The sequence below is a fragment of the Flavobacterium sp. CS20 genome, from assembly GCF_018080005.1.
Classification (GTDB): domain Bacteria; phylum Bacteroidota; class Bacteroidia; order Flavobacteriales; family Flavobacteriaceae; genus Psychroflexus.
Window position 1 is genome coordinate 115,343 of record NZ_CP073015.1, and the last position, 922,746, is coordinate 1,038,088.

The 922,746-nt window shown below is 33.7% G+C and carries 859 protein-coding genes, 9 tRNA genes, 3 rRNA genes, 3 other RNA genes, 59 pseudogenes and 2 riboswitches (2 of these 935 only partly in view); of the genes and pseudogenes, 530 read left to right on the plus strand and 403 right to left on the minus strand.

Going from position 1 to position 922,746, the window contains the following annotated elements:
• The 11 genes from IGB25_RS00510 to IGB25_RS14580 form a co-directional block, all read right to left on the minus strand.
• Window positions 1–240 carry the start of an IS3 family transposase gene (locus tag IGB25_RS00510; RefSeq protein WP_211065708.1) on the minus strand. The gene continues 243 nt to the left of window position 1, outside the view, so the window shows 240 of its 483 coding nt (coding positions 1–240); its start codon is at window positions 238–240; the stop codon falls past the left edge of the window.
• Window positions 192–488, minus strand: coding sequence for a transposase (locus IGB25_RS00515; RefSeq protein WP_211064962.1), 297 nt, complete (start codon window positions 486–488; stop codon window positions 192–194). The genes IGB25_RS00510 and IGB25_RS00515 overlap by 49 nt, the downstream gene beginning before the upstream one ends.
• A 111-nt stretch (window positions 489–599) precedes the next feature.
• A complete protein-coding gene (locus IGB25_RS00520; RefSeq protein ID WP_211065709.1) occupies window positions 600–764 on the minus strand; it encodes a hypothetical protein in 165 nt (54 codons plus the stop codon).
• Between the two features lie 6 nt (window positions 765–770).
• On the minus strand, window positions 771–1,541 hold the full coding sequence (locus IGB25_RS00525; RefSeq protein WP_211065710.1) for a SagB/ThcOx family dehydrogenase: 771 nt from the start codon (window positions 1,539–1,541) through the stop codon (window positions 771–773).
• A 10-nt stretch (window positions 1,542–1,551) separates the two neighbouring features.
• Window positions 1,552–2,853: a YcaO-like family protein gene (locus IGB25_RS00530; RefSeq protein ID WP_211065711.1), complete on the minus strand. Its 1,302-nt coding sequence runs from the start codon at window positions 2,851–2,853 to the stop codon at window positions 1,552–1,554.
• On the minus strand, window positions 2,835–3,749 hold the full coding sequence (locus IGB25_RS00535) for a hypothetical protein (protein WP_211065712.1): 915 nt from the start codon (window positions 3,747–3,749) through the stop codon (window positions 2,835–2,837). The genes IGB25_RS00530 and IGB25_RS00535 overlap by 19 nt, the downstream gene beginning before the upstream one ends.
• Complete coding sequence (locus IGB25_RS00540; protein ID WP_211065713.1) at window positions 3,750–4,472, minus strand: hypothetical protein; 723 nt, start codon at window positions 4,470–4,472, stop codon at window positions 3,750–3,752.
• 75 nt (window positions 4,473–4,547) lie between these two features.
• On the minus strand, window positions 4,548–5,336 hold the full coding sequence (locus IGB25_RS00545; RefSeq protein ID WP_211065714.1) for a hypothetical protein: 789 nt from the start codon (window positions 5,334–5,336) through the stop codon (window positions 4,548–4,550).
• A 130-nt stretch (window positions 5,337–5,466) separates the two neighbouring features.
• Entirely contained in the window at window positions 5,467–5,970 is a 504-nt protein-coding gene (locus IGB25_RS14570) for a transposase (RefSeq protein ID WP_247653554.1), read from the minus strand.
• Between the two features lie 203 nt (window positions 5,971–6,173).
• A complete protein-coding gene (locus IGB25_RS14575) occupies window positions 6,174–6,407 on the minus strand; it encodes a hypothetical protein (RefSeq protein ID WP_247653555.1) in 234 nt (77 codons plus the stop codon).
• Window positions 6,365–6,799, minus strand: a complete 435-nt coding sequence (locus IGB25_RS14580; RefSeq protein ID WP_247653556.1) for an IS110 family transposase — start codon at window positions 6,797–6,799, stop codon at window positions 6,365–6,367. The genes IGB25_RS14575 and IGB25_RS14580 overlap by 43 nt, the downstream gene beginning before the upstream one ends.
• Window positions 6,800–7,125: 326 nt before the next feature.
• Here IGB25_RS14580 and IGB25_RS00555 point away from each other — a divergent pair, with 326 nt between their 5' ends.
• The gene (locus IGB25_RS00555; RefSeq protein ID WP_211065715.1) at window positions 7,126–7,509 is read left to right on the plus strand and encodes an AAA family ATPase; all 384 of its coding nucleotides are present in this window, start codon (window positions 7,126–7,128) and stop codon (window positions 7,507–7,509) included.
• A 269-nt stretch (window positions 7,510–7,778) separates the two neighbouring features.
• On the opposite strand, the gene IGB25_RS00560 is transcribed toward IGB25_RS00555, so the two are convergent.
• Entirely contained in the window at window positions 7,779–8,639 is an 861-nt protein-coding gene (locus IGB25_RS00560) for a ChaN family lipoprotein (protein WP_211065716.1), read from the minus strand.
• A gap of 190 nt (window positions 8,640–8,829) precedes the next feature.
• Window positions 8,830–10,422: an NAD(P)/FAD-dependent oxidoreductase gene (locus tag IGB25_RS00565; RefSeq protein ID WP_211065717.1), complete on the minus strand. Its 1,593-nt coding sequence runs from the start codon at window positions 10,420–10,422 to the stop codon at window positions 8,830–8,832.
• 185 nt (window positions 10,423–10,607) lie between these two features.
• On the opposite strand from IGB25_RS00565, the gene IGB25_RS00570 reads away from it, so the two are divergent.
• Together IGB25_RS00570 and IGB25_RS00575 are read left to right on the plus strand one after the other, a co-directional pair.
• Window positions 10,608–11,069: a DUF1456 family protein gene (locus tag IGB25_RS00570; protein ID WP_211065718.1), complete on the plus strand. Its 462-nt coding sequence runs from the start codon at window positions 10,608–10,610 to the stop codon at window positions 11,067–11,069.
• A gap of 104 nt (window positions 11,070–11,173) precedes the next feature.
• Entirely contained in the window at window positions 11,174–11,404 is a 231-nt protein-coding gene (locus IGB25_RS00575) for a hypothetical protein (RefSeq protein WP_211065719.1), read from the plus strand.
• 95 nt (window positions 11,405–11,499) lie between these two features.
• On the opposite strand, the gene IGB25_RS00580 is transcribed toward IGB25_RS00575, so the two are convergent.
• From IGB25_RS00580 to msrA, 4 genes are all read right to left on the minus strand, one after another.
• A complete protein-coding gene (locus IGB25_RS00580; RefSeq protein WP_247653557.1) occupies window positions 11,500–11,748 on the minus strand; it encodes a DUF5615 family PIN-like protein in 249 nt (82 codons plus the stop codon).
• Window positions 11,745–11,969 (minus strand): DUF433 domain-containing protein, encoded by a 225-nt coding sequence (locus IGB25_RS00585; RefSeq protein WP_211065720.1) that lies wholly within the window; start codon window positions 11,967–11,969, stop codon window positions 11,745–11,747. The genes IGB25_RS00580 and IGB25_RS00585 overlap by 4 nt, the downstream gene beginning before the upstream one ends.
• A 167-nt stretch (window positions 11,970–12,136) precedes the next feature.
• Window positions 12,137–13,990, minus strand: coding sequence for a CocE/NonD family hydrolase (locus tag IGB25_RS00590; protein WP_211065721.1), 1,854 nt, complete (start codon window positions 13,988–13,990; stop codon window positions 12,137–12,139).
• A gap of 266 nt (window positions 13,991–14,256) precedes the next feature.
• Window positions 14,257–14,784, minus strand: coding sequence for a peptide-methionine (S)-S-oxide reductase MsrA (gene msrA, locus IGB25_RS00595; protein WP_211065722.1), 528 nt, complete (start codon window positions 14,782–14,784; stop codon window positions 14,257–14,259).
• 310 nt (window positions 14,785–15,094) lie between these two features.
• Here msrA and uvrB point away from each other — a divergent pair, with 310 nt between their 5' ends.
• The gene (uvrB, locus tag IGB25_RS00600; protein WP_211065723.1) at window positions 15,095–17,101 is read left to right on the plus strand and encodes an excinuclease ABC subunit UvrB; all 2,007 of its coding nucleotides are present in this window, start codon (window positions 15,095–15,097) and stop codon (window positions 17,099–17,101) included.
• A 174-nt stretch (window positions 17,102–17,275) separates the two neighbouring features.
• Here the strand turns inward: uvrB and IGB25_RS00605 are convergent, their stop codons facing one another.
• The gene (locus tag IGB25_RS00605; protein WP_211065724.1) at window positions 17,276–18,034 is read right to left on the minus strand and encodes a patatin-like phospholipase family protein; all 759 of its coding nucleotides are present in this window, start codon (window positions 18,032–18,034) and stop codon (window positions 17,276–17,278) included.
• A gap of 491 nt (window positions 18,035–18,525) precedes the next feature.
• On the opposite strand from IGB25_RS00605, the gene IGB25_RS00610 reads away from it, so the two are divergent.
• Window positions 18,526–19,494 (plus strand): IS110 family transposase, encoded by a 969-nt coding sequence (locus IGB25_RS00610; protein WP_211065725.1) that lies wholly within the window; start codon window positions 18,526–18,528, stop codon window positions 19,492–19,494.
• Between the two features lie 155 nt (window positions 19,495–19,649).
• Here the strand turns inward: IGB25_RS00610 and IGB25_RS00615 are convergent, their stop codons facing one another.
• From IGB25_RS00615 to IGB25_RS00630, 4 genes are all read right to left on the minus strand, one after another.
• Window positions 19,650–20,363, minus strand: a complete 714-nt coding sequence (locus tag IGB25_RS00615) for a hypothetical protein (RefSeq protein ID WP_211065726.1) — start codon at window positions 20,361–20,363, stop codon at window positions 19,650–19,652.
• Window positions 20,353–20,643: a hypothetical protein gene (locus IGB25_RS00620; protein WP_211065727.1), complete on the minus strand. Its 291-nt coding sequence runs from the start codon at window positions 20,641–20,643 to the stop codon at window positions 20,353–20,355. The genes IGB25_RS00615 and IGB25_RS00620 overlap by 11 nt, the downstream gene beginning before the upstream one ends.
• A gap of 213 nt (window positions 20,644–20,856) precedes the next feature.
• Window positions 20,857–21,006 carry a hypothetical protein gene (locus IGB25_RS00625; protein WP_211065728.1) on the minus strand — a complete coding sequence of 50 codons (150 nt, stop codon included), beginning with the start codon at window positions 21,004–21,006 and terminating at the stop codon, window positions 20,857–20,859.
• Complete coding sequence (locus IGB25_RS00630) at window positions 20,999–21,460, minus strand: type II toxin-antitoxin system VapC family toxin (protein ID WP_211065729.1); 462 nt, start codon at window positions 21,458–21,460, stop codon at window positions 20,999–21,001. The genes IGB25_RS00625 and IGB25_RS00630 overlap by 8 nt, the downstream gene beginning before the upstream one ends.
• Before the next feature lie 1,128 nt (window positions 21,461–22,588).
• On the opposite strand from IGB25_RS00630, the gene IGB25_RS00635 reads away from it, so the two are divergent.
• Window positions 22,589–23,572 carry a reverse transcriptase domain-containing protein gene (locus tag IGB25_RS00635; protein ID WP_211065654.1) on the plus strand — a complete coding sequence of 328 codons (984 nt, stop codon included), beginning with the start codon at window positions 22,589–22,591 and terminating at the stop codon, window positions 23,570–23,572.
• Between the two features lie 143 nt (window positions 23,573–23,715).
• Here the strand turns inward: IGB25_RS00635 and IGB25_RS00640 are convergent, their stop codons facing one another.
• Window positions 23,716–24,093 carry a DoxX family membrane protein gene (locus IGB25_RS00640; RefSeq protein ID WP_211065730.1) on the minus strand — a complete coding sequence of 126 codons (378 nt, stop codon included), beginning with the start codon at window positions 24,091–24,093 and terminating at the stop codon, window positions 23,716–23,718.
• Window positions 24,094–24,142: 49 nt separating this feature from the next.
• On the minus strand, window positions 24,143–25,006 hold the full coding sequence (locus IGB25_RS00645) for an SDR family oxidoreductase (protein ID WP_211065731.1): 864 nt from the start codon (window positions 25,004–25,006) through the stop codon (window positions 24,143–24,145).
• A 119-nt stretch (window positions 25,007–25,125) separates the two neighbouring features.
• Here IGB25_RS00645 and IGB25_RS00650 point away from each other — a divergent pair, with 119 nt between their 5' ends.
• Window positions 25,126–25,497 (plus strand): helix-turn-helix domain-containing protein, encoded by a 372-nt coding sequence (locus tag IGB25_RS00650; protein ID WP_211065732.1) that lies wholly within the window; start codon window positions 25,126–25,128, stop codon window positions 25,495–25,497.
• 423 nt (window positions 25,498–25,920) lie between these two features.
• On the opposite strand, the gene IGB25_RS00655 is transcribed toward IGB25_RS00650, so the two are convergent.
• From IGB25_RS00655 to galE, 16 genes and pseudogenes are all read right to left on the minus strand, one after another.
• Window positions 25,921–27,261 (minus strand): TolC family protein, encoded by a 1,341-nt coding sequence (locus tag IGB25_RS00655; RefSeq protein ID WP_211065733.1) that lies wholly within the window; start codon window positions 27,259–27,261, stop codon window positions 25,921–25,923.
• Between the two features lie 21 nt (window positions 27,262–27,282).
• Window positions 27,283–27,657 carry an efflux RND transporter permease subunit gene (locus tag IGB25_RS15105; protein ID WP_211065734.1) on the minus strand — a complete coding sequence of 125 codons (375 nt, stop codon included), beginning with the start codon at window positions 27,655–27,657 and terminating at the stop codon, window positions 27,283–27,285.
• Window positions 27,658–27,668: 11 nt separating this feature from the next.
• The gene (locus IGB25_RS00665) at window positions 27,669–30,380 is read right to left on the minus strand and encodes an efflux RND transporter permease subunit (protein WP_211065735.1); all 2,712 of its coding nucleotides are present in this window, start codon (window positions 30,378–30,380) and stop codon (window positions 27,669–27,671) included.
• Between the two features lie 39 nt (window positions 30,381–30,419).
• Window positions 30,420–31,460, minus strand: a complete 1,041-nt coding sequence (locus tag IGB25_RS00670; protein ID WP_211065736.1) for an efflux RND transporter periplasmic adaptor subunit — start codon at window positions 31,458–31,460, stop codon at window positions 30,420–30,422.
• A gap of 523 nt (window positions 31,461–31,983) precedes the next feature.
• A complete protein-coding gene (locus tag IGB25_RS00675) occupies window positions 31,984–32,874 on the minus strand; it encodes an AraC family transcriptional regulator (protein ID WP_211065737.1) in 891 nt (296 codons plus the stop codon).
• 255 nt (window positions 32,875–33,129) lie between these two features.
• On the minus strand, window positions 33,130–33,894 hold the full coding sequence (locus IGB25_RS00680; protein WP_211065738.1) for a TIGR02757 family protein: 765 nt from the start codon (window positions 33,892–33,894) through the stop codon (window positions 33,130–33,132).
• A complete protein-coding gene (locus IGB25_RS00685) occupies window positions 33,895–34,557 on the minus strand; it encodes an ABC transporter ATP-binding protein (protein WP_211065739.1) in 663 nt (220 codons plus the stop codon).
• Between the two features lie 254 nt (window positions 34,558–34,811).
• A pseudogene (locus tag IGB25_RS00690) lies at window positions 34,812–36,265 on the minus strand (glutamate synthase subunit beta).
• A complete protein-coding gene (gltB, locus tag IGB25_RS00695; protein WP_211065740.1) occupies window positions 36,265–40,779 on the minus strand; it encodes a glutamate synthase large subunit in 4,515 nt (1,504 codons plus the stop codon). The pseudogene IGB25_RS00690 and the gene gltB overlap by 1 nt, the downstream one beginning before the upstream one ends.
• Window positions 40,780–40,940: 161 nt before the next feature.
• Entirely contained in the window at window positions 40,941–43,031 is a 2,091-nt protein-coding gene (locus IGB25_RS00700) for a glycoside hydrolase family 97 protein (protein ID WP_247653558.1), read from the minus strand.
• A gap of 238 nt (window positions 43,032–43,269) precedes the next feature.
• Window positions 43,270–43,989 carry a DUF2490 domain-containing protein gene (locus tag IGB25_RS00705; protein WP_211065742.1) on the minus strand — a complete coding sequence of 240 codons (720 nt, stop codon included), beginning with the start codon at window positions 43,987–43,989 and terminating at the stop codon, window positions 43,270–43,272.
• Between the two features lie 32 nt (window positions 43,990–44,021).
• Entirely contained in the window at window positions 44,022–44,750 is a 729-nt protein-coding gene (locus IGB25_RS00710) for a M15 family metallopeptidase (protein WP_211065743.1), read from the minus strand.
• The gene (locus IGB25_RS00715) at window positions 44,743–45,192 is read right to left on the minus strand and encodes a GNAT family N-acetyltransferase (RefSeq protein ID WP_211065744.1); all 450 of its coding nucleotides are present in this window, start codon (window positions 45,190–45,192) and stop codon (window positions 44,743–44,745) included. The genes IGB25_RS00710 and IGB25_RS00715 overlap by 8 nt, the downstream gene beginning before the upstream one ends.
• 3 nt (window positions 45,193–45,195) lie before the next feature.
• Window positions 45,196–45,744, minus strand: coding sequence for a ClpP family protease (locus IGB25_RS00720; RefSeq protein ID WP_211065745.1), 549 nt, complete (start codon window positions 45,742–45,744; stop codon window positions 45,196–45,198).
• 187 nt (window positions 45,745–45,931) lie between these two features.
• Window positions 45,932–46,342: a RidA family protein gene (locus tag IGB25_RS00725; RefSeq protein WP_211065746.1), complete on the minus strand. Its 411-nt coding sequence runs from the start codon at window positions 46,340–46,342 to the stop codon at window positions 45,932–45,934.
• A gap of 12 nt (window positions 46,343–46,354) precedes the next feature.
• Entirely contained in the window at window positions 46,355–47,368 is a 1,014-nt protein-coding gene (gene galE / locus IGB25_RS00730; RefSeq protein ID WP_211065747.1) for a UDP-glucose 4-epimerase GalE, read from the minus strand.
• A gap of 104 nt (window positions 47,369–47,472) precedes the next feature.
• Between galE and IGB25_RS00735 the strand changes: the two genes are divergently transcribed.
• From IGB25_RS00735 to IGB25_RS00845, 23 genes and pseudogenes are all read left to right on the plus strand, one after another.
• Complete coding sequence (locus IGB25_RS00735; RefSeq protein WP_211065748.1) at window positions 47,473–48,045, plus strand: thioredoxin family protein; 573 nt, start codon at window positions 47,473–47,475, stop codon at window positions 48,043–48,045.
• 74 nt (window positions 48,046–48,119) lie between these two features.
• A complete protein-coding gene (locus IGB25_RS00740; protein ID WP_211065749.1) occupies window positions 48,120–49,238 on the plus strand; it encodes a DUF3810 domain-containing protein in 1,119 nt (372 codons plus the stop codon).
• A gap of 188 nt (window positions 49,239–49,426) precedes the next feature.
• Complete coding sequence (locus IGB25_RS00745; RefSeq protein WP_211065750.1) at window positions 49,427–49,663, plus strand: PspC domain-containing protein; 237 nt, start codon at window positions 49,427–49,429, stop codon at window positions 49,661–49,663.
• A gap of 26 nt (window positions 49,664–49,689) precedes the next feature.
• Window positions 49,690–50,694: a TrkA family potassium uptake protein gene (locus IGB25_RS00750; protein WP_211065751.1), complete on the plus strand. Its 1,005-nt coding sequence runs from the start codon at window positions 49,690–49,692 to the stop codon at window positions 50,692–50,694.
• Between the two features lie 98 nt (window positions 50,695–50,792).
• Entirely contained in the window at window positions 50,793–52,856 is a 2,064-nt protein-coding gene (locus tag IGB25_RS00755; RefSeq protein WP_211065752.1) for an amino acid carrier protein, read from the plus strand.
• Between the two features lie 37 nt (window positions 52,857–52,893).
• Entirely contained in the window at window positions 52,894–53,751 is an 858-nt protein-coding gene (locus tag IGB25_RS00760) for a helix-hairpin-helix domain-containing protein (RefSeq protein WP_211065753.1), read from the plus strand.
• Window positions 53,752–53,790: 39 nt separating this feature from the next.
• A complete protein-coding gene (locus IGB25_RS00765) occupies window positions 53,791–54,960 on the plus strand; it encodes an acyl-CoA dehydrogenase family protein (RefSeq protein WP_211065754.1) in 1,170 nt (389 codons plus the stop codon).
• Window positions 54,961–55,027: 67 nt separating this feature from the next.
• The gene (locus IGB25_RS00770; protein WP_211065755.1) at window positions 55,028–55,912 is read left to right on the plus strand and encodes a tyrosine-type recombinase/integrase; all 885 of its coding nucleotides are present in this window, start codon (window positions 55,028–55,030) and stop codon (window positions 55,910–55,912) included.
• A gap of 107 nt (window positions 55,913–56,019) precedes the next feature.
• Window positions 56,020–56,093 (plus strand) — tRNA-Thr (locus IGB25_RS00775).
• Window positions 56,094–56,360: 267 nt separating this feature from the next.
• Window positions 56,361–56,442: transfer RNA gene (locus IGB25_RS00780), tRNA-Tyr, on the plus strand.
• Between the two features lie 62 nt (window positions 56,443–56,504).
• A tRNA-Gly gene (locus IGB25_RS00785) sits at window positions 56,505–56,577 on the plus strand.
• A gap of 311 nt (window positions 56,578–56,888) precedes the next feature.
• A tRNA-Thr gene (locus IGB25_RS00790) sits at window positions 56,889–56,960 on the plus strand.
• Window positions 56,961–57,037: 77 nt separating this feature from the next.
• Window positions 57,038–58,225 carry an elongation factor Tu gene (tuf, locus tag IGB25_RS00795; protein WP_211065756.1) on the plus strand — a complete coding sequence of 396 codons (1,188 nt, stop codon included), beginning with the start codon at window positions 57,038–57,040 and terminating at the stop codon, window positions 58,223–58,225.
• A gap of 63 nt (window positions 58,226–58,288) precedes the next feature.
• Window positions 58,289–58,361: transfer RNA gene (locus tag IGB25_RS00800), tRNA-Trp, on the plus strand.
• Window positions 58,362–58,420: 59 nt separating this feature from the next.
• Window positions 58,421–58,618: a preprotein translocase subunit SecE gene (gene secE, locus IGB25_RS00805; RefSeq protein WP_211065757.1), complete on the plus strand. Its 198-nt coding sequence runs from the start codon at window positions 58,421–58,423 to the stop codon at window positions 58,616–58,618.
• A 2-nt stretch (window positions 58,619–58,620) separates the two neighbouring features.
• Window positions 58,621–59,172: a transcription termination/antitermination protein NusG gene (gene nusG / locus IGB25_RS00810; RefSeq protein WP_211065758.1), complete on the plus strand. Its 552-nt coding sequence runs from the start codon at window positions 58,621–58,623 to the stop codon at window positions 59,170–59,172.
• A 67-nt stretch (window positions 59,173–59,239) separates the two neighbouring features.
• A pseudogene (gene rplK / locus IGB25_RS00815) lies at window positions 59,240–59,676 on the plus strand (50S ribosomal protein L11).
• 18 nt (window positions 59,677–59,694) lie between these two features.
• A pseudogene (gene rplA, locus IGB25_RS00820) lies at window positions 59,695–60,394 on the plus strand (50S ribosomal protein L1).
• An 8-nt stretch (window positions 60,395–60,402) separates the two neighbouring features.
• A complete protein-coding gene (gene rplJ / locus IGB25_RS00825) occupies window positions 60,403–60,924 on the plus strand; it encodes a 50S ribosomal protein L10 (RefSeq protein ID WP_211065759.1) in 522 nt (173 codons plus the stop codon).
• A 48-nt stretch (window positions 60,925–60,972) separates the two neighbouring features.
• Window positions 60,973–61,350 (plus strand): 50S ribosomal protein L7/L12, encoded by a 378-nt coding sequence (rplL, locus tag IGB25_RS00830; RefSeq protein WP_211065760.1) that lies wholly within the window; start codon window positions 60,973–60,975, stop codon window positions 61,348–61,350.
• 146 nt (window positions 61,351–61,496) lie between these two features.
• A complete protein-coding gene (rpoB, locus tag IGB25_RS00835; protein ID WP_211065761.1) occupies window positions 61,497–65,309 on the plus strand; it encodes a DNA-directed RNA polymerase subunit beta in 3,813 nt (1,270 codons plus the stop codon).
• A gap of 58 nt (window positions 65,310–65,367) precedes the next feature.
• Window positions 65,368–69,684 (plus strand): annotated as a pseudogene (gene rpoC, locus IGB25_RS00840) (DNA-directed RNA polymerase subunit beta').
• Between the two features lie 7 nt (window positions 69,685–69,691).
• Window positions 69,692–70,021: a DUF3467 domain-containing protein gene (locus IGB25_RS00845; protein ID WP_211065762.1), complete on the plus strand. Its 330-nt coding sequence runs from the start codon at window positions 69,692–69,694 to the stop codon at window positions 70,019–70,021.
• A 92-nt stretch (window positions 70,022–70,113) separates the two neighbouring features.
• Here IGB25_RS00845 and IGB25_RS00850 read toward each other — a convergent pair whose 3' ends face one another.
• Window positions 70,114–70,788 carry a YceI family protein gene (locus IGB25_RS00850; protein ID WP_211065763.1) on the minus strand — a complete coding sequence of 225 codons (675 nt, stop codon included), beginning with the start codon at window positions 70,786–70,788 and terminating at the stop codon, window positions 70,114–70,116.
• A 131-nt stretch (window positions 70,789–70,919) separates the two neighbouring features.
• On the opposite strand from IGB25_RS00850, the gene IGB25_RS00855 reads away from it, so the two are divergent.
• The 4 genes from IGB25_RS00855 to IGB25_RS00870 all read left to right on the plus strand — a co-directional run bounded on the left by IGB25_RS00855 (window position 70,920) and on the right by IGB25_RS00870 (window position 74,953).
• Window positions 70,920–71,555 (plus strand): nucleotide exchange factor GrpE, encoded by a 636-nt coding sequence (locus IGB25_RS00855; RefSeq protein WP_211065764.1) that lies wholly within the window; start codon window positions 70,920–70,922, stop codon window positions 71,553–71,555.
• A gap of 37 nt (window positions 71,556–71,592) precedes the next feature.
• A complete protein-coding gene (dnaJ, locus tag IGB25_RS00860) occupies window positions 71,593–72,717 on the plus strand; it encodes a molecular chaperone DnaJ (RefSeq protein ID WP_211065765.1) in 1,125 nt (374 codons plus the stop codon).
• Window positions 72,718–72,901: 184 nt separating this feature from the next.
• The gene (locus IGB25_RS00865; protein ID WP_211065766.1) at window positions 72,902–73,786 is read left to right on the plus strand and encodes a DUF6268 family outer membrane beta-barrel protein; all 885 of its coding nucleotides are present in this window, start codon (window positions 72,902–72,904) and stop codon (window positions 73,784–73,786) included.
• Window positions 73,787–74,953, plus strand: coding sequence for a sigma-54 dependent transcriptional regulator (locus IGB25_RS00870; protein ID WP_211065767.1), 1,167 nt, complete (start codon window positions 73,787–73,789; stop codon window positions 74,951–74,953).
• Here IGB25_RS00870 and IGB25_RS00875 read toward each other — a convergent pair.
• Window positions 74,948–75,544, minus strand: a complete 597-nt coding sequence (locus IGB25_RS00875) for a hypothetical protein (protein ID WP_211065768.1) — start codon at window positions 75,542–75,544, stop codon at window positions 74,948–74,950. The genes IGB25_RS00870 and IGB25_RS00875 overlap by 6 nt on opposite strands.
• Before the next feature lie 103 nt (window positions 75,545–75,647).
• Between IGB25_RS00875 and IGB25_RS00880 the strand changes: the two genes are divergently transcribed.
• The gene (locus tag IGB25_RS00880; protein ID WP_211065769.1) at window positions 75,648–76,400 is read left to right on the plus strand and encodes a DUF3179 domain-containing (seleno)protein; all 753 of its coding nucleotides are present in this window, start codon (window positions 75,648–75,650) and stop codon (window positions 76,398–76,400) included.
• On the opposite strand, the gene IGB25_RS00885 is transcribed toward IGB25_RS00880, so the two are convergent.
• From IGB25_RS00885 to IGB25_RS00900, 4 genes are read right to left on the minus strand one after another with little or no spacing between them, the layout of a single operon-like run.
• Window positions 76,395–77,786 (minus strand): TolC family protein, encoded by a 1,392-nt coding sequence (locus IGB25_RS00885; RefSeq protein WP_211065770.1) that lies wholly within the window; start codon window positions 77,784–77,786, stop codon window positions 76,395–76,397. The two genes, IGB25_RS00880 and IGB25_RS00885, sit on opposite strands and share 6 nt — an antisense overlap.
• On the minus strand, window positions 77,786–79,156 hold the full coding sequence (locus IGB25_RS00890) for an HlyD family secretion protein (protein WP_211065771.1): 1,371 nt from the start codon (window positions 79,154–79,156) through the stop codon (window positions 77,786–77,788). Before IGB25_RS00890 ends, IGB25_RS00885 begins: the two co-directional genes overlap by 1 nt.
• Before the next feature lie 3 nt (window positions 79,157–79,159).
• Window positions 79,160–80,812, minus strand: a complete 1,653-nt coding sequence (locus IGB25_RS00895) for a peptidase domain-containing ABC transporter (protein WP_211065772.1) — start codon at window positions 80,810–80,812, stop codon at window positions 79,160–79,162.
• A gap of 2 nt (window positions 80,813–80,814) precedes the next feature.
• Window positions 80,815–81,483 carry a TetR/AcrR family transcriptional regulator gene (locus tag IGB25_RS00900; RefSeq protein ID WP_211065773.1) on the minus strand — a complete coding sequence of 223 codons (669 nt, stop codon included), beginning with the start codon at window positions 81,481–81,483 and terminating at the stop codon, window positions 80,815–80,817.
• Between the two features lie 349 nt (window positions 81,484–81,832).
• Here IGB25_RS00900 and IGB25_RS00905 point away from each other — a divergent pair.
• A pseudogene (locus tag IGB25_RS00905) lies at window positions 81,833–82,867 on the plus strand (GNAT family N-acetyltransferase).
• A gap of 336 nt (window positions 82,868–83,203) precedes the next feature.
• Here the strand turns inward: IGB25_RS00905 and IGB25_RS00910 are convergent.
• The gene (locus IGB25_RS00910; RefSeq protein ID WP_247653559.1) at window positions 83,204–83,800 is read right to left on the minus strand and encodes a hypothetical protein; all 597 of its coding nucleotides are present in this window, start codon (window positions 83,798–83,800) and stop codon (window positions 83,204–83,206) included.
• A gap of 195 nt (window positions 83,801–83,995) precedes the next feature.
• Between IGB25_RS00910 and IGB25_RS00915 the strand changes: the two genes are divergently transcribed.
• Window positions 83,996–84,907 (plus strand): dimethylarginine dimethylaminohydrolase family protein, encoded by a 912-nt coding sequence (locus tag IGB25_RS00915; protein WP_211065774.1) that lies wholly within the window; start codon window positions 83,996–83,998, stop codon window positions 84,905–84,907.
• Between the two features lie 12 nt (window positions 84,908–84,919).
• Window positions 84,920–85,852, plus strand: a complete 933-nt coding sequence (ctlX, locus tag IGB25_RS00920) for a citrulline utilization hydrolase CtlX (RefSeq protein WP_211065775.1) — start codon at window positions 84,920–84,922, stop codon at window positions 85,850–85,852.
• Between the two features lie 233 nt (window positions 85,853–86,085).
• Here the strand turns inward: ctlX and IGB25_RS00925 are convergent, their stop codons facing one another.
• Window positions 86,086–86,868 (minus strand): hypothetical protein, encoded by a 783-nt coding sequence (locus tag IGB25_RS00925; RefSeq protein WP_211065776.1) that lies wholly within the window; start codon window positions 86,866–86,868, stop codon window positions 86,086–86,088.
• 364 nt (window positions 86,869–87,232) lie between these two features.
• Here IGB25_RS00925 and IGB25_RS00930 point away from each other — a divergent pair, with 364 nt between their 5' ends.
• Complete coding sequence (locus tag IGB25_RS00930; RefSeq protein ID WP_211065777.1) at window positions 87,233–88,159, plus strand: zinc metalloprotease; 927 nt, start codon at window positions 87,233–87,235, stop codon at window positions 88,157–88,159.
• On the opposite strand, the gene IGB25_RS00935 is transcribed toward IGB25_RS00930, so the two are convergent.
• The gene (locus IGB25_RS00935) at window positions 88,153–88,611 is read right to left on the minus strand and encodes a LytTR family DNA-binding domain-containing protein (protein WP_211065778.1); all 459 of its coding nucleotides are present in this window, start codon (window positions 88,609–88,611) and stop codon (window positions 88,153–88,155) included. The genes IGB25_RS00930 and IGB25_RS00935 overlap by 7 nt on opposite strands.
• Here IGB25_RS00935 and IGB25_RS00940 point away from each other — a divergent pair.
• The 10 genes and pseudogenes from IGB25_RS00940 to IGB25_RS00985 all read left to right on the plus strand — a co-directional run bounded on the left by IGB25_RS00940 (window position 88,598) and on the right by IGB25_RS00985 (window position 96,452).
• Window positions 88,598–88,885, plus strand: a complete 288-nt coding sequence (locus IGB25_RS00940; protein WP_211065779.1) for a DUF6515 family protein — start codon at window positions 88,598–88,600, stop codon at window positions 88,883–88,885. The genes IGB25_RS00935 and IGB25_RS00940 overlap by 14 nt on opposite strands.
• 388 nt (window positions 88,886–89,273) lie before the next feature.
• Window positions 89,274–90,128: an AraC family transcriptional regulator gene (locus tag IGB25_RS15270; RefSeq protein WP_211065780.1), complete on the plus strand. Its 855-nt coding sequence runs from the start codon at window positions 89,274–89,276 to the stop codon at window positions 90,126–90,128.
• Between the two features lie 85 nt (window positions 90,129–90,213).
• Window positions 90,214–91,539 carry a TolC family protein gene (locus IGB25_RS00950; RefSeq protein ID WP_211065781.1) on the plus strand — a complete coding sequence of 442 codons (1,326 nt, stop codon included), beginning with the start codon at window positions 90,214–90,216 and terminating at the stop codon, window positions 91,537–91,539.
• A 37-nt stretch (window positions 91,540–91,576) separates the two neighbouring features.
• A pseudogene (locus IGB25_RS00955) lies at window positions 91,577–92,733 on the plus strand (HlyD family secretion protein).
• A gap of 7 nt (window positions 92,734–92,740) precedes the next feature.
• Window positions 92,741–93,304, plus strand: coding sequence for a hypothetical protein (locus tag IGB25_RS00960; protein WP_211065782.1), 564 nt, complete (start codon window positions 92,741–92,743; stop codon window positions 93,302–93,304).
• A gap of 56 nt (window positions 93,305–93,360) precedes the next feature.
• Window positions 93,361–94,287: a hypothetical protein gene (locus tag IGB25_RS00965; protein WP_211065783.1), complete on the plus strand. Its 927-nt coding sequence runs from the start codon at window positions 93,361–93,363 to the stop codon at window positions 94,285–94,287.
• 55 nt (window positions 94,288–94,342) lie between these two features.
• The gene (locus IGB25_RS00970; RefSeq protein WP_211065784.1) at window positions 94,343–94,567 is read left to right on the plus strand and encodes a hypothetical protein; all 225 of its coding nucleotides are present in this window, start codon (window positions 94,343–94,345) and stop codon (window positions 94,565–94,567) included.
• A complete protein-coding gene (locus tag IGB25_RS00975) occupies window positions 94,512–94,925 on the plus strand; it encodes a hypothetical protein (protein WP_211065785.1) in 414 nt (137 codons plus the stop codon). Before IGB25_RS00970 ends, IGB25_RS00975 begins: the two co-directional genes overlap by 56 nt.
• A gap of 8 nt (window positions 94,926–94,933) precedes the next feature.
• Complete coding sequence (locus IGB25_RS00980; RefSeq protein ID WP_211065786.1) at window positions 94,934–95,788, plus strand: universal stress protein; 855 nt, start codon at window positions 94,934–94,936, stop codon at window positions 95,786–95,788.
• Between the two features lie 22 nt (window positions 95,789–95,810).
• Window positions 95,811–96,452, plus strand: a complete 642-nt coding sequence (locus IGB25_RS00985; protein WP_211065787.1) for an HdeD family acid-resistance protein — start codon at window positions 95,811–95,813, stop codon at window positions 96,450–96,452.
• 338 nt (window positions 96,453–96,790) lie between these two features.
• On the opposite strand, the gene IGB25_RS00990 is transcribed toward IGB25_RS00985, so the two are convergent.
• From IGB25_RS00990 to IGB25_RS01015, 7 genes are all read right to left on the minus strand, one after another.
• Window positions 96,791–97,747, minus strand: a complete 957-nt coding sequence (locus tag IGB25_RS00990; RefSeq protein ID WP_211065788.1) for an aldo/keto reductase — start codon at window positions 97,745–97,747, stop codon at window positions 96,791–96,793.
• Between the two features lie 88 nt (window positions 97,748–97,835).
• Window positions 97,836–98,765, minus strand: a complete 930-nt coding sequence (locus IGB25_RS00995; RefSeq protein WP_211065789.1) for an AraC family transcriptional regulator — start codon at window positions 98,763–98,765, stop codon at window positions 97,836–97,838.
• A gap of 439 nt (window positions 98,766–99,204) precedes the next feature.
• On the minus strand, window positions 99,205–100,455 hold the full coding sequence (locus IGB25_RS01000) for an aminotransferase class I/II-fold pyridoxal phosphate-dependent enzyme (protein WP_211065790.1): 1,251 nt from the start codon (window positions 100,453–100,455) through the stop codon (window positions 99,205–99,207).
• 48 nt (window positions 100,456–100,503) lie between these two features.
• Entirely contained in the window at window positions 100,504–101,550 is a 1,047-nt protein-coding gene (locus tag IGB25_RS01005) for a PLP-dependent cysteine synthase family protein (protein ID WP_211065791.1), read from the minus strand.
• 321 nt (window positions 101,551–101,871) lie between these two features.
• Window positions 101,872–103,188, minus strand: coding sequence for an aldehyde dehydrogenase (locus IGB25_RS01010; RefSeq protein ID WP_371815919.1), 1,317 nt, complete (start codon window positions 103,186–103,188; stop codon window positions 101,872–101,874).
• Entirely contained in the window at window positions 103,164–103,328 is a 165-nt protein-coding gene (locus IGB25_RS15315; protein ID WP_371815920.1) for a hypothetical protein, read from the minus strand. The genes IGB25_RS01010 and IGB25_RS15315 overlap by 25 nt, the downstream gene beginning before the upstream one ends.
• Before the next feature lie 185 nt (window positions 103,329–103,513).
• A complete protein-coding gene (locus tag IGB25_RS01015; RefSeq protein ID WP_211065792.1) occupies window positions 103,514–106,333 on the minus strand; it encodes a pitrilysin family protein in 2,820 nt (939 codons plus the stop codon).
• Between the two features lie 231 nt (window positions 106,334–106,564).
• Here IGB25_RS01015 and IGB25_RS15115 point away from each other — a divergent pair, with 231 nt between their 5' ends.
• From IGB25_RS15115 to IGB25_RS01035, 6 genes are all read left to right on the plus strand, one after another.
• Window positions 106,565–107,389 carry a S41 family peptidase gene (locus tag IGB25_RS15115; protein WP_256437238.1) on the plus strand — a complete coding sequence of 275 codons (825 nt, stop codon included), beginning with the start codon at window positions 106,565–106,567 and terminating at the stop codon, window positions 107,387–107,389.
• Between the two features lie 121 nt (window positions 107,390–107,510).
• Entirely contained in the window at window positions 107,511–107,966 is a 456-nt protein-coding gene (locus tag IGB25_RS15120) for a hypothetical protein (protein ID WP_256437239.1), read from the plus strand.
• 35 nt (window positions 107,967–108,001) lie between these two features.
• Window positions 108,002–108,688 (plus strand): polysaccharide biosynthesis C-terminal domain-containing protein, encoded by a 687-nt coding sequence (locus tag IGB25_RS14600; protein WP_247653561.1) that lies wholly within the window; start codon window positions 108,002–108,004, stop codon window positions 108,686–108,688.
• A 9-nt stretch (window positions 108,689–108,697) separates the two neighbouring features.
• On the plus strand, window positions 108,698–109,288 hold the full coding sequence (locus IGB25_RS14605; RefSeq protein ID WP_247653562.1) for a hypothetical protein: 591 nt from the start codon (window positions 108,698–108,700) through the stop codon (window positions 109,286–109,288).
• Complete coding sequence (locus IGB25_RS01030; protein WP_211065793.1) at window positions 109,285–110,106, plus strand: glycosyltransferase family A protein; 822 nt, start codon at window positions 109,285–109,287, stop codon at window positions 110,104–110,106. Before IGB25_RS14605 ends, IGB25_RS01030 begins: the two co-directional genes overlap by 4 nt.
• Window positions 110,057–111,670 carry a sulfatase-like hydrolase/transferase gene (locus IGB25_RS01035; RefSeq protein ID WP_211065794.1) on the plus strand — a complete coding sequence of 538 codons (1,614 nt, stop codon included), beginning with the start codon at window positions 110,057–110,059 and terminating at the stop codon, window positions 111,668–111,670. The genes IGB25_RS01030 and IGB25_RS01035 overlap by 50 nt, the downstream gene beginning before the upstream one ends.
• Window positions 111,671–111,723: 53 nt before the next feature.
• Here IGB25_RS01035 and IGB25_RS01040 read toward each other — a convergent pair whose 3' ends face one another.
• Both IGB25_RS01040 and hemN read right to left on the minus strand, forming a co-directional pair.
• On the minus strand, window positions 111,724–112,554 hold the full coding sequence (locus IGB25_RS01040; RefSeq protein ID WP_211065795.1) for a universal stress protein: 831 nt from the start codon (window positions 112,552–112,554) through the stop codon (window positions 111,724–111,726).
• 18 nt (window positions 112,555–112,572) lie between these two features.
• Window positions 112,573–113,946 (minus strand): oxygen-independent coproporphyrinogen III oxidase, encoded by a 1,374-nt coding sequence (hemN, locus tag IGB25_RS01045; RefSeq protein ID WP_371815921.1) that lies wholly within the window; start codon window positions 113,944–113,946, stop codon window positions 112,573–112,575.
• 130 nt (window positions 113,947–114,076) lie between these two features.
• Between hemN and IGB25_RS01050 the strand changes: the two genes are divergently transcribed.
• Complete coding sequence (locus IGB25_RS01050) at window positions 114,077–114,946, plus strand: sterol desaturase family protein (RefSeq protein ID WP_211065796.1); 870 nt, start codon at window positions 114,077–114,079, stop codon at window positions 114,944–114,946.
• An 11-nt stretch (window positions 114,947–114,957) separates the two neighbouring features.
• Here the strand turns inward: IGB25_RS01050 and IGB25_RS01055 are convergent, their stop codons facing one another.
• The 9 genes and pseudogenes from IGB25_RS01055 to rsfS form a co-directional block, all read right to left on the minus strand.
• Window positions 114,958–115,707 carry a C40 family peptidase gene (locus IGB25_RS01055; protein WP_211065797.1) on the minus strand — a complete coding sequence of 250 codons (750 nt, stop codon included), beginning with the start codon at window positions 115,705–115,707 and terminating at the stop codon, window positions 114,958–114,960.
• 13 nt (window positions 115,708–115,720) lie between these two features.
• A complete protein-coding gene (locus IGB25_RS01060) occupies window positions 115,721–116,893 on the minus strand; it encodes an acetyl-CoA C-acyltransferase (RefSeq protein ID WP_211065798.1) in 1,173 nt (390 codons plus the stop codon).
• Window positions 116,894–117,375: 482 nt separating this feature from the next.
• The gene (locus tag IGB25_RS01065) at window positions 117,376–117,945 is read right to left on the minus strand and encodes a non-canonical purine NTP diphosphatase (protein WP_211065799.1); all 570 of its coding nucleotides are present in this window, start codon (window positions 117,943–117,945) and stop codon (window positions 117,376–117,378) included.
• 2 nt (window positions 117,946–117,947) lie between these two features.
• A complete protein-coding gene (locus IGB25_RS01070; RefSeq protein WP_211065800.1) occupies window positions 117,948–118,253 on the minus strand; it encodes an acyl-CoA-binding protein in 306 nt (101 codons plus the stop codon).
• Between the two features lies 1 nt (window position 118,254).
• A pseudogene (locus tag IGB25_RS01075) lies at window positions 118,255–118,908 on the minus strand (phosphatidylserine decarboxylase family protein).
• Window positions 118,898–119,701: a phosphatidate cytidylyltransferase gene (locus tag IGB25_RS01080; protein ID WP_211065801.1), complete on the minus strand. Its 804-nt coding sequence runs from the start codon at window positions 119,699–119,701 to the stop codon at window positions 118,898–118,900. The pseudogene IGB25_RS01075 and the gene IGB25_RS01080 overlap by 11 nt, the downstream one beginning before the upstream one ends.
• Before the next feature lie 4 nt (window positions 119,702–119,705).
• On the minus strand, window positions 119,706–120,311 hold the full coding sequence (locus IGB25_RS01085; RefSeq protein ID WP_211065802.1) for an LUD domain-containing protein: 606 nt from the start codon (window positions 120,309–120,311) through the stop codon (window positions 119,706–119,708).
• Between the two features lie 16 nt (window positions 120,312–120,327).
• Window positions 120,328–122,472 (minus strand): ATP-dependent zinc metalloprotease FtsH, encoded by a 2,145-nt coding sequence (gene ftsH, locus IGB25_RS01090; protein ID WP_211065803.1) that lies wholly within the window; start codon window positions 122,470–122,472, stop codon window positions 120,328–120,330.
• A 20-nt stretch (window positions 122,473–122,492) separates the two neighbouring features.
• A pseudogene (gene rsfS / locus IGB25_RS01095) lies at window positions 122,493–122,863 on the minus strand (ribosome silencing factor).
• 120 nt (window positions 122,864–122,983) lie between these two features.
• Here rsfS and IGB25_RS01100 point away from each other — a divergent pair.
• A complete protein-coding gene (locus tag IGB25_RS01100) occupies window positions 122,984–123,712 on the plus strand; it encodes a biotin--[acetyl-CoA-carboxylase] ligase (RefSeq protein ID WP_211065804.1) in 729 nt (242 codons plus the stop codon).
• Here IGB25_RS01100 and IGB25_RS01105 read toward each other — a convergent pair.
• Both IGB25_RS01105 and pyrE read right to left on the minus strand, forming a co-directional pair.
• Window positions 123,709–124,107, minus strand: coding sequence for an SRPBCC family protein (locus IGB25_RS01105; RefSeq protein WP_211065805.1), 399 nt, complete (start codon window positions 124,105–124,107; stop codon window positions 123,709–123,711). The two genes, IGB25_RS01100 and IGB25_RS01105, sit on opposite strands and share 4 nt — an antisense overlap.
• 18 nt (window positions 124,108–124,125) lie before the next feature.
• On the minus strand, window positions 124,126–124,773 hold the full coding sequence (gene pyrE / locus IGB25_RS01110; RefSeq protein WP_211065806.1) for an orotate phosphoribosyltransferase: 648 nt from the start codon (window positions 124,771–124,773) through the stop codon (window positions 124,126–124,128).
• An 8-nt stretch (window positions 124,774–124,781) separates the two neighbouring features.
• Between pyrE and IGB25_RS01115 the strand changes: the two genes are divergently transcribed.
• The 7 genes and pseudogenes from IGB25_RS01115 to IGB25_RS01145 all read left to right on the plus strand — a co-directional run bounded on the left by IGB25_RS01115 (window position 124,782) and on the right by IGB25_RS01145 (window position 132,506).
• On the plus strand, window positions 124,782–125,405 hold the full coding sequence (locus tag IGB25_RS01115; protein WP_211065807.1) for an NUDIX hydrolase: 624 nt from the start codon (window positions 124,782–124,784) through the stop codon (window positions 125,403–125,405).
• Window positions 125,406–125,892: 487 nt separating this feature from the next.
• Window positions 125,893–127,944 (plus strand): TonB-dependent receptor, encoded by a 2,052-nt coding sequence (locus tag IGB25_RS01120; protein WP_211065808.1) that lies wholly within the window; start codon window positions 125,893–125,895, stop codon window positions 127,942–127,944.
• A gap of 42 nt (window positions 127,945–127,986) precedes the next feature.
• Window positions 127,987–128,628 (plus strand): annotated as a pseudogene (gene pdxH, locus IGB25_RS01125) (pyridoxamine 5'-phosphate oxidase).
• Between the two features lie 17 nt (window positions 128,629–128,645).
• Window positions 128,646–129,026 (plus strand): hypothetical protein, encoded by a 381-nt coding sequence (locus IGB25_RS01130; RefSeq protein ID WP_211065809.1) that lies wholly within the window; start codon window positions 128,646–128,648, stop codon window positions 129,024–129,026.
• Window positions 129,027–129,057: 31 nt separating this feature from the next.
• On the plus strand, window positions 129,058–129,549 hold the full coding sequence (locus IGB25_RS01135) for a histidine phosphatase family protein (protein WP_211065810.1): 492 nt from the start codon (window positions 129,058–129,060) through the stop codon (window positions 129,547–129,549).
• On the plus strand, window positions 129,546–131,603 hold the full coding sequence (gene ppk1, locus IGB25_RS01140; RefSeq protein ID WP_211065811.1) for a polyphosphate kinase 1: 2,058 nt from the start codon (window positions 129,546–129,548) through the stop codon (window positions 131,601–131,603). The genes IGB25_RS01135 and ppk1 (IGB25_RS01140) overlap by 4 nt, the downstream gene beginning before the upstream one ends.
• A gap of 12 nt (window positions 131,604–131,615) precedes the next feature.
• Window positions 131,616–132,506 (plus strand): Ppx/GppA phosphatase family protein, encoded by an 891-nt coding sequence (locus tag IGB25_RS01145; RefSeq protein ID WP_211065812.1) that lies wholly within the window; start codon window positions 131,616–131,618, stop codon window positions 132,504–132,506.
• Between the two features lie 76 nt (window positions 132,507–132,582).
• Here IGB25_RS01145 and IGB25_RS01150 read toward each other — a convergent pair whose 3' ends face one another.
• Entirely contained in the window at window positions 132,583–135,039 is a 2,457-nt protein-coding gene (locus tag IGB25_RS01150; protein WP_211065813.1) for a TonB-dependent receptor domain-containing protein, read from the minus strand.
• A 234-nt stretch (window positions 135,040–135,273) separates the two neighbouring features.
• Here IGB25_RS01150 and IGB25_RS01155 point away from each other — a divergent pair, with 234 nt between their 5' ends.
• The gene (locus tag IGB25_RS01155; protein ID WP_211065814.1) at window positions 135,274–135,840 is read left to right on the plus strand and encodes an aminodeoxychorismate/anthranilate synthase component II; all 567 of its coding nucleotides are present in this window, start codon (window positions 135,274–135,276) and stop codon (window positions 135,838–135,840) included.
• A 226-nt stretch (window positions 135,841–136,066) separates the two neighbouring features.
• Here IGB25_RS01155 and IGB25_RS01160 read toward each other — a convergent pair whose 3' ends face one another.
• The 5 genes from IGB25_RS01160 to ytxJ form a co-directional block, all read right to left on the minus strand.
• On the minus strand, window positions 136,067–136,933 hold the full coding sequence (locus IGB25_RS01160) for an RNA polymerase sigma factor RpoD/SigA (RefSeq protein WP_211065815.1): 867 nt from the start codon (window positions 136,931–136,933) through the stop codon (window positions 136,067–136,069).
• 600 nt (window positions 136,934–137,533) lie between these two features.
• Entirely contained in the window at window positions 137,534–138,088 is a 555-nt protein-coding gene (locus IGB25_RS01165) for a carboxymuconolactone decarboxylase family protein (protein ID WP_211065816.1), read from the minus strand.
• Window positions 138,089–138,177: 89 nt separating this feature from the next.
• The gene (gene ettA / locus IGB25_RS01170) at window positions 138,178–139,869 is read right to left on the minus strand and encodes an energy-dependent translational throttle protein EttA (RefSeq protein ID WP_211065817.1); all 1,692 of its coding nucleotides are present in this window, start codon (window positions 139,867–139,869) and stop codon (window positions 138,178–138,180) included.
• Between the two features lie 88 nt (window positions 139,870–139,957).
• Window positions 139,958–141,178: an NAD(P)/FAD-dependent oxidoreductase gene (locus tag IGB25_RS01175; protein ID WP_211065818.1), complete on the minus strand. Its 1,221-nt coding sequence runs from the start codon at window positions 141,176–141,178 to the stop codon at window positions 139,958–139,960.
• A 116-nt stretch (window positions 141,179–141,294) separates the two neighbouring features.
• Window positions 141,295–141,672 carry a bacillithiol system redox-active protein YtxJ gene (gene ytxJ / locus IGB25_RS01180; protein ID WP_211065819.1) on the minus strand — a complete coding sequence of 126 codons (378 nt, stop codon included), beginning with the start codon at window positions 141,670–141,672 and terminating at the stop codon, window positions 141,295–141,297.
• Between the two features lie 180 nt (window positions 141,673–141,852).
• On the opposite strand from ytxJ, the gene clpB reads away from it, so the two are divergent.
• A complete protein-coding gene (gene clpB / locus IGB25_RS01185; protein ID WP_211065820.1) occupies window positions 141,853–144,456 on the plus strand; it encodes an ATP-dependent chaperone ClpB in 2,604 nt (867 codons plus the stop codon).
• A 645-nt stretch (window positions 144,457–145,101) separates the two neighbouring features.
• On the opposite strand, the gene IGB25_RS01190 is transcribed toward clpB, so the two are convergent.
• Both IGB25_RS01190 and IGB25_RS01195 read right to left on the minus strand, forming a co-directional pair.
• Complete coding sequence (locus IGB25_RS01190) at window positions 145,102–145,530, minus strand: cytochrome c (RefSeq protein ID WP_211065821.1); 429 nt, start codon at window positions 145,528–145,530, stop codon at window positions 145,102–145,104.
• Between the two features lie 7 nt (window positions 145,531–145,537).
• Window positions 145,538–146,643 (minus strand): annotated as a pseudogene (locus tag IGB25_RS01195) (PQQ-dependent sugar dehydrogenase).
• 84 nt (window positions 146,644–146,727) lie between these two features.
• On the opposite strand from IGB25_RS01195, the gene pxpA reads away from it, so the two are divergent.
• From pxpA to bshC, 14 genes are all read left to right on the plus strand, one after another.
• The gene (gene pxpA / locus IGB25_RS01200; protein WP_211065822.1) at window positions 146,728–147,462 is read left to right on the plus strand and encodes a 5-oxoprolinase subunit PxpA; all 735 of its coding nucleotides are present in this window, start codon (window positions 146,728–146,730) and stop codon (window positions 147,460–147,462) included.
• A complete protein-coding gene (gene pxpB, locus IGB25_RS01205; RefSeq protein ID WP_211065823.1) occupies window positions 147,459–148,187 on the plus strand; it encodes a 5-oxoprolinase subunit PxpB in 729 nt (242 codons plus the stop codon). The genes pxpA and pxpB overlap by 4 nt, the downstream gene beginning before the upstream one ends.
• Complete coding sequence (locus tag IGB25_RS01210) at window positions 148,180–149,028, plus strand: biotin-dependent carboxyltransferase family protein (protein ID WP_211065824.1); 849 nt, start codon at window positions 148,180–148,182, stop codon at window positions 149,026–149,028. The genes pxpB and IGB25_RS01210 overlap by 8 nt, the downstream gene beginning before the upstream one ends.
• A gap of 10 nt (window positions 149,029–149,038) precedes the next feature.
• Window positions 149,039–149,779, plus strand: coding sequence for an alpha/beta hydrolase family protein (locus IGB25_RS15320; protein WP_371815922.1), 741 nt, complete (start codon window positions 149,039–149,041; stop codon window positions 149,777–149,779).
• Window positions 149,776–150,258, plus strand: coding sequence for an OsmC family protein (locus IGB25_RS15325; RefSeq protein WP_371815923.1), 483 nt, complete (start codon window positions 149,776–149,778; stop codon window positions 150,256–150,258). The genes IGB25_RS15320 and IGB25_RS15325 overlap by 4 nt, the downstream gene beginning before the upstream one ends.
• An 88-nt stretch (window positions 150,259–150,346) precedes the next feature.
• A complete protein-coding gene (locus IGB25_RS01220) occupies window positions 150,347–151,066 on the plus strand; it encodes a hypothetical protein (RefSeq protein WP_247653563.1) in 720 nt (239 codons plus the stop codon).
• Window positions 151,067–151,241: 175 nt separating this feature from the next.
• Entirely contained in the window at window positions 151,242–152,453 is a 1,212-nt protein-coding gene (locus IGB25_RS01225; RefSeq protein ID WP_211065825.1) for an LETM1-related biofilm-associated protein, read from the plus strand.
• Between the two features lie 318 nt (window positions 152,454–152,771).
• Window positions 152,772–154,294, plus strand: a 16S ribosomal RNA gene (locus tag IGB25_RS01230).
• A gap of 79 nt (window positions 154,295–154,373) precedes the next feature.
• Window positions 154,374–154,447: transfer RNA gene (locus IGB25_RS01235), tRNA-Ile, on the plus strand.
• Between the two features lie 25 nt (window positions 154,448–154,472).
• Window positions 154,473–154,546: transfer RNA gene (locus IGB25_RS01240), tRNA-Ala, on the plus strand.
• 25 nt (window positions 154,547–154,571) lie between these two features.
• Window positions 154,572–154,641: transfer RNA gene (locus tag IGB25_RS01245), tRNA-Ser, on the plus strand.
• 93 nt (window positions 154,642–154,734) lie between these two features.
• Window positions 154,735–157,606: ribosomal RNA gene (locus IGB25_RS01250) — 23S ribosomal RNA — on the plus strand.
• A 132-nt stretch (window positions 157,607–157,738) separates the two neighbouring features.
• Window positions 157,739–157,847, plus strand: a 5S ribosomal RNA gene (gene rrf, locus IGB25_RS01255).
• The 16S, 23S and 5S rRNA genes sit together here with 3 tRNA genes alongside, the layout of an rRNA operon.
• 129 nt (window positions 157,848–157,976) lie before the next feature.
• Complete coding sequence (bshC, locus tag IGB25_RS01260; RefSeq protein WP_211065826.1) at window positions 157,977–159,620, plus strand: bacillithiol biosynthesis cysteine-adding enzyme BshC; 1,644 nt, start codon at window positions 157,977–157,979, stop codon at window positions 159,618–159,620.
• Window positions 159,621–159,622: 2 nt separating this feature from the next.
• Here the strand turns inward: bshC and IGB25_RS01265 are convergent, their stop codons facing one another.
• The 7 genes and pseudogenes from IGB25_RS01265 to IGB25_RS01295 form a co-directional block, all read right to left on the minus strand.
• Complete coding sequence (locus IGB25_RS01265; protein ID WP_211065827.1) at window positions 159,623–160,633, minus strand: glycosyltransferase family 4 protein; 1,011 nt, start codon at window positions 160,631–160,633, stop codon at window positions 159,623–159,625.
• Window positions 160,633–161,997 (minus strand): O-antigen ligase, encoded by a 1,365-nt coding sequence (locus tag IGB25_RS01270; RefSeq protein WP_211065828.1) that lies wholly within the window; start codon window positions 161,995–161,997, stop codon window positions 160,633–160,635. The genes IGB25_RS01265 and IGB25_RS01270 overlap by 1 nt, the downstream gene beginning before the upstream one ends.
• Before the next feature lie 13 nt (window positions 161,998–162,010).
• Window positions 162,011–163,138, minus strand: a complete 1,128-nt coding sequence (locus tag IGB25_RS01275; RefSeq protein WP_371815964.1) for a glycosyltransferase — start codon at window positions 163,136–163,138, stop codon at window positions 162,011–162,013.
• 125 nt (window positions 163,139–163,263) lie between these two features.
• Window positions 163,264–163,827 (minus strand): type 1 periplasmic binding fold superfamily protein, encoded by a 564-nt coding sequence (locus tag IGB25_RS01280; RefSeq protein ID WP_211065830.1) that lies wholly within the window; start codon window positions 163,825–163,827, stop codon window positions 163,264–163,266.
• A gap of 43 nt (window positions 163,828–163,870) precedes the next feature.
• Entirely contained in the window at window positions 163,871–166,282 is a 2,412-nt protein-coding gene (locus tag IGB25_RS01285) for a TonB-dependent receptor (RefSeq protein ID WP_211065831.1), read from the minus strand.
• Between the two features lie 77 nt (window positions 166,283–166,359).
• Window positions 166,360–166,674 carry a hypothetical protein gene (locus IGB25_RS01290; protein WP_211065832.1) on the minus strand — a complete coding sequence of 105 codons (315 nt, stop codon included), beginning with the start codon at window positions 166,672–166,674 and terminating at the stop codon, window positions 166,360–166,362.
• A gap of 123 nt (window positions 166,675–166,797) precedes the next feature.
• Window positions 166,798–169,954, minus strand: a pseudogene (locus IGB25_RS01295) (carboxypeptidase regulatory-like domain-containing protein).
• Window positions 169,955–170,385: 431 nt separating this feature from the next.
• On the opposite strand from IGB25_RS01295, the gene IGB25_RS01300 reads away from it, so the two are divergent.
• Together IGB25_RS01300 and IGB25_RS01305 are read left to right on the plus strand one after the other, a co-directional pair.
• Window positions 170,386–172,725 carry a hypothetical protein gene (locus IGB25_RS01300; protein WP_211065833.1) on the plus strand — a complete coding sequence of 780 codons (2,340 nt, stop codon included), beginning with the start codon at window positions 170,386–170,388 and terminating at the stop codon, window positions 172,723–172,725.
• Complete coding sequence (locus tag IGB25_RS01305; protein WP_211065834.1) at window positions 172,662–173,633, plus strand: T9SS type A sorting domain-containing protein; 972 nt, start codon at window positions 172,662–172,664, stop codon at window positions 173,631–173,633. Before IGB25_RS01300 ends, IGB25_RS01305 begins: the two co-directional genes overlap by 64 nt.
• A 533-nt stretch (window positions 173,634–174,166) precedes the next feature.
• On the opposite strand, the gene IGB25_RS01310 is transcribed toward IGB25_RS01305, so the two are convergent.
• Entirely contained in the window at window positions 174,167–175,516 is a 1,350-nt protein-coding gene (locus IGB25_RS01310) for a dihydrolipoamide acetyltransferase family protein (protein ID WP_211065835.1), read from the minus strand.
• Window positions 175,517–175,891: 375 nt separating this feature from the next.
• Between IGB25_RS01310 and IGB25_RS01315 the strand changes: the two genes are divergently transcribed.
• Window positions 175,892–176,116 carry a hypothetical protein gene (locus tag IGB25_RS01315; RefSeq protein ID WP_211065836.1) on the plus strand — a complete coding sequence of 75 codons (225 nt, stop codon included), beginning with the start codon at window positions 175,892–175,894 and terminating at the stop codon, window positions 176,114–176,116.
• A gap of 138 nt (window positions 176,117–176,254) precedes the next feature.
• Here IGB25_RS01315 and IGB25_RS01320 read toward each other — a convergent pair whose 3' ends face one another.
• A complete protein-coding gene (locus IGB25_RS01320; RefSeq protein WP_247653564.1) occupies window positions 176,255–177,718 on the minus strand; it encodes an ABC transporter substrate-binding protein in 1,464 nt (487 codons plus the stop codon).
• An 81-nt stretch (window positions 177,719–177,799) separates the two neighbouring features.
• Here IGB25_RS01320 and mtaB point away from each other — a divergent pair.
• Window positions 177,800–179,137, plus strand: a pseudogene (mtaB, locus tag IGB25_RS01325) (tRNA (N(6)-L-threonylcarbamoyladenosine(37)-C(2))-methylthiotransferase MtaB).
• A 2-nt stretch (window positions 179,138–179,139) separates the two neighbouring features.
• Here the strand turns inward: mtaB and IGB25_RS01330 are convergent.
• Entirely contained in the window at window positions 179,140–179,403 is a 264-nt protein-coding gene (locus tag IGB25_RS01330; RefSeq protein ID WP_211065837.1) for a GNAT family N-acetyltransferase, read from the minus strand.
• A 138-nt stretch (window positions 179,404–179,541) separates the two neighbouring features.
• On the opposite strand from IGB25_RS01330, the gene IGB25_RS01335 reads away from it, so the two are divergent.
• The 3 genes and pseudogenes from IGB25_RS01335 to IGB25_RS01345 all read left to right on the plus strand — a co-directional run bounded on the left by IGB25_RS01335 (window position 179,542) and on the right by IGB25_RS01345 (window position 181,561).
• The gene (locus IGB25_RS01335) at window positions 179,542–180,231 is read left to right on the plus strand and encodes an alpha/beta hydrolase (RefSeq protein WP_247653565.1); all 690 of its coding nucleotides are present in this window, start codon (window positions 179,542–179,544) and stop codon (window positions 180,229–180,231) included.
• A gap of 1 nt (window position 180,232) precedes the next feature.
• Window positions 180,233–181,173, plus strand: a pseudogene (locus tag IGB25_RS01340) (lytic transglycosylase domain-containing protein).
• A gap of 19 nt (window positions 181,174–181,192) precedes the next feature.
• Window positions 181,193–181,561, plus strand: a complete 369-nt coding sequence (locus IGB25_RS01345) for a sulfite exporter TauE/SafE family protein (protein WP_211065838.1) — start codon at window positions 181,193–181,195, stop codon at window positions 181,559–181,561.
• Window positions 181,562–181,612: 51 nt separating this feature from the next.
• Here IGB25_RS01345 and groL read toward each other — a convergent pair whose 3' ends face one another.
• The 7 genes and pseudogenes from groL to miaB all read right to left on the minus strand — a co-directional run bounded on the left by groL (window position 181,613) and on the right by miaB (window position 188,249).
• Window positions 181,613–183,253, minus strand: coding sequence for a chaperonin GroEL (gene groL / locus IGB25_RS01350; RefSeq protein ID WP_211065839.1), 1,641 nt, complete (start codon window positions 183,251–183,253; stop codon window positions 181,613–181,615).
• A 26-nt stretch (window positions 183,254–183,279) separates the two neighbouring features.
• Window positions 183,280–183,555: a co-chaperone GroES gene (groES, locus tag IGB25_RS01355; protein ID WP_211065840.1), complete on the minus strand. Its 276-nt coding sequence runs from the start codon at window positions 183,553–183,555 to the stop codon at window positions 183,280–183,282.
• Between the two features lie 133 nt (window positions 183,556–183,688).
• Window positions 183,689–184,039, minus strand: coding sequence for a preprotein translocase subunit SecG (gene secG, locus IGB25_RS01360; protein WP_211065841.1), 351 nt, complete (start codon window positions 184,037–184,039; stop codon window positions 183,689–183,691).
• Window position 184,040: 1 nt separating this feature from the next.
• Complete coding sequence (locus IGB25_RS01365; protein WP_211065842.1) at window positions 184,041–184,778, minus strand: hypothetical protein; 738 nt, start codon at window positions 184,776–184,778, stop codon at window positions 184,041–184,043.
• 3 nt (window positions 184,779–184,781) lie between these two features.
• Window positions 184,782–185,303 carry an LptE family protein gene (locus IGB25_RS01370; RefSeq protein WP_211065843.1) on the minus strand — a complete coding sequence of 174 codons (522 nt, stop codon included), beginning with the start codon at window positions 185,301–185,303 and terminating at the stop codon, window positions 184,782–184,784.
• On the minus strand, window positions 185,290–186,573 hold the full coding sequence (locus IGB25_RS01375; protein ID WP_211065844.1) for a sigma 54-interacting transcriptional regulator: 1,284 nt from the start codon (window positions 186,571–186,573) through the stop codon (window positions 185,290–185,292). Before IGB25_RS01375 ends, IGB25_RS01370 begins: the two co-directional genes overlap by 14 nt.
• A gap of 228 nt (window positions 186,574–186,801) precedes the next feature.
• Window positions 186,802–188,249: pseudogene (gene miaB, locus IGB25_RS01380) on the minus strand (tRNA (N6-isopentenyl adenosine(37)-C2)-methylthiotransferase MiaB).
• Window positions 188,250–188,697: 448 nt separating this feature from the next.
• Between miaB and IGB25_RS01385 the strand changes: the two are divergent.
• Both IGB25_RS01385 and IGB25_RS01390 read left to right on the plus strand, forming a co-directional pair.
• Window positions 188,698–189,420 (plus strand): T9SS type A sorting domain-containing protein, encoded by a 723-nt coding sequence (locus tag IGB25_RS01385; protein ID WP_211065845.1) that lies wholly within the window; start codon window positions 188,698–188,700, stop codon window positions 189,418–189,420.
• 233 nt (window positions 189,421–189,653) lie between these two features.
• Window positions 189,654–190,658, plus strand: coding sequence for an alcohol dehydrogenase (locus IGB25_RS01390; protein WP_211065846.1), 1,005 nt, complete (start codon window positions 189,654–189,656; stop codon window positions 190,656–190,658).
• A 93-nt stretch (window positions 190,659–190,751) separates the two neighbouring features.
• On the opposite strand, the gene IGB25_RS01395 is transcribed toward IGB25_RS01390, so the two are convergent.
• The 11 genes from IGB25_RS01395 to IGB25_RS01445 form a co-directional block, all read right to left on the minus strand.
• Window positions 190,752–191,645 (minus strand): GyrI-like domain-containing protein, encoded by an 894-nt coding sequence (locus IGB25_RS01395; protein ID WP_211065847.1) that lies wholly within the window; start codon window positions 191,643–191,645, stop codon window positions 190,752–190,754.
• An 8-nt stretch (window positions 191,646–191,653) separates the two neighbouring features.
• The gene (locus IGB25_RS01400) at window positions 191,654–192,970 is read right to left on the minus strand and encodes a vanadium-dependent haloperoxidase (protein ID WP_211065848.1); all 1,317 of its coding nucleotides are present in this window, start codon (window positions 192,968–192,970) and stop codon (window positions 191,654–191,656) included.
• A gap of 3 nt (window positions 192,971–192,973) precedes the next feature.
• Window positions 192,974–196,222: a VCBS repeat-containing protein gene (locus tag IGB25_RS01405; protein ID WP_211065849.1), complete on the minus strand. Its 3,249-nt coding sequence runs from the start codon at window positions 196,220–196,222 to the stop codon at window positions 192,974–192,976.
• Window positions 196,212–199,532, minus strand: coding sequence for a VCBS repeat-containing protein (locus IGB25_RS01410; protein ID WP_211065850.1), 3,321 nt, complete (start codon window positions 199,530–199,532; stop codon window positions 196,212–196,214). Before IGB25_RS01410 ends, IGB25_RS01405 begins: the two co-directional genes overlap by 11 nt.
• Entirely contained in the window at window positions 199,529–201,043 is a 1,515-nt protein-coding gene (locus IGB25_RS01415; protein WP_211065851.1) for a VCBS repeat-containing protein, read from the minus strand. Before IGB25_RS01415 ends, IGB25_RS01410 begins: the two co-directional genes overlap by 4 nt.
• 54 nt (window positions 201,044–201,097) lie before the next feature.
• Window positions 201,098–202,828, minus strand: a complete 1,731-nt coding sequence (locus IGB25_RS01420; RefSeq protein WP_211065852.1) for a CRTAC1 family protein — start codon at window positions 202,826–202,828, stop codon at window positions 201,098–201,100.
• 73 nt (window positions 202,829–202,901) lie between these two features.
• On the minus strand, window positions 202,902–203,291 hold the full coding sequence (locus IGB25_RS01425) for a RagB/SusD family nutrient uptake outer membrane protein (RefSeq protein WP_211066810.1): 390 nt from the start codon (window positions 203,289–203,291) through the stop codon (window positions 202,902–202,904).
• The gene (locus IGB25_RS01430; RefSeq protein WP_211065853.1) at window positions 203,279–204,424 is read right to left on the minus strand and encodes a RagB/SusD family nutrient uptake outer membrane protein; all 1,146 of its coding nucleotides are present in this window, start codon (window positions 204,422–204,424) and stop codon (window positions 203,279–203,281) included. Before IGB25_RS01430 ends, IGB25_RS01425 begins: the two co-directional genes overlap by 13 nt.
• 29 nt (window positions 204,425–204,453) lie before the next feature.
• Window positions 204,454–205,641 (minus strand): TonB-dependent receptor, encoded by a 1,188-nt coding sequence (locus IGB25_RS01435; protein WP_211065854.1) that lies wholly within the window; start codon window positions 205,639–205,641, stop codon window positions 204,454–204,456.
• Window positions 205,610–207,379 carry a SusC/RagA family TonB-linked outer membrane protein gene (locus tag IGB25_RS01440; RefSeq protein ID WP_371815924.1) on the minus strand — a complete coding sequence of 590 codons (1,770 nt, stop codon included), beginning with the start codon at window positions 207,377–207,379 and terminating at the stop codon, window positions 205,610–205,612. Before IGB25_RS01440 ends, IGB25_RS01435 begins: the two co-directional genes overlap by 32 nt.
• 147 nt (window positions 207,380–207,526) lie before the next feature.
• Window positions 207,527–209,203: an alpha-glucosidase gene (locus IGB25_RS01445; protein WP_211065856.1), complete on the minus strand. Its 1,677-nt coding sequence runs from the start codon at window positions 209,201–209,203 to the stop codon at window positions 207,527–207,529.
• 159 nt (window positions 209,204–209,362) lie between these two features.
• Here IGB25_RS01445 and IGB25_RS01450 point away from each other — a divergent pair, with 159 nt between their 5' ends.
• On the plus strand, window positions 209,363–210,406 hold the full coding sequence (locus tag IGB25_RS01450) for a LacI family DNA-binding transcriptional regulator (RefSeq protein ID WP_211065857.1): 1,044 nt from the start codon (window positions 209,363–209,365) through the stop codon (window positions 210,404–210,406).
• A 1-nt stretch (window position 210,407) separates the two neighbouring features.
• Here the strand turns inward: IGB25_RS01450 and IGB25_RS01455 are convergent, their stop codons facing one another.
• A complete protein-coding gene (locus tag IGB25_RS01455) occupies window positions 210,408–211,400 on the minus strand; it encodes a LacI family DNA-binding transcriptional regulator (protein ID WP_211065858.1) in 993 nt (330 codons plus the stop codon).
• A gap of 121 nt (window positions 211,401–211,521) precedes the next feature.
• Window positions 211,522–212,412: pseudogene (locus tag IGB25_RS14610) on the minus strand (lipid A-modifier LpxR family protein).
• Window positions 212,413–212,651: 239 nt separating this feature from the next.
• On the opposite strand from IGB25_RS14610, the gene IGB25_RS01470 reads away from it, so the two are divergent.
• The 6 genes from IGB25_RS01470 to IGB25_RS01495 all read left to right on the plus strand — a co-directional run bounded on the left by IGB25_RS01470 (window position 212,652) and on the right by IGB25_RS01495 (window position 218,312).
• Window positions 212,652–213,350 (plus strand): hypothetical protein, encoded by a 699-nt coding sequence (locus IGB25_RS01470; protein ID WP_211065861.1) that lies wholly within the window; start codon window positions 212,652–212,654, stop codon window positions 213,348–213,350.
• 1 nt (window position 213,351) lies between these two features.
• Window positions 213,352–214,617: a kynureninase gene (gene kynU, locus IGB25_RS01475; RefSeq protein ID WP_211065862.1), complete on the plus strand. Its 1,266-nt coding sequence runs from the start codon at window positions 213,352–213,354 to the stop codon at window positions 214,615–214,617.
• Window positions 214,607–215,989, plus strand: a complete 1,383-nt coding sequence (locus tag IGB25_RS01480) for an NAD(P)/FAD-dependent oxidoreductase (protein WP_211065863.1) — start codon at window positions 214,607–214,609, stop codon at window positions 215,987–215,989. Before kynU ends, IGB25_RS01480 begins: the two co-directional genes overlap by 11 nt.
• A 338-nt stretch (window positions 215,990–216,327) precedes the next feature.
• A complete protein-coding gene (locus tag IGB25_RS01485; RefSeq protein WP_211065864.1) occupies window positions 216,328–217,089 on the plus strand; it encodes a 2-keto-4-pentenoate hydratase in 762 nt (253 codons plus the stop codon).
• A 79-nt stretch (window positions 217,090–217,168) separates the two neighbouring features.
• Entirely contained in the window at window positions 217,169–217,948 is a 780-nt protein-coding gene (locus IGB25_RS01490) for a hypothetical protein (RefSeq protein WP_211065865.1), read from the plus strand.
• Entirely contained in the window at window positions 217,938–218,312 is a 375-nt protein-coding gene (locus tag IGB25_RS01495; RefSeq protein WP_247653567.1) for a hypothetical protein, read from the plus strand. The genes IGB25_RS01490 and IGB25_RS01495 overlap by 11 nt, the downstream gene beginning before the upstream one ends.
• 166 nt (window positions 218,313–218,478) lie before the next feature.
• On the opposite strand, the gene IGB25_RS01500 is transcribed toward IGB25_RS01495, so the two are convergent.
• Window positions 218,479–219,222, minus strand: a complete 744-nt coding sequence (locus IGB25_RS01500) for a GLPGLI family protein (protein ID WP_211065866.1) — start codon at window positions 219,220–219,222, stop codon at window positions 218,479–218,481.
• 65 nt (window positions 219,223–219,287) lie between these two features.
• Window positions 219,288–219,461 (minus strand): hypothetical protein, encoded by a 174-nt coding sequence (locus IGB25_RS01505; protein ID WP_211065867.1) that lies wholly within the window; start codon window positions 219,459–219,461, stop codon window positions 219,288–219,290.
• A 213-nt stretch (window positions 219,462–219,674) separates the two neighbouring features.
• On the opposite strand from IGB25_RS01505, the gene IGB25_RS01510 reads away from it, so the two are divergent.
• The 10 genes and pseudogenes from IGB25_RS01510 (at window position 219,675) to IGB25_RS01550 (ending at window position 227,342) form a co-directional block, all read left to right on the plus strand.
• Window positions 219,675–219,818 carry a hypothetical protein gene (locus IGB25_RS01510; RefSeq protein ID WP_211065868.1) on the plus strand — a complete coding sequence of 48 codons (144 nt, stop codon included), beginning with the start codon at window positions 219,675–219,677 and terminating at the stop codon, window positions 219,816–219,818.
• A 31-nt stretch (window positions 219,819–219,849) separates the two neighbouring features.
• Window positions 219,850–220,910: pseudogene (locus IGB25_RS15330) on the plus strand (AMP-binding protein); the annotation flags it as partial.
• A gap of 189 nt (window positions 220,911–221,099) precedes the next feature.
• On the plus strand, window positions 221,100–221,375 hold the full coding sequence (locus tag IGB25_RS15335) for a hypothetical protein (protein ID WP_371815965.1): 276 nt from the start codon (window positions 221,100–221,102) through the stop codon (window positions 221,373–221,375).
• A 2-nt stretch (window positions 221,376–221,377) separates the two neighbouring features.
• Window positions 221,378–222,451 carry an aldehyde dehydrogenase family protein gene (locus tag IGB25_RS01525; RefSeq protein ID WP_256437241.1) on the plus strand — a complete coding sequence of 358 codons (1,074 nt, stop codon included), beginning with the start codon at window positions 221,378–221,380 and terminating at the stop codon, window positions 222,449–222,451.
• A gap of 28 nt (window positions 222,452–222,479) precedes the next feature.
• A complete protein-coding gene (locus IGB25_RS15125; RefSeq protein WP_256437242.1) occupies window positions 222,480–222,800 on the plus strand; it encodes an aldehyde dehydrogenase family protein in 321 nt (106 codons plus the stop codon).
• A gap of 39 nt (window positions 222,801–222,839) precedes the next feature.
• Complete coding sequence (locus IGB25_RS01530) at window positions 222,840–223,919, plus strand: alkane 1-monooxygenase (RefSeq protein ID WP_211065871.1); 1,080 nt, start codon at window positions 222,840–222,842, stop codon at window positions 223,917–223,919.
• Window positions 223,920–223,959: 40 nt separating this feature from the next.
• On the plus strand, window positions 223,960–225,558 hold the full coding sequence (locus IGB25_RS01535) for a GMC oxidoreductase (RefSeq protein ID WP_211065872.1): 1,599 nt from the start codon (window positions 223,960–223,962) through the stop codon (window positions 225,556–225,558).
• A 22-nt stretch (window positions 225,559–225,580) separates the two neighbouring features.
• A complete protein-coding gene (locus IGB25_RS01540; protein ID WP_211065873.1) occupies window positions 225,581–226,159 on the plus strand; it encodes an FAD-binding oxidoreductase in 579 nt (192 codons plus the stop codon).
• The gene (locus tag IGB25_RS01545) at window positions 226,117–226,668 is read left to right on the plus strand and encodes a 2Fe-2S iron-sulfur cluster-binding protein (protein WP_211065874.1); all 552 of its coding nucleotides are present in this window, start codon (window positions 226,117–226,119) and stop codon (window positions 226,666–226,668) included. The genes IGB25_RS01540 and IGB25_RS01545 overlap by 43 nt, the downstream gene beginning before the upstream one ends.
• A gap of 74 nt (window positions 226,669–226,742) precedes the next feature.
• On the plus strand, window positions 226,743–227,342 hold the full coding sequence (locus IGB25_RS01550; RefSeq protein ID WP_211065875.1) for a TetR/AcrR family transcriptional regulator: 600 nt from the start codon (window positions 226,743–226,745) through the stop codon (window positions 227,340–227,342).
• Window positions 227,343–227,509: 167 nt separating this feature from the next.
• Here IGB25_RS01550 and IGB25_RS15340 read toward each other — a convergent pair whose 3' ends face one another.
• Both IGB25_RS15340 and IGB25_RS01560 read right to left on the minus strand, forming a co-directional pair.
• Entirely contained in the window at window positions 227,510–227,605 is a 96-nt protein-coding gene (locus IGB25_RS15340; RefSeq protein ID WP_211065876.1) for a transposase, read from the minus strand.
• Between the two features lie 170 nt (window positions 227,606–227,775).
• A complete protein-coding gene (locus tag IGB25_RS01560; RefSeq protein WP_256437260.1) occupies window positions 227,776–229,185 on the minus strand; it encodes a sugar porter family MFS transporter in 1,410 nt (469 codons plus the stop codon).
• A gap of 236 nt (window positions 229,186–229,421) precedes the next feature.
• Between IGB25_RS01560 and glpK the strand changes: the two genes are divergently transcribed.
• From glpK to IGB25_RS01585, 6 genes are all read left to right on the plus strand, one after another.
• Window positions 229,422–231,641, plus strand: a complete 2,220-nt coding sequence (gene glpK, locus IGB25_RS01565) for a glycerol kinase GlpK (RefSeq protein ID WP_247653570.1) — start codon at window positions 229,422–229,424, stop codon at window positions 231,639–231,641.
• Window positions 231,562–232,602: a glycerol-3-phosphate dehydrogenase/oxidase gene (locus tag IGB25_RS14615; RefSeq protein ID WP_247653571.1), complete on the plus strand. Its 1,041-nt coding sequence runs from the start codon at window positions 231,562–231,564 to the stop codon at window positions 232,600–232,602. Before glpK ends, IGB25_RS14615 begins: the two co-directional genes overlap by 80 nt.
• A gap of 410 nt (window positions 232,603–233,012) precedes the next feature.
• The gene (locus tag IGB25_RS15345; protein ID WP_371815925.1) at window positions 233,013–234,116 is read left to right on the plus strand and encodes a hypothetical protein; all 1,104 of its coding nucleotides are present in this window, start codon (window positions 233,013–233,015) and stop codon (window positions 234,114–234,116) included.
• Window positions 234,068–234,715 carry an RHS repeat-associated core domain-containing protein gene (locus tag IGB25_RS01575; RefSeq protein WP_211065879.1) on the plus strand — a complete coding sequence of 216 codons (648 nt, stop codon included), beginning with the start codon at window positions 234,068–234,070 and terminating at the stop codon, window positions 234,713–234,715. Before IGB25_RS15345 ends, IGB25_RS01575 begins: the two co-directional genes overlap by 49 nt.
• Before the next feature lie 165 nt (window positions 234,716–234,880).
• Window positions 234,881–235,066: a hypothetical protein gene (locus IGB25_RS01580; protein ID WP_211065880.1), complete on the plus strand. Its 186-nt coding sequence runs from the start codon at window positions 234,881–234,883 to the stop codon at window positions 235,064–235,066.
• The gene (locus IGB25_RS01585) at window positions 235,066–235,557 is read left to right on the plus strand and encodes a hypothetical protein (RefSeq protein WP_211065881.1); all 492 of its coding nucleotides are present in this window, start codon (window positions 235,066–235,068) and stop codon (window positions 235,555–235,557) included. The genes IGB25_RS01580 and IGB25_RS01585 overlap by 1 nt, the downstream gene beginning before the upstream one ends.
• A 78-nt stretch (window positions 235,558–235,635) precedes the next feature.
• Here IGB25_RS01585 and IGB25_RS01590 read toward each other — a convergent pair.
• Window positions 235,636–235,923: pseudogene (locus IGB25_RS01590) on the minus strand (helix-turn-helix domain-containing protein); the annotation flags it as partial.
• 203 nt (window positions 235,924–236,126) lie between these two features.
• Here IGB25_RS01590 and IGB25_RS01595 point away from each other — a divergent pair.
• The 3 genes from IGB25_RS01595 to IGB25_RS01605 all read left to right on the plus strand — a co-directional run bounded on the left by IGB25_RS01595 (window position 236,127) and on the right by IGB25_RS01605 (window position 238,504).
• Window positions 236,127–236,576 (plus strand): hypothetical protein, encoded by a 450-nt coding sequence (locus IGB25_RS01595; RefSeq protein ID WP_211065882.1) that lies wholly within the window; start codon window positions 236,127–236,129, stop codon window positions 236,574–236,576.
• 27 nt (window positions 236,577–236,603) lie between these two features.
• Window positions 236,604–237,641, plus strand: coding sequence for an IS5 family transposase (locus IGB25_RS01600; RefSeq protein ID WP_211065883.1), 1,038 nt, complete (start codon window positions 236,604–236,606; stop codon window positions 237,639–237,641).
• A 176-nt stretch (window positions 237,642–237,817) separates the two neighbouring features.
• Complete coding sequence (locus IGB25_RS01605) at window positions 237,818–238,504, plus strand: hypothetical protein (protein WP_211065884.1); 687 nt, start codon at window positions 237,818–237,820, stop codon at window positions 238,502–238,504.
• A gap of 44 nt (window positions 238,505–238,548) precedes the next feature.
• On the opposite strand, the gene IGB25_RS01610 is transcribed toward IGB25_RS01605, so the two are convergent.
• A complete protein-coding gene (locus IGB25_RS01610; protein ID WP_211065885.1) occupies window positions 238,549–238,878 on the minus strand; it encodes a helix-turn-helix domain-containing protein in 330 nt (109 codons plus the stop codon).
• 152 nt (window positions 238,879–239,030) lie between these two features.
• On the opposite strand from IGB25_RS01610, the gene IGB25_RS01615 reads away from it, so the two are divergent.
• The 20 genes from IGB25_RS01615 (at window position 239,031) to IGB25_RS01710 (ending at window position 257,092) form a co-directional block, all read left to right on the plus strand.
• Window positions 239,031–239,384 carry a CHC2 zinc finger domain-containing protein gene (locus IGB25_RS01615; RefSeq protein ID WP_211065886.1) on the plus strand — a complete coding sequence of 118 codons (354 nt, stop codon included), beginning with the start codon at window positions 239,031–239,033 and terminating at the stop codon, window positions 239,382–239,384.
• Window positions 239,385–239,398: 14 nt separating this feature from the next.
• On the plus strand, window positions 239,399–239,599 hold the full coding sequence (locus IGB25_RS01620; protein ID WP_211065887.1) for a hypothetical protein: 201 nt from the start codon (window positions 239,399–239,401) through the stop codon (window positions 239,597–239,599).
• Complete coding sequence (locus IGB25_RS01625) at window positions 239,599–240,120, plus strand: hypothetical protein (RefSeq protein WP_211065888.1); 522 nt, start codon at window positions 239,599–239,601, stop codon at window positions 240,118–240,120. Before IGB25_RS01620 ends, IGB25_RS01625 begins: the two co-directional genes overlap by 1 nt.
• A 759-nt stretch (window positions 240,121–240,879) precedes the next feature.
• The gene (locus IGB25_RS01630; protein WP_211065889.1) at window positions 240,880–241,476 is read left to right on the plus strand and encodes a hypothetical protein; all 597 of its coding nucleotides are present in this window, start codon (window positions 240,880–240,882) and stop codon (window positions 241,474–241,476) included.
• A 35-nt stretch (window positions 241,477–241,511) separates the two neighbouring features.
• Window positions 241,512–242,369, plus strand: coding sequence for a hypothetical protein (locus IGB25_RS01635; RefSeq protein ID WP_211065890.1), 858 nt, complete (start codon window positions 241,512–241,514; stop codon window positions 242,367–242,369).
• The gene (locus tag IGB25_RS01640) at window positions 242,339–243,460 is read left to right on the plus strand and encodes an RHS repeat-associated core domain-containing protein (protein WP_211065891.1); all 1,122 of its coding nucleotides are present in this window, start codon (window positions 242,339–242,341) and stop codon (window positions 243,458–243,460) included. The genes IGB25_RS01635 and IGB25_RS01640 overlap by 31 nt, the downstream gene beginning before the upstream one ends.
• Before the next feature lie 151 nt (window positions 243,461–243,611).
• The gene (locus IGB25_RS01645; RefSeq protein WP_211064494.1) at window positions 243,612–244,811 is read left to right on the plus strand and encodes an IS4 family transposase; all 1,200 of its coding nucleotides are present in this window, start codon (window positions 243,612–243,614) and stop codon (window positions 244,809–244,811) included.
• 34 nt (window positions 244,812–244,845) lie between these two features.
• Window positions 244,846–245,328, plus strand: a complete 483-nt coding sequence (locus tag IGB25_RS01650; protein WP_211065892.1) for a hypothetical protein — start codon at window positions 244,846–244,848, stop codon at window positions 245,326–245,328.
• Window positions 245,329–245,330: 2 nt separating this feature from the next.
• On the plus strand, window positions 245,331–245,801 hold the full coding sequence (locus tag IGB25_RS01655) for a hypothetical protein (RefSeq protein WP_211065893.1): 471 nt from the start codon (window positions 245,331–245,333) through the stop codon (window positions 245,799–245,801).
• A 453-nt stretch (window positions 245,802–246,254) separates the two neighbouring features.
• On the plus strand, window positions 246,255–247,163 hold the full coding sequence (locus tag IGB25_RS01660) for a hypothetical protein (RefSeq protein ID WP_211065894.1): 909 nt from the start codon (window positions 246,255–246,257) through the stop codon (window positions 247,161–247,163).
• Window positions 247,147–247,566 carry a hypothetical protein gene (locus tag IGB25_RS01665; protein ID WP_211065895.1) on the plus strand — a complete coding sequence of 140 codons (420 nt, stop codon included), beginning with the start codon at window positions 247,147–247,149 and terminating at the stop codon, window positions 247,564–247,566. Before IGB25_RS01660 ends, IGB25_RS01665 begins: the two co-directional genes overlap by 17 nt.
• Window positions 247,567–247,984: 418 nt before the next feature.
• Window positions 247,985–248,842 (plus strand): hypothetical protein, encoded by an 858-nt coding sequence (locus tag IGB25_RS01670; protein ID WP_211065896.1) that lies wholly within the window; start codon window positions 247,985–247,987, stop codon window positions 248,840–248,842.
• Window positions 248,843–249,514: 672 nt separating this feature from the next.
• Entirely contained in the window at window positions 249,515–250,468 is a 954-nt protein-coding gene (locus IGB25_RS01675) for a hypothetical protein (RefSeq protein WP_211065897.1), read from the plus strand.
• Window positions 250,455–250,895 carry a hypothetical protein gene (locus tag IGB25_RS01680; RefSeq protein WP_211065898.1) on the plus strand — a complete coding sequence of 147 codons (441 nt, stop codon included), beginning with the start codon at window positions 250,455–250,457 and terminating at the stop codon, window positions 250,893–250,895. Before IGB25_RS01675 ends, IGB25_RS01680 begins: the two co-directional genes overlap by 14 nt.
• A gap of 169 nt (window positions 250,896–251,064) precedes the next feature.
• Complete coding sequence (locus tag IGB25_RS01685) at window positions 251,065–252,222, plus strand: RHS repeat domain-containing protein (protein WP_211065899.1); 1,158 nt, start codon at window positions 251,065–251,067, stop codon at window positions 252,220–252,222.
• A gap of 96 nt (window positions 252,223–252,318) precedes the next feature.
• A complete protein-coding gene (locus tag IGB25_RS01690; RefSeq protein ID WP_211064494.1) occupies window positions 252,319–253,518 on the plus strand; it encodes an IS4 family transposase in 1,200 nt (399 codons plus the stop codon).
• Between the two features lie 111 nt (window positions 253,519–253,629).
• Window positions 253,630–254,157 carry a hypothetical protein gene (locus IGB25_RS01695; protein WP_211065900.1) on the plus strand — a complete coding sequence of 176 codons (528 nt, stop codon included), beginning with the start codon at window positions 253,630–253,632 and terminating at the stop codon, window positions 254,155–254,157.
• Between the two features lie 74 nt (window positions 254,158–254,231).
• The gene (locus IGB25_RS01700; protein ID WP_256437244.1) at window positions 254,232–254,630 is read left to right on the plus strand and encodes an RHS repeat-associated core domain-containing protein; all 399 of its coding nucleotides are present in this window, start codon (window positions 254,232–254,234) and stop codon (window positions 254,628–254,630) included.
• 55 nt (window positions 254,631–254,685) lie between these two features.
• The gene (locus IGB25_RS01705; RefSeq protein WP_211065901.1) at window positions 254,686–255,360 is read left to right on the plus strand and encodes a hypothetical protein; all 675 of its coding nucleotides are present in this window, start codon (window positions 254,686–254,688) and stop codon (window positions 255,358–255,360) included.
• A gap of 919 nt (window positions 255,361–256,279) precedes the next feature.
• Complete coding sequence (locus tag IGB25_RS01710) at window positions 256,280–257,092, plus strand: hypothetical protein (RefSeq protein WP_211065902.1); 813 nt, start codon at window positions 256,280–256,282, stop codon at window positions 257,090–257,092.
• 382 nt (window positions 257,093–257,474) lie between these two features.
• Here the strand turns inward: IGB25_RS01710 and IGB25_RS01715 are convergent, their stop codons facing one another.
• Window positions 257,475–257,651, minus strand: coding sequence for a hypothetical protein (locus tag IGB25_RS01715; protein ID WP_211065903.1), 177 nt, complete (start codon window positions 257,649–257,651; stop codon window positions 257,475–257,477).
• 51 nt (window positions 257,652–257,702) lie between these two features.
• On the opposite strand from IGB25_RS01715, the gene IGB25_RS01720 reads away from it, so the two are divergent.
• The 5 genes from IGB25_RS01720 to IGB25_RS01740 all read left to right on the plus strand — a co-directional run bounded on the left by IGB25_RS01720 (window position 257,703) and on the right by IGB25_RS01740 (window position 263,354).
• The gene (locus IGB25_RS01720) at window positions 257,703–259,346 is read left to right on the plus strand and encodes an acyl-CoA carboxylase subunit beta (protein ID WP_211065904.1); all 1,644 of its coding nucleotides are present in this window, start codon (window positions 257,703–257,705) and stop codon (window positions 259,344–259,346) included.
• A 487-nt stretch (window positions 259,347–259,833) separates the two neighbouring features.
• Window positions 259,834–260,232, plus strand: a transfer-messenger RNA (tmRNA) gene (ssrA, locus tag IGB25_RS01725).
• Window positions 260,233–260,566: 334 nt separating this feature from the next.
• Window positions 260,567–261,427, plus strand: coding sequence for a mechanosensitive ion channel family protein (locus IGB25_RS01730; protein WP_211065905.1), 861 nt, complete (start codon window positions 260,567–260,569; stop codon window positions 261,425–261,427).
• 237 nt (window positions 261,428–261,664) lie between these two features.
• A complete protein-coding gene (locus IGB25_RS01735) occupies window positions 261,665–262,864 on the plus strand; it encodes an IS4 family transposase (protein ID WP_211064494.1) in 1,200 nt (399 codons plus the stop codon).
• 124 nt (window positions 262,865–262,988) lie between these two features.
• Complete coding sequence (locus tag IGB25_RS01740; protein ID WP_211065906.1) at window positions 262,989–263,354, plus strand: CoA-binding protein; 366 nt, start codon at window positions 262,989–262,991, stop codon at window positions 263,352–263,354.
• Here IGB25_RS01740 and IGB25_RS15350 read toward each other — a convergent pair.
• The 42 genes and pseudogenes from IGB25_RS15350 to IGB25_RS01940 all read right to left on the minus strand — a co-directional run bounded on the left by IGB25_RS15350 (window position 263,328) and on the right by IGB25_RS01940 (window position 289,178).
• Complete coding sequence (locus IGB25_RS15350; RefSeq protein ID WP_371815926.1) at window positions 263,328–263,651, minus strand: hypothetical protein; 324 nt, start codon at window positions 263,649–263,651, stop codon at window positions 263,328–263,330. The two genes, IGB25_RS01740 and IGB25_RS15350, sit on opposite strands and share 27 nt — an antisense overlap.
• A 113-nt stretch (window positions 263,652–263,764) precedes the next feature.
• Window positions 263,765–264,769 carry a sodium:solute symporter gene (locus IGB25_RS01745; RefSeq protein ID WP_371815927.1) on the minus strand — a complete coding sequence of 335 codons (1,005 nt, stop codon included), beginning with the start codon at window positions 264,767–264,769 and terminating at the stop codon, window positions 263,765–263,767.
• A 182-nt stretch (window positions 264,770–264,951) separates the two neighbouring features.
• Window positions 264,952–265,662: an SIMPL domain-containing protein gene (locus IGB25_RS01750; protein WP_211065907.1), complete on the minus strand. Its 711-nt coding sequence runs from the start codon at window positions 265,660–265,662 to the stop codon at window positions 264,952–264,954.
• 32 nt (window positions 265,663–265,694) lie between these two features.
• On the minus strand, window positions 265,695–266,039 hold the full coding sequence (locus IGB25_RS01755; RefSeq protein ID WP_211065908.1) for a DUF3024 domain-containing protein: 345 nt from the start codon (window positions 266,037–266,039) through the stop codon (window positions 265,695–265,697).
• A gap of 64 nt (window positions 266,040–266,103) precedes the next feature.
• Window positions 266,104–266,616 carry an azurin gene (gene azu, locus IGB25_RS01760; protein WP_211065909.1) on the minus strand — a complete coding sequence of 171 codons (513 nt, stop codon included), beginning with the start codon at window positions 266,614–266,616 and terminating at the stop codon, window positions 266,104–266,106.
• A gap of 224 nt (window positions 266,617–266,840) precedes the next feature.
• Window positions 266,841–268,123, minus strand: a pseudogene (locus IGB25_RS01765) (citrate synthase).
• Window positions 268,124–268,282: 159 nt separating this feature from the next.
• Window positions 268,283–269,577, minus strand: a pseudogene (gene eno / locus IGB25_RS01770) (phosphopyruvate hydratase).
• A 155-nt stretch (window positions 269,578–269,732) separates the two neighbouring features.
• Entirely contained in the window at window positions 269,733–270,836 is a 1,104-nt protein-coding gene (carA, locus tag IGB25_RS01775) for a glutamine-hydrolyzing carbamoyl-phosphate synthase small subunit (protein WP_211065910.1), read from the minus strand.
• A 74-nt stretch (window positions 270,837–270,910) separates the two neighbouring features.
• A complete protein-coding gene (gene rplQ / locus IGB25_RS01780) occupies window positions 270,911–271,528 on the minus strand; it encodes a 50S ribosomal protein L17 (RefSeq protein ID WP_211065911.1) in 618 nt (205 codons plus the stop codon).
• Window positions 271,529–271,554: 26 nt separating this feature from the next.
• A complete protein-coding gene (locus IGB25_RS01785; RefSeq protein ID WP_211065912.1) occupies window positions 271,555–272,547 on the minus strand; it encodes a DNA-directed RNA polymerase subunit alpha in 993 nt (330 codons plus the stop codon).
• Window positions 272,548–272,567: 20 nt separating this feature from the next.
• A complete protein-coding gene (gene rpsD / locus IGB25_RS01790; protein WP_211065913.1) occupies window positions 272,568–273,173 on the minus strand; it encodes a 30S ribosomal protein S4 in 606 nt (201 codons plus the stop codon).
• A gap of 67 nt (window positions 273,174–273,240) precedes the next feature.
• Complete coding sequence (rpsK, locus tag IGB25_RS01795) at window positions 273,241–273,624, minus strand: 30S ribosomal protein S11 (RefSeq protein WP_211065914.1); 384 nt, start codon at window positions 273,622–273,624, stop codon at window positions 273,241–273,243.
• A gap of 2 nt (window positions 273,625–273,626) precedes the next feature.
• A complete protein-coding gene (gene rpsM / locus IGB25_RS01800; protein WP_211065915.1) occupies window positions 273,627–274,001 on the minus strand; it encodes a 30S ribosomal protein S13 in 375 nt (124 codons plus the stop codon).
• A gap of 2 nt (window positions 274,002–274,003) precedes the next feature.
• Window positions 274,004–274,120, minus strand: a complete 117-nt coding sequence (ykgO, locus tag IGB25_RS01805; protein ID WP_015361145.1) for a type B 50S ribosomal protein L36 — start codon at window positions 274,118–274,120, stop codon at window positions 274,004–274,006.
• A gap of 4 nt (window positions 274,121–274,124) precedes the next feature.
• Window positions 274,125–274,340 carry a translation initiation factor IF-1 gene (gene infA / locus IGB25_RS01810; protein ID WP_125087435.1) on the minus strand — a complete coding sequence of 72 codons (216 nt, stop codon included), beginning with the start codon at window positions 274,338–274,340 and terminating at the stop codon, window positions 274,125–274,127.
• Window positions 274,341–274,342: 2 nt separating this feature from the next.
• On the minus strand, window positions 274,343–275,686 hold the full coding sequence (gene secY / locus IGB25_RS01815) for a preprotein translocase subunit SecY (RefSeq protein WP_211065916.1): 1,344 nt from the start codon (window positions 275,684–275,686) through the stop codon (window positions 274,343–274,345).
• Between the two features lie 10 nt (window positions 275,687–275,696).
• A complete protein-coding gene (rplO, locus tag IGB25_RS01820; RefSeq protein ID WP_211065917.1) occupies window positions 275,697–276,149 on the minus strand; it encodes a 50S ribosomal protein L15 in 453 nt (150 codons plus the stop codon).
• A gap of 11 nt (window positions 276,150–276,160) precedes the next feature.
• Window positions 276,161–276,343, minus strand: coding sequence for a 50S ribosomal protein L30 (gene rpmD / locus IGB25_RS01825; RefSeq protein WP_138932474.1), 183 nt, complete (start codon window positions 276,341–276,343; stop codon window positions 276,161–276,163).
• A 12-nt stretch (window positions 276,344–276,355) separates the two neighbouring features.
• Window positions 276,356–276,880: a 30S ribosomal protein S5 gene (rpsE, locus tag IGB25_RS01830; protein WP_211065918.1), complete on the minus strand. Its 525-nt coding sequence runs from the start codon at window positions 276,878–276,880 to the stop codon at window positions 276,356–276,358.
• A 4-nt stretch (window positions 276,881–276,884) separates the two neighbouring features.
• Window positions 276,885–277,235 (minus strand): 50S ribosomal protein L18, encoded by a 351-nt coding sequence (rplR, locus tag IGB25_RS01835; RefSeq protein WP_211065919.1) that lies wholly within the window; start codon window positions 277,233–277,235, stop codon window positions 276,885–276,887.
• Window positions 277,236–277,237: 2 nt separating this feature from the next.
• Window positions 277,238–277,780 (minus strand): 50S ribosomal protein L6, encoded by a 543-nt coding sequence (rplF, locus tag IGB25_RS01840; RefSeq protein WP_211065920.1) that lies wholly within the window; start codon window positions 277,778–277,780, stop codon window positions 277,238–277,240.
• Between the two features lie 20 nt (window positions 277,781–277,800).
• The gene (gene rpsH / locus IGB25_RS01845) at window positions 277,801–278,199 is read right to left on the minus strand and encodes a 30S ribosomal protein S8 (RefSeq protein WP_211065921.1); all 399 of its coding nucleotides are present in this window, start codon (window positions 278,197–278,199) and stop codon (window positions 277,801–277,803) included.
• Between the two features lie 19 nt (window positions 278,200–278,218).
• Window positions 278,219–278,488 (minus strand): 30S ribosomal protein S14, encoded by a 270-nt coding sequence (gene rpsN, locus IGB25_RS01850; protein ID WP_211065922.1) that lies wholly within the window; start codon window positions 278,486–278,488, stop codon window positions 278,219–278,221.
• Window position 278,489: 1 nt separating this feature from the next.
• Window positions 278,490–279,041, minus strand: a complete 552-nt coding sequence (gene rplE / locus IGB25_RS01855) for a 50S ribosomal protein L5 (protein ID WP_211065923.1) — start codon at window positions 279,039–279,041, stop codon at window positions 278,490–278,492.
• 2 nt (window positions 279,042–279,043) lie between these two features.
• Complete coding sequence (gene rplX, locus IGB25_RS01860) at window positions 279,044–279,358, minus strand: 50S ribosomal protein L24 (protein ID WP_211065924.1); 315 nt, start codon at window positions 279,356–279,358, stop codon at window positions 279,044–279,046.
• 10 nt (window positions 279,359–279,368) lie between these two features.
• The gene (gene rplN / locus IGB25_RS01865; RefSeq protein WP_211065925.1) at window positions 279,369–279,737 is read right to left on the minus strand and encodes a 50S ribosomal protein L14; all 369 of its coding nucleotides are present in this window, start codon (window positions 279,735–279,737) and stop codon (window positions 279,369–279,371) included.
• Between the two features lie 2 nt (window positions 279,738–279,739).
• A complete protein-coding gene (gene rpsQ, locus IGB25_RS01870; RefSeq protein ID WP_211065926.1) occupies window positions 279,740–279,997 on the minus strand; it encodes a 30S ribosomal protein S17 in 258 nt (85 codons plus the stop codon).
• 12 nt (window positions 279,998–280,009) lie between these two features.
• On the minus strand, window positions 280,010–280,201 hold the full coding sequence (gene rpmC / locus IGB25_RS01875; protein WP_211065927.1) for a 50S ribosomal protein L29: 192 nt from the start codon (window positions 280,199–280,201) through the stop codon (window positions 280,010–280,012).
• An 8-nt stretch (window positions 280,202–280,209) separates the two neighbouring features.
• Window positions 280,210–280,629 carry a 50S ribosomal protein L16 gene (gene rplP / locus IGB25_RS01880; RefSeq protein ID WP_211065928.1) on the minus strand — a complete coding sequence of 140 codons (420 nt, stop codon included), beginning with the start codon at window positions 280,627–280,629 and terminating at the stop codon, window positions 280,210–280,212.
• Between the two features lie 12 nt (window positions 280,630–280,641).
• Window positions 280,642–281,355, minus strand: coding sequence for a 30S ribosomal protein S3 (rpsC, locus tag IGB25_RS01885; RefSeq protein ID WP_211065929.1), 714 nt, complete (start codon window positions 281,353–281,355; stop codon window positions 280,642–280,644).
• 8 nt (window positions 281,356–281,363) lie between these two features.
• Window positions 281,364–281,771, minus strand: coding sequence for a 50S ribosomal protein L22 (gene rplV / locus IGB25_RS01890; RefSeq protein WP_211065930.1), 408 nt, complete (start codon window positions 281,769–281,771; stop codon window positions 281,364–281,366).
• A gap of 16 nt (window positions 281,772–281,787) precedes the next feature.
• Window positions 281,788–282,060 (minus strand): 30S ribosomal protein S19, encoded by a 273-nt coding sequence (rpsS, locus tag IGB25_RS01895; RefSeq protein ID WP_211065931.1) that lies wholly within the window; start codon window positions 282,058–282,060, stop codon window positions 281,788–281,790.
• A gap of 3 nt (window positions 282,061–282,063) precedes the next feature.
• Window positions 282,064–282,888, minus strand: a complete 825-nt coding sequence (rplB, locus tag IGB25_RS01900; protein WP_211065932.1) for a 50S ribosomal protein L2 — start codon at window positions 282,886–282,888, stop codon at window positions 282,064–282,066.
• A gap of 9 nt (window positions 282,889–282,897) precedes the next feature.
• A complete protein-coding gene (gene rplW, locus IGB25_RS01905) occupies window positions 282,898–283,188 on the minus strand; it encodes a 50S ribosomal protein L23 (protein ID WP_211065933.1) in 291 nt (96 codons plus the stop codon).
• Window positions 283,189–283,190: 2 nt separating this feature from the next.
• Window positions 283,191–283,820 carry a 50S ribosomal protein L4 gene (gene rplD, locus IGB25_RS01910; protein WP_211065934.1) on the minus strand — a complete coding sequence of 210 codons (630 nt, stop codon included), beginning with the start codon at window positions 283,818–283,820 and terminating at the stop codon, window positions 283,191–283,193.
• Window positions 283,820–284,433 (minus strand): annotated as a pseudogene (gene rplC, locus IGB25_RS01915) (50S ribosomal protein L3). The gene rplD and the pseudogene rplC overlap by 1 nt, the downstream one beginning before the upstream one ends.
• Window positions 284,434–284,460: 27 nt before the next feature.
• Entirely contained in the window at window positions 284,461–284,766 is a 306-nt protein-coding gene (rpsJ, locus tag IGB25_RS01920) for a 30S ribosomal protein S10 (RefSeq protein WP_125087413.1), read from the minus strand.
• Window positions 284,767–284,776: 10 nt separating this feature from the next.
• Window positions 284,777–286,893: pseudogene (gene fusA / locus IGB25_RS01925) on the minus strand (elongation factor G).
• Between the two features lie 6 nt (window positions 286,894–286,899).
• Window positions 286,900–287,376 (minus strand): 30S ribosomal protein S7, encoded by a 477-nt coding sequence (gene rpsG, locus IGB25_RS01930; RefSeq protein WP_211065935.1) that lies wholly within the window; start codon window positions 287,374–287,376, stop codon window positions 286,900–286,902.
• Between the two features lie 17 nt (window positions 287,377–287,393).
• Window positions 287,394–287,768 (minus strand): 30S ribosomal protein S12, encoded by a 375-nt coding sequence (gene rpsL / locus IGB25_RS01935; RefSeq protein WP_125087410.1) that lies wholly within the window; start codon window positions 287,766–287,768, stop codon window positions 287,394–287,396.
• A 211-nt stretch (window positions 287,769–287,979) separates the two neighbouring features.
• Window positions 287,980–288,261 (minus strand): hypothetical protein, encoded by a 282-nt coding sequence (locus IGB25_RS14625; protein WP_371815928.1) that lies wholly within the window; start codon window positions 288,259–288,261, stop codon window positions 287,980–287,982.
• The gene (locus tag IGB25_RS01940; protein WP_247653573.1) at window positions 288,228–289,178 is read right to left on the minus strand and encodes an IS4 family transposase; all 951 of its coding nucleotides are present in this window, start codon (window positions 289,176–289,178) and stop codon (window positions 288,228–288,230) included. The genes IGB25_RS14625 and IGB25_RS01940 overlap by 34 nt, the downstream gene beginning before the upstream one ends.
• Window positions 289,179–289,474: 296 nt before the next feature.
• On the opposite strand from IGB25_RS01940, the gene deoC reads away from it, so the two are divergent.
• The 4 genes from deoC to IGB25_RS01960 all read left to right on the plus strand — a co-directional run bounded on the left by deoC (window position 289,475) and on the right by IGB25_RS01960 (window position 292,618).
• On the plus strand, window positions 289,475–290,131 hold the full coding sequence (gene deoC / locus IGB25_RS01945; protein ID WP_211065936.1) for a deoxyribose-phosphate aldolase: 657 nt from the start codon (window positions 289,475–289,477) through the stop codon (window positions 290,129–290,131).
• 4 nt (window positions 290,132–290,135) lie between these two features.
• Complete coding sequence (gene deoD, locus IGB25_RS01950; protein ID WP_211065937.1) at window positions 290,136–290,840, plus strand: purine-nucleoside phosphorylase; 705 nt, start codon at window positions 290,136–290,138, stop codon at window positions 290,838–290,840.
• Window positions 290,837–291,679 carry a DUF1853 family protein gene (locus IGB25_RS01955; protein WP_211065938.1) on the plus strand — a complete coding sequence of 281 codons (843 nt, stop codon included), beginning with the start codon at window positions 290,837–290,839 and terminating at the stop codon, window positions 291,677–291,679. Before deoD ends, IGB25_RS01955 begins: the two co-directional genes overlap by 4 nt.
• A 291-nt stretch (window positions 291,680–291,970) precedes the next feature.
• Window positions 291,971–292,618: a rhomboid family intramembrane serine protease gene (locus IGB25_RS01960; RefSeq protein ID WP_211065939.1), complete on the plus strand. Its 648-nt coding sequence runs from the start codon at window positions 291,971–291,973 to the stop codon at window positions 292,616–292,618.
• A gap of 174 nt (window positions 292,619–292,792) precedes the next feature.
• Here the strand turns inward: IGB25_RS01960 and IGB25_RS01965 are convergent, their stop codons facing one another.
• Entirely contained in the window at window positions 292,793–294,217 is a 1,425-nt protein-coding gene (locus tag IGB25_RS01965) for an ATP-dependent RecD-like DNA helicase (RefSeq protein ID WP_211065940.1), read from the minus strand.
• 125 nt (window positions 294,218–294,342) lie between these two features.
• On the opposite strand from IGB25_RS01965, the gene IGB25_RS01970 reads away from it, so the two are divergent.
• The 3 genes from IGB25_RS01970 to IGB25_RS01980 are packed head-to-tail and all read left to right on the plus strand — an operon-like array spanning window position 294,343 to window position 296,323.
• Complete coding sequence (locus tag IGB25_RS01970; RefSeq protein WP_211065941.1) at window positions 294,343–294,987, plus strand: hypothetical protein; 645 nt, start codon at window positions 294,343–294,345, stop codon at window positions 294,985–294,987.
• On the plus strand, window positions 294,971–295,729 hold the full coding sequence (locus IGB25_RS01975; protein WP_211065942.1) for a DUF3822 family protein: 759 nt from the start codon (window positions 294,971–294,973) through the stop codon (window positions 295,727–295,729). The genes IGB25_RS01970 and IGB25_RS01975 overlap by 17 nt, the downstream gene beginning before the upstream one ends.
• Window positions 295,730–295,786: 57 nt before the next feature.
• The gene (locus IGB25_RS01980) at window positions 295,787–296,323 is read left to right on the plus strand and encodes an RsmD family RNA methyltransferase (RefSeq protein ID WP_211065943.1); all 537 of its coding nucleotides are present in this window, start codon (window positions 295,787–295,789) and stop codon (window positions 296,321–296,323) included.
• A gap of 1 nt (window position 296,324) precedes the next feature.
• Here the strand turns inward: IGB25_RS01980 and rnpB are convergent.
• Window positions 296,325–296,642, minus strand: an RNA gene (rnpB, locus tag IGB25_RS01985) — RNase P RNA component class A.
• A gap of 19 nt (window positions 296,643–296,661) precedes the next feature.
• Window positions 296,662–296,838, minus strand: coding sequence for a hypothetical protein (locus IGB25_RS01990; protein ID WP_211065944.1), 177 nt, complete (start codon window positions 296,836–296,838; stop codon window positions 296,662–296,664).
• A gap of 155 nt (window positions 296,839–296,993) precedes the next feature.
• On the opposite strand from IGB25_RS01990, the gene fumC reads away from it, so the two are divergent.
• A complete protein-coding gene (gene fumC / locus IGB25_RS01995) occupies window positions 296,994–298,400 on the plus strand; it encodes a class II fumarate hydratase (RefSeq protein WP_211065945.1) in 1,407 nt (468 codons plus the stop codon).
• Window position 298,401: 1 nt separating this feature from the next.
• Complete coding sequence (locus IGB25_RS02000; RefSeq protein WP_247653574.1) at window positions 298,402–299,319, plus strand: glycerophosphodiester phosphodiesterase family protein; 918 nt, start codon at window positions 298,402–298,404, stop codon at window positions 299,317–299,319.
• Here the strand turns inward: IGB25_RS02000 and IGB25_RS02005 are convergent.
• The 9 genes and pseudogenes from IGB25_RS02005 to IGB25_RS02045 all read right to left on the minus strand — a co-directional run bounded on the left by IGB25_RS02005 (window position 299,316) and on the right by IGB25_RS02045 (window position 309,060).
• Window positions 299,316–300,197, minus strand: a complete 882-nt coding sequence (locus IGB25_RS02005) for an SDR family oxidoreductase (protein WP_211065946.1) — start codon at window positions 300,195–300,197, stop codon at window positions 299,316–299,318. The genes IGB25_RS02000 and IGB25_RS02005 overlap by 4 nt on opposite strands.
• Before the next feature lie 13 nt (window positions 300,198–300,210).
• Window positions 300,211–302,339 (minus strand): annotated as a pseudogene (gene scpA / locus IGB25_RS02010) (methylmalonyl-CoA mutase).
• Window positions 302,340–302,352: 13 nt separating this feature from the next.
• Window positions 302,353–303,651 carry a methylmalonyl-CoA mutase family protein gene (locus tag IGB25_RS02015; protein ID WP_211065947.1) on the minus strand — a complete coding sequence of 433 codons (1,299 nt, stop codon included), beginning with the start codon at window positions 303,649–303,651 and terminating at the stop codon, window positions 302,353–302,355.
• 3 nt (window positions 303,652–303,654) lie between these two features.
• On the minus strand, window positions 303,655–303,975 hold the full coding sequence (locus IGB25_RS02020) for a septum formation initiator family protein (protein WP_211065948.1): 321 nt from the start codon (window positions 303,973–303,975) through the stop codon (window positions 303,655–303,657).
• An 18-nt stretch (window positions 303,976–303,993) separates the two neighbouring features.
• Entirely contained in the window at window positions 303,994–304,602 is a 609-nt protein-coding gene (udk, locus tag IGB25_RS02025; RefSeq protein WP_211065949.1) for a uridine kinase, read from the minus strand.
• Window positions 304,603–304,734: 132 nt separating this feature from the next.
• Entirely contained in the window at window positions 304,735–305,691 is a 957-nt protein-coding gene (gene paaA, locus IGB25_RS02030; RefSeq protein ID WP_211065950.1) for a 1,2-phenylacetyl-CoA epoxidase subunit PaaA, read from the minus strand.
• A 17-nt stretch (window positions 305,692–305,708) separates the two neighbouring features.
• On the minus strand, window positions 305,709–306,782 hold the full coding sequence (locus IGB25_RS02035; RefSeq protein ID WP_211065951.1) for a 2Fe-2S iron-sulfur cluster-binding protein: 1,074 nt from the start codon (window positions 306,780–306,782) through the stop codon (window positions 305,709–305,711).
• 73 nt (window positions 306,783–306,855) lie between these two features.
• Window positions 306,856–307,869: a UDP-N-acetylmuramate dehydrogenase gene (gene murB / locus IGB25_RS02040; protein WP_211065952.1), complete on the minus strand. Its 1,014-nt coding sequence runs from the start codon at window positions 307,867–307,869 to the stop codon at window positions 306,856–306,858.
• Complete coding sequence (locus IGB25_RS02045) at window positions 307,870–309,060, minus strand: pyridoxal phosphate-dependent aminotransferase (RefSeq protein ID WP_211065953.1); 1,191 nt, start codon at window positions 309,058–309,060, stop codon at window positions 307,870–307,872.
• Between the two features lie 82 nt (window positions 309,061–309,142).
• Between IGB25_RS02045 and IGB25_RS02050 the strand changes: the two genes are divergently transcribed.
• Window positions 309,143–310,480: a retropepsin-like aspartic protease gene (locus IGB25_RS02050; RefSeq protein WP_211065954.1), complete on the plus strand. Its 1,338-nt coding sequence runs from the start codon at window positions 309,143–309,145 to the stop codon at window positions 310,478–310,480.
• Here IGB25_RS02050 and IGB25_RS02055 read toward each other — a convergent pair.
• Window positions 310,477–310,851, minus strand: a complete 375-nt coding sequence (locus IGB25_RS02055; protein ID WP_211065955.1) for a DUF1573 domain-containing protein — start codon at window positions 310,849–310,851, stop codon at window positions 310,477–310,479. The genes IGB25_RS02050 and IGB25_RS02055 overlap by 4 nt on opposite strands.
• A 122-nt stretch (window positions 310,852–310,973) precedes the next feature.
• On the opposite strand from IGB25_RS02055, the pseudogene IGB25_RS02060 reads away from it, so the two are divergent.
• Window positions 310,974–313,621 (plus strand): annotated as a pseudogene (locus IGB25_RS02060) (valine--tRNA ligase).
• Between the two features lie 41 nt (window positions 313,622–313,662).
• On the opposite strand, the gene IGB25_RS02065 reads toward IGB25_RS02060, so the two are convergent.
• The 10 genes and pseudogenes from IGB25_RS02065 to IGB25_RS02115 form a co-directional block, all read right to left on the minus strand.
• Window positions 313,663–314,397: a copper resistance protein NlpE N-terminal domain-containing protein gene (locus IGB25_RS02065; protein ID WP_211065956.1), complete on the minus strand. Its 735-nt coding sequence runs from the start codon at window positions 314,395–314,397 to the stop codon at window positions 313,663–313,665.
• A 398-nt stretch (window positions 314,398–314,795) separates the two neighbouring features.
• Window positions 314,796–315,608 carry a sugar nucleotide-binding protein gene (locus tag IGB25_RS02075; protein ID WP_371815929.1) on the minus strand — a complete coding sequence of 271 codons (813 nt, stop codon included), beginning with the start codon at window positions 315,606–315,608 and terminating at the stop codon, window positions 314,796–314,798.
• A gap of 234 nt (window positions 315,609–315,842) precedes the next feature.
• Window positions 315,843–316,262, minus strand: a pseudogene (locus IGB25_RS02080) (transposase); the annotation flags it as partial.
• Window positions 316,263–316,486: 224 nt separating this feature from the next.
• Window positions 316,487–317,569 (minus strand): glycine cleavage system aminomethyltransferase GcvT, encoded by a 1,083-nt coding sequence (gene gcvT, locus IGB25_RS02085; RefSeq protein ID WP_211065958.1) that lies wholly within the window; start codon window positions 317,567–317,569, stop codon window positions 316,487–316,489.
• A gap of 112 nt (window positions 317,570–317,681) precedes the next feature.
• The gene (locus IGB25_RS02090; protein WP_211065959.1) at window positions 317,682–317,867 is read right to left on the minus strand and encodes a DUF2892 domain-containing protein; all 186 of its coding nucleotides are present in this window, start codon (window positions 317,865–317,867) and stop codon (window positions 317,682–317,684) included.
• A gap of 20 nt (window positions 317,868–317,887) precedes the next feature.
• The gene (locus IGB25_RS02095; protein WP_211065960.1) at window positions 317,888–318,193 is read right to left on the minus strand and encodes a hypothetical protein; all 306 of its coding nucleotides are present in this window, start codon (window positions 318,191–318,193) and stop codon (window positions 317,888–317,890) included.
• Between the two features lie 32 nt (window positions 318,194–318,225).
• Complete coding sequence (locus tag IGB25_RS02100) at window positions 318,226–321,420, minus strand: efflux RND transporter permease subunit (protein WP_211065961.1); 3,195 nt, start codon at window positions 321,418–321,420, stop codon at window positions 318,226–318,228.
• A 15-nt stretch (window positions 321,421–321,435) separates the two neighbouring features.
• Window positions 321,436–322,515: an efflux RND transporter periplasmic adaptor subunit gene (locus IGB25_RS02105; protein ID WP_211065962.1), complete on the minus strand. Its 1,080-nt coding sequence runs from the start codon at window positions 322,513–322,515 to the stop codon at window positions 321,436–321,438.
• A 6-nt stretch (window positions 322,516–322,521) separates the two neighbouring features.
• Window positions 322,522–323,670 (minus strand): TolC family protein, encoded by a 1,149-nt coding sequence (locus IGB25_RS02110; RefSeq protein WP_211065963.1) that lies wholly within the window; start codon window positions 323,668–323,670, stop codon window positions 322,522–322,524.
• Window positions 323,630–323,836, minus strand: coding sequence for a hypothetical protein (locus tag IGB25_RS02115; protein ID WP_211065964.1), 207 nt, complete (start codon window positions 323,834–323,836; stop codon window positions 323,630–323,632). The genes IGB25_RS02110 and IGB25_RS02115 overlap by 41 nt, the downstream gene beginning before the upstream one ends.
• Before the next feature lie 151 nt (window positions 323,837–323,987).
• On the opposite strand from IGB25_RS02115, the gene ccoS reads away from it, so the two are divergent.
• The 7 genes and pseudogenes from ccoS (at window position 323,988) to IGB25_RS02150 (ending at window position 330,065) form a co-directional block, all read left to right on the plus strand.
• Window positions 323,988–324,179, plus strand: coding sequence for a cbb3-type cytochrome oxidase assembly protein CcoS (ccoS, locus tag IGB25_RS02120; RefSeq protein ID WP_211066815.1), 192 nt, complete (start codon window positions 323,988–323,990; stop codon window positions 324,177–324,179).
• A gap of 3 nt (window positions 324,180–324,182) precedes the next feature.
• Window positions 324,183–326,379, plus strand: a pseudogene (gene ccoN, locus IGB25_RS02125) (cytochrome-c oxidase, cbb3-type subunit I).
• 17 nt (window positions 326,380–326,396) lie between these two features.
• Window positions 326,397–326,582 (plus strand): CcoQ/FixQ family Cbb3-type cytochrome c oxidase assembly chaperone, encoded by a 186-nt coding sequence (locus IGB25_RS02130; protein WP_211065965.1) that lies wholly within the window; start codon window positions 326,397–326,399, stop codon window positions 326,580–326,582.
• Window positions 326,579–327,469 carry a cbb3-type cytochrome c oxidase N-terminal domain-containing protein gene (locus tag IGB25_RS02135; protein WP_211065966.1) on the plus strand — a complete coding sequence of 297 codons (891 nt, stop codon included), beginning with the start codon at window positions 326,579–326,581 and terminating at the stop codon, window positions 327,467–327,469. Before IGB25_RS02130 ends, IGB25_RS02135 begins: the two co-directional genes overlap by 4 nt.
• An 18-nt stretch (window positions 327,470–327,487) precedes the next feature.
• Window positions 327,488–328,900: pseudogene (gene ccoG / locus IGB25_RS02140) on the plus strand (cytochrome c oxidase accessory protein CcoG).
• Window positions 328,901–328,911: 11 nt separating this feature from the next.
• On the plus strand, window positions 328,912–329,358 hold the full coding sequence (locus IGB25_RS02145) for a FixH family protein (protein WP_211065967.1): 447 nt from the start codon (window positions 328,912–328,914) through the stop codon (window positions 329,356–329,358).
• Window positions 329,358–330,065 (plus strand): sulfite exporter TauE/SafE family protein, encoded by a 708-nt coding sequence (locus tag IGB25_RS02150; protein ID WP_211065968.1) that lies wholly within the window; start codon window positions 329,358–329,360, stop codon window positions 330,063–330,065. The genes IGB25_RS02145 and IGB25_RS02150 overlap by 1 nt, the downstream gene beginning before the upstream one ends.
• On the opposite strand, the gene IGB25_RS02155 is transcribed toward IGB25_RS02150, so the two are convergent.
• The 3 genes from IGB25_RS02155 to IGB25_RS02165 form a co-directional block, all read right to left on the minus strand.
• Window positions 330,066–330,350: a 4a-hydroxytetrahydrobiopterin dehydratase gene (locus IGB25_RS02155; protein ID WP_211065969.1), complete on the minus strand. Its 285-nt coding sequence runs from the start codon at window positions 330,348–330,350 to the stop codon at window positions 330,066–330,068.
• Between the two features lie 66 nt (window positions 330,351–330,416).
• The gene (locus IGB25_RS02160) at window positions 330,417–331,772 is read right to left on the minus strand and encodes an NAD-dependent succinate-semialdehyde dehydrogenase (RefSeq protein WP_211065970.1); all 1,356 of its coding nucleotides are present in this window, start codon (window positions 331,770–331,772) and stop codon (window positions 330,417–330,419) included.
• Between the two features lie 50 nt (window positions 331,773–331,822).
• Window positions 331,823–332,287, minus strand: a complete 465-nt coding sequence (locus IGB25_RS02165) for an Lrp/AsnC family transcriptional regulator (protein ID WP_211065971.1) — start codon at window positions 332,285–332,287, stop codon at window positions 331,823–331,825.
• 150 nt (window positions 332,288–332,437) lie between these two features.
• On the opposite strand from IGB25_RS02165, the gene IGB25_RS02170 reads away from it, so the two are divergent.
• The 8 genes and pseudogenes from IGB25_RS02170 to IGB25_RS02205 all read left to right on the plus strand — a co-directional run bounded on the left by IGB25_RS02170 (window position 332,438) and on the right by IGB25_RS02205 (window position 339,591).
• Window positions 332,438–333,661: an aminotransferase class I/II-fold pyridoxal phosphate-dependent enzyme gene (locus IGB25_RS02170; RefSeq protein ID WP_211065972.1), complete on the plus strand. Its 1,224-nt coding sequence runs from the start codon at window positions 332,438–332,440 to the stop codon at window positions 333,659–333,661.
• Between the two features lie 155 nt (window positions 333,662–333,816).
• Entirely contained in the window at window positions 333,817–334,062 is a 246-nt protein-coding gene (locus tag IGB25_RS02175; protein WP_211066942.1) for a hypothetical protein, read from the plus strand.
• A gap of 474 nt (window positions 334,063–334,536) precedes the next feature.
• Window positions 334,537–335,541 (plus strand): M28 family metallopeptidase, encoded by a 1,005-nt coding sequence (locus IGB25_RS02180; RefSeq protein WP_211065973.1) that lies wholly within the window; start codon window positions 334,537–334,539, stop codon window positions 335,539–335,541.
• A 4-nt stretch (window positions 335,542–335,545) separates the two neighbouring features.
• Complete coding sequence (locus IGB25_RS02185) at window positions 335,546–336,121, plus strand: hypothetical protein (RefSeq protein ID WP_211065974.1); 576 nt, start codon at window positions 335,546–335,548, stop codon at window positions 336,119–336,121.
• Window positions 336,121–336,816 (plus strand): DUF2490 domain-containing protein, encoded by a 696-nt coding sequence (locus IGB25_RS02190; RefSeq protein ID WP_211065975.1) that lies wholly within the window; start codon window positions 336,121–336,123, stop codon window positions 336,814–336,816. Before IGB25_RS02185 ends, IGB25_RS02190 begins: the two co-directional genes overlap by 1 nt.
• Before the next feature lie 680 nt (window positions 336,817–337,496).
• Complete coding sequence (locus IGB25_RS02195; RefSeq protein WP_211065976.1) at window positions 337,497–337,805, plus strand: nucleotidyltransferase family protein; 309 nt, start codon at window positions 337,497–337,499, stop codon at window positions 337,803–337,805.
• Between the two features lie 399 nt (window positions 337,806–338,204).
• The gene (locus IGB25_RS02200) at window positions 338,205–338,963 is read left to right on the plus strand and encodes a hypothetical protein (protein WP_211065977.1); all 759 of its coding nucleotides are present in this window, start codon (window positions 338,205–338,207) and stop codon (window positions 338,961–338,963) included.
• A 6-nt stretch (window positions 338,964–338,969) separates the two neighbouring features.
• Window positions 338,970–339,591, plus strand: a pseudogene (locus IGB25_RS02205) (deoxynucleoside kinase).
• Here the strand turns inward: IGB25_RS02205 and IGB25_RS02210 are convergent.
• Both IGB25_RS02210 and IGB25_RS02215 read right to left on the minus strand, forming a co-directional pair.
• Window positions 339,588–340,202 (minus strand): hypothetical protein, encoded by a 615-nt coding sequence (locus IGB25_RS02210; RefSeq protein ID WP_211065978.1) that lies wholly within the window; start codon window positions 340,200–340,202, stop codon window positions 339,588–339,590. The pseudogene IGB25_RS02205 and the gene IGB25_RS02210 sit on opposite strands and share 4 nt — an antisense overlap.
• Window position 340,203: 1 nt before the next feature.
• A complete protein-coding gene (locus tag IGB25_RS02215) occupies window positions 340,204–340,698 on the minus strand; it encodes an RNA polymerase sigma factor (RefSeq protein ID WP_211065979.1) in 495 nt (164 codons plus the stop codon).
• Window positions 340,699–340,797: 99 nt separating this feature from the next.
• On the opposite strand from IGB25_RS02215, the gene IGB25_RS02220 reads away from it, so the two are divergent.
• A complete protein-coding gene (locus tag IGB25_RS02220; protein WP_211065980.1) occupies window positions 340,798–342,096 on the plus strand; it encodes an NAD(P)/FAD-dependent oxidoreductase in 1,299 nt (432 codons plus the stop codon).
• 122 nt (window positions 342,097–342,218) lie between these two features.
• Window positions 342,219–342,626 (plus strand): glyoxalase, encoded by a 408-nt coding sequence (locus IGB25_RS02225; protein WP_211065981.1) that lies wholly within the window; start codon window positions 342,219–342,221, stop codon window positions 342,624–342,626.
• Between the two features lie 229 nt (window positions 342,627–342,855).
• On the opposite strand, the gene panB is transcribed toward IGB25_RS02225, so the two are convergent.
• Window positions 342,856–343,674, minus strand: a complete 819-nt coding sequence (gene panB, locus IGB25_RS02230; RefSeq protein WP_211065982.1) for a 3-methyl-2-oxobutanoate hydroxymethyltransferase — start codon at window positions 343,672–343,674, stop codon at window positions 342,856–342,858.
• Window positions 343,675–343,832: 158 nt separating this feature from the next.
• Here panB and IGB25_RS02235 point away from each other — a divergent pair, with 158 nt between their 5' ends.
• Complete coding sequence (locus IGB25_RS02235) at window positions 343,833–345,350, plus strand: NAD(P)H-hydrate dehydratase (RefSeq protein ID WP_211065983.1); 1,518 nt, start codon at window positions 343,833–343,835, stop codon at window positions 345,348–345,350.
• Here the strand turns inward: IGB25_RS02235 and IGB25_RS02240 are convergent.
• From IGB25_RS02240 to IGB25_RS02250, 3 genes are read right to left on the minus strand one after another with little or no spacing between them, the layout of a single operon-like run.
• Window positions 345,342–345,518, minus strand: coding sequence for a peptidylprolyl isomerase (locus IGB25_RS02240; RefSeq protein ID WP_247653675.1), 177 nt, complete (start codon window positions 345,516–345,518; stop codon window positions 345,342–345,344). The two genes, IGB25_RS02235 and IGB25_RS02240, sit on opposite strands and share 9 nt — an antisense overlap.
• A 5-nt stretch (window positions 345,519–345,523) precedes the next feature.
• Entirely contained in the window at window positions 345,524–346,795 is a 1,272-nt protein-coding gene (locus IGB25_RS02245) for an IS1634 family transposase (protein ID WP_371815966.1), read from the minus strand.
• The gene (locus tag IGB25_RS02250; protein ID WP_211065986.1) at window positions 346,768–347,031 is read right to left on the minus strand and encodes a hypothetical protein; all 264 of its coding nucleotides are present in this window, start codon (window positions 347,029–347,031) and stop codon (window positions 346,768–346,770) included. Before IGB25_RS02250 ends, IGB25_RS02245 begins: the two co-directional genes overlap by 28 nt.
• Before the next feature lie 81 nt (window positions 347,032–347,112).
• On the opposite strand from IGB25_RS02250, the gene IGB25_RS02255 reads away from it, so the two are divergent.
• On the plus strand, window positions 347,113–347,430 hold the full coding sequence (locus IGB25_RS02255) for an NAD(P)H-hydrate dehydratase (RefSeq protein WP_211065987.1): 318 nt from the start codon (window positions 347,113–347,115) through the stop codon (window positions 347,428–347,430).
• On the opposite strand, the gene IGB25_RS02260 is transcribed toward IGB25_RS02255, so the two are convergent.
• Complete coding sequence (locus IGB25_RS02260; RefSeq protein ID WP_211065988.1) at window positions 347,422–348,153, minus strand: peptidylprolyl isomerase; 732 nt, start codon at window positions 348,151–348,153, stop codon at window positions 347,422–347,424. The genes IGB25_RS02255 and IGB25_RS02260 overlap by 9 nt on opposite strands.
• Here IGB25_RS02260 and IGB25_RS02265 point away from each other — a divergent pair.
• A complete protein-coding gene (locus IGB25_RS02265; protein ID WP_211065989.1) occupies window positions 348,141–348,785 on the plus strand; it encodes a CoA pyrophosphatase in 645 nt (214 codons plus the stop codon). The genes IGB25_RS02260 and IGB25_RS02265 overlap by 13 nt on opposite strands.
• Here IGB25_RS02265 and IGB25_RS02270 read toward each other — a convergent pair.
• The 9 genes from IGB25_RS02270 to gpmI form a co-directional block, all read right to left on the minus strand.
• Window positions 348,778–349,938, minus strand: coding sequence for a lycopene cyclase family protein (locus IGB25_RS02270; protein WP_211065990.1), 1,161 nt, complete (start codon window positions 349,936–349,938; stop codon window positions 348,778–348,780). The genes IGB25_RS02265 and IGB25_RS02270 overlap by 8 nt on opposite strands.
• A 315-nt stretch (window positions 349,939–350,253) precedes the next feature.
• On the minus strand, window positions 350,254–350,706 hold the full coding sequence (locus IGB25_RS02275) for a sterol desaturase family protein (protein ID WP_211066816.1): 453 nt from the start codon (window positions 350,704–350,706) through the stop codon (window positions 350,254–350,256).
• Window positions 350,707–350,709: 3 nt separating this feature from the next.
• Complete coding sequence (locus tag IGB25_RS02280) at window positions 350,710–351,549, minus strand: phytoene/squalene synthase family protein (RefSeq protein WP_211065991.1); 840 nt, start codon at window positions 351,547–351,549, stop codon at window positions 350,710–350,712.
• A 2-nt stretch (window positions 351,550–351,551) separates the two neighbouring features.
• Window positions 351,552–353,015 carry an NAD(P)/FAD-dependent oxidoreductase gene (locus IGB25_RS02285; protein ID WP_211065992.1) on the minus strand — a complete coding sequence of 488 codons (1,464 nt, stop codon included), beginning with the start codon at window positions 353,013–353,015 and terminating at the stop codon, window positions 351,552–351,554.
• Window positions 353,008–353,916 (minus strand): MerR family transcriptional regulator, encoded by a 909-nt coding sequence (locus IGB25_RS02290; protein WP_211065993.1) that lies wholly within the window; start codon window positions 353,914–353,916, stop codon window positions 353,008–353,010. Before IGB25_RS02290 ends, IGB25_RS02285 begins: the two co-directional genes overlap by 8 nt.
• A gap of 103 nt (window positions 353,917–354,019) precedes the next feature.
• Window positions 354,020–354,826, minus strand: coding sequence for a type I methionyl aminopeptidase (map, locus tag IGB25_RS02295; protein WP_211065994.1), 807 nt, complete (start codon window positions 354,824–354,826; stop codon window positions 354,020–354,022).
• Between the two features lie 15 nt (window positions 354,827–354,841).
• Window positions 354,842–355,255: a BT0820 family HAD-type phosphatase gene (locus IGB25_RS02300; RefSeq protein ID WP_211065995.1), complete on the minus strand. Its 414-nt coding sequence runs from the start codon at window positions 355,253–355,255 to the stop codon at window positions 354,842–354,844.
• 8 nt (window positions 355,256–355,263) lie between these two features.
• Window positions 355,264–355,779: a thioredoxin family protein gene (locus IGB25_RS02305; RefSeq protein ID WP_211065996.1), complete on the minus strand. Its 516-nt coding sequence runs from the start codon at window positions 355,777–355,779 to the stop codon at window positions 355,264–355,266.
• A gap of 11 nt (window positions 355,780–355,790) precedes the next feature.
• Window positions 355,791–357,308, minus strand: a complete 1,518-nt coding sequence (gene gpmI, locus IGB25_RS02310) for a 2,3-bisphosphoglycerate-independent phosphoglycerate mutase (protein ID WP_211065997.1) — start codon at window positions 357,306–357,308, stop codon at window positions 355,791–355,793.
• A 144-nt stretch (window positions 357,309–357,452) separates the two neighbouring features.
• On the opposite strand from gpmI, the pseudogene IGB25_RS15355 reads away from it, so the two are divergent.
• From IGB25_RS15355 to IGB25_RS02340, 8 genes and pseudogenes are all read left to right on the plus strand, one after another.
• A pseudogene (locus IGB25_RS15355) lies at window positions 357,453–358,325 on the plus strand (phosphoenolpyruvate carboxylase); the annotation flags it as partial.
• A 36-nt stretch (window positions 358,326–358,361) separates the two neighbouring features.
• The gene (locus IGB25_RS15360; protein WP_371815967.1) at window positions 358,362–359,963 is read left to right on the plus strand and encodes a phosphoenolpyruvate carboxylase; all 1,602 of its coding nucleotides are present in this window, start codon (window positions 358,362–358,364) and stop codon (window positions 359,961–359,963) included.
• A 108-nt stretch (window positions 359,964–360,071) separates the two neighbouring features.
• Complete coding sequence (fbaA, locus tag IGB25_RS02320; RefSeq protein ID WP_211065998.1) at window positions 360,072–361,139, plus strand: class II fructose-bisphosphate aldolase; 1,068 nt, start codon at window positions 360,072–360,074, stop codon at window positions 361,137–361,139.
• Between the two features lie 70 nt (window positions 361,140–361,209).
• Window positions 361,210–362,067 carry an acetyl-CoA carboxylase, carboxyltransferase subunit beta gene (accD, locus tag IGB25_RS02325; protein ID WP_211066817.1) on the plus strand — a complete coding sequence of 286 codons (858 nt, stop codon included), beginning with the start codon at window positions 361,210–361,212 and terminating at the stop codon, window positions 362,065–362,067.
• An 80-nt stretch (window positions 362,068–362,147) separates the two neighbouring features.
• Window positions 362,148–362,567, plus strand: a complete 420-nt coding sequence (locus IGB25_RS02330) for a VOC family protein (protein ID WP_211065999.1) — start codon at window positions 362,148–362,150, stop codon at window positions 362,565–362,567.
• A 3-nt stretch (window positions 362,568–362,570) separates the two neighbouring features.
• Window positions 362,571–363,149, plus strand: coding sequence for an AI-2E family transporter (locus IGB25_RS15365; RefSeq protein ID WP_371815930.1), 579 nt, complete (start codon window positions 362,571–362,573; stop codon window positions 363,147–363,149).
• Window positions 363,128–363,700 (plus strand): AI-2E family transporter, encoded by a 573-nt coding sequence (locus IGB25_RS15370; RefSeq protein WP_371815968.1) that lies wholly within the window; start codon window positions 363,128–363,130, stop codon window positions 363,698–363,700. The genes IGB25_RS15365 and IGB25_RS15370 overlap by 22 nt, the downstream gene beginning before the upstream one ends.
• A complete protein-coding gene (locus IGB25_RS02340) occupies window positions 363,681–364,070 on the plus strand; it encodes a YkvA family protein (protein ID WP_211066000.1) in 390 nt (129 codons plus the stop codon). The genes IGB25_RS15370 and IGB25_RS02340 overlap by 20 nt, the downstream gene beginning before the upstream one ends.
• Before the next feature lie 13 nt (window positions 364,071–364,083).
• On the opposite strand, the gene IGB25_RS02345 is transcribed toward IGB25_RS02340, so the two are convergent.
• From IGB25_RS02345 to IGB25_RS15380, 3 genes and pseudogenes are all read right to left on the minus strand, one after another.
• On the minus strand, window positions 364,084–364,974 hold the full coding sequence (locus tag IGB25_RS02345; RefSeq protein ID WP_211066001.1) for a bifunctional 5,10-methylenetetrahydrofolate dehydrogenase/5,10-methenyltetrahydrofolate cyclohydrolase: 891 nt from the start codon (window positions 364,972–364,974) through the stop codon (window positions 364,084–364,086).
• Between the two features lie 238 nt (window positions 364,975–365,212).
• Complete coding sequence (locus IGB25_RS15375) at window positions 365,213–365,710, minus strand: hypothetical protein (protein WP_371815969.1); 498 nt, start codon at window positions 365,708–365,710, stop codon at window positions 365,213–365,215.
• A gap of 6 nt (window positions 365,711–365,716) precedes the next feature.
• Window positions 365,717–366,540 (minus strand): annotated as a pseudogene (locus IGB25_RS15380) (signal recognition particle protein); the annotation flags it as partial.
• 149 nt (window positions 366,541–366,689) lie between these two features.
• Between IGB25_RS15380 and IGB25_RS02355 the strand changes: the two are divergent.
• Complete coding sequence (locus tag IGB25_RS02355) at window positions 366,690–368,654, plus strand: endonuclease (protein ID WP_211066002.1); 1,965 nt, start codon at window positions 366,690–366,692, stop codon at window positions 368,652–368,654.
• Between the two features lie 50 nt (window positions 368,655–368,704).
• On the opposite strand, the gene IGB25_RS02360 is transcribed toward IGB25_RS02355, so the two are convergent.
• The 6 genes from IGB25_RS02360 to ruvX form a co-directional block, all read right to left on the minus strand.
• A complete protein-coding gene (locus IGB25_RS02360; RefSeq protein ID WP_211066003.1) occupies window positions 368,705–369,424 on the minus strand; it encodes a DUF6048 family protein in 720 nt (239 codons plus the stop codon).
• Window positions 369,390–369,893, minus strand: coding sequence for a DUF6452 family protein (locus tag IGB25_RS02365; RefSeq protein WP_211066004.1), 504 nt, complete (start codon window positions 369,891–369,893; stop codon window positions 369,390–369,392). Before IGB25_RS02365 ends, IGB25_RS02360 begins: the two co-directional genes overlap by 35 nt.
• Window positions 369,890–371,305, minus strand: a complete 1,416-nt coding sequence (rlmD, locus tag IGB25_RS02370) for a 23S rRNA (uracil(1939)-C(5))-methyltransferase RlmD (RefSeq protein WP_211066005.1) — start codon at window positions 371,303–371,305, stop codon at window positions 369,890–369,892. The genes IGB25_RS02365 and rlmD overlap by 4 nt, the downstream gene beginning before the upstream one ends.
• A complete protein-coding gene (locus IGB25_RS02375; protein ID WP_211066006.1) occupies window positions 371,306–371,719 on the minus strand; it encodes a DUF5606 domain-containing protein in 414 nt (137 codons plus the stop codon). It abuts the gene before it with no gap.
• Window positions 371,720–371,773: 54 nt separating this feature from the next.
• Window positions 371,774–372,364, minus strand: coding sequence for a peptide deformylase (def, locus tag IGB25_RS02380; RefSeq protein ID WP_211066007.1), 591 nt, complete (start codon window positions 372,362–372,364; stop codon window positions 371,774–371,776).
• Between the two features lie 224 nt (window positions 372,365–372,588).
• Window positions 372,589–372,993 carry a Holliday junction resolvase RuvX gene (ruvX, locus tag IGB25_RS02385; protein ID WP_211066008.1) on the minus strand — a complete coding sequence of 135 codons (405 nt, stop codon included), beginning with the start codon at window positions 372,991–372,993 and terminating at the stop codon, window positions 372,589–372,591.
• A gap of 81 nt (window positions 372,994–373,074) precedes the next feature.
• Between ruvX and IGB25_RS02390 the strand changes: the two genes are divergently transcribed.
• On the plus strand, window positions 373,075–373,890 hold the full coding sequence (locus IGB25_RS02390; protein ID WP_211066009.1) for a 2,3,4,5-tetrahydropyridine-2,6-dicarboxylate N-succinyltransferase: 816 nt from the start codon (window positions 373,075–373,077) through the stop codon (window positions 373,888–373,890).
• Here IGB25_RS02390 and IGB25_RS02395 read toward each other — a convergent pair.
• A complete protein-coding gene (locus tag IGB25_RS02395) occupies window positions 373,887–374,537 on the minus strand; it encodes a queuosine precursor transporter (protein ID WP_211066818.1) in 651 nt (216 codons plus the stop codon). The genes IGB25_RS02390 and IGB25_RS02395 overlap by 4 nt on opposite strands.
• 151 nt (window positions 374,538–374,688) lie before the next feature.
• On the opposite strand from IGB25_RS02395, the gene folK reads away from it, so the two are divergent.
• The 10 genes and pseudogenes from folK to sucD all read left to right on the plus strand — a co-directional run bounded on the left by folK (window position 374,689) and on the right by sucD (window position 384,919).
• Window positions 374,689–375,810 carry a 2-amino-4-hydroxy-6-hydroxymethyldihydropteridine diphosphokinase gene (folK, locus tag IGB25_RS02400; RefSeq protein ID WP_211066010.1) on the plus strand — a complete coding sequence of 374 codons (1,122 nt, stop codon included), beginning with the start codon at window positions 374,689–374,691 and terminating at the stop codon, window positions 375,808–375,810.
• 240 nt (window positions 375,811–376,050) lie between these two features.
• Window positions 376,051–377,712, plus strand: coding sequence for an ABC transporter ATP-binding protein (locus IGB25_RS02405; protein ID WP_247653577.1), 1,662 nt, complete (start codon window positions 376,051–376,053; stop codon window positions 377,710–377,712).
• Between the two features lie 62 nt (window positions 377,713–377,774).
• A complete protein-coding gene (locus IGB25_RS02410) occupies window positions 377,775–378,407 on the plus strand; it encodes a 7-carboxy-7-deazaguanine synthase QueE (RefSeq protein WP_211066011.1) in 633 nt (210 codons plus the stop codon).
• 191 nt (window positions 378,408–378,598) lie between these two features.
• Window positions 378,599–379,638, plus strand: a pseudogene (gene lpxD, locus IGB25_RS02415) (UDP-3-O-(3-hydroxymyristoyl)glucosamine N-acyltransferase).
• Window positions 379,619–381,015: pseudogene (locus IGB25_RS02420) on the plus strand (bifunctional UDP-3-O-[3-hydroxymyristoyl] N-acetylglucosamine deacetylase/3-hydroxyacyl-ACP dehydratase). The pseudogenes lpxD and IGB25_RS02420 overlap by 20 nt, the downstream one beginning before the upstream one ends.
• A 6-nt stretch (window positions 381,016–381,021) precedes the next feature.
• Window positions 381,022–381,804 (plus strand): acyl-ACP--UDP-N-acetylglucosamine O-acyltransferase, encoded by a 783-nt coding sequence (gene lpxA, locus IGB25_RS02425; RefSeq protein WP_211066012.1) that lies wholly within the window; start codon window positions 381,022–381,024, stop codon window positions 381,802–381,804.
• A 250-nt stretch (window positions 381,805–382,054) separates the two neighbouring features.
• Complete coding sequence (efp, locus tag IGB25_RS02430; protein WP_211066013.1) at window positions 382,055–382,621, plus strand: elongation factor P; 567 nt, start codon at window positions 382,055–382,057, stop codon at window positions 382,619–382,621.
• Window positions 382,622–382,624: 3 nt separating this feature from the next.
• A pseudogene (locus tag IGB25_RS02435) lies at window positions 382,625–383,562 on the plus strand (UDP-3-O-(3-hydroxymyristoyl)glucosamine N-acyltransferase).
• A 2-nt stretch (window positions 383,563–383,564) separates the two neighbouring features.
• Complete coding sequence (locus IGB25_RS02440; protein WP_211066015.1) at window positions 383,565–383,963, plus strand: nuclear transport factor 2 family protein; 399 nt, start codon at window positions 383,565–383,567, stop codon at window positions 383,961–383,963.
• Window positions 383,964–384,043: 80 nt separating this feature from the next.
• Complete coding sequence (gene sucD / locus IGB25_RS02445) at window positions 384,044–384,919, plus strand: succinate--CoA ligase subunit alpha (protein WP_211066016.1); 876 nt, start codon at window positions 384,044–384,046, stop codon at window positions 384,917–384,919.
• A gap of 247 nt (window positions 384,920–385,166) precedes the next feature.
• Here the strand turns inward: sucD and IGB25_RS02450 are convergent, their stop codons facing one another.
• From IGB25_RS02450 to IGB25_RS02465, 4 genes are all read right to left on the minus strand, one after another.
• The gene (locus IGB25_RS02450) at window positions 385,167–386,165 is read right to left on the minus strand and encodes an alpha/beta fold hydrolase (RefSeq protein WP_211066017.1); all 999 of its coding nucleotides are present in this window, start codon (window positions 386,163–386,165) and stop codon (window positions 385,167–385,169) included.
• Between the two features lie 361 nt (window positions 386,166–386,526).
• Complete coding sequence (locus tag IGB25_RS02455; protein ID WP_211066018.1) at window positions 386,527–387,768, minus strand: M48 family metallopeptidase; 1,242 nt, start codon at window positions 387,766–387,768, stop codon at window positions 386,527–386,529.
• Between the two features lie 5 nt (window positions 387,769–387,773).
• The gene (ribH, locus tag IGB25_RS02460) at window positions 387,774–388,280 is read right to left on the minus strand and encodes a 6,7-dimethyl-8-ribityllumazine synthase (RefSeq protein WP_211066019.1); all 507 of its coding nucleotides are present in this window, start codon (window positions 388,278–388,280) and stop codon (window positions 387,774–387,776) included.
• Window positions 388,281–388,283: 3 nt separating this feature from the next.
• Window positions 388,284–389,060, minus strand: a complete 777-nt coding sequence (locus tag IGB25_RS02465) for a tetratricopeptide repeat protein (RefSeq protein WP_211066020.1) — start codon at window positions 389,058–389,060, stop codon at window positions 388,284–388,286.
• 213 nt (window positions 389,061–389,273) lie between these two features.
• On the opposite strand from IGB25_RS02465, the gene rpsU reads away from it, so the two are divergent.
• Window positions 389,274–389,468 carry a 30S ribosomal protein S21 gene (gene rpsU, locus IGB25_RS02470; protein ID WP_211066021.1) on the plus strand — a complete coding sequence of 65 codons (195 nt, stop codon included), beginning with the start codon at window positions 389,274–389,276 and terminating at the stop codon, window positions 389,466–389,468.
• 60 nt (window positions 389,469–389,528) lie between these two features.
• On the opposite strand, the gene IGB25_RS02475 is transcribed toward rpsU, so the two are convergent.
• Entirely contained in the window at window positions 389,529–390,323 is a 795-nt protein-coding gene (locus IGB25_RS02475; RefSeq protein ID WP_211066022.1) for a DUF2797 domain-containing protein, read from the minus strand.
• 37 nt (window positions 390,324–390,360) lie between these two features.
• On the opposite strand from IGB25_RS02475, the pseudogene IGB25_RS02480 reads away from it, so the two are divergent.
• Together IGB25_RS02480 and IGB25_RS02485 are read left to right on the plus strand one after the other, a co-directional pair.
• Window positions 390,361–391,883 (plus strand): annotated as a pseudogene (locus IGB25_RS02480) (GH3 auxin-responsive promoter family protein).
• 1 nt (window position 391,884) lies between these two features.
• Window positions 391,885–392,409, plus strand: a complete 525-nt coding sequence (locus tag IGB25_RS02485) for a hypothetical protein (protein WP_211066023.1) — start codon at window positions 391,885–391,887, stop codon at window positions 392,407–392,409.
• 42 nt (window positions 392,410–392,451) lie between these two features.
• Here IGB25_RS02485 and IGB25_RS02490 read toward each other — a convergent pair whose 3' ends face one another.
• The 3 genes from IGB25_RS02490 to IGB25_RS02500 all read right to left on the minus strand — a co-directional run bounded on the left by IGB25_RS02490 (window position 392,452) and on the right by IGB25_RS02500 (window position 395,015).
• Window positions 392,452–393,387, minus strand: coding sequence for a glycosyltransferase family A protein (locus IGB25_RS02490; protein ID WP_211066024.1), 936 nt, complete (start codon window positions 393,385–393,387; stop codon window positions 392,452–392,454).
• Window positions 393,388–394,257, minus strand: coding sequence for a glycosyltransferase family A protein (locus IGB25_RS02495; RefSeq protein WP_211066025.1), 870 nt, complete (start codon window positions 394,255–394,257; stop codon window positions 393,388–393,390).
• A gap of 68 nt (window positions 394,258–394,325) precedes the next feature.
• The gene (locus IGB25_RS02500; protein WP_211066026.1) at window positions 394,326–395,015 is read right to left on the minus strand and encodes a cell division ATP-binding protein FtsE; all 690 of its coding nucleotides are present in this window, start codon (window positions 395,013–395,015) and stop codon (window positions 394,326–394,328) included.
• 200 nt (window positions 395,016–395,215) lie between these two features.
• On the opposite strand from IGB25_RS02500, the gene IGB25_RS02505 reads away from it, so the two are divergent.
• The 4 genes and pseudogenes from IGB25_RS02505 to rny all read left to right on the plus strand — a co-directional run bounded on the left by IGB25_RS02505 (window position 395,216) and on the right by rny (window position 397,622).
• On the plus strand, window positions 395,216–395,527 hold the full coding sequence (locus IGB25_RS02505; protein ID WP_211066027.1) for a hypothetical protein: 312 nt from the start codon (window positions 395,216–395,218) through the stop codon (window positions 395,525–395,527).
• A 5-nt stretch (window positions 395,528–395,532) separates the two neighbouring features.
• Window positions 395,533–395,823, plus strand: coding sequence for a cell division protein ZapA (locus tag IGB25_RS02510; protein ID WP_211066028.1), 291 nt, complete (start codon window positions 395,533–395,535; stop codon window positions 395,821–395,823).
• Between the two features lie 62 nt (window positions 395,824–395,885).
• A non-coding RNA gene (gene ssrS / locus IGB25_RS02515) (6S RNA) lies at window positions 395,886–396,005 on the plus strand.
• Window positions 396,006–396,058: 53 nt separating this feature from the next.
• Window positions 396,059–397,622: pseudogene (gene rny, locus IGB25_RS02520) on the plus strand (ribonuclease Y).
• 66 nt (window positions 397,623–397,688) lie between these two features.
• On the opposite strand, the gene IGB25_RS02525 reads toward rny, so the two are convergent.
• Complete coding sequence (locus IGB25_RS02525) at window positions 397,689–398,642, minus strand: NAD(P)H-dependent flavin oxidoreductase (RefSeq protein WP_371815931.1); 954 nt, start codon at window positions 398,640–398,642, stop codon at window positions 397,689–397,691.
• Window positions 398,643–398,648: 6 nt separating this feature from the next.
• A complete protein-coding gene (mnmA, locus tag IGB25_RS02530; protein WP_211066030.1) occupies window positions 398,649–399,818 on the minus strand; it encodes a tRNA 2-thiouridine(34) synthase MnmA in 1,170 nt (389 codons plus the stop codon).
• 196 nt (window positions 399,819–400,014) lie between these two features.
• Here mnmA and IGB25_RS02535 point away from each other — a divergent pair, with 196 nt between their 5' ends.
• Genes IGB25_RS02535 through IGB25_RS02545 form a run of 3 tightly spaced genes read left to right on the plus strand, consistent with a single transcriptional unit; the run spans window position 400,015 to window position 402,162 of the window.
• Window positions 400,015–401,358, plus strand: a complete 1,344-nt coding sequence (locus IGB25_RS02535; protein WP_247653678.1) for an MATE family efflux transporter — start codon at window positions 400,015–400,017, stop codon at window positions 401,356–401,358.
• A 19-nt stretch (window positions 401,359–401,377) separates the two neighbouring features.
• A complete protein-coding gene (locus IGB25_RS02540) occupies window positions 401,378–401,593 on the plus strand; it encodes a hypothetical protein (RefSeq protein ID WP_211066031.1) in 216 nt (71 codons plus the stop codon).
• Entirely contained in the window at window positions 401,593–402,162 is a 570-nt protein-coding gene (locus IGB25_RS02545; RefSeq protein ID WP_371815932.1) for a phosphatase PAP2 family protein, read from the plus strand. The genes IGB25_RS02540 and IGB25_RS02545 overlap by 1 nt, the downstream gene beginning before the upstream one ends.
• An 18-nt stretch (window positions 402,163–402,180) precedes the next feature.
• On the opposite strand, the gene IGB25_RS14635 is transcribed toward IGB25_RS02545, so the two are convergent.
• Together IGB25_RS14635 and IGB25_RS02550 are read right to left on the minus strand one after the other, a co-directional pair.
• Window positions 402,181–402,690 (minus strand): BamA/TamA family outer membrane protein, encoded by a 510-nt coding sequence (locus IGB25_RS14635; protein WP_247653578.1) that lies wholly within the window; start codon window positions 402,688–402,690, stop codon window positions 402,181–402,183.
• Window positions 402,691–402,994: 304 nt separating this feature from the next.
• Window positions 402,995–404,680: a POTRA domain-containing protein gene (locus tag IGB25_RS02550; protein ID WP_247653579.1), complete on the minus strand. Its 1,686-nt coding sequence runs from the start codon at window positions 404,678–404,680 to the stop codon at window positions 402,995–402,997.
• Window positions 404,681–404,763: 83 nt separating this feature from the next.
• Between IGB25_RS02550 and IGB25_RS02555 the strand changes: the two genes are divergently transcribed.
• Complete coding sequence (locus IGB25_RS02555; RefSeq protein ID WP_211066032.1) at window positions 404,764–405,504, plus strand: RNA methyltransferase; 741 nt, start codon at window positions 404,764–404,766, stop codon at window positions 405,502–405,504.
• Here the strand turns inward: IGB25_RS02555 and IGB25_RS02560 are convergent.
• Both IGB25_RS02560 and ubiE read right to left on the minus strand, forming a co-directional pair.
• Window positions 405,491–406,198, minus strand: a complete 708-nt coding sequence (locus IGB25_RS02560) for a porin family protein (protein WP_211066033.1) — start codon at window positions 406,196–406,198, stop codon at window positions 405,491–405,493. The genes IGB25_RS02555 and IGB25_RS02560 overlap by 14 nt on opposite strands.
• 3 nt (window positions 406,199–406,201) lie before the next feature.
• On the minus strand, window positions 406,202–406,930 hold the full coding sequence (gene ubiE, locus IGB25_RS02565) for a bifunctional demethylmenaquinone methyltransferase/2-methoxy-6-polyprenyl-1,4-benzoquinol methylase UbiE (RefSeq protein ID WP_211066034.1): 729 nt from the start codon (window positions 406,928–406,930) through the stop codon (window positions 406,202–406,204).
• A gap of 150 nt (window positions 406,931–407,080) precedes the next feature.
• On the opposite strand from ubiE, the gene IGB25_RS02570 reads away from it, so the two are divergent.
• Window positions 407,081–408,148, plus strand: coding sequence for a glycosyltransferase family 9 protein (locus IGB25_RS02570; protein ID WP_211066035.1), 1,068 nt, complete (start codon window positions 407,081–407,083; stop codon window positions 408,146–408,148).
• 1 nt (window position 408,149) lies between these two features.
• Here IGB25_RS02570 and IGB25_RS02575 read toward each other — a convergent pair whose 3' ends face one another.
• Window positions 408,150–408,959: a glycosyltransferase family 2 protein gene (locus IGB25_RS02575; RefSeq protein WP_211066036.1), complete on the minus strand. Its 810-nt coding sequence runs from the start codon at window positions 408,957–408,959 to the stop codon at window positions 408,150–408,152.
• 284 nt (window positions 408,960–409,243) lie between these two features.
• Here IGB25_RS02575 and IGB25_RS02580 point away from each other — a divergent pair, with 284 nt between their 5' ends.
• The 3 genes and pseudogenes from IGB25_RS02580 to IGB25_RS15385 all read left to right on the plus strand — a co-directional run bounded on the left by IGB25_RS02580 (window position 409,244) and on the right by IGB25_RS15385 (window position 411,097).
• Window positions 409,244–409,693 (plus strand): LexA family transcriptional regulator, encoded by a 450-nt coding sequence (locus tag IGB25_RS02580; RefSeq protein WP_211066822.1) that lies wholly within the window; start codon window positions 409,244–409,246, stop codon window positions 409,691–409,693.
• A 139-nt stretch (window positions 409,694–409,832) separates the two neighbouring features.
• A pseudogene (locus IGB25_RS02585) lies at window positions 409,833–410,851 on the plus strand (Y-family DNA polymerase); the annotation flags it as partial.
• 93 nt (window positions 410,852–410,944) lie between these two features.
• On the plus strand, window positions 410,945–411,097 hold the full coding sequence (locus IGB25_RS15385; protein WP_371815970.1) for a DUF4113 domain-containing protein: 153 nt from the start codon (window positions 410,945–410,947) through the stop codon (window positions 411,095–411,097).
• 285 nt (window positions 411,098–411,382) lie between these two features.
• Here the strand turns inward: IGB25_RS15385 and IGB25_RS02590 are convergent, their stop codons facing one another.
• Entirely contained in the window at window positions 411,383–411,715 is a 333-nt protein-coding gene (locus IGB25_RS02590; RefSeq protein WP_211066037.1) for a single-stranded DNA-binding protein, read from the minus strand.
• A gap of 671 nt (window positions 411,716–412,386) precedes the next feature.
• Window positions 412,387–412,887: a hypothetical protein gene (locus tag IGB25_RS02595; protein WP_211066038.1), complete on the minus strand. Its 501-nt coding sequence runs from the start codon at window positions 412,885–412,887 to the stop codon at window positions 412,387–412,389.
• A gap of 229 nt (window positions 412,888–413,116) precedes the next feature.
• On the opposite strand from IGB25_RS02595, the gene IGB25_RS02600 reads away from it, so the two are divergent.
• From IGB25_RS02600 to IGB25_RS02610, 3 genes are read left to right on the plus strand one after another with little or no spacing between them, the layout of a single operon-like run.
• Complete coding sequence (locus IGB25_RS02600; RefSeq protein WP_211066039.1) at window positions 413,117–414,178, plus strand: 3-oxoacyl-ACP synthase III family protein; 1,062 nt, start codon at window positions 413,117–413,119, stop codon at window positions 414,176–414,178.
• Between the two features lies 1 nt (window position 414,179).
• Entirely contained in the window at window positions 414,180–414,701 is a 522-nt protein-coding gene (locus IGB25_RS02605; protein WP_211066040.1) for a methyltransferase, read from the plus strand.
• Window positions 414,685–415,560 carry a glycosyltransferase family 2 protein gene (locus IGB25_RS02610; protein WP_211066041.1) on the plus strand — a complete coding sequence of 292 codons (876 nt, stop codon included), beginning with the start codon at window positions 414,685–414,687 and terminating at the stop codon, window positions 415,558–415,560. Before IGB25_RS02605 ends, IGB25_RS02610 begins: the two co-directional genes overlap by 17 nt.
• 84 nt (window positions 415,561–415,644) lie before the next feature.
• Here IGB25_RS02610 and tsf read toward each other — a convergent pair whose 3' ends face one another.
• From tsf to rplM, 4 genes are all read right to left on the minus strand, one after another.
• Window positions 415,645–416,466, minus strand: coding sequence for a translation elongation factor Ts (gene tsf, locus IGB25_RS02615; protein WP_211066042.1), 822 nt, complete (start codon window positions 416,464–416,466; stop codon window positions 415,645–415,647).
• Between the two features lie 225 nt (window positions 416,467–416,691).
• Window positions 416,692–417,447: a 30S ribosomal protein S2 gene (gene rpsB, locus IGB25_RS02620; protein WP_211066043.1), complete on the minus strand. Its 756-nt coding sequence runs from the start codon at window positions 417,445–417,447 to the stop codon at window positions 416,692–416,694.
• A 130-nt stretch (window positions 417,448–417,577) separates the two neighbouring features.
• A complete protein-coding gene (gene rpsI, locus IGB25_RS02625) occupies window positions 417,578–417,964 on the minus strand; it encodes a 30S ribosomal protein S9 (protein WP_211066044.1) in 387 nt (128 codons plus the stop codon).
• A gap of 3 nt (window positions 417,965–417,967) precedes the next feature.
• Complete coding sequence (rplM, locus tag IGB25_RS02630) at window positions 417,968–418,423, minus strand: 50S ribosomal protein L13 (RefSeq protein ID WP_211066045.1); 456 nt, start codon at window positions 418,421–418,423, stop codon at window positions 417,968–417,970.
• Between the two features lie 191 nt (window positions 418,424–418,614).
• Between rplM and aroQ the strand changes: the two are divergent.
• Window positions 418,615–419,032 (plus strand): annotated as a pseudogene (gene aroQ, locus IGB25_RS02635) (type II 3-dehydroquinate dehydratase).
• Here aroQ and IGB25_RS02640 read toward each other — a convergent pair.
• The 5 genes from IGB25_RS02640 to IGB25_RS02660 form a co-directional block, all read right to left on the minus strand.
• Window positions 419,024–420,310: a DUF2851 family protein gene (locus IGB25_RS02640; protein WP_211066046.1), complete on the minus strand. Its 1,287-nt coding sequence runs from the start codon at window positions 420,308–420,310 to the stop codon at window positions 419,024–419,026. The pseudogene aroQ and the gene IGB25_RS02640 overlap by 9 nt on opposite strands.
• Window positions 420,310–420,990, minus strand: a complete 681-nt coding sequence (locus IGB25_RS02645; RefSeq protein ID WP_247653580.1) for an SGNH/GDSL hydrolase family protein — start codon at window positions 420,988–420,990, stop codon at window positions 420,310–420,312. The genes IGB25_RS02640 and IGB25_RS02645 overlap by 1 nt, the downstream gene beginning before the upstream one ends.
• A complete protein-coding gene (locus IGB25_RS02650) occupies window positions 420,980–421,840 on the minus strand; it encodes a S9 family peptidase (protein ID WP_211066047.1) in 861 nt (286 codons plus the stop codon). The genes IGB25_RS02645 and IGB25_RS02650 overlap by 11 nt, the downstream gene beginning before the upstream one ends.
• A gap of 379 nt (window positions 421,841–422,219) precedes the next feature.
• The gene (locus tag IGB25_RS02655; protein WP_211066048.1) at window positions 422,220–422,537 is read right to left on the minus strand and encodes a hypothetical protein; all 318 of its coding nucleotides are present in this window, start codon (window positions 422,535–422,537) and stop codon (window positions 422,220–422,222) included.
• Between the two features lie 3 nt (window positions 422,538–422,540).
• On the minus strand, window positions 422,541–422,687 hold the full coding sequence (locus IGB25_RS02660) for a hypothetical protein (protein ID WP_211066049.1): 147 nt from the start codon (window positions 422,685–422,687) through the stop codon (window positions 422,541–422,543).
• 176 nt (window positions 422,688–422,863) lie between these two features.
• On the opposite strand from IGB25_RS02660, the gene IGB25_RS02665 reads away from it, so the two are divergent.
• From IGB25_RS02665 to IGB25_RS02720, 12 genes and pseudogenes are all read left to right on the plus strand, one after another.
• A complete protein-coding gene (locus IGB25_RS02665) occupies window positions 422,864–423,829 on the plus strand; it encodes an NAD-dependent epimerase/dehydratase family protein (RefSeq protein WP_211066050.1) in 966 nt (321 codons plus the stop codon).
• Window positions 423,830–423,921: 92 nt separating this feature from the next.
• Entirely contained in the window at window positions 423,922–424,164 is a 243-nt protein-coding gene (locus tag IGB25_RS02670; protein ID WP_211066051.1) for a type II toxin-antitoxin system ParD family antitoxin, read from the plus strand.
• A complete protein-coding gene (locus IGB25_RS02675) occupies window positions 424,161–424,463 on the plus strand; it encodes a type II toxin-antitoxin system RelE/ParE family toxin (RefSeq protein WP_211066052.1) in 303 nt (100 codons plus the stop codon). The genes IGB25_RS02670 and IGB25_RS02675 overlap by 4 nt, the downstream gene beginning before the upstream one ends.
• Window positions 424,464–424,540: 77 nt before the next feature.
• Window positions 424,541–425,560, plus strand: coding sequence for a Holliday junction branch migration DNA helicase RuvB (gene ruvB / locus IGB25_RS02680; RefSeq protein ID WP_211066053.1), 1,020 nt, complete (start codon window positions 424,541–424,543; stop codon window positions 425,558–425,560).
• An 11-nt stretch (window positions 425,561–425,571) separates the two neighbouring features.
• Window positions 425,572–426,204 (plus strand): Crp/Fnr family transcriptional regulator, encoded by a 633-nt coding sequence (locus IGB25_RS02685; RefSeq protein WP_211066054.1) that lies wholly within the window; start codon window positions 425,572–425,574, stop codon window positions 426,202–426,204.
• A complete protein-coding gene (locus tag IGB25_RS02690) occupies window positions 426,201–426,665 on the plus strand; it encodes an isoprenylcysteine carboxylmethyltransferase family protein (RefSeq protein ID WP_211066055.1) in 465 nt (154 codons plus the stop codon). Before IGB25_RS02685 ends, IGB25_RS02690 begins: the two co-directional genes overlap by 4 nt.
• A gap of 344 nt (window positions 426,666–427,009) precedes the next feature.
• Window positions 427,010–428,407, plus strand: a complete 1,398-nt coding sequence (locus IGB25_RS02695; protein WP_211066824.1) for an arginine decarboxylase — start codon at window positions 427,010–427,012, stop codon at window positions 428,405–428,407.
• Window positions 428,400–429,274, plus strand: a pseudogene (gene speB / locus IGB25_RS02700) (agmatinase). The gene IGB25_RS02695 and the pseudogene speB overlap by 8 nt, the downstream one beginning before the upstream one ends.
• Window positions 429,267–430,244 carry a deoxyhypusine synthase family protein gene (locus IGB25_RS02705; protein WP_211066056.1) on the plus strand — a complete coding sequence of 326 codons (978 nt, stop codon included), beginning with the start codon at window positions 429,267–429,269 and terminating at the stop codon, window positions 430,242–430,244. The pseudogene speB and the gene IGB25_RS02705 overlap by 8 nt, the downstream one beginning before the upstream one ends.
• Before the next feature lie 169 nt (window positions 430,245–430,413).
• Entirely contained in the window at window positions 430,414–432,288 is a 1,875-nt protein-coding gene (gene yidC / locus IGB25_RS02710) for a membrane protein insertase YidC (RefSeq protein ID WP_211066057.1), read from the plus strand.
• Window positions 432,289–432,293: 5 nt separating this feature from the next.
• The gene (locus IGB25_RS02715) at window positions 432,294–433,349 is read left to right on the plus strand and encodes a nucleoid-associated protein (protein ID WP_211066058.1); all 1,056 of its coding nucleotides are present in this window, start codon (window positions 432,294–432,296) and stop codon (window positions 433,347–433,349) included.
• A 51-nt stretch (window positions 433,350–433,400) separates the two neighbouring features.
• Window positions 433,401–434,057 (plus strand): hypothetical protein, encoded by a 657-nt coding sequence (locus tag IGB25_RS02720; protein ID WP_211066059.1) that lies wholly within the window; start codon window positions 433,401–433,403, stop codon window positions 434,055–434,057.
• Between the two features lie 2 nt (window positions 434,058–434,059).
• Here the strand turns inward: IGB25_RS02720 and IGB25_RS02725 are convergent, their stop codons facing one another.
• Both IGB25_RS02725 and IGB25_RS02730 read right to left on the minus strand, forming a co-directional pair.
• Window positions 434,060–434,686: a hemolysin III family protein gene (locus IGB25_RS02725; RefSeq protein ID WP_247653581.1), complete on the minus strand. Its 627-nt coding sequence runs from the start codon at window positions 434,684–434,686 to the stop codon at window positions 434,060–434,062.
• A 9-nt stretch (window positions 434,687–434,695) separates the two neighbouring features.
• Window positions 434,696–436,824, minus strand: a pseudogene (locus tag IGB25_RS02730) (S9 family peptidase).
• A gap of 160 nt (window positions 436,825–436,984) precedes the next feature.
• Between IGB25_RS02730 and IGB25_RS02735 the strand changes: the two are divergent.
• The 8 genes and pseudogenes from IGB25_RS02735 (at window position 436,985) to IGB25_RS02770 (ending at window position 445,871) form a co-directional block, all read left to right on the plus strand.
• Complete coding sequence (locus IGB25_RS02735; protein ID WP_211066060.1) at window positions 436,985–437,662, plus strand: OmpW family protein; 678 nt, start codon at window positions 436,985–436,987, stop codon at window positions 437,660–437,662.
• A gap of 130 nt (window positions 437,663–437,792) precedes the next feature.
• On the plus strand, window positions 437,793–440,423 hold the full coding sequence (locus tag IGB25_RS02740; RefSeq protein ID WP_211066061.1) for a DNA gyrase/topoisomerase IV subunit A: 2,631 nt from the start codon (window positions 437,793–437,795) through the stop codon (window positions 440,421–440,423).
• Between the two features lie 3 nt (window positions 440,424–440,426).
• Window positions 440,427–441,119 (plus strand): (d)CMP kinase, encoded by a 693-nt coding sequence (gene cmk, locus IGB25_RS02745; protein WP_211066062.1) that lies wholly within the window; start codon window positions 440,427–440,429, stop codon window positions 441,117–441,119.
• 105 nt (window positions 441,120–441,224) lie between these two features.
• Entirely contained in the window at window positions 441,225–441,521 is a 297-nt protein-coding gene (locus IGB25_RS02750; protein WP_211066063.1) for a hypothetical protein, read from the plus strand.
• Window positions 441,518–443,355, plus strand: a pseudogene (mutL, locus tag IGB25_RS02755) (DNA mismatch repair endonuclease MutL). The gene IGB25_RS02750 and the pseudogene mutL overlap by 4 nt, the downstream one beginning before the upstream one ends.
• The gene (locus IGB25_RS02760; RefSeq protein WP_211066064.1) at window positions 443,352–444,101 is read left to right on the plus strand and encodes a rhomboid family intramembrane serine protease; all 750 of its coding nucleotides are present in this window, start codon (window positions 443,352–443,354) and stop codon (window positions 444,099–444,101) included. The pseudogene mutL and the gene IGB25_RS02760 overlap by 4 nt, the downstream one beginning before the upstream one ends.
• Before the next feature lies 1 nt (window position 444,102).
• On the plus strand, window positions 444,103–444,996 hold the full coding sequence (locus tag IGB25_RS02765) for a rhomboid family intramembrane serine protease (RefSeq protein WP_211066065.1): 894 nt from the start codon (window positions 444,103–444,105) through the stop codon (window positions 444,994–444,996).
• Between the two features lie 134 nt (window positions 444,997–445,130).
• Window positions 445,131–445,871: an endonuclease/exonuclease/phosphatase family protein gene (locus IGB25_RS02770; RefSeq protein ID WP_211066066.1), complete on the plus strand. Its 741-nt coding sequence runs from the start codon at window positions 445,131–445,133 to the stop codon at window positions 445,869–445,871.
• A gap of 254 nt (window positions 445,872–446,125) precedes the next feature.
• Here IGB25_RS02770 and IGB25_RS02775 read toward each other — a convergent pair whose 3' ends face one another.
• Both IGB25_RS02775 and hutI read right to left on the minus strand, forming a co-directional pair.
• Window positions 446,126–447,112, minus strand: a complete 987-nt coding sequence (locus IGB25_RS02775; protein ID WP_211066067.1) for a formimidoylglutamase — start codon at window positions 447,110–447,112, stop codon at window positions 446,126–446,128.
• 2 nt (window positions 447,113–447,114) lie between these two features.
• Window positions 447,115–448,349 (minus strand): annotated as a pseudogene (hutI, locus tag IGB25_RS02780) (imidazolonepropionase).
• Between the two features lie 105 nt (window positions 448,350–448,454).
• On the opposite strand from hutI, the gene IGB25_RS02785 reads away from it, so the two are divergent.
• From IGB25_RS02785 to IGB25_RS02815, 7 genes are all read left to right on the plus strand, one after another.
• Window positions 448,455–449,606 carry a PLP-dependent aspartate aminotransferase family protein gene (locus IGB25_RS02785; RefSeq protein ID WP_211066068.1) on the plus strand — a complete coding sequence of 384 codons (1,152 nt, stop codon included), beginning with the start codon at window positions 448,455–448,457 and terminating at the stop codon, window positions 449,604–449,606.
• An 83-nt stretch (window positions 449,607–449,689) separates the two neighbouring features.
• Window positions 449,690–449,938 (plus strand): DUF6364 family protein, encoded by a 249-nt coding sequence (locus IGB25_RS02790; RefSeq protein ID WP_211066069.1) that lies wholly within the window; start codon window positions 449,690–449,692, stop codon window positions 449,936–449,938.
• Window positions 449,938–450,360: a PIN domain-containing protein gene (locus tag IGB25_RS02795; RefSeq protein WP_211066070.1), complete on the plus strand. Its 423-nt coding sequence runs from the start codon at window positions 449,938–449,940 to the stop codon at window positions 450,358–450,360. The genes IGB25_RS02790 and IGB25_RS02795 overlap by 1 nt, the downstream gene beginning before the upstream one ends.
• A 242-nt stretch (window positions 450,361–450,602) precedes the next feature.
• Window positions 450,603–451,241: a peroxiredoxin gene (locus IGB25_RS02800; RefSeq protein ID WP_211066071.1), complete on the plus strand. Its 639-nt coding sequence runs from the start codon at window positions 450,603–450,605 to the stop codon at window positions 451,239–451,241.
• Between the two features lie 70 nt (window positions 451,242–451,311).
• Window positions 451,312–451,626 (plus strand): thioredoxin family protein, encoded by a 315-nt coding sequence (locus tag IGB25_RS02805; protein WP_211066072.1) that lies wholly within the window; start codon window positions 451,312–451,314, stop codon window positions 451,624–451,626.
• On the plus strand, window positions 451,607–451,855 hold the full coding sequence (locus IGB25_RS02810; protein WP_211066073.1) for a hypothetical protein: 249 nt from the start codon (window positions 451,607–451,609) through the stop codon (window positions 451,853–451,855). Before IGB25_RS02805 ends, IGB25_RS02810 begins: the two co-directional genes overlap by 20 nt.
• Window positions 451,856–452,046: 191 nt before the next feature.
• The gene (locus IGB25_RS02815; protein WP_211066826.1) at window positions 452,047–453,426 is read left to right on the plus strand and encodes an aminotransferase class V-fold PLP-dependent enzyme; all 1,380 of its coding nucleotides are present in this window, start codon (window positions 452,047–452,049) and stop codon (window positions 453,424–453,426) included.
• A 15-nt stretch (window positions 453,427–453,441) separates the two neighbouring features.
• On the opposite strand, the gene IGB25_RS02820 is transcribed toward IGB25_RS02815, so the two are convergent.
• Entirely contained in the window at window positions 453,442–453,846 is a 405-nt protein-coding gene (locus IGB25_RS02820) for a DUF2452 domain-containing protein (RefSeq protein WP_211066074.1), read from the minus strand.
• Window positions 453,847–453,977: 131 nt separating this feature from the next.
• A complete protein-coding gene (gene recQ / locus IGB25_RS02825) occupies window positions 453,978–456,161 on the minus strand; it encodes a DNA helicase RecQ (protein WP_211066075.1) in 2,184 nt (727 codons plus the stop codon).
• Between the two features lie 76 nt (window positions 456,162–456,237).
• Here recQ and IGB25_RS02830 point away from each other — a divergent pair, with 76 nt between their 5' ends.
• From IGB25_RS02830 to lptB, 5 genes are read left to right on the plus strand one after another with little or no spacing between them, the layout of a single operon-like run.
• The gene (locus tag IGB25_RS02830; RefSeq protein WP_211066076.1) at window positions 456,238–457,200 is read left to right on the plus strand and encodes an SIS domain-containing protein; all 963 of its coding nucleotides are present in this window, start codon (window positions 456,238–456,240) and stop codon (window positions 457,198–457,200) included.
• Window positions 457,200–458,021 (plus strand): twin-arginine translocase subunit TatC, encoded by an 822-nt coding sequence (gene tatC, locus IGB25_RS02835; RefSeq protein ID WP_211066077.1) that lies wholly within the window; start codon window positions 457,200–457,202, stop codon window positions 458,019–458,021. Before IGB25_RS02830 ends, tatC begins: the two co-directional genes overlap by 1 nt.
• Window positions 458,018–458,374 carry a carboxymuconolactone decarboxylase family protein gene (locus IGB25_RS02840; RefSeq protein ID WP_211066078.1) on the plus strand — a complete coding sequence of 119 codons (357 nt, stop codon included), beginning with the start codon at window positions 458,018–458,020 and terminating at the stop codon, window positions 458,372–458,374. Before tatC ends, IGB25_RS02840 begins: the two co-directional genes overlap by 4 nt.
• A gap of 3 nt (window positions 458,375–458,377) precedes the next feature.
• Complete coding sequence (locus IGB25_RS02845) at window positions 458,378–458,983, plus strand: hypothetical protein (protein ID WP_211066079.1); 606 nt, start codon at window positions 458,378–458,380, stop codon at window positions 458,981–458,983.
• A 17-nt stretch (window positions 458,984–459,000) separates the two neighbouring features.
• A complete protein-coding gene (gene lptB, locus IGB25_RS02850; RefSeq protein ID WP_211066827.1) occupies window positions 459,001–459,741 on the plus strand; it encodes an LPS export ABC transporter ATP-binding protein in 741 nt (246 codons plus the stop codon).
• Here lptB and IGB25_RS02855 read toward each other — a convergent pair.
• The 6 genes from IGB25_RS02855 to tgt all read right to left on the minus strand — a co-directional run bounded on the left by IGB25_RS02855 (window position 459,738) and on the right by tgt (window position 466,621).
• Complete coding sequence (locus IGB25_RS02855) at window positions 459,738–461,003, minus strand: asparagine synthetase B (RefSeq protein ID WP_211066080.1); 1,266 nt, start codon at window positions 461,001–461,003, stop codon at window positions 459,738–459,740. The two genes, lptB and IGB25_RS02855, sit on opposite strands and share 4 nt — an antisense overlap.
• A gap of 91 nt (window positions 461,004–461,094) precedes the next feature.
• Window positions 461,095–462,600, minus strand: a complete 1,506-nt coding sequence (gene dnaB / locus IGB25_RS02860; RefSeq protein ID WP_211066081.1) for a replicative DNA helicase — start codon at window positions 462,598–462,600, stop codon at window positions 461,095–461,097.
• A gap of 163 nt (window positions 462,601–462,763) precedes the next feature.
• Complete coding sequence (locus tag IGB25_RS02865) at window positions 462,764–463,720, minus strand: acetyl-CoA carboxylase carboxyltransferase subunit alpha (RefSeq protein ID WP_211066082.1); 957 nt, start codon at window positions 463,718–463,720, stop codon at window positions 462,764–462,766.
• Between the two features lie 14 nt (window positions 463,721–463,734).
• Window positions 463,735–464,355 (minus strand): hypothetical protein, encoded by a 621-nt coding sequence (locus IGB25_RS02870; RefSeq protein ID WP_211066083.1) that lies wholly within the window; start codon window positions 464,353–464,355, stop codon window positions 463,735–463,737.
• Between the two features lie 59 nt (window positions 464,356–464,414).
• Window positions 464,415–465,491 (minus strand): LptF/LptG family permease, encoded by a 1,077-nt coding sequence (locus IGB25_RS02875; protein ID WP_211066084.1) that lies wholly within the window; start codon window positions 465,489–465,491, stop codon window positions 464,415–464,417.
• Entirely contained in the window at window positions 465,491–466,621 is a 1,131-nt protein-coding gene (gene tgt / locus IGB25_RS02880) for a tRNA guanosine(34) transglycosylase Tgt (protein WP_211066085.1), read from the minus strand. Before tgt ends, IGB25_RS02875 begins: the two co-directional genes overlap by 1 nt.
• Window positions 466,622–466,788: 167 nt before the next feature.
• Here tgt and IGB25_RS02885 point away from each other — a divergent pair, with 167 nt between their 5' ends.
• Window positions 466,789–467,634, plus strand: coding sequence for a transketolase (locus tag IGB25_RS02885; protein WP_211066086.1), 846 nt, complete (start codon window positions 466,789–466,791; stop codon window positions 467,632–467,634).
• A gap of 121 nt (window positions 467,635–467,755) precedes the next feature.
• Window positions 467,756–468,712: a transketolase family protein gene (locus tag IGB25_RS02890; protein WP_211066087.1), complete on the plus strand. Its 957-nt coding sequence runs from the start codon at window positions 467,756–467,758 to the stop codon at window positions 468,710–468,712.
• A 115-nt stretch (window positions 468,713–468,827) separates the two neighbouring features.
• Here the strand turns inward: IGB25_RS02890 and IGB25_RS02895 are convergent, their stop codons facing one another.
• From IGB25_RS02895 to dnaN, 3 genes are all read right to left on the minus strand, one after another.
• Complete coding sequence (locus tag IGB25_RS02895) at window positions 468,828–469,355, minus strand: hypothetical protein (protein ID WP_211066088.1); 528 nt, start codon at window positions 469,353–469,355, stop codon at window positions 468,828–468,830.
• The gene (locus IGB25_RS02900; RefSeq protein ID WP_211066089.1) at window positions 469,352–470,380 is read right to left on the minus strand and encodes a heme A synthase; all 1,029 of its coding nucleotides are present in this window, start codon (window positions 470,378–470,380) and stop codon (window positions 469,352–469,354) included. The genes IGB25_RS02895 and IGB25_RS02900 overlap by 4 nt, the downstream gene beginning before the upstream one ends.
• A gap of 89 nt (window positions 470,381–470,469) precedes the next feature.
• Window positions 470,470–471,588, minus strand: a complete 1,119-nt coding sequence (gene dnaN / locus IGB25_RS02905; protein ID WP_211066090.1) for a DNA polymerase III subunit beta — start codon at window positions 471,586–471,588, stop codon at window positions 470,470–470,472.
• Window positions 471,589–471,703: 115 nt separating this feature from the next.
• Between dnaN and IGB25_RS02910 the strand changes: the two genes are divergently transcribed.
• The 3 genes from IGB25_RS02910 to priA are packed head-to-tail and all read left to right on the plus strand — an operon-like array spanning window position 471,704 to window position 477,100.
• Complete coding sequence (locus IGB25_RS02910) at window positions 471,704–473,599, plus strand: S8 family serine peptidase (RefSeq protein ID WP_211066091.1); 1,896 nt, start codon at window positions 471,704–471,706, stop codon at window positions 473,597–473,599.
• A gap of 35 nt (window positions 473,600–473,634) precedes the next feature.
• Entirely contained in the window at window positions 473,635–474,618 is a 984-nt protein-coding gene (locus tag IGB25_RS02915) for a T9SS type A sorting domain-containing protein (RefSeq protein WP_211066092.1), read from the plus strand.
• A 28-nt stretch (window positions 474,619–474,646) separates the two neighbouring features.
• Window positions 474,647–477,100, plus strand: coding sequence for a primosomal protein N' (gene priA / locus IGB25_RS02920; RefSeq protein ID WP_211066093.1), 2,454 nt, complete (start codon window positions 474,647–474,649; stop codon window positions 477,098–477,100).
• A 52-nt stretch (window positions 477,101–477,152) separates the two neighbouring features.
• Here the strand turns inward: priA and IGB25_RS02925 are convergent, their stop codons facing one another.
• Window positions 477,153–477,725: a T9SS type A sorting domain-containing protein gene (locus IGB25_RS02925; RefSeq protein WP_211066094.1), complete on the minus strand. Its 573-nt coding sequence runs from the start codon at window positions 477,723–477,725 to the stop codon at window positions 477,153–477,155.
• Between the two features lie 198 nt (window positions 477,726–477,923).
• Here IGB25_RS02925 and IGB25_RS02930 point away from each other — a divergent pair, with 198 nt between their 5' ends.
• Window positions 477,924–478,796, plus strand: a complete 873-nt coding sequence (locus tag IGB25_RS02930) for an AraC family transcriptional regulator (protein ID WP_211066095.1) — start codon at window positions 477,924–477,926, stop codon at window positions 478,794–478,796.
• Window positions 478,797–478,868: 72 nt separating this feature from the next.
• Here IGB25_RS02930 and IGB25_RS02935 read toward each other — a convergent pair whose 3' ends face one another.
• On the minus strand, window positions 478,869–479,297 hold the full coding sequence (locus IGB25_RS02935) for a thiol-disulfide oxidoreductase DCC family protein (protein WP_211066096.1): 429 nt from the start codon (window positions 479,295–479,297) through the stop codon (window positions 478,869–478,871).
• Window positions 479,294–481,462 (minus strand): DNA mismatch repair protein MutS, encoded by a 2,169-nt coding sequence (locus IGB25_RS02940; RefSeq protein ID WP_211066097.1) that lies wholly within the window; start codon window positions 481,460–481,462, stop codon window positions 479,294–479,296. Before IGB25_RS02940 ends, IGB25_RS02935 begins: the two co-directional genes overlap by 4 nt.
• A gap of 42 nt (window positions 481,463–481,504) precedes the next feature.
• Here IGB25_RS02940 and ung point away from each other — a divergent pair, with 42 nt between their 5' ends.
• The 7 genes from ung (at window position 481,505) to IGB25_RS02975 (ending at window position 489,989) form a co-directional block, all read left to right on the plus strand.
• Entirely contained in the window at window positions 481,505–482,170 is a 666-nt protein-coding gene (gene ung, locus IGB25_RS02945) for a uracil-DNA glycosylase (RefSeq protein WP_211066098.1), read from the plus strand.
• 78 nt (window positions 482,171–482,248) lie between these two features.
• A protein-coding gene (gene prfB / locus IGB25_RS02950) for a peptide chain release factor 2 (protein ID WP_211066099.1) occupies window positions 482,249–483,356 on the plus strand; the annotation gives its coding sequence in 2 pieces (ribosomal slippage) (window positions 482,249–482,311 and window positions 482,313–483,356; 1,107 coding nt in all).
• Between the two features lie 215 nt (window positions 483,357–483,571).
• Window positions 483,572–484,408 (plus strand): S-adenosyl-l-methionine hydroxide adenosyltransferase family protein, encoded by an 837-nt coding sequence (locus IGB25_RS02955; protein ID WP_211066100.1) that lies wholly within the window; start codon window positions 483,572–483,574, stop codon window positions 484,406–484,408.
• Entirely contained in the window at window positions 484,398–484,697 is a 300-nt protein-coding gene (locus tag IGB25_RS02960) for a putative quinol monooxygenase (RefSeq protein WP_371815933.1), read from the plus strand. The genes IGB25_RS02955 and IGB25_RS02960 overlap by 11 nt, the downstream gene beginning before the upstream one ends.
• A gap of 6 nt (window positions 484,698–484,703) precedes the next feature.
• Window positions 484,704–485,435, plus strand: a complete 732-nt coding sequence (gene gldF / locus IGB25_RS02965) for a gliding motility-associated ABC transporter permease subunit GldF (protein WP_211066101.1) — start codon at window positions 484,704–484,706, stop codon at window positions 485,433–485,435.
• A gap of 1 nt (window position 485,436) precedes the next feature.
• On the plus strand, window positions 485,437–487,095 hold the full coding sequence (gene gldG, locus IGB25_RS02970) for a gliding motility-associated ABC transporter substrate-binding protein GldG (protein WP_211066102.1): 1,659 nt from the start codon (window positions 485,437–485,439) through the stop codon (window positions 487,093–487,095).
• Window positions 487,092–489,989 carry an FAD-binding and (Fe-S)-binding domain-containing protein gene (locus IGB25_RS02975; protein ID WP_211066103.1) on the plus strand — a complete coding sequence of 966 codons (2,898 nt, stop codon included), beginning with the start codon at window positions 487,092–487,094 and terminating at the stop codon, window positions 489,987–489,989. Before gldG ends, IGB25_RS02975 begins: the two co-directional genes overlap by 4 nt.
• 53 nt (window positions 489,990–490,042) lie before the next feature.
• On the opposite strand, the gene secDF is transcribed toward IGB25_RS02975, so the two are convergent.
• Entirely contained in the window at window positions 490,043–493,087 is a 3,045-nt protein-coding gene (gene secDF / locus IGB25_RS02980) for a protein translocase subunit SecDF (RefSeq protein WP_211066104.1), read from the minus strand.
• A 123-nt stretch (window positions 493,088–493,210) separates the two neighbouring features.
• On the minus strand, window positions 493,211–494,053 hold the full coding sequence (locus IGB25_RS02985) for a DUF2911 domain-containing protein (protein ID WP_211066105.1): 843 nt from the start codon (window positions 494,051–494,053) through the stop codon (window positions 493,211–493,213).
• A gap of 107 nt (window positions 494,054–494,160) precedes the next feature.
• Between IGB25_RS02985 and IGB25_RS02990 the strand changes: the two genes are divergently transcribed.
• A complete protein-coding gene (locus IGB25_RS02990; RefSeq protein ID WP_211066106.1) occupies window positions 494,161–496,884 on the plus strand; it encodes a reprolysin-like metallopeptidase in 2,724 nt (907 codons plus the stop codon).
• A 112-nt stretch (window positions 496,885–496,996) separates the two neighbouring features.
• A complete protein-coding gene (locus tag IGB25_RS02995; RefSeq protein WP_211066107.1) occupies window positions 496,997–499,669 on the plus strand; it encodes a zinc-dependent metalloprotease in 2,673 nt (890 codons plus the stop codon).
• Window positions 499,670–499,862: 193 nt separating this feature from the next.
• On the opposite strand, the gene IGB25_RS15390 is transcribed toward IGB25_RS02995, so the two are convergent.
• The 5 genes from IGB25_RS15390 to IGB25_RS03020 all read right to left on the minus strand — a co-directional run bounded on the left by IGB25_RS15390 (window position 499,863) and on the right by IGB25_RS03020 (window position 504,473).
• Window positions 499,863–500,057, minus strand: a complete 195-nt coding sequence (locus IGB25_RS15390) for a transposase (protein WP_371815971.1) — start codon at window positions 500,055–500,057, stop codon at window positions 499,863–499,865.
• A gap of 24 nt (window positions 500,058–500,081) precedes the next feature.
• Window positions 500,082–501,584, minus strand: a complete 1,503-nt coding sequence (locus IGB25_RS03005) for a BCCT family transporter (protein WP_211066109.1) — start codon at window positions 501,582–501,584, stop codon at window positions 500,082–500,084.
• A gap of 164 nt (window positions 501,585–501,748) precedes the next feature.
• Window positions 501,749–502,282, minus strand: a complete 534-nt coding sequence (locus IGB25_RS03010) for a DUF4136 domain-containing protein (RefSeq protein ID WP_211066110.1) — start codon at window positions 502,280–502,282, stop codon at window positions 501,749–501,751.
• Window positions 502,279–504,318, minus strand: a complete 2,040-nt coding sequence (locus IGB25_RS03015) for a urocanate hydratase (protein ID WP_211066111.1) — start codon at window positions 504,316–504,318, stop codon at window positions 502,279–502,281. The genes IGB25_RS03010 and IGB25_RS03015 overlap by 4 nt, the downstream gene beginning before the upstream one ends.
• Window positions 504,319–504,320: 2 nt before the next feature.
• Entirely contained in the window at window positions 504,321–504,473 is a 153-nt protein-coding gene (locus IGB25_RS03020; protein ID WP_211066112.1) for a DUF5522 domain-containing protein, read from the minus strand.
• A 78-nt stretch (window positions 504,474–504,551) separates the two neighbouring features.
• Here IGB25_RS03020 and IGB25_RS03025 point away from each other — a divergent pair, with 78 nt between their 5' ends.
• From IGB25_RS03025 to IGB25_RS03045, 5 genes are read left to right on the plus strand one after another with little or no spacing between them, the layout of a single operon-like run.
• A complete protein-coding gene (locus tag IGB25_RS03025; protein ID WP_211066113.1) occupies window positions 504,552–505,481 on the plus strand; it encodes a 1-aminocyclopropane-1-carboxylate deaminase/D-cysteine desulfhydrase in 930 nt (309 codons plus the stop codon).
• Window positions 505,482–505,533: 52 nt separating this feature from the next.
• Complete coding sequence (locus tag IGB25_RS03030; RefSeq protein WP_211066114.1) at window positions 505,534–506,352, plus strand: glucosaminidase domain-containing protein; 819 nt, start codon at window positions 505,534–505,536, stop codon at window positions 506,350–506,352.
• Window positions 506,353–506,392: 40 nt separating this feature from the next.
• A complete protein-coding gene (hemL, locus tag IGB25_RS03035; protein WP_211066115.1) occupies window positions 506,393–507,691 on the plus strand; it encodes a glutamate-1-semialdehyde 2,1-aminomutase in 1,299 nt (432 codons plus the stop codon).
• A gap of 51 nt (window positions 507,692–507,742) precedes the next feature.
• Window positions 507,743–507,961 (plus strand): hypothetical protein, encoded by a 219-nt coding sequence (locus tag IGB25_RS03040; RefSeq protein ID WP_211066116.1) that lies wholly within the window; start codon window positions 507,743–507,745, stop codon window positions 507,959–507,961.
• Window positions 507,961–508,278 carry a type II toxin-antitoxin system PemK/MazF family toxin gene (locus IGB25_RS03045; RefSeq protein ID WP_211066117.1) on the plus strand — a complete coding sequence of 106 codons (318 nt, stop codon included), beginning with the start codon at window positions 507,961–507,963 and terminating at the stop codon, window positions 508,276–508,278. The genes IGB25_RS03040 and IGB25_RS03045 overlap by 1 nt, the downstream gene beginning before the upstream one ends.
• Before the next feature lie 150 nt (window positions 508,279–508,428).
• Here the strand turns inward: IGB25_RS03045 and IGB25_RS03050 are convergent, their stop codons facing one another.
• Window positions 508,429–510,651, minus strand: coding sequence for an NADP-dependent isocitrate dehydrogenase (locus tag IGB25_RS03050; protein ID WP_211066118.1), 2,223 nt, complete (start codon window positions 510,649–510,651; stop codon window positions 508,429–508,431).
• Window positions 510,652–510,772: 121 nt separating this feature from the next.
• Window positions 510,773–511,123, minus strand: coding sequence for a 50S ribosomal protein L19 (gene rplS, locus IGB25_RS03055; RefSeq protein ID WP_371815934.1), 351 nt, complete (start codon window positions 511,121–511,123; stop codon window positions 510,773–510,775).
• Between the two features lie 124 nt (window positions 511,124–511,247).
• Here rplS and IGB25_RS03060 point away from each other — a divergent pair, with 124 nt between their 5' ends.
• Together IGB25_RS03060 and IGB25_RS03065 are read left to right on the plus strand one after the other, a co-directional pair.
• Window positions 511,248–511,670 (plus strand): adenine phosphoribosyltransferase, encoded by a 423-nt coding sequence (locus IGB25_RS03060; RefSeq protein WP_371815935.1) that lies wholly within the window; start codon window positions 511,248–511,250, stop codon window positions 511,668–511,670.
• A gap of 123 nt (window positions 511,671–511,793) precedes the next feature.
• On the plus strand, window positions 511,794–512,213 hold the full coding sequence (locus tag IGB25_RS03065) for a PaaI family thioesterase (protein ID WP_211066119.1): 420 nt from the start codon (window positions 511,794–511,796) through the stop codon (window positions 512,211–512,213).
• Window positions 512,214–512,229: 16 nt separating this feature from the next.
• Here IGB25_RS03065 and IGB25_RS03070 read toward each other — a convergent pair whose 3' ends face one another.
• Window positions 512,230–513,204, minus strand: a complete 975-nt coding sequence (locus IGB25_RS03070) for a carbohydrate kinase family protein (RefSeq protein WP_211066120.1) — start codon at window positions 513,202–513,204, stop codon at window positions 512,230–512,232.
• Window positions 513,205–513,345: 141 nt separating this feature from the next.
• On the opposite strand from IGB25_RS03070, the gene IGB25_RS03075 reads away from it, so the two are divergent.
• From IGB25_RS03075 to IGB25_RS03080, 3 genes are all read left to right on the plus strand, one after another.
• Window positions 513,346–514,437: a Gfo/Idh/MocA family protein gene (locus tag IGB25_RS03075; protein WP_247653582.1), complete on the plus strand. Its 1,092-nt coding sequence runs from the start codon at window positions 513,346–513,348 to the stop codon at window positions 514,435–514,437.
• Window positions 514,397–514,831 carry a hypothetical protein gene (locus tag IGB25_RS14640; protein ID WP_247653583.1) on the plus strand — a complete coding sequence of 145 codons (435 nt, stop codon included), beginning with the start codon at window positions 514,397–514,399 and terminating at the stop codon, window positions 514,829–514,831. Before IGB25_RS03075 ends, IGB25_RS14640 begins: the two co-directional genes overlap by 41 nt.
• A gap of 90 nt (window positions 514,832–514,921) precedes the next feature.
• On the plus strand, window positions 514,922–515,728 hold the full coding sequence (locus IGB25_RS03080; RefSeq protein ID WP_211066121.1) for a DUF1080 domain-containing protein: 807 nt from the start codon (window positions 514,922–514,924) through the stop codon (window positions 515,726–515,728).
• Window positions 515,729–516,073: 345 nt separating this feature from the next.
• Here IGB25_RS03080 and IGB25_RS03085 read toward each other — a convergent pair whose 3' ends face one another.
• From IGB25_RS03085 to IGB25_RS03095, 3 genes are all read right to left on the minus strand, one after another.
• Window positions 516,074–516,346, minus strand: a complete 273-nt coding sequence (locus IGB25_RS03085) for a type B 50S ribosomal protein L31 (protein WP_211066122.1) — start codon at window positions 516,344–516,346, stop codon at window positions 516,074–516,076.
• A 67-nt stretch (window positions 516,347–516,413) separates the two neighbouring features.
• Window positions 516,414–517,454 carry a methylmalonyl Co-A mutase-associated GTPase MeaB gene (gene meaB, locus IGB25_RS03090; RefSeq protein ID WP_247653584.1) on the minus strand — a complete coding sequence of 347 codons (1,041 nt, stop codon included), beginning with the start codon at window positions 517,452–517,454 and terminating at the stop codon, window positions 516,414–516,416.
• 13 nt (window positions 517,455–517,467) lie between these two features.
• The gene (locus IGB25_RS03095; RefSeq protein ID WP_211066123.1) at window positions 517,468–518,034 is read right to left on the minus strand and encodes a DUF2911 domain-containing protein; all 567 of its coding nucleotides are present in this window, start codon (window positions 518,032–518,034) and stop codon (window positions 517,468–517,470) included.
• Between the two features lie 150 nt (window positions 518,035–518,184).
• Here IGB25_RS03095 and IGB25_RS03100 point away from each other — a divergent pair, with 150 nt between their 5' ends.
• On the plus strand, window positions 518,185–520,164 hold the full coding sequence (locus tag IGB25_RS03100) for a thiamine pyrophosphate-dependent enzyme (RefSeq protein WP_211066124.1): 1,980 nt from the start codon (window positions 518,185–518,187) through the stop codon (window positions 520,162–520,164).
• A 54-nt stretch (window positions 520,165–520,218) separates the two neighbouring features.
• Complete coding sequence (locus IGB25_RS03105) at window positions 520,219–520,908, plus strand: OmpA family protein (RefSeq protein WP_211066125.1); 690 nt, start codon at window positions 520,219–520,221, stop codon at window positions 520,906–520,908.
• On the opposite strand, the gene yidD is transcribed toward IGB25_RS03105, so the two are convergent.
• The 3 genes from yidD to folE are packed head-to-tail and all read right to left on the minus strand — an operon-like array spanning window position 520,909 to window position 523,324.
• Complete coding sequence (gene yidD, locus IGB25_RS03110; protein WP_211066126.1) at window positions 520,909–521,139, minus strand: membrane protein insertion efficiency factor YidD; 231 nt, start codon at window positions 521,137–521,139, stop codon at window positions 520,909–520,911.
• A gap of 18 nt (window positions 521,140–521,157) precedes the next feature.
• Entirely contained in the window at window positions 521,158–522,642 is a 1,485-nt protein-coding gene (gene cysS / locus IGB25_RS03115; RefSeq protein ID WP_211066127.1) for a cysteine--tRNA ligase, read from the minus strand.
• A 4-nt stretch (window positions 522,643–522,646) separates the two neighbouring features.
• Window positions 522,647–523,324, minus strand: a complete 678-nt coding sequence (gene folE / locus IGB25_RS03120) for a GTP cyclohydrolase I FolE (RefSeq protein WP_211066128.1) — start codon at window positions 523,322–523,324, stop codon at window positions 522,647–522,649.
• 132 nt (window positions 523,325–523,456) lie between these two features.
• Here folE and IGB25_RS03125 point away from each other — a divergent pair, with 132 nt between their 5' ends.
• The 17 genes from IGB25_RS03125 to IGB25_RS03205 all read left to right on the plus strand — a co-directional run bounded on the left by IGB25_RS03125 (window position 523,457) and on the right by IGB25_RS03205 (window position 547,660).
• A complete protein-coding gene (locus tag IGB25_RS03125; protein WP_211066129.1) occupies window positions 523,457–526,135 on the plus strand; it encodes a T9SS type A sorting domain-containing protein in 2,679 nt (892 codons plus the stop codon).
• A 12-nt stretch (window positions 526,136–526,147) separates the two neighbouring features.
• Window positions 526,148–530,398, plus strand: a complete 4,251-nt coding sequence (locus IGB25_RS03130; RefSeq protein WP_211066130.1) for a SpvB/TcaC N-terminal domain-containing protein — start codon at window positions 526,148–526,150, stop codon at window positions 530,396–530,398.
• Window positions 530,370–530,606 carry a hypothetical protein gene (locus IGB25_RS03135; RefSeq protein ID WP_211066131.1) on the plus strand — a complete coding sequence of 79 codons (237 nt, stop codon included), beginning with the start codon at window positions 530,370–530,372 and terminating at the stop codon, window positions 530,604–530,606. The genes IGB25_RS03130 and IGB25_RS03135 overlap by 29 nt, the downstream gene beginning before the upstream one ends.
• Before the next feature lie 132 nt (window positions 530,607–530,738).
• The gene (locus tag IGB25_RS03140) at window positions 530,739–532,679 is read left to right on the plus strand and encodes a toxin TcdB middle/N-terminal domain-containing protein (RefSeq protein ID WP_211066132.1); all 1,941 of its coding nucleotides are present in this window, start codon (window positions 530,739–530,741) and stop codon (window positions 532,677–532,679) included.
• Window positions 532,652–534,805 (plus strand): RHS repeat domain-containing protein, encoded by a 2,154-nt coding sequence (locus tag IGB25_RS03145; RefSeq protein WP_211066133.1) that lies wholly within the window; start codon window positions 532,652–532,654, stop codon window positions 534,803–534,805. The genes IGB25_RS03140 and IGB25_RS03145 overlap by 28 nt, the downstream gene beginning before the upstream one ends.
• Window positions 534,806–534,961: 156 nt before the next feature.
• Window positions 534,962–536,812 carry an RHS repeat domain-containing protein gene (locus tag IGB25_RS03150; protein WP_211066134.1) on the plus strand — a complete coding sequence of 617 codons (1,851 nt, stop codon included), beginning with the start codon at window positions 534,962–534,964 and terminating at the stop codon, window positions 536,810–536,812.
• Window positions 536,809–537,303: a hypothetical protein gene (locus IGB25_RS03155; protein ID WP_211066135.1), complete on the plus strand. Its 495-nt coding sequence runs from the start codon at window positions 536,809–536,811 to the stop codon at window positions 537,301–537,303. Before IGB25_RS03150 ends, IGB25_RS03155 begins: the two co-directional genes overlap by 4 nt.
• A gap of 196 nt (window positions 537,304–537,499) precedes the next feature.
• Window positions 537,500–538,543 (plus strand): RHS repeat domain-containing protein, encoded by a 1,044-nt coding sequence (locus tag IGB25_RS03160; protein WP_247653585.1) that lies wholly within the window; start codon window positions 537,500–537,502, stop codon window positions 538,541–538,543.
• Window positions 538,544–539,102: 559 nt separating this feature from the next.
• Window positions 539,103–539,273 (plus strand): hypothetical protein, encoded by a 171-nt coding sequence (locus IGB25_RS03165; RefSeq protein ID WP_211066136.1) that lies wholly within the window; start codon window positions 539,103–539,105, stop codon window positions 539,271–539,273.
• 337 nt (window positions 539,274–539,610) lie between these two features.
• Window positions 539,611–540,663, plus strand: coding sequence for an RHS repeat domain-containing protein (locus IGB25_RS03170; protein WP_211066137.1), 1,053 nt, complete (start codon window positions 539,611–539,613; stop codon window positions 540,661–540,663).
• A 640-nt stretch (window positions 540,664–541,303) separates the two neighbouring features.
• Window positions 541,304–541,996, plus strand: a complete 693-nt coding sequence (locus tag IGB25_RS03175; protein ID WP_211066138.1) for an RHS repeat domain-containing protein — start codon at window positions 541,304–541,306, stop codon at window positions 541,994–541,996.
• Between the two features lie 97 nt (window positions 541,997–542,093).
• Window positions 542,094–542,474: a hypothetical protein gene (locus tag IGB25_RS03180; protein ID WP_211066139.1), complete on the plus strand. Its 381-nt coding sequence runs from the start codon at window positions 542,094–542,096 to the stop codon at window positions 542,472–542,474.
• A gap of 91 nt (window positions 542,475–542,565) precedes the next feature.
• Window positions 542,566–543,168, plus strand: coding sequence for a hypothetical protein (locus tag IGB25_RS03185; protein WP_211066140.1), 603 nt, complete (start codon window positions 542,566–542,568; stop codon window positions 543,166–543,168).
• A gap of 558 nt (window positions 543,169–543,726) precedes the next feature.
• Complete coding sequence (locus tag IGB25_RS14645) at window positions 543,727–545,451, plus strand: RHS repeat domain-containing protein (protein WP_247653586.1); 1,725 nt, start codon at window positions 543,727–543,729, stop codon at window positions 545,449–545,451.
• Between the two features lie 119 nt (window positions 545,452–545,570).
• Entirely contained in the window at window positions 545,571–546,239 is a 669-nt protein-coding gene (locus tag IGB25_RS03195) for a hypothetical protein (RefSeq protein ID WP_211066141.1), read from the plus strand.
• A gap of 11 nt (window positions 546,240–546,250) precedes the next feature.
• Complete coding sequence (locus tag IGB25_RS03200; protein WP_211066142.1) at window positions 546,251–547,075, plus strand: RHS repeat-associated core domain-containing protein; 825 nt, start codon at window positions 546,251–546,253, stop codon at window positions 547,073–547,075.
• A gap of 177 nt (window positions 547,076–547,252) precedes the next feature.
• Window positions 547,253–547,660, plus strand: a complete 408-nt coding sequence (locus tag IGB25_RS03205; RefSeq protein ID WP_211066143.1) for a hypothetical protein — start codon at window positions 547,253–547,255, stop codon at window positions 547,658–547,660.
• A gap of 64 nt (window positions 547,661–547,724) precedes the next feature.
• On the opposite strand, the gene IGB25_RS03210 is transcribed toward IGB25_RS03205, so the two are convergent.
• The 4 genes from IGB25_RS03210 to IGB25_RS15395 are packed head-to-tail and all read right to left on the minus strand — an operon-like array spanning window position 547,725 to window position 548,629.
• A complete protein-coding gene (locus IGB25_RS03210) occupies window positions 547,725–548,054 on the minus strand; it encodes a type II toxin-antitoxin system RelE/ParE family toxin (protein WP_247653587.1) in 330 nt (109 codons plus the stop codon).
• Entirely contained in the window at window positions 548,044–548,250 is a 207-nt protein-coding gene (locus tag IGB25_RS03215; RefSeq protein WP_211066144.1) for a hypothetical protein, read from the minus strand. Before IGB25_RS03215 ends, IGB25_RS03210 begins: the two co-directional genes overlap by 11 nt.
• A 14-nt stretch (window positions 548,251–548,264) precedes the next feature.
• The gene (locus IGB25_RS03220; protein ID WP_211066943.1) at window positions 548,265–548,471 is read right to left on the minus strand and encodes a hypothetical protein; all 207 of its coding nucleotides are present in this window, start codon (window positions 548,469–548,471) and stop codon (window positions 548,265–548,267) included.
• Window positions 548,417–548,629 carry a helix-turn-helix domain-containing protein gene (locus IGB25_RS15395; protein ID WP_211066145.1) on the minus strand — a complete coding sequence of 71 codons (213 nt, stop codon included), beginning with the start codon at window positions 548,627–548,629 and terminating at the stop codon, window positions 548,417–548,419. Before IGB25_RS15395 ends, IGB25_RS03220 begins: the two co-directional genes overlap by 55 nt.
• Window positions 548,630–548,780: 151 nt before the next feature.
• Between IGB25_RS15395 and IGB25_RS03230 the strand changes: the two genes are divergently transcribed.
• From IGB25_RS03230 to IGB25_RS03260, 7 genes are all read left to right on the plus strand, one after another.
• Window positions 548,781–549,074, plus strand: coding sequence for a SymE family type I addiction module toxin (locus IGB25_RS03230; protein WP_211066146.1), 294 nt, complete (start codon window positions 548,781–548,783; stop codon window positions 549,072–549,074).
• A 30-nt stretch (window positions 549,075–549,104) separates the two neighbouring features.
• A complete protein-coding gene (locus IGB25_RS03235) occupies window positions 549,105–550,529 on the plus strand; it encodes a CHC2 zinc finger domain-containing protein (protein ID WP_211066147.1) in 1,425 nt (474 codons plus the stop codon).
• A 51-nt stretch (window positions 550,530–550,580) separates the two neighbouring features.
• On the plus strand, window positions 550,581–551,723 hold the full coding sequence (locus IGB25_RS03240) for a hypothetical protein (RefSeq protein WP_211066148.1): 1,143 nt from the start codon (window positions 550,581–550,583) through the stop codon (window positions 551,721–551,723).
• Between the two features lie 240 nt (window positions 551,724–551,963).
• Complete coding sequence (locus IGB25_RS03245) at window positions 551,964–552,905, plus strand: tyrosine-type recombinase/integrase (protein WP_211066149.1); 942 nt, start codon at window positions 551,964–551,966, stop codon at window positions 552,903–552,905.
• A gap of 18 nt (window positions 552,906–552,923) precedes the next feature.
• A complete protein-coding gene (locus IGB25_RS03250; RefSeq protein ID WP_211066150.1) occupies window positions 552,924–553,796 on the plus strand; it encodes a tyrosine-type recombinase/integrase in 873 nt (290 codons plus the stop codon).
• A gap of 1,136 nt (window positions 553,797–554,932) precedes the next feature.
• Entirely contained in the window at window positions 554,933–555,865 is a 933-nt protein-coding gene (locus IGB25_RS03255) for a hypothetical protein (RefSeq protein WP_211066151.1), read from the plus strand.
• 6 nt (window positions 555,866–555,871) lie between these two features.
• Complete coding sequence (locus tag IGB25_RS03260; RefSeq protein ID WP_211066152.1) at window positions 555,872–556,402, plus strand: hypothetical protein; 531 nt, start codon at window positions 555,872–555,874, stop codon at window positions 556,400–556,402.
• Between the two features lie 64 nt (window positions 556,403–556,466).
• Here IGB25_RS03260 and IGB25_RS03265 read toward each other — a convergent pair whose 3' ends face one another.
• Genes IGB25_RS03265 through IGB25_RS15400 form a run of 4 tightly spaced genes read right to left on the minus strand, consistent with a single transcriptional unit; the run spans window position 556,467 to window position 557,376 of the window.
• Window positions 556,467–556,799, minus strand: coding sequence for a type II toxin-antitoxin system RelE/ParE family toxin (locus tag IGB25_RS03265; protein ID WP_211066153.1), 333 nt, complete (start codon window positions 556,797–556,799; stop codon window positions 556,467–556,469).
• A gap of 21 nt (window positions 556,800–556,820) precedes the next feature.
• A complete protein-coding gene (locus tag IGB25_RS03270) occupies window positions 556,821–556,997 on the minus strand; it encodes a hypothetical protein (protein ID WP_211066154.1) in 177 nt (58 codons plus the stop codon).
• 14 nt (window positions 556,998–557,011) lie between these two features.
• On the minus strand, window positions 557,012–557,218 hold the full coding sequence (locus tag IGB25_RS03275) for a hypothetical protein (protein ID WP_211066943.1): 207 nt from the start codon (window positions 557,216–557,218) through the stop codon (window positions 557,012–557,014).
• Window positions 557,164–557,376 (minus strand): helix-turn-helix domain-containing protein, encoded by a 213-nt coding sequence (locus IGB25_RS15400; RefSeq protein WP_211066145.1) that lies wholly within the window; start codon window positions 557,374–557,376, stop codon window positions 557,164–557,166. Before IGB25_RS15400 ends, IGB25_RS03275 begins: the two co-directional genes overlap by 55 nt.
• 151 nt (window positions 557,377–557,527) lie before the next feature.
• Here IGB25_RS15400 and IGB25_RS03285 point away from each other — a divergent pair, with 151 nt between their 5' ends.
• From IGB25_RS03285 to IGB25_RS03450, 35 genes are all read left to right on the plus strand, one after another.
• Window positions 557,528–557,821, plus strand: a complete 294-nt coding sequence (locus tag IGB25_RS03285; protein ID WP_211066146.1) for a SymE family type I addiction module toxin — start codon at window positions 557,528–557,530, stop codon at window positions 557,819–557,821.
• Window positions 557,818–558,447, plus strand: a complete 630-nt coding sequence (locus tag IGB25_RS03290) for a CHC2 zinc finger domain-containing protein (protein ID WP_211066155.1) — start codon at window positions 557,818–557,820, stop codon at window positions 558,445–558,447. Before IGB25_RS03285 ends, IGB25_RS03290 begins: the two co-directional genes overlap by 4 nt.
• The gene (locus IGB25_RS03295) at window positions 558,407–559,201 is read left to right on the plus strand and encodes a toprim domain-containing protein (RefSeq protein ID WP_211066156.1); all 795 of its coding nucleotides are present in this window, start codon (window positions 558,407–558,409) and stop codon (window positions 559,199–559,201) included. The genes IGB25_RS03290 and IGB25_RS03295 overlap by 41 nt, the downstream gene beginning before the upstream one ends.
• Before the next feature lie 125 nt (window positions 559,202–559,326).
• Complete coding sequence (locus tag IGB25_RS03300) at window positions 559,327–559,788, plus strand: hypothetical protein (RefSeq protein ID WP_211066157.1); 462 nt, start codon at window positions 559,327–559,329, stop codon at window positions 559,786–559,788.
• The gene (locus tag IGB25_RS03305; protein WP_211066158.1) at window positions 559,785–560,516 is read left to right on the plus strand and encodes a hypothetical protein; all 732 of its coding nucleotides are present in this window, start codon (window positions 559,785–559,787) and stop codon (window positions 560,514–560,516) included. Before IGB25_RS03300 ends, IGB25_RS03305 begins: the two co-directional genes overlap by 4 nt.
• A 193-nt stretch (window positions 560,517–560,709) precedes the next feature.
• Window positions 560,710–560,961 carry a hypothetical protein gene (locus tag IGB25_RS03310; protein WP_211066159.1) on the plus strand — a complete coding sequence of 84 codons (252 nt, stop codon included), beginning with the start codon at window positions 560,710–560,712 and terminating at the stop codon, window positions 560,959–560,961.
• 117 nt (window positions 560,962–561,078) lie between these two features.
• Window positions 561,079–561,651, plus strand: a complete 573-nt coding sequence (locus tag IGB25_RS03315; protein ID WP_256437263.1) for a tyrosine-type recombinase/integrase — start codon at window positions 561,079–561,081, stop codon at window positions 561,649–561,651.
• Between the two features lie 18 nt (window positions 561,652–561,669).
• Window positions 561,670–562,047: a phage integrase N-terminal SAM-like domain-containing protein gene (locus IGB25_RS03320; protein WP_211066160.1), complete on the plus strand. Its 378-nt coding sequence runs from the start codon at window positions 561,670–561,672 to the stop codon at window positions 562,045–562,047.
• A gap of 1 nt (window position 562,048) precedes the next feature.
• Complete coding sequence (locus tag IGB25_RS03325) at window positions 562,049–562,504, plus strand: site-specific integrase (RefSeq protein WP_371815972.1); 456 nt, start codon at window positions 562,049–562,051, stop codon at window positions 562,502–562,504.
• A gap of 1,170 nt (window positions 562,505–563,674) precedes the next feature.
• The gene (locus tag IGB25_RS03330; protein ID WP_211066161.1) at window positions 563,675–564,553 is read left to right on the plus strand and encodes an RHS repeat-associated core domain-containing protein; all 879 of its coding nucleotides are present in this window, start codon (window positions 563,675–563,677) and stop codon (window positions 564,551–564,553) included.
• Window positions 564,550–565,044, plus strand: coding sequence for a hypothetical protein (locus IGB25_RS03335; RefSeq protein WP_211066135.1), 495 nt, complete (start codon window positions 564,550–564,552; stop codon window positions 565,042–565,044). The genes IGB25_RS03330 and IGB25_RS03335 overlap by 4 nt, the downstream gene beginning before the upstream one ends.
• Window positions 565,045–565,239: 195 nt before the next feature.
• A complete protein-coding gene (locus tag IGB25_RS03340; protein ID WP_211066162.1) occupies window positions 565,240–565,677 on the plus strand; it encodes a hypothetical protein in 438 nt (145 codons plus the stop codon).
• Entirely contained in the window at window positions 565,592–566,281 is a 690-nt protein-coding gene (locus IGB25_RS03345) for a hypothetical protein (RefSeq protein WP_211066163.1), read from the plus strand. The genes IGB25_RS03340 and IGB25_RS03345 overlap by 86 nt, the downstream gene beginning before the upstream one ends.
• A 559-nt stretch (window positions 566,282–566,840) precedes the next feature.
• A complete protein-coding gene (locus IGB25_RS03350) occupies window positions 566,841–567,011 on the plus strand; it encodes a hypothetical protein (protein WP_211066136.1) in 171 nt (56 codons plus the stop codon).
• 337 nt (window positions 567,012–567,348) lie between these two features.
• Complete coding sequence (locus IGB25_RS03355; protein WP_211066164.1) at window positions 567,349–568,329, plus strand: RHS repeat-associated core domain-containing protein; 981 nt, start codon at window positions 567,349–567,351, stop codon at window positions 568,327–568,329.
• A 710-nt stretch (window positions 568,330–569,039) separates the two neighbouring features.
• Complete coding sequence (locus IGB25_RS03360; RefSeq protein ID WP_211066165.1) at window positions 569,040–569,786, plus strand: RHS repeat-associated core domain-containing protein; 747 nt, start codon at window positions 569,040–569,042, stop codon at window positions 569,784–569,786.
• A gap of 44 nt (window positions 569,787–569,830) precedes the next feature.
• On the plus strand, window positions 569,831–570,211 hold the full coding sequence (locus tag IGB25_RS03365; protein ID WP_211066139.1) for a hypothetical protein: 381 nt from the start codon (window positions 569,831–569,833) through the stop codon (window positions 570,209–570,211).
• Window positions 570,212–570,302: 91 nt separating this feature from the next.
• Complete coding sequence (locus IGB25_RS03370; RefSeq protein WP_211066140.1) at window positions 570,303–570,905, plus strand: hypothetical protein; 603 nt, start codon at window positions 570,303–570,305, stop codon at window positions 570,903–570,905.
• A 220-nt stretch (window positions 570,906–571,125) separates the two neighbouring features.
• Window positions 571,126–572,658, plus strand: a complete 1,533-nt coding sequence (locus tag IGB25_RS14650; protein ID WP_247653588.1) for an RHS repeat-associated core domain-containing protein — start codon at window positions 571,126–571,128, stop codon at window positions 572,656–572,658.
• Window positions 572,627–573,190: a hypothetical protein gene (locus IGB25_RS03375; RefSeq protein WP_247653589.1), complete on the plus strand. Its 564-nt coding sequence runs from the start codon at window positions 572,627–572,629 to the stop codon at window positions 573,188–573,190. The genes IGB25_RS14650 and IGB25_RS03375 overlap by 32 nt, the downstream gene beginning before the upstream one ends.
• Before the next feature lie 119 nt (window positions 573,191–573,309).
• Window positions 573,310–573,633, plus strand: coding sequence for a hypothetical protein (locus IGB25_RS03380; RefSeq protein WP_211066166.1), 324 nt, complete (start codon window positions 573,310–573,312; stop codon window positions 573,631–573,633).
• Window positions 573,633–573,977 carry a hypothetical protein gene (locus IGB25_RS03385; protein WP_211066167.1) on the plus strand — a complete coding sequence of 115 codons (345 nt, stop codon included), beginning with the start codon at window positions 573,633–573,635 and terminating at the stop codon, window positions 573,975–573,977. The genes IGB25_RS03380 and IGB25_RS03385 overlap by 1 nt, the downstream gene beginning before the upstream one ends.
• Window positions 573,974–574,672, plus strand: coding sequence for an RHS repeat domain-containing protein (locus IGB25_RS03390; protein ID WP_247653590.1), 699 nt, complete (start codon window positions 573,974–573,976; stop codon window positions 574,670–574,672). The genes IGB25_RS03385 and IGB25_RS03390 overlap by 4 nt, the downstream gene beginning before the upstream one ends.
• Before the next feature lie 36 nt (window positions 574,673–574,708).
• Complete coding sequence (locus tag IGB25_RS03395; RefSeq protein WP_211066168.1) at window positions 574,709–575,122, plus strand: hypothetical protein; 414 nt, start codon at window positions 574,709–574,711, stop codon at window positions 575,120–575,122.
• Window positions 575,123–575,802: 680 nt separating this feature from the next.
• Complete coding sequence (locus IGB25_RS03400; RefSeq protein ID WP_211066169.1) at window positions 575,803–577,236, plus strand: RHS repeat domain-containing protein; 1,434 nt, start codon at window positions 575,803–575,805, stop codon at window positions 577,234–577,236.
• 36 nt (window positions 577,237–577,272) lie between these two features.
• Window positions 577,273–577,638 (plus strand): hypothetical protein, encoded by a 366-nt coding sequence (locus IGB25_RS03405; RefSeq protein WP_211066170.1) that lies wholly within the window; start codon window positions 577,273–577,275, stop codon window positions 577,636–577,638.
• A gap of 2 nt (window positions 577,639–577,640) precedes the next feature.
• A complete protein-coding gene (locus IGB25_RS03410; RefSeq protein ID WP_211066171.1) occupies window positions 577,641–578,033 on the plus strand; it encodes a hypothetical protein in 393 nt (130 codons plus the stop codon).
• A gap of 211 nt (window positions 578,034–578,244) precedes the next feature.
• Entirely contained in the window at window positions 578,245–578,889 is a 645-nt protein-coding gene (locus tag IGB25_RS03415; RefSeq protein WP_211066172.1) for an RHS repeat domain-containing protein, read from the plus strand.
• A 129-nt stretch (window positions 578,890–579,018) separates the two neighbouring features.
• A complete protein-coding gene (locus tag IGB25_RS03420) occupies window positions 579,019–579,399 on the plus strand; it encodes a hypothetical protein (protein ID WP_211066173.1) in 381 nt (126 codons plus the stop codon).
• 20 nt (window positions 579,400–579,419) lie between these two features.
• Window positions 579,420–580,094, plus strand: a complete 675-nt coding sequence (locus tag IGB25_RS03425; RefSeq protein ID WP_211066174.1) for a hypothetical protein — start codon at window positions 579,420–579,422, stop codon at window positions 580,092–580,094.
• 549 nt (window positions 580,095–580,643) lie between these two features.
• Window positions 580,644–582,413, plus strand: a complete 1,770-nt coding sequence (locus IGB25_RS03430) for an RHS repeat-associated core domain-containing protein (RefSeq protein WP_247653591.1) — start codon at window positions 580,644–580,646, stop codon at window positions 582,411–582,413.
• A gap of 62 nt (window positions 582,414–582,475) precedes the next feature.
• Complete coding sequence (locus tag IGB25_RS03435) at window positions 582,476–582,952, plus strand: hypothetical protein (protein WP_211066175.1); 477 nt, start codon at window positions 582,476–582,478, stop codon at window positions 582,950–582,952.
• 223 nt (window positions 582,953–583,175) lie between these two features.
• Window positions 583,176–584,066: a hypothetical protein gene (locus IGB25_RS03440; protein WP_211066176.1), complete on the plus strand. Its 891-nt coding sequence runs from the start codon at window positions 583,176–583,178 to the stop codon at window positions 584,064–584,066.
• Window positions 584,041–585,396, plus strand: coding sequence for an RHS repeat domain-containing protein (locus IGB25_RS03445; RefSeq protein ID WP_247653592.1), 1,356 nt, complete (start codon window positions 584,041–584,043; stop codon window positions 585,394–585,396). The genes IGB25_RS03440 and IGB25_RS03445 overlap by 26 nt, the downstream gene beginning before the upstream one ends.
• Window positions 585,397–585,398: 2 nt before the next feature.
• Window positions 585,399–585,863, plus strand: a complete 465-nt coding sequence (locus tag IGB25_RS03450) for a hypothetical protein (protein WP_211066177.1) — start codon at window positions 585,399–585,401, stop codon at window positions 585,861–585,863.
• 27 nt (window positions 585,864–585,890) lie between these two features.
• Here the strand turns inward: IGB25_RS03450 and IGB25_RS03455 are convergent, their stop codons facing one another.
• Window positions 585,891–586,232 (minus strand): helix-turn-helix domain-containing protein, encoded by a 342-nt coding sequence (locus tag IGB25_RS03455; RefSeq protein ID WP_211066178.1) that lies wholly within the window; start codon window positions 586,230–586,232, stop codon window positions 585,891–585,893.
• Window positions 586,233–586,383: 151 nt separating this feature from the next.
• Here IGB25_RS03455 and IGB25_RS03460 point away from each other — a divergent pair, with 151 nt between their 5' ends.
• The 19 genes and pseudogenes from IGB25_RS03460 to IGB25_RS03550 all read left to right on the plus strand — a co-directional run bounded on the left by IGB25_RS03460 (window position 586,384) and on the right by IGB25_RS03550 (window position 609,561).
• Window positions 586,384–587,661 carry a CHC2 zinc finger domain-containing protein gene (locus tag IGB25_RS03460; RefSeq protein ID WP_211066179.1) on the plus strand — a complete coding sequence of 426 codons (1,278 nt, stop codon included), beginning with the start codon at window positions 586,384–586,386 and terminating at the stop codon, window positions 587,659–587,661.
• Window positions 587,658–589,019, plus strand: a complete 1,362-nt coding sequence (locus tag IGB25_RS03465; RefSeq protein ID WP_211066180.1) for a winged helix-turn-helix transcriptional regulator — start codon at window positions 587,658–587,660, stop codon at window positions 589,017–589,019. Before IGB25_RS03460 ends, IGB25_RS03465 begins: the two co-directional genes overlap by 4 nt.
• A 109-nt stretch (window positions 589,020–589,128) precedes the next feature.
• The gene (locus tag IGB25_RS03470; RefSeq protein WP_211066181.1) at window positions 589,129–590,067 is read left to right on the plus strand and encodes a tyrosine-type recombinase/integrase; all 939 of its coding nucleotides are present in this window, start codon (window positions 589,129–589,131) and stop codon (window positions 590,065–590,067) included.
• Window positions 590,067–590,939, plus strand: a complete 873-nt coding sequence (locus tag IGB25_RS03475) for a tyrosine-type recombinase/integrase (RefSeq protein WP_211066182.1) — start codon at window positions 590,067–590,069, stop codon at window positions 590,937–590,939. Before IGB25_RS03470 ends, IGB25_RS03475 begins: the two co-directional genes overlap by 1 nt.
• A gap of 1,133 nt (window positions 590,940–592,072) precedes the next feature.
• A complete protein-coding gene (locus tag IGB25_RS03480) occupies window positions 592,073–592,804 on the plus strand; it encodes a hypothetical protein (protein ID WP_211066183.1) in 732 nt (243 codons plus the stop codon).
• Window positions 592,792–593,478 (plus strand): hypothetical protein, encoded by a 687-nt coding sequence (locus IGB25_RS03485; RefSeq protein WP_211066184.1) that lies wholly within the window; start codon window positions 592,792–592,794, stop codon window positions 593,476–593,478. Before IGB25_RS03480 ends, IGB25_RS03485 begins: the two co-directional genes overlap by 13 nt.
• Window positions 593,479–593,910: 432 nt before the next feature.
• Window positions 593,911–595,110: an IS4 family transposase gene (locus tag IGB25_RS03490; RefSeq protein ID WP_211064494.1), complete on the plus strand. Its 1,200-nt coding sequence runs from the start codon at window positions 593,911–593,913 to the stop codon at window positions 595,108–595,110.
• Window positions 595,111–595,215: 105 nt separating this feature from the next.
• Window positions 595,216–597,393 (plus strand): RHS repeat domain-containing protein, encoded by a 2,178-nt coding sequence (locus IGB25_RS03495; RefSeq protein ID WP_247653593.1) that lies wholly within the window; start codon window positions 595,216–595,218, stop codon window positions 597,391–597,393.
• Window positions 597,390–597,884: a hypothetical protein gene (locus IGB25_RS03500; protein ID WP_211066185.1), complete on the plus strand. Its 495-nt coding sequence runs from the start codon at window positions 597,390–597,392 to the stop codon at window positions 597,882–597,884. Before IGB25_RS03495 ends, IGB25_RS03500 begins: the two co-directional genes overlap by 4 nt.
• Before the next feature lie 813 nt (window positions 597,885–598,697).
• A pseudogene (gene purL / locus IGB25_RS03505) lies at window positions 598,698–602,374 on the plus strand (phosphoribosylformylglycinamidine synthase).
• Between the two features lie 89 nt (window positions 602,375–602,463).
• Window positions 602,464–602,651: pseudogene (locus IGB25_RS15135) on the plus strand (type II toxin-antitoxin system HicA family toxin).
• 4 nt (window positions 602,652–602,655) lie between these two features.
• Window positions 602,656–603,048 carry a helix-turn-helix transcriptional regulator gene (locus tag IGB25_RS03515; protein WP_247653594.1) on the plus strand — a complete coding sequence of 131 codons (393 nt, stop codon included), beginning with the start codon at window positions 602,656–602,658 and terminating at the stop codon, window positions 603,046–603,048.
• Window positions 603,049–603,209: 161 nt separating this feature from the next.
• Window positions 603,210–604,577 carry a DNA recombination protein RmuC gene (rmuC, locus tag IGB25_RS03520; protein ID WP_211066186.1) on the plus strand — a complete coding sequence of 456 codons (1,368 nt, stop codon included), beginning with the start codon at window positions 603,210–603,212 and terminating at the stop codon, window positions 604,575–604,577.
• Window positions 604,578–604,961: 384 nt separating this feature from the next.
• Window positions 604,962–605,843, plus strand: a complete 882-nt coding sequence (locus IGB25_RS03525) for a sterol desaturase family protein (RefSeq protein WP_211066187.1) — start codon at window positions 604,962–604,964, stop codon at window positions 605,841–605,843.
• 79 nt (window positions 605,844–605,922) lie between these two features.
• Window positions 605,923–606,501: a hypothetical protein gene (locus tag IGB25_RS03530; protein WP_211066188.1), complete on the plus strand. Its 579-nt coding sequence runs from the start codon at window positions 605,923–605,925 to the stop codon at window positions 606,499–606,501.
• A complete protein-coding gene (locus IGB25_RS03535) occupies window positions 606,491–607,099 on the plus strand; it encodes an inorganic diphosphatase (protein ID WP_211066189.1) in 609 nt (202 codons plus the stop codon). Before IGB25_RS03530 ends, IGB25_RS03535 begins: the two co-directional genes overlap by 11 nt.
• A complete protein-coding gene (locus IGB25_RS03540) occupies window positions 607,100–607,942 on the plus strand; it encodes an alpha/beta hydrolase (protein ID WP_211066190.1) in 843 nt (280 codons plus the stop codon).
• 2 nt (window positions 607,943–607,944) lie between these two features.
• Entirely contained in the window at window positions 607,945–608,637 is a 693-nt protein-coding gene (locus IGB25_RS03545; RefSeq protein ID WP_211066191.1) for a pseudouridine synthase, read from the plus strand.
• Window positions 608,638–608,736: 99 nt separating this feature from the next.
• Complete coding sequence (locus tag IGB25_RS03550; RefSeq protein ID WP_211066192.1) at window positions 608,737–609,561, plus strand: 1-acyl-sn-glycerol-3-phosphate acyltransferase; 825 nt, start codon at window positions 608,737–608,739, stop codon at window positions 609,559–609,561.
• Here IGB25_RS03550 and IGB25_RS03555 read toward each other — a convergent pair.
• Genes IGB25_RS03555 through IGB25_RS03570 form a run of 4 tightly spaced genes read right to left on the minus strand, consistent with a single transcriptional unit; the run spans window position 609,558 to window position 613,195 of the window.
• Window positions 609,558–610,862 carry a dicarboxylate/amino acid:cation symporter gene (locus IGB25_RS03555; protein ID WP_211066193.1) on the minus strand — a complete coding sequence of 435 codons (1,305 nt, stop codon included), beginning with the start codon at window positions 610,860–610,862 and terminating at the stop codon, window positions 609,558–609,560. The two genes, IGB25_RS03550 and IGB25_RS03555, sit on opposite strands and share 4 nt — an antisense overlap.
• 10 nt (window positions 610,863–610,872) lie before the next feature.
• The gene (gene aroC / locus IGB25_RS03560; protein ID WP_211066194.1) at window positions 610,873–611,937 is read right to left on the minus strand and encodes a chorismate synthase; all 1,065 of its coding nucleotides are present in this window, start codon (window positions 611,935–611,937) and stop codon (window positions 610,873–610,875) included.
• A gap of 12 nt (window positions 611,938–611,949) precedes the next feature.
• A complete protein-coding gene (locus IGB25_RS03565; protein ID WP_211066195.1) occupies window positions 611,950–612,456 on the minus strand; it encodes an HAD family hydrolase in 507 nt (168 codons plus the stop codon).
• A complete protein-coding gene (locus IGB25_RS03570; RefSeq protein WP_211066196.1) occupies window positions 612,449–613,195 on the minus strand; it encodes a Rossmann-like and DUF2520 domain-containing protein in 747 nt (248 codons plus the stop codon). Before IGB25_RS03570 ends, IGB25_RS03565 begins: the two co-directional genes overlap by 8 nt.
• A 122-nt stretch (window positions 613,196–613,317) precedes the next feature.
• Between IGB25_RS03570 and IGB25_RS03575 the strand changes: the two are divergent.
• Window positions 613,318–613,407 (plus strand): annotated as a pseudogene (locus IGB25_RS03575) (IS1595 family transposase); the annotation flags it as partial.
• A gap of 141 nt (window positions 613,408–613,548) precedes the next feature.
• Here IGB25_RS03575 and IGB25_RS03580 read toward each other — a convergent pair.
• Window positions 613,549–614,322 (minus strand): S1/P1 nuclease, encoded by a 774-nt coding sequence (locus tag IGB25_RS03580; protein ID WP_211066197.1) that lies wholly within the window; start codon window positions 614,320–614,322, stop codon window positions 613,549–613,551.
• Window positions 614,323–614,491: 169 nt separating this feature from the next.
• Between IGB25_RS03580 and IGB25_RS03585 the strand changes: the two genes are divergently transcribed.
• The 11 genes and pseudogenes from IGB25_RS03585 to IGB25_RS03630 all read left to right on the plus strand — a co-directional run bounded on the left by IGB25_RS03585 (window position 614,492) and on the right by IGB25_RS03630 (window position 623,052).
• Entirely contained in the window at window positions 614,492–615,097 is a 606-nt protein-coding gene (locus tag IGB25_RS03585) for a LemA family protein (RefSeq protein WP_247653595.1), read from the plus strand.
• Window positions 615,098–615,102: 5 nt separating this feature from the next.
• Window positions 615,103–615,543 (plus strand): TPM domain-containing protein, encoded by a 441-nt coding sequence (locus tag IGB25_RS03590; protein ID WP_211066198.1) that lies wholly within the window; start codon window positions 615,103–615,105, stop codon window positions 615,541–615,543.
• Window position 615,544: 1 nt separating this feature from the next.
• On the plus strand, window positions 615,545–616,087 hold the full coding sequence (locus tag IGB25_RS03595; protein ID WP_371815936.1) for a YgcG family protein: 543 nt from the start codon (window positions 615,545–615,547) through the stop codon (window positions 616,085–616,087).
• Window positions 616,084–616,344 (plus strand): hypothetical protein, encoded by a 261-nt coding sequence (locus IGB25_RS15405; protein ID WP_371815937.1) that lies wholly within the window; start codon window positions 616,084–616,086, stop codon window positions 616,342–616,344. The genes IGB25_RS03595 and IGB25_RS15405 overlap by 4 nt, the downstream gene beginning before the upstream one ends.
• 441 nt (window positions 616,345–616,785) lie before the next feature.
• Window positions 616,786–617,770: pseudogene (locus IGB25_RS15410) on the plus strand (YhcG family protein).
• Window positions 617,771–617,859: 89 nt separating this feature from the next.
• On the plus strand, window positions 617,860–618,807 hold the full coding sequence (locus IGB25_RS03605) for an alpha/beta fold hydrolase (RefSeq protein ID WP_211066199.1): 948 nt from the start codon (window positions 617,860–617,862) through the stop codon (window positions 618,805–618,807).
• On the plus strand, window positions 618,804–619,622 hold the full coding sequence (locus tag IGB25_RS03610; protein WP_211066200.1) for a Cof-type HAD-IIB family hydrolase: 819 nt from the start codon (window positions 618,804–618,806) through the stop codon (window positions 619,620–619,622). The genes IGB25_RS03605 and IGB25_RS03610 overlap by 4 nt, the downstream gene beginning before the upstream one ends.
• A 39-nt stretch (window positions 619,623–619,661) precedes the next feature.
• Window positions 619,662–620,975: a DUF819 domain-containing protein gene (locus tag IGB25_RS03615; protein ID WP_211066201.1), complete on the plus strand. Its 1,314-nt coding sequence runs from the start codon at window positions 619,662–619,664 to the stop codon at window positions 620,973–620,975.
• Between the two features lie 8 nt (window positions 620,976–620,983).
• A complete protein-coding gene (locus tag IGB25_RS03620; RefSeq protein WP_211066202.1) occupies window positions 620,984–621,679 on the plus strand; it encodes a DUF4369 domain-containing protein in 696 nt (231 codons plus the stop codon).
• Between the two features lie 43 nt (window positions 621,680–621,722).
• Entirely contained in the window at window positions 621,723–622,283 is a 561-nt protein-coding gene (locus IGB25_RS03625) for a hypothetical protein (RefSeq protein WP_211066203.1), read from the plus strand.
• A gap of 127 nt (window positions 622,284–622,410) precedes the next feature.
• Window positions 622,411–623,052: a hypothetical protein gene (locus IGB25_RS03630; RefSeq protein ID WP_211066204.1), complete on the plus strand. Its 642-nt coding sequence runs from the start codon at window positions 622,411–622,413 to the stop codon at window positions 623,050–623,052.
• 317 nt (window positions 623,053–623,369) lie between these two features.
• Here IGB25_RS03630 and IGB25_RS03635 read toward each other — a convergent pair whose 3' ends face one another.
• From IGB25_RS03635 to IGB25_RS03660, 6 genes are all read right to left on the minus strand, one after another.
• Entirely contained in the window at window positions 623,370–623,786 is a 417-nt protein-coding gene (locus IGB25_RS03635; RefSeq protein WP_211066205.1) for a hypothetical protein, read from the minus strand.
• The gene (locus IGB25_RS03640) at window positions 623,759–626,035 is read right to left on the minus strand and encodes a DEAD/DEAH box helicase family protein (protein WP_211066206.1); all 2,277 of its coding nucleotides are present in this window, start codon (window positions 626,033–626,035) and stop codon (window positions 623,759–623,761) included. The genes IGB25_RS03635 and IGB25_RS03640 overlap by 28 nt, the downstream gene beginning before the upstream one ends.
• 9 nt (window positions 626,036–626,044) lie before the next feature.
• A complete protein-coding gene (locus IGB25_RS03645) occupies window positions 626,045–626,473 on the minus strand; it encodes a GxxExxY protein (protein WP_211066207.1) in 429 nt (142 codons plus the stop codon).
• A gap of 27 nt (window positions 626,474–626,500) precedes the next feature.
• Entirely contained in the window at window positions 626,501–627,391 is an 891-nt protein-coding gene (locus IGB25_RS03650; protein ID WP_211066208.1) for a KilA-N domain-containing protein, read from the minus strand.
• Between the two features lie 133 nt (window positions 627,392–627,524).
• The gene (locus IGB25_RS03655; RefSeq protein WP_211066209.1) at window positions 627,525–629,570 is read right to left on the minus strand and encodes a site-specific DNA-methyltransferase; all 2,046 of its coding nucleotides are present in this window, start codon (window positions 629,568–629,570) and stop codon (window positions 627,525–627,527) included.
• A gap of 4 nt (window positions 629,571–629,574) precedes the next feature.
• The gene (locus IGB25_RS03660; protein WP_211066210.1) at window positions 629,575–629,772 is read right to left on the minus strand and encodes a helix-turn-helix domain-containing protein; all 198 of its coding nucleotides are present in this window, start codon (window positions 629,770–629,772) and stop codon (window positions 629,575–629,577) included.
• 394 nt (window positions 629,773–630,166) lie between these two features.
• On the opposite strand from IGB25_RS03660, the gene idi reads away from it, so the two are divergent.
• The 5 genes from idi to IGB25_RS03685 all read left to right on the plus strand — a co-directional run bounded on the left by idi (window position 630,167) and on the right by IGB25_RS03685 (window position 633,392).
• A complete protein-coding gene (gene idi, locus IGB25_RS03665; protein ID WP_211066211.1) occupies window positions 630,167–630,706 on the plus strand; it encodes an isopentenyl-diphosphate Delta-isomerase in 540 nt (179 codons plus the stop codon).
• Window positions 630,703–631,110: a 6-carboxytetrahydropterin synthase gene (locus IGB25_RS03670; RefSeq protein WP_211066212.1), complete on the plus strand. Its 408-nt coding sequence runs from the start codon at window positions 630,703–630,705 to the stop codon at window positions 631,108–631,110. Before idi ends, IGB25_RS03670 begins: the two co-directional genes overlap by 4 nt.
• A gap of 4 nt (window positions 631,111–631,114) precedes the next feature.
• Window positions 631,115–631,567 carry a peroxiredoxin gene (locus IGB25_RS03675; protein ID WP_211066213.1) on the plus strand — a complete coding sequence of 151 codons (453 nt, stop codon included), beginning with the start codon at window positions 631,115–631,117 and terminating at the stop codon, window positions 631,565–631,567.
• The gene (locus tag IGB25_RS03680; RefSeq protein WP_211066214.1) at window positions 631,545–632,534 is read left to right on the plus strand and encodes a type I phosphomannose isomerase catalytic subunit; all 990 of its coding nucleotides are present in this window, start codon (window positions 631,545–631,547) and stop codon (window positions 632,532–632,534) included. The genes IGB25_RS03675 and IGB25_RS03680 overlap by 23 nt, the downstream gene beginning before the upstream one ends.
• A 75-nt stretch (window positions 632,535–632,609) precedes the next feature.
• Window positions 632,610–633,392 (plus strand): glycosyltransferase family 2 protein, encoded by a 783-nt coding sequence (locus tag IGB25_RS03685; RefSeq protein WP_211066215.1) that lies wholly within the window; start codon window positions 632,610–632,612, stop codon window positions 633,390–633,392.
• Here the strand turns inward: IGB25_RS03685 and IGB25_RS15415 are convergent.
• From IGB25_RS15415 to IGB25_RS03700, 4 genes are all read right to left on the minus strand, one after another.
• Window positions 633,373–633,654, minus strand: coding sequence for a hypothetical protein (locus tag IGB25_RS15415; RefSeq protein WP_371815938.1), 282 nt, complete (start codon window positions 633,652–633,654; stop codon window positions 633,373–633,375). The genes IGB25_RS03685 and IGB25_RS15415 overlap by 20 nt on opposite strands.
• Before the next feature lie 96 nt (window positions 633,655–633,750).
• On the minus strand, window positions 633,751–634,137 hold the full coding sequence (locus IGB25_RS15420; RefSeq protein WP_371815939.1) for a hypothetical protein: 387 nt from the start codon (window positions 634,135–634,137) through the stop codon (window positions 633,751–633,753).
• 255 nt (window positions 634,138–634,392) lie between these two features.
• Window positions 634,393–634,551 carry a hypothetical protein gene (locus IGB25_RS03695; protein WP_211066216.1) on the minus strand — a complete coding sequence of 53 codons (159 nt, stop codon included), beginning with the start codon at window positions 634,549–634,551 and terminating at the stop codon, window positions 634,393–634,395.
• Window positions 634,552–634,644: 93 nt separating this feature from the next.
• On the minus strand, window positions 634,645–634,803 hold the full coding sequence (locus IGB25_RS03700) for a hypothetical protein (protein WP_211066217.1): 159 nt from the start codon (window positions 634,801–634,803) through the stop codon (window positions 634,645–634,647).
• A 110-nt stretch (window positions 634,804–634,913) separates the two neighbouring features.
• On the opposite strand from IGB25_RS03700, the gene IGB25_RS15425 reads away from it, so the two are divergent.
• The 7 genes and pseudogenes from IGB25_RS15425 to IGB25_RS03740 form a co-directional block, all read left to right on the plus strand.
• Entirely contained in the window at window positions 634,914–635,117 is a 204-nt protein-coding gene (locus tag IGB25_RS15425; RefSeq protein WP_371815973.1) for a DUF433 domain-containing protein, read from the plus strand.
• On the plus strand, window positions 635,117–635,527 hold the full coding sequence (locus IGB25_RS03710; RefSeq protein ID WP_211066219.1) for a hypothetical protein: 411 nt from the start codon (window positions 635,117–635,119) through the stop codon (window positions 635,525–635,527). Before IGB25_RS15425 ends, IGB25_RS03710 begins: the two co-directional genes overlap by 1 nt.
• An 89-nt stretch (window positions 635,528–635,616) precedes the next feature.
• Complete coding sequence (locus IGB25_RS03715) at window positions 635,617–637,725, plus strand: efflux RND transporter permease subunit (RefSeq protein ID WP_211066220.1); 2,109 nt, start codon at window positions 635,617–635,619, stop codon at window positions 637,723–637,725.
• Window positions 637,726–637,954: 229 nt separating this feature from the next.
• Entirely contained in the window at window positions 637,955–638,143 is a 189-nt protein-coding gene (locus IGB25_RS03720; protein ID WP_211066221.1) for a hypothetical protein, read from the plus strand.
• Window positions 638,144–638,202: 59 nt separating this feature from the next.
• Complete coding sequence (locus IGB25_RS03725) at window positions 638,203–638,361, plus strand: IS66 family transposase zinc-finger binding domain-containing protein (protein WP_211066222.1); 159 nt, start codon at window positions 638,203–638,205, stop codon at window positions 638,359–638,361.
• A 118-nt stretch (window positions 638,362–638,479) separates the two neighbouring features.
• Window positions 638,480–639,320: pseudogene (locus tag IGB25_RS03735) on the plus strand (IS66 family transposase).
• A gap of 22 nt (window positions 639,321–639,342) precedes the next feature.
• Window positions 639,343–639,600: pseudogene (locus tag IGB25_RS03740) on the plus strand (hypothetical protein); the annotation flags it as partial.
• Window positions 639,601–639,694: 94 nt separating this feature from the next.
• Here the strand turns inward: IGB25_RS03740 and IGB25_RS03745 are convergent.
• Window positions 639,695–640,894: an IS4 family transposase gene (locus IGB25_RS03745; RefSeq protein WP_211064494.1), complete on the minus strand. Its 1,200-nt coding sequence runs from the start codon at window positions 640,892–640,894 to the stop codon at window positions 639,695–639,697.
• Window positions 640,895–640,965: 71 nt separating this feature from the next.
• Between IGB25_RS03745 and IGB25_RS03750 the strand changes: the two are divergent.
• From IGB25_RS03750 to IGB25_RS03795, 11 genes and pseudogenes are all read left to right on the plus strand, one after another.
• Window positions 640,966–641,625 (plus strand): annotated as a pseudogene (locus IGB25_RS03750) (efflux RND transporter permease subunit); the annotation flags it as partial.
• A gap of 46 nt (window positions 641,626–641,671) precedes the next feature.
• The gene (locus IGB25_RS03755; protein WP_211065049.1) at window positions 641,672–642,070 is read left to right on the plus strand and encodes a transposase; all 399 of its coding nucleotides are present in this window, start codon (window positions 641,672–641,674) and stop codon (window positions 642,068–642,070) included.
• A gap of 29 nt (window positions 642,071–642,099) precedes the next feature.
• Window positions 642,100–643,014, plus strand: coding sequence for an IS3 family transposase (locus tag IGB25_RS03760; RefSeq protein ID WP_211066225.1), 915 nt, complete (start codon window positions 642,100–642,102; stop codon window positions 643,012–643,014).
• 42 nt (window positions 643,015–643,056) lie between these two features.
• Window positions 643,057–643,890, plus strand: a pseudogene (locus IGB25_RS03765) (efflux RND transporter permease subunit); the annotation flags it as partial.
• A complete protein-coding gene (locus IGB25_RS03770; RefSeq protein WP_211066226.1) occupies window positions 643,887–645,119 on the plus strand; it encodes a TolC family protein in 1,233 nt (410 codons plus the stop codon). The pseudogene IGB25_RS03765 and the gene IGB25_RS03770, both read left to right, overlap by 4 nt.
• Before the next feature lie 2 nt (window positions 645,120–645,121).
• The gene (locus tag IGB25_RS15140; protein WP_256437247.1) at window positions 645,122–645,958 is read left to right on the plus strand and encodes an HAD-IC family P-type ATPase; all 837 of its coding nucleotides are present in this window, start codon (window positions 645,122–645,124) and stop codon (window positions 645,956–645,958) included.
• Window positions 645,894–647,135, plus strand: a complete 1,242-nt coding sequence (locus IGB25_RS03775) for a heavy metal translocating P-type ATPase (protein ID WP_256437248.1) — start codon at window positions 645,894–645,896, stop codon at window positions 647,133–647,135. Before IGB25_RS15140 ends, IGB25_RS03775 begins: the two co-directional genes overlap by 65 nt.
• 11 nt (window positions 647,136–647,146) lie before the next feature.
• Window positions 647,147–648,838 (plus strand): efflux RND transporter periplasmic adaptor subunit, encoded by a 1,692-nt coding sequence (locus IGB25_RS03780; protein WP_247653599.1) that lies wholly within the window; start codon window positions 647,147–647,149, stop codon window positions 648,836–648,838.
• 92 nt (window positions 648,839–648,930) lie between these two features.
• Window positions 648,931–649,662, plus strand: coding sequence for a DUF5672 family protein (locus IGB25_RS03785; RefSeq protein WP_211066228.1), 732 nt, complete (start codon window positions 648,931–648,933; stop codon window positions 649,660–649,662).
• Window positions 649,659–650,222 (plus strand): L-threonylcarbamoyladenylate synthase, encoded by a 564-nt coding sequence (locus IGB25_RS03790; RefSeq protein WP_211066229.1) that lies wholly within the window; start codon window positions 649,659–649,661, stop codon window positions 650,220–650,222. Before IGB25_RS03785 ends, IGB25_RS03790 begins: the two co-directional genes overlap by 4 nt.
• A 5-nt stretch (window positions 650,223–650,227) precedes the next feature.
• Window positions 650,228–651,658 (plus strand): CCA tRNA nucleotidyltransferase, encoded by a 1,431-nt coding sequence (locus tag IGB25_RS03795; RefSeq protein ID WP_371815940.1) that lies wholly within the window; start codon window positions 650,228–650,230, stop codon window positions 651,656–651,658.
• A 10-nt stretch (window positions 651,659–651,668) separates the two neighbouring features.
• Here the strand turns inward: IGB25_RS03795 and IGB25_RS03800 are convergent, their stop codons facing one another.
• From IGB25_RS03800 to rlmH, 3 genes are all read right to left on the minus strand, one after another.
• Window positions 651,669–651,974, minus strand: coding sequence for a hypothetical protein (locus IGB25_RS03800; protein ID WP_211066231.1), 306 nt, complete (start codon window positions 651,972–651,974; stop codon window positions 651,669–651,671).
• 24 nt (window positions 651,975–651,998) lie between these two features.
• Window positions 651,999–652,919: a lipoyl synthase gene (lipA, locus tag IGB25_RS03805; RefSeq protein WP_247653600.1), complete on the minus strand. Its 921-nt coding sequence runs from the start codon at window positions 652,917–652,919 to the stop codon at window positions 651,999–652,001.
• Between the two features lie 127 nt (window positions 652,920–653,046).
• A complete protein-coding gene (rlmH, locus tag IGB25_RS03810; RefSeq protein WP_211066232.1) occupies window positions 653,047–653,520 on the minus strand; it encodes a 23S rRNA (pseudouridine(1915)-N(3))-methyltransferase RlmH in 474 nt (157 codons plus the stop codon).
• 287 nt (window positions 653,521–653,807) lie between these two features.
• On the opposite strand from rlmH, the gene pta reads away from it, so the two are divergent.
• The 9 genes from pta to IGB25_RS03855 all read left to right on the plus strand — a co-directional run bounded on the left by pta (window position 653,808) and on the right by IGB25_RS03855 (window position 664,260).
• Entirely contained in the window at window positions 653,808–655,901 is a 2,094-nt protein-coding gene (gene pta / locus IGB25_RS03815) for a phosphate acetyltransferase (RefSeq protein ID WP_211066233.1), read from the plus strand.
• A gap of 3 nt (window positions 655,902–655,904) precedes the next feature.
• The gene (locus tag IGB25_RS03820; RefSeq protein WP_211066234.1) at window positions 655,905–657,095 is read left to right on the plus strand and encodes an acetate/propionate family kinase; all 1,191 of its coding nucleotides are present in this window, start codon (window positions 655,905–655,907) and stop codon (window positions 657,093–657,095) included.
• A 1,248-nt stretch (window positions 657,096–658,343) separates the two neighbouring features.
• On the plus strand, window positions 658,344–658,691 hold the full coding sequence (locus tag IGB25_RS03825) for a DoxX family protein (protein ID WP_211066235.1): 348 nt from the start codon (window positions 658,344–658,346) through the stop codon (window positions 658,689–658,691).
• 6 nt (window positions 658,692–658,697) lie between these two features.
• Window positions 658,698–659,120, plus strand: a complete 423-nt coding sequence (locus tag IGB25_RS03830; protein ID WP_211066236.1) for a sulfur reduction protein DsrE — start codon at window positions 658,698–658,700, stop codon at window positions 659,118–659,120.
• 2 nt (window positions 659,121–659,122) lie between these two features.
• Complete coding sequence (locus tag IGB25_RS03835; RefSeq protein ID WP_211066237.1) at window positions 659,123–660,781, plus strand: bifunctional UDP-sugar hydrolase/5'-nucleotidase; 1,659 nt, start codon at window positions 659,123–659,125, stop codon at window positions 660,779–660,781.
• 637 nt (window positions 660,782–661,418) lie between these two features.
• Window positions 661,419–662,141 carry a Fic family protein gene (locus IGB25_RS03840; protein WP_211066238.1) on the plus strand — a complete coding sequence of 241 codons (723 nt, stop codon included), beginning with the start codon at window positions 661,419–661,421 and terminating at the stop codon, window positions 662,139–662,141.
• A 189-nt stretch (window positions 662,142–662,330) separates the two neighbouring features.
• The gene (locus IGB25_RS03845) at window positions 662,331–663,413 is read left to right on the plus strand and encodes a DNA cytosine methyltransferase (protein ID WP_211066239.1); all 1,083 of its coding nucleotides are present in this window, start codon (window positions 662,331–662,333) and stop codon (window positions 663,411–663,413) included.
• Between the two features lie 146 nt (window positions 663,414–663,559).
• Window positions 663,560–663,721: a hypothetical protein gene (locus tag IGB25_RS15430; RefSeq protein WP_371815974.1), complete on the plus strand. Its 162-nt coding sequence runs from the start codon at window positions 663,560–663,562 to the stop codon at window positions 663,719–663,721.
• 113 nt (window positions 663,722–663,834) lie between these two features.
• A complete protein-coding gene (locus IGB25_RS03855; RefSeq protein WP_247653601.1) occupies window positions 663,835–664,260 on the plus strand; it encodes a hotdog fold thioesterase in 426 nt (141 codons plus the stop codon).
• Between the two features lie 153 nt (window positions 664,261–664,413).
• Here the strand turns inward: IGB25_RS03855 and uvrA are convergent, their stop codons facing one another.
• Window positions 664,414–667,206: an excinuclease ABC subunit UvrA gene (uvrA, locus tag IGB25_RS03860; RefSeq protein WP_211066241.1), complete on the minus strand. Its 2,793-nt coding sequence runs from the start codon at window positions 667,204–667,206 to the stop codon at window positions 664,414–664,416.
• 211 nt (window positions 667,207–667,417) lie between these two features.
• Between uvrA and IGB25_RS03865 the strand changes: the two genes are divergently transcribed.
• The gene (locus tag IGB25_RS03865) at window positions 667,418–668,008 is read left to right on the plus strand and encodes an RNA polymerase sigma factor (protein ID WP_211066242.1); all 591 of its coding nucleotides are present in this window, start codon (window positions 667,418–667,420) and stop codon (window positions 668,006–668,008) included.
• Between the two features lie 246 nt (window positions 668,009–668,254).
• Here IGB25_RS03865 and nth read toward each other — a convergent pair whose 3' ends face one another.
• A complete protein-coding gene (nth, locus tag IGB25_RS03870; protein ID WP_211066243.1) occupies window positions 668,255–668,917 on the minus strand; it encodes an endonuclease III in 663 nt (220 codons plus the stop codon).
• A 28-nt stretch (window positions 668,918–668,945) separates the two neighbouring features.
• Between nth and bcp the strand changes: the two genes are divergently transcribed.
• A complete protein-coding gene (gene bcp, locus IGB25_RS03875; RefSeq protein ID WP_211066244.1) occupies window positions 668,946–669,395 on the plus strand; it encodes a thioredoxin-dependent thiol peroxidase in 450 nt (149 codons plus the stop codon).
• Between the two features lie 78 nt (window positions 669,396–669,473).
• Here the strand turns inward: bcp and IGB25_RS03880 are convergent, their stop codons facing one another.
• The 5 genes from IGB25_RS03880 to IGB25_RS03895 form a co-directional block, all read right to left on the minus strand.
• Entirely contained in the window at window positions 669,474–671,858 is a 2,385-nt protein-coding gene (locus IGB25_RS03880; protein WP_247653602.1) for an alpha-amylase family glycosyl hydrolase, read from the minus strand.
• Window positions 671,824–672,285: a hypothetical protein gene (locus IGB25_RS14665; RefSeq protein WP_247653603.1), complete on the minus strand. Its 462-nt coding sequence runs from the start codon at window positions 672,283–672,285 to the stop codon at window positions 671,824–671,826. The genes IGB25_RS03880 and IGB25_RS14665 overlap by 35 nt, the downstream gene beginning before the upstream one ends.
• A gap of 57 nt (window positions 672,286–672,342) precedes the next feature.
• Window positions 672,343–673,530, minus strand: coding sequence for a SusF/SusE family outer membrane protein (locus tag IGB25_RS03885; protein WP_211066245.1), 1,188 nt, complete (start codon window positions 673,528–673,530; stop codon window positions 672,343–672,345).
• Window positions 673,531–673,549: 19 nt separating this feature from the next.
• On the minus strand, window positions 673,550–675,163 hold the full coding sequence (locus IGB25_RS03890) for a RagB/SusD family nutrient uptake outer membrane protein (protein ID WP_211066246.1): 1,614 nt from the start codon (window positions 675,161–675,163) through the stop codon (window positions 673,550–673,552).
• A gap of 61 nt (window positions 675,164–675,224) precedes the next feature.
• Window positions 675,225–678,155 carry a SusC/RagA family TonB-linked outer membrane protein gene (locus tag IGB25_RS03895; RefSeq protein ID WP_211066247.1) on the minus strand — a complete coding sequence of 977 codons (2,931 nt, stop codon included), beginning with the start codon at window positions 678,153–678,155 and terminating at the stop codon, window positions 675,225–675,227.
• Between the two features lie 264 nt (window positions 678,156–678,419).
• Here IGB25_RS03895 and IGB25_RS03900 point away from each other — a divergent pair, with 264 nt between their 5' ends.
• From IGB25_RS03900 to pgi, 13 genes and pseudogenes are all read left to right on the plus strand, one after another.
• Complete coding sequence (locus IGB25_RS03900; RefSeq protein WP_211066248.1) at window positions 678,420–679,472, plus strand: LacI family DNA-binding transcriptional regulator; 1,053 nt, start codon at window positions 678,420–678,422, stop codon at window positions 679,470–679,472.
• A 90-nt stretch (window positions 679,473–679,562) separates the two neighbouring features.
• Window positions 679,563–680,927, plus strand: a complete 1,365-nt coding sequence (locus tag IGB25_RS03905; RefSeq protein ID WP_211066249.1) for an MFS transporter — start codon at window positions 679,563–679,565, stop codon at window positions 680,925–680,927.
• Between the two features lie 9 nt (window positions 680,928–680,936).
• The gene (gene pgmB, locus IGB25_RS03910) at window positions 680,937–681,599 is read left to right on the plus strand and encodes a beta-phosphoglucomutase (protein WP_211066250.1); all 663 of its coding nucleotides are present in this window, start codon (window positions 680,937–680,939) and stop codon (window positions 681,597–681,599) included.
• 58 nt (window positions 681,600–681,657) lie between these two features.
• Window positions 681,658–683,964 carry a glycoside hydrolase family 65 protein gene (locus IGB25_RS03915; protein WP_211066251.1) on the plus strand — a complete coding sequence of 769 codons (2,307 nt, stop codon included), beginning with the start codon at window positions 681,658–681,660 and terminating at the stop codon, window positions 683,962–683,964.
• Window positions 683,964–685,826 (plus strand): glycoside hydrolase family 13 protein, encoded by a 1,863-nt coding sequence (locus IGB25_RS03920; RefSeq protein WP_211066252.1) that lies wholly within the window; start codon window positions 683,964–683,966, stop codon window positions 685,824–685,826. Before IGB25_RS03915 ends, IGB25_RS03920 begins: the two co-directional genes overlap by 1 nt.
• A 133-nt stretch (window positions 685,827–685,959) precedes the next feature.
• Window positions 685,960–686,202, plus strand: coding sequence for a hypothetical protein (locus IGB25_RS03925; protein ID WP_211066253.1), 243 nt, complete (start codon window positions 685,960–685,962; stop codon window positions 686,200–686,202).
• Complete coding sequence (locus IGB25_RS03930; protein ID WP_211066254.1) at window positions 686,184–686,891, plus strand: type II toxin-antitoxin system RelE/ParE family toxin; 708 nt, start codon at window positions 686,184–686,186, stop codon at window positions 686,889–686,891. The genes IGB25_RS03925 and IGB25_RS03930 overlap by 19 nt, the downstream gene beginning before the upstream one ends.
• Window positions 686,892–686,932: 41 nt before the next feature.
• Window positions 686,933–687,148: a hypothetical protein gene (locus IGB25_RS15435; RefSeq protein ID WP_371815941.1), complete on the plus strand. Its 216-nt coding sequence runs from the start codon at window positions 686,933–686,935 to the stop codon at window positions 687,146–687,148.
• Window positions 687,149–687,202: 54 nt separating this feature from the next.
• Window positions 687,203–688,372 carry an alpha-amylase family glycosyl hydrolase gene (locus IGB25_RS03935; protein ID WP_371815942.1) on the plus strand — a complete coding sequence of 390 codons (1,170 nt, stop codon included), beginning with the start codon at window positions 687,203–687,205 and terminating at the stop codon, window positions 688,370–688,372.
• A 101-nt stretch (window positions 688,373–688,473) separates the two neighbouring features.
• Window positions 688,474–689,408: pseudogene (pfkA, locus tag IGB25_RS03940) on the plus strand (6-phosphofructokinase).
• Window positions 689,409–689,491: 83 nt separating this feature from the next.
• The gene (gene gap / locus IGB25_RS03945; RefSeq protein ID WP_211066255.1) at window positions 689,492–690,490 is read left to right on the plus strand and encodes a type I glyceraldehyde-3-phosphate dehydrogenase; all 999 of its coding nucleotides are present in this window, start codon (window positions 689,492–689,494) and stop codon (window positions 690,488–690,490) included.
• A gap of 65 nt (window positions 690,491–690,555) precedes the next feature.
• Window positions 690,556–691,425, plus strand: coding sequence for a BadF/BadG/BcrA/BcrD ATPase family protein (locus IGB25_RS03950; protein ID WP_211066256.1), 870 nt, complete (start codon window positions 690,556–690,558; stop codon window positions 691,423–691,425).
• Window positions 691,426–691,434: 9 nt separating this feature from the next.
• Window positions 691,435–693,065 (plus strand): annotated as a pseudogene (pgi, locus tag IGB25_RS03955) (glucose-6-phosphate isomerase).
• A 1,124-nt stretch (window positions 693,066–694,189) separates the two neighbouring features.
• Here pgi and IGB25_RS03960 read toward each other — a convergent pair.
• Window positions 694,190–694,498 (minus strand): GIY-YIG nuclease family protein, encoded by a 309-nt coding sequence (locus IGB25_RS03960; protein WP_211066257.1) that lies wholly within the window; start codon window positions 694,496–694,498, stop codon window positions 694,190–694,192.
• Window positions 694,499–695,291: 793 nt separating this feature from the next.
• Entirely contained in the window at window positions 695,292–696,140 is an 849-nt protein-coding gene (locus tag IGB25_RS03965) for a UDP-2,3-diacylglucosamine diphosphatase (RefSeq protein ID WP_211066258.1), read from the minus strand.
• A 257-nt stretch (window positions 696,141–696,397) separates the two neighbouring features.
• Between IGB25_RS03965 and IGB25_RS03970 the strand changes: the two genes are divergently transcribed.
• From IGB25_RS03970 to IGB25_RS14675, 18 genes are all read left to right on the plus strand, one after another.
• A complete protein-coding gene (locus tag IGB25_RS03970) occupies window positions 696,398–697,195 on the plus strand; it encodes a polysaccharide biosynthesis/export family protein (RefSeq protein ID WP_211066259.1) in 798 nt (265 codons plus the stop codon).
• Entirely contained in the window at window positions 697,195–699,666 is a 2,472-nt protein-coding gene (locus tag IGB25_RS03975; protein WP_211066260.1) for a polysaccharide biosynthesis tyrosine autokinase, read from the plus strand. The genes IGB25_RS03970 and IGB25_RS03975 overlap by 1 nt, the downstream gene beginning before the upstream one ends.
• Before the next feature lie 289 nt (window positions 699,667–699,955).
• Window positions 699,956–700,795: an ABC transporter permease gene (locus IGB25_RS03980; RefSeq protein ID WP_211066261.1), complete on the plus strand. Its 840-nt coding sequence runs from the start codon at window positions 699,956–699,958 to the stop codon at window positions 700,793–700,795.
• A 3-nt stretch (window positions 700,796–700,798) separates the two neighbouring features.
• Window positions 700,799–702,046 (plus strand): ABC transporter ATP-binding protein, encoded by a 1,248-nt coding sequence (locus IGB25_RS03985; RefSeq protein WP_211066262.1) that lies wholly within the window; start codon window positions 700,799–700,801, stop codon window positions 702,044–702,046.
• 4 nt (window positions 702,047–702,050) lie between these two features.
• A complete protein-coding gene (locus IGB25_RS03990; RefSeq protein ID WP_211066263.1) occupies window positions 702,051–702,857 on the plus strand; it encodes a sulfotransferase in 807 nt (268 codons plus the stop codon).
• Complete coding sequence (locus IGB25_RS03995; RefSeq protein ID WP_211066264.1) at window positions 702,857–703,477, plus strand: sulfotransferase domain-containing protein; 621 nt, start codon at window positions 702,857–702,859, stop codon at window positions 703,475–703,477. Before IGB25_RS03990 ends, IGB25_RS03995 begins: the two co-directional genes overlap by 1 nt.
• A gap of 23 nt (window positions 703,478–703,500) precedes the next feature.
• On the plus strand, window positions 703,501–703,716 hold the full coding sequence (locus tag IGB25_RS04000; protein ID WP_211066265.1) for a WxcM-like domain-containing protein: 216 nt from the start codon (window positions 703,501–703,503) through the stop codon (window positions 703,714–703,716).
• 65 nt (window positions 703,717–703,781) lie between these two features.
• Window positions 703,782–704,609: a hypothetical protein gene (locus IGB25_RS04005; protein WP_211066266.1), complete on the plus strand. Its 828-nt coding sequence runs from the start codon at window positions 703,782–703,784 to the stop codon at window positions 704,607–704,609.
• Window positions 704,602–705,003: an FdtA/QdtA family cupin domain-containing protein gene (locus IGB25_RS04010; RefSeq protein WP_247653604.1), complete on the plus strand. Its 402-nt coding sequence runs from the start codon at window positions 704,602–704,604 to the stop codon at window positions 705,001–705,003. The genes IGB25_RS04005 and IGB25_RS04010 overlap by 8 nt, the downstream gene beginning before the upstream one ends.
• A 1-nt stretch (window position 705,004) precedes the next feature.
• Window positions 705,005–705,409 (plus strand): MaoC family dehydratase, encoded by a 405-nt coding sequence (locus IGB25_RS04015; RefSeq protein ID WP_211066267.1) that lies wholly within the window; start codon window positions 705,005–705,007, stop codon window positions 705,407–705,409.
• Window positions 705,399–706,082 (plus strand): hypothetical protein, encoded by a 684-nt coding sequence (locus IGB25_RS04020; protein WP_211066268.1) that lies wholly within the window; start codon window positions 705,399–705,401, stop codon window positions 706,080–706,082. Before IGB25_RS04015 ends, IGB25_RS04020 begins: the two co-directional genes overlap by 11 nt.
• Window positions 706,079–707,176 (plus strand): DegT/DnrJ/EryC1/StrS aminotransferase family protein, encoded by a 1,098-nt coding sequence (locus tag IGB25_RS04025; protein WP_211066269.1) that lies wholly within the window; start codon window positions 706,079–706,081, stop codon window positions 707,174–707,176. The genes IGB25_RS04020 and IGB25_RS04025 overlap by 4 nt, the downstream gene beginning before the upstream one ends.
• Complete coding sequence (locus IGB25_RS04030; protein ID WP_211066270.1) at window positions 707,177–708,106, plus strand: glycosyltransferase; 930 nt, start codon at window positions 707,177–707,179, stop codon at window positions 708,104–708,106. It abuts the gene before it with no gap.
• A gap of 2 nt (window positions 708,107–708,108) precedes the next feature.
• Window positions 708,109–709,104 (plus strand): hypothetical protein, encoded by a 996-nt coding sequence (locus tag IGB25_RS04035; RefSeq protein WP_211066271.1) that lies wholly within the window; start codon window positions 708,109–708,111, stop codon window positions 709,102–709,104.
• Window positions 709,105–710,094 carry a glycosyltransferase gene (locus tag IGB25_RS04040; protein ID WP_211066272.1) on the plus strand — a complete coding sequence of 330 codons (990 nt, stop codon included), beginning with the start codon at window positions 709,105–709,107 and terminating at the stop codon, window positions 710,092–710,094.
• Between the two features lie 39 nt (window positions 710,095–710,133).
• Window positions 710,134–711,348, plus strand: coding sequence for a glycosyltransferase family 4 protein (locus IGB25_RS04045; protein ID WP_211066273.1), 1,215 nt, complete (start codon window positions 710,134–710,136; stop codon window positions 711,346–711,348).
• Between the two features lie 1,685 nt (window positions 711,349–713,033).
• On the plus strand, window positions 713,034–713,225 hold the full coding sequence (locus IGB25_RS14670) for a hypothetical protein (protein WP_247653605.1): 192 nt from the start codon (window positions 713,034–713,036) through the stop codon (window positions 713,223–713,225).
• Window positions 713,218–713,415 (plus strand): hypothetical protein, encoded by a 198-nt coding sequence (locus IGB25_RS14675; protein WP_247653606.1) that lies wholly within the window; start codon window positions 713,218–713,220, stop codon window positions 713,413–713,415. Before IGB25_RS14670 ends, IGB25_RS14675 begins: the two co-directional genes overlap by 8 nt.
• A gap of 1,302 nt (window positions 713,416–714,717) precedes the next feature.
• On the opposite strand, the gene IGB25_RS04055 is transcribed toward IGB25_RS14675, so the two are convergent.
• Window positions 714,718–717,258 carry an ATP-dependent Clp protease ATP-binding subunit gene (locus IGB25_RS04055; protein ID WP_211066274.1) on the minus strand — a complete coding sequence of 847 codons (2,541 nt, stop codon included), beginning with the start codon at window positions 717,256–717,258 and terminating at the stop codon, window positions 714,718–714,720.
• Between the two features lie 228 nt (window positions 717,259–717,486).
• Here IGB25_RS04055 and gyrA point away from each other — a divergent pair.
• Window positions 717,487–720,041 (plus strand): annotated as a pseudogene (gene gyrA / locus IGB25_RS04060) (DNA gyrase subunit A).
• Window positions 720,042–720,078: 37 nt separating this feature from the next.
• On the plus strand, window positions 720,079–721,344 hold the full coding sequence (locus IGB25_RS04065) for a tetratricopeptide repeat protein (protein WP_211066275.1): 1,266 nt from the start codon (window positions 720,079–720,081) through the stop codon (window positions 721,342–721,344).
• Between the two features lie 72 nt (window positions 721,345–721,416).
• On the opposite strand, the gene hpf is transcribed toward IGB25_RS04065, so the two are convergent.
• Complete coding sequence (gene hpf, locus IGB25_RS04070) at window positions 721,417–721,719, minus strand: ribosome hibernation-promoting factor, HPF/YfiA family (protein ID WP_211066276.1); 303 nt, start codon at window positions 721,717–721,719, stop codon at window positions 721,417–721,419.
• Between the two features lie 245 nt (window positions 721,720–721,964).
• Between hpf and IGB25_RS04075 the strand changes: the two genes are divergently transcribed.
• Genes IGB25_RS04075 through IGB25_RS04105 form a run of 7 tightly spaced genes read left to right on the plus strand, consistent with a single transcriptional unit; the run spans window position 721,965 to window position 732,558 of the window.
• Entirely contained in the window at window positions 721,965–723,908 is a 1,944-nt protein-coding gene (locus tag IGB25_RS04075; RefSeq protein ID WP_211066277.1) for an alpha-1,4-glucan--maltose-1-phosphate maltosyltransferase, read from the plus strand.
• The gene (locus IGB25_RS04080; RefSeq protein WP_211066278.1) at window positions 723,908–725,542 is read left to right on the plus strand and encodes a trehalose synthase; all 1,635 of its coding nucleotides are present in this window, start codon (window positions 723,908–723,910) and stop codon (window positions 725,540–725,542) included. Before IGB25_RS04075 ends, IGB25_RS04080 begins: the two co-directional genes overlap by 1 nt.
• The gene (gene glgB / locus IGB25_RS04085) at window positions 725,535–727,439 is read left to right on the plus strand and encodes a 1,4-alpha-glucan branching protein GlgB (RefSeq protein ID WP_211066279.1); all 1,905 of its coding nucleotides are present in this window, start codon (window positions 725,535–725,537) and stop codon (window positions 727,437–727,439) included. The genes IGB25_RS04080 and glgB overlap by 8 nt, the downstream gene beginning before the upstream one ends.
• 48 nt (window positions 727,440–727,487) lie before the next feature.
• Window positions 727,488–729,899 (plus strand): glycoside hydrolase family 31 protein, encoded by a 2,412-nt coding sequence (locus IGB25_RS04090; protein WP_211066280.1) that lies wholly within the window; start codon window positions 727,488–727,490, stop codon window positions 729,897–729,899.
• Window positions 729,889–730,809 carry a DUF368 domain-containing protein gene (locus IGB25_RS04095; protein WP_211066281.1) on the plus strand — a complete coding sequence of 307 codons (921 nt, stop codon included), beginning with the start codon at window positions 729,889–729,891 and terminating at the stop codon, window positions 730,807–730,809. Before IGB25_RS04090 ends, IGB25_RS04095 begins: the two co-directional genes overlap by 11 nt.
• A 2-nt stretch (window positions 730,810–730,811) precedes the next feature.
• Entirely contained in the window at window positions 730,812–731,837 is a 1,026-nt protein-coding gene (locus IGB25_RS04100) for a DUF368 domain-containing protein (RefSeq protein WP_211066282.1), read from the plus strand.
• Window positions 731,830–732,558 carry a shikimate dehydrogenase gene (locus IGB25_RS04105; protein WP_211066283.1) on the plus strand — a complete coding sequence of 243 codons (729 nt, stop codon included), beginning with the start codon at window positions 731,830–731,832 and terminating at the stop codon, window positions 732,556–732,558. The genes IGB25_RS04100 and IGB25_RS04105 overlap by 8 nt, the downstream gene beginning before the upstream one ends.
• A gap of 1 nt (window position 732,559) precedes the next feature.
• Here the strand turns inward: IGB25_RS04105 and IGB25_RS04110 are convergent.
• The 3 genes and pseudogenes from IGB25_RS04110 to IGB25_RS04120 all read right to left on the minus strand — a co-directional run bounded on the left by IGB25_RS04110 (window position 732,560) and on the right by IGB25_RS04120 (window position 737,417).
• A pseudogene (locus IGB25_RS04110) lies at window positions 732,560–734,283 on the minus strand (sodium:solute symporter family protein).
• A gap of 5 nt (window positions 734,284–734,288) precedes the next feature.
• Window positions 734,289–734,672: a Rid family detoxifying hydrolase gene (locus IGB25_RS04115; RefSeq protein ID WP_211066284.1), complete on the minus strand. Its 384-nt coding sequence runs from the start codon at window positions 734,670–734,672 to the stop codon at window positions 734,289–734,291.
• Window positions 734,673–734,687: 15 nt separating this feature from the next.
• On the minus strand, window positions 734,688–737,417 hold the full coding sequence (locus IGB25_RS04120; RefSeq protein ID WP_211066285.1) for a putative LPS assembly protein LptD: 2,730 nt from the start codon (window positions 737,415–737,417) through the stop codon (window positions 734,688–734,690).
• Between the two features lie 66 nt (window positions 737,418–737,483).
• Here IGB25_RS04120 and IGB25_RS04125 point away from each other — a divergent pair, with 66 nt between their 5' ends.
• From IGB25_RS04125 to IGB25_RS04145, 5 genes and pseudogenes are all read left to right on the plus strand, one after another.
• The gene (locus IGB25_RS04125) at window positions 737,484–738,638 is read left to right on the plus strand and encodes an N-acetylmuramoyl-L-alanine amidase (protein WP_211066286.1); all 1,155 of its coding nucleotides are present in this window, start codon (window positions 737,484–737,486) and stop codon (window positions 738,636–738,638) included.
• Between the two features lie 30 nt (window positions 738,639–738,668).
• Entirely contained in the window at window positions 738,669–739,616 is a 948-nt protein-coding gene (locus IGB25_RS04130; protein WP_247653607.1) for an MlaD family protein, read from the plus strand.
• 8 nt (window positions 739,617–739,624) lie between these two features.
• Window positions 739,625–740,949: pseudogene (locus IGB25_RS04135) on the plus strand (4Fe-4S dicluster domain-containing protein).
• Window positions 740,950–740,964: 15 nt separating this feature from the next.
• Complete coding sequence (locus tag IGB25_RS04140) at window positions 740,965–741,402, plus strand: HAD family acid phosphatase (protein WP_211066287.1); 438 nt, start codon at window positions 740,965–740,967, stop codon at window positions 741,400–741,402.
• Between the two features lie 6 nt (window positions 741,403–741,408).
• Entirely contained in the window at window positions 741,409–742,200 is a 792-nt protein-coding gene (locus IGB25_RS04145; RefSeq protein ID WP_211066288.1) for a (Fe-S)-binding protein, read from the plus strand.
• Between the two features lie 77 nt (window positions 742,201–742,277).
• Here IGB25_RS04145 and IGB25_RS04150 read toward each other — a convergent pair whose 3' ends face one another.
• The 4 genes from IGB25_RS04150 to IGB25_RS04165 form a co-directional block, all read right to left on the minus strand.
• Complete coding sequence (locus tag IGB25_RS04150; protein ID WP_211066289.1) at window positions 742,278–744,458, minus strand: polyribonucleotide nucleotidyltransferase; 2,181 nt, start codon at window positions 744,456–744,458, stop codon at window positions 742,278–742,280.
• Window positions 744,459–744,600: 142 nt separating this feature from the next.
• The gene (rpsO, locus tag IGB25_RS04155) at window positions 744,601–744,870 is read right to left on the minus strand and encodes a 30S ribosomal protein S15 (protein WP_211066290.1); all 270 of its coding nucleotides are present in this window, start codon (window positions 744,868–744,870) and stop codon (window positions 744,601–744,603) included.
• Between the two features lie 86 nt (window positions 744,871–744,956).
• Complete coding sequence (locus tag IGB25_RS04160; RefSeq protein WP_211066291.1) at window positions 744,957–745,328, minus strand: DNA topoisomerase IV; 372 nt, start codon at window positions 745,326–745,328, stop codon at window positions 744,957–744,959.
• 17 nt (window positions 745,329–745,345) lie between these two features.
• Entirely contained in the window at window positions 745,346–745,744 is a 399-nt protein-coding gene (locus IGB25_RS04165; protein ID WP_211066292.1) for a helix-turn-helix transcriptional regulator, read from the minus strand.
• Window positions 745,745–746,030: 286 nt separating this feature from the next.
• Between IGB25_RS04165 and IGB25_RS04170 the strand changes: the two genes are divergently transcribed.
• On the plus strand, window positions 746,031–747,185 hold the full coding sequence (locus IGB25_RS04170) for a M14 family zinc carboxypeptidase (protein ID WP_211066293.1): 1,155 nt from the start codon (window positions 746,031–746,033) through the stop codon (window positions 747,183–747,185).
• Between the two features lie 130 nt (window positions 747,186–747,315).
• Window positions 747,316–747,795, plus strand: a complete 480-nt coding sequence (locus IGB25_RS04175; RefSeq protein WP_211066294.1) for an Lrp/AsnC family transcriptional regulator — start codon at window positions 747,316–747,318, stop codon at window positions 747,793–747,795.
• 53 nt (window positions 747,796–747,848) lie between these two features.
• Here the strand turns inward: IGB25_RS04175 and IGB25_RS04180 are convergent, their stop codons facing one another.
• Window positions 747,849–748,202, minus strand: coding sequence for a hypothetical protein (locus IGB25_RS04180; protein WP_211066295.1), 354 nt, complete (start codon window positions 748,200–748,202; stop codon window positions 747,849–747,851).
• A gap of 149 nt (window positions 748,203–748,351) precedes the next feature.
• On the opposite strand from IGB25_RS04180, the gene IGB25_RS04185 reads away from it, so the two are divergent.
• Complete coding sequence (locus tag IGB25_RS04185) at window positions 748,352–749,851, plus strand: DEAD/DEAH box helicase (protein ID WP_211066296.1); 1,500 nt, start codon at window positions 748,352–748,354, stop codon at window positions 749,849–749,851.
• On the opposite strand, the gene IGB25_RS04190 is transcribed toward IGB25_RS04185, so the two are convergent.
• From IGB25_RS04190 to IGB25_RS04200, 3 genes are all read right to left on the minus strand, one after another.
• Window positions 749,852–750,472: a YqaA family protein gene (locus tag IGB25_RS04190; protein ID WP_211066297.1), complete on the minus strand. Its 621-nt coding sequence runs from the start codon at window positions 750,470–750,472 to the stop codon at window positions 749,852–749,854.
• A gap of 80 nt (window positions 750,473–750,552) precedes the next feature.
• Window positions 750,553–751,764: a nitrate/nitrite transporter gene (locus tag IGB25_RS04195; RefSeq protein WP_211066298.1), complete on the minus strand. Its 1,212-nt coding sequence runs from the start codon at window positions 751,762–751,764 to the stop codon at window positions 750,553–750,555.
• A 48-nt stretch (window positions 751,765–751,812) separates the two neighbouring features.
• Window positions 751,813–753,075: a mechanosensitive ion channel family protein gene (locus IGB25_RS04200; protein ID WP_211066299.1), complete on the minus strand. Its 1,263-nt coding sequence runs from the start codon at window positions 753,073–753,075 to the stop codon at window positions 751,813–751,815.
• A 191-nt stretch (window positions 753,076–753,266) separates the two neighbouring features.
• On the opposite strand from IGB25_RS04200, the gene IGB25_RS04205 reads away from it, so the two are divergent.
• Window positions 753,267–753,416 carry a hypothetical protein gene (locus IGB25_RS04205; protein ID WP_211066300.1) on the plus strand — a complete coding sequence of 50 codons (150 nt, stop codon included), beginning with the start codon at window positions 753,267–753,269 and terminating at the stop codon, window positions 753,414–753,416.
• Between the two features lie 133 nt (window positions 753,417–753,549).
• On the opposite strand, the gene IGB25_RS04210 is transcribed toward IGB25_RS04205, so the two are convergent.
• Entirely contained in the window at window positions 753,550–753,756 is a 207-nt protein-coding gene (locus IGB25_RS04210; protein ID WP_211066301.1) for a DUF3368 domain-containing protein, read from the minus strand.
• 268 nt (window positions 753,757–754,024) lie between these two features.
• Window positions 754,025–754,273 carry a UPF0175 family protein gene (locus IGB25_RS04215; RefSeq protein ID WP_211066302.1) on the minus strand — a complete coding sequence of 83 codons (249 nt, stop codon included), beginning with the start codon at window positions 754,271–754,273 and terminating at the stop codon, window positions 754,025–754,027.
• Between the two features lie 88 nt (window positions 754,274–754,361).
• On the opposite strand from IGB25_RS04215, the gene IGB25_RS04220 reads away from it, so the two are divergent.
• Both IGB25_RS04220 and IGB25_RS04225 read left to right on the plus strand, forming a co-directional pair.
• The gene (locus IGB25_RS04220; RefSeq protein WP_211066303.1) at window positions 754,362–755,396 is read left to right on the plus strand and encodes an IS630 family transposase; all 1,035 of its coding nucleotides are present in this window, start codon (window positions 754,362–754,364) and stop codon (window positions 755,394–755,396) included.
• A gap of 294 nt (window positions 755,397–755,690) precedes the next feature.
• The gene (locus IGB25_RS04225) at window positions 755,691–756,401 is read left to right on the plus strand and encodes an SDR family oxidoreductase (RefSeq protein ID WP_211066304.1); all 711 of its coding nucleotides are present in this window, start codon (window positions 755,691–755,693) and stop codon (window positions 756,399–756,401) included.
• A gap of 52 nt (window positions 756,402–756,453) precedes the next feature.
• Here the strand turns inward: IGB25_RS04225 and IGB25_RS04230 are convergent, their stop codons facing one another.
• The 3 genes from IGB25_RS04230 to IGB25_RS04240 form a co-directional block, all read right to left on the minus strand.
• A complete protein-coding gene (locus tag IGB25_RS04230; protein WP_211066305.1) occupies window positions 756,454–756,576 on the minus strand; it encodes a type II toxin-antitoxin system PemK/MazF family toxin in 123 nt (40 codons plus the stop codon).
• A 479-nt stretch (window positions 756,577–757,055) separates the two neighbouring features.
• Window positions 757,056–757,385 (minus strand): hypothetical protein, encoded by a 330-nt coding sequence (locus IGB25_RS04235; RefSeq protein WP_211066306.1) that lies wholly within the window; start codon window positions 757,383–757,385, stop codon window positions 757,056–757,058.
• A gap of 57 nt (window positions 757,386–757,442) precedes the next feature.
• Entirely contained in the window at window positions 757,443–758,171 is a 729-nt protein-coding gene (locus IGB25_RS04240) for a hypothetical protein (RefSeq protein ID WP_211066307.1), read from the minus strand.
• Between the two features lie 1,179 nt (window positions 758,172–759,350).
• On the opposite strand from IGB25_RS04240, the pseudogene ltrA (IGB25_RS04245) reads away from it, so the two are divergent.
• Window positions 759,351–760,385 (plus strand): annotated as a pseudogene (gene ltrA, locus IGB25_RS04245) (group II intron reverse transcriptase/maturase); the annotation flags it as partial.
• Between the two features lie 87 nt (window positions 760,386–760,472).
• Here ltrA (IGB25_RS04245) and IGB25_RS04250 read toward each other — a convergent pair.
• The 23 genes and pseudogenes from IGB25_RS04250 to tsaD all read right to left on the minus strand — a co-directional run bounded on the left by IGB25_RS04250 (window position 760,473) and on the right by tsaD (window position 780,599).
• Window positions 760,473–760,913, minus strand: coding sequence for a DUF1648 domain-containing protein (locus IGB25_RS04250; protein WP_211066308.1), 441 nt, complete (start codon window positions 760,911–760,913; stop codon window positions 760,473–760,475).
• Window positions 760,898–761,797: a sporulation-delaying protein SdpB family protein gene (locus IGB25_RS04255; protein ID WP_211066309.1), complete on the minus strand. Its 900-nt coding sequence runs from the start codon at window positions 761,795–761,797 to the stop codon at window positions 760,898–760,900. The genes IGB25_RS04250 and IGB25_RS04255 overlap by 16 nt, the downstream gene beginning before the upstream one ends.
• Window positions 761,790–762,365: an SdpA family antimicrobial peptide system protein gene (locus tag IGB25_RS04260; protein ID WP_211066310.1), complete on the minus strand. Its 576-nt coding sequence runs from the start codon at window positions 762,363–762,365 to the stop codon at window positions 761,790–761,792. The genes IGB25_RS04255 and IGB25_RS04260 overlap by 8 nt, the downstream gene beginning before the upstream one ends.
• Before the next feature lie 166 nt (window positions 762,366–762,531).
• On the minus strand, window positions 762,532–762,675 hold the full coding sequence (locus IGB25_RS04265) for a hypothetical protein (protein WP_211066311.1): 144 nt from the start codon (window positions 762,673–762,675) through the stop codon (window positions 762,532–762,534).
• A complete protein-coding gene (locus IGB25_RS04270; RefSeq protein ID WP_211066312.1) occupies window positions 762,659–763,171 on the minus strand; it encodes a hypothetical protein in 513 nt (170 codons plus the stop codon). The genes IGB25_RS04265 and IGB25_RS04270 overlap by 17 nt, the downstream gene beginning before the upstream one ends.
• 52 nt (window positions 763,172–763,223) lie before the next feature.
• Window positions 763,224–764,198 (minus strand): transposase, encoded by a 975-nt coding sequence (locus tag IGB25_RS14680; protein ID WP_247653608.1) that lies wholly within the window; start codon window positions 764,196–764,198, stop codon window positions 763,224–763,226.
• Complete coding sequence (locus IGB25_RS14685; protein WP_247653609.1) at window positions 764,131–764,598, minus strand: IS110 family transposase; 468 nt, start codon at window positions 764,596–764,598, stop codon at window positions 764,131–764,133. The genes IGB25_RS14680 and IGB25_RS14685 overlap by 68 nt, the downstream gene beginning before the upstream one ends.
• A 1,554-nt stretch (window positions 764,599–766,152) precedes the next feature.
• Entirely contained in the window at window positions 766,153–766,764 is a 612-nt protein-coding gene (locus IGB25_RS04280) for a hypothetical protein (RefSeq protein ID WP_211066313.1), read from the minus strand.
• The gene (locus tag IGB25_RS04285; protein ID WP_211066314.1) at window positions 766,745–767,872 is read right to left on the minus strand and encodes a hypothetical protein; all 1,128 of its coding nucleotides are present in this window, start codon (window positions 767,870–767,872) and stop codon (window positions 766,745–766,747) included. Before IGB25_RS04285 ends, IGB25_RS04280 begins: the two co-directional genes overlap by 20 nt.
• A 3-nt stretch (window positions 767,873–767,875) precedes the next feature.
• Entirely contained in the window at window positions 767,876–768,949 is a 1,074-nt protein-coding gene (locus tag IGB25_RS04290; RefSeq protein WP_211066315.1) for a hypothetical protein, read from the minus strand.
• On the minus strand, window positions 768,949–770,316 hold the full coding sequence (locus IGB25_RS04295; protein WP_211066316.1) for a hypothetical protein: 1,368 nt from the start codon (window positions 770,314–770,316) through the stop codon (window positions 768,949–768,951). Before IGB25_RS04295 ends, IGB25_RS04290 begins: the two co-directional genes overlap by 1 nt.
• A 261-nt stretch (window positions 770,317–770,577) precedes the next feature.
• Window positions 770,578–770,769, minus strand: a complete 192-nt coding sequence (locus IGB25_RS04300; protein ID WP_211066317.1) for a hypothetical protein — start codon at window positions 770,767–770,769, stop codon at window positions 770,578–770,580.
• 1 nt (window position 770,770) lies between these two features.
• Window positions 770,771–771,388 (minus strand): DUF456 domain-containing protein, encoded by a 618-nt coding sequence (locus IGB25_RS04305; RefSeq protein WP_211066318.1) that lies wholly within the window; start codon window positions 771,386–771,388, stop codon window positions 770,771–770,773.
• Between the two features lie 307 nt (window positions 771,389–771,695).
• Complete coding sequence (locus tag IGB25_RS14690) at window positions 771,696–772,199, minus strand: transposase (protein ID WP_247653610.1); 504 nt, start codon at window positions 772,197–772,199, stop codon at window positions 771,696–771,698.
• 203 nt (window positions 772,200–772,402) lie between these two features.
• Window positions 772,403–772,618, minus strand: coding sequence for a hypothetical protein (locus IGB25_RS14695; RefSeq protein WP_247653611.1), 216 nt, complete (start codon window positions 772,616–772,618; stop codon window positions 772,403–772,405).
• Window positions 772,594–773,070: an IS110 family transposase gene (locus tag IGB25_RS14700; RefSeq protein ID WP_247653612.1), complete on the minus strand. Its 477-nt coding sequence runs from the start codon at window positions 773,068–773,070 to the stop codon at window positions 772,594–772,596. The genes IGB25_RS14695 and IGB25_RS14700 overlap by 25 nt, the downstream gene beginning before the upstream one ends.
• 433 nt (window positions 773,071–773,503) lie before the next feature.
• Window positions 773,504–775,036 carry a tetratricopeptide repeat protein gene (locus IGB25_RS04315; protein WP_211066319.1) on the minus strand — a complete coding sequence of 511 codons (1,533 nt, stop codon included), beginning with the start codon at window positions 775,034–775,036 and terminating at the stop codon, window positions 773,504–773,506.
• A 10-nt stretch (window positions 775,037–775,046) separates the two neighbouring features.
• Window positions 775,047–776,555 carry a serine hydrolase gene (locus tag IGB25_RS04320; RefSeq protein ID WP_371815943.1) on the minus strand — a complete coding sequence of 503 codons (1,509 nt, stop codon included), beginning with the start codon at window positions 776,553–776,555 and terminating at the stop codon, window positions 775,047–775,049.
• A gap of 75 nt (window positions 776,556–776,630) precedes the next feature.
• Window positions 776,631–777,437 (minus strand): AraC family transcriptional regulator, encoded by an 807-nt coding sequence (locus tag IGB25_RS04325; RefSeq protein ID WP_211066321.1) that lies wholly within the window; start codon window positions 777,435–777,437, stop codon window positions 776,631–776,633.
• Window positions 777,438–777,490: 53 nt separating this feature from the next.
• Window positions 777,491–778,045, minus strand: a complete 555-nt coding sequence (locus IGB25_RS04330) for a tyrosine-type recombinase/integrase (RefSeq protein ID WP_247653613.1) — start codon at window positions 778,043–778,045, stop codon at window positions 777,491–777,493.
• A gap of 192 nt (window positions 778,046–778,237) precedes the next feature.
• Window positions 778,238–778,939 carry a 16S rRNA (uracil(1498)-N(3))-methyltransferase gene (locus IGB25_RS04335; protein ID WP_211066322.1) on the minus strand — a complete coding sequence of 234 codons (702 nt, stop codon included), beginning with the start codon at window positions 778,937–778,939 and terminating at the stop codon, window positions 778,238–778,240.
• Between the two features lie 9 nt (window positions 778,940–778,948).
• Window positions 778,949–779,584, minus strand: coding sequence for a peptidylprolyl isomerase (locus IGB25_RS04340; protein ID WP_211066323.1), 636 nt, complete (start codon window positions 779,582–779,584; stop codon window positions 778,949–778,951).
• Window positions 779,581–780,599 (minus strand): annotated as a pseudogene (gene tsaD, locus IGB25_RS04345) (tRNA (adenosine(37)-N6)-threonylcarbamoyltransferase complex transferase subunit TsaD). The gene IGB25_RS04340 and the pseudogene tsaD overlap by 4 nt, the downstream one beginning before the upstream one ends.
• A gap of 177 nt (window positions 780,600–780,776) precedes the next feature.
• Between tsaD and IGB25_RS04350 the strand changes: the two are divergent.
• Window positions 780,777–785,165 carry a translocation/assembly module TamB domain-containing protein gene (locus IGB25_RS04350; RefSeq protein WP_211066324.1) on the plus strand — a complete coding sequence of 1,463 codons (4,389 nt, stop codon included), beginning with the start codon at window positions 780,777–780,779 and terminating at the stop codon, window positions 785,163–785,165.
• Between the two features lie 5 nt (window positions 785,166–785,170).
• Here IGB25_RS04350 and upp read toward each other — a convergent pair whose 3' ends face one another.
• Window positions 785,171–785,821: a uracil phosphoribosyltransferase gene (gene upp, locus IGB25_RS04355; RefSeq protein WP_211066325.1), complete on the minus strand. Its 651-nt coding sequence runs from the start codon at window positions 785,819–785,821 to the stop codon at window positions 785,171–785,173.
• A gap of 80 nt (window positions 785,822–785,901) precedes the next feature.
• Window positions 785,902–786,300, minus strand: coding sequence for an arsenate reductase family protein (locus IGB25_RS04360; protein WP_211066326.1), 399 nt, complete (start codon window positions 786,298–786,300; stop codon window positions 785,902–785,904).
• Between the two features lie 93 nt (window positions 786,301–786,393).
• Between IGB25_RS04360 and IGB25_RS04365 the strand changes: the two genes are divergently transcribed.
• The 5 genes from IGB25_RS04365 (at window position 786,394) to IGB25_RS04380 (ending at window position 790,430) form a co-directional block, all read left to right on the plus strand.
• A complete protein-coding gene (locus tag IGB25_RS04365; RefSeq protein WP_211066327.1) occupies window positions 786,394–787,593 on the plus strand; it encodes an NAD(P)/FAD-dependent oxidoreductase in 1,200 nt (399 codons plus the stop codon).
• 49 nt (window positions 787,594–787,642) lie between these two features.
• A complete protein-coding gene (locus tag IGB25_RS04370) occupies window positions 787,643–788,524 on the plus strand; it encodes a CorA family divalent cation transporter (protein ID WP_211066328.1) in 882 nt (293 codons plus the stop codon).
• 475 nt (window positions 788,525–788,999) lie between these two features.
• Window positions 789,000–789,575 carry a tryptophan 2,3-dioxygenase family protein gene (locus IGB25_RS15440; RefSeq protein ID WP_371815944.1) on the plus strand — a complete coding sequence of 192 codons (576 nt, stop codon included), beginning with the start codon at window positions 789,000–789,002 and terminating at the stop codon, window positions 789,573–789,575.
• Window positions 789,527–789,907, plus strand: a complete 381-nt coding sequence (locus tag IGB25_RS15445; RefSeq protein WP_371815945.1) for a hypothetical protein — start codon at window positions 789,527–789,529, stop codon at window positions 789,905–789,907. Before IGB25_RS15440 ends, IGB25_RS15445 begins: the two co-directional genes overlap by 49 nt.
• 34 nt (window positions 789,908–789,941) lie before the next feature.
• Window positions 789,942–790,430, plus strand: coding sequence for a hypothetical protein (locus IGB25_RS04380; RefSeq protein WP_211066329.1), 489 nt, complete (start codon window positions 789,942–789,944; stop codon window positions 790,428–790,430).
• Window positions 790,431–790,711: 281 nt separating this feature from the next.
• Here the strand turns inward: IGB25_RS04380 and IGB25_RS04385 are convergent, their stop codons facing one another.
• Window positions 790,712–791,911 (minus strand): IS4 family transposase, encoded by a 1,200-nt coding sequence (locus IGB25_RS04385; RefSeq protein WP_211064494.1) that lies wholly within the window; start codon window positions 791,909–791,911, stop codon window positions 790,712–790,714.
• Between the two features lie 118 nt (window positions 791,912–792,029).
• Here IGB25_RS04385 and IGB25_RS04390 point away from each other — a divergent pair, with 118 nt between their 5' ends.
• The 4 genes from IGB25_RS04390 to IGB25_RS04405 all read left to right on the plus strand — a co-directional run bounded on the left by IGB25_RS04390 (window position 792,030) and on the right by IGB25_RS04405 (window position 794,880).
• Window positions 792,030–792,323: a phosphoribosylpyrophosphate synthetase gene (locus IGB25_RS04390; protein WP_211066330.1), complete on the plus strand. Its 294-nt coding sequence runs from the start codon at window positions 792,030–792,032 to the stop codon at window positions 792,321–792,323.
• 99 nt (window positions 792,324–792,422) lie between these two features.
• Entirely contained in the window at window positions 792,423–792,896 is a 474-nt protein-coding gene (locus tag IGB25_RS04395; protein ID WP_211066331.1) for a Dps family protein, read from the plus strand.
• Between the two features lie 16 nt (window positions 792,897–792,912).
• On the plus strand, window positions 792,913–793,848 hold the full coding sequence (locus IGB25_RS04400) for a mechanosensitive ion channel family protein (RefSeq protein ID WP_211066332.1): 936 nt from the start codon (window positions 792,913–792,915) through the stop codon (window positions 793,846–793,848).
• A 63-nt stretch (window positions 793,849–793,911) separates the two neighbouring features.
• Window positions 793,912–794,880 carry a 2-hydroxyacid dehydrogenase gene (locus IGB25_RS04405; protein WP_211066333.1) on the plus strand — a complete coding sequence of 323 codons (969 nt, stop codon included), beginning with the start codon at window positions 793,912–793,914 and terminating at the stop codon, window positions 794,878–794,880.
• A 292-nt stretch (window positions 794,881–795,172) separates the two neighbouring features.
• Here the strand turns inward: IGB25_RS04405 and bshA are convergent, their stop codons facing one another.
• The 5 genes from bshA to hutH form a co-directional block, all read right to left on the minus strand.
• Window positions 795,173–796,315, minus strand: a complete 1,143-nt coding sequence (gene bshA, locus IGB25_RS04410) for an N-acetyl-alpha-D-glucosaminyl L-malate synthase BshA (RefSeq protein ID WP_211066334.1) — start codon at window positions 796,313–796,315, stop codon at window positions 795,173–795,175.
• A gap of 62 nt (window positions 796,316–796,377) precedes the next feature.
• Complete coding sequence (locus IGB25_RS04415; protein WP_211066335.1) at window positions 796,378–799,278, minus strand: glycoside hydrolase family 3 N-terminal domain-containing protein; 2,901 nt, start codon at window positions 799,276–799,278, stop codon at window positions 796,378–796,380.
• A 13-nt stretch (window positions 799,279–799,291) separates the two neighbouring features.
• Complete coding sequence (locus IGB25_RS04420; protein ID WP_211066336.1) at window positions 799,292–799,774, minus strand: ABC transporter ATPase; 483 nt, start codon at window positions 799,772–799,774, stop codon at window positions 799,292–799,294.
• A gap of 83 nt (window positions 799,775–799,857) precedes the next feature.
• Window positions 799,858–799,932, minus strand: a tRNA-Pro gene (locus IGB25_RS04425).
• A 188-nt stretch (window positions 799,933–800,120) separates the two neighbouring features.
• A complete protein-coding gene (hutH, locus tag IGB25_RS04430; protein WP_211066337.1) occupies window positions 800,121–801,629 on the minus strand; it encodes a histidine ammonia-lyase in 1,509 nt (502 codons plus the stop codon).
• Between the two features lie 183 nt (window positions 801,630–801,812).
• On the opposite strand from hutH, the gene IGB25_RS04435 reads away from it, so the two are divergent.
• From IGB25_RS04435 to IGB25_RS04455, 5 genes are read left to right on the plus strand one after another with little or no spacing between them, the layout of a single operon-like run.
• Entirely contained in the window at window positions 801,813–802,454 is a 642-nt protein-coding gene (locus IGB25_RS04435) for a DUF4159 domain-containing protein (RefSeq protein ID WP_371815946.1), read from the plus strand.
• 18 nt (window positions 802,455–802,472) lie between these two features.
• Window positions 802,473–802,967, plus strand: coding sequence for a TrmH family RNA methyltransferase (locus IGB25_RS04440; protein WP_211066338.1), 495 nt, complete (start codon window positions 802,473–802,475; stop codon window positions 802,965–802,967).
• The gene (locus IGB25_RS04445) at window positions 802,964–804,154 is read left to right on the plus strand and encodes a class I SAM-dependent methyltransferase (protein ID WP_211066339.1); all 1,191 of its coding nucleotides are present in this window, start codon (window positions 802,964–802,966) and stop codon (window positions 804,152–804,154) included. The genes IGB25_RS04440 and IGB25_RS04445 overlap by 4 nt, the downstream gene beginning before the upstream one ends.
• Window positions 804,154–804,747: a hypothetical protein gene (locus IGB25_RS04450; protein WP_211066340.1), complete on the plus strand. Its 594-nt coding sequence runs from the start codon at window positions 804,154–804,156 to the stop codon at window positions 804,745–804,747. The genes IGB25_RS04445 and IGB25_RS04450 overlap by 1 nt, the downstream gene beginning before the upstream one ends.
• 6 nt (window positions 804,748–804,753) lie before the next feature.
• Window positions 804,754–806,001 carry an Nramp family divalent metal transporter gene (locus IGB25_RS04455; protein WP_211066341.1) on the plus strand — a complete coding sequence of 416 codons (1,248 nt, stop codon included), beginning with the start codon at window positions 804,754–804,756 and terminating at the stop codon, window positions 805,999–806,001.
• Window positions 806,002–806,214: 213 nt separating this feature from the next.
• Here the strand turns inward: IGB25_RS04455 and acs are convergent, their stop codons facing one another.
• The 3 genes from acs to IGB25_RS04470 form a co-directional block, all read right to left on the minus strand.
• Window positions 806,215–808,122, minus strand: a complete 1,908-nt coding sequence (gene acs, locus IGB25_RS04460; RefSeq protein WP_211066342.1) for an acetate--CoA ligase — start codon at window positions 808,120–808,122, stop codon at window positions 806,215–806,217.
• 257 nt (window positions 808,123–808,379) lie between these two features.
• On the minus strand, window positions 808,380–808,742 hold the full coding sequence (locus IGB25_RS04465) for a DUF779 domain-containing protein (protein ID WP_211066343.1): 363 nt from the start codon (window positions 808,740–808,742) through the stop codon (window positions 808,380–808,382).
• 129 nt (window positions 808,743–808,871) lie between these two features.
• Complete coding sequence (locus IGB25_RS04470; RefSeq protein ID WP_211066344.1) at window positions 808,872–810,368, minus strand: aldehyde dehydrogenase family protein; 1,497 nt, start codon at window positions 810,366–810,368, stop codon at window positions 808,872–808,874.
• Between the two features lie 123 nt (window positions 810,369–810,491).
• Between IGB25_RS04470 and IGB25_RS04475 the strand changes: the two genes are divergently transcribed.
• The 15 genes from IGB25_RS04475 to IGB25_RS04550 all read left to right on the plus strand — a co-directional run bounded on the left by IGB25_RS04475 (window position 810,492) and on the right by IGB25_RS04550 (window position 823,479).
• Window positions 810,492–811,409 carry an AraC family transcriptional regulator gene (locus tag IGB25_RS04475; RefSeq protein ID WP_211066345.1) on the plus strand — a complete coding sequence of 306 codons (918 nt, stop codon included), beginning with the start codon at window positions 810,492–810,494 and terminating at the stop codon, window positions 811,407–811,409.
• Window positions 811,410–811,638: 229 nt separating this feature from the next.
• Window positions 811,639–812,166, plus strand: coding sequence for a class IV adenylate cyclase (locus IGB25_RS04480; protein ID WP_211066346.1), 528 nt, complete (start codon window positions 811,639–811,641; stop codon window positions 812,164–812,166).
• A gap of 747 nt (window positions 812,167–812,913) precedes the next feature.
• Window positions 812,914–813,465, plus strand: coding sequence for a DUF488 family protein (locus IGB25_RS04485; RefSeq protein ID WP_211066347.1), 552 nt, complete (start codon window positions 812,914–812,916; stop codon window positions 813,463–813,465).
• Window positions 813,465–813,941 carry a DUF488 family protein gene (locus IGB25_RS04490; RefSeq protein WP_211066348.1) on the plus strand — a complete coding sequence of 159 codons (477 nt, stop codon included), beginning with the start codon at window positions 813,465–813,467 and terminating at the stop codon, window positions 813,939–813,941. Before IGB25_RS04485 ends, IGB25_RS04490 begins: the two co-directional genes overlap by 1 nt.
• A complete protein-coding gene (locus tag IGB25_RS04495) occupies window positions 813,941–814,591 on the plus strand; it encodes a hypothetical protein (protein WP_211066349.1) in 651 nt (216 codons plus the stop codon). Before IGB25_RS04490 ends, IGB25_RS04495 begins: the two co-directional genes overlap by 1 nt.
• 240 nt (window positions 814,592–814,831) lie before the next feature.
• On the plus strand, window positions 814,832–815,071 hold the full coding sequence (locus IGB25_RS04500) for a type II toxin-antitoxin system ParD family antitoxin (protein ID WP_211066350.1): 240 nt from the start codon (window positions 814,832–814,834) through the stop codon (window positions 815,069–815,071).
• Between the two features lie 745 nt (window positions 815,072–815,816).
• Window positions 815,817–815,963 (plus strand): hypothetical protein, encoded by a 147-nt coding sequence (locus IGB25_RS04510; RefSeq protein WP_211066351.1) that lies wholly within the window; start codon window positions 815,817–815,819, stop codon window positions 815,961–815,963.
• 569 nt (window positions 815,964–816,532) lie between these two features.
• Window positions 816,533–816,853, plus strand: a complete 321-nt coding sequence (locus IGB25_RS04515) for a hypothetical protein (protein WP_211066352.1) — start codon at window positions 816,533–816,535, stop codon at window positions 816,851–816,853.
• Between the two features lie 214 nt (window positions 816,854–817,067).
• Window positions 817,068–817,502, plus strand: a complete 435-nt coding sequence (locus tag IGB25_RS04520; RefSeq protein ID WP_211066353.1) for a hypothetical protein — start codon at window positions 817,068–817,070, stop codon at window positions 817,500–817,502.
• A 267-nt stretch (window positions 817,503–817,769) separates the two neighbouring features.
• Complete coding sequence (locus tag IGB25_RS15450) at window positions 817,770–817,934, plus strand: hypothetical protein (protein WP_211066354.1); 165 nt, start codon at window positions 817,770–817,772, stop codon at window positions 817,932–817,934.
• Between the two features lie 58 nt (window positions 817,935–817,992).
• On the plus strand, window positions 817,993–818,826 hold the full coding sequence (locus tag IGB25_RS04530) for a hypothetical protein (protein WP_211066355.1): 834 nt from the start codon (window positions 817,993–817,995) through the stop codon (window positions 818,824–818,826).
• 163 nt (window positions 818,827–818,989) lie between these two features.
• The gene (gene rmuC, locus IGB25_RS04535; RefSeq protein WP_211066356.1) at window positions 818,990–820,396 is read left to right on the plus strand and encodes a DNA recombination protein RmuC; all 1,407 of its coding nucleotides are present in this window, start codon (window positions 818,990–818,992) and stop codon (window positions 820,394–820,396) included.
• 460 nt (window positions 820,397–820,856) lie between these two features.
• Entirely contained in the window at window positions 820,857–821,330 is a 474-nt protein-coding gene (locus tag IGB25_RS04540; RefSeq protein WP_211066357.1) for a hypothetical protein, read from the plus strand.
• Window positions 821,323–821,892, plus strand: a complete 570-nt coding sequence (locus IGB25_RS04545) for a hypothetical protein (protein ID WP_211066358.1) — start codon at window positions 821,323–821,325, stop codon at window positions 821,890–821,892. The genes IGB25_RS04540 and IGB25_RS04545 overlap by 8 nt, the downstream gene beginning before the upstream one ends.
• Window positions 821,893–822,069: 177 nt before the next feature.
• Window positions 822,070–823,479, plus strand: coding sequence for a DUF2268 domain-containing putative Zn-dependent protease (locus IGB25_RS04550; protein WP_211066359.1), 1,410 nt, complete (start codon window positions 822,070–822,072; stop codon window positions 823,477–823,479).
• 87 nt (window positions 823,480–823,566) lie between these two features.
• On the opposite strand, the gene IGB25_RS04555 is transcribed toward IGB25_RS04550, so the two are convergent.
• Window positions 823,567–824,550 carry a reverse transcriptase domain-containing protein gene (locus IGB25_RS04555; protein WP_211065654.1) on the minus strand — a complete coding sequence of 328 codons (984 nt, stop codon included), beginning with the start codon at window positions 824,548–824,550 and terminating at the stop codon, window positions 823,567–823,569.
• Between the two features lie 1,359 nt (window positions 824,551–825,909).
• Between IGB25_RS04555 and IGB25_RS14705 the strand changes: the two genes are divergently transcribed.
• The 10 genes from IGB25_RS14705 (at window position 825,910) to IGB25_RS04595 (ending at window position 833,930) form a co-directional block, all read left to right on the plus strand.
• On the plus strand, window positions 825,910–826,578 hold the full coding sequence (locus IGB25_RS14705) for an IS110 family transposase (RefSeq protein WP_247653614.1): 669 nt from the start codon (window positions 825,910–825,912) through the stop codon (window positions 826,576–826,578).
• 262 nt (window positions 826,579–826,840) lie between these two features.
• Window positions 826,841–827,284 carry a transposase gene (locus IGB25_RS14710; RefSeq protein ID WP_247653699.1) on the plus strand — a complete coding sequence of 148 codons (444 nt, stop codon included), beginning with the start codon at window positions 826,841–826,843 and terminating at the stop codon, window positions 827,282–827,284.
• Window positions 827,285–827,634: 350 nt separating this feature from the next.
• The gene (locus IGB25_RS14715; RefSeq protein WP_247653615.1) at window positions 827,635–828,258 is read left to right on the plus strand and encodes an IS110 family transposase; all 624 of its coding nucleotides are present in this window, start codon (window positions 827,635–827,637) and stop codon (window positions 828,256–828,258) included.
• Window positions 828,259–828,461: 203 nt separating this feature from the next.
• Window positions 828,462–828,965, plus strand: coding sequence for a transposase (locus IGB25_RS14720; RefSeq protein WP_247653616.1), 504 nt, complete (start codon window positions 828,462–828,464; stop codon window positions 828,963–828,965).
• A 57-nt stretch (window positions 828,966–829,022) separates the two neighbouring features.
• A complete protein-coding gene (locus tag IGB25_RS04570) occupies window positions 829,023–829,997 on the plus strand; it encodes a hypothetical protein (protein ID WP_211066360.1) in 975 nt (324 codons plus the stop codon).
• Window positions 829,931–830,755: a hypothetical protein gene (locus tag IGB25_RS04575; RefSeq protein ID WP_211066361.1), complete on the plus strand. Its 825-nt coding sequence runs from the start codon at window positions 829,931–829,933 to the stop codon at window positions 830,753–830,755. The genes IGB25_RS04570 and IGB25_RS04575 overlap by 67 nt, the downstream gene beginning before the upstream one ends.
• Window positions 830,742–831,164, plus strand: a complete 423-nt coding sequence (locus tag IGB25_RS04580) for a hypothetical protein (RefSeq protein ID WP_211066362.1) — start codon at window positions 830,742–830,744, stop codon at window positions 831,162–831,164. The genes IGB25_RS04575 and IGB25_RS04580 overlap by 14 nt, the downstream gene beginning before the upstream one ends.
• A gap of 248 nt (window positions 831,165–831,412) precedes the next feature.
• A complete protein-coding gene (locus IGB25_RS04585; protein WP_211066363.1) occupies window positions 831,413–832,207 on the plus strand; it encodes a hypothetical protein in 795 nt (264 codons plus the stop codon).
• 13 nt (window positions 832,208–832,220) lie between these two features.
• Window positions 832,221–832,577 (plus strand): hypothetical protein, encoded by a 357-nt coding sequence (locus IGB25_RS04590; protein WP_211066364.1) that lies wholly within the window; start codon window positions 832,221–832,223, stop codon window positions 832,575–832,577.
• A gap of 372 nt (window positions 832,578–832,949) precedes the next feature.
• Window positions 832,950–833,930, plus strand: a complete 981-nt coding sequence (locus IGB25_RS04595; protein ID WP_211066365.1) for a DUF4932 domain-containing protein — start codon at window positions 832,950–832,952, stop codon at window positions 833,928–833,930.
• A 91-nt stretch (window positions 833,931–834,021) separates the two neighbouring features.
• Here IGB25_RS04595 and ltrA (IGB25_RS04600) read toward each other — a convergent pair whose 3' ends face one another.
• Both ltrA (IGB25_RS04600) and IGB25_RS04605 read right to left on the minus strand, forming a co-directional pair.
• Window positions 834,022–835,284: a group II intron reverse transcriptase/maturase gene (gene ltrA / locus IGB25_RS04600; protein WP_211066366.1), complete on the minus strand. Its 1,263-nt coding sequence runs from the start codon at window positions 835,282–835,284 to the stop codon at window positions 834,022–834,024.
• 134 nt (window positions 835,285–835,418) lie between these two features.
• The gene (locus IGB25_RS04605; RefSeq protein ID WP_211066367.1) at window positions 835,419–835,754 is read right to left on the minus strand and encodes a hypothetical protein; all 336 of its coding nucleotides are present in this window, start codon (window positions 835,752–835,754) and stop codon (window positions 835,419–835,421) included.
• Window positions 835,755–836,189: 435 nt separating this feature from the next.
• Here IGB25_RS04605 and IGB25_RS04610 point away from each other — a divergent pair, with 435 nt between their 5' ends.
• The 6 genes from IGB25_RS04610 (at window position 836,190) to IGB25_RS04635 (ending at window position 840,067) form a co-directional block, all read left to right on the plus strand.
• The gene (locus tag IGB25_RS04610) at window positions 836,190–836,648 is read left to right on the plus strand and encodes a helix-turn-helix domain-containing protein (RefSeq protein ID WP_211066368.1); all 459 of its coding nucleotides are present in this window, start codon (window positions 836,190–836,192) and stop codon (window positions 836,646–836,648) included.
• A gap of 20 nt (window positions 836,649–836,668) precedes the next feature.
• Complete coding sequence (locus IGB25_RS04615; RefSeq protein WP_211066369.1) at window positions 836,669–836,863, plus strand: hypothetical protein; 195 nt, start codon at window positions 836,669–836,671, stop codon at window positions 836,861–836,863.
• A complete protein-coding gene (locus tag IGB25_RS04620; RefSeq protein ID WP_211066370.1) occupies window positions 836,811–837,128 on the plus strand; it encodes a DDE-type integrase/transposase/recombinase in 318 nt (105 codons plus the stop codon). Before IGB25_RS04615 ends, IGB25_RS04620 begins: the two co-directional genes overlap by 53 nt.
• Window positions 837,129–837,168: 40 nt before the next feature.
• Window positions 837,169–837,438, plus strand: coding sequence for an integrase core domain-containing protein (locus IGB25_RS04625; RefSeq protein ID WP_211066371.1), 270 nt, complete (start codon window positions 837,169–837,171; stop codon window positions 837,436–837,438).
• 365 nt (window positions 837,439–837,803) lie between these two features.
• The gene (locus IGB25_RS04630; protein ID WP_211066372.1) at window positions 837,804–838,367 is read left to right on the plus strand and encodes a DUF6252 family protein; all 564 of its coding nucleotides are present in this window, start codon (window positions 837,804–837,806) and stop codon (window positions 838,365–838,367) included.
• Between the two features lie 86 nt (window positions 838,368–838,453).
• Window positions 838,454–840,067: a hypothetical protein gene (locus tag IGB25_RS04635; protein ID WP_211066373.1), complete on the plus strand. Its 1,614-nt coding sequence runs from the start codon at window positions 838,454–838,456 to the stop codon at window positions 840,065–840,067.
• Here IGB25_RS04635 and IGB25_RS04640 read toward each other — a convergent pair.
• Complete coding sequence (locus tag IGB25_RS04640) at window positions 840,016–841,287, minus strand: IS1634 family transposase (RefSeq protein WP_371815975.1); 1,272 nt, start codon at window positions 841,285–841,287, stop codon at window positions 840,016–840,018. The genes IGB25_RS04635 and IGB25_RS04640 overlap by 52 nt on opposite strands.
• Entirely contained in the window at window positions 841,260–841,523 is a 264-nt protein-coding gene (locus IGB25_RS04645) for a hypothetical protein (RefSeq protein ID WP_211065212.1), read from the minus strand. Before IGB25_RS04645 ends, IGB25_RS04640 begins: the two co-directional genes overlap by 28 nt.
• A 196-nt stretch (window positions 841,524–841,719) precedes the next feature.
• On the opposite strand from IGB25_RS04645, the gene IGB25_RS04650 reads away from it, so the two are divergent.
• From IGB25_RS04650 to IGB25_RS04690, 11 genes and pseudogenes are all read left to right on the plus strand, one after another.
• Window positions 841,720–843,378, plus strand: coding sequence for a T9SS type A sorting domain-containing protein (locus tag IGB25_RS04650; protein ID WP_211066375.1), 1,659 nt, complete (start codon window positions 841,720–841,722; stop codon window positions 843,376–843,378).
• Between the two features lie 325 nt (window positions 843,379–843,703).
• Complete coding sequence (locus tag IGB25_RS14725) at window positions 843,704–844,111, plus strand: IS110 family transposase (protein ID WP_247653701.1); 408 nt, start codon at window positions 843,704–843,706, stop codon at window positions 844,109–844,111.
• 164 nt (window positions 844,112–844,275) lie between these two features.
• The gene (locus tag IGB25_RS14730) at window positions 844,276–844,575 is read left to right on the plus strand and encodes a hypothetical protein (RefSeq protein WP_247653618.1); all 300 of its coding nucleotides are present in this window, start codon (window positions 844,276–844,278) and stop codon (window positions 844,573–844,575) included.
• A gap of 74 nt (window positions 844,576–844,649) precedes the next feature.
• Window positions 844,650–845,015 carry a hypothetical protein gene (locus IGB25_RS14735; protein WP_247653703.1) on the plus strand — a complete coding sequence of 122 codons (366 nt, stop codon included), beginning with the start codon at window positions 844,650–844,652 and terminating at the stop codon, window positions 845,013–845,015.
• Between the two features lie 34 nt (window positions 845,016–845,049).
• On the plus strand, window positions 845,050–845,940 hold the full coding sequence (locus IGB25_RS04660) for an SIR2 family protein (RefSeq protein ID WP_211066376.1): 891 nt from the start codon (window positions 845,050–845,052) through the stop codon (window positions 845,938–845,940).
• Between the two features lie 177 nt (window positions 845,941–846,117).
• Entirely contained in the window at window positions 846,118–846,357 is a 240-nt protein-coding gene (locus IGB25_RS04665; RefSeq protein ID WP_211066377.1) for a hypothetical protein, read from the plus strand.
• A gap of 1 nt (window position 846,358) precedes the next feature.
• Window positions 846,359–846,760 carry a PIN domain-containing protein gene (locus IGB25_RS04670; RefSeq protein WP_211066378.1) on the plus strand — a complete coding sequence of 134 codons (402 nt, stop codon included), beginning with the start codon at window positions 846,359–846,361 and terminating at the stop codon, window positions 846,758–846,760.
• Between the two features lie 289 nt (window positions 846,761–847,049).
• The gene (locus tag IGB25_RS04675; protein ID WP_211066379.1) at window positions 847,050–847,508 is read left to right on the plus strand and encodes a helix-turn-helix domain-containing protein; all 459 of its coding nucleotides are present in this window, start codon (window positions 847,050–847,052) and stop codon (window positions 847,506–847,508) included.
• 20 nt (window positions 847,509–847,528) lie between these two features.
• The gene (locus IGB25_RS04680) at window positions 847,529–847,723 is read left to right on the plus strand and encodes a hypothetical protein (protein ID WP_211066369.1); all 195 of its coding nucleotides are present in this window, start codon (window positions 847,529–847,531) and stop codon (window positions 847,721–847,723) included.
• Window positions 847,671–848,300 (plus strand): IS3 family transposase, encoded by a 630-nt coding sequence (locus IGB25_RS04685; protein WP_211066380.1) that lies wholly within the window; start codon window positions 847,671–847,673, stop codon window positions 848,298–848,300. Before IGB25_RS04680 ends, IGB25_RS04685 begins: the two co-directional genes overlap by 53 nt.
• Window positions 848,301–848,444: 144 nt before the next feature.
• Window positions 848,445–848,888 (plus strand): annotated as a pseudogene (locus tag IGB25_RS04690) (NAD(P)H-binding protein); the annotation flags it as partial.
• Between the two features lie 673 nt (window positions 848,889–849,561).
• Here the strand turns inward: IGB25_RS04690 and IGB25_RS04695 are convergent.
• The 4 genes from IGB25_RS04695 to IGB25_RS04710 form a co-directional block, all read right to left on the minus strand.
• Window positions 849,562–850,761 carry a homoserine dehydrogenase gene (locus tag IGB25_RS04695; RefSeq protein WP_211066381.1) on the minus strand — a complete coding sequence of 400 codons (1,200 nt, stop codon included), beginning with the start codon at window positions 850,759–850,761 and terminating at the stop codon, window positions 849,562–849,564.
• A gap of 12 nt (window positions 850,762–850,773) precedes the next feature.
• Complete coding sequence (gene metX / locus IGB25_RS04700) at window positions 850,774–851,796, minus strand: homoserine O-acetyltransferase (RefSeq protein WP_211066382.1); 1,023 nt, start codon at window positions 851,794–851,796, stop codon at window positions 850,774–850,776.
• Window positions 851,797–851,896: 100 nt separating this feature from the next.
• Window positions 851,897–852,250, minus strand: coding sequence for an OsmC family protein (locus IGB25_RS04705; protein ID WP_247653619.1), 354 nt, complete (start codon window positions 852,248–852,250; stop codon window positions 851,897–851,899).
• Window positions 852,251–852,263: 13 nt separating this feature from the next.
• Entirely contained in the window at window positions 852,264–853,565 is a 1,302-nt protein-coding gene (locus IGB25_RS04710; RefSeq protein WP_211066383.1) for an O-acetylhomoserine aminocarboxypropyltransferase/cysteine synthase family protein, read from the minus strand.
• Between the two features lie 213 nt (window positions 853,566–853,778).
• Window positions 853,779–853,915: riboswitch (SAM riboswitch) on the minus strand.
• 169 nt (window positions 853,916–854,084) lie between these two features.
• On the opposite strand from IGB25_RS04710, the pseudogene IGB25_RS14740 reads away from it, so the two are divergent.
• From IGB25_RS14740 to IGB25_RS04735, 5 genes and pseudogenes are all read left to right on the plus strand, one after another.
• A pseudogene (locus IGB25_RS14740) lies at window positions 854,085–854,435 on the plus strand (DUF4372 domain-containing protein); the annotation flags it as partial.
• Between the two features lie 412 nt (window positions 854,436–854,847).
• The gene (locus IGB25_RS04720) at window positions 854,848–855,309 is read left to right on the plus strand and encodes a type II toxin-antitoxin system VapC family toxin (RefSeq protein ID WP_211065729.1); all 462 of its coding nucleotides are present in this window, start codon (window positions 854,848–854,850) and stop codon (window positions 855,307–855,309) included.
• Window positions 855,302–855,451, plus strand: coding sequence for a hypothetical protein (locus tag IGB25_RS04725; protein ID WP_211065728.1), 150 nt, complete (start codon window positions 855,302–855,304; stop codon window positions 855,449–855,451). Before IGB25_RS04720 ends, IGB25_RS04725 begins: the two co-directional genes overlap by 8 nt.
• Before the next feature lie 294 nt (window positions 855,452–855,745).
• Window positions 855,746–856,240 (plus strand): hypothetical protein, encoded by a 495-nt coding sequence (locus tag IGB25_RS04730; protein WP_211066384.1) that lies wholly within the window; start codon window positions 855,746–855,748, stop codon window positions 856,238–856,240.
• A gap of 7 nt (window positions 856,241–856,247) precedes the next feature.
• Window positions 856,248–856,829: a hypothetical protein gene (locus IGB25_RS04735; RefSeq protein WP_211066385.1), complete on the plus strand. Its 582-nt coding sequence runs from the start codon at window positions 856,248–856,250 to the stop codon at window positions 856,827–856,829.
• Between the two features lie 85 nt (window positions 856,830–856,914).
• Here IGB25_RS04735 and IGB25_RS04740 read toward each other — a convergent pair whose 3' ends face one another.
• Both IGB25_RS04740 and ltrA (IGB25_RS04745) read right to left on the minus strand, forming a co-directional pair.
• Window positions 856,915–857,898 (minus strand): reverse transcriptase domain-containing protein, encoded by a 984-nt coding sequence (locus tag IGB25_RS04740; protein ID WP_211066386.1) that lies wholly within the window; start codon window positions 857,896–857,898, stop codon window positions 856,915–856,917.
• A gap of 1,682 nt (window positions 857,899–859,580) precedes the next feature.
• Window positions 859,581–860,645: a group II intron reverse transcriptase/maturase gene (gene ltrA / locus IGB25_RS04745; RefSeq protein WP_211066387.1), complete on the minus strand. Its 1,065-nt coding sequence runs from the start codon at window positions 860,643–860,645 to the stop codon at window positions 859,581–859,583.
• A 1,077-nt stretch (window positions 860,646–861,722) separates the two neighbouring features.
• On the opposite strand from ltrA (IGB25_RS04745), the gene ppk1 (IGB25_RS04750) reads away from it, so the two are divergent.
• Window positions 861,723–863,768, plus strand: coding sequence for a polyphosphate kinase 1 (gene ppk1, locus IGB25_RS04750; RefSeq protein ID WP_211066388.1), 2,046 nt, complete (start codon window positions 861,723–861,725; stop codon window positions 863,766–863,768).
• On the opposite strand, the gene IGB25_RS04755 is transcribed toward ppk1 (IGB25_RS04750), so the two are convergent.
• The 12 genes and pseudogenes from IGB25_RS04755 to IGB25_RS04805 form a co-directional block, all read right to left on the minus strand.
• Window positions 863,761–864,795, minus strand: a complete 1,035-nt coding sequence (locus IGB25_RS04755; protein ID WP_211066389.1) for a YncE family protein — start codon at window positions 864,793–864,795, stop codon at window positions 863,761–863,763. The genes ppk1 (IGB25_RS04750) and IGB25_RS04755 overlap by 8 nt on opposite strands.
• Window positions 864,796–864,806: 11 nt before the next feature.
• Window positions 864,807–866,639 (minus strand): TonB-dependent siderophore receptor, encoded by a 1,833-nt coding sequence (locus IGB25_RS04760; protein WP_211066390.1) that lies wholly within the window; start codon window positions 866,637–866,639, stop codon window positions 864,807–864,809.
• Window positions 866,640–866,673: 34 nt separating this feature from the next.
• Window positions 866,674–866,889, minus strand: a riboswitch (cobalamin riboswitch).
• Window positions 866,890–866,908: 19 nt separating this feature from the next.
• Window positions 866,909–867,598 (minus strand): RluA family pseudouridine synthase, encoded by a 690-nt coding sequence (locus tag IGB25_RS04765; RefSeq protein ID WP_247653620.1) that lies wholly within the window; start codon window positions 867,596–867,598, stop codon window positions 866,909–866,911.
• Window positions 867,599–867,606: 8 nt separating this feature from the next.
• Window positions 867,607–868,389 carry an alpha/beta hydrolase gene (locus IGB25_RS04770; protein WP_211066391.1) on the minus strand — a complete coding sequence of 261 codons (783 nt, stop codon included), beginning with the start codon at window positions 868,387–868,389 and terminating at the stop codon, window positions 867,607–867,609.
• Window positions 868,390–868,393: 4 nt separating this feature from the next.
• The gene (locus IGB25_RS14745) at window positions 868,394–868,672 is read right to left on the minus strand and encodes a DUF2147 domain-containing protein (RefSeq protein WP_247653621.1); all 279 of its coding nucleotides are present in this window, start codon (window positions 868,670–868,672) and stop codon (window positions 868,394–868,396) included.
• Window positions 868,662–868,838 carry a hypothetical protein gene (locus tag IGB25_RS14750; protein ID WP_247653622.1) on the minus strand — a complete coding sequence of 59 codons (177 nt, stop codon included), beginning with the start codon at window positions 868,836–868,838 and terminating at the stop codon, window positions 868,662–868,664. Before IGB25_RS14750 ends, IGB25_RS14745 begins: the two co-directional genes overlap by 11 nt.
• A gap of 209 nt (window positions 868,839–869,047) precedes the next feature.
• Window positions 869,048–869,968, minus strand: a complete 921-nt coding sequence (locus IGB25_RS04780) for a YihY/virulence factor BrkB family protein (protein ID WP_211066392.1) — start codon at window positions 869,966–869,968, stop codon at window positions 869,048–869,050.
• A gap of 1 nt (window position 869,969) precedes the next feature.
• A complete protein-coding gene (nadC, locus tag IGB25_RS04785) occupies window positions 869,970–870,827 on the minus strand; it encodes a carboxylating nicotinate-nucleotide diphosphorylase (protein WP_211066393.1) in 858 nt (285 codons plus the stop codon).
• Window positions 870,828–870,944: 117 nt separating this feature from the next.
• On the minus strand, window positions 870,945–871,736 hold the full coding sequence (locus IGB25_RS04790) for a hypothetical protein (protein ID WP_211066394.1): 792 nt from the start codon (window positions 871,734–871,736) through the stop codon (window positions 870,945–870,947).
• A gap of 51 nt (window positions 871,737–871,787) precedes the next feature.
• The gene (locus IGB25_RS04795) at window positions 871,788–872,171 is read right to left on the minus strand and encodes a transposase (RefSeq protein ID WP_211066853.1); all 384 of its coding nucleotides are present in this window, start codon (window positions 872,169–872,171) and stop codon (window positions 871,788–871,790) included.
• Window positions 872,172–872,176: 5 nt separating this feature from the next.
• Window positions 872,177–872,434 (minus strand): annotated as a pseudogene (locus IGB25_RS15455) (transposase); the annotation flags it as partial.
• A gap of 14 nt (window positions 872,435–872,448) precedes the next feature.
• Window positions 872,449–873,150, minus strand: a complete 702-nt coding sequence (locus tag IGB25_RS04805) for an IS66 family transposase zinc-finger binding domain-containing protein (protein WP_211066395.1) — start codon at window positions 873,148–873,150, stop codon at window positions 872,449–872,451.
• Window positions 873,151–873,584: 434 nt separating this feature from the next.
• Here IGB25_RS04805 and IGB25_RS04810 point away from each other — a divergent pair, with 434 nt between their 5' ends.
• The gene (locus IGB25_RS04810) at window positions 873,585–874,727 is read left to right on the plus strand and encodes a hypothetical protein (protein ID WP_211066396.1); all 1,143 of its coding nucleotides are present in this window, start codon (window positions 873,585–873,587) and stop codon (window positions 874,725–874,727) included.
• A 1,054-nt stretch (window positions 874,728–875,781) separates the two neighbouring features.
• On the opposite strand, the gene IGB25_RS04815 is transcribed toward IGB25_RS04810, so the two are convergent.
• Window positions 875,782–876,162 carry an HU family DNA-binding protein gene (locus tag IGB25_RS04815; protein WP_211066397.1) on the minus strand — a complete coding sequence of 127 codons (381 nt, stop codon included), beginning with the start codon at window positions 876,160–876,162 and terminating at the stop codon, window positions 875,782–875,784.
• Window positions 876,163–876,857: 695 nt separating this feature from the next.
• Entirely contained in the window at window positions 876,858–877,931 is a 1,074-nt protein-coding gene (locus IGB25_RS04820) for a M42 family metallopeptidase (RefSeq protein ID WP_211066398.1), read from the minus strand.
• A 93-nt stretch (window positions 877,932–878,024) separates the two neighbouring features.
• On the opposite strand from IGB25_RS04820, the gene IGB25_RS04825 reads away from it, so the two are divergent.
• Window positions 878,025–878,726 (plus strand): DUF4294 domain-containing protein, encoded by a 702-nt coding sequence (locus tag IGB25_RS04825; RefSeq protein WP_211066399.1) that lies wholly within the window; start codon window positions 878,025–878,027, stop codon window positions 878,724–878,726.
• A 55-nt stretch (window positions 878,727–878,781) separates the two neighbouring features.
• On the opposite strand, the gene IGB25_RS04830 is transcribed toward IGB25_RS04825, so the two are convergent.
• From IGB25_RS04830 to IGB25_RS04840, 3 genes are all read right to left on the minus strand, one after another.
• Window positions 878,782–879,909 carry a hypothetical protein gene (locus tag IGB25_RS04830; RefSeq protein WP_211066400.1) on the minus strand — a complete coding sequence of 376 codons (1,128 nt, stop codon included), beginning with the start codon at window positions 879,907–879,909 and terminating at the stop codon, window positions 878,782–878,784.
• A gap of 68 nt (window positions 879,910–879,977) precedes the next feature.
• Window positions 879,978–881,687, minus strand: coding sequence for a TonB-dependent receptor (locus IGB25_RS04835; protein ID WP_211066401.1), 1,710 nt, complete (start codon window positions 881,685–881,687; stop codon window positions 879,978–879,980).
• A gap of 132 nt (window positions 881,688–881,819) precedes the next feature.
• A complete protein-coding gene (locus IGB25_RS04840; protein WP_371815947.1) occupies window positions 881,820–882,209 on the minus strand; it encodes a hypothetical protein in 390 nt (129 codons plus the stop codon).
• A gap of 380 nt (window positions 882,210–882,589) precedes the next feature.
• Between IGB25_RS04840 and IGB25_RS04845 the strand changes: the two genes are divergently transcribed.
• Complete coding sequence (locus IGB25_RS04845) at window positions 882,590–883,036, plus strand: CYTH domain-containing protein (protein WP_211066402.1); 447 nt, start codon at window positions 882,590–882,592, stop codon at window positions 883,034–883,036.
• Window positions 883,037–883,519: 483 nt separating this feature from the next.
• Here the strand turns inward: IGB25_RS04845 and IGB25_RS04850 are convergent, their stop codons facing one another.
• From IGB25_RS04850 to IGB25_RS04865, 4 genes are all read right to left on the minus strand, one after another.
• Window positions 883,520–883,696: a CAL67264 family membrane protein gene (locus tag IGB25_RS04850; protein ID WP_247653709.1), complete on the minus strand. Its 177-nt coding sequence runs from the start codon at window positions 883,694–883,696 to the stop codon at window positions 883,520–883,522.
• 95 nt (window positions 883,697–883,791) lie between these two features.
• Window positions 883,792–884,085, minus strand: coding sequence for a DUF721 domain-containing protein (locus tag IGB25_RS04855; RefSeq protein WP_211066403.1), 294 nt, complete (start codon window positions 884,083–884,085; stop codon window positions 883,792–883,794).
• 5 nt (window positions 884,086–884,090) lie between these two features.
• The gene (locus tag IGB25_RS04860) at window positions 884,091–884,513 is read right to left on the minus strand and encodes a hypothetical protein (RefSeq protein ID WP_211066404.1); all 423 of its coding nucleotides are present in this window, start codon (window positions 884,511–884,513) and stop codon (window positions 884,091–884,093) included.
• Window positions 884,500–885,609, minus strand: coding sequence for a DNA replication/repair protein RecF (locus IGB25_RS04865; RefSeq protein ID WP_211066405.1), 1,110 nt, complete (start codon window positions 885,607–885,609; stop codon window positions 884,500–884,502). The genes IGB25_RS04860 and IGB25_RS04865 overlap by 14 nt, the downstream gene beginning before the upstream one ends.
• Window positions 885,610–886,026: 417 nt before the next feature.
• Here IGB25_RS04865 and IGB25_RS15460 point away from each other — a divergent pair, with 417 nt between their 5' ends.
• Together IGB25_RS15460 and IGB25_RS04870 are read left to right on the plus strand one after the other, a co-directional pair.
• Window positions 886,027–886,170 carry a hypothetical protein gene (locus tag IGB25_RS15460; protein WP_371815948.1) on the plus strand — a complete coding sequence of 48 codons (144 nt, stop codon included), beginning with the start codon at window positions 886,027–886,029 and terminating at the stop codon, window positions 886,168–886,170.
• Between the two features lie 5 nt (window positions 886,171–886,175).
• Window positions 886,176–887,372: a rhodanese-like domain-containing protein gene (locus IGB25_RS04870; RefSeq protein ID WP_371815976.1), complete on the plus strand. Its 1,197-nt coding sequence runs from the start codon at window positions 886,176–886,178 to the stop codon at window positions 887,370–887,372.
• Between the two features lie 623 nt (window positions 887,373–887,995).
• Here IGB25_RS04870 and IGB25_RS04875 read toward each other — a convergent pair.
• Window positions 887,996–888,190 (minus strand): hypothetical protein, encoded by a 195-nt coding sequence (locus tag IGB25_RS04875; protein ID WP_211066406.1) that lies wholly within the window; start codon window positions 888,188–888,190, stop codon window positions 887,996–887,998.
• 85 nt (window positions 888,191–888,275) lie between these two features.
• Between IGB25_RS04875 and IGB25_RS15465 the strand changes: the two genes are divergently transcribed.
• The 5 genes from IGB25_RS15465 (at window position 888,276) to IGB25_RS04890 (ending at window position 893,518) form a co-directional block, all read left to right on the plus strand.
• Complete coding sequence (locus IGB25_RS15465; RefSeq protein ID WP_371815949.1) at window positions 888,276–888,857, plus strand: PIG-L family deacetylase; 582 nt, start codon at window positions 888,276–888,278, stop codon at window positions 888,855–888,857.
• Between the two features lie 29 nt (window positions 888,858–888,886).
• Window positions 888,887–889,177 (plus strand): hypothetical protein, encoded by a 291-nt coding sequence (locus IGB25_RS15470; RefSeq protein WP_371815950.1) that lies wholly within the window; start codon window positions 888,887–888,889, stop codon window positions 889,175–889,177.
• 63 nt (window positions 889,178–889,240) lie between these two features.
• A complete protein-coding gene (locus IGB25_RS15475; RefSeq protein ID WP_371815951.1) occupies window positions 889,241–890,767 on the plus strand; it encodes a hypothetical protein in 1,527 nt (508 codons plus the stop codon).
• Window positions 890,768–890,870: 103 nt separating this feature from the next.
• Window positions 890,871–892,550, plus strand: coding sequence for a sodium:solute symporter (locus IGB25_RS04885; protein ID WP_211066407.1), 1,680 nt, complete (start codon window positions 890,871–890,873; stop codon window positions 892,548–892,550).
• Entirely contained in the window at window positions 892,547–893,518 is a 972-nt protein-coding gene (locus IGB25_RS04890) for a Gfo/Idh/MocA family protein (RefSeq protein ID WP_211066408.1), read from the plus strand. The genes IGB25_RS04885 and IGB25_RS04890 overlap by 4 nt, the downstream gene beginning before the upstream one ends.
• A 52-nt stretch (window positions 893,519–893,570) precedes the next feature.
• Here the strand turns inward: IGB25_RS04890 and IGB25_RS04895 are convergent, their stop codons facing one another.
• Together IGB25_RS04895 and IGB25_RS04900 are read right to left on the minus strand one after the other, a co-directional pair.
• Complete coding sequence (locus IGB25_RS04895) at window positions 893,571–894,731, minus strand: 5-(carboxyamino)imidazole ribonucleotide synthase (RefSeq protein ID WP_211066409.1); 1,161 nt, start codon at window positions 894,729–894,731, stop codon at window positions 893,571–893,573.
• A 117-nt stretch (window positions 894,732–894,848) separates the two neighbouring features.
• A complete protein-coding gene (locus IGB25_RS04900) occupies window positions 894,849–897,260 on the minus strand; it encodes a thiamine pyrophosphate-dependent enzyme (protein WP_211066410.1) in 2,412 nt (803 codons plus the stop codon).
• Between the two features lie 244 nt (window positions 897,261–897,504).
• On the opposite strand from IGB25_RS04900, the gene IGB25_RS04905 reads away from it, so the two are divergent.
• Window positions 897,505–898,386 carry an aldose 1-epimerase gene (locus tag IGB25_RS04905; protein WP_211066411.1) on the plus strand — a complete coding sequence of 294 codons (882 nt, stop codon included), beginning with the start codon at window positions 897,505–897,507 and terminating at the stop codon, window positions 898,384–898,386.
• Between the two features lie 172 nt (window positions 898,387–898,558).
• Here IGB25_RS04905 and IGB25_RS04910 read toward each other — a convergent pair whose 3' ends face one another.
• Window positions 898,559–899,686: a class I SAM-dependent RNA methyltransferase gene (locus IGB25_RS04910; protein ID WP_211066412.1), complete on the minus strand. Its 1,128-nt coding sequence runs from the start codon at window positions 899,684–899,686 to the stop codon at window positions 898,559–898,561.
• A 42-nt stretch (window positions 899,687–899,728) separates the two neighbouring features.
• Here IGB25_RS04910 and IGB25_RS04915 point away from each other — a divergent pair, with 42 nt between their 5' ends.
• Together IGB25_RS04915 and IGB25_RS04920 are read left to right on the plus strand one after the other, a co-directional pair.
• On the plus strand, window positions 899,729–900,463 hold the full coding sequence (locus IGB25_RS04915) for a cyclopropane-fatty-acyl-phospholipid synthase family protein (RefSeq protein WP_211066413.1): 735 nt from the start codon (window positions 899,729–899,731) through the stop codon (window positions 900,461–900,463).
• Window positions 900,460–901,140 (plus strand): ZIP family metal transporter, encoded by a 681-nt coding sequence (locus IGB25_RS04920; RefSeq protein ID WP_247653624.1) that lies wholly within the window; start codon window positions 900,460–900,462, stop codon window positions 901,138–901,140. The genes IGB25_RS04915 and IGB25_RS04920 overlap by 4 nt, the downstream gene beginning before the upstream one ends.
• A gap of 299 nt (window positions 901,141–901,439) precedes the next feature.
• Here the strand turns inward: IGB25_RS04920 and IGB25_RS04925 are convergent, their stop codons facing one another.
• From IGB25_RS04925 to IGB25_RS04935, 3 genes are all read right to left on the minus strand, one after another.
• Window positions 901,440–901,778, minus strand: coding sequence for a GIY-YIG nuclease family protein (locus IGB25_RS04925; RefSeq protein ID WP_211066414.1), 339 nt, complete (start codon window positions 901,776–901,778; stop codon window positions 901,440–901,442).
• Window positions 901,779–902,169: 391 nt separating this feature from the next.
• Window positions 902,170–902,571 (minus strand): TraR/DksA C4-type zinc finger protein, encoded by a 402-nt coding sequence (locus IGB25_RS04930; RefSeq protein ID WP_211066415.1) that lies wholly within the window; start codon window positions 902,569–902,571, stop codon window positions 902,170–902,172.
• 2 nt (window positions 902,572–902,573) lie between these two features.
• Window positions 902,574–906,449: a class I tRNA ligase family protein gene (locus IGB25_RS04935; protein WP_211066416.1), complete on the minus strand. Its 3,876-nt coding sequence runs from the start codon at window positions 906,447–906,449 to the stop codon at window positions 902,574–902,576.
• A gap of 177 nt (window positions 906,450–906,626) precedes the next feature.
• Between IGB25_RS04935 and IGB25_RS04940 the strand changes: the two are divergent.
• Window positions 906,627–907,831: pseudogene (locus IGB25_RS04940) on the plus strand (SulP family inorganic anion transporter).
• Window positions 907,832–907,999: 168 nt separating this feature from the next.
• On the plus strand, window positions 908,000–908,449 hold the full coding sequence (gene mscL / locus IGB25_RS04945; protein ID WP_211066417.1) for a large conductance mechanosensitive channel protein MscL: 450 nt from the start codon (window positions 908,000–908,002) through the stop codon (window positions 908,447–908,449).
• A gap of 12 nt (window positions 908,450–908,461) precedes the next feature.
• On the opposite strand, the gene IGB25_RS04950 is transcribed toward mscL, so the two are convergent.
• The 3 genes from IGB25_RS04950 to lgt are packed head-to-tail and all read right to left on the minus strand — an operon-like array spanning window position 908,462 to window position 910,465.
• Window positions 908,462–909,166 (minus strand): DUF4197 domain-containing protein, encoded by a 705-nt coding sequence (locus IGB25_RS04950; protein ID WP_211066418.1) that lies wholly within the window; start codon window positions 909,164–909,166, stop codon window positions 908,462–908,464.
• Entirely contained in the window at window positions 909,163–909,648 is a 486-nt protein-coding gene (locus tag IGB25_RS04955; protein ID WP_211066419.1) for a DUF192 domain-containing protein, read from the minus strand. Before IGB25_RS04955 ends, IGB25_RS04950 begins: the two co-directional genes overlap by 4 nt.
• Window positions 909,629–910,465 carry a prolipoprotein diacylglyceryl transferase gene (lgt, locus tag IGB25_RS04960; RefSeq protein WP_211066420.1) on the minus strand — a complete coding sequence of 279 codons (837 nt, stop codon included), beginning with the start codon at window positions 910,463–910,465 and terminating at the stop codon, window positions 909,629–909,631. Before lgt ends, IGB25_RS04955 begins: the two co-directional genes overlap by 20 nt.
• 375 nt (window positions 910,466–910,840) lie before the next feature.
• Here lgt and IGB25_RS04965 point away from each other — a divergent pair, with 375 nt between their 5' ends.
• Window positions 910,841–911,680: an alpha/beta fold hydrolase gene (locus IGB25_RS04965; protein WP_211066421.1), complete on the plus strand. Its 840-nt coding sequence runs from the start codon at window positions 910,841–910,843 to the stop codon at window positions 911,678–911,680.
• Between the two features lie 289 nt (window positions 911,681–911,969).
• Here IGB25_RS04965 and IGB25_RS04970 read toward each other — a convergent pair whose 3' ends face one another.
• The 4 genes from IGB25_RS04970 to IGB25_RS04985 all read right to left on the minus strand — a co-directional run bounded on the left by IGB25_RS04970 (window position 911,970) and on the right by IGB25_RS04985 (window position 918,264).
• Window positions 911,970–912,683 (minus strand): T9SS type B sorting domain-containing protein, encoded by a 714-nt coding sequence (locus IGB25_RS04970; RefSeq protein WP_211066422.1) that lies wholly within the window; start codon window positions 912,681–912,683, stop codon window positions 911,970–911,972.
• Between the two features lie 86 nt (window positions 912,684–912,769).
• Window positions 912,770–916,732: a hypothetical protein gene (locus IGB25_RS04975; protein ID WP_211066423.1), complete on the minus strand. Its 3,963-nt coding sequence runs from the start codon at window positions 916,730–916,732 to the stop codon at window positions 912,770–912,772.
• 20 nt (window positions 916,733–916,752) lie between these two features.
• Window positions 916,753–917,130 carry a hypothetical protein gene (locus tag IGB25_RS04980; RefSeq protein WP_211066424.1) on the minus strand — a complete coding sequence of 126 codons (378 nt, stop codon included), beginning with the start codon at window positions 917,128–917,130 and terminating at the stop codon, window positions 916,753–916,755.
• A gap of 12 nt (window positions 917,131–917,142) precedes the next feature.
• Window positions 917,143–918,264 carry a PKD domain-containing protein gene (locus IGB25_RS04985; protein WP_211066425.1) on the minus strand — a complete coding sequence of 374 codons (1,122 nt, stop codon included), beginning with the start codon at window positions 918,262–918,264 and terminating at the stop codon, window positions 917,143–917,145.
• A gap of 369 nt (window positions 918,265–918,633) precedes the next feature.
• Between IGB25_RS04985 and IGB25_RS04990 the strand changes: the two genes are divergently transcribed.
• The 6 genes from IGB25_RS04990 to IGB25_RS05010 form a co-directional block, all read left to right on the plus strand.
• Window positions 918,634–920,415 carry a tyrosine-type recombinase/integrase gene (locus tag IGB25_RS04990; RefSeq protein ID WP_211066426.1) on the plus strand — a complete coding sequence of 594 codons (1,782 nt, stop codon included), beginning with the start codon at window positions 918,634–918,636 and terminating at the stop codon, window positions 920,413–920,415.
• Between the two features lie 103 nt (window positions 920,416–920,518).
• A complete protein-coding gene (locus IGB25_RS14760) occupies window positions 920,519–920,860 on the plus strand; it encodes a hypothetical protein (RefSeq protein ID WP_247653625.1) in 342 nt (113 codons plus the stop codon).
• On the plus strand, window positions 920,857–921,138 hold the full coding sequence (locus IGB25_RS14765; protein WP_247653626.1) for a hypothetical protein: 282 nt from the start codon (window positions 920,857–920,859) through the stop codon (window positions 921,136–921,138). The genes IGB25_RS14760 and IGB25_RS14765 overlap by 4 nt, the downstream gene beginning before the upstream one ends.
• A 281-nt stretch (window positions 921,139–921,419) precedes the next feature.
• A complete protein-coding gene (locus IGB25_RS05000; RefSeq protein WP_211066427.1) occupies window positions 921,420–922,001 on the plus strand; it encodes a hypothetical protein in 582 nt (193 codons plus the stop codon).
• 343 nt (window positions 922,002–922,344) lie between these two features.
• Window positions 922,345–922,542 carry a helix-turn-helix transcriptional regulator gene (locus IGB25_RS05005; RefSeq protein WP_211066428.1) on the plus strand — a complete coding sequence of 66 codons (198 nt, stop codon included), beginning with the start codon at window positions 922,345–922,347 and terminating at the stop codon, window positions 922,540–922,542.
• Window positions 922,543–922,545: 3 nt separating this feature from the next.
• Window positions 922,546–922,746, plus strand: partial view of a TrlF family AAA-like ATPase gene (locus IGB25_RS05010; protein ID WP_211066429.1) — the start only. Its footprint extends 2,433 nt past the window's final position; the window shows 201 of its 2,634 coding nt (coding positions 1–201); its start codon is at window positions 922,546–922,548; the stop codon falls past the right edge of the window.

A 922,746-nucleotide genomic window follows, 5' to 3' on the forward strand; every position in this document is an offset into this window, starting at 1 on the left:
AGACTGCATGGTCAAAACCCCAGCTGTTGGTTCTTCTAAGATATGTTTATCCATGATCTGCATAATCTCAAGGTTTTCCGGTTTCTCTCCAATAGGCTTGTAATAAAGACTACTTCTGGTGATGTTCATAAGTTGACATTGTTGTCTTATACTTAATGACTTATCTTCACTACTTAAAATTAGTTCCTTTTTCATCCCAACAGATCCAACTTCTTCAAGTTTTTTTTTAAGTAATCCCATTCTACTTCAAGCTTGCCGATTTTTGCATAAAGTTTGTCTAAATCAACATGTTCTTCTTTGGGTTTAGGTGATTTTTTATCAAAAACATCCTTTGATTTTTCTAAAAACTCTTGTTTCCACTGACTAATTTGGTTTGGATGGAGTTCAAAACGTTCTGCTAATTCAGATAAACTATAACGCTCTTTTAAAGCTTCTAAAGCGACTTTTGATTTAAATTCTGATGTGAATTTTCTTCTTGATTTTTTCATATTTTTCATTGTTTAAAGTTAATAAATTTTCAACTTAAACAATGGTCCGAATTTGTCGAGGTATTATAAATATCAATGGCTTTAAAAATAAATAATTAGATTTTTCTAGATTTAATCCTTATGTTTTATAAATATTAGTAAGGCCATAAATATAAGACCTAAGCCAAAACCCATGAAAATAAACAAATTATCTTTCTGAACCAATTTATCAATAAAAAAACCTACTGCCATTAGTCCAGCGATTAACAAACCGCCAATCATCCAAATTTTTTTCATAAAAAGTTAAGAATTTAAAATAATATATTGTATGTTAGAATGAGAAGTATCTAGGTTTAAAAAGTTGTTAACCTTATCATCAATAAAAGCACCTGCAGGAAAAGATTTTAAATTATAAGAATTAGTAAGCAACAGTATATTTTGTGCGAGATGACCACACTCTAGAAGAGCAAACCTATAAGATCTTTCCATATATTTAAATGACATTTTATTCATGTTCGAAACCAAAAAAACTATGAAGGATGATTTTTTTATTTCATTCTCCAGAGTAGGCATCGCAGATTCTAATTTATCAATTAAATTTATATTTTCTATTTCTGATAGAGAGTGTCTCTTTGGATTATAGTAGTAAATTCCATTATCCAACTTCTGCACATTATTAACATATACATACATTTCAATGGGATATAAACCACCACCAGAAGGATAAGGTCTAAAAGCCCAATTTACACCATCACCATATTTCATTATAGAATTTTCTTTTGCAGAATATTTTAGAATATCAGAAAAAACTTCTAATTCACATTCTTCACCATCAAAATTTCTATTTGATCTACGTGTGACTATCGATTCTTGGAGTGATGTTTCATTTTTATTGTTATTATCAGGTAATGAAACTTCATTATTTTTACTACCAGCACTTAAATAAGGTTTTGATATCACATTTCTTATCTTAGTGTCAGAATTTATCAAACCTATCCAAGAATATAATTCAATATCATTTTCTCTCAATTTAGAGCTTTCGTGATATACATTAAATTCATAATTATTTTCCATTTTTTAAATTTTAAGGATAAGGATGTGGAAATATGTTTTCTTCTGTTTTCAATCCTAGTTTCTTAGGTATTTTTTTATATCTAGAATTACCGAGAAAAGGAAATCTAAAATCTCCCTCCATCGTTTCAAACTGAGGAATTAATATTTTCACAACATTTAATTCACATTGTTTAATATCTACTGATGTGACATCACAGGCATAGCAGTCTAAATCATTATTACTTAATTCTTTAAATATATGTTTTAAATTGTCATTTACTGAATTCATATTTTCGTTTTCTAAATCTGAAATATTTAATTTAGGACCATTGTACAAGAATTCAAAAACATGATTAAAATCTCCTGTGGAGTATAATAACATTCTGTCTTTGAAGGAATTTATATTAGAAAAGTCATCTTTAACTTTAAAAATTTCGTCTTTAGAAAACTCACCCCATTTTAAACCTTGAACCATTTCTAGCAAAGTTTTTTTTACGGCAATATTTATATCATGATGACAAGCACCTCCACAATAAACTTCTGGATTTTCATTTAAATCATTGTCAGTTTTATATACAAGTCCAAATACGCTGTGGACGTCTAAATCCATTTTTGTATAAAAAAGTTCATAACGTAAATTTTTTCTTTTAAAGTTTTTAATATAAGTATCAAATAATTTTGAATTTTCGTCAATTATTAATCGAGGGATTTTCAATTTGTTTCTCCAGCAAATCATAAAAGCATCTCTTTCAATTAACTCATATATTCCTTTTAGGATGGCATAATTAAAGTTACCATCACAAGAAGCTCCCGTTGATACTGAAGGATATAATACCACTTCACCTTTTTCTTCAAAGGATCTTTTGAAAGGTAAATAAACAGAACAAGCAGGTACATATATTTCCTTTTTATTTAATAAATCACTTGATAAGACCCAAGAAATAAGACTTTTTTTAGTAAATTTTTTGAAGGGTATTGATAGAAATTGATTATCAGAAAATAAATTCCAATCATCAGGGTTTATTAAATCATATTTTTTATGTAGTTTTTCATACGATCCAAAAACTAAACATCTTTTATCTATAACACTCAATGCATATCTTTCAGCACATTCTCCTAGAGTAGAATAGTATGCATCATTATAGGTTAAACCAGCTCCAGAACCATTAGAACCCATATTATTTGAAAAACCAATTTTAGAGGTATCACATAAATCAGATGCTAATACAAATACATCAGGGTCTAATAATGAATTTTCAGTTTCAGCAATAAAATTTACTAAACCTGTTACTCGACTAAATAAATCTTCAATGCTTAAATTATCCCTTGCCATAATTTTCTTTTTGGTTTTAGAGGATTTGAGCTACAAATTTTACAGCTAGGGTTTTTCAGAACTGGATGATATTTAATTAGTCCACTCAAGAAATTATGGTGTGCGACTCTATTTTTAAGACTAATAGGTGCTATTCCAGTTAAATTTTTAATTACTTCTAAAATTACAATATCTGAACCAAGACTAATGTTGAAGAATAGATTAGGATTAATTTCTGAATAATTTTCTCCAACAACTGCTTTTTTTCTATCAATTAAGCATAAAGAACACGAAGTTTCATTTGATAAATAAAAGGGACCAATTTCTAAACCAAAATTATTGTTAATTACAGGAAGAAAAGAGATGTTGTTATCATTGCAATATTGCAAAACTTCAATTAATAAATTTTCATTGTATTTTTCAAAATTAAATATCAATAAATCAGCTTCTATATTAAATAAAAATTCTTCAGTAACTTTAATGTCATTGATACCAATTAGACGCAGTTTGTCGTTAAGGCTAGTAATCAAATTACTATCACCTAGTAAAATAATTTTTGATTTAGACAATTTTTCTTGACAATTTAGACCATATAATAAGTCAAAGTAGCTGTTTTGCTTTTCTTCTTGAGAAAAAAGAGAAAAAGTCTTTATCTGATTAATATATTTATCAATTTTTTGTTCACTTAAGACATCACTTTTTAATATTAATTTATCTTTAATTAAATTTTTTGAATTAAGTAAGACAAAAAGTGAATTTATTTTACTTAATTCAAAATTTTTAGATAATAGTTCGGTATATATATTTTCAAGTGAATTTTTACCATTAAATAATTCAATTAATAAATTAATGTCAAAATTTATTTCATCAAGATTACTAAGTATCTCATTTTTTTCTATGTATGGATATCTGATCATTTATTTTTCAATTTCTGCTACTGTTGAAAGACTTAAAGTGAATGATGTTGAAGTTGTTGTACAACCATTACAACAAGTACAACTACAACACCAAGAAGCTTTAATCGCAGATGTTTGTGTTTTGGTAGCTATTGCTAATGAAAATTTCTCAACTAATGAGGTTTCTAATAGCATACTTTCTTTATAATTTCTAGGATAACCTTCTGTGTATTTATCATTAAGAAATTCGCTAAGACTATTATATATAATAAAATTAAAATCTTCGGGAACAATACCAGCATTAATATTATTTTCCTCCTTTAGACCTATATCTTTTATTCTTTCAGATAGTTCTTTAATGTCATATTGTTCTAATTCATCTCTATTAACCTCAAACATGAGGTCAACCTCATTTTCTTTTGTTAAATAATGTAACTTATAATTGCTTATTACAAAAGGTTTATGATTTACTAAAACTTCAGTTGCTAAAAATGCATACCTATCGTTATTTATAAACGCTATTATCCCAATTGCTTTATGATTCTCATCTCTATCTAAATCTAAAGGCACGAGACTCGGAATTATACAAAATAAAGATGGATTGGGATTATTCTCTACAGTATTATCAAAAGTCATAAACGCTTTTGACCTTGAAAAAATAAATTCAGATCCTTCTCCTTCGAAACGTTTTAATAAGGATTGAAACTCTTGTTTTGACTCAAGTTGAGTTTTTATAATTTCCAAATTTTGTCTGCCGGTAATTGATAAGTCTGCTTTTCCATAACAAATGCTTTTAGAGTTAATAATATATTTAAACTTTTAATTAGAAGTTTCTTTTAAAAGGTATTCAATTTGTTTTTCCGAATGATATTGAGATTTTGTTTGTGTAATTTTCAAAAGAGCAGAATTATGAGTTCTATCAAACCATACATAAGTAGTAGTTAACATTTCACTTGTGGAATTGTACTGCTCGACCTTATTTTCTTGTTTTTGAGTTATGTTTATTCTTAATACATCATTTATTTTTCTATCTGGAAGAATAAGCGTTCCGTAACCATCCGCTTCAATTGTTACATTTCCATTGCCAGAAAAATTTAATCCATTTACATTATAAGATGAATTATAATTCTCACCTAATTTATCACCATAAGAGAATGGTCTTTGGGCAATCAACATTGGTTTTGTATATGAAATTTCTAAATTATGTTCATTACTAATAAAACCGACCAAGAAAGTTTTATTTTTATCTTTGTTTAGAAAAACGTAATCTCCATTTGAATATTTTTCAACTAGATTAGACTTCGGGAAGTTTTTAGATTCTGGTACCTTTCTGGAATTTACTATTTCTTCTATAATTTTATTTTTCTTAGGTTTAAGTTTAGAAAAATCCCACGTAACATTTTCTCCAGTATCTCCAGAGTAAATACTATCTATTTCGCAATCTTGAAATATAAGAGTTGTTCCTGATTTAAAATTTTCAATATTTTTGAAGTTGTTCTGACCATTACTAGTAAAAAAAACCAAAAAGAATAAAAGTTGAACAAGGCAAAAAACCTTACCTTTTTTTATCTTTAAATAAATATATTTGAAATTCGACATCGTAACCAAAATAATGAATTTAAATATAAATATAAAAATAATAAAAGTATTTTTTTAACTAAATATTAACTTTTTAATTTTAAAAAATCAAATATTCTTTTTACTAGCAGGATGTTTTTTTTATTCTGACTAACGTAAATTAAGTTGCTGTTTTACAGATATTTGCATTTAAGCCTAAATCTTCATTAGTTAATCCAAATTTAGCGATTTGTTTCCTCATTCTTTTGGCTATGCCTAACTTTCTTTTTTGATCGAGGAATAGATATTCTTTTGGCGGTTTATAAGGTTCTTTTTTTGTAACCATATTCCATATGATTACACCCAATTTTCTTGCTGTTGCGCTTACTGTCGCTTGTCTTCCTTTTCTAAATGCGACACGCTTAAAGAAATCAGACAAGTGTGTATCTTTTAAATTTCCAATAGAATTAGTCGCTTGTCGTAATGCTATTTTTAATCTATTACTCCCTTTAGGAACTTTTGAACTAAGCACTTTACCGCCTGATATTTTGTTGTTTGGTGCTAGTCTTAACCAAGAGACAAATTCTTTTGAAGAATTAAACTTTCTAAATCCTTCCGGACCTATCTCTACCATAATACTAAGTATTGTAGCATGACTTACGCCTTCAATGGCAAGCAGATCCACACCTTCAAAATACTGATAAGCTACTTGATTAAAATCCTTTATTTTGGGAGCATTCTTATTTTCTCTTTTATAAGGTTTTGGATTGGTTTTTAGTTTTTTTAATTCTGGATTTGTGTCAAGATGCTTTTTTATGAATTGGTCTATCTGTTTATCGCAAGCCTTTAATTGTTTTTGTAAAAACTGATAAGTTTGAAATTCTTGTTTTAACCCAAAAAGAAAGTCTTCCTGTTATTGCCATGGAGGGCTTTTGCTATTTCTGCCTCAGACTTTCGGCAATTGTAGTGCCGATGCTTAGCAAGTTCATTAGGGTCTAAATTTCCTTTGCAAATATCTTCTATGATTTTAAGACCTGTAAGACCACAAATGTCTTTAACTACAACATCAAGTCTAAAATTTAAAAACTTAAGTACTTTTGCATTTTTCTTGAAGTCAGCCACGCTTGATGTATAATATTGCCTCGCTGACGTGCATAAGTTCTAAGTATTTCAGTCTGCTGGTCAGGCAAAAAACTACTTGTAAGCAAACCTAATGCATGCAGTTTTTGAATCCATCTTGCATCTTTAACATCTGTTTTTTTACCTTTTGCGTGTTTGGTAAATTTTCCATTGCATAAAATAACTTCAAAATCATGCTTGATGAGTTCTGTAAAAAGATTTTGCCAATAATCTCCTGTGCTTTCCATGGCAACTGAGGTAATGCCATAGCTTTTTAGGTGTTGACAAATTGCAGTAAGATCTTCTGCATAAACCCCAAATTCTTTTACATCTTCTAGGGCTTGTCCAACTGCTACAAAGTGAGACCGACTTCCAATGTCAATACCTGTCTGCATGTTGGTTTACAATTTCCATTTCTAACTTTTTCTTTCTTGCCATAATTGAAAAATATTTAAGTATTAAACAAAAAAGATCCTAAGGAAATGTATTTTTGTATTGAAAATTATTCTGAACGGGGTCTGCGAATTATCGTAGCCACCACTGAAATTATCAACAAAGCCCTGAGAAGAGTCGGGGCTTTTTTACATTTCAACCAGAATGAGCACACGGGCTCTATCTCAAGCACCATTTGAAAAATCGGTCTTACAAAGGATCATTACAAAAATAATAACCAATATTTTATCGGCATCGTTAGCAATAGAAATTAATCGAGTTTCTTGATATGGGGAATGAAGCTCAACGCATTAAAAATATAAGCTTGACTTTAAAAATTATAACCAATCAGTTTAAAGATCTGCAATTATGGATAAGTGGTTCATCATCGTTTAATTTATTTAATGAACTCAATGAACCTTTAACTGGAAGAAAATGGGAATATGAGCTTTTTCCTATAAGTTGGGAAGAATATGAAAACCACGTTGGTTATTTAGAATCAAAACAAGATTTAGAAAATAGACTTATTTATGGGATGTATTTAGAAGTCATTAATAATAAAAAAGGTGAAGAAAAGGAAGTATTAAAAAATCTAATCAACAGCTATTTATATAAGGATATTTTAGCACATGCCAAAATTAGAAAACCTGAAGTTCTTAAAAAACTTTTTTAAAAACCTATAATGCTGAAAGTAAGCTTATTAATCGTGATAATTTCAGAGAATTTGTAATTGTTTAATCCGGTTCATTTCTTTCAATAAAACATTGTTCTCAAATTCACTAAAGCTACATCGTTAATTTACTAATTCTCATAATATATTGGCATTAAGTAATTTTCAACAAAAGTTATGTATTGGTTTACTCCAAAAAATCACAAGTTTAACTTTGTTTTCTATGTTAAAATCCTAAATAGAACATCAGTTATATTTTTAAATTTAATTCACTAATGCGTTTTTGTCATACTTTCAGGCGTGCAAATGATAAAATTGGCAATGCCTTTATTTTCTTCTGTTAAGGTGTTAATACTATCTTGTTCAACTGAACCAATAGTAATAATTTTGAGTTCTGGTTTTTTGTTTTTAAGATACCACGCTATGCCTTCAAAGTTATTAGAGTGATAGGTGCCGTTGTAATGAATAAATGTTTGTCCTTTTTCCCAACTTTTAAGTATGAAATGAGCCATCGTTGCATCTTTAATGGCTTGTGCTTTGGGTAAATTTTCGCCACCGTGGCCGTGAGCCATTTCAGTCATTTTTTTATAATTAGGCAATTCAGCATCATAACTTATGGGTAAAGGGGCGAAATATTTTTTGCCTTCTACGCTAATACTATCTAAGACTTCAAATCCATTTTTATAAACCATATTGGCATATCGTCTTGGAATATTGGTAGCAACAAATTTGAGTTGATGTTCTAATGCAAAATCAACTAAGGGTTGATAATCGGTTTTATTATTAGTCCAAAGTTTAATTTCGTTTTTAAGCGTTTTGTAATCAAATTTTCCTGACAGGTATTCATCTAAAACATACTGATTGTCCGCTTCAAACATTTCTGCACCAAGAACTAGATTTTCGTTGATTTGCTCATAAACATCTTTGGTCAACTCATATTGCAACCAATGATTGATAGGATTGTTGTGTAATTCGCCAAATAAAATGATATCGGCTTTTTTAACTTCTTGAAGTAATGTTTTGTAGTTCGTTTTATTTCCTTTTTCATCAAAGAGTTGATAAGCAGGTTTATCTGACACAAAACTTGATGATATAATTAGCACTAACAACAAGGCAATCCATTTAAATCTCATAATGTTATTTTTAAGAAAGGTAAATATAAAAATTCTATTTCAAGAATATTTTTTAACTTTCTAAAGTTAGGGATGCGAGTGCTGTAAAGCAAAAATATGTCGAAAATGCCGTTGACGCTTTATTGGCTGGAGAAAAACCTAAAACCACATCGACCAAAGCGATTGTCTGTTCGATTAAGACCTTGTAGAATTAATTACTGTATTTTTTTTCAGATTTAATGTATTTAAATACAGCATCAGCACAGCGTTCACCATCGATAGTCGCAGATACTATTCCACCGGCATAACCTGCGCCTTCTCCACAAGGGAAAAGACTTTTGAATTCTATATGCTGTAAAGTTTCTTTATCTCTTGGTATCCTCACAGGTGAAGATGTTCTGGATTCGGGTGCTAAAATGACCGCATCTTTATGGTCAAAGCCTTTCATTTTTTGGCTAAACTTTTTAAAACCCTCGCGCAGTCTTTTAGTTATAGCTATTGGAAAAATCTCATCCATTTCAACCGAAGTGGTTCCGGGGAAATAAGAGTTTTTCGGTATTGATACAGATTTTCTTTTGGCTAAAAAATCCTGAAGCCTTTGGGCAGGCACGCTTTGAGTTCCCCCGGCGAGTTGCCAAGATTTTTTCTCTATGTGTTCTTGAAATTTTAAACCCTTTAAAGCGCCAAATTCTTCAAAACCTGTGAGTACTTCATTATCAACTGTAACGACTATTCCAGAATTGGCGTAAGGATTATTTCTCTTAGACGGCGACCAACCATTAGTCACTACTTCGCCATCTGCTGTTGCACAGGGTGCCACTATTCCGCCAGGACACATACAAAAAGAATACACGCCTTTGTTATCTACCTGCTCTACCAGACTATAGGCTGACGGCGGTAAGTATTCACCTCGATTTGGGGTTTTGTATTGGATTTGATCTATTAAAGATTGCGGATGTTCTACCCGCACACCCATTGCAAAAGGTTTGAATTCTATTTTTATCTTTCTGTCGTGTAAAAGATAAAAAATATCTCTTGCTGAATGGCCTGTGGCTAAAATACAAGCATCGGCATACATATTTGTTTTATAATTGACCTCAATACCAAGGATGTGTTTATCCTTAATTATAAAGTCAGTGAGTTTGGTATTGAAATGAATTTCACCACCATAATTGAGAATTGTTTCCCTTATTGCAGTTATAATATTTGGCAATTTATTGGTACCAATATGAGGATGAGCGTCAACAAGTATATCCTGACTGGTGCCGTGTTGAACAAAAGTTTGCAATACAGCGTTTATAGATTTTTTATGACCAGATCGTGTGTATAATTTACCATCTGAATAGGTTCCAGCTCCACCTTCACCAAAACAATAATTAGATTCTGGATTGACGATATGCTCTTTATTGATTTTAGCTAAATCTCTTCTTCTGGATCTGACGTCCTTTCCGCGCTCAACAACAATAGGCTTTAAGCCATATTCCAAAAGTTTAAGGGCAGCAAAAAGTCCAGCATATCCACTACCTATGACCAAAACTTGTTTAGACTTCTCTGTAACTTGTTTGTAATTTCTAACTTGATTATCTTCCCAAATGACACGTTCATTATTTAAAGCATAAGCCAATCTGATTTGATATTTGATTTGTCTGGATCTGGCGTCTATTGAGCGTTTTAAAATTTTAAAGGCTGAGATATTTTTTTCACTCACTCCGATTTTTTTAGCGAGTACTTTTTTGAGTTCTTTTGTGTTATGAGCCACTTCAGGATTGACTCTAATATCTACAGTATGAGGTTTTGATGTCATTTTTAAAATAAAATGCAAATGTAGGGATTTCAATCAGGTTTTGAATTGAAATTATTATGGGCGCTTATCTCCTAATGAATTCATTAAAGTTTTGAAATTACGATCTTAAATTTCAAGTATTTTAAATGAACGTAGCTGTTTGCAAGGCAACTTGAGTACATTTGCAATCAGAAACCAAAGAACTTATGACCAATAATGACGTATTAAGAAGGTCGCACTATACTTTTAATTATTCAGATGCGGAAATGATTTCCTTTTTTGAACTTGTAGATGTTACAGTGAGCAGGTCTGATGTCAGTGCGTGGTTAAAAAGCGATAATGACAACGGATTTACAGCCCTTAACGATAGCTATTTGGCGGCTTTTTTGAACGGGCTTATCGTCTCACTTCGGGGAGAAAAAGACGGAAAAGCTCCAGTCATTGAAACCAGCCTGACCAATAACGATGTGCTGAAGAAACTTAAAATCGCCTATCAACTTCAATCTGATGAGATTTTAGAACTGTTTAAATTGGCTGGCAAATCACTGAGTAAACCCGAATTAAGTTCTTTTTTACGACGTTCAGACCATCCAAAATACAAAGAGCTGATGGATCAATACCTGAGGAATTTTCTGCTTGGGCTTCAGTTGAAGTATAAAGGCGGTTAGGGTATTATAGTAGATTTTAACAGTTTCTACAGTATTAGTTTAGTCTTGTATTTATTCCTTAATTTAAATTTTGTACAAATGTACAATTTGTGTAAATTTATAATATGAGCAGATTAAGCATTGAAATATCCTCTGAACAACACCAAAAAATTAAAGCCTTGGCGACCTTACAAGGAAAGTCTATCAAAGACCTTATTCTTGATAAACTCATAAATCCCAATGCTGTAGATGAGCAGAGGGATTGGAATAAACTTGAAGAACTCTTACTTTTCCGCATTGAAAACGCACAGGTATCTCCAAAATCCTTAAAAGAAATTACAGATGATGTTTTATAATTCTATTCAATTTCAAGGCATGACAAATCCTTGAAATTTTCATCATTTAGAAATTTCTCAATCGTATTCTTATTTTGCATCATTAACTTTGCAATCTACTTGGTAGTCGAATTACCTGTTCGTATCCATATAATTTTTGGAGGATGTCCGTTTATTAGGCTAATGTCATAAAAATCCGAATCAAATGTGACGATAGAATACTCGTTTTTACGGGCATATTCCCAAATATCAGTATCTTCACTATTCATTAATTCACAATCAGATACGTGTTTACAATCAGGAAATAGGTCACTCAGTATTTTTATGATTCGAAAAGAAATGTTTTGATCAAAAAGCAATTTCATGAGGCATGCTGAAGTTTATGTTCTCTATCGGTCGCATAGGCTAAACAAGCTTTTATATCTTCAAAGGTCAATTCAGGGAAATCATAAATAATTTCATCAAAAGTCATTCCAGAGGCTAACCACCCAAGTATATCAAATACAGTTATTCTGGTATCTCTTACACAAGGCTTACCAAATCTTTTATTTGGATTTCTTTTAATTATAGATTTATAATCAAGCATAACTTTTGGCTTTTTACAAATATAACTAATTTAAAAACATATCCTATATTATTGGCTTACTGGGAGTCTGAATGTAAATGACTTAATATTTTGCACACCAAACTAAAATCCTGTTTAACTCTACGAGTGTTTTACAGTATCTTGCAGGCTTGTTTATTTTAAACCAATCATTTCACCTCATAAAACACAAGCTTAGAATCCCCAAAAACCGTATGCGTTTGCTTTTGAAAATCTTCTGTTTTGGCTTTAAAGATATTATCTACATAAGTCTGCGGATTCATATCGATTAATGGAAACCATGAACTTTGAATTTGAATTTGAAGTTTGTGCCCTTTTTTAAAGGTGTGGTTGATGTCCTGTAATTCGATATTAACTTGAGTCTTTTTGTTCGGTTGAAAGGGTTCTGGTTTTTCAAAACTGTTTCTGAAACGACCACGCATCACTTCACTTCTGACCATCATATGGTAATTACTCATTTTTAAATGGTCTTGTACTTCTTCCGTGTCTTTGGCATCGGCAGGAAAAACATCAATCACTTTGACAACCCAATCGGTCGCGGTTTCTGTAGTTGAAACATTCAAGTTAGCAATGATATCGCCTACAAACTTCATATCTTCTTCTAAAACTGCTGTTTCATACACCAAAACATCAGGTCGGCGTGCAGCAAATCGCTGATCGTCTGTCATATATTTTCTTGGTGTAAAAACTACCTTGATATCTTCTGAATAGGGAACGGGTTTTTTAGGATCACTCACAAAAGTGTTTTTGAACTTGGGATTTGCCGTTGATGTTAAACTTTGGTTTTCGCCTAAAAAGAATGTTTTTTCGGTTGTGTTTTGTGGAGGCCAAACTTGATAGGCGTTCCATTCTTTTTTGCCTGTATCAAATATTTGGGCTTCAGACAATTCATCTACGTTACCTTTATCTTTTAAAAAGTAGTTGAAAAACGGCGTTTCAATGTCCTTTTGGTAATTATTTGAAATATCATCACCAAAATAGACATTACCAACGGCTTGTCTTTTTCTTGTACTTGCCCATTGTCCATGGCTCCAAGGACCAAACACAAAAATATTATAAAAGTCGTTGTGTTTTTCAATTTCGGAATAGGTGTGTAATGGTCCGTATAAATCTTCAGCATCAAACAACCCACCAACAGTCATTACAGCAGGTTGAATATCAATTTCATCAAGATGTTGGATAATACCACGCGATTGCCAAAACTCGTCATAATTTGGATGCTCTTTCAGTTGTTGCCAAAACACATTGTCTTCGCCATAAAATTTATCGAGTTTACTCAAGGGCATATTTTCTAAGAAAAATTGGTATTGATCTTGAGTGCCAATATTTGGAAATTTATCGGCATACCAAGCCTTGTCAGTTGGCTCGTCTTTCATATATCCAAAAACGGTTGTGGCTAACCAATAGCTTAAAAGATAAGCGCCGTTGTGATGAAAATCATCAAAATAAAAATCACCAATTGGTGCTTGTGGAGAAACCGCAGTCAAAGCTGGGTGATTGGATAACAAGCTGTAAGTGGAGTAAAACCCAGGATAGGAAATTCCCCAAACGCCGACTTTACCATTGTTGTTTTCTACATTATTGACGAGCCATTCTATGGTGTCGTAAGTATCGCTGGCTTCGTCGATTTGTTTGCCTTTTTTATTAGGAATATAAGCACGCATATTGTCATAAACACCTTCACTCATCCAACGGCCACGCACATCTTGATATACAACGATGTAGCCTTCTTTCATTAGATGTTCATTGGGACCGATGCGTTTTTTGAATTCACCTTTGCCATAAGGTCTTGAACTGTAAGGTGTGCGTTGCATCAAAATAGGAAAATCTTGCGACGTATCTTTTGGGGAATAAATTGTGGTATGCAAATTTATGCCATCTCGCATCGGAATATCGACTTCAGTTTTTGTATAATTTTGTTCAACATAATTATCTTGAGCTACAAGGATAGAAATGTTTAAAAGAAAAAGAATTGAAAACGAAAAAGCTTTAAAATATCGCATGGGTAAAATTTTATGGAGCTAATATAAACTTTAGATGACCAAAATTCAAAAAAGTTTAATCTAAATATAACTTATGTGTTATTGACTTTATGATCTAATCATTATAACAGTTTGTTTTTCTATAAAATAGTTGGTGTATTATATCAGTACTTCAGGATCCTCAAAAAAAGAAATATTTTTCGGAACAAGATACGAGACATCTCACGTCTAATGTGGGAATATTGTCGCTCGAATAATGGCGAATAATGTTCTAATGCATAATTTGGCTACGATTTTAAGTAGGGTGAAAATTTATCTCTTAGCACTTTTAATTTAGGTTCAATAACTAATTGGCAGTAGCGATATTCTGTGTTTTGATTGTAAAAATCTTGATGTTCTGGAGTGGCTTCATAAAATTCTGACGCAGGTTTGAGTTCTGTAACAATTTTATTATCAAAGGTTTTTGAATTGAGTTGTTGTATAAGACGTTCAGCGATTTGTTTTTGTTGTTCACTTGTATAAAAAATTGCACTGCGGTATTGCGTGCCAATATCGTAACCTTGACGATTTAATGTAGTTGGGTCGTGTGTAGAAAAGAAGACATAGAGCAAAACTTCGTAATCAATGATGCTTTCATCATATTCTATATGAATAGCTTCTGCATGACCTGTATTGCCCATCACTACTTCACGATAGGCAGGATTTTTAATATCGCCACCAGTAAAACCAGAGCGAACTTTTTTAACACCTTTAAGCCGTTGAAATACAGCTTCCGTGCACCAAAAACATCCATTAGCAAATATAGCGTCTGTCATTAATTCTCTATTTTGTTGAACAAATGTATTTAATAATTAAACAAAATAATGTTTTTTAACGTATTATTAAATGATATGTTTTGATTTCGTCCAGCATATTTAATTTGAAATTGGACAGTTTATCATTTCTATTTTTGTGAAGTTAAAAGTTGGCTTATAAGGTTATAAGTTATAAAAGCAACCATAGCAACCATAGCAACCATAGTATCAATAGCAACAATAAAACCGCTATCATCAACAGCATTTAATAAAACGTGAATTTAAGTTAAGAATTCAACATTCCAACTAAATATTTACTTATTTTGTAGTTATGAAATTCAATCTTAAATCCGATTTTAAACCCACAGGCGATCAACCACAAGCCATTGCTCAACTGACTCAAGGTTTGCAGGCTAATGAACGCTATCAAACCCTTTTGGGTGTAACGGGCTCTGGCAAAACTTTTACCATGACTAATGTGATAGAGAATGTTCAAAAACCAACTTTAGTTCTGGCACATAATAAAACTTTGGCTACTCAACTCTACAACGAGTTTAAAGAATTTTTTCCTGACAATGCAGTGGAATATTTTGTGTCTTATTACGATTATTATCAACCCGAGGCTTTTATTCCATCATCCAACACTTATATTGAAAAGGATTTATCCATTAATGAAGAAATAGAAAAATTGCGATTAAGCACGACCTCATCTTTATTGTCAGGTCGTCGAGATGTGTTGGTGGTGGCTTCGGTAAGTTGTTTGTATGGTATTGGAAATCCTTTAGAGTTTCAAAAAAATGTCATCACTATAGAAGTTGACCAAGAAATTTCAAGAACCGAATTATTAAAACGCTTGGTGCAGAGTTTGTATTCGCGAACAACAGCAGAATTTACCCGAGGAAATTTTAGAATCAAAGGCGACACCGTTGACGTCTTTCCAGGTTATGCAGATATTGCTTATCGCATTCATTTTTTTGGTGATGAAATAGAAGAAATAGAAGCTTTTGATGTGCAATCTCACGAGATTTTAGAACGCTATGAACGCTTGAATATCTATCCAGCTAATATTTTTGTAACCTCACCAGAAAGACTAAATTCGGCTATTGACCAAATTGCTTTAGACTTGGGCAAGCAAATTGAATTCTTTAAACATCAAGGCAAACCGCTTGAAGCCAAACGAATTGAAGAACGCACCAATTTTGATTTAGAAATGATTAAAGAACTCGGCTATTGCTCAGGCATTGAAAACTACTCACGCTATCTTGACGGTAGAAGTCCAGGCTCACGACCGTTCTGTTTACTCGATTATTTTCCTGATGATTATTTAATGATGGTAGATGAAAGTCACGAGACCATTCCACAGGTTGGTGCCATGTTTGGCGGTGACCGTTCTCGAAAAGAAAACTTAGTAGAATACGGTTTTAGATTGCCAGCAAGAATGGATAATCGACCTTTAAAACTTGAAGAATTTGAAGCCTTGCAAAACCAAGTGGTTTATGTAAGTGCTACGCCAGCAGATTATGAGTTGCAAAAAACCGAAGGCGTCTATGTTGAGCAAGTGATTCGACCTACAGGTTTATTGGATCCGACTATTGAAGTGCGACCGAGTGAAAATCAAATTGATGATTTGATTGAAGAAATTCACGTTCGTGTAGAAAAAGACCAAAGGGTTTTAGTCACAACCTTAACCAAACGAATGGCAGAAGAATTGACCAAATATTTGAGTCGAGTGGATATCAAAACCCGCTATATCCATTCTGATATTGACACTTTAGAACGTGTAGAAATTATGACGGATTTGCGAAAAGGAATTTTTGATGTTTTGGTTGGTGTAAATTTGTTGCGTGAAGGTTTAGATTTACCAGAAGTTTCACTTGTTGCCATTCTCGATGCTGATAAAGAAGGTTTTTTGAGAAGTAATCGAACGTTGACGCAAACCATCGGTCGTGCAGCTCGACATCTTGAAGGTAAAGCTATTATGTATGCTGACAAAATCACGGACAGTATGCAAAAAACCATTGATCAAACCGAATATCGTCGTGAAAAACAAATGGCGTTTAACCGAAAACACAACATCACACCTCAAGCCTTAAAGAAGTCCTTAAAGTCAGTTTTGTATAAAGAAAAAGTGTTGCAAAACGACCCTGTAGAAACCGAAGAAAGTCTTAAAGTCGCTGAAGAAGAAATGCAATATATGAGCAAAAAAGACCTTAAAAAGCAAATGACTAAAACCCGAAAAAATATGGAACACGCGACTAAAGAATTAGACTTTATGCAAGCTGCAAAATATCGAGATCAGTTGAAAGTTTTGGAGAAGCAGTTGCAGACCAATGAATAAACATAAAAAAGTCAAAAAAAAAAAAAATGAATTTCTTGATGATTTAAAATTTATACTTATTTCAACCCTTGATTCGCATTATTATCTAATATTTAAGGATTACAATTTATAAATATTAGACAGAGTTTAATTTACAGCCTTGATGGATTTATTATTTCATCTTTTTTTTCAACGTTATAATTTTAATAATTCATCTTTATAATCTTTGGCACAGGTGTATCCTATTTGATAAATTTCATCCATTTTTTTAAAGTCAAAAATTTTATATTTCTCCATTCCTGGTGGAGCTATATACACATCGCACTTGTTTTTTTTATCTTCGGCATTTTTATTTATTACTATTTGAATGGTACGTTCAGTAATTCTTTGATAACTTACTTTTCCTTCCATTTTTGAAATGGAATTGACATTTACTCCTATTACTTTGTCACATTTAGTTTCTATCAAATCTACGGGCAGGTTGTTTAACAAACCACCATCTGTAAGGAAAGAACCATTGTATTCAACGGGTTGAAAAACCAAAGGGACACAACAAGAAGATTTGACCGCAAAGGCAATAGAGCCTTCTAAAAACACCACCAATTTTGCATTGGTAAGATCTGTTGCTGTAATATATATGGGAATGTTTAATTTCTCAATTGTATCATGAGGGATGTACTTTTTAGCAATGTTTGAGAACACTTCTGGAGAAAACAAACCTCCATTGCGAATCAACAAACTATTGCGATTAAAAAATTTTTCGGTTTTGCTTATATCAAATATTTCTTCTGGACTAAAACCTGCAAGATAAAAAACGCCGACAAGTGATCCTGCACTTGTAGCTGAAATTATAGACGGTTTAATGTTTAGCTCATCTAAATATTGCAACACGCCTAAATGTGCAATCCCTCTGATTCCACCTCCAGATAATGTAAGTCCAATTCTGTTGTTCATAAGTTTTATTTTGATTCTGACTAACGTAAAATTATATCACTGTAAATCAGTTATTTATATTTTATTCAACATTTCAATTTTCAATCCAAATTTACTCATTTTAAGTTAGCCGAGGGACTAAAGTTTCTACAAATCTAGGAGGGATTACTGCCAACGGTTTGGCTATGAGTAGTTGCGTGGTTTAGCACTTAACTTTGCAAGTATACACCAAACTGAAAATCCGCGAGGATTTTCAGAAGTAGGCGAGAACAAGCAATTACTTATAGCCGTCTTAAGTTTGATTTTTTTAAAATAAACTAATTTTAGAACATTAATCAGAAAGGCATAAAGCAAGAGAATAAGGTTAATATAGCTGTTGAAGATTTTACTTCGTCAACAATGATAATCCCTGTCGCTTTTCTATCTAAATCTTGTTCAGTTCTATGAGACTTTAGATCTCGATTTTAAGATGTTAAGTATCAGATAGATTTACCTTTCATAAAATAAATATTATGGATAAAAATAGTAAAATTTTCGGAGTAGACATTAGTAAAGATTATTTTGATGTAGTAGATCAAGATAACAATCATAGCCAGTATGGTAATGATGCCCGAGGGTTTTCAAAGTTTCTAGAGCATCTTACTTCAGAAGACCTTGTAGTGATGGAAGCGACAGGTTATTACCATTACCGTCTTGCCCAGTTTTTATCACAACATTCCATTGTCTGCTCAGTTGTCAATCCTCTGTCAGTAAAACGTTTCATTCAAATGAAATTAGCAAAAACAAAGACAGATAAATCAGATGCAAAAGCCATTTGTGAGTACGCACAAGTTAACACTGTTCCTGTTTACAGTCATGTAGATGAAACACAAGCAGAGTGTCTTCAGCTCTTTAGTTTGTTAGATATTTACCAGAAACAGTTGACAGCAATAAAGAACAAACAACAGGGAGAGGAAGCTTTAGGTAGACCATCAAAAGCTGTATATCACTCACTAAACAGAGTGAGAAAAAATCTTCAGAAAGAAATAAATCATTTAGAGGAACAGCTTTTAAAGTTAGTAAAGTTAGATCAGCAGGAACAATTGACATTATTAAAAAGTATACCAGGAATGGGGGTAAAGACAGCTTTGTTTTTAATAGTTATAACAGGTGGTTTTGAGAAATTTGAGACTGCTTCCCAACTGTGCTGTTATGCAGGAATAACACCAACGCATCGTACTTCAGGGAGTAGTGTTAGAGGTAAGAGTAGAATTAGTAAGGTAGGAAATAAAAAACTAAGATATTTATTATTTTTATGTGCTTTTTCAGCATGTAAATACAATCCGGTCTGCAAAGCACTCTACGACAGATTGGTAGAAAAAGGAAAGAGTAAGAAGTTAGCACTATTAGCTGTGGAAAATAAACTTTTAAAACAAGCTTTTGCTATTGTTAAGTCAAAAAAACCTTTCGATGCGGAGCATCGGTCAGTTTTAAAAAAATAAATGATTAAAAATAAAATGATTATAGCTTGTTGAACTGGAAATAAATCTCCTATCGTCGATTTATTTCCAGTTCAACAATGCCAAGAAGCATATTGCCAAAAATAAATGAATTTTTAGTTGGTTTTTGACTCAGTTCTTTGTTGGCAGCTGGGCTTTCATTTTTTAAGTTTTGTCTCAGTCTCAAAGTGCTTCTTATCAATTAAGTTTTTCATAAGTATCAATGTTTTTTCATAGAGTTTTGCCAAGTTCATAACGCCAAATACACCAACCCGTTCGGTAACTCCCTTTTCAATCAAATCATCAATTGCGAAGTTAAATTCAAATTCAATTTCAAATGATCTTATGTCGAGGCACAACTCACTAATATTTGATATTGTGTTTTCATCTATGTGCAATGAATGTACTTCAATTATTCTTTCTAATTTTTCTCTGAAAATTGAAATTCTGTTCTTTTCATTTGTCAAGAGGTCAAAGCCTTCATTAATTGATAAATTTTTAAAATAATCAGCGACAACCAACTGGACTTTAGGATAAACGATGGGGTTGAAAACGTTAATATTCAGAAGTCCTACAAATCTATGGTTCTTTAAATCTTTCTTGGATGTAAAAATGGCAACTTGATGTCTATGTAGTTCATCATCTTTAAACGGCATCAGACTAAGATACTCGCATATCTCTTGGATTACATATGATGTCTTTCTCAGAATATATTTCTTGTTTTTATTCCGTAGTTGTCTGATTGTAAAATATGGTATAATCTTAATTGCTACGGGAATACTTAAAATAAAGAAAATTAGTCCGACAAGAAAATTTAGCCAAAAGGAATCCCAATCAAGATGTTTCAAGAAATCAATCACATTATATTTCATTTGGATACACTTGAGTCCACGAATAGTTGACACCACAATCCGAGACCATCTTGCCACCATCGAGCCAATCAGCCTGAAGAGTAACAAGTCTTGGACCCATTATTTTCCCTTCTCTTGGATGTCCTGGCGGGTTCTTAAACCCACCAAAGTAAGGTGGGTTTCCTTTAATCATTTTGCCGTCTTCAACCCATTGAATCTCTACAACTTTTGCATGTCTGTCCAAGCGCCAAGAATCTCTTCTTACATAAAACCCTAATCTGCAATTGTTCTTAACGTACATCTGATAAATATTTATTCTTTCTGACATATCAATCAAAGAATTTTATTGTCTGTTAGTCTTTTCAGCCTTGCTGCCAACGTTTGGGCTATATGTAGTTCTGTGCAAAAATGCCACCACTTTTCAGCCATTCAACAAAGTTAGCAAATAATCTCAGAACTTCGGTTAAGCACAAAATACAGCATTACTTATAGCCTCGTGTTGTGCGGTCGGCATCTATTTCACGTGTTTTAATTTTCTACGATTTAAGTATTCTTTAAATTCGGTAAAAGTCATTCCTTTGGTTTCTTTTGCGATTTTTTCTTTTACTTCTCTAAAGTATTTAACTGTGTCAAACTCTTTTTGTTTTTTTTCTGATTTATTCATTTCGTATTATTTCTTTAGGTGAACGAATATCTAATTGTATGTGTCCGTTTTTGATGTTAATTGCATTGTAACCTCTTATTCTGAAAACATTTACTATGTGTTTAAAATTCCAACTTACTAAATAGTCTACTTTATATATGGTCGCACAAGCAATATGCCTACAATCATCAATGCTTGTTTGTCCAACAACTTTTTCTTTCACGTATTCTTCGGCAAGTTGATTAATTTCTTCAGTTATTTCGACAAATTCAGTTTGATTTTTGTCAAGACTCAAAAAATGTTCTTTTACTGTTTCTGGAGCGTTCTCAAGTTCAAACTCACAAAGATCAGAGTAAACACAGATTATTTCTCCGTTTTTAACCATTTCAAAAAGCATTTCAGTTTCTTCTTGAAATTCAACGTCATAAACTCCACCAAAAACAGAAGTGTCAAAATATAGTCTTAATTTTCTCATTTTCTAAAGATAAAAAATCTTTTAGAAATCGAAGTATTTTATGTAGCAGAATTTTTTTTTATGTCGCTTTACAACGTTCAAGTATAAGCGTAGTGCGGATTTCGGAGCAATTCCCTGTCCGCTTACCGCAAAGTTTATTAGAAGCAAAAATGCTCATTTTTATCAGTTCAGCCCGCATTACGCTTATACAATGTTGGCGGTTCGTTGTGTGTCCTGCGTTACTTGGGGATACAAGATAGTGATTAAGTTCATTGAAAACAAGTAACATAACTGTAATTGAGATGAGAGTCTCATTGGTATTTAGAAACGACCCTGGCATTTGTTTCAGGTGGATTCACGTAAAGAGTACGATGAGGATTGGTCTCTCGGCTGGGAGTGATTAGGCACACCAGTCAAACCGCCTTATGGGGCTTTCCTTTCACGGGTTGGTCTTGAGCGATAAGGTTAAATGCACTACCTGTGTTGTTTTCAGAGTAGTTTGCTATGGTAGGAGTAAAGAAGCTGAAAGAGACGAGATTGAACCCTTGTAGAAGTGTCGTAAACAACTTTAGTATTGTCAAAATCGAGGGATGGGCGGTCTTGCGAGAACAGAACTTGACATGATACCTATTTCTGGTCAAGTGGCAATCGGCATAAAGAGGGCAGGAGCTTTGCTTACGGCTCAATTACGGAACAGAGAAGCTAATTAATAGTGCAAAAATACCACAACCCCGAAGGGCAAGGTAGAAAGTAGCGATACTGTTAATTAGTGGCGGATTAGTCTGTAGTAGTGATGAAGTTTCTGTAATGGAAATGGAGCGAAGGGACTGACTTAACAGTTTTAAATTGTATTACAACTAAAGATTTTTTTAGGATGATTTTCAAAGAGAAACAAAAGTCGCAACCGATATTAAAGCGACAGGTATGGGATGCCTTTAAAAAGGTAAAGAGTAACAAAGGTAATTTCAGGTGTTGATAATTTGTCAGTACAAGAGTACATTCACGTCCTATGAAATACTTATATCCTGTATGGAATAGGTTAGCCAGTGGTAGTTATTTTCCAGTACTGTGCGCGAGGTAGAAATACCCAAAGAAGACGGTCGAATCAGGAAGCTTGGCATTCCAACAGCATAAGACCGAACGGCTCAAATGGTAATAAGAGAAGAATTAGAACAGATTGTAGATAAACAGTTTAGTAAAGATTCTTTTGGCTATCGACCAAACAAATCAGCGCATCAAGCCATAAAGCAATGCAGGGAAAACTGCATGAAAATGGATTGGGTGATAGATTTGGATATCAAGAGTTTTTTTGATGAGATAGACCATGACTTAATGCTTAAAGCATTAGGACATTTTACCAAAGAAAAGCATATTCACTTGTATGTAGCACGTTGGTTAAAGGCTCCAATTCAAAAGAAAGACGGTAGTATTCATTCACGAGACAAAGGCACACCACAAGGAGGTGTTATTAGCCCATTACTGGCAAACATTTTCTTGCATGTTGTTTTTGATAAGTGGATTGAGAACAACCACCCGGAAGTAAAGTTTGAGCGCTATGCTGATGATATTATCATCCATTGCGATAATTTTAAACAAGCCTTGCGGACGTTGGAAGCGGTAAAAGCCCGATTTAAACAGTGCAAATTGCAGATAAAAGACGGCAAGAGCAATATCGTGTATTGCAAACGCAACCAAAAGAAGCATCCACCATTTAAGGTTCATTATGTAACATTCGATTTTCTTGGATTTACATTTAAGCCAAGAATGGTAAAGGGCTATTTTGGGAACTTTCATTTGGGATTTACACCGTCAATCAGTCGTAAACGACAGAAACGCATCAATCAAACTTTGTTTAAGATGAAACTTCATCGTATGGTTCATTTACGCCTGCCAGATTTGGCAGGCATAATAGCAGAAAAAGTACGAGGTTGGATTAACTATTACGGCAAAGTAAGAATGAGTGAATTACATTATGTATTCCGTTTCTTGAACATGCGTCTGGCAAAATGGGTACGCAACAAATATCGGAGATTTAGGCGTAAACACTGGTTTTTTGCCTACAAATGGTTACAGGAAACTGCAAAGCATTATCCTAATCTGTTTGTGCATTGGCAATACGGTTTTACGCCATAGACTTGTTAAGAAGAGCCGTATGATGGGAGACTATCACGTACGGTTCTGTGAGAGGTTTAGGGGTAGATTCCCCTTTACCTACTCGACTTTTCAACAATCTATAAAGTTGAAGTTTACCACTACCAATATTTAAATTTACTCTGCTAATTTTCTATAATTGGTTTATATTTATTCCAATTATCTACAATTGCCCAAATATTAATTCCTAATAAAATTAATGCTATTCCAATAGTTGACATTTCGAGAACGAGATGATGCGTAAATATTCCAACAATTACAGGAAGAAGTATTATTGACCCCAAAGCTCTTGTTTTAGGAATAGCAATTAATATTCCTCCAATGATTTCTACGATTGCAACTAATGGAAGTATCCATTTAATTGTCATAAATGCGTTCATAATTTGCATCATTTCTTCAGACATTTCAGGCATTGGCATATAGTGAAAGAATTTGTTTAAACCTGAATTAACCATCATTAATCCAAGTAAGATACATAAGCCAGTTAGAATTTTGTTTTTCATAATTAGTCGGTTTTTTTATGGATTTAATATTATTCACAAATAGAGATTGTTATAATTTGTAAATAGTTTTCAATGCTGATTTAAGAGTGGTTGGCTTTCTGCCTAATATTATTTCTAAATCGTTGGATTTTATTTCATACAGATGGTTTTTAACATCCTCCGTAAAACCTGCCGCAATAAATATGGCTTCTTCTGGAACGCCAAGTTTATTCAGCATCTCAGGAAATTCAGCTGTATTGACATTGTTATATATAACTTCTTTGCCAGAAAGTTCGGTTAATATGCGAGCAACATCTTCATAAGAATATAATTGACCACCAGTAAAGTTATATGTTTTGTTTTCGTGTCGGTCTTCGGCAAGTACTAGGGCTGTTCCTTCTGCCAAATCCTTGCGATAAACAAACGGAACTTTTCCGTCACCAGCCGGAAGGAATATTCCGGTTTCAACAACTTTTTCTCCGGCAAACATTGGTACGGCATCACTATATAATGAGTTTCGCAGAAATGTATATTTAAAACCATTGTTTTTGATATAATCCTCAGTTCGAAAATGATCGTCCAGAAAAGATTTAATTGCAGAACGTGTAATATCGGTTAATGCCACTCCTGTATAAATAATGTGTTTTACTCCGTTTTCTTTGGCAAGATTTATCACATTTTTATGTTGTTCCAAACGGTTTTGGTCAAGACCTGAAATTAATAATAATTTATCAACTCCTTTTAATGCTTTGGAAAGAGAGTCAGTATCGTTATAATTTCCAATTTTGACATCAATACCTTTTTCTTTTAAGTTTTCCCCTTTTTCGACAGTTCGCACTAATGCTGAAATTTTGTTAGGTGGAAATCCTTTTTGAATTAAAAAATCTATAGTTGCACTTCCTAAGTGTCCTGATGCTCCAGTTATTAATATCATATTTTTTAAAATGTATTAGTTTATGAAGACAAAAATACTATCTTTGATATACAAAAAATAGTATGTTACTAAAAAGTATTACTATACTTTTGTATAGTTAACTAAATAAAAATAAGAGAATGAATGAGTTAATAAAAACAAAATCTGTGATGAATTGCCCTAAAAGCTTTGTGCTTGCTGTAAATGATACTTTAAATGTAATTGGCGGGAAATGGAAAATTAGTATTATTGCTTCACTACTTCAGAGTAAAATGAGATTCAAAGATTTACAGGAAGTCATAGTAAAAATAACACCTCGTATGTTATCTAAAGAATTGAAAGAATTAGAGTTGAATGGCGTAGTAAATAGGATTGTACAACCTAGCAAGCCTGTTTTGATTGAATATGAACTTACGGAATCGGGTAAACAATTGTCAGAAGTTATTGATTCAATTATAGATTGGGGTCTTAATCATAGAAGTGTTACTATTAATACTATTAAAAAAGATTAATTTTTTAGGTGTTAGATGCGTTAATAAATTATTTGATTCTTTTAGTCAACCTATTTCAGTACGACCACAGTTTTTTACATTACTGCCAACTAGTATATATCCACAAAAATACACCACTTTTTTAATTTTTAGGCTTGTTTTTATACTTTTTTGCCATTTTGTCTAATGGACTTTCTATCTTTTTAGTGCTTTTTTGACTAATATGAGTATAAACTGTAGTCGTTTTGATACTGCTATAGCCTAAAAACTTTTGTATATATCTTATGTCTGTCCCGCCTTATAACAAATTCTGACTAACGTAAAATTATATCACTGTAAATCAGTTGTTTATATTTTATTCAACATTTCAATTTTCAATCCAAATTTACTCATTTTACGTTAGCCGAGGGACTAAAGTTTCTATGAGTCTATGAGGGATTGCTATCAACGTTTTTCCCCTATGGACTTTAAGTAATTGGCTATATTGATTTTGTACTTTGCCTTAGCATCTATTAAGGCATCTTTTGCTTCTTGGGCTATAGCTCTGGCTTCTAATAAATCTGATAAACTGGTTAAGCCTGCATCATAATTGTTTTCCATTTCTTTTTGGTGTTCTACAGCTTGACTCACGGATGTTTGGGCAATATCAATTTGTTTATAGCTTTCTGTTAAATCTCTATAAGCTTTTGACATTTGCAGTTGCAATAGTTCAGAATTTTGCTTTAAGCTATTTTTTGCAATCTCCATCTTAATTTCATGCTCTTGCTTCTTGTAGGTTCCTCCCCACCAATCTGAAATGGGAATAGATAAGGTTGCAAATACTAATCCGTATGTATTATCCTGATCAATCATATCTAAATACATGCCTCCAACGCCAACAGCTAACTGGGGTAACAATTCCCCATTGGTCATTTTCTTTTGCAATTCTTCAGTTTCAACAGCTTTGTTAAGCATTTTATATTCTTCTCTGTTTTTTAATGCTAAATCTGTTTCTGTATAATAATTTTGAGGAGGTAATATAGTTGTTATAGAATCTATAACATTAAAATTTTCGGTGTATGGTATGCCAAGGTGTTGAGAAAATGTCATTTTTAAAATATCGATTCCATTGTTGAGTTTTAACTTATTTCCTTCAACTTTATTGAGCTCTAATTGTACTTTTAACAGGTCGCTTTTTTTGACCAAACCAGCATCATAAAAATCACCCACTTCTTTAAGCAGTTCTTTTAAGAGTTTTTCATAGTTCCTAAGCGTTATTGTTTTTTCATTTAAGGCTACCAAATTCCAATAATAGTCTTCAGTGGTCACTAGTATTTCAGATTTGGTTAAGTTATACTGGTATTGGGTAACATCTTCATTCACTTCTGCCAATTTATTTCCAGTTCTGATACGTCCACCTGCATATAATGGTTGTACAGCTGTTACCATAGCTGTATTTGCATAATCTAAGGTTTGTATGTTAATGGGTGGCACATACGCAAATTGTGTGGCTGTTTCTAAATGGGCGGGATTACCATCATAAACAGGTAGATCCATGGCATCGGTTTTTATGTCCAAAAAATTCTTGGACGATTTAAATGCAAAGGCAGAAGCACTTACCGTTGGGAAATATTTGGTAAAAGCATTTTTTCTAACCTTTCCAGAAGCTTCCAATTTTAATTGTGACTCTTTTAAACGCTTATTGTTTTCTAGAGCCAATTCTTTACAAGCATTTAATGTAAGTGTTTGAGCAATTGAAGTCGCACCAAAAAACAATAATATCGCTACAATACTTAATTTTTTCATTTTGTTCTTTTTTTTAAAATATTAATCATTTTTTAATGCTTTTGCTGATTTTCTTTCTTCTGAACGACCTATGGATTTCCAATACAGTACTGGTAAAACCAATAGGGTAAGTGCCATACCTGTAAGTAAGCCAAAACAAATGACAGTACCTACCATTCCCACAAGGACGAGCCGCTTTAGAATCATTGGTATTACACCAACTGCTGCTGCTGAAGAGGTTAGAAAAATAGGACGCATTCTACGCTTGCCTGTCGCCAGACCAGCTTCTTCGTAAGACATCCCATGCTTATGTACTAACTGACTTGCGTAGTCTATAAGTATAATGCCGTTTCTTACCACTATACCCACAAGTACCATTATACCTACAAAAGCAGTAAAGCTAAATGGATAGTTCATTACCAACAAGCCTAAGCCTGCTCCAAAAATACTGAGCAGATAGTTGACATAATAAGCAATGCTTTTCTAATTGTTTTAAACTGAAACATCAAAATAAAAAATATGACAATGATACTTACTCCTAAAGAAATAGTCATGGGAATAAAGTTTTCAATAGTTGCCTCATGATCTCCCCCATAGGTAATTACAGTTCCTTCAGGAAGTTCTAAAGCATCTATTAAAGGTCGCACTTCTCTAAAAACATTATCGGCTATACTTCCTCTTACAACATCTCCCATTATGGTGTTGGTGCGTACGCCATTTCTTCGTGAGATAGTGCCTTCTGTCCATTCTGGTTTTAAAGTACTTAGAGAGCGTAAGGGTAATGTTTCAAGTGTTAATAAAGATGTTATGTATTGGTTGCCTAAATCATCAATACTGTTTTTTTGATAGTCTTCCTTAGAAAGAATCACACTAATAGGATAATCGTCTTCCCAAACGGTTGTTAAAGGCATACCATCCAATGAAATTAGCAGTGAAGAAGCCACTAACGATTTTGCGTATCCTAACTGGTTTGCTTTATTCCTGTTCAGTTCCACAGAAATTCCCTGTCTCTTTTCGTCCCAGTCACTTCTTACCCATTCTAAACCTTCGTTAGCTTTTAATATTGAGGTTACTTTGTTTCCAACCGTCTTCAAATCTTTTATATTATTGGAGGCAATCCTGACTTCAATAGGAGCCTTAAAATCCTCCATTGCCAGTTGTTTCCATTTAATATGTGCTTTTGGAAAGGCACCTTTATATTTTACGCTATATTCATCTAGAATTTCTATTGTGGCTTCATTGGATATAGTATTTAGTAAGAGTTGCCCATAGTTTTTTGCTGGTAAATGCGGTGCGTACAAAGCGTTAAACCTTGGAGAACCGTTACCTATAAAACTGGCAATGTTAGTAATGCGTTTGTCTTTGCTTAATATGGTTTCTAAACTGTCTATAACGCTTTCTGTTTTGGAAATAGAGGAGCCTTCTGGCAAATAAACCTCTATAGCAAATTGTTTTCTGTCCATTTCAGGAAACAATTTTTGATCAACATTCATAAAAAACAGTATTCCTATGACTATAGACAGCACTCCTGCAAGTATGGTTGATTTTGGATTTTTAAAACAATATGAAAGTGTTTTATCAAACTGATTTTGCAATAGATCCAACAAACTTTTCCTTTGCTTTTCATCAGGGTTTTTATCCTCTTGATGGAGCCCTTTTTTTATAAACACATAACACATAAAAGGGATTAATAATACAGCGACAAGCATTGATATACTTAATGCAATGCCAATAGTAATAGGTAAACTTCCTGCAAAATCTTTGGCAATGCCTGTTAAGAAAAATAATAGTGGGAAAAATGCGGTACAAATTGCAGCAGAAGCTGTTAACACAGGTATAAACAACTCTGTAGCGGCTTTCCAAGCGGCATCCCAAGGTTTTTCACCATGATCCAACTTTTCTACATGGCTGTCTATTACCACAATAGCATTATCTACTACCATGCCTAGCACGACAATTAAAGTCGCCAATGATACAATATGCAATTGAAGCCCTACCATTTGCATAATTCCAATAGTAATTAAAATGGAAATTGGTATTGATACGGTCGCTACAGTCGCCACTCTAAAGGGCAAGAGCAACATGGTAACAATAATGACTGCAATGATTGCTATCATAAATTCCACTAAAAAATGGGATATGGAATCATCTACCACTTCTGGTAAATTTGATATGGTATTTAGTTGGACATCACTCCCTAATTTTTCTGAAAATTTAGTTAGCACTTCTTGAACGTCTTCTCCAAAATACACGATATTGTTCCCTTTTTGCATTTCTAACGAAAGCAGTAATGCGTTTGTACCGTTATTTTTTATAAAGTTCTCTGGCTTTTCATAACGTCTTTCTATGTAGGCAACATCTTTTAAACGTATAATATTACCCTGAGGATCTGAATATACTATTTGTTCTTCTAAATCTTCTTCTGATTCAAATCTAGGCGGTAAGTGGATTGGTAAATCTAAATCACCATTATCTAAGGTGCCAGAATAATTGATGGATTCTTGTAGTTGGAATGAAGCCAAAACCATTGTTGGCTTTAGGTTAAACTCTTTTAGCTTTTCGGGCTTTATATATACGTAAATTTCTTCTTTTTGTTCGCCGAATGTCTTTATTTTTGAAACAGCAGGTATTTTTCTGATTTCAGCTTCCAAATTATCCATGATCTCACCAAGTTCTCGATAGCTTTTATGATTGGATGACATGGTAATCAACAGTGCAGAGGTGTCTCCAAAATCATTTGTTCCAATAAGTGCCAGAACACCCGTGGGGACTTGTAACTCGTTAAGACCATGTCTTAATTTTGACCAAAACTTATCCGCATTTTTAACATTGGGGTTCAATTCAACATAAATGATCATTTGCCCTTCTTTGGATTGTGAATAGGTTTTTGACTTGTTCACTTCTTCATAACCAAATATATAATCTTCAACAACTTTAGTGAGTCGTTCTTCAACTTCTAATGAGGTAAACCCGGGATAAACACCAATAACCAAACCTTGGCGTACAGTAAACTCGGGATATTCTCGTCTTGGCATATTTTTTAAACCTATAGCACCCAAGATCATAAATACAACCACTATGGAAACCACAATTTGGTAATGCTTCATAGCGACTTCAATAATATTCATTCCTTTTTTCATAAAAATGTACTTATACAATTAAAACACAGTGTGGAAAATTTAGTAACTAACTTTATCATTGTCAGTCAATTTGTGCTGTCCTTCAGTAACTATAATATCTCCCTTTAAAAGTCCTGATACTACTTCAATTTGGTTGTTTTCAAAAGAACCAAGCTCAACCAATTGTTTTGAGACCTTTTTAGATTCTGGGTTGACCTTAAACACATAATTTTTACCATTTTCATCTTTAATTACCGCTCTATATGGGATTGTCAATTTTCCTTCAGACGGCATTAAATTGATATTAACGTCACAAGCCATTCCTGATTTTATTAAAAGATCCTTGTTTGAAATAAGAATTTTCACCTCGTAGGTTTTGGACAATCTGTTAGCTATTACACTTACTTTTTCTATATTTCCCATAAATACTTTGCTTCCTAAAGCAGGAATGATAACGGAAGCTTTTTGGTTTTTTTTTATAGAATTGATCTCATTTTCTGGTACAGATATCCTTACATAGACCTCGTTTAGCGACACTAGATTAAAAATGGGAGTTCCAGGAATAGAAGCTGAACCCACTTCAACATTTCTAGTGCCAATGAATCCTGATGATGGCGCTCGTAAGGTGCAGTTTTCCAGATTTCGCAGAGCCACAAGATTTACAGATTTTGCCTGATCTAATTTTGATATGGCATCCTGCATTTGAATTTCAGGAAGACTGCCCTTGTCGTAAACCGATTTCAGCCTTGCATAGGCATCTTTGGCTTGATTTAAGGTCGCCAAGGTGCCGTTATAGGTGTTCAGTGGAGAACTGTTGTCTATTTGAGCCAATATTTGTCCTTTTTTTACCCAATCTCCTTCTTCCACCATAATGGAAGTTACTACACCTGGAAGCAAAAAACTCAATGGAGTGGACACCTTAGGTTCTACAGTACCATTATAACTAAGCTGATTACCTATAGTGTCTCCCTTTACTTGAAAAATATTTACTTTATAGCCCGCTTTTGTTGCATTGGTATTGGTTGTTTCTTTTTTTTCTGAACAACCTAACATAAGTATTAGGACAACTGCAGGTAAAACTCGGTTTAAAATAATATTCATAATTAAATTCTGTTTAGCGTTTTACTATTAATATTTTCGGTATATAATAATGGAGACAAAGGTGATGTACTTATTTTGTTTAGAAAAGGTCTTAAGTATGCTTAAATTGGTTTAAATAAGGGATTTTTTGATATTTATGAATTTTTCTATTATATTATATCGTATCAAAAAAAAATATTAAAACACTGTATAACAATGCATTGATGTGTTATATAAGAATAAATAGTATTGGTCTAAAAAAGGTTTTATCTTCTTGGTTAGTATGTTTTATGGGCTAAAAAACCACACTGGAATTGAAAACAAAGCAAAATCCATACCTGAAGCCATCACTCGGGTTCTGCTTTTGTGAATAATAGATTTCTAACAAAACCGTCCTTTTTTGGAATCGTGAATAACTCTGCTTTAAATATTTCAACTTCATATTTTAACAGGTGCATTCTCCATAATATCACAAACGATTAAAATCCTTTTTGATTTATGTTAGGATGGTATAAGCCAGAAAAGAACATCAATCTCACTTGAACTAAGTTAAATTTTTTCTGTATGCCGAGGGAGAAATGCCTGTGTTTTTTTTGAAATATTTACCAAAAGACGATTGATCACTAAACTGAAGCTCATCTGCTATTTGAGCTATGGTGAGAGATGAGTTGGCCAATAGGTTTCGAGCTTCTATAGTTACTACTTCATCAATTAATTGCGAGGCTGTTTTGCCTGAAACCTTTTTTAATACTTTTGATAAGTGTCCTGAGGTTACGCATAAAATATCGGCATAAAATTGTACTGTTCTCTCACTTTTAAAATTCTCTTCAAGTATTCTAAAAAATCGAAGGGTCAACTCTTCTTGTCTTGATAATGATGTTTTGTAAGTGGTAATTTGTTTTTTATAAATTGTTGCCAATTCATACATTAAAAGATTAAAAGTGTGCAGGATGATTTCATCTTTATAATAAAAAGCATCATCCATTTTTCCTTGGAGAAATTTTGTGATGGTTTTGAAAATGCTCAATTCTTTTTTGTTAAGAACAAGCTTGAATATATTTTTAGCTATTAAAAAATTAAAAACCTCTATTTCGGTTTTATTAAAGACATTTTTTAATAAAAAATCTAGCGTAAAGCTAATTTCAATAACTTCAAGTTCTTGGCTTATTTCTAAAATATGAGTAACTGTATTGGGAACGATAACAATGATTTCGTTTTTTTGTACTTCATACTTTAGAATGTTGAGTTGTAATTTTATCTTTCCAGAAACAACCAACAAAACAGCGTAATTATCAAACCTAAATGGATATGATAAAGGAACTTCTTTAAATTTATTTTTTGAAGTATGGATATGTAAACCTTCATGCTGTGGTTTTTCTCCAAGAATTTCAATGATGTCGTATATTGTATGTTTTTTAATTTGTTTATTTTCCAACATTAACAGAAATAATCATCTCTCCAAATATAGTATATTTTTAAACCAATTAATGCTTAGTTCCAAAAATCTTATACATGCTAACTGGTGTATGATTGGTTGCAACTTTTTTATTTAATTTAATGTGAGTTCGATTTAAGCTGACAATTTATTTTCAATAATTTCAAGGTTTAGTCGGTAGGATATCATTATTTTACTATTGATTTGCATTAGAGAGTTTTTCCTAATATCTATATCAAACTCGTGTCATTTACTTTAAAAATGCTCATACACTCCAAGCCCAAATAAAGCAAAATCGTATTTAACTGGATCTTTGATATCGAGTTTTCTTAAGTTTTTGTCTAATTCTTTTACAGCTTTAGCATCGTTTTGTTTCCGTTTTAATAATCCTAACTTTCGAGCGACTCTCGCCGTATGAACGTCCAAAGGACAAGACAATAGAGCAGGAGAGAGGTTTTGCCAAATCCCAAAGTCAACTCCATTTTTATCTTGTCTTACAAACCAACGCAACATCATGTTGAGGCGTTTGGTCGCTGAATTTTTTAAAGGATCACTGATGTGTTTTTTGGTGCGTTCTGGACAACCAAAAGCCATAAATTCTCTTTTGAAATGATGAATGGCAGTTTGCAAATTATCATCGACTTGATGCTTGACAAAAATGTCTTCTAAACTATTATATTTTTGATACAATTGTTGTAAAGCCTTGAAAAAATATTTTAAATCTTCAGCATTAAAGGTTCTGTGCACAAATCCGTTACAAGCTTTTAAATCAGATTTACTGTGATTTTTGATAAAATCATAAGGAGAATTCCTCATAATTTTTAGTAGTCTTTCCCCGCTGTTCAAAATACTTTTTCGATTGCCCCAAGCTATGGTTGCAATTAAAAATCCACTGATCTCAATATCTTGTTTTAAAGAAAACTGATGTGGAATTTGAATGGGATCATCTTTGATAAAATCAACCGTATTATAGGTTTCAACTTTATGGTCGAGAAAAGCTTTAAGTTCAGAATGGTTCATCTATCTAATGATTTGCCCATCTTTCATTTCTAATTTTCTATCAGCCATATCCGCTAGTCCTTTGTTATGAGTGACAATCACAAAGGTTTGGTTAAATTCCTCACGCAAATCAAAAAAGAGGTTGTGTAATTGCTCTGCAGTAACAGAATCGAGGTTACCAGAAGGTTCATCGGCTAAAATCACCGACGGATTATTAATGAGTGCTCTCGCTACGGCAACGCGTTGTTGCTCGCCACCACTGAGTTCGCTAGGTTTGTGATGAATACGGTTTTTAAGATTTAAAAACTCTAAAAGTTCTGTAGCTTTGTGTTCGGCTTCTTTTTTGGATATTTTATTGATAAACGCTGGGATACAAACATTTTCAAGTGCAGTAAATTCGGGTAACAATTGATGGAACTGAAAAATAAATCCAATATTTTGATTTCTAAATTTAGCCAAAGCTTTGTTTTTAAGTTTAGCCACATCCACATCATTAATTTTAATGATTGTATTTGCATTTTTATCAGCTTTCTCAAGCGTTCCAACAATTTGCAAGAGCGTAGTTTTACCAGCTCCTGAAGAACCTACAATAGAAACTATTTCACCTTTTTTGATATCAATTGACACATCATCAAGGACTTTTAAGTCACCGTAATGTTTATTAATATGTTTTGCTTGAATCATATTTTGACTAATGAACGACGAAAATACAATTTTTGAAAGTAAAATTTTAGATGTATTAATAAAATAAATTGTGGAATAATTAAGTTCAATTAGGTTAATAATTCTATTAAAGATTTTCAATGATAATTCTCTTGAGCCACGAATGCACGAATAATTTTGAACTCATCCTTGTATAAGTGGTTTTTAAAATACAAATACTTATAATGATTTGTAAAATCTAAATCACCAATTTGGTCAACTTCAAACAAACAATTTTATACTTCTAAACTCACGTAAGAATCATTTTTAGAGGGCAACTCGGTTTCTCCCATCAAATATTGATCCACTTCTCTGGCGGCTTCTCGACCTTCTGAAATGGCCCAAACCACAAGAGATTGCCCGCGGCGTGCGTCACCAGCGACAAATATTGATGGATTTGAGGTTTGATAAGACTTAGCTTTAACCGTTCCAGCTTGAGTTTGCTCAACATCTAAACTTTTTAAAAGTTGATTTTCTGGCTGAGTAAAACCAATAGCTAATAATGCAAGTTCACAGGGAATAAGGCGTTCTGTGCCTTCAATTTCTTGCATTTGTTGGCGACCAGCTTGATTCACCCATTCAATATCCACAAGTTTGATATGTGTTAGCTTGCCTTTTTCGCCTATAAATTCCTTAGTCAACACACTCCACTGGCGCTCGCCACCTTCTTCGTGAGAGGATGAAGTTCTGAGTGTCATTACCAATTTGGCTAAGGATCTTGTTCTGTTCGGCTATTAGGTGGTTTTGGCATAAGTTCTAATTGCAATACCGTAGTCGCAGATTGTCGATGCGATGTACCAATACAATCTGAACCTGTATCACCACCTCCAATAACTACTACATTTTTACCTTTTGCTGAGATTTGGTCTTCAATATCTTGTCCTGAGACTTTTTTATTTTGCTGAGTTAAAAAATCCATAGCAAAATGAATCCCTTCTAAATCTCTACCAGGAATAGGCAAATCTCTTGGCACTGTTGATCCTGTGCAAATGACAATGGCATCAAAATCTTCTTTAAGCTCGTCAGGGTTGATATTTTTACCTACTTCAGCATTTACTTTAAAACGAACACCTTCATCGTCCATAATTTTTATGCGACGCTCGACCACCCATTTTTCGAGTTTAAAATCGGGAATACCGTAGCGCAAAAGTCCACCTATATTAGATTCTCGTTCAAAAACCGTTACCCAATGTCCAGCTTTGTTGAGTTGGTCAGCGACAGCTAAACCTGCAGGACCTGAACCGATAATTGCTATTTTTTTATCCGTGCGTTGCTCAGGCGGATCGACTTTGATGAAACCTAATTCATGTGCTTTTTCAGCTATGGTTTTCTCAATATGTTCTATCGCCACGGGTGGTTTGTTAATCCCTAAAACACAGCTGGTTTCACATGGTGCTGGGCAAATTCTGCCTGTAAATTCAGGGAAATTATTAGTTGAATATAAAATTGAAGTGGCTTCTTCCCAATTTTCTTCGTGCACTGCTTCATTAAACTCGGGTATGATGTTGCCAAGAGGACAACCAGAATGACAAAACGGCACACCACAATCCATACATCTTGCCGCTTGGGTTTTGGTTTTTTCTACAGGGAATTCTTTATAAATTTCTTTAAAATCACCAACCCGTACTTCTGGCGGTCTTGTTTCTGGTAATTCTCTATCGTATTTTAAAAATCCGTCTTGTTCTTTCATTAGGCTACTATTTTTTCCTGTCTCTTTTCCTTTTTTGATTCTAAAATTCTTTTGAAGTCGTGTGGTATAACCTTAATAAATTTGAGTTTAAAGTTTTCAAAATGGTCTAAAATATATTTTGCTTTTTCACTCTTGGTAAATTGATAATGATTTTTAATCAATTCCTTAAGCTCTTCAAAATCTTTATCTTTTGGTTGTTCTAATCCAACCAATCCTTTATTACATTTATTTTCGAAACTGTCATCATCGTCTAAAACATAAGCGATTCCGCCACTCATTCCAGCGGCAAAGTTTTGTCCAGTTTGTCCTAAAACCACAATACGACCACCTGTCATATATTCGCATGCGTGGTCGCCAACACCTTCTACAACGGCTTTTACACCGGAGTTTCGAACGCCAAAACGCTCACCAGCCATGCCATTGATGTATGCTTCACCAGAAGTTGCACCATAAAATGCCACATTGCCGATTAAAATATTTTCATCAGCTTTAAAGGTGGAATTTTCAGGCGGATAAATAATGAGTTTGCCGCCAGATAAGCCTTTTCCGAAGTAGTCATTAGACTCACTCGAAACTTCAAAAGTGATACCTTTTGCCAAGAATGCGCCAAAACTTTGACCAGCAGATCCACTAAATTTATAATGTAAAGTATCGTCATCAAGTCCTTTGGCTTTAAATTTCTTACTAACTTCATGAGATAAAATAGCACCTACGGAACGATTGATATTGATGATATCAAATTCGGCTTTTAAAGGTTGAAGATCTTCAAAAACGGGCTTGGCTTTTTCTAAGAGTTTCCAGTCCAAAACCTCATCCATTTCATAATCTTGTTCAATTTGTTTGTAAACCCCGATTTGTTCTGGAATATGTTCCTGATATAAAATTGGACTTAAGTCTAAATCTTTGAGTTTCCAAAACGGTACATCTTTTCTCACTTTCATAACTTCAGAATGACCAACCATATCATTGATGGTCCTAAAGCCAAGTTGTGCCATGATTTCTCTTAAATCTTGAGCTAAAAATTTAAAATAATTTACTACATGGTCAGGATTACCTGTAAAGAGTTTACGCAGTTCTGGGTTTTGAGTAGCTACGCCTACCGGACAAGTATTGGTATGGCATTTACGCATCATAATACAACCTTCAACTACCAAAGTCGCTGTAGAAATTCCCCATTCTTCAGCGCCAAGTAAGGTTGCTATAGCGAGGTCTCTTCCTGTTCTAATTTGACCATCGGCTTGAACGGTAATTCGACTTCTCAGGTTATTTTTAACTAAGGTTTGATGTGCTTCAGATAAGCCTAATTCCCAAGGTAAACCCGCGTGTCTAATAGAAGTTAAAGGAGAAGCTCCTGTACCGCCATCGGCACCAGAAATCAAGACGACATCGGCGTTGGCTTTAGAAACGCCTGCGGCAACTGTGCCAACACCAGCTTGTGAAACCAATTTAACATTCACACGAGCATGTCGATTGGCATTTTTTAAATCAAAAATAAGTTGAGCTAAATCTTCAATAGAATAAATATCGTGATGCGGTGGTGGAGAAATCAAACCTACACCTGGTGTGGAATGTCTAACCCGACCAATCCATTCATCAACTTTGTGACCTGGCGACTGTCCACCTTCGCCAGGTTTTGCGCCTTGTGCCATTTTAATTTGAAGTTCGTCAGCATTGGCGAGATAATAACTGGTTACGCCAAATCGTCCTGAAGCGACTTGCTTAATGGCAGAACGCTCCCAATCGCCGTTGGGCTTGACTTCAAATCTGGCTTCATCTTCGCCACCTTCACCGCTGTTGCTTTTTGCTCCAATACGGTTCATAGCAATGGCCAGTGTAGAATGGGCTTCATGCGAAATAGAACCAAAAGACATAGCACCTGTGGCAAAGCGTTTCATAATGTTTTCGGCGGGTTCGACTTCAGCTATGGGAATAGGTGTTCTTTTTTTAAATTCAAACAAACCCCTTAAGGTCAAATTGTCCTTGAGTTGGTCATTGATTTTATGAGCAAATTTTTTGTAAAGTGAAAAATCATCTGTTCGTGTAGAGTGTTGAAGCAAATGAATGGTTTCTGGATTAAACAAATGTTTTTCTCCGCGTTGCTTCCATTGGTAAACACCACCAACTTCTAATTTTTGATTGGTTTGTTTATGAGTTGGAAAGGCGTGTCTGTGTCTAACTAAAACTTCCTTAGCTAAGCCGTCAAAATCAATACCGTCTATTCTTGAAATGGTGCCTGTAAAACACTTTTCAATAACAGTTGAATGTAATCCAAGTGCTTCAAAAATCTGTGCACTTTGATAAGATTGCAGAATGCTGATACCCATTTTAGATAAAATCTTAAGAAGTCCATAACCAATAGCCTTTTGATAATTCTCAATAGCTTTTTCTTTAGATAAACCAGATTTAAGTTTTCCTTTATCGTGTAAATTTTCAATTGAACGAATGGCTAAATAAGGATTAACGGCACTTGCTCCATATCCAATTAAGGTGGCAAAATGGTGAGTTTCTCGCGTATCACCAGATTCCACAACGAGTCCTGTTTGTGTTCTTAAGTTTTTTCGAACCAAATGTTGATGTATGGCACCAGTAGCCAGTAAAGACGGAATTGGTGCAGTGTTTTTGTCGATGCCTTTATCAGAAATGATCAAGACTTTTTTGCCATCGAGTGTAGCTTTTTCAGCTTCGAGGCAGATGGCATCTAAACCTTGTTTCAATCGACCAGGTTGGTTATCCGCTTGGAAAACAGCTTTGATAAATGCGTAATCAAAACCTTTAGATTTCAGATGTTTAAATTTTTCAATATCAGCGTCGGTTAAGACTGGTTGAGAAATATGGATTTGCTTGGTATGTAATTCGGTTTCATCTAAAATATTTAAACTTTCACCAACCCGAGTAAAAAGTGACATGACCATACGTTCTCTAATCGGGTCAATTGGCGGATTGCTCACTTGAGCAAAAAGCTGTTTAAAATAATTTGCTATGTGCTGACTTTGCTTACTTAAAATGGCTAAAGGCGTATCTGCACCCATTGAGCCAATTGGTTCAGTGGCACGTTCGACCATATCTGATAAAATAACTTTGAGTTCTTCAGAAGTATAGCCATAAGCCCGTTGACGTTTTAAAAGCGATTTATCAGAAAGCCGTTTTCTGTCAAATTGTGGTTTGGGTTGTAGTCTGAGTTTTATTCTTTGGTTGATGATCCACTGATAATATGGTTTATCTTTTACAATATTATTTTTAATTTCATCATCATATAAAATCTTTTTTTGATTCAAATCTGCCAAAATCATACGACCAGGTTGAAGTCTCCCTTTTTTAATAATGTCTTTTGATTTTATAGGTAGAGCACCAGCTTCTGAGGATAAAATCAATCGATTGTCTGATGTCACGCAATAACGTGCAGGACGAAGCCCGTTTCTATCTAAAGTAGCACATAGACGTTTGCCATCTGTAAAAATTAAGGCTGCTGGACCATCCCAAGGTTCCATAAGCGAGGCGTGATATTTATAAAAGGCTTTTCGTTCTTTGTCAATTGACTTATTATCTTGCCAAGCTTCAGGAACAATCATCATCATGACATGTTCAAGAGGTCTGCCTTCAAGCACTAACATCTCTATAATGGCGTCAAGATTAGCTGAGTCTGAATGTTCTGGATTGGTTACGGGTAATAGTTTTTGAAGCTCGTCATCGCTAAAGACTTTAGATTTAAAGTTAGCTTCTTTAGATTTCATTTTAGTAACATTGCCACGGATGGTGTTGATTTCGCCATTATGGGCTATAAAATGAAAGGGTTGAGCCAATTTCCAGTTCGGAAAAGTATTAGTCGAAAATCTAGAATGCACAATAGCAAAAGCACTTTTAAATTTGGGATTTTGTAAGTCTTCATAATAATGTCTAAGCTGATTGGTTCTGAGTTGACCTTTATAAATAAGACTGCGACAAGACAAACTACAAACGTAAAAGGCTTTGTTGTTGGCTTTAATCTCATTACCTATATAATGAGATGTGTAGTTTCTTAAGACAAATAGTTTACGCTCTAACTCAATTTCAGTTAAATCACCTTTTGCTTGAATAAATACCTGTTTTATTAAAGGTTCAACAGGTTTAGCACCGACACCAGGGATTTTTGAATCAACGGGAACTTTTCTGTAGCCTAATATTTCAAGATTTAGATCTCGTGCATTTTTTTCTAAAAGATCTAAACACTTATCGGCTACTGATTTTATTTTAGGTAAAAATAACATTCCAATACCTAAAAATTTTTCAGGATTACCTTTTAAATTAGCATCTTCTAAAAGAAGTTTTTTAAGGTTGTGGTTAATTTGAATTAAAATACCTGCACCATCACCTGTTTCTGGGTCAGCTCCAGTTCCGCCACGATGCTCCATATTTTCTAGCATTGTGAGTGCATCTGCTATGGTTTTGTGGTTTTGTTTGCCATCAACATTAACAATTGAGCCAATACCACAGGCATCATGTTCAAATTCAGGTTTATATAAAGAATTATTTTTCATTTATAATGCTAACTTTAATGTTAAAAATTTAAGCAAAATTATGAAAAATAGTATTTAAATTAGATTATATATTGTTAAATCATTTTATATTTAATAAATAAATAAAATATAAGCAATTAAATTAAAATATATGAAAAAATAAAAGTTTAAATGAAATATTCTTAATCTGATATTCCTTTTTGTATTAAACTTATTGCAAATCCGCCACCTTCTTTGAGCTGTATGGTTTTTGTCATTCCTTTATTAATCTCAGCTGATTTTATTGAAATGGCAGTAGGGTTATTTTTATAATGTGCACTTTCAGCATCTTGATAAAATGTCGCTTTGTAAGTTTTCCCGTCTTCTAAAAAATCAAAATTAATAGTGATTTCTCTGGCATTTTCATCGGTAATTCCGCCAACAAACCAATTGCCTGTTTCACGTTCTTGACGTGCAATGGTGACATAATCACCGACTTCGCCATTTAGGGTTATGCTTTGTTCCCAATCAACGCCAACATCTCTTATGAATTGAAAAGCAGGTTGATTTTTATAATTTTCAGGCAGATCAGCGACCATTTGAATCGGGCTGTAAATGACAACATATAGTGCCAATTGCTGAGCCAATGTAGTATTGATTTGATTGTCTGGTTTTGTAGGCAATTTGATATCAAAAATACCTGGTGTAAAATCAATAGGACCAGCCAACATTCTGGTAAAGGCTACAATAGGCAAATGTTCTGGTGGATTACCGCCATCTGAAGCCCAAGCGTTAAATTCTTGACCACGAAGTCCTTCCCGAGAAACCGCATTGGGGTAAGTTCTTCTGATGCCAGTAGCTTTGATAGGTTCGTGAGCATTGATAGCCACTTTGTATTTGGTCGCGGTTTCTACAACTTTTCGATAATGATTAACCATCCATTGACCGTGGTGATATTCGCCTTTGGGAATAATTTTTCCAACATAACCTGTTTTGACGGTATGCATTCCCATATCATTCATCAACTGAAATGCCTTGTCTAATTGTTTTTCATAAGTTCTTGGTCTTGCGGAAGTTTCGTGATGCATGATGAGTTCTACACCTTTACTTTTGGCATAATCTGAAAGCTCTTGGATGTCATAATCAGGATATGGAGTTACAAAATCAAAAACCCCTTCACGGTCTTGAAAGCCAATCCAGCGTTCCCAGCCAGTATTCCAACCTTCAATTAGAACGCCTTTGATGTTGTTTTTTGCGACAAAATCGATATAGCGTTTGGTGTTTTCTGTGGTTGCACCGTGTTTGCCGTGAGCTTGTCCAGTATCAACCCATTGTCCGTTTTTGTTCATCGTCATTCCATAATCCCAAGTAGCTTTGCCAACGTGCATTTCCCACCAAATACCGACGTATTTTTGAGGTGTAAACCAGTTGACATCGCCAAGTTTGTTTGGTTCATTGAGATTGACAATCAAGCGTGAGTCTATTAAGTCTTTAGCTTCATCAGCAATTTGAATTGTTCGCCAAGGCGTTTGTATCGGTAAGTTTCTGTAAACTTTATAGTTGGTTCGGTCTGAACCAACAAGTTCGCTTGTCAATTTATAAGTTGTAGTGTCAACTTTTAGGGTCATTCCTGCGTAATCAGTTAAATTAGCTTCGTGAAAACTCAGGTGAGTGCCATCTTCCATACGCATTGTTACAGGAGTATTGACCGCGTTTTCTGGAATATGAGTTTGAGCTAAATTGTCATCATTGGCATAAGATTTAGCGTTAATTTCAGATAGTTTTGATGTGCTGTAAAGATGTTCATAGATGTCCCAATCACCTGGAATCCACCAAGCAGTATGATTGCCTGTGAGTTGAAATTCTGTGTTTTCATCTTTTATGATAAGGCTTTTTAATCCGTCTTGTTGAGGAATTTCATAGCGAAAAGCAATACCATCATCATAGGCTCTAAAGTATAAGTTGAGTTTTTGTTTAGAAGAATTTTCTATTTCAACTTTGAGTTGGTTGTAATGATTTTTGACCAGTCGTTGTTCGCCCCAAGGCATTTCCCATTCTTCATCAACGGTATTTTCAACCGTATTTTTAATAGAAAAAGGCTCTGTAAACACGTTTTTATTTTTAAAATCAAAACCTAAATTAGATTTGTCAATAATAAGTTTGTCGTTGTGTTTTACCCAATATTGAGGAAGTCCATTTTCAGTTAAATCAAAAAAGATTGTATTAGTTTTAGCAGGTGATTTGAGGTTAATAATTTTTGGGTTGTTATTATTTTGACAAGATATCAAACTCATAACAAATAAGATACAAAAAAAACTTTTGACGGAATGCATAGAATAAATTTTAGTAGTGCAATATACTCAAAACAGTTCTGATTTAATTTTTTTTGAACAGTTTTTTTAGTCTTATTAGACAGTTTTTTTTAGTCTTATTAGCCTTATTTATGCTGTCTAATTCCACTAAAACTGAGGATGAAAACCCCGACAAAAATATGTTTTCATTGGCTATTATCCTTTAATGCATAATTTGGGTTTAATAAAACTTCAAATTATGTCTCAGGGTAAAATACACAATATTTCTGCTATAGAAGTCATCGCCTGTTGACTTTTGTTGAAACCAATTCATATAGCCTGTTTCGATTTGAAATTTGTCATTTATTTTATAATTTAAACCAGCAGAAAGTCGGTTTTGATCAAATACATTACGCACGATCTTGTCTCCAATATTGATATGTATTTCTTCTAAAAGATTAGCGGTAAATTTTTCATTGATGTTGTAAGCCAAGCCTAAACGCATTCTAAGTCTGTAGTTCGTAAAGTTGTAAGAGCTATCATCGGGCGGTTTTTTGTATCGCCATTCCAACTTCAAACGACTTAGAAAGCTAAATTTACTGTCAAGTTTATGCCTGTAATTCACAGCGACTTGTGGTCTTAGTTCTTGTTGACTTTCTGTGAAATCGGCATTAGGATTTTGTGGTAAGGTCAATTCAAAATACATCATTGCGACGGTAAATGAAACATTATCACTCAGCTTGTAATTAGCTCCAATACTCGGTAAAAAATGATGTTGCCTAAATGGAAACATATACATACGTTCTTCAACATCAAAAAAAGGCGTCCATTTTTCACTCACATGAAAATTCAATAAATACCGTGTCCACAATAAGTTTTGTGTTTCTACATTTTTTTGTTGTGCCGAAAGTTTAAAACTGAATAATACGAAAAATAAGCAAACTCCAATTGGTTTAAGCATAGCTTAAAATTTAGAACCACAAAATTAAGGTTTTATGGCAGAAGTAGTGGATTGATTCCTTGCAGATGTGTTTCAAAATATGACATTAGGCAGTTTTTATCTAAAAATGCTTTGCCTTGAATATCAATATCAACAAATAAATTATTAGGATTTAATTTTAAATAAGCCTTGAGATAATCTTTTGACAAAGGCTTATAAGAATAGTGCCAAGGTTCGTATTTAAAACCTGTGCGATGATAATTATTGGTGTAAACTAAATAAAACCCAAATTTGTGGGCATGAGTTTGCATCCATTCGTGAAGTTTACAATAAACGCCGTTGCCGTGATAATTTTGGTCTAAAAGTAAATCGCCATTTGGTTTTTCAACATTGGCATCAACAATATCTATATCGGTTCCCCAATGATGGCGAGACGTGCCTGGAATAGTGGAGTAGGTGATGATTTGTTTTATAATGTCTTTGTCAGATAAATTTTGCTTTTGATATTGTTTGTATTTTTTATTCCAGATTTGTAATTGCCGATTAAAACTTCTAAAACCAGAAGCAATTTGTATGTCAATACCTTCTTTTAATGCTGCTTCGTGCATTTCAACAAATGGCTGATATGCTGTTTTGTGCATAATTTTTGAGGTGTTGAGGTAAGGATTATGTTTTCCTGTTAAAAAAGCTTGACTTGGATTTTTAATTAAATCTTGAATAGGCAAAACACTCCACCCAAAACCTGCTAAAACATTGAGTTTTATAAAATCAATCCTACGCATCAACGAGTGCTTTATACATTAAAATATGTGGACCTACATCAGGAATTTCAAAGGTTTTGCCTATTGTTTTATAGCCGTTTTTGCTGTAAAAAGGTTTAGCTTTTATTCTAACGTTACACCAGATGGTTTTTATTCCTTTTGAACCTAAAAATTGTTCAGAATGTTTTAAAAGATGTTTACCAATCTCTTTGTTTTGATGATTTTCTAAAACGGCCATTCCGCGAAGTTGGTAGCTCTGATCATCTTCAATTTTAGTATTTGACTTTAACATCAAACTTACACAGCCTGCAATTTCATCATTGAAGTAAGTTGCAAAATGAAAAGTATCAGATAAATTATCACCTTGAAAATGACAAGTAGATAAGGGTTTGCCTTTTCTTAACACTTGATGTCTAATCGGTATAATAGATTGGACATCCACCTGATAAATTTCAGTATTCAAAACTTACTTCATCACTTGGTCAACAATACCGTAATCTAAAGATTCTTGTGCATCCATCCAATAATCTCTGCTGAAATCTTTCATCACTTTGTCAAAGGATTGACCGCAATTTTCAGCGAGAATTTTTGCACTGAGTTCTTTGGTTTTCAAAATTTCTTTGGCTTGAATCTCAATATTTGAAGCTTGACCTTGAGCACCGCCGAGCGGTTGGTGAATCATCACTTTGGCGTGAGGCTGAATGTAGCGATGTCCTTTTTCGCCAACAGACAATAAAATAGAACCCATAGAAGTCGCTAAGCCTGAACAAATGGTATGGACTGGGCTTTTTAAGCTTTTTATAGTATCGTAAATAGCAAACCCATCGGTTACGAAGCCACCTGGGCTATTGATGAAAAGTTGAATAGGGTCGTGACTTTCTAAGTCTAAATACATCAAACGATCAATGATGTATTTGGCACTTTTGCCATCAACTTGCCCGTTGAGAAACACTTTACGCGTTTCTAAAAATTTCATATCGATTAGGTCTTGAACCTTTGCCGTTTTCTTCGTCATATTTTCTTTTTTTAAAACCGCTAAATTAACATTTATCCCTAAAATAGAATAGCGTTTAAGGGAGTTTTAACCCAAATTATGCGTTGGTGCATAATCCTTAATATAACCCTGACAAAAATGCTATTGATTGAGCATTTTTCGTCATTATTTAATAGGAAATTTCCTATTAAATAATTCGGGTTTAATGTTATTTTTTGTAGGCAATAGCTTTTATTTCGATGAGCAAGTGCGGATGAGGTAATTGATGCACAGCAACTGTAGTTCTTGTTGGGCCATTTTCATAATCAAAGAATTGAGCATAAACTTCGTTGTAGCCTTTAAAGTCGTTCATATTAACTAAAAACGACGTGATATCAACCACATCTTTTAAGCTGGCACCTTCTTCTTGTAAAATGTCATCAATGTTTTGGAGCACGGCACGGGTTTGTTTTTTGATGTCTAAATTGGTGGTTCCCATCTCGTCAACTTCTACGCCTTCAAAGGTGTTATCTGGTCTTCTTGAGCTTGTGCCAGAGACGTAAATAAAATCACCAACCCGTTTGACGTGTGGGAATTTTCCTCGTGGTTTAGCCTTGCCTTTAATTACTTTACCAATCATAATTTTGATATTTTACTGTTGTTTCTTTTCCCATTGCCAAGCATCTTTGAGGGCGTCAGCCATACTGCGTTTGGCTTTCCAGCCTAATTCTTTTTCTACTTTATCGGTATCAGCATAAGCTGTGGTAACATCTCCAGGTCTTCGATTAGCTATTTTGTAGTTGAGTTTTAGGTTATTGACTTTTTCAAAGGTTTTGATAACATCTAAAACAGAATTTCCTTTACCTGTGCCAACGTTAAAGACATCATAACTTTTAGCATGATTTTGGTCTAACAGTTTTTCTAAAGCAATTACGTGAATTTCAGCTAAATCCATAACATGAATATAATCGCGGATACACGTGCCATCTTCAGTAGGATAATCATTGCCAAAGACTGATAAAACTTCTCTTTTTCCAGCTGCGGTTTGTGTGACGAAAGGTACTAAATTTTGTGGAACACCAATGGGTAATTCACCGATTAATGCAGTTGGATGTGCACCAATAGGATTAAAATACCGCAAAGAAATGGCTTGTAAATCAGCACCGCTGTTGATGTAATCTAGAATGATTTCTTCGCCGATTTGTTTGGTATTGCCGTAAGGCGAATTGGCTTTTTGAACTGGTGCATTTTCGGTAATAGGAAGTGTTTTGGCTTGGTCATAAACGGTACACGATGAGCTGAAAATGAATTTAGGTTGATTTATTTTACAGCTTTCTTTGAGTAAGTAAACTAAAGCCGCAACGTTATTTTCATAATAATCTAAAGGTTTTTCAACACTTTCACCTACTGCTTTGAATGCGGCAAAATGTATGATGCCTTTGATGTCAGGTCGCTCATTAAAAAACTGGCTTAAATCTGATTTGTTTCTGATGTCAATTTGATAAAAATCAGGGTTTTTTCCAGTAATTCTAGTAATGCCTTCTAAAACATCGAGGCTTGTGTTTGATAGATTATCAATGATAACAACTTCGTAGTTTTTTTCTAATAAGGCAACAACAGTATGTGAAGCAATAAAACCTAATCCGCCAGTAACTAATATTTTCATGTTTTGAATTTTAAAAATACAAATTAAGAGTTTTTCTATGAAATTTAAGTGTCTTAAATGTAAAATATCAAATCAATTGATATCTTTGGCTATAAAACAAAGTTATGTCATTAACACCTTCAAATATAGTAGAATTAGGTACAAAAGCACCTGGCTTTAGTTTGCTGAATGTAAAAAATAATCAGATTGTAAGCTTGTCTGAAATTAGAGGGAAACACGGCACAGTTGTTATGTTTCTTTGTAATCATTGTCCGTATGTGAAACACGTTAATGAAGAGTTGGTGAGATTGGCTAACGATTATAAAGTTACAGGATTTGGTTTTGTAGCTATTTCAAGTAATGATGTTGAAAAATACCCTGAAGATCATCCTGATAAAATGGCAGAATTAGCCGAAACAGAAAAATATCCTTTTCCTTATTTATATGACGAAACTCAAGAAGTTGCCAAGGCTTATAATGCTGCTTGTACGCCAGATTTTTATGTGTTTGATGAAAATTTAGAGCTGTTCTACCATGGACAATTAGACGACTCTCGACCAAAAAATGGTTTCCCCCTGACAGGAAGAAGTCTAAGAGAAGCTTTAGATGCATTGCTCAACAACAGAGAAGCTCCAAAAGTTCAAAAACCGAGTATGGGTTGTAATATTAAGTGGAAATTGGATAATTATGAAAATTAAGCTTCCAATTTTTTAAAATCAATCTATTTTAGTTGGATACCATATTTTTTTAAAGCCAATTCTAATAATCATTTATGGGTTTTAAACATCAACTTTTTAAACACATCAAAACCTTTTCAAAATTAACTATTTGGCAGAAATCTAGATTAGTTTGGTCTATTTTTTTACCAGTTCAACTTTTTTTAATTTATAGTATTAAACCATATCCTGAAGCCATCGAAATGTATTATTCGAATGGAATTTATATTTCAATTTCTACTTTTTTTCAACATCTGTTTAGTCATCTTCCCTTTTCTTTTGGTGATATTTTTTATATTATCTTAATTGCTTTTATAATAAAATATCTTGTGGGCGTTTTTAAAAGAAAATTCAAGCTCAAAAAATCTGATTTTTATAAAATTGTCTCGTTTATTTCTATCATTTATTTTTGGTTTCATATCTCTTGGGGTTTAAATTATTACCGCTTGCCACTTCATAAACAGTTAGGGGTTAAAAGTGATTACAACACTGAAGAGCTTATTAGTTTTACTGAAAAATTGCTGGTAAAAGCTAACGCTATTCATCACAAACTCGTTGCAAATGATACTCTACCAGTGCATTTTGAACAATCAGAAAATGAATATGAGAAAATGGCGTTTGAAAATTTTAAACGAACACAATTTCAAGATCAATATGTGGAAGTCCGAAGCATAAAACCATCATTGCTCAGTTTGCCTTTAAGTTATATGGGTTTTGGCGGTTACCTCAATCCTTTTACGCACGAAGCACAATATAATGATAGAGTTCCGAAATATAAATTTCCTACTTTGATTGCTCACGAAATGGGACATCAATTGGGTTATGCCAAAGAAAACGAGTACAATTTTGTGTCCTGTTATGTGAATATGCATAGCACAAATGAAAAAATTCGTTACGCTGGTTTTACTTATGCATTAAAGTTTTGCCTAAACGAAGTATATTGGCGTTCACCCGAAGATTTTGAACGTTTGAAAGCCGAAGTTAATCCAGGTATTTTAAAAAATTATAAAGAGACTCAAATCTTTTGGGAAAGCTTTAAAAATCCTTTAGAGCCGGTTTTTAAAAATGTGTATGGTAATTTCTTAAAAGTTAATAACCAACCCCAAGGCATTCAAAGTTATAATTATGTTGTAGCTTTATTGGTCAACTATTTTTCAAAAAATTCTTTACCTTAGTCCATCAAAATGATGGTTTATTAGATATTTAAGCTATTTATCTGAAAACGAATTGATAGTGTAAGAAATAAAAAATTATAAAAGAAAGATGATTAAGAAAATTCATTTACTTAGATTATATCCTATAGTTTGATGCTAAAAATGTTTTAGATTTGTGATTTATATAATATAGATAGACATTATTTTTTATGAATAATCAACCATATATTCACCGTTTGCGATTTTTTTTAGAACGCCGAGGATTTTACGTCAGTTCTCGTTTAGCAGACCGTTTAGGGATGAAAGCTAAATCGGTAAGACTGTTTTTTATTTATGCTTCATTTGCCACCTTTGGTTTTGGATTTGTGCTATATTTGACCTTGGCTTTTTGGCTCAAACTAAAAGACTTGGTTTACACCAAACGCAGTTCAGTTTTTGATTTGTAATAAAAATATTTTAAGCTATCCGATTTATGAAATCATTGAGATTTAAAATCATACTGGCTATGGCATTGATGATCATCATCTTGCTTGCTGGAGTTATTGGTTTTAAGAATGTTATGGATTTGTCTTGGATAGATGCTTTCTATATGACAGCCATCACCATAACGACGGTTGGATATAGAGAAGTAGTTTTGCCAAACGATGATGCTAAGGTTTTTATTATCATTTTGATATTGTCAAGCGTTATCATTTTAGGTTTTGTCGTATCTGTAGCCACAGAGTATTTTATTTCTTTCAGCTCTTTGAGCGATTTGCAACTCAAAAGAAAACTCAAAAAAATTAAAAAAATGGAAAATCATACAATTGTTTGTGGTTTTGGGCGAAACGGTCAGCAAGCCGCTCAAAAACTTATGGAATACCAAGATGCATTTTTAGTTATTGATAAAAATTTAGACTTATTAGAGCAAAGTGGTTTAAAATCAGAGCAATTTTTGGTTGGTAATGCCAATGAAGATGAAGTTTTAATATCAGCTGGAATAGAAAAGGCTGCTAATCTTATTACCGCTCTGCCCAACGATGCTGAAAATCTTTTTATTGTTTTAAGTGCTCGACAGCTAAATAAAGATTTAAGAATTATTTCTAGAGCAAGTGAAGAAACCAGTTACAGAAAACTTAAACTCGCTGGTGCAGACAATGTTATATTGCCTGATAAAATCGGAGGGCAACATATGGCATCACTTATTGTTAGTCCAGATTTATTAGAATTTTGGGATAATTTAAGTTACGGCGATAGCAAAAGTGTAAACCTTGAGCAAGTATCATATGAACAATTGTTTAGCCATGGGAAAAGTTGCACAATTCTAGAATTAGACCTCAGACAACGCACAGGATGTACCATCATAGGTTTTAAATCTTCTGATGGCGAATATATTGTCAATCCAAATCCAAATATCAAACTTACACCAAATTCTAAAATCATAGTCATTGGCAATGCAAGCCAAATAAAAAGACTTCAAGAGATTTATTCTATTTAAGAAACGCAATAAATTAAAAATTTATTTTTTGTTAGATTTATTTTTTTAGATATTGCGAGAAGTTTAAATTAAAGTCAATAAATCATAAATTTTTAGATATGCTTAGAGTTTTATTATCAATGTTTGCGTTGGTTTTTTCTATGACAATTTTTAGTCAAAATATAGTTATCAAAGAAAAACTCATCAACCCATCTGACGAAATAAATGACGGTTCGATTCAGGTTGAAGTAGAAGGTGGCACACCACCTTATCAATACAAATGGTCTAACCAAAGCACACCTCTCTCATCTAACAAGGCTGTTGGATTAACCGAAGGAGTTTACTACAATATTAAAGTTACTGATGCCAACGGTCAGACCGCAGAAAAAGACTTAAAGATAAAATCAGTCTCTATTACAGAACATTTTAATGGTTTTTTTACACCAGTAGTTGGTGCTATGGGAAGTGTTCTGTTTTGGGATCCTTTTTTTGCTGTAGGAATTTACGACCCTGTAGTTTACACCAGTAAAGATTTAATATTTGCTCCTGAATGGAATGCTGATACACAAGAAGTTTATACATTAAAAGAATGGTTAGTTGATCCCAAAACTCATGTTAGAAAAGGAGATCCAATTGCAGTTGTAAATTTATCTAACACAGGCGATATAGAAGTTAAAGCTGGTGAAAATGGTAAAATTAATCATCTCGTCAAAGAAGGTGAAGTTATTTATAATCCCAATAATCCAGAAGACGTGATACAAAGCAATGCTCATGTTTTTGGTGAAATTAGATATGATAATCCCGTTGCTTTAACTTTGCCTAATGGTGATAAGCAAACCAAAGGCATACCATTTATTGTTGTTTGGTTGATTGCAGGTGCGACATTTTTTACCTTTAAAATGGGCTTTATCAATATTAGAGGTTTTAAACATTCATTTCAACTGGCTAGAGGAAAATATGACGATCCTGATGCACCAGGTCGAATTACTCACTTCCAGGCTTTAACGACAGCAGTTTCAGCAACGGTTGGTCTCGGTAATATTGCGGGTGTAGCCATTGCCATTTCTCTTGGTGGTGCTGGAGCCACATTTTGGATGATTTTGGCAGGTTTACTCGGGATGTCATCAAAATTTGTAGAATGTACACTTGGTGTTAAATACAGATTTATCAATAAAGAAGGACGTATTTTTGGTGGTCCGATGAATTACCTGAGATATGGGCTTGAAAAAAGAAACCTAAAAGGTCTTGGTAAAACTTTAGCTTTGATCTTTGCGGTTCTGGCTATTGGAGCTTCTTTTGGTGGTGGAAATATGTTTCAAGCCAACCAATCTTTTAAAGTATTAGCTGGTCAAATTCCAATGCTTGAAGGCAATGGATTTTATTTTGGACTTATTTTAGCTATTTTAGTTGGTATTGTTATTATTGGTGGAATCACCAGTATAGCAAGAGTAACTGACAAAGTTGTACCGTTTATGGCGACCATTTATGTGATAGGTGCTTTTATTGTAATTGGCGTAAATATTGATAATCTTGGTGCGACTTTTTCAGCAATTATTAATGGTGCTTTTTCGCCAAGTGCACTTAAAGGTGGTTTTATAGGCGTGTTAATTGTTGGTTTTCAACGTCTTGCATTTTCAAATGAAGCAGGTGTTGGTTCAGCGACAATTGCTCACTCAGCTGCTAAAACCAATCATCCGCCGTCTGAAGGTTTTGTGGCTTTACTTGAACCATTTATTGACACCGTTGTGGTTTGTACGCTTACGGCTTTGGTTTTAATTTTTACAGGTATGCACGAAGTTAATGGTCTTTCAGGCGTTCAATTGACTACTGATGCGTTTGGTAGCGTTGTCTCTTGGTTTCCTTATGTCTTAGCTTTAGCCGTTTTCTTATTTGCCTTTTCTACTATGATTTCTTGGTCATACTACGGTATGAGAGCTTGGTCTTATATATTTGGACGCGAGAGAAGAAATGAATTAGTATATAAAGTTTTCTTTTTAGTGTTTGTCGTTGTTGGTGCTTCTATAAGTTTAGGTGCAGTTTTAGATTTCTCTGACATGATGATTTTGGCAATGTCATTTCCTAATATTATTGGTTTATTGATCATGTCAGGTGAAGTCAGAAAAGACTTAAAAGATTATTTAGATAAATTGAAAAAAGGCGAACTCTTTGTTCGTCAGAAATAAGTGATTTAAAGTGAAGGCAAAAAAATCCCGTTCGGTTTTGACAATATCGCAACAGAATGGGGTTTTTTTGTTAGTAGGTTTGATTATTGTGTGCCTTATAGGCGTTTTATATTACAATTACAATTATTATAAATTAAGCCCATATCAAAGTTTGATAGATACAATTGCACAACAAAAAATTGATTCTTTAAAAATTATAAAAGCCGAGCAAAAGCCGTCTTATCAATACAAAATCTATCCTTTTAATCCTAATTTTTTAAAAGAAGGAAAAGCCTATCGCTTGGGTTTGTCTGCTGAAGAACACAACAGATTAATTGCTTTTAGAGATAAGGGAAAATGGATAAATTCAGTTGAAGATTTTCAAAATGTTACTCAAGTTTCTGATGAGATTTTAAAAAAAATTTTACCATATTTTAAATTTCCAGATTGGGTTGTTGAACAGCAGAAAGCAAAAAGACAATCAGAGCCAATAATCATTTTAAGTTATAAGCAAAAGCAAGATTTAAATATAGCAACAGCTGAAGACCTGCAGAAAATCAGCGGTGTAGGCGAAGTGCTATCTAAACGTATCATTGCATACAGAGATAAAATCGGTAAGTTCAGATCCGATATTCAACTCAAGGATGTTTGGGGTCTCAAATACGATGTCATTGATAAAATCACTGCAAAAATGAAAGTAAAATCAAATAATGAACAGCCAAAAATTGATATCAACCAAGCGTCTTTAATAGAGTTGACTGAAGTGCCATATTTTGATTACGAATTGGCAAGAGAAATATTTCAGTTTATAAAAGTTAATCAAGGTATAAATTCGTTTGAAGAATTGTCAAAATTACAACAATTTCCTACTTCCAAAATTGATAGAATTAAATTATATTTGGCGATAAATAAGTAATTCTTATTTTTTATTAAAATTACTAAGAAAATATCAACTATGAATACAAACTATTTTTCAGAAGACCACGAATTGTTCAGATCAACACTACGAGATTTTCTCCAAAAAGAAGTCGTTCCACACGTTGATAAATGGGAAAAGGATGGAAAAATTGATCCAGCCATTTGGACAAAAATGGGCGAAATGGGTTATTTTGGTTTGGCATATCCTGAACAATATGGCGGAATGGATTTAGATTTTTTCTACACGACTATTTTACTTGAAGAGATGCAACGTGTCAACTCTGGTGGATTTGCAGTGACAATCTGGGCTCACGCATATTTAGCGATGACACATCTCAATGCTGAAGGTTCAGATGAATTAAAAAAGAAATATTTAACGGCTAGTATCTCTGGTGAAAAAGTAGGTTGCCTATGTATCACTGAACCTTTCGGAGGCTCAGATGTTGCTGGTATGAAAACCACAGCAGTCAAAGTAGGCGATGAATATGTTATCAATGGTTCAAAAACTTTTATTACCAACGGCGTATATTCAGATTATTTGATTGTCGCGGCAAAAACTAGTCCCGAACAGAAATCAAAGGGAATGAGTATCTTTCTTATAGATAGAGAAACCAAAGGAATTTCAGCGACAAAATTAAATAAACTTGGTTGGAGAGCTTCAGATACAGCAGAATTAGCTTTTGATAATGTAAGGATTCCCGCTACTAATCTTATGGGAAAAGAAGACAAAGGCTTCAGTTATATTATGCAACATTTTGCAACTGAGCGATTAATTATGGGTATTAATGCCCATGCAAGAGCAGAATATGCTATTGAATATGCATTAGGATATATGAAAGAGCGCGAAGCTTTTGGCAAAAAATTGACTGAATTTCAAGCACTTCGTCATAAAATCGCAGAAATGTCAACACGTGTAGAAATCTGTAAACACTTCAATTATGCGGTTGCGTCTCGATTAGATAAAGGCGAATATGTAGTCAAAGAAGCCAGTATGTCTAAACTTGAATCTACAAAAGTCGCAGACGAAGTCATTTATGATTGTTTGCAACTTCTCGGCGGATATGGATATGTTGAAGACTATCCATTAGCAAGAATGCTTAGAGATTCTAGACTTGGTCCAATTGGTGGTGGTACCTCTGAAATCTTAAAAGAAGTCTTAGCTAAAATGATTGTGGACGAAAAGGAGTATAAGCCAGCAACACAATAAATTTTTATGCACTTATGATCAAATGAGATATCAATCATAGTCGAGTCTATTTTTTTACATTTGTAATATGTCTCAAATAACGACATTTCTATCATATCTCGAAAACGAAAAACAGTATTCTAAACATACTATTATCGCTTATCAAAATGATTTAAAGGGTTTTAGTCAATTTTTAAAAGATAATTTTGATGATTTGTCCGTAATTGATGTAGATTATTTTCAAGTCGAATCTTGGATAGCTGAGTTGTCTCAACATAATTTGAAGCATAAAAGTATCAACAGAAAACTTAGTTCGCTCAAAACTTTTTATATGTTTTTACTTAAAACGGATCAGATAAAGACTTCACCCATGCAAAAACTTAAAAGTCTGAAAACACCAAAACCTTTAAGCACACCTTTTTCTATTCAAGAAGTTGAAAATGTAATCAATAGTTTTGAGCCAGTAGATTTTAAATCTTCAAGGCAAGCATTGATTATTGAGTTGCTTTATGCAACAGGAATGCGACGTGCAGAATTAATTTCATTGCAAACCAAGGATGTAGATTTAGCTAAACAGCAATTAAAAATTACAGGAAAAAGAAACAAACAACGTATTATTCCTTTATACAATAAAATATGTGAGAGTATTAAAAATTATTTACAATTTAAAAAGCACAATGGTCTATCGCATCCAAATTTATTGGTTACTGATCAAGATGAACCACTATATCCAAGCTTAGTTTATCACGTAGTAAATAATGCTTTTAGTGAATTTTCAAGCAAATCAAAAACCAGTCCACATATTTTACGTCACACATTTGCAACACATTTATTGAATCAAGGCTCTGATTTGAATGCCATAAAAGAACTGCTTGGACACGAAAGTCTTTCATCTACAGAGATTTACACTCACAATAGTATTGAGCAACTCAAGCAATCTTACTTTAATAATCATCCAAGAGAATCAAAATAATTCATACTTCAAAAAATATACAAAAAAAAGCAAAATTATTTTTTGTATGAAAATTAAACTCTATATATTTGCATTCCGCAAAAAATGCGGTAATAAGTTCTTAAAAAGCCGATGTAGCTCAGCTGGCTAGAGCGACTGATTTGTAATCAGCAGGTCGTGGGTTCGAGTCCCTCTATCGGCTCGTATTGAAATGTTGAAAATATTCTATCGTTGAATAGTTTTATTTTGCAAACAAAAAACAGGACGAGAAGCCTGTCCTGAGCGAAGTCGAAGGGAGTTTATCCATCGGCTCGTGCTGAAATGTTGAAAATATTCTATCGTTGAATAGTTTTATTTTGCAAACAAAAAACAGGACGAGAAGCCTGTCCTGAACGAAGTCGAAAGGAGTTTATCCATCGGCTCGTGCTGAAATGTTGAAATGCTAAAATGTAAATTTTAGTATGGTTTTGGGGAGATACTCAAGCGGCTAACGAGGGCAGACTGTAAATCTGCTGACCTAGTCTTCGCAGGTTCGAATCCTGCTCTCCCCACAAGTGCAGAAAAACTGCAAAGTTCTTTGTATTTTGGAATACGTCATTAAATTAAGATAAAAGCGGAAGTAGCTCAGTTGGTAGAGCGTCAGCCTTCCAAGCTGAATGTCGCCGGTTCGAACCCGGTCTTCCGCTCTAATTTTTTTTGACTTGAAGAAGGATGAAGATTGAAGATTAATTTATATTAAGATCTTTGATTTAGGGTGAGAAGCTTGTGCTGAGCATGTCGAAGTAAACCCGGTCTTCCGCTCTAATTTTTTTTTTAACTTGAAGAATGATGAAGATTGAAGATTAATTTATATTAAGATCTTTGATTTAGGGTGAGAAGCTTGTGCTGAGCATGTCGAAGTAAACCCGGTCTAATTTTGAGAGTGTTGAAATCTGATAAGCAATGGAATCATTTATAAGTTGTTTATGTATAGTCAATAATGAGATAACCACTTTACGCCGACGTAGCTCAGGGGTAGAGCGTTTCCTTGGTAAGGAAAAGGTCACGAGTTCAATTCTCGTCGTTGGCTCTAAAATATAAAAGAATAAAAAAAATAAAAATAAAAACGTTAACACTAATATATAACTAAGATTAAATAATTTACTTATGGCAAAGGAAAATTTTGATCGCTCCAAACCACACCTTAACATAGGTACGCTTGGACATGTCGATCACGGTAAAACTACTTTAACTGCTGCAATCACAAAAGTGATGGCTGATAAAGGCTATTCAGAAGCTTCTGCTTTTGATCAAATTGATAATGCACCTGAAGAAAAAGAGCGTGGTATCACAATCAACTCTTCGCATGTTGAATATCAAACAGAAAAAAGACACTATGCACACGTTGATTGTCCAGGTCACGCCGACTATGTAAAAAACATGGTAACTGGTCTTGCACAAATGGACGGTGCAATTTTAGTTGTTGCGGCTACTGATGGTCCTATGCCACAAACACGTGAGCATATTTTGCTTGGTCGCCAAGTTGGTGTGCCTCGTATCGTTGCTTTCCTTAATAAAGTTGACTTAGTTGACGATGAGGAGTTGCTTGAGTTGGTTGAAATGGAAGTTAGAGACTTGTTAAGTTTCTACGATTATGATGGTGACAATGCTCCCGTTATTGCTGGTTCTGCTTTAGGAGCTCTTGAAGGCGATGAAAAATGGGCTGAAAAAATTGTTGAATTAATGGATGCTGTAGATGAATATATTGAGTTACCAAAAAGAGAAGTTGATAAAGACTTTTTAATGCCAGTTGAAGATGTTTTCTCTATCACTGGTCGTGGTTCTGTTGCTACAGGTAGAATTGAAACGGGTGTTGCTAATACTGGTGATCCTGTAGAATTAATTGGTATGGGAGCTGAAAAATTAAAATCAACAATTACTGGTGTTGAGATGTTCCGTAAAATATTAGATAGAGGTGAAGCTGGGGACAATGTCGGTATCTTGTTAAGAGGTATTGAAAAAGACCAAATCACAAGAGGTATGGTTATTACTAAACCTGGTACAGTAACACCTCATGCCAAGTTTAAGGCTGAAGTTTATGTCTTGAAAAAAGAAGAAGGAGGTCGTCATACACCATTCCATAACAACTATAGACCTCAGTTTTATGTAAGAACTACTGATGTTACAGGAACAATTACCTTGCCAGATGGTGTAGAAATGGTAATGCCTGGAGATAACTTAACTATCACAGTTGAATTGTTACAACCTATCGCTTTAAATGTGGGATTACAATTTGCAATTAGAGAAGGTGGTCGTACAGTTGGAGCTGGACAAGTAACTGAAATTTTAGACTAATTTCTTTTAATATATAAGTTGAGGTAATACGATAAAATCGTTATTACCTCGACTTTTTAATAAACGGGTTTAGCTCAGTTGGTAGAGCACTGGTCTCCAAAACCAGGTGTCGGGAGTTCGAGCCTCTCAACCCGTGCAAACAATGTTTTAGATTTTAGTTAAAACTAATTTTAAAATAACTAATTAAGCTACAAAATGTCAGGTATAATTAAATATATAAACGAATCCTACTATGAATTAATAAATCATGTAACTTGGCCGTCTTATGCAGATGCTCAAAGACTTATGGTTATTGTGGCTGTTTTTTCAGTATTATTAGCACTTGCTGTTTTTGGTATCGATCAATTATTTAGCGGTATTATTGAACAATATTTTAATTGGGTAAAATCTTAATTATGTCTGAAACATCACTAAAAAAATGGTATGTTGTAAGGTCTATAAGTGGATCTGAGAACAAAGTTAAAGATTATATAAAAAAAGAAATCGCTCATGAAGGGCTTGAGGATTACGTTGACGAAATATTAGTGCCTACAGAAAAAGTTGTTCAAATAAGAAATGGTAAAAAAATACAGAAGGATAAAGTTTATCTTCCTGGATATATTGTAATTAACGCTAATTTAGAAGGCGAATTGCCACACATTATTAAAAATGTTAATGGTGTTATCGGGTTTTTAGGAGAAACCAAAGGTGGTGATCATATGCCTTTAAGAAAATCTGAAGTCAATAGATTATTAGGAAAAGTTGATGAGTTAAGTACAAGCAAAGAACAAGTTAACATTCCATTTACTATTGGTGAAAATGTGAAAGTAATTGACGGACCATTTAATAGCTTTAATGGAACAATTGAAAAGGTTAATGAAGAAAAACGCAAGCTTCAAGTTATGGTGAAAATATTTGGACGTAAAACACCAGTTGAATTAAGCTTTATGCAAGTTGAAAAAATATAAATGTTACAAGATATAGATTGTTTTATTGCTTCCCACTGAAACAATCCCATCAAAAACAAAAACAAAAATGGCAAAAGAAGTAAGTAAAATTGTGAAACTACAAGTTAGAGGTGGTCTGCAAACCCATCTCCGCCAGTAGGTCCAGCTCTTGGTCTTGCAGGTGTTAACATTATGGAGTTTTGTAAGCAATTTAATGGTAGAACTCAAGATAAGGCTGGAAAAGTATTACCTGTAGAAATTACTGTGTATGCTGATAAATCTTTTGATTTTATTATCAAAACCCCACCAGCAGGACGATAAATATTAGAAGCTACCAAATCAAAAAAAGGTTCAGGTGAACCTAATAGAAAGAAGGTAGCAACTATAACACAGGATCAAATTAAAGCAATTGCTGAAGATAAAATGCAAGATCTCAATGCTTTTACTGTTGAGTCTGCTATGAAAATGGTTGCTGGAACTGCACGTTCTATGGGTGTTAATGTAAAAGGTGATGCACCTTTTTAAATTTCTAAATTAATTTCAATGGGACAAATTACAAAAAAACAAAAAGAAGCTAAAGCTAAAATCGATAGAGATAATCTCTATACCGTAGCTGAAGCTTCAAAACTTGTAAAAGATATATCTAATGCTAACTTTGATGAATCAGTAGATTTAGCTATTAGACTCAATGTAGATCCACGTAAAGCTAATCAAATGGTAAGAGGTGTTGTAACCCTTCCTAACGGAACAGGTAAACAAACTACTGTTTTAGCTTTAGTAACTCCAGATAAAGCTGATGAAGCTAAAGAAGCTGGTGCTGACTATGTTGGTCTAGATGAGTATATTGAAAAAATCAAAGGCGGCTGGACAGATGTTGACGTTATTGTTACTATGCCAAGCGTTATGGGTAAACTTGAATGCTTAGGTAGAATTTTAGGACCAAGAGGTTTAATGCCTAACCCAAAAACAGGTACAGTAACCATGGATGTTGCTAAAGCAGTATCTGATGTCAAAGGTGGTAAAATCGATTTCAAAGTTGACAAAACTGGAATTGTTCACGCTTTAATAGGTAAAACATCATTTGAAGCTGATAAAATTGCGGGTAATGCTCGCGAACTCTTAGGAACTATTGTTAAGTTAAAACCTACTACTGTAAAAGGTATTTACATAAAAAGTATCCACATGTCTTCAACGATGTCTACCTAGCATAGCTATTGACACCAAACGTTTCACCGATCAATAACTTTAATTATGACTAGAGAAGAAAAATCAAATATAATTAAAGAGTTAACCGATAAGTTAGCTGAAACTTCAAGCATTTATTTTACTGATATTTCTGGCTTAGATGCTCAAAATACCAATAAACTAAGACGAGCTTGTTTCAAAGCTAATATCAAATTACTCGTCGTAAAAAATACTTTAATGGCTAAAGCCATGAGCAGTACCGATAAAGATTTTGGTGATTTAGACCAAACCCTTAAAGGAAACACATCTATTATGTTTTCTGACACTGGTAATGCTCCAGCCAAAGTTATTAAAGATTTTAGAAAAAAGAACGAAAAGCCCCTATTAAAAGGTGCTTTTGTAGATGAAGCTATCTATCTTGGTGATGACTACCTTGAAACACTTGTAAACATCAAGTCTAAAGAAGAAGTCATTGGCGATATAGTATCATTGCTTCAATCACCTGCTAAAAACGTTATTTCAGCACTTCAATCTGGTGGTGGAAAACTTGCAGGAATATTAAAAACGCTTTCTGAAAAAGAAAGCTAAATTTAAGCACTAATAAATCAATATAAATACAATTAAAAACGATAGAAAATGGCAGAATTAAAAGATTTCGCAGAACAATTAGTTAACCTAACTGTAAAAGAAGTTAACGAATTAGCTGATATTCTTAAAGAAGAATACGGCATTGAACCTGCTTCTTTGACTGTAGCTGTTGCAGGTGGAGGCGCCAACGGTGGTGGTGAAGAAGCAGAGGAGCAAACAGAATTTGATGTTATCCTTACTGCACCAGGTGGATCTAAATTGGCAGTTGTTAAACTTGTAAAAGAATTAACAGGTCAAGGTCTTAAAGATGCAAAAGCTCTTGTTGATAACGCACCATCACCAATTAAAGAAGGTGTCACTAAAGACGAAGCTGAATCTCTAAAATCTCAATTAGAAGAAGCAGGCGCTGAGGTTGAACTTAAATAATTTCAACTATTTGATATTTAAAGGTTTAGACCTCAGAATTTAACTTTCTGAAGGTCTAAACCATTTTGCATTTAATAATGCAAGTGTAGTTTACACAAAATTTTTATTATTTCAATTTTGCTAATAAGCATTAAATTCTTTCGTAGATGTCAGTAAATCAAAATGAACGTATCAGTTTTTCTTCTGTAACCAATAAACCTGATTATCCAGATTTTTTAGATATACTGGTTAAATCTTTCAAAGACTTTTTTCAATTAGAAACTAAACCAGAAGAACGCTCTGATGAAGGTCTTTTCAACACGTTTATGGAAAATTTTCCCATAACCGATACCAGAAATCAGTTTGTTCTTGAATTTCTAGATTACTTTATAGACCCGCCAAGATATTCAATCCAAGAATGTATTGAACGCGGTCTTACATACTGTGTTCCGCTTAAAGCGAGACTAAAACTTTATTGTACAGATCCTGAACACGAAGATTTTGAAACCATTGTTCAAGATGTATATTTAGGAACAATACCTTATATGACACCGAGTGGAACCTTCATCATAAATGGTGCTGAACGTGTTGTGGTTTCTCAACTTCACAGATCACCAGGTGTGTTCTTTGGGCAGTCTTTTCACGCTAACGGAACTAAATTATACTCAGCTCGAGTTATCCCATTTAAAGGCTCTTGGATAGAATTTGCTACCGATATCAATTCAGTGATGTACGCTTACATCGATAGAAAGAAAAAATTACCAGTAACCACGCTTTTCAGAGCTATTGGTTTTGAACGCGATAAAGATATCTTAGAAATATTTGACCTTGCTGAAGAAATTAAGGTTTCTAAAACTGGACTTAAAAAAGTATTAGGTCGTAAACTCGCTGCCCGTGTTCTCAATACTTGGTATGAAGACTTTGTGGATGAAGATACTGGCGAAGTTGTTTCTATCGAAAGAAATGAAATTGTATTAGATCGTGATACAGAACTTGAAAAAGATCATATCGAAGAAATTTTAGAAACAGGTTCAAAAACAATTTTGCTTCACAAAGAAGATAGTAGTAATAGTGATTACGCCATTATTTACAACACTTTACAAAAAGATCCTACCAACTCTGAAAAAGAAGCGGTTGAACATATCTATAGACAATTACGTAATGCCGAACCGCCTGATGAAGAAACAGCTCGTGGTATTATTGATAAGCTCTTTTTTAGTGATCAGCGCTACAATCTCGGTGAAGTTGGTCGTTACAGAATGAATAAAAAACTTGGTCTTGATATTTCTGAAGACAAAAAAGTTTTAACCAAAGATGATATCATAACCATCATCAAATATCTTATTGAACTTGTTAATTCTAAAGCCGAAGTTGATGATATTGATCACCTTTCTAACAGACGTGTAAGAACAGTTGGAGAGCAATTGTCTCAACAATTTGGAATTGGGTTGGCAAGAATGGCTAGAACCATTAGAGAACGAATGAATGTTAGAGATAATGAAGTCTTTACACCAATCGATTTAATTAATGCTAAGACTTTATCATCGGTAATTAATTCATTTTTTGGAACAAATCAATTGTCTCAGTTTATGGATCAAACCAATCCTATTGCAGAATTGACCAATAAGCGTCGTATGTCTGCTTTAGGATCAGGTGGTTTATCCAGAGAACGTGCTGGCTTTGAGGTTCGTGATGTTCACTTTACACACTACGGCAGATTATGTCCAATAGAAACTCCTGAAGGACCAAACATTGGTTTGATTTCTTCAATGTCTGTTTTTGGAAAAATTAATAATCTGGGCTTTATTGAAACTCCATATAGAAAAGTTGAAAATGGTGTTATAGATTTTGATAGTGAACCACTTTATTTGTCTGCTGAAGAAGAAGAAGAAAAATTAATCGCTCAAGCCAATATTCCTATTGATGAAAATGGAAAAATACTTGCTGAAAAGGTTATTGCTAGAAAAGAAGGCGATTTTCCTGTAGTTGACCCAAAAGAAGTTGACTATATTGATGTGGCACCAAACCAAATTTCTTCAATCTCTGCATCGTTAATTCCATTCTTAGAACACGACGATGCCAACCGTGCATTGATGGGATCAAATATGATGCGTCAAGCTGTTCCTTTATTGAGAGTCGATTCTCCTATCGTTGGTACTGGTCTTGAAAGACAAGTCGCTAAAGACTCTAGAGTATTGATCAATGCTGAAGGAGAAGGCGTTGTAGAATACGTTGATGCTCAAAAAATCACAATCAAATACGATCGCACAGAAGAAGAAAGACAAGTAAGTTTTGACTCCGATTCTAAAACATATAAACTTATCAAGTTTAGAAAAACTAACCAAGGCACATCAATCAACTTAAAACCTATTGTTAAAGTTGGAGATCGTGTTACTGAAGGTCAAGTTTTATGTCAAGGCTATGCAACTGAAGCTGGTGAATTAGCTCTTGGTAGAAACATGAAAGTGGCGTTTATGCCTTGGAAAGGTTATAATTTTGAGGATGCAATTGTGATTTCAGAAAAAGTTGTCCGTGAAGATATTTTAACTTCGATTCACGTTGATGAATATTCTCTTGAAGTGAGAGATACTAAACTTGGTAATGAAGAACTCACACCCGATATACCAAACGTTTCTGAAGATGCTACAAAAGACCTTGACGAAAATGGTATGATCAGAGTAGGTGCTGAAATCAAACCTGGTGATATCCTTATTGGAAAAATTACACCAAAAGGCGAAAGCGACCCTACACCTGAAGAAAAACTTCTTCGTGCTATTTTTGGAGACAAAGCAGGTGATGTTAAAGATGCATCTTTAAAGGCTTCTCCATCACTTAGAGGTGTTGTTATTGATAAAAAACTCTTTGCACGTGCTGTAAAAGACAAAAGAAAACGTGCAAAAGATAAAGAAGAAATCAACAAACTTGAAGCTAAATATCACGTTAAATTTGAAGAGTTAAGAAACATCTTAATTGAAAAACTCTTTGCACTCGTTAACGGTAAAACCGCTCAAGGGGTTCAAAATGATTTAGGTGAAGATGTTTTGCCTAAAGGTAAAAAATTCACTTTAAAAATGTTGAATTCTGTTGAAGACTTTACACATTTAACCAAAGGAACCTGGACAACTGATAAACACTTAAATAGCTTATTAGCTGACCTTCTTCACAATTATAAAATTAAGAAGAACGATTTACAAGGTAACTTAAGACGTGAGAAGTTTACTATTTCTGTTGGTGATGAATTGCCATCAGGTATTTTAAAACTGGCTAAAATTTATGTTGCTAAAAAACGTAAATTGAAAGTTGGAGATAAGATGGCTGGACGACATGGCAACAAAGGTATTGTAGCCAAAATTGTTAGAGAAGAAGATATGCCTTTCCTTGAAGACGGCACACCTGTTGATATTGTGCTCAATCCACTTGGGGTTCCTTCTCGTATGAATATCGGTCAGATTTATGAAACCGTTTTAGGTTGGGCTGGACAAAAATTAGGTCAAAAATACGCGACCCCAATTTTTGATGGAGCTACCTTAGATCAGATTAATGAATTAACCGACAAAGCTGGTATCCCAAGATTTGGACATACTTATCTTTATGATGGTGGAACTGGTGAAAGATTTGATCAACCCGCAACTGTAGGTGTCATCTATATGCTAAAACTCGGTCATATGATTGAGGACAAAATGCACTCTCGTTCTATTGGACCTTACTCGCTAATCACTCAACAACCCCTTGGTGGTAAAGCCCAATTTGGTGGTCAGCGTTTTGGCGAAATGGAAGTTTGGGCTCTCGAAGCATATGGTGCATCGAGCACTTTACGTGAAATCTTAACCGTGAAATCTGATGATGTTATCGGTAGAGCCAAAACTTATGAAGCTATTGTAAAAGGCGAAACTATGCCAGAACCTGGTTTGCCTGAATCATTTAATGTTTTAATGCACGAGCTGAAAGGACTTGGATTAGATATTAAATTGGAAGAATAAATGTTTAGTTGTTTAAACATATCAATATTTTTTAAATTAATTCTTTTAAACTTGTACAATGACAAGACAAAACGATAAGAATACTCAAGTAAAATTTAATCAAATTTCAATAGGTTTAGCTTCACCTGAAAAAATTCTTGGCAGATCAAGAGGCGAAGTTTTAAAACCTGAAACTATAAATTATAGAACCCACAAGCCAGAAAGAGATGGTTTGTTTTGTGAGCGCATCTTTGGTCCAGTCAAAGATTATGAATGTGCCTGTGGTAAATATAAAAGAATTCGCTACAAAGGCATTGTTTGTGATAGATGTGGCGTTGAAGTGACTGAAAAGAAAGTTCGTAGAGATAGAGTAGGGCACATCAATCTTGTTGTTCCTGTAGCTCACATTTGGTACTTTAGATCTTTACCAAACAAATTAGGCTATCTTCTCGGTATTCCTTCTAAAAAGCTCGACATGATTATCTATTACGAAAGATATGTCGTGATTCAACCTGGTAATGCCAAAAATGAAGACGGTGAACCTTTACAAAAAATGGACTTATGAAAGTTATTCCAGTTATTCAATATTTTAGATAGCTTACCTCAAGAAAATCAATACCTTGAAGACGATGACCCGAATAAGTTTATCGCTAAAATGGGTGCTGAATGTTTGATTGATATTTTAAAGCGTATTGATTTAGACGAACTATCTTACGATTTAAGACACAAAGCTAATCACGAAACATCAAAACAAAGAAAAACAGAAGCCTTAAAAAGACTTCAAGTGGTTGAAGCACTGAGAGATTCTAAAAATAACCGTAATAACAATCCTGAATGGATGATTATGAAAGTTATTCCAGTTATTCCACCAGAGTTAAGACCTTTAGTACCTCTTGATGGCGGTCGTTTTGCAACATCAGACCTCAATGATTTGTACAGACGTGTCATTATTAGAAACAACCGTCTAAAAAGATTGATGGAAATCAAAGCACCTGAAGTGATTTTGCGTAATGAAAAACGTATGCTTCAGGAATCTGTCGATTCATTATTTGATAATACCAGAAAATCTTCAGCGGTAAAAACTGACTCTAACAGACCATTAAAGTCACTTTCAGATTCATTAAAAGGTAAACAAGGTCGTTTTAGACAAAACTTACTGGGTAAACGTGTCGATTATTCTGCACGTTCGGTAATTGTTGTTGGTCCTGAACTTAAAATGTATGAGTGTGGTTTACCTAAAGATATGGCGACAGAACTCTACAAGCCTTTTATTATCAGAAAATTGATAGAAAGAGGTGTTGTTAAAACAGTAAAATCTGCTAAAAAGATTATTGACAAAAAAGAACCTATAGTTTGGGATATTTTAGAAAATGTACTCAAAGGACATCCTGTTTTACTTAACCGGGCACCAACTCTTCACAGACTTGGTATTCAGGCGTTTCAACCTAAGTTGATTGAAGGTAAAGCCATTCAGCTTCACCCTTTAGCTTGTACGGCATTTAATGCAGACTTTGATGGTGACCAAATGGCAGTTCACTTACCTTTAGGTCCTGAAGCAATTTTAGAAGCTCAACTTTTAATGTTAGCTTCTCATAATATTCTCAACCCTGCTAACGGTTCACCAATCACTGTGCCTTCTCAAGATATGGTACTTGGTTTATACTATATGACCAAAGAACGTAAGTCAGATAAAGACTACAAAGTCAAAGGTGAAGGTTTAACTTTCTATTCTTTTGAAGAAGTTAATATCGCTTTAAACGAAGGAAAGGTTGAACTCAATTCTTCTATAAAAGTAAGAATTAGAGATGATGATCCAAAAGCTAAAAAACCTTATAAAATTATTGAATCTACTGTAGGTAGAGTCATCTTTAATGAACACTTGCCAAAACAGTTCGGTTATGTCAATGATGTTCTTACCAAAAAAACTTTAAGAAATGTTATTGGTGATGTGATTAAGAAAACTAGCATTCCTGAAACTGTCGAATTTTTAGATAAAATTAAAAGTTTAGGATACAACTACGCATTCAAAGGCGGATTATCTTTTTCACTCGGTGATATTATCATTCCTGAAGAAAAACAACAATTGATTGATGAAGCCAATGCTCAAGTTGAAACTATTGTAGGTAACTATAATATGGGTCTTATCACTAATAATGAAAGATATAATCAAGTTATTGATATTTGGACAGCCACAAACGCTAACCTTACTGAGTTGGCAATGAAACGTATATCCGAAGACAAGCAAGGCTTTAACTCAGTTTATATGATGCTTGATTCTGGTGCACGTGGTTCTAAAGAACAAATTAGACAACTTACAGGAATGCGTGGACTTATGGCTAAACCAAAAAAATCTACTTCTGGTGGTGGTGAAATTATTGAAAACCCAATTCTTTCTAACTTTAAAGAAGGTTTATCTATTTTAGAATACTTCATCTCTACTCACGGTGCTCGTAAAGGTCTTGCCGATACCGCACTTAAAACAGCAGATGCTGGCTATCTTACCAGACGACTTGTTGACGTTTCTCAAGATGTTATTGTTAGAGAAGAAGATTGTGGTACTTTAAGAGGTATTGAAGTTTCTGCCTTAAAGAAAAACGACGAAGTTGTAGAAACTCTCGGTGAACGAATTGAAGGTCGAACTGCTCTCAATGATGTAATTGATCCAATCAGTGGTGAACAGATTTTATCTGCCGGAGAAGAAATTACTCAAGAGAAAGCAGAAATGGTTGAAAATTCTGCACTCAATAGTATAGACGTAAGATCACCGCTTTCTTGTGAGTCTAAAAAAGGAATTTGTGTGAAATGTTATGGTAGAAATCTATCTACAGGCAAAACCGTTCAAAAAGGCGAAGCCGTTGGCGTTATCATGACTCAGTCTATTGGTGAGCCAGGTACACAGTTGACATTAAGAACCTTCCATGTTGGTGGTATTGCAGGTAACATTTCTGAAGACAACAAACTTGAAGCTAACTTTGATGGTAAAGCTGAAATTGAAGATCTTAAAACCGTAAACGGTAAAGACAATGAAGGCAATGACACCAAAATTGTTATTTCAAGAACTTCTGAACTCAAAATAGTTGACAAAAAAGCTGGAGTTGTTCTATCTACAAACGTTATTCCTTATGGGTCTCAACTATTTATTAAGCCTGGTGATACCGTTAAAAAAGGTGACGTTATCTGTAAATGGGATCCATACAATGGCGTAATTATCTCTGAATTTGCGGGTAAAGTGAAATTTGAAAATATCGAACAAGGCTTGACTTATCAAATTGAAACTGATGAACAAACAGGTTTTCAAGAAAAAGTGATAACAGAATCTAAAAATAAACGTAAGATACCAACACTTCACATTTTAAATACTAAAGGTGAAAACATACGATCTTACAATTTACCTGTTGGTGCACACTTGATTGTTGATAATGAAGAAAAAATTGATGAAGGTAAAATCTTAGTCAAAATACCAAGAAGTTCGTCTAAAGCAGGTGATATTACAGGTGGTTTACCAAGATTGACAGAGTTGTTTGAAGCTCGTAATCCATCAAATCCAGCCGTTGTTAGCGAAATTGACGGTGTGGTTTCTTTTGGAAAAATCAAAAGAGGTAATCGTGAAATTATCATAGAGTCAAAACTTGGAGAAACTAAAAAATATCTGGTCAAACTTTCTAATCAAGTCTTAGTTCAAGAAAACGACTATGTAAGAGCTGGTATGCCTTTATCAGATGGTTCTGTGACACCAAACGATATCCTTAACATCAAAGGACCTAGTGCGGTTCAACAGTATTTAGTTAATGAAGTTCAAGAAGTTTATAGACTTCAGGGCGTTCAAATTAATGATAAACACTTTGAAGTTGTTGTTAGACAAATGATGCAAAAAGTGAAAATCAAAGATTCTGGCGACACCACTTTCTTAGAAAACCAACTGGTACACAAACAAGATTTTATTGAAGAAAACGATAATATCTTTGGTAAAAAAGTAGTTGAAGATCCAGGTGATAGCCAAAACCTTAAAGCTGGTCAAATTGTGACTCTTCGCGAATTGAGAGACGAAAATTCTATATTAAAACGCGAAGATAAAAAAGTGGTAGAAGCAAGAGACGCAGAGTCTGCAACTGCAATGCCAGTTCTTCAAGGTATCACAAGAGCATCGCTTCAAACCAAGTCGTTTATCTCTGCGACTTCTTTCCAAGAAACAACCAAAGTCCTTAATGAAGCGACTGTTAGTGGTAAAATTGATAAACTTGAAGGTTTAAAAGAAAATGTTATTGTGGGTCATAAAATACCAGCTGGAACTGGATTAAGAGAGTTTGATGATATTATTGTGGGTTCTGAAGAAGAACTTGATAATATGCTAAAACCCGAAGATATGCAACCAAACGTCAGTGTAAACTTAAATTAATAATGTTATGAGTAAAGACTGTAAAGACGATAAAGCCAAAAAAAATCAGCTCAATATTCAGTTAGATGAAAATATAGCTAATGGCACCTATAGCAATTTAGTTATCATAAATCATTCTTCTACAGAATTTATGCTTGATTTTGTTAGCGTTATGCCTGGTGTGCCAAAATCTAAAGTAAAATCAAGAATGATCTTAGCACCACAACATGCTAAACGTTTGCTTAGTGCTTTATCTGAAAATATCAGGCGTTATGAAAGTGCAAATGGTGAAATTAAAGACGACCAAAAACAACATCAAAATATCCCGATGAATTTTGGACCGACTGGAGAAGCTTAAATCAAAAAACTGCCTCAAAATACTTGCTTTGTCAATCTGAACTCGTTTCAGATTCTACAAGGTTTTGAGGCAGTTTTTTTTTAAATCAATGCTTAAGATTGAATTGCTTTTATGTTGACCTGAATTTGAATGTTATCGTTGATAAAATTGTCCTTTAAATCATCAAATACTGATTTTGACATAAACTCAATGTCCCATTCAGTTCTATCTATACTGAATTCTTCACTAATAAGTTTAACAGCTTGGTTATCATTACCAAAATTGATTTCAGAAACAAATTCAACTGAATTAGTTATGCCTTTAATTTCCAAATCACCTTTAATTTTGTGTTTACCTTCAAAAGGTTCAACAGAAGTTATTTTAAAAAAAGCATAAGGATATTCTTCAACATTAAAGAAATGATCTTCTTTACCTTCTATGCTTCCTTTTAGATGATTTTCTAAATCTATTTTATCTTGACCTTCTAAGTCTCGAACATTAATACTATTCATATCAATAGTAAATTTTCCAGAGACTAATTTGCCGTTTTCAAAACTCATTTCACCAGACTTTACCTTGATAATTCCAGTGTGCTTTCTAGCAGGTTTTGAGCCTATCCAATTAATTATTGATGAATTTTCATCAACTTTGTATTGTCCAGAAATATCATTTTCTGTTTTTGGCGTTACTTCTGTTTCTTTTGTTTTCTTTTGTTTTTGGTCAGACTTACAACCAAATGTTAAGTTGATTAAAACTATCGCACAAATGATCTTTAGTTTGTTGCTCATAATTTTTTAGGTTTTAATTTTGGTAAAAATACTTAATTTTGCGAAACTTTAAAATAATGACAATTTGACATAAAGTAAGTCTTGGCAACTGATTTGACAACTTAAATTAAACAATAATTATATACTGACAGATGAAAAAGGAAGAAACAACTATACAAAAAGACGAAAACATAGAGCAAGAGCAAGATAATGCTAAGAAGAAAGCAGATTCGTCCAAAAAAGAAGATGATAAAAAAAGTAACTCTAAGTCAAAGAGCGACACAAAAAAAGATAATGAAAAAGAAAATTCTGAGCAAAAGCAGGAAGAAAAATCTTTGACTAAAGAGGAACAACTTCAACAAGAATTGGATCAACAAAAAGACAAATACTTGCGCTTGTTTGCTGAGTTTGAAAACTATAAAAGACGTACAAGTAAAGAACGTTTAGAACTTTTTAAAACAGCTTCTCAAGAGTTGATGCAAGCTATGTTGCCTGTCTTAGACGATTTTGATAGAGCTTTAAAAGAAATCAATAAGTCCAAAGATAAAAACCTTATAGAAGGCGTTGAGCTTATTAATAGCAAACTAAGAGAAACATTAAAGTCAAAAGGTTTAGAACCATTGTCAGTTAATGAAGGTGACAAATTTGATGGCGATATTCATGAAGCTGTAACTCAAATTCCCGCACCAGACAAATCGATGAAAGGCAAAATTGTTGATGTGGTTGAAAGAGGTTATACTTTAGGCGATAAAATTATAAGATTTCCTAAAGTTATAACAGGTAAATAAAAGTTGCCATTGTGGATTTAATGAAAAAATAGTATTGATGAAAGAAGATTATTATGACATATTAGGTGTAGATAAAAATGCATCTGCGACAGAAATTAAAAAAGCATACCGAAAGTTGGCTATAAAGTATCATCCTGATAAAAATCCTGGTGATGCAGAAGCCGAAGCGATGTTCAAAAAAGCGACAGAAGCTTATGAAGTTTTGAGCAATCCAGAAAAGAAAGCCAAATACGATCAGTTTGGTCATTCAGCCTTTGATGGCAGTGGTGGTTTTGGCAGTAGTGGCGGTATGGATATGGACGACATTTTCAGTCAGTTTGGTGATATTTTTGGCTCTGCTTTTGGTGGCTCAAGCGGTGGATTTTCTGGTTTTGGAGGCTTTGGTCGCCAAGGTCGCTCAAAGGGAAGCAACCTTAGGATTCGAGTGAAACTTTCACTTCAAGATGTTGCCAATGGCGTTGAGAAAAAAATAAAAGTCAAAAGAAAGAAAAAATCTGCAGATACAACTTATAGGACTTGTCCTACTTGCGGTGGCTCTGGTCAAGTTACACGTGTTACTAGCACAATTTTGGGAAGAATGCAAACAGCTTCAGCGTGTAGTACCTGTCAAGGTAGTGGTCAAATTATTGAAAACAAAGGAGTTGGAACTGATGCTCACGGATTAAAAGTTGAAGACGAGTTAGTGTCTATCAAAATTCCAGCTGGTGTTGAAGATGGTATGCAACTCAAAGTTTCGGGCAAAGGTAATGAAGCACCTGGAAATGGTGTTGCTGGTGATTTAATTGTTTTAATTGAAGTTGAAGAACACGATTTATTAAAAAGAGATGGTGAAAACCTGCATTACGATTTATATATTAGTTTTTCTGAAGTCGCACTTGGCGTTTCAAAAGAAATTCAAACTGTTTCTGGTAAAGTGCGTATAAAAATTGAACCTGGTGTTCAAAGCGGAAAGATATTAAGACTAAAATCTAAAGGACTGCCAAATCTTAATAGATACAGAACAGGCGATTTGTTGGTTCACGTCAACGTGTGGACACCTCAAAATTTAAATCGTGAACAACAACAATTTTTTCAAAATCAATTAGAAGCAGAAAATTTCCAGCCTAAACCCGATAAATCTGATAAATCTTTCTTTGAAAAAGTTAAGGATATGTTTTCATAAACCTTAATTTAAACGCTTTTTTATTTATATTTGAACATCACTAAACCAATTAGTGATGTTTTTCATTTTCATAGCAATTTTTTCCCATCCTTAAACGTTTGTTTTCGGGTGGGTTTTATTATCTAAAACAAATTTGTCCTTATTATTTAAAAACACACCGACTTAATACAAAGTAATTTTATTTATGAAACATTACCTAAGCCTGATTGGTTTACTGTTTTTTATACCTCCCATATTCGCTCAGTCTCCAGATATTGCAAGAGTTGAATACACTTGGTTTCCACAAGAAGATTCTGATAATTCTTTTAGACGCTTCAAAACGTTTTTTAATTTTCCTATTAAACTTAGAAATAAAGACATTCTAATTCCTAGATTTGAATATCAAAATGTCGAATTTCAATTTAATGATATTGCACCTTTTGATAGAAAAAAACTTGACCGCTTTCAATACTATAAAGCAAGTTTGGCATACCTCAGAAATTTTAAAGAAAATTGGCGATATGCGGCAGAAGCAGGAGTGGTTGCAACATCAAACTTTCAAAATAGTTTGATGTCAGATGATATCATTTTTAATGGTTCCGTTTATGTTTTAAAATCTCAACCTAAAACCGAAAATCAAAAGAAATCAAGATTGATTTTTGGTTTGACTTTCAATACCAATGCTGGCAGACCTTTTCCTTTGCCTTTTGTTAATTATTTCAAAGAAGTTAGTCCAAAAGTTAATTATACTTTAGGTATTCCAAGAACCAATATAAAATATTTATTTTCGCCTAAACATATTGTTCAAGCTTTTGCTACCTTAGATGGATTTTACGCTAACGTTCAAAAAGATATTGCAATTACACAAAATAATGTTACAGAGCAAGCCTCAGAACTTTCGATGTTAGTTGTGCTTTCTGGCTTAGGTTATGAATTTAAATTTATGAAATACTTTAGTTTTTACAGTTTTGTAGGTTATACCATTTTGAATGATATTAGACTAAGAGACAACGATGCAAATGACATCTATACAATTAATGATAAAAATAGTACTTACTTTAGATTTGGACTTAAAATAAAAATGAATTAAATGTCAAAATTACTTATTGTAGAAGACGAAGAAGCCATTAGACGTGTGCTAGTTAAAATACTTAAAGAAAACGATTCAAACTACCAAATTGAAGTCGCTTCTAATGGGGTTGAAGCGATAGAACTCATAAAAAATAATGATTTTGATTTGGTGTTATGTGATATCAAGATGCCTAAAATGGATGGTATTGAAGTTTTAGAAAAAACTAAAGCCGAAAAACCTGAACTGCCTATTGTGATGATTTCGGGTCATGGCGATTTAGAAACCGCGGTTGAAACCATGCGAAAAGGAGCTTTTGATTATATCTCTAAACCACCAGATTTAAACCGACTTTTGCAAACCGTAAAAATTGCCTTAGACCACAATAAATTGGCTGTCGAAAATAAAACACTTAAAAAGAAAGTCAGTAAAAAGTATGAAATGATAGGTCAGTCAGAAGCCATGAACCATATAAAATCTATGATTGACAAAATTGCACCAACTGATGCAAGAGTTTTGATCATCGGTGATAATGGCACGAGCAAAGAATTAGTAGCCCATTGGATACACCAAAAAAGTGAACGCTCAAAATCACCAATGGTAGAAGTAAATTGTGCGACTATACCTTCAGAATTGATTGAAAGTGAACTGTTTGGTCATGTCAAAGGTGCATTTACTTCAGCAAACAAAAGCCGTGCAGGTAAATTTGAAGCGACCAACGGAGGAACACTTTTTTTAGACGAAGTAGGCGATATGAGCTTGTCTGCTCAGGCTAAAGTTTTAAGAGCACTTCAAGAAAATAAAATTCAACGTGTTGGGAGTGATAAGGACATAAAAGTTGATGTACGCGTTATTGCTGCAACCAATAAAGATTTGAAGCAAGAAATTGAAAACAAAAAATTTAGAGAAGATTTGTATCATAGATTGGCGGTAATTATGATACATGTTCCTTCTTTAGATGAACGCCCAGAAGATATCCCTTTGTTGGTCAATCATTTTTTAAAAACAATTGCAAAAGAACAAGGCGTTACTCCAAAAGATATTGATGAAGAAGCATTAGAAATTTTAAAACAATATCAGTGGACTGGAAACATAAGAGAACTGAGAAATGTTGTAGAACGCCTAATCATTTTAGGTGGCGATAAAATTACCGCAAAAGATGTTGAACTATTTAGTCAAAAATCATGATTCAGAAGGCTTATATTTCATAAAATACATTGTATCACCACTTGGATGTTGCCATTGGTGAAAGCAATCAAATTTATATCTTCGATAGGCTATATAAACTCTTTTAATTCGTGTTTCAGCGTAAATAGGTAGTTTCTTTTGTTTTGAAAGCTCCATAAACTGATTTTTCATATTATAGGCAGTCTTTGTTTTGTCAACATCTCTGGCTTCTGGCATAATACCCCAAAACCAACAATATAAATGATTTTTGTCCTTAGGACTTTGTTTTTTGACATAACCCTGAATTTTTAGAGCTTTCAAGCCTTTTTTAATTCCTGTTACTTTTAAAGCCAATTTTATATCTGTCATCAATTCTTTCCAAAAACTCACTTTACGGTTGGGGTCTTCTTCAAACAATATGGCTATTCCATTATAGTCTTCACTCACAATCAGAGCATCACGTTCAATGGCTTTGTCAACCATATGTTTAGCTAAGTATCTAAACCGTTTTTCTTTATGCTTATCATCTTTTATGATTTCCATAGAAGACGGCACTTCTTGAAGTAAAGCCGCCACATTTGAAATCACCTTTTCTTTATCGAGATTGTCCAACTTATTTTTTTTCAAAAGTAATTATAATCGCTTAAATTTCAGAATTATTAACGATAAAGTAATTTAAATTCAATATTTTCGACTATAGATAAAATTTTTAAATATGAAAGTTACTAGTTTTATTTTAATAATCCTATTTGGTACATTATTAAACGCACAAAACCGACAACGACCTGTTTCAGTTGAATTAGGTAAGTTTTTTAACGAAGATGGTAAACGCATGCTTTATGGTGGAAAAAAAGACTATCAGCATTTTGATGTTTCTAATCTATCACTAGAAGAAGACCAGTTCCATTACGGATTAGGTCGTGAAGCTTTTCCTGCTTTATTAGAACCTGAATTTACAAGTATTCAAAAAGCAGATAAGCAGTGGGATGACGATGATCGTTTTTTAGTAGCCAAATCAGGAAACGATGTCAAAGCTTACAGCATAAAAGATTTAACACGTCACGAAATTGTAAACGATGAACTGAATGGTAAACCCATTATGGCGACTTATTGTATTCTGGCTGATCTCGGCGCAATTTACACACGAACTTATGGCGATAAAGTATTTACTTTTGCCCTAAGTGGATATACTTACTACGACCCAGAAGTTTGGGATGGTCTAGATGGCTTTGTTTTTTGGGACAGAGAAACTGAAAGCCTATGGTGGCCTTTAATTGGTAAAGCCGTATCTGGAAAAATGAAAGGAGCAAAACTACATATCTATGATGAGACCAAATGGGAAGATACGACTTGGAGTACTGTAAAATCAAAGTACCCAAATGCTAAAGTTTTAATTTCAGGACAGGATTTTGAAAGACCGACTTCGTGGAGAAAATATGAAGATGTATCTGATGTAAAAGGTTTATAGTTCAATAGCTAAAACATTAAAAAGTTTGGCTCTTGAATTTAGTAATTTATTTAAGGCCTCAATATATTTAAGCTGAGCTTCTATATATTTGACTTCTCTTTGGTTGAGCAAAAATACAGAACTTTCACCAAAGCTAAATTTACGCTCTTCACCTTCAAGTAAAGCTTGATTGTCATTGGCAATATCTTGACTTGCCAAAGCTTGTCTTTGATAAGATAAAATTTGATTTTCTATCTGACTAATTTTATTTGTAAGCTGGGTGTTTACCAATTCTATCTCAAATTCTGTTTGTTGAATTTTAGCTTTTGCGAGGTTTAAATCTCCCCTTTCTTTCCTTAAAAATATAGGCAGTTTAAAATAGACTCCAAAAGTATATTCGCCAATATTGTAATTGTCAATATTGCTGATGTTCTCATTAATAAAATTGTATTCTAAATCAAGTTGAGGTTTCAGCATTTCGTACTTCAGTCGGCGTTCTATATTGAGCTGGTCCAACTTGTAGTTTAATGCTCTAAGTTTGGGATGCGAATTAATATCATAGCTATCTAAAACCATAAGATTGGTTTGCAATATATCATCGACATTAACCGTGTTGAGGTCCTGAGGTGAAATATCAGAACTGAGCTCAACAGGCACGTTGTTGTCTATCCATAAAAAATTGGAAAGTTCTAATCGTTTTTCAATGAGTTTGAGCTTGGCTTTTTCTAAACTTAAAGCTCTGTTTTTACGAATTATTCCAGCTTCTAAAGTATCTATTGCTGGTAAATCTCCAGAAATGGCACTCTGTTTTATACCGTTAAACCTAATTTGGGCTTGCTCAAGTGTGTTTTCAAAAAGTTCAACTTCTTTGTTTGCTACATACCAATCAAAATAAGCTAAGCTGGCTTCGTATAAAACATTGTTGACTTCCATTTGCCTTTCGGCTTCGTTGAGATTTTGAAGTATTTTAGCTTGTTTTAAGCCAGCCATTCTTTTATTAATAAATAGACCCTGACCTATGGGGACTGATATACCTGCTTTATATAAACCGTTCTCGGGAACATTGTTTTCTGGATTTAGAAAAACACCTGAATTTCTTTCAAAACCTGCCTTTAACTCAATGCCGTACCAGGTTGGTATTTTAAAACTCGAGTTCAGGATATTGTAGTATTCTTTCTCATCAAAATCTTTATTGTTCCAATCAATTTCAATCTTTGGATCAAAAGCACCTCTGGCTTTTAAAAGTTCAGCTTGGGCTTCAGTAATTCTTAACTCAGCTTGTTTAGCTACAGGATGATATTGTTTTACCCAGCCTAAGTATTCCTCAAGACCAAGAATGCCTAAGTCGCTTTGGGTTTGTCCGTAAGTGCTTACAGTCAGTAATATACAAAGCAATATGATTCGCATTACTTTTTGGTGTTTTGGTTTTTGTTGGTATTCGTGTTATTGTCTGTTGGCAAATAATAATCAGGAGGGAAACCATTAATTTGTCTCCATATTTCGTACCAAATTGGAACATCTTTTAATAATGCTAAAGTCTTTGCCCCTGAACCGGCTCTGATCACATCTGGCCAACCAGTTTCATTTTCGTTGGGTTTTATTAAAACTCTATATTTACCTTTAGAAGGGTCAATACTTCTTTCTACGGCAACTATTTTTCCGCCATAAGTTCCGTAGGACAGATTTGGCCATCCTGAGAAAAATATAGCTGGCCATCCGTCAAAAATTATTCTGACTTCTTCACCAGGATGCATAAGTGGTAAATCTATTGGTCTTACATAAGTTTCGACGGCTAACTCTACTTCAGTTGGCATAATACTGACAATTTCTGCGCCTTCTTTAAAAGTTTCTCCAATACCTTTTTGTATAGCCCTATTGATAAAGCCATCTTGCGGAGCTTTTATATATTTTAAATCCGATCGCATTGAATAATTAGAAAGTTCATTTTCTAATTTGCTGACTTGTGCCTCGGTATCGTATTGAGCAGATAACGCAGAAAGTCTATCACTTTCAGCTTTAGAAATTTTGTTATCATAACTCGTCCTTATCGTTGATATTTCAATTTGAGCATTTAATACTTTATTTCGACTCGATAAAAGCTTGTTTTGTTGAGACACCAACTTAGCTTCACTTTCTTGGAGTTTTAATTTTTTGTTTTCTAAATCTGTTCGAGATTTTAAACCTTCTGTTTCTAACTGCTCTATTCGTTCAAATTGACGTTGAGCAATACTGATTTGAGTTTTGGCGACTTCTAAATCTATACTATCACTTTTTACTTGGAGTTTAGCTTGTATTAGCTTATTTCTTGTTTCTTCAAGTTTTAATTCACGCTCTTGCCGCAAAGCAACAATTTGCCTGCTAAGTTGCTCCGCTTTTTTAGTATATGAACTTTGGGAAAAACTCTTTGACGTTATTTGGGCTTGAGTTCTGTCTAAAAGTTTTGGGTCAAAATATTCACTTTTTATTTCTGATATAAAAACTATAGTATCGCCCTTTTTAACTTCGTCGCCTTCACCTACGTACCATTTTTCAATTCGACCTGGTATGGCAGATTGTATAGCCTGTGGTCTTTGACTTGGATTAAGTGTAGTGACGTAACCTGAGCCTCTGACGTTTTGTGTCCAGGGTAAAAACATAAAAACGAGAAACACTATGCCCAATGCTGTCATAATTTTATTAAAGGTAATGTACCTGTTTTTAAAATTGACAAATTTCATTGACTCAAACTGGCTAAGTTCTTCTTCTTTATTGAGCTTATATTTTGATATGTTGAGCATCTTCTATTTTATTTTACCGTTTTCTAAATAAATAATATTTTCACAATACTCTTTCCAAATTGGATTTCTACTTGCAACCAATATGGTCCACGGTTGTTTAGGGTCAAATAAATAATCTACAATATGTTTAATTTCTTTAACATCAAATTCGTCTAATGGGTCTTTTAGGATAAGCAACTTTGGCTCTGATACTAAGGCTCTTGCCAAAACTATTTTTTTACTCATAGTGTAAGACAATTGCTTTCCATCAGTTGATATATTACTTTGTAGGCCTTTAGGTTGAGATTTAATGAAACTGTCTAAGCCTAAAACTTGACAAACCTCTCTTACTTTATTGTCGTTAATTTTAGGGTTGTTAAATGTTATGTTTTCTATAATACTGCCATCAAACGGAAGATTATTTGGAAAAACGTGTCCTATAAAAGATCGGTAATGGTCATTGTTGATGTTTTTAATATTAATATCATTGACGAATAATTGCCCATTACTTTGAGGTACAAGTCCAGCAATAACTTTTAGCAACGTAGTTTTACCAGAGCCACTTTCTCCAGTGATAAGAATATGCTTTTTGGGTTGAATGTTTAAATTGATATCCGTTAATACTTTTCTGTTTGATTTTAAATATTCTAAATTAAGATTAACGAGCTCTACTTTAAAATCTTCAGATTTATCAATAGGTTCATTATCAACATTTTTTTCAAGAGGCATATCTGTAATTTCGCCAATTTTTTCAATGGAGGTCAAGACATCATAAACATTTTCAAGCCCTAAAATGAGTTTTTCAACAGAATTTATCATTAATAAAATCACAATTTCAGCGACTACAAATTGGCCAATATTCATTTGTTGATTGATGACTAATAATCCACCAATGAACAATAAGCCAGCTGTAACAATAGTTTTAAAGCCTATCATTTTAAAAAACTGCAATTTCAAGATGGCAAAATGATCTTCTCTTGCTTTTAGATAATCTGATGCCAATTGGTCATTTTTTTTAGAAGACAACGAAAAACTATCAGAGACCTTAAAGCTTTCGTAACTTCTGGCTATTTCTTCAATCCAATGCACATTTCTGTATTTATTTTTAGATTCTTTAAGACTGGTTTCAACACCTAAGGGTATACTATATTTGAAAACTACATAGAGTAAAATGACTAAGAAAAAGCCAAAAAGAATAAAAAATGGATGATAAAAGGATAACAAAATAAGCCCAAAAATAATCTGTAATAAAGATGCTGAAAAGTCTATTATAGCTTTAGGTAAGCCTTTTTGAATGACCATAGTGTCAAAAAACCTATTGGCTAATTCAGGTGGGTAATAACCCTCTAGAGCCTGAGATTGAATACGAGGGAACCTATAAATAAACTCAAATGAAGACCTGGTGTATATGCGTTGTTGCAAATCTTCTCTTGCTCTTAACTGCATATATCTTAGAACTCCTTGAAAAATAACTCCTAAAAGCACTAAGCTAATTAAAATAATAATCGACGCATTGAATTGCCCACCAACAACCAAGTTGATCGTAGCTTGAACCCCAAGAGGAAGAGACAGGCCTACTAATCCAGCAAAAACGGCATAGAGTAAAATCTTGAAGATGTCTTTTCGTTCAAGTTTTAGTAAATTTAATAAGCGTGTCCAAGGTGTCATCTTAATCATACCTATTGATTTAAAGTTTTAACAACCATAGCTTGAAAAAAATCGTAAACCTGACTCTCTGTTTTATGATCGTTTAATGAGCTAAAATGCCTTTGTGTATAATATTGCTGTAGTGCACCTTCTACAATATTACAAGCTAAAGCCTTTGGAAAGTTGTAATTTGGGTCAACTTTATTTATCATTTCAACGATTCTCAAGATTAAACGCTTATAGATTTTGAAATTCTCTTCTTCGTTATCAATATTTTTGTGATGATAAGATTTTGTAAATTCTTCAATTATTATATCCCTCAATTTTAATTGATCGTAATCTGCATAAGAATTAATTCTTTTTGGCTTTAAAGTTAAAATTTTGATTGCCATTTGGAGTTTTTTTGATGCATCTTCAATAGCGTTGGTTTCTATGACTAACTTGTATTCAATAATACTCCAATACATTGCTGATAGATATTGGAGTAATTTGTATTTATTTTCAAAATATCTATAAATAGAACTTTCATTAGAATCTATTTGGTTGCCCAATTTTTTAAAATTAAAATTTTCAATACCCAATTGGTGTATCATCTCAATACTTTGAGTTAATATTTTTTGACCCAATTCTGAGCTTTCTGGGTCTTTTAAATATAAGCATGAGCTAATATTTAATTTTAAAGATGATAGTAGACTTTCCATTATACAAAATAAAAATCGCTAATATAAAAGTATTACTATTATAAAATGTTAAAAGGAATATAAATATTCATAAATGAAAATAATTTTGATTATTAACATTATCAATACGAATAAACGTTTTTAAACCAGTAATGAGAATTTATGTCACACTGAGCGCAGACGAAGTGAAGAAGCGAACATTTGACTACGCTCATGGAGACATTTTAGCTTATGATTTAGAGTAATCATTATTACTGGTTTAATAGCGTAGAAATAAATACTAAATTCGAAAATCATAGTGGCTTGTTAAATCGTAGTTTAAGTTATTAAGAAAGTTTAAATTCGTTTGACTAAAATTGATTAGAAATTTATGGATAACAAAATTGAACAAGTAGAATTAAAATATCTTACATTAACTAATTTTGAAGAACTAAAAGAAGTTTTTATTGAAATATACGGCGATGCTCCTGATGTCTATTGGAAAAAAAGTGAGTTAAAACAACTCATTTCAAAATTTCCAGATGGACAAATCGTACTTTTTGTAAACGGTGAAATTGCTGGCTGTGCTTTTTCACTAATTGTTGAGTCTTCAAAAATTGATAACAAGCATACTTATGATGATATTGCAGGAGACGCCAAATTTAAATACCATAATAGCGATGGCGACATGCTTTATGGCATAGATATTATTATTAAAAAAAAATATAGAGGATTAAAATTAGGCTGAAGATTATATGATTACCGCAAAGAATTATGTGAAAAACTCAACCTTAAAGGTATAGTATTTGGCGGTAGAATTCCTAACTATCATAAATTCTCAAGTTCCTTAACACCAAGACAATATATTGAAAAAGTGCGTTTTAAGGAAATTGAAGACCCGGTATTAAACTTTCAATTATCAAATGATTTTAGACCCGTTCGGATTTTGTCTAATTACCTTGAAGGCGATACCGATTCAAAAGAATATGCCGTTTGGATGCAATGGGATAATATATATTTCACCAAAGATTCTGTAAAACCTTATACCAACAAAACCGAAGTTCGTTTAGGTTTGGTGCAATGGCAAATGCGTTCTTACGCTAATTTAGAAGATTTGCTACACCAAGTCGAATACTTTGTTCAATCACTTTCTGGCTACAGATCAGACTTTGCGCTATTTCCAGAGTTCTTTAATGCGCCGCTTATGGCGAAATACAACCACTTAAGCGAGCCTGATGCCATAAGAGAATTGGCTAAATTTACTCAACCAATCAAAGAGAAAATGGCAGAACTTTCTATTATATCAAATGCCATGGGTCAAACGGTGGCTAATGGTTTAAATATTAGTGCACTTTCATCTGGTATTTATTACGTGAAATTGAAGACCAATAAAGGCAATATTGTTAAAAAAATAATTAAAGATTAAGTCGTCTTATTTATTGATTGGATTGTTTTGTTGTTAAAGCCCAACATACCATGTTGGGTTTTCTATGCAATAATCCCATTCAATTTTCGCATTGTGGCTTATTGTCTTTCAGTTTAAATAACTTGGAATAATCTATGGTGTTTTCAACTCCATCTAGTTCACAAAGAAATGTGACTACGGCACATAACCAATTAATCAATGTATCTTTATCAGTAGGATTATTAGGCTTGATACATGCACTGTCAATAGCACTACTATGCCCACCGCAACCTTTTTAGTAATTCTAAAGAAGAATAGCCATTAAATGTCTTCCTTAGATTTTGATGGATTCTGCCATCATGATTCAGAAGGCTCATATTTCATAAAATACATTGTATCACCACTTGGATGTTGCCATTGGTGAAAGCAATTAAATTTGTATCTTCGATAGGCTATATATACTTTTTTAATTCGCGTTTCAGCGTAAATAGGCAAACCTTTTTGTCTTGAAATTTCCAAAAATTGATTTTTCATTTGGTAAGCTGTCCTTGTATTGTCAACGTCTCTTGCTTCTGGCATAATGCCCCAAAACCAACAATACAAATGTTTTTGGTCTTTTGGTCTTTGTTTTTTTACATAACTTTGAGTTTTTAGAGCTTTTAATCCTTTTTTTATACCAGTTACATTTAAGGCAAGTTTTAAATCTGTAATCAATTCTCCCCAAAAGTTGCCTTTTTGATTACCATCTTCTTCAAACATTATAGCTATGCCATTATAGTCTTCAGAAACAATTAAAGCATCACGTTCAATAGCTTTATCAATCATATGTTTAGCTAAATATCTGAATCGCTTAACTTTATGCTTGTCATTTTTTATGATTTCCATTGAAGATGGCACCTCTTGAAGCAAAGTTGCCATATTTGAAATAACCTTTTCTTTATCGATATTATCCAATTTGTTTTTTTTTCAAATGTAATTATATTGTGCTAAAGACATCGTGAGTATTTAAGATTAAATTTACAAATAATTAAAGGTTTTACAAGAGATTTACTTTTAAAATTTATAAAAGTCTTTAAGGTTTGGGAAAGAAATTGTGCTACTGCAATACATTCATTAATTATTAATAGATTTGTGTTTTTTAGCATTACTATGAAATTAAATATACAAGACGAAACATCAAGATTAAGACAAGTGATTCTCGGTAGAGCAGATAGCAATGGATCAGTTCCAAAATTAGAAGAAGCATACGATCCTAAATCTATTGAACATATCAAAAAAGGAACATATCCTAAAGAAAAAGATATGATAAAAGAAATGGATGAAGTTTTAGAAGTATTCAAAAAATATGATGTCAAGGTATATCGTCCAGAATTATTGAAAGATTGCAATCAAATTTTTTCAAGAGACATTGCATTTGTGATTGAAGATAAATTTATAAAATCTAATATTTTACCAGATCGTGAAAAAGAAATTGAAGCAATTCAATATATATTAGACCAAATTCCACAACAACAAATCATCAAACTTCCTGATGAAGCCCATATTGAAGGTGGTGATGTGATGCCACATCACGAGTATATTTTTATAGGCACTTATCGCGGTTCAGATTATCCTAATTATATCACTGCTAGGACGAATCCACAAGCGGTTGAAGCTATACAAAAAATATTTCCTCACAAAAAAGTAAAATCATTTAACCTTAGAAAAAGCAATACCGATGCCTATAATAATGCCTTACACTTAGATTGTCGCTTTCAACCCATAGGCGAAAAATATGCTATACTGCATAAAAATGGATTTCTTGAAGAAACCGAATACCAATGGTTGGTAGATTTTTTTGGAAAAGACAATATTTTTGAAATCACTGCTGAAGAAATGTATGATATGAATTCTAATATCTTTTCAATTGATAAAGATATAGTGATTTCAGATAGGTCTTTTACACGATTAAATCAATGGATGAGACATAAAAACATCACAGTAGAAGAAGTGCATTACAGAGAAATTGCCAAGCAAGAAGGATTGTTGCGTTGTTCTACATTACCTTTGCAACGAGACTGAAATTAAACACAAATGAAACAATCTACAGACAAAATTTTGATGATAAGACCCGTAGCTTTTGAAATGAATAAAGAAACTGCAGTCAACAATTATTTTCAAAAAACATTAAACTTAAATGCTGAAGCCATTAATGCTAAAGTGCAAAAAGAATTTGATGATTTTGTTGATATTTTAAAAGCCTCTGGTATTGACGTTTTTGTTTATGATGACATTGCTGATTTAAAAACACCAGATTCTATTTTTCCAAACAATTGGATTTCATTTCACGAGAATGGTAATATTGCTTTATACCCAATGTTTGCTGAAAATCGCCGTCGAGAAAGACGTCAAGATATTTTAGAAGATTTAGAACAAAAAGGCTTTCAGTTTCATCAAGTTTATGATTATACTTCTGCTGAAGACGAAAATATTTTTTTAGAAGGCACTGGGAGTTTAATTTTAGATCGAGTCAACAGAAAAGCTTATTGTGCACTTTCTCCAAGAGCTAATGAAGAATTGCTAATTGAGTTTTGCGAAGATTTTGAATTTTTACCAATACCTTTTAAAGCCTACCAAACTGTTGGTAGCAAGCGATTACCCATTTACCACACCAATGTAATGATGTGCGTTGGCACTGATATTGCTATAGTTTGTTTTGACAGTGTTGACGACAAAGCTGATAAAAAATTGCTGAGCAAAAGTTTAAAAGAAGACAACAAAACCATCGTTGAAATCTCTGAACAACAACTCGAAGCTTATGCTGGCAATATGCTTGAAGTGCAAAACAGAAATGGCGATAAATTTTTAGTCATGAGCACACAAGCCTATAAAAGTTTACAAGCAACCCAAGTTCAAACCATAGAACAATATCTAAAAATTTTGCACAGTCCATTAAACACCATAGAAACCTTAGGTGGTGGAAGTGCAAGATGTATGATAGCTGAAATTTTTAATGCAAAGAATTAAACAAACTTGAGTTCGTTGCAAAACTTCATAGATGCTAAATTTTATTAATCTATAAATTCAGAATGATTAAATATTGAAGTCTTATTTATTATTTATTCTCAGATTAATTTTCAATTAGAATGAATTGTTACTTTTTTAATGAAAGAAAAGAAGGGGCTCATTTCTTTAATGAACCCCTAACTACTACTCAAAAGGGAAGGAAAGAAGTTGCTATTTATCGATCTTCTTCTTTTTTACCAAGCAAAATTATAGGTATTTCCACTACCCATAGTTAGGGTTGCTGTTTGGTTTCCATTAAAAACTATTGTTCCTGAGTAATCATAAACGTTACCATTTGATACTTGTCCATTGAAAGCCACTGAAATACTGCCAGAAGTAATATTATGATTTGCCTTTAATACTTTTAAATTGGTTGTATTAAAGTTTAAAGAACTTGTAAAGGTATTTTGATTTCTAACAGAGGATATTTGAGTTCCAGATCTGGAATAAGTTTGATTTACAAGGTATTCTGTTTCTAAATCGTCTAATCCTGATACTACCAGAGTTCCATTAGTTGTATCATCAGATGACATTTTTGGAGAGTCATAAGAACTGGAAGCATTTAAATCAAAGCTAAAGTTTGTTGGACTATTATCATCTGTACAATATACAGTCCAACTCCATACGTAATTAATATTATAGCTATAGTTTCCGCTATCATGACTTCTTGCAAATGATGTACCATAAGTTTCCCCACATACATAATCAAAATCACTATTACTTAAGGATGTTTTACTATAATCACTAGAACTTCCTTCCACAATAGTTATGGTTTCAGTAGTCATTTCAATTAAACCTCCAGTTTCTGGCGAAACAGCCATGATAATTGCTTCCGAGGCTTCTTCCTCTGAAATGCTGGATTCGGATAAGTTATCATCATTATTATTACATGATGTAAATAAGAGTGTTGCAACACATAATCCAGTTAGTATTGATTTGTGTTGGTTTTTGAGTGTTTTTAAATTAATTGTTTTCATAATTTTATTTTTTTGATTTTCAGCTAAATTATTTAGGATATGCTTACTAAAGTTTTAAAAGTTATTGAAACTGACAAATTCAAGGATGAATCGTTATCTTTTATAATTGAATTTTTTTATAACCTGTTAAACCATAAAAATTAATAGAGAATAATTTACTGCTTATTTTACTTATATTGATTCCATGATTTGTTGTTAGAAATAAATTAAAGGAAAGTGACTTATGTAATTTTTGGATACTGTTTTATTCTGAAATTTTAGACCTCAATTTGGTTGTTCCATATCAAAATATGGATGTTTAAGATTTAAATTTTCATAAAAGAGATGATGAACAACTATTTTTAAATTAATTTAATCAGTTGATATGAAAACCATAAAAATAGTATTGGTCTTCTTCATCATGGCATGGATTACATCTTGCTCAACAGATAACAATCTAGATGAAATTGTTGATGAAAATGAGGTGTTTATTTACAGAATACATGTTGTAGTACATGTAGTACATTACGGAGAGCCCATTGGGCAAGGAGCAAACATAAGTTATGAACAAGTAAAATCACAAATTGAAGTATTAAATGAAGATTTTAGAAAAATGGTTGGAACCAACGGGTATAATGACAATCCTGTTGGAGCAGACACAACCATAGAATTTGTTTTAGCTGATAAAGACCCTGATGGAAACCTGCTTACCGAACCTGGAATAGATCGTATAAACGGAGGACGGAGCGAATGGCCTAAAGGAGTTTTTAGAAATCCTATTGAAACCAGTTTAAAACCTACTTATTACTGGGATCCTAGTCAATATTTTAATATATGGACTATAAACTTTGGTGGTTTTGTTAGTCGTGACCTATTGGGTTATGCTCAATTTCCAAGCAGATCTGGATTGCCAGGTCTTAACGCCGATGGTGGAAGTGCTGAAACCGATGGGGTTGTTATTGGCTATAAGTATTTTGGAAGTAGTGAAAAAGGCGATTTTCCGGAGTTAGTAGCACCTTATGATTTGGGCAGGACTGCTACCCATGAAGTCGGTCATTGGTTAGGGTTAAGACATATTTGGGGTGATGGCGATTGCAGTAATGATGATTATTGTCTGGACACGCCCAATGCCTCAGCACCAAATTATGATTGTGCAAGCATAAAAATTTCATGTGATGAGCCTGAAATGCCCCAAAACTATATGGATTATTCTTACGACAATTGTATGAATATTTTTACTGAAAACCAAAAAAAGCGAATGATTACGGTATTAAAAAACAGTATTAGGAGGAAAGAATTAATCGGTTATTGATCTAACCATTTTTTAAATTCAGAGGCTTTGGCTTTGCTTATAATTATCTTATTGTGTGGTTTTGGCAAGACATTTAAAACCAGTCTGCCATTGAAATAGAAATCAATATCTTTTATGGCTTTTCTTTGAACTATAAATTGCCTGTTAGCTCTAAAGAATTGATCGGGATCAATCTCTGAGCTGATTTTTTCCAAAGTAGAATCAACAATAAACCTTGATCCTTCTTCAATATATGCATACACGAGTTCCAGTTCAGTATAAAACCAATTTATTTTGTTGATGTTTAATGGAATAAGTTTTGCTTGATAATGGACTAAATAGGATTTTTTATAGTCCTGTTTAAAGTCGGATTCCTTTAAAAAGTTGAAAAGTTCCAGTATTTGAGCAGTTGCCCCTGTAAGAGCGGTCCGTGCACCATACGTATATAATAGAGTAGTGGTGGGCACGCCCATTGTTGTACGAACAATACCAGCAAGTTGGATAACAGTTTATTATGGTGGAGTTCCATATTACTATTGTGATGGCGTGTATTATGATAAAACCGAGGTAAAGGACGAATACACACCAGTACAACCTCCTGTAGGAGCTATAGTTCCTTCTTTGCCAGAGGGTGCTATTGTAAAAACCATAGACGGCAAGGTTTACTATGAGTATGAAAAGGTACTATATAAAATGGTAACTATAGAGAATGATGTAAAATATGAAGTAGTTAGTATTAATAAGTAAACAGTAAAAAACAAAATTTATAACGGTATCTAAACTTTAAATCTCAAAAAGCAGTTTATTGCCCCAAACTTACATTCAATTCTTATTCTGACTAACGTGAAATTATTTTACTGTAAATCAGTTGTTTATATTTTATTCAAAATTTCAATTTTCAATCCTAAATTTACTTATTTTATGTTAGTCGAGAGACTAAAGTTTCTACGAGTCTATGAGGGATTTTTGGAAACAACAGTACAGAAGAGATGATTTTGAATTGACTTTTAATGATGATGACTGGACTAATTATAGGTATTTCAGTATAGTAATAAAAGTTGGGCGGTCAGCACTCAATTTACCTATTTCACTTTTAAAAAATCAATACCTTTGCAACCGCTATAATACCTTGTAAATGTCTTTTATAAAAATACTTACCGAAAAAGACTTCTTAAAAAATGCTAAAGAAGGCTATCTTTTGCGTCCGTCAGGTAATAGTGTTATTTTTTTAGTAGAAGGAACTATTGAAATGGAAATAAACGGAAAACCTGTATCTTTTGATGACGAACATATTATACTCATTTCTAAAAAAAATATATATAAGCTCGTCCGTTTTACCAAAACATTGGAGATGTATGTTTTAATACATAACAGAGAAGTTACAAGAGAAAAGGTTCAATTTAATTTCAGTAGATACGATGTTTATCAAATCATTAATGCCGAGAAAAATCAAAACATCTTTAAACTGGAAAACACTGTTTTTCATCAAACCGTGGGTTTGGTAAAGTTATTAAATTATTACACCAATCATGACATTAAATTTTCTTCTCAAGAACAAATTATAATTGCATTATTTACAGCCATTATTCATATTTTGATGGATTCTCTGGTTGAAAAACTTCAATCTGAAACCAAAATTAATACACGAAAAGAAGAAATAGTACTGCGATTTATAGAATTGGTTTCAATCCATTTTAAAACTAAAAAAAGACTTGGTTTTTATGCCGAAAAGCTACATATATCCATAAAATATCTTTCTATTTGTGTGAAAGAAATCACGCACAGACCTCCAACCGAATTTATTGCAAATGCCTTAACCAATGAGGCAAAAACATTATTGCTCAGCACAAAAAAGACAATTTCTGATATTTCATCTGAGCTAAGTTTTTCTGACCAATATGCCTTTGGAAAATTTTTTAAAAAGCACACTGGTTTAAGTCCTAAGAATTATAGAATAAAAAATGGAACCATATTTATAGATACCATTTGAACCTCTTTTATCCCTTTTTCAACCTTTTATAGCACTGCGTATCTTCTTAATCTTGCACCCCCAACATAAAAACGCATAGTTTATAATGAAGTGTCATTTTTCAAGGCATCTGTTTTGGATAACCTGCCTGCTATTTCCAAGTTTTTTTATTTATGCCCAAAAGCCAATACAAAAGAAAAAACTAAGCATTGACGAACTTTTTTCTTTAGTTACAGAAAATAACCCATCATTAGCGGTTTCTAAAGCAGACATCAACATTGCTAAACAAGACATAGAAGTTACAAAAAACCAAAAACTCCCTGATTTTAATATGAATGCAAGTGCTATGTATATTGGTGATGGCACTATTTTGGACAAAAACTTTTCAAATGCCACTACTGTAGATATGCCACATTTTGGAAATGTATATTCTGTAGAAGCCTCTCAATTAATTTGGAAAGGAAATGCAGTAAACAATGCTATTAAGGCAAAAACACTACAAGAAAATTTGGCTTCACTGGGTTATCAGTCCGATGAACAGAATATCAAGTTGCTTGTTTTAGGTTACTATTTGGACTTGTATAAGTTACAAAATCAAGCAAGTGTATTTCGTAAAAACATAGCACTTGCAGAAGATAGATTACAGAATATCAACCATTTTTATAGCCAAGGAATGGTAACCCGAAATGATGTGATCCGTGGCGAATTGCAAATTTCAAATCTTAATTTGTCTTTACAGGTGATAGAAAATAATATTCAGATTTTAAACAAGCAACTTACCGTGGCTTTGGGTTTACCAGAAGAAACAGAAATTGTTGCAGACGAATCTATAATAAATGAAAATCCAGAAATTTCTCTTTTAGAAACCTATCAAAATAATATTCAGACTCATCCAAGCTTATTGATGGCTAAAAAGGCAGTTGAATTATATAAAGTTTCTGAAAAAATAACCAAAGCAGAACGTCTGCCTACCTTAGCGACTTTTGCAAATAACACACTTCAACGCCCTATTACCAGTGTTTCACCTGCTTTGGATATGTATTCAAACGGGTGGAATATAGGTTTATCATTGAGCTATAATATCGCTTCAATTTATAAAACACCAAAAAAACTTCAATTGAATAAATTTGAAACAGAACGTGCCAAAGCACAAGCCAATGAAGCAGAACAAATGATTGGAGTAGCTGTGAAAGCGACTTACATTAAATACAACGAAGCCATAACCCAAAACAAAACCTTTGAGAAAAACAAAGATTTAGCCAATGAAAATTACAGGATTATGGAGAGCAAATACAACAACCAATTAGCCATTTTGCTGGATTTAATCGATGCCAGCAACGCCAAATTAGATGCTGAGTTGCAATACACCAATTCGCAAATCAGTATCATTTTTGCCTATTACAAGTTAATGAAAGAAAGCGGAAAACTGTAAAAATGTCATTTGCTTAATTTATAAAAAAATAAAAATCATGTCACAAGATCAAGATAAAAATCAAGAAGAAGTTCAAGAAACAGATTCTAAGAAAACGACCAAATCAAAACGAAAACCTCCTGTAAAGAAAAAAAATAAGGGTAGAATTATCAGTATGGTTATTCTGGTATTTGTCTTGGTCGGGTTATACTGGTTTGTAACGGCTTACTTGAACATTGGAAACGACCAATATACCAATGCGGCACAGGTAGAATCATACATCAATCCAATAAATACCCGAGTGTCGGCTTATATCAAAGAAATACGCTTTGTAGAACATCAGCATGTGAAAAAAGGAGATACGCTCATAATTTTGGACGACAGGGAGATAAAAACACAGTTAGGACAAGCAGAAGCGACTTATATGGTCGCATTGGCATCTAAAAATGTAACTCTAAATTCTGTAAAAACAGTTACCAACAATATCAATACCGCACAAGCCAACCTTGAAGCCGCACAAGCTAACATTGAAGCAAGACAGGCAAAACTGTGGAATGCCGAGCAAAATTATAACCGCTATAAAAATTTGTTGGAAGACGAAGCGGTAACACGTCAGCAATTCGACCAGGTAAAAACACAATATGAAGCCAGTAAAGCTCAATTGGAAGCAACGATTTCTCAATATCAAGCCATCAAAAACACAAAAGGCACAAGTGAGTTGACCGTTAAGGAAGTTCATTCTCGTTTAGAAATGAACGAGGCGGAAATAAAACGTGCCAAAAACGCACTTGAAATGGCAAAACTCAATCTTTCCTATACCGTAATTACCGCACCTCACGATGGAATTATGGGGAGAAGAACCGTAAATGTAGGTCAGTTATTAAACGCTAGCCAACAAGTGGCAACTATTGTTGATATTAAAAATATATGGATTTCAGCCAACTATCGTGAAAAACAAATGGATGAAGTAACTGTCGGAGGTATTGCAAAAATTACTGTTGATGCTTTGGGTGGCAAAGAATTTGAAGGAAAAATAACAGCCATTTCTGGAGCTACTGGAGCCAGATATCTGCAATACCCGTTGACAATTCAACAGGAAACTTTGTAAAAGTACAGCAACGCATTCCCGTTCGGATAGAATTTACAGAAAACAACAAACCCGAAGACTTAGATTTGCTTCGGGCTGGTATGAATGTACAAGTAACCTTAAAATAGCAAAGTTATGTACAATAGAGGTCCGTTTGCCAATTGGGTTCCTAAGCCTTTGATGTTGTTACTGATTATTGTTTTTTTGTTTCCACTCATAGCATTGAATGGTGTTTACAGAAGCAATAGTACTGATATTTCAGGGGCATTTGCAACTTATTCAGAATACATTTCATTGGCATATAATGCGACCATTATCGGAATGGGTGTTGCCAGCACCATTGCTATGCGTATAAAAATGCGTTTTCGCTCTAAAGAAATAATTGTGTTTTGCACTGTTGTTCTTGCTGTCCTTTCTTATTTGATAGCAACAACCGATAATGTTTTGGTGGTGATTGTGGGAAGTTTTTTTATTGGCTTTTTTAAAATGTTTCCATTTGTTGAAATGATATTACCCGTTATGTTTATTATATCACCAACAGGAGAAAGAGGACGTTTCTACTCTGTATTTTACCCTATTATATTATGCACTGGGCAATATTCTTCTTACCTGTTGGCAAACCAAGTCTTTAACAGTAACTGGCAGGCACCTTATTTTATTATAGCGATACTGTTGCTGATTGTTGCAGACTATCGTTGATTTTTCAGCACAACCAACGCTTTAGTTTTAAAAAACCCTTGTATCAAATCGATTGGTTGTCTATAGTTTTATTTGCTCTTTGTGCTATGTGCTTTAATGCAGGACTTACCTTTATGCGTCAACAAGGCTGGTTCAGTTCTCCATTCATTACAAGTTCATTTTTGTTAGGAATGCTATTGTTGATAGTATTGATATACAGACAAAAATTCCTCAAACGCAAAATCATAAAATTTCAATTAATTGTACAAAAGAGAAATATATGGTATGCCCTGATTTTACTGTTGTTTTTGGGAGTCTATTTGGCAAGTACAGGCATCTTTACACAATATACACTTAGAGTTTTAGGATACAACAACCTTATCAATGCAAAGCTGAACCTATGGATGATTCTCGGAATTGTTATAGCAGGAATTTTAGCTTTTCTAGGGTTTACAAATAAGTGGAATCTTAAATACTATATTACTTTGGGTTTTGTTGTGTTTTTTCTTCATATTTTGATGTTATATCTGATGATTCAACCACAAATGAACATAGAATATCTTTATTTTCCTATATTTTTAAAAGGTTTAGGCATGGGAATTCTTTTTATTGGTATATGGTATTATGCGTCATTAGGTTTACAAAGAGACGATTTTCTTGGCATTATAGGCATTATGTTGATGGTAAGAACGTTTCTTGCAACCGCTATTGGTGGAGCAATTATTAGTTGGGCAACTTATCAGGGGCAATGGCAAAGTTTGAATAATATTTCGATGTACCTTGACGCAGGATATTTTAAAAACGGAATGCGTATATATCAAGCAACCCAAATCAATGCTATGCTGGCTTCATTCAAAACTGTGTTGGGATATTTATGCTGGCTCATCGTTCCTATTTTGATTATTGTATTAACTCACAATTTTGGACAATTCAATAAACGAAGAATAGTGTTTTTAAGAAAAGTAATGAGAAGAAATAAATTGCAAGGTTATAGGTTTACTTAACAAATATTAAAATTATATATACTAAAATTACAAGAACTATGTTTTTAAAAAAAGGTTGACTATCAAACATTTATTAAGCTTTTTACTGATTTTTGTGCTAAGTTTAAATCAAATTAAAGCTCAAGAAAACAAAGAAGAATCTGCTTCTTTAAAAGGAAAATTAGGCTTTTCGGCTGTTATGGGACATGCTTTTATAAAACACAACGTTGAAGATGTTGAAGAAAATGAAATCACTTCGGTCTGCTGCTCTTGGACTCAATGCAAATTACTGGGTTTTTGATAAATTGGCTTTAGGTGTGCATTCTGATATGATTTTTGAAAGTTTTATTATCGAGGAAAAAAACGGAGAAGAGGAAAACAATTTTATCGAGAGAGAATATCCGATATCAATAAACGCAGTAGCAACGTATAAACCCTTACATTCTTTGGGATTATTGGCAGGAGTTGGCAAAGAGTTTAGCAAGGAAAAAGACTTTTCTATGTTTCTTGTTGGAGCAGAATATATGGTGGAAATTCCACACGATTGGGAGCTTGGACTTTCTGCAACTTATGAAGTAAAACATGATGCCTATGACACATTTGTGATAGGATTAGGGATTACAAAATTTTTGAGTTTAGAAAAAAAGCATCATTTATAAAATTAGAAATGGAAAAAATATTATTTTTAACTGATTTTTCTGAAGTGGCAGAGAATGCTTTTATCTATGCGTTGTCGCTTGCTGAAAAAATAAATGCAGAGTTACACATAGCTCACATTGTACCGATTATAGAAGTTGCAGACCCAGATGAATTAGTAAATGTGCATCCGTTTGCTCAAGATTATAACGAAACACTAGAAGATGATGAATGGGAAAAATTTAAAAACGAAGCAAGAAAACTTGAAAAAATAGCACAGGACAATAATAAATTAAACGTTCCTGTAGAATTTCATTTTCAGAAAGGTGTATTACTTGATACAGTTTCTGATTATATTTACGAAAACATAATAAATGTAGTGGTAATGGGAACTTCAGGTGCTAATACCATTGATAAGAAATTGTTTGGTTCTAATACAGCCAAACTCATCAGTCATATTAATATTCCGTTATTAGCCATACCTGAAAAAGCAAAATTTGTTGCCATAAATACTGTTACCATTGCGGTTATGCTGAAATCAAATGAACATTCAATTGTTCAACAGTTGTTAGAGAACGCACAGAAATATAATTTCAGATTAAATTGCGTTCACGTAGTAGAAACCGATAGCGAGGCATCGATTTCAGAACATAAAAAAAAGATGTGGCTTGAGGATATTGGGAACAATACTCTCAACGTTGATATTGTGGTTAATACCGATGTTGAGAAAGGCTTAGAAAACTATATACAGGATAATAAAACCGATATTCTCTGCATTATGCATCGTAATTTGTCGTATTTTCAAAGAATGTTTAAATTGAATTACAGCAATCGTTTGTTACAAAATTCAAAAACAGCATTGCTTATTTATAATCATAATAATTAGTAACAATTTAAAATTTAATGCTATGGTTTCATTTTTAAAAACAATCCGTAACACTATAAATTACTGGTATGTACCAGCAATCATAGGTGTTTTGTTCATCGTATTGGGAGGCTATCTTTTTTCAGTACCTGGTGCAACCTACTTTTCGTTGGTTTTGCTTTTTAGTCTATTGTTTTTGTTTTCTGGTATCTTAGAAATTTGGTTTTCTGTGCAAAACAGAAAAGAATTAGAAGGCTGGGGTTGGTATCTTGCTGGTGGTATCTTTGCGTTACTTATTGGTATTCTGCTCATTTCAAAACCTTCAGTAGCGACTACCACTTTACCTTTTTTTGTGGGCTTTAGCCTGATGTTTCGTTCTTTTCAAGGATTGGGGTTTGCATTTGAACTTAAAAATTATGGCGTGTTGAAATGGGGCAATCTTGCTATTTTGAGCATTATAGGAGTTGTTTTTTCTTTTATACTCATAGCCAATCCAGTTTTTACAGGTATCTCTTTGGTGGTAATAACAGCTCTATCTTTCATTTTTACAGGGATTTATGCCATTGTATTGTCATTCCAATTAAAAAAGTTAAAAACGCTTCCAAGGAAATTGGAAAAAGAATTGAAAGACAAAATAGAAGAGTTAAAAGAAGAGTATTACAAGAGTATAAACGAAAACAAATAAAATATAAGTCTATTTTAATTTAACGTGGATTCGATATAAATTCCAATAAAATATATTCATATAAAATACAGATATTTAATCATTTGTCTTGTCGTCAGAGCATAGCATGAGCGACGGGACATCTCAGTAGGATGAGATTTCTCCTCATTTTTCGTCGAAATGACAAAATTTGCTTACAAAAAGATGTAATCATCTGATTTACAGCTTTCAATAAATCGAACTCACGTTAATTTGAAAAGTTAGAGTTAAGTTGCTTATTAATAAGGCTTTATATTGAAAAATTAACAAAAAAAGAGCTACCATTTAGTAGCTCTTTTTTGAATATAAAAACCAGATTTTTAATACCGACTACCTACGGTTTCCTCGGGTATAGATTTTTCAATAAAGTCCAAATCAGCTTTTGATAGCTCAACATCATAAGCTCCCAGATTTTCTTCTAATCTGTGAATCTTTCTCGTACCAGGAATAGCAGTAATTTCATCATTTTGAGCTAAAATCCAAGCCAATGCAATTTGTGCTTTGGTTGCACCTTTGTCTTTTGCCATCTTGTCTATCACTTCAACAAATTTGTAATTTTCTTTGATAGCTTCGTCTGTATATCGTGGATGATTTCTTCTAAAATCGTCTGACTCAAAATCATCACTGCTTTTAAAAGCTCCTGTTAAAAAACCTCTACCCAAAGGACTGTATGCCACAAAAGTAATTCCCAACTCTTTGCATACATCAAAAACTTCTTGCTCAGGTTCACGACTCCAAAGAGAATATTCTGTTTGTATAGCGGTTATCGGATGCACTTTATGAGCTCTGCGAATGGTTTCAGCATCAACTTCAGACAGACCGATGTATTTTACTTTTCCGTCTTTGACTAAATCGGCCATTGCTCCAACAGTTTCTTCAATTTCCACATCTTCTGCCTGTCGGTGCATATAATATAGATCAATGGTATCTATACCCAAATTTGAAAGGCTTCGTTCGCAAGCCTTTTTGACATAATCTGGTTTTCCATTGATGCCAAGCCATTCGCCATTTTCACCTCTCACTACACCAAATTTTGTTGCCAGAACAAATTGATCCCATTTGCCTTCAAATGCTCTTCGGATTAATTTTTCATTGGCTCCCCAACCATACATATCGGCGGTGTCAAAAAAATTGACGCCCAAATCAATGGCTTTGTGCAACGTTTTAATCGATTCTGATTCATCAAAAGAACCATAAAACTCAGACATTCCCATACAACCGAGTCCTAAGCGGTTTACGTTTAGTGTACTGTTTCCTAAAGTTGTTGATTTTTTCATAGTAATGTAGTTTTTTTAAGTTTACCAAATATCAATTTTTTAATTCAAAACCATTTGTAAAAAGCAATCTAATAATTGCAAAAAACAATCAATTTCTGAATTTTAAAGGTGGAAGGCTTGTATGTTTTTTGAAAAAGTTAGAAAAATGAGCCACTTCTTCAAAACCCAGGGCATAGGCTATTTCTGTTACACTCCATTGGGTTTGTTTCAACAATATTTTAGCTTCTTCAACTATTCTGCCGTTGATAATTTCTGAAGTGCTTTTGCCTGTTGTTTCTTTTAGCACTTTGTTTAAATGGTTGATGTGTATTCCTAAGGTTTTTGCATAATCAATAGGGGCTTTTAGTTGAATAGCTTGGCTTTCATTTTCAATAGGAAACTGCCTTTCGAGCAACTCGATAAACAAAGATGAGATTCTTTGGGAAGCATTGTTGGTACTTGTTAATCTTTCAACGGGTTTCAATTTTTGTCCTGTATGGATGAGTTCTAAAACATAATTGCGTAACAAATCATATTTAAAAGCGTAGTCAGATGAGAGTTCGGTGTCCATTTTCTTGAATATCAGCTTGAGCTCGTTGTATTGCTCATCATTCAATTGATATACAAAATTGCTATTGGGTTGATATATTGGCAGTTCGTCAATTAATAAACCTGTTTTAGATTTGGATAAAAATTCTTTGGTAAAAACACAAAAGAAACCCGATTGTTCTTTGCTTTGTGGTATGTATTTGTAAGGTATTTTTGGTGTTGCAAATAGTATTCCTTGCTTTTCAATACGCACTGATTTACCTGCATATTCCACAAGGTTATTACCTTTAATCAAACTGATTTTATAGTATAATTTTCGGTTATAGGTCATTTCAGATTTTTTGTTTCCGCTAAAAAAAAACTTTTTTGTGTCAAAAACATTAAAATGCCCCAGCTCATTACTGCTATTATTTTTGAGCAAAGTGTCAATTTGTGAATTGTTTTCACCAAATATCTCTTTGTAAAAATCTTTTATACTCAGGTTTTCCATTGTTGCAAAATTCAAATATCAGCAAAGATATCAAATTGAAAGTTAATTGGGGTAAGTATAGAAAATATGTTTGTTTTTTTTAATTCTAATAGTTGTTTAAGGTATTGTTGGTTTGGTGCTATATCAAAAGTTTTAATACATGTTGTGAAAATTAAAAAAAAAGCTAAAAGTCTTAAAAACAGATGTTTATGTGATAGTGGGTTATTGGTAAACCTTGATTATATCGGTTTATAGATGTTGTTACAATTTATGAATTGGCGTTGCTTTTGGCTTAGGGATAGGAGCGACATCTTTTTTGAGATTTATTATAGCGGAGTTGTGTTTTGGTGGTGCTACCTTAAAGTAGCACCGCCAAAATACTTACGGATGCTTAATAAATCTCAAAAAAATATAGCGGATAGCCCGTTAAAAGCCCCTTAAATTTTGCTTTTATTTAGTTTTAATTTTTCATCACTTCTTGAGCAATACGCTTATAAACTCCTTTTTCAAGTTTTTCTCTAATAGCAGAAAAGGCTTCTAAAGTTTCTTCGATGTCTTGCATAGTATGGGTTGCTGTAGGTATCATTCTTAATAGAATCAAGCCTTTTGGAATAACGGGATAAACCACAATAGAGCAGAAGATACCATGATTTTCTCTCAAGTCTTTGACTAATGCCATGGCTTCTGGAATGCTTCCTTTAAGGTAAACGGGTGTTACGCAACTGGTGGTTGTTCCGATGTCAAAACCACGTTTTTTGAGTCCGCCTTGAAGGGCGTTGACGTTTTCCCACAATTTGTCTTTGAGTTCGGGCATGTTTTTTAGCATTTCTAAGCGTTTTAAAGCACCTTCAACCAGTGACATTTGTAGTGATTTAGCAAACATTTGTGAACGCATATTGTATTTTAGGTAATCAATAATTTCTTTATCAGCGGCGACAAAGGCTCCTGTGCTTGCCATAGATTTTGCAAAGGTTGCAAAGTAAACATCAATGCCATCTTGAACACCTTGTTCTTCGCCAGCACCAGCACCAGTTTTGCCAAGTGTACCAAAACCGTGGGCATCATCAACGAGCAATCTGAATTTGTATTTGTCTTTGAGCTCAACTATTTCTTTGAGTTTGCCTTGTTCACCGCGCATGCCAAAGACACCTTCTGATATAAATAGCACGCCACCGCCAGTCTGTTCAGCTATTTTTTCGGCTCTCGCTAAGTTGAGTTCAATGCTGTCTAAATCGTTGTGTTTATAGGTAAAGCGTTTTCCGAGATGCAAGCGAACGCCATCGATAATACAGGCGTGGGCATCTACATCGTAAACAATCACATCGTCTTTGCTGACTAAGGCATCAATTATGGAAAGAATGCCTTGATAGCCAAAATTGAGAACATAGGCGGCTTCTTTTTTAACAAATTTAGCTAATTCGTCTTGAAGTTTTTCGTGAAGTTCTGTGTGACCACTCATCATTCTGGCTCCCATTGGATAAGCACTTCCGTATTTTTTGACAGCTTCTTCATCGGCTTTTCTGACTTCAGGATGATTGGCTAAGCCGAGATAGTCATTAACACTCCAAGTGACGACTTCACGTCCTTGAAATTTCATTCTGTTACTGATTTGACCTTCTAATTTAGGGAAGACAAAATAGCCTTCAGCTTGATCAGCCCATTTTCCTAATGGTCCTTTATCTCTATAAATTTTTGAAAATAAATCTCTCATTTGCACTTGGTTTTCAAACTAACTGTCTAAAGTTAATCATTTATTTCTTTATTTTGTTAAATTATTTAACTTTTTATTAATTTTTTTTGGTTCGGGTTCTAAAAATCCTTGAGTTTTCATCCATTTATCGCTGTATATTTTGCTCATATATCGCGATCCATGGTCTGGAAAAATTACTACAACATAGCTGTTTTCATCAAATTCTCCTTCGGCATCTAATTGATAAGTGCCTTGCATAGCGACTCCACTGGTGTAGCCTACAAACATGCCTTCGGTTACGGCAATTTTTCTAGCCATTAAGGCACTTTCTTTATCGGTAACTTTTGTAAATTTATCAATAACACTAAAATCAGTGGCAGTTGGAATCAAATTTTTACCTAAGCCTTCAATTTTGTAAGGATAAATTTCGTTTTTGTCTAATTTGCCAGTTTCGTGGTATTTTTTCAGCACTGAGCCGTAGGCGTCAATTCCAAGTATTTTAATATTAGGATTTTGTTCTTTCAGGTATCTGGCAGTTCCAGAAATCGTTCCGCCAGTTCCGCAACACGCTACAAGGTGCGTGATTTTACCTTGGGTTTGTTTCCATATTTCTGGTCCAGTTGATAGATAATGGGCTTCAATATTCAATTCATTAAAATACTGATTGATATAAATTGATGGTTTGATTTTTTGGTGAAGGCTTTTGGCGACTTCGTAGTAGGAGCGTGGGTCTTCTGGTGCTACGTCTGAAGGGCAAACATGCACTTCTGCTCCCATAGTTTTTAGCAAATCAATTTTGTCTTGAGACGATTTTGAGCTGACGGCTAAGATGCATTTGTAGCCTTTTATTGTAGTCGCCATAGCTATACTAAATCCGGTATTGCCACTTGTGGTTTCTATAATGGTATCGCCAGGTTTTAATAAGCCGTTTTTTTCAGCTTTGTTGATGATGTGTAAAGCTATTCTGTCTTTTGCTGAATGGCCTGGATTATTAGCTTCGTATTTGACGTAAAATTGACCTTTTAAATTTTCTGTTATACGGTTGAGTTTTACTAATGGTGTGCAACCGATTAAGGTCAATAAATTTTCGTGTGTGTTGAGATACTCATCTGACATGATATCGTTTTAAAATAAACTTTTAAAAAAAAAGCAAGTTGCAAATTTAATTTTTTTTTATCAATTAGCTTAAAAGCTTAGTGTTTTATTGAAGTTTAAGTTTTAGGTGAGAACAAATTTTCTATAAAATAATCAGAGTTCGGCTAAGAAAATTACATTATTTTGAGCTACTAACACATTCAATGAATGTAAGGGTTTTCAGAGCATTAGTGGCAACAGAAAAAAAATGTTATATAAATAGATGAGTGTCTTATATAAAAATGTCATTGCTAATGTTAAAAAAGTTAAAGTTGTAACTATATCATTGGCAAGTATCTGATTTTAAAATTCTGTATTGTAGTCGATACAAACATTTTTAGGTTCAGTAAAAAAACGCAAAACTTCAAAACCACCTTCACGACCAACACCTGATTGTTTAGTACCGCCAAAAGGTGTTCTTAAATCTCGATTAAGCCAAGTGTTTACCCAAACAATACCAGTTTCAAGCCTTTGGCTCATACGCATACAACGATTTAAGTTTTGTGTCCAAAGTGTGGACGATAAACCATACAAGCTATCATTGACCATATTTAGAACTTCGTTTTCGGTTTCAAACGGCATTAAAGTGACCACTGGACTGAAAATTTCTTCTTGGTTGAGTTTGCATTTATTGTCTTTGACTTCAATTATGCAAGGTTTTAAGTAATATCCATTTGGGTATGATTTTAAAATAAGTTTTTCTCCACCACACAAAATATTCATGTTGTGATTTGTTTTAGCTAAATTGATATAAGATTCAATTTTTTCTAAATGAGCTTTAGAAACGATAGCTCCCATATCGAAATTATCATCGATTGGATGCCCAACTTTTAGTTTGCTGACACGGTTTACAAAGTCATTTTTAAATTTGTTATATAAAGTTTTTTGCACATAAATTCGAGAGCCACATAAACAGATTTGACCTTGATTGGCAAATGAAGATTTTAAAGTGGTAGTCATCATTTTTTCATAATCACAATCTTCAAAAATGATATTTGGGTTTTTGCCACCTAATTCTAGTGATAATTTTTTGAACATAGGAGTCGCTGTTCTTGCAATATGCTCACTTGTCTTAGTGCCACCAGTAAATGATATAGCTTTTACTTTAGGGTGTTCTACAATGGCTTGACCTGTTTCTGAACCCAAACCATGCACTAAATTTAAAACCCCTTTGGGCAAACCTGCTTTTTCACAGATTTCACAAAGTAAAAATGCTGTCATCGGCGTAATTTCACTGGGTTTGGCTATCACGCAATTTCCAGCGGCTAATGCAGGTGCGATTTTCCATGTTAATAGATATAACGGTAAATTCCATGGCGAAATGCGACCCACAACACCCATGGGTTTTCTAAGGGTGTAATTAAGAGCGTTTAAACCTTGGCTTTCGTGACTTTCGCTATAAAATTGTGTTACAGCATGTGCATAAAATCTGAAGTTAGCAGATACTCGAGGTATATCTATGCTTTTTGATAAATGTATAGGTTTTCCATTATCAATTGACTCGGCAAGGGTAAAATCATCAAGATTTTCTTCTATTAAATCCGCAATATTTGATAGTATTTGAGAGCGTTTATTTAAGCTTGTATTGGACCAACTTAAAAAGGAATTTTCTGCGACCATAACAGCAATATCAACATCTGATGCATTGCTACGAGTGATTTGACTGTAAACTTAACTGTTGCTGGATTTATATTTTCTAAAAAATTATTGGATTGTGAAGCGACAAATTGCCCGTTTATGTAGTTTAATATTGTTTTCATAATTTTATAAAGTTATTAATACTTTGCTATAAGTGCCAAATATATAGCTTTAAAAAATGGGTTTTGGTTAAAATAAAACTGAAATGATAGAAAGCTTATGACAGGTCATAATACATAAAACTCACTAAATAAAAAAGCCTTGAACATCGATTGATCAAGGCTTAAAAAAGTAGCATCAGAGAATTTTATTTTTCAGATTCTGGCATCAACATAGCGATGTATTTATCACCCGAAGCATATTTTTTTGCTACATCTTGGACATCTTTAGCAGTTACTGCATTTACTCTTTCCATCTTATTTAATAGGCTATCTGCACTTCTCTGGTTATAGTAAGCCAATGTTAATTGATCGAGCCAATATTTGTTTTTCTTAAGGTTTTCGTCATGATCAACCTTTTGGGATTTTTTGTATTTATTCAAATCTTCCTCAGTTGGTCCGTTGTCGATGATTTTTTGTAATTCATCTAAAGCAGATTGAGTCAAGCTTTCTGCATTTTCAGGACCACAAGGAAATTGAATAGATAGGGTATATTTACCATAGGGAAATTTGCTCATACTTGCATTGGCACCAACACCATAAACTCCACTTTCTTCTTCTCTTAAATTTTCAACGAGTTTAATGGTAAGAATTTCGCCTAAGGCGTCCAAAGCTGTGGCTTCTTTTTGATTGTATTTTGCTTCGCCATAAAATTGAATTCTTACACTACTTTTAGGGTCGTTACCTTTGTAAAATACTTTTTTGAAATCTCCTTGTTTTTGACGAAAACCTAAATCTGTGATTTTTTCTTTTTTGTCAGGGTTTGAAGGTAATGCTGCAATGTATTGTTCGGCTAATTGTTTAAATTGATTTTCATCAATGTTACCTACAAAATAGAAATGAAAGTCAGCAGCATTGCTAAAGCGTTCTTTGAACGTTTTATAGGCTAAATCGTAATCTGTTTTTTCCCAAGCTTCATCATCTGGTAATATGCCAGTCCATCTTGGATTGTCTTCGTTTAAAAATCCATAAGATTTATCGAGAAAGTAAATGTTTGGTGAAGCTAACATATTACTCATAAATGCTTTTTGTTTTGCTTTGTAACCTTCAAAAGCTTCTTTATTATAATTCAAATCTGTAAAATAGGCTTGGAGCATTTGCATGAGATATTCTAAATCTTTCGGAGAAGCTTGACCATTAAATCTTTCGGTTGTGTTTGAGACTGAAAAATTTAATCTGGCAATTTTATCACTCATGAACTTGGAGATGTCATTTTTGTTAAGTCCAGAATAACCTGCTTCAGAAAGTCCTCTCATTGCCCACCTAACTTTGTGATAAGTTTCAGTTTCTAAAAGGTTTGTACCACCATAACTTACAGCTTCAAAGAGTATTTCATCGTCTTTATAATCTGTTTTTTTGTAAGTAACTTTTGTACCGTTTGACAGTGTAAGAGTTGTGGTGCCAAGTGCATCATTTTGTTTTGTAGCTAAAATTTTTCCAGGTTGAAGCGTTTTTCTTACCAAGCTGGTAGATATCTCACTTTCTTGGTAAGGTGAAATATTGTCAAAATCTTTATTTACGATATTTAAAATTTGTTCTTCAGTAGGTTTTTTGCTTTCATCCTTATATTCAGGTCCAGTAAAAACAACAACTCTACTATCTTTTCTGATGTAATCATCAATCATCTTGTTTATGTCATCGAGACTTATTTTAGGAAGCGTTTCTTGTGTAAATTGAAAATCCCATTCTATTCCTGTATAAATATCACCGCTCAAAAATTGCTGTTGCAGTTGACCGACAAAGCGATTAGACTCGGTTTTTTCTCGTTCTTTATACTGGTTTTCAAGTCTTTTTAAAATTTCTTGTTTGGCTCGTTTAAATTCTCCAGTTGTAAAACCGTGTTTCTTAACACGAGCATTTTCTTCTAATAAAACTTCAAGAGCTTTAAGTTGATCATTGTTGGTAGGAATGGCAAATGAAGTAAATGCCATTTTTTTATCATTGACTAATCCACCATAATAAGTGAATCCAAAAGTAAATGGCGGGTTTGGTGAATTGGCAATCTCATCGAGCCTATTGTTGAGCATAGTAGAAAACAATTGACTTTTAATTTGTTCTTTTGCTAAAGCATAGGTGGTAACTGGTTGACGCTCTTTTGGGTTTTTGTAATATAAAGATACTTGTGGTGAAGTAGCTTCTTTGTCGGTAGCTACGGCAACAAAAGTTTCGTCGTGGCTTGGCACATCATATTCTTTGCGTTCTTTTTCCTTGTTAGGGTTTTTATATTTTGAAAATCTTTTTTTGATGTCTTTTTCCATTTTATCAACATCAATATCGCCTACAGCTATAAAAGCCATCATATCAGGTCTATACCAATCGTTATAAAAATCGATCAGTTCTTGATATTCAAAATTTTCTAATATTTCTTTCTTGCCAATAGGTAAACGTTTAGCATATCTTGATTTGTATAGCAGTTTGTCAAAATATTGTTTACGCATTCGTTCTTGAGCACCTAAGCCAAGTCTTAATTCTTCAAGAACAACGCCGCGTTCTTTGTCAATTTCATTGGGTTCTAAAACAGCATTAAAAGCCCAATCTTCCATAATGTCCATAGCTTTTGGTAAGTTTTTAGGATCATCTAAAGGAATGGGTAAAAAATAAACCGTTTCGTCAAAACTGGTGTATGCATTTAAGTCATTTCCAAATTTTACACCAATACTTTGCAGATAATCTACAAGCTCGTTTTCTGGAAATCGTTTGGTTCCATTAAAATTCATATGCTCCATAAAATGAGCTAAACCGAGTTGCTCTTCGTTTTCTAAAACCGAACCAGCCTTGACAACAAGTCGTAAAGTAACTTCGTCTTCTGGTTTTTGATTTTTTTTAATGTAATAGGTCATACCATTTTTAAGCACGCCCGTTCTTACACTTTCGTCTATTTTGAGTTTCTTGTTGTTTTCTGGTGCTTGTGCAAAGCCAATGAAGCCAACTAACACAAACATCATAAGGATTTTTAATGATGATTTCATAAATTATAATTTTATATTTTAACCAAATATATGAGAAACTAAATATTTAGTCTGTCATTTATAAAATATTAACATATTCAACTTATGATTTATAGTGGATGTTATAAAATATTATCTTGAAGCCAAATTCAGGTTGAAATTACTTTTAATACTTTTGATTTTTTAATTTAACTTTAAAAGTTTAAACAATTTGTTTACTTTGTAGAGCGTTTTAATCAAAGCAAACTAAGTATGAAAAATTTAAACCGAATTTGGGTTCTATCAATTTTACTTTTTGTCAGTGTATCTTGTCAAGATGATTTTGATGACGTGATTTCACCAGCAAGTGATTTGGAGATTCAAAATTTTGTTTGGGAAGCTATGAATTTATTTTATGTTTATAGAAGTGATGTTCCCAATTTAAGCGAGAGAAGCTCATCTGATGCTGATTTTAACGAGTTTTTGAGTAGTTTTGATTCTCCTGAAAACTTGTTTGATAACTTGCTTAGAGAAGACGATCGTTTTAGCGTTATTGTATCTGATTTTAGGGTTTTAGAAGAAGCTCTTCAAGGACAAAGTTTAAGTAATGGTATGCAATTTGGTTTAGTTTTAATTCAAGATACCAATCAGGTTTTTGGTTATGTCAGATATGTTGTTCCAAATTCTTCAGCCGATACACAAGGTGTTGAACGCGGAATGATTTTTACTGAAATTGATGGAACAGCTCTTAGTGAAACTAATTTCAGGGAACTTCTATCACCAGAACAATACAGTATTGGTTTGGCTGAATTGCAAAATGAACAGCTCGTTTTAACTGGTGAAACTATTTTATTAAACAAATCCAATTTAACTGAAAACCCTATTCATATTGCTACAACACTTGATATTAGTGGTCAAAAAATTGGCTATTTGATGTATAACAGCTTTAGGTCAAATTTTGAATCAGAACTCAACCAAGCCTTTGGAGATTTTGTGGCAAATGGGGTTTCAGATTTAGTTTTAGATTTAAGATACAACGGTGGTGGCAGTATTGAAACCGCCAAAGATTTAGCTTCTATGATTACGAGGTCAATTTGATGGTCAAGTTTTTGCTGTAGAAAGATTTAATGAAAATTTTGATGATGAGACACTTTTTTTTGATGACCAAACAGCAAACGGCGAAGATATAAATAATCTCAATTTAGATCGTGTTTTTGTTTTGACCACAGGCTCAACAGCTTCAGCAAGTGAGTTGGTTATTAATGCTTTGAATCCTTACATTGATGTCATTCAAATCGGAACCACAACTACGGGTAAATTTCAAGGTTCAACAACTTTATACGACTCGCCAGACTTTAGAAGGCAAGGGGCAAATCCTAATCATTTTTATGCCCTGCGACCTTTGATTCTTGAGATTGAAAACGCCGAAGGTTTTACGGGATTTACTGAAGGCTTTGAACCTGATATTATTTTAGAGGAAGATTTTTTTAATCTCGGTGTTTTAGGAGATCTTTCAGAACCATTTTTGGCAAGAGCACTACAAGAAATTGGTGCTGGTGTTCAAAAACCAAGTCAGCCAGATGAAATTGTTAAATCTGTAAATTTAGAATTTAAAACTCTTGGCGAATCTGAAATGCACCAGCCTAACTACCAACGGATGTATATCAACAACTAAAACCGTTGTAGCTCTCAAATGATAAATATTCTTTCATGTTTAAAACTTTAAAAAAACTTGTATCTAATTCACCACTTTTGCAAGTTACAAGTTTTAATAGTTTAAGCATAAGTATTAAGTTGATTAGCGACCTTGTTGTTGCTAAATTATCAGCGGTTTTGTTAGGTGCTCAAGGCGTTGCTTTGATTGGTAATTTACGTAATATTTTAAGTGTTTTTCACAATTTTTCAAGCGGTGGTTTAGATAATGCAGTTGTGAAATATACAGGTGAATTTCATACCAATCATAAGGCTTATCAGACTTTTATATCCACTTTATTTTGGGTTTTTGTGGGTTTAAGCCTCGTTGTGTTTTCTGTTGTTTTCATCTTTTCCAAATCTTTGTCAGGATTAGTTTTCAATGATGTGTCTTATGCATTTGTTTTTAAATGGACGGCTTTACTTTTGCCACTTTATGCATTAAATGTTTTTATGCTTGGCATTTTAAAAGGCTTAAGCAGATTCAAAAAAGTGATTCGCATACATATTCTATCACATTTTTTGAATCTTATTTTATTTGCTTTTGGTGTTTTAAGTTTTGGATTGTCTGGTGCTTTGATGGCTGTGGTGGCAGTTCCTTCTTTCAGTTTTTTTATAAGTTTATTTATAGCTTCAAAACATCTGAACTTAACCTGCTTTAGTTTAAAAGTTTTTTCATTTTCACAACTTAAAAATTTTGGCTAATACGCTTTTATGACTTTGATTTCTGCTATAAGTTTTCCATTGGTATTTATAGGAATTCGGCAATATTTATCTACACATCTCAGTATTGATGCCGCAGGATACTGGGAAGCCAATTTTAGACTTTCTACATTTTATTTGGTTTTTATGCAGTCTTTGTTGAATCTTTATGTTCTACCAAAATTGGTTGAAGCCAAAACTGATAAGGCTTTTCAATCAACTGTTTTAGAATTTTACAAGCAAATTATTCCTTTATTTGCTATTGGATTATTCGTTGTTTTTCTTTTAAAAAAATACATTGTTTTATTGGTATTTTCAGATGAATTTTTGCCAGTCACTTCATTGTTAGGTTGGCAAATTGTAGCTGATTTTTTTAGAATTCTCAGTTTAGTTATGATCTATCAATTTCACGCCAAAAAAATGTTATGGCATTATATTGTTACCGATTTGTTGTTAGCCTTAGGCTTGTATTTTTCGGCTATCTATTTTGTTGATATTTACGATTTGCAAGGCGTGGTTATTGGTCATGCTTTGACCTATATTTTGTATTTTGTGTTAATCCTATTTTTGTTTAGAAAACCACTATTTAAACCACAATTATGATTCAAACTTCTGATATAGAATTTTTGATTTCTACGATGAATCGAAGTGATTTTGATTTTTTAGAAAAGATGTTTAAATATCATAACTTGTCAGATTTGAATATTTTGATAATTAATCAAACTACAAAAGACAAGATTTTAAAAACTAATAGAAAAAATATAAGAGTAGTCAATGTATTTGAAAAAGGACTGAGTAAAAGTAGAAATCTCGCTATAAAACACGCCAAAGCCAAAATATGTTTTATAGCCGACGATGATATTGAATATTTGCCTAACGCTATTGACACGGTAATACAAGCCTATCAAGATTATCCCGATGCAACTTTGATTTCTTTTCAATTTCTAAGAGAAAACAATCAGCCTTGTAAAATTTATAAATCACAATCAGGTTATCAAAATAGATTATTACATCAGCAATCTCTTTCATCTATAGAAATAAGTTTCAACCTAAAACTTGTTAGGAATAATGATATTGCTTTCAATAATTTATTTGGTCTATGGGCTCGTTTTGTTTGTGCGGAAGAATCCGTTTTTCGGGATGATATTATAAGAAAACACCTTAAAGTTGTTTATATTGATAAGCCCATTGTGAAGCATTACGGCAAAACAACTGAACCAGATGAAGGTTCTAAGGCATACACTCAGGCTTTGACTGCCCAAAAATATTTACAACACAAAAACCTTATTTATCTTTGGTTGATGCGTTATATTTGGCTGTTGCTAAAACGTAAAGTGATTAAACCTTCGCAAATCTCTCAAATTTGGAATTATGGCGTTACCGCTGTTCAAGATTATAAAAAACTTACTTCAGAGCAATAGAACAGCAATTGTATATTGGCTTTTGCCTTTATTTTTGTCTTTACTATTTCAGGCGTATGGTTTTGGTTGGAATCGTATTTTACCAAGAAATTTTGTTGAAAACGTTGCTACACTTATCATAATTGTTTCTTTTAGTCTGTTGTTTAAAAACCAATGGCGGAAGTTTTTTCAAATTTTAGGCTACATCTTATTCGTATTTAATAATCTGTTTGAAAGTATTTATTACTATTTATTTAAGGCCAATATTAGTGCGTCTTCAATTTTTATTTTATTAGAAACTAACCTTGCCGAAGCTAGAGAATTTGTTGAATTTTATCTCAATCCATTTATTGTTATTGCCATAGTTACTTATTTAGTTGTGTTGATTTTCTATTTAATTAAAAGACCTGTATTTACTTTTCCTAAAACATTCAAATACCAATATGTAATTTACACTGCTGGCGTATTGATTCCTCTTGCTTTGATGATATATAGAGGATTTCAGCAATACAATTTTTTATATTTAAGTGTTTCATCAGTTTACGAATATATTGAGGAGCAACAAAAAATGCTTCAGTATAATATTGATGAGCCATTGGCAGATGTTGATGGTTTTGAATTTCGTAATAAAAATGATACGGCAACTTATGTTTTGATCATTGGCGAATCAACCACAAGACGACGAATGAGTGTTTACGGTTATAACCGAAAGACAACTCCTTTTTTAGATAGTTTGAAATCTGATTTGTGGCTTTATAATAATGTCATAAGCTCTCATGCTCATACAATTGGTGCTTTAAAAGATGCCTTAACACTCAACAGTTTATCAACTGATAAAGATTTTTCTATCATTCAATTGATGAATCAAGCTGGATTTAAAACCTTTTGGATTTCAAACCAAAGACCCATTGGTCAGTATGAAAGTTTGGTAACTCTTATTGCACGTAGTAGTGATAAATATCTGACAAAAAACACAGCTAAAGATGGAGCTATTACGCCTTATGATGAAGTTTTATTACCAGAATTTAAAAAGGCTTTAAAAGACAAAGCATCCAAAAAATTCATAGTATTGCATCCTTTAGGAACTCACTTGCTTTACAGTGATAGATATCCTGAAGAGTTTAAAAAATTTGTTGGCAAAAGTCCTTCAAATTTTGATCATCAACAAGCTCATCGTCGATCTAATGCTTATGATAATTCAGTTTTATATCACGATTATTTTTTAAAACAGGTCATTGATGAAGTAGCAAAAATAGAACATCCCGTATATGTGCTTTATTTTTCTGACCACGGCGATGAAGTTTATGAAAGCATTGATTTTTCTGGACATGCCGAAGAAAACCCTACAAAATCTATGCTTGAAATTCCTTTTTTTATATGGATGAACAAAAGTTTTAAAAACGAATTTAAAGCTCAATACATACCAGAAAACCCTTATATTTTAAGAGATTTTATGCATACTTTTTCTGAACTAAATGGAATTCGATTTAGGCAATTTGATTCTACTAAAAGTATATTTCACAAACAGTCAAAAAATTTGAAACCTAAGGTCTTAAAAGGTATATATTATAAAGATTTGCCATAAAAAACTCCCCTAATTGATTAGAGGAGTCTATATAATGTGGATATATTCTTTTTTTAAATTTTAAATGTAATTACTGGTAACGTAGAGTGATTAACAACATCTTCGCCAATACTACCATTAAAGAAGTGTGATAAGCCTTTTCTACCGTGAGTTGGCATAGCAATTATGTCTGCTTTTAGAGCTTTTGCACCGTTGATTACACCAAGTTCTATCGTATAGTCATTGTAGATTTTAATATTTTCAAAATCAGACATATTAGCTTTGTCTAAGAAGCTTTTAATCTGATGAGTGATTTCTTCAGAGCTATAAAATTGATTGCCTGGCAAGTTGACATACAATAAATGCAGATTGGCATCAAAACTATCAGCAAAAGATTTTGCTTTTTTAAAAGCATTTAGATTTTCTTCATCAAAGTTTGATGCAAACACGATGTTGTTGATTTCTAGTTTTTCAAGCTCTTGCTTAACTACAAGAACAGGAACTTTTGAGTGTCTTACTACCTTTTCAGTGTTAGAGCCAATGAGAATTTCATCAATACCGCTAGCACCATTTGAACCCATAACGACAAAGTCAATCTCTTTTTCTTCTTGAAGTTCTTTGATACCCATAGTTGGTGAACCTAATTCTACTGTATCTATGACTTTTAAACCTTCAAGATAAGGCTTGTCTAAAAACTTGGTAAAGCGTTTTTTGACCATTTTCATAAAGAAAACGATTTGTTCGTCGTTGATATTAAACTGTTCTGTGCCAAATAGGGTTTCGGCCATTTCTACGACGTGTAGAACATATAGTTCAGCATCATTCTTTCTAGCCAATTCAGCTGCAACTCTTAGTGCATTTTCTGATGGTTTTGAAAAATCGACAGGTATTAAAATTTTTTTCATTGTATTAGGATTTATAGATTAAATTGTCATTGAAAATAATTGTGTGTTTGGCTTTTTTCTTAGCATTCTTACATCAAAAGCCATACAGATGTTTCTGATGAATGCTTTAGAAGTATCATAGACTTTTATGTGTTTATTTTTGATTTCAATTAAATCATCATCAACAAAAGTTTGAAGATTTTGGTATATGAGTTGAAGTGTTTTGATATGTAATTTAGTATTTGTTAAATCCGTTTCAAATTTAGTCATTAAATTTAAAATATGTTGACGAATTTCAAGATCTTCTGATGTTAAAATGTGTCCGCGAAAAACAGGAATTTTATTTTGTCTCAACCTATTGTAATATTCTTCTAAAGTTTTTTCGTTTTGAGCAAAGCCAAACCACGCATCGCTAATTGAAGAGACGCCAAGTCCTATGAGGTGTTTTGTTTGTTGTGTAGTGTAGCCCATAAAATTTCGGTGAAGGGTTTTGTTTTGCTTTGCTTGATATAATTCATCATCAGCCAATGCAAAATGATCCATACCAATTTCTTGGTAGCCGTTGTCTTCTAATATTTTTTTGCCTAATTCATATTGCAATCTTTTGGTTTCGGCATTGGGTAAGTCAGAATATTTAAAACCGCGTTGACCATTGCCTTTTATCCAAGGCGTATGAGCATAACTGTAAAATGCAATGCGGTCTGGTTTGAGTTCAATAGTGCTTTGGATAGTGTTTAGAATATGCTCCACAGTTTGAAAAGGTAAACCATAAATCAAATCGTGACCTACTGATTTATAGCCAATTGCTCTAGCGGTTTCGGTAACATATTTTACATTTTCAAAGCTCTGAATACGATTTATGGCTTTTTGAACACTTTCATTGTAGTCTTGAATTCCATAGCTGACACGGCTAAAATGGTAATCATGCAAAACTTTTAAGTGTTCAAAAGTGGTGTTGTTAGGATGACCTTCAAAACTGAATTCAGCATCATCAGCGATAAAAGTGCGTTCAAAAATGCCTTGTAAAAGCTTAGCTAAATTTTCTGGCGAAAAAAATGTTGGCGTGCCACCACCAAGATGGATTTCCTTAATGGTAAGTTTGAACCCATAAACAATTGTGTATAGATCTAATTCTTTTAAAAGGGCTTTGATGTAGGGTTTTTCTACATTATGTCTTTTGGTAATTCTTTTGTTACAAGCACAAAACGTGCATAAACTTTCACAAAATGGTAAGTGAATATAAAGACTTATAGAGTCGTTAGGACAAGCTGATTTTTTGATCGTAGCCAACCATCGGTTGTGCGAAAATGACTCGTCGTCCCAATAAGGCACCGTAGGATAACTGGTGTATAGCGCTCTGCAACGTTGTATTTTTTTATTAAATCTTGCATTTTTACTGGGTTTGTTATACAAATTTAATTCATAAAAAGGTGTTTAAAAATGACTTTGCTCATATAAGTTGAAGATAAAACAGAAGTGAATAACTGATAAGAATGTAACTCTTGTTACAAGCCTTCAAGACAGATTATAGTATTTTTGTATTATGGATAAATATTGGGACATATTTTTAAATTCTTTTGTTGGTTATTTCAATTATCTTGTTGAGGAAATCACCCACCCAAAACTTACTGGATATTTTTATTGGCTGATAGGATTATCGCTATTAGTGATGATTTTAGAAGTCATTTTTCCTTGGCGAAAACAACAGAAATTTTTTAGACAAGGTTTTTGGTTAGATTTGTTTTATATTTTTTTTAATTTCTTTTTGTTTTCTTTGATAGGTTATAATGCAGTGTCTAATGTGTTTGTCAATTTGTTTAACGATGGATTGGTCGCTATAGGTATAAAAAATTTGGTTGCTGTCAATATTGCAACTTATCCTGTTTGGTTTCAGCTTTTTGTCATGTTTGTTATTGCTGATTTTATCCAGTGGAATGTTCATGTGCAGTTGCATAAAAGAAATTGGTTATGGAAATTTCATAAAGTGCATCACAGTGTCAAGGAGATGGGATTTGCAAGACAGTTTCGTTTTCATTTTATGGAAACTGTCGTTTACAAATCCGTTCAATATATTCCATTAGCAATGATTGGTTTTGGTATTCAAGAATTCTTTTTGGTGCATATGATTGGAGTTTTCGTAGGTCATCTCAACCATGCTAACGTGGGTTGGAGTTACGGTGTTTTCAAATATATTTTAAACAACCCAAAAATGCATATCTGGCATCACGCTAAAACTTTACCAAAACAGCATCAAAAAGGAGTCAATTTTGGTTTGTCTTTAAGTGTTTGGGACTATATTTTTGGAACCGCATACATACCAATAGAGGGCAAAAACATTGATATTGGTTTTGAAAATGATGAGAATTATCCAAAAGGGTTTTGGGAACAAATGAAGCAACCTTTTAAAGAGTAATTTTAAGAATCTTAATCTATATGCTTAATCACACGAAGTTGATGTGAATAAGTTTTGGTTTCAACATTAAAAATTCCGGTATGATCTAATCGGTCTATGCGAACTTGTCCGTGGGCGTGAATGATGTAATTGTTATCCATTATCATACCGACGTGAATAATATCGCCATCTTCATTATCAAAAAATGCTAAATCGCCCGGATGGGCTTCTTCTATAAAGCTCAAATTTTCTCCTTGTTCAGCTTGTTGCGAAGCATTGCGTTTAAGAGATATTCCACAAATTTTATAGACCATTTGTGTGAAACCGCTACAATCTATTCCAAAAGGACTTTTGCCACCCCATAGGTAAGGTGCGTTGAGATAGAGTAGAGCAGTAGGCACAATTTTGTCACGTTGGATTTTACCCTTGCTCAAGTTAACATCAAATTTATAATCTAATGTAGAAAGACCTTCTAAAGATGAACCTATAACTATTGGTATCAACTGGTTTTTTGGACTTTGAACATACTCCACAAGATCTGTAGAGCAGTTCAAATGTTGAGATTTGATGTTGTTGAATTGTTGTAAATTAATGGATAAATACTGATTAGAATCTATCCATCCTTCATAATCATCAAAGGCGTTTTTGATTTTAATCCATTTTTTGGTTTGTTCTAAAATTTCAAATACATCGCCAAACAGCAATTGCGTCACCATTTCTGATTTATCGTTTGCACTTGCTCTAACGGGAACAAGACTGAGGTGACAACATCCGTAAGCCATTTATAAAGTTGATTTAGCGTTCAAACACCATTGCTGAAGCACCGCCACCACCATTGCAAATGGCTCGCGCACCAAACTTGGCATCGTTTTGTTTTAAAATGTGCAGTAAAGTTATGATAATTCTTACGCCTGAGCAACCCAAAGGATGACCTAATGAAACTGCACCACCATTGACATTGACATTTTTATCTGTAAGACCTAATAATTTCATATTAGCCAAACCAACAACAGAAAAGGCTTCGTTGAATTCAAAGTAATCGATATCTTTTAAATCTAATTTTGCTTTTTTAAGAGCTAAAGGTAAAGCCTTAGCAGGAGCAGTTGTGAAATGTTCTGGCTTTTGAGCCGCATCGGCATAACTTCTAATGGTGGCAAGTGGTTTTAAGTTGAGTTCGTCTGCTTTGTCTTTACTCATTAAAACAACCGCACCAGCACCGTCATTGATGGTTGAAGAGTTGGTCGCAGTGGCTGTACCATCTTTGCTAAAAGCTGGTCTTAATTTGCTGACTTTGTCAAATTTGATGTTTTTATATTCTTCATCTTCTTTAACAATTAAAGGCTCGCCACGACGTTGAGGAACTTCAACTGGCACGACTTCGTCTTTGAATTTGCCAGATTGCCAAGCTTCGGCTGAGCGTTTGTAAGATTGAATAGCAAAGGCATCTTGGTCTTCTCTTGAGAAATTGTGGTCTGTAGCACATAAATCTGCACAAGTTCCCATAGCTTGATTGTCGTAGGCGTCAGACAAACCATCTCTTTGCATGCCGTCAACCATTTGGGTTGGGCTGAATTTATGTCCATTTCTGAGATGCAGATAATGAGGAATTTGACTCATACTTTCCATTCCGCCTGCAACAATAATATCAGTATCGCCGAGGGCAATGCTTTGAGTCGCTTGCATCACAGATTTCATTCCGCTGGCACAAACTTTATTGACCGTTGTACACGGCACAGATTCTGGAATACCAGCACCGAGAGCCGCTTGACGTGCAGGGGCTTGACCATTGTTGGCTTGAACCACATTGCCCATCAAAACTTCTTGAACGAGTTTTGGGTCTAAATTAATTTTATCTAAAGCACCTTTGATGGCTATTGAACCTAATTGAGTGGCTGGAATTGAGGATAAACTTCCGAGAAAACTCCCTATTGGTGTTCTAACTGCACTGACTATAACGACATCTTTCATTTTATAAATATTTAAAAATTCAACAGATGTAAAAATAAATAAAATATAATTATAAGCCTGAAAAATGCTTTGAGATTAAGGATAATTTAAAGTTTGGAGTTAAAACTTTTTAATTGTTTAATTGATTGGTGATGGTTCAAGTGAGTTTAAGCTTAGCTTAGGGATTCCTGAAAAAATATTAAAATAACGTGAGTTCGATTTATTGAAAATTGTAAATCAGATGATTACATTTTTTTGTAAGCAAATTTTGTCATTTCGACGAAGAATGAGGTGAAATCTCATCCTACTGAGATGTCTCGTCGTTCATGCTTCGCTCTGTCGTCATGACAAATGATTAAATATCAATCTATTTTATTGGAATTTATATCGAACTCACGTTAAAAAAAATATCCATAGGGACAAGATACGCGACATCTCTTAGATTGTGCAGGAATATAGTCTGCCCAAGTCAGCAGACCTGTTAAAATACCACTAAATCAAACCTATTTGAGATAATCGATAAATTTTTGTAGTGCCAAGCTGCGGTGGCTGATTTGGTTTTTGGTATTAGCATCTAATGCGGCAAAAGTTTCTGTGTAGCCTTGGGGTTTAAAAATAGGGTCATAGCCAAATCCAGATTTGCCACTCGGTGTTTTGGTGATTTCGCCTTTGCAAATGCCGGTAAATATCTTTTCTTCGTTTTGAGTTTTGAAAGCGATGACGGTTTTAAAATATGCACTGCGGTCTTGAACATGATTGAGGTTTTGCATAAGCTTTTGTATATTGGCTTGAGCATTTTTTTGTCCACCAGCATAACGAGCAGAATAAACCCCAGGTTCGCCATTGAGTGCGTTAACAAATAAACCTGTATCGTCTGCAAAGCATGGTAAGTTATAGTTTTTGAAGACATATCTGGCTTTGAGTTGAGCGTTGCCTTCAATGCTATTGGCGGTTTCTGCAATGTCTTCGTGGCAGTTGATGTCGTTGAGCGAAAGCGACTCGATAAATTGAGGTAGAATAGCTTTAACTTCTGTGAGTTTGTGATGATTATGAGTCGCAAAAACCAATGGCATAATTATTTTTTTAAAAAATCGTCTCCGAGATGTTTGATGACCAACTCGATGTATTTGATTTTAGACTGCTTAACTGAAAGGTGTCTGATTTGAAATAAAGCATTCATTTTAAAGGCATTGACTAATTGCTCACCGTTGTGAGGATGATGTTTTAGGTTTAAATTGAATTCTTTGGTGGCGTGTTTGTAGTAGGCATAAAAATAGAGCAGTGTATCTTGTTGAAATCCTTTATCGGTTTCACTTACGGCTTGATATGCCTTTTGAAAAGCTTGCTCTAATTCTTTTGCATTTAATTGACTTAAATCCATTTTAACTTATTGATGCTATGGAAGTTAAACCACCTTTAACTTTTTGATTGATTTCAACTTCAATTTTAGATTCTAAGGGTAAAAATACATCAACACGTGACCCAAATTTTATAAATCCTGAATCTTCGCATTGAATGGCTTTATCGTTGACTTTAGCATAATTAACAATACGCCTTGCCACTGCACCAGCAATTTGACGATAAGCAACGTTACCAAATTTTTCTGTTTTTAATGCAACGGTGGTTCGCTCATTTTCTGTGCTGGATTTGGGATGCCAGGCTACGAGATATTTGCCTTTGTGGTATTTGCTGTAATAAATTTACTTTGTAAACGGATGTCTTGTGATGTGAACATTAAGTGGCGACATAAATATGGACACTTGAATGCATTTTGTTTTTAAAATTTCATCTTCAAAGACTTCTTCTACAACAACCACTTTGCCATCAACAGGCGAAAATGCTTTTGTGTTATCTCGTTTAAAGTTTCGTTTTGGATTTCTAAAAAATTGTGCCACTAAAACAAACATAATTAGCGTTATACCAAAAATAGTATAATGCAAAATAGGATTGTTGATAAAGTTAATACTCAATAAGTTGATAACTATAATTGATACTAAAGCAAAAACTAATATTTGTTGACCTTCTCTATGAAACATGATTGATTAAAAATAAAAATCCATATACAAAGGTACTTGAAAAAATAATACTATCCATACGGTCAAAAACACCACCGTGACCAGGCATGATTTTTCCACTGTCTTTGACTGAAGCTTTTCTTTTAAATTTGGACTGTACCAAATCGCCTAAGGTACCAAAAACAGAGACTAAAATACCAACAACAACCCAATTGTAAAAACTGATAGTTTGGTCGAAATAGCTAATTATAATACCTGCTATGATAGTAAAAATAAATCCAGCAAGAAAACCTTCTACTGTTTTTTTGGGTGATATTTTTTCAAATAATTTTTGTTTTCCAAAATGTTTTCCAATTAAAAATGCAAAGGAATCATTGACCCACATCAATACAAAAACATATAGCAAAATATAAGTATTGTAGCCAGTATATAATTTTGGAATTAAGGTTAAAAACACCATAGAAGGCACGATATACATCAAAGTAATCAGGTGTTTTTTTTGCCTAAAGGCATTTCTGCCTTTCAGTGAAAACAAATCTCTTAAAAGCAATAGCTTTACAAATAAACAAGCAATGATAAATAAAAAAATTATTTTGTCATTAGTATTGAAATAGTTAAAATATATCAAGGCAATTGGAAATACAAAATAAGAGACGTAATTTCTAAAACTGAGCAATTTTTGTAATTCAAAAAGGCATATTAAACCTAAAATCAAAAAAAGAATGCTTGTTGCCAATTTGCCAGACCAAAGGGCTAAAAATATAGCAGCAGCATAAATAATTCCAGAAGTAATTCTAGTAAAAAGTTCATTCATTAAGTTACAAATCTTCTAAGAGCAACAAATATAAGTTTTTTTGAGTGCTTCCGTAACTTAAAAAGTCAGAATCGGTTTTTTCTTCAAATGTCTTTAGGGTTGTGATACTTGCAGGAATCTTTGATTGGTGCTTTTTTTTGATGAGTTGAAGACCTTCGCCAAGACTTTCTAAAAGTTGACTTGTCGTGGCATAAACAATAAAATTATGAGGTAATTCTGAAAGTTTGCCTTCACCAATTTGCTTAGCACAAACCATAATTGCACCAGTATTAGCAATGAGATATTCACAGTTGCTCACTAATGCTTCTACATTTTTATCAGTGGTGAAATCAAGATTGAGATCTTTCAAAAAGTTTTGATCTTTGTCAATTTGATGAGAGTAAAGAGGTTTAGATTTCCAATTGTTTTCTTGTAAAATGGCATCGAAGTTATCTAATAATTCTGTTTTGTTTTCGCAATAGATAAATTTACCGCCATTTTTTTTAAAATTAATCATAAACAATTCGTCTATTGGTGGTTTTTCTGTAGGCATAAATCTATTTTTATCAGCATTGTTTTCTTCTGCTGATTTCTTAGATTTGAGTCCCAATAGACGTTTAAAAAAACTCATATATTATTAGCTTCAATCAATTCTTTTCAGGTATTTCATTTTTGGCTTGCTTATCATCAGATTGTTTGTTGTCTTCAGATTTTGCATTGTTTTCTTTTTTGCTAGATTGAGATTGATTGTTTGAAGTGTTTTCAGAGGAGTTGTTATCTTCTGTTTTGGGTTTGTTTTGACCGTTTTGTTTGTGCTTTGGAGTAATCATTTCTGGTTTTTTAAAAGGTCTTTTACCAAAAATATCTTCCATATCATCTTTAAAAATGACTTCTCTTTCAATGAGAAGTTCTGCTAATTTTTTGAGCTCTTTTTTGTGTTTTTCTAAAATACTCAAAGCTCGCTGATATTGAGTTTCTATAATTTTAGAAATTTCTTTATCAATAATTTCCGCCGTTTTTTCGCTATAAGGTTTAGTAAAATTATAGTCTGCTTGGCCAGTAGAATCATAATAAGTTAAATTACCGACTTTTTCGTTCAAGCCATAAATGGTTACCATAGCTTTGGCTTGTTTGGTCACTTTTTCTAAATCGCTTAATGCACCAGTAGAAATTTTATCAAAGATGATTTTTTCTGCGACTCGACCGCCCATAGCTGCACACATTTCGTCTAACATTTGTTCGGTTCTTACAATAAGTCGTTCTTCGGGTAAATACCAAGTCGCTCCAAGTGATTGACCGCGAGGAACAATAGTAACTTTCACAAGTGGTGTCGCGTGTTCAAGTAGCCAACTTACTGTGGCGTGACCGGCTTCGTGATAAGCAATGGCTTTCTTTTCATCGAGCGTCATGATTTTGTTTTTCTTTTCTAAACCACCAATAATACGGTCAACGGCATCAAGAAAATCTTGCCTTGTTACTTCTTTATTGCCTTTTCTTGCAGCAATCAAAGCAGATTCATTACACACATTAGCAATGTCTGCACCTGAAAATCCAGGAGTTTGTTTGGCTAAGAAATCAGTATCAATGTCGTTACTTATTTTTTTCAAAGGTCTGAGATGGACTTCAAAAATTTCTTTTCGCTCTCTGATATCTGGCAAATCCACATAAATTTGACGGTCAAATCTACCAGCTCTCATCAGTGCTTTATCCAAAACATCGGCACGGTTTGTTGTCGCTAAGACAATGACATTGGCATTATTACCAAATCCGTCCATTTCTGTAAGGAGTTGATTTAAGGTGTTTTCGCGTTCGTCATTTGAACCAGAGAAATTGCTTTTTCCCCTTGAACGGCCAATGGCGTCAATTTCATCAATAAAAATGATAGAAGGTGATTTTTCTTTAGCTTGTTTAAATAAGTCTCTAACACGAGACGCACCAACACCGACAAACATTTCAACAAAATCAGAACCTGATAAGGAGAAAAATGGCACATTAGCTTCGCCAGCCACAGCTTTAGCTAACAAGGTTTTACCCGTACCTGGTGGACCAACTAATAATGCACCTTTAGGGATTTTTCCGCCGAGATTGGTATATTTTTCAGGAAATTTTAAGAAATCAACTATTTCTTGAACTTCTTCTTTTGCACCTTCAAGACCTGCAACGTCTTTAAATGAAGTTTTAATGTCGACTTTTTCATCAAACAATTTGGCTTTTGATTTACCGATATTAAAAATCTGACCACCAGGACCACCGCCAGCACCGCCACTCATGCGTCTCATAATGAAAATCCAGATTCCAATAATGATAATAAAAGGAAGTAAAGTGATTAAAATATCGCTAAATAAAGTGTCTTCTTTTTCAAAATTAACTTCGGTTTTAAGATTGTATTCTTCTTTGATTGACTTGACATTTTTCTCAAAAAGCTGAAGGTCTCCAAATTCAAACTTGTAGTCAGATACGCTTGCTCCTGGAAAAACATTATCGTTGCTTTTACCTTTGTGTTCGGGTTGAGATTTAGCTTCTTGAGTAAGATAAACTTCTGCTCTACCTGCATTTTTGATGATGACGACTTTATCAAAATCGCCTTCTTTGAGATAACTTTCAAATTGGGCTATACTGATGTCTTTTGCACCGCTACCAAAGCCATTGCCTACAAAAAATTGAAGTCCAAAAAATAATATTACAATTCCGATGATGACATAAAAATTGTAACCTGGCTTTTTAGGATTAGGTTTATTTGAATTTTTAGTCGCCTTGTTTTTAGGCGGTGTATTTGATGTTTTTTGAGCCATCTACTTTTTTTAATCTTAAATTAATAATTAGTTTCAATTTGAGTGATTTTGGCATCACCCCATAAGCTTTCTAAATCGTAAAAATCTCTAGCTTCTGCTGAAAAACATGAACAACAATATTGACATAATCCATCAAAACCCATTGAGAATTACCATGACCTTCTATGTGCCAAGGTTTGTCTTTAAGTTTTTTGCTCACATGCTTTTGAACGGAATTTACAATAGCATCTACTTGGGTATTTGAGCTACCAGTGCAAAGGATAAAATAATCACAAACATTATTTTCGATATCTCTTAAGTCTAACAACTGAATATCATCACCTTTTACATTTTCAATTCCTTCTATGATTAACGTTATGAGCTGATTATTATCTTTTACCAATGCTGAAATTTAATTTTAAAGTTTTACAAAAATAGTTTTTTTTAACGAAAATTGTAATGACTTAACAAAACATTATTCAATGATGTTTGTTACACATTCTTGTTTAAATTTGCTCCAAAATCCTATTTAATGAATATTGTCAAAGTTGATGCCACAACCTCTACCAATGCACTTGCAAAAATTATAAATAAAGATATAAAAGAAAAAAAATTTTGTTTATCAGCAGAATTTCAAACTCAAGGTCGTGGTCAACTCAACAGTTCTTGGCAAAGCTCAAGGTCGGAGAACTTAATGTTTACGGTTGTTTTTAATGATATTAATCTCAAAACAGAAAACCAATTTGCACTTAATGCTTTAGTATGTTTGGGTATTTTAAGGGTTTTAAAAGCTTACAACATTCCAAATTTACGCTTTAAATGGCCTAACGACATTTTGTCAGAACAGTTTAAAATTTGTGGTATTTTAATTGAAAACACCCTAAACAAAAACTTGATTAAAACCACTTATATTGGAATAGGCTTAAATGTCAATCAAACCTATTTCGAAAATTTACCTAAAGCCAATTCACTAAAAAGGATTAAAAACATTCATTTTGATAGAGATGAACTTCTTGATAAATTGGTTGACGAATTAGATGATATTCCTAAAGAACTCAATTTACATTCAGTTGAACATATCATTAGTGTTTACAAAAGATATTTGTACAATTATAAAAAACAAACCCGATTTGTTTTGCCTAATGGAGATTTGTTTGAAGGTCAAATTAAAGATATAGTTACTGATGGTCAATTGCTTGTTAAAACAAATTCAGGAATAGAAAAATTTTATGCTCACAAAGAGATAAGTCAAGTATATTAAGACATTAGTTTATTGAAATTTTCTGATAAGGTATGAATAAATTTGTTGATTGGTGATTTGATCATCATACCCATCATGGCATTAAATTCGCCATCAAATTTGAGTTGAAATTCGGTTTTTTCTTCACCAACGGCATCAAAATAAGCGGTTAAACTAAATGGAAATTTACCGCCATCAGCGACTAAAACGATTTTGCCAAATTCTTCTTTTTCTTTAAACGCTAATTGTATAACTGGCATACCTTTAAGTTGAAATAGAAAACTGTCTTCAGTCAAAACTTCAAATTTTTCTACACCATCGGGCATAATATTGAGGTAATTATCTGCTTTCGACAAGTAAGTGAATAATTCCTTTTGCGATTTATTGATGGTAATTTTAGGTGTTTCTAAATTCATGAGTAAGGTTTAAAAGCGTTAATTGTTTTCCCATTTTTCGGGATTGAGATGCCATGATTTTAACAAATTGAGTTCATCACGATTCAAATATCTTGTATCATAAGCTATTTGAATAAGATGTTCATAATTGCTCAGTGTATTGAGTTGAATTTTGGCTTTTTCGAAGTTTTTTATAGCCGAATCAAAGCCATAAGAAAATATAGCCAGTAAACCTTTAACGTGAGCTTGGGCTTCAGATTGTAATGCTTTTACAGCATTAAGACTACTTTGTCCAGTGCTGATTAAGTCCTCAATCACCACCACATTTTGGTGTGGTTCAAGTTGACCTTCAATTTGATTTTGTCGCCCGTGCGATTTGGGTTTGGGTCGCACATAAACAAAAGGTAATCCCAAAGCATCAGCCGTTAAAGCGCCAATCCCAATGGCACCTGTTGCGACACCCGCAATGACATCAGGTTTGCCGTAAAGTAGTTCTACTTGTTTGGCTAAACTATCTTTGATGTAGTTACGAATGGGCGGATAAGACAATATTATTCTATTGTCACAATAAATTGGCGATTTCATTCCACTCGACCAGGTAAAAGGCTCTTGTGGTTTCAATTTTATTGCGTTTATTTGTAGAAGTAATTCTGCAGTTTCTTGGGCTGTATTTTCATCTAAAATCATAAGTGCAAATGTATAAAGTTTTTGTCAATGATGTGCCAATTATTTTGTCAACGCAAAAGAAAGTTGGTACGAAATACACTTCTTACAAGATTAAACATGTTGATATAGAAAATCTTATCAATGATATTGTCGATAAAAAAATTCACTACGTCAATTTATATCACAAAAAAGACGAAAAATTACTGTATCATTTGAAAAAAAAGCTAAAAGTCATCACGGTCGCTGGCGGAATGGTATTTAACCCTAAAAAAGAAATCCTTTTTATTCATAGAAAAGGCTGTTGGGATTTACCTAAAGGCAAAGTGGATAAAGGCGAGACGCTTGAAGAAGCGACTATACGTGAAGTTTGGGAAGAAACAGGGGTTGAAAATTTAAAAATTGTTCGGTTTATTGACACCACGTATCACATCTTAAAACGCAACGGCAAATATAAACTCAAAGAAACTTACTGGTATGAAATGTTTTCAGATTTTGATGGCGAATTGGTTCCAGAAACCTCTGAAGGCATCAAAAAAGTAAAATGGAAAAACTTTGAAAAATCTCAAAAAGCCATTCATAAATCTTATGAAAATATCAAATTACTCTTTCCGCCCGAATATCTCATCAAACACCCGAAAGACCGAATAGTTTAGATATGATTTTTTGTAATGAATTTTTTTTAAAAATAATTTGGGTGGATACAATATCGAACGTCAGTTTAATATTTCACTTTAGCCACGAATGCACTAATACATCTCGTATCCATTAGTGAATTAGTGGCTAAAAATTAGTGAATTAGTGGCTTAAATAAGTCGTTTTCTATTAATTTTAAACATCTCATCAAACACCCGAAAGACCGGATAGTTTAAATGGGCTTTTTCATATAACGGGCTTTGTTTTGAAGTTACTTTGTTGTTGTAATGCAAATAATAACCTTCGTATGGCGAATTAATTGTTTTATAATCTTTAATGCGGTAATGCTCGACTTACATCAAACTATCGTTATCAAGATGTTGCATTTTTACTTGATTGGTTTTGATTGGTCATAAGAATAGATTAGGAGAAGTAATGTCGTGAATAAAAGAAATGCTCTAATTTTTATCATCATTTAAAATCTTAGATTTGTGGAAAAATAATATATTGAAATTATTTACTGTTTTTTTACTCATTTTATCGTCTTTTCAAGTTTTTTCGCAAGTCAAGGTTTCAGATACAACACAACTTGAAACGGTAACTCTGAAAACAAAATCTTCTCAACTTTCAAATTTTATTACAACTTCAATATCTTCTGAAGATATTCAGTCTAATAACACGGTGATATTAACTCCAATTTTAAATCAAATCCCAGGCGTGTCGATGCAGCAAGGGACTTTAAATACCAATCGAATTACCATACGTGGCATTGGGGCAAGGTCTCAATTTTCAACCAATCGACTTAAACTTTACATTAATAATGTGCCGTTAACCAATGCTAATGGCGTATCGGTGCTTGAAGATATTGATTTGAGCAGTTTGGGACAGCTCAGCGTCATTAAAGGACCAAAATCTTCAGTTTTAGGGGCTAATTTGGGTGGCAATATTGTTTTAAAAACACAAAATAAAGAAAGAAACCTAGGTCTGATGACGGGAATAGGAAGTTATGACCGTTATCAACTTGGTTTTAACGTCGCCGAAAATTTAGGGCAAACCCAGCTACAGGCTTATGCCAATCATATTCAATCTCACGAATACCGAGATAATGCCGATTATGAAAGACAAAATTTTACTCTGATTTCAGACACCAAAATAAATCCGTCTTGGCAATGGCAAAACTTGATGATTTTCACTCGTCTTAAGGCGTTTATTCCGAGTTCTTTATCATTAACAGATTTTCAAAATAACCCTCAAAAAGCGACAGATAATTGGAATGCGGTTGCTGGATTTGAATCTTATGACAAGCTGTTTCTATCCACGACTTTAAATCATAAGTTTAAAAATTCTACCCAATGGATAACTTCAATCTCGTTTAATCATCGCGATGCCTACGAACCAAGACCTTTTGATATTTTAGATGAAAGTGAAATTGGTTTGGGATTGAGAAGCTTGATAAAACATAACTTCCAATGGAATGCTAAACCCTTAACCACACAGATTGGTTTTGAATGGCAAACGGATTGGTATGAGGCTCAAAATTTTGATAATTTGTTTAGAAATACTCCAGAACGTGGCAGTATTCAAGGCGATTTGGTCAATGCTTTTGATCAAAATCGTATGCGATTCAACGCTTTTTTGACCGCCAATTATAATTTTACAGAGAGAATTGAAGTTGCAGCAGGATTAAACCTGAACTTAGCCAATTACGAAACCGAGGATCAATTTCTTGAAGATGGCTTAAATCAAAGTGGCGAATTGCAATATGACCCTAAATTGTTGCCCAACATCAATTTTTCATACAACCTTAAGAATAACTTTGGTGTTTTTGCCAATTACAGTATGGGTATCGCCACGCCAAGCATTGATGAAAGCTTAGATGACAACGGATTTTTCAACCCTGAACTTCAACCCTCTTTTGGGCATAACTTTGAGTTAGGAAGCCGATGGATTTCAAAACAAAAAACACTTGATATTCAATTGAATGTGTTTAGAATGTATGTTGAAGATTTGATTGTGGCTCGACGTGTAGAGGAAGACCGTTTTGTAGGTATTAATGCTGGACAAACTCAACATACAGGCGTTGAATTTTCTGCCAATTTTCAAAAGTCTATATCTGAAAATTTAGAACTTAAGGGTTTTACCAACATTGTTTTTAACGACTTTGAATTTACAGATTTTATAGAAAGTGATGAAGACTTTTCAGGCAATCAAATACCAGCCATACCCGAATACGATTTGAATTTTGGCTTTCAATTATTTTACAAACAAAATTGGTCGTTCAGATTAAACACAGAATGGGTTGGACGAATGCCTTTAAACGATGCTAACACACTTTATACCGATGCTTACGAGCTCGTGAATTTTAATATTAGCCATCAAATGCAATGGTTTGACACCCAAACGCAATTCAGTTTTGGACTTAATAATGTTTTAGATAAAGATTATCTTGCCAGTGTGTTGCCCAATGCCGTTGGGTTTGGTGGTGCGGAACCCCGTTACTTTTATCCAGGAATGCCTCGTCAATTTTATTTTAAAGTCTTAATAAATTACAAGCTTTAAATTTTTAAAAATTTTAAATTGCTAAAAAATATTAGTCATCAAATGAATAACCTAGAAAACTATAGAAAATCTTACAATAAAGCGACTTTAATTCGTTCAGAATTAGAAGAAAATCCTTTTCAGCAATTTAGAAAGTGGTTTGTAGAAGTGGATGAAGCAGGCAATGTAGATGAAGCCAATGCCATGACCATCAGTACTGTTGGTAAAGATGGTTTTCCGAAATCCAGAGTGGTGTTGTTGAAATCTTATGACGAAAATGGATATGTGTTTTATACCAATTACAACAGCGAAAAAGGACAAGCCATATTAAACAACCCCAAAGTGTGTTTATCCTTCTTTTGACCACAGGTTGAGCGACAAATTATCATCAAAGGCAAAGCCAAAAAAATAGCAGAAGAAGTCTCGGCACGCTACTTTCAATCCCGTCCAAAAGGCAGTCAGTTGGGCGCTTTGGTTTCCCCACAAAGTCAAGAAATACCCAACCGTAAAGTTTTAGAAGATAAACTCAAAGCTTTAGAGCAAGAATATGCCAACAAACCTGTCGAAAAACCCAAAAACTGGGGTGGATTTTGTGTGGAGCCAGTGTCTTTTGAATTTTGGCAAGGTCGCCCCAACCGTTTACACGACAGATTTGTTTATGAACTCAACAATTTAGACTGGAATATAAAACGATTAGCACCATAAACTATAAAACAAAAATTATGTTTAGATTAATATTTTTTTCATTGAGCTTATTCTTTTTTTTAGCTTGTTCAAATACTGATGATGAATTGACAAAAAATCAAGAGGCTAAGCTATTAGATGAGATGTTTAGTGAAATAGAAAATTTAGCTTTAAGTCAGGAGTGTGATGATCCTACAGAATGGAGAATCACAAGCTATGGCAGTAAGGCTTGTGGTGGACCAATAGGTTATTTAGCTTATTCAATTAATATAGATACAGTATCATTTTTAAATAAAATAGAAAAACATAGAATTGCTCAACAAGCATTTAATGAAAAATGGGATATAATAAGCGATTGCTCAGCACCTATTCAGCCTGAATCAGTGATATGTGTTGATAGTAAACCCATTTTAGAATAAATTTAATTTCACCCTAATCAAAATATAAATTATGCCCAAAACCCTAATCTTAATGCGACATGGAAAATCGTCTTGGAAAGAAAATCTTCCTGATGATGAAAGAATTTTAAAAAAACGTGCTTATAGTGATATCGAGTTGGTGGCTTCGGCTTTTAAAAATTCTATAAACAACAATATCGTGTTCAAATCCAGTTATGCCAAAAGAGCCGAAAGCACCGCAAAGCACTTTTTAAAACAACTGAAAATTCCAGAAACTCAATTACAAATAGAATCGGCTTTATACACTTTTGATGTTAAAAGCTTAAAGACTTTTCTTTATACCGTTGACGATTCTATTGACACTTTGATGTTATTTGGGCATAATCCTGCGTTTACCAATCTTGCCAATAGCTTAGGTAACGAACAGTTTGACAATGTCCCAACTTCTGGATTGGTGAAGATCAATTTTGAAAATTCATCTTGGAAAGATTTGGCAAATGGAGAAACTGTCTTACATTTATTTCCTAAAAATTTGTGCCAATGACAAATGACCAGTTTCACAATAGAGAACTAAGTTGGCTGGCTTTTAATGCAAGAGTTTTACAAGAAGCTTCAGACTCTAATGTGCCACTATTAGAGCGATTGCGGTTTCTTGGAATTTTCTCAAACAACTTAGATGAATTTTTTAGAGTGCGTTACGCCACCGTCAAACGCATTGATATGGCAGGAAAAGCGGGAAAAAAAGTACTTGGTGGTTATAAAGCCTCAAGACTGCTCAAAGAAATCACACAAATTGTTATCAATCATCAAACCGAAAGTCTTGAGATTTTAAGCGAAATTCAAAATAAACTTAAAGATCACAATATTCATATCGTTAATGAAACTGAAGTAGGCGAGCAACATCAAGCTTTTTTAAAACATTATTTTTTAGATACAGTCAGTCCATCTTTGGTTACTATTATGCTTAATGACATAGAAAAAGTACCAAACCTTAAGGACTCAGCAGCGTATTTGGCGGTAAAACTCGTGCAAAAAATGCCCGACGGCAATCTTAAAAATCGTTATACTCTTGTAGAAATTCCAACCAATCTTAACCGTTTTGTGGTTTTGCCTTCTGAAGGCAACAATCAATATGTGATTTTGTTAGATGATTTAATCCGTTATAATTTGGATGTGATTTTTAATATATTTGAATACGAAAGTATTTCGGCACATATGATAAAAATTACCCGTGATGCTGAACTCGATTTGGAAGGCGATTTAGACAAAAGTTATATCGAAAAATTAATGAGCAGCGTAAAACATCGTCGAGAAGGCGATCCTGTGCGTTTTGTTTATGATAAAACTATTGACCAAGACACTTTAGACTTTTTATTACTCAAACTCGGCATTGACAATACCGACAGCTTAATTCCTGGTGGTCGTTATCACAACCGAAGAGATTATATGAAGTTTCCCGATTTGGGAGCCAAACATTTGCTCTATGATGAAATTGAACCTTTGCCTGTACCAGGATTGGAATTGCAGGGAAGTTTATTCAAAAAAATTGCTGAAAAAGATTATTTACAGTTTGCCCCTTATCAAACCTTTTCTTACACTGTAAGATTTTTACGTGAAGCGGCTTTAGACCCGAATGTGAAATCCATAAAAATCACTATTTACCGATTAGCTTCAGTTTCTCAGATAGCCAGTTCGCTCATCAATGCGGCTAAAAATGGAAAAAAAGTTACTGTTTCCATAGAATTAAAAGCCCGATTTGATGAAGCCAATAACATAAGATATTCTGAAAAAATGCAACGCGAAGGCATCAAAATCATTTTTGGTGTTACAGGTTTAAAAGTCCACGCCAAGTCTTGTGTGATTGATCGCTTAGAAAACGGAAAATTAAAACGATATGGGTTTATCAGCACTGGAAATTTTAATGAAAATACAGCAAAAATTTACACCGATTATACTTTGTTTACAAGTCATAGCGGTATTTTAAAAGACATTGATAAGGTGTTTGATTTTTTTGAAGTCAATTATAAAATTAAAAAATACAAGCACTTGATTGTTTCGCCTCACTACACTAGAGGCTTTTTTTATAAAAAAATTGACGAACAAATTCGATTGGTTAAAGAAGGAAAAGAATGTGGTATGATGTTGAAAATGAACAGCTTATCAGATTATGATGTGATTAGCAAATTGTATGAAGCCAGTCGTGCTGGGGTTAAAATACAGTTGATTGTAAGGGGTATTTGTTGTTTGATTCCAGAAGTTGAAGGCATGAGTGAAAACATTAAAGCCATCAGTATTGTGGATAAATTTTTAGAACATCCACGATTGTATATTTTCAAAACGCCAAAAAATAAAGAAGTTTACATTTCTTCAGCAGATTTGATGACAAGAAACCTTGACCACCGCGTTGAAATTACTTGCCCTGTTTATAACGATAATATTAAAGCAGAATTGATAGATACCTTTGATATTTGTTGGCAAGACAATGTCAAAGCCCGTAATCTTGCTTCTCACGATAAGAATGAATATGAGAGAAATGATAAAGATGACTACCGCAGTCAATTCAAAATGTATGATTATTATAAAAATAAGCTTAATTAAAACTAAACATTCGTGCTCAGTATAAAAAAATATGCCGCCATAGATATTGGCTCAAATGCTGTAAGATTATTAATTTCAACCATTACAGAACCTGCAGATAAACCTGTTACTTTCAAAAAAACATCTTTGGTTAGAGTGCCGATTCGTCTCGGTCAAGATGTGTTTGTCAACGATTATATTTCTGACTACAATTTTTCTAGAATGAAACAAACCTTGAAAGCCTTTCAACTCTTGATGAATTGCCATAATGTTGAAAAATACAGAGCTTGTGCAACTTCAGCTATGCGTGATGCCAAAAATTCGAAAGCCTTAGTTGAAGACATTAAAGCAGATACTGATATACATATAGAAATCATTGACGGCAACGATGAAGCGGCCATCATTGCGACTACCGATTTACACCAATTGATTCAAACCGAAAAATCATACATTTACGTGGATGTTGGCGGTGGTTCAACTGAAATCACAATTTATTATAACGGCAAAACTGTAGCTTCAAAATCTTTTAATCTCGGTACAGTTAGATTACTGAATAATTTAGTTTCAGAAACCGATTGGGAGCAATTTAGGTTGTGGATTAAAGAACAAACAAAATCGTTTTCTAAAATTGAAATGATTGGTTCGGGTGGCAATATCAATCATATTTTTAAAGCGAGTGCTAAAAAAACAGGCAAACCCTTATCGTTTTTCTATTTGAGTTCTTATTACCAACTGCTTAAATCGCTGACCTACGAAGAACGCATCGCTCAGCTTGATATGAATCAAGACCGAGCTGACGTGATTGTGCCAGCAACAGAAATCTATCTTACTGCTATGAAATACAGTAAAGCCAGAAGCATTCATGTGCCAAAAATTGGCTTGTCAGACGGGATTATTAAGTCGATGTATAATGAGAATAATTGAATTAAATATAATTTTTTACAATTGTATTGCACTGAAGACCAAACAACTATAATAGCTGTCAAGCATCAGAAACTTTCTAAAATCCGCCTTCGCCACCATCAAAATCACTATCACCACGGCTTCTAGTATTGCGTTCTTTTTTGCGATTAAAGCGATAAATAACAGTTGCTGTAAATTGTCTTTCTCTCCATTGAAAAGAACTATCACGAGTAAAGGTTTGAGAAACAGTAAATTGATCTCTTTTTCTAGAATTGAATAAATCTCTAATACTCAATGAAAGTGTAAGGTTTTCATTTTTCAAGAAATCTTTACTAAAAGCGATATCCATAGATGCAATTGGGTCTGTTTCAGTTTGTGCATTTTCTCGTGGACCTCTGTAAAAAGCATTGGTTTGCCATTGAATTTTTCCAGGTAAAATGACATTTGAACTGAATCTTCCAAAATAACTTTCGTTGGTAGCTCCATATTCTTTGCCTTCAAATGAACCATTACTTTCAAATCTAAAGTAATTGAAACTCAAATTTGTTCTTAACCATTTCACGGGATTGTAAAGCAAGCCAAATTCAGCACCAAAGCGTTCTTCTGTGGCAAGGTTTATAGGTATATTTTCTATAATTATAATGTTATCTTCTTCTGTTCGTCTGCCTGTATCTCTTTCTACACGTTCAAAAGCATCGGTTTCTTTTTGGTAGTAAACAGAAGATGTTAAGGTGATTTTTTTCCATCGTTTTAAATAGCCCAGATCAAAAGCATCAGCAAATGAAGGATCTAAATCTGGGTTGCCCTGAAAAACATTAACACGGCTAGATTGAGAAGGAAAAGGATTTAAAAACCAACTTCTTGGTCTGTTGATTCTTCTATTATAACCTAAGGAAATATTCTCGTCTTCACCTATTTCATAGACAAGATTTACTGTTGGAAATAAATTATCAAAATTTTTATCAAAATCAAAATTTCTGTCAAAATTTTCAGGGACTAAAGGTGTTGTCTTTCCCTTTAATTGAGAGTTTTCGTATCTTAAACCTAAGAGATAAGAAAATTTTCCTATTTTGTCGCCATATTGGGTATAAATTGCAGTAACGTTTTGTTGAAAATCGAAATCACTTGACACAAATTCATCTACTACTAATTCATTGGTAGTGAGGTTTTGTTTTTGAACTAAAAAAGATTGGGTTTGGTCAGAATAATCACCTCTAAAGCCAAATTCAAACTGTGCATTGCCCATAGGTCTTACATAATCTGCTTGTATAAGATAGCTATCTCTTTTTTCAGTCTCTAAGTTATCCTGAAAAGCAACTAATGAATCTACAGGATTAGTTTGATTTTCGTCAATAGTAGTCGCTTGACTTTGGTCGCTTTTAGAATATTGAAAGTCGGCAGTTAATTTATGATCTCTATTGTCTTTATCAAATCGTTTTACGTAGTTTAAAGCATATTGATATCTTTCATCATCATCTAACTCTTCTTCAATTCTGATAGTTCTGCTATTTTCTAAGCCGTTAGCAAATCTTTTATTGGTGTTTGTTGTGATATCTCTGTCGTCTCCTGTTCTGGTAAAAAAACTAGCCGTTATAGAAGACATGTCATTTATAAAATATTCTACACCAGCATTTAGGTTAAAATTTTTATCATTTCTATCATAATCTCTATCTTCAATAATTCTATCAAAATTTAATGAATCAGTTTCAGTATATCGGGTATCAAAATTTGCGTTTCCTGGTCTGTTTCTTTCGGTATAGCCAATACTGGTAAACACATTAAAATTATCCGTTCTTAAATTTAGATCGGCAAAAACTCCAGAGTTTTTAGGTTCACCGAGAGTTCCTCTAAAAGAGCCGTTAAAGCCTAAAGTTTTTTCTCTTTTGAGGATAATGTTTATGATTCCAGCCGTTCCTTCCGCATCATATCTTGCCGATGGACTTGTGATAACTTCTACAGATTCTATGGCATCTGCAGGAAGTTGTTGAAACACATCTTGATCGCCAAAACCAGCTATTGATGAAGGCTTGCCGTTTATTAATATTCTTACATTTTCATTCCCTCTTAAACTTATAGCACCGTCTATATCTACAGTTACCGAAGGCACATTTCCCAAAGCATCGCTTACCGTGCCACCTGAAGTTGTCAAATCTTTACCAACATTGTATATTTTTTTATCTAAACGTACTTCAACTTGTGTAGTTTCAGCAACAACATTGACTTCATCTAATTGGTTTTGTGCAAATTTTAATTTGATATCACCTAAATTTTTGTTAGAAGTAATACTTATGTTTTTTATGATTTTTGGTTCATAAGAAATGTATTCAAATTTGATATCATATTGACCGTTTTCAACATTTATAGAGAAATTTCCATCAGAATCAGTAATTCCACTAGTTACAATGTTTTCGGTACCTGGTTCTAATATAGCTATGGTGGCGTAGGCGAGTGGTTCGTTTTGACTGTTGTCTAAAAGTTTTCCTGTCAATTTGTTTTGTTGAGCAAATACGCTAAAAGAAATGATTGTAAGCAAATAGGTAAGAAAATACTTCATAAGTTTGTTTGCGTATTTGACAAAAATTGGGTTCAATTGTTAAATTAAGCATGCGTTAAAGTTGAGTTAAGGTAATTAAAAGCTTAAATATAGATTTGTTCTCGTAAATCATAGTGAAACACTTTATTTTAGTTTTTTAATTCAAATAAAAATGAAAACAAGAAGTTTATAAACAAATTGAAAACACAATTCATCTCGCAGTACAAACATTTTAAATTTTTAAGATTGATTTAAATGAAAAAAATATTAGTCATTGATAATTATGATTCTTTTGTTTACAACTTGGTGCATTATCTCGAAGCTTTTGATGCTCAAGTCGATGTGGTTAGAAACAAAAGTATCAACATTGAAGCAGTAAAACAATACGACAAAATTCTCATATCACCAGGACCAGGCATTCCAGACGAAGCTGGGCAACTCAAATCTGTCATAAAAGAATACTATCAAACCAAACCTATTCTTGGGGTTTGTCTCGGTCAGCAAGCTATTATGGAAGTTTTTGGTGGAAAATTAGAAAACTTAACAACCCTTTATCACGGTATTGCCACTTCAATAAATATTACAGCAAAAGATGAAGTTTTATATCAAAGTTTACCCAGCCAAATAGAAGTTGGTCGTTATCATTCGTGGGTGGTTCAAAAAACTTTACCCGAAGTTTTAGAAGCCACTTCGGTTGACAAATCTGGACATATCATGTCGCTTAGGCATAAATATTACGATGTGAGAGCAGTTCAATATCATCCAGAGTCTGTGTTGACTCCACACGGTAAAACCATTATTCAGAATTGGTTAAATTCTTAAATAGGGTTTCTCAGAAAGTCAGAATTTAAAGCTATAGATTTCTATTTAAAACCGTTGAAACGATTAGGATTTCGTATTAGCTATGGTTTGCAAATATTCGATTGTGAATGGATTTATCCATTTTCTATGATTTCAATTTCTTCCCTGTAAGTATTCAAAAAGTCAAAAAAAAAAAAACCGTTGAAACAAATTTCAACGGTTTACAAATTAAAAAACAGGACTTAAATTATCCTAAATATTTTTTAAGCATTTTGTTTTTAGATTGATGTTTGAGTCGTCTAATGCCTTTTTCACGAATTTGACGAACACGTTCACGGCTTAAGTCAAACATATCTCCGATTTCCTGAAGTGTCATAGCAGGTTGGTTACCGATGCCATAATTTAGCCGAATTACATCAGCTTCACGTTGAGAAAGTGTATCTAAAGCACGATTGATTTCAACGCTTAAAGAATCTTTCATCAGCTGATCGTCTGGATTAGGAGATTCTGCAGAACTGAGCACATCGTAAAGGTTTGAATCGTTTTCACCTTCTTTAAATGGTGCGTCCATAGATAGATGACGTCCAGAATTTTTAAGAGCAACTTTAACTTGAGATTCAGACATGTCAAGCTCTTTTGCTATTTCTATAGCAGAAGGAGGACGTTCGTTTACCTGTTCTAAATGAGAAAAGGTTTTGTTAATTTTGTTGATTACACCGATTTTGTTAAGTGGTAAACGAACTACTCTAGACTGTTCAGCAAGTGCTTGAAGTATAGATTGTCTAATCCACCACACGGCATAAGAAATAAATTTAAACCCTCTTGTTTCGTCAAAACGTTTGGCGACTTTGACTAAACCAACATTACCTTCGTTGATTAAATCTGGTAATTTTAAACCTTGGTTTTGATATTGCTTAGCAACAGAAACTACAAAACGTAAATTGGCATTTGTCAATTTTTCTAAAGCCACTTGGTCACCTTCTCTGATACGTTGAGCCAACTCTACTTCTTCTTCGGCTGTTATAAGGTCAACTTTACTGATGTCTTGTAGATATTTGTCTAATGATTTAGACTCTCTGTTGGTAACCTGTTTTGTTATTTTTAGCTGTCTCATATATATTGAAATTAATTTAGTCCGACATAATATGTTTTTTATTTAACATGACCAAATAAAATTTAATAAATAAGTAATATTTAAGATTTATGATTTATAAATATTTTCAACCAATTTTATTTAACACACTTATTTCTATGTATTTAAACAATATTTTTCCCTTTTATCAGTAATACATAAATAAGCACTACGTTCATTAGTGACTTAAAAAAAAATCACTTTTTATTAAATGAAATTTTTTAATTATCAGAAACTTAAAATATCACAATTTTAATAATTGAACGTGAGTTCGATATAAATTCCAATAAAATATATTCATATAAAATACAGATATTTAATCATTTGTCATGACGACAAAGCGAAGCATGAGCGACGAGACATCTCAGTAGGATGAGATTTCTCCTCATTCTTCGTTCGAAATGACAAAATTTGCTAACAAAAATATGTAATTATCTAATTTACAACTTTCATTAAATCGAACTCAGGTTAATTGAACTCGATTTGTTTAACATCATCAAAGATGGATAAAATCTTTATAATATTACATAAAAACCCTGCAGAGCTAATCATGCAGGGTCTTCAATCAATCATAAAAAACTACTACTTATTCCATTTTCGACTTTCAAACATTTGGTCTAAAGGTGTATTGGCAATATGGTTGATGTAATTTGAAAATGTTTTCATACCTACTGCTGTTACGACACCAGCGATGTGTTTATCTGTATAGCCCTGATTTTTTATAGCTTTTGTAACTTCTTCAGAAGGATAGCCTCTATGTTTTACAACCGACTTGGCATATTGACTCAAAGCCTGAAGTTTAGCATCTGGAATTTCTTTACCATCTCTTATGGCATTGGTAACTTCTTTTGGTACATTACTTTGATTGTCAGCAATAAAAGAGTGAGCCGCAACACAATAGGTACAGCCATTTTCTAAAGCAATGCTTAATAATAAAACTTCTTGCTCTACAAAGTAAAAGCCAGAATCTTGTCTAAAAGTTTCATCAGCAGAAGTATAAGCTTTTAACAAAGAAGGATTATTTGCCATAACTGCAAATAAATTGGGCACCATACCCATATTGTCTTTTGCTGATTGAAGAATTGGTTTTGCTTTTTCATCAGCGTTTTCGATTGTTTTTAATTCAAATGTTGACATAAAATTTATTTTTTGAAATAGTCGATAATTTTTATATCATCTTACAAAACATACAACTTTTTAGATAGATTTGATTTTTTTTAAAAATCTTATCTCTTTTTCAATTTCTTATACTTAATCCGTCTAGGCATTGTATCGCCGAGGCGTTTTGTTTTGTTGTCTTCATATTCGCTGTAACTGCCTTCAAAGAAATAGACTTCAGAATTGCCTTCAAAAGCGAGAATATGGGTGCATACTCTATCTAAAAACCACCTGTCGTGAGAAATAATAACTGCACAACCAGCAAAGTTTTCTAAACCTTCCTCTAAAGCCCGAAGAGTGTTAACATCCAAATCGTTGGTTGGCTCATCTAGTAGTAGTACGTTGCCTTCTTCTTTTAAAGTCATTGCCAAGTGCAGTCGGTTACGCTCACCACCAGATAGTTTGTCAACTTTTTTGTTTTGCTCGCTTCCGCCAAAATTAAATCGGCTGAGGTAAGCTCGGGCATTGACTTTTTGGTTGCCCATCATAATCAGGTCTTGACCATCTGCAAAATTTTCATAAATACTTTTATCAGGATCAATGTTAGAATGGGCTTGGTCAACATAAGCAATTTTAGCTGTATCGCCGACTTCAAAAGTGCCTTCGTCAGGTTCAACTTCGCCCATGATCATTTTAAAAATGGTGGTTTTACCCGCACCATTAGGCCCAACAATACCAACGATTCCTGCTTGAGGTAATTTAAAATTCAAATCGTCATAAAGCAACTTGTCGTCAAATGCTTTTTTAACGCCTTTAGCTTCAATCACTTTGGTTCCTAATCGCGGGCCATTAGGGATGTAGATTTCTAATTTTTCATCTAATTTTTTCTGGTCTTGACTGACGAGTTTGTCGTAATTTTTTAATCGGGCTTTTTGTTTGGTTTGTCTTCCTTTAGGTGACATTTTAGCCCATTCTAATTCGCGTTCAAGGGTTTTTTGACGTTTCTTGGCTTGTTTTTGTTCGTCAGCCAAACGCTTAGATTTTTGCTCAAGCCAAGACGAATAATTACCCTTAAACGGAATACCTTCGCCACGGTCAAGTTCAAGTATCCAACCAGCGACATTGTCTAAGAAATATCTATCGTGCGTCACGGCAATGACTGTGCCTTTATACTGTTGTAAATGTTGTTCTAACCAATGCACGGATTCGGCATCGAGATGGTTGGTTGGTTCGTCAAGTAGTAACACATCGGGTTCTTTTAGCAATAAACGACAAAGTGCCACACGACGTCTTTCACCACCAGATAAGACACTGATTTTTTTATCAGCATCAGGAGTGCGTAACGCATCCATAGCCACTTCAAGTTTGTGATCGAGTTCCCAGGCATTGGTAGCATCAATTTTATCCTGAAGTTTAGCTTGTTGACTCATCAATTTTTCCATTTTATCTGGATCGGAATAGACTTCTTCTAAACCAAACATATCGTTGATTTTGTTGTATTCATCAAGGATTGCAGTAATTTCAGAAACTCCTTCTTTAACCACTTCGAGAACGGTTTTATCTTCATCTAATTGGGGCTCTTGTTCGAGAAGACCAACAGAATAATCTTGAGAAAAGACCACATCTCCAGAATAATTTTTATCAATCCCTGCTATAATTTTGAGCAATGTGGACTTCCCAGAACCATTAAGACCGAGGATACCGATTTTGGCACCGTAGAAAAAACTGAGATATATATTTTTTAGAACAGGTGTTTGTGCTCCTTGAAAAGTTTTGCTCACTCCAGACATGGAGAAAATTACTTTTTTATCGTCTGACATATTATGTTTTATTTAAATTGATGAATTATAGTGATTAATTTCCATTTCAGTTCTTAGTAACTAAAAACCATTTATCTCAACGTCAAAGTTAAAATGTTTTTCCTGATAATTTATAGGATAATTTGGTTTTGAATACTTGAATTATTCTCAGCCCTATTTTTCTAAACTTAAAATGGAATAACATATTAAGAAATTCATCATAACTGGCATTATCATGATAAAATTTCATACGGTTTTCAATTTGCTCATCTGTATATTTAATATAAACGCGTTTACTAGAGAGTTCACAAATTTGCCATTTTAATAAATTTTTCTTTCGCCAAGCTTTACGGTATTTATCAAATGTATTTTGATTAGTTTTAAGAAAGCTATCAATATATTCACAGGCTAAATTTGCACTTTGCATAGCATAGCGAATGCCTTCACCACCAAGTGGATTTACTGTAGAAATGGCATCGCCTACAGCAACTACTCGGTCTTTATAAAATGTATCTTTAATACTCGGACTATATTTTAAAGTGCCACCATGAACATCTAATATTTCATAATCAATCGGTTTAATGTATTCATCAATAACTTTTTCGGTGAGTTTTTTGGTGGTTTTGTTTGTTTTGTCTTGGTCTTTGGCTTTGATATGAACTTTGCCTGCACCGACTTTTAAAATTTTGTTTTCCATAGGAAAAATCCACGAATAGCCTTGGAGTGCCCATTTATGCCCGAGGAAGAAAATTAAATTGTCTTTGTATTTATTATAAGTTTCTTGATCGACTTTAATGAGGTATTCAAGACCACTACCTAGCACCATTTGTGGTTGGTCGTCTTTGTTGTTGTACATCACTTTTCTTACAGGACCAGTGGCATCAACAACTAATTTTGCTTTGTATTGAACAGTTTTTTGATTAGCAGAGTTTACGAAGTCAATAATAATTCCATCTTGTATGACTTTCTTTTTGACATACCGATGACCCATTAAAACTTTACCGCCATTCACTTTTACTTCATCAGCTAAGAATTGTCGCAATTTGCCGAAATCTAAAACAACGCCTTTGTTTTGATCACTTGTCCAGGCATATTCATCTTTGGTACATTGAATTTTTAGATTTTTCCAATAACTACCGATTACAGATTGTGGTATTTTAAACTCATCAAGAGGAACAAGTGTCATTCCTGCACTTGAAAAATTGTTGTCTGCAAAACTTTCATAACGCTCAGTTAATAAAACTTTATGACCGAGTTTTGATAAATTTCGAGCCGTTTGTCCACCAGCTGGACCGCCACCAACGACAATCACATCAAATGTTTCTATCATTCTTTTAAGTTGAAGAAGACAAATATAGGTTATAATTGATTTTTAGAAAAGAGTTTTTTAACGAGTAGATGTTGCTATTAATAACCCTTACCAAAATATTTAATTAGACTAATTTTCTAACACCCGATTGACAGCACCAGTACAATCGCTGAGTGAGAAGCCTGATGAACCACTTGTACTTTATGTAGTATAATCAATTGTGGCGACTGATGTAAAACGCCAAGTTTTTCTGCAATAGCATTAGAAACATCACGATGTGCCAACAAATCTAAGTAGAGTAGTAGCACTGCATCTTCATCAAAATCGGCATTGTTTTGAAACTGATTCAGCACCATTCTGCTGATGCCACAACTTGTAGAATGTTTAAAAATCACAACAGGTTTGTCTTTAGAAATATCTAAAGCATTATCCAACTGCTTGATGTCTTCTAAAACTTTCCAATTTAAAGATTTTTGTTCTTTCTTTGAGCCGAATAATGTATTGAGAATTCCCATATTTTGTTTATTTTTATAGAGTCGTATTTATTTTTTAGAACTTTCAAAAATAAGTATTCAGAAAGAATTTTAACAAGACAAAATGGCTTGTTAAACACAAAAAAAGATGCCAAAATGACAATACTAACTAAGGGTATATTTTTTGACAATAGATAATTGAATTAATAAAAATAAGAAATTATGAACCCAAATCAATTGACCATAAAAGCCCAAGAAGTCATTCAAAAAGCACAGCAATTAGCACAAGAATATGGGCATCAACAAATCGAAAATGAACACGTTTTTAAGGCAATAATAGAAGTTGATAAAAATGTGTTGCCATTTATTTTTAAAAAACTTAGCATCAACCAAAAGTTGTTTGTTGATATTCTTGACAATACACTAAAAAGTTTTGCAAAAGTATCTGGCGACGATATCTTACTATCGCGAGAAGCCAATAAAACCTTTAACGAAGCAACGATTATTGCTAAAAAAATGGAAGATGAATATGTTTCTGTTGAGCATCTCATTTTAGCTATTTTCAAAAGTAATTCTAAAGTTGCTCAAATTTTAAAGGATCAAGGTGCTACCGAAAAAGGTCTAAAAGCCGCCATTGATGAATTACGACAGGGCGATAAAGTTACTTCTCAAACAGCAGAAGACACCTACAATTCATTAGATAAATATGCTAAAAATCTTAATAAACTTGCCGAAGAAGGCAAACTCGACCCTGTGATTGGTCGCGATGAAGAAATCAGACGTATTCTTCAAATTTTATCTCGACGCACCAAAAACAATCCGATGTTGGTCGGTGAACCAGGAACAGGAAAAACCGCTATTGCCGAAGGTTTAGCCCATAGAATTATCGCTGGAGATGTACCTGAAAACTTAAAATCAAAACGCATTTACAACTTAGATATGGGTGCGTTGATTGCTGGGGCAAAATACAAAGGTGAATTTGAAGAACGTTTAAAATCTGTCATCAAAGAGGTAACAAAAAGCGATGGTGACATTATCTTGTTTATAGACGAAATTCACACCTTAGTTGGTGCTGGCGGAGGACAAGGTGCAATGGATGCGGCTAATATTCTTAAACCTGCTTTAGCACGTGGCGAACTCAGAGCCATTGGTGCAACAACACTTGATGAGTTTCAAAAATATTTTGAAAAAGACAAAGCACTTGAACGTCGTTTTCAAAAAGTTATGGTCAATGAACCTGACACCGAATCCGCAATTTCTATATTGCGTGGTATCAAAGAAAAATATGAAACTCACCACAAAGTTCGCATAAAAGATGAAGCCATTATCGGTGCAGTTGAACTCTCTCAACGTTATATTACAAATCGATTTTTACCTGATAAAGCTATTGATTTAATGGATGAATCAGCATCAAAATTGCGAATGGAAATCAATTCAAAACCTGAAGAACTCGATGTTTTAGATCGAAAAATTAGACAGTTAGAGATTGAAATTGAAGCCATAAAACGTGAAAAAGATGAAGCTAAACTCAAGATTTTAAAATCTGATTTAGCTGAACTCAAAGAAGAACGCAATGACTTAAATGCCAAATGGAAAAATGAAAAAGAATTAGTCGATAATATTCAGCAAATCAAAACTGATATAGAACAATTTAAACTCGAAGCTGAACGAGCTGAACGCGAAGGCGATTATGGAAAAGTAGCTGAAATACGCTATGGCAAAATTAAAAATGCACAAGAAGAACTTGAAAAGCTACAAAAACAAGTTGAAGATAATGCAGGTGCAGACACATTGATTAAAGAAGAAGTAACTTATGAAGACGTTGCTGAAGTAGTAGCAAAATGGACAGGTATTCCTGTTACAAAAATGCTACAAACCGAGCGTGAAAAATTGCTTAAACTTGAAGATGAATTGCATAAACGCGTTGTAGGTCAAGATGAAGCTATCGTCGCCGTAAGTGATGCTGTACGTAGAAGTAGAGCGGGTTTACAAGATGAGAAAAAACCTCTCGGTTCATTCTTGTTTCTCGGAACAACTGGAGTTGGTAAAACCGAATTGGCCAAAGCCTTAGCCGAATATCTTTTTGATGACGAAAACGCTATGACTCGCATTGATATGAGTGAATATCAAGAGCGTCACGCCGTGAGTCGTTTGGTTGGAGCACCTCCAGGATACGTCGGATATGACGAAGGCGGACAACTTACTGAAGCCGTTAGACGCAGACCGTATTCTGTAGTATTGCTTGATGAAATTGAAAAAGCACATCCCGATACGTTTAATATTTTGTTGCAAGTGCTTGATGAAGGTCGTTTGACCGATAATAAAGGTCGTTTGGCAGATTTTAAAAATGCCATTATTGTGATGACTTCAAATATAGGAAGCCATATTATTCAAGAAAAATACGACACTTTTAACGACGTTGACACCGCAATGGAAGTCGCAAAAGAGGATGTTTTAAATCTGTTGAAAAAGAATGTCAGACCTGAATTCCTTAACCGAATTGATGACATTATCATGTTTACACCTTTAAGCGAAAAAGATATCAAGGCTATTGTAGATTTACAGTTGAAACAATTGAAAAAAATGTTGTCTAAACAAGGCATTACCTTAGATGCAACAGAAGAAGCTAAAAGTCATCTTGCCAAACTCGGTTATGATCCGCAATATGGAGCAAGACCAGTAAAAAGAACCATTCAGCGAGAAGTATTGAACGAATTGTCTAGAGAAATTTTAGCTCAAAAGGTTACAGCAGATAGCATTATTTTGCTCGATCAATTTGATGGAAAGTTAGTTTTTAGAAACCAAAAAGATTTGGTGAAGTCATAAGTTAAGTTAAGTTAAGACAAGCTTTTAAAATAAAATTAAGCCTGCTATTTTTAGTAGGCTTTTTTTGATGAAAAGTTTAAGAAAATCTAATTTTTATAAAAGCCACGAATACACTAATAAAAGTCACAAATACACTAATAAAAAGCCACGAATACACTAATAAAAGTCACAAATACACTAATAAAAAGCCACGAATACACTAATAAAAGTCACAAATACACTAATAAAAAGCCACGAATACACTAATAAAAGCCACAAATACACTAATTAAAAGCCACGAATACACTAATAAAAGCCACGAATACACTAATAAAAGCCACGAATACACTAATAAAAAGCCACGAATACACTAATAAAAGCCACAAATACACTAATTAAAAGCCACGAATACACTAATAAAAGTCACAAATACACTAATAAAAAGCCACGAATACACTAATAAAAGTCACAAATACACTAATAAAAAGCCACGAATACACTAATAAAAGTCACAAATACACTAATAAAAAGCCACGAATACACTAATAAAAGCCACAAATACACTAATAAAAAGCCACGAATACACTATAAAAGCCACAAATACACTAATCACGAATACACTTAAGGTTTGAAATTATGAATTCAATTTATTGATTTGAAGAAAAGTCAATCTTTTTCAATAGATTTTACTTTCTTGACTGTAATCATCTCATCTTGTGTATTTCCCCAAGAATTCATAATATAATTCATCACATCGGCCACTTCTTCATCGCTTAAACCTTGTGCTGTCATGGCGTTATTATAAACATTGCCATTAACTTCTATTTCACCTTTCAACCCGTATTTAATGGCAAGAATACTTTCATCGACTTTGTCATCTAACCAATCAGATTTAGCTAAAGGTGGATAGACTCCAGAAACGCCTTTTCCACTCGGCAAATGACAACGAGAACAAAAATCTTCATAAATCCATTGACCATCTTCAATACTTTGTTCTAAAGTTTTTTCTTGCTGTATAATTTGATATCCTGCTTCAAATTTTTCAGATGCAGAGGATAAAACTATTCCAATCAAAATTTTGATAAGCGTTGACATCACTAAATCAATTTAAAAGTTTTACCAAACCAACACCTTCAACACCAACATAAACAAAACCATCAGGACCTTGTTCAACGCTTCTTACACGACCGATGCCATCGAGTATTTTTTCTCTTTTGGTCACTTTATCATTTTCAATGATTAAATGTTCTAGATATTGAAATTTTAGTGAACCGACTAAGATGTTACCATTAAGATGTGGATATTTATCTGATCGTACGAATGTCATTCCACTAGGGCAATTGATGGCACCCAATAGTGAAAAGGTTGAGCCATACCTTCTTTTTTAGTAATTTCTGTGAATTTAGTTCCGGAATAATTAATACCATAACTTATCACAGGCCAACCATAATTAACACCTTTCTCAATAATATTAATTTCGTCGCCACCGCGTGGACCGTGTTCGTGTACCCATATTTTACCAGTTTCTGGATGGCGTTCCATACCTTGTGGATTACGATGTCCGTAACTATAAATAGCTTTTTTGGCATTTTGTTGGTCAACAAAAGGATTGTCGTTTGGAATACTTCCATCATCGTTTAGACGATAAATTTTACCATTATCTCGAGTTATGTCTTGTGGGTTTTCATCTCGATTTCCACGATCGCCAATTGAAAAATATAAATAGCCGTTGTTGTCAAATTCTATGCGACTTCCAAAATGCTGTCCACGTTTTGAAGGTTGGTCTCCTTGATACAACACTTCTAAGTTTTGCAATGTATTGTTGTTGACTTGAAATCTCACTAATCTTGTATTGCCACCGTCTTCAGTTTCAGATTTTTTAGCATAAGTGGCATAAATCCAAGGTTGTTTGGGATAATCAGGATGAATTTTAATATCCATCAAACCGCCTTGTCCACGCACATAAACTTCAGGAAAACCTGTGATTTCAGTTTTTTGTTTATTCTTAATGTGAAATAATTTGCCTTCTTTTTCAGAAACAATTATACTTCCATCAGGTAAAAAATCAAATCCCCAAGGAATTGCTATACCATCTGCAATAACTTCATAACTGTAGTCTTTAGAAGATTCTGTGATGTTTTTATCAGTTTGTGCACAAGCGATAAGCCCTGTAAAAGCAAAAGCGAAAATAGAAACTTTTATTTTCATAATTTTAAATTTTTCTGAAATATACTGATATTCCCATAATTCTAATTTATTTTAAGAAAATTTATAAAATTTACATTTTTAAAAATGAATTACACTATCGACTTAAATGCTGATCTTGGCGAAGGCAAAACTAACGACGAAGCTCTTTTAAAATATCTCTCGTCTTGCAATATCGCTTGTGGTGGACATATTGGTGATCAGCAAAGTATTTTAAAAACCATTAAATTGGCTCAAAAGCACAAAGTTAAAATAGGTGCTCACCCATCCTATCCAGATGTTGAGAATTTTGGAAGAAAGTCTATCAAAATTAGCATAGATGATTTAGTAGAAGCTATCGATAATCAGTTAAATTTATTCAAGAAATGTATTGATGAAACTAAAGCCACTTGGCATCACATCAAATTTCATGGGGCTTTGTATAATGATTTAAAATCTGATGAAACCAAAGCTCGAGCATTAGTCAATTTAATTAAAGATAAACACCAAAAAACCATTCTTTATGTGCCACCAAATTCTATGATTCAGTCTGTTGCAAAACCTCAAATTCCAATTAAAATCGAAGGCTTTGCAGATAGAGCATACAATGAAGATTTGAGTTTGGTATCGCGTCAACATCCTAAGGCTGTTTTTAAAACATCTGAAGCAGTGATTAAGCAAGTTAAGAAAATGATTATTGATAAAGTTGTTGAAACATTTAACTCAAAACACATCTCCATAAAAGTTGATACTATTTGTATTCACGGTGATACACCTAAGGCTTTGGATATGTTAGAAACCTTAGTTGATGAGCTCAAAAACCAAAAAATAAAGATTCAATGATAAAAAAAGAACTCAACGACTTCAAAACTCATTTGTCATCACCTACGAGTTTGCTTGTAGAGTGGAATTTTAAGTTGTCTGCAAAATATATTAAAACCTTACAAGCTTTAAAAAATCAGCTTTTAAAACAAGATCAGGATATAAAATATATAACTTCAGCTTTTAATACATTTTTGATAAAATATAAAAATTCTGATATTGATATTTTAAAGAAAAAAAATCAAACCGAAACTTTCATAAACTCATTTGAAATTAAAAATAATGGTGAGGTTAAAACAAGACGATTTAAAATTCCAGTGTGTTATGAATATGAACAAGATTTAAAAAATATTTCAAAACAAAAAAATCTCAGCACATCTAAAATTATTCAAATTCATACTGAACAAATTTATACCTTATATTTTATCGGTTTTTTGCCAGGGTTTTTATATCTTGGTGATGTTGATAAACGCATTCAAATACCAAGACATCAAACCCCAAGACAAAATGTTGAAAAGGGTAGTGTAGGCATTGCCGAAAATCAAACGGGAATCTATCCTATGCGTTCGCCTGGTGGCTGGCAGATTGTTGGGCAAACACCGATTGATTTGTTTGATGTCAATAGAAAACCACCAAGTCCATTTCATCCAGGAGATCAAATTCAGTTTTTTGCTATTGATAAATCGGAATTTGACAGGCTTAAAAACGCTGATATTTCAATTGAAAAATTTAAACAAAATGATTAAACTTTTATCCAACGGATTTTATACTAGCATTCAAGACCTTGGTCGGTTTGGCTATACTGATTTTGGTGTGCCATTAAGTGGAGCTATGGATCAAAATTTATCCCGTTTTGCTAATCTTTTGGTAGGTAATTCACCTGAGCAAGCAGTTTTAGAAATGACTTTTATTGGTTCTAAACTCAAATTTACTACAGCTCAAACTATTGCCATTACTGCACCAAAAGCAAAAGTATTTATAAATGGAATAAAAGCGGAGACCAATCATCAACTCTCAATTCATCCCGACGATGTTTTGGAAGTTAAAAACATACAAAACAGAGCCTATCTCGCCGTTAAAGGTCATTTGATTTCTGAAGAAAAACTCGGAAGCCAAAGCCAATATCAATCTATTACAACTTTAGAAAAGCTAAAAAAAGATGATGAAATAAGAATTAAAAGCAATCATCAAAATTTCAATAAAAAACACGCTAACGTTAATTATGATTTTTCTATTTATGAATCCAAAACTTTAAAAGTTTACCCTTTGCCAGAATACGATAAACTTAACCGAAATGAAAAAGAAATTTTAGCGACCAAAACATTCACTATTTCAGAACAAAGCAACCGTATGGCTTATCAATTTGATGAAGTTTTTGAAAATCGCTTAGAAAGTATTAATTCAACACCTGTTATGCCTGGCGTTGTGCAATTAACACCAGAAGGTAAACTGATGATTTTGATGCGTGATGCACAAGTTACAGGTGGTTATCCTAGGATATTTCAGTTGTCCGAAAATAGTATTAATCTTTTATCACAAAAACCCCTCAAAAGTCAGATAAATTTTGAAATTTTAAAACTCAAATAAATCATCAATTATGAAATCAAACAAAGTCTTATTTAAAAATAAAAACGAAGAAGAATTAGTCGGTAGGTTAGATTTGCCAGTAGATAAACGTATTCATAGTTATTGTATTTTTGCACATTGTTTCACTTGTAATAAAAATCTTAAAGCCATAAAAAACATCTCAGATGGATTAACTTCAAGTGGTTTTGGTGTATTGCGTTTTGATTTTACAGGACTCGGTCAAAGCGATGGTGCATTTGAAGATACTAATTTTTCTCATAACGTTGACGATTTGATTGCGGCATCTCAGTTTTTGGAAGACAATTATGAAGCACCAATTTTAATTATCGGACATTCGTTGGGTGGCACTGCCAGTATTTTTGCTGCTCATCAGTTGGATAATATTAAAGCTTTTGTCACTATTGGCAGTCCATTTCAGCCAGAGCACGTGAGTGAATTGCTGGAAAGCAAAATGGATGAAATTCAAAATCAAGGCAAAGCCAAAGTTAATGTTGGCGGTAGGAGTTTTACCATTAAAAAAGATTTTCTTGAAGATTTACAAAACAATAAAATAGACGAATTTTTAGGCGATTTAAAAAAACCCTATCTCATATTTCATTCGCCACAAGATAAGATTGTAGGTATAAAAAATGCAGAATTATTATACACACACTCTCATCATCCTAAAAGTTTTGTTTCACTAGACGGTGCAGATCATTTGATGTCCGATCCCAAAGATTCTTCTTATGTCGGTCAAGTGATTTCAAGTTGACCACGCGATATCTCGATGTATTTGAAAAAGAAAAAGACCTTAAAACGAAACATCAGGTGGTAGCGAGCTTAGATCAAAACGATGACTTTACTACTGAAATGGCTTTGGGTTCTCATAGAATGCAAGCAGATGAATTAGAAGAATTTGGAGGTCATAATTTAGGACCAAATCCATACGAGTTTGTTTCTGGCGGTCTGGCAGCTTGCACGGCTATGACTATTCAGATGTATGCTAAACGCAAAAAATGGTCAGTTGAAAATGTAGAAGTTCATATCAATCACAATAAAGACCATTGTTACGATTGCAAAAATGTAGAAGATAAAACATCAAAGATTGACATTTTTGAAAGAGATATAATTTTAAAAGGTAATTTAGATAACAAACAAAGACAACGGTTATTAGAAATTGCTAACAAATGTCCAGTACATAGGACACTTCATAGTGATATTGTTGTAAAAACCAAACTTTTAAGTGATTAAGACATTATATATTTGTTAATTTTTATTAATTATTTGACTTTTAATGACTATATACTTAAATTCGGATAAAATTTAAAACTCAAACAAAATGAAAAATTTAGCAATTAGTTTTTTATCATTAATTCTGATTTTAGCGAGCTGTAAAAAGCAAGAAAATAAGGATAATAAAGCAGATGGTAAAGAAGTTAAAACAGAAGAAAAAATTGAGAAATCTAAAATAACCTTATCTAAATTTGCAGATTCACCTAAATTTGAAGATGCAAAAATAAGCCTGAATAAACCTGCTGTTGGTAAAATCAATAAAGAAACAGGTAAAGCAGAAGTCAAATTTGATTTTAATGTTGAAAAATTTGAACTTGGAGCTCAAACTGAAGATGCAGGTAAAAATGGCTTAGCCAATTCTGCAAACGGACAACACATCCATTTTATTTTAGACAATGCTCCATATTCTGCACATTACGAGCCATCTTTTTCTAAAGAAATTGAAGAAGGAAACCATGTTTTATTAGCATTTCTATCGCGTTCTTATCACGAATCTGTTAAAAATGCATTTTTAGTTCAGCCTATCACAGTTGGTAAACCTAAAGGAAAAGCACTTGATTTATCTAAACCACATTTGTTTTATAGTCGTCCAAAAGGAACTTATAGTGGAAAAGATACAGAAAAATTATTGTTAGATTTCTTTTTAGTCAATACAAAATTATCAGAAACTGGTAACAAAGTTAAAGCGACTATCAATGGAGAAGAATTTACAATCACAGAATGGGGTACCGTATGTTATAGAAGGTTTAGACAAAGGAGAAGTTAAAATACGCTTACAACTTGTCGATGCTGAAGGAAACTTAATTCCTGGTCCATTTAATGATGTTACAAGAACTGTTACGCTAAAATAAATTAAGCCATTTTATCAAACTTAAAACCCGGCTTTTAGCTGGGTTTTTTTATTTCAAATATTAACTAACTTTACAACATAATTTACATAAATGAACCCATCAGCAACAGGTTGGATTAACAAGTATTTAGATGAATACGATCAGGATTTAAAAAAATTATCCGCTTATTCCTTTGAAGAGTTTTATTATGAACTCAAAAAAGCAGGTTTTATTTATGGCACAAATTTAATTCCCGTTAGCCAGCGTCAAAACGATGATTTTAAATTAACGCAAGAAGAATTGACCAAAGTCAATTTATTTACGGCTTTGTCAATTGTTTACTTTCACTTTAACCCTCAGCAAAATCATAAATTATGTTTGCAAACAATCTTGTCTTTTTATAATGAATTAAAACGCACTCATCATTCTTTATTTCAATTCAAATGGTCTTTTAAATCAAAGCTTGACAGAGAAGTTGAAAGCATAATTCACCAACGCGTTCAAACTAATGATTCATACATTCAAAAGAATTTTAGTAATATCGTCACAAATGCATTATTGTTTGTCGATGTTTTAGCATTCAAAAACTATCTTAACAAAACCTATGAACCATGTTGGTTTGTTACCAGACTTGAAGAGTTGCTCGTCAATACTTTATATTTAGCTTTAAAAGAAAAAAAATTAAAAGGGAAATACGATAATATTATAATTAAATTAATTCAAAGCTCTTTAAGGTATCACGAAATTAATGTGGATAACTTAAAAGAGCTGGCAGACTTAAATTTTGATATTTTACAAGACAAAACAGAAAAACTCTACCTTATCGATATGATGTGCATGACATTATACTCAGATGAGGAGATAGATGAATCTGAAAAAGTTTTTATAAGCAAACTTTCACAAATTTTAAATATTTCAAGCCATGAGTTGGATAATTCTATCCAGTTTTTATATGATTTTGTGAATAAAAACAAATCTGAAATATATTATTTTAATACGGCTCATCCAGTAAAGTATTTCTACGACCGAACCTATCGCACAGTGTCTTTATTAATAATAAGAAACAAAAAAAGGATCATCAACGAAATAACTCAAAGTAAAGAACTCATGAATTTATTGATGATATCAACATATAGGGAGTTGAATTCAAAAGAAAAGAGAAAAGTTAAAACCCAATTATTAGATATTTTTAAAACCATACCTTCTTTAGCCATATTTGCCTTACCAGGAGGTAGCATTTTACTACCTATCATTATAAAAATGATTCCCTCAATATTACCATCTTCATTTAATGAAAATTTAAAAAAAGAAAATTCAAAATAATAAAAAAACATTTCACTTTTTATTTTCTTTATTTAGCTTAAAATCAGCTTATTGAAAATTAATGTTTTGTGATATTAAAAAAAACAATTTTTTTTCAAAAAAAGTATTTGTTGAAAAGAAAAAAGGTATTACATTTGCACCCGCTTTCGGGCGAAACAAAAAGATTAAAAAAGTACATTGACATATTGAATTGACAAGCTGATTAGAGATAATCAGCAACGCGTAAAGATAAGCGAAAAAAACAAACATACCCGAGTCAACAGATTTTGGTGTTTTTAAAAGTATAGATTAGAAAAGTTATACTTATAAACAGAAACAACAATGAAGAGTTTGATCCTGGCTCAGGATGAACGCTAGCAGCATACCTAACACATGCAAGTCGAGGGGTAACGCTGAGTGCTTGCACTCAGGCGACGACCGGCGCACGGGTGCGTAACGCGTATACAATCTACCCTTTACTAAGGAATAGCCCATGGAAACGTGGATTAATGCCTTATAGTACGCAGACCTCGCATGAGCGTCTGGGTTAAAGATTGCGGTAAAGGATGAGTATGCGTCCTATTAGCTATTATGTAGGGTAACTACCACATAGGCAATGATAGGTAGGGGTTCTGAGAGGAGATCCCCACACTGGTACTGAGACACGGACCAGACTCCTACGGGAGGCGACAGTGAGGAATATTGGACAATGGGAGCAATCCTGATCCAGCCATGCCGCGTGCAGGAAGACTATCCTATGGATTGTAAACTGCTTTTATACAGGAAGAAAAAGCCCGACGAGTCGGGTGTTGACGGCACTGTATGAATAAGGATCGGCTAACTCCGTGCCAGCGTACGCGGTAATACGGAGGATCCGAGCGTTATCCGGAATTATTGGGTTTAAAGGGTCCGTAGGCGGGATAATAAGTCAGTGGTGAAAGTTTGTGGCTCAACCATAAAATTGCCATTGATACTGTTATTCTTGAGTTATTGTGAAGTGGTTAGAATGTGTAGTGTAGCGGTGAAATGCATAGATATTACACAGAATACCAATTGCGAAGGCAGATCACTAACAATGCACTGACGCTGATGGACGAAAGCGTAGGTAGCGAACAGGATTAGATACCCTGGTAGTCTACGCAGTAAACGATGGTTACTAGCTGTTTGTCTCAATTGAGAGATGAGTGGCTAAGCGAAAGTGATAAGTAACCCACCTGGGGAGCACGTTCGCAAGAATGAAACTCAAAGGAATTGACGGGGCCGCACAAGCGGTGGAGCATGTGGTTTAATTCGATGATACGCGAGGAACCTTACCAGGGCTTAAATGCAAATTGACAGGTCTAGAAATAGATTTTTCTTCGGACAATTAGCAAGGTGTCGCATGGTTGTCGTCAGCTCGTGCCGTGAGGTGTCAGGTTAAGTCCTATAACGAGCGCAACCCCTATGGTTAGTTGCTAACAGGTTAAGCTGAGAACTCTAGCCAGACTGCCGGTGTAAACCGCGAGGAAGGTGGGGATGACGTCAAATCATCACTACGCTACGTCCTGGGCTACACACGTGCTACAATGGTATGTACAATGAGCGACCACTACGCGAGTAGGCGCAAATCTCAAAAGCATATCACAGTTCGGATCGGAGTCTGCAACTCGACTCCGTGAAGCTGGAATCGCTAGTAATCGCACATCAGCCATGGTGCGGTGAATACGTTCCCGGGCCTTACGTACACACCGCCCGTCAAGCCATGGAAGCTGGGAGTGCCTGAAGTTCGTCACCGCAAGGAGCGACCTAGGGTAAAACTAGTAACTGGGGCTAAGTCGTAACAAGGTAGCCGTACCGGAAGGTGCGGCTGGAATATCTCCTTTTTTAGAGTATTTTGCTTAAATGCAAATACGGCTGAGTATAGTCTATACTCGTTTATCTTTACTTGTCAATTTAATAATCAGTCTCGTAGCTCAGCTGGTTAGAGCGCTACACTGATAATGTAGAGGTCGGCAGTTCGAGTCTGCCCGAGACTACAATTAAAAAACATAAAAAAACTTAGGGGAATTAGCTCAGCTGGCTAGAGCGCCTGCCTTGCACGCAGGAGGTCATCGGTTCGACTCCGATATTCTCCACTAATAACAAAGTTCTAATAATAGTGAATTAGCTCAGTTGGTAGAGTGTCCTGATAGATTCGGGAAGGTCATCGGTTCGATTCCGATATTCTCCACTAAAATTATTTGTTTTACTTTATGATTAATAGTAAAACTCAAAAAGTTCATTGACATATTGTAATAATAAAGAGTAGAAATACAGAAGGTATTAAAAAGTTTGTAAAGGGCGTATGGTGGATGCCTAGGCTCTCAGAGGCGAAGAAGGACGTGATAAGTCGCGAAAAGTTGCGGGGATCAGCACATGTGAAATGATCCGCAAATCTCCGAATGGGGCAACCTGGCATATTGAAGATATGTCATGATGGATTTATTCATCAAGCAAACCTAGTGAACTGAAACATCTAAGTAACTAGAGGAAGAGAAAACAACAGTGATTTTGCTAGTAGCGGCGAGCGAACGTGAAACAGCCCAAACCAATATTGTTTCGGCAATATTGGGGTAGTAGGACTACAACATTTCTGTGCATTATAACTAGAACAATTTGGAAAGATTTACCATAGCGGGTGATAGTCCCTTATAGGTAGTTAGTGTATAGGATAGTAGTATCCTGAGTAGCGCGGGGCACGAGGAATCTTGCGTGAATCAGCCGGACCATCCGGTAAGGCTAAATACTCCTGAGAGACCGATAGTGGACTAGCACCGTGAGGGAAAGGTGAAAGAACCTTGAATAAAGGAGTGAAATAGAACCTGAAACCATACGCTTACAAGCGGTCGGAGTATTGACGATTGTGTCAGTATGACGGCGTGCCTTTTGCATAATGAGCCTACGAGTTATTGTTAATGGTAAGGCTAAGTAATTCAGTTACGGATCCGTAGCGAAAGCGAGTTTTAACAGGGCGATTATAGTCATTAACAATAGACGCGAAACCGTGTGATCTACCCTTGGGCAGGTTGAAGCTTTGCTAATCCAAAGTGGAGGACCGCACCCGTTGACGTTGAAAAGTCTTGGGATGACCTGAGGGTAGGGGTGAAGTACCAATCAAACACGGAAATAGCTCGTACTCCCGAAATGCATTTAGGTGCGACGATTAAATAGTTTTATAGAGGTAGAGCTACTGATTGGATGCGGGGGCTTCACCGCCTACCAATTCCTGACAAACTCCGAATGCTATAAAATATTTTTAATCAGTGAGGGCATGGGTGCTAAGGTCCATGTCCGAGAGGGAAAGAACCCAGACCATCAGCTAAGGTCCCCAAATATATACTAAGTTGACCAAACGAGGTTGAACTGCTTAGACAGCTAGGATGTTGGCTTGGAAGCGACCATTCATTTAAAGAGTGCGTAACAGCTCACTAGCCGAGCGGTTCGGCATGGATAATAATCGGGCATAAGTATATTACCGAAGCTATGGTACTGACAAAGATTACTTTCGTCAGTAGGTAGGGGAGCATTGTAATTTGGGTAGAAGATAATCTGTAAGGGTTGTTGGACTAATTACAAAAGAAAATGTAGGCATAAGTAACGATAATGCGGGCGAGAAACCCGCACACCGAAAGACCAAGGATTCCTCAGCTATGCTAATCAGCTGAGGGTTAGTCGGGACCTAAGGCGCACCCGAAAGGGGAAGTCGATGGACAAGCAGTTAATATTCTGCTACTTGCTTTAAGTTAAACGAGACGGTGTATAGGAGTTAGTGCCTCCTGACGGAATAGGAGGTTGAATCACAAGAGATTGTGAGATAGTACAACAAAGCTTCGGTGGCGTTGATAATCTAGCGTATATACATCCAAGAAAATCAATTAAAGCAACCCGTACCGTAAACCGACACAGGTAGTTGGGATGAGAATTCTAAGGTGCTCGAGAGATTCATGGCTAAGGAACTAGGCAAAATAGACCCGTAACTTCGGGAGAAGGGTCTCCTGAGTGTGCTTGCACACGTCAGGACGCAGTGAAGAGGTCCAGGCGACTGTTTATCAAAAACACAGGGCTCTGCTAAATCGAGAGATGCAGTATAGGGCCTGACACCTGCCCGGTGCTGGAAGGTTAAGAGGAGGTGTTATCCGCCTTAGGCGGAGAAGCGCTGAATTGAAGCCCCAGTAAACGGTAGTAACTATAACGGTCCTAAGGTAGCGAAATTCCTTGTCGGGTAAGTTCCGACCTGCACGAATGGTGCAACGATCTGGACACTGTCTCAGCCATGAGCTCGGTGAAATTGTAGTATCGGTGAAGATGCCGATTACCCGCTGTGGGACGAAAAGACCCCGTGAACCTTTACTATAGTTTAGTATTGACTTTGGATAAGTGATGTGTAGGATAGGTGGGAGACAAAGAAGCGGCGTCGCCAGGCGCAGTGGAGTCATTGTTGAAATACCACCCTTTACTTGTTTGAAGCCTAATCCAGACGATACAGTCAGGAGACATTACTTGATGGGTAGTTTGACTGGGGTGGTCGCCTCCAAAAGAGTAACGGAGGCTTCTAAAGGTTCCCTCAGCACGCTTGGTAACCGTGCGTAGAGTGTAATGGCATAAGGGAGCTTGACTGAGAGACCTACAAGTCGATCAGGTACGAAAGTAGAGCATAGTGATCCGGTGGTTTCCGAATGGAAGGGCCATCGCTCAAAGGATAAAAGGTACTCCGGGGATAACAGGCTGATCTCCCCCAAGAGCTCACATCGACGGGGGGGTTTGGCACCTCGATGTCGGCTCGTCACATCCTGGGGCTGGAGAAGGTCCCAAGGGTTGGGCTGTTCGCCCATTAAAGTGGCACGCGAGCTGGGTTCAGAACGTCGTGAGACAGTTCGGTCTCTATCTACAGTGGGCGCAAGAAATTTGAGTGGATCTGACTCTAGTACGAGAGGACCGAGTTGGACAAACCTCTAGTGTATCTGTTGTCACGCCAGTGGCATAGCAGAGTAGCTACGTTTGGAGTGGATAAGCGCTGAAAGCATATAAGCACGAAACCCACCACAAGATGAGATTTCTTTTAAGGATCCCTAAAGACGATAGGGTAGATAGGCTACAGGTGTAAAGGCAGTAATGTCATAGCCGAGTAGTACTAATCATCCGTTAAACTTTTTGATACCAGTATTGCTCTTTTTATTATTACAGTATGACATAAAAAGCCCCACCTAACCTCCCCAAAAGGGAGGAACGGGGAGGCTTTTAAGATATTTCCTAATCTCCCTCCTTTGGAGGGATTAAGGGAGGCAACTTAAGGTGACTATAGCAACGGGGCTCACCTCTTCCCATTCCGAACAGAGCAGTTAAGCCCGTTAGCGCCGATGGTACTACAATCCGTGGGAGAGTAGGTCGTCGCCTTCTTTTAAATTAAAAGCCACTTCAAAAAATTGAAGTGGCTTTTTTTATAATTTCACTTTTTAGATGTTACAATATACTTAACATGACTTTTAAAAACATCACTAGCCTTTATATTTGTCAAAAAAATAAATAATGGTTGACTGTTTGGATTATAAGCAAACTCACAGATATACAAATCTTTTTTTAGATTATCTGGAACAAAATAAAACAGTTAAACCTTTTTTCAACCGATTCCCTCATATTAAAAATTTTGAGTTTCAAATCAATGAAAAGTTAAAGAATTTCAACCCATCTAATCGTAAAATACTAGTTGATGTTTTAAATAATCAATATGGCAAAATCAAAACATCTAAACTTACTCTTAATAATATTGATTTATTACAAAAAAACAACACTTTCACAATAACTACGGGTCATCAGCTTAATCTTTTTACAGGACCTATTTATACTTTTTACAAAATAATTTCTGTCATAAACACTTGTAGAGACTTAAAATTAAGTTTTCCAAAATATAATTTTGTACCTATTTTTTGGTTGGCTTCTGAAGATCATGATTTTGAAGAAATAAATCATTTTAATTTTAAGAATAAAAAGTTAGAATGGACTTCTGATAAAGCTTCTGGTGCTGTAGGTGAACTTAAAATTTGTTCGTTTTCTAAAGTTTATAACGAGCTTAAAACATTATTACCCCAAAATGATAACTCAGCATATTTGTTGAGTTTATTTGAAGATTCTTATTTAAAACATGCTAATTTATCTGATGCAACATTATATCTATATAATGAACTTTTTAAAGATTATGGATTGGTTTTATTAGAGCCTAACCATCCAAAGTTAAAATCATGTATAAAAAACTATATAAAAAGTGAAGTATTTGATCAAAAGATGCACTATAATACTTCAAAAGCTACTGACCAATTATTGGAAAATAATTACCATAAACAGGTTACACCAAGAAAGATAAATTTATTTTATAAAACTAATAATTTAAGAGAAAGGATTATTTATAGAAATGATAAGTTTTATGTAAATAATACAGACATTTCTTTTAATAAATCTGAGATTGAATCAGAAATAGAAAATCACCCTGAATGCTTTTCGCCTAACGCTCTTTTTAGACCTTTATATCAAGAAGTATTATTACCAAATTTATCATATATTGGTGGTGCTGGCGAGCTTTCTTACTGGCTTCAATTAAAATCTTCATTCCAATCTTATGGGGTTACTTTTCCTATGTTACAAATGAGAAATTCGGCATTATTGTTTTCTAAAAAAACACATAAAAAACTTAATAAACTTGAAGTTGGTATTAACAATTTATTTCTACCACAAACCGAGTTAACAAATCAACATACTAAACGGATATCAAAGATTAAGATTGATTTTTCTGATTGTAAACAGCATCTTTCTAAACAATTCAAATCTTTATATGAACTAGCTGAAAAAACAGATAAAACTTTTTTAAATGCGGTAGCGGCACAAGAAAAAAAACAACACAACGGTTTAGATAAGCTTGAAAAACGTCTCTTAAAAGCACAAAAACGCAAATTAGATGATGAGCTCAAACGTTTAACAAAAATTCAAAATGAGTTATTTCCAGAAGGTAATTTACAAGAAAGGCATTCTAATTTTTTTGAATTTTATGTTTCTTATGGTAAAGAATTAATACCAAAGTTAATTAAAAATTTGAATCCATTTGATTTTTGTTTTTCACTTATTGAGTTAGAAACTATACCCAAAACAATTGAAAAAGAATTTTTTAACAATTCTAATTAATGTTATTCTAAAACATCTTTCCATTGGTGCTTCACAACTTCCCAATCAAAAGTTTCGGATAGTTGTCTTCCGTTTTTTGAGAGTTGTTGAGCTAAGTCTTGATTGTGAAGTAAATTTAAAATAGCCTCATACATTTCTTCAACTTGGTTTGGGTTGACCAAAAGGGCTTCTTTTTGATGTTTTAATAAATAAGGTAGTCCGCCAACGTTGGTTGTAACAATAGGCAAACCCAATGCCATAGCCTCAATTACGCTTACTGGAGTATTGTCAACATTAGTTGTATTGATAAAAATATCAAAATTTTTGGCATAATCAATCCACTCAGTTTTAGCCATTTTGCCTGTAAATTCAACAGGAAGTTGATGTTTTTCAGCATATGCTTTACACTCATCAATTGAATTGTCTTTAAAAGGTCCAACCATGCTTAATTTTGCTTGAGAAAAATCTTTAAGCAGAAGTTTAAGTACTTTTAAAGCTAAAATAGGATTATAAATATCAGCAAATGCTCTGACCCACAAAATATTAGGCTTTATTTTCCCCCTTTTTTTAAAAGCATAATTTTTGATTTCAATAGAGTTGGGGATTAATTTTAAATTAGTAAACCCAGCATCTTTAAAAACTTCATATAAATAATTGGATGGTGAGATATTGATATAAGCTTTTGAAAATAAAGATTTACAAATAGTTTCATTTTTCTTAAGTCTATCGGGAAGATTGCCACCATGCAAAATAGTGATATATTTTAAATTCACAAGCATTGCAACCTTGGCAGAAGTCCAAGCGAACCAAAAGGCTGATGTGCTGTAAGTATCGATCAACACAAAATCAAAATGTTTATGCTTGAATATAGCATACAACATTGAAAATAATCTCAAAATTTTATTTTTTTGATTTGAATATGATTTTACTTCAAATGATAATTCTTCCAAATTTTTACTAAGGCTTTCAACTGTGCTTATATTTCTGTTTTTTTGTGAAAGCTTATTGCCTAAATATAATATACGTTTATTCATTATTTATCTGAATTATCTAAAGTGACTTTAAGCAAACCAAGACCGTATATAAACCCTGGTGCAGCTATACGCATAGCAGAGTGATTTATGGTAAGAAACCAAAAAACAATCAATGGTAGAATAAAAATATTTCTATTGTCAGTTAAAAAATGTATAGAAGGCACTCCAATCAGAAGTAGAATACTTAAAATTCCAAAAAAGCCGTGTTCAGAAATCAACCTTGTTACTTCATTATGAGATGCCGCTTTTATACCTTCTGTTTTTGCCCTATAAAATTTGGCCATTCCTACACCAATTCCAAATATTGGATTTTTGAAAAAAGCTTCAAATTCGGTCTCGGCAATTTCAACTCTACCTGTTGTGAGGTCTCCTTGTTTTATACCTCTTGCATTTCTATCTGTATATTTATTGTAAAGCATGTTGTTTGTTGCCACAAGAGTTACTGACCATACTGCGATAGCTCCTAAAATTATAACTATTATTTTAGCAACTCCTTTAGCTTTTGCTCGAGGCGTAGCATATCTTAAGAATGATATCGTAAATAAAAAGCACATAATAACAGCTGTTAAAACACCACCTCTAGACAGTGTAGCCAAAGCTCTATAGCTTATAAATGCTAAAATACCATACATAACAAGCCTAAGCAACCGATGTTTGTAGGTCAAAAATAGTCTGACGTATATACAGAACATACCTAAGCCCAAAATAGTCGATACTTGATTTGGACCAAAACCACCAGAAGTCGCAAAATTTGAATCGGCACCTGTTACAACTTTTTGCAAATCAGGTGTGTAAAAAAACAAATAAACAGCCATTGCTACAATAGGAAGAACCATGGTGTCTAAGGTTCTTAAATACACGCTTAATTTAATCTCTCTTTTGTAGCAAAATAGTGCAGTAGCAAACAGGCTTAAAGGACCGCTTATGTTAAACAAAATAGTTTTTCTAAAATTAGTTTCGTAATTGATGTCAAGAAATGTAACAATCACACTGGGCAATAACAATAGCAGAAAGACTATATATACATAACCAGATGTTTTAAAATTATGATAATACAGCCCAAAAATCATAAAAAGAATGACTGAATATTTTCCAGTTTCATAAAATATAAATCCGCCTGTCATTCTTAAAAATACTTCAGCGACCACCACATAAGCAAATGCCTGAATTATAATAAAGGGATTGTTAGGATTACGAATAATTTTTAATATAAAAAATATTAAAATCCCTAATGTATAAATCAGAGATAGTGGTCTAAACGCATAAATAGCAAAGCCGATTACTCCATGAAAAATCACCTCATTCAAATAAGGTAAATCCGTAGGTTTTTTAATCTTTTGAGTTAGTTTTAGGCTTTGATTCATAAAGCAAATTTATTTAATCCTTTTTTAATGCCTTGGTGTAAATATTTATGACTTTATTAATTATAAATTCAGGATCGTATTCTTTTGAAATTTTTTTACGCAATTTTATCGCATATGATGTTGCTTCCTTAGGGTTTTCGATATAATATTTTATAGCATCTGAAAGCCCTTCATCATCTTTGGCATCTATAATTTTTGCATGGTTTCCGACTACATCTTTACATTGTCCAACGTCTGTTACAATTACGGGAAGTTGAGCTTGCCCATACTCTATTAAACTGACGGGCAAACCTTCAGATATTGAGCTTAGAATAGCAATATCAGCTTGTTTAAGCAAGTTAGATATTTCGGATTGACTTCCATAAATAAATACATTATCTTCTAAGTTGTTGTCTTGAATAAAATTGATAATATCTTTATAATATTCTGAGTTTAAATCATAGCCACCAACGAGATGATAGCTTACAATATAAGACTTATCCAATACCTTTTTTATTGCTTTCAAAGCAGTCAAGTGGTCTTTTTGTGGCCTTAGATTTGCAATGTGAATAATTTTGATTGCCTTAGCATTTCCTTTTAATTTTAGCTTAGAAATTGATTGAGAATTGTTGTTTTTTAAACTAAAATTTTGAATATAAGTTACATTTTTACATAATAAGTGTTGCAATGCCCAAGATTTTAATTTTTCATTAACTGAAATAATATGATTAAAAAATATTGATGACAACTTTAAAACAGCAATAGGTCTTTCTTCTAAGTTATCACTAAAACCATAATGATCATGCCAAACGATTTTAATTTTCGGGTATTTTATTTTTAATAAAGTTGCTATAAAAAAAGACGTGCTATGGGCGTGAATGATATTGATTTTATGAGCTTTAATAAACTTGCTTAACCTGATAAGAGCTTTGAAATCTAAAGCCCTTTTTTTGTATAAACATTTAAACTTTACTTGTTTGTTTAAATCCTTTTCTAAAATGCCTGTATGTCTCGTACAAACCAATGCAGATGTTGTTAATTTTGTAGATAAAATATTAGCCAGATGAACAGCCATCCGCTCTCCGCCACCAGCATCAAGAGAATCTATAATCTGTACGACTTTTAAAGTTTTGATGTTACCAAATTTTAAAAAACCAAAAATAGGGAATTATATCCTCATTTATATAAAATGTATTTTATTTATCTTTCAAAAAAAGGCGATAGTAAAAAAGCCCTTAAACATTTTATATTTTAAGAGCTTTTATTGATAAGAATTTAGACCAATTCTTATAAAATATCAACCGAAAACACAGCTTCTACATCAGTTTCACCGCCAGCATTGGTCGGATTGCCATCGCTCACGCCAGAGGCTTCTTTAATCGGTAGGTGAATTAAAAGAAGAGTTAAAGATCCGTCGCTTGCATCACCAGTTGTTAAAGTAAACTCTAAACCAACTGGATTGCCATTGGCATCTTGGTCGTTGTAACTTATTGTGACATCTAAATTAGATGAAGGTACATAAAACACTTGGTGTTCATCATCTTCTTCTGCAACTTCTGCTGTTATATCTTCTGCAGGTGTTGCCAATTCATTTAAAAATTCAATTCTTCCTTGGTATTGCGTATTCGTATCCAATTGGTCAACTAAAGAAATAGGCTCATTTGGACCAATACCATCTGAATCTACGCGTTTTAATATCTTTTGATTGCCATCTGTGTCTGTTAAAGTGATTTTGACGGTGGTAATCACTTCTTCTTCATTAATGATTTCAGGTAAATCATCATTGTTAGAACAGGATAAGAAAATGAATGTTATCAGGACAGCTAAACTGTAAGTTTTATAAAATTTCATAAGGTATTTTATTGGTTTAAAAATTTTTGAAAAAGTATATATTTTAGTAATTGAGTTTGAGTTGTAATACAAAGTTTCTCCCGATTTCATCAGCATAAAATCGTTGTCTATTCAAATAGCTTCTATAATTGGTATCAAAAATATTATGGACACTAAGCGCAATTTGAAGCTCTGCAAAACTGAGTTGAAAAGGCATCTCAGCTCTAAAATTCATCAAGTGATAAGCCTCTGGCGGCTGACTTATGTTGACAAGCGTTTGTTCAAAATCACCTGTTTCTGTATTGAGAATAGGGGTTGTGAAATTATCATCTGGAAAACGGGTTTGCTCAAACACCAATTGACTGCTCAAATACAAATTCAAATTATGCCATTTTTGGATATGATAATTAATGCTATTTTGCCAATTCGCTGGTGGCATATTGATTAAAGCTCTGTTTCTTGATGTGTCCTTGCCATTGACATAGGCAAAATTTGAGTTCAGTGATAAATCGTTGTTAAACTGATAGTCAACATTCACATCTACACCAAATAGTCTGGCATTGGTTTGTCTGTATTCAAAAACGGGAAAAGCGCCTCTAATGGTTTGTTCAATTCCGTTGGGTTCAAGCAGAATATAATCATCAATAAAATTATAATACGTTGAAACATCAAACTGCCAATTGTTAAATTTTCGTTTGATTTGCGTTGAAATTTTATAAGATTGCTCGCTATCAATTCTCAAATCACCAACTTCTATATTGGCTATACTGTGGTGTAAACCATCACTAAACAATTCTGAAGGATTTGGTGCTCGAGAAGCCGTACCGATATTGGTGTTCCATTCCCAGTTATTAAAATTATATTGCATCCCCAAATTGGCTGAAACATTATGATAATCAAAATTTGGATTAGTTAAAAGTTGAGAGCCAAAATCTTGAACAATAATGTCTGCAAAATCGGCTTGATAGTTGCGTTCTTCCCAACGGCTCAAACGGTAAAACTTTTGGGCATCAATATTTGTGAAATCATATCGAACACCTGCATTAAAAAATAAATCGTCAGAAGCTTGATAGTTGGCTGTCCAAAAACCTGCTATTTTATACATTTCGTAATCGGGTATCAATCGTCTTACGCCAGTATCAGGATTAGGAAAATTGTCTTGATAAGTCAATTCAACTCCTATTTTAGAAGAAAAATTGTCAGACCTATCGTATTTTAATTTAGTGATCAAATTGTGCGTTTGAAGTTCTAAATCTAAAGCAGGTATTCCCGAGCGATTACCTCGTCTGACGTCAAACTCTTTACGCCTATTGTTTTGGTAAGCGTATTGTATATCGAGTTGTCCAAAGTTTTTGAACTTTTTAAAAGCGTTTACTTTAAACAGTTGGTGAACGACATCTTGCTTGGGTTCATTGATATTGTATGTGAAGTCGTCAGTAAAACTAGGTTCTTGGCTATTGATAGCATTGACTAAGTCGCCAACATTGCCGATATGTGAAGCCCTTAGAATGCCAATTTCTGTATCAAATCTTGAGTAAAAGGCATCAAACCCATAGTTGATTTTGTTCAAGCCAAATCCTAAAGCAAAATTTTGCTCTTTCATACCTGTATTTGATAATATATAGTCTGGAGTTTCAAGATTTCCCATACGTTTAAAACTGCCTTGAGCTTTAAAATACAAACCGTTTTTATATGCCTTTAACAAGTTTGTCGAAACATTTCCGCCACGTCCGTTGCTTGCTCCTGTAAGGATGGTTTTTCCCATCAAGGTATCTTTTACTGGGGCTTTTTGAGGCTCGGCAATAATCACGCCACCGATAGCATCGCCACCATATTCAAGGGCTGAACTACCTTTGATAACCGTAATATTAGCCGCTGAATTGATATCGATGTTTGGTGCGTGATCAACGCCCCATTGCTGATCTTCCATCCTCACGTTGTTGTTGATAATCAATACACGAGAGCTGTGCAGACCTTGAATAACGGGCTTTACAATTGTGTTTCCTGTGTTTAAAGACGAAACACCAGGCAAAGTAGAAATAGCATCGCCAAGTGTAGCATTACTAAATTGGTCTATAGTTTCGTGCGATATTTGAGCTGAAATGGCAGATTTATCTTTAGAATTGTAGAGTTCTCCTTTAATCAAAACTTCATTGAGACTTTCTAAATGATGTTCTAATGAAAAATTTATCGTTTTGTTTTCATTCAAAACGACTTCTTTTGTTTGAGTTTGACATTGCACATGAGAAACTGTAAGTTCATACTCGCCAGGACAAAGGTCATCGAGTTGATAAAAGCCTTTATTGTTGGTTAAAACGTATTGATTGATGTTTTTGATTTTGACCACAGCATTTTCTAATACAGAATTATCGTGTAAATCAATCACATAACCTTTTAAGCTTAAATTGCAATCTTGTGCATTAGCTGACGAAAAAATAATAAAAAAAAGAAATGAAATAAAATTTATCTTATTCATACATATAATTAATTAACGAGAAATTAAACACTGCTTTATGTTTAAAATCAGTGTTTTAAAAAATTTAAACGAAATAATTATATGAGTTGTGGTGGTGGTTTATTGTATAATTGACCTTCGAAATAAAGGTTTTGGTAAAAGAATTTATAAGTAGAGGAATTAGCTTCTGAATCGATGTTTTCTAACAGCAATTGATTTTCAAAATAATCATTTACTGGTAATATTGAAACTGAGTTTTCTTGATATTGATGGTGTAAAATACAAATTTTACACGGCTTGTCATTATTGGAATTATCATCACTAAATGCATGTGAAAGCCCATGCAAATCTATACTATATAGGGCTACTACAAATAGTAGAAATAAAGCAATATGTTTTTTTAGAAACATCATCCGAGCAAATATATCTAAATAAATTGATGTAGTTATCGTTTTAATTTTTTTTAACTCAAATCTAAACATAAAAAAGCTACCCGACAGAGACAGCTTTTTTTAAACCAAAATATTTAAAAAAATTTAAAAGATATACCTCAAACCAAATTGCATTCTCCATCTTGATAACAAGTTACTATTAGTAACAAAGGTTTCTTGATTTTCAGGATTGAAAGTATATGTAGGTTCAAGCGTGTTTGGGTCAACACTTACACCAATTGGTTGTTGATTAAAAGGCTCTTCAACAATACCCCAATCTGAGTTGAGCAGGTTTCCAAAATTTAGGATATCTAAACTAAATTGAATAGTATTGGTTTTATTATCAGATATCTTGAAGTTGTAATCTTGAAGGAGTTTAATATCAACTGTACTTCTCCAAGGGGCTAATGCACCGTAGCGTTCAAAATATTCTCCACGATTTTCGCTCAAGTAATCATCTTGCTCAATAAACTGGTTAAAAGCTTCCGCTTGTCCAGGACCAGAAAAATTCATTTGACCAATTTCTTCAACTGTTGGGATGTAAATCAAGTCGTTAACTGCACTACCGTCGTTATTGATGTCTCCAGCATAAGTAAAGTTAAACCGACCGCCTTGTGCGTATTCTATAAAACTAGAAATAGTTGTACCCCATTGATTGGAATTACCATAAGTCCAAGCCTTAGATATTACAGCAATAAAACGATGAGTATCGCCATATTTTGAATATCCTAAAACATCATTATTGGCATTTCCAACTGTTGGATTAAAACTAAATGCATCACCTGTAATTTCTGCTTCTATAGAATTGACGTCTTTTGAATTCAAATAGCTATAAGACAACATAGCATACAATCCATTATTAAAAGTTTTTTTAGCAGAAGCCACCAAGTTATAAACTCTACCTTTATCAGAATTGGTAAACACATAAGCATTGTTTTCGCCTTTGTCTGAATCTAAATAATATTCTCTAAAGTCAACGCCAGCAACTCTGCCACTTGGTTCTTTTAAGCCCCAGTTTTGAACGTGAGTCGCGTTGACATCGTTGGTGTATGAAAAGTCTCCTGAAACGATTAATCCATGATTAAATTTGTAATCAACTCCTAAACTTGAACGGAAAACTTGTGGAAATTTAAAATCGGGATCAACAATTTGAAAGAAACCTTGGTCGGCACCACTGACTTGATTGCCTATCCATACAAAAGGAAGTCTTCCTGTAAAAATACCAGTACCACCGCGAACTTGCAGAGATTTATCGCCCTTAACATCCCAATTGAAACCCATTCTCGGTGAGAATAAAATTTTATCCGTTGGTAATTGAGTAGAGTTTAAAGTAACAGGCTCATTGGTTTGTGGATTATAATACACTGTGGTTGGGTCAACTGTTGCACCGTTGTCAGTATCGATAAAATCTTGTATTTTTTCGTCGGTATCAAAATACATCGGTTTATCAAATCGAAGACCTAAGGTCAATTTAAAATCATCTGAAACATTCCATTCGTCTTGAAAATAAAATGCAAACTGACCTACGTTGGTTTCTGCTAATTTCCAGCCACCATCATTACCAACACCTGCGGCATTTCTCGATTCAAAAACATTTTGAGCAAACTCCAAATTGTTGACTAATGCAGAATTTGGATATAAAGACATCTGCAAGAAACGCATCTACAGAAGGATAAGCATTGAAAGTACCATAATAACCATTTGGATTGCCAAAATTGTCATAACCTGCTAAATTAAAAGAGTTATCAAATTCAAATTTTTCAAATGAAACCCCAATGGTAAAGGTGTGGTTGCCATAAAATATATTGGTATTGTTTGTGATTTGAAACACTTTTTGGTCTAGCGAATTGTTGATAGAAAATGGCTCGTGACCAGCAACTATATAATTTGATCCATTGCCATCTTGGATATTGATAACAGGTGCAGGAGAAGATAATGGATCTCTATAATCATTAAAAGAGGTATAACCCATTTGAAGTTTGTTAGAAACAGTGTTTCCAAAAGTAGAATTCAATTCAAATTGCACAGAATTCAACTCATTGTTGATTTCATAACCTGAGTTTTCAAATTGTAAAGTAGAAGCACTTGGTCCTCTAAAGCCTAAAGCTGTTGGGTGAGCTGGTTTTTGTTTTGAAGCATCAAGAAAATTGTATGTGATAACGGCTTTGTGGTTTTGGTTGATATTCCAGTCTAATTTAATAATCCCTTTGGTCGATTCAGAATCATAATTGAAGTTTTCAAAAGCGCCAGTGTCATAACCTACAGCGACCAAAGCTTCTTTGACAGCGACTAAGTCACTAACTAAAACACGAGATCTGTTGATTGCTCCTGTTCCGCGATTAGGGACAAACGAACTTCCTAAATCTGTTCTATCATCTTTTTCAAAATTGGCAAAAAAGAATAATTTATCTTTTATAATTGGACCGCCGACACTTACACCATATTGCAATTGTTCAAGATCAGCTTTAAACACATCTTGACCTTCAACTTTACCACCTGTTATATCTTCATTTCTAAAAAAGGAGTAAGCGGTTCCTTTAAAGGTATTGTCACCACTTTTGGTTACTGCGTTAACAGATGCTCCTGTAAAACCTGCAAGAGTTACATCATAAGGTGCGGTTTGGACTTGTATTTGGTCAATAGCATCTAATGAGATAGGTTGAGCATCAGTTTGACCACCTGGTGTGGCGGCATCTAATCCGAAAGGATTATTAAAAATAGCTCCGTCAAGTGAGAAATTGTTGTATTGATCATTTCTTCCCGCAAATGAGTTTCCACTAGCTGTGGGTTCAAGTCTTGTAAAGTCTTGTGATGACCTGGATATTGTTGGTAGCCGTTTGATGTCTCTTGATGTCACTTGAGTGGACATCCCTGTTCTTTCACTAGAAAATGTGGGGTCATCCGAAACGGTTATCGTTACTTCTTCAAGGCTATTGGCTTCGGGTTGTAAAGTAACTTCTACATTAAATGTCTCTCCTAATTCTAGATTAATATTTTTGGTTTCAAAAGTTTGGTAACCGACGTACGAAATTTTGATTGAGTAAGGACCACCAATTTTCATATTGTTAAGCCTAAAGCGACCATCAAAATTGGTGATGCTCCCATATTTTGTGCCAGAAGGCTGATGGACAGCAATGACATTGGCGTTTGGCAAGCTTTGACCTTGTTCGTCTTTTACAACACCTGTAATTGTTGATGTTGTGACTTGTGCAAAACCGTATGCACAACTAAATAGTAAAATGGAAAGTATAATTTTTTTCATAAGAATATGGATTTTAAATTACACAAACTTACAATTTCATTAACGTATTGATAACATCATATTGTTTTTTTGTTAACATAATATTGTTGATAAAAAAATATGTTTGTTTTAAAAATGATTAATTTTATTTATAAAAGTAGCACAGCTGCCCAGATTGAGATACCATGAAAGTAAATAATCTTTAGCAATGGTGTGTATGTCTTATTAAAACGTTTTTCTTCTTTTATAGTAAAGAGGTAAAATAGTTATAATTATAATCCTTTGGTCAGTAAATTTTTATTAGTTTTATGCTTACAGCCTCGTTAATCATATCTTGAGATTATGTGGTTATAATTGTTTAAGGTAATTATTTTCAGAATATTGAATAAATATTTTTTTAAATCAAACAAATTAAACATAAAAAATATTACATTTGCCCTAAAACCAATTTTATGAAATTTAAAATTACCTCAGTATTATTTTTGGCATGTGTTTTTTGTATGAACGCCCAAGACGTTACAGAAGTTTGGACTAACTATGGTGGTTTCTGGAACTCATCATCTACAAGTATCAGTCCTGTGCAACCCGACAATTCTAATGAATTGCTTGCATTTAGATTTGGGGGTACCGTTTTTTCAACTGGTGTCAATGATACTAAATTAACAAACAATGGGGTTACTTTTACAGCGTTAACCATGCGTGCTTTACCAATAGCTACATTGCCTACAACAGGGAGTTCTAGTTATTTTATTGGCTTAGGTCAGCTAGCCGATGGTATAGATAATGGTGTAGATAACAGTTCTACTCAGCCATTTCAGGCCATAACAAACGGCACCCAAGTCGCCTCTTTTCTTACAGACGGGATTCAAGGTTTAGACTTAGGGACTAATGTTACTAATATACCATCAGGAACAACGGCTCGTTTTAATATGAGCTCTGCGGGTATAACAGCTGCTAATATAGGTGATGGCATACCCGATATTTTGGTTTCTCAAGCGACAATGCCTGTAGCTAGTAATATTGATCAGTTAAGGTTTGTAGATTCGGCTGGAAATACAGTTGGCAACATTGTTACACTTGATATATCACAAGAACCTATTGTAGGTAGCAGGATAGCTGATTTTTATGAATTTAACTCTACACAGCCTAGTACTGGCTTTATAAACACACCAAGAGATATTTATTTTTTTGCGGTTGATTTAGCTGATTTCGGCATCACTACAGCCAATGTCGCCAATGCTAGAGCATTATTGTATAGTCCAGGGGGAAGTTCAGATCCATCATTTATAGCTTTTAACGAGCCATCCTTAGGTGTAGCCACACAATTAAATGTGGTTTTGCAACCTTCAAATCAAAATTGTGATGGTACCCTACCAACCCAAATTCAAGTGCAACTTGAAGACCAAAACGGGAATGCTGTTGCTCAAACTGGCTTAAATATCACAGCAAGCTTAGAATCTGGTCCTGGAAGTCTTGCTGGCACAACTACACAAGCAACAGATGGTACGGGTGTAGCCACATTTAATGATTTGAATTTTACAATTGGAGGTAATCACATTATCCGTTTTAGTTTTGCTGGTTTAGACGATGCTTTAACAACTGTTATTGGTAACGCAACAGGTTGTAATGACATACTATGGACAGGTGATGTGAATAGCGATTGGAGCAATACTGGCAATTGGAGTCCTGCTACAATCCCAAATGGCAACAATGCCGTAAATATACCTGATGGAAGACCAAATTATCCTATACTTGATCAAGATGCTGGAGTAGGAGATTTGACAATGGGCGGTTCAACCAGTATTGTATTAAACGGATTTTTATTGGCTTTAAATGGTTCATTGACCAATGTAGTTTCTGGAGCAATCATAGATGCCAGTGCTACAGGCTCTGAATTGTATATGTCTGATAATTCTGCACAAAATATTCCATCTGGTTTTGTTAATCCTGATGTGGCAAATTTCACCATTGAAAATTCTGGAGGTGTTACCGTTAATTCTACCATGAATATTAAAGAAGTTTTAGATATAAGGCAAGGTAATTTAATCACCAATGGTGTTATCTCTATGGTTTGCTCATTTACGCCAAGAAAAACAGCACAAATAGATGCTATCAATGGTACGATTTCAGGAGACATTACTGTAGAACAATGTTTTCCTGCACGACGAGCTTTTAGATTGGTCAGTGCATCTACCACAACCTCAACCAGTATTCATGATAACTGGCAAGAAGGAGCAACACTATATAATGACAGTAATGTGCCCAATAATTATGGAACACATATCACAGGTCTTGGTGAAGTGCCAGGTAGTGGATTTACATCTACACCAGGCGATGGCGATCAATATAATGGTTTGGATTGGCAACCTTCTGGTAATGCATCTATGTATAGTTTTGACAATTCTACACAATCTTGGGTAGCCGTTTTAGAAACAGAAAACAATTCAAGTCCAAATACACCAATTCTAAATGCGGGTCAACCCTATCGTCTTATGATTAGAGGTGCCAGAAAAGATGCTACTAACGGTTTATTCGATATCACTAATAATTCTACTCCGCCAACTGATACCAAACTTCGTTCAACAGGAACTGTTCAGAACGGAAGTTTATCTCAAAGTGTTTCTTCTACTTCTCAAGATTGGAGTTTGGTGGGTAATCCTTATCATGCTATGGTAAACGTCAAACAGTTGATAGACAATTCTAATAATGTAGATCGATTTTATACCATTTGGGATCCTACTCTTGGCGGTACACTGTTGACGGCCAATCTGGTGGAAGAGGAGCTTTTGTAACATACAATGTTGATGAGGTAGATTTTACTATTGGCGGTGGAGCTTCGGGTTCAAGCGATATCAACAACTTCTTACAACCCTATCAAGTCGCATTCATCAGAACATCATCAAATGGATCAGCATCGGTTAATTTTAATGAAAATATGATTGATGTTAATGCCACACAAACCAATACTTTTAGTACTGATGGTATTTCACCTTTTCCTCATATTTATACCAAATTATTTGTCACAGCAGATTATGGCATATCTACACCATTGGCATTTAATCAAATTAGATTTAATGATAAATTTGATAATAATTTTGATCAGTTTGATGCACAAGCCTTTTATAATGTCGATGAAACCTTGGCAAGATTAGCTAACAATCAAATATGGGCTATCGAAAATAGAGATTTGCCCGTAGATGGCGAATCTTTACCTTTATTGACTTATCAATACCGACGTACAAATTACACTTTTGAATTTGAAATAGGCGATTTTCCAGGAATTGATGTTTATTTAGAAGATACTTATTTAAACACAACTCATTTTTTACAAGACAACCAAATCAATACAGTCAATTTTTCAATAGATGAAACTATTCCTGAAAGTATGGCTTTTAATCGTTTTAATATCCTATTTGAAGAAGAAACTTTTGCTGTAAATGACCATGAGTTTGCTAATCAAATAAAAATTTATCCAAATCCAACGGATGACTTTTTGAATATCAATTTTGGAACTTTAAATTTAAATCAAGCCCAAGTTACAATTATCGATTTGCAAGGCAGAGAAATTATAAAAATTGATGCTAAAGAAGTTTTAAATAATGAAATGCAAATTGATGTTGCTAATTTAGCTCGAGGTGTTTATGTTGTGAAAGTAAAATCTCAACAATTTCAATTCACTGATAAACTAATTGTTGAATAAAATTTAAAACGAATTAATTCTTTAGTTACACAAATTAATAGATAATAAATTCAACCAACGGAAGTGTCTAAATAGGGTTTTCTCAGAAAGTCATAATTTAAAGTTATAGATTTCGGATTTGTTATAACCTGAGTTAGATTTATTGAAATCTGTAAATCAGATGATTATATCTTTTTGTTAGCAATTTTTGTCATTTCGAACGAAGAATGAGGAGACATCTCATCCTACTGAGATGTCTCATCGCTCATGCTTCGCTCTATCGACATGACTAATGATTAAATATCTGAATTTTATATGAATATATTTTATTGGAATTTATATCGAACTCACGTTGTTATAATTAGAATGGCTACAATCTAACTATTTAAAACCCTTGAAACGGTTGGGATTGTGCATTTTCCATAGCCCACGGTTTAAACTGTGGGCTGTGGTTTGCAAATATTCGATTGTGAATGGATTTATCCATTGTCTATGATTTCAATTTCTTCCCTATAAGTTTATAGAAGAATGAGGATACTCTAAATAATCAATATTTAGACACTTCTATTTTCATCAAAATTTTCAAGATACTGAGCCACACGTTGCACAAATTGACCGCCTAAAGCACCGTTAACCACGCGGTGGTCGTAACTGTGAGATAAAAACATTTTATAGCGAATACCAATAAAATCACCATCTTTAGTTTCAATGACAGCAGGCACTTTTCTGATAGCACCGAGAGCCAAAATCCCAACTTGTGGTTGATTGATAATCGGCGTTCCCATAATGCTACCAAATGTTCCTACATTGGTTACGGTGTAAGTACCGCCTTGGGTTTCATCGGGTTTAAGTTTGCCTTGTCTTGCTCGTCCAGCTAAATCATTTACTTTTTTGGCTAGACCGAGTAAGTTTAACTGATCAGCATCGTGAATAACTGGTACTATTAAATTGCCGTCAGGTAAAGCGTGAGCCATACCAAGATTGATATGCTTATGTTTTACAATATTTTCTCCATCAACAGAGATGTTTATCATAGGAAAATCTTTGATGGTCTTGGCAACAGCCTCCATAAAGATTGGCGTAAATGTCAGTTTTTCGCCTTCTCTTTCTTGAAAGGCTTTTTTGTGTTGATTTCTCCAATTCCAAATTTTTGTAACATCAACCTCAATAAAAGATTGCACATGGGCTGAAGTTTGCGTACTGTGAATCATATGCTTTGAGATGAGTTTACCCATGCGACTCATTTCTGTCACTTCATCTTCAGCATTGATATTGACAGGTGTTTGAATATCGGCTGTTGATGTTGGTTTTGGCGTTGTAGTTTCAGCTTTTGTATAACTTGAAGTGAGGTCTTTTTGACTTGAAGTTTGGCGTTGTTCAACATAAGCCAGCATATCATCTTTGGTTACACGACCATTTTTGCCACTGCCTTCAATTTTTTCTAATTCGTCTAAGGAAATGCCTTCTTCTTTGGCTATATTTTTTACTAAAGGTGAATAAAATCGTTTTGCATCAGAAAAATCTTGAGCTTCGGGTTTTATCGTCTCTTTTGCTTTTTGCATCAAAGCTTCAGCGGTTTCAACACTTTCTTCTACAGACTCTGATTGTGTAGCTGTTTCTACTTCAGCAGTATTTTCAGACTTGTTATCGGTAGATTCTTCGCCTTCGGTTTCAATAATGGCAATGACTTCACCAACCTTAATCACGTCGTCAACTTCAAAGCGTTTTTCAATCAATTTGCCGTCAACTTCACTTGGCACTTCAGAGTCAACTTTATCGGTAGCGATTTCAAGAACAGGTTCATCTGCTTCTATGTTGTCGCCTACTTCTTTTAGCCATGATGTCAATGTTGCTTCGGCTACACTTTCGCCCATTTTTGGAAGTTTGAGTTCTATTTTTGCCATTTTGATAAAAAAAATTGAGATTATATTTACGTTTGCGAAATTAGTAAAAATTAAGTGGTATTGTTTTAATTTTTTTCTAAATATTAGTATTCGGTTTTTGATTTAAAGGATTTTGGTCATGTTTAATTTATCAAATTTTGAGCTCCATTTAAATAGGGTTTTCTCAGAAAGTCATAATTTAAAGTCATAGATTTCGGATTTGCTATAACCTGAGTTCGATTTATTGAAAGCTTTAAATCAAATAATTATATCTTTTTGTTAGCAAATTTTGTCATTGGTAACGAAGAATAAGGAGAAATCTCATCCTACTGCGATGTCTCGTCGCTCATGCTTCGCTCTGTCAACATGACAAATGAATAAACATCTGTATTTTATATGAATATATTTTATTGGAATTTGTATCGAACTCACGATGTTATAAATAGAATGGCTCCAATCCAACTATTTAAAACCCTTGAAACGATTGGCTTTTTCATAGCCCACGGTTTAAACTGTGGGCAGTGGTTTGCAAGCCATACGGTCTTGCAGTTTATAGAAATTGAAAAATCATTATATGCTGTTAGTCGAACTTATGGAAAATTTAATTTGATGAATCCATAGGCTTTTTTTTACAAACTTTCTTCAAGTCTAATAAATTGATGGGATTGATGTCTAAACCCTTGATATTTTTTTGCTTAAACCTAACGGCTTCATCGTAAAATAAAGGAATAACTGCGGCTTGGCTGATAATTATTGAATCTAATTGACGATAAAACTTAGGTAGTAGTTTTTTGGTTCTGATATTTTTAAAGTTTTTTCATAAATGCTATCGTAGAGTTGAGATTCAAAATGCGTGTAATTTGGACCATTTGGACTTTTGTTTTTGCTATAGAAAAGGCTGAGGTAATTTTGAGCATCTGGATAATCGGCTATCCAACTGGCTCTGAAAGCGTCTAATTGCCCCGATGAGCGTTTTTGTCTCAAAGTTGATGCTGGCAAAACATCAACATTAACTTTGATGCCAATGCTTGCTAATTCAGCTTGCATAAACTCGATTAAGTCAACATAAGATGGATTTGTAGATATGGTAACTTCTGGGCTATTATCGCCAGTTTTTTGAATGTATTGCTGAACCAATGTTTTGGCTTTTTCGGGTTGATAGCTAAAACCCTGAACGCCACCAAATCCAGGTAAACCTTTTGGAATAATGCCTTGTTCAGCTGGAATGCCTATACCATTTCTTAAATATTTTATCATTTTTTGCCGGTCAAAACCATAGTTAATGGCTTGACGCAAGCTTTTGTGATGAATGTCTGATGTTGAATCGGCTAAATAAAAACCAACATACTCTGTGTTTAAATAAGGTGATTTGTCTAAAATGATTTTACTTTTATATTTGGCTTTAAGCCGACCGTTAGCTTGCAACAATTCATCTTTATAAGACACATCTAATCCGCTCATAAAATCTAAATTGCCTTGAACAAACTGCATAAATTCACTTTGCTTATCAGGCAAAAACGTGATGACTACAGCTTCCAAATAGGGCAGTTGTTGGTCTGTGCTATCGGTTTCAAAATACAAAGGATTTTTTCTAAAGACCAGTTTTTCTTGAGGTATCCAGCGTTTAAATTGAAACGGAACAGTGCCAATAGGATTGGTTCTAAAGTCAATTTTGCCTGATTGAACTTCTCGAGGCACTACAGAACAATATTTCATGCTGAGCAAACCGAGAAATGCAGGGAAATTTTCCTTGAGTTTGATTTCTAAAGTAAAATCATCAAGGCTTTTAATAGACTTTACAGGTTTCATAATCCAAGAACCAGGCGAAGCAAGCTCAGGATTTGTTAGCCGTTTTAAACTAAAGACAACGTCTTTTGCAGAAAGTTGGCGTTTTTTGTTTTTAAAAATTTCACTTTGCTGAAAATAAACATCTTCTCTTAGTTTAAATGTAAAAGTCAATCCATCATCGCTAATATTCCATGATTTGGCTAATTCGGGTTTGATGTTTAAGCTGTCATCTAAGCCGACCAAAGTGTTATAAAGTTGGTGAACTGCCCAAATATTACGCTGGTCTTTGGCAAAAGCTGGATCTAAAGAAGTAATGTCAGAATGTTCGTTGTAGCGAAAGACTAAATGCGATTGATTTGGCTTATTTTTATTTTGACATGCGGTAAGTGCAACCAAGCCGAGAACGAAAGCTATGTATAATCTTTTGAATTTCAATTTTTTCAAGACGTTTATAGTTAATATATTTGCAAAACTAAAGAATATCGCTTTTACAAATGAATAAATAAGAATTAATAAATGTCTAATCAAGTTGCATTTTACACCTTAGGTTGCAAACTCAATTTTTCTGAGACGTCAACAATTGCTCGTCAATTTCAAGATGAAGGTTTTGAGCGTGTTGAATTTGAACAGCAAGCTGATATTTATGTGATAAATACTTGTAGTGTAACTGAAAATGCAGACAAACGCTTTAAAACGATTGTCAAAAAAGCATTGAAAACCAATCCAGATGCATTTGTGATAGGAATTGGTTGTTATGCCCAACTCAAACCTGAGGAATTGGCTCGAGTTGATGGCGTTGATTTGGTTTTGGGAGCAACTGAAAAATTTAAAGTTACCGATTACATTCAAGATTTAAGCAAAAATGATTTTGGCTAAGTGCATTCCTGTGAAATTGACGAAGCTGATTTTTACGTTGGCTCTTATTCTATTGGCGATCGCACGCGTGCGTTTTTGAAAGTTCAAGACGGTTGCGATTACAAATGCACCTATTGCACCATTCCGTTAGCGAGAGGGATTTCTCGTTCAGATTCGTTGAGAAATGTTTTAAAAAATGCTAAAGAAATTTCAGAACAAGGCATCAAAGAAATTGTTTTAACTGGTGTGAATATCGGTGATTATGGCAAAGGTGAATTTGGCAACAAAAAGCACGAACACACATTTCTGGATTTGGTTAAAGCTTTAGATGATGTTAAAGATATTGAGCGACTGAGAATTTCATCCATTGAGCCAAACTTGCTCAAAGATGAAACTATAGATTTTGTAGCACAAAGCCAACATTTTGTACCGCATTTTCATATTCCTTTACAAAGTGGGAGCAATACTTTATTAAAAAAAATGCGTCGCCGATATATGCGAGAACTCTATGTAGATAGGGTAGAACGCATTAAAACCACAATGCCAGACGCTTGTATTGGTGTTGATGTAATCGTTGGTTTTCCTGGCGAAACTGATGAGTTGTTTTTAGAAACTTATGAGTTTTTAAATCAATTAGATATTTCATATTTGCACGTTTTTACTTATTCAGAACGCGACAATACACCAGCTGCTAAAATGGTGGATGGCGTTGTGCCTAAATCTGTAAGAAAAAAACGCAGTAAAATGCTCAGAGGTTTATCTGTTAAAAAACGACGAGCGTTTTATGAAAGTCAAATTGGTAAAACCAAAACCGTTTTGTTTGAAGACCAAAATAAAGAAGGTTATATTCAAGGTTTTACTGAAAACTATATTAAAGTCAAATTGCCTTGGAATCCTTATTTGGTCAATACGCTTCAAAGGGTATATTTAGATGATATTGACCGCAATGGTCTAATAAGAGGTGAGTTGGTTGAACGTGAAATTTTAGAAACAATCTAATTTTAAATCGTAATTCCAGCGGGTAAAAGATGTTTGTATTCTGATCGGTGTTTTTTAAAAAAAGCAACAACAATAGGACATGTTGGCACCACTTTACAATTTTCTTCAACAAGTAGGTCTAAGACTGATTTTATAAATAGGTCTTGATATTTTTCAGAAGATAAAGATTTGTGAATTTCAAAACGGGTTAAAAATATGTTTTTAGTTTGTTCAGAATATTCAAGTTTTATCAGGCAATTTTCAACTTTAGTTTCAAATTGTCTCAAAAAATCGTTTTTTTTAATCTCTAAGGTCATAACTCAAAAAACTTGATGAAGTAGATAATTATTAAATAATCTACAGTGTGATACTTTGAATATATTGTAAATTTACAAAAAATATTTATAAAGAATTTATTTTTAACTATGATAAAATCTTCATCTAATAAATATCAAGTTTATTTGATGCCAGGAATGGTCGCAAACCCAAGCATTTTTGAATATATCAAATTAGATACTTCTCGTTTTGAGATACATTGGTTGAGCTGGCAAGTTCCTATAAAAGATGAAAGTATTCAAGATTATGCTAAACGGATGTTGACGCATATCAAGCATAAAAATCCAGTTTTGATAGGTGTATCGTTTGGTGGAGTTTTGGTACAAGAAATGGCTAAATTGATAGAAGTTAAACGCTTGATTATTGTTTCGAGTGTCAAACAGACTTCAGAAATACCAAAATCTATGCAATTTGCACGTGAAACAGGCATTTATAAATATTTGCCCTTTGGATTGCTGAATTATATTTCTGAAATTGAAAAGTTACCCGTTGGGAATACCATTAGAAAGCGACTAAAATTATATCAACAATATATGTCAGTAAACGATAAGGTTTATTTAGATTGGGCTGTCAAAGAAATGGTGTGTTGGAATCAACCAAAGCCTATGGAAAATATCATTCACGTTCATGGCAATCATGATAAAGTTTTTCCTATCAAAAACATCAAAGATTGTATTGTTGTTAACGAAGGTACACACATTATGATTTTAAATCGTTTTAGGTGGTTTAATGAACATTTACCAGAATTAATACAACACGGATTTTTAAAAGAAAAATAAAATGTTAAGAACAAAATTTATTTACAAAATTATTTTAGGAATCGGCTTGATAAGCATTTTAAGTATTGGCTATTCATTTGTCAATCAAGATGATGCAAAAGAAAACATAAAAACCGAGGATCCCAAAAAAACTTTTGAAGAGAATTATAATGTATTTTCAATTGATGTACCAAAGTCTCTGAATTTTGCAGGCGAACCCGTGCCACTTGACCAACCTGACATCTACGAACGTATGGATAGAGAGCTCTTGGTGAATACCTATTGGCAATCAAACGGAATTCTTATGATTAAACGTGCTAAAAAGTACTTTCCACTGATTGAGCCTATTCTTAAAGCCAATGGTGTTCCTGATGATTTTAAATATCTTGCCGTGGCTGAAAGCGGCTTAACAGATGTTGTTTCTCCTGTAGGTGCAACAGGTTTTTGGCAAATTTTGAAATCAACAGGTGTAGAATATGGCTTAGAAATCAATAGCAATGTAGATGAACGCTATCATATAGAAAAAGCTACTCAAGTGGCTTGCGAATATTTGAAAGATGCTAAAGAAAAGTTTGGAACTTGGACTCTTCTGCAGCGTCATACAATGCAGGAATGTCAGGAATATCTAATCAAATGGAGCGTCAAAAAGCTAAAGGTTACTACAATTTGCTTTTAAATGAGGAAACTGAGCGTTATGTTTTTAGAATTTTGGCTATTAAAGAGATTTTAAGCCATCCCAAAAAGTATTCATTTAATATTGACGAAAATCATTTGTATAAGCAAATTAAAACTAAAACCATAGAAGTTGATACGGCAATTTCAGACATTCCTGATTTTGCGAAACAATTCGGTTTAAATTATAAACAATTTAAAATCCACAATCCTTGGTTAAGAGACAATTATCTTGTGAATAACTCAGGAAAAGTTTATCAGATCAAAATCCCCAAAAAAAATCAATATTAACCAAAATATACTTTAGATTATGAATTTCACTATCATTTTATTTTTAGTGCTTATCGGAATTTTATCTGGATTTTTGAGTGGTATGATGGGTGTTGGTGGTGGTGTGATTATGGTGCCACTTATGGTGTTTTTATTAGGCTTTTCTCAGCATGAAGCTCAAGGAACAAGTTTGGCTGTTTTGGCTGTGCCAGTAACTTTTCTTGCGGCTTACAATTATCATACAGAAAAAGGCTTGAATTGGAAATATGCTTTAATTATTGCCATTTCATTTGTTGTTGGAGGCTATTTAGGATCAAAGCTTGCCGTAAATATCGGCGATCTTTTATTGAAACGAATATTTGGCGTTATCATGTTGATTGCTTCGATTAAACTGATTTTTTTTAAATAAAAAAACCGCCTCAAATTTGAGACGGTTTATATAAACTTGTGATGTTACTAATTACATCATACCAGGCATTCCGCCACCCATTGGAGGCATTCCGCCACCACCAGAACCGTTGTCGTTGTCTTCTTTGATTTCGGTCAAGGCACATTCAGTAGTTAAAATCATGCCAGCAACTGAGGTCGCATTTTCAAGAGCAACTCGAGTTACTTTCTTAGGATCAATGATACCTGCTTTTAGCATATCAACATAAGTTGCTGTTTTGGCATCGTAACCTAAATCGCCTTCTATCACTTTGTTGATAACAACCGAACCTTCGCCACCAGCGTTTTCTACAATGGTTCTCAGTGGCGACTCAATAGCTTTAGCAACGATTTGGATACCAGTAGCTTCATCGTCAGTATCTGATTTAAGGCTTTCTATCACTTTAAGTGTTCTAACGAGAGCAACACCACCACCAGCAACAATACCTTCTTCTACCGCGACTCTTGTAGCGTGTAAAGCATCATCTACACGATCTTTCTTTTCTTTCATCTCAACTTCAGAAGCCGCACCAACATAAAGAACAGCAACACCGCCAGCTAATTTAGCTAAACGCTCTTGAAGTTTTTCTTTATCATAATCGCTTGTTGTGGTTTCAATTTGTGATTTGATTTGGTTAACGCGATTTTTAATATCACTTTCTTTACCACTTCCGTTAACAATTGTGGTGTTGTCTTTATCAATAGCAACTTTTTCAGCTGTTCCAAGCATGTCTAAAGTCGTGTTTTCTAAAGTAAATCCACGCTCTTCAGAAATTACGGTTCCACCAGTTAAAATAGCGATATCTTCAAGCATAGCTTTTCTTCTATCACCAAAACCTGGAGCTTTTACAGCGGCAATTTTTAATGAACCTCTTAATTTATTAACAACTAAAGTGGCTAAAGCTTCACCTTCAATATCTTCAGCGATAATCAATAAAGGCTTACCGCTTTGAGCAGCTGGTTCAAGCACAGGCATCAAATCTTTCATAGCCGTAATTTTCTTATCCACAATAAGAATGTATGGATCTTCAAGATCAGTAGTCATTTTTTCGCTGTCTGTTACAAAGTAAGGAGAAAGGTAACCACGATCAAACTGCATGCCTTCAACAACATCTACATAAGTTTCAGTTCCTTTGGCTTCTTCAACAGTAATGACGCCTTCTTTACCAACTTTATCAAAAGCTTGAGCGATTAAATCACCGACTAATTCATCATTGTTTGCAGAGATAGAAGCAACTTGTTTTATTTTGTCCAAAGAATCGCCAACTTCTTCAGCTTGTTCTATAAGGTTTTTGGTAATAGCTTCTACGGCTTTATCTATACCTTTTTTAAGTTCCATAGGATTTGCACCTGCAGCAACGTTTTTCAAACCTTCTTTAACGATAGCTTGTGCCAAAACGGTAGCGGTTGTTGTTCCGTCACCAGCAAGGTCATTGGTTTTAGAAGCAACTTCTTTAACCATTTGGGCACCCATGTTCTCAAGCTCATCTTGAAGCTCAATTTCTTTGGCTACAGTAACACCATCTTTAGTTACGGTTGGTGCACCGAATGATTTTGAAATAATCACATTTCGCCCACGTGGACCTAATGTTACTTTTACTGCGTTAGCAAGTTTATCTACACCACTTTTGATGCCGTTTCTTGCTTCGATATTGTATCTAATGTCTTTTGCCATTGTTATATATTTTTTAAATTATTGATTTATACTATTGCTAAAATATCGTCTTCTCTCATCATCAAGTAATCTTCGCCATCAAGTTTAAGCTCGGTTCCAGAGTATTTACCATATAAAACTGTGTCTCCAACTTTGACGGTCATATCGTGATCTTTTTTGCCTTTTCCCACGGCAACGACCTTGCCTTGTTGAGGTTTTTCTTTTGCAGAATCAGGGATGATGATTCCCGATGCAGTTTTGGTTTCAGCTTCTTGTGGCTCCACAAGAACGCGGTCAGATAATGGTTGAATTTTTATTGCCATTGTATTTAAGTTTTAAAATTATACTACAGCAACACTTCCTAAAATTGTGCCAGTTTACTTTTGCTGACATTTTGGTAAAAAAAATGCCAACTTATGACAAGCTGGCATTTTATATTTTTTATATTTTAAAAAATTACTCAGACGTTCCGTTTTCTTCCGCAGGTAATGTAGGAATGTTATCAGACGGGGTTTCTGTTTGAGATTTTGTAGGGTTGTCTGTTTTTAAAATTTTAGAATCTGATGTTTCATTAGACATAAGACTGACGTTAGATAATAAAACTAATACTAAAAGTAAGGTTGCTAACACCCAAGTGCTTTTGTCTAAAAAGTCTGAAGTTTGTTTTACACCACCAATTTGCTGTGAACCACCACCGCCAAATGAGGATGATAAACCACCACCCTTTGGGTTTTGAACCATAATTACTAATATTAGTAAAAAGGCTACAATTATGATGAGAAGAAGAAATATTGTAAACGTACTCATATCAATTATGTTCTTGTAATGCTTTAATCATTTTTATTTGGTCTGCAAAGAAACCACTTTTTTTGGGATTATTCAAAATTAATATGTTATAAGCTTCAATAGCTTTGTCATATTTTTTTTGTTCCAAGTATATTTTCGCCAAAGTTTCTGTCATCATTTCTTGGCTAGGCTTTGTTTTTACTGATAATTTAACAGAATAATCTGTTTTGTCAGGTTGATTTATTTTTGGATTTTCTCTTATAAATTTATTGATTAAATCTTCTTTTTTTTGTCTTTCGGGGTTAGATTTTAGCTTTTTTTCATTTTTGTTTTTTTCTAAGGGCTTGAGTTTAGTTAAATTCAGCCATTCATAAAAGCTGTGTTTTTCGTCATTTTGTTGAGGCTGTTGATAGCGTCTTTCAAATAAATCAGGGTCATTAATTTTGCGGGCTTCATCTTCAGAAATTCCAAGTTCGGCTTGGTCTTGGTTTTTTGAGATGGTTTCAACGGCTTGCTCTTGCTCGTCAAGGGTTCTGTTGATAAAATCAAAAAGCATTTCACGGTTGGTTGTGTGTAATGCTGTAGATCTTAAATAACGCTTAAATTCAAAACTTTCTTGAGATTTTAAAATTTTTAAATGCAAGGCTTGAGCGACTTGAAAGTAGGGATAATTTATAGCCAGTTTTTTAAAAGCCATTTCATCTGAAACTTGAATTTGTTCAGGATGTTTGATTTTAGAAATGAGCTCTTCAATTTCCATAGACTACCAATCTGTAAGGGATTCGTTGAAAATATCTTGGGTAATTCTTAAAAATATTTCGTCAATGGCTTCATCTCTCACTGAGCCGATCAATTGTTCGTTTGCACCAAAATCAAAATAGAAAGAGAATTTTTTTTCAAAATCTTTTTCAGGATTTAATGTATTGTAAAATCTTACATTCACAGCGATTGTTAACCTTTGTTGTGCGACTCTGTCGTTAGAAGTTGCTGTCATAGGAGCAACGTAGTATTGTGTGATTTCCCCTTCGTAGATTAAATCTGCATTAGAGTTGGTTAGCCCGAGTTTAGTTTGGTTTTGTATTAAATCTTGTAAAGCTAAAGTAAACTGGCGATCTATACCTGGCTCAACAATAGGAGCGTTGTTTTGAAAGAAATTGACCTGAAAGGTTTCTGCATTTCCAGTATCAGCACCTGTAAATGAATAAGCACCACAACTTAAACAAATTGCTATCAAACTTAGACTTATAATTTTATTGAGTTTCAAAACTATTTTATGATAAGTCATACTGCTTGATTTTACGATATAGGGTTCGTTCACTGATGCCTAACTCTTCAGCTGCGGGTTTGCGTCTGCCTTGATGACGTTCCAATGATTTTTTGATTAATTCGAGTTCTTTGTCTTGTAAAGATAAGGTTTCTTCTTCTTCAATATCTTCTGCAAAATCATATTTGTCTTGATGTGGATCTAAAGCTTTTGATGATTTATGCTCTGGCATTTGAAGAATTTCTAATTCTTGCTCATCGGAAAGGTTTCTTTCGTTGTCATTTGATTCAAATTTTTCTTCATTTTTACCGTAAATTTTATTGATCAGATGTTCATTTTCTTTCTTGACATCGGTATTCTCATCAGATTTTATCAGCTCTAAAGTCAATTTTTTTAAGTCTCCTAAGTCGCGTTTCATATCGAAGAGCACTTTATATAAAATTTCTCTTTCGTCGCTAAAGTCGCTCTTTTGCTTTTTCTGCTCAATCACAGAAGGTAAGTTGTTGCCACTATCAGGTAGGTATTGCAATAAGGTTTGAGCATCAACTACGCGATTGGTTTCTAAAACAGAAAGTTGCTCCGTCACATTTCTTAACTGACGAATATTGCCATGCCACCTGCAATTAATGAGTTGTTTTACGGCATCGTCAGTTAATCTCACGGTTGGCATTTTGTATTTGAGAGCAAAATCAGAAGCAAATTTTCTAAATAACAAATGAATATCGTCTTTGCGTTCTCTAAGTGGTGGTAAATGGATTTCAATTGTGCTTAAGCGGTAGTATAAATCTTCTCTAAACTTTTCCTTTTTAATAGCTTCAGCCATGTTCACATTAGTGGCAGCAACAATTCTGACGTTAGTTTTTTGCACTTTTGAAGAGCCGACTTTTAAAAACTCTCCATTTTCTAAAACTCTGAGTAACCTGACTTGAGTCGTTAAAGGCAATTCACCGACTTCATCAAGGAAAATGGTTCCGCCATCGGCTTCTTGAAAATAACCATCTCTAGATTGGCTAGCACCAGTAAACGCCCCTTTTTCGTGACCAAAAAGTTCACTGTCTATGGTGCCTTCTGGAATGGCACCGCAGTTGACTGCAATGTATTTATTGTGTTTGCGATGAGAAAGCGAGTGGATAATTTTCGGCAAACTCTCTTTACCAACACCGCTTTCACCCGTAACTAAGACTGAAATATCCGTTGGGGCAACACGAATCGATTTTTCAATCGCTCGATTGAGACCTTCATCGTTACCGATGATTTCAAAACGTTGTTTTATAGCTTGAACAGACTCCATAAGCCCCTAAATCCCCAAAGGGGACTTTTTGTTAGTTGTTAATATTATAAATTTATTCTTCATATTCTAATGTTTTGTTTCATAAGCCTTCCTTTTGGGAAGGTTGGATGGAAGCCCCTAAATTCCCATAGGGGACTTTTGTTTTGTTGTTGATATTTTAAATTTATTCTTCATATTCTAATGTTTTGTTTCATAAGCCTTCCTTTCGGGAAGGTTGGATGGAAGCCCCTAAATCCCCAAAGGGGACTTTTCAATGGCTTCGCCTAAGAGTGTTGCGCTGGTGCAATCTTTAATTTTGACCATTACAAAATCTCCGATTTTATAATTTTCCTTAGGAAAAACCACCATCGTGTTTTGGGTGTTACGTCCCGCCCAATGTTGGTCTGATTTTTTTGATTCTTTTTCAATTAAAACTTCTTCGACTCGTCCAAGGTGTTGTTTTGTGCGGTATAAAGAGTGTTTTTGTTGTAATGCAATGATGTCTTGTAAACGTCTTTTTTTGACTTTTTCAGGTACATCATCTTCTAATTTTCTTTCAGCCATTGTACCTGGACGCTCAGAATAGGCAAACATAAATCCAAAATCGTATTTGACATATTCCATCAGCGACAGTGTGTCTTGATGGTCTGCTTCTGTTTCGGTTGGGAAACCTGCAATCATATCTTGAGAAATACCGCAGTCTGGAATTATTTTTCTGATGTTATCTATCAGGTTGATATATTCTTCACGGGTGTGCAAACGGTTCATCGCCTTTAAAATTCTGTCGCTACCACTTTGAACTGGTAAATGAATATAGTTGCAAATATTTTTATGTTTTGCCATACTTTCTATGACATCCATGGTCATATCTTGTGGATTGGATGTTGAAAAACGAATGCGCATACTTGGTTGGGCTTGAGCTACCATATCCAAAAGCTTAGCAAAATTTACGGCCGTAGCTTGTTGCATCGGGCTGGCTTTTTTGAAGTCTTTTTTCAGTCCACCGCCATACCATAAGTAGCTATCCACATTTTGACCTAATAAGGTAATTTCTTTGTAGCCTTTTTTCCATAAATCGTTGACTTCTTCTATGATGCTTTGTGGGTCGCGAGAACGCTCTCGACCTCTCGTAAATGGCACAACACAAAATGTACACATATTATCGCAACCTCTTGTAATGGAAACAAAAGCCGAAACACCATTACTTTGCAATCTTACCGGCGAGACATCAGCATAGGTTTCTTCTTTAGATAAAATGACGTTGACAGCACTTTGACCGCTTTCAACTTCTTCGAGCAAATTAGGTAAATCTTTATAAGCATCTGGACCAACCACTAAATCCACGATTTTTTCTTCTTCGAGAAATTTGCTTTTTAGGCGTTCAGCTATACAACCTAAAACCCCGACTTTCATTTGGCTGTTGTGTTTTTTAACGGCGTTAAATTTTTCAAGTCGTTTTCTGACGGTTTGCTCAGCTTTATCGCGAATTGAGCAGGTGTTGACCAACACTAAATCGGCATCTTCAAGAATTGAAGTCGTGTTATAACCATTTTCTGAAAGAATAGACGCCACGATTTCGCTGTCGCTAAAATTCATTTGGCGACCGTAACTTTCTATATATAGATTTTTGGTATTGCTTTTATTTTGGGTTTTACCAAAGCTTCACCTTGTTTGGTTTCATCAATAATCTTTTCCATCAAATCATTATATTTCTGCAAATATAACTTGTTTAAAAGACAAGACAAAATGTCATCTAATAATTGTTTTTTAACATTTATAGGAAAAATTTTAAGATATTTTTTGTTATATTTGGTTATAATCTAAGACAAATTATTATGCACAACAGCACAACAGCACAACAGCACAACAGCACAACAGCACAACAGCACAACAGCACAGTAAATTTATTAGTTTATTATGCATGATGGTAATTATTTCATGTATATTAAGTATTCAAACAACTGCTCAAACATCTCAGGGAGAAACACATTCTAATACAGGCTTAAGCTATAATTATGTCATTAATTCAAATAATAGTAACCAATTAATACCCGTTGACCAACTACCTCAAGGTAACTACATTGTCAACCTAATTGCAAATGGAGAAATTTTGGATACTAAAAACTTAATTATAAATTAATTATTATGAAATTACAGCTATTTTTATTTTCATACCTTTTTGTTGTTTTAAATTTGAAAGCACAAAATCCTCAATTATTTCAATATGATTGGAGATTAGAATCAATTACTACAGATTCAGAAATCTATGTGCCAAGTCCTACACCTAATCCAGATCCAAATAATGGTACAGACTTTGATTATCTTATTTTTAATAATAATTTAAGCGGATATAGCTTTAATTTTGGTATATATGGTAATGTTGTAGGTGAAGATATTATTTTCGATAATACTGATCAAAGTTTTGATATATCCAACTGGATTTTGACTATGGGACAGTCTAGTGAAGCATCATTATATTTTTTATATAATTTTATTTTAACTGAATTTAACGGTATTATTACTAACCCTTTTAATTATAATATTACAACAGTTGGAGATATTAACTATTTAAATATAACCAACTCTATCGGAGAAGTGGCTACTTTTTATGCGGCTAATTTGAGTCAAGAGGAGTTTTTAAAAGATTCTATTACTTTTTATCCCAATCCAGTTTCTGAGGTTTTAAACATCAAAAGTTCAGGAATACCAATTGAAAAGGTAAAGGTTTACGATTTAAATGGTCGTTTGGTTTTGAAGTCCAATTTTAAAGATGGTCAAGTCAATGTGAGTCCATTGCAAAAAGGCATTTATATTTTAAATATCGAAACTTCGGTTGGGGTTTTACGGGAAAAGTTGGTGAAAGAATGATTTAACCATATTAAAAAATCTGTTTTTCATCAATAATCTTTTCCATATGTGGCTTTTAAATTTCTGCAAAGATAGTCGGTCTTAAGTTTCTAACAAAGTGTCATCATGTTCTTTTTTTTGAAGATTTAGAAGTATTAATAAGCAAACAAGTTTTATTATAATTTTAAGACGTCATGTTTTTTACTTGTGCTATTTTTAAAAAAATTACTTATCAACTTTTAAATTAAATAAAAATGAAAGCAGCACAAATTAAAGAAGCAAAAGGAGAGTTTCAAATCGTAGAGATAGACAAACCAACTCCAAAGAGCAACGAAGTTTTGATTAAAGTTCAAGCTTGTGGTATTTGTCATTCAGATGCGTTTGTAAAAGACGGTACTTATCCAGGTCTTGAATATCCAAGAATTCCAGGGCACGAAGTTATCGGAATTGTTGAAGAAGTTGGGGCTGATGTCAATATTTGGAGTAAAAATCAACGTGTAGGTGTTGGCTGGCACGGTGGACATTGCTTTGAATGTGAACCTTGTCGTAGGGGAGATTTTATTTCTTGTCAAAATGCAAAGGTAAGTGGGATTTCTTATGATGGCGGTTATGCCGAATATATGTGTGCACCTCAAGAAGCACTTGTAGCAGTCCCTGATGAGTTAAAATCTGAGGAAGCGACACCTTTGTTATGTGCAGGGATAACGGTTTTTAATGGATTAAGAAATTCGGGTATTATAGCAGGTGATTTAGTCGCTATACAAGGAATAGGAGGACTTGGACATTTGGCTATTCAATACGCTAATAAAATGGGAATGCGAACAGTTGCGATTTCTACAAGCGATGATAAAAAAGATTTAGCCACTAAACTTGGTGCTCATCATTTTATCAATGCCAAATCTGAAAACGCCGCAGAAAAACTACAAGAATTGGGTGGAGCTAAATTAATTTTAGGAACTGCACCAAGTGGAAAGGCTATGACTTCAGTTGTTGGAGGTCTTGGTGTTGATGGAAAACTATTGATGGTTGGAGCAACTCCAGAACCTGTTGAAGTTAGACCAATGGAAATGCTAATGGGAAGAAAATCTGCGACGGGTTGGCCTAGCGGAACACCAACTGACTCTGAAGACACTTTGAATTTTAGTGCATTATTTGGTGCTAAACCTATGATTGAAGAATACAGTCTCGATGATGTTAATGAAGCCTATGATAGAATGATAAATAATCAATCTAGATTTCGTGTGGTTTTAAAACCGTAAATTAAACATCAGTTCGATTTAAAAATTCATAAACTATAAACATTTGAATGGTTTAAGGACGAAAGATTCTGAAAATTGATTTTTATCTATAATTTATTCTTTAATCGGCATATAAATTTCAGTCTTCCATTTGGTATCATCTCCACCAAGCATCGGGTTGTTAAAGTAAATTTCTACTGGCGATAAGTCCAACTCGATTCCTTTACGTTTGGCATAATGATACATCGCCAACCATGCTTGGTCTGAAATACTGTAATTGCCGTGAAATATCGCTTTTAAAGCTTTTTGAGATGCTAAAGTGTCAGCTTTTACAAGTTGGTCAACAGGATATTTTTTTTGACTTTCTACAGGAAAGGCATATCGAAAGGAAATGCTATCTGTCTTGGGTTGCCAATAGTTTACTTTGACAAAAGTCTTACCGTTTTTAGTTACTAAACTGTCCTGATTTTTGCTGAACAATAACGGATTGCTGTTAATCATATATCTCGCTTTATCAGCACGTTTAGCTTGGTGTTCAATATATAAATATGCTGTAGAATTAATGGTATCAATGCCTTGAATGGTTATATTAAAAATCTCAGAAAATTTATCAGCACTATCTTTTAAATGTTTTGAAATTTGGATCAGACTATCTAAATTCTGAGATTGATTGAATAGACTTTTGTAACGTTCAGATAGACTGTGATTTTTATTTTTAAAATAAAGTTTAACCCTTGAATTTGTATCATTAATATTTTTAAATTCCCACAAAAGTTCAAAAGGCGTTTGGTTGATTTTCATGGTTTGTTTTATACTTTCAAATAAAGCTTTGTGTTCAGTTTTTATGCTTTTATTATCCCAAGTATTGGGATCTAAAATCATATGATAAATAGTACCTTGAGGTAAATCAACTGTGAATTCGATTTGATGGTCATAGGTTTTAAAAAAACTGAACCAAATTAAAATGATAAGAAATAGAACACCAATAAATCCAAAGATTTTTTTCATAAAATAATTTACAAATTGATGTTTTGAACTACATATCGCCCAACTTGTTGTCCTTGTTTTAAGCCATTTGTGTTGGCAGGCATATAGTGAATCCCGCCATACAAACGGCTCATCATCGCTTCTTTTGCGACTTCTCTAAAGGAATTAAAACTTCTCACAGGCAAACCGTAAGTCGTTTCCGAAGGATCTTCAAAAGAAAAATCATCGCCATAAATATCGGTCAGCACCTCTGATCTTGCACCAGAAACCACTGAGTGTCCGCTGGTGTATTCAGGAAAAGGTGGCGTTTGTAAGATGGGCGTCCATTGTTCGTCGATATAGCGATTGATAACGGTTTCTGGTCTAATGGCATTAGTATCATATTTTTCTTCCCAAACACTTATAAAAGCGTCATAAATTCCTATACACAAAAAAGCGTAACTTCTAACCGTTTCAGCAAAATTAAAATTTGCTTTTTTAGCGGCTATTTTATTAATAAGAATCCAATGAGCACCTGGCGTAATTTTTTTAGTAGCAAACATCATATGACCTTTGTGGGTTGAGACATAAGGATTGCAATCCCAAAACTGTGCAATCTCAATCATTTCAGATTTATCGCCGAGTTCACGGGCTTTATTCACCGTATTGTAAACATGCATGACTTCTTTGTAGTATTGACTATCTTTTTCTATTGAAAACGGTGTTGGTTTTTCAGGTTTAAATTGTGAAGCACTATCTAAAACAAAAGTTCGCATTTTATCCCAATTGGGTTCTATGCCATCCATATAATCTGGTGGTGTTGGCACCCAACGCGATGGGTCTTCTGTGTTGATAGAAAATTTAGGCATTGTTCGGGTTTGGGCATAATTGTCTTGTTTTGTCCATTCCATAATGTGTTGACTCACTTGATTGGCATAGTCTAAACTCTTTTCAAACTTTGATGATTTAGACCAGTTTTGATAAATACTATCTTTATAGGCTTTGATTTTTTGAGTAGAAAAAATCAGTTCTTCACCAACATTGAGATAAGCCATTACAGTTGCCATCTTAAGATTGACTTCAGACAAATTTTTGGCTTTTGGAATGGGAGAGAAATGCTCAATTTGTCCGCTTAAAGAATTATAGTTGTTTGTAGTATCTTGAACAACGATTTCATAAGCTGCAATGCTTGGATATGCATACACACGGCTGGCTACTGGAGGCGAAAAGATATCGTAAACCATCACTTCTGTGAGTTTGTCAAGTGCGTTGTGATAATCATCTGGTGTAACTTCTATGTCTTGTTTTGACTTGCAACTCAAAACTCCAACTGCCAGTAGAAGTATTAGAAATTTGAATGTTTTCATTTTTTATAATTTATACAATTCAATGGCATCATTATTATAAGTTACCATCAAATATTTTTCCATTTTGTAATTTAAAATATTAAAATTAACAACCGCTTTGTTGTAAAAATTAACGCCAATATCTTCGGCAGTTAGCCATTGCCCATTTTGACTCAAAGCACCGCCAGCAAAACTACCAAACCGACCGTGATAGGGTTTTACACCGAAATAGTTTCCGCCGAATAACAATTCATTTTGTCCGTTATTGTTGAGGTCTATTGGTTTTAAAGCGGTTATTGGTGCGACTTGAAAATAGTCGTCAAGTGGATGAAAAACCCATTTTTTATTTTCGAGTTTGAGATAACCTGAAGCGGTTGTATGAACTTTGAGAATTTCAGCTTTATCGAGTTGGGTTTTATTAAATATTTCATCAATAGATTTACCTGCAAAAGCTTTGTAGGAATTAAATTTCTTTTTAAGCGATGGCATTTGTTGAGATAATTCATCAAAACTGTTGATAGGATAATACTTACCGTTTGTGTTGATACATACTATACTTTCAGTTTGACCATTATTGTCAAAGTCGGCATAGTAAAGTCGTAAAGGTTTTTCATCAGATGCTTTGAATTTTGTATTCGTGCCGAAATTGCCTAACACAATTTCCTGTTGTCCGTCGTTTTCAATATCAAATAAAGCGATACTTTGCCAAAGTCCATTGAGGTTTTGAGGTAGAAACTCTTTTGAAATATCTTTGATTTGCTCGTTTTTTATCTTTAAAATTCTTGGTGGCATCCATTCGCCTGCGGTGATGATTTCTTTTTCGCCGTCGTTGTTGATATCAAACCAAATAGCATCGGTAACCATACCAAAGTTTTTGAGCAAGTCAGATTTTATATTTTCAAAACCATGGCAATTGTTTTTAAAAATATAAGCATTAGGTTTTTTGCCAAAATCACTACTCACGGCGTGACCAAATCCGTAAAGGTTTGGACAGGTTTTACCATCTTTTAAAATCACGGAAGTGTGAAGAAAATTTTGAGGCAATTCTATAGCCGAAAAAGTAGTGTCTTGCTGAACAAAAAGGCGGTCTGTTAGTGCAGAGGAACTAGTATAAAACTCACCACCAGCATTACCTACTAATAAATCATTTTTGCCGTCATTGTTGTAATCTGATATATCTGCAAAAATATTCTCGGCTTTGATTAATGCTTCAAAATTTTTATTTTTATATAACTCAAAACCACTGTCATTTTGAATGAAAATTTGTGGATTTATAAACTTTGAACTTCCAAAAAACACATCATCAAGCCCGTCGTTGTTGAGATCGCCAACGGCTGAGGCTGAAATTGCACGATCTGAGATTTGATAAGGGATTAAACCCTGACGTTTAAAATCGATATAGCGATTTTCTTGATGAGAGAAATTTAATCCAGGCAAACTATCAACTGAAGTTAAAAGCGGTTTCATCTTCGGTTTTAAAGTTTTATAATCAAAGGAATCTCTATTATAAATTCTTTTGATATTAAGCGTTCGGTTGGTTTTGACATCTTCTGCCACTTGGTAAGTTTGGTCTGGCCAAATGATTTTTAAAGAGTCAATTTTTGAAATGGTATCAAACCCGAAAAATATTTTTTGCTCAGATGAAGATTGAAAACCTTTGGTGGCATAAAGCTGACGCCATTGTGATTTTCCGTTATAATAGGCTATGACTTTAGTGCCGATTCCAGTTTTGTTTTTAGGTTTATAATCAAAATTGAGTTTTAAAAATGTATGTTTCTTAGGTGAATGGTTTTGATAAACGCCTGCACTTTCATTAATGTTGTTGACAACCAAATCTAAATCGCCATCATTATCTAAATCGGCATAAGCTGTGCCAGTAGAGTAGGTGAGTTCTTCTGGTAACCAATTTTCAGTTTTGTTTTTAAATTTTAAACCTTCAGAACCTTTAAAAATTCTATTTTGGAGTTTGCCATCAGGCATTTTATCTAAAGCCTTTTGGTCAATTAAACTCGTGTTTTCTATCTTTTGTTTGACGCTTTCGTTTGAAATATAATTGATATAATCTAAATCATTAGGTCGTTTAGGAATTCCGTTTGAGATGAATATATCTTGATGGCCGTCTAAATCGTAATCGGCAAACAAGGTCGCCCAAGACCAATCGGTGGCTTCGATACCGCTGAGTATGGCGGTTTCTTTGAAATATTCTCCATGTTGATTGACTTGAAGCATATTTCTAGAATATTGATAATGATAGCCAAGTCTTTCAACTCTAAATTGTGACATTTCATAATTCTCATCGCCCATTGAACGCTTGATTACAACTTCATCATCTGGAGCCATATCTAAGCTAAGAATATCCATAAAACCATCGGCATTGATATCGGCAACATCGCTTCCCATAGAAAACCGACTCATCATTGTTGTCATTGATTTTGAAGATTCTGTAAACGTGCCATCTCCGTTGTTGATGTAGAGATAGTCGTCTTCGTGAAAGTCGTTGCTGACATATATGTCTGTCCAACCATCGTTGTTAAAATCGGCTGTGGCAACACCTAAGCCATAAGCATTTACGCCACCATAGATGCCTGATTTTTCGCTGACATCAACAAAACTACCGTTGTCGTTTCGCAATAGTTTATCGCCAGTTTCGTAATTTCTTTCGTTTCTGAGTGAAGCTTTACCATACGAATTTTGTGTATGCACGGCGTGATTGAGCAAATATAAATCTAAATCGTCATCATTATCATAATCAAAAAAAGCGACAGAAGAGGAATAGTTGTCAAAATCTAATCCATATTTTTTGGCTTGTTCTGTAAAAGTTTCATCACCATTGTTGATATAAAGTTCATTATGACCTTTAAAACCATTAATGCCAGCGACGGCACAAACATATATATCGAGAAGTCCATCGCCGTTGACATCGGCCATACTTACACCAGTATTCCAATCAGAGTTTTGTTGAATTCCAGCTTGTTCAGTGATGTCTTTAAATTTAAAATTCCCTTGATTGATGTAGAGTTTGTTATCACCTTGATTTGAAGTTAAAAAAATATCTACCTTATCATCTCTATTGATATCGCCAACGGCAACGCCACCGCCGTTGTAGAAATATAAATAGTCTAATATGTTAGCATTTTCTGTTTCAACAAGTTTGTTATTAAAATCTAATCCTGTTTTGTCAGCTGACAAACGTTCAAACTTTATCTCTTGTTTTTTTTGACAAGAAAAGAAGAACACAATACAGACAAGTGATATGATTATTTTATGGTTCATATCTAAAAATTAAAGGTTTATCATTATTTCTGCCCACTAAAATGTAATGCTTATTATTTTGATCTGTCGTTGTTTTTAAAGTTCTCACTTCGCCTTTGATTTTAAAATTGGTATTCTTTTTAAGATAAAATTCATCGTTTTTATATCCAACAAGATGTCCTTTTGAAGCATCAAGACGAGCAAATTGCGGTTTGAAGTGATAAAAGTTTCCTGCGGCTACAATAAAAATTTCACCATTCATTTCTATGGAGTTAAGTGCTTGAATTGACGACCATTGGGTTTCTGAAGGTAAATATTTGATACCGTATTCAGTGTTAGACGTTTTAAATGCTACAAAAGACGCCAACTCCGTCAGTTGTTTTGTTATGGCTTGATTGACTTTGTCTTTGCCAAACAATTCTGATATAGATTGCTCAGCGAATTTTTTATAGGACATATTATCTTTTTTGATGCTTGGAATTTGATTCGCCAATTCGCGCTTGAGTTGATAAGGTTTATCTTTATCATCAATATGTCTTGTAATGATTTGTTCAATGGTGCCGTTGTCATCAAAATCATTCACAAAAAGTTTTGCTGGTTGTGCTGAAGTTGGTTGTAATTTGAAATTCTGTCCATAGTTACCAAATATCAGCTCTTTTTGGTCATCATTATTAATATCTAAAGCCATTACAGCATTAAACAAACCTTTATACTGATTGAGGTTAGTGTTGAATTGCTCTAATCGTCGCCCGTTGTTTTTAAAAAACACGGGATGCATCCATTCGCCAACAACGATAAGGTCTGCAATGTTGTCATCATTAAAGTCGTGCCAAATGGCATCTTTAACCATTCCGAGATTTTTAAAATCGAAAGCTTTTTGCACTGTGATGTCTGTAAACTTACCTTCTCCATTATTTTCAAAGAGTTTACTTTTGGGGTTAATGCCGTAGATGCCAGGCACCGAAAAATTACCTACGAACAAATCTTTGTCACCATCTTGGTCAAAATCAGAAGCTTTAATAACTGCTGTGTTGTAGCGGTTAGATATGGTTTGAAAAAGTTCAAAAACACCTTTGCCATTATTTTTTAAAACCCGAATCTGGTATAGTTTGTTGGTTTCATCTTTAAAATTGCCGCCAGAGCCAAGTATCAAATCTAAATCACCATCGCCATCGATGTCCACAAAAGTTGAAGCGGTGTCTTCAAATTTTGCCATTTTATCAAATAACGTTTGATTTTGGGATGAGATGTTTTGACCTTTCAAATTAAACAGTTGAGCGGCTTGACCTTTAGCACCACCTATAAAAACTTCATCTTGTCCATCGCCATTGATATCACCATGACTCATTGTTGGTCCTTCACGAGATTGCATTTTAAAAATTAAACCTTCGTGGTCAAAATCGACATAAAAATCTTCGTTATGGCTTTCTACTTGAGGTTCAATGATTTTAAAAAGATTTGAATCTGACTGCGTTTTAGAATAAGAGTAAGTAGATGTATTTGAACTATTGTATGAGATGTTTAGACTTTGATTGGCTTTGATGTTTTTTAAGGTTTGGTATTCCGCATTTGGCCAAATGACTTGAAGTGAATCTATGTTTTGTGCATCACCCAAGCCAAAATGCATTTGATAAGTTACGGAAGACTGAAACCCACGCGTAGGCATAACTTCATTGCTGATGATTTGTTTATTAACATAAGCTTTGACTAAAGTTCCAATACCAAACACATTTGGTTTTTTAAATTTTAAATTGAGGTTGAGGTAATTTTTATTTTCAGAATTGTTTTTAAAAACAAAAGCTTCACTATCAATATTATTGACCACTAAATCTAAATCGCCATCTTGGTCTAAATCACTATAAGCGACTCCATTAGAAAAACTTTTGATGTCAAAACCAAATTCGTGGGTTTTGTTTTTAAAAGTCAAATCGCCTTGATTGACAAAAGCGTAGTTGGGAACAGGATGACTTGGCATAATATTGATGATAGAGTCTTGACCAGTTTTTTGACCTGATGTGGTCATTTTTTGATAGACTTCATCAGCAAAAAAATCAATAAAATCTTGATTGGTTAAATCTTGTTTTATTCCATTGGAAACATACAAATCTTTATACGAATCATTATTCATATCAAATAATAATGCTCCCCAAGACCAATCGGTTTTAGCGATGCCACTGAATAGTGAAATTTCTTTAAAATGACCATTGCCGTCGTTGAATTGAAGTGCATTTTGCATAAATTGGTTATAAAATCCGCGATTTATTTTGAGTTGTTGCAAATCGTAATTTTCAAAATTGGTTGTGGTTTTTAATCGGGCATCGCCTTCAGGCAACATATCGGTAGAAAATATTTCATAATATCCGTCATTGTTGATGTCAGCTATATCGGCACCCATAGATGATAAACTGATATGTTCAGTGCGGTTGGTGATATCTTCTACAAAAGTGCCGTCGCCTTGATTGATATAAAGGTAATCTCTTTCGTAAAAATCATTGGAGATGTATAAATCTTTATAGCCGTCAAGATTGATATCTCCAACCGTTACGCCAAGTCCAAACCCAATTAGGCTACCGTAGATACTTGCTTTTTCAGTAACATCAACAAATTTGCCGTTTTGGTTTTCCAACAGTTTATCACCACCACCTTTGACGTCTTCAGGCACATTCCAGTCTTTGGCTCGCAATTCTCGTTTGTTGTTAAAGCCTAAACTGGCTACTGGAATAAAACTGTTATTTAATATATACACATCCAAATCGCCATCATTGTCATAATCAAAAAACGCAGCGTGAGTTGTAAATCCCGACTCATCTAAGCCGTATTTTTCAGCTTCTTCTGTAAAGGTTAAATCACCTTGATTGATGAAGAGTTCGTTTTTTTGGTCATCGCCTTTTTGGTTGCCAGCATTGCAGACATAGATATCCAATAAGCCATCTTGATTGATATCTACAAAAGCCACGCCAGTTGACCAAGCCTTACTGCCACTAACCTTAGCTTTTTTGGTAATGTCTTCAAATTGAAAATTACCTTTATTGAGGTAAAGTTTATTTTGACCTTGATTGGCAGTAAAATAAATATCTTCAAAACCGTCATTATTGATATCACCAACGCCAACACCGCCACCATTATAAAAATATCTATAGCTAAATATGTTAAAATCTTCTTTGTTTTGAATATTATTGGCAAAATCGATTCCAGTTTGTTCACTTGTCATCAGTTTAAAAACAGGATTTTCGGGAATGTTTTTCTCTGAAGTTAGCTTTTCAGTTTGAGTATTTTTATTCTGACAACTCAGTATAATAAATATTGATAAAAAACCAAATATTCGTTTCATTTTAATAATTTTCTAATTTGTAAGCTGTCGTTATTTGACCCAAAAATAAGCCATTTTTCATTTTTAACCTTAATAGTTTCAGCTGAATTTATTCGACCTTTAAGATTCAAGTTATGATTTTTCCATACCGAAAATCTGTTGTTTTTGTATTTTAAAATCAATCCGTGATTGGCATCTAATTGACCGAGTTGTGTGTTGAGGTTAAATCGATTTCCAGTTAAAATTAATTCTGGTAAATCATCACCATTTACATCTGTATCTAAAACAGCGTTAACGGATGAAAACTGTACATCTTGTGGCAAGTTTACACTTTTAAAATTGAAGTTACCTAAATTTTTATAGAAGCTTGTTTCTAAAGTATAGACATGTTTTTTATCAGCACCATTCCAGAGTTTGGGATCAAAAACATCTTCAATTTCAGCTTTGGCGAAAGCTTTGTAGCTTCTAAATTTTTTGTTGATTGTAGGAATTTGAGCGACTAATTCGTCTTTGGTGTTGAATAAAACTTCTTTGTCTTGATGAAAATAACTCAACAGACTTTCAGCTTGTCCATTTTGATTGAAGTCGTTGAGATGCAATTTTAGAGGTTGTTCAAAACTTGCTTTTAACTTGGTGTTGGTGCCAAAGTTTCCAGCAATGATATCTTGAAGTCCATCGTGGTCAATATCTACAAAATGAATGGTATTCCACAAACCATTTGAATTTTCAAGAGCTTTGATATTTATTTTTTCAAATGAATTGTTCTTTAATTCAAAAACTTGAATTGGCATAAAATGTCCAGCAATTATCAATTCAACCTGACCGTCATTATTGAGGTCTTTAAATTGTGCATCTCTTATCATTCCTAATTGATGCGAAGATAAATATGCACGCGTAGCATCTTTAAAGCTGTTGCTTTGTTGGTTGAGTAGTAGATAACTTTTAGGCGATTGACCAAAAGTATTAAAATCTATACCTGCCCCAAGAAAAACATCAATATAACCATCTTGATTGACATCGGTTGTGGCTATGCTATTGAATTGCTGATTTAACACTGGAAAAGCCTTGTCTTTGAAGATAAACTTTCCATTATCATTAAGATATAATCTTGGTTGTAAAGCTACACCAGATTGAAATTCGTTGCCGCCAGAAATCACGATTAAATCTAAATCATTATCGTTATCAATGTCTATAAATTTTTGATCGAGATCTTCATTTTTCTCGTGGGTTCTAAAAACATCTTCTTGTTGAGATTGAAAACTTCCATCGGCTTGTTGAACAAATAATCGACTTGGTTTGAACTTGGCGTTTCCGATAAAAATATCATTTAAACCATCTTGATTGATATCAGCTATACTGACTTTTGGACCGAGATTTGCATTCATATAAGGAATGAGCGGTTGGCGACTAAATTCGTAAGATTGATATTCATAATGTTCAAATGGAATTTTTTTAGAGGAAATATTCTCAAACAAATCTGTTGAGTTTAAAATAGTGTAATCAAACTTTGAGATGGCATTTGATTGTTTCACGGTAAGTGTTTGGTTGATTTTGATGTTATTTAAACTTTGAAATTGGTCATTTGGCTAAATCACCCAAGCGGAATCTACAGTTTTGGTTTGACCGAGACCAAAATGTATTTCAGGTATTGTTGAAGACATATAACCTTGGTTCACGTAATTTTCACGAAGCATTTTTTTGCCATCTACAAATAAAACGACTTTAGTCCCAATGCCGTTTTGGTTGGGTTTGTTTCCGTCAAATTTTATTTTCAGATAGTTGGCGTTCGATAGGTTTTCATAAATCATGGCTTCGTCGTTGATGTTGTTGACGATGATATCTAAATCACCGTCATTGTCTAAGTCTGCATAAGTCGAGCCGTTAGAGTAGGAGGTTGGTTGTTTCTTCCAATGTTTAAAGGTGTCTTTAAAACTTTTGTTATCTTTATTTAAAAATAATTTGTTTTGTTTTTTGTATTTTGGAAGCTTTTCTAAAAGATTCAAATCTTTTTTTTCAAGACCTTGATTGATTTTGTTTTGATAGGTTTTATCAGAAATAAAATTGATAAAATCCATATCATTTGTCGCTCCAAAAATACCGTTGCTGACAAAAATATCGCTACTGCTATCGTTATTAAAATCGGCTACCAACGCAGACCAAGACCAATCTGTTGCAGCAACATTCTTTGAGTTAGCCACTTCACTGAAATTGAGATTTCCTTGATTGAGATGCAAGGTGTTGCTCATATATTGCGGTGCATAATTGTTTTTAAGGTATTGTTGATAGGTTAAATAAGGATATTCTGTGCCTGACACTTTGTATTCTTCTATATGTTCAGGAAGCATATCTACGGAAATGATATCGGGTTTTAGGTCATTATTTATATCAGCGATAGCATTTCCCATTGAAAAATGTGTGGTATGTCCAAGTGCATTTTGATTTTGAGAAATAATGTCTAAAAATGTTTTGTTTCTTTGGTTGATGTAGAGATAATCATTTTCAAAAAAATCGTTGCCAACATAAATATCGGTATATCCGTCTAAGTTGATGTCACTCAAGCTGAAATCTAAACCGTAACCAATTTCACTTGAAAAGATGTTGCTGTCAGCGGTAACTTCAACAAATTTATTGTTTTGATTTTTAAATATTTTGTCTCCAGCTAAGGGATTAAATTGAAGTCTTTTTTTGCCGTTGCCATAAGTGCGGTTGGGATGCAGTGAATGATTAAGGAGAAACAAATCTAAATCGCCGTCTTTGTCATAGTCAAAAAAGCCAGCTTGTTGGGCGTAGCTTGAAATATTTAGTCCGTATTTGTCAGCTTCATCTTTAAAAGTAGGAATACCTTTTTTATCAACACCTTGATTAACAAGTAATTGGTTGTAGGCTTTAGTATCGTTTAAGCCTGTAACTTGACAAATGTAAATGTCCATTAATCCATCCTGATTGATATCAACCGAAGTTGCACCAGTTGACCAATTGTTTTTTGGGATTTGAGAAGATTGGGTAATGTTTTTAAATTTTAGATTGTCTTTATTGAGATAAAGTTGGTTTGGGGTTTGATTTCCTGTAAAAAAGATATCGGGCAAGTTGTCATTATTGAAATCAGCAACAGAAACACCAGCACCATTGTAGAAATAGAGGTAATTTAAAATATTAAGTTCAGGTTTTGAAGTTAGCTTGTTATTAAACTTAATATTAGTAGATTGAGAAGTTAATACATTAAAACCTACATCTATTTTTTCTTGCCTTTGATGATTGTTTTGACACGACCAAAGCAACAGTAGTAAACCGATAACAATAAAAGGGAATTTATACATCTTAATTTTTAATTAAAAAAAGCCCTCTTGAATTGCAAAAGGGCTTTTTAAATTAATTATAAAATAACTCAAATTAATAACCAGGATTTTGTGTAAGATTTGGGTTATTTGCAACTGTTCTTTCAGGAATTGGGAACAAAACTCTGAAAGGTTCTGAAGCAGACTTCTCATTCCAAGAGTCTAAGAATTTACCAAATCTTATCAAATCAGTTCTACGGTGACCTTCCCACCATAATTCTCGACCTCTTTCGTCGATGATGTCATCTTCAGTTAAGGCACTAAGCGTTGACGCACCTCTAGAAGTTCTGATATCATTGATAATTTGAAGTGCTTCACCTTCTTGACCGAGTCTAAATAGAGCTTCGGCTTTTGTTAAAAGCACTTCTGCATATCTGATTAAAGCATAATCATTTTCAGGGGTATCTATATTCTGATAATCTGGAAGATATTTTAAGCCTCGTATCCGCTAGTTTCAAGAGTTGGACCTTCAGAAATTATAGGGCTTTCAAGTGTAAACACTAATGGATTACCATTTCTGTCTTGAAGCGGGTTACCATCGACATCATATTGTTGTCCAATTAAAAAACCAGCTTTAAGACCACTAACATCTGTAAGTCCAGGATAATCAACACCGCCTTTTCTGACATCGTTATCTTCAAATTTATTATAGAAATCTGCAATGGTTGTAAAGCCATTCCAACCGCCTGGATTTTGATTATAGTGAAGGGTCATAAGGTAACGAGAGGCAACATTTCCTCCAGGTTCACCTCTGGTATTAGCTTGTGTGAAAATTAACTCAGAACTGATTTGACCATTTTCGGGGGCAAAGTTATCATAATAATTTATGCCAGTTTCTAAGCTAAATAGACCAGTATTGATAACTTCATCACATAGGCTTACAATCTTATTAAGATCTGTGTTGTCAAAAGAAAACGGAGGAATACGATCCTCGTCTGCATAAACAGCTTTGTTTAATAATACTTTAGCGAGAAATGCACGAGCTGTAGTTTTATTTGCACGAGAAATATTAGAGGTTTCAGGTAAAAGTGTTATAGCTTCTTCAAGATTTGAGATTATAAAGTTTACGGCTTCTTCACCTTTTAAAGTAACAGGTACGTCGCCTAAACTGTCTAGATTTTCTCTAAAAGGCACTTGACCGAATAAATCGTTAATGTAAAATATAAACCAAGCTTGCAAAAATAAAGCCTCACCTCTTTCTTGACCTTCAGCAATTTCTAAAGCTTCAATAGATCTAAATACACCACCAGACAAATCATTGAATGTGTTTAAAATAAAATTATTATCATTTGCCCAGGTATGTTGGTGCAATACACGCCAAACACCGTTATCATCCCAGTCACCACCTCGTGTTGGTCCGATAACTTCATCACTTGAATGTTCTTGAAGGGCAAATATTAAATCTTGAGTTGCAAAACCTCTTAAAACGGTATAATTTGCATCTACAAGTTGTCTCGCATCAACTAATCCTAGAGAAGTTTCTTTATTTATACTACTTCCGAGATCTCTTTCTAAATCTGTACAGCTCGTTAAAACTAAGATCTTGCACAAAAATGTTGATAAAAATATTCTTTTCATAATTTTTTCTTTAAATATACAATTTTTAATTAAAATGAAACATTAATACCTAATGTATAGGTTCTAGCTCTTGGATAAGATAAGTAATCTATACCAAAAGAGGGCACACCATTTAATGTATTACTGGTATTGACCTCTGGGTCAAAACCGCTATATGGCGTGATGACAAATAAATTCTGACCTGTGGCATAAATTCTTAAATTCTTAATATATTGAGGTAATAAACCAGCATCAAAATTATAACCAACAGTTAAATTACTCAGGCGAATAAAATCACCAGATTCCAAAAATCTTGTAGAAACTGCATTTGCAAGATCTGGGTTTTCACCATTTCCAACCAAATCTGACAATATATTTCTGGCAGTCAAGTTGTTTTTAGCTAAGACATTGGCAGTGTTGTTATAAATCTCATGACCATAGGCACCGTTCATATTAACTGCCATATCCCAATTTTTGTAGCGAACGTTGGCATTTAAACCTACTAAAATGTTTGGGTTGGGATCTCCCACAAATCTTTTATCAGCTTCAGTAGATGCATTTGTCGTCGTACCACCGTCAGCAGTCAAGTAAGTTGGATTACCATCTGCATTCACTCCAGCATAAACTGGCATATAGAAAGAATTTATAGGTTCACCATCATCAATTCGTTGAGAAACAGCACCAGTTAGACCTTGTCCAAATATCGTACCAATATCAATCGGAGCGCCTGTGAAATCTTGTAATTCATTTTTAAGAAAAGAAATGTTTCCACCAAGTGTAAAACTCCATTCTTCGGTATTGACAACATCTCCAAATAAGGTTAATTCAAGACCTTGATTTTGAACTGTACCATCTATATTTTCCCATCTTCTAGTGCCAGGAGGTGCAGGCTGTATTGGATCAACTAAAAATAAAAGTTTATCGGTATCTCGTTGAAATACATCAATAGATCCAGATAATTTATTGTCTAAAACAGCAAAGTCAACACCAATATTTATGGTTTCATTAACTTCCCATTGTAAATCTGGATTAGCGGCTGTTTCTTGTTGGGCAATAGTGTTGCCTTGTCCATCATTTCTTATGACAAATCTCTCATCAGCAAGACCTGCAGGGAAATTTTGGTTTCCAGATTGTCCCCAACTTGCTCTCAGTTTGAGTTGGTCAAAAAAGTCAGGGGCAAAATTTTCTTCATTAATTTTCCAAGCTTCAGACAAATGCTGGGAAATATCCCCATTCATTATTGTCGCCAAATTTGTTTGATCCATCAGCTCTAAAGGTAGCCGTTAAGGTATATTTTCCGTAGGCGTCAAAAATTGCACGACCAAAGTATGACTCTAGGTCTGCTGTGGGTGCTTTAAATGATTCTATGACTCTTTCATTAAATCCATTTAAGAAATCATTTTCATTACCTGGGTCTAATGATATATTTTCACCAATAGCAGAATATCCTCTCGAGGACGTTTGCTGGAAACCATAACCTGCTAAAACTTGAATTTTAAAATCCTCATTGATTTCTTTATTATAGTTTAATGTATGCTCAATAAGTTGGGTATAGAGAATTTTATTTGAATTTGAGGCTAAACCTCTATTCCAAACAGTTTGTAAATCATAATTTCTAGAGATGCTTGTTCTGTTGTTAGACTCAGAACGGTCAACACCAAAATTCAGTTTATAATCTAGACCATCAATAATCTCAAATGTTGCAGAAATATTACCAACAATTCTTGAAGTTTCTTCTTCAATATTTGTGTATTCTGATAGTGCAAGTGGGTTAAAACTCAAAGCTGGTCCTAAATCATCACTTGGTGCATTTAAACTCTGTCTAAAGGTTCCATCATCATTGAACAAAGGTACTGTAGGATTCCAAAAGAGGGCTGCACCTATAAGGTTTCCTTCAAAGCCAGCATTATTAGTTATTGGTGCTCTTTTGTCTTTAACATAACTTGCGATTAGATTTACATCCACTTTAAGCCTATCGTCTTCTAAGAAACGGTATGAGTTGCTTAAAGATGCCGTATAATTTTGAATTTGAGATTTGTTAACAACTCCCTCTTGATCTAATGCAGAAAGCGAATAACGGTATTTGCTTTTTTCGCCACCACCAAGAATAGTCAGGTTGTGGTTAGCAGTTTGGGCTGTTCTAGTAATCGCATTTAAGGCATCAACATCGGCTCCTCTATCAACAAAACCTGTAATGCCTTCGGTTTGTAATGCGTTTCTAAAACCACCTGCACTTAAGACATCAACTTCATTAGCAACTTCAGAGACCCCAAAAGTACCAGAATAAGTAATTTTTGGTTCACCAAATTTACCTTTTTTAGTGGTTATAATAATTACACCATTAGCTCCACGAGACCCATAAATAGCTGTTGCAGAAGCATCTTTCAGTATTGAAATACTTTCTATATCACTTGGGTTTATAAAGTTTAACGGGTTTTTGTTTGAAGTTGAGCACAGCCTAAAATCAGCAGTACCAGCTGATGAATCTTCACCATTAATCAACATGCCATCGACGACATATAGTGGATTATTGCCAGCTCTTAAAGATGCACCACCACGGATTCTAATGTTGGTATCACCACCAGGCTCACCACCAGATGTAGTTACTTGAACCCCTGCAGTTCGACCTTGTAAAAGATCTGTGGCATTGGTTTGCACACCTTTATTAAAGTCTTCGGCACTTACGGTTTCTACGGCACCAGTCCGATCTTTTTTGGTGGTTGAGCCGTAACCTACTACGATGACCTCGTCGAGTTTAGCGGCGTCTTCTTCGAGTTTGATGTCAATGGTTGTTTGTCCATCAACAGCTACTTCTTGGGTTTTGAAGCCAATGTAGCTAAAAACTAAAGTTGCATTTTCGGCAACTGTTAAGGTATAGTCACCGTCAAATCCAGTAACTGTCCCATTTTGGGTTCCTTTTTCTAACACATTCACGCCAGGTAATGGTCCCATTTTGTCGGAGACCACACCTGTCACTAGACTGTAACAGCATAGCGGTGCTAAACAGCATCGCTATAATGTAAAAAGCGTGTTTAAGTAACATTTTTTTCATTTTATTTAGGTTTAGAATTATACATATTAAATTGATATTAAAAGCTATTTTAATTGATATTAAAAGCTATTTTAATTGATTTTAAAAACTATGGATTGATAGGGTTGTAATTTAATATACGTTAACGTTTTCGTAACAAATTTATAATTATTTATCAATATATCATAATTTTTTTGCATATCAAATTCGTAATCAATAACGTTTTCGTTTTTAGAAAAGTTTAAAAATACTACAATCATCTGATAACCAAGCGTTTTGGTGTAAGCGTAAACATTTTTATTATTTTCTTCAAATTCTTCAAATCTTCCATAAGTAAACACATCGTGCTCTCTTTTGAGTGATAGAATGGTTTTGTAATAGTTTAAAATTGATTCAGAATTATTAGCTTGCTGTTGAACATTTATTGTTTTATAATTTGGATTAACTTGAAACCATGGCGTATGTTTTGAAAAACCTGCATTGTATTCACTATTCCATTGCATTGGTGTTCTGGCATTGTCTCGACCTTCGTTGTTTATCATTTGTATAGCTACATCTTTGCTAAACTTTTGCGTTTCTAAGTTTTCAAAATAGAAATTGCGTGATTGTATGTCGTTAACTTCATCGATGTTTTTTAAATTGATATTGGTCATACCAATTTCATCACCTTGATAAATATTTAAAGTTCCGTTTTGTGTTGCCATAAGCGTAATAAGCATTTTTGCGGATTCTTTATGGTATTTTTTATCATCGCCAAAGCGAGATACAAGTCGAGCAAAATCGTGATTTCCTAAAGCATTTACAATCCAACCACCTTTAGTCATTACGTTATGCCAATTTCTGAATATTTTTTTGATGTTGATTAAGTCAAATTCAGATATTTCTTCATATTTACCGTTTACGATATTGTTTTCTAAAATATCAAAATGGTATATCATGTCAAGCTCTTCACGGTCTTCACCGACATAAAGATGTGCATTGTCTTGAGTTACACCAACGCCTTCACCCATAGAAAAAGCATCATAATGTTTCATAACTTCTTCATGCATCTCATGTAAATATTGGTGTATATTTGGTCCGTTGGCATAGTGGTTTTCTATGATTTTTCTAAAACCAATTTTCGGATCTATATCTTGAAAACTTAAATCTTTAGACAGTAAGGTTACTACATCCATTCTAAACCCATCAATACCTTTGTTTAACCAAAATTTCATCACTTCATAAATCGACTCTCTCACTTTTGGGTTTTCCCAATTTAAATCTGGTTGATATTTTGTGAAAAGGTGTAAATAATATTCACCTGTGTTTTCATCTAAGGTCCAAGCTGATCCACCAAAAAAAGAAGGCCAATTATTTGGTGGACTTCCATCGGGTTGAGGTTTTTTCCAAATATAAAAATCTCTATAAGGATTATTTTTACTCTGTTTAGCTTGCTTAAACCAATTGTGCTCAACCGAAGTGTGATTTGGTACAAGGTCAAGAACGATTTTTAAATCCTTTTGATGTGCCTCACTCAATAGCTCATCAAAATCTGACATTGTACCAAACTCCGGCATTATTGCACAATAATCACTCACATCATAACCATTATCTTTATTTGGAGATTGAAAAATTGGGCTAATCCAAATAATATCGACGTTTAAGGATTTTATATAATCTAATTTTGCTGTAATTCCTTTAATATCTCCTATGCCGTCAGCATCACTATCATAAAAACTTCTCGGATATATTTGGTAAATTACACCTTTTTTAAACCAGTTTAAGTTCATAAATTTTATCTAAAACGATTTCGTTTTTATCTTTGTCAATGCTAATTAACTAAATATTTGTATTAGTTTTACAGTTGATTAATGTAAAATTATAATGTAAACGTTTGTATTATTAGATATTCATTAAAAGGCATTAAAAATTATTAATATCTCAATAGAATGGCATCAGAAATTAACAATAGAGTAAGATTAGAAGATGTGGCTCGAGCTTTGAAAGTTTCTATAGCAACAGTGTCAAGAGCGATGTCTGATAGTAATCGGGTCAAACCAGAAACCAAAAAAAGAATTTTGGATGTGGCGAAGCAAATGGGCTATAGACCAAATCAAATTGCTAAAAGTTTGAGTTCTGGTAAAACTAATATTTTGGGTGTCATTATTCCACGATATGATGAGCCTTTCTTTATTGAAGTTTGCCGTGGTATAGATCACTTTGCTAGAAAACATAACTATCGCATTTTGATAAGTTCATCTAGAAATTCTTTTAATTATGAAAAAGAAAACGTTTTAGCCTTTGAAAAGGGAACTGTTGATGGTGTTGCTATGAGTTTTACACATGACACTCATTCTTATGAACATGTAGAAGAGCTGATTGAAAGAAAAATGCCGTTGGTTTTATTTGATAATATCAATAAAAAAATAGATGGTGCAGGACACGTCAAAATCGATGACTTTAGTTCAGCTTTTAATGCTGTTGAAGAACTTATCAAACGCGAAAATAGATATATTGGTTATATAGGAGGTACTTCCAAAAAAAGTGTGTTTAATCAACGATTTGATGGATTTGTAAAAGCCCATGACAAATATCAAAAACCTTTTAAAGAAAAGCACTTGCTCAATTGCAAATCATATCATCAAGAACATGAATTTCACGAAGTTTATAATTTTTTGTCTAAACTTGACGATATGCCTGATGCTTTTTTTTGCTCAACGGACAATTATGCTATTTTATGTATAAAATCATTGACTAAACTTGGATATCGAGTTCCTAAAGATATTGAAGTCATAGGTTTTGGTAATTTACATTACAGTAGCATGTTTATACCTGAATTGACTTGCGTATCACAACCTAGTTTTAAAATGGGGGAAAATATAGCTGAAATGCTATTAAATAAAATTGACAAAGGCTATTATATTTCAGACTCAAACCCACACAACGAAATTGTTTTACCAACCAAAATTGTGTATCGCGATACTACGCGATAATTTATTCTGATGAAGCTCTTTTGATAAGCGAAGTAGGTTGTATAAATCGTTTTGGTTTAAGAGACTTGTCTTCTATGCTTTCTAATAAAATTTTGACGGTATTTTCTCCTAATTCAATAGCATGTTGAGACACTACACTCATTTTAGGATAAGCGTATTTGGCTAATAATCCATCTGTAAAACCAACTATAGCTAAATCCTTTGGAATATTTATGTTATGGTGTTTTGCTGTGTTTATAGCTATGGCAGGTGCAGTTTCGTCTAAACCTATTAGAGCATCAAAGGATTCATTTTTAAAAAAATCATCAATTTTAGTTTCGGCATCTTTGGCTTCATTTATCATAAGTGTTTTAACGCTCATAGAATTTTGTGTTGCAGATTTCATAACCCCTTGAAGCCTTGCAACGCTTACGCTTAGATGCGGTATTGTAGAAACTACAGCTATTTTTTTTCGTTTTTGATTTTTTAGATATTCAAAAACCCCTTGTGCGACCTTGTTGTCGTCAACTAAAACTTTATGGCAATCAATTTCATCAGTTACTCGGTCAAATAATACTAAAGGATTTTCTATGCTTTTAAAGTGCTTAAAGTCTTCTTTAATCTGAGTTTCTTGGCTTAAAGTCGCAATTACTCCGTCAACTTTATTGTATTCCAACATTTCGAGATATTCTCTTTCTTTGTCTAAAGATTCATTCGTCAAGCAAATGATGATTTTGTAACCTTTTTTACTGGCTTCTTGCTCAATACCATGCAAAACTTTGGCGAAAAAATGGTTGAGAATATTTGGAATTAAAATACCAATGGTCAAGGTCTTATTTCGCTTTAAACTTACTGCAACAGGATTAGGCTTATAGCCATAAAGCTTTGCCAATTCCTTAACCCGCTTAATGGTTTTGGTGCTGATTTCTGAGCTGTTATTCAAGGCTTTAGAAACCGTAGAAACCGAAACATTGAGTTCCTTAGAAAGTTGCTTAAGGGTGGTTTTTTGCTTCATTATTATTAATAAAAAAGATATTACAAAATTAACATAAATAAATTAAGATGAATTTAAAACTTTATAAACGGTTAAAAATACGTAAAAACTTTCACATTTTAATTGTGTGATATCTTAATGCTTAAAAATATCTTGATAGAGTTAAACCAAGATAAGATTGAGACTTAGCGTCTTTATTTTCTTTCGTATTAAAATGATATGAAACTTCAATACTATTCCTTTTCCAACGGTAAAAACACTTAAGTTTTAATAAAAATAGGTGGTTTGTGGTGTTTTTGGTAAAAACCGCATTGTCATTAAACAAATGTCCTTCAATAAGTGCATTGTAAAACACATAACGATAGTATGTCCCAAAATTAACAAACCATTCTTTGTCGTGGTGTTTCGCTAATCCTATATATGAGTTTTGATTTAATTTATGATGACTTCCCCAAAACAATTCTAAACCATTTTGAATATAAATATCTTTTGTGCCTAACTTAACTGCAGAATAACTGATCAACCTGTTATTCCAAAACCCTTTTTAGTACTGAACCCCCAAATTACTATGAAAATCATTGGGAATTTGAAGATGCCAACTTGGAAGTTGCTCACCGATCAGTTCATGGTAATTACGTTGGACTTTATCAGCTAAAGATTGAGATCCAGTCAGACCCATTTCTAATTGCAAAGACCAAATATCATTTGCTGTAGAATGCGTAAACTCTGTTTTTAAAAACAACCAACCTGCAAACGGACGATCAAATCTCGCGGTGTCTGGCAATGATTTTTTATTTGGTGTATAAATATTTTGACCTATGGTGAAGTTTAAAAATTGATGCTTATCGTCTTTTCTTTTTAGACCGAAACCAAAACTCAAATGGTTACCTGCCGAATAATATCGATCGGTAATGAAATACAAATCGTTGTCGTGCGTAAAACTGATTTTATGGTTGATGCCTTGAGCATATAGATTATACAGAGATAGATTGATGAAAACAAAAACGATATAAAAAATTTTAGATAAACCCAAATTAACATTGTGTTTTTTAGAAACGCCAAAGTTGTAATTAAAACTTTAAATAATCTTTAAAGTTTAGATTAAAATTTATTATTTTAACAAAAAAATATACGATGAAAAACAAAAGAAATTTCAGGTTACACTGATTTAAATCTCGATGACTTATTTTTGTATCCAAACCAAGAAAAACTTATCCTATTCTAAAATTTTTATATAATTTCACAAACAGTTTATATACTAAAAATTCACTTATGAAAACTTTATTTTTATCCCTTTTTGCGTTATTTGTTTTAACTTCTTGTCAAAATAATAAAAATCAAAAAGAAGAACAATCAACCAAAACAACTGAAAAAACAGAAAAAAATATTGAAGGAACCAAGACTATTATCAATAAGATTGCTGATGCTTACGGTTTTGAACATTGGCCTAAAGTTGAAAAAGTTGAATTTAGTTTTGTAGCCAAATTAGGTAAAGAAGAAACGATAAGACACTGGATATGGTATCCTAAAAAAGAACAAGTAATTTTGGTCAATGAAAATGAAAGAATTTCTTATAAGCGAAACAATATTATGGAAGAATTTGTAAAAACTGATAAAGCTTTTGTCAACGATAGTTTTTGGTTGTTGTTTCCTTTTCATTTAGAATGGGATGTTTTTAATCATGAAGTAATTGAAAATCAAAAATCGCCTATTCAGCAAAAAGAAAGCACAAAACTCATTGTAAAATATCCTGATAAAGGTGGATACACACCAGGCGATCGATACGATGTTTATCTCGATGAAAATCACCACATTATAGAATGGGCGTATTATCCAAGTGGTCAAGATAAACCCGCATTAATCAATACCTTTGAAGACCTATCAAATTTTGATGGTATAAAAATCAATATTTTACACCGTAATCCTGAAACAGGTTTTCAACTTAACTTTAGAGATGTAAGTATCAATTAATATGATGTATCAAAATAACCTAGAATTTGCACAGACTAACGATAAAAACGATAGTTTAAAACAATTTAGAAATCAATTTCATTTTCCTAAAAATCAAGAAGGTAAGAACAAAATTTATCTCTGCGGAAACTCTCTCGGGCTTCAACCCAAATCTACTTCTGATTATATTCAACAAGAATTAAAAGATTGGTCTGAGTTAGCTGTAGATGGTCACACCGATGCCAAGCATCCTTGGAAGCCATATCATGAATTTTTGTCTAAACCTATGGCAGACATTGTCGGAGCAAAAGAAAGCGAAGTGATTATTATGAATACCTTATCCGTCAATTTGCATTTGATGATGGTGTCGTTTTATCAACCCGCTTCAAAACGCTATAAAATTGTTATAGAAGCCGATGCTTTTCCGTCTGATTTATACGCCGTTGAATCTCAGTTAAAATTTCACGGCTACAATCCCAATGATGCTTTAATTCTTTGGAAACCAAGAGAAGATCAGCATTATTATTTAGAAGACTTTGATAAAATTATTCAAGATCAAACCGATGAAATCGCCTTGGTTTTGATCGGCAATACCAATTACTATACCGGGCAAAATTTTGATATGCAACACATCACTGATTTATGCCACCAAAACAACATCACAGTAGGTTTTGATTTAGCACATGGTGTTGGTAATATTCATCCCAATTTGCACAACTTAGGCGTTGATTTTGCCGTTTGGTGCACCTATAAATATCTCAATTCTGGTCCAGGAAGTCTTGGTGGCTGTTTTGTGCATGAAAAACATCATAAAAGAGATTTAAAACGCTTTGCAGGTTGGTGGGGACACGACAAGTCCACACGATTTAATATGCGACAGGATTTTAAACCAATCCCAACAGCTGAAGCATGGCAATTGAGCAATCCGCCGATTTTATCTATGGTCGCAATTAGAGCTTCACTCGATATGTTTCAAAAAGCGGGTTTCGATAATGTGGTCAAAAAGTCAAAAGATTTAACTGGTTTTTTAGAGTTTTTATTATTAGAATTAAATGATAAGAACTTAAAAATTATCACGCCACAAAATCCTGATGAAAGAGGTCGCCAATTATCAATCCAATTTCTCGATGCTGACAAAAGCTTGTTTGATAAACTTACCAAAGCTGGCGTTGTAGCCGACTGGCGTGAACCGCAAGTGATACGCGTAGCACCAGCACCGCTTTATAACAGTTTTGAAGACGTTTACCAATTTGTTCAAATCTTAAAAGACCTCAGATATGCAAGATAAACATTTGCTCATCGTTGGTGCAGGATTATGTGGCTCGTTATTAGCCTTAAAACTCGCCCAACATGGTTACAAAATCACTCTAATTGAAAAACGATTAGATTTACGCAGTGCAGACATTTCTGCTGGACGCTCAATTAATTTAGCCTTTTCAGATCGTGGCATCAAAGGCATAAAACGCGTTGGTCTTGAAGATAAAGTCAAATCGCTTTGCATTCCTATGCGTGGTAGAATGCTACACGATAAAGAATCTAATACAAAATTCTCAGCCTACAGCGGTCAAGACGATAATTACATCAACTCTATTTCAAGGTCTGGTCTCAATGCATTACTGCTTGATGAAATTGAAAAACACGACAATGTCAAATTGATATTTCAAGTTGCATGTCAAAGCGTTGATGTTGAAAATGCTAAAGCTAATTTTAAAAATGAAAAAACCGACGAAGATTTTGAAATTCAAGCGGATTATATCATTGGCACCGATGGTGCAGGTTCTGTGGTTAGACAAGCTTTAATGAAAAACAGAGATTTGCGTTTTAGTTTTTCTCAGAATTTCTTAACCCACGGTTATAAAGAATTGAGTATTTCACCTAAAGATGGTCAACATCAAATTTATAAAAATGCTTTGCATATTTGGCCACGAGGAGAAAATATGCTGATTGCCTTACCGAATTTGGACGGTAGCTTTACGGTAACTTTGTTTCTTGCTTATGAAGGTGGACAATACAATTTCAATAATTTGACCACACCAGAAATCGTTGAAGAATATTTTCAAAAAGATTACCCTGATGCTTTAGAATTGATGCCGCATTTGGCTACTGAATTTTTTGAAAACCCAACAGCGGCACTTGGCACAGTAAGATGCTCGCCTTGGACTTATAAAAAAACACTGATAATGGGTGATCTTGCTCACGCCATAGTGCCGTTTTACGGTCAAGGGATGAATGCGTCTTTTGAAGATGTAGCGGTGTTTGATGATATCTTGCAGGAAACCAATTTCGATTTAGACCAAGCTTTTCAAAAATTTAGTCAAAACCGAAAACAAGATGCCGATGGTATAGCCGATTTGGCTTTAGATAATTTTCACGAGATGAAAGCCCATACTGCTCAGGAGTTGTTTTTACAGAAACGTGAATTAGAATTAGCTTTTGAAAAAGAATTCCCAAACGATTATGCGTCTAAATATTCTCTGGTGACTTTTAATGAAAACATCGGTTATCAAGAAGCCAAAGTGCGCGGTCGTGTTCAGGATAAAGTGATTTTGTATTTGTTAAAAGAAGGTCATTTGCCAGAACATTTGAGTTTAAAAGAAAAATTAGAGATTGTCAAAAAACAAACCAGCAGTTATTTAAAGGATGAAGTGATAAACGTTTAAGAATCTTAGTGAATTTACGCTCCTGTCTGCCCTATTTGATTTTGGGAAGGTTAGCGAAAAAAAATAATTTTAAAATTTTTATTTCGTATTTTTATACTCGAGTTATATTTATATAGTGAATATTAAAAAGGTAAAATATGAATTACAAAATATCCTTTCAGGAAAGAGCGACTCTCGCCATGATACAATTATCCAAGCAGTAGCCAATTACCATAGAAATGGCTAGGAAGCAAGCAAAATGGCTCAAAGAGAATTCAATAACAAAACACAACACAAGGAAATCAAATAAAAATATATAAAAACTCAGCGTCTTTGCGCCTCTGCGAGAAAATTATTTTATGAACAAAACAAATACCATATCCCAACAACTCGACACCGCTGCCACCACAGCATCACCAATCGCTCAACCTTCTGAAACCGTCAAATTTTCATTAGAAGAAGCCTACAAGATTCAAAAACAGTTGGTTGAACACCGTTTAGATAGAGGTGAAACTATTACAGGTTATAAACTCGGTTTTACCAGTAAAGCTAAAATGCAACAAATGGGCGTTGACGATTTAATTTGGGGCGTGTTGACCAATGCTATGGAAATTAAACCCGATGAACACATCGATTTAAACCAATACATTCACCCGAGAGCAGAACCGGAAGTGGCTTTTAAGGTTTCAAAACCCATCAACCGTCAGTTAACCATAAAAGAATTACCACAATATATCGATAAAATGACAGTCGCTATTGAAGTCATCGATTCGAGATATAAAAATTTTAAGTTTTCTTTGGAAGATGTCATTGCAGATAATTGTTCTTCAATTGGCTATTGCATTGGGCAGTGGCAAGATTTAAAAGAAGATATCACCAATTTACCTATTCAATTAAAATTTAATGATGAGACTGTCCAAAGCGGAATGACTCAAGCTATTCTTGATAACCCGTATCAATCTGTCATCGAGCTCTCTCGTCTCGCTTCAGAAAACAACCTTGTGCTACAACCTGGTCAAATTATTCTGGCTGGTGCCGCCACCGCCGCAGAATGGTTAAAACCCGAGCTTAAAGTTACAGCGGAGTTGCAAGGTTTTGGTGAGGTTGGGTTTTGGACTTAAAATATTCACATTTATTAAATTCTTTGCTAGAGAAATTAATACAAATTGAACATATTTGAAATAATTGTATCTTTGAATTATGCAAAAAATTGGTAACATAGAAATTCGAGTCGTAGGAAAATCGGGAAACAAACGTTTAAGTCCTGAAAATTATGATATAAAACATATTTCAGCAATTTTGAATAATGTTGAAGATTTGTTATACCCTAAAAATAAGAAAGATAGACCAATAATCACCTATGATATTCAAGAGGGTTCTGTAAGGCATTTATTTAAAACAAGCATGCAAACAATAATCGGGTTTAGTGCTATACTTAGTCAAATACAAGCGAATAACTCTATTGATTTTTTAGAATTAAAAACGGCGAGAGCTATAGAAAATATTCAAAATTTATCTCTGCAAAAAAACTATGAATTTCAAATTAAAACTTCATTCAACACTGATTATGAATTGATCATAAATCCCTCAACTAAATATTTTAGAACCGAAAACATTTGGGTTGAAGCAGAATTTTATTTTTATGGCACTTTAAAAGATGCTGGTGGAAAAAGTAAGGCTAATATTCATCTGGATACTGAAGATTATGGCTATTTATCAATTGAAACTGGGGAGAAATTTTTAAAGAAGAGAGAAGATAATTTACTTTATAGAGACTTTGGGGTTAGAGTTAGTGGTAAACAAAACATTGATACAAGTGAGATTGATACAAAGTCATTGTCTTTATTAGAATTAATTGATTATCAACCAAAATTTGATAAGGACTATCTAAATTCATTGATTAAAAACGCAAAGAAAAGTTGGAGAAATATTAATGCTGATGAATTACTGTTAAACCTAAGAGGGGAATATGAAGCATAGCGTTCTATTAGATACAAGTTTTTTTATCAGATTACTTAATGATGAAGATCCACTTCATTCAAATGCCGTAAACTATTTTAAATATTTCTTAGAAAAAGATGTTGTCTTAAAAGTTTCTACCATAAGTATTGCTGAATATTGTGTTTTTGGAAAACTTGAAGATTTACCTTTAAAAAATGTTCAAATTTTACCATTTAATCTTAAAGATGCTGAAAGAACAGGTGAGTTTGCCAAAATTATTTTTACAGCAAACAAAGTCGAATTAGAGAAATTATCGCCACGAGCAATTATACCTAATGATTCAAAACTTTTTGCTCAATCTGATTTAGATAAAAGCATTAGTCATTTTGTGACTTCTGACTAAAATACCTCGATTTGTTTAGACCATTATCAGTTGATTCTTAGTTGATTTTTTAGGGGTTTGGTCAAGTTATATTTGGTTGAGTAATTGGTTTTGAATAAATGCAACAGCTATTTTTAGGTAGCTGTTTAAATTCAACTTCATTGATTTTATTAATATATAAACAATATTAATTTTTGAATTTACTTTCAATCATTTTACCAACTTTTTTTTGGTATTCTTGAGCTTTCATATAAGATATAATTTTTCTATTATCAGTAAACTCTTCTAAGTTTATAATATTTTGATTTGTTTCTTTTAATTCAACTAATTTAAATTTAGCTATACTATTCTCCATCATTACAATTAATCCAGGTAAGTTACCAAACCTAAATGGGCCGCCTTTTAAATTTATTTCTGGACATATCCATAAACTAATGTCTTTAGATTTTCTTCCTAATTTAATATTTTCTTTAAATTCAGGTATAACTCGTATACAATTATAGTTTCCAATCTTTTTTTTCTTACCAGTAAAATGCCAGTCTATAACATCTTCATCTAAAACTGTAACAAATTTATCAGTTTCATAGTAGAAGTAGATTTTATTTTTTAAAACCAATAGATTTTCATCTATTCCAATGTTTGATAATGCAGATGTTTTATAATATTGGTTTTTATTTTCATCAATACTTAATCTGTTAGGAATTTTATAAAAATAATCGTTTTTATTACATATAATTTCAATAGACAAACTATTGCTATATTCACTAATTTGATTATTCATTCTTTTAATAACGTAATTGTATTGAGAATCTTTTTTTTTGTTAAGTTTTAATTTTTTGATTTCAACTATATTGTATTTAGCCAAATAATTTTGGCTAAATGTAATATTGAATAAAAAAAAAGTTATAACAAAAAATAATTTATAAAACATCTGCAAAAGTATTAACCATTAATTGTTACTTCAAATTCCGATAATCCACCAGCGCCCATACAGTCTCAATAAAAATTAAAATAGTTAGCGTTCATTTCAGCCTGACTATCTCCATATTCTTCGCTTATACGATATGCTTTTTCTGCAAGAGCATCGCAGTCTTCTTGAGATTCAATGCTACTATTAATTGAAAATCCACTAGTTGACAATGTAAACACCGCCAACATCAAAAATAGCATAATTTTTTTATAATAAAAAATATGTTAAAACATATAAAATTATTTTTTATTTACAGATAAAAAATTAAATTAGCCAAAAAAGAGAACTATTTTAATAATAATAGTTCTTATTGTAAATTATAACAGAATTGTATGTATTCATAAGTCGGTGAAGCGAGGTGAATTATAACTCACAGTCAGTGCGTATTGTTAAATAATAATAATACGTACTGAATGTACAAACTGAATGTACAAGAAGATATCCTAAGTAAGGATGTGCCTAGTTTTTTGGGTAGTACATTAGCATATGTTCAACTTAATGGAGCATCTTCTCAAGTTGCTAATGTGATTTATCCAGTAACGCCACCAATCTTATGAAACAAGTCAAATATTAATTAAATAATACAGAATGCTGAACTTATCAATTTTGGTCGAACAAAGTGCAAAAAGAAATCCCAATAAGCCCGCATTGAGCCTTGGCGATTTGACTTTAAGCTATAAAAGTTTTCACGAGAAAGTGTGTCAAACGGCCAATTTCCTATCAAAAAGTGGAATTGGCTATGGCGACAAAGTTGCCTGTTGTGTCCAAATTTACCGCAATATCCCATCCTATTTTTCGGGATTTTAAAAACGGGTGCCACCGTAGTACCATTGAGTGTTTTGCTGAAACCTGATGAGATTGCTTATTATCTTTCTGATTCCGAAAGTGTCATGTTTTTCTGTTTTGTCGGGACCTCTGATATTCCAATGGGAAAATACGGGAAAGAGGGATTTGACATGACCGATTCTTGTAAGCAGTTCATAAGCATTGGTAATCTATCAGATGACATCCGGAATTTTGATGATTTAATTAAAAACGAAGACACTGTTTTTGAATCCTACAGGACTTCGTCTGAAGATACAGCGGTCATCATCTATACATCCGGCACTACAGGACAACCAAAAGGAGCCGAGCTTTCCCATCTCAATCTTTTTAGCAACGCAGAAATCGCTACAGAAATTATAGGATCTTCAGATTTTGAAGCTCAGATGATGGCGTTACCATTATTTCACATTTTTGGTCTAACCGTTACGCTGTTTGCCGGGATTCGAAAATCACTCCACATGATCTTACTGCCAAAATTCGATGCTAAAACTGTGTATCAAAATATTAAGCAGTTTAATATCAAAATTTTTGTAGGGGTGCCGTCCATGTACTGGGCAATTTTGAATGAGGAGGATAATGAAGAAAATAGAAATATCATTAAAAACTTGAGGATCTGCGTTTCTGGTGGTGCATCTCTTCCTGTCAAGATCATTGATGAATTTGAAGAACGTTTTGGAATCCCCATGATAGAAGGTTATGGAATGTCAGAAGGTTCGCCGGTGGTCACATTTAATCAAATGGAAATAGGCAGAAAGCCAGGGTCTATTGGAACACCCATCTGGGGCGTTGACGTAAAAGTAGTGGATGAAGACGGCAACGAACTTCCAGTAGGAGAAAAAGGTGAACTCATCTATCGCGGTCCCAATGTGATGAAATCCTACTATAAAAAAAGCAAAGAAACCGAAGAGGCACTAAAAAATGGTTGGCTCTATTCTGGCGATATAGCCATAAAGGATGAAGACGGATTTTTCTTCATCGTTGACCGGAAAAAAGATCTGATCATTCGGGGTGGAATGAATGTCTATCCCCGGGAAGTCGAAGAGATTATGTTGAGACATCCAGATATTTCTATGGTCGCTGTTGTCGGAATTGATGATGAAAAATTAGGTGAAGAGGTCAAAGCTTTTGTAGTAAGGAAAAAAGACAGTTCAGTTTCCGAAGAAAGTATAAAACAGTGGACAAAGGAGAGAATTGCTAGTTACAAATATCCAAGGTCTATTGAATTTGTAGATGAACTCCCAATGAGTGCATCGGGAAAGATTCTTAAGAAAGAACTCAGGAATAAGTGATTATGGAAGTCCTTGAAGTCATAGAAGCCAATACTGCGGAGATTGAAAGTATCTACGAGTTACAGAAGAAAAACCAGTTTTCTGTAGGCAACACAAATGTTTCAGCCCGAAAAGCAAAATTAATACGCTTGCATGATGCCATTATCAAGTACAAACCTGAAATCAGAGAGGCTCTTTATAATGACTTTGGCAAACACCCGTCAGAGGTTGACCTTACTGAAATTTATCCGATTACTAGCGAAATCAATCACGCTAAGCGAAGATTAAAAAAATGGCTGGGATCGAACAGAAAAAAAACACCTATCGCCCTATTTGGAGCGAGTTCACGAATCAAATACGAACCCAAAGGCGTTGTCCTGATTATATCGCCTTGGAATTTCCCTTTCAATTTGACGTTCGGGCCTCTGGTATCCGCAATAGCGGCAGGCAATTGTATAATGATTAAACCATCCGAAATGACTCCTCATTCCTCTGGTTTGATCAAAAAAATCATTTCTGAAATATTTGATGAGGACGAAGTTGCTGTTGTAGAAGGAGGCGTTGAAACTTCTGAAAAACTGTTATCGCTCCCTTTCAATCATATTTTCTTCACAGGCTCTCCGGCTGTGGGTAAGAAAGTAATGAGTGCCGCATCCAAACACCTAACATCAGTTACGCTGGAATTAGGAGGTAAATCACCAACGATAGTTGACGAAACGGCAAATTTAAAACTTGTCGCAAAACGAATCGCATGGGGTAAATTCCTCAATACCGGACAAGTATGTATAGCTCCGGATTACGTATTGGTACATGAGAGTGTGCAAGAAGCGTTGGTTTTAGAATTACAAAAAAGAGTAGGCATGTTATACTCTGAAGAACCTGCTAAAAATACTTCTTATGCTAGGATTGTAAATAAGAAACACCATAACCGATTAACGCAACTCATTGAAGATGCCATCAGCAAAGATGCAAGAATCGTCGTAGGTGGAGAAAGCCGTGATAAAGACAACTATATTTCCCCAACCATTTTAACCAATGTTGAAGGAGATGCAAGCCTGATGCAGGAAGAAATTTTTATTCTTTGTCACTGTTCTTAGCTTTAAAACTATTGATCAGGCGATTGAAATGGTAAATTCTAAAGAGAAGCCTCTCGCCTTGTATATGTATAGTCGCTCGAAAAGGAATATCAAAAGTGTAATCAATAACACAAGGGCGGGCGGAACTTGTATTAATCATAATGGGGTTCAGTTTTTTAATTTGAACCTTGGCTTTGGGGGATCTAACAACAGTGGCATTGGAAAAAGTCATGGGGATGAGGGTTTTAAAGCCTTTTCTAATCCAAGAGGCATTATGCATCAGCATATCCCCAATGCATTAGACTTTTTAACGCCTCCTTACAATGGCTTCAAACAGAAGCTTATTGATTTGACAATTAAATGGTTTTAGATAAACAATATTAAAAATTAAACTTTAAACACTAATACAATGAAAAAGTTAAAATCTTTAAAATACCTGCAGGGGTTAATCATCCCCGTTTTAGCATGGGTTAGCTTTAGTAAGGATATGCATGGATGGGAAACATTCCTGCCTGTTATCTGGTTATTTGTGGTAATACCACTTCTGGAATTGCTTTTTAGACCTGATCCTAGCAATATTAGTAAAGCAGAGGAAAAATCAAGGCTTGATAATATTCTCTATGATCTTCAAATCTACTTAATGGTTCCAATACAGGTCTTTACATTGGTATATTTTCTTTTCTCGATGCAAGAGGCTGGACTTTCAGTGGTTGATAAAATAGGAAGAATAGCTTCAATGGGTACTTGTTGTGGCGTATTGGGTATTAATGTTGGGCATGAGCTTGGTCATAGAAATACCTGGTATGAAAAGCTAATGGCAAAAATCAATTTAGGGACTTCCCTCAATATGCATTTTCTCCATGAACATAATATACACCACCACCAAATGGTAGGTACACCTGAAGATCCGGCAACGGCTAAATATGGTGATTCAGTATTCATCTTTTGGTTTCGATCTATGATTGGAGTTTACTTCAAGGCATGGGAAGTAGAACGTCAGCGTCTTAAAAAGAAAGGTATCCCTTTCTTTTCACTTCGAAATGAGATGATTCAGGATCACATCGCAGAAGGAGCAATGATTGCGGCTATTTGGTATTTCTTCGGTTTACCTACTGTAGGCTATTTTGTTATCGCAGCATTAATAGGACACCTCCTACTTGAAACGGTCAACTACATTGAGCATTATGGCTTGAAAAGAGAAAAAATTGGAGAGCGCTATGAGCGAGTGATGCCACACCATTCATGGAATTCCGATCACATACTAGGTCGTTTAGTTTTATTTGAACTTTCAAGACATTCCGATCACCATTACATAACAAGCAGGAAGTATCAAATATTAAGACATATGGACACTTCCCCTCAAATGCCTACTGGGTATCCAGGTATGATGATGCTATCTACCATACCACCTCTATGGTTTTCTATTATGAACCCAAAGATTCGAGAAATCAATGAAGAAAAGAAACGGATGAATGTACAACGTCAATAGAATATGCTTGCTCTTATAAAGAAATAAAAATCTGTTTATTATGAATTACGATTATGATTACGTTATTATAGGTAGTGGATTTGGAGGCTCAGTCAGTGCTCTTAGATTATCAGAAAAAGGTTATAAAGTTTTGGTCATTGAGAAAGGAAAATGGCGAAAAGGTAAGGAGTTTGCCAAGACCAACTGGGAATTGCATAAATGGCTTTGGGTGCCGTTTCTGAGATTTTATGGAATTATGAAAGTGACTGTATTACGGCATATTTCGATTCTATCAGGGGTAGGTGTTGGAGGAGGCTCTTTGGTCTATGCAAATACATTACCCATTCCTAAAAAAGCTTTCTTTACTACAGGAAGTTGGGCTGGCTTATGTGATTGGGAGGAGGAACTTAAGCCTTTTTATCCATTAGCATTAAAAATGCTTGGAGCAACCAAAAATCCTATTCTATTTGATGGTGATTTAGCCTTAAAAGAGTTGGCTAAGGAAATCGGCAAGGAAGATCAATTTGCCCGAACTAATGTGTCAGTCTATTTTGGAAAACCAGATAAAACAGTTCCAGATCCTTATTTTGATGGCAAAGGTCCAGATAGAACTGGATGCAACTTTTGTGGGCAATGTATGACGGGTTGTCCCAATAACTCCAAAAATACACTGGACAAAAACTACCTTTTTTTAGCACAGGGACATGGCGCAAAAATATTAGCCGAAAAAGAAGTAATTGGAGTCGAACCAATAGGAGAAAAAGATGGTACTGATGGGTATGAAATAGAATACCAGGACAGCACAAGATTTTTCAAAAAGAAATCGAAAGTGACTGCAAAGGGGGTCATTTTCTCTGGCGGGGTATTGGGCACCCTGAAGCTAATGCTAAAGCTAAAGTCAACCACTTTACCCAATATTTCAGATCGTTTAGGGCATGATGTAAGAAGCAATAATGAAACATTGGTGAGTGTATCCTCTTTAAATAAAGACATCAATATGTCTAAAGGTATAGCCATTGGAAGTATTCTACACACCGATGAACATAGCCATTTGGAAGTATGTAGATATGGCGAAGGTTCCGATGCCTGGAAACTTACCCATCTGCCGTACAGTACCGCACAAAACCACTTGATAAGGTATTTTAACATTTTTGTTACATTCCTGAAATCTCCCATCGATTATATCAATATTTATTTAAGAAACAGTTGGGCTAAAAAAACGGTGGTTTTGCTTTTTATGCAAACGCTGGATAGTACATTAATTTTTAAAAGGAGTAAATTAGGGGGGTTATTCTCAAAAGTTGGATCAGGTAAAAAACCTACTGCCTATATTCCAGAATCTGTAAAGTTAACCTCTATGTATCAGAAAAAAGTAAATGGAAAACCGTCTTCTTTTATTGGTGAGGCGACTCTGGGAATCCCTACAACAGCACATATCTTAGGAGGTGCTGTAATGGGCGAAAGTGCCCAAACAGGTGTCATTGACAAAGACAACAAGGTATTTGGTTATGAAAATATGTATGTTATTGATGGTTCGATGATTTCAGCCAACCCAGGAGTCAATCCGTCCCTATCAATTACAGCAATTGCTGAAAGAGCAATGTCAAAGATTGCTCCCAAAACCAAAAAGAAGGAAGACACTGACTCAATTCGTAACTAGCTTGGATGACTGATTTTAAAATATGAATTTCAACCTTTTCAATCTTTTCAAGCAGAAGCGCAGGCATAAAAAAAAAGATGAATCAACCTTATGTCTTGTTCTTGATTCTGTTGAGAAACTAACAAGCCATGCAACTAAACTGGTGTTTCAACAACCCGAGGTTCCGCTGTACTATGAACCCGGGCAATTCCTCACAATCATTGACGAAGTAGCAGGAAAGAAGCTCAGGCGTGCATACTCATTATGCTCTTCACCCTACTTGAATGAACCCCTGGCAGTTGTAGTCAAAAGAGTGGCAGGTGGCAAAATGTCAAATCATATTAATGATCATTACAAACCAGGAATGCAAGTGGAAGTCATGCCACCAGCAGGTTCATTCACTACAAACTATGAAAAATCGCAAAAGCGAGAATTATTCTTTATCGGCGGTGGTTCAGGGATAACCCCTTTATTCAGCATATTAAAAACTGTTCTGCAACAAGAACCAAAATCCAGTATCACATTAATTTATGGAAATCGTGATGTGGACTCCATCATTTTCAAAGATGAACTGAATCATTGGAGAGAGAAAATAATCAGCTTAGCGTCATACATATTTTAGAAAAAAATGACACGGGTTATGCTCAATATACAGGAATACCTAATGATGATTTAATGAAAAAAATTATTAATGAGCAAGGCGTTTTGGATGCATCCGAAATATTTATTTGTGGACTGGCTCCAATGATGAATGCTTTTCAGCTTGGATTGAAAACGGCTGGAATTCAAAATGAAAAAATCCATATCGAAAGTTTTGAGGCTAAAATTTCAGATAATGCTGATGCTGATCATTCCAAAACGTCTGAAGTGATCATAAATGTACTTGGAGAAACTCATCAACTTCAATTAAATCAAGCTAAACCTATTCTTGACCAAGTATTGGATCTTGATATAGATATGCCGTATTCATGTAAAAGTGGCACTTGTTCTACCTGTAGATGTCTTTTAAAATCTGGAGAAGTAAGTACGGATAAAGCGGAAGGACTTACGGAGGGAGAAATAGCCGATGGATATGTTTTAATTTGTGTTGGCAGACCCTTAAGTGATAGAGTTGAATTAGAGTTGGGTTAGCTGTTTCTAATCTAATCAGTGATCTCTAAAATAATGGATTACTTTAATTACAAACCCTTTTTTATTAATATACCATGGGAAGAAAAGCTATAGACAAAGAAAGAAAAGCACTGACGAAAAAAATTAAATTATGGTTAAGGGAGTTAGTACCGCTATTACAAGATAAGGAACTGAACAATTTTACTTTAGATGAGCTGGCTGAACTTGGAGGTAAGAGCAAGAGCAATATCTACACGTATTTTTCCTCTAAAGAAGAGATATATAAAGCCGTAGTTCAGTCTATTGTTGATGAAATGGATTTTGTCATCTCCAAAGAAGCCATTCAGGGTGACGATGTTGAACAAAATTATCGCACCCTTCTAATCAGACTATGTGAAGGAATACAAGATTTGTCAATAAATTTTATTGAACAAATGCAACTCTATTTTCCCGATGCATGGGATATTATTGAAGAGTTTTCGATGAAAGTGTTGTCCAACTTAGAGGCACTTTACAAAAAAGGAATGGAATCAGGAGTTTTTAAGACTTTCAATATTTCTCTATTGACTGAATTAGATCGCCATTTTGTCTTGTCTATTATGACGAATGCCACTCGCTTTACTAATCAGGGATTAACCTTCAGGGGAGTGATTTCAGAGTATTTGGAGTTGAGATTAAATGCCTTGAAGCACTGAAATCTGATAGCATTAAATTTGATTGATCCTGCTAAATCGAATGGGATTTTGTAATTTCAAATAATTGGTAGCTTGTCATATCAAGGAGTTTTATCTATTAGAAAAGGTTACTTCGTTGTATTTTGTGATGATGTTCTCGAAGACATAGCTCAGCCAGGTTTGCAGATTCAATTTTGTATGTCGTCATGAGCGACTTTGTGCGACTTGGCAAACAGATAGTTTTTCCGTCCAAGAGCCACTGGGTGAATCTGATTTTCAATCATAAATTAGCTACAAAACAAACAAATAACATGTATTTAAAAAACACTACTAACCTTTGTGATATAACAGGATATTTATGTTACAAATATGTTACAAATCAAAGTTGAAGTTATGAAATTTGTAATCCCACAACTTTTTTGCTTGCTCCATTTTGAATTGATATAAAAGGTCATCATAACTTCTCCTCCCAAATTTCTTCTAATTCTTCCAGAGATTTGCCTTTGGTTTCGGGGATATATTTTATAATAAAAAATATCAAAATAATCATAAACACAATAAAGATAAAATAGGGCAGAGAGCCATTCCAAAATTCATTTTTGTTGAGTTCACTTTCCATAACCACTGGAAAACTTTGGGAGACAATATAATTTGAACCCCATTGAGCGACAACCGCCACAGACATGGCTACACTTCTGATGCGGTTGGGGAACATTTCAGATAAAACCACCCAAACCACTGGTCCCATCGACATCGCAAACGAAGCGATAAACAACAACACGCCTATTAAAGATACAAGACCAACGGCATCGTATTTTAAACTAAAGCCTAAAAGTAAAAACCCAATTATCATTCCTACGCTACCAATAATAACCAGTGGTTTTCGTCCGAATCTATCTACAGAAAACATAGCTACAAACGTAAACACGAGATTTACACCAGCCAATAAGATTTGCTGTGCCAAAACATCGTCTTTACCAAAGCCGAGAGCTTTTTCAAAAATATCTGCACCGTAATACAGAACAGCGTTGATTCCCGTAAATTGTTGCAACATAGAGAAAACCGTTCCAATCACAATAATGCCAAGTATGGTTTTAGAGAAATAGTTAACCTTAGTGGTTTGGTTTTGATTTTTTTCAATAGATTTTTTGATCTCCCGTTGTTCATCTATGGCGACCATTTCGCCATGAATTTTGGTTAGGGTTTTAAAAGCTTCTGTATCTCGTCCTTTTAAATACAACCAACGTGGACTTTTAGGGACAAAAAACAAGGCAAACAGAAACAATGCACAAGGAATCAATTCTGACCAAAACATTCTTCGCCAGCCAAATTGAATATTTTGTGCTTCGGTTAAATCTTTTCCTATAAAATAGGTTACGAGAAAGACCACAAAGAAACCAACCACTATCGCCAATTGGTAAAAACTCACCAATATTCCACGTTGTTTTGAAGGTGCAATTTCTGCAATATAAACGGGTGCAGACATCGAGGCTAAGCCAATACCTATGCCGCCAATAATTCTAAAAACGACCAAAAGACTTACGCTTTCTGGCAAAACAGATGGCATTCCTGAACCCCAAGCTGAAACTGTGAACAACACAGCCGAAAGAATTAAGGTGTATTTTCTGCCAAATAAAGTATTAAAAAACCCAGAAGAAACTGCACCAACCAAACACCCTAAAAGTGCACTGGCAACCACCCAGCCTTTCATACCTGGATCTAATTCAAAATATTTACTTAAAAAGAATTGTGCACCGTTTATCACACCTGTGTCATAACCAAAAAGTAATCCGCCAAGAGCAGAAACACTGGTAATCAAAATTAAAAAGGCTTTTTTGTTCATAAGGCTTAGTTTTAAAAATATGTTGGATTTATGATTTATTCAAGGGATTCACATTTATTCAACTTCCAATATTACAAATTAAATTTTAAACCAAAGATTTAGTTTTAAAATTTACGAAATCGATTTATGAAATGATATAAAATCTAATAAATAATTGAACATTTTAAAATACAAACGCTTACATCATTTTAATTTATTTGTTTATTATAAATTACTGTTTATTTTTAGCATATTTGTTAATATTCAAATTTTAAGGTATGGCTTCAAAATACATTATTGCTTTCGATCAAGGTACAACAAGCACAAGAGCAATTATCTTTGACAAAAAAGGAAAAATTCATGGCATTGCTCAAAAAGAGCTCAAACAATATCATCCGCAATCGGGTTGGGTAGAGCAAGATCCTTTAGAAATTTTTGAAGATCAAAAACATGTTTTTCACGAAGTTATAGATCAAAACAATATCGCTGTTAAAGATATTGCAGGTATTGGTATTACTAATCAACGTGAGACGACAGTGGTTTGGGATTCTGAAACGGGACAACCTGTTTATAATGCAATAGTTTGGCTTGATAAACGTAGCAGTGAGATTTGTGATAGACTTATTGAGGATGGCCACGAAGATGACATTATACAGAAAACAGGTATTAAAGTTGATGCTTATTTTTCGGGAACAAAATTCAAATGGATTTTAGACCACGTGCCAGAAGCAAGAGAATTAGCTAAACAAAATAGACTAAAATTCGGAACCATTGATACTTGGTTGATTTGGAAATTTACTCACGGCAAAAATCATCTTACTGACCATACCAATGCATCGAGAACCTTACTCTATAACATACACGATTTAAGCTGGGATGATCAATTGATTGAAGCTCTTGATGTTCCAAAATCGGCTTTGCCTAAGGTGCAACATTCATCTTCAGATTTTGGATTTGCAGAATATAATGAAACCAAAATCCCAATCCTTGGTGTAGCAGGCGATCAACAAGCTTCACTGTTTGGTCAAGGTGGCTTTAAATCTGGAATTGCCAAAAATACTTATGGCACAGGTTGTTTTATGTTGTTGAATACAGGTAAAAAAGCCAATATCTCTACTAATGGTTTATTAACCACATTGACTTGTACTTTGCCTGATGAAAAAATTAAATACGCACTTGAAGGCAGTGTGTTTGTCGCTGGAGCTTCAGTGCAATGGTTAAGAGATAAATTAGATTTTATTAAACAAGTCGCCGAGACTGAGAAAATATGTCTTGAAACTCAAATCAGTAAAGATTTATATGTCGTTCCGGCTTTTGCTGGCTTGGGTGCACCACATTGGGATATGAAAGCCAAAGGCTCAATTTTTGGCTTGACTTTAGATACGGATAAAAACGCCTTGACCAAAGCCACGGTTCAAGCTATTGCTTATCAAATATGCGATGTCATTGAAGCCATGGTGGAAGATAGTGGTCAACAAATGAAAACCCTTCGTGTAGATGGAGGTGCGTCAGCTAATAATTATTTGATGCAATTTCAATCAGATATTTTAAATACCGAAGTAGAAAGACCCGAAATGCTTGAAGTTACAGCTATGGGTCTTGCATTTCTTGCAGGTATTCAAGCTGGTATTTGGACAAAAGAAGATATCACTCAAATCAGAAATATAGATCAGGTTTTTAAACCCCAAATGTCTCAATTTGAACGATCTAAACTTTATGATGGTTGGAAACAAGCCGTAGAACGGACCAAAACTGCACATGCCAATCAGTTGGCTGTTCGAGAAGACATGCCAATTCGCTTTTCGGTTTTGGATAGAAAACCTTTGCTCCATCAAGTCAAAAACACCAAATACGATATCTTAATTATCGGTGGTGGTGTAACTGGTGCAGGAATAGCACTTGATGCGGCTTCACGTGGACTCAAAACTTGTTTGATAGAAAAAAATGATTTTGCTTCTGGAACCAGCAATAAATCTACAAAACTGATTCACGGCGGTTTGCGTTATCTCAAGCAAATGGAAATAGGTTTAGTGAAAGAATCGGGTAGTGAACGTGCTATTGTTCACAATCTTGTCCCTCATTTAGTTGTTCCTGAAAAAATGCTTCTGCCCTTAATTGAAGGTGGTACCTATGGCAAAATCATGACGTCTATTGGACTTAAAGTTTACGATTTTCTCGCTGATGTTGAAGGAGATGACAAACGTAAAATGCTTTCTGCTAAAGAAACCCTCGCCAAAGAACCTTTATTAAACAAAGAAAACCTTAAAGGTGGTGGTTTTTACGCCGAATACCGAACAGATGATGCACGCTTGACTATTGAATTGCTCAAAAAAGCAGCGGGTTTTGGTGCTGATATTTTAAACTATTGTGAAATGACAGATTTTGTCTATAAAGATAACGGTAAAATCAAACACATCAATGTTAAAGACCACAATTCTGGCGAAAAGTTTAGCATCAAATCCAAAGCTTATATTTCTCTTTGCTGGACCATGGGTTGATAAAGTCAGAACTAAAGACACTTCTTTAAATAACAAACGTTTACACTTAACCAAAGGTGTGCATCTGGTATTTTCACATGAGCGCTTTCCACTGTCACAATCTGTTTATTTTGATGTACCTGATGGCCGTATGATTTTTGCTATTCCTCGCGGTCGTGCGACCTATGTTGGAACCACTGATACCAACTATACTGGCGATTTGAATAGAGTAGTGGCAACACAGGAAGATGCCAAATATCTAATTGATGCCACCAACAATATGTTTCCTGATTTGAATTTAAAAATTGAAGATATTGAGTCGAATTGGGCAGGTTTACGACCCTTGATTCACGAAGATGGTAAAGATCCTTCTGATTTATCTAGAAAGGATGAAATCTTTGTGTCCGATTCTGGTTTGGTGTCAATTGCTGGTGGAAAACTAACAGGTTATCGCAAAATGGCTCAACGTACCATTGATGAAGCTTTAAAGCAGTTTAAAAAGAAAAAACTCAAACGAATCAAACCTTCTACTACAAAGCAAATTCAATTGACATCAGAACCCTTAAAAAATTTAGATGCGGTCAAGCAATACCAGTACAACTTAGCTCAGAGACTCAAAAATATCGGGATTGATGATGAATATCAAGCGTGGTATTTGACTTCTAATTATGGCAAGCAAGCTGATATTATTTTGAAAAAAGTCAATTTCTTTATTAACCCAACGCCAATTGAACGCTTGATTAGAGCTGAGTTGTGGTACACGGTACATCACGAAATGGTCAATGGTTTATCAGATTTCTTTGTCCGAAGAACAGGGCGATTGTATTTTGATATTGAAAGTGTACATCAGTTTAGACATATTGTAGAAGAAGATTTAATCAAATATTTAAAATGGGACGAAGCCCGATGCCAAAGAGAAAATCAGTACTTGGATATGCTACTGCAAGATGCATCTACATATTACGAGAAAGAATTTGAATGATACAAAGTTTGTATAAACGCTCAGATTTAAAAAAATAAGCTCAAACAATATAAACTATAGTAACAACAGAAACAATAGAAACAATACTTCGGCTACGCTCAGCATCCCCGCCAGCACTCGTTTGTAACGAGTGCAAAGAGTCCATTTTCAGAAAAAGAGAGTGTCATTATGCAGTCTTTTCTTATTTTAGCAAAGTGAGTAGAAAATACAAATTTCATAACAAGAGTGGGTTATACTTTGTAAGTTTTGCTACAGTATATTGGATAGATGTATTTACAAGGCATGAATATTTAGACATATTAGCCAATAGTATAGAATACTGTAGAGAACACAAAGGAATGGAATTGTATTGTTATTGCTTTATGCCAAGCCACTGCCATTTTATTTTTAGGTCAGCAAAAGACCAGCCTATGGAACTTTTACGAGATTATAAAAAGTTTACATCAAAGAAAGTCATAGAAACTATAGAAAATAACCCACAAGAAAGCAGAAAAGAATGGTTACTTTGTATGTTTAAACGTGCAGGACAAAAGAAGAGTAACGTTAATACCTACCAATTTTGGCAACATCCCATAGATGAATTTAGTGCAGATTCTACCCAAAATCCACTCCCTTTTGCTAACGATTTTGATAATGACGGCTTAGACAATCGCTTGGATACTGATGATGATAACGATAATGTGCCTACAAGCTTTGAAAACACTTTCCCTCCTACTGATGAAGATGTTTATCTCTTAGACACTGACAACGACGGTATGCCCAACTTTGTTGATATAGACGATGACAATGACGGCTACCTCACCTACGAAGAAGACGAAAACGGAGATGGTGATATAACAAACGATGACACCGATAGCGACAGCTACCCAGATTTCTTAGACCCTAAAGACAACGACCCTAACGAACCAGGTAACATTAACTTGAATAAAATAAACCGTATAGTAGGCGACAAAAAATACGAACTCTCTAACCACCTCGGCAATGTGCTTTCTGTAATAAGTGACAGAAAACTTCCTGCCAAATTTGTTGGTACAAAATGGTTTGGTAATAACGAAAAGATTACAGAATACTGGAGCAGAACAGGTAAAGCGTCCATTAGTTATAATGAAGACTTTAGTATAGACGTCACTTGTTATAACCGTGAGTCTGGCACTGTTGGCACTTACCCACTCGAAGCTGGACGCCAATATACTTTACAGTTTGACCTTGATCGCGATAACTTTACTACAAGCCTAAAAGTGTATCTTTTAAGCCCAAGCGGCCAAACAATATATAGCACTGCGACCAACAATACTCAAACCATTGCCACTACCTTTTCCAGCAGTGAAAGTGGCGATTACACTGTACACATAATAACAGGCAGTGACTTTAGCCAAGTAGAAACCTTTACCGTATCTAACTTTAGCATAGCCGACGTCTCAGAAATTGCCCAAACTGGCAATCAAATCGATTTTTTGGTGCCTTTGTGCCAGACGTTCTTTCTTATAATGAGTATTATCCTTATGGTTCGATAATGCCCGGAAGGTCATTTAACTCTAACTCATACCGTTACGGATTTATCGGAGCTGAAAATGATAATGAGATTTCAGGCACGAGAAACAGTCAAAATCATACCTTTAGAAGCTATGATCCAAGGCTTGGTAGGTATAAGAGCTTAGACCCCTTAGCTCGTGATTATCCTTGGAACTCGCCTTTTGCTTATGCAGAAAATAGAGTTATTGATGGTCTTGATCTTGAAGGGTTAGAATACATTTCCTTTCACCATTACGCTAATGGAGCAGTTGCGAAAACGGAATTTTACAAAATGACGGACGATGACATAGAAAGATTAGGTGGAACAACGGCTGGCATACACAATTCTGTGCCTTATGGCCCAGGGGGAAAAGGTATAAAACATATCTATTATGATGATGCTGGAAATAGAACAGATACCTATTGGGAGCAACGACAAACAGGGGGGAAGTCTGATTTTATTTATCACGGCTTATACTCTGGTGAAGGTAGCGTGACCGATGATGGTTTTAAAGGCAGTAAGAATTACAATTTTAATCAGCGACCAATTGATTGGGCTGATGCTATAGCTAAACGTCATGATAAGGACTACGCGCAGTAAATAGTGAAAGTTATCTTGAAGATGTGAATACATTGCAGGCCGATAAGGATATGGTAAAGAGAATTGACCAGTTTATCGCAAATAATTGGTATAAAATACCTGGAATGAATCTGGAAGAGCCCGAAAGGTGTTGAAACTCCATTTAGAACAACAACTTCAACCGAAATGGAAGGATCATTGTATGGTCAAAGAATATTTATAAATGCACTTGCTACCTATAAGCAATGGAAGGTTGATAATGATTTAGGCAACGATGATCTTTACAAAGACAACAGGGAAGCATTTGGGAAGGCTCATCGTGGTGCGACTTTAATCCTTGACCAAACACCAGCGACTCAACAACAAGATTAATGAGAGTTTACACAGCAGCCATTCTACTTTTGTTTCTAACAACAAGTTGTTGGGACGAAAAGGCTGTAACCATTACCAAAGATTATGTGATTAACCCCAACTGGGATAAGGTTGACAACTCTTTTGCTGTTTACAGGATGGAGCCAAAGGACAGTTGTAAAACCATAAATGCAATTAACCCTAATGATATGGAACCTTATCATTGTTTGATAAAAGATACAAGTTTTTCGTTCACTGCAAATGTTGAATATAATGGAAAGGATTACGCTAATCGCAAAGTGTACTTTAATAGATATAATGGTTTTGTTTGGAGAAGACCACCCGATATAGACCCTACTAGAAAAAGAACATTCAAAACTATTGGAAAATTACAGCAAGAAACTTGGTATTTATTGACAGGGTTATCACAATTTAGTACATTACACTATATCTATATTGACTCATCAGATAAACTTCACGTGCATAAAGTAAGTGGAATGATCAATTACTAAGCGTTCATTTTTTACCCTCTGAAATCATCCAAGTCCAAAATAATCTAAAGCCCAGGCTATCCAGCTTGGGCTTTTTCGTTACCCATAAGTAGCCCTTGCTTTAGCATCCCTCAGCATGGCATCGAGTGTAAACAGAATATGATCCCTGTCCTGATCAGGCGACTTTTGGATCATTAAAACCTTGCTGATGATCTCCTGATCAATTTGCTGATCACTCTTGCCCGCCAAAAAATCCAAACTCACGCCCAGGGCATCAGCTAGCTTCATGGCTACATCAATAGACGGCTTTGCTTCCCCACGTTCGTAACGTCCCATGACGTTGGTGTGCACTCCAACCTGTTTAGCCAGTTCCCCTTGGGAAATCTTCCTGGTATGCGCAACTCACTTAGTCTTTTTTCAAACCCCATACGCGTTTAGATACACATTAATAGTTAGGTGAAAAGCAAATATACCAACTCAAAAGGGTAATTGAAAACCGAAAGCGTTGTGAAAATAAACATTATTGGTTAGCTTTGCACCTAAAAGTAAAATACCTCGATTAGTTTAGACCATTATTAGTTGATTCTTAGTTGATTTTTGTTGCGACTTACTTTTATTACAAAATAAATGAAAATAGTAAACTAAAAAGAGACGAAAGAAAAATAGATGTATTTAAACAAGATATTAAAAAAAACTGTATTAGAATAAAAGTTAATTCAGATCAATGTACATTTAAAACAGTCAAAAATACTGAAATTAAACCTTCTTCATATTTAACTGACATTCAATTTTTTAATTATTTATCAAAGAGCAAGAACGATATAAGTTTAAAGACTACAGAGCATACTCAAATTTTATATAAGCATAAATCTATATACTTAAAAAAAAATTTTTATAGTAAATTTATGAATATTGATAAAATAACTCTTCAAGCTTTATTATATAACAAATCTTTTTATATTTACTATAATGAAAAACTTAAGGGAATCTCTAAAAACCAAATTTCACTAAAAAACATCAAAAATAATTATTTTATATGATTGATATTTAGTATTTTAGCTGGCATTATGAAGCGATATAAAAGACACAGAGATTACGGTTTTTTTGACCAAGATATTAGATTAAGTAAGTTATCTCAATTAGGAGATCCATTGGTTAAATTAGTCCAAAATATTGAATTTGAAATGTTTAGGGAAATAATTGAAGTAGGCTTATCAAAAGAAGCTAAAGGCAAAGGAGGTAGACCACCGTATGATTACATTTTGCTATTTAAAATTTTGATACTTCAACGCTATTATAATTTATCAGATGACCAGATAGAATACCAAATTAATGACCGTATGAGTTTTATGTGCTTCTTAAATCTTACTATTGCCGACGACATTCCCGATAGTAAAACGATATGGAATTTCAGAGATAAACTCATAGATTTAGACCTTATTGAACCTTGTTTTAACTTGTTTATAAAAGAATTAGAAAAGTTAGGCTTGATTGTAAATCAAGGTAAAATTGTTGACGCAAGCTTTATTGAAGTACCAAGACAGAGAAATTCCAAAGAAGAAAATGAACAAATTAAAAAAGGAGAAACACCCGAATCATTTGAAAATAATCCAAACAAAAAAAGACAGAAAGATATAGATGCAAAGTGGACAAAAAAGGGAGGTGGAAATTATTATGGTTATAAAAATCATGTAAAATCAGATTCTAAAAGCAAATTAATAGTAAAATATGAAATTACATCAGCGACGGTTCATGATTCTCAAGTTATTGACAATCTATTAGATGAGAAAGATAAAGAAGAAGATTTTTATGCTGACAGTGCATACACAGGAGAAGAACAAGAAAAAACCATTGCCAAATATGAGATGAAAAACAAAGTACATGAAAAAGGATATCGCAATAAGCCATTAACCGAAGAGCAAAAAGCTAGTAATACAAAAAAATCTAAAACCCGTGCAAGAGTTGAACACATATTTGGCTTCATGGAAATGAGTATGAATGGTATGTATATAAATAGTATTGGGATAAAACGAGCAAAAGGTATTGTAGGGCTTATGAATTTGACTTACAACTTCTTTAGAAAAATTCAATTACAAACCACCTAAATGGAGAACGTGCCTCTAAGCGAGATTGTAACAAAATTTAAAATATTGATTATCAAATAGTTGAGCTGAATATAAAAAATATGAATCAAAAAAAACATAAATCAAATTTTCAAAAAAAATTAGAAAAGTTTAAAGAGAAAGAAATAAACGGTTTTTAGAAGTTACCTACATTTACTATGAAAGCAATAAAACTTATATGCTTATCAATTGTTACTCTTTTAATAGCGTGTGACAATGGAGAAAATAAGCGACAAAAAACAGAAAAAGAATTATCTTCTGATACAAAAGTAACAGAAGATAAGAAAAGTCGCTTACCTGAAAACAGAAATGAGATAATCAATATCGAACACATGCCTGATACAACAGGGCAAAGATTAGAGGAATTAAAAAAAATAGGAGAAACAAAAGATACAATCCCTGATTTTCCTATTGATACAATATCATTGGAGCATTTTTGGAATAATTTTCAGAATAACATACGCAATAATAATAAAGACAAAGTTATTGAAGTATTGGAGTTCCCTGTGCATGCAATTTTTTTTGTTACCTTTCAGTTTGCGTATGATTGCGATACATTAAAGTTTATGCGAAATGAAGATAAGTATGCTGATTTTGATATTGATAATAATAATGTAATGGAGTATTATAATTTTATGTTTTGTAATACTCTTAAAGAAATAATATTGCAGACTTCCACAAAAGATTTATTAAAAGATGGGATTAGGTATAAAAATCGACCAGGTTTGATATTTATGTTTTACCCCAAAGATTATCGTGAGATAAGTTGCCCCAATGATCATAATTTGCAATTCTATATTCGTTATGAGAATAATAGGTGGCATATTGGTATAGGTGGTTTATAAAAAGAACTATCAGAAATAAAAAGCCAGGTCGTTGACTTGGCTTTTTACTTATACGCCTGTTTATTTTTAAAATCACGGATAAGAGCATCAAGGGTTACAAAAATGTAATCCTTTTCTTTTTCGGGTAACTTGGTAACTTCCTGTACTCTGTCAAGAGTAGCCTTGTCCAGTTCAATATCAGAATTACCGGTTAAGAAATCCAATGATACTTCAAGAGCTTGAGCAATTTTAACCGCCATTTCTATGGTTGGCCTAACTTCGTTACGTTCATATCTTCCGTAAGCATCTCCATTAATACCAATCTTTTTGCCCACATCCGCTTGGGATAATTTTTTTCTTTTTCGTACTTGTGTTAAACGCTCTCCAAAGGTCATCTTTGTATGTTTTAATGCACTAAAATCAATTATTTGGCAAATATACAATTAAAAGATGTAGGATAAAAATCATCAATGTTTGGTTATTTAATACAAAGTTTGTAGTTTTGCGACAAGTTTGTATGATTTAATTTTTTTAAAATATTTTTCCAATGGAGATACAAGAAATTAAAAACCGCCTAAACATTACAGAAGTAGCCAGGCATCTCGGCATAGAAGTCAACCAACGGACAAAACGTGCCTTGTGTCCGTTCCATGCAGATAAAAACCCATCCATGCAGTTCAGTGAAGAAAAGCAAATCTGTACTTGTTTTAGTAGTAATTGCAATCTTGGAACAGTTGATGTTATTGGATTAACAGAAAGAGCAAAGAACCTGAATACACACGAGGCATTAAAATACTTATCAGAATTAGCCGGAGAGACAAAGCCAATAATCCACGAACAAAAAAGGCAGACCCTAATAGAGGAATTTACGATTTTGGTCACGCAGAAAGTCACGAATTAACCCACTTTTTATTAATGTCAACAGGATTTACGACCCAAACACCTAATTCTGTAGATGACCATTCATTAGGTGGTTGGATGCAATATGGAACTAAATATGTTGATGAGTATGGCAAAACTACTAAAATTGAGGGCGTTGATTTTAACCTTAGCCAAGATGCTTTTGACCAAATTATAAAGTCTGTTCCAAGAATTGACGATAAAGAGCAAGAATAATGAGGTTTTTTTTAATAATACTGGGGTTAGCTTTTTCAATTCAATGCTTTTCACAGCAAATAATTGTCAGTATAGTATTAGAAGATACAAAAAGAGAAGGTTATGGAGTAGAAATGTTCTATTTATTTGAAGATAAAAATGATTTTAAAAAAAGTGTATCAAAACTAAATTCTATTACTGAAAGAGAGATTTTAAATGCTTTTGATATGCCACTTGTAGAACCGAATGAAAGTTTAGGAAAATGCCAAGATATAGACACTTTACAAAAAAGGAACATTGATTTTTTAAGAAAAAGTAGAAAGACAAAAATTGAAAAAAGAAATATCAAAATTTTGATTTCTGTTTCGCCAGTTTCAGTAGATTATTGTGAATTCATTTTGACAAATAAATATTGGGGGAGTTATGATGTAAATTTCAAAAAAGCTACTGTGATAATTGCCAATAAAAACAAAGGTTGCAGTAAAAGAATATCTAAATCTTATATGAAAGAGATAAAAGAATTGTTTAAAAGCATTCCTTAAACTCATTTTAACAAGCTGTAAATCTGTCCAAATTCAAAAAGTTATTAACATTGATATTTTTCGCTCCAATCCCTTGCCCTGTTTCACTTTCTGCCCTTTTTTCTCTCTTTTTCTTTCCTACCCCATTCCGTCCTCATTTCAGGGGTTTTTGTGATGGGCGAAAAACACAGAAAAACGAAACCTAAAACAACCCAAAACAGAGAGAAAAACCATAAGAAAAAAGCCCAAAAAGAAACAGAAAACAAATCACTAAACCAAGAACCTAAAAACTGCTAAAAAAGAACAAAAACAACCTTAAAAGTCATTTTAAAAGTCAAATAGTGAAACAAAAAAATCGAACAAATAGAAACCGCTAAAAATCCCAAATAGAAACCTTTAAAAAACTGAATAAATCGGGTTGAAAGCCCAAAAAAAAGCCCAAAAAATTGCACTGCGGAGCAGAGCAAAAAAAAGAAAAAGAAAAAAGCCCTTTACTGCCTTTGGCAGTAATAAAAAAGCCCAACCATTCCCGAAATAATTGGGAGAAAAAAAGCCCAAAAAACAACCTGAAAAAAAGCCCAAAACAAAAGAGAAAAAAACACCAAACCAAAACCCAAAAAAACAACCAAAAAACACCACCAAAACCACCCTTAAAACACGCTGTAATTTAGGCGGATTGGGGGTTTTCGCTTTCTGATCTCTGTTCATTTCTTTATTTTTTCTCCCCGATTTTTCGCCCTTATTTTATGGTTTAAGTAGCACGAAAAACTATAAATAAGAATGAAAAATTTGCAAGTATATAACAGCCGATTTATAACCTATTCGGACGGCATTTTTACCATTGATATTTTGGGCGGTGTGGACGTTCAGCAAATTGAAAGAATGATAAGCACTTTGCGGATTACTTACAAAGATTATCCGCCTTTGCGTTCCACTTTGGATTTATACAACGATAACCAAAGCGATAAACTAATAAGAACCCTTTGCGATAAATGGCAAATACAACTTTTGGAAGTATCAAAGTCCGTTCATTCAATGATTACACAGCTTGAAAGTTACAAACTTGAACGGCTTAAATATCCAAAGAACCACCAAGAAAACACCTTTGAATTAAGCCAAGAAGAAGAAAAAACCGCTAAAAAATACCTGACCGATAAAAACCTAATCCAAAAGCTGAAAAACGACTTTCAGCAGATTGGAATTTTAGGAGAAAATGAAAACGCTTTAATCCTGTTCCTTGCAATGGCTTCGCATAAATACGAAAATCCGTTTTCTGTTCTCTGCCTTGCAAAATCGGGAATAGGCAAAAGTTATTTATTGCAGATTCTACCCAAAATCCACTCCCTTTTGCTAACGATTTTGATAATGACGGCTTAGACAATCACCTGGATACTGATGATGATAACGATAATGTGCCTACAAGCTTTGAAAACACTTTCCCTCCTACTGATGAAGATGTTTATCTCTTAGACACTGACAACGACGGTATGCCCAACTTTGTTGATATAGACGATGACAATGACGGCTACCTCACCTACGAAGAAGACGAAAACGGAGATGGTGATATAACAAACGATGACACCGATAGCGACGGCCACCCAGATTTCTTAGACCCTAAAGACAACGACCCTAACGAACCAGGTAACATTAACTTGAATAAAATAAACCGTATAGTAGGCGACAAAAAATACGAACTCTCTAACCACCTCGGTAATGTGCTTTCTGTAATAAGTGACAGAAAACTTCCAGCCCAATTTGTTGGTACAAAATGGTATGGTAGTAACGAAGAGATTACAGAATACTGGAGCAGAACAGGTAAAGCGTCTATTAGATATAATGAAGACTTTAGTATAGACGTCACTTGTTATAACCGTGAGTCTGGCGCTGTTGGCACTTACCCACTCGAAGCTGGACGCCAATATACTTTACAGTTTGACCTTGATCGCGATAACTTTACTACAAGCCTAAAAGTGTATCTTTTAAGCCCAAGCGGCCAAACAATATATAAAACTGTAGCCAACAATACTCAAACCATTGCCACTACCTTTTCCAGCAGTGAAAGTGGCGATTACACCGTACACATAATAACAGGCAGTGACTTTAGCCAAGTAGAAACCTTTACCATATCTAATTTTAGCATAGCCGATGTCACAGAAATTGCCGAAACTGGCAATCAAATCGATTTTTTTGTACCTTTGTGCCAGACGTTCTTTCATATAATGAGTATTATCCTTATGGCATGCTCCTACCAGGAAGACATGGAGCAGTAGATTCCTACCGTTACGGCTTCCAAGGACAGGAAAAAGATGATGAGATTAAGGGGGAAGGGAATTCTTTAAACTATAAGTACAGGATGCATGATCCGAGGTTAGGAAGATTTTTTGCTATCGATCCTCTTGCCAAACAATATCCATTTTATTCACCGTACCAGTTTAGCGGTAATAAAGTTATTTCTCATAGAGAGCTTGAAGGCGGAGAAGAATTGGTATCAATATTACCACCAGATAATAAATCTTTTTTCTCAGCAGTAAATGGTAAGGGATTACAAATGTCGATTATTACAAAAGGCTTAGAAAATATAGGTGAAAAGGCAACAGCATTTTCATACACATTTGCTTATAAAGAATTAGCGAAGGGTAAATTAATGGGGACAAATGGTAAAGTCTACACTGTTAATGAATTAGTGGTTAGAGATTATAATATGGTCGATGGAACAGTTGTTGAAAATATTACGATGGCTAAGAATAACAGAGGTAACCAATATTTCAATACCACTCAAATAAATCAAATTGAAGCTTTCAGAAATAAAACCCTTAAACATGCAGGTAAAATTTTAGAAAATGCCGGTAATGCTTGGGGTGTAATACAATTAGTAAAAGATGCTGCAAATAATGATGGTCAAATTGATGCAACATCTCTTATGGGAACTGGTATTACAACTTACATAGCAACTACTGGAGGATTTGCACCAGCACTTGCAACAGGTGCTGTGTTAGATATAATTAAAGGGGAAGCGGATAGAGCAATAGATGAAGTAAAACAAGATAGAAGGAGCTTTATTATTAATTTTTCTGCAAATAATTCACTGCTTGACATTGAAGGTGAAGTTGGTAATGGTTTAATTAAAGATAATTTTGAAGTAATAAATATGCCAACTTCTATTTTAGGTGAATTTCTAACAGGGCAAATTAAGACAAAAGAAGATTTATATAATGCTATATGGAGTGATGAAAATGCTTTGTTACAGAGAGATAGTGCGATTTTAATTGAGTATACCGATGATAATAAAAAAGTATATGTTCATAGGGTTTATTTAAATACTGAAAATCAATCAGAGGTTAATACAAGTAAAGATAATTAAGGAGGATAAGAATTATGAACTTTCTACTGATAGTACTTATAGGTATTTTTATTATTATTCATTAGTGTCCGATAAAATATTTTAAAGTGGGATTTCCAATACAGGATTTCCCACTTTTTTATATCTTCATCTTTCGCAAAAAAAAAGAGATATGAACAAAAGTAAAAATTTCAGCGGTCAACCCATTATCAAACAGGTTTTAAATTTTATTTTACCCAACGATGTTTATCGGACAGCCGAAAAGCATAACAGCGACAGATACACTAAAAAGTTCACTACTTATGAGCATTTAGTTACTATGATTTTCACTGTCATTAGTGGTTGTAGCTCGCTTCGTGAAGTATCGAGTATTATGCTTGCTTGTGAAGGAAAAATCAACCATTTGGGGCTAAAAGATTTCCCAAAGCGAAGCACATTATCTGACGCCAACAGGAGAAGAAGCTCATCAGTATTTGCTGATATTTACCATTTACTCTATAAACGTTACCACCGATTTTTGTCGGACAGCAGAACTTATGAACCAGCTGTAAAAGACCTTAAAATTGTTGATTCATCAACTATAACACTCTTTAGTGACATTCTTAAAGGTGTAGGTAGAAACTCACTCAACGGCAAAAAGAAAGGTGGTATCAAGATGCACACTATGATAAATGCTATGGAAGATGTGCCCTGTCTGATAAAGTTCTCAAATGCCGCAACCCATGACCATACCTTTTTAAAGGATCTTGAACTCAAGAAAGGTTCTTATGTCGTCTTTGATAAAGGTTATGTGGATTATAAACAATACCAAAAATGGACCTTAGAGAATATTTACTTTGTGACCAGACAAAAAGACAATGCCCGTTATACAAGCCTTGAAGAGTTTGATATTCCCGACACGGTAGATGATGCTGTCCTAAAGGACGAAAAAATAGAACTCAAAGACAATGACGGTAAGCCATTTTACCTTAGAAGAATAGCTTTTTGGTACGATAAACACCAAAAAGTTTATGAGTTCATTACCAACAATTATGAACTTCAGGCAGATAAAATTGCCGAGATCTACAAGAACAGGTGGCAAATCGAGACTATGTTCAAACGCCTTAAACAAAACTTCCCGCTAAAGTATTTTCTTGGAGATAATCAAAATGCCATCGAGATACAGATATGGGTCAGCTTAATCATACAACTAATAATGCTTGTCATTCAGAGAAAAGCAGAAAGAAAATGGGCATATTCTAATATGATGTCCGTGATACGATATCATTTAATGACCTATATTGATTTGTTCAAATTCCTTAAAAATCCAGAAGCAAAATGGGAAGATATTACAACAAAAAATATAGGTCAATTAAGCCTTTTTGACCCATAAGGAGGTTCTATTTTTAAAATACTAAAGCTACACAGTGAAATTAGGCGATACAAAAGATTTTTTTAGTAATTTAGATTTTTATCGGACAACAATGATTATTATTCTAATACTTGACATTCTATTAAAAAAAACAAGTAAAAGTTTAATAAAAAGCAAAAAAATAAACATTGATAGATTCAAGAAAAATGGAACAAAAATTGAAATTGATACTAAAAACTGTGACATCATAATAAATGATGAAATCATAAAACCAAGCTTTTATGAGTCTTCTTCTATTTATGGTATTAAGTTCTTAAAAAGAGCTAAATATAATGTTAGAGAAAAAAAACATGTTCAATCAAAGCTGATTTGTAGATACAATGATGATTTAGTTGGTAAAGTTGAATTTTTTAAATTAGTGAATATTGACAGCTCAATTTTAAAATATGAAATATGTAGAAGAAGTAAAATAGATGTGTATACGAATAAAGGTGATTTAGAAAATTATTACATAGATTTAGAATTTTTAAAAGAATGATTATGATTAACTTTTTTTATTTATTAATTACATTTAGTTTAAGCAATGAATGTGTTTTGAATTTTAATTCTGTAGGGATAAATGATTATGAGTTGGGTATGTCAATCTCTGAAATAAAAAAGTGTAATAAAAATATTAGGGAAGTAGGAGTAAGTAAAAGAGATTCTGAGATTATTATTTATTCGTTTTCAGAAATTTCCAATATTTTAGATGAAGAAAAAAAGGTAGAATATTTTTTTGCTATCAAAGACAATAGTTTAGTGGCTTATGTATTTAATATTTATTCTGGAAAAAAAATATCTTATTACAAACGATTAATTGAGGAAGTAAAAGCAAGTAATGATTTTATCGTTGGAAATGGAATTTCATTTCTTGATAATAGTGGTAATTGCGAGAAGTTTATGAGAATCAAATCTAATAAGGAGCAAATCATTATTTTTGGCGGTATCAGTTCTATAGGTAGTTATTGGTAGTGTTACTCCTGATGGGGCTTTGTTTGGGTTTCTAATCGCAAAAACCGCGACAGTTACAGCTCGGGAAAACCACGACAAAAGCGTTCCAAAAGTTTGTGCTGAGCCATGTCGAAGTATTGGTACAAGTCTCTTAGATAAGGGGCTTTTGGTTAAGATGATAGGTTTTTAGAAAGTTGTACTGGTAAATTCAGATATATAGCCACTTAAGATGTCCTCCACAGGCGGACAGATTGGGTGGTTTTTTATGAAATAACCTTTAACAAAAGCATCAATTATTTAAAATCACTATATTTACAAGGTCTAAGAGAGACATAAAACGTTCTTTTAAAAATACCTGAAATAAGGCTCTATCAAAAAAAGGCAATCGGGCAAAAAAAACGCATAAGATTAGTTTTCCTTTGGCATGTGCCACACTGAGTTATCGAAGTGCTCCTACCGGGTAGGCATGGGGCAGTGGATTCCTACCGTTACGGCTTCCAAGGTCAAGAAAAAGATGACGAGATTAAAGGGGAAGGGAATAGCTTGAATTATACTTTTAGGATGCATGATCCGAGATTGGGTAGGTTTTTTGCGGTGGATCCGTTGGCAAAAAACTATCCTCATAACTCTCCTTATGCATTTAGTGAAAATAGGGTGATTGATAGTGTTGAATTAGAAGGATTAGAATTTTTAGATTCAGATGAATCAATGATTTTTATAAATTGGGGGATAACGCAAATACATAGAGAGAATGCTAGTGGAGCTACAAATCATTTACTTGATACACAAAGAAATAGAAGTACTGGGACTCTTGTAGATTATGGTTATTCAGATGTTGAATATCCCTCTATATCGGAAAGTATTTTTGCAAGTAATATAAATAGAAGAGCACTTGAAGGAAATAAAGCAATAAATCAAATTGACTATATGAGAACTGAGTCACATCAAAAATTCGATTTTGGTGGACGATTTACAATTGGAGGTGGTTTTAAGTCCCCAAGTGGAGTATTAAAAATCAATGCAGTTGTAGGAGCAATTGAAGTCGCTGGCTGGGGTCTTTTATGGCTTAAAGAAGACCTAATACAAGATGACTATAAGCTTAGTAAACATCATGAAAAAATCTATTTAGATAAAGTTATTCCAGCTATTGAAGAAGCATTAAGTAAGGGTGATGAATTTATTCCAGAAAATTCAAAATACCGAAATGATTTCTCATTATCTATAATCGCAAATGCTGTTCTATTTGGTGGTAAATATGAAGGGTACGAAGACTTACATGAAATTGGTATAAAAATTTATGATGAAATAGTTATGAAACCACATATTGAAGAAAATAATAACCAACAAGAATTAGATAATACTATTGATGAAAAAGGCAATTAAACATTTAAGTATTTTTTTTACTATTATATTTTTTTCCTGTATAGACAATTATCAAACGACAAAAAGTATTCCAGGATATTGGATGATAGATAATATATCTTATAAAAAAATTGATTATAAGGATTCTTTAAGATATAATATGCTGTTCTTTGAGTTTCTAGATGGCGAGAGAATTGTTAAATTACCTAAGACAACATATTCCAATCGAGTTATTTCAAAGTGGAATCAATTAGAAGATAACTATATTTTAATTAATTCATCAAATAAAGTATTTGATGGAAAATTTAAGGTTAAGTATTTTGATGATAAGGAAAGAAATTTAATTGGCGCAATTTTTAAGTCAAATAATACTACAATTGAAGCTTATAAACTTGGGAATGATTATTCTAGTGAATATGAGTAGTGGTTACATATTACAAAGACGCTAGCGCTAACTTGCAGTCCGTACTACATTAATTATGTGTAAGAATAAAGCCATTTAAGAGATTAGGTGATTTTTTTATGTAATAGTCTCTTACAAAAGCATCAATTATCTAAAATCACTATATTTACAAGGTCTAAGCAAGACATAAAACGTTCTTTTAAAAATACCTGAAATAAGGCTTTATCAAAAAAAGGCAATCGGGCAAAAAAAACGCATAAGATTAGTTTTCCTACGGCATGTGCCACACTGAGTTTATCGAAGTGCTCCTACCCAACCGTCATGGTAGTGTAGATTCCGACAGATACGGCTTCCAAGCCTGTCCTGAGCTCGTCGAAGGAGCCAAGAAAAAGATGATGAAATTAAAGGCGAAGGGAATTCTATAAACTACAAATACAGGATGCATGACCCTAGAGCCGGACGATTCTTTGCAGTGGATCCTCTTTCGCCAGAATACCCATGGTTCTCTCCATATCAATTTAGTGGTAATAGGTTAATTGACGCTATTGAACTTGAAGGTTTAGAACAAAGTTTTGAACTTAGGTTTAACAGAAGAAATAAAAGTTATTTAAGAGGTAATATTTCTAAAGAACAACTAATGGACGAGTGGAGAGCAGAAGCTTTTGGGGCGATAATAGGTTCAACTATTGTAGCAGATTTTTATATAGGAAAAGGTAAAATCACTAAATTTGCGACAAAACAATTTGGCTTTCAATTAGCAGTTAATACAGCTACGGAAGGATTTGTTTCTGTAGCTTTCAAAGAACATAAGTTTGAACCTAAAAGAGTAGTAGCCGAGACTTTTACAAATTTTGATTTTGCTGATACAGGAATTGATCAAGGGATAAAATTATTAGGCAAAAAATACAATTTAGGTAAAATTCAGAAAGCACTAGAAATCGTTGCCCCTTCATTATTCGATATTACGACTAAAGATGGAATCCAAATAGTTAGTTTAAATAAAGATAGTGAAAAGATAATATTAGATATTGTAGGTAACTCACTAACTAAAAAAGGAGAAAAATTACTCCAAAATACTGACATTGAATTACCAAAAGTAAAACTATCATCAGATTTAAGTGCTAAAATAGTTTCTGATATTATAATCAAAAATATAAAAATACAACTAGTAAAAGATTCTCAAAATAAAATTAAAGATAATATCAAAGAAGATATTAGAGATGATAAAAAAGTGAAAAATGATGCAATACCCAAAAACAATAGAAGGATTAAAAAAGATAAACTAAAAGAATCTTGAAATGAACTCTACTTTAAAAAAATATCTAAAAAGTTTTCTGAAATATATTCTGGGAATATCCGTAGTAATATTATTAATATTGAGTTTCTATTTAATTACAACATTAATATTTTATGACCAAGAAATACATGAAATTAATGTAAATGGAATGATTATGATTTTTTTAATCCCAGTTTTCACGATTTTCATATCAAAATATTTTTTAAAAAAACTAAAATAACACATAATAACAGGCAGTTACTTTAATTAACCCGCTAGCGCTCGTTTGCAACGAGTGCTATTCAAGCCCAAAAACAAGATATTGCGGACTTGCAGTCCGCGCCACATTAATTTTGTATAAGGTTATAGCCGCTCGAGAATTTGGATGCTTTTTTATGCAATAGTCTCTTACAAAAGCAACAATTATCTAAAATTGCTATATTTACAAAGTCTAAAGCAAGACATAACACGTTCTTTATAAAAAAATCTGAAATAAGGCTCTAGCAAAAAAAGGCAATCGGGCAAAAAAAACGCATAAGATTAGTTTTCCTATGGCATGTGCCACAATGAGTTATCGAAGTGCTCCTACCCAACCGCCATGGTAGTGTAGATTCCTACAGATACGGCTTCCAATGGCAAGAAAAAGACGACGAGATTAAAGGAGAAGGGAATTCTATGAATTTTAAATTTAGGATGTATGATAGTAGATTAGGTAAGTTTTTAAGCTTAGACCCTTTATCAGCACAGTATCCTCATAATTCACCATTTGCTTTTTCTGAAAATAGAGTTATAGATGGAATGGAATTAGAAGGGTTAGAATATTTAGATAGTGATGCTTCACTTATCGAAGTTTTTCAAGGTGTACCTTTCTTAAAATTAGAGAATTTCTCTGGTCCATTTAGAGGGGCTTTTAAAAAAGCTAATCCTAATTGGCAATTAATACATTTCACACCTAAACTATCATCTCCATTAATGGTATCAGAAGAACCTATTTTATTTGCTGTTGAAAGACCTTTACAGGGTATGGGAAGTTTTGTTGATAAAAACTTTAGTGTTCTTAGAGCAGAATTGAAGACAGAATCTGTATTTAAAGGTAGATATAGTACAAATGGCACTATAGATAGAAGAACTTTAGTAGGTAAGAATATAGTTTTACAAAATAAAGCAACCGCCACTTCTACTCCACGTAGAGTTGGACCAGGTAAGGGTGGAGGAATTTTTGCATTAGTTGATTTATTAAACTTTGGGCTAGAAACATATACAAATACTTCAATTGCACTAGATAAAATAGAACTAAATATTCAGGTTTTCGGAAAAAAGACTTACGACAAAGATTCAAAAAGATATATAAATGAGAAGTCTGCATTAAGTAAAGCTACAGAAGATGTATTAATGGCATTGGAAAATGGTCTTTTAGGGGAAAATTCTTATGATATTGGTTTTATAAGTGAGGTTACAAATGTTGTATTGTTTGGAGGTAATGGAACAGAGTCTTCTGAAGCAGTAAGGATTGGTAGAGAAATCATTAAAACATACTCTTCCGAAGAAGCTAAAAATAGATTAAATGCAATAGAATTTATTGAGACAATTCAAAAAAAGCAAACAGAATTATTAATAAATAATAATGAACCAGATGAAAAAGATTAATATTTTATTATTACCTCTCTTTTTAAGCGTGTTTGATTGTAATAATAATGATGTTGATAAAACAAAAATTTTAGGATATTGGAATTTAATACATGTGTATAATGGAGAAAATGACCTTTTAGGAAATGATAAAGTCAAAGAATTCTATTATTTTAGAAGCATGGACTTTTTATCAGATAAAATTGACCAATTAACTATGGAGATTGACAGAGAAAATTATATTTATGCAGATTTTAGAATTAAGGGAGATACGTTATTCCTGACTAGAAATACCGATGAATATTATAATGGCAAATATATTCTTAAGTTAAAAGATACAACCTCTGTTTTCTTTAAAGAAGATGTAACATCAATTACATTAACAAATTTTAATAAAGATATTCTTATATATGGACTACGACTAAAAAATAACGATAATTTAGAATAAATAGAAAGTCCCCGCTAGCGCTCGTTTGCAACGAGTGCTATTCAAACCCAAAAACAAGATATTGCAGACTTGCAGTCCGTGCCATATTAGTTTTTGTAAAAAAATAGTCAATCGCCGACGTCTCAGAAATTGCCGAAACTGGCAATCAAATCGATTTTTTGGTACCTTTGTGCCAGACGTTCTTTCATATAATGAGTATTATCCTTATGGCATGCTCCTACCAGGAAGACATGGAGCAGTAGATTCCTACCGTTACGGCTTCCAAGGACAGGAAAAAGATGATGAGATTAAGGGGGAAGGGAATTCTTTAAACTATAAGTACAGGATGCATGATCCGAGGTTAGGAAGATTTTTTGCTATCGATCCTCTTGCCAAACAATATCCATTTTATTCACCGTACCAGTTTAGCGGTAATAAAGTAATACAATTTAAAGAACTTGAAGGTGCTGAAGAGTTAATTGCTTCAGTTGACAAAGGTGAAACCTTTCCTTCTATTAGCAACTTATCGGGCGAAAAGTTAGTAATCGATATGTTTCTTTTTTATAGTTCAAAAATGGGCTCAAAAATTGCTAGTGATATATCTTATAAAATAGCATTTAAAAAATTAGGAAAAGGTTTTTTAATGGGTTCAAATGGAAAAATATACCAAAACAACTCTTTAAAATTATCAGAGGAATTAATTGACGGAAAGTTTGTTTCTTTTCTTAGAGGAAAAGATAGAGCTAATCAATGGTTTACCACTTCAAATGTAAATCAAGTTAATATTTTTAGAAATAAGAAATGGGTGAATTTATCCGAAAAATTATTAAAATTGTCTAGTGATGTTGATAAATTGACTGATGTAGCATTTTTTGTAAACGGCTCAATTGAGCAAAATGAAATTGATGCTTTCGGTTTGCTTGATATCTCAATCTCTATGGGTTTTGGACCACTTGCTACAGTTGCAACTGATGCTATTAAATCTCAAATTGATAAAAATATGAATGAGTTAATTACACAACCTCTTTTAAATGATTTAGATGCAAAAATTAAAGACGGATTAAGTCCTACGGAAGAATGGGTTGATATAGTTAGGGGTCAATGGCAAACTTTTGAAGGTTATGAGATTATAAGACTAACTTCAACAGCACTTGGCACTTACTTCTCTGGTCAAGTCTCAGATCTTAACGATTTACAAAAAATAAGCGGGGATATTTATGGTAATGGTGATGAAGAAATGAACAATGCTTTACTTATTCAGAGAACAGATAACAATGAAGCAATAATTATGCATATTTTCATAGATGATTCTTCATCTAGCGAAAATAACTCATCTAATAATAATTAAAAATCATTAGTGTCCGATAAAATATTTTAAAGTGGGATTTCCAATACAGGATTTCCCACTTTTTTATATCTTCATCTTTCGCAAAAAAAAAGAGATATGAACAAAAGTAAAAATTTCAGCGGTCAACCCATTATCAAACAGGTTTTAAATTTTATTTTACCCAACGATGTTTATCGGACAGCCGAAAAGCATAACAGCGACAGATACACTAAAAAGTTCACTACTTATGAGCATTTAGTTACTATGATTTTCACTGTCATTAGTGGTTGTAGCTCGCTTCGTGAAGTATCGAGTATTATGCTTGCTTGTGAAGGAAAAATCAACCATTTGGGGCTAAAAGATTTCCCAAAGCGAAGCACATTATCTGACGCCAACAGGAGAAGAAGCTCATCAGTATTTGCTGATATTTACCATTTACTCTATAAACGTTACCACCGATTTTTGTCGGACAGCAGAACTTATGAACCAGCTGTAAAAGACCTTAAAATTGTTGATTCATCAACTATAACACTCTTTAGTGACATTCTTAAAGGTGTAGGTAGAAACTCACTCAACGGCAAAAAGAAAGGTGGTATCAAGATGCACACTATGATAAATGCTATGGAAGATGTGCCCTGTCTGATAAAGTTCTCAAATGCCGCAACCCATGACCATACCTTTTTAAAGGATCTTGAACTCAAGAAAGGTTCTTATGTCGTCTTTGATAAAGGTTATGTGGATTATAAACAATACCAAAAATGGACCTTAGAGAATATTTACTTTGTGACCAGACAAAAAGACAATGCCCGTTATACAAGCCTTGAAGAGTTTGATATTCCCGACACGGTAGATGATGCTGTCCTAAAGGACGAAAAAATAGAACTCAAAGACAATGACGGTAAGCCATTTTACCTTAGAAGAATAGCTTTTTGGTACGATAAACACCAAAAAGTTTATGAGTTCATTACCAACAATTATGAACTTCAGGCAGATAAAATTGCCGAGATCTACAAGAACAGGTGGCAAATCGAGACTATGTTCAAACGCCTTAAACAAAACTTCCCGCTAAAGTATTTTCTTGGAGATAATCAAAATGCCATCGAGATACAGATATGGGTCAGCTTAATCATACAACTAATAATGCTTGTCATTCAGAGAAAAGCAGAAAGAAAATGGGCATATTCTAATATGATGTCCGTGATACGATATCATTTAATGACCTATATTGATTTGTTCAAATTCCTTAAAAATCCAGAAGCAAAATGGGAAGATATTACAACAAAAAATATAGGTCAATTAAGCCTTTTTGACCCATAAGGAGGTTCTATTTTTAAAATACTAAAGCTACACAGTGAAATTAGGCGATACAAAAGATTTTTTTAGTAATTTAGATTTTTATCGGACAACAATGATTAAAAATATAAGAGTATGTTATATAAAGTAATCCTTCATCAATCCTTTCTAAAAAATCAAATGAATCAGAAGTTATTTTTTTTGCTTTTATTATTGAATACTGGTTTTATAAATTCTCAGGACACCAATTGTTATTGTAAATTTAATTTTGAAGAAATAGATATTCATGAATATAAAATACCAAGTCATAAAAAAAATTTTTTAAAAAATGATTTAAATTACAGTAAAAAAATCTTAGAAAAAAACCATGAATATTTAACTTATAAAACTGAAGCAAATATTTTAAACAAAAATACACAAATAGAGTATTTCTTAAATATCAAGAACGATTCACTTGTGCGATATGGTTTTGTCTTCAAACTACAAGATAATTATCTACCTCATTTTGAAAAAATTATTGCACATATTAGTAAGTACAATAAATTTATTGATTTAGATAAATTATCTCAACAAAAAATTATAGGATCCTGTAAATATATATTTAGACTTAGTTACAGACAAAATGGAGTTTACGTTTTTGGTGTTGCTAGGGTTTATCCATAGATTTGCTTTCTCGCTATAGATCCATATACGAACAGACCCAAACCGGCAACCAAATCGATTTTTTTGGCACCTTTGTGCCAGACGTTCTTTCATATAATGAGTATTATCCTTATGGCATGCTCCTACCGGGTAGGCATGGTGCAGTAGATTCCTACAGATACGGCTTCCAAGGACAGGAAAAGGATGACGAGATTAAGGGGGATGGGAATTCTATAAACTATAAATATAGGATGCATGATTCGAGGTTAGGAAGATTTTTTGCTATCGATCCTTTGGCTAGTGATTATTCTTGGAATTCTTCTTATGCTTTTTCTGAGAATAGAGTAATTGATGGTGTTGAATTAGAAGGATTAGAATGGATATTAAAGATTTACAGCCCATCCTTATCCTCTAGATTTGCAAGTGCATATACTGCAAATGATTTATATCAAATGAGAGTTATTACTCAATACGCAAGAACCACATCATTTTAAGAGTGACTATGGGTTAGCATCACTTGGACTTACCAAAGATTCGCCAGCGACAGTCTTGTACTATGACAAAGATGCACACGATGGTGTGTCTGTAGAAGTTCACAAGTGGGAAAACAATAGTGCAAACTCTGGAAAAATAATTTCTGATGGAATTTTTCATTTTCCAACAACTGAAGACAGTGCAAATCCTAGGGATGCGAAATACCCCGTTGATGTTAAAAATGGTTCAGGCTTTTATGATGAACATGATTTTGTTGGTGCTGGCGCAATGGAGACCGAAGCAGAAATGATAGCAAGAGGAGGAAGTGCAACAATTGGAAGTGGATATATAAAAGGATTTGGATATTTTGAGTATATGTCAATTGGTAAAGGTTGGTCATTAAGTATAGGTGCAGGAGGAGATAGTGAGCTTAGTAATACAGGTAACTTCTATGGTAAATCTCCTAACTTTGCTTCTTTAGAAAATTTTGCTGGAAAAGGCAATAAATATGGATTAGATATAGATTTGGTTTTTGGTTCAGCTGGTTACTCTGAATGGCATAGTGCAGATTTTAGCTGGCAAGGGAGTACGCTTACATATGGTGGCGGTCTTGGTTTAGGTTTATATGAGGATCAAGCAACATATACAACAATCTCTTTTCCTAGAACAGATAATTATCATATTGATTATGAGAATTGGGTTGAGAATTTTATACCACTTGATGAATCGTCAAGGGTTGGGTCTTGGTAATTTAAATGTTTAGTTAGTATACCTAGTCTCTATAAATAACTTTTTAATGTTAATATAAATGAAAAAATATATATTTTATGGACAAATAGTAATAGTTCATATATGGTTTTTATTGAGTGGTTACGTACTAGTTGAAGGTTATTTAAAAAATGGCTGTAGGTATTGTACTGATATGCAATATATTTTGTTTATTATTTCAGCAACTATATTATTGTTCTATTATTTTGTAGAAATATTAAAGAAAATAGGCAATAATAAAGGTAATGGAACAGCTTAGTTGATAGCCCCCCGCTAGCAATCGTTTCCAACTAGTGCCGTCATAGATATTAGAATTATATAGCCATATGATAGCACTGACTTGCAGTCCCTGCCATATTAATTTTGTATAAGGTTATAGTCGCTCGAGAATTTGGGTGATTTTTTTATGTAATAGTCTTTAAGAAAAGCATCAATTATTTAAAATCACTATATTTACAAGGTCTAAGAGAGACATAAAACGTTCTTTTAAAAATACCTGAAATAAGGCTCTATCAAAAAAAGGCAATCGGGCAAAAAAAACGCATAAGATTAGTTTTCCTACGGCATGTGCCACACTGAGTTTATCGAAGTGCTCCTACCCAACCGTCATGGTAGTGTAGATTCCTACAGATACGGCTTCCAAGCCTGTCCTGAGCTCGTCGAAGGAGCCAGGAAAAAGGCGACGAGATTAAAGGGGAAGGGAATAGCTTGAATTATACTTTTAGGATGCATGATCCGAGATTGGGTAGGTTTTTTACTGTTGATCCACTTCTGACTAACGTAAAATTATATTACTGTAAATCAGTTATTTATATTTTATTCAACATTTCAATTTTCAATCCAAATTTACTCATTTTACGTTAGCCGAGGGACTAAAGTTTCTATGAGTCTATGAGGGATTGTGCCAGAATACCCATGGTTCTCTCCATATCAATTTAGTGGTAATAGGTTAATTGACGCTATTGAACTTGAAGGTTTAGAACAAAGTTTTGAACTTAGGTTTAACAGAAGAAATAAAAGTTATTTAAGAGGTAATATTTCTAAAGAACAACTAATGGACGAGTGGAGAGCAGAAGCTTTTGGGGCGATAATAGGTTCAACTATTGTAGCAGATTTTTATATAGGAAAAGGTAAAATCACTAAATTTGCGACAAAACAATTTGGCTTTCAATTAGCAGTTAATACAGCTACGGAAGGATTTGTTTCTGTAGCTTTCAAAGAACATAAGTTTGAACCTAAAAGAGTAGTAGCCGAGACTTTTACAAATTTTGATTTTGCTGATACAGGAATTGATCAAGGGATAAAATTATTAGGCAAAAAATACAATTTAGGTAAAATTCAGAAAGCACTAGAAATCGTTGCCCCTTCATTATTCGATATTACGACTAAAGATGGAATCCAAATAGTTAGTTTAAATAAAGATAGTGAAAAGATAATATTAGATATTGTAGGTAACTCACTAACTAAAAAAGGAGAAAAATTACTCCAAAATACTGACATTGAATTACCAAAAGTAAAACTATCATCAGATTTAAGTGCTAAAATAGTTTCTGATATTATAATCAAAAATATAAAAATACAACTAGTAAAAGATTCTCAAAATAAAATTAAAGATAATATCAAAGAAGATATTAGAGATGATAAAAAAGTGAAAAATGATGCAATACCCAAAAACAATAGAAGGATTAAAAAAGATAAACTAAAAGAATCTTGAAATGAACTCTACTTTAAAAAAATATCTAAAAAGTTTTCTGAAATATATTCTGGGAATATCCGTAGTAATATTATTAATATTGAGTTTCTATTTAATTACAACATTAATATTTTATGACCAAGAAATACATGAAATTAATGTAAATGGAATGATTATGATTTTTTTAATCCCAGTTTTCACGATTTTCATATCAAAATATTTTTTAAAAAAACTAAAATAACACATAATAACAGGCAGTTACTTTAATTAACCCGCTAGCGCTCGTTTGCAACGAGTGCTATTCAAGCCCAAAAACAAGATATTGCGGACTTGCAGTCCGCGCCACATTAATTTTGTATAAGATTATAGCCACTAAAGGAATTACTCAGATGAGAAAAAACTCTCAAACAACAGAAACAATAGCATCCATAGCAACAACAGCAACAATAGAAACAACAGAAACAACAGAAACAATAGAAACAATAGCAACAACAGCAACAACAGAAACAACAGAAACAACAGAATCAATAGAAACAATAGCATCCATAGTTTCAACATTTATCAAAACTTTTTTACCCAAATACTACAAGCTTTTCGTATTTTCGTTTCCAAACCAATTAAGCTTTTCTAAATGGATATGAAATTCAATAAAAACGAAGACTACAATAAACTTCTCGTTTCTGATTTAAACTCTAAATTGAAAAAAATCTACCTTGGTGGTGGAGAAAAAAAGATAGAAAAACACCACGGCAAAGGCAAATTAACTGCACGAGAACGCATTGATTATTTAGTTGATAATCCTAAAGATACGATTGAAATTGGAGCTTTTGCAGGAGATGGCATGTATCAAGAATACGGCGGTTGCCCTGGCGGTGGCGTGGTGGTTAAAATTGCAAAAGTCTCTGGTAAAAAAGTGATTGTTGTGGCTAATGATGCCACGGTTAAAGCTGGTGCTTGGTTTCCCATTACTGGAAAGAAAAACCTACGAGCACAAGAAATTTCTATAGAAAACCGATTGCCAATTATTTATCTTGTGGATAGTGCTGGTGTATTTTTACCTATGCAAGACGAAATTTTTCCTGATAAAGAACATTTTGGGCGAATATTTAGAAACAACGCCATTATGAGTAGTATGGGCATAACTCAAATTCTTGCAGTTATGGGCAGTTGTGTGGCTGGTGGTGCTTATTTGCCTATCATGAGTGACGAAGCTTTGATTGTGAAAGAAACAGGAAGTATCTTCTTAGCGGGAAGTTATTTGGTAAAAGCTGCTATTGGTGAGAGTATTGATAATGAAAGTCTTGGCGGTGCTACAACCCATTGTGAAGTCAGTGGTGTAACCGATTATAAGGCAGAAAACGACAAAGACGCTTTAGACAAAATCAAAAATATTGTCGATAAAATAGGCGAGTTTGATAAAGCTGGTTTTAATAGAAAAGCATCCAAAAAACCTAAAGAAAATCCAGATGATATATTTGGATTATTACCAGCCAAACGAAGTGATCAATATGATATGAAGCCGATTATTGAACGATTGGTTGATAATTCTGAATTTGAAGAATACAAAGCTGGCTACGGTCAAACCATCATTACGGGTTATGCCAGAATAGACGGTTGGGCGGTTGGTATTGTTGCCAATCAACGCAAAATAGTCAAAACCACCAAAGCCAAAACCAAACCCAGTGAAATGCAATTTGGTGGTGTGATTTACAGCGATTCAGCTGATAAAGCTACGCGGTTCATTGCCAATTGCAATCAAAAGAAAATTCCACTCGTATTTTTACAAGATGTTACAGGATTTATGGTCGGCAGTAAAAGTGAACACGGTGGCATCATCAAAGATGGAGCTAAAATGGTCAATGCAGTAAGTAACTCAGTTGTACCAAAATTTACGGTAATTATTGGTAACTCCTATGGTGCTGGCAATTATGCCATGTGTGGAAAAGCTTACGATCCGAGGCTAATTGTGGCTTGGCCAAGTGCAGAATTGGCGGTTATGGGCGGAAATTCCGCCGCTAAAGTGTTGTTGCAAATTGAGACTTCTAGACTCAAAGCCAAAGGCGAAAAAATCACAGAAGCCAAAGAAAAAGAACTATACGATAAAATCAAAAATAATTACGACAGACAAACCAGTCCTTATTATGCCGCCGCAAGACTTTGGACAGATGCAGTGATTAATCCATTAGATACCAGAAAGTGGATTTCAAATGGAATTGAAATTGCTAATCACGCTCCTATAACTAAGAATTTTAATTTGGGTGTAATACAAACCTAACTCAAATCACAAATTTTATTAAAATAACGTGAGTTCGATATAAATTCCAATAAAATACAGATATTTAATCATTTGTCCGATAGAGCGAAGCATGAGCGACGAGACATCTCAGTAGGATGAGATTTCTCCTCTTTCTTCGTTCGAAATGACAAAATTTGCTTACAAAAAGATGTAATCATATGATTTACAGATTTCAACAAATCGAACTCACGTTAAAATAAAGTTGGTATGACCAATAAAATTTAATTCAGCCAATAAGATTTTTAACTTAAAGTCTAATTTGTTTACTCTCGAAACTTCAGGATTCTTCGTTTTACTCCGAAAGATTACTCAATTGACGGCTATATTTAATTGAGTTACTTAAATCGAACTCCGTTAAAATAAATCTAAGTCCTAATTGATATATAGATATTATCCTTACTTTTGTAGGCTGATTTTGATTGAAATTAAAAATCAATTTAAGTTCATTGATATTACGTAAAAAAATGGGGTCGATTTGGTTTTGACAGCAAGACTTATCGAAGAGTAAGCACGTCGAGCTTTGTAACATGGCTCGTAAATCTCATGTTTCATCCTTTTTTAAACGGCGAGAATAACTACGCCTTAGTCGCGTAATCTGAATCACAGTAGGATACGCTTAATCTCGACAAGGTCGAGAGCTAAGATGTCTCTGGAAAGCCTTGATTTGCGGCGTTCCATCAAGAGGCACCGGTAAAGTAAATCTAGATATGGCAACGTCTCGATGCCATATTGAAATTTTAGAGACTAGGTATAAAGTAGGTTGTTTCTTGCCAGTTTTATACCGAAAATCAAGTTGAAACTAAGCGTGTAGAAAACTGTTTGGTAACTTGTTTGGACGGGAGTTCGAGTCTCCCCGACTCCACAAATATAAAATTTAACTGATTGTAAAATAATTGATTAGTTTTTTTGCTCAACTATAGCATATAAAAAAGCTTTTTTATGGTGTTTAAAAACAGAACAAATTTTAATGTATAGCCAGCAAAACAGTTGGGTTATTTGACCAATACTTGCCTTAACGTTATCACTGTTTATAAATAAATTGCAAAAGCAACCCAATTTGCCTAAGGGTAACGTTTTTTCATTTGCGTTATCGTTATTTTTTTAAAATTGAAAATATAAAACCGTTATCTGTAAATAAAATAATCCGTTGTTTCAAAATGGTATTCAAATAGTATTTATCTTCGTAAAAAATAAATTTGATGAGTGAATTTTTAAGCCAAATAATAGAAAAAATACTCGAATTTGGACAACCTATTGTCATTATTATAATTACACTTGCCTTAGGATTGATTTTTAATCGATTTTATTTTAGCTTGTTTAAAAGAAGATCGATTTATTTAAAAAACGATCCAACCAAATACAATTTCCTAGGACATTTATTGACAGCTTTAATTTATATTATAGGTTTTAGTTTGGCGATTATTTCTGTTCCACAGCTCAAGGCTTTAGCAACTTCGCTTCTAGCAGGTGCAAGTATCTTAGCCTTAGGGATTACTTTTGCCTCTCAACAAGCTTTATCTAATATAGTTTCAGGTATTTTTATAGTTATATTTAAACCTTTTCGAGTCAATGATAGACTTATAGTAAGAGATACGTTGTCTGGTATTGTAGAAGATATTACACTTAGACATACAGTTATAAAAAACTTTGAAAACCGAAGAATTATTATTCCTAATTCAGTGATTAGTAACGAAGTATTAATTAATTCAGATTTAAATGATGAAAAAATTTGTCGCTTTTTTGATATGGGTATCAGTTATGATAGTGACATAGATTTAGCCAAAAAAATCATATCTGAAGAAGTCAGAAATCATCCCGATTATTTTGATGTCCGATCAGAAGAAGATATAAATAATGGATTGCCTGAAGTTTCAGTGAGAGTTTTGTCTATGGGCGATTCTTCTGTCAACATTAGAGCTTGGGTTTGGGCTAAAAACTCTGCTATTTCATTTGGTATGAACTGTGATTTGTTGGAAAGTATAAAAAAACGATTTGATAGAGAAGGCGTAGAAATTCCTTTTCCACATCGTACTATCGTGCAAAAAAAACCATTAAATTAAATTTATTAGACATTTCTTTTTTGCTTCAATAATATGCTTTATTTGTTTTTGAGATGAGAAATTTTGTGAATTCAAATGATATACTTAAGATAATCTAAAACTTTCTTTAATCAAGTAATGTTTTCAACTTTTTTCTCTTATTTTTCATTAGTGTCCGATAAAATATTTTAAAGTGGGATTTCCAATACAGGATTTCCCACTTTTTTATATCTTCATCTTTCGCAAAAAAAAAGAGATATGAACAAAAGTAAAAATTTCAGCGGTCAACCCATTATCAAACAGGTTTTAAATTTTATTTTACCCAACGATGTTTATCGGACAGCCGAAAAGCATAACAGCGACAGATACACTAAAAAGTTCACTACTTATGAGCATTTAGTTACTATGATTTTCACTGTCATTAGTGGTTGTAGCTCGCTTCGTGAAGTATCGAGTATTATGCTTGCTTGTGAAGGAAAAATCAACCATTTGGGGCTAAAAGATTTCCCAAAGCGAAGCACATTATCTGACGCCAACAGGAGAAGAAGCTCATCAGTATTTGCTGATATTTACCATTTACTCTATAAACGTTACCACCGATTTTTGTCGGACAGCAGAACTTATGAACCAGCTGTAAAAGACCTTAAAATTGTTGATTCATCAACTATAACACTCTTTAGTGACATTCTTAAAGGTGTAGGTAGAAACTCACTCAACGGCAAAAAGAAAGGTGGTATCAAGATGCACACTATGATAAATGCTATGGAAGATGTGCCCTGTCTGATAAAGTTCTCAAATGCCGCAACCCATGACCATACCTTTTTAAAGGATCTTGAACTCAAGAAAGGTTCTTATGTCGTCTTTGATAAAGGTTATGTGGATTATAAACAATACCAAAAATGGACCTTAGAGAATATTTACTTTGTGACCAGACAAAAAGACAATGCCCGTTATACAAGCCTTGAAGAGTTTGATATTCCCGACACGGTAGATGATGCTGTCCTAAAGGACGAAAAAATAGAACTCAAAGACAATGACGGTAAGCCATTTTACCTTAGAAGAATAGCTTTTTGGTACGATAAACACCAAAAAGTTTATGAGTTCATTACCAACAATTATGAACTTCAGGCAGATAAAATTGCCGAGATCTACAAGAACAGGTGGCAAATCGAGACTATGTTCAAACGCCTTAAACAAAACTTCCCGCTAAAGTATTTTCTTGGAGATAATCAAAATGCCATCGAGATACAGATATGGGTCAGCTTAATCATACAACTAATAATGCTTGTCATTCAGAGAAAAGCAGAAAGAAAATGGGCATATTCTAATATGATGTCCGTGATACGATATCATTTAATGACCTATATTGATTTGTTCAAATTCCTTAAAAATCCAGAAGCAAAATGGGAAGATATTACAACAAAAAATATAGGTCAATTAAGCCTTTTTGACCCATAAGGAGGTTCTATTTTTAAAATACTAAAGCTACACAGTGAAATTAGGCGATACAAAAGATTTTTTTAGTAATTTAGATTTTTATCGGACAACAATGCTTATTTTTATAATATAAAATCATACCACAATGCTTAAAACACTAATAATCGGTGCATCCGATAAACCACAACGCTATGCTTATAAAGCTTTAAAACTTCTTCAAAAAAATAACCACGAAGTTCTTGCTTTAGGAAAACGGCAAATGAATATTGATGGAGTTGAAGTGCATCTTGGTAAACCTGATTTTTCTGATATACACACCGTTACACTTTATCTTAATGCTAAAAATCAAGAAGAATATTATGATTATATCATTAGTTTAAAACCTAAACGAGTTATTTTTAATCCTGGCACCGAAAACCCCGATTTTCAGAAAAAACTTAATTCTGAAAATATAGAAGTTGTAGAAGCTTGCACTTTAGTTTTGTTATCGACGAATCAATATGAGACCTAAAAAGGTCAATAACCCATTGAGAATTAAGATAAAAAAGCCAAATTCAAAGCCAAACCAATTTAAAGCGTTAACGCTAATAATGTAGGATAGAATAGGAGAAAGTATTGCTACAACTGGCACTAAACGGTCTTTGATTTTAAACTTTGTAAACATTCCAAAAGCATATAAACCCAATAGCGGAATATAGGTGTATCCAGCAAAAACAAAGAGTTTGTTAATCACACTTTTATCATTTATGGCATATTGAAAAATCAACATCACAAGTATCAATACTATAGAAATAACAATATGTGTCAACTTTCTAATTTTGATTTGTTGAGATTTGGGATAGCGATTTTCTATATCTAAAATATCTATACTGAATGAGGTTGTTAAAGATGTTAAGGCACTGTCAGCACTGGAATATGCGGCTACGCAATGAGACCTAACAAAAAGAAAATAGCCACAGCCAAACCTAAATCGCCTTGCATAGCAATGGCGGGAAACAAATCGTCTTTTTTAGCTGTGATGCCATTTATTTCTGCATAATTTGTCAACAACAAACCTAAAAATAAAAACAGAAAATTGGCAATAGTTAAAATGATAGTAAATGAAAAAATGTTTTTTTGGGCGTCTTTTAAATTTCTACACGTTAGATTTTTTTGCATCATATCTTGATCAAGTCCAGTCATAACAATAGTGATAAACGCACCCGATATAAATTGTTTAAAAAAGAAATCACTAGAACGCCAATCGTCAAAAAAGAAAATTTTGGCTTGTGTGTTTTTACTCAGATAAGTTGGAATTTCAGCTATTGAAATATTAAGATTCTGTAGAAGAAGAGCAATCGAAATACATAGAGCCAGTAACATAAACAAAGTTTGCAAACTATCGGTCCAAACAATGGTTTTGATGCCACTTCTAAAAGTATAGACCCAAATCAATAAAATGGTAATCGTTACGGTAACGTAAAAAGGAATGCCAAGGTTATCAAACACAATCAGTTGCAAAACTCCAGCCACTAAAAACAACCTAAAACTTGACCCAACAATTCGGGATAGCAAAAAGAAAGATGCTCCAGTTTTATAAGTATAAAAACCAAATCTTTGGTCGAGATAGGTGTAAATTGATGTTAAGTTTAATCTGTAATACAATGGCATCAACACTAAACTTATCACGGCATAACCTAAAGTATAGCCTAAAACCACCTGAAAATAGCTAAATGCTGAAAACTCTACAGTGCCAGGGATTGAAATAAATGTTATGCCACTTAATGACGCTCCTATCATTCCAAAAGCAACTAAATACCAAGGCGATTTGTTATTGGCTTTAAAAAACTCGGCGTTGCTACCTGTTTTATTGGTCAAGAATGAAATACCAATTAAAACCACAAAATAGGAAACAATAAGTAATAAAATAAAAGTCGGACTTAACATCTATAAAAATTGTGCTGGCAAATTTAGGAATAAAAAAATCACACGAAATGAACTCATGTGATTTTTCCATAAATAAGAGATTAGATATAATTTAGCAAGCATAAAATTTATACATTTTGATATCAAATTATCTTTAAAATGTTAACAAAAAACAGACAGCGTTTAAATTACATTTCCTATATTTATTTTATTTGATATTCAACGTACAAGGTTGCTGTAATTTTAATTGTTCCTTTATTGATTGCAATTGATGTGTTATTTGAAGCCAGCTTATCATTCATTTCATATTGCGGTTTTGTGTCTTGTGGCATAGAAGCATTGATTTCAATATTTCCAATCTTTAATATTTCTTTTTTAGACTCAGGTATTTGTTGCATCAATCTATCAGAAAGTTTTTCTGATTTTTCAAATGCATTTAGGTAAGCTTCATTTTTTAAGCTGTCAATTTTAGTATGAGAATAACTCAGTCCTCCCAAATCAAGATTTCTATTTTCAAGTAATTCGGTATAAATATCATCAAGTTCATCAATATTTCTTATGGTTACAAAAACTGTTGTCGAACCTCTAAATCCTTCAAATACTCTTGAATTATTAATCCATGTGTAACTTTTGCTCATATTTACAGAAGTGGTTAGGATGTCGTCTTTATCGATTTTGAAAGTTAGTAGTTTGTTTTGTAGTTCATTAGATTTATCTACTAAACACTTTTTTGAAGATTTTATTGATTTGTCAAGACAATTCAAGCTGATATTAAAAGTTGCCATATTCGGAAGTGTTTCGACTTCACCATATGACTTTAACGTGATAGTTTTAAACTTTGAAGGTTCAACTGACGGATTGTTTTGGCGACTTACTAATATCAATAGGCTAAAAACCCCAAATAATTGTTTCATTTTTTTGTTTTTATATATTGCTCAACTCATTATTACCCAAAAAAACAAGCGTGTTTATCTTCTTTTATAACAGCTAATAATTTATCCAAATAAGAAGATTCTGGATAAGGTTCGTAGAGTTCCCACTTACCACTTGCTCGCATCCAATATAAATTCCATTCTTGTCTTGACTTATAAAATCTGATTTTTGCGAATTCCATTTGAAGAATTTCTTCGGGATTTTCCCAAGAAGGTCTTATTTCGTAAAAAATAACAGTTTTACCATCGTAAGAATATCCCATATCAACTTCTTGACGTATTTTAGGGTCTTGAGGTCTTATTGATTCAACAAAATTTTTTATGGTTGATTCATTTATGTCGATTGTCTTATTACTCATATTTGGATTCTAAAATGGAAACTGTTAGCATTTCAATTATAACGAAAAGCATTCACAACTATATTTATTCCACAATAAATTTACCTTGCATTAAAGCAACGTGACCAGGAAAACTGCAAATGAAATCGTAAACGCCTTTTTCTGGAGCATCAAATGTAATTGTAGTTTGCTCGCCACCACCAATCATTTTGGTATGTACGATAACGGCTTTTGTGTTTTTGGGAATGTAATTATTGTCTTTGGCATCAACTGCTTTTGTAGCAAAATCATTGATATTGGTTCCTGGTTTAAGCAAAACAAAATTATGACCCATAACATTTACGTCAAGTTTGCCGATGTGTTTGAGTGTGAGTTTGACTTTGTCTCCTGCTTTGACTTTAATTTCTTTTAAATTATAGCGCATTTGGTCATTGCCAGTCAATAGAATTTCAGTTACACCGTCTTCGGTTTTTTGTTTTTCTGCTACGGGTTGATTGATTTTGATGTTTTGTTTTTCTTCTTTTTTATCATCTTTAGAATTTCCACAAGAACTTAAAACGAGAAGTGAAAATAAAAATGCAATTTGATAGAGTTTCATAATTTTTGGTATAAAGATTTTAAACAATTTTGATGATTTGTATTTATTCTAAAATTCAGCGATTACTTTGCTAAATGTGGCTTAGGAATTCCCGAAAAAATATCTACTAAAACATTTATTGGAACATTATACAAGACATCTCCCACACGAGTGGGAATAAGCGGATAGCCTGCCTTTTCTAACAGGCAAGCCCGCTTGAAGCCTATAATAATTTTGAAAAAATACTATTTCCTTTTGCTGATTTCGGCATAGGGTCTGTGTTTTTCGCCAACATAAATTTGTCTTGGTCTGCCGATAGGTTCTTTTTTAAGGCGCATTTCTCTCCATTGAGCAATCCATCCAGGCAATCTACCGAGTGCAAACATTACGGTAAACATTTCTGTTGGAATGCCAAGTGCTCTGTAAATTATACCTGAGTAGAAATCAACATTAGGGTAGAGTTTGCGTTTTACAAAATAGTCGTCTTCTAAGGCTTCTTTTTCAAGGCCTTTGGCAATATCGAGAACGGGATCTTCAATACCTAAATCGCCGAGTACATCGTCTGCAGATTTTTTAATAATTTTTGCTCTTGGGTCAAAGTTTTTATAGACACGGTGCCCGAAGCCCATTAATCTAAAAGGATCATCTTTATCTTTGGCTTTACTCATGTATTTTTTAGTATCACCACCGTCGTTTTTGATACCTTCTAGCATTTCGATGACAGCTTGGTTGGCACCACCGTGAAGTGATTCCCAAAGTGCATTGATTCCTGCTGAGATAGACACAAATAATCCGGCGTGAGATGAGCCTACAATTCTTACTGTTGAGGCTGAGCAGTTTTGTTCGTGATCAGCGTGTAGAATCAATAATTTATTTAAGGCTGAAGCTACAACGGGATTGATTTTGTAGTCTTCGTTGGCTTTTTTGAACATCATCTTAAGGATGTTTTCAACATAACCGAGTGAACTGTCTCCATAATCCAAAGGTTGTCCTGTGCGTTTTCTCAAAGCCCAAGCACACAAAACGGGAAATTTGGCAAGTAGCTTCACGATAGATTTATACATTTCTTCTTCAGAATTCACATCTACTGATGATGGGTTGAATGCAATTAAAGCCTGGTTAAAGAAGACACAACTCCCATAGGGTGAGCTGATCGAGGAAAACCATCAAGGATTTTTTTCATCTCTTCGTCAACGTGAGATTCGTTTTTGATGTCTTGATGAAATTTGTCTAGTTGTTCTTGAGATGGCAATTCGCCAAAAATTAGCAAGTAAGCCACTTCTAAGAAACTTGCATTTTCAGCTAAATCTTCGATAGAATATCCACGGTAACGCAAAATACCTTGTTCACCGTTTAAAAAAGTAATTGCACTTTCACAAGATCCTGTATTTTTGAAACCTGGATCTAATGTAATTAAACCATTTGAAGTGCTTCTTAGCTTAGAGATATCTATGCCATGTTCATTTTCAGTACCTACAATTACAGGGAGTTCATATTGTTTTCCGTCAAATTCAATTTTAGCTGTCATATTTTATTTTTTTTGATTAATTCTATTGTGAAACTTACCAAAGATAAGCAATGAATTGTTAAATAGGCGTTAAGTCTAAAACCAAAAAAAACCTATTCAACTTAAGTTATTGTTAAAAATAAGAAGAATAGGTTATTTGAAAAATGATATTGATCAATTTTAAGGGATTTTTATTTTGAAAGCATCTGTTCCAGGGAAATATGCAGTTTGGCTAAGTTCCTCTTCAATTCTTAATAATTGATTGTATTTGGCCATTCTATCGCTTCTTGAGGCTGAACCAGTTTTGATTTGTCCTGTATTGAGTGCAACAGCTAAATCAGCAATGGTATTGTCTTCAGTTTCTCCTGAACGGTGAGACATCACAGCGGTATAACCTGCATTTTTAGCCATATTTACAGCGACAATGGTTTCTGTAAGTGTTCCGATTTGGTTAACTTTAATTAAAATAGAATTGGCTATTCCTTCTTCAATTCCTTTGGATAATCTTTCTACATTAGTTACAAATAGGTCATCTCCAACCAATTGAACACGATCACCGATTTTGTCAGTGAGCATTTTAAAGCCGTCCCAATCATTTTCATCCATGCCGTCTTCTACAGAAATAATGGGATATTTTTCGGTTAGTTCAGCGATATATTGGGCTTGTTCTTCAGAAGTTCTGACTTTGCCTGAATCGCCTTCAAATTTTTTGTAATTGTATTTACCGTCTTCGAAAAATTCAGCTACAGACAATCGAGGGCAATCATAACTTCATCACCAAATTTGTATCCTGCGTTTTCAACAGCTTGTTTAATTGAGTCCAAAGCATCTTCGATTCCATTTAATTCAGGAGCAAAGCCACCTTCATCGCCAACTGCAGTAGATAAGCCACGTTTTTTAAGTACTTTTTTTAAGTTGTGAAAAATTTCTGTTCCCATTTGCATAGCGTGTGTAAAGCTTGAGGCTTTTACGGGCATGATCATAAACTCTTGAAAGGCAATCGGGGCGTCGCTATGTGAACCGCCATTGATGATGTTCATCATAGGAACGGGTAAAGTATTTGCAGAAACGCCACCTATATATCTGTATAGAGGCTGTTGTAGTTCATTAGCAGCTGCTTTGGCAACTGCAAGTGAAACTCCGAGAATGGCATTTGCACCGAGTTTTGCTTTGTTTGGTGTGCCGTCAAGTTCAATCAAATATTCGTCAATTTCGGTTTGTTCAAAAACTGAATATCCTAATAATTTGTCAGCGATTAAATTATTAACGTTGTCAACAGCTTTTGAAACGCCTTTGCCCATATAAGATTCGTCTCCATCTCTTAGTTCAACAGCTTCATGTTCGCCCGTTGAAGCACCAGAAGGTACAGCAAATCGACCGAGAACGCCTGTTTCGGTTGTAACATCTACTTCTAAGGCTGGATTACCCCTTGAATCAAAAATTTGTCTTGCGTGAATGTCTAATATTATACTCATTTTTGTTTGGTTTTGTGTGTCTGCAATTTACGAATTTCAAACAGATTAAATGATAATTTAAAATCAATATTTTCTACCATTGATAACTAAATCGATTGAGAAATATCAATTACGTATTTTATGAAACTTATAAAGCGATAAACTGAGTTGCTTTTTTATGAAGCGTACATTTTGTAAAAATCATCAAATAAATAGTTGGCATCATTTGGTCCTGGACCAGCTTCAGGATGGTATTGAACAGAAAAGCATTTTTTTTCTTTAAGTCTGAAACCAGCCAAAGTTTGATCATTGAGATGTATATGCGTGATTTCTATGTCAGAATGATTTTCTGCTTCATCTTTATTTACGGCGAAACCGTGATTTTGAGATGTGATTTCAGATTTGCCTGTTACTAAATTCATTACAGGGTGATTGATTCCACGATGTCCATGGTGCATTTTGAAAGTTGAAATACCTTGAGATAAAGCAATGATTTGATGTCCTAAACATATTCCAAATGTAGGAATATTTTTGTCGATAGCAGATTTTGCTAACTCAATAGCTGACTTCAAGGGTTGTGGATCTCCAGGACTGTTGGATAGAAAAATAGCATTTGGCTCAAACGACATCAAGTCTTCTAAACTGCTATTGTATGGAAACACTTTTAAATAAGCTTCTCTTTTTGACAGATATTTTAAAATATTAGTTTTAACTCCTAAATCTAATACTGCAATTTTATAGGTTGAATTTTTGTTTCCAAAATAATAAGGTTTTTGTGTTGAAACCTTTGAAGCTAATTCAAGACCGTTCATTTTGGGATAGGTCTTTAGTTGTTCTTTTAATTGATCTATTTTGTCGAGTTGAGTAGAAATAACAGCGTTCATGGCTCCGTGTTGTCTAATATGGTGAACCAAAGCTCGAGTATCTAAATCTGATATAGCAAAGAGATTAGATTGATTTAAAAAGTCTTCAAGTGATAGATTTGAAGATGCTCGAGATGGATTGTAGCTAAAATTTTTACAAATAAGCCCTGCTATTTTTGGAGAGTTGGATTGATTTTCGTCGGTGTGAGTGCCGTAATTTCCAATGTGTGCGTTGGTCGTAACCATGAGTTGTCCGTGATATGAAGGATCGGTAAAAATTTCTTGATAACCTGTCATACCAGTGTTGAAACAAATCTCTCCAAACGCAGTATCTTGGTTGTTTGAAACGGCTTTGCCTTTAAATTGAGTGTGATCTTCTAGGATAAGAATGGCATCTATTTTTTTGTGGTATCTCATAATGTATAAATATAAAAAAAGGGATAAATATTTAATTTATCCCTTAAAATTAGTAAATATAATTGATGTTATAATTATTTTTTTTCGTCATCTTTTGATTGTTTATTTTCATCAGAAGATTTTTCTTTGGCTTCACTTTTATTAGATTCAGCTTTAGCTTCGCTTTTTTCTGGCTTAGCTTCAGTTTTATCTTCAACTTTGTTGTTGTCTTCTTTAGTTTTAGAATCTTCTTTTGGAGATGATTCAACATTAGTTTCAGGTTGATCTGAAGTTACTTTTTTACCAGCACGGCGTGTAGATTTCTTTTTCTTTTTGCCTTTAGGGTTGTATATCTCGTTGAAATCTACAAGTTCTATCATTGCCATTTCAGCAAGATCGCCAAGTCGGTGACCTAATTTGATAATCCTTGTATATCCACCAGGTCTTGAGGCTACTTTTGGTGCAACTTCTCTAAACAATTCTGCCACAGCATATTTATCTCTAATTTTTGAAAACACAATACGTCTGTTATGAGTGGTATCGGTTTTAGATTTAGTAACTAGAGGTTCAACAAAAGTTCTTAAGGCTTTTGCTTTAGCGAGAGTTGTATTGATTCTTTTATGTTCTATAAGAGAGCAAGCCATATTAGCCAACATAGATTTTCTATGGGCGGTCTTGCGACTCAAGTGATTAAATTTCTTTCCGTGTCTCATTTTAAATATTTTTTAGAGGCTTTTAATTAGTCTTTTTCAAGGTTGTATCGAGATAAGTCCATACCGAAATCAAGACCTTTATTGCTGACTAATTCTTCAAGTTCGCTTAATGATTTTTTACCGAAGTTTCTAAATTTCATCAAATCATTCTTGTTGTAAGAAACCAAGTCGCCAAGGGTTTCAACTTCAGCGACTTTTAAGCAGTTAAGTGCTCTTACAGATAAATCAAGATCTGAGAGTCTAGATTTCAGAAGCTGTCTCATATGAAGTGCTTCTTCGTCATAAGTTTCGGTTTGTGCCATTTCTTCAGTTTCAAGAGTAATTCTTTCGTCTGAGAAAAGCATAAAGTGATGAATTAATGTTTTAGCGACTTCTGTTAAAGCATCTTTAGGATGAATAGAGCCATCGGTAACAATTTCAAAAACTAATTTTTCATAATCAGTTTTTTGTTCTACTCTATAATCTTCAATGCTGTATTTAACATTTTTGATAGGCGTATAGATAGAATCTGTAATTATTGTTCCTAATGGTAATTCGTCTTTTTTATTATCTTCGGCAGGAACGTATCCTCTTCCTTTTTCAATTGTGATTTGCATATTTAAGGATACTTTTTTATCCATATTGCAAATAACATGATCAGGATTTAATACTTGAAATCCAGAGAGGTGTTTTTGAAAATCACCAGCCGTGAGTTGATTTTGATTAGAAACGCTAATCACAGCAGATTCTGTATCATTATCTTCTATTTGTTGTTTGAATCTAACCTGTTTAAGATTAAGTATAATTTCAGTAACATCTTCCACCACGCCAGGGATTGTAGAAAACTCATGTTCGACTCCTTCTATTTTAATCGAAGTAATTGCAAAACCTTCAAGAGAAGATAATAAAACGCGACGTAAAGCATTACCTACGGTAAGACCGTATCCAGGTTCTAAAGGTCTAAACTCAAATATACCTTCAAACTCAGAAGAGTCTATCATAATTACTTTATCGGGCTTTTGAAAATTGAATAATGCCATAGTGTTGTAGTATCTAATTATTATTTAGAGTATAATTCGACGATAAACTGTTCGTTAATATTTTCTGGAATTTGTGTTTTTTCAGGAACGCTAACGAATGTACCTTCTTTTTTTTCTGAATTCCAACTTAACCATTCATAAACAGCTGAAGAGTTTGATAGTGATTCTTCAATAACGCTTAAAGATTTAGATTTTTCTCTAACGCCTACAATATCATTGATTTTTAGCTGATAAGATGGGATATTTACAATTTCGCCATTTACTGTAATGTGTTTGTGTGAAACTAATTGTCTTGCTCCACTTCTAGAAGGTGATAGACCAAATCTGTAAACAACATTGTCGAGACGTCTTTCGCACATTTGAAGTAAAACTTCACCAGTAATACCTTTTGCACTGTTAGCTTTTTCAAACATATTTCTGAATTGACGCTCTAAAATACCATAGGTATATTTTGCTTTTTGCTTTTCCATTAATTGGATAGCATATTCAGATTTTTTACCACGTCTTCTGTTGTTGCCATGTTGGCCAGGTGGATATTTTTTCTTCTCAAACGATTTATCATCGCCGAAAATAGGCTCGCCAAATTTACGAGCAATTTTAGTTTTAGGACCAGTGTATCTTGCCATTTCTAAGTATTTAGGTTATAGGTTATGAATTAAGGTCTTTCCTTCGATAACCTTATTTTTTATTCGATTAAACACGTCTTCTTTTAGGTGGACGACAACCATTGTGAGGAATAGGAGTAACGTCTATAATTTCAGTAACTTCAACGCCTGAATTGTGCAATGCTCTAATAGCTGATTCTCTTCCATTGCCAGGACCTTTTACATAAACTTTCACTTTTCTTAGTCCTGCTTCGTGAGCAACTTTACTGGCATCTTCTGCGCCGAGTTGAGCGGCGTAAGGGGTATTTTTTTTACTGCCTCTAAAACCCATTTTACCAGCTGAAGACCATGATATGACTTCACCGTTATTGTTGGTTAAAGAAACAATTATGTTGTTAAATGAAGCAAATATGTGAGCTTCACCAAAGGCGTCTGTTGTGACTTTACGCTTTTTTGTTGTTGATTTAGCCATGATTATTTAGTTACTTTTTTCTTGTTAGCTACTGTCTTTCTTCGACCTTTTCGTGTACGTGAGTTGTTTTTAGTTCGCTGACCTCTTAAAGGTAAACCCGATCTGTGTCTAACACCTCTATAACAACCAATATCCATAAGACGTTTGATGTTCATTTGAGTTTGTGATCTTAATTCGCCTTCTATGGTAAATTGCGAAACAGCGTTACGAACGCCAGAGACATCACTATCATTCCAGTCAGAAACTTTTTTGTTTGGATCAACTTTAGCTTCTTTCAGAATTCTTTGTGCTCTTGACTTACCTATACCAAAAATATAGGTTAGAGCAATTACGCCTCTTTTTTGTTTAGGGATATCAACACCTGCTATTCTTGCCATAATTAACCTTGTCTTTGTTTAAACTTTGGATTCTTTTTATTAATAACATAAAGTCTTCCTTTACGTCTTACGATTTTGCAATCTGCACTTCTCTTTTTGATTGATGCTCTTACTTTCATAATATTAATATCTATAAGTTATACGTCCTTTAGTTAAATCATAAGGACTCATTTCTAATTTTACTTTATCGCCTGGTAATAATTTAATGTAATGCATTCTCATCTTACCAGATATATGAGCAGTTACTACGTGCTCATTTTCAAGTTCTACTCTAAACATTGCATTGGACAATGCTTCTATAATAGTTCCATCTTGTTCTATTGAAGGTTGTTTAGCCATAATTATGCTACTGCTTTTCTGTTTTTGCCTGATTTCATTAATCCGTCGTAATGTTTATTTAATAAGTAAACATTAATTTGATCTATAGTGTCTATTGCAACACCAACCATAATTATTAAAGATGTACCACCAAAAAATAAAGCCCAGCCCGATTGCACACCAAGTAGGGAAACAATAATTGCTGGGAATATAGCAATGATTGCCAAAAACACAGAACCAGGTAAAGTGATTTGAGACATAATTCTGTCGAGGTATTCTGCGGTTTCTGTTCCTGGTCTTATGCCTGGGATAAATCCACCGCTTCTTTTTAAATCGTCTGCCATTTTATTAGTTGGTACGGTAATAGCGGTGTAAAAATATGTGAAAATAATGATGAGTAAGCCAAATACAACATTGTACCATAATCCAAACATATCATTAAACTCAGCTGCAATACCTTGAGCAGTTGCCGTGTCAGATAATCCTGCAAGTGCAGCGGGGACAAACATGATGGCTTGAGCAAATATAATTGGCATTACGCCAGAGGCATTTAGTTTTAAAGGTATAAATTGTCTTGCTCCACCAAATATATTTTTCTCATATTTACCAGAAGCATTTTTTCTTGCATATTGAACAGGTATTTGTCTTACTGCTTTTACTAAATAAACAGAGGCAAGAATAATAACAAACCAAATCACAAGTTCAATTAATATTAAAATTAAACCACCTGAACCATCATCACCAGTTCTGGAAGCTAATTCCTGTGCAAATGAACGAGGTAATCTGGCTATAATACCTACCATTATAAGTAATGAAATTCCATTACCAACACCTTTATCAGTTATTTTTTCACCGAGCCACATTGCAAAAATACAACCTGCTGTAAGGATTATTACTGCAGAGGTAATAAACATTGTATTACTTTGAACCATAAATGCGTCGTCGGGTAAAATATTGTATAAGTTATAAATATATCCAGGATCTTGTACTAAAGTAATACCAATGGTAAGCCAACGTGTAATTTGAGTAATTTTTTTAGTTCCGCTTTCACCTTCTTTTTGAAGTTTTTGTAAATAAGGAACGGCAATAGTCATCAATTGAACGACAATGGAAGCAGAGATGTAAGGCATAATACCCAATGCAAAGACTGAAGCGTTTGAAAATGCACCACCAGTAAATGCGTTTAATAAGCCTAAAATACCATCTTCAGTTTGACTTCCTAAACTTGCTAACTGAGAAGCATCTATACCTGGTAGAACAACTTGTGCTCCAAATCTATAAACGATTAATAAGCCCAAAGTCAGGAGAATCCTATTTTTGAGCTCGTCTATTTTCCAAATATTTTTTATCGTTTCAATAAATTGCATCGAGTAAATATTATAATGTTATCGCTTCTCCACCGGCTTTTTCAATTGCTTCCTTAGCTGATTTTGAAAACTTATGTGCTTGAACTTTTAATTTAGATTTTAATTCGCCATTGCCTAAAATCTTAACAAGGTCATTTTTTTTGACTAAACCTAATTCTTTAAGCGTTTCGAAATCTACGCTGTCTTTAATTTTTTTATCATCAACTAAAGCCTGAAGATTAGAAAGATTAACAGGTTTATAGTCAACTCTATTGATGTTATTAAACCCAAACTTAGGAATACGTCTTTGTAAAGGCATTTGACCACCTTCAAATCCAATTTTTCTAGAATACCCAGATCTTGACTTAGCACCTTTATGACTTCTACCAGCTGTATCACCAGTTCCAGAACCTTCACCACGTCCAAGACGTTTTGTTTTTCCTTTTACAGAGCCTTTTGCTGGTTTTAATTGATGTAATTTCATAGTTGATAATCTTATTTAATCTTTTCTACACTTACCAAGTGGTTGACTTTATCAATCATACCCAAAATATTTGGTGTATCTTGATGTTCAACACTTTGACCTATTTTTTTTAAACCTAATGCTTCAAGAGTCAACTTTTGTTGTTTAGTTCTCTTGATGGCACTTTTTGTTTTAGTAACTAATATTTTTGACATTTTCAAAAGCTATTATCCGTTAAATACTTTATCTATTGATATTCCTCTTTGCTTTGCAACTGTATCGACATTTCTTAATTGTAAGAGTGCGTCAAAAGTAGCTTTTACTACGTTGTGAGGATTAGTAGAACCTTGGTTTTTTGACAATACATCATGAACTCCAACAGATTCTAATACAATTCTAGTGGGACCGCCGGCAATTACACCAGTACCTTCAGATGCAGGAAAAAGAGAAACTTTTGCTCCAGCATATTTTCCTTTTTGCTCGTGTGGTAATGTTCCTTTGTTTAGAGGAATTCTTATCAAGTTTTTCTTAGCATCTTCAACTGCTTTTGCAATAGCATCAGCAACTTCTTTTGACTTGCCAAGACCTTGACCTACAACGCCATTTTCATTACCAACAACAACTATAGCAGAAAACCCAAAAGCTCTACCACCTTTAGTTACTTTAGTAACACGTTGAACCCCTACTAGTCTATCTTTTAAATCTAAACCTCCAGGCTTAACAAACTCTACGTTTTTATAATTTTGATACATATATTTAAAATTTTAATCCACCTTCTCTGGCTCCTTCAGCCAATGATTTAACTCTACCGTGGTACAGGTAGCCACTTCTATCAAAAGCAACTTCTTCGATACCGATTTTACTTGCTTTTTCAGCGATGGCTTGACCAACTGCTTTAGAGCGTTCAACTTTAGGCTTATCTTTTGAAGCATCAGTTCTTGAAGATGCTGAGGCAAGTGTTTTGCCATTGACATCATCAATGAGTTGAGCATAAATCTCAAAATTGCTTCTGTAAACAGATAATCTTGGTTTAGTTGCTGTACCTTTTATACTTTTTCTGATTCTCTGATGAATCTTTTTTCTTCTTTTTTGTTTAGAAAATCTCATAATTATGCTGATTTACCTGCTTTTCTTCTTATGTATTCACCAACATACTTAATTCCTTTACCTTTGTATGGTTCTGGTTTTCTGTATGATCTGATTTTAGCTGCAACTTGATTAACAAGTTGTTTATCGTGTGATGTTAATTTTATGATTGGATTTTTGCCTTTTTCACTCGCAGTTTCAACTTTTATTTCTGGGGCGAGTTGAATAACTATATTGTGTGAAAATCCAATAGCGATATCTAATTTTTGACCTTGATTGGATGCTCTGTAACCTACGCCTACAAGTTCTAATTCTTTTGAGTAACCTTTAGTTACTCCTGTTATCATGTTGTTGATGAGAGATCTATATAAACCGTGTTTAGATTTTATATTTTTGTTATCGTTTGGTCGTTCTACGATAATTTCACCATCTTCTTGCTTGATTTTAACGTCTTCAAATTTTTGAGTGAGTTCACCAAGCTTACCTTTAACTGATATAGAGTTGTCCTCGAGTTTAATCTCGACACCTTCTGGTATTTTTACTGGACTATTTCCTATTCTAGACATAACTAATCTTTTATCTTATATTAATATACGTAACAGAGCAACTCTCCACCAACATTATCTCTTTGTGCTTGTTTTCCTGTCATTAAGCCCTTTGAAGTTGAAACAATTGAAATTCCAAGTCCATTGAGTACACGGGGTATTTCATTGCTACCAGCATATTTTCTCAAACCAGGTTTACTGATACGCTGAATCTTTTTTATTACAGGTTCTTGGCTAAGTTTATCATATTTAAGAGCTATCTTGATGACACCTTGCTTGTTGTCATCTATAAATTTATAGCTTAAAATAAAACCTTGGTCAAAAAGAATTTTTGTCAATTCTTTTTTAAGATTAGAAGCTGGTATTTCTACCGTTCTATGCCCAGCGACGACAGCATTTCTAATTCTGGTTAAATAATCTGATACAGGATCTATATTCATTTTATATTGCTTTTAAAAATTACCAGCTTGCTTTTTTAACACCTGGAATTAAACCTTTATTTGCCATTTCTCTAAACATAACACGAGAAATTCCAAACGTTCTCATATAGCCTTTTGGTCTTCCAGTAAGTTTACAACGGTTGTGCAGTCTTACAGGAGAAGAATTTTTAGGCAACTTTTGTAGTGCTTCATAATCGCCTTCTTCTTTGAGGCGTTTACGCTTTTCAGCATATTTTTCTACTAATTTTTCGCGTTTTACTTCGCGAGCTTTCATTGATTCTTTAGCCATATTAATTCTTTTTAAAAGGCAAACCTAATTCTGTTAATAATGCTTTTGCTTCTTTATCGGTATCAGCTGACGTTACAAATGAGATGTCCATACCAGAGATACGATTTACTTTATCTATATTTATTTCTGGAAAAATGATTTGTTCTGTAATTCCCAGATTATAATTTCCTCTTCCGTCAAAACCATCAGGGTTTATACCGCTAAAATCTCTTACTCGAGGTAGGGCAGAAGTAATCAACCGGTCTAGGAATTCATACATTCTATGACCTCTTAAAGTTACTTTAGCACCGATAGGCATTCCTTTTCTTAATTTAAAAGATGCGACATCTTTTTTGGATACAGTTGGTACTGCTTTTTGACCAGCTATTCTAGAGAGTTCATCAACAGCCTGATCAATAAGTTTTTTGTCTGCAATAGCTTCTCCAACACCTCTACTCAAAACAATTTTTTGAAGTTTTGGGGTTTCCATGGTATTAGAATAGCTAAACTCTTTAACAAGATTCTTTTTAACTCTTGTTTGATATTCTTTTTTTAATCTAGGTATATATTCCATAACTAGCTAATTACTTCGTTAGTTTTTGTTGAAACCCTTACTTTTTTTCCGTCTTGAATTTCATATCTAACACGAGTTGGATTTCCATTTTTATCTATTAGTGCTACATTTGAAATATGTATAGGGGCTTCTTTTTCTTGAATACCACCTTGTGGATTTTGAGCACTTGGTTTGAGGTGTTTTTTAATCATATTAACAGATTCTACAATAACTTTTTCAGAATCGTATAATACTTTTAAAACTTTGCCTTCTTGACCTTTATTTTCACCGGCTATAACTTGAACAGTATCACTTGTTTTGATTTTAAACTTTTTCATCATTATAGTTTTAAAGCACTTCAGGTGCCAATGAAACGATTTTCATGAATTTATTTTCTCTCAATTCTTTTGCAACTGGACCAAAAACACGTGTTCCTCTCATTTCACCAGTTGGGTTTAACAAAACACATGCGTTATCATCAAATCTGATGTAAGAGCCATCGGGTCTTCTGACTTCTTTGTTGGTTCTTACAATTACAGCTGTTGATACTGCACCTTTTTTGATACTACCATTAGGTGTGGCTTCTTTTACACTGACGACAACTTTGTCACCAACGCTTGCGTATCTTTTTTTAGTACCACCTAATACTCTAATGACCAAAACTTGCTTGGCACCAGTATTATCGGCTACTCTTAATCTTGATTCTTGTTGTACCATAATTATTTAGCTCTTTCAATTATATCAACTAATCTCCAACGCTTTGTTTTGCTCAGAGGTCTTGTTTCCATTATTTTAACAGTATCGCCTTCGTTACACGTATCTTTTTCATCGTGGGCTACATACTTTTTTGTTTTTAGAACGAATTTTCCGTAGATAGGGTGTTTGATTTTTTTTACTTCAGACACGACTATTGATTTAAGCATTTTATTGCTTGTTACAACACCTATACGTTCTTTCCTTAAATTTCTTTTTTCCATTATTTTGAGGAATTAAACTAAATTTCTTTTGCTGATTTCTGTATTCATTCTTGCAACAGATCTTCGTAATGTTCTGATTTGCATTGGGTTTTCTAATGGTGTCAAAGTATGAGCCATTTTGAGTTCAGATATTTTCTGTTTGGTTGTTTCTAAGGCTTCAACCAAATCAGCGTCAGATAATTTTATTATTTCAGATTGTTTCATAATCGTTTTTATTCTTGATAATCTCTAGCGACAACAAACTTTGTTTTAACTGGCAATTTTTGTCTTGCAAGTCTTAAAGCTTCTTTAGCGATATCTTGAGTTACACCACCTATTTCAAACATAATTCTTCCTGGTTTAACAACAGCTGCATAATATTCTAATGCACCTTTTCCTTTACCCATTCTAACCTCGAGAGGTTTTTTAGTGATAGGTTTATCTGGAAATATTTTTATCCACAAAGAGCCTTCTCTTTTCATATATCTTGTGGCGACAATACGAGCGGCTTCAATTTGTCTTGAAGTTATAAAAGATGAGTCTAAAGACTTCAAACCAAAAGTACCATTAGAAAGTCGGTGTCCTCTATTAGAGTTACCTTTCATTCGTACTTTTTGTTGCTTTCGAAATTTGGTTTTCTTTGGTTGTAACATGCTTACAATATTTTATTTTCTACGTCTATCTCTTGAGCGATTAGACTTAGTGTTTTTTCCTCCTTTTTTCTGTAATCCTACAAGTGGTGAAAGTTCTCTTTTTCCATACACTTCACCTTTCATAATCCAAACTTTAATCCCTAATCTTCCGTATGTTGTATGGGCTTCAACTAAGGCATAATCAATGTCAGCTCTAAAGGTTGATAATGGGATTCTGCCTTCTTTGTAAGATTCTACACGTGCCATTTCTGCACCATTCAATCTTCCAGCAATTTGAATTTTTATGCCTTCTGCATTCATTCTCATAGTTGCAAGAATGGCCATTTTGATAGCTCTACGGTATGAAATTCTATTTTCAACTTGTCTTGCTACACTTGAAGCAACTAAAAACGCATCAAGTTCAGGTCTTTTAATTTCAAAAATATTTACTTGAACTTCTTTGTTGGTGAGTTGTTTTAATTCTTCTTTTAATTTATCAACTTCTTGACCGCCTTTACCAATTATAATTCCAGGTCTTGCAGTAGTAATTGTAACGGTTACTATTTTAAGTGTACGTTCGATGATAACTCTAGATACACTGGCTTTGGACAGTCTAGCGTGAATATATTTTCTGATTTTATCGTCTTCAGCAATATTATCACCATAATCATTACCACCATACCAGTTGGATTCCCAACCTTTTATAATTCCTAATCTATTTCCTACCGGGTTTGTTTTTTGTCCCATAATATATCTTAGCTATCTAAATTATTATTTTCACCTAAAATTAAAGTAACGTGGTTAGAACGTTTTCTTATCCTGTGTGCTCTTCCTTGAGGAGCAGGTCTTAATCTTTTTAAAACTCTAGCACTATCAACTTTTATTTCTTTGATGTATAGCCCAGCGTTTTCTATAGCAGCATCTTCATTTTTTTGTTGCCAATTGGCAATAGCTGAAAGCAAAAGTTTTTCTACACGTTGTGCGGCTTCTTTTTTGCTGAATTTTAAAACTTGTAAAGCTTTTTCAACGTCCATACCTCTGACCAAATCAGTCACTAATCTCATTTTTCTTGGCGAAGTAGGGCAGTTGTTTAATTTAGCATACGCCAAATTAGATTTCCTTTCTTTTATAGCTTCAGCACGTTGTTTTTTTCTAACTCCCATGATAGTCTATCTATTATTACTTTTTGTTTTTAGCTGAGGTATGTCCTCTAAATGTACGAGTTGGTGAAAATTCACCTAATTTATGACCTACCATATTTTCAGTTATAAAAACAGGTACAAATTGTTTCCCATTGTGAACACCGATGGTTTGACCAACAAAATCTGGTGTAATCATTGATGCTCTTGACCAAGTTTTAATAACTGACTTTTTGCCAGACTCAACATTTTGAGCCACTTTTCTCTCTAATTTATAGTGAACGTAAGGTCCTTTTTTTAGTGATCTAGCCATGTTTTATTTCTTTTTACGTTCTAAAATATGTTTGTTACTCGATTTTGTTAAAGATCTTGTTTTAAAACCTTTAGCAGGAATGCCTTTACGCGATCTTGGATGACCACCTGAAGCTCTTCCTTCACCACCACCCATTGGGTGATCAACTGGGTTCATCACAACTGGTCTGGTTCTAGGTCTTCTGCCTAACCAACGACTTCTACCAGCTTTACCTGATATCAATAATTGATGATCGCTATTAGAAACTGCACCAATCATTGCTTTACAATCAGATAGAACTAATCTTGTTTCACCTGATGGCAATTTAATGGTTACATATTTACCTTCTTTAGCTGTTAATTGAGCAAATGTTCCTGCACTTCTGACCATTACAGCTCCATTGCCTGGTACTAATTCAATACAAGAAATGATAGAGCCAAATGGTATTTTAGATAAAGGTAAAGCATTACCAATATCGGCAGATGCTGTATCACCAGATTGAACGATTTGTCCAACTTTTAATCCACTTGGAGCTATGATATAGCTTTTTTCTCCGTCTTTATATTGAATCAATGCTATATATGCTGTTCGGTTAGGGTCATATTCTATTGACTTAACTGTTGCAGGCATATCGGTTTTATTTCTTTTGAAATCGATAATTCTGTAACGTCTTTTATGACCACCACCACGGTAGCGCATTGTCATTTTTCCTTGGTTGTTTCGACCACCAGATTTTTTTATCGGAGCAAGCAAAGACTTTTCCGGCTTATCAGTTGTTATGGCGTCGAACCCACTTACAACTTTAAATCGCTGACCTGGCGTTATTGGTTTTAGTTTTTTTACAGGCATGTCTTAAAATTAAAGATTACTGTATAAATCAATAGTATCACCATCGGCAACTTGAATGATTGCTTTTTTTAGAGCATCAGTCTTACCTGTTACCATTCCTGTTTTAGTGTACTTTGTTTTCACTGTTGGTTTAATATTCATCGTTCTTACTTTGTCAACTGTAACTCCATAAGCATTTTCAACAGCATCTTTGATTTGGATTTTGTTGGCTTTATTATCTACAAAAAAAGAGAAGCGGTTGTTTAACTCACTATCTTCTGTAGCTTTTTCTGTTATAATAGGTTTGATTAAAATACTCATAGTTATTGACTCAAGTTTTGTTCTAAATATTCAATTACCGACTCAGATAATACTAAAACATCATTGTTTAAAATTCTGTAAGTATTTAATTCTGAAGCTGTTAAGACCTTATGTCTTTTCAAATTACGGGACGACAAATATACATTATTATTTGCATCTGCAAACACAAAAACCGATTTTTTATCGTCAAGTTTTAAATTTTCTAAAACTTTTAAAAATTCTTTGGTTTTTGGACTGTCAAAAGTAAAGTTTTCAACAACTAATAGTTCATTATCATTGGCTTTTTGTGACAAAGCTGAAGCTCTAGCTAAACGTTTTAATTTTTTGTTTAATTTAAAGCGATAATTTCTAGGGCGAGGACTGAATACACGACCACCACCTTTAAATATGGGTGATTTAATACTTCCAGCTCGTGCAGTACCAGTTCCTTTTTGTTTTTTAATTTTTCGAGTACTTCCTTTTATATCGGCTCTTTCTTTAGCTTTATGTGTACCTTGTCTTTTGCTGGCGAGATGTTGCTTAACATCAAGATAAACCGCGTGCTCGTTTGGCTCAATGCCAAAAACATCTTTAGAAAGGTTAACCGTTTTACCCGTTTCTTTTCCTTTTATGTCTAATACCTCTACTTTCATTATTTCTGAATTGTTAGGTAAGTGTTTTTATGGTAGGTACGCAACCTTTAACCACAAGTAGATTTTTATCTTCTACAACTTTTAACACTTTAAGGTTAGTAACTTTTACTTTTTTATTTCCCATCTGTCCAGCCATTCTCATTCCTTTGAAAATTCTAGCAGGATAAGAAGTCGCACCAACAGAACCAGGAGCTCTCAACATGCTTTGCTGACCGTGAGTTCGTTCTGAACCACTAAAGCCGTGACGTTTTACAACGCCTTGAAATCCTTTTCCTTTAGTTATACCAGATACATCTACAAATTCACCTTCTTTAAAGATGTCAACTGTAATCTGATCTCCTAATTTAAATTCGCCTTCATAATCTTGGAATTCGACAACTTTACGTTTTACAGATGAGCCCGCTTTTTTAAAATGACCTTTTTCGACCATGGTTGAGCTTTTTTCTGTCTTGTCATCGAAACCAAGTTGAAGAGCTTCATACCCGTCAACCTCATTGGTTCTGACTTGGGTAACTGTGCATGATCCAGCTTGAATAACAGTACACGGAATGTTCTTTCCGTTTTCGTCGTATAAGCTGGTCATACCTATTTTTTTTCCTAATAACCCAGACATTTGTTTATTGATTTAATTTAATATTGATTATACTTTTATCTCGACTTCAACACCACTTGGCAATTCTAATTTCATCAGAGCATCAATTGTTTTTGATGATGAACTATAGATGTCTAACAAACGCTTGTAAGAATCTAATTGAAATTGTTCTCTTGCTTTTTTATTGACGTGAGGTGAACGCAATACAGTAAATATCTTCTTCTTTGTAGGAAGTGGTATTGGACCTGTAACTACAGCACCAGTGGTTTTTACGGTTTTAACAATCTTATCAGCTGATTTATCAACTAAATTGTGATCGTATGATTTTAACTTTATTCTAATTTTTTGACTCATTGTTCAAGAATTATTCGTTAGTTGTGGTTCCTTTAGTTGCAGCTATAACTTCTTCAGACACGTTAGATGGTGTTTCTTCATAGTGTGAAAATTCCATTGTTGAAGTTGCTCTACCAGAAGAAAGCGTTCTTAAGGTCGTTACATAACCAAACATTTCAGAAAGAGGTATAATGGCTTTAATAACTTTAGCACCAGCACGATCAAACATATCATTGACTTGTCCGCGACGTTTGTTGAGGTCGCCAACAATATCACCCATGTTTTCTTCAGGGGTAACTACTTCGACTTTCATCATTGGTTCAAGGATTACAGCTCCTGCAGATTTTGCTGCAGATTTGAAACCTAGTTTAGCGACAAGTTCAAAAGACAATTGATCAGAATCCACAGGGTGGAATGATCCATCTTTTAAGGTTACTTTTAGGCTATCCATTTGGAAGCCTGCTAAAGAGCCATTTTTCATTGCTTCTTCAAAACCTTTTTGAACCGATGGTATAAATTCTTTAGGAACACGACCACCTTTGATTTCGTCAACAAATTGAAGTCCTTCTTTTTCAAAGTCTTCATCAACAGGACCCATTTCAAAAACTATATCAGCAAATTTACCACGACCACCAGATTGTTTTTTGTAAACTTCTCTGTGTTGAGCGGTTTTCTTAACAGCTTCTTTGTATTCTACTTGTGGTTCACCAACGTTGACTTCAACTTTAAACTCACGCTTCATTCTATCAATTAAAATATCGAGGTGAAGCTCACCCATTCCAGAAATAATAGTTTGACCTGAAGCTTCATCGGTTTTTACAACAAATGTTGGATCTTCTTCAGCCAGTTTAGATAGGGCAACACCCATTTTTTCAACATCGGCTTTAGTTTTTGGCTCAACTGCAATACCGATGACTGGTGCAGGAAAAGTCATCGATTCTAAAACGATGGGGTGATTTAAGTCTGTAAGTGTATCTCCAGTTTTAATATCTTTAAAACCAACAGCGAGCAACAATATCACCTGCTTCAATTTTATCGATAGGCTCTTGTTTGTTTGAGTGCATTTGATACATTCTTGAGATGCGTTCTTTTTTACCAGAACGTGTATTTAGGACATAAGAACCCGCATCAAGTGTACCAGAATAAGTTCTAAAAAACGCCAAACGACCAACAAATGGATCTGTAGCAATTTTAAATGCTAAAGTCGCAAATGGAGATTCAACGTTTGGTTTTCTGCTTTCTACTTCATTGGTTTCAGGATTAGTGCCTTCAATAGCTTCAACATCTACAGGTGATGGTAAGTAACGCATTACTGCGTCAAGCATAGCTTGTACACCTTTGTTTTTAAAGGCAGAACCACACATCATTGGGATGATAGACATATCTATTGTAGCGGCACGTAAAGCGACGATGATTTCATCTTCTGTGATAGAGTTTTCATCTTCAAAGAATTTTTCCATCAACTCCTCATCATATTCAGCAACAGCTTCTACTAATTCAGCTCTGTATTTATCAACAGTTTCTTGAAGTTCAGCAGGAATATCAACCACTTCATAAGTCATTCCCATATCTTCATCGTTCCAGATGATGGCTTTTTTAGATATTAAATCTACTACACCTTTAAAATCAATCTCGTCACCGATTGGAACTTGAAGCGGAACAGGATTGCCACCCAGCATTTCCTTAACTTGCTTACAAACCATAAAGAAGTCAGCACCTTGTCGGTCCATTTTATTGACAAAACCAAGACGCGGTACTTTATATTTATCAGCCTGTCTCCAAACGGTTTCAGATTGTGGCTCAACACCATCAACTGCACTAAAAAGTGCAACAACACCATCTAAAACACGCAATGAACGCTCTACCTCAACGGTAAAGTCAACGTGACCTGGTGTGTCAATAATGTTTACAATATATTCGTGATCTCTATACGGCCAGTACAATGCGTAGCGAAGCAGAAGTAATTGTAATACCACGCTCTTGCTCTTGCTCCATCCAGTCCATAGTCGTCGCACCATCGTGAACTTCACCAATTTTGTGTGAAATACCTGTATAGTATAATATTCTTTCGGTAGTTGTTGTTTTGCCAGCATCAATGTGAGCTGCAATACCGATGTTTCTTGTATATTTTAAATCTCTTTGTGCCATTTTATATTAGAATCTAAAGTGTGAAAATGCTTTATTAGCTTCTGCCATTTTATGAGTATCTACACGTTTCTTAACAGTCGCACCTTCTTCTTTAGCAGCGACAAGTATTTCTGCGACCAATTTAGCTGGCATAGATTTTTCGTTGCGTTTTCTTGCGAAAAGTATCAACCATTTCATGGCAGTTGACACCTTACGGTCAGGTCTAATTGGTGTTGGTATTTGAAATGTTGCACCACCAACACGACGGCTTCTAACTTCTACGTGAGGCATTATATTAGATAATGCGTCTTTCCAAAGATCTAAAGCTGTCTTCTCTTCATCTTGTTTTTTTTCTTCAACAATATCAATAGCTTGATAAAAAATATCAAAAGCCACAGATTTTTTGCCGTCCCACATCAGCATATTCACAAAACGTGTGACCAATGGGTCATGAAATTTTGGATCGGGTATGATGGAACGTTTTTTGGCTAATCTTTTTCTCATGTCTTCTTAAGATTTAATTATTTTTTTGGACGTTTTGCACCATACTTAGATCGGCGTTGCAGTCTTCCTTCTACACCTGCTGTATCAAGTGCACCTCTTACGATGTGATACCTAACACCAGGTAAATCTTTTACTCTTCCACCTCTTACTAATACTATCGAGTGCTCTTGAAGATTGTGTCCTTCGCCGGGAATGTAGGCGTTCACTTCCTTACCATTGGTTAACCTCACACGAGCAACTTTACGCATTGCTGAGTTTGGTTTTTTTGGTGTTGTTGTGTAAACACGCGTACATACGCCACGACGTTGAGGACAAGAGTCCAAAGCAGCCGATTTACTCTTCTTAGTAGTGGTCTTTCTTCCTTTTCTTACTAATTGTGAAATTGTTGGCATAATATTAAATAAAAATTACCCTGTTTTTTCGGGTTTGCAAATGTAGAAATATATTTTTACTAAACAAACCAAACTTCTAACTAAATCAAAATATTCTTAAAATTTAATATTCTGACTCATTGTTGTCCGATAAAAATCTAAATTACTAAAAAAATCTTTTGTATCGCCTAATTTCACTGTGTAGCTTTAGTATTTTAAAAATAGAACCTCCTTATGGGTCAAAAAGGCTTAATTGACCTATATTTTTTGTTGTAATATCTTCCCATTTCGCTTCTGGATTTTTAAGGAATTTGAACAAATCAATATAGGTCATTAAATGATATCGTATCACGGACATCATATTAGAATATGCCCATTTTCTTTCTGCTTTTCTCTGAATGACAAGCATTATTAGTTGTATGATTAAGCTGACCCATATCTGTATCTCGATGGCATTTTGATTATCTCCAAGAAAATACTTTAGCGGGAAGTTTTGTTTAAGGCGTTTGAACATAGTCTCGATTTGCCACCTGTTCTTGTAGATCTCGGCAATTTTATCTGCCTGAAGTTCATAATTGTTGGTAATGAACTCATAAACTTTTTGGTGTTTATCGTACCAAAAGCTATTCTTCTAAGGTAAAATGGCTTACCGTCATTGTCTTTGAGTTCTATTTTTTCGTCCTTTAGGACAGCATCATCTACCGTGTCGGGAATATCAAACTCTTCAAGGCTTGTATAACGGGCATTGTCTTTTTGTCTGGTCACAAAGTAAATATTCTCTAAGGTCCATTTTTGGTATTGTTTATAATCCACATAACCTTTATCAAAGACGACATAAGAACCTTTCTTGAGTTCAAGATCCTTTAAAAAGGTATGGTCATGGGTTGCAGCATTTGAGAACTTTATCAGACAGGGCACATCTTCCATAGCATTTATCATAGTGTGCATCTTGATACCACCTTTCTTTTTGCCGTTGAGTGAGTTTCTACCTACACCTTTAAGAATGTCACTAAAGAGTGTTATAGTTGATGAATCAACAATTTTAAGGTCTTTTACAGCTGGTTCATAAGTTCTGCTGTCCGACAAAAATCGGTGGTAACGTTTATAGAGTAAATGGTAAATATCAGCAAATACTGATGAGCTTCTTCTCCTGTTGGCGTCAGATAATGTGCTTCGCTTTGGGAAATCTTTTAGCCCCAAATGGTTGATTTTTCCTTCACAAGCAAGCATAATACTCGATACTTCACGAAGCGAGCTACAACCACTAATGACAGTGAAAATCATAGTAACTAAATGCTCATAAGTAGTGAACTTTTTAGTGTATCTGTCGCTGTTATGCTTTTCGGCTGTCCGATAAACATCGTTGGGTAAAATAAAATTTAAAACCTGTTTGATAATGGGTTGACCGCTGAAATTTTTACTTTTGTTCATATCTCTTTTTTTGTGCGAAAGATGAAGATATAAAAAAGTGGGAAATCCTGTATTGGAAATCCCACTTTAAAATATTTTATCGGACACTAATGATTCTGACTTTTAAAAGCTTTGTAATTATACGGCTTTAACCAGCTATCTATTATATTCCTGCCTGTGCTGAAGATGTTGTTTCTATTCATAGTCTTTTGTGCTATATTCTAAATTAAGCGTGATTATCAACCTGTATTGCTTTACCCAAACAAAGCTCAACTCTCAAAAAAAATCATATATTTATCCAAAATTTATAATATTCAATGAATACCTACATAGATCATACTTTATTAAAACCTGAAGCCACTGAAAATCAAATTAAAACCTTATGTAAAGAAGCCAAAACATACAACTTTGCATCCGTTTGTGTTCATCCAGATTATGTTGAAATAGCAAAACAACAGTTAAATAATTCCACTGTAAAAGTCTGCACCGTAATTGGTTTTCCTCTGGGTGCAAACACCACGGCGACCAAAGTTTTTGAAGCACAAGACGCTATTAAAAATGGTGCTGATGAAATTGATATGGTCATCAACATCAGTTGGCTTAAAGATAAATTTTATGACAAACTTGAAAGTGAAATTACAACTATTAAAAAAGCAATTGAGAATCATATCTTAAAGGTTATTGTCGAAATCAGTTTATTAACCGATGATGAAATCGTTAAAATCAGCCAAATCGTCTCTAATGCTAATGCGGATTTCATTAAAACTTCAACAGGATTTGGTACTCACGGTGCAACTTTAGAAGCCGTGCAACTTATGAAAGCCAATATTTCAAGTCAAGTCCAAATCAAAGCTTCAGGTGGTATTAGAGATTACAAAACTGCCAAAGCCTATATCGATTTGGGCGTTACTCGACTCGGGACATCTTCGGGTGTTGAAATTGTTAAAGGCAAAAATTCAACCAAAACTTACTAAAATTATGAGTGTACACCTCAACGCCAAAAGAGGCGATATTTCAGACAAAGTATTATTGCCTGGTGATCCTTTGCGTGCCAAATGGATTGCTGAAACCTTTTTAGAAAAACCTGTTTGCTACAATACCATAAGAAATATGTTTGGATACACAGGACATTATAAAGGTCAACCAATTTCCGTTCAAGGTACTGGAATGGGAATGCCATCTGCAAGTATCTATATAGAAGAATTGATCAATGACTATGACGTTAAATCTCTTATCAGAGTTGGTAGTGCTGGCTCGCTTCAAAACAATGTCAAATTGAGAGATGTGGTTATAGCAATGTCAGCTTCTACCAATTCATCTTTCAACAAACAACGATTTAATGGTGAAGATTACGCACCAACTGCCAATTTTGAACTTTTTCAGAAAGCAGTAGATTATGCAAAATCGCATCATATCAATTTTCACGCAGGCAATGTATTTTCTTCTGACATTTTTTACGCTGACAATAAAGATTATTACAAAGTTTGGGCACAACACAACGTGCTATGTGTTGAAATGGAAGTTACTGCACTCTATACTATAGTCGCAAAATATGGACTCAAAGCTTTAGGAATATTGACCATTTCAGACTCTTTGATTAATGGCTCGCGTACTTCTGCAGAAGAACGAGAGCAGAGTTTTAGCGATATGATACAAATTGCTTTAGACACTATTATCAATTGAAACCTCTTGAGAACAAATCACTTTACAATCAGTTTATAGGATTTTTGAAAATGCCTAATCTGTTTTCAAATTCACAGGTTTTTTCTATCCCATCTTTTGAAACCAATGATTTCAAAACTATCGAATTTGATGATATTGATTTTAAAGCTTTAAACAAACATAAATATCTCGGCAAACGTGCTGAATATTTTATGAAAGCTTATTTAGAGCAAAATAAAAATTACAATCCCATTTATCATAGCTTGCAAATTCAAGATGACAAAACCACCTTAGGCGAATTAGATTTTTTGTTTTATGACCATCAAGAAAACAAATGGATTCACTTAGAATTGATTTGCAAATTCTATGTCTTTACAGGAAAAGAAAACTTTAATAACCTTGACAATTGGATTGGACCAAATTTAAAAGACAGATTAGATTATAAAATTGAAAAACTCAAAACACATCAATTACAAATTTGTAAAAAACCACAAACACAACAACTACTCAAAAAGTTGAACATTGACGTAGCATCAGTAGAAACGAAAATTTGTTACAAAGCCAAATTATATTTACCGTTTGAATTCAAAAACTTTAATCTAAATCACTTAAATTCTGCATGCGTCAAAGGCAAATATTACAATAATGAAGTTTTTAAAAAATTTAAATTTTCAGAGATGTTGTTTTACGTGCCACAAAAACACGAATGGCTATGTCAACCTGAAACTAACACTCAATGGTATGATTTTAAAAAAGCCCAAAACATTTTAAAACCAAGTATAAAAGAAAAGCGTTCTCAAATGATTTGGCGAAAAACTAAAACCGACGAGTTTTTTGAAGATGTTGTGGTTTGGTGGTAATTAGGTTATCCTCATTCTTCGTTCGAAATGACAAAATTTGCCAAAAAAAAGATGTAATCATCTGATTTAAAGCTTTCTGTAAATTAAACTCACGTGAGTTTAATTTTTTTTAAGGCTCCTTTTTTTGATAACCAAAAGCATAGTATGTAATGAAATAAAAGAAATCTGAAATAATGTCAATAATCCTAAAAGGCAATAATGTCACAGCCTTAAATAAAACATATAATAATTGGACAAGGCTTTATTTTGCTACAAAGATATGTATATTTGGCATTCTGAAGATTTAGGTTTATGCAAGATATCTCTACAGTTACTATTTTCATCATTATTGCGAATGTTTTGTTGTCATTCAAAGGCTTTAATGATGATTTGTTTTTTCATAAATATTGTTTCAAAATAGGTGCTATTCAACAAGGCGAGTATTTACGTGTTTTGACTTCTGCTTTCTTACATATCAATACGACTCATCTGTTAGTAAATATGTTGACCTTATATTTCTTTGCCAATTCTGTTATTGCATATCTTGGTGTAACGGGTTTTTTAGGGGTGTATTTTGGAAGTTTATTGCTCGGAAATATGTTGTCTTTGTATTTTCATAAAGACGAGCCTCAATATACAGCTGTTGGTGCAAGTGGAGCAGTAGTTGGAGTTTTGTATGCTTCAATTTTGTTAAGACCTGATATGATGTTAGGTTTGTTTTTTTTTATTCCATTGCCTGCTTATGTATTTGGGATTGGCTATTTATTATACTCCATTTGGGCTATGAAACGCGGTCAAGACAATATCGGACATGATGCCCATTTTGGCGGTGCCATGGGTGGATTTTTTATTACAATAATCCTTTCTCCTTGGGTATTAACCGAACATTTTTTGATGGTTGTCCTGTTAACAATTCCTATTGTTTTGCTTTTTGTGTTGAAAAAAATGGGTAAACTTTAAATGGAAAGTTTCTAATTTAACCTGATTACTACTATATTAAGCTAACAATCTATTTTAGGTAATTTCAATATTTAAAGACCTTTGCATAAAAAGCGATTATCAAAGGTATCAATTTCTGATTTTTTAAAGTTTTCTATCAAGAGAAATGTCAATAGGCAATACTAAAATCAAAACTTATTCCTTAAAAAACTGATTTTGAAACCCGATTAAATACAATTTTGTTTTGGCACGTGTACATGCGGTGTAAAGCCATCTCAAGCTGTTTTGATCAAGACCTTCTGGCATATAGGGTTGTTCTACAAAAACGGTATTCCATTGACCACCTTGCGATTTATGGCAGGTCATCGCATAACTGAATTTGACTTGTAAGGCATTAAAGAATTCGTTGTTTTTGACTTTTAAAAATTGCTTGTATTTTGATTTGATGTCGGCATAGTCTTTTAACACTTCTTGATACAACTTCTGAGATTCTTCAAAAGGTAAAGAAGGCGTATTCATTTCAAGTGTGTCTAAAATAATCACAGTTTCAAAAGCATTCATCTCTGGATAGTCCACCATTTGGGCTTTAATTTTGGCAAATCGAAAACCATACAAATCAAAAATTCCTCTAATTTTAAGGATTTCTATAATATCACCATTAGCGATAAAACCAGCTTGAGAAGTAGGTTTAACCCAAAAATAGTTGTTTTTGACCACCATCAAAAAATCACCAACGGCAATTTCGCCTTCGCGCATCAAAATTTTTTGCCTGATTTGTTGATTGTATTGATTGGCACGTTTGTTAGAACGCACAACAATAGCGGTTTCTTCGTGACCATCACTTTCATAAGCGGTATTGATAGCATCCATAATTTCGTAGCCGTCAATCAATCTTACAAGGTCATTTTGTTGTTTTAAATTGAATTGAAATTGTTCAGGAAATTCGTTTTGTAGCCCATTACGCATATTTGTTGCATTGCGTAAAATGCCACTGTCAAGTTGTTGTCTGACCACTTTTGTAAGCTCAATATGAATAACTTCTGTATGAAATTTTGTGCTTAAAATATCTTGATCTAAAGCAGGACTAAGCTCAGCTTTAACAGGAGGTAATTGTGCAGTATCACCAATTAGTATCAACCGACAGTTTTCACCGCTAAACACAAATTCTATTAAATCGTCAAGAAGTGAATTGCCACTAAACAAGTCATCTCCAGATGAAAAATCAGGAATCATTGAGGCTTCATCTACAATAAAAACCGTGTTTTTAAATTTGTTTTCTTTTTGAACAAAGTTAACGCCACCTTTGTTGTTTTTTTGAGGAAAGTAAATACGTTTATGCATGGTTTGAGCTGGTCTGTTAGAGTAGTTGCTCATCACTTTTGCCGCTCTTCCTGTTGGAGCCATTAATGAAGCCTTTAATTTTAATTTGGAAAGATTTTTGACAACGGTAGATATAATTGTTGTTTTTCCAGTACCAGCATAGCCTTTGAGTAAAAATATTTGTTCGTTATTTTCATTGATTAAAAATTTTGAAAGATGCTTTAATGCTGTAGTTTGGTCTGGTGTAGGAGAGTAAGCAAAATCATTTATTAAATTTTTGTAAAGTTCGTTTTCTTTCATAATCAATGTTTTCAAAGGAAATACTTTTCAAATTAAGGAAATATTATTGAATTTAAAGTATAAATCTTTTTGATTTAAAAAAAAATTGTAGATTTGTCTCAAGTCTAAAACTTATATTATAAATTATGAAAGTAGTTTTTCAGATTGTTTTATGGATAGCAATTGCGGTACTCGTATATTTAAATTACAAATCGATTTACGGTCCAGTCGAGTTTAATAAAGAAAAAGAAAAGCGTTATGCTAAGGTCATTAGTAAAATGGATAAAATCCGTAAAGCCCAGTTGGCATATCGAGAAGTAACAGGCAAGTTTACAAGCACTTTTGACAGTTTAACAAGATTTGTTGACACTGCTGAATTTGTCTTGACTCAAAGACGAGATACAACTTACCTTGATAAAGAATATCTCAAAACTTATGGCGTAGATAGAATGATTGAAGATGTTGTTATTGACACTCTTGGAACTATAAAAGTTAAAGATTCTTTATTTAAAAATTATGACTATTCTAAATTAGAAATTGTACCAACCACTAAAAATGCCAAATTTGAAATGGATGCTGGATACATCACAGTCAATAAAAATAAAGTTCCTGTCTTTGAAGCTAAGGTTAATAAGTCGGTTGTGTTAGATGGTCTTGATCCAGATTTGATTGTTCAAGAAAAACAAACGATATCTGTTGATGGGGTAAATGGAGCTTATATAAAAGTAGGTTCTATGAATGAAGTGAAAACCAGTGGAAACTTACCAATAAATTATGGTAAACAAGAGTAATACAGATTTTAATAATTTTAAACAATTATCCATCTTGATCAGTCAGGATGGATTTTTGTTTTATTTACACCACGATAAACCCGAACAATCTATGTCTTTAGAGGTACAAGACATAACAGATGTTTTAAATTCTAAAAGTTTAAATTTATTTCAAACACGCTTTGATGAGATTACAAAAAGTTATGAATTTAAAACGCTAAAGTTGGACTTTTCAAATGCTTTTTACGCTTTAGTACCTGAAGATTATTATCAAGACAACGCCAAAGCAGATTATTTAAAATATAATGTCAAATTGTTTGAAGAAGACCAGATTGTTGCAGATCATATCCCATCAATCAATGCTTACCAAGTTTATATACCATTGATGAATTATCACAATGCCGTTTTAGATCAAGTTGAAGAATTTGAATATGAACACTTTACAAATGCTTTAATCAAACAATCTTATCTGAAGTCCTTTGATTCTGCTCAACAGCTTAAGGTTTATGTCCAAAAAAGCCACATCAATGTTATAGCACAAGAAGGTCAAAAGTTTAAATTGTGCAATACTTTTAATTACGAAACAGACTTAGATTTGGTGTATTATGTTTTATTTTGCGTAGAAGAACTAAAATTTAATCAACGTGAAATGCAATTAGAATTATATCACGATTCAAAAGATACAACTTGGCTGGAAATTATTAAACGATACATATTGAATGTAAAATGCAAGCAAAAAAACCTTGTCGCTTTTATCGTTTAACTATTGTTTTTATAACTAAAGTAAAAGCTATTAGCTTAAAGCTAAACACCAACAAACATGCGAATTATCTCAGGGCAATTTAAAAGTCGTAGAATAAACGCTCCAAAACATTTACCCGTAAGACCTACCACAGATAGAGCTAAAGAGGCTTTGTTTAATATTTTATATCACAAATACCAACTCGATAGGCTAAAAGTTTTGGACTTATTTGCAGGTATAGGTTCCATTACATTTGAATTTGCTTCTCGAGGAACAACGGAAATTACTGCGGTAGATCAAAACAAAGGCTGTACCGATTTTATCGATTATACTGCTGAACAACTTAACATAAATATCAGTATTAAAACACAAGAAGTTATCCACTTTTTGAAAACATCAGATGAAACTTATGATATCATCTTTGCCGATCCGCCTTATGATTTAACCATAGAAGAATTTTATACTTTAATTGATACCGTTTTTGACTATAATCATCTCGCCAAACAAGGTATTTTAATTGTTGAACATTCAAAACATACTGATTTGTCAGAGCATACAAATTTTGAAGAACAACGCAAATATGGTCACTCAGTGTTTTCGTGGTTCAGTTATTAAAAAATAAAACAAGCCTATAAGCCGGATTCTGTTTCCGCCTTGACGGAATCTTATCATTTATCTAGAATTTAGATTGCTCTAAATCTCAAGCTACCAACCCTCCAAGATCAAGCGTGCCACTTTCAAGCCTTGGTTTACATGGTATTGCACCGCATAGAGTTTACCTGATTTCACTACAGCCTAACTGTACTTGCTTTCTGTTGCACTTGTCCAATCCTGATTATTCATCAAGATGACGGGCGTTACCCGCTATCTGCACTATGGTGTCCGGACTTTCCTTACTGACATTAATCGTCAGTGCGATAAGACGGCTTGTTTTATGGTGAAGAAACTAAAGATTAAGCCGATTCTTGCTCTTGTTCTTGCTTGCGTTTTTTGTTCTCTCTTAAACGTTCTTTTAGAGAACCGCTAATCCAATATGGCAAAATAGCAGTTAAGAAAATTAATAACCAAAACCCTATAGTAAGAATGGTTAAAAACAAAATAAACCCAAGATATTGATCAAACTCAAACATGATTGCTAAAATTTGTTACAAATATAAATGTTTTTAATTAATATAAACATCTTAAAGGCACACAAAATTTAATGCATTAAAATTTATAATTTTATATTCTCAATTCAATTTTTAGCTCGACTTTAGTTAAATTTGTGGAGCAAAAATTCAGCATTATGAAATATAGAATAGAAAAAGATACTATTGGTGAAGTCAAAGTTCCAAAAGATAAACTTTGGGGAGCACAAACAGAACGTTCACGTAACAATTTTAAGATAGGTCCACAAGCATCTATGCCTTTAGATATAGTTTATGGCTTTGCTTATCTCAAAAAAGCCGCAGCTTATACCAATGCTGAATTAGGAGTTTTGAGCGAAGACAAACGAGATTTAATCGCCCAAGTTTGTGATGAAATTTTAGAAGGTCAACACGATGACCAATTCCCTTTAGTTATTTGGCAAACGGGATCAGGCACACAAAGCAATATGAATGTCAACGAAGTTATAGCCAATCGTGCTCATATTATAACAGGAAAAACCTTAGGTGAAGGTGAAAAAACTTTACAACCTAATGACGATGTCAATAAATCTCAATCTTCTAATGACACTTTTCCTACAGGAATGCATATTGCGATTTATAAAAAACTTATAGAAAACACCATTCCTGGGGTTCAACATCTCCGAAATACTTTAGACCGTAAAGCAAAAGACCTTAAAAATGTGGTTAAAATAGGACGAACTCATTTTATGGATGCCACACCTTTAACTTTAGGTCAAGAGTTTAGCGGTTATGTAGCTCAATTAGACTTTGGATTAAAAGCATTAAAAAACACCCTACCACATTTACAAGAGTTAGCTTTAGGAGGTACTGCAGTGGGAACAGGATTAAATACACCAGACGGATATGATGTTAAAGTCGCTGAATATATTTCAAAATTTACTGGTTTTGAATTTAAAACCGCACAAAACAAATTTGAAGCCTTAGCAAGACATGATGCTTTAGTAGAAACTCATGGTGCTTTAAAACAACTCGCAGTTTCATTGAATAAAATCGGAAATGATATTAGAATGTTATCTTCTGGTCCACGCAGTGGAATTGGCGAAATTATTATTCCAGCCAACGAGCCTGGTTCATCTATTATGCCTGGAAAAGTAAATCCAACACAGTGTGAAGCTTTAACTATGGTTTCTGCTCAAGTCATAGGAAATGATGTTGCGGTAAACGTCGGTGGTATGCAAGGTCAATTTGAACTCAATGTGTTTAAGCCTGTTATGGCGACAAACCTTTTACAAAGTGCTGAACTCATTGGCGATGCTTGTATGTCTTTTGCAGATAATTGTGTGATTGGTATTGAAGCTAATCAAGAACGCATTGATGAACTGCTCAACAATAGCCTGATGTTAGTAACAGCTTTAAACACCAAAATAGGCTATTACAAAGCCGCAGAAATTGCCAACAAAGCCCATAAAGATGGTTCAACACTTAAAGAAGCGACTATTAACCTCGGTTATTTGACAGCTGAAGAATTTGACGAATGGGTCAAACCTGAAAAAATGATTGGTGATTTGAGCAAAACATTTTAGGATGAAAAATATTTTAATCTTATTTGTTTTACTGGGGTTTGCCAAAAGTTTACTCTCATGCAAAAAAACTGATTCGTCAAAATCTATGACTTTAATAACATATAAATTTGACCTACAAGGTCATCGCGGAGCTAGAGGAATTTTGCCCGAAAATAGTCTTCAAGCTTTTCAAAAAGCCATAGATATTGGAGTGAATACTTTAGAGCTTGATGTTGTGATTTCAAAAGATTCTATGGTGGTTGTTTCACACGATGCTTATATGAACCCTGATGTTTGTTTAAATGCTCAAGGTCAAAAAATATCAGATTCATCTCAGTTCAATCTTTACAAGATGAATTATGAAGACATAAAAACCTTTGATTGTGGAAGTTTACAACATCCTAATTTTCCTGAGCAAAAACCTCTCAAAACTCATAAGCCTTTATTATCTGAGGTTATCAAAATGACAACAGATAATCTGAAAAAAAAAGGAACACGTGTTTCACTTAATATCGAAATTAAGTCGTCTCCAGAAACCGATGGTGTTTATCATCCTAAACCTGATGTGTTTGCAGATTTGGTTATAAAAACGATAAAAAACGAATTGATTCCTTTAAATAAAATTAATATTCAAAGTTTTGATAAGCGTGTTGTGAGGTATGTTATTGACCATTATCCCGAAATCTCTACTGCTTATTTGGTAGAAAATGGAAGCTTTTATGAGAATTTACAAGATTTAGGTAAAACACCACAAATTTATAGTCCATATTTTAAAACCCTTGATAGTTTAGATGTTAAACAAGCCCATAACAGTGGTGTCAAAGTAATTCCATGGACAGTAAACGAAATCAGCGATATGCAAAACTTATTAGAACTTGGCGTTGATGGTCTCATTACTGATTATCCAAATCGTGCAAAAGCTTTACAAAGCTCTAATTAGTTATTCTTTTTAGCTTTTATCATTTGCTCCAGCATATCCCATAGTTCTTCTGGCACTTGTTCTAATAGGTTAAACTGTCCCGCACCTTTTAGCCATTCGCCACCATCTATAGTCACCACTTCACCGTTGAGATATTCTGCAAAATCAGACAGAAGATAAGTCGCTAGATTAGCCAATTCTTGATGATTGCCAACACGCTGAAGAGGCACTTTTTTAGATAAATCAAATTTTTCTTTGAGGTCGCCAGGTAAAAGTCTGTCCCAAGCACCTTTAGTAGGAAAAGGTCCAGGTGCAATGGCATTAAACCGAATGCCATATTTAGCCCATTCAACAGCTAAGGATCGCGTCATAGCAAGAACCCCAGCTTTGGCGGTTGCACTTGGCACAACATAAGCTGAACCTGTCCAAGCATAAGTCGTGACAATATTTAAAACCACTTTTTGTTTTTCTTTGAGTTCTATCCACTTTTTGCCAAAAGCTAAAGTGCAATTTTTACTACCTTTTAAAACAATATCAATAATGGTATCAAACGCATTGGCAGACAAACGTTCAGTAGGTGAAATAAAATTTCCAGCAAGATTGTTCAGCAAACCATCAATACGGCCAAAATGCTTGATGCTATCATCTCTCATTTTACAAACGGCATCATAATCCCTAACATCGCATTGTAGAGCGAGGACTTCGCTTCCTGTTTCATCCTCAAGTTCTTTGGCAGTATTTTTTAATTTGTCCAGATTTCGTGAAGTGATGACTACTTTAGCACCGAGCTCTAACAGATAGCGAGTCATAGATTTGCCGAGTCCGCTACCGCCACCAGTAACGACGTAATTTTTTCCTTTGAGAGCATCATCTCTGAGCATTTTGTCTTGATATGCCATAATTTGTTTATATTTAGTCGGGAATGGTTTTTATAAGAATTTCTAATAAATCTATAGCGACTTGGCTAATTTTGGTTCCTGGACCAAAAACTGCAACTGCACCAGCATCAAACAAAAATTCATAATCTGCTGAGGGAATCACACCACCAACAATCACCATAATATCTTCTCGACCTAAGTCTTTAAGAGCTTTGATGACTTCAGGAACAAGGGTTTTATGACCTGCAGAAGAGAAGACACGCCGAGCACATGCACGTCATTTTCAACGGCTTGTTGGGCGGCTTCTTGTGGGGTTTGAAACAGTGGACTAATATCGACATCAAAACCGAGGTCGGCATAGCTTGTTGCAACAACTTTTGCACCTCTATCGTGACCGTCTTGTCCCATTTTGGCAATCATAATGCGAGGTCTTCGACCTTCAAGTTCTGCAAATTTGTCGGCCAATTGTTTGGCTTTTTCAAAAGTTTGATCTGTTTTCATCTCTTTACTATAAATGCCACTAAAAGATTGAATTTCTGCTTGATGCCTTCCGTATTCACGTTCTAAAGCATCGCTGATTTCTCCTAAGGTTGCTCTTTGTTTTGCCGCTTGCACAGCAATTTCTAACAAATTACCTTGACCGCTTTTTGCGGTTTGATAGAGTTTTTCAAGTGTTTTTTGCACTTGTTTTTCGTCTCTTTCGGCTTTTAATTTTTTTAGTTTTTCTATCTGTTGCAACCTTACTTTTTGGTTATCAACTTCTAAGGTTACAATAGGGTCTTCTTTGTCGAGACGATAACTGTTAACCCCTATAATTTTGTCTTGACCTGAATCAATCTTGGCTTGTTTTTTAGCGGCAGCTTGTTCTATACGCAATTTGGGAATACCTTTTTCAATGGCTTTGGTCATTCCGCCAAGAGACTTAATTTCTTCAAGGTGTTTCCAAGCACGTTTGGCGATGTCGTCAGTCAATTTTTCAACGTAATAACTACCAGCCCAAGGATCGACGGTTTTTGTAATTTGGGTTTCTTCTTGTAAATAGATTTGCGTGTTTCTCGCTATACGTGCAGAAAAATCTGAGGGTAAAGCAATGGCTTCATCTAAAGCGTTGGTATGTAAACTTTGTGTACCGCCAAAAGCTGCAGCTGTAGCTTCAATACAAGTTCTCGCAACATTGTTAAACGGGTCTTGTTCTGTGAGTGAATAGCCACTGGTTTGGCAATGCGTTCTTAAAGCTAAAGACTTTGGATTTTTAGGATTAAATTGTTTGACCAACTTTGCCCAGAGCATTCTGGCGACTCTCATTTTGGCGATTTCCATAAAATGATTCATACCAATGCCCCAAAAAAATGACAATCTTGGTGCAAAACTATCAATATCCATTCCTGCATCTAAGCCTGTTTTGATGTATTCTAAACCATCGGCAAGCGTGTAAGCCAATTCAATATCGGCTGTAGCACCGGCTTCTTGCATATGGTAGCCTGAAATACTAATGCTATTAAATCTTGGCATATTTTGAGAGGTGTATTCAAAAATATCGGCAATGATTTTCATTGATGGCGTTGGCGGATAAATATAGGTGTTGCGCACCATAAATTCTTTTAGAATATCGTTTTGAATGGTGCCAGAGAGTTGTTCAGATTTTACGCCTGTTTCATGGGCTGTAGCAATGTAAAATGCCATTATGGGCAAAACTGCCCCATTCATAGTCATTGAAACGGACATTTGGTCTAAAGGAATTTGATCAAATAAGACTTTCATGTCTTCAATGCTGTCAATGGCTACGCCAGCTTTACCGACATCGCCTACTACGCGTTCGTGATCGCTATCGTAACCGCGATGTGTTGGTAAATCAAATGCCACAGAAAGTCCTTTTTGACCGGCTTTAAGGTTGCGGCGATAAAAAGCATTGCTTTCTTCGGCTGTTGAAAAGCCCGCATATTGGCGAATTGTCCACGGACGACCAACATACATACTGGAATATGGGCCACGCAAATAGGGTGGAATACCAGTCGCAAAATTTAGATGCTCAAGCGATTGAATATCATTTTGAGTATATCGATTTTTAATTTCAATTTTTTCATTCGTCAAAAATTTTTCATCAGACTTTGAGGTCTCATCAAAATCGAAATTGAGTTTTATGTTGTTGATATCTTTTGCCATAATCAAGCTGTCTTTAAATGTTTTCTTGAGAAAGTCTTTGTTGTTCTAGTTGTTCTGCAATACGACGTTTTGTGATAGGTTTTAAAAGGGTTTTGCGTTTGTGTTTTGTTGGAAATATATTTTTTTCTAATTGTTCTTTCATTTTGTCGTCTTCATTTTCAAAAACGTTCACGCCAACGAGTTTTAATTTTTTATTTTTAAATTGTTCTAAAGATTTTGAAAATTGTTGGTCAATTTTTTCTTGTATTTTTCCATCAAATAATTGTTGGATAAATCCATTAGATTTTTCTATAGATTTAAAGAGTTCTAAAGCTTTTTCTGATAAGGCATTCGTCAGATAATCAACATAATAACTGCCGTCTGAAGGATTGCTAACTTTGTCAAAATAACTTTCATTTTTAAGAATCAAGAGTTGATTTCTCGCAATGCGTTGGCTAAATTCGTTGTTGTTTTTAAAAATCTTGTCATAAGTGGTGTTGCAGACCAAATCGCTTCCACCAAGAATTGCACTCATACATTCTGTAGTTGTTCTGAGCAAATTGACATTATAGTCGTAAATGCTCATGTGATGTTGTCCAGGTTCAGAAATTATTTTGAGTTTGTATTTGATATTTTTGTATTTGCAAATGCTGTTTACTAAAACTCTTAAAGCCTTCAGTTTTGCTATTTCAAAAAAATAATTTGGTCCGATACCACAAAAGATATAAAGTTTTAAAGTTTGAATTTCACTAAAATCCAATGCTTTAAAATAGCTGTTGAGGTGAGCGATAGAGTAGGCGAGTTGTTGTGTGATATTGGCACCTGAGTTGTGGTATAGTCGAGAATCAATATTTAAACTGCTCGATTTTTCAACAAAATTTTGAAGTAAACTAAAATCTTTGTCTTGACTTTTTAACCAATTTCCTGTTTGTGCTAAATGGTGAATAGGATCAAATTTGTAGATTAAATTTTTTCGGGATTCAAAATTAAATTGCTCAGGTTGGTCAATTTCTAATATTAATGGCAAGTTTAGATTGCTTATATTTTCAGGTAATTGGTCTGATTTTATCCAAAACGCTTCAGCACCTTTTGATTTGAATTGGTCTAAATTTTCTAAATCATCAGTTTTTTCAGTAATCAACCATTGTTGAGGAGAAGGAATATTGAGTTTTTGATGCGAATCTTGATGATAAAAAGGTTTGATATCAATGCCTTCGTCAGTTGAAGTCAACATTGTTTGGTTGTAATCTTTTCCTTTGAGGTCAGCTTGAATTTTTTGTTTCCAAGTTTTTTCAGATACAAGCTTAAATTCTTCAAAAAGTTGTTTTGGCATAATTTATTTATTTAGACTGTCTTCATATTTGATGATAAATACGTCTTCGTTTTCACGTTTCATAAAATAAGTTTCTCTGGCAAATTTTTCAATTTCTACAGAATCTTTTAAGGTTTTTAAAGTTTTTTTATCCTTTTCAATTTCAGATTTGTAGTAGTTGATATTGTTTTCAATCTCATTGATTTCATCGTTTAATTTTTGGTGAGTTAGCCAAGAATTGGTATCAAAAAACAGCATCCATACCGTAAATACAAGTAATACAAAAATGTATCTATTGGTCAGGATTTTAAACCAAGTTTTTTGTTTTAGGCTTTTCCACTTCATATGGATAAAGATACAAAATTAGATGAGACGTTCTTTGATAATAGTTTGAACAATTTCAACCGCAACATTATTGTATTTATTGTTAGGAATAATAATGTCTGCAAACTCCTTTGTTGGCTGGATAAATTCAATATGCATTGGTTTTAGGGTATTTTGGTATCGATCTAAAACTTCGTCAAGATTTCTACCGCGTTCTGCAATATCTCTTTTAAGTCGTCTAATAAGGCGTTCATCCGAATCGGTTTGGACATAAATTTTGATATCCAACATTTCGCGAATAGCAGGATTGGTTAGGATTAAAATTCCTTCAACAATCATCACTTTTCGGGGTTGAGTGGTTTTGGTTTGACCTGTTCGGTTGTGGGTTTTGAATGAATAGATAGGTTGTTCAACATGTTGTCCAGATTTCAGGGTCTTGAGGTGTTTGACTAAGAGTTCAAAATCTATAGATTGTGGGTGATCAAAGTTGATGTTTTTTCGCTCTTCAAAGCTGAGATGCGAGGTATCTTTGTAATAAGAATCTTGATAAATCACATCAACTTCATCATGTTGAAGTTCGTCTAAAATGTGGTTGACAACAGTAGTTTTGCCACTTCCTGTTCCACCCGCAATTCCAATGGTAAGCATTTGATAAAATTTGTGTAAAAGTAATACACTTCAATGAAATTTGAAATTGAAAATGCTGTGATGTAAGAAAAAATATATCAGTTATAATATCCTTCAGATATTATTATAAAAAAATAGAGAAACTTATAAAAATCAGATGGCTTCCTTTACGTTTTTATCTGTTTGTTTTTCTGCATATTTCATTGCAAGATCTCTGACCCATTTACCATTTTCCCAAGCTTTTTTTCGTGCATTTAAGCGTTGTTTGTTGCATTTGCCATGACCTTTAACAACTTGCCAAAATTCATCCCAATCAATTTTACCAAAGTCGTAATGACCAGTTTTGTTGTTATATTTTAAATCATTATCAGGAATTTTAAGTCCAAGAATATCAGCTTGTGGCACAGTTTGATCTATAAATTGTTGACGCAATTCGTCGTTGGTTTTGCGTTTTAATTTCCATTTCATAGATTGCTCGGTATGGGTAGATTGATCATCTGTTGGACCAAACATCATCAGCGATGACCACCACCAACGATTTAAAGCATCTTGAGCCATGTCTTTTTGCTCTTTGGTTCCATTACAAAGTGTGAGCATAATTTCGTAACCTTGTCGTTGATGAAAGCTTTCTTCTTTACATACTCTAACCATGGCTCTAGCATAGGGACCAAAAGAGGTGTTACACAAAGGCACTTGATTGATGATTGCAAGACCGTCAACTAACCATCCAATGGCACCGATATCAGCCCAAGTTAGTGTAGGATAATTAAATATGCTGGAATATTTAGCTTTTCCTGAGTGGAGTTGTTCAAAGAGTTCTTCACGCGATACCCCTAAAGTTTCGGTTGCAGAATACAGATAAAGTCCGAGACCAGCTTCATCTTGGACTTTGGCTAAAAGGGCAACTTTTCGTCTTAAAGACGGTGCTCTAGTGATCCAATTGCCTTCAGGTAACATACCTACAATTTCTGAATGTGCATGTTGAGAAATTTGTCTGATATGTGTTTGGCGGTATTTTTCTGGCATCCAGTCTTTAGGTTCAATTTTCTCGTCATTAGCAATTTTTGCTTCAAAAATTTGTTCTAAATTTTTAACTTTTTTTGAACTCATGTTTTTTTCTTTAAAGATTATACATCAAAATCTAATACAATTTTAGGAGTTGTAGGAATGGATTGGCAACTTAAAATGAAATTATTATTTAATTCATCTTTTTCTAAAGCATAATTAACTTTCATTTCAACTTTTCCTTCCTTAATTTTACATTTACAGGTGCTACAAACTCCACCTTTACAGGCATAAGGCAAATCGGCACCAGCATTTAGAGCAATGTCTAGAATATTGTCGTCGTCCTTTTGCATTTCAAAATGAAACTCTTTACCAGCATCTAAAATAGTTATTGAAGTAGAGCCTTTTCTGCTTTGCCTTACTTTATCTACTCTTTTTTTATCGGCTTTTGATAAACCTGTTACAAACAATTCATAATGAATTTTTTCTTTAGGAAAACCTAAATCAGACAATTGGTCACGAATGGTGAAAATCATAGATTCAGGACCGCAAATAAAACATTCATCTATGGTGTTTAGGTTTAAAATGGTATCGGTTAATTGTTTGATTTTTTCTGAGGTAAATCGACCATTAAACAATTCAATATCTCTATTTTCTCGAGTTAGAAAATAGAATAATTCAAATCTTCCAAAGAACTTATTTCTAATCTGCTCTAATTCTTCTTTAAATATAATAGATTTTGCGTTTTTATTCAAATAAAATAGCCTACAATTTGAATTTGGTTCATTTTTTAGGTAGGTTTTAATCATTGATATGATTGGTGTAATACCACTACCAGCAGCAAAAAACAAATAATTTTTGGATTGTTTAGGCTTAGATTTTAAACCAAATTCTCCACTTGGAGGCATGACTTCTATGCTATCTCCTTTTTTTAAATAAGTATTGATATAGGTTGAAAACTTACCATTTGGTATTTGTTTTACAGCTACTTTCCATTCATTGTCCAGCGGACTGCTACAAAGAGAGTATGATCGTCTTAAATCTTCTTGATTTATCTCTTTTTTTAGGGTTAGGTGTTGACCTGGATTAAACTGAAATTTCTGTTTTAAATCTTCAGGAATATCAAATGAGACAACAGTGCAGTTGTTTGTTTCTTTAGATATTTCTTTAACTTGTAAAGGGTAAAATTTTGACATATCAAATTTATGGTATTCAAAACTAACAAATGTTAGTTTAAAAAGCAAATACACTTTTAAAGATTAACGGTATTTAAAAAATATTGACTTCAGGACTTAATTTAATATCAAAATTTTGAAGTACAGTATTTTGAATTTTTTTTGAGAGTTCTAATATATCTTTACCACAGGCATTGCCATGATTTACAAGAACTAGTGCTTGGCGGTCATGAGTGCCTGCATCGCCATCGCGATAACCTTTTAAACCTGATTGCTCAATTAACCATCCAGCAGGAATTTTTATGCTGTTATTATCAATTTTGTAGTGAGGTATGTTGGGGTGTTGATGTTTGAGTTTTTCAAATTGTAATTTGTTTACAATTGGATTTTTAAAGAAACTTCCAGAGTTACCAATTTGTTTAGGGTCTGGTAGTTTAGATTGTCTTATTGCAATAACGGCTTGAGCAATATCTTTGGGTTGTGGTTTTGAAACTTTCATTTTGTTGAGTTCGTTTTCTATTGCACCGTAGTCTGTTTTTAAATCATGGTGTTTTTTTGTTAATTTAAAACGAACTTTTGTAATGATATAGATATCTTTTAATTCTTGTTTAAACACAGATTGTCTGTAACCAAATTTGCAATCTTGTTTTGTAAATGTTTTTAATGCAAGCGTTTGTCTGTGAATAGCTTCACAAGATACAAATACATCTTTTAATTCTCTACCATAGGCACCAATATTTTGAATAGGAGCAGAGCCAACTTTGCCTGGTATAAGGGCTAGGTTTTCTAAACCGCCAAAACCTTGATTTATAGTCCACATCACAAAATCATGCCAAACTTCACCAGCATCTGCATCAATAATAATGTGATTATTTTTTTCGTCAACTATTTTTTTTCCTTTGGTGTTGATATGAATAACAGTTTTAGAAATATCTTTGGTCAATAGCATATTGCTTCCGCCACCCAAAACAAAAATTTCTTCTGTATAAAAGCGTTTTAAAATATGCTTCAATTCTTCAAAATTTTCTACACTAATATATTGTTTAGCTTTAACATCAATGCCAAAAGTGTTATTGTTTTTGAGAGAAAAGTTTGTTTTAGTAACCATCTATTTTTGATATTCTTCGAGAGCTATTTTCAATAAATTAATAGATTTTATGAGTTTGCTTTGTTCGAGTACATAAGCAATTCGAATTTGATTGAGCCCTGTGTTAGGTGTAGAGTAAAAACCAGCAGCGGGAGCAACCATAATTGTTTCGCCTTCATATTCAAATTTTTCAAGAAGCCATTGAGCAAAATGTTCTGTGTTTTCTACAGGGAGTTCTACAACGCAATAAAAAGCACCTTTTGGGTTAGCTACTTTCACGCCTTTTATGGTTTCAAGACCTTTAACAAGGGTGTTTCGTCTTTTTGTGTATTCTGCATTGATAGATTCAAAATATTGGTCATCAACATCTAACGCGGCTTCGCTGGCAATTTGAGCCAAAGTCGGTGGACTGAGACGAGCTTGAGCAAATTTCATGGCAGTTTTCATCAGGTCTTTATTTTTTGAAACTAAGCATCCAATACGTGCTCCACACATTGAAAATCGTTTTGAAACCGAATCAACCATAATGGCATGGTTTTTTAAGCGTTCAAGACTCATTATAGAGTGGTGTTTATGACCATCATAGGTAAATTCTCTATAAACTTCGTCAGCGAGAATAAAAATATCGTGTTTCAATGCCAAATCAGCTATGGCTTCAATTTCTTCTTTTGTGTATAAATATCCCGTTGGGTTTCCTGGATTACACAGCAAAATGGCTTTGGTTTTATTTGTAATTTTTGATTCAAATTCGGTTATTGGAGGAAGTGCAAAATTATTGTCTAAATTAGAAGTTACAGGTACTACTTTGACTCCACAAGCGGTTGAGAATCCGTTGTAATTTGCGTAAAAGGGTTCGGGTATTATAATTTCATCTCCAAAGTCTGTGATGCTTCCCAGAGCAAAAGACAAGGCTTCACTACCGCCAGTTGTAACAATTAGATTATCTTCGTTTATGTTTATGCCGTTGTTTGAGTAATATCTGACAAGCTTGTTTATATAACTGCTAAATCCTTGGGATGGACTATAAGAAAGGATTTCTATGTCAGTCTCTTTTACAGCATTAATAGCTTTTTGAGGTGTTTTGATGTCGGGTTGACCTATATTTAGATAATAAATATGTTTGCCTTCTTTTAAAGCTTGGTCTGCAAATGGTTGAAGTTTTCGTATTGGTGACTCTGGCATAGAAATCCCTTTACTTGAAATTTTTGGCATATATAATTTTTATTGCGAATTTAAAGTTTTAATTTTTGAATGATTAATTTTTATTTCAAAAGATTTTAGTTTTATCATGTTTATGAAAATAATTTCTTTGACACTATTGATTTTTGTGGTGAGTTTTTCTTCGCTTGCACAAAATTATGATGGATTTATTTTTCACAGACCTGGTAAAAGAAAATATAAAATAAACTTTATTGATTACAACAATCTCATCATTGTTAAGGTTAAACTTAACGGTATTCCAATGAATTTTTTATTAGATACAGGTGTTGATAAAACTGTAGTGTTTGGTTTAGATGATATTAACAACCAAATCAAAAATAATTCAAAAAAAATATTGATTAAGGGCGTTTCTAATGCTAAAACCTATGCTTATAAGATGAAAAATAACGAGCTTGAAATAGGAAAACTTAAAGATACTAACCATACGGTTTATGCTATTTTTGATAAAAGCTTTAATGTGTCTGACAAAATTGGGTATCAGGTTCAAGGAATAATAGGTTATGAGTTTTTTAAAACACTAATTGTGAAAATTAATTATATAAAAAACCACTTAAAAGTATATAATCCTCAATTTTTTAGTAAATCTCTCAACAATTATGAAACACTTGATTTGAAATTGTTTAAACAGAAACCTTACATAAGAACCTCGCTTCAACAATACGATATTTGGCGTGAATTTACATTTCTTATTGATACGGGTTCTGGAGATGCTATTTGGGTTCATCCAAAATCTGATGTTAAAATTCCACCTTTGAGTTTTGATGATATTTTAGGTTATGGATTTGCTGATATGATAAAAGGGAAACGGTCTAAAGCTCAAGCTTTTAAATTAGGTTCAAATCTACTAAAACAACCCAAAATAGCCTATCCAGATAGTTTAGCATATACTGGCGTAAGTTTTGCTAAAAATATAGGGGTTTTGGGTTCTGAAATTTTAAGACGTTTTCATTGGATTTTTGATTACAACAATCTAAAAATCTATTTTAAACCAAATCACGATATAGACAAACCTTTTAATTATGATATGAGCGGTCTAATTTTGAAATATGATGGCTACCAACAAATTGTTCAATACCAACATGTCTTTTCCAGAGCTCAAGTTCAACATGATAATTCAACAGGTTATAACAAAGCACAAACTGTTAAGTCTAAATTGATTATAAAGAAAAGACCAATATTGAAAGTTGGTGCTGTAAGGTTGAATTCATCGGCTTTTGAAGCTGGTTTTATTGCTGGTGACCAAATTCTGAAAATTGAAGGTCGTGCGAGTTATCGGTATGATTTAGAAGAAATATTTGAAATTTTAAGCTCAACAGAAGGCAGAGAAATCAGCTTTGTTATAAAACGCGGTGGTAGAACATACACAAAGTCTTTGACCTTAAGAAGCCGATTAAAAGAAGTTGATGATTAAGGCTTAGGCAAGACGCGACCTTTTAAACTTAATGTATATACACTGGGTTTAGCATCGGTAAAAACAGTTATAGTTTTTCGTATCGAATCTGGATTTTCTGTGTTGTAAATCACAACTAATTTGATTTTTTGACCAGGCTTGATAAGGCTATCATCTAGCTTAAATTCGATATTTCTACTATTAGATTTAAGACTTTTTATGACAACATTTTCCTTGCCAGTATTGGTTATATAAAATTCACACTGTGCATGTTCGCCATATTTTAATGTCCCATAATCTTTTGAATTTGAATCAAATTCTAATTTGCTGATTTTTTGGGCATAAAAAATACTGGTTATTGATAAAAATAAAATCAAAAAATTTGTTTTCATGCTTTTAAATTGAAATCAAATATACTAAAAAAAATGAAATTCAAAATTTATTGAGATTAACAAAGATTAATTTTACAATTTATTAAGCTTATCTGTATTTTTGTCGCTTAAATAAATAATTTATGGCAATAGCATCGTCTTACCAACCTCATGAAGTAGAGCAAAAGTGGTATAAATATTGGATGGAAAACAATTTTTTTCATTCAGAAATCAATGAGAAACCTTCTTATACCATTGTTATTCCGCCACCAAATGTTACTGGTGTTTTGCACATGGGGCATATGCTCAACAATACCATTCAAGATGTTTTGATAAGACGAGCCAGACTCAAAGGTTATAACGCTTGTTGGGTGCCAGGAACCGATCACGCTTCTATTGCTACAGAAGCTAAAGTGGTTGCAAAACTCAAAACAGAAGGCATCCAAAAATCAGATTTGTCTCGTGATGAATTTTTGAAGCACGCTTGGGATTGGACGCAAAACTATGGTGGTCAAATATTATCTCAGCTCAAACGCCTCGGGGCTTCTTGTGATTGGGATCGCCTTAAATTTACGATGGATGATGATATGTATGAGTCTGTCATTCAGGTTTTTATTGATTTGTATAAAAAAGGCTTGGTTTACAAAGGTCATCGAATGGTAAATTGGGATCCCGAAGCCAAAACCACGCTTTCTGACGAAGAAGTTATCTATGAAGAACAACAGGGGTTATTGTATTATGTTCAATATCCAATAGTTGATAGTGATGAAGTTTTGCAAATTGCGACAACCCGACCAGAAACTATTTTTGGCGATACGGCCATTTGCATCAATCCAAACGACAAACGCTTTACTCATCTTAAAGGAAAAAAAGCTATTGTGCCAATTGTTAACCGCGAAATTCCAATCATTTTTGATGAATATGTCGATATGGAATTTGGAACAAGTTGCTTAAAAATAACGCCAGCTCATGATGAAAATGATAAAGCTATTGGAGAAAGACATCAATTGGAAATTATAGATGTTTTTAATGATGATGCAACTTTAAATGCAAATGCCTTAGATTATCAAGGTCAAGATAGATTTGAAGCTAGAAAAACTTTTGCAAAGGCTTTAAAAGAAGAGGGTTTTTTAATTAAAACTGAAAATTATACCAATAAAATAGGTCTATCAGAACGCACCAAAGCCGTTATTGAACCTAAGTTGTCAGAACAATGGTTTTTAAAAATGAAGGATTTAGCACAACCTGCTCTTGATGCTGTGATGAAAGATGAAACGGTCAAACTGTTTCCTTCTAAATTTAAAAACACCTATAAACATTGGCTTGAAAATGTGAGAGATTGGAATATCTCCCGTCAACTTTGGTGGGGTCACCAAATACCAGCCTATTATCTTAAAACATCCAACGGTGTTGACCGAACAAAATTTGTGGTTGCTAAAAATATTGAAGATGCTGTAAAACTCGCTCAAGACAAATTTGATAATTCATCAATTTCAAAAGAAGATTTGATTCAAGATGAAGATAGTTTAGATACTTGGTTTTCGTCTTGGCTTTGACCAATGTCAGTTTTTGACGGTATAAGACATCCCAATAATGAAGAATTCAAATATTACTATCCAACCAAAGATTTAGTTACTGGTCCAGATATTTTGTTCTTTTGGGTAGCACGAATGATTATGGCAGGTTACGAATTTGCAAATCAAAAACCTTTTGACAATGTCTATCTAACGGGTTTGGTTAGAGACAAACAAGGTCGAAAGATGTCAAAATCTTTAGGAAATTCACCCGATGCTATTGGTTTAATCGATGATTTTGGTGCCGATGGGGTTCGCGTAGGACTGTTATTGAGTAGTCCGCTGGCAATGATTTACTTTTTGACGAAGCACTTTGCCAACAGGGAAAATCTTTTGCCAATAAAATTTGGAATGCCTACCGTTTAATTGAATCTTGGGAAGTCGATGAAAACATAAATCAACCTGATGCGACTAAGATTGGGCTTGATTGGTATTCAAACAAATTTCAAGAATGTCTTCACGAAATTGAAGATCATTACTCAAAATATAGAATTTCAGACGTGTTGATGAGTTGTTACAAGTTGGTTTGGAATGACTTCTGTTCATGGCTTTTAGAAATATTAAAACCTGCTTATCAGCAACCTGTTGATGCTAAAACAAAAGCTACTTGCATTCAATTTTTTGAAGATAATCTTAAACTTTTGCATCCATTCATGCCTTTTATCACAGAAGAACTATGGCAAAACATCAAAACACGCCAAGCTGATGAAGCTTTGATTGTTTCTCAATGACCAGAACAAAAACCTTTTGATAAGGATATCATCAAAAACTTTGATTTAACTGCAGAAGTTATCACACAGGTTCGATCCATTAGAAAGTCAAAAAATATACCTTTTAAAACTTCAATCGATTTAAAAATAGAAAACAAAGAGAACTTTTCAGCAGAATTTGATTGCGTAATCGAGAAATTAGGACATATTGACAATTTGAGTTACGTCAATGAACAACAGGATGGAGCTTTGAGTTTTAGTGTAAAATCTAATGTTTATTACATACCAGTAGAAGGTTCAATAGATATTGAAGCGGAAAAAGAAAAACTTCAAAAAGATTTAGACTATTATCAAGGTTTCCTGAAATCAGTTGATAAAAAATTGTCTAACAAACGTTTTGTAGATAATGCACCTGAACAAGTGGTAGCTAAAGAAAAACAAAAACAAGCTGATGCCATAGCTAAAATTGAAACTTTAAAAGAAAGTCTTGAAAATTTGAAAGGCTAAAATTATATAACAGATATTATAATCAATTATTAAATTGAATTTTAGAATTTTATAAATGTCAATTTTTTGTTTTGACTATCATCAAAAAATTGAAGTGTATCTTCATAAAATTTATATTGTTTTACGTTTTGAATAGCTTGACTTAAAGCTTGTTCAATTGCCATATTTTCACAAGCCATCAAAGTGCTTCGCATTTGTGAAATATCAATAAAATTGTTTTCACTCAAACTATATCTTCCACTCAATCTGTTGCAACCACCTGAGCCAACTACAAGACTGTCTTGAATTTTAAATATCAAGTGAGCTTCGTTTTGTAAAGTTGTTACATCAATAGGTTTGCCATCAATCTCTATGAGCTTCCAATAGGTTTCAAGCCATTGATTTTTTGAAGATAATTTGTTTAAAATAAAGCGTTCTTCAAGGTTTCCAGAAATTCTTTCACCTTTTTGGTCTAAGACGAAAAGCTTATTTTCACCTACTTGATAAGCCTTTTTTTTACTGCTGTCTAAGTATATTTTACTGCCATTATCATTCCATTTAAATTGACCTTTTGTCAAATAAACGCTATCATTTTTACTCAAATATTTCATTGATTTTGTGTAACTCAAATCTTGATTTAATGTGATTTGAGTTTCTATTCCAATACAATCTGCACAAGGTAAAATACCTTTGTAGGTGCCATTCCAGTCTAAAGCATTTCTGCTGTTGTCTGCTATGGGTAAATTTTTGTCAACTGGTTTGGCTTGATCTGTTGATTTAGGATTGTTGCACGACAATAAACACAGATTGACCAGGCATAGAAATAAGTAAACTTTTCTCATTATCGCAAAAGATTAATAGCTTTAGGTTAAGATTTAACAAATTTAGCCTATTTTAAATAGATTAGACAAACAAATATAAAAATAGATTATAGAAAGATTTGAAATCAACTATCGATACTCAGGATTTTGAAAACTCCAGCGTTTACCACTGTCCCAATCTTTTCTTGAATTACCATAAGTTGGATAACCGTCATTATCTTTTAGGCTAAAAAGGCAATGCACAATCCTAACCTTTCAACGGTTTTAAATAGTTGGATTGTAGTCACACTATTTATAACAAATCCAAAATCTATAATTTTAAATTCTGAATTTCTGAGAAAACCCTAAATAAAGTCAAACAAAACCCCTTTAACTTACATTATTTTAGAAGTATTGATAACGTCTTGAATAGAAATTTGATAATTTTCTGGCAATTTGTTGTGTTTGGGTAAAAGTGCTAAATATCGATCTTGATTAGATTGATAATTATTTCTAAATATAGGGTTCTCTATGGCGTTGATTTCACAAATATCTTCAATCAAATCTTTATGATGTATCAAATCAGAAGAGCCTAAATGAAAAACACCTTGCAAATTTTGATTGATGATATAATGGGTCTGTTGACATATTTTCTTGTCGGTTGTGGCGTTGATAATCACTTTTGGAAACACATCAATAGCTTCATTTAAATCATATAATTTTAAAATTTCTTGAAGTCTTGGCGATGTTTTTCCAAAAACCATGGGCAACCTTAGAATGTTATAATAAGCATTAGGCAAACGCAATAATGCATTTTCAATTTTAATCAAAAACCGACCGTAAATGCTACCTGAAAGGGTTTTGTCGTATTCGTAAGATGGATAATTGGTAAAGGCATCAAACACATTAGACGTTGATATAAACATCAATTTTTTATGGTGTCTCACTACATAACTGATCATTTCTTGATAAGCTTCAACTTGAGCAGAGAAAGCACCTTTAAAACTCGTCAGGATAATATCGGGCTTTACTGCATTTAGAATAGGAGAGATGCTTTCACTTTCAACATTCCACTGATAATATCTCCGATTGGAGTCGTAGCTTTTTTGTGATGTAAAATAGGTTCCAAAAACATCAAAATAAGGATTGAGCTCTTTAAAAAGTGCCTGACCCAAAAATCCGCTTGCTCCAATAATTAGTATTCTCAAAATAAGGGTTTTGGATTTTTAAATGTTGAAAACTTATTTGAATTAGACATTTTTATCATATTGTAATAAAATACAAATATTTATGTTTAATCTTATTATTTTTTAAAATTGTTTAGAGGTGTTAACTTAGTTACTTATTTTTATTTGTTGATAATCAATATGTTGACTTCTCACCATTCTGTTAATTAGATTGTCAAATATAGTTTGCTTATGTATTGACCTATTCAAACGATAGCTGTATTCATCCACATAGACTGTTCCTTCCATAGGGTGTGATTCACTGCTCTTCATAGCTTTACGCACTTTATGCATAAAAAGCCATGCGGTGGGACGACTTACTGAATATCGCTTTGCAATTTGTGATGCAGATATACTTTTAGTGGTTGCACTCATCTCAAAAGCAATCCCAAAAGCTTTTCTAACACCAAACTTTACTTTGTGAAATAATGTATTTGCAGTAGGACTTTCAATGTGATGACAACGATTACAGTCCCTGGCAAAATTAGCTTTCCTTACAGTAAACTTATCATGATTACATTTTGAACATTTATATCCATCTTTCCATTTTATCATAGATAGATATTCAAGACAATCTAAGTCAGTTTTGTACTTTTCAAAAAAATCAATAATACTTTCTCCTTTAAACTTATCCATAAATTAAATTTTATGCTTTAAATATAAGTAATTATCTTTACACCTCAAAATTGTTTTAGGTTCGAGCGAAGTCGAGAACAATAACATCTTGATTCCGCTCGATGCTAAAACATCTGAACAAGTCCAACTTGAGTTGGTCTCGTTCCTATCGAAGTTTTGGTATTGTTTTCATATCAATAAACAAAAAAAAACTTGACCCGAGGTTAAAGTTATAAATATCAAACTTATTTTTTGTAAAACGGCAATTTTACAACTTTAGCACGCACTTGCTTTTTTCTGATTTGAATAAAAATCTTTTGGTCAACCTGATGAAATCCTGTTTTGACATAACCCAATCCAATAGCTTTATTTAAGCTCGGAGATTGTGTGCCAGAAGTAACATAACCAATAGGATTATTATCGGTATCAAGAATAGGATAGTCTTTTCGTGGAATGCCTTTGTCAAGCAATTCAAAAGCGATGAGTTTGCGCTCGACACCTTCTTCTTTTTGTTTTAAAAGATTATCTTTATTGATAAAATCAGTGTTGAATTTTGTAATCCAACCTAATTTAGCTTCAAGTGGTGAAGTGGTTTCATCAATATCATTGCCATAGAGACAAAAGCCCATTTCAAGTCTTAAAGTATCACGTGCAGCCAAACCGATGGGTTTAATGCCATAATCCTTTCCAGCGTCTAAAACTTTGTCCCAAACTTGTTCAGCATTTTCGTTTTTGACATACAATTCAAATCCACCGTCGCCTGTATAACCCGTAGCTGAAATTATGACATCGTCGGCTCCTGCGAATTTAGCTTCTGTGAAATGATAAAATTTAATGGCTGATAAATCAACATCGGTTAGTGCTTGCATGGCTTCAATAGCTTTTGGGCCTTGGACGGCAAGAAGACTGTAATCTTCACTGGCATTTCTCAGTTTGGCGTCAAACGTATTATGGGTGTTTATCCATTTCCAATCTTTATCAATGTTAGATGCATTGACGACAAGGAGAAATTTTTCAGCATTAAATCGGTATATAATTAAATCATCTACGATGCCATTTTTTTCATTTGGCAAACAAGTGTATTGGGCTTGACCATCAACGAGTTTAGAGACATCATTACTGGTGATATATTGTAACAAATCTTGAGTTTCAGGACCTTCTACAAAAAATTCACCCATATGAGAGACATCAAAAACACCAAGATGATTTCTGACGTTTTGGTGTTCAGCATTGACGCCTTCATAACTGACTGGCATTTCATAACCTGCAAAAGGCACCATTTTGGCACCTAAATCAACGTGTTTTTGATATAAAGCTGTTTTGTGCATAATATGTAATTTGGAGCACAAAAATAAGGAGAATATCAAGATAAGCTATGCTTTAGCACTTAATTTATGTATAAGATTAAGGCTAACAACTTTTATTGAAAAGAGGCAAAACTTATTGCTTTACCCCAAGCTTCTTTAAGATATCTTCAAGTAAACACCATTTGGTTAGTGACGATTGCAATAAATTAGCACCGACAAATGCGGTAAACCACAACCAGTTGATGTTGACGTAAACAGCTAATAATAAACTGATTAACACAAAACTTCCAGCAATACCTCTTACCATTCTATTTCTCATAATTATTTATTTTTAAAAGTTTATATAAATTTTTCTATAGGACAAACCACAGCCCTAATTGGATTATTGGTTTCTATATTTTGATTGTATTCCTCTATGAGTTGAAACAAAGTTTCAATATTTTTATTTTCTGTAAATGAAAAAAACATAACTGATTCACTCGCTCCCTTAATACTAGGAAACCAACTTGATGTTGCTAAAATCTGATTATTATTTTTAAATCCTTCAATTTCAGAACCACTATAACTTTCAATATTAGCTTTTTTAAAAAGCTTGTATATATCTTTTTGATAACTTTCAACAGCTGTAAGAATTACTAATTTCATTTTTGTAATTTTAAAAGGTGTTTATTTTTAATTTAATTATTTGTTTTATTTTTTTCTATGATGTAATAAATCAAAGGAATAACAATAAGTGTCAATACCGTTGAAGCAATTGAACCACCCATAAGTGAAATTGCCAAACCTTGAAATATTGGGTCAAAGAGAATAACAAAAGCCCCAATGACTACCGTTCCTGCGGTCAACAATATCGGTGTTGTTCTTACCGCACCAGATTGTAAAATAGCTTCTTTGAGTGGCATTCCTTCTTTTTGTTTTAGGTTGACAAAATCAATTAAAAGGACAGAATTTCTAACCATAATTCCTGATAGAGCAATCATTCCAATAAATGAAGTTGCTGTAAAAAATGCCCCCAAAATCCAATGCCCTAAAATGATGCCCACTAAAGATAATGGGATGGCAATCATCATCACTATTGGTGCTCTAAAACTTTGAAACCAACCAACGATGAGCATGTAAATGATGATAATGACCCCTAAGAAAGCCATACCTAAATCTCCAAAGACTTCTAAGGTGATTTGCCATTCGCCATCCCATTTTACTGTAAAATCATCGGTGTTTTCAGGAAAACCTATAAATAATTCGTTAACATTGTAGCCTTTTGGCATATCAATAGCTTTGAGCTTGTCTTCCATACCGAGAATGGCATAAACTGGGCTTTCAAGTTTGCCCGCCATATCTGCAGTAACATAAACTACACGGCGTTGATTTTTTCTATTGATACTTTTTTCAATGGTTTTTTTAACGGGTTTAACAAAATCTGAAATTGGATAAGCTATTCCATTTTGAGCAACCACAGGCACATTCAAAACTTTATCAATACTACTTTTACTTGCATCAGAAAGTTTAATAGAAATACTTGTTGGTAAATTGGCATTTTCTTCATAAAGTCTTGCAACGGGTTGATCTTGCATCAAAATATTCAAATTTTGAATAATTTGAGTTTGTTGAATACCTTTGAGTTGGGCTTTTTCTTTATCAATTATCAAATCATATTCTGTTTGTGGAGCTTCTACTTGCCAATCAATATCAACAACATCTTGAGTTTTATTTAAAATAGTTTTGATACTATCCGCCAGTTGAATTTGTTTTTGATAATCTGGACCATAAACTTCAGCAACTATCGTTGACAAAACAGGTGATTCAGGTGGCACTTCTACAATTTTGATTTGTGCACCAAACTGGTCGGCAATGGCTTTTACGCCAGCTCTAAAATCTTTGGCAATGTCGTGACTTTGAATTGAACGGTCGTTTTTATCGGTTATATTGACTTGTATATCAGATAGATATTTGTTTTGTCTTAGGTCGTAATGTCTGACAAGACCATTAAATGTGATAGGCGATGCTGTGCCAACATAAGATTGATAATTGACCACTTCAGGTCGTTGCCTTACGTATTGGGCAATTTCTTGCGTAACGGCGTTGGTTTGTTCTAATGTGCTACCTTCGGGTAAGTCAATGACAATTTGAAATTCATTTTTATTGTCAAAGGGCAACATTTTGACAACAACGGAATTGGTAAAAAACAAAATAAAAGATGCAAATAAGAGAATGAAAATGATGGCTAAAAATCCCCAGCGTTTGGCTTTACTCTCTAATAATGGTAGCTGTATTTTTTTATAAAACTTATAGATTTTAGAATCTGTAATATCCTTAGGTTTTTCATCTTCAGAAGTTTTTTTGGTTTTCTTTAAAAAAATAAACCCAAGATATGGCACTATGGTCAAAGCAACAAACAAGGATAAAATCATAGCAATTGAAGCACCAATAGGCATCGGACTCATATAAGGCCCCATTAATCCGCTAACAAAAGCCATTGGCAAAACCGACGCAATTACCGTAAGTGTTGCTAAAATGGTGGGATTGCCTACTTCGTTAATAGCATAAATCGTCGCTTTTTTAAAAGGCAGTTGTTTCATTTTAAAATGCCGGTGCATATTTTCAGCGATGATAATAGAGTCGTCAACCACAATACCCGTAACAAAAATTAAGGCAAAAAGCGTGATTCGGTTGAGCGTATAGTCTAAAAGATAATAGCTTAGCAAAGTTAAGGCGAAAGTTACAGGAACCGATAAAAACACTACCAAACCACCACGCCAGCCCATCGCCAACATCACGATAATGGTTACTGCTATGATGGCACCTAACAAGTGTAAAAGCAATCCTGAGACTTTTTGTGATGCGGTTTTACCATAATTCCGAGTAACTTCAACTTGTATGTTATCTGGAATAAATTCTGCTTTATATTGAGCGATGTTGGCTTCTATTTGTTCTGCTAATTGCATAGCATCTGCACCTTTTCGTTTTGCAATAGATAAACTCACAGCAGGATATTCTGAAGGATAATTTTTCTGTTGTGCTGAAGCGACTCCATATCCAAAAGAAACATAATTTTGTGGTGTAGAAGCCGCATATTTTATCTCTGCAACTTGATGTAAATAAATCGGTTGCTGTCCATTTTGACCCACGATTAATTTTTGAATGTCTTTAATCGAATTAAAAAATTGACCGGTTTTAAGCCTGATACTTTGATTTGCATTGGTCAAATCACCAGTAAATTGGCTTTGGTGATTAGCTTGTAGCAAATTTTGAATTTGAGAAACATTGAGTTTATAGAAGTCGAGCTTTGCAGGATTGATAATAATATCAATTTGCTCACGACGACCGCCAATATCATCAACGATTGAAATATCTTCAATGGTTTCAATTTCATCTTTAAGCGTAAGTGCCACTTTTTTCATTTGCGTGTCATCAACTTCATCGCTCCAAAGGGTTAAATTCATAATTGGCACATCATCAATTGAGCGGGTTTTGACTAATGGTGGCGTAACACCTGCAGGCATTTTGACCATATTTTTCATCAGTTCGTTGTAAAGTTTTACATACGAACGCTCAATGTCTTCACCCACATAAAACTGAACGATAAGCATCGCTTGTCCACGCATAGAAGTAGAGTGAACATATTTTACACCTGTAACATTTGAAACAATTTTTTCTAAAGGCTTGACTACACGCGATTCAACTTCAGATGGACTGGCTCCTGGATAACCTACAAAAATATCAGCCATTGGCACATCGATTTGTGGCTCTTCCTCTCGTGGAATCAAAAACGAGCTGTAAACCCCGATGACCATAAAAACAATCATCAGTAAGATTGTGATTTTTGAGTCTAAAAATGCTTTGGCTATATTTCCTGCAAATCCTTTTTTCACGATAGTTTTGTTTTGTTATTCTTTAATTTTTACTCCGTTATACAATCTGCCATCGGCATCGATAATGATTTTGTCATTAGCAGAAAGACCAGATAAAACCTCGATAGTTTCTTCATCTGCACTTCCAGTTTTTATCCATCTTAATAAAGCTGTATCACTTTTTCCAACAACGTAAACGCCTTGTAATCCATTTTTTTGAACGATAGCAAAACGTGGAATACGAATTGACGCATTTTCATATTGAGAGTTAGTTTGTGGTGCTTTTACAGATATATTTGCATACATACCAGCTAATGCCTTTTCTGGCTTTTCAGTAAAAATGCTTTTTACAAAGTATTGACTGTTTGAACTTTCTGATGAGTTACTGACTTCAGTGATTTTTCCTGAATAAACTTTACCAATACTCGGTATTTCAATCTGAACGTTTTGCCCTTTTTTGATACTATTGATTTGAGATTCACTCACTGTAGATTTCACTTCAAGTTGATTTGATGATGATAGTGTTAACAAAGGCATTCCTGGCATAGCCATATCTCCAACTTGAATCAACTTTTGACTAATTTTACCAGAAAATGGTGCTTTTATACTGGTGTAACTCATCATAGATTGCACTTGATTGAGTTGTTGCTTGGCGGACTCTAAACCAGATTGAGCGGATTGGAATTTTAACTCTACTTGTTCAAACTCACTGTCGGATACACTTTTAGATTGTCTTAATCTTTCAAAACGTTTTAGGTTTTTTTGTGCTAAGTCAAATTGTTTTTGAGCTTGATTAACTGCAGCTTGAGCTTGTTTTTTTTGTGCATTGAGCTCTTCGCTGTCAATTTGAATGAGTTTTTGGTTTTTCTGAACCTCATCTCCAACATTGACAAAAATATTTTTCACATAGCCCGCTTGCCGTGTTTTTAAAGTTGACATTTGTTCTGCGCTAAGCATACCACTAAAACTCAAGTCAGAATCATTTGAAGATTCTACACTTATGGTTTTAACTTGTATAGCTTCAGTTTCATTTTGACCTGAATTAGAATTTTGATTTCCACAGGCATAAAAACTTATTGCCACAAAACTTAATATGATATAAGAAAGTGATTTCATAGGGTTTTACTTTTCAGTTAAAAATTGATAGTATAAAAGGTTATAATTATAATTAAAGACCGATTGAAGGTAAGTCAATTGCATATTGGCATATTTTGTTTCAGCAGTTAAAACATCTGTGGTTTTTTCTAAACCTTCTTCGTAGCGGTTTTTAAGGATACGATAAGCTTCTTTAGATTGTTCTACAGCAATTTTTTGACTATTCATATTTTGCTCAGAAACTTCAATATTTCTGATGCTTTGCTTGACGTCATTTTGTTTTTGTTGTAAATAGTTTTGTTGTTCTAATTTGACCTTTTCAGCTTCAGCTTTGGTTTTTTGAAGCTTGGCGATTCTGCTATAACCTTTAAATAAATCCCATTTGAGCTCCGCACCAAAAAAATAGTTATCACTTGATGTGCCAAAAATTTGATCATCAAAAAACTGCAATTGTCCAAACGCATTCAGTTGTGGTAGAAAACTATATTTTTGAGCGTCATGTAGTTTAGAAAAAGACTGTGCTTTAAGTTCAAAAGCTTTGATATCTGAAGTGTTTTCAAGATTGGTAGTTTTTATTGTAGAACCAGTCCATAAATCAATAACTTCAAGCGAATCAATTGGTTTTAAAGTTGCTTCAGACTCATCTTGTATCAATTGCTTTATTTCATCTGAAAGATTTTGGATTTGATTTTGGACTTTTATATGTTGAGTTTCAACTTCAGAAAGTCTAATTTGGGCGACCAAAAAATCTGCTTTTTGAATCAGCCCTTCATTATAAAAATTTTGTGTTTGATCTTTGTTGATACGTGCTGTTTTTAAGGCTTTTTTGATGACTTTTTCAGAATCGTAAGCCAATTGCAATTGCATATAAAGGGTCTGAGATTTTAAAATCAAAGCCGATGTTGCATAACTATTTTGAAACTCCTGAGCTTTGTGTGCATATTTTAAAGCTTTGCGTTGAATGAGTTTGTCGATATTTAAAACAGGCTGAGCAATTTCAAAAGTGGTTGTAAAATTTGATAAGGCATCGGGATTGTTTAAGGCGTTGATATCAAAATCACTTTGATTAAAAATACCTTGATTGAGTTTAGAGCTAAAAGCCATAACAGGATTGTTGGTTCTAATTCCTTGGTGGCTAAATGAAATCTGAGGTAAAATGGCAAAGATTAGTTTCACGGTATTGAGCTTGAGCGATATCAAGACTTTCAGCATTTATTTTAATAGACAAGTTTTTGGACTGAATTGCTGAGGTCAAGCTATCCATAGAAATGGCTTTATAATCTTGAGCCCAAGTTATTTGGAAGAATATTACACTCATTATGCCAAACCAAACTGCTTTCATAATATGAATTTTGCTACAAAAATAGATGATTGGTTCAATTCTATCAGTAACCTATGTTACCCAAAAAAATTATTCAACACTTTTTCTAAAATATGATGATAGTCATTTTTTAAACATTATCTCCGTTCTATTTTTGGCTAAAATTCTTTTTATGAGTGTCATTTATGTTCTCTTAGCCATCAGTACTTTAGTTGCTGTTTTCTTTTTTGTGCTTTTTATCTTTTCGGTAAAAAAGGGACAATACGATGATAGCTACACGCCATCTGTGCGAATGCTGTTTGACGACGAGCTTGTAGATGAAGACTCAGAAAGTGATGAAAAACCTGTTAACGAAACACAATAAATTATGGAATTAGAACGGTTTCACTACGATAATAAAATCGTAAAAAACTTTATTTACGCTACCATTGTTTGGGGCGTTGTTGGCATGTCAGTTGGTTTGCTGGTGGCTTATTTGTATTTATTCCCAAATTTAACTGAAGGTATTCCATGGTTAAGCTATGGGCGAATTAGGCCTTTGCATACCAATGCGGTTATTTTTGCTTTTGTAGGTAACGCTATTTTTGCTGGGGTTTATTACTCTACTCAACGTTTATTAAAAGCAAGAATGGCAAGCGACTTTTTGAGTAAATTAAATTTTTGGGGTTGGCAGGCTGTTATAGTAGCAGCAGACTATTACTTTGCCATTAGGTTATTCAACTTCAAAGGAATATGCTGAACTTGAATGGCCAATCGATATTATGATTGCTTTGGTTTGGGTGGCTTTTGGTGCTAACCTTATTTGGACAATGCTTAAACGTCGTCAACGACATTTGTATGTGGCAATTTGGTTTTATATCGCCACATTTGTAACAGTTGCTGTGCTTCATATTTTTAACAGTTTAGCATTGCCCGTAGATTTCTTAAAAAGTTATTCTGCCTATGCTGGCGTTCAAGATGCATTGGTGCAATGGTGGTACGGACATAATGCTGTGGCGTTTTTCTTAACAACACCATTCTTAGGCTTGATGTATTATTTTGTGCCTAAAGCCGCTAATCGTCCTATTTATTCTTATAAATTATCCATTATTCACTTTTGGTCATTGATTTTTATTTATATCTGGGCTGGACCTCACCATTTATTATATTCAGCCTTACCAGATTGGGCACAAAATCTCGGTGTTGTTTTTTCAGTAATGTTGATAATGCCATCTTGGGGCGGTATGATAAACGGGCTCTTGACTTTACGTGGTGCTTGGGATAAAGTGCGGCAAGATCCTATTCTTAAATTTATGGTTGTAGCTATCACGGGTTATGGTATGGCAACATTTGAAGGGTAGATGTTATCGCTTAAAAATGTAAATGCTATTGCTCACTTTACCGATTGGATCATTGCTCACGTTCACGTTGGAGCTTTGGCTTGGAATGGCTTTTTAACCTTCGGGATGTTGTATTGGTTGATTCCAAGACTATACAAAACAAAACTTCACTCAATAGGTTTGGCTAATGTGCATTTTTGGCTTGGAACACTTGGTATTGTCCTTTATGCTTTACCGATGTATGTGGCTGGATTTGTTCAAGCTTTTATGTGGAAACAATTCAATCCTAGCGGAACTCTGGTTTACGGTAATTTCTTAGAAACGGTAAACGAAATTATGCCAATGTATTGGATGCGTGCTATTGGTGGTAGCTTATATATTTTAGGGGTTTTTGTGATGCTTTATAATGTATGGCGAACAGTAGCTTCTGGATCTAAAGTTGAAGACGAGTTGGCTGAAGCCGCAAGATTAGTTAAAATTACTAAACGTCAAAAATCGGAAACTTTTCACACATGGTTAGAACGCAAACCTGTCAAGCTAACTATTTTGGCTACAATAGCGATTTTAATTGGTGGGGCAGTGCAAATTATTCCAACCATTATGGTTGATTCTAACGTTCCAACCATCAGCTCTGTTAAGCCTTACACACCTTTAGAATTAGAAGGTCGTGATATTTATATCCGTGAAGGTTGCGTGGGTTGTCACTCCCAAATGATAAGACCGTTTAGAAGCGAAGTCGAACGATATGGCGAATACTCTAGAGGTGGCGAATACGTTTACGACAGACCATTTTTATGGGGAAGTAAACGAACTGGACCAGATTTGTTGAGAGTAGGTGGCAAGTATAATGACAATTGGCATTTTAATCATATGTATAATCCGAGCAGTACATCGCCTGGCTCTATTATGCCTAAATATCCTTGGCTAATTAGAAATAAATTAGACAAATCTGATATAGAATCTAAAATGAAAACTTTGGTAAAACTTGGCGTACCTTACACTGATGAGCAAATTGCTAATGCCCAAACAGCAATGGAGAAACAAGGACAAACCATTGAAGAAAACCTATACACTGACCCAGATTTTGTAAAAACGTATGAAGCCGATAAAAAAGCGACTCAAGATAGTGGTCGGGAGTTTGTGGAAATGAAAGATAGAGAAATTGTAGCACTTATTGCCTATCTACAACGTCTTGGTACGGATATTAAAAAAGCAACAGAAGACAAATCGACAGCTTCTAATTAATATAAAACCTTGAATCAATGAAATTTGCAAAACAATATTTAGAAACCATAGATGGGGTTGAAATCTACCCCATTATCACCTTGCTCATTTTCTTTAGCTTCTTTGTAGTGTTATTTTGGTGGGTGCTTACCACTTCAAAACAGCAAAGCAAAGCAATGAGTGAGATGCCTTTAGAAAACAACCCAAAAGACGAAGACCAATGAGAACAACTGCATCATATTTTAGAGTTATAGCTCTTGTAGTTATAGCCATTATCGGAACCGAATATTTCACGGATTTGCCCAAAGGTGAATATGCTATATTTGTAAATCCCTTTGTCGCACTTTTTGTATTTATGGTTTTAATTGTTGCCATAGCTATTGAAGTTACAGTGGCGACTTTAAATAAAATCTTGTATTTGTCTTTATCTGAAGATAAGAAGAAAGCCTATGACAAAGCTCAAGCTGAAAGATCGACTTATTTCTCAAGAAAGGTAGAAAGATTGATGCAAGCTTTGACAAAAAGTAAAAAAATTGAAGAAGAACACGAGATAGAACTCGACCATAATTACGACGGTATTCGTGAACTTGACAACCGATTACCGCCTTGGTGGGTTTACAGTTTTTATATCACTATCATTTTTGCTGTCGTTTATTTGATTCGTTTTGAAGTATTTAATGATTACGATCAAGAAGAAGAATACCTGACTGAAGTGGCTGAAGCTGAAGCGACTATTGAAAAATGGAAAGAAACTGCCAAGGACTTTGTCAATGCTGAAAATGTTACTATGCTTGAAGATGAAGCACGCATTCAAAACGGGAAACAAATTTTTGTTCAAAACTGTGTAGCTTGTCACAAAATTGATGGTGGTGGCGGTATTGGGCCTAATTTGACAGATGAATATTGGATTCTTGGTGGCGGTATCAAAAATATATTTAATACCATAAGTGAAGGTGGACGTTCTGGCAAAGGTATGGTGGCTTGGAAAAATACTCTTTCACCATCTGAAATGCATGAAGTTGCAAGTTATGTTATGACTCTTCAAGGGACAACACCTGCAGAACCAAAAGAACCACAAGGTGAAATTTGGAAGCCTGAAAATGAAAAATAATTAATTTAAAGATGTATAATGGCTGACGAAAATTTTAGAGATAGTATTGGTACCATCACCGATGACGGCAAACGTCAATGGATTTATCCTAAAAAACCAAAAGGGATTTTTTACAAATACCGTAAATGGGTAAGCTATTTCTTGTTATTGTTTTTGTTTGCTTCGCCATTTATTAAAATTAATGGCAATCAGTTTTTGCTTTTCAATGTATTGGAGCGTAAGTTTAATATTTTTGGATTTCCTTTTTGACCACAAGATTTTTATTTAGTGGTGATTGCTATGCTGATTGGTGTTGTGTTTATTACACTTTTTACAGTGGCTTTTGGACGTATATTTTGTGGATGGATTTGCCCACAAACCATTTTTTTGGAAATGGTCTTTAGACGCATAGAATATGCTATTGAAGGCGACCGCGGTAAACAAATCCGCTTAGATAAAATGCCGTGGAACAAAGAAAAAATCATAAAAAAAAGTAGCAAATGGTTTGTGTTTTATATCATATCATTTTTAATTGCTAATGTTTTTTTAGCGTATTTAATTGGGAGTGATGAACTCTTAAAGTATGTATCAGAAGGACCTCAAGCACATCTCGGAACTTTTATACCACTAATTATTTTCTCGTTTGTTTTCTACTTTATTTTTGCTTGGTTCAGAGAACAAGTTTGCATTATTGCTTGTCCTTATGGACGTTTACAAGGCGTTTTACTCGACAACAAATCTATAGTTGTGGCTTATGACCACAAGCGTGGTGAAGCTGAAAAAGGTCGTAAAAAATTCAGAAAAAATGAAGATAGAACAGCATTAGGTTATGGCGATTGCATTGATTGCAACCAGTGTGTATACGTTTGCCCTACAGGTATTGACATCAGAAACGGCACACAATTAGAATGTGTAAACTGCACGGCTTGTATAGATGCCTGTGATGACATTATGGAAAAGGTAGATTTGCCTAAGGGATTAATCCGATATGCCAGTGAAGATAATATCACTAAAAAAGCCAAATTTCAATTTACACCACGATTGAAAGCCTATACAGGAGTGTTAACAATATTAGTTGGTCTATTGGTTGGTTTACTTTTTATAAGAAGTAATATTGAAGCTGATATTCTACGCTTGCCAGGTCAACTTTACGAAACCACCGCTGAAGTTAATTTAAGCAACGTTTACACTTATAAATTGGTCAATAAAACCACACATCCTATGGATAGCATAAGCTTTAAATTGCTTTCTCATCAAGGTAAAATCAAGTTAGTCAAAGGAGATTATTTTAATGTCCCAGAAGCAGGATTGTCTGAAGGCACTTTATTTATAGAAATTCCAAAATCTGAAATTGATGGAGAAGAAAACACTTTGAAAATAGGAGTTTATAAAGGTGATGAATTGATTGAAAAAACCAGTACTAACTTTATGGGACCAAGGTCTTTTTATTAAAAACAAAAATTATGAAACTGAATTGGGGAACATCTATTGTTATTGCTATGGTACTATTTATAAGCTTTATTATGTATATGGTTATTACTATGACGACACAAAAAGCCTATGATCATGACTTGGTTGTTGATGAATATTATAAAAAAGAAATGACATTCAATGACAAGTTGCAAAAAATAGAAAATGGTAAATTGTACGCATCTGAAATTAAATTTACAGCTAATCAAGGAGGCTTACTACTTAATTTTCCAAAAGAATTACAAGATATAGAAAAAATTGATGTTTATGGCTATCGTGCTTCCGATAAAGATTTAGATTTCAATAGCTCAATAAAACTGAATAGCCAAGGAGAAACTTTAGTCAATCGACCATTAGATAGAGGTTTATGGGAGTTTACCTTAGCTTTTTCTCACGGTGGTAAAGAATATCTTATCACAAAATCTTTTAATATTCAATAATGTTGTGGTCGGCTTTTATATTAGGTTTGGTTGGGAGTTTGCACTGTGTAGGGATGTGTGGACCAATAGCCTTTATGTTGCCTGTTAGCCATGATCAACCCTTAAAAAAAGGCTTTCAAATCGGTTTATATCATCTTGGGCGAATTTCTGCTTATGCCATTATTGGTTTGGTTTTTGGGCTTGTTGGTCAAGGTTTTATCGCTTTTGGTTATCAACAACATATTTCAATTGCAGTTGGGGTTTTAATGATTATTTTGGTTTTGATTCCACAATCTTATATCAAGCCACTTGGAATTTTTAGACCTTTTTTTAGATTTATCAATAGCATTAAATCTGAATTAGGAAAAGCTTTGCACAAAAAATCTTACGATACTTTTTATAGTCTTGGCTTTCTTAATGGTTTTTTGCCCTGCGGGTTGGTTTATATGGCTGTAGTTGGTGCTTTCGCCACCGAAGGTTTTGGTGGTAGTGTGCTCTATATGGCTTTGTTTGGACTCGGCATAATTCCCATGATGACAAGCGTGGTTTACGCTCAATCTTTCATCAAAAAGCATTTACGATTTAATTATAAAAAGCTGATTCCTATAGCTGTGGTGATTGTTGGTGTTTTGTTTATTCTACGTGGTATGGGTTTAGGAATCAAATACATTTCGCCAAAACTTGACCCGCAAACTGAGCAAGTTGAAGCTAACATAGAGTGTCATTAGTCATTGCCCTAACACCGTTTCAATCGCTTCAGCTAATTCAAAATCTTTTTCAGTAACGCCATCAGCATCATGTGTTGACAGTGAAATATTGACAGAATTATAGGTATTAGACCAAGTTGGGTGATGTTGAAGGCGTTCAGCTTCAAAGGCAATACGCGTCATCGCCGTAAAAGCATTTTTAAAATCCTCAAACTCAAAACTGATGTGAATAGCATCGTCTTCATAAGACCAGTTTGGGAAATGTTCTAACTTCTTTTCAATTTGTTCGTTGTTTAATTTTTTCATAAAATATTTTTTATATTATTAGTTAAACCTCATAGGTTTTGAAAACCTGTGAGGTTTTGATTAAAATTATTGAATATAAACCGTTTTAATATTAGCAAATTCTAAAATACCTTCGTGACCCAATTCGCGACCATAGCCTGAATGTTTTGTTCCGCCAAAAGGCAGTCGAGGATCACTTTTAACCAGTGAATTGACAAAAACAGCACCGTCTTCAATTTGTGGAATGAGTCGTTTATACTTAGAATTATCTTTTGTAAACAGACTTACGCCAAGACCATAATTTGAATGATTGATGAGTTGAATAGCTTCTTCTTCAGTTTTAAAACTTGTTACAGCCAATAAAGGACTAAAAGTTTCTTCATTAAAAATCGGCATATCAACAGATACATTTTCAACTAAAGTAGGCTCAAAAAAAGTATTGTCTTGTTGACCGCCTAAGATGATTTTAGCACCCATTTCAACTGATTTATCAAGTTGAGACTTTAAGTTTTCTGCTATATCTTTTCTCGCTAAAACGCTGATATCTATTGTTTCGTCAAGTGGATTTCCAATATTTAGATTTTGGATATGGATTTTAATTTTTTCTAAAAATTTATCATAAATAGTATTGTGAACCAAAAGCCGTTTGCCCGCAATACAACTTTGACCTGTGTTTTGAAAACGGGCTTTTACACATATTTCAGCTGCTTTATCTAAATCAGCATCTTCAAACACCACTAGTGCATTGTTGCCACCGAGTTCTAAAACACTTTTTTTAATGGCTTTTCCAGCTTGACTTGCCACTATGCTACCAGCTTTGGTGCTGCCAGTTAAAGTAACTCCTTTAATCAAATTATGATTGATGATTTTTTTAATTTGGTCAACTTCAACTATAAGATGAGTGACTGAATGTGATTCAAAACCAGCGTCTTCAACAAGTTTTTGAATCATTTCACCGCAACCGAGAACATTTGGTGCATGTTTGATTAAAACACTATTGCCCAACATAAGATTTGGGGCAATGACCCTGAAAACTTGCCAAAACGGATAATTCCACGGCATTATAGCAAGAATCACACCTATGGGTTCTTTTAAGACGTAAGATTGTTTGGCGTCGGTTTTAATGGTTTTTGTTGTTAATAACGATGAAGCATTTTTAGCATAAAACTCGCATACCCAAGCACATTTTTCAATTTCGGCTACAGCTTCAGCTATTGGTTTCCCCATTTCTAAAGTGATTTGCTTGGCTAATTTGGTCTTGTTTTGTTTGAGTAATTCAGCCAAACCTCGCATTTTTTCTTCTCTATGTTTTGGGTTCTTGAGCTTAGATTTTAAAAACCTTTGATGAGCTTTGGTGATATGGTTTTTTATATCACTTAGATTTAAAGGGTTAAAGTGATTTAAAGTTTCTGATGTATAAGGATTTTGAGTTTGAAAAGCCATAAACTGTTTTATTTCAAATATAAATATTTAATAGGGCAAAATTGATAAAATTATGTCAAAGAAATCGCAGTGCTGTATTTAACTGTATTGATATTGAATGCACTTTGAGTGCTACTGATAAAAGGAATAGACGTTAGTTTTTCTACCATAAACTGTCTGTAGGCTTTAATGTTTTTAACATTTACTTTAAGCAAGTAATCATATTCACCACTAATATGATAACATTCAGTGATTTCATCTAAGGTTGAAATATCTTTTTCAAAATGAACTAAACTCTTTTTGGTGTGGTTGACCAATTTTACCATACAGAAAGTTGTAAAGGCTTTTTCCACTTTATCTAAATCTAAAAGAGCCACATAGTTGGTGATGAGTTTTTCTCGTTCTAAACGTTTTATGCGTTCATAAACTGCTGTTTGTGAGAGTTTTATTTTAGCGACAATCTGTTTTGTCGTCTGGTTGGCATCGGTTTGAAGCAACATTAAAATCTGCTTATCTCTTTCGTCAATTTTTGTCATGATAAATTATTTAATATGTGTTATTTAGGTTGTTAAAATTAGATATATTTTCTATAAATAAAAAAAAATATAGTAAATAAAACTAAATATAATAATATCTATTGTAAATAAAATTAGTTTATTTTAATTTAGTGGTAAATTATTTTTATCATGTCAAATCATCCCGCAGAACAAATTCAAGACTTACAATTTTTTGGTGAGTATGGTGGCGTCAATCCATCGATATCCGATAGTTCAACATACACATTTATGACAGCCAAAAGTATGAGTGACACCTTTGAGGGCAATACAGATGGTTGTTTTTTGTACAGTCGTCATACATCGCCGAGTAATCTTTACTTGAGTTCAGCTTTAGCCAAAATGGAAAACACCGAAGATGCTACAGTCTTTGCTTCTGGAATGGGAGCAATTACTTCTACGGTTTTACAAATCTGTCAACAAGGTGATCATATCGTTGCCAGCCGAACCATTTATGGTGGAACTTATGCGTTTCTAAAAAATGTTTTACCCAAATTTGGAATCGAAACAACATTTGTTGATTTTACAAATTGTGAAGCCATTAAAAAAGCCGTAGCTCCAAACACCAAAATGCTATATGGAGAATCTGTAAGCAATCCATTATTAGGAATAATCGATTTTAAAGCAGTTTCTGAAATTGCTCAACAAAACCAAGCCCAATTTGTAGTCGATAATACTTTTTCACCTTTGATGTTTCAACCCGCAAACTTTGGTGCCGATGTTGTGATTCACAGCTTAACTAAATTTATTAACGGAAGCTCGGACACAGTTGCTGGTGCAGTTTGTGCCTCATCTGAGTTTGTTGAAAACCTAAAAGATGTCAATACAGGTTTGGCGATGTTATTAGGGCAAACTTTAGATAGTTGGCGAGCGGCTTCTATTTTGAAAAATTTAAGAACGCTTCCGATTCGTATGCAAAAACATTCACAAAATGCACAATATCTCGCTGAACAATTTGAAGCACTTGGCTATAAAGTTAGTTATCCTGGTTTAAAATCACATCCACAACACAACATTATTTCAAATTATCTTTTTCCTGATATAGGTTATGGTGGTATTATGACTATTGATTTTGAAACACTTGAAAAAGCCAATGCTATTATGGAGATGATGCAACATCAAAACTTAGGGTATTTAGCCGTGAGTTTAGGCTTTTACAAAACTTTATTCAGTGCTTCTGGAACATCAACTTCAAGTGAAATTTCTGAAGAAGAACAACAAGAAATGGGACTTTCTGAAGGTTTAGTGCGATTTTCAATTGGGTTAGACTATGATATTAAAGTAACATTTAAACAGATGAAAAAAGCAATTGAATTAGTAGAGCGGGATAAACAATCTTCTTCAGTTAAATTTTAAAAACTTCATAAGATTTCTATAGGTTTATAAATTCATAAAAGCGATTTTTTTACTTTAAGTAAAGGGACAAAACTGAAATTTTCACTATATGTTTATATTTTCATAAATCTAATCTTCAGAGAATAATTTTATATTTGTTATATAAAAGCATTATTATGGATATCGAAACCACGAAATTAGAATTAATGCATCTGTTATTACAGGTAAACAATGAAAGTTTGTTGTCAAAGTTAAAAAGAGTTTTTCAAGAAGAATCCAATACATTTTATAAATCTAATTTACACAACATACAAGATCGAACTCAAGACTCTTTAGTAGCTTTAGACAAAGATGAGACACGACCTGTCGCAGATTTTAAAATTGAGGTAGAACGTTGGAAGAGCAAACAAAATATAAAGTAGAAATTACCTAAAAAGCAGAGCAGTATTACTGGGAACTTCTGTCTCATTTATACAAAACCCATAGCGTTGAAAGTGCGAATAAAAAATCAGATGATATCATTTTAATGGCAATGTCTCTGAAATTCAATCCTCAAAGAGGACGATTGGAAGAAGACTTAGCTGGCTTTAATAAAGAATTCAGAACTATAATTTATTATATTACTAAGCGTAACACTGTTAAAATTGTTTATTTTATTAATGAGGTCACAAAAACAGTCTATGTTACTGATTTCTTCCCTACCCAAAAAGACCCTCATACAAAAACAAAACGAAGTTAAAATTAATACAGAATCTTGTACAAAAAATTATAATAGGTGATGTCTCTAATCTGATAAATATTTAACATTCAACTTAACTAAATTACATAATATAAATATTCTAAAACAGATTTATTTTAAGGTTGGGATTTGTATTTTAGCATTTAAATCAAATTTCATGAAGACATTAATAATAAGCTTGAGCATTTTTATTGCCATAGGTTGCAAAGCCCAAAAGGATATTACCGAAGTTAATCCAGAAAAATACGCCGAGACCATCAAACCACAATCGCTTAAAAACAAGCTTTACACCTTTGCTTCAGATGAATTTGAAGGGCGAGATACTGGTAAAGCTGGACAAAAAAAAGCGACCGAATATCTCAAAAACTTCTATCAATCTATTGGCGTGAAATCACCTTTGGGCAATGAGGATTACTACCAAGATATTCCATCTTCTTTTTTTAATGATAAATTACCTGATTCAGAAAATGTAGTCGCATTTATTGAAGGTGATGGTTCAACTGACGAGATTTTAGTGCTTTCTGCACATTATGACCACGTTGGTATGAAAGATAATCAAATCTACAACGGTGCAGACGACGACGGTTCTGGCACGGTGGCTTTGATGGAGATTGCTAAAGCCTTTAAAGAAGCTGAAAATGATGGTTATCAACCTAAACGCGGGATTTTGTTTTTACACGTTACTGGCGAAGAAAAAGGACTTCTTGGCTCGTTGTATTATTCTAAAAATCCTATTTTTCCGATTGAAAACACAGTTGCTGATCTTAATACGGATATGATTGGTAGAGTTGATGACAGTCACAAAGACAATCCCAATTATGTGTATTTGATAGGCAGTGACCGTTTAAGCACCGAACTTCACGAACTTTCGGAAGCAACTAATAAAAAATACGTTCAATTAGATTTAGATTATAAATACAACGCTAAAGACGACCCCAATCGTTTTTACTACCGAAGCGATCACTACAATTTTGCCAAATTTGATATTCCAGTGATTTTTTACTTTAACGGCACACACGAAGATTATCACCAACCTACAGACACGCCAGATAAAATCAATTATGAACTTCTGTCTAAACGTGCAAAACTGATTTTTTATACCGCTTGGGAAATCGCCAATCGTGAGAAAAGACCTTTTGTAGATCAACCCACTAAAAAGTAGAAATTTGAAAATTACCTTAAATCTGTTGTTAATTTTGTTTTCTTTTCAATTTGCTTGGACCCAAACCAAGGTTGAGGTAGAAAAGCGCATAAAAAAAAGCGAAGTCCCCGTTGAAGTTTTAGACTGGTTTGAAGATGCTTATCAAGACATAAACAAGGTAAAATGGTTTTATCAAACTGATGGTGATAAAAAATCTTACGAAGCAAAACTGAAACATAAAAAAAGAAAACACAGTGTAGAAATTAATCCTGATGGAAATATTATAAACATTGAAGTTACAGTCAATTTTGATGATATTGAATCCATAGCCAAACAACAAATTGAAACCTATTTTAAAAATACATATTCTAAATTCAAAATCAAAAAAACTCAAATTCAGTATTTGGGAAGTAACGACGATTTAGAAGATATGATAGATGAAAATGAGATGAGTGAAGATATCACTACAAACTATGAAATTGAATTTTATGGAAAAAACGAAAAAGGAAAAGAACTTTGGGAAGGTTTGTTTGATAGCAAAGGAGAATTGATAAACCGTCGAAAAATAAAAATTAAATCTACAGACATTTTAGATTATTAATGAGAAATCCCCTTTTTTTAATAATTACTATTGCTTTAGCTTTAGTTTGTCAAAAACAGTTTGCTCAAGACAATCGCTTTACTGGCGGGTTTTTTCCTGAAGCTTCACTGAGTTATAAACTTAATAAAACGTATTCTGTAACCCATAAAATAGAGTCGCAGAATGGTGTTTATGATAACCAATCGTCTTTAAACGATGAGTGGAAATACAAGCATCGGCAAACTGATTTACAAACTTTCTTAGGAAGACGACTGACCCCTTTTATCAAGGTTGATATTGGTTATCAATACAGGATGCAAGATGGAGAAAATACAAATAGAACTATACAGCAAATCTCAATTTTACAACGCGAATCCAATTTAAGGATTGGTCATAGAATCAGAACTGATCAAACTTTTTTTAAAAATGCAAGACCACTTTGGCGAGTAAGATATAGAATAAAAAGTCAAATTCCGCTCCAAGGTTTTGAAGTTGACCCAGGTGAGAAATATCTCAGTTTTAGCAACGAAATCATCTATATGTATCAAAGTGCAGAAGATGATATAGAAAACAGGGTTACAGGAAGCTTAGGATTTTATTTTAATGATAAAAACAAATTAGAAATAGGATTAGATTACAGAACTGATGATTATTTGGTTGACAATCGATTCAGACATCGATTGTGGTTTAAAGTTGGCTTTTATAAATCTTTATAAAGTAAAAATTGAACTTTTATTTTTAGCCACTAATACACTAATAATTTTAGGATAAATTAGTGTATTCGTGGCTCAAACTCTTACTTTGAGAATAATCAATTTTTTTTTAATTATCGCTATTAATACACTAATAATTTTAGGATAAATTAGTGCATTCGTGGCTCAAACTCTTACTTTGAGAATAATCAATTTTTTTTAATTATCGCTATTAATACACTAATAATTTTAGGATAAATTAGTGCATTCGTGGCTTAAACTCTTACTTTGAGAATAATCAAGTTTTTTTAATTATCGCTATTAATACACTAATAATTTTAGGATAAATTAGTGCATTCGTGGCTCAAACTCTTACTTTGAGAATAATCAAGTTTTTTTAATTATCGCCATTAATACACTAATAATTTTAGGATAAATTAGTGCATTCGTGGCTCAAACTCTTACTTTGAGAATAATCAAGTTTTTTTAATTATCGCTATTAATACACTAATAATTTTAGGATAAATTAGTGCATTCGTGGCTCAAACTCTTACTTTGAGAATAATCAAGTTTTTTTAATTATCGCCATTAATATACTAATAATTTTAGGATAAATTAGTGCATTCGTGGCTCAAACTCTTATTTTAAAGACTACTTTAAGGTTAGTGATAGTCTTTACTTAAATATTTGTGTATATTTGGTTTATGGATAAATTGATTCAAAATAAACTTGACGATATAATTGCAGTATCTAAACAGCATTATGTTCAGGCTATTTCTTTGTTTGGGTCAGCTGCTAAAAACAACTTGCGTAAAGACAGTGATAGCGACCTACTTGTTGAGTTTTCTTCTGATATTAATGTATTGGATTATGCAGACAACTATTTTTCTTTACTCAACCAGCTTGAAAGTATTTTAAATAGAAAGGTTGATCTTGTATCTAATAAATCTCTCAAAAACCCAGTTTTAAAAGAAGAAATATATCAATCAAAGATAGATTTGTATGCAGCCTAAACTACTTAAATATATTTTAGATGTTGAAAGTGTAATTAAAGAGATAGAATCAATTAAACAAAAAACTCAAAATAACTTTAACAATTTCTCAGACAATATTATTTTGTAGCGTGCAGTTGAACGAGATTTAGAGATTATAGGAGAAGCAATTCGGAAAATGGTTGAGATTAATCCAAACATACAAATTTAAATTACTGCTTCAAAAAATATTATAGGATTAAGAAATATTATCTCACACGCTTATGATTCAGTTGAACCTGAAATGTTATAGGGAATAATTCAAAAAAATATTCCTATTTTGATGAATGAAATACGTGATTTAAAAAACAGTTAAGTTCAACTGTTGAATGCAATTTTTTAAATATGAAATGTCTAAATCTTATTTTTTTTATTTGCTTTTTGAGTATTGTAATCTCAAAAGCTTTCTCCCAAAACGCCACATTAAAAGCTGTTGATTCTTTTGCACTAAAAGCCGATAAATTTGTTGGAATAGACAAGTTTCAAAACTTGTATTACATCAAAAATAACACGCTATTTAAAAAACCTGAAAATCAAGATGCTATTGCGTTTCAAGATTTTCAGTTAGGTGAAATAGAACGTGTAGATATTTTAAATCCCAATAAAATTATTTTGTTTTATCAATCAGCCAATACCGTTGTGGTGTTAGACAACCGAATGACCGAAATTGACCGTCAAGATTTCAACGCTACTTTTCCGTTTAAAAATGTCGCTTTTGCTGGCACTTCAAAGGATCAAAGTCTTTGGATTTACAATATTGACCTTAATCAACTTGAAATATATGACTACCGTTTTGACAAAACGCTGGCGAAGTCTTTACCTATAAATGATGAAATTTTAGCTATGACCAACAATTTTAATCAATGCTATTTGTTAACTCAACAAGGGGTTTTGGTCTATAATATTTATGGAAGTTTAGTTAAAAGCATTCAAAGGGAAAACATCAAAGCTTTTGACTTATTTAAAAATCAACTTGTTTTATATTCAAATGAAAACTTAGACATCATAAATAAAGATTTTCAAATTATACATTCATTCAATATAAAAAGTCTTGAACCTAAAAATCTTTTTTTTGCTGGTGAAAATCTCTATATTTACGACGGAAAAAAAGTTATAAACTATACCATTCTTTCAAAATAAAACTACATGCACGTTGCTATTGCCGGGAATATTGGCGCAGGAAAAACCACGCTTACTCAACTTTTAGCTAAACATTTTAAATGGGAAGCTCAATATGAAGATGTTTTAGAAAACCCTTATCTCGAAGATTTTTACAACGATATGTCGCGTTGGTCTTTTAATCTGCAAGTGTATTTTCTCAATTCTCGCTTTCGTCAAATTTTAGATATCAGAAAAAGTGGCAAAGACATTATTCAAGATAGAACCATCTATGAAGATGCCTTTATTTTTGCACCTAACTTGCACGCAATGGGTTTGATGACTAATCGGGATTATGAAAACTATCGTTCCTTATTTGATTTGATGGAATCGGTAACCAAACCACCAGATTTATTAATTTATTTGAGAAGTACTGTCCCAAACTTGGTCAATCAAATTCAAAAACGCGGTCGAGATTACGAAAATTCCATTTCCATAGATTATCTTAATCGCCTAAACGAACGCTATGAAGCTTGGATACACGACTACAACAAAGGCAATTTGTTGATTGTAGATGTTGACGATATCAACTTGTTTTGATCAGCCAGAAGATCTCGGCGATATTATTAATAAAATAGACGCCGAACTCAACGGTCTTTTTAAAGTTTAATCGGTTTGGTCTAATTTCTTTAAAACCTTATAATTTTTATATAGTCTTCGGGTTAAAAAGCCATAGAGAAGGCGATAAAATCCAAATATTATCAAGAGTAGAATTGATAAAATAACAACCAAGATACCATATCCTAAAAGTTTAGCTTCTAAAGTTTGATTTTCTAAAGTTTGATTAAGAGTTGCTATCGAGACTATGACAAAAGAAATTCCAAAAATAATGACGTTAAACCACACATAAGCTTTTACTGTTTTACGAGTCGTAATAATATTTTTCATCAAAGACTTTACATTATCATCGGTGCTTATTTTTTTAAAATTCCTAAAAAACAAGCCAATAAAAATGACAATCATAGCATAATTAACAATAAGAGAGATTCTGTAAAATGATTCTAAACCTAATTGTTGAATAATATCGAGACTGTTATCAAAAAAACTCAAAGAATCTAAACCGAGCCAAAACACAAACTCAGCTATACTGATGATAAAAATCCACTTGACAATAGAAGTCGATTTTTTATGCATCATTTTGTAGATTTCATCGGTTTTGACATGAGGTAGGTTCTTCTCCTGTCGCTTCCAATCTTGTTTTAACAATTCAAGTTCATCCATCTTACGGATTTATAATGGTTTTTAATTTTTTCTTTATTCTATTCATTTTCACTCGTGCGTTGACTTCAGAAATTCCCAAAGTGTTAGCGATTTCAGTATAATTTTTATCTTCCAAATACAAAAACACCAAAGCTTTGTCAATATCATTCAATTCTTTTACTGCCGCATACATCAATTTTAAATTTTGCTCTGTGGTGTCGTCGTAATAATCGGCTTCAATTTTAAAGCCTATTTTTTCAATATCTTGAGTTTTAACTTGTCGTTTTTGTTTTCTATATAAAGTAATCGCAGTATTTAAAGCCACACGATACATCCAAGTCGAAAACTTAGCATCGCCTCTAAATTTTGGATAAGCTTTCCATAATTGCACCGTAATATCTTGAAACAAATCTTTGTGTTGTGCTTCATTATCAGCATACATACGGCAAATTTTATGCACGATGTTTTGGTGCTTTTCTAAAAGATTGACAAATTTTTGCTCTAATTCAGCTTTCACAAAGTCGATGTTATTCTATAAGTAGTAAAGTTTTCTTAATGTTACAAAATATTGTAATTAAATTTATTAAAATAAGACATATTTAAAAATTTAGTATTTATGAATATACCAAAATCAAAATATCCTAGAGTTGTCGTCATTGGTGGTGGATTTGGTGGGTTGTCATTTACGCGAAAATTATTGAACAAACCCGTTCAACTGGTTTTGTTAGATAAACGCAACTATCACACTTTTCAACCACTTTTGTATCAAGTATCAACATCAGGTTTAGAACCAGACTCAATTGCTTTTCCATTAAGAAAATTTCTTAACAAAAGCAATAACGGTTATTTTAGATTGGCTGATGTGAATCAAATTCACGCTGATAAACACTTGATTGAAACTAATATAGGCGAAATAAGTTATGATTATTTGGTGATTGCCACAGGGTCTAAAACCAATTTTTTTGGCAATGAAAATGTTGAGAAAAATGCCGTATGGATGAAAACCGTGCCACAAGCACTGAATTTGAGAAGCTTGATTTTTGAAAATCTTGAGCAAGCCACTATAACAGAAGATAAGAATAAACGCAAAGCCTTACTCACTTTTGTAATTGCTGGTGCAGGACCAACTGGTGTAGAATTGAGCGGTGCTATTGCTGAATTAAAAAATCATATCGTTAAAAAAGACTACAAAGATTTTGATATTGAAGAAATTGAAATCCATTTGTTGGATGGTTCAGATAGGGTTTTACCACCTATGAGTGAAGAATCTTCAGCCGATGCTCATAAATATTTGACCGATATGGGCGTGCAAATTCATTTGGAAACTATGGTAGAAGATTATAAAAATTGTGAAGTAACCACCAATACAGGCAAATGCTTTTGGACAGAAAACTTTATATGGAGTGCTGGCGTTCACGGTTCGCCTGTCAAAGGCTTGCAAGCTGAAAGTTTGATAGACGGAGCTAACCGCTACAAAGTCAATACCTTTAACCAAGTAGAAGGTTACGAGAATGTATTTGCTATTGGAGATATAGCTTTGATGATAAGCGAAGATTATCCCAAAGGTCATCCTATGGTGGCTCAACCTGCAATTCAACAGGGGCGACAATTGGCTAAAAACATTTTAAATATCATAAAAGGCAAAAAAATGCAACCTTTTGAATATAAAGATAAAGGATCAATGGCAACTATTGGACGAAATAAAGCCGTTGTTGATATTGGCAAATTTCAGCTCGGTGGTTTTGTGGCTTGGTATATTTGGATGTTTGTGCATTTGTGGTTTTTAATCGGTGTTAAAAATAGATTAGTTACTTTCTTAAATTGGGTTTATAACTATATCAACTATGACCGTTCAGAACGCTTGATTATTAGACCATATAAAGAAAACAGAGCCAAAATGGAAGATGTGGAGTAACACATCCCGACATTTATAGTCAGGGCGTATCGAGACAGATTGTTAATAACCTGTTTACAACATCTAAAAATAGACCTTAAACTGCATTCTGATAATCTTTAATTTTATCAAAACTCAACATTATGGAAAACAGAAGTCAACAATTATCTGAATTAAGACCTGTAATTTCCGGTGCTCAAGTGACTTCACTTACATCTGAAGAAGAAAGTTTTCAAAACAAAACTTTGAGACCCATTGCCAAACTGCAAAACGATTTGCTTTTAGAGATTTTTAAAAACTATATCAAAAAGCACAAAAATGTTTACTACACTTTAAGCCTTCAAAAACAACTTGATTATATCGAGCACGCCGTAAAAAACGATACTAAACTACGCAACATCATCAAAGGTGTTTTTATCGGGCTATTTACCTACGACGAATATTTAATTTATGCAGAAAACAATCGTGCACTCAACAAACGCATCACTAATTTGACTATTGAACGTCTTAAGAATAGTATGCAATATTTTGAAGAGGCTTTTGCGAGTTAAGCTTATTTATTTATAAAGGAACTTTTTGAATAAAAGTAAGATATTTGAGAATAGTCACAAATATCATTGCTTGTTAGGTTATAGTTAATTGAGTTATTTTGTTAGACCATAACGATTTGAGCGGGTCTAATATTTAGAGAATCTATCTTTTGAGTTTTGCAATGCTTTGTGGGATTGTTTCAATGATTTTTTCTCGACCTCATGAGCAAAAGAATAATTCATAAATTCATTAATACTGCTCGTCTTCATTAGGAAAATCACCAGATTTCACATCGCCGTTATAGGTTTCTATAGCTTTGCTCATGATTTCGTGCAAGTCGGCGTAGCGTCTTAAAAATCGTGGACTAAAGGATTTGTCCATGCCTAACATATCAGTGATAACCAAAACTTGCCCGTCAACACCATTGCCAGCACCGATGCCAATTACGGGGATTGAAATACTTTTGGCAACTTCTTCGGCTAAATGTGCAGGTACTTTTTCTAAGACTAAAGCAAAACATCCTAATTTTTCAAGCATCAACGCATCTGTTTTTAGCTTTTCGGCTTCGGCTTCTTCTTTGGCTCTAACGGAGTAAGTGCCAAACTTATAAATAGATTGGGGCGTCAAACCCAAATGACCCATCACAGGAATACCCGCTTTGAGAATACGTTTTATCGAGTCTTTAACTTCGTCGCCACCTTCCAATTTTACGGCATGTCCACCGCTTTCTTTCATGATACGAATTGCCGAACGTAAAGCTTCTTTAGGATCGCTTTGGTAACTTCCAAAAGGCAGATCTACAACCACTAATGAGTGTTTTATAGCACGAACCACACTTGAAGCATGATAAATCATTTGGTCTAAAGTTATAGGTAAAGTGGTTTCGTGACCAGCCATAACATTTGAAGCTGAGTCACCAACCAATATCACATCTGTGCCAACACTATCTACAATTTTGGCAGTGGTAAAATCGTAAGCGGTAAGCATGCTTATTTTCTCTCCGCGTTGTTTCATATCTACAAGGCTTTTTACTGTGATACGCTTATAAGTTTTTTTGGCTACAGACATAATTCATATATATTTTATTTCAATTTACAAATATAAGGTTTTCGTAATTGATGTTTTGCATTTGATTGTCAAAAAACTATCTTAATCTCATCGTTTATAAGTTTTAAAAATGATAAATTAGAACTTAAAATTTTATTTGAATTTCAAATAATTATGCGATGAAAATACTAACACCAAATCAACTTCAGCAAGCAGATAAGTTTACCATTGAAAATGAATCTATTAATTCTTGGGATTTAATGGAAAGAGCATCGTTAAGAGCAGTAGATATTATCAAAACAATCATCAATTTTGGTGAGAAGGTTAGCATATTAGCTGGAAGTGGCAATAATGGCGGGGATGGTTTATCAATAGCTTATCATTTAAAACAATTGGGTTATGAAGTGCAAGTTTATTTAATACAATATACAAACAACTTATCTTCAGATTGTCAAAAGAATTTAGAACGTTTACAAAAAGACAAATCTTTTGAACTCAAATATTTCAATAAGCAAAGTAAATTTTTAGATTTTAATGCTCAAGATGTTATTGTCGATGCTATTTTTGGCATTGGTTTAAACCGAAGTTTACCTGATTTTGTAAAAAAAATAATTCTCATTGCTAATCAAAAACGAGCTAAAAAAATTGCTATAGATGTGCCTAGTGGTTTGTTTTTGAGTAAATTAACCCCAGAAAATGCAGTGGTTTTTCAAGCACAATACACCTTAACCTTTCAATGTCCAAAACTCAATTTCTTTTTTCCAGATTATGGCAATTGTGTGGGTAAAATTTTAATCATTGATATTGGATTGGATAAAAGCTTTATATCAAATTTAGAAAGTCGTACAAAATATGTTGACAATCATATTGCTTCACATCTCTTAAAAACACGTCAACGCTTTTCTCATAAAGGAAATTATGGACATCTTTTGATAATAGGAGGACAATATGGGATGATGGGTAGCGTGTGTTTAACAACAAAAGGAGCCTTAAAAGCTGGTGCTGGAAAAGTAAGTGTTTTGAGTCCAAAATGTGGGGTTGATATCATTCAAAAATATATTCCTGAAGCTATGGTAGTCGCTTCGGAAAATCAAAAATATATCTCCCCAATTCAATTGAATTTTCAACCTTCACATTGTTGTATTGGCATGGGAATAGGGCAGTCTGATAAGGCTTTAGAAACGCTTAAATTTATTATAAAAGAAACAAATTCTCCCATCTTGATTGATGCAGATGCTATAAATATTTTATCAAAACATCAAGAATTGCTTCAAGATTTGCCCTCTAAAAGTATCTTAACACCACATCAAGGTGAATTAAAACGATTGATTGGTGAGTGGAAAAATGAAAATGATAAACTTGATAAAATCACCCAATTTGTAAAAACATATGATGTCATTTTAGTTTCTAAAGATGCTTATACTTTTATCTTTGATGCTAAAAATATATACATCAATTCAACAGGCAATGCAGGCATGGCAACTGCGGGAAGTGGCGATACGCTTTCTGGAATTATTTCTGGATTGTTGGCACAAGGCTATTCATCAGTTGATGCTTCTATTTTAGGGGTTTATCTGCATGGCAAAGCGGCAGATTTATATGTTGAAAAGTATGACATGCAAACTTTGACAGCCTCTGATATTATTGATTATCTAAAGCACGCATTTGGCAGTTTGAAGTCTTCATTTTTATCTTAAAACATTCACGTCCATTTGAATATTTTTTATAGGCCATTCGCTTGCGTCGGCTTCAACTTGTGAAATTTTTTCAACCACATCCATACCTTCTATAACCCGACCAAACACCGTAAATTCTTTATCGAGATGATGTGCTCCGTCTTTTTCCTGTTTTCGTCGCTGGGACACCCAAATCAAAAATCGAATAGATTTGCAATTTTTTTCTGCTCTTCACTTTTGATGTGAGTTAGATAAGTTATCTCTTTTGTTATTGGATGTTTTATTTTTACCGCATAAATTGTTTTTGCTATGTTGATAGCCTTCTCAGGACTTAATGAAGATTTCTTTTCATTGAGTTGCCTTTCTAGTTCCTTGTGTATTTTATATCTTGCAAAAGCTATGCAAATGTGAGCTTCAATCCTACGCTGAACTCTATGATAGATTGGTCTTATTTTCAAGTCTGTCTTAGCTATTCTGAAAGCCTTTTCAATCTTCCATAAATGACTATAATTCTCTAAAATTTCATTTTTATTCAATTTAGCATTAGTTATATAGCCTTTTAGACCATCCCATTTTGCATCTGTTTCAAATTTTGTTTTGTCTATTGAAACTTTTAGCTCTCCATCAAGTTTTAGATATTTATTGTAACCTCTGTTATTGATACTTGACTTGGTTAGTTTTCCTGATCTAATTTTCTTTTCCAGTCTCTTTAATCCCTTTTCTCTATTGTGCTTATCTTTCTTGGCTCTTGAATCGGAATAGCTTATGATAAGTCTCAAATTACCTTTTTCTACAACTGCACTCTCTCCATTTTTAAGTTTTAAAGCTAATATTTTTTCTTTTATAAAGGACTTCTCATTTTTAATTCTAGCTCCAAGAATAAATTCATAACTTTTGCTTTGAAGTTCTTCTATGTTTTTAGAAGAAAGTAGCCCAGAGTCAGCGATGATGACTAATTGATCTAATCCGTATTTTTTCTTAAAACTATCAATGACTGGTAGCATGGTGTGTCCTTCAAATTTATTGCCTTCAAAAATATCGTAAGCCAATGGGTAACCATCTTTGCTAACTAATAACCCTAGCATAATTTGCGGATTTTGATGTTTGCCTTCTTTAGAGAAGCCTGTTTTGCGTAATTCATCTTCGTTATCAATTTCAAAATAAATAGTGGTAACATCATAGAATACTACATTTATTGTTCCATCTAGTATTTTCAAGGTATGATTATAACTAATTTCTTGTATTTGGGATTTGTGTTGTTTATGAAGCTTATCCATGTATCGGTAAACAACTTGAACATCAATAGCTTTATGTTGGTATTTAAAAAGATAATCTGATGTCTTAAGCTTACTAGAAGGGTAGCAAAGTCTAGCAAGAACCAATTGCTTAAATAAATCATGATTAATTTGATTGAACCCAATCTGATTAAAAAGCTTTCCTAAAAGCAGTTCTGAATATAAACAGATATTTCTTCAAGTCCTTGAAGAACAAGTTCTGTGTGCTGTCTATAATCGTTAAAATCTAATTCTTGTGCTCCCGTATAATTTTTTATCCATTGTTTACCTTGTTCATATAGATGGTCAACTTCAATTTTAGTAGCACTGCTGCCAATGGTCTTTAATAAGCGATACTTGCCACTACTTTTGTCAATGACTTGGACGCTAATTACACCGCTTTTATTTTTCTTTTTGCGAACAAACACAGTGCAAATTTACTAAAAAGACACCCTGGGACACCCAAAATGAAGTCAAAAATATCGTAACCAATACGCTTTGAGCAAGTTATGAAATTTAAGATTTTAAATTGTCGAAAACAGGATGCTTATACTTTTATCTTTGATGCTAAAAATATATACATCAATTCAACAGGCAATGCAGGCATGGCAACTGCGGGAAGTGGCGATACGCTTTCTGGAATTATTTCTGGATTGTTGGCACAAGGCTATTCATCAGTTGATGCTTCTATTTTAGGGGTTTATCTGCATGGCAAAGCGGCAGATTTATATGTTGAAAAGTATGACATGCAAACTTTGACAGCCTCTGATATTATTGATTATCTAAAGCACGCATTTGGCAGTTTGAAGTCTTCATTTTTATCTTAAAACATTCACGTCCATTTGAATATTTTTTATAGGCCATTCGCTTGCGTCGGCTTCAACTTGTGAAATTTTTTCAACCACATCCATACCTTCTATAACCCGACCAAACACCGTAAATTCTTTATCGAGATGATGTGCTCCGTCTTTTTTTACTACAATATAAAATTCAAATGGAGACGAAGCATTGCTTACTTTTTGGCTTGTGGGTTTCGCCATACCAACAAATCCATATTTGTTTTTGTGTAGTGGGTTGTATTCATTAGGAATTAAATAATCACCTATTTTGGCTCTTAGTTTTTGGGTGCTTGGCTTATCACTATTGCCACCTTGAACAACAAAACCACTATCTACTCGGTGGAAAAATGTGTCGTCAAAATAACCCAATTTTGTCAATCGAATAAAATTAACGCGATGTAATCTTTCAGCGACAAAGAGTTGAATTTTAAAATCACCGAAACGGGTTTTGACTTCAACTATCGTTTCAGGATTTTTTATTTCATAACTTTTGAGATAGTTCTCAAGGGTTTCCTGAGTTAAAGTTTTGATGTGAGAAACATCTACATCATTTTCGCCACCAGCTGGAATTTTGACTTTAGGAATCTTATCTTTGTTTTCAACTTTTGTGTTTTGAGATTTTGAATCTGGTTTTGATTTTGAATCATTTTTACAAGCTACAATAGTTGTAATAATTAAAATAACGAATACAAATCGATATGCAGTTTTCATATATTGAACAATTTTTTCCAAAAATAAAGAAAATAGATTTACCAGGAGAAAAAGCTCAAGCCCTAATGGCTCCAGAGTCTAGAAAAATTTCTTTGACTCAAAAATACGATTTTTTAAATGCTAATCGAGCTGGAGTATTAATACTTTTTTTTCCTGATAGTGCTGATGATGTCAATTTTGTGCTTATATTAAGAAAAACTTACAAAGGTGTGCATTCAAATCAGGTGGCTTTGCCAGGTGGCAGGTATGAAAATGAAGATAGAAATCTGATTCAGACAGCTCTCAGAGAAACCGAAGAAGAGGTTGGAGTTGCATCTTCGTCTGTAGAAGTTATTAGACCTATGACCGAATTATATATTCCGCCTTCAAATTTTTTAGTCAAACCGACTTTAGCAAAAATTGATTATCAACCAGTTTTCACTAAGCAAGAGTCTGAAGTTGAAAAAATTATTCCTGTAAAATTGAAAGATTTTATATTGCCTTCTTGTATTAAGACGCGTTCTATTCAAACCAGCCATAATAAAGAAAAACAAGTTCCAATTTTTGATCTTAATGGTCACGTTGTTTGGGGTGCTACTGCAATGATGTTGAGCGAGTTGCGTGAAATTTTAAAGCAACTGCAACTCATTTGATTTGAAAGCCTTGAAAAGCATGTTTAACAAAGGCTTTGATAAAGTAAAATGAAGTTATGCTAAACATGATTTTTAATTCTTGAGGAAAATGGCTTTGTTCGTCTAGAAATTGAAAGATATCTTTGATGTTATTGCGTTTGTACATTTTATAAAATAGCTTTTCTCCAAAATGATTGTGATGATATAAAACATCTAGAAACAACTTATCGTAATGTTTAAAACGTTTTTTATATAAATTATGATGTGGTGTATTACCGACTTTTATGTTTTCTATTATTTTTTTAGCCATACGTTCAGCGTTTTTAAATGAATAGCCCGTAGAGGATTTTACCCAACCGCCTGAAGTGCCAATTTTAGTGATTTGATTTGTATGATTTTTATAAAAAGGATAACTTGTCATGGGAATGATGCCTTGCTCCATTTCGTGAATATCAAAAGATTTAACCTTTAAAACATCTTTTAAATAGGCTTTGATGTACTTTTTGTAAACTTCATCTTCAACTAATTTTGGCGAAAAAAAAGTTGATTCTACTAAAGCTTGATTTTGACTAAAAGGCAAAACATAAATAAAACTCGTTTCATTATTTTTAGATAGGTTATAATCCATCATACAAAATTGTTCAGGATTAAAAATTTTATTTTCAGTTTCTACAAACCAACCTTTGAAATGCTGAAGAATATTGACGCTATTTTCAGGTTTATAGTTTTCAGGTAGCCGACTATCAAAAACATGTTTGGCTTGAAAGCTGTTTTTTTTGCATTTGATATCAACCAAACTGGATTTGTTTTCTAACTCAATGACTTCATCATCAATCAAATGTATATTTTCAGATTGATCGATAAGGTGTTTGGCATGTTTGTAAAAATCAATTGATCTTAGCATTTTATAAGAATATTCTTCTAAATCAAAATCGATTTTTTTATTACAAGCTATAACATAGCCTGATTTCCATGATTTATATATAATCTTATCATATAAGCCTTGACCAGTTTCCCAAAAGCACCATGTTTTATCATTTTTTGGATTTGATTTCTTTTCAATTATACCAATTGATTTAGATTTAAAAAAATCATCTTTCAACATGGCTAAAGCCAATTGAAGTCCAGAAGCACCAGCTCCAATAATGATATAATGAAATGTGTTTAAAGACATAAAACGATATAAAAAACAATAACTGAACTACATGATATGATAGCTGATCACCTTTAGATTTTATTCCTGTAACTGCAAAGTGAAATCAAAGGCTAAAATAAATCAATTGATGTTATTTTGAATAGGAATAGGAGATAATTCAAAATTCCAAAGGTCAAATCGTGGGGCGATTGGGGTTAAAATAAATTCAAGACCAAATATCAATATACTGGCAGTGAGAGAATATTCAAAGAAATTTATAAATGATATTTTTAATTGGAGTTCAAATTTAGTTGTCTTTTTAAGATTAGTTTTTGTAATCTTATGGCATATAATTCACTTTTGATTTTTAAAAAAACGCATAGGTGGTAGCAACATACCAAAACATTCGCCATCTTCTTTGCTTAGGTGTTTATGGTGTATTTTGTGTGCTCTTCTTATGGCTTTGGCATACCAATTATTAGCATTTCTAAAAATTTTAAACCTTTGGTGTATAAAAATATCATGCACCAAAAAGTAAGTAGCACCGTATGCAGTTATCCCTAAAGCTATGGGTAATCCAAACCAATAGCCTATATAATCTAAATAAAAAAAGACCATACTCACAATGGCATAGAATATAAAAAAGAAGTCGTTTCTCTCCCACCAACTTTTATGATCTTTCAAGTGGTGATCTTTGTGCAGTGACCATAAAAAACCATGCATGACATATTTATGACTAAACCAAGCCATAAATTCCATAAAACAAAAAGTAGCCAAAAAAATCAGTATAGAATATATTATAGTCATCATTTAAATTAAGTTTAATCTACAGGATATAAAAGATTGTGCTAATAGAGCAAATTTTTGATAATCATTTACACGTATTCTTTTAGATTTTATTTGTAAAGAAGGTGTTTTTTTAAGTTTATAGAGTAATTTTAGGTAGTAAATATAAGCAGTATAAACTCCAAATTTAGCTTCAATAGGGAGTTTTGAAATACCTCTTAAACCCGCTTTGAAGTCTTCTTCAATTTCTGTAATTATTCTCATTTTAGCATCTTCTTCTAACTTATCTAAATTGACATTAGGAAAATAAGTACGGTTTAAATCTTCAATATCAGCTTTGAGGTCTCTCAAGAAATTTACTTTTTGAAATGCTGATCCTAATTTTTTAGCATCGTGTTTTAGTTCGTTATAAAGTTGGTCATCACCTTTTACAAATACTTTTAAACACATCAGACCAACAACGTCTGCACTGCCATAAATATATTGTTCGTATTCTTCTACGGAGTTATAATTTGATTTATATAAATCTTTTCGCATACTACTCATAAATGCTTCATAAAGTTGAGGTGGAATATCGTATTTATGAACGGTTTTTTGAAATGAATTGAGAATAGGATTTAAACTGATTTTGTGTTCAATCGCTATATAAAGTTGTTTTTCAAATTCGTTAAATAAAAAAGCTTTGTCATAATCGTGAAAGGTGTCTACAATTTCGTCAGCAAATCTTACAAAACCATAAATATTGTAAATATCTTGACGAATTGATGGTGCAAGGAGTTTTGTAGCTGTTGAAAATGATGTGCTATAAGATTCAGTAACTTTTTTGCTACAATATTTAGCGATATTATCAAAAATTAATTTCATAGTTAATTATATTTCGTTATTAATTCTGAGACCAGTTTTCCTGAAATTAAAGCAGGCGGCACTCCTGGACTAAGAACAGTGAGTTGACCTGTAAAATACAAATTGTTCACCTTTTTACTTTTTAGTTTTGGTCTTAAAAAAGCAGTTTGAAGCAATGTATTTGCCATTCCATAAGCATTGCCTTTGTATGAATTATAATCTTTTATAAAATCAGAAACACAGAATGATTTTTTAAATATAATGTTTTTCTTCACGTTTTGATTGGTTAACTTTTCAAACCTTGTGATGATTTTAAGAAAATATTCATCTCTTAAGCTTTCAGAGTCTTCAATACCTGTAGCGAGAGGAATTAAAAAGAAACCATTCTCACAACCAACAGGTGCGGTTTGTGGGTCTGTTAATGAAGTGAAATTAGCATAAAACAATGGTTGATCAGACCATTTTGGAGTTTTATATATATCGTTGGCGTGTTGATCAAAGTCAACATCAAAAAACAAATTGTGATGATGTATATTTTTTAATTTTTTATTAAAACCCACATAAAAGAGTAGAGAAGAAGGTGCAAATGTTTTTTTGCTCCAGTAGTTTTCAGAATATTGTCTGAAGTTTGGATCCAAAAGTGTTTCGGTATGGTGGTAATCAGCACCTGACAAAACTATATCTGTGGTTATGTTTTCACCATTTACTTTTAAGCTTTCAATTTGTTTATTTGAATTTATATGAATGTGTTCAACATTTGCATTTGTTTTGAAATTAACACCAAGTGATATTGCTAGATTTTTGATGGCTTCTACAACTGAAAACATACCACCTTTGGGATGCCATGTTCCCAATCCAAAATCTGCATAATTCATAAAACTGTAAAATGAAGGCGTATCTTTTGGTCTTGCACCAAGAAATAGTACTGGAAATTTGAGAATTTGTTTGAGTTTAGGATTTTTAAAATTTTTTTCTACGTCTTTGTCTATATTACCAAAAAACTGACCTAACTTAGAAATTGTTTCAGTGGTTACTAATTCTAAAGGTGATTCACCAGGTTTGTAAACCATTTTTTTTATGGCAATGTCATAATTAGAACGGGCTTTATCTATAAACGATTTAAGTTTTTTAGCACCATTATCTTCTAAATCATCAAAAGTTTTGTAAAGATCATTGAGGTTGTCAGCAACTTTAAAAACATCGTTTTGCCCAAAAAAAACTTGATAGCCTGGATTGAGTTTGTCGAGTTGATAAAAGTCTTGTGGTTTGGTATTAAAATCTGAAAAAAATCGCTCAAAAACATCGGGCATCCAATACCAAGATGGTCCCATATCAAAGGTAAATCCTTTATGTTTGAGTTGACGAGCTCTGCCTCCAATGCTGTCGTTTTTTTCTAAAATATTGACCTTGAAACCTGCTTTAGCAAGGTAACACGAGGCTGAAAGAGATGAAAATCCTGAGCCGATAATGTGAACTGTTTTATTCATTTTTAAGATTGAGAGTCAGCTGGTTAATATTTTTAAAAGCCTTGACATGTTGAGGGAATTTATAATGGTTTTCAAGCATTTCATTAACTTTTCTTCCTAATAGCCAATATTGACATTTATCTTTTGTGGAAATATGCTTTGTAAACCTTTCTATATAATCTTCAACATTATCGGGTTTTACTGTTAGATAAGACACAAAAATAGGGTTATCAAATAGCTTTAAAAAGTAAGATAAATCTTCCATTGGTAAACTTTGACCTAAAAAAATCACCTTATAGCCATGTAACAATAATTCATAATTTGTGTAAAATAAACCTATGTCATGAATTTCTTCTTCGGGCAAAAAAAGGACAAATACTTTATCTGTTTTAGAAGGTTTTTCAAATTGCAGTTTTTCTATATTGAAAAAGAGTTTTTGTTTTATTAAAGTTGAAATAAACTGTTCGTGTGCAGGAGTAATTGTTCCAATCTGCCATAGATAACCAATTTCTTCAAGCAAGGGAACAAAAACATCGTTATATATTTCTCTAAAGGTATTGTTTTCGAGTAAACCATCATAAGTTTTTAAAAATACTGATTGATCAAAATTCATCATGGCAACTTTAAAAGACTTGACGGCTCTGTTATAATTGCTTTTACTTGTAGTGATACGTTGTACTAAATCTTTAATATCTAATTCAGACATTTTTGAGATACGAGATATTTTATACCCATTTTCATTTAGAAAAGCAATGTTTAATATCTTTTGAAGACCATTGATATTGTAAGTTCTGATGTTGGTATCGGTTCTTTTTGGCTCTAAAACTTTGTAGCGTTTTTCCCACATACGGATAGTGTGAGCTTTGATGCCACTTAAAGATTCTAAGTCCTTAATACTGAAATTTTGTTTAATATTTTCCATGCTATAAATTAACAAAACAAAAATAAATAATAAATATATATTTTGTTTAAAAAAACAAGTTAAATATTAAACACTTATTTTAACAATTGTTAACTTTAGGAAGTTATTCAAATTTAAATGGTTTTTCTTCATCAGAAGAAATTCCTAAAGCTTCATAGACGAAGTCAAAAGTAGAAAGTAATTTGGGTTTGCCGTCAATAAGGGCAACATCATGCTCAAAGTGAGCACTTGGCAAACCGTCAGCAGTTATTATAGTCCAACCGTCTTTAAGTTGTATAACCCGTCTATAACCGAGATTTATCATAGGTTCAATAGCCACAGTCATTCCATTTTTAAATTTTTTACCACGTCCTCTTTTACCATAATTGGGCATTTCGGGATCTTCGTGCATTTTTTTGCCTAATCCGTGACCGACCAGTTCTCTAACGACGCCGTAGCCGTGATCTTCAGCATGTTTTTGAATAGCATAACCTACATCACCGATGCGTTTACCATATCTAAATTCGGCTATGCCTTTATAGAGGCTTTCTTTGGTAACTTTAAGTAAGTTTTTTATTTCGGGTTTGACTTCTCCAACTTCAAAAGTGTATGCATGATCACCATAGAAGCCATTTTTTTTTGCACCACAATCTATTGAAATAATATCGCCGTCATTAAGGGGTTTATTGTTTGGTATCCCATGAACAACTTGTTCATTAGGGCTCATACACAATGTGTTAGGAAAGTCGTATAATCCTAAAAAACCAGGTGTTGCGTTATGGTCTCTTATAAATTCATCTGCGAGTTTGTCTAATTTTAAAGTAGATATTCCAGGTTTGATTTCTTTGGCAAGCATACCTAATGTTTTTGAAACAATTAAAGCACTTTCTTGCATTAGGGCGATTTCTTCTGTTGACTTAAGTTTGATCATTGCTGAATGTGTGATTTATTTTATAAAGAATTTACTTAAAAAACCCTTCTTTGGTTTTTCTGTTTCTATTTTTTCTTTTGTAATAGTTTGGTAGATTTCTCCCCAACTAAGCATACCGCCAATATTTCTGTCATCAATAAAAATATCAGCATCTATTTTTCTACTCATTTTTTCTATGTTGAATTCTTCTTCGGGATAACTTTTATTGACCGCGTAAAATTCTATGCCATAAGATTCACAAAATTCTATAGCTTCATTTAGTCTTTTTCCATAGCGAAATGTCCATAATACCAAAAGATAGCCATCCTCTTGAAGTTTTTTTAGGGTTTCAAAAGCAAAGATTTTTGGCTTTCCAATATCTGGATATTTGTTTTCTACTATTGTACCATCAAAGTCAATAGCTATTTTTGGTTTACGCGTTGAGAACATATATATATTTATTGTTGATAGCTGTGCTTATAGGGTTTTTTTGCCAAAATATTTATGAAATCTTTTTCAAGACTTTCTTGAGCATATTCTACAAATCTATTAATTTCTTTGTCATCTTGATATACTATAATGGTTGGCACGTTGGTAATATTTAATTGTTTTTGTCTTTTTTTAGAAACATTAGGGACTTTTTTTTCTGGACCAACGCCTACGAGCTTAAGGTTATCAAAATCAAATTCACTTGCTTCTAAAATTTTAATGAGTCTAGGCACTTCTCTTTGGCTATCAGAACACCAAGTGCCAAAATAGACTTCAATTTTATAGTCATTCTTGGCAAGAAGTTTTTTTATTTGTTTGATGTGTTTTGGTGAAGGTTCATAGCTGTTGTAGTTTTTATTAAACCAAGATTTGTGTCTTGAATTTAAAATTTCATTTTTATTAGTTTGACCAATAATATTTGATTCTTGTGCTAAAGCCACATTGAACAATAGCAACAAATTAATGATACTTAGGTATAATTTCATCGGATAGTGTTTTAATTAATTAAAGCGTTTTGTGTCATTTCTTTAGGCTTGTTGATGCCCATAAGTTTTAGTATGGTTGGTGCTATATCACCCAGAATACCAGATTTTATTGATTTAATTTCGTTATCGACCAAAATTAAAGGAACAGGATTGGTGGTATGAGCTGTATTAGGAGAACCGTCTGGATTTATCATGGTTTCGCTATTGCCATGATCGGCAATTATTATCACGGTATAATTCTGATCTTGTGCTGTTTGTACAAGTTCATTCATGCAAGTGTCAACCGTTTCGCATGCTTTTACTGCGGCTTCAAAAACGCCAGTATGTCCAACCATGTCAGGATTTGCAAAATTGATGCACATGAAGTCTGCTGAATTATTTTCAATTTCAACCAATATTTTGTCTTTGAGTTCGTAAGCACTCATCTCGGGTTGCAAATCATAAGTTGCTACTTTTGGTGAATTGACCATGATGCGTTTTTCACCTTTAAAAGCTTCTTCTCGTCCACCTGAAAAGAAAAATGTGACATGTGGATATTTTTCGGTTTCAGCTGCTCTAAGTTGGGTTTTGCCTTCTTTTTCTAAAACTTCACCTATGGTATTTTTAATGTTGTCTTTTGTATAAATTACATTTATGTTTTTAAAAGTATCATCATATTTAGTCATGGTGTAATATTTCAGATTGAGTTTTTTCATGCCATACTCTGGGAAGTCTTGTTGTGATAGGGCTGAAGTGAGTTGTCTGCCACGATCGGTTCTAAAATTAAAAAAGATTACAACATCATCATTTTCTAAACACGCCACAGGTTGATTGTTTTGACATACTACTATTGGTTTTATGAATTCGTCAGTGATGTTGTTATCATAGCTTTCTGAAATTGCATTGACGGGTTTTTCCGTTTTTTTACCCTTTCCATTTACAATTAAATCATAGGCTTGCTTGATGCGTTCCCAACGCTTATCTCTGTCCATAGCATAATATCGACCTATAATGCTTGCCAACTGTGAATTGTGATGTTTTAAAAAATCATTCAAATCTTTTATAAAGCCTTTTCCCGATTTTGGGTCAACATCACGACCATCTGTAAAGGCGTGAACATAGCTTTTCTTTACCCCAAAGTCATCAGCTGTCTTTACCAACCCTTTGAGATGATTGATATGAGAATGAACGCCACCATCACTCACTAAACCAAGAAAATGAACAGATTTATGGTGTTTTTTGGCATATTCAAAAGCTTCTTTGATAGGTGCTTGGTCTTTAAGTGTATCTTTTTCAACGGCCATATTTATCTTGACTAAATCTTGATATACAATTCTGCCAGCTCCTAAATTCATGTGTCCCACTTCAGAATTACCCATTTGACCTTCGGGTAAACCTACATTCATGCCATCAGTTCTAAGCGTTGCAGTTGGATATGTTTTTTTTAAATGATCTATACAAGGTGTGTTAGCGACATCAACTGCAGAAACTTTTTTATCTGGTGCATTTCCCCATCCGTCTAATATGGTCAAAATTACTTTTTTATTCATTTTTTGTGATTTTAGAGTTCAAATTTAAATACTATATTTTAAAACAAGGCTTAATATTTATCGAAATAATTTTATTTTAAAACTCATGCCTAATATTTTGATAAACCTGTTTTAATTCATTAGTTTAGCTATCAAAAAAAAAATATGTTATCAGAAGAGCGTTATGAGTTATTTAGACAAATTATCACAAACAAATATAGTGTTTACAATAGTTTGTTTTTGAATTTACCACACAAACATTCTACTTACACAGGAATATACATCCCTTTGCTTCGCAAGTTAAGTCAAGAAGGTTTTGATAATTCAAAATCGCCAGTTGAAATTATTGAAGAATTTATAGGTAGTCATACCGATATAAAATCTACTGAAGAAAAATTTGATTTATTATTTCGTATTGTTCAATATATTGAGCGTCAGGTGGTTTTGTTTGATTGTGTTGAAGATCTTGCTTTTTTAGAATTTCAACGTCCTCAAATTGGGACTTATCTCAAGGCAGAAAATCAATATTATGAGAGTTTAAAAGAACATTTAAAGTCATTTAGCACACGCTTAGTATTTACAGCTCATCCCACTCAATTTTATCCTAACGAAGTGCAAATTATCATGTATGAAATGCGACAAGCTATTCAGAAAAATGACATCACTGCTATTGACAAATTACTAAATCAACTGTCTTACACTCCTTTTGTGAAACGAGAAAAGCCAACGCCTTTTGATGAAGCCGAAAGTATTATTTATCATATGCGTTATGTGTATTATCAAACTATAGGCAAGTTGTATCACCAAATATTTAAAAATTTGGAAGTTCAACCAGACTTTAATCCTCATCTCATTGAACTTGGTTTTTGACCTGGTGGTGATCGTGATGGAAATCCTTTTGTCAAGTTTGATACCACAAGAAAAGTGGCTCAATTGTTGAGAAATACAATTATGAAATGTTACTATAACCATGTAAAAGATCTAAGAAAAAAATTAACTTTCAAAGGCGTGGTTGAAATTACCGAAACTCTAAAACAAAGACTTTATAAACAAATTTTTCAAGATGAAGTTTGTATTACCGACAAGGAGATTTTAGAAAGTTTGTACCAAATCAAATCTTTATTGAAAGAACGATACAAAGATTTTTTTGTTGAAGAAGTCAATGATATTATTGGTAGAGTCCATTTATTTGGGAATCATTTTGCAACATTAGATATAAGGCAAGACAGTAGCAAACATACAGAAGCTATACAAGAAATATTTAAAAAGGAGTTTGATTTAGACTACAACACCTTATCTAACCAAGAAAAAATTAATTATCTAACAAAAAAATCATTAAGGCTCAATGCTGATGATTATGAAGATGAAATCATAATTGATACCATTAAAAATGTATATCAAATTAAAGATATACAAGCCGAAAATGGCGAAAGAGCACTTCATCGCTACATTATTTCAAATTCTGAAAGTATATTTGATGTACTTCACGTTTATGCTCTTTTTAAATATTGTGGATACCAAGACGAAGACATCAAAATAGATATTGTACCGCTTTTTGAAACTATGGTTGGCATGAACAATTCACAGGATGTCATGCGTGAGCTTTACGAGCTACCTATTTATAAAACGCACCTTGAAAAAAGAAATAATGAACAAACCATTATGTTGGGCTTTTCTGACGGAACCAAAGATGGTGGCTATTTAAAAGCGAATTGGGAAATTTTGCAAACCAAAGAACGCCTTACAAAAGTAACAAAGGCACACAATTATAAAGTTGTCTTTTTTGACGGTAGAGGTGGTCCACCTGCAAGAGGTGGCGGTAAAACTCATCAATTTTATCTTGCTCAAGGCGACGATGTGTCAAATGACAAAATACAACTTACCATTCAAGGTCAAACCATAACAAGTATATATGGCACGCACGAACATGCAAGCTACAATATTGAACAACTCTTGCTCGCTGGTGCTAAACCTTTTAATAAATCTGTAAAACTAAATCAGCACTACAAAGATTTAATTTCAGATTTGGCAAATAAAAGTTATGAAAAATATACTTCACTTAAAAATGATAAAAACTTTGTACCTTACCTTGAAAAAATGACCACCTTAAAATATTATGGCGCAACAAATATTGGAAGCAGACCCTCTAAAAGAAACGCAAAATCAACATTAGATTTTTCTGATTTAAGAGCTATACCATTTGTTGGATCTTGGAGTACAATTAGACAAAATGTACCGGGCTACTACGGTTTAGGAACTGCTTTAGAAACCTTTGCCGATAAACCTGAAGTAATTCAAGACTTGTATGACAACTCAGCGTTTTTCAGAACGCTTATCAACAATAGTATGATGAGTATGAAAAAATCATATTTTCCATTAACTCAATATATGAAAAACGATAAGGTTTTTGGCAATTTTTGGAAAGACCTAAGAGCTGAATATGAGTTGTCAAAAAAATGGGCTTTGAAGTTAACTGGCGTGAAATATTTAATGGACAATGAAAAAATAACCCGTAAATCTATCAGTGCTCGCGAAAATATCGTTTTACCACTTTTATCTATTCAGCAATATGCTTTGCAAATGATTCAGCAAAATCACCCTGAAAAAGATAAATTTGAAAAACTTGTTATCAGATGTTTGTTTGGTAATATAAATGCCAGTCGAAATTCTGCTTGATAAACTGTTTTTAAATAAATTTTGGATTTTATGATATCTAAAATATATCAACATGAATTCATTTTTCTTTAATAAATTACTAATTTTACAATTCAAAATAAAAAAACTATGAGTCATAATATTAAACCAGGCGTTGCTACTGGAAAAGAAGTTCAAGATATTTTTAATCACGCAAAAGCTAATGGCTACGCCTTGCCAGGTGTGAATGTGGTTGGTTCTAACACTATTAATGGCGTTTTAGAAACCGCAAGAGAACTCAATTCACCAGTGATTATCCAATTCTCAAATGGTGGTGCCCAATTTAATGCAGGCAAAGGCTTGTCTAATGAAAATCAAAGAGCGGCAGTTCTTGGTGCAACTACGGGTGCAAAACACGTTCACGATTTAGCTGAAGCCTACGGTGCTACAGTTATTATGCATACAGACCATTGTGCTAAAAAATTATTGCCATGGATTGATGGTATGTTAGACGAAGGTGAAAAGTTTTACAAAATTCACGGAAAACCTTTGTTTAGCTCTCATATGATTGATTTATCTGAAGAACCCATTAAAGAAAATATAGAAACCTGCAAAACATACCTTGAACGTATGAGCAAAATGGGTATGACCTTAGAAATAGAACTCGGCGTAACTGGTGGCGAAGAAGATGGCGTAGATAATTCAGATGTGGATTCGTCAAAGCTTTATACACAACCTGAAGAAGTGGCTTATGCTTATGAAGAATTGAGTAAAGTGAGCGATCAATTTACTATAGCAGCAGCTTTTGGTAACGTTCACGGTGTTTACAAACCAGGAAATGTCAAGTTGACACCAAAAATACTTAAAAACTCTCAAGAATACATTTCTGAAAAATATGGTGTAGAGCACAATCATATCGATTTTGTTTTTCACGGCGGTAGTGGTTCAACTGTTGAAGAAATAAGAGAAGGCATCAGCTATGGTGTTGTCAAAATGAACATAGACACTGATTTGCAATATGCATTTATGAAAGGCATTAGAGATTATATGAAAACCAATGCCGATTACTTGTCATCTCAAATTGGCAATCCTGAAGGTGATGACGCACCCAACAAAAAATATTATGACCCAAGAAAATGGTTACGCGAAGCTGAAATCACTTTCAAAGAGAGGTTAAAAAAAGCCTTTGAAGATCTTAATAATGTCAATGTTTTATAGTTTTTTGCTATAAATTAAAACTCAAACTCTATTGATAAATAGTATAGAAATTCCATCTAATAACAATAATATGGCTTGGTTTAAAAGAAAGAAAAAAGGCATACAAACCGCAACCGAAGATAAAAAAGACGTTCCTAAAGGTTTATGGTACAAAACCCCAACAGGCAAAGTTATTGACTCTGACCAACTGGCAAAAAATTATTACGTCAGCCCAGAAGATGGTTACCATGTAAGAATAGGGAGTAAAGAGTATTTTGAAATACTTTTTGATGATGGTAATTTTAAAGAATTGTATAAAAATTTAGCCTCAAAAGATCCATTAAATTTTGAAGACACTAAAAAGTATAGTGTTCGTATCAAAGAAGTTCAAAAGAAAACTGGGCTGAAAGATGCTATAAGAACAGCAGTAGGCGAGTCTAAAGGCAAAAAAATAATTGTCTGTGCTATGGATTTTAAATTTATTGGTGGTTCAATGGGATCAGTTGTCGGTGAAAAAATTGCACGTTCAGTCGATTATGCTATCAGGAACAAACTCCCACTCGTTATCATCTCAAAATCTGGTGGTGCCAGAATGATGGAAGCGGGTTTGTCACTTATGCAGTTAGCAAAAACATCTGCAAAGCTCGGTCAATTGGCTAAAGCCAAATTACCTTATATTTCGCTCTGTACCGATCCAACAACTGGTGGTACTACAGCATCTTTTGCTATGCTGGGTGATATTAATATTTCAGAACCAGGGGCTTTAATTGGTTTTGCTGAAGCACGAGTTGTAAGAGATACCACGGGAAAAGATTTACCAGAAGGTTTTCAAACCGCAGAATTTGTCAAAGAACACGGATTTTTAGATTTTATTACAGAACGTAAACATTTGAAAGATAAAATAAATTTGTATATTGATTTAATTCAAAATCAGAAGGTTAGAAAATGATTTGTAAATTTTAAACTCAAGTCTGATTTTCAATTTTATTTTTTAAGAATTATGTTTAAATTGGCTATTTAAAATTAAATATGCCAAACTCAGCTTTTCACCTTGCCATTCCTGTTCATAATTTGGAGCAGAGCAGAAAATTTTACAGTCAAATTTTAGGATTTGAAGAAGGTAGAAGTAGTGATAAGTGGGTTGATTTTAATTGCTATGGTCATCAACTCGTCATTCATGAAGTTAAAGAATATTCACCTCAAAACCATTTTAACCCCGTTGATAATCACCATGTGCCAGTGCCACATTTTGGCGTTGTGTTACTATGGAAAGCCTTTTGGGATTTGTCTCAAAGACTTAAAGCTTTAAAAATCAAATTTCAAATTGAACCTTACATTAGATTTGAAGGTCAAACGGGCGAACAAGCCACTATGTTTTTTTATGATCCTTCGGGAAATGCTTTAGAGTTTAAAGCTTTTCAAAACCCCGATCAACTTTTTAAATCTTAAATGATGAAAACCATACCACCGAGAATTATTAGGCAATTATTTTTGTTGACCGTTATTATTATTTTGGCGATTATTATTTACAATAATATTTTGCCTTATATTTCAGGCGTTTTAGGTGCTATCACCTTTTTTGTGATCAGCCGTAAGTTGATGAAAAAACTCAATGATAAAGGTTGGCTAAAAAGCCTCTCAGCTGGACTCATCATTGTTAGCTCTTTCTTTTTAATTCTTATCCCATTGGCTGGGGTTGTTATTATGCTGTCTTCAAAAATCGGTGGAGCCATAAAAAATTCAGAAAAATTTGTGATTGCCATCAAGTCACAACTATCACAACTTGAGCAATATATAGGCTATAACATATCTCAAGATTTAGATACTTCAGGCATAGCTTCATTTATTTCTAAAAACGCCCAAAACTTTGCACTCGGTACTTTTGATGCATTTATTTCTGTCAGTATCATGTATTTTTTATTGTATTATATGTTAGTCAATCAAGAGCGACTTAAAATTTCGTTACAGAGCTATATTCCTGTTGGCAAAAGAATCTCACAACCATTGCCATTGAAGCCACAAAAAAAGTAAAAGCCAATGCTATTGGCATCCCATTAGTTGCACTCATACAAGGAGTTGTGGCTCTAATTGGATATTTGATTTTTGGCGTTCCTGATCCGTTTTTTTGGTTTGCAGTAACGGCTATAGGTTCAGTTATTCCTTTTGTAGGCACGGCAATAGGATTTATTCCCGTTACCGTTATTTTGTTATCTCAAGGCATGACATTAGAAGCCATTGGTGTATTGGCTTATGGTTTTATTGTGGTGGGTTCAAGTGATAACTTGGTTAGACTTTATGTGCTAAAACGTATGGCTAACGAACATCCTCTAATTACTCTAATAGGCGTTATTGTTGGTATTCCTGTTTTTGGATTTTTAGGCTTGGTTTTTGGTCCTTTGATGATATCGTTATTCCTTATTATTGTTGTAATTTATAAAAAAGAATATGCCGATGATGAAAACCAAACTGAATATCAAGCTGAAACAAGCTTAGAAGAAAAACAGAGGGTAAAAATTGATGAAAAACAAAATGATAATGAAGATGAAATAAAAGATAAAACAGATGAAAAAGACAAAGCATAAACCTCATATTGATAAAGATTTTGTGTCTGAAAATGCAAAACAGATAGACAAAGATGATTTAAATAAAATTCATCGAAAACGCAAACGTCTGCAAAAAATACTCAATCTTAAAGTTTTTGCACAACATAGGCAAAAATTCAAATTACTCATAGAAATTCTTCAGCAGTATAAAAAAGGAACATACAAAAAAATACCCTGGCGTTCTGTAGCATCAATAACCTTTACACTGCTTTATGTGATTAACCCTTTTGATATTGTTCCAGATGTTTTGCCTGTTATAGGTTTTGTTGATGATATTAGTGTTTTTATGGCTTTAATGCGTTTGATTGACGAAGACATCAATGATTTTGAAAGTTGGAAGTCAACATAAATTATGTAGAGTGTTAATCTTTTAACTTTGACTTATGTAGTTCTTTAGCTAATAAGGTGTTTTTAAGTAGCATTGCAATAGTCATTGGTCCAACACCACCTGGAACGGGTGTAATAAATGAAGCTTTTTTAGATACATTGTCAAAATCAACATCGCCAGTAATACGATAACCTTTTTTACGAGAATCATCAGGAACACGTGTAATACCAACATCAATAACAACCGCATCATCTTTAACCATTTCGGCTTTTAGGAAATTTGGAATACCCAAAGCGGTAATAATAATATCTGCTTGTGATGTGATTTGGGTAATATTTTTAGTATGGCTATGTGTGAGCGTTACCGTTGAATTACCAGGAAATCCATTTCTGCCCATCAAAATGCTCATAGGTCGTCCAACAATATGGCTACGACCAATTACAACGGTATGTTTACCATTTGTTTCTACACCATAACGCTCTATGAGTTCTAAAATTCCAAAAGGCGTTGCGGGTATAAATGTTGTCATATCCAAAGCCATTTTTCCGAAATTTGTGGGGTGAAAACCGTCAACATCTTTATCTGGATCTACTTGCATCAAAACTTTTTGAGTGTTGATTTGCTTAGGCAAAGGCAGTTGAATAATATAGCCATCAATATCATCGTCATTATTGAGTGTTTTGATTTTATCTAAAAGCTCAATTTCACTGGTAGTGCTTGGCATTTTAATCAATGTTGACTCAAAACCCACTTGTTCACAAGATTTCACTTTACTGCCGACATAAGTCAAACTCGCACCGTCATTCCCCACCAAAACAGCGGCCAAATGTGGCACTTTTTCGCCATGTTCTTTCATTTTATCGACTTCAAGTTTGATTTCATCCTTAATGTCTTGACTGGTTTTTTTGCCGTCTAGTATAGTCATTTTATTAGCTTTTTAGTCTTCAGATTTCAGTGTTCAGTATTCAGTTTTTAGTATTCAGTATTCAGTTTTTAGTATTTAGTATTCAGTATTCAGTATTCAGTATTCAGTATTCAGTATTCAGTATTCAGTATTCAGTATTCAGTTTATTATAAACTTATATACTACAACTGCGACTGCCAACTGCCGACTGCCAACTGCCATCTGTTCACTGCCAACTGCTCACTGCCCACTGAAAACACTACTTCATCTGACTCATCATTTGCATCAATTTTTTGCCACCGCCACCTTGCATCATTTTCATCATTTTGCTCATTTGCCCAAATTGTTTTAACAGCTGGTTAACTTCATTAATACTTGTTCCTGAACCTTTTGCAATTCTTCGTTTTCTACTGGTATTGAATATTTTAGGATTTTGACGTTCCTCTGGTGTCATAGAATTGATAATAGCTTCAATACCTTTAAAAGCATCATCATCAATATCAACATTTTTCATCATTTTGCCAGCTCCTGGAATCATACCCATAAGGTCTTTCATGTTCCCCATTTTCTTGACCTGTTGAATTTGCTTCAGAAAATCGTCAAAACCAAACTTATTTTTAGCAATTTTCTTTTGTATTTTGCGAGCTTCTTCTTCATCGTATTGTTCTTGAGCACGTTCAACTAAGGAAACCACATCACCCATACCGAGAATTCTATCGGCCATTCGCGAAGGATGAAAAACATCAATGGCTTCCATTTTCTCGCCTGTACCAATAAATTTCAAAGGTTTATCTACCACGGATTTGATAGAAATAGTCGCACCACCGCGAGTATCACCATCTAACTTGGTTAACACTACACCGTCATAATCCAGCACATCATTAAAGGCTTTTGCTGTATTTACAGCATCTTGACCTGTCATGGCATCGACCACAAAAAGTGTTTCGTTAGGTTTTACAGTATTGTGAATACTTGAGATTTCTTTCATCAATACTTCGTCAATTGCCAGACGACCAGCGGTATCGATAATGACCACATCAAAACCATTGGCTTTAGCATGTGCTATGGCTCGTTCAGAAATTTTAACTGGATTTTTTTCTTCTTTATCAGAAAAGACTTCAACACCAATTTGTTCGCCAACGACATGAAGTTGGTCAATTCTGCAGGTCTGTAAACATCTCCAGCAACTAATAAAGGATTTTTAGCTTTTTTGGTTTTTAGAAAATTGGCCAGTTTTCCAGAAAATGTAGTTTTACCACTACCTTGTAGCCCAGCCATTAAGATTACGCTTGGGTTGCTTGATAAATCTATACCTTCAGCATCGCCACCCATAAGTTCGGTCAACTCATCTTTGACGATTTTGACCATAAGTTCGCCAGGCTTTAAGGTTTTTAAAACATTTTGCCCTAAAGCTTTTTCCTTAACGGTGTTGGTAAAATTTTTAGCAATCTTGAAGTTGACATCGGCATCGACCAAGGCACGTCTTACTTCTTTTAACGTCTCAGCAACATTGACTTCTGTAATCTGCCCGTGACCTTTGAGCAGATGTAAGGCATTATCTAACTTATCGCTTAAATTATCAAACATAGTTTTTCCAGATTTTAAGCTACAAATTTAATGAATTGAATTGGTTATGTGAAAAAATGTATCTATTAAATAAAAGCTAACTTTCATTTAACTTGGAAAACTCATTTTTAATCCATATAAGCATTATTTTAGCAAAATAATTTGAAATCATGAAGTTATTTTTTATACTATTCACAAGTATTTTTAGTTTTAGTCTTGTTGCACAAAACCCTATTATCAACGAGTTTGATACTGATACAGACGGAGTTGACACTAAAGAATTTATTGAGATTAAAACCGATAATCCATTTTCACCTTTAGACGGCTATTTGCTCGTGTTGTTTAACGGGTCAAGTAGTGGAGGTGATTTAAGTTATTTTAATATCGACTTAGATGGTTTTACAACTGATATTAATGGTCTTTTTGTTTTAGGGGCTTCAGAAGTTTCGCCTATTGTAGATTTTGAATTGCCATTAAACACCATTCAAAATGGAGCCGATGCCGTGGCTATTTATCAAGCCAACGAGTCTGATATGCCTATTGGAACATTGGCTACAACCACAAATTTAGTTGATGCTTTAGTTTATGGAACTAACGATTCTGATGATACAGGCCTACTTAATTTATTAGGCTTAACATTACAAATTGATGAAGATGCTAATGGCAATAAAGATTTTGAATCCATTCAGCGTGCTAATGATGGCAGTTGGTATGTTGCAACGCCAACACCAAAGCAACTCAACGATGGCTCGGGTGTTATTCTGAACGGTATAACAATCTCAGCAAATCAAGAGGTTTATGATGAAGGCGAAACCGTTGTCATAACCTTAAACACAGAAGATCCTGTTGATAATGATATCACTTTCAATTTAGATTTAAATAATGGAGATTTTAATAATGCTGATTATACGGGAAATGCTTTTATAGATTTTCAAGCTGGTGATACTACTGGACAAACTCAAATCATTATTTTAGCCGATGGCGTTGCAGAGGAAGATGAATTTATGGAAATCAATATTTCAAATCTTCCACCAGAATTTATTTCAAATAACAACAATCTTAGTCTAATCATAATAGATGGAGACTATACGACTTCTAATTTTGGCACTCCATTAAATCCAACCTTTGGTAATGTTTCAAGTACAGCATCTGCTGATTATTATGATAGTCTTGATGGTCTTTCTGGTAATGCATTGGTACAAGGCATTCAAGATTTGGTTTCAGAAAATGGTGTTGTAAGAACACAAACTTATGCTGATATTATTGATATATTAAAGGTAGCAGACCAAAATCCAGAAAACAACAATCAGGTTTGGTTGCTCTATACCGAACAACCAAGAGCAAAATATCTATTTCAAACAGGTTCTTCAGGTGTTGATATGTGGAATAGAGAACATACCTTTCCTCGATCAAGAGGTGGTTTTACAAGTATTGAAGATGACGATATAGCTGATGGCATTAATGTATGGTGGGAAACTAATGCCGACTCAATAAGGCATGCCAACTCTGATGCTCATGGATTACGTGTTGCCGATGCAGGTGAAAACTCCTCTCGTGGTAACCAACATTATGGACAATATGTTGGTCCATTAGGTAATGCTGGAAGTTTTAAAGGCGATGTTGCACGTTGTATTTTCTTTTTAACAGTACGCTACAATGGCTTAGATGTTGTCAACGGTTTTCCTTCAGATACTGGCAAACTTGGCGATTTAGCCACTTTATTGACATGGCATCAACAAGATCCACCAGATGATTTTGAAATGAATAGAAATAATATTATTTATACTTGGCAAAAAAACCGTAATCCATTTATTGACTTTCCCAATCTCGTAGATTTTATTTGGGGAACTGAATTTGGTAACCCTTGGGATCAAAATTTGAGTGTTGATGAAACAAACATTGATAAGGTTGTTGTGTTTCCAAACCCAGTTAATGACAGTAATATTCAAGTTAAAGGACTTGTTCCTTCACAAACTTATCAGTTTAAATTGCTTGACATTACAGGTAAAACAATTTGGATAACTTCACAACAAGGCAATGCTGAAATACCTATCAATGTTGAATCTGGGCTTTATTTTTTGAGTATTTCTAATGAGAAATCGACAAGAATTATTACACGCATTATTGTCAGGTGATTGTGATTGGTTCTGAAACGAGTTCAGAAACAGATACTAAAAAGTGTTGATCAATTTGGATTAGTTGACTGTGTTTTACGTTTGGTTTTAAAAGGTATTAAGTAGCTGATAGAATAACCCCAACCTGCACCGATAGAGCTGAAATCATTGGTGATGTTAAATCCAGGAATAAATATATTATCAAAATTTTGCAGTTCGGTTTCGCTGACTAAAAATTTGATTTGCACATGTGCACCAGCATATATGTTTTTAAACAATTCTACTTTAAAACCAAACTGAAATTCAGTCCAAACGGCTGAAAGGTTATTAAATTCACGATTAACGATTTGTGTTTCAGGCACAAAAGTATTGTCGGTTGTATAGAAATTAAATTCCTTTAAGGTTTGCGAATAGGAGGAAATCCCAATTCTAAATCCGCCGTAGATTTGGTTTTGCATACCAATCCAGTTTTTATAGAAATTATAATTTGCACCTAATTTTATATAAATACCATCAGAGTCAACTACAAGATTGTTTTCATCAAAAGTAAATTGGTCATTTCCGATTTCAGCAGCGAGGTAAATTTCGTCTGTAAATCTATAATCACCGTTAATTTCAAAGCCTGTATAATTATCATCTACAACAGTTCGCGTAAGTTTAAACAAATCTACACCAAAAGAAACGCCGTATCTTTCTGTGTAGATAAGGCTATCATTTTGAGCAAAACTTTGGGTTATTCCTATAAATAAACAAAAGCTAATGCAAAATAAAAACGTGAGTATTTTGTTCATTTTCTACGTTGAGTTGTTCTGTTGAAACACTTCTTATCCAGTTGTTTGAAGCTGGGTTTTCTATGGTTCTAACCGCACTTAAATCTTTGAAAATAGCTTTAAAACCACAAGCCCGATTGACGTACTTTTCACTGACTTCATATATAAATCTAATGGTATCTACATTCCTAAAGTTATCGTCGTTTGTGTTTCTTATCAATTGAAATTGAGTGGTATTTTGATTTGTATTAAGCGGTAAAGCTATAGAATCTACAATGCCTAAAAATACAGTATCAGTTGTGTTTTCTGCAATATAACTCAAATTTTTAATGGTTTTGTTTTGGTCAGGCTCGGCTACGTCAAAAAATTCTATAATTAAAAAAGGTGTTGTAGGCGTTGACTCAGGGCAAATATCATCGCGTTCACAGGAGATAAACAACAGGATTATACCAACGATAAAAAAACCATATTTTAAAAATCGTTTTATCATGATTTTAGTTCTAAAGCCACTACATTTTCTACATGATGCGTTTGTGGAAACATATCAACGGGTTTGACTTTGGTAATCTTATAACTTTTGGTCAAAATTTCTAAATCTCTTGCTTGAGTGGCAGAATTACAACTGACGTAAACTATACGCTGGGGTTTTAAATCCAATAAAACTTTAACCACGTCTTTGTGCATGCCTTCTCTTGGTGGGTCAGTAATAACCAAATCAGGTTGACCGTGTTTTGCAACAAATTCTTGTGTAAATACTTTTTTCATATCACCAGCCACAAATTTACAGTTGTCAATCTTATTGTCGCTTGCATTGAGTTTGGCTTTTTCAATGGCTTCAGTCACGGCTTCTATGCCGATAACTTTTTTAACTTTTTTAGCGATAAACTGTGCAATAGTTCCAGTGCCAGTATATAAATCATAAACCACTTCGTTACCTTGAATTTGGGCAAAATCTCTTGTGATTTTATACAACTCATAGGCTTGTTTTGAGTTGGTTTGGTAAAAAGATTTGGCATCTATTTTAAAACTCAAATCTTCCATCACTTCTGTAATGAATTCTTGACCGTGATAGCATATCACATCTTGATCATAAATTGTGTCGTTGGCTTTTTGATTAATGACATAAAGCAAAGCTGTAATTTCAGAAAAACTCTGTTTAAGATGTTCAAGCAAAAGTTTGCGTTGAGCTGGTTTGTCGTCATAAAATTGAATAAGCAACATAACCGCTTCACCTGTAGAAGTTGTGCGGATCATCAGTGTTCTGAGCAAGCCTTTTTGTTGTTTGACATCAAAGAAACTCAAATCATTGTCAATAGCAAAACGCTTGACTTCATTTCTTATAGCATTGCTCGGGTCTTGTTGAAGATGACAAGCGTTGAGGTCTAAAATTTTGTCCCACATTCCAGGAATATGGAAGCCTAAAGCATTTTTTTGTTGAATTTCGTTTTCGCTTTCAATTTCTTTTTGTGTTAGCCAACGGTTATTGCTAAAAGAGAACTCCATTTTGTTGCGGTAAAAATAGATGTCTTCACTGGCTTTAATCTTAGAAATAGAAGGCAAATCTAAATGACCAATGCGTTTCAGATTGTCTTCAACCGATTTTTGTTTGTAGTAAAGTTGCTGGTTGTATTCCATATTTTGCCACTTGCAACCACCACAAGTGCCAAAGTGTTCACAAACAGGTTCTGTGCGATGAGAAGAAAGCTTGACAAATTCTATAGGTTTAGCTTGGTAGTATCGTCGTCTTTTTTTGTAAGATTTAGCATGAACAATGTCTCCAGGAATGGCATTATCTACAAAAACGACTTGACCATCAGTGGTTTTGGTCACAGCTTTGCCTTTATGACCAGTATCTATGACTTCAAGGTTTTCAAAAGTTTTATGCCTGTTGCGTTTGCTCATTTATTCTTCTTCGTCAGATTTTTCTTTATCTTGAAAATCCGTAAAATCATTTTCAATTAAAATGTTATACCACTGAATAACTTTTTTGATATCACTTTGGTAAACTCTATCTTCGTCATATTCTGGTAATATTTCTCTAAAATATTTCTCGAGTTCTTTTTTGGGGCTTTTGTGGTCAATACTTTTTTGTCCATCTGTTTTTTGGTATATCTTATGAAATACTTCTTTCAACGGGACTTCATCTGTATAAGTATAAATCGAAATTTCAGATAAAATACTGATATTATTTCTCAAGTTGACTTGTATTTTTCGCCCATCGGTCAGCGATTGTGCCAAAACGCCAGCTCGAGTTTGTGTTTTGAGTTGGTAAAGACCTGGTTTTCCAGATACGGAAAGGATTTTGTCAAATTCCATGATTTAATTTTTTATGTTCGCAAATATGCGATGATAGGTTGATTTATCAAGGATTTATCTACTTTTTTTTAACATGGGAAAACGCATGCGGTAATCGACATCAATTTTTCCTTCAGCAATCTTTTTGAGTTTGCCTTTAATTAAGCGTTTTTTTAGATTAGATAGTTTGTCGGTAAACAAAATGCCTTCAATATGGTCATACTCGTGTTGAACCACTCGTGCAAAATGACCTTCGAGAGATTTTTGCTTTAAATTAAAATCACGATCGTAGTATTCGATTTCAATTTTTGGCTTTCTGAATACGTCTTCATGTATATCGGGAATGCTTAAACAGCCTTCGTTAAAATCCCATTCGTCGCCTTGCTCTTTGGTTATTTTAGGATTGATAAATACTTCTTTGGTCGATTTGAGTTTATTTTTTTCTTCTTCAGAAATATTGCTATCTTCTGCAAATGGTGAAGCATCAACGACAAAAAGGCGTATAGATTTTCCTATTTGAGGAGCTGCCAAACCCACGCCATGTGCATTATACATAGTTTCAAACATATTATCTATAAGCTCTTGTAAGTCTGAATAATCTTCTGGAACATCTTTAGCTTTGCGTTTTAGAACAGGATCGCCATAAGCCACAATAGGTAAAATCATTATTAAAAGTTTTTTATAGAGTTTTGCAAAGTTAAGCAATCTTTGAGAGATATGAATAGTGAGATGTTCAGAGTTATAAGTTGCGACAATAAGTGAACAGACGCGGTAAGTAGTTAGTTGTGGGAAGTTGTATTTATTTGATAGTTAAGTCAAAACTGCAAACTGCAAACCGCAAACTGAATACTGCAAACTGCAAACTGCCGACTGCAAACTGAATACTATCACTAATTAAGGTAGTCCTGCAAAATCAATGTTGCACTGATCTCATCTATCAAACCTTTGCTTCGTTTTTTTTTGTTTTTTAAACCACTTTGAGCAATAGCTTGTGAAGCCATTTTTGAAGAATAACGTTCGTCAATTCTTATGATTTTGAGTTTTGGGAAATCTTTTTTGATATCTTCAATCAACCATAGGATGTTTCTTTCAAGAGCCATAAGTTGACCATCGACGTGTTTGGGTTGACCTATAACAATTTCATCAACTTGATTTTTTGAAACATAAGTTTTTAAAAAATCCATTAAACTCTTGGTTTCAACTGCTTTAAGACCGAAAGCCATCATTTTTAAGTCATCGGTTACAGCAATACCTGTGCGTTTGAGTCCAAAATCTAAAGCCATTACCTTTGGCATAAAATTGTTTTTTACAAATATAGTATAAGCAATATTAATGACTGCTTAAGCAAAATCTTATATTTGAAAAAAAATTGAAAAATGAATAATTTACAAAATATTATATCCAAAGCATGGGACAATAGAGACTTGCTGAAAGATAAAGCTACAATTAAAGCCATTAGAGAAGTCGTTGAACTTTTAGATCAAGGCAAATTGCGTTGTGCTGAACCAACTGATCAAGGTTGGCAAGTCAACGAATGGGTAAAAAAAGCCGTGGTTTTGTATTTTCCTATCCAAAAAATGAAAACTTTAGAAGCTGGCATTTTTGAATATCATGATAAAATTCCATTAAAAACCCATTATAAAGAACGCAATATTCGTGTTGTGCCTAATGCTGTGGCTCGTCACGGGGCTTATATTTCAAGCGGTGTTATTATGATGCCGAGTTATGTCAACATAGGAGCTTATGTTGATGCTGGCACTATGGTTGATACTTGGGCAACTGTTGGCAGTTGTGCTCAAATTGGTAAAAACGTACATTTGTCTGGTGGTGTTGGTATAGGTGGTGTTTTGGAGCCTTTGCAAGTCGCACCTGTCATTATTGAAGACAACGCTTTTCTCGGTTCAAGAAGCATAGTTGTAGAAGGTGTAAGAGTAGAAAGTGAAGCCGTGCTTGGTGCCAATGTAGTTTTGACAGCATCAACTAAAATTATTGATGTGACAGGCGATAAGCCTAAAGAAATGAAAGGCATTATTCCTGCACGTTCAGTTGTGATTCCAGGAAGTTATACCAAGTCTTTTCCCGCTGGCGATTACAACGTGCCTTGTGCTTTGATTATTGGTCAGCGTAAAGCCAGTACCAATAAAAAAACATCTTTGAATGAGGCTTTAAGAACTTATGATGTGGCGGTTTAGTCTAAGCTTATTTCCTCATTAACTTTCAGTTTGAAGCGTTTTCTAAAACTATAAACAATAAGATAAAGTACTGGTGTGTCTAAAGCGACGACAATAACTTTAAATAAAAAACCAGAAAATAATAGCACGTTAAACTTATTCCAAGGTATTTCACCGAAACTACAAAGTAAGCCAATCACAACTAACGTATCAATAAATTGAGAACTCATGGTAGAAAAATTATTTCTCAACCACAAATGGCGACCTTTGGTTTGTTTTTTCCAAAAATGATAAATAGCAATATCGATGTATTGTGCAAACAAATAAGCAATCATAGATGCAGAAACTGCAATTCCTGTAGAACCAAAAACCCGATTGAAGGTATCATCTTGTATTGGTGATGTGGGAATTGCTGAAACTTGATTTGATACCAAAATGATTAAAAGCGAAAATAAGGAGGCAAAAATTCCTACGGTAACAACTTGGTTAGCTTTTTTACGCCCATAAATTTCGCTGATAGTGTCTGTAATTAAAAACGTTAATGGATATGGTAAAATGCCTACAGAAACTTCAAACGTATAAAACCCAAAAAAATCCCAAGCAAAAAATTTTTTAAAAATCAGATTTGATGAGACTAATGATGAAATAAATAAAGCGACTAATATCATATAAATAAAAAGTGCTTGTTTTTTAGAGGCTAAAGAATTCAAAATGGTATGTTTGTTTTACTTGCAAGCAAAAATAAAGGGTTGTAGCTTTGTAAAGCTTATTTTTTTAAAAAAAATACAGATTATCAATCGATAAAATTTTCTTAATATATTGAGCACACTCACAAGCGTTTACATCGCCTTAGGTAGTAATCAGGGGCAACGAGAAGTCTATCTACAAAAAGCCATAGAAGCTATTTTCACAAAAATAGGTTCTGTGACACATATTTCTTCAGTTTACGAAACACCAGCTTGGGGTTTTGAAGGCGAAGCATTTTACAACGCATGCATCAAAGTCAAAACTAGGCTTAAAGCTCAACAAGTCTTAAAAGAATTGCAAGAAATCGAAATAACTTTAGGACGTAGGCGACACTCAAAAAGATATCAAAATAGAACCATAGATTTAGATATTTTATTTTTTGGAGATGATTACATTGCGGATTCTAATTTAAAAATACCTCACCCAGAACTTTCAAAACGCGATTTTGTTTTATTTCCCTTGGCAGATATTGCTACCCAAAAAACTCATCCAATTTTGAATCAAAATATTGAAAAACTGAAAGATGATTTACCAAAAAACAACACAATAAAAAAGACGGATGTCAAACTTAAACCTGTCAATTTTAAAGTTCCAGATGTAAACTATATTTGCATTGAAGGAAATATTGGAGCAGGAAAAACAACGTTCGTAGAGATGATGGAAGAAGATTTTGATGCCAAGTTGATTTTAGAACGTTTTAAAGAAAATCCCTTTTTGCCACAATTTTATAAAGATCCTAAGCGTTATGCTTTTCCTACAGAAATGTCTTTTTTGGCAGATCGGCACCAACAATTAGTCGATGACATTACACAACTTGATTTGTTTTCTAACTTTAGTATTGCAGATTACGATTTATATAAAAGTTTGATTTTTGCTAGAATAACCCTTAAAGACCAAGAATTTAAACTCTATAAAAAGGTCTTTGATATCATGTATCGTAATATTACAAAACCAGATTTATATGTTTACTTTTATCAAAATACAGAACGATTACTTGAAAATATTCATAAAAGAGGTAGAAGCTACGAACAAGATATCAATGCCGATTATTTAGAAAAAATCAATCAGGGTTATTTGAATTTTATAAAAAATGAAAACCGCTTTAAAACTAAAATCTTAGATATTTCAGAATTAGATTTTGTTGACAAAAGAGAAGATTACCTCAAATTAGTAGGAGATATACTAAATTTTTGAAAGTATTTTTAAGTTCAAAAATTTATATTTTAAAACTTTGCCATTCTTTTAAGGTTTTTTCGGTCTTCTAAAATTTTAAATTCCCTTAAATTTGCAAATCTTTATAATAAATCAAGTTAATGGAAAAGCGCCAAAACCCAATCCGATTTTCCAAAAACAAAACTCAATAAATCGAACTTAAAGCGCTCATTAAGGCTTTTTAAGTATATTGGATCTCATCGGTGGAAGCTTCTTATAGGCATGATATTTTTAGGATTGACTGGAGTAACAGCTCTGTTGTTTCCTAAGCTTATGGGCGATTTGATTAAAACCGCTGAATTTAGTGAAGAAGATATAAACACCATGGGAATGTGGCTACTTATTTTATTTACAGCTCAAGCCATATTTTCATTTTTTAGAGTAGTCTTGTTTGTAAACGTCACCGAAAATATGCTTTCTGCCGTTCGTCAAGACGCATACAACACGCTTATAAAAATGCCAATGTCTTTCTTTTCAGGACGACGTGTCAGCGAGCTCAATAGCCGTATTGCGGCAGACATCGGACAGATTCAAGATACCTTTACAACGGGAATTGCAGAGTTTTTGCGTCAAATGATTATTGTTGTAGGTGGTATTATTGCACTTTTTTTAACTTCTGTGAAACTATCTTTATTGATGTTGGTTACCATTCCAGTGTTTGTAGTAGTTGCCGTCATTTTTGGTCGATACATCAAAAAGCTTTCTAAACAAGCTCAAGACAAAGTTGCAGATGCCAATAGCATAGTAGGCGAAACATTGCAAGCCATAGCAGACGTAAAAGCCTTTACCAATGAGTTTTTTGAAATTAAAAAATATAAAAATGCAGTGCTTGATATTAAATCTATCTCCATTAAAGGAGGTTTGGCTCGTGGTGCATTTTCTTCTTTTATCATTTTTTGTATTTTTGGAGCTATTGTGCTTTTGGTGTGGTATGCGGTCAAACTTCAGCACGCTGGTGAGCTTGATCAATCACAGCTTATTACCTTTATTTTATACACCATTTTTGTTGGAGCTTCTATTGGTGGACTACCTATTCAATATGCTCAAATTCAAAAAGCAGTCGGAGCAACCGAAAGAGTATTTGACATTATTGACGAAACTCCAGAAGACTTAAAGGATTTAAAATTAAAAAATAAAATCAAAGGCAATTTAAAATTTGAAAAAGTGAATTTTGCCTATCCTTCACGACCCGATGATCAGGTTTTACATCACCTTAGCTTTGATATATTAAAAGGGCAATCCACGGCTTTTGTTGGTACAAGTGGTGCGGGAAAATCTACTATTGCTAAACTAATTATGAGGTTTTATGAACCACAATCTGGAAAAATTTTGTTTGATGATAAGGAAGCTACATCTTATAATTTAAATGAACTCAGACAACAAATTGCTATGGTTCCTCAAGATGTCCTCCTCTTTGGAGGAAGTATCAAAGATAATATTGCTTATGGAAAACCCAATGCTAGTTTTGAAGCTATAAAAAAAGTCGCAATTCAAGCCAATGCTCACGATTTTATCATGTCGTTTCCTGATCAATACGAGACTCAAGTTGGTGAACGTGGTGTGCAACTATCTGGCGGGCAAAAACAACGTATAGCTATAGCTAGAGCAGTACTCAAAAACCCAGTGATTTTAATTTTAGATGAAGCCACAAGTTCATTAGATTCTGAATCTGAATTATTGGTTCAAGATGCACTTGATAAACTGATGAGAAATAGAACTTCTGTTATTATTGCTCACCGGCTGTCAACCATTAAAAAAGCCGATCAAATTTTAGTGCTTCAAGACGGAAAAATAACTTCAAAAGGCAATCACAAATCACTACTTGATGATAAATCTGGCTTGTATCATAAGCTTTTAACCATTCAGATGGAAGCTCATAATTAACTTATTTCATTTAGGTCAACTAATATAAGCTAAGAGATGCAATTTCTTTAACTTTGCAAGGCATGAAAACAAAAGAAATCAAAAAATTAGTAGATAAGGGTGAATATTTGCCTCTTATGGAAGCCTTTTACACTATTCAAGGAGAAGGTCATCATACAGGAACTGTCGCTTATTTTATACGTATTGGCGGATGTGATGTTGGTTGCCATTGGTGCGATGTTAAAGAAAGCTGGAACCCAGAAATTCATCCTCCAACAGACATAAAAACAATTATTAATGAGGCTAAAAAATACTCGGATACTATTGTGGTTACTGGTGGCGAACCGCTGACTTGGGATATGTCAAAACTCACCCAAGGTCTAAAAGACAAAGGCATGAAGATTCACATCGAAACTTCAGGAGCCTACAAAATGACAGGTGTTTGGGATTGGATTTGTCTGTCACCTAAAAAAATAAAATTACCTCAACCTGAAATTTATAAACATGCAGACGAATTGAAAGTTATAATCTTCAATAAACACGATTTTAAATTTGCAGAAGATCAAGCCCAAAAACTAGAAACTCAAGCTTTGCTTTATCTTCAACCAGAATGGAGTGTTCGAGAAAAAATGATGCCAACTATCGTAGAGTATGTTATGAAGCATCCCAAATGGAAAATCTCACTTCAAACCCATAAATACTTAAGAATCCCTTGATTAAACTCAGTGTTTTTGAAGGTTGATTGCTATGTTATTTGAGATTTAAACAACAATCATTCTTCAGCATAAAAATCATGTGCCAATAACCCTAAAAATAGCTAATGCAGATAAACTTATCAGTATTCTGACTTTAAATTAGTTTTTCATTGAGTAACTTGGGTTTAACTTTTTTTTCTATTTTTGTCAAAATGAAATTCAAAGCAAGTCAAATAGCAGAACTACTCGGCGGAAGTATTGAGGGAAACCAAGATATCGAAGTTGATAAACTCTCTAAAATAGAAGAAGGCGAAGAAGGCTCACTAACCTTTTTACCAATCCTAAATATACATCCTATATATACACAACCAAAGCCAGTATTTGTATTGTCGATAAAGATTTTGAACAAGCTCAAGATATTAATATGACATTGATTAGAGTTGATAATCCTTATGAGTCGTTTTCAAAACTTTTAGAATACTACAATCAGGTTAAGCTTGATAAATCTGGAATAGAAGAACCCAATCATATTTCAAAATCAGCTAGTATTGGTAAAAAACCTTATATAGGTGCATTCACATACATAGGTAAAAATGTAAAAATAGGAGATAATGTTAAAATTTATCCCCATACTTATATTGGTGATAATGTTGTGATTGGTAACCATGTAAATATTTTTTCAGGTTGTAAAATTTACTCTGAAACAGTAATCGGCAACAATTGTGTTTTGCACAGTAATGTAGTTTTAGGTGCTGATGGTTTTGGGTTTTCTCCAGATCAAATAGGGGTTTATAAAAAAATACCTCAAATAGGTAATGTAGTGATTGAAGACCATGTTGATATAGGAGCAGGTACAACCATAGATCGGGCAACTTTGGGCTCAACAATTATCAGAGAAGGTGTAAAATTAGACAATCATATACAAATAGCTCACAACGTAGAAATAGGCAAACATTCAGCCATTGCCGCCCAAACAGGAATTGCAGGATCAACCAAAATCGGCGAAAACTGTCTTATCGGTGGTCAAGTTGGTATTGTAGGTCATATCACTATAGGAAATCGGGTAAAAGTTCAGGCTCAAACAGGTATCGGCAGAAATGTTAAAGATGACGAAGTTATTCAAGGGTCACCAGCTCTGGCTTATGGCGATTTTAATAAATCATATGTCCATTTTAAAAACTTACCAAAACTTGTTAAAAAAATAGAAACCCTTGAACAAAAACTTCAAGATTATGAAAAAACATCCAACTAAACAGACTACTATCCAAAGAGAAGTGAGTCTAGAAGGTGTAGGTTTACACACTGGAAAAAACGTAAAATTAACCTTTAAGCCTGCCAAAGCAAATCACGGATATGCTTTTCAGCGTATTGATTTAGAAGGACATCCTATTATTCCTGCAGACGTCAACTTAGTTACAAATACCGAAAGAGGCACCACACTTGAGAAAAATGGAGTTACCATACAAACTACTGAGCATGTTTTGGCCGCTTGTGTAGGTTTAGATATTGATAATGTGCTGATTGAACTCAATGCTTCTGAACCACCGATTATGGATGGATCTTCAAAATTTTTTGTTGAAGCCCTTGAAAAAGCTGGAAAAGTTGAACTCGATGTAGAGCGTGAAGAATTTGTTGTCAAAGATGTTATTTCTTTTGCTAATGATGATGGCTCTGAATTGATTTTAATGCCTGCAGATAATTATCAAGTGACTACAATGGTAGATTTTGGCACAAAAGTCCTTGGCACTCAAAATGCTTCGATAAAATCGGTTAATGAATTTAAAAATCAAATTGCTGACGCCAGAACTTTTAGTTTTCTTCATGAAATAGAAATGCTTCTTGACCATGGTCTAATCAAAGGAGGCGACTTAAATAATGCTATTGTTTATGTAGATAAAGCATTAAATCCAGAAACTACAGAAAAGTTAAAAGAAGCTTTTGGTAAAGATGAAATTCACATCAAATCTAATGGTATTTTAGATAATTTAACCCTGCATTATCCTAACGAAGCCGCAAGACACAAACTACTTGATGTTCTTGGAGATTTGGCTTTGATAGTACTCGCATAAGAGGCAAAGTGATTGCCAACAAGCCTGGCCATACTGTCAACACACAATTTGCCAAAAAATTATCAAAAATCATCAAAACCGAAAAGCGTAACAAAGTTCCAAAAATCAATCTCAACACTAAACCGCTTTTTGATGTTTCTGAAATCATGAATCGTTTACCACATCGACCACCGTTTTTGTTGGTTGATAAAATATACGAACTTTCTGACAAACACGTCATTGGGGTTAAAAATGTAACTATGAATGAACCTTTCTTTATAGGTCATTTCCCAGGAAAACCAGTTATGCCTGGTGTTTTGCAAGTTGAAGCAATGGCTCAAACTGGTGGAATATTAGCTTTAAGCACCGTTGAAGATCCAGAAAATTATTTGACTTTTTTTATGAAAATGGACAATGTCAAATTCAAACAAAAAGTTGAACCTGGCGATACACTTATTTTTAAATTAGAACTCATATCTCCTATAAGGCGTGGTATTTGTCATATGCAAGGCTATGCTTATGTCAATGGCAAATTGGCTTCTGAAGCTGAGCTTATGGCACAAATCGTTAGACAAAATTAATAATTTATGAATCAACATTTAGCTTATGTTCATCCAGGTGCCAAAATAGCAAAAAATGTAGTTATTGAACCCTTTACTACCATTCACAATAATGTCGTTATTGGCGAAGGAACTTGGATTGGCTCTAACGTAACTATCATGGAAGGAGCAAGAATTGGTAAGAATGTGAGCATTTTTCCTGGAGCTGTTATTTCGGCTATTCCACAAGATAAAAAATTTAATGAAGAAGAAACTATCACAGAAATTGGTGATGGTACAACTATTCGTGAATGTGTAACTATCAATCGTGGTACTTCTGATCGCAACAAAACCAAAGTAGGTAAAAATTGCTGGATTATACTATATTGCCACATTGCACACGATTGTATTGTTGGCGACAATTGTGTGTTTTCTAACAACAGCACCTTAGCTGGTCATATTACCGTTGGCGATTATGTTGTTCTTGCTGGCATGGTCGCTGTTCAGCAATTTTGTAGCATTGGTCAACACGCATTTATCACTGGTGGTTCTTTGGTAAGAAAAGATGTTCCGCCCTATGTCAAAGCCGCTAGAGAGCCTTTATCTTATGTTGGTATCAATTCAGTGGGTTTAAGACGACGTGGATTTGACACCGAAAAAATTAGAGAAATACAAAATATATATCGAATTTTATACCAGCGTAATTATAATAACACTCAAGCCTTTTCAATCATTGAAGCTGAAATGGAAGCCACGCCTGAGCGAGATGAAATTCTTCAATTTATCAAAGATTCTCAACGTGGAATTATGAAAGGTTATTTTTCAAATTGATTGTTTTTTTAGATTTATTTTAAATCCTAAAATTTATATGTATTGAGTAAATAATAATAAGTAAATTTGTTTAGAAAATGTTTCCGAAAGGAGAAACTTACTCTTTATCTGATTAAAAAATAAGTTCATATAGAAGTGTTTGTGAAAATTTTTCTGAAACTTAAGATTGAAAACTGAATACTGAGAACTGAACACTGAAAACTGAATACTTAAAACTGAACACTGAAAACTGAATACTGAAAACAAAACTATGGCAACAACAAGTGATATTAGAAATGGATTATGCATCAGATATAATCATGATATTTTTAAAATTGTAGAATTTCTTCACGTTAAGCCTGGAAAAGGTCCAGCTTTCGTAAGAACTAAACTCAAAAGTGTAACCACAGGAAAAGTAATTGACAACACCTTTTCTGCAGGTCACAAAATCGATGAAGTTCGAGTAGAAACCCATAAATTTCAATTTTTATACAACGATGGTGAGTTTTACCACTTTATGAATCAAGAAGACTACACTCAGATTAGATTAACAGAAGTCGCTCTTGATATGCCAGGTTTGCTCAAAGAAGGTGATGTGGTAACAGTTCTCATCAACACAGAAGATAATGAGCCGTTGTCTGTTGAAATGCCACCACACGTCATTATGGAAGTAACTCAAACTGAACCTGGTGTTAAGGGCAATACTGCAACAAACGCAACCAAACCTGCAACTGTAGAAACCGGTCACGAAGTCAATGTTCCTCTATTCATTAATGAAGGTGATAAGATTAAAATTGAAACCGAAAAAGGAACCTATAAGGAACGTATAAAAGAATAGATCTTGCAGTTTCCCAAAACATATACTCTAAAACAAATTGCTGACATCATCAAGGCAAAACCCATTGGCAACGATGATTTTGAGATTACTGGCATGAACGAAATTCATGTTATCAATTCAGGTGAAATTGTATTTGTTGACCACCCAAAATACTACGACAAAGCTTTACAATCTAAAGCCAGTGTCATTTTGATCAACAAAGAAGTGGAATGCCCAGATGGCAAAGCTCTATTGATTTCTGACGACCCGTTTAGAGATTTTAACAAGCTTACAGATTATTTTAACCGTTTTGAAAAATCAAATCAAAACATTAGCGATTCAGCTATTATCGGCAAAAACACAATCATTCAACCTCAAGTTTTTATTGGGCACAATGTTAAAATAGGTAAAAACTGTATTATTCATCCCAATACTTGTCTTTATGATGGTGTTGAAATTGGTGATAATGTGATTTTGCACTCGGGAGTTGTTTTAGGTGCTGATGCATTTTACTACAAAAACCGACAAACCCATCACGACAAGCTCAAATCTGGTGGTAGCGTTATCATAGAAGATGATGTTGAACTCGGTGCTAATACAACCATTGACAAAGGCGTAACAGCAAACACCATTATCAAAAAAGGAACAAAAATTGACAATCAAGTCCAAATTGGTCACGATACTATTGTTGGCGAGCGTTGCATCATCGTCGCACAAGTCGGAATTGCAGGTTGTGTTGTAGTTGAAGATGAGGTGACTATTTGGGGACAAGTTGGCATTGCCAGTGGTTTGAAAATTGGTAAAAAATCAATCATATTAGCCACTTCTGGAATCAGTAAAGATTGCGAGCCAGGCAAAACCTATTTTGGATCGCCTGCAGCTGATATCAGAAAAAATACAGAGAATTAGCTTCTCTAAGTCGCTTACCTGATGTGCTATCAAAACTCAAAAAATTAATTTAAATATGTCTTATAAAGAGATAGTAACTCATTTTTTATATTCAGATTATTATAAAGACAAAAATGTATTTAAAGATTATATTCATCCAAAATTAGAATTGAATTGGAACAGTAGCGATGGGTTTTTGAAACTCGATTTTGATGGTTTTTTTGAAATGGTTCAAAATATGGGAAAAACCTTTACAGTCTTAACCCCAGAATTTAGTCATATTTTTGCAGAAAACAACAAAGTTTGCGTGCGTTTCACCTATCATGTAGAAACTTTAGAACATGAAGAAAACTTACCTCTTGCTCACTTTATGAGTATTTGGGAAATTGAAGATGATAAAATCCGAAAAGGCTTTATAATGAGCCAAGTCGCAGACGATAGTGTAGATAATATTTTCTCTTATATCGAAAATTAAATTTTGTATCCTAAAAGACACTTAATAACTTTAAGATATCATCAAAAAAAATTACTTTTGCCTAAATTCAAAATAAGATTATGAGCGTTTTAGTCAACAAGAATTCAAAAATTATTGTTCAAGGATTTACTGGTAGTGAAGGCACTTTTCACGCCGAACAAATGATTGAATACGGCACCAATATTGTAGGTGGTGTAACTCCAGGAAAAGGAGGCACAACCCATCTGGGAAAACCCGTATTCAATACAGTTGAAGAAGCTGTAAAAGAAGTTTCTGCTGATACCACTATCATCTTTGTACCACCAGCTTTTGCTGCAGATGCTATTATGGAAGTCGCTGATGCTGGCATAAAGGTGATCATTACCATCACAGAAGGTATTCCGGTTGCTGATATGATAAAGGTTTCAAACTATATCAAAAATAGAGATTGTAGATTGATTGGTCCTAACTGTCCAGGTGTGATTACGCCAGGTGAAGCCAAAGTTGGTATCATGCCAGGTTTTGTTTTCAAAAAAGGTAAAGTTGGTATTGTTTCAAAATCAGGAACTTTAACCTACGAAGTCGCCGACCAAGTCGTAAAAGAAGGTTTAGGCATAACAACAGCCATAGGAATTGGCGGTGACCCAATTATAGGAACAACCACAAAAGAAGCCATAGAACTCCTCGTGAACGATTCAGACACCGAATGTGTTGTGATGATAGGCGAAATTGGCGGACAATTAGAAGCTGAAGCGACTAAATGGTATAAAAATAGCGGAAGCAAAAAACCAGTTGTAGGTTTCATAGCTGGAGAAACTGCACCTGCTGGACGAACTATGGGTCATGCTGGAGCAATAGTCGGTGGAAGTGAAGACACCGCTCAAGCTAAAAAGAAAATCTTAAAAGAAAGCGGCATTCACGTTGTAGATTCGCCTGCTGAAATTGGCAAAAAAGTTAAAGAAGTTTTGTCGGCTTAGAAATGAGATATTGAGCTGATAAATGTGTTTTTTAGATTTTTGACAAAAGTCTGCTATATGTAATCCCTCAAACTCATAAAAACTTTAGTCCCTCGGCTAACGTAAAATGAGTAAATTTTGGATTGAAAGTTGAAACTTCAAATAAAATATAAATGATTGATTTATAGTGGTATAATTTTAGGTTAGTCAGAATGGTAAAAAATTTGAAATCGGTATTTCACTAAATACTATTAGACAATACAAATATCTACTTTTTTAAAAAATCAGTCAAGGGTTTTATAAATCTATCAAAAGACTCTATATGAGGCAAATGACCAATGTTTTCCAATTCTATTAAGGTTGAGTTTGGTATAGCTTTATGAGTTTTCTTCCCTAATTTATTGTAAAGCCCCATTTTTGATTGAGTTTCTTTCGGAGCTCTTCCTCTGCCTATAGCTGTCCTGTCGCGTGTACCGATGATAAGCAGTGTCGGGCATTTAAGGTTTTTGAATTCATACACTACGGGCTGGGTAAAAATCATATCCATAGTCAGGGTCGCATTCCAAGCGACGATAGGATAATCTTTGTGCATTGTCCAACCCGCCAATAGGTTAAGCCAACGGTCATATTGAGGCTTCCAAGTATTGTCATAATAATATTTCATCTGATAGTTGCGATAGCTTTCTACTGTGTTTTTCAATTCACTTTGATAGTTAGCGTCAATGGTTTGATAGCTTGTCAGAACTTTGTAATCCTCCAGACCGATTGGGTTTTCTAGGATGAGCTTTTCTGTCATTTCAGGATAAGATAATGCAAACCTTGTGGCAAGCATTCCACCCATTGAATGTCCTAATACATTAATTTTATTGATTTTTAGACTATCGAGTATAGATTTGGTATTATGAGCCAACTGCTGAAAACTATATTGGTAGTATTCAGGTTTGGTGGATTTTCCAAAGCCAATTTGGTCAGCTGCGATTACACGAAAACCTTCATTTCTCAGTGCTTTTATAGTTTGCTCCCAATAAGCGATACTGAAATTTTTACCGTGCATGAGCAGTGCGGTTTTTCCATTAGCATTTGATGATGGTAAGACATCTACATAAGCCATTCTTAGATTTTGCCCTTGCGATTTAAACGTATGAAACTTGACATCAAAAGGGTATTTTACAGTCGTAAGGTCTTTATCCAACGCTACTAACGTATCTTGAGAGTAGCATGAAAAAAATGAGGTAATCACTAACAATATTAAGATGTTTGTTTTCATATTCAGTTTTTTATATTAGGAATAATCGGTTATTTTAATGTTTCAGACTGAGGCGAAATTTAAAATTATATATTGAACAAAATGTTATATTATATACATTTACCTATATCTAATCAATTTCACTTTGCAATAGACTAAAGTTTATTAAGAGTATAAGGGAAATACGCACTATATATTTTTGTTTATCATCATTGATGTTCATAAAATCAACACTTTTATTTGTATTTGTGTTTGTAAAGTTAAAAAAAATCTTAACCTTTAAAGATTATAAAATCAGAAATAGGTGAAATATCAAATAATTGTTTTATCAAAGTTATTTATTGAAATTGGCATACCTAGAAGAAGTTAAAAATTCATTGTTCTATCTATTAGAATCTTCTAAGTTTTGAATTCTCTGAAGTAAACTGGGATGAGAGTAATTAAATTTAACGTATAAAGGATGTGGCGTAAGATTGCTTAAACTTTTTCCAGATAATTTTTTTAAACCACTTATCAAATACTCGTGGTTGAAAGTGGTTTTTACATAATTATCAGCTTGGTATTCAAAACGTCTTGATAAAGAATTGACAAGCAGACCTGTAAGTGTAGATATTGGCGTATAAAGTATGCCAAAAGCAACTAAACCAATATGAAAACTAGGCTTATCTACACCAAGAGCTTGAGAAAGCATAGGGTTACCAACAAGTAGAGACAACAACCACAAAGTTATACCAGTGGTAACTATTGACAAGCTGAGGTTATACAAAATATGTTTGTGTTTATAATGACCGACTTCATGAGCCAAAACAGCAACAATTTCGTCTTCATTCAAGTCATTGATAAGCGTATCGTATAGCGTAATGCGTTTTTGAGACCCAAACCCAGAAAAATAGGCGTTGGCTTTGGTACTTCGTTTTGAACCATCTATAACGTAAATATTATCAAGCTTAAACCCAACTTTACTTGCATAAGCTTCTATTTTGTCTCTCAACGAACCTTTTTCTAACGGGGTTTGATTGTTGAATAGAGGAACAATGAGTTTGGCGTAAAACATATTCATAATTATGCTGAAAACGCTTATTAATAACCAGGCATAAATCCAAAATGTCTCGGGAAATTTTTGATAAAACCAAATGATAAGACTCAATAAAACACCACCAAGAATAGCACCGAGAAACAAGCCTTTAAATTTATCTAACCAAAAGGTTTTTGGGGTTGTTTTATTAAAACCAAAACGTTCTTCTATAACAAAAGTAGCATAGTAGCTAAAAGGGGTTGACAAAATATCGATAGCTAACATTAAAATACCAAAAAAGACTAAGACCACCAAGATAGGTTGCGTGACCAAATTGCGAGCAATTTCATCTACAAAAGCAAAGCCATCAAATATTAGAAATAAAACAAGTGCTAGAAAAGAAATCCAACTGTTGATTTGACTAAACCTATTTTTTTGGGTTTTATAATTTTGAGATTTTTGATATTCATCGGCATTATAAATATCATTTAGTGGCTCGGGAATAGGGTCATTGAAATGCTTTGTGTTGAGATAATCTAAAACTTGTTCTATGACAAAATCAATCACAATAATGCTTAAAATTAAATAAAAAAGCAATTGTGCAGTCATAATAATTAAGGTTTATAAAATTTAGCGTTTTCGCGAAACCGAGCCATTTTAATCGCAGATATTGCGACTTCAACACCTTTGTTTCCATGTTTTCCGCCCGAACGGTCTATAGATTGTTGTTTGTTATGATCTGTTAATACACAGAAAATAATCGGAATATCCTGTAATACATTGAGTTGGGCTATGCCGTTGGTAACGCCATGACATACAAAGTCAAAATGTTTGGTTTCTCCTTGAATCACAGAACCAATTACAATAATGGCATCTAACATATCAAAACTTTCTGAAAGTTTTTTGGCTCCATATACGAGTTCAAAACTTCCTGGAACATTCCATCTTATGATATTTTCTTTAGAGACGCCGTTTTTTATCAATACATCAAAAGCCCCTTGAAAAAGATTTTCAGTAATCTCTGCATTCCATTCAGATACAACTAGACCAAATTTAAATTTTTTAGCATCTGAAATCTCATCGGCATTATAATTAGAGAGATTTTTACCTTGAGTAGCCATAATTTAAAATTTCATGCCCATTGCTTTGCCAAGGTAAGGCTTTAGTTTTTTAGCTTCTTCAGATTCGGGATATTGTTTTTCAATACGTTCTAAAAATTCAATAGCCTTATCAGGGTTTTTAAGTTCCATAGCCGTAATTGCGACTTTAAATAAGTATTTTGGCGTTGTGTAGTTATTGTCTCTATGATTTGTCGCTTTTTTATAATATTCAAAAGCATCTTCAAGCTGTTCAAGTTGTAAAAATGCATCGCCAATAGCACCTAAAGCAAATGTGCTTATCATCTCATCCTCAGCTTTAAAATCTTGAAGATAATCAATAGCATTTTTATAATCACCAATGTTGAGATATGATATACCAGCATAATAATTAGCAAGATTACCAGCCTTTGTCGAGCTGTATTCTTTAGCGATATCTACAAACCCAAATTTCCCATGAGCACCATTGATGGCAAGGCTAAATAATGAGTCTCTTGCTTTGGGTTTATTGGTTTCTAGAGCCAAACTAAAATAGTTTTGAGATTGACTCAATTCATTAGAAGCTTCTTCTTGCTGAGGTTTTAAAATAAATCTGTTGTATCCAAGATAACCTAACACAACTATTATTACAACTATTATTATACCAACAATAATATTTTGGTATTTAGAGACAAACTGTTCCGTTTTTGATGCACTTTCATCAAGGGTATTAAATACTCCTGCCGTTGTAGATTCTTCTTCTATTTTGTCTTCTTTCTCTTTCTTAGTTTTAGGTTTACCACCTCGTTTTTGATATGTTGCCATTTCTAAAATTTATTCAATTGGCAAAAATATAATTTTTATTGTTATTTGAGCTTAAAATATCAAAAATGAATGTTTTATTTATCCTGGTTCTTTTAAACCAAAATCGTTTGGAAGTGGAATTAAAGAAACTTGAATTCAATAAATAAAAACTTAAAACCTTTTCAAAATAAAATAAATTCATATATTTGCAACTCAAAAATTTAGAGCAAACTTATGTTAATAGTAAAAGTAAAAGACGGCGAAAAAATTGACAGAGCTTTAAAACGTTTAAAGCGTAAATTTAGAGACACTCAGGTTTTACAAACTTTGAGAGATAAAAAAGAATTTACTAAGCCTTCAGTTGAGCGCAGACAACAAATCAAGAAAGCACAATACGTTCAGTCTTTAAAAGAGAAAGAGGATTTTTAGATAAATCTTCTACTTTTTTATTATAAAATATTAGCCAATTTTTTAATTGGCTTTTTGCTTTTATGATATACTAAAGTCCACAACAAAACCACTGTGACTTCTCACATTAAATACGGTTTCGTCTTCAAAGATGAGATATTGTCCTTTGATGCCTACCAATTTGCCTTTGTAGTCTTTAGTTTTGGTCAAATTTAGACTTTTTACCTTTTTGGGATATTGTTTAACAGGAAACTCAATATTAAATTCTTCTTCGTCTGTTTTAAAAAATTCTTGGGTTTCATCAGGGAGATATTGTTTTAAATCGTTTTTGATTTCTTTTAAATCTAAATCTTCTATCTCATTTTTTAGCATACTCTGCCATTTGGTTTTATCAGAAATATGTTCTTTTAATGCCACTTCGGCAATGCCAGCTAAGTAACGGTTTGGGGTTTCTAAAATAACAATGGCTTCGTGTGCACCTTGGTCAATCCAGCGATAAGGCACTTGTGTTTTTCGAGTTACGCCAACTTTTACACTGCCCGTATTTGATAAATAAACGATATGAGGTTGGAGTTGAACGCGTTTTTCAAATGATAGATCACGGTCTTCTTTGTCGAGATGAGCCTTGCTCAATTCGGGGTTAATGACCCAATCTCCAACTTCTGGTGCTTCATAAAAACAATCGTAGCAGTAACCTTGTCTAAAAATCTTTTTGTCTTTATGGCAGTTTAAGCATTCATAAGTTTTAAAAGTTATGCTTATATTTTTGTCAATCAGTTGGTTTAGAATCACAAAGCTGTTTTTGAAGCTCAAGTAATATTGAATAGGTTTGTGATATTCACTTTTCATTTTGTGTAAAACACCTGTATATTGCATTTTTTTATATTTTTACTGTTTAATAATATTTCAATTAATGCCAATTCAAATCATTCACAATGTTGCCTCTTGGTTTTTAAAAAAACGCATCCATCAAATGGAATTGTTTTTAAAATACCCACATGAAGTTCAAAACGAACTTTTATTTAATCTTTTAGACAAAGCCAAAGATACAGAATACGGCAAAACCCACGATTTTAAATCGATTAAAACTTATAAAGATTTTAATGAAAGATTACCTATTGTAACTTACGAAGATATTTATGATAAGATTGAGCAAAGTCGTCAAGGGGTTTCTAATATTTTTTGACCAACACCAATTAAAATGTTTGCCAAATCCAGCGGTACTACCAATGCTAAGAGCAAGTTTATTCCATTAAGTGAAGAAGCACTTGAAGACAATCACTATCTGCAAGTAAAGATTTGTTGTGTATGTATTTAAACAATAATGAAAACTCTAAGCTATTTACTGGCAAAGGTTTACGCCTTGGTGGCAGTAAAGAAATTTATCACAACAACGGCACCTCTTTTGGGGATTTGTCAGCTTTATTGATAGATAATATGCCACTTTGGGCAAGTTTTTCAAGCACGCCGAGCAATGCGATTTCTTTGATGGGCAATTGGGAAGAAAAATTGCCCGCTATCATCAACGAAAGCATCAAACAAAATGTCACCAGTTTAGCTGGCGTACCATCTTGGATGTTGGTTTTGCTTAATGAAATTTTAGAAAAAACCAATGCCAAACATATCAAAGAGATTTGGCCAGATTTAGAAGTCTATTTTCACGGTGGCGTGAGTTTTGACCCTTACCTTAATCAATATCAAAACATTATTCCCGATGGTGATTTTAAATATTATGAAATCTACAACGCTTCTGAAGGCTTTTTTGCAAGACAAGACCAAAATGATAGTAAAGACCTATTGTTAATGCTTAATTATGGTATTTTTTATGAGTTTATTCCTATGGATATTTTCGGTCAAAAAGAAGAAAAAGCCATTGCCTTAGACCAAGTTGAAATTGGTAAAAATTATGCGATGCTCATCACGACTAACTCTGGCTTATGGCGTTACAAAATTGGCGATACTGTCAGGTTTACCTCAACAAATCCTTATCGCATTAGAGTGACTGGTCGAACTAAACACCACATCAATGTTTTTGGAGAAGAACTCATCATTGAAAATGCAGAAGTTGCTCTAAAAAAAGCAAGATTAGAACACGATGTAGAAATTGTAGATTACACCGTTGGACCTATTTTTATGGATGGTAAAGACAAAGGTGCTCACGAATGGATTATTGAGTTTAAAAACATACCAAACTCCATAGATGATTTTACACTGAGTTTAGACAACAATTTGAGAGCTGTCAATTCAGATTATGATGCCAAACGCAATCATGATACCACGCTTAGGATATTAAAATTACACGTGGCAAAAACAGGCTTGTTTTACACTTGGCTAAAAAACAATGAAAAATTAGGTGGTCAACACAAAATACCGAGACTTTCTAACGAGCGAAAATATGTTGAAGAACTTTTGAGTTTGCAAAATAAAATAACTTAGTATGCGATTTTTAAAAATAGGGTTTCTATTGATTTTCACAATTCAATTATCATCTTGCAAAAGTGTGAGTAAAGCCATCGGCAATCCTGATGTTTATTTATACAAAGATCAAGCACAATTAATGAATGGCACCTATTTTATAGACCCATATAAAACGAACGGTAAATCAAAGCTATTGACTGAAATATTTGATTTAAAAGAAGCTGAAAATGTTGAGAAAGTTGATTTCAATTTTATCGATAACAAACACTTGCAAATTAGTTATACCGATGGATTGCGAAAATTTTCAAAAGTGATTGAAGGCAAAATGAAAAATGGTGCTTTTAGATATGAATATAAAAATTTTCCCATAGGGATTCCTTTTTTTCTATTTGCCTATAATTTTAAGGTACACCATATTGCTTTAGGAAATGATGACAATATCATTATCACTGAATATGATTATGTTCATACCCAAAATTTCATTAATGGTTTTAATGAAAAAACCGTTGAAAATCGGTATTATTTTGATCGGCAGTTAAAGTAAAAATTAAGTCTATCAATAAAGCTATTGAAGTTTTGATGATTATTAATTAAAAGCTGACTTATAAACACCTGCCTTAATTAGTTTTTTTTGTAAACATTTTAACTTTAAAAGTATCCATTTTGGGCAGTTTAAAAGAAAAAGGTGTTTGGTTGTCAAATGCGTTTTATCAATTTCAGAGACTAAATTTTTATAAAGCTTTTTGTTGTTATTTATTTTAGATTGTAAAGCTAACGAATATCGGTTGATGTCTAAATAGTGTTTTAAACTAATGTTTTGCTTTTCTATGAGCTTGTGTTTATGGATGTATTTATATGTTTCTTCTAATGAACTTATTGACGAAAGATTATGTTCTGTGTATTTTTTATACAACAAAGTAAACTTGGGATTGTAACCCAATTTGTAGTTTAAAGCAAACCTGATGATTAAGTCTATATCTTCACCAGTTTTTAGATCAACATCAAAACCGCCAATTTTGTTAAAGCTTGATTTTTTAAACGATAGAGTAGATGTCCAAAACAAAGGATCTATAAGGCTATACTCAAAATAATTATCAATATAGCTAATATGTTTTGGTATAGCTTTGCTAAAAACAGGTTTTTTGATATAACGTTGCTCTAATTGAACTGAATATGCCGTTGAAACTAAATCTGCATGGCTCAATTTTTGAATAGCTTTATAAGTTTCTTCAAGATGATTTTTTGACCAGATATCATCGGCATCTAACAAAGAAACCCATTCGCATTCAGCAATTTCAACACCTTTATTTCGTGCAATAGAAGCACCTTTATTGACCTGATTGTGTAGCTTAATACGCTTGTCTCCAAAATCTTTTATAACCTCAAGACTTTTGTCAGTTGAACCATCGTTAACTATAACGAGTTCAAAATCTTTATAAGTTTGGTTTAAAACGCTTTGTATTGTTTCTTTTAAAAAGTTTGCCTTGTTATAGACAGGTAAAATAACAGAAAAATAAGCCATTTAGTAATTTTTACAAAAGCAAAATAGCTTATATAAATCGAATAACCATAAAGGTTTACCATTTAATAATAAAAATTTGTAAGCTTTTTGGCTTATAATAGGGTTTAATAGGAGTAAAACCTTATGCAAATATAAACGCTTTAGGTTGTGATAAAGTTTTGATATATTGGTTTGCCCAGGGTTTAAAATATTGAGTTTCTCAAGTTTTATCAAGGTTTTTATTGCCGTTTCAGTTTTTGTTAGATAAGTTTTATTGCTCTCTAAATTGCAATGATAAACTGGATTATCAAGATGTAAAACTTTTGTGTTTTTTTTGTAGAGTTGGTTAGAAAACACCAAATCTTCATAGCCATAAGTTTTTATGTGTTTGTCAAATAATTGATTGATGTTGACCAATAAAATATTTGAAGTTAGCAAATACTTAAATGGTTTTTTTTGACGCTTTTTAGCGAGTTTTGCTTCGCGTTTCACACCATAATTATACCTCAAGTTGTGTTTATCGGAAATTTTTTGATAACAAATACCACCAAAACAAGCTATAGCATTGTGTTGTTTTGAAATTTTTATGTAAGTTTTTATAAAGTGATCTTGTTTGGGCATAACATCACAATCTAAAATCAGTTTGGTTTCAAATTGAGCCCAATTTATGAGTCTATTGATATTGCCAGCCCGACCTAAATTTGTTTTTTGAATTTTGTAATGGCAATTTTCTATTGAATTTATTTTATTATTATCCCTTAAAAATTGATAACCGGCATCTTCACTGACCAAAATTTCAAACGCTATTTTTGCACTTTTACATTGTTTGTATAAAGCTTCAACCAATTTTACACTTGGGTAATTATAACATGGAATTAGAATGCTAATCACAAATGAGAGTTTATATTAGGTTTTTAAAGCTTATTGGTAAGTTTTTGTATATCAATTAAATAGAAAATTTATGTTTCATTTTTTTTCTGAACAACTTCAAAAACTTTTTGACCATCACATTTTAAAGTTTTAGATGGATATTTTAATAATAAAGCATAATCATGAGTAGCCATAAGAATGGTATTCCCATTTTTATTAATATCTTGCAATACATTCATAACTTCAATTGAGGTTTGTGGGTCAAGATTTCCCGTAGGTTCGTCAGCAAGAATAAGTTCAGGATCATTCAAAAGTGCCCTAGCAATTGCTACACGCTGTTGCTCACCGCCAGAGAGTTGATATGGAAATTTAAAATGTTTGGTTTGCATCCCTACTTTTCTTAAAACTTCGTCGATTTTGCTTTCCATTTGAGATTTGTCTTTCCAGCCGGTTGCTTTTAAAACAAACTCTAAATTTTGCTTGATGTTTCTATCGTTCAAAAGTTTAAAATCTTGAAAAACAACGCCTAATTTTCGTCTCAACTGAGGAATTTGTTTTTCTTTTAACTTCTTTAAGTCTATGCCTACAATTTCACCTTGACCTTCTTTGAGAGGAATATCTCCATAAAGGGTTTTCATAAAACTGCTTTTACCTGTCCCTGTTTTACCAATTAAGTAAACAAATTCTCCTTTTTTTATCGAAACATTAACCTGTGAAAGTATCAAATTTTCTCTTTGATAAACAGCGACATTTTTTAGATTTAAAATTATATCAGACATATAAAACATTCATGTTAAAAACGATGTAAAGGTAAAAAAAATATGTTTTAGAATGACCAAATTCAATATGATTGAATTATTTGGTTGTAAATATGACTACGAATAGCATTTTGATTATTTAAAGTTTATAAACCTGCTATCAAAGTAAGTTTCTATAATTTGTAATAATAAATTGTCATTTTAAAATTAAAAACATAAATTTGCTTTTTATAGTAATTGCAATGAGTCATTCATTAGATGTTGTAAAACAAATAGAGCAAAAAGTTTTTAAACTGATAAAAAATCATCAAGCTTTAAGTGAAGACTATAGTCAGATAAAGCTTGAAAACGAAAACTTAAAAGAAGATATAAAATCTTTAAAAAAATCGCTCGAAGTTTTAAAATCTGAAAATGAACAACTCAAAAACGCAAATGCTATTTTAGGCAGTAATGAATTTAAACGAGAAACGAAGCTCAAAATAAATCGATTGATTAGAGATGTTGATACTTGTATCACTCAATTATCAGATTAATTAGGATGGAAGAAAAGCTAAAAATAAAAGTTTCAATAGCTGATAGAGTCTATCCAATGACGGTAAGTTCTGATCAAGAGCAAAGTTTGAGATTAGCCGCTCAAAAAATAAATAAAACGATAAAGCATTTTGAGGATAATTATGCGGTTAGAGATAAGCAAGATGTTTTGGCTATGAGTGCTTTGCAATTTGCATCAAAAATAGAACAAAACCAAATTGATACAAACAGCACACAAATTGAAATAAATCATCGACTTATCAGTTTAAATGATGAATTAGAAAAATATATAAGTTAACACGTTCTTTAAAAAAAATAATATTAATACTGCCTGTATTAGTTGTTTTTCTTTTTTGATAAACTCAACACTTTACAATTAAAAAGGGTGAGTTTTGGTTGCTAAAACATGCCGTTATGTTTTACACATTAGACGGAAGTTTGATCATCCATGTAGCCCTAATCCTGTTTTATAAGGAGTTTAATTCAAAACAAAAACTAATACAGGCTTTTTTTATAACCAAAAATCAAGAAAAATGGATCTTATACCTATTATTGTAAGTGCTGTGATTGCTCTCATACTGGGCTTTGTCATAGCCAAAGTTTTAGACAAATCAAGTTCAAATAACACTTTAAAACAAGCTCAAGAAGAAAGCAAACGCATAATAGCAGAAGCCAAAAAAGAAGCTGAAAGCATTAAAAAAGACAAAATTTTACAGGCTAAAGAAAAGTTTATAGAGCTTAAATCTGAGCATGAAAAAGTCATTATAGCAAGAGATAAGAAAATTGCTGATGCCGAAAAACGCACTAAAGACAAAGAGTCTAAAATCTCAAATGAGTTAGCCATCACTAAGAAAAAATCTAAAGAATTAGATGAAAAACTAAAAGACATTGATAATAGAAAGTCTCGTATCATAAAAAAACAAGAAGAAATTGACCAAATGTTGCAAAGAAAAATTCAACAGTTGGAAGTAATAAGTGGCTTAAGTGCCGAAGATGCCAAAGCACAACTCTTAGAATCTTTAAAAGAAAAAGCAAAGTCTGAAGCTATGGCAATTGTGAGAGATACTGTTGAAGAAGCTAAAATGACAGCTCAGCAAGAGGCTAAAAAAATTGTTATAAATACAATTCAACGTGTTGGCACTGAAGAAGCTATAGAAAACTGTATTTCGGTTTTTAATCTTGAAAACGACGATATAAAAGGTCGTATCATTGGTAGAGAAGGTAGAAACATCCGTGCTATTGAAGCCGCAACAGGTGTTGAAATAATTGTTGACGACACGCCAGAAGCTATAATTTTATCATGTTTTGACTCTGTAAGACGTGAAATAGCCCGACTATCTTTACACAAATTGGTTACCGATGGACGCATTCACCCCGCTAGAATTGAGGATGTAGTCAGCAAAACTAAAAAACAAATAGAAGATGAGATTATAGAAATTGGAAAACGCACTATTATAGATTTAGGCATTCACGGTTTAAATCCTGAGCTTGTAAAAATAGTTGGTAGAATGAAATACAGATCTTCTTATGGACAAAATCTGCTACAACACTCAAGAGAAGTTAGTAATCTCTGTGGAATTATGGCAGATGAGCTCGGCATTAATACTAAGTTAGCCAAAAGAGCAGGCTTGCTTCACGACATCGGAAAAGCACCTCAAGAAGATACCGAAACACCTCACGCTATTTTAGGTATGCAATGGGCAGAAAAATACGGAGAAAAACCTGAAGTCTGCAATGCTATTGGAGCACATCACGATGAAATAGAAATGACTTCTTTGTTATCGCCTATTGTTCAGGTTTGTGATGCTATTAGTGGTGCTAGACACTGGAGCTAGGAGACAAGTTTTAGATTCTTATGTCAAAAGATTGAAAGATTTAGAAGATATTGCATTTGGTTTTCAAGGGGTTCAAAATGCCTATGCTATTCAAGCGGGTAGAGAGCTTAGGGTCATTGTAGAAAGCGAAAAAGTTCCTGATGCTGTGGCTAAAGAATTATCGTTTGAAATCTCTCAAAAAATTCAAACTGATATGACTTATCCTGGACAGGTTAAAGTTACTGTAATTAGAGAAACTCGAGCTGTGAATATTGCTAAGTAAATTATTGAATTAATTTTCTATCAAATCATTAAAAAAAGTCTAAAAATTTTATTGATTTGAGTTTAACTAAATGTCACAAACTTTCTGTTGTGCTGTTTTAAACTCTTCTATAATTTCATTGACTATATTTTTGGCAGGTGATATAGAGTCGATTAAACCTGAGATTTGTCCGATTTCTAACTCACCTTCGTCTAAATCGCCTTCAAACATCCCTTTTTTTGCTCTCGCTCGACCAAGAAGTTTTTGTAAATCTTCTTTACTGGGCGATTTTTTATACAATTGCTGAATATCGTTATAAAACTTATTTTTGATCAACCTAACAGGGGCTAATTCTTTAAGGGTTAGTTGCGTTTCTCCTTCTTTAATATCAACTACTTTTTGTTTAAAATTGATATGAGAAGAGGCTTCATGACTAACTACAAATCGGGTTCCGATCTGCACGGCATCAGCTCCTAAAACCATTGTCGCGAGCATGGCTTGCCCATTGCCAATTCCTCCAGCGGCAATCAATGGAATGTCTATTTCTTTTTTTACCATAGGAATAAGCGTAAAAGTAGTAGTCTCTTCTCGACCATTGTGACCGCCAGCTTCAAAACCTTCGGCAACAACAGCATCTACGCCAGCTTGTTGTGCTTTTAATGCAAATTTCACACTGCTTACCACATGGATAACTTTGATGCCATTAGACTTTAAATATGGGGTGAAGGTTTTAGGATTTCCAGCTGAGGTAAATACGATCTTTACATTTTTATCAACAATAATTTGCATGATTTTGTCAATGTCTGGATATAGCATAGGGACGTTGACACCAAATGGATTTTGAGTTGCTTTTTGGCATTTTGAGATATGTTCTTCAAGCACATCTGGATACATTGAACCTGCTCCAATTATCCCTAATCCACCAGCATTACTTACCGTTGAAGCGAGTTTCCAACCACTGGTCCATATCATACCAGCTTGAATTAGCGGATATTTTATAGCCAGCAAGTTTGTTATTTTATTATTTTTAAACATCGTCATTCTATTTTATGAAATGACGCCAGATCCGATAAGTTCATCAGCCTTGTACCAAGCTACAAATTGCCCTTCTGCAATAGCCATTTGTGGATTTTTAAAAATAATAAACAAGTCATTTTCTTCTTGGTATAAAGTAGCTTTTTCTAAAGGTTGACGATAGCGGATTCTGGCTAAATAGTCTTGTTTTTCACCTGTTTTGAGTTTTAGGTCTTCCCTAAGCCAATGTACATCTTTGTTTTTTACTTTCAAACCACTTCGGTATAAACCAGGATGAGATTTACCTTGACCAACGTAAATAGTATTATCTCTTACATCGGTTTCAATCACAAACAGCGGTTCAGGGGTTCCGCCAATATTTAAGCCTTTGCGTTGACCTTTAGTAAAAAAATGTGCACCAGGATGTTCGCCAACTATTTTGCCATCGCTAATTTGGTATTGGTATTTTTGAGTTAGACTTTCTATGTTTTGAGGTTTAACCTTTTTGTACATTTCATGATTTGCATCAATTGCTATGACATGACCTGTTTTGGGTTTAAGTTGTTGCTGAAGAAATTCAGGTAATTTTACTTTACCGACAAAACACAAGCCTTGAGAATCTTTTTTGTCGGCGGTGGTTAAATCGAGTTGAGTAGCAATTTTGCGAACTTCAGGTTTTTGAAGGTTACCAATTGGAAATAATATTTTAGACAATTGCTCTTGATTAATTTGGCATAAAAAATAAGATTGATCCTTGTTTGAGTCTGAACCAGCTAATAAATGATGGGTTTTGTGCGAATTATTTTCAGTAGTGAGTTTTCTGCAATAATGACCAGTAGCAACATAATCGGCTCCGAGCGATTCGGCAATTTTAAGAAATACATCAAATTTGATTTCACGATTGCACAATACATCAGGATTGGGTGTTCTACCGTTTTGGTATTCTTTGAACATATAATCTACAATTCGTGATTTATATTCTTCGCTTAAATCTACGGTTTGAAACGGAATACCAAGTTTTTCAGCAACCAGCATGGCGTCGTTGCTATCATCTAACCACGGACATTCATCACTTATCGTTACACTATCGTCGTGCCAGTTTTTCATAAATAAGCCAATGACATCATAACCCTGTTTTTGACAGAGGTAAGTCGCTACGCTAGAATCAACACCACCACTTAAGCCTACAACGACACGTTTCATGAATTTTTTTTGCAAAAATAATAAAGCTTCAACGAATGCTTATCCTTATAAAGATTTAATTATGAAATATAGATTTATTTTTTTTAAAAACCCTATACATTTTAAGAATTTGTAACCTTGATTATTGTCATATTTATTTTACAATGACTAGATATTTGAAGTTGCAAAAAAGTTTAGTTTTGTGCCCAAATCTCAAATAATGTTAGCGACTTACATCTCAGAATTTCCTAAAAATTTCAAACTAGCTTTTCCTATCATGTTAGGACAATTAGGACATGTTTTGGTAGGTTTGGTGGACAATATAATGGTAGGACATTTGGGTGCGGTGCCTTTAGCGACTATATCTTTAGGCAATACTTTAGTGTTTTTTGCCTTGTTTATTGGTATTGGTTTCAGTTTTGCCATTACGCCTTTGGTTGCTGAAGCTGAGGGTGAACAAAATTTTAACCGTGGTAGAAAAGTATTTCAAAATGGGGTTGTCATGTGTAGTCTCAATGGTGTGATATTGTTTGTTTTAATATATTTCACAAAACCGATTTTGTTTTATCTAAATCAACCGCCAAGTGTTGTTGAAGTCGCATTTCCTTATTTAAATATAGTTGCATTTTCTTTAATTCCGTTAATGGTTTTTCAGGCATTCAAGCAATTTGCTGATGGATTATCGTTAACAAAATATGCTATGTATGCCACTTTGATAGCTAATGTATTAAACATTGTTTTAAATTATTTTTTGATATACGGCATTTGGATTTTTCCTAGATTAGAAATAGAAGGAGTCGCTATTTCAACCTTAATCTCTAGAATAGTAATGTTGGTTTTATTAATTTTTATATTAAAGTCCAGAGCTACACTAAAGCCTTATTTTTCAAAACTCATTCAAAAAGTAGATGTATTTATATTTAAAAAATTGTTGTCGCTTGGTTTTCCAACTGCACTTCAAATGTTGTTTGAAGGTGGAATTTTTACCGCAACGGTTATATTGGCTGGCACACTTGGAGCTGAAGTTCAAGTCGCCAATCAAATAGCTTTAAACTTAGCTTCTATGACTTTTGTGGTTGCTGTTGGTTTGGGTGTTACAGCTACAATAAGGGTGGCTAATCAAAAAGGGAAGAAACAGTTTTTTGATATGAAACATATTGCTAACTCTATATTTTTTCAAATTTTATTAATTGAGATAGTATTTGCAGTAATTTTTATTGTTTTTAGAAATGTTTTGCCAGAATTTTATATCCAAGATGAAGAAGTGATTCGTTTCGCTGCTAATTTATTAATAATAGCAGCCTTATTTCAAATTAGCGATGGTTTGCAAGTAGGTATTCTTGGGGCTTTGAGAGGCTTGCAAGATGTTATTGTGCCTACTTTTATTTGTTTTGTAGCCTATTGGTTAATTGGTTTTCCGGTGTCTTACTATTTTGGACAAGATCAGCGTTTAGGAGAAAGTGGTATTTGGTTAGGTTTACTCACTGGCTTGTCGGCTTCAGCATTAATGCTTTATGTAAGATTTTATATAGTAGTCCGGCGACATCTAAAAAAATCTTAAGTTTGCATAAATTAGTTTTATGAAATATCCACGATTTTTATTGGCAGACAATTCAGAGGCTGATACTATTTATGTTGTGCATACAGAGTTTCCGCGTTTTATTTTAAATATCAATACTGATGAACTTGAGTTTTGGGAAACTTTTGATGAAGATGAAGTGAAAGAAGAGTATGATACATTAGTCAAAGAAGCATTTGATTTTTATGATAATGAAATAGAACAATATAGCAAATAATGGAGAGTCTGATTGAACTTGATAAAGAATTATTTTTATATCTCAACAACTTAGGTTCTCCAAACTTTGACGCATTTTGGTTGTTGGTAACCAATAAATTTTTTTCTATCCCGCTTTATTTCATCTTTATTTTTTTAATGTACAGAAGTATTGGACTTAAGAATACCTTGATTTCACTTTTGGTAGTAGCGGTTATGATAGCAATGACAGATCAAATATCTTATGCTGTAAAGCATTCAGTTATGCGACTTCGACCTTGTAGAGAGCCAAGTTTGTCGGGTTTAGGCAGGTTTGTTGCAGATTGTGGTTCGTATGGTTATTTTTCGGGTCATGCTACAAGTTCATTTGCATTGGCTATTTTTCTGGGTTTAATATTTAGAAAGCATTACAAGTATATGTTTCTGCTACTTATATTATGGGCAGGTTTGATTTCTTACAGTAGAATATATGTAGGTGTTCATTATCCAGGAGATGTGCTTACAGGAGCTTTAGTAGGTGCTTTGATAGGTCTGATTTGTTATAAATTTTATAGGTTTTTAATCTTAAAATTTTTTTCAAAATCAAACTAATATGAATTTTAAATAAAATTAGAAAGGGTAATTGATACCAAAATTAAACACCATCTTGTTGAAGTTAAAGTCGTTAAACCATTTTTGTTCCAAATCACCAGGATTATAAGTTTTAAATCCAAAATCTAATCGAATAACAAAAAATGTAATGTCATAACGAAAACCAAAACCCGTTGCAATTGACAAATCTTCAAGGTCTTTTAAACCATCAAAAGTGGCATTTTTGTCCTTGACATTATCAGCAAGATTCCAAATATTTCCAGCATCAACAAACAAAGCAGAGTTTAAATTTCCCAAAACATTAAAGCGGTATTCAAAGTTAAATGACAGTTTAAAATTAGCCTCATTAAAATCGTTTGTGCCGTTGGTTTTTCCTGCACCGAGGTCATAAGGTTGCCAACCACGATTATCGTTTGGACCACCACCAAAAAACTCCTTGCAAATGGAATAGACTGGGAGTTTCCGTAAGGTAAAGCTAACCCACCAAAGGCTCGTGTTGCTATGATGTTTTTGCCACCTAAATTCCAATGCTTTATGTAGTTAAGCTCAAGTTTTGCATATTGTGAAAACGGAACCTCAAACAACAAAAAATTGTCATTGTCGTTTTTTTTTAAGTTCAATCCATTACCAAGTGTTTGAAGAAGATTTCCTGCTAATTCAAATTTAGAACGGAACTGAAAAAAATCTTCATCATCTATATTTTCTCTCGTAGAATAATCAAATGTAAAATTACTTGCTATAATCAAATTGTTTTCTGTAAGTCTTTGTTTTCGTTCTACAATTGAATTGAATGATTCTCTCTCATCATTTGTTAAATTAATTTCATTGTTTTCTACTTGGTTAATAAATCCATCTGTACCAAAGGAATGATCAAATCATTGTTGTCAGGATTGATAAACTCTTGATTGATTTCAAAAATATTGTTTTGAGCTATATCATTGAGTTCGCTATAAGAATTCTTAAAAATATTAAAGTAATTATCAATATTTAAATTATTTACAAACTGAAAATCAATTAAGGATAATCTATTGCTTACACTGCGGTTTGGTTTCCAATTATATTCAAAGTTAAAGGTGTGGTTTTGGCGATCTAAACCTATATTTTGTTGAGTATTAAAACCATAAGACATACGAGTGAATGGTTGCATATCTCTTTTTATTATTTTTTGAGTAAAGGGAAATAAAACTTTGGGCACGCTTAAACTTAAGCTTCCGCCCAATTCAGTGATATTAAAAAATTGATCATTCGAACTTGCAGCTTCTCTTGAGGAACCTAAATTTGCTCTAAATGACAATTCCAAAATGTCAGCTAATTGAAATGCATTTCTTGCGAGAAATGATGTGTTTAAACCTATGCCAAAGTCTTGAATATTACTTTGTGAGACTTCAAAATTTGGTGTAAATCCAAATCTTTTTTTGGGGGTTAAAAATACATTTGCTATCAAGTCGTCATCTTCAGGTGTTCTTGGGTCTTTTTGGTATTGAATGTCTGGATATTCAAAAACTCTAATATTTGAAAATCGATTGTAAGTGTCAAGCCTTTTTTTGTCGCTAAAAACTTGCCCTTTATCAATAAAAATAGCATCTGATAATATTTTTGGGCTGACTTTAATTTTGTCTTTAGCGAAAAATATTTTTTGATTATAATGCGTTGAATCTTTAGCGATATAGTTGTTAGATGTGTTGTCATAATCTGTAAACACATTGACTTCACTGATTTTATACACTTTAAAAGGCTCTTGATATATGGTGTCTAATAGTTTGACTTCACGGTTTTTAATTTTGAGCTCAATGTCTAACAAGTGAGAATCGTCATTTAAACTATCGGCTATAAAACTGATATAATCTCTATCAAAGTTATACAATCCGTGATTTCTAAAATATTTCTCAATGCGCAAACGCTCTTTTTTAAAACTTTCTGTATTAAACTGTTGACCAATTTTGATAGCAGATTTGTCTTTGATAGTATTGTAAATAGAATCGGCTTGAGGAGAAGCAATATTGTAATCTATACTGTCAATCAAATAAGGTTTATTGGGGTTAATTTTATAATTGACTTTAGCTTTTTGTTTGCTTGTATCTCGTTTTACATTATAATTTACTTTGGCATTGAACCAGCCTCTATTCCAATACCAGGACTTGAGTTTTTCTTTAGATTTTTCTAATTTTTTTTCAGTAATTATACTTGGTTGTTCTCCACTTTTCTTTAAACCTTTATGAAAATTAACATAGGCAAGACCTAAATTTTTTAGTTGTTTTTCAGAAAGCATATTTGTCCATCGCTTTTTTCGTTTTGGTTTTTTGTTTAACCAGTTCACGAAAGCTGAATCTGGATAAGGTTTAGCAAGGTTATAAATATGAAGTTTGAGTGGAATGCCAAAAATGAATTTAGAATTGGGTTTTAACTCTAAAAAGGGTTTAACTTTATTGCTACTTAAAGTATCAACTCCCGTATCAATGTTGTTTTGAACGAGTAAAAAATCATCATCTGCTAAGCGTTTTGTCGATTTACAAGACATAAAAAATATGAAGATGACAAAAAGAAATGGTATTTTTGTAAAGTTGTGTTTCAATCTTTATTTATCGTGTTTAATTTTATTCTATGCATTCAGTAAGCAAAAATCAACAAAAATTAGTTAATAGCCTAAAAAATAAGAAATACAGATATAAGAACGGACTTTTTGTGGTTGAAGGTATAAAGGTGATTAAAGAATTTTTAAATAGTTCTTATCGTTTGCATAGTTTATTCAGTATAGCTGATATATTCACCTTAGAAAACAAAACGGTCAACATTATTTCTCCGGAGGAGCTAAAATCTATAAGTTTTTTGACAACACCACAAGTTGCAGTCGGCGTTTTTCACATTAAAAAAAATAAACTTCTCAAAGTTAAATCTCTTACTTTAGCTTTGGATGGAGTAAGAGATCCTGGCAATTTAGGAACCATTATAAGAATGTGCGATTGGTTTGGTATCAAAAAAATTATTTGCTCACTTGATACTGTAGATTGTTATAACCCCAAGGTTGTTCAAGCTTCAATGGGGTCACTCAGTCGTGTAAAAATATATTATGAGGACTTACTCGAGGTTATTAAAAAAACAAACTTACCCGTTTATGCAGCTGACATTGATGCTACGTCTATTTACAATTCAGAAATAAATCAAAAATCTATTTTAGTAATGGGCAGCGAGTCTCACGGTATTTCTGATAAATTAAGGTCTTGCGTTGATCAAACAATAAGCATTCCTCAATTTGGTAAAAACAAACAGACTGAAAGCCTTAATGTAGCTATGGCAACTTCAATAATTTTAAGTGAATTTAAACGCCGAACTATTGAAAAGTAAAGTTGATGAAAATACCCCGAGATGATATTTTGTCAATATTGCTCGTCCATGGGCTGTTGGGGTCTTTGTCTCTCACCAATTCATCATTTATAGCAAAAATACCTTTTATTGAAGGTGTAAACTTAAAATATTCTAAGTAAAGATCAATTCCGAAACCTACTTCATATAAAAAGTTGGTGGTTTTCATTCTAAATTGACCAGCAGCATTGTCATCAGGGTTGTCTTCATTGCTACTCAAGTTATGAGCAAAACCAATACCTGTGCTTACAAAGGGTTTGAAGTTGTTTAATCTTTTGGTAGAAAATTTTACCACCAAAGGCACATATACGTAAGTCGCTTTGGTTTCTCTAAAAGCCTTGACTTGGTCATCGCCAAAAGCCGTAAAATTTAAATCTCGATTTGAAAAAATCACACCAGGTTCGAGCCTTAAATCTATATAATTGTTAATTTTATAATTACCTATCAAACCGACATTGAAACCAATATTTTTGGTTACCAAAATTTCATCACTTTCTTCTATACGGTCTATTTTAAAATCTAAGCTGTTAAAGCCTAAATAATAGCCCCAAGACCATCGGCGTTGTTCAAGGTAATTGCGGTTGTTTTTAACTTCTTCTTTATTAAAAAAACCTTGTGCATTAGCTTCTAAAAAGCCTACCATTAATAGCGATGCTAGCGAGATAATAAATTTCATAAATTATTTTGAAGCTTTATAAATGGTTGAAACCCCAAAAGTTTGTGGGTAATGTTTCACGTCTATAAACCCATTTTTCTTTAAAATATTGTTGAAAGCTTGACCAAAAGGAAAAACTGAAGCACTTTCGCTGAGATACTGGTATGCATTTTTATCTTTTGAAAACAACTTGCCTATCACAGGTAGAATGTATTTGGTATAAGCAAAATAGCCTTGTTTAAATGGAAATTTGGTAGGATTTGAGGTTTCTAAAACCACAAACAAACCACCGGGTTTGAGTACGCGATATATTTCAGAAAGTCCTTTGTCAAGATTTTCAAAATTCCTGACACCAAAAGCTACTGTAACAGCATCAAAACTGTTGTCCTTGTAAGGCAAATTTTCTGAATCGGCTTGCACCATATCAATTTTTTCAGTTAAGTTTTGAGCTTTTATCTTCTGTCGTCCCACATCCAACATGCCATTAGAAATATCTACACCAACCACCTTTTGGATGTTAGTTTTGACCAACGCAATAGCTAAATCTCCCGTACCTGTAGCGACATCTAAAACCTTTTTAGCATTAGCTTCAATTATCATTTTTATAACTTTTTTTCGCCAAGATTGGTCAATGCCAAACGAAATCACTCGGTTTAAGCCATCATAGTTTGACGATATGTTGTCAAACATGCTTTCTACCTGTTGCTTTTTTTTATCTTTAGAATTTTTATAGGGTTTTACCGATTTATGCATTCAAAATTTTTGGCAAATATAAACTTTCATATCAAGCTTGAAAGGTTTCAAATCGCTTTTTAAATTTAGTTTAAGGAAACTCTTACTATTTAGTTTTTTGCTACTTTCACAATTTTATATTAAATAAGAAAAATTACAAAACAAGAGAATTTGAAAATTTTAGTTATACAGCAAAAAATGATAGGCGACGTGCTGACGAGCAGTTTGGTTTGCGAAAATTTAAAACGAAATTACCCCAAGGCAGAAGTACATTATTTAATCAACAGATTTACACTTCCAGTGGTAGAAAATCATCCTTTTATTGATGAATTCATCATATTTGAAGATGCTTATCGTCAAAGCAAAATAAAGTTTTATAAGTTTTTAAAACACATTTCCAAAGCCAATTATACCCATGTTTTTGATGCTTATGGTAAGCTAGAGAGTTTATTCACGACGCGATTTTCTAAAGCAAAATACCGATATGGTTTTAAAAAATCTTACAGTGCGTTTTATTATACCAAAACTGTTGCTATTCAGCATGTGGCACAAACCGAAGCTGGCACGGCTATAGAAAATAGATTACGCCTGCTACAATTGATGCCAAAGACTAAAATCTTTAACAATAAACCCAAAATATATCTCACTCAAGAAGAAAAAGAATTAGCAAAAGTGAAGATGAAAAATGTGGGTTTGGAAGGCGAAAACTGCATCATGATAAGTGCCTTAGGTAGTAATGATTTAAAAACTTATCCTTTACAATATATGGCTAAAATTTTAGACGATATTGTCAAGGCTACGCCCGTTTTTTTAATTTTAAATTATATGCCTGTGCAACAGTCTAAAATAGAAGCCTTAATCAATTATTGTAGCCAAGAAACTCAAAACAAAATCGTGACCGATGTTGATATGACAAGCTTAAGAGATTTTATGGGAATTTGTAAACAATGTATTGGTATAATAGGAAATGAAGGTGGTGCCATCAACATAGCAAAAGCATTGGATGTACCTAGTTTTTCAATTTTTTCGCCTTGGATAACCAAAGAAGGATGGAATAGCTTTGAGGAAACACATTTAAATTTTTCTGTTCATTTAAAGGATTATTATTCAAATATTTATAAGAAGAATTCAAAAAAATATAAAAATGAGACAGAAGCGATGTATATAAAATTAAAACCAAAATTGTTTAAAACCAAACTTGCTTTATTTCTAGACTTACTTTTAAAACATGAACGCTAAGTTATTTTTTTATACCAAAAGGCGTCCATTTTATTGCCTTTTGTCTTACATTTTTTCTGATTTGTAGGTTTCTCTTTAGTGATTCTGGTGTTTTATAGCCTCGTGGATGATCGAGGTGAATTACTATAGCTTTATGTCTAATTTGTTTCCCTTTTACGCCGTAATTTGTTAATCTTTCTCCAAACTCCCTATCAGGTCCACCATACTTCATACGCTCATCATAACCATTTATAGCTATCATATCTTTTTTAAAGGCAGATGAATTACAATTATTAAAAGATGGCTTAGTTGGTGTAATTTTGTCTAAAAACTTTCTTCTATTTTCTGAAAAACCAAGTTTTAGTGTGTTTGAAAAATTGAGCTTTTCAATATTATTTAACCAATTGACATCAAAACAGTCTTGGCTTTCTATATCTTTTTTGTCAATCAGTTTACTTGTTTTTATAGGTAGTTTACAATATCCACCAGAAAGGAATCTGTTTTTTTCTGCTAAATTTATATGTGCTTGTACAAAATCTTTTCTAGGGATGCAATCACCATCGGTCATAATAATATAATCATGCTGAGCTTTTACAATAGCGGTATTTAAAATTTCTTGCCTTCTATAACCTTTATCTTCATGCCATAAATGAGTGATTTTAACAGGATAGTTTTGTTTAAACCTATCTATAAGTGTTCTTGTTTCTTCTTTGGATCCATCATCAGCAATGATGATATCAAAATTATTTACAGATTGATTTTCATAACCCCAAAGCACTTTTTGAAGCCATTCTGGAGAATTGTAAGTGCTTATGATAACTGTTGCTTTCATAAATTAAAATAGTTATTCAAAAATAATTGAATTTAATGGAGTTGGCAAGTCAAAATAATATTTATAAGAATATGAATAACATATTTTCAGTAAAACCTAATTTTACAGATTATTTTTATTTTATGTAGCTACATAACTTAATTAACATTTAAAATAGTTATACTTTTCTGTATTTGATGGTAGTTTTTTATGACTCTATTTATATCAACACATGTTAAAACTTAATGGATTATATCCAAATAAACGGAATATTTCCTAAATTTGCTTTCAAAAGAATGAGGACAATGCAAGACCGTTTTTCAGCTATACAATTATATCAACCTGAATATAATCATTTAGTCAATCTACCTTTAGCAGATCAAGGCATCAGTGCGGGTTTTCCGAGTCCAGCTGATGATTTTCTCGACTTGAGCATCGACCTTAATAAAGAACTTATCAAGCATCCGTATGCCACATTCTACGGTCGCGTACGTGGCGATAGCATGACAGGTGCAGGCTTAGACGATGGCGATTTATTGATTATAGACAAGTCTCTCGAACCTCAAGATGGCAAAATTGCTGTGTGTTTTATCGATGGTGAGTTTACGGTAAAACGCATCAAACTCGACACCGATAGTTTGTGGCTCATGCCTGAAAACAAAAAATACAAACCCCTAAAAGTTACAGAAGATAACGAGTTTGTTATTTGGGGCGTGGTAACTTGTGTGATTAAAAAGTTAGCTTTTAGTTGGTAGTCGGTAGCTTTTAGTTGGTAGTTGGTAGCTTTTAGTCGGTAGTTGGTAGCAATTAGTAATAAACATTAAACTAATAAATTAGAAACTTGTCCCCTTTCCTTTGGAGAGGGTTAGGGAGAGGCTTTAAACCCAGAAAACTATGGAACTTTTTGCCCTTGTCGATTGCAATAATTTTTACGCCTCGTGCGAACGGGTGTTTAATCCGAGTCTCAACAATAAGCCCGTTGTGGTGTTGTCTAATAATGACGGTTGTGTGATTGCCCGAAGCAACGAAGCCAAAGCACTTGGTATTCCTATGGGTGCACCAGCATTTAAATACCAATCCACTTTTGAAAAACACAATATTCACGTCTTTTCGTCCAACTATGCTTTGTATGGCGATATGAGTCAACGGGTGATGAATACGCTGTCACAATTCACACCAGATGTTGAAGTTTATAGCATTGACGAAGCCTTTCTTAAATTTTCAGGATTTGAACATTTCGATATAGAATCTTATGCACGTCATATCAAAGCCACTGTCGATAAACATACAGGCATTCCCGTTAGTATTGGCGTGGCATCGACCAAAGCTTTGAGCAAAATCGCCAACAAAATCGCCAAAAAATTTGCGGATAAAACTGGTGGTGTTCATGTCATTCAAACTGAAACTCAACGTCTCAAAGCCTTGAAATGGCTCGACATAGATGACGTTTGGGGTATTGGTCGCCAGCACGCTAATCGACTTAAAGCCAAATCAGTCTTTAAAGCTTATGATTTCACACAATTGCCAGACGATTGGGTTCGCCAACAGATGAGCGTTGTTGGACTTCGGCTTAAAAAAGAACTCGAAGACCAACCGACTTTAGATTTAGAAGAAGTCGCCACCAAAAAAGCCATTGCCACCACACGCTCTTTTGATAAGCAGTACAGTGATTATGACATTATCCGTGAACGCGTGAGCAGTTTTGCCATCAGTTGTGGTGAAAAACTCAGACGTCAACACAGCCATTGCCAAATGATTCACGTGTTTTTATGCACCAACAAATTTCGACAAGATTTAGCACAATACCATCGCAGATGATTGTCAAAACCGAATACCCAACCAATTCCAGTATAGATTTGGTCAAATACGCCGTAAAAGCCCTTGATAAAATTTACAAACCCGAATACCAATACAAAAAAGCTGGCGTGATTGTCATGCAACTTCAACCCGAAAACACCGAGCAACTCAGCTTATTTTCTCAAAAAAATCCCAAACACCACCAACTCATGCAAGACATTGACCATCTCAATAAGAGCATTGGTCGTCATAAAGTTAAATTTGGCAGTCAAGATTTAGGTCGCGTGTGGAAGATGCGTCAAGAACGATTGTCACAACGCTACAGCACCACGATTAGTGAAAGTATTGTGATTAAAGTTTAAAATAATTTGGACGTTCCTCCCGATATATGCGGGATTTCCACTACAATCCCTAACGCAAAATAAACGGTTGTTAATAAACAATTTTAAAACGATAACCAATCTCAAAAAAACACCTAAACCCACAAGTTTTTAAAATCCATCGGAGTCAAAGAGAATTAAACCCAAATTATGCATTAGAGCATAATCCTCCATAATAGCCGACGAAAACATAGTTTTGGTCGGGGTTTGTGAATAATTCGGGTTAAAAAAACCAGTGAGTCAAGTGCCTAAAATAAAATCAAAAACCTATTTCTGTGTCATCACAATATTATTGCAAACCACTTCAGTGATGTAGCGTTTGTCACCGTCTTTAGTTTCATAAGAACGCGTAGTCAGTTTACCACCAATCAGCACTTCTTGACCTTTAGAGACGTGATTTTCAATAACATCAGCAGTTTTGCCCCAAGCCACAATATTGTGCCAGTCGGTATTTTCTACTTTTTCACCCTTAGCAGTGGTGAAATAATCGTTGGTAGCTAAACTGAATTTCGCTAATTTTTTACCAGAATCTAAGTTGATGATTTCTGGGTCTTGACCTAATCTTCCCATTAATTGCACATGGTTACGTAAATTATTCATAATATAAAATTTTTGATTCCGCCTTTGGCGGAACAGTTAAACATAAAACCGATTTAGGGTTTCTAAACCAGTGCCGTAACAAAACGACAGGACAAAGATGAGATAGGAGGGAAGAGATATTCGGTAAATAAACATCTACTTTCGTTTACTTTTGTTTGTAACTAATTGTAAATGGATAAAAACCTAATAAACAAATATTTATAAAAAATTAATAAATTGTTAAAAAAGTTTTATATTTGTTGGTTTATGATGGGGTTGTTCGCAATCCCTCATAAACTCGCAGAAACTTTAATCTCTCGACTAACGTAAAATGAGTAAATTTAGGATTGAAAGTTGAAACTTCGAATAAAATATAAACAACTGATTTATAGTGATATAATTTTAGGTTAATCAGAATTAAAATTTAAGCATAATATTAACCAAAAAACGAAAAAAATGATTAAAAAAAGCGATAAAGCAAGTGCCAACACGATGCTATAAGTAATACCTGCGAAATCGCAAAATCGAAAATTTGGATGTGAGTTTTTCGCGAGCAATTTATATTTTTATAACATCAAAATCAGGAAGCACGCAAATGAAAATGACACCGAACGCTAAGCACACAGAAGTATTGCCACAGATCATATACATGAAATTACTGGCACAAATCGGATCGTAATATTAAATACTAATCAATTTTCTTTAACCCAGTCCTTAAAAACATCTTCCAATTCATAAGCTTGAGACAATCCGCGTTTCCGATTGTATCGTGCAAAAAAATAGAGACCTATCCAAACTAAAACAACGGCAATCATCAAATAAACATACAGCATAAACGGGGCATTAACCACAGATTTTGTGTAAGCCATTATAGCAAATCCAATAAACAAACAGACTAAAATAAGATGTAGAAAAATGAACAAAGTCCAATATGAATTATTTGGACTGTAAAGCCCTTTTATTGTGGTTTGAGTTTCTTCGTCTTCAATAATTTCAAGATGTAAGTTTGGGGTGAAAATTTTTTCACGGCTTCTTAGATGATGTATCCACAGGTGGTTGTCAGACTGAGTAAGTCGATATTGAGATTTGTATTTTGATTTCAAGAGTTTAATACGATCTAATAATTCAGTTTTTTCAAGCGAAGTTTTGTGCTGAAATCGTGGACGCAGGCGAATAGTTTTATCAATATCCATAAATTCTAAATTAATGAAATTTAACTAATGTTTAAAGATATTGATTTTTTTTTAAAATATCTCAATCGTTTAAGTGTTCAAAACTTTGCAACGTTGTTCGGCTTGTGATTTGTTTTTCGTAGGATTTTTAAACTGCTTTTTAAATAAAAACATTCATTTTAATTATAATTAAGGCTTTGCTTTATAAGATGTTTATTAAATTGCAAACTCTTTTTTAAGATAAAAAATTATGGCTGTAAAAATCACTGGATTTGGTTGTTATATTCCCGAAATTGTAAGGACAAATGAAGATTTTTTAAATCATAAATTTTATACAGAAACGGGTAAAGATTTCGATGATAACCCACAAGTTATCATCAAAAAGTTTGAACAAATCACTGGCATCAAAGAACGACGATATGTAAGTGATGATCTCAATGTCTCTGATATAGCACTCATTGCAGCACAAAAAGCAATAAATGATGCCAAAATAGATCCTGAAACTTTAGATTATATCATTGTGGCTCACAATTTTGGAGATGTCAAACACGGCACAACTCAAACTGACATTTTGCCAAGTATAGGTTCTCGGGTGAAGCGTTTTTTGAAAATAAAAAATCATAGAACCGTTGCTTATGATATCATATTTGGATGTCCAGGTTGGTCGCAAGGCAGTATTCAGGCTAAAGCTTTTATTGAAAGTGGATTAGCTAAACGCTGTTTGGTTATTGGTGCCGAAACCTTATCGCGTGTTGTTGATCCTCACGACAGAGACAGTATGATATATTCTGATGGAGCAGGAGCAACCATATATGAAAAAAGTGATGATGATAGTGGCATTCTTTCGCATGAATCGGCAACTTTCACCGAAAAAGAATCACACTATATTTACTTTGGCGAAACCAATAATAAATCTAACGTTAGTGATAGAACTGGTTACATCAAAATGTATGGAAGAAAAATTTATAATTTTGCTTTATCAAATGTGCCAAAAGCCATGAAGTCTTGTTTTGACCAATCGGGAAAAGATATTAAACAGTTAAAAAAAATATTTATTCACCAAGCCAACGAAAAAATGGACGAAGCAATCGTCCAAAGATTTTATAAACTATATGGTTTGGAAATGCCAGATAAAATAATGCCGATGAGTATCGATAAGCTGGGCAATAGCAGTGTGGCTACCATCCCAACATTATATGATTTATTCCTGAAAGGTCATTTCAAAAATCAAACTTTAGAAAAAGGCGATATCATCATGTTTGCCAGTGTTGGTGCAGGAATGAATATTAATGCATTGACCTACCAAATCTGAGATGTACGACGACAGGTTTCCGCATAAACGTTATAAACATACTTTAGAATTTTTAAATAAAAATATTCCAGCTCAAACTCATATTTTAGATTTAGGTGTAAAAAATCCATTTTCTAAAATTATGCAAGATGAAGGCTATCAAGTAGAAAATACAAATGGCGAAGATTTAGACGAAGATTTCTCAGCTGTTGAAAAATCCAAAGCAGAAGTCGTTACAGCCTTTGAAATTTTTGAACATCTCATAGCTCCTTACAATATCTTAAAAGCCATTAAAGCTGAACATCTTGTGGCTAGTGTACCTTTAAATTTATGGTTTGCCAATGCTTATAGAAGTAAAACCGACAAAAGGGACAGACACTATCACGAGTTTGAAGATTGGCAATTTGATTGGTTGCTGGAAAAGGCTGGTTGGCAAATTCAGAAACGAGAAAAATTTACAAATCCTGTAAACAAAATAGGTTTTAGACCAATTTTACGTTACTTTACACCAAGGTATTATTTGGTTTATGCAAAACGTCGCTAAGCATCTAAAATTTGCAGTCATTATTCCTGCTTATAATGAAGAAGAACATTTATCAAAATGTTTAAAATCATTATTAAATCAAACCTTAAAACCACATACGATTGTCGTAGTTGATGATTCTTCAACTGATAACACAGGAGAAATCATCAAAGCGTTTGAAAATAAAAATACAATAATAACTTCTATTTATCAAGCTTCAGAAACAAAGCATTTACCTGGTCAAAAAGTGATAAATGCTTTTAAAAAAGGCTTAAATAGTCTAAACTTAAATGATTTTGATATCATCTGTAAATTTGATGCCGACTTAATTTTTCCATCTCATTATCTTGAAGAAATTAATAAGGCTTTTGTGAGTGATAAAAAAATTGGATTATGTGGTGGCGTTTGTAGTGTAGAAAATAGTGGTCGTTGGCAAACAGAAAAACTAACTAATTTAGATCATATTCGCGGGGCTTTAAAAGCCTATCGAGTAGAAGCTTTTAAAGACATAGGAGGTTTACCTTCTCAAATGGGTTGGGATACGGCAGATGAATTTAAATTAAGATATAAAAAATGGAAAATCAATGTCTTACATAATTTGCCTGTCAAACATTTAAAGCCAACAGCAACTTCCTATCAAGACTCATATTTTAAAAAACAAGGTCAAGTTTTTTATGCATTAAGGTATAGTTTTTTACTGACGTTAATTGCATCTTTAAAAATTGCAAAACAAAGAAATCAATTATCTAAGTTTAAAGTTGTTTTAAACTCTTACTTGAAATCTAAAAATAAAAAACTCAACTTTTTATTGAGCAGGGAAGAAGGACAATATCTGAGGCACTACCGTTGGAATCAAATTTGGCGGAAGTTAAGACCATAAAAAAAATCATCTAAAATTACATAAGACGCTGAAACGAGTAGAGCGTGACAAATAAAATAATTTTAGATGATTTAGTCTAATTGCTTATCCTAAAGCAACACGTTTAAAACCAACAACTTCTACATCGCCAAAAGTTTTAGCATATTGTGCAACAGAAGTTTTGTTGTCTTTAATAAACATTTGATTCACTAAAGTGTTGTCTTTAAAAAAACGTTTCAATTTGCCTTGAGCAATTTTATCAAGCATATCTTCTGGCTTGCCTTCTTGTCTTAAATTGTCTTTAGCTATTTCTATTTCTTTGTCAATTGTAGCTTGGTCAACGCCATCTTCGTTTAAGGCAACAGGGTTCATAGCAGCAGCTTGCATAGCAACATCTTTGACCAATTCTTCAGCATTGTCAACAGCTTTAGATAAACCACTTAAAACGGCTATTTTGTTACCAGCATGAATATAAGAGCCAACAAATGGGGCTTCTAAAATTTCAAAAGCACCGAGTTCTATTTTTTCGCCAATAACACCAGTTTGTTCAATAAGTTTTTCTTCAACTGTAATGCTTTCAAAGTCTTGTTTTAAAAGCTCTTCCTTAGAAGAAACATTAAGTGCCTTTTGGGCTAAACTTTTAGCTAAGTTTATAAAATCTTCATTTTTAGCAACAAAGTCAGTTTCGCAATTCAGTGAAATGATAACCCCTTTCGAGTTGTCATCATTGACCAAAGCAATAGCAACACCTTCTGATGACTCACGATCAGCTCTTTTGGTCGCAACTTTTTGACCCTTTTTACGTAGCACTTCTATAGCTTTGTCAAAATCGCCGTCAGTTTCAACTAAGGCTTTTTTGCAATCCATCATACCAGCACCAGTTTGTTCTCTAAGTTTTTTAACGTCTGCAGCAGTTATTTTTGTCATGATTATTTAAAAATTGTAAATTGAGTGATTAAGATTTTGTTTCTTCTTTTTTAGATTTTTCTTCAGACTTTACAGAAGTTTCTTTTTTGTCTTTTGTATTGTCGTCTGGGGTTTTGGTTTCTTTCTTTTCTTCGACTTTATCGGCTGTTTTTTTAGCTTGTGCTTTTTCATCAGCCTTTTTATCTTCTTCTGCTTTTTTCTTTTCTTTTTCTTTTTTGGCTTCTTCTAACTTAGCTTCTTCTTTGGCTTTTTTCTCAGCTTCTTTTTTGCTACATCTTCTTTTTTCTGGTTTTCTCTTTTGTCAAGACCTTCAATAATACCATCAGCTACAAAACTAATAATTTTATTGATTGACTTTGATGCATCATCATTTGCTGGAATCACATAGTCAACTTCTCTAGGGTCAGAGTTGGTATCAACCATAGCAAAGACGGGAATATTTAGTTTTTGTGCTTCTTTGACAGCGATGTTTTCTTTAATGATATCAACAACAAATAGAGCTCCAGGAAGTCTAGTCATATCAGAAATAGAACCTAAGTTTTTTTCAAGTTTAGCTCTCATACGATTGACTTGAAGTTTTTCTTTTTTAGATAAAGTATCAAAACTTCCGTCTTTTTTCATACGGTCAACCGCGACCATTTTCTTTACTGATTTTCTGATAGTCACAAAATTAGTAAGCATTCCACCAGTCCATCTTTCTGTGATATAAGGTTGGTTGGCTTTGCTTGCTTGTTCTGCAACAATTTCTTTAGCTTGTTTTTTGGTGGCTACAAAAAGGATTTTGCGACCACTGGCGACAATTTTAGTGAGTGCATTTGTAGCTTCGTCTAATTTAGTCGCTGTTTTGTAAAGGTTGATGATGTGAATACCGTTTCGCTCCATATAAATGTATGGTGCCATGTTAGGATTCCATCGTCTAGTGAGGTGACCAAAGTGGACACCTGCGTCAAGGAGTTCTTTTACTTCTGCTTGTTTTGCCATTTTTTTAGTAGTTTACGTTCTGTTGGTATAGCAACAACCAAGTGGTTTTTATGCCTTGATTGTTTAGATGCTAAACTAATTTCTTGACATTTGTCGTCAAGATAACAACAAAAATGATTTAATATATAGATTAACGTTTTGAGAATTGGAATTTCTTTCTTGCTTTTTTCTGACCGAATTTTTTACGCTCAACCATTCTTGGATCTCTAGTTAAAAGTCCTTCTGGCTTAAGTTTACTACGATTTTCTTCATCGACTTCACAAAGTGCTCTAGCAATTGCCATTCTTATAGCTTCAGCTTGACCTGTGATGCCACCACCTAAAACATTGACTTTAAGGTCGTATTGTTTTTCGGTTTCGGTCAATTCAAATGCTTGATTGATTTTGTATAATAAAGGTCCTGTTGTAAAGTATTCATTTACTTTTTTTCCGTTTACAACAACATTGCCTTTGCCTTCTGTCATATAAATACGTGCAACTGATGTTTTTCTACGACCTATTTTATGAATTGTCTCCATGGATTACAATAATTCGTTTAAGTTAATTTTTTCGGGTTTTTGAGCTTCAATATCGTGTTTGTCTCCTGAGAAAACACGAAGATTTCTAAATAAATCAGCCCCTAATTTATTCTTAGGTAGCATTCCTTTAACGGCTTTTTCTATTAGACGCTCGGGGTGTTTTTCAAAAACTTGAGTGGCGGTTTTGCTACGTTGACCACCTGGATAGCCAGTGTGACTGATATATACTTTATCATCCCATTTTTTGCCAGATAATTTTATTTTATCGGCGTTAATTACGACCACATTATCGCCGCAATCTACATGAGGTGTAAAATTCGGCTTGTTTTTGCCTCTTAAAATCTTTGCAACGGCAGACGATAATCGTCCTAAAGTTTGATTTTCAGCATCGACTAAAACCCACTGTTTATCAACAGTTTGCGTGTTTGCCGAAACGGTTTTGTAACTTAATGTATCCACTTCAATATTTTTATAATTAAAACTAGTCCTTTTTAAAGGGGTGCAAATTTACAATTATAAATTTATATTTCAAGTTTTTAGTTTAAATTATTTTAAAATGTCAGCTAACATTTTTACAGCTATTTTATTTTTTGCTTTTATTTTTCTGTGTTAGTGATTTATTTCAGTATTTTTAAACCAAAATAAACTTTATGAAAATCCACATCATCAACGGACCAAACCTTAATCTTCTCGGTAGTCGTGAACCTGAGATATATGGCAAGACGAGTTTTCAAGATTATTTTTCTGAATTGCAAATGAAATTTAAAAGCCTTGAGCTTTCTTATTTTCATTCTAATATAGAAGGGGAAATCATTTCTGAGCTTCACGAAGCCGATGATAATGTTGATGGCATTGTGCTTAATCTCGCTTGCTTATTCGCATACGTCAATTGCTATTGCCGATGCCATAAAAGCTTTAGAGACTCCAGTTGTTGAAGTGCATATCTCTAATGTTTTTGCACGTGAAGATTTCAGAAAACATTCTTACATCAGTCCTGTGGTTTTTGGTAGCATCAGTGGTTTTGGGTTGAGAAGCTATGATTTGGCTATTGAAAGTTTTTTAGATTGAATGGTTGAGAATGCGTTTTCCGAGATGGCATTTCAAGCAATAGTTTTTATCGCAATATTCAGTTTTGAGTTGAAGTAAGGCTTGTGAGTGCAAAGCATTCTGATTGGTTTTTGGACGAAGATTTTCAAAAACATCAACTTTTCGATTGCGTTCAGGCTTTAAGCTACTAACTAATTCAAAAAGTTTGTCATTAGATAATTCATTGGTGGTGTGTTTTTGGTAACAAAATTTTAATGGAATTATCGTGTTGATGATCAACAAATCTACAAAGTTTTGACTCAATCGTTTGGTTTTTGGTTTGCTCTGTTTGGTTAAACTGTAATGGGTTTTCCAAAATTCTGACAATTCTATGTCAAATAATTTATAAATATCTTTTTTGTTTTTAACAGAAATAATATCCTGAAAAAGTTGAGGTTGTTGATGATAAACTTCTGCTAATTCAGCCAGACGTAAACTTGGAAAATTGTCGGGTCTTAGCCTAAAAAACTGAGGTTTTTCATCGACCGCTGCAAGTTGGTATTTGTGTTTAAGATATCGATAACGGTCTTGTAAATTTTTGATGTATTGTTCTTCTGTATCGATTTCTAAAAGGCAACTTTGTCCTAATAATAAAGCTTCTAAATCTTCAATATTTTGATGGTGTTTGGCTATTACCTTATAAGGTATAGATTTTGCCATTTGTAGAAAAGCAGTACCATTGACATTCAAACCAAAATTCTTGCACAGTAGTTGAAACAAAACGGCTTCCCAATTGTTTTGGCTTTGATTTAATAGTTTTAAAATCAAATTTGATTTACGTTCCAAACGCTCTATAAACAGACGTTCTAACCAGTTTTGCAATACAAAATCATCAAAATCAGCAAAGTTTTTTTCACAATTGAGTTGTTGTGATTTGACTTTTAAAAGCTGTTCATAACGTTTAAAAACTTCTGAGTCAACTTTTTCTTTTAAAGACAAGCTTGGAATAATCGTATTATCGGCACGATAAACTTCAACATCGTCTTCCCAAACGATATGTAAAATTACATTATCATAAGCCGAATCTTTTTGATGTTGATGTGCATACCAATCTGAAGATTTGAGATGAATTTCAATATTGCCAGCCCAAATTTGGTCATCAATTTTAATTTTAGCATTAAAAAAATCTGGTCCTGATTGATGCTGATTATGTTGACCAACAGATAGAATTTGAAGAATTTCTCCTTGATTGGTTTTTAAAGCTTCTTTGTGTTGAAACTTTTGGTATTGCCAAATATGATGTAAAAAATCTTCTTGCATTACAAGTTATTCAATTGTGGTTTTAATTGTGGTAACAACGATTGAACCCAAGCTTGATATTGCTTGTCATTGGGATGCAGACGGTCATTGATGAGCATTTCATCAGAATGGCTCAATTTTGCTGACAAATCTGTAATATCATAAAACGCCACATCGTGTTTTTGACATTGCTTTTTGGCAATGGTGTTGTATTTTTTTAATTCTTTTATGGCATTGGGTTTATCTTTTTCTTGGGCAAATGGCGTTACACCATAATCTGGAATGCTGACAACAAAAACGCCTTGATTGTTGCTTTTGCATTTAGAAATTGCGATTTCCAGCAATTTTTTAAACTCTTTTTTATATTGAGACAAAGCTTTGTTTTGATATTGATTATTGACACCTATTAGTAAAGACACGATATCATATTGTTTCTCATCTGTTTTTTGTTCTTGAATGGCACGGATCAACTCGTCGGTTCGCCAACCGGTTTTGGCGATAATTTTGGGTTGTTCTATATTAAAACCATTATTATTTAATAGGTCTTGAAGTTGATAAGGCCAAGAGTTTTCAATTTTAAGTCCTTCGCCAATAGTGTATGAATCACCAAGAGCCAAATAAGTTTGCTGTGCCATAATAAGTTGTGAATTTAATGCAAATAAAAGAAGAAGTGCAAAAGGTTTCATGATTCTAATTATCATTTTTTAAAAAAGTAATGCTTTCATCAACTGCAGATTTCAATTCTTTTGAAAGTTCTGTTTTATCCCAAGGTTGTTTGGTGTTATAAGTATGTGTGGCATTTGGGATAATTTTTAATTCGGCTTGATCACACCAATCATTTAATTTGTGAGCTTCTTCAAGTTTTACAGTTTCATCGTCTTCACCGTGCAAAATTAAAAAGGGTTGTTTCAGGTTTTGAACAGCATTTTGAATGTCAAATCGGTCTTGGTTTGCTAAGAAATCTTCATAAAACTGATAGTAGTGTGGCATATCTTGTTTTGTGCGACCATTTTTGACGTAATAAACACCTTTGTTTTGCCATTGTTTTAAATCTTCACCTTTAGGAAATCGATTTTTATAGTTAGAAACAGACGACCAAGTGACAAGTTTATCAACATCTTGATTTTCATAAGCTGTCAAGCAAACAATACCACCGCCACGGCTGTGTCCAATCAGTGAGATTTTAGACGTATTGACTCGCGGTAAAGGTTTTTTTTGCTCTTTTACAAAATTAATAACCTGCTTCAAATCACTCATTTGTTTGCTGTAATTATCATTTCCAAAGGCTTCTAAATCAGGAAAGTCAATTGGATTTTCAAATGTACCACCGTTGTGTGAAAAATTGAATTTTAGAAACACAAAACCAGCTTTTGCAAACTCTTGACCTATTAGATGCCACGCACCCCAATCTTTATAACCTTTATAACCGTGGCAAAAAATAACGACGGGTTGAGCTTGGTCATTTTCGGTATAAGTTAGGTCGGCAACAATGGGTTTATTCTCGTTATATCCAATGATGAAATTGTTTGTATGAATTATTTTGTGTGTCATAAAATATTGATTTACAGTATTTAAAATTAAAATGTTAAAATTTAAAATCAAATTCTGTTAGGTTTAAAATAAAACGCTGTTTAAGTAAATGTATAAAATTAAAACAATTTATCATGAGTAAGAAAAAAGTCATCAAGAAAATATTATTAGTTGTAAATTGGAATAAAGCCAAGTAGCTAACAATATGTATTTTCAATGGCTAAGTTTGGGAGTTAACACCAAAAGTTTGAGATTTATTTTCTAACTTTAGGATTGAAAAACAAAGTGCAACGTTTCTTTGGTCGCCACAGAAAGATGGCTTATCCTAAATGTGAATTCGATAAAAAATCAAAAGCAAATTTTATAAAATATTGATAAATAAATATAAATCAAACTCACGTTAATCATCAAACTCTGGTAGCTCAATAAAAACTTCATTGAGTTGAATGTTCAAATTGTTAAATTCAAATGGATATTCTTCAGCCATTTTTTTGATATCTTTGAGTTTAGGTTGTTGTTTTTCGCTTAGAAGCATCATGTGTTTTGCTTTTGTGTTTAACACATTAATTCTCGATTTTACAGGAAAAGTATCCACGACAGCTGGAATGGTTTGTTGCAAAGAATCTACAACACCATTAAGTGTCGATATATTCGAAATAACATCTTGAAGTGTATAATTTTCTAAACGATTGACTTCAATTTTTAGTTCTTCATACATCGGCTAAGATTTTACTAATGAATCTGCTTGTGGACTGAGTTTGGTGACCCGATAGGATTTGATGTCTAATTTTAACTTTAAACTATCTTCTTTGGCTTTTTCAGCTTCACTGAGTTGATTAGAGTTAGATTTGTTTTGACAAGCAATCATAAAACTGCTTATAAAAACGAAAAATATAAATCTTAAAAATGTGTTCATCAGGCTTCTATGTATTGATTTTTTTAAAATCATCAAATTAACTTCAATTTTGAGTAATAATGTTTAAAAAAACTTATTTTTAAACTCAAAAATTATCAAAAATATAATTTCCAAATAGAAGTCAACTTATGAGTCCAAAGATATTAATAATTGGTGCTTGCGGGCAAATCGGAAGCGAATTAACTTTAAAATTAAGAGAAAAATATGGTAGTCATCAAGTTATAGCCAGCGATATAAGAGAAGGCGACGAGACTTTGATGGCTTCAGGATCATTTGAAATCTTAGATGCAACTGATGCTTCGGCTTTAGAAGATGTGATTTTGCATTACAATATTGATCAAGTTTATCTTATGGCAGCAATGTTAAGTGCTACAGCCGAAAAATTTCCGATGAAAGGTTGGCAACTCAATATGGATACTTTATTCAATGTATTAAACTTAGCCAAAGAACAAAAAATAAAACAAATATTTTGGCCTTCAAGCATTGCGGTGTTTGGACCTTCAACACCAAAGAAAAACACGCCACAACAAACGGTTATGGAACCTTCAACGGTTTACGGCATAAGCAAACAAACCGGTGAGCGTTGGTGTGCTTATTATCACAATAGATATGATGTGGATGTAAGAAGCTTGAGATATCCTGGATTGATCAGCTACAAAACACAACCTGGCGGTGGCACAACCGATTATGCTATTGAAATATTTCACCAAGCTTTGAGTCGTAAAAAATATACTTGTTTTTTAAAAGAAGACACGGCTTTGCCAATGATGTATATGGATGATGCCATTAAAGCCACAATTCAAATTATGTCTGCACCAAGCGAACAAATAAAAATTCGTTCGTCATATAATTTGTCTGCTATAAGTTTAACTCCAAAAAAATTAACCAATGCCATAAAAAAACACATTCCAGAATTTGAAATTGATTACAAACCAGATTTTAGGCAAGCTATAGCAGATTCTTGGCTAGCAAGCATCGATGATTCTTCGGCAAAACAAGATTGGAATTGGCAATATCAGTTTGATTTAGAGCAAATTACTGAAGAAATGATAGAAGGTTTAAAACCAAAAGTTAGCATCGGTTATGAAAATTGAGAATCGTTTAAATCAAACAAGTTTATTTTTCGGTAAATAATACAATTTGCTTAAATTACCAAGATTTAATATATTTGATTAAATTTAATATAATGGGTAAGAACACATCTGTTTCTCTTGGGAATCACTTTGAAAGTTTTATCCAAGAAGAATTGAAAACTGGGAAATATAGCTCTGTAAGCGAAGTTATTCGCTCAGCATTACGATTATTAGAACGTGAAGAAATAAAAGAAAAAGAATTAATAAAAGCTCTTAAAATAGGCGAAGAAAGTGGATTTGTTGAAAATTTTGATTTTGAACAAAATTTGTTAGACTTACACCGTCAAAAATTATGAGCGACAAAAAATATCGGATTAGCCAACAAGCTATTGATGATTTAAATGATATTTGGATTTATATTTATCATAAGTGGTCTAAAGAACAAGCTGATAGATATTATGCTTTAATAATTGAAGAAATTAAATTTATTGCTCAAAACTATTTTACTGGAAAATCAATTGATAAAACACGTAAAAACTATCGAGTTACAAAAGTTAAATCGCATTTAATATTTTATAGAAAAGTTGATAATGGGCTTGTTGAAGTTGTTAGAATATTACACCAAAGAATGAATATCAAAAATCGGTTACCATAAAACCATTTGCTAAATTTAAAACCAATATTTTTACATTATTTTAAATATGCTTATAATAGACTGTCAATAATTTCAGTATGAACGATAATTTAGACCCAACTGGCGAATCATTTTCGTCTGAAGAAAAAGATATTGAACGCGCATTACGACCGCTGAGTTTTGACGATTTTGCTGGGCAAGAAAAAATTTTAGAAAATTTAGATGTCTTTGTAAGAGCAGCTAATCAACGTAATGAAGCACTCGATCATACGTTGCTTCACGGTCCGCCAGGTTTAGGTAAAACCACCTTGGCACATATTCTCGCTAATGAATTGAACTCAAACATCAAAGTAACATCAGGTCCTGTGATTGACAAACCAGGCGATTTAGCTGGTTTGCTAACCAATCTTGAGCCACGTGATGTTTTATTTATAGACGAAATTCACCGATTGAGCTCAGTGATAGAAGAATATTTGTATTCGGCAATGGAAGATTACAAGATTGATATTATGATAGAAAGCGGTCCCAACGCCAGAAGCGTGCAAATTGATCTTAACCCGTTTACGTTAATCGGTGCTACCACACGCTCTGGATTGTTGACTTCACCGATGCGAGCCAGATTTGGAATTTCAAACCGTTTAGAATATTATTCCACAGAATTGTTGTCCGATATTATTCAGCGAAGTGCAGCTATTCTCAATGTGCCAATTTCTCTTGAAGCGACCATAGAAATTGCGGGAAGAAGTCGTGGCACACCACGTATTGCCAATGCTCTATTAAGACGGATACGAGATTTTGCCCAAATTAAAGGTTCAGGAAAAATTGATATTGAGATTGTAAGATATACTATAAAAGCATTGAATGTTGATGCTTATGGTTTAGATGAAATGGACAACAAAATTTTAACCACAATTATCGATAAGTTTAAAGGCGGTCCAGTGGGATTGTCAACTTTGGCTACAGCCGTTTCAGAAAATGCAGAAACCATAGAAGAAGTTTACGAACCTTTTTTGATTCAGAAAGGTTTTATTCATCGCACACCACGTGGAAGACAAGTGACTGAACTTGCATTTACTCATTTAGGAAGAATACCTTCAAAAGGCAATTCATTATTTTAAAATTTCATAAAATGAAATCGCTATTACAAGAGGCATACGGATTTATTTTTGAAGACGAACTCATTGAAGAAATCGATGAAGTTGGGATATATAAATCTTTCAAAAAAAATGATGTCATCATCGAAATAGGCGATTATCTCAAATCGATGCCATTGTTGATTTCTGGTGCTGTCAAAGTTTTAAGAGAAGACCAAGACGGCGACGAGCTATTGCTTTACTTTTTAGAACGCGGTGATACTTGTGCTATGACTTTAACCTCTTGCATTGGAAACACACAAAGTGAAATTCGTGCCATTGCAGAAAGCGATACACATTTACTGATGATTCCCGTGCAAAAAATGGAAGAATGGACTGCCAAATATAAGTCTTGGAGACATTTTGTTTTTGAAAGTTATCAAAGTCGTTTGAGCGAAATGTTAGATACTTTAGACACCATTGCGTTTTTAAAAATGGATGAACGCTTGATGAAATATTTAAGAGACAAAGCCAAAATCAATCAAAGCGAAACCTTAAAAATTACGCATCAACAAATCGCTTATGATTTGCACACCTCTCGTGTTGTGATATCAAGATTACTCAAGAAATTAGAAATTGATTCAAAAATTAAATTACATCGCAATTCTATTGAAGTCATCGACTTATGAAACCCAAAAGTTTAAAAGACATCGTGTTTGTAGGTCTGCAATTTATGTTGTTTATAGCTTTTGTAATCGATGTTGATTTGGGCGTTTTGCCTATTGATTTACCAAGTTTTTTCGATACTGCTTTATTAGGAATAGGATTGTCTATATTTATATTAAGTCTCGCAAAACTTGGTAGAAATTTGTCACCCTTTCCCAGTCCGAAGCCTCAATCAAAATTGGTAACAGATGGTATTTTTAAATATATTCGGCATCCCATCTATACAGCAATTATTGTGACAATGCTCGCTTGGAGTGTTTGGCAACAATCTTTATATCAGGTGCTAATCACTTTTTTGGTGTTGTTGCTATTCTATTTTAAATCTCAATATGAAGAACAACAGCTCATGCAAAAATTTTCAGACTACAAAGCTTATAAAAAATCTACTGGTCGATTTTTGCCAAAATTTAGGAACAAAATATGATATTAAAATTGTAGTTTAATCTCTGTTTAAATGGTTTTTAAAGTATAAAATATTGTTATTCAGAGTTTTATATTTTTACTTTTTCAAAAATATTTTTTATAGCAATTGAAGATATTATCATTTTTTTTATTTTCATTTGTATTAAATATTAAAACAAAAAAAGCATATACAAAACACATAAAATTAGGACATATAAAGCAAATTTTGTTTTTAGATTGATTTGTAGATATTCAGATTATTTTTAAAATAATTTTTTTAAATTCAAACAAACAAAATTGTTTTTTTTGGACAAAACCAAAAATGCTTTAATTTATAACTCTCACCTATCGGTATGGTATAATATAATGAAAAACAGATATATAGATTTAATAGATCAAACTTTTTATTTTCCACAAGAAGAATTTAAACTCGAAAAAGACCAACTTCGTTTTCATAACATTGATTTGATGAACCTTGTCAAAGACTACGGCACACCTTTAAAATTTACTTATTTACCCAAAATTTCAGAGAATATCAATCTGGCTAAATCTTGGTTTTCTTCAGCAATCAAAAAGCACAATTACAAAGGGCAATACCATTATAGCTATTGTACCAAAAGTTCACATTTTCAACACGTTTTACATGAAGCCTTGAAAAACGATATTCATATAGAAACTTCATCAGCGTTTGACATTGATATCGTAAACCAACTTATTAGAGATGGAAAAATAAATGATAAAACTTATGTGATATGTAATGGTTTTAAACGTGAACAATACATTGAAAATATAGCTAAGCTTTTGAATAATGGTCATTCTAACTGTATCCCAATAATTGATAATTATGAAGAAATAGGACTGTTAGACGAAAAGATAAATGACAACTACAAAATTGGTATTAGAATAGCTTCTGAAGAAGAACCTAAATTTGAATTTTACACCTCAAGATTAGGCATTGGCTATAAAAACATCATCCCTTTTTACAATAAGCAAATCAAAGACAACCATAGAGTTGAGCTTAAAATGTCGCATTTTTTCATCAATACAGGCATCCGTGATAATGCTTACTATTGGAACGAGTTGCTCAAGTGTATGCAAGTCTATATTCGACTCAAAAAAATATGCCCAACTTTAGAGAGTTTAAATATCGGTGGTGGTTTTCCTATAAAAAACTCTCTGGGTTTTGAATTTGATTACCAATATATTGTGGATGAAATTATCTTGCAAATCAAATTAGCCTGTGAAGCCGAAGATGTAGAGATGCCACATATTTTTACTGAATTTGGAAGTTTTACCGTCGGTGAAAGTGGTGGAGCAATTTATGAAGTGCTTTATCAAAAACAACAAAATGACCGTGAAAAATGGAATATGATCAATTCTTCATTTATTACTACATTACCCGATACTTGGGCTATTAACAAACGTTTTGTTATGTTGCCCATCAATAGGTGGAATGACGAATACGAACGCGTTTTACTCGGCGGTTTAACTTGTGATAGCGATGATTATTACAACAGCGAACAACATTTGAACGGCATCTATTTGCCGAAATTCAAAAAAGACAAACCTTTGTATATCGGATTTTTTAACACTGGTGCTTATCAAGAAACCATAGGTGGATTTGGGGGTTTGCAACACTGCCTTATTCCTTCGCCAAAACATATTTTAATTGACCGTGATAAAAACGGCAACTTGACCCAAAAACTATTTAGTGAACAACAAAAAAGCAAAGACTTACTCAAAATTCTAGGATACGATGATTAAAAAAAATTACGCAGGCATTCCCGACAAATATGCCCGCTTAGATAACTCAAAAATTGTGCTCATTCCCGTGCCTTATGACGGCACGAGCAGTTGGATAAAAGGTGCTGACAAAGGACCAAAAGCCTTTTTGCATGCTTCTGAAAACATGGAACTTTACGATATAGAAACTCAGAGCGAAGTTTATAAACAAGGCATTCATCTTACCGCTCCTATTACCGAAAACAGCTCACCCGAAAAATGGTAAACACGGTGCATAAGATTGTGAAAAACTACATTAAACAAGAGAAATTTGTTACCATTTTTGGTGGCGAACATTCCGTGAGTATTGGCAACATCAGAGCTTTTAATGAATGCTATGAAGATCTCACTGTGGTTCAAATTGATGCACACGCTGACTTGCGATCAAGCTACGAAGGCTCTGCTTACAATCATGCTTGTGCTGTTCACGAAGCCAGCAAAACCTGTAATCTTATCCAAGTTGGTATCCGTTCTATGGACGTGTCTGAACGTGAATATATGGACGACTACCAAACCTATTTTGCCCATGATTTGATTGTTGACGAAAACTGGATGGAAGACGCCGTAGGTCAAATGACACCAAATGTTTTTATCACTTTTGATTTAGACGCCCTTGACCCTTCAATTTTGCCTTCTACTGGAACACCCGAACCTGGCGGATTGTTGTGGTTTGAAACCTTAGAATTTTTAAAACTGATTTTTAAAAAGAAAAATGTTGTCGGTTTTGATATTATGGAATTATGCCCCAATGAAATTGACAAATCTTCTGATTTTTTAGCGACAAAATTGTATTACAAAATGTTGAGTTATAAATTTAAAACCCCAAACCAAGATGACGACGATGAATAAAGGCAAGATTTCACAATTTATAGAAAAATACTACTTACACTTTAACGCTGCCAGCTTAGTTGATGCAACTAAAGCTTATGAAAAACAGTTAGAAAACGGCTCAAAAATGTTGGTTTCGCTCGCTGGTGCCATGAGTACAGCAGAACTCGGAAAGATATTTGCCGAGATGATAAGACAAGACAAAGTGCATATCGTTTCCTGTACCGGTGCCAATTTGGAAGAAGACATCATGAATTTGGTGGCACATTCTCACTACAAACGCATTCCCGACTATCGCGATTTAACTCCACAACAAGAATGGGATTTGCTAGAAAAAGGTTTAAACCGTGTTACCGATACTTGTATTCCTGAAGATAAAGCCTTTAGAAGATTGCAAAAGCATATTTTTAAAATTTGGAAAGAGACTGAAGCCAATGGCGAGCGTTATTTTCCACATGAATTTATGTATAAAATGTTGCTATCTGGCGTTTTAGAGGAATATTATGAAATAGACCTCAAAGATTCTCGGATGTATGCTGAAAAAAACTTACCTATTGTAGTGCCAGGTTGGGAAGACAGCACCATGGGCAATATTTTTGCCTCTTATGTGATGAAAGGCGAATTGAAAGCCAGTACCATGAAAAGCGGTATAGAATACATGACTTTCTTAGCTGATTGGTACACCAAAAACACTGCAGAAGAAATCTCATCGGGCATTGGATTTTTTCAAATTGGAGGTGGCATTGCAGGTGATTTTCCTATATGTGTTGTCCCGATGTTATACCAAGATTTAGAACGCACCGACACTCCGTTTTGGAGTTATTTTTGTCAGATATCAGATTCTACCACCAGCTATGGTTCGTATTCTGGTGCCGTGCCTAACGAAAAAATCACTTGGGGAAAATTGGACATCAACACTCCAAAATTTATCATAGAAAGCGACGCGACTATTGTAGCACCATTGATTTTTGCTTATATTTTAGATATGTAAAGTTGTTTTGTTCACTTCATCATAAATATCCTAAAGTCTAAAAACCTTCTGCATTATTAACCCAAAAAAAAGCATAAAAGAATTCCAATCCCTAAAAGATTTCAAGCCTAACATCAGCTTATTTCAAACAAATTGTTGATTTTTGCAAATTGTTAATTAAATTCTTGAAATGGAAAACAAAAAAGTAGATATAAATACTGTTATTGGATATGTGTTGATTGCAGGTTTGTTGTTTTGGATGATTTATACACAACAGAGCAATCTATCTGAAAATCCACCAAAAGAAGATAATAAACAAACAGAAGTTGTCCAAGATAAACCTGAGCAAAACACCACTGAAGCTCAATCTTCAGAAAATCAAACTCCACAAACTCCACAAAACGATTCGATTAGAAATAGCCAACTTCAAACTTTAAAAGGCAGTTTTGACTATGCCAATATCAATGCAGAAGATAACCTAACAACACTCGAAAACGAAGTTATTCAGCTTAAAATTTCCAATAAAGGCGGACAAGTTGTGGAAGCTAAAATGAAACAATTTGATTCCTACAAAGGTGATCCGATTTATCTTTTAAAAAATGATAATGCCAAGTTCAATATTCAATTTCAAGATAAATCTGGCCGTTTAATCAATACTGCAGATTATTATTTCACGCCAAAATTGACTGAAACTGATAATGGTCAAAGGCTATCGATGAAGCTTAAAGTTTCTGAAGATCAATATCTAGAATATGTATATCAGATGAATCCAAACGATTATATGTTGGATTTTGATATTTATTCACAAGGTTTAAAAGAAGTCGTCAACACATCTCAAAACCCTCAAATCAATTGGTTTTTAAAAGCTTATCGCCATGCTAAGAGTATATCATATGAAAATCGTTACACAGAAATTGTTTACCAATACGATGGTGATAAAGATGATTATACCAGTCAGGGTGATGTTGCCGAAGAAGAAGAAAAGTTAGTCGATTGGATAGCTTATAAACAACACTTTTTTACAAGTATATTACTCAATGATCAGCCTTTTGAAAAGGTAAAAATGATTTCAAGAAACTTGGTTCAAGATGATGAAGTTGATACGCTCTATACCAAATCATTTGAATCTCAAATACCACTAAAATTCAAAAATGGTGAAATAGTAGAATCTATGAATTTTTACTATGGACCAGCCGATTATAAGGTTTTAAAAAAATACGATAGAAATTTAGATGAAATTGTGCCAACGGGTTGGGGAATTTTTGGCTGGATCAATGAAAATGTTTTTATTCCATTTTTTGAATTTCTTAGCAGTGTTTTGCCAAGTTATGGTTTAGCTATTATTTTAATGACTATTGTGGTTAGAATTGTTTTGTCGCCGTTGCTTTACAAATCTTATCTGTCTCAAGCCAAGATGAAAGTCTTACGACCAGAAATCAATGAAATTAACGAAAAATACAAAGATAATGCAATGAAGCGTCAGCAAGAAACTATGACTTTGTATAGCAAAACAGGTGTTAGTCCAATGAGTGGATGTTTGCCTGGATTGCTTCAAATTCCAGTATTTTATGCATTATTTCAGTTTTTTCCAAGTGCGTTTGTTCTAAGACAAAAAAGCTTTTTGTGGGCAGAAGATTTGTCTTCTTACGACTCTATAGCAAGTTTGCCATTTCATATTCCTTTTTATGGAGACCACGTGAGTTTGTTTCCTATTCTGGCTTCTATTGCTATATTTATTTATATGACGATGACTACGGGGCAAAATATGCAAACCTCTCAACCGGGAATGCCAAATATGAAAATCATTATGTATATTTCGCCTGTTGTGATGTTGATTTTCTTTAACAATTATGCGAGTGGATTATCACTGTATTATTTTATCTCAAACTTGATTACAATCGGAATTATGTTGGTGATTAAAAATTATATCATTGATGAAAATAGAATTCTTGCTAAAATTGAAGCCAATAAGAAAAAACCTAAAAAGAAAGGCAAATTTGCTCAAAGAATGCAAGATATGATGAAGCAAGCTGAAGAGCAAAAACGTTTAAAAAATAAAAAATAAAACTTATGCTAAATTTATATTCCGCACAGATTGAGCATTTGTCCATTCATCGTGTAGGAAACAAAAGTCGTAATGAAAACTATTTTCTATCAAAAGATCCTTTTACCATTGATGACGAATTGATGCCATTGCTGAAAGAGTATTTTTTTAAACCTTTTAGAGACAAAGAAGAAAATTACTATCAATTCAAGCACGAAACCGATTTAGAATTTCACGAGTTATATCAAATGATTCGTAAAGGCTTTAATAATCCTTCGGAACTTCATCAAATCTCAAAACATATTACCAAATATTTGTTTGAACAATCTAAACATCAGCACATCAAAAGTGGTGAAGTTTATGTGACTTATCTTGAAAATGTTTTAGTTGACAACCAAAAGGTAGAAGCTATCGGGATTTTTAAAAGTGAGCTTAAACACGATTTTTTACAATTTGACAATGATCAAGACAACCTAAAACCGAGATTAGAACAAGGTGTGCATCTCAACAAATTAGACAAAGGTGCTTTGATTTTAAATGTAGAAAAAGAAACAGGCTACAAAGTTTTATCAATAGATTCAAATAAATACGATACCAAATATTGGTTAGAAGAATTTCTCGGCATTGATTTTTTTGCTGATGAAAATTTTTATACCAAAAAGTATTTAAAATTTTGTGAGAATTTTGCCAAAGACGTTGTTAGACCTGCCGAAGATAAACAACAAGAAATGATGTTTATGAATAAAGCTGTCAATCATTTTGCCAGTAATGAGGACTTTGAAGAAACTAAATTTCTCAATGAAGTTTTAGACAATCCAGAATTGCACCCAGAGTTTAAAAACTACAAAACCGACAAAGCGACCAAATATAATATCGAAGATTTGTCGAGTTTTCCAATCTCTAATACAGCCGTAACTTCTGCACGTAAAAAGATGAAAAACGTGATTAATCTCGATACCAATGTGCAAATAAAAATGGACTTTGTCCATTCAGAAACCGCTGAAAAATACATTGAAAAAGGTTGGGATGAAGATAGACAGATGTATTATTATTTAGTTTATTTTAATAAAGAAGAACGCTAAGTTTCTTAATTTCAATTGGTTTTTATTATATTTGGATAAACTGACCAATTGATGAAAGTTATATCCTGTATTTGTTTTGTGTTGATTACTGCAGAAATAAGCTATGGACAAAGTGAATTTAATCATTCTGCAAAAGTTTATTTTTCTGAACAAATTGCTTTAAATATCAATGCTTATAAATATAAAATAGACAAAGCTGAAGCGACCAAAAACTACAGAAAAGTGGCTCAACTTTATAGAGAATTTATCAATCAAAAGTTAATTGGCTCATATCTTGATAATTTTAATGTTGACTGCTTTAATCGACGAAAAAACAACTTAGGCGATTTTGAAAAACCATTAGTCTTATTAACTTACGCAGATTGGGCTGGACCATTTGATGAACAAATTGAATTGTACAATAGTTATGCTGATGATTTGCATGATAAAATAGACTTTTTAGTTCTTATTTGGGGCGATAAAAAGAAAGCACGTCGATTGAAAAAAGCTTTTTACAGAAAAACAGAAATTTTGTACGTCAATGAATTGAGAAATAGAGATGAACACACTGTCAGAATGCTAAAACATGCCTTGGGAGTTCCTACTTTAATTGTAACCAATACTGAAAAAAAGATAATTGACATCATGAAACTTACACCAACTTTTCCTAACTTGTTTGAATATGATTTTGAAAAAAGATTTACTAAAGCTATACAAAAAATAGATTAACTTCAGCTTATAATCTCATAAATCATCAAGAAGTGAGACAAACTTCCCAACAACACAAACACATGCCAAATCACGTGATGATATTTAAGTTTATGCATTACATAAAATATAACCCCAAGGGTGTAAAATAAACCACCTAAGCCCAAAAACAATAAACTTAAAGCATCCATATTTTGGTAAAGTGTATCAATGTCAATCACGATCAACCAACCCATGGCCAAGTAGAGTAGAAGTGATATTTTTTCAAATTTTCCTGTAAAAAATAGTTTTAAAACCAAGCCCAAAAGGCTTAATCCCCAAACTATAGCTAAAATCAAATCACCATGGCTGTCTTTTAGTATTGTCATGCAAACAGGTGTGTAAGTGCCAGCAATGAGCATATAAATGCTAATATGATCAAACTTTCGTAAGAGTCTTTTGTAAGCTACATTTTTTACAGAATGGTAAAGAGTTGATGCGGAAAACAATACAATCAGACTTAACCCATAAATTAAAATGTAAATGAAATTAATTTTAGTTGAGTTGTAATTTAACAATAAAAAAGCTAACCCAATCAGGGATAAAATTATTCCAAAACCATGAGTTAAAGCATTGTAATATTCTTCTTTATTCGATTGGATTTTACTCAATTTTACGATTTATTCGGTTATGTTTTCTAAATGTAACAAAAATGTATAATCTCTAGCCACTTCTTTTAATCTATCAAATCTGCCCGATGCACCAGAGTGTCCAGCTTCCATGTTGGTGTAAAACCAAAGTAAGTTGTCATCGGTTTTGTAGTCTCTAAGTTTGGCTACCCATTTTGCAGGTTCCCAGTATTGCACTTGAGAATCGTGTAAACCTGTAGTAACAAACATATGAGGATAGTTTTGCTTTTCAACATTGTCATAAGGCGAATAAGATTTGATGTAGTCGTAATATATTTTATTATTCGGATTCCCCCATTCGTCGTATTCACTGGTTGTCAATGGAATACTTTCGTCTAACATGGTGGTTACCACATCCACAAATGGCACTTGAGCAACTATACCATTGTAAAGCTCGGGAGCCATGTTGGCAACTGCACCCATCAGCAAACCACCAGCTGAGCCACCCATAGCATACAAATGTTTTGGTGAAGTGTAATTTTCTGCAATTAAGAATTTTGAGACAGCTATAAAATCGGTGAATGTATTTCTTTTATTAAGCATTTTACCATTTTCATACCAATCTCTTCCAAAATATTCGTCGCCACGTATATGGGCTATTGCAAAAACAAAACCACGGTCAAGAAGTGAAAGCCTGCTGTAAGAAAAATAAGGATCAATTGTAGCACCATAACTTCCATAACCGTATTGTAATAACGGATTATTGCCGTCTCTTTTCAAACCCTTTTTATAAATTATAGAAATTGGAATACGTTCTCCATCTTCGGCTGTAGCAAATAAACGTTTGGTTTCATAATTGTTTTGATTAAAGTTTGGGTCTTGAACCGTTTTTTGTTTTAAAATTTTTAATTGTTTCTTGGTCATGTCATAGCTCATCACAGAAGAAGGAACATTCAGAGAAGTATAAGTAAATCGCAATTTATCGGTATCAAACTCAAGATTCACACTTGTGCCAACGGTATATGTTTCGCTGTCAAAGGGTATAAAATAATCTTTTTTGTTATCCCAAGATATGACATGGATTTTACTTAATCCATTATGGCGTTCAGTGGTAACAAGATAATTTTTAAAAATATCGATGTTTTCAAGCAAAACATTTTCGCGGTGAGGAATAACTTCTGTCCAGTTTTTTTCCGAAGTATTGTCAAGAGAAGTTTTCATCAATTTGAAGTTGGTTGCATCATTTTGATTGGTGAGAATATAAAATGAATCATTGTAATGAGCAATACTATATTCCAAGTTCCGCCGTCTTTGAGTGAAAGTTTTAAACTCTTTTTCGGGAGTGTTGGCATTTAAAATTTTATAATCATCTGAAGTTGTACTACTTGAACCTATAATGATGTATTGTTGAGATTTGCTTTTATAAACATAAGTATAAAAAGTTTCATCGGTTTCTTCATAAACCAATTCGTCATTTTCAGGATCAGTGCCTAAAATATGTTTATAAATTTGATAAGACCTCAAGGTTTCAGGATGCTGTCTTGTGTAGAATAATGTCTTATTATCATTTGCCCAAGCACTTCCACCTGTTGTATTTTTAATTGAAACAGGTAAAATTTCATCAGATTCTAAATTTTTGAAGTGAATGTTGTATAATCTTCTGCCAATGCTATCAACTGCAAATCTGCAATTTTATTATCAGGACTTATATTTAGATTAGAGAGATTATAATATGAATGTCCTTTTGCTAAATTATTGACATTAAAAAGCACTTCTTCCTTAGCATCTAAAGTCTCTTTTTTACGAGTATAAATCGGATAATTTTTGCCGGTTTTATATTTTGTGATATACCAATAGCCATTATACTTATAAGGCACGCTTTTGTCGTTTTCTTTAATGCGTGATTTTATTTCTTTGAACAGATTTTCTTCAAGCACTTTGGTTCCAGCAGATTTCTCTTTATAGTAAGCGTTTTCACTTTCCAAATAAGAAATCACTTTAGGATTGTTGCGTTGATTCATCCAATAATAGGGGTCAACACGTTTGTCGTTGTGTTTTTCTAAGACAGTATCAATTTTTTCAGCTTGTGGTGGAAGAGTTGATGTTTGCAATTTTTTATCATTTTTACAAGAACTTACAAAAATAAAACAACACAAGCACAAAAGGAATAGATTTTTCATAACATTATTTTGATACCGAATATACATAAAAGTTGATTAGATAGTTGAAAAAAACACATGCAGTTGAATTTAACTAACAAGTATTAGTTAAACTGATTATGGTCATATTTTGGGTTTAATGTCAATATTATTTTCGCGTTAAATTTTAAAATCATAAATCATGAAATCTTATTTTTTAGTAGTATTAGCTTTATTAACTTTTAGTGGAATTAACGCTCAAGACGATAGTTCAAAACCTGAAAAAGACTATAAATGGCAAGTCCGTTTAAGAGGTTTGGTTATTGCACCAAATGAGTCGGCTGATATAGGAATTATAGGTGGTGATGCTCAAATTTCAACATCTTATGTTCCTGAGTTAGATTTCACCTATTTCTTCACCAAAAACTTTGCGGCTGAGTTGATTCTATCTACTGCTGAACACGACGTCAATACTGTGGGTTCAGATATTTCAGCTATTGGCGGACCTACAAGTACAAATATTGATTTAGGAAGCGTGTGGCTTTTACCGCCAACACTTACGGCTCAATATCATTTGCACGTCAACGATGTCTTCAAACCTTATGTTGGTGCGGGTATCAATTACACCTTATTTTATAGTGAAGATGAAGGACCTGTAGTCAAAGGAATTGATTACGATGGAGCTGTAGGTTTTGCACTTCAAGGTGGTTTTGACTTGATGATAAGCGATCGTTTCTTTTTAAATATTGATTACAAAAAATTGTTTTTAAATACCGATGTTACTGTAGATGCATCAAATTTAGCTGACGGCTTAGAAATACCAGCCGATGTAGATATCGACCCTGATATTTTTGCTTTTGGTATAGGAATGAAATTTTAGTTTTTCATAAACTTTGTTTTCTTAAAAAGAGTTGGCAAAATGTCAACTCTTTTTTCATTTCGGCATTCTTTTACCTTCGCTTTTTTCACAATATATATTACATTTGTGGAATTAAAAATCAAATCACTTCATGAACGAAGAGGAAAACGATAAGCCTTTAGACCCATTAGAAAATTCTCAACAAGACGAGTTAGTTAAAGTAACTGGAATGTATGAGGATTGGTTTTTAGACTATGCCTCTTACGTGATTTTAGAACGAGCCGTTCCAGCCATTGAAGACGGATTTAAACCTGTTCAGCGTCGTATTCTTCATTCGATGAAAGATTTAGATGATGGTCGCTACACCAAAGTTGCCAATATTGTCGGTCACACTATGCAATATCATCCACATGGCGATGCGAGTATTGGTGATGCTATTGTTCAACTCGGTCAAAAAGATTTATTGATAGATACCCAAGGAAACTGGGGAAATATTCTTACTGGCGATAGTGCTGCCGCTTCTCGATATATCGAAGCCCGACTGTCTAAGTTTGCTTTAGATGTGGTGTTTAATCCTAAAACGACACAATGGCAAATTTCTTACGACGGACGCAAAAAAGAGCCTGTCCATTTACCAGTAAAGTTCCCTATGGTTTTGGCTCAAGGAGTTGAAGGTATTGCTGTTGGGCTTAGCACGCGTATTTTACCACATAATTTTAATGAATTAATCGACGCCTCAATCAAACACCTCAAAGGTGGTCGATTTAAATTGTATCCCGATTTTCCTTCTGCAGGAATTATGGATGTGACCGATTATAACGACGGTCTCCGAGGTGGAAAAGTCAGGATAAGAGCCAAAATCAATATCCGCGATAAAAAAACTTTAGAAATCACAGAAATCCCTTACGGTACGCATACCACTTCTCTGATAGATTCAATCTTAAAAGCTAACGAAAAAGGTAAAATTAAAGTCAAAAAAATTGAAGATAATACCTCGTCTCAAGTTGAAATATTAGTGCATTTGCCCACCAATATTTCTCCAGATAAAACCATTGACGCACTTTATGCTTTTACCAATTGCGAAGTCTCTATTTCACCTTTAAGCTGTGTGATTATTGAAGACAAACCACAATTTTTGCCAGTCAGTGAATTGTTGAGACAAAGCACTGACAAAACGGTTCATTTGCTCAAACGAGAATTAGAAATCAAACTCGGTGAACTTGAAGAACAATGGCATTTTGCATCATTAGAACGTATTTTTATAGAAAATCGTATCTATCGAGATATTGAAGAGGAAGAAACTTGGGATGGCGTCATTTCAGCCATTGACCAAGGTTTAAAACCGCATATCAAACACCTGAATCGGGCTGTTACCAAAGACGACCTTGTGCGTTTAACTGAAATTAAAATTAAACGCATTTCTAAGTTTGATTTAGATAAAGCCCAACAAAAAATTGAAGCCCTTGAAGGAGAAATAGAAACGGTAAAACATCATCTAAACAACCTTACCGATTATGCTATTGCACATTTTGAACGCCTTAAAAAAACCTATGGGAAAGGTCGTGAAAGACAAACTGAAATAAGACCTTTTGAAGATATTGAAGCTTCAAAAGTGGTCATCAGAAACACCAAACTTTACGTCAACAGAAAAGAAGGCTTTATCGGGACTTCATTGCGTAAAGACGAATATGTATTTGATTGTAGCGATATAGACGACATCATATGTTTTACTGAAGATGGCAGTATGATGGTAACCAAAGTAGATAAAAAAGTATTTGTTGGCAAAAACATCATTTATGTTGGGATTTTTAAGAAAAAAGACAACAGAACCATTTATAATTATATCTATAAAAATGGGAAGAACAATGTCAATTATATGAAACGTTTTGCGGTAACTTCTATTACAAGAGATCGCGTTTATAAATTAGCACAAGACGACAAAAAATCTAAAGTGCTTTATTTTTCTGCCAATCCCAATGGCGAAGCTGAAGTAGTAACCATTTATTTACGCCAGAAAAAAGGGATGAAAAAACTTAAGTTTGACTTAGATTTTTCTGATTTAGATATCAAAAGTAGAAGTGTGAAAGGTAATATTGTTACTAAACATCCTATCAAAAAAATTGAACTTAAAGAAGAAGGCGTTTCAACTTTAAAACCCCGAAAAATATGGTTCGACGAAACGGTTAGACGAATTAATGTTGATGAAAGAGGTGAATTGCTTGGTGAATTTAGAGGTGAAGATCGCATTTTAATTATTACTCAGTCTGGAAAATTAAAAACCATAAGACCAGAATTGACAACACATTTTGAAGACGATATTATTGTTTTAGAAAAATGGATTCCTAAAAAACCCATTTCGTTGGTTTATTGGGAAGGCGAAAAAGAACGCTTTTATGTCAAACGATTTTTGGTTGAAAACGAAGAAAAAGAAGAAACTATTATTACTGAACATCCCGATTCTCAATTAGAAATAGTGTCCACAGATTATATCCCAAGAATAGAAATAGAATATACCAAAGAACGCGGAAAAGACCGAAAACCCAATGAAGTTGTTAACTTACAAGAGTTTATAAGCATTAAAGGGATCAAAGCTATGGGCAATCAGCTAACCGCTGAAAAAGTCAATCAGATTGACTTGATAGATCCCATTCCTTTTGAACCCGAAGAATCTACACCTGCTGATGAAATTGATGTGGTTGATGAAGAACACATTTCTTCAGATAAAGATGATGATAATGATAAGCACCAATCATCAGATAACAGTCAACCTACTTTATTTTAAAACATGACAAAAACTCAAGTGATTGCAATAGACGGCTATTCATCTACAGGCAAAAGCACTGTAGCAAAACAGCTGGCACAACATTTAAAATTTGTATATGTCGATTCAGGTGCTATGTATAGAACAATTACTTTATTTGCTTTAGAAAATCATTGTTTTGAAAATGGCAAATTAAATGCTTCAAAATTGATGGCTCAATTAGATGATATAGATATCGATTTTAAGTTTGATAACAATTCTCAAAACAGTACGATTTTACTAAACCAAACTAATGTAGAAAAAAACATTCGCGGTATGCAAGTCTCCAACTACGTAAGCTATGTGGCTGAGCTACCAGAAGTTAGACAAAAATTGGTTGAATTACAACGAAAAATGTCTAAAGAACACAACCTTGTTATGGACGGTCGCGATATTGGTAGCGTGGTTTTTCCCGATGCAGATATTAAATTTTTTATGACTGCCAGTGCTGAAGAGCGTGCAAAACGTCGCTTTGATGAGCTTCAACAAAAAGGCGAACAAATTACTTTTGAGGAAGTTTATCAAAACATCCAAAAACGAGATCAAATTGATACCACGCGTCAGCATTCGCCACTTATTCAAGCTAAAGACGCTATAGTAATTGACAATACCAATTTGACAAAAGAAGAACAATTTGAGTTGATGTTATTAAAAATTAGTGAACGCATCAACCTTTAGTTAAACTATCTATTGTCATAAAATTTTAATTCTATAAGTTTAAAGTTTTGTCAATTAAAATAAACTTCATTGGTTTTTCGTATTTTTGAACTATAAGAAATATTTATGTTTAAAATTAAAACTTTCAAACTTCGTAAAAACGAACGCTATAATTACACGCCGAGATATTACAAAGGAAAAGATGAAGGCAATATCTACGATTTTGATTCGCGTTTTGCAAAGTTTAAAAACACACCAAATCAAATTGATTTTGGCTCGCATTGGGCTGAAGCTAGGAGAAACAGCCGTACGCGTGGTAACCGCAGTTTAAATAAACGCGTGTTATTGATTGCGACTATTCTTATTCTTATATTTTTGTGGATTATAGATTTTGACTTGTCTATTTTTACACAACAGCAATGAACGATAGCATAAAATTACTTCCAGATCACGTCGCTAACCAGATTGCAGCGGGTGAGTTGTGCAACGCCCAGCTTCAGTTGTTAAGGAATTATTAGAAAATGCTATTGATGCAGAATCTTCAAATATCACTTTAATTATTAAAGACTCTGGTAAAACTTTGATTCAAGTTATTGACGATGGCAAAGGTATGACTGCTACAGATGCTCGAATGGCTTTTGAACGACACGCAACTTCAAAAATTAGTTCCGCCGAAGATTTGTTTGATTTGCACACCAAAGGCTTTCGGGGTGAAGCTCTTGCCTCAATAGTCGCCGTAAGCCACGTTGAACTCAAAACCAAAAGAATAGAAGAGGAGACAGGCACACAAATAATAATTGAAGGCAGTGAAGTCAAAGCCCAAGATCCTTGTGTTTCGCCAACAGGCACATCAATTGCGGTTAAAAATTTATTTTATAATATCCCAGCTCGGCGCAATTTTTTAAAATCAGACCAAGTTGAGCAACGCCATATCATCGATGAATTTCAACGTGTGGCTTTAGCTCACCCAGATGTTGCTTTTAGACTTATTCATAATGGTAGTGAGTTGTTTCGTTTGTTAGATAGTAATTCTCGCCAACGGATTGTTGGAATTATGGGCAAAAAGATTAATGAAAACCTCGTACCGCTTCAAGAAGAAACCGATTTGCTAAAAATCAGCGGGTTTGTGACAAAACCTTCTTATGCTAAACGCAGTCGAGGTGAACAATTCTTTTTTGTGAACCAACGTTTTATCAAAAATTCTTATTTGCATCATGCTATTATTCAGGCTTTTGAAGGTTTATTGAAACCTAAAACCCATCCGTCTTATTTCATTTTTTTAGATATTGACCCCAAAAGCATCGATATTAATATTCATCCTACAAAAACTGAGATAAAGTTTGAAGATGAATATGGTATTTATGCCATTTTAAGAAGTGCGGTAAAACACAGTTTAGGACAATTTAATGTGGCACCTGTTTTAGATTTTGAGCACGATAAAAGTTTAGATACCGATTATCGCACCGAAAAATCCAATGCTAAATTGCCTAAAGTAGAAGTGGATAGAAATTTTAATCCTTTTCAAGACCAACCCAAATCACGTTTGAGGTCGCCACAACATCATCAGGGTTCAGATTCAACTTGGGAAACACTATATTCGGGGTTAACCGATGACGTTGAAACCTCAGAGGATTTTCAATTTGAAAGTAAAATACAATCTGAACAACTCTTTGATAATACAGATCAGCAACAGCATACATTTCAACTTATGCAAAAGTTTATTGTGTCTTCAGTTTCATCAAGGCTTATAATTGTAAATCAACATCGGGCTCATGAACGTATTTTATATGAGCAGTTTTTAAGTCAAATCACACATGAAGCTGGACACTCTCAACAATTGATGTTTCCATTGAGTTTAGAACTTTCGTTAGAAGAAGTGAATTTACTTGAATCTCTTAGTGAATCTTTAGAACTCACTGGGTTTATGTTTGATTTTTCAAAATCTGAACAAGGAGTCGTTAACATCAATGGCATTCCGAGTATGTTGATTGAATCTCAAATTTATGACGTGATAGACGAACTCATTGCCGATTTTAAAGCTGGTATTCCTGATTCGGGCTTTGACCGTAACAACCGTTTGTCTATGATTATGGCTAAAAACATGGCTATAGCCAATGGAAAACCTTTAAAAACAGAAGAACAACAAGATATTATAAGTGCCTTATTTTCTTGTAAAGAACCTTCTGTTTCTCCTACAAACCAACCTGTTTTTGTTCTTTTGAATGAAAACGCCATAGATAAAATATTTAGAACATGAACAGACTTACAGATACTGTTAAAACTATACTCATCGCTAATGTGATGTTTTTTTTAGGCTCGCAATTTATGGGTGATGTAGCTTATAAATTTTTTGCCCTTTGGTATCCAGAAAACCCCAATTTTGAATATTGGCAATTGGTAACGCATATGTTTATGCACGGAGGTGTGACACATATTTTTTTCAATATGTTTGCATTGTTTATTTTTGGTAGTGTTCTTGAAATGAATGTCGGTCAACAACGCTTTTTGTTTTTATATTTTTCAGCAGGTTTGGGTGCGACTGGACTTCAAATTTTGTTTAGTTATTTTGGATTTAGGGAAGCCTACCAATATTATATAGACGCTGGAATTACGCCTTCTCAAATACAATCTGTTTTAGATTCTGCTATTGAGACTGGTCAATACCGAACCTATGGAATTTCTAATGAAATAAGCAACCAACTTATTACTAATTACTCTGTACCTATGGTTGGTGCTTCTGGTGCTATCTTTGGAGTTTTGGCGACCTTTGCTGTGATTTATCCTAATATGCCTTTGTATATTATTTTTGTTCCTATTCCTATAAAAGCTAAGTATTTAATCGGAGGTTATTTTGCGTTGAATGTGATTTCAGCTGTGACAGGAAGTTCGTTGGCTGGTCCATCAAATACAGCCTATTGGGCTCATATTGGTGGTGCTGTTATTGGATTTATCACAATGTGGGTGTGGAAGAAAAATCAGTTTAATCAAAACCGATGGAATTGACATGACAACAAAAGAACAAATTATATACAAATACAAAACGGCTAACGTCTTAGAAAAACTTATTGGGCTAAATGTCATTATGTTTGTGTTGACTTATGTATTTAGAGCCTTGTTTTTCTTGATGGGCATAGAAACTAACCTGTTTTTAGAATGGTTAGTCTTTCCAAAAGATTTAGGGGATTTTGTTTTTAAGCCATGGTCTATTGTGACTTATGCGTTTTTACATGCTGGGTTTTTACATATCTTGTTTAATATGATTATTCTATACTTTGGTGGACAACAGTTTTTGACTTTTTATTCAGGTAAAAAGTTGCTCAACTATTATATTTTAGGGGCAATTTTTGGGGCTTTAATTTATATGTTGAGCTATAATTTGTTCCCAGCTTTTTCAGGTATTGGTAAGTCTTATTTAATTGGAGCTTCAGCGACCGTGATGGCAGTATTTATAGGTATATCCACAAAAGTGCCTAATTTAAGTGTAAGGCTTTTTTTAATAGGAAATATCAAACTCTGGTGGATTGCAGCGTTTTTTGTTTTAATGGACATTATTCAAATGCCGTTTGACAATCCTGGCGGTCATCTCGCTCATCTTGGCGGGGCTTTTATAGGCTATTTTTACACCAAACAATTAGACAACGGCAACGATATTGGAAAATGGATAGAAAATTTAATTACAGGTTTTCAGCAACTTTTTGGGTCGAAACCTAAGCGAAAGTCAAAAACAACAATGAAGACCGTTTACAAAAACAAAACCTATAAGAAAACTTCTAAAGCAGATCAAGATGACAAACAAAAACGCATTGATGAAATTTTAGACAAAATCAGTCAAAGTGGTTACGAAAGTCTGACCAAAGAAGAAAAGGATTTTCTGTTTAATGCAGGTAATGATATCTAAAGTTTAAGCATGAAAAAGCTGAGTTTTGGTTATAAAATATTGTATATCATAAATATTGTTTTTGCAATATTACTTGCTTTATCTTATCTCACAAGTTTTGTTTACTACACAGGATATTTTCGCTTCTATCACTTATGAATTTTAGTATTCCTGTGTTATGGATTATCAATTTTTGTTTTGTGTTGATCTGGTTACTCAAACTTAAAAAATACTTTTTATTATCATTTTTAGTAATTGTTTTAGGATGGTTCCACTTTCAAAAATTATTTGCGTTTTCACAAAAAAAATATGCTGATGATGAGCATTTGAAAGTTATGAGCTATAATGTGATGCAGTTCTATAGTAAAAACGATGCTAGATTGTCAACTTATGACCAAATTAAGGATTTTATCCGTAAAGAAAACCCTAGTATTTTATGCTTTCAGGAGTTTAAAAATACAAATCAACACAAATTCGAAAATTTCAAGTTTAGTTCATTTGATTCGACTAAAAACGGACTGCAATCGGCAATTTTTAGTCAACATAAAATTGTCAACCGCAAATATTTTGATTTTAAAAATTCAGGAAATTCTGCCGTATATGCCGACATACTTGTAAAAAAAGATACCATTAGGGTTTTTAGCACGCATTTTCAGTCGCTTAATCTAAAACCTGATATCAAAACGATACAAGAGGAACCCAAAGAAAAATTGATTAAAAGATTAGAAAAAGTATTTGAAAAACAAATGAATCAATTTGATCTAATCAAAGATGATATTGCTAATTCGCCTTATCCAGTTGTGTTTTGTGCAGATATGAATAATACGGCTTTGTCTTATTTATATAGACAGTTAACAGATTTAAAGCTGAAAGACAGTTTTTTAGAATCTGGCTAATATTATGGTAAGACTTTCAATTTTGGAGTTCTGCCACTTAGAATAGATATGATTTTAATCAGCGAAAGTTTAAACTCTTTGAATTTTAAAAATTATAAAGTCGATTATTCCGATCATTATCCAGTGATGACTGAAATACAACTTTATAATAATATGGGTTTTACCAAATTGTGGTTTTAAATCCTCTAAAGATTTTTCTTGTATGGTCATTTTGCATCATCCTTAGCGGATTTAAGAGTGAATTTTAAAAACATTTAGTCAATATTTCTTATCAAATCTGAAACAAAATAGCTCAAGGCTTTTCCAGTTGTTGAAGATGGTATTGCCTCACAAATGTGGATATATTTTAAGGGATCAGTTTTTAGCATTTTTATCATATTTCTGATTTCATCAATACTAAATCCGCTTGGCGTTTTTGCACTTGAATTGAAATTTTGAATGCTATCACAATCAATTTCTAACCCAAAATTATTCATCAAAAAGTTACAACCCGCTTTGAGTTTTGACAATTTTTCTAATTCATTGAGATGCAAGAGTTGGTCAAAACAACAATAATCAATTTGGTGTTTTTTATCAATATATTCAAAAATATACTCGGGTGTGTAATTTTTGTGGAGTCCAAAGATGTAATATTTATCTAAAAAGCCATTCTGAATCGCATACGAAAATCCATTACCCGAATGCCGATGTTTGCAATGTCTCAAATCGGTATGAGCATCAATATTTAATACATTTATGGGATTTTCTTCATTATACGAACAGGCTTTAATGATTCCATAAGCGTTGTTGTGTCCTCCGCCAATAACAATAGGTGTTTTTCCAAAAGATATAATTTGTTTAACTACTTCGTAAACTTGCTCGTCAATTTGCTCGACTAAATCGCTTAAAAACACGTGATAATCATTGTGATTTGGATCTAATTGATCAGCTTGATCTAATAAGTCTTCAAAATTCAAATGACCTAAAATCACGACGTTTTCAGCAGAATTAAACCGATTGTGTTGAATGTTTAAAAACGATTCTAAAAAAGCAGTCCAAGTTTTTGATGCACCAGCTTTACCGTGATTGGCTCTAACCCCAATATCTTCAGGCAAGCCTAAAATAACATAGTCTTGTGTTTGGTTTTCTAAATCATTGATGTCTTCTAAAAGTTCTAAATGTTCACCCAATTTGGTTTCGCCGTGACGAGGTTTGACATATGTTTCAATTTGCGATTTATCTAAATATCTTAATCTATTCATAATCAAATTTTTTGACCGTTAATCCAAACTTGTTCAATATGGTTTTCTCCAAATGAATAAGGTATAAAATTATAACTGTTGATGGGTTTTGTGATGATGAAATTGGCTTTTTTTCCGATAGTAATACTGCCTAAAGATGCAGACATTTCTACCGTTGCTGTCGCGTTTAATGTGGTCGCATTGATGGCTTCTTCAGGTAGCATATTCATTTTGATACAAGCCAAAGCCACTACAAAATTCATATTGCCACTCGGTGCACTTCCAGGATTAAAATCGCTAGCCAGAGCCAAAGGCAAATCACTATCAATGATTTGTCTCGCAGGCGTGTAAGGAATACCGAGAAAAAAGGAACAACCTGGCAAGGCTACTGGCAAAGTTTGAGAGTTTTGTAGAGCTTTAATGTCGTCTTTGGTTAATTCTTCTAAATGATCAACGCTCAAAGCGTCAAATTCTACCGCTTTTTGCATACGCCAAAAGCATTAAATTGATTGACGTGAATTTTGGCTTGGAGTCCAAATTCTTTTGCCGCTTTGAGAATTCTTTCTGTGTCAACTAAATCAAAATAGCCTTTTTCGCAAAACACATCTACATAATCGGCTAAATTCTGCTTGGCGACTTCTGGTAGTGTTTTATGGATAATGCCATCTATATAAGCTGTTTTATTGTCTTTAAATTCTAAAGGCAAAGCGTGAGCCGCAAGATAAGTTACCTTGATTGGAATAGGCGAGTGGCGTTTTAACTTTTGAATCACTTTCAGCATCTTGATTTCAGCATCGTGTTTTAAACCATAACCACTTTTGATTTCAATGGCTCCTGGTTCGAGCTTTATTAAGTTTTGCAAACGTGCAAAAGCCTGTTGAAACAAATCTTCTTCTGATGTGTTTTGAAGTTTGTTTGCCGAATTGAGAATGCCACCACCTTTATTGGCAATTTCTTGATAACTTAAACCTTGAATGCGATCTTTAAATTCGCTTTCTCGGGTGCCAGCATAAACCAAATGCGTATGAGAATCTACCCAAGTCGGAAGAATGATTTGTCCTGAAACATCGATGCATCTGTCAGATTTGTTAGCTTTAAACTCAGACATCAATCCATAATCAGTGATGTGTTCATTTTCAATACTCAGATAAGCATTTTCGAGTTGTGGCAAATAAGACATAGCTTTACCTGAAGTCAAATTATCATTAGGTTTTCTTATTTGAAGTAGGTTTTTAATATGCGTAAAATGTGTTTTCATAAGGCTAAAGATATAAATTATTGTTAATCTTAAATCATTATGAGGTTGACATTTTTTGTTGAGTTAAAAACACACTAAATTTACTACAAATAAATCTAATGATAAATGAAAACTAATCAAGGCTTAAACACTATTTGTGTTCACGAAGGCGATGTTGAAGACCAAACCTATAAAGGTGCAATTTCGCCGATTTATCCAGCAACAGCTTATGCTTATCAAGGTCAAGAAGATTCAGCTTATCCACGTTATTTTAACACGCCAAATCAGGCTAACTTAGCTAAAAAAATAGCGAGACTTGAACATGCGGAATTGGGTTTGATTTTTGGCAGCGGAATGGCGACGATTAGTTCGGCGATGCTGAGTGTTTTAAAGTCAGGAGATCACGTGATTGTTCAAAATCAAATTTATGGTGGCACGCGTAATTTTATCAAAAAAGAATTAGAAAATTATAGTGTGAAATATGATTTTGTGGATTTGAATGATGAAAAAGCAGTTGAAGCATTAATCCAACCCAATACAAAATTGATTTATCTTGAAACTCCATCCAATCCTTTAATGGAGTTGGTTGATTTAAAAAAGATTGCTCAAATAGCAAAAGCACACAATTTGATAACGATGGCAGATAATACATTTGCTACGCCTATTAACCAAACACCAATTGATTTTGGAATTGATATCGTTGTGCATTCTGCAACTAAATATCTCGGTGGTCATAGTGATATTACCGCTGGAGCTGTGGCAACCTCAAAGACTTTGATTGAACCGATTTTGCACAAAGCACAGAACTTTGGCGGAAGCCTTTCAGACCAAACTACATGGCTACTTGAGCGCAGTATGAAAACTTTAAACTTAAGGATTCAGCGACAAAACAAAAATGCGACTGAATTAGCCAACTTTCTATATCATCGTGATTGGATAGAGCAGGTGTTTTATCCAGGTTTAGAAACGCATTCTCAATTTGATTTAGCTCAATCTCAAATGTCAGGATTTGGCGGAATGTTATCTTTTAAGCTTATCAAAGAAATTTCAACCACTGCATTTTTAAAAGAACTTAAACTCGTGAAAGATGTTTTAAGCCTTGGCGGTGTTGAAACCACAATTTTATCACCTGCCAAAACCTCTCATAGCTTGCTGTCAGACGAAGAAAGACAAGCACAAGGCATTAATAACCAAGTCTTAAGACTGTCTTGTGGTATTGAAAATGTAGAAGATATTATTGATGATTTTAACCATAGTTTGAAGCATAATTTAACATAAAACGTATTATTATAAAAATTATCACACGTGTAATAGAGTAAATTTTTATCTTTGTTTTATTAAAAAACTTAAATACTCAAAAAATGAATACAAAACTCACTTTGACAATAGAGCAAGAAACCATACAAAAGGCTAAAAAATACGCCAAAGATAAAAACAGAAGCTTATCCAATATTATTGAAAATTATTTGAAAATTTTAACTAAAGAAAAAATAAAAGAACCAAAAAAAATAAACCCAGTTGTAAAATCTTTAAAGGGCTCTTTTAAGATACCTAAAAATATGGATTATAAAAAAGAACTCAGAAACCGATTAGAAAAAAAATATTTATAATGGATAACGTATTAATCGATACCGATGTCATTTTAGATTTATTTTTTGATCGCGAACCTTTTGCCGAACATGCTGTTGAAGTTTTTAATCGATGCGAAGAAAAACAAATAAATGGATTTACAACTCCAGTCATCATATGCAACGTCTATTATTTATTAAGTAAAACAGCAAAACATCAGTTGATTATAGAAAAAATCAAACAACTTTTAAACATCATTGAAATCACAGAAATGGGTAAAGAAGTAGTTTTAAATGCTTTAAATTCAGAATTTAAGGATTTTGAAGATGCTGTGCAAAATTTTTCTGCCATTCAAAATGAAAAAATAAATATCATTTTAACCAGAAATATAAGAGACTTTAAGAAAAGTAAATTAGCAGTTTTGACACCAGAAACCTATTTAAGAGCTAAATCCAGTGTCTAAAAATGATCAGGTTTTATCGTTTAGTTTAAGGGAATGAAGTCAGTATTATTATAAATAACTCAGTAATAAATTTATCATTTCTTAATTCCTGAATTTTAAAAATAGCTTAAATCTATTATAATAAAATTAAATGATAGTTTTTGTTTATAACAATATAAAAAAAGACAACTTGAATTTTACAAATAAGCTGAGTTAATCGCTTATTTTTGTATCAGAATATTAACCTTAAAAACCTAATAATTATGTCAATCGTAGGAAAAAAATTTCCAGATTTAAAAGTAAAAGCCATGAATGATCTTGGCGACACTATTGAAATTAATGTGCTTGAAGAAGCCGTTAAAAACAACAAAAAAGTAGTCTTATTTTGGTATCCAAAGGACTTTACTTATGTATGTCCTACAGAATTACATGCTTTTCAAGAAGCATTGCCAGAATTTGAAAAAAGAAACACTATCGTAATCGGTGCATCATGTGACACAGCTGAAGTTCATTTTGCTTGGCTAAACACCTCAAAAGATGACAGCGGAATAGAAGGCGTGTCTTATCCTATTCTTGCTGATTCTAACAGAAATTTAAGCGACCGTTTAGGTATTTTGGATATCACCAATGAGCGTTATGACGAAGAAACAGGCGATGTTACTGTAGATGGCGACAATGTTGCATACAGAGCAACATACCTTATTGATGAAGAAGGCACCGTTTTTCACGAAGGCGTGAACCACATGCCACTTGGACGTAACGTATCAGAATTTTTAAGAATGATTGATGCTTATACACACGTTCAAAAACACGGAGAAGTTTGCCCAGCCAACTGGGAAGAAGGTAAAGAAGCTATGAAGCCCAGTAGAGAAGGTACGGCTTCATACTTATCTAAAAACTAAGAATTTTAGTAAATCTGAATACAAGTCAGGATTCAGTTTCTGACTTGTATTTTTAAAAAATCAAAAAATTATGTATAAAGAATTAGAACAAGATAATCTTGCAGAAGAATTAAATGACAATGAAACTGTTGTTGTTCAATACGCTGCAACTTGGTGTGGAAACTGCAGATTGATGAAGCCGAAATTTAAAAAATTAGCCTCAGAAAATGAAGACATTCCATTCATTTTAGTTGATGCTGAAAAATTTCCAGAATCAAGAAAGCTTGCTAATGTCAATAATTTACCAACATTTGCAACATTTAAGCATGGTAAATTTGTCAATCAAGTGCAGACCAATAAATTTGAATCTTTAAAAGACTTAGTCAATGAAGTTACCAATAATTAAACATTTACAGAAAAACAACTCTGTTGAAAAACTCCAGCATACTATGGATGTCTTAGAATCGTTTACAGAACACCGTTCTGTTAAAGAAGAAGAAATGGATGTTGTAGGCGAGTTGATTACCAATATTGCTGGTGCTATTGAAATGGACAAACTTGTTCAAAGTGGAATGTCTGAAAAAGATCTGACCAACGCCTTTTCAAAACGAGTTCTCGGCTCTATTGATCAGTAATTCAGGTTATTGCAATTAGCAATTAACTTTTAGAAATAACGGATTAGGCGAAAAGACTTTGTCATTATGATAAAGTCTTTCTCTTTTTATCAAATTATAACTTTCATAGGTAAAGTAAATCTTAATCTAACATCCTTTTTCTTAGAAGTATGGCTAAATTTGCAATTCTAAAATAATCTATAATGAAAAGTATGCATGCGGTAGATATCGATTTAGTTGAAATGACGCTTGATATCATGAAATATGCCGTTAATAGAATATCAAATACCAATCCCGAATTAGGCTCACCCAAAAAAGAAGAACTGCTCGACAAACTTGTCGGTAAGACCATTACCGAAGATGGTATTGGTGGAGAAAAAGCTTTTCAATTGTTTAAAGATATTTTGGTCAAAGCTACAGTTCCAGTCGATCATCCAAGGCATTTGGCTTTTGTGCCAGCAGCACCAACTCGGGCCGCTATTTTATTTGATTTGGTCACCTCGGCTTCAAGCATCCATGGTGCATATTGGATGACTGGTGCAGGCGGTATTTATTGCGAAAATCAAGCTATGAAATGGTTAGTTTCACTTACAGGTTTGCCCGATACATCTTTTGGCGTTTTTACAAGTGGTGGTATCTTTGCTAATCTATCTGCTATGATTGTCGCTCGAGAATATTGGAGAAGTTTAAACGAGAATAACAAAGCTTATAAAGCACTGCTGATTACATCATCAGGAGCACATTCTTCCATTAAATCTATGGCTAATGTTATAGACGCTGATATCATCATAGTTGATGACGATGAAGACGGCAGACTTTCAGGTGATTTGTTAAATAAAAAAATTAAGAGTTTAAGTCAAATAGATCGCAAACGTTTATTTGCAGTTATTGCAACTGGAGGTACAACCAATGCAGGAATTATAGATGAACTCGATACCATTGCAGAGGTTTGCGAAAAAGAAAATTTATGGTTTCACGTCGATGCGGCATATGGTGGTGGAGCTTTGGCGGCATCGTCTGTTCGTCATTTGTTTAATGGGATAGAAAAAGCAGACAGTATCACTATTGATCCTCATAAGTGGTTGTTTTCACCTTATGATTGTGGAGCTGTAATTTATAAAAACTTAGAACACGCTAAAAATGCACATTCTCAAAAAGGTGCCTATCTTGATATTTTTAAAGATGAAGGCGCTCAAGGTTTTAATCCTGCTGACTATCAAATTCAGTTGACGCGAAGACTTCGTGGTTTGCCACTTTGGTTTTCATTAGCCACTCATGGCACAAAACGATATCAAGCGACTATCGAAAGAGGTTTAGAGTTGGCTCAATTTGCGACCAAAACCATTGATGATATGTCTCATGTCAATTTGGTAAGACCACCAGGTTTGTCTTGTGTCTTGTTTGAACGAAAAAATTGGTCAGACGAAGATTATAAAAACTGGACTTATACCAATCAAAAAAAAGGCTTTGCACTCGTAACACCAACTAAATGGACAATCAATGCACAAAGCCAAACTGTTTCAAGGTTTTGTTTTATCAATCCTGACACTACCGAAGATGATGTGGTTAAGATTTTAGAAACGATGAAATAATTTTTTTTTAAAAAATCAATTATCAACCCGTTCCCAGACTTTATCGTCGTTGAGTTTAAAGCTTCCTTTATGTTTAAACGAACATTCGTCGGGTTGGATGATAGATAAAAAACTTTGATTATTGTCTTTGACATAAAGATGATAAACTTGACCTACAATAGGTTCAAAACTGAACTCTGCGTTGTAAATTAGCTTATTGTATTCATATTGTTGCATCAAATCTTCATAAGCCGATTTGAGTTTGTCATATTTCGTTTTGATTTGATGGTTAGCTTTATGAATATTGGTTTTTTTCCAACCTGTCAAATCATTTGATGTGATTTTTGGAGCTGAGGCATTGGTGGCATAAGGTAATAAACCAGCATCGTATTTATCTTTTTCTTCATTATAAACAACTTGATCTGGTTTTTTGTCAGGCATAATTTTTATATCAAATTTAAAACAATAGTTATTAAAGATGTTATAGATATGATATCGAATATTATTTCATTCAAAATGGTATAATATAGAATTTTAATGTTTTTAGTGATTACAGAGTTGGTTTTATAGTTTTAATTAGCAACCTCACTTATAAATTTAATTCTGTATAATCTCATTTCATCTTCTTCATATTCACCATCAAATTCTTCAATAGCATCATTAATACTATCGGTTTCGGCTTCTAAGAAATATTCATGGATTTCTTCTTGTTGATCTTCATCAAGTATTTCATCAATCCAGTAAGATATGTTAAGTTTAGTACCGCTATAGACAATGGCTTCCATCTCTTTAATCAACTCATTCATTTCCATACCTTTTGAACTTGCAATATCGACTAATGGTAGTTTGCGATCTACATTTTGAATGATATAAAGTTTGTTTGCACTATTGGCTCCAGTAGATTTAACCACCAAATCATCGGGTCTTATAATGTCATTATCTTCAACATATCTTTGGATTAAGTCTATAAATTTTCGTCCAAATTTTCTGGCTTTACTTTCACCTACACCATGTATATAACTCAGTTCTTCCAGATTGATAGGATATTTTAAAGCCATGTCCTCTAAAGATGGATCTTGAAAAATCACAAATGGTGGAACATCTTTTTGCTTAGCTACTTTTTTTCGTAAATCTTTGAGCATTTTGAGCAATTTTGGGTCACTTCCACCACTAATGTTGGTATTTACTGCAGATTTGTCATCAGAATAATCGTGGTCTTCAGCCATCATAAATGACTCTGGTTGCTTTAAGAATGCTTCGCCTTTTTCTGTTAATTTGATAACGCCGTAACTTTCAATTTCTTTATGTAAGTAGCCATTAACAAGCACTTGCCTAATCAATGCTTTCCAAAATTCTTTTGATTTGTCTTTCCCTTGACCAAATATATCAGTTTCATCAGTTTTGTGAGATTTAATGAGAGCGTTTGATTCGCCTGATAGTATATTCACTAATTCTTTCATTTTATAAAGCTGTCCTGTTTCTTTGACGGTTTTAATTAACAAGGCAACTTCGTCTTTAGCTTCAATCGTTTTTTTAGGATATCTTACATTATCATCCATATCACCGCCTTCACCTGTTTCATTATCAAATTCTTCTCCAAAATAGTGCAAAATAAACTTACGCCTAGATATGGGTGATTCTGCAAAAGCAACGACATCTTGAAGTAAAGCATAGCCTATTTCTTGCTCGGCTAAAGGCTTATTGCTCATAAATTTTTCAAGCTTTTCAATGTCTTTATAACTGTAGTATGCTAAACAATGACCTTCGCCGCCATCACGACCAGCACGACCCGTTTCTTGATAATAACTTTCTATACTTTTAGGAATATCGTTGTGAATCACAAAACGCACATCAGGCTTATCAATACCCATACCAAACGCAATAGTGGCAACAACCACATCAATGTCTTCCATTAGAAACATATCTTGGTGTTTAGATCGTGTTTTGGCGTCAAGTCCAGCATGATAAGGTACAGCTTTCACGCCATTGACTTGCAAAGTTTGAGCCAATTGACTGACACGTTTTCGGCTTAAACAATATATTATTCCACTTTTACCTTCATTTTGTTTGACAAATTTAATGATATCGCTATCGACATTTGCGGTTTTGTGTCTGATTTCATAATATAGATTTGGTCTATTAAACGATGCTTTAAACACATTGGCATCTGTCATTCTTAAGTTTTTAAGAATATCTTCTTGAACTTTTGGTGTTGCAGTTGCCGTTAAACCTATGATCGTTATATCATCACCAATACGATTTAATATTTTCTTGATATTTCTGTATTCTGGTCTAAAATCATGACCCCATTCCGAAATACAATGAGCTTCATCAATTGCTAAGAATGAAATTTTTTGAGTTTTCAAAAAATCGACATATTCATCTTTGGTTAAAGACTCAGGTGCGACATATAGCAATTTAGTATGTCCATCAGAAATATCTTGTTTGACTTGCCGGATTTGTGTTTTATTCAAAGATGAATTTAATACATGAGCAACGCTTTCGTTTTCAGAAAGACTTCTCAAAGTATCGACTTGATTTTTCATCAAGGCTATCAACGGTGATATCACTATAGCTGTGCCTTCAGAGATTAGTGCTGGCAATTGATAGCACAGAGATTTGCCACCACCTGTAGGCATAATAACAAATGTGTTTTGATTGTTTAGTATGCTTTTTATAACGCCTTCTTGAAGACCTTTAAATTCTGAAAAACCAAATATTTTTTTTAATTGTTGATGTAATTCTTTTGACTCCAATTTATTTTTGTTTTACTTACATTTGCAAACCTAAATATACGCAATATTTTAAAGTCTGCAAGTCAATTATAAAATTATGGATTTTTCTCAAATAAAAAATTTCGCAACCGACAGCATCAAAATGCAGGCAGAAGCTATTGATAACTTAAACCATTATATTGATAAGGACTTTGAAGAAGTTGTCAAGCTTATAATAAAATCTAAAGGACGTGTTGTTATTACTGGTATTGGCAAGAGTGCCATCATTGCACAAAAGATTGTTGCTACAATGAACTCAACTGGCACGCCCGCTGTTTTTATGCATCTTGCTGATGCTATTCACGGTGACTTAGGGACTATTTTAAAAAATGATATTGTGATTTGCATTTCAAAAAGTGGTAACACGCCAGAGATAAAAGTGCTTGTTCCTTTAATTAAAAATTTTAAAAATAAATTAATAGGCTTAACTGGAAATTCAAATTCTTATCTAGCACAACATTCTGATTATACTCTACTCACTCCTGTAAAACAAGAAGCTTGCCCCAACAATTTAGCACCGACTACAAGCACAACTGCTCAATTGGTGATGGGTGATGCTTTAGCGGTAACTTTAGTTATGCTTAAAGGTTTCTCAAAAAAAGATTTTGCAAAATATCATCCTGGTGGTGCTTTGGGTAAAGCTTTATATCTCAGAGTGAGCGATATTACAGAAGATAATCTAAAACCACAAGTACAACCTGATACGCTGATGAAAGATGTAATCATTGAAATTTCTAAAAATATGCTTGGTGTAACGCCTGTATTGGATAAAGGAAAAATCGTTGGCATTATTACTGATGGAGATTTAAGGCGTATGCTTGCTGATCATGATGATATAAAACACTTGAAAGCTGAAGATATTATGAGTCAAAACCCTAAAACAATTAAAAATGATGCAATGGCTATAGATGCTCTTGAGGTTTTAGAAAACAACAATATCACACAACTTATTGCAGAACAAAACGGTGAATATAAAGGCATTGTACATTTACACAATTTAATTAAAGAAGGCATTATTTAATGGCAAAATCAATAAATAAAAATGAGATGTCTTTTTTAGACCATCTTGAAGACTTAAGATGGCATATCATAAGAGCATTATTAGCAGTTGTGATTTGTGCTATTGTTGCTTTTATGTTTAAAGGTTTTATTTTTGATGTTATTTTATTAGGACCTAAACATTCTACTTTTCCTACTTATGAAATTTTGTGCAACCTCTCAAAAAAAATAGCCTTAGACCAAAGTTTTTGTTTTGAAGAATTACCTTTTAGAATACAAAGTAGAAAAGTAGCGGCACAATTTAGTGCACATATGTGGACATCAATAACGGCGGGTTTTATTGTGGCATTTCCTTATATTATTTATCAACTTTGGTCTTTCATTTCTCCAGGTCTATACACCAAAGAAAAGCAAAGTGCCAAATGGTTTATATTTATTACTTCGTTTTTGTTTTTCTTAGGGGTTTTATTTGGTTATTATGTCATTTCTCCTTTATCTATTCGCTTTTTAGGAAGTTATCAAGTAAGTTCAGAAGTTTTTAACGACTTTGATTTAGATAGTTATATCGGATTAGTAAAAACATCGGCTTTAGCTTCGGGACTTATGTTTGAACTACCTATAATTATTTATTTTTTAGCCAAATGGGGCTTGGTAACCCCCGATTTTTTAAAAACAAATAGAAAATATGCTTTGGTACTTATATTAATAGTTTCAGCTATCATTACGCCACCAGACATTGCTAGTCAATTTATTGTCTCTATACCTGTTGTAGTTTTGTATGAAATTAGTATTATAATTACAAAATTTATTTATAAAAAAGAACTTAAAAAAGAGATAAAATGATAGATAAAGTTGACGAATTTGAAGCCTATAGGGCAAAAATGAATAACAAGCTCATCAAAGAGAATAACAAAGTCATCAAACGAATTTTTAATTTAGATACAAATTCATTTGCTGAAGGAAGTTTAGACAAAAAAACTAAAGAACTCTTAGGATTAGTCGCCTCATTAGTGTTGAGATGTGACGACTGCGTAAAATATCATTTAGAATCTTCCTACAAATCAGGTTGGAGTCGTAGCCAAGTAATGGAAGCTCTAAGCATCAGTACCTTGGTTGGCGGAACAATTGTTATTCCTCATCTAAGAAGAGCTCACGAATTTTGGGAAGCCATTGAAGAAAAATATCAAAATCAATAAATTATGAAATCATTAATCAAAGCTTTTATCAGACTGGTGGCGTATGCCGCATTATTTTTTTTGTGCACACTACCTATTGAAGCAGATTTTTCAATAGGGCAATCCAACGAATCGAATGCCATTGAATTTGCTCAGGAAAGTATATTGTTCATCACTGTTTTAATTGGCTTTATATCCTTAGCTTATACTTCAAAATATAAAGTTTTTATGGCTGTTTTAAGTTTGTTTATAAGCTTGCATTTAATTCGTGAATTTGACGCTTGGTTTGATGCTCAATTTCCAAGTTTAGGTTGGTTTCCTTTTGTTGTGATATTAGGTGTGATTATGCTGATTATTCTTATTAAAAATTTTAAATCTTTTGCAAATCAAATGAAATCACTCAGCAACACTCTTGGTTTTGGAATACTGTTGATTTCGCTTGCTAATCTTCATGTTTTTACTCGACTTTATGGTAAACCATCTAATTGGGACAGCATTATGGGAAATAATTATTTGTACAGTGTAGAACGTGCTTCGGAAGAAAGTGTTGAGTTAATCGCCTATATGATGATTCTTATTGCTGTTGTTGAATTATTTATATTTGTAAAGCAAGATAAAATTTCCAATTGATGACAGAATCTAAAACAATAAAACTTCGTGCAGAAAAACTTATTAAAACCTACAGTGGCAAACGCGTTGTAAAGGAAGTGTCTCTTGAAGTTAATCAAGGTGAAATTGTTGGTTTACTCGGACCTAATGGAGCAGGAAAAACCACGACGTTTTATATGATAGTTGGTATCATAAAACCCAATAGCGGTCAAATATTTCTTGAAGGTCAAAATATCACCAAATTTCCTATGTATAAAAGAGCTCAAAACGGTATTGGCTATTTAGCCCAAGAAGCTTCTGTGTTTAGAAAACTCAGCGTAGAAGACAATATTAAAAGTGTCTTAGAATTAAAAAAACTCAACAAAAAAGAACGCAACGAAAAAACTGAAAAACTCCTTGAAGAGTTTGGCTTAACGCACATCAGAAAAAACCGTGGCGACTTATTGTCTGGTGGAGAACGACGACGAACAGAAATTGCTCGAGCATTGGCAACAGACCCAAATTTTATCTTACTCGACGAACCCTTTGCTGGTGTTGACCCTATTGCAGTTGAAGATATTCAAAAAATTGTGGCTCAACTTAAACATCGCAATATCGGGATTTTAATTACTGACCACAATGTTCAAGAAACTCTTGCCATTACTGATAGAACTTATTTGATGTTTCAAGGAGGCATCTTAAAACACGGTAAACCCGAAGAATTGGCTGAAGATGAAATGGTCAGAAAAGTCTATCTTGGTCAGAATTTTGAATTGCGAAAGAAGAAACTTTTTGACTAAGTTTTATGCTTCTTTTTCTCAGCGACTGGAAATAAAATATTATTTAAAATTAATCTGTAACCAGGAGAATTTGGATGCAATTCTAATTCTGTCTTAGGGTCGCCAACGCGGTGTTGGTAGTCTTCAGGATCGTGACCTCCGTAGAATGTAAAAAAGCCTTTGCCTTTAATCCCGTGAATATATTTGGCTTCTCCGTTGAGTTTGGTTTCGCCTAAAACCAACACATTTGATTTAACTTGTGAAGCATCAAAAGCTGTGGTTTGCCCCATAAAACCTTTCACAATAGCGGTATGGTTTTGGCAGAGCATCGTTGGTATAGGATCCCATTTGGCTGAAAAATCCATCAGAGTAAAATAGTCTTGTTCTTTTGGTACACGTCGTTTTCTCGTCATATCAATACTTGAAAACTCATAAACCATGGGGTTTTTTTCTAAGGTATAATTTTTAAAAGCAAAGGTTTTTTGATAGTCAATTTTATTTTGATATCCTGGCTCACTTGGGTCGCCATCAAACATAGATTCGCATATATCTACGCCTTCAGCTGATAGGGCTATATCAAAACTATCTGTAGCACTGCACATGGCAAACATAAATCCGCCACCAATGACATAATCTCTAATTTTTTTGGCTACCGCTAATTTTTCTTGAGAAACTTTATCATAACCTAAAGATTTAGCTAATTCTTCGGCTTCTTTCTTTTCTTCAATATACCAAGGTGCCGCACGATATGCTCTGTAAAATTTACCGTATTGCCCAGTAAAATCTTCGTGATGCAAATGTAGCCAATCATAAAGCAAAAGTTCATCATCTAAAACTTCCTTATCATAAACCGTTTGATAAGGAATTTCTGCATAAGTTAAAACTAAGGTCACGGCATCATCCCATGGTTTTTTGCCACTTGGCGTGTAAACTGCAATTTTTGGTGCTTTTTCTAACAATACCGATTCTTGATTTTGACTTGGACTATCAATTTTAGCTAAAATCGTTTCTGCTTCTGCATTACTAATCACTTCATAACTCACACCGCGAATGCTACATTCTTTTCGAAGTCGTTCAGAGTCGGGTATCAAAAAAGAGCCACCTCTGTAGTTGAGCAACCATTGTGCTTTTTGACCATTGCTTAAAACCCAATAAGTGATGCCGTAAGCCTTGAGATGATTGTCTTGAGATTCTGCATCCATAGGAATGAGCACAAAAGATGCTTTCACATTTAAGCTGATTAAAGTGAAAATGAGAATTAAACCTATTTTTTTTATAGACATTAATGACATGTTTAAAACAAATTTAATGGAATTTTAAAGCAATGGTCTTAATATACTAGTAAAATTCTCTTAAGTGTGTCTAAAAGTATAGCTAATAAGGAAAATCGTCTTCAGGATTGTCAAAATTATCAAATTGTGAAGGTTTGGGAAAATCATCATCATCATTAATCTTAGAATTGACCTCTGTTATGGTTTCCATATTGATGTTTTCAAATCGACCAAATTTTCCTATAAACTTGAGTTTTATATTATCTAAACCGCCGTTACGATGTTTAGCTACAATAAATTCAGCTTCATTTTTTGTTGGTGATGCGATTTCGTCGTCCCATTCTTCTATACCGTAATATTCAGGTCTGTAGATAAATGAAACAATATCGGCATCTTGTTCAATAGCACCAGATTCTCTCAAATCACTAAGCAAAGGTCTTTTGGTACCGCCTCGGGTTTCTACTGCACGAGATAATTGCGAAAGAGCTATGACAGGTACATTGAGTTCTTTGGCTAAAGCTTTTAAATTTCTTGAAATGCTTGAAATTTCTTGTTCACGATTTCCTGCTTTATTGCTCGAACCGCTGGTCATCAGTTGTAAATAATCAACAACAATAAGCTGGATTCCATGTTGAGAAGATAATCGCCTCGCTTTAGCCCGCAAGTCAAATATAGAAAGAGATGGTGTGTCGTCAATAAAAAGCGGTGCTTTTTCTAAGGCTTTGACTTTGACATTGAGCTGTTCCCATTCGTATTTTTCAAGCTTTCCAGTTCTTAATTTTTCTGAAGAAAGTTGCGTTTCTGATGAAATTAATCGTGTTATCAATTGCACAGCAGACATTTCAAGAGAGAAAAAAGCCACAGGAATATTTTGCTCTACGGTAATATTTCTTGCCATAGAAAGCGTCAAGGCTGTTTTACCCATACCAGGACGAGTCGCAACAATAATTAAATCACTGGGTTGCCAACCAGAAGTGAGCTCATCTAATTCATCAAAACCTGAAGGAATGCCACTTAATCCTTTTTGATTGGCGATTTCTTCAATGCGTTTTTTTGCTTGAATAACAAGACTTTGGGCGGTTTCAGAAGACTTGTTGATATTGCCTTGGGTTACTTCATAAAGTTTAGATTCGGCATTATCTAATAAATCAAATACATCAGTAGATTCGTCATAAGCTTCTTCTATAATTTCATTTGAAATCTGAATTAAACTACGCTGAATAAATTTTTGAAGAACAATGCGAGAATGGTATTCAATATGGGCGGAAGATGATACTTTTTGGGTCAACTGAATCAGGTAAAAATCACCGCCTATAGATTCAAGTTTTTTATCTTTCTTTAGATGGCTGGAAACCGTTAATAAGTCAATAGGTTGACCTTCTTCAAACAAAGTTTTGATGGCAGAAAAAATGTGCTGGTGACTTTCTTTATAAAAGGCTTCAGGTTTTAAAATATCAATAACTTCATCAACACCTTTTTTGTCAATCAACATCGCACCTAATACAACTTCTTCTAAATCAACAGCTTGTGGCGGTATTTTGCCTTTTTGTAAACTGATGACATTGCCTTTCTTTGTATTTTTATTGCTAAATGACTTTTGGTTTTCCATATGGCGAATGTAAACAAATTGTTAAGACCAATCCATATTTAAGTGAAATTCGTCATCAACATTTCATCAACAATAGCCTGTTGATAAATCATTAAAAATTGTTGATAACCTGATTTGTTCAAACTCAAAAACCATTAAATAATTGGTTGTGAAGAATAAAGAATTAGCGTTCTTTAAATTCACCCATTCCAACGTATTTTTCAATGCGTTTTTCAACCAATTCTTCTGGTGATAAGTTTTTAAGTTCTTCAAATGTTTCTAAAATAGTTTTACTGACAATTTTAAAGGTATTTTCTTTATCGCTATGAGCACCACCAATAGGTTCTTTAACTATTTTGTCAATCAGTTTCAGCGATTTCATATCGTTTGCAGTCAGTTTTAAAGCTTCTGCGGCGGTTTCTTTGTATTCCCAACTTCGCCATAAGATAGAAGAGCAAGATTCTGGAGAAATCACAGAATACCAAGTGTTTTCAAGCATAAGCACCCGATCGCCAACACCGATGCCTAAAGCACCACCACTGGCTCCTTCGCCAATAATAATCACAATTATAGGAACTTGAAGTTGTGTCATTTCGTAAATGTTTCTGGCAATAGCTTCACCTTGACCACGCTCTTCAGCTTCAAGACCAGGAAATGCACCAGGTGTATCAACAAAACATACCACAGGGATGCTGAATTTTTCTGCTTTTTTCATTAATCTCAAAGCTTTTCTATAGCCTTCTGGGTTAGCCATTCCAAAATTTCGATATTGTCTTGTTTTGGTATTATAGCCTTTTTGTTGACCTATAAACATAAAACTTTGGTCTTTAATTTTTCCTAAGCCTCCAATCATAGCTTTGTCGTCACCAAAATTTCTATCGCCGTGCAATTCTAAAAAAGACTCTTTACAGATATTATTGATATAATCTAAAGTATAAGGGCGATTAGGATGTCTTGAGAGTTGCACTCTTTGCCAAGCATTAAGATTTTTGTAAATATCTTTTTTAGTTTGGTTGAGTTTTTTCTCTATTTGTTTGCAAGTATCAGAAACATCAACATCGCTATCTACACCAATTTTGCAAGCTTGGTCATATTTTTCTTGGAGTTCTTTTATAGGTAATTCAAAATCTAAATATTCCATTTAAAAAATTATTTTTATAGTTGTAAAGCTTTAGTTTGTGAGCCTAATTTATTAGAAACATCAAGTGGTATGACAGAAGTTTTGGTTTTTATAAAATCGTTTTCACTATCGTAACTTCTCAAAATATCATAAGGCGGTTTAACATCTCTTAAAAGCGTTCCGTTTCTTCTAAACAGCTCATCATCTTTGTTTTTTTGAAGTTGTTTGGCAATTAACTCTGTCAAATTTTGCAGTAGATTTATGGCGGTTGAATAAGTTGGAGCTGCTTTTAATAAGGCTTTAGCACCAAGATTAATAGCTTCTGATTTTAAGATATCTTCCATAAGCTGTCCAAAATCTCTGACATCTTTATCACTTTCCATAAACAAAACAGAATAGGCTAAAAATTGCCCAGGATTTTTTGGTCCATAGATCAAATGTCCTTGACCATCAAAGCTTACTGTGTCTCCTTTTTTGACATTAGGAAAGGACAAAATATTAAAATCTATTGAGGTCTCATAAGCACCGTGCTCATCAATAGCCATTGAAACAATATAAGGTTCACTGAATCTCTCCAAAAAGAATTCAGACTTACGCTTGAGCGTAAACGATTTTACAACGACTGCTATTTTATCTTGTTTTGGGTTAAATTCCATAACTAATTTTAAACAAATATAAAGACAAGTTTTAAATTAAAAGCGTCAAAACTAAAAAACTAACGTTTTGCTTTTTGTAGTAAAATTATGGCTAAAATAGCAAAGATGACATTAGATGCCCAAACGGCTATAACTGGAGGAAAACTTGATTTTTCTGCAAACACACCAAAAACTTTATCCAAGAATACATATGAAAATGCAACGACAATCCCTATGGCTAAATTGATTCCCATTCCGCCACGTTTTTTGATAGATGATACTGCTACAGCAATTATGGTAAGAATAAATGTTGAGACAGGAACACTCCAACGCCTATATAAATCAATCATATACAGTTTTATATAAGGTGAACCACGTTGTTTTTCTTCTTCAATAAAATCTAATAGCTCAAAGTAGTTTTTGGTTTCTGCGGCATAAACGGTTGGTGTTAGTTCATCAAGCTCAAAAGGTAAAATGGTATCAAATGATGCTTTTTTTGTGATATAGTCTTCGCGTTCTGTTATTGTTCTTTTAATGTAAGGTTTTAAAGTGTAATTTAAAGAATCTTTATTAAACTTGATTTGATTGGTCGTTATTTTAAAAGTCATACGTTCACCTTCAAAATGCTCTAAGGTAAAGTTATAAGCCGTTTGATTTTGTGGACTATAACTTGAAGCATAAATATATTCGTTGTCATTAATTTGACGATAGATATTTTTGGTGTCTCTTATAGAATTATCATTAGAAAAATATTTATAATAAAATGTGTTATAATCTTCACTTGAATTAGGATAAATATACATACTAAAACTTAATGCAATGAAAAAGACTATAGTCGCTCCAACAAAATAGGGTCTTAAAAACCGCATAAAAGAAACGCCAGAACTCAAAAATGCTATAATTTCAGAATTGTTTGCCAATTTTGACGTAAACCAAATTACCGACAAAAAGAGAAGTATGGGAAATAATAAATTGGCAAAATGAATCACAAAGTTGACATAAAAATATAAAATCTCATCTAATGGTGCATTGCGTTGTTTGAGATTATCTATTTTTTCTGAAAGATTAATAATAATGCCAATTGGCACAAACATGATAAGCATAATCACAAAGCTTATCAAATAGCGTTTTAATATATACCAATCTAAAATTTTCACTATAATCTATTTTGCAATTGATCTATCATTTTAGTCTTCCAAGAAATAAAACTTCCTGCTTCAATATGTTGAGTCGCTTGTCTAACTAACTTCAAATAAAAGCCTAAATTGTGAATACTGCAAATTTGTTTAGCCAAAAGCTCATTTACTGTAAATAAATGTCTGACATAAGCTTTGCTGTATTCGTGGTCAACCCAAGTTGTACCGTCTTTATCAAGGGGAGAAAAATCGTCTCTCCACTTTAAATTTTTGATATTGATACTTCCTTCACTTGTAAAAATCATTCCGTTTCTAGCGTTTCGTGTAGGCATAACACAATCAAACATATCTATACCAAGAGCAATGTTTTCAAGCAAATCAATTGGCGTGCCAACACCCATAAGATATCGTGGTTTTTCTTTTGGTAATATGTCAGTAACCATATCAGTTATTTCATACATTTTTTCATTGGGTTCACCCACAGACAATCCGCCAATTGCATTGCCTGGCATATCTTTAGCGACGATGTATTTTGCAGATTCTTGTCTTAAATCTTTGTAGGTGCTTCCTTGTAATATAGGAAATAAATGCTGTTGATGACTATATAGATCTTCGGTTTCATCAAATCTTTTTATACACCTTTCTAACCAACGATGTGTCATATGCATAGAGCGTTTGGCATATTGATAATCAGTTGGATAAGGTGGACATTCGTCAAAAGCCATCATAATGTCAGCTCCGATTAAGCGTTGTGTATCCATAACATTTTCAGGTGAAAACCAATGCATTGAACCATCGATATGTGATTTGAATTTTACTCCTTCTTCGGTAATTTTTCGGCGTTCAGAGAGTGAATAGACCTGATAACCACCACTATCTGTCAATATATTTTTAGGCCAATTCATAAATTTATGCAAGCCACCTGCTTTTTGCAAAATATCGGTTTCTGGTCTTAAATAAAGATGATAAGTATTGCCAAGAATGATGTCAGCTTTGATGTCGTTGAGCAATTCTCTTTGGTGAACCGATTTTACAGTGGCAATGGTTCCGACGGGCATAAAAATTGGAGTGCTAATTTTTCCGTGATCGGTAGTAATAACGCCTGTTCGAGCCTTAGAGTTTTGATCTTTAGATTGAATATCAAATGTCATGAAATAAATTTAAACGTTGCAAATATACTTATCTCATTGGCATTTTAAACAAAGTTTATTATTTCATTCTAATCAACAGCAAATTTTAATAAGTTCGTTAATAACTGCTTTAAAAAAGATTTTTGTTGCGGTTTTAATAGTTTATTTTTGTCAAAAATCATTTAAAGATGACAACATCATCAAATTTACAAGATTTCGTCACTCAAGTGAGACGCGATATTTTAAGACAAGTCCATAAAGTCAATTCTGGTCATCCAGGTGGTTCTTTAGGTTGTACTGAATTTTTTTCTGTGCTATTTAAAGAAGTTTTAGACACTAAGGATGAGTTTGATATGAATGGAAAAGACGAAGATTTGTTTTTCCTTTCTAACGGGCATATTTCTCCTGTTTATTACAGTGTTTTAGCACGTTGTGGTTATTTTCCTATTGAAGAGCTCAATACTTTTAGACACATTAATTCCAGATTGCAAGGTCACCCAACAACGCATGAAGGTTTGCCTGGTGTGAGAATTGCTTCTGGTTCACTTGGTCAAGGCATGTCTGTTGCCATTGGAGCCGCTTTAACTAAAAAATTAAATAAAGACAAGCATTTGGTTTATTCACTTCACGGTGATGGCGAATTGCAAGAAGGTCAAAATTGGGAAGCTATGATGTATGCAGGAGGAAATAAGGTAGATAATCTTATTGCAACAGTAGATTATAACGGTCAACAAATTGACGGTTCTACGGATGATGTTTTGCCTATGGGTGATTTAAAGGCAAAATTTGAAGCCTTTGGCTGGTTGGTTTTAGAAGAAGACAAAGGCAATGATATCAACGCCGTTCGAAACATTTTGGCAGAAGCTAAATCAAAAACTGGTCAAGGACAACCTGTTGTGATTTTATTAAAAACCATTATGGGCAATGGTGTCGATTTTATGATGCATACGCATGCTTGGCATGGTAAAGCCCCAAACGACGAGCAATTAGAAATTGGGTTAAATCAAAATCCTGAAACTTTGGGAGATTATTAAAAGCTCATCCTAAATCCTTCTATAAGAGAAACAAATGTTGCAAAACAAATTTACGATGTTAAAAATAAATATTAATAAAAAAATTAAATAGCCTTTCCTTAGGAAGGGTTTGGATAGGCCTATGAAAACATACAAAAATACAGGAAATATAGACACACGGTCTGGCTTTGGTGCCGGTTTAGAAGAATTAGGTAACAGCAATCCCAATGTTGTAGCACTTTGTGCTGACTTAACAGGCTCATTAAAAATGAATGCTTTTAAAGACCAACATCCCGAACGTTTTTTTCAAATCGGAATCGCTGAAGCCAATATGATGGGGATTGCCGCAGGAATGACTATTGGTGGTAAAATTCCATTCACAGGAACATTTGCCAACTTTTCAACAGGTCGTGTTTATGACCAAATCCGTCAAAGCATTGCCTATTCAGGTAAAAATGTAAAAATATGTGCTTCACATGCGGGCTTAACTCTTGGAGAAGATGGAGCTACTCATCAAATTCTGGAAGATCTTGGCTTGATGAAAATGTTGCCTGGTATGACGGTGATTAATACATGTGATTTCAACCAAACTAAAGTCGCTACCATTGCCATAGCAGAACATCAAGGACCAGTTTATTTGCGGTTTGGACGTCCAAAAGTGGCTAATTTTACGCCTGAAAATCAATCTTTTGAAATTGGGAAAGCGGTAAAATTACAAGATGGCAAAGACGTTACAATTGTTGCAACTGGGCATTTGGTTTGGGAAGCTTTAGAAGCGGCAAAAACACTCAATGAGCAAGGTATTTCTGCTGAAGTAATCAACATTCACACCATCAAGCCTTTAGATGAAGAGGCTATTGTGACTTCTACTAAAAAAACAGGATGTATTGTAACAGCTGAAGAGCATAATTTTCTCGGCGGTCTGGGCGAAAGTGTTGCTCGAACTTTAGCACAACATCAGCCAACGCCACAAGAATTTGTCGCTACTCAAGATACGTTTGGCGAAAGTGGCACACCAGCACAATTGATGGAAAAATATGGTTTGAATGCCAAAGCTATTGTTGAGAAAGCAAAGAAAGTGATAAATAGAATATACTGATTAACAGTGTTTTATTTTATGAATTGGTGACTGTTTTTTTATCGCTGATGCATTGATATTTATGAAACTAAATTCATATTTTTCAAAATTTAGAATTCAAAATGCTTAATTCATCTTAATTCCAACGTTCATCAAAATCTAAATCGTCAAAATTGTCGAGGTCTAAATCATCGTTTTCAAGCTCATCGCTAAATTCATCGCTAAATTGATCAAACAAATCGGCTTCAAACTTTTTTTCAGGTGGATTTTCAGGCAATTGCCCTTGTGCAAACAGCAAATCAGGATAATTTCGACTTGATTCGGGTTCGGTGATGTCTGCTAATTCCACATAAAACGTCCACATATTTAAAAAATCGTAAACGTAAATCAATTTGGTTTGCTTTTCAGATAAAATATCTTCTAAATGGGTTTCGCTCATCATTTTAAGATTGGCTTGACCTTCACTCATATCTTCTAAAGCAATTTCTTCGCCTTGATTCCAATCTTCATCAGCTTTGTAAAACGAAGCGATTTCTTGACCTTCAAAACCAAAAGCTTGAATAATTGCAAAATGCAAGTCTTCAAACGTATCGGTCTTTCTAATAGCGATATCTCTAAAAACATCGTCTAAAACATCAAGCGTAACTCTAAATTTATAAATCATATCGTTTGAATTTTTTTTGAGTTTTTATGTATTTTAACGAAGATATAAAATTGTAAACTAAACATCAACGTTGCAATGACCAAATGAAAGGGTTGCGTTAGAAAAGGAAAATCAAAATAATACATCAATATACCTGTTAAAATTTCAATACCAATAACAGTTAATAAACCATTGGTAAGTTTGTCTAAATTGTAACTATATTTTCTATTCATAAACCAAATCAACACATTGACCAACAAGACTACAATTGAAAACGTGCGATGAATGTAGAATTTTATATCAGGATTGTTTAACCACAATTCTTTTTGTTCGTATCCTACAGATTTAACGGTTTCATCAACAAATTGGCGGACTTGAGTGCCTAAACCAATTTGTATTAATGATAAAATCAAACTAAAAATGACAAGAAATTTAAAGTTAGAACTGGTTTTAATTTGATCATTTTCAGATTTAGAAATATGAATGATATACAAAAGCAACGCAACTATTGTTAAAGCTACTATCATATGAATGGTTATTCTTGCAGGGAGCAAATTAGAATACACTACAGTAGCACCGAGCCAAGCTTGAAACAACAACAAGACTAAAGTGATAAAAGACCACAAAATGAGTTTCGGTTTTGATTTTCGCAACCAAAAAGAGCTGATAAACATCAGTAATACAAAAACACCCGACAAAGCCCCAAAAAGTCGATTAATATATTCTATCCAAGTATGCCAAACATTAAATTTGGCATAGTCGTGTTTGTTGTAGTTGTTCCAATTATTTTGATTAAAATTTTGATTTGAAGAAAACTTGTTTTTTGCCACTTTTAAGCTTTCATTGACGATAATGACTTGTCCTTTAAAATAGTTGTGTTGTGGTTTCCACTCAAGTTGTTCCCGTTCAGTAGGAGGGATGTAATATCCAAAACATTTAGGCCAATCTGGGCAACCCATACCGCTTCCTGTCATTCTAACTACAGCACCTGCTATAATGACAAGGTAGATAGCAATAAGAGAAATTTTAGCAAATCTTCTAAACATATTTGCAAAGATAAACTAAGCGAATTAAAGCTTTTGATAGAAAGCCTTTGATTTCAATAAAAATTAACGTAGTTGAAATTGTTGAGAAACTAATTGCCTAACATCACGGGCATAACCAACATGGTGACTTCTTCGCCATCTTCAAGACCATCCACAGGTGTAAGAATTCCAGCTCTGTTTGGCATACTCATGGCCAATTGCACTTCTTGTGAAGTGAGATTACTAAGCATTTCAATTAAAAAGCGTGAATTGAAACCGATTTCCATGTCATCTCCATTATACTGACAATCAAGACGTTCTTCGCCCGAATTTGAATAATCAACATCTTGAGCAGATATTTTTAATTCAGCACCATTTAGTTTTAGTTTGATTTGATGTGTAGTTTTATTAGCAAAAATAGAAATACGTTTCACAGTATTTAAAAATTGATTGCGGTCTATGATAAGTTTATTTGGGTTTTCATAAGGAATAACCGCTTCGTAATTTGGATATTTACCATCAATCAATCGACAGTTAAGTTCAAAATCTTCAAAAGAAAATTTGGCATTAGTTTCATTGTATTCAATATGAACATCTTCTTCGCTACCACTTAGTATTGATTTTAAAAGATTAAGTGGTTTTTTGGGCATAATAAACTCAGCTTCTTTTTCACTTTGAATATCGCTTCTGGTATATTTGACCAGTTTATGGGCGTCGGTTCCTACAAATCTCGCATCATTTTCTAAAAACTGAAAAAACACACCGTTCATCACAGGTCTTAAACTATCGTTTCCAGTTGCAAAAATGGTTCTATTGATTGCTGTTGCTAAGGTGTCAGCTATTATTGTTGAAGTGATAGCATCTTCAACTTCCACATCATTTGGAAAGTCATCTGGTTTGACATAAGCCAGCCCAAATTTACCACCTTGATATCTAATTTCAACTGTATTATTTTCTTGAACTTTGAAGTTTAAGGGTTGTTCTGGAAATGTTTGTAAAGTATCTAATAATATTTTTGCAGGAACCGCAAAATCAATTTTAGACTCAGATTCAACGTTTAATACTACTGAAATGGTTGTTTCAAGGTCTGAAGCAGATACTTTTAGAATATTATGGTCAAGCTCAAACAAAAAATTGTCAAGAATGGCTAAAGTATTTGAATTGTTGATAATACCACCCAAAACTTGAAGTTTTTGAGACATATAATGACTAGATACGATGAAATTCATATTTTTAACTTTTTTAAAAAAAACAAATATATTTTAAATATTGCTAAATTGATTAGTTTTACATCACATTTATAAAAAAAGAAATTTTATGTTGCGTAGGAATAGCTTTTGTGTCTTGTTAATTTTAATTGTTTTTACCCAAAACAATTTCGCTCAATCCATAGAACAGAGAAAAAAAATCACTGCTGATTATAATATTGAGCAATTAAAAACCTTGTCTCAATTTTTTTCTGATTATTATAAAACTGAAAAGCGTAAAGCTATTAAATATGCTCAAGAGAATAACATTCCTATAGTTATACCTGAAAAAAATGGTGGTGTATCAATTTTACAACGGGTTTTGGATGATGGGACTTTAATTTACACAACAACTTACAATGCTGGTGCGGCGATTACTATTAATACAAATCAAGTTTATGCTGGTGGCATAAAAGGACTTTCACTTGACGGAAGCGGTATCAATTTTGGGATGTGGGACGGTGGAGCAGTAAGAGATTCTCATCAAGAACTAGTTGGTAGAGTTGTTCAGATTGACAACCCTAGTAGCTTAAGCGACCATGCCACACATGTTTCTGGTACTATGATTGCATCTGGTGTAAATCCAAGTGCAAAAGGAATGTCTTTTGTCGCTAACTTAACTGCCTATGATTTTGATAATGATTTATCTGAAATGACTAACGAAGTCGCGAACGGCATGTTAGTCTCTAATCATTCTTATGGTATAAATCCAGCATCAATACCCGAAACATTATTTGGAGCTTACATTTCTTCAACAGCAGATATTGATCAATTGGTTTTTAATGCACCAAATTATTTGCCTGTTTTTCTTGCAGGTAATAGCAGAAACGTTCCACCATCTCAAGGCGGACCTTATAATCCATCAAAAAATGGATTTGATTTAATCAGTGGTAAAAATTTAGCTAAAAACATTCTTTCAGTTGCAAATGTCTTGGAAGTTAACAACTACGTTGATGCTTCAAGTGTAGTCATGTCTAGCACGAGTAGTTGGGGACCAACTGATGATGGTAGAATTAAACCTGATATATCGGCTAAAGGAACAAATACTTTCTCTTGCGTAGCAAATACCGACAGCAGTTATGCTTTTTTTTCAGGAACATCTATGGCAACGCCTAGTGTTAGTGGAAGTTTAGGTTTACTGCATCAGCACTATAACAATGTGTATGGCAGTTTTTTAAATGCGACTTCAATGAAAGCTATAGTTGTACATACAGCAAGAGAAGCAGGTGATGCTCCTGGACCTGATTATAAATTTGGCTGGGGTTTGATGGATACAGGAGCATCAGCGGATGTGATTACCAATAAAAATTTTACCAGTATAATTGAAGAAAATACACTCAATCAAGGAGATACTTACACTAAAACCGTAGATGCTGTGGGCATCAATCAACCATTAGTAGCAACAATAGCATGGACAGATCCCGCTGGTACAGTTTCTGATTTGCTTGTTGTTGACAGTACGATTCCAAAATTAGTTAATGATTTAGATATCAAAATCACAGCTCCAGATGGTTCAACTCAGTATTTTCCTTGGACGCTTGATGTGGCATTTCCAGATTCTCCAGCTACTACAGGCAATAATATTGTTGATAACGTTGAAAAAATTGAAATAGACGATGCAATAGGTCAATATACCATAGAAATATCACATAAAGGGACTTTACAAAATCTTTCACAAGACTATTCTCTCATTGTAACAGGAATAGCTGAGTCTCAATTTGCTATTCAAACTGACTCGCCTAACCTTACATTTTGTGCAGATCAAACAGCTATTTTTGATTTAGATGTAAACTCTATTAGTTCTTTCACTGGAAATATTAATTTAATCGTCAGTGGTTTACCATCAAGTTTATCGGCATCATTGTCGCCATCAACAATCAATAATGAAGGAACATCTACTTTAAGCATTGATAATTTGGCTTCAGTTTACCAGGTGATTATCCTTTTTCAGTTACAGCATATTCTGGAATTGAAACATTTAGTTTTGACTTAAATCTCACAATAGAGTCAGCAACATCTTTACCTAATTTGACAATAAATAGTCCAAATAATAATCAACTTAGTGTTTTATCACCTGTTTTAGATTGGAATTCTATTCCAGAAGCTAATACTTATGAGGTTCAGCTTTCATCGACTTCAAATTTTGATAGTTTACTTTTTAGTATGATAACTCAAGATTCACAGGTTGAAGCTCCTGAATTAGAAGCTAATCAGACTTATTTTTGGAGGGTAAATCCTATCAATAATTGTGTGACAGGCAATTTTGCTACAAGTTCTTTTACAACTAAAACTTTAGAATGTTTGCCCTTGACCACTTCAACAGACACTCCTGTTACTATAATAAGTTCTGGTCCTAATAGCGTTCAATCTGTAGTTAATATTTCAGGTGTTTCTCCTACCAAATTTATTGAAGACGTTAATGTAACTTTTGAACTCACTCATACTTGGTTGGCTGATATTGAGGTTACTCTAACTAGTCCTGATGGAACTACAATTACGCTTTTAGACCAACCTTGTGACGACTTAGATGATGTTGATGTAATTTTTGATGATAAAGGTCTTGCTCAAACTTGCAACGATCTTTTGCCACCCGCTTTAATAGGTTCGATTAAAGCCGAAGAAAAGCTATCATCATTTGTTGGTGAAAACATCAATGGGGATTGGATTTTAACAGTTAATGATATGTTTTCAGGTGATGGCGGTAGTATAGATAGTTTTGGTGTTGAATTGTGCTATGAAGAAACATTATCTGTTGATGATAACGTGATTTCTGATTTTAAAATATTTCCAAACCCGAATCAAGGTCAAGTAAACATTAGCCTAAATCAAAGCTTAAGCCAAGATCTAAACCTTGAAGTATTTGATTTAAACGGTAGAAGTTTAAAAACTTTTGAAGTTAATCCTTCTGTTAACCAATTCAGAATTGATTTAAGTGATTTAAGCTCAGGGATTTATTTTGTCAGTTTAAAAACTCAAAACTCAAAAGCAGTAAAGAAGCTAATATTGAAATAACACATAAAAAGACCTTTTAAGTAATGATATGAGCTACTATGCTGATGTAATTTTACCTTTAAACATTCAAAATTTACTCACCTATAGTCTTAGTGAGCAGATTCATCAACAGTGCCAAATTGGTTCTAGAGTTGCTGTTCCTTTGGGTAAAAATAAGCTCCATACTGCTGTTGTTGTAAATATTCACACTAACAAACCTTTGCATTATGAAGCAAAACCTGTAAAAGAAGTTTTAGATCATTTCCCTATTATAACAATCAACCAACTGAAACTGTTCAAATGGGTTAAAAATTATTACTTATCGTCTTTTGGTCTGATATTGAAAGCTTGTTTACCAAGTGCTTTGTTGATACAAAGTGAGACTTTGCTTCAGCTCAACGAAGAGGTTAATTATTTAGAACAGGATTTGTCTGATGATGAATTTCTACTTATAGATGCTATCGAAAAGCAGACGCAAATCAAAATGAGTGATGCTCAAAAAATTTTAGGAAAGACTTCAGGCTTAAAAGTTGTTAATCAATTGATAAGTCAAAATTTAATTCACATAGACCGTCGTGTAAAACGTCAATACAAGCCAAAACTCAAAACCTATATCAGAATAGCCGAAAAGTACAAGTCTTCAGAAAATTTAAAACAATTGTTAGATGATTTAGGAAGAGCAGAAAAACAAAAAGAAGTGGTTTTACACTATTTTAAATTAAACGCTAAATCTAATAAACCGCTTTCTAAAAAAGATTTTAAATCTCAAATTGATGTCAGTGATTCCGTTTTAAAAGCTCTAATTGATAAAGCTGTTTTAGAAGAATATAGCGTTCAAGAAGATCGTATCAAAAATAACCAAAACACTGTGGCTAATAAACTTTCTTTGTCATCAGCACAAGAAAAAGTATATCAAGCCATAAAATCACATTTCAAAACAAGTGATGTGGTGTTGTTTAAAGGTGTAACTTCATCAGGCAAAACAGAAATTTATCTCAAACTGATAGAAGAACTTTTAAAACAACAACAACAAATTTTGTATTTGCTACCAGAAATCGCTTTAACCACTCAACTCATACAACGCATTAAAAATCAATTTGGTAAACAGGTTTTGGTCTATCACAGTAAATATTCAACCAACGAACGCGTAGAGATTTATAAACACGTTTTAAGTGCAGATTCAGGTCAAATCATAGTTGGGACGCGTTCTTCTATTTTTCTACCATTTCAAGATTTAAAATTGATTATAGTTGATGAATCTCATGAAAATAGCTATAAACAATTTGATCCATCACCGCGATATCACGCACGAGACACCGCTGTAGTTTTAGGTCAAATTCATCAGGCTAAAGTTTTAATGGGTTCTGCAACACCAAGTTTGGAGAGTTTTTACAATGTCAACACAGGAAAATTCAAATATGTTGAGCTCAACAAACGCTTTGGCGACGTCAAACCGCCAGTGATTAAAACCATCGATTTAAAAGACAAATACAAGCGAAAAAAAATGAAAGGTCATTTTTCTGATGAGCTTGTAGAACGCATAAAAGAGACTCTAAGCCGAGGAAAACAAGTTATTGTTTTTCAAAACCGCAGAGGTTATTCACCAGTCATCGAGTGCTTGACTTGCGGTCATTCGCCACAGTGTCCGCATTGTGATGTGAGTTTGACGCTTCACAAAGCCAATAACACTTTAAGATGTCACTATTGTGGTTATAGAATGGCGGTTCAAAACAAATGTTTGTCCTGTGGAAGTCAAGATATTACAGCCATGGGATTTGGCACAGAACAAATTGAGCACGAAGCCAAAGATTTGTTCCCAAAAGCCAAAATCAAACGGATGGATTTGGACACCACAAGAGGTAAATACGACTTTGAAAAATTGATTGCAGGATTTGAAAATTTAGAAATTGATATTCTCATCGGTACGCAAATGTTAACCAAAGGGTTGGATTTTAGACACGTAGATTTGGTAGCTGTGATGCATGCTGATGGGTTGTTTAACTTCCCGAATTTTAGAGCCTTCGAAAAAAGTTATCAATTGCTAACCCAAGTGGCTGGACGTGCTGGACGAACTAAAGAACAAGGCGAAGTTTTGATTCAAACCTTTCAACCTCAACACCGTGTGATTCAAGATGTGATTTCTGAAAACTACGCCAATCTCTACAAGCAGGAAATGGAACAGCGCTTTGATTTTCATTATCCACCATATTACAGGATGATAAAATTGACTTTCAAATCAAAAGATTACAATCGTCTCAACGAAGCGACTGACTGGTTGGCGGTTTATTTAAAACAAATCTTCAATAAGCATGTTTTAGGGCCTGAATTTCCTGGTATAGCAAGAATACGCAATCAATATATCAAACATATTATCATAAAAATACCGCCTGAACAATCTTTGAGCAAAACCAAAGCTTATTTGCTTAAAGGCATTGAGCGTTATGATACAATATCAAAATTTAGAAGTGTGCGTTTAAATATTGACGTTGACCCTTATACATAAAAAAAGTCGCCCAATTTGAGCGACTCTTTCAAAACTAAACCTAACACAATTACTATTGAATGCTTATCAATTTTGTGAATGATTCTTTACCACATTTCACTTGAACACTATAATCACCTTTTGGCAATCTTGCAGTGTTGAAAGTTTTTTTCACAAACATTTCATTTTTGGTTTTAATTTCTGTTAGCTCAAAACCTTTTTCGTCTGTAATGCTCATGCTTACGTTTTTAAGTTGTGGATTTGTGAGACCTACACTTAAATAGTCACCGTTTTGATTAATCATTGGCTTAAAGCTTACTTGATTAAAATTAGAAGTAACTATTATGTCATCTCCTTTCTTCAAAATCACGGCAGTATTGATTTTACTGTCGTTTTCATATTCTACAAAATACTTACCATTAGGAAGTGTAGAAAGCTTAAAGGTCCTTACATATTTATCTTTATTAATTTTTTCAAAGAATAACATTGTCCCTTTTTCGTCAAAAATTCTGATGCTTTCTTCGCCTGTTGTTTTGTTAGCTTCGATAATCACTTCAGAATTACCATTAGTTCTAATCTGAATGTCAGAAATCGCAAATACTTGAACAGAAAGTAAAATTGCAACGGCTGTAATTAATTGTTTCATAGTTTTCATAACATTTGTTTTTAAATTACAATACAAATATAGGGGCAGAATTAGCTTTTAGCTTCATCAAAAATAACCATTATTGATGCTATATTAACATTTTTAGCTATTTAACATTTATTTAAAATTAATATATTATTATTTTATGTCATATTTCAATATTTATATTAATTTAGCATCACATAAAGTTAATATAGTATGAGTTTGATTAAACCAGAATTTGAAAAAATAGAATCTCCTTTTGGAAGTTCAATAGTTTATAGGCAATTTTCAAAGCACGTAGAAAACGTCAAACCTTTTTGGCATTATCATCCTGAATTGGAAATTGTATATGTCAATGGCGGTACAGGTCGAAGGCAAATAGGAAGTCACATTTCTTATTATAGAAATGGCGATTTAATATTTATTGGTTCTAATTTGCCACACTGTGGTTTAACGGACAAATTGACTAACAATAAGCGGGAAACCGTGTTGCAAATGTCGCCAGATTTACTAAGTCAAGCATTTTTTGACATTCCTGAAATGTCTTTTATGTCGGGACTTTTAGAGCGTGCAAAAAGAGGTTTAGTGTTTCACGGCGAGTCAAAACGCAACATCGGTCAGATGATAGAAGATATGAATGATATGAATTATTTTGAACGCATTGTGTACTTGTTCAAAGTTTTTAAAGCTATGGATGAAGCTGAAAATTATACCATTCTCAATGTTGAAGAGTTTACTTTAGAAACTTCGACTAAAGAAAGCGAAAAAATCAATATGATATTTAATTATGTCAAAGAACATTACACCCAAAACATCAGTCTTGAGGAAATTGCCGACATTGCCAGTATGACGGTGCCTGCCTTTTGTCGGTATTTTAAAAAAAGAACCCGAAAAACATTTACAGAATTTGTCAATGAATACCGAATTGCTCACGCGGCTAAACTTTTGCACGAAAAACAAATGAGTATCTCTGAAGTTTGTTACGATAGTGGATTTAATAACCTATCGCATTTCAACAAGCTCTTTAAAGCTTTTTTTGGAAAAACACCATCGGTTTATCGTGAGGAACTCAAATTTTTAGTAACTTAACTTGAGTTCGAGGGTCGAGCAAAAAGTTTGCGGAGTAAGATGATTTTTTTTTGGTAATCAAAATATTATAATTCAAACTTCCAGAAACTTGTCTTGTTCTTCAGGCTTGGGCATCGGGCAAGTTTCTTTTTTGCCGAACCATTTGTAGCGATTGTGAGCGATAAAGTCGTAAAAAAAATCTCTAAACCCACGAGGTAAATAGACAAAAACAGAAAGAATAGGGTAGAAAGAGTTTAAATTTTTAGCAATTTCAAGAGTCGCATTAGATTTGATATAATAAGCTTCACCAGGCTGAATTAGGATGATAGAATCTATTTTTTGGGTATCAATACCTCGAGATTTAGTAAGTGATTGTCCGAGTTGAGATTGTAATGAGGCAAACCGATACAAATCCTTTTTGTCGTGTTTTATGATAAATCGAACGGAGTTGTTACAAAAATTGCAAACCCCATCAAATAAAACAATGTGTTTTCCTTTAGGTAATTCAGGGTCTTTGTTCATTTTGCAGATTTTACCGGTTCTAATAAATCAGGTTCAACAGAAGTTGTAAAGATACCATAATTCACAATAGCTTTGTTTTTTTCAAAGCGATCTATTGTTCCAACAGCCTTACCGTCGTGCATTCTTACGCTGTCACCTACGTGCAATTTTGGTTTTGGTTTGGGTGGTTTTTGAGCTTCTTTTTGTTTTTCTTTTTTCTTTTTTTCACGAATGTTGCCTATGTGCTTGAGCATTTCTTTTTCAGCTCTTGCTTTTTCTCTTTTGTTTTGTAAACGCTCTTTTTTGTTGAAGTTTTTACGTTTGGCGTTTTCTTTTTCAATTAAGGATAAAAATTCACTGATGAGTTTTTTCTTATTTTTATGGCTAAAATAGCGTTCACTCATATTATTGAGTTTTTGCCCGAGATTAATCATTTTTTGATTGTTGTCGTACAAGGTTTGAAACTGCTCAAGTTTTTTTTGTAATTTTTCATTTATTGCATCTAAACGTTTTTGCTCTTGGTCTGCTTGTTCAGCTTTTGAAGAAAATTTTGTCTTGGTTTGATTCAGTTCTCTTCGTTCTTGCTGAAGCTTGGCAATACTTTTGTCAAAGCGTAATTTGCCACGTTCTACTTTTTTCTTAGACCGATTGATTAGGCTATAAGGAATACCATTTTTTTGAGCCACTTCAAAGGTAAACGAACTGCCAGCTTCTCCTGTTTTTAGTTTAAATATAGGTTGTAACTTTTGGCTGTCAAACATCATATTGGCGTTGGTTATGCCATCGGTTTCGGTTGCCATCTTTTTTAAGTTAGCATAATGCGTGGTGATAATGCCATAAGCTCCTTTTTCGTAAAAGACTTCCAAAAAAGTTTCAGCCAAAGCACCGCCGAGCTCAGGGTCAGTTCCAGTGCCAAACTCATCGATGAGAAATAGGGTTTTGTCATTACATATTTTGAGAAACCTACACATATTTTTTAGCCGATAGCTGTAGGTGCTCAGTTGGTTTTCTATGCTTTGATTGTCGCCAATATCGGTTATAATATTATCAAAGAAGCAAACTTGACTGTATTCGTGAACGAGAATCAAAATGCCACTTTGAAGCATTAATTGAAGTAAACCAACAGTTTTGAGTGTGATACTTTTTCCACCAGCATTTGGACCAGAAATGATTACAATTTTTTGCTCGTCATTTAGTTTGATATCTTGTGGATAAGTTTTTTTATTAGTTTGTTGATTAGATATCAATAGCAAAGGATGATAAGCATCTTTTAAAAACATAGATTTTTCATCTGAAATTTTAGGCATAATACCATTTATCTCATCAGCATATCGTTTTTTAGCATAAACTAAATCTAAATCACTCAAGACTTCTGTGTATTGTTTAAGCAGGTTTTTAAAAGGTCTTATTTTTTCGGTAAGTTGTTTTAAAATTCTATTTTTTTCTTGTGCCTCATCAGCTATCAAACTCAATAGTTTTCTGGTATGTATATCAGTTGATTCAGGCTGGATATAAACAATGCTACCTGTTTTTGATTGCCCTAAAACTTTGCCATTTACTTTTCGTCTATACATGGCTTTAACAGCTAATGTGCGAATGTTTTCAACCAAACTTTCTTTAATATCAGCTAAGTAACCCTGAGATTGGTATTGGCTTAAAGCTTTTGTAAAGCTGGATCCGATTTTGCTTCTATTGACCTGAATTTCTTGTCGAATTATAGACAAGTTTTCGCTAGCGTTATCTTTAATTTCGCCAAAACGATTTATAATAGCATTTACTTCATCTATTATTGTTGTGGTGTAATATATTTTTGAAAATTTATGATAGAGTTGAGGGTAAGTGTCCTGATATTTTTTAAAGTAATCAATTAAATCATTAGTGGTATTTGAAATATTTTTGAATTTTATAAAAGAATCTTCTTCTAAAATGCTACCTTCAAGAGATAGGCGTTTTAGTCCAGTTGATATATCATCAAAACCATGTTTAGGAATGCTTTTGTCTTCATATTGCGAGGCTTGATATTCTGTAACTTCTTGAAGTGCATTAATAATTTTTTTTGGGGTCTTAAAAGGTTTTAAATTGCGTGCTTTATGTTTTCCTAATTCGGTAACACAAAAATTTTTAATTTGCAAACAAACCTCTTTAAATTCAAGATCGTCTAAGGTTTTTGATGAAATTTGAGACATAAATGTTTTCAGCTTCTTAATTTTACAAAAATACATATAAAGATGAAGGTTAATATTGAAACCCATTGGAAAAAAATATTAAAAGATGAATTCCAAAAGCCTTATTTTCAAAATTTAGTTGAGTTTGTTAAAGATGAATATCAACAATACATTTGTTACCCTAAAGGTAAAGATATTTTTAAGGCTTTTGAATTATGCCCTTTTCCAAAGGTGAAAGTTGTGATTTTAGGACAAGATCCTTACCATGGTCCAGGTCAAGCTCATGGGCTTTGTTTTTCTGTACCTGATGGTGTAAGTAAACCACCATCGTTAGAAAATATTTTTAAATCCATACAACAAGATTTAGGAAAAGAGATTCCCAATAGCGGTGATTTGTCATCTTGGGCCAAACAAGGGGTTTTGTTGTTGAATGCAACCTTGACGGTTCGAGCTCATCAAGCAGGAAGCCATCAAAACAAAGGTTGGGAAAGCTTTACTAATACAGTAATTTCAAAACTGTCTGAAAATCATGAAAATTTAGTCTTTATGCTTTGGGGCGGTTTTGCAAAGAGAAAATCTACATTAATTGACAAACAGAAACATTTGGTTTTGACTTCAGGGCATCCATCGCCTTTAAGTGCTAATAGAGGCTATTGGTTTGGTCATAAGCACTTTAGCGAAGCCAATAATTATTTGTTAGAAAACAATAAGTCGACCATAGAGTGGTAGTGATAAAATATAGCTTTAAATTGCAAATTTTGGTTTGTGTTTGCCTTGTTAATACTTATTTTTGTTAAAAAACTACATATGTCTTACCAAGAAAAAATAAGCGATTTAAAAAAAAGACTAACGGCCTTAAACCAATATCTTTGACTTAGATCAAAAAAAAATTGAAATAGCTAACAAAGAAGAAAAAACCCTGACGCCAGGGTTTTGGGATAACCCACAAGAAGCTCAATCATTAATGCAAGAAATCAACGAGCTAAAGTCTTGGGTTGATGGCTACAACAACATCAAACAAAATATAGAAGAGCTTGAAGTTTTAGTAGAGCTTTACAACGATGGCGATGCTTCAGAAAAAGATATTGATAAGCAATACCAAAACATAAAATCTAGTTTAGAAGCCTTAGAATTTAAAAATATGCTTTCTGGAGAAAGCGATAAACTCACAGCTGTTTTGCAAATAACTGCTGGAGCAGGCGGTACCGAAAGTTGTGATTGGGCTGAAATGCTTATGCGAATGTATATGCGTTGGGCAGAAAGAAAAGGCTATAAGCTTAAAGAATTAAACTATCAAGAAGGTGATGTTGCTGGCGTAAAAACAGTAACTATAGAAATTGAAGGTCAATATGCTTTTGGTTGGTTGAAAGGAGAAAATGGCGTACACAGATTAGTAAGAATTTCACCATTTGATAGCAATGCCAAACGCCATACTTCATTTGCTTCTGTGTATGTTTATCCACTTATAGACAAAAGCATCAATATTGAAATTAATCCAGCCGATATAAGTTGGGATTTTGCAAGATCTAGTGGAGCTGGTGGTCAGAACGTCAATAAAGTTGAAACTAAAGCTATTTTAACCCATCATCCAACAGGTATTGTGGTTACCAATTCAGAAACGCGCTCGCAATTAGAAAATCGAGAAAAAGCTATGCAAATGTTGAAGTCTCAACTCTATGAAATTGAAATTCAAAAACAACAAGCAGAACGAAAAGAAATAGAATCAGACAAAAAATCTATTGAATGGGGTTCACAAATTAGAAATTATGTCATGCATCCATACAAACTGGTCAAAGACGTAAGAACTAACCACGAAACCGCAAATGTAGATCGGGTTTTAGATGGTGAAATTGATGACTTTTTAAAATCTTATTTAATGATGACAGGACAACCAAAAGAAAAAGACACCTTATAAATCATGTGTAAAGTGATATAAAAAATGAATGTTTAATGAACTGATTAGATCAGAGATTATATAGAAAATTAATAGCTGATTTTTAGTTTTAAATTTGGGTATTTAAGACCATTGAAATTATGTATATTTGAATTTGATTTTAAAAGTATAAGTTTTAATATTTGAATCGTTTTTCAGAAGTATCAATACAATTATTCTAAATTTTCAATTCTTAAATGCCTATCATAACACTAACTACAGATTTTGGATTAAAAGATCACTCCGTAGCCGCTGTTAAAGGTGCTTTGTATTCAGAAATAGAAGATACTGTTGTTATAGATATTTCACATCAAATTTCCCCGTTTAATATTATAGAAGCGACTTATATCATTAAAAATGCCTACCACAATTTTCCAGAAGGAAGTATTCATATCATAGGTGTTGATGCCGAATTAACACCAGAAAATAAACACATAGCCGTATATTTAGACAATCATTATTTCATTTGTGCCAACAATGGTATAGTTTCCTTAATCACTTCTGAAATCAAGCCAGATAAAATAGTTGAAATCAATATTCACAAAACTTTAGATACCAGCTTTACAGTTTTAGATATTTTTGTAAAAGTAGCAGGACATATTTTAAGAGGTGGTAAATTAGAAATTATTGGTAAGCCAATAGAAACTTTAAAACAAATAAAATATATAGAACCACAAATTAATGCTCTTGAAAATCAGCTTATCGGTCATGTTGTTTATATTGATAATTTTGGGAATGTTATTACTAATATTAAAAAGACTTTCTTTGAACCTTTAGTTAAAGGTCGTAAATTTGTTATAAGCGTTAGGCATGTTGAATTTAAAGAAATTTATGAAACCTATAGCGATGCTATAAATTTTGATTTACCACCCCAAAAAAGAGGTGACTCAGGAAAAAAAATAGCCATATTTAACGCTTCGGGATATTTAGAGTTAGCTATTTATAAAAGCAATCCTCATCGAACAGGTGGGGCATCATCTCTGCTTGGACTTGATATGATGGATACTATAACAATAAACTTTTATGATGATTAAACGAATTGTAAAACTAGAATTTGAAACAAAATATATAGAAGAATTCCAACGTTTTTTTGAGGAAAATAAAACTAAAATTCGAAATTTTGAGGGTTGCGAACATTTAGAATTATGGCAAGATATCAATGATAAATCTAGGTTTATGACCTATAGTTATTGGCAATCTGAAAACGACTTGAACCAATACAGGCATTCAGATTTGTTCAAAAATGTTTACTATAAAACCAAAGCGATGTTTGCAAAAAAACCACAAGCTTGGAGTGTAAACACAATTGTGAAATTAAATTAAACAGAAATGTTTGCAATTTTAAAAAAAGAGTTCTTTAGTTTTTTTAGCTCAATCTTGGGCATTTTAGTCATATTAGTTTTTTTAATTGTTAGCGGTTTAACTTTGTGGGTTTTTGATACACCTTATAATATTTATAATGTCGCTTATGCCGATTTGACTTTGTTTTTTGAGTTGGTACCGTGGGTGTTTTTGTTTTTAATTCCAGGTATTTGTATGAAGAGTTTTTCAGAAGAACAACGCCAAGGCACTTTAGAATTATTACTTACAAAACCTGTGAGCATCAATCAGCTAATTTTTGGAAAATATTTAGGAGCTTTGGCTTTAAGCATAATCGCAATTATACCGACATTGATTTATATACTGAGTATTTACAACCTCTCTAAAACTCCTGAAAATATTGATTTTGGTGCTATTGTCGCTTCATACTTTGGTTTGTTTCTTTTAATCAAGGTTTACACAGCCATAGGTATTTTTTCTTCTACATTAAGTCATAACCAATTAGTGGCTTTTATAGTGGCTGTAGTGATATGTCTTTTTGTTTACTATGGGTTTTATGCCTTATCAAGTTCTGGAATTTTTGGGGTTGATATTTTTATTTTTGAATATTTAAGCCTAAAGTTTCATTATAAATCTATGATGCGAGGCGTCTTAGATACCAGAGATATATTTTACTTCTTGTCGATGTGGTTGTTTTTTATGATACTCACTCAATGGCGTTTAAAAACTTTAAAAATATAAGATGAATATATTTTTCAAACGCTTTATCATTTATATCCTTTTGTTGATAGTTTTCAACCTGATTTCTTATCATATCTATCAGCGTTTCGATTTTACTTCAGATCAACGCTTTACACTTTCAGATGTGAGTCTTAATTATATAGATAAAATAGATAAACCATTGAATATCACAGTGTTTCTGAAAGGTGAAATGAGTGGAGAATTTAAAAGACTGCAACGCGAAACTCAATATATTTTAGAAGAATTTAATATTAAAAACCCTCTCATCAAATTTAAACTTGTCAATCCAGTTGGAGAAAACGATGATCCACAGCAAGTTGGTAACACTTTTTATCAAAATGGAATGATGCCAGAAAACCTGAGTGTCATGAAAAAAGGAAAATTGACAAAAACCATAATTTTTCCTTGGGCAATTGTCAAATATAACCATAAACAAATGCCTGTTCATTTGCTTAACAAGACTTTGAATGCCAGTGTAGAAGATATGATTACTGCTTCAATACAAAACTTAGAATATGCATTTACGGATGCAATACTGAAACTAAGTAGAAAGCGAAGTAAAAAAATTGCGGTTATCAGAAGCAAAGGCGAATTAGAAGATAGATATCTAACCGATTTTTTAACTGAAGTTAATGATTATTATTTAATAGCACCTTTTTCTCTTGATTCTGTTCAAAATCATCCTGGCAAAGTCTTAAAACAGTTAAATTCATTTGACGCTATTATTGAAGCTAAACCCACTAAACCATTCACAGAGAAAGAAATCTATGTGTTAGATCAATACATCATGCAAGGTGGCAGTGCGTTATGGATGACAGAAACCGTTAATATTGAAAAAGATAGTTTGAAGAAATCCAGTTCGGCAATTGCGTTACCTAGAGATTTAAACTTATTAAATTTATTTTTTAGATATGGTGTGAGATTAAATTATGAAATCATTAATGATGTATTTTCTGCACCGATATATCTCTCAACAGGAGAAGCCGAAAATACACAACTAAATCCTTACCCATGGTTTTATGAACCTCTTGTAGAACCTAAAATTAAACACCCTATTGTCAGCAATTTAAATGCTGTAAAATTTGAATTTGCTAATAGTATTGATACATTAAAAAACGATATCAAAAAAACGGTTTTACTTCAAAGCTCTAGACTCTCAAAAAGCGAAGGAACACCGAGAGAAGTTAGTCTTGATCAAATTAATATTAAACCCCAACCTGAAATGTATCCCGTTGGTAATTTCCCCTTAGCCGTTTTGCTTGAAGGTAAATTTACTTCAGTTTTTAAAAACCGTATTGCTCCATTTGATTATAAAAATCATAAAGATACAGGTATATTTACTCGTCAAATTATAATATCTGATGGCGATATTGCCAAAAATGAAATACAAAGAGGAAAACCTTTAAGCTTAGGTTTTGATCGTTTTACGGGAGAAACTTATGGCAATAAACGGTTTTTGATAAACGCACTAAACTATATGTTAGGTGATAAAGATTTGGTTCTTTTAAGAAATAAAAAAATCAATATCCCTAGTTTAGATGCCACAAAAATACAAGCCAATGGCGTGTACTGGCAAGGTTTGAATATTGGCATTGGTATAATTTTAATCCTTGTTTTTGGACTTGGCATTTTGTGGTATAGAAAAGCAAAATTGCGATGAATTTTAAACATTTAAAAAACAACTTTTCAGGTCAACTCTTTGATGATAATTTGCATAGAAGCATATATTCTACAGATGCTTCTGTCTATCAGGAAAAACCAAAATTAGTAGCTTGCCCAAAAAATGAAGCAGATTTAAAACAGCTCATTCAATATGCCACTGATCACAAATTATCACTTGTTTCGCGTCTTGCAGGTACTTCACTGGCTGGACAGTGTATAAGTTCAGATATTGTTGTTGATATCGGTAGATATTTTAATAAAATTATAAATATCAATGTCAACCAAAAAACAGCCCTTTTGCAACCTGGAGTGATCCTTGATGACTTTAATATGCATATCAAAAAACATGAGTTGTTTTTTGGATTAAACACATCAACATCAAATCGATGTATGATAGGAGGGATGGTAGGCAATAACTCTTCTGGAACAACTTCTATAAAATATGGCGTAACCCGAGATAAAGTCATTTCTTTAAAATGTATATTATCTGATGCCAAAACTGTAGAGTTCAAACCTCTCAATTACAAAATTTGTTTAAAAAAGTCAAAACAAAATGATGTTGAAGGCAAAATTTATAAAGATATACTAAACTTTCTAAAAGATAAAGATTACCAAAAACACATTTTAAAATACTTTCCAAAACCTGAAATACACAGAAGAAATACAGGTTATGCCATTGACGAATTAGTTAAATATTATAACCAAACAGGTTATATCAACCTTTCAAAATTGATTTGTGGTAGCGAAGGGACTTTGTGTTTTATTACTGAAATTAAAATTCAATTAGACTCTTTACCACCGCAACACAGCTCGATGATTGTCGCACACTTTCATTCTGTTGATGATTGTCTAAAGGCGGTTTCTGTAACAATGCAAGACGATTTATTTACTTGTGAAATGATGGATGATACCATCATGGATTGCACCAAGAATCACTCAGAATTTAAACACTATAGATTTTTCCTCACAGCTAATCCCAAAGCCATTTTATTTTTAGAAATCAGATCTAATGATAAGCAAAACTTAGAAAAACAAACATCAAATCTCTTAGATGATTTAAAACAAAACACATCAAGTTATGCTTTTCCAGTGCTTAAAGATGAAGAAATTAAAAAGGCGTTTAAGTTACGAAAAGCAGGTTTAGGTTTATTAGGCAGTATGATAGGTGACAAAAAAACAGTTGCCTGCATAGAAGATACAGCGGTAGCACTTAAAGATTTACAGCCTTACATCAAAGAGTTTTCAGGTTTGATGAAAAAATACAATCAAAAACCTGTTTATTATGCTCACGCAGGTGCTGGAGAGCTACATCTCAGACCAATTTTGAATTTAAAAGATAAAAAAGATGTTGAAGATTTTAAATCCATAACTCACGATGTTGCTATACTTGTAAAATCTTACAAAGGTTCTTTAAGCGGCGAACACGGCGATGGCATTGTTCGTTCAGATTTTATAAAATTGATGCTTGGTGAAGAGTGCTATAAATTTTTAACTCAATTGAAATTTAGCTTTGACCCTCATCAGATTTTTAATGCTGATAAAATTATCAAAACCTCTCACAACTTTAGCATTGACAAAAAATTACGTTACCAATCCAAAGGTGTTTTGCACAAGAGTTTTTTGAATTTTAGTGCAGAAAAAAGTCTGTTACATGCCACTGAAAATTGCAATGGCAGTGGCGATTGTAGAAAAACAGAATTGTCGTCTGGAGGAATGTGTCCAAGTTATCACGCTACAAAAAACGAAAAAGACACCACAAGAGCCAGAGCCAATGCTTTAAGACAGTATCTTACTGATCCCAAAACCTTATCAGATCAAGCTATTAAAGAGGTTTTTGATTTATGTATTTCTTGTAAAGCTTGCAAACGCGAATGCCCAAGTAATGTTGATCTTGCAAGTTTTAAAGCAGAATGGACTTACCAGTATTACAAAACCCATAAAAGACCTATTAGAGATAAATTGATTGGCTTTAATGATTCAATCAATAAACTGTTGCAACCTGGAGCTGGTGTTTATAATTATTTTGTGCAACATAAGTTTTGGTCAAAAACCCTTAAAAAACCTTTAGGGTTTCATCAAAACAGAAGTTTGCCACAACTTTCTCAGCAACTTTTTTTCAATTATTTAAAAAAGAATAAAGTAGAATCAAAATCTAAGACACCTAAAATACAAACCATCTATTTATTTGTTGACGAATTTACAAATCGATTAGAAAGTGAAACAGGTAGAGATGCAGTAGAACTTTTAACTCAACTTGGTTACGAGGTTAAATATTTAAAGAATAAACCCAGCGGAAGGGCTTTGATTTCAAAAGGATTTTTAAAGCAAGCTAAAGTTTTGGCAGAATACAATATCGATTTATATAAAGATATTATAAATGAACAAACTCCCTTACTCGGCATTGAACCTTCAGCTATTTTAGGATTTAGAGATGATTATTTGAGATTGGTTGATGACATAAAAGTTGCAGAAAAATTATCTAAAAATGTATTCTTGGTTGAAGAATTTTTGAGTCAAGAAATACAACGAGGTCATATTTCATCAAATCAATTTTCAGAAGAATCTTGCGAAGTCAAACTTCATATCCATTGCCATCAAAAAGCACTTTCAAATTCAAAAATCACTTTTGATGCAATTAATATTGTTAAGAATGCTAAAGTAAGCATCATTCCTTCTGGCTGTTGTGGTATGGCAGGTGGTTTTGGGTTTGAAAAAGAACATTACAATATCAGTATGAAAATTGGAGAACTCATTCTTTTACCAGCGGTAAGAAACTCTAAACCCCAAACTTATATTCTGGCAAATGGTACCAGTTGCCGTCATCAAATAAAAGATGGAAGCCCAAAACGAGCTATGCATCCTGTGAGTTTTTTAAGACAGATGTTGAAGTGAAAAAAAAAATCCTAAGTTTTGAGCTTAGGATTTTTGATATGATTTAAAAAATTTTAAGCTTTATTTTCTTCGTTCTCTTCCTCTTCTTCCTTTTTAGCATTTTTATCAGATAAATCAATTTTAGTTCTGCTACTTGTGTCAAACATTATCGGGGTTGCAATAAATACAGAGGAATATGTACCAACGACAACTCCAACAATTAAGGCAAACATAAACCCGCGGATGCTATCTCCTCCAAAAATGAAAATGGCAAGCAATACTACAAGTGTGGTGAAAGATGTATTTAAAGTACGGCTTAAAGTTGAGCTTGCACCAATATTGATAATTTTTGATAGACTCCATTTAGGATGAATGTTGTAGTATTCTCTAATTCTATCAAATACAACCACGGTATCATTAAGCGAATATCCTATTACGGTTAGAATAGCGACAATAAAAGCTTGATCAATTTCTAAACTAAATGGCATAAGACCATAAAGAGCTGAGAATATACCGAGAACAATTAAAGTATCATGAATTACAGCAACGACAGCACCAACGCTAAATTGCCAACGTCTAAATCGAATTAGGATATATAAGAACACAACAATAAGCGAACCAATAATAGCATAAAACGAAGCTTCTTTGATATCATCAGCTATGGTCGGACCAACTTTCATTGACGACATAATTCCATATTCAGAATCGCTTCCTTCAGCTAATGAAAATGCATCTAATGATAAACCATCAGGTAAATATGATTGAAAAGCACTATACATTTTACTGACAATCTCTTGGTCAACTTCAATGCCTTCTTGATCGACTTTGTAATTTGTGGTAACTTTGACTTGATTATCTGATCCAAAAGTTTTGATATCTGCACTTCCTAATTCTTCAATTAAAGCAGATTCTAATTCGTTGGCATTCACAGCTTGATCAAATCTAATGGTATAAGTTCGACCACCTACAAAGTCAACGCCCTGATTTAAACCTTTTGTCGATAATAAAAATATACTGACAAGAATTAAAGCACCAGAAATGATATAAGCGACTTTTCGTTTAGATAAGAAATTGACAAAAACATCTTTTAGGAAATTTTTAGTTGTCATGGTTGAGAATGCAAGAGCCTTATTATTTTTACCATAATTATCTAAAAACAATCGGGTAATAAAAATAGCGGTAAATAGCGAGGTTAAAATACCGATAAGTAAAGTGGTAGCAAAACCTTTAATTGGTCCAGTTCCAAACAATAAAAGGATAAGACCAGTTAAGCCTGTTGTGATATTGGCATCTAAAATTGAAGAAAGTGCATTTTTAAAACCGTCTTTAATGGCTTCGTATTGGGCTTTTCCAGCGACTAATTCTTCCTTGATACGTTCAAATATCAGAACGTTTGCATCAACAGACATACCAATGGTTAAGACAATACCAGCAATACCAGGAAGAGTTAAAACCGCTTTGAGTCCCGCTAAAACACCGAAGATAAAAATGATATTGACTACCAGAGCAATATCGGCATAGATACCAGCTTTGCCATAATAAAACATCATCCATAGAAGGATTAAAACAAGTGCAATTAAGAATGAGTTGATACCACTGTCAATGGCTTCTTGACCTAAAGATGGGCTAACAATTTCACTTTGAATAATATCAGCAGATGCAGGTAGTTTTCCAGCTCTTAAAACATTAGCCAAATCCTTAGCTTCTGTAATCGTAAAGTCTCCACTGATTTGACTATTTCCTCCTGTAATTGGTCCATTAGAAACGCCTGGTGCAGAATACACAATATTGTCTAAAACGATGGCAATTTGTGTTTGGTTTTCGTAAGCTTTTTTGGTCATTTCTTCCCATATTTGAGAACCACGACCATTCATTTTCATACTGACTACTACCTCACTTGTTTGGGTGTATTCTTGTTTAGCGTCAACAATAACAGAGCCACTAAGTTGAGGTTTGTTTTTTCTATTGCCTTTGATAGCATAGAGTTCAACAACTTCGCTTCCTTTAGCAGGTTTGCCCCATTTGAATTTTAAAAATCGTTTTTCATTTTTTAATAAATTTCTTGCTTTTTCGTTATTCAAGTAAGAAGAAATAATTGCTGTATCGCTAATTTTAGCAAGGCTGAGAACTGCAGATTTTTGGTTTTGAGAAAGTTGAAGTTTAGAAAACAGCGGGTTGGTTTTGTTGAGTTGATTTTCTTCATTTTCAACATCTTCACTACTATCTAATAGTGCATCAAGCTCTTGATCGTTGCTTAAAGAATCTGTTTGGACTTCAGATTTTTCAGTGTCAGGTTTGTTGATAGAATCTTGAGCTGCAATACTTCTTGCGGCTAATTTATCGGCTTCTACAAAAAAGTTAACAAGATCGCCAATTTGATAAACTTCCCAAAACTCAAGTTGAGCAGTACTTTGTAAAAGTTTTTGGATTCTACTGATATCTTTAGCACCAGGCAGTTCAACGAGAATTCGACCAGAATCGCCTAGTCGTTGAATGTTTGGTTGTGTTACTCCAAATTTATCAATTCGTTCGCGTATAACCTCAAAAGCTGAAACAATACTTTCGTCAATTTTTCGTCTAATGATAGGTTTAACCTCTTCATTAGTCATATTAAATTTTATCTCGTCTGATAAATCTTTGTTGGCAAAAATATTAGGTGAAGCTAATTTTGCCCCTTCAATTTTATCAAATGCTTCAAAAAACAAGTCGATGTATGAGTCTTGACTGTTTTTTTGTTTTTTTGTTGCTTCAGCAAGTGCTTTATTAAAGTCAGGATCATCAGAGCCATTAGCCATATTTTTCAGAATGTCTCTAACTGAAATTTGAAGTATAACATTGATTCCTCCTTTTAAGTCGAGTCCTTTATTAAGCTCTTTGTTTTTAGCATCTTCGTAAGTGATGCCCATGAAATAAGGTTCATTTTTGACAGAATCTAAATATGCATTAGCTTTTTCTTCTCTAAGGTCGGCGTAGTTTTTTTGGTCTTCTGAGATTTCAGCTTGAGCAAATTTTTCAGCATTATTTTCTATTTGACTAGCTATATATGTATATGATAGTTGGTAAATACATACTAAGCCAAACAAAATGGCAAATAATCTTATAAGTCCTTTATTGTGCATTTTAATAAAATTAGGTGTGTCTAAAAAATCGCACAAATATAGGCTTTCATAAATAAATCACAATAATTTTGAAGCAAATATTTAAAAGTGATTCTTTTAATTAGAGGTTTAAAATTTAAATATTTAATATGCACCCCATTTTTTTAGAGAAGTTTTATTCATCTCAACATAATCTCTATTTCCAGCTTTTTTTGCGGCTTCAAGTGATTGTGTTGCTAGGCTAATAGCTTTATTTTTGAAACCTGATTTAGCATAAATGAGCGATTGCTGTCTCAACATCCAATAAGGTTTATCTTCTCGAAGTTCCATAGCTTTATCTATCCATTGCCTAGCTTGATTGATGTCTCTGTCGGTCTCTAAAAAGTAAACAGCGACATTGAAATAGTCAGCTGATTTAGGATTTTTCATCGATTTTTCAATACTTTTCATAACCATTTCATCGGTTGGGACTTCAATAGGTATGTTTACAGCTGTGTTTTCCCATTTTAAAATTAAATGAGCTGAGGATTTAGTGAAATTATTAAACTCTATTGTAAAAGCTTCTGTTTGAGTCGGAAGTTGTTTTGATTCAACTATAGTCTCTGTTACGATTTTTGATTCATCCCATTCTTGAGGTGTTCCCCAGTTGTCTGTTGTAGAATATAGATAAACAATCCATTCTTTTTCTCCTGGTTTAGTGTATAATGAATAAGTTCCAGTTTTAACTTTCTCACCATTAAAATAAATATCTTGGTCAAAGCTAATTGTTGTGTTAGTATTAGCTCCAGTTCTCCACAATTTATCATAAGGAACTAAACCGCCAAAAATATCTCGTTTATTCATTGATGGTCTTGAATATTTAACTTCAAATTGAGTCAGCCCAACAACTTGTTTTAAGGTTGCTGAAGGACTAGGTTGAGGTGTTTGGACTTGGGCATTTAAAGCACCGATGAACAATAAGATTAAAAGCGATAAGATTCGTTTCATAGGTTTGTTTTTGTTATTTAACCTCCAATATTATGATTTTATTTAAAAAAATCTTTAATTTGCGTTAAATATTAATCTATACTTAACATTATAAATTTAAAAAAATTATGCATAGAAAATTATTAGTGACTGTCTTATGCTTGTTTGCATTCAATCAAATAAATGCTCAGAGAAGTTTTTGGACTCCGATAAGTCAGAAAGAAATTAATTTAAGTCAAGACGAAATTATAAATTATGATATAACTGTAAAACAGCCTTCATTTTTTCAATTAGATAGAACTTCTTTGAGTTCTCAACTTAATCTTGCACCCAACCGAAATGATACTTCTGCAAGTGATATTGTGATACAAATCCCTAACCTAAAAGGTGATTTGGAGTCTTATGAGATGTTTAAAGTACAAACTTTGTCTCCACAATTAGCCATAAGTTATCCAAAAATCAACTCATTTGTGGGTAAACGTTCAGACCAAAGAGATGGAAGTATTATAAGAATAACTATTACACCTCAAGGTTTTTACGCTATGGTTATGAAACCAAACGTTGGTCAGTTTTTTATCAACCCTTATGATAAAGATGCCAATTATTATATCTCTTTTTTAAAGTCTCAAGCACAAGATTTGACCTATCCAATTTGTGAGCTAACTGAAAGTGTTGGGTTGACTGATGAAAACCCTTCAGAAGCTCAAAATCAAACTCTTGTAGTTGATGACAGCACTTTAAGAACTTATCAATTGGCATTAGCTTGCTCTGGAGAATATGCTCAATTTCATGTTAACCAAGCTGGTTTGGGAACTGCTCCTCAGTCACAGCAAATAACAGCAGTTTTAGTCGCTATGGTTGTCAGTGTTGATAGAGTAAATCAAATTTACGAAAGAGATTTAGGTGTTACATTGCAACTTATTCCTAATAATGACCAGTTAATTTTTTTAAACCCATCAACAGATCCATATACTAATAATAATGGTTCTCTTATGGTAAATGAAAATCAGACAGAAATAGACGCTACAATTGGGTCGGGAAATTATGATATTGGTCATGTTTTTAGCACTGGTGGAGGTGGTTTTGCTCCAGGTGTAGTTTGTGTTACTAGTAACAAAGCAAAAGGCGTTACTGGTTCGCCTAATCCAGTAGGTGACCCTTTTGATATAGACTTTGTTGCTCATGAAATGGGACATCAGTTTGGTGCAAATCATACCTTTAATAATTCTTGCGGTGGATCTCGATACAATCCTACAGCTGTTGAACCTGGTAGTGGAAGTACAATTATACTATATGCTGGTATATGTGCACCAAATGTTCAAAATAACAGCGATGCTTATTTTCATCAAATCAGTATTGACGAAATTTTTTTAAATATTTCTGGTGGATCTAGCTCCAATTGTGGCGTATCTACTGGTCTATCAAATACAGCACCAACAATTACACCCGTGCCTAATTATACCATTCCTAATGGAACAGCTTTCTTTTTAGAAGCAAGTGCTGTAGATGCTGAAAATGATGCTATGACATACAATTGGGAACAAATTAATAATGGAATATCACCATCACAACCACCATTACCAACATATACTATTGGTCCAAATTTTAGGTCATTACCATCAAAAACTGATTCAAGACGCTATTTTCCAAATTTTAATAGCGTTTTAAATAATAATTTGACACCAACATGGGAAGTTGTTCCATCTGTAGCTAGGAGTATGAATTTTGCAGTAACGGTTAGAGATAATAATATTCAAGTTGGTCAATCTTCAAGAGAAATTTCATCTGTAAATTTTGCCAATGTAGGGCCATTTGAAGTCACCTCTCAAAATACAGCAGACATTAATTGGTTACACAGTGAAACTAGGACTATAACATGGAATGTTGCGGGTACTACAGCTAATGGTATAAATACAAGTAATGTCAATATCTTATTATCTACAGACGGTGGTCAAAATTTTAACAACGTATTAGCATCAAATACAGCTAATGATGGCACAGAAGATATAACAGTTCCAGCTTTGCAAGCCCCTTTTTGCAGAATTATGATTGAGCCTGTAGATAATATTTATTATGCTATTAATTCAATAGATTTTGCTATAGATACTACTGTAAATACTACTTGTGATAATTTTATTAACACAACTTCGGTTGCTATACCAGATGGTGTAGGACCAGATCAACAAGGGCAGGTGGCACAAAGTGTTATAAACATACCAAACAACATCACAAACATAGATGATGTAAGTGTTACTCTAGATGTATCACATACTTGGATGAATGATTTAGTATTTCAACTGGTAAACCCAAATGGAGATTTTATTATATTGTGGGGGAGAAACTGTAGTGATGAAAATGGTTTTAATATTGTTTTTAATGACAATGGAGCATCAATTCCTGCACCTGGTTCAACATGTACCAATCCTTTAATAGGAACTTTTTCACCTGTAGATACTAATACTGATTTAGCAACAATTTTTGGTTCTGTAACTCAGGGCAATTGGGTACTATTATTTGCAGATTTTTATAATGGCGATACTGGTACTTTAAATTCTTGGGAAATTGAAATATGTTCTACAACCTTTTCTGTTGAAGATAACTCAATCAATGGATTTACTATTTCACCAAACCCTAATCAAGGGATATTTAATATTAGATTTAATCAACCCATTGCCGAGAATTCTAAAATCTCAATCTATGATTTTCAAGGAAGACTAATTGAAAATTTAGATTATTCTACAGGTTCAATTGAGCAACAAATTCAATTAAAAAATCAATATCAAAGTGGCGTATATTTAATTGAAGTCTCAAACGAAAATGGAAAATCAGTTAACAAACTGATTATTAAATAAATATTTTTAATGAGTAAAGTTAAACATAAAGCTACAAACAATTTTGTAGCTTTTTTAATATTAAAAATAATAATTTACATGACTATTAGTATATTTACAAAAAATTAAACTTATGAAAATTTTTACCAATATTTTTTTAATACTTTTTGCTACAATTTCATTTGGTCAAAATAACTTTTGGCAAAATAAAGATTTGAATAGCATACCCGATGAAGATATTATTAATTACGACACTCAAGTCAATCGTTTTAGTGTTTTTGAACTTGATAAAATCGCTTTGTCAATGGCTTTAAAAGACGCACCATTAAGATTTGATGAAAATTCATCTGATGTTTTAATTCAGGTTCCTTATTCTGATGAAAAATTTGGAATATTTGAAATTTTCGAAGTTCAAACATTAGCTCCAAGTTTAGCATTAAAATATCCAAACATCAAATCTTATATTGGGAAACATAGAGGTTCAAATTCAGATCGATTAAGGTTAACCATTACTCCACAAGGCGTTTTTGTAAAAATATTTAGTTCAACTGGATCCATTTACATAAATCCTATGACCCAAAATGGATTGTTTTATAAAGTCTTTTACGCTAAAGATGCTGTTTTTCCTGATTTTAATTGTGATTTTGAGTCTATTATTGAGAATGCTATCATCTCTAATTCATCCTCATCAGTTGATGCAGTAAATGTAGTGGATGATTCTACTTTTAGAATTTATCGCCTAGCTGGAGCGACTAATGGTGAATACTCAACTTTTCACGTTAATCAAGCTGGAATCTCTTCTGGAACCACAAATCAAAAAAAATCTGCAATTCTTGCGACCATGACAGTTTCTTTAGATAGAGTAAATGGGATTCTTGAAAATGAAATAGCAGTAAATCTTCAATTTATATCAAATACAGATAGTTTTATATTTTTAGATCCAACTACGGATCCTTATTCAGACCCTAATAGTACAAACGTAATACTTAATGAAAATAATAATTTTATGCCAGGAGCTGTTGGTGATGCCAATTACGATATTGGACATGTTTTTACGACAGCACCAGGAGGAGTTGCATTTGTTGGTGCTTTGTGTAATGACGCAATTAAGGCAGGTGGGGTTTCTGGTTCATCAAGTCCAGTTGGTGATGGTTTTGATTTAATATTAGCACATGAAATAGGTCACCAATTAGGGGCATCTCACTCTTATAATAATTCCTGTAATGGCAATCGTTCAGATAATTCGGTTTATGAAGTTGGTAGTGGAGTAACTATTATGTCTTACGCAGGTATTTGTAGTCCAAACGTACAAAATAGTCGATTTGATTATTATCACTCAGGAAGTTTGTTACAAATTTTTAGTGTGATTTCTAACACTTCTTGTGCTCAAACTAGCACAATATCAAATAATCCACCAACGATAACACCAAACTCCAACTATACAATACCTAAAAGAACACCTTTTGTTTTAGATGCTCAGGCTACAGATATTGATGGTGATGACTTAACCTATAACTGGGAACAATTTGATAATCAAATAAGCATTCAGCCACCTACTTCTAGTTCAGTAAATGGACCATTATTTAGAAATTTTAGACCTTCAACATCTTCATTAAGGTATTTTCCTAAAATAGAAACTATTTTAAATAATCAAAATCAAACAACTTGGGAAGTACTCCCTAATGTCGTTCGTTCAATGAATTTTGTCGTCGTGGCTAGAGATAATAATATATTAGGTGGTCAAAACACTCAGGATTTATTAACTGTTAATGTAGCAAATGCGGGTCCATTTAGAGTAACTTCTCAAGATATATCTGGAATTTCATGGTCTCCAGGGTCAACTCAAACTATTACTTGGAATGTTGCTGGAACTGATGCTAATGGGATTAATGCTAATCAAGTAGATATTTTACTTTCTACAAATGAAGGTGTAACCTTTGAGCATGTATTAGCTCAAAATACACCAAATGACGGTAGTGAAAATATTACAGTTCCTTTTGGAGTGGTTGGTAATAAATCAAGAATTATGGTTAAAGCTTCAAATAATATATTTTTCTCCCTAAATGAAGAATTTATTTCTGTTAATGCTATTTGTGAAGAAGCAAGTAACAATTCTGTAACAGGGATTCCTGATGGTTTAGGCTTATTTGGACCTTCTCCTGGCACGCCTGGAGAGTCTGTTATCAATATCAGTCAAGATGATATTGTTGATAATCTATCAGTGAATCTTACATTAAACCATGACAGTTTAAGCGATATTGATGTGGAGTTGGAATCTCCTGATGGAGACATTGTTCAATTATGGAGTCATGATTTATGTAGTGCTAATGGACTTGATTTGAGGTTCGTAAGTGGTGGTAACCCACTTCCTACTAGTGGTTGTGAAAGTATTATTACTGGAAATTTTGAGCCTGTAGGTTCTCTTTCTGATTTTAAAAACACCAGTACTTTGGGAAATTGGACTTTGAGAGTGACTGACTTTTTTGTTGGTAATTTGGGAAATATAAACTCTTGGTCTATTGAGGTTTGTTCTGCTGAATTTTTAGATTCAGAAGATTTTAATAAAGATATTTTTACGCTTTATCCAAACCCCGCCAACGGTTTTGTTATTCTTCAGTTTAATCAAACTTCTGAAAATGCAGATGTGAAAATCTACGATTTGAATGGTCGTCTTGTTAAGCATAAAATACTTGATAATTTTTCACAATCCCAAAGGCTTGATATCAATGAATTAAATAGAGGTATCTATCTTGTAAAGGTTAATCAAAATATTTCTCAAACGGTCAAGAAACTAATAGTTAATTAAGATTTCCTCAGAAAGTCAGAATTTAAAGTTATAGATTTCGGCAGGTTTTACAAGATTTGTTATAAATAGAATGGTTCCAATCCAACTATTTAAAACCGTTGAAACGCTTAGGAGTGTGCATTTTTCATAGCCCACGGTTTAAACCGTGGGCTATGGTTTACAAATATTCGATTGTGAATGATTTATCCATTTTCTATGATTTCAATTTCTTCTTGAGTCCATAAGCTTGTTTGACTTGCCCAAATTTCCCTTCTATTTGGTTTCTCTCATTATATTCTTCTATCTGTTTTCTTTTTTGATAATCGGTTAACTCTGGTTTTTCCCTTTTTGGAATTACTGTCATCTCGATATTTATTTCTTTAAACCACTTTTTTTGTCGTATTCCCACGAGAAACAAAACATAGGTCTTTTTTTATGATGTTTTTTTATTGTTTTTACGATTAAATAGCTCTTTTAAAAATCTGGTAATCATAAAAATACTAAGTATAGCAAAAGGCAACGATACTATAATAAGAACTTTGCTAACCGTAGATAATACATCTTGATTAGGCATTACAAAGCCGAGATATAACAACCCAATGCTTAGCAAAAAACATAATATTGCCCAAATAAGTTTATGTAGGTTAAAAGGATTTTGCTTGCCATGGTCAGAAAACATACTCAGCACAAAAATACCTGAATCAAGCGAAGTAATCAAAAAGCCAAACAATAATATTAAAACAACGATTTGAGTAAGAAAAGCACCACTAAACTGATTTAAAAAAATGGATATTGCTGTAAAAGCAGAATTAAAATCGCCAGTTTTAACCACCTGATTATTCACCATATCAATAGCAGTTGAGCCGAAGACAGAAAACCAAAAAAAACTAGCGATAGAAGGCACTAAAACACAACCCCAAATAATTTGTCTATAATTTCGTCCTTTTGAAATTCTAGCAATAAAGACTCCTGTAAAGGGAGCCCAAGCTAACCAAAACGCCCAATAATAATAAGTCCAATCGGTTAAAAATGTTTTACCTGGGTTGTAATTCCCCAAAGCTAAACTCAATGACACAAAATTTTTTATGTACTGCCATAAGGCAGAGCTAAACGTTTTTATAATGACTAACATATCGCTTTGAACAAATATGAAAATGAGCAAAAGTGTAGTCAGACCTATATTTAAGTTTGAAACAATCTTAATCCCTCTGTCAAGTCCGAGAATTGAAGAAAAGGTTGATAAAACATAAACAATCAAAACAAGCAATATACTTATATCAAAAGAGTAAGGTAAATCAAACATCAAATTTGCACTATCTTCAATTTGTTTTACGCCTAAAGCTACGGCAGATACAATACCCGTTATGGTAGCCAATATTGTTAGACCATTAATACTCGTTTTAAAAGTATTTGGCATTGATTTAGAAAACAAATTACTAAGTTGAACACTATCTTTTTTATTAAATAAAACATGACCTATGATGAGTGCAAAAACAGTATAAAAAGCCCAAGCCGTAAATCCCCATTGGAAAAAAGTATATTCAAGTGCCACAATTTTTGATGGGATTTCTCCTTGTATAGGATTGTTTTGATACATGAATACGAGCTCTTGAACTGCTCTAAATAAAACACCTGCTCCCATACCAGCAGAGTAGAGCATAGCCACCCAAGACCAAAAGCTATAATCAGGTTTAGAATTGCCTAAGCGTATTTTACCAAAAGGAGTGATGCCTATGAAAAGCATCAGTAAGACAAATAAAAATCCGATGATTAAATAAAACTGACCAAAAATATCTCTAACAGAAAGAGACAAGTTTTTAATAACTTCAAATGTTTCATGAGGAAAAACAAAACAAAAGATAATTAAAATAATGAGAAAAAAGCTGGTATAAATTAAACCCGAAGTTGACTTAAAGAGCTTTTTTATTTTGAGCATAATCTACCGCTTTAAAATCACGAAGTTACAAACTTCTCTTGCTTCGGGATAAACTAAGGTTAGATATGTTGATTTTTATTCAAGAAGATAAACAAAAGACCTTCAGAAAACTATTGGTTGAACTGAAGGTCTTTTGTGAACAAAACAAAATTGTAACTAAAAAATTACTTTTTGTCTTCGAGTTGCGGAGGATATTTTTTTAGAATTTCTTTTACAATTTCTTTGATTTTTTCTTCTTTGCGTTCCATATCTTGAGATAAAGCACCTGTGCCAAGTCCTTGCCAAACCAACTCATTGCGTTCAGCATCAATTAAATCAATAAAAAGTGTACCTTCGGCATTTGCGTAAGAACTGACTCGTCCAGCACCGCCCCAATAATAAGGACTCCAACCCCAACCATAGCCAAAATTGTCTTGATACACATTGATTTTCTCTTTTGTTTGAGTAAAAAAACTTACTAATATATCTGGATTTTCAGATTTGGTCATACCTTTTTGAGAAAGCTCAAAGTCAATAGCCCTTAATATACGCTTTTTATCTAAATCTGATATTTGAGCTTTGTCTATACCTGGTTTAAAGAATGCATAAGTATTGTATTGATCAAAATTGACTTCTTTATCGTAGTCTGTTGCAACATTAATAGTTGCACAAGAACTAAACAATAAACCAGTTAAACATAAAATTAAAAAATTTTTCATAACAATTTATTTATTTCATCTTCTTTGACTTGTTGAGCTAATGTTACCTTGAGTAAAGGTTCATCTTCCATTGCACGCTTAATGGCAAAAATAGCTCCATCATTTCTTGCCCAAGCCCGTCGTGAAATGCCATTATTGACATCCCAATGCAACATACTTTTTAACCGACGTTCTGCTAGTTTACTACCATCAAGTACCATGCCAAATCCACCGTTGATTACTTCGCCCCAACCTACGCCACCACCGTTGTGGATGCTTACCCAAGTTGCTCCTCTAAAGCTATCGCCAATGACGTTTTGTATTGACATATCTGCTGTAAACTGGCTTCCATCATAAATATTTGAAGTTTCTCTATACGGCGAATCGGTACCCGAAACATCGTGATGATCTCTTCCTAATATCACAGGACCGATTTCTCCTGTTTTTATAGCATCGTTAAAAGCTTTAGCAATTTTCATTCGACCTTCGGCATCAGCATATAAAATTCTTGCTTTAGAACCTACTACGAGTTTATTGGCTTTGGCACCTTGTATCCAAGTGATATTATCTTGCATTTGCTGTTTGATTTCAATTGGTGCATTTTCAGATTGTTGTTGAAGGACTTCACAAGCTAGTTGGTCAGTTTTGTCTAAATCTTCATCCTTTCCACTGGCACAAACCCATCTAAATGGTCCAAAACCATAATCAAAACACATTGGTCCCATAATGTCTTGAACATAGCTAGGATAAGCAAATTTATCTGGATTTTTGCATTCAGATTTATCAATCATTTTTCCAGTCTCATTTTTATAAATCTTAGCATTAGCTCTAGAAGCTTCTAATAAAAATGCATTACCATAATCAAAAAAATACGTTCCTTTAGCGGTATGAGCATTGATGGCATCAACTTGTTTTCTTAAACTGTCTTGAACTGCTTTTTTGAATTTTTCAGGATTTTTTGCCATTAATTTATTAGATTCTTCATAAGAATAACCCACAGGATAGTAACCGCCAGCCCAAGGATTATGTAAAGATGTTTGATCGCTTCCAATGTCAATTTTGATATTTTCTTGGTCAAATATTTTCCATACATCAACAATATTTCCTTTGTAAGCTAGAGAAACAACTTCTTTATTTGTTTTTGCTTGTCTTACCCGGTTGCAAAGTTCATCTAAATCTTCGTGAACTTCATCTACCCAACCTTGCTCGTGCCTCACTTTTATGGCTTTTGGATTAACTTCTGCACATACAGTCACACAACCTGCAATGTTTCCTGCTTTTGGTTGAGCACCACTCATACCGCCAAGTCCAGCAGTAACAAATAAACCGCCTCGTGGTGATTTATTGATTTTTCTAAACGCATTTAAAACGGTAATCGTCGTGCCATGAACAATGCCTTGTGGACCGATATACATATAGCTACCAGCCGTCATCTGTCCGAATTGCGTTACACCAAGGGCGTTGTATTTTTCCCAATCATCGGGTTTAGAATAGTTAGGTATCATCATGCCGTTTGTAACAACAACTCTTGGTGCTTCAGGATGTGATGGGAATAATCCCATAGGATGACCAGAATACATCACCAAAGTCTGCTCATCAGTTATTTCTGAAAGATATTGCATCGTTAATAAATACTGTGCCCAATTTTGAAAAACAGCACCATTCCCACCATAAGTAATTAATTCATGTGGATGTTGTGCTACTTTCGGATCAAGATTGTTTTGAATCATCAACATGATGGCTTTAGCTTGTTCAGAATGACCTGGATACTCGTCTATTGGTCTGGCATACATTTCATAATCTGGTCTAAAGCGATACATATATATACGACCATAAGTGTTTAATTCATCTAAAAACTCTTTAGATAGAACCTCGTGGTGTTGCGGTTCAAAATACCGTAAAGCATTTTGAAGTGCCAGTTTTTTCTCTTCTATATTCAAAATGTCTTTACGCTTTGGAGCATGATTGACACTGTCATCATAGGGTTTAAAAACAGGTAATTCATTTGGAATTCCTTGTTTGATTTGAGACTTAAAATCGAGTTTAACTTCAATCATAACTATTCAATGTTTTTATTATATCCATAAGGGCAATGCCGACATCCACTTTTACAGCAATAGCCACGTTTTAAGTGATATTGCTCCGTAAAACAACGGTAGCCTTGTTCTGTGATGTAATAATCGCCTTCTTCTAATGGAATTATTTTCTTCATAACTACAAAAATACATAATTAGAAAGTTTAGGTATTTTAATTAATCTTAATTTTGTGAGACTTTTTAAAAAATCTAACATGTCTTTTTTTGACGTTTCATATCACAGTGAAATACAAAATGTATTTTGTGACAAAACCCGACATATTTCTGTTGATATTAAACGCGAAGATCAAATTCATCCCTTAGTTTCTGGTAATAAATTCAGAAAACTAAAATATAACATCAAACAAGCTTTTTTAGAAAAACATCATACTATATTAACTTATGGTGGTGCATTTTCTAACCACATTGCAGCAACGGCATCAGCGACTAAAATTTGCGGATTAAAAAGTATTGGTGTTATCAGAGGCGATGAAATTAAACATAGATTAGAAGAAAATCCAAATCACAATCCAACTTTATCATATGCTCAACAGCAAGGAATGCAACTCCATTTTATCAGTCGAAAAATCTATAAAACAAAAGATGAAACTGATGAAATAGAAAAACTAAGACAAAAATTTGGCTCCTTTTATCGCATTCCTGAAGGTGGATCAAATGCTTTGACCGTCAAAGGCTGTGAAGAAATTTTATCTGATTCTGACAAAAAATATGATATAATTGCTTGCTGTGTTGGTACTGGTGGAACGCTTGCAGGAATTATTAACTCTAGCTACAAACATCAAAAAGTGTATGGGTTTTCTGTTTTAAAAAATCATAATCACCGAGAAATAAATCAATGGACTACAAAGAATAATTGGCAAATATTTCAAGAAGATATTTTTGGAGGTTATGCCAAAACTAATAAGGAATTAATAGGGTTTATCAATAGTTTTTATCGACACACATCTATTGAATCAGACCCGATATATACTGGTAAAATGTTTTATCGACTGTGCAAAATGATAGAACAAAATCATTTTCCTGAAAACACTAAAATATTAGCTATCCACACAGGTGGTTTACAAGGTGTAGAAGGATTCAATCAGCGACAAATTTTAAAAAATAAACTTTGTATCGAGTTTTAAATTGCTTATCAAAACTTGAATAAGTATATTTACGCCAATAAAATATTTCACCTTGAAACATCTAAAATATTTAATTTACTTTCTATTAACCGCTCTTATTTTATCATCGTGTGGTTCAAAGAAAAAAAGCGTGCAGACCAAAAGACCACCTCAATCCATATCAAAAACCGAAGGTGTTACAGAGCAATCTAAAGTATATAATTCTGTGGGTCATGTAAAAAAACCTCCCAAAAACCTTTCGCAAACAGAATCTTACATTTATCAATACGCCGATATCGCTAAACAAGAAATGAGGCTTTTTGGAATACCAGCAAGCATAACTTTGGCTCAAGGTATTTTAGAATCTGCCAATGGTCAAGGTCAATTAACAAGAAGATCTAACAACCATTTTGGAATAAAATGTAATGGCTGGAGAGGTGCAAAAGTTTATCACGATGATGACGAATCTCAAGAATGCTTTAGAAAATACACACATGCAGAATATTCGTTTAGAGATCATTCATTATTTTTATTTAATAGAAGTCGATATGCTTTTTTGTTTGATTATAAAGTAACAGACTACAAAGATTGGGCTAAAGGTTTAAAAAAAGCAGGATATGCAACCGATCCAAAATATCCTAAAAAACTCATCGGTTTAATTGAACGCTACGAGCTTTATAAATATGATGAAGAAGTTGTGAAAGGCAAAAAAAGTAAATTTTCAAAAACAAAAACCGATAAAGTTCCAAAAAAAGAGATTCATGTTGTCCAAAAAGGAGATACATTATACAATATTTCAATTCAATATGACATTAGCATTGAAAGGTTAAAAAAACTCAATAATCTTAACGGCAGTGAAATTTATATTGGTCAGCACTTAAAATTGAAATAAAACCTTAAATTTATTATATTAAACTGAAAAATAAGCATTTATGATTTATAAACGCAGTAGTGCACTTTTTAATGAAGCTAAACAATATATCGTTGGTGGTGTCAACTCACCCGTTAGAGCATTTAATGCTGTTGGTGGAGACCCTATTTTTGTTAAACGTGCCAAAGGTGCTTATTTGTATGACGAAGATGATAGACAGCTGATAGACTACATTGCTTCTTGGGGTCCGATGATTCTTGACCACGCTTTTGAACCGGTGGTTGAGGCTCTAATCGAAGCCACTAAAAAAGGAACATCATACGGCATACCAACAGAATTAGAAACTAAAATTGCCAAACTGGCTATTGAAATGGTGCCTCATATTGATAAAATTCGTTTTGTCAATTCAGGAACCGAAGCCTGCATGAGTGCAGTGAGATTGGCTCGAGGATATACTGGTAAAGATAAAATTATAAAATTTGCGGGCTGTTATCACGGCCATAGCGACGCATTTTTAATTCAAGCGGGTAGTGGAGCGGTAACTTTTGGAATGCCCAACAGTCCAGGCGTTACAGAAGGAACAGTAAAAGATACTTTATTAGTCGCCTACAATAATTTAGATGAAGTCAAACAAATTATTAAAGCTAATGAAGGTGAAATTGCCGCTATTATCATTGAACCTGTTGCAGGAAATATGGGTTGTATTATTCCAGAAGAATCATTTATAAAAGGCTTAAGACAACTCTGTGATGAACACGATATTCTTTTGATTTTTGACGAAGTCATGACAGGTTTTAGGCTGGCTAAAGGTGGTGCACAAGAAACTTTAGGTATCAAAGCTGATTTGGTTTGTTTTGGAAAAGTCATCGGCGGTGGGTTACCTGTTGGTGCTTTTGCTGGATCGCAACATATCATGTCTCATCTTGCACCTGAAGGTCCAGTTTATCAAGCTGGAACTTTAAGTGGTAATCCACTAGCGATGACGGCTGGCTATGAAACTTTAAAACACTTAAATAATCATCCTGAAATTTACAATAGCCTAAATAAAAAAACCGAATATCTACATAATGGTATAGAAAAAGTTTTAAATCAACACAGCGTTGAGCATCAAATCAATCGATATGGTTCTATGATTTCGGTTCATTTTACTGATCAGCCAGTAAGCGATTTTGATAGTGCCGCCAAAGGCAATAATCAAAAATTTAAAGATTATTTTCACGGTATGTTAGAACAAGGCGTGTATTTGCCACCAAGTGCTTTTGAAAGTTACTTCCTCAATGATGCATTAACTTATAAAGATTTGGATAAAACTATTGAGGCATTAGGTAAAGTTTTGAATAATAATAAATCAAATTTTTAAAATTTTTTTAATTTAATTTTAATTTGATTATTTTTGAATAAATCGATTTAGATGAATAGACAGCTATTAATAGAAGATGCAGTAAAAAAAATCAATAAATTGCCTGATGTTAAGCTACAGGAAATAAATGATTTTGTAGATTTTCTATTGCGTAAAATTGACGATAAAATCATTCTAGAAAACATCCAAGAACTTACATCAAAATCAAATAATTTTTTAAATGATGAAGAAGACCTATATGATGAAAGTGATTTAAAAGAAAAATTTTAATGAAAAAAGGAGATATAGTTCTTATTCCATTTCCTTTTAGCAATTTGTCAGGCAGTAAAAAAAGACCAGCAACCGTCTTAATTGATTCGGAGGACGATGTTACAATTTGCTTTATTACTACTCAATTAAAATGGGAGTCAAGTTTTGATGTTATTGTATATCCATCAAAAATAAACGGATTAAAAAAGCCATCATTGATCAGATTAAATAAAATAGCTACTATAGACAAAAGTTTGATAATTGGGATATTAGGCAATCTTGAAGAAAAATATTTGAAATCACTTGATGAAAATCTTTTAAATCTTTTAAAATTATAGAGTAATATTTCTAACCATCAAATGTTATTGAAAGTTACTTCCTCAATGATGCATTATCTTATAAAGATTTGGATAATACAATTTCAGCATTAGAAGTTGTAGTTAATCAGCATCAATTTTAAAACACTTGTATTAATAAATTAAGCTAAACTAATTATCAATAATATTATTTAAAGTTTCGCTTGTACGCATATGTTTAGTGACCAGTCTTTCATCAGGTTTATAGTAGCCTTTGATGTCAACGGGTTTGCCTTGTGCATCAATAAAATCTTGAAGTATTTCAGCTTCAGCTTCATTTAATCGTCTGTAAATTGTTTCAAATTGAAGTTTTAAATCTTCATCTTTATTTTGTTGAGCTAAAGCATTTGCCCAAAATTTAGCAATATAAAAGTGCGTAGAACGGTTATCGGGTTCATTAACTTTACGCGAAGGTGCTTTGTTTTGTTTTAAATATTGAGAATTGGCATCATGCAGAGCTTCAGCAATGATTTTAGCTTTGGCATTATCGGTTTTTTCAGCGATATCTTCAAGTGAAACGGCGAGTGCTAAAAATTCACCAAGAGAATCCCAACGCAAGTGTCCTTCTTCTAAAAATTGTTGAACGTGTTTTGGTGCAGAACCTCCAGCACCTGTTTCATATAAGCCACCACCTGCCAAAAGCGGAACAATAGAGAGCATCTTTGCACTCGTGTTGAGTTCAAGAATAGGGAATAAGTCTGTCAGATAATCTCTTAAAACATTACCAGTTACTGAAATGGTGTCTTTTCCAGATTTTACGCGATCTAAGGTGTAATTCATCGCCTCATCTGGATTCATGATTTGTATGTCTAATCCAGAAATGTCGTGATGTTTTAAGTATTTTTTGACTTGTTGGCGTAGGTTGGCATCATGTGCACGGTTTTCATCTAACCAAAATATTGTAGGTAAACCTGTTTGTTTTGCTCTTGTAACTGCAAGTTTTACCCAATCTTGTACGGGTAAATCTTTGGTTTGGCACATTCTCCAAATGTCTCCCTTTTCAACTTCGTGAGCGATTAAAACTTCACTTGTTTGATTGACAACTTCTACAAGACCTGATTCTGGAATTTCAAAGGTCTTATCATGAGAGCCATATTCCTCGGCTTTTTGTGCCATTAGCCCAACATTAGAGACATTACCCATTGTTGCAGGGTCAAAAGCTCCGTTGGTTTTACAATAATCTATAACAGTTTGATAAATTCCTGCATAGCTTCGGTCTGGTATAACAGCTTTCATGTCTTGAAGCTCGTTATTTTTATTCCACATTTTACCAGAAGTTTTGAAAGTCGCTGGCATTGATGCATCAATAATTACATTACTTGGCACATGAAGATTGGTGATGCCTTTATCAGAGTTTACCATAGCCAAATCAGGTTTATCTTTGTATAAAGCATCGATTTCAGCTTTGATTTTTTCAGCTTTTTCGGCACTGAGTTTATCCAACTTATCATATAAATCTCCAATACCATTTTTAGGATTAAAGCCGATTTGTTTTAATTCGTCTTGATAGTTATTTAGAATTTCTTTATAAAACACTTTAACCGCATGACCAAAAATAATAGGGTCTGAAACTTTCATCATCGTGGCTTTTAAATGTATTGAAAATAAAACCCCTTGAGATTTAGCATCTTTAACTTGTTGTTCTAAAAATTTGACCAAAGCTTTTTTAGATAAAACAGAAGCATCAATAATTTCGTGTTTTTTTAATACTGTGCTTTCTTTTAAAACTCGGATGCCATTTTTTGTTTTGAGTTGGATTTTTACATCATCAGCTGCGGATAAGATGACAGATTTTTCAGAGCTGTAAAAATCGCCATCATTCATATGAGCTACATGTGATTTTGAATCTTTATTCCATTCGCCTAGTTTATGGGGATGTGCTTTAGCAAATTCTTTCACAGCTTTTGCTACACGACGGTCTGAGTTCCCTTCTCTTAAAACAGGGTTGACAGCACTACCAAGAACTTTGGCGTATCGGGCTTTAATTTGCTTTTCTTCCTCGTTTTTTGGTGTTCTTGGGTAGTTAGGGATATTGTAGCCTTTATCTTGTAATTCTTTAATAGCGACAATCAATTGTGGTTCTGATGCTGATATATTTGGAAGTTTGATAATATTTGCTTCAGGTTTTTTAACTAATTTACCAAGTAATGAAAGCGTATCTTCTTCTTGTAAATCTGAATCAAGCTTATCATTAAAAGTAGATATAATGCGAGATGCTAACGAAATATCTTTTGATTGCACTTTAATATTAGCAGCGTTTGTAAACTTTCTGATGATTGGTAGTAAACTGTAAGTGGCAAGTGCAGGAGCTTCGTCTGTTTTTGTATATATAATTTTTGCTTCGTGTTTTGGCATATTTTTGATTTTATAAGTCTTGCTAAAATAAGAAAAAAAACATGATGTTGGCGTTTAAAAAAAAACCATGTTAAAAAAAAAGCCTTCATAATTAATGAAGACTTTTTGAATTGAAATTAGACTATTTCTTAATTTGCTCTTTGATACGAGCTTTCTTACCTGTTAGATTTCTAAAGTAATTAATTCGAGAACGTCTAACTTTACCTCTTTTGTTGATTTCAATTTTTTGAATAGAAGGCATATTGATTGGGAAAATTCTTTCTACACCAATGGTACCGCTCATTTTTCTGATGGTAAAAGTTTTGGTAAGTCCAGTTCCTTTGATTTGAATGACTGTGCCTCTAAAAAATTGAACTCTTGTTTTTTGCCCTTCTTTAATTTCGTAGTAAACAGTAATGGTGTCTCCACTAGAAAAATCAGGAAAATCCTTTTTTTCGATAAATTCGTCTTGAACGTATTGTAGTAAATCCATGATAAAACGTATTATTGTATTAGCTTAAAAACATTCACGATTTTCGTCAGAGGTTTTTAAGCGAGTGCAAATATATTTTATTTTTACGTTATAACCATACAAATAATATTAAATTGACTATTTTATGACAGATTTTAAGCAATATATTAGAGAAATAGAGAATTTTCCTAAACCAGGTATAAACTACAAGGACATTACACCACTTTTTTTGAGACCTCAAATTGTAAATTTATGTATAGAGTCTTTCATATACAATCTCCCTAAAAATATAAAAATCCATAAAGTCGTTGGTATCGAGTCGAGAGGTTTTTTGCTTTCTACTCTTTTAGCTCAAAGGCTTGATGCAGGGCTTGTTTTGATTAGAAAACCAGGAAAATTACCCTACAAAACCCATCAAGAATCTTATGAATTGGAGTATGGAAAAGACAGCCTTGAGATGCATATTGATGCTGTGAGTAAAGGCGAAAACGTGATTGTTCACGATGATGTACTCGCTACAGGAGGCACCGCTTTTGTCGCTAATCGGTTAGTCCAAAAAAGTGGATAGTATATTATTCAAAATAGCTTTTTGATAGAGTTAAAAAATTTAAATGGTCGTTCCCAACTTAAAGATATAGATCTTTTTAGTTTAATCACTTACTAACTTTTACCCGAATTAAAGCATTATTAAATGAAATCACAATTGAACAACGAAATCCCTCACAAAATGTTATCCTTAGATCCATTTTCTCAATGGCTTGGTGTTGAAATTTTAGATGTTAAAATAGGATATTGCAAGCTGGGATTGCACATCAGAAAAGATATGCTCAATTCAATGCAAAAAGCTCACGGCGGTATAACTTACGCTTTAGCCGACACCGCTTTTGGATTTGCATCAAATACACATGGTCGGTTTTCAGTGTCTATCGAAACTTCTATCAACCATATTGAAGCTTTGTATGAAGGTGATTATATCATTGCAGAAACCCAATTAGATATCACCAAAAACAAACTAGGATTTAATTATGTCAACATATATTGTCAAGATAAAATAGTAGCAATTTTTAAAGGCGTGGTTTATCGCACATCTAAGGCTTGGATAATTGATTAAACCAATGAATACCCAATTATTTGTTGTAGTAACGATTTAAGTAATTATCCGTATTTTTTTTGTTTTTGAATACATCAAAAGTTTTGCCTTGAGTTCTAAAAGCACCGAGAACGTTGGCATACTGACCCGCTTTTAAGGCATCATTGTAGTAGCTGAATCCGTATGCCAATCCGCCTGCAAAACTATCACCACAACCCGTTGTGTCTATCACATCTTTCATTTTTACAGATTTGATGAAATTCTTTTTAACAGTTTTATCCTTTGAAAGCGTGAAGTGTTCACAGCCTTGTGCATCTAATGTAATATATAAGTGTGAAGTTTTATGATTTAAAACAAATTGAGCAAAATCATCTAAATGTTCTCTTTGGCTATCATCATAAGATTTCATTTCATCTAAAGCATATTCAGTTTTAAACCAACAACATTGCGATTCTTCAAGATTCATTTTAAGGATATCAATATAGGGCAACCACTGTTCAATTTCAATCCAAAAGCGACGCAGTCTATCACCTTTGGTGGTTACACAAGTTGTAGGACCATGAGCATCAAAAATAATTTTAGCTTTAGAATGGGCTTTGATAAATTTTAAAGTTTCAAGTGGAACTTCAAAATCGCTGATAGGGACAAACACAAAGGCATCAACACCAAGAAATGCCTCAACGTCTTGTGGTAAAATAGGCGACATAAAAGCAGTTTGTTTTTCACGCCGATTGTTTTGATCGATAAAATCTAAAAATATCACGGTGCCAGAATCCTTTTCAGAAGAAATCCCAACTGTGTTTATGGCTGAATAATTTGCAAATAAAGATTCAACAGCCTCTTTATCTATTTTGTGAATGTGAGAAATAGGATAAACTTCTCCATCGTTTTCCATAAGTTTTGCTAAGGCAATACAAGGGTGAGAAATACAACCATATTTTTTTATAACCTCATTCTGATGTGTCTTGATAGTGTCTCTAGGTATAGGACCAACAACTGCGATTTTTTTCATATTTTTACTTTAAAGCATAAATTTAAAAATTTATTATAAACTACGTAAATTAAACCGAAATAAAGTAAGAATTGATAAAACAATAGTTCAATTTTTTTTTATACTTTTATAACGATATAATTTTAACTTAAAATAACATCAATGGATAAAATTAAAAAAAGTGATTTATCAAGACGTAAATTTATGAAAAATGTAGGCATAGCAACTGCAGGAGTTTCAATAGTGCCTAGTCATGTTATTTCAGGATTGGGTTACACAGCACCAAGCGACAAATTGAATATTGCTGGTATTGGTGTTGGTGGAATGGGTCGAGGCAACCTTAGAAATATGAATACGCAAAACATTGTTGCATTGGCTGATGTAGATTGGGCGTATGCCAAAAAATGTTTTGATGATTACCCCAAAGCCAAAAAATATAAAGATTATAGAAAAATGCTTGATGAAATGGATAAGGATATTGATGCAGTGATGATTGGCACACCTGACCATACTCATTATGTCAGTGCAAAGGACAGTATGTCTGCTGGCAAACATATTTATTTACAAAAACCGTTGACACATTCAGTTTATGAATCAAGAAGATTAGCTGAATTAGCTAAATCTACTGGTGTTGCTACACAAATGGGAAATCAAGGAAATTCTTCTGATGATATGCGAAAGGTGTGTGAATGGATTTGGAATGGTGAAATTGGTGAAGTTACAAAAGTTGATGCTTGGACAGACAGACCTATTTGGCCACAAGGTCTAGAAAGACCAACAGAAAAATATCCAATACCTGATACATTAGATTGGGATTTGTTTTTAGGCCCAGCAGCTGAAAGACCTTACCATCCTTCATACACGCCATGGAATTGGAGAGCTTGGTGGGATTTTGGAACAGGTGCTTTAGGCGATATGGGATGCCACATAATCGATCCTGTCTATAAAGCTTTAGAACTCGGTTACCCTCATGCATTTGAAGCAAGTTCCTCTCAAGTCAATACAGAAAGTGCTCCAGTTGCAGAAAAAGTGACTTATTATTTTGGAAAAAGACCAAAAAAAGGTAAAATAAATATGCCTGCAGTAGAATTTACTTGGTATGACGGTGGTTTAAAGCCTGATAGACCAGAAGGCTTGAAACCAGGTATGTATCCAGGTGATCAACAAGGTTGGGGCGGTGCTATTTTTTATGGTACTAAAGGCACATTAATCTGTGGTACTTATCTTTGCAAACCCATTTATTATCGGTCGTGAAGACAATCCACCTCCTACAACAAGTGAATTACGCAGAATACCAAATGCAATGTTAGGTGGCCATGAAATGGATTGGGTACTTTGCAAAAGAAAAAAGAAAAACAGAGTAGAGACTAGCTCTAATTTTTCTTATGCAGGTCCATTAAACGAAGTTGTTGTTGCTGGAAATCTTGCCGTGAGATTACAAGATTTGAGAAGAAGATTAGAATGGGATGCTGAAAATATGACAATCACAAATATTGGTGATGAAGAAGAAATAAGAGTAGTCAGTACCGATAGCTTTAAAGTGATAGATGGCGATCCTAAATTTGATACAAAATATAAAACCATTAATGCTAAAAAAGCAGCTGAAGAATATGTGAAACACACCTATAGAAATGGTTGGTCTTACTAAATTAAAATCAAAGGCGGATCTTTTTTGATTGCTAAATTTTTACAAAGTCGAACTAAACAAACAAAACAAATAATTTAAAAACCATAAAAAATGAGAAAATCAATTTTATTTCTGTTTACCCTAACCTTAGTAATTGCCTGTGGCAAAGCAAAAAAAGAAAACAAAGAAGAACAAAAAGAAGTCGTTGAAAATACCGATAAAACTGATGTTGTAGAAAAACAAGAAGTTAATACTCTAACCGAAAAAGAAAAAAAAGAGGGTTGGAAATTACTTTTTAACGGAAAAAACAGTGATGGCTGGAGAGGTTATAATACAGATAAATTTCCAAGCGATTGGAAAATTCAAGACGGCACACTATTTATGGCGGGTTCTGGTAGAGGAGAAGCTGGTTCAGAAAACGGAGGAGATATTCTTTATGACGAAAAATTTGATAATTTTCACTTAAAATTAGAATGGAAAATTTCTGAAGGTGGTAATTCTGGAATTTTTTATCTCGGTCAAGAGTCAGATGATTTTGACTATATTTGGGAAACCGCACCTGAAATGCAAGTTCTTGATAATGAAAGACATCCCGATGCTATGTTAGGCACTGATGGCAACAGAAAAGCAGGTTCACTATATGATATTTATCCCGCTAAACCACAAAATGCAAAACCAGCAGGTCAATGGAATAAGGTTGAAATTATTGTGTTTAAAGGCACGGTAGTCCACAAACAAAATGGAAAAACAGTTGTAGAATATCATTTATGGACTCCAAAATGGGAAGAAGATGTGGCTAAAAGCAAATTTCCTTCCTTAAATGAAAACTGGGCTGATGTTGCCAAAGAAGGCTATATCGGATTGCAAGACCACGGTGATGATGTTTGGTTTAGAAACATAAAAATTAAAGAGTTATAAATTAAAATTATCCGAATAATTGCAATATCTTTTATGAAGATTCCTTTACTCGATTAATAAAATTAATTTGTTTTAACGTGAGTTCGATTTATTGAAATCTGTAAATCAGATGATTACATATTTTCATTTCGTACGAAGAATAAGGAGAAATCTCATCCTACCGAGATGTCTCGTCGCTCATGCTTCGCTCTTTCGACATGACAAGTGATTACATATCTGTATTTTATATGAATATATTTTATTGGAATTTATATCGAACTCATGTTGTTTTAATATAAAACTCATACTAAAATAAAAAACCCCACTAAAAAGTGGGGTTTAAAATTTATCAGATAAAGCAGTAAACTACTTTTCTTCTTTAGCTTTTTGCTTGTTGAATTTTTTATACTTGTTTTTGAACTTGTCAATACGCCCAGCAGTATCAACCAATTTGGTTTTACCCGTATAAAATGGGTGAGAAGTTCTTGAAATTTCTAATTTAACTAAAGGATATTCCACACCATCTATTTCGGTAGTTTCTTTAGCCTCAGCAGTTGATTTAGTGATAAACACGTCATTGTTAGACATGTCTTTAAAAGCAACTAATCTATAATTTTCTGGGTGTATGCCTTTTCTCATAGGTATTCAATTTTTTGGATTGCAAATGTAATGATTTTTTTTGATTCCAAAAAAATTGATCTAAATATTATTTTTCTTTTATTGAGTCAAGATAATATTGATAAAGCTGATCAGCGACTTTAAACGATGAAATTTCTTGTTGTTCAATTTTATCGAGATAAATTTTTAATTTTGATTTTAACTTAGGATGATCGTAAAAATTTTGTTTCAACTTTTGGTTTAGGCTGTCAAATAACCAAAATTTTTGTTGCTCAAAACGATTCTGATTAAAAAAACCATTTTCGATAGTAGATTTTTGATAAGCCTTTATCATATCCCAAATTTCAGTAATACCTTTATTGTTAATTGAAGAAATACACTTCACTTTTGGTATCCATTGGCTGTTTTTTTCAGGATAGAGATGAAGTGCTCTTTTAAATTCCATTTGTGCTTTTTTGGCGGCTTTTTGGTTTTCTCCATCAGCTTTATTGATCAAAATAGCATCAGCCATTTCTATAATGCCACGTTTCATGCCTTGTAGTTCGTCGCCTGCACCTGCTAATTTTAATAATAGAAAAAAATCCGTCATACTGTGGACAGCGGTTTCGCTTTGACCTACACCAACGGTCTCAACAAGAATAACATCATATCCGGTCGCTTCACAAAGGATAATACTTTCACGTGTTTTTCTTGCCACACCGCCAAGTGAGCTACCTGATGCTGTTGGACTGATATAGGCGTTTTTTTCTTTTACCAAACCCTGCATTCGGGTTTTGTCGCCTAAGATGCTTCCTTTTGAAACTGAACTCGTCGGGTCAACTGCCAAGACCGCAACTTGTTTTCCTTCTTGAATAAGCGTTTTGCCAAAGGCTTCTATAAATGTGCTTTTACCAACGCCAGGAACACCTGTAATACCGATTCTAATGGATTGCCCTGAATGTGGCAAACAGGACGTAATGAGTTCATCTACAGTTTTTTGATGTTTTTGCTGTTCACTTTCTATTAAGGTTATAGCTTGACTTAATGCAACTTTATCGCCATGGATTAACCGAGAAAACAGGGTTTTGACAGATCTACTTTTTCTTTTTTTTAACTTAGATTGATATTTAGGATTTATATAATTATTCAAAAGGACTAAATTTTTAAGTCTTAGCAGGTTTTATCGATACAGGAACAACAATATCATCCCAAGCCAGAAACATATTGATGTCACCAAACTGTTCATCAAAGTAAATGCTGAATTGCTCTATGGTTTTAAGATTTTTTGAAACAGGAACTTCAACCTTTAAAACGTCAAATTTCTCTACTCGCGAGGCTTTACCATCAGAAAAATTTACACCCCAATTATACATTTTATCATTAAAAATAACGACCCACGAGGTTTCGTTAGGAATTGTCCACAAAGTATATTTTCCTGCTTCAAGTAGCGAACCTTCAATCAAAAGATCTTTGTTGGTTTTAAAAGTAGTGGCTTCGTTTGCACCCGTTCGCCATACTTCGTTGTATGCTACAATATTTCCAAAAATATCTCTTCCTTTTTTATAAGGTCTATTATAAAATACTTCAATTTTTAAACTGTCTTGTTTGAAAACAACAGTATCTTCTGGGCTGTGTTTTTTTGTGTTAAATCTCATAATATAAAAACCAGCAATGGCAACAATAATCAGTCCTGCTATGATGAAAAGTATAATTTTAAGCGCTTTAGGCATAGTTGATAATTTTTTGATGAATATAAGTCAAATATACATTTTTTATTTTTGAATAATTTGATAATATTTTTGCGACTTTATAACATTTTAGCTTTGATGCAATTTCTGTTATAAAATTCTTTTACTTTGTAAATCTGATTTTAAAAAACAATGAACTTCAACTCTACTGAAATTGATCAAAAAGATTATGTCAATTTATTTAAAAGCATTTTAAAACCTCGTTTAATTGAGGAGAAAATGTTGATTTTGCTGAGGCAAGGTAAAATTTCAAAATGGTTTAGTGGCATTGGTCAAGAAGCTATTGCTGTTGGTGTCACTTTAGCTTTGAAAGATGATGAATATATTTTGCCTATGCACAGAAATTTAGGTGTTTTTACAACTCGAAATATTCCTTTACACCGTCTGTTTTCTCAATGGCAAGGCAAACTTAGTGGATTTACCAAAGGACGTGATAGAAGTTTTCATTTTGGAACACAAGATTACAAAATTATTGGAATGATTTCTCATCTTGGTCCACAACTTGGCGTAGCTGATGGTATTGCTCTTGCTCAAAAATTAAGAAAAACAAATAAAGCAACCTGTGTGTTTACTGGCGAAGGTGGCACAAGTGAAGGCGATTTTCACGAAGCTTTAAACATTGCTTCGGTATGGCAATTACCCGTTGTGTTTTGTGTAGAAAACAACGGTTATGGACTGTCCACGCCAACTAACGAACAGTTTAATATTGAAAATATAGCCGATAGAGGAAAAGCTTATGGCATAGAATCTCATATTATTGATGGAAATAATATTGCAGAAGTTTATGAAAAAATGACCTATATTTTTGAAGAGGTTCGCAAAAAACCTAAACCAGTTTTAGTTGAATTTAAAACTTTTAGGCGTCGTGGTCATGAAGAGGCTAGCGGAACAAAATATGTCCCTAATCAGCTAATAAATCACTGGAGTTCGAAAGATCCAATTGATAATTTAAAAAAATATCTTTTAGATAAACATATTTTAGATGATTCAGAAATAGAACGTATAAAGTCTGAAATCAAATCAGAAATAGATAAACATCTACAAATTACTTTCAATGAACCGCAAGTCGAGTCTTCAATAATGGGAGAATTAAATGATGTTTATGCACCAAATGATCAAAAAATCATAAAACCTAAACGCAATAAAACATCTGAAAAACGTTTTGTTGATGCCATTTCTGATGGCTTGCGTGAATCTATGCAAAGGCATGATGAACTTGTGATTATGGGTCAAGATATCGCTGAATACGGCGGTGTTTTTAAAATTACTGAAGGTTTTGTAGAAGAATTTGGAAAACATCGGGTGCGAAATACCCCAATTTGTGAATCTGGCGTGATTGAAGCGACTATGGGTTTGAGTATTTGCGGTATCAAATCGGTAGTAGAGATGCAATTTGGCGACTTTGTTTCCTCTGGGTTTAATCCTATTGTTAATTATCTGGCAAAAACATATTACCGCTGGCAACAAAATGCTGATGTAGTGATAAGAATGCCTTGTGGTGCTGGTGTTGGTGCTGGACCATTTCACAGTCAAACCAACGAAGCTTGGTTTACCAAAACACCTGGCTTAAAAGTGGTTTATCCAGCCTTTCCAGAAGATGCAAAAGGGCTTTTATGTCTTGCAATCGACGATCCAAATCCAGTCTTGTTTTTTGAACATAAAGCTTTATATAGAAGTTTAAAAACACAAACCCCTGATGGGTATTTTACTCACGAAATTGGCAAAGCACAAACTGTAAATTTTGGTAACAAAATCAGCATTATCACTTATGGAATGGGTGTGCATTGGGCTTTGGCTTTACTTAAAGAATATCTTGAAAACACTATCGATATTATAGATTTAAAAACTTTAAAACCTTTAGATACAGAAGCCATTCTATCTAGTGTTAAAAAAACCAGTAGGGTAGTGGTTTTACAAGAAGACTCTGCCTTTGGTGGTCTTGCAGCTGAAATTGCTGCGTGGATTAGTGAACATGCTTTTCAGTTTTTAGATGCACCTGTCAAAAGAGTTTGCAGTATAGATACACCGATTCCATTTGCTGAAAATCTAGAAAAAAACTACTTAGCCAACTCAAGATTAAAAACAACACTTGATGAATTGCTCAAATTTTAATTTAAAATCATCCTAAAGTTTAATTTTTTGTATTTTTGAATGAAATTTATTCTCATGTCAAAATCTATTTTAATCTGTATATCTTTTTGCGTTTTCCTTTTTGCCTGTGGAAACTCAAAAAAAGCGGTTGAGAAAAAGCCAGCAAGAACTTCAGAATATATCAACCCTAAAAGCGATATGGCAATTGCAGGTTCAGTCAATTTTGATAATAACGAAAGCTTGACTATCTATTCTGCCATTATAAAAAATATCACGGGAGATAAACCTGGTGCTTATATCGGTAATGAAATGGATAAATTGGCAGAACAATTGCAAAACAAATTAGATTATTCTGAATTACTTCGTGTTGGTGAAGGACTGATACTTGAATTTAATTCTAAGTCTAATTTTTATTTTAACACCGGAAAAACAAATTTGAATTCCGAATCAAGACAAAATTTAGATGTTATAGTTTCAACTTTAAAACAATATCCAAAGGTCAACCTGATTATTGAAACGCATACAGATGCTTCTGGTGATGAAGATGTTAATATGAAATTATCTCAAGAACGCGTTTTGTCTATTAAAAATTATCTATTAGAAAAAGGTATTGATTCAAGTCGAATTAAAACCAAAGCTTTTGGCGAAAATCAACCTAAAGTTAATAATGAGACCTTAGAAAATCGCCAGCTTAACAGACGTGTTGATTTTGGATTTTACGCCTCTGATGCTTTAAAAGAAGAAGCTATAAATAAGACTCAATAATTAGTTATCATCTGGCACTGGGTCATAACCTGATTGACCCCAAGGATGACATTTTGATAGCCTTAAAACAGTCAATTTAAAACCTTTAAAAACACCGTGTTTTTTGAATGCCTCATAAGCATATTGTGAACAAGTTGGCTGGAAACGACAACTTGAAGCGGTTAGTGGTGAAATAAGCCACTGATAAATTTTTATCAAGAATAAAAAAGGAAAAATCAATATGCGTTTCATAGTTTTCAAATCTCAATTTTATGGTGTGATTTCATAAGTCGTTCCTTCGGCAGTATCTTTGAGTTGAATTCCCATTTCAATCAAGCGGTCTCTGATTTTATCACTTTGTTCGAAATCTCTATTGGCTCGTGCTTGATTACGCAAATCGATTAAAAGCTCGATAAGCTTATCTTGTTTTTGATTGTTGTTATTGGTGCTAGCTATCTTTTCTAAACCTAATACATCAAAGCAAAATGCATGTAAAGTTTTAGATAAAGATTTTATATCTTCTTTGGTCAATGCTAATTTATCATGTTTAGACGCATTGATATATTTTACCGCTTCAAACAATTGAGCTATTAAGACAGGCGAATTAAAATCGTCATTCATAGCATCGTAGCAAGATTGTCGCCATGATTTGATATCGATATCCGATGTCTCTGAAGGTTTTAAACTTTCTAAACTATTAATGGCATTCATTAATCTTTCAAAACCTTTTTCGGTAGAATTTAAAGCTTCGTCAGAAAAATCTAATACACTTCTATAGTTGGCTTGCAACATAAAAAAACGCACAACAGAGGGATGATAGCCTTTAGACAGATTTTTATTATCACCACTAAACAATTCCTCAGGTAAAATATTGTTGCCCGTGCTTTTGGCTATTTTTTTACCGTTTAAAGTCAGCATATTAGCATGCATCCAGTATCTCACTGGTTGTTTGCCATTAGCGACTATACCTTGAGCAATCTCACATTCGTGATGCGGAAATTTTAAATCCATGCCACCGCCGTGAATATCAAATTCTTCGCCGAGATATTTTGAGCTCATCACCGTGCATTCCAAATGCCAGCCTGGAAAACCAACGCCCCAAGGTGATGACCAACGCATGATGTGTTGTGGCTCTGCTTTTTTCCACAAAGCAAAATCTTGTGGATTTTTTTTGTCAGATTGACCTGCAAGTTCTCTGGTATTAGCGATTAAATCTTCTATCTTTCGTTTGCTTAAAATTCCGTAATGCTCTTTTTCGTTATATTTTAAGACGTCAAAATACACGTTACCATTGACTTCGTAGGCTAAACCCTTATCTATAATGGTTTTGATAGCTTCAATTTGTTCAACAATATGACCCGTTGCTGTAGGCTCAATACTCGGAGGAAGATTATTGAATTTTTGAAGCGTATTGTGAAAATCAACCGTATATTTTTGAACCACTTCCATAGGTTCTAGTTCTTCTAATCTGGCTTTTTTAGCAATTCGATCTTCACCTTCTTCGGCATCGTTTTCTAAATGACCAGCATCTGTTATGTTTCTGACATACCTGACTTTATAACCTAAATGCTTTAAGTATCTAAAAATTAAATCAAATGAAATAAAAGTTCGGCAATTTCCCAAATGGACTTTGTTGTAAACCGTTGGTCCGCACACATACATCCCAATATGACCTTTAGTCAGAGGTTTAAAATATTCTTTTTCTCCAGTTAATGAGTTGTATATCTTAAGTTTTTGATTGTCGTATAATGCCATAAATTTAAAAAGTTGTATCTAATTTAATATAATCTAAAAACTCTTTTTTGACATCTTGATTTTTAAATTGACCACCAAACTCGCTAGTTACGGTCTCGCTTTCTATATCTCTAATACCGCGTGAATTTACACAAAGATGTTTGGCATCTACAATACAAGCTACATCTTCTGTATCAAGAGCTTCCTGCAAATCTTTTACAATTTGCATAGTCATACGTTCCTGAACTTGAGGGCGTTTGGCGTAATAATCTACAATCCGATTCATTTTAGAAAGCCCAACCACACGACCTGATGAAATATAGGCGATATGGGCTTTACCAACAATAGGCAATAAATGATGCTCGCAGGTGGAATAGACGGTTATATTTTTTTCAACCAGCATTTCGCCATAGCGGTATTTATTGTCAAAGGTTGACATTTTGGGTTTATGTTTTGGGTTTAAACCTGAAAACATTTCATTGACAAACATTTTTGCTACGCGTTGTGGCGTACCACTTAGGCTGTCGTCAGCTAAGTCTAAACCTAAAGTTTGCATAATGTTATTAACATTTGCTTGAATACGTTTGATTTTTTCTTCATCACTTAATTCAAATGCGTCTTTTCGCAAAGGCGTTTCGCTAGAAGTTCCAATGTGGTTATGACCCAACTCTTCAATTTCAGATAAATTTTCTTCTAAACTCATAGTCAAATAAATATTTGCAAAGATAGTTTTTTTTGAGTGTTTTGAAGTTTTAACCAACGAAAACTCATTTTATTGGCTATTGTTAACACGACTTTAGGAAAATTTTTTATATTTGGAAAAAATACCTCATTTATGAAAACTTTAACTTGTGTCTTATTACTATCATTCTCATTTAGTTTTTGTCAGAATTTTCCTGGTGGATTACCAAATTCAGAGATTTGGATTATAGGTAATCATGCAAATGTTGAAGAGCCAATTAATTTATCGGTTGATTCTAATATTAGAGTTTCGAATTGCGGCCAATCTGAAACTGATTATTTTAATTTCAACGAGTGTTTTTATAGTGCTGAAGGAATTTGTCTTAAATTCAACACAAAGCATGAGTACTCAAAAGGTAAAACTTATTTCTTTGTCGGAGAGCCAGATATTAAGAAAGAAACAAACCTTTCCCAATTACATACAATATGGTCTGAGTTTATTCCTAATACTATAACTTCAAAAGTTATAAGAAATAGAACAGGTATAGCTATGAACAACTCTCTGCAAGGGGATTTGTTTAGCTCTTATAGCAACGAACCGTCTTACATTAGTTATTATCATTGGAATAACTATCGACTAAATAAAATTCACAAGACATATGGGTTTATAGGTGAAACAGAATATAATGTTGGCAAAACTTTCTCATTTTCTGATCAAAATAATAATATAGGGGCTGAAAATTTTGTAGGTTATTTTACTGAATTCATATCATTTCCATTTGAATTAGATGCTAATGAGAAAAATCGAGTTGAATCATATTTAGCATTGAAGTATGGACTTACATTGGACTCTGATTATAAAAGTTCTACTAATGTAAAGTTTTGGAATATTAACAGTGCTTTTAGTAATAACATATTCGGTATTGGAAAAGATGATAAAAGTGGTTTATATCAATTAATTGCTGAAAGTAGAAACGAACAAGATTTGTTAGTTGCATCTGTTGGTCCTTATGCTGAAAACAACATTATTAAACAGCAGGAATTAGAATTAACTATTTCTGATAATCATTTTATTTTATTTGGCGATAATAATGGAAACCTTAGTTTAAATGAACCTAATGAAATGTCCGTATCAACCCTAGGAAGAAAATGGTTAAGTCAAAATACAGATGAAGAATCTAAAGAATATCCAATTAATTTAAGATTTAAAGTAACTAATGAAATTCAAAATATTTTAAGTGAAACAGATCTAAAATTATGGTTTCTGAGAGATCCATTCGTAAATAATACTGAGATTTCTGATTTTCAAAGTGAATTTGTTGAATTTACTAAAATTGATGATATTCAAGAAGGTTATGCAACCGTAGAAGAGATATTTTTTGATATTGATGAAAATAAATTTGATCAGTATACCCTCGCCATTGGACCAGAAATGATTGTTCAAGTAAAATTTCATAGAACAGAATGTAGTAAATATAATATATCTCGAAACGTTGATATTGAAATTACAGGTGGTACACCTAAGTATTCTATCAAAGTTGAGTCTGAAAATGGATATTCTTTTCAAACTATAACTGAAAATACAGTAGTGACACTTGAAGATCTTAGCGAAGGTGTTTACATCATATATGTAGAGGATTCGAATGGCCTTTTTGTTAAAAGGGAGTTTGAAGTTATAATTTATGATATGTTTTTGGATCTTGGACCCGACCAAAATCTAAGTATAAACCAGCAAGAAATTAATCTTTTTGCAGGAGAAGGTATTGAAGATCCTGATGCAACGTATGAATGGTATTTTAATGGAGAGTTGTTAGAACACACAGATCCATTATTAGTGGTCAATGCGCCAGGTGACTATGAGGTGATTGTTACTGCTGGTGACAGATCTTGTTCTATATCTGATAGAATTACAATCACTAATATATTATCAGGATCTATAGATTATTCTCTAGAATGTGATGACGATGAGGCGAACTTTAATGTTAATATATTTGGAGGAATACCAAATTATAACATTCAAGTATTTGATTTGAATAATAATCAAATCGGCTATACTCTAGTTGCTAACAATGATTTTAATAGTGTAAATTTAACACTTCCATACGGTTCATATACTATAGAAATTACGGATAATTTAGATGAAACTATAAGCTTAAATGCTGATTTTACAGACCCATGGGAAGGTGTAGATATAAACTTACACGATCAGCTTTTATCTTCGGGCTGTTATTTATTAGTCAATAATGGAACAGAAAGTTATTATGTGCTTAATAATAATTTTAATGATGGGTGTGTACCTATTACTATTGACGCATCTTTGAATGTATCAGTCAATAGCAACATTAGTTATGAGTGGTTTACACAATGTGATGATGGTCAATTAACTAGCATACTTGTGTCTCCTATTATTGTTTTTGAAGGACAAGTTGATGTTAATAATATAGATTGTTCAATTCCTGGTTTAGAAAAATATGTTCTTGTCGCAACTGATCAGGATAACGGTTGTATCTATTCAGAAAGTTTTTTAACTAAAAGCTTATATCCAACAATAAGTGCTGATAGACCTGAGAATGGTACAAATTTCAACATTACCACCAAAACCTATCCTAATCCAAGTGATTTGCAAAAAAACGCTAGTCACGAAGTGACGATGAACGAAGTCAAAGATGTGGAGATTAAAGTCTTTGATATTTTAGGAAGACAGGTCTTTGAAAAGAAATTATCGAATGAAAGTCAATACACTATCCCTTTAGAAATTAATGCAACAGGTGTTTATTTTATAATAACTACAACCAGTGAAAAGATACTAACCGACCGTTTAATCATCAAATAATACCCCAGTTTTATGCTTCTATTTAAATCTATCAGAAAAAGTAGTATATTCAGTACTGCAATTGCAAGTATTTTATGTAATGTCATGGTTTTTGGACAGCCAATTCAACAAATGTCTCAAAATACATCTTTACATAAGATTTTAAAATTTAAATTAAATTATCTTAGCCCTAGTTCTTCCAATGGATCAACTTATGTCGAGCCTAGTAATCCTACCGAGTCGAATATTTTTTATGCGGATGAACAATTTGGGCTTATAGGAGTTTTTGACGATCATAAAAGTGAGAAAATTAAAGATAATTTTTTTACGGTTCACATACCAAATGAATATAACTTAAAGAACTATGATATAACCTTGTCATACGAGCTTTTTGGTTTAGAAGATGCTTCACAAACCACAAAAAGCATAAATCACAATAAAAGTTACGGAGGGTCTTTTATTTCTATAAAAGAAGAATGGAAGCATGTAAGTGAGCAAATACCTAATCATTTGATAAATTCAGGTAAAAACACAATTTTTTTTAACAGAAGAGAAAATAAAGATTATGGTTATAAAATAAAGAATCTACGTGTTAAGCTTACACCAGTTAAGTCTAAAGCACCAATCAAAAAATTAAATAGTTTTATTTACGGCAATAAGCTTTATTTGAATGGAATTGTTGATCACGATAAAGTAAAGTCTATACAATATAATGATGAAAATTTGAACTTGAATAATGGTGTTTTTAATAAAATCTTATCTCAAACTGATTTAGACAAAATTAAATTTAAAATCATTTTAAATGATAATACCCAAGCGCTAGTTAAAAAAAAATTAACACCTATTAACTTTAGCGAATATTTGTATTTCCCTAGAATTGATTCTGCTGTAGAGCATGAGGAATTAAGTCAGGAAAGTTCTTTTCTCAAAACATATGATAATGGTCACATACAAATTTTGAATATCGAAGGGCTTTTGTTTAGAGATAGTAAACCAACCCATACCTCTATAACAAATGTCACATACAAATATGCTTCATACCGATTAAATAAATCTCTGGATAGTACAAATCAGTCAATGCTGTATCTTAAATATGATAGTGATAAAATGCCTGTGGGCTATAGTCCAAAAGATATCCAAACATTTTATTTTAGTAATAAGAAAAAAGAATGGATTAGTCTTGAAAAAGATAGTATTGATTATAAAAATGAATTAATTATTACTAAAGTTAATGAAAAAACAGATTATATCAATGGCATAATTAAGCGACCTCAATCTCCTGAAATAGGAAATTATACTCCAACATTATTGACAGACCTCGAATATGCAGACCCAGCATCAGGTGTAGTTTCAATTTCACCACCTCAACCTAATAATATGGGTGTTGCTTCTACATCTTTTCCTTTAAAACTGCCATCAGGTAGAAATGGAATGCAACCCAATTTATCTGTCAATTATAATAGTGAAGCATCTAATAGTTGGATGGGTTTAGGGTGGAACCTTCAAGTACCCAGTATAAGTTTAAATACCAAATGGGGGACACCTGTCTTTGATTCAAATAAAGAAACCGAGCTTTATACATTTTCTGGAAGTGAATTGTTATTAAAAAATAATGGCGAATATACCCAACCGCACAGATCTAATGTTGACATCAACAGGCAAACTGATAGAGTTTTTTATCACAGGGCTGAAGGCAGTTATAGCAAAATAGTGAGACATGGAAGTAATCCAGGTAACTATTGGTGGGAAGTAGTAAATAAAAGAGGCACTACAAGCTATTATGGAGGAGACAATAGTGGCATAAATGAAACTTATGTTCTTAGAAACCTTAATGGTAATATTACTCACTGGTCATTGCTCAAAACCATTGACGTATTTGGAAATAGGATTGAATATTTTTATGATAAAAATGAGAATATTGATTTGAATAACACTATTTCAGATAGTGGAAATATTAAAGCAACTTCTTGTTATTTGGAAAGTATTGAATATACTTTGAATGACGATAATACTAACTTGGATTATTATAAGGTTGAGTTTATAAGAAATAATTACAACCTTTCTGGTTTATCTGATCTTGACAGAAAAGATAAAATTTTGAACGCTAGAACTGGAACGTTAAGAATTACTGATGACTTATTAACTGAAATAAACATTACTTATCATAAAAATAGTGAAATTCAAAACGTGAGATCATATCAATTTGAATACACTGAATCCGTATTTAATAAAACCCTTTTAGAATCAATTGCAGAATATGACGCAAGTGGTGATTTGTTTTATAAAAATGAAATGGAATATTTTGAAGATTTCAATTCTAGTATAATAGATAACTCTACTGTAAATATGACTTCAAATATCACACCAACTATTGTAGATTCTAATCTTTTTAGCATGTTTAATTCAGATTATTTGTCAACAATTAATACGAGTGAATCCAATGGATATAGCGGTGGTTTAAGAGGAGGAATTGGTATAGGTTTAAACCCATCAAGTAATGTTAATACTTTTGACCTAAAGGGTAATTATAGCAGAAATAACAGTAAAACTATCAATGATTTAATAGACGTTAATAGTGACGGTTTGCCAGATATCGTTTTCAAACAAAATGGAAATATTAAGTATGTTTTAAACAATTTAGGGAGTAACAATACTCCAAACTTTTCTGATAATATCTTCGATTTTGGGATAAGTAATTTAAAGGAATCAAAATCAAACACTATTTCTGGTGGTGGAAATGCAACCATAGGGATACCAGGAGTTGCTTCAATATCAGCTGGTAAAAGCTGGAGTAAAACTAATTCAACCACAGATGGTTATTTTATCGATTATAATGGTGACGGTTTTGTCGATTATATTAATAATAGCAGAGTGTATTTTAATGTAACAGAAAACGATGTAATAGAAGATCGAGACCTAAACTTCAATATCAACCAAACCGAAAACATAATCAACTCAGATGCCTTTAGTCCTGGTGACAATATGTTTGAAGGTATAAGTTTTGATACGTTAGATCAACTGCGAGATCAATATAATCAATACGACCATGTCAGTGCATGGGTTGCACCTTATAATGGTACCATTCAGGTTATTGGGAATGCCACCTTAGACAATTCAACCCCACATTATAGCAATGGAGACTCTGATTTAAATAGATTTGATTTAGCTATTGAATATTACGATTCTAACCTCAATACGGGCACTGGAAATCCAGTAGAGCTTAACTCAAAACAATTGAGCCAAAATAATTCTTCTGCAAGCATGAACTTATCCGGCATACCAGTAAATTCTGGCGATATATTATTTTTCAGAATTCACAATCATGATTATGGTAATGGTGGAAAAATAGAGTGGAATCCTCAAATTAACTATGTTTTCAATACGAATAACCCTTCTGAAATCAATACCTTTAAAAACAATCCATCACCGCTTACTACGTCAATTTTAAGCCTTAATGACGAAAACAACAAGTCATTAGCCAATTATAATATGGCACAAGATTTTATGCTCAATAATGGAAATCCCTGGACTTTAGATGATTTTGACAATAATTATACCATAGATTTAAATCTTAGTGCTATCAATATTCCTAATGTATTGACGGACGATATTACCTTTAATGTGATTGAAACTGCCATAGAAAAAGTAGCAGGTTTAGATCAAAATGACGAGCCTTTAGAACCAATAATAAATGTAGATACTTATGAAGTAAAATATAACATTGAAACAGAAAGTTTTATTCCTAGTAATAGTTTAATTAGCCTTCCTTTAGGCTCGCAAGACGATGATTTTAGTTATAGTTATAATTTTACAGTAAGTAGTGATTCTAATGTTGACTGGAAAAATATTATTTGGCAACCGACAATCACCGATAACGATACATCTACTTCTGATATTAATCCTGCAATCACGTTTGAAACTTATGACAACGTTTTATCAGCCAATAAACATTGGGTAAATATATCTAACAAGATACCTGAACCTATTATTGATGATGATCAATTTAATGACGACCAAACTGAGTTTTTATCCGTAGGTTTAGATAATTTTAGTTTTCATCAGCTAGATGGTATCCCTAATGATGAGTTCCCTATTGAAGTCAATTTTGTGATTAAAGAGCAGTATATTGAACCTTCAACAGGTGATATAATCAGTAAAGTCCCATTTAAAAAAAATTTACTGATATTTAAGTTTGTTGATGATGGAGGAATATTTGGGAGCGATGAAATTTTTTATAAAGTTTCAGATGCAAATATTGAACCAGAATCCTGTATTGCCAAGTGATTTCTTGGAATTAGAAGATGTCCAGCATATTTTCACCAAAGAAGATGTAGCTGATCTTCAAAGCCAAAATGCCAAAATTTATGCCGCACTTTATACAAATACCAATAATTTTAAAAGTGTTAATGATCATTATGAATTCTCTATACAATTTAAGTTAAATGAAGACCTAGAAAATTCTCCTACCGGAGATTTTGATGACCCTAACTAGAGTGCTTTAAAATTTGCTGAACCTCCTATCTTCAGTAAAAACCCAAACTTTCAAGGCTTTACTTATAAAGGATGGGGGCAATTCTTATACAATGGAGGTTTACATATGCCAAGGCATGAAGATGGAGAAAACATGGGTGAATATATTGATTCTGCCACACCTACAGATTATGGTGATTTATTAATTGACGTTGATGAGCTTATTACAGACACAGATGATGACCTTGACCCTGACCCTGATCAACCAACTTTTGAAAAAATAAGATATACAATTTATAGCAATAATGGTCAATACTATTATAATCAAGATATGTATTTAGACACAGCTGATGATAATGTAATTAGTGCAAAATATGAATTGAACCAAAATGACATACCGGTTTTTTATGTCGGTCGTTTTGGAGAAAGCAATATTTATAATCAATACATTGACCCCAACAATTTTGGTAATACCGATGATAGCTTTGTTGGTTTTAAAATTAGATCCAGGTCCAAAGGGAAAACAAATTCTGGTGGACTAGATGTAGGAATTTATGATGCAGGTGTAAATGGGTCGAAAAGTGAAGCTAGAACAGAAGTATTATCAGAATATATTGATTTAAACGGAGATAGGTATCCAGATTTTGTGACCAAAACTAAGATTCAGTTCAGTTCAATGAAAGGTGGGTTAAGTAATAATATTAAAACCCAAGAAAACATATCTGAGTTAAATTCAAATTTTTTTAGAGGCTCTAGCAATAAAGATCAATTTCATGGAGCATCAATATCTTCTTCTACCTTTACATCAAACAATCAAGGTAGTAGCAATATAGATAACCCTAATATTCCTAATATAGAAGCCAGTTTTGGACTTACAGAAGGTTACACAGAATCTATACAACAATGGCTAGATATTAATGGTGATGGGTTAACAGATAGAGTTGAAATCATACCTCAAACTGATGCAGTTATTGATCAAACAACTACAAGCATAGAAGTACAGCTAAATACAGAGTACGGTTTTTCAAAAAAAATAAATTGGGCAGATCAACTCTCTTCCATACCTACTACACCTTACATTAGTGAAAGAGAAAGTGATAATTCTGGGATAGGCGACGGTTTTAATACCTCTCAAACAACATCATTTTCATTCGGAATAGGTGGAAGCGTAAATACTTCGACAAGTAGAATCAAGTTGGTTGATGTAAATGGAGATGCTCTTCCTGACCTGTTACTTGACAATGGTACATACTACATAAATAATGGAACAAATTTTGATGCAAATCCTAAAAGTTTTTATAACGATGCCACTGATGTCAACAAATCCTCTAGTCTTACACTTAATGGTTCATATACATCAGGAACAGCATTTTGGGTGGTTTGGATCCCTGTAAAAGTGACAGGAACAGTTTTGGCTACTACATCAATAAGCAAGAATCATATAGCTGTTTCTCTAAGGGATATCAATGGTGATGGCTATGTTGATGTTATTCATGATACGAGTTCAGGTATGAATTTAAATGTAAACTTGAGTAAAATTAAAAAAACACATTTGCTCAAAAAAGTGACAACACCATTTGGTGGTAGTTGGGAAGTAAGCTATGCCAGAGCTGGTAATACCTCATCTTTACCTCAAAATAAATGGGTATTGGATGAAGTAACAACATTTGATGGCTATCCTGGTGATAATGATTTATCAGTAGATGAAACTAAACAAACATTTGAATATTCAAATCCCTTTTATGATAGGCATGAAAGAGAGTTTTATGGTTTTGAAATCTTAAGAATAAATAGCTTTATCAAAGAAAATCAAAGTGATCAGTGGACTTTATACAACTATACCTTAAAAAAAATACATAATGATAATTTCTATTTAAAAGGAAAAATAAACGATGTGTCTTCTTTTACAAGCCAAGATCAACCTTTATCTCAAACGCAGTATTTTTATAAGGCTTTTGATCATAACACTTCTACTGATGGCTCCTCAAGCACGCCAACATTAAATACCGACCCCAATGACAATTTAGATTTGTCATTGTCAAACCAAGAAAAGTACTCAGGATTTTTGTGGCTTTATCTAAAAGAATATCCTTGACTTTTGAAGAAGGTAGTAGTCTATCTTTGATTGAACGCTTCGAAGAATATGATCAATTTGGTAATCTTACAAGCTATACCAATTTCGGAAATGGCTCAAGTAATGATGCATATAGAACCGAAATAGAATATGAAAACCCAAACTTTTTCAGCTCAATCAATAACCCATTCTTAGGTTTTCCCAAAAAAATTCAAGTATTTCAAAATTCAGACAATACACTTTTAAGAGAAAGAATAGCCAATTACTATTCAAATGGTAATCTCGCAGAAATTACAACAAAACTTAATTCTAGTGAAACAACAAATATAATTTTCAATTATAACACTTATACTATGTTGACCAGCATTGTAGAGCCTGATAATACAGCAGAAAATAATGCTTCATTGGGCTTTACAAAATCTATTGAATATGATGAAAGTGTAAAGACTTATCCAACTACAATTACAAATTCTTATGGCTATCAGTCATCTACAGAATATGATTTTAGGTTTGGAATACCTTTCCATACTACTGATATTAATAATAAGGAAATGAAATTGAGATATGATGATAGAGGCAGAATTGTTGAATACACATATTTTAACGAAGTAGAAAATCCTCAAAATATTCAAAATCTTTGGACCATTCGCTACCAGCATATGAATGAATCTATCAATAACGATTCAAGCCAAACAATGATAGACGTCGCTCATGCTTTTGAACCCACATCAAATGATGAAACACACTATGCTATAACTAGACATAAAGATACTCAAATTGATATCAACGGCGATTATGTTAATTTAAATAATGAGTTTTATACCATCAACATCATAGATGGCTTGGGAAATGCTATTCAACAAAAAAAGACCCTATATTCACAAAGCGACAGCAAGACTTCCTCTAGTTTAAAGTGGCTGGTTAGCGGTAGACAAAAAACAGATGCTTTAGGTAGGGTGCTTGAAGAATATTTACCCAATACCCAAAACTTTAATAGTAGTAATGATACAGACTTTTTCTCAAGTTCGGGAGATTTTTTAAGTAGCTGTCTTTACGATCATAAGAACAGAAAAGTCGAGGTCAGCCAAGTCGATGATAGTGGTAATAAAACAATGAGCTATTCAATAAACAATGGAAACCTTGTGAGTGAAGTAGTTAATGAAAAAAATCAAAAACTGGAAACTTTTACAGACGTTAGACAACGTAAAACTAAAACCATTCAGGAAGGTTTAACAATTCAATATGAATATAACGCTATAAATGAACTCACCTCTATTGTCCATCATAATCAGACCAAGACAAATTACTTATATGATTTAGCTGGAAGAAAAGTTGAAATTCAACAACCTGAACGCGGAGTTATAAGCATGAAATATGACAAGGCGAGCCGTTTGATTGAAAAACAAAATTCAAATCTGATGTTGGATTCTCAGCAAAAAATCAATTACACTTACCATTATAATCAGCTTTTATCAGTCGAATACCCAAAAAACAAAGAGAATAACATCTATTATATTTATGGCTATCCTAATGAAAGTCTTGCCGATGAACTTAATGCGGTAGGTAGAATAATGATTCAAAAAGATGCCTCTGGTATGCAAATTCTAGGGTATGGCAATATTGGAGAACTTACACAGAGAACAAGAGCTGTAAATGTTGAAGGCGAAAGAACCTATTGGTTTGAGACTGAATGGATTTATGATAGTTGGAATAGAGTACAAGAAATTGTTTACCCGGATGGGGAACGTATATTTTACAATTACAATCTTGCAGGAGATCTTCAAAGTGTATTGAGTGATTTACCTGTTACCATAGATAGTGGTAATCAAGATATTGTAAACAATATTACCTATACCGATTATAATGAGCGCAAAAGTATAACCTATGGTAATGGCACTACGACGTCCTATACCTATGATAGTCAACGCAGAATGCATACCATAAAACATCTCTTTGGTACAGGAGCAAATATTCAAAATGAATACACTTATGATGACTTAAACAATATCAATAGCATATCAACGCTATCACCTGAGCAAGCACTTCCTAGCTCAACGACAAGTGATCTTATCGGACCTGTCAATTATAATTTTTCTTACGATAATTTCAACCGACTTACCTCTGCATCCGGAAGTTATACAGGGTAAAATGATGTAGTCAATACTCAAAGTCAAGGTGGCAACCCCTTTCTTAAACATGAATATAATCTTGATTTAACCTACGATGCTCAAGATCCGAGTAGAAACTTCATAAACAAAACACAGACCCACCTAAATAAACCGGTAAGTGATCTCAATGAACCAATGGAAAATGCTAGCGTAGTAAAGAATAACAGCTATCAATTAGATTATACCTACGACGACGATGGAGGTCTCATAGCGGGTTCTAACTATGGTTACACTCAACCGCATGCCGTGAGAGAAATAAAAGAACAACCCACAGGAGTAAATTGTTGCGACAGTCAAGATGACCCAAGAATAAAAAACCAAAACATAAAACATGACGCCAACGGTAATCTTACAAAAGTGATAGAAGGTATAGGAGAAGAAGAAATCACAAAAATTCATTACCTTTGGGATGAAGAAAATAGACTTATGGCTGTAGATCTTAATCCGTATTCTGAAGAAAGTGACCATCCTATTGCCACTTATACCTACGATGCTGGTGGTGAACGGATTATCAAATATCTATATCAACAAGTTGATATTCATAGCAATGCAAAGGACGTTGGCAATGCGCGTAAAACGGAGACTTATATCTATCCGGATGGGATGATTACGGTAAAGGTCTTAAAGTTTATAGTTAGAGATCAAGCCTTGTCTTATACTAAACATTATCATATTGGTAGCCAAAGAGTGGCTAGTAAAATTGGAACCAGTGAGCGATTTGGTTTTTATTCAAAACAAATTATACCCCTTGCCAATTTAGCCAATGCCGATGGAATAAACCTGATAGATGTTTTACAAGACCCCGATGAAGACGGGCAGAATTTTAACCATCTTAATGAAAGAAGAAACCGTATTTTACAAGCCTTTGATATACCACCACTTGAAAGTGAAACGGTTGACATATCAGAAGATGAAAACGTCACAACAAGTTCAAATAATTTTGCTCACGGCTATGCCGGCGACCTGCAACATATAGAAGTGTTTTATTTTCACAGTGACCATCTCGGTTCTTCAAATTATGTATCAAATTATGACGGGGACATTAGCCAACACGCCGAATATTTGCCATTTGGTGAGCTCCTCACCGATGAACACCTCAATTCCCACAACACCCGTTACAAATACAACGGCAAAGAATTTGATCAGGAAACGGGCAACTATTATTACGGCGTCCGCTATTATAACCCTAAAACCAGTTTATGGTTGAGTGTTGACCCGTTAGCGGAGAAATACCCCTCATGGTCACCATACAACTATACAATGAATAATCCGGTAAGATATGTTGACCCTACGGGAATGGTTGTAGAAGATCCAATTTATGGTAAAAACTTTTGGGGTAATTTAAAATACTTAGGCGATGATGGCACGAATAATGGTCGGGTATATTTTGTAAGCGGTCAAACAAAAAGAGATGTTAAAAATGCGACTGCGAATGGCGAGTTTTATTCTGGTGATTTAAGTAGTTCTGATGAAGTTTCCTCTATACCATCCCAAATGATTTTTTCTGTGGATCAAAGCTTGCAATCTACCTTATCTTCAAATAAGGAAAATGGTGGACACAGCACTTTTTCAAGTTTTGAAACAACTCAATGGGATGAAGGATATGCAGTAACCAATAGAGATTTAGGAGACGGAAGAAGAGAGGTTAAAGGAAGCGTCCAGCCTTTTGTTGTTGATGGCGATAAATTAGATATAGATATGAGCAATCTTGACGTTTATTACCATATTCATCCAGACACACAAGGTTTAGGAAGCTCAACACCCTCTAATTACAGTAGAAATATTAATGGTAGAAATATAAGAAGGGGTGATATTCCTTATCAGGCTGACTTAGAGCGTAGTGGTTACAATGGAAATCCATTTGTAGTTGGCGCTAGAGATAATCGTGTTAACTTTTATAATGGAAGAGGCTCAGTGATGAAAGTGAAATATCAGCAATTTAAAATAACTCTTTTATCTGAATTTATATCACATTTAAGATTTTGAAAAAAATAGTTTACATATCAGTTATAATATTAATTGTAGCATCTTGCTCCTCTCAAAAATTTGGAATCAGAAAAAACTTTAAAAAGACAGATAGCCTTGCAGAAGAGCTTTTTCAAAAGAATGGTAATTCTTTTGTGATTACGTCAATGTATTCAAACTTTTCACAAGTATGGTCTTACAATAAAAAAAATAGAATTAAGTATGATTTAATAAAAGGTAAAATTCACAAGATTGATACAACAGCATCAGATTTTTATGGTAATTATTTAAGTGAAGCACAAAATACTTTTAATGGAATATTACCTACAAATTGTCCAGAACTTGATGGTGGTCTATTCTTAATAAGGATGAATTATAATGCAAAACATAAAACAATAGATTATAATTCTGTGAATATAAAATGTTTATTTGGAAAAGAAAATAATAATGATTTCATAAGTGCTTTAGCAAAAGATGTCGATTTTATCAATCCAGTTTGGTTGGAGAATTGAATTAAAAAAATCAATACACCCGCTCTGCGAAGTCTAAGACTTCGAAGCTTTACAACTACGTAAGAAGCATAAATCATCATAGGAGTCTGTAACGACTTCACATATTAGCTATTTTAAAGAATTCATTAATTTGCTTATATTGCCATCATGTTCAGCAATGAAGGCTACAAAATACGAAACTAAAACGGTACTGAAGATGGTAAAAGAAGCGGGTATGTATTATATGGAGATAAATCAGGTTTATCACTCTAATCGGAGTTTAAAACTTAACACAACAAGTTCAAATAATTTTGCTCACGGCTATGCCGGCGACCTGCAACATATAGAAGTGTTTTATTTTCACAGTGACCATCTCGGTTCTTCAAATTATGTATCAAATTATGACGGGGACATTAGCCAACACGCCGAATATTTGCCATTTGGTGAGCTCCTCACCGATGAACACCTCAATTCCCACAATACCCGTTACAAATACAACGGCAAAGAATTTGACCAGGAAACGGGCAACTACTATTACGGCGCGAGGTACTTCAATCCAAAGACAAGTTTATGGTTGTCCGTCGACCCAATGGCGGAGAAGTTCCCGGGATGGTCGCCTTATGCTTATGCGATGCACCGCCCTACGGTACTCGTTGACCCTACAGGGATGAGTGCGGAAAGCCCTGATGATTGGGTTTATGACAAACAGAATGACAAGTATGTTTGGAAAGAGGAAGTAAATGAGGTCATGGACATTACCAATACAAATAGATACGAATATGTAGGGGAAAGCAAAGGAGATATAAATCAACATTTTGATAAAAATCTTTCTAATTTTGATAGGTTCAAGAGAGCAATTGGTGGCAGTGTTAGACCTAATGTAGATGAAGGGTCTTATATTTCTGCAAAAGTAACCCCAAAATTAGAGGAGGCTATTCATAAACAACGAACGGCTAACCAACGTTTTTCGGAATCTGACCCAAATGACGATTACGCTTCTATGTCAATTTACCCTGCAATAGACCTTAATATTGAAGGATATAGTAGAAAATCCGGAATCTTATCATCAAATACATATTCATTTAAATCCACATTAAATATTGACGGTGAGAATATTCCTTTTACAGGTAATTACACAGTTAGAAACAAAAATGCAAACTATATAAACCAAGTGGACGCAACTCAAAATAGTTTTGCGACCCCTTTCGGGCAACTTTACAGTAACCCTGTTATTTTTAGTGGAAAAGACCAACCGTTATAATTAACTTGGGAAATAAGTCGGCACAGAAAAGGATAGATAATTTTATGTGGGACTTTTAAAAAATGATAGTATGAATAAACTATTCACAGTTGTAATATTTTTATTGTTTATTTCTGTAATGATTTTGATGAAAGCATACAGGGTATTTGGGTAAGTTCTTATCTTCAACGTGCAGATGAAAATAAACGGTTGCCTATTCCTGCAAAAAAGGTAATAGAGTTTATAAATGACTCCGTGTATATCAAGGGGTGAAAAATTTTCCAAATAGTAATTATGGAGGGATATATACGGTAAAAGGGAAAAAGCTGATAGTTGATGACACTATTACATTTAATGTGATTAATAGGTCAAAAGATAGTTTGGTTTTTGAAGATTATGACGGGACAAAAATGGTGTACAAAAAGCTGTCAGATTCCTAAAAAATATATCAAAAAAGAAAATACCTTTAAAAGGTAAGTCATTCCGTGTTGATTACCAAAAACTAACGGATACCGTAACATTTTTAAACAGTTCGGTTCTTGTAAGCAAACACTATGGAAACCTTAAAAGAAATTGGGAATTGATAAACTATAAGGGTTATGATTTTTTAATGATTGATGATAGTTTTGATTTGCCTTTAATAGTGAGAAATATCCAAGAAAAGGAGGGTATCATAAATTTCACATCATTATACGTAAATTCAGAACCGATTAAAATGATTGAATTAGATAGCGTTTATGAAAACAAATAAATCCCGATGGTCGTGCACCTGAATGGGTTCCCGATAGTGAAGGAAATTTAATTGCAGAAAAGGGAGATAATGCACAGACATTAGCAGATTTTCAAGGAATATCTTATTCAGAAGCAGAAAAACAACTACAAGATCAAGGATATATTGATAATAATGGAAAACCCGCTCTGCGAAGTCTGTGACTTCGAAGCTTTACAACTACGTAAAAAGCATAAAGCATCACAGAGTCTGTAACGACTTCACATATTAGCTATTTTAAAGAATTCATTGATTTGCTTATATTGCCATCATGTTCAGCAATGAAGGCTACAAAATACGAAACTAAAACGTACTGAAGATGGTAAAAGAAGCGGGTATGTATTATATGGAGATAAATCAGGTTTATCACTCTAATCGGAGTTTAAAACTTAACACAACAAGTTCAAATAATTTTGCTCACGGCTATGCCGGCGACCTGCAACATGTAGAAGTGTTTTATTTTCACAGTGACCATCTCGGTTCTTCAAATTATGTATCAAATTACGATGGGGACATCAGCCAACACGCCGAATATTTGCCATTTGGTGAGCTCCTCACCGATGAACACCTCAATTCCCACAATACCCGTTACAAATACAACGGCAAAGAATTTGACCAGGAAACGGGCAACTATTATTACGGCGTCCGCTATTATAACCCCAAAACCAGTTTATGGCTGAGTGTCGATCCTCTCGCACACGAATATCCATTAATATCACCATATGCATATGTGGCTAACAATCCAATAAATGCAATTGATCCTGATGGTAGAAAAATTATATTCATTAATGGTAAGCTAGGAGGCGGTTCACCTTCAGGAGGTAAAGCCTATTGGAACAATAGTTTTGTACAAGGAGCTAAAGACTATTTGTATGATGATAAAGCTTATTTTGTAAATACTGATTATAGCTACTTTTCATCTGCAAGTGGTAGAACAAACCAAGGTTATGAGTGGGCAAAAAATAACTATGAAACTTTAATTGAAGGAATGTCTGAGGGTGAAGTTTTTAATATGGTATCACATAGTATGGGTGGAGCCTATTCAAAAGGAGTAGAGAAATATTTAGAAGAGAAAGGCTGGGAGGTTCAGACTAATGTAATGATTAACACCTTCCAAGTTGATGATATTGAAGTAGGTGATAATGATGCTACTTATAATATTGATTATCAAAATACAGATGACCCTGTTTTGTTTTGGTTTGATACAAATTTAGGTTATGGGGAATTAGAAAATGCAAATGCTACTATTAGAGAGGAATCAGGAGAAGAAACTACATCTTTTAAACACAGGAGTCCGATAGATGGTGGAAGGAAGTTTTGGGATAATTTAGACCAAAAAATTATAGAATCAGAGAAAACAAAACAAGAGTAAAATGAAATTAATAGTCAAAATTTTAATAGTGTTAATTCTAGTCTATTCGATTTTTTTCAAGATGATTACAGGCTTTTTTGACTTTTTAAATAAAAATAGGGATATGGGGTTTTGGACATCCTTTTTTGAAAGTGACCTGCCTAATATAGTGGGTATTCTGTCAATGATTTACTTATTATGGCTTTTAATAAAACCTAAAAAACAATCAAATTAAAAATCAAAGCTTTGCAGGAATGCAGGGCTTTTTTGCTTTTACAAAGTCGCTACATTTTTATTAAAGAAATCCTTGAACTTACTTTTGGTAAGCATTCCATCAATAATGCGAAAAATAGCATTTTTATCTTCTTCGTCCAGTTGAGCAATTAATTTAAGGCGTTCGTTAGTAGACTTATCTACAATGGTAATTTCATCAGGAACTTTATCCCGCCCCGCGAAGTCTGTGACTTCGAAGCCTCAAAATTACCCCGCTCTGCGAAGTCTGTGACTTCGAAGCTTTACAACTACGTAAGAAGCATAAATCATCATAGGAGTCTGTAACGACTTCACATATTAGCTATTTTAAAGAATTCATTGATTTGCTTATATTGCCATCATGTTCAGCAATGAAGGCTACAAAATACGAAACTAAAACGTACTGAAGATGGTAAAAGAAGCGGGTATGTATTATATGGAGATAAATCAGGTTTATCACTCTAATCGGAGTTTAAAACTTAACACAACAAGTTCAAATAATTTTGCTCACGGCTATGCCGGCGACTTGCAACATGTAGAAGTGTTTTATTTTCACAGTGACCATCTCGGTTCTTCAAATTATGTATCAAATTATGATGGGGACATTAGCCAACACGCCGAATATTTACCATTTGGTGAGCTCCTCACCGATGAACACCTCAATTCCCACAACACCCGTTACAAATACAACGGCAAAGAATTTGACCAGGAAACGGGCAACTATTACTACGGCGCCAGGTATTATAAACCTAAAACCAGTTTATGGTTGAGTGTTGACCCGTTAGCCGAACAGATGCCGAGCTGGTCGCCGCATAATTATACTTTTAATAACCCAATCCGATACATTGATCCAGATGGCAGGGCTCCTGAGGATATTTTCTTTATTAGAAATGATGGAACAATCGACCGTATTGAACAAGAAGGAGCTCATCAGTTTTATGTTCAAAATACAGGAACAACAGGAAATTATATTTCAGATTTTTCTTTAGCAGGGACGTTAACAGAAAATACAAATGGGATGGTAGAGTTCCCAGCTTCTGGTTCAAATTTTGGAAGATATGGTAAAATGATGCAGGAGGTCAATCAGGTTCTGAAACTGTAGGTTCAGGAGATCATTATGTAACACCAGAAACAGCAAGACTCTTTATGGATTAGTAAACTCTCTAGATGCAGAAAACCTTTCTATCGACTTAGGTGATATGTCTTCATCAAATGGTAGTGATCCTTGGCAAGCTGGATTTAGTCATCACAGTGGTCACGGTCATAATGCTAATCGCTCTGGTTTAGATGTAGATTTTAGATATTTAGATACTAATGGAGAAAGTTTTCAATCAGGGAATGCTTTTAATAGTAGTAGCTTTAGCACTCAAAATAATCAAACTGTTTATGATAGAGCAAACACTTTCGGTTTTGATACGAATTACCAAGGAACAAGTGGCAATTTAGATGGTCCTACATCTATAAGCAATCATAACGACCACGGTCATTTGGGGAGAAGCACCAACACTAATAATATTTTTAATACTAATCAATTACCGCCTGTTATGCCTATTGATAGTAGTTTACAAGGAATGAGATAAAGAATTAGATATTAATAATTATGAATCATATTTTAAGCTTTCTTATTTTATTTTCTATACTTAGTTGTAAAGAAAAAATAATACAGGGTCTTTGGATGCCAAAGCACAAGCAGTGGTAAGAAAAATTGACACTTCTAATTTTTCAAATAAAAATGGTTTAATAACTTTAAAGAAAGATTTTAATATTGCCGACACATTAGAAATACTTAATGAAGATGGAACAATTTGGTATCAATTTTCATTTAAGTATAACGATAGTGATGGCAAATATGATTTTTATAACGAGTCGTTCCGACCTTTTGCCTTTCATCCAGACACTTTTACTTTAGCTTTACGCACAACATCTACCAGAGATAATTTTTATAAAGTAGTTGTAAATGAAGAAACTGGGTTAGAAAAATTCATTGATATAAAAAATCAAGAACCATTAGTATTTTATACTTGGAGGGATTATATTTTAAATGCTTATTCCGTAGAATTTAATGACAAAGAAAACCCTATACTTGAAACTATCGCTGGTAAGCCATTAGAAATAAATTCTTCTAACAACTATCATATCAGTCCAAAAGAAATACAAGATAATTGGTTAAAGTTAGAAGTAAAATTAATTGAAAGTAACAAGACCTATTCAGGTTGGATAAAATGGAAAGATTTAGATACAGGCAAGATATTGATAAAAGTTCTCACAGATTAAAAGTACAATACTACTGTTAGAGATGATGAGTCGCATTCAGGCCTTCGCTCTGCGAAGTCTGAGACTTCGAAGCTTTACAACTACGTAAGAAGCATAAATCATCATAGGAGTCTGTAACGACTTCACATATTAGCTATTTTAAAGAATTCATTAATGTATCATTCTGGGGAGGAAAATCCCTCGCCTTTAGGCGAAGACTTTAGTTTTTTTATATTTTTGATATGTGCAAAATTACAGAAAAACATCACACACAACATATGATTGTAAATATCATATCAACGCTATCACCTGAGCAAGCACTTCACAGCTCAACGACAAGTGATCTTATCACTCTGTCAATTATAATTTTTCTTACGATAATTTCAACCGACTTACCTCTGCATCCGGAAGTTATACAGGTAAAATGATGTAGTCAATACTCAAAGTCAAGGTGGCAACCCCTTTCTTAAACATGAATATAATCTTGATTTAACCTACGATGCTCAAGATCCGAGTAGAAACTTCATAAACAAAACACAGACCCACCTAAATAAACCGGTAAGTGATCTCAATGAACCAATGGAAAATGCTAGCGTAGTAAAGAATAACAGCTATCAATTAGATTATACCTACGACGACGATGGAGGTCTCATAGCGGGTTCTAACTATGGTTACACTCAACCGCATGCCGTGAGAGAAATAAAAGAACAACCCACAGGAGTAAATTGTTGCGACAGTCAAGATGACCCAAGAATAAAAAACCAAAACATAAAACATGACGCCAACGGTAATCTTACAAAAGTGATAGAAGGTATAGGAGAAGAAGAAATCACAAAAATTCATTACCTTTGGGATGAAGAAAATAGACTTATGGCTGTAGATCTTAATCCGTATTCTGAAGAAAGTGACCATCCTATTGCCACTTATACCTACGATGCTGGTGGTGAACGGATTATCAAATATCTATATCAACAAGTTGATATTCATAGCAATGCAAAGGACGTTGGCAATGCGCGTAAAACGGAGACTTATATCTATCCGGATGGGATGATTACGGTAAAGGTCTTAAAGTTTATAGTTAGAGATCAAGCCTTGTCTTATACTAAACATTATCATATTGGTAGCCAAAGAGTGGCTAGTAAAATTGGAACCAGTGAGCGATTTGGTTTTTATTCAAAACAAATTATACCCCTTGCCAATTTAGCCAATGCCGATGGAATAAACCTGATAGATGTTTTACAAGACCCCGATGAAGACGGGCAGAATTTTAACCATCTTAATGAAAGAAGAAACCGTATTTTACAAGCCTTTGATATACCACCACTTGAAAGTGAAACGGTTGACATATCAGAAGATGAAAACGTCACAACAAGTTCAAATAATTTTGCTCACGGCTATGCCGGCGACCTGCAACATGTAGAAGTGTTTTATTTTCACAGTGACCATCTCGGTTCTTCAAATTATATGTCAAATTATGATGGGGACATTAGCCAACACGCGGAATATTTGCCATTTGGTGAGCTCCTGACCGATGAACACCTCAATTCCCACAATACCCGTTACAAATACAACGGCAAAGAATTTGACCAGGAAACGGGCAACTATTATTACGGTGCCCGCTATTATAATCCTAAAACCAGTTTATGGTTGAGTGTTGACCCGTTGACGGAGAAATACCCCGAATGGTCACCATACAACTATACGATGAATAATCCGATTCGTTATACAGACCCAACGGGGATGGCACCAGAACAATCGGACTGGATACCTAAAGTTAATGAAGACGGTTCTACATCATATATCGCTGAAAAAGGGGATAACGCCTCTACTTTGGCAAGCCAATATGATTTAGACCAAGACGTAGCGGACAACCTATATAGTACTATGGAAAATGGGGAAATCTCAGGAAGCAATGTAAAAGTCGCCACAGGAAGTGAAGTAATGAAACTGGATTTAAGCTCGCCCGAAGGAAAAAGTTCACAAAGACGGTTTGACCATTTTTTATTTGCAAGAGACCACACCAGTTCGGAAGGTGGTTGGGCATTTTTATCTACCGATTATTATTCCAACACTCAATATAAAGATGTAATGTCTGGTTGGGCTAAAATGAACGTGGGAGATGACAGCTTTTCAGTTAATTATGCGATTCCTTTATATCGGTCAGCCACTTTTGATAAAAGCAGTACAGCTACGGCACTTGGGATTAGCCCATTGCGAGCAAAACCTGCTGGAAGGACATCACTATTTTCAAATCAGGATAATATGAGATTCCTCTTTACCACCCAAATACAGGAGCGCGTATGAGAGATTATGACATACGCATACATAGTTCAAATTCAAATAAGGCTATGAAACGCTTGGAAAGAAAACCACCGAGATATAATTATATCATCAATAACACATTTAAAAACTAAAAATCGGAAATGAAAATAATTAGAATAATAAAGATATTTACTATCAATGCAATCATTTTCACTTCATTTTCATCTTGTAATGCACAAAATAATAATCCTGTTGAAATTGGCTTAAAAGACTGTATCAATGAGGTGGTCAATAAATATGCTAAAGAATCCTACGGAAAAACCCCTTTTGATTTTTATAGTTTTATGCAGGAAATTGAGCAACAATTAATAGCACACAAGCTGATAAATAATACCAAAAAAGAGAGTTATCTGGATTTATTTTCTAAAATTGAAAACGAAAAAAAAGACACATATGAAAATTTTTACAATAAAGCTATATCATTAATGGAGGATAAAGGGTTTGATTTTAATCTTTATATCATAAATAATGCTGTTTTTTCTAAATGTCCTTATGATGTACTAACTAAGATAGAAGAATATAAAAACGACCCATACTACAAATATGCAGTTCTTTTAAATAGAGTAATGAATCACGGCTATAATAATCAAGAAGCTATAAGAGAACTTATAGAATTAACTAATGAAACTGAATATACAAAACCACACTATCGAGCACCGATAATTTTATTGGTTGTAATTAATATTGACCTTAAATTTAATCCAGCAGAGCCAATGGAAAAGTTTGAAGTCGGAGGCAAGACGTATTTTAGACCAAAGAAAAAGGATTGAAAACCATTGAAATGCTATTTCGCTATTATAACCCCAAAACCAGTTTATGGTTGAGTGTTGACCCGCTTGCGACGAGAGGACCGCAATACTCGCCTTACTCTGCATTCTTCAATAATCCAATCATTTTTACAGACCCTGACGGAAGATGGACTATTTATGGTAAAGATGGAGGATATTTAGGTGATGATGGAAAATATGAAAAGGGGAAAGATTTAGCTTTTACCGGTACTGCTACTTACGATAACAAAGGCAATATTACAGGCTATGAAAACCTATCACAGTTCACTGATAATCATACACAGTTTCAAACTATATCAAACATTGTAAAACACGAGGGGGTTACCAATGATGCTAACGAATATCTTTGGGTTGCTCATACTGCAAATAATGCAGCAAATGCGAGTGGCAAATCTCTATACAGCAAATTAATGTCGGGATATTCCTCTGTTGGTAAAGCGGATAAAACAGCACTATCAATTTCAGACAATAGTACTACTGCAAAATATGCCAGAGCGGGTGTTATTGATGTAATGTCAGGTGGAGCAGACCCAACAGGTGGGGCTACTTTGTGGGACGGTACAGATTTTTTAGCGTGGGGGTTGAAATCACCAAACGGAACGCCACAGAACAAATTTGAAGAATACAAAAGCATATCTATTTCAGGCGACATTTATAGTGATTTCCTAAATAGCCAATTAAGCAAGTACACAAGTGGGAAAGTAAGATATAGCGGTACTTACTATAACCTTCCTGCCGATGTATTTACAGATAAAGCTAGTTGGAACAAGGAAGGTAACTTCTTCTTCAATACGGAGAAAAGCGACCGTATGGATTAAAAGCTACGGGAACTGCGGGGCGTTCAATCTTTTGGAAAAAAGAAAAATAGCACAATATGAAAACTCTAATTTACATTATGCTATCTGTGTTCTGTTTATCTTGTAAAGGGCAAAATACTCAAGATAGCGGGAAGAACAAAAGTAAAAGAAGCTACGCTAATAGATACAATATCCATATTGCCATTAAAGAACAAACAGTATGGGAGTAATAATTACAAAGTTTTACAGCTATGTAATTTAGATAGCGAGGGTTATCGAAATAAATCAACGAGCAGAATAGAATTAACCAAAAACGCTAAAGCAGTTTCTTCTATTTCATTGCCCATCCCTGACGAAGAAGTAAAAAACTTCTCTGTAACCAAGATAGCAGAAACAACTAACGGTTTTGAAGTAGCCGTTAATTGGGGTGGCGGAAACAATATTTATGACGTAGATTTTTATTTTGCACTCAGAGGTAGCCAATTTTATTTAGATGAGATAAAGACCGGTAAGTATGGTGCAGATACAGAAGTAACAAGAACAACGAAGAAAATCAATCCACCAATACCAATAAACAAGGTTAAAATTATCGGCTACCTTGAATAAGCCAAAGGCTCGAGCAATCGGGCTTTTTCACTTTACATCTTCATTCTTCGGTGGGGTTCTCTGCTTAGTCAAGTTCCAAATTTTCAATCATTTCTTTAAGTTCGTTAGGCTTTAGGTCGGTTTTTCTCCCTTGTCGTAAATGGTAAGCAGGTAAACTGTTTCGGTAGCTATGTAAGTGGGTAACCACCCTTGCCCCGCCTCTTTTGCCTTTACCCTTTGAAGCAATAGCCAGACGGATTTTATAGCAGTTATTGCCAATAAAAGTGCCAGCTTCTGGGTTTTCAGAAATCTCTGCAATCAGTTCAGCAAATTCATTTTTAAGCGAAGGGAATTTTTTGGCTAATCGCTTTAGTTCTTTTTCAAAACGGTGGGTAGGAATAATGCTATAACTCATCCAAAAGATCTTTGGCTGTTTTCAATTTAAGTTTTCCCTGCTTATGTAGGCGTATTTGTTCGGCGACTTCTTTGAGTTCATCCCAAAGCTCGGCGAGAACCGACATAGGTTTTGCTTTTTTTATAAAGGCAAGGCTTTTTAAAACTTTCATTCCGAAAGTGGCTTCATTATCAGGAATTTCAACTATTACTTTCATTTTCTCAATCTATTTTAAATGGTTATGTTCATTGCGTTGCTCAACGCTTCTTTGAGGCGTTTGTTGGCAATGGCGGTATCAATCATATTGCAGATGGATTTTTTCTGTGTTTCGTCCAGTTCTTCCAGTAACCGGACTTTTTGTAAAAGCGGTTCGTTTACGCTGTTTACTTCTGTACCGTCTTTATCAGCTTCAAAAAACTCAACCACATTAATTTCCAAAACAGCGACAATCCGCGCAAAATATTCATTGTGGGGTCGCTTTTACCTGTTTCTATGCGGTTATACTGCACCCGGTTCATAGAAAGCCTGTCTGCCACTTCCTGCTGAGAAAGTCCCTTTTCTTTCCTGACCTTTTTTATTTGTTCTGCAATGTCCATCTATCTGTAAAATACTTTGAATGATACTGCAAAGTTACAAAATAAGCCATTAAATGGCAATTTGTAAAAATAAAGTTTAGAATTGGTGTAACAATATAGTTTCTTTTTGTAGTTTTGTTGTGTAAAAAAATTGTAACACAAATTTTTCAAGATGGAGATAAACGAGATAAAACAACGGCATACAGTGGCAGGCAAACACACGAAAACAATCAAGCTCCAACCCAAGCACCGGGAGTTGTCAGACGGTCAAAAAACAATACCATGGCTTACAGTGTCAGGAAAGTGGTTAGAGGAGTTGGGTTTTAAAATTGGCGAAACAGTACGCATCACCACACGGGAAAAGTCGCTGATCATTGAACCACTGGAAGGAGAAGCCAAAGAACAGGAGGAATACAAAACCGCCCTGCAGGAAGTAAAACAAACCCTTAAAAAGCTAAGTCAATGACCATACAAGAGATAAAAGACAAGTTAACCCTTGCAATGCTCCTGCAAGCATTACGGGCTGAAAGCCGATAAACAAGCAAGGTTAAAATGTCCGTTCCACAACGACAAAACCCCGAGCTTACAGCTTTACTACAAAACCCAAACAGCGTTTTGCTTCTCCACCAACTGCAACACCCACGGCAAAGCCATTGATGTAATCGACTTCATACTGTACTATGAGAAATGCGACAAACACGAAGCAATCAAGAAGGCAAAAAACATCATCCAACCCGGAACAACCACCACCCAAACCACAGTACCAAAGCAGACCAATGAGAAAGCAATGTTCTTAGAAAGAATGTTTACCTACTTTAAAAATGCGGTGCACAACTCCAAACCAGCCCGGGAATACATCGAGAGCCGAAACCTTGACCACAAGCAAATAGAAATCGGTTACAATGGCGGGCAGTTCCACCACGGACAACGAAAAGATGAAAGCCTGATAAATGACTGTTTAAAATACGGTCTGCTCTTAGACTTGGGACTGAAATCAAGAACAGGCGAAACCGCTTACAAACCCTTTGGCAAATGGTGCCTGTGCTTCGCATTGAGAAACCAAAACCACGAAATCACAGGCTTATACTTTAGAAGCACTTTAGCCAACAAAGACCAACGGCACTTTTATTTACGGGACAGGAGCGGACTATATCCAAGCTATCCCAAACCTGAAACCCAAAAGCTGATATTGACCGAAAGCATCATTGATGCGACTTCACTATTGCAACAGGAAGAAATCAAAAGCAAGTATGAAATCCTCTCACTCTACGGAACCAACGGACTAACAGAAGAACACCAAACAGCCATCCGAAAACTGAAACACCTAACGGAAATCATCTTCTTTTTAAACGGTGATGAACCGGGAAACAAAGCAGTAGCCAAATATGCCCCAATGCTTAAAGGAGAATATCCCAACCTAAAAATTACAAGTGCAGCAGTTCCGAAAAACGAAGATGTAAACAGCCTTTTGCAAGTGCACAGCCCCGAAATATTAACCCACTTAATAGAAACAAGAAAAGAAGTAGATTTTATTCTTTCAAATGGCGGTGAGCCACCGCAGGCAGATATTTTTCTTTCAAATGAAAATCAAATGAAAGAAAAAAGCACAATAACTGAAGAACCAGAACCAACCAGATCCAAAGCACCGATAACCGGACTTGACACCAACAACCCCTACAATCTCAAATACAAAGGCAATGAAGCCGCTTACCAAATCAAAGGCTTTAGGACAGACCAGCCGGACAGCCTGAAAACCACGGTACAGACCATAGCAGAAGCAAGCGACATTACATTAAAACTCGACCTGTACGAATACAAGCAAGTGGAAAGCTCCTGCAAACTCATAGCGGGAAAATTAGGACTGCGGAAAGACGCCATAGAAGCCGATTTAATGCAACTCACAAGCCTTTTAGAACAATAGCGGGACAAACAACAGTTCAAAGCCAATGGAAGGCAGGAGAGCAAAATACAAGTGCCGGCGACCACAGCCACCAAATGCATCGAGTTCCTGAAAGCTGAAAAACTCGTGCAACGAATAAACAAACTCATCGGGAAAGCAGGGATAACAGGAGAAGAAACCAACCGTATTTTATTGTTTGTAATCGCAAGCTCTTACAAAATGCCCGACACCTTACACGCATTAATACAAGGCAGTTCAGGAAGCGGAAAGACCAGGCTATTAAAGATTATCAGCTACCTGATGCCTGATGAAGATGTAAAGCGATATACAAGGGTTACGGACAACAGTTTTTACAACCAGGACGAATATTTTTTTGTCAACAAACTGATATGTTTTGAAGACTTGGACGGACTGAAAGAAGATGCACAGCTTGCCGTAAGAGAGTTGCAGAGCAACGATATACTAAGGACATCCACCAGTTTAAAAGACAAGAACGGACAGATCACCGGAGGCGAAAGAATCGTGAGAGGACCGATAGCCAGTTTAGCCTGTACCACCAGAGGCGAAATCTATGAGGACAACATCAGCCGTTCATTCCTGATTGCAGTAGATGAAAGCAAAGAACAAACCTTAAAAATCATCCGCTATCAAAATGAAGTATCTGCAGGAATGATAGACCCACAAGAACAAAAGAAAACAAGCCAGTTTATACAGAACTGCATCCGCTTACTAAAACCCTATGAAGTCATTAACCCTTACGCCAACAAAATACAACTGCCCGAATCAGCCCACAAAATAAGACGCTTAAACGAACTCTATCAAAGCTTTGTAAAGCAAATCACCCTACTGAACCAATACCAAAGAAAGCAAGACAAACAAGGCAGGTTAATCACCGAAACAGCCGATTTACAAACCGCTTGTGAAATCCTTTTTGAAAGTATCGTGCTGAAAGTAGATGAATTAGACGGCAGTTTAAGACAGTTTTTTGAAACCCTTAAAGGGCATTTAATTAAAAAGGGCAAAGCAGAAAATAATAGTCACTGCGACACGCAGTTTACACAACGGGAAATCCGCCAAACCCTGAACATCAGCAAAGCCCAGTCAAAGAGATTTTTTAACCACCTGCAGTCAATGGAATACATCACGGCAAAGTACTCGGAAACCAACGGAAAGTATGCTACAAAGTGGATTATTGGGACAACTACGCCAAAGTAAGGGCACAGATAAAAGACGATTTAATGAACCAAATAGCAGGACTGTAAAAGGGTAAATGGAACAATACGGAACAATCTTGGAACAATCATTTTAAACTCAAACCCTTTTAAATCAATGCTTTTAGAATAGAAATACCCCAACTGTTCCCTGTTCCACAAAGTGGATGTGTGTGTAAAAGATGCAAATCATCATAGCGTAATAATTAAGTGCCGATTATCGGCTTCCAAAAAGTGAGTGTATATGGGAAGACCTTCAAACATCATAGTAGTAACAGCAGATTACCAAAAATTAGCCGAAAGTTTTTACCAATACCAAAAGCGGTTGGGTTATGTAGAAAACAGCTACAAAGCACGATTTAATTACCTGAACGAGTTTTTACAATGGTTGGAGCAACAAGGCTTGTTGGATATTACCCAAATCCAAGCCCCGGAAATCAACCGCTATTACAGTTACATCAGTTCCCGACCAAGTAAAAAAGACGGAGGAGCATTAAGCCAAAAGACCACCCACAGTCATATGCGAATTATCCGGGATCTGTTTGAAATGCTTTTAAGAAACGGAGAAATACAAATCAATCCCTGCAGTACTTTAAACTTCCCTTATCCCAAAATCAGTGAAGAAAGAACCGTATTAGACCAGGACGAAATCAAAGAACTTTACCAAGCCACAGAAACAGCACAGGAACGAGCTATTTTAAGTTTAGCCTACGGATGCGGATTAAGAGTTGGAGAGTTGGTAAAATGCAATATTGAGGACATTAGATTAAGAGAAAAAATATTGATAGTGCCACAAGGCAAAGGCAATAAAAGAAGAGTGGTTCCAATGAGCAGCGGAGTAGGCAAAGACTTGGCAAACTATTATTACAACGAAAGGGACGAGCTGACCAAAGGACGGGATTACAAGCCCAATCAAAACGCATTTATCTTGCACTCCAGAGGTGGAAGAATGAACAAAGACACCTACAACAAGCACTTAAAAAAACTGATAGAAAGAACCGGAAACCTTGAAATGAAAGAAAAACAAATCACTGTTCACAGTCTCAGGCACTCGATAGCCACGCATCTTTTAGAACAAGGAATAGCAGTAGAACAAGTCAGAATGTTTTTAGGACACTCACAGCTTGAAACCACCCAAATCTATACCCACATCAGTAAAGAACAATTAAAAGAGTTGGTAAAATGAATTAAAAGAGTTGGTAAAATGAAACTAAAGGAATATCTACAACAAGAGCATAGCCCTACATCCATCAACAGTTATGAACTGATGATAAACCGTTACATCTTGGCAATGGGAGACAAAGCAGAGAAAGGAACTTATACAGACGTGTTGGATTATATCGGATTATTGAGAGAACAAAATTTACATCCCAAATCACTTAGAAACAACCTGTTTGCAATCAAAATCTACTATCGGTATTTAGTAGCTACAGGAAAACGCAACGACCACCCTTGCAGATATTTATACCTGAAAGACCAAATAAACCGAGCTATCCAAGTAGAAAGCCTTTACCCCAAAGAAATATTAGAAGAACTTTACGAAAACCACCAAAGCAAAAACCCGGACAATCAGAACAGGGATAAAATCATCATTAGTTTACTCATTTACCAAGCCTTGGCAGTCCTTGAAATCTCCCAACTCAAAACAACCGATATCGACCTTGAAAACGGAATCATCAGAATAAAAGGAAATGTAAAGAACAAAGGCAGAACACTAAGTTTAAAACCCAATCAAATACTACTGTTCCACAACTATTTAAAGCACGATTACAAACGCTATCACCGCAGACAAAAGCCAAGTAAACGAAAGGATTATTTTTTGCTCAATGATGAAGGATTACAGCTTTGGCAAAGTGGCATCAACCGAATGATAAACAAAGAAAGAGACCAACAAGAAAAGTTAATCCCACTCAAAATAAGACAGTCCGTAATCGCTCATTTGCTCAAAGAAAACAATGACGTTAGAATAGTCCAGGAATTTGCAGGACACAGACGGGCGACCAGTACAGAAGCCTACAAACAAACAGGATTAGAAGAACTTAAATCAGCCATTGAAAGACTGCATCCACTCCAATAAACCTGTATTGAGCCTGTCGAAATAAAGAAATCCTTCCCACGAAAATCCAACGCACGGAGTTTATATTGAGCCTGTCGAAATGCCCACGCTTCGGCACTCCGTAAAACTCCGTGCCCCCAACACAGGAAAAGCGGTGTTCCGCCTTCGGTCGTCAGCAAATAAAACCGCCAAGCTTTTGCAAGACATTTTTTGAAAGCGTTGATTTTTTAAAGGTCAAAAAAGAGTCGCAAAACCCTACGGGTGCTCCGTAAACTCCGCGACTTGTCACTTTTATTGCGTTCCTCTGTCAGTTGTCACGGCGACCTACTTTGTCTGCTTTTGCCGCTTCTCTTCACTTCATTGCGCTTTGCCAGGCTTCGCAGAGTTGATTTATTTTTTAATGGTTTGCTCAGCTTGGCAAGTGCTCATTCCGTTCAGTTCAGCCGCAAAAAATCCACCGGTCGCCCATAATTTTGCTCGCCTGCGGGTCGCTGTGGGTAACGGCTGACTTTATTGATTTGCCTCCGCTTCGCTCTGGCGATTAAATCGGTAGCCTACTGCGGGCAAAAAAACAAGCCTCGATTAGTAGATTGATTTTTAAAGGTATCTCCGTTTGTTTTTTGCCCTACGTAGCGCAAACCGCCCTCGTTCCTCGTGCTTTTATTTGCACCACCCTTGCTCCACTCGCAGGCGGCTCGCGAAGCTTGGTCAATGTCCGCAATCCGTTCCGTTACTCTCCACTCATTGCAGCCATTGCCCAGCCGTTTAGCTCAAGGCTGTTTTTCCTGTGTTTACACACTTTTGCCGACCCACAGTTAAAAAGAAAAGTTCCGTGCATCCTTCCGCGCGAAACAAAGCCCTGCCCTCTGAATAAAGTTTAGTGGTTCGCTTGGATGCTCATTTTTATCGAAGGATGCCCGACAGGTTTAGGGTAAAAATCAAGTTTTGTGCAGGGCATCCATCAATAAAAATCGAGCGCTGATTTTTTTCTTTCATCTGAAACCGAAGGAAATGAGGTTCACGAACACCTTTAAAATAAACATACAGTGAGTAAAACCTGTAAGAACTGAAAACACTTGTTTATCAAATCCCTGTGGGACTTTTTCAGTTGAAAAGAAAAAAGTTAGGGTATTTTTTTGTAATTTTCGCCCTTTAAAATGGGTCGCCAAAGACTAACATATCACGTTGAAAACCCACTGCTTAAAGTGGTGTATAGAGCCGACAAAGCGGAGCAAAAAAGCGTACAGAGGTTTTTAAGTGTTGACCCGCTTGCGACGAGAGGACCGCAATACTCGCCTTACTCTGCATTCTTCAATAATCCAATCATTTTTACAGACCCTGACGGAAGATGGCCTATTTATGGTAAAGATGGAGGATATTTAGGTGATGATGGAAAATATGAAAAGGGGAAAGATTTAGCTTTTACCGGTACTGCTACTTACGATAACAAAGGCAATATTACAGGCTATGAAAACCTATCACAGTTCACTGATAATCATACACAGTTTCAAACTATATCAAACATTGTAAAACACGAGGGGGTTACCAATGATGCTAACGAATATCTTTGGGTTGCTCATACTGCAAATAATGCGACAAATGCGAGTGGCAAATCTCTATACAGCAAATTAATGTCGGGATATTCCTCTGTTGGTAAAGCGGATAAAACAGCACTATCAATTTCAGACAATAGTACTACTGCAAAATATGCCAGAGCGGGTGTTATTGATGTAATGTCAGGTGGAGCAGACCCAACAGGTGGGGCTACTTTGTGGGACGGTACAGATTTTTTAGCGTGGGGGTTGAAATCACCAAACGGAACGCCACAGAACAAATTTGAAGAATACAAAAGCATATCTATTTCAGGCGACATTTATAGTGATTTCCTAAATAGCCAATTAAGCAAGTACACAAGTGGGAAAGTAAGATATAGCGGTACTTACTATAACCTTCCTGCCGATGTATTTACAGATAAAGCTAGTTGGAACAAGGAAGGTAACTTCTTCTTCAATACAGGAGAAAAGCGACCGTATGGATTAAAAGCTACGGGAACTGCGGGGCGTTCAATCTTTTGGAAAAAAGAAAAATAGCACAATATGAAAACTCTAATTTACATTATGCTATCTGTGTTCTGTTTATCTTGTAAAGGGCAAAATACTCAAGATAGCGGGAAGAACAAAAGTACAAAAGAAGCTACGCTAATAGATACAATATCCATATTGCCATTAAAGAACAAACAGTATGGGAGTAATAATTACAAAGTTTTACAGCTATGTAATTTAGATAGCGAGGGTTATCGAAATAAATCAACGAGCAGAATAGAATTAACCAAAAACGCTAAAGCAGTTTCTTCTATTTCATTGCCCATCCCTGACGAAGAAGTAAAAAACTTCTCTGTAACCAAGATAGCAGAAACAACTAACGGTTTTGAAGTAGCCGTTAATTGGGGTGGCGGAAACAATATTTATGACGTAGATTTTTATTTTGCACTCAGAGGTAGCCAATTTTATTTAGATGAGATAAAGACCGGTAAGTATGGTGCAGATACAGAAGTAACAAGAACAACGAAGAAAATCAATCCACCAATACCAATAAACAAGGTTAAAATTATCGGCTACCTTGAATAAGCCAAAGGCTCGAGCAATCGGGCTTTTTCACTTTACATCTTCATTCTTCGGTGGGGTTCTCTGCTTAGTCAAGTTCCAAATTTTCAATCATTTCTTTAAGTTCGTTAGGCTTTAGGTCGGTTTTTTCTCCCTTGTCGTAAATGGTAAGCAGGTAAACTGTTTCGGTAGCTATGTACAAGTGGGTAACCACCCTTGCCCCGCCTCTTTTGCCTTTACCCTTTGAAGCAATAGCCAGACGGATTTTATAGCAGTTATTGCCAATAAAAGTACCAGCTTCTGGGTTTTCAGAAATCTCTGCAATCAGTTCAGCAAATTCATTTTTAAGCGAAGGGAATTTTTTGGCTAATCGCTTTAGTTCTTTTTCAAAACGGTGGGTAGGAATAATGCTATAACTCATCCAAAAGATCTTTGGCTGTTTTCAATTTAAGTTTTCCCTGCTTATGTAGGCGTACTTGTTCGGCGACTTCTTTGAGTTCATCCCAAAGCTCGGCGTGACAACCGACATAGGTTTTGCTTTTTTTATAAAGGCAAGGCTTTTTAAAACTTTCATTCCGAAAGTGGCTTCATTATCAGGAATTTCAACTATTACTTTCATTTTCTCAATCTATTTTAAATGGTTATGTTCATTGCGTTGCTCAACGCTTCTTTGAGGCGTTTGTTGGCAATGGCGGTATCAATCATATTGCAGATGGATTTTTTCTGTGTTTCGTCCAGTTCTTCCAGTAACCGGACTTTTTGTAAAAGCGGTTCGTTTACGCTGTTTACTTCTGTACCGTCTTTATCAGCTTCAAAAAACTCAACCACATTAATTTCCAAAACAGCGACAATCCGCGCAAAATATTCATTGTGGGGTCGCTTTTACCTGTTTCTATGCGGTTATACTGCACCCGGTTCATAGAAAGCCTGTCTGCCACTTCCTGCTGAGAAAGTCCCTTTTCTTTCCTGACCTTTTTTATTTGTTCTGCAATGTCCATCTATCTGTAAAATACTTTGAATGATACTGCAAAGTTACAAAATAAGCCATTAAATGGCAATTTGTAAAAATAAAGTTTAGAATTGGTGTAACAATATAGTTTCTTTTTGTAGTTTTGTTGTGTAAAAAAATTGTAACACAAATTTTTCAAGATGGAGATAAACGAGATAAAACAACGGCATACAGTGGCAGGCAAACACACGAAAACAATCAAGCTCCAACCCAAGCACCGGGAGTTGTCAGACGGTCAAAAAACAATACCATGGCTTACAGTGTCAGGAAAGTGGTTAGAGGAGTTGGGTTTTAAAATTGGCGAAACAGTACGCATCACCACACGGGAAAAGTCGCTGATCATTGAACCACTGGAAGGAGAAGCCAAAGAACAGGAGGAATACAAAACCGCCCTGCAGGAAGTAAAACAAACCCTTAAAAAGCTAAGTCAATGACCATACAAGAGATAAAAGACAAGTTAACCCTTGCAATGCTCCTGCAAGATTACGGGCTGAAAGCCGATAAACAAGCAAGGTTAAAATGTCCGTTCCACAACGACAAAACCCCGAGCTTACAGCTTTACTACAAAACCCAAACAGCGTTTTGCTTCTCCACCAACTGCAACACCCACGGCAAAGCCATTGATGTAATCGACTTCATACTGTACTATGAGAAATGCAGCAAACACGAAGCAATCAAGAAGGCAAAAAACATCATCCAACCCGGAACAACCACCACCCAAACCACAGTACCAAAGCAGACCAATGAGAAAGCAATGTTCTTAGAAAGAATGTTTACCTACTTTAAAAATGCGGTGCACAACTCCAAACCAGCCCGGGAATACATCGAGAGCCGAAACCTTGACCACAAGCAAATAGAAATCGGTTACAATGGCGGGCAGTTCCACCACGGACAACGAAAAGATGAAAGCCTGATAAATGACTGTTTAAAATACGGTCTGCTCTTAGACTTGGGACTGAAATCAAGAACAAGGCGAAACCGCTTACAAACCCTTTGGCAAATGGTGCCTGTGCTTCGCATTGAGAAACCAAAACCACGAAATCACAGGCTTATACTTTAGAAGCACTTTAGCCAACAAAGACCAACGGCACTTTTATTTACGGGACAGGAGCGGACTATATCCAAGCTATCCCAAACCTGAAACCCAAAAGCTGATATTGACCGAAAGCATCATTGATGCGACTTCACTATTGCAACAGGAAGAAATCAAAAGCAAGTATGAAATCCTCTCACTCTACGGAACCAACGGACTAACAGAAGAACACCAAACAGCCATCCGAAAACTGAAACACCTAACGGAAATCATCTTCTTTTTAAACGGTGATGAACCGGGAAACAAAGCAGTAGCCAAATATGCCCCAATGCTTAAAGGAGAATATCCCAACCTAAAAATTACAAGTGCGACAGTTCCGAAAAACGAAGATGTAAACAGCCTTTTGCAAGGCCACAGCCCCGAAATATTAACCCACTTAATAGAAACAAGAAAAGAAGTAGATTTTATTCTTTCAAATGGCGGTGAGCCACCGCAGGCAGATATTTTTCTTTCAAATGAAAATCAAATGAAAGAAAAAAGTACAATAACTGAAGAACCAGAACCAACCGAATCCAAAGCACCGATAACCGGACTTGACACCAACAACCCCTACAATCTCAAATACAAAGGCAATGAAGCCGCTTACCAAATCAAAGGCTTTAGGACAGACCAGCCGGACAGCCTGAAAACCACGGTACAGACCATAGCAGAAGCAAGCGAAGATTACATTAAAACTCGACCTACGAATACAAGCAAGTGGAAAGCTCCTGCAAACTCATAGCGGGAAAATTAGGACTGCGGAAAGACGCCATAGAAGCCGATTTAATGCAACTCACAAGCCTTTTAGAACAATAGCGGGACAAACAACAGTTCAAAGCCAATGGAAGGCAGGAGAGCAAAATACAAGTGCCGGCGACCACAGCCACCAAATGCATCGAGTTCCTGAAAGCTGAAAAACTCGTGCAACGAATAAACAAACTCATCGGGAAAGCAGGGATAACAGGAGAAGAAACCAACCGTATTTTATTGTTTGTAATCGCAAGCTCTTACAAAATGCCCGACACCTTACACGCATTAATACAAGGCAGTTCAGGAAGCGGAAAGACCAGGCTATTAAAGATTATCAGCTACCTGATGCCTGATGAAGATGTAAAGCGATATACAAGGGTTACGGACAACAGTTTTTACAACCAGGACGAATATTTTTTTGTCAACAAACTGATATGTTTTGAAGACTTGGACGGACTGAAAGAAGATGCACAGCTTGCCGTAAGAGAGTTGCAGAGCAACGATATACTAAGGACATCCACCAGTTTAAAAGACAAGAACGGACAGATCACCGGAGGCGAAAGAATCGTGAGAGGATGATAGCCAGTTTAGCCTGTACCACCAGAGGCGAAATCTATGAGGACAACATCAGCCGTTCATTCCTGATTGCAGTAGATGAAAGCAAAGAACAAACCTTAAAAATCATCCGCTATCAAAATGAAGTATCTGCAGGAATGATAGACCCACAAGAACAAAAGAAAACAAGCCAGTTTATACAGAACTGCATCCGCTTACTAAAACCCTATGAAGTCATTAACCCTTACGCCAACAAAATACAACTGCCCGAATCAGCCCACAAAATAAGACGCTTAAACGAACTCTATCAAAGCTTTGTAAAGCAAATCACCCTACTGAACCAATACCAAAGAAAGCAAGACAAACAAGGCAGGTTAATCACCGAAACAGCCGATTTACAAACCGCTTGTGAAATCCTTTTTGAAAGTATCGTGCTGAAAGTAGATGAATTAGACGGCAGTTTAAGACAGTTTTTTGAAACCCTTAAAGGGCATTTAATTAAAAAGGGCAAAGCAGAAAATAATAGTCACTGCGACACGCAGTTTACACAACGGGAAATCCGCCAAACCCTGAACATCAGCAAAGCCCAGTCAAAGAGATTTTTTAACCACCTGCAGTCAATGGAATACATCACGGCAAAGTACTCGGGAAACCAACGGAAAGTATGCTACAAAGTGGATTATTGGGACAACTACGCCAAAGTAAGGGCACAGATAAAAGACGATTTAATGAACCAAATAGCAGGACTGTAAAAGGGTAAATGGAACAATACGGAACAATCTTGGAACAATCATTTTAAACTCAAACCCTTTTAAATCAATGCTTTTAGAATAGAAATACCCCAACTGTTCCCTGTTCCACAAAGTGGATGTGTGTGTAAAAGATGCAAATCATCATAGCGTAATAATTAAGTGCCGATTATCGGCTTCCAAAAAGTGAGTGTATATGGGAAGACCTTCAAACATCATAGTAGTAACAGCAGATTACCAAAAATTAGCCGAAAGTTTTTACCAATACCAAAAGCGGTTGGGTTATGTAGAAAACAGCTACAAAGCACGATTTAATTACCTGAACGAGTTTTTACAATGGTTGGAGCAACAAGGCTTGTTGGATATTACCCAAATCCAAGCCCCGGAAATCAACCGCTATTACAGTTACATCAGTTCCTACCAAGTAAAAAAGACGGAGGAGCATTAAGCCAAAAGACCACCCACAGTCATATGCGAATTATCCGGGATCTGTTTGAAATGCTTTTAAGAAACGGAGAAATACAAATCAATCCCTGCAGCATTTTTAAACTTCCCTTATCCCAAAATCAGTGAAGAAAGAACCGTATTAGACCAGGACGAAATCAAAGAACTTTACCAAGCCACAGAAACAGCACAGGAACGAGCTATTTTAAGTTTAGCCTACGGATGCGGATTAAGAGTTGGAGAGTTGGTAAAATGCAATATTGAGGACATTAGATTAAGAGAAAAAATATTGATAGTGCCACAAGGCAAAGGCAATAAAAGAAGAGTGGTTCCAATGAGCAATGGAGTAGGCAAAGACTTGGCAAACTATTATTACAACGAAAGGGACGAGCTGACCAAAGGACGGGATTACAAGCCCAATCAAAACGCATTTATCTTGCACTCCAGAGGTGGAAGAATGAACAAAGACACCTACAACAAGCACTTAAAAAAACTGATAGAAAGAACCGGAAACCTTGAAATGAAAGAAAAACAAATCACTGTTCACAGTCTCAGGCACTCGATAGCCACGCATCTTTTAGAACAAGGAATAGCAGTAGAACAAGTCAGAATGTTTTTAGGACACTCACAGCTTGAAACCACCCAAATCTATACCCACATCAGTAAAGAACAATTAAAAGAGTTGGTAAAATGAATTAAAAGAGTTGGTAAAATGAAACTAAAGGAATATCTACAACAAGAGTACAGCCCTACATCCATCAACAGTTATGAACTGATGATAAACCGTTACATCTTGGCAATGGGAGACAAAGCAGAGAAAGGAACTTATACAGACGTGTTGGATTATATCGGATTATTGAGAGAACAAAATTTACATCCCAAATCACTTAGAAACAACCTGTTTGCAATCAAAATCTACTATCGGTATTTAGTAGTACGGAAAACGCAACGACCACCCTTGCAGATATTTATACCTGAAAGACCAAATAAACCGGGCCATCCAAGTAGAAAGCCTTTACCCCAAAGAAATATTAGAAGAACTTTACGAAAACCACCAAAGCAAAAACCCGGACAATCAGAACAGGGATAAAATCATCATTAGTTTACTCATTTACCAAGCCTTGGCAGTCCTTGAAATCTCCCAACTCAAAACAACCGATATCGACCTTGAAAACGGAATCATCAGAATAAAAGGAAATGTAAAGAACAAAGGCAGAACACTAAGTTTAAAACCCAATCAAATACTACTGTTCCACAACTATTTAAAGCACGATTACAAACGCTATCACCGCAGACAAAAGCCAAGTAAACGAAAGGATTATTTTTTGCTCAATGATGAAGGATTACAGCTTTGGCAAAGTGGCATCAACCGAATGATAAACAAAGAAAGAGACCAACAAGAAAAGTTAATCCCACTCAAAATAAGACAGTCCGTAATCGCTCATTTGCTCAAAGAAAACAATGACGTTAGAATAGTCCAGGAATTTGCAGGACACAGACGGGCGACCAGCAGAAGCCTACAAACAAACAGGATTAGAAGAACTTAAATCAGCCATTGAAAGACTGCATCCACTCCAATAAACCCGTATTGAGCCTGTCGAAATAAAGAAATCCTTCCCACGAAAATCCAACGCACGGAGTTTATATTGAGCCTGTCGAAATGCCCACGCTTCGGCACTCCGTAAAACTCCGTGCCCCCAACACAGAAAAGCGGTGTTCCGCCTTCGGTCGTCAGCAAATAAAACCGCCAAGCTTTTGCAAGACATTTTTTGAAAGCGTTGATTTTTTAAAGGTCAAAAAAGAGTCGCAAAACCCTACGGGTGCTCCGTAAACTCCGCGACTTGTCACTTTTATTGCGTTCCTCTGTCAGTTGTCACGGCGACCTACTTTGTCTGCTTTTGCCGCTTCTCTTCACTTCATTGCGCTTTGCCAGGCTTCGCAGAGTTGATTTATTTTTTAATGGTTTGCTCAGCTTGGCAAGTGCTCATTCCGTTCAGTTCAGCCGCAAAAAATCCACCGGTCGCCCATAATTTTGCTCGCCTGCGGGTCGCTGTGGGTAACGGCTGACTTTATTGATTTGCCTCCGCTTCGCTCTGGCGATTAAATCGGTAGCCTACTGCGGGCAAAAAAACAAGCCTCGATTAGTAGATTGATTTTTAAAGGTATCTCCGTTTGTTTTTTGCCCTACGTAGCCGCAAACCGCCCTCGTTCCTCGTGCTTTTATTTGCACCACCCTTGCTCCACTCGCAGGCGGCTCGCGAAGCTTGGTCAATGTCCGCAATCCGTTCCGTTACTCTCCACTCATTGCGCCCATTGCCCAGCCGTTTAGCTCAAGGCTGTTTTTCCTGTGTTTACACACTTTTGCCGACCCACAGTTAAAAAGAAAAGTTCCGTGCATCCTTCCGCGCGAAACAAAGCCCTGCCCTCTGAATAAAGTTTAGTGGTTCGCTTGGATGCTCATTTTTATCGAAGGATGCCCGACAGGTTTAGGGTAAAAATCAAGTTTTGTGCAGGGCATCCATCAATAAAAATCGAGCGCTGATTTTTTTCTTTCATCTGAAACCGAAGGAAATGAGGTTCACGAACACCTTTAAAATAAACATACAGTGAGTAAAACCTGTAAGAACTGAAAACACTTGTTTATCAAATCCCTGTGGGACTTTTTCAGTTGAAAAGAAAAAAGTTAGGGTATTTTTTTGTAATTTTCGCCCTTTAAAATGGGTCGCCAAAGACTAACATATCACGTTGAAAACCCACTGCTTAAAGTGGTGTATAGAGCCGACAAAGCGGAGCAAAAAAGCGTACAGAGGTTTTTAAGTGTTGACCCGTTAGCGGAGAAATACCCCTCATGGTCACCATACAACTATACAATGAATAATCCGGTAAGATATGTTGACCCTACGGGAATGGTTGTAGAAGATCCAATTTATGGTAAAAACTTTTGGGGTAATTTAAAATACTTAGGCGATGATGGCACGAATAATGGTCGGGTATATTTTGTAAGCGGTCAAACAAAAAGAGATGTTAAAAATGCGACTGCGAATGGCGAGTTTTATTCTGGTGATTTAAGTAGTTCTGATGAAGTTTCCTCTATACCATCCCAAATGATTTTTTCTGTGGATCAAAGCTTGCAATCTACCTTATCTTCAAATAAGGAAAATGGTGGACACAGCACTTTTTCAAGTTTTGAAACAACTCAATGGGATGAAGGACCTGCAGTAACCAATAGAGATTTAGGAGACGGAAGAAGAGAGGTTAAAGGAAGCGTCCAGCCTTTTGTTGTTGATGGCGATAAATTAGATATAGATATGAGCAATCTTGACGTTTATTACCATATTCATCCAGACACACAAGGTTTAGGAAGCTCAACACCCTCTAATTACAGTAGAAATATTAATGGTAGAAATATAAGAAGGGGTGATATTCCTTATCAGGCTGACTTAGAGCGTAGTGGTTACAATGGAAATCCATTTGTAGTTGGCGCTAGAGATAATCGTGTTAACTTTTATAATGGAAGAGGCTCAGTGATGAAAGTGAAATATCAGCAATTTAAAATAACTCTTTTATCTGAATTTATATCACATTTAAGATTTTGAAAAAAATAGTTTACATATCAGTTATAATATTAATTGTAGCATCTTGCTCCTCTCAAAAATTTGGAATCAGAAAAAACTTTAAAAAGACAGATAGCCTTGCAGAAGAGCTTTTTCAAAAGAATGGTAATTCTTTTGTGATTACGTCAATGTATTCAAACTTTTCACAAGTATGGTCTTACAATAAAAAAAATAGAATTAAGTATGATTTAATAAAAGGTAAAATTCACAAGATTGATACAACAGCATCAGATTTTTATGGTAATTATTTAAGTGAAGCACAAAATACTTTTAATGGAATATTACCTACAAATTGTCCAGAACTTGATGGTGGTCTATTCTTAATAAGGATGAATTATAATGCAAAACATAAAACAATAGATTATAATTCTGTGAATATAAAATGTTTATTTGGAAAAGAAAATAATAATGATTTCATAAGTGCTTTAGCAAAAGATGTCGATTTTATCAATCCAGTTTGGTTGGAGAATTGAATTAAAAAAATCAATACACCCGCTCTGCGAAGTCTAAGACTTCGAAGCTTTACAACTACGTAAGAAGCATAAATCATCATAGGAGTCTGTAACGACTTCACATATTAGCTATTTTAAAGAATTCATTAATTTGCTTATATTGCCATCATGTTCAGCAATGAAGGCTACAAAATACGAAACTAAAACGTACTGAAGATGGTAAAAGAAGCGGGTATGTATTATATGGAGATAAATCAGGTTTATCACTCTAATCGGAGTTTAAAACTTAACACAACAAGTTCAAATAATTTTGCTCACGGCTATGCCGGCGACCTGCAACATATAGAAGTGTTTTATTTTCACAGTGACCATCTCGGTTCTTCAAATTATGTATCAAATTATGACGGGGACATTAGCCAACACGCCGAATATTTGCCATTTGGTGAGCTCCTCACCGATGAACACCTCAATTCCCACAATACCCGTTACAAATACAACGGCAAAGAATTTGACCAGGAAACGGGCAACTACTATTACGGCGCGAGTACTTCAATCCAAAGACAAGTTTATGGTTGTCCGTCGACCCAATGGCGGAGAAGTTCCGGGATGGTCGCCTTATGCTTATGCGATGCACCGCCCTACGGTACTCGTTGACCCTACAGGGATGAGTGCGGAAAGCCCTGATGATTGGGTTTATGACAAACAGAATGACAAGTATGTTTGGAAAGAGGAAGTAAATGAGGTCATGGACATTACCAATACAAATAGATACGAATATGTAGGGGAAAGCAAAGGAGATATAAATCAACATTTTGATAAAAATCTTTCTAATTTTGATAGGTTCAAGAGAGCAATTGGTGGCAGTGTTAGACCTAATGTAGATGAAGGGTCTTATATTTCTGCAAAAGTAACCCCAAAATTAGAGGAGGCTATTCATAAACAACGAACGGCTAACCAACGTTTTTCGGAATCTGACCCAAATGACGATTACGCTTCTATGTCAATTTACCCTGCAATAGACCTTAATATTGAAGGATATAGTAGAAAATCCGGAATCTTATCATCAAATACATATTCATTTAAATCCACATTAAATATTGACGGTGAGAATATTCCTTTTACAGGTAATTACACAGTTAGAAACAAAAATGCAAACTATATAAACCAAGTGGACGCAACTCAAAATAGTTTTGCGACCCCTTTCGGGCAACTTTACAGTAACCCTGTTATTTTTAGTGGAAAAGACCAACCGTTATAATTAACTTGGGAAATAAGTCGGCACAGAAAAGGATAGATAATTTTATGTGGGACTTTTAAAAAATGATAGTATGAATAAACTATTCACAGTTGTAATATTTTTATTGTTTATTTCCGTAATGATTTTGATGAAAGCATACAGGGTATTTGGGTAAGTTCTTATCTTCAACGTGCAGATGAAAATAAACGGTTGCCTATTCCTGCAAAAAAGGTAATAGAGTTTATAAATGACTCCGTGTATATCAAGGGGTGAAAAATTTTCCAAATAGTAATTATGGAGGGATATATACGGTAAAAGGGAAAAAGCTGATAGTTGATGACACTATTACATTTAATGTGATTAATAGGTCAAAAGATAGTTTGGTTTTTGAAGATTATGACGGGACAAAAATGGTGTACAAAAAGCTGTCAGATTCCTAAAAAATATATCAAAAAAGAAAATACCTTTAAAAGGTAAGTCATTCCGTGTTGATTACCAAAAACTAACGGATACCGTAACATTTTTAAACAGTTCGGTTCTTGTAAGCAAACACTATGGAAACCTTAAAAGAAATTGGGAATTGATAAACTATAAGGGTTATGATTTTTTAATGATTGATGATAGTTTTGATTTGCCTTTAATAGTGAGAAATATCCAAGAAAAGGAGGGTATCATAAATTTCACATCATTATACGTAAATTCAGAACCGATTAAAATGATTGAATTAGATAGCGTTTATGAAAACAAATAAATCCCGATGGTCGTGCACCTGAATGGGTTCCCGATAGTGAAGGAAATTTAATTGCAGAAAAGGGAGATAATGCACAGACATTAGCAGATTTTCAAGGAATATCTTATTCAGAAGCAGAAAAACAACTACAAGATCAAGGATATATTGATAATAATGGAAAACCCGCTCTGCGAAGTCTGTGACTTCGAAGCTTTACAACTACGTAAAAAGCATAAAGCATCACAGAGTCTGTAACGACTTCACATATTAGCTATTTTAAAGAATTCATTGATTTGCTTATATTGCCATCATGTTCAGCAATGAAGGCTACAAAATACGAAACTAAAACGTACTGAAGATGGTAAAAGAAGCGGGTATGTATTATATGGAGATAAATCAGGTTTATCACTCTAATCGGAGTTTAAAACTTAACACAACAAGTTCAAATAATTTTGCTCACGGCTATGCCGGCGACCTGCAACATGTAGAAGTGTTTTATTTTCACAGTGACCATCTCGGTTCTTCAAATTATGTATCAAATTACGATGGGGACATCAGCCAACACGCCGAATATTTGCCATTTGGTGAGCTCCTCACCGATGAACACCTCAATTCCCACAATACCCGTTACAAATACAACGGCAAAGAATTTGACCAGGAAACGGGCAACTATTATTACGGCGTCCGCTATTATAACCCCAAAACCAGTTTATGGCTGAGTGTCGATCCTCTCGCACACGAATATCCATTAATATCACCATATGCATATGTGGCTAACAATCCAATAAATGCAATTGATCCTGATGGTAGAAAAATTATATTCATTAATGGTAAGCTAGGAGGCGGTTCACCTTCAGGAGGTAAAGCCTATTGGAACAATAGTTTTGTACAAGGAGCTAAAGACTATTTGTATGATGATAAAGCTTATTTTGTAAATACTGATTATAGCTACTTTTCATCTGCAAGTGGTAGAACAAACCAAGGTTATGAGTGGGCAAAAAATAACTATGAAACTTTAATTGAAGGAATGTCTGAGGGTGAAGTTTTTAATATGGTATCACATAGTATGGGTGGAGCCTATTCAAAAGGAGTAGAGAAATATTTAGAAGAGAAAGGCTGGGAGGTTCAGACTAATGTAATGATTAACACCTTCCAAGTTGATGATATTGAAGTAGGTGATAATGATGCTACTTATAATATTGATTATCAAAATACAGATGACCCTGTTTTGTTTTGGTTTGATACAAATTTAGGTTATGGGGAATTAGAAAATGCAAATGCTACTATTAGAGAGGAATCAGGAGAAGAAACTACATCTTTTAAACACAGAGTCCGATAGATGGTGGAAGGAAGTTTTGGGATAATTTAGACCAAAAAATTATAGAATCAGAGAAAACAAAACAAGAGTAAAATGAAATTAATAGTCAAAATTTTAATAGTGTTAATTCTAGTCTATTCGATTTTTTTCAAGATGATTACAGGCTTTTTTGACTTTTTAAATAAAAATAGGGATATGGGGTTTTGGACATCCTTTTTTGAAAGTGACCTGCCTAATATAGTGGGTATTCTGTCAATGATTTACTTATTATGGCTTTTAATAAAACCTAAAAAACAATCAAATTAAAAATCAAACTTTGCAGGAATGCAGGGCTTTTTTGCTTTTACAAAGTCGCTACATTTTTATTAAAGAAATCCTTGAACTTACTTTTGGTAAGCATTCCATCAATAATGCGAAAAATAGCATTTTTATCTTCTTCGTCCAGTTGAGCAATTAATTTAAGGCGTTCGTTAGTAGACTTATCTACAATGGTAATTTCATCAGGAACTTTATCCCGCCCCGCGAAGTCTGTGACTTCGAAGCCTCAAAATTACCCCGCTCTGCGAAGTCTGTGACTTCGAAGCTTTACAACTACGTAAGAAGCATAAATCATCATAGGAGTCTGTAACGACTTCACATATTAGCTATTTTAAAGAATTCATTGATTTGCTTATATTGCCATCATGTTCAGCAATGAAGGCTACAAAATACGAAACTAAAACGTACTGAAGATGGTAAAAGAAGCGGGTATGTATTATATGGAGATAAATCAGGTTTATCACTCTAATCGGAGTTTAAAACTTAACACAACAAGTTCAAATAATTTTGCTCACGGCTATGCCGGCGACTTGCAACATGTAGAAGTGTTTTATTTTCACAGTGACCATCTCGGTTCTTCAAATTATGTATCAAATTATGATGGGGACATTAGCCAACACGCCGAATATTTACCATTTGGTGAGCTCCTCACCGATGAACACCTCAATTCCCACAACACCCGTTACAAATACAACGGCAAAGAATTTGACCAGGAAACGGGCAACTATTACTACGGCGCCAGGTATTATAAACCTAAAACCAGTTTATGGTTGAGTGTTGACCCGTTAGCCGAACAGATGCCGAGCTGGTCGCCGTACAATTATACTTTTAATAACCCAATCCGATACATTGATCCAGATGGCAGGGCTCCTGAGGATATTTTCTTTATTAGAAATGATGGAACAATCGACCGTATTGAACAAGAAGGAGCTCATCAGTTTTATGTTCAAAATACAGGAACAACAGGAAATTATATTTCAGATTTTTCTTTAGCAGGGACGTTAACAGAAAATACAAATGGGATGGTAGAGTTCCCAGCTTCTGGTTCAAATTTTGGAAGATATGGTACAAATGATGCAGGAGGTCAATCAGGTTCTGAAACTGTAGGTTCAGGAGATCATTATGTAACACCAGAAACAGCAAGACTCTTTATGGATTAGTAAACTCTCTAGATGCAGAAAACCTTTCTATCGACTTAGGTGATATGTCTTCATCAAATGGTAGTGATCCTTGGCAAGCTGGATTTAGTCATCACAGTGGTCACGGTCATAATGCTAATCGCTCTGGTTTAGATGTAGATTTTAGATATTTAGATACTAATGGAGAAAGTTTTCAATCAGGGAATGCTTTTAATAGTAGTAGCTTTAGCACTCAAAATAATCAAACTGTTTATGATAGAGCAAACACTTTCGGTTTTGATACGAATTACCAAGGAACAAGTGGCAATTTAGATGGTCCTACATCTATAAGCAATCATAACGACCACGGTCATTTGGGGAGAAGCACCAACACTAATAATATTTTTAATACTAATCAATTACCGCCTGTTATGCCTATTGATAGTAGTTTACAAGGAATGAGATAAAGAATTAGATATTAATAATTATGAATCATATTTTAAGCTTTCTTATTTTATTTTCTATACTTAGTTGTAAAGAAAAAATAATACAGGGTCTTTGGATGCCAAAGCACAAGCAGTGGTAAGAAAAATTGACACTTCTAATTTTTCAAATAAAAATGGTTTAATAACTTTAAAGAAAGATTTTAATATTGCCGACACATTAGAAATACTTAATGAAGATGGAACAATTTGGTATCAATTTTCATTTAAGTATAACGATAGTGATGGCAAATATGATTTTTATAACGAGTCGTTCCGACCTTTTGCCTTTCATCCAGACACTTTTACTTTAGCTTTACGCACAACATCTACCAGAGATAATTTTTATAAAGTAGTTGTAAATGAAGAAACTGGGTTAGAAAAATTCATTGATATAAAAAATCAAGAACCATTAGTATTTTATACTTGGAGGGATTATATTTTAAATGCTTATTCCGTAGAATTTAATGACAAAGAAAACCCTATACTTGAAACTATCGCTGGTAAGCCATTAGAAATAAATTCTTCTAACAACTATCATATCAGTCCAAAAGAAATACAAGATAATTGGTTAAAGTTAGAAGTAAAATTAATTGAAAGTAACAAGACCTATTCAGGTTGGATAAAATGGAAAGATTTAGATACAGGCAAGATATTGATAAAAGTTCTCACAGATTAAAAGCATAATACTACTGTTAGAGATGATGAGTCGCATTCATACTTCGCTCTGCGAAGTCTGTGACTTCGAAGCTTTACAACTACGTAAGAAGCATAAATCATCATAGGAGTCTGTAACGACTTCACATATTAGCTATTTTAAAGAATTCATTAATGTATCATTCTGGGGAGGAAAATCCCTCGCCTTTAGGCGAAGACTTTAGTTTTTTTATATTTTTGATATGTGCAAAATTACAGAAAAACATCACACACAACATATGATTGTAAATATCATATCAACGCTATCACCTGAGCAAGCACTTCCTAGCTCAACGACAAGTGATCTTATCGGACCTGTCAATTATAATTTTTCTTACGATAATTTCAACCGACTTACCTCTGCATCCGGAAGTTATACAGGGCCAAATGATGTAGTCAATACTCAAAGTCAAGGTGGCAACCCCTTTCTTAAACATGAATATAATCTTGATTTAACCTACGATGCTCAAGATCCGAGTAGAAACTTCATAAACAAAACACAGACCCACCTAAATAAACCGGTAAGTGATCTCAATGAACCAATGGAAAATGCTAGCGTAGTAAAGAATAACAGCTATCAATTAGATTATACCTACGACGACGATGGAGGTCTCATAGCGGGTTCTAACTATGGTTACACTCAACCGCATGCCGTGAGAGAAATAAAAGAACAACCCACAGGAGTAAATTGTTGCGACAGTCAAGATGACCCAAGAATAAAAAACCAAAACATAAAACATGACGCCAACGGTAATCTTACAAAAGTGATAGAAGGTATAGGAGAAGAAGAAATCACAAAAATTCATTACCTTTGGGATGAAGAAAATAGACTTATGGCTGTAGATCTTAATCCGTATTCTGAAGAAAGTGACCATCCTATTGCCACTTATACCTACGATGCTGGTGGTGAACGGATTATCAAATATCTATATCAACAAGTTGATATTCATAGCAATGCAAAGGACGTTGGCAATGCGCGTAAAACGGAGACTTATATCTATCCGGATGGGATGATTACTACCAAGGTCTTAAAGTTTATAGTTAGAGATCAAGCCTTGTCTTATACTAAACATTATCATATTGGTAGCCAAAGAGTGGCTAGTAAAATTGGAACCAGTGAGCGATTTGGTTTTTATTCAAAACAAATTATACCCCTTGCCAATTTAGCCAATGCCGATGGAATAAACCTGATAGATGTTTTACAAGACCCCGATGAAGACGGGCAGAATTTTAACCATCTTAATGAAAGAAGAAACCGTATTTTACAAGCCTTTGATATACCACCACTTGAAAGTGAAACGGTTGACATATCAGAAGATGAAAACGTCACAACAAGTTCAAATAATTTTGCTCACGGCTATGCCGGCGACCTGCAACATGTAGAAGTGTTTTATTTTCACAGTGACCATCTCGGTTCTTCAAATTATATGTCAAATTATGATGGGGACATTAGCCAACACGCGGAATATTTGCCATTTGGTGAGCTCCTGACCGATGAACACCTCAATTCCCACAATACCCGTTACAAATACAACGGCAAAGAATTTGACCAGGAAACGGGCAACTATTATTACGGTGCCCGCTATTATAATCCTAAAACCAGTTTATGGTTGAGTGTTGACCCGTTGACGGAGAAATACCCCGAATGGTCACCATACAACTATACGATGAATAATCCGATTCTGTTATACAGACCCAACGGGGATGGCACCAGAACAATCGGACTGGATACCTAAAGTTAATGAAGACGGTTCTACATCATATATCGCTGAAAAAGGGGATAACGCCTCTACTTTGGCAAGCCAATATGATTTAGACCAAGACGTAGCGGACAACCTATATAGTACTATGGAAAATGGGGAAATCTCAGGAAGCAATGTAAAAGTCGCCACAGGAAGTGAAGTAATGAAACTGGATTTAAGCTCGCCCGAAGGAAAAAGTTCACAAAGACGGTTTGACCATTTTTTATTTGCAAGAGACCACACCAGTTCGGAAGGTGGTTGGGCATTTTTATCTACCGATTATTATTCCAACACTCAATATAAAGATGTAATGTCTGGTTGGGCTAAAATGAACGTGGGAGATGACAGCTTTTCAGTTAATTATGCGATTCCTTTATATCGGTCAGCCACTTTTGATAAAAGCAGTACAGCTACGGCACTTGGGATTAGCCCATTGCGAGCAAAACCTGCTGGAAGGACATCACTATTTTCAAATCAGGATAATATGAGATTCCTCTTTACCACCCAAATACAGGAGCGCGTATGAGAGATTATGACATACGCATACATAGTTCAAATTCAAATAAGGCTATGAAACGCTTGGAAAGAAAACCACCGAGATATAATTATATCATCAATAACACATTTAAAAACTAAAAATCGGAAATGAAAATAATTAGAATAATAAAGATATTTACTATCAATGCAATCATTTTCACTTCATTTTCATCTTGTAATGCACAAAATAATAATCCTGTTGAAATTGGCTTAAAAGACTGTATCAATGAGGTGGTCAATAAATATGCTAAAGAATCCTACGGAAAAACCCCTTTTGATTTTTATAGTTTTATGCAGGAAATTGAGCAACAATTAATAGCACACAAGCTGATAAATAATACCAAAAAAGAGAGTTATCTGGATTTATTTTCTAAAATTGAAAACGAAAAAAAGACACATATGAAAATTTTTACAATAAAGCTATATCATTAATGGAGGATAAAGGGTTTGATTTTAATCTTTATATCATAAATAATGCTGTTTTTTCTAAATGTCCTTATGATGTACTAACTAAGATAGAAGAATATAAAAACGACCCATACTACAAATATGCAGTTCTTTTAAATAGAGTAATGAATCACGGCTATAATAATCAAGAAGCTATAAGAGAACTTATAGAATTAACTAATGAAACTGAATATACAAAACCACACTATCGAGCACCGATAATTTTATTGGTTGTAATTAATATTGACCTTAAATTTAATCCAGCAGAGCCAATGGAAAAGTTTGAAGTCGGAGGCAAGACGTATTTTAGACCAAAGAAAAAGGATTGAAAACCATTGAAATGCTATTTCGCTATTATAACCCCAAAACCAGTTTATGGTTGAGTGTTGACCCGTTAGCGGAGAAGTTTCCTGGTTGGAGTCCGTACAATTTTGTGATGAACAACCCCATAAACTTCATAGACCCCGATGGTCGTGCACCTGAATGGGTTCCCGATAGTGAAGGAAATTTAATTGCAGAAAAGGGAGATAATGCACAGACATTAGCAGATTTTCAAGGAATATCTTATTCAGAAGCAGAAAAACAACTACAAGATCAAGGATATATTGATAATAATGGAAAATCTACATTGAAAATTGGAGATAAAGTTGAGTTAGATAATGTTTATACGAGATCCATTGAAAATTCTACAAGCGATCTTACTTTAGATAAGGCAATTGCAGGAACAAGTACGACAGGAGCTACGCCTGAAGACAATTATAACTGTTGGGGTTCTGCTTGTGCGGGAAGTCAAGGGAAAGAAATAAAAGTAGGGGTTGGTATACCTGTAGGAAGCACATTTGACGCAAATTTAAAGAGTGATTATACTTCTACAACAGAGCCAAATGCTCAATTCGGCAAGACTGTATTACGTTTTGCTGATGGAGGAAATAACGTGCAGACGGTGCAGTGTTTTATGGCAGAAGCCAAGATGGTACGCCTTATGTTTATACAAAAAATGGATGGTATCTTAAACCAGAGGTGATGAAACTTTCAGATTTACAATCAAAAATTCCAAGTTATGGTACAGTTCAAGGCATTAATACTGGTCAGTCTGGTTATTATGACCCTAAATAGTTGTAGTGGTCAGAATAAAAATAGTAAGGCAACACAAACAGAAGAAACAGTCAAAAAGGTTATGAATGATACAATATTTATTTCAAAGGCTCAATTTCAAATAATGACCAATAAAATGGGGGTTTTGGATATTGAAGTTATAGGAGACAATCTTATTGCTAAAATTGCAAACAGTAAAAATCCTATTCTTAAAATAGAACTGGGAGATAATTATATCATAGCAAAGGGGAATAACATCTTTAACTCGTCAGTTCCGAGCGAGTGCGATTATTTTTATCCATTGAGTAATGACAATAAGATAGTTACAAAAGGTAAACACACAATAAACCTTAGAAAGATTGATAAGGTCACCGAATAGGGGGCTTTTTTTATACGTTCAATCCTTTAAGCTTCACATTATTAATCATTGCATCAATGGTATAGAGAATACAATTTTTGTCGTTCTCTGGAAATTTAGCAATATCATTTAAACGCCTAAGCATTGTAGGGTCTTTTAACAGCTCTCTTTCTTCTGTCTCGCCAAGTAGATAATCCCGCTCTGCGAAGTCTGTGACTTCGAAGCTTTACAACTACGTAAGAAGCATAAATCATCATAGGAGTCTGTAACGACTTCACATATTAGCTATTTTAAAGAATTCATTAATGTATCATTCTGGGGAGGAAAATCTCTCGCCTTTAGGCGAAGACTTTAGTTTTTTTATATTTTTGATATGTGCAAAATTACAGAAAAACATCACACACAACATATGATTGTAAATATCATATAGTTTGGATAACGAAGCCTAGCTCAACGACAAGTGATCTTATCGGACCTGTCAATTATAATTTTTCTTACGATAATTTCAACCGACTTACCTCTGCATCCGGAAGTTATACAGGCCAAATGATGTAGTCAATACTCAAAGTCAAGGTGGCAACCCCTTTCTTAAACATGAATATAATCTTGATTTAACCTACGATGCTCAAGATCCGAGTAGAAACTTCATAAACAAAACACAGACCCACCTAAATAAACCGGTAAGTGATCTCAATGAACCAATGGAAAATGCTAGCGTAGTAAAGAATAACAGCTATCAATTAGATTATACCTACGACGACGATGGAGGTCTTATAGCGGGTTCTAACTATGGTTACACTCAACCGCATGCCGTGAGAGAAATAAAAGAACAACCCACAGGAGTAAATTGTTGCGACAGTCAAGATGACCCAAGAATAAAAAACCAAAACATAAAACATGACGCCAACGGTAATCTTACAAAAGTGATAGAAGGTATAGGAGAAGAAGAAATCACAAAAATTCATTACCTTTGGGATGAAGAAAATAGACTTATGGCTGTAGATTTTAATCCGTATTCTGAAGAAAGTGACCATCCTATTGCCACTTATACCTACGATGCTGGTGGTGAACGGATTATCAAATATCTATATCAACAAGTTGATATTCATAGCAATGCAAAGGACGTTGGCAATGCGCGTAAAACGGAGACTTATATCTATCCGGATGGGATGATTACTACCAAGGTCTTAAAGTTTATAGTTAGAGATCAAGCCTTGTCTTATACTAAACATTATCATATTGGTAGCCAAAGAGTGGCTAGTAAAATTGGAACCAGTGAGCGATTTGGTTTTTATTCAGAACAAATTATACCCCTTGCCAATTTAGCCAATGCCGATGGAATAAACCTGATAGATGTTTTACAAGACCCCGATGAAGACGGGCAGAATTTTAACCATCTTAATGAAAGAAGAAACCGTATTTTACAAGCCTTTGATATACCACCACTTGAAAGTGAAACGGTTGACATATCAGAAGATGAAAACGTCACACAGGGTTCAGATAATTTTGCTCACGGCTATGCCGGCGACTTGCAACATGTAGAAGTGTTTTATTTTCACAGTGACCATCTCGGTTCTTCAAATTATGTATCAAATTATGATGGGGACATTAGCCAACACGCCGAATATTTACCATTTGGTGAGCTCCTCACCGATGAACACCTCAATTCCCACAACACCCGTTACAAATACAACGGCAAAGAATTTGACCAGGAAACGGGCAACTATTATTACGGCGCCCGCTATTATAACCCCAAAAACAGTTTATGGCTGAGTGTTGACCCGTTGGCGGAGAAGTTCCCGGGGTGGAGTCCGTACAATTTTGTGATGAACAACCCCATCAATATGATAGACCCTGATGGGAGAGCACCTATGTCTGTTGATGGTGAATATGAAATTACTCACGATAAAGACGGAAATGAAGTTAAAACAAAAGTATCGACACTAGGAGATGATGTCGGTATAGATTTTAACCATCATCTAGATGGCGATAAGAAAGGGCAAACTGAAATAGTAAATACCAATAATGGTTTTACTAATTGGATTTCTGACTCAAGATTTATGAGAGGATACACACAAAGAGATGAAAGTACTAACTGGGAGTCTGTATATGATGAATGGCAATCAGGCATATGACCTGAGAATAGTCTGTTTTTTGGTAGAGATAACAATATGATTAAAGATATTAGAACAAGTAATCTTTATCACGGAGCAAGAAACGATTATTTAAAAGCCAAAGCTTGGGATTTTGATAATAAGATTTCAAAAAAATATATTCCAATAGATTTTGGACTTTCTGGATTGTTGCTTTCAGGAACTAATATGACTATGCAAATGATGGGTTCAGGAGGAGCTAGTTTTTATGATATAGGAAACAACCAACGTTTAACAATAATAACAGACCAAAAGACAAAGGAATCATTCTATTATCATTTACCTTGGATAAATAATATAAATCGAACTGGTTCAGGCACACAGCCTAAGCAAAGTACTACAAATCAAACATATATATGGATAGATAATAATGTAGAAGATTAACTATGAGAAATTTATTAGTTTACTTGTTGTTCTTGCTTATATTTTTTGGGTGTAGTTATTCAAAAAAAGATTTAGTAGGTATTTATGTTAAAACCCCATCAGTAAATACAAATGATACGCTTTACTTGTATGAAAATAATGAGTACACTCAAAAAATATATTTTAAGACAGGAGAGCTTTTTGGAGTAAATGAAAACAAATGGTCTGTAAAAGGTAACAAAATTGATTTTATGAATTTGTATTTAAATTATGATTTTGATTTAGAAGATTTAGCAAAACCAAAGGATGGCAAATTTAATCAAACATCACTTATGCCTAGTTTGTTGCCTTTTGATGGAAATAAAATCATAATAGACAAAGACAGAAAGGTGTTTTATTTAAAAATAGAAGATTAATAAAGAAAAGCCACCCCACTCTGCGAAGTCTGTGACTTCGCGACTTTACAACTACGTAAGAAGCATAAATCATCATAGGGTCTGTAACGACTTCACACATCAGCCATTTTAAAGAATACAGTGATTTGTTTATATTGCCATCATATTTAGCAATTTAGGCTGTAAAAATACGAGACTAAAACGGTACTGAAGATGGTAAAAAAAAGCGTATATGTATTATATGGAAATAAATCAGGTTTATCAGCCTGAACGAAGCTTTAAACTTTGCTCAGCAAGTTCAGATAATTTTGCTCACGGCTATGCCGGCGACCTGCAACATATAGAAGTGTTTTATTTTCACAGTGACCATCTCGGTTCTTCAAATTATGTATCAAATTATGACGGGGACATTAGCCAACACGCCGAATATTTGCCATTTGGTAGCCTCATCACCGATGAACACCTCAATTCCCACAATACCCGTTACAAATACAACGGCAAAGAATTTGACCAGGAAACGGGCAACTATTACTACGGCGCGAGGTATTATAATCCTAAAACCAGTTTATGGTTGAGTGTTGACCCGTTAGCCGAACAGATGCCGAGCTGGTCGCCGTACAATTATACTTTTAATAACCCAATCCGATACATTGATCCAGATGGCAGGGCTCCTGAGGATATTTTCTTTATTAGAAATGATGGAACAATCGACCGTATTGAACAAGAAGGAGCTCATCAGTTTTATGTTCAAAATACAGGAACAACAGGAAATTATATTTCAGATTTTTCTTTAGCAGGGACGTTAACAGAAAATACAAATGGGATGGTAGAGTTCCCAGCTTCTGGTTCAAATTTTGGAAGATATGGCATAAAATGATGCAGGAGGTCAATCAGGTTCTGAAACTGTAGGTTCAGGAGATCATTATGTAACACCAGAAACAGCAAGACTCTTTATGGATTAGTAAACTCTCTAGATGCAGAAAACCTTTCTATCGACTTAGGTGATATGTCTTCATCAAATGGTAGTGATCCTTGGCAAGCTGGATTTAGTCATCACAGTGGTCACGGTCATAATGGTAATCGCTCTGGTTTAGATGTAGATTTTAGATATTTAGATACTAATGGAGAAAGTTTTCAATCAGGGAATGCTTTTAATAGTAGTAGCTTTAGCACTCAAAATAATCAAACTGTTTATGATAGAGCAAACACTTTCGGTTTTGATACGAATTACCAAGGAACAAGTGGCAATTTAGATGGTCCTACATCTATAAGCAATCATAACGACCACGGTCATTTGGGGAGAAGCACCAACACTAATAATATTTTTAATACTAATCAATTACCGCCTGTTATGCCTATTGATAGTAGTTTACAAGGAATGAGATAAAGAATTAGATATTAATAATTATGAATCATATTTTAAGCTTTCTTATTTTATTTTCTATACTTAGTTGTAAAGAAAAAATAATACAGTGGTCTTTGGATGCCAAAGCACAAGCAGTGGTAAGAAAAATTGACACTTCTAATTTTTCAAATAAAAATGGTTTAATAACTTTAAAGAAAGATTTTAATATTGCCGACACATTAGAAATACTTAATGAAGATGGAACAATTTGGTATCAATTTTCATTTAAGTATAACGATAGTGATGGCAAATATGATTTTTATAACGAGTCGTTCCGACCTTTTGCCTTTCATCCAGACACTTTTACTTTAGCTTTACGCACAACATCTACCAGAGATAATTTTTATAAAGTAGTTGTAAATGAAGAAACTGGGTTAGAAAAATTCATTGATATAAAAAATCAAGAACCATTAGTATTTTATACTTGGAGGGATTATATTTTAAATGCTTATTCCGTAGAATTTAATGACAAAGAAAACCCTATACTTGAAACTATCGCTGGTAAGCCATTAGAAATAAATTCTTCTAACAACTATCATATCAGTCCAAAAGAAATACAAGATAATTGGTTAAAGTTAGAAGTAAAATTAATTGAAAGTAACAAGACCTATTCAGGTTGGATAAAATGGAAAGATTTAGATACAGGCAAGATATTGATAAAAGTTCTCACAGATTAAAAGCATAATACTACTGTTAGAGATGATGAGTCGCATTCATACTTCGCTCTGCGAAGTCTGAGACTTCGAAGCTTTACAACTACGTAAGAAGCATAAATCATCATAGGAGTCTGTAACGACTTCACATATTAGCTATTTTAAAGAATTCATTAATGTATCATTCTGGGGGAGGAAAATCTCTCGCCTTTAGGCGAAGACTTTAGTTTTTTTATATTTTTGATATGTGCAAAATTACAGAAAAACATCACACACAACATATGATTGTAAATATCATATAGTTTGGATAACGAAGCCTAGCTCAACGACAAGTGATCTTATCGACTCTGTCAATTATAATTTTTCTTACGATAATTTCAACCGACTTACCTCTGCATCCGGAAGTTATACAGGCCAAATGATGTAGTCAATACTCAAAGTCAAGGTGGCAACCCCTTTCTTAAACATGAATATAATCTTGATTTAACCTACGATGCTCAAGATCCGAGTAGAAACTTCATAAACAAAACACAGACCCACCTAAATAAACCGGTAAGTGATCTCAATGAACCAATGGAAAATGCTAGCGTAGTAAAGAATAACAGCTATCAATTAGATTATACCTACGACGACGATGGAGGTCTTATAGCGGGTTCTAACTATGGTTACACTCAACCGCATGCCGTGAGAGAAATAAAAGAACAACCCACAGGAGTAAATTGTTGCGACAGTCAAGATGACCCAAGAATAAAAAACCAAAACATAAAACATGACGCCAACGGTAATCTTACAAAAGTGATAGAAGGTATAGGAGAAGAAGAAATCACAAAAATTCATTACCTTTGGGATGAAGAAAATAGACTTATGGCTGTAGATCTTAATCCGTATTCTGAAGAAAGTGACCATCCTATTGCCACTTATACCTACGATGCTGGTGGTGAACGGATTATCAAATATCTATATCAACAAGTTGATATTCATAGCAATGCAAAGGACGTTGGCAATGCGCGTAAAACGGAGACTTATATCTATCCGGATGGGATGATTACTACCAAGGTCTTAAAGTTTATAGTTAGAGATCAAGCCTTGTCTTATACTAAACATTATCATATTGGTAGCCAAAGAGTGGCTAGTAAAATTGGAACCAGTGAGCGATTTGGTTTTTATTCAGAACAAATTATACCCCTTGCCAATTTAGCCAATGCCGATGGAATAAACCTGATAGATGTTTTACAAGACCCCGATGAAGACGGGCAGAATTTTAACCATCTTAATGAAAGAAGAAACCGTATTTTACAAGCCTTTGATATACCACCACTTGAAAGTGAAACGGTTGACATATCAGAAGATGAAAACGTCACACAGGGTTCAGATAATTTTGCTCACGGCTATGCCGGCGACTTGCAACATGTAGAAGTGTTTTATTTTCACAGTGACCATCTCGGTTCTTCAAATTATGTATCAAATTATGATGGGGACATTAGCCAACACGCCGAATATTTACCATTTGGTGAGCTCCTCACCGATGAACACCTCAATTCCCACAACACCCGTTACAAATACAACGGCAAAGAATTTGACCAGGAAACGGGCAACTATTATTACGGCGCCCGCTATTATAACCCCAAAAACAGTTTATGGCTGAGTGTTGACCCGTTGGCGGAGGAACGCCCTGGTATGACACCGTACAACTTTGTTCAAAATAATCCGCTGAATAGAATTGATCCTGATGGTGCCCTCGATATGGAGGTACAACAACCTTTAGATGATTATAAATTAGATAAAGACGGAAATATTACGCTTATCAAAACAACTGATGATAATTTTGACACATTGGTTGATTCTGATGATGTTTATGTAGGCAAAGTGAATAAAGGCTATCTTTCCGATGGTCTCAATATTGAGGAAAATGGATTATTATTAGATGTGAAAGACAAAAAAGACTTTCACTCTTATATGAAATTTACGTTAGACTTATCGGTTGCTGTAAATAAAGAGATAGGAGGTTTTATTTTAGATTCTGATAAAGGATTTGATGATATGTATATTTCAAGATACAAAGAGAGCCAACCTCATAAGGCAAAGGGATTAGAGAATTTTATAAATAGTGATTCATACAGCATTAAGAATAAAGAATTAAGTTTAGGTGGTAATAAATACAAGGCAAATTCTTCGTTTCACACACATCCAGATATTATGTCTGCAGGTTACGGAAGCTCAAAACCTTCAACTGGAGATAGAAACACTACTAAAACTTTACAAATACCTGGCGTAGTGTTAGGTGGATGGGGTGGTATTGGACTTATTAAAACTGATGGAACTTATATAAGATGGGGAGACTAAACATTATATTAAATACTGTTCTAATATTTTTCTTTTTTTCTTGTAATTCACAAAAGAACGATATGAAAAATAAGAGTAATAATATTCAATTAGAAGATAAATTAACAGAAATTGCTTTCTCTTATGTTGAGAAATTCAAAGAAGACGATAGTGAGCATCTCTGTATACACATAGAAAGAGGAAGTGATGAAAAAAGCAATTATTATAAGTACGTTTTATATAGTTCGAGTATTTTAAATGAAAACTTAAACCTTCCGTATAAATATATTCACAGACAAGGCAAGGGAGATGTTAGCCTGTTTTTCTTTGATAAAGAAAGGCAAATACCTGAAGGTATAAAAGAGCAGTTAAAGAAAGACTCTCTTTGGGTTAGTTTGTCAGATATAGATGAGTTTAAAAAACATAAACCTGTTATAGTGCTTTCAAATAATCCAACTTGGGATGTTTTTATATGCAAAGAAAATATTGAAAAGTTTGATGTTATTGAATCAGCTTATGGTATAGATGATAAAGATAAGGTTACTGAAATTTGCAATTAATTTATAATTGTTGGAAATCCCCGATAGCCCGCTCTGCGAAGCCCCGCTCTGCGAAGTCACAGACTTCGCAGCTTTACAACTACGTAAGAAGCATAAATCATCATAGGAGTCTGTAACGACTTCACATATTAGCTATTTTAAAGAATTCATTAATGTATCATTCTGGGGGAGGAAAATCTCTCGCCTTTAGGCGAAGACTTTAGTTTTTTTATATTTTTGATATGTGCAAAATTACAGAAAAACATCACACACAACATATGATTGTAAATATCATATAGTTTGGATAACGAAGCCTAGCTCAACTACAAGTGATCTTATCGACTCTGTCAATTATAATTTTTCTTACGATAATTTCAACCGACTTACCTCTGCATCCGGAAGTTATACAGGGCCAAATGATGTAGTCAATACTCAAAGTCAAGGTGGCAACCCCTTTCTTAAACATGAATATAATCTTGATTTAACCTACGATGCTCAAGATCCGAGTAGAAACTTCATAAACAAAACACAGACCCACCTAAATAAACCGGTAAGTGATCTCAATGAACCAATGGAAAATGCTAGCGTAGTAAAGAATAACAGCTATCAATTAGATTATACCTACGACGACGATGGAGGTCTCATAGCGGGTTCTAACTATGGTTACACTCAACCGCATGCCGTGAGAGAAATAAAAGAACAACCCACAGGAGTAAATTGTTGCGACAGTCAAGATGACCCAAGAATAAAAAACCAAAACATAAAACATGACGCCAACGGTAATCTTACAAAAGTGATAGAAGGTATAGGAGAAGAAGAAATCACAAAAATTCATTACCTTTGGGATGAAGAAAATAGACTTATGGCTGTAGATCTTAATCCGTATTCTGAAGAAAGTGACCATCCTATTGCCACTTATACCTACGATGCTGGTGGTGAACGGATTATCAAATATCTATATCAACAAGTTGATATTCATAGCAATGCAAAGGACGTTGGCAATGCGCGTAAAACGGAGACTTATATCTATCCGGATGGGATGATTACTACCAAGGTCTTAAAGTTTATAGTTAGAGATCAAGCCTTGTCTTATACTAAACATTATCATATTGGTAGCCAAAGAGTGGCTAAGTAAAATTGGAACCAGTGAGCGATTTGGTTTTTATTCAAAACAAATTATACCCCTTGCCAATTTAGCCAATGCCGATGGAATAAACCTGATAGATGTTTTACAAGACCCCGATGAAGACGGGCAGAATTTTAACCATCTTAATGAAAGAAGAAACCGTATTTTACAAGCCTTTGATATACCACCACTTGAAAGTGAAACGGTTGACATATCAGAAGATGAAAACGTCACAACAAGTTCAAATAATTTTGCTCACGGCTATGCCGGCGACCTGCAACATATAGAAGTGTTTTATTTTCACAGTGACCATCTCGGTTCTTCAAATTATGTATCAAATTATGACGGGGACATTAGCCAACACGCCGAATATTTGCCATTTGGTGAGCTCCTCACCGATGAACACCTCAATTCCCACAACACCCGTTACAAATACAACGGCAAAGAATTTGATCAGGAAACGGGCAACTATTATTACGGCGTCCGCTATTATAACCCTAAAACCAGTTTATGGTTGAGTGTTGACCCCTTAGCAAGCACAATGCCTTCTTGGTCACCATACAATTTTGTATTCAATAATCCACTTCGTTTTGTAGACCCACTGGGGCTTGCTCCTGATGATTGGGTAAAAAGAAAAGATGGAAGTATTTACTGGGACAAAAACGCAAATGACCAAGCATCTACTAAAGCAGGAGAAACCTATTTAGGAAAAACACTAACATTTACATTTAATAGCTACATTGATGCAGACCTTTGGGATGGACCTAACCCACCTTTATTGCCAAGTCCTGCTGGAGATAAATTAACATCTACAATAAAACTAACAGGAAATGAGAATAGTAGTGGAGAATTGACAGGAATCACAGCTACTAAAAGCATACAAATTGGAAAAACCCCAATAGGAAAAGCGAGAGATTACTTTGAAGGCTTAGGAGCAGACCAAAATAAATTCTCATACAGTCAGACTAAAAATGCAGATGGAACATTAGCCACCTATAATTTAAACTTTGAACAGCACGCAAGTGTGTCTCCAAGTGAGGAGTTTGGTTTAAATATGATGGGATTTGATATTGTGAATGTGGCACAACAAGCTAATTTTAGTCTATCGGGCAATAATTTATCTGTTACAGGTGCTACTGACATATTCCCATCAGCGACCTTGTCTGTAAACGGCTCTCAATTATTTAAGTATAATCAGCCATCATTTAGAAATACTCACGGTATAATTAAAACACAGACAGGAGTAAGAATACCAAGAAACCCAATGGATGATGGATTTATTCCTGTTTACGATTACAAGCATTTGAGACCAGCTCCTTCATTTTATAAACGCTATTGATTATGAAAGGAAAGTATAAAATAGTGGTTGGAACCGTAGCTTTAATATTGATAATTTATTTGATGTTTAAATTGTTTTATCCAACGAAATTGACAATTACAGTTCCGAAAAATTACCAAGGACAAATTACATTAGTTCTATCTAATGTGAATAAAGATATTTTGAAAGTTGACGAAAATGGTATAGGGTATATAACTAAACAAACTTTTGAAAAAGCTCACTCAAAACCTATTGTTGTTGAGTCAGATGGAACAAATGTAAGTGACAGAATTGTAGGGTTTAATCCTTCAACTTTCTGGGCTATCGGTAAATCTTCATACGCTACAGAGGAGAATAGTTCTACTAAAGAATTAGAAGTTCAATTTTTATCTTTCGAGCTTGTCCCAAAAGATAAGAAAGGAGAAAAGCAATATTATAGTCCAGATTTAATTGAGCTAATAGATAAAACAAGACTATACGGAAAATAGCAAAAGCCCCTTAACTGGGCTTTTTCATTATACGTTCAATCCTTTAAGCTTTACATTGTTAATCATTGCATCGAGCGTATAAAGGATGCAATCCTTGTCTTTATCGGGGAACTTGGCAATATCGTTCAAACGCCTAAGCATAGAGGGGTCTTTTAAGAGTTCTCGTTCTTCGGTCTCACCGAGCAAATAACCTACGGTAGTATCTAATACATTGGCGAGCTTCTTTACCACGTCAATAGTAGGTTTTACTTCATCACGTTCATATTTACCGATTATGGAATGATAGGTATCTATTTGTTTAGCCAGCTCAGTTTGTGAAAGTCCTTTTTCACTTCTGCACTCTTTTAATTTACTTCCGAAACTTGCCATATTGTAATATTTATGGTATAAAAACACAGTTATAAGTCTGTAAAAGCAAAGATATGGACAAATAATGGAAAGTAAAAACCATAAATATTTTGTAGTTTGAAATACATCTTGTAGTTTTGTTCCAAATATTGTCGGATAAAAATTTTTCAAGATGGAAATACACGAAATCAAAGAGCAATTAACCTTAGCACAGGTATTACACTATTACCATTTAAAACCCGATAAGCAACTGCGGTTGAATTGTCCGTTCCACAACGACAAAACCCCAAGTCTGCAAGTGTATTACAAAACACATACGTGCTACTGCTTCTCATCAAACTGCAAAACCCACGGCAAGAGTTTGGACGTGATAGACTTCATAATGCACAAGGAGAATTTAACGAAAAGGGAAGCCATCCTAAAAGCCCAATCAATGATTACGAGCAATACCGAAACCCATAAGCAACCAACGGCAGAACTAACCCGAATAGCAGTACTCACGAAAATGTTTACCTACTTCAAGAATGCCATACACAACAGCAAGCCAGCACAGGAATATTTAGAAAGTAGATGTTTAAATTTTACAAAAACCGAAGTCGGTTATAATAGTGGTCAGTTCCATCACGGCACAAGAAAAGATGAAGCTTTGATAAATAGCTGTTTGAAATATGGACTGCTCTTGGACTTGGGAACAAAAAGCAGAACAGGAAACCCCGCCTACAAACCTTTTGGAAAATGGGGCTTGGTGTTCGCACTCAAAAACAAACAGAACCAAATAGTAAGCCTTTATTTTAGAAGTACTTTAGAAGATAAAAAGCAACGTCATTTTTATCTAAGATACAGGCAAGGACTTTACCCAAATTATCCGAAACCCACCACAAGACGGCTGATATTAACCGAAAGTATTATTGATGCAGCTACCTTGTTGGAGCAGGAAAAAATCAAAAGCAACTATGAAGTATTGGCATTGTTCGGCACGAATGGATTAACAGAGGAACATCAAAAAGCCATCAAGGATCTGCAAGAGCTTGAAGAAATCATCTTCTTTTTAAATGGCGACCAGGCAGGAATAAAAGCGGTAGAGAAATACGCCCCAATGCTCAAAGCGGATTATCCAAGTGTAACCATATCAAACGTACAAGTTCCCGAAAATGAAGATGTAAACAGCTTATTGCAAGGACATAGCGGGGACATTTTGCACCACTTGGTCAATACCCGAAAGGAATACAACCTTTTATTTTCATCGGAAGAAGTCGCACAGCGTACTGAAGAAATAGAAACAATCCCAGTTGAAAAAGAAAAGCCTACTGAAGAAGTAAAAACAGGACTGGACACCAACAATCCTTACAACTTGAAATACCAGGGCAATGAAGCCAACTACCAAATAAAGGGCTTCAACATCAATCAACTGGATAGCTTAAAAATCACCTTGCAAATACAAATCAAATGAGGAACATTACTTTAAAACTGGACTTGTACGAGTTTAACCAAGTAGAAAAGACCTGTAAGACAGTAGCGGAAAAACTGGGGCTTAGAAAGGATTTAATCGAGAAAGATTTAGAGCAACTGACCAGCCTACTGGAATTTTACAAGGATAAGCAACTGCATAAGAAACAAGGACGGAAAGAAAGTAAAGTTGAAGTTCCCACAGCCACAGCCACAAAATGTATTGAGTTCCTGAAATCAAAAGAGTTAGTACAAAAGTTCAATCAACTAATCGGGAAAGCAGGAATTACAGGAGAAGAAACCAACCGAATATTATTGTTTGTAATCGCAAGCTCTTACAAAATGCCTGACACCTTACACGCCTTAATACAAGGCAGTTCCGGAAGTGGAAAAACAAGGCTGTTAAAAATCATCAGCGATTTAATGCCGGCAGAAGATGTAAAGAAATACACAAGAGTAACAGACAACAGTTTTTACAACCAGGACGAATATTTTTTTGTGAACAAGCTCGTATGCTTTGAAGATATGGATGGCTTGAAAGAAGATGCACAGCTTGCTGTTAGGGAATTACAGAGCAATGAAATACTACGGACATCCACCAGTTTAAAAGACAAGAACGGAAGCATTACAGGAGGCGAGAGAATCGTAAGAGGCCCGATAGCTTCGCTATCCTGTACCACCAAAGGCGAAACCTATGAGGACAATATCAGCAGGAGTTTTTTAATCGCAGTAGATGAAAGCAGAGAGCAGACTTTAAAAGTTATCCAATATCAAAACAATGTATCGGCAGGATTAATCAATAAAGAAGAACAAAGTAAAATCAAGGTTTTTGTACAGAACTGCATCCGATTGTTACAGCCTTATGAAGTGGTAAACCTGTATGCCAATAAAATACGATTGCCCGAAGAAGCCCATAAAATCAGAAGATTAAACGAACTCTATCAAAGCTTTGTAAAGCAAATAACCCTGCTGAACCAGTACAACAGAAAACGAGACCAGCAAGGAAGGTTAATTACCGAAAAAGAAGATTTACAGACCGCTTGCGATATTTTGTTTGAAAGCATAGTGCTGAAAGTAGATGAACTGGACGGCTCACTAAGACAGTTTTTTGAAAGGCTGAAAGAATACCTAAAAGACCCCAATCAAGACTTTACGCAAAGAGAAATCCGCCAAGCCCTGAACATCAGTAAAGCCCAATGCAGTAGAAATATTGGACGGTTACAATCAATGGAATACATCACAAGCAAATACTCCAACAATTTAAGAAGGGTCAGCTACAAAGTGGATTATTGGGACAACTACGCAAAAATCAGAGCCAAGATAAAGGACGATTTAACCAACCAGATAAATGACCTCAAATAAGGAAAAAGGGAACAATACGGAACAATCTTGGAACAATCTAAAACCAACAGATACAACTGCTTAGGTTTAAAATACGCTGATTGTTCCTTGTTCCAAAAAGTATATGTGTATGGGCAGACCGAAAAACATCATAGTTGTAAATGAAAATTACAGGGAACTGGCAGAAAGCTTTTACCGATATATTTTGAGATTAGGCTACAATGCCAAAGGTCGCAAGGCAAGGAAGAATTATTTGTGTGAGTTCCTGCAATGGATGGAACAACAAGGCTACACCAAAATAGAGAAAACGACAGCTTCACAAATCACAAATTACTACCAATACATCAGCGAAAGACCGAGCAAAAAAGACGGAGGAATATTAAGCCAAAAAACCACGCACAGCCATATGCGGATTATCCGAGACCTGTTCATTATGTTGCAGAATGAGGGCAAAGTAAAAATCAATCCTTGCAGTACTCTAAAGTTCCCATATCCCCAAGCAAGAGAAGAAAGAACGGTATTAGACCAGGAAGAAATCAAGCGACTTTACAAAGCATCAGAAACCGCCCAGGAACGAGCCATTTTAAGTTTATCCTATGGATGTGGGTTAAGAGTTGGAGAGCTTGTAAACTGCAATATTGAGGACATCAGGTTACGGGAAAAAATAATCATCATCCCAAAAGGCAAAGGCAATAAAAGAAGAGTTGTGCCACTATCAAATGGAGTAGCAAAAGACTTGGCAGATTACTACTACAATGAAAGAGAAGACTTAACCAAAGGACGAGACTACAAGCCCAATGAATCCGCTTTTATGCTTCATTCCAGAGGTGGCAGAATGCGAAAAGGAACTTACAACAAACACTTAAAAATACTGGTAGAAAGAACCGAAAACCAAGAAATCAAAGAAAAGCAAATCACCATCCATAATTTACGCCACTCCATCGCCACACACCTTTTAGAGCAAGGAATACCAGTTGAGCAAGTGAGGATGTTTTTAGGACACTCACAACTGGAAACAACGCAGATTTATACGCATATCAGCAGAAAGCAATTAGAAAACTTAATCTGATGGAACTCAAAGAATATCTACAAAAAGAGTACAGTAAAAGCAGTATTGGAAGCTATGAAAACATTATCAATCGGTATTTGCTGGCAGTTGGAAAGAGAGCGGAAAAAGCAAGCTATACGGACGTTTTAGACTACATCGGATTATTAAGAGAACAAAATTTACATCCTAAATCACTTCGGAACAATCTGTTTGCTATTAAAATCTATTATCGGTATTTAGTAGCCACAGGAAAGCGAAAAGACCATCCTTGCCAGTATCTGTATTTAAAAGACCAAATCAACAGGGCAATCCAAGTAGAAAGCCTTTACCCAAAAGAAATACTGCAAGAGCTGTATGATAACTGGAAAAGTAAAAATCCGGAACATCAAACCCGGGACAAAATCATCATTAGTTTACTCATCTACCAAGCTCTAACCGTTTTAGAAATTAGCCAACTGAAAGTAAGCGATATAAACCTTGAAAACGGAACAATAAACATCAAAGCAAATGCAAAGAACAAAGGTAGGAAACTAAGCCTGAAACCCAATCAAATATTACTGTTCCACAATTACCAAAAACACGACTGGAAACGTTACTGGAGAAAGCAGAAACCAAGCAAACGGACAGACTATTTTTTGATGAATGAAGAAGGATTACAGCTTTGGCAAGGTGGCATCAACCGAATGATAAATCACAACCGAGATAAGCAAAATAAGTTAATCCCACTTAAAATAAGACAGTCCGTGATTGCACATTTACTCAAAGAAAACAATGATATTAGAATCGTTCAGGAATTTGCAGGACACAGAAGAACAGCCAGTACGGAAGCCTACAAACAAACAGGATTAGAGGAACTGAAATCAGCCATTGAACGATTACACCCACTGCAATAGCCAACGCACTTTTGCCCACGCTCACGCTCCGTAAAACTCCGCTTCCAACACAGGAAAAGCGGTGTTCCGCCTTCGGTCGTCAGCAAATAAAATCGCCAAGCTTTTGTAGCACATTTTTTGAAAGTGTTGATTTTTTAAAGGTCAAAAAAAGAGTCGCAAAACCCTACGGGTGCTCCGTAAACTCCGCAACTTGTCACTTTTATTGCGTTCCTCTCTCAGTTGTCACGGCAGGCTACTTTGTCTGCTTTTGCCGCTTCACTTTGTTCCGTTCGTTCCTCACTTCACTTCGTTCAGCCGCAACGCATCCACCGCCTGCCATAATTTTGCTCGCCTGCGGGTCGTCGCGGGTCGCGGCTTGACTTTGTTGATTTGCCTCCGCTTCGCTCTGGCGATTAAAGCGGTAAGCCTTGTGTAAGTTCCACTTCACTCCGGGTTTTTGTATAAGAAAAAATTACAAAAACCCTGCGTTACGCTCCACACATAGGCGCAAAACGCCCTCGTTCCTGCGGGCTTCCTTTGCACCACCCTTGCTCCACTCGCTGGCGGCTCGCAACCTCCGTTCGTTCCTCTCTCCGGTGGCTTGGTCGTTCGGACTGCAACCCGTTCCGTTCGTGCCTCTCTCCACTCATTGCGACCTCCGTCCAGCCGTTTAGCTCAAGGCTGTTTTTCCTGCGTTTACGCTCAACCAACCCACAGGATCCCCGACAGGTAAGGAAAATGATTAAGGGTTGATTATTCGTCCAAAAAGAATAAAAAAGGGCGAGAAAGCTAAGTTCCAGGCTGACAAAAAAGCAAGGGTAAAATGCACTCCGCTACGCTCCGCCCTTGCTTTTTTGCATCCTTCCACTTGATGGAGGGCTTTCTTTTTTTTCCTTTTTTCTTTTGGGAAAATATTATTGATATGCTTCTTTCTTTCAAATGAAAATCCTGCAAGAAATGAAATTGCCTATCAAATCCCTGCGGGGCTTTTGTTCAGATGAAAGAAAAAAGTATGGTGAAAATAACTATCTTTGCCCTTAATGGGTTGCCTGAAACTGACATATAACCAAGCTATTGAAACCCCGCTGAAAGTCGTGTATAGGACGAAAGCAGCGGAGCAAAAAAGCGTACAGAGGTTTTTAAGCGTCGACCCAATGGCGGAGAAGTTCCCGGGATGGTCGCCTTATGCTTATGCGATGCACCGCCCTACGGTACTCGTTGACCCTACAGGGATGAGTGCGGAAAGCCCTGATGATTGGGTTTATGACAAACAGAATGACAAGTATGTTTGGAAAGAGGAAGTAAATGAGGTCATGGACATTACCAATACAAATAGATACGAATATGTAGGGGAAAGCAAAGGAGATATAAATCAACATTTTGATAAAAATCTTTCTAATTTTGATAGGTTCAAGAGAGCAATTGGTGGCAGTGTTAGACCTAATGTAGATGAAGGGTCTTATATTTCTGCAAAAGTAACCCCAAAATTAGAGGAGGCTATTCATAAACAACGAACGGCTAACCAACGTTTTTCGGAATCTGACCCAAATGACGATTACGCTTCTATGTCAATTTACCCTGCAATAGACCTTAATATTGAAGGATATAGTAGAAAATCCGGAATCTTATCATCAAATACATATTCATTTAAATCCACATTAAATATTGACGGTGAGAATATTCCTTTTACAGGTAATTACACAGTTAGAAACAAAAATGCAAACTATATAAACCAAGTGGACGCAACTCAAAATAGTTTTGCGACCCCTTTCGGGCAACTTTACAGTAACCCTGTTATTTTTAGTGGAAAAGGACCAACCGTTATAATTAACTTGGGAAATAAGTCGGCACAGAAAAGGATAGATAATTTTATGTGGGACTTTTAAAAAATGATAGTATGAATAAACTATTCACAGTTGTAATATTTTTATTGTTTATTTCCTGTAATGATTTTGATGAAAGCATACAGGGTATTTGGGTAAGTTCTTATCTTCAACGTGCAGATGAAAATAAACGGTTGCCTATTCCTGCAAAAAAGGTAATAGAGTTTATAAATGACTCCGTGTATATCAAGGGGGTGAAAAATTTTCCAAATAGTAATTATGGAGGGATATATACGGTAAAAGGGAAAAAGCTGATAGTTGATGACACTATTACATTTAATGTGATTAATAGGTCAAAAGATAGTTTGGTTTTTGAAGATTATGACGGGACAAAAATGGTGTACAAAAAGCTGTCAGATTCCCTAAAAAATATATCAAAAAAGAAAATACCTTTAAAAGGTAAGTCATTCCGTGTTGATTACCAAAAACTAACGGATACCGTAACATTTTTAAACAGTTCGGTTCTTGTAAGCAAACACTATGGAAACCTTAAAAGAAATTGGGAATTGATAAACTATAAGGGTTATGATTTTTTAATGATTGATGATAGTTTTGATTTGCCTTTAATAGTGAGAAATATCCAAGAAAAGGAGGGTATCATAAATTTCACATCATTATACGTAAATTCAGAACCGATTAAAATGATTGAATTAGATAGCGTTTATGAAAACAAATAAATCCCGATGGTCGTGCACCTGAATGGGTTCCCGATAGTGAAGGAAATTTAATTGCAGAAAAGGGAGATAATGCACAGACATTAGCAGATTTTCAAGGAATATCTTATTCAGAAGCAGAAAAACAACTACAAGATCAAGGATATATTGATAATAATGGAAAACCCGCTCTGCGAAGTCTGTGACTTCGAAGCTTTACAACTACGTAAAAAGCATAAAGCATCACAGGAGTCTGTAACGACTTCACATATTAGCTATTTTAAAGAATTCATTAATGTATCATTCTGGGGGAGGAAAATCTCTCGCCTTTAGGCGAAGACTTTAGTTTTTTTATATTTTTGATCATTAGTGTCCGATAAAATATTTTAAAGTGGGATTTCCAATACAGGATTTCCCACTTTTTTATATCTTCATCTTTCGCAAAAAAAAAGAGATATGAACAAAAGTAAAAATTTCAGCGGTCAACCCATTATCAAACAGGTTTTAAATTTTATTTTACCCAACGATGTTTATCGGACAGCCGAAAAGCATAACAGCGACAGATACACTAAAAAGTTCACTACTTATGAGCATTTAGTTACTATGATTTTCACTGTCATTAGTGGTTGTAGCTCGCTTCGTGAAGTATCGAGTATTATGCTTGCTTGTGAAGGAAAAATCAACCATTTGGGGCTAAAAGATTTCCCAAAGCGAAGCACATTATCTGACGCCAACAGGAGAAGAAGCTCATCAGTATTTGCTGATATTTACCATTTACTCTATAAACGTTACCACCGATTTTTGTCGGACAGCAGAACTTATGAACCAGCTGTAAAAGACCTTAAAATTGTTGATTCATCAACTATAACACTCTTTAGTGACATTCTTAAAGGTGTAGGTAGAAACTCACTCAACGGCAAAAAGAAAGGTGGTATCAAGATGCACACTATGATAAATGCTATGGAAGATGTGCCCTGTCTGATAAAGTTCTCAAATGCCGCAACCCATGACCATACCTTTTTAAAGGATCTTGAACTCAAGAAAGGTTCTTATGTCGTCTTTGATAAAGGTTATGTGGATTATAAACAATACCAAAAATGGACCTTAGAGAATATTTACTTTGTGACCAGACAAAAAGACAATGCCCGTTATACAAGCCTTGAAGAGTTTGATATTCCCGACACGGTAGATGATGCTGTCCTAAAGGACGAAAAAATAGAACTCAAAGACAATGACGGTAAGCCATTTTACCTTAGAAGAATAGCTTTTTGGTACGATAAACACCAAAAAGTTTATGAGTTCATTACCAACAATTATGAACTTCAGGCAGATAAAATTGCCGAGATCTACAAGAACAGGTGGCAAATCGAGACTATGTTCAAACGCCTTAAACAAAACTTCCCGCTAAAGTATTTTCTTGGAGATAATCAAAATGCCATCGAGATACAGATATGGGTCAGCTTAATCATACAACTAATAATGCTTGTCATTCAGAGAAAAGCAGAAAGAAAATGGGCATATTCTAATATGATGTCCGTGATACGATATCATTTAATGACCTATATTGATTTGTTCAAATTCCTTAAAAATCCAGAAGCAAAATGGGAAGATATTACAACAAAAAATATAGGTCAATTAAGCCTTTTTGACCCATAAGGAGGTTCTATTTTTAAAATACTAAAGCTACACAGTGAAATTAGGCGATACAAAAGATTTTTTTAGTAATTTAGATTTTTATCGGACAACAATGATTTTTGATATGTGCAAAATTACAGAAAAACATCACACACAACATATGATTGTAAATATCATATAGTTTGGATAACGAAGCCTAGCTCAACGACAAGTGATCTTATCGGACCTGTCAATTATAATTTTTCTTACGATAATTTCAACCGACTTACCTCTGCATCCGGAAGTTATACAGGGCCAAATGATGTAGTCAATACTCAAAGTCAAGGTGGCAACCCCTTTCTTAAACATGAATATAATCTTGATTTAACCTACGATGCTCAAGATCCGAGTAGAAACTTCATAAACAAAACACAGACCCACCTAAATAAACCGGTAAGTGATCTCAATGAACCAATGGAAAATGCTAGCGTAGTAAAGAATAACAGCTATCAATTAGATTATACCTACGACGACGATGGAGGTCTCATAGCGGGTTCTAACTATGGTTACACTCAACCGCATGCCGTGAGAGAAATAAAAGAACAACCCACAGGAGTAAATTGTTGCGACAGTCAAGATGACCCAAGAATAAAAAACCAAAACATAAAACATGACGCCAACGGTAATCTTACAAAAGTGATAGAAGGTATAGGAGAAGAAGAAATCACAAAAATTCATTACCTTTGGGATGAAGAAAATAGACTTATGGCTGTAGATCTTAATCCGTATTCTGAAGAAAGTGACCATCCTATTGCCACTTATACCTACGATGCTGGTGGTGAACGGATTATCAAATATCTATATCAACAAGTTGATATTCATAGCAATGCAAAGGACGTTGGCAATGCGCGTAAAACGGAGACTTATATCTATCCGGATGGGATGATTACTACCAAGGTCTTAAAGTTTATAGTTAGAGATCAAGCCTTGTCTTATACTAAACATTATCATATTGGTAGCCAAAGAGTGGCTAGTAAAATTGGAACCAGTGAGCGATTTGGTTTTTATTCAAAACAAATTATACCCCTTGCCAATTTAGCCAATGCCGATGGAATAAACCTGATAGATGTTTTACAAGACCCCGATGAAGACGGGCAGAATTTTAACCATCTTAATGAAAGAAGAAACCGTATTTTACAAGCCTTTGATATACCACCACTTGAAAGTGAAACGGTTGACATATCAGAAGATGAAAACGTCACAACAAGTTCAAATAATTTTGCTCACGGCTATGCCGGCGACCTGCAACATGTAGAAGTGTTTTATTTTCACAGTGACCATCTCGGTTCTTCAAATTATGTGTCAAATTATGATGGTGACATTAGCCAACACGCCGAATATTTGCCATTTGGTGAGCTCCTCACCGATGAACACCTCAATTCACACAACACCCGTTACAAATACAACGGCAAAGAATTTGACCAGGAAACGGGCAACTATTACTACGGCGCCCGCTATTATAACCCCAAAAACAGTTTATGGCTGAGTGTTGACCCGTTAGCGGAGAAATACCCCTCATGGTCACCATACAACTATACAATGAATAATCCGGTAAGATATGTTGACCCTACGGGAATGGTTGTAGAAGATCCAATTTATGGTAAAAACTTTTGGGGTAATTTAAAATACTTAGGCGATGATGGCACGAATAATGGTCGGGTATATTTTGTAAGCGGTCAAACAAAAAGAGATGTTAAAAATGCGACTGCGAATGGCGAGTTTTATTCTGGTGATTTAAGTAGTTCTGATGAAGTTTCCTCTATACCATCCCAAATGATTTTTTCTGTGGATCAAAGCTTGCAATCTACCTTATCTTCAAATAAGGAAAATGGTGGACACAGCACTTTTTCAAGTTTTGAAACAACTCAATGGGATGAAGGACCTGCAGTAACCAATAGAGATTTAGGAGACGGAAGAAGAGAGGTTAAAGGAAGCGTCCAGCCTTTTGTTGTTGATGGCGATAAATTAGATATAGATATGAGCAATCTTGACGTTTATTACCATATTCATCCAGACACACAAGGTTTAGGAAGCTCAACACCCTCTAATTACAGTAGAAATATTAATGGTAGAAATATAAGAAGGGGTGATATTCCTTATCAGGCTGACTTAGAGCGTAGTGGTTACAATGGAAATCCATTTGTAGTTGGCGCTAGAGATAATCGTGTTAACTTTTATAATGGAAGAGGCTCAGTGATGAAAGTGAAATATCAGCAATTTAAAATAACTCTTTTATCTGAATTTATATCACATTTAAGATTTTGAAAAAAATAGTTTACATATCAGTTATAATATTAATTGTAGCATCTTGCTCCTCTCAAAAATTTGGAATCAGAAAAAACTTTAAAAAGACAGTTAGCCTTGCAGAAGAGCTTTTTCAAAAGAATGGTAATTCTTTTGTGATTACGTCAATGTATTCAAACTTTTCACAAGTATGGTCTTACAATAAAAAAAATAGAATTAAGTATGATTTAATAAAAGGTAAAATTCACAAGATTGATACAACAGCATCAGATTTTTATGGTAATTATTTAAGTGAAGCACAAAATACTTTTAATGGAATATTACCTACAAATTGTCCAGAACTTGATGGTGGTCTATTCTTAATAAGGATGAATTATAATGCAAAACATAAAACAATAGATTATAATTCTGTGAATATAAAATGTTTATTTGGAAAAGAAAATAATAATGATTTCATAAGTGCTTTAGCAAAAGATGTCGATTTTATCAATCCAGTTTGGTTGGAGAATTGAATTAAAAAAATCAATACACCCGCTCTGCGAAGTCTAAGACTTCGAAGCTTTACAACTACGTAAGAAGCATAAATCATCATAGGAGTCTGTAACGACTTCACATATTAGCTATTTTAAAGAATTCATTGATTTGTTTATATTGCCATCATGTTTAGCAATCTAGGCTGTAAAATACGAAACTAAAGCAAACCGCATTATGTTACTTTTACAATAGTCGATTGGATAGACGTCTTTACAAGAAAGCGCTATAAAGATATTGTTGTAGATAGTTTTACATACTGCCAAAACAATAAAGGAATGGTGTTGATTGGTTATGTGATTATGTCAAATCACATCCATGCCATTATACAAAGTAAAAATGAAGATCTGTCGGTCCCAACCAGCTAGCGCTCGTTTATAACGAGTGCAAAGATTCCCGCTCTGCGAAGTCTGTGACTTCGTAGCTTTACAACTACGTAAGAAGCATAAATCATCATAGGAATCTGTAACGACTTCGCACATCAGCCATTTTAAAGAATACAGTGATTTGTTTATATTGCCATCATGTTCAGCAATTTAGGCTGTAAAATACTAGACTAAAACAGTATTGAAGATGGTAAAAGAAGCCTATATGTGTTATATGTAAATAAATCAGGTTTACCAGCCTGAGCAAAGTTTAAAACTTCACTCAACAAGATATTTTTAGTTTTATAATTAAACTTACTTTGGTTTTGTAGCTTCATTCTTTTTTCAAATTGAATAACTTTAAATTAGAATTCTTCCATTATAAATTTATCGTATTTTTGTGGCTTAAAGCCCTAAGCTGATTTTTTTATGATTTCTTTTTTTTCAAGTGATTCAAAACTATTTTTTGCAGTTGTTCACAACAAAGCCTTTTCAAAGGCAGATTTAAAAAAATTATATTGGTTATTTGCTGAAGCCGAACCTGTTGTAAAATTTCCCGATGATAAAAAATTTATCGATCCTCGCGCCAATATGATTTCACTCTGGTCAACCAATGCTGTGGAAATCTCCAAAAACATGGGCTTAAACGACATTGAGCGGATAGAAGAATTGACAGCAGTTGCTCTTGATTTTGATGATTTTGACCCCATGTTATTTCAAAGTTACGAGCATTTAAGTCAAGATATGTTTGATATTCATATCCAACCTGAATCAGTGAAAGATATCAAAAATATTTCTGTTTACAATAAAGAAGAAGGCTTAGCACTAAGTGAAGAAGAAATTACATATTTAGAAAATCTGAGCAAAAAACTCAAAAGACCTTTGACCGATGCTGAAGTTTTTGGATTTTCTCAGGTCAATTCTGAACATTGCCGACATAAAATTTTTAATGGTCAATTTATTATTGATGGAAAGTCAAAAGAAGAGTCTCTTTTCAGTTTAATTAAAAAAACTTCTAAAGCGTTTCCAAATGAAATTGTCTCAGCTTATAAAGATAATGTTGCTTTTATCAAAGGACTAAAAATCAAGCAATTTGCCCCAAAACAAGCTGATAAAGCTTCTATTTATCAAAACAGAAGTGTGCAATCTGTGATTTCTTTAAAAGCAGAAACCCATAATTTTCCAACAACAGTAGAACCCTTTAATGGTGCAGAACAGGTAGCGGTGGAGAAATTAGAGACCGTATGGCTGGTGGTCGGGGTTCAATTCCTTTGGCTGGAACTGCCGTTTATATGACGTCCTACTCTCGTGTCAGCAAGAATAGACCTTGGGAAAAAGCTTTTAAAGCCAGAAAATGGCTATACCAAACTCCGCTTGATATTTTAATTAAAGCCTCAAATGGCGCTTCAGATTTTGGTAATAAATTTGGACAGCCACTGATTTGTGGATCTTTATTCACTTTTGAACACGCTGAAAACGACAGATTTCTCGGCTATGACAAAGTAATAATGTTGGCTGGTGGCGTTGGTTATGGACTTGAAAAACAAGCTCAAAAAAACGTGCCAAAAAAAGGCGATAAAATCATCATTCTCGGTGGCGATAATTACAGAATTGGTATGGGCGGTGCAGCCGTGTCTTCTGCCGATACCGGTCAACAAGACAGCAGTATTGAACTCAATGCCGTACAACGTGCCAATCCTGAAATGCAAAAACGTGTTTCTAATGCCATAAGAGCTTTGGTTGAAAGTGCTGAAAATCCCATCATTTCAATTCACGACCACGGTGCTGGTGGACATCTAAATTGTTTGAGCGAACTTGTAGAAGAAACTGGTGGCTATATTGATTTAGACCAACTGCCTGTTGGTGACAAAACCCTTTCTGCTAAAGAATTGATTGGTAATGAATCTCAAGAACGCATGGGATTAATTCTTTCTGAAAAAGATACAAAAACCCTTGAAAGAATTGCGGAAAGAGAACGTGCACCTTTTTATATGGTTGGTGAAATCACAGAAGATCATCAATTTGTTTTTAGAAGTGGAACCACTGGTAGAACTCCAATGAATCTCAAGATAGAAGATTTGTTTGGCAATTCGCCAAAAACCATAATGAAAGATAAGACCGTAAAGCAGTCTTACGATAAAGTTGAATACCAAACAGACCTCTTAAACACTTATCTCAAACAAGTCTTACAACTCGAAGCCGTGGCTTGTAAAGATTGGCTAACCAACAAAGTTGACCGTTGTGTTTCTGGTCGTGTAGCCAAACAACAAACCGTCGGCAAACTTCAATTACCACTAAATAATTGTGGTGTTGTTGCGTTAGATTATGAAGGTCAAAATGGCATTGCGACTTCCATTGGTCACTCGCCTATTTCAGGATTGATAGATCCTAAGGCAGGTTCACAAAACTCTATAGCAGAAGCTTTAACCAATTTGATTTGGGCACCACTTGACAAAGACTTAAAATCCGTAAGCTTATCAGCCAACTGGATGTGGACTTGCAAAAATCCTGGTGAAGATGCCAGGTTATACGAAGCTGTAAAAGCGGCTTCAGATTTTGCTTTAGATTTAGGTATTAACATCCCAACAGGTAAAGATTCGTTGTCTATGAAGCAACAATACAAAGACAAAAATGTATTGTCACCTGGTACGGTTATCATTTCTCTTGCAGGTCATTGCAGTAATATTTCACAGGTGGTTGAACCTGTAATGCAAGTCAATGGTGGTAGTTTATATTATATCAATTTAAGTCAAGATAAACTTAAACTTGGCGGTTCTTCTTTTGCACAAGTTTTAAATAAAATCGGACAGCAAACGCCACAAATCAAAGACGCTGAGTTTTTTAAAAAAGCCTTTAATGCTATACAACATCTCATTAAGAAGGATTTAATTCTCGCAGGTCACGACATTTCATCAGGCGGATTGATTACTTGTCTTTTAGAAATGTGTTTTCCTGATAAAAATATTGGTGCTGACATTGATTTATCAAGTTTTAAATCTTCAGATATTATTGAAACGCTTTTTGCAGAAAATGCTGGAATTATAATTCAAGCGACAAATGACAAATCAGTTGAGAATTATTTAAAGAAACAAAACCTCAGCGTTCATAAAATCGGTAAATGTCAAAGACAGCGGTTTTTAAATATATCACATCAAAATCAAGACCATCAATTTGATGTGGACAAATTGAGAGATGTTTGGTATCAAACTTCTTTTGAATTTGACAAAAATCAAACGCCCAAAACTTTAGCAGAAGAACGTTTTAAAAATTATAAAACCCAAAGCTTACAATATGTATTTCCACAGAATTTTGTAGGCAAAATAAAAAAGTCGATTAAAGAGAAACCTCAAGCAACAATTTTAAGAGAAAAAGGCTCAAACTCAGAACGTGAAATGGCAAAGGCGTTAGATTTGGCAGGATTTGAAGTCAAAGATATTCATATGACTGACTTGATCAGCGGTGCTGAAAATCTTGAGGACATACAATTTTTGGTCGCTGTAGGTGGATTTTCAAACTCAGATGTTTTGGGCAGTGCCAAAGGTTGGGCAGGAAGTTTTTTATATAATGCAAAAGCCAAAAAAGCTTTATACAATTTCTTTAAACGAGAAGACACTTTGTCTCTTGGCGTTTGTAATGGTTGTCAGCTTTTTATCGAACTCGGTTTGCTACATCCTGAAGACGATGAGAAGCCAAAAATGCTCCACAACGATTCGCATAAGTTTGAGTGTCAATTTACGTCCGTTGAAATTCAAAACAACAATTCTGTGATGCTGTCTAATCTTGCTGGAATGAAACTCGGCATTTGGGCAAGACATGGCGAGGGAAAATTCTCATTCCCTTATGCCAAAGAAAATTACAATATTGTCGGTAAATATGCTTACGATGCTTATCCAGCCAATCCCAATGGCTCAGAATACAACACGGCAATGCTAACGGACAAAAGCGGAAGACATTTGGTGATGATGCCACATTTAGAACGCTCTATTTTTCCGTGGAACTGGGCGTATTATCCCAAAGACAGAACTGAAGACAAAATCACGCCTTGGCTTTTGGCCTTCGAAAACGCCGTTCAATGGCTAAAAAATGGTAATATTTCTAAAATGTAATGTGCATAAAAATCCGTTTTCAAAATTAACACACTTGCTTAGAAGTAAATAATAGTTTACCTTTGCTTTTAAAACAAAGTGAGACTTGAATGAAATGCTCCAAACTTTACAAAATATTGACAAAAAATGGTTGGTATGCTGTATCTCAAAAAGGTTCTCACGTAAAAATGCGACACGAAACAAAAAAAGGACGATTATATTTCCGAACCACGGAAGTCAAGAAATGGGTAAAGGACTGGAAAAGAAAATATTAAAAGATGCAGGAATTAAACTTTAGAATTATGGCAAGAAAGAAAATTATAATGAATGTTGAGAAAACGGATACTGGCTTTTCTGCTTATGCTTTAGATTATCCAATTTTCACGACTGCACAATCTATACCTGAGTTGATTAACAGTGCTTATGAATCGACTGAATTTTACTTTGAAGATAAAAATGTAAAAGTAGAGCCAAATGATATTAGATTTGAAATTGATTTTAAGCAGTTTTTTAAATATTACAAAGTCTTAAACGCAAAATTCTTAGCTGAGAAAATTGGAATGAATGCAACTTTACTTTCTCAATATGTTTCTGGAACTAAAAAACCTTCGCAAAAACAAACCGAAAAAATATTAGATGGAATTCATCAAATCGGTCAGGAATTATCTGGAATTAATTTACTGCAAACTGCGTAAAATTTTTTGAGAGTGCTTTCTACAAAAATAACTACAATTAATGCTGACAAAAGAGCAATGGCGAAAAATAAATTGATTAGAAAAACTAAGTGATTTTAGCAAAATTATGTAGCTAAAAATTTTGTTACTTACATACTAATTATTTTAAAAAACAAAAAATTATGGATATTTGGATTCCGATTGTAACAATTTTAATAGGTCTTGCTGTTGGTTTTTTTATAGGTCAATATATTTCTAAGACCAATAGAAAAGCTGAACTCAATCAACTTGAAGAACAAAATAATCAATTGAACAACCAACTGAGTTATGTTGAAAAACAAATTGAAAGTTTAAAAACCGAACACCAACAAGAGATTGACGATTTGAAAACTGAAAGAGAACGCATTCGTCAAGCTAAAGACGATGCTCAAAATCAATTGACTAAAACCGAAACTGAATATAAAAATCTTCAAGAAAAGTTAGAGACTCAAAAGCAAGACATTGAAAACTTGCAAGAAAAATTTACCAAAGAATTTGAAAACTTGGCCAATAAAATCCTCGACCAAAAATCTCAAAAATTCACGACATCCAATAAAGAAAATATTGAGCAAATTCTCAATCCATTAAAAGAAAAAATCAAAACCTTTGAAGAAAAAGTTCAAAAAAATCAAGACAACTTTAATGATAAAAACTCTCGCTTAGATGAAGTCATAAAACGTTTAAATGAAGAAAATCGCAAAATGAGCGAAGAAGCTGAAAAGCTCACCAAAGCGCTTAAAGGTGAAAGCAAAACCCAAGGCAATTGGGGCGAACTCATTCTGGAACGCGTTTTAGAAAAATCGGGCTTAACCAAAGGCAGAGAATACGATGTACAACAATCTTATCAAGACGACAGCGGTCAACGTTTTATGCCTGATGTGGTGATTAATTTGCCTAATGACAAACAAATGGTGATTGACTCTAAAGTGAGCTTAACTGCCTATGAACGCTACGTTAACGCCGAAGATGAAAAAGAACAAGCACTTCATCTTAAAGCACACATCAATTCTTTAAAAACCCATATCAAACAGTTGAGTGCTAAAAACTACCAAGATTTAGGCTACAAACAATCGCCTGATTTTGTATTGATGTTTATTCCCGTTGAGCCAGCCTTGTATTTGGCACAAAACGAAGACCAGAATTTCTATTATTCAGCCTTTAAAGACAATATTTTACTGGTAAGCCCTACGACTCTACTGTCAACTTTACGCACCGTTGATATGATTTGGAGCAACGAAAAACAGCGACAAAACGCCAATGAAATTGCCCAACACGCTGGTAGTTTATACGATAAATTCAGTAATTTACTCGATGAGTTAGAAACCCTTGGCAACCGCATTAAATCTACCGACAAAGCTTACACCTCAGCGATGAAGAAATTAACCGGTAACCAAAATTTAATCAAAGATGTGGTTAAACTTCAAAAACTCGGTATCAAAACCACCAAAGACATCAGTCCGAAATGGATTAAAAAAGCGGAAGTGAATCAGATTGAAGATGGGGAAGGTTGATATGTTAGCGTGTTGTATTTAAGATAAAATATTCTTCTTAGAGACCTCACAGGTTTCAAAGACCTGTGAGGTTTAAACATTTAATAACAAGTGACTTAAATTTAATTTTGTGTAATCTATTTAGCCCAACAACCGTTCAACAGAAACATCTTCGTCTAAATCATCCCAATGAATACCTTTATCTTCAGAAAAGAGATAAACCCAAACATTGGTATTGATAAATATTTTATCGTTCATTAGCTAAGTTTCTATCAAATTTAAAATCTTTGGGCAACGAATATTTATATTTATTTATTGAACAGAAGAAATCATTTGTTTTTGATTTTTATTTCTTAAAATATAGCTGAAACATTTTTGTATTTGTAGTTTCGCATTAAAAAAAATATGACAGGCAAAACCTTGAGTTTAGAAGATATTCAAAATTATGATTTTACAACCATTATATTGTTTGTAGCACCATTGATGTTTTTCTTTGTTGGTTTAGAATACTATTTGAGCAGAAAACAAAACAAAAACTTGTATTCATCAAAAGATTTTCTTGCGTCACTATCAATAGGGTTGGGCAATATTTTTTTGAATGGATTTATGAAAATCGGGGTTTTTATAGTGTTTTTATTTTTTTATAATTTAGCTCCAATCAAAATACCCATTACGTGGTGGTCTTTTATTTTATGCCTAATTGCTCTTGATTTTTGTCGATATTGGGCACATCGCTTAGCTCATGAACAAAGGTTTTGGTGGTCAACTCACGTGGTTCATCATTCTTCAGAATATTATAATTTTTCAGTATCTTTCCGTTTATCTTGGACACAAAACCTTAAAATTGTATTTTTTCTTCCTGTAATTCTTATGGGGTTTCATCCACTTGTTTTTTTAATTGTGCATCAAATTGAAGTTTTGTATCAATTTTGGCTTCATACAGAATTGATCAGAAAACTGCCTAAACCCATAGAGTATGTTTTTACGACACCATCACATCATCGTGTGCATCACTCTACTAACGAAAAGTATATTGATAAAAATTACGGTTCAACTTTTATTTTTTGGGATAGAATGTTTGGCACTTTTCAATTAGAAGAAGAGCAACCGGTTTATGGCATCACAAAACCTGTAAATTCTCATAACCCTTTTTACTTAGTTTTTCACGAATGGATTGAAGTTTTTAAAGATTTAAGCAAATCAAAATCAGTTAAAGATGTATGGCAAATATTATTTGGTAGTCCTGTTGAAAAACACAAAGAAGACTTGAGACAAACCGAAGGATAGTAAAGTTTTATGATTAAGAAAAGTGTAGCTTCAATTTTAACTTTTAAATACTTTTAAATTTTTATTTTTGAAAAAAATTATGATGAAATATATTTCGCTTTTATGGCTATTGTTTTTAGTGTCAAGTTGCCAAAAAGACAACAATTTTCTCATTGCCAAAAACCAAGTTGGTGATTTAAATAACACAACAAAAATATCTGAAATCAAAACGCTTCTAGATTCAGATTCTGTCGTCTTGATTAATGCTAAAAGCCCTTATAATCAATCTAATCGTTCCAACATTAAAGAAGTAGAAGTTTATGATACTTCAGGTCAAAAACAACTATTGATAAAAGTCAACCATAGTTTAGATTCTGTTTCACTAATTGAGAATATTCGCATTTTAACAGATAAATATAAAACTCGAAATGGTATAGGTTTAGGTTCAACTTATGCTGAGTTGAAAAAACATCACCATGTCTCAAGCATTCAAACTTCTCTAAAATCAGTTATCCTTACCTTAGAAGATTTAAATGCTTTTGTCTCTTTTGATAAAAAAGTTTTACCAAGCAATGTCCGTTTTGATTTAGATGCCAATATCAAACCAACCATGATACCTGATGGAGCTCAAATCAATAGATTTTGGATAAATTTTAAGCCCGATAAAGATGCAAAATAATAGCGTTTTCCTAAGTTTTATTCTATTATCATTAATATCATGTAGTTCCAAAACCATCAACTATGAAGAAATTAGTAGCTATAATGCTAAAGGTTTGCTTCAAGCTGTTATAGAAATACCAGCTGGAACTAATGATAAAATAGAATACAATTCTGATAAAAATCAATTTCAACAAGACACTATAAATGGAAAACCAAAGATAATTCAGTTCTTGCCTTATCCTGTCAACTATGGGTTTATACCATCTACAAAAATACACAAATCCCAAAAAGCTGATAGTGAGCCTTTAGATGTGTTGGTTTTGGGTAAACCTTTAAAAACAGGTCAAGTTGTTAGTGTAAAACCAATTGCTTTATTAAACATGAAAAGCAATAATGAATGGGATTATAAAATATTAAGTATTCCCATAAATAAAAAATATCAAAACATTGATATTAAGGATTTTAAAGATTTGCCATTAAATTATCCTTTTTTAAGACAAATGATAGGGAAGTGGTTTGAGCATTACGATAAGTCCGCAGATGTTAAAATTTTAGGTTGGACAGACGAAACATCTGCACATAATGAAGTTGAAAAATGGCAAATTAGAACAAAATAAATGGTCAAAACACTCATAAAGTCTTTTTTGCCAAAACTGATGGGTTTGCGTTTGATGACATTATATAAAATCAAACCAGAAAAAGCTATTCGTAAAGCATTTCTATTGTTTTGTACCCCGAGAAAAGGGTTTATAAAACCCCATCAAAAAGATTTTTTAAAAGCTCATCAAGCGGACAAAATAGGGTTTAAAAAAATCAAAATCCAAACCTACCGCTGGCCAGGTCAAGGGCAAAAAGTTTTGCTTGTTCACGGTTGGGATAGCCATAGCTTCCGTTGGAAAACTCTGATAAACAAATTACAAGCTAAAGATTTTGACATCACCGCTTTTGATGCACCAGCTCACGGATATTCAGAAGGCAATATTTTAAATGTTCCTATCTATCATGAAGTTTTACAATTGATGATAAAAGAGTATTCACCAGATATTCTTATCGGTCACAGTATCGGTGCTATGACTTGTATTTACAATCAATATGAAGCTCAAAACCGAGCTATAAAAAAAATAGTTTTGTTAGGATCACCTTCTGAGATGCAAAGATTTATGAGTGGTTTTCAAAAGATATTAGGCTTGAGTCACAATTTTATGCAAGCCATTGAGAACTATTTTGAAAATCGCTACAATTATAGTTTTGAAGCATTTTCTGTAGCCAAGTTTGCAACCACAATAAATACAAATTCTTTAATTATCCATGATAAATTTGACAAAATTGTGCCATATAAAGAAGCTATTGAAATCAACAAATCTTTAAAAAACTCAACTTTAATGTTGACAGAAGGTGCTGGTCATTCCTTAAATAACGAAAATATAAACACGGCTATTTTAAAATTTATCTTAATCTAATAATGGAGTTTCCAATTCGTATCAATAAATACCTAAGTCAAGTTGGCTATTGTTCTCGACGAGAAGCAGATAAACTTTTAACCCAAAATGCCATTTTAATCAATGATAAATTACCTGAATTAGGCACCAAAGTCCAAAGTGGCGATATAGTGAAAGTCAACGGTAAGGTGATAACCGCTCAAGAAGATAAAAAAGTTTATATGATTTTTAATAAACCTAAAGGTATTGTTTGCACAACAGATTCTAGTGTTGAGAAAAATAACATTATTGATTATATCAATTATCCTACGCGGATTTATCCCATAGGTCGTTTAGATAAAATGAGTGAAGGTTTAATATTTTTAACCAATGATGGCGAAATTGTCAACAAAATACTACGTGCAAGACATTATCACGAAAAAGAATATATAGTCAAAGTGAATAAACCTATCAGTAAGGCTTTTTTAAATGAAATGCAAAACGGGGTAAAAATATTAAACACCAAAACAAGACCTTGTAAGCTTAAAAAAGTGAATCAAAACACCTTTAAAATCATTTTAACTCAAGGTTTAAACAGACAAATAAGAAGAATGTGTGAAGCTTTAGGCTATCGAGTTATTGCTTTAAAACGTATAAGAATTATGCATATTTCTCTTGACATTCCAGTTGGACAATACCGTATGTTTACCGATGAAGAATTAAAAGAATTTCAGTAAGAACTTTAATTTTTTAAAAAAACAAAAGACAAATCTTCCTTTTCATTCAAGGTCTTGTATTTGTTAAGGTTTAGTATATTTGTCATCCAATATTTTAATATGGGTTTATTTAAACAAAATCCTTTTGGGCATTACCTTGTTTTAAAGAAGTGGTTAATTCGTTTTATGGGCATTTTAACCCATAGAAGATATTCTGGGTTCAATCAACTTAAAATAGAAGGTTCAGAGATTATAAAAGATTTGCCAGATACTAATGTGCTTTTTATATCAAATCATCAAACATATTTTGCTGATGTTGTGGCGATGTACCACGTTTTTAATGCCAGTTTGAGTGGGCGAGTGGACACATTAAAAAATGTAGGCTATTTATGGAATCCGAAATTAAATATATACTATGTAGCTGCAAGAGAAACCATGAAAGGAGGTTTTTTACCTAAAATATTAGCTTATGCGGGTTCGGTGAGTATTGATAGAACTTGGCGTGCCGCTGGAAAAAAAGTCAACAGACAAGTTAAGCTTAGCGATATTTCAAATATTGGCAAAGCCCTTAACGACGGTTGGGTTATCACCTTTCCTCAAGGCACTACTAAACCGTGGAAACCTATTCGTAAAGGCACAGCTCATATCATTAAAAAATATAAACCTATTGTTGTACCAATTGTAATTGATGGTTTTAGACGTTCGTTTGACAAAAAAGGGATTAATATAAAAAAACGTGGCATTTTGCAATCTATGCAAATTAAAGAACCTCTTGAGATTGATTATGATAACGAAACTACAGAAGAAATTGTTGAAAAAATTGAATATGCTATTGAGCAACATCCGTCTTTCAAAAAAGTTATTTCTGAAGAAGAGCTTAAACTTCAAGAAGAGCTCAATCAACAAAGACGATATAGTGCTAAAACAGAAAGAAAAAAAGACTAATCTTTTTTATAATTATCGTCCCAATTTTTCACATCAGGATCTCCAAGTTGATTTTGTGATTTTGCAATTAGCATAGACACGGTAGCATCGCCTGTAACATTTACAGATGTCCTTAGCATATCGAGTGGTCTATCCATAGCAAATATAAGTGCTAAACCTGCTTCAGGAATACCTGCTTGACCTAAAACAATCACAAGCATTACCATGCCAGCACCTGGAACAGCTGCTGATCCAATCGAAGCCAAAGTTGCTGTTGCAATAATGCCTATTTGAGACCCAAACGATAAATCCATACCAAAAGCTTGAGCTATAAACACCATGACAACAGCTTGATATAGACTTGTACCATCCATATTGATGGTTGCTCCTATAGGTAATACAAAGCTTGCAACTTTAGGATCAACACCCAAATGCTCTTCTACGCGTTCCATGGTCAGAGGCAATGTTGCGGCACTTGAACTAGTAGATATCGCTAAAAGTTGGGCTGGTGAAATTCCTTTCAAAAAAAAAGAAGGCGATTTTTTAGTAAATATCCATACTAAAAGAACATAAAAACCTATCATTATAATCAAACCACTAACTACAGCGACAGAATAGTATAGGAGTGCAAAGAATAAATCAGAAGACGGAGCTTCTACAACTAAAGTCGCCATTAATGCCAAAACACCATAAGGTGCGACCAGCATGATGATGTCTATCATTTTTAGAATAACTTCATTAAAACCATCAAAAAAATCTTTTACAGGCTTTGATTGTTTTTCAGGGATTAAAATTAGCCCTATACCAAAAAAAATAGCAAAGAAAATCACTTGTAGCATATTGCTATTATCTGAAGCTGCACCAAAAATATTGTCAGGCACTAAATCTTCTATAGCTTTTAATGGACCGTTTTCTTTTTGCATTTGAGCATCTACTTTTTTAGATTCTGCATCACCAGCATAGGCATCAAGAAGCTCTTGTCGAGTATTCTCATCTATCGAACTTCCAGGTTGAATAATATTAACAATCAATAACCCAATACTTACGGCAATTACAGTGGTTAAAATATATGTTACAATAGTTTTTAACCCCATTTGAGATAAACTGGAAATATTTTTTAAATCTGAAACCCCTTTGATCAAAGAAGCTATAATCAAGGGCACAGCTATTAGTTTCAGGGCATTGATAAAAATATTTCCGAAAGGTTTGATCCAATCTGTTACAAAATTGACACCCCAATCAAAATTGGTAAAAACTAACCCAATCAATATACCGAATGCCATACCAATAAGAATTTGCCAATGTAGTGCTAACTTCTTCATAAATTATGTTTTATAGGGTTGATGTTTTGTTTAATAAATAAGCGTCAGCCAAGACCATAGCTGCCATAGCTTCTACAATAGGAATAGCTCTTGGCACTACACAAGGGTCATGCCTGCCTTTACCTTTAAGCGTGACTTTTTGATGCTGATTGTCAATACTTTTTTGGTCTTGAATTAGAGTGGCAACAGGTTTAAAGGCAACATTGAAATAAATATCCATGCCATTTGAAATACCGCCTTGAATACCGATGCTAAAGTTGGTTTTTGTTGTTCCATCCACCAGAAATTCATCGTTATGTTGGTCGCCAAGCATGGTTGTGCCTTCAAAACCACTACCGTATTCAAAACCTTTGACAGCATTGATCGAGAGCATAGCTTTACCCAGTTCGGCATGTAGTTTATCAAATACTGGCTCACCTAAGCCAATTGGTACATTTTGTATAACACAAGTTACTATGCCACCAATAGTATCTCCTTGTTTGCGAATGTTTTTGATAAAAGACTCCATTTCTTGAGCTAAATTTTTATCAGGACAACGCACAGGGTTGTTTTCAATACAGTTGAAATCTAAATCTTTATAATATTTATTTAGCTTTATGTCTCCAATTGCACTAGTAAAAGCTGTTATTTGAATGGGTTGAATAAGCTGTTTAGCTATTGCTCCAGCAACAACTCGAGATACCGTTTCGCGAGCACTTGAGCGTCCGCCACCGCGATAGTCTCTGTGTCCATATTTTTTAGTATAGGTGTAATCGGCATGGCTGGGTCTGAATTTGTCTTTAATATGATCATAATCTTTTGATTTTTGATCAGCATTAGAGATATTGAATCCAATTGGTGTGCCAGTGGTTTTGCCTTCAAAAACACCAGAGAGAAAATCAACTACATCAGATTCCTTGCGTTGAGAAACTATGGCAGATTGACCTGGTTTTCTGCGGTCTAAATCTGTTTGAATCTTGTCAAAATCTATTTCTAAATTAGCAGGACAACCTTCTATTATGCCACCAATGGCTTTGCCATGAGATTCTCCAAAAGTTGTGAGTTTAAATAATTTTCCAAAGCTATTTCCAGGCATAATATTATAGATTTATAACCAATTGTTTTGGACTTTTAAAACTTGTTCTATGATGTCTCTCACACAAGCATCTCCACCATTTTTATGTGAGATATAATGCGATATAGCTTTGATTTCTGAAACTGCGTTTTGTGGACAAGTAGCCAAACCCACAGCATTCATCACTGCCAAATCAGGAATATCATCACCCATATAGCACATGTTTTTAAATGGAATATTATAGATATCAGAAAACTCTTCTAAGCATTTCATTTTATCATCAACACCTAAGTATATATTTGTAATGCCTAAGCCTTGTAATCTGAATTTTACCGCTTGATTTTTTCCGCCTGAGATAATACAAATTTCATAGCCTCTATCAATAGCATGTTTCAGAGCATAGCCGTCTTTTACGTTCATTTCTCTAAGCAGTTCTCCTTTTTCAGAAATATGCAATTTGCCGTTGGTCAAAACACCATCAACATCAAAAATAAAAGCCTTTACATGGTTTAGCAATTGCTTATAATTGGTTTCACTCATAGGTTTTTTGTATTGAAGTGGTCAAATATCGGTATAATTCTTTGTATTTAGAGTTTTCTAACTGCTTTAGATGTCTATTGATGGTGCTTAAATCATTGCGTATAGCTGGACCTGTCTGTGCTTTTTGTGGAATTGTATAATTTATTTTATCTGCAGTTTCATTGATTAAGGGTTTCAAAATATCAAAAGGTAAATTTTTTTGTGAACAAATTTCATAACCTATATGATAAAGATAATTCACAAAATTGCACACAAAAACCGCAACTAAATGTAGCTCTTGACGTTGAGAGGTATTTACTTCATAAACTTTTGCATTGATATTTTCAACTATAACCTTTAAAGTGTGTATGTCTTTTTTATATTCAGTTTCAATGCAAATTGGTAAATTTTTAAAACTCAAACTTTTATTTTTAGAAAAGGTTTGCAACGGATAAAATACGGCATTTCGGCAGGGTGCATTTAGCAATGATAGACTTCCAGAAGTATGGGCGACAATTGACTTGGGTTTATTTAGAGCTGTAATCAATTTTTCGATTTTGTCATCATTTACACAAACCAAATAAAAATCTGCATTCTTAACCTTATCTAGCTCAGTAGTAGTTTCAATGTTTTTAAATTTTTTGAGACTTTCTGGCTTGTGATTATAAATTTGAATAAGCTCAATATTATTTGCTTGTTGAAATGCTTTTGCGAAATGGGTAGCTACATTGCCTGAACCTAAAATAACAACTTTAATCATATTTCAAATGTATTAAAATTCAACGAAATACTTTTTAAACCTAAGCTTTCATTTTTTCATAATATTGCTTTTTTAGTTAGTCTCATGATTTCCGAAATTTGCACTCAATAAATATAAGGGTTATGGAACAATTTAAAAGGCAAAACATACTAAACTTTATCAAAGAACTACCAACTGATGACGCTTGTAAAGCTTTTTTGGCAAAACTAAAAAGTTGCCATAGCAATGTGTATCTTAAATGGCTAAGTCATGGGAATTAAAAGTAAAAGTTTTAAATATCACAACTAAAAAACATAGTGTTTTGCTTTTTTGCTCGCCCTGAAAGGCACAATTCACCGTTAGACATCTAAACGTTAACCAAAAATATTGTTCAAAACTTTAGCCAAACGAATGCCTGCTTTGTGAAGTTGAAGATTTAAAGTATCATACCAATCATACATATAGCGATAGCCCAAATTTTCTCGATGTTCAGCTGAGTTGTAAACTTGTTTTGTTAGTTTTCGCGTATCTTCAACCCAATCAATTAAATCGCCTTCAGCATATTTATGTATTTCCTTTAACGATAATACAGCTTTATTTTTAACCATTTCAGTATAACTCATACCATAAGAATCTATCATTTCAGAGTCCCAAACCTTATGAAAATTTGAATTATCGCCAAACCAATCTACATAAAACCGATTAGCTCCCAAATCTTCTTTAAGCCCAAAATGCAATGGTTGATGCAAATCGCCCATCAAATGAATCAGCATTTTTAAGTAAAACGTCTTATCTTCTTCATCACTTGTGCTGTCTTTTAATACGTTTATACAATATTGAATCCCAATCACAATATCACCATCTTCATTTTTGTCAGCTTCAAGATAGGTTTTGTCAAAAGGCACATTAGCATAATGCCAAGGTTTAAATTCATCATACTGTTCGTCAGATTTTATTTCATCAGCATAAGTAGAAGCCACCGCCAAACTCTGTCCATGCAAAAGCAAATTGATGTTAGCTTTTGCTTTTTCGCTTAAATAGTGGTTAGCAATTTCAGCAACCGTTCGATGTCCAGTTTTTCCCCAATCGTTATTTGAATAAAATTGAAATGTGACTAAAAAAGAAAGCACAATTAATAAAGATTTCATAGTTTATTTTTTTTGCAAAAGTAGAGTTTTACTTCATGTTTTTAAGCAATTAATATCATTAAATTGTTATAAAAAATCAGTAAATATTGTAACATATTCATCTTAATAAAGACCTATTAATCGATGAATTAAACTTAAATTTGTAAAACTTAAAACTAAATTGATAAAAATGAACAAACATTTAAAATGGATTATTCCAGTTGGAATCATTCTGATTTTAGGAATAATTTTATACAATATGACTGCTGGTTTTAATAACAAAGCCGTAACCTTAGAAGAAAATGCCCAAACCGCTTGGAGCAATGTAGAAAGTGCCTACCAAAGACGAAACGACTTGATTGGCAATTTGGTTAAAACCGTGCAAGGTCTTGCCGATTTTGAACGCAAAACTCTAACCGAAGTTATTGAAGCCCGTTCAAAAGCGACTTCAGTCAATGTCGATGCATCAAACCTCAGTCCAGAAAGCATCAAAGCTTTTGGTCAAGCTCAAGGTGGCGTGAGTTCGGCTTTGTCAAGATTATTGGTGAGTGTAGAACGCTATCCTGATATCAAAGCCAATCAAAACTTTCTCAATCTGCAAGCTCAACTTGAAGGTACAGAAAATCGTATTAATGTCGCCCGTAACCGATATAATGAAGCAGTAGGTAATTTCAACATTTTAATAAGAAAATTTCCTAACAATCTTTTTGCGGGACTATTTGGATTTGAACCTTTAACCCGTTACGAAGCTGATGCTGGAGCAGAAAACGCACCTGATGTTGAATTTGAATTTTAAAACTGATGCCAAAACTTAAAGAATATATTTCAAAAGACGACGAAAAAGAAATTATAGAAGCCATAAAAGCTGGTGAAAAACAAACTTCTGGAGAAATACGCTTGCACATTGAAATGAAATGTCCTGTTGAAGATGCTTACGACAGAGCTTTAGGCGTTTTTGAAGAATTGGGAATGCACAAAACGGAATTGGCTAATGGCATTTTAATCTATGTCGCTATAGAAGATCATAAACTCGTGTTGTGCGGTGATAAAGGCATTAACGAGAAAGTAGGACAAGGCTTTTGGGAATCTACCGTGAAGTTGATAACGTCTTATTTTAAAAAAAATCAATACAAAGAAGGCTTAGTTAAAGGCATTGCAGAAGTGGGGCAAAAGTTGAAACAATACTTTCCGTATCAAAGCGATGATACCAACGAACTTTCAGATGATATTTCAAAAGGATAATATGACATTTATAAAAATTATTGCGTCAAGTTTAGTGCTGTTTTTTAGCTTATCAAGCTTTGCACAAAAGAAAATTCCACCTCAACCTGACAAACAAAAAGCGGTTTATGATTATGCCAATATGCTATCTGACAATGAAGAAGTCGCTTTAAGGCAAAAGTTAGAAACTTACGCAGACACGACTTCAACCCAAATCGTTATCGTTACTTTAAACTCTCTTGAAGGCGAATACATCGCCACCTTTGCTACTGAATGGGCACAACAATGGGGCATTGGTCAAAACAACAAAGACAATGGTGCCATCATTATGGTTAGCCAAGACGAAAGAAAAATCACCATTCAAAACGGCTATGGTTTAGAAGAGTATCTAACGGATTACAACAGTAAAACCATCATCGACCAGATTATCAACCTGCGTTTAAAAAAGGTAATTTTTATCAAGGATTGGATGAAGCCACAACCGCAATGTTTCAATTGCTTGCTGGACAATTTGATGCTGAAGCTCTCAACCAGAAAAATCAAAAAAGTCTTTTATCTTATGTGATTCCAATTTTATTTATCGTCATTTTCATTATTTTGGTATTGAAAAGACGTCATGGTGGTGGCGATGGAAAAGGCGGTATGCGTCGTGGCGGACCAGATTTGTTTGACATTTTAATTTTAAGTAGCCTTGGCGGAAGTCATCGTAGCGGTGGTTTTGGCAGTGGCTCATCAGGCGGAAGTTTTGGCGGTGGCGGTGGATTTAGCGGCGGTTTTGGTGGTGGCGGTTTTGGTGGCGGTGGAGCTGTTGGTGGTTGGTGATAATAAATAAAAGTTCTTATTAACCTTAGCGAACTTCGCGAAAACTTAGCGTTCCTTGCGGTTTAAAACAAACATTATGAAAAAACTATTTTTTTATAATTGTAATACCAATTTGACTTAATAATGTCGCTAATAATCTGCTAAAGGTATAATGCCGACGTAACATCCTGCTGTGGCTATTGAGTAGAACCGAAATGCTGGCAGGTATTTTAAGGAACCGTATATACGGGAGACATTTAAAATAACATTCTGTATAAATATTTATAGGCAGGTTACTTCAAGTAATCAAGCTTATAATTTCTTGCTATTTTTTAACAATAAAATATTTCTACAAAAAATTTTCATTTCATTAAAATTACCCTAACAATTATTACAGAAATTTGCTTCTAAAACTCAACATTCGATTTTAAACAATAAATTTGCAATAAATAAAATTAAATAATGGAGCAAGAATTTGCTGATATAATTCGATTGATAAAAAAATCTAAAGCGAATGCTATTAGATTGGTAAACGCTGAATTGATAACGCTTTATTGGAATATAGGAGAATATATCAGTAATAAAATTGAAAAATCCGAATGGGGTGAGTCTGTAGTTTCCAAATTAGCAAAATATATTCAGCAAAATGAGCCAGAGATAAAAGGTTTTTCTGATAAAAATATTTGGAGAATGAAGCAATTTTATGAAACCTACAAAGGGTTTCCAAAACTCTCAAAGCTGTTGAGAGAAATTAGTTGGTCTCACAATTTGACCATTTTTTCAAGATGCAAAACAATAGAAGAAAAAGAATTTTATCTAAAATTATCAAAACAAGAAGGCTATAGTTATAGAGAACTGGATCGACAAATATCATCTGGTCTATTTGAAAGAACAATGATAGGAAACTCAAAACTCTCAACAGTGTTGAGAGAAAGCAAGCAAGACCTAAAAAACACTTTTAGAGATAGTTATGTGTTTGAGTTTTTGAATTTGCCTAACCAATATAGTGAAAACGACTTACAAAGTGAGCTTATTAAAAAAAATGAAAACATTTATTCTTGAACTTGGAAAAGACTTTTTGTTTATCGATCAAGAATATAAGTTGCAAGTGGGTAATAACGACTTCTATATAGAACTTCTTTTTTACCACCGTGGACTCCAGTGTTTGGTAGCCTTTGAACTTAAAAATGATAAATTTAAGCCCGAACATTTAGGGCAACTAAACTTTTATTTAGAAGCCTTAGATAGAGATATAAAAAAACCTAACGAAAATCCAAGTATTGGAATTTTACTTTGTAAAGATAAAGATTATGAAGTTGTTGAATATGCCCTGAGTAGGAGTCTTTCTCCGACAATGGTTTCAGACTATAGAACCCAACTTCCTGACAAAAAAATATTACAACAAAAACTGCACGAAATTTTTGATAATAATACTGATGATAGGTAGAATATACAATAACATAAAAAATTAAGACAAAAGAAAACATAGCGAACTTCGCGAAAACTTAGCGTTCCTTGTGGTTTAAAACAAACATTATGAAAAAACTAATCTTTATTGTTGTTCTATTAATTTGGTCATTGCCAAGCTTAGCTCAAAACCCGATTTCTGAAAATTTAGAAATCAATCAATTGATTGATGGAACTTTACTTCAACCAGAAGGGAAAAATTCTAAAACCTTAGCCATTATCATTGCAGGTTCGGGACTGACAAATCGCGACGGCAATCAAATTGCTATGAAAAACAACAGTTTAAAACAGCTGGCTTATTTTCTTGAAGAAGAAAGTATTGCAAGTTTTAGATACGATAAACGGATTTTTAAACTTGCTAAAAATCAAATGATAGATGAATCACAAATACGTTTTGATGATTTTGTGCAAGATGCCACTGATGTGGTTAATTATTTTAAACTTTATGACGGTGTAAAATATGGCTTTGATAAATTTTTATTAATCGGACATAGTCAAGGTGTTTTGGTAGCACAACTGACAAGCCTTAAAACAGCAGTTGAAGGCTTAATTTTACTTTGTGATCCTGCAAAACCCATAGATGAAGTTATGATAAGCCAAATCAGTAAGCAAGCCCCATTTTTATACAAAGATTTAAAAGAGTCATTTGATTCTATTAGAAAAGTAGGCTATGTCAAAGAATATAATCCGCTTCTAAAAACAGTTTTAAGAGAAGAAACCCAAGCTTTTTTTCAATCTTGGATGAAGTATAACCCAACAGAAATTGCACAAAAAATAACGGAACCAACCTTAGTCATTGGTGGCACAACCGATATTCAAGTGCACAGTGAAGATGCTAAAATATTAGCTGAAAACTTTCCCAATGCCACGTATGCCATTATAGAAAATATGAATCACGTGCTGAAAAAAGTTGAAAGTATAGGTCTTGAAAACCAAAAATCTTATAATAATCCTAATTTGCCATTGCATAACGAATTAAAATCTGAAATTGAACAATTCATTCAAAACTTCAAATGATGTATCAACTTATTGCAATTGACATAGACGGCACGCTTTTAGATAAAAATAAAGGGGTTTCAAATCAAACCATAAAAACTATTAATGCACTAAAGCAAAAGGCTAAAATTGTTTTGATTTCAGCACAGATGCCAAAAGCGATGCGACATTTGCAAGATGATTTAGGTATTTCAAATTTTCCGATTGTAGCTTATAACGGTGGCTTGGTTTTGCATCAAGACAAAATTTTATCACATACAGGTATTGATTTTAATACTTTTAGAGAAGTTTTAAACGCCAATCAAGATTTGAACTTGCATATTAGTTTATATCACAATGACGAGTGGTTTGCACCGCAAGAAGATGAGTGGTGCAGAAGAGAAGTCGCCAATACAAAAGTCCATCCAGAATTCAAATCCAACAATGCTGTTTTTGAAGATTGGAAAATTCACAATAAAGAACCTCACAAAATTATGTGTATGGGCGATGAACGCAAAGTTGAAGAATTTTACCAACGTCTATCTCACCATCTTCAGGATAAATTGCATTTATACCGCTCAAAACCAACCTATATTGAAATGGCACCTATGCAAATTTCTAAATTGTCAGGACTTCAAGTTTTGTTACAAAAAATATACAAAGACATCAAACTTGAACAAGTTGTTGCGTATGGCGATAATTACAACGATATTGAAATGATAGATAAAGTTGGCCTTGGCGTTGCTGTTGACAATGCAAGGTTAGAAGTAAAAGCCGTTGCAGATGATATCACACAAAGCAATATTGATCACGGCGTTGCTAATCACCTCCAAAAAATATTTGACATAAAGCTTTAGGTTCTTTTAGTAATCTCTATTTTTATACCAAAATTTTATATGGAGAATCTGAGACCTGAACCTTTTTTTACTAATGATGCCGTTGTTTTAGGACTTCTGTTATTGGTTTTGGGCTTAATTTTTTACACCTCTGATTTAAAACATAAATCTTGGTCTCGATTTTATAAATATGTGCCTGCTTTGTTGCTGTGTTACTTGATTCCAGCCATATTGAATTCACTGGGTTTAATTTCTTCAGAATGGGATGTTGTGGACAAGGCAGGTGAAGTGACCAAAGAAAAATCTCAACTCTATTTTGTTGCTTCAAGATACTTATTGCCAGCATCTTTAGTGTTGCTAACCTTAAGTATAAATTTAAAAGCCATAATCAATCTCGGTTGGAAGGCTTTATTGATGTTTTTTGTAGGAACGCTGGGCATTGTCATTGGCGGTCCTATTGCTATCCTTTTGATGTCTTATATTTCGCCTGAAACGCTTGGCGGAAGTGGATCTGATGCTGTTTGGCGGGGTTTATCTACTTTAGCTGGCAGTTGGATTGGCGGCGGTGCTAATCAAGCGACGATGCTCGAAATTTTTGCATATAACCCCAGGAAATATGGAGCTATGGTTTTGGTGGATATTGTTGTGGCCAACCTTTGGATGGCATTAATTTTATTGGGAATTGGTCAGCACAAGAGCATTGATAGATGGTTAAGAGCCGACAATTCTGCCATAGATGATTTAAAAGAAAAAGTCTCAGCTTATGAAAAAAGCATTTCTCGTAAATCGACTTTATCTGATTTGATGGTAATTCTGGCTATAGGTTTTACTGGTGTGGCACTTGGACATTGGTTTTCAAAAGAAATATCTACTTTTTTAATTTCTAATTTTGAAATCTTTAGTAACAAATCTTCAGCCTTGAGTTCGTTTGCAGGCGAGTTTTTTTGGATGATTACCATAGCCACAGCTTTTGGTATTGCTTTATCATTTACTAAACTTAAACGCTTTGAAGGCGTTGGCGCAAGCAAAATAGGCTCAGGGTTTATTTACATCTTAGTGGCTACGATAGGAATGAAAATGGATTTAACTACTGTCACAGAAAATCCTGGATTAATAGGAATAGGTTTGATTTGGATGAGTATTCACGCCATACTTTTAATATTAGTAGCAAAGTTGATCAAAGCTCCTTATTTTTTCTTAGCGGTTGGGAGTCAAGCCAATGTTGGTGGCGCGGCTTCGGCACGAGTAGTGGCATCGGCATTTCATCCGTCTTTGACCAGTGTTGGTGTGCTTTTAGCCGTGTTTGGCTACGCCGTGGGAACTTATGCGGCGATTGCTTGTACTATTTTAATGGAAATGGCTTCAAAATTTTAAATATGAAAATGAAATTTTTATTCTTACTTATTGTTATCGCAGTTTTGAGTTGTGAAACAAAAAAACCTGATTTAACCATAACAGGGCAGATTGATGGTTTAAAAAAAGGAAAAATTTATCTGCAAAAAGTAAAAGATTCTACTATTGTAAATTTAGACTCTTTAGAGCTTTACAATACCAATCAGTTCAACTTTGATGTTGAACTCAACCAACCTGAAGTGATGTATTTGCAATTAGAAAAAGACACGATAGATCAAACTGATAATTTTATAGCTTTCTTTGCTGACAAAGGAAAATTAGAAGTCAAGGCAAAATTAGATGAATTTAGCTATGCAAACTTAAATGCCGATTACAAAAACCAACAAAAATTTCAAGAATACAGTCAAAATATCAAACGATTTGCTGACCAAAAGTTAGATTTGATTAAAGCCGAGTTAGAAGCCAGAAAAGCCAATAATCAAGACCGTTTAGATAGTATTAATAAGGTTTATAATTCTATGACCCAAAGACGCTATCTCTATGCCATCAATTTTGCTATGAATCATCCTGATTTAGAAGTTTCGCCTTATGTTATTCTAAATCAAGCAGAGTTTATCACTCCTAAATATTTAGATTCTGTTTATCAATCTTTTGACAAATCCATTCAAAAATCTTATTACGGGCAACAACTTAACAATTTGGTAACGCAACGTCAATCAAAATAAAACATCTTGTTTATATATTTAAAATTTGATTAACCTTATTGTTATGAAAACGTACTTCAAACTCTTCTGTTTAATAAGTATATTGGTTTGTTGGTCTTGTGAAGATATTGCTAATAACCGACGGTTGATTTTTACAGGAAATTTAATAGACGAAAATAATCAACCCATTCAAAATGCACGTTTGATTTCAACACTAAGTGCTAATGTTGGTTTTGAAGAAGCCGAAAACAGAATAGGTTTAGGACAAACCAATACAAGTGGTTTTTTTGAATTCGCATCTCTAGTACCTTTGTCTTCAAGCGCAGGCTTACAAATTATTCCTGAAGAATCCGGTGTTATAGCTGAAGAATCTGATAAATTTGCAAATGTAGTTTTATCTTTTACAAATGACGTTTTTGATAATGTCAACCAAGTCGAACTTAATGATTTTAAAATTCCAAGGAAAGCTATATTAGAGCTCAACATTCAAAAAACTTCTACAGAACCAGTTTTTTTAGAATGGACTATCGAACGGAAAACAGCGCAATGTTTTATTACAATTTCTGAATTAAATGAATTAGAAAACATTGAATTTTGCAATACTTTTTTTAGTATTTCAGGCTAAAATAATTCAGAAAACCCTAACGAACAACGAACAATTCAAAGCCTTCGTAATTCTACAGTTTTCTTTACTTTCAGCATTAACAACGCCCCCAATCAAGTTATAGAAATTACATTAAACAACCCTAGCAATGTCTTTGAGTTTACTTACTAAAACTTTTATTTTTTTATTTTTTATCTACTGTTTTACGCTTCAAGCTCAAACTTCAGATACTTTAGAGAATAAAACTAAACAAACTAAAACTCATCTCAATGTCGAGTTTTCTGGTATTTTACCAATAGCTGTTGGTGAGAACTTCATGACAGATGGTATGGACTTTAACTATGGATTAAGTTTTAGTTTTAAAGGTTATTTTAATGATCATCTATTTTTTGGCTTAAAATTTCAGCACTTAAGAGCTGATGTTGCCGATGAAACTCTGGTTGGTGTTTTTGAACACGATAATGTCAACTCTTATTTAGCTGTTGGTGGATACCGATTTATTTTGGATGAACAATTTAATATAGAATCTTCATTAGGAATTGGAGCTACGGTTTACAATAATAAAAAAACAACAACAACTTTTAATGAAAAAATAGACTTTGAAGATGATGCAACAACTATGATTATTTCTGTTGCAACAAGTTATCGAATAACAAATCAATTAAAAGTATTTATAAAACCAGAATACCGTATAGATTTTATGCGAATTGATACTGCACCTATCCGTCAAGATTTTTTCGACGAAGCCCATTTTTTAAACATTTTGTTTGGAATAAGATTTGGCTATTAGGTCTTTTAATACTGAATGTTATTTTAAATATCGTTTAGTATATGAAAAGTAGGCGGTTTCGAAGCACTAAACTTTTGTTTAAGCACAAGGATTGATACGAACTAAAAGCCTTGATTACAGAACTATTGAGCCTATTTTTTATATACATTGTTACCTGCTGGCTTTATTTTTTCGTTCGTCTGTCAGCGTTGGCAAAGACATACTCTTTTGCAATTTTTGGCTTGTGTGTCGGCTGGTGCGAAACGAAGTTCACGAACTCTATTAACAAAATAAAGATACGTGAGTAATTGCAAATGTGTATGACTTTTAGCGTTGGCTTATTCAATCAATTGTCCGACTTTATTTACCACTTTATATTCTAATTCATCAAATTCGTTAAAGTGTGCTTTTCCGCATTTGATTTTCAATTGTTCATCACCGCTTAGTTTTGCTAAATCTACCTCTGGTGTTCCTGTATCTTTAGTTTCAGCTACAAAGTAGATTTTCTTGTCGTCTTCAAATACCAAAGCCCAATCTGGATTGTAATTGCCAATAGGTGTAGGGATTTTAAACCAATTCGGAAGTTTAAAATAGAACTTAATTTGGTCGCTTGATTCACAGTCCTTTGCAAACTTGCTTTCAACTCCCGAATCTAAAGGAACAAACTCTTCATAAATGGTTTTAGAACTGTCTGTCACTTTAAATGAAAAGTCATTTAGATACACTTCTAATTCCTGAGCTTCAAAAAGTGCCATTTCATATCTGCTCCGCCAATTTTTTGGTACTTGATTCCGTCAATCATTAAGTCGTATAAAGTCCGTTTTATGGCTTGGGTTGTTAAGTCCAAAAACAATTGTGGATTGATTAAAATATCTCCAATTCTGTCGGACTTACTTAATATCTCTTGAATGGTTGAACGAGTTAATTCTGTTTTACTTTGGATATAGCCCAAAACGTCGGGGATTTTCCAAGAATAACTGTCGTAAGATTCTACTTTGTCTCCTGCATACATTGTGTCAACACCTTCGTCTGTCATATTGATATTGACTTTGGTAGAACGAATAGAAGGGGCTTTAATCTTTGGTAAATCTTTAACCGCTTTTGAAGCAAAAGTGATTAACTCATCTGTTTTATAGTCAACTCGGTAAGTCGTTTTCTTTTTGAGGTTTTCCCAAATCTCCAAGAATTTTGGGTCAGCTTCAAATCCTTTTCTATATTTAATTGCGGTACGTTCTCTCTTGTTCTTAATTCTGCCTTTAAATTCAACTCCACAATCATCTTCAATTTCTTTTTGCAAGGTTTTGGCGAAATCATCATAGGATTCGTTGGCAATTACTGTCAATCGGTTTATGTTTTGGTCATAGGTTCTTTCCAATTTGCCATCCTCTGTTTTCTTAACTGCTAATCGTAAACCTCTTCCAATTTCTTGACGTTTTTTAATGTCCGATTTCGTTTCGTTCAACGTACAAATCTGAAATACATTCGGATTGTCCCAACCTTCCCGAAGTGCTGAATGTGAGAATATAAAGCGAAGCGAATTATCAATATCTAACAACTTTTCTTTGTCTTTCATTATTAAGCTGTAAGTGTCGTCATCTGCTTTTGTAACGCCTGAAGTATCTTTGAATTTTCCTTTTTTGTCTTGTGAGAAATAGCCATTGTGAACTGCATTGACAGGAAACCTGTCCAATTCCTTAAAAGCAGGTTTTGAAATGTATTCCTGGTAGATTTCTTCAAACCATTCTGCAAATTTCCCTTTGTTTGGATTTCCTGCTGAATCATAATGACGGTAATTGGCAACTTTGTCAATGAAGAACAGCGAAAGCACTTTAATTCCTAATTTGTTGAGGCGTTTTTCCTTTTTCAAATGTTCTTCAACTGTTTTACGAATTTGAAATTTCATTACTTCATCATTCAATCCGCCTTGACTGTCACCTTTGTATAAGATATTGCCATTTGAAATTGAAATACAATTGTTCGTTGCGTCTATTTCTTCAATGATATAGCCATCTGCATAAATTTCTCGTTCGTTGGAAAGTTTGTATAAATCATCTCCAACTTTAACGGAAAGGGATTTCTTTTTTACGCCTCCTTTGTCATTTACGTTGATTGAAACTTTTGCGGTAACTTTTGTCTTTGTTGCCTTAATAGAATCTACTTGAACAAAAGCATCATTAAACGCATTTTCTTCAACAATAGAATCTACTTCAATCTGTTTTACCAAGCCTAAATCGTAGGCTTTTACTGGATTCAAACTATACGTAAGATTGTATTGATTTCTGTGTGTTGCAGAATAACGAAGTGTACAAAGTCCTTTTAAATTTTCAATAGCCGAAATACGTTTTTCGGTTTCCATATTTTGTGGCTCGTCCACAATAAGAATTGGATTTACCGACTGAATAAACTCAATGGGTTTTCTTCCATTGGCTCTGTAATGCGGTTGATTGATTATGTTTTGGTCTTTGGCAAATGAATCTATATTTATTACCAAAACTTCAATGTTGTTGTTCGTTGCAAAACCTCTTAAAGTTGAAACTTTTGAACTGTCATACACTTGAAAATTCAACGGATTATTGTCGTACAAGTTTTGAAAATGCTCGTGTGTAATTTCCAAGTTTTTTAAAACGCCTTCACGAATAGCAACAGACGGAACAACTATGACAAACTTTTTAAAGCCGTAGGCTTTGTTTAGCTCGTAAATACTACGCAAATAGACATAGGTTTTTCCTGTTCCTGTTTCCATTTCTACGGAAAAGTGCATACCATCTAAATCCTTGCTTTGTTCAATCTCGTTTTGCTTTTGAACGGATTGCAAGTTTTTTAAGATTTGCTCTTCTGATAGAATTAAGTTGTTGCCAACGCCATTGATTAAATCTAAAGTGCCTTCTTCCTTTAGGTCAAATTCCATAATAGAATCTTCCAAAGGTTGTCCTTCAAATAAGTCTGTTATAGACTTTATAGCGTCTTGCTGATATTGTAGGTTAGAATCAAACGTTAACTTCATCTGTCTGAATTAGGATTTGTTGGATTTTTGGATTCTAGGATTGTTCTCGACATATTCCTTATTCTCAGGGTGATTTACATTATAAACTCGCTTAAACTCCATACTTTTTGAACCAAAATTTATAAGTAACCCAATTGGCAAATTATAGGCTTGGCAATAATTCATTGCCTGAGCCAAGTGAACATCTTCTAATTTGATTAAAGCTTTTAGCTCAACCATAATTAGGTCTTCAACAAAAAAATCTACACGTCTAGTACCTATATCGATCCCTTCATAAAATATGCTCATTTCCATTTCACGTTGATAACCTAGTCCTTGTTTTTCCATTTCAATTGCTAACGCTCTTTGATAAATCACTTCTTGGAATCCATTACCTAAAGCTGAGTGTACTTTCATTGCACAGCCTATGATTTTATGTGTTAATTCTTCATATCTCATAATCTAATCATCCTTTAATCTTAAAAATCATAATTCTGACGGTTTATTTGAATCTAAATATACATCATCCGTCGTCTTCTTAATGGACTTCAAAAAATCCTGTTTGTCTAATATTTCTTTTTGGTACTGTGCTATTTTGTAGAGCTTGTTAAAGCGTTCTTTTTTACTCACTCCTTCACGTATCATATCTGCATTGGCAGATTCTAAATTCGATAGAATAGCCAACTCGTTTATACTGGCAATATCTCGTAAATTTTTTCCTTCTAAGGTCAATTGCGGATTGGCTTCTCGCCATTGTTTAGCTGTACACTTGAATAATGCTACATTCAAAATATCGGCTTCTTCTGCATAGGCGAGCCATTCTGTTTCTTTAGTATAATTAGACTGTGGTAAAATGTAGTCTTTCACAGCATCTGTTTGAATGCTGTAATTAACCTTGCTCAATACACGCTTTACATTCCATTCTAAATTGTATTGGTTGTTTTCAATTTCTTTAAGGCGTTGGTACTCTTTAATTAAATACAGTTTGAAAACTGGGCTTATGGCAGAAGCAAATTCAAAGGCTATGTCTTTGTGGGCATAAGTTCCTCCATACTTTCCTTTTTTTACTAATAATCCAATAGCATTGGTGGTCTCTATCCAATTCCCTGGGCTTAAAACAAAGCTGGGTAATCCTGCCTGTGTTTTAAAGTGGTCGAATTCGACCACTTTAAAATTAGGGTTGTTCATTTGCTCCCACACGCCTAAAAACTCAAGGGTAGAGCGGTTGCGTATCCAATTTTTGATAATATCGGCGACTCGTCCGTCACCTTCCTTACCTTTTGCCATATCTGTAAGCGAGATATAGTCTTCACTTTCTATTTGTGAAATAGTGATTGGCAGATTTTGTACCTGTATGGTTGTATTCTTTTTACTCATTTAAGTTGCATTTTATAAGCATCGATTTCGAAGCGTTTAAACATGTCGAATTCGACACCTTTTTAATTAAGGCGATTTCGCCCCATTTAAAACCATTTTTCAAATCACAATTCCTCAATCTTAAAATCATAAATCAAATGGTTTTAAATTCTATACCTGCATCTTTCATCTGCAAAGACGCATTGGTTTTCAATTGGTCGTTGCCTTTAAAAAGCTTGTCTAAAGCAATTACTTTTTGTGGCTTGTTGGCAATTACTGCATCAATAATTTCTTGATTGGCTTTTTCCAAAATCAAGATAAGTTCGGTTTCATTGATGGCATAAAAACCTTCGGGCGTTGAGCTTGTCGAAACGTGCGAAATGGTGCTGTTTAAGTCTTTACCACTTTTTAGCAAAAGTTCATATACCATATTTTCGGTAGTGGCATTTTTGGCAACAGGGTCAACAAACAGTTTCATTTGCTCCTCCAAAGCTTGTTTGTCTTTGCCTGTAATTTGTTGCCATTGCTTGAAGTTGCTGTTGACCAAACTGAGAGATTTGAATCCAAGTCGATTTTTATATGGATTAGTATATTTATTAATCGCATATTTCAATCTTGTTCTGCCAACATCTGTAACAGTTTTAATGTGTGATAGTTTTTCGCTAGAGTAATTCTCGGCTATTTCTTTCTCTCCAATTAATTCATCCATTTGGATACAGATAAACTTTCTGTTTCCATTATCTTCATTATTCAGGTCGTAAACTGCATGACCAAGTGTACAAGAACCTGCGAAAAAATCAAGGACTAAGTCATTATCATTTTTTGAAGTTGCCATGTTAATGATTCTCTTTAGCATTGCTAAAGGTTTTTTACCATTAGGATAAGGTACACTGCCTTCCTTTGTGAGATTTTTGGTTTCACTTGCATAGTCCCAATAAGTTCCTTTAATTTCTTTTTTATAGAGAACACCGTCTATTTCATCACTTACATCTCGGAGCCAAGCAAATAACCTAAAGCTATCACCCTTATAAAACTGCTCATACAGTACACCTTTATTTCTTCCACTTTTGGGAACATATTCGATTGAGAATAAGTCTCCCTCAATTTTGAGTTCTTTTACTTTTTTCATTACTCTAGGTCGAATAGAACTTTGAGGCATAGCCGTTTGGAAAATCTTTGCCCCATATTTAGAGTAAGCCTCCTGTTCCGAAAGGTTTTCTTCTTTACAGATTGCAGAAATAGATTTTATAGAATAATTCTCACGTTTAAAAATGGCAATATCATTTCCTTCACCATCTTTAGTTTTTCCTATGGGGATTTTATCACCCTCATCTAATAATACACTTGTGTATTTCCAACTCTTACCAATTTCTCTATATTCCTCAACTAACTCATGAACTGGTATTAAATCATACGCTTCATTAAATGGTTTTAGCTCATTGTAATTTTTACAGTAAATAAGTAAATACTCAACATTTTTTTTAAGCTTAATATCTTCACCGCCACCTGAAGCACCTGCTACATTTTTCATATTAACTGACACAGTATTAATAAAATTTTCTTCGCCAAAAATTTCATTCATTAAAAGTATCAGGTTATGCACCTCATTATCGTCAATAGACACGAAAATGACACCATCTTGTTTGAGTAGGTTTTTAGCAAGATAGAGGCGTGGCATCATCATATTGAGCCAATTGCTGTGGTATTGTCCGTTTTCTTTACTGTTCTTTTTGAACATACCGTCTTTGGTCATATAGCCTTCTTCGTCTTTGTCGCCAACACGTTTTTCGTAGTCTGCTTTAGTTTCAGAGAATTTGTCAGGATAAATAAACGAGTCGTTTCCTGTGTTGTAAGGTGGGTCTATGTAAATCATTTTAACCTTACCGAAATAGCTTTTTTGAAGAACTTTTAATACTTCCAAATTTTCTCCCTCAATAAAAATATGTTCGGTATCGTCAAAATTTACGCTTTCGTCTTTCGCTGGCACAAGTGTTTTGGTGGTTGGTGCTTGCAACACTTTAAAGGCTTCACTTTTTCCTGCCCAATTCAGCACGTAGCGTTCGTTTGAGAAGTTGATATCTTCTCCAAGCGTAGCTTTTAGCTTTTCCCAATCCACTTTGCCTTCGGCAAATACTTCAGGCAACACTTGTTTTAAAGCGTTTAGTTTTTCCTGTTCTGGTGTTAGACTTGTTCCGTCCATATATTTATAATTCTTTTTTGTCAGTTAGTAATTCTTTGGCCTCTACATTCAAGATTTCCGCAATCTTGTATAAGTCCTCCAAACTTGGTTGTCGTCTGTTTTGGGCGTAAGAGTTTACCATATTGTAACTCTTTCCCATTTGTTCAGCCAACCATTTTTGTTTAATTCCCTTTTTTTCTAAAACCTCTTTTATTCGGTTCATTTTTGAACTTGTTTTATAGTCCGCTAAAATAGGAAAAATTATTTATTATCTCACTAAATGAGTATTTAAATAACCATTCTGTTTGGGTGCGGTGGGTAAGGGCAAGCTCTTTTGGTTTTTTCAGCGTTGGCTTTGCGTGACGGCAAAAACCAAATGTGCTTGACCGTGCGGTGGCTTTTCAGCTTGCAGGTAACTCCAGTATATACAGGATCCTTAAAATACCTGCCAGCATTTCGGTTCTACTCAATGACCACAGCAGGCTGGTACGTCGGCATTATACCTGTAGCACATTATTAAGTCAAATAGGTTTAACTTTATTAAAGTAATACTAAATCTTTATTTTTCATAGGCAAGTTAAAAGAGTTTTATTTTATTTACAGTTATTAATCTTTATATGAAAAATACCGACGATAAATACGTGATTTTGGTTGATGAGAACGATAATCCCATCGGCAAAATGGAAAAAATAGAAGCCCATGAAAAAGGACTTTTACATCGTGCGTTTTCAGTGTTTGTTTTTAATGATAAAGACGAATTGCTGTTGCAACAACGAGCGTTGACCAAATATCACACACCAGGATTGTGGAGTAATACCTGCTGTAGTCATCAAAATGAAGGAGAAAGCAATATAGAAGCAGGAAAACGCCGCTTAGAAGAAGAAATGGGGTTTTCTGTGCCTTTAGAAGAAGTGATGTCTTTTACCTACAAAGCTCCTTTTGCAAATGGCTTGACCGAGCACGAATTTGACCATATTCTAATTGGATATTACAACCAAGACCCTAAACCTAATCCTGATGAAGTTGCAAATTTTAAATGGCGAACTTTAAACCAAATCAAATCAGATATCGCCAATCATCCTGAGCAATACACAGCTTGGTTCAAAATTATATTTGATAAATATCTCACCGCCATTGCACAAAACAAAATGATATGAAAGTTACGGTTCACAGAAAAGCACATTTTAACAGCGCCCATCGTTTGTATCGAAAAGATTGGACAGATGAGAAAAATGATGCCGTTTTTGGGAAATGCAGTAACCCACATTTTCACGGTCACAACTATGAATTAGTGGTTTCTGTGACAGGTGAAGTTAACCCTGAGACGGGTTATGTTATTGACATAAAAGAGCTTAAAGATTTAATCAAATCTGAAGTTGAAGACGAATTTGACCACAAAAATCTCAACGAGCAAGTTGAGGTTTTTAAAACATTAAATCCTACGGCAGAAAATATCGTGGTAGTGATATGGCAAAAGTTGAGAAAACGTTTAGATAAGCATCTCGAACTGAGCGTGACTTTATACGAAACGTCAAGAAATTTTGTAACCTATAAAGGCTAATACAATGAAAGTAAACGATAAATTGAAAGCATTTACTGCCAAAGATCAAAACGGAGATGAATTTGATATTTCTCAATATCTCGGTAAAAAACCTTTAGTCATTTATTTTTATCCCAAAAATTTTACGCCAGGTTGCACCAAAGAAGCTTGTAGTTTTAGAGACAGCTATCAAGATTTTAAAGACCTCGGTGCTGAGGTTATCGGCATAAGTGATGACAGCGAAAGTTCACACCAACGCTTTGCTAAAAAACACGATTTGCCTTTTACATTGCTTTCTGACCAAGATGGTAAACTCAGAAAGCAATTTGGTGTAAAAAAAAGCTTGCTGGGCTTGTTACCAGGTCGAGAAACCTTTATTTTTGATGACAAAGGCATTCTAATTCACCGTTTTAATAGTATGGATGCCAAACCACATATCAGAAAAGCCTTAAAAGTTGTCAAAGAAATCAAATCTTAAACCAAAACTTTATCCTTTAAAGTTTAAACCCATTTTAAAAGAAAAAATATGGGGTGGACATCATTTAAATTATAAAGATTCATCCATTGCAAAAAACACTAAAATTGGAGAGTCTTGGGAGATTAGTGGCGTTGAAGACAGCATATCAGTTGTTGATAACGGAGATTTAAAAGGTCAAAAACTGAAGGCTATTTTAGCTGATTATAAAGAACAATTAGTTGGAAATTCGGCTTATAAACGTTTTGGAAACGAATTTCCTTTGTTGATAAAGTTTATCGATGCTAAAGACAATCTCTCCGTGCGACTTCACCCTGATGATAAGATTGCTAAAGCCAAGCATAATTGTCTGGGGAAAACGGAAATGTGGTATATCATAGAAGCTGAAAAAGATGGTTTTATTATAGCCGATTTTAATCGAAAGATGAATCGAGAAGAATATTTTAAAGCCGTTGAAAATATGACGATAAAAGACGTTTTGAACCACATTAAGGTCAAATCTGGTGATGTGTTTTTTATCGCTCCAGGCTTAATTCACGCCATTGGTTCAGGGGTTTTACTCGCCGAAATTCAACAAACTTCAGATATTACTTATAGAATTTACGATTGGGATAGAGTAGATGATCAAGGGCGTTCTCGAGAGCTTCATCAACAACAAGCCTCAGAAGCCATTGATTTTACTTATAGAGAGTCCAAAGTGAAATATGATAAAACAACAAATTCAGCGAATGAAGTTATTCATAATGAACATTTTAAAACGGATTATCTCAAAGTAGAAAATAGATTAAATTTAGATTTGACTAAATATGATAGTTTTACAATCCTTATGAATGTTGGCAAGGATGCTAAATTATATTATAACGAAAATACCTTTACGTTTAACGCGAAGGAAACTTATCTGATTCCAGCAAGCATTTCAAATATTAGTATTGAAGCAAAACAAACAGAAGTTTTGAGGGTTCATATATAATTCTAAAATAATTATTCATTAAAAGCCGAATAATTCACGAGCCTTTGTATTTTTGACACGGTTTACACCAGAACTATGACCCAAACCAGACCAAAAATTACTGGCCTTATCATTACACTCAATGAAGAGAAAAATATTGGTAAAGTCATTGAAAATATAGATTTTGTAGATGAAATTATCGTTTTAGATTCTTTTTCTACCGACAAAACTGTTGAAATTGCGACGTCTTACAATCAGGTAAAAGTCTATCAAAATAAATTTGAAAACTTTACCGACCAACGCAATTTGGCTTTAGATTATGCTACTCATAATTGGATCTTATTTTTAGATGCAGATGAACGCCTAACACCAGAATTAAGAGAAGAAATACTTGAAACGGTAAAGCAAGATGATACAGCAGAAGCTTATTATTTTTATAGAAAATTTATGTTCAAAGACAAGCCTTTACATTTTAGTGGATGGCAGACCGATAAAAACATTCGTTTGTTTAAAAAGGATGCCTTAGCACGATATTCTAAAGAGCGTTTGGTTCACGAAATTCTAAGGGTTAAAGGTCGAACGCGAACAATGAAGCACAAGTTGATTCATTACTCATATATCGATTATCACAGCTATAAACAGAAAATGATCAGCTATGCCAATCTCAAAGCAAAAGAGCTTTATATGAAAGATGTAAAACCGAATTTTTTTCATTTTTACATCAAACCAGCTTATAAATTTCTTTATACTTATTTGATACGTCTTGGGATATTAGACGGTAAGCGAGGCTTTATTATTTGTTATCTAAACGCCTTAAGTGTGTATTATCGTTATCCTTACTTAAAAACACTTTATCGCTCTAAGAAGACTTTAATTTAAACTTTTTCTTAAATCTTTTTTTACGATGAAATTTCTTTTGAAATGCTGATGTGGCTTCCCATAACATTTTAAATAATTTCTCTGAATTTTCACCGCTTAATTTGGCATATTCATCCGCTATAATACTCACCATATCGAGTTTTGGAGTTAGGCGTCTTAAATTGAACATTCGTTGCTGAAGTGTCAAACTATCGTGAAATGCCATCCGATTAAGGTCAACGAGATAAAACTCATAATGGCTATCACTTACTTTTTTAATCAAAGTATTGCCAGGAGAATGATCTTTAAATTCAATGCCGTTTTCGTGTAATTTAAAACAAAACTGTGTGAATTGTCTTAAAATAACTTCGTGTTCAGGCTACTCAGAATCAGTGACTAACTCTCTGAACATCAAGTCGCATTTTAAGTGTTCTGATACATAGTAACTGCTCGTTAAACCAATTAAATCTTTATCTTCAACATAAGCTATAGGTTTTGGCGTGCCTATATTTTTTGCGATGAGATGTTGAGCAAAGTTGTAAGAACGCTTAGCCTTTGATTCTCTAAAATATGTATAAATGATTTTTTTAATAAAATTAGGCTTTTGAAAAGCTTTGATATTTATGGTTAAACCATCAATTTCAAAAGTCTTAATACTATTTCTACTGCCGCCATAAATCAATTGACCTTGCTTATCGAAATTTACTATGCAGTTTAATATCTTATCTTGATAGGGGTTAAAATCTGGATGAATTTTTATAATCATTTATAAAATAAGTCTTATTGCAAAATTAAGAATATATTTTTCATAGGCTGTGTAATTTTATGCCATTGTAAGTTTTACAAGTTTTTAATGTTTTTAAATTAAAAGCAAAAGAAAACTTAAAAGTTGAATTTAACGTAAAGGCTATATACAGTATTGTGAAAAAAACTCCACCACTTTTTAACTATTCAATAAATTTAGCAACAATCCTTTAACTGCAATTAAATTGGCAATACAGCATAAATTATAGTCTTATTTTTAGGCATCGGGTTTTATTCGTCCTCTTTCGATGCTTTTGCTTTTTAAATATTCCAAAATTTCTTCTTTTGTCATTGTCGAGAAGATTTTGTCTAATCTGTCTTTTTGCTCTCTTGCAAATTTTACTGCATCAAATTTGTTTTTTGTTTTAGTTTCCATATTTCATCAATTCTCTTGGCGAGCGAATGTCCAATTGTTTATAACCATTTTTTAAGTTTATAGAATTATAGCCTCGTATTCGCTCAACATTTACTATATGCTTAAAATTCCAACTATTTTTTGGTCAATATATTCAGTCGCTAAATTAATGACCTCATCTTTATCTTTAAGAAACTCAGTAAAATTATTACCTAAATTCGCAAATAGATTTTTAATATGTTTTGGTGCAAATTCTAATTCCTCATCCAACATAGTTGATAATAAGACCGTAAATTAGCCGTTATTTATTCGTTTGAATAGGGGTTTAGTCCACTCCTCAAATTCAGTGTCAAAATAACCGCCAAATACGGAAGTATTCAAATATATCCGTTGAACATATTCTAAATTTGTTAGCCTCTGGATGGAGTGAAAATCAAATCTTGGAAAATTATCCCAGATTAAAAAAGAAGACATACAGTCAGTTTTTGCTTTCTTATAAGATATTTTTAAAGATAATATCAGACAGAGAAAATATTGATAAATTAATAACACGATTTATTAAAAAATATCATATATTTGTAATGTGATGAAATCAATTTTCAATCAAATATTGAGTGTTTTAATGGCTGTTGTTGTGATGTGTTCAACCCTATCAATGACGGTAAGCACACACTATTGCGGTAATATTATGGTTGATAAATCCATCATAAAACCCGCAAAAAAATGTGTGTTATATGAAAATGAAACACAACAAAATAATGGCATTACAAAAAGCAATTGTTGCAATGATGAGGTCAAAATCATAAAAGGACAAGATCAATTAAAACTTCAATCTACTGATTTTGAATTGCCACATCCCATTTTTGTTCAAGCTTTGGTTTATACATTTTTTGTAAAACCTATTTTTCAGACCAATACAACGCTTTCACATTACGAATATCCACCGCCTTTATACGAAAGGAACTTTCAAGCTTTATACCAGGTTTATCTGATTTGATATATTAAAATTTAACACAATTCTTTCTTCTGATTTTTTTTTTAGATTGAAAACCAATAATCGTGTATATGTTTTAATATCAAATCTTTATGCTTAATAAAATCATTAAATATTTTTTAGAGAACAAGTTAGTTACTGTTCTAGTGCTTATAGTTTTTGTGACTTGGGGAGTTGTTACAGCACCTTTTGGCTGGGACACAGGTGTATTGCCTTCTGATCCTGTACCTGTAGATATTGCCATACAAATTGTATTTACCGATATTGGCGAAAATCAACAAATTGTATTTACCGAATGGAAAGGGCGTTCGCCACAAGATATCGAAGACCAAATATCTTATCCATTAACAACTTATTTGTTGGGAATTCCTGGTGTAAAATCTATTAGAAGTACATCAGTTTTTGGGTTTTCAAGTATTTTCATCATTTTTTCAGAAGACGTAGAGTTTTACTGGTCGCGATCTCGTATTATAGAAAAACTCAATGCTTTACCTTCTGGTCTTCTGCCTAATGATGTTCAGCCAGCACTTGGTCCCGATGCCACAGCTCTCGGTCAAGTCTATTGGTACACCATTGAAGGTAGAGATAAAAACGGCAACCCGACTGGTGGTTGGGATTTACACGAAATCAGAACTGTTCAAGATTTTTATGTCAAATACGGTTTAAACGCCACCGAAGGCGTTTCTGAAGTCGCTTCTATTGGTGGTTTTGTAAAAGAATATCAAATTGATGTCAATCCCGATGCCTTAAAGGCTTATGATATTCCACTGCACAAGGTAATGCAAGCTGTTCAAAAATCTAACAGAGATGTAGGTGCTAAGACTATCGAGATTAATCAGGCAGAATATTTAGTGCGTGGCTTGGGTTATGTCAAAAAAATAGAAGACATTGAAAAAGCGGTGGTTGCTGTGCAAGATAATGTGCCTGTTAGAATTGAAGATATCGGGGTTGTTACTTTAGGACCAGCTACTCGCAGAGGTCTGTTAGATAAAGACGGAGCAGAAGTTGTAGGTGGAGTAGTAGTGGCAAGATATGGAGCTAATCCACTACAAGTTATCAATAACCTCAAAGACAAAATCAAAGAAATTGCTCCTGGCTTGCCCAAGAAAACCTTAGCAGACGGTAGAGAAAGTCAGTTAACTATCGTCCCATTTTATGACCGTTCTGAATTGATTTACGAAACCTTAGGTACGCTTGAAGAAGCCTTGTCTCTTGAGATACTCATTACTATTCTGGTAGTCATTGTGATGGTTTATAACTTAAGAGCTTCATTTTTAATTTCCAGTCTTTTACCCATAGCAGTGCTTATGGTTTTTATTGCGATGAAGTATTTTGATGTTACAGCCAATATTGTGGCTTTATCTGGTATTGCCATTGCCATTGGAACTATGGTCGATTTAGGCATTATCCTTTCAGAAAATATTATCAAACACTTAGATGAAGCTCCGCCAGGTCAAAAACTGATAGATAGCATTTACAACGGTGCATCTGAAGTAGCAACTGCCATTTTAACAGCCGTATCGACCACCATTGTTAGCTTTATCCCTGTATTTACGATGCAGGTCGCTGAAGGCAAACTCTTTGGTCCTTTAGCTTTTACCAAAACTTTTGCTTTAGTGGCGGCTTTGTTGGTTAGTTTATTAATTATGCCAACGTTAGCACAGTGGTTTTTTGGGTTTAAAATAAAAAATAAAAAGTTTAAGCAATATGGTAATTATATTCTGATCTTGCTTGGAATTGTAGCACTTTTCTATAATCAAGAATGGGCTGGTGTATTGCTCATGTTATTTGGAGCTATCAGCATCCTAAAAATGTATTTTCAAGATAAGAAAGATAAGTTTTCTAAGCCATTATTATTTTGTTATAATTATGCTGAATTAATTGTGGTGCTTTTTGGTGTAGTCTGGCTATTAGCTCAATATTGGTTACCACTTGGTGCGTCTAAATCTCTATTTATAAACTTAGTGTTTGTCGTCTTATTAGTCAGTATAATTCTCGGACTATTTAGACTTTTAGAGTACAAATACAAAAGCCTTCTTATCTGGTGTCTAAATAATAAAGTTAAATTTTTACTGCTTCCAGCATTACTCATACTGCTTGGTGCCAATATATGGTTAGGTTTCAACACCATCTTTGGATTTGTGTCCAAAGGGTTTGACAAAATCGGGGTAAATATCAACGACACAGAAGTTTGGTCGTAACTAATCAGTGTCAAAAATAAGACTATAAATTTTGGATAATACAAACTGAGCATATATTTTCTTTGTGCTTATTTCAATTTTTTAAAAAAAATTTCAAATAAGCCACTCATTAGAGCTTGATTTTAAAAATCAGACCTTTATCAACATTTTTAACTTTTTGGATTGATAACTAATTGGTTAATAATTTGTTTGTTACAAACATACCACCCTACATTTGTAAGAAAAAAAGTTGGAAAAGGATAAGCTTATAGAATCACTCTTGCAGAAGGTAGAAGAACTTTCTAAAAAGCTAATTGCTTTAGAATTAGAAAATAGTCAACTTAAAGCACGACTTAGTAAATATGAAACTCCAAAAAACAGTAATAATAGCTCCATACCACCCTCAAAGGATGAAAATAGACCAAAGAGAAAAGCCTAAGAATAAAGACAGGGCGTAAGCCAGGTGGGCAAACAGGAAGAAAAGGCAATACTTTGAAGATGGTTGAGATACCTGATGTTACAGAAGAACACATACCAGATTATTGTAACTGTTGTGGAAACGACCTTTCATCACTTCCACATCAATATGCAGGAAGTCGACAGGTATTTGACATCCCTGAAATAAAAATAAAAGTCACAGAAACACAAGGTTTATAAAAAAGTTTGTCCTTGCGGTTGTGAAACAAAAAGCGACTATCCATCACAAGCAAATGCACCCGTAAGCTATGGGAATAATATTGAAAGTTTAATAGGATATTTTCATACCAGACAATACTTGCCTTTTAAGAGAATGCAAGAAATGTTCAATACGGTTTTTAATATTCCTATAAGTGAAGGAGGAATACACTATTTATTAAACAAACTTGTCACTAAAGCTGAACCTGCATATAATCTGATAAAACAAGAAATAGCAAACTCAAAATCGCCTATCGGTAGCGATGAAACAGGGAGTAAAAGTATCAGGAGACAAAAACTGGGCGTGGACATGGCAAAATGAAAAAGCAACCTTTATTACCATAACTGATAATAGAGGACAAAAAAGTATAGAACAAACCTTTGAAAATGGTTTTGAAAATGCTGTGTTAGTGCACGATTGTTGGAAGAGTCATTTCAATACCAACGCTCAATCACACCAAATTTGCATGGCACATTTACTTCGGGATTTAAACTATCTAACTGAAAAGTACGATCATAAATGGAGTAGAGCTTGCAAAAACTTATTTTTAAAAGCCATCAACTTTAAGAAAAATATAAAAGATATAGCCTTTAACAAGGATTGTCCAATAAAGAAAAGTATAGAAAAAAGAATGGATATCATCTTAAATCATGATCCGCCAAAAGAACATAAAGAATTAATAACTTTTAAAAAAAGACTTATAAAATACAGGAACTATATCTTTACATTCCTCTATCATCTGGATGTACCTCCAGATAACAACGCCTCTGAAAGAGCAATAAGAAATATAAAAGTAAAACAGAAAATCTCTGGACAATTTAGATCAGAACAGGGCTGTGATAACTTTGCCATACTTAGATCTGTAACAGATTCTTGTTTAAAAAATCAGCAATCAGTTTTATCTACACTAAATATTATTGCTAATTTGCGGACTGATTAGTTACGTTTGGTCAAGTTTAGCTAAAACATTTCCTGGCATAGGAAAAGAGTTTATGCCAGCCCTTGATGAAGGCACTTTTCTGTTGATGCCTACTTCAATGCCACATTCGGGAATTGAATACAACAGAAAGGTTTTAGGGCAATTAGATATGCTGATCACCAACATTCCCGAAGTTGAATTAACGGTTGGAAAATTAGGACGCGTTGAATCGGCATTAGATCCAGCACCAATTTCAATGTATGAAAATATCATCAATTACAGACCTGAGTATATTCTTAACCATTGTTGTCCGATAAAAATCTAAATTACTAAAAAAATCTTTTGTATCGCCTAATTTCACTGTGTAGCTTTAGTATTTTAAAAATAGAACCTCCTTATGGGTCAAAAAGGCTTAATTGACCTATATTTTTTGTTGTAATATCTTCCCATTTTGCTTCTGGATTTTTAAGGAATTTGAACAAATCAATATAGGTCATTAAATGATATCGTATCACGGACATCATATTAGAATATGCCCATTTTCTTTCTGCTTTTCTCTGAATGACAAGCATTATTAGTTGTATGATTAAGCTGACCCATATCTGTATCTCGATGGCATTTTGATTATCTCCAAGAAAATACTTTAGCGGGAAGTTTTGTTTAAGGCGTTTGAACATAGTCTCGATTTGCCACCTGTTCTTGTAGATCTCGGCAATTTTATCTGCCTGAAGTTCATAATTGTTGGTAATGAACTCATAAACTTTTTGGTGTTTATCGTACCAAAAAGCTATTCTTCTAAGGTAAAATGGCTTACCGTCATTGTCTTTGAGTTCTATTTTTTCGTCCTTTAGGACAGCATCATCTACCGTGTCGGGAATATCAAACTCTTCAAGGCTTGTATAACGGGCATTGTCTTTTTGTCTGGTCACAAAGTAAATATTCTCTAAGGTCCATTTTTGGTATTGTTTATAATCCACATAACCTTTATCAAAGACGACATAAGAACCTTTCTTGAGTTCAAGATCCTTTAAAAAGGTATGGTCATGGGTTGCGGCATTTGAGAACTTTATCAGACAGGGCACATCTTCCATAGCATTTATCATAGTGTGCATCTTGATACCACCTTTCTTTTTGCCGTTGAGTGAGTTTCTACCTACACCTTTAAGAATGTCACTAAAGAGTGTTATAGTTGATGAATCAACAATTTTAAGGTCTTTTACAGCTGGTTCATAAGTTCTGCTGTCCGACAAAAATCGGTGGTAACGTTTATAGAGTAAATGGTAAATATCAGCAAATACTGATGAGCTTCTTCTCCTGTTGGCGTCAGATAATGTGCTTCGCTTTGGGAAATCTTTTAGCCCCAAATGGTTGATTTTTCCTTCACAAGCAAGCATAATACTCGATACTTCACGAAGCGAGCTACAACCACTAATGACAGTGAAAATCATAGTAACTAAATGCTCATAAGTAGTGAACTTTTTAGTGTATCTGTCGCTGTTATGCTTTTCGGCTGTCCGATAAACATCGTTGGGTAAAATAAAATTTAAAACCTGTTTGATAATGGGTTGACCGCTGAAATTTTTACTTTTGTTCATATCTCTTTTTTTTTGCGAAAGATGAAGATATAAAAAAGTGGGAAATCCTGTATTGGAAATCCCACTTTAAAATATTTTATCGGACACTAATGATTCTTAACAAAAAAGGTCATAAGCAACGCTTTAAAGTAGATGATAAAGGTCGATTTATTACCAAAAACAAAGATACATTGACCAATAGCGAAGGTTTAAAACAAGGCATTGAAGCCGATCAGCTTATCGCCGATGACGACGGAAAATACTACCGCAACTGGCGTGAGCACATTCAATCGCCAGATGATATTTGGAACGAACTCATCAAAAAAATCAGTTATATACCTGGAATCACATCTGCACCAAAATTACAGCCTATAGAAACGCGCTTGGTGATGCTTCAAACGGGAATGCGAGCACCTATGGGAATCAAAGTGTATGGACCAGATTTAAAAACCATTGAAAACTTTGGGTTACAATTAGAAAATATCCTTAAAGATGTTCCTTCGGTTAAAAAAGAAGCTGTTTTTGCTGATCGAATCATTGGTAAACCTTATCTACATCTCAATATTAACCGAGAAGAAATTTCACGCTATGGTCTCAACATTGAAGATGTTCAACAAACCATAGAAACGGCTATTGGTGGTATGAAAATAACTTCCACCGTTGAAGGTAGAGAGCGTTTTCCTGTTAGAGTTCGTTACCACAGAGAATTAAGAAACGACCAAGAAAGCATTGGTAAAATTTTGATATCAACGCTGTAATTCCCTGATATAGGTTGACCGTTTTTAAAACAAATCAAAGATGCTAAAAAACGGAAAAAGAATCAACACAAGACGGAAATATTCCGAAGATTTTAAATTAAGAATTGTAAATGAATACGAGTCAGGTAAACACTCAGTTTGTGAATTAGAAAAGATTTACGATATTCCTAATGCAAGTATTTATAACTGGATTTACAAATATTCCAAATACAACAAAAAGTCAATTAAAGTTGTTGAATTAAAAGATAGTCAAATGCAAAAACTTAAGGAATTACAAAACAGAATCGCTGAATTAGAACAGGCTTTAGGGCAAAAACAAATGAACATTGACTATCTGGAAAAAATGATAGAGCTAGCTAAAGAGCAATATGATATCGACATCAAAAAAAACTCAAACACCCCACAATCTGGTGGTTCCAAGACCACAAAAAAGAACTAAAATACAATTTAAACGCTTTTTATGGTTTTTTGAACATCAGTAAACAAGCCGTTCATCAAGCCAGAAAGAGGCAACAACAATTTGATATGGAACTTATGGATTTAGTAAATCAAGCAGATATCATAAGAGAAGATCACCCAGGTTGTGGGGTAGAGAAAATGTATAGAGCTCTTAAGCCAAAGTTTATGGGCAGAGATAAATTCTGTGAAATTTTTATGGACTTAGGCTATCGAGTAAGAACAATAAAGAATTACAGAAGAACTACTATACCAACTCATTTAAATTACCCAAATCTAATTGAAGGTATGGGAGTTACAAAACCACATCAAGTTTTGCAGAGCGATATCACCTATTTTTATCTAAATGACGATTTCTATTACATAGTCTTTATCTTGGATGTTTACACAAGAAAGATAATTGGCTACAATGTAAGCTCAAATATGCGTCATGAAAGTAACATAAAGGCTTTAAAAATGGCATTAAAACAAATTAACCCTAAAGAGAGAAACAACATGATACATCATTCAGATCGCGGTTCTCAATATGGCAGTAAAGCTTATGTAAAGATTTTGAATGATTCGGGAATCAAAATCAGCATGGGTCTTAAAGCACAGGATAATGCATATGCAGAAAGAATAAATGGAACTATTAAAAACGAATACTTAAAACTATGGAATATAAATGATTACAAAGACTTAAAAATCAAAACAAGAAAAGCGGTAAAGCATTACAACACCAAAAGAGGTCATAGTAATTTACCTAATGACTTTTCGCCTAACCAGTTTGAAAAACTTTTATTAAATTTGAGCACCCAAGAAAGACCGACGGTGATTATTTATGCCGATGGTAATTATAAAGTCAAGGTGGCATCGAGCCACCATGACTTTATTACCCAAGAAAGACCTCTGGCTCATAATTGTCCGATAATAATTAAAAATGAATAATAACCAAAACGGTCAACGCTATTTAGGGAAGGTCAGCCAACTGGATCCCAAATCCCTTTATCTCAAATCATTGATTTTGAGTATGTCCGTGAAGCACAAGCTATCAAGAGTGAAGAAACTTTTTTAGTGGGTTATGTGCTTTTTGATAAACGTGATGGTTTTTCAGAGGTTACGGTAATAAATGATGCTCAAAAAACCATAAACGACAAAATTGACAGTGGTGAGTTGAATGTTCCCTCTGGTGTAAGTTATAAGTTTTCAGGAAATTACGAAAATCAAGTTAGAGCCGAGAAACGCCTGTCTATTATCGTCCCTATAGTGCTTGTTATTGTTTTTCTTATACTTTACTTCCAATTTAAGTCTGTAAGCACATCTCTTATGGTGTTTACAGGAATTGCAATAGCTTTTAGTGGTGGTTTTATTGTTTTATGGCTCTATGGTCAACATTGGTTTGCTGATTTTTCGCTTTTTGGAACAAATTTTAGAGACTTGTTTCAAATACATACCATCAATTTAAGTGTGGCCGTTTGGGTTGGTTTTATTGCATTGTTCGGCATAGCAACTGACAATGGGGTTTTGATAGCAACTTACTTAGACCAAAGCTTTAAAAGAAATAAAACCAAAAGTCTTGAGGCCATTAGGTTTGCCACTGTAGAAGCTGGTCAACGTAGAATTAAGCCAGCTGTAATGACATCAGCCACTACCATCATTGCTTTATTGCCTATTCTTACATCAGCTGGACGTGGCTCAGATATCATGATACCAATGGCTATTCCATCAATTGGCGGGATGGTTTTTGCGACCATTACCTTCTTTATCGTTCCCGTTATTTATTGTTGGAGAGAAGAGCGTAAACTTTCAAAAACACAATTATGAAAAAGTATATCCTTATTTTAATAGCTGTCATAGGCATACATTCAGTTGGCATAAGTCAATCGTTAAATGATTATTTCAAAATAGTCGCTGAAAACAATCCTGGCTTACAGGCTAAATACAAATCGTTTGAAGCGACTATGGAAAAAGTGGCTCAGAGCAGTGACCTTCCTGATCCTAGTTTATCATTTGGTTATTTTATTTCGCCTGTTGAAACACGTGTTGGTCCACAGCAAGCCAAGTTTTCATTAACACAAATGTTTCCGTGGTTTGGCACTTTAAAAGCACAGGGAGATCTTGCTACGTTTTTTGCTGAAGCCAAATACCAAGCGTTTTTAGATGCCCGAAATCAATTGTATTATAAAGTAGCGGTGACTTATTATCCGCTTTATGAATTAAATGAATTTATAGAAATTGAATTAGAAAATCAACGCATATTAAAGTCCTATAAAACCATTGCAACAACCCAGTTCGGTAACGACAAAGGAACTATGGTTGATGTATTACGTGTTGATATTATGCTGAAAGATGCTACAACAAATCTTTCTGTTCTTAACAAAAAAATAAAACCACTTGAAACTCGATTTAACAAGTTGCTCAATAGAAATGAAACTTCAAAGATCCTTATTCAAGATACTTTACAAGTTATACCGATGAGCAATAATTATAGAAAGGATTCTCTTTTAGTAGCTAATCCTATGCTTGAACAATTGGATTTAAAAGTCAAAGCCAGTGAAGCTCAAGAGCAAGCGACTGTCAAACAAGGATTGCCCAAATTTGGCGTGGGAATAGATTATGCCATTGTTGAAGAACGGTCAAATGTTTCTCTCTCTGACAATGGTCAGGATGTTTTAATGCCTATGTTAAGTTTGAGTATTCCTATTTTCAGAGGAAAGTATAAAGTCGCCAAAAAAGAAGCCCAATTGATGCAAGAAGCCTACAAATTACAAAAAGAAGACCTTACAAATAATTTGATAAGTTCTTATGATTTAACTTGGTTTGAAATTCAAAAACAATTGGAATTCATAACTTTATACCAAGAACAAATACAAACATCAAAACAATCCTTGCGTCTTTTATTCAGAGCGTATAGCGATTCAGGTAAAGAGTTTGAAGAAGTGTTGCGTATGCAACAACAAATCTTGAAGTATCAAAAAATGAAAGTTAAAGCTTTAGCTCAATACCATACCGCTTTAGCTCAATTAGATTATTTAACTGCTAAAACACAATAATTATGGAACCTAAATCTCATAAACATTCATCATCAAAAAACGGTCATGAAAATCATGACCATCACGACCATCATGCTATGATGATTAAAGATTTCAAAAAACGTTTTTGGATTTCTTTAGTCTTAACTCTACCAATAGTTGTACTCGCTCCAATGATTCAAGGATTGTTGAATTATGAGCTTCGTTTTGAAGGCGACCGATATATTCAATTTGCCTTGTCAACTATCATCTTTTTCTATGGTGGTTGGCCTTTTCTAAAAGGACTATTCGATGAAGTTAAAAAGAAAACACCAGGCATGATGACACTCATTGCTCTCGCTATCTCAGTAGCGTATTTCTACAGTTCGGCTGTCGTATTTGGTCTTGAGGGTAAGATTTTCTTTTGGGAATTGGCTAGCTTGATTGTTATTATGCTTCTCGGTCATTGGATAGAAATGAAATCGGTTATGGGAGCATCTAATGCTCTTCAAGAACTCGCCAAAATGATGCCTTCTACTGCGAGAAAAATTAACAAAAATGGTGATCACGAAGATGTCTCTATCGAAGACTTACAAGCAAATGACACTATCTTGGTTAGACCAGGTGAAAAAATTCCTGCAGATGGTGTTGTATTAGAAGGCGAAAGCCATGTCAATGAGTCTATGCTTACGGGCAGATCAAAACCTGTAGCAAAACAAAAAGACGATCAAGTAATTGGTGGCTCTATTAATGATAAAGGGACATTAAAAATCAAAGTCAAACATACGGGTGAAGATTCTTATTTGACTAAAGTAATTGGTATGGTCAAAGAAGCCCAAAAGGTCAAATCTAAAACTCAAAACTTGGCCGATAAAGTCTGATGCATGGCTATTTTATGTTGCTCTTGGTGCTGGTATCACCACGCTTATTGTTTGGCTAAGCCTTGGAAAAGATTTTGTATATGCCTTGGAACGTATGGTTACGGTAATGATTATTTCGTGTCCACATGCCTTAGGTCTTGCAGTTCCATTGGTTGTAGCTATTTCAACTGCAGTTTCTGCTAAAAACGGATTGCTGATTCGCAACAGAACAGCTTTTGAAAATGCACGTAAATTAACGGCAATTATATTCGACAAAACAGGAACTTTAACTAAAGGTGAATTTGGCGTAACGCGTTTTAAAAGCACGTCAGATAAACTATCAGACAAAGAACTGCTACAAATGGCAGCATCAGTCGAAAACAGTTCTGAACATCCTATTGCTGGCGGTATTGTCAAAAAAGCAAAATCAGAAGAATTGTCATTAAACGAACCTGAAAACTTTCAAAATATCACAGGAAAAGGAATAAAAGCAACGCTTAATGATCAGCAAATACAAATTGTAAGTCCAGGTATGCTGAAAGAATTGAACATAGATATGCCATCAGAGGCTTTTAAAACAGAAGATGAAACGGTAGTCTTTGTCTTATTAGATGACAACTTGGTTGGTTTTATTGCCTTAGCTGACGAAATTAGACCTGAATCTATGTCTGCCATTCAAACTTTGAAAGATAGAGGTATAAAAGTCTTTATGGCTACTGGAGATAACGATAAAGTTGCAAAAGCAGTCAGTCAACAATTGTCCTTAGACAAATACTATGCTGAAGTGCTTCCAGAGGACAAACAAAACATCATTAAAGATTTACAAGACAAAGGAGAGTTTGTTGCCATGACAGGTGATGGCGTAAACGATGCTCCTGCACTTGCTCAAGCCAATGTTGGTATTGCTGTTGGTTCAGGCACCGATGTCGCTGCTGAAACCGCGGATATTGTTTTGGTCAATAGCAATCCTAAAGACATTGCCAACTTGGTAGTGTTTGGTGCGACTACATACAACAAGATGCTACAAAACCTTTGGTGGGCGACTGGTTATAATATTTTAGCTATACCATTGGCAACTGGTGTTCTAGCAAGTATAGGCATTATTTTAAGTCCAGCTATTGGAGCCGTTTTAATGAGTTTAAGCACAGTGATAGTGGCTATAAATGCTCAATTACTTAAAAAACAAATCAAAAATTAAAAATGAAAACAATGAATAAAAAAAGAATAATTATTATATCAAGCACACTTGTTATAGGGATATTGCTTGGATGGGTGATTTTTGGTGGTTCATCATCAAACAGCAACAAAGAAGACAACCATACCTCGGTCAAAAATTCACAAAATCAAACTTGGACTTGCTCAATGCATCCTCAAATACGTCAAAATGAACCTGGCAATTGCCCAATATGTGGAATGAAATTGATTCCTGTTGGCTCTGAAGATATTACTGAACTTGACCCTATGGCGATAAGCATGTCGCCTACCGCTATGCAGTTGGCACAAGTCCAAACTTTAGAAGTAAGCTCGGGTAGTAGCCAAAAATCTGTTCGCCTAAATGGCAAAGTTCAAGCTGATGAACGCTTGCTATATACACAATCTTCTCACATCCCTGGTAGAATTGAAAAACTGACAGTGAATTTTACAGGTGAATTTGTAAATAAAGGAGAAGTTATCGCTTATATCTATTCTCCTGAATTGGTAACTGCACAAGAAGAACTCTTTGAAGCTAAAAAAATTAAAGCTACACAACCTGCACTATTTAGGGCGACCAAAGAAAAATTAAAAAATTGGAAACTTTCTGACAATCAAATAGAGCAAATTTTAAATTCTGATGAAGTTATAGAAGAATTTCCCGTATTGGCTAATGTATCAGGCTATGTGACGAAAAAAATGATAAACATAGGTGATTATATCAAACAAGGAACAGTTATTTATGAAATTGCTGACCTCTCTAAAGTCTGGGTCATGTTTGATGTTTATGAATCTGATCTTAATTCAGTTAAAGTAGATGATGAGGTAAATTTCACGATTAAAGCCTTACCAGGTAAACAATTCAAAGGAAAGGTGTCTTATCTCGACCCTATGATTAATCCCCAAACAAGAGTAGCTCAAGCAAGGGTTGAACTCCCAAACCCTAATTATAAACTCTTGCCAGAAATGTTTGTTAGCGGTGTGGTAAAAGCTAAAACTGAAAACAATAACCAAATCAGTGTACCAAAATCTGCCGTGATGTGGACTGGAAAACGCTCTGTGGTTTATGTGATGCATCAAACCGCAAAAGGTGTCAGTTTTAAAATGCGAGAAGTGATTTTGGGTGAAAACTTAGGCGAAAACTATATAATAGAATCTGGGTTGCAAGATGGCGATAAAATTGCCGTAAATGGAACATTTAGTATTGATCTTACTGCTCAACTATCAGGTAAACCTAGTATGATGAATCCCGAAGGCGGTGTAGCTATGACAGGACACCATCACGGAAATATGGATATGCCGAAGACAAATCAAACTCATTCAGCTAAAGATAATGAAACCATTATTCAGCTTATTAATAATTATATTGAATTAAAAAATAGTTTGGTAAACGATAACTTTGAAGCTTCAAAACAAGCATATCATAATCTTTTATCAAAACTTTCAAACTATAGCGATACTACTTTTAAAAATTTAAATGAGATTAAAAACATTGAAGATTTAAGAGACAGTTTTATAAAAATTTCTGATGAAATAATCACATTAGTTAACACTTCAAATCCGTTGGAAAATAAAATCTACGTGCAACATTGTCCAATGGCTAATCAAAGTCAGGGTGCGTCTTGGTTGAGTTTTTCTAAAGAAATAAAAAATCCATATTACGGCGCTTCAATGCTGAAATGTGGCAGTGTGATTGATTCTATGCCGTAATATAAAATGTGTTTGATGTGACAAAAAAACGTCTAAAACGATAAAAAGAGTTAAACCTTCTGATAATTAATTAAATTTGTAAAAAAATGTAAGTGTTATTTAAAATCGTCGTTCCACTGTATAGAAACAATCTATCTGATAATGAATGGTTATCGTTAAACAATATATCTAAGTATTATTCCAAATCAGATATATGTCTATGCATACCTAAAAATCTTCTATTAGGTGAAAGTTTAAACAAATATGAAAATGTGAGATTTGATGACTTTTTTTTTGAAAGTGTTTCATCTTACAATAAACTTATGCTAAGTCAAGTTTTTTATGAAAGTTTTAAATCATATAAATACATTTTAATACACCAGTTAGATGCTTATATTTTTAAAGATGAATTAAAATTGTGGTGTGATAAAGATTATGATTATGTAGGTGCTCCATGGTTAAAATCAGAAAATCCTTTTAATAATTTATATAAAAGCAAAAAACTCAAAGATAGAGAACCCATTTTTTACAATGTTGGTAATGGTGGCTTTTCGCTTAGAAAAGTAAAAACATTTTTGAAATTTATCGAAAAATATGATGACATTATTACACGACATGAAAATCATCCTTTATATAATATTGAAGATGTTTTTTGGTCATTAATTGCACCAAAATATATTGAATTTGTAATCCCTGATTATAAAGAAGTCGCAAAGTTTAGTTTGGATAGAAAACCGAAAATTGGTCTAAAAATAAATGAAGGTCAATTGCCTTTTGGTTGTCATGGTTTTGAAAAGTCTAAAACTAAATCTTTTTGGCAAAAATACATTCAACATCTCTCATGAACACATTAGATATTCTAACCCCTTTAAATTATATAAAAAATCACAAAACAATCCTTTACCCAACCGACACCGTTTGGGGCATTGGTTGTGATCTTGCCGATGAAAATGCGGTAAAAAAAGTCTATCAACTCAAACAACGAGATGATTCTAAGGCTTTGGTTTGCTTAGTAAAAGACGTCGATATGTTATCAAAATATGTTGAAAGCATTCCTGATATGGCTTTAGAATATTTAAAACAAACCGAAAGACCCACAACTATTATTTACCCCAAAGCCAAACATTTAGCCAGAAATCTCATCGCTAAAGATGGCTCGATTGCCATAAGGATTTGCCAAACTGAATTTTGTCAAAACCTATTAAAAGAATTTGGTAAACCTATTGTTTCAACTTCGGCAAACATCAGTGGAACACCAACGCCAAAAGGATTTAAGGATATTCAACAAGAAATTTTAACGGGCGTTGACTATGTCGTAAATTTGCAAAATCAAAACAGCGATACTAAACCTTCAAGAATTATTAAATTTAACGAAAAAGGTCAAGTGCAAATTATTAGAGACTAACTTAAATGATGTCAAAACACACCGAAGCATTAACACATCCTATTTTTAAAATTATATCTGAAGTCGCAGATGAATTGAGTTTAGACACCTATGTTATTGGTGGTTATGTGCGTGATTATTTTCTCAACAAACAACAAGTTAAAGACATTGATATTGTTTGCGTTGGCAATGGGATTCACTTGGCTGAACAAATTGCAAAAGCTTTAGGAATCAACAAAAAACAAGTTAAAATCTTTAAACGTTTTGGCACAGCAATGTTGCATTACAAAGGTATTGACATTGAGTTTGTCGGGGCGCGAAAAGAGTCTTATGCCAAAGATAGTCGCAATCCAGAAGTTGAGCCTGGAAGCCTTGAAGATGACCAAAACCGAAGAGATTTTACGATAAATGCATTGGCTTTACAACTTAATTCATCAGATTTTGGACAACTTTTAGATCCATTTGATGGCATTCAAGATCTCAAAGACAAAGTCATAAAAACACCGCTTGAACCAGAAGTTACTTTTTCTGATGATCCTTTGCGGATGATGCGAGCCGTTCGATTTTCAAGTCAATTGCATTTTCAGATTGAAGAACAAACTTTTAAAGCTATTCAACAACAAGCTGAGCGTCTCAAAATTGTTTCGCCCGAGCGTATTATTGATGAGTTTAATAAAATTATGATGACACCCAAACCTTCTTTTGGGTTAAAATTGTTATTGAAAGCAAATTTATTAAAACACTTTTTACCAGAACTCACAGCACTTCAAGGCGTTGATGAAGTTGAAGGACAAACGCATAAAGAAAACTTTTGGCACACCTTAGAAGTGGTGGATAATATTTCAGAAAACACAGAAAATCTATGGCTTCGTTGGGCTGCACTGTTACACGATATCGGCAAAGCTCCCACCAAACGCTTTGATAAAAACATTGGTTGGACATTTCACGGACACGAGTTTAAAGGCTCAAAAATGGTTTATAAACTCTTTAAACGCTTAAAAATGCCTTTGAACGAAAAGATGAAATACGTTCAAAAGCTCGTCTTTATGAGTTCGCGACCTATCGCCGTGGTTGATTCAAACGTCACTGATTCTGCCGTTAGACGACTTATTTTTGATGCTGGCGATGATTTAGAAGACTTAATGACACTTTGCGAAGCAGACATTACTACAAAAAATCCTAAACGTTTTAAAGCTTATCACAATAACTTTAAGCGAGTTCGGGATAAAATTAAAGACGTTGAAGAACGCGATCATATCAGAAATTTTCAGCCTCCAATCAGTGGTGAAGAAATTATGAAAGCCTTTAATATCAAACCATCAAAAGAAATCGGTATCATAAAATCTGCCATTAAAGAAGCCATTCTCGAAGGAGAAATTCCAAACGAGAAAGAAGCAACTCGGGAATTTATGCTTAAAAAAGGGAAAGAGTTGGGGTTAAAACCAGATAAAAATTAAAGGCTTCTTACTAAGACAATTTATGACCTAACCTGATCAATCTTTTGCGTTGAATCATATAAAAAATAAACGAAATAAAAGGAATGATAAATAAGCTTAAAATCCAAAAGCTTTTATTGTAAATTTTGTTCCGTATCATATCATTCAAAATGATAATCCAAGTCGAAAAAAACATCATTAATCCAAAAGTCAATAAAAACTCAGGATAATTCCAATGATTTAGCTTTGCAAAAGCACCTAAAATCATCACTAAAGTATTTCCAATAACTAAAAACCAAACTACGTTTTGACTTATTTTAAAATCATTACTTTCCATAAGATATAATTTTAAATTAAAATACTATTCTATATGCTTTTGTGCTTTATAAGATGAACGTACTAAAGCACTGCTTTCTACGTGTCTAAAACCGAGTTCTTTTCCTATAGTTTCATATTTTTTAAATTGGTCTGGCGTGATGAATTGTTTGACTGGTAAATGCTGTTTACTCGGTTGTAAATATTGACCAATCGTCACTACATCGACATCAACAGAACGTAAATCTTTTAAGGTTTGAATAACTTCTTCTTCTTTTTCGCCAAGACCGAGCATAATACCAGATTTAGTCCTGTGAATACCTTGTTGTTTTAAATATTCTAAAACGCCGAGACTTCTATCGTATTTCGCTTGAATACGCACTTCACGAGTTAAACGTCTTACCGTTTCCAAATTGTGTGAAACCACTTCAGGACTGACTTCTATAATGCGGTCTATATTTCTTTTGACGCCTTGAAAATCAGGGATTAAGGTTTCTAAAGTCGTTTCAGGATTCATACGTCTTATGGCTTGAACGGTTTCTGCCCAAATGATAGATCCCATATCTTTTAAATCATCACGGTCAACACTTGTTACTACAGCATGCTTGATGCCCATAATTTTGATGGATCGTGCTACTTTCTCGGGTTCGTCCCAAGCTACATCTTCAGGACGACCGGTTTTAACGCCACAAAAACCACACGAGCGTGTGCAAACATTACCCAAAATCATAAAAGTTGCTGTGCCTTCACCCCAACACTCGCCCATATTAGGACAACTACCAGAAGTGCAAATGGTGTGTAAATCGTATTTATCTACAAGTTTACGCAGATTTCTGTATTTTTCACCTGTGGGTAATTTCACCCTTAACCATTTGGGTTTACCTTTGGTAGTAGTTTGTTTATCAGTAGTTTTATTGACAACTTTTGATGTTTCTTTGATATCTGGCGTAGCAACTGCAGTGCTCATAGTTTTCAATTTTATACAAATTTAAAAAATAAAGATGAGTTAGCTTTACATATTGTGTTTTCAAGCTGAATATTAAGAAATCTTTTAAGATTGATGATGAAAAATCAACCATTAAGAAATATTAAAACTAATCGTGATGATAAGGCAAATTGTGAATGATAGAAAACGCTCGATAGGTTTGCTCAACATATATCAATCGTATCATCTCGTGGGTAAAGGTCATTGGAGATAGTGCTATTTTTTGGTGGGCACGTCGGTAGATATCTTTTGAAAACCCATAAGGTCCACCGATAAGAAAACACAAGGTTTTTGTGCCTGCATTCATTTTATTTTGATAGAATTTAGCAAAATCCCGCGAAGTCAAAGATTTTCCTTTTTCGTCTAACAAAACAACCCAATCTGATGTGCTAAGATGTTTTAAAAACAATTCCGCTTCTTTAGATTTTTGCTGGTCTTCACTTATGCTTTTAGTGTTTTTGATATCTGGTAAACTCACAATTTCAAAATTGATAAAGTGTTGCAGTCGTTTTTGAAAATGTTGAATCAAACTTTCTATTTCATTTTGTTTGGTTTGACCGATTTGTAGAAGTTTGATGTTCATTCTAAATAAAATTATCTATGTTTAAATTCCAAATTTAACGAAGTATATTCTTATAAATATAACAGATGACTGAGATAATAAACAAAACATGGCGAACTTTGCGAAACCTTTGTGCCCATTGCGGTTAAAAACTAAACATCGGTTACTTTAGTGTTTAATATGAGAAACATCATATTTTTTAATATCTATCTTAAACTTTATTTTTCTCTTAAGATAAAAATTGTTAAAATACCTGACATTTGCAAATTAAATATTTTCTATTCTCAATTTGAATTAAAAAATTAAAAATGAACAAAGGAATTTATATTGCAACCAGTGAACCCAATAGCGGAAAATCTATTGTTACTTTAGGTTTGATGCGAATGTTATTAACCAAAACGGCTAAAGTAGGTTATTTTAGACCAATTATCGACAACAATTCTCCAGGCAAAAAAGACAACCATATCAATACTGTTCTTTCTCATTTTGGTTTGAACATCAAATATGAGGAAGCTTATGCGTTTACACGTTCAGAATTTATCAGTAAACGCAATGCTGATCAAGATGGCGAAATTTTAGATATCATTATTGAAAAATATAAAGCCCTTGAAGACCGCAACGATTTTATGTTGGTTGAAGGCACTGATTTTTCTGGTGAAGGCACAGCTATAGAATTAGATGCCAATATTTTGATTGCTAAAAATCTTGGGCTACCAACAGTTATTGTTTCCACTGGCGTAGGAAAAAGTTTAAATGAATTTATAAATGGTTTACATTTAGCTTACGATTCTTTTGATGACAAAGGCGTTAAAGTTTCTGCTGTAATTGCCAACAAGGTTCAAGAAGAAAATTTACAAACTGTTATTAATGGCGTAGAAAAGCATTTACCAAAAGATATTATTGTCAATGCTATTCCTTTAACTTCTGGCTTGAAAAACCCTACGGTCAAAGAAATTGCTAAATCTATTGAAGCTAAAGTTTTATTTGGAGAAGATCATTTGAATAACCAAAGCAACAGTTTTAAAGTAGGAGCAATGCAATTGAGAAATTATCTGACATATCTTGAAGAGAACTGCTTGATCATCACACCTGGCGATAGAGCAGATATCATTCTCGGTGCACTTCAAGCTAATATTTCGAGTAATTATCCTAAAATTTCTGGCATTGTTTTGACTGGCGGATTGGTGCCAGAAGCGTCTATTGCAAAACTCATAGACGGCTTGCAATATGTAGTGCCTATTCTTTCTGTAAAACAAGGCACATTTGAAGTCGCTAATAAAATTGGTAATATGCGCTCACATATGTATGCGGATAACAAAGAAAAAATCATGTTGTCCTTAAATACATTTGAAAAATATTGCGATGTAGAAAGACTTTCAGACAAGCTGATTACTTTTACAAACAAAGGGATGACGCCGAGAATGTTTCAATACAACCTCCTTAAACGAGCCAAAAAACAGCGTAAACATATCGTTTTGCCCGAAGGTAACGACGATAGAATTATCACAGCAGCATCTCAACTGGCTTTGATGGATTTTGTAGATTTAACCCTTCTCGGTGAACGAAATAAAATTAAAGAAGCCATCTCAAGATTAGGTTTAAGTTTGGATTTTAATCAAGTGAATATCATCAATCCTTTAGATTCTGAATATATAGATGATTTTGCACAAACGCTTTACGAGCAACGCAAACACAAAGGAATGACCATTGATATTGCCGAAGATTTAATCAGAGATGTGTCTTATTTTGGCACGATGATGGTTTACAAAGGCTTGGCAGATGGAATGGTTTCAGGTGCGACTCATACCACGCAACATACCATAAAACCCGCTTTGCAATTTATTAAGATGAAACCTGATGTTTCTGTCGTTTCATCTGTGTTTTTTATGTGTCTCGAAAATCGAGTTTCAGTATTTGGCGATTGTGCGATTAACCCTAATCCTAATGCAGAACAATTAGCTGAAATTGCTATTTCGTCAGCCGAATCAAGTCAAGCCTTTGGCATTGAACCCAGAATAGCAATGCTGTCTTATTCTTCAGGTTCATCGGGCAAAGGCGAAGATGTGGATAAAGTAAGAAAAGCCACAGAGATTGTAAAATCTAAACGACCAGAACTCAACATAGAAGGTCCAATTCAATATGATGCGGCTGTTGATATGGCTGTTGGGCAAAGTAAAATACCTAACTCTAAAGTTGCTGGTCAAGCCACAGTTTTGATATTTCCTGACTTAAATACAGGAAATAATACCTATAAAGCCGTTCAACGTGAAACAGGTGCTGTAGCTATAGGTCCGATGTTGCAGGGCTTAAATAAACCCGTAAACGATCTAAGTCGAGGTTGCACAGTTGACGATATTTTTAACACTGTGGTGATTACCGCTATTCAAGCTCAAGATATTTAATTTATGAATGTATTAGTTATCAATTCTGGCAGTTCTTCAATCAAATATCAGTTGATTGATATGCCCAGCGAAACAGTGAAAGCCACTGGTTTAATTGAACGTATTGGTGCAGAAAACGCTAAAATCACTTACAAAAAAGACGATTTTAAAACATCAAAGGAACTCCATATTGCAAACCACGAAGAAGGTTTGACTCAAATGAACAGGTTTTTGATGCACAAGGAATTTGGCGTGATTGCTGATAAAGACGACATTAAAATCGTTGGACATCGCGTCGTTCACGGCGGGCAATCGTTTTCAAAAACAGTAGAAATTACCGAAATAGTAAAATCAAAAATTCAAAGTCTTTGCACTTTAGCACCATTACATAATCCACCAAACTTAAAAGGCATAGAAGTCGCTGAAAATGTGTTTTCCAAAGCGAGACAAGTGGCGGTTTTTGACACGGCTTTTCTTCAAACCATGCCACAAAAAGCTTATCAATATGCTATTCCTAAATCATTTTTAGAAAAAGAAGACATTAGAGCTTATGGATTTCACGGCACGAGCCATAAATATGTATCTGAAAAAGCACAGGAATTTTTAGATTATAGAAATCAATCCAGCTCAAAATTGATCAGTATTCATCTTGGCAACGGTTGTAGTATGACGGCTATAAAAGACGGTAAAGCCATCGATCATTCAATGGGTTTTGGTCCAGCTAATGGTTTGATTATGGGTATACGTGCTGGCGATATTGATCAGTCTGTGATTTTTTATTTGATGGATAAATTGGGTTATTCTGCTAAAGAAGTCAACGATATCTTGCTAAAAGAAAGCGGTATGTTGGGCTTAACAGGCTCAAACGATTTACGAGATATTCAGCAAAAAGCAGAAGCAGGAAATAAAGATTGTAGATTGGCTTTAGAGATGAATGCTTATCGAATTAAAAAATACATTGGAGCTTATGCTGTGGCATTAAATGGTTTAGATGCTATAATTTTTACCGCTGGAATAGGCGAAAACTCTGCTTTAATGCGTGATTTGGTTTGTCGAGACATGGATGTTTTAGGACTTCAGTTAGATCAAAATAATAACAAAATGGCTTTAAGTGAAATTAGAGACATCAGCACCAAAACATCAAAAGTAAAAATTTTGGTTATTCCAACCAATGAAGAGCTTGAAATTGCTAAACAGGCTTATAAAATTTTGTAATTACACTTTTCTCTCAATCCATGTTTTTGATTTAGGAAATGCGAAAAACTTTCATTGCAGTGCATTCGTGGTATTTAAAAAAAAATTCATCAGTGCATTCGTGGCATTAAAAAAAATTTCATTAGTGCATTCGTGGCTCAAAAAAAACAACATTAGTGCATTCGTGGCTTTAAAAAAAAATCATCAGCACATTCGTGGCTTTTAAAAAAAAAATTCATTAGTGCATTCGTGGCATTTAAAACAAGTTCATCAGTGCATTCGTGGCTTTAAAAAAAAATTTATTAGTGCATTCGTGGCTCAAAAAACCAACATTAGTGCATTCGTGGCATTTAAAAAAAATTCATTAGTGCATTCGTGGCTCAAAAAACCAACATTAGTGCATTCGTGGCTTTAAAAAAAAATTTATTAGTGCATTCGTGGCTTTAAAAAAAAATTTATTAGTGCATTCGTGGCTCAAAAAAATTTTCATCAAAAATAAAATCAGCACAAAGACCAAAAACCCAAGTAGAATGTAAAAACTGCCTTTGTCATATTTTTTGTGTAAAACCTCATCCTTAGGATAGCGTAAATTACTATTGCTAACACAAGGCTATAAGTAATGCTGTATGATGTGCTTAACCGAAGTTCTGAGATTTTTTGCTCTTTGTTAAACGGCAGAAAAGTGATAGCATTTTTGCCCAGCATTAGTCATAGACAAATCCTTAACTTTTATTAAGAAAAAAATAACACGATTGCATAAGATTTGTATCTACATTTGCATAGATGAGAAAAAGTAGCACAATAAAAAAAGTATATTCAATCTTGTCCATTTTTGGACTTGCATTGTTGTTATTGCTTTCTCCTTGCAAGGTTAGGAATTTTATACAAGCTGAATTAGGGATTTCTCAAACAAAAGTCTTAAACAAGAGTCAATCTACAATCTCTCAATCAAATTGCCAGACTTTTCAGGCTACTGAAACTATTCAAACTATCTCAAAACCAACTTTCCAGCAACCTGGTTTTTTGGTTTCAGAAATTTATCCTTGTGAGTTTACAATTAATTTACTTAGGCATTCCTTTATTCATAAGTCATCAAGAAACCACTCGGTCTCTGATGTTCCTTTGTACATTTTATACCAAAATCTCAAGGTTTATTCGTAATTGATTTTCTGACCAAGAAAACTAAAGCAGTCACTAAATTTATCAATTACAAATAACAAAAATGAAATTTCAAGAATTAAAATTGAAGTTAGCTACAAACCTATAGTTATGCTTAGCTTAATTTTTATAGTAGCAAGCACTAATCAATTTTTTAATACCGAAAAAACCGTGAGCAGGATAGAAAATGCATCCATGGGTTTTATTGGTAATATTCTTGGTACACCTGAGACAGCAGTGATTCTGTCAGGTATAGTAATGTTGATAGCAGGCATTTCATTACTTATGGGTTTCAAATCTCGAATTGTCGCCATTGTATTAATTGCCGTTCTAATCCCAATCACATTAACAATTCAAGTTGGACAAATATCAACTTTAGGTCCACTTTTTAAAAACATAGCAATTCTCGGTGGACTTCTTTTTTTTACATTGAATGACACTAATAACCTTTTAAAATAAACAAAAATGAAAACATACATATTTAGTTCAATCTTTTTAATGCTTACTCTATTCGGAACCCTAAACACACAGGCACAGCAAATGAATAATGATAAAAATAATTATGTGGTACTGACCAAAAAAGTGCCACAGTTACAGCCTATATTAATGACTGCTGAATCCCTGAAAGCCGAAGACGGCGATGCCTTTGGCGATTTTCAGGTCATTATTTGTGGAAAGGAAATAGGCGATATCACCGATACCGAAAAGATACGTGACTTCATCGTAAAAGCCGAAAAAGCTGGCGTACAAATCATAGCCTGTGGGTTTTCGCTCAATAAGTTTAAAGTAGATAAAACCAAAGTCCCAAAAGAAATTGAAGTTGTAGAGAACGGAATTCTGTACAACTTTCAACTTCAGAAAAAAGGGTATAAAAGTATAAGCTTATAATTATGACCTCATATAAGAAATATCTCATAACAACTTTTGCCATAATAGGAATACTATTGGTGTTGGTTTCTTGTAAAACAGAAAAATCGAACACAATGGAAAATAATGATTCAGTTAAAGACACATTGAGTATAACGATATTACAAACAGCCGATATACACGGTCAACTGGACACCCACCCCGAACTGTTCTGGGAAAAAGAAAAGATAGTATTTAAAAACCGTGGCGGTCTCGCTAATATAAAAACCCTTTTTGACCAGGAACGACAGAAAAACCCAAATAGAACTATTATTGTGGATGGTGGCGACCTTATACAAGGTAGCGGTTACACTGCTTTATCTGAAGGAAAAGTGATGCCTGATATTATAAAAAATATGGGCTATGATGTCATCATTCCCGGAAACTGGGAAGTGGTTTACGGCAAGGAAGTTATGATGAATGTAATGAAAGGGTATGACACACAGGTAATTGCCCAGAATATGTTTCACGATGATAATGAAGAACCTTTATTTCCAGCCTCTTGGGTAAAGGAAATTGAAGGAATTCGCATAGGATTTATAGGTATCAACGACCCAGATGTGCCCGTTAGACAAAACCCCATTTTCAGCAAAGGAATTGGTTTTAGTGGACTAGACGATAATCTAAAGAAAATAGTAGATGATTTTAAGGTCAATGAAAAGATAGATGTTTTGTTTTTAATAACGCATCTTGGAATATTCAAACAAGTAGAGCTTGCCAATAATTCTATAGCAGAGCACGCAGATTATATATTGGGTAACGACACCCACGAACGTGTACGCGAACCCATACAAGGCAAATATGCAAAAGTAACTGAACCCGGGGCGTTCGGTTCTTTTGTAGGTAAGTTGACGCTGCATTTTGTGAATGGCGTGTTAGTGGATGACGATTATGAACTAATTGATGTTGACCCGGAAGTCTTTTCAGCCGATGAAGAAATACAGGCACTTGTGGATAAGGCAAAAGCACCTTACAAAGCACATTTAGAAACTATAGTCGGTTATACAAACACACCGATATATAGATATTTAACGGTTGAAAACCCAATGGATAATATGATAACCGATGCCGCTCGCTGGAAAACAGGTGCAGATATTTCAATTTCCAATGGTTTTCGGTTTGGTAATCCCATTGTACCTCAAGATGGAAAACCAGCACCGATTACAAGAGCTAATCTATGGAACTTGCTTCCGGTAAATGAAAAGGTAAAGACAGGAAAAGCAACTGGAAAACAGATAAAGGATTGGTTGGAAAAAGAAATGCACAATGCCTTTTCTCAAAACCCAACCGAACGTTTTGGCGGCTGGTTAGTGCGCTTTTCAGGAATGAAGGTCAACTTCAATAGCCAAAATGAAAAGGGCCAACGAATCAATAGCATAACCGTAAACGGCGAATCGATGAAAGATGATGAATATTATACCATCTCGGTACCAGTACGTCCTGGTGACCCTATCGATAATTTATGCAGGATGCCCAATGTTAAAGACATTGAAGTTAAGGATTATACCATTCACGAGCTTGTAGAAGAATACCTTCAAAAAAACTCACCTGTAGCACCAACACTAGAAGGAAGAGCCTATTGTGAATATCTTGGCAAGTATTCCTTTTCTACCGTCCCCAAAACCGATTATAAATTTCAATAATAAATTTATGGATAAGAATAAAAAGAAAACTTGGATTCAGTATGGCATTTTTGCCGTGGTGTCCATTTTCCATAGCCCACGGTTTAAACCGCGGGCTATGGTTTTAAAATATTCGATTGTGAATGGATTTATCCATTTTTTATGATTTCAATTTCTTCCCTGTAAGTTCTATGCTTTACTGCCATACCGTTACGCAGTACTGAAATTGTGAAGCGTAAGTCGGAGGAAAAAATAAGCAACAAAACCAAATAGAAAAAGACGATATAGAATATGGTTATCATAATGTGATTCCGCTTTGGGCTTTTGGATTGAATTACTAAAAAGAAATAATATAAAAACAATGCCAGGCTTTAGCAATAGCTACAAGTATAATGCGAGTTTTAGAGCTAAATCAAAAATTTGGGTGCGTTTTTAAGCTCGCAATTTTTATATTTGAGAAGCGAAATTAACTACCCTAAAATGGCTGATTTATGTATATACACAATCTCTCGGCTAAGGTAAAATGAGTAAATTGGAATAAAATATAAACAATTGATTTACAGAGATGTAATTTTACGTTAGTGAGAATTTAAAAGCATAAAACCGAAAAGCTTTAAAAAGAAAAAAGTATCTTTGTTATTTAAATTTATCTACAATAATGAAACTTTTAGAAACATTACAAGAAGAAAAATCGAGCGATCTAAAAGGTGGAATTTATCATAAAACTCAAATAAAGTTAACTTACAATACCAACAGAATTGAAGGCAGTAAATTATCTGAAGAACAAACAAGATACATATACGAAACCAATACCTTTTTTACTGAAAAGGGAACAAATACTGCAAACATTGACGATATTATTGAAACAGTGAATCATTTTCACTGTTTTGATTATATGTTAGAAATAGCAAACGAACCTCTATCAGAAAAACACATAAAAAAATTTCATAAAATCTTAAAATTAAACACTTCTGATGCTAAAAAAGAATGGTTTAGAGTTGGGGCATATAAGTCAAAGCCTAATGTTGTTGGAGGAATTGAAACATCCAAACCCAATGAGGTAGAAAAACACATTGATGAGTTGTTGAAAACTTATAATAAAAAGAATGATATTGAAATTTATGATATTATTGATTTTCATTATGAATTTGAGGCAATTCACCCATTTCAAGACGGAAATGGAAGAGTTGGAAGACTAATAATGTTTAAAGAATGTTTAAAAAATAACATTGTCCCATTTATTATTGAGGATGAATTTAAGTTTCTCTATTACAGAGGTTTGACTGAATACCCAAAAATAAAAGGCTATTTGGTTGATACCTGTCTATCAGCACAAGATAATTATATGGAATTAATGAAATATTTTGAAATCGAAAAATAAAAAACCTACATGTAAACACGAGGCTATCAGTAATGTGGGAAGTTTGGCAAAACCGAAAATTTTGCTGCGTTTTTTAGCTTACAACTTTTATATTTGAGAGGCGAAATTGACAGACCTAAAATTGCTCACTATGGTATATACATAATCTCTCGGCTAACGAAAAATGAGTAAATTTGAAAAATTGTATAAATGATAGAAGTTAATCATCAAAATAAAGAATTAAAAAACTACAATTTTATTGATCTTTTCGCGGGCATTGGTGGTTTTCACTATGCTTTAAAATCATTTGGAGCTAATTGTGTTTTTGCATCGGAAATTGATAGTAAAGCTTCTGAAATATATGAAATCAATCACGGTTTAAAGCCAAATGGAGATATAACGAAAATTAAAGAAAATGAAATACCCAGACACGATATATTGTGTGCTGGTTTTCCTTGTCAAGCATTTTCAATTTCTGGAAAACAAAAAGGCTTTGAAGATACACGAGGAACTTTATTCTTTGATATAGCTCGTATTGTAGATTTTCACAAACCAAAGATTTTGTTTCTTGAAAATGTTAAAAACTTTGTTAGACACGATAACGCTAACACCTTAAAAACTGTTTTAAACACCTTAAAAAATCTTAATTATGAAGTGTTTTACAAAGTTTTAAACACAAGCAAATTTGGACTTCCTCAAAATCGAGAAAGAGTTTATATTATAGGTTTCAATAAAAATGAATTTGAATTTATTGATTTTTCCTTTCCTGATCCAAATTTAGTATCATCATTAGAAGAAATCATGGATGATAATCCTGTCGATGCTATGGTTATCGAAAGAGATGACATTGATATATACAAAGATTTTAAACCTACTAAAAATATTTTTGGTGAACTTGAAATACCGAATAAGCCCATCCAAATTGGCAAAGTTAATAAAGGTGGTCAAGGCGAAAGAATATATCATCCAATTGGTCACGCAATAACTCTTTCTGCGTATGGAGGTGGCGTAGGTTCTAAAACAGGTCTCTACAAAGTAAAAAATGTAATTAGAAAACTATCTCCAAGAGAATGTGCAAGAATTCAAGGCTTTCCTGAAAATTTCAAATTACCCAAAAATTCAACAGAAGCTTATAAACAATTTGGCAATAGTGTATCAATCAACACGCTTCAACATATTATCAAAGAAATAGTAAAAACTATTAATAAAAATGACAGAAAATCAAGAATTAGGCTCACAGACAGCAAAAAATGGATTCAGGAACGAAAAAGACATAGTCCAGAAATTCAATAATTGGAAGAGTGATAATGAGGCTCAACTGTGGTTATCTTTAATGCACTATGAACTTAAAGAAATAGAATACGTAAAAGCTATTGTTTTATCAGGTCATAAAGCAGATGTTCAAGTCTAAATAACGATAAAGCATAGATGCCGAAAATATTAAAGATACAAAGGACTCAAGAAGAATGTTTGCAAATGAATTTGATAAAGCTGATCAAAGAAAGTTAATTAAATGGCTTGATGAGAATAAATCACTCGAGTCTATATCTAAAACCAGAAGTTTAGGCAAAATCGAAAATTTTGGCATTTTATGTCGATAGCAATTTTTATATTTATAGGATGAAAATAAAAATGCTAAAAAAACTTAAAGCACTGATAATCTATGGTATAAATTTAGGTTTGTCAACAACTAATAAAACTAAAACATAAACAAATGATAAATAAAAACATTGATTTTTTTAAACAAGTTATTGAACAAAATGTCCCAATTCATAAATTTTTAGGTCTAAAATTATTATTGATAGAAAAAGGATTTGTCAGAGTCAGTGTGCCTTTTAGAGATGAAGTGGTTGGAGATTTTAGAAGAAACAGATGGCACGGCGGAATTATTGCTACAATAATGGATTCTGTTGGTGGAATTGTCGGCGGAACACATTTTAAATCTTTTGACGACAAATTAGCAACCATCGATTTAAGAATAGATTACCTCAAAGGTGCTGAAGCATCATCAATAATTGTAGAAGGTAAAATAGTTAGATTTGGAAATAGAATACTTGTAACCAAAATGAAAGCTTTTCAAAATGACGAACTTATTGCAGATGGAAAAGGCGTGTATAATTTTTCACCCCAAAAAAAGTAACAAAAAATCAAAGTTAATTTAGCTAGACTTGAACTCATAAATCTATAGAATTATTGATAGATTAAAAATCAGTTGTTGTTATAAAAGTGATTGGCAAAGTAGAAGTAGAGTGATTTCCATAAATCAGTTGGTTTTTGATACTGATGTCGAAGATTAAGATTCTAACTTGCTTTTCAAATATTTAGCGGTTAAAGATGATTTAGATTTCACAAGGTCTTCTGGTGTTCCTTCAGCTACGAGATAACCACCGTTTTCTCCACCTTCAAGTCCGAGATCTATGATGTGATCAGCACATTTTATCAAGTCCAGTTGGTGTTCTATCACAATAATAGAATGTCCTTTTTCAATTAAGGCATCAAAGGATTTTAACAGTTTTTTGATATCGTGAAAATGCAGTCCTGTTGTGGGTTCATCAAAAATAAACAAGGTGTTTTGCGTATTGTGACTTTTGCCGAGAAAGGTAGCGAGTTTGATCCGTTGAGCTTCACCGCCAGATAGCGTAGAAGAACTTTGGCCTAAAGCCACGTAGCCTAATCCTACATCTTGAAGCGGTTTGAGTTTGCTAACGATTCTTTCTTTTTTGTGTTGCCCAAAAAACTTTATAGCTTCATCTATGCTAAGGTTAAGAATATCATCGATGTTTTTACCTTCAAATTCTACATCAATGACTTCTGGCTTAAAGCGTTTGCCTTGGCAAGCATCACATAAAATATGCACGTCGACCATAAATTGCATTTGAATGGTGATTTCACCTTCGCCTTGACATTTTTCACAACGGCCACCATCCACATTAAAACTGAAATGTCTAGATTTAAAATTTCTGAGTTTCGACAACTTTTGCTCAGCAAACAAATATCGGATATCGTCATAGGCTTTTGCGTATGTTACAGGATTTGAGCGTGATGAACGACCAATCGGGTTTTGGTCAATATATTCTACTTGTTCAAGACTTTTGATGTCGCCTTCTAAGGCATCAAATTGACCTGTTTTTTTGCCGTAAATTCCCAATGCTTTGCACAGTGCTGGATATAAAATATTTTTGACTAATGTACTTTTGCCACTTCCTGAAACACCTGTGATCAAAGTCAACATATTCAGCGGGATATTGACGTCTATATCTTTTAGATTATTATCACGTGCACCTTTGATATGCAGTTGTTTTTTAATTTGTCGCCTTTGTTTTGGGACTTCAATTTTTTGTCTGCCACTTAAATATTGTCCTGTTAAAGATTCGGATTTACAAACCCTTTTAAAATCACCATAAGCCACAACTTCTCCACCGTGAACACCAGCTTCAGGACCTATATCGATAATCAAATCGGCTTCTCTCATGATATCTTCATCGTGTTCGACTACAATCACGGTATTGCCGAGATCTCTCAGGTTTTTTAAAACCCCAATCAAGCGTTCGCCATCTCGAGAATGTAATCCGATGGAAGGTTCGTCTAAAATGTACATTGAACCCACCAAACTGCTTCCAAGTGAAGTTGCTAAATTGATGCGTTGAGATTCGCCACCCGATAAGGTATTTGATTTTCGATTGAGTGTTAAATAACTCAAACCGACATCTATCAAAAATTGAAGTCTTGTGGTGATTTCTTTTAAAAGCCGTTTAGATATTTTTTGGTCGTGTTCTGATAGGTTTAAATGTTTAAAAAAATCTAAAATCTTATCAAGCGACAAATCTACTAATTCTGAAATGCTTTTGTTTTGAATTTTAACATAATTGGCTTCAGGTCTCAAGCGTTTTCCTTTACAAGTTTTGCATTTGGTTTTACCTCGATAGCGTGACAATAAAACCCGATTTTGAATTTTATATGATTTGGCTTCAAGTTCTTTAAAAAAAGCATTAAGCCCTGTAAAATATTCATTGCCTTCCCAAATCAAATCTTTTTGCTCATCCGAAAGTTTATAATAGGGTTTGTGAACAGGAAAATCAAAATGATGAGCGTTTTTTACCAATTGGTTGCGATACCAACTTAAAGAATCGCCACGCCAAGGATAAATGGCATTTTCATAAACGCTCAATCCTGTATTTGGGATAATCAAATTTTCATCTAAACCAATCACATCGCCATATCCTTCACATTCAGGACAAGCACCATAAGGATTGTTAAAACTAAATAAGTGAATATTAGGTTCAAGAAATTTCATGCCATCACGCTCAAAGACATTGCTGAATTTATAATCCTTTTCAGTTTTAGTGTCTTTTAAAATGATATGACCGTGACCTTCGTAAAAAGCATTTTCAACGGCATCTGCCAATCGATTGTAAAAATCTTCATTATGTTTAACCACGATACGGTCAACAACTAAGAAAAGGTTTTTTCGAGTAATTCTTTTGTTGAGGGCTTCATCAAGTCGTAACACATTACCTTTATACATAATTCGGCTATAACCTTGCTTGATCAAAACTTCGAGATGATCTTTGATTTTACGTTTTTTGTCAATTTGAACAGGAGCGAGTAGAAGGAGTTTTGTTTTTTCTTCAAGGCTTTTAACCATATCAATAACATCTGCAACGCGATCTTTTTTGACGATTTTGCCTGAAATAGGTGAGTAGGTTTTGCCAATTCTGGCGTAAAGTAATTTTAAATAATCATAAATTTCTGTTGTTGTGCCAACCGTAGAGCGTGGATTAGTGCTGTTGACTTTTTGCTCGATAGCAATAGCAGGGGCAATACCTTTAATATCATCAACTTTAGGTTTGTTGAGCTTACCCATAAATTGCCTGGCGTAAGACGACAAACTCTCTACATATCGGCGTTGACCTTCGGCATATAGCGTGTCGAAAGCCAAACTAGATTTTCCAGAACCAGATAATCCTGTAATGACAACGAGTTTATTTCTAGGTATAACAACATCAATATTTTTAAGGTTGTGCATTTTTGCACCTTTGATGATGATGTTTTGTAACGGATTTGGTTGAGATGGATTTTTTGTCATAATTTCTAAAAAAATACAAATATAGAATGACCGATTTAGCTTTAGATAAAGCTAATTGTTAAATGTTAAATAATAAATTAAAATTTTGGTGTTTTAAATAAAATTATATATTTGGCGTTCAAACAAATATAATTGCCTATAGCATAGCATTACTTTTTCTATTTAAGACTTTATAAATCAAGCCCCATATAATGGGAAACAGAGTAATGTTATGAAACAACAACACACCATTTCTGAAGCAGAATTAATCAGAAGTTACTTAGACGGTAACGAACATTCGTTATGTCAGCTTATCAATAGACATAAACATAAAATTTTTGGATTTATTATATCTAAAATCCAAGATAGAAATTTAGCCGAAGATGTTTTTCAAGACACGTTTATAAAAGTGATCAATACGCTAAAACGCGGTAAGTATAACGAAGAAGGTAAGTTTTTACCTTGGGTTATGCGTATAGCACACAATTTGGTGATTGACCATTTCAGGAAGAGCAATCGGATGCCAAAATTTGATACCAAAACTGATTTTGATATTTTTTCTGTCATTAAAGATGAAGATTTGAATGTGGAGTCAAATTTAATTAAAGATCAAATTGAAAACGATGTTAAATCTTTATTGAAAGAACTTCCTGATGACCAAAGAGAAGTTTTAGAAATGCGTATTTACAACGAATATAGCTTTAAAGAAATAGCTTACAAAACAGATGTCAGTATCAATACCGCTTTAGGTCGTATGCGTTATGCCTTGATTAATTTAAGAAAAATTATTGAGGAAAGAAATATCATTTTAACTGAAAAATAACTGAAAATAAAAGCAATAAAATAATTTGCACAGCGTTTGTTATTTAAATAAAAAAAGTTTACATGACAAACCTTTACTTAAATCCATCACCGCAAAAAAAGGTGGAAAATGTTGAACCTACGAAGGAATGCATAGATTTCCTTCTTAACTATTCAAAAGCCTTGAAGATTACCAATCATAACAATCTTCAATTTGAAAGTATTCAGAATTAGTCTTTATTTGTTAGTTTCATTTTTAGCACCCGTTTTACTTTCGGGTGCTTTTTTTGCGGTAGGCTTTTATTACAGATGGTCTGCCAATGGTTCTGGTAATAATATCTTTATCTAAATCCCAACCTCGAGCTGGGCTATATTCTCTGCCATACCAGATGATTTGAAGATGAAGCTTGTTCCATAAAGCTTTTGGAAACAATCTTTTGGCATCTTTTTCGGTTTGTTTTACATTTTTGCCTGACGACAAATTCCAGCGATACATCAGTCGGTGGATATGCGTATCAACAGGAAACGCTGGCACACCAAAAGCTTGAGACATGACTACGCTTGCGGTTTTGTGCCCAACGGCAGGCAATGCTTCTAAAGCTTCAAAACTTTGTGGCACTTGACCATTGTGTTTTTCGATGAGTATTTCTGATAAGCCGTGAATGCCTTTAGATTTCATTGGTGATAAGCCAACAGGTTTGATGATTTCTCTGATTTGGTCGATACTCAATTTAACCATATCATAAGGATTGTCAGCCTCTTCAAAAAGCAATGGTGTAATTTGATTAACCTTAACGTCAGTGCTTTGTGCAGATAATAAAACAGCAATCAGTAATGTATATGGATCTTTATGGTCTAAAGGGATAGAAATTTGTGGATAAATTTCATTTAACGTATTTATAACGAAATTTACTTTCTCAGACTTCTTCATTTTCTGTAATTTTAAACAAAAATACATTATGACAACTTTAAAAGCCGGCGATAACGCCCCGAATTTTTCAGCAAAAGACCAAGATGGCAATGTTCATAAATTAGAAGACTACAAGGGTAAAAAACTGGTGGTCTTCTTTTATCCTAAAGCCAGCACACCAGGTTGCACAGCAGAAGCTTGTAATCTTCGTGACAACTGGAATTCTTTTCAAGCAAAAGGTTATGAAATTCTTGGTGTCAGTGCAGATTCACCAAAACGTCAACAAAATTTTAAAGCAAAATACGATTTGCCATTTCCTTTACTTGCTGATGAAGATAAATCTGTGATAGAGGACTTTGGCGTTTGGGGACCAAAAAAGTTTATGGGTAAAGAATACGAAGGTATTCACCGAACAACTTTTATTATTGATGAAGAAGGAAAGATTGAAGAAGTCATTTCAAAAGTCAATACCAAAGCTCACGCTGAACAGATTTTATAATCTGATGATTTGTTCTAAAAAAAAAAGGCGACTTGTTGAAGTCGCCTTTTTGCTAACTGAGAACAAAATCAATCCCTATTAATCTTTTAAAAGTTTAACAGACAAAGTTTTATCTTGAGATTGGGCTTTTACAAAATACAAGCCACTATTCAAATCTTCAATATCAAATCGGTGATTGGTATCAAAATCACCTTCAAATTGTTTTACAACTTGACCTGTAACATTATATATCACAATATTTTCAACAGATTTATTCAGAGAAAAATAACTTGATGAAGGATTTGGATATATGACAATATCATTTTTGAAAGAACTAAAATCTTCATTTGATAGAGTTACTAATTCATTGCCGTAAATCTTAAATTCGCCTGGAGCAAGAGTAATAGACATATTGGTATCATTGACTGGCAAAGTTGTTTCGGTCATCAAATTATACCAAGTGCCAGTTTCTTGAAAGAACGGTTGGGTTGTTATGGTATTAACTCCAAAATTCCCAACTATGATTACAAACTCCAGATCATTTGGACCAGCATTGTCATCGACTAAGAAAATTTTCTTTTCTATATCATCAGCAACTTCTAATGTGAAGTTTTGGGTTTCAAAAATTGGTTCTTGAAGTTTGAGTTGAATTAATTTACTCCAAGTATCATAAACCTGAGTTCTGTTTGGGTTAGTATCATATCCTAAACTCCATGGTATTGGTTTAGGATCAGTTCTACAGCTGCCATTAATAGTTCCGTTTTGGCATTGATCGATACTAAAATCGTAACCTAATTCACCAAACTGCCAAATCATTTTCGGTCCGGGAATAGGGAAGAAGAAGGCACCAGCAATTTCCATACGTTCAAGTGCTGTGTTTAAGTTTTGGATGTCATAAGATCCTGAACTATTTCCAAATTCAAGGTTTTTAAACATCAATCGTTCTTCGTCATGGCTTTCCATATAGCTCATATTAGATGGCGTTGACCAACCTCGGTTTTGGTATTTGATAAAAGAAAAATCTGTGTTATCAAAGCCCATAGTTGCTTGGTTATAGTTGTAGTTAAAGTTTGCCCAAACTTGCATTCCTGGCTCGTTAGGATCTGTAGTCAATTTGTGGTTGATTAACTGTGTTTCTTCACTGTTTGGTGCAAAATGCTCTAAAATCAAATAAGCTGTTGGATCTGCTGCTCTCACAACATCATACATTCTATTTAGGTTGTTTATCCTTGAACTATCAAAACCACCACCATCACCAACTACATTGGTAAAGCCTTTAGTGAAATCATATCTAAAACCATCTACATTGTATTCTTCTAACCAATACAAATTCAAATGATCAAGATAGTCTTCGGTTGCTGGTGATTCGTGATCAATATCATTAAAAAATGAAAAAGTTGTATTGGGATCATTGACATTGAAAAACGGATTTTCACTTGTAGCTTGACCTCCTGTGCAACCATTGCAATCATTCCACATTCTATAGTAAGGATTTTGACCCGTAGCATGGTTGTAAACCACATCAATTATCACAGCTATGCCTCTTAAATGGCATTCATCTACAAAGGTTTTAAAATCTTCTGGCGTACCATAATATTTGTCTAAAGCACCATGAAACGCAGGATTATATCCCCAACTGATATTACCGTCAAACTCGCTAACTGGCATCAATTCTATTGCATTAACTCCTAAATTTTCTAAATAATCAAGTTTATTGACCACGGCATCAAAGGTGTGAGCTGCGTCAAAATCTCTGATCAATAATTCATAAACCACTAATTCGTCTTGATTTGGACGCTGAAAGTTTGGGACTTGCCATTGGTATTCAGGTTGGTTTAATCTTACCCAAGTGACCATTTCGCTGGTTTTTCCATCAGGATATGCAGGTATGTTTGGAAATACTGAATTATCAATAAATGGATCATTAAACGAATCTAATACCAATTCAGAATAAGGATCGGCAACCTTAATTTCGGCATCGATGACGTATTGATACAGAAAATCATTAGTAGGTTGATTATTCAATCCAGTAATAGTTATCCAAAATCTATCATTAGATGGATCTCGATTCATCAAATAGGTATTGTTGAGATTCCAATCGTTGCCATTAAAATTACCAATGACGTGAACAAAACTCTTGTTTGGTGCAAAAAGCACTAAAGTTATTTCGTCAGGATTATTTACATCATAATTTATACCGTCTTGCATTCCAGCTGGAACTGGGGCATTATTCACAACAGGTGTAGTTATGACATTAAATTCAGCAGTTTGAACTTCACTACTGATAGGTTCTGTGGCAACCAGTTCAAATGTAGCGTCATTATTAACAGTGTAATTAAAATTATAGGTTGTTGTGTTATTTTGCGTGTCTATAGAAGTTCCATTAGCAAACAATTCAAAATTAGCGACTAAACTTGTTGTAGCTGAAATAGAAAGAGTATTGCCTTGATCAACAATATTGACACCTTCGAGACTGCTGTCCAAAAACAATTGAAAACTCCCAACGGGGTACCAAATGGTCTTGGGTTTTTTTGTCTCCCGTTCCGTTTTTTGCTTTAACCAGCATACCGAGTGTTCCGATATTAGTTGCATTATAAAAATTGGTAGGTGTCATGGTAAAGGAAAAAGTGCCATCACCATTGTCTGTCATTTTTTGGGATTCGTTAGAATTTGTCCAAGAACCATTAGTTGGAGAATCACCACCAAATGTGCCATCAGGATTGAGATACCAAGCCCAAAGATAAACGTCGGTAACGCCCCAAATTGAAGGATCTATACCTGAAACTGTGATGGTGATTTGTTCATCTTCTTCGAATGTTGGAGGCGATACAGTAAATGTTCCTTGCTGAACTTGAGCTTGCCCAAAAACAACAAACGAAAATAAAAATAAATTGAATAATATTTTTTTCATAATAAAAGTTAAAAAAAAGGGCAATTGAAATCAAAAGCCCTTTTTATTAATAAGATGTTATTCTTGTGGTATCCAGACAAAGACATAAGTTTCAGTCAGGTCATTAAACCATACATCATAAGTTCCGCCCATTACAGGTATATTAGGTCCATCTTGAGAAGCAAAACCTGTGAACTCTGTATCGGCTCCCCAATTGACAGCCCAATCATTATCTGCTCTGAATTTGGCTTCACCGTCAATTAATTCAACGCCAGTAAGATACCATAAATGTGGGTCAAAAGTTGATTGAGTCATAGCTGTATCAGCATCCCAACCGTTTGGCGTGGCACTACCAATTATACCGATATTAGTGTATGTTGTAGCCCCAGTTTCATCAAAAGGTTGAATGTCAAATGTAGCGTTTTCTATATCAACAGTGATACTATAATAGCCATCGCCACCAGGAATGTCAAATGGATCAGGGTCTTGACCTAAATCTTCAGAACTAGCCAATGCTCCTCCGCTTAAACCCCATTGTGGTTGCCATAAACCTCTTTGCTCTAAGAGTTTAAATTGATTTGGTGTTCCTAAAAACTTACCTGTAAATGTGTATAAATCACTATTGTCAGGATCTCTGACTAATGGAGTGTTATTGTTATTGTTATTCCAATCAGCGACTGTTGCATTACCAACTAAAAATAAATCTCTTGGTGGAATAAATTCAACTTCTATAAGTCTCACAAACAAAACTTGAGTTTCTGATATTGACTCTGGCGAGTTTCCATTTGCATTTGTTCCTAAATCAGCTACAACTCTAAAAAACATTTCACCTCTGTCGTTTGGAATTGGGTCACCGTTTTCGTCTAATATAGGATCGCCATTTTCATCGGTTAAACTTGTTGATGGAATCCCATCGACACCAATTTCAGGTGCTAAATTCCAAAGCTGTTCAACTGTAAGGGTAACTTGAGTATCTGCTGTGTTTGCAACTTCAATAGGATTATCAAAAGAGCCATCAGGTGACATTTCTAAAGAATAAGAAATATTAGATTGTACACCAAAGTCGGGACTTACCCATGTAAATCTTTCTGCTATATTACTAAATGTTTCAGTTGATAAAACATATTCACTTAAAACACTGTTTGTGATTGTTAGCTGTTCTACTTCTGCTGGTGTTTGAAATCTAAAGTTGTCATCATCTGTGCACGACTTCAGTCCAAAAAGACCTAAGCAAATTATTGTTAAGATTAAAAATTTATTTTTCATTGTTTTGAGTTTTAAAATATTAGTAACCTGGGTTTTGTGTTAAATTTGGATTAGCAGACATACTTTCACTTGGTATGGGAAATAAACCTCTAAAATCAGCTATTGGGATTCCGCTTAGTGAATTGCCTTTGAGTGTCCAGACATAAGATGCTCCTGTAAATAAACCGAAACGTCTTAAATCTTGTCTTCTGTGAGATTCCCAATAAAGTTCTCTAGCTCTTTCATCAATAATAAAATCTAAAGTTAAATCTGCATCAGAAATATTTGAGGACGTGCTACCATTATTTGCACGTGTTCTTATTAAATTGATGTATTCTACAGCCTGAGCTCTTGTTCCTCCGCCACCTCTTAAATGTGCTTCGGCATACATCAAATAGACATCAGCTAATCTAAACATAGGAAAATCAACAGAGGAAAATGTCAGGTCGTTATCTTGTGTTCCATCTGATCTTATATCTGTATATTTTTCTAAGATATAACCTTGATCACGATTAGAAACATCAGAAATATTGATAGGTCTATCTTCTGAAATTATAGTATTTCTAGCATCATTATTGAATGTTGAACTTTCAAATAGACTAACAAACTGAGGGGTTAAACGAATGGCTCCACCCCAACCACCTTCAATGACACCAAGATTAGCACCATTTTGTTCAATACTACCTACAGCACCGTTGGTCATTACTGTTGTTGGTCCAAAAGACTGAGAAAAACTTCCATCTGCTGGAACTGGAAAAATAATTTCATTTTGAGCACCATTAACATCATTATCAGCTCTAAATACGTCTCGATAATCTGGTGTTAAGCTATAGCCTGCATCAATGATTTTTTGAGAATATTCTAAAGCATCGGCATAACGGTTTTCTCCAATATACACTTCAGCATTGAGATAAAGTTTAGATAGTATCATCCAAGCCACAGCTTTATCGGCTCTGGCATATTCATTGGTTCTTGCATCTTTCAAATCTGGTATAACTTCTAAAAGTTCAGATTCTATATAGTTGAATAGTTCAACACCGGTAATTTCGTTACTTCTAAAAACACCTACAGGCGTTTCTTCGGTAACAAACGGAGCTTTTCCAAACAAGTCTAACATATGGTAATAAGATAGAGCCCTCAGCAAACGGGCTTCAGCTTTAAAAGTTGGAATTTCTTCTCTTTCAGCACCAGAAACTCCACGTTCATCTAACTTTGCATCTGTAGATTGTCTCAAAAATTCATTGGCAAATGCTACACTACCCATAATTCGACCAAAGGCTCCACGAATAATCACATTAGCGGGTGTCCAAGTTGTGCGTTGAAGTTCCGCAATACCAGGGTCATTTTCGAAAGACCAAATGGCTTCGTCAGTAGTAAAGGTTTGAAGGTTCATCAAAGCTCTTCCGTATTGACTTGTACCAGGGTCTAAACCGCCAATATTTGAACCAAAAGCACCATCAGCACTGGTGAGGTTTAAATTGCCATAAACGCCAGCAAGCAATTTTTTATAGGCATTATCTTGGTTGAAAAAGTCTTCAGCCGTTGAGGCATCATCATCTAATGGAACGGTATTCAAATCGTCTTCGCAAGAAGAAACTATAAACAGCAGTCCCGCAAATAGATAGATTAGGTTTAATTTTTTTATTATTTTCATTGTCATCATATTTTGATTATAAATATAAGGTTTTCAAAGTGTTAAGTTTATAAAACATATCTTAAAATTTGAAATTAGCACCGAGTAAAAAGGTTTGTGGTCTTGGAAAGATAGTGTTATCAATTCCACCAAATACTTCTGGGTCTAAACCAGAATAATCTGTAATCACAAACACGTTATTCATACCTGCCCAAAATCTTAAGGTTGTATTTTTCTGGACAACATCTTGAAAGGTGTATCCAATTTGAAAGTTGTCCATTCTTAAAAAAGAAGCGTTTTCTATATAAATATCAGAGCGAATCACATCAGATGTGTTTTGAAAACCTGTCTCTAAAACTTGAGTAGGGATGTTTCCTAAGACCGCATCATTTTGTAAAAATCTAAATTGTGCTCTAGCTGAATTGACATTGTTATACACATAGTTACCAATACTGGCTCTCATATTGAATGAGAGGTCAAAGTTTTTATAATTCATTGTAGATTGGAAACCCATTGTTACATCTGGATCAGGATCTCTAAACAAATATCTATCGTCGTCATTGATAATATTATCCCCATTCAAATCGGCATAAGCCCCTTCAATTGGTTTGCCATTGTCGTCATAAATTTGGTTATATACCCAAAACGAATTTGGGGCATGACCAACACTGTGCGACTGAATAAAACCACCAGTACCGCCACCAATATCTCCAACAGGAATATCAGAATCATTGGCCAATTCGTCTAATTCTTGATTGAGAAAAGTAACATTATAATTGACATTCCAATCAAATTTGTCCGAATCTCCTTGAGCATCAAAAATTTGAGCATTGATTCCAAATTCAATACCTTCGGTATTTAAAGTTCCTGAATTTTGTTCTATGGTGTTTGTAAAGTTAGAGCCTTCTGGAACTGGAGCGGTTACAAATAAATCTTCAGTGTCTCTTGTATAAACGTCTAAAGTCCCGGTAATTCTATCGTTAAAGAAACCATAGTCTATACCAATATTGTATGTTTTGGCTGTTTCCCAGGTCAAACCTTCATTTCTCGCAATAGGGAATCCTGCTGTTAATGGAGCTCCACCAAAAATGACTTGTGCAGTGGGTTGTGAAGTTGCAAAACTTTCTATACCAATAATACGAGGTCCAATCTCTTGTTGACCAGTTTCACCATAACTGGCTCTAAGTTTTAAATTGGAAACTACCTTTGAATCTTCTAAGAATTTTTCATCTGATATATTCCAAGAAAAAGCAACCGACTGGAATGTTCCCCATTTGTTGCCTTTAGCAAATCTTGAAGATCCGTCGCGTCTTATGGAGTAAGAAGCGATATATTTATCTTTAAAGCTCACAAAAGCACGACCTATGTAACCTATCAATACAATATCTGGTAATGTGTTAACGTCAGAGTCGTCAATTTGTGCTTCTTCACGGGTTTCGCCTGTAGAAAAGCTCTTATTAGTAAACTCTTGGTATGAATATCCAACCGTACCTCTTAAACTGATATCTTCAGTAATATCATCATCATAATTTAAATACGCATCAAATAAAGTGTTTTTAATATCACTGGTAAATTCTGAATAACTTCCATTAAATGTACCATCTCCATATCGAGCTCCGTTTATGCTTTCTCTTGACAACTCATTAGAACCACTACCGCTGGAGTCGTCTAAACCTAAATTGAAAACCGCTCTTACTTGTGGTAAAAAGTGAAGCCTATAATCTAAATTTAAGTTACCATAAAAACGATCTACATCAGATTCGTCTCGGCGTTGTAATAAACTTGCCACTGGGTTTCTTGATCCCAAGATAGGTTCGTTATTGTTATTTGGATCGTAATATTCAAAAAAACCACCAAAAGGGGAGTTAGGATCTCTCACAGGTTGTGTCGGGTCAAATCTGATGGCATCACCTTCTACACCATTAGCAAATCTATTGCTTTCACGTGTATAGTTAGCATTAATGTTAACTCTTAAATGATCATCAAAAAAAGTTGGGTTAATAGAGGTTGAAACTGAAGAACGTTTAAACTCACTGGTTAATCTTATCCCTTGTTGATCTAAATGACCGAGAGATAAACGTACAGGTATTTTATCAAACAATTGACCTCTGACTGATAAGTTGTGGTCAAAAGAGTTGGCTACACGATAAATCTCATCTTGCCAATTGGTGTTGGCATTGCCAAGTTTACCGACATCATCGGGTCTTTCTTGAGCGATGATTTGTCTAAAGTCTTCAGCAGAAAAAACATCAATTTGATCGTTTAGGCTATAAACACCTGCAGTATAATTAAAATCAACTTGAAAATCTTTAGAGCCTTTTTTAGTTTTAATGATAATAACACCCGCAGATGCACGATTACCATAAATAGCTGTTGCAGCGGCGTCTTTCAAGATTGAAAAAGATTCAATGTCATTTGGATTAATAGATGATAAAATAGATCGACCACCACCAACGTTGTCATTGCTCAAAGGTAAGCCGTCAACCACAATCAAGGGCTGATTGTTGGCATTAAGAGAACCACCACCACGAATTCTGATTTCAGATCCCGAACCTGGTGCACCACTTGTTTTTACGGTAACACCAGCAAGACGACCGCTGATTAAGTTTTCTGGCGTAATAATATTACCTTTTGTAAAATCCTTTTGAGAAATTGCTGTTACCGATCCTGTTAAATCTTTTTTGGTACTGGTACCATAACCAATTAAAACGATTTCTTCTAATTGAGATAGGTCAGGTTCGAGTTCAACATTAATTTCAGATTGCCCAGTATAACTTATTTTTTGGGTTTTAAATCCTAAATAAGAAAATACTAATACTTCACCATTGTTAATTTCGATGGTGTAATTACCGTCAAAATCTGTCGTTGTCCCACGTTGAGTGTTTTCTATCAAAATGTTGACCCCAGGAACGGGCATATTTTGATCATCTACCACAGTTCCACTAAGGGTGTTTTGGGCTAAAATACCTAGTGGCAAAAACAAGAACAGACATAAATATTTGAATGTGTTCATAAATGAGTGATTTGTGTTAAGAATATGTTACTTTTTACTTCCAAGCGTAAAGTTAACTAAAGTATATCTAACGCAAACATTTTCGATGAACCGCAAACGTTTTCGTGTTGACAACTTTTTGATTTTAACACTCAAAAATATGATTTTGATAAAAAAAATCTTTTAAACCCAATTAATTTTGAATAAATCTGAATTTGAAGGTTATCTTAATTTATTGTATTTTTAGAAACTTATTCAGATAAAAAATCATATTTTTCCAATCTAATGAATCAAAAACCAACTTTAAAACTAATTGCCAAAGAACTTGATGTGTCTGTCTCTACAGTGTCTAAAGCTTTGAGAGATAGCAAAGAAATTGGCAAGCAAACCAAAGAAAGAGTCAAAGCTTTTGCTAAACTTTACAATTACAGACCAAATAATATCGCATTAAGTTTAAAAAACAGAAAAACTCAAACTCTTGGCATCATCATTCCTGAAATTGTTCATCATTTTTTCACAACAGTCATTTCGGGTATAGAATCTTATGCCAATGAACACGGCTATAATGTGATAGTAGGACTGTCTAATGAATCTTTTAAAAAAGAAGTTATCAACCTTGATACTTTAGCCAACGGCAGTATTGATGGTTTTATACTTTCAGTAGCTAAGGAAACGTTGTCTAAAGGCGATTATCACCACCTACACGAAACTATTGATCAAGGTATTCCTATTGTGATGTTTGACCGCGTTATAGATGATATAGATTGCGATAAGGTTATCGTTGATGATATAAAAACCTCACAACGTGCCGTTCAAAAACTGATTGACAACGGCTGTGAAAAAATCGGAATTATCAGTACAAAAGACTACGTAAGTGTGGGTAAATTAAGAACAGAAGGCTATTTAAAAGCCTTAGAAGTCAATCAAAAAAATGTCAATCTATCTTATATTTTAAAAATTCACGATGAGTTTAGTTCTGACGACAACCTTGAAGCTTTAGAACAACAGATTTTTGATTATCTATCAAAAAACAAAGACCTTGACGCTATTTTTGCAGTCAATGAACTTTATGCTGTTACTGCTATGAAAGTGGCTAGAAAGCTTGGTTTGAGCATTCCTAACGATATTCAATTCATTGGTTTTACAGATGGTGTTTTATCAAAACATGCTTTTCCGCCATTGACAACCGTGAGTCAAAATGGTTTTGAAATGGGAGGAACCGCCGCTAAGTTGTTGATAAATCGTCTGGAAAAAGACAGAGAAGAAATAGAACATTTTGAAACGGTAATTGTTAATACCAATATAATTGAAAGAGAAACCACTCAAAAATTGAAATAATTTATATATTTGTGGCAAACAAAACTGCTTTTTACTTCCCGTTAAGTTTTGTTTACAAGGCTTATCGTTGTTTAATTTAATTCAAGCGATATGCAAAAACGCAGGTTATCTGCCTTAGAAATAATCAATCTGAGTTTTGGTTTTCTGGGTATTCAAATGGGTTTTGCTTTGCAAAACGCCAACGCAAGCCGTATTCTACAAACTTTTGGAGCTGATGTACACGAACTGTCTTGGTTTTGGCTCATCGCACCTATCATGGGTTTAATTGTTCAGCCTTTGGTTGGTCATTACAGCGATAACACTTGGAATCGTTTCGGTCGGCGTAAACCTTATTTTCTTGTTGGAGCTATATTGGCATCAATAGGTTTAGTATTATTGCCACAAGCCGATTTGTTCATTGCTTTTTTGCCAGCCTTGTGGGTTGGTGCAGGAATGTTGATGATTATGGATGCGTCCTTTAATATTTCTATGGAGCCTTTTCGGGCTTTTGTAGCTGATATTTTAAACGAAGATCAACGCACCGTTGGGTTTACCACACAAACGGTTTTAATCGGTATTGGTGCTGTGGTTGGCTCTTGGTTGCCTTACGTTTTAACTGAATATTTTGGCATTGCCAATAGAGCAGAAGAAGGCACAGTACCACTAAATCTTATTTTGTCATTTGTCATTGGTGCAGCGGTTTTAATGATCACTATATTAGTTACCATAATTACAACCAAAGAATATTCGCCAGATGAACTCGATAAAATTGAAAAAGCCAAAGTCAAAAAACTCGGTGAATCTATAGAAGTCAAACCGAAAAAGAAAGCCAAACTCACCGATATATTTACTGATTTTGTCAAAATGCCAGCTACGATGAAGCAACTCAGTTGGGTGCAATTTTTTTCTTGGTTTGCTTTGTTTGGAATGTGGGTGTTTTCTACACCTGCTATTGCTCAACATTTTTACAACTTACCATATACCGATTCTTCAAGTGAAGCTTTCAATAATGCTGGCGATTGGGTAGGAATTTTATTTGGAATCTACAATCTGGTTTCAATTCCAGTAGCTTTATCACTTGGCAAAATTTCAAAACATCTCGGCAGAAAGAAAACCCATATGTATGCCTTGTTTATTGGGGGCATTAGTTTTCTGTCTATTTACATCATGCCAGATCGCTATTGGCTCATTCTGCCAATGATTGGTATTGGCATCGCTTGGGCGAGTATTTTGTCTATGCCTTATGCCATCTTAGCAGGTGCCATCAACCCTAAAAAAATGGGAGTTTATATGGGTATTTTTAACTTTTTTATTGTTCTACCACAAATTTTAAATGGCATCATCGGCGGTCCTATGGTTAAATATTTTTACAACAACCAGGCTATTTTCGCTTTAGTCTTGTCAGGAATCAGTATGATTATCGCGGCATTTCTGGTCATTCGCGTCAAAGATGTCGATGATGTTCAATCAACTTAAAACCACAATATGCAAAACCAAACTGCTTTTATATTCGACCTCGACGGTGTTATTGTCGATACAGCAAAATTTCACTTTCTGGCATGGCAAAAACTCGCCAATAAAATTGGTATTGATTTTTCTGAAAAGGAAAACGAACAGCTCAAAGGCGTCAGTCGTGTAAAATCTTTAGAAAAAATTCTTTCTTGGGGAAACAAAACCCTTTCTGATCAAGAATTTCAACGTTTGATGGAAGAAAAAAATCAAGATTACCTCAATTACGTCCAACAAATGAGTAAAGATGATATTTTGCCTGGGGTCAAATCTTTTTTAGATGAACTAAAGTCTAAACACCATCCTATTGCTTTGGGCTCAGCCAGCAAAAACGCCAAAACCATTCTTAAATGCGTTGACCTAAATGATACTTTTGATGCTATAGTTGACGGCAACGAAGTGACTAAAGCCAAACCCAATCCTGAAGTATTTCTGAAAGTCGCAAAACTCTTGAATACAGAACCACAAGATTGCTTTGTGTTTGAAGATTCAATTGCTGGGATTAAAGCTGCAAATGTTGGCGGAATGATTAGCATTGGCATAGGTGATAAAGAAACCTTAAGAGAAGCTGATTTTTGCTTTAAAAATTTCAATGAATTTGATTACCAATTTTTTAAAAACATAAAATCAAAAACTTGAGATAAAATTTATATATTTAAAAACCTTTTTTTAAATCACATTTTAAAGACATGACAATATGAATCAAGATTATATCACACCAAATGAGTGGTCTATTATTGAAGAAGGCTTTGAACCACAACGCGTTGAATCTTCTGAAAGTTTATTTAGCTTAGGAAACGGTGCTATGGGGCAACGAGCTAATTTTGAAGAAGATTACTCTGGCCAAACCTTTCAAGGCAGTTATATTGCAGGTATTTATTATCCAGACAAAACCCGCGTAGGTTGGTGGAAAAATGGCTATCCTGAATATTTTGCTAAAGTGCTTAACGCTCCAAATTGGATTGGTATTCACATCCATATTAATGGTGATGTGTTTGATTTGAATACTTGCAAAAGTGTTGACAATTTTAAACGCGAACTCAATATGAAAGAAGGTTGGCACAAGCGAACTTTTGAAGCTGAAATGCAAAATGGCATCAAAATAAAAGTTGAAGCTTTACGGTTTTTAAGTTTAAGTCACGACGAAGTGGGAGCGATACAATTTCAAATTACACCTTTAAACTCTTCTGCAAATATCACTTATTCGCCTTATGTGGATGCGGGAATTAAAAACCAAGATTCTAATTGGGATGATAAGTTTTGGGAAATCACAGAGGTCAAAATTAATGACCATAAGGCTTTTGTAAATTCACATACTCTGAAAACTGAATTTCACGTTTGTACCTTTATGCAGTCTTCGGTTTTTATTGATGGAAAAGCTTTAAAAAACAATCCAGAACCTCACCAAAAAGCCCATAAAGCTTTTATAGCTTACGAAGAAGATGTACAAAAAGGACAAACTTATACCATTCATAAATTTGCTGGTTATGTCACGTCTTTAAATCACGACAAAAACGACTTAGTCGAAGTAGCTTCAGGCGTTTTGGATGTCGTTACAGAAAAAGGTTTTGATGCTTTGCTCAACGAACAAAAACAAGCTTGGGAAGCCATTTGGCATATGAGTGATATCATTATTGAAGGCGATACCAAAGCACAGCAAGGGATTCGTTTTAATATTTTTCAACTCAACCAAACTTATCTCGGTAGAGATGCTAGGCTGAATATTGGACCAAAAGGTTTTACAGGTGAGAAATATGGCGGTAGCACCTATTGGGATACCGAAGCTTATTGTTTACCATTTTATATGGCTACCAAAGATCAAAAAGTGGCTCGAAATCTTTTGGTCTATCGCTACAAACACCTTCAAAAAGCCATTGAAAATGCAGAGAAACTCGGATTTACAAATGGAGCTGCACTTTACCCAATGGTAACGATGAACGGCGAAGAATGCCACAACGAGTGGGAAATTACTTTTGAAGAAATCCACAGAAATGGGGCAATTGCCTTTGCTATTTTTAACTATGTTCGATACACAGGCGACTATTCTTACGTGCCTGAAATGGGTATGGAAGTTTTGTTGGCCATTGCCAGATTTTGGAAACAACGTGCCACGTTTTCTAAACAAAAAGATAAATACGTCATCCTTGGTGTAACAGGACTAAATGAGTATGAAAACAACGTTAGCAATAATTTTTATACCAATTATATCGCTAAGTGGTGTTTAAATTATGCGGTTGAAAACCTCAATATTCTTAAAAAAGATTATACTGAAGATTACAATAGAATTGTAGAGAAAACAAACTTTAAAGAAGATGAAATCAATGCGTTTCAAACACTTGCCGATGAAATGTATTTACCATATTCTGAAGAACATAAGGTGTATTTGCAACAAGATGGGTTTTTAGATAAAGAACTCATCACAGTCAAAGACTTAGACCAAAAACAAAGACCAATTAACCAACATTGGTCTTGGGATAGAATTTTGCGTTCACCTTACATTAAGCAAGCCGACACACTTCAAGGGTTTTATTTCTTTGAAGACCATTTTACGAATGAAGAGCTACAACGCCACTTTGATTTTTATGAACCTTATACAGTTCACGAGTCTTCACTTTCGCCTTGTGTGCATAGTATTCAAGCGGCATTGCTCAACCGTATGCAACAGGCTTATCAATTTTATCTCAGGACCTCACGTCTCGATTTAGACGACTATAACAAGGAAGTCAAAGAAGGCTGTCATATCACCAGTATGGCTGGTACTTGGATGAGTATAGTAGAGGGTTTTGGCGGTATGCGTGTTAAAAATGATATGCTCAATTTTGCTCCAAAAATTCCTAATGAATGGGATTCTTACACTTTTAAAGTCAATTTTAGGGACAATATCGTTGCTGTGAAAGTCTCAAAAAATGTTACCGATTTCACCCTTGAAGGTCAAGATGAATTAGAAATTGTAGTGAACGAAGAACCTGTTATTTTGAAAAATGGTCAAACTGTAAATGCTTGATGAAAAAAATAAATTTGTTTTATGTATTATTCTTTTTAATTGTCAACACGATGTCTGCTCAAATTAAAAGAATAGAGCCACCGCATTGGTGGGTTGGTTTTGAACATCAAAATCTTCAATTGTTGGTGCAAGGTGATAATATTGGTAAAGCTGAAGTTGACTTAAAATATCCAGGCCTTAGCATTGAAAACATCCATCAAGCGGATAGTCCTAATTATTTGTTTTTGGATTTAAAAATCGAAAAAAATGCCAAAGCAGGACAGCTTAAGCTGAAATTTAAAACCAAAGACGGCAAGTTTACTTATGATTACGAATTAAAATCAAGAGAACGTTCAGCTGAAGATTACAAAGGTTTTGATAGCTCTGATGTCATTTATTTGATCACACCCGACCGTTTTGCCAATGCCAATCCCGATAATGATAGTTTTGAATACTTAAAAGAAACAGGGGTTAATCGTAATGATGATTACGCTCGCCATGGTGGTGATATTCAAGGTATTATTGAACATTTAGATTATATCGACACTATGGGTTTTACGGCCATTTGGTCTTCGCCTTTGTTGACCAACGATATGCCAAGGGCTTCTTATCACGGCTATGCCATTACCGATTTTTATCAAGTGGATCCGCGTTTTGGTAGTTTAGAAGATTACAAAACACTCAGTCAAAAAGCAAATCAACGCGGTATCAAAATCATTATGGATATGGTTGCTAATCACTGCGGAAGCCTGCATTGGTGGATGAAAGATTTGCCTTTTAACGATTGGATAAACGCACAAGATGCCTATGAAAACGGCAAAAAAATCCCGACATCAAATCACCGACGCACGACAAACCAAGATTTATATGCCACCGATTATGACAGCCAAAAAATGACTGAAGGTTGGTTTGTGCCATCAATGCCAGATCTAAATCAAGAAAACCCGTTTTTAGCACAATATATAATTCAAAATAGTATTTGGTGGATTGAAACGCTTCATCTCGGTGGTATTCGCCAAGATACTTATCCGTATCCAGATAAATATTTTATGAGCAAATGGGCTAAAGCGATTATGACAGAATATCCCAATTTTAATATCGTAGGAGAAGAGTGGAGTACCAACCCTTTGATTGTAGGTTATTGGCAATCTGGTCAAAACACGCCTGATGGATATCAGTCTCATTTAAAATCTTCGATGGATTTTCCGATGCAACAAACCATCGTAAAAGCACTTAACCAAAAAGAAACTTGGGGTAGTGGTTTGGATCAAATCTATGAAGGTCTGGCTAATGATTTCTATTATCCACGGCCAAGTGATATGTTGATTTTTCCTGACAATCACGATATGGACAGGATATTTACTCAACTGAATGAAGATATCACAAAAACTAAAATGGCTTTAGCTTTAATTTTAACCATGCCACGTACGCCACAGATCTATTATGGCACAGAAATTTTGATGCAAAACACAGCCAAACCAGGTGACCACGGTCTAATCAGAACTGATTTTCCTGGCGGTTGGGCTAACGATGAAGTTGATGCGTTTCAAAACAAAGGCTTGACAGATGAACAACAAGATTTTAAGTCATTCCTAAAAACTTTATTGAATTTTAGAAAAACTTCTAAAGCTATTCACCAAGGCAAAACCAAACACTTTGCACCATTTGATAACATTTACACTTTGTATAGACAATATGGAGACGAATCAGTTTTATTAATAATCAGTAAAAATGAAGAACCTATTGAAATCAATTTAAAACGCTTTCAAGAGTTGAATTTAAAAGAGCAAAAATGGACTGAAATATTCGGCAAAAACAACCTTGAACTGTCAGATAAATTGACCGTCAAGCCTGGTGTGAATTTGTTTTCTAATCAAAATTAAATATAAGATGTGATATTAAAAAAAACTTAGCGACCCTTGCGGTTAAAACCCCTTGCGATTAATAAAAAATGAAAATGTATAAAACCACACAAACAATTTTTTTTTCATATATTTAAATTAAATTTAAAATAAAATGGCAACAGTAGATAATGTTCGTTATGGATTGATAGATAAAATATTGTCCATAAAAAACAAAGATTTTTTGATTGCTCTTGACAAGCTAATTACATCAAGTTCATCAGAATCCGAAATTGTTGAGCTAACAGATGAACAACGAATAATGTTAGAAATGAGTGAGCAAGATATCAAAAACGGAAAACTAATTTCCCAAGAATCTATGAATAAAAGAAATTTAGAGTGGTTAGACGCTATGTGATTTGGACAAAAACTGCGGATATTCAATTTGTTGGAATTTTAGAATATTGGGTAAAAAGGAATAAATCTTCTATTTACTCAAAAAAATTAATAAAAATAGTTTCGAATAGAACTAAACAAATTACCGAGAATCCACTGATTTATAAAGCTACAGATTTTAAAAATGTAAGAGTTGCATCATTAGGTAATTTCAGTATTTATTATAAAGTAACAGATGAAGATATAATCATAACTGCTTTTTGGGATAATAGACAAGACCCCAAAAAAACTTTTGAAAGTATTACGAAACAGCAAACCCTCAGACTACTGATTAAAAAAACCTTGCGACCCTTGCGAAAACCTTGCGTTCCTTGCGGTAAAACATTAAATATGAAAAAAATAGATAACAATTATTTAATTAAAAATTTTACAGCCTTATTAATAAGTATTGGTTTTATGGCTTGTAAAAACAATCAATCTGAACGCAAACCAATTAATGAACCCAACACACATAAATTTTATTTTGGCACCAAAACCCTTGATGAGCTATATCCACAATATGAAGAAAAGCTCAATCAACTATTTGCCAAACACAATTTTGACGACAATAACTTCAAAAACTTAAAATTTGAAAGCGATGCCAACGACGAAAATTCTTGGCGTGAACGTTTACATATTCCTTTGAAATTTATGCTTAACCAATTGCTATAATTATAAACAAACTCAATATAAACTTTTAAAACTCAACAAATATGAAATACTTGATTTATCCTTTACTACTTTGTTTTATTGTTTTTTCTTGCAAAAAACAAACAAAACAGAAAACCGATGATGAGCCTCAAACAAAAACAACAAGCCATAAACCCATTTCAAATGATGTTCTCGAAACTTCGGTGATTTATGAAGCCAATATACGTCAGTATTCTAAAGACGGAAGTTTTGAGGCTTTCACCAAAGACATTCCATGACTCAAAGAACTTGGGGTTAAAGTCATTTGGTTGATGCCCGTTTATCCCATTTCAATGAAGAGAAGAAAAGCCACACCTGATTTGTCTATCGAAGATATTAAAGACCCAGAAGAAAAAAAGAAATATCTTGGAAGCTATTATGCTATTGCCGATTACACCGCAACAAACCCTAAATTTGGAACACTAAATGATTTTGAAAAATTAGTCAAAACCGCTCACGACAATGATATGTATGTCATTTTAGATTGGGTAGCTAATCATACTGGTTTTGACCACCATTGGATAACCGAACATCCAGAATATTACACAAAAAACAAAAAAGGTGAAATCACCGATCCATTAAACCCTGAAACTGGCGAACCTTGGGGTTGGACAGATGTTGCAGATTTAAATTACGACAACAAAGACCTGTGGGATGCTATGAAAGATGAAATGGCGTTTTGGATTAAAAATTACAATATCGATGGCTTTAGATGTGATGTCGCAGGCAATGTGCCGACAGCCTTTTGGGATTATGCTGTGCCCAAACTCAAAGAGATTAAACCCATTTTTATGTTGGCTAAAAGCGAAGACAAAGATTTATTCTACAAATCGTTTGATATGGGCTACAACTGGGAAGGTCATCATATTATGAATGAAATAGCTCAAGGCAAAATGAACGTCAAAGATTGGGATGCGTATATGACTAAGATTGATACCACCTACCAAAAAGACGATTATCTGATGAACTTTGTAACCAATCACGACGAAAATTCGTGGAGTGGAACCGTTGAAGAACGAATGGGTGATGCTGCTGATGCTATGATAGCTTTTACCTATGCTATACCAGGTATGCCGTTGATATATAGTGGCTTAGAATATGATTTGAATCACAGGTTGAAATTTTTTGAAAAAGATGAAATTCCAAAAACCAAAGGACATAATTGGGCTTTATTAGCAAAATTAGGAGAGCTAAAAAACACTAATAAAGCCTTAAATGGTGCAAAAAAAGCCGCGTCTTATAAACGCTTATCAACTTCAAAGGATAAAAACATCATAGCTTTTGAAAGAACAAAAGGCGATGATAAAGTGATTTATATTTCAAATTTTTCTGATGAAGAACAAAGCTTTACAATTGATTATAATGGAAAATTTTCATCTCTCATCAACGGTAAAACAGTTGAACTCAAATCTGACAAGTCTTATGATTTTAAACCTTGGCAATTTTGGATTTTAACAGAGTAAACTTAAAAGAATTAAGCCTTGTAATAAGAGTTATCAACCGAAAACGTTTTAGACTGTAGAAATATTAGCATATAACTAAAAAAACTGATATTTTTGAAATCATGAAACATACTTTAAAAACAATTGCAGTTTTGACTTCAGGTGGCGATTCGCCTGGTATGAATCTTGCCATTAGAGCCGTTGTCAGAAATGCGACTTATAACAAGCTGAATTGTTACGGCATATATAGAGGTTATCAAGGACTCATAGAAAACGAATTTGTAAAACTCGGTCCACGTAGTGTAAAAAACACCATCAATCGAGGTGGAACGTTTCTGAAATCTGCACGATCAAAAGACTTCAGAACCAAAGAAGGTCGCCAAAAAGCTTTTGATAATTTAAAAACAAGAAAAATTGACGCTTTGGTGGTCATTGGTGGCGATGGCTCTTTTACTGGTGCAGATATCTTTAGCAAAGAATTTGATATGCCTGTCATCGGTATTCCTGGCACCATTGACAACGACATCAATGGCACTGATTATACCATTGGTTACGATACTGCACTTAACACCGTGGTAGAAGCTATTGATAAAATCAGAGATACCGCAAGCTCTCACGACCGCTTGTTTTTGGTTGAAGTGATGGGAAGAGATGCTGGTGATATTGCTCTAAATAGTGGAATAGGAGCTGGTGCTGAAGAAATTTTGATACCAGAACAAGACCTTGGCATTGAAAGATTGATTGAATCTCTACATAAAAGTAGAATTTCGGGAAAAACCTCAAGCATAGTAGTTGTAGCTGAAGGCGATCAAATTGGTAAAAACATAACTAAACTGGCTTCTGATATCGAAAAAAACTTACCAGATTACGAGATAAAAGTTACTGTTTTAGGTCATATTCAACGCGGCGGTTCCCAAGTCGCTATGATAGAGTGCTTGCCAGCCGTCTCGGTGTTGGTGCAGTTGATGCTTTATTGCAAGGACAAAGCAACATTATGGTTGGTATTCAAAATAAAAACATCGTGTTTATACCTTTTGAAACCGCTATAAATGTTTAAAAAACTTTAGACTTAGATCTTATCAGAGTTGCTGATATCGTATCGACTTAATTTAATTGAAATTTAATTTAAAATAAAAAATAATGAAAACAAAAATTGGAATTAATGGTTTTGGAAGAATTGGAAGAATTGCTTTCAGAATCACTCAAGAAAGACAAGACGTAGAAGTTGTAGCCATCAATGATTTGCTTGATGTTGATCATTTGGCATATCTTTTAAAATACGACTCTGTTCACGGAAAATACAACAAATCTGTTGAAGTCAAAGATGGCAATCTCGTTGTTGATGGAAAAACCATTAGAGTAACCGCAGAAAAAAATCCAGCAGACCTTAAATGGGATCAAGTTGGGGTTGATGTGGTTTGTGATTGTACAGGTATTTTTAAAGACCTCGCTTCAGCTTCAGCTCACTTACAAGCTGGTGCCAAAAAAGTAGTCATTTCTGCACCTACCAAAGACACACCTATGTTTGTGATGGGTGTCAATCACAAAGATGTGAAACCCGAAGACAAAGTGGTTTCTAATGCATCTTGCACAACCAACTGTTTAGCACCAATTGCCAAGGTTATCGATGATAATTTCGGAATTGTAGAAGGCTTGATGACTACGGTTCACGCTGCTACTTCTACTCAATTTACAGTAGATTCGCCTTCACGCAAAAATTATCGCTTAGGTCGTAGTGCTATCAACAATATTATTCCTACAAGCACTGGAGTCGCTGTTGCTGTAACCAAAGTTATTCCTTCACTAAAAGGAAAACTAACAGGTATGGCATTTAGAGTTCCAACCGCTGATGTTTCTGTGGTAGATCTAACCGTAAGAACTGAAAAATCAGCAACTTACGAAGAAGTAAAAGCTGTCGTTAAAGCCGCTTCTGAAGGCGAACTAAAAGGTATTTTGTCTTACACTGATGATGAAGTCGTCTCTCAAGATTTTGTTTCTGAAGGAGCAACTTCAAATTTTGATGCTAACGCTGGAATCGCTTTGAATGACAACTTCTTTAAGTTGATTTCTTGGTATGACAACGAATGGGGTTTTTCAAGTAAAATGATTGACCTAGCAACTCATGTTGCAAAAGTTTAATAAATAAAACTAATCAAAAAGGCTTGTGAGCATTCACAAGCCTTTTTGATATAACAATTACGATTATGATAATTATTGCTGATGGTGGTTCAACCAAATGTGATTGGCTTTTGCTTGACGATGAAGGTCAACAGGTTTTAAAAACCAGAACCAAAGGTCTAAATCCAGCTGTTTTTAAACCCGATGTTTTAAAAGAACGCTTAGAAGAAAATGAAGATTTAGCCAAAATTAAAAATGATATTACACGTATAGATTTTTACGGTGCTGGATGTGGCACGCCAACGCCACGTCAAACTCTAAAAGATATTTTACAAGAATTTATACCCCATGCCGAAATTAACGTGGAAGAAGATATGGTGGCAGGTGCTTATGCGACTACCAATGAGCCTGGTATAGTTTGTATTCTCGGTACAGGCTCAAATTCGTGTTTCTTTGACGGCAAAAAAATATATATGGAAGTTGAGTCTCTCGGCTATGTTTTGATGGACGAAGCAAGTGGTAACTATTTTGGCAAACGCTTGATCAGAGATTATTACTATAAATTTATGGGCGATGATATGAGCCGTGAGTTTGCAAGTCGATACGATTTAGATGCAGATACCATAAAACGAAATGTTTATAAAAAAGAAAATCCCAATACTTATTTAGCTTCTTTTGCTGAATTTATTTTCACATCTGAAGAACGCAATGGCTATTTCTATAAATTAATTTATGAAGGAATGGAAAAATTTATTGAACGTCGTGTGATGTGTTATAAGAACGCACAAAATGTGCCTATTCATTTTATTGGCTCTATTGCTTTCTTTTCTGAAGACATCATCAGAGATGTCGCTAAGCGTTACCACTTGAATATTGGCAACATTATCAGAAGACCAATAGATGGTTTGATCAATCATTATCAAAAAAATGTCATTCCACATTATAAAAAAGTTTAAAACCTGAAAATGCCTTTACCTCATACAAAACCTACCCAAACCAAAGCTTGGCAAAAACTTTCAAAGATTTTTAAAGCAGAAAAGCATCAAAGTATTCTTCAACACTTTGAGGACGATAAACACAGAACGGATGATTTTTGCATTCAATTTGAAGACTTGTTATTTGATTTTTCTAAAAATAGATTGTCAAAAAACGCCTTTGATGCTTTAATCGATCTTGCTCATGAAACGGATTTAAAGACGGCTATCAAAGCTCAGTTTTCTGGCGAAGTTATCAATCAAACCGAAAACAGACCAGTTTTGCATACCGCTCTAAGATCTAAGGATGATGTAAAAATTAATGAAGTATCAATAAAAGAATTAGTTGAAAACACCAAAACTCAAATATCTAATTTTGTCCAAAAAGTAGAAACAGGAGAATGGAAAGGCTATTCAGGCAAAGCTATTACCGATGTGGTTAATATTGGCATTGGTGGTTCAGACCTTGGTCCGCAAATGGTTGTTGAAGCTTTAACACATTATCACAAAAAACTAAATATACATTTTATTTCAAACGTTGACGGCGACCATGTTGCTGAAACAATTAAAAATCTAAATCCAGAAACCACACTTTGCATTGTGGTTTCAAAATCCTTCGCCACACAAGAAACCTTGACCAATGCCAATACGCTGAGAAGCTGGTTTCTAAAATACACCAGCCAAGACCAAATTCAACACCATTTTGTAGCAGTTTCTGCCAATGTAGAAAAAGCTAACCGATTTGGCGTTTCGTCTAAAAACATCTTCCCGATGTGGGATTGGGTTGGAGGTCGATTTTCGCTGTGGAGTCTGCAGGACTTTCAATAGCTTGTGCTGTTGGGTTCAAAGCTTTTGAAGAACTATTGCAAGGGGCTCAACAAATGGACAAACATTTTCAAAACGAACATTTTGAAAAAAATATTCCCGTGGTGTCTGCTTTATTGGGTATTTGGTACAATAATTTTTATGATGCTGAAAGCGAAGCCATTATTCCATACACACAATATCTACAAAAATTAGCACCTTATCTGCAACAAGCCAGTATGGAAAGCAATGGCAAAGGCGTTGACAGAAACGGAAAACCAGTTGATTATCAAACAGGAACCATTGTTTGGGGTGAACCTGGCACCAATTCTCAGCACGCATTTTTTCAATTGATGCACCAAGGAACCAAATTGATTCCTGCTGATTTTATCGGTTTTAAAAAGCCCTTAAACCACTATCAAAATCATCACGACATTTTGATGGCTAATTTTTTTGCTCAAACCGAAGCTCTGATGAATGGCAAAAATGAAGATGTTGTGATACAAGAACTTCAATCTCAAGGCTTAAATGCTGAACAAATTAAAAAACTAACACCCTTTAAAATCTTTGAGGGCAACAGACCCACCAATACGATTGTATTTGATCAACTCACGCCCAAAAGCCTCGGTATGCTTATCGCTATGTACGAACATAAAATATTTGTGCAAGGTGTGATTTGGAATATTTTTAGCTACGACCAATGGGGCGTTGAGCTCGGAAAACAATTAGCCCAAAAAGTGCTTAAAGATTTCAAAGGCAATGAAATTGACACCCATGATGCATCGACTCACAGATTGATAAAATACTACAAATCTTAATTGAAGTAGGTAAAGTTGTGTTGACTTGTTATTTTTTTTCTTAAATTTATATCAAATTTAAACTGATGTTTTTTAAGATATTTGCTTGTTTTGTTTTGTTAAGCTTTTTCATAGCCCACGGTTTAAACCGCGGGCTATGAAAAATGCACAATCCTAACCGTTTCAACGGTTTTAAATAGTTAGATTGGAGCCATTCTATTTATAACAACGTGAGTTCAATTCAAATTCCAATAAAATACAGATATGTAATCACTTGTCATGTCGATAGAGCGTAGCATGAGCGACGAGACATCTCAGATGAGATTTCTCCTCATTCTCCCTGTCATTCCGAGGCAAACGCAGTGACGAGGAATCTCTCAGTGAACCAAACCTCCCTTGTCATTCCGAGGCAAACGCAGTGACGAGGAATCTCCCAGTGAAATGAAAACCAATCTTGTCATTCTGAACGGAGCCTGCCGACCCCTTGTCATTCTGAACGGAGCCTGCGAAGTGAAGAATCTTTTCGTGAAATGAACCCTAAAACGTGAAAAAAGATTCCTCCTACCGTCGGAATGACATTCCCTTGTCATTCTGAACGGAGCCTGCGAAGTGAAGAATCTCTCAGTGAACCGAACCCCACTTGTCATTCTGAACGCGACTCGCGGAGTGAAGAATCTCTCAGTGAACCGAACCTCAAAACGTGAAAAAAGATTCCTCCTACCGTCGGAATGACAACCGATCGTCGGAATGACAAACCCCTTGTCATTCTGAACGGAGCGCGCGGAGTGAAGAATCTCTCAGTGAAATGAAAACCAATCCTGTCATTCTGAACGGAGCCTGCGAAGTGAAGAATCTCTCAGTGAAATGAAAACCAATCTTGTCATTCTGAACGGAGCTCGCGGAGTGAAGAATCTTTTCGTGAAATGAACCCCAATACGTGAAAAAAGATTCCTCCTACCGTCGGAATGACAACCGATCGTCGGAATGACATTCCCTTGTCATTCTGAACGGAGCTTGCGGAGTGAAGAATCTTTTGGTGAAATGAAAACCAATACGTGAAAAAAGATTCCTCCTGCCGTCGGAATGACATTCTACTTGTCATTCTGAACGGAGCCTGCCGGAGTGAAGAATCCCTAATACTACATTCAAATCTCATTATTTAAAAACTTCCATTCGGGGTTAAAATCATTAATCAATTTTTCTTTTTTCTCTCTTCTATATCCTTTTATCTGTTTTTCCCTAATGATAGCATCATCTATAGAAGTAAAATGCTCATAATATATCAAATAATAGCAACGGTATTTAGTCGTAAAAGCTTTTGATGTTGCGGGAGGATTTTTGTGAAAATGTAGTCTTTCATTAAGGTTATTAGTTACTCCAGTGTATAACACAGACTTATTCTTATTAGTTAAGATGTAAACATAATAATTATGAGTTCCTAAGGTCTTTAGCATGGCTTAAAATTATTAAAAAATTAAATATTATCAAAGCAAAAGATTCCTCTACCGAAGCTTCGGTAGAGGAATGACATTGCCTTGTCATTCTGAACGGAGCCTGCCAACCCCACTTGTCATTCTGAACGGAGCCTGCGGAGTGAAGAATCTCTCAGTGAAATGAAAACCAATCTTGTCATTCTGAACGGAGCTTGCGGAGTGAAGAATCTCTCAGTGAACCGAACCCCAATACGTGAAAAGAATTCCTCCTACCGTCGGAATGACAACCTACCGTCGGAATGACATTCCCTTGTCATTCTGATACCGAAGTCTCGGTAGAGGAATCTTTCAGTGAACCGAACCCCAATCTTGTCATTCTGAACGGAGCTCGCGGAGTGAAGAATCTTTCAGTGAACCGAACCTCAAAACGTGAAAAAAGATTCCTCCTACCGTCGGAATGACAACCGATTGTCGGAATGACATTCCCTTGTCATTCTGAACAGAGCCTGCGGAGTGAAGAATCTCTCAGTGAAATGAAAACCAATCTTGTCATTCTGAACGGAGCCTGCGAACCCCTTGTCATTCTGAACGGAGCCTGCGGAGTGAAGAATCTCTCAGTGAACCGAACCCCAATACGTGAAAGAAAGATTCCTCCTACCGTCGGAATGACAACCGATCGTCGTAATGACAAACCCCTTGTCATTCTGAACGGAGCCTGCGGAGTGAAGAATCTTTCAGTGAACCGAACCCCAAAACGTGAAAAAAGATGTAGTCAAAAAAAACAAATCTTTCTAAAATTGATTTGATATAAACGCTATTTGTTTTTGAGTTTTGAAATTATTGTCATGGCAGTCAACAAATCATTAGGTTTCTCTTGATCAACTTGATCAACTTTATCAATGCTATCTGTGTCAAATTTGAGTTCATCATATTTAACAAGTTTCCACTTTTTGTCATTATATTCAAGTGCGGTAAGATTTTCTACCCAATCTCCAGAATTCAAATACAAGCAAGTACCGTTTTTGTTGACTTTTCTGATGATCTGTGGCTGATGAATATGTCCACAAATCACATATCTATAATTGTTGTCTATAGCTAAATCAGAAGCTACATTTTCAAAATCAGAGACATATTTAACAGCTTTTTTGACGCTATTTTTGATTTTTTTTGACAATGAATATTTTTCTTTTTTAAATTTAATTAGCCAAAAGTTTATAAACCTATTCAATAAAATCAACAAATCATAGCCCCAACCACCGAGTTTGGCAAGCCATTTGGCTTTTTGGATAGACGAGTCAAATACATCACCGTGAAAAAACCAAGCTTTTTTGCCATCAAGAGTCATGATTTTTTTATCAACAATTGATAGATTACCGATTTTTGTATCGCTGAATTTTCTCAACATTTCATCATGATTACCAGTCAAATAAATCACTTCAGTACCTGTTGCAGATAGACTTATTATCTTTTGTATCACTTTTAGATGAGACTTTGGAAAGTAATTTTTTCTAAACTGCCATATATCTATAATGTCGCCATTAAGTATCAATGTTTTAGGCTCAATACTGTTCAAATATTCCATCAGTTCCTTGGCATGACAACCAAAAGTGCCGAGATGAACATCTGATATAACAGCTATCTCAAGAGGACGTTTTTGCTTCAAATTTTTAGGTTTACAACAAATTAACGATGTATTGCTCTAAACTAAGTCAAGCTAATATTACGTTTACGAAGTATTATTGTTAACAACTCTATGGCTTTTGTTACTCTAATATTAATTTTTTCTCTCCTCATAGCTATAATGTGAGCCATACTGTGGCTTTTTATAATCAATACATCTCAGGTCTTATTGAGTTTAAAGTTTATTTATTTTTCATATTCAAACCTAAAGTTTATATTTGTTGGCTTAAAAAAAAATCTATGCCAATCTTTAGATTCTTGTGTTTTGTATTAGGTTTTTTAGTGCTTCAATCTTGTGTGAGCAAAAAAAAGTTGACCTATTTGCAAAAAAAACAAGACGAACAAGCCTATCAAATAGACAGCATTGCTCAACTTAGGATGACACAAAAGCCCTACCGAATCCAAATCGGTGATATGTTGAGTATTAGAGTTAAAGCCCTTGATCCAGAGTTGGTCAATGCTTTTAACCCCATTGGGCAATCTCAACTTAATGCAACCACTGAAGAACGCGTTTATTTTGACGGGTTCACCGTTGACAGACAAGGCGAAATAGAAGTCCCCGTTCTAGGTAAGCTAAAAGTCATTGGTCTTACCTTAGAAGAAATTGAAAAAAAATTAGAGAAAAGACTCCTTGACGAATACTTTAAAGACACCTCTAACGTTTTTGTAACCGTAAAACTTCCTGGCATTCCATATACCACCATTGGTGAGTTTGGCAGTACAGGTAGTAAAGTGATTTACAAAGAGAAATTAACCATTATGGAAGCCATAGCCAACTCTGGCGATATCACCCTAACTGGCGACAGACAAAATGTTATTGTCTTTAGGCAATACCCAACTGGGGTCAAACGCCACACCATCGACCTTACAAATATCGATGCCATTAATTCTCCTTACTATTATGTCAAACCTAACGATTTGATCGTGGTTAATCCTCTGCCACAAAAATCTCTCGGTTTAGGCACAAACGCTTTTGGTACCTTGTCATCGTTGATTTCTCTTGCCATTTCATTAACCGTTATAGCTCTAAGACTCTAATGCAAGAACTCGATTTCTCCAACGCTAATTCATATTTTGACTTCAAGGCTTTTTTGTTTAAAATGCTTGCCAAGTGGTATTGGTTTGTCTTTAGTATCGCTATTGGTCTTGGTATAGCCTATTATATCAGTGTACGAAAACTCCCTATCTATAAAATGAGTTCAATCATAGCTCTAAAAGACGAGCAGAACTCTTTGTTTGCCAACTCTAATACCAGTTTAACCTTTAACTGGGGTGGACAATCCAACAAAATGAGTTCAACAGTTATGACCCTCCAAACCCGAACTCACAATGAAAAGGTAGTTAGACACCTCCAATATTATTTACAATACCTCGAACAAGGCAAATACCAAAAAGTAGATGCTTACGGACGAACACCATTTCAAATTGATGTCCAGCAAGACGCATTTCAACTCAAGGGAAAACTCATGAAAGTCCAATTGCTTGACGATAAGCAATTTGTGATTTCTTTTGACATTGAAGAAGAACCCCAATATCTATCTTACTATAATTACGCAAAAGAAAGCTCTAAACAAGAAAAATATCAACCCGGACAATACATTGATACCTTTGATATCGACAAACCTATTGCGAGCAAATTTTTTACAGGAAAATTAACCCGTATTGATGGTGATAATACTGAGTCAAAAGTGTACTATATACAATTTTTAGACTTTAATTCAGTTGTAAAAAACTACAGAGACATTGTTGTTGAATCCAGTGAAAACGGCGGCTCAATAATAAATCTCAGCCTAACAGGAAACAACAAAGATAAACTTGTAAAATATCTCAACACCACATCAAAAATTTTAAGCGATGACTTATTAGCTCAAAAAAACCTATTTGCCACCAAAACCATTAGCTTCATCGACAGCACACTAAGCGAAAAAGCTTCTGAACTTGATGTCTTTGAAAAAGAACTCAATGCCTACAAGTTAGACAACAAAATTATTGACCTTGACGCCAAAACCGAAAGACTTAAAGATAAACTGATCAGCCTTGACATGGAAAAAGAAGCCATGGAGGAACAAATCAACTACCTTGACAGGCTGAAATCTTATCTACAAAATCGCTCTACCTACGAAAATCCACCTGCTCCAAGCGTCGTTGGCATCAATGAAGAAAGCATCGTTGAAGGCGTTCAAAAAATGGTTGAATTGTCGCTACAACGCAGTAAATTTCAATATCTTGCCAAAAGCAATTTGCCCAAATTTAAAGATATTGACCGTCAAATTGACGCCACAAAAAAAATACTGTTTGAAACTATAGACTCGTTTAAAGATAATATGTCTCAGCAAATTAAAGACATAGAACAACAACTAAAACAAGCCGAAAAAGAAGTAAGTGTATTTCCTAAAGAACAACAAGGCCTCTTAAAAATAGAAAGACGATACGACCTTACTCAACAAAGCTACAACCTGTTTTTGTCTAAACTTAATGAAGCCAAGTTGATCAAAGCTTCTAATGTTAGTGATATCCATATCATTGACGAAGCCAAAGACGTTGGTGGTCACAAAATCGGTCCTAACAACCAACTCAACTATGTCATGGCTATCTTTTTTGGAGCTGGTGTCCCTTTGGCAGTTATTTTTGTTTTGGTCTTGCTCGACAACAAAATCAACACTCCTTCCGATATCACCAAACTTGTTAAAACCCCTCTTATTGGTGTGATAGGCAAATCTAAACTCGAAACCAATAAAGCAGTTTTTGCCCAACCCAATTCTGTGATTTCTGAAAGCTTTAGAGACATCAGAACCAGCCTTCAGTTTGTATTTAAAAACAAAAGCATCGAAGGAGCAAAAACCATTTTAATCACCTCTAGTATTAGTGGCGAAGGCAAAACCTTTACGGGCTTAAATCTCGCCTCTATCATGGCTCTTAGTGAAAAGAAAACCATTTTAGTTGGACTAGATTTAAGAAAACCCAAAATTCATAAAGATTTTGACGTTGATAGAGAAAAAGGCGTTTCAAACTATATCTCAAATCAATTAGAATACAAAGACATTATCCAAAAATCTAACTATGAATACTTAGATATTTTGACCTCAGGAACTATTCCTCCAAACCCTTCTGAGCTGATCATTGATAACCGCATGGATGAATTGATGAACCGACTCAAAAGCGAATACGACTTCATCATCCTTGATTCGCCACCCATAGGTCTGGTTTCTGATGCTATCAACCTGGTTAAATATGCAGACACAACCATCTATGTGGTCAGGCAAAACTATACCAAAAAAGGCATGCTCAGCTTACTTAAAGAAAATACCAAAAAAGGTAAACTCAAAAATGTTAATGTTGTTCTCAACTACTTTAAGGTAAAAAGTAAATACGGCTATTACAACTATGGCTACGGATATGGCTTTGGATATGGATATGGCACTTATGGTAGAAGCTATCTAAACAAAGAAAAACGCAACAAAAGCTTAAAAAGACGTATCAAACATAAATTAAAAAATTGGTTTAGTTAGTGGGTAGTTGGTAGTTGATAGTAGGTAGTTCGTAGAGGATAGTTTTTAGTAAATAGTAAATAATAAATAAGACATATAAAATGAGTGAACAGTCAGCAGTTGGCAGTTAGCAGTGAACAGTGAGTAGTGAGTAGTGAGCAGTGAGTAGTGAGCAGTAATTAGAAATTATAAACGCGAAATATAAAAATGAACAATAATCAATCAACAAAAACCCGTTCCCTCTCTTTTGGAGAGGGCTAGGGAGAGGCTTTAGGGTTAGGCTTAAACCAACAACGATTAACGACAAAACATGCAAGAACAGATTTACCAAAAAGAGACCAATAGAAATATCCCCAAGCTTATTGGGCAAAGTCTTCGCGATCTTAACAAATCTCGTTTTTTAGCATTTCAATTAGCTAAAAGAGATATATCAGCTCAATACCGTCAATCCTATCTTGGCATTATATGGGCGTTTGTACCGCCTTTAGCCACTGCTTTTGTATGGATGTTTCTCAACTCTAGCGGAACTGTTGAATTAACCGATACCGGCATTCCTTATCCTGTATATGCTTTTGCTGGAACCTTGCTATGGTCTATTGTTACAGAAGCTATCAACTCACCTATACAAAGTACTACTGCGGCCAAGTCTATTTTAACTAAAATTAATTTCCCAAAAGAAGCCTTAATCACTTCGGGGATTTTAAAACTCTTATTTAATTCATCGGTAAAAGTAATTTTACTTTTAATTTTTATATTTTTTTACGGTGTTAATCTCAGTTGGGGTTTATTGTTGTTTCCTTTTGCTATTCTTGGAGGCTTAATTGTGGGTAGTACTATTGGTCTATTGCTTACACCAATTGGCATGCTTTATCAAGACATCAGCAAGTTGATTACTTTCGGTATGCAATTTATCATGTATGTCACACCTGTCGTGTTTGCTGTACCTGAATCGGGAACTATGAAAACGATTATGGAGATTAACCCTTTAACACCTATTATTACTGTAGGAAGAAACCTTGCCGTAGGTTTACCGCCAACGTATTTAAGTTATTTTTTAATTGTTTTAGCGGCTTGTATTCCATTATTTTTTATTGCATTGGTGTTTTATCGCATTTCAATTCCTATTTTTGTTGAACGATTAAGCGCATAATATATGAGTAAAACCTTGACTACACCTCAAACTCAAAATAAAATCAATACTTCTCAAGAAGTGTTGGTAGAGGTTAACGGCTTGTCTAAAAAGTTTTGCAAAGACCTTAAAACTAGCCTTTGGTATGGTGTTAAAGATTTAATTTCAGGCTATTCGGGTAATAAAAAGAAACGCGAACTCCGACCTAAAGAATTTTGGGCTGTAAAAGACATTAGTTTTACCTTAAAACGTGGCGAATGTCTCGGCTTAATTGGTCATAATGGGGCAGGTAAATCAACTTTACTCAAAATCCTCAACGGTCTGATCAACCCTGACGAAGGACAAGTGAAAATGCGAGGTCGAGTAGGGGCTTTAATAGAACTCGGTGCAGGATTTAATCCTGTTTTGACTGGTCGAGAAAACATTTACAACAATGGAGCAATACTCGGTTTTACAAGAAAAGAAATAGACCAAAAACTCCAAACCATTATAGGTTTTGCGGAGTTAGAAGAGTTTATTGACATGCCTGTTCGCAATTATTCCAGCGGAATGAAAGTACGCTTGGGTTTTGCCGTAGCTACCCAAATGGAACCTGATATACTGATTATTGATGAAGTGTTGGCGGTTGGGGATATGGGTTTTGTGCTTAAGTGCTTTAAAACTATTGATACTATTTTACCACATACAGCAATAATTTTTGTATCGCATTCTATGCCGATGGTTTCCCGAATTTGTAACCAAATTATTTTAATGGATAAAGGTCAAGCTAAATTTCAAGGTGATGATGTTTCTAAGGCAATTGATTTGTATTATACACGTTTTACAACAAACAATTCAAATGTTGTTTTCACGGATAAATCTTTAAAAATCTTAAAAGCAAAAGTGCTTAGTAAATATTCAGAAAGAAAAGTGCCAATATTAAAATGGGGTGATGACTTAGAGCTTGAATTAGAAATTGAAATCCTTGATGATATTGATAATACTTTTCAAATAGATGTTATATTTTATGATAAGGAACAGAGACCAATTGCTTCACTAAAAAGAGATACTAGTTTTAATTATAAAAGTTTAATTAAAAGCTCAAAATTAAAAATTTTACTAAAACATCATAAATTACAATTCTCTCAAGGTATATATTCAATAAACATTTCTATTGTTGATCAATTTGGTCCTAAGTACAGAGTAAATTCAATTTGCGAATTTCAGATAACTAATAATCAACACGTTTGGCGACCTTTTATGCTTAACTCAAAAGTTATAAATTTAAACTAAAAGTATGAAAGTTGATATATTTATTGTTGGGGAGCAAAAATGTGGAACAACAGCCTTACATAAGTTTTTAACCCAACATCCACAAATAAAATCTGGAAAACAAAAAGAAATCGATTTTTTTAGTTACGATGGTTTGTACAATAAGGGGATAGATTATTACCATTCTTTATTTACATGTAGTCTTTATGAGAAGTATGTCAAGAAGATTAAACTCATAGATGCGTCACCGTCTTACTTATCTTCTGGTGAAAAAACAGCATCTAGGATATATGACTATAATAAAGACGCTTACATTATTATAATGTTGAGAAATCCAATAGAAAGAGCTTTTAGTGCCTACATGATGTATAAAAACAGATTTAAAGAAAGTAATGTAAACTGGTGGTTTGAATGGAAAAGAAAAAGAGGCGAAGACGTATCTAATGTAAAAAGACGTAGTTTAGAAAGTTATACAAATTTTGACACTTTTATTGAAGAAGAATTAGTGATGTTAAAAAACAATAATGAAATTGAGTGTCCTACACTATTAAATGGTTTTTACTACAAAAAGATTTTAAACTATTTGAAATTGTTTAATAATGTTTATATAGTTGAAAATAAGAAGTTATCTAATAAAACAGAAACTACTTTGAATCAAATTGAAAAATATTTAAATGTAAAACCTTATAATTGGTCTCAACTTACTAATAATAAAATATTTGTAGGTAATTATGATGAAACTATCAAAAGAGAGACTCAAGATAAATTAAAAGCCTTCTATGAAAAGGATGTTGTAAAGATTAAAAATAAACTTAATATTGATTTGTTCTAATGCCAACCCCTAATTTAATTATCCCAGGTTTCCTTAAAAGCGATACATCTAGCTTATTTGATTATTTATGTCAACACCACGATATTTTTCGGTCAAAATTCAAAAAACCACATATTTATGCTTTTGATGATAGGTATAAAAATAGATTTACAAATCAAGGTGATTTTAATTTTAAAAAAATGTACAGTAAGTCTAAAACTTTTAAATTTATACCAGATGCAAGTAATATCTATGTGATTTCTAAATATGGTAAGCAATTAAAAAAATGTTTTACCTTATTTGACAAGAATCCAATTTTTGTTCTAAGTTTTGAGAGTTTAAAAAACAATTTTGTGCAAACAATAAATAATATTTTTGGTTTTTTAGAATTAGAACCTGTTGTCATTGATAAAGCACAAAAAAATAAAACTCCAACTCATAGGATCATTAAAAGAAAAATTCCAACAAATATTAAACTATTAGAGAAAAAGGTAGGTTTAAATTTAATTACTGATTCTTTGTTATTTAATAAAAAATTAAAGCCGCTTGTTTTTATTGAACAAGATGGAATATTTATATTTGATTTACTAAAAAATAATGTTGAATTACTTAAGAAGCTTAATTTAATATTCCCCAAATAGGAAACCGTTAATAAATTCATTTGATGAAAGTTAAAAAACTAGATTTGCCAAAAATCTCAGATGAGCGTGGAGACCTTGCTTTTATTGAAGATGGTGTAGGCTTGCCATTTCAATTAAAACGTTTATTATGGACTTACGATTTAAAAATCCCTTTTAAACGTGGTGGTCATATCTATAAAACACAAAACGAAGACATTTGTGTTGTTTCAGGAAGTGCAGATTTAGTCATAAGATATTAAGTATAATAAAAGAATGTATAGTGTTGTTTATAAGAAGTTAAAATGGAATATTGAAAATTATAATGATGCCTAAAAAACTATTAATACATCTTGGACCTCCAAAAACCGCAACAACGTCACTTCAACATTGGATATATGACAATCAAAACAGCTATACTTATTTAGGAATAAACCAGCCCAGAAGACCTAAGGATAATATTGTTTATAATAAGTTTTGGTTATTCTTAAATAATAAAATGACCTGTAAAGAGTTAATTGAATTTTTAGAAAATATAAAGACTAAACAAGTTTTAATTTTTTCTGAAGAAATGATTTTAACTGATAACTGGAAAAATAAATTAAATCGCTTGGCAGAGTTGAAAAATCATTTTGATTTACATTTAGCTTATTGTTACCGCCCTACAACAAAGGCATTACCATCTTATTATGCTGAAATACATTCCGAACTACCACTAGCAATGAAAAACAGTTATGAATTATTTCTTAAAGACGATAGAGTTGGAGCATATGATTTAGAAAAAATCTTAGATGCAATTACTGAAAAAAAACTAAGTTTGAATATTTTTAAATTTGAAGAATTAATCAAAAATACTCTTACATTAAATAGTGTTTTTAATACTTCTTTTAAGGGGTTTGATTTTAACAAAAATATTGAAATATCTAAAGAGAATTCGAGAAAAAATAAATCAGGAAACATTTATGAGGTAATCGATAAAAAACCTAAATATCCAACTAAATTAAAGTCTCTTTTGATAAAAATAGAAAAAAAGTTTAATATTAGTTTTAAAGGAGTTTTTCAAAAAAACTACTACATCAAAATAGACAGTTCTGTTAAAGTGGATGAGCTTTCAAAAAAAAACAAGATCTTCTTCAAAAAGTATATTGATGAATAATAAACAACCTCATATCATAGAATTAAACTCTATTGGTTCTTCTGATTTGGGCTACATTACGATAGCTGAACAACAGGGTAATATTCCCTTTGAAATCAAACGTATATATTGGACGTATTATACGCCTAATCAAGTAACTCGTGGTCATCATGCTCATAAAACTTTAGAGCAATGTATTTTTGCAGTTAGTGGGCAAATTGAGTTTGAGTTAATAAATAAGAATGGCGAAAAATCTAAATTTTTACTAGATTCTCCAGACCAAGGTCTTTATATACCACCGATGCATTGGCGAACCATTAAATTTTCTCATAATGCCGTTTTATTGTGTCTAGCATCAGATTTATATAACGAAAGCGATTATATTAGAAATTATAACAATTTTTTAAATTTATAGCATGAAAAATAAAATAGGAGACTACTATGAACTAAAAAGTAAATTTACTTCAGAAGATGTTAATCAATTTGCAAAAATAAGTGGTGATTTTAACCCCGTTCATCTAAATGAAGATTTCGCTAAGAATACCGTATTTAAAAAACGAATTGTACATGGTTTTTTATATGGTTCTACGATAAGTTCAATAATTGCAAATAAATTACCTGGGCTAGGTAGTATATATATGTATCAAGATATGAAATTTGTTAATCCAGTATATCATAATGAAGAATTATTATCTAAAGTTGAAATAATTGAAATTGATTATGAAAAAGATATTTATATTTTGGACACTTCAATTTTAAAAGCTAAAACTAAAATTGAAGTATTAATAGGCAAAGCAAAAATCAAATATTTTGGAAAATAAAATACATAAAACAGTATTAATTGATGATGACGTTATCTTGGGTAAAAATAATATCATACATCCAAACACTATAATACAAGGACTGACAAAAATAGGAGACAATAATATTATTGGGCCTAATGTAATAATTGGTTCACTTGGACAGGATACAAGAAATCCAAGATATGACTATTCAAATTGCAAAATAGAAATTGGCAATAATAACATTATTAGAGAATTTACAGCTATTCAAAAACCTTGTTACGAAAATTTAACTTTTATTGGTAATAACGTGTTTTTAATGCAAAGTGTATATATACCACATGATGCTCATATTTATGATAATGTGGTTATAACGCCGATGTGTGTATTAGCTGGTATTACAAGAATACTAGATGGAGCAAATATAGGAATGGGTGCAACTATAAATCAATATAATGTTATTGGGCAATATTCTATTATTGCAACTGGTTCAGCTACAATGAATAATGTAAAACCCTTTTCAAAATACATACCAGGAAAAAAAATTAGTGTTAATAAATATGCTATTGAAAAATATGGCTTTGAAGAGCAAATTGATGAGATAACTAAATATGTCATTGAAGATATTTTCCCAAAGAATGATATTATAGTATCAATCATAGAAAAATTTAATACTTTACATTTCAAATCTGGCCGTAAAATATATAAATGATTAAATTTCTAGACCTTAAAGCCATTAACGACCAGTATCGAGATGAACTAAACCAAGTTATGCAAAACGTTTTAGATTCAGGTTGGTATATCAAAGGGCAATCAGTTAAAAATTTTGAAGCAAACTTTGCCAAATATTGTGGGGTTAAACATTGTGTTGGTGTTGCCAATGGTTTAGACGCTTTAATTTTAATTTTTAAAGCCTTAATAATTCAAGGAAGACTTAATGAAGGTGATGAGGTTATTGTGCCTGCCAACACCTATATTGCCAGTATTTTAGCGCTTACAGAAAACAACTTAAAACCTGTTTTGGTGGAGCCAGACGAATCCTCGTTTAATTTGAGTATAAAAGGTATTAAATCGAATATGTCAACTCAAACTAAAGCCATTTTAAGCGTGCATTTATACGGCCAATTGGCAGAGGATGTTAGCGATTTTTGTAAAGACAATAATTTATTATTAATTGAAGATCTTGCTCAAGCACATGGGGGTGAAAACGCTCAAGGTAAAAAAGCTGGAAGTTTTGGCGTAGTCGCAGGTTTTTCGTTTTACCCAGGTAAAAATCTTGGCGCTTTAGGTGATGCTGGTGCCGTAACCACAAACGATAAAGATTTGGCCGATTTGATTAGTCAACTTGGTAATTATGGCAGTGAAAAGAAATACCATAATTCCCAACAAGGCGTCAACTCTCGATTGGACGAACTGCATACCGCTATTTTAAACGTTAAATTAAAATATATTGACCAAGAGATTGTTAAAAGAAGAGAAGCGGCTTTATATTATCAAGAACACATCAACAATCCCAAAATTCAAAAACCAAATTGGAATGTAGAAGTAAATAATCATGTGTTTCATTTGTATGTCATTAGATGTAAAGAAAGAGATATTTTACAAACCTATTTACAGGATAAAGGCATACAAACTGTAATTCATTATCCCATTCCACCTCACAAACAGAAAGCCTACTCGAACTGGAATACTTTATCTTTTCCTATAACAGAACAAATTCACAAAGAAGTTTTAAGCTTGCCAATAAGCTCCATTATTACAAAAGAAGAACAAAACCAAGTGATTAATGCTTTAAATGAGTTTTAAATGAAGAAATTACCTTTGGTTTCTATAATAGCGGTTTGTTATAATCATGCTAAGTATGTAATTGAAACTTTAGAAAGTATCAAAAATCAGACTTACTCTAATATTGAGCTGATTATTATGGATGATTGTTCAACAGATAATTCTGTAGAGGTCATTAAGTTATGGATTAAGAAAACAAATTATCCTTGTCGATTAATTGCTCACCAAGAAAATCAAGGCTTATGCAAAACTTTAAATGAAGCTTTAAGACTTATAAAAGGTGAGTATTATCAAGGTCTAGCTTGTGACGATGTTATTCTTAAAGAAAAAATCAAGACTCAAGTTAAACTTTTTAAAGAATTAAAAGATGAATATGCCGTTATTTATAGTGATGCCTATTTAATGAATGATAAAAGCCAACTGTATTATGGTAATTTTATACAAAGATATAAACCTAAGATTTTAGAAGTACCATACGGCAATATATATCAAGAATTGATTAATACTAACTTTATACCTGCAATGTCAGTTTTAATTAAAACAGATTTAGTTAGAAAAATAGATGGCTATGATGAAAAATTAACTTACGAAGATTACGATTTATGGCTAAGATTAGCCAAAAATTACAAATTTTATTTTTCAAATTATAAATCATGTAAGTACAGAATTCATGATAATAATATGCATACCTCTTCAAAGTTTGATGAAGTATCAACAATTAACACCTTCTATATTTTTAAAAAACATATTGGTAATTCAATTGCTAGAAGAAAAGTTATAAATTCAATCTACAAAATGTATAAAAACGGTAATTACCTTGCTCATAAAAACGAAATAATTTTAATTAAAATAAATAATCCTTATTCAAAGTATATTAAAAGAGATATCAGTTTTAAAAACTATTCAAGAATTAAAAGAATTAAGTCATTTTTAAAATTTAAATTTTTATAACAATGCCTACAGCATTCACTATATGTGCTAATAACTATCTTGCTCACGCAAAGACTTTAGCTCTATCGTATAAAGAATTTCATCCTAGTCATAAATTTGTTACGGCAATTTTAGATCAACCTGATCAAAACATTGATTATAAGTCTTTAGGAGCAGATAAGGTTGTATGGATACACGAACTTTTGCCAGAGTTAATAGGTGAAATAAAAGAGACCTACAGCATAGCAGAAATTTGTACAGTTGTAAAACCAGAACTTTTTAAATATTTTTTTAATTTAGGGGAAGAAACCATTTTGTATATTGACCCAGATATTAAAATCTTTTCAAAATTTATTGAGGTATTTTCAGAATTAGAAAAAAACGATATGGTGCTTACGCCTCATATCTGCGACCCAACACCAGAAATAGGCCATCCACAAGACAAAGATTTAATGCGAACAGGTATTTATAACTTAGGCTTTTTAGCTCTTAACAAAACTCAAAAAACACAATTGTTTCTAGATTGGTGGGATAAGAGATGTAAAAAATATGGTTATCACGATTTAAAAAAGGGCTACTTTTACGATCAGATTTGGTTGGGTTATGCACCTGCTTTCTTAGATAAAGTGTTTATATTAAGACATTTAGGTTATAACGTTGCTAATTGGAATTTACACGAAAGAAAAGTAATTCAAGATAATGAAATCTATTTTATAAATGATAAAAATACGCCTTTACGTTTTTTTCATTATAGCCATTTTAAAATGGAAAAACTACCAATATTAGCTTCTTATAATAAAAATTTCACTTTAGATAATAGGTTAGATATTGTGGCACCATATATGGAGTACAAGCAAGATTTGCTCGATAATGATTATGAAAAATTAAAGACCATTGATTATTTTTTTGGAAAGAAACCAAGCATTGATAACAATAAAAAACAAGCTCGCATTAGCAGGACAAAAACAGCATTTAAATTGTTTAAAAAATCTGCTCGTATTTTAATAAAAGGTAAATAAATGAATTTAGGCATCTCCATAGTAATTGCAACATACAACGGAAAAGATAGGCTTGCTAATACATTAATGCACTTAAGGAATCAAAAGCTAAGTTGTCCTACCGAGATTATTTTAGTCGATAATGCTTCTACTGATGGCACTAAACAATTTGCGGACAAATGGTGGAAAAATAATGGAGTGAGTTATATAGACTACTCATCATATCAACAGCCAATTCCAGGCAAATCTTATGCACAGGATTTAGGATATAGTAAAGCTAAATATAAATATCTGCTTGTATGCGATGATGATAATTGGTTGTGCAATGACTATGTTCAAACCGCATTTGAAATTATGGAATCTAATTCTGAAATTGGTGCTCTTGGCGGTTGGTGTGAAGCTGTTTTTGAAAGTGAAAAACCTGATTGGTTTGATACTTATGCAAAATATTTTGCAGTATCAAAACAAGGTACAGATAGTGGAGACGTTACACATAAAAAAGGGTGTTTGTATGGTGCAGGAATGGTAATCAAAAAAAGCCATTGGGTTTATTTAAATAAGTTAGGCTTTAAACCATTATTAACTTGCCGTAAAGGTAATACTTTGGCCTCTGGTGGTGATACAGAATACAGTTATGTTTTACGCTTGTTAGGATACAAAATGTGGTTTGACGAACGCCTATATTTTAAACATTTTATGACCAAAGGGCGATTGAATTTAAACTATGTTAGTAGAATTCGAAAAGCCATGTCTGAATCAAATTTTGTTGTCAGTGCTTATGTAGATAAATTGAATAACCAAAAGCAAACCTCTAAAAGGTTTAAAAGAAAGTTTTTAAGCCTAGTCAAGCATAAATTTATAAAAAATGTAGCAAAAAGACTAGTGGGTAATTTTGAACAAAAGGAACAAGCTAAGGAATATTTCAGGCAATTAAAGCGTTTGTTGTTCTCATATAAAGCTTATGAAACCAACTACAAATCAATAGATAAATGGTTGACAAATCATATATAATAATTTTAGCATTTAGATTAACAAAAATTTTTTAGACAATTGAAGATATATTTTAAACTCAAAGCATTTCCACAAATTTCAGAAACATTTATTGTCAACAATATTATCTATGCTAAGAGTAAAGGCTATGAAGTTGGTATTTATGTAGATTGCTATAATGGTATTGAAAATTCTTCTCAATCTGAATTACTGAAAAAATATAATATTGAAAGAGATATTATAAAACCCATTACTTTCAGTACTAATAAAGTAAAGAAAACATTTCAGGTTTTAAGAATGCTTTTAAATTTAAAAATTCTTTTTTATTTAATTCCTTATTATAAATTAAAACGTAAAAAAAATTTAACTCCATTGGTTGAACTCTATCAATATAGAAGTTTTAAAAATCAAATTGTACACGTACATTTTAACAATGCAACACATCCTTTGGTTGAACTTTCAAGTATAGGGTATATCAATCCCAAGTGCATTATTACCTTTCATGGATATGATGCTTATTTAGAAGATAAAAATTCTTTTCAAATAAAATACAGTGAATTTTATAAAAAACACGTCGTAGGGGTAACCATAAATTCTAAACATTTAACAATAGATGTATTAAAATTAGGAGTTGATAAAAATTTAGTAACTATAGTACCTATTGGTATAGATATTGATTTTTTTAGAGGTTCTCCAAAAAATATTAATGTAAAAAAAATAAAAATATTATCTGTAGGAAGATTAGTTCAATGGAAAGGTCATATTTATGGTTTAAAAGCTATAAAGCATCTAACTGATAAAGGTTATGAAGTAGAATATACAGTTATTGGTGCTGGAAATTTAGAACAAGAGTTAAAAAATGAAGCCAAAAAATTAGATATTTATAATACCGTAACTTTTTTAGGAGCTTTACCACAAAAAGAAGTTTTTAAATACATGAAATCAAGTGATATTTTCTTACTACCTTCTACTTTTGATAATAAAGTAGGTCGCAGAGAAACCTTTGGTTTAGTTTCAGTAGAAGCACAAGCTGTAGGTCTTCCTGTAGTTGGTTTTAATTCTGGTGGTTTCCCCGAGACTTTAATAGATGGTCAAACAGGTTTTGTAGTAGAAGACAGAAACGTAGAAGCCTTATCAGAAAAAATTGAGTATCTAATCACTCACCCCAACCAATATGCAAAAATGTCTAAAGCCGCCATCAATCACGCCTCAAAATTTGATCATAAAAAAACTACACAACAATATTTAGAATTGTATAAAACACTAACCCATTAAAAATGCTCTTCAACACCCTTGACTTTGCCATTTTTCTCACCATAGCATTTTATATGATAAGTCATAATCCAAACAAATTAAAAAAACACCAATTTATAATTCCGCAAAAATTTAAGACATTTATTAATAATTCCATATTTTCAATTCCAGTATAGCTACTCCATAGCTAAAGTATAGCTAAGGTATAGCTAAAGTATGGATAGTGTATTAAACCCATAACAAAATAACAACACAGCCTCAACAAAAAAACAAACAAAATATTGAATTATCCATAATTCCCTCATAGACAACCCCTGTCATTCCGATACCGAAGCCTTGGTAGAGGAATCTTTCAATGAACCAAACCCCACTTGTCATTCTGAACGGAGCCTGCCAACCCCCTGTCATTCTGAACGGAGCCTGCGGAGTGAAGAATCTCTCAGTGAAATGAAAACCAATCTTGTCATTCTGAACGGAGCCCGCGAACCCCTTGTCATTCTGAACGGAGCTCGCGGAGTGAAGAATCTCTCAGTGAACCGAACCTCAATACGTGAAAAAGATTCCTCCTGCCGTCGGAATGACAAACCCCTTGTCATTCTGAACGGAGCCTGCGGAGTGAAGAATCTCTCAGTGAAATGAAAACCAATCTTGTCATTCTGAACGGAGCCTGCGAAGTGAAGAATCTCTCAGTGAACCGAACCTCAATACGTGAGAAAGATTCCTCCTACCGTCGGAATGACAACCTGCCGTCGGAATGACAACCTGCCGTCGGAATGACAAACCCCTTGTCATTCTGAACGGAGCCTGCGAAGTGAAGAATCTTTTGGTGAACCGAAAACCAATCTTGTCATTCTGATACCGAAGTCTCGGTAGAGGAATCTTTCAGTGAAACGAAAACCAATCCTGTCATTCTGAACGGAGCCCGCGGAGTGAAGAATCTCTCAGTGAAATGAAAACCAATCTTGTCATTCTGAACGGAGCCTGCGGAGTGAAGAATCTCTCAGTGAAATGAAAACCAATACGTGAAAGAGAGATTCCTCCTGCCGTCGGAATGACAAACCCCTTGTCATTCTGAACGGAGCTTGCGAAGTGAAGAATCTCTCAGTGAAATGAAAACCAATACGTAAAAGAGAGATTCCTCCTGCCGTCGGAATGACATTCCCTTGTCATTCTGAGCGAAGCCTGCGAAGTGAAGAATCTCTCAGTGAAATGAAAACCAATCTTGTCATTCTGATACCGAAGCTTCGGTAGAGGAATCTCTCAGTGAACCGAACCCCAATACGTGAAAAAGAGATTCCTCCTGCCGTCGGAATGACATTCCCCTGTCATTCTGAACGGAGCTCGCGGAGTGAAGAATCTCTCAGTGAACCGAAAACCAATCTTGTCATTCTGATACCGAAGTCTCGGTAGAGGAATCTATCCGCGAAACAAAACTCAATAAGTGAAAAAAAAAAAAAAAAAATCATCCTATCGTTTATTTTTTTTAACACATTTAAACTACTGTAAAACAACAATATACAAAATAATAATATTATAATACATTATATATCAGTATTATAACTAACTTATTAATAATCAATAAACAAACTAAATGTTCATAACTTGTTGAAAACCTTATTTATAGTATTACTAAAAAAATAAAAAAAGCTTTTTAAATTTACACCAATATTAACCAGGCAGTTTTATCTGCCATAAATTTTTTAACAATGGTAACATTTAAAACCGTTCAAAAGGTGAACCCACAAGATGTGGCGGCACCACGCAAGTTTTACGCCCAGGTCAAAACAAGTGGGCGTACAGATCTGAATCGATTGGCATTTTTAATTTCCAATCAATCAACAGTCCGTAAGGCAGATTGCCTTGCTGTGCATGGAAGCATTTGTCCACAACATGTCTGACGAGCTCAGCCAAGGACATATTGTGTATCTAGGAGACTTAGGCTCTTTTCGCGTCAGCCTTAGCTCAGAAGGTTTCGACCTTGAAGAAGATGTGAGCTCAAACGCCATAAAGGACTCTAAAATTTTGTTTAGACCTGGCAAGAGATTCCGTGATTTGCTTAAAACTTTAGAATTCAAAAAAGTGGATTAGCCTGTATTCATAAGTTTTAAGCTTGTATTAAAACCTTGGTTTTTTCCGTGAACCAAGGTTTTTTTTATGTAAAATCTAAAGATTTATCACAAAAACAACCGCAGGTTTCTTCAATTTCCTGCTTAGGTTATGCTCAAAACCTAAGGTGGTTTTACTCAAAACCTAAGGTGGTTTTAAAATTTGCTGCTACAGCTTTTTTTAAAAAATCAATTTGAACCCAAATTATGCATTTGAGCAGATAAAAACATAGGTATATCGGGGTAAACCCTAAAAAAAATGCTCATATTGAATAAAAAAGTTGATAAAAAAAATGAAACTTACATTTTATGGATTCAAAATATGCAAAAAATATTAAAAAAACATTAAATATAAGTATTAAAAAAGCCGATTTATTGTGAAATATTTACTCAAAAAAAATAAAAAAAGCTCAAAAAAAGAATGAGGATTAGCCTGTATTCATATTTTTGAGCTGGTATTAAAACCGATATTTTCCGTATTATCGATATCCAAAAATATAAAATAGAATAGAGCATACCAAATTTAGTTATCAACAAACGTTGAAAACTATGCTTAGACCAGCAACAGCCTAACACTTCTCACCCCAAACAAAGCTTAACAATAGTCATTCAAAGATAAACGCAGTGACAATGCTTCGGTATCGGAATGACAAACCCCTTTTGTCATTCTGAACGGAGCTCGCGGAGTGAAGAATCTCTCAGTGAAATGAAAACCAATCTTGTCATTCTGATACCGAAGCCTCGGTAGAGGAATCTTTCAGTGAAACGAACCCCAAAACGTGAAAAAAGATTCCTCCTGCCGTCGGAATGACATCCTGCCGTCGGAATGACAACCGATCGTCGGAATGACAACCGATCGTCGGAATGACATTCCCTTGTCATTCTGAACGGAGCCTGCGAAGTGAAGAATCTCTCAGTGAAATGAAAACCAATCTTGTCATTCTGATACCGAAGCTTCGGTAGAGGAATCTTTTGGTGAAATGAAAACCAATACGTGAAAGAGAGATTCCTCCTGCCGTCGGAATGACATTCCCTTGTCATTCTGAACGGAGCTCGCGGAGTGAAGAATCTCTCAGTGAACCAAACCCCTTGTCATTCTGAACGGAGCCTGCGGAGTGAAGAATCTTTTGGTGAACCGAACCCCAAAACGTGAAAAAAGATTCCTCCTGCCGTCGGAATGACAACCTGCCGTCGGAATGACAACCGATCGTCGGAATGACATTCCCTTGTCATTCTGATACCGAAGTCTCGGTAGAGGAATCTCTCAGTGAAACAAACTTAAGAATTAGTTTGCAGGCTGATGTTGAATATCAATGATCAATTCTTTAGCTTCTTTATCAAAATCCATTTTGATATGATCGCCTTCAGAAATATCTGAATTGACAATTTTTTCAGCTAAAGCATCTTCAATATATTTCTGAATAGCTCTATTTAAAGGTCTTGCACCATATTGTTTATCAAAACCTTTTTCGGCGATATATTTTTTAGCATCATCAGTCAAATCAAATTCATAACCCATTTCATCAATACGCTTAAAGAGTTTATCAAGTTCAATATCAATAATTTTAAAGATATCTTCTTGCTCAAGGGCATTAAATATCACCACATCGTCAATTCTGTTGAGAAATTCTGGAGCAAATGCTTTTTTGAGTGCACCTTCAATGACTTTTCTAGTATTAGAATCTTCTTGTTCTTTTCTCGCTTTAGTGCCAAAACCAACACCTTGACCAAAATCTTTGAGTTTTCTCGCTCCAATATTTGAAGTCATGATGATAATGGTGTTTCTAAAATCAATTTTTCGACCTAAGCTATCGGTAAGATAGCCATCATCAAGAACTTGCAATAGCATATTGAATACATCAGGATGGGCTTTTTCAACTTCATCGAGAAGCACAACCGCATAAGGTTTGCGTCTCACTTTTTCGGTCAATTGTCCACCTTCTTCGTAACCAATGTAACCAGGAGGAGCACCGATGAGTCTAGAGACGGCAAATTTTTCCATATACTCGCTCATATCGAGACGGATAAGTGCACCTTCATTATCAAATAATTCTCTGGCAAGCACTTTTGCCAATTGGGTTTTGCCAACGCCAGTTTGTCCAAGAAAGATAAACGAGCCAATAGGTTTGTTAGGGTCTTTCAGTCCAGCTCTGTTACGCTGAATAGCTTTTGTAACTTTAGCCACCGCTTCATCTTGACCTATAACTTTACTCTTGATAACTTTTGGAAGTTGAGCTAACTTATTGCTTTCTGTTTTAGCAATTCGATTGACAGGAATACCAGTAATCATAGAAATAACATCTGCAATATGGTCTGCAGTAACGGTTTCTCGATTTTCTTTAGAATGTTTGTCCCATTCCTCTTGGGCAAGTTCTAATTCTTGTTCAACAGCTTTTTCATCGTCTCTTAATTTTGCGACTTCTTCATATTTTTGTTTTTTGACTACAGAGTTTTTATGATTTCTGATATCTTCAAGCTGTTGTTCTAAATTGAGGATTTTTTGGGGAACTTTAATATTAGTAATATGAATTCTAGACCCAGCTTCATCTAAAGCATCAATAGCTTTGTCAGGCAAAAATCGCTCTGTCATATAGCGAGATGTCAATGTGACACAAGCTTCTATAGCTTCGTCAGTATATTTCACATTGTGGTGATCTTCATATTTACCTTTAATATTATTTAATATTTCAATGGTTTCTTCTCTATTAGTTGGTTCAACAATAATTTTTTGGAAACGTCTTTCAAGAGCACCGTCTTTTTCAATATTTTGACGGTATTCATCTAAAGTTGTAGCACCGATACATTGTATATCACCTCTTGCCAAAGCGGGTTTAAACATATTGCTGGCATCTAAACTTCCCGTAGCACCACCAGCACCGACTATGGTGTGTATTTCGTCTATAAACAAAATGATATCGTCATTTTTTTCGAGTTCGTTCATCACAGCTTTCATCCGTTCTTCAAACTGACCTCGGTATTTGGTACCTGCAACCAAACTTGCTAAATCAAGGGTAACCAAACGTTTGTCATATAAAATACGAGAAACTTTACGCTGAATAATTCTCAAGGCTAAACCTTCGGCAATGGCACTTTTGCCAACACCAGGTTCGCCTATAAGCAAAGGGTTGTTTTTCTTTCTACGACTTAAAATTTGAGAAACGCGTTCAATTTCTTTTTGTCTTCCTACAACGGGGTCAAGTTTACCTTCTTCTGCCAAGACTGTAAGATCGCGACCAAAGTTGTCTAAAACAGGAGTTTTAGATTTCTTTGAAGTGGTGCTTTTTGAAGTTTTGCTACTTTCAAAAGGATTTTTTCGCTTATCATCATCAGATTCGTCTGAAATTGAGCTTGCTTGTGGAGATTCAATAAAATCGTCTTCCATACCTTTTAAAGCTTTAAACTTTTCTTTGACCACATCATAATCTATTTTCAACTTGTTGAGCAACTTTGTCGTTGGGTCATTGTCATTTCTCAAAATACACAACAATAAATGAGCCGTATTGATTGAAGAACTTTGGAACAATTTGGCTTCTAAAAAAGTAGTTTTTAAAGCCCGTTCAGCTTGTCTTGTTAAGTGCAAATTCTTTTTTTCATTAGAAACATGAACAGGATTAGGCTCAGTAGGATTTAAAATTTCTACTTTACGCCTTAAGTGGTCTAAATCAATAGCTAATGTGTTTAAAATATCTATAGCCATACCATCGCCTTCTCTTAAAAGACCTAATAGCAAGTGTTCTGTTCCTATAAAACTATGCCCAAGTCTAAGAGCTTCTTCTTTGCTAAAAGCAATTACATCTTTTACCTTTGGTGAAAAATTATCATCCATATGTTTATTTTCTTTTTTTTCTTAAAATTAATAGCATAAATTACGCCATACATGACAGCAAGTAACAATTTTTTTACTTAAATCGCTCATAAAATATTATTAAGTTATCAACGAATATATAATAATTCTTTGTTAATAAAAAATTTGTAAAAGCTTCAAATAAAGAAATTACTTTTTAAAAATTAATTAAATTAGCAGATTGATAATAAATAATCCAAATTAAAAAAAATGTCAGATAAAGAACAACTTATTCCTATCAATATTGAGGATGAGATGAAAACAGCCTACATTGATTATTCGATGTCGGTTATTGTTTCAAGAGCACTACCAGATGTAAGAGATGGTTTAAAACCTGTTCACAGAAGAGTGCTTTTTGGTATGCACGAACTCGGTATAACTTCTAATAAACCTTACAAAAAGTCAGCACGTATTGTCGGTGAAGTTTTAGGTAAATATCACCCACACGGCGATACTTCTGTTTACGATACAATGGTCAGGATGGCTCAAGAATGGAGTATGCGTTATCAGCTCATCGATGGCCAAGGAAATTTTGGTTCTGTTGACGGAGATAGTCCTCTGCAATGCGTTACACAGAAGCGAGAATGCAGAAATTTAGTGAGGAAATGCTCTCTGATATCGACAAAGATACCGTTGACCACCAACTCAATTTTGACGATACTATCAAAGAACCCACAGTTTTACCAACCCGTATTCCTAATCTTCTTGTCAATGGTGCTAGCGGTATAGCGGTTGGGATGGCTACCAATATGGCTCCCCACAACCTTTCTGAAGTGGTCGATGGAACAATTGCTTATATAGACAATAGAGATATAGAAATTGATGAGCTTATGCAAGACATCAAAGCCCCAGATTTTCCAACTGGAGGAACTATTTATGGCTATGCTGGCGTTAGAGAAGCCTATAAAACAGGTAGAGGTAGAATAGTTATGCGTGCCAAAACCCATTTTGAAGAAGTCAATGGCAAAGAATGTATCATAGCTGACGAAATTCCTTACCAAGTCAATAAAGCGGATATGATCAAAAAAACCGCTGATTTGGTCAATGATAAAAAACTGGATGGCATTTCTTTAATAAGAGATGAATCAGATAGAAACGGTATGCGAATTGTTTACTTTTTAAAACGCGATGCTGTTCCTAATGTGGTTTTAAACACCTTGTTCAAACACACCGCTCTTCAATCGAGTTTTAGCATCAACAATATTGCATTAGTCAAAGGCAGACCACAAATGCTGAACCTTAAAGATTTGATCAGCAATTTTGTTGAACACCGCCACGACGTGGTTGTGCGAAGAACTAAATTTGAACTTAAAAAAGCTGAAGATCGGGCTCACATTCTTGAAGGTCTTATTATTGCATCAGACAATATTGACGAAGTCATTGCTTTGATTCGCGCTTCTTCAAATGCTGATGAAGCCAGAGCTAAACTTATAGAACGCTTTGAATTGACAGAAGTTCAAGCCAAAGCTATTGTTGAAATGCGATTGAGACAACTCACTGGTTTGGAGCAAGACAAATTAAGAGATGAATATGACGAACTCCTAAAAACCATTGAAGACCTTAAAGATATTTTAGTTAGTGAAGACCGAAGAATGAACATCATCAAAGAAGAATTGGAAGAGATTAAGAAAAAATTCGGCGATGAAAGACGTTCAAACATTGATTATGCAGGTGGTGATGTCAGTATGGAAGATATGATACCTGATGAGCAAGTCGTCATTACTATTTCTCATGCTGGCTATATCAAAAGAACACCACTGTCAGAATACAAAACACAAAGTAGAGGAGGTGTTGGCCTAAAAGCTTCAACAACAAGAGATGAAGACTTCTTAGAATACATTTTTGTCGGCACTAACCATCAATATATGCTGTTTTTTACTAAAAATGGAAAATGCCACTGGATGCGTGTTTTTGAAATTCCAGAAGGTAGCAAGACTTCTAAAGGAAGAGCGATTCAAAACCTGATGAATATCGAACCTGATGATAGAATTCAAGCATTTATCTGTACTCAAGATTTAAAAGATGAAGACTACGTCAATAGTCATTATGTCTTGATGGCAACCAAAAAAGGGCAAGTGAAAAAAACCTCTTTAGAACAATATTCTAGACCTCGTACAAATGGTATTAATGCCATTACTATAAGAGAAGGTGACGAATTGCTATCAGCAAGCTTAACAACAAGTGATAGCCAAGTGATGTTAGCTCTAAAAAGCGGAAAAGCAGTGCGTTTTGAAGAAGGAAAAACCAGACCTATGGGCAGAACAGCCTCTGGTGTTAGAGGAATAACGCTTGCTGACGATAACGACGAAGTAGTTGGTATGATAATTGTAAATAACCCAAAAGAAGAAACCGTGTTAGTGGTTTCAGAAAACGGTTATGGTAAGCGAACCTTTATAGATGATCCAGAAACTGGTGACCAAATTTACAGATTGACCAACCGTGGTGGAAAAGGCGTGAAAACCATATCTATTACTGAAAAAACTGGACATTTAGTCTCGTTAAAATCTGTAACTGACCAAGACGATTTGATGATTATCAAAAAATCAGGTGTTGCCATAAGAATGTCGATGAGCCAATTGAGAACTATGGGAAGAGCTACACAAGGGGTAAAACTCATCAATATTAAAGATGGAGATGCCATTGCTGCTGTTGCCAAAATTATGGTTGATGATGAAGATAAAGTTGAAAATGTTGATGATATCAAAACCCAAGACGATAAAACCCAAGACGATACAAATAACGAAGAAACAAATTCAGACGCATAATTTAAATAAAAGAAAACAAAACCCAAAATTTTAAATGATGAAAACAACAATTTTTTCACTATTATTAATGTGCTTTGTCATAACAACTTATGCACAAAAAAAAGAAATCAGAAAAGCTGAAGATGCTGTAGAAGACAAAGCATTTGACGAAGCTAAATCTTTGCTAAAACAAGTAGAAAACACTTATAAAGAAGAAAATGAAAAATGGCAATCAACCTATTTGCTCACTAAAGGTAAAGCCTATCTCGCCAATGGTATAGGATCTCCTTTTGAAGACCTGAAAACAGCGACTGAAGCTTTTCAACAAGCCATTGAGTTGGGAAAAGATGTTGAAGAAGCCCAAAAAGGATTAGATGACGTTAGAGCGACCTTGGTCAACAGTGCTGTAGAAGACCAAGAAAAACAAAAAGACCTTATAGTCGCCGATAAGCTTTACAAAGCTTATGAATTAGGAAAACAAGACACATTATATCTTTACTACGCCGCATCTAGTGCAGTGAATGGTAGAGATTATGACAGAGCCTTAAAATATTATAAACAACTTTTAGACCTCAACTTTGATGGTTCTCAAGTCCTTTACCAAGCAACGAATGTTGAGACAGGAGTGGTTGAAACTTTTGGCAATAAAACTCTTAGAGATGCATCTGTGAAGTCTGGCTCTCACAAAGATCCAAAAGATATTAATTCACCTTCAAAAACAGGCGAAATTGCTAAAAATATATCATTGATTTATATTGAACAAAACAAGCCCGAAAAAGCAATTGAAGCCATGAAACGCGCAAAACAAGAAAATCCAGACGATGTTGCTTTAATGCAAGCAGAAGCTGATTTGTATTACAATTTGGGCAATATCAAAAAGTATAACGAAATCATGTCTTCAATTGCAGAAAAAAATCCTAACGACCCAATTGTGTTTTATAATCTTGGAGTCAGTGCTGAAAAATTAGAAGATTTTGATAAAGCCAAAAAAATGTATCAAAAAGCCATTGAATTAGACCCTGAAATGGCCAATGCCTATAACAATATTGCCAGTATTATCTTGGCAAAAGATAGAGAAATCACTGAAGAAATGAATAAGTTAGGTATGTCGCCTGCTGAAACCAAAAAATACGATGAGCTAAAAGCAGAAAAAATCAAAGTCCTTAAAACAGCTGTTCCTTATCTAAAGAAAACCATTGAGTTAGACTCAACAAACATCAATGCTATGAAATACTTGAAGAGTATTTACTATCAAACTCAAGAAAATGATAAAGCTGAAGAAATTGATAAGTTGATTAAAGAAGCAGAAAGTAAACAAGAATAGTTTAAATATTATTCAGTATAAAAAAAAGCGGTTGAAACATTTCAACCGCTTTTTTTTTGATGCTACCCCAAATTAATGCGTAGTCATTTTTTCTTTCTTCTTCTGAAGTTGACGCTTAAGTTCATCTATACTTTTACTGATTGCGACTTCAAAGTTTTTTTCATTTGAAGAGGTAAAAATATTTTGCCCAGGTGCACTGATTTCTATTTCACATATCATTCCACTTTCAGGACTAGAAGTGTTTTCTTTTTTGAAATAGACTTCAGCTCTAACAATCCAACTGTATCTGTCCTTTAATTTGTTTAGGCGTTTTGAGGTAAATTCTTCAAGACGTTCACTTGCTGATACATGTATATAATTAAAATTAATATCCATAACTTTTGTGTTTAAGTTTTTACTAAGATAACAATAAATCACAAAGTTATTAAATCCTTTTAAACCTTAACTGATTTTTATCATAGTTCAGAACTTTTGGCTAAGCTTGTCAGACAATTTTCATACAACAAAAGACTTTATATATTCTAGAAATGGTATCGATTAGTTTTAAATTTAAAAATTATACAAGCTTTTTTTTGTAAAACATTTAAAAATTCCCTTACTTTAACGTCAAAACCAAAATAATGATTAAACAGCAACGTATTGTCATCGAAAATGTAATTCCACAACTCAACTGTGGTCATTTTTTTATAAAACGTGTTGTTAACGAAATTGTCAACATTTCAGCAGATATTTTAGGAGATGGACACGATGTTATTCAAGCTGAAGTTGAAGTAAAACATCAAGACAATAAACACAACTTTTCTGTAAGATTGCATCCTGAAGTCAATGATGTGTTTAAGGGCTTTTTCCACGTGGTGCATCAAGGTTTCTATACCTATAAACTCAGAGCTTGGGTTGATCACGCTTTAAATTGGCACCACGGGATTTCTGCAAAAATTGCCGCTGAAACCCACGTCAAAAGTGAACTTCTCGAAGGTGTTCAATATTTGGAAGTTTTGAAAGATAAAATCAGAAATGAAGATGATTTGAATTTTGTCAAACATTTAATTGACTTATTTCAAGACAAAAACCAATATCAAGAAGCCTGCAATAACGCAATATCAGAAAGGCTAAAACAACTCTTTATCGATTATCCTACAAAAAAGTTTGCTACAGAAACACAAGATTTTCAAATCTATGTGGATAGAGAAAAAGCAAGATTCAGCACTTGGTATGAGTTTTTTCCACGTTCATCTTCACAAAATAAAGCTCAACACGGAACATTTAAAGATTGTGAACGCTTGTTAGAGCGGGTTTCAAAAATGGGTTTTGATACTTTGTATTTTCCACCAATACATCCTATTGGAGAAAAAAACAGAAAAGGAAAAAACAACACCACTCAAGCGGAGCCTGACGATTCTGGCGTGCCTTGGGCAATTGGCTCAAAACTTGGTGGTCACAAAAGCATTCATCCTGATTTGGGTAGCCTTGACGATTTCAAAACACTTATTCATAAAGCAAAAGAACTCGGTATTGAAGTGGCAATAGATCTAGCATTTCAAACAGCTCCAGACCATCCTTACCTTACTGAACATCCCGAATGGTTCAAGTTTAGACCTGATGGAAGCATTCAATATGCTGAAAATCCACCTAAAAAATATCAAGATATAGTCAATTTTAATTTTGAATGTCAGGCTGTTGATGAACTGTGGAATGAACTATTAAGCATTGGCTTATATTGGGCTGAGCAAGGCATTAAAGTATTTAGAGTGGACAATCCACACACCAAACCCTATAGATTTTGGAATTGGTTCATAGACAATATCAAAAAAGAATATCCAGATACTTTGTTTTTGTCTGAAGCGTTTTCAAGACCTAAAGTAATGCAACAGTTGGCAAAACAAGGCTTTAGTCAATCTTATACTTATTTTACCTGGCGCGTGGATAAAGGCGAATTAATTGAATACATAAACGAGCTGACCAAATCAGAAATGAAAGAGTATTTTAGACCTAATTTTTGGGTCAATACACCAGATATCAATCCTTATCATTTACAAGGGGCTAATGAAACTATGCACATCATCCGCTACGTGCTTGCAGCAACTTTATCCAGTAGCACAGGAGTTTACGGACCTGTTTTTGAACAAATGCACAACGAAGCGGTGATTGGCAAAGAAGAATATCTCAATTCTGAAAAATATGAAATCAAACATTGGGATTGGTTTGTTGAAAATAAAATCACCCATTTGATTTCTAAAATCAACCACATCCGAAAAACCCAATTGAGTTTACAACAAACCAATGATATAGAATTTTGTAGCATTGAAAATGAAAAACTTCTCGGCTACTTGAAATGGAATCAAGAAAAAAATAATTTTGTTTTGGTGGTTGTTAATCTCGATTCGTATTACACTCAAAAAGGGATGTTAAGATTACCTTATGAAGCTTTAAAACTCAATGCTGGTCAACATTTTAAATTAACCGACCTCATTACTGATGATTATTACGATTGGTATGACGAGTGGAATTATGTCGAACTTAACCCTTCATTACCATTTCATATTTTTAAATTAGAAATAGCTTAATGTCAGAAAAAAAAGACCATATCAATAATATATTTAAATATGATTCCCAGTGGGATGATCTATTCAACAACAAGAGATTTATCAATGAATTTTGCAGTGATGTTTTAGAAGATTATATCCAATTGCAACGCTGGTATGGTGGTAAAGCCAGTGCATTAAAATATATAGGTATTGAAGATTTTTTTAAAATTGAAGACGAAAACGATTTATTTTATGGTGTAGTTTTAGAAGTTAATTTTAAAGAAGCATTTGTTCAAGAATATTTTATGCCCATTGGTTTGGTCAAAGAAAAAGATTATGTTGACCACAACATCATTGCAAGAATAGATTTGAATGGCGAACGTGGTTATCTCGTTGATGCTACACTTTTAGAATCCTTTAGAGCTCAAATTTTTAATAAAATAGTCGAAGGCGATAAGCATAAATACAATCAAGTTGAATATCGACGCGGTCGAAAATGCAAAGATAACGCATATAAAAGTTCAAAGTTTTTAAACGCAGAACAGAGCAATACCTCAATTGTTTTTAATGACAAATACATTTTAAAGTTTTTTAGACGAGTTTACACCGACCAAAACCCAGATTATGAAATCAGTAAATACCTGACTAACAAAGGTTATTTTACAAATACACCAGGCTATTCAGGAAGTATTACACTGAGATTTAGCGATAAAAATATTATGACCTTAGCTTTGATGCAAGAGTTGATCCCTAATCAAGGTGATGCTTGGGAATATTTTGTCAACAATATTGAAAAAGCCTATAAAAAACTCGCTGAAAATAATTACAATATCAAATCGCTAAAAATCCTTAAAAAATACAAACAAATAAGCTTAAATGATATCGATCCAAAACTGCTTCAGTGGTTTGATAAAGAGATATTTGAAGATGTTGAAAAATTAGCTCTCAGAACTGCCGAAATGCATATCTCACTAGGCATGGAACGCATCAATGCCAGTTTTACACCAACGCCATACACTTATGATTACACCGTTTGGCTCAAAAACCGATTGATGTATATGTTAGACAACCGTATCAATCTTTTAGAAAACAATATACACAAACTCGATGGTATGATGCTTGAAATGGCAAATGACCTTTTGGACAACAAAAAAGAAGTGAAAAAACGCTTTTTAGATTTTGACGAAAGTAAACTCAAAAGCGAACGCATCCGTGTACACGGAGATTATCATCTCGGGCAAGTGCTTGTTCAAAACCGCGATTTCTATATCATTGATTTTGAAGGCGAACCCGAAAGTACCATTCGAGACCGAAAAGTTAAACAACCACCGCTTAAAGACGTTGCAGGTATGTTTAGGTCGTTTAATTATGCCATTTATGCCACTATATTTAATAACCTCAACCAATACAATCATTCCAGAGAAGAATTATTTCACAGTGCAGAAGTAATCTATACTAATATGGTAGGTGTGTTCTTAAACACTTATATTCAAAAAGTTCAAAACAACAATTTGAATATAGGTTATCTCAAAGAAATTGAATTTTTATTAGAATATTGTTTGCTTGAAAAAGCCATATATGAATTAGGTTATGAACTTAATGCCAGACCGCGTTGGTCTATTATTCCGCTTAAAGGAATTGTAAACATTTTAAAACACAACAAAAATGAATAAAGTCAAAGTACACAGCTTATTTTCAGATTTTGATATTGAGCTTTTTAAATCCGGTAAACACTATAGGCTTTATGAAAAATTAGGCTCTCACTTGATGACTGTTGATGGAGTAGAAGGGACTTATTTTGCTGTTTGGGCTCCATCAGCCAAAAAAGTATCTGTTATAGGCAATTTCAACTATTGGATTGAAGGCGAACATCAATTGAATGTCAGATGGGACGAAAGCGGCATTTGGGAAGGTTTTATACCTGGCGTAAAACAAGGCGATATCTACAAATACAAAATTCTTTCTCATAACAACGACATCAAAACTGAAAAAGCAGATCCCTTTGCTAAACGTTGTGAACATCCACCAAAAACTGCTTCTGTGGTTTGGAAATTAGACAAAAAATGGAAAGACGGTACTTGGATGCAAAACAGAAAATCTAAAAACTCAATTAAATCTCCATTTTCTGTATATGAAGTCCACTTGGGATCTTGGAAAAAAATAGTTGAAGAAGACAGGAGTTTAAGCTTTTTAGAATTGGCAGAAGATTTGGTAAAACATGTCAAATCACTCAATTTTACTCATGTAGAATTTATGCCCATTATGGAATATCCATACGACCCGAGTTGGGGTTATCAAATTACGGGCTATTTTGCACCAACCTCAAGATTTGGTTATCCAGAAGAATTTATGAGTTTGGTAGAAAAATTTCATCAAAATGATATTGGAGTCATTTTAGATTGGGTACCATCACATTTTCCCGAAGATGCTCACGGTTTAGGCTTTTTTGACGGTACGCACTTATATGAACATCCACACAGAAACAAAGGTTATCATCCTGATTGGAAGTCATTGATTTTTAATTACGGTCGAAATGAAGTCAAGGCTTTTTTGATCAGCAATGCTTTGTTTTGGTTAGACAAATACCATGTTGATGGCTTAAGAGTTGATGCCGTAGCTTCAATGCTTTATCTTGATTATTCCAGAGAAGAAGGTGAGTGGGAACCAAATATTTATGGTGGAAACGAATATCTTGAAGCCGTCTCATTCATCAAAGAATTTAACGAAGAAGTTTATAAAAATTATCCAGATGTTCAGACCATTGCCGAAGAATCAACGAGTTATCCAAAAGTTTCAAAACCTACATTTTTAGGCGGTCTTGGCTTTGGGATGAAATGGATGATGGGTTGGATGAACGATACTTTAGAATATTTCTCTAAAGAACCTATTTACAGAAAACATCATCACAACGAATTGACTTTTAGCTTGAATTACGCTTTTACTGAAAATTTTATGTTGCCCTTATCTCACGATGAAGTTGTTTATGGCAAGCGGTCTTTAGTTAATAAAATGCCAGGCGATCAGTGGCAAAAATTTGCCAATTTAAGATTGCTATTTGGCTATATGTTTACGCATCCTGGTACAAATTTAATTTTTCAAGGTGCCGAATTTGGACAATACGACGAATGGAATTTTCAAAAAAGCTTGGATTGGCATTTATTAGAAAACAATCTTAATCAAGGTATTTTAGAATTAGTCAAAAAACTCAATTCAGTTTATCAATCAGAATCAGCCCTGTATGACCAACAATTTATACCCGAAGGTTTTCAATGGATTGACTATAATGACGCAGAAAATTCAGTTTTATCCTTCATCAGAAAAGACAAAGATGAACACAAATTAATCGTGGTTTGCAACTTTACACCTGTTCCACGTGAGAACTATCGTATTGGTATTGAGGGTGTTAAATCGATTAAGCTCCTACTTAACTCTGATGATAAAATCTACGGCGGAACAGGCTATTACAAAAATTCAAATCCAAAAATTGAAACCGTAGAACATCACGCCAAAAATACATCGGTAAATCTCGACTTACCTCCTTTAGGATTTTTAATTTTTAAAGCGGTTTAAACAAACCAAATCTTATATTTGCGTTGTGAAAAATCAATCACTTAAACTATGATAACAAACACCGAGTTGCATTTGTTAGGAAATCAATTTCCTGATGAAATCGTTTCTTTTGATCAAAATGTTGATAAATTATATTTTAAAACCAAAAACAATATTGTTTTAGAACTTAGCGTATTAAGAGACAGTGTTTTAAGATTTAGATATGGAACAAGAGGACAGTTAGAAGAGGATTTTTCTTATGCTATTTCTGATAAAATCATCAAAGGATATAACAAACTTGAAGTTGCTGAAGATGTTGAAAACTATATCGTTACCACATCAAAGTTGGTCTGTAAAATAGAAAAGAAAAGTCTTCAAAAGAAAATATATGATATTAATGGTCAGCTTATCAATGAAGATGAGTTGGGATTTCATTATGAAGAGTTTTACGAAAAAGGCGGCAACGTTGTAAAAATGAGTAAAATAACTCAAGAAAAAGAAGCCTTTTACGGCATGGGTGACAAACCTATGCATTCTAATTTAAGAGGTAAACGCATTCAAAACTGGCTAACAGACGAATACGCCTTTACCAAAGATAAAGATCCAATATACAAGGCTGTTCCATTTTATATAGGTATGCATCATCAACAAGCATACGGGATTTTTTTTGACAACTCATTTAAAACATTTTTTGACTTTTGTCAAGAACGGCACAACATCACGAGTTTTTGGGCTCAAGGTGGTGAGATGAATTACTATTTTATTTATGACCCAAAAATGGAAAACGTAGTCAGCAATTATACAAATTTAACAGGTCATGCTGAACTACCACCATTATGGGCGTTGGGCTATCATCAATCTAAATGGAGTTACTATCCTGAAAGTCGATTTAGAGAAATTGCTCAAAAGTTTAGAGAACTTAAAATTCCTTGTGACGGTATTTATCTCGACATTGATTATATGGATGGTTTTAGGTGTTTTACTTGGAACAAAGAATACTTTCCAGATCCGAGAAAAATGGTCAAAGAATTGGCTGATGATGGTTTTAAAACCATTGTAATAATTGATCCAGGAATAAAAATTGATGATGAATACGACATTTATAAACAAGGTATTGAAAAAGATTATTTCTGCAAACGTGCTGACGGACCACATATGATTGGTAAAGTTTGGCCTGGTGAATGTTGTTTTCCTGATTTCACAAAACCAGAAGTGAGAGAATGGTGGGCAGATTTATATAAAGAATTGATTTCAGAAGTTGGTGTCAAAGGCGTTTGGAATGATATGAACGAACCTGCGGTAATGGAAGTACCTAACAAAACTTTTCCCGATGATGTCAGACACGATTACGACGGTCATCCTTGTAGCCACAGAAAAGCACATAATGTTTATGGCACACAAATGGCAAGAGCCACTTTTGAAGGCGTCAAAAAATATGCTTATCCTAAAAGACCTTTTGTGATTACTCGTTCAGCTTATAGCGGTGCTCAGCGATATGGCACGTCATGGACAGGCGACAATGTAGCCACGTGGGAACACTTGTGGCTTGCCAATGTCCAAATTCAACGTATGAATCTATCAGGAATGGCGTTTTCAGGCTCAGATATTGGTGGATTTGCAGAGCAACCCAACAGCGAATTGTTTGTCAGATGGATTCAACTTGGGGTGTTTCATCCGTTTTGCAGAACGCACTCAAGCGGTCATCACGGCGACCAAGAACCTTGGAGCTTTGATGATGAAGTGACTGACATCACCAGAAAATTTATTGAGCTACGCTATACGCTTTTACCTTATTTATACACAGCATTTTATCAGTATTCAACAGAAGGAATTCCTATAGTAAAACCTTTGGTTTACTTTGATCAAGACGATCCACAAACCCATTTTAGAACAGATGAATTTATTTTTGGAAACAAAATTTTAGTTTGTCCAATTTTGGAACCCAACTCCAAAGGGCGACGAATGTATTTTCCGAGAGGCGAGTGGTATAACTTTTGGGACAATACACGTTTTAGCGGTGGTAAAGAAATGTGGGTCGATGCTGATATGGACAGTCTTCCTGTGTATGTCAAAGCTGGTGCTATTATTCCGAGATATCCTGTTCAACAATACGTTGGAGAACTTGAAATTAAAGAATTAAAACTTGACATCTATTTTAAATTTGGCGAAGAAAAGTCACAAGTTTACGAAGATGCTCAAGATGGTTACGATTATCAAAAAGGGCGATATAGCTATAGAAATTTTAAACTAACTGGCAAAAAAGATGATTTAATCATCACTCAACACAAACTCGGAAAGTATAACACCGAATACGATTATTTTAAAATTAATTTGATTGGCTTGCCATTTGATATATTTGAAATTGAAATTGACAACGTAAAAGTGAGTTTAGACGAATTAGAATTTGATGAGTCCAAAACCAATTTCAAAATCACCAAGAATTTTTCTGAAATTCACATCAAATCAAACAATGACCGATAGAAAGTTTAAAGATTATATTCTTGTTTCTCTCAAAGGAATAGCCATGGGTGCGACCGATGTTGTACCTGGCGTTTCTGGTGGGACAATTGCCTTTATTACTGGGATTTACGAAGAGTTGGTCACCAGCATTAGCAATGTTGATTTTAGTTTATTAAAAACTTGGAAACAACGCGGTTTTTTAGCAATGTGGAAACAACTCAACGGTTCTTTTTTGTTGTCATTAATCATCGGAATTGGCATTAGTATTTTGTCTTTGATGAAATTGATGAAATATCTCTTAGAAACACATCCTGTGATGGTTTGGTCGTTTTTCTTTGGCTTGGTTTTGGCCAGTGTTTGGTATATTGGCAAGCAAATTCCGAAATGGAAATTGAGCTATATCATTGCTTTAATCATAGCTTCGGTTGTGGCTTATTTCATTACAACTTTGACTCCAGCTGGTGAAACGCAAAGCTTATTGTATTTGTTTTTTTGTGGTGCTTTAGCCATTTGTGCTATGATTTTACCAGGCATTTCAGGTGCATTTATTTTGGTATTGTTAGGTGCTTACAAACAAATTATAGAAGCTGTCAGTAATTTAGAAATCAAAACTGTAGCCGTTGTTGTTGCTGGAGCTATAGTTGGATTGCTTTCTTTTTCTCGACTTTTAAAATGGCTGTTTCAACGTTATGAAAACTTGACTCTCTCTATTTTAACCGGTTTTATTATTGGGTCTCTCAATAAAATTTGGCCGTGGAAAAACATTATTGATTCAGAAATTATACACGGTAAAGAAGTTATTTTAAGTCAAAAATCAGTTTGGCCTAATGCTTTTGAAGGCAATCCACAAATTTTATCAGCAGTTGTTCTTTCTATTTTGGGTTTTGCGCTAATTTTAATCTTAGAAAAGTGGTCGTATAAGAAGTCATAAGTATGGAAGCCACTCGCAGTTTTACAGACAAAATTCTGCTCGTAGTAAAAGGAATTGCTATGGGTGCGACTAATAAAGTTCCAGGCGTTTCTGGAGGTGTTGTTGCTTTTGTGGCTGGCTTTTATGAAGAGTTTATTTATTCCTTACAAAAATTTAATACCAAAGCTTTAAAGTTGATTTTTAATGGAAGGTTTAGAAGCTTTCTACAATATATCAATTACAAATTTATCAGCCTTCTTGTTTTAGGTATGATTATCAGTTATTTCAGCGTATCAAAAATATTAGACTATTTGATATTAAGATTTGAAATATACGTTTGGGCTACATTTTTTGGAATGATTTTAGGTTCTATATATTATCTCAGTATTGATTTTAACTTAAAGTCAAAAGCACAGATTTTGTTTATTATTTTAGGTACAATTTGCGGTTTATTCATTAGTTTTTTAGAGCCAGCAACACAAAATGATAACCTTTGGTTTGTGCTACTTTGTGGCTTTGTCAGTGTTTCTGGTATGACTTTGCCGGGTTTATCTGGTTCGTTTTTGCTTATCTTGATGGGAAATTATGTGTTGCTTTTAGTCGATTCTGTCAATGCACTTTATGATACTATAGCTGAAATTATTCAGTGGGATTTTAACTTTGTCGATAATGCTCAACGCATTCATTTACTAAAAATATTAGGGGTTTTTACAGCAGGTTCAATCTTAGGATTAGTGAGTATTTCTCATATTTTGGGTTATGTGATGAAACGTTTTAAAGATATTACTTTTGCAACTATCATTGGGTTTATTACTGGAAGTCTGGGCGTGGTTTGGACTTGGAAAGAAAAAATATATGATAGAAATAAATTTGGTGAAATTTTGTATGATTCAAATCATCAACCTATCATTAAAAATTATCAACGCTTTTGGCCAGATTTTAGTTCATCATCAACTTATATCGCTATTTTTTTTATACTTATTGGTGTTTCTGTTATTTTATTTTTAGTTTGGTATGATAAACGAAATAAGACATCACGCTATGCTTAAATACGGTTTAATAGGAAAAAATATAGCCTACTCATTTTCAAAAACTTATTTTAATCAAAAGTTTAAAGACTTAAATATTGATGCCGTTTATGAGAATTTTGATATCGATAATATTTTAAAAATCAAAACTGTATTGAATCGCGAAAAAAACCTTAAAGGTTTAAATGTGACTATTCCATACAAAGAAAGTGTAATTGAATTTTTAGACGAATTAGATAAAACAGCAAAAGCCGTTGGAGCGGTAAATACCATCAAAATTGTGAACAATAAGTTACACGGTTTTAATACCGACGTTTATGGATTTATGACCTCGCTGTTTCCTTTGTTAGAAAAACACCATCAAAAAGCCTTAGTTCTAGGATCTGGTGGTGCTTCAAAAGCGATTTGTTATGCCTTAAAATCTTTTGATATTAGCTATAAAATAATATCAAGACAACCCCAACAACATCAAATTGGTTATGCAGATATCGATGAAAAATTAATGAAATCTCACTATCTAATTATCAACTGTACGCCACTTGGCACTTATCCTAATATAGAAGATGCACCAAATATTCCATATCAATATTTAACTTCAAAACACTTGTTGTATGATTTGGTTTACAATCCTAAAATCAGCACGTTTTTAGCTCAAGGTAAAGCACAAAAGACCAAAATATGCAACGGCTACAATATGCTAAAATTTCAAGCTGAAAAAGCCTGGAAAATTTGGAATCAGTAATTTATATCTTTTTCCAAAATTTATAAACCACTATCGAACAAATCACACATATCAATGCTGAAAATAGAGTAGAAGTGAAGTTGCCAAAAATAGCTTGTCCAATACCAAAAAGAAGAGCATAAACACCGATAGTTGCGACCAAAAATGAACTGATTTGGTATCTGAAATTATGAAATTTTGACGTGTTATTAAACGCTTTTTGATCAAAAGATTTTAAGGTTTCTTTGTTGCTCGGGTTTGTCAATAAACTTACGCATATCCATGCCAAACTAGTGATGACAACACCATAGATGAGTTCTTCGTATTGCTGAATTTCAAACCAGAAATAATTATTTTTCTTATTGATAAAAAACACCAAAGCAATAACAAATGAAACCAACATTGCAGTAATTTCACTATAAGGATTTATACGATACCAAAACCATCTCACAATAAATAACAAGCCCGTTCCGGCACCGATCTGCAAAAGCAAGTCAAAGGCGTCTTTAGCTTCTTCTAAAACAAAAGCCAACAAAGCTGATAGCACCATCATAATCAATATAGAAAGTCTTCCAATGAGGACTTGCTGTTTAGAAGAAGCTTCAGGTTTGATAAATCTGACATAAAAATCGTTGACAATATAGCTACTGCCCCAATTCAAGTGGGTTGAGATTGTACTCATAAATGCTGCAATGAGCGATGTAACAACGATACCGATCAAACCCGCGGGTAAAAGCTGAAGCATAGCCGCATAAGACAAATCATTTTTGATAAATTCAGGACTAAGGTTTGGATATGCATGTTGAAGGTCAACGAGATTTGGATAAATCACAATTGAAGCCAAACCCATAATGATCCACGGCCAAGGTCTGATGGCATAATGCATGACATTAAAAAACAAGGTAGCCAAGGTGGCGTGTTTTTCGTTTTTTGCAGCCAGCATACGTTGAACAATATAGCCACCGATGCCAGGTTCAGCACCAGGATACCAAACACTCCACCATTGAACGGCTAATGGAATTACAAAAAGCGGAACATAAACTTCTGGTTGATTAAAATCAGGAAACATACTGAGTTTATCTTGAATATCAACCTGTTGTATTAAATTTTGAATACCACCTATCTCAGGTCTATTGACCACATAAATACTATTTAAATGCTACCTGTCATTGCAATAATAAATTGAACAAAATCAGTAATCAACACACCTTTTAAGCCACCTAACATTGAATAAAAGGCTGTAATGCTACAAGCAATAATTAAAGATTTTGTTGCAGAAAAACCAAAAAGAACATGACCGATTTTGATGGCGACTAAACAAACCGTTGCCATAATTACGATATTAAAAAACACACCAAGATACAAAGCTCTAAATCCCCTTAAAAATGAAGCACTTTTGCCGCTATAACGCAACTCATAAAACTCCAAATCGGTTGTGATACCAGTTCTACGCCAAAGTTTAGCATAAAAGAAAACCGTAAGCATTCCTGTCAATAGAAAACTCCACCACACCCAATTGCCACTGATGCCATCTTGTCTAACGATTCCAGCAACCAAACCTGGCGTATCGGCGACAAATGTTGTTGCCACCATAGAAACCCCAAGAACCCACCAAGGCATATTTCTGCCAGACAAAAAGAAGTTTGAAGCACTTTTGCTACTATATTTTAAGGTGTAAATTCCTATAAATAAGCTTAAAGCAAAAAAGCTTCCAACAATGACCCAATCTATAAAGGATAAACTCATAGGCTTTAGTCTGTACCAGCTATGAGGCTAATTTCTATATTGACATCTTTAGGCAACTTGGCAACTTGAACCGTTTCTCTTGCGGGTGCATTTTCAGGTTTAAAATATTGACTATAGACTGAATTGACAACTTCAAAATCTGACATTTCTTTTAAAAATATACTCACTTTAATAACGTGTTCAAAATTCAAATTGGCTTTGTGAAGAATGGCTTTTAAATTTTTAAAAACTTGATGCGTTTCTATTTCTATAGAATCTTGAACTAAATTTCCATCCAAATCCAAAGCAATTTGTCCAGAAGTGAATAGTAAGTTTCCAAATTTTACAGATTGATTATATGGGTAGATAGGTTTTGGTGCGTGGTTAGAATTGATGATTTGCTTTGTCATATGTTGTCTGTTTTATTAATTTAAAGTTCTGTCGGGTTCACGATTTTTATCATATTTAATATCTCTAAATATACCTGATTTTATACCGATAAAGAAAAACCAAGATCTTCTATTTCCAATAGGTTGCCAGTTAAAACTCATTTGCCAACTTTTTAAATCTCTACTAAATCTAAGTTGAGTAAATGTAAACCCAGGATTGACCAAGTCAAAGCCTGACGAACCTCCAATTGACCAACGTGGTGACAAATCAATATCACCTGAAAACATAATAGAATGACTAGAAATTTCATTTTGTCTAGCCGTATTGTTATAGGTCATAGTATATTGAAAATTAAGTGACCAAGGTGGTTTGTAGTTATAAAATTCGTTCTCGTCGGTTTTGGGTTCGTCTTTTTTACCTCTTGGGTTTAGACGATTGTTTAAAGGATTTCCACTACCGAACAAATCATCAGGGCGTCCACCATTTAAAAATGTGTCGTCATTTAAGTTTTCTTCTTCTTCTTCGTCTTCATCATCATCATCTCCTTTTGTAAAATCTTTATCAGATAGTCTATATCCGAAACTCATGTTAGCACGTGTCAACCTAAACAGACTTCCACCGTTGTTTATATTCAAAGTATTGATACGTCTATTATTACTATCTAAAGCATAAATATCTAATGCACCATTAAAATTGATGTTTAATTTTTCATCAAATAAAGGAATATTTCCTCTCACAGATATTGGACTTAATTTTAAAGAATCGGCTGCAAAATTATAACTGGTATTAAACCCGAGATTACTCAATAGTTTTACTTTTTTGTAAGCTTCATCGCCTGTTAGTGTAGTATCTTTTTTTCTAACTTTGGCTTCAAAATCATTGGTTAAACCAAAAGACATACTACTGGAAAAATTAGGGTTTGGAGATCCATATAATGTGCCGTCAAATCGCGATACTTGTCGTGTTCTATCAGGTGCTGTTCCAACACCTGGAATAGTAATTTGTTCAAAAAACTCATCAAAACCAGGATTGATAGAGTAGGAGACACTTGGTCTCATGACATGCCGAATGGCTTTGATTTTTTTATCATCACCAAATTTAAACATCCCATAAACGGTTGTTCCAATACTAGCTTGTGCATTGTAAGTTCGGTAAGAATCAAATCCGTTGATGGTATCGCGTTGAATGGTTTGCGTTTCTTCGTCAAAAAAAGGGTCAAAGGTTTTGAACACCCAAGTTTCTTGATAGTTAACACCAGTTGACATACTAAAATGCTCAAAAATTTTAAAGTTTGTGGTAATAGGAATGCTGTGTTGTAACCCCATATTCATATCTTTAAACATTTGGGACTTAAAAAATAAAGAATCTGTAGTTTGAATACGGTTTTCTCCTCTTAAATTATATTGAAGGTTAATGTTTTCTAAGGCTCCTTTTTTTGCTCTAAATTCAGGTTCAAACGGATAAATACGATTGATGCTAAACTGTAAGGTCGGCAAGGTCATGTTAATTTGTTCTGTATTAGTATTTTGACTATGCGTAGCAGAAAGTGTTAAATTCATACCTGGCTCACCTTCAAATGTTTTGGAATAGGATACAGAAGAATTAAATGAATTGTTTAAAGTATTACCTGTATTAAGTTGATTGATAGATTGTCTAAAATATTTACTAGAACCCACATTAACCGAAGCCGAAAACCTAGAACTCGGATTAGCTTTTTGGTCTTGACTATGATTCCATGTAAGGTTAAAAATCTGCTGTTCAGAAAAATTAGGAAAACCACGTTCTTCAGTTAAAAGTCTTTCAATTCTAAGACTAAATCTGCCACCAAAACTGTATCTCAAAGCATAGTTAGAGTCAAATCTTAAACCATAACTACCATTAGAATAAATATCGCCAAGCACTTTTAAATCCACATAATCGTTGATAGCAAAATAATATCCACCATTTTGAAGACCAAAACCACGATTTCTACTATCAGCATAAGACGGAATGATAAACCCAGAAGTCTGTGAGTCTGATAGTGGAAAAAAACCATACGGCAAACCAATAGGTGTGGGAACGTCAGCAATATACATGTTGACCAATCCTGTAACTACTTTTTTGTCAGGGACAAATTTTATTTTTCGGGCAAGAAAATAATATTCTGGATTTTCAATATCTTCAGATGTGGTAAACTTGGCGTTGCGCATATAGAAGACCGAATCGTTTACCCGTTTTGAAGCTTCGGCAATGATATTCAGTTCGCCATCTTTGGTTCTTGAATTATAGATCAAAGCTTTTTTGGTTTTATAATTAAAGAAGATACTATCAGGTTCTACAACATTGCTTCCTTGTTTAAAAACCGGTCGTTGGGTATAACCCGTTGAATCTTTTATTCCAGCGGCAAACACGTTGTCATTATTGTTATTCAAGATGATAATACCTGCAGTTAGCTCAATATCACCATACACAACTTTGGCTTTGTCATACAGATACATTTTGTTTTCAGCCCTTGAAAGACGTTGATAAGCTGCGACTTCTTTTTTTACAATATCTGTAAGTGCAAGACTATTTACGGTGTCTGTCTTTACGCTATCTTTGACAGTAACAGGTTGTAGTCTTATAATATTTTTTGATTGAAAATCTATTGTATCTTTTTGAATAATGTCTTTCTTATGAAGACTATCTGGTGTTGATGGCAAGTCGTTATTATCAATTTGGGCATGAATATTGAGACTAAACCCAATACAAATGAATAAAAGTATATGTAGTATTCTTGCCTGCAAGATTTATAGTCGTATTTTTGTTTTTAAGATAGCTTTATAAAAACCGTCAAAATTACATATTATTAAATGAATAGATTACAAAAATTAAAATTAAAGCTTCAAAGTGATTTTAAAATTAACTTACTCCAAAAACACTTGGCTTTTGCGTTTATTGTTATTTTAAGTGTATTTAATAATTTTCAAATTCAAGCCCAATCTCAACAGCTCTTTAAAGTTGTTATCGATGCTGGTCATGGTGGAAAAGATACAGGAACCCATGGATATGGTGTTTATGAAAAAGATGTTGTGCTTGATGTGGTACTAAAAGTTGGTGCAAAACTTAGACAACACAAAGATATTGAGCTAATCTATACACGACAAAAAGACGAGTTTATCGGTTTAAACGAAAGAGCCGTTATTGGCAACAAGGCCAAAGCAGATTTGTTTGTATCAATCCATTGTAACGGCGTAAGAAGCGACTCGCCATATGGTAGCGAGACCTTTGTTTTAGGGCTTCACCGAAACCAAGATAATCTTGAAGTTGCTATGAAAGAAAACCAAGTGATCGAATTAGAAGAAAATTACGAAGAAAAATATGGTGGATTTGATCCTAAAACACCAGAATCTTATATTGGGTTTAGTTTAATGCAAGAAGAATATTTAGACCAAAGTATTTTGTTGGCAGATTATATTCAAAAAAACTTTACTCAAAATTTGAAACGAAAAAATCGCGGGGTAAAACAAGCTGGATTTTTAGTTTTAAGAGAAACATATATGCCTAGTGTTTTGGTGGAGTTAGGTTTTTTATCAAATAAAAGTGAAAACAATTTTTTGAAATCAGAAAAAGGGCAAATGCATTTGGCAGAGCAAATTAGTCAGGCTATCATCAATTATAAAAATGCACTTCATATTGAAAGTGAAGAAGAATTAGTAGCATCGTCTGATGTACAAAAAAACAAAGATACAAGCGACGAATACAAAGCCACATTTTACGTACAAATTGTCGCTACAAAACGTAAAATTAAAGCAAGTTCTGAAAATTTTAAAGGATTATCTCCTATTTCAAGAGTTAAAGAAGGCGATTTGTATAAATATAGATTTGCAGAATCTCACTCTCATAAGTATATACAAAACAAGCTTTTAGAAGCAAAAGACAAAGGTTATAAAGGTGCATTTATCATTGCCTACTTAGGCGATAAAAAAATTAGTATTGAACAAGCCTTGAAAACCCAAATCAAATAATTATTTTTACCCTAACTAAATTCATCGTCTGTGAAAATTTCTAAAGAACTAAGAGTTGGTCTTATGGCTATTGTTGCGATAGCTTTACTCATATTTGGGTATAATTTTTTAAAAGGAAAAAACATTCTTGAAGATTCAAGAACTTTTTATGCAGTTTACGACCAAGTTGAAGGTTTGAAACCATCTTCTGCTGTTACCATCAACGGTCTTCAAATTGGTTCTGTGACCAACATCAATATCAGAGATGACGCAAAATTGGTGGTTACTATGAACATCAAAAATAATTTTCCTTTTGCTGAAACAAGTATTGCTAAAATCTATGGTGGTGATTTAATTGGTGGAAAATCTATTGCTATTGTTCCAGACTTTAAAAACAATGAACAAGCCAAATCTGGCGACACCCTACAAGGCAAAATAGAAGCAGGTTTATTAGAACTCGTAAACGACCAATTATCTCCACTACAAACTAAAGTAGAAAGTGTAGTAACAAGTATAGATACCATGGTGCGGTCTGTCAACTATGTATTAGATATAAGAACAAGAGAATCTATTAAAAAATCGATTAATGATTTTAATAAAACCGTAAAACACCTAAACTCAACTACTGAAAATGTAGATTTTGTTTTATCAGAAAACCTTGATGATATTCAAAATGTGATAAAAAATGCTTCTGAAACATCAGAAAGATTAAAGCAATTTTCAGATACTTTATCTAAAGTAGAAATCAATAAAATGGTGAATAATATCAATACAACAATAGCTAACATCAACAATATTACCCAAAAAATTGATAGTGGCGATGGAAGTTTAGCCAAATTCATAAACGATGATAGACTATATGTCAATCTCGAAAAAGCTTCAAAACAACTTGAAGAATTGTTGCAAGATATAAAACTCAATCCTAAACGATACGTACATTTTTCTGTATTTGGAAAAAAGAATAAAAAATACGAAAAACCAGAAAATCGAGACCAATAATTAATATGATGACTTATATTCCACAAATACTATTTGTTTTAGCTTTAGCATTTTCAATTTGGTTTTTTGCTCGAAATATCAAAAGGCTAAGAAGAAATATTCTGTTAGGTAAAGATATTGATAAATCCGACCAAAAGCCAAAACGATTAAAGAAAATGATACGTGTTGCCTTAGGGCAATCAAAGATGGTTACCCGACCTGTTGCAGGAGTTCTGCATGTTTTGGTCTATCTTGGTTTTGTGATCATCAATATAGAAGTTTTAGAAATTATTATTGATGGTGTTTTAGGCACGCATCGCATATTTGCTTTTTTAGGACCAGTTTATGATGTTTTAATAAGTTGCTTTGAAGTTATAGCCTTATTGGTTTTAATCAGTGTAATATTATTTTGGATACGACGTAATATTTTAAAAATCAAACGTTTTTGGTCTAAAGAAATGACTTCTTGGACCAAAAATGACGCTAACAATATTTTATACTTTGAAGTTGTGTTGATGGTGTTGTTTTTAACTATGAATGCTACAGATTATCAATTGCAACTAAACAATGCAGAACATTATAGCCAAGCTGGTGCATTTCCCATCAGTCAATATTTAATGCCGTTGTTTGATGGATTATCAAACACAACGCTTATGGCAATAGAACGTTCAGCATGGTGGTTGCATATCCTTGGTATTCTTTTCTTTCTTAACTATTTATACTACTCAAAGCATTTACACATTTTATTGGCATTTCCTAATGTTTATTATTCAAAACTAAAACCCAAAGGTCAATTTAGCCACAACGAAACCGTGGCTAAAGAAGTTAAAATGATGATGGATCCCGAAGCTGATCCATACGCAAGACCAGCTGAAGATGAAGATGATGTGCCTGAAAAATTTGGTGCAAGCGATGTCATTGATTTGAATTGGTTTCAACTTCTAAATGCTTATACCTGCACAGAATGTGGTCGATGTACTTCTGAATGTCCAGCCAATCAAACAGGTAAAAAATTATCGCCACGAAAAATAATGATGGATACCAGAGATAGGATAGAAGAAATAGGTGAAAACATCAACAAAAATGGTGAGTTTAAACCTGACGATAAACAACTTTTAGACAATTATATCAGTAGAGAAGAGTTGTGGGCTTGTACCACTTGCAATGCTTGTGTAGAAGCTTGTCCAGTTGGTATTGACCCGCTTTCTATTATTATGGAAATGAGACAGTATTTAGTCATGGAAGAAAGTGCAAGACCTGCAGAATTAAATAATGCTATGACCAATATAGAAAACAACGTCGCACCGTGGTATATAATCAACAAGACCGTTTAAATTGGGTTCAAGAAATCTAACCAAAAACATTTAAAATGTCTAACAAAAAACAAGACGACAAGCTTTTACAAAAAACCTTAGATGGCGACAAACATATAAGCCCGATGTTGCCCGATCATATCAAAAACTATTTAATTGATATTGATGGTACTATAACAGAAGACATCCCAAATGAAGAACCCGAACGTATGGCAACTTGTGAGCCATTTCCTGATGCCTTAAAAACATTGAATAAATGGTATGAAAAAGGACATCGCATCTGTTTTTTTACTTCAAGAACCGAAGAACATAGAGAAATAACAGAAAAATGGCTTAAAAAACACGGGTTTAAATACCACAGTTTGCTTATGGGCAAACCTCGTGGCGGAAATTATCATTGGATTGATAATCATTTAGTTAAAGCCACAAGATACAAAGGAAAGTTTACAGATTTAGTGATGAAAAACGTCAACATACAAGTATTTAAAGATTAGTGAATTATGAGTGAAAATATAAAAGTACCGACAATGGCAAACCTTATGGCAGAAGGCAAACAACCCGAAGTTTTGTTTTGGGTAGGTTGTGCTGGAAGTTTTGATGATAGAGCCAAAAAAATCACAAAAGCTTTTGTGAAAATACTTAACAAAATCAATATTGATTTTGCAGTTCTCGGAACCGAAGAAAGTTGCACGAGCGATCCTGCAAAACGTGCTGGAAATGAATTTTTGTTTCAAATGCAAGTCGCAACAAATATTGAAGTTCTAAACAACTACGAGGTTAAAAAAATAGTAACAACTTGTCCGCATTGTTTCAATACTTTAAAAAATGAATATCCCGCTTTAGGCGGTAATTATGAAGTTGTTCATCACACACAATTTTTAAAACAACTTCTCGATAAAGGTCAACTTAAAATAGAAGGTGGCGAGTTTAAAGGCAAACGTATTACATACCACGACCCGTGTTATCTCGGTCGAGCTAATGGCGAATATGAAGCACCACGAGAATTGTTAAGAAAGTTAGATGTTGAACTTGTGGAAATGAAAAGTTGCAAAAGTAGAGGTTTATGTTGTGGTGCTGGAGGAGCTCAGATGTTTAAAGATGCCGAGCCTGGTGACAAGGAAGTCAATGTACTCAGAACCGAAGAAGCTATAGAAACAAAACCTGAAGCCATAGCTGCTGGCTGTCCTTTTTGTAACACTATGATGACTGACGGTGTAAAAATCAAGGAAAAACAAGATAGCATCAAAGTTTATGATGTGGTTGAGATGATAGCAGAAGCTAGTGATTTGTAAGATTTGTTTATATCACATTAAATAAAAAAAGCCTGTCCAATAAATGACAGGCTTAGGTTTGAAAGTTTATAAATAAATTATTTTTTATGCTCTCTTCTTGAATTATCTCTATTAGGTCTTGATGGTCTTTCTTTGTAACCTTCTGGTTTAGGAAGTAAGGCTTTTCTAGAAACTTTTTCTTTTTTAGTTCTTGGATCAAAACCAAAGTATTTAACGTCTATAACATCACCAACATTAACCACATCGGTAACATTGTCTGTTCTGTCCCATGCCAATTCAGAAATGTGAAGTAAAGTTTCATTTCCTGGAGCATCAACATATTCTACCACAGCACCAAAATCGAGAATTTTAATGACTTTTACTTCATAGACACTTCCCTTTTCTGGTTTAAAAAGCATAGCTTCTATTTTTGCTAGAACTTTATCTATACCTTCTTGATTGGTTCCTAAAATTTCAACAATACCACTTTCAGTTTCTTCATCTTCATTGATAACAATAGTAGTGTTTGTTTCTTTTTGTAATTCTTGAATGGTTTTGCCACCAGGTCCAATTAAACTACCAATATAATCGCCAGGAATTGTGGTAGTTACAATTTTAGGAGCGTGAGCTTTAACAGATTTGTTTGGCTCAGCAATGGTTTCGGTAATTTTGTTCAAAATATGTAATCTACCTTCACGAGCTTGATTTAAAGCTTTAATCAAAATATCGTATGATAAACCTTTTACTTTAATATCCATTTGACATGCTGTGATACCATCTTCAGTACCTGTAACTTTAAAGTCCATATCGCCCAAATGATCTTCATCGCCTAAAATATCAGATAGCACTGCGTATTTTTCTCCTTCAGAAATCAATCCCATGGCAATACCTGAAACTGGTTTTTTGAGTTGAATTCCAGCATCCATCAAAGACATTGTTCCAGCACAAACCGTTGCCATAGAAGAAGAACCATTAGATTCTAAAACTTCAGAAACCACTCTTACAGTGTAAGGACAATCGTCTGGTATCATATTTTTCAAGGCACGTTGAGCTAAGTTGCCATGCCCAATTTCACGTCTTGAAGTTCCTCTAATAGGATAAGCTTCACCAGTACAAAAAGGAGGGAAGTTGTAGTGTAAATAAAAGGTCTCTTCGCCTTGATAAGTCGGGTTGTCAACCATATTGGCTTCTCTAGAAGTTCCTAAAGTAGTTGTAGCCAAGGCTTGAGTTTCGCCTCGAGTAAATACAGCAGAGCCATGAGTTGAAGGTAAATAATCAACCTCGCACCAAATCGGTCTGATTTCAGTAGTTTGGCGTCCGTCTAAACGTATTTTTTCGTTAAGGGTTAAATCTCTAACGGCATTTTTATGAACTTCTTTAAAGTATCTTGAAATCATACCGCCAAACTCTTCTTTTTCTTCTTCTGTAAACAAAGCTTTGACATTGTCTTCAATTTCAGAAAAAGCTTCTGAACGTTCTTTTTTTGACAATCCTTTTTTGGCTACATCATAACAAGCTTGATATGCGGCATCGTGAACTTTTTGCTTTAAATTTTCGTCCTCTTTAGCGGTTTCGTATTCACGAGTTGGTTTTTTGCCTACTTGTTCAACAAGTTTTCTTTGAACTTGGCATTGTTTTTTGATGGCTTCATGAGCAAACTTAATAGCTTCGGTCATATCTTCTTCAGAGCATTCAAGCATTTCACCTTCTACCATGGAAACGCTGTCTTCAGAAGCACCAACCATCATATCGATATCAGATTCTTCAAGCTGAGAACGGCTGGGGTTGATGATAAATTCACCATTGACTCGACCAACTCTAACTTCAGAAATAGGATACTCAAACGGAATGTCTGAAAGTTGAATAGCGAGAGAAGCGACAAGACCAGCAAGGGCATCGGGCATCACTTCGTCATCATGAGACATAAGTTGAATCATAACTTGAGTTTCAAACTTATAATCACTTGGAAATAAAGGTCTTAAAACTCTATCAACAAGACGCATTACTAAGATTTCTTCATTGCTTGGTCGAGCTTCGCGTTTCATAAAACCTCCAGGATAGCGACCTGCAGCAACAAATTTTTCTCTATAATCTAAAGTTAAAGGAAAAAAGTCCATACTTGTGGGATTATAAGATGATACAACTGTGCACAGCAATACTGCATTGCCCATTCTGACTTCTACAGCACCATGAGCTTGTTTAGCGAGTTTTCCAGTTTCGATAGAGATTTCTCTACCTTCGCCGAGGTCAATGACCTCTTTAAATGTTTTTGGAATCATAATAATTTTAATTTAAGTTTCCGTCTTTCGTGACGGTCCGGTTGTGTTGTTGATGCGTTGTAAAGACCAAAGGAAACTCAAATCAGGAAAGCAAGTTTAATCATAAAAAAAAAGGGGCTTTTGCCCCGTTTGGTTATCAAATCTATTTTCTTAAACCTAAATCTTTCACAATAGTTCTATATCGTGTAATGTCTTTTTTCATTAAATAGTTGAGCAAATTTCTTCTCCTACCAACTGTTTTTACCAAAGCTCTTTCAGAATTGAAATCTTTTTGATTGTGTTTTAAATGATTGGATATATGCTCGATGCGTTTAGTCATCAATGCAATTTGTCCTTCAGTTGAGCCGGTATCTTTCTCGTTTTTACCGTGCTTAGCAAATAATTCTTTTTTTTCTTCTGTGGTTAAGTACATGCAAATATTATTTCAATGATTATTATGTATATTAATAGTGGGTGCAAATATATGACATTTTTTTTACTGACAATAAAGCTTTTGCATCATTTTATTTTAATAGCTATACCTGTTTCTTTCTGTGTTTCACCTACAACATTATATTCAAATCTATATGAGTTTGAAGTTGTATTAAGAATTTTCATATGAATCTGGTATTGATCTAAGATACTTTTTGGATTTACTGGTGTAAGTATGAATTCACAATCATTAAGCCATCTGATTTTAGACGTATCAGTTTTGCCTTTATATATCTCTATTTGCAAACTATCACTACGGACAAATATTGTTTTTTCAAGACTTCCATCTACCAAAGCTTCGTATTTATATCTACCAATTTTAAAATTATCACAATCGCGTTGAGGAGAATAACAGGAACTTAAACTGACTACTATTATAATCAATAAATAATATTTCATAGGTGCAAAAATAAAATTTATTCGGCTTTGTAAGATTTAAAAGACCCATTTTTATAAAAAATGACTATGCGTTCTATATCGTCGGATGTTTTATCTTCTTCATTTTTATTTGCCTGTACGGTTTCGCTTTTTGTATCAACGACAGAATCAAAATGAGATAGAGAAGTAGGAGCATTTGTTGCTTTTTCTTTTTTAGGAAAACTGCCTTTTCCATTTAATAACCAATACAGTTCTACTTCGGGAAAAGTTTTTACAACACGCATTACAAAATCTAAACTCGGTTTATTTCTTCCAGACAATAGATGAGAAATTGAAGCACGACCAACATCAATTTTTTCAGCAAATGCAGAAGCGTTTAAGCCGTAATGTTCAAATATTATTTGGAGGCGTTTTGAAAAGTCTTCACTGTTTACCATTGTAAATTATTTTGCAATCCTATATTGAATTACAAATGTAAATAAATTATTTTGATTGATGACAACTAAAAATAGGAGTTATAAAATATTAAATTAACACTTGATTTAAAATAACATAAAATGCTGATATTTAAATTTATAAGTTACATAAATAACTTAAATGGAATCATTCCTTAATCCGATTCTATCAAATGTTTACAAGAATAAAAAACAACATAAAATTGTTTACTAATGTTTATTTTTGAGAGTTTACATTTGTAAAATTATAAAAGTTTACATTTGTAAAATGGAAATAAGTTTTAATTATAAAGAAATTGAAAACACATATTCTAAGTTTGAATGTTCAGACTTTAGAGATCGATATATTCCATTTGAATTATTTGAGAAGTATCTAAAAAAAAATATAGCTAACACATTTAGCACAGATATTATAGGATATTCTGAACAACATAAACCAATATACAGAATAGATGTCGGTCAGGGTTCTCAAAAAGTATTAATTTGGTCACAAATGCATGGCAATGAAAGCACCACGACCAAAGCACTTTTAGATTTTTTGAACTATGTACAGCTGAATCGCTCTCATTTTAATGTTCAAAGTCTGTTAAACTGCTGTCAATTAAGAATTGTACCGATGTTAAACCCCGATGGTGCTTCTTTATATACGCGAAAAAATGCAAATGATGTTGATTTAAATCGTGATGCTTCAAACAAAACCCAAATAGAAACCAAGTCTTTTTTTAAAGCCTTAAATGAATTCAAACCAGATTTTTGTTTTAATATGCACGATCAACGGACTATATTTAGTGCAGGTAAGAAAGAATATCCAGCAACCTTATCCTTTTTGTCGCCTTCGTATGATGAGCAATTAAATGTTAATTATGCTCGTAGAATCGGGATGAAGCTTATTGTTGCCGCTTATGAGGTTTTAATGCAAACTATACCTGATCAGATTGGTAGGTATGATGATACTCATAATATAAATTGCTTTGGCGATTATATTCAACATATGAATATTCCAACAGTTTTGTTTGAAGCGGGTCATTTTGTCAATGATTACCAAAGGAATGAAACTCGAAAATACGTGCTTTTAAGTTATCTTAAAATGTTAGAAGTCGTAGCAAACAACAATATCCATAGCTATATTGATGAAAAGTATTTTCAAATTCCTTTAAATCAAAAATTATATTACGATTGCATCATTAAAAACGTTAAAAACTCTAATTCAAATTTTATAGGAATTCAATTTACAGAACACCTAAAAAATAAGAAAGTTATATTCCAGCCTTATGTTACGAGCCTTGAGGATTTATCTTTATGCTATGCACATAAATATCTTAATGCAGAACATAATAATGTTTTTATAAACGATTCTAATGAACTGAAAACCAACTTACTCATAAAAAAATTAAATATCAATCAAAAACTTGTGAACTTATAATTTTATTTTTTTTAAAGTTACGAAAACCTTATAGTATTTCATAAAAAACATAAAAAACACTTGCTAATATTGATAAATATTGAAAAAAAAGCATTATTTTTGTTTTTTTAATTTATTAAAACCATATGATATGCCAAAAATGAAATTAGACGAAACTGATCACCAGATTTTAGCAATGTTAATTGAAAACACCAGAACGCCATTTACGGATATTGCTAAAAAACTACTTATTTCAGCAGGAACAGTATATGTTCGAGTTAAGAAAATGGAAGATGCTGGAATAATTACAGGGTCTAGTTTAATCGTAGATTACAAGAAATTAGGTTATACATTTATTGCTTATTTGGGTATATTTTTGAAAAAAACTTCTCAAACTCAATTTGTTATCAATAGAATTTCTGAAATTCCAAATGTTACTGTAGCAAATATAACTACGGGCAAATACAATATTTTCTGCAAATTGAGAGCTAAAAACACTGATCACGCCAAAAGTATCATTTTCAAGATAGATGATATTGAAGGGGTTCAACGAACCGAAACCATGATTTCATTAGAAGAAAGCATCAATGATAAAAAACGTTTGATACATTCTATTTTTGAAGAATTGTAAATCAAACAATCTGTTTTTTTTTTTTTTAAGCTACTGTTTGAAGTAGCTTTTTTTTATAGTTCCATCAATCGATTATATTCTCGGAGTTCTTGTAGATTAATTTTGTTATTTGAATTTTTAATCAAATCCATAAAATACACAAAACTTTCAACACCTGTAATTAACTGCACATCTTCCTCTTCGCCTTCAAGAGGTTCATCTGTTGGGATAGGAATGATAAAGTTTTCATTCTCTTCAATATGTTCATAAGCTAAACGAAGTGCCTTTGCAACTACGGGAAGCTTTTCTTTGACAGCATAGGCTCTTAAGTCTTTTAATTCTTCTACAATAGATATAGAAACCGAATCATTTTGTTGTACTTCGCTGACAATGTGTTCTATTTTTTGTTGTGCTTTTTTGTTTTTCAAAATATCATATTTAAAGGCACAAAAATAAATTATTTATGAGATTATTGGACTTAAAAACGTTTTTTAATGCTTTTTATCCTTTTAAATTTTAGTTAACTTTTATTTCTGCTTATTTTTGCAAACCTTTTAAACTAAAATAACACCTCTTTATGTTGACAAAAACAGCTGATAAAACCCTTTATGACTATCAAGAGAAAGATCTTGAAAAAATATTTGACCATATCGAGAATGAAAAAAACGATTTTAATTTATTGTATCAGTTACCTACAGGTGGAGGAAAAACTGTTGTTTTTTCAGAAATTGTAAGACGCTATATTAATAAAACAGGTAAAAAAGTGATTGTGCTTACTCATAGAATAGAGTTGTGTAAGCAAACTTCAAAAATGCTTAAAGAATTTGGCGTTCACAACAAGATCATTAACTCCCAAGTTAAAGAACTCAGCGATGACAATGACTATATGTGTTTCGTCGCTATGGTAGAAACGCTTAATAACCGCCTTAATGATGAAAAAGTAACTTTAAAAAATATTGGATTAACCATAATTGACGAAGCACATTATAATTCATTTACCAAACTTTTTAAGTTTTTTGAAAAAACCTTTTTACTCGGAGTAACAGCTACACCGTTAAGCTCGAACATAAAATTACCCATGTACAAAAACTACGACAAACTTTTGGTGGGTGAGTCTATTCCTTCTCTGATCAAGCAGGGTTTTTTAGCTAAAGCAAAAACTTATACATACAACGTTGGCTTAAGTCAACTTCAAGTTGGTATTAATGGTGATTATACAGTAAAATCTTCAGAAGATTTGTACACCAATATGAATATGCAAACCAAACTCTTGCAAGCTTATGAAGAAAAATGCAAAGGCAAAAAAACGTTGATTTTCAATAATGGTATCAACACCTCTTGGTACGTTTATCACACTTTTAAAGAAGCAGGATACGAAATTAAGCACTTAGACAATACACATAATAAAAAAGAACGAAAAGCTATTCTTAAGTGGTTTAGGGAAAAACCCGACGCTATTTTAACTTCTGTAAGTATTTTGACAACAGGCTTTGATGAACCTACAGTAGAAAACATTATTTTAAATCGTGCGACAAAATCTTTGACTTTATATTTTCAAATGATAGGTCGTGGCTCGCGTAAGTTACCAAATAAAGATACGTTTAATGTGATTGATTTAGGAAATAATTTTGCACGTTTTGGTCCTTGGGATGCCAAAGTAGATTGGCAAATGATTTTTAAAAATCCTGATTATTTCTTAGAAAATGTAGTTTCTGACGAAGAAATTGAAAGCCAGTTTGTTTATGAAATGCCCGAAGAAGTTCGAGAAAAATTCAAAAACACTGAAGATATAAGTTTTGATATTAAAAAACGCTATGACGAAACGGTAAACAACGGTGAAAAATCAAAATTAGTTCTTGAAGAATCTATAGCTCAACACGCACAAATGTGTGCAGAAAATTCTGAAGATGTATTTGATGCTCGTATTTTAGCCAGAGAGCTTAAAGAAGATATTCAAGACCGTATCAAGCAATATTCTAGATGTATAATTAGAAATACAAAAAACTACAGAGATTGGCTTTATGAAGATTATACAAGAAAATTACGATCAAAAATAAATGAGATTTTTATGGACTAATTAAAGTACACCAAAAATTAAGAGTCCATAAATTAAAAACCGTAAAAAACGCAATAAACCAAACACCAAAAAACTTCCAAAAGGAAACTTTATAATGCCAGCAGCAATACTTGAAATGGCAAAAGGCAAGGGGAGAAGTGCACCAGCTATAATCAACAATCCACCCCATTTTCTCATGTTTTTGATATGTTTAGCCATTTTGACTTCCAAATAGACAAAAACTTTTGGAATATTTGCAATACCACGACCAAAAAAATAAGATAAAACACCACCGAGATACGATAGAGTTGCTAGAATACTCAAGAAAAACCAAGGATATTCATTTTTACCACTCCAAGCAATAAAAATTTCAGGCGGAATTAAGCCTAAAATAGATTCAGATGCAAAAAACACTCCAAATACTCCTACGGGGTGAAAGTTTTCTGTAATATACAATAGAATATCATTGACATCTATCACAAAAAAATGTATGCAGAGTAGTATCACTACAAATACTATAACAGGTGGTGTAGCTTTAAGTAAACTTCTTCCTATAAAATTATAAAACCCCGTATAAGTATAATACTGATGCAGTAATTTCCAACGTGGTTTTTTTTGATGTTTTTTTGGAGTGTTTTCCATTAAAAATAATTAAAATTACAAATGTAGTTTTTCAAAAAATATTTCATTAACTTATAAGATAAATAATTATTGTTTATATCTTATAATTCTGTTTTAATTTTTGGTATATATTTTATTCGCTGAGCATTCAAAATACAAAGTAAAACAAAAATGGATAAGCTGATCATAATAATTTTTATGCTTAATCCCATATCGATCATTTGACCGATAAGCAATGGACCAAGAGCTGTGCTGAGCACCATAAACATTGTGAATAAACTTCTAATGGTTCCTAATTTTTTAACTCCGTAAATTTCAGCCAAAACCGACGTTTTTATGGTGCCTGACATCCCAACGGTAATTCCCATCAAAATCAAAAAGACAAGTGCACCAACAATAGAATTGATATAAGCAAAAGCCAGCAAACCTAATATAATTGGTATCAAATAAAACCTAAACAAAGTTTTAGCCGTAAATCGGTCAACCCAAAGCCCACCAAAAAGCGAAAACAACAATCGCGTTATGGCATAAACCGTAAAAAATGAAGCATACAAGGCAACATTCCATCCCTTTTGTTCTACAAAAACGTATTGATAAAAAACCACTGCAGTTGTCGTAAAACTCAATACAAAACTCGTAGGCATCAAAATTAAAAAACGCTTGTCTTTTACAATATCAAAAAAATCTTTGAACAGAGTTTTGGAACTCGGTTTAAATTTATTGAGTTGTTGATCAAAATGACTTAAATCTGTAAATTTCAAACGAATTAGATACAGCAATAATAAAACACCACTGCCAATCATTGCGATACGCCAATTAAAATACGCAATGGTACTGACTATGATAATTGGCAAAATGGCTTCACCAACCGAAAAACCCAATGTAGAAAAACTAATAGCTTTGCCACGGTCTTTATCATAATATTTGGATAAAATCGTAAAACTGATATGGCTTAACATACCTTGACCGCTTAATCTTAAGCCTATTAACGCTAAAAATACAAAAGCCAAGTGATAAGAAAATCCCATCAAAATACAGCACAATGCCAAAGCCAAAATGGTAAAAAAACTGACTTTCTTAACAGGTATATGATCAACCGTATGACCTATACTGAGCATAATTAATGACGAAGCCACCGTGCAAATAGCGTAAATTGCACCAAAAGTTCCTTCTGTAATCTCAAAAGTTTTTGTGATGTGAATAACATAAAGTGAAATTAAATACGTCTGTCCAAAACTTGACAAAAACGTCAATAACCACCCAAAACTCAAAGGTTTTAAATTATAGCGAATAAATTTCAAAAACTGAATCATGCCTATTTTCCAAGGTGCAAAAATAGGGTTTTAAACCGCGTTGAGACGTTAAGTTTTAATTAAATCTAAGTCTTTACCGCTTGGAAGTTCAAAGGCTTCAAGCTCAAAATAAGGGATAGATGCCAGCAGATGATCAAAAATATCGGCAATGATATATTCGTAGTTTTTCCAAATTTTATCAACACTAAAACAATAAATTTCTAATGGCACGCCTTGAGCGGTTGGTGCCAGTTGTCGAGTCATAATGGTCATATCATCACTCACAGCAGAATTTTGGTGCAAATATTCATCAATATATTTTCTAAATACACCAAAATTGGTTTGGTTCCTGCCGTTAATAGTCAAGCTTTTATCTATGTTATTAGATTTGTTGTAGTCATCAATATCAGCTTGTCGATGTTCTATATAATCACTAATAAGCTGAATACCTTTAAGCTTTTGAAATAAATCTTCATCAACAAATTTTATGCTGTTGGCTTTGATGATAATAGCCCGTTTTATTCTTCTACCGCCAGATTCACTCATTCCACGCCAGTTTTTAAACGAATCTGATATCAAGTAATAGGTTGGAATAGTGGTGATGGTTTTATCAAAATTTCTCACTTTCACAGAAGCCAAATTGATTTCAAACACATCGCCATCGGCACCGTATTTTTCCATCGTGATCCAATCGCCTATTCTTACCGTGTCATTAGTCGCTACTTGAATACTGGCTACAAAACCGAGAATAGTATCTTTAAATACCAATAAAATGACTGCTGAAACCGTTCCTAAACCAATTAAAAACTTCATCAATGGTTTACCAGTAACAATTGAAAAAATAATGATAATCCCAATAATCCAAAGCAAAATCATAAAGACTTGAATGTAGCTTTCTATAGGTTTATCTTTAAAATTGTCAAGTGTTTTGAGATAATCTTTTATGGTTTTTAAGAAGCTTCTTATGGTCCAAATCGTAAACACAACTAAAAATATTTGAACAATCTTGCTTACCACATTTTCAAAAACAGGAAAATCTATATATAATTCGTCTGTAAAAGCAGATATAATGTAAAAAACAAGAAGATTTGATAGGTTGACAAAAGTTTTATTTTGAACCAACAAATCATCAAAATGGGTTTTAGATTTTTTGGCAAATCTATTGACCAAATTTAAACCAACGCCTCTCAAAATTCTATATAATAAATACGATAGAATGACAAGGATGATAGTATTTACTAAAGCATTTAAAATCAGTAGGTATGTATCATTAAAATCTGTATTAGATTTTATTATATCATAAACAAAATGAATAGGCGTTTGCGGTTTCATATGAAAGACATTTTGAATTCAAATATAAATTAATAAAATCGTTATTCAATATTTTATTATGCTTAAGAATTTACTAAGTTTAAAAATCATTCTGTTTTTAATTGTTGTATTTCTGGTAGCATTTCTCATTTTTAAAGATTTTATTTTAGGAAATGAACAAGAAGAATACCACTATAAATTAACCAGAATTTATGCCATCATCATTAATTCATCATCCTAACAATAAAGATTTTTACATACTCGACGGCTGGCATATGAGATTACTCATTTTAGATTCTACATTAAAACCTAAAACCATTTGCAACCTCAATGATGCAGAATTAACACAAGCAATTTTATAAAGACAAACACTTTATATCAACAGAATCCAATCAAGGCGTTACACCACATATTTATGAGATTGAACTTAATCAATAGCTTGGTTTTATCAGTTTTACAATTGCGTTTTGGTTTAAGTTAATAAATCAAAAAAAATTAATTTTCATTTACTTGTTCAAGTATATAAAAAATTAATTTCTTACTAATCCATACATTTTTATTAGTTAATTCGAAAAGTATAGGTTTTATTTCCTCAATAATCCCATTTTTTTTGGCTTTAATTAAAACACCAATGGTTCCAGTTACTTTTAATTTTGAATGCATAGCGTGATATCTACCAAGTTTTTCATCGATAATAATCAAATTTGCGTCCAATTCTGTTGCAAGTATTATTGTTTCAGCTTCACCAGCGTCTAAATCAAGAAAAAAAATTAAGTGCTGTTTTATCCTTTATATCAACAATTTCTATCCAATCGATTTTGGATAAATCTTGATAGTATGCTTTATCTTTTCAGCTTCAATCTCTTGATATACAGCATTTGGTATAATCACTTTAGTATATAATTGTTTTAAAATATCTAAAAGTGATAATTTTAGTAGTGAAATTATAGGCGTTGTATTTGAAACAACTTTATGCATTTGAAATATCATCTCTTAAATTGTCATAGTCATATTGACTAAAAAGAGAAACTTTATATTTTGATAATAATTCAATAAAATCTATTCTGCTTATTCCTAATACATTGGTGGCTGTACCAGACGATATTTTCCCCAACCCAAATAGTTTTACCAAAGAACTGATTTTTATTTCATTCTCAAAATCTTTATCACTCAATTTTAAAGAATGGGCTAAAGATTTAGGATATTCTATTTTTATCATACCATCCATAACTCTTTTTAAACAAAAATACTAAATTTAAATTATTAACATAGCGGTAATATATAGTAATATTTCTTATAATAGCCACATGGAAAAAACAGACTTTAGAAAACTTACAAGTTCAGAACGTTACCAGTTTAGAAAACGTGCAGTAACTTTAGTAAAATCAGGAAAAAAACAAAAAGAGATCGCTTCATTATTTGGAGTCAGACCAGCAACAGTTAGCAGTTGGATGAAATCTTATAAGCTTGACGGCAATAAAGCTTTAAAGGAAAATACCAGAGGTGTTAAATCCGAAGACAAAAAATTGCTTTCTACGGCTCAAGAAAAAGAGATACAAAAGATGATAATAGATGTTATGCCAGATCAATTGAAATTAGACTATGCTTTATGGACAAGAAAAGCCGTTAAAGAACTTGTTGAAAGAGAATTTGGGGTTGTTTTAGCTGTCAATACAATGGGAGATTACTTGAGGTCATGGGGATTCACGCCCCAAAAACCAAAGAAACGAGCCTATGAACAATGTCATAAGAAAGTTCAAAAGTGGCTAGATGAGGAATATCCTGCAATTAAAGAACGAGCAAAGAAAGAATCTGCTGAAATTCAATGGGGAGACGAAACTGGTGTAAGGAACTCAAATCAGCACGGTCGTTCTTACGCACCTAAAGGTAAAACCCCTGTTAAAAAACACAAAGCTCAGCGCTTTTCAGTCAATATGTTTTCAACTGTAACAAATCAAGGTCAAGTCAGGTTTATGCTATATACAGGAAGTATGAACGCTGATAGGTGCATTGAATTCATGTCAAAACTCATTGAAAATAAAGAACAAAAGGTGTATTTGATTTTAGATAATCTAAGGGTGTATCATAGTAAAATTGTAAAACAATGGGCGGAGGAGAATAAAGAAAAGATAGAACTCTTTTACTTACCTTCTTATTCTCCAGAGAAAAATCCTGATGAATATTTAAACTGTGATTTAAAATATGGCTTGTCTGAAAAACCTGCTCCTAAAAATCAGAAACAACTACAAGATAATATAGAAAACCATATGAATATGCTATCTCAAAATAGTGAAAGAGTAAAGAAGTATTTTCATCATCATGACATCAAATATCTTGCATAAAAAATTACGGTATATAGCCGTCAGGTTAATAATGGAATATTTTTTAGAAATTGAGACATAAAATTCGAAATCAAGTAGAATTTGTGTTTTACTAAAACCCTTAATTCCCTTAACTTAATTCTTAATGGTTTTCCTAAAAAATAAAGTATAGATAATTTTAAGCAACCTTAGCAAAACAATTGCGAACCAAGAGATTAAAATAACACGCAACACAAAGAAGGTTAAACCTTTTTTAAATCAAGGTTGAGTTAAAACATAAATTTTACTTTTGGGATAACAAAAAACACAAAAATTATGAAAGGAAAAGTAGCATTTATAACAGGTGGTTCAAAAGGAATTGGTTACGGCATAGCCGAAAGTCTTGCACAAGAAGGCGTTCACAGTGTGTTAACCAGTAGAAGCCAGGCCAATGCAGACCAAGTCGCCAAAGAAATTTCTTCAAAATACAACGTCAAATGTCTTGGCATAGAAGCCGATGTTCGCGATTACAAAGCCGTAAAATCTGCAGTTGACCAAGCTGAAAACGACTTTGGGCAAATTGATTACGTCATCGCCAACGCTGGCTTGGGTCGTTTTGGAAGCATTGAAGAACTCACAGTAGAGCAGTGGCAAGAGGTGATTGATACCAACCTAAGTGGCGTGTTTTACACCATAAAATCTTCCGTCGAAGCCCTCAAAAAGACCAAAGGCTATTTTATCAGCATTTCCAGTTTAGCAGGCGAAAACTTTTTTGCAGGCGGTGCGACTTACAACGCTAGCAAATTTGGTGTTACTGGATTTACACAAGCCGTAATGCTCGATTTAAGACAAGAAGGTATCAAGGTCACAACCATATTGCCAGGTTCGGTTTCAACCCATTTCAATGGCAATCAACCAGACGACAGCGACGCCTGGAAAATACAAACCGAAGATTTGGGCGAAATTGTTGTTGACCTTTTCAAGCTCAATCCCAGAACTTTACCCAGCAAAATTGAAGTCAGACCTACACAACCGCCAAAAAAATAAAAATATATTTTAACAATTTTGACCATGTCTTGACAACGCTTTGCGTTCGAATTTAGTTAACCAATGTTTCTTTTATAACACTCTTGCAATTCGCTATTTCAGCTTTCGTTAATCGGTCAAATTTTCTTAGAATACGAGTTTTGTCAATTGTTCGAATTTGGTCAATCGCAATCATTCCGTTTTTTCTTTTCTGACTAACGTAAAATTATATCACTATAAATCAGTTATTTATATTTTATTCAACATTTCAATTTTCAATCCAAATTCACTCATTTTTCGTTAGCCGAGGGACTAAAGTTTCTATGAGTCTATGAGGGATTCTGACTAACGTAAAATTATATTACTATAAATCAGTTGTTTATATTTTATTCAACATTTCAATTTTCAATCCAAATTTACTCAATTTTACGTTAGCCGAGGGACTAAAGTTTCTATGAGTCTATGAGGGATTACTGGCAACGGTCTTGTATATGGCTCGTAGCGTGCAAATTAGAAAATTATTTTCGGATTGAGCTCAAGCCAGATTTTTAAATTTTACTATTTATCTTTTTTATTGGAAATCGTCAAATTTAAAAATTTGGCGACTTTCCAAATATACCTTAACTTTGATTTAGCAACTAACTAGCTATGAGATATATACGTTGTTAGCAAAAGTTATTTACACACTAATTTTTTCTTTTGTTCAAGATAAAATGTTCCAAAACCAAAAAAACCAAAAATAAGGTTTAGGATTGATAAGGTTTGATCGTAGCTATTTATCCAAAGTAAATTTATTATCGAAAACAAAATATATAATAAGAACGGAAAAAATAAAAAATCCTTTTTCACTATAAAATTTTTATTTACTGGATAAAGAAAAACACCTAAAAAAGTAAGACTTAAAGTTATTAGATAAAATGAAAAATTATCAAGTGCCAAAAACAATAAGCTAACAAATACGGTCATTAAACCAATTAAAAATAATGTAAAAATTATCTTTTTCATAATAATAATAATAAAATTAAAGGATGCTGTTGTACAACAGCATCCTTAATTAAACAATTACTCTTCGCAATCTTCATTTACAGCTATCGACACAACTGCACCTTGAACAATAGACCAAAGTGGACCACCGAACAAACCTGTTGCAAGACCTACCGCATCAGTCGCAATTACTCCAGAACTGCAAGATATTTTCATTCCCGAAGAACGATTACTCCATAGCTCATTTGATGCAATCAAAACTTCTTTATATGTATTTAAAAGTTCTATTTCATCTTTACTTTCCGTATTGTAGGATTGAATTGAACTTAATTTATTTTGAATAGTACTATCGTCCAACGTTTGATTTTTTATAAATTCAGAGAATTTGACTGAAACATTTTTATCTTTTGTAATCTTTGAAAAAGCCTTATCTATAATTTGCTCTAAACGTCTTTGATTAATTGAAGTATCATTATAGGCATCTCTCAAGAAATTATATTCTTCTGAAATTTCAAATTCTGTCATTAAACTCGGATAATGTTCAGACATTAAATCAATAACAGACTGCTCGATTTCTTTGACGGTTTTTTTATCACCATTGCCATTATTGAGATATAAATTGACAGCAATGTTGTGATACTCTCCAATCTGTTTAGCATCCAAATTTTTATTCAAGGATTGTTTAAACTCTAATTCTGATTTATCGATTGTAGAAGTCTCTGATAAATCATCTTTACTACAAGAGATTAAGGAAGTGAAGAATAAAAATAAAATAAAGTTTAAAATTGAAAATTTAAAAGTTTTCATAACAAAAAAATTTAAGTTAATAATTAAAAAAATATTTTATGATTTTTGGATATAGTGGCTGGTCAGACCTAATTTAACCTATTGAATATTTAAACAGAATTAGCAACTGAAATGCCAAAACAATACTATGTGTCAAAATGGCAGAATGAAGTTTTTTTCTAATTTTTGCTAACGTTCTCGCATATCGCTTCGTTGCGGGAAAATTAGTAATTATTTTTCAATTTTATAATTTAACTTCCAGAAAATCCAAAAACCCTGATTTCAGACAAAACGCCGCAATGAGCGATATGCAATGTTGGCAAAAGTAGTGTGTCCTGCGTTACTTGGGGATACAAGATAGTGATTAAGTTCATTGAAAACAAGTAACATAACTGTAATTGAGATGAGAGTCTCATTGGTATTTAGAAACGACCCTGGCATTTGTTTCAGGTGGATTCACGTAAAGAGCACGATGAGGATTGGTCTCTCGGCTGGGAGTGATTAGGCACACCAGTCAAACCGCCTTATGGGGCTTTCCTTTCACGGGTTGGTCTTGAGCGATAAGGTTAAATGCACTACCTGTGTTGTTTTCAGAGTAGTTTGCTATGGTAGGAGTAAAGAAGCTGAAAGAGACGAGATTGAACCCTTGTAGAAGTGTCGTAAACAACTTTAGTATTGTCAAAATCGAGGGATGGGCGGTCTTGCGAGAACAGAACTTGACATGATACCTATTTCTGGTCAAGTGGCAATCGGCATAAAGAGGGCAGGAGCTTTGCTTACGGCTCAATTACGGAACAGAGAAGCTAATTAATAGTGCAAAAATACCACAACCCCGAAGGGCAAGGTAGAAAGTAGCGATACTGTTAATTAGTGGCGGATTAGTCTGTAGTAGTGATGAAGTTTCTGTAATGGAAATGGAGCGAAGGGACTGACTTAACAGTTTTAAATTGTATTACAACTAAAGATTTTTTTAGGATGATTTTCAAAGAGAAACAAAAGTCGCAACCGATATTAAAGCGACAGGTATGGGATGCCTTTAAAAAGGTAAAGAGTAACAAAGGTATTTCAGGTGTTGATAATTTGTCAGCATAAGAAGTACATTCACGTCCTATGAAATACTTATATCCTGTATGGAATAGGTTAGCCGATGGTAGTTATTTTCCAGTACTGTGCGCGAGGTAGAAATACCCAAAGAAGACGGTCAGAATCAGGAAGCTTGGCATTCCAACAGTACAAGACCGAACGGCTCAAATGGTAATAAGAGAAGAATTAGAACAGATTGTAGATAAACAGTTTAGTAAAGATTCTTTTGGCTATCGACCAAACAAATCAGCGCATCAAGCCATAAAGCAATGCAGGGAAAACTGCATGAAAATGGATTGGGTGATAGATTTGGATATCAAGAGTTTTTTTGATGAGATAGACCATGACTTAATGCTTAAAGCATTAGGACATTTTACCAAAGAAAAGCATATTCACTTGTATGTAGCACGTTGGTTAAAGGCTCCAATTCAAAAGAAAGACGGTAGTATTCATTCACGAGACAAAGGCACACCACAAGGAGGTGTCATAAGTCCATTACTGGCAAACATTTTCTTGCATGTTGTTTTTGATAAGTGGATTGAGAACAACCACCCAGAGGTAAAGTTTGAACGTTATGCTGATGATATTATCATCCATTGCGATAATTTTAAACAAGCCTTGCGGACGTTGGAAGCGGTAAAAGCCCGATTTAAACAGTGCAAATTGCAGATAAAAGACGGCAAGAGCAATATCGTGTATTGCAAACGCAACCAAAAGAAGCATCCACCATTTAAGGTTCATTATGTAACATTCGATTTTCTTGGATTTACATTTAAGCCAAGAATGGTAAAGGGCTATTTTGGGAACTTTCATTTGGGATTTACACCGTCAATCAGTCGTAAACGACAGAAACGCATCAATCAAACTTTGTTTAAGATGAAACTTCATCGTATGGTTCATTTACGCCTGCCAGATTTGGCAGGCATAATAGCAGAAAAAGTACGAGGTTGGATTAACTATTACGGCAAAGTAAGAATGAGTGAATTACATTATGTATTCCGTTTCTTGAACATGCGTCTGGCAAAATGGGTACGCAACAAATATCGGAGATTTAGGCGTAAACACTGGTTTTTTGCCTACAAATGGTTACAGGAAACTGCAAAGCATTATCCTAATCTGTTTGTGCATTGGCAATATGGTTTTATGCCTTGACTTGTTAAGAAGAGCCGTATGATGGGAGACTATCACGTACGGTTCTGTGAGAGGTTTAGGGGTGAGATCCCCTTTACCTACTCGACTTTAATTGTTTTTGAAGAATAATAAAGTTAATATTGGCATAGCTATTATATAAACTATTAAATACATAAAACTATCCAAAAAATCAGTTGCCTTAAATATCATATAAGAAAAAACAGTTGTAGTTATAATAGCAACTATTGATAATAATAATTGCATTTTATAGTAAGAGCGTTCCCTATTTTCATCAGTTATTTCAAAAGGATAGTTTGCAGATTGGGGATTCTTTATTAATAACCCAATCACTATTAAAATGATGAGATTAACACCAGTAGCAATCAATAAAGAATTTTTATTACTATATGCATCAGCCTCTCCCTTAATGTTTATATGAGAGACTACTGTTTCTGGTACTTCAGAATAATTTAGAAAAAGAATTAGTGAATAAGTAATGAATACTGAAATACTTATTAAAAATAATATTTTAATTATTTTTGTAACCATAATTTAAAATTTAAGGATTTATTAGGTAAAAGAAATAAAATTAGTCCAGCACAGATAGAAAAAAAGAACGAAAAAATACCGTGGTAAAAAATTATAAAGAAGTGAAAAGCTAAAGCAAAATAAAGTATTCTTTTTCTATATTTTATTGATGCGGTTAGGCTTAAAAATAGCATTATTTCAAGTAGAATAGCACCATATGTTAATACTGAAATAACAAAGTAATTACTTAATAGTTTGTTCATCAAGTGAGAAGCCCATAATGGCATTCCAAAAACACTATGATTAAACCAATAATAAATAGCTGTACCATTCATCCATTCAGGAACTATAAATTTACCAAAAGATGCGTGGTAATAAATTATAGCAACTTGAATTCTGATTATCCAAATAGTGAAAATACCAATAAGGTTTTTTGGTGCAGGATATGACTTTATATTAGACCAATGGTTGTTTCTTGGGTCGGTAAGACACAATGGAATTAACAAAAAGCTTAATATCGTCGCAATTTGATCACCACCATCAATTATCGAAGAGAAATACAAAAAGCTTATTGATACCCACCAATGTAAAATAGAAGTTATCTTAATAAAATAACCTGAAATTACTGCTAACAATATAAGAATAGCTAACCATTTCATAAATAGAATATTTTCAAACCCGAAAAGCGTGAAAAAATTAAATTTATTAATTGGAATTACTGGATTTAAAAGTGGGTTTATAATTTCGCCATCAATTCGTTTATGAAACAACAAATAAATTGGATTCACCAATAAAGTTAATAATGTACCTAAAGCGATGATGCTTCTAGAAAGACCAACAATATTTGTGTATGGAAAATATTTATAGCTTAATTTTTTTAAATGTTTATTTAATTTTTCAATCATCACATTCAATATTCAAGTTTATAATTTTTGCGGGCATTTCTATTTTTTCTATGGATTTACTCCAAGCCCAAGGGATGGTTTTTTGAAAAACGATGATATAATTTCCGCATAATATTGGTTCTTCCATTTGATTTTTAACACAAATAGGTTTTGTGGGAATTTTATTATAAATTTTTTCTTGATAATTCCACTTCGTATTATCAAATAGCGAGTCATTTAAGCCATTTTTTATGAATTGAAGTTCAGACATAATTTTAGAAGCTTTCCTATTTAAACCAAATAAATTCTGATAAGCTGAATGTCTTTGAGCTATTTCTGATATTTGTTCATTTTCCTTTTTATAGATAATTATTTGTGCCTCTCTTGGATTTCTTGTAAAGAAAGCCCAACCTTGAGGCACAAATGTGAAAATCTTATGTTCTAAATCAATGTTCAACTTTATTGGGTTGCTCTCCATTGAATATAGGAAAACACCGGTCAAGAAAACCAGAGTACATATAGAACATACTATAAAAGAAATAAGAAACTTACTTTTATTAATTAGTTGTAAAATATTCTGCAATTTCATTTATTAATGTTTCAGTTTTTAGACTATCCTCTGTTTCATTAGTAGGTCTTCTGCTTCCTATGATTTGATTTTTAGCATCAATACTTTATTCCCAAAAAGCGAACTTAAAATAAATTAAAGCGGTAATTGCAACTGTATTATGAACTGCCAGCGAACTTAAAATAAATTAAGCAATAGCCCAGGAACAAGGGATTAAAGTCGCTTGACTATCGGAAATCATATTTTCGTTTAACAAATCGTCGTATTCTCCATTGTCGAAGGCGGTTTGAATTGTGTCGGTATAAGAATCTAGGTTATCTCCCCTGTTCATTAAATACCAATTCACTTGTGTCAATATCGGACTTGACTTTTTTAAATAATTTTTTGAACTCGGGAAAGATGATTTCAATGTTATTTTCTATCATATCTGACCCTAATTCTATCGAGTTTTTAATTTTTAAATGATTACCACTCGTAATTAAATCCTTAAAATCCTTAAAAAAGGTTGGATTTTCGTTGTTAACCTTGTTGGTAAATACACCAAGGTTTGTTAAAACTTCCTCTCTTTTTTCGCTGTCTAATTCATTGGTTAATTCAACTTGCTTTTCAAGTTGACGAATTTCATTTGCAAATTCACCAATCCCAAAAAATACTGATTTAAAAAGTTCTTCCCCTGAAAAAGATTTACCTCTTTGAAGCATTTGGGTTACATTATCCTTGTTTTCAGGCAACTGTTCGTTGTAATCATACTGTGAACAGCTCACAAATAATAATGCAGTCGCAAAAAGCAGTGAAATTTTTCGTGTGTGTTTTTTAATAGTTTTCATAATTGTTTGATTTTAAATGGTTTATTTTTATTCAAATTCTGACTAACGTAAATTAAGTTACTGTTTTACAGATATTTGCATTTAAGCCTAAATCTTCATTAGTTAATCCAAATTTAGCGATTTGTTTCCTCATTCTTTTGGCTATGCCTAACTTTCTTTTTTGATCGAGGAATAGATATTCTTTTGGCGGTTTATAAGGTTCTTTTTTTGTAACCATATTCCATATGATTACACCCAATTTTCTTGCTGTTGCGCTTACTGTCGCTTGTCTTCCTTTTCTAAATGCGACACGCTTAAAGAAATCAGACAAGTGTGTATCTTTTAAATTTCCAATAGAATTAGTCGCTTGTCGTAATGCTATTTTTAATCTATTACTCCCTTTAGGAACTTTTGAACTAAGCACTTTACCGCCTGATATTTTGTTGTTTGGTGCTAGTCTTAACCAAGAGACAAATTCTTTTGAAGAATTAAACTTTCTAAATCCTTCCGGACCTATCTCGGTCATAATACTAAGTATTGTAGCATGACTTACGCCTTCAATGGCAAGCAGATCCACACCTTCAAAATACTGATAAGCTACTTGATTAAAATCCTTTATTTTGGGAGCATTCTTATTTTCTCTTTTATAAGGTTTTGGATTGGTTTTTAGTTTTTTTAATTCTGGATTTGTGTCAAGATGCTTTTTTATGAATTGGTCTATCTGTTTATCGCAAGCCTTTAATTGTTTTTGTAAAAACTGATAAGTTTGAAATTCTTGTTTTAACCCAAAAAGAAAGTCTTCCCTGTTATTGCCATGGAGGGCTTTTGCTATTTCTGCCTCAGACTTTCGGCAATTGTAGTGCCGATGCTTAGCAAGTTCATTAGGGTCTAAATTTCCTTTGCAAATATCTTCTATGATTTTAAGACCTGTAAGACCACAAATGTCTTTAACTACAACATCAAGTCTAAAATTTAAAAACTTAAGCATTTTTGCATTTTTCTTGAAGTCGCCACGCTTGATGTATAATATTGCCTCGCTGACGTGCATAAGTTCTAAGTATTTCAGTCTGCTGGTCAGGCAAAAAACTACTTGTAAGCAAACCTAATGCATGCAGTTTTTGAATCCATCTTGCATCTTTAACATCTGTTTTTTTACCTTTTGCGTGTTTGGTAAATTTTCCATTGCATAAAATAACTTCAAAATCATGCTTGATGAGTTCTGTAAAAAGATTTTGCCAATAATCTCCTGTGCTTTCCATGGCAACTGAGGTAATGCCATAGCTTTTTAGGTGTTGACAAATTGCAGTAAGATCTTCTGCATAAACCCCAAATTCTTTTACATCTTCTAGGGCTTGTCCAACTGCTACAAAGTGAGACCGACTTCCAATGTCAATACCTGTCGCATGTTGGTTTACAATTTCCATTTCTAACTTTTTCTTTCTTGCCATAATTGAAAAATATTTAAGTATTAAACAAAAAAGATCCTAAGGAAATGTATTTTTGTATTGAAAATTATTCTGAACGGGGTCTGCGAATTATCGTAGCCACCACTGAAATTATCAACAAAGCCCTGAGAAGAGTCGGGGCTTTTTTACATTTCAACCAGAATGAGCGCACGGGCTCTATCTCAAGCACCATTTGAAAAATCGTACTTACAAAGGATCATTACAAAAATAATAACCAATATTTTATCGGCATCGTTAGCAATAGAAATTAATCGAGTTTCTTGATATGGGGAATTAACCACAACGGGCGAGTGTATCATTAGTGGCGTGCAAAAAGTCAACACATTTTCGTTTTTATTGGTAAAGATAGAAAAAAAATTCAAACCCTAAAATTCTGCCCAAACACAGCCATTAATGATACACATTGTTGGTAGTAGCGGTGGAGTAGGCGAGAACATTTGCTGAAAATGCCCAAGCCTCTCGCACCCATTTTTTTTCTTTCCCACGTTTTAAATTTCCCATAATTTCGATGTTATAACATTTCGTTGACGTTTAGCTTTAATTTTTGATTTAGCATCGTTTGTCGTTTTCTTTATTCGCTATTTTTATTTGCAAATCAGCCTTTTGTTTCGGATTGTGATTTTCTCGTCGTGATGAGATTTTATTCGTTATCAATCATCGTGATAAGCCTATCATTTAGGATTTTGAAAAATTCCACCGAAAAAAATCCTACATCTTACTTTATCAAAAAAAAATGGGTGAGCCTATAAATTTAAAAATATTATGGAGTAGTTGCTACCAACGGGCGAATGTATCATTAGTGGCGTGCAAAAAGTCAACACATTTTCGTTTTTATTGGTAAAGATAGAAAAAAAATTCAAACCCTAAAATTCTGCCCAAACACAGCCATTAATGATATACATTGTTGGTAGTAGCGGTGGAGTAGGCGAGAACATTTGCTGAAAACGCCCAAGCCTCTCGCACCCATTTTTTTTCATACTCACGTTTCAAATTTCCCATAATTTCGATGTTATAACATTTCGTTGACGCTTAGCCATAGTTTTTGATTTAGCATCGTTTGTCGTTTTCTTTATTCGCTATTTTATTGCAAATCAGCCTTTTGTTGCGGATTGTGATTTTCTCGTCGTGATGAGATTTTATTCGTTATCAATCATCGTGATAAGCCTATCATTTAGGATTTAGAAAAATTCCACCGAAAAAAATCCTACATCTTACTTTATCAAAAAATGGGTGAGCCTATAATTTTAAAAATATTATGGAGTAGTTGCTACCAACGGGTTGCGGCTATGAAAAGTAGCGTGCAAGTACACGCAAACCTTTCCGAGTAGCCTTAGTTGGTTTTAAAAATACAAAAAACTTTGGGTTAAGCCTTTAGAAGCTATTTTTTATAGCCGCTGTTATGCACTGGGTTTCCTGCGTTCTGCTTGGTAATTCAGCCGTATTTTTCTTTAAAATATCTAAACGAGCAAGCTCTTTTGCAATTTTGGGTGTGGCATCGGGTGGTGCGAATTGCAAATGTGCTTGCGGTGTTTTTAGTTACAAATGTTCATCTGGATAGACTTTTATAGATTCTTTTAATAGTTCATAAAAATCTTCTGAATATACTTTATCAGTTTGCATACTATCGATTTCCATAATAGTCTTTTCCTTTCCAACTAAAAACATTCTCATCGAGAAATAGTCAGCATAAATAAGAGAATCTTTGGGTTTTGTATTTAATGAATCTGTTATTCTTGCAATGTTTTCTTCAATGTAAGAGTTAGCTTTTTGTTTGTTTACATTTTTTAATTTCAGGTATCTAACTATGTTTAAGGTGTTTAATCTGTTATATTCATTAAGGTTCTTTGTTTTATCTAACATTTTTTCAAGTTCATCATACTTTTTCATATTTAGCAATAATGAAATTGACAATTGTAAGTTTGCAGTTGTTAATTCAGAATTTTTATAATCTTTGTTTTGAGTAAGCTTTACATAAGCTGAATCTAAATATTGATGGTCTTTAGTTTCGTGGTATTTAAAAATGCTATTACTCAAAATGTTTGATAGCTCCTCATTGGATACAGGTTGCTTTTTCTCTTGACAGGTAGAAGCGGTTAAGAGAAATAAGAAAATAAAATATTTCATTGTTTTAATTGTTAGTTTTGTCAATTTCATAAGGATTTGCGGTATTATTTAGTGGTAGAGTCGCATTAAGTTTTGTTGGGTTCGGAATACCCAATAATCCAGAAGCTCCTGGATATGACATTGGCATTCCATTGTTTGAGTATTGCCCCTTGAAATTTACATCTATATTTGTTGGGTTACGAAATTGGCTTTGGATGGATTGAGCACTAAAAAAACCATCATACGTTAAAGTAGGGACATCTCCTCCTTGTATAAATTCTCCAAAGGGTGATGGAGTATGTACACTCATACTTTCGCCACCAAGTGTCATTTCACGACCTCCTAATTTAATATTTACTCCGGGATAAGGAGCGCTAACTTTGCCCGAAACAGATACCCCTACATCAATTCCATTAAATTCTTTTGAAACTGTGCCGTCACTATTTGAAGTCGTTGATACGTCTGCTCTCAAACTTACAGACATAGTGGTATTTGCACTCATATTGTTGAAAGTCGCACCTTTTGCTGAATAGGGGTTGTTAAAGTCGTTTACTCCTATCAATCCCACATCCCAGTCTGAAGTTTTGAAATTTGATTGCCCAAATAAATTCGTAACGATAGATTGGTCGGTTTTACCTATATAGGTATAGTTATGAGGAGTGTTACTAGCAGAAGTAACTTCGTTTCTCCATTCAAACTTACCTGTTAGGTTACTTTTAATCCAATCTACAGGTGCTCTTCCGTCTGGGTCAACATATCGAATGGGATTATTGAAGTTCATAACATAAGGACTCCAACTCGGAAATTCCTCTGCCAATGGGTCGGGGGATATCCAACGGCTTGTGAGTTCGGGTCGCAAAGTTGCTTCCGAATTTTTATCTTCGTATAAGGCGTAACCGTCAATGTCCTTTTTCTTTACGTGAAAAGAATACGAGCCAATGCGGACAATACTGTCCAAATCGTGCCATTCAAGGTATTTTCCCTTGCTCAATGTGGCAATTTTAGGTGTGTAGCCGTATTTTTTAAATGGGTTTCCCGCTTGGATGTTTCTTTCCCTGCGTTCTTTTTCCTCGGGGGTTATTTCTTCTTCGGTTTGGGCGAAGCCTAAACCAAAAGAAAACAGCAGTCCAAAAAGTAAAATTTTACGTTTCATAGTCTAATCGGTTGTGTTAAAGGTATTGATTTTTTTGTTTTGATATTTGTCTCTTTCGTGATAAAGCGAAACAAGCCAATCCAAATACATTTCTTCGGGCATTTGACGATAACCGAGTTCGTGTATTTTAATCAAGTCTTGCCTGACTTCTTCGAGTATTTCCCTTGTTTCGGAGTATTGCCTTGCTTGTGAAAAGTCTTTACCCTTACTGTATAAAATATTCTCAATCATTTTTCCTTTGGCTTCTGTTATCAACATCATTGCACCGATGTAGTTGGGGAAATATTCCAATGCTTTGTAAGCACACTTCATTACAAAATCCAAGTCGTAAAACTCGTGTGTTTGGTAGCCCAAAGCCAAATCCACCAAACAAAGGGCAATACTTTCTTTATCGTCAAGAGCTTTCATATAAACACCGTTTCTAATAGCATCTAAATGAACGTAGCCCGAAGCCATTATCCAAGCGTCAATCGGAAAAATTCCACTTGTTAATTCTGTATTGTACCAACCATCTCTTTCACTCCGATGTTTGATATAAGTGTGATTTGGTGCAAGTGCTAAATGTGCCGTTACGCCAATTTCCTCTGCCAGAATCTTGTATAAATAAGGTAAGGAATGACAATTTCCTGTATGCGTTCCCAAAAGTTTGGAAACAAACATATTTTCCCATTTTTGATGTCCGAAAACATCTTCAAAATCATACGAAAAGGGTGGGTGTAAAAAGATTTCTCCATTTGAATCAAGTATTTTTGTAGTGTCTTTCAATACAAGAAAAAGACTTGCATACTTGCTTACGGTTTCCTTGTCCCTCTCTTGATAATCTAATACACCATTTTTTTGAACTTGAATACTAAGGTTTTTAAGAAAATGTATCTTTTTGTTCACAAAGGCAGTGTCTAACGTTCCTTGTAAATAAGCATTTTCAACAGTAAAAACAGCCTCTTTAAAACTCAATTTTCTTTTGCCGTCCAACATATCTGAAAGATTTTGATACACTTCATTGTATAAAACTTGATTTGGCACTTGAGCAAAAGCTGAAAAGTTTGCAAAAAGTATCAGTAAAAGTAATTTTTTCATCAGTTTTTAAGTTGGTTTAACTTGATATTGAATTGTTGTTTTATGGTTTCGTTGTCCTGCTGTTGTTTGGCATCCATTAGGTCGTCAAGCCATTTTTGATAGGCTTGTGCCGACATATATTCATAACCCAAATCGTCAATTTTTCGGTATTGTGCATTGGTTTCATTGAGCATTGCCACGATTGGCGGATAGAAACGAATGTTCTGTAAATCTCGATTGTCTCGTGGATTAACACCTATTTGATGGGTCGCATTTTCAAATTGAACGGTCATAAAATTGGAATTCATCATATTGGCGTTTAGCGAATTTGGGTAAAGTTCAAAAGCTTTGTCCGTAACTTCTTTTACAAATGGGCTGTAACCGAATTTGTGAACGTAACCCGAAGCAAAATCGGTAAGCAGTTGCGACAGCAACTGCTTACTCGATAGTGGTTCCATATAGATTCCGTTTGTCAAGGCTTCGGATTTGATGTAGCCCGATTGCAATATAAAAGAGTCCAACGTGAACATTCCGTTTGTCAGTTCTACATTATACCAATTTTCTTCTTCATCACGGAATTTGATGTACGAATGGTTGGGTGAAAGAGCCAAAAAGGCTTCTGCTCCGATTTCTTCGGCAAGGATTAAGTAAAGTCTTGGCAGAGAATTACACTGCCCCGAACCTGTTTGCAGAAGTTTGTGAACAAACATTTTCGTCCAGTCGTCAGCACCCCAATAATCCTCAAAGTCGTATTTGAAAGGTAAGTGTTTTAGGTTTTTCTGTTTGATTTCAAGTGTGTCTGAAAAGAATTGAAAAAGGATTAGGTTTTTGGCAAGGTTGCTGTTTCGGTCATAGCCGAGTTCGTCCATTTTCTCTTTCAAAAAATCGCCTGTTTGTTTAACAATTTGGTTAAACTCCTCGTGGTCTTTTTGTTCTTCGTAAAAGGCATTCTCTATGATAAAAGTCGCATCTTTGATTGAGAAATCATCGGGATTCATTCCTGAAAGTTTGTCAAAGGCTTTTCGGTAATATTCAGTTCCCGCAATGTGGTTTAGGCTTGGAAGTCTGAAGTTGGTACGTTCCATTTTCAGGTCGGCATAAATTTTCTTTTGGGCTTCAATTTGTCGTTGTTCGTTGAGTTGAACTTCACGAATAATTTGTTCGTTTTGCCTTTTGATACGTTCTTGTTCGTCCGTTCCCTGAAAAATGTCCATTGGATTTGTCGGGGAATAGGGCTTCGGTATATCAAAAATAGATTGTGGTGTGAAGTTGGTAGGTTTTGGCACCGATGGGATTTCGATTGTCGGAATTTTAGGTGTTTGCCCGAAAGTCAGTTGGACAGCCAGTCCGATAATTAAGGTCAGATTTAGAAGTTTTGATATTCTCATAATTCCGTTAGTTTTTTCGGTCGAGCGTTGGCAAAAAGGCTCTTTTGTTTTTTTCTGCGGCTGGTGTAGCGTGGGCAAAAAAACAAATGTGCCTTACGTGCGTTGGCTTTTTCAACCTTGTGCATAACGGGAAGCATATATTTCAGTAGCGGAAAAATAAGCAAGTTTTTAGATTTAAAACCAAAATAAAAAAAACAATAGCGACTCTTGTTCTAAGCCAAAAGGCGCTATTGAATATATGCAATGTTATGCCATGTTATTTTAGTCCTTATTACCTTTTTTAATTGACCATTCAACAATTGTGATATCAAATATCCAATTTATGAAAAATGCTAAACCAAATAATAAAAGTATTTGCCAAAAATTAACATCTTTGTTTATTGCAATTAGTACAACAACAAGAATTGGTATAGCAAATTTTCTTAAAATGATTTTTTCAATTTTATTTTTCATTTTACCACCATCCTGCTTCGCAAGCAACTCCTTGAACACCAATACTTACAATTGTTGATAAAAGTGAACCTACAATTGCACCACCAACGGTACCAGCCACTGTACCAGCAGGTCCTAAGAAGGAACCAAACATGAAGCCAACTCTTGCACCTAAAATCGCACCACCTATGGACGCACCTGCGGTTGTACCTCCATCAGGTGCACAATCACTACTTTTTGTCGTGAACGAATTAATTAAATCATCTTCAAAATAATCAATTACTGCAAAAGTAGTTGCTAAAGAAATCATATCAGAATTAGCATCAAAATTTCTTATGTATTCATCTTTAAGACTAAGTAATGCCTCATAATCACTATTATCATAATATTGAATCAATAAATTAAAATAGTTCAAGGTTTCAGATGACAAATTAACATCCTCTAAAGAAATTTCATTATCAAAATTAGGAACATTGTCTAAATACCATTCAGTATCAAAATAATTTATATCGTTTGTTCTTCGATTTTCTACTAGTGGTAGAATATAATTCATAACTTGATCTTCATTTTCAAAATTTGAAGCATCAATATTATTTAGAATTCCTAATGACGTGTCAATTTCATTCGTAACTTGTAACAAATAATCTTCATAAGAATAATTATTGTATAAAGGATTGGACTTTAATGAAAACTCTTCTGTAGTTTCATTATTTATAGTTTGATCTGAATCACTTTCTGTACATCCAAAAATACTAAAATAGTGAAAGCGAATATTAATATTAGTGTATTCTTCATAATTTATTATTTAACTTGTTAATTGCAGAAATTAAATTTTGTAACAATTAATCTGCATAATCCTTGCTACTCACATAAACGATGGGTGGTTAGCCCTATTGATAATTTTTTCTTTTAACCTTTTTTTTAATTTTAATTCTGACTAACGTAAATTAAGTTGCTGTTTTATAGATATTTGCATTTAAGCCTAAATCTTCATTAGTTAATCCAAATTTAGCGATTTGTTTCCTCATTCTTTTGGCTATGCCTAACTTTCTTTTTTGATCGAGGAATAGATATTCTTTTGGCGGTTTATAAGGTTCTTTTTTTGTAACCATATTCCATATGATTACACCCAATTTTCTTGCTGTTGCGCTTACTGTCGCTTGTCTTCCTTTTCTAAATGCGACACGCTTAAAGAAATCAGACAAGTGTGTATCTTTTAAATTTCCAATAGAATTAGTCGCTTGTCGTAATGCTATTTTTAATCTATTACTCCCTTTAGGAACTTTTGAACTAAGCACTTTACCGCCTGATATTTTGTTGTTTGGTGCTAGTCTTAACCAAGAGACAAATTCTTTTGAAGAATTAAACTTTCTAAATCCTTCCGGACCTATCTCTACCATAATACTAAGTATTGTAGCATGACTTACGCCTTCAATGGCAAGCAGATCCACACCTTCAAAATACTGATAAGCTACTTGATTAAAATCCTTTATTTTGGGAGCATTCTTATTTTCTCTTTTATAAGGTTTTGGATTGGTTTTTAGTTTTTTTAATTCTGGATTTGTGTCAAGATGCTTTTTTATGAATTGGTCTATCTGTTTATCGCAAGCCTTTAATTGTTTTTGTAAAAACTGATAAGTTTGAAATTCTTGTTTTAACCCAAAAAGAAAGTCTTTCTGTTATTGCCATGGAGGGCTTTTGCTATTTCTGCCTCAGACTTTCGGCAATTGTAGTGCCGATGCTTAGCAAGTTCATTAGGGTCTAAATTTCCTTTGCAAATATCTTCTATGATTTTAAGACCCGTAAGACCACAAATGTCTTTAACTACAACATCAAGTCTAAAATTTAAAAACTTAAGGCATTTTTGCATTTTTCTTGAAGTCGCCACGCTTGATGTATAATATTGCCTCGCTGACGTGCATAAGTTCTAAGTATTTCAGTCTGCTGGTCAGGCAAAAAACTACTTGTAAGCAAACCTAATGCATGCAGTTTTTGAATCCATCTTGCATCTTTAACATCTGTTTTTTTACCTTTTGCGTGTTTGGTAAATTTTCCATTGCATAAAATAACTTCAAAATCATGCTTGATGAGTTCTGTAAAAAGATTTTGCCAATAATCTCCTGTGCTTTCCATGGCAACTGAGGTAATACCATAGCTTTTTAGGTGTTGACAAATTGCAGTAAGATCTTCTGCATAAACCCCAAATTCTTTTACATCTTCTAGGGCTTGTCCAACTGCTACAAAGTGAGACCGACTTCCAATGTCAATACCTGTCGCATGTTGGTTTACAATTTCCATTTCTAACTTTTTCTTTCTTGCCATAATTGAAAAATATTTAAGTATTAAACAAAAAAGATCCTAAGGAAATGTATTTTTGTATTGAAAATTATTCTGAACGGGGTCTGCGAATTATCGTAGCCACCACTGAAATTATCAACAAAGCCCTGAGAAGAGTCGGGGCTTTTTTACATTTCAACCAGAATGAGCGCACGGGCTCTATCTCAAGCACCATTTGAAAAATCGACTTTACAAAGGATCATTACAAAAATAATAACCAATATTTTATCGGCATCGTTAGCAATAGAAATTAATCGAGTTTCTTGATATGGGGAATATGGCATAACGGTTAGTATATGAAAAGTAGGCGATTTTTAAGCACCAACCTTTCGGTTAAGTGCAAAGTTTGATACGTGCTAAAAGCCTTGATTTTATTACTACTCCGCCTATTTTTTATATACATTGTTACCTGCTGGCTTTATTCCTTTAGTTGTTTCAATCTGTCAATTGCATTTTGATTTTTCGGATTCAATTCCAATGACTTTTTGTAATTCAAAATAGCGTTAGAGTAATCCTTATTATAAAAATATGCTTCAGCTAAACTATCATATAAATTAGCTGATTTTGGATAAAGATGTAAAGCCAATGAAAACACATTAACGCCTTGCTCTTTCTTTTCAGGATTGAATGACAATCGCAGTCCTAAAGTGTTTAACATTCCTTCTTGAAGTTCAAGATTTGGATAATCGGAAATGGTTTTTGTATATAGTGTGATTAAATTTTCATAATCCTGTTTGAAAGCTAAATCATTGAAATCACTATATGTAAAGCCTTTTTCTTTAGCTTTTTTTGATTCTTTGGAAATCAAACTATTGGAAAATCCGTTTGCAACAGGTTTATTTTCAATGAAATCAATCGACTTTTTCTCATTTTTTAATGTTGCATTTAAGAAGTCTAAAGTATGTTGACAAAGCAAATTGTAGGATGCCATTATTTTATCATCACTTTTATCTTGCCTTTTATCTCTGTTAGCGAATAAGACACCGAAAGAACTAAAATAAGAATGCGTTAGGTCGTGAAATCTATATCTGTGAATGTTGCTATATTCCAAAGAGTCGTATAATTGAAATTTGTAATTCAACTCCTCAGGGATTTTCTCCGTGGTTAGAACTTCCTTCGGAATCTCTTTTTGAGCGAAATGGATATAAGGAATGGAAAACTTATCTAAATTGAAATAGGGGGATTTTTCCAAAACAGGATAATTGTACCTTTCGGTTCCATCCAAACTAACAATTGCTTTTATATTCTTGTTTTTCATAACAGTTATAGCGTTTGACAACCCACCAAAACTAAATCCCATTAATGCCACTTTTTCTAAGTCAATATTTTCGTAGCTGTAAATTTCTTTTAGAATAAACTCAACATCTCTTGATTGCGTTTCCATATCTTTTGTAGTTCCTCCTTCTAACCAACGTGTCTCCGTTCCTCTTGAAGGACTGGATACCACTACGAAACCATTATCGGCTAAATACTCGAATAACGCAAAGTTTTCAATTGACGAGGCTTGATAGCTTGGTGCATAAACTACTACTGGAAATTTTCCTTCTAAAATTGCTGGATTAGAAAAAGCATTTGTCTTTTCAGAGAGATGAGCTTTATTTTCTGGCGTGTTCCATAAATACGGAAACCAATCCAACAGAAAGTAATTCGGTAAATTTTTCCATTCCTCCTCTTCTTTTAAAATCTCTAAATAGTTTAAGACTGTTAATTGTTCAGAATTGCTATCCTCTATTTTCGCAGGATACCAAATACTTATTGGAATGGGTCTCTTAATAAGTCGATTGTTAAACTCATTATGAATTCGGTAGGTTCTTGTGCTATCATTGACTGTATAGTGTTTAAAGCCTACTTCATATTTTCCGGCTTTAAGCCCGATTTCTTTTAAGGATGTCTGTCCTTTCATAGAATAGACTTGAAGAAGTATTATGGTTACTAAAATTATTTTTCTCATAATTGTGTATTTATTCTTTTTTTAGGAAATTAATTTCACTAAAGTCAACATCAAGTAGGCTTTCTTGGTCAAAGGATATTCCTAATATTTTTCTGTCTGAATTGAAATTAAATGTTAAATATCCATCAGGCACTCTTATGTCGTACCAATCAATTTTGAATGTATCAAAATGCCAATGTTCTAACTTTCCTCTAAATATAGAAGAGCGTGAAAAAGAAATCTCTAGTTCTTTTTGGTTCAACGGTTCTATATTAATTTCTCCATACATTTTATCTGTGTATACTCCCGTATAACCATTTAATCCAAGCGATGGCGATGTGTTATTGACTCTTGTTTTGATTTTAGGTTCTCCATTTACCCTTCTATCTCTATACCCTTTAACAGTCTCATAAAAGTCAAGGGATTTATCCTCAAATATCTGTTCAAGTAATTTAGCTTTTAGCAAAAAGGAAGCTGGCTCTTTTGAAATATTGGTTAATATGATTACACCTATGTTTAGATTTTTTATCATAAAAAGCTTTGCGACCATTCCATCAATGCCACCATTATGTTCAATTAGTTTATCATTATTTTTCGGTGTAACCCACCAACCAAAACCGTAGGAAGAGAATTCATTACCAAAAGGTGAGCCTTCAATAGGATAGATTATTTGGGGTTTGAAAATTTCTGCGAGGGTCGATTTGCTTATTATAGTATCTTGTTTAAAAATACCATCATTAAGCAACATTTTCATATACTTGTTCATATCATTTGCTGACGAGTATATAAAACCAGCAGGTGCAAGATTATCTCCTTTTTCTTGAGCAACTAGCATTTTCTTGTAATCTTCATTCCAAACGTGCGGAAACGCCAAATTTTTATTACGTTCTCTGACCGAAGAAATTGAGGTACTATTTCTCATCTCAAGTTTATCGAATATCCTATTTTTTAAAAAATCATCCCAACTTGTTCTTGCAACCACGCTTACTATTTCTCCCGCAACGAGATACATCACATTTTGATACGCTGGTTTTTCCCGAAAACCTGATACTGGTTCTAAATATTTTAATTTTTTGATAATATCTTTTCTCGACAAATCTGAATGATACCAAAGTGTTCCTCCACTAATTTCTTTAAGCCCGCTCCTATGAGTAAGTAAATCTCTAATAGTAAAATTTTCCGAAACGTAGGAATCATACAACTCAAAATAGGGTAGATAGTCTTTTACCTTATCATCCCAGTCTATTTTTCCTTCATCTACCAATATTCCAAGAGTTAAAGCCGTAAAAGATTTTGAAATTGAGCCTATGCCAAAGATGGTGTTTTCATCAATAGGTAAGTTTTCATTGACTTTTCTCGTGCCAAACCCTTTTGAGTAAATAACAGAATCGTTTCTTACGATGCCAATTGAAAGACCAGTTACTTCAAAATCTTTCATTAGTTGGTTAATGAAAGGCTCAATAGCCTCAATTTGTATCTTTTGAGGATAGGTATTAATCGTAACACCCAATAAAAATATCAAACATAAAAACTTATTCATAACAAAGAATACTCAAAATATTGCCACAAAATAAAATCTTTTCAGAGTAAAAAAATTGTATAAATGGAAACCGAACTATATGGATAACCATACTACGTCTTCACTTGAATCTATACTTTTGAAAAACAAGCTTGGATTGATATTGGTAAGCGATTTGAACTCCTTTATAAAATGGGATTGGTCATAAAAAAGACTTTTATAGGAAAGTTCTGTTAAGTTGTTTACCTTCTGAAAATCTAGTAATGCATTTCTAAACTTGTGAACTTTACGATATTCAGAAGGCGTTTTACCGACAGTATTAAAAAAAATTCTATTTAGATATTGTCTTGATATTTGGTGCTTTTTTGAAATGTCAGCAATACTAAGTTCGCTCTCCAAATCCGCAACGATGTTTTCTATTCTATCCGTTTCAATATTTTTAAGTTTAGATAGCCAATAATTCTCAAGGTGCTCTATTTGTTCATCTCTATTCTCTATATCAAAGATGGATTGCATTTTCGTATTCAAATCATCGAATGGTTGAAAATCCATACAGAATCCATTAATAAAGTAATCAGAAAGGTTTGTAATGAAATAATTGAGTCCAAGAGGTTTAAACCTAATTGTTATTTCATTGGTAGGTTCTTGAAACGTGACTTTAAAAGGTTTGGTATATCTTACTACCAAGTCGGTTACAACTTTTTCCTTCTCAGAAGGGGTTACTAAGATTTGTCCTTCTTCTATTTTTACATCTGAGTTTTGAGTGGTACTAACAAAGCATAAATTATAAGGAAAAGTCATATAATGTAAAGGCAATTTTGATTTCCCTTTTGTCATAAAATAATAACCATCAATATACTTTCTCAAGGTTTCATTTTTTGGCTTGTAATGTTGGACGTTCATTTTTTTTCAGCTTGCAGGTAACTAGTATATATCCACAAAAATACACCACTTTTTTAATTTTTAGGCTTGTTTTTATACTTTTTTGCCATTTTGTCTAATGGACTTTCTATCTTTTTAGTGCTTTTTTGACTAATATGAGTATAAACTGTAGTCGTTTTGATACTGCTATGACTTAAAAACTTTTGTATATATCTTATGTCTGTCCCGCCTTCTAACAAATGTGTCGCAAATGAATGACGTAATGTATGCATATTCACCTTTTTACGGATTCCAGCTTTCTTAACCGCACGCTTCATAATAGCTCTACAACTTTCTGTAGAATATGGTCTTCCTTTTATCTGACCTTCAAAAACATAATTTTTTGTCTTATACAACTCTTCATAAGTCTTAAAATACTCTACAATAGAATATGGCAACATCACTTGCCTGTCTTTTTTTCCTTTAGCTGATTTAACCATAATTTTATGTGCATCAAAATCTATATCACGCCATCTTAAATTACAGATTTCACTCACTCGTAGTCCAGCACCATACGCCAAAAGCAATATCAATTTGTGCTTAGGTTGCTTTACGGCTTTAAAAATACGTTGACACTCATCAACACTCAAAACCACAGGTAGAGTTTTTTCTTTTTTCGGTCTTTTTTCTTTTGCTCTATCTCTTTTGCTAATGTTTTGGGCAACGACTTTTTTGCCTGCCGGTCTTTTGATTTGAATAATTCAGGTTTAAAATAACATTCGGTATTATATTTTTATCTGTTTATTAGCGATATTATTCTTTCAAATTGGCATAACACACAATTAGTATTTTAATAGAGCTAAGGCTTGACAAACTGTTATAGCAACGGTCTCTGTGCGTAATCGTTTGTTTCCTAAACTGATAGGAGAGAAGTTTAGGTTTATTGCAGTTTCAATTTCACTAAGGCTAAAATCACCTTCAGGTCCTATGAGAACACAAAACTTGTCTGCTTGATTTATTTTATCGCGAATAGGGTGTTTTTTGTCATTTTCACAATGTGCTATGAGTTTGGTATAATTATCAAACTTAATTTTTACAAACTCTTCAAAAGATATTATGGGATTTAACTTTGGCATATAAAGCCTTAAAGATTGCTTCATAGCACTTTGAATTATTTTCTCACAGCGACTGAAATTTAAGCGTTTGCGTTCACTGTTTTTACAGATCAAAGGTGATATTTCAGAAATGCCGAGTTCAGTAGCTTTTTCTAAAAAAAACTCAAACCGATCAGCAGATTTTGGTGGTGCAATACCAATATGGAGTTGATAGGGTAGTGGTTTTTCGTAAAAATGCGAAATGATATTGATTTGACATTGTTTTGATTTGACAGCAATTATTTTTGCTTCAAAAGCATCGCCAAGTCCATTGGTGATTTTTATACTATCACCAACTTGTTTTCTCAATACACGCAAAATGTGTTTGCTCTCGTTAGGATTGAGTGTATGTGTATTTTGATGCGGAGTTATAGACGGCTCATAAAACATTTTGAATGGTTATTTGTTTGTTTTTTGCTTTAGCACTAGAGCTTCTTCTATATCTTTTTTTGAGTGTGATTTTTTTACAAAATAATACCAGTTATTTTCTGGAATTTCAAATTCAAAAATTTCTTCTGATAGCCGATTGGTATTTGTTACTTCTGCAAAAAATACTGGATGTGTTTTTCCTTTTTTAAACCAACCTGAATCACCTCCAACGTTTTTGTTGTAATCCATAGAATATTGCATAGCAACAGACTTGAAAGCATTGGTTTTTAATAATTCTCTCACCTTGTTGGCATAGTTGTTAAAAGCTTTTTCAGTATCAAATCTGTCTTTGTCTATCAAAATGTATCTCACTCGGTAATGGGGTATTTTTTGCTTGCTAAGTATTTTATATTCTTCTTCAAAAAAACCTTTATCAAAAGTTTTAGTTTTACCTTGCCTTGATTTTAAAAGTGTTTTGACCAGTTTAGTTTTGTGTTTTTCTTCATTAAAAATTATCAATTGACCTTCTTTTTTGTATTCGTTTAATTTGTTTTGATCAATTTTAAAGTCTTCTGCTTCTGAAGTGTAGCGTTGGTTAAATAATGCTCTTTGAGCAGTGATAAAATTAAAACTTAAAAATAATATAGTTAAGTAAAAATATTTCATAATTCTAATCTTGCTTTTGATGTTGTTTTAAAGTTTGTAAAGTCTTGATTTAAATATTTATAATAGCCTACTATAGCAATCATAGCGGCGTTGTCTAAACAGTATTCAAATTTTGGAATGTAACACTTCCACTGAAGCTCTTTTTCAGCTTGTTTTAGGGCTTCTCTAATACCTGAATTAGCTGAAACTCCACCACCAATGGCAATTTGATTTATACCAGTTTTTTTAACCGCCAATTGCAATTTGTCCATCAAAATATCAACAACGGTTTTTTGAAATGACGCACAAAGGTCTTTTATGTTTTCTTCAACAAAATTAGGATTTGTTTTTTTCTGTTTTTGTATAAAATATAAAACAGCAGTTTTCAATCCACTGAAGCTAAAATCAAGACCTTTTACTTTGGGTTTTGAAAAAGTGAAGCGTTTTGGGTTACCTTCTTTAGCAAACTTGTCTATAATCGACCAGCTGGATAACCCAAACCCATCATTTTTCCACATTTGTCAAAAGCTTCTCCAACAGCATCATCAAGAGTTTTGCCTATAATTTCCATATCAAAAAAATCCTTCACTTTTACAATTTGAGTATGACCGCCACTAATTGTTAAAGCTAAAAAAGGGAACTCTGGTGTTTTTTGACCGTCATCAATAAAATGAGCTAAAATATGGGCTTGCATATGATGAACTTCAATAAGCGGAACATCTAACGCCAAAGCCATAGATTTGGCAAATGAAGCTCCAACCAAAAGCGATCCCATAAGTCCTGGACCTTTTGTGAATGCAATTGCAGAGATATTGTTAAGACTTATTTGTGCTTCCTTCAGGGCTTGGTCAACAACAGGAACAATGTTTTTTTGATGTGCTCTCGATGCCAATTCAGGAACAACCCCACCATAAGCTTCGTGTATAGATTGCGTAGCTATAATATTACTCAGTTTTTTGTCGTTTTCAAAAACAGTCGCAGAAGTGTCATCACACGAGGATTCTATTGCGAGAATATAAATTGATTTCTTAGTCATAAACGTAATCAGGTACAGTTATTGAAATGTTTAACAAAGCTAAATATTTTTGTGTATTATCAATCATAGATTAAATGTATATTTGTTATACAAAATTGTAAAGCCATCGTAAAGCGAATTTTTCATATCATCAAACATATAGTTATAGCGGTTGTTCTGCTGTTTCTCTTATTGGTATTGATTTTTTTAATCCCTGGTGTTCAGACTTATACCGCACAAAAGTTAACCAAAAACATCAATGAAACTTATGGGACTCAAATCAATATTGAAAGGTTAAAAATTGGTTTAAATGCAGATATTGAAATACAAGAAGTGATGGTTTTTGACCATCATAACGATACAATTTTTGATGTTAATAAGTTATCGACTTCTATTTTTAACATTTCAGGGCTTTTAAATAAAGGTAATTTAGATTTAAGCAAAACTGAGATTGAAGGCTTAAAGATGAAATTGATACGATATAAAAATGAAGATTCTGATAATCTTGGCGTTTTTCTACAGAAATTTGAAACGGATAAACCCAAAGATTCTACTTCAACTTTTAAACTTCACATTGACGATGTGTTTTTGGTTGATAGTGAATTCAGTGTAATAGATTATAACTTAGACAAGCCAGAGGCATTTAGTATTAAAAACTTAAATTTTGATGTCAATAATATCAATATCGTTGATGACAAAGTGAGCATAAACATCAATTCACTTTCTGGCATTACGGGTTATGGTTTAAAAATAGATAGATTGCAGACTAAATTTTTTATGAACGGATCACAAATGCGTTTGGATCAATTAAAACTCAAAATGCCCGAATCTGAAATCGCAACCGATTTAAAATTTGAATTTCAAAAGGGAGATTGGTCTGATTTTGAAAATAAAGTTCAAATTTCAGCAAATTTTGATCAATCAAAGATATCAACTACCGATTTGAATTATTTTTACAGCGGGTTTGGATTTAATGAAAATTTGGTATTATCAGGTCAGCTTAATGGCACATTAAATGATTTTTCTTTTAAAAACATCAAAATTGATGGCATGCAGAGAAGTGAAATTTCTGGAGACATCGTCATTAGTCAAATAACCAATCCAGATAAATTTCAATTAAAAACGCAAAACATAGACATTACAACCAATTATTTTGATTTAAAACGTTTGTTACCAAAAGTATTAGGCGATAATTTACCTGAATTTATACAATACATGGGCAATTTTTCTGTCAATGGGCAAACGCAAATATTTGGGCAAAATTTAAATGCAGAACTCAATCTAAAATCAACGGTAGGTCAGGGATTAGTGAAACTTGATTTTAAAAACCTAAACCTTCCTGATGAAGTAGAATACAAAGGTTTTTTGAATCTTAAAAAGGTTAACTTGGCAAAATTGGCACAGTCTAATGATTTAGGACTGGCTAGTTTTAATTTTTATATCAACGGTAAAGGCTTCACCGAAGAATCTTTGAACACTCAAGTCAATGGAAAAATTCATACTTTTGAGTATAATAGCTATGTTTACAAAACCCTTAGCATTGATGGAAATTTAAAATATCCTATTTTTAACGGCAAGATTGACAGTCAAGACCCTAATTTTTTATTTGATTTTGATGGCACTGTCAATGCTTCAAATACTCAAAACATTTTCAGTTTTGAGTCAAACATCAAATATGCCGATTTGTATCAGCTTAATTTTATTGAAAAAGACAGTATTTCAATTTTTAAAGGCAATTTCAAAATTGATATGAAAGCCAATACTATTGATGATGCTGTAGGACAAATTAAGTTTAATGATTTTAATTATACAACCAGTTATGACACCTATAAGTTTAAAGATTTTATCCTCAGTTCTGAAATTAAAAATAACATTCATTATATTACAGTAAATTCTCCAGATGTTATTGATGGTAGAATTTACGGTCATTTTGAGCCTTCAAAACTTCCACATTTTATAGATATTTCTTTTAGAAATCTTTATTTTAAAGATGTTATTAAAAACCAGTTCACAAACAAAAATGTGAACTTTGAATTTAAAATTAACAACAAAATCGTTGAAGCTATTTTTCCTGAAATCAGCATTGCTCCTCAAACATTTTTAAATGGTAAAATATCTTCAAATGAAGACGAAATGAAGTTGCGCTTTATATCACCCCAAATAAGGTATAAAGAAAATATTCTGAAAGATGTTGAAATACAGATTGATAAGCAAAATCCATTTTTTGATACCTATATAGAAATAGCTGATATTCAAAATGCTACGTATCCTATTTCAAATTTAAATTTAATAAATGTTAAACTTAATGACACGCTTTTTTTTAGAACAGAATTTTCAGGTGGAGCAAACAAAGATGATAAATTTAATTTGAGTCTATATCAAACTTATGATAAAGACAATAATACGGTGGTAGGTTTTCAAAACTCAAATATACTTTTCAAAAATAATACTTGGGAAATAAATAAAAACAACAATTACAAAAACAACAGAGTTATTTTAGAATCAGGACTCCAAAAATTTATATTTGATTCACTTGCATTTTCTTATCAAAATCAAGTTGTAAAACTTAATGGAGAGATGCGAGATTCTACCTACAAAGACATTAACCTTAAACTTGAAACCGTTGAACTAAACAATATCACACCATATATAGACAGTGTAAAGCTTGGTGGTCTTGTTAATGCTAATATGAGAATATATCAAAAAAATGGTCAATACGCCCCAAATCTCAATGTGATGGTAAGAGATTTTGAAGTCAATGATTTGCAATACGGCGATTTAAAACTATCAGCTAATGGCAATGAAAATTTATCAGATTTTGATTTAAAAGCCTATTTGACTAAAGCACAACAGAATTTTTTGTCAGCAGAAGGTCAAATAACCACCAACCAACAAGAGCAATTGATAGATTTGGATATAAGTTTTGATGATTTAGATATAAGTTCTCTCAGCCCATTGGGTTCAGATGTGATCAGTAGGATAAGAGGCAAAATTAATGGAAACGCAAAATTATTTGGTTCTCTATCAAATCCTGATTTTTCTGGTCAATTACTTTTAGATGATGCAGGTCTAAAATTTCCTTACCTCAATATTGATTTTGACTTTCAAAACAAGGCTAAAATCATTTTAGACAAAAAGAAATTTGTGCTAGATGACATTCTTCTAACGGATACTAAATACAAAACTCAAGGCACATTGAGTGGTTTTATATCTCACGATCAATTCAAAGATTGGAATTTAAACTTAGATTTAACATCAGATAATATTTTAACTTTAGACACACCATATACTGAAGAAAGCTTGTACTACGGAACCGCATTTATTTCAGGAAAAGCATCGATAAGCGGACCAACCGATGCTTTAACAATAAATGTTAATGCTACAAGTCAACCTAATACCGTTTTTAATATTCCGCTTTCAGATACTGAAACTATTGGAGATAATTCATTTATTTATTTTTTAACACCTGAAGACAAACAAAAAAAAGCACAAGGCAAAGATTATTTGCTTGAAAAAGTTTCTGGGCTAAGTCTAAAATTTGACTTGATCATCACCAATGATGCCTTAGTAGAAGTTGTAGTTGATCAAGAAAGCGGAAGCACGCTAAGAGGTCGAGGAGACGGCAACTTGCTCATAGAGATAAATACGAATGGTAAATTTGATATGTATGGAGATTTTGTAGCACTATCAGGAGAATATATTTATAAATATCAAGGTCTTATCGAAAAAAAGTTTGAAGTTATTCCTGGTGGTTATTTATCGTGGGAAGGCAATCCCGTTGACGCCAATATGGATATACAAGCCAAATATACCACAAATGCAAATCCTGCTGTTTTACTGGACAACCCATCCGTTAATAGAGAAATACCCATAGATGTCATCATTACACTAAATGGTGAGCTTATGCAACCAGATATTAGTTTTGATATACAATACCCAAATCTGAGCTCAACAGTAGAATCTGAATTGAATTACAGAATTCAAGGTCGTGAAAACACTGAAAAGCAAGCTTTGTCTCTCGTTGTTCAAGGTACTTTCTACAACAACGAAGGCGTTGGTATGAATGCCATTGGCTCTAATCTATTAGCAGAAAGAGCAACAAGTATTATAGATCAGATTCTAAAAGATGATGAAGGTAAGTTTAACATTGGTTTTGATTATATTCAAGCGGAAAAAACTCCAAACCAAAACGCTATAGGCTCAGATAGAGTAGGGATGACCCTTCAAACCCAATTGAGTGATAGAATTTTTATTAATGGTCGGTTTGGCGTTCCTGTAGGTGGGCAGACGCAGTCGTTTGTGTTTGGCGATGTTGAATTAAATTTTTTACTCAACGAATCAGGCTCATTAAGAGCTCAAATGTTTAATAGAGAAAGTAATATTCAGTTTATCGGTGAAGAATTAGGATACACTCAAGGTTTAGGTATTTTATATACTGTTGATTTTGAAACTTTTGAAGAATTATTTAGAAAAATGCTCAACAAAAAAGAATCTGATGACAGCAACAAACAAACTCCGAAAGACAAAGACCAAACAAAAACTAAATCTTTAGTTCCAAATTATATCAAATTTCCAGGTGAGCAGTAAATCATTTAAAGTTTAGGACCAAAAGCTAAATCGCCAGCATCGCCTAAACCTGGCACAATATATCCATTATCATCAAGCTTCTTGTCTATATCTGCCAACCAAAGTTGAGTGTTTTGACCCAATCGAGTTTGAAGAAAATCAATGCCTGGCTGGGCAGCTATGGCAGATAAAATGTTTACAGATGAAATTTTAAACTTTTTAGTTAAAGTTTTATAGACTTCAACAATAGAATGTCCTGTTGCCAACATAGGATCTACTAATATTAAATCTTTTGAAGTCAAATCAGGTGTTGCACAATATTCTAAATGAATTTCAAAATTGCCTTTGTCATTTTTTGTGCGATATGCTGAAATAAAAGCATTATCAACACAATCAAATATTCTAGAAACGCCATTATGCATTGGTAATCCTGCACGTAAAATTGAGCAAATTACCAATTCATTTTTAATGAGTGGTTTTTGGTGTTGCCCGAGAGGTGTTGTTGTAGTTTGAGACTTATAATCAAGACTTTTGCTCATTTCATAGGCAAGTATTTCACCAATACGTTCAAGGTTAAACCTAAATCTCAATTTGTCTTTTTGAATATTTTGGTCTCTTATTTCTATTAAAAATTGATTTAAGACAGAGTTTTGATTAGAAATATGGTGGATTTTCATAACTAAATTATTGTGAGATTATTCAATAAAATAGCAAAGTAAAAAAATCCTTTTAAATATTATATCAGATAATAGAAATACTAAGGAATTTTAATTTCTCCTGTATCGACAGATTGAAGTTGCAAAATGTCGTTGGCGTGAGAAGCACGAACAATTTTGTTACCTCTGATTGCAATAGGTTTATCAACGACTTCTGGATGCTTTTCAATAATTTTTAAAGCATCAAACTCGTCTATATTTGGAGATTTACCAAACTTTGAAGTAATGATTTCGTGATTGAGGTTAATCAAATCAACAACGCTAAGGTTTAACATTTTTGCCATTTCAGACCAATCGGTTTGGCTAATTCCTGCTTTGCTGATATCAATAGGAAAAATAACAGCTTTATTGGCTTGAGCAATGGCTAAACATTTCTTAGACAAAGCATAATCAGGATGGTAATACAGGTTTATTTGTTTGTTGTCTTTTGAAATCATCATATTTTTTTATTAAATAACGCATTTTCATTTGGATTTTCAAAGACTTGACCTATTTTTAGTAAAAATTTATAAATATAGAGTGATAAATAATTTATGGAGAATAAAAAAATTGTAATTATAGGAGCTGGAGTCAGTGGACTTGTAGCGACTATAAATCTCGAAAAGGCTGGTTATGAACCTATTATATACGAACAAAAGGATAGAGTAGGTGGGCGAGTTCAAACCGATTATATCGATGGATACACATTTGACAAGGGGTTTCAAATTTTGTCGCCCAATTATCCAGCAGTTCAAAAATATTTAGATATTGATCTTTTACATTTAAAATATTTTTTCACAGGTGCATTTGTGTTTAAAAAAGGAGAACAAGGAAAATTAGGCAATCCCGCAAAAGATTTTGATATATTGTTTTCAACTTTGTTTTCAAAATTGGCTAACTTCTCAGATAAGCTAAAAATCATAAAACTATATCGGTCATTAAAATATAAAACTTTTGAAGAAATCTTTAATTCAAAAAACCAAACAACGCTTGACTTTCTTAAGTCGTTTGGGTTTTCTGATAAGGTTATCAATAATTTTTTTAAACCTTTTTATGCTGGTGTTTTTCTCGAAGAAAACTTAGATACGTCAAGCCGTATGTTTGAGTTTACCTTTAAATTGTTTTCTGAAACAAAAGCTGGCATTCCGGAAAAAGGCATACAAGCTATACCTAATCAATTGGCCAATCAACTGAAACAGACAACATTTCATTTTAATACTAAAGTCAAAAGTGTTGAAGATAATGCCATCACCTTAGCAAACCATACTCAAGTTGAAGCAGACTTTATCATTATAGCTACAGAAACTTCAGATTTAGTTTCCAATTTAAAAAATCAACCACAAGAATGGAAAAGTGTTGACAATCTATACTTTGAGGTAGAAAACCGAGTTATTAATCTGCCTATGATAGGCTTGGTTGCTGAAGAAAATACACTTGTGAACAATTTTCATTATTTGAGCTTAGCCTCTGAGCCAAAGCAAATTTTGTCGGTCAGTGTAGTCAAAAATCACAATTTAAGTAACGAAGAATTAGCAAAAATAACACAAAAAGAACTGCTTGATGTTTGCGATATAAAAATCAATAAACTGCTTAAACATTACAAAATACCAAAAGCCTTGCCAAACATAGCAGACGTTAATTACCAAATACCGCATACCGAAACCAAATTAAAAGACCGTATATTTTTAGCCGGTGATGTTTTGTCTAACGGTTCTTTAAATGCAGCAATGCTCAATGGCGAATCTCTTCGCTAAAGCCGTTTTAGAACATATCAACGGAATGACTTTAGATGTTCAATAAAATATGAAACTCAATAGCAAAACCTATAAAAACTTTACTTGGTACGACTGTCTTCAAGCCAATTTCAAAGACCTAAAACAACTCAATACACCTATACAAATACCTGATAATTTTATTGAAGATAGTTTAGAGGTAGGACATTTGCCAAAATATGAGAAAAATGAAGACATAGAACTTATCATTCTGCGAGTTTCAACAGACATTAAAAACCCTGATATATTAAGTGTTGGTCAACTTTCTACTAAAATTGCTTTTATAATTCAAGACAAAAATCTGATTAGTATTCACAGAAAAAAAATCAATTTCTTAAGCCAAGTTAACAAAGAATTCAATTCCACAGGTGCATTTCTTTTTTATATGATTGAACATATCATAGATAGCTTTGAAAAGCCTTTAAACAACTACAGCAAAGCAATTGACAAAATGGAAAGATTTGTTTTGCTCGATAACACAGAAGAATTTTCAATAGAAAAAATATATTTTATCAAGTCTAAAGCAAGAATGCACAAAAAGATTTTACAAATGAATCAAAATGTCATTAATCAATTAGCAATTAACAACACAGGTTTTAACTCCGAATTGCAAGATATCAAAGATTCAATGCTCAATCTTTTGCACACAGCAGATGAAATAATAGAAGATACTCAAGCTTTGCTCAATTCATATTTATCTATCACAGCACAAAAAAATAATGATGTGATGAAGCTATTGACTGTTTTTTCGGTGTTCTTTTTACCCTTAACATTTATTGCAGGCATCTATGGCATGAATTTTAAGTTTATGCCTGAATTAGAATATAAAAATGCATATTTCATCGTTTTAGGCATAATGGTTTTGATTTGTATTGCTATTTATATTTGGTTTAAAAGAAACAAAATATTATAGTGGCTCAACATGCAGTATCAAAATTTTAAACATTCATATAAAAGTTTTAGTTTGATTTATTAGGATTATAACAAATTATGTTTTTATATTTGTATATCATCATCGCAGAGCAAATTATATCTATTTTGGGGTATTTGGTAATAATTTTCTGCGATGATTTTTTTAATATCTAAATAAATCATAATATATATTATGTAAAATAGAAATTTATAATTTCTTACTCTAAAGGATTGATAAGCTTCCCTACTAATAAAAGAAATCATCATATAACCTGAGTTCGGTTTCTTGAAAGTTGTACATCAGATTGAACGAAAAATGAGGAGAAATCTCATCCTATTGTGATGTCTCGTCGCTCATACTTCGTTCTATCGACAAGACAAATGATTAAATATCTGTATTTTATGAATATATTTTATTGGAATTTATATCGAACTCACGTTCATTTAATTTAGTATTTTTGTAGAAAACTATATCTATGTCTGATGACATCATAAAACAACTCAAAAAAAAATATACAGATTTAGGCGAAAATCATTTGCACTACCTAAGCGGTTTGTTTCATTCTAAACCTATAACCTATTGGGATTATGTGGAAGTAGATACTTTGCTTTCCTTACAAAAACCACGAACTGATTTTAAAGATGAAACCGTTTTTATCATCTATCATCAAGTTACCGAATTGGTTTTAAAATTGATGATACACGAAATTAAGCAAATAGTCTTTGAAGAAAATTTAAACGAACCTATATTCAAAGACAAACTCAAACGCCTTATCCGCTATACAGAAATGCTGATTACCTCTTTTGATGTTATGAAAGACGGTATGAGCTATGAAGATTACAACAAATTTCGATTAAGCCTTACGCCTGCCAGTGGTTTTCAAAGTGCACAATTCAGATTTTTAGAAATATATTGCACGCCTTTAATCAATCTTGTACATCAAAAAAAACAAAAATTATTGCCCGATAAGCCAAATATAGATGATTTTTTTGAACATATATATTGGCGAGCAAAGCAGGTTACAATCCCGAAGATGGCTCAAAAACGCTGACTTTAAGTCTGTTTGAAGACAAATATCTTGCACAATTTAAAGCTCTTGCAACCCAAATAAAAGGTCAAACCATTGCTGAACGTTTTCAAAAGCTTAATGATCCTTCAGAAGATCTTATTGATTTGATGAAAACTTTTGATCATACTTATAACGTAAAATGGCCATTAGTCCATTTAAAAACTGCTCAACATTACTTGGATAAAAAAGGCGAAAACAAGCAAGCTACTGGTGGTTCTGAATGGAAAAAATATCTTCATCCCAAGCATCAAGGGCGTCAGTTTTTTCCAAAGTTATGGAAAGATGAATCTTTTTTAGATTTTATGCCTATTTGATTGAATTGGAATAAAATTTGATATATTTATCATAATGAAAACCAAGCTGATATACATATTTATTGTTTTTGTTGCTAATTTTGGATTAGCTCAAGAATTCAGTTTGCCACCATTAAGCCCAGATGAGTTATCACCTCAAATTCAATCGCCACTTTATCAAGATTTTGATGTCAACGAATTTGATTTGTTAGTAAAAAATGTCAACGTATTTGCATCACCCAATACTGAAAATGCATTTGATTTTATGCAGGCTTCTGTTTCTAAAACTCATCAACTTTCTTATCAGAATTTTTATGACGCTATCGATCGTCAAATGTCTCAATATGCAAATTTTAAGGTTGAGATAGATAATTCTAAATCTTCTATTTTTATGGATTACAACAATCAGCCGATATATTCTGGTTCGTTTAGAGTTAAAAACTCGGTCTATCAACGTGCTGACAAGTTAACAGGCACGCCAAGACGAAGCCCACTACTCTACTCACCAAGCTTGTCTTCTCGACGAGGTTTGATTTGGTATTAGATCAATCGTTTTTTTGTTAAAAACTTATCAAAAACCTATTTGAAACAAATTGTTATTTGTATTTTTAAGATATGAATACGAAATGGATTTTAAATATAATTGGTCTCATCATCACAATAATTGGGCTTGTTACAGGATATTATTTTTTCCTTTTTCTCGCTTTACCGATAAGTTTTAGTTTTTTTAACATTGTTGTCCGATAAAAATCTAAATTACTAAAAAAATCTTTTGTATCGCCTAATTTCACTGTGTAGCTTTAGTATTTTAAAAATAGAACCTCCTTATGGGTCAAAAAGGCTTAATTGACCTATATTTTTTGTTGTAATATCTTCCCATTTTGCTTCTGGATTTTTAAGGAATTTGAACAAATCAATATAGGTCATTAAATGATATCGTATCACGGACATCATATTAGAATATGCCCATTTTCTTTCTGCTTTTCTCTGAATGACAAGCATTATTAGTTGTATGATTAAGCTGACCCATATCTGTATCTCGATGGCATTTTGATTATCTCCAAGAAAATACTTTAGCGGGAAGTTTTGTTTAAGGCGTTTGAACATAGTCTCGATTTGCCACCTGTTCTTGTAGATCTCGGCAATTTTATCTGCCTGAAGTTCATAATTGTTGGTAATGAACTCATAGACTTTTTGGTGTTTATCGTACCAAAAAGCTATTCTTCTAAGGTAAAATGGTTTACCGTCATTGTCTTTGAGTTCTATTTTTTCGTCCTTTAGGACAGCATCATCTACCGTGTCGGGAATATCAAACTCTTCAAGGCTTGTATAACGGGCATTGTCTTTTTGTCTGGTCACAAAGTAAATATTCTCTAAGGTCCATTTTTGGTATTGTTTATAATCCACATAACCTTTATCAAAGACGACATAAGAACCTTTCTTGAGTTCAAGATCCTTTAAAAAGGTATGGTCATGGGTTGCAGCATTTGAGAACTTTATCAGACAGGGCACATCTTCCATAGCATTTATCATAGTGTGCATCTTGATACCACCTTTCTTTTTGCCGTTGAGTGAGTTTCTACCTACACCTTTAAGAATGTCACTAAAGAGTGTTATAGTTGATGAATCAACAATTTTAAGGTCTTTTACAGCTGGTTCATAAGTTCTGCTGTCCGACAAAAATCGGTGGTAACGTTTATAGAGTAAATGGTAAATATCAGCAAATACTGATGAGCTTCTTCTCCTGTTGGCGTCAGATAATGTGCTTCGCTTTGGGAAATCTTTTAGCCCCAAATGGTTGATTTTTCCTTCACAAGCAAGCATAATACTCGATACTTCACGAAGCGAGCTACAACCACTAATGACAGTGAAAATCATAGTAACTAAATGCTCATAAGTAGTGAACTTTTTAGTGTATCTGTCGCTGTTATGCTTTTCGGCTGTCCGATAAACATCGTTGGGTAAAATAAAATTTAAAACCTGTTTGATAATGGGTTGACCGCTGAAATTTTTACTTTTGTTCATATCTCTTTTTTTTTGCGAAAGATGAAGATATAAAAAAGTGGGAAATCCTGTATTGGAAATCCCACTTTAAAATATTTTATCGGACACTAATGTTTTTTTAATAAAAAAAATAATAACTATGAGTAACACAACACTTTCACAAAAAATCAATGAACTAAAAGATCAAGGCTACACACTTGATTTTAATATTGAATCTGATAGAATATCTGAGCACAAAGACAAGACTGCTTATAAACCAAATGAGTTTAAAGTAGATGGTGTTTTTAGGTTTGAAGGTATGTCAAACCCTGATGACAATTCTATTCTGTATGCCATAACAACTTCTGATGGCAAAAAAGGAGTTTTGGTTGATGGTTATGGCGTTTCAGGTGGACAAATTTCGGATGAGTTATACCAAAAACTTTCTCGTTAGAAGACGTTAAACTTATATTAAGTCTAAAGGGTTTTAGTTTAAAAACCCCTAACCTATTGTATATTTGTATTAAATTTTATAAATCAATAAATAAAAACTATGAGCTATCTGAATTTAGACCAAGACAAAACTTCAAAAACTGTTGAACAACTCAACATTTTGCTTGCTGACTATCATTTGTATTATCAAAAATTGAGAAACTTTCATTGGAACGTGATTGGAACAAATTTCTTCGATTTACATGAAAAATTTGAGGAAATGTATGATGATGCTAAACTTAAAGTTGATGAAATTGCTGAACGTATTCTGACTTTAAGACATTCGCCAAAAAGTAACTTATCTGATTATCTAAAAATCACTAATCTCAAAGAATCAGGTGCTGATTTAGACGATGCTAAAATGGTAGATATTTTGCTTGAAGATCACGGCACTATTATCTCTCAAATGCGTAAGGTTGTCAAAGTTGCAGGCGATGCTGGCGACGAAGGGACTATAGATTTGATTGGAGCATATATCAGAGAACTTGAAAAAACAAGTTGGATGCTTGATGTATGGACCAAAAAATTGCGTTAATTTGCAATAAAAAAACATGTTTTATTTTCAAGATGATGTCTCACAAAGTATTGTAAATCAAACTCAAGATTCTTGGGATAAACTTAATGATAAATTTCAAGGTTGGGTAGATTCATTTATATTGAGTCTGCCCAATTTTTTGCTAGCAGTTATTGTATTTATTTTATTTATAGTATTTGCTAACCTTACTTCTAGATTACTAAAAAAGATATTACAGCGAACTTCTGCTCAACATTCGGTAGTTGTTATTACCATTAGAGTTTATAAAACTATTTTTATACTCATTGGTTTTTTTGTAGGCTTAGGAATTTTAAATTTAAGCACCGTATTAACCTCTGTTCTTGGAGTCGCGGGTGTTGTTGGTTTAGCTGTTGGCTTGGCACTTCAAGGCACTTTAAACAATACTTTTTCAGGCGTTATTTTGAGTTTTATCCCAAAAATACAGATTGGAGATTGGGTAGAAACCAACGACTTTAAAGGCTTTGTTACAGACATCAATCTAAGAAGTGTAACCTTAAAAACAGCAGATCAGAATTTAGTTTCAATTCCCAATTCAAAAATAGTTGACAATCCATTTAAAAACTTGAGTAGTGACGATAGAAGCATTGCTACTGTAGAATGTGGTGTTGGTTATGAAAGCGACTTAGAGTTTGTAGAAAAAATCACTGTGCAAGCCATTGAAAAAGCTTTACCACAGTTACCTGGTGAGAAAGTTGAGTTGTTTTATAAAGCTTTTGGCAACAGCTCTATTGATTATGAAGTTAGATTTTGGATTAAAGAAAGAAATGCAAAAGACGAATTGCTTGCAAAACACAAGGCAATTTTAGCCATTAAGAAAGCTTATAACGAAAACAACATCAATATCCCATTCCCAATTAGAACTTTAGATTTTGGTAAAAATAAATTCCGTTCTGAAACTTTAGAAATAAAAAATCACATATCGGATCAATAATGTTCTTAAAACAATAGCGATTTAGGTGCAAAATCAATATATCTCTTTTAAAAGTTATCACAAATGAAAAATATTTTAGTAACATATAAAACCAACGAAAACGAAAAAGAATTTTATAGAAATTTTTTTAAGGATCATGCAATTTCTTTTTTAGATGATACAGAAACAGATAAAAAAGAAAAGATATTATTGAAAAGTGAAATAATAATCGCGTGGAATCCGACAAGAGAATTAGAAAAATTTGATAAAAACCTGTTCCGTAATTTTCGTTTTATTCAACTATTGTCTGCCGGCTATGATCATTTAGAATTCGATATGTTTCCCACCACATGTTTAATTGCAAGAAACCAAGGTGCTTATGCACCAGCGATGGCAGAACATACGGTCGCAATGATTCTTGCACTGTCAAAAAAATTGCGCTTGTATCACAACCGCATGGCAGAAGGAAAATTTGAACAACTGAAAAGCATTACGAGGCAGATTAAAGGAGCCACGCTCGGAATTATCGGCTTCGGTTCAATTGGTAAAGAAGTTACCAAGTTGATGCGTGGTTTTGATGTGAAAGTAATGGCATTAAACACAAGCGGAAAAACAACTGAAGATGTTGATTTTATAGGGACATTAAACGATTTGGATAACCTGTTGATTCACTCTGATTTTGTGGTTATTTCCATTCCCCTGTCAGACGAAACAGAAGGATTAATCGGAAAAAAAGAATTAGAGCTAATGAAAAATGACGCCATATTGATTAATGTAGCGAGAGGACCAATTGTTAAAGAAAAAGATTTATATGAACATCTAAAAAACCATCCCGATTTTTCAGCTGGAATTGATGCGTGGTGGATCGAGCCGTTTAAGTTTGGACATTTTAAAATCAATTATCCTTTTTTTGAATTGCCCAATCTCTTAGGATCGCCACACAATTCAGCTATTGTCGAAAACATTTTGATTGAAGGAGCAAGAAAAGCGACAGAAAATGCTAAGAAATTCCTGAATAATAAAGAAATAAAAGGTGTCGTTGAAAGAACATAAAAGCCATTTGGAATTAATCGAATTTATTTAACGTGAGTTCGTTATAAATTCTAATAAAATACAGATATTTAATCATTTGTCATGTCGATAGAGCGAAGCATGAGCGACGAGACATCTCAGATAAGATTTCTCCTCATTCTTCGTCGAAATGACAAAATTTGCTTACAAAAATATGTAATCATCTGATTTACAGATTTCAATAAATCAAACTCACGTTATTTAGTATATTTCATAAAGGGATTACAACCAACTGACAAATAGCAATGCTTAGCACGCAATAAATAGAAACTTTTTATTGTTTTTCGACATTATTGGCAACTAACATAGATTGATAAAGTGTTTCATAAGATTTGATGACATTTTTGATATCAAATTCTTTGGCACGTTTTTTTGCGACTTCTTTAAAGGTTTGATGTGTTTCAGGGTTTTTTAAAATTTTTAAAGCATTATCAGCCATTTCTTCAACATTGCCAACATCGCTTAAATATCCCGATAATCCGTGGATATTGACTTCAGGCAAACCGCCTGTGTTAGTCGAAATTACAGGAACGCCGTGAGCCATAGCTTCAAGTGCAGCCAAACCAAAGCTTTCTTTTTCTGATGGCAAAATGAAAAGATCAGAAAAGCAAAGAATTTTTTCTATGTCATTGCTTTTTCCCATAAAAATAACTTGCTCTCTCACACCGAGTTCCATAGCAATATTTACCGCGTTATCACGATCTGGACCATCGCCTATTACGATGAGTTTTGCTTTTTGATGCTCTGATATTTTGGCAAATATTTTTATGACATCTCCCAAACGTTTTACAGGTCTAAGATTACTGACATGCGTGATTATCATTTCATCATCATCTGCCATAGTATGTCTTTGGCAATCCTCAACATTGTTAATGAGATTATCAAAATCAATAAAATTTGGAATGACATGAATATCTTTTCTTATATCAAATATTCTTAAAGTATCTTCTTTTAAACTGTTTGAAACCGAAGTTACACAGTCGCTTTTGTTGATGCTAAAGTTGACGGCTCCTTTATAAAAATTATGACTTCCAACTAAAGTTATGTCAGTGCCGTGAAGCGTGGTCATCATAGGAATTTCATAGTCATCTTCTTTCAGCATCTGTTTAGCCATATAGCCAGCATAAGCGTGCGGGATAGCATAATGCACATGCAAAATATCAATATTGTATTTTTTTATGGTGTTGACCAGTTTTGTTGACAATGCCAATTCATATGGTTGATAGTGAAATAAAGGATATTCAGGTACAGAAACTTCATGAAAGTGAATGTTAGCTGACAAATATTTTAACCTTACGGGTTGTTTGTAGGTAATAAAATGGACTTCATGTCCTCTGTTGGATAAGCCAATACCCAATTCGGTAGCCACTACTCCACTTCCGCCGAAAGTTGGATAGCAAACAATTGCAATTTTCATTTATAAATTTTTGCACTAAGATAAATCTAATTCTAAGGTATTGGTCTTAAGGAAATCCAAAATTATGGTTTATTTATATTTTCATAGATAATTTTTTGAATTTCAGTTCTGATATTTTCTGAAATTAATTTTCTATTAGTCATATCAGGATGAACGCGATTGGATAGAAAAACATAGACGATATTTTCTTCGGGATCTGCCCAAGCATAGGTTCCTGTAAAACCACTATGACCAAAACTTGTCATTGACAAACAGCCACATGTTGGTCCAATTTCATCCAATTGGGGCTTGTCAAAACCTACACCTCTTCTCACATCATCTTCACAAAAATAACAAGTATTGAACCTGTCTATGGTAGAAGGTTTTAACAGTTGAGCATCGCCATAAGTTCCTCCATTAATATACATCTGCATAAATTTGGCTACGGCATTGGCATTGGCAAACAATCCTGCGTGACCACCAATGCCACCCAAAAGGGCTGCTCCTTGATCGTGAACATAACCTTTAAGGAGTTGTTTTCGCCACACGGTGTCGTTTTCTGTTGGTATAATTTGATCTTTATTGAAATGTTTTAATGGTAAATACCGCATTTTATTTATGCCCATTTTACTATAAAACTTGTCTTCTATTGATCGTTTTAGACTTTCCTTGTTGTAGTTTTCTATTATTTTTTGTAATAAATAAAATGGTAAATCGCTGTATTTGTATTCTAATTTTGGGCGTAATTCACTTTCAAAAATTTTTGTATAAATGCTATCGCGGTAATCATTTCTTACATAAAAATTCTCAGCCACTTGAGTTGAAAATTCTAAATCTAATTTGTTTTTATAATAAATTTCTGGGTGTTCTATGGTTTCTAAATAAAACGGTATCCAAGATTGAAATCTAGCATAGTGAGAAAGCATATGTTTGAAATCGATAAATGCTTTATCGGTATTTAAAAGTTCGGGAATATGTTGATATAAACTGTCATTTATATCTACTTTTCCTTCTTCTTCTAAACGCATAAACAAAGGCAAAGTTGACAATATTTTGGTCAATGATGCTAAATCGTAAACATCATTATCTTTGACTTTAACTTTGTTTTGATAGGTGTGATAGCCAAAGTTTTTTTGATAAATACTCACGCCATTTTTAGCAATTAATATTTGAGCACCTGGCGTCATTTTTTGTGCGATGGCATATCTGACTATTGAATCTATCTTGGCTTCATAGTTGGGATTCATCCCTTGATTTTGTGCAAAACCATAGGCTAATCTGTGTATAGAACTATAGCGATAACCCGAACCTTCAGGATATATTTTATTGATACTTACAGGTAATTTACCTCGAGCTGGTCTTGCTCCATACAAAATTTGAGCCGCCGCCGATTGTGCCAAATCAGAATTTTGATAAGCTTGCACAATACCTTTTATGTTCACCGTGCTTTTGATATCGCTTATAGCATACGGACTTGCAAAATTGACCAATATGACTGGAATTTGCAAACTGATTTCATGTATAGCCACCAGTTCTTTTTCTGTAAACTTATAAGATTTCCATGGCGTTTCATTAGAAGAATGATGCCCGATAATCAGCTTATCATAAGCTTTTAATTGTTCAATTTTATCACTTAAAAGTAAACTTGAATCTATGGTATCAACTTGGTCGTATAGGTTTAGAACCTCTATAAAATGTTGATTGCTGGCTTTTCCCATTTTGAGATAAGCTATCTGTTCTGTGTCTAAGTGTTTAAAAGGCAAAACATTAGCATTATTTTTTACAACAGTAATAGCATCAGCAATCGCTTTCATATAAATGGCGTCGTTTTTTTGAGTATTCAAATTCTCGACTAAATTTTGAGTATCAATAGGTTTGTATTCTGATAAACCCGCTTTGTATTTGGCGTATAATATTTTTTTGACTGAATAGGCTAATCTGTCTTCGGTTATGTATTCTTTTTTATAAGCTTTTTTTATTTTTTTTATAGCCAAAGGCACATTTTCAGATATTAAAAGAATATCATTGCCTGCCAAAAATGCTTGTAAATCAATTTCGCCAGGTTCTTCAAAATCGGCAACACCTTTCATATTTAAAGCATCGGTAAAAATCAAACCTTCAAAACCCAGTTTTTCTTTGATTAAACCTGTGACTACATTTCTGGAAAGCGAAGTTGGTAAATTTTGTTGTGGCTCTAAAGCTGGAACGTTTAGATGAGCCACCATAATACTACTCAAACTACTGTTGACAAGTTGTTTGAAAGGAAATAATTCTACACTTTCTAAACGTTGTTTTGAAAAGTGAATTGATGGTAAAGTTTTATGAGAATCTTTATCGGTGTCGCCATGTCCTGGAAAATGTTTTGCACTGGATAATATACCAACTTCATCAAAAGCTTCAACAAATAGTTTTGCTTTTTTGGTAACGTTATATTTGTTTTCACCAAAGGATCGATTACCGATAATCGGGTTATTGCGGTTTGTATTAATATCCACAACTGGGGCAAAATTGATGTGAACGCCTAAGCGTTTGTTGTGTTTTGCAATTTGGCGTGCAACATCTTTAACGGTGTTAGTGTCTTTTATGGCACCTAAAGTCATATTCCAAGGAAAAGCATAGGTAGAATCTAACCGCATAGCCAAACCCCATTCGGCATCCATAGCAATCATTAAAGGGGTTTTGCTTAACTTTTGATATTTGTTAGTCAAATCAGCTTGTCGCATCGGACTACCTTTAGAAAAAATAATACCACCGATATGGTATTTTGTAATGAGTTTTTCTATATCAGCTCTTGGATTTCTAGAAAAAACATCAACCATAAACAGTTGACCTATTTTTTCGTCAAGGTTCATAGCATGGTATAAACTATCTACCCATTGTTGTTGGGCTAAGCTGTCTTTTGATTGTAAAGGTAGATACGAATAAGATTGAGAAAAAATTTTTGAACATAAAAAAATTATGATTAAGCTATAAAAATATTTCATCAATGTTTATATTTTAGAGAAATCTAGCGTGCCAACTATCTTTTAATGGAACTTCCCAATAATCTTCAAATTCTTGTTTAGTGGCAACTAAATTATTAAAAACAATGGTATTAGCATTTACTGCACGTTGTTTGACCATTTTTTTGAAATCCAAAAGTGGTTTGAATGCAATATGCTTGCCATGTTTGTAAGAAACATTCATTTTATCTAACAAATCTACATTATATTCTTGTTCTAATCCTTGCACAAATCTCACTAAATTATCTATAGAACAACCCGAAGCTGAAGACTGACTTTCATCAACACTAATGACGATAAAACGCTTGTATTTGATAAGATAAGATGTTTTTAGTTCTTGACCGTGAGCTACCCAAGATTGTAAAAATGTTTCTATATCTTTTGAAATTTGTTGGATTTCTTCATCGGTAAAACTTCTATTGCATTGATAAATCCATACCCGAGAGGCATCTGAAAGTTCATTAAAATCTACTATCATAATTTTTGTTTACTCTGCAAATATAGTGAACATAAGCCGTAGAACCTGTCGCAAAAATCTTAAAAGAAATTAAAAGAAAAAAGTCGGGATGAGAGGATTCGAACCTCTGATCTCACGCCCCCCAGACGTGCACTTTAACCGGACTAAGCTACATCCCGAAAATTTAATATTTTGCAAAAATAGTATTTTTTTTAATCTTTAATCACTAAAGTTTAAGCTATCCTAAAAGCCTTTTTTGATTGATTTTGTAAACTGTTAATCCAATTATATCTCTAATTCTCAAGACTTCCTGCAGGTGTGCATATTTATCAAATCAAACTGTATGACTAAAATTGACTTTGAAAGTTTAAAAATCTAAAAACGCTCGGGCTTGTTTTGTGGATAAAAATTGGCGTGTTTTCTCAATTTCATCAGACATCAGTTTATCGTTTTTAATTATTGGAACTTCCTCTCTATACAACTTTAAAAAGGCTTCAATGGTCTTAGAGCTTTTTAAAGGTTGTCTAAAATATAAGGCTTGACTTGCATTTAACAATTCAATAGCTAAAATTGTTTGTATGTTTTTGACAATGCTCACAAGTTTTGTTGCCGCGTTAGCACCCATACTCACATGATCTTCTTGACCATTTGAAGATACAATAGAGTCAACCGAAGCTGGTGTACAGAGTTGTTTATTTTGGCTCACAATACTGGCAGCTGTGTATTGAGGAATCATAAATCCACTGTTGAGTCCAGAATTATCTATTAGAAAATTTGGCAAACCTCGAGAGCCAGAAACCAATTGATATATACGCCTTTCTGATATGTTGCCAATTTCTGCAAGTGAAATAGCCATGACATCTAAAGCAATAGCAAGCGGTTGACCGTGAAAATTGCCACCTGAAATCACTTGGTCTGCTTCTACAAAAATATTGGGATTGTCTGTTACTCCGTTAAGTTCGGTTGTGAAAGTTTGAGAAACATATTTTAATGCATCTTTTGTAGCACCATGAACTTGTGGAATACAGCGAAAAGAATATGGGTCTTGAACATTATCTTTTTTGGTATGGGCAATTTGGCTATCGCTTAAATACTTTAAAATTTGTTTTGCAGTTTGACGTTGTCCTTCATGTGGTCTGACTTGATGTACCAAATCGTCAAATGGAGACAAATTGCAATTAAAAGCATCTGTGGACATAGCCCCAATCAAATCGGCAAAACCTAAAATATAGCGACTTTGAATTAAAGCCCATAATCCATGTGCACTCATAAATTGTGTACCGTTGAGTAAAGCCAATCCTTCTTTTGATTTTAGTTTGAGCGGTTTAAGGTTGATTTGCTTTAAAACTTTTGCACTATCTTCAACTTTGCCTTTGTATTCTACTTTGCCTTGACCCAACAAAACCAAAGACAGATGGGCTAAAGGAGCCAAATCTCCTGAAGCTCCTAACGAACCTTGCTCAAATACCAACGGGCAAACCTTATGGTTATATAGGTCTATAAGGGTTTCAACTAATTCTATACTTACACCAGAATAACCATAACTTAAAGATTGAATTTTTAAAAACAACATCAAACGCACAATCTTTTTTGATACTCTTTTGCCAGTACCACAAGCGTGAGACAGCACTAAATTTTCTTGAAGCTGAGCTAGTTGATCCTTTGGTATTTTTACATTACATAATGATCCAAAACCCGTATTGATACCGTACATTGGATATGTGGATTGATCTTGTTTTTTATCGAGATACGCTCTACACTTTATGATATTTTGTCTTGCTTTATCACTTAATTTAAGTTGAACATCTTTTTTTATAATTTGTTCTACTTTATTTATAGTAAGTGTTTTAGAATCAATATAATGAGTATTTGACATAAACTGTTTTTAATCTTGGGTTGCTAAATTAATATTTTAATGCTAAAAGATTGAAGAAAATTAAACCTGTATGCATTTTTTTTAAAATCAATTAAAAAACTTGTTTCTAAATTCGTGTTATTTAAAACACTTGGTATTTATTTAACGCTATTAAATGCTTAAATTTGAATTCAAATTTAAAATATGATTAGAGTTTTTTTTGTCTTAATATTTCTGATATCCCTTAAATCTACTTCACAGCAAATAGCCGTCCTAAAATACAAAGGCGGTGGCGATTGGTATAGCAATCCTACAGCTTTACCCAATTTGGTGAAGTTTTGCAATGCAGAAATAAATACCGCAATATCTGAAAAAATACCCACAGTAACACCTGATTCACCTGAACTGTTCAACTATCCTTACGTTTATTTAACAGGTCACGGCAATGTATTCTTTAGTGAAAAAGATGCACAAAATCTCAGAAACTATTTATTAAGTGGCGGATTTCTTCACGTTGATGATAATTATGGTTTAAACCCTTATTTTAGAAAAGCCATTAAAACCGTATTTCCCGACAAAACATTAGAAGAAATACCAGCCAATCATCCCATATTTTCAAGTGCATTCAGTTTTCCAAAAGGATTACCCAAAATACACGTTCACGACGGAAAGCCACCGCAATTGTTCGGTTTGAGCCACGAAGGCAGATTGATATTGATATTTTCTTATGAAAGTGATTTAGGCAACGGTTGGGAAGATCCTGAAGTTCACAACGATCCTGAAGAAGTGCGTCAAAAAGCTTTAAAAATGGGTGCCAATATTATTAAATACGTTTTCTTAAACTAAAGATTTAAAATGCAGCAATTGGCTTATAAAGATATTTCCAATGCAAAACACAATTTGTCGATTATTTTAATTTGTGATGTTTTAAAATCGCCTGCCAATTTAGGAAATCTTTGCAGAATAGCTGATGCTTTTGGTGTTGCAAAATTGTATATACACCAAACCAATAAAGATTTTCTAAAATCTAATAGGTTAAAAAAAGTTGCTCGACATACACATCAACATCTTGATATTGGGTTTTATACTGATTTCATTTCATTACACAAAATTCTTAAAAATGAGCATTATGAAAATGTCGCTATAGAATATTGTGACAAAAGTACAGCCTTACCTCAGATAAGATTTAACTCTAAAACTGCTTTAATAGTAGGCAATGAAAAATCAGGTGTATCTGAGTCTATTTTAAATCTTGTCGATAAGTCAACTCATGTTGATATGTATGGTCACAACAGTAGTATAAATGTAGCCCAAGCCACAGCTATTGCACTTTACGCATGTGTAAATCAGCAATTATGAGTATCGACCGAAATCTTTTAAAACCTGAAATTATTGATTTTGTAAAACAACACGAAAATCATAATATTCCAGAATTAATTTTAAAAGGAAGTCCTTTTAAGTCTGTTAGCATTCAGCAGATTGCACAGCAAATTAAAGGTCGGCAAGTTGCTAAAGCTAAATTTCCTAAATTTTATGATTGCGAAACAATTATTTATCCACCAAAGTTAAATTTAGAACAATCTTCTTCTGAAATCGCCGCAAACTATAAAGCTCAATTTATCAATACTAATGATAAAGTTATTGATATTACTGGCGGAATGGGAATTGACACCTTGGCTTTTGCACAAAAAACAAAACAGATTTCTTATTGTGAAATGCAATCCAAAACTTTTGATTATGCCAACCATAATCTTGAAATCCTAAATTCAAATATTGAATTACACCAAACCGATGGCATAGAATTTCTCAAAAAAAATAAAACTAAATATGATTTGATTTATATCGATCCTTCAAGACGAAATAAACATCAAAAAAAAGTATTTAAACTTGAAGATTCCACGCCTAATGTTTTAGAATATTTAGGTTTATTTCAGTCAAAATCTAATCGTGTTTTAATAAAAACCTCACCTCTACTCGACTTGAAGTATTGCTTAAGTAAAATAAATTTAATAACTGAAATACATATTGTTGCAATAACAAATGAAGTTAAAGAAATTTTGCTTTTAATAGATTTTAACCCTGATAAAAGTTCACCTGTTTTAAAAGCTGTAAATCTTGAAACCGAGCAAATCAATTTTCAAAGTCCATTGAGTTTATCAGATTGTTTGCCAAAAATATCTGAGCCAAAAACTTATTTATACGAACCTAATGCGACCATTATGAAATCTGGTTTATTTGGCGAATTATCAACACAATTCAAGCTTTCGGCTTTAGCTAAAAACACGCATTTACTCACAAGTGATAAATTAGTTGATTTTCCAGGACGACGATTTATGATTAAATCCATGATATCGCCAAAACAGAAAGATTTAAAAAAGCATATTCCCAATCTAAAAGCTAATGTTAGTAGCAGAAACTATCCACTAAAACCCGAACAGATTAAAGCAAAATACAAAATAAAAGACGGTGGAGATTGTTATGTTTTTTTTACTTCAGATTTTAATAATCAAAAAATAGTATTAATTTGTGATAAAATTCAGAACTGATGATAAAGGTTTACTTATTTGCGTTTATATTCACTTTTTCGCTTTTCTCTTTTGGGCAATGTGAATATAGCGAAATGGCTTATGATAATACGACTAACAAAGCTTATTTAAAATCACTTCCAATCACTTTAGATATTTATGAAACCCCGCTTAACGGCAGAATTGTATTGGCTTCATTGATAAGAACTGGTAATCAATATTTTATAGAAATTGAAATCACTAAAGATTCATCTGCTCAAGACTTAGAACCTATTTGTTTTGAAAAAGGCTCTCGGTTAAACTTTTCACTCAAAAATGGATCAATTGTGAGTATCTCTCAAGTTGATGAAAAAATCTGTGGAATCAAATTATATGATGAAGAGACAGAATACACAACGGTATCGAACTATGCGAAATTTATTTTAACACAAAAAGCTTTTGATGAATTGATCAAATCTGAAATCGTATTGATAAAAATAAGTGCAACAAATTATGAAAAGACATTTGTTTTGAAAGATGAGCTAATTCAAAACATAGAAAATTCAACAATAGTAACCTATCCAAGTCGTTTTTTTATAGATAATATCGAATGTATGACCAATCCAAAATTTTAATTGATTTTGAAACAGTCTTTTACATCTTTAGTAAAATCCATCGGACCAGGTTTTTTGTTGGCTGGAGTCGCAATCGGGGTTTCTCATTTGGTGCAAGCCACCCGAGCTGGTGCTGAATACGGTTTTGTATTGATTGGAGCTTTAATCATTGCTTGTTTAACCAAATATCCATTTATGGAGTTTGAAGCACGATATACTTCTGCAACAGGCAAATCTTTAATTGAAGGTTATAAAGGCATTGGCCAATGGGCTTTGCAATTGTATTTTTTTGTCAGCATAGGTAGTGCCTTTATTACTCAAGTCGCAGTAACTTTGGTAACTGCTGGATTAGCCGAATATTTATTTCGATTAGGAATAAGCATTTTTGGTTGGTCTTGTATCATTTTGAGTGTTTGTATTATTATACTTTGGCTTGGACGTTATAAAACTATTGACCGTTTAATGAAATTGTTGATTAGCGGATTGACCATAGCGACTTTAATCGCTGTCTTTTTAGCAATTGACAATGAAAAAAACACCAAGCTTTTTAGTTATGCACATCCCGATTTATGGCAAGTCAGTTCAATAGCCTTTATCATAGCATTTATGGGTTGGATGCCGATTCCAGTTGATGCTTCTGTTTGGCATTCTATTTGGACTAAAGAAAAAAACAAACAATACCTAAATAATTCTACTAAAAACAGTTTAATTGATTTTAATATTGGTTATTTATCAGCTTCGTTTATCGGCTTATTGTTTTTCTTGCTTGGAGTTTTAGTTTTTTTTGGTAGAGAAATAGAATTATCAACAACTGCTGTTGGTTTTTCGGGTCAGTTGATAGAAATGTACCAATATAGTATTGGTGAGTGGAGTAAAACCATTATTGCAATAGCTGCATTTTTTGCGATGTTTAGCACCACATTGGCCGTTACTGATGCCTATCCAAGAGTATTTGATGAATATACAAAATTGCAATTAAAAACCAGTAAACAGTCAAAATACCGTTATGTTTTATTCTTATTTTTAATTTCAATTTTGAGTTTAGGTCTCCTCTACTTTTTTTCTAATAGTTTTACGGTGTTTGTAGATTTTGCAACAGGTTTAGCGTTTCTAACCTCGCCAATTATTGCTTGGCTAAATTTGAAATTAGTTACAACTGATGATTTCCCACAAAACCAAAAGCTAAAACCAATTTATCTATGGTTCAGCAGAATTTGTCTTTGGTTTTTAGTTTGTTTTGGACTATTTTACTTAGGCTTCCACCTATTGACATAAATAACGTGAGTTCGATTTATTGAAATCTGTAAATCAGATGATTACATATATTTGTTAGCAAATTTTGTCATTTCGAACGAAGAATGAGGAGAAATCTCATCTGAGATGTCTCGTCGCTCATGCTTCGCTCTATCGACATGACAAATGATTAAATATCTGTATTTTATATGAATATATTTTATTGGAATTTGAATTGAACTCACGTTAAATAATTTATAGTTTACCTTTAATTATTTCATCAACCACTTCAGGATTTAGCAATGTGCTGGTATCGCCAAGATTACTGGTATCATTTGATGCGATTTTTCTTAAAATTCTACGCATAATTTTTCCACTTCGGGTTTTGGGCAAACCATTAGTAAATTGAATTTTGTCCAGTTTGGCGATAGTACCGATTTGTTCGGTAATGATTTGATTGATTTCTTTTCTAACGTTGTCTTGATTTCTGCTCTCACCAGTTTCTTTCATCGTGATATAGCCATAAAGTGCATTGCCTTTGACCTCGTGAGGAAAACCTACAATAGCACTTTCTACCACAGCTGGGTGCTCGTTGATGGCATCTTCAATCGGTGCGGTGCCTAAATTATGTCCTGAAACAATAATCACATCATCTACTCTACCTGTAATTCTGTAATAGCCTACTTCATCTCTAAAAGCAGCATCGCCTGAGAAATACATATTTTTAAAAGCTGAAAAATAGGTGTCTTTATAACGCTGATGATTGCCCCAAATGGTTCTTGCTATGCTTGGCCAAGGGAATTTGATACACAAACGTCCATCAACTTGATTGTCTTCTACAGGTTTTCCGCTTTCATCCATCAAAACTGGTTGAATGCCAATAAATGGTAATGTGGCATAAGTTGGTTTGGTTGGTGTTGCAAATGGAATGGGCGAAATCATAATCCCACCAGTTTCGGTTTGCCACCACGTATCTACAATAGGAGATTTTTTCTTACCAACATTATCATCATACCAATGCCAAGCTTCTTCATTGATAGGCTCGCCTACTGTGCCAAGAACTTTGAGAGAAGATAAATCGTGTTTTTCTACGTGTTCAACACCTTCTTTGGCTAAAGCTCTGATGGCAGTTGGTGCGGTGTAAAACTGATTGACCTTATGTTTTTCAACGATATCCCAAAAGCGACCAAAATCAGGGTAATTTGGAACGCCTTCAAACATCACCGTTGTTGCACCATTACACAATGGACCATAAACAATATAGCTATGACCCGTAATCCAACCAATATCGGCGGTACACCAATAGACATCGTTGTCTCTGTATTGAAATATATTTTTAAACGTATAGGCTGTATAAACCATATAACCTGCTGTGGTGTGAACCATACCTTTAGGACGACCTGTTGAACCTGATGTGTATAAGATAAACAACGGATCTTCAGCATCCATAATTTCAGCTTCGCAATTGGTATCGGCTTGGTCTAAAAGCGGTTGAAGCCAATGGTCACGTCCTGATTTCATATCGATGTCCGTTTGAATTCGTTTAACGACAAGCACATTTTCTATGCAACTGCAAGATTTAAGAGCTTCATCTACAATACCTTTCAGGTCAATTGTTTTTTGACCGCGATAAGAACCGTCACTGGTGATGAGCATTTTGCATTCAGAGTCGTTGATTCGTGTAGCTAAGGCATTGGCTGAAAATCCAGCAAAGACTACAGAGTGAATAGCACCAATTCGTGCACAAGCCAATATTGAAATGGCCAATTCTGGAATCATAGGAAGATATATACAAACGCGGTCGCCTTTTTGAATGCCTTTTGATTTTAAGACATTTGCCATTTGACATACTTTTTTGTGTAATTCTTTATAAGAAATATGTTGAGCGTCTTCATCGGGATTGTTGGGCTCAAAAAGTATGGCGGTTTTATCGCCTTTTGTGTAGAGGTGACGGTCTATACAATTTTCGGTGATGTTAAGTTTTGCACCTTCAAACCATTTGATTTCGGGTTTAGAAAAATCCCAGTCTAAGACTTTATCCCATTTTTTGCGCCACATAAAATGTTCTTCAGCGATTTCTTCCCAAAATGTTTCGGGATTTCTGATTGACTTTCTGTAAACTTGATAATATTCTTCAAGGTGTTTGATATGGTAATTGCTCATGGTTTATTATTTTGTGTAAATGTTGTATTTCAATGCTTAAAAATAAAATTTTAATTAGAATTAGAATTTAAATCTGCAAGATTTTATGAAAATAGGTTTGATTAACAAGCTTGCAAACACTAAAACCCTGCATATTTTCTATTTTTTTTAGGTTGATCAATCTTGTTGCTCCTGCGTGATGGATTGCAACGGAAATCCCACATTCCGCTTTTGACGGGAGGCACGCCCAAATTATATAGATGTGTTTTGTCAATATTTTATTGTTCTGTTTGGTTAAAAAAGTTTTGTTCTTCTTTGTTAAGAAGGCGAGAATGAATGATAAATCTTAAGCCTAATGGAATTTCTAATGAAAAGCTTGAACCGCGTCCTTCGGTAATGTTTATGGTTAGAAAAGTGTGTTTCCAATATTCAAATTGGTCTTGATTCATATAAAATGGCACGTCTGCAATTTTACCCAAATAAATATCACTTTCGTCGAGATACATATCATCTTTTTCAAAAATCATAGGTGAAGAGCCGTCGCAACATCCGCCACTTTGGTGAAAAATCAAGTCGCCATGTTTTGCTTTTAGTTTTTCTACAATTTTTGCGACTTCGGGTGTGATGTCTATGCGTTTCATTTTTAGTATAGATTTGTTATTTTTATTTATATTATATAATTCATATTTAGTTACTTGCTTTGTTTTATTTTAAGTTTAAGATTAAAAAAAAAGTAGGCTGAGTTTAGCCTACTTTTATGGAGTTTTGATTTAAAAAAGACCTAATTTGTTTTTATCATAAGAGATTAACATGTTTTTGTTTTGGCGATAGTGGTTGAGCATCATCAAGTGATTTTCGCGACCAAAGCCTGATTTTTTATAACCACCAAATGGAGCGTGAGCTGGATAAGCGTGATAGCAATTGACCCAAACTCTACCGGCTTTGATGGCTCTTGGAATTTGATATAATTGGTGAGCGTCTCTGGTCCACACGCCAGCACCAAGACCGTATAGCGTATCGTTAGCGATTTCTATAGCTTCGGCTTCGTCTTTAAATTTTGTAACACAAACTACAGGACTGAAGATTTCTTCTTGAAAAACTCTCATTTTGTTGTGACCTTCTAAAATTGTAGGTTTGATGTAAAATCCTTTTGACAAATCGTCTTCTTTATTGGCTTCGCCACCACATAGTAATTTGGCACCTTCGTCTTGACCAATTTTTAGATAGGATAGTATTTTTTCATATTGGTCGTTTGAAGCTTGTGCACCGACTTGTGTATTAATATCGTATGGGCTGCCTTGAACAATGGCTTTAGTTCTTTCAACAACGCGTTCCATAAATTTATCATAGATATCTTCTTGAACAAGGATTCTTGATGGACAAGTGCAAACTTCGCCTTGGTTAAAGGCAAAAAGCACGGCACCTTCTATACATTTGTCTAAGAAATCGTCATCAGCATCCATGACAGAATTAAAAAATACATTGGGCGATTTACCACCGAGTTCAACGGTCACAGGGTTTATGTTTTTGGAAGCATATTGAATGATGAGTTGACCTGTTGTTGTTTCTCCAGTAAAGGCGACTTTGTCAATTTTTGAGTGTGAAGCAAGAGGTTTGCCAGCTTCTGGTCCAAAGCCATGAACAACATTAACAACACCAGCAGGGAAGACATCTGCAATTTTTTCCATCAATAGAGTTGCTGAAGATGGAGTTTGTTCGGCAGGTTTTAGAACAACGCAATTTCCTGCAGCTAAAGCTGGTGGCAACTTCCAAGACAGCATCAAGAGTGGAAAATTCCAAGGAATAATTTGACCAACGACACCTAAGGGTTCTTTGATATTCAATGATAGCGTGTGCTCGTCTAACTCTGAAGCAGTTCCTTCTTCTGCTCTAATACTTGAAGCAAAATACCGCCAATGGTCTGATGATAATGGAACATCTGCATTTAATGTTTCTCTAATGGGTTTACCGTTATCGCAGGTTTCTACGCTTGCAAATTCCTCTAAGTTGTCATCAATAATATCTGCTACTTTATTGAGCAATGTTGCTCGTTCTGTAGCAGATGTTTTGCCCCAAGCTTCTTTGGCTTTGTTAGCGGCATCGACAGCCAAATCTACATCTTCTTTTTGAGATCGGGGATATTTTGCGATTAGACTTTTGTCTATAGGTGAAGTGTTTTCAAAATACTCTCCACCGAGAGGTTCAACAAATTTACCGTTAATAAAGTTGCCATAACTGGCTTTAAATTTAGGTTTAGAATAACTCATGATTTTGTGTTTTTTTATTATTTTCTAAATTTATTGAATTATTTTGTTTATTTATTGAACAATAATATCATTTTATTGCACAATTCTATTATATTTATAATCTGCAATTTTTTTTTAAATCAAATGGGACGCCTTTTAAATTATCATAAAAAACGAAGAAAACTCACTACCTTAGTAGAAAATAGAACTGTATATAGTGCTGATTTTGCAGAGCTTAATATTTATGAGACGCATGAATATGCCGAGAAAGTTGAATTGAAATTTAATTTTCCTGTTATAGCCAGTATGCTTTCAGGAAAAAAAATTATGCACATTGACGGCATACCGAGTTTTGATTTCTTTCCTGGTGAGTCTGTAGTTATGCCAAGTGGACAAAAAATGCTTATCGACTTTCCTTTAGCTTCAAATCAAAATCCAACGCAGTGCTTAGCTCTTGGTATTGATGACGCTAAAATTGCTGAAGTTGTTGATAGGTTCAACACAATTGTAAGTGTTGAAAATGAAAATAATTCGTGGTCTTTGAATGATACGTCAAATCATTTAACCCATAACAGCGATGTAAATGATTTGATCAATCGTTTGGTTCACACTTTTATGCATAATACCAAGTCAAAAGATGTGTTGCTTGATTTGATGATTCAAGAACTGATTGTCAGATTGCTTCAAACCAAGGCTAAAGCTTTATTGATCAGTGATATGCAAAATACGTTATCAGATACAAGAATAGGTTCGGTTATAAAATATATCAAGCAAAACTTAACCAATAAAGACATTAGCGTTGAAAAATTGACCAAAATAGCTAATATGAGTAAGTCCCATTTTCACAAAACTTTCAAAAACACCTTAGGCATCTCACTTGTAGATTATATCAATTCTGAAAAAATCAGGTTTTCTAAAAAACTGATAAAAGAACGACATGATTTGTGTATTTCAGATATTGCTTTTTATTCAGGTTTTAATTCAATTAGCTATTTCAACAGACAGTTTAAAAAATTAGAATTAATGACACCACAGCAATTTAAAACTTCAATCAATAAATAGAAATTATATTTATCTCAAATTCTACTTTTTGTTATTAATGCATTGATTAAGCTTGCATTAGTCAATGAATTAGTGGTTTAAAAACACATCGCTTCGTGAAATGTCGAAATTTTATCAGTTGAACTTACGCTAAAATTAAATATGTTTCCAAAAAGAAAAATATAACTTTGTCAATATGTGTAATACCGAATGATATAATCTGAAGGGTTTAAATATTTAAAAAATAAAAATGAACGTTAAGAATTTTGAATTTAAGGCAAAAATAGACAAAATTGAAACTTACGAAAACAAGTTACTAACACTTAATCCAGAATTTAAAGGTATTGACCACCAAATAGATACATATTTTAATGTTCAACACGGTAGATTGAAACTAAGAGAAGGCAATATTGAAAATTCATTGATAAACTATGATAGAGAAGATATTTTAGGTTCAAAAGAATCTAAAATTATTTTATACCAACATGAACCCAACGTTGCTTTGAAAAAAATATTGACAAAACAGCTTGGCATCAAAGTTATAGTGGATAAAAAACGAAAAATATATTTTATCAATAATGTTAAATTTCACTTTGATTTAGTTGAAGATTTAGGAACCTTTTTAGAAGTTGAAGCCATAGATAGCAATGAAGAATTTACAATAGAAGAGTTGAAACAACAATGTGATAAATTTTTTGAATTCTTTGAATTGGGTAAAGCCAACCTGATAGACCAATCATATAGTGATTTGATAATAGAAATCCGTAGTGGATTATAAAAAAAATAGGTGCGAAAGGTTTGGGCATTTTTCTGCAAAAGACCTCGCCTACTCCACCGCTACTACCAACAATTTGTATCATTAATGGCTGTGTTTTTGCAAAATTTTAAGGTTTGAAATTTTTTTTTCTATCTTTACCAATAAAAACGAAAATGTGTTGACTTTTTGTATGCCACTAATGTTACACTCGCCCGTTGGTAGCAACTACTCTATAATATTTTTAAAATTATAGGCTCACCCATTTTTTGATTAAATAAGTTGAATGGATTTTTTTCGGTGGAATTTTTCAAAATCCTAAATGATAGGCTTATCACGATGATTGATAACGAATAAAATCTCATCACGACGAGAAAATCACAATCCGAAACAAAAGGCTGATTTGCAATAAAATAGCGAATAAAGAATACGACAAACGATGCTAAATCAAAAATTAAAGCTAAATGTCAACGAAATGTTATAACATCGAAATTATGGGAAATTTAAAACGTGGGAAAGAAAAAAATGGGTGCGAAAGGCTTGGGCGTTTTCAGCAAATGTTCTCGCCTACTCCACCGCTACTACCAACAATGTGTATCATTAATAGCTGTGTTTGGGCAGAATTTTAAGGTTTGTGATTTTTTTCTATCTTTACTAATTAAAATGAAAATGTGTTGATTTTTTGCACGCCATTAATGTTACGTTACACTAGCCTGTTGGGGGACATTTGAAAAAAACACAAAAACGACAAGAATTTCGTAAATTGCAAATATGAAAGACACGACAATATACTCAATAGGACACGGAAATAAGAAGATTGAGGACTTCATAGCCGAGTTGAAGTCGTTTAAGATTCAATTTCTTCTTGACATACGTTCAAAACCGTACTCAAAATGGAATCCCCAATTTAATCAAGCGAGACTTGACTTGGAATTGAAAAATAATGGAATTACCTATGTTTTTGTTGGCGACACATTAGGCGGTCTTCCTGAAGACAGAAGTTGCTATGATTATGACGGTAAGGTCGTTTATGACTTGATTAAAGAAAAGGACTTTTTCAAACAAGGGCTTGAAAGACTAACAATAGCAAACGCAAAAAAAATCAACCTTGCTATAATGTGTAGTGAATCTAAACCTGAAGAGTGCCATAGAAGTAAACTAATCGGACAAGAACTTCTAAACAAAAATATTTCTCTTAAACACATTGTATCAGAGAAGCGAGTTAAATCGCAAGTAGCAGTAATGAACGAACTAACAAAAGGAAAAGGAACAGTTGACCTATTTGGAAACGAAATGGACTTTACTTCAAGAAAATCATATTAATGGAATTTTTTACAATTGGAGTTTACAACTCAACCGAGCAGGAATATTTTAAAAAGCTTTCAGATAATAACATTGACACATTTTGCGATATACGCCAAAGAAGAGGTGTAAGAGGTGCAAAATATGCCTTTGTAAATAGCAATAGGCTTCAAGAAAAACTTAACGAGCTTGATATTAAATATGGGCACGTAATTGACCTAGCCCCTACTTCCGACATTAGAGATCTTCAAAAAGAAGCAGATGCTCAACAGGGTGAATTAAAAAGAGACAGAAATAAACTCGGCAAGGTTTTCACGATTGCTTACAAAGACAGAATATTGAGTCATTTTGATTTTGACTCGTTTATAGATAAACTTGATGAAGTTGGTGCAAATCGAGTGGTTTTGTTCTGTGTAGAAGAAAAACCTGAAGCTTGCCATAGGTCAATTGTAACTGACAAGCTTGAAAAACTTGGATATAAAATCACACATTTGTAATGGAAATTTTAATCACTTCAAAAACACACAAAGGAAATGCAGCGTGCGTAGGTGGTTTAGTTCTAAACAATAATAGGCTAGTAAGATTATTAAATCCAGGAAATTGGGATCAATATGCTGATACTGATTTAGATATCGGTGATGTTTGGGATATTCAATTTGTAGATCGACAAGATACAGAACCACCTCATATTGAAGATGTTATTATCCAAAACCAAACATATGTAAGAGATATTGGCGATATCTCTACCTATTTAAGAAATTGTGGAGTTATGATATACCGCGGTGAACCTACTGCAATTTTTGGTGGACGACTCGGATGGACAAGCAACGGTAGTGGATACATTGGTAACAGAGATAATCTACCTGAAAACAGTGTTGGTTTTTGGATTTCTGACCAAGACTTAACCTTGGATGAAGATGATAAGCATTATAACTATCCAGCAACAAATGCTTTTGCAAGAACTAAACGTTTCCCTTATGTTGGTTTTGAACCAAATGTTGAAGTGATACCTAGTGGCACATTAATGAGAGTTTCGTTGGCAAGGTGGTGGAGTCCTGAAGATTCTGATATGCCTGAAAGGTGCTATCTGCGACTTTCAGGTTGGTATGGATTACCTGAACCTGAAGATGACGATTTACCATTCTGAAAAAGAAAAAACGCACCCCAACATTGTATAAGCATAATGCGGGCTGAACTGCTAAAATTGAGCATTTTTCTCCTAAGAAACTTTAGTCCCTTGACTAACTTAAAATTGAGTAGATTTAGGATTGAAAATTGAAATATTGAATAAAATATAAACGCATGATTTACAGTAATATAATTTTACGTTAGTCAGAATTTGGAAATGATGCGTAATTGATGTATTTTTACACCAAAAAATAGAATTATGGCAAGACAAAGTATATCATTTACAAGTCCGAACGAGGAATGGCTAAAATCTCAAGTTGATAGTAATGAATATTCGAGTAAAAGCGAACTGGTAAATGACTTGATTAGACAAGCTCGAAAGCAACAAGCTCAAATTGACTGGGTTCGTACTAAATTAGATAAAGCTGAAAATAGCGGATTTACGTCTGACAGCAAAAAAGAAATTTTAGCACAATCAAAGTCTTTATTTAATGGCTAAATATAGATTAAGCAACGAAGCGAAAAATGATTTGATACGAATTCATCACTACGGAATTGAAAAATTTGGAATAACCCAAGCGGACAAATATTTCGAATCTTTTTTGAATATTTCGACATTATTGCTGAAAGACCTTTTTCATTTGAATCGGTTGACTATATTAAAAAAGACTACAGACGCTGTGTCTGTGGAGTTGATAGCATTTATTTTAAAGTAAATGAAGATATTATAGAAATAATGGCAATTGTCGGAAGACAAGATTTGAATGAAAAACTGTAACCCGAATTAATAAAAACTGTTACCCACAATCCCTCATAGACTCATAGAAACTTTAGTCCCTCGGCTAACGTAAAATGAGTAAATTTGAATTGAAAATTGAAATGTTGAATAAAATATAAACAATTGATTTACAGTAATATAATTTTAGGTTAGTCAGAAGCTATAAAAAAAAATCATACTAAAAAACCAATAGAAAATAAATTGTATTTTTTGTATCTTAGATTAAAGTTTAAAAAAATTTAGAAACAAGAAAAATATCATTTATTCAAGAATTCTTAAGACTTCAGAATGAAGATATCGTTAGCGAACTTGAAAAATTTCTGCACCAGAGAAAAGCTGAGTTGATTGATGAAAGTTTTAAGCCAATGACAATGGAACAATATGACGTTGAAATAGACCAAGCGATGGATGATTCAAAAAATGGACGAATGATTAAAGCAACGGAATTAAAAGCTAAAATTCAGAAATGGAATTAGAAGTTTACTGGCTTGATCTTGCTGAACATAAACTTGTAGCGATTTACGAATATTATTCAATTAAAGCGAATAAAAAAATAGCTGAAAAACTTATAACTGGTAGTCAATACGACTATTGGAATAGAAAATCAACCTGAAATCGGGCAAATTGAATTAAATTTAAAGCACAGAGAAAAAGAATTTCGATACATAGTATATAAAAACTATAAAATTGTCTATTGGGTAAATTATGATTTCAACCGAGTGGAAATAGCAAATGTTTTTGATACAAGACAAAACCCTAATAGACTTGACGAAACGAAATGAAAGCCTGTTTGTTGCCAACAACTAAGTTTTCGTCGGGTGCGTAGCACCAACGATGAAAAATTATGTTGAACTAAACCGTTGAGTTTAGCCTTCTTTTTGCAAAAATTACCTATTTTGGCATAGATAACCCAATCTTTAGAAAAGAGTTTATCATACAAAGATTGACAGCCAAGGTGATTAAAACGCAATTCTGCCACAAACTTGGCTCTAAAAACTTTGCTCATTGCCTTAACGGAATAAAGAAGCATCCGCCTTTCTATGTTTTGTAGAACTAATGTATTGAGTTTAACACGAGGCTATCAGTAAAGCACGTGTTTTGGCAAAATCAAAAATTTAGGGGTGTTTTTTCGGGAGCAATTTATATATTTATAAAATGTAACAATAACTAAAACTAAAAGAAATGAAAGCAGACAAATTTACTAAAATCGTATTGACAATTATTGCAGTTAATCTTACAATTTTGACAATTAAAAATCTGGATTTAATTCCAAATACTTATGCTAATGAGCCAACAAAAAAATTGGAACTTGCTCCTAATGTCAATTATGGCATTGTACCAGTAAATGAAGATGGAACTATTAGTGTTAAACTGAGTAATCATGATGAAATTGATGTAAACATTGTCGGTGTCAATACAAGTGATGAATTGAATGTGAATATTGATGAAATTGGTGGAGGATACGTTTCACATGGTGGTCCAATTTCTGTGAAAATAGAATAATAATAACCGCTAACAAAGCTATCAGTAATGCACATGTTTTGGCAAAATCGAAAAATTAAGGGTGTTTTTTCACGAGAGATTTATATATTTATAAAATTAAAAAATAGAGAATTGCTCGCTTGAGTTTGGGTAGAGTTTGAAAGTTTAGAGCGTTCTTTTCTCGCACTACTCATAGCCTGAACGTTGTGAGTCATACTGAACCAATCTTTAAGGAATGAAAACGATAATAGAAACCACTCAACTTGAATTCGACAAAAGTGATTTTCTGATTGATTTAGTTAAGCAGGATAACGGATTATTATACATCGAAATTGTCCAAAACATTATTGATTCAGAAAACGAAAAAAGATCAATAAAAATTAATCCAACTGTCCTTTCTGACATTATAAAAGTTCTTCAAAATTATCAAGCAAAAATTCCCAATAAATCTGACTTTGTAAACAAACATATAACTGACTTGGAACAACAGAAAATTCAGAAAAGATATCTAAAAGGTATATCAATAAAAGATTTAGCTATGCAATTTGACCAAACATCTGAACTGATTGAAATGGTTTTGAGAAATAAAGGAATCGAAATTGTGGAAAATGAATTACCCAAACCAAAGTTTTGGAGGAAAAGCTACACTCGGAAAAAAAGAAAAAAATAATGTCAATAGCGAAAAAATACAAACGCACAACACAAGCTATAGTTCAATGCTTCGTAATTTTCTATCTAAAATTCCTTACTTTTACCGAAAATTGGTTTACGACAGAAAGAATCCTGTGGATTTTTTACACAACAATACATAGCCATACAGTCATTGTCAACAGACTCTCGGCTAACGTAAAATGAGTAAATTTAGATTGAAAATTGAAATGTTGAATAAAATATAAACAACTGATTTATAGTGATATAATTTTACGTTAGTCAGAATTTGTTAGAAGGCGGGACAGACATAAGATATATACAAAAGTTTTTGGAATATAGCAGTATCAAAACGACTACAGTTTATACTCATATTAGTCAAAAAAGCACTAAAAAGATAGAAAGTCCATTAGACAAAATGGCAAAAAAGTATAAAAACAAGCCTAAAAATTAAAAAAGTGGTGTATTTTTGTGGATATATACTAGTTAGGCACAATTAAAACATTCACGATATGGGAAAATGTATTTACTGCGGAGAAAAAGTAGGATTTCTGAAAAAGAAACACAAGGAGTGCGAATTTAAATTTCAACAAGGTAAAAATGAATATGTTGAAGTTATTAAATCGAGTATTTTAGACGAAAGTAACTTCAATGGTCTTGAAGAGAAACTCAAAAGTATAAGACAGCAAAGCTATTTAAGTGAAAACTTACATAACGACTTAACAACAAAAGCTTTTGACCTTGCTGTTGAACATTTTTTAGAAGATGGTATTTTGTCGCCTGACGAAGAAGAGAAGGTGGAAATATTTAAAGACCGTTTTCAACTAAGCCAGAATATTTTAGACAAAAATGGCTCATATACGAAAGTTGGCATGTCCTCAATTCTTAGAGACTTGACGGAAGGTAAAATACCCGAACAAAGAATAAAAATTGACGGACAACTTCCATTTCTTTTTCAGAAATCAGAATCTTTGATTTGGGTATTTACGAATGTTGAGTTTTATGAACAGCGCACCAGAACTGAATATCGTGGTGGCAGTCAAGGAGTAAGTGTAAGAGTTGCAAAAGGAGTTTATTATAGAACAAGTTCCTTCAAAGGCAGACCAGTACAAATTTCAGAAATGAAATATATTGGAACAGGTTTACTCGCTTTGACTACAAAACATATCTACTTCGGCTCACCCGAAAAGAAAATCAAAATTCCGATTAACAAATTGGTTTCAATAGAACCGTATGAAGATGGAATCGGACTTCAGAAAGACGGTGTGACAGCTAAACCACAAATATTTAAGAATATTGACGGTTGGTTCGCTCATAATGCAATTTCTAACTTATCTCAGATGTAAAAATAACTGTGCCTAACAGCGTATATAACTTATGGCGGGGATGATGGTAAATTTGAGCTTGATACATTTAAGTAAATTTAGTGCAAGCCGACAAGAAAGTGCTTCGAAAACCGCCACAAGTCATATACGCAAACCGTTGGCAACTATTTAAAAAGACGAAAAAATGATTGAAGGATTACTCATTGGACTTATCGTTCTTACAATAATAAACATTGCTCTCCATTTCCGAAAAAAATCGGATGACAATGGACAAACTGACAAACTTAAAGACATAGAAAATGCGTTAATTAAGTTTGACTCTGCATTTGAGAAAAATGAAAAATCAATCAAGGACGAGTTTCAACGCAACAGACAGGAGAGTAATCAGACGGCAAAGGAAAACCGAGATGAACTTGCTAAAAACCTAAAAGAATTTGCGGACACTAACACTCAAAATAATAAGGACTTAAATGAACTTATACGTCAAAAATTTGGTGACTTCAGCAAACAACAAACTGACCTTAACAAACTATCTGTCGATAACATCAAGGATATCAAAGAGACTATAGAGAAACAACTAAAAGAAATAAGGGAAGACAACACCAAACAGTTAACGGAAATGAGAAAAACCGTTGACGAAAAACTTCAAACAACTTTAGAAAAGCGATTAGGTGAATCCTTTAAACAAGTAAGTGAACGTCTTGAACAGGTTCACAAAGGACTTGGCGAAATGCAAAACATTGCAACGGGTGTTGGAGACCTTAAAAGGGTATTGTCAAATGTTAAAACAAGAGGTGTACTTGGCGAGTATCAACTAGAGAATATCCTTGAACAGTTACTTACAGCTGACCAATACTCAAAGAACGTTGCAACCAAAAAAGGAAGTCAAGCGAATGTGGAGTTTGCTATTAAACTTCCAGGTAAGGACAGTGATGAAGATGTATGGATGCCGGTAGATTCCAAATTTCCCATTGAAAGCTACCAACACCTTTTAAACGCCTATGAAGAGGGAGAGAAAGACAAAATAGAAAGTGCTCAAAAAGTACTTTTAAAAGCAGTCGAATCATTCGCTAAAGACATAAGTGAAAAGTATCTTGACCCTCCACATACAACCGACTTCGCTATAATGTTTCTGCCTGTTGAGAGCTTATATGCAGAAGTCCTTAGACATCCAGGGCTTTTTGAAATCCTTCAAAGAAAATACAGAGTTACGGTCATAGGACCAACAACTTTGTCTGCTTTACTTAATAGCTTACAAATGGGCTTTAGGACACTTGCGGTTCAAAAGCGAAGCAGTGAAGTTTGGAAAATTCTTGAAGCGGTTAAGACAGAATTCAAGAAATTCTCAAGCCAACTTGACAAGGTTGATAAACAGCTTAATACAGCTTCAAAATCCCTCAACGACTTGCGACTTACTAGGACAAATGTGATGAGCAGAAAACTTAAAGACGTAGGAACAATTGAAACCATTGAGGCTAAAGAAGTCCTTGAACTGCCTGATACAGAGAATGACAATGAAGAAGTCCTCGAAGATTTTGATGGGTCTGACGATAACGAATTCGACTTTGGAGAGGAAGGAGAAAAAGAATAAAAAACAGTTGCCAACACCGTGTATGGCTCATTGCGGCTGAAGGCTAAACCCGAAAGCTTGTGAATTATTACAAAATCCGCAAGTAAAGCCGTTTTGTAGATGTTGATTTTGTTTTTCAGGTTTTAAAAAACCAGAATTAAAAGGTAAAACCGCTTTACTTGCTCGTGCCAATTCGAAAATTTATGTATTTTTACTCCGCAACGAGCCATACACGCGACACGTTGGTAGCCATTTGAGCACAGAAACAGAGCAATTTAAAGACCATCCGACTTACGGAATTTAAATGAAAAAACGTAAATTGACTCTCTGAAAGTGAAGAATGAAAGCCGACAGGTCTAAAGTGGATAGACCACGAACTAAACTATAATGACCTTAAACTTATAAAGTTTAGATATAACATATAATTATTTAAAAAATGAAAAAAATCCTAAAGTTATTATTTCTGTTAGTAGTAATTACAATGGTATCTATCAGTTGTAGTGAAGATGTAAATGAATTTGATTCTAAAAGTGAAATTATTTATCAAAACAAAAAACCTAAGGTAAGTGTTAGTGTTTCTGCAACTCTTCATAGGGGAAGAAGATGGAGTGAAAGACATAATGTTGAACCTTGCACAACGTCGTTTGGTTTATGTAACGTGAGAGTTACTGCTACGGTATCTAGTAGAACATCAAATGATAATAATGAAAGTAGAGTTATTTTTGAAACAACAGATAATTTAAATGTTATCAGACTTATATTTGAAGAACAGTTAAATTATGACGTTAATGAAATTTTCATATCAAATGAAGATGACGATTTTATTTTGCCTGATGATATATCTGAAAGTTTAGGTTATAATCGAATTATAATTTTAGCAAAAAATTATGTTGTTAATTATAATGATAGCTCATTAATTAATGGTTACGTCGATTTAGACATTGCTTATGAATAAAATCTTGAAAATCTTAGTCTTATCATTTTTAATAGTGATAGGGCTAAGTTCTTGTAACGCTTTACTCAAAACGTATTTGGGTATTAAAGATGCCGACATTTATGTTAGCAATCAAGATAGAAAAGAATATTATGAAGGTATGATTAGTAATGTTGATTATGGATACAGCATAAGGACATTTAGTGACTCTACAAAACTTCTAAATACATTTAAAGAAGGCTTATCTATGCCAATGCTTGTTCTTGAATATAAAGAAAATAATCAGTTTTACTATTTAAATTGTTATGAAGATATTGAATATCAAGCCGACTTGGTAAATGAAAAGAATTTTTCAAAATTAGAGATAGCAAACAACGATATTAGAAAAAAGCTAAATAAAATTTTAAACTCTGAAACAAGAATTGTAGTCGATAATAGAAATAACATACAAGATAAAGATATTGAATTATATTATTTGTCAGGTCTATTTATGGGTAGAAGATTACAAAAAAGAGTAGATAAAATCAAAAAAATCAAGAATATTAAGAACTTAAATATTATTGATTTAAGTGTTAATGAATAATAAAATATGAACTAGAAAATTATAAAACGGCTACCAACCATGTGTATCATCAATGGCGAAGTTTGGAATTAAATTTGACGTTTCTGGATTTTTTTCTAAATTTATGGTTAAAAAATAAAGAGCATCGTATCTATGGTCGCCACTGATGATACACTTACCGTTGGCACCAATTTGAAAATGAGAAAAACAATAAAAATCTTAATATTAAGCCTATTCATTTTAAGTTGTAAAACACAATACAATACGTCCTTCGATGGAATTGAAGCAGAGCGTTTCAGCAATAAGAAAGCTAATTCTCAATCATTAAAATCTGATTTCAAAATTGCCACTGGTAAAATTTCAAAAGAGTTCGTTCTAAATAAATCAAATCTCTTACTGCTCAACGGAATGATTGCCGTTACAAATGGTTATTTCAGTCTGTCTATAGTAAACGACAATGGAGATGAATGGGTAATTACAAACGAACAAGATCAAACAATCGAGTTCAATAATGAGATAGTTGAATTACCAAACAAAGGAAACTATAAAATCAATATCTCTCTAACAAACGCTTCAGGATATTATGACTTTAAATGGAAAGAAGCTTCAGATAACCTAAAGAATTCTAACCAAAATTACAGGAGAAAACTCATTGAAAAAAATATATTTGACAAAGTCCGCAACATCAAGGACAGTATCAAAGTTGGCAATATGATAATTCAAAACGCTTTCAAGTATCAAATACTTGCACATCAAAATTCAAAATTTGATAGCCTAATGATACTCAACAAAGTTTACTTGCCAAACAAATACACTTTTGATAATTGTCTTGGATTGATTTTTGGCGATGAGAATGGAAAAAAATTCAGACCCAATGGAATTTTTAAGTGGAATGAAAAATTACTTGACAACCACAAAGAATTGATTGTCTCAAAATTATCAGTTTTGGATACTGTAAATATTAATGAGTTATTCAAAAATCATCTTAACGCCGTTCAAGAATTAACAGGACAAAAAGGAAATGGAAACTGGATAGTCTATTTTATTTGCCCAAAAGATTTTCAAATATTTGGCGGATGTGATAAAAATTCAATGATTTTAGATATGTTTGGAGATGCGTGGAATTCTAAATCAATAAATGACCTATTTGCACACGAAATTGAGCATCTAATTTTTGAACCTATTGCAGAAAAAGACCCTTATGGAAATTCAGGTCTTGGTATTACCTTAGATGAAGGTTTAGCTGTTTATTTTACATATATCTATCTGAAACAAGATATTAATCAAGCACTATACGGAAATAACACTAAAATCTTATTGGATAAAGAAAAAGAAATTTTCACAAAATTAGAACCCTTTTTATACAAAACAGAAGAAGAGGGATGTCCAATTTACAGACATTGTGGACGAAGTAATGATTGTGAACCAGTTATCAAGGATTTACCTGAAAATATCCAAGACGAATTATGTTATTTTTTAGGATTCAGAATTATCCAAAAATATGTGGAAAAACACGGAAAAAATTCTTGGAAAGACTTATATAAAATCCCTTTTAAAGAATTTTATGAAAATAGTGGATACAAAGAATATATCGAATTTAAACAATAAAGTCGAGTAGGTAAAGGGGAATCCACCCTAAACCTCTCACAGAACCGTACGTGATAGTCTCCCATCATACGGCTCTTCTTAACAAGTCTATGGCGTAAAACCGTATTGCCAATGCACAAACAGATTAGGATAATGCTTTGCAGTTTCCTGTAACCATTTGTAGGCAAAAAACCAGTGTTTACGCCTAAATCTCCGATATTTGTTGCGTACCCATTTTGCCAGACGCATATTCAAGAAACGAAATACATAGTGTAATTCACTCATTCTTACTTTGCCGTAATAATTAATCCAACCTCGTACTTTTTCTGCTATTATGCCTGCCAAATCTGGCAGGCGTAAATGAACCATACGATGAAGTTTCATCTTAAACAAAGTTTGATTGATGCGTTTCTGTCGTTTACGACTGATTGACGGTGTAAATCCCAAATGAAAGTTCCCAAAATAGCCCTTTACCATTCTTGGCTTAAATGTAAATCCAAGAAAATCGAATGTTACATAATGAACCTTAAATGGTGGATGCTTCTTTTGGTTGCGTTTGCAATAAACGATATTGCTCTTGCCGTCTTTTATCTGCAATTTGCACTGTTTAAATCGGGCTTTTACCGCTTCCAACGTCCGCAAGGCTTGTTTAAAATTATCGCAATGGATGATAATATCATCAGCATAGCGCTCAAACTTTACTTCCGGGTGGTTGTTCTCAATCCACTTATCAAAAACAACATGCAAGAAAATGTTTGCCAGTAATGGGCTAATAACACCTCCTTGTGGTGTGCCTTTGTCTCGTGAATGAATACTACCGTCTTTCTTTTGAATTGGAGCCTTTAACCAACGTGCTACATACAAGTGAATATGCTTTTCTTTGGTAAAATGTCCTAATGCTTTAAGCATTAAGTCATGGTCTATCTCATCAAAAAAACTCTTGATATCCAAATCTATCACCCAATCCATTTTCATGCAGTTTTCCCTGCATTGCTTTATGGCTTGATGCGCTGATTTGTTTGGTCGATAGCCAAAAGAATCTTTACTAAACTGTTTATCTACAATCTGTTCTAATTCTTCTCTTATTACCATTTGAGCCGTTCGGTCTTATACTGTTGGAATGCCAAGCTTCCTGATTCTGACCGTCTTCTTTGGGTATTTCTACCTCGCGCACAGTACTGGAAAATAACTACCAGCGGCTAACCTATTCCATACAGGATATAAGTATTTCATAGGACGTGAATGTACTTCTTATGCTGACAAATTATCAACACCTGAAATTACCTTTGTTACTCTTTACCTTTTTAAAGGCATCCCATACCTGTCGCTTTAATATCGGTTGCGACTTTTGTTTCTCTTTGAAAATCATCCTAAAAAAATCTTTAGTTGTAATACAATTTAAAACTGTTAAGTCAGTCCCTTCGCTCCATTTCCATTACAGAAACTTCATCACTACTACAGACTAATCCGCCACTAATTAACAGTATCGCTACTTTCTACCTTGCCCTTCGGGGTTGTGGTATTTTTGCACTATTAATTAGCTTCTCCTGTTCCGTAATTGAGCCGTAAGCAAAGCTCCTGCCCTCTTTATGCCGATTGCCACTTGACCAGAAATAGGTATCATGTCAAGTTCTGTTCTCGCAAGACCGCCCATCCCTCGATTTTGACAATACTAAAGTTGTTTACGACACTTCTACAAGGGTTCAATCTCGTCTCTTTCAGCTTCTTTACTCCTACCATAGCAAACTACTCTGAAAACAACACAGGTAGTGCATTTAACCTTATCGCTCAAGACCAACCCGTGAAAGGAAAGCCCCATAAGGCGGTTTGACTGGTGTGCCTAATCACTCCCAGCCGAGAGACCAATCCTCATCGTACTCTTTACGTGAATCCACCTGAAACAAATGCCAGGGTCGTTTCTAAATACCAATGAGACTCTCATCTCAATTACAGTTATGTTACTTGTTTTCAATGAACTTAATCACTATCTTGTATCCCCAAGTAACGCAGGACACACAGCCAGCAGGTAACATCGGCTATAGCAAATGCGGGCTAAAGTGCTAAAATGAAAATAATTACACAAAATAAACTAATCGCTAAACGGAAAGGAAAGTTCCTTGAAATCCCGCACTTGCCATAGCCGAGAACCGTTGCCACACATTCCCCATATCAAGAAACTCGATTAATTTCTATTGCTAACGATGCCGATAAAATATTGGTTATTATTTTTGTAATGATCCTTTGTAAGGTAGATTTTTCAAATGGTGCTTGAGATAGAGCCCGTGCGCTCATTCTGGTTGAAATGTAAAAAAGCCCCGACTCTTCTCAGGGCTTTGTTGATAATTTCAGTGGTGGCTACGATAATTCGCAGACCCCGTTCAGAATAATTTTCAATACAAAAATACATTTCCTTAGGATCTTTTTTGTTTAATACTTAAATATTTTTCAATTATGGCAAGAAAGAAAAAGTTAGAAATGGAAATTGTAAACCAACATGCAACAGGTATTGACATTGGAAGTCGGTCTCACTTTGTAGCAGTTGGACAAGCCCTAGAAGATGTAAAAGAATTTGGGGTTTATGCAGAAGATCTTACTGCAATTTGTCAACACCTAAAAAGCTATGGTATTACCTCAGTTGCCATGGAAAGCACAGGAGATTATTGGCAAAATCTTTTTACAGAACTCATCAAGCATGATTTTGAAGTTATTTTATGCAATGGAAAATTTACCAAACACGCAAAAGGTAAAAAAACAGATGTTAAAGATGCAAGATGGATTCAAAAACTGCATGCATTAGGTTTGCTTACAAGTAGTTTTTTGCCTGACCAGCAGACTGAAATACTTAGAACTTATGCACGTCAGCGAGGCAATATTATACATCAAGCGTGGCAGACTTCAAGAAAAATGCAAAAGCACCTTAAGTTTTTAAATTTTAGACTTGATGTTGTAGTTAAAGACATTTGTGGTCTTACAGGTCTTAAAATCATAGAAGATATTTGCAAAGGAAATTTAGACCCTAATGAACTTGCTAAGCATCGGCACTACAATTGCCGAAAGTCTGAGGCAGAAATAGCAAAAGCCCTCCATGGCAATAACAGGAAGACTTTCTTTTTGGGTTAAAACAAGAATTTCAAACTTATCAGTTTTTACAAAAACAATTAAAGGCTTGCGATAAACAGATAGACCAATTCATAAAAAAGCATCTTGACACAAATCCAGAATTAAAAAAACTAAAAACCAATCCAAAACCTTATAAAAGAGAAAATAAGAATGCTCCCAAAATAAAGGATTTTAATCAAGTAGCTTATCAGTATTTTGAAGGTGTGGATCTGCTTGCCATTGAAGGCGTAAGTCATGCTACAATACTTAGTATTATGGTGAGATAGGTCCGGAAGGATTTAGAAAGTTTAATTCTTCAAAAGAATTTGTCTCTTGGTTAAGACTAGCACCAAACAACAAAATATCAGGCGGTAAAGTGCTTAGTTCAAAAGTTCCTAAAGGGAGTAATAGATTAAAAATAGCATTACGACAAGCGACTAATTCTATTGGAAATTTAAAAGATACACACTTGTCTGATTTCTTTAAGCGTGTCGCATTTAGAAAAGGAAGACAAGCGACAGTAAGCGCAACAGCAAGAAAATTGGGTGTAATCATATGGAATATGGTTACAAAAAAAGAACCTTATAAACCGCCAAAAGAATATCTATTCCTCGATCAAAAAAGAAAGTTAGGCATAGCCAAAAGAATGAGGAAACAAATCGCTAAATTTGGATTAACTAATGAAGATTTAGGCTTAAATGCAAATATCTATAAAACAGCAACTTAATTTACGTTAGTCAGAATTCCCCATATCAAGAAACTCGATTAATTTCTATTGCTAACGATGCCGATAAAATATTGGTTATTATTTTTGTAATGATCCTTTGTAAGACCGATTTTTCAAATGGTGCTTGAGATAGAGCCCGTGTGCTCATTCTGGTTGAAATGTAAAAAAGCCCCGACTCTTCTCAGGGCTTTGTTGATAATTTCAGTGGTGGCTACGATAATTCGCAGACCCCGTTCAGAATAATTTTCAATACAAAAATACATTTCCTTAGGATCTTTTTTGTTTAATACTTAAATATTTTTCAATTATGGCAAGAAAGAAAAAGTTAGAAATGGAAATTGTAAACCAACATGCAAAGAGGTATTGACATTGGAAGTCGGTCTCACTTTGTAGCAGTTGGACAAGCCCTAGAAGATGTAAAAGAATTTGGGGTTTATGCAGAAGATCTTACTGCAATTTGTCAACACCTAAAAAGCTATGGCATTACCTCAGTTGCCATGGAAAGCACAGGAGATTATTGGCAAAATCTTTTTACAGAACTCATCAAGCATGATTTTGAAGTTATTTTATGCAATGGAAAATTTACCAAACACGCAAAAGGTAAAAAAACAGATGTTAAAGATGCAAGATGGATTCAAAAACTGCATGCATTAGGTTTGCTTACAAGTAGTTTTTTGCCTGACCAGCAGACTGAAATACTTAGAACTTATGCACGTCAGCGAGGCAATATTATACATCAAGCGTGGCACTTCAAGAAAAATGCAAAAGCACTTAAGTTTTTAAATTTTAGACTTGATGTTGTAGTTAAAGACATTTGTGGTCTTACAGGTCTTAAAATCATAGAAGATATTTGCAAAGGAAATTTAGACCCTAATGAACTTGCTAAGCATCGGCACTACAATTGCCGAAAGTCTGAGGCAGAAATAGCAAAAGCCCTCCATGGCAATAACAGGAAGACTTTCTTTTTGGGTTAAAACAAGAATTTCAAACTTATCAGTTTTTACAAAAACAATTAAAGGCTTGCGATAAACAGATAGACCAATTCATAAAAAAGCATCTTGACACAAATCCAGAATTAAAAAAACTAAAAACCAATCCAAAACCTTATAAAAGAGAAAATAAGAATGCTCCCAAAATAAAGGATTTTAATCAAGTAGCTTATCAGTATTTTGAAGGTGTGGATCTGCTTGCCATTGAAGGCGTAAGTCATGCTACAATACTTAGTATTATGGTAGAGATAGGTCCGGAAGGATTTATAAAGTTTAATTCTTCAAAAGAATTTGTCTCTTGGTTAAGACTAGCACCAAACAACAAAATATCAGGCGGTAAAGTGCTTAGTTCAAAAGTTCCTAAAGGGAGTAATAGATTAAAAATAGCATTACGACAAGCGACTAATTCTATTGGAAATTTAAAAGATACACACTTGTCTGATTTCTTTAAGCGTGTCGCATTTAGAAAAGGAAGACAAGCGACAGTAAGCGCAACAGCAAGAAAATTGGGTGTAATCATATGGAATATGGTTACAAAAAAAGAACCTTATAAACCGCCAAAAGAATATCTATTCCTCGATCAAAAAAGAAAGTTAGGCATAGCCAAAAGAATGAGGAAACAAATCGCTAAATTTGGATTAACTAATGAAGATTTAGGCTTAAATGCAAATATCTGTAAAACAGCAACTTAATTTACGTTAGTCAGAATGACTCAACAACAAATTAATATTAACTATAAATTAAAACGGATGAATCAGAAACTTAAATTTTTATTGGTAGTAACACTTATGTTATTGCTTACTACAGGATGCGAAAATGATAACTTTAATGAAAATACACATAAACAACAAGAAAGGAGGCTAAATATTAATCTAACCTCATGGGAAGAGTTTAAAGTTCATCATGATAATATAGCTAGTAAAGTAGTTGAATTTAGAAAGAATAGAACGAGTAAAAATATTAATGAATCCAATAAATATGGCTTCTATATTAATGATAGTAAAATTCAAGTAATCGAAAATGACAATTTTACTACATTTACTTTTTTTGTATACAGAGATAACCCTAATCCTAATATTTTAGAAAACTACACTTATAAAGAATATAAAGATGGAACATTTGAGCAATTTTTGATAAAGTATCATTATACAATTGACAATAATGGTAATATGATTTTTGATACAAATATATTAGATGTTGAAATCATTGAAGATTCTAATCTTGTAGTCTTAAAAAACAGTTGTATGCCAGAATTCGTTGAAGTATTAGATGAAATTGTTTGTACATCGAATACACAATGTACAGGAGCTGGGCATAATCCTGGTGAAGAATGTGATTGCACCCCTAGTCCTGATACTTGTGATCCAGCAGGTTCAATGTTTTGTGAATTACAATATGTTTGGGTTTACCAAGGTTGTGGTGGTGGCGAAGATTCAACTCCACCTGATGGTAATAATCCTACTACTAATACTGGAGGTGGTGGTAGCTCAAATAATGATGATAATAGTAATAACACTCCAAGTGTTCCTGTAATAGTTCCAACACCTATATATCAACCTATAGAAGATTGTATAAATGATCCTTTGTCATTCAAAAGTTCAGATAATTCTACGATAAATCCCGAGATATTAAAACAACTCGAATTTAGCATTGCTGAATGGGCTCACAATTTATTACTTACCTACAAGATAATAATTGCAGTGAACAAGCACAACAAGATGTAATTGATGACCTATTAGAAGAATTTGATGAAGAAATTTTCATTGATGATGACTTTAAAAACAACCCATGTCTTAAATCAGTCTACGACCAAATGGGAAAAGCATCTACTTTTAATAACTACCTACAAAACTTTGATGCTGATATGTCTGTGGCAGATTTAAGGTTTAGTGCTGATAATAATTTTGGACAAAATCCAAATTATCAAGGTTATGAAAATGCCATGGCAATTACAAACCCACCCTTATCTTCAAATGAAATTTTGATTGACTTTAATACCGACCCTTCAACAAATGGAAATATATTGGATAAACCAAATGTTTTTAGAGCGGTGGCAATGATACATGAAATAATACATGCGGAGATGTATAGAAAAATGCTTGATGCAATGATTGAAGCAGAGGGGCAAGGCACAACTTTAGATTGGACTGACATGAATCGTTTCGAATTTGATCAATATTTAGAGACTTTACAAAATAAGTATTTTGGTATTTGGGAATATTATGTAAGATACAACGATAATGACGACACACCTGATAATGGACAACATCAACAAATGGCTCAACATTATAGAGACATAATTAAAGATGCATTAACTGATTATGACTCAACTCTAAGTGATAACCTAAAAAATTCGTTATCTTGGATTGGATTGAATGAAGCCAATGTTGTAGCATGGCAAAATTTATCCCAAACTGAAAGAGATGCTATAAACCAAACCATTATTCAAATTCAAAATACATTTCCAAATGACTGCCCATAGATTTTTACTTTCGATATTTTTGTTTTTATTTTTGATTGGTTATTCACAAGAAAAAAATTCATTTCCTAAGGATACGATATATATAAAGTTTAATAAGAATATACACTCTAAAAAAATTCTATCGCATCCAAAGTATGGAAAAAACCTATATTTCAAAGGAATTGGAACTTATTACAATTTTGAGAGTAAAACTGACACCTTAAAAATTGATTATTTAAAAAAAATTGAATTTTCAGATTTAAAAAAAATTGAAAAATTAGAGAGTATTTATTACAAAAAAAGATTTGGAAGGAATCCATGGATAAAAAACAAAAATGCAGTTTTTGTAACTTATGTAATTGAAAAAATAAGCGAATATTGTATAGTAAAATATCCTGTGATTTGGAGAAATGAAGGTATAAAAGATTAATATGGGATTGAAAACTAACCACAACACGAGGCTATACATAATGTGAGGCTAAGAGCATAAACAAAGTTTTGGATTTATTTTTAACTTTTAGGCTAAGCAATAAATTTTGATTGTTTTTCCATCACACTATGCATAGCCCAACCGTTATGCCATATTAAAATTAAAAAAACGGTTAAAAGAAAAATTATCATTAGGGCTAACCACCCATTATGTTAAACTTAAAGTTAAATTTTAAAAAAGTATAAATTATGAAATCAAATAAATTTTTAACATTAATAATAGTAAGTATTTTTTTTTCATGCACTGAAATTGCAGAGGATATTTCAGTTCAAAATGAATCAAATTCAACTGAGTATCAATTTAAAAATGGTGGTTTAAATTTGGATGAAAAATTAACCGTTAATAGAACTACTACATTTATATCGAAATTATTAATTAATTCAGGAGTAATAAAATTGAATGTTGTACGAGATAATGATGCTATAAAATATTATCCAACAACACTAAAACAATGTTACTTAGATGATGAATTAGTTGATTTAAATGATTACACATTAGTAGTGGTTAATAATTATGCATTTTTAGAAAGGAATCCTGATTTTAAATTATCATTTTCAAATAATAATCTATTCCTTAATTCAAATGGATTTACAGGTATTGTAGAAGATAACCATTTTGATCTATTTGATAATATTGATAAAAAAGTAGCTCTTATTTTGTTAAAAGAAGTTACAATATCAGAGGATAATAAATTTAGTGTTATACAGCCAAATGATCCAAATAATCCTGGGGATGATTATACACCTATAGCTTCAGCAAGTGAAACATGTTCATGGTGGAATACTATAACTTATACATATTTTGGTAATACTAGAAGTGTTGCTGAATCAAGAGCAGGTCATCAAATGGAATTATCTCAACAACTCCACGACTTAGGCGAACAGCAAGGTCTAAATTTTTGTGAGCCTTTTGGTGAAGTTGATTCATCTTGTATATGGGATAATCATGGTTGTGTCGCTTCTTATTCAGTTTGTTGTGATTAATAAATTTGATACTATGTTTAGAGATAAATTATATTATAAAAATATAGTTAGTATATTATTTTTTCTTTTCTTATTTTCATGTAATCAAGCAACTGAAACAAGGATTGAAGATTATATAGAAGTTAAAGTTATTGATATCAAGCAAACTAATTCACAAATTGGTTTAACCTTGATAGACAAAAATGATTCTATTATGTTTGGAAATTTATCAAAAAAGAATCTAGAAAATTTTGACTCAATAATTTCTAGATTAAATAAAAATGATAAATTAAAAATAAAAGGTATTTTGAATGACTTTAATGAGAATCAAAATAAAAATTCAAAGAAATCTTCCATAATAATTATAAATGATTTAGTTTTTATTGAATAATGAATAAATTATTGTAAACATGGCATAACACTGCATATATTCAATAGCGGCTTTTGGCTTAAATCAAGAGTCGCTATTGTTTTTGTTATTTTAGATTATATTTAATAAAATTCGCTTATTTTTCCGCTACTGAAATATATGCTTTCCGTTAGCAATAATCCCTCATAGAATCATAGAAACTTTAGTCCCTCGGCTAACTTAAAATTAGTAAATTTGGATTGAAAATTGAAATGTTAAATAAAATATAAACAACTGATTTACAGTAATATAATTTTACGTTAGTCAGAATTTAAGAAAAACAGCGAATGAAAAAAAATATCTGTCTTAATACTACTCTTCATTTCATTAAAAAGTATTGGGCAAAAATCGGAATTGAACATCACGATTGATGAAAGAATTGAAACGCTATATTCGGTAGCATTTTTAAACGACTACTTCTTGATTAATAAACACGAAAATCTATACAAAAAGAAACTTCGAAAAAATTTACAATCACTAAAAAACCACAAAGCTGTTCAACTTTTCGACAGTTTATCAAAAAACTACAATTTTTCCTATTATCGAACGGTAGAATGGGTTTTACAGTTTTCCGACTTTCCCGAATTCAAAAAAATAAAGGAAAAAGCGGATAACCACAAAACGGTTTCAAAATCTAAAGAATATCTTCTCGAAAACTTCAGGGAAGAACTCATAAAATTCAATCAAGACACGCTTTTCCAATCTTATTTGGGCGAGATAAAGCCAATAAATCAAAAAGTTATTTCTCAAATAAAAGAGTCGCAAACAATTAGCGAATTGCCCACATATTTGGAAAAATTCTATGGCAAAAAACTCAATTCATACAATCTTATTCTTTCGCCATTGCTTCACTCTGGCGGTTTCAATTCAGAAATTATCAATCAAAACGGAGAAAAAGAAGTTTATGCATTAATTGGTCCAAATGGAGAAATTGACTTTATGCCATATTTTGAAAAAAACTATTTAGAAACGGATTTAATACTTCACGAATTTGGTCACTCATTTGTAAATCCTTTAATGGAAAAACACGACAAGGAAATAGAAAGCTTAAAATCTAAATACTTTACAGAAAAACTTGAAAAATATTCTAAATACCAAGGCTACAGCGAATGGAAATTTGTGTTTAACGAACTTTTGATAAGAGCAACTACAATACAGATAGCCGAAAAGCATTTTGGGAATGAAAAGGTAAAAGAACTCTTGGAATACGAAAAATCAATCGGATTTGAGTTGGTAGAAAATATTTTAGGAATTTTAAAAGAGTACGAACAGAATAGAAACAAATTCACGGACTTCGATAAGTTTTACCCAACACTAATCGAACGGATGAAATAAAGTCGAGTAGGTAAAGGGGAATCTCCACCCCTAAACCTCTCACAGAACCGTACGTGAACCTCTCGATTCATACGGCTCTTCAAAATCCAAGTCACGGTCTAAAGCCTTCGTATTTCCAATGCTCAAACATATTCGGATAGCTCTCTGCTATACCTTGCAGATGTTTAAGTGAATAATACCAATGCTTCTTTTTAAACCGTTTGTATTTGTTGCGTACCCATTTGTATAATCGTTGATTCAAGGTCTTGAACAACCTACGCATTTCGGACTTTCGATACACTCCGTAATAGTTGAGCCATCCTCGTATTTTGAGCTTTAGCTGATAAGCGATTTTGCTCAATGGTAAATGCACCCAGCGGTGGATTTTCATCTTTGCCAATTCACTTGTTATTCTACTAATACTCTTTTGACTGATGGCAGGAGAAAAGCCTAATCGCATCTTCCCTCCTTTCTTCTCCATTCTCGGTTTAAATGTAAAGCCCAAAAAGTCGAACTCCTGATACCTCACTTTAAAAGGCGGTTGGCGTTTTTGATTTCTTCGGCAATAAACGATTTTCGACTTCTCTTGGTTTAATTCCAATTTGCAGTCTTTTAATCGTTGTTTTATTGCCTCCAATAAACGCAATGCCTGTTTGATATTCTTGCAATGAACAATAATATCATCCGCATACCTCTCAAAAGAGTTTTCAGGATAATTCTTGGCTATCCATTTATCAAACACGATGTCCATAAAAATATTGGCTGTTACAGGGCTGATTACTCCGCCTTGTGGTGTGCCTTTTCCTTCGGACGGTTTGATTGTACCGTCGGGTAGTTCTACTGCAACTTCTATCCACCGTTTTACATACAATAAGATGTGTTTCTTATTGGTGTAATGTTCTACCGCTTTCAGCAGTAGTTCATGGTCAATGTTATCGAAGAACCCTTTGATGTCCAAGTCAATTACCCAACTGTTTTTCATACAGTTGATTCGGCATTGTTCAATGGCTTCGTGTGCCGACTTATTCGGTCGATACCCAAAGCTGTTTGGACTAAAATGAGGTTCTACCTCATTTTCCAATTCAGTGGTTATTATTTGCTGTGCTACCCGATCCACAACGGTAGGTATGCCCAAGGGTCGAAAATCTCCGTTTCCTTTGGGTATAAGTACCTGGCGTACAGTTTTTGGAAAGTAGCTCCCACTCGACATTCTGTTCCATAATGGATACAAATACTTGCGGGGGTTCTTACTTACCATTTCAATGGTTACTCCATCTACTCCTGCACTCCCTTTGTTGGCTTTTACTTGTTTAAAAGCCTCATTTACTTGCAACTTTGTTATCGGTTGCGACTTGTGTTCTTCATTAAAAATCATCCTTAAATAGAATTTAAGTTGTTATACAATAAATGAACTGATTTTGTGAAGCCCTTCGCTTGTCCTACATTTCTGTAAAACTCTCTTGGGTAGTTTCGCTACTACGGCTTCATCCGCCCCAATACAGAACATCGCTACTTTTTAAGCTTTTCCCTAAAGGATTTTCGCTCGTTTTGCTTTACATTTCTGTTTTGGTTCTCCTGTTCCTTTACAGAGCCTTTATATGGTTCTTGCCCTCTTAATACCGCCTGCCACATAGCCGGTAAGTAGTTTTCTGCTATGTTTCTAACCCATTGGGTTAGCTTGTCTCTCAGAGCCGCTCTACTCCTTGATTTTGACAGAATAAATGTTATTTTCGACACGTCTTCGATAGGTTCGCTTGCGCTCAACTCCCATATAATCACCATACATCTAATCGCCATCCCGATAGCTATCGGGATGGCTTTAAATGCCTTGACCTTAACGCTCAATACCCTTGTTCTTTACAAAAGCACCTTAAGGCGGTTTGAAAAAGTAGACTACACTACTTATTCGATAGTCCAATTCTTTATGAATACTCCTTCTGTGAGACCTCCAAGTGAACCTCTAAAGGGCTTGGCTCGTTGCCGTTTCTTCACAAAGCCTATCATCTCTGTAAAAGTTTTGTTACCATTTCAAAGAACTTATTTATCTTATAGCCTTGGTAACGCAGGACACACAACGGCATATAACAGCGTATATAGTCTATGGCGGATTTTGTACTGAATCGAAAATTGTAGTATTTTTAGAAAATCAAAAGCTTAACCGAAAGGCGAGCGGTTATTATCCCGCCACAAACCATATACGCGAGACGTTGGCGATAATGTAAAAATTGTAATTTCCTGAAATAGGTTGACTAAAAATTAAACCATTAATTATAGTCACTTATGAAATCAAAAAAAGAACATCGGCGAAAAAAAAGCTACCAAAAAGTAACTTTAGAAACCAAATTATTAGTTGTTGACCAAATCGTAAACGGTCAGCTCTCAAGAAAAGTCGCCTCAAAGAAATATGACGTTCCTCGGACAACTATTTCCTACTGGCTAAGAATTTATAGTACCTTAGCCCAACAAAAAATAGGTATGAGTAAAAATCAAGAAATCAAGAAATTAAAAGAAAAGATCGAAGAACTGGAGTTCGTTAAAGACTTTCAGCAAGACATCATTGCTGATATGGAACTCATTACAGGAATGGATATGGCAAAAAAGTCGTTGCCCAAAACATTAGCAAAAGAGATAGAGCGAAAGAAGAAAGACCGTATAAAAGAAAATGGCTCTATGGATGTTTTGGGATCACTAAACAAGCCTTCTACAAACGACTTAAAGCCCAACAAAAACAACAAATAGACCATCAAAAACTAATTAAAATGGTTAAAGATTACCGTAAGAAAGTTGGCTCTAAAACAGGTGGTATCAAGCTATATGCTGAATTGAAACAAGACTTCATAGATACCGATATTAAGATAGGTAGAGACAAGTTCTATCGTTTTTTAAAACACAATAATCTACTTGTTCCAAAAAGTAAAAATTACATCACCACAACTAACTCTAACCACATGTAAAAAATATAAAAACCTTGTAAAAGACCAAGTTCCCAGAAGACCTGAACAACTCTGGGTAAGCGACATCACTTATATTAAAACGCAAAACGGACACAACTATCTCGCCTTGGTTACAGACGCCTATTCTAAACAAATTATGGGTTATAAACTCGACAACCATATGAGAACATCGCTTTGCAAAGATGCACTCGCTATGGCTATTAAAAACAGAAATGCCCTAACCAAGAACTCATTCATCATTCCGATAGAGGCTTCCAGATTGTAATCCTAAATACACAAGCTTTGCTGAAAACAATGGCATTACAATGAGCATGACCGAACAATACGACCCTTATGAAAATGCTGTAGCTGAAAGAATTAACAGAACTCTTAAATATGAATATGGTTTAAAGCAAACCATCAAAAACACTGAAATAGCTAGAGATATGACTCATCAAGCTGTATATATTTATAATAACCTAAGAACGCATTTTAGTCTCGACCTTAGAAAACCAGCAGAGGTTCATTTAAATCCGAACATCAAATACAAGTCGTATAGAAAAAATAACTTAAATTTACAGGAAATTAAAATATGAGCACAAAGTAAAAAGTTATTCTAATTTTTTAAATTCATTCAAAAACCAGAAAAAAAATTGGAAATAACTTTTGATCGATAATCTAATCAATAACCAAAAAAGAGTCAACCTATATCAGTATAATACATAGACTCATAGAAACTTTAGTCCCTCGGCTAACGTAAAATTGAGTAGATTTAGGATTTAAAATTGAAATGTTGAATAAAATATAAATAACTGATTTACAGTAATATAATTTTACGTTAGTCAGAATCTTTAAAAAAAAACAAAAAAATAAATAAATTAACAATTATTTAAACATTTACTACACTTTTAGTGTAATTATATGAGATTAAATATTAATAATTTAAAAAAAACTTAATAACATGAAAACAAAACTTAAAACCTTAAGCTTAATTTTACTCTGTATCTTTTTAATAAGTTGTAGTAGCGATGACGACAACTCAGGTGGTAATAACTCCGTAAACCAACTCCCTGAGGCTACACAGATAGGTGCTAACACCGCTGGTGCTTTGGTGGATGGACAGCCGATAACCCCAAAAGGTGGTGGCATTAACCCTAATTTAATTGCTTTTTACCAATTTGTAGATGGAGCGTATTTTTTTAATGTTGGTATATTAAATTCTGAAAATAATATAACTAAAAGTATTAAAGTCTTCGCAAATGAAAATATTATTGAAGAAGATGAAGTTTATACATTAAATAAAGATGACAACTCAGTCGGTTATGGTGGTAATTACTCTATTTTAAGTAATGAAACTGATAGTTTTTATTTTACAAACACTGACTTTACAGGAGAACTAATAATCACACACCTAGATGAACAAAACCGCATTGTTTCCGGCACATTTTGGTTTGATGCTGTCAACGAAGATGGCGAGGTTGTAGAAGTAAGAGAAGGTCGTTTTGATGTAACATACTCTCAATAAAATAAAAAGAGCGGTTTTACCTCCAATAAAACCGCTCAAAGTCAAACAAAAATTAAAATTAATGTTTAACCCAAATACTTTTAATTATGAAATTTTTAAAACTCTCAATTGCATTTTTTATTGTATGCCAAACTATGTTGGCACAACAAGAAATCAACACTTCGTTCAAGGACGAAATGAACGACATTTTTCAAAATCTCGACAAAGATAAGGTTCCACATGGAATATTACTGGATTTCGGAATGGAATTTACCAATGTAAAGGCTTTTAACGGAAGCCTGACCGATAGCACTTTTATAAATAAAATAAGACTTAAAGAAATTTATAAAACACTACTTACATCACGAGTTAAAAATGTGAGCGATGGTTTTGTGTTACCTGATGACTTTGATAGGAACTGGCACAATGCAAGAAATAAAAATGAAATAGTATTGTCTGGTCTATATTTTAAGTATGCCAGGCTAAGCGATGAAGCTTACCCTGACAAAATAATTATAGAAGACGAAAAGTTGTATGATAAATATGTGGAGGGTGTCTGGCAAGATCCCTACGAAGAAAACAAGACTTTTGCCATAACAACTCCGTCGCTTCATTACAAAAACCTTGCAGTTAATGTAAAGCTACCCGAAAGTCTTTTTTATAGCAATGTAGTCGCTGAAGTTGAACGTATAGAAATAGATATGGATGACGGGCAAGGATATCGCAACATGCCTTTCAACCAGCGGATCTCTACAACTTATGAAGAGGAAGGTAATAAAATATGGAAATACAAAATTAAATTATCCGATGGTAGTATCCTGCAAAGCCACTCTAAAATAAAGATCTCAGAAGGTGTAAATTCATCACCATTGTATGATAGACAAACGGCTACAAGGTCAAGTAGTAGCTTTAACTGTAATGGCAATGGCAGATACCATTTTGAATTAACAGCATCGGAAGCCTATTTAGGTCAAAATGCGAATGTAAAGGTCACTCTTGATGATGCTAATAATGATTGTGAAATAAGAAAACCCCTAATAGTTGCTGAAGGTTTTGATGTGGGTACATTATTAAATCCTGAAAATCAGTTTGGTGCGAATGATATTAATATTTTTTCTGGTTCTATTCTTCAGTCTAATAGTGAGTTAAATGAATTAATTCTTGGTAATGAGCAAGAATACGACATAATCTATGTAGATTGGGAAAATGGTGTAGATTACTTACAACGCAATGCCTTAGCTCTTCAAGAAGTTATTGAATGGGTAAATACTAATAAAGTCGGTGGAGAGCAAAACATAATTTTAGGTCAGAGTATGGGAGGAGTCATTGCCAGATATGCACTTACTGATATGGAAAATGATAATAACAATCACGATACTAAACTTTTTATATCTCATGATGCACCACAACAGGGAGCTAATGTGCCTCTCAGCTTTCAATATATGTATAGACATTTAACCAATCAATATATCACAGCTTCTCAAACCCTATTCGGTGGTTCAGTTTTAGTGCCATTATTAGAAGATGAGTTTAGTGTTTCAACGTATTTGTCCATTTTAGATACACCTGCCTCAAGACAACTTTTAAAAGTGTGGTCAGACTTAGGATATAATATGAACAATACCATACATAACAACTTTTTCCTGTTTTCGTCGCTGGGACACCCAAATCAAAAATCGAATAGATTTGCAATTTTTTTCTGCTCTTCACTTTTGATGTGAGTTAGATAAGTTATCTCTTTTGTTATTGGATGTTTTATTTTTACCGCATAAATTGTTTTTGCTATGTTGATAGCCTTCTCAGGACTTAATGAAGATTTCTTTTCATTGAGTTGCCTTTCTAGTTCCTTGTGTATTTTATATCTTGCAAAAGCTATGCAAATGTGAGCTTCAATCCTACGCTGAACTCTATGATAGATTGGTCTTATTTTCAAGTCTGTCTTAGCTATTCTGAAAGCCTTTTCAATCTTCCATAAATGACTATAATTCTCTAAAATTTCATTTTTATTCAATTTAGCATTAGTTATATAGCCTTTTAGACCATCCCATTTTGCATCTGTTTCAAATTTTGTTTTGTCTATTGAAACTTTTAGCTCTCCATCAAGTTTTAGATATTTATTGTAACCTCTGTTATTGATACTTGACTTGGTTAGTTTTCCTGATCTAATTTTCTTTTCCAGTCTCTTTAATCCCTTTTCTCTATTGTGCTTATCTTTCTTGGCTCTTGAATCGGAATAGCTTATGATAAGTCTCAAATTACCTTTTTCTACAACTGCACTCTCTCCATTTTTAAGTTTTAAAGCTAATATTTTTTCTTTTATAAAGGACTTCTCATTTTTAATTCTAGCTCCAAGAATAAATTCATAACTTTTGCTTTGAAGTTCTTCTATGTTTTTAGAAGAAAGTAGCCCAGAGTCAGCGATGATGACTAATTGATCTAATCCGTATTTTTTCTTAAAACTATCAATGACTGGTAGCATGGTGTGTCCTTCAAATTTATTGCCTTCAAAAATATCGTAAGCCAATGGGTAACCATCTTTGCTAACTAATAACCCTAGTACAATTTGCGGATTTTGATGTTTGCCTTCTTTAGAGAAGCCTGTTTTGCGTAATTCATCTTCGTTATCAATTTCAAAATAAATAGTGGTAACATCATAGAATACTACATTTATTGTTCCATCTAGTATTTTCAAGGTATGATTATAACTAATTTCTTGTATTTGGGATTTGTGTTGTTTATGAAGCTTATCCATGTATCGGTAAATAACTTGAACATCAATAGCTTTATGTTGGTACTTAAAAAGATAATCTGATGTCTTAAGCTTACTAGAAGGGTAGCAAAGTCTAGCAAGAACCAATTGCTTAAATAAATCATGATTAATTTGATTGAACCCAATCTGATTAAAAAGCTTTCCTAAAAGCAGTTCCGGATATAAACAGATATTTCTTCAAGTCCTTGAAGAACAAGTTCTGTGTGCTGTCTATAATCGTTAAAATCTAATTCTTGTGCTCCCGTATAATTTTTTATCCATTGTTTACCTTGTTCATATAGATGGTCAACTTCAATTTTAGTAGCACTGCTGCCAATGGTCTTTAATAAGCGATACTTGCCACTACTTTTGTCAATGACTTGGACGCTAATTACACCGCTTTTATTTTTCTTTTTGCGAACAAACACAGTGCAAATTTACTAAAAAGACACCCTGGGACACCCAAAATGAAAACAAAAATATCGTAACTAATACGCTTTGAGTAAGTTATGAAATTTAAGATTTTAAATTGTCGAAAACAGGAGTGTTTCAACGTATTTGTCCATTTTAGATACACCTGCCTCAAGACAACTTTTAAAAGTGTGGTCAGACTTAGGATATAATATGAACAATACCATACATAACAACTTTTTTAATGAACTCCAAAACTTAAACTCAAATAATGGATACCCTAATCAAAATGGCATTAGAAATATTGCCATAAGTAATGGTAGTGAGTGTGGCACGCCTTTGAATTTTAATCCTGGCGACCCATTATTTGATCTTGATTATAACAAAGACCTATCATTTTGGGGTGATTTATTAAGCATGATCTATAATCCTTTAGGAGGAACAATTGGAGGTTTATTTCTTGACCAAGATTTTTTTGGTGTAGCTTTGTTAGGTTTAGTGCCTGGTAGTTCACAATATATAGTTGATTTTGAAGCAAAATCGCTAAAGAAATCTTTTTTAGGTGCAAACCATCAAATATATAATGGGCTTATTAGATATAAAAAGAAAATCTATTGGATATTTAATTCACAAGTTACTATTACTAGTGTTAATGTTAACCAACCAAGTCTTGCAAATTTACCTTTAGATTATTACGGTGGAGGCTTTTTTGAAACTGGTAATGCTGTAGATTTAAGTTTTTTACCAAGCGATTTGAATATTTTTATAGAAGATAATTTTAGTTTCGTCCCTACTGCAAGTGCTTTAGATATTGGTGGTGGCAGTGTAACTTTATATGATACCGATTATAAAGACTCATATGTTGGTGCAATTCCTCCAACAGGTCTAAAAGCATCTCCATTTGATAATTTTACAACAGCTTTTTCTAATCCTAACACAAATAACAATGAAAGACATTTAGAGTTTAATAAACGAAATGGTGATTGGTTGGCTAAAGAAATTATTGGCGCAAATATAGATTTTACAGACTGTTCATATCTTTGTAGTGGCAATATAGAGGGGTCAAACAGAGTTTGCACCACAAATAATTTTACAATAACTGGTCAAACTAATTCAGTTTCATGGACTATTGAGCCTTCAAATGCAGGAACCATAAATATAAACCAAACAAATCCTAATAGCATTTCACTGGTTAGGAACACCAATTTTTTTGGTAGTGCAGTTTTAAAAGCAGTGGTTACAACTCAAAACTGTGGGTCTGGTGAAATTACAAAAAATCTTGAATTTGGAGCTCCAACAACTACTCAAAGTGTTTCTTTAAATGGTCCAAATAATTTAAATCCAGGGCAAACAGGTATATATTCATACAACACTACCTACTTTAATAATGCTACAAGTTATGACTGGTTATTTTTTAGTAATACTTTCCCAAATGCAGATCAACATTTTGAACTAAATATAATTAGCAATAGCACATTTACGGTAAAACCTGATTTCGATGTTCCAGGCGGTTATTATACAGTCCAAGCGAGAATTATAAACACTTGTGGTTTTTACTCTTTATCTAAAACAATATATGTAGAAGAAGGAGACGGAACACCTGTTTTATATAAAAATTCTAATATTTATAGAATATATCCTAATCCATCTTCATCATATTTTAATGTCAGTTTAATTAATGAAAATCAAACTCCAACAAGCTCAAAAGGAATTTTTGGAGAAATATTAGACTTAAATGGTTTATTTCTAAGGAAAATTGAAATGGTAAACAATAAAGCTCAAGTTGATATAATCGATTTGAAAAAAGGAATTTATATACTAAGAATCCATTATGATGGTAAAACTGAAGGACACCAAGTAATAGTTGAATAGAAAGACTACTTGCAACACGAGGCTATAAGTAATGCTGTATGATGTGCTTAATCGTTGTTCTGAGATTTTTTGCTAAATTTGTTGAATAGCTGAAAAGTAATTGCATTTTTGCACAGCACTTCTTATAGCCCGAAACGTTAGCGGGCATTCCCCATATCAAGAAACTCGATTAATTTCTATTGCTAACGATGCCGATAAAATATTGGTTATTATTTTTGTAATGATCCTTTGTAAGGTAGATTTTTCAAATGGTGCTTGAGATAGAGCCCGTGCGCTCATTCTGGTTGAAATGTAAATTGTAAACCAACATGCAGCAGGTATTGACATTGGAAGTCGGTCTCACTTTGTAGCAGTTGGACAAGCCCTAGAAGATGTAAAAGAATTTGGGGTTTATGCAGAAGATCTTACTGCAATTTGTCAACACCTAAAAAGCTATGGCATTACCTCAGTTGCCATGGAAAGCACAGGAGATTATTGGCAAAATCTTTTTACAGAACTCATCAAGCATGATTTTGAAGTTATTTTATGCAATGGAAAATTTACCAAACACGCAAAAGGTAAAAAAACAGATGTTAAAGATGCAAGATGGATTCAAAAACTGCATGCATTAGGTTTGCTTACAAGTAGTTTTTTGCCTGACCAGCAGACTGAAATACTTAGAACTTATGCACGTCAGCGAGGCAATATTATACATCAAGCGTGCGACTTCAAGAAAAATGCAAAAGCATCTTAAGTTTTTAAATTTTAGACTTGATGTTGTAGTTAAAGACATTTGTGGTCTTACAGGTCTTAAAATCATAGAAGATATTTGCAAAGGAAATTTAGACCCTAATGAACTTGCTAAGCATCGGCACTACAATTGCCGAAAGTCTGAGGCAGAAATAGCAAAAGCCCTCCATGGCAATAACAGGAAGACTTTCTTTTGGGTTAAAACAAGAATTTCAAACTTATCAGTTTTTACAAAAACAATTAAAGGCTTGCGATAAACAGATAGACCAATTCATAAAAAAGCATCTTGACACAAATCCAGAATTAAAAAAACTAAAAACCAATCCAAAACCTTATAAAAGAGAAAATAAGAATGCTCCCAAAATAAAGGATTTTAATCAAGTAGCTTATCAGTATTTTGAAGGTGTGGATCTGCTTGCCATTGAAGGCGTAAGTCATGCTACAATACTTAGTATTATACCAAGATAGGTCCGGAAGGATTTATAAAGTTTAATTCTTCAAAAGAATTTGTCTCTTGGTTAAGACTAGCACCAAACAACAAAATATCAGGCGGTAAAGTGCTTAGTTCAAAAGTTCCTAAAGGGAGTAATAGATTAAAAATAGCATTACGACAAGCGACTAATTCTATTGGAAATTTAAAAGATACACACTTGTCTGATTTCTTTAAGCGTGTCGCATTTAGAAAAGGAAGACAAGCGACAGTAAGCGCAACAGCAAGAAAATTGGGTGTAATCATATGGAATATGGTTACAAAAAAAGAACCTTATAAACCGCCAAAAGAATATCTATTCCTCGATCAAAAAAGAAAGTTAGGCATAGCCAAAAGAATGAGGAAACAAATCGCTAAATTTGGATTAACTAATGAAGATTTAGGCTTAAATGCAAATATCTGTAAAACAGCAACTTAATTTACGTTAGTCAGAATTTAAATCAACATCGTAAATGAAAAATAAAGCACTTCTAATTGGAAATGATATCAACAATGCTACTGAATCATATTCTTGGCAAGACTTAATTAATGGTCTATTGGATTATGCGAAGATTGAGCGTGGATTAAATCAAAAAAATAAACCTTTCCCGATGCTTTATGAAGAAATTTATCTTAATTCAGCAAAAAAATATAAAACGTCTGAAAGACGTTTAAAAAAATATATAGCATCTCAAACTCGAAATATGAAGCCAAATGAATTGCACAAGGCAATTTTAGATTTGGGTATTGAAAATATAATAACTACCAATTATGACTTATCTTTTGAAAAATCAGCAGATCTTGACTTAAAAAAATGTAGAAATAAGGGTTTTATAAAAGAAAGTCTTTATAGTGTTTTTAGATATCATCAAACAAATAAACACAAAGTTTGGCATATTCATGGAAGTCAAATTGCGCCGAACTCAATAACACTTGGTTATGAGCACTATAGTGGTTTTCTTCAGCAAATGAGAAATTATGTTGCTACTGGAACAAAAGGGAATTACTCAAAAAAGGACTTTCTGCCAATGGCAAAAAGAATAAAATCGGAAGATGTTAAATATGAAAGTTGGATTGACTTATTCTTTACGCACGACATTTATATATTAGGATTGAATTTAGATTTTGTCGAAATGCACTTGTGGTGGTTGCTAACTTACAGGGCAAGAGTAATGGTAGAAAAACGATTCCCAATTAACAACAAAATTGTTTATTTCTATCCAAGTAAATATGAGAAAAATTCAAGACACAAACTTGAGATGTTTAAAGTAAATGGTGTCGAAACAATACCAGAAAAATTACATGGGAATTATAAACTAAAATATTATGAAAGAATAATTAACCGAATAAAAAACGGCATATAACAGCGTATATAGTCTATGGCGGATTTTGTACTGAATCGAAAATTGTAGTATTTTTAGAAAATCAAAAGCTTAACCGAAAGGCGAGCGGTTATTATCCCGCCACAAACCATATACGCGAGACGTTGGCGATAATGTAAAAATTTCGTTTCCAATAAAAATATTATCTTTGAAATAAAAATGACAATAACAGATAAACATATAATTGATACATATTCAAAACTTTTTGAAGGTTTGAATCCGTTAACCAAAATTGAACTTATTGAAAAACTGACCAAATCTCTGAAAAAGGAAAAGAAGTCAAAAGAATCTGAATTTCTTAAATCTTTTGGGGCTTTCGATTCCGATAAAACGGCTGATGAGCTGATAAAAGAAATACGCGAAAGTAGAAAGTTTAGAAATAAAGATTTGAATTTTTAATATGCAGTATTTACTTGATACGAATATCTGTGTTTTCTTTTTACGTGGTTTACTCGATTATAATATAATTATAAATGACAAAGGACTCGATAATTGCTACATATCTGAAATTACAGTTTTTGAATTAAGGTTTGGAGCTGAAAACAGCAAGAATAGTAAAAAATCTCATAAAGCAGTTGATAGATTTATTCAAGGTCTGTCAATAATTCCAATATATGGGTGTGCGAAACGATATGCTGAAGAAAAAGTAAGATTGAGAAAAAATGGAACACCGATGCACGATGAATTTGATTTATTAATTGGTGTGACTGCAATTGAAAATAAATTAACCTTAGTGACTGACAATTTGAAAGACTTTAAAAACTTTGATGATTTAAAAGTTGAAAATTGGTACTCCAGATAGAACACTATCGCCAACAAAGAACTGAGTCAAAAACCAACTAAAAATTCATTTATTTTCAGCAAATGTTCTCGCCTGCTCCACCGCTACTACCAACAATGTGTATCATTAATGGCTGTGTTTTGGCAAAATTTTAAGGTTTGAGATTTTTTTCTATCTTTACTAATTAAAACGAAAATGTGTTGATTTTTTGCACGCCACTAATGATACACTCGCCCGTTGTAATGCATTTGAGAGCTGTAATTTCCTGAAACAGGTTGACTAAAAATTAAACCATTAATTATAGTCACTTATGAAATCAAAAAAAGAACAACGGCGAAAAAAAAGCTACCAAAAAGTAACTTTAGAAACCAAATTATTAGTTGTTGACCAAATCGTAAACGGTCAGCTCTCAAGAAAAGTCGCCTCAAAGAAATATGATGTTCCTCGGACAACTATTTCCTACTGGCTAAGAATTTATAGTACCTTAGCCCAACAAAAAATAGGTATGAGTAAAAATCAAGAAATCAAGAAATTAAAAGAAAAGATCGAAGAACTGGAGTTCGTTAAAGACTTTCAGCAAGACATCATTGCTGATATGGAAATCATTACAGGAGTGGATATGGCAAAAAAGTCGTTGCCCAAAACATTAGCAAAAGAGATAGAGCGAAAGAAGAAAGACCGTATAAAAGAAAATGGCTCTATGGATGTTTTGGGATCACTAAACAAGCCTTCTACAAACGACTTAAAGCCCAACAAAAACAACAAATAGACCATCAAAAACTAATTAAAATGGTTAAAGATTATCGTAAGAAAGTTGGCTCTAAAACAGGTGGTATCAAGCTATATGCTGAATTGAAACAAGACTTCATAGATACCGATATTAAGATAGGTAGAGACAAGTTCTATCGTTTTTTAAAACACAATAATCTACTTGTTCCAAAAAGTAAAAATTACATCACCACAACTAACTCTAACCACATGTAAAAAATATAAAAACCTTGTAAAAGACCAAGTTCCCAGAAGACCTGAACAACTCTGGGTAAGCGACATCACTTATATTAAAACGCAAAACGGACACAACTATCTCGCCTTGGTCACAGACGCCTATTCTAAACAAATTATGGGTTATAAACTCGACAACCATATGAGAACATCGCTTTGCAAAGATGCACTCGCTATGGCTATTAAAAACAGAAAGTCCCCTAACCAAGAACTCATTCATCATTCTGATAGAGGCTTCCAGTATTGTAATCCTAAATACACAAGCTTTGCTGAAAACAATGGCATTACAATGAGCATGACCGAACAATACGACCCTTATGAAAATGCTGTAGCTGAAAGAATTAACAGAACTCTTAAATATGAATATGGTTTAAAGCAAACCATCAAAAACACTGAAATAGCTAGAGATATGACTCATCAAGCTGTATATATTTATAATAACCTAAGAACGCATTTTAGTCTCGACCTTAGAAAACCAGCAGAGGTTCATTTAAATCCGAACATCAAATACAAGTCGTATAGAAAAAATAACTTAAATTTACAGGAAATTAAAATATGAGCACAAAGTAAAAAGTTATTCTAATTTTTTTTGGAAACATTCAAAAGGCCAGAAAAAAAATTGGAAATAACTTTTAATCGATAATCTAATCAATAACCAAAAAAGAGTCAACCTATATCAGTATAATACACTGTAGTATTTACTGCAGGAAGTGGAGGAAATACCGGCGCAGATAAAACAATAGAAATTGACCTTGATGGAGCAATTAAAGTGATCAAAGTCGCAGACCAACATCAGGTACAGCGTTTTGTGATGATTAGTGCTTCCCAAACCGATAATCGTTCTTATTGGGAAAAAGCTGAGGGAATGAAGCCTTACTACATAGCTAAATACTACGCTGATATGGAATTAAAAAGAAGTAATCTGGATTATACCATTTTACGACCCACATTATTAACCGATGATGATAAAGAAGGGAAAATATTAATGACCAATGATCCTACTAAAGTTGGTTCTAAAATTCCAAGAGCAAGAGTGGCAACATCCGTTTTAGCAGTTTTAGACAATAAAAAAACTTATGGAAAGGTTATTGAAATGAGCGAAGGTGATGATGAAATTACCGAAGCAATAGCGAAAGTTTGCTCGTAGATAAAGAGAAAGATTAATTGGTTAAAAGACCAACTCCCTTATTTCCATGACCAAGAAAAAGTAGTGTTATATCAGGTTTTAGCAATCTGATTACTATTTCCATTTGATAAGCTGAGAAGTTCTTTTTAAATAAAGTGCCATTTTTTACGTATGAGCTGTAAATTCAACTCATTATGCTTAAATTAAAACTTCCTATAATTAGGGCATCCTCATTCTTCTATAAACCACTAAATTTCAGTAAAATAAGTCAATAATTTTGTTGTTTTAATGCGTATTTACACAATAGCTTTGCATATGATAAAATACACTTCACAATTTCAGTTCTGCGAAACCGTATGGCAATAAAACCTATAACTTACAGGGAAGAAATTAAAATCATAAAAAATGGATAAATACATTCACAATCGAATGTTTGCAAACCATAGCCCACGGTTTAAACCGTGGGCTATGGAAAATGCACAATCCTAAGCGTTTCAACGGTTTTAAATGGTTGGATTGGAGACATTCTTTTTATAACAAATGCGAAATCTATAACTTTAAATTCTGACTTTCTGAGGAAACCCTAAATCATGTAGTTGCTCGTAGAGTTACCAAATGTTTGCGATTTGACTACATTTTCTGAAGTTCCAACAAATGTTTTGACGTTTAAGTTTTGGTTTGATAAACTAAAGCTTTAATCCTCAAGACTTAGCTTAAATGGTTCTTGATATACAGCAAAAAATAAATCAAGGTTTTTATTAAAGTCAATTCCTGCTATGCTTTCAAAATTTAACCAACCGATTTTATAACTGTAATTTTTACTTTGGTGGATTTGCTCGGTTTTTTGAAATGGAATTTGATTTAAGGTCTTGAAGTTAGGGCTTGCCAAATATATCTTTAAATAAAAATTGGTGGTAAAGCTAAAGTTTTGAATTTGAGTTTTGGTGTAGCTATATTTGTATTGATTTAGTAAAGCAGAAAAATCTGATAACACAGCACTTGCCGTAGGCTCACTGCCTGCTCCTTTCCCGTAAAAGAACTGTTGATGTGCAAATTTAGAATCAATGTTGATGGCGTTAAATTCGTTTTCAACATTAAAGTTTGGATGCTGTTGATCGACTAAAAACGGAGCGACAAAACCTATAACCTTATCCTCTATATGTTGTGCAAAGGAAAAGAGTTTGAATTTGTAATTGAATTGTTTTGCAAATTCTACATGCTCTGAGCGAATATGCCTGATACCACAATTAAATATTTTATCTAGTGTCACATATATGCCAAAGGCGTGTTTTATTAGAATTCCTAATTTGAATTTAGCATCAAATCCGTCAACATCTAAAGTGGGATCAGATTCTGCAAAACCTAATTTTTGAGCTTCTTGCAAAGCTTCTTTGTAGCTTAAGCCCTGACCTGTTCGACTTAAAACATAATTAGTTGTACCATTACAAATACCTTGAAATCCTTTAATCTTATCGCTTTTAAAGTAATCTTCTAAATTTCTAATGATAGGAATACTGGCACAAACAGAAGCTTCATATAAAAAAGAGGTATTGTTTTGCCTTGAAATAGTAATAAGCTCTTCAAGATGATGTGCAATCATTTTTTTATTAGCTGAGACGACATGTTTTCCAGAGCGTAAAGCTGTTTTAACAATTTTATAAGCTGCGTTGGCATCATCAATCAACTCTACAACGATTTTGATGTCTGAGTTTTCGAGAATATCTTCCGCATGAAAGCTAAAATGCTCTTCAGCAATATCCCTTTTTTTATGTTTTGATTTGACTACAATATTTTTTATTTGAGCGTCTAACTGAGGGCTTGATTTTAAAGCTTTGTAAAATCCTTGACCTACAGAGCCATAACCAAACATCCCTATATTAATTTTTGTATCCATTAATTCCCTTTTTTATAAGTTTGGATTTTCGTTGAACCATTTTAAAATTAAATTATTTATGATTTTTCCTTCGACCAAAAACCCATCGTGCCCGTAGATTGAATCAATTTCTATAAAATCGGCATCATTAATATAATGAGCTAAATACCTTTGTTCATCTGATGTAAACAAAATATCAGATTTAATCCCTACACAAAGTGTTTTAGCTTCAATGCGTTGCAAAGCTTTTTTCACAGAGCTAAAGCCTCGCCCCAAGTTATGACTGTCCATAGTTTTAGAAATGGCATAATATGCATAAGGACAAAAGCGTTCTACTAATTTTTGACCTTGATAATTTTGGTAACTTTCGGCGACAAAATGATTTTGTTTTTCATTAGAAGATTCACTTTGGCTTAGATTATAAATTTTTGAGGTTCTATAACTCAACAACGCAATAGAGCGAGCCGCTTTTAAACCTAACTTTCCACCTTCTGGTTCATTATCTCGAAAGCTTTTATCAGCCTCGAGTGCAAAACGTTGAGAAGCATTAAAAGCAATACCCCAAGGCGAATGAAAAGCATTGGTAGCCAGCACACACAATTTTTTGATTTGATTTGGGTAATGAACTGCCCAATGCAAGGCTTGTTGACCACCCAAAGATGCACCAATCAATAACTGAATTTTTTTAATATTTAAATGAGCTTTAACCAGCTGATAAGCTTTAACTATATCAGCAATATTGACCAAAGGAAAATTTTTTCGCTTTAAAGATTCTGGAACCTCTGATGATGATGCTCCAGTACTTCCATAACAAGATCCTAAAAAATTAACGCAAACGATAAAATACTCTTTATAGTCTAAAAGTCTTCCTTGTCCATACAAATCTGGCCACCATTGATCAACATTTGAGTCTGCCGTTAAAGCATGACAAACCCAAATGACATTACCGCCATCACTGTTGAGTTTGCCATAAGTGGTGTAAGCCAGTTTTAGTACTGGTAAAGTTTTACCATTTTCAAGTTCAAAAGGCTTGTTGTATATAAATACATTAGGCATTTATTTTTTCTTTTTTTGCTGAATTGACTTTATAACTTATCGGTGGTTTTTGGCTAAGATTGTCGTTAACAGGACATCTTTGTTTGACTTGACTTAAAAGTTAGTCGATTTTTTCTTGAGATGCCTTTGCTTTTAAATCAATATCAACATTTAAAGATTGAAAACCAGCTCTATCTTCCTCATTTAATCCTAAAAATTTGGACGCATCAATATATCCTTTAATACTGATATTTAAACCCTCTATGTCAATATTCAATTCTTTGGCAACTAATTTGATTACCACATTAAGGCAACCAGCATATCCAGCTAAAATATATTCTACAGGATTGGATACCAAATCTTGTCCGCCTAATTGTTGAGGCTCATCTACAAAGAAACCAAAGCCACGAGACTGATCTATAAATAAGGTTGATTTGATACTGTTACCCTTTATAGAAAAATTAGAAATACTCATAATTTTAGGGTTGTTAAAGTTGTGAAAATGCTTGTTTAAAATCGTTTTTTATATCTTCAATATGCTCAATACCAACAGATACTCTTAAAATACCAGGAGCAACACCTGCTTTAACTTGGTCTTCTTCACTGAGTTGTTCGTGAGTTGTAGTAGATGGGTGAATGATGAGCGTTTTAGCATCACCTACGTTAGCAAGGTGAGAAACTAATTGTAAGTGATTAACAAAGTTGTCTGCGACTTCTTTGCCTGCCTTGAGTTTAAAACTTAATACACCGCCGAAGCCTTTCTTTAGATATTTTAAAGCGTTGCTGTGATAAGGTGAAGATTTTAATCCAGGGTAGTTGACCCATTCTATGTCTTCATATTGGTCAAGCCATTTTGCTAATTCTAGAGCATTATTCACAGTCCTTTCAAGCCTAAGTGATAAGGTTTCAAGACCTTGTGTCAATTGAAAAGCATTAAAAGGTGAAAGTGCAGGTCCAAAATCTCTAAGGACTTCTACTCTAGCTCTTATAGCAAAGGCAATATTACCAAAATCGCTATCTTTTCCAAATACATCAGAAAATACTAAACCGTGATAACCTTCAGAAGGTTCAGAAAATTGAGGAAACTTACCATTTCCATAGTCATATCGTCCTGCATCTACAATCACACCACCGATACTTGTTCCGAGACCGCCAATCCATTTAGTTGCAGAAGCCACAACCACGTCAGCACCGTGCTTTATGGGTTGAAATAAATAACCACCTGCACCAAAAGTGTTATCAACAATAAGTGGAATATTATGCTTTTTAGCCAATTTAGAAATACCATCAAAATCTGCTACACTAAAAGCAGGATTACCTATAGTCTCAAGATAAATAGCCTTAGTGTCCTCATCAATTTGAGCTTCAAAATCTTCCACTTTAATACTGTCCGCAAATTTAGCATGAATATCAAGTCGTTTGAGAGTAATCTTAAATTGGTTAAATGTTCCACCATACAAATGTGATGAAGTGACAAAACTATCACCAGCTTCTAAAATATTAGTTAATGCAATAAATTGTGCAGCTTGTCCAGAACTTACTGCCAGTGCAGCAACACCACCTTCAAGTGCGACGATTCGCTTTTCAAAGACATCGGTTGTTGGGTTCATAATACGAGTATAAATATTACCAAACTCTTTGAGTCCAAACAAATCGGTCGCATGTTTCGAATCATTAAATACATAAGATGTGGTTTGGTAGATTGGTAGTGCTCTTGAACCTGTGGAAGCATCAATCTCTTGTCCAGCGTGAAGCTGAAGAGTGTCAAAATGTAAATTTTGTTGTGACATAATAATATGGGTTTAGGTTTAAATAAATTGAAGTAAGTTGAATTAAGGTAATGAAGATTACCTATGATAAGATTATAATGTTTGCTCTTTAAGAATTAGCAACACATTTGCATTCGTATACTACAAAAACCAACAATAATTTGAGATGTTGAATAGCTTTTGTGTGGAAGAATAAATCGGGAAATGTGATTAAAAAAATATTTCATCGCTTTGATTTTATATTTTCTGAAAGCATTGTCGACTTCAGATCTGGAATTAGCACCAATTTTCCAATACTAACTTTAGTCAGCACTTATAGTGGGTTGCTAGAGGGTCAATGAGCCAGTCTCTCACCTCATTCTTTATAAATTTGCAATTATTCACAAACAACTATACAAACTTAAATATTTATTTTTGATAATACCAAATAAATTTTGTTAAAGTAGAGCGTAATAATTAAGTTTGAGTTACAACTATCCGAAACTTGAAAAACAAAAACAGTCATCATATCTTTGAAAATAACAATAAATCAAATAAAATATAGGACTGTTTCCTAGGAACAAAAATAACAACAAGCCAGTTATTCGACAAATCATTGATCTAATTCCTTCTCATTTACTGAGAAAAGTTATTCAACAACACCAATCTGACAAGGGTTGCCATAAACACAAAACTTATGACCAATTGGTTGCTTTATTGTTTAGACATTTTGTAGGTGTAGCACATTAGTTGACATATCCGTTGGTATATAGGCATCTAAGACTTTTATTCAAGATTTGGGCTTAGATTTAAGTCCTGCAAAATCTACTATGAGTGATGATAATAAAAAAACGCGATTATAAAGTATTTGAAAGTCTGTTTATTTGTTACCTTAAATACCAATTTATTAATAGAACTTTTAAGAAGTGCAACTACTAAAACAAACACAGCATTCTCGAACTTTGTATAGAAAATAAGGATATATCTTCCTTTTTATCTTTCATTAGACTACGTGATTAATCAAATTAAGCCAAAAGCAAAACGAGCAGAGTCTGAGCAAACCAGTTTAGATGATATAGTTTAGACGACTTTGTTTTAAGATATGGACTTTTATTCTTAGAAATCTAATATTAGAACCCGTAAATTAAGGGATACAGAAAGTTTATAACTAATTTTGAAAAAGTTTCGGATTAATATAAAAACAAGTCTAAAAATTAAAAAAGTGGTGTATTTTTGTGGATATATACTAGTTGTGCGACAGCATAAAAAAAAATTCTGCTACATTAAATACTTCGATTTCTAAAAGATTTTTTATCTTTAGAAAATGAGAAAATTAAGACTATATTTTGACACTTCTGTTTTTGGTGGAGTTTATGACGTTGAATTTCAAGAAGAAACTGAAATGCTTTTTGAAATGGTTAAAAACGGAGAAATAATCTGTGTTTACTCTGACCTTTGTGAGTTTGAACTTGAGAACGCTCCAGAAACAGTAAAAGAACATTTTTTGAGTCTTGACAAAAATCAAACTGAATTTGTCGAAATAACTGAAGAAATTAATCAACTTGCCGAAGAATACGTGAAAGAAAAAGTTGTTGGACAAACAAGCATTGATGATTGTAGGCATATTGCTTGTGCGACCATATATAAAGTAGACTATTTAGTAAGTTGGAATTTTAAACACATAGTAAATGTTTTCAGAATAAGAGGTTACAATGCAATTAACATCAAAAACGGACACATACAATTAGATATTCGTTCACCTAAAGAAATAATACGAAATGAATAAATCAGAAAAAAAACAAAAAGAGTTTGACACAGTTAAATACTTTAGAGAAGTAAAAGAAAAAATCGCAAAAGAAACCAAAGGAATGACTTTTACCGAATTTAAAGAATACTTAAATCGTAGAAAATTAAAACACGTGAAATAGATGCCGACCGCACAACACGAGGCTATAAGTAATACTGTATTTTGTGCTTAATCGAAGTTCTGAGATTATTTGCTAACTTTGTTGAATGGCTGAAAAGTGGTGGCATTTTGCACAGCACTACATATAGCCCAAACGTTGGTAGCCATTTGAAACAGGCTGACGGATAAAGCCAAGACGCTAAACGTTTAAACATCAGGCCGTTTCAAACTCTTTCAAATGACTGCTGACGGTCGAAATAAGCCGAATGAGACTTGAAATCGAAGTAGGTATAATTATAAAAATATATATTATAAAATGAAACAATTATTAATTTTCGCTTTGTTCGCTAGTGTTATTAGTAGCTCATGTTCTGAAGAAACAGTTTTCGATGAAAATCAAATTAAGGCAGAATATAAAAAAGATGACAAACAGAAAGTCTCTATTAAACTAATGGGTAAATTGCATAGAGGGAGAAAATGGAGTGAACCAAGAGGTGTAAAACCCTGTACTCGTAGTTTTGGAATATGTGGGGTAAGTTTTGAAGTAGGGGTTGAAAAAAACCTATCACAAACAAACATAACACTTCAAGATGTTAATTCAAATTCTATGAAAATGGTATTTGCATCTGAAGTAAATGCTTTAAATCGTGGGTTATTCTATTCGATAGAAGACAGTGAATTTACATTTCCGTTCGAAGTTTCAAGAGAATTTGGATATTCTGAGATTACAATAATACCAAAAGATTATGAGGTGATGGTTTCTGATGAGTTTCCTCACGGTTATGTGATATTAGACATTATAACGAATTGATCCCAGAATGAAAACAAACCAATTAATTAGAATAAGCTTAGTGGCAATATTGCCACTAAGTTTGTTTTCTTGCCAATTAACTCTTAAAGCTTTATTAGGAATTAAAGATTTTAATCAATATGTAACTCAGGATAATAGATTAGAATATTACGAAGGTTTTCTTGAAAATAATGATTATAGTTTAAAAATTTACACTTTTAAAGAGGAGGATTCTTTATTTAGTTTTTTAAAAAAACAAAATAATTTTCCTTTTATTGTTGTAAATAATTTAGAGTCGAATCAAAAATATAGAATATCATGCTACGAAGATGTTAGCTATGATGTTGAATTATTGAATAACAATAATCTATCTGTAAATCAAGATAGTATTACGAATACGTATAGTTTTATTGACAAAACTATAAAACAGAATTTAAAAATTACTTACAATAAAGAAAAAACCGTTCAAAACCCAATATGGGATATTTATATAGTTTCTGGCACCTTTTTAGGAAAAAAGTTACAAAAAAGAACTTTAGGAATTACAAAACTTAATAATATTAAAACAATAAATATTATTGATATGAGTATGGAAAAAATTGAAGAATAGAGTCGAGTAGGTAAAGGGATCCACCCCTAAACCTCTCACAGAACCGTACGTGATAGTCTCCCATCATACGGCTCTTCTTAACAAGTCAAGGCATAAAACCATATTGCCAATGCACAAACAGATTAGGATAATGCTTTGCAGTTTCCTGTAACCATTTGTAGGCAAAAAACCAGTGTTTACGCCTAAATCTCCGATATTTGTTGCGTACCCATTTTGCCAGACGCATATTCAAGAAACGAAATACATAATGTAATTCACTCATTCTTACTTTGCCGTAATAATTAATCCAACCTCGTACTTTTTCTGCTATTATGCCTGCCAAATCTGGCAGGCGTAAATGAACCATACGATGAAGTTTCATCTTAAACAAAGTTTGATTGATGCGTTTCTGTCGTTTACGACTGATTGACGGTGTAAATCCCAAATGAAAGTTCCCAAAATAGCCCTTTACCATTCTTGGCTTAAATGTAAATCCAAGAAAATCGAATGTTACATAATGAACCTTAAATGGTGGATGCTTCTTTTGGTTGCGTTTGCAATACACGATATTGCTCTTGCCGTCTTTTATCTGCAATTTGCACTGTTTAAATCGGGCTTTTACCGCTTCCAACGTCCGCAAGGCTTGTTTAAAATTATCGCAATGGATGATAATATCATCAGCATAGCGCTCAAACTTTACTTCCGGGTGGTTGTTCTCAATCCACTTATCAAAAACAACATGCAAGAAAATGTTTGCCAGTAATGGGCTAATAACACCTCCTTGTGGTGTGCCTTTGTCTCGTGAATGAATACTACCGTCTTTCTTTTGAATTGGAGCCTTTAACCAACGTGCTACATACAAGTGAATATGCTTTTCTTTGGTAAAATGTCCTAATGCTTTAAGCATTAAGTCATGGTCTATCTCATCAAAAAAACTCTTGATATCCAAATCTATCACCCAATCCATTTTCATGCAGTTTTCCCTGCATTGCTTTATGGCTTGATGCGCTGATTTGTTTGGTCGATAGCCAAAAGAATCTTTACTAAACTGTTTATCTACAATCTGTTCTAATTCTTCTCTTATTACCATTTGAGCCGTTCGGTCTTATACTGTTGGAATGCCAAGCTTCCTGATTCGACCGTCTTCTTTGGGTATTTCTACCTCGCGCACAGTGCTGGAAAATAACTACCACGGCTAACCTATTCCATACAGGATATAAGTATTTCATAGGACGTGAATGTACTTCTTATGCTGACAAATTATCAACACCTGAAATACCTTTGTTACTCTTTACCTTTTTAAAGGCATCCCATACCTGTCGCTTTAATATCGGTTGCGACTTTTGTTTCTCTTTGAAAATCATCCTAAAAAAAATCTTTAGTTGTAATACAATTTAAAACTGTTAAGTCAGTCCCTTCGCTCCATTTCCATTACAGAAACTTCATCACTACTACAGACTAATCCGCCACTAATTAACAGTATCGCTACTTTCTACCTTGCCCTTCGGGGTTGTGGTATTTTTGCACTATTAATTAGCTTCTCCTGTTCCGTAATTGAGCCGTAAGCAAAGCTCCTGCCCTCTTTATGCCGATTGCCACTTGACCAGAAATAGGTATCATGTCAAGTTCTGTTCTCGCAAGACCGCCCATCCCTCGATTTTGACAATACTAAAGTTGTTTACGACACTTCTACAAGGGTTCAATCTCGTCTCTTTCAGCTTCTTTACTCCTACCATAGCAACTCTACTCACCACACAAAAGCGGTAGCGCCTTTAACCTTATCGCTCAAGACCATCCCGTGAAAGGTAAGCCCCATAAGGCGGTTTGACTGGTATGCCTAATCACTCCCAGTCGAGAGACCAATCCTCATCGTACTCTTTACGTGAATCCACCTGAAACCAATGCCAGGGTCATTTCTGAATACCAATAAGACTCTCATCTCAATTACAGTTTTGTTACTTGTTTTCAATGAACTTAATCACTATCTTGTATCCCCAAGTAACGCAGGACACACAACTAAAGCTAACATTATGTATCTTCAATGGCGAGGTTCTGGAGCTGAAACGAATGGTTTGGGATTTATTTTCTAACTTTACGATTAAAAATAAAGGGCAGTGCTTTTTTGGTCGCCACTGAAAGATACACTTCCCGTTGGCAAGCATATACGAGAAATTTCACTTTAAAAATTAAACTCACGATTTGAATTTTAATAATCCAATTCGATTTAAAAATTACGGATGATTTTAACGACGACCTCTCGCCTACTTTCATCGAATTTTTTTAAAACCAAAGTGAATTCCTTGTTTTTAAAATGGATGATTAAAACTGATGATTGAAATAAAAATGCGGATAATTAAGATTTGAATTATAACGATGAAATTTGCCAAATCCAAAATGAAAATCTTGTTTGCGAAATGAAATTCTAAAACGGCGAATGAAATTGACTCGGCGAAAAAATTTTAATTCACGATAAAAGTTAACTAATAAGAATTTGATTTTCAAAACTAAGACGTGGAATTTGACGTTGGAAATTTTAATAAATGGAATTGAGATGCTGACTTGAAAATTGAAGCGCTAAATCGAAAAATTGGAATAAAAACAGCGAATAAAAACGAATGAAAATATTTGCAACGAAAGTTGATTAAACCGAAATAACTCGCTGATTTTCAAACATTGGAATCAAAAGTCGAGTAGGTAAAGGGGAATCCACCCCTAAACCTCTCACAGAACCGTACGTGATAGTCTCCCATCATACGGCTCTTCTTAACAAGTCTATGGCGTAAAACCGTATTGCCAATGCACAAACAGATTAGGATAATGCTTTGCAGTTTCTTGTAACCATTTGTAGGCAAAAAACCAGTGTTTACGCCTAAATCTCCGATATTTGTTGCGTACCCATTTTGCCAGACGCATATTCAAGAAACGAAATACATAGTGTAATTCACTCATTCTTACTTTGCCGTAATAATTAATCCAACCTCGTACTTTTTCTGCTATTATGCCTGCCAAATCTGGCAGGCGTAAATGAACCATACGATGAAGTTTCATCTTAAACAAAGTTTGATTGATGCGTTTCTGTCGTTTACGACTGATTGACGGTGTAAATCCCAAATGAAAGTTCCCAAAATAGCCCTTTACCATTCTTGGCTTAAATGTAAATCCAAGAAAATCGAATGTTACATAATGAACCTTAAATGGTGGATGCTTCTTTTGGTTGCGTTTGCAATACACGATATTGCTCTTGCCGTCTTTTATCTGCAATTTGCACTGTTTAAATCGGGCTTTTACCGCTTCCAACGTCCGCAAGGCTTGTTTAAAATTATCGCAATGGATGATAATATCATCAGCATAGCGCTCAAACTTTACTTCCGGGTGGTTGTTCTCAATCCACTTATCAAAAACAACATGCAAGAAAATGTTTGCCAGTAATGGGCTAATAACACCTCCTTGTGGTGTGCCTTTGTCTCGTGAATGAATACTACCGTCTTTCTTTTGAATTGGAGCCTTTAACCAACGTGCTACATACAAGTGAATATGCTTTTCTTTGGTAAAATGTCCTAATGCTTTAAGCATTAAGTCATGGTCTATCTCATCAAAAAAACTCTTGATATCCAAATCTATCACCCAATCCATTTTCATGCAGTTTTCCCTGCATTGCTTTATGGCTTGATGCGCTGATTTGTTTGGTCGATAGCCAAAAGAATCTTTACTAAACTGTTTATCTACAATCTGTTCTAATTCTTCTCTTATTACCATTTGAGCCGTTCGGTCTTGTACTGTTGGAATGCCAAGCTTCCTGATTCGACCGTCTTCTTTGGGTATTTCTACCTCGCGCACAGTACTGGAAAATAACTACCACTGGCTAACCTATTCCATACAGGATATAAGTATTTCATAGGACGTGAATGTACTTCTTGTGCTGACAAATTATCAACACCTGAAATACCTTTGTTACTCTTTACCTTTTTAAAGGCATCCCATACCTGTCGCTTTAATATCGGTTGCGACTTTTGTTTCTCTTTGAAAATCATCCTAAAAAAATCTTTAGTTGTAATACAATTTAAAACTGTTAAGTCAGTCCCTTCGCTCCATTTCCATTACAGAAACTTCATCACTACTACAGACTAATCCGCCACTAATTAACAGTATCGCTACTTTCTACCTTGCCCTTCGGGGTTGTGGTATTTTTGCACTATTAATTAGCTTCTCCTGTTCCGTAATTGAGCCGTAAGCAAAGCTCCTGCCCTCTTTATGCCGATTGCCACTTGACCAGAAATAGGTATCATGTCAAGTTCTGTTCTCGCAAGACCGCCCATCCCTCGATTTTGACAATACTAAAGTTGTTTACGACACTTCTACAAGGGTTCAATCTCGTCTCTTTCAGCTTCTTTACTCCTACCATAGCAAACTACTCTGAAAACAACACAGGTAGTGCATTTAACCTTATCGCTCAAGACCAACCCGTGAAAGGAAAGCCCCATAAGGCGGTTTGACTGGTGTGCCTAATCACTCCCAGCCGAGAGACCAATCCTCATCGTACTCTTTACGTGAATCCACCTGAAACAAATGCCAGGGTCGTTTCTAAATACCAATGAGACTCTCATCTCAATTACAGTTATGTTACTTGTTTTCAATGAACTTAATCACTATCTTGTATCCCCAAGTAACGCAGGACACACAACTACAGCCAACAATGGGTATAAAAAATAGCTACTTAATTGCTGAATCCAATGTTTTGATTATATTTAAAAAGTTAATTATTAACCGAAAAGTCTCGCATATTTGCACGCTACTTTTCATACCCGAGACCGTTAAAAAATACTCTTTTCTGAAACAATAGCTACAACAAACTTAACCCTGTGGTAAAACTGTTTATGTCAATAATTATTAAGTTTGAAACTCAAAGCATAAAACATGGCAGACCTACCACTAAAGCACAGAGATATAGATTGGCTAAGCTTTAACCAAAGATTTCTACAAGAAGCCGAAGACCAAAATAATCCACTTTATGAACGCTTAAAATTTTTAGCAATTTTTTCATCAAATTTAGACGAGTTTTTTAAAGTTAGAGTTTCTCTATTACGTCAAATTAAAAGACTTGATAAATCTCAAAGAAAAAAATCAGCACTGAAACCAAACAAAACTCTCAAAACCATTCAAAAAATTATAAAACAACAACAAATTCAGTTTGAGCATATTTTTTTTAAACATATCATTCCGCAGTTAAAAATCAATCGCATAGAGCTAATCACTGACAGCGATTCTATCCATCAGATTTATGATCAAATCGCCCATTATTTTAAAACTCATATCGCTGATCTTATAACTCCTAAAATCATTAAAAGCAGTGACAAGAAAAGCGTTTTTTTAAAAAATGAAGAACTGTATTTATTTGTAGATTTTGGAGAAGAAGATTGTTTTGGTTTAGTTGATATTCCTTCAAAATTATCGCGTTTTGTAAACATTGAAAGCCAAGACAACAACTTTAAAATCCTTGTTATAGATGATATCATAAAACAACATTGCAAATATTTATTTAAACACAAAACCTTTGTAAGGGCTTATCAAATCAAACTATCTCGTGATACAGAGTTGTTTGTTGAAGATGAGTTTGAAGGTGAACTTAAAGAAAAAATTTTAGAGTCTTTTTCTAAAACAGATATCAACCAAGCTACAAGAATACTTTATGATTTCAACATCCCACAACAGCAACTCAAATTTTTAAAACACTACTTTAAACTTACAAAAGTAGATTTGATGCCTGGTGGAAGATATCTCAACTTCAAAGATTTTTTTGATTTTTCAGATCCAACTCAAAACAAAAATCTGCACAACAAAGATTTAAAACCGATTCCACATAAAATATTAAGTTCTAACAAAGATTTTTTTACAGCCATTAAGGCTCAAGATCAACTGGTTCATTATCCTTATATGTCTTTTGATATTTTAGAAAATTTTGTAAAACAAGCGACTGAAGATGAGCATGTCAAAGAGATCAAAATCACTCTTTATCGTATTGGCAAAACCTCAAAACTCACCTCTTCTCTATTGAAGGCTCTTAGCAAAGGCAAAAAACTTACTGTTTTTATCGAAACCAAAGCAAGATTTGATAAGCAAAACAATTTAGAATGGGGCAAACAACTTAAAGACTATGGTGCTCAGGTGATATACAGTTCTCCTAAAATCAATATACATTCCAAAATCCTTATTGTCAGCAGGCAAGAATTAGACAAAGTTAAACAATACGCCTATATTGGAACGGGAGATTTTAATGCTAAAACTTCTAAAATCTACTGCGATCACGGTCTTTTTACTGCCGATGAAAAAATTACTCAAGAGCTTATTCGCGTTTTTCAAGTTATTGAGGGCGAGCTGATTATACCTCGGGTAAAAAAGCTAATGGTTTCTCCATTCAATACCCGTAAACGCTTTGATAAACTGATTTTAAAAGAAATAGATCAAGCTAAACTGAGTAAACCTGCTAAAATTACCGCCAAAATGAATAGTCTTGAAGATGAAAACATTATTAAACTATTGTACAAAGCTTCAAAAAACGGCGTAAAAGTAAGGCTTGTTGTTAGAAGCCTTTGTTGTTTGATTCCTGATTTAGAAAATATTAGTGAAAACATTACAGTCACTAGTATTATTGACCAATTTATAGAACACGGACGAATATACAATTTTTATAGTGGTGGAAAAGATAAAATTTTTATAGGAAGTGCAGACTTGATGACACGCAACATAGACAGAGGTATTGAAGTGCTAACTCCTATATACAATGACAATCTAAAACAAGAACTCAAAGATATTTTAGAGTTGCAATGCCAAGACAATATTAAAGCCCGAATAATTGATAAAGATGCTCAGAATAAGTATGTTGTTAGACATGATGATATGCCTGAAATACGCTCACAAATGGCTATCTATCAATATTTAAAACAAAAACATGACACTAATTGAAGTAAAATCCATTTGGAGCTAATCCCACATTTGTTTCAAATATAAAATTGCCTTCAACATCATAAATTTCAACAAAACCATCTGACACAAAATCCTTAGCATCACTGATATATATAAATCCATCATTAACTTCAAATCCATACATTGTGCCAAATTCTGAAGAAGAATTATACGACAAAAGGGGTTCGTTATTTAAAGTGCTTGATGATAGCTGAGTTTTATAAACCGAATTTTCATATGTATAATAGATATTATCGTTGAAAATTCTTAAATTCTTGGCACCATATAGCTCATTATCTAATGTTTTGGTGCTTGATATGTCTAATGTGTTTAAGTCTATTTGATCTATACCAGACTCATGTAACGCATACAGAAAATTGCCATAAACAACTATATTTTGCAACCCAATATTGGTTTCAATTTGTGAGGTTACACTATTATTATTAGGATTTATAACCGAAATCTTGTTTCCAAAACCATAAGCTGCATTTTGAACATAAATCAATTGCCCATCGGTTTTTATAAATTCAACTGTTTCTCCAATATTGATAATATTTTCAACTTCTAATGCATTGATGTCTATAATAGCCACAAAATCATCATCACTTGCATTAAAAGAGGCTTGATTAGTAACATAGGCTTTGCCATCCTTAACCAAACCATACCGTGGCACATCTAAGCCCGTAGTGATTTCACCAAGCTTTTCAAAACTAAACCGATCGACTACAGTTATTAAATTAGAGCCATTTGAAATGATATAAGCCCTGTTGTTGTCATCAAAAAATATACTCTGAGCAAACTGACCTAATGTTTCATCAGGATTAATGCTCGAAAAAATGTTTTGCTCAATCCTCGAAAAATCATTTGAAATATAGGTAACATCTCCTTCTCCGCCTTCATTTAAAACAAAAACACCTTCGTCAAATTTAGCCGATGGTTCAGAAATATTAGAAACATCGTCGTCTGAAGAACAGGATAAAAATATTAGGCTTGTCAAAAAAATAAAAATGGTTGTCTTAGTTTTCATAGTTTTAAAATTTAGAATTGTGTGTTTAAACTGATATGTATTGATCGACCAGGCATTGGTCTGTTATTTACTGTTTCGTAGGCTAAATCAAATATATTTTGAAGCCTAAGACTTAGTTCAGAATGTAAAAACTCTGGAATTTGGCGTGAAACTTGAAAATCAAACAAGTTATAGGCTGAAACTTTTTTATTTGGATTATTGTCAGACTGTGTAAATACCGAACCAGTATATCGCCAATAGAGTTGGCTAGACCAAAGGCGATTGACATAAGATAGTTCTGCGTTGGCTTGATGATACGGAACGTAAATCAATTGCTTTCCTGTATCTTGATTTTCTGAAATGGTATAAGCATATTGACCTTTAAATTTTAAAGAAGATAGACTGGTCAATGGCATTTGATACCCAACAGAGGTTTCTACACCATAAGTTTGCACCTGGTCTGTGTTTAGTGGTCTCCAAATATTTTCTGCATCGGGTAGCCATCTTATCATATCGTTGATATCGTTATAAAATCCAGTTGATGAAAAACTTAAACGCTCAAAACTAAAATCTGCACCCAACTCGGTTTGATATGAAGTTTCTGCATCCAAATTTGGATTTCCACCATTGATCCAAAACAGATCATTGAATGTTGGCAATCGGTAGTCTTTTGAAGCATGCCAACGTATGGTCAAATGTGTATTGGGTTGGTATGATGTCCCTAAACTCAATAAAAACGGATTTTTAAAATCATCATTAACGTCTTGTCTTAAAGAGACTTCATAATCAAACTTTTTGTTGATTTGATGTTGAAACAACACCGAAACTCCAGCAATATCTCTATCAGCATCAAAGAGTTGATCACTTTCAGATTGGCTGTTTTGATAATGAAGAACAGAATTAATCTTTATCTGTTTTAGCTCAATCCAAAACTCATATTGAAACCATTGCGTTGTAAGTTTGGAAGACGTTGATGTGTTGCGGTTCAGATTATCGTAATATGTAAAATCTTCTGTCAATAAAGCCAGTTTTAACTTTGATTGATAATTTTTCCAACGACTTTGCCATTCCAACATATTTCTAGTATCATTATTATCAAACTTGGTTTTAGGATCACTATGTGTGATAAGCGAAAAGTGACGTTCGCCAAAGGTATAATTGCCAAAATACTTTAACTGATTGTTATTGCTCAGTTCAAAGTTGACAATTGCATCAAGACTATTGATATTAAACTTACCATTTTCATTTCGTCGGTTTTGCGAAGGGATTTTATAGTCGTTATCAGATTGTTTTCTGGCAAAAGCCAATTTGAATTGAATCTTATCAAATTGATTTTGATAACTATATTTAGTTTCAAATGTGTTAAAACTACCATAGACCGACTGAAAATGATGTTCTTCTTTAAGCTCCTTTGGTAAATCTTGATTAAGATGAATGCTTCCACCTATAGCACCAGTGCCATAAAACACGCTGCCACCACCATATTTTATAGCTATTGATGAAAAATTTGCACTGAGCAAGGTATTAAAATCTGTTTGACCTGTCAATTGTGAATTGATATTTATACCATTCCAAATCACAGCCGTTTGTGAAGCAGTAGTTCCTCTGAATGCGGGCGAAGAAACCATGCCATAACCATTTTGTTTAAAATATATCATACTGTGCTGTTGTAATAAATCTGTCAAGGCAAAGGAAGACTTTTGAATTTCTGAATTTGAAATTTGGGTTTGTTTTTGCCCAATATTAAATACTTTTAAATGTTGATCTGACAAATAAATCGTATCTAAAGTCTGAACATGATGGTGTTGAGCCCATAAAATTGATGAGCCTAAGATTGCAAAAACTAAAACAGATTTACTAAACATAACTTCCAAAAACCTCTATCCCGAAGGTTTTATGAATTGATTTAGGCATCTTGGCAGGTCTCCTGGCTTGCGTCTTTACAAAAAACCTTCCCGTTATAAAACAGTGGTGCGAAGTGATTTGTAAAGCATACTGACAAGGTTGTCAGCACAAAGTTTACAGTTGCGGGAACAGCTATCGATTTTCACGATATTCCCTTTTAATTTACAATTCTAAAACAGAATTTGCAAAACCAAATGCAGGACAAATGTAAGTATTTTTTGTTTGTTTTTTAATGTTTTTCTTCTACATTTTGCCACAATCTATCATCAGGCAATTTGGCTTCAAAACACATTTTCTCTTTTTTTGTTGGATGAATAAGGCATAACTTTTTGGCGTGAAGGTGAATACCGCCGTCTGGATTGCTGCGTTTGGCTCCGTATTTTAAATCGCCTTTGATAGGACTGCCAATATAAGAGAGTTGCGAGCGTATTTGATGATGACGACCCGTTTCTATCTCAATTTCTAAAAGATGATAATGCTCTAAAGACTTCAGAACCTTGTATTTTAGAATGGCTTGTTTTGAGCTTGGAATTTCTTTGGGATAGGCGTATGATTTGTTCTGTATGGGATTACGCTTTAAATAATGCGTGAGGCGAGCTTGATTTTTATCAGGTTTGTTTTTGACCATTGCCCAATATATCTTTTGGGTTTGGCGTTCGCTAAATTGTTTGTTGAGTCGTGATAAGGCTTTAGAGGTTTTGGCAAATAGCAAAACTCCACTTGTAGGTCGGTCTAATCTGTGGACTACGCCCAAATAGACATTGCCAGCCTTGTTGTATTTGTGTTTGAGATAGGTTTTTACGGTTTCACTAAGTGGCTCGTCGCCTGTTGAATCGCCTTGCACTAAACGCCCAACGGGTTTATTGACAACAATTATATGATTATCTTCAAAAATGATGTCAAGCGACTGTTTTGACAAACTCTGCTTTATTTTATGCTATTCAAAAACGCTTTTAAAGACGCCCAATATTCTTCGCTATGTATCTGATTAACCCATAAGGCTTTTGAACCGTGATGACCTTTTTGTTTTGGGATGAATTGGGTTTGATTTTGTTGTAGATTATTGTGATTTACTAATTGAGACAATAATTTAGATTCTTCTAAAGATGATGTTACCCAAAATGGTTGTTTGAGTTCTTTAAAAACAATACTTAAATTTTCGCGTTTGTCGCCAAAATAATTACCTGGACTGAAACTTATTACGGCTTTGACTTTCTCGGGATATTTTTTAGCAACAAAAAACACCAAAGCTGATGAATAAGAACTTCCCCATAAAATGACAGGTTGCTTGGTTTTTTGATATAAATAATCTAATGCCGCTTCTATGTCTTGTTGTGCATCAACATAATCTGTTGATATGCCTTGGGCTTTGGCTCTTTCAAAAGTTTGATTGGACTCGCCTGCAAAATCTCCACCTGAGCGTTGATCAATGGCTAAGGCGGTGTAGCCCATTTCACGTAGTCTTGGTGCAATATCGGCATATTCTTGTTTGTTGTATCGTGCCTGATGACATAGCAAAATTGGTTGGGCTTTGGATTGTGCTTGATAGAGACGTGCCGAAATTTCTAATCCATCTTTTGATGGAAAGGTAAGCGTTTCATAGCTTGTGTCAATGTTTAAAGCTTTAGGGTTTGGGGTTTTTTGCAAACTGTTTTGAGATATTGCCATTAGTGTTACAAAAAAAGTTAAAAAAGTTAAATACAGTTTCATATCATTAACCTTTAAGATAATCGTTTATATTTTCTACTCTTTGCCAATATTGTGTTCTGTAAAAAAATGCCCAATAGCCTCTGACATTCAAAACATCTTTATTGTCTTGATCTATCCAAATTTTGCAAGTGTAGGTTTTTCCGTTTTCTGGATCGGTGATTTCACCATCAACACATTCATTACCTTTGGGTTTAAGATCTTCGATAATAACTAAACCTTCAATGGGTTTATCCTTTTTATCGCCTTTACACTTTGTATATAATCTGTCTCGTCTAAGATTCATTGAGAATGCGGAGTGCTTTGCCTTCAATATTACCGTTTTCTGTTTTATATACTTTTACAATTGATTTTGCTTCACCATCTTCATCAACAGTTTTCCAATAACCTTCAAATTGTTGAGCTACTGATATTTGGCATATTAAAATTGTGGCTAAAATGTATTTTATCATAACTAAATTGTTTTGTCAAATTTAACATTTCTTCTTATAAATCTATCATCTTTTGCTAAGTTTTTAAAAAAAAAAAATCAAACACCAAATTTTGCTTGCTTGTAAGCATGGCTTTTTATAAAGATTTGAGCATCTCCATTTTTTTTGCTCAGATATAAAACTTCGATATATAAATCCATAAAAAAATGATTTGACAAAAAATGTAGAAATCAAGATTGTTTTTTGAGTTTTTGTATGCTGGCATTGAGTTCAAAACCCAGTAAAAATATATTAGAGTTTAGCCAAATATAAATCATCAAAATTAATAATGCACCAATTGAGCCATACAATTTGTTATAATTAGAAAAATTTTCTATATAAAACGAAAACAAATAGGTTGTTATGGTAATCAAGAAAGTCGTGAACAATGCTCCGATTGAGAAAAAACTAGACTCTCGCCCTTCTCTGGTTCCAAAGTAATACAAAATGGCAATTCCTAAATAAAGCATGATCAGCAATGTGGCATATCGACCAATTTCAGCCCATAAAATAGTGTCGCCAACAATGCCGAGATCTGTTAAGTTTTCAATCATATAGGTAAAGTAAATTGTAACCGCTACCGAAATTAAAAGTAAAATCGCAATAATCAAAGCTACGCCAACAGCTACAATGTATTGGCGTATAATTGTGCGATTGATTTTGGTATGATAAGAAAACTCAAAACTGGTAAAAATGGCATTGACACCATTTGACATTAAAAAAATAGACAACAAAAAAACAAAAGACAACAAGCCAGCTCTTGGATTGTTGGCAATATCAAGAAAAATTTCATTAAAAAAATTTGTCGCTTGTGTAGGCAATAAATCTTCTATAAAATAAAGGACTTCATCTTGAAAATTATCTATAAACGTAATGAAAGGAATCAGGTTTAAAATAAACAATAAAAACGGAAAAATAGCCATAAAAAAACTAAAAGCAATGGAGCTTGCCCGTGTTGAAAATGTGCCTTTTATGATGCCAAACAAATACAGTTTAATCAAATCATAAAGAGTAAATCCTTCTAATTTTGGCAGTTTAATTTTCTTGCATACTTTCGCAATATCTTTAACAATTGGTGTTTTTGATAGGCTTTTGTCTAAACTGTCTGGCATTTTAAATCGCTTTAAGGCTCATGTCCATATTATGAACCGAATGTGTTAAGGCTCCACTTGATATAAAATCTACACCACAATCAGCATATTGCTTTGCCGTTTCTAAAGTAATGCCACCGCTGGATTCTGTGTAGCACTTCTGCCCTATCATGTCCACAGCTTTTTTGGTGTCTTGATAATTGAAATTGTCGAGCAAAATTCTATATACATTATCTTGTTTTAAAATCAATTCAACTTCTTCTATGTTTCTTGCTTCAACGATAATCTTTAAATCTAAATGATGTGTTTTTAAGTATTTGTGAGTTTTTTGAATAGCTTGAGCAATACCACCAGCAAAATCGATATGATTGTCTTTCAGCATAATCATATCATAAAGGGCAAAACGATGATTGACGCCACCGCCGATTTTTACTGCCCATTTTTCAAGGGCACGAATGCCTGGCGTGGTTTTTCGTGTATCTAAAATTTGAGTTTTTGTGTCTTTGAGTTGCTCAACAAATCTATGGGTTTTGGTTGCAATTGCACTCATACGTCGCATTGCGTTTAAAACCAAACGTTCAGATTTTAAGATGGATTGGCTTGAACCTGATACTGTAAATGCCACATCAGCATTATCAACTTTATCTCCATCATTAAGAAGTGTTTTAACTTCTAATTTAGCATCGACATAGTTAAAAACTTGTTTTGCAAAATCGATTCCTGCGATAACGCCATTGTCTTTGATTAGAAGTTGAGCTTTACCTTCAGCATCATTTGGAATACAAGCCAAAGACGAATAATCGCCATCGCCAACATCTTCTCTAACCGCATTTTCTATTATCAAATCAATTTCTTTTTGAAATTGTTTATCACTTATCATACAAAAACTTTTAGATTACAAAGTTAATGGAAATCTATTCAAAAAAATATAATATAAGTTACTAATCAAAGCATATTGATCAGACATTTAAAAATGCAAATTATCTTTTAAATCAATTTAGAATTGAGAGTTTGTTGAAAACACAATTTCTTTTTTTTGTATCAGGTATAATTTGGCATGTGCATTAGAATCTACTATATCCAATTGTTTAAATTGAGAAGGACTGACGTTCTTCAAATCTCTTTTTTTTATAATTAATGCAAATGGTTTTTGCGGTAAACTCTTTTGTTTAAAGGCTTTAATACTAATGTTTTTAATCTTTCCTTCACTATAAAACTGACTAGAATAGCTTTTTTTATTCAAATAATAAATTTTGTAGTCAGATAAGGTCTCATGATTTAAGATGTATTTGTCTGTTTTTGTGTAATATTTCACATCGCTGAACAACAGAAATATTGTTGTAGCAAAAACAATCAAAATTGGAAAAATAAGACTCAACCGAATGGCTAATTTTTTGTGATTGTAAGTTGGCCAATAATAGCTTATCAATAAAGCGATAGGAACTATTGACGGTAAAATATAAGTGTGGATCAAACTGCTTGAAAAGGTAAAGAAAAAAGGCGTCCACAATAACCAAAGCAAAAGAAAGCTTACCCATTTGTTTTGTAGGATTTGTCTTTTAGATTCCCAAAGTTTTACAGCCAAAATCTGTATCCAAGGAAACGCAAACGCAAATAAAAAAACCCATATTATACCCAAGGCTTGTGTTTTGGCAAAACCGTACTTATCACCTTCCCAACCGTCTGAGTCAAAAAAACGCTTAAAATGCTCGCCAATGATAAAATATTCAAGAAAACCTTTTGTTTCTTGCTCTGCTAGATAATACCAAGGAACTGCTATGAGTAGCATCAATAAAAGTCCTGAAATTAATGGCGTATTTTTAAAAAAAATTTTGAGTAACTAATCAGTCCGCAAATTAGCAATAATATTTAGTGTAGATAAAACTGATTGCTGATTTTTTAAACAAGAATCTGTTACAGATCTAAGTATGGCAAAGTTATCACAGCCCTGTTCTGATCTAAATTGTCCAGAGATTTTCTGTTTTACTTTTATATTTCTTATTGCTCTTTCAGAGGCGTTGTTATCTGGAGGTACATCCAGATGATAGAGGAATGTAAAGATATAGTTCCTGTATTTTATAAGTCTTTTTTTAAAAGTTATTAATTCTTTATGTTCTTTTGGCGGATCATGATTTAAGATGATATCCATTCTTTTTTCTATACTTTTCTTTATTGGACAATCCTTGTTAAAGGCTATATCTTTTATATTTTTCTTAAAGTTGATGGCTTTTAAAAATAAGTTTTTGCAAGCTCTACTCCATTTATGATCGCATTTTCAGTTAGATAGTTTAAATCCCGAAGTAAATGTGCCATGCAAATTTGGTGTGATTGAGCGTTGGTATTGAAATGACTCTTCCAACAATCGTGCACTAACACAGCATTTTCAAAACCATTTTCAAAGGTTTGTTCTATACTTTTTTGTCCTCTATTATCAGTTATGGTAATAAAGGTTGCTTTTTCATTTTGCCATGTCCACGCCCAGTTTTTGTCTCCTGATACTTTTACTCTGTTTCATCGCTACCGATAGGTGATTTTGAGTTTGCTATTTCTTGTTTTATCAGATTATATGCAGGTTCAGCTTTAGTGACAAGTTTGTTTAATAAATAGTGTATTCCTCCTTCACTTATAGGAATATTAAAAACCGTATTGAACATTTCTTGCATTCTCTTAAAAGGCAAGTATTGTCTGGTATGAAAATATCCTATTAAACTTTCAATATTATTCCCATAGCTTACGGGTGCATTTGCTTGTGATGGATAGTCGCTTTTTGTTTCACAACCGCAAGGACAAACTTTTTTATAAACCTTGTGTTCTGTGACTTTTATTTTTATTTCAGGGATGTCAAATACCTGTCGACTTCCTGCATATTGATGTGGAAGTGATGAAAGGTCGTTTCCACAACAGTTACAATAATCTGGTATGTGTTCTTCTGTAACATCAGGTATCTCAACCATCTTCAAAGTATTGCCTTTTCTTCCTGTTTGCCCACCTGGCTTACGCCCTGTCTTTATTCTTAGGCTTTTCCTCTTTGGTCTATTTTCATCCTTTGAGGGTGGTATGGAGCTATTATTACTGTTTTTTGGAGTTTCATATTTGGTAAGTCGTGCTTTAAGTTGACTATTTTCTAATTCTAAAGCAATTAGCTTTTTAGAAAGTTCTTCTACCTTCTGCAAGAGTGATTCTATAAGCTTATCCTTTTCCAACTTTTTTTCTTACAAATGTAGGGTGGTATGTTTGTAACAAACAAATTATTAACCAATTAGTTATCAATCCAAAAAGTTAAAAATGTTGATAAAGGTCTGATTTTTAAAATCAAGCTCTAATGAGTGGCTTATTTGAAATTTTTTTTAAAAAATTGAAATAAGCACAAAGAAAATATATGCTCAGTTTGTATTATCCAAAATTTATAGTCTTATTTTTGACACTGATTAGTTACCCTTCAATAAATATAACTCACGTTAAATAAATACAACTTTTAAATTTGGCTTAAAAATATATTTTTTTTTTTTTTTAAAAATTGGATGATATGTTTTTTTATAATAAATTTGACACGGTATTAATAACAAATAATTAAAATTATAACATATTAAATACCGAAAACTTAAATATATGTCTGTCAGATTAAAAAAACAAATTCATGAAAACTTCAAATCACAACAACAGCAAAAATTCCCTTTGGGTAAGTAAATCCTTAAGTAAAACTTTTTTTATTTTAATAACATTATTGGCTTTTGTCATTAGTTCATGTAGTAGCAGTGACGATGAAAACGATGATAATGGAGGCGGTGATGTACCAGTAGTAGATGATAGTGGTATCTTAGAAAACCTCCGTATTACCAATCTTGATTCTAATACATTCCCATGGAATAGTGCACAATCTCTCACTAACGAATGTAGCCTCATCAGTTTGACTAATGGCAAAACAAAACGTTGGGATATTGAGGGTCAAGGTCTTATCCCTGTAAAAATCAACAACCTTTCATCTGTACCACAAGCTTTAGATCTGATAGAAGAAAACTTGGGAATGCCGTTGTTTGACAGAACAAGCATAGCCAACACGCCAGATGAAGATATTACACAAGGTATCGTTTTTGGTGCTGAAGAAGAAGTCGGTTCATATAGTTACCAGTTTAATAATAGTTCTGGTTGTGGTGATGTTTCGTTTAAAGCCACCACAGAATATCTCAGTCAAGATTTTGAATTAGAGTACGATGTTGATGGAAATATCGTTGGGTATGATTATCCAGTATTGGGGCAAGCTTATGATGTTAATGGCACTGCTGTGGGCAATGTTTTGGACGGCTCGCCTTACATTTTTGATAACAACAATGTAGTTGTCGGCATCTTAGCTCAAGAAAGTCAACTGCTCTACGATATCAATGGAAAAGCCATTTGCACATCACTCTCAGGAAGTCCACTATTTGATGCAAATGAAACCGCTATTGGTACCACTGTAGAAGGTAGCGAGGACGGTTTTTTTAGCCTTGATAGTCAAAAAAATTATGGATATTATGACGCCTCAGGACGCATCAATGGGGTTATTTTAGTACGTCTTGATACCATGCAGTGTGAATTCAGCAGTGATGAAGATGAAATAGAAATGATTGTCAACAAGTTGGGATATGCTTTGGGTATGGGCACCAATTTTGACGGGTTTGGTAGTTTTAATGCATCAGGGAATTTTGATATCAATGCCAACTTTTGGAATGTACTCAATACCTTGTATCACAATCCTATAGGAAGCGATGAAGATTCTGTGGTTATTTATAAGCTTAATTAGGTAGTTTGTCATTCCGTTTGTCATTCCGTTTGTCATTCCGACGATCGGTTGTCATTCCGACGGCAGGAGGAATCTCTCTTTCACGTATTGGGGTTCGGTTCACTGAAAGATTCCTCTACCGAGACTTCGGTATCAGAATGACAAGGGGTTTGTCATTCCGACGATCGGTTGTCATTCCGACGGCAGGAGGAATCTCTCTCTCACGTATTGGTTTTCATTTCACTGAAAGATTCCTCTACCGAGACTTCGGTATCAGAATGACAAGGGAATGTCATTCCGACGGCAGGATGTCATTCCGACGGAAGGAGGAATCTTTCTCACGTATTGGTTTTCATTTCACTGAAAGATTCCTCTACCGAGACTTCGGTATCAGAATGACAAGGGAATGTCATTCCGATACCGAAGCATCGTCACTGTGTTTATCTTTGAATGACTATTGTTAGGCTTTGTTTGGGGTGAGAAGTGTTAGGCTGTTGCTGGTCTAAGTATAGTTTTCAACGTTTGTTGATAACTAAATTTGGTATGCTCTATTCTATTTTATATTTTTGGATATCGATAATACGGAAATATCGGTTTTAATACCAGCTCAAAAATATGAATACAGGCTAATCCTCATTCTTTTTTTGAGCTTTTTTTATTTTTTTTGAGTAAATATTTCACAATAAATCGGCTTTTTTAATACTTATATTTAATATTTTTTTAATATTTTTTGCATATTTTGAATCCATAAAATGTAAGTTTCATTTTTTTTTATTAACTTTTTTATTCAATATGAGCATTTTTTTTAGGGTTTACCCCGATATACCTATGTTTTTATCTGCTCAAATGCATAATTTGGGTTCAAATTGATTTTAAAAAAAAAGCTGTAGCGACAAATTTTAAAACCACCTTAGGTTTTGAGTAAAACCACCTTAGGTTTTGATCATAACCTAAGCAGGAAATTGAAGAAACCTGCGGTTGTTTTTGTGATAAATCTTTAGATTTTACAAAAAAAAACCTTGGTTCACGGAAAAAACCAAGGTTTTAATACAAGCTTAAAACTTATGAATAGAGGCTAATCCACTTTTTTGAATTCTAAAGTTTTAAGCAAATCACGGAATCTCTTGCCAGGTCTAAACAAAATTTTAGAGTCCTTTATGGCGTTTGAGCTCACATCTTCTTCAAGGTCGAAACCTTCTGAGCTAAGGCTGACGCGAAAAGAGCCTAAGTCTCCTAGATACACAATATGTCCTTGGCTGAGCTCGTCAGACATGTTGTGGACAAATGCTTCCAGTACAGCAAGGCAATCTGCCTTACGAACTGTTGATTGATTGGAAATTAAAAATGCCAATCGATTCAGATCTGTACGCCCACTTGTTTTGACCTGGGCGTAAAACTTGCGTGGTGCCGCCACATCTTGTGGGTTCACCTTTTGAACGGTTTTAAATGTTACCATTGTTAAAAAATTTATGGCAGATGAAACTGCCTGGTTAATATTGGTGTAAATTTAAAAAGCTTTTTTTATTTTTTTAGTAATACTATAAATAAGGTTTTCAACAAGTTATGAACATTTAGTTTGTTTGTTGATTATTAATAAGTTAGTTATAATACTGATATATAATGTATTATAATATTATTATTTTGTATATTATTGTTTTACAGTAGTTTAAATGTGTTAAAAAAAATAAACGATAGGATGATTTTTTTTCACTTATTGAGTTTTGTTTCGCGGATAGATTCCTCTACCGAGACTTCGGTATCAGAATGACAAGGGAATGTCATTCCGACGGCAGGATGTCATTCCGACGATCGGTTGTCATTCCGACGGCAGGAGGAATCTCTCTTTCACGTATTGGAGTTCGGTCCACTGAAAGATTCCTCTACCGAGACTTCGGTATCAGAATGACAAGGGAGGTTCGGTTCACTGAGAGATTCTTCACTTCGCAGGCTCCGTTCAGAATGACAAGGGAATGTCATTCCGACGATCGGTTGTCATTCCGACGGTAGGAGGAATCTTTTTTCACGTATTGGGGTTCGGTTCACTGAGAGATTCTTCACTCCGCGAGCTCCGTTCAGAATGACAAGGGAGGTTCGGTTCACTGGGAGATTCCTCGTCACTGCGTTTGCCTCGGAATGACAGGGGAGGTTTGTTTAATTTTTAAAATAACTAAAATCATCACCTTCTTTAATGTTAAGTAAAGAATGGTAAATGAGTTCAATCACGGCTTCTACATCTTTTTGATGTACCATTTCTACCGTAGTATGCATGTATCTTAAAGGTAAAGAAATTAAAGCTGAAGCTACACCGCCATTACTGTAAGCAAAGGCATCGGTATCTGTACCAGTCATTCGGCTTGTCGCCATGCGTTGAAATGGAATGTTATTTTTTTCAGCCGTTTCAATCAACAATTCTCTTAAGTTATTTTGAACTGCCGGAGCATAACTGATCACTGGATTATCACCTATCTTGGTTAATCCTTCTTTCTTTTTATCAATCATAGGGGTTGTGGTGTCATGACACACATCGGTAACAATAGCCACGTTGGGTTTGATGTTTTGAGTAATCATTTCAGCACCGCGTAAACCTATTTCTTCTTGAACCGAATTGGTGATATAAAGACCAAAAGGAAGTTCAATTTTGTTTTCTTTTAGTTTTTTAGCTACTTCAACTATCATAAATCCGCCCATGCGGTTATCTAAACCTCTACACACAAATTTATCTTTGTTAAGTACAAAAAATTCATCGGGATAAGTAATCACACAACCTACATGAACGCCAAGTTTTTCTACTTCTTCCTTATTAGAACAGCCTACATCAATACAAATGTTATCAAGTTGTGGTGCTTTTTCGTTAGATTTATCTCGGGTGTGAATTGCAGGCCAACCAAAAACACCTTTAACTATACCGTTTTTTGTATGGATATTAACACGTTTTGAAGTCGCTATTTGATGGTCGCTACCGCCATTTCTGATGACGTAAATCAAACCTTCATCGGTTATATAGTTGACATACCAAGAAATTTCGTCAGCATGACCTTCTATAACAACTTTGTATTTGGCTTCTGGATTGATTACACCAACAGCTGTGCCATAAATATCTGTGATAAACTCATCGACATAAGGTTTTAAATACTCCATCCAAAGTTTTTGTCCTTCAGACTCATAACCAGTTGGAGATGCGTTGTTTAAGTATTGTTCTAAAAATTCAAGTGATTTTTTATTCATAAAGTGTAAAATTTTGAGCGAAATTAATCAATTTTAAAATACTGACTTCTTATAATAATCTATTTTTGGAATAATTTTTGGTCAACATTAACTATGAAAATTAAATTATTTATCGTTTTGATTTGGTGTGGTGTTTATCAAGTTATAAATGCACAGGTAGAGGATTACTCACCAACTTCTGCACCTAAAAAAATGATTATTATTGAACGCGACTCTTTAGTGGTTAATGAAATCACTTTAGACGAAGTTATAGTGTTTCAACCTTTAAAGTTTGACTCCAAATCTGAAATGCGAAATTATCTGATTTTGAGAAGAAAGACTAGAAAGGTTTGTACTTATGCTGTTTTGGTCGCTGATAGACTTGAAAAACTCAATGCTAGATTAGAAACATTAGACTCTAAACGAAAAAAAAGACGCTATACTAAACGTATTCAAAAGTATATTGAAGGCAAGTTTACCGATCAGTTAAAAAAGCTTACCAAAACTGAAGGACAAATATTGGTTAAACTCATGCACAGACAAACGGGCATTACTACTTTTGATTTGGTTAAAGAACTAAAAAGTGGATGGCGTGCGTTTTGGTACAATACCACGGCAAGTTTGTTTAATATTTCACTTAAAGAAGAATACAATCCTTATGAGGTGAAAGAAGACTACCTTATCGAAGATATTTTGCAACGCTCTTTTAAAGATGGTGTTTTAGAAAAACACGAGCCTGCTTTTGAAATTGATTATTTGGATCTCTTAGAGCTATGGCAAAACAACAAATCACATCCCAAAGAAAAAGTTGATTAATGATATATAAAAAAATATTGTAGTAATAAAAAAAAATATAACTAAGCAAATTCAATCAAAACAAACCTTCAAATAGATTAGAGATATCGTCTCTTATACTTGAATTAACACCTGCAAGAAGGGCAACCGATATTAATAGCCCAGCCATAGCAGAACCAAAATCTTTTAGCACAAGATTGAAAGCTTTCTTCTTATGTTTATTGCCTTTTTTCTTTCTAGCAAAACTTATAGCAATTTCTCGCCCACCGATAATACCTAAAAATATCCAAGTCGTACTCATTGGAATATTTGAGATAAATAGCTTATAAATTAATAAAATAACATAAGAAAAATCAACCAAGGTAGCCGCTCTTACGTCTGATATTCTAGCTTTTTCACTCACTATTTGTTGAATTTTATCACCCCTAAAATAAAACAGCAACCCAAGTCCTATAAAAATGGTTGCAGAAAAGATTATAAATTGATAAAACTCTAGCTGTCTAGGTAAAAACACTGCAATATTTGCACCATCTTGCATAATCCAAACCGACCATAACGACCCACTTACAGCCCATTGCACATATGTCCAAGCTTTGTTATATTGCCTAGATTTAAAACGCTTTCTGATAAAGTCATAAGCTAAATTCCAAATTAAAAAAGATAAAATAAAGGCTAAAATATAGCCAGTCCAACTTTTATAAACTATTGAAGTTATGCCTGAAGATGAAGCACTAAACACACTCAACAATAAAAATGTAGTTGAAACGGGCATTCTCAACCTTGTCAAAATCAGAAGAACTAATGGTGCTATAATTTGAAAAAACGAAAACTCTTTAGGATGCGGAAACATAAGTCCACCGTCTTCATTTGTAACTTGTAGGCGTTGATAACTTACATCGCCATCATAATAAAAAAAACTAAAACAAACTGTAGCTAAAAATATGATCCCGATAAACAACCAAAGATACCACCATTTCTTGTCTGAATTACTTTCTATAAACGTCCCAATGGTTTGAATACTATCGTTGGCTACGGCAGCGTAAGCGACAAACATGAAACCTATCCACATCGCAATTTGCCAGTTGTAAGCTGTAGAAGCACCAGCTAAAATAAAACCAACAATAACAATAATAATAAAAGTTTTTTCTTCTATAAAAATATCAAAAAGCCGAAAATTTGGTCTTGTTTTATAATTCTTCCCCATGATTATTGAATGACATCGCAAATCTAAGTTGACAGAATGTATTTAATGTTTCTAAAACGTTAAGAAATTTACCAATCAAATTGATAGGATAAACCGCCAAGAACTTGCAGACCTTGCACTTTGAAATTTCGCCACTGCTCATAATTGTCATCAAGTAAGTTTTGTCCAGAAACAAAAAATCCGAGACGTTCTGAAAATTGGTATTCAACACCAAAATTTAAATCCACAAAACTATCAACGGTTTCAGAAACTAAGCCAATGCCATCAAAGGGTAAAATTGCATATTGCAGACTCTTACGCTCACCAACAAAAAACAGTGTAGAGTGCAAATACCACTTCTCGCCTATTTGATAATTGGCATTGACATCAACTTTAAATTCTGGAAGATAAGTTGCTTCAGGTAAATTATCAACTGAGTAATTAAAATAATGTGCTGAAAGTCCAACATTAAAGTCATCAAATGCGGCGTAGTTGACTTCTGCATTTATGCCAAGAGTTGACAAGTCGTCATAGGCTAATCCAAATGAATTAGAATATTCATAATTATTGGTTGGCATGAATGGAGCAAAACCATACACATCGAGGTTTTCTATAAAAAAAGCATAGTCGTTTTCTTGTTTATAAGAGACTTTAAAGTTATAGCTTAAGCTTCCTGTTTTTCCATTTAAACCAGCAAAACCTGTATAGGCATTATCTGTAGGTTGTAAGGATAAAGTTGGCGATACAAATGGGTTTTGGTTGACAATACTTCTGTAAGGATTCTGACTTAAATCACCGTCAGCACCAGCATAAAACATAAGTTCGTCTGTAAATTTGTAAGAGGCTTTAATTTTAGGATAGACAAAAAATTCAGTGTCACTGAGTTCTGTGTCGTTTAAAACTGTGGCTTTAAGACCTAAATCAAGGTTGATATCACCAAACTCAAACTGCATTGAAGGTTGGACAGTCGCCGTAAAAAATCCATAATCAATTCCTTGCTGAGGATCATTAAAAGATTGGTCAAAACTTCCTGATAGGTAATCTAACTTTACACCCAAATCTAATGTTTTTTCAGTTATATAGAATTGAAAATCGCTTGTCAGAGTAATTTGATTTTCTGAAGAATCGTAATCGTCTGAAAAATTTTGAAGATTTAATTTCACATTTTTCAGAAAACTATCTTCAAACTCTAATTGTCCATAAGCTTTTAAACCCAAGTAGGTTTGCAAAGGATCAATAGCTGAAATATCTGTATCAAATAGTTGTATGCTATTGGGTAAAACATTGAGATTTTGTTCATCTATACCGTACCAGTTATATCTTTTATAATCAACACCAATACCAGCATCCCACCTAAAATAGCGTTCAGCTGATTCTAAATTCAAATCTAAATTTGTATCTAAAAAATCATCATCTAAGAGCACATCTTCAATGCCACCAGAAGACGAAAAATGCTCAAACTCTATGTTTAATTTTTTATAGCGGTTAAGCATCAAACTGCCATAAAATTGACCTAAGATGTTGGTGAAATTACCTGCACCTAAACGGGCATAATTTTGATAATTATAAGGCAAAGCTTGTGGTTTTATAGAGCTAGCAGTTCCTTTAACGGGTGTGAAAGTAGAAGCAACAGGAACCGAAAAAATACTGTATTTTACATCTTTTTGACTCTTTGAGATCGAATCTGATACTGAGGGTTTAGATTTTATTTTAAAAGCATCGTTTAGGGTTGGAGAATATTGTTTAATTATTATTAATTTTTCAGCTTTAATAGTATCGTTTCTTCTTTGAGAAAACATTATATAACTGTTAAAAATAAAAACTAATGTTATAAAAAGACTGCTGAATTTCATAGGTTAAATTTTGCAATACAAATATCGCCGATTTGATGTAATACATAACTAAAGAAAGCTCAAAATATTTTAATGTTATCAACTTTTTAAAATATCCTTAAAATTAGGTTTAAAGTAATTTGATCCTTTTAAGACCTTACCATCTTCTCTGTAGATTGGTTTACCGTTCTTGCCTAGCTTACTCATGTTGCTTTTTTGTATTTCGTCAAAAATGGCTTCAATTTTATCTTGCATCCCATGTTCTATAATCGTGCCACAAAGAATGTATAGCATATCTCCCAAAGCATCTGCCACCTCAACTAAGTCGCCTTTTTCTGCAACTTCAAGATATTCTTCATTTTCTTCTTTCATCAAATCAAATCGAAGCTTGTTTTTTTGATGACCTAATGAAGCCGTAGGTTTAAATTTTATACCAAGTCCAAATGCTTTATGAAATTTTGCTACCGCTTGAAGTGGTTTTTGAATCATATATTTTATTTTAGTTGATTTGTAACAATTATTTATCTATTACAAATATAGAATTTTCATAATTAGATCTTCTAAACGATTTTGATTTTTTATTGTAAATCATTTTATATCAATTATTTATCAAATTTACGACATGTTATCGATTTTCAAGCTTTGAAAAGCTTACTTTTGAAATATATATTTTGAGAAATGTTTTCAACGGGACAGTGGATTTTTGCGCTGTTTTTTGTCGTGGCTTTTGTGGTTTTGATGCTTTTTAGTTACAAAAAGGATAAGGTTTTACACAAAAAATATTACAAAGGCAGTTTTTATATTCTACTTGGATTTTTGGACTTTGTGCTGATTTTATTTTTGATGAAATTTTTTCTGAAGTCCTAAATATGCAAACGGAAATTGAACGCAAGTTTTTAGTGAAATCTGATGCTTTTAAAAAAGAAGCTCATAAATCTTATACCATTCGGCAAGGTTTTTTAAATCGCGATCCTGAGCGAACCGTCAGAATTAGAGTTAAAGACAACAAAGGCTTCATAACCGTAAAAGGCATTTCTTCTCAAAACGGTTTGTCTCGCTTAGAATGGGAAAAAGAAATTGATGTAAAAGATGCTCAAGACTTGCTCCAACTTTGTGAAATGCCTATCATTCACAAAACCCGTTATGAGATTGCTATTGATAATCACACTTTTGAAGTTGATGAGTTTCATGCTAAGCATAATGGCTTGGTCATTGCAGAAATTGAACTTCCACACGAGAATGAAAACTTCCCTAAACCCAACTGGTTAGGACAAGAAGTTACGGGCAACAAGGCTTATTATAATTCTCAGCTTTAAGATTGATTATTAAACACAAGCCTTCAACTTTATTTGTGAATTTATAGCTTTTTTTGTTACGAATGCACTATTATTTTTATTCAAGAATTGTTTTTTATGAAGCCACGAATGCACTAATGTTGGTTTTTTGAGCCACGAATGCACTAATGAATTTTTTTTAAATGCCACGAATGCACTAATGTTGGTTTTTATGAAGCCACGAATGCACTAATGTTGGTTTTTATGAAGCCACGAATGCACTAATGAATTTTTTTTAAATGCCACGAATGCACTAATGTTGGTTTTTATGAAGCCACGAATGCACTAATGAATTTTTTTTAAATGCCACGAATGCACTAATGATTTTTTTTTAAATGCCACGAATGCACTAATGTTGTTTTTTATGAAGCCACGAATGCACTAATATTGTTTTTTTGAGCCACGAATGTGCTGATGATTTAAAAAAAACATTCAACAGAATAAAATTGGTAATCTCAAAATTTTCTAAACTCTACCTTTTAAGGCATCGAACACCCAGGCAATAGCAAAAAAACCAATGCCAACTGTCGCGAAACCCCAACCAGCAACGTCTTCATATTTGAAAGCACCAAGACCGATGAGACCTAAACCTACAATTATCATGATTAAAGTCGCCCAACCTAAAACGGTATTTTTATTCATCATTGCCATATACTAATTGTGTTTTATATCAATTTAATGTTAAGCAAATGTAAGGATAATATTTAATATTTTTTACTATTAGGATTTTTACCTGACTAACTTAAAACTATTTTTTTAATCAATTGTTGCCCTAAACTTTCATTTAAATTTTTGATAATTTGAGATTTACCATAGCTTAACTCTTCACGCAAAACGGCGGAAGATAATCTGACAAATAAGGTGTTTCTATCGAGATGGATTTTGGTGGTATATTTGTCTATAGCTGGTCCCATTTGGTCTTTCCAAGCACGTTGAACTTCAATTTGGTTTAAACCATTGTTGAGTCCTTTTTTATCAGTGAATATTTTTAAGAGTTCACTTAGTTTCTTGGTGTTGTATTCGTTGTCCATAATAATTACTCGGTGATGTTTATGGGTTTAAATCTTTTGTAAGTGTAGAGAAAGTCTTTCTCATTTTTTATGAGCATCAAACTGTCATTAAGGCTTAAAATGGTTTCTTTCCAAGTGTCGTAAGGCGTTTTGTATTGAAGTTTTAAACTGTCGTTTTCGTTGATGATTTTAAATTCTTCTAAGGCTTTTGTGGTTTTGTAGTTGCCGTTTAGGTCGGGTTTTAGTTTTTTTCGAAAACCCAAACTGTCTTTAATTTCAAAATAATCAACTTGTGTGTTGATGCTGTAAATGATATTTTTACCATAAGGGTTTTGGGCTTGAACAATTTCCCAATAACCGTTCAAGTGTTTTAATTCAACCGAATTTTTCTCTTTTTGACAAGAGGTTAACAGAAAAGATAAAACAAAAATTATTTTAAAGACTTTCATAAGCAAATTTAAATTGGTTTAAGTTAATCATTTTATATTGCTTGGCGTGAGCTTTGACTACGTTTTCGGTTCTTTCGGGATGTGTATCGCTGATAAACATTTGTCCTAAATCTTGTTGAGTAACCATGTTGACAATATGCTTGACACGGTTTTCGTCCAATTTATCAAAAATATCGTCTAAAAGCAAGATTGGATTTAAACCTTGACTGCCTTTTAAATAGTCGTATTTGGCAAATTTTAGGGCAACGAGATATGATTTTTGCTGTCCTTGTGAGCCAAATTTTTTAACGGGATAATTTTTGATATCAAACAATAAATCGTCTTTATGCGTACCAACGCTGGTGTATTGCAATGCCATATCTTTTTGTAGATGCTTTTCAAATAAATCTTGAAAAGATCGCTCGTGCAATTGACTTTTGTAAGTGATTTGAATAGGCTCGTCTTTTTGGCAAATCTCTTGGTAACGCTGGGTTAAAATGGTTTCAAAATCTTTGATAAATTGATTTCGAGCATCATAAATATATTGCCCTAAATCTTGCATTTGTTCGTTATAAACCGTCAAAGTAGTGTTGTCAAAGGTACGATTGGTCGCAAAATATTTTAATAAAGCGTTGCGTTGAGATAAAATCTTATTGTATTTAATAAGTTTGTTTAAGTAAACTTTATCGACTTGAGAAATCACACTATCCATAAATTTTCGTCGCACATCACTGCCTTCTAAAATCAAATCTCTATCGGTTGGCGAAACAATCACAACGGGGATAAATCCGATATGTTCACTCAATTTATCATAAGCTTTGGCGTTGCGTTTTACAATTTTTTTATCTCCTTTTTTAAAAGAGACAATAATGTTTTCAGTTTTGGATTGACGTTCAAATTGACCATCAATGACAAAAAAATCTTGACCGTGCTGAATATTTTGACTGGTGATCGGGTTGAAATAACTCTTGGTATAAGCCAAATGATAAATACTATCTAAAATATTGGTTTTGCCTTTGCCGTTTTCGCCAACAATGCAGTTGATTTTTGAATCAAATTTATATTCGAATGCCTCAAAATTTTTATAATGAAGTAAAGACAAAGATTTTAAAATCATAGAAATTAGAAATGTTTATAATTATTCAAAACTACAAATTATAGTTTATTAGGTCTATGAAATAAATCAATTATAAATATTAATTTTTTTTTAAAAAGTCATGAAAAGTATAAAGACTGTAAAAGCACTTAAAACATCGGATGAGCTTCACGAAAACCAAACCAATATTTAGCTATATCAGGTAGGTTATATGATTATCAAATCAAGGCCTAACATATGCTAAAGATAATGCAACAAATACTATCAAAAACAAGTGTTTTGGTTGAAAAAAGCATTTGAATTGACCTATTCTTGCTTAGCCTAAACATAACCGAACTCACGCATTTATCAAATTTTTAATTGATTAGAGTCATTTTTTATCACCAATAAAACCTATTTTATTCAAAGCTTTGTAAATTTGTAGTAAAATTTTTTAAAATGCACATTGAACAATTTAAAGATTATAGTCTTTCTCATTATTCTTATGCAATAGTTTGTGGAGATTTGATTGCCTTGGTGGATCCGAGTAGAAATCCACTACCCTACTACAAATTTGCAGAGCAGACAAGGCTAAAATTGTAGCAGTTATAGAAACTCATCCCCATGCTGATTTTGTAAGTAGCCATTTACAAATTCACAAGGAAACAGGTGCTATAATATACGTTAGTAAATTTTTAAACGCAGATTATCCTCATGAAACTTTTGATGATGACGATGAATTTAATTTAAATCACGTTAATTTTTCAGCAATCAATACGCCAGGACATTCGCCAGATAGTATTTGTGTTCTCACTAAAGATACACAGACGCATAAGCAAGTTTTGTTTTCAGGTGACACTTTATTTGTTGGCAATGTAGGACGCCCCGACCTCAGAGAAAATTCAGGTGATATGAAAGCCACTAGAATTTCCTTGGCTAAAGATATGTATCACAGCATTCAAAATAAATTTAATCCGTTAGATGATGACGTTATTGTATATCCAGCTCATGGTGCTGGAAGCTTGTGTGGAAAAAATATGAGCAACAAACCTTATACCACCTTAGGTAACGAACGTATTACTAATTGGGCTTTTAAAAAACAAACAAAAGAACATTTTGTAGAAGAATTATTATCTGATCAACCTTTTGTGCCAAGTTATTTTGGTTTTAATGTTGAATTAAACAAAGCTGGAGCTGATGATTTTATGAAAAATGTGTGGTCTATACCGCTTCGTTTAAAAGTGAATCGTATAGAAGATGATGCTTTAGTTGTTGATGTGCGAAATGAAGATGTTTTTAAATCAGGTCATTTACCTAACAGTGTCAACATCATGGCACGTAGCGAAAATGATAAATTTGAGACTTGGTTAGGCTCAGTAATAGAACCCAACGAAAAATTTCACATTGTAATCCAAAGTGTTGAAAACTATCAAAATATTTTAGAGCGAGTAGCAAAAATTGGATATGAAAGTCAGATTCTATCTGTTGTGACTTTAGATGATAAAAATCTTAAAAAAGACCTGAATTTAGACCTTGATCACTTCAAGTCAAACACTGATAAATATACAGTTATTGATATCAGAAATGAAAGCGAAACAAAACAAGGAATGATTTTTGAAAATGCACTACATTATCCGCTTGACAAGCTAAGAGCATCTGCACAAGACATTGCCACAGACAAACCTATTGTAGTTCATTGTCTTGCTGGCTACAGAAGTGCTACTGGTTATACCATATTAAACAAAGCAAAACCAAATGCAGAAGTTTATGATTTAAGCTTTGCCATCGAAGAATTTAAATCATAAGCCATACAAAATGTTAAATTGAATATTTTAATCATCCTTGTTGAAATCAATCTGAGAAAAGATTTAAAATGGATTAATCAATTTGTTGGAACTCAAATAATCAAGCCTATTTTTGTATAAGAAAATTGAGATTGCCGTTATGCTTACCAATGGTTTTAAAAAAACGCAAAAAGTTTGAATTTATATATCAAGCAATTTAAATCGATTTTAAAAACATCTAAAAACAAAAACATTTTTTAACATCTATTTTCAAAATATAATATTGGGAAAAAATTAAAGAATGGCTCAATATTGCTGAATGAAACCAATTAACCATAAAATATAAAACAGTTTAAACCGTTAAGAATAAAAATACTGATTATAAAATTTTGTATTTTTTTTTGGTTTTAGACGCAACTATTCTATCTTTTTTAACTCTATTGAGTAAAACCAAACTATGTATTGGATAATAATTTTATCAATTTTACTTCTCATCAATGCAATTTTACTTAAATTTAGTTGCAATAATTGTTCACAAAGTACTTGTAAAAAACCAAAATTTAATATGCCAGAAAAAAATGAGTATATTTCTCAACCTGTTATGGCAGATAAATAGATAATTCTTCAAATTTTTCGGTTTATAATTATAAAGAATTAAAAAAGCACTTGATAAATTTTTCTTCAAGTAGTATATTTCTAAACAAATTTTTAGATTGTGTATAATCAAAGGCATCTTTGATATAAACATTGATAATGCTTTTTTTATAAAGTCTTTCTGCTGAAGTTTGATGGTATGAATGTAAATTTGAATAAAAATTAAATATTTTACTGCAATTCATTTTTAGTTCAGACCTGATAAAGTTAAAGAAACCTAAACATCAATCCAACTCGACTAAAGCTATTATATTTGAAACTAAAAATTTTATGCAAATACGGTTTTGGTTTCTTCTGTTGTGTTGTCATTTTTCATTTCTTTCAGCTCAGTCGCCATCTAAACCAAACGCTGTAGAAATTTATAGAGACTTAAAAGGTCTAAACTTTCTCGGCACAGTTCTTTACGTTGCCGCACATCCTGACGATGAAAATACCAGATTAATCTCTTATTTTTCTAATAAAGTTCACGCTCAAACTTATTATCTCGCACTTACACGTGGCGACGGCGGTCAAAATCTTTTAGGCTCTGACTTAAAAGAAGCTTTGGGACTTATCCGCACGCAAGAGTTGCTCAAAGCACGTTCCATTGATGGCGGTCAACAACGCTTTACTCGAGCCATTGATTTTGGCTATTCTAAATCGCCAGAAGAAACACTCAATATCTGGAATAAAGACAGCATACTTCACGATATGGTTTGGACGATAAGAAACATAAAACCCGATGTTATAATCAACCGTTTCGACCACCGCACTCCAGGCACGACGCATGGTCATCATACGGCTTCTGCTATGTTGAGTTTAGAAGCTTTTGATTTGGCAAAGCAGATTCAAATCAATTTAAAAACCAATTAAAATCTACTCAAACTTGGCAAGCCAAACGTTTGTTTTTTAACTCCTCATGGCGGTTTTATGGCAGTCAAAAAGCTTTTAAAAAAGCTGATAAATCTAATCTAATGTCTTTTGATATTGGCGAATATTATCCTGATTTGGGATTGTCTAATTCTGAAATTGTCGCTCTTAGCCGAAGTCAACACAAATCACAAGCGTTTGGCAACACGCCAAGACGCGGAGAACAATTAGAATATCTCGAGATCATCAAAGGTGATTTGCCTGATAATCAAAATATTTTTGAAGGCGTTGATACGTCATGGAATCGCGTTAAAGGTGGCTAACCTATACAACAACTTGTTGAAAAGATTATCGCTAATTACGATTTTTCTAAACCTTTCCAAAGCGTGCCAGATTTAGTCAAAGCGTATCAGTTTATTCAAAACTTAGACAATGAACACTGGAAACGCATTAAAACTCAGCAAATCAAATCCATTATCAAGGCTTGTCTTGGTTTATATATTGAAAGTATCAGCGAAAATGCTTATGCAAACTCAAATGAAAATATTAAAGTCAATACAGAAATTATCAACCGTAGTCCAATTGATGTCAAACTCTTAGATATTAAAATGGATTCAGAGAGTTTGTTTTCAAACAAAACAACATTAAAAAACAATCAAGCGGTTTACAAGACTTTTAATGTCGATATTGACAATAAAAACACTTTACCCTATTGGCTAAATTTACCACCAAAAAAAGGACTTTATCAAGTTACAAACCCCAATTTAATAGGTTTGCCCGAAACACCAAATCCTTATCAGTTGAAGTATAATCTTGAAATAGAAAACACAGATATTACTTTTTATTCTGATGTGGTTTATAAATACAATGATCCCATTAATGGAGAAGTATTTGAAAATTTTGAAATTCTGCCAAAAATATCTATTAAACCTTTAAAAGAAGTAGCGATTTTCAAAAATGGAAATTCAAATAATTTTAGAGTTCAAATAAAATCTTACACCAAATCTTTTAATGGTAAAGTAAGTTTAGATTTACCAAAATCTTGGAAAGTTGAACCTCAATATTATGATGTCAAATTGACTGAATTAGATGAAACTAAAACTTTTGATTTTAAAATCACACCGCCTAAAAACACTGAAAAAGTTGATGCTAAAATTCTAGTTCAATCTAATGACGAAACGTTTTCTAAACACGTTAAAACTTTAGAATACAATCATATTCCCAAACAAGTTTATGCACAGGAAGCCAAAAGTGCTTTGGTCAACATCAAAATCAATCCAGGTGTAAAAAATATCGGATACATCAAAGGTGCTGGCGACAAGATTCCAGATAATCTAAAAAGCCTTGGTTACAATGTTGAAATGATTGATTTAAAAAAGATTTACATGCCTGAAAATTTAAAACATTTTGACGCCATCATTTTAGGCATCAGAGCTTTTGATACCGAAGAACAGCTTATCACAAAAAATGAAATTTTATTTGATTATGTCAAGCAAGGCGGAACTCTAATCACGCAATACACCACAACCTATGGTTTATTGACTGATAAAATTTCACCCTTAAAATTAAATTTATCTCGAAACAGAGTGACTGACGAAACAGCTGAAGTTCAGTTTATTGATAAAAATCATAAAGTGCTGAATTACCCCAATCAAATCACAGCAGAAGACTTTGACGGTTGGGTTCAAGAGCGTGGTTTATATTTTCCAGACCAATGGGACAAAGCTTTTCAACCCATTTTAAAAATTCAAGACTACGACGACAAGCCGACAAAAGGTAGTTTAATTGTTGCTCAATATGGTGATGGTTACTATATTTACACGGGTTTAAGTCTTTTTAGACAATTGCCCGCAGGTGTTCCAGGTGCGTTCAGATTATTATCTAATTTGCTATCAATCAACTCTAATGAATAAGCCCAAGTCATATCGGTGGAAACGGTTTTATACCATTGTTTTAGTGGCTAATCTTGTTTACATTCTTTTGATGTATTGGCTGATGACCGCTTTAAACTAAAGTATGCATTATATAGATATCATTGTGATGGTTGTCAGTATTGCTTTTATAGTGATATATGGCACATATAAAACCAAAAAAAGCCAAAACGTTCAAGACTATATAAAAAGTGATAATGATGCCCGTTGGTGGACCGTTGGAATATCAGTAATGACCACACAAGCCGATGCTATTACTTTTTTATCTACGCCTGGTCAAGCCTATGATGATGGAATGGGTTTTGTTCAGTTTTACTTTGGTTTGCCTATTGCGATGGTGATTATTTGTATGTTTTTTATTCCTATCTATCATCGATTAAAAGTTTACACCGCTTATGAATATCTCGAAAGCCGTTTTGACAAAAAAACACGAACGCTCACAGCTTTGCTCTTTCTAACACAACGAGGACTTTCGGCTGGTATAACCATTTTTGCCCCAGCTATTATTCTTTCAGCCGTTTTGGGTTGGGATTTATTTACGCTCAATATCATCATCGGGATTTTGGTGATTATTTATACCGTTTCAGGTGGCACACGGGCAGTTAGCGTTACTCAAAAACAACAGATGGCTGTGATTTTTTCTGGAATGATCATTGCTTTTTTTGTGATTTTAAGTTATCTACCAGAAAACATCAATTTTAATAATGCCTTAGAAATTGCTTCCTCGAGTGGCAAAATGGAAATCTTAAATTTTGATTTTGATTTCAATCAACGTTACACCGTTTGGAGTGGATTGATCGGTGGAACTTTTTTGGCACTCTCCTATTTTGGCACAGACCAAAGTCAAGTTCAACGGTATTTAACCGCCAAATCGGTTAAGCAAAGTCAGATTGGAATGCTGTTTAATGCCTTGCTTAAAGTGCCGATGCAGTTTTTTATTCTACTGGTTGGTATTATGGTTTTTGTCTTTTATCAATTCAATACCGCACCGCTCAATTTTAATCCTGTCGCCGAAAATGCGGTTAATGAAAGTGAATACAAAACCGATTATCAACATATCAACAACAAGTTAGAGCAAAATTTTGAGCATAAAAAATCGCTTTTTGCACAAATGAATTCTAAAGATATTACAGATGCTCAATTTGAAAATCTTAAAACTCAACTGGCTCAAGCCAATGTTAACGAAAAAGAATTAAGAGAAAATGCTAAAGCTGTCATTAAGCAAGCAAATGATACTGTAGAAACCAATGACACAGATTATGTTTTTATCCATTTCATACTCAACAATTTACCGCGTGGTTTGATTGGTTTGCTTTTAGTCGCCATTCTCTCAGCGGCGATGTCTTCAACAGCCTCTGAATTAAACGCTTTAGCCTCAACCACGGCGATAGACTTGTATAAAAGAAATGTCAAAACAACTAAAACCGATATGCATTTTGTGAATATTTCAAAGCTTTTTACATTACTTTGGGGCATTATTGCTATTACTGTGGCTTGTCTTGCCCCGTTGTTTGACAACTTAATTGAATTAGTCAACATTATAGGTTCTATATTTTATGGCAATGTTTTGGGTATTTTTCTCTTGGCATTTTTCATCAAATATGTCAAATCCGTAGCGACTTTTTGGGCAGCGATTATCACTCAAATCATTGTGATTGTTGGATATTATTTTGACATTATGCCATATTTATGGCTAAATTTGTTTGGTTGTGCATTGGTAATCGGCATCGCTTTAGCTATTCAAACTCTAAACCGAAAATTATGAAAACTTATAAATGGGGCATTTTAGGCTTAGGAAAAATTGCTCATAAATTTGCAAATGACCTACAAACGGTTAAAAATGCAGAACTTTACGCCGTAGGTTCACGCACACAAAACAAAGCTGACGAATTTGCCACAAAGCACAAAGCCTCAAAAGCCTATGGCAGCTATGAACAATTGATTAAAGACCCCGATATTGACGTGGTTTATATTGCCACACCACATGTTTTTCACAAAGCCAATACTATTGCCGTTTTAAAATCAGGCAAAGCCGTATTGTGTGAAAAAGCTTTTGCGATGAATCACAATGAAGTTGAAGACATGATTCGCACGGCTCAAGACAACCACGTGTTTTTGATGGAAGCTTTATGGACTAATTTTATGCCGACGATTAAAACCATAAAAGAATTTCAAGATAAAAAGACTTACGGAAACATTAAAAATATTCAAGCTGAGTTTTGTTTTAAAGCCCCTTTTGACCCAAATAAACGTTTATTTAATCCCAAATTAGGCGGTGGATCTTTGTTGGATATTGGGATTTATCCTGTTTATTTGGCTTTAAAACTCCTCGGAAAACCAAACCATATTTCAGCAGAAAGCAAACTATCAACTACTGGTGTCGATTTAGAAACTAAAATAGTTTTTGAATACAACAATAATGTAAAAGCTGACTTGTTTTGCAGTTTTGATCAAACGAGAGAAAATTTTGCTTTCATTGAATTTGAAAAAGCAAAAATAAAATTAGGACCGCGTTTTCACGAAACCGATAAGCTCAGTATCGTAACAAATGATAAAACAATAGATAGAGATTTCAACTATCAAGCCAAAGGCTATCATTTTGAAATTGCCCACGTTCAAGAGTGTTTAGAGCAAGGCTTCACCGAAAGTCCGTTGATGCCTTTTGAGTTTTCTTTAGAACTCATAAAAACTTTAGATAAAATCAGAGCGATTGTTGGGTTGGAATATGAATGATAAATGACACATCTCAATCAGATGATTTATCAATTGAAGTAAATTAATTCTTTTAATCTTTAGAAATCACTTTTATCCAATTTTTAACCTGTTCTGCCATTTGACGAGCCACATCTATATCTTTATCAACTATAGTGATATGCCCCATTTTGCGAAATGGTCGGGTTTGAGTTTTACCGTAAATGTGTGGAACGACGCCTTTTAATGCTAAAATCTTGTCGATATTTTTATAATAAACATCACCTTCATGGTTTTCATCGCCTACAAGATTGACCATAACCGCTCCAACTTTAGAGTCGGTATTTCCGAGTGGCAAGTCTAAAATAGCTCTAAGATGTTGCTCAAATTGATTGGTATAAGCACCTTCAATACTATAATGTCCTGAATTATGCGGTCGTGGTGCAACTTCGTTAACTAAAATTTTATCCTCTTGAGTTTGAAATAATTCAACCGACAGCAAACCTACGTGTTGAAAAGCATTAGAAACTTTCCTCGCAACTTCCTGAGCTTGATTTGAAACCTCATCACTTATTCTTGCAGGGCAAATCACATACTCTACTTGATTAGCCGTTGGATGAAATTCCATTTCAACTACTGGATAAGTTTTGATTTCACCGCTTACTGAGCGTGCAACAATGACTGCTAATTCATTTTTAAAATTGATTTTTTGCTCTAACAAACAAGGTGTGTCGGGCAAAGCTTTGATGTCTTCTCTATTTTTTAAAATACTCACGCCTCGACCGTCATAACCACCAGTACGGCTTTTCCAAACGATTGGTAATTGAAACTTATCATTTTTGTAATCTTCTTCAATTTCAGATTGAGTTTGATAGCATTTAAAAGGTGAAGTTGGGATTTTATTTTGCTGATAAAATTCTTTTTGAATGCCTTTATCTCGAATTAATTTCAAAGTTTTAGCTGATGGATAAACTTTTTTGCCTTGATTTTCAAGCGTTTCTAAAGCATCAACATTTACATTTTCTATTTCAATGGTTAAAACATCAACATCTTTTGCGAAATTTAAAACCGTATCATAATTCATCAAATCACCTACAACAAATTCGTTGCAAGCTATTTTACAAGGTGCTTCACTGCTTGGGTCTAATACTTTGGTTTGGATATCAAATTTTCGCGTTTCATACAATAACATTTTGCCAAGTTGACCGCCACCAAGGATACCGAGTTTAAAGTTTGAAGAAAAGTAGTCAGGCATTTAAATATTGAATTTGGGTTATAAAAGGTGTTATGCCAACATCTTGATACAATACCGACCTTACCGTCTATATCACTTGATGTGACGCTTTTTTATCGGGTTTCAATTTATAATTATTTAATACAGTTCAGGGTATTTTTCAGGTTTAAACTCATGCATTATGGCGTAAACTTTTTCAAAAATATCTTCAGTTGAAGGTTTTGAAAAATAGTCGCCATCTGTGCCATAAGCTGGGCGATGAGCGTAAGATGTTAATGTTTGTGGTTGACTATCTAAGTAGCGATATGCGTTTTGTTTTTCAATAATATTTTGCAAAATGTAAGATGATGCACCACCTGGAACATCTTCGTCAATGACCAATAAACGATTAGTTTTTTGAACACTTTTCACGATGTCGTGGTTTAAGTCAAACGGTAACAAGGATTGCACATCAATTATTTCAGCATCAATGTCAACTTCTTGTAATTCTTTAGCGACTTGTTGCACAAGTCTGAGCGTTGAGCCATAAGATACTAAAGTGATGTCTTGTCCTTCTTTTAATGTTTCTACAACGCCAACAGGGGTTTTAAATTCACCGAGGTTTGTTGGCATTTTTTCTTTAAGTCGGTAACCATTCAGGCATTCTATAATTAAAGCAGGTTCATCGCTTTCTAAAATGGTGTTGTAAAATCCAGAAGCTTGTGTCATATTTCGAGGCACGAGAACGTTTATACCTCTGACAAGGTTCAAAATACCGCCCATTGGCGAACCACTGTGCCAAATTCCTTCTAAGCGATGACCGCGTGTTCTTACAATCAATGGTGCTTTTTGTTTGCCTTTAGAGCGATAATGGATGGTTGCTAAATCATCACTCATAGTTTGTATGGCGTAGAGCAAATAATCTAAATATTGAATTTCAGCAATGGGACGTAAACCTCTCAATGCCAGACCAATACCTTGACCCAAAATAGTAGCTTCGCGGATGCCTGTATCAGAAACACGAATTTTTCCGTATTTTTTTTGAAGTCCTTCAAGACCTTGATTGACATCGCCAATTTCTCCAGAATCTTCACCAAAAACCAAAGCTTCTGGAATGGTTTCAAATATTTTATCAAAATTATCTCGTAAAATTATTCTTCCATCAACTTCTTTGGCATCATCGTCATATTCAGGTGTGATTGCTTCAATATTAGTTGCTCTCCATTGAGACTGACTATATAAGTGGCTACTGTAATCGGGTTTAACTTCATTAGAAAAGTTTTCAATCCATTGGATAAGCTCATCTTTAGCTTGAAACTGCTCGTGTCTTATATATCGTAAAACTTTTCTTGCTGAAGCGATTACAATAGATTTTAAAGGTTCGTCATTAGATTTTAATTTGTCTATGATAGGTTTTATAAATGAAGAATTTTCAGAGGATTTTACAACCTTATTTAGAATAGATATCAGTTCTTGGCTTGCTGTTTTTGCTCTTTCGCCAAAAGCTTTCCATGCGGCTTGTTTACCTTTTCTGACTTCGCTTTTGATATCTTTTTCTAGCTCATTCAAATCCTCTTCAGTAGCGATGCCATTTGAAATCATCCATTGTCTCATTTGGGCATTACAATCGTATTCACGCTCCCATTTCAATCGTTCTTCAGACTTATAACGTTCGTGTGAACCCGAAGTAGAATGCCCTTGAGGTTGAGTTAATTCAACGACATGAATTAGAACAGGGACATGCTGTTCTCTGGCTATGGTTTCGGCTTTTTGATAAGTCTCAATCAATTCTACATAATCCCAACCTTTAACCACTAAAATTTCATAGCCATTGGTATCTTCTTCTTTTTGAAAACCTTTGAGAATTTCAGAGATATTTTCTTTAGTGGTTTGATGTTTGGCATGCACAGAAATTCCATAATCGTCATCCCAAACACTTATGACCATTGGCACTTGCATCACGCCAGCGGCATTAAAAGTTTCCCAAAATAAGCCTTCGCTGGTACTGGCATTTCCAATGGTTCCCCAAGCAATTTCGTTGCCTTTAACTGAAAATTTATCAGCATTTATGTTTTTTACGGCACGATAGACTTGAGAGGCTTGAGCCAACCCAAGCAATCGTGGCATTTGTCCAGCAGTTGGTGAAATATCAGGGCTTGAATTTTTTTGTTTTGTAAGGTTTTTCCATGCACCATTTTCATCTAAACTGTGACTCATAAAATGACCGCCCATTTGCCGTCCACCAGACATAGGCTCTTGTTTGATATCTGTATTGGCATACAAACCAGCAAAAAACTCTTGGATAGTCAAGTCTCCAATGACCATCATAAAAGTTTGGTCGCGATAATAACCTGAGCGCCAATCTCCGTTTTTGAAAGCCTTAGCCCAAGCAATTTGTGGTACTTCTTTGCCATCGCCAAAAATCCCAAATTTAGCTTTGCCTGTAAGCACCTCTCTTCGCCCTAATAGACTGCATTCTCTACTGGTTACAGCAATTTTATAATCTTCTAAAACTTGTTTTTGAAAGTCTTCAAATGATAATGAACTATCTTGTTGTAAAGTATTCTCCATAACATAAAATATTACAACAAATATACAAAATTTAAAAATATAGGATATTCAATAAAAGGGTTTTTATACTAAATAATTATTAAAATATAATTGATAAACAAGCTGTTTATTGACATTTTATTATTATATAAACTAACCTTTATCGAAGAAGTGAAACTTAAATTTAATTAATATTATATTTACATTTTGAGTTATAAAAATATAGCCTTTTAAGGAAAAACAATTAACCATAAAATTCGTAGCATTGAATCGAATAGAAAAAAATGACAGATTAATAGAGTTGATTCACGCTCATAACCACAAAGCCGTTATAAGTTTAGATAATGAAGGTGGAAGACTTAAATCTTTAATTTTTGATAACAAACAGATAATCAGTGATTTAAAAAACAATACTTACGAGCAAAGTTTTGCATCGGCTATTTTGTTTCCGTTTGCTAATAGAATAAAAAACGGGGTTTATAGTTTTAATCATACTACTTATAATTTGACTTGTAATGAGATTGATAAAAACAATGCTATTCATGGATTGGTTTTTAACAAAAAGTTTGAATTAGTCAACACAAAAACAACTGATAAAACAGTAGAAGCCCAACTGGAATATATAGAAAATCATCCTCCCAAGGCTTATCCTTTTTCTTTTAAAATTATGCTAACTTACACATTATCAAAACACAGACTTTTGTTAAAAGTCAATATTAAAAATACAGGATCTACAGATTTGCCTTTTACTTTAGGTTGGCATCCATATTTTTGTATAAAAAATTTTGATAAAGCTCTATTAAAATTTAATTCTAATCAAATTGTATTGACTGACAGTAAAATGATACCTACAAAAATTTTAGAGCAAAAAATAGAACAACCTTTTTTTCTTAAAAACAAACAACTTGATGATTGTTTTATTTTAAACAATAACAAAATTGAATTTGATAATGGAAGTCATAAAATTTATATTAAAACGTCTTCAGATTTAAAATTTTTTCAAATCTATACTCCGCCAAATGAAAGCAAAATAGCTTTGGAACCCATGACAGGATTTTCAGATAGTTTTAATCATAAAAAAGGGTTGAAAATTCTAAAACCAAACACTTCAACAGAGGAAATATGGTCGGTTGAAATGTTTAAATAACCTGAAATCGGGTAAAAAAAGTTAAATTGAAACCACATCAATGACAAGTATAATTTCAATATAGATTCTAATTTCGATACTCAGATTTTTAGGGATTCATCATATGACTTCAAAAAATCAATCAACTTGAAGACAATATAAGATTAACTCAAACTCACTTGAAATACAAACATCAATACACCAAAAATTGATACAACTTCGCCTCTATTCCGCCATTAAAAACTTTGATAGGTTTTGAGCCTTTAAGATTCAAATACCGAGGTGCATCTTCATCTGTAGTGATAAAACACACCTTTGTGTTTTTGTAATTTTCTCTTAGAACTTGCCCTAAAGTTTTGTAAAACAACTCAGGGTTGACATCTAATCGGTTGCCGTACGGAGGATTGAACAACATATGCAAAGACCGTTCACCTCCTTTTGAAGTTGAAAAAAAGTCATCGTGATGAATGCTGATAAACTCACTCAAGTTGGCTTTATCAACATTATCTTGGGCTTTTCTCACAGCAGAAGGTGCTTTATCAATCCCTTTAATTTTAAAATGAAACGGTCTGATTTTTTTTAAAACCGAATTCATAATCACTTCATACAAATCTTCATCCCAATCTTGCCAATGCATAAATCCAAAGCTTCTCCGATTAAGATTTGGTGGAATTTGGCAAGCTATCATTGCGGCTTCAATCAAAATAGTACCGCTACCACACATAGGATCCATAAAATCAGATTGACCGTCCCAACCCGAATGCAACAATAATCCAGCAGCCAAAACTTCATTTATTGGGGCTATATTTGTCGCTGTTCGATAACCGCGTTTAAACAATTTATCGCCTGAGCTATCTAAGCTAAGAGTACAAGTATTTTTGTTGATGTGCACATTAAAAATCATCTGTGGATTATCAGTAGAAACATCAGGGCGTTTTCCAGTTTTATTTCTAAAAAAATCTACAATAGCATCTTTAGTACGCAAGCCTACAAACTGTGAGTTGTTAAATATTGACTGATGAGTCGTAGCAGACACCATAAAAGTTTTGTCAACCGCCATAACAGTTGACCAATTGAATTCATACAATCTGTGATAAAATTCGTCTTCGGTGTGAAATTTAAAAGATTTTATTGGCTTTAAAATGCTCAAGGCTGTTCTCAAACTGAGATCTGCTTTATACATAAAACCCTTGTCTCCCACAAAACTTACATTTCTTATGCCAGGTTTAATATCCATGGCACCGAGTTTCAAGAGTTCTCGTTCGAGTAAAGGCTCAAATCCAAAAAGGGTTGTTGCCAACATTTTAAAGTTATTGCTCATAATTTTATTTTACGAAACAAAAATAGGCTAATTTTGTAGTCTATGAAACAAACAGAGTCTAAATGGTATGCGACATGGTTCGACACACCGTATTATCATATTTTATATAAAAACAGAGACGACAAAGAAGCTCAAAACTTTATGCTTCAACTGACTGATTTTCTCAAACTAAAACCACAATCTCATATTTTAGATGTGGCTTGTGGACGTGGACGTCACTCCATTTATTTGAATAAAATAGGCTATCGAGTTACAGGGATTGACTTGTCTCAAAACAACATAGATTATGCAAAAAAGTTTGAAACCGATGGTTTGCATTTTGAACGCCATGATATGTGCCAACCTATGGGAAAAACTTATGATGCGGTATTTAATCTCTTTACAAGTTTTGGTTATTTTGAAAAAGACGATTACAACATCAACGCCATAAAAGCTATGAAAGCTAATATGAAGCCTGATGCCTTCGGTGTTATAGATTTTTTGAATGTGCATCATACTTTAAAACATTTAAAAAAATATGATGCCAAAACCATTGATGGCATTGATTTTAAAATTCATAAATGGATTGACAAAGGCTATATTCTTAAACACATACAATTTGAAGTTGACAATCAAAAGCACGATTACACTGAGCGATTAAAATGTATTGATCTAAAGCTGTTTAAATCTTATTTTAAAGTCGCTAATTTGAATATCAAACATGTGTTTGGGAATTATAATTTAGAAGATTTTGATGCTGAAACTTCAGAACGTTTAATTTTGGTTTTTAATCAATGATGAGTTTGTACCTTCCTATTATTGCTGTATTTTTAGGATTTTTGATAGCTTTAAAAATCAAAGCCCATTCAAAATATCTCGATCTACTACTTGCCTTTAGCGGTGGATTTTTACTATCAGTTACTGTGGTAAGTCTTTTACCCGAAATTTACTATCAGCAAGAAGGCATAATAGGTTTTTTTATTTTATTTGGAATAGTATTGCAATTGGTTTTAGAGTTTTTTTCCAAAGGTGCAGAGCATGGTCATGTACATTTCCAACCAAAAGAGAATACATTTCCAATATTGCTTTTTATAAGTTTATCTATTCACTCTTTTTTTGAAGGTTTTCCAACACATACGCATCCAGATTTATTAATTGGCATTTTGGTTCATAAAATACCTGTTGCCATTATTGTGAGTAGTTTTTTATTGAATTCTGATTTATCAAAAACCAAATTGATTGTTTTTTTAACTCTGTTTTCTTTGATGACACCTCTCGGTAGTCTTGTTCATATCATTTTTGAAAACGAATTGGGTCAAGTAAAAATTTGGGTTGAAGCCGTTGTGGTAGGAATCCTACTCCACATTGCCTCTACCATTTTGTTTGAAACCTCTAAAGATCACCAGTTTAACTTTAAGAAGTTTATTAGTATATTGATTGGTATGGGACTTGCGGTTACGCAGTCGCTGTTTTGATGTTTACTTGTGCTGAAACAAGTTCAGCATGACATGTGGGTTTGGATTTAGGTGTCGTGATACTGAAACGAGTTCAGCATGACATGTGGCTTTGGATTTAGGTGTCGTGATACTGAAACAAGTTCAGCAGGACGTGGATGGAGAGATGCTGAAACGAGTTCAGCATGACATACTGAAACAAGTTCAGCATGACATACTGAAACGAGTTCAGCAGGACATATTGAAACGAGTTCAGCATGACATACTGAAATGAGTTCAGCATGACATACTGAAACGAGTTCAGCATGACAGTACTACTGTCACCCTGAATTTATTTCAGGGTCTTGGTCTTGGTCTTGGTCTAAAGGTTTCCACAAATCTTTCCATTCTGGATTGGTGCTTTCAATCAAATTAATTTTCCACTGCCTATGCCAGCGTTTTAATTGCTTTTCACGTTTTATTGCGTCATTGACATATTGAAATTCTTCTAAATGCACTAATTTATTCAGGTTATACCTTGCAAGAAACTTAGAACCTTTACCAGCTACATGTCTTTCCATTCTATCGTCAATACCTCCTGTAACGCCAATATATAGCGTCCCTTTGGGCTTGTTTGTTATGATATATACCCAATACCTATGTATAAGTCGCTTAGGCACTTATGATGAAAATTATGATTTAAGCAAAGGTAATAAAAGATGCTGAAACAAGTTCAGCATGACATGTGGGTTTGGATTTAGGTGTCGTGATACTGAAACAAGTTCAGCATGACATGTGGGTTTGGATTTAGGTGTCGTGATACTGAAACAAGTTCAGCATGACATGTGGGTTTGGATTTAGGTGTCGTGATACTGAAACAAGTTCAGCATGACATGTGGGTTTGGATTTAGGTGTCGTGATACTGAAACGAGTTCAGCAGGATGTGGATGGAGAGATGCTGAAACAAGTTCAGCATGACATATTGAAACGAGTTCAGCATGACATATTGAAACGAGTTCAGCATGACAGTAGAAAACTACTGTCACCCTGAATTTATTTCAGGGTCAGGCTTTAATTCTGACGGTTTTTAGCTTCGATGCTGAGCGTTGCGTGTGGAACTAATTTTAATCTTTCTTTCTGGATTAATTTTCCTGTCACACGGCAAATACCATAAGATTTATTTTCTATTCTTACTAAAGCATTTTTTAAATCTCTGATAAATTTTTCTTGACGAATAGCCAATTGCGAGTTAGCTTCTTTACTTAGCGTATTACTGCCGTCGTCAAAAGATTTAAAAGTTGGTGCGGTATCTTCTGTATCATTTGCACTGCCATTTTTGTAAGCATCAATATAAATATTGAGTTGCTTTTCGGCGTTTTTTATTTTGTTTTCTATCAGTTCTTTAAACTCTAATAGTTCAGCATCTGAATACCGTTCGGGTTGTTTTGTTGTTGTTGTTGTTGTTGTTGTCATTCTTATATCTTTTTTAAAGTTATAACGGTATGTACATCATCAAATTCAATTTCTCTACCGTTTTCGATTTGGTTTGCGAAAGTAATGTTTTTAGTTAAAGTTTCTCTCTTGATATACGTTAAATTTTCTTCCACAGCTTTTACGATATTGTTATCTTTTTGTATGCTGATTTCAATATGGTCAGTAACATTCAAATCAGAATCTTTACGCAAATTTTGAATTCTGTTGACCAGTTCTCTGGCAATGCCTTCATTTTTAAGCTTGTCATCAATATGAATATCTAAAGCTACTGTAATGTTGTTTTGAGAAGCCACTAACCAACCTTCAATATCTTCAGAAGTAATTTCAACTTCATCAATGCTTAGCACTTCAGGTTTGCCATTTATTTCAACTTCTATTTGGCCGTCTTTTTCAATTTTAGCAATATCAGCTTTTGTAAATTTATTTATAGCTTTAACCGCAAATTTCATATTCTTTCCAAATTTTGGGTATAAAACCTTGAAGTTTGGCTTCACGCTTTTAATTAATAAATCAGAAGTATCATCAATAAATTCGATGGTTTTGACATTGACTTCAGACTTGATCAAGTCAGCAACAGCTTCGACATCAGCTTTAAAATCTTGGTCTAAAACAGGTATCATTATGCGTTGCAAAGGCTGTCTGACTTTTATTTTCTCTTTTTTTCGCAAGGATAAAACCAAAGAAGAAATGACTTGAGCTGTATGCATTTTATCCTCTAAAGATTTATTGATAAAACCAGTATTTGATTTCGGAAAATCTGCTAAGTGAACGCTTTCTGGAACGTCTTTATTTAAAACAGAAGTCAAATCTTGATACAATCTATCGGCAAAAAATGGTGCTACAGGGGCAATTAACTTTGAAATATCTAATAAACATTGAAAAAGGGTTTGGTAGGCAGAAATTTTATCCTGCTCGTAATCGCCTTTCCAAAAACGTCTTCTGCTTAATCTCACATACCAATTCGATAAATTTTCTTGCACAAAATCAGATATGGCTCGTGTAGCTTTAGTGGGTTCATAATCGGCATAAAACGCATCTACATCTTGAATTAGGGTATGTAATTCTGACAAAATCCAACGGTCTATTTCTGGGCGTTGCTCAAGTGGAACATCATTTTCTTTATATTGAAAATTATCAATATTAGCATATAAAGTAAAAAACGAATACGTGTTGTATAGCGTACCGAAAAATTTACGTTGCACTTCTCCAATACCATTCAGGTCAAACTTCAAGTTATCCCAAGGGTTGGCATTACTTATCATATACCAACGAGTAGCATCTGGTCCGTAAGTTTTTAAAGTTTCAAAAGGATCAACCGCATTGCCGAGACGTTTGGACATCTTTTGACCGTTTTTATCTAAAACCAATCCATTTGAAACCACGTTTTTATAAGCCACATCTTCAAAAACCATAGTAGCTATAGCGTGAAGTGTGTAAAACCAGCCTCGGGTTTGGTCAACGCCTTCTGCTATGAAATCGGCACTAAAGCCCCCTTGCCCCCTAAGGGGGGATTTTATAAGTGCTTCTTCGATTTTGTCTATGACAAGATCTATTTTACCAAGCACTTCTTCATTTGTAAATCTAATGACGTTGTAACCAAAATTCTCTTTTAAGAATTTACTTCTAAACTCATCATTTTCTCTAATCTTTGGATCGTTATGGTATCCACCATCAACTTCTACTATCAATTTTTTATCCAGACAAACAAAATCAGCGATATATTCGTCAATGACATGTTCTCTTCTGAATTTATAACCCCCGAGTTTCTTTCCTTTTAAACATTCCCATAACACTTCTTCAGCTTGTGTAGGATTATTTTTTCTGCTTTTAGCTTTTTCTTTTAATAAATGATAAGAAGACTTTCTCGCTGTCTGATATCCAGGAGAATCAGAAAGTCCACCCTCGGGGGATTTAGGGGGCTTCTCGAATGGATAATGCCATTGTGCATAAGGCATTGAACCTGAATCAAACCAAACATCAATCAAATCGGCTTCACGTTTCATCGGCTGACCTTGGTTTGAAACTAAGATAATGTCATCCACAATGTTTTTATGGATATCGATATCGGTATAATTTTCATCTGAAAAGTCATCGATTTTAAAATCTGCAAAAGGATTTTCAGACATAAAACCTGCTTTAACTGATTTATTGATTTCTTGTTTTAAAGTTGATATAGAGTCAATAATTTTTTCTTCTTTTCCATCTTCAGTTCGCCAGATTGGTAGTGGAATCCCCCAATAACGTGAACGCGATAAATTCCAGTCATTGGCATTTGCTAACCAATTACCAAATCGCCCTTCACCTGTTGACTTTGGTTTCCAATTGATGGTTTTGTTGAGCTCTACCATTTTGTCTTTAAACTCCGTAACTTTGATAAACCAAGAATCTAATGGATAGTATAAAATAGGTTTATCTGTTCGCCAGCAGTTGGGATATGAGTGAACATATTTTTCAACTTTAAAGGCTTTGTTTTCTTCTTTAAGTTTAATGGCCAATTCAACATCTACTGATTTTTCAGGAGCTTTACCGTCTTCATAATATTCATTTTTAACATATTTCCCTGCAAATTCACCCATTTCAGGTCTAAATTTACCTTTCAAATCGACTAAAGGCACGAGGTTATCATTGTCGTCTTTTACAAGCAGTCCAGGCACTTCAGGCTGAGCTTGTTTAGCCACCAAGGCATCGTCAGCACCAAAAGTCGGTGCGGTGTGGACAATACCTGTTCCATCTTCAGTAGTAACGAAATCTCCAGCGATAACTCTAAAAGCGTTTTCTGGGTTATGGAAAGGTTTGGCGTAAGGCAAAAGTTGTTCATACCTGATTTCTAATAAATCTTCGCCTTTACAATTTGCAATAATTTGATAGGGTATCTTTTTATCTTCTTTGGTATAATTCTTTAAATCATCTGCATTTTCAACTTCAAAGTATTTTTTTGAAAATTGATTATTCACAAGATCTTTAGCTAGAACAACATAAATAGGCTCAAAAGTGTATTGATTATAAGTTGCCACAAGAACATAATCTATTTTTTTACCAACAGTTAATGCCGTATTACTTGGCAAAGTCCACGGTGTGGTTGTCCAAGCGAGAAAATGTGCCCAAGCCCCATCTAAATCTTCCCCAAAGGGTAAGACTTTTAAACCGAAGGCTTTAGCAACTGAGTTAACAGCAGTTCCCCCTTCGGGGGTTAGGGGGCTTTTTATCGGGCTCTTAAACTGTGCTGTAACCGTAGTATCAGAAACGTCTTGATAAGTCCCAGGCTGGTTAAGTTCGTGAGAGCTTAGTCCTGTTCCGGCTTTTGGAGAATAGGGTTGTATAGTATAACCTTTGTAAATCAAGCCTTTTTTATAGATCTGAGCCAATAACCACCAAACGCTTTCCATATATTTTGGCGTGTAAGTGATGTATGGATTGTTCATATCTACCCAATAGCCCATCTTTTTGGTCAAGTCGTTCCAAACATCGGTGTAACGCATGACGGTTTTTTTACAAGCGACGTTGTAATCTTCTACCGAAATCTTATTTCCAATATCTTCTTTAGTAATGCCGAGTTCTTTTTCTACGCTCAATTCTACGGGCAAGCCGTGTGTATCCCAACCAGCTTTTCGGTCAACGCGATAGCCTTTTTGGGTTTTGTAACGGCAAAAAATATCTTTAATGGTTCTTGCCATAACGTGGTGAATCCCTGGTAAGCCATTGGCTGACGGATACCCTTCAAAAAAAATAAAAGGTTTATCTTCTGGCTTTTGTTCAACACTTTTTTTAAAAACTTCGTGTTTTTGCCAATAATCTAAGATTTCATCGGCGGTTTCAACCAAGTTTAAGCCTTGATATTCTGGAAAGCTTTTGCCCATAATATTGTTTTATTCTTAAAGTTTGCGAAATTAATGAAATTATACCAAAATAAACTTGATTATGATAGAATTGATTGACTTTGAGTTTATCGTAATTTTAAACTTCAACTAAAGTAATTAAGGTTATTTTCTTAGAAAATTAAGCTTATTTTTGCCGGCTTAATTTTTAAGCAATTTATGAGAGAATATTTACACCTTTTTGATTTTCAACAGAAAGTAAACTACAAAACCGAAGTGTTGTCGGGATTAACAGTAGCTTTGGCTTTGGTGCCTGAAGCTGTGGCTTTTGCTCTTATTGTTGGCTTATATCTCCATTAACAGGTTTATACGCTGCTTTTGTGATGGGATTGGTCACTACTATTTTTGGTGGTCGTCCAGGTATGATTTCTGGTGCTACTGGTGCTATTGCTGTTGTCATTGTAGCTTTAGCAAAACCCATGGTGTGGAATACATTTTTGCAACTGTAATATTAGCTGGAATCATTCAGTTTTTAGCAGGTTTACTTAAACTCGGTAAACTTATGCGATTAGTACCACACCCAGTTATATTTGGATTTGTAAACGGTTTGGCTGTGATCATTTTTATGTCACAGCTCAATCAATTTAAAGATGCTAATGGCAATTGGCTTACAGGTGAATCGCTTTATATTATTTTAGGTTTGGTCTTATTAACGATGCTTATTATTTGGGGATTACCGAAGCTAACTAAAGTCATTCCCGCATCATTAGTGGCAATTCTTGTTGTGTTTGGCATAGTTTTACTTTTTGGTATAGACACTAAAACCGTTTATGTTATTGGTCTTCGTCTTATTTGGATCAAATTTAATTGAGCAACTTCCAATGGTCGCTTTAACTGGTCTGATGATTATGGTAGCTGTTGGAACTTTTGAATGGGCAAGTTTGCGAACCTTTAATAAATTTCTTGTTTCTGATATTGTAGTCATGGTTTTGGTTACCTTGGTTACTGTATTTTTGCATAATTTAGCACTTGCCGTTGTAGTCGGGGTTATCATTGCGGCTTTGGTTTTTGCATGGGATAACGCTAAACGCATCAGAGCTCGTAAATATATAGATGATGATGGGGTGAAACATTATGAAATTTATGGGCTGTTATTTTTTGGTTCGACTTCTGCGTTCAATTCTAAGTTTGATATCAAGAATGATCCTGATGAAGTGATGATAGATTTCACAGAAAGCCGAGTAGCCGATATGTCGGCCATTGAAGCATTGAATAAACTCACCGAACGTTATCATAAATACGGCAAAAAAGTGTATATCCGAAATTTATCAAGTAGTAGTCATCGTAAGCTCATCAAAGCCGATAAAATCATCAATGTGAATATAGTTGGTGAACCACGTGAGCCATCTGTGGTTGAGAACTGATCAATGATTTTTGATTTAGGATTTTTGATATTTGATTTCATTTTTCGATATTTAGCCTCAGTTTTTAAATTTCTTTTAAATATCTCAAATCTTCAAACTCATACCAAAAATACCAAGAGATTGTACCGATTCGGGGAACTTTAAACTCATAAACTAAATTTTAAACCCATGAAACTCATCAAAGAATTTAAAGAATTTGCAGTCAAAGGCAATATGATAGATATGGCTATCGGTATCATTATCGGTATGGCTTTCAATAAAGTGGTTGACGTTTTAGTCAAACAAATTATTCTTCCGCCTTTATCACTATTGACAAGTGGTATAAATTTTAGCAACAAAAAAATAATTTTAAGAGAAGCTGTCACAAACAGTGAAAACACAAAAATCATTGACGAGGTAAGCATTGCTTATGGAACGCTGATAGAAGTTATATTAAACTTTATTATTATTGGTTTTGTTATGTTTATTGTTGTCAAAATGATGAATCGTTTACGACAAAAATCTGAAAATGAAAAGGATAAAACCGTTATCACGCCAAAAAATATTGAGTCGCTTTCTGATTTAAAACAGCTCATAAAAGAGCAAAATGAATTATTAAAGTCTAAATCTAAGCCTTAGAGGTTATTAAAATCAATCCTGAAGAGCAAACACTTTTTTGAGTAAATCTGTGGTTCTTGAGTTAAAGTCGTTTCGGATTTTGGCTTCTTCAACTGCTATCATTGTAAACACGCCTTCGAGTGCTTGTTGAGTTACATATTCAGTTAAATTAGGCTCTACGTCTTCAGTTAAAGGTAAAGTGTTGTATTTATTAATGGCTGTTGACCAAATTTGATCAGCCCCAACTTTGCCTAAGGATTGCTCAACTTGGGGATAAAATTTTTGGTAAAGCTCGTCTTCCGTTTTTTGCTGAAGATATTGAGTTGCCGCTTGGTCGTTACCCATCAGTATATTTTTAGCATCTTGAAAAGTCATCTGCTTGACAGCATTTACAAATATTGGTGTGGCTTCATTCACGGCATCTTCGGTCGCACGATTCATCAATTTTAAACCCTCGTCGGCTAAATTTCCCAAACCGACTTTTCTCAGTGTGTTATCCACTTTTTGAAGTTCTTCGGGCAGTAAAATTTTAACCATTTCATTTTTGTAAAACCCATCTTCAGACGTCAATTTTGTAACTTGATGATCGATACCGTTTTGCAAAGCTTGTTTTAAAGCTGTCGCAATTTGAGATTCACTAATCTGTGTATTTTCATCCAAAACTTTATCGGCTACACTTTGTAATTCGGCACAAGATAGTATTGACAAAACACAAATAAATACTAATATTTTTTTCATTGTTTTAGAGTTTTAAAATCTATGGTTATGCTATCGTTTATCTTAAATTCATCTACAAATCCCGCATTGACTTCCAATACATATTGAGCAGGTTGTTCTTCAGGAATCGGAGTTTCATCATAAGGTTGAGCATTTTTATTGATTTCAACAATCTGTTTATCAGCATTGATATAAATCAAGTCTAAAGGAATTTGGGTGTTTTTCATATAAAATGTTGGTCGAGGACGTTCGTTATTATAAACAAACAACATCCCTTGATTCATTTCCATAGAAGACCTGTGCATCAAACCTGTTTGTTGTTCGTAGTCACTTTCTACCAACTCAATATCTATAGTTTTAATCGTATCATTTTTTTTCAGAAAATAGAGTTCTCCTTCTTTTTCAAAGGTGATTTTAATAGGTTTTACCGATTTAGGCTTTTCATTTTTACAAGCAAAAACTAAGAGTAAAACGAATAAAATATTAAGCTTGAATATTTTCATTAGATTTGGCTTTAAGTTGACTCACATACATTATCACAATACCAATTACTATCAAAGGTAAACTCAAAAGTTGCCCTGTATTAAACATCCAATCGGCACGTTCGGCAACTTGTGGCTCTTTTGAGAATTCAACGATAAATCGAATAGACCACAATAATGTAAAGAAAATCCCAAACAGCATACCTATTTTTTTTGAAATATTAGTTTTCCAATACAAATAGTATAGAAAGAAAAAAAGTAATAGATAGCAGCCAGATTCATACAATTGTGAAGGATGGCGAGCAAAATCTTCGCCGAGTTTTTTAAAAACCACACCATAATCAGAATGAGTAGGTTTACCAATAATTTCAGAATTTAAAAAATTACCTATTCTTACAAAAACGCCACCAAAGGAAACAGGAATAACAATGCGATCTAAGACCCAAAAAATATTTTTTTGAAGCACTTTTTTTGAATAAAAATACATGGCGATAAATATTCCTATTGTCGCACCGTGACTGGCTAAACCCGCAAAGCCTGTAAACTTAAAAGTCGGCACAAATTGAAACGGTAAGAATACAGACAAAAAATCTTGGGCAAATAATTCAGGCTGATAAAAAATCACATGACCTAACCTTGCACCCAATAATGTGCCAACGACGGTATAAATCAAAACTTTGTCTAATTTATCCATTGACAAACCCTCGCGTTTATAAATAGCTTTCATTAAATACCATCCAGAAATAAAAGCTACGAGAAACATCAAGCTGTAAAATCGAATCGTAAAAAAACCTAAGTCAATACCAATAGGCGGATCCCAAATAATGGAATGAAACATATTTTTTTATTTTTGACAAATATATTATTTAATTGTATGAATTAACGACAGTTCGGTTTAAAGTTTAAACTTTTTAAGCCATTAAATTGAGTGATTTTTCAAAGTAAAACGAAGAATCTCAAAGCTTCGGAAGTATTGAAATTAGGCTTTAGTCTAAAAACTTATCTGCTATCAAAACAATATGTCATTTAGTATATGGACTTTCTTATTTACATAATTTTATAAGTTAATCTCACGTTGAATTAAGCTTTGATATTTCAATTTCTGAACAATACGATTCAAAAGATGTTTTTTAGTTCTTGAAAGAAATGTTAAATCTGGTTTTGAAATTTTAAACTCTCTACATTTTACATAAATTGTATAAAAATTATAATTATGGGATATATCAAAACAAATTCTAAAGAAAACAGTAACAGTATAGATCTTTATTATGAAGATTATGGCTCAGGACAACCTATAGTTCTAATTCATGGTTGGCCTTTAAGCCATCGCATGTGGGATACTCAGATTGAAACTTTGGTCAATGCTGGGTTTAGAGTTATAGTGTATGACCGAAGGGGTTTTGGGCAAAGTTCAAAACCTTTTTCAGGATACGATTATAATACCCTAGCCTGCGATTTAAAAGACTTGATTGTTCAACTTAAGCTAAAAAATATCATATTAGTTGGATTTTCTATGGGTGGTGGCGAAGTTGCCCGTTATATTGGTAGATATGGTTCAGAGGCTGTAGATAAAGCTATTTTAATCAGTGCCGTAACTCCTTTTTTAAAAGAAACAAAGGACAATCCCGATGCTGTTGATGTTTCTGTTTTTGAAAGCATGAAAAAAGGAATAGAAAAAGACCGTGCTGGATTTTTTCAAGATTTTGGTAAAAACTTTGTCAACTTTGAAAAACTTCAAGATAAAATTAGTGAAGCACAAATTCAACTCAATTGGAATATAGCCATGCAAGCTTCAAGAAAAGCCACTTTAGACTGTGTAGATGCTTTCGGAATGACCGATTTTAGAGATGATTTAAAAGCTTTTGATGTTCCAACTTTAATAATTCACGGAGATAATGATGAAATTGTCCCCTTTGAAGTTTCAGGAAAAAAGGCACAAGGTATAATTAAAGATGCAAAGCTAAGTTTAATTGAAAATGGTCCACACGGTTTAAGTTTTACACACTCAAAAGAGCTTAATGAAAGTATTTTAAATTTTATTAAAAAAACGTGAGTTCGATTTATTGAAAGCTGTAAATCAGATGATTATATCTTTTTGTAAGCAAATTTTGTCATTTCGAACGAAGAATGAGGAGAAATCTCATCCTACTGAGATGTCTCGTCGCTCATGCTTCGCTCTGTCAACGTGACAAATGATTAAATATCTGTATTTAATATGAATATATTTTATTGGAATTTATATCGAACTCCCGTTGAAGTAAGTATTAGTCTTCCCTTTTAACTCCAAAAAAAACCAGCTGTAATAAGCTGGTTTTTTTATAATTTTTATTAAAGAAACTAACTTATCGTTTCAACGTAAAATGTGATTTAAAAGTGCTTGGACTACCTGTTGTAGGTTCTATAAACTCTACTCTAAACCAATAATCCTGTGATGGCATGGCTTTGCCGTTAAATGTTCCGTCCCAACCTATTCCGCCAGGACTGAGTTGTTTGAGCAATTTGCCATAGCGGTCAAATATATAAATTTTTGCGTTAGGTTGATTAGATAATCCTGTGATATTCCATGTTTCGTTAAAACCATCTTGATTGGGTGTGAAAAATGGTGGGAAATCTATCGTTGCAAAACTCACTTGTTGCTCTCCACAACCGCCTTCTTCTCTGCCTCTTATTATATGTGTGCCTGGGGTTACAGCGTTAAATACCAAGGTGGTTTGTCCTGGCTCTAAACTAATCCATTCTCCATCATCTAACTGGAATTCAAAATTACCATTACCAACTATATTGCTGACCTCTACCACATAACTTTGACTAAATGATGCCGATAACACTGTGACTTCAAAACTCGGTGGATTGCTCTCTATGATTTCTGCACTGCTTGTGCCTACACAACCTGTGGCGTTGTTGGTTACAGTCACGGTGTAAACGCCTGGCTGATCTGCTTCTATACTCGGTGTGGTATCTGGCAATGCTGTGCCTTCAAAAGTCCATTCAAAACTGAAGTTTGCACTGTCTAATCCTGTATCGATTATTGGTGGTGAGTCTGCATTCTCTATCAATTCACCGTCTTGTCCTATACAAACTATCGCACCATCAAATCCACTGATATCTACATTGGGTAAGGCATTGACTATGATATCAAAACTTAAAAACGACTCGACTCACACAAGGTTTGCGTATTGACCACTTCGGCTATGATTGTCTGTGGCGTTTGACTGGTTTGATAATTCGTTGGGTCGTCTATTGGTGTGGCATTATTAAAGTTCATCATGCCTTCATAATACACTACCATTGTATTGGCTGGTGAACTTGGATTAACCGCTACATCTTGTTGGGTTAAATCTATCGTGGCTACACCAGATGCACCTACGGCATCGGCACAAACCACAATGTCATCTGGGTTGGTATTGGCTATAGCTGGTCTTGGCTGGATTTGCATTTCTACTTGACCGATTCCTGCCGTATTAAAACAGTCTGTTGTGGTGTTTTCTACTCGTATAAATAATATTTCTCCATCGCTAGCTTGATAGCCTGCTGATATTTCATTCACTCCATCTTCGGCATCTTGCTCCGTTAAGTGATAGCTCACTGTAAAATCTTCTATGCTTTGACCTGGCGTGATATTGGGGTCTAAAAGTGGGATGATGACATCACTGCTGCCATTCGTTAAATCCCAAAGGTTGTCCGTGATGTCCTGAGTCGAAAATATGGTTGCTACACCTGGATTGGTATCGTCGTCCTCACACAAAGTGTAAGCAAAAGGATTGCCATTTGGATTGAGCACTGGAGCACGATGCACCACAATCTCAAAGGGAACAATCACAAAACAGAAGTTACCCGCAACGGCATTGTCCACCCTCGCATAAATGATTTGTGTATTGGTCGGATTGCCATTGGCATCGGTTTCGTTTAAACTGGGATCATTCACGTAAGCATCGGGTGTGGTGATTAGGTCTGCAGCATCTTCATTTTCTGCACCACTTTCGTTGAGATAATAACTGATACTGACATTTTCTGATCCAGCTATCAGGTTCCCGCTTTGGGTTAAATCAAATGGTTCTGCGGCTACACCATCATTGTTATCATCGCAGGCTTCTAATCTCAGAGCATCGGGGTCGGTCTCACTTGGACTTGGCAATGGCAACACGCTGATGGTCATAATTACCGTATCAAAGCATTGATTTTCTGTAGCTGTATCAACGACTTTGATGAAAATACTTTGCGGTTGACTCGTGTTGGTATAGTCCGTCGGATCAGTTATCGGGTTGTCATTGTCTAAATCGGCTTGACTTTCATAATAGGTGAATTGTAAGTTGGCTGGAACTACCGTTTGTCCGACTATCTCTGCCTCTTTGACCGTTAAATCAAAACTGATCTGTGGAAATGGATTTTGATTAGCATCATCATCACAAACTTCTAACACACTTGGTGCGGTAATGGCTGGTAATGGCTCTACCGTTAGTGTAAAACTATTATTGGTATCATCTGTAAAGTCAAATAAGTCAACACAGCCTGTTGCCGTATTTTCTATACGCACATATATAATCTGTGGGTTGGTGATATTGGTGTAATTACTCGGTACGGCTATGGCATTGATGCCATCCTCGGCGTCTTGTTGGGTCTCGTGATAGGTGATTTGTATGTTTGTCGGGTCTTGATTGCCGAGAGCTTCTGGAGTGTTTTGGGTTAAATCAAAACTCGCAAAGCCATTTGCAGTCTCATCATCACAGCGTGTTAAGTCTTCTAAGTTTTGTATTTCTGGACTGGGGATTACTATTAAATCTAATGGACGTGTATCATAACAACCTGTACCATCATCGCCGTTTGGTCCTGTGTTTTCCGCTCTGACATAAAGGGTTTGTTGGTTGGGGTTGTTTGTTCCAAAAGGCTGTGTGGTATCAATAGGATTGACTCCTAAGTCGGCATCGGCTTGGGTCAAGTGAAAAGTAATTGTTACCTCAGGTTCATTGTTTAGAATATCTGCAATAGCGGCATCTAAATCAAATTCTGCAAAGCCGTCATTGTCGGGGTCACAAACCTCTAAAGGTTCTAAAGTCGGAGCCAAACTCGGTACAGGATTAACCACCAAAGTTAAAGTGGTAAAGTCTTCGCAACCTGTTGTCTGACTGGTTACCTTCACCTCTATCGTTTGGGGATTTATGAGGTTGACATAACTGTCTATTGGTGTTATCGGGTTGTTATTGGTTAAATCAGTTGGGGTTTCAAAAAACTCTACGTTTAGCTCATTATTGCCTTGGGTGATTTCATCTATCTTATCATTCAAATCAAAGGTGGCGATTTCATCGCTTAAATCTCCGCCTGTTTCATCATCACAAACGGCTAAGGGTTCGGGGTTGATAATCTCTGGTAATGGCAAGACTTCTATATCAAAAGACTCGATATTATAGCAATTTTGGGCATTGCTCGTGTCGGTTACCCGCACCCAAATGGTTTGTGGGCTACTCGTGTTTTGATAGTTCGTCGGTTGGGCTATTTCATTTTGATCAGTCTCGGCATCAGTTTCATTCAAGTGGTATGTGATATCTAAGTTTGTTGGGTCTAAACTGCCTAAGACTTCGGGCTCTATTTGTGTTAAATCAAAAAATAAAAAGCCGTCTGTATTGTCATCGCATACCGATAGAGGATCTTCTATTGGTGTCAGTATTGGGCTATCGACTACTTGCAACTCAAAACTGCTGACCAAGCTACAACTGTTGTTGATGTCTTCGGTTCTAAAATAGATTGTTTGAACACTTTCTACCACATTAGAATAAGGCGAACTCAAGGCTCCAACGTTATTTTCGGCATCTGATTGGGTTAAATGATAACTGACTTGAACATCAGGGTTGGCTAAACTTATTACATCGTCTTGACTGCTTAAATCAAAGTTGTTGAAAAAGCCGTCGTTGTCATCATCGCATTCTACGATGTTTGGTGGGGTTAGGTTCACTGGGGCAGAATCGGTTACCGATATCTCAAAACTCGCTATTTCAAAACAGTTTGTTGGATCGCCAATGTTCTGCACTCTCACCCATATGGTCTGTGGGTTGCTGGTGTTAGGGTAAGCCGTGGGATCTGGAATGGGGTTTGACCCGCCGTTGGCGTCGGCTTGGGTTTCGTGGTAACTCACAGAATGCGTCGTGGTGTCTTGGTTAGGTCCTAGTACCACAAAATTGTTTTCTGTAAGGTTGAAAGTGGCTGTACCTGTGCCGCTACCGTCGTCGCATAAACCTAAATCGTCGGGTTGTAATATCTCTACATCAAAGATTTGAATGGTAAAACTGTCGGTAGAAAAACAATCTGAGCTGTTGATGTTTTCTGCTCTGATAAATATCGTTTCTTGATTGTTTGCAGGTTGGTAGTTGGCAGGATCTGGTATGGGATTGTCTCCTATATCGGCTTCGGCTTGGGTGTTGTGATAGGTGAGTTGGGTTTCTGCTGGGTTTGATATGCCTAAACTACTCACATTGTTTTCGGTTAAATCAAAAGTTTGGGTTAGGGTGAAATCGCCGCATTGTGTTAAGTCTTCAGGGGGTGTTTGAATGTCTGGAGATAAAATTGCTTCTATTTGAAAGGAATTAACAGCAAAACAAGGTTGAGTGATTGGGTTTTCAACATTTACATAAATTGTGAACACTCCAGGGGTTGAAACTTCATAATTACTTGGAATTTGAATGGCATTTGCAGTATTATTATTGTTGGCATCGGACTGACTGTCATAATAAAATACATTAAAATTATTGGGATCTTGACCATTTAAAGCTTCGTTATCATTAATTGTAAGATCAAAGCTGGCAGGTTGACCATTAGGAATACATTCTGTAATGTCTGTAAAGTTAGAACCCACTGAAACTCCATCTTGAACAAGTATGAATGATGTAATCGTAAAACAATTAGGATTTAGGATATTTTGAACTCTAACAAATATTTCTTCATTTTGTTGTGTTGCTTGATAATTTAACGGGTTTGGAATAGCTTGAACTGGATTACCTTCTTCAGCAAAACTTAAATCAGTATAATATAAAATTTCAAACTCAGTAGGATTGTTTACGCCGAGAGCATTGAGATCAACTTCTGTTAAGTCAAAAAATGAAGAACACTCAATCAACTGTTGAACTGGCGTCGTTACTACTGGGTTTTCAAAAAAGTTAACCGTAATTTCATCAACAATCTGCGTGTTTGGTCCAGAGACCGAGACCTGATAAGTGCCACCAGGCTGAGTGATATCAATTGAGCTTCCAGTTTCTCCGTGAGTACATCAAAATTTCCTGTATTAGTATTTAGAAGAGCCCATTCAAAAGTATCACCACCGGGAACGTTGGTAAAAACAGTTACCGTTTCATCTTCACAAGCATCAATATCATCACCGAGAATTGAACATGAGGTAGTACCAGCGCCAGGGTCATTTTCATTAGTTTGTTCAAAGCTTATAAATCCTTGATTTTGACTAAAATTGGTAATGACGATAATGTAAAACTCTCCCGCTTGGGCATTAGGAATTCCCATATTTTCTATAGCTCACGCTGAATAACTACAACCGTCTAAGGGATTACCATTAGGCAAATCTGGAACCTCAGTCGAAGAATTTAAGTTATCGCAATTACCTGAAGCGCTACTGAATGGTCCCCAAATTTTAAAATCGACATCTAATCCATTCCCATTAAAATCTTGACTTGTATTTTGTTCTAAGAAAAATTCAATGTCGCCAGATTGTTCTATTTGAACAAAAAACCATGCTGGAAAAGGTTGTAAATTAAGACAACCATAATCAGGGCCATTCTCGGCTGATGGAATTCCACCACCAGCGTTACTTGAGTTTGGAAAAAAGAAAACTTCACCACCAGCACAAAAAGGTTGGGCGGTATCGCAAGTAAAACCAGACCTTGAAATGACTTCTACAGGAATGGTTACTGCGTTTTCATTTGAACACCCAAAATCGTCAATAATATTTACCGTTACGTTGAAATTTCCTAAAGCCGTAAATTCATGTTGAACAATAGGAATCGTTGTAGTTACTGTAGGTGAGCCATCACCAAAATCCCATACGTATTGTGGATTGGTTCCATTATTAGATGTAAAGTCTGGGTCAATTTCAAATGTTATCGGCAAAAAATTACCGATTTCATAGTTGCCTGATGTTGTGTTAAATTCAGAAGGCTCAACCTGGACTATATTTGCTGTAGTAACATCACAGGGTTCTCTACACCCAATATTTGCTGACCAGCCAACATTTGGAAATATGTTTGAAGATTCAAAAACAATGGTTAGACAACCAGTAGGATTAGTATCTGAAGCTGTTACAAAGTTTAATTCTGGATTTGAAGCTAAATCGTTTGTAAAAGTTCCAATGAGTTCAGCAGGATCAGCGGTATCGGAGTCGTAAATAGTTAAAAACGTTTGACCATCACCTGAAAGTAAGAATTCTGTAAATTCTAAAGTTGAAATTAAAGCTGGGTCATCAGGACAAATTGTTATTGTGAAATCCTCACCTGTTCCATAATTATTTGCAAGACCACCAGAATCTAAAAAAACACCACTACACTGGTTAAATGTGCCATCTTGCATTAAGATATCTTGGGCTGAAATGTTATAAACAGATAATATAAAAAGAAGGCTATACAGTATTTTATTAATCGACATATATGTTAAGTATTAATATAATTTTAAATATTTTTCGAAAATAGTAAATTTTAAACTATATAAGATAATTATTATTTACTTAAATTTTGTTTTTAAAGCTAACCAATGGCATTATTTAATCGTTTTTTGAATTTTTAGAATTGGAATTGTGCAATTATATCAGTATTTTAAGGTATTGTTTATTTTTTTATTAAATTTAAAAAATTTTTATGGGTTTGTTTCAATTGATGTTGTGACTTACTGTGGCGAAGCCGTGTTTAAATTTTATTGAAACTTTCTTGTATTAGAAATTATTCAAGTTTTACATTTTACGTAAACCTATAATAATCAGCTATTTAAATAAAATTAAAATAATTCAGGTAAATAGAAATGAGTGAAATTGTATTGAGAAAAATATGGCATCGTGGCGACTATAGGATAGCAAGATTTTTTGATAAGCGAGACAATGAAACACGTTTAAAAATGAAGCAGATAGGTGCTCGATTCAGTATAACACATTTGTGCTGGCACCTGCCTTACAACAAAAAAAATTATAACATATTCAAAACAAACTTTAGCAATATAAAGGTAGAAAAGACAAATTCAGCATCACATCAAAAACAATCTAAAAATAAAAATAACGATAAGGCAAGCGTTGAAAGACAGCGTAAAAAGTTGCCCATAGTGAAAAATCACGAAAGGTTATCATCATCTGCATTTACAGTAGATGAATTGACCCATAAATTTCATTCATTTGAGATTGATCATCGTTTAAATCTAAGAGTGTTAGATAGTGTTGGGAAATATTGGGTACTTAAGATGAATTATGTTCAATCTTATGTCAAGGCCATTAAAAAAGTGAAAGGTGTTCATTGGAATGGTACGCATAAAGTGTATATGGTTTACAGACATCCACAGGTTAAGGCAAATGTTGAGAATATTTTTGGCGTACCATTGTTTGGTGAAGATTATTTTAAAAAACAAACCTTTGCCAAAGATTTGAGTGTTGAAGTGCATAAATATATAGATGATGAACGCTATATTCGGGTAAATTTTTCAGACGATTTCCGATTGGTTGACGTGTTGAGACGTGTAAGCCAAAGTCGTTATAGCAAGGCTTTGAATGCTTATTTGATTCCAGCAACGCCAAATCATAAGAAGTCTTTAGAACTTTTGCTCAGTGATTTAGAAGTAAAAATACACTATCACGTAGCTAAGACTTATTTTAAATCAAGCAACAAGATTAATAAAAAGTCAGTTGAATTGACCAAAACCAAGCAGACCTTGTTAGATATGGTTCCCGATTTTGCTAAGCCTTATGTTGAAGATATGACTAATATGTTGATGGCGGTGAACTACAGTACTTCAACTATTAAAAGTTATACAGGTGCATTTATAAGTTTTTTGCGGGTTAATGATTATGCTGATCCTGCTACGTTGAACAGGAAAGTTGTAGTCAAATATTTGTCAAGTTTATCTGAACGCGGTTTAAAATCTGCAAGTGGACATATGATTGTGAATGCTTTGAAGTTTTATTTTAAAAATGTTTTGGAATGGGACGACACAAAAAGTTGGAATATTCCGAGACCGAAAAAAGAAAAAACTCTACCTGTGGTTTTGAGTGTTGATGAGTGTCAACGTATTTTTAAAGCCGTAAAGCAACCTAAGCACAAATTGATATTGCTTTTGGCGTATGGTGCTGGACTACGAGTGAGTGAAATCTGTAATTTAAGATGGCGTGATATAGATTTTGATGCACATAAAATTATGGTTAAATCAGCTAAAGGAAAAAAAGACAGGCAAGTGATGTTGCCATATTCTATTGTAGAGTATTTTAAGACTTATGAAGAGTTGTATAAGACAAAAAATTATGTTTTTGAAGGTCAGATAAAAGGAAGACCATATTCTACAGAAAGTTGTAGAGCTATTATGAAGCGTGCGGTTAAGAAAGCTGGAATCCGTAAAAAGGTGAATATGCATACATTACGTCATTCATTTGCGACACATTTGTTAGAAGGCGGGACAGACATAAGATATATACAAAAGTTTTTGGACCATAGCAGTATCAAAACGACTACAGTTTATACTCATATTAGTCAAAAAAGCACTAAAAAGATAGAAAGTCCATTAGACAAAATGGCAAAAAAGTATAAAAACAAGCCTAAAAATTAAAAAAGTGGTGTATTTTTGTGGATATATACTAGTTGTAAAACATTTAAGACCGAAATTTTGTAACATAAGAAAATGAATATCACCTTTTAAAAAAATAAAATTTATGAGAAAATTAATTTTGACTTTGACATTAGCATTGTTCACATCAATAGCTTTTGCGACTGAAATTACCGCTACGGTTATGTTTGAAAACTTAACGGACAAGGAATTAAAATCGGGAGAATTCACAATTATTGACCTGAACAGAAAAATTGAGGTTTCTAAAGCAGAAAATTTTAAAATTACTTTGCCAGAAAAAGGGAAATATCAATTCAGTTTTGTGTCTGACGACTTTACTGCTTATACTTTTTATCCAACACGAATTAATAAAAGGAAAAACACAATCACAGTTCGATTAATGGAAAAAAAGAATTCAAGAACGGTAAAATTTATTCTTTCCCGATGAATTTAGAAACTGACTTGACTGATGAGCAAATCGAGCAACGAATTGAAAATGGAACTCTGAATTTCATAATGCACGGAATTGATAGTTCTATACCAAAAGAATATGTTGAGTTCAAAGAAAAATATGGAATCGGACTGATAAAAGAGAATTGTGTAATTGACCCTTTGTCTTTCAAAAAAGCAACTGAAAATAATCAAATGATTTTCGACTTTTTAAATAAAAAATACGGAACTGATTGGCTGAACGAATTGAAAACAAAACCATTCGGAATAAAATAAAAACGTTTTACAACAAAGGCTATAAGTAATGCGAGATTATGAGCAAAATTCAATGGTTTTGGCATTTTTTTCGCTCACAATTTATATATTTATTGATTGAAATTTATAAATTAAAAATTGTTCGCTTGGGTCGGTGCTGAATTGAAAGGTTTTGTCTTTTTTGGCTCGCACTACTCATAGCCCAAACGTTGCCAGTAATTTGAAAAAAAACTTTTCGCCTTCATATAATAATTTTTGCGAATTGACCTTTCCAACGATTATTAACAATTAAATAATATTTTATGAAAAAATTATTACAAATAGCTTTCTTCTTTATAATTTTTATTTCGTGTTATGCGCAAAAGAATATTTCAATTAATTTTAGTATCGAAAATAAAGAAAGCTTAAACAAATATCTTAATGAAAATAACGTAACTATTGAAGAAAACGACCTATTTTCTATTAAGAGTTTTAATAGTTTCGCTCACCTGAATAATGATGACAAACTTCAAGTACCCGAAATATTATTCTTTAATTCTAAGGGATTTTTAGTTAAAAACAGGTTTAATGATAATGAATGTTCACAAGTAATTAATGAAATTGAAAAAATAGACTCTTTGAAATTTAATAAAAATATTACAATAAATGATTGGTTAAAACACATCTCGCCTTTAAATAATGATATTACTGAAAATGGAAGTATTTACATTATAATAAATTGGGCAAAATTTATTGACAAATTTAATGAACAATCATTCGAATGGTATAAGGAATTAAAGAATCAAGATTCAAATTTAAAAGTTAACTGTATTTTATTAAATTTAGATATACAAGAAAAATGGAACTTAACAGAAAAACAGAAAAAAGCATTAAATATTGAATAAAAACTACTGGCAACAATGTATAACCGCAATTACGGCGGATCTGACTACGTCCGAATCCACTCGGAATTGCTAACGTCAGTGCTTAACCGAAAATCATTAACTTTAATCCCGTAACTGACGGTTATACGAGACCGTTAGCCACAAGCTGAAAAAAGCCGACCGCACAAACAGCACATTTGGTTTTTTCCCGACACAAATGCCAACCACTAAAAAACCAAAAGAGCTGTTTCTTGCCCACACTCTGACAAAAATAACTACTACCTGCCAATACAAAATTATATTGAATTTCAATAATTAAATGTATCTTTGTGCCATTATGTCGAAAAGTAAAGACTCTGAACCAATGAATCGAATTAAAAAGGTTTTAAAGGAACAAGGAAGAACTCAAACTTGGCTTGCTGAAAAAATTGGAAAAAGCTATGTAGTGGTTACAAACTATTGCAACAATAACACACAGCCAAGTATTCAAGTCTTAACTGAAATTTCACAGGTATTGGATGTTGACATAAGAGAGTTATTGGTTTCTACAAAAGACAATTAACAAATGGAAAAAGAATTTAAAATATTTGAAAACGGAAGCACTTGGTTAAGGGCTGACTTCCATTTGCACACAAAAGCCGACAAAGAATTTAACTATCAAGGAGAAGACAACTCTTTCGTAACCGATTATGTAAGTCAATTAAGTCAAGAAAATGTTGGAATTGCTGCAATAACCAACCACAATAAATTTGACTTCAATGAATAT

What these genes read in the sequence shown, in the direction of transcription:
- IGB25_RS04445 (WP_211066339.1), top strand. Translation starts at nt 802,964, where the DNA reads ATGAGTATCGACCGAAATCTTTTAAAACCTGAAATTATTGATTTTGTA.
- IGB25_RS00515 (WP_211064962.1), bottom strand. Translation starts at nt 488, where the DNA reads ATGAAAAAATCAAGAAGAAAATTCACATCAGAATTTAAATCAAAAGTC.
- IGB25_RS03320 (WP_211066160.1), top strand. Translation starts at nt 561,670, where the DNA reads ATGAAACTAAAGGAATATCTACAACAAGAGTACAGCCCTACATCCATC.
- IGB25_RS03405 (WP_211066170.1), top strand. Translation starts at nt 577,273, where the DNA reads ATGATTAAAGATATTAGAACAAGTAATCTTTATCACGGAGCAAGAAAC.
- IGB25_RS00555 (WP_211065715.1), top strand. Translation starts at nt 7,126, where the DNA reads ATGGGGAATGAAGCTCAACGCATTAAAAATATAAGCTTGACTTTAAAA.
- IGB25_RS14625 (WP_371815928.1), bottom strand. Translation starts at nt 288,261, where the DNA reads ATGTTCAAACGCCTTAAACAAAACTTCCCGCTAAAGTATTTTCTTGGA.
- IGB25_RS01060 (WP_211065798.1), bottom strand. Translation starts at nt 116,893, where the DNA reads ATGAAAGATGTCGTTATAGTCAGTGCAGTTAGAACACCAATAGGGAGT.
- gap (WP_211066255.1), top strand. Translation starts at nt 689,492, where the DNA reads ATGAAAACAAAAATTGGAATTAATGGTTTTGGAAGAATTGGAAGAATT.
- rplR (WP_211065919.1), bottom strand. Translation starts at nt 277,235, where the DNA reads ATGAGATTTTCTAAACAAAAAAGAAGAAAAAAGATTCATCAGAGAATC.
- IGB25_RS00705 (WP_211065742.1), bottom strand. Translation starts at nt 43,989, where the DNA reads ATGCTTAAACCAATTGGAGTTTGCTTATTTTTCGTATTATTCAGTTTT.
- IGB25_RS03885 (WP_211066245.1), bottom strand. Translation starts at nt 673,530, where the DNA reads ATGAAAAATAAATTTTTAATCTTAACAATAATTTGCTTAGGTCTTTTT.
- IGB25_RS01745 (WP_371815927.1), bottom strand. Translation starts at nt 264,769, where the DNA reads ATGTTAAGTCCGACTTTTATTTTATTACTTATTGTTTCCTATTTTGTG.
- IGB25_RS02955 (WP_211066100.1), top strand. Translation starts at nt 483,572, where the DNA reads ATGCCTATCATAACACTAACTACAGATTTTGGATTAAAAGATCACTCC.
- gpmI (WP_211065997.1), bottom strand. Translation starts at nt 357,308, where the DNA reads ATGAATAAAAAAGTAATTTTGACCATATTAGACGGATGGGGAAATGCA.
- IGB25_RS02990 (WP_211066106.1), top strand. Translation starts at nt 494,161, where the DNA reads ATGCATAGAAAATTATTAGTGACTGTCTTATGCTTGTTTGCATTCAAT.
- IGB25_RS02670 (WP_211066051.1), top strand. Translation starts at nt 423,922, where the DNA reads ATGGGTAAGAACACATCTGTTTCTCTTGGGAATCACTTTGAAAGTTTT.
- IGB25_RS01630 (WP_211065889.1), top strand. Translation starts at nt 240,880, where the DNA reads ATGAAAAATTTGCAAGTATATAACAGCCGATTTATAACCTATTCGGAC.
- IGB25_RS00585 (WP_211065720.1), bottom strand. Translation starts at nt 11,969, where the DNA reads ATGCTTGATTATAAATCTATAATTAAAAGAAATCCAAATAAAAGATTT.
- IGB25_RS01335 (WP_247653565.1), top strand. Translation starts at nt 179,542, where the DNA reads ATGATAAAATCTTCATCTAATAAATATCAAGTTTATTTGATGCCAGGA.
- IGB25_RS01585 (WP_211065881.1), top strand. Translation starts at nt 235,066, where the DNA reads ATGAGAGTTTACACAGCAGCCATTCTACTTTTGTTTCTAACAACAAGT.
- IGB25_RS15440 (WP_371815944.1), top strand. Translation starts at nt 789,000, where the DNA reads ATGTCTGATGACATCATAAAACAACTCAAAAAAAAATATACAGATTTA.
- IGB25_RS03975 (WP_211066260.1), top strand. Translation starts at nt 697,195, where the DNA reads ATGCAAGAACTCGATTTCTCCAACGCTAATTCATATTTTGACTTCAAG.
- IGB25_RS03270 (WP_211066154.1), bottom strand. Translation starts at nt 556,997, where the DNA reads ATGAAAGTAATAGTTGAAATTCCTGATAATGAAGCCACTTTCGGAATG.
- IGB25_RS03045 (WP_211066117.1), top strand. Translation starts at nt 507,961, where the DNA reads ATGAAAAAAGGAGATATAGTTCTTATTCCATTTCCTTTTAGCAATTTG.
- IGB25_RS04850 (WP_247653709.1), bottom strand. Translation starts at nt 883,696, where the DNA reads ATGAATAAAAATACCGTTTTAGGTTGGGCGACTTTAATCATGATAATT.
- IGB25_RS01100 (WP_211065804.1), top strand. Translation starts at nt 122,984, where the DNA reads ATGAATATTGTCAAAGTTGATGCCACAACCTCTACCAATGCACTTGCA.
- IGB25_RS00665 (WP_211065735.1), bottom strand. Translation starts at nt 30,380, where the DNA reads ATGAAAAAAGGAATGAATATTATTGAAGTCGCTATGAAGCATTACCAA.
- IGB25_RS03285 (WP_211066146.1), top strand. Translation starts at nt 557,528, where the DNA reads ATGGAGATAAACGAGATAAAACAACGGCATACAGTGGCAGGCAAACAC.
- IGB25_RS04360 (WP_211066326.1), bottom strand. Translation starts at nt 786,300, where the DNA reads ATGATGATTTCAAAAGACAACAAACAAATAAACCTGTATTACCATCCT.
- IGB25_RS04200 (WP_211066299.1), bottom strand. Translation starts at nt 753,075, where the DNA reads ATGAAACCGCAAACGCCTATTCATTTTGTTTATGATATAATAAAATCT.
- IGB25_RS04890 (WP_211066408.1), top strand. Translation starts at nt 892,547, where the DNA reads ATGAAAACTTATAAATGGGGCATTTTAGGCTTAGGAAAAATTGCTCAT.
- IGB25_RS04065 (WP_211066275.1), top strand. Translation starts at nt 720,079, where the DNA reads ATGAAAACAACAATTTTTTCACTATTATTAATGTGCTTTGTCATAACA.
- IGB25_RS03865 (WP_211066242.1), top strand. Translation starts at nt 667,418, where the DNA reads ATGAAACAACAACACACCATTTCTGAAGCAGAATTAATCAGAAGTTAC.
- IGB25_RS15105 (WP_211065734.1), bottom strand. Translation starts at nt 27,657, where the DNA reads ATGAACTATCCATTTAGCTTTACTGCTTTTGTAGGTATAATGGTACTT.
- IGB25_RS02015 (WP_211065947.1), bottom strand. Translation starts at nt 303,651, where the DNA reads ATGCCAAAACAACTTTTTGAAGAATTTAAGCTTGTATCTGAAAAAACT.
- IGB25_RS04955 (WP_211066419.1), bottom strand. Translation starts at nt 909,648, where the DNA reads ATGAAAATATTCAAGCTTAATATTTTATTCGTTTTACTCTTAGTTTTT.
- IGB25_RS02555 (WP_211066032.1), top strand. Translation starts at nt 404,764, where the DNA reads ATGCATTCAGTAAGCAAAAATCAACAAAAATTAGTTAATAGCCTAAAA.
- IGB25_RS02485 (WP_211066023.1), top strand. Translation starts at nt 391,885, where the DNA reads ATGCGATTTTTAAAAATAGGGTTTCTATTGATTTTCACAATTCAATTA.
- IGB25_RS03675 (WP_211066213.1), top strand. Translation starts at nt 631,115, where the DNA reads ATGAAAGTAAACGATAAATTGAAAGCATTTACTGCCAAAGATCAAAAC.
- IGB25_RS02685 (WP_211066054.1), top strand. Translation starts at nt 425,572, where the DNA reads ATGAAATCGCTATTACAAGAGGCATACGGATTTATTTTTGAAGACGAA.
- IGB25_RS01620 (WP_211065887.1), top strand. Translation starts at nt 239,399, where the DNA reads ATGTCAACAGGATTTACGACCCAAACACCTAATTCTGTAGATGACCAT.
- IGB25_RS03050 (WP_211066118.1), bottom strand. Translation starts at nt 510,651, where the DNA reads ATGCCAAAACACGAAGCAAAAATTATATATACAAAAACAGACGAAGCT.
- IGB25_RS15365 (WP_371815930.1), top strand. Translation starts at nt 362,571, where the DNA reads ATGAAAACCATACCACCGAGAATTATTAGGCAATTATTTTTGTTGACC.
- IGB25_RS02675 (WP_211066052.1), top strand. Translation starts at nt 424,161, where the DNA reads ATGAGCGACAAAAAATATCGGATTAGCCAACAAGCTATTGATGATTTA.
- IGB25_RS01680 (WP_211065898.1), top strand. Translation starts at nt 250,455, where the DNA reads ATGAAAAAGATTAATATTTTATTATTACCTCTCTTTTTAAGCGTGTTT.
- IGB25_RS04845 (WP_211066402.1), top strand. Translation starts at nt 882,590, where the DNA reads ATGCAAACGGAAATTGAACGCAAGTTTTTAGTGAAATCTGATGCTTTT.
- IGB25_RS04720 (WP_211065729.1), top strand. Translation starts at nt 854,848, where the DNA reads ATGAGAAAATTAAGACTATATTTTGACACTTCTGTTTTTGGTGGAGTT.
- IGB25_RS02575 (WP_211066036.1), bottom strand. Translation starts at nt 408,959, where the DNA reads ATGAAAGCAACAGTTATCATAAGCACTTACAATTCTCCAGAATGGCTT.
- IGB25_RS04915 (WP_211066413.1), top strand. Translation starts at nt 899,729, where the DNA reads ATGAAACAAACAGAGTCTAAATGGTATGCGACATGGTTCGACACACCG.
- rmuC (WP_211066356.1), top strand. Translation starts at nt 818,990, where the DNA reads ATGATTGAAGGATTACTCATTGGACTTATCGTTCTTACAATAATAAAC.
- IGB25_RS02540 (WP_211066031.1), top strand. Translation starts at nt 401,378, where the DNA reads ATGAAATATCCACGATTTTTATTGGCAGACAATTCAGAGGCTGATACT.
- IGB25_RS03420 (WP_211066173.1), top strand. Translation starts at nt 579,019, where the DNA reads ATGTCTTCATCAAATGGTAGTGATCCTTGGCAAGCTGGATTTAGTCAT.
- pyrE (WP_211065806.1), bottom strand. Translation starts at nt 124,773, where the DNA reads ATGATTTTAGATGAAAATACAGCCCAAGAAACTGCAGAATTACTTCTA.
- IGB25_RS04650 (WP_211066375.1), top strand. Translation starts at nt 841,720, where the DNA reads ATGAACAATACCATACATAACAACTTTTTTAATGAACTCCAAAACTTA.
- tsf (WP_211066042.1), bottom strand. Translation starts at nt 416,466, where the DNA reads ATGACAAAAATAACTGCTGCAGACGTTAAAAAACTTAGAGAACAAACT.
- IGB25_RS03625 (WP_211066203.1), top strand. Translation starts at nt 621,723, where the DNA reads ATGAAAACGTACTTCAAACTCTTCTGTTTAATAAGTATATTGGTTTGT.
- IGB25_RS01005 (WP_211065791.1), bottom strand. Translation starts at nt 101,550, where the DNA reads ATGTCAGATGAGTATCTCAACACACACGAAAATTTATTGACCTTAATC.
- IGB25_RS02225 (WP_211065981.1), top strand. Translation starts at nt 342,219, where the DNA reads ATGGAAAACAGAAGTCAACAATTATCTGAATTAAGACCTGTAATTTCC.
- IGB25_RS02975 (WP_211066103.1), top strand. Translation starts at nt 487,092, where the DNA reads ATGAATTTTAAACATTTAAAAAACAACTTTTCAGGTCAACTCTTTGAT.
- IGB25_RS04165 (WP_211066292.1), bottom strand. Translation starts at nt 745,744, where the DNA reads ATGGTAAACAGTGAAGACTTTTCAAAACGCCTCCAAATAATATTTGAA.
- IGB25_RS14680 (WP_247653608.1), bottom strand. Translation starts at nt 764,198, where the DNA reads ATGCACGTCAGCGAGGCAATATTATACATCAAGCGTGGCGACTTCAAG.
- IGB25_RS04320 (WP_371815943.1), bottom strand. Translation starts at nt 776,555, where the DNA reads ATGAATAAGTTTTTATGTTTGATATTTTTATTGGGTGTTACGATTAAT.
- IGB25_RS04080 (WP_211066278.1), top strand. Translation starts at nt 723,908, where the DNA reads ATGTCAGAAAAAAAAGACCATATCAATAATATATTTAAATATGATTCC.
- IGB25_RS01015 (WP_211065792.1), bottom strand. Translation starts at nt 106,333, where the DNA reads ATGAAATCATCATTAAAAATCCTTATGATGTTTGTGTTAGTTGGCTTC.
- IGB25_RS02155 (WP_211065969.1), bottom strand. Translation starts at nt 330,350, where the DNA reads ATGAAAAAATTAAACAACGAACAAATTGAAAAGAAGTTAGAACATTTC.
- rpsJ (WP_125087413.1), bottom strand. Translation starts at nt 284,766, where the DNA reads ATGAGTCAAAAAATTAGAATAAAGTTAAAATCATACGATCACAATTTA.
- IGB25_RS04215 (WP_211066302.1), bottom strand. Translation starts at nt 754,273, where the DNA reads ATGATAAAAATAGAATATCCTAAATCTTTAGCCCATTCTTTAAAATTG.
- IGB25_RS14765 (WP_247653626.1), top strand. Translation starts at nt 920,857, where the DNA reads ATGAATTTAGAAACTGACTTGACTGATGAGCAAATCGAGCAACGAATT.
- IGB25_RS01965 (WP_211065940.1), bottom strand. Translation starts at nt 294,217, where the DNA reads ATGAAAGAAAACGAACTTTACAAAAATTTAATAAATGATTTTGCTTAC.
- IGB25_RS02090 (WP_211065959.1), bottom strand. Translation starts at nt 317,867, where the DNA reads ATGAGAAATAGAATGGTAAGAGGTATTGCTGGAAGTTTTGTGTTAATC.
- IGB25_RS04860 (WP_211066404.1), bottom strand. Translation starts at nt 884,513, where the DNA reads ATGAAAGTCTTTAAAATAATTTTTGTTTTATCTTTTCTGTTAACCTCT.
- IGB25_RS03075 (WP_247653582.1), top strand. Translation starts at nt 513,346, where the DNA reads ATGGATAAAATTAAAAAAAGTGATTTATCAAGACGTAAATTTATGAAA.
- IGB25_RS02750 (WP_211066063.1), top strand. Translation starts at nt 441,225, where the DNA reads ATGTTTAAAATTAAAACTTTCAAACTTCGTAAAAACGAACGCTATAAT.
- priA (WP_211066093.1), top strand. Translation starts at nt 474,647, where the DNA reads ATGAGCTACTATGCTGATGTAATTTTACCTTTAAACATTCAAAATTTA.
- IGB25_RS04105 (WP_211066283.1), top strand. Translation starts at nt 731,830, where the DNA reads ATGCTTAAATACGGTTTAATAGGAAAAAATATAGCCTACTCATTTTCA.
- IGB25_RS01610 (WP_211065885.1), bottom strand. Translation starts at nt 238,878, where the DNA reads ATGACCTTTGGAGAGCGTTTAACACAAGTACGAAAAAGAAAAAAATTA.
- IGB25_RS01665 (WP_211065895.1), top strand. Translation starts at nt 247,147, where the DNA reads ATGAAAAAGGCAATTAAACATTTAAGTATTTTTTTTACTATTATATTT.
- IGB25_RS00685 (WP_211065739.1), bottom strand. Translation starts at nt 34,557, where the DNA reads ATGATTCAAGCAAAACATATTAATAAACATTACGGTGACTTAAAAGTC.
- IGB25_RS04420 (WP_211066336.1), bottom strand. Translation starts at nt 799,774, where the DNA reads ATGATAGTAGATTTTAATGAACTTTCAGATGCCTCTCGGGTATGGATT.
- IGB25_RS04895 (WP_211066409.1), bottom strand. Translation starts at nt 894,731, where the DNA reads ATGCCTGACTACTTTTCTTCAAACTTTAAACTCGGTATCCTTGGTGGC.
- IGB25_RS00975 (WP_211065785.1), top strand. Translation starts at nt 94,512, where the DNA reads ATGAAATCACTTCGGTCTGCTGCTCTTGGACTCAATGCAAATTACTGG.
- IGB25_RS02940 (WP_211066097.1), bottom strand. Translation starts at nt 481,462, where the DNA reads ATGTCTCAAATTTCATCAAAAACCTTAGACGATCTTGAATTTAAAGAG.
- yidC (WP_211066057.1), top strand. Translation starts at nt 430,414, where the DNA reads ATGGAAAACAAAAAAGTAGATATAAATACTGTTATTGGATATGTGTTG.
- IGB25_RS00880 (WP_211065769.1), top strand. Translation starts at nt 75,648, where the DNA reads ATGAAAGTTACTAGTTTTATTTTAATAATCCTATTTGGTACATTATTA.
- IGB25_RS04815 (WP_211066397.1), bottom strand. Translation starts at nt 876,162, where the DNA reads ATGGTAACATTTAAAACCGTTCAAAAGGTGAACCCACAAGATGTGGCG.
- IGB25_RS03465 (WP_211066180.1), top strand. Translation starts at nt 587,658, where the DNA reads ATGAGGAACATTACTTTAAAACTGGACTTGTACGAGTTTAACCAAGTA.
- IGB25_RS03580 (WP_211066197.1), bottom strand. Translation starts at nt 614,322, where the DNA reads ATGAAATCTTTATTAATTGTGCTTTCTTTTTTAGTCACATTTCAATTT.
- IGB25_RS03565 (WP_211066195.1), bottom strand. Translation starts at nt 612,456, where the DNA reads ATGAGTGAAACCAATTATAAGCAATTGCTAAACCATGTAAAGGCTTTT.
- IGB25_RS00645 (WP_211065731.1), bottom strand. Translation starts at nt 25,006, where the DNA reads ATGATATTAATAACTGGAGCATCAGGACACTTAGGAAGTGCAACTATA.
- IGB25_RS15140 (WP_256437247.1), top strand. Translation starts at nt 645,122, where the DNA reads ATGGAACCTAAATCTCATAAACATTCATCATCAAAAAACGGTCATGAA.
- IGB25_RS01310 (WP_211065835.1), bottom strand. Translation starts at nt 175,516, where the DNA reads ATGGCAAAAATAGAACTCAAACTTCCAAAAATGGGCGAAAGTGTAGCC.
- IGB25_RS02870 (WP_211066083.1), bottom strand. Translation starts at nt 464,355, where the DNA reads ATGGAATTTAACCCAAAACAAGATAAAATAGCAGTCGTTGTAAAATCG.
- IGB25_RS04585 (WP_211066363.1), top strand. Translation starts at nt 831,413, where the DNA reads ATGAAATCAAATAAATTTTTAACATTAATAATAGTAAGTATTTTTTTT.
- bshC (WP_211065826.1), top strand. Translation starts at nt 157,977, where the DNA reads ATGGTTGACTGTTTGGATTATAAGCAAACTCACAGATATACAAATCTT.
- IGB25_RS01155 (WP_211065814.1), top strand. Translation starts at nt 135,274, where the DNA reads ATGAAAAAAATATTAGTCATTGATAATTATGATTCTTTTGTTTACAAC.
- IGB25_RS02210 (WP_211065978.1), bottom strand. Translation starts at nt 340,202, where the DNA reads ATGGATGAACTTGAATTGTTAAAACAAGATTGGAAGCGACAGGAGAAG.
- rplX (WP_211065924.1), bottom strand. Translation starts at nt 279,358, where the DNA reads ATGAAAAAGTTTAAAATCAAAACAAGTGATACTGTTCAAGTTATAGCC.
- IGB25_RS01210 (WP_211065824.1), top strand. Translation starts at nt 148,180, where the DNA reads ATGATTAAACTTTTATCCAACGGATTTTATACTAGCATTCAAGACCTT.
- IGB25_RS15340 (WP_211065876.1), bottom strand. Translation starts at nt 227,605, where the DNA reads ATGATTGAAAATCAGATTCACCCAGTGGCTCTTGGACGGAAAAACTAT.
- IGB25_RS14760 (WP_247653625.1), top strand. Translation starts at nt 920,519, where the DNA reads ATGAGAAAATTAATTTTGACTTTGACATTAGCATTGTTCACATCAATA.
- IGB25_RS14670 (WP_247653605.1), top strand. Translation starts at nt 713,034, where the DNA reads ATGGTAACATTTAAAACCGTTCAAAAGGTGAACCCACAAGATGTGGCG.
- ccoS (WP_211066815.1), top strand. Translation starts at nt 323,988, where the DNA reads ATGAGTGTCATTTATGTTCTCTTAGCCATCAGTACTTTAGTTGCTGTT.
- IGB25_RS04615 (WP_211066369.1), top strand. Translation starts at nt 836,669, where the DNA reads ATGGTTAAAGATTACCGTAAGAAAGTTGGCTCTAAAACAGGTGGTATC.
- IGB25_RS03490 (WP_211064494.1), top strand. Translation starts at nt 593,911, where the DNA reads ATGAACAAAAGTAAAAATTTCAGCGGTCAACCCATTATCAAACAGGTT.
- IGB25_RS04515 (WP_211066352.1), top strand. Translation starts at nt 816,533, where the DNA reads ATGAAAGCAGACAAATTTACTAAAATCGTATTGACAATTATTGCAGTT.
- IGB25_RS15420 (WP_371815939.1), bottom strand. Translation starts at nt 634,137, where the DNA reads ATGATTATAAAAATTCATCCAGATTTTAACCCCTATCAAGATAAGATA.
- rplS (WP_371815934.1), bottom strand. Translation starts at nt 511,123, where the DNA reads ATGGATTTACTACAATACGTTCAAGACGAATTTATCGAAAAAAAGGAT.
- rpsH (WP_211065921.1), bottom strand. Translation starts at nt 278,199, where the DNA reads ATGAATATAGATCCTGTATCAGATTATTTAACCAGAATTAGAAATGCT.
- IGB25_RS04185 (WP_211066296.1), top strand. Translation starts at nt 748,352, where the DNA reads ATGTTGACAAAAACAGCTGATAAAACCCTTTATGACTATCAAGAGAAA.
- IGB25_RS03375 (WP_247653589.1), top strand. Translation starts at nt 572,627, where the DNA reads ATGGCACCAGAACAATCGGACTGGATACCTAAAGTTAATGAAGACGGT.
- IGB25_RS00710 (WP_211065743.1), bottom strand. Translation starts at nt 44,750, where the DNA reads ATGCGTAGGATTGATTTTATAAAACTCAATGTTTTAGCAGGTTTTGGG.
- IGB25_RS01400 (WP_211065848.1), bottom strand. Translation starts at nt 192,970, where the DNA reads ATGAAAACATTCAAATTTCTAATACTTCTACTGGCAGTTGGAGTTTTG.
- IGB25_RS03140 (WP_211066132.1), top strand. Translation starts at nt 530,739, where the DNA reads ATGGGTGAATATATTGATTCTGCCACACCTACAGATTATGGTGATTTA.
- IGB25_RS04270 (WP_211066312.1), bottom strand. Translation starts at nt 763,171, where the DNA reads ATGAAAACTATTAAAAAACACACACGAAAAATTTCACTGCTTTTTGCG.
- kynU (WP_211065862.1), top strand. Translation starts at nt 213,352, where the DNA reads ATGATGTATCAAAATAACCTAGAATTTGCACAGACTAACGATAAAAAC.
- IGB25_RS03425 (WP_211066174.1), top strand. Translation starts at nt 579,420, where the DNA reads ATGAATCATATTTTAAGCTTTCTTATTTTATTTTCTATACTTAGTTGT.
- IGB25_RS04730 (WP_211066384.1), top strand. Translation starts at nt 855,746, where the DNA reads ATGAAACAATTATTAATTTTCGCTTTGTTCGCTAGTGTTATTAGTAGC.
- pgmB (WP_211066250.1), top strand. Translation starts at nt 680,937, where the DNA reads ATGCAAAACCAAACTGCTTTTATATTCGACCTCGACGGTGTTATTGTC.
- secG (WP_211065841.1), bottom strand. Translation starts at nt 184,039, where the DNA reads ATGAGTACGTTTACAATATTTCTTCTTCTCATCATAATTGTAGCCTTT.
- IGB25_RS04920 (WP_247653624.1), top strand. Translation starts at nt 900,460, where the DNA reads ATGATGAGTTTGTACCTTCCTATTATTGCTGTATTTTTAGGATTTTTG.
- IGB25_RS02895 (WP_211066088.1), bottom strand. Translation starts at nt 469,355, where the DNA reads ATGATTTATAAATTTAGAGTTACGCTTGATGTTTTAGACGATGTTTTT.
- deoD (WP_211065937.1), top strand. Translation starts at nt 290,136, where the DNA reads ATGAGTGTACACCTCAACGCCAAAAGAGGCGATATTTCAGACAAAGTA.
- IGB25_RS03725 (WP_211066222.1), top strand. Translation starts at nt 638,203, where the DNA reads ATGGTTGAGATACCTGATGTTACAGAAGAACACATACCAGATTATTGT.
- IGB25_RS04510 (WP_211066351.1), top strand. Translation starts at nt 815,817, where the DNA reads ATGGAATTAGAAGTTTACTGGCTTGATCTTGCTGAACATAAACTTGTA.
- IGB25_RS01675 (WP_211065897.1), top strand. Translation starts at nt 249,515, where the DNA reads ATGTATGATAGTAGATTAGGTAAGTTTTTAAGCTTAGACCCTTTATCA.
- IGB25_RS04450 (WP_211066340.1), top strand. Translation starts at nt 804,154, where the DNA reads ATGATAAAGGTTTACTTATTTGCGTTTATATTCACTTTTTCGCTTTTC.
- IGB25_RS00635 (WP_211065654.1), top strand. Translation starts at nt 22,589, where the DNA reads ATGGTAATAAGAGAAGAATTAGAACAGATTGTAGATAAACAGTTTAGT.
- tgt (WP_211066085.1), bottom strand. Translation starts at nt 466,621, where the DNA reads ATGACATTTGATATTCAATCTAAAGATCAAAACTCTAAGGCTCGAACA.
- IGB25_RS04100 (WP_211066282.1), top strand. Translation starts at nt 730,812, where the DNA reads ATGGAAGCCACTCGCAGTTTTACAGACAAAATTCTGCTCGTAGTAAAA.
- IGB25_RS02180 (WP_211065973.1), top strand. Translation starts at nt 334,537, where the DNA reads ATGAAGACATTAATAATAAGCTTGAGCATTTTTATTGCCATAGGTTGC.
- IGB25_RS04635 (WP_211066373.1), top strand. Translation starts at nt 838,454, where the DNA reads ATGAAATTTTTAAAACTCTCAATTGCATTTTTTATTGTATGCCAAACT.
- IGB25_RS03630 (WP_211066204.1), top strand. Translation starts at nt 622,411, where the DNA reads ATGTCTTTGAGTTTACTTACTAAAACTTTTATTTTTTTATTTTTTATC.
- IGB25_RS03980 (WP_211066261.1), top strand. Translation starts at nt 699,956, where the DNA reads ATGCAAGAACAGATTTACCAAAAAGAGACCAATAGAAATATCCCCAAG.
- IGB25_RS03825 (WP_211066235.1), top strand. Translation starts at nt 658,344, where the DNA reads ATGCTTAGCTTAATTTTTATAGTAGCAAGCACTAATCAATTTTTTAAT.
- IGB25_RS02800 (WP_211066071.1), top strand. Translation starts at nt 450,603, where the DNA reads ATGTCAATCGTAGGAAAAAAATTTCCAGATTTAAAAGTAAAAGCCATG.
- IGB25_RS02810 (WP_211066073.1), top strand. Translation starts at nt 451,607, where the DNA reads ATGAAGTTACCAATAATTAAACATTTACAGAAAAACAACTCTGTTGAA.
- IGB25_RS04325 (WP_211066321.1), bottom strand. Translation starts at nt 777,437, where the DNA reads ATGAACGTCCAACATTACAAGCCAAAAAATGAAACCTTGAGAAAGTAT.
- IGB25_RS03365 (WP_211066139.1), top strand. Translation starts at nt 569,831, where the DNA reads ATGTCTTCATCAAATGGTAGTGATCCTTGGCAAGCTGGATTTAGTCAT.
- IGB25_RS02610 (WP_211066041.1), top strand. Translation starts at nt 414,685, where the DNA reads ATGCAAAACGTCGCTAAGCATCTAAAATTTGCAGTCATTATTCCTGCT.
- IGB25_RS04390 (WP_211066330.1), top strand. Translation starts at nt 792,030, where the DNA reads ATGAGTAACACAACACTTTCACAAAAAATCAATGAACTAAAAGATCAA.
- IGB25_RS01645 (WP_211064494.1), top strand. Translation starts at nt 243,612, where the DNA reads ATGAACAAAAGTAAAAATTTCAGCGGTCAACCCATTATCAAACAGGTT.
- IGB25_RS04965 (WP_211066421.1), top strand. Translation starts at nt 910,841, where the DNA reads ATGGGATATATCAAAACAAATTCTAAAGAAAACAGTAACAGTATAGAT.
- IGB25_RS03015 (WP_211066111.1), bottom strand. Translation starts at nt 504,318, where the DNA reads ATGATTGAAGTTAAACTCGATTTTAAGTCTCAAATCAAACAAGGAATT.
- IGB25_RS04225 (WP_211066304.1), top strand. Translation starts at nt 755,691, where the DNA reads ATGAAAGGAAAAGTAGCATTTATAACAGGTGGTTCAAAAGGAATTGGT.
- IGB25_RS14580 (WP_247653556.1), bottom strand. Translation starts at nt 6,799, where the DNA reads ATGCAGACAGGTATTGACATTGGAAGTCGGTCTCACTTTGTAGCAGTT.
- IGB25_RS00650 (WP_211065732.1), top strand. Translation starts at nt 25,126, where the DNA reads ATGAATGAGTTAATAAAAACAAAATCTGTGATGAATTGCCCTAAAAGC.
- IGB25_RS03615 (WP_211066201.1), top strand. Translation starts at nt 619,662, where the DNA reads ATGGAGAATCTGAGACCTGAACCTTTTTTTACTAATGATGCCGTTGTT.
- IGB25_RS02885 (WP_211066086.1), top strand. Translation starts at nt 466,789, where the DNA reads ATGACAACATCATCAAATTTACAAGATTTCGTCACTCAAGTGAGACGC.
- groES (WP_211065840.1), bottom strand. Translation starts at nt 183,555, where the DNA reads ATGGCAATAAAAATTCAACCATTATCTGACCGCGTTCTTGTGGAGCCA.
- IGB25_RS00985 (WP_211065787.1), top strand. Translation starts at nt 95,811, where the DNA reads ATGGTTTCATTTTTAAAAACAATCCGTAACACTATAAATTACTGGTAT.
- rpsL (WP_125087410.1), bottom strand. Translation starts at nt 287,768, where the DNA reads ATGCCAACAATTTCACAATTAGTAAGAAAAGGAAGAAAGACCACTACT.
- IGB25_RS01370 (WP_211065843.1), bottom strand. Translation starts at nt 185,303, where the DNA reads ATGACTTATCATAAAATAGTTTTGAAACTCAATAAAATTATAAGTCTA.
- panB (WP_211065982.1), bottom strand. Translation starts at nt 343,674, where the DNA reads ATGTCTGTAGCCAAAAAAACTTATAAGCGTATCACAGTAAAAAGCCTT.
- IGB25_RS04950 (WP_211066418.1), bottom strand. Translation starts at nt 909,166, where the DNA reads ATGAAAAAAATATTAGTATTTATTTGTGTTTTGTCAATACTATCTTGT.
- ubiE (WP_211066034.1), bottom strand. Translation starts at nt 406,930, where the DNA reads ATGCATAAATCGGTAAAACCCTATAAAAATTCTAAAGATAAAAAAAAG.
- IGB25_RS03430 (WP_247653591.1), top strand. Translation starts at nt 580,644, where the DNA reads ATGGAAAATGCTAGCGTAGTAAAGAATAACAGCTATCAATTAGATTAT.
- IGB25_RS00885 (WP_211065770.1), bottom strand. Translation starts at nt 77,786, where the DNA reads ATGCGAATCATATTGCTTTGTATATTACTGACTGTAAGCACTTACGGA.
- IGB25_RS03540 (WP_211066190.1), top strand. Translation starts at nt 607,100, where the DNA reads ATGGTCAAAACACTCATAAAGTCTTTTTTGCCAAAACTGATGGGTTTG.
- IGB25_RS01395 (WP_211065847.1), bottom strand. Translation starts at nt 191,645, where the DNA reads ATGAAAAAAATCTTTGGATTTATTGGTGTTCTATTTCTTATCATTTTA.
- IGB25_RS01085 (WP_211065802.1), bottom strand. Translation starts at nt 120,311, where the DNA reads ATGAGTTTTTTTAAACGTCTATTGGGACTCAAATCTAAGAAATCAGCA.
- IGB25_RS04910 (WP_211066412.1), bottom strand. Translation starts at nt 899,686, where the DNA reads ATGAGCAATAACTTTAAAATGTTGGCAACAACCCTTTTTGGATTTGAG.
- IGB25_RS00590 (WP_211065721.1), bottom strand. Translation starts at nt 13,990, where the DNA reads ATGCGATATTTTAAAGCTTTTTCGTTTTCAATTCTTTTTCTTTTAAAC.
- IGB25_RS01500 (WP_211065866.1), bottom strand. Translation starts at nt 219,222, where the DNA reads ATGTTTTATAAATTATTTTTTGTTATAACTTTTTTTTTATTCAATATT.
- IGB25_RS03245 (WP_211066149.1), top strand. Translation starts at nt 551,964, where the DNA reads ATGGGAAGACCTTCAAACATCATAGTAGTAACAGCAGATTACCAAAAA.
- IGB25_RS03900 (WP_211066248.1), top strand. Translation starts at nt 678,420, where the DNA reads ATGAATCAAAAACCAACTTTAAAACTAATTGCCAAAGAACTTGATGTG.
- IGB25_RS01455 (WP_211065858.1), bottom strand. Translation starts at nt 211,400, where the DNA reads ATGAAGCAAAAAACCACCCTTAAGCAACTTTCTAAGGAACTCAATGTT.
- IGB25_RS02020 (WP_211065948.1), bottom strand. Translation starts at nt 303,975, where the DNA reads ATGAAGTGGAAAAGCCTAAAACAAAAAACTTGGTTTAAAATCCTGACC.
- IGB25_RS03450 (WP_211066177.1), top strand. Translation starts at nt 585,399, where the DNA reads ATGAAAGGAAAGTATAAAATAGTGGTTGGAACCGTAGCTTTAATATTG.
- IGB25_RS01600 (WP_211065883.1), top strand. Translation starts at nt 236,604, where the DNA reads ATGAAGCGATATAAAAGACACAGAGATTACGGTTTTTTTGACCAAGAT.
- ykgO (WP_015361145.1), bottom strand. Translation starts at nt 274,120, where the DNA reads ATGAAAGTAAGAGCATCAATCAAAAAGAGAAGTGCAGATTGCAAAATC.
- IGB25_RS00755 (WP_211065752.1), top strand. Translation starts at nt 50,793, where the DNA reads ATGCTTAGAGTTTTATTATCAATGTTTGCGTTGGTTTTTTCTATGACA.
- mscL (WP_211066417.1), top strand. Translation starts at nt 908,000, where the DNA reads ATGAAACTCATCAAAGAATTTAAAGAATTTGCAGTCAAAGGCAATATG.
- sucD (WP_211066016.1), top strand. Translation starts at nt 384,044, where the DNA reads ATGAGCGTTTTAGTCAACAAGAATTCAAAAATTATTGTTCAAGGATTT.
- IGB25_RS04770 (WP_211066391.1), bottom strand. Translation starts at nt 868,389, where the DNA reads ATGAAACTGTATTTAACTTTTTTAACTTTTTTTGTAACACTAATGGCA.
- IGB25_RS00890 (WP_211065771.1), bottom strand. Translation starts at nt 79,156, where the DNA reads ATGCTCAACATATCAAAATATAAGCTCAATAAAGAAGAAGAACTTAGC.
- IGB25_RS14750 (WP_247653622.1), bottom strand. Translation starts at nt 868,838, where the DNA reads ATGATAAAATACATTTTAGCCACAATTTTAATATGCCAAATATCAGTA.
- IGB25_RS02960 (WP_371815933.1), top strand. Translation starts at nt 484,398, where the DNA reads ATGATGATTAAACGAATTGTAAAACTAGAATTTGAAACAAAATATATA.
- IGB25_RS01670 (WP_211065896.1), top strand. Translation starts at nt 247,985, where the DNA reads ATGCATGACCCTAGAGCCGGACGATTCTTTGCAGTGGATCCTCTTTCG.
- IGB25_RS02650 (WP_211066047.1), bottom strand. Translation starts at nt 421,840, where the DNA reads ATGACACACAAAATAATTCATACAAACAATTTCATCATTGGATATAAC.
- IGB25_RS04555 (WP_211065654.1), bottom strand. Translation starts at nt 824,550, where the DNA reads ATGGTAATAAGAGAAGAATTAGAACAGATTGTAGATAAACAGTTTAGT.
- IGB25_RS04235 (WP_211066306.1), bottom strand. Translation starts at nt 757,385, where the DNA reads ATGAAAAAGATAATTTTTACATTATTTTTAATTGGTTTAATGACCGTA.
- IGB25_RS04250 (WP_211066308.1), bottom strand. Translation starts at nt 760,913, where the DNA reads ATGGTTACAAAAATAATTAAAATATTATTTTTAATAAGTATTTCAGTA.
- IGB25_RS03710 (WP_211066219.1), top strand. Translation starts at nt 635,117, where the DNA reads ATGAAATCAATTTTCAATCAAATATTGAGTGTTTTAATGGCTGTTGTT.
- IGB25_RS15435 (WP_371815941.1), top strand. Translation starts at nt 686,933, where the DNA reads ATGAAATACTTGATTTATCCTTTACTACTTTGTTTTATTGTTTTTTCT.
- IGB25_RS01445 (WP_211065856.1), bottom strand. Translation starts at nt 209,203, where the DNA reads ATGAACTTAAACTGGTTTAAAAAAGGTGTAATTTACCAAATATATCCG.
- IGB25_RS03010 (WP_211066110.1), bottom strand. Translation starts at nt 502,282, where the DNA reads ATGAAAAATTTTTTAATTTTATGTTTAACTGGTTTATTGTTTAGTTCT.
- IGB25_RS03645 (WP_211066207.1), bottom strand. Translation starts at nt 626,473, where the DNA reads ATGAGATATGAAGAATTAACACATAAAATCATAGGCTGTGCAATGAAA.
- IGB25_RS04705 (WP_247653619.1), bottom strand. Translation starts at nt 852,250, where the DNA reads ATGAGTATTTCTAATTTTTCTATAAAGGGTAACAGTATCAAATCAACC.
- IGB25_RS03570 (WP_211066196.1), bottom strand. Translation starts at nt 613,195, where the DNA reads ATGATTAAAGTTGTTATTTTAGGTTCAGGCAATGTAGCTACCCATTTC.
- IGB25_RS02995 (WP_211066107.1), top strand. Translation starts at nt 496,997, where the DNA reads ATGAAAATTTTTACCAATATTTTTTTAATACTTTTTGCTACAATTTCA.
- IGB25_RS03025 (WP_211066113.1), top strand. Translation starts at nt 504,552, where the DNA reads ATGTCTTTTTTTGACGTTTCATATCACAGTGAAATACAAAATGTATTT.
- IGB25_RS04900 (WP_211066410.1), bottom strand. Translation starts at nt 897,260, where the DNA reads ATGGAGAATACTTTACAACAAGATAGTTCATTATCATTTGAAGACTTT.
- lpxA (WP_211066012.1), top strand. Translation starts at nt 381,022, where the DNA reads ATGAATCAACATTTAGCTTATGTTCATCCAGGTGCCAAAATAGCAAAA.
- rpmC (WP_211065927.1), bottom strand. Translation starts at nt 280,201, where the DNA reads ATGAAACAATCTGAAATAATAAAATTATCTGACGCTGATTTGGTTGAA.
- secDF (WP_211066104.1), bottom strand. Translation starts at nt 493,087, where the DNA reads ATGCACAATAAAGGACTTATAAGATTATTTGCCATTTTGTTTGGCTTA.
- IGB25_RS02690 (WP_211066055.1), top strand. Translation starts at nt 426,201, where the DNA reads ATGAAACCCAAAAGTTTAAAAGACATCGTGTTTGTAGGTCTGCAATTT.
- IGB25_RS00570 (WP_211065718.1), top strand. Translation starts at nt 10,608, where the DNA reads ATGACCAATAATGACGTATTAAGAAGGTCGCACTATACTTTTAATTAT.
- IGB25_RS02935 (WP_211066096.1), bottom strand. Translation starts at nt 479,297, where the DNA reads ATGAACAAAGACCCTGAATTACCTAAAGGAAAACACATTGTTTTATTT.
- IGB25_RS04115 (WP_211066284.1), bottom strand. Translation starts at nt 734,672, where the DNA reads ATGACAAAGCAAATCATCAATTCTAACCACGCACCAAAACCTATCTAC.
- rpsK (WP_211065914.1), bottom strand. Translation starts at nt 273,624, where the DNA reads ATGGCTAAATCAACAACAAAAAAGCGTAAAGTCACAACAGACGCCTTT.
- IGB25_RS02000 (WP_247653574.1), top strand. Translation starts at nt 298,402, where the DNA reads ATGAAAAATATTTTAATCTTATTTGTTTTACTGGGGTTTGCCAAAAGT.
- IGB25_RS02775 (WP_211066067.1), bottom strand. Translation starts at nt 447,112, where the DNA reads ATGAATAGATTAAGATATTTAGATAAATCGCAAATTGAAACATATGTC.
- IGB25_RS15395 (WP_211066145.1), bottom strand. Translation starts at nt 548,629, where the DNA reads ATGGACATTGCAGAACAAATAAAAAAGGTCAGGAAAGAAAAGGGACTT.
- IGB25_RS00605 (WP_211065724.1), bottom strand. Translation starts at nt 18,034, where the DNA reads ATGAACAACAGAATTGGACTTACATTATCTGGAGGTGGAATCAGAGGG.
- IGB25_RS15400 (WP_211066145.1), bottom strand. Translation starts at nt 557,376, where the DNA reads ATGGACATTGCAGAACAAATAAAAAAGGTCAGGAAAGAAAAGGGACTT.
- IGB25_RS01975 (WP_211065942.1), top strand. Translation starts at nt 294,971, where the DNA reads ATGGTAAACAAGAGTAATACAGATTTTAATAATTTTAAACAATTATCC.
- IGB25_RS02815 (WP_211066826.1), top strand. Translation starts at nt 452,047, where the DNA reads ATGCATGCGGTAGATATCGATTTAGTTGAAATGACGCTTGATATCATG.
- IGB25_RS01785 (WP_211065912.1), bottom strand. Translation starts at nt 272,547, where the DNA reads ATGGCATTATTCAATTTTCAAAAGCCCGATAAAGTAATTATGATAGAC.
- IGB25_RS04240 (WP_211066307.1), bottom strand. Translation starts at nt 758,171, where the DNA reads ATGAAAACTTTTAAATTTTCAATTTTAAACTTTATTTTATTTTTATTC.
- IGB25_RS15270 (WP_211065780.1), top strand. Translation starts at nt 89,274, where the DNA reads ATGTCTTTTATAAAAATACTTACCGAAAAAGACTTCTTAAAAAATGCT.
- bshA (WP_211066334.1), bottom strand. Translation starts at nt 796,315, where the DNA reads ATGAAAATTGCAATTGTTTGCTATCCAACTTTCGGCGGAAGTGGAGTA.
- IGB25_RS03755 (WP_211065049.1), top strand. Translation starts at nt 641,672, where the DNA reads ATGCTAAAAAACGGAAAAAGAATCAACACAAGACGGAAATATTCCGAA.
- IGB25_RS04660 (WP_211066376.1), top strand. Translation starts at nt 845,050, where the DNA reads ATGAAAAATAAAGCACTTCTAATTGGAAATGATATCAACAATGCTACT.
- IGB25_RS04630 (WP_211066372.1), top strand. Translation starts at nt 837,804, where the DNA reads ATGAAAACAAAACTTAAAACCTTAAGCTTAATTTTACTCTGTATCTTT.
- secY (WP_211065916.1), bottom strand. Translation starts at nt 275,686, where the DNA reads ATGCAATTTATTGAAACGATAAAAAATATTTGGAAAATAGACGAGCTC.
- IGB25_RS01135 (WP_211065810.1), top strand. Translation starts at nt 129,058, where the DNA reads ATGCCCAAAACCCTAATCTTAATGCGACATGGAAAATCGTCTTGGAAA.
- ettA (WP_211065817.1), bottom strand. Translation starts at nt 139,869, where the DNA reads ATGTCAGACGATAAAAAAGTAATTTTCTCCATGTCTGGAGTGAGCAAA.
- IGB25_RS03685 (WP_211066215.1), top strand. Translation starts at nt 632,610, where the DNA reads ATGACCCAAACCAGACCAAAAATTACTGGCCTTATCATTACACTCAAT.
- IGB25_RS03480 (WP_211066183.1), top strand. Translation starts at nt 592,073, where the DNA reads ATGGCGGAGAAGTTCCCGGGATGGTCGCCTTATGCTTATGCGATGCAC.
- upp (WP_211066325.1), bottom strand. Translation starts at nt 785,821, where the DNA reads ATGAAAATCCACCATATTTCTAATCAAAACTCTGTCTTAAATCAATTT.
- IGB25_RS02510 (WP_211066028.1), top strand. Translation starts at nt 395,533, where the DNA reads ATGGAAGAAAAGCTAAAAATAAAAGTTTCAATAGCTGATAGAGTCTAT.
- IGB25_RS02405 (WP_247653577.1), top strand. Translation starts at nt 376,051, where the DNA reads ATGATATTTTTAGGATTGACTGGAGTAACAGCTCTGTTGTTTCCTAAG.
- IGB25_RS02345 (WP_211066001.1), bottom strand. Translation starts at nt 364,974, where the DNA reads ATGACTATACTAGACGGCAAAAAAACCAGTCAAGACATTAAGGATGAA.
- dnaJ (WP_211065765.1), top strand. Translation starts at nt 71,593, where the DNA reads ATGAAAGAAGATTATTATGACATATTAGGTGTAGATAAAAATGCATCT.
- IGB25_RS01435 (WP_211065854.1), bottom strand. Translation starts at nt 205,641, where the DNA reads ATGAATGGGGATATTTCCCAGCATTTGTCTGAAGCTTGGAAAATTAAT.
- hemL (WP_211066115.1), top strand. Translation starts at nt 506,393, where the DNA reads ATGATTTATAAACGCAGTAGTGCACTTTTTAATGAAGCTAAACAATAT.
- IGB25_RS01385 (WP_211065845.1), top strand. Translation starts at nt 188,698, where the DNA reads ATGAAATTACAGCTATTTTTATTTTCATACCTTTTTGTTGTTTTAAAT.
- secE (WP_211065757.1), top strand. Translation starts at nt 58,421, where the DNA reads ATGTCAGGTATAATTAAATATATAAACGAATCCTACTATGAATTAATA.
- rplB (WP_211065932.1), bottom strand. Translation starts at nt 282,888, where the DNA reads ATGCCTGTAAAAAAACTAAAACCAATAACGCCAGGTCAGCGATTTAAA.
- dnaN (WP_211066090.1), bottom strand. Translation starts at nt 471,588, where the DNA reads ATGAATTTCATCGTATCTAGTCATTATATGTCTCAAAAACTTCAAGTT.
- IGB25_RS00740 (WP_211065749.1), top strand. Translation starts at nt 48,120, where the DNA reads ATGGGTTTTAAACATCAACTTTTTAAACACATCAAAACCTTTTCAAAA.
- folE (WP_211066128.1), bottom strand. Translation starts at nt 523,324, where the DNA reads ATGAGTTTAGAAGAAAATTTATCTGAAATTGAAGAGTTGGGTCATAAC.
- rplF (WP_211065920.1), bottom strand. Translation starts at nt 277,780, where the DNA reads ATGTCTAGAATAGGAAATAGTCCAGTAAAAATACCAGAAGGTGTCGAG.
- IGB25_RS03395 (WP_211066168.1), top strand. Translation starts at nt 574,709, where the DNA reads ATGGTACAGTTCAAGGCATTAATACTGGTCAGTCTGGTTATTATGACC.
- IGB25_RS01345 (WP_211065838.1), top strand. Translation starts at nt 181,193, where the DNA reads ATGAATTTCACTATCATTTTATTTTTAGTGCTTATCGGAATTTTATCT.
- IGB25_RS02770 (WP_211066066.1), top strand. Translation starts at nt 445,131, where the DNA reads ATGAATTTTAGTATTCCTGTGTTATGGATTATCAATTTTTGTTTTGTG.
- pxpA (WP_211065822.1), top strand. Translation starts at nt 146,728, where the DNA reads ATGAATTACACTATCGACTTAAATGCTGATCTTGGCGAAGGCAAAACT.
- IGB25_RS04005 (WP_211066266.1), top strand. Translation starts at nt 703,782, where the DNA reads ATGCCTAAAAAACTATTAATACATCTTGGACCTCCAAAAACCGCAACA.
- IGB25_RS03525 (WP_211066187.1), top strand. Translation starts at nt 604,962, where the DNA reads ATGACAGGCAAAACCTTGAGTTTAGAAGATATTCAAAATTATGATTTT.
- rpsS (WP_211065931.1), bottom strand. Translation starts at nt 282,060, where the DNA reads ATGGCTAGATCACTAAAAAAAGGACCTTACGTTCACTATAAATTAGAG.
- IGB25_RS03215 (WP_211066144.1), bottom strand. Translation starts at nt 548,250, where the DNA reads ATGAAAGTAATAGTTGAAATTCCTGATAATGAAGCCACTTTCGGAATG.
- IGB25_RS00935 (WP_211065778.1), bottom strand. Translation starts at nt 88,611, where the DNA reads ATGGGCGTGCCCACCACTACTCTATTATATACGTATGGTGCACGGACC.
- IGB25_RS00610 (WP_211065725.1), top strand. Translation starts at nt 18,526, where the DNA reads ATGGATAAAAATAGTAAAATTTTCGGAGTAGACATTAGTAAAGATTAT.
- IGB25_RS01430 (WP_211065853.1), bottom strand. Translation starts at nt 204,424, where the DNA reads ATGAAAAGAATATTTTTATCAACATTTTTGTGCAAGATCTTAGTTTTA.
- IGB25_RS03820 (WP_211066234.1), top strand. Translation starts at nt 655,905, where the DNA reads ATGAATGTATTAGTTATCAATTCTGGCAGTTCTTCAATCAAATATCAG.
- IGB25_RS03950 (WP_211066256.1), top strand. Translation starts at nt 690,556, where the DNA reads ATGATAATTATTGCTGATGGTGGTTCAACCAAATGTGATTGGCTTTTG.
- gcvT (WP_211065958.1), bottom strand. Translation starts at nt 317,569, where the DNA reads ATGCACAAAACAGCTTTATATCAAAAACACGTTGATTTAGGTGCCAAA.
- pxpB (WP_211065823.1), top strand. Translation starts at nt 147,459, where the DNA reads ATGATAAAAAAAGAACTCAACGACTTCAAAACTCATTTGTCATCACCT.
- IGB25_RS03105 (WP_211066125.1), top strand. Translation starts at nt 520,219, where the DNA reads ATGTCAAAATCTATTTTAATCTGTATATCTTTTTGCGTTTTCCTTTTT.
- IGB25_RS02305 (WP_211065996.1), bottom strand. Translation starts at nt 355,779, where the DNA reads ATGAAATTATACCTAAGTATCATTAATTTGTTGCTATTGTTCAATGTG.
- IGB25_RS01625 (WP_211065888.1), top strand. Translation starts at nt 239,599, where the DNA reads ATGAGGTTTTTTTTAATAATACTGGGGTTAGCTTTTTCAATTCAATGC.
- IGB25_RS04545 (WP_211066358.1), top strand. Translation starts at nt 821,323, where the DNA reads ATGAATAAAATCTTGAAAATCTTAGTCTTATCATTTTTAATAGTGATA.
- IGB25_RS04810 (WP_211066396.1), top strand. Translation starts at nt 873,585, where the DNA reads ATGAAAACTTCAAATCACAACAACAGCAAAAATTCCCTTTGGGTAAGT.
- IGB25_RS04865 (WP_211066405.1), bottom strand. Translation starts at nt 885,609, where the DNA reads ATGATTTTAAAATCTTTGTCTTTACTTCATTATAAAAATTTTGAGGCA.
- mnmA (WP_211066030.1), bottom strand. Translation starts at nt 399,818, where the DNA reads ATGAAACGTGTCGTTGTAGGCTTAAGTGGTGGTGTTGATTCTAGCGTA.
- IGB25_RS03100 (WP_211066124.1), top strand. Translation starts at nt 518,185, where the DNA reads ATGAACTTCAACTCTACTGAAATTGATCAAAAAGATTATGTCAATTTA.
- IGB25_RS03995 (WP_211066264.1), top strand. Translation starts at nt 702,857, where the DNA reads ATGCCAACCCCTAATTTAATTATCCCAGGTTTCCTTAAAAGCGATACA.
- IGB25_RS01285 (WP_211065831.1), bottom strand. Translation starts at nt 166,282, where the DNA reads ATGAATAAGATAAATTTTATTTCATTTCTTTTTTTTATTATTTTTTCG.
- rpmD (WP_138932474.1), bottom strand. Translation starts at nt 276,343, where the DNA reads ATGTCAAAAATATTAGTTACTAAAACAAAAAGTGCCATCAAGAGAACT.
- IGB25_RS03020 (WP_211066112.1), bottom strand. Translation starts at nt 504,473, where the DNA reads ATGAAGAAAATAATTCCATTAGAAGAAGGCGATTATTACATCACAGAA.
- IGB25_RS04495 (WP_211066349.1), top strand. Translation starts at nt 813,941, where the DNA reads ATGGAAATTTTAATCACTTCAAAAACACACAAAGGAAATGCAGCGTGC.
- rpsO (WP_211066290.1), bottom strand. Translation starts at nt 744,870, where the DNA reads ATGTACTTAACCACAGAAGAAAAAAAAGAATTATTTGCTAAGCACGGT.
- IGB25_RS02165 (WP_211065971.1), bottom strand. Translation starts at nt 332,287, where the DNA reads ATGACAAAAATTGACGAAAGAGATAAGCAGATTTTAATGTTGCTTCAA.
- IGB25_RS02190 (WP_211065975.1), top strand. Translation starts at nt 336,121, where the DNA reads ATGAGAAATCCCCTTTTTTTAATAATTACTATTGCTTTAGCTTTAGTT.
- IGB25_RS02220 (WP_211065980.1), top strand. Translation starts at nt 340,798, where the DNA reads ATGAATATACCAAAATCAAAATATCCTAGAGTTGTCGTCATTGGTGGT.
- IGB25_RS03890 (WP_211066246.1), bottom strand. Translation starts at nt 675,163, where the DNA reads ATGAAAATAATAAAAAAATTAAACCTAATCTATCTATTTGCGGGACTG.
- IGB25_RS04835 (WP_211066401.1), bottom strand. Translation starts at nt 881,687, where the DNA reads ATGTTTTCTCAAAGAAGAAACGATACTATTAAAGCTGAAAAATTAATA.
- cmk (WP_211066062.1), top strand. Translation starts at nt 440,427, where the DNA reads ATGACAAAAACTCAAGTGATTGCAATAGACGGCTATTCATCTACAGGC.
- IGB25_RS05000 (WP_211066427.1), top strand. Translation starts at nt 921,420, where the DNA reads ATGAAAAAATTATTACAAATAGCTTTCTTCTTTATAATTTTTATTTCG.
- IGB25_RS14600 (WP_247653561.1), top strand. Translation starts at nt 108,002, where the DNA reads ATGTTTAAAACTTTAAAAAAACTTGTATCTAATTCACCACTTTTGCAA.
- IGB25_RS03770 (WP_211066226.1), top strand. Translation starts at nt 643,887, where the DNA reads ATGAAAAAGTATATCCTTATTTTAATAGCTGTCATAGGCATACATTCA.
- IGB25_RS01580 (WP_211065880.1), top strand. Translation starts at nt 234,881, where the DNA reads ATGGAAGGATCATTGTATGGTCAAAGAATATTTATAAATGCACTTGCT.
- IGB25_RS02035 (WP_211065951.1), bottom strand. Translation starts at nt 306,782, where the DNA reads ATGTCAAAATTTTACCCTTTACAAGTTAAAGAAATATCTAAAGAAACA.
- IGB25_RS04010 (WP_247653604.1), top strand. Translation starts at nt 704,602, where the DNA reads ATGAATAATAAACAACCTCATATCATAGAATTAAACTCTATTGGTTCT.
- IGB25_RS03360 (WP_211066165.1), top strand. Translation starts at nt 569,040, where the DNA reads ATGGTAAAAGAAGCGGGTATGTATTATATGGAGATAAATCAGGTTTAT.
- IGB25_RS04980 (WP_211066424.1), bottom strand. Translation starts at nt 917,130, where the DNA reads ATGGGAATTCCTAATGCCCAAGCGGGAGAGTTTTACATTATCGTCATT.
- IGB25_RS03410 (WP_211066171.1), top strand. Translation starts at nt 577,641, where the DNA reads ATGAGAAATTTATTAGTTTACTTGTTGTTCTTGCTTATATTTTTTGGG.
- IGB25_RS04370 (WP_211066328.1), top strand. Translation starts at nt 787,643, where the DNA reads ATGAAACTCAATAGCAAAACCTATAAAAACTTTACTTGGTACGACTGT.
- IGB25_RS04675 (WP_211066379.1), top strand. Translation starts at nt 847,050, where the DNA reads ATGAAATCAAAAAAAGAACAACGGCGAAAAAAAAGCTACCAAAAAGTA.
- IGB25_RS03460 (WP_211066179.1), top strand. Translation starts at nt 586,384, where the DNA reads ATGGAAATACACGAAATCAAAGAGCAATTAACCTTAGCACAGGTATTA.
- rplQ (WP_211065911.1), bottom strand. Translation starts at nt 271,528, where the DNA reads ATGAGACACGGAAAGAAATTTAATCACTTGAGTCGCAAGACCGCCCAT.
- IGB25_RS00765 (WP_211065754.1), top strand. Translation starts at nt 53,791, where the DNA reads ATGAATACAAACTATTTTTCAGAAGACCACGAATTGTTCAGATCAACA.
- IGB25_RS03935 (WP_371815942.1), top strand. Translation starts at nt 687,203, where the DNA reads ATGAAGAGAAGAAAAGCCACACCTGATTTGTCTATCGAAGATATTAAA.
- bcp (WP_211066244.1), top strand. Translation starts at nt 668,946, where the DNA reads ATGACAACTTTAAAAGCCGGCGATAACGCCCCGAATTTTTCAGCAAAA.
- IGB25_RS02390 (WP_211066009.1), top strand. Translation starts at nt 373,075, where the DNA reads ATGAATAATTTACAAAATATTATATCCAAAGCATGGGACAATAGAGAC.
- IGB25_RS04075 (WP_211066277.1), top strand. Translation starts at nt 721,965, where the DNA reads ATGATTAAACAGCAACGTATTGTCATCGAAAATGTAATTCCACAACTC.
- IGB25_RS03790 (WP_211066229.1), top strand. Translation starts at nt 649,659, where the DNA reads ATGAACACATTAGATATTCTAACCCCTTTAAATTATATAAAAAATCAC.
- IGB25_RS02865 (WP_211066082.1), bottom strand. Translation starts at nt 463,720, where the DNA reads ATGGAATATTTAGATTTTGAATTACCTATAAAAGAACTCCAAGAAAAA.
- IGB25_RS02055 (WP_211065955.1), bottom strand. Translation starts at nt 310,851, where the DNA reads ATGAAAACAAATTTTTTGATTTTATTTTTATCAATAACCAGTATTTTT.
- IGB25_RS01750 (WP_211065907.1), bottom strand. Translation starts at nt 265,662, where the DNA reads ATGAAACAATTATTTGGGGTTTTTAGCCTATTGATATTAGTAAGTCGC.
- glpK (WP_247653570.1), top strand. Translation starts at nt 229,422, where the DNA reads ATGGCTTCAAAATACATTATTGCTTTCGATCAAGGTACAACAAGCACA.
- IGB25_RS01190 (WP_211065821.1), bottom strand. Translation starts at nt 145,530, where the DNA reads ATGTCAACGCTTATCAAAATTTTGATTGGAATAGTTTTATCCTCTGCA.
- IGB25_RS03345 (WP_211066163.1), top strand. Translation starts at nt 565,592, where the DNA reads ATGGTTGTCCGTCGACCCAATGGCGGAGAAGTTCCGGGATGGTCGCCT.
- IGB25_RS03470 (WP_211066181.1), top strand. Translation starts at nt 589,129, where the DNA reads ATGGGCAGACCGAAAAACATCATAGTTGTAAATGAAAATTACAGGGAA.
- yidD (WP_211066126.1), bottom strand. Translation starts at nt 521,139, where the DNA reads ATGAAACGCATATTGATTTTTCCTTTTTTATTCTTGATAAAAATTTAT.
- IGB25_RS03475 (WP_211066182.1), top strand. Translation starts at nt 590,067, where the DNA reads ATGGAACTCAAAGAATATCTACAAAAAGAGTACAGTAAAAGCAGTATT.
- IGB25_RS00735 (WP_211065748.1), top strand. Translation starts at nt 47,473, where the DNA reads ATGTCATTAACACCTTCAAATATAGTAGAATTAGGTACAAAAGCACCT.
- IGB25_RS02805 (WP_211066072.1), top strand. Translation starts at nt 451,312, where the DNA reads ATGTATAAAGAATTAGAACAAGATAATCTTGCAGAAGAATTAAATGAC.
- IGB25_RS02260 (WP_211065988.1), bottom strand. Translation starts at nt 348,153, where the DNA reads ATGAAAACTGCATATCGATTTGTATTCGTTATTTTAATTATTACAACT.
- IGB25_RS00560 (WP_211065716.1), bottom strand. Translation starts at nt 8,639, where the DNA reads ATGAGATTTAAATGGATTGCCTTGTTGTTAGTGCTAATTATATCATCA.
- IGB25_RS03545 (WP_211066191.1), top strand. Translation starts at nt 607,945, where the DNA reads ATGGAGTTTCCAATTCGTATCAATAAATACCTAAGTCAAGTTGGCTAT.
- IGB25_RS04335 (WP_211066322.1), bottom strand. Translation starts at nt 778,939, where the DNA reads ATGTTTTATGAGCCGTCTATAACTCCGCATCAAAATACACATACACTC.
- IGB25_RS04260 (WP_211066310.1), bottom strand. Translation starts at nt 762,365, where the DNA reads ATGAAATTGCAGAATATTTTACAACTAATTAATAAAAGTAAGTTTCTT.
- IGB25_RS01165 (WP_211065816.1), bottom strand. Translation starts at nt 138,088, where the DNA reads ATGTCAACATTTGAATTAAAAACAATCGAAAACGCTGATGAAAAAGCA.
- IGB25_RS05005 (WP_211066428.1), top strand. Translation starts at nt 922,345, where the DNA reads ATGAATCGAATTAAAAAGGTTTTAAAGGAACAAGGAAGAACTCAAACT.
- IGB25_RS01605 (WP_211065884.1), top strand. Translation starts at nt 237,818, where the DNA reads ATGAAAGCAATAAAACTTATATGCTTATCAATTGTTACTCTTTTAATA.
- IGB25_RS02490 (WP_211066024.1), bottom strand. Translation starts at nt 393,387, where the DNA reads ATGGCTTATTTTTCTGTTATTTTACCTGTCTATAACAAGGCAAACTTT.
- IGB25_RS00855 (WP_211065764.1), top strand. Translation starts at nt 70,920, where the DNA reads ATGAAAAAGGAAGAAACAACTATACAAAAAGACGAAAACATAGAGCAA.
- IGB25_RS02270 (WP_211065990.1), bottom strand. Translation starts at nt 349,938, where the DNA reads ATGTCTTTAAACACATTTCATTATATCATTATTGGAGCTGGTGCTTCT.
- uvrA (WP_211066241.1), bottom strand. Translation starts at nt 667,206, where the DNA reads ATGACAAAAAATCCATCTCAACCAAATCCGTTACAAAACATCATCATC.
- IGB25_RS04470 (WP_211066344.1), bottom strand. Translation starts at nt 810,368, where the DNA reads ATGAGTTATTCTAAACCTAAATTTAAAGCCAGTTATGGCAACTTTATT.
- IGB25_RS01220 (WP_247653563.1), top strand. Translation starts at nt 150,347, where the DNA reads ATGAAAAATTTAGCAATTAGTTTTTTATCATTAATTCTGATTTTAGCG.
- IGB25_RS01695 (WP_211065900.1), top strand. Translation starts at nt 253,630, where the DNA reads ATGTTATATAAAGTAATCCTTCATCAATCCTTTCTAAAAAATCAAATG.
- rpsC (WP_211065929.1), bottom strand. Translation starts at nt 281,355, where the DNA reads ATGGGACAAAAAACAAACCCGGTAGGAAATAGATTAGGAATTATAAAA.
- IGB25_RS01030 (WP_211065793.1), top strand. Translation starts at nt 109,285, where the DNA reads ATGATTCAAACTTCTGATATAGAATTTTTGATTTCTACGATGAATCGA.
- IGB25_RS03340 (WP_211066162.1), top strand. Translation starts at nt 565,240, where the DNA reads ATGGTAAAAGAAGCGGGTATGTATTATATGGAGATAAATCAGGTTTAT.
- gldF (WP_211066101.1), top strand. Translation starts at nt 484,704, where the DNA reads ATGTTTGCAATTTTAAAAAAAGAGTTCTTTAGTTTTTTTAGCTCAATC.
- IGB25_RS14650 (WP_247653588.1), top strand. Translation starts at nt 571,126, where the DNA reads ATGTGCAAAATTACAGAAAAACATCACACACAACATATGATTGTAAAT.
- IGB25_RS02855 (WP_211066080.1), bottom strand. Translation starts at nt 461,003, where the DNA reads ATGTCTATAAAAAAAATAGGTTTAATTCTCATTTTCACTTTAATCAGC.
- IGB25_RS02115 (WP_211065964.1), bottom strand. Translation starts at nt 323,836, where the DNA reads ATGAAAGCAGTTTGGTTTGGCATAATGAGTGTAATATTCTTCCAAATA.
- IGB25_RS01495 (WP_247653567.1), top strand. Translation starts at nt 217,938, where the DNA reads ATGAAGCATAGCGTTCTATTAGATACAAGTTTTTTTATCAGATTACTT.
- IGB25_RS14665 (WP_247653603.1), bottom strand. Translation starts at nt 672,285, where the DNA reads ATGAAAAAAATATTATTCAATTTATTTTTATTTTCGTTTGTTGTTTTT.
- IGB25_RS00915 (WP_211065774.1), top strand. Translation starts at nt 83,996, where the DNA reads ATGAAATTAAATATACAAGACGAAACATCAAGATTAAGACAAGTGATT.
- IGB25_RS04030 (WP_211066270.1), top strand. Translation starts at nt 707,177, where the DNA reads ATGAAGAAATTACCTTTGGTTTCTATAATAGCGGTTTGTTATAATCAT.
- IGB25_RS02590 (WP_211066037.1), bottom strand. Translation starts at nt 411,715, where the DNA reads ATGAATAATTTACGTAACCATGTGCAATTAATGGGAAGATTAGGTCAA.
- IGB25_RS02375 (WP_211066006.1), bottom strand. Translation starts at nt 371,719, where the DNA reads ATGGAATTTGACAAAATCCTTTCCGTATCTGGAAAACCAGGTCTTTAC.
- IGB25_RS04170 (WP_211066293.1), top strand. Translation starts at nt 746,031, where the DNA reads ATGGAAATAAGTTTTAATTATAAAGAAATTGAAAACACATATTCTAAG.
- IGB25_RS14715 (WP_247653615.1), top strand. Translation starts at nt 827,635, where the DNA reads ATGCAAAGAGGTATTGACATTGGAAGTCGGTCTCACTTTGTAGCAGTT.
- IGB25_RS00950 (WP_211065781.1), top strand. Translation starts at nt 90,214, where the DNA reads ATGAAGTGTCATTTTTCAAGGCATCTGTTTTGGATAACCTGCCTGCTA.
- IGB25_RS03040 (WP_211066116.1), top strand. Translation starts at nt 507,743, where the DNA reads ATGAATAGACAGCTATTAATAGAAGATGCAGTAAAAAAAATCAATAAA.
- galE (WP_211065747.1), bottom strand. Translation starts at nt 47,368, where the DNA reads ATGAAAATATTAGTTACTGGCGGATTAGGTTTTATTGCTTCACATACT.
- IGB25_RS01225 (WP_211065825.1), top strand. Translation starts at nt 151,242, where the DNA reads ATGAACCCATCAGCAACAGGTTGGATTAACAAGTATTTAGATGAATAC.
- rpsB (WP_211066043.1), bottom strand. Translation starts at nt 417,447, where the DNA reads ATGGCAAAACAAGCAGAAGTAAAAGAACTCCTTGACGCAGGTGTCCAC.
- IGB25_RS04490 (WP_211066348.1), top strand. Translation starts at nt 813,465, where the DNA reads ATGGAATTTTTTACAATTGGAGTTTACAACTCAACCGAGCAGGAATAT.
- rplD (WP_211065934.1), bottom strand. Translation starts at nt 283,820, where the DNA reads ATGAAAGTAGAGGTATTAGACATAAAAGGAAAAGAAACGGGTAAAACG.
- IGB25_RS03620 (WP_211066202.1), top strand. Translation starts at nt 620,984, where the DNA reads ATGAAATTTTTATTCTTACTTATTGTTATCGCAGTTTTGAGTTGTGAA.
- ruvX (WP_211066008.1), bottom strand. Translation starts at nt 372,993, where the DNA reads ATGCCAAAGGTAATGGCTTTAGATTTTGGACTCAAACGCACAGGTATT.
- IGB25_RS01280 (WP_211065830.1), bottom strand. Translation starts at nt 163,827, where the DNA reads ATGAAATTTTATAAAACTTACAGTTTAGCTGTCCTGATAACATTCATT.
- IGB25_RS03210 (WP_247653587.1), bottom strand. Translation starts at nt 548,054, where the DNA reads ATGAGTTATAGCATTATTCCTACCCACCGTTTTGAAAAAGAACTAAAG.
- IGB25_RS02765 (WP_211066065.1), top strand. Translation starts at nt 444,103, where the DNA reads ATGACAACAAAAGAACAAATTATATACAAATACAAAACGGCTAACGTC.
- infA (WP_125087435.1), bottom strand. Translation starts at nt 274,340, where the DNA reads ATGGCTAAACAACCTTCAATAGAACAAGATGGAACTATTATAGAAGCA.
- IGB25_RS04025 (WP_211066269.1), top strand. Translation starts at nt 706,079, where the DNA reads ATGATTAAATTTCTAGACCTTAAAGCCATTAACGACCAGTATCGAGAT.
- IGB25_RS01730 (WP_211065905.1), top strand. Translation starts at nt 260,567, where the DNA reads ATGAGTGAATTTTTAAGCCAAATAATAGAAAAAATACTCGAATTTGGA.
- IGB25_RS03800 (WP_211066231.1), bottom strand. Translation starts at nt 651,974, where the DNA reads ATGGAAAGTAATGATTTTAAAATAAGTCAAAACGTAGTTTGGTTTTTA.
- IGB25_RS04190 (WP_211066297.1), bottom strand. Translation starts at nt 750,472, where the DNA reads ATGGAAAACACTCCAAAAAAACATCAAAAAAAACCACGTTGGAAATTA.
- IGB25_RS03990 (WP_211066263.1), top strand. Translation starts at nt 702,051, where the DNA reads ATGAAAGTTGATATATTTATTGTTGGGGAGCAAAAATGTGGAACAACA.
- IGB25_RS00670 (WP_211065736.1), bottom strand. Translation starts at nt 31,460, where the DNA reads ATGAATATTATTTTAAACCGAGTTTTACCTGCAGTTGTCCTAATACTT.
- IGB25_RS03745 (WP_211064494.1), bottom strand. Translation starts at nt 640,894, where the DNA reads ATGAACAAAAGTAAAAATTTCAGCGGTCAACCCATTATCAAACAGGTT.
- IGB25_RS02715 (WP_211066058.1), top strand. Translation starts at nt 432,294, where the DNA reads ATGCTAAATTTATATTCCGCACAGATTGAGCATTTGTCCATTCATCGT.
- IGB25_RS01050 (WP_211065796.1), top strand. Translation starts at nt 114,077, where the DNA reads ATGGATAAATATTGGGACATATTTTTAAATTCTTTTGTTGGTTATTTC.
- IGB25_RS00870 (WP_211065767.1), top strand. Translation starts at nt 73,787, where the DNA reads ATGTCAAAATTACTTATTGTAGAAGACGAAGAAGCCATTAGACGTGTG.
- IGB25_RS15375 (WP_371815969.1), bottom strand. Translation starts at nt 365,710, where the DNA reads ATGGAAGCCATTGATGTTTTTCATCCTTCGCGAATGGCCGATAGAATT.
- IGB25_RS04415 (WP_211066335.1), bottom strand. Translation starts at nt 799,278, where the DNA reads ATGAAATATTTTTATAGCTTAATCATAATTTTTTTATGTTCAAAAATT.
- IGB25_RS04990 (WP_211066426.1), top strand. Translation starts at nt 918,634, where the DNA reads ATGAGTGAAATTGTATTGAGAAAAATATGGCATCGTGGCGACTATAGG.
- udk (WP_211065949.1), bottom strand. Translation starts at nt 304,602, where the DNA reads ATGCTTACCATTGGAATTGCGGGTGGAACAGGAAGTGGCAAAACTACT.
- paaA (WP_211065950.1), bottom strand. Translation starts at nt 305,691, where the DNA reads ATGAGTTCAAAAAAAGTTAAAAATTTAGAACAAATTTTTGAAGCAAAA.
- IGB25_RS01530 (WP_211065871.1), top strand. Translation starts at nt 222,840, where the DNA reads ATGAAAAAGTTAAAATCTTTAAAATACCTGCAGGGGTTAATCATCCCC.
- IGB25_RS00930 (WP_211065777.1), top strand. Translation starts at nt 87,233, where the DNA reads ATGAAAACCATAAAAATAGTATTGGTCTTCTTCATCATGGCATGGATT.
- IGB25_RS15335 (WP_371815965.1), top strand. Translation starts at nt 221,100, where the DNA reads ATGAATGTCTATCCCCGGGAAGTCGAAGAGATTATGTTGAGACATCCA.
- IGB25_RS03250 (WP_211066150.1), top strand. Translation starts at nt 552,924, where the DNA reads ATGAAACTAAAGGAATATCTACAACAAGAGCATAGCCCTACATCCATC.
- IGB25_RS01115 (WP_211065807.1), top strand. Translation starts at nt 124,782, where the DNA reads ATGTATAAAGTTTTTGTCAATGATGTGCCAATTATTTTGTCAACGCAA.
- IGB25_RS02560 (WP_211066033.1), bottom strand. Translation starts at nt 406,198, where the DNA reads ATGAAATTTATTATCTCGCTAGCATCGCTATTAATGGTAGGCTTTTTA.
- IGB25_RS02785 (WP_211066068.1), top strand. Translation starts at nt 448,455, where the DNA reads ATGAAAACTAATCAAGGCTTAAACACTATTTGTGTTCACGAAGGCGAT.
- clpB (WP_211065820.1), top strand. Translation starts at nt 141,853, where the DNA reads ATGAACCCAAATCAATTGACCATAAAAGCCCAAGAAGTCATTCAAAAA.
- IGB25_RS03555 (WP_211066193.1), bottom strand. Translation starts at nt 610,862, where the DNA reads ATGAAGAAGTTAGCACTACATTGGCAAATTCTTATTGGTATGGCATTC.
- IGB25_RS00620 (WP_211065727.1), bottom strand. Translation starts at nt 20,643, where the DNA reads ATGTACGTTAAGAACAATTGCAGATTAGGGTTTTATGTAAGAAGAGAT.
- IGB25_RS03830 (WP_211066236.1), top strand. Translation starts at nt 658,698, where the DNA reads ATGAAAACATACATATTTAGTTCAATCTTTTTAATGCTTACTCTATTC.
- IGB25_RS03125 (WP_211066129.1), top strand. Translation starts at nt 523,457, where the DNA reads ATGAAAACTTTAACTTGTGTCTTATTACTATCATTCTCATTTAGTTTT.
- IGB25_RS02640 (WP_211066046.1), bottom strand. Translation starts at nt 420,310, where the DNA reads ATGCAAGAAGATTTTTTACATCATATTTGGCAATACCAAAAGTTTCAA.
- IGB25_RS01740 (WP_211065906.1), top strand. Translation starts at nt 262,989, where the DNA reads ATGCTTAAAACACTAATAATCGGTGCATCCGATAAACCACAACGCTAT.
- IGB25_RS01315 (WP_211065836.1), top strand. Translation starts at nt 175,892, where the DNA reads ATGAATATATTTTATTGGAATTTGTATCGAACTCACGATGTTATAAAT.
- IGB25_RS04935 (WP_211066416.1), bottom strand. Translation starts at nt 906,449, where the DNA reads ATGGGCAAAAGCTTTCCAGAATATCAAGGCTTAAACTTGGTTGAAACC.
- IGB25_RS03535 (WP_211066189.1), top strand. Translation starts at nt 606,491, where the DNA reads ATGCAAAATAATAGCGTTTTCCTAAGTTTTATTCTATTATCATTAATA.
- IGB25_RS04735 (WP_211066385.1), top strand. Translation starts at nt 856,248, where the DNA reads ATGAAAACAAACCAATTAATTAGAATAAGCTTAGTGGCAATATTGCCA.
- IGB25_RS01540 (WP_211065873.1), top strand. Translation starts at nt 225,581, where the DNA reads ATGAATTTCAACCTTTTCAATCTTTTCAAGCAGAAGCGCAGGCATAAA.
- IGB25_RS00700 (WP_247653558.1), bottom strand. Translation starts at nt 43,031, where the DNA reads ATGAGTTTGATATCTTGTCAAAATAATAACAACCCAAAAATTATTAAC.
- IGB25_RS00580 (WP_247653557.1), bottom strand. Translation starts at nt 11,748, where the DNA reads ATGAAATTGCTTTTTGATCAAAACATTTCTTTTCGAATCATAAAAATA.
- IGB25_RS03255 (WP_211066151.1), top strand. Translation starts at nt 554,933, where the DNA reads ATGGGTCGCCAAAGACTAACATATCACGTTGAAAACCCACTGCTTAAA.
- IGB25_RS03415 (WP_211066172.1), top strand. Translation starts at nt 578,245, where the DNA reads ATGTATTATATGGAAATAAATCAGGTTTATCAGCCTGAACGAAGCTTT.
- nadC (WP_211066393.1), bottom strand. Translation starts at nt 870,827, where the DNA reads ATGATAAGTGATAAACAATTTCAAAAAGAAATTGATTTGATAATAGAA.
- glgB (WP_211066279.1), top strand. Translation starts at nt 725,535, where the DNA reads ATGAATAAAGTCAAAGTACACAGCTTATTTTCAGATTTTGATATTGAG.
- IGB25_RS02840 (WP_211066078.1), top strand. Translation starts at nt 458,018, where the DNA reads ATGATAGATAAAGTTGACGAATTTGAAGCCTATAGGGCAAAAATGAAT.
- IGB25_RS01065 (WP_211065799.1), bottom strand. Translation starts at nt 117,945, where the DNA reads ATGCCATTGGTTTTTGCGACTCATAATCATCACAAACTCACAGAAGTT.
- IGB25_RS02705 (WP_211066056.1), top strand. Translation starts at nt 429,267, where the DNA reads ATGAATAAAGGCAAGATTTCACAATTTATAGAAAAATACTACTTACAC.
- IGB25_RS02930 (WP_211066095.1), top strand. Translation starts at nt 477,924, where the DNA reads ATGAGTTTGATTAAACCAGAATTTGAAAAAATAGAATCTCCTTTTGGA.
- IGB25_RS04840 (WP_371815947.1), bottom strand. Translation starts at nt 882,209, where the DNA reads ATGATTCAAAAACCACTTCAAGCGGTAGCAAAATTTCATAAAGCATTT.
- rlmD (WP_211066005.1), bottom strand. Translation starts at nt 371,305, where the DNA reads ATGAGCAAACGCAACAGGCATAAAACTTTTGAAAACCTTGAAGTCATA.
- IGB25_RS00925 (WP_211065776.1), bottom strand. Translation starts at nt 86,868, where the DNA reads ATGAAAACAATTAATTTAAAAACACTCAAAAACCAACACAAATCAATA.
- IGB25_RS01615 (WP_211065886.1), top strand. Translation starts at nt 239,031, where the DNA reads ATGGAGATACAAGAAATTAAAAACCGCCTAAACATTACAGAAGTAGCC.
- IGB25_RS04255 (WP_211066309.1), bottom strand. Translation starts at nt 761,797, where the DNA reads ATGATTGAAAAATTAAATAAACATTTAAAAAAATTAAGCTATAAATAT.
- IGB25_RS03640 (WP_211066206.1), bottom strand. Translation starts at nt 626,035, where the DNA reads ATGAAGTTAACGTTTGATTCTAACCTACAATATCAGCAAGACGCTATA.
- IGB25_RS04405 (WP_211066333.1), top strand. Translation starts at nt 793,912, where the DNA reads ATGAAAAATATTTTAGTAACATATAAAACCAACGAAAACGAAAAAGAA.
- IGB25_RS01490 (WP_211065865.1), top strand. Translation starts at nt 217,169, where the DNA reads ATGCAAAAAATTGGTAACATAGAAATTCGAGTCGTAGGAAAATCGGGA.
- IGB25_RS04150 (WP_211066289.1), bottom strand. Translation starts at nt 744,458, where the DNA reads ATGATTCCAAAAACATTTAAAGAGGTCATTGACCTCGGCGAAGGTAGA.
- IGB25_RS04295 (WP_211066316.1), bottom strand. Translation starts at nt 770,316, where the DNA reads ATGAGAATATCAAAACTTCTAAATCTGACCTTAATTATCGGACTGGCT.
- IGB25_RS01160 (WP_211065815.1), bottom strand. Translation starts at nt 136,933, where the DNA reads ATGAGACAGCTAAAAATAACAAAACAGGTTACCAACAGAGAGTCTAAA.
- IGB25_RS01690 (WP_211064494.1), top strand. Translation starts at nt 252,319, where the DNA reads ATGAACAAAAGTAAAAATTTCAGCGGTCAACCCATTATCAAACAGGTT.
- IGB25_RS04930 (WP_211066415.1), bottom strand. Translation starts at nt 902,571, where the DNA reads ATGACAACAACAACAACAACAACAACAAAACAACCCGAACGGTATTCA.
- IGB25_RS04220 (WP_211066303.1), top strand. Translation starts at nt 754,362, where the DNA reads ATGGAAAAAACAGACTTTAGAAAACTTACAAGTTCAGAACGTTACCAG.
- IGB25_RS02550 (WP_247653579.1), bottom strand. Translation starts at nt 404,680, where the DNA reads ATGTCTTGTAAATCGACAAAACGCTTAGCAGATGATGATTTTTTACTC.
- IGB25_RS03960 (WP_211066257.1), bottom strand. Translation starts at nt 694,498, where the DNA reads ATGCTAAAGACCTTAGGAACTCATAATTATTATGTTTACATCTTAACT.
- IGB25_RS03150 (WP_211066134.1), top strand. Translation starts at nt 534,962, where the DNA reads ATGGAAAATGCTAGCGTAGTAAAGAATAACAGCTATCAATTAGATTAT.
- IGB25_RS02455 (WP_211066018.1), bottom strand. Translation starts at nt 387,768, where the DNA reads ATGACTGCACAATTGCTTTTTTATTTAATTTTAAGCATTATTGTGATT.
- IGB25_RS04780 (WP_211066392.1), bottom strand. Translation starts at nt 869,968, where the DNA reads ATGCCAGACAGTTTAGACAAAAGCCTATCAAAAACACCAATTGTTAAA.
- IGB25_RS03835 (WP_211066237.1), top strand. Translation starts at nt 659,123, where the DNA reads ATGACCTCATATAAGAAATATCTCATAACAACTTTTGCCATAATAGGA.
- IGB25_RS04710 (WP_211066383.1), bottom strand. Translation starts at nt 853,565, where the DNA reads ATGTCACAACAAAATTTACATTTTGACACTCTTCAGCTTCACGCTGGA.
- IGB25_RS03795 (WP_371815940.1), top strand. Translation starts at nt 650,228, where the DNA reads ATGATGTCAAAACACACCGAAGCATTAACACATCCTATTTTTAAAATT.
- IGB25_RS01550 (WP_211065875.1), top strand. Translation starts at nt 226,743, where the DNA reads ATGGGAAGAAAAGCTATAGACAAAGAAAGAAAAGCACTGACGAAAAAA.
- ruvB (WP_211066053.1), top strand. Translation starts at nt 424,541, where the DNA reads ATGAACGATAATTTAGACCCAACTGGCGAATCATTTTCGTCTGAAGAA.
- IGB25_RS03635 (WP_211066205.1), bottom strand. Translation starts at nt 623,786, where the DNA reads ATGGCACTTTTTGAAGCTCAGGAATTAGAAGTGTATCTAAATGACTTT.
- rmuC (WP_211066186.1), top strand. Translation starts at nt 603,210, where the DNA reads ATGGATATTTGGATTCCGATTGTAACAATTTTAATAGGTCTTGCTGTT.
- IGB25_RS04175 (WP_211066294.1), top strand. Translation starts at nt 747,316, where the DNA reads ATGCCAAAAATGAAATTAGACGAAACTGATCACCAGATTTTAGCAATG.
- IGB25_RS03200 (WP_211066142.1), top strand. Translation starts at nt 546,251, where the DNA reads ATGCTATTTCGCTATTATAACCCCAAAACCAGTTTATGGTTGAGTGTT.
- IGB25_RS02695 (WP_211066824.1), top strand. Translation starts at nt 427,010, where the DNA reads ATGAAAAACAGATATATAGATTTAATAGATCAAACTTTTTATTTTCCA.
- rpsQ (WP_211065926.1), bottom strand. Translation starts at nt 279,997, where the DNA reads ATGGAAAAAAGAAATTTAAGGAAAGAACGTATAGGTGTTGTAACAAGC.
- IGB25_RS04465 (WP_211066343.1), bottom strand. Translation starts at nt 808,742, where the DNA reads ATGAAACGCATAGACATCACACCCGAAGTCGCAAAAATTGTAGAAAAA.
- IGB25_RS04695 (WP_211066381.1), bottom strand. Translation starts at nt 850,761, where the DNA reads ATGGATACAAAAATTAATATAGGGATGTTTGGTTATGGCTCTGTAGGT.
- IGB25_RS00960 (WP_211065782.1), top strand. Translation starts at nt 92,741, where the DNA reads ATGTACAATAGAGGTCCGTTTGCCAATTGGGTTCCTAAGCCTTTGATG.
- ftsH (WP_211065803.1), bottom strand. Translation starts at nt 122,472, where the DNA reads ATGGCTCAAAAAACATCAAATACACCGCCTAAAAACAAGGCGACTAAA.
- IGB25_RS04830 (WP_211066400.1), bottom strand. Translation starts at nt 879,909, where the DNA reads ATGGGGAAGAATTATAAAACAAGACCAAATTTTCGGCTTTTTGATATT.
- IGB25_RS04740 (WP_211066386.1), bottom strand. Translation starts at nt 857,898, where the DNA reads ATGGTAATAAGAGAAGAATTAGAACAGATTGTAGATAAACAGTTTAGT.
- IGB25_RS04480 (WP_211066346.1), top strand. Translation starts at nt 811,639, where the DNA reads ATGAACGTTAAGAATTTTGAATTTAAGGCAAAAATAGACAAAATTGAA.
- IGB25_RS03970 (WP_211066259.1), top strand. Translation starts at nt 696,398, where the DNA reads ATGCCAATCTTTAGATTCTTGTGTTTTGTATTAGGTTTTTTAGTGCTT.
- cysS (WP_211066127.1), bottom strand. Translation starts at nt 522,642, where the DNA reads ATGGCATTATACGACAATCAAAAACTTAAGATATACAACTCATTAACT.
- IGB25_RS01010 (WP_371815919.1), bottom strand. Translation starts at nt 103,188, where the DNA reads ATGGTCGCAGAAAATTCCTTTTTAAGTTGGTCCAATACAAGCTTAAAT.
- IGB25_RS02330 (WP_211065999.1), top strand. Translation starts at nt 362,148, where the DNA reads ATGCCAAACTCAGCTTTTCACCTTGCCATTCCTGTTCATAATTTGGAG.
- IGB25_RS00575 (WP_211065719.1), top strand. Translation starts at nt 11,174, where the DNA reads ATGAGCAGATTAAGCATTGAAATATCCTCTGAACAACACCAAAAAATT.
- IGB25_RS01070 (WP_211065800.1), bottom strand. Translation starts at nt 118,253, where the DNA reads ATGGATTTAAGTCAATTAAATGCAAAAGAATTAGAGCAAGCTTTTCAA.
- IGB25_RS04760 (WP_211066390.1), bottom strand. Translation starts at nt 866,639, where the DNA reads ATGTTTAGTAAATCTGTTTTAGTTTTTGCAATCTTAGGCTCATCAATT.
- IGB25_RS04160 (WP_211066291.1), bottom strand. Translation starts at nt 745,328, where the DNA reads ATGAAATATTATTTATTGATTATAATAGTAGTCAGTTTAAGTTCCTGT.
- IGB25_RS01485 (WP_211065864.1), top strand. Translation starts at nt 216,328, where the DNA reads ATGAACAAAACAAATACCATATCCCAACAACTCGACACCGCTGCCACC.
- IGB25_RS03925 (WP_211066253.1), top strand. Translation starts at nt 685,960, where the DNA reads ATGGCAACAGTAGATAATGTTCGTTATGGATTGATAGATAAAATATTG.
- IGB25_RS02045 (WP_211065953.1), bottom strand. Translation starts at nt 309,060, where the DNA reads ATGCCAAAAATTTCAAGTAAAGGGATTTCTATGCCAGAGTCACCAATA.
- IGB25_RS03700 (WP_211066217.1), bottom strand. Translation starts at nt 634,803, where the DNA reads ATGTTGGATGAGGAATTAGAATTTGCACCAAAACATATTAAAAATCTA.
- IGB25_RS02145 (WP_211065967.1), top strand. Translation starts at nt 328,912, where the DNA reads ATGAAACTGAATTGGGGAACATCTATTGTTATTGCTATGGTACTATTT.
- IGB25_RS00725 (WP_211065746.1), bottom strand. Translation starts at nt 46,342, where the DNA reads ATGATTGGTAAAGTAATTAAAGGCAAGGCTAAACCACGAGGAAAATTC.
- lipA (WP_247653600.1), bottom strand. Translation starts at nt 652,919, where the DNA reads ATGAGCACTGCAGTTGCTACGCCAGATATCAAAGAAACATCAAAAGTT.
- IGB25_RS14700 (WP_247653612.1), bottom strand. Translation starts at nt 773,070, where the DNA reads ATGGCAAGAAAGAAAAAGTTAGAAATGGAAATTGTAAACCAACATGCG.
- IGB25_RS04820 (WP_211066398.1), bottom strand. Translation starts at nt 877,931, where the DNA reads ATGAATAAAAAATCACTTGAATTTTTAGAACAATACTTAAACAACGCA.
- IGB25_RS03290 (WP_211066155.1), top strand. Translation starts at nt 557,818, where the DNA reads ATGACCATACAAGAGATAAAAGACAAGTTAACCCTTGCAATGCTCCTG.
- IGB25_RS03400 (WP_211066169.1), top strand. Translation starts at nt 575,803, where the DNA reads ATGGAAAATGCTAGCGTAGTAAAGAATAACAGCTATCAATTAGATTAT.
- IGB25_RS01640 (WP_211065891.1), top strand. Translation starts at nt 242,339, where the DNA reads ATGCTCCTACCAGGAAGACATGGAGCAGTAGATTCCTACCGTTACGGC.
- IGB25_RS00770 (WP_211065755.1), top strand. Translation starts at nt 55,028, where the DNA reads ATGTCTCAAATAACGACATTTCTATCATATCTCGAAAACGAAAAACAG.
- IGB25_RS03515 (WP_247653594.1), top strand. Translation starts at nt 602,656, where the DNA reads ATGGCAAGAAAGAAAATTATAATGAATGTTGAGAAAACGGATACTGGC.
- IGB25_RS03435 (WP_211066175.1), top strand. Translation starts at nt 582,476, where the DNA reads ATGAAAAATAAGAGTAATAATATTCAATTAGAAGATAAATTAACAGAA.
- msrA (WP_211065722.1), bottom strand. Translation starts at nt 14,784, where the DNA reads ATGACAGACGCTATATTTGCTAATGGATGTTTTTGGTGCACGGAAGCT.
- IGB25_RS00625 (WP_211065728.1), bottom strand. Translation starts at nt 21,006, where the DNA reads ATGAATAAATCAGAAAAAAAACAAAAAGAGTTTGACACAGTTAAATAC.
- IGB25_RS01480 (WP_211065863.1), top strand. Translation starts at nt 214,607, where the DNA reads ATGCAAGATAAACATTTGCTCATCGTTGGTGCAGGATTATGTGGCTCG.
- IGB25_RS02760 (WP_211066064.1), top strand. Translation starts at nt 443,352, where the DNA reads ATGAACAGACTTACAGATACTGTTAAAACTATACTCATCGCTAATGTG.
- IGB25_RS00850 (WP_211065763.1), bottom strand. Translation starts at nt 70,788, where the DNA reads ATGAGCAACAAACTAAAGATCATTTGTGCGATAGTTTTAATCAACTTA.
- IGB25_RS02820 (WP_211066074.1), bottom strand. Translation starts at nt 453,846, where the DNA reads ATGCCTGACAAAAAACCAGATCAAGTTGTTTATAATGAAGAAAAAGAT.
- IGB25_RS04530 (WP_211066355.1), top strand. Translation starts at nt 817,993, where the DNA reads ATGGGAAAATGTATTTACTGCGGAGAAAAAGTAGGATTTCTGAAAAAG.
- IGB25_RS03920 (WP_211066252.1), top strand. Translation starts at nt 683,964, where the DNA reads ATGAAAAAAATAAATTTGTTTTATGTATTATTCTTTTTAATTGTCAAC.
- carA (WP_211065910.1), bottom strand. Translation starts at nt 270,836, where the DNA reads ATGAGATACCACAAAAAAATAGATGCCATTCTTATCCTAGAAGATCAC.
- IGB25_RS02645 (WP_247653580.1), bottom strand. Translation starts at nt 420,990, where the DNA reads ATGATAATTAGAATCATGAAACCTTTTGCACTTCTTCTTTTATTTGCA.
- rpsD (WP_211065913.1), bottom strand. Translation starts at nt 273,173, where the DNA reads ATGGCAAGATACACTGGTCCTAAAACTAAAATTGCTCGTAAATTTGGC.
- IGB25_RS03070 (WP_211066120.1), bottom strand. Translation starts at nt 513,204, where the DNA reads ATGAAAAAAATCGCAGTTGTTGGTCCTATACCTAGAGACACTATCAAG.
- accD (WP_211066817.1), top strand. Translation starts at nt 361,210, where the DNA reads ATGGCTTGGTTTAAAAGAAAGAAAAAAGGCATACAAACCGCAACCGAA.
- IGB25_RS03085 (WP_211066122.1), bottom strand. Translation starts at nt 516,346, where the DNA reads ATGAGAAAAGGCATACACCCAGAAAATTATAGATTAGTTGCTTTTAAA.
- IGB25_RS02740 (WP_211066061.1), top strand. Translation starts at nt 437,793, where the DNA reads ATGAACGAAGAGGAAAACGATAAGCCTTTAGACCCATTAGAAAATTCT.
- IGB25_RS04340 (WP_211066323.1), bottom strand. Translation starts at nt 779,584, where the DNA reads ATGAAATATTTTTACTTAACTATATTATTTTTAAGTTTTAATTTTATC.
- IGB25_RS02175 (WP_211066942.1), top strand. Translation starts at nt 333,817, where the DNA reads ATGGATATCGAAACCACGAAATTAGAATTAATGCATCTGTTATTACAG.
- IGB25_RS03595 (WP_371815936.1), top strand. Translation starts at nt 615,545, where the DNA reads ATGACATTTATAAAAATTATTGCGTCAAGTTTAGTGCTGTTTTTTAGC.
- IGB25_RS03605 (WP_211066199.1), top strand. Translation starts at nt 617,860, where the DNA reads ATGAAAAAACTAATCTTTATTGTTGTTCTATTAATTTGGTCATTGCCA.
- ytxJ (WP_211065819.1), bottom strand. Translation starts at nt 141,672, where the DNA reads ATGGGAATTCTCAATACATTATTCGGCTCAAAGAAAGAACAAAAATCT.
- IGB25_RS01265 (WP_211065827.1), bottom strand. Translation starts at nt 160,633, where the DNA reads ATGAATAAACGTATATTATATTTAGGCAATAAGCTTTCACAAAAAAAC.
- ribH (WP_211066019.1), bottom strand. Translation starts at nt 388,280, where the DNA reads ATGGCTACTCAAGGTAAAAATCTCTCTAATTATAATGCCGATGAGATT.
- IGB25_RS03265 (WP_211066153.1), bottom strand. Translation starts at nt 556,799, where the DNA reads ATGAGTTATAGCATTATTCCTACCCACCGTTTTGAAAAAGAACTAAAG.
- rplV (WP_211065930.1), bottom strand. Translation starts at nt 281,771, where the DNA reads ATGGGAGTTAGAAAAAAACAACGTGCTGAAGCTATAAAAGAAAGGAAA.
- IGB25_RS04580 (WP_211066362.1), top strand. Translation starts at nt 830,742, where the DNA reads ATGACTGCCCATAGATTTTTACTTTCGATATTTTTGTTTTTATTTTTG.
- rpsI (WP_211066044.1), bottom strand. Translation starts at nt 417,964, where the DNA reads ATGGAGACAATTCATAAAATAGGTCGTAGAAAAACATCAGTTGCACGT.
- IGB25_RS04680 (WP_211066369.1), top strand. Translation starts at nt 847,529, where the DNA reads ATGGTTAAAGATTATCGTAAGAAAGTTGGCTCTAAAACAGGTGGTATC.
- IGB25_RS03650 (WP_211066208.1), bottom strand. Translation starts at nt 627,391, where the DNA reads ATGAGTAAAAAGAATACAACCATACAGGTACAAAATCTGCCAATCACT.
- IGB25_RS04095 (WP_211066281.1), top strand. Translation starts at nt 729,889, where the DNA reads ATGACCGATAGAAAGTTTAAAGATTATATTCTTGTTTCTCTCAAAGGA.
- IGB25_RS01470 (WP_211065861.1), top strand. Translation starts at nt 212,652, where the DNA reads ATGAAAACTTTATTTTTATCCCTTTTTGCGTTATTTGTTTTAACTTCT.
- IGB25_RS03230 (WP_211066146.1), top strand. Translation starts at nt 548,781, where the DNA reads ATGGAGATAAACGAGATAAAACAACGGCATACAGTGGCAGGCAAACAC.
- IGB25_RS03780 (WP_247653599.1), top strand. Translation starts at nt 647,147, where the DNA reads ATGAATAAAAAAAGAATAATTATTATATCAAGCACACTTGTTATAGGG.
- IGB25_RS14645 (WP_247653586.1), top strand. Translation starts at nt 543,727, where the DNA reads ATGGAAAATGCTAGCGTAGTAAAGAATAACAGCTATCAATTAGATTAT.
- IGB25_RS01035 (WP_211065794.1), top strand. Translation starts at nt 110,057, where the DNA reads ATGGCGTTACCGCTGTTCAAGATTATAAAAAACTTACTTCAGAGCAAT.
- IGB25_RS02845 (WP_211066079.1), top strand. Translation starts at nt 458,378, where the DNA reads ATGAAATCATTAATCAAAGCTTTTATCAGACTGGTGGCGTATGCCGCA.
- tuf (WP_211065756.1), top strand. Translation starts at nt 57,038, where the DNA reads ATGGCAAAGGAAAATTTTGATCGCTCCAAACCACACCTTAACATAGGT.
- IGB25_RS02105 (WP_211065962.1), bottom strand. Translation starts at nt 322,515, where the DNA reads ATGAAATCACTTTCTTATATCATATTAAGTTTTGTGGCAATAAGTTTT.
- IGB25_RS02790 (WP_211066069.1), top strand. Translation starts at nt 449,690, where the DNA reads ATGAATACAAAACTCACTTTGACAATAGAGCAAGAAACCATACAAAAG.
- IGB25_RS02465 (WP_211066020.1), bottom strand. Translation starts at nt 389,060, where the DNA reads ATGGCAACATATCAAAAACGAGGTGGTAAACCTAAAACTAAGAAAGAG.
- IGB25_RS02235 (WP_211065983.1), top strand. Translation starts at nt 343,833, where the DNA reads ATGAAAATACTAACACCAAATCAACTTCAGCAAGCAGATAAGTTTACC.
- rplL (WP_211065760.1), top strand. Translation starts at nt 60,973, where the DNA reads ATGGCAGAATTAAAAGATTTCGCAGAACAATTAGTTAACCTAACTGTA.
- IGB25_RS01735 (WP_211064494.1), top strand. Translation starts at nt 261,665, where the DNA reads ATGAACAAAAGTAAAAATTTCAGCGGTCAACCCATTATCAAACAGGTT.
- IGB25_RS04725 (WP_211065728.1), top strand. Translation starts at nt 855,302, where the DNA reads ATGAATAAATCAGAAAAAAAACAAAAAGAGTTTGACACAGTTAAATAC.
- rplW (WP_211065933.1), bottom strand. Translation starts at nt 283,188, where the DNA reads ATGAGTATTTTAATCAAACCTATTATAACAGAAAAAGCTACAGAAGAT.
- IGB25_RS01990 (WP_211065944.1), bottom strand. Translation starts at nt 296,838, where the DNA reads ATGTTTGAGTTTGATCAATATCTTGGGTTTATTTTGTTTTTAACCATT.
- metX (WP_211066382.1), bottom strand. Translation starts at nt 851,796, where the DNA reads ATGCCTAATGTATTTATATACAACAAGCCTTTTGAACTTGAAAATGGT.
- IGB25_RS04570 (WP_211066360.1), top strand. Translation starts at nt 829,023, where the DNA reads ATGAATCAGAAACTTAAATTTTTATTGGTAGTAACACTTATGTTATTG.
- IGB25_RS02475 (WP_211066022.1), bottom strand. Translation starts at nt 390,323, where the DNA reads ATGCAATATACAGGTGTTTTACACAAAATGAAAAGTGAATATCACAAA.
- IGB25_RS03905 (WP_211066249.1), top strand. Translation starts at nt 679,563, where the DNA reads ATGCAAAAACGCAGGTTATCTGCCTTAGAAATAATCAATCTGAGTTTT.
- IGB25_RS04540 (WP_211066357.1), top strand. Translation starts at nt 820,857, where the DNA reads ATGGTATCTATCAGTTGTAGTGAAGATGTAAATGAATTTGATTCTAAA.
- IGB25_RS15465 (WP_371815949.1), top strand. Translation starts at nt 888,276, where the DNA reads ATGCAAATACGGTTTTGGTTTCTTCTGTTGTGTTGTCATTTTTCATTT.
- IGB25_RS04290 (WP_211066315.1), bottom strand. Translation starts at nt 768,949, where the DNA reads ATGAAAAAATTACTTTTACTGATACTTTTTGCAAACTTTTCAGCTTTT.
- IGB25_RS04265 (WP_211066311.1), bottom strand. Translation starts at nt 762,675, where the DNA reads ATGAACAGGGGAGATAACCTAGATTCTTATACCGACACAATTCAAACC.
- IGB25_RS02170 (WP_211065972.1), top strand. Translation starts at nt 332,438, where the DNA reads ATGTCAAATCATCCCGCAGAACAAATTCAAGACTTACAATTTTTTGGT.
- IGB25_RS03305 (WP_211066158.1), top strand. Translation starts at nt 559,785, where the DNA reads ATGATAGCCAGTTTAGCCTGTACCACCAGAGGCGAAATCTATGAGGAC.
- IGB25_RS03670 (WP_211066212.1), top strand. Translation starts at nt 630,703, where the DNA reads ATGAAAGTTACGGTTCACAGAAAAGCACATTTTAACAGCGCCCATCGT.
- IGB25_RS02300 (WP_211065995.1), bottom strand. Translation starts at nt 355,255, where the DNA reads ATGTTCTCAACGCGTAAACCAAAAATAGCTATTGACTTTGATGGTACA.
- IGB25_RS02355 (WP_211066002.1), top strand. Translation starts at nt 366,690, where the DNA reads ATGAAGTTATTTTTTATACTATTCACAAGTATTTTTAGTTTTAGTCTT.
- IGB25_RS03455 (WP_211066178.1), bottom strand. Translation starts at nt 586,232, where the DNA reads ATGGCAAGTTTCGGAAGTAAATTAAAAGAGTGCAGAAGTGAAAAAGGA.
- IGB25_RS04285 (WP_211066314.1), bottom strand. Translation starts at nt 767,872, where the DNA reads ATGAAACGTAAAATTTTACTTTTTGGACTGCTGTTTTCTTTTGGTTTA.
- IGB25_RS01525 (WP_256437241.1), top strand. Translation starts at nt 221,378, where the DNA reads ATGGAAGTCCTTGAAGTCATAGAAGCCAATACTGCGGAGATTGAAAGT.
- IGB25_RS01510 (WP_211065868.1), top strand. Translation starts at nt 219,675, where the DNA reads ATGTACAAACTGAATGTACAAGAAGATATCCTAAGTAAGGATGTGCCT.
- IGB25_RS00845 (WP_211065762.1), top strand. Translation starts at nt 69,692, where the DNA reads ATGAGTAAAGACTGTAAAGACGATAAAGCCAAAAAAAATCAGCTCAAT.
- IGB25_RS01970 (WP_211065941.1), top strand. Translation starts at nt 294,343, where the DNA reads ATGAAAGTAGTTTTTCAGATTGTTTTATGGATAGCAATTGCGGTACTC.
- IGB25_RS02795 (WP_211066070.1), top strand. Translation starts at nt 449,938, where the DNA reads ATGGATAACGTATTAATCGATACCGATGTCATTTTAGATTTATTTTTT.
- IGB25_RS04205 (WP_211066300.1), top strand. Translation starts at nt 753,267, where the DNA reads ATGCCATCATCATTAATTCATCATCCTAACAATAAAGATTTTTACATA.
- IGB25_RS04875 (WP_211066406.1), bottom strand. Translation starts at nt 888,190, where the DNA reads ATGAATTGCAGTAAAATATTTAATTTTTATTCAAATTTACATTCATAC.
- IGB25_RS04040 (WP_211066272.1), top strand. Translation starts at nt 709,105, where the DNA reads ATGAATTTAGGCATCTCCATAGTAATTGCAACATACAACGGAAAAGAT.
- ppk1 (WP_211065811.1), top strand. Translation starts at nt 129,546, where the DNA reads ATGACAAATGACCAGTTTCACAATAGAGAACTAAGTTGGCTGGCTTTT.
- IGB25_RS14705 (WP_247653614.1), top strand. Translation starts at nt 825,910, where the DNA reads ATGGCAAGAAAGAAAAAGTTAGAAATGGAAATTGTAAACCAACATGCA.
- hutH (WP_211066337.1), bottom strand. Translation starts at nt 801,629, where the DNA reads ATGTCAAATACTCATTATATTGATTCTAAAACACTTACTATAAATAAA.
- ung (WP_211066098.1), top strand. Translation starts at nt 481,505, where the DNA reads ATGAAGGTTAATATTGAAACCCATTGGAAAAAAATATTAAAAGATGAA.
- IGB25_RS02265 (WP_211065989.1), top strand. Translation starts at nt 348,141, where the DNA reads ATGCAGTTTTCATATATTGAACAATTTTTTCCAAAAATAAAGAAAATA.
- IGB25_RS02410 (WP_211066011.1), top strand. Translation starts at nt 377,775, where the DNA reads ATGAAAACAAAAGAAATCAAAAAATTAGTAGATAAGGGTGAATATTTG.
- IGB25_RS01270 (WP_211065828.1), bottom strand. Translation starts at nt 161,997, where the DNA reads ATGAATCAAAGCCTAAAACTAACTCAAAAGATTAAAAAACCTACGGAT.
- IGB25_RS02440 (WP_211066015.1), top strand. Translation starts at nt 383,565, where the DNA reads ATGTCTTATAAAGAGATAGTAACTCATTTTTTATATTCAGATTATTAT.
- IGB25_RS02830 (WP_211066076.1), top strand. Translation starts at nt 456,238, where the DNA reads ATGGATTTTTCTCAAATAAAAAATTTCGCAACCGACAGCATCAAAATG.
- IGB25_RS04855 (WP_211066403.1), bottom strand. Translation starts at nt 884,085, where the DNA reads ATGGACAACGAATACAACACCAAGAAACTAAGTGAACTCTTAAAAATA.
- IGB25_RS03130 (WP_211066130.1), top strand. Translation starts at nt 526,148, where the DNA reads ATGCTTCTATTTAAATCTATCAGAAAAAGTAGTATATTCAGTACTGCA.
- def (WP_211066007.1), bottom strand. Translation starts at nt 372,364, where the DNA reads ATGATTTTACCTATTGTGGCTTATGGCGATCCTGTTCTAAAACGCAAA.
- IGB25_RS03585 (WP_247653595.1), top strand. Translation starts at nt 614,492, where the DNA reads ATGAACAAACATTTAAAATGGATTATTCCAGTTGGAATCATTCTGATT.
- IGB25_RS02720 (WP_211066059.1), top strand. Translation starts at nt 433,401, where the DNA reads ATGAAAGTTATATCCTGTATTTGTTTTGTGTTGATTACTGCAGAAATA.
- IGB25_RS14605 (WP_247653562.1), top strand. Translation starts at nt 108,698, where the DNA reads ATGACTTTGATTTCTGCTATAAGTTTTCCATTGGTATTTATAGGAATT.
- IGB25_RS02395 (WP_211066818.1), bottom strand. Translation starts at nt 374,537, where the DNA reads ATGATATTAGTCGCTTTATTTATTTCATCATTAGTCTCATCAAATCTG.
- IGB25_RS00995 (WP_211065789.1), bottom strand. Translation starts at nt 98,765, where the DNA reads ATGGAAAACCTGAGTATAAAAGATTTTTACAAAGAGATATTTGGTGAA.
- IGB25_RS03005 (WP_211066109.1), bottom strand. Translation starts at nt 501,584, where the DNA reads ATGCTCAAAATAAAAAAGCTCTTTAAGTCAACTTCGGGTTTAATTTAT.
- IGB25_RS04385 (WP_211064494.1), bottom strand. Translation starts at nt 791,911, where the DNA reads ATGAACAAAAGTAAAAATTTCAGCGGTCAACCCATTATCAAACAGGTT.
- IGB25_RS01980 (WP_211065943.1), top strand. Translation starts at nt 295,787, where the DNA reads ATGCGAATTATCTCAGGGCAATTTAAAAGTCGTAGAATAAACGCTCCA.
- IGB25_RS03610 (WP_211066200.1), top strand. Translation starts at nt 618,804, where the DNA reads ATGATGTATCAACTTATTGCAATTGACATAGACGGCACGCTTTTAGAT.
- IGB25_RS04590 (WP_211066364.1), top strand. Translation starts at nt 832,221, where the DNA reads ATGTTTAGAGATAAATTATATTATAAAAATATAGTTAGTATATTATTT.
- IGB25_RS00990 (WP_211065788.1), bottom strand. Translation starts at nt 97,747, where the DNA reads ATGAAAAAATCAACAACTTTAGGAAACAGTACACTAAACGTAAACCGC.
- rpsN (WP_211065922.1), bottom strand. Translation starts at nt 278,488, where the DNA reads ATGGCTAAAGAATCAATGAAAGCTCGCGAAGTAAAACGCGAAAAATTA.
- IGB25_RS00750 (WP_211065751.1), top strand. Translation starts at nt 49,690, where the DNA reads ATGAAATCATTGAGATTTAAAATCATACTGGCTATGGCATTGATGATC.
- IGB25_RS03180 (WP_211066139.1), top strand. Translation starts at nt 542,094, where the DNA reads ATGTCTTCATCAAATGGTAGTGATCCTTGGCAAGCTGGATTTAGTCAT.
- IGB25_RS03160 (WP_247653585.1), top strand. Translation starts at nt 537,500, where the DNA reads ATGGTAAAAGAAGCGGGTATGTATTATATGGAGATAAATCAGGTTTAT.
- IGB25_RS01055 (WP_211065797.1), bottom strand. Translation starts at nt 115,707, where the DNA reads ATGGCTTACGGATGTTGTCACCTCAGTCTTGTTCCCGTTAGAGCAAGT.
- rpsU (WP_211066021.1), top strand. Translation starts at nt 389,274, where the DNA reads ATGTTAATAGTAAAAGTAAAAGACGGCGAAAAAATTGACAGAGCTTTA.
- IGB25_RS02925 (WP_211066094.1), bottom strand. Translation starts at nt 477,725, where the DNA reads ATGAAACAATTAATTACAGCCGTTGCAATTTTACTTTCTGTTCAAGTA.
- IGB25_RS03855 (WP_247653601.1), top strand. Translation starts at nt 663,835, where the DNA reads ATGATAAATAAAAACATTGATTTTTTTAAACAAGTTATTGAACAAAAT.
- hpf (WP_211066276.1), bottom strand. Translation starts at nt 721,719, where the DNA reads ATGGATATTAATTTTAATTATATACATGTATCAGCAAGTGAACGTCTT.
- IGB25_RS02595 (WP_211066038.1), bottom strand. Translation starts at nt 412,887, where the DNA reads ATGGATATTGATAAAACTATTCGCCTGCGTCCACGATTTCAGCACAAA.
- IGB25_RS00680 (WP_211065738.1), bottom strand. Translation starts at nt 33,894, where the DNA reads ATGAACCATTCTGAACTTAAAGCTTTTCTCGACCATAAAGTTGAAACC.
- rpoB (WP_211065761.1), top strand. Translation starts at nt 61,497, where the DNA reads ATGTCAGTAAATCAAAATGAACGTATCAGTTTTTCTTCTGTAACCAAT.
- IGB25_RS04825 (WP_211066399.1), top strand. Translation starts at nt 878,025, where the DNA reads ATGAAAATTAAATTATTTATCGTTTTGATTTGGTGTGGTGTTTATCAA.
- IGB25_RS04885 (WP_211066407.1), top strand. Translation starts at nt 890,871, where the DNA reads ATGCATTATATAGATATCATTGTGATGGTTGTCAGTATTGCTTTTATA.
- IGB25_RS04125 (WP_211066286.1), top strand. Translation starts at nt 737,484, where the DNA reads ATGAATAGATTACAAAAATTAAAATTAAAGCTTCAAAGTGATTTTAAA.
- IGB25_RS14730 (WP_247653618.1), top strand. Translation starts at nt 844,276, where the DNA reads ATGGCAATAACAGGAAGACTTTCTTTTGGGTTAAAACAAGAATTTCAA.
- IGB25_RS00615 (WP_211065726.1), bottom strand. Translation starts at nt 20,363, where the DNA reads ATGAAATATAATGTGATTGATTTCTTGAAACATCTTGATTGGGATTCC.
- IGB25_RS04015 (WP_211066267.1), top strand. Translation starts at nt 705,005, where the DNA reads ATGAAAAATAAAATAGGAGACTACTATGAACTAAAAAGTAAATTTACT.
- IGB25_RS01040 (WP_211065795.1), bottom strand. Translation starts at nt 112,554, where the DNA reads ATGAAAAAAATTTTAATACCTGTCGATTTTTCAAAACCATCAGAAAAT.
- rplP (WP_211065928.1), bottom strand. Translation starts at nt 280,629, where the DNA reads ATGTTACAACCAAAGAAAACCAAATTTCGAAAGCAACAAAAAGTACGA.
- rplJ (WP_211065759.1), top strand. Translation starts at nt 60,403, where the DNA reads ATGACTAGAGAAGAAAAATCAAATATAATTAAAGAGTTAACCGATAAG.
- IGB25_RS02660 (WP_211066049.1), bottom strand. Translation starts at nt 422,687, where the DNA reads ATGATTGCTTGTCAAAACAAATCTAACTCTAATCAACTCAGTGAAGCT.
- IGB25_RS00720 (WP_211065745.1), bottom strand. Translation starts at nt 45,744, where the DNA reads ATGACGAAGAAAACGGCAAAGGTTCAAGACCTAATCGATATGAAATTT.
- IGB25_RS03260 (WP_211066152.1), top strand. Translation starts at nt 555,872, where the DNA reads ATGAAAACTCTAATTTACATTATGCTATCTGTGTTCTGTTTATCTTGT.
- IGB25_RS01960 (WP_211065939.1), top strand. Translation starts at nt 291,971, where the DNA reads ATGCAAGATATCTCTACAGTTACTATTTTCATCATTATTGCGAATGTT.
- IGB25_RS03170 (WP_211066137.1), top strand. Translation starts at nt 539,611, where the DNA reads ATGGTAAAAGAAGCGGGTATGTATTATATGGAGATAAATCAGGTTTAT.
- IGB25_RS03695 (WP_211066216.1), bottom strand. Translation starts at nt 634,551, where the DNA reads ATGGAAACTAAAACAAAAAACAAATTTGATGCAGTAAAATTTGCAAGA.
- IGB25_RS15115 (WP_256437238.1), top strand. Translation starts at nt 106,565, where the DNA reads ATGAAAAATTTAAACCGAATTTGGGTTCTATCAATTTTACTTTTTGTC.
- IGB25_RS02275 (WP_211066816.1), bottom strand. Translation starts at nt 350,706, where the DNA reads ATGACTATAATATATTCTATACTGATTTTTTTGGCTACTTTTTGTTTT.
- ctlX (WP_211065775.1), top strand. Translation starts at nt 84,920, where the DNA reads ATGAAACAATCTACAGACAAAATTTTGATGATAAGACCCGTAGCTTTT.
- IGB25_RS04000 (WP_211066265.1), top strand. Translation starts at nt 703,501, where the DNA reads ATGAAAGTTAAAAAACTAGATTTGCCAAAAATCTCAGATGAGCGTGGA.
- deoC (WP_211065936.1), top strand. Translation starts at nt 289,475, where the DNA reads ATGAATACCTACATAGATCATACTTTATTAAAACCTGAAGCCACTGAA.
- IGB25_RS00865 (WP_211065766.1), top strand. Translation starts at nt 72,902, where the DNA reads ATGAAACATTACCTAAGCCTGATTGGTTTACTGTTTTTTATACCTCCC.
- rplN (WP_211065925.1), bottom strand. Translation starts at nt 279,737, where the DNA reads ATGGTACAACAAGAATCAAGATTAAGAGTAGCCGATAATACTGGTGCC.
- IGB25_RS01150 (WP_211065813.1), bottom strand. Translation starts at nt 135,039, where the DNA reads ATGAAGTATTTTCTTACCTATTTGCTTACAATCATTTCTTTTAGCGTA.
- IGB25_RS01940 (WP_247653573.1), bottom strand. Translation starts at nt 289,178, where the DNA reads ATGAACAAAAGTAAAAATTTCAGCGGTCAACCCATTATCAAACAGGTT.
- IGB25_RS04055 (WP_211066274.1), bottom strand. Translation starts at nt 717,258, where the DNA reads ATGGATGATAATTTTTCACCAAAGGTAAAAGATGTAATTGCTTTTAGC.
- IGB25_RS03065 (WP_211066119.1), top strand. Translation starts at nt 511,794, where the DNA reads ATGAAATCACAATTGAACAACGAAATCCCTCACAAAATGTTATCCTTA.
- IGB25_RS01390 (WP_211065846.1), top strand. Translation starts at nt 189,654, where the DNA reads ATGAAAGCAGCACAAATTAAAGAAGCAAAAGGAGAGTTTCAAATCGTA.
- IGB25_RS04985 (WP_211066425.1), bottom strand. Translation starts at nt 918,264, where the DNA reads ATGTCGATTAATAAAATACTGTATAGCCTTCTTTTTATATTATCTGTT.
- map (WP_211065994.1), bottom strand. Translation starts at nt 354,826, where the DNA reads ATGATCAAACTTAAGTCAACAGAAGAAATCGCCCTAATGCAAGAAAGT.
- IGB25_RS02500 (WP_211066026.1), bottom strand. Translation starts at nt 395,015, where the DNA reads ATGTCTGATATAATTTTAAATCTAAAAAATGTCGCTGTTTATCAAAGA.
- acs (WP_211066342.1), bottom strand. Translation starts at nt 808,122, where the DNA reads ATGAGCAATTACCATATCAAACACCTTGAAGAATATTATCAAGTTTAC.
- IGB25_RS02290 (WP_211065993.1), bottom strand. Translation starts at nt 353,916, where the DNA reads ATGGAAAATATTAAACAAAATTTCAGTATTAAGGACTTAGAATCTTTA.
- IGB25_RS04300 (WP_211066317.1), bottom strand. Translation starts at nt 770,769, where the DNA reads ATGAAAAATAAAATTGAAAAAATCATTTTAAGAAAATTTGCTATACCA.
- IGB25_RS02150 (WP_211065968.1), top strand. Translation starts at nt 329,358, where the DNA reads ATGTTGTGGTCGGCTTTTATATTAGGTTTGGTTGGGAGTTTGCACTGT.
- IGB25_RS02365 (WP_211066004.1), bottom strand. Translation starts at nt 369,893, where the DNA reads ATGATAAAACGATTTTTAAAATATGGTTTTTTTATCGTTGGTATAATC.
- IGB25_RS15315 (WP_371815920.1), bottom strand. Translation starts at nt 103,328, where the DNA reads ATGAAAACAATATTAAACTACATAAACGGGCAATTTGTCGCTTCACAA.
- groL (WP_211065839.1), bottom strand. Translation starts at nt 183,253, where the DNA reads ATGGCAAAAGACATTAGATACAATATCGAAGCAAGAAACGGCATCAAA.
- uvrB (WP_211065723.1), top strand. Translation starts at nt 15,095, where the DNA reads ATGAAATTCAATCTTAAATCCGATTTTAAACCCACAGGCGATCAACCA.
- IGB25_RS01375 (WP_211065844.1), bottom strand. Translation starts at nt 186,573, where the DNA reads ATGGAGTCTGTTCAAGCTATAAAACAACGTTTTGAAATCATCGGTAAC.
- efp (WP_211066013.1), top strand. Translation starts at nt 382,055, where the DNA reads ATGGCAACAACAAGTGATATTAGAAATGGATTATGCATCAGATATAAT.
- IGB25_RS04520 (WP_211066353.1), top strand. Translation starts at nt 817,068, where the DNA reads ATGAAAACGATAATAGAAACCACTCAACTTGAATTCGACAAAAGTGAT.
- IGB25_RS03550 (WP_211066192.1), top strand. Translation starts at nt 608,737, where the DNA reads ATGGGTTTATTTAAACAAAATCCTTTTGGGCATTACCTTGTTTTAAAG.
- IGB25_RS00525 (WP_211065710.1), bottom strand. Translation starts at nt 1,541, where the DNA reads ATGGAAAATAATTATGAATTTAATGTATATCACGAAAGCTCTAAATTG.
- IGB25_RS04035 (WP_211066271.1), top strand. Translation starts at nt 708,109, where the DNA reads ATGCCTACAGCATTCACTATATGTGCTAATAACTATCTTGCTCACGCA.
- IGB25_RS02280 (WP_211065991.1), bottom strand. Translation starts at nt 351,549, where the DNA reads ATGAAATTAATTTTTGATAATATCGCTAAATATTGTAGCAAAAAAGTT.
- IGB25_RS01535 (WP_211065872.1), top strand. Translation starts at nt 223,960, where the DNA reads ATGAATTACGATTATGATTACGTTATTATAGGTAGTGGATTTGGAGGC.
- IGB25_RS03310 (WP_211066159.1), top strand. Translation starts at nt 560,710, where the DNA reads ATGGGAAGACCTTCAAACATCATAGTAGTAACAGCAGATTACCAAAAA.
- IGB25_RS04790 (WP_211066394.1), bottom strand. Translation starts at nt 871,736, where the DNA reads ATGCTACTCATAGCAGTTCCTTGGTATTATCTAGCAGAGCAAGAAACA.
- IGB25_RS04625 (WP_211066371.1), top strand. Translation starts at nt 837,169, where the DNA reads ATGAGCATGACCGAACAATACGACCCTTATGAAAATGCTGTAGCTGAA.
- IGB25_RS02735 (WP_211066060.1), top strand. Translation starts at nt 436,985, where the DNA reads ATGAAATCTTATTTTTTAGTAGTATTAGCTTTATTAACTTTTAGTGGA.
- IGB25_RS01175 (WP_211065818.1), bottom strand. Translation starts at nt 141,178, where the DNA reads ATGATAGAAACATTTGATGTGATTGTCGTTGGTGGCGGTCCAGCTGGT.
- IGB25_RS03355 (WP_211066164.1), top strand. Translation starts at nt 567,349, where the DNA reads ATGGTAAAAGAAGCGGGTATGTATTATATGGAGATAAATCAGGTTTAT.
- IGB25_RS02525 (WP_371815931.1), bottom strand. Translation starts at nt 398,642, where the DNA reads ATGACGATGTTTAAAAATAATAAAATAACAAACTTGCTGGCTATAAAA.
- IGB25_RS04140 (WP_211066287.1), top strand. Translation starts at nt 740,965, where the DNA reads ATGTCTAACAAAAAACAAGACGACAAGCTTTTACAAAAAACCTTAGAT.
- IGB25_RS04145 (WP_211066288.1), top strand. Translation starts at nt 741,409, where the DNA reads ATGAGTGAAAATATAAAAGTACCGACAATGGCAAACCTTATGGCAGAA.
- IGB25_RS01300 (WP_211065833.1), top strand. Translation starts at nt 170,386, where the DNA reads ATGAAATTTAAAATTACCTCAGTATTATTTTTGGCATGTGTTTTTTGT.
- IGB25_RS14615 (WP_247653571.1), top strand. Translation starts at nt 231,562, where the DNA reads ATGTTAAAGACCACAATTCTGGCGAAAAGTTTAGCATCAAATCCAAAG.
- rpsE (WP_211065918.1), bottom strand. Translation starts at nt 276,880, where the DNA reads ATGTATCAAAATTATAAAAACGTAGAGTTTGTTAAGCCTGGAGGTTTA.
- IGB25_RS03195 (WP_211066141.1), top strand. Translation starts at nt 545,571, where the DNA reads ATGAAAATAATTAGAATAATAAAGATATTTACTATCAATGCAATCATT.
- ltrA (WP_211066366.1), bottom strand. Translation starts at nt 835,284, where the DNA reads ATGATTTTTAATGAAGAACACAAGTCGCAACCGATAACAAAGTTGCAA.
- gldG (WP_211066102.1), top strand. Translation starts at nt 485,437, where the DNA reads ATGAATATATTTTTCAAACGCTTTATCATTTATATCCTTTTGTTGATA.
- IGB25_RS03175 (WP_211066138.1), top strand. Translation starts at nt 541,304, where the DNA reads ATGGTAAAAGAAGCGGGTATGTATTATATGGAGATAAATCAGGTTTAT.
- tatC (WP_211066077.1), top strand. Translation starts at nt 457,200, where the DNA reads ATGGCAAAATCAATAAATAAAAATGAGATGTCTTTTTTAGACCATCTT.
- rplO (WP_211065917.1), bottom strand. Translation starts at nt 276,149, where the DNA reads ATGAAATTACATCAATTAAAACCAGCAAAAGGCTCTGTAAAAGGAAAA.
- fumC (WP_211065945.1), top strand. Translation starts at nt 296,994, where the DNA reads ATGAAATATAGAATAGAAAAAGATACTATTGGTGAAGTCAAAGTTCCA.
- IGB25_RS04230 (WP_211066305.1), bottom strand. Translation starts at nt 756,576, where the DNA reads ATGATTGCGATTGACCAAATTCGAACAATTGACAAAACTCGTATTCTA.
- pta (WP_211066233.1), top strand. Translation starts at nt 653,808, where the DNA reads ATGAACAAAGGAATTTATATTGCAACCAGTGAACCCAATAGCGGAAAA.
- IGB25_RS04550 (WP_211066359.1), top strand. Translation starts at nt 822,070, where the DNA reads ATGAGAAAAACAATAAAAATCTTAATATTAAGCCTATTCATTTTAAGT.
- IGB25_RS00655 (WP_211065733.1), bottom strand. Translation starts at nt 27,261, where the DNA reads ATGAAAAAATTAAGTATTGTAGCGATATTATTGTTTTTTGGTGCGACT.
- IGB25_RS04195 (WP_211066298.1), bottom strand. Translation starts at nt 751,764, where the DNA reads ATGATTCAGTTTTTGAAATTTATTCGCTATAATTTAAAACCTTTGAGT.
- IGB25_RS00630 (WP_211065729.1), bottom strand. Translation starts at nt 21,460, where the DNA reads ATGAGAAAATTAAGACTATATTTTGACACTTCTGTTTTTGGTGGAGTT.
- IGB25_RS15460 (WP_371815948.1), top strand. Translation starts at nt 886,027, where the DNA reads ATGCACATTGAACAATTTAAAGATTATAGTCTTTCTCATTATTCTTAT.
- IGB25_RS02665 (WP_211066050.1), top strand. Translation starts at nt 422,864, where the DNA reads ATGAGTCCAAAGATATTAATAATTGGTGCTTGCGGGCAAATCGGAAGC.
- IGB25_RS02285 (WP_211065992.1), bottom strand. Translation starts at nt 353,015, where the DNA reads ATGAATAAAACAGTTCACATTATCGGCTCAGGATTTTCATCTCTTTCA.
- IGB25_RS00535 (WP_211065712.1), bottom strand. Translation starts at nt 3,749, where the DNA reads ATGATCAGATATCCATACATAGAAAAAAATGAGATACTTAGTAATCTT.
- IGB25_RS15385 (WP_371815970.1), top strand. Translation starts at nt 410,945, where the DNA reads ATGCAAGACATTGACCATCTCAATAAGAGCATTGGTCGTCATAAAGTT.
- murB (WP_211065952.1), bottom strand. Translation starts at nt 307,869, where the DNA reads ATGGTTACTAAAACAAACTTTTCTCTCAAAAACAATAACACTTTTGGC.
- IGB25_RS15320 (WP_371815922.1), top strand. Translation starts at nt 149,039, where the DNA reads ATGAAATCAAACAAAGTCTTATTTAAAAATAAAAACGAAGAAGAATTA.
- IGB25_RS04365 (WP_211066327.1), top strand. Translation starts at nt 786,394, where the DNA reads ATGGAGAATAAAAAAATTGTAATTATAGGAGCTGGAGTCAGTGGACTT.
- IGB25_RS14745 (WP_247653621.1), bottom strand. Translation starts at nt 868,672, where the DNA reads ATGAATCTTAGACGAGACAGATTATATACAAAGTGTAAAGGCGATAAA.
- IGB25_RS01290 (WP_211065832.1), bottom strand. Translation starts at nt 166,674, where the DNA reads ATGATGTTTCTAAAAAAACATATTGCTTTATTTCTACTATTTGTAGTA.
- gltB (WP_211065740.1), bottom strand. Translation starts at nt 40,779, where the DNA reads ATGAAAAATAATTCTTTATATAAACCTGAATTTGAACATGATGCCTGT.
- IGB25_RS15125 (WP_256437242.1), top strand. Translation starts at nt 222,480, where the DNA reads ATGGTAAATTCTAAAGAGAAGCCTCTCGCCTTGTATATGTATAGTCGC.
- rpsG (WP_211065935.1), bottom strand. Translation starts at nt 287,376, where the DNA reads ATGAGAAAAAGATTAGCCAAAAAACGTTCCATCATACCCGATCCAAAA.
- IGB25_RS03060 (WP_371815935.1), top strand. Translation starts at nt 511,248, where the DNA reads ATGACAGATTTTAAGCAATATATTAGAGAAATAGAGAATTTTCCTAAA.
- IGB25_RS02005 (WP_211065946.1), bottom strand. Translation starts at nt 300,197, where the DNA reads ATGGCATATCAAGACAAAATGCTCAGAGATGATGCTCTCAAAGGAAAA.
- IGB25_RS01410 (WP_211065850.1), bottom strand. Translation starts at nt 199,532, where the DNA reads ATGAAACGAATATTTGGTTTTTTATCAATATTTATTATACTGAGTTGT.
- IGB25_RS00640 (WP_211065730.1), bottom strand. Translation starts at nt 24,093, where the DNA reads ATGAAAAACAAAATTCTAACTGGCTTATGTATCTTACTTGGATTAATG.
- IGB25_RS02050 (WP_211065954.1), top strand. Translation starts at nt 309,143, where the DNA reads ATGAAAATAATTTCTTTGACACTATTGATTTTTGTGGTGAGTTTTTCT.
- IGB25_RS04665 (WP_211066377.1), top strand. Translation starts at nt 846,118, where the DNA reads ATGACAATAACAGATAAACATATAATTGATACATATTCAAAACTTTTT.
- IGB25_RS00980 (WP_211065786.1), top strand. Translation starts at nt 94,934, where the DNA reads ATGGAAAAAATATTATTTTTAACTGATTTTTCTGAAGTGGCAGAGAAT.
- nth (WP_211066243.1), bottom strand. Translation starts at nt 668,917, where the DNA reads ATGAAGAAGTCTGAGAAAGTAAATTTCGTTATAAATACGTTAAATGAA.
- dnaB (WP_211066081.1), bottom strand. Translation starts at nt 462,600, where the DNA reads ATGGAAAACCAAAAGTCATTTAGCAATAAAAATACAAAGAAAGGCAAT.
- IGB25_RS02900 (WP_211066089.1), bottom strand. Translation starts at nt 470,380, where the DNA reads ATGTTTAGAAGATTTGCTAAAATTTCTCTTATTGCTATCTACCTTGTC.
- fbaA (WP_211065998.1), top strand. Translation starts at nt 360,072, where the DNA reads ATGAGTCATAATATTAAACCAGGCGTTGCTACTGGAAAAGAAGTTCAA.
- IGB25_RS01405 (WP_211065849.1), bottom strand. Translation starts at nt 196,222, where the DNA reads ATGAACCATAAAATAATCATATCACTTGTCTGTATTGTGTTCTTCTTT.
- IGB25_RS03330 (WP_211066161.1), top strand. Translation starts at nt 563,675, where the DNA reads ATGGGTCGCCAAAGACTAACATATCACGTTGAAAACCCACTGCTTAAA.
- IGB25_RS03380 (WP_211066166.1), top strand. Translation starts at nt 573,310, where the DNA reads ATGAAAATAATTAGAATAATAAAGATATTTACTATCAATGCAATCATT.
- IGB25_RS03840 (WP_211066238.1), top strand. Translation starts at nt 661,419, where the DNA reads ATGAAACTTTTAGAAACATTACAAGAAGAAAAATCGAGCGATCTAAAA.
- IGB25_RS00745 (WP_211065750.1), top strand. Translation starts at nt 49,427, where the DNA reads ATGAATAATCAACCATATATTCACCGTTTGCGATTTTTTTTAGAACGC.
- ppk1 (WP_211066388.1), top strand. Translation starts at nt 861,723, where the DNA reads ATGGCAGACCTACCACTAAAGCACAGAGATATAGATTGGCTAAGCTTT.
- IGB25_RS03895 (WP_211066247.1), bottom strand. Translation starts at nt 678,155, where the DNA reads ATGAACACATTCAAATATTTATGTCTGTTCTTGTTTTTGCCACTAGGT.
- IGB25_RS04670 (WP_211066378.1), top strand. Translation starts at nt 846,359, where the DNA reads ATGCAGTATTTACTTGATACGAATATCTGTGTTTTCTTTTTACGTGGT.
- IGB25_RS00895 (WP_211065772.1), bottom strand. Translation starts at nt 80,812, where the DNA reads ATGATTAAGATGACACCTTGGACACGCTTATTAAATTTACTAAAACTT.
- IGB25_RS02985 (WP_211066105.1), bottom strand. Translation starts at nt 494,053, where the DNA reads ATGAAACGAATCTTATCGCTTTTAATCTTATTGTTCATCGGTGCTTTA.
- IGB25_RS14685 (WP_247653609.1), bottom strand. Translation starts at nt 764,598, where the DNA reads ATGGCAAGAAAGAAAAAGTTAGAAATGGAAATTGTAAACCAACATGCG.
- IGB25_RS01365 (WP_211065842.1), bottom strand. Translation starts at nt 184,778, where the DNA reads ATGGAAATTGAAGAGCTCATTTCTAAAATCAAACATCCTGAACAAATT.
- IGB25_RS04485 (WP_211066347.1), top strand. Translation starts at nt 812,914, where the DNA reads ATGAAAGACACGACAATATACTCAATAGGACACGGAAATAAGAAGATT.
- IGB25_RS01000 (WP_211065790.1), bottom strand. Translation starts at nt 100,455, where the DNA reads ATGAGAGATTTATTTTCAAAAATTTATAGAGATAAAGGACCATTAGGA.
- lgt (WP_211066420.1), bottom strand. Translation starts at nt 910,465, where the DNA reads ATGTTTCATTCCATTATTTGGGATCCGCCTATTGGTATTGACTTAGGT.
- IGB25_RS01450 (WP_211065857.1), top strand. Translation starts at nt 209,363, where the DNA reads ATGGCATCAGAAATTAACAATAGAGTAAGATTAGAAGATGTGGCTCGA.
- IGB25_RS04755 (WP_211066389.1), bottom strand. Translation starts at nt 864,795, where the DNA reads ATGAAAACTAAGACAACCATTTTTATTTTTTTGACAAGCCTAATATTT.
- IGB25_RS03385 (WP_211066167.1), top strand. Translation starts at nt 573,633, where the DNA reads ATGGAGGATAAAGGGTTTGATTTTAATCTTTATATCATAAATAATGCT.
- rpsM (WP_211065915.1), bottom strand. Translation starts at nt 274,001, where the DNA reads ATGGCAAGAATAGCAGGTGTTGATATCCCTAAACAAAAAAGAGGCGTA.
- IGB25_RS02130 (WP_211065965.1), top strand. Translation starts at nt 326,397, where the DNA reads ATGAAATTTGCAAAACAATATTTAGAAACCATAGATGGGGTTGAAATC.
- IGB25_RS04315 (WP_211066319.1), bottom strand. Translation starts at nt 775,036, where the DNA reads ATGAGAAAAATAATTTTAGTAACCATAATACTTCTTCAAGTCTATTCT.
- IGB25_RS03660 (WP_211066210.1), bottom strand. Translation starts at nt 629,772, where the DNA reads ATGAACCGAATAAAAGAGGTTTTAGAAAAAAAGGGAATTAAACAAAAA.
- IGB25_RS03845 (WP_211066239.1), top strand. Translation starts at nt 662,331, where the DNA reads ATGATAGAAGTTAATCATCAAAATAAAGAATTAAAAAACTACAATTTT.
- IGB25_RS00565 (WP_211065717.1), bottom strand. Translation starts at nt 10,422, where the DNA reads ATGACATCAAAACCTCATACTGTAGATATTAGAGTCAATCCTGAAGTG.
- rlmH (WP_211066232.1), bottom strand. Translation starts at nt 653,520, where the DNA reads ATGAACATCAAACTTCTACAAATCGGTCAAACCAAACAAAATGAAATA.
- idi (WP_211066211.1), top strand. Translation starts at nt 630,167, where the DNA reads ATGAAAAATACCGACGATAAATACGTGATTTTGGTTGATGAGAACGAT.
- IGB25_RS01105 (WP_211065805.1), bottom strand. Translation starts at nt 124,107, where the DNA reads ATGAATTTAGAAACACCTAAAATTACCATCAATAAATCGCAAAAGGAA.
- IGB25_RS02195 (WP_211065976.1), top strand. Translation starts at nt 337,497, where the DNA reads ATGGATAAATTGATTCAAAATAAACTTGACGATATAATTGCAGTATCT.
- IGB25_RS02655 (WP_211066048.1), bottom strand. Translation starts at nt 422,537, where the DNA reads ATGTATGAAGAACTAAAAATTGAAGTCAATCGTTTAGAAAATTATACA.
- IGB25_RS02545 (WP_371815932.1), top strand. Translation starts at nt 401,593, where the DNA reads ATGGAGAGTCTGATTGAACTTGATAAAGAATTATTTTTATATCTCAAC.
- IGB25_RS03655 (WP_211066209.1), bottom strand. Translation starts at nt 629,570, where the DNA reads ATGGACGGAACAAGTCTAACACCAGAACAGGAAAAACTAAACGCTTTA.
- IGB25_RS02450 (WP_211066017.1), bottom strand. Translation starts at nt 386,165, where the DNA reads ATGAAAACAAACATCTTAATATTGTTAGTGATTACCTCATTTTTTTCA.
- IGB25_RS03915 (WP_211066251.1), top strand. Translation starts at nt 681,658, where the DNA reads ATGAATCAAGATTATATCACACCAAATGAGTGGTCTATTATTGAAGAA.
- IGB25_RS04380 (WP_211066329.1), top strand. Translation starts at nt 789,942, where the DNA reads ATGAAAACCAAGCTGATATACATATTTATTGTTTTTGTTGCTAATTTT.
- IGB25_RS01720 (WP_211065904.1), top strand. Translation starts at nt 257,703, where the DNA reads ATGGATATGAAATTCAATAAAAACGAAGACTACAATAAACTTCTCGTT.
- IGB25_RS04575 (WP_211066361.1), top strand. Translation starts at nt 829,931, where the DNA reads ATGGGCTCACAATTTATTACTTACCTACAAGATAATAATTGCAGTGAA.
- IGB25_RS02340 (WP_211066000.1), top strand. Translation starts at nt 363,681, where the DNA reads ATGAAAAAGACAAAGCATAAACCTCATATTGATAAAGATTTTGTGTCT.
- IGB25_RS04400 (WP_211066332.1), top strand. Translation starts at nt 792,913, where the DNA reads ATGTTTTATTTTCAAGATGATGTCTCACAAAGTATTGTAAATCAAACT.
- IGB25_RS03985 (WP_211066262.1), top strand. Translation starts at nt 700,799, where the DNA reads ATGAGTAAAACCTTGACTACACCTCAAACTCAAAATAAAATCAATACT.
- IGB25_RS00520 (WP_211065709.1), bottom strand. Translation starts at nt 764, where the DNA reads ATGAAAAAAATTTGGATGATTGGCGGTTTGTTAATCGCTGGACTAATG.
- aroC (WP_211066194.1), bottom strand. Translation starts at nt 611,937, where the DNA reads ATGCCTGGAAATAGCTTTGGAAAATTATTTAAACTCACAACTTTTGGA.
- IGB25_RS00900 (WP_211065773.1), bottom strand. Translation starts at nt 81,483, where the DNA reads ATGGAAAGTCTACTATCATCTTTAAAATTAAATATTAGCTCATGCTTA.
- IGB25_RS01505 (WP_211065867.1), bottom strand. Translation starts at nt 219,461, where the DNA reads ATGCTATTTTTGATGTTGGCGGTGTTTACATTGTCAACTAGTGGATTT.
- IGB25_RS02135 (WP_211065966.1), top strand. Translation starts at nt 326,579, where the DNA reads ATGAGAACAACTGCATCATATTTTAGAGTTATAGCTCTTGTAGTTATA.
- IGB25_RS03530 (WP_211066188.1), top strand. Translation starts at nt 605,923, where the DNA reads ATGATGAAATATATTTCGCTTTTATGGCTATTGTTTTTAGTGTCAAGT.
- IGB25_RS04395 (WP_211066331.1), top strand. Translation starts at nt 792,423, where the DNA reads ATGAGCTATCTGAATTTAGACCAAGACAAAACTTCAAAAACTGTTGAA.
- IGB25_RS04090 (WP_211066280.1), top strand. Translation starts at nt 727,488, where the DNA reads ATGATAACAAACACCGAGTTGCATTTGTTAGGAAATCAATTTCCTGAT.
- IGB25_RS01655 (WP_211065893.1), top strand. Translation starts at nt 245,331, where the DNA reads ATGATTAACTTTTTTTATTTATTAATTACATTTAGTTTAAGCAATGAA.
- IGB25_RS03080 (WP_211066121.1), top strand. Translation starts at nt 514,922, where the DNA reads ATGAGAAAATCAATTTTATTTCTGTTTACCCTAACCTTAGTAATTGCC.
- IGB25_RS04500 (WP_211066350.1), top strand. Translation starts at nt 814,832, where the DNA reads ATGGCAAGACAAAGTATATCATTTACAAGTCCGAACGAGGAATGGCTA.
- IGB25_RS15345 (WP_371815925.1), top strand. Translation starts at nt 233,013, where the DNA reads ATGGAACTTTTACGAGATTATAAAAAGTTTACATCAAAGAAAGTCATA.
- IGB25_RS04610 (WP_211066368.1), top strand. Translation starts at nt 836,190, where the DNA reads ATGAAATCAAAAAAAGAACATCGGCGAAAAAAAAGCTACCAAAAAGTA.
- rplE (WP_211065923.1), bottom strand. Translation starts at nt 279,041, where the DNA reads ATGGAATATATACCTAGATTAAAAAAAGAATATCAAACAAGAGTTAAA.
- IGB25_RS00530 (WP_211065711.1), bottom strand. Translation starts at nt 2,853, where the DNA reads ATGGCAAGGGATAATTTAAGCATTGAAGATTTATTTAGTCGAGTAACA.
- IGB25_RS02095 (WP_211065960.1), bottom strand. Translation starts at nt 318,193, where the DNA reads ATGAAATTAGTAATTCTTACAGCTGTTGAAAGTTATCAAAAAGATATA.
- IGB25_RS14675 (WP_247653606.1), top strand. Translation starts at nt 713,218, where the DNA reads ATGTCTGACGAGCTCAGCCAAGGACATATTGTGTATCTAGGAGACTTA.
- IGB25_RS02580 (WP_211066822.1), top strand. Translation starts at nt 409,244, where the DNA reads ATGCAAGACCGTTTTTCAGCTATACAATTATATCAACCTGAATATAAT.
- azu (WP_211065909.1), bottom strand. Translation starts at nt 266,616, where the DNA reads ATGAAACTCTATCAAATTGCATTTTTATTTTCACTTCTCGTTTTAAGT.
- IGB25_RS02160 (WP_211065970.1), bottom strand. Translation starts at nt 331,772, where the DNA reads ATGGCTTTTCAAACTCAAAATCCTTATACATCAGAAACTTTAAATCAC.
- IGB25_RS04435 (WP_371815946.1), top strand. Translation starts at nt 801,813, where the DNA reads ATGATTAGAGTTTTTTTTGTCTTAATATTTCTGATATCCCTTAAATCT.
- IGB25_RS03715 (WP_211066220.1), top strand. Translation starts at nt 635,617, where the DNA reads ATGCTTAATAAAATCATTAAATATTTTTTAGAGAACAAGTTAGTTACT.
- IGB25_RS01130 (WP_211065809.1), top strand. Translation starts at nt 128,646, where the DNA reads ATGTTTAGATTAATATTTTTTTCATTGAGCTTATTCTTTTTTTTAGCT.
- nusG (WP_211065758.1), top strand. Translation starts at nt 58,621, where the DNA reads ATGTCTGAAACATCACTAAAAAAATGGTATGTTGTAAGGTCTATAAGT.
- IGB25_RS01080 (WP_211065801.1), bottom strand. Translation starts at nt 119,701, where the DNA reads ATGAATGAACTTTTTACTAGAATTACTTCTGGAATTATTTATGCTGCT.
- IGB25_RS01755 (WP_211065908.1), bottom strand. Translation starts at nt 266,039, where the DNA reads ATGAGTAATAAGACAATCGACATAAATGAATCAACCATAAAAAATTTT.
- IGB25_RS02600 (WP_211066039.1), top strand. Translation starts at nt 413,117, where the DNA reads ATGGCTGTAAAAATCACTGGATTTGGTTGTTATATTCCCGAAATTGTA.
- IGB25_RS03095 (WP_211066123.1), bottom strand. Translation starts at nt 518,034, where the DNA reads ATGCCTAAAGCGCTTAAAATTATACTTTTCATCATAGCAGGACTGATT.
- IGB25_RS02605 (WP_211066040.1), top strand. Translation starts at nt 414,180, where the DNA reads ATGTACGACGACAGGTTTCCGCATAAACGTTATAAACATACTTTAGAA.
- IGB25_RS01420 (WP_211065852.1), bottom strand. Translation starts at nt 202,828, where the DNA reads ATGTATAAATTCCCTTTTATTGTTATCGGTTTACTACTGTTGCTTTGG.
- IGB25_RS02360 (WP_211066003.1), bottom strand. Translation starts at nt 369,424, where the DNA reads ATGAACAAAATACTCACGTTTTTATTTTGCATTAGCTTTTGTTTATTT.
- IGB25_RS14695 (WP_247653611.1), bottom strand. Translation starts at nt 772,618, where the DNA reads ATGCAAAAATGCCTTAAGTTTTTAAATTTTAGACTTGATGTTGTAGTT.
- IGB25_RS03590 (WP_211066198.1), top strand. Translation starts at nt 615,103, where the DNA reads ATGCCAAAACTTAAAGAATATATTTCAAAAGACGACGAAAAAGAAATT.
- IGB25_RS04475 (WP_211066345.1), top strand. Translation starts at nt 810,492, where the DNA reads ATGGGACGCCTTTTAAATTATCATAAAAAACGAAGAAAACTCACTACC.
- IGB25_RS02255 (WP_211065987.1), top strand. Translation starts at nt 347,113, where the DNA reads ATGAAATTTAAGATTTTAAATTGTCGAAAACAGGATGCTTATACTTTT.
- IGB25_RS02890 (WP_211066087.1), top strand. Translation starts at nt 467,756, where the DNA reads ATGAAAACATACAAAAATACAGGAAATATAGACACACGGTCTGGCTTT.